The organism is Treponema vincentii (assembly GCF_018336815.1).
Lineage (GTDB): Bacteria > Spirochaetota > Spirochaetia > Treponematales > Treponemataceae > Treponema.
The window spans coordinates 1499176-2421921 of record NZ_CP050497.1 but is presented as its reverse complement, the minus strand read 5'-3'; the positions used below and the strand labels follow the sequence as shown (position 1 = coordinate 2421921).

Here is a 922746-nt window from a genome sequence, read left to right as displayed (position 1 = left end):
GTGGGGCAGCAGGGATGGATGAATATTGAGCGCGTGTTTGGGAAAGAGCGCCAGCGCCTTGGGGCCGAAAATCTTTCCATAGGCAAAACATACCATTATATCGGGTCTGAGCGCTGCTACGGCTTCGCGGAAGTCCGCATTTAGTTTTTCGGGCGTCAGTACCGGTACCTCCTGAGCGATAACGCCGTGTTCTTTTAGTTCGGCAACCGCCTGCGCTATGGCAGACTCAGCATACTTTTTACCGCGTCCGATACGGGCGGGCGGAGCGGTCAGCACACCGGCAAGAGGATATGCCTTTGCGATTGCCTGCAATGCAGGAATTGCACAATCGGGAGTCCCTGCGAAAAAAACATTCATTATGCACGCGCCCGCTTTTTTGCTTCGCGCTGTTTTTTGCGCTCTTGCTGTTGAGTGAACTTTGCAACGAGGCTATCCCGTTCTTTTTCGGATAACCGATCGATGAAAAGGACGCCTTCAAGGTGATCATACTCATGTTGGATAACCCGCGCGAGTAAACCGGTTGCTTCTATCGTCCTACGCCGTCCATTCATATCCTGATATTGCACGGTTACGGCTTCGGGGCGGATAACATCCGCATACATTTTAGGGATGCTTAAACAGCCTTCTTCGTAGCTGCATTGCTTTTCCGAAGTACCGACAATGAGCGGATTGATAAACACCCGTTCAACGCCGTCATCGATTTTTACGATAAAAAGTCTTATGTTTTTTCCTATCTGAGGCGCCGCCAAACCGATACCCTTATCAGTATCCATCGTTATAAACATTTCCCGTATCAATTCATGCAAGGCTTCATCGATATGTTCTACCGGCTTTGAGGGCTGCCGGAGCGTTTCTTCACCTAAATACAGTACCTTCATTGCGCATCATAGTACAAAATTTATGCGGTGCGGTCAATGTGTTTGCAAGGCACACGCATCTATCAACGGCTACTTGACTTTTTTGGGCTTATCTGGCATCATCCTTGGCATTCACGGTGGGTGTAGTTCAGTGGTAGAGCGCCAGATTGTGGATCTGGTTGTCGTGGGTTCGAACCCCATCACCCACCCTTTTACGTTTGTGCTCAATGGGCAGATGTTTATACATTAGTCTGTTTTGGGCATAACGGAAAATGCGCCTGTAGCTCAGCTGGATAGAGCAACGGACTTCGAATCCGTAGGTCGCACGTTCGAGCCGTGTCGGGCGCATTTTTTTACCTATTCACTTTTTTTAAACAATTCCTGTTACTCTTCAATAGACAAATCTTTTACATACAACAGTCCCATCCGCTTAAATCCGTTCCGTTCAAGTTCCGTAATAAAATGGGACGGCGTGCAAAAGTCGGCAAATAACAGCGTAGCAGCTAAGGGTGCGCTGTAGACGCAGGCACGCTGTAAAAGCGCCTTGCCGAGTCCAAGCCCCCGATACTCAGGCAATACCCGTAAGAACGGAATACAAAAACTTTCATTAAATGGAAATGCAACGATGGAGCACACCCCACACAGTCCATTCTCGTTCGACGCAGTGATATATGCGGCATTATGCTGAGTTGTGCCGTGCTTTTGTTCAGCGGCGGCGCATACATTTGCGTCAAAAAATGATGTGTACCCGAGCATCCTAGCCGCCTCAAAGGCCGCCCTTTCATCGAAATCATCAAAGGATAGTATCTTATCGCCGTCGTCGGAAGTTTCTTCCGTTTTACGGATAAAATTTTGCAAAAGTTCGCGATTCAATGCATCGTGTTTTTCAATTTGAAATATAAAATCTTCCTGTAAAAGTTGAGGGTCTGTTTCATCTTCAAAACCGATTTTTTCCAACCCCCAGATCATCCTGAGTTCATTGTACCATTCGTAAACGGCAGCTTTCATTTGCTGATCCTTGAAGCGGTACCATTCGCGCTCGACGGTAGGTGCGGTTTTTAGCACTTCTTTATACCGGCGGAACACTCCTTTCCGCTGACCGAGGGCATTCAGCAGCGCTTCTCTCAGCAGAGGGTTGTGTACCCGCGTCGTAAACTGTTCCATTACACGGAAGCCTTGGGCAGAAGTCCATTCAGGGAGATCATAATAACGTTGATCATCGATAGTCGTCTCATAATCATCGTCAATCTCATCCATGTCGACACAGATACCTTCAAGCGCATCGAATAAAAGAATTTCCGTTTGATTTTCCATCGCAAATATAATGTCATCGATTATTTCAGGTGATAAAATAAATGTCATACCATTTGATTATATCATAAAATAAGTGTAATATGTAATGAATTATCTCTAGGGCATCTCTAAAAACTCGGTTAGCTTTTTAGAAGTTCCCTCTGAAAGATGGGAGGTCGTATATGAGCGATATTGTGTATATTGAAGGACGTGAGATTCTCGATTCCCGCGGAAATCCTACCGTTGAAGTTGATGTTGCGTTGAGCGACGGCAGTTTCGGCCGCGCCTGTGTTCCGTCGGGAGCATCTACCGGAGAGTTTGAAGCGCTTGAGATGCGCGACGGTGATGCGAAACGCTACGGCGGCAAGGGTGTGTTAAAGGCTGTCGATAATGTGAATACCGTTATTGCAGAAGAGCTTGAAGGAATGGATGCCTTGGAGCAGGCTGAAATCGATCAGACTATGCTCAATCTGGATGGCACACCGAACAAATCGAAACTCGGCGCTAATGCGATGCTCGGTGTTTCTATGGCGGTTGCACGCGCTGCCGCCGACTATGTCGGTTTACCGCTGTACCGCTACTTGGGCGGCGCACATACGCTGCAAATGCCGGTACCGATGGCAAACATTATCAACGGCGGCAAGCATTCCGACAACAAAATCGACTTTCAGGAATACATGGTGATGCCGATCGGCGCCGAGTCTATACACGAAGCTGTGCGCATGACTGCGGAAGTGTTCCATGCGTTAAAGAGCCTTTTAAAGGCGGACGGCAAGGCAACCTCCGTCGGCGATGAAGGAGGTTTTGCTCCGGATATCGATAACGAAGCAGCGTTGGAATATATTATGAAGGCAATCAATAAGGCAGGTTACAAGCCGCGCACCGATATTGCCATCGCGCTTGACTGCGCTTCTTCCGAATTGTTCGATGAAGGCGGACGCAAGGGCTATAAATTCTGGAAGTCCAATCCCGACAAGCTGTTCACTGCGGATGAGATGATCGAAATCTACAAAAAGTGGATTAACACCTATCCGATTGTTTCTATCGAAGACCCGCTCGATCAAAATGATTGGGAAGGCTATGCCCGCCTGACCAAAGAACTCGGCAGCAAAATTCAGATTGTCGGCGACGACTTCTTTGTTACCAACACCGAACGGCTGCAGCGCGGTATTAAAGAAAAGGCCTGTAACTCCATTCTGATTAAGCTCAATCAGATCGGTACGGTTACCGAAACCATCGATGCGGTACGCATGGCGCAGAATGCGGGGTACACTGCCGTTATCTCCCACCGCTCAGGTGAAACCGAGGATGCGTTTATCGCCGACCTCGCCGTTGCCGTAGAAGCGGGACAAATCAAAACCGGTTCGATGAGCCGCAGCGACCGTATTGCAAAGTACAATCAGCTGATTCGCATCGAAGAAGAACTCGGCTGCCAAGCCCGCTATGCAGGCGCCGCAACCTTCGCACGCTACGGGTTTTAAGCAGTTATAGGCGGATATTTCTAAGCAGTTCCAAGCGGATATTCGGAAGTTCTTTTTCTAAATGAAAAACGAGTCCGATGTCCGCATGCTGATTTAATATTTTTAATTATATATTCATAATTAAAAATGATAGTAATTACCCATTACAAATTACCAATTACTAATTGATTTATAGGAGGATTTATTTATGAAACAGATTATTGCAACAGATAAGGCGCCGGCCGCAATCGGACCGTACTCACAGGGAACAGCCGCAAACGGCTTGATTTTCACCTCCGGTCAGCTGCCGATTGATCCCGCTACGGGCGCTTTTGTTCCGGGCGGTATTGCCGAACAAACCCGTCAATCGCTGATGAACCTGAAAGCGGTGCTCGAAGCCGGCGGCAGCAGTTTGGATAAGGTGCTTAAAACAACCGTGTTTTTAAGCGATATGAACAATTTTGCGGAAATGAACAAAGTGTACAGCGAGGTATTCGGTACCGGAAACTATCCGGGGCGCTCCGCTGTAGAAGTTGCCCGCCTGCCGAAAGACGGACTGGTCGAAATTGAGGCAATCGCTCTTGCGTAAGTCGATGTTGGCGCTGCCGCTTGCAGCAGCGCTTGTTTTTTCCGCTTGTACAAAACAAAAGACGGAAACCGAAGTCCCCCCAGCGCAAGAAAGCGCATCGGCGGTGCCGGTTGAAGAGCCGTCTGTCAATCATTGGAAATATTTTTCCGTTGACGGCAACGGTTCTGTGCAATTAAAAAATGCCGATGCTGTTTCCGAAATACCTGCTGCGGCGTTTAAACCGTGGACGGAGGCGGTTCGCGTTGCCGATTTCGGTTTAAATCAGGGGGATACCGTCTTTTTAATCAATAAGTGCGGGCTGTATCCGATTCACTCCTTACAAGCAGGCGCATCGCTTTCTCTTGGGCATGAGCTTTTTTCACACGCCACCGCGGGGGATCTGTATACAGTGGACGGACAGTATTTTATCCGTATCTATCAAAATTCGATCTTTTCATCGCGCGGCACATCAGAAAATACGCACTTCTTGTTACGTACTGACCCTGAATGCAAAGTCTATACGCCCGTAGCCGATGTAACAAATCTGCATTTACCTAAGGAAGCGCAGTGTAAATCGCTTGAGCAGGTAGGCGGGCAATGGTATGCAAGTTTTAAGGCTGATAGCGGAGCGGATATTTCCTTCTCGTATGTAAAATGCAGCAATTTTGCCGTCTTTATGCAGAATGATGCCTATAACCATATCAAACAACTATCTGCAGAAGAATTTAGAGCAGCCTGCGAACCGCCGCTTTACAACCGGATGCCTGATATGCTCAAAGAATTGGCGGACATAATCGAAAGTGATAGGGATTTGTACTTGAAAGTATTCACCGAAGGTGCGTCGGATAGTACGATTTTCTTTAAACCTGCACGGGATCAAACAAACGATACTATGGAAGAGCGGGTACCGGTAACCGTTTATGCAGTTCAGTATCCCCAAAGAGACGGTAAGCAGAATGCCGCAATCCTATTACCTAATGGGACGTTGCTGCTTAATACCGGCGATAACAGCATACAGAAACTGCATTTACCGTCTTTGCCGGAAAACTTTATCTATACCGCGTTTTCTATCTCGGCTACGGAGATTACCGTCGCTTGGGAAGAATCGGTATTCTACGAAGTCGGACGCACAGGCATCTTTACCGCCGAGCTGGGTGAATTAGGCTTATAACCAAAAAATATGCGGAGACATCCTCTGGGCGCGCCGGATTAAATGCGTTCATCGCTTTAATCAGCGTTTCCAGAGATGTGTTCCGAGGTATCATCCTTTCGGCTGTCTGATTTGTGTAAGGCTTTAATCCCTCTATGTTTTGCCTCGGGGTTGTTGATAATAAAGGGAAGGCTGAGCAGCAGCTCGTCGATGCTTGTGATAAGATGGCGGGGGCGTATCCTGTCTTTAAACTCAAGCAACTGTTTAAATATGTAAAGGGATTCGTCAAGTACGACGCCAAGCGTCCCCGGAAATCGGATACGCACCTGCAGTGTCCATCGTGAAAGAAAGATCATCGCTTGCAGAATAACGGCTTTTTCCGAACCGTTCAGCAATGCTCCGCTTGTAAGAGAGAACCTTCCAATCGAGAAAAGCTCTCTCCCCACCGGAATAAAAAGATGGCAGATGATAATACCCACCGTTGAAATACAGAGCGGTATCCAATATATTTTTTGTTTTTCCGCAAGGCAAAGTAAAAAGCCGGCGAAAAAAATGACTGCCTTTGCCGGTAAGCCCGGTATAAATAAGAGTGCAATTAGCAAGGTAAAGCCGGTTATCAGCCGGATCCACGGATAAGCGGCAGGGTTCGTATTGTCAGGCAACTGCACGTATAGCGGAGAATCGGCGTCCCGTACATGAGCATACCATTCGGATTCCGCTTCAAAGGTTTCGCAAAAAATACCGAGGATCAAGGACGTTACCGCACCGATAAAGAGAAACGGCGGTATCATATAGAGAATCCCTTCTCCGAAGATACAGAAACGACCGATAAAAAGTTGTATGCAGTTCGATACAAAAGCCCCTGCCATACTGATTCCGGCGAGCGATAGCACCTTACGTGGAATCTTATGTAAGGCGTACATCACAAGTGCGGAACCGATTGTTCCTGCTGCCGAAAACAGGATAAGATAAGAAAAGAGCGTTCCGCTGATAAAAGCTTGTCCGAGAATTTTTATTGCCGTCAGCAATAAAAACGCCGGAAACGACAGTACATCAAGCGCCAGCATCAGCGGAACATTTGCAAGTCCTATCCGCAAAAACGGCAGCGGCTTGGGAATAACAAACTCAATAGCCGAAAGGAAAAAGCACAAGGCGCCGAAAACCGGTACCAACGCATCCTGTTTTTTATTCATAGTACAACCGGCTTAATGGCAGCCTGAACACCCGCCGCAGCCGCCTTCACCTGTACCGCAGCTGCTTCCGCATCCGCCTGCGAAGGATTGTTGAACTTCTTCAAGCTCTTCGGGGGTAGCATCTCGTACACCGGCAACCTTTATATCAAAGTGTAAGGTCTTTCCGGCAAGCGGATGGTTGGCATCCAGCGTGATAATATCGCCGTCAATACCGGTTATTACCACATGGTGACCGCTTGTTTCAAACTCCATGCCGACTTCCAGCTGTGTGTCGGGCGGAAACTGTGCACGGCTTACCTCAAAGACGGCGCGCGGATCGATTTCGCCGTAAGCTTGCTGAGGCGCTACCGTAAGCGAAAAGCTTTCTCCGGCTTCTCGCCCTTCAAGCGCTTTTTCCAAGCCGGGAATAAGCTGCCGATAACCGTGAACATAGTCTAGCGGTCCCATCTGTTCCGATGAATCTAAAACCTTTTGATCATCATCCTTTAAGGTATACTCAAGTGTAACCAAACAATCATCTGCAATTTTCATGCTGACTATGATACCGATTTTCCTACTTTCGGGCAAGGCAAAAGTTCAAATGCGGGGGGCTTCTTTTTGTGCGAAATTTTGTACTTCTTTTCGCACCCTTGACCTCTGTAGACCGTTTATGCTATATTTCGAAATCAACCGTTTAGTTTTGATGATATGCACCCGTTCATATATCATCATACAAAAATATTGGGAATCTTTAAAAACTTCAGTTTTTAAAGATTTTCCTTAAATCCTTTTGCGATGTTTTTAGATAAGTCATATCAATAAATAAAAAGACTTATCTAAAAACTCGTCGGGCAGCTCTAAAAAATCTAACCAAGTTTTTAGAGCTGCCCATATAAAATAAGCGGAACTATTTATCCTTTTAATGATAGATGCTTCCGTGGAAATGTAAACAGAGGTTTTTATGTACGCACTTTTTGAATATAAAGGCAAACAGTATAAGGCTGAACAAGGTTCCAAGATTCTGGTAGATAAGATCAATGAACCAAAGGGAACGGCTATCGATATCGATACCGTTTTGCTGGTTAACAATGACGGTAAAGTGTCTGTTGGAGCTCCCTACGTTGCGGGCGCGAAAATTTCGGCAACGGTTGAAGAGAGTATGCGTGATAAGAAAGTGATTGTATACAAGTACAAGAGCAAGAAAGACTATCACCGCACAATCGGGCATCGCCAGCACTACACCTATTTAACGGTTAATTCGATTACCGGGGTGTAAGCGCGGAATGATACAAGTCCTTTTGGAGCTTGATGAAAAGGGACATCTCCTTTCCGTTGAAGCTTCCGGCCATGCGAATAGCGGCATTAAAGGACATGATATTGTGTGTGCAGCCGTAACGATCCTTTTAAGGACGACTGTACAAGCGCTCGGTTCCGTGCAAGCTGATGTCAGTGCGGAACAGCGCGGTTCGCTTTCCTTTCGGGTACTCAGCTATGACGAAACGCAAAGCGAAAAATTACGGTATGCAGCGGAATTTTTATGGCTTGGGATAACTTCTTTACAGGAAGAATATCCGCAAGCGGTTCAATGCAAAAAGATACAGCGGGGATGGCGAAAAGGTAACTGACTTTTAAGTCATACCCTAATATGAGGAGGCTACTATGGCACGGAAACGAGGCGGAAGCGGTGCAAAAAACGGACGAGATTCAAACCCGAAATATTTGGGCGTTAAGGTATACGGCGGGCAGACGGTAAAAGCCGGTTCTATTTTAGTACGTCAGCGCGGAACTCCTATCCATCCGGGCGATAATGTCGGCCGCGGCAAGGATGATACCTTATTTGCAACTGTAGACGGTACGGTTGTGTATCATCACCGCAATGGCAGACATTTAGCATCTGTAACGCAAGCGTAGGGATGGACGAGCGGTTAATTCCGCAATGATATTGGCAACTCTAAAAATCTAACCGAGTTTTTAGAGCTGCTCTGTTGTAAGCCGGCTCTCATGCCGGCTTTTTTTTCGAGAAGGAAACAAGGCGATGATTCAATTTGCGGATGAAGCTTTAATCGAAGTTTCATCGGGAAAGGGCGGAAACGGCTGTATTGCGTTCCGGCGGGAAAAATACGTACCTAAAGGCGGCCCGGCAGGCGGCGACGGCGGGCGCGGCGGCGATGTGCTGTTTGAGATTAAGCGGAATATGCGCACGCTTGTGCATTTACGCCATAAGCGTGTATTCCGGGCAAAAAACGGCTTGGATGGGCAAGGTTCAAAACGATTCGGTGCAAAGGGCGCCGACTGTATTATTCCGCTCCCGCCGGGCTGTATTATTAAAGATGCCGATACCGATGAGCTTGTCTACGATTTCGGCGACCGGACTGAGGGGCTTATCCCTTTCTTGACCGGCGGTAACGGCGGCTGGGGGAATTGTCATTTTAAAACCTCCACCAATCAAGCGCCGCGCACCGCTTTGCCGGGGCAGGAGGGCAAGACCCGACGGCTTAAAATTGAGTTGAATATCATCGCCGATATCGGACTTGTCGGCTTTCCTAATGCCGGTAAGTCCTCTCTGTTGGATTACTTTACCAATGCCCGCCCTAAGATTGCGCCCTATCCGTTTACTACCAAAATACCGAACCTCGGCGTACTCCGTATCGATGAGGAACAAGATATTATCATCGCGGATATACCGGGGATATTGGAGGGCGCTTCGGAGGGGATCGGACTCGGTATTCGCTTTTTAAAGCATATTTCGCGGACGGCGGGGTTGGCCTTTTTGATCGACCTTTCCGATGAAAACTACTTAACCGCGTATGATACCCTCTGCGGAGAGCTTGCAGCCTATTCGGAAGAATTGGCTGCAAAAAAACGGATTGTTATCGCAACCAAGCTCGACCTTGAGGGAACAAAAGAACGGCTCAAAACCCTGCGGGAAAAACTTTCCGATGTGCCCGTACTCGGTATTTCGGTGTTTAACCGCTGGGGATTGGACGAAGTCCGCGATGCGTTTGCGGCGCTGGTAGAAGAGCTTGCCGTTGCAGATGCAGGCAAGAGTTCCGAAGCAGCGGCGGAGAGAATATCCGGTACTGTTCCATCCGGCGGAGCTGTATACGGCGGCGCATTCGGCAACACTCCAGTCGGCACGGCATCCGGTGTCGATTTAGGCGATGATGTTACCGCCCAAGGTTTATGGGCAGGTACGGCTGCGGCGGACAACAACTTTATGTATGCGGAGCTGGAAGCGCCCGTTTACGTGCAGCAAGAAGGTTTCGGCGCAACGGTGAGTTTAAGCCGCAAGCGGAAGGGTAAAAAATGAGGCTCGCCGTATTGGGCGGATCTTACAATCCTATTCATATCGGCCATTTAATGCTTGCCGATGCGGTTGCCCTCCGTTACGGGTACGACACCGTAGCCTTTGTCCCCGCCTTCTTATCTCCCTTTAAAGACGGGCATTCCGGCTGTACCGCCGAAGACAGACTCGCGATGGTCAAACTCGCAATCGCCGATAATCCTGCCTTTTACTGCGAACCCTGCGAGATTGAGCGGCAAGGTGTTTCGTATACCATCGATACGTTGAAGTTTCTAAAGAAAAAATTTCCGCAGTGCAAAGGAAAAATCGGGTTGATTATCGGTGATGATTTACTGGAAGGCTTTAGCGGCTGGCATGAAGCGGAGCGCATACCCGATTATGCCAATATAATGGTAGGAAACCGCATTATAGACCGGTATTCTACGGAACAAGCCGACACCGCGGGTACGGTTCCTCATTTAAGGGTAGATAATGCCCTGCTGCCGGTGTCTTCAAGCGGAATACGGGCGGCCATACAAGAAAAAAAGAGCTGGCGCTATCTTGTACCTTCAGCCGTATACTCGTATATTAAAGAACATAAACTCTATGAATGATATCCGTATTGAAAAATTCATCACAGCGCTGGATAGATATGCACGAGCCAATCTTTCCGATTACCGCTATGAACATTCATGCAGGGTTGCCTCTTATGCGGAAGAACTTGCCCGCCGGTACGGGTACGGACACAGGTTGCAGCGGCTCTGCTATCTTGCCGGTATTTCCCACGATATGTGCAAAGAAAAACCTATCGGTTTTTTACTCCGCACGGTACGGACGGACGGGCAACCGGTTACCCCTGACGAAACGGCAAATTCCGAGTTATTGCATGGGCGGGCAGCGGCGGTTTTATTGCAGGAGCATTACGGTATTCATAAAAAATCGCTTTTAAATGCGGTACGCTATCACACCTCCGCTTCTACAAAGTTTGATGTGCTGGGGCGGATTATCTATATTGCGGATAAAATTGAACCCGGCCGGAAAAATTGCGATTACTTACGGGAAAAGGTTGCACGGCTGACCCTTGATGAGCTTTTTCTTGAAGTGCTGAAAGAGGTTATCGGTTTTGTGGAGTCAAAAGGACAAACAGTGCAGGCGTGTACCTATAAAACATATCGGTTTTTAAAAGAAAGAGAGACGAAAATACCCCATCGGGAGGAAGGAAATTGAAAGAGGGAAAAAACATCATCTTTTTATTGCTCATCTTAGCGATGCTCATTCCTTCGGGGGTGATTGTGGCACGGAATCTCAATGTCGACCCTATCAGCACGTCCCTTTCCGAGGATAATGTGCTCAAGGTGCTGTTTGTCATTGAAAATGATAATGTCCCTATTTCTACGAATGTTATCGCTCACTATTCGCAAACGCGGCGCGCAGCAATGTTCGATATTCCTGCGAATATCGGGTTGATTTTACCTCAGCTTGGACGTACCGGCGGCATCGGCTCGCTTTATACGGAAAAAGGCGCTGCTGTTTATAAAGACGAAATTGAAAAACTGACCGGTGTTGAAATCCCGTTCTATATCGTATGTTCGCTGACCGACTTTATGCATTTAACCGACTTGCTCGGCGGCATTTCGGTTTTTATCCCTTCTTCGGTAGATATCGATTCAGAGCAATACGGAAAGATTTTGCTCCCCTCCGGTTCGGTGCTGTTGGACGGCGATAAGGTTCGCGACTATCTATTGTATGAAGATGAGGCGGATGCCGAGGACGAAGCGGTAACCCGTAAGCAAAAAGCGGTATTGGCCTTTCTCCGCAGTTTATATGAACATCCCGAAATGCTCGAAAAAGAACAGTTTAAAGTGTTCAGCCCGTTGCTGCACGGCAATGTTACCGGCGGAAATTTAAAGCAACTTTTGGAATATCTCTGCAAAATCGATTCGGAGCGATTGGTTCCTCAGCGTTTAACCGGCGCCGTGCGTATCGTCGATTCAAAAGAATTGCTCTTTCCGTTCCGTGACGGTCAGCAGATAAAGGAAATTATCGGACAGACGCTTGCGGCACTTGCTTCAAAAGAGGGTACCACGTTAGAGCGGGTTTATGCGCTGGAAGTTTTAAACGGAACCGATGTAAACGGGCTTGCGCGGACTGCCTCCGAGCTGTATCAGAGTTTTGGGTATGATGTTATCCGTGTCGGGAATGCGGCGCAAACGGGAGTTGAGCATACTGTTCTAATCGATAGAATCGGGAACGAGGCGGTGGCAAAGATTGTCGGGCAGGTTGTCCGTTGCGAAAATATCGAATCCGCCCAAATCGGCGACGATCATTCCGGCAGCGAAACGAATGTCGACTTTACGTTGATACTCGGTAAAGATTTTAACGGCTATTCGGTACGGCAAAAAAAATAGAGAAGAGGATAAGAAAATATTATGGAAGTTAATTTTGAACAGGCTGCATTAACATTCGGAACGATTTTGCGCGATCTTAAAGCGGAATCGGTGGTAGTGCTCGATTTACGGTCGGCTCATATTTGGACGGACTTTTTTGTGATCGCGACTATAGCGAGCGGTAAACAAGCCGGCGGCCTTGAAGGCAAAATTATGGAAGCGGCAAAAGAGATGCAGATTGAGGAATACCGGACTATCAGAAAAAGTCCCGACGGCGACGAATGGAAGCTGCTCGATTTCGGCTCCATCGTTGTGCATTTAATGAGCCCCACCGCCCGAAAATTCTACGACCTTGAACGTTTGTGGTATGACAGCCCCAATCTATTAGCGTAAGGGGTAATGTAAAATAAGGGCAATTTGTAATGATAGAGAAACACTGATTAAATGCGCTCCTTGCTTTAATCAGCACTTCCAAAGTATCGATGATTCTTAAAAGTAAAATCTTGGAATTCCGATAATGATTGCAGGAGTATTGTGATGAAAAGACTCATTTTTACGATATCGGTTGCGCTGTCGGTACTCATAGCGCCGATATATGCAGCTGCGGATACAGCTCCATCAAAGACAACGGAAGATAAAAAACAAGAGCTTGATGAGATTGAAAAAGCCCAACAAGCATTGCAGTACGGGTTGGAATCGGAAATACTTGAAGTAGTCAATAAGGTAGATAAGCGGGATTTTGAAACGCTGCAAAGCGATTTTAACCGCCTTTTTACGGAGACAAAGAGTCCTGCCGTGCGTGAAGGCCTTTTCGGTCTGTACCAAAAATATGAAGATCCTCAATTGACGGAAGCTGCGGTTGCAGTATTGGAAGATTATGAAGCCCAGCAGCGGACACTGGTAAAGGCGGTGCTGTCTTACCTTGCAGCGGTAAAGCCGGAACTTACCCCCGCCTTAAACGAAGCGCTGCAAAAAATGCTGACTCAAGATACGGCGGAGTATGGCGCGGAAACGGTTTCCGTATTAGGCGAAATCGGCGGCGATGAAGATGCCGCTTTTTTAGCAGACTATTTTGATAGCTTGACAATCGATGATGCAAAGCAGGAGCTTATTTTAAAACAGACGATTATGGCTGCGCTCGAAAAGCTGCATAGCGAAGATACCCGTGCGTTTTTACTTGAGCGGGCGCAGGATGAAAACGAGAATATTTACGTCCGCTCCAGCGCTGTTGCCGGTCTTGCCCAAATGGGGAACCCCGATATTGTGCCTCTGCTGGCAGAATTTTTCGAACAGCCGGAACCGCAGCTGCGGGAAGCTGCAATACGGGGCGCTGCTTCTTTTGATACGGACGAAACACGAAAGCTCATCTTACAGGGATTTAAAGACAGCTATTATAAGGTTCGGCTCGAAGCTTTAAAAACCGTACAAAAGACAAAGATGCAGGAAGCAGCGCCGTATGTGTTATACCGCGCAAAGTATGACCCGACGGATGCGGTTCGGTTTGCAGCGGTAGAAACGCTGGCTGTGCTGAATACGGCAGAAGGTAATGCATGGCTTGCCGAAACATTCCGCGATGCTAAAAAGAGCGAAAAATTACGGATTACAATCCTCAGCGCGGCGTTAAAGCACAATTCTACGGCGCTTGCCGCTGATTTGGATACGGTGGTGCTGGGAACCGTAACGGACAACAAGCAAAAGAAACTGCGGTATGAATTCGGTAAGGAAATTGCAAAAATCGAAAATACTGCAACGACGGAAATTTGCAAAGCTTTTTTACAGAGCGATGATGTGTTAACCAAAAGCATCGGGCTTGATATGTTTAAGACAAATGCTTCCGCGGACGCCCGCGCCTTAGTAGAAGCTATCGCACAAGACGAAAAACAGGGTGCACTACAGCGCCGCGCCCGGCGATTGCTGGAATAACGGGCTTGGCGTTATGCTTGCTGCCTTGGCGTAGGGTATGTCTTGGCAGCGTTGGTTTTAGCCGATTGACTGGCTACCGGCATCGATACAGGCGGAAACCTATGGCTTGCATAAACTTTTTCTTTATGGTACTATCCATAAAGAACTTTATTATCCTTATAAGTCTAGGCAGGAGTCGTTCAAACGGCTCTTTTTTTGTTTACGGGAGTTGATGCAATGGAATATGTGCAAAAAGAAACCGTTCCGTATTTTACCGATTATGAACAACTGGTTACCGGTCTCGGATATAAATTGGTTGATTTGCAGATTGTTCATCAAAAAACAATGTGGCTGGTAAAGGCCGTTATCTACAGTAAAAATGGAGTTGGAATTGACGATTGCTCAAAGGTACATCGAGCGTTATTATCGCGTGCAGAGGTTTTGCTCAATTCTCAGGATATTCAAATGGAAGTAAGCTCTCCGGGGCTTAACAGAGTAATAAAAAATGCAGCGGAATTTCAAGCCTTTATTGGAGAAAATATAAAGGTATTGGAAGTTTCCTGTCCCGATTGGCTTGAGGGAGAATTGCTGGCTGCGGATTCGACGGGTCTCTGTTTAAATAGTTCCGGCGGGCAAAGAAATATCCGGTATGCGGATATAAAAAAAGCGAAATTGAATAAGATCTAAGGAGTCGTGATGGCTGGGGTAAAAATTGAAGACGTCCGTAAATTCGCGTTAGAAAAAGAACTGGATGAAGATCTTGCATTTAAAATTGTTGAACAAACATTAAAAGCTGCATACAAAACAGCCTTTTAAAACCGATGCGAATGCAGTTGTTATTATCGGTGATGATGCAGTAAATATCTATGCACGTAAAAAAGATCGTTGATGATGTTGTGAACCCCGTGCTTGAGGTAGACATAGAAGAGGCAACAAAACTTGCTCCTGACTGCGAACTCGGTGATGAACTCCTTTTTGAGCTGGATCCTAAGGATTTTAAGCGCGGTTCGATTCAAGCGGGTGTACAGCGCGTGCATCAATCCACGAGAGAAATCCAAAAGGACAGCATTTATTCCGAGTATAAGGCGAAAGAGGGCGAGATTATCATCGGCTATTATCAACGGAAGAAAAACGATAATATTTATGTCGATCTCGGAAAAGTCGAAGGTCTTTTGCCGCGGAAATTTCAGCTGCCTCAGGAAATATATCATCCGAACGATAGAATAAAAGCGCTTATAAAGGAAGTAAAAAAACACCGGCAATCGAATGTCGTACAGCTTATCCTGTCTCGTACCGACCCCGATTTTGTGCGCCGTTTAATGGAGCTTGAGGTTCCTGAAATTTACGATAATATTGTTGAATTGTACAAAATTGTCCGTGAACCCGGTTACCGGACAAAGGTCGCTGTTATCTCTCATAGGGAGGATGTAGATCCCGTCGGCGCCTGTGTCGGTCCAAAAGGCGCTCGTATTCAGACGATTATTACCGAGTTGGAGGGAGAAAAAATCGATGTGCTTGAGTATTCAAGCGATCCGGCAGTATTTATTGCCAATGCTCTCTCTCCCGCCGAGGTATTAGATGTTGTTATTCTTGATACGGAAAAGCGTACGGCGCTTGCCGTTGTTGCGGAGAGTCAGCTTTCAATTGCCATTGGAAAGCAAGGCTTGAATGTCCGGTTGGCAAACCGGCTGGCGGATTGGAGTATCGACGTCAAAACAGAAAAACAGTTCCAAGAGATGGATATTCACGCCGAGACTCGTAAGGCGGCAGAAGAGCTGTTCAATGATGAGGCTATTTTGCTGACGGAAGTTGAGGGGATTGACCCCGATGTTTTGGCGCTCTTGCATGAGAATCATATTGAAACAGTTGAGCAGTTCTTGGATGCTCCGCATCAAGAACTTTGTGCGCTTCCCGGTATGTCGGAAGAAAAAGTTAATACTCTTGAGGCGTTAATCAACGAAGCATTTGAGATTGTTGATGAAAATCAAGCGCCGGAGCAGGAAACACAGCCTGAAAATCAAACAATGTCTGCGCCTATTGAAGATGCGGAAGAAGAAGTATACGAATGTCCCGAATGTGGGGCGCCGATTACGATCGATATGACAGTCTGTCCTAGCTGTGGTGTCGGTTTAAGTTTTGAATATGAGGACGAAGAATAGGAGTTGTATGGCAGAAGGTATCGAAAATACTCAGGAACAAAAAGTTATTCTCAAAAAGGCAAGGCCTGAACCGGCTTCGACGCCGGTAGCTCAGCCTCAGGTACAGCAAACTGCAGAGCAGAGACCGGTACGAACCATAAAGCGTAAGCTCAAGCCGGTGGCGCATCCCGCGTCGAATTCCGCCCCATCAAACACTGCAGGGAATCGACCTGCCGGTGAGCAGAAGCGGCGCCCTGTTGTATCTTCGACTCCTACGGATCATTCCGCTCAGCTGAAAAAACGGCGGAGCATCCTGCGCAGGCTTCGGAACGAAAAAAATTCAGGGTATGCACAGAATGAAGAAAACCGACGTGTACAAAAGCACAGCGGCGAACGCACAGAGCGCTATGATAAGAACCGGCATGAAAACCGATACGGAGAGAGAGTGCCGAAACCCAATCTCAGACTCAACAGACGCAATCGGATAATAAAAATCAAATCCGTTCGCTGGATTTAAGCAGCAAACGCCCTGATAGGCGCGCGGGGAATCTCGCGGGCGGCTCAAAACCGGTTAGCCGTTTCGGTAACCAAGGGAATCGGCATAAGTCCGGTTTTGCAGGCGGACAGGGGCGAACGCAGCAAGATGGACGCGGTGAGAACAATCGCGGAGGCCGCATGGGCGGCTATTCGTCAGATAGACCGCGTACAGGCGGTTTCAATAAGCCCGGTTTCCAAGGCGGACAGAATAGAGGCGGCGGCGGTCGGCCGATGTCAAGCCCGATGCCGCTTGAAACCAACAAACAGAATACTAAAAAAGCGTTTAAGGGCAAAAAGACTTATTCACGCAAGGATCAGGAGAGCGAATTCTTTGAAGAGAAGCTACTGCAGCAAAAGAAGAAGGCTAAAGAAAAGGTAAGCGCCGTTCCTAAGAGCATCGAGATGATGGAATCCATTTCCGTTGCGGAGTTAGCTCGGAAGATGAACCTTAAAGCCTCTGAACTTATCGGCAAACTAATGGAAATGGGCATGATGGTAACGATGAATCAGTCCATTGATGCGGACACTGCAACCATCCTTGCTTCGGAATACGAATGCGATGTTAAAATCGTCAGCCTCTATGATGAAACCATTATCGAGACTGTGAGTGATGAAGATGCCGAGCTGCTGACGCGGCCGCCGGTTGTTACTATTATGGGACATGTAGACCACGGTAAGACCAAAACACTCGACGCTATCCGCAGTACCAATGTTACTGCACAGGAGTTCGGCGGCATTACTCAGCATATCGGCGCTTATATGGTGTCTACCCCCAAGGGAAATATCACCTTCCTCGATACGCCCGGCCATGAGGCATTTACGATGATGCGCGCGCGTGGCGCTGAGGTTACCGATATCGTCGTGTTGGTAGTCGCAGCCGATGACGGCGTTATGCCTCAGACGATTGAAGCGCTGAACCACGCAAAGGATGCAAAGGTTCCGATTATCGTTGCAATCAATAAGGTCGATAAACCGGAAGCGAACCCCGATAAGATAAAGACCCGCCTTGGTGAACTCGGCCTTGTTGCCGAAGAATGGGGTGGAGACACGATATACGTTCCTATTTCAGCCTTGCAGAAAAAAGGTATCGACGACCTGCTCGATGCAATTCTGTTGCAGGCGGAAGTGCTGGAGTTAAAGGCAAATTACGATTGCCGCGCGGAAGGAAAGGTTATTGAATCAAAGATCGATCACGGGCGCGGTGTTGTCGCAACGATTATCGTACAACGTGGAACGCTCCATACCGGCGATCCCTATGTGGCAGGTGTGTATTCGGGGCGTGTCCGCGCTATCTTTAACGACAAAGGCGAAAAGATTGACGAAGCGACACCGAGTATGCCGGTAGAGATTTTAGGACTTGAAGGAATGCCCAATGCAGGGGATCCTTTCCAAGTAACCGAATCTGAGCGTATGGCTCGTCAGATTTCGTTAAAACGGCAGGAGCTCAAGCGGTTTGAAGACTCTCGCAATGTGAAGAAGGTAACGCTCGATAATCTGTATGAAACGATTACCGACGGCGAAGTCCTTGAACTCAAAGTAATTATCAAAGGTGATGTGCAGGGTTCGGTAGAGGCCTTAAAGCAGTCGCTTGAAAAGCTGTCTACCAAAGAAATACGCTTGAATGTTATCCATGCTTCTGCCGGCGCTATCAATGACTCCGATGTTATGCTTGCCGCAGCGGATTCCAATGCGATTATTATCGGCTTCAATGTCCGCCCCACATCACAGGCAAAGGCGCTTGCAGAGCAGGAAAAAGTCGATATCCGCAAGTATAACGTTATCTATAAAGCCGTTGAAGAAATTCAACAGGCTATGGAAGGAATGCTCAGTCCCGATATTAAAGAAAACGTTATCGGTATGGCTGAAATCCGCAGCGTCATTAAGGTACCTAAGGTCGGTAATATCGCCGGTTCTTACGTGCTTGAAGGTACGGTAAAACGGAGCAGTACGGTTCATCTTATCAGGGACGGTATTGTGGTGTTCTCAGGTAAGCTTGCGTCCTTGCGCCGGTTTAAGGATGACGTCAAAGAAGTGGCTGCAGGTTACGAATGCGGTATTGCGCTTGAGAACTTCAACGATATAAAGGTCGGCGACCAGCTTGAGATTATCGAAACCGTTGAGGTGGCACGCAAGTTGGCGGATACGCAGCATTATGAAGCGCCCGAAGCCCATACCGGCGATCACGGAGAAGCAGCCGAATGAGTGAGTTCCGTTTGGATAAACTCGCAGAGCAAATCCGCGAGGAAATTTCTCAGCTGATTTTTTCGGGAAAGATAAAAGACCCGCGCGTTTCCAACTTTCTTTCGATAAACAGGGTGGAAGTGTCCGGCGATCTTGCGTATGCAAAGGTGTACGTTTCCAGCTTTATGGATGCGCACAAGACAAAGCAGGGTGTCAGGGGATTGGAAAACGCGGCGGGATTTATCCGCACGAACTTGGCAAAAAAACTGCATATCCATCAGTGTCCTCAGTTTACTTTTATCTATGACGAAAGCATCGAAGAAGGCTTTAATATGGTAAAAAAGCTTGAAGCCTTAGAAGCCGCGTCGGATTCCGGGAACAATGCCCAAGAGTGAACCTCAATTTATTATCCCCTTTGCAAAACCGTCCGGTATAACCAGTTTTACCTCCCTCTGGCAGGTAAAGCATGCGCTCGGCACTAAGAAAGTAGGGCACACCGGCACGCTCGACAGCTTTGCCGACGGTTTACTCGTATTGCTTTCGGGGAGATTAACCAAACTGGTGCCGTATATCACGGATTTCGATAAAACCTACCGCGTGCTGTTCTATTTTGGAAAAGAAACCGATACGCTTGACCCCGAAGGCACCGTCATCGCCGAAAAGCCGCTTCCGGTGTATGCCGACTTTATTGCGGCAATCAAGCAGCTGACCGGAACCATCGAGCAAGTGCCGCCTGTTTATTCGGCGGTAAAGCAGGCGGGGGAGCGACTTTCCGATAGAATACGGCGCGGAGAAGCGGTAACCGTTCCGCCTCGAACCGTTACCGTCTATAGCATCGATATTGAAGAAGTTTTTATGCCCCGGACACTGATACGAGGGCTGAAAATTTCGGTGCGGATACAGGCGCCGACCATTCCGGCGATAATGTAGCCGCATTGAGTACGGTTCAAAAAGGATTAGGCGCCGAAAAATCCGAAGCGGTCGCAGTTCAAAAAGTCCTTGGCGCCGTGCTGTGCGTGCGCTGTTCCAAGGGGACGTATATCCGCTCATTGGTGCGGGATATTGCCCATCGATGCGGTTCTGCCGCGTATGTCTATGCGCTTCGAAGAACGGCAGTCGGGCCGTTTACCCTTGAACAGGCGGCAGGCTTTTCGGCGCTGCAGCCGTTCGGGAGCGCTGCGGTGAATGCGGCAGATGCGGATTCAACCCGCGCAGCGCCGAAATCCGTCTATGATAGAAGGGTAGGGCAGTGTGGAGCGTACGTGCCGGATTCGCCGCCTGCATCGTATTCGGTTACCGAAGAAGAGGTAAGGCAAGCTGCGCTACCTTTAAGCGAAGCGATTAGCCGTGCTATACATTTTCAGACGGCGGAACTTCAAGCAAAATATTATCCTGCATTTATGAACGGGAAGCCCATCAGTAGGCACTGGTTTACCGGTGCGCAGCCGCTTGCGGACGGCGGAACTATCGCAGTGTTTTACGAAGGACGTTGCGCAGGTTTGATCACAAAAAACGGCAACCGGTTTCATTATCAAATAGTATTTAACAGGGGCAGGGTAAACGCATCAGATGCGTAAATTGATTCGTGCGGTGTATATCACAAAGAATCTGATACGTTTACCCTGATAGGCTGGAGTGATGAAGATTATCTATTGGGATGATTTAATAAAAGAAGAAAACATATATCCGCAAGGTTCCGCTATTTCGATAGGCGGGTTTGACGGGCCGCACCGCGGGCACGAGCGTATCTTATCGGCGGTGTTGAAGGCTGCGCAGCGTAAGGGTATCCCCGCAGGAATCATCACTTTTTTCCGCTCTCCTCGGTCGGTTAAGGCAGGCAACATGTATACAGGCGATGTTTCTACACTGGAAATGAGGCTGCAAAAATTTGCCGAGCAAGGATTTAGCTTTACGGTGCTGATTGACTTTTCCGCTGATTTTGCTAGAATGAAAGGCGCTGTTTTTTTTGACATACTAATAAAAACTATCTGCATAAAATATCTTGCCGTTGGCAGTGATTTTACCTGCGGGTATCGCCACGATACGGGAGTAGGGGACTTACAGCGCCTTGCTCGTGAAAGGGGCTTTTGTTTTGATTCCATTGAACAGCTTTATTCGGCACGGCAGGTGCGTATCAGCTCAAGCGCGATACGGCAGGCCGTTGAACAAGCTGATTTTACCCTTGCAAAAGACCTTCTCGGGTATCCTTTTTTTTCTTAGATGTCGAAAAAATAGTCCAGCGGAGAGAGAACACTGTATGGTCTATCGAAAAGTCGGCGGTAACACAGATTCTCCCACAGAGCGGACAGTATTCAGCCTGCGCATATTTACGGTCGGGGTGATTATTCCCGTACAGGTGAAAGTGACGGATACTTTGCTTTGAAGTTTCCGAAGAGACCCCAGCGCCGGTTCCGTCCGCTGCAGCAGGAACATTGATACATAAATTGGAATTTATACGGAAGGAGTAAGAAATGGCACTTACAAAAGAAAACACTGCATCGATTGTTATGAAATTCGGTGCAAACGAAAAAGATACGGGCAATACCAGAGTTCAGATTGCCTTGCTGACCGATAGGATCCGCCAGCTCACCGAGCACTGCAAAATCAATAAAAAGGATAAGAGCAGTCAGCGGGGACTTTTGGTATTGGTAGGACAGCGTCGGCGCTTGCTGAAATACTACAAGCGTACCAACCTCGAAGGCTACCGTGCCCTCATTAAGGAATTAGGCTTACGTAAGTAAGATCAGGCTGCTTAACGCATATACGGGCTTTTTAAAATTTCACTTGAATTTTAGAGGCGCTTGCTATTGATTTAAGCAGCATAAGACGGTTACCTATCGGAAACGGGTAGGTAGCCGTTTTTTATAAGTAATTTGAGGAATTGTAATTATATAGAAGGAAAGATTATGAGACAGAGAGTAACGTATAAGATCGGAAATGAAGAGTTAATTTTAGAGACAGGCCATCTGGCAAAACAGGCAAACGGCGCTATTTATGCGCAATTCGGCGGAACCGCAGTGTTGGCAACGGTGTGTGCGTCATCTACGGCAGTTGAGGGACTCGATTATGTACCGGTAACCGTCGATTATAATGAAAAATACTATGCAGCGGGGAAGATACCGGGCGGTTTTATCAAGCGTGAAGGCCGTCCTAAGGATAAAGAGATTTTAGTTTCACGGCTCATCGATCGTCCGATGCGGCCGTTGTTTGAAAAAGCATTCGGACGGGAAATTCAGATTGTACCGACCTGTATTTCCTCGGATATGATCAATCCGCCGGATATTTTAGCGGTTATTGCAAGTTCGGCTGCGGTTGTTATTTCTGACATTCCCTTTAACGGGCCGGTTGCGGGCGCTCGCGTGGCATACCTCGACGGTGAGTTTATAATAAATCCGACGTTCAGCCAGATTGAAAAGGCTGATATGGAAATCGTTGTCGCGGGTACTGCCGAAGGCATTACGATGGTAGAAGGCGGCGCTCACGAGGTGTCGGAAGAGATTATGCTCAAGGCCTTGGAAAAAGCGCATGAATTTATCAAAGCGATCTGTGCGCTGCAAAATGAGCTTCGCGCGGCGTGCGGCAAGGAAAAACTACCGCTTGCACCGGTGAATGCAACGCTTGCAAATAAAGATGCTATTTACGCAAAGGCCTACCCCGAACTTTCCAAAGCCTTATATACAAAGGGCAAGGTAGAGCGCCGCGAAGCCTGCGATGTTATCAGAAAGGCGCTCGCCGAAGAATATGTGGAGCAGCTCGCCGATGAAACACAGGCGAAGCTCTTTGCCGCTTTATTCGACGACATGGAATACCATATTTTGCGCGAAAACATACTGGAAAAAGGTTTGCGGGTTGACGGGCGCGGCTTGGAAGATATCCGCCCTATTACCTGCGAGATCGGAGTGTTGCCGCGGCCGCACGGTTCTGCGGTGTTTACCCGCGGGGAAACACAGTCGCTTGCCGTTGTTACGCTCGGTACCGTGTTTGACGAACAAGTGTATGACGATATCGAAGGCGACCGGCGGGAGAATTTTATCCTGCATTATAACTTCCCGCCCTATTCGGTCGGTGAAGTGGGACGGCTTGGAACCGGACGCCGTGAAATCGGGCACGGGCACCTTGCGCACCGCTCCTTGATGCCGATGATTCCGTCCAGAGAAGCGTTCCCGTATACCATCCGAGTGGTTTCCGAAATTCTGGAATCTAACGGTTCTTCGTCAATGGCAACCGTGTGCGGCGGTACGCTTTCGCTGCTGCACGCCGGCGTTCCGATGAAAAAACCGGTAGCGGGTATTGCAATGGGGCTTATCACCGATGGAAGCCGCTTTGCGGTACTCTCCGATATTCTGGGCGAAGAAGATCACCTCGGCGATATGGACTTTAAAGTTGCCGGTACCGCAGAAGGCATCACCGGCTTCCAGATGGATATTAAAATCGCCGGCGTTTCCGCTGAGATTATGCAAAAAGCGCTTGAGCAGGCAAAAAAAGGCCGGCTCCATATTCTCGGCATTATGAATCAGACTATTTCCAAACCCTCCGAGCAAGTGTCCAAGTATGCGCCGCGGATTGAAACACTCAAGATTCCGGTTGATAAGATCGGAGCGCTCATTGGGCCGGGCGGAAAGATTATCAAGGCGCTGTCCGAACAATACCATGTAACAATCAATACCGAGAACGACGGTACGGTTACCATCTACGGGCGGGATTCTTCGTCTGCGCTCGGTGCCAAGGCTGCGGTTACCGGCATTGTGGAAGATCCTGAGGTCGGCAGAATTTATGAAGGTACCGTTAAGTGCATCAAGGATTTCGGCGCCTTTATCGAAATTCTGCCCGGTAAAGAAGGACTCTGTCATATTTCCAAGCTGTCGCGCAGCCGCATTGAAAAAGTTACCGATGTGCTGCAGGAAGGACAAAAAGTACCCGTCAAACTATTGGAAATCGATAAGCTCGGCCGCTTAAATCTTTCGTATATCGATGCCTGTGAAGAGCAGGAAAAAACCGGCAGCCATTAAGCCGTTCACTGAGGAAAAACGGTGAGTATTGCTGATGGGGCGGTAAGGGTTTTTTCCGTACTCAAGGAAGGAGCCTTGCTGCCTGAATATCAAACACCCGGTTCTGCAGGCGCGGATTTACATGCGTATCTTGCAGAGCCGGTAACGCTGAACCCGATGGAGCGTAAACTCATCCCGACGGGACTGTTTGTTGAATTACCTGTGGGGTACGAACTGCAAGTGCGTCCGCGGTCGGGGCTTGCGCTCAAGTACGGTATTACGGTGCTCAATACTCCCGGTACGGTTGATTCCGATTACCGCGGAGAGCTGTGCGTGCTGTTGGTAAACCTCGGCAGCGAACCTTTTACCGTACAAAACGGCGACAGGATTGCACAAGCCGTAGTTGCGCAGGCGGTTCAGGTGAGTTTTGTACAAACCGATGAGCTTTCAAAAACCGGACGGGGCTGCAACGGATATGGCTCTACCGGCATTGCGTAAATTGATATAAGGGTGATTAGGGCATGAGGATGTTGAAAAAGTAACCAACTTTTTTGAGACATCCCTGTTCCTATAACAGTGATTAACGGTATAAAAGATGATAGGCATAAGACAAAAAAGCAGCTTTTTTATATATTGTCAAAGAGATGCTGCTGTACTTTTTTGTCTGCTTTTTGTTTTTATTCTTTATATTTTTTGTTAATAATATTCTGTTGCTGGCGGAAGATGTCCTTTCAAAACAAGCTCCTTTTAAAGATGTCGCATTGCTGATGCTCTATTCGCTTCCTGCTGTTATCGCGAATGCCGCTCCCTTTGCCGCCTTGATCGGTACGCTCATGGGGATCGGTCGCTTTGTCAGTGATTTGGAATTTCTTTCCATGAACGCACTGGGTATTCTGCCTCGCTTTTAATGTTACCGGTGTTATTGGTCGGTTTAGCGGTTTCAATTGTTTCCTTTTTACCAACGATGTATTGCTGCCTGCCAGCGCCGTTAATTTTAGGCGCGTCTATTGGGATATTGCAACCTCAACCCCTGCGCTGGAGCTTTCTTCTTATTCCGTAAAACGCAATCGTAATGCGGTTGTTGTAACGGGATTAATACAGGATGGAAAAATTCATAATCTTTTGATTGTTGATAAGAATGCGGATAAAGCATTCCGTATACTTGGCACACAGACTGCCGAGATTGAAAAGTCCGATGATCCGTCAATCGTGATGATGTCACAAAAATGGCGCTGCCGCACCTTCTTATCTTAGATCCTTCTGATAAAAAAAAAATATGATGCGGTAAATGGCGAAGCGGTAACCTACAACATATACTTGCAAAAGAGTATTAAGTCCTCTTATTTTAATACGATTGACCTTCTGAAATGTCCTCTGTTGATCTCTATAAAGATATAAAGGAAAAACAAACGCAAAACGAAGATAATCGGACACTCAATCTGTATTGGATGGAATTGCATAAGAAGTTTTCTATTCCTTTCGGCGCCTTCTTTTTTGTATTGCTTGCCTTTGCCATCAGCAGTGCCGGTAAGGTACATAATCAAGGTGTTGGTTTTGTATTAGGTCTTTTAATAGCCGTTGCATATTGGGCGCTGTTTATGGGCGGGCAAACGCTCTGTTTACGGCTTGATTGGAACGGTACTTCCGCCATGTGGGTACCCAATATTATGGTCTTTACCGCATCCATTGTGTTGCTGGGGAAAAAATTATTCAGATGAAAATTCTTCAACGATACTTGCTGCAGCTCTTTTTCCCTGTCTTTGTGATAACGATTTTATTTTTTATTTTGCTCCTGCAGCTTGGTGATCTTTTTCTCAATCTACCGCAGTATTTGCAAAATCAAGCACGCTTTGTTACACTGCTTCGGGTGATGTATTTGTATTTGCCCAAGTGTATATCGTTTGCAATGCCTCTTTCTGTTTTGTTTGCAAGTTCGTATACAATGGGAAATATGTACGCAAAAAAATGAACTTACTTCGATCTTTGCTTCCGGTATGCCGCTTGCCGTGTTGGTGGCTCCGCTTGTACTGTGCGGATTTTTGTTATCGATAGGGATGTTTTATTTTGAGGATCGTATCTTAATTCACTTTCAACGGCAGAAAATTGCACTGGTAAATTCTATCTTGGAACCTCAACAGAATTTGAATAGCAATGATTTGGTTGTTTTATCCGATTCGGGGAAGGTTGTGTATTTTGCCGATTATTACGATGATAATCAAAAGGAATTGAACAATGTGCTGATTGTGATACGTACCGAATCGGGTGATATTTCTACCATTATAAAAGGTAATTCGGCACAGTGGCAAACCGATCATTGGGAGGTAACGGATAAATCAATCTACACCTTTACCGCCGATAATGAGGTCCTCTACCAAGATTCAATCGATGCGAAACTTTTTTTCGAACCTCCCGAAACCTTTCAACGGAATATTACATCTATTGATGAGATGACTATTGCACAGGCAAAACTCTTTATCAATAATTTAAAAAAAATGGGGTTACCCTACCATGAATACCTTTCACAATATTACCGCCGTTTTTCATTCCCGTTTACAACGTTCATTGTTTTGTTTTTTTCTGTTTCCATCGGCGGCCGCTTTAAAAAAAATATCCTGCTGATGAGTTTGCTCTTTAGTTTAGCCCTTGCAGTTCTCTATTATGTTACCGAGATGATGACCATGCTTTTTGCAAAATGGGAGTATATTTCCCCGCTTGCAGGCGCGTTTCTCCCTCTTTTAATTTTTACGTTCTTGAGCATTGCTATGCTGAGAATAGCGCGCACGTAAAAATCATACCTGCTAAACTTCCGTTCCGGAACTAAACCCTAGAATCACGGCGGGTTCTTAGGGTAGAACCCTAAGCGGCTATTTTGAAAATAGGATGGGTTCTAGGGAAGGGAAGAAATCTTTTATCCGAAAAAAGTGTCTTCCCTTCCCTAATTGATTTTGAATTTAGCAACTTCTGCGACTAAACTCTCGATACTCCGCTTATTCTGCTGCGTAATACCGTTAACCTCCTGTACCGCATTGTTGATTTGTACGGCGCCGGAAGCCATTTCGTTCATACTGTCGGTAATAACGCGGGTAAGGTTATCCAATTTTCGCATTTCTTCCGCGACTCCTTCACTGCCTTTCAGCATTTCAGCGGAACCTGCTTGAACCTCCAACGTTACCATATTGATATTTTTGATAGCGGTAAGCACTTCTCTGCTGCCGTGTTCTTGTTCGCGCATTGCCTCAGTAAGGCGGTTACTCATCTCTTTAACCTGTTCGGCAAGGGTAAAGATTGTATTGAATTTTCCTTCGACGATTTTGGAAGAATCGGAAAGCGTTTCAATTTCACCTGATAGCGTTTTAAGTGTTGTTGTTATCGTTTTCCCTTGAGCAGCCGAATCTTCGGCAAGTTTGCGGATTTCATCTGCGACAACGGCGAAGCCTTTTCCTGCTTCCCCTGCGTGTGCGGCTTCTATTGCAGCATTCATTGCCAGCAGGTTTGTTTGCGATGCAATATGTTGAATAACACTTGATGCTTCTATCAGAGAGCCCGATTCTTCGGCAATCTTTTTGGTAACTGCATTGGATGTTATCAATGTGTGTTTTCCGTCTCCCGTAGCACCGGTAAGGCTTTTGATAGCTTCGTCGGTTTTACCGAGCGTCTGCCCGATGGATGTAATGTTGGCAACCATTTGTTCTATTGATGCAGAAGATTGCGCAACACTCGCGGCTTGCGTTTCGATACTGCCGTTAAGCTGTCGAATAGTGCGTACTATCTCTTCGATAGTAGTTGCTGTTTCGGTAACGCTTGCAGCCTGTGTAAGGGCTTGCTGTTTAACGCTTTCGATATTTGCATTTATTTGATGTACGGCGCTTGCCGTTTCGGTCATGTTGCTTGCAAGCTCTTCACCGACAGCCTGCATAACCTCTGAGCTATCTTCGACCGTTTTAACTGATGTACCGATCTTCTCTATTGTCTGATTAAAGTAATTGGAAAGATCGGTTATCTCATCATACCCTACGACCGGTAAGCGTACCGTTAAATCACCCTCTCCTTGTGCTATATCTTTTAATGCTTCCACTGCTGCCTTTATCGGCTTTACTATTTTATATGCAGTGATATACACGATGATAATTGCGAGTATTAAGATTATAGTTGTAATGCTATACAATACTTTTTGCATAACCGTTATACTGCCTAAAAATTCATGTATGGGAGCGGAAAGAATAACCCGCCATCCGGTACTTGCAATTACGCCGAAAGCAGCTATTTGTTCTTCGCCTTTCCACTGAAAGTATCCTGCATCCGATTCTGTAGATTGCAACGCTTTTTTTTCGAATGCGGCTATTTCGACAAAGGAAGGATCGCTTTTCGCTTTTTCTATGCTGTTTTCTTGGGATTTTACCGCTTCAATGTCAGGGTCTCCGATGGTATTGCCGGAAAGGCCGATAACATAGCAGTCACCTGTTTCTCCAATTACAATATCGGATATCATTTTGGAAAGACCTGATGCATCTACCCGTGCATATAAAACACCGATAATGTTCTTTTCGTCATCATAAATCGGAACGGAGAAAAATGTGAAAAGCTCATTGGTTACCCGCGAAAGCATCGGTTCCGTTACAAATGTTTTTCCGTTGAGTGCAGATTGATAATATTCCCGATCGGCAACATTCAATTGTCTCCCATCGGTAAGCCATGCATTTCCCATCCTGTTGCAAAGTCCGAATGCATTTATTTCAGAATTGTTGAATGCGAGTTCATTTGCAAGGATAGAAATTTTTTGTTCATACGGGATATCTTTTCTCAGGGCCTCTTGCCGTGCGATAGCGGAGAGGGTGGCAACAAAAGTATTAATGCGTTCATCTATCAGAGCAGCTGTGTCTTTCGCCTCTTCGATAAGTTGGATGTGGACTTTTTCCAACAGCGCTTTTTTTGAAATCGTTGTTGCGGTAATTCCTAAAACAGAAATCGCAAGCAGCATTAACAAGCCGAATACACAGATAAGTTTACGTCGAATTGAAAAATATTTTCGGGGGTATTATACTTTTTTCATTCATTTTGTCAAGCCTCTCTCAAATAAAATATTTCCTAAATATCGATTTTCTCGGCTATATATAATCCGTATCGATACTTAATAGGGCTTGATTATATTCATAAAGATATTCTTTTGCAAGAGAGCGGCTATTTTCTATATTTAACCGTAAATATTGTAGGATGCTATAAAGAGAGGCTGTTCGTAAAGGATGGGGGCGTTTATGCTTCTTTTTTCTTTATCGCGACCTGATCGATTCGCTGTCCATGCATACTGAGTACCGTACAGATAGAGGAGCCGATATCAATACTATCACCCGGATGAGGAATGGCACCGAATCGTGCAAGCAAATAACCGGCAAGGGTGTAGTATTCTTCCGTAGGGGAGCGTTCGATATCTTCTAAAAGATGTAGAACCTGCACTTCGTCAAGGCTCATCTGTGCGCTTATAACAATGCTGCCGTCGGCTTGCGTAAGCTGTTGCCGTTTGGTATGCTCGGATGTCCGAACGGTTTCATTAAATACGCTGTTTAATAAGCCGTTCTTTGTTATAAAACCTTCAATGCCGCCGTATTCATCGATAACACAGGCTGCATTTGCTTTATGCTCGTTCAGTAATTCAAGCGTATGTTTAATGGTTTGCGATTCGGGAATAAACAGCGGTTTGGTTAAAATCTTTTGTAAATTCGGCGGCGGTGTTTCCAGTCTGCTTTGCAGGTAGTCTCGGACACTCAGGATTCCGATAACCGCATCAATTTTACCTGCACATACCGGAAAATAGCTTAACTCCTTTTGAGTTTTTATCAACATAAGGATATCTTGGCTCTTATCGACAATATCGATCCACACAATGTCGGAACGGTACGTCATACAGCTGCCGATTTTCCGCATATATACGGATAGCCTTTTCTCTTTTGCCGGATGCTGTGCCGGTAACGGAAGATTCATACGGTATGTGCAGCGTAAAAAATACAGAGCATAAGGTTCGAATATTATCTATAAACTGAGATCGACGAGCGCTGCTGTACGTGCTGTGCCGGCATAGATACTCTCTTTATGCGCATAAGGCCGTTTCAGCGATGCAATTTGCTGCCGTAAGCCGGCAATATGCGTTTGCAGCAGTTCGCGGTTTTTTTTATTCTGAGCCAAAACTCTTTTTTGTAAGTCATCCAAATCCGTTTTAAGATGAGGAATATCCGAATGTTGTGTATTCTTGCAGATATTGGTATACATATATTCCAGCGGATCGATTACTTTTTGAATAGTAAATATTTCGGCAATAATTGATTCTTCAAGCTCCGTGTGCTGTAAGACAGCATCGGCGTTTTCGTCGGAAATGCTTTTTTCTTGTTTTTCCAATACCATCAGGTATTCGCGGAATTTAAGCCGCTGCTGCTCTAACAGCAACCTGAATCGTTTGAGGACTGCAACCCGTTCGGCAATTTCGGAATCGTTAAGCGTGGCTGTATGCATGGTCTTACCCTGCTATATTGACGCCGGAAACAACCGGTTTCATTTCTGTTGCAGCGGCGGCAGTTGAATTGACAACATGATGCCATGCTTCGCGCAGTTCTTCCATCATGCTACGTACTGTGATAAGCGGTTGCGGATCCTTTTGCATATTGGCTTGAAAAAGCTGTTGGTTAAAGAAAGAGTAAAGCGATAAGAGATTTTCAGCAATTTCTCCTCCTTCATCCATATTTAAGGATGCCATTAGCTCGGTAATAACATCCTGCGCTTTTAAGATGTACTGATGAATGCGTTCGATATTTTCCGCTTCGATTTTTCCGTCAGGCATGCCTTCAATGGCAAGGGTAATATTTTTAATACCCTCATCATACAGCATAATGATCAGAGAACCCGGACTTGCTGTCTTTACACGTGTCTCTTTATATGCCGTTAAGGCTTGACTGTTATAACTCATTTTAATCCCCCATGCGATCGCGTGTTCCTTCTATCTTATCGGCAAAAGAACCGGTCTGTTGAGCTTCTGAATGAAGAATTTTCCGCTTTTTCTGCTGACTATGATGTACGGTAAGTACATTAGTTAAACATAAAACAAAAATTAATGGGTTATTCGGTTAAAAAGGGTAAGTATGCGGTTATAAGCGGATGAAGGGAGTCGAACCCTCGTCTCCAGCTTGGAAGGCTGGGGTAATAGCCGTTATACGACATCCGCAAAAATATGAAGCTACTATACCGAAAAACACCTGATATGTCAATCGGAATCTGAATTTTTTTATACGGCAGGCTCCGGCTTTCGCCGAAACCTGCCGTATACGAGGCATCTTGAAAAAGTTTTTTCAAGATGCCTGCATACTCATTTTTTACTCATAGCTGATTTCCATAAGATTTTCGTTGCCAAATTCTTTCGCACGCTCTTTGGTAAACGGGAATTCCAGAACCGGCATTGCTCCGAAACCGATATACTCATCGTTTATCTTCCATTTTACTGCAGAACCGTCTGTTGTTTTAAAGGTGAGAAAATCTCCTTCATCCCGCATGCCGGGATTAATAAGTGTAGTATCAAGCGGTTTCGTACATCGTATTTTTGAAGTATCGAACCGCAGCTCTAACTTTTCTGCAGTCTTTTCCGTGTACTCGAAGCGAAGGCTGGAAGCCTCCGCACCAACCCTATACCAGCACAAATTTCCCTCCCTGGTTTTTACAGGAGCGCCATTTACCGTCCATGAATCGGCCATCTTTCCGGCAGAAGGTTGAGCGATAAATATGAGCTCTTCATTTTTTCGTAAACGGTAGCGCCGTCAGTTACCGGTGTGCCGGTGTTGGTATACAAAACAATGTTTTTCCAGCATTTCATTTTGCGAGAATCAAAGTGTATGACCGCTTGTGCCGCTGTTCTGGGCGTGTAGTCAATGTTTATAACGCCGCCTTGCACGTCTTCAGCCTTTACGGTGTAAGTAAACCATGGCTGTGTTGCATAGTCTTTTTCCACGCCGTTGACCGTCCACTTGTTCACCGTCTGTCCGGCAGGCGGCGTCGCAGCAAAGTCCAGCACATCATTTTCATACACCGTGTCGCCTGTGTTAACAAAAGTATAGGTTCTCTGATTCCGGCATTTCATTTTGGAGGGATCAAACTGTATGGTTCCATGCGCCGCTGTTCTGGGCGTGTAGTCAATGTTTATAGCGCCGCCTTGTACATCATCAGCCCGTACGGTGTAAGAAAACTCTGGTTGTGTCGCATAGTCTTTTTCCACATTGTTGACCGACCACTTACCAACCGTCTGTCCGGAAGGCGGCGTCGCAGTAAAGTTCAGCACATCATTTTCGTACACTGTGGTACCTGTAGTAATATCGTCTCCGCCATCTTTCGAGCAGGTCATTTTGGAGGGAGCAAACTGTATGGTTCCATGCGCCACGGTTTTTATCGCACAGTCAACCTTTATAGAGCCGCTCGGCGCATCCGCAGTTTTCACCTTGTAATGAAAAGAGGGGCTTGATTGTCCACCCTGGTCCACGTCGTTGACCGTCCACTTGTCAACCGTCTGTCCCGTAGACAGCGTCGCAGTAAAGAAAAGCTCATCATTTTCATGCACTGTGTCGCCTGGGTTAATATCACCTCCACCGTTTTTCCGACAGGTCATTTTGGAGGGAGCAAACTGAATAGTAATTTTCCATTGTGCGTAGAGCGTAATCTCCGCAGTAACGGTATCGGTTGCAAAGTTCCATGGTGTGGTACAAGTGTTTTCTTTATACCAACCGCCGAAGGTAAAAGAAGCCTTTACCGGATCAGCCGGTTTTTGAACTGTTTTACCGTGTTCTACCTCAAGCGGCGTTACCGCTGTGCCGCCTTGTGTGTCAAAGTTTACCGTGTATTTTTTTAAGGTAAACGTTACCGTTACCGTGCTGTCTTGTGTTACGGTGAGGGTTGCGGTTTTATTATCTGATGCAGCCGTTGCACCCGTCCAGCCGGAAATATCATAGCCGGTATTCGGTACGGCAGTAAATTCCAGGACGGTTCCTTTTTCTATCTTTTTTTCTGAGCTAACGGGCGTGCCGTTTGTGTCTTTTGCGCTTATCAAACCGCCTGCAGCCGGGCTGGCGTTATAATGAACGGTGCACAATTCCGTTGCCGGAGCGCTTTGTGCCTTAAATTTGACCGTTGCCGTTATATCTTTATCCGCCTTTACCGTAATCTCCGGCTCGGTCTTTTTTTCTTCATTAATCAATATATAATCAATTTCGTAGCCGGGATCCGCGGCGGCTGTAAAGGTAACATCCGTACCTTTTTTTACCGATGCTCCCGAGGTCAGGTTCGTATCGCCTGCTTTTGCCGTAAGCGTACCGTGCCCGCCTTTTACCGCAAATGTTACGGTAACGGTTGCAGGGGCAACAGCCGTCCATTTTGCATACAATGTAATATCCGCGGTAACGGTATCGGTTGCAAAGTTCCACGGCGTTGTACAAGCGCTTTCTTTATACCAGCCGCCGAAGGTAAACCCATCTTTTGCCGGATCAGCCGGTTGTGCAATCGTTTTACCCTGTCCTGCCTGAATCGGTGCTACCGCAGAGCCTCCCTGTGCGTCAAAGGTTACCGTATAAGTAACCGTATCCGCCGCCTTAAACTTCACGGTTACCGTTAAGTCTTTATCCGCCTTTACCGTAATACTCGTATCGGATTTTGTTTCTCCGTTAACACTCAAAGATTCAACGGCGTAGCCGGGATCCGCGGCGGCTGTAAAGGTAACATCCGTACCTTTTTTTACCTGTGCGCCCGACTTTAATTCCTTACCGTCTGCTTTTGCCGTAAGCGTACCGCCGGTTCCATCGCTTACCGTGAACATTACGGTAACGACAGGCGTCCATTTTGCATACAATGTAATATCCGCGGTAACGGTATCGGTTGCAAAGTTCCACGGCGTTGTACAAGCGCTTTCTTTATACCAGCCGCCGAAGGTAAAAGAAGCTCTTACCGGATCAGCCGGTTTTGCAATTGTTTTACCCTGTGCTGCATTAATCGGCGCTACCGTAGAGCCCCCTTGCGCGTCGAAGGTTACCGTATAGGGCGTTGGGGTGGGATTGAGGCCTTTACAGCTAAGAAAAACGCTTAATCCCGATGCCATAAGAAGCAGGAGGAGAATGCCTCGTAACATGTTTCTCATCTTCATAATGATACTCCTTTATTATTTGGGCATCTGCAAAAATTTGAGAGGGATTTTTTAGATGCCGTTTTCGTTTCTTTGTGAGTTTGTGCAGCCTTTCGATTGTTCACCACGGATGATTGGATCACTTACACATGGCTCTCAAAAAGAATCAACTTATCTTCCATTATCCCCCCTTAAAGTCAAGTGTATGATTCACTTTTACCGCTCGATTTTGTATACTTATGATTATGATTAAGGCATGTATTTTTTGATTTGGATGGAACATTGACCGATACCGTTCGGACACTCGCTTATTTTGTTAACGCCGAAACTGCAAAGCACGGATTACCCCTGCGCCGGTGGAAAATTTTAAACAGTTTGCGGGAAACGGGGCTCGGACGCTTATTCACAGGGTATTGGCATATCACGGCGTTACGGATGCGGCGTTGGAAGATACGATTTTACAGGATTACAATGCGGCCTATGATGCCGATTTTTTATACTTGTGTACCTTATATGACGGCGTTGCCGATATGATTACAGCGTTGCGTAATCAAGGTGTCCAGCTGGCGGTTCTTTCAAATAAGCCGCAGCCGACTACGCAAAAAATCATCAAAGCTTTTTTTTTTGATGCGGGAACTTTTCCGCCGTTTTCGGTCAACGGGAAGGCGTTCCGCTCAAACCGGATCCTGCCGGCGTGTTTGAGATTTTAGAGCTTTTACATCGCCAAAAACAGGAATGCCTCTACATCGGAGACACCTCCGTGGATATAAACACCGGAAAAAGCGCGGGGTTGACTACCGTCGGCGTGCTGTGGGGTTTTCGAGACCGTGCCGAATTGGCAGGTGCCGGAGCAACGCATATTATCGCAAACCCGCAGGAGCTGCTGCCGCTTGTAACGGCATAACCGACTTTATTCGTGCGTGTGGTTTAATACCCTGGCGTTTCTCTAACCGCCGCGGATGTATAGTTTTGACGAACGCGCTGCGCCGTGATTGTTGATTCACCATAATCGAGCCTCGTTGGAAACAGGACGGCGTTATGAAAAAAAGTATGCCTAATCTTTCTTTAAAAATAACAGCAGTGCAATCGTGCAGATAATGATATATCCGGCAATGCTGTAGCGGTCGGGTATTTCGTGGAACAATAAAAAGCCGAATGCTGCGGCAAAGAGAATTTGCGTATAGTCGAAAACCGCGATATTTTTGCCGGTGCATAAGAATACGCCGCGGTAACGGTAAATTGCCCTCCTGCCCCCGCAGCTCCGGCGGCAAGCAGCCAGAAAAACTGCTGCAAGCTCATCGGTTCAAAGCCGTAGACGAAAAAAGGCAGCAGTATCAGCATGGAGGCTGCCGAAAAGAAAAATACTACAAATGAGCCTGATTCTTTATGTGTTAACAGATAGCGTATGCAGGTGTACGCGCCGCCTGCACAGAGACCGCCGAAGCAGGCAATAGAAGCTGCAAAGGTATGACCTGCCCCTGCAAAAGCCGGTTTGATAATTAAAAGGCTTGCGGCAAATGCACAGACGGCTGCAAGAATTCGGGTAAAACGGATTCGCTCCTTTAAAAACAGAAATGAGAAGAAAATGGTAAAAAACGGTGCGAGCTTTGCCAAAATAGAAGCGTCGGCAAGCGCTAAGTGACTGACCGCATAAAAATTGGAAACCAATCCGGCAGTGCCCAGTACTGCCCGTAATATAAAGAAGGGAATATTCTTTTTTTGCGGTAGCGCAAATTGACGGGTCTTTATCAAAAAAAAGAGCGACGCACAACAGGCAATGCTATTCCTAAAAAATGCTTTTTGGATAGACGGTAAATCGCCGGATAGCTTTGCGCATAAATTCATCACAGTAAAAAAGAAAGCCGAACAAATGATGCACAAGATCCCTTTTTGTGCGGATGTCAATCGAATACTCATAATACCGTCAAAGTATAGCAGAAAGAAAGGTAATTGAAAATTGATTCGTGTAGGCATCTGCATTGTCAGCTGTTTCTAGGTTAAATAACTTTAATGCTTTTTTCTTTTTGTATAAAAATACTGTTTTTAACGCTTTTTATTGCATATTTATACATAAAATACTTGACATTTTTTGCCGAAGAACTTACTATCAACGAAAGTTATATTTTACAGAATCTTTAAAACCGATGCGGGATTTTAAGGACTTCCAACCGTATGGCCTATTGTTCCTGATACTCATACGGACGGGTATCGTTAGAAACTCGATGAGCGTTTTAAAGGTTTCTGGTATCAAAAGGAGTTGAATATGAAAAAATGTATGCCGCATTTGTTTTGTTGACTGCGCTCTTGAGTATATCCGTCTTAGGGTGCAGCAAAAAGCAGAAACAAAGCCGGAAAAAGTCGAGTCGGGGGATAACGGAAAAAATGCCTCGTATCATATCGGTATCGTAACGGGAACGGTCTCTCAATCCGAAGATGATCTCCGCGGTGCTGAAAAACTGATCGAGATGTACGGTTCCGCGAAAACCGGCGGTATGATTCAGCATATCACCTATCCTGATGACTTTATGTCGCAGCAGGAAACGACTATTACGCAGATTGCCGCTCTCGCAGACGATCCGATGATGAAGGCTATTATTGTCAATCAAGGAATTCCCGGAACTGCAGAGGCGTTTAAGCGCGTTCGGGAAAAACGTCCCGACATATTGCTGTTTGCAGGTGAACCGCACGAAGACCCGCTGGTTATTCAAGCTGCGGCTGATATGGCGATAAACAATGATTTCGTGTCACGCGGATATACGATTATTTGGGCGGCGAAAGAGCTTGGTGCAAAGACGTTTGTGCATATTTCCTTTCCGCGGCACATGTCGTATGAAACGCTCGGACTCCGCCGCCAAATTATGGAAGCGGCATGTAACGATACCGGGGTGAAATTTGTGTTTGAAACCGCTCCCCGACCCGACCAGTGATGTCGGAGTTGCGGGCGCTCAGCAGTTCATCCTTGAAAAGGTTCCGCAGTGGATTGAAAAATACGGCAAAAAAACCGCGTTCTTTTGTACGAACGATGCGCATACGGAGCCGCTCTTAAAGCAGCTTTTTACAGTACGGCGGTATCTTTGTTGAAGCAGACCTTCCGTCCCCGTTAATGGGCTATCCGGGAGCGCGCTCGGTATCGATCTTACCGAACAAGCCGGAGACTTCGGATCCATTTTGACGAAGGTTGAACAGTCCGTTATCGACAAGGGCGGAGCAGGCCGGTTCGGTACATGGGCATACTCTTACGGCTTTACGGTCAGTGCCGGTTTGGGTGAATATGCCCGCCGCATTATCGATGGCGAAGCGGAGAAAGGCAGCCTTACTGATCTATCGAAAGCGCTGGGGTCTTTACTCCCAATGCACGGTGGAAGAGTGCGTACTACACGGATGCCAACACCGGTGTGCGTGCGAAAAATCAGGCGTTGGTATTTATGGATACCTATATTCTCGGAAAAGGCTTTTTGTCGACAACCGAGCAAGAGGTACCGCAGAAATACTTAAATATGAAATTTAATAAATAGTAGAGAATAGAAACTATTTAAAAAAAGCCTCCTCAGCAGAACGGGTACATGGAAAATTTTGAAGTAAACCTGTTCCGAAATGAAAGTTGCGGAACAGGTTGCCTTGAATACGTGTACCCGTTTTTTTTATCGATAGTAAAGAGGAAACATTGAGATCGGGTATCTCTATTGTTTATAAGGATGATAGAAATTTATGAATAATGATGAAGTTATCTTATCCATCGATCATATTACGAAGGAATTTTCAGGGACGCCCGTTTTGCAGGGTGTGAGTTTTGATGTCCATGCGGGAGAAGTGATCGGGCTGGTAGGAGAAAACGGAGCCGGAAAGACAACGCTGATGAGCATCCTGTTCGGTATGCCGGTGATCACCGAAACGGGCGGATACGGCGGGACGATTAGGATGCAGGGTAAAGAGGTCGTGTTCAAAACGCCGTTCGACGCTCTCGGTGCGGGCGTCGGAATGGTGCATCAGGAATTTTCGCTGATTCCGGGTTTTTCTTCCGGTGAAAATATCATGCTGAACCGCGAGCTCGAACAGGAAAGCATTATCTCCGACCTCTTTGGGCCGCGGCTTACGACGTTAAACCGCAAAGCGATGCGCGAGCGGGCGCAGCAGCGGCTTAACCAACTCGGGGTTTCGATTAGTGCAAAGACGCTCATTTCCGAGATGCCGGTCGGACATAAGCAGTTCACCGAAATTGCCCGCGAAATAGACCGCGATAATGTACGGCTCTTGGTGTTGATGAACCGACTGCCGTCCTCACCGAATCGGAGGCGGATGTGCTGCTTAAATCCATCAAAGCATTAGCGGAGAAGGGCATCGCAATCATCTTTATTTCCCATCGCTTGCACGAAGTTATGGAAATTTGCGATCGGGTTGTCGTGCTGCGCGACGGCGTTTCAATTCAAGACACGGAAACTGCAAAAACGGATATGCAGGCGATTGCGGCCGCGATGGTGGGAAGAAAGGTTGAAGGTCAAGTTGCCGAAAGGACGGCGCGGCAGTTTGACGAAACCATCCTCGAGGTAAAACACCTGTGGGTGGATATGCCGGGAGAGCTGGTTGATGATGCAAGTTTCTCCGTTAAAAGGGGCGAGATATTCGGCATCGGCGGTTTGGCGGGGCAGGGAAAAATCGGTATTCCCAACGGTATTATGGGGCTGTTCCGTGCGGGCGGTGAGGTTATCTTTAAAGGCAAGCCGCTTGACATCAGCAAAACTTCAAAAGTGCTTTCGGAAGGGATTGCCTTTGTTTCCGAAGATCGGCGCGGCGTCGGTCTTTTACTGGATGAAAGTCTTGACTGGAATATCGCCTTTACCGCTATGCAGGCCAAGCATAAATACTTAAAAAAATATCTGGGCGGGTTAATCACCGTCCGCGACGAAAAAGCGATGAAGGCGCTTGCCGACGAGTATATCAAGATGCTGCAAATTAAATGCACCGGTTCCCAGCAAAAGGCGCGGGAGCTTTCCGGCGGTAATCAGCAAAAGTTGTGTTTGGCAAAAGCATTTTGTCTGGAGCCCGATTTGCTCTTTGTTGCGGAGCCGACGCGGGGTATCGATGTCGGTGCTAAAGCGCTGGTGTTGGAAGCAATCCGCACGTTAAATAAAGAAAAAGGCGTTACCGTTGTGATGATTTCCAGTGAACTTGAAGAGCTGCGGTCTGCGTGCGACCGTATCGCTGTCGTATTCCAAGGCAAGGTTGCTCATGTGCTGCAGCCGTCCGAAGATCCGGCTGAGTTTGCGCTTTATATGGCAGGAGTAAAATAGATGGAACAGTTAAAAAAACAACTTGCGGCATTCGGATGGCCGCGCATTATCATTTTCTTGTTTTTTATTGTCGCTGTTTATTGCGGCTCCTTTTGTCAATGTCAGCATCGGTGCTTCCCTGTCGGATACGATAAACCGCTTCGGGATGAATGCCCTCTTGGTGCTTGCGATGGTGCCGATGGTACAAACCGGCTGCGGTCTTAACTTCGGGTTATCGCTCGGCGTTATCGGCGGGCTGCTCGGTGCAACGCTCGCAATGGAACTGAACCTAACCGGATGGGCAGGCTTTTTCAGCCGTGGCTTTTACGATATTGATCTGTGCGGTTATCGGCTATGCTTACGGTAAACTTTTGAATCTGATTAAAGGCGAAGAGATGACGATCGCTTTGTATGTCGGCTTTGCTGCGGTTATGTTCATGTCGATTTTGTGGCTGCTGTTGCCGTACACCAATCCGACAATGGTGTGGGGCTATGCGGGAAAAGGTTTACGTACAACCATCACGCTCGAAGGATACTGGCTGAAAATACTGAACAATTTATGGGCGTTTAAAATCGGCGCTTTCGTGTTTCCGACCGGGCTTATTCTCTTTGTCTTTATCTGCTTTTTTATTATGAAGGTATTTATGAAGACACGGACGGGAACGGCACTGACTGCGGTCGGTTCAAATCCCGAATTTGCGCGGGCAAGCGGTGTAAATATCGACCGCGCGCGAATTATCAGTACGGTGCTGTCTACCGTTATCGGCGGCGTCGGGATTTTGCTGTATCAGCAAAGTTTCGGCTTTATTCAGTTGTACCAAGCGCCGCTCTTTATGGCGTTTCCGGCGGTAGCGGCTATTCTGATCGGCGGCGCCTCGGTCAATAAGGCGTCGATTTTAAATGTGATGCTGGGAACATTTCTGTTTCAAGGTATTTTAACAATGACTCCCTCCGTTATTAACAGTGTGTTGCAAACCGATATGTCGGAGGTTATCCGTATTGTCCTGTCAAACGGTATGATCTTATATGCACTGACGCGGAAAACGCAGGCGGCGAGGTAGATTATGGTATCGTCTAATATGCTTAAAAAAAAGTGGGAACATTTTTCCGCGGTTGATTTTATTCTGGATAATTTGGTATCCATCATATTTTTGGTTATTTCGTTCCTTGCCATTCCCGTGTCGGGGTTATCGGCGCACCATATTATCGCCGAAATTTTAACGCGGATCGGCAGAAACTCCTTTTGGTGTTCGCGCTCATCCTGCCGATTATGGCCGGAATGGGTATTAACTTCGGGATGGTGCTCGGTGCAATGGCCGGGCAGATCGGCCTTATTTTTGCAAATGGACTGGAGCATCGGCGGTATCTACGGATTGGTGTTCGCAGCCTGTATCGGAATGCCGCTTTCCATCCTGCTTGGGATTGTTGCCGGATCGGTACTGAACCGCGCCCGCGGGCGGGAAATGGTTACCAGCTACATCCTCGGTTTTTCTTTAACGGGATTTATCAGTTTTTGTGCTGTACATCCTCGGGTCGGTTATTCCGATGCACAATAAGGCGATTATGCTTTCCCGCGGCTACGGAGTGCGCAATACGCTTGAGTTGGCGCCCGTCCGGCAGACGCTCGATACGGCAATTCCGCTTATGATTGCAGGGTTTAAAATTCCGATTCTTTCGTATCTGATTATCATTGCGCTGTGTTTTTATCGTGTGGTTTAGAAAGACAAAACTCGGACAGGATATGCGGGCAATCGGTCAAAATCAAGCGGTTTCGCTCGCCTCCGGTATTGCGGTTGAGCGGACACGGATTATTTCGATTGTTATTTCGACAGTGCTTGCCTGTATCGGACAGATTATCTTCTTGCAGAATATGGGAAAACATGAGCACCTATAACGCGCATGATCAAACCGGTTTCTTTGCCGCCGCGGCAATCCTTGTCGGAGGCGCTTCGGTAAATAAGGCAAGCATTAGAAACGTCTTTATCGGTATTATCTTGCTGCACTTTTTGTACATTGTTACGCCGATGGCAGGACAGCACCTCTTTGATTCTGCGATGATCGGCGAATACTTTAGACAGTTTTCCGGCTATGCGGCGATTGCGTTATCGCTTGTTATGCACGCGGCGCGTAATCAAAAGAATGCGGAAAAACAGCGGGCTGCGCTGCGGGCCGAAAGCGGGAGGGCATAATGATTCGAGTACGTTCAAAAAAAGGTCAGCGGCTGGTTAAAATAGGCTTGGTTGTTTTTTATTTCCTCATTATGGCGCTTATGTTTTTATTCGGCCGCTCTCATACCGTGCTGATAGACAACAACAACGATCCGAACGGTGCATATAAAGCGATTGACGGCTGTACTATTTCATTTAATGGAGAAAAACCGATCGAGATGTTTAAGGGCGACCGCGATAAAATTATGCTGCGGGGTCAGACTCATCATGTAAAGGTTAGCTTTTTTAACGGGCAAGAAGATGTTACCGGTACTATCACCATTCCGTTGTTTGAAGATGCGGTGATGGTGTCTATTCCGGCTTTTACGAGAGGCGAGAATGCCGTCAGTCACTTTGAGCTGTATAAAACCGGCGGAGGAGTAGAATCTTGGTTCTTTTAAAATTCTTGACTGGATAAGTAATAAATTATAGTATGGTGCGAATTATTCTTTATATAGACGAGAGGAGATTTGCCGATGACTACTGTAGTATCAAAACCGCCGAAAACTATTTTTGTCTTGAATTTTTTAATATACACCGGTGTTTTTATTTTTATTTTTTTATATGCATGGTATGTAAGAATACTTCCGCAAGATGCGCTCTTTAAAATTTTAATAGCGCCATCTACCTTATTGACCGCCTGTGCTACGATTGTTTTCCCAATTGTTCTTTATAAAAAGACTATGGCTATTGTCCTCAACTGGCAGACGGAAGAAGACGGTGTAAATAAGGCGAATAAAGCGTTGGGTTTATATTCAAAACTCAGTATCGGTGTCCCGATTGTATTAGCGACTGTAACTCCGGTTGTATCGCTGTTATGGATAGGCGTGAATTCGACAATACTGTTTATTGCGGCAATTTTTACATCGACAGGGTGCTTGTTTTTTGTAGCGCTCTTTTTTTATGTGATCTGGATTCAGAAGCTTGAACAATATGTAAATTTTTTACCGCTTGAGAGAAAGCATATTTCTATGTCGTACACGACGCGCGGTATGCTTGTCGGTTTTTTCCTTTTTGCAGGTATCATTTTCCTTTGCATATCTCCATTTTTAGCGAGTCTTTATAATGGGATGACTATTATAGAGACCGTAACACATTCGATTATTCCGATATCTATCGTGGTATTGCTGGGAGCTCTTTTTGTCAACTATACACTTTACAAGGGCATTAATACGGAATCGAACTTATCGTTTCTTTTACCGATAAATTGGCGCTTGGAGATTTTACTCCGAATTATTTGGAATTGCGACGGCGTGATATTTTTTCGGACTTTTAGGAACGAGATTAAATCTGTTCCATAAAAATACGGTCTCTTTACTTACCGGTGTAAAAGATAAAAGACAGCTATTATAAGGTTCGGCTCGAAGCTTTAAAACCGTACAAAAGACAAAGATGCAGGAAGCAGCGCCGTAGCGTGTTATACCGCGCAAAGTATGACCCGACGGATGCGGTTCGGTTTGCAGCGGTAGAAACGCTGGCTGTGCTGAATACGGCAGAAGGTAATGCATGGCTTGCCGAAACATTCCGCGATGCTAAAAAGAGCGAAAAATTACGGATTACAATCTCAGCGCGGCGTTAAAGCACAATTCTACGGCGCTTGCCGCTGATTTGGATACGGTGGTGCTGGGAACCGTAACGGACAACAAGCAAAAAGAAACTGCGGTATGAATTCGGTAAAGAAATTGCAAAAAAAATCGAAAATACTGCAACGACGGAAATTTGCAAAGCTTTTTTACAGAGCGATGATGTGTTAACCAAAAGCATCGGGCTTGATATGTTTAAGACAAATGCTTCCGCGGACGCCCGCGCCTTAGTAGAAGCTATCGCACAAGACGAAAAACAGGGTGCACTACAGCGCCGCGCCCGGCGATTGCTGGAATAACGGGCTTGGCGTTATGCTTGCTGCCTTGGCGTAGGGTATGTCTTGGCAGCGTTGGTTTTAGCCGATTGACTGGCTACCGGCATCGATACAGGCGGAAACCTATGGCTTGCATAAACTTTTTCTTTATGGTACTATCCATAAAGAACTTTATTATCCTTATAAGTCTAGGCAGGAGTCGTTCAAACGGCTCTTTTTTTGTTTACGGGAGTTGATGCAATGGAATATGTGCAAAAAGAAACCGTTCCGTATTTTACCGATTATGAACAACTGGTTACCGGTCTCGGATATAAATTGGTTGATTTGCAGATTGTTCATCAAAAACAATGTGGCTGGTAAAGGCCGTTATCTACAGTAAAAATGGAGTTGGAATTGACGATTGCTCAAAGGTACATCGAGCGTTATTATCGCGTGCAGAGGTTTTGCTCAATTCTCAGGATATTCAAATGGAAGTAAGCTCTCCGGGGCTTAACAGAGTAATAAAAAATGCAGCGGAATTTCAAGCCTTTATTGGAGAAAATATAAAGGTATTGGAAGTTTCCTGTCCCGATTGGCTTGAGGGAGAATTGCTGGCTGCGGATTCGACGGGTCTCTGTTTAAATAGTTCCGGCGGGCAAAGAAATATCCGGTATGCGGATATAAAAAAAGCGAAATTGAATAAGATCTAAGGAGTCGTGATGGCTGGGGTAAAAATTGAAGACGTCCGTAAATTCGCGTTAGAAAAAGAACTGGATGAAGATCTTGCATTTAAAATTGTTGAACAAACATTAAAAGCTGCATACAAAACAGCCTTTAAAACCGATGCGAATGCAGTTGTTATTATCGGTGATGATGCAGTAAATATCTATGCACGTAAAAAGATCGTTGATGATGTTGTGAACCCCGTGCTTGAGGTAGACATAGAAGAGGCAACAAAACTTGCTCCTGACTGCGAACTCGGTGATGAACTCCTTTTTGAGCTGGATCCTAAGGATTTTAAGCGCGGTTCGATTCAAGCGGGTGTACAGCGCGTGCATCAATCCACGAGAGAAATCCAAAAGGACAGCATTTATTCCGAGTATAAGGCGAAAGAGGGCGAGATTATCATCGGCTATTATCAACGGAAGAAAAACGATAATATTTATGTCGATCTCGGAAAAGTCGAAGGTCTTTTGCCGCGGAAATTTCAGCTGCCTCAGGAAATATATCATCCGAACGATAGAATAAAAGCGCTTATAAAGGAAGTAAAAAAACACCGGCAATCGAATGTCGTACAGCTTATCCTGTCTCGTACCGACCCCGATTTTGTGCGCCGTTTAATGGAGCTTGAGGTTCCTGAAATTTACGATAATATTGTTGAATTGTACAAAATTGTCCGTGAACCCGGTTACCGGACAAAGGTCGCTGTTATCTCTCATAGGGAGGATGTAGATCCCGTCGGCGCCTGTGTCGGTCCAAAAGGCGCTCGTATTCAGACGATTATTACCGAGTTGGAGGGAGAAAAAATCGATGTGCTTGAGTATTCAAGCGATCCGGCAGTATTTATTGCCAATGCTCTCTCTCCCGCCGAGGTATTAGATGTTGTTATTCTTGATACGGAAAAGCGTACGGCGCTTGCCGTTGTTGCGGAGAGTCAGCTTTCAATTGCCATTGGAAAGCAAGGCTTGAATGTCCGGTTGGCAAACCGGCTGGCGGATTGGAGTATCGACGTCAAAACAGAAAAACAGTTCCAAGAGATGGATATTCACGCCGAGACTCGTAAGGCGGCAGAAGAGCTGTTCAATGATGAGGCTATTTTGCTGACGGAAGTTGAGGGGATTGACCCCGATGTTTTGGCGCTCTTGCATGAGAATCATATTGAAACAGTTGAGCAGTTCTTGGATGCTCCGCATCAAGAACTTTGTGCGCTTCCCGGTATGTCGGAAGAAAAAGTTAATACTCTTGAGGCGTTAATCAACGAAGCATTTGAGATTGTTGATGAAAATCAAGCGCCGGAGCAGGAAACACAGCCTGAAAATCAAACAATGTCTGCGCCTATTGAAGATGCGGAAGAAGAAGTATACGAATGTCCCGAATGTGGGGCGCCGATTACGATCGATATGACAGTCTGTCCTAGCTGTGGTGTCGGTTTAAGTTTTGAATATGAGGACGAAGAATAGGAGTTGTATGGCAGAAGGTATCGAAAATACTCAGGAACAAAAAGTTATTCTCAAAAAGGCAAGGCCTGAACCGGCTTCGACGCCGGTAGCTCAGCCTCAGGTACAGCAAACTGCAGAGCAGAGACCGGTACGAACCATAAAGCGTAAGCTCAAGCCGGTGGCGCATCCCGCGTCGAATTCCGCCCCATCAAACACTGCAGGGAATCGACCTGCCGGTGAGCAGAAGCGGCGCCCTGTTGTATCTTCGACTCCTACGGATCATTCCGCTCAGCTGAAAAAAACGGCGGAGCATCCTGCGCAGGCTTCGGAACGAAAAAATTCAGGGTATGCACAGAATGAAGAAAACCGACGTGTACAAAAGCACAGCGGCGAACGCACAGAGCGCTATGATAAGAACCGGCATGAAAAACCGATACGGAGAGAGAGTGCCGAAACCCAATCTCAGACTCAACAGACGCAATCGGATAATAAAAATCAAATCCGTTCGCTGGATTTAAGCAGCAAACGCCCTGATAGGCGCGCGGGGAATCTCGCGGGCGGCTCAAAACCGGTTAGCCGTTTCGGTAACCAAGGGAATCGGCATAAGTCCGGTTTTGCAGGCGGACAGGGGCGAACGCAGCAAGATGGACGCGGTGAGAACAATCGCGGAGGCCGCATGGGCGGCTATTCGTCAGATAGACCGCGTACAGGCGGTTTCAATAAGCCCGGTTTCCAAGGCGGACAGAATAGAGGCGGCGGCGGTCGGCCGATGTCAAGCCCGATGCCGCTTGAAACCAACAAACAGAATACTAAAAAAGCGTTTAAGGGCAAAAAGACTTATTCACGCAAGGATCAGGAGAGCGAATTCTTTGAAGAGAAGCTACTGCAGCAAAGAAGAAGGCTAAAGAAAAGGTAAGCGCCGTTCCTAAGAGCATCGAGATGATGGAATCCATTTCCGTTGCGGAGTTAGCTCGGAAGATGAACCTTAAAGCCTCTGAACTTATCGGCAAACTAATGGAAATGGGCATGATGGTAACGATGAATCAGTCCATTGATGCGGACACTGCAACCATCCTTGCTTCGGAATACGAATGCGATGTTAAAATCGTCAGCCTCTATGATGAAACCATTATCGAGACTGTGAGTGATGAAGATGCCGAGCTGCTGACGCGGCCGCCGGTTGTTACTATTATGGGACATGTAGACCACGGTAAGACCAAAACACTCGACGCTATCCGCAGTACCAATTACTACTGCACAGGAGTTCGGCGGCATTACTCAGCATATCGGCGCTTATATGGTGTCTACCCCCAAGGGAAATATCACCTTCCTCGATACGCCCGGCCATGAGGCATTTACGATGATGCGCGCGCGTGGCGCTGAGGTTACCGATATCGTCGTGTTGGTAGTCGCAGCCGATGACGGCGTTATGCCTCAGACGATTGAAGCGCTGAACCACGCAAAGGATGCAAAGGTTCCGATTATCGTTGCAATCAATAAGGTCGATAAACCGGAAGCGAACCCCGATAAGATAAAGACCCGCCTTGGTGAACTCGGCCTTGTTGCCGAAGAATGGGGTGGAGACACGATATACGTTCCTATTTCAGCCTTGCAGAAAAAAGGTATCGACGACCTGCTCGATGCAATTCTGTTGCAGGCGGAAGTGCTGGAGTTAAAGGCAAATTACGATTGCCGCGCGGAAGGAAAGGTTATTGAATCAAAGATCGATCACGGGCGCGGTGTTGTCGCAACGATTATCGTACAACGTGGAACGCTCCATACCGGCGATCCCTATGTGGCAGGTGTGTATTCGGGGCGTGTCCGCGCTATCTTTAACGACAAAGGCGAAAAGATTGACGAAGCGACACCGAGTATGCCGGTAGAGATTTTAGGACTTGAAGGAATGCCCAATGCAGGGGATCCTTTCCAAGTAACCGAATCTGAGCGTATGGCTCGTCAGATTTCGTTAAAACGGCAGGAGCTCAAGCGGTTTGAAGACTCTCGCAATGTGAAGAAGGTAACGCTCGATAATCTGTATGAAACGATTACCGACGGCGAAGTCCTTGAACTCAAAGTAATTATCAAAGGTGATGTGCAGGGTTCGGTAGAGGCCTTAAAGCAGTCGCTTGAAAAGCTGTCTACCAAAAAATAATACGCTTGAATGTTATCCATGCTTCTGCCGGCGCTATCAATGACTCCGATGTTATGCTTGCCGCAGCGGATTCCAATGCGATTATTATCGGCTTCAATGTCCGCCCCACATCACAGGCAAAGGCGCTTGCAGAGCAGGAAAAAGTCGATATCCGCAAGTATAACGTTATCTATAAAGCCGTTGAAGAAATTCAACAGGCTATGGAAGGAATGCTCAGTCCCGATATTAAAGAAAACGTTATCGGTATGGCTGAAATCCGCAGCGTCATTAAGGTACCTAAGGTCGGTAATATCGCCGGTTCTTACGTGCTTGAAGGTACGGTAAAACGGAGCAGTACGGTTCATCTTATCAGGGACGGTATTGTGGTGTTCTCAGGTAAGCTTGCGTCCTTGCGCCGGTTTAAGGATGACGTCAAAGAAGTGGCTGCAGGTTACGAATGCGGTATTGCGCTTGAGAACTTCAACGATATAAAGGTCGGCGACCAGCTTGAGATTATCGAAACCGTTGAGGTGGCACGCAAGTTGGCGGATACGCAGCATTATGAAGCGCCCGAAGCCCATACCGGCGATCACGGAGAAGCAGCCGAATGAGTGAGTTCCGTTTGGATAAACTCGCAGAGCAAATCCGCGAGGAAATTTCTCAGCTGATTTTTTCGGGAAAGATAAAAGACCCGCGCGTTTCCAACTTTCTTTCGATAAACAGGGTGGAAGTGTCCGGCGATCTTGCGTATGCAAAGGTGTACGTTTCCAGCTTTATGGATGCGCACAAGACAAAGCAGGGTGTCAGGGGATTGGAAAACGCGGCGGGATTTATCCGCACGAACTTGGCAAAAAAACTGCATATCCATCAGTGTCCTCAGTTTACTTTTATCTATGACGAAAGCATCGAAGAAGGCTTTAATATGGTAAAAAAAGCTTGAAGCCTTAAAAGCCGCGTCGGATTCGGGAACAATGCCCAAGAGTGAACCTCAATTTATTATCCCCTTTGCAAAACCGTCCGGTATAACCAGTTTTACCTCCCTCTGGCAGGTAAAAGCATGCGCTCGGCACTAAGAAAGTAGGGCACACCGGCACGCTCGACAGCTTTGCCGACGGTTTACTCGTATTGCTTTCGGGGAGATTAACCAAACTGGTGCCGTATATCACGGATTTCGATAAAACCTACCGCGTGCTGTTCTATTTTGGAAAAGAAACCGATACGCTTGACCCCGAAGGCACCGTCATCGCCGAAAAGCCGCTTCCGGTGTATGCCGACTTTATTGCGGCAATCAAGCAGCTGACCGGAACCATCGAGCAAGTGCCGCCTGTTTATTCGGCGGTAAAGCAGGCGGGGGAGCGACTTTCCGATAGAATACGGCGCGGAGAAGCGGTAACCGTTCCGCCTCGAACCGTTACCGTCTATAGCATCGATATTGAAGAAGTTTTTTATGCCCCGGACACTGATACGAGGGCTGAAAATTTCGGTGCGGATACAGGCGCCGACCATTCCGGCGATAATGTAGCCGCATTGAGTACGGTTCAAAAAGGATTAGGCGCCGAAAAATCCGAAGCGGTCGCAGTTCAAAAAGTCCTTGGCGCCGTGCTGTGCGTGCGCTGTTCCAAGGGGACGTATATCCGCTCATTGGTGCGGGATATTGCCCATCGATGCGGTTCTGCCGCGTATGTCTATGCGCTTCGAAGAACGGCAGTCGGGCCGTTTACCCTTGAACAGGCGGCAGGCTTTTCGGCGCTGCAGCCGTTCGGGAGCGCTGCGGTGAATGCGGCAGATGCGGATTCAACCCGCGCAGCGCCGAAATCCGTCTATGATAGAAGGGTAGGGCAGTGTGGAGCGTACGTGCCGGATTCGCCGCCTGCATCGTATTCGGTTACCGAAGAAGAGGTAAGGCAAGCTGCGCTACCTTTAAGCGAAGCGATTAGCCGTGCTATACATTTTCAGACGGCGGAACTTCAAGCAAAATATTATCCTGCATTTATGAACGGGAAGCCCATCAGTAGGCACTGGTTTACCGGTGCGCAGCCGCTTGCGGACGGCGGAACTATCGCAGTGTTTTACGAAGGACGTTGCGCAGGTTTGATCACAAAAACGGCAACCGGTTTCATTATCAAATAGTATTTAACAGGGGCAGGGTAAACGCATCAGATGCGTAAATTGATTCGTGCGGTGTATATCACAAAGAATCTGATACGTTTACCCTGATAGGCTGGAGTGATGAAGATTATCTATTGGGATGATTTAATAAAAGAAGAAAACATATATCCGCAAGGTTCCGCTATTTCGATAGGCGGGTTTGACGGAGCCGCACCGCGGGCACGAGCGTATCTTATCGGCGGTGTTGAAGGCTGCGCAGCGTAAGGGTATCCCCGCAGGAATCATCACTTTTTTCCGCTCTCCTCGGTCGGTTAAGGCAGGCAACATGTATACAGGCGATGTTTCTACACTGGAAATGAGGCTGCAAAAATTTGCCGAGCAAGGATTTAGCTTTACGGTGCTGATTGACTTTTCCGCTGATTTTGCTAGAATGAAAGGCGCTGTTTTTTTTGACATACTAATAAAAACTATCTGCATAAAATATCTTGCCGTTGGCAGTGATTTTACCTGCGGGTATCGCCACGATACGGGAGTAGGGGACTTACAGCGCCTTGCTCGTGAAAGGGGCTTTTGTTTTGATTCCATTGAACAGCTTTATTCGGCACGGCAGGTGCGTATCAGCTCAAGCGCGATACGGCAGGCCGTTGAACAAGCTGATTTTACCCTTGCAAAAGACCTTCTCGGGTATCCTTTTTTCTTAGATGTCGAAAAAATAGTCCAGCGGAGAGAGAACACTGTATGGTCTATCGAAAAGTCGGCGGTAACACAGATTCTCCCACAGAGCGGACAGTATTCAGCCTGCGCATATTTACGGTCGGGGGTGATTATTCCCGTACAGGTGAAAGTGACGGATACTTTGCTTGAAGTTTCCGAAGAGACCCCAGCGCCGGTTCCGTCCGCTGCAGCAGGAACATTGATACATAAATTGGAATTTATACGGAAGGAGTAAGAAATGGCACTTACAAAAGAAAACACTGCATCGATTGTTATGAAATTCGGTGCAAACGAAAAAGATACGGGCAATACCAGAGTTCAGATTGCCTTGCTGACCGATAGGATCCGCCAGCTCACCGAGCACTGCAAAATCAATAAAAAGGATAAGAGCAGTCAGCGGGGACTTTTGGTATTGGTAGGACAGCGTCGGCGCTTGCTGAAATACTACAAGCGTACCAACCTCGAAGGCTACCGTGCCCTCATTAAGGAATTAGGCTTACGTAAGTAAGATCAGGCTGCTTAACGCATATACGGGCTTTTTAAAATTTCACTTGAATTTTAGAGGCGCTTGCTATTGATTTAAGCAGCATAAGACGGTTACCTATCGGAAACGGGTAGGTAGCCGTTTTTATAAAGTAATTTGAGGAATTGTAATTATATAGAAGGAAAGATTATGAGACAGAGAGTAACGTATAAGATCGGAAATGAAGAGTTAATTTTAGAGACAGGCCATCTGGCAAAACAGGCAAACGGCGCTATTTATGCGCAATTCAGCGGAACCGCAGTGTTGGCAACGGTGTGTGCGTCATCTACGGCAGTTGAGGGACTCGATTATGTACCGGTAACCGTCGATTATAATGAAAAATACTATGCAGCGGGGAAGATACCGGGCGGTTTTATCAAGCGTGAAGGCCGTCCTAAGGATAAAGAGATTTTAGTTTCACGGCTCATCGATCGTCCGATGCGGCCGTTGTTTGAAAAAGCATTCGGACGGGAAATTCAGATTGTACCGACCTGTATTTCCTCGGATATGATCAATCCGCCGGATATTTTAGCGGTTATTGCAAGTTCGGCTGCGGTTGTTATTTCTGACATTCCCTTTAACGGGCCGGTTGCGGGCGCTCGCGTGGCATACCTCGACGGTGAGTTTATAATAAATCCGACGTTCAGCCAGATTGAAAAGGCTGATATGGAAATCGTTGTCGCGGGTACTGCCGAAGGCATTACGATGGTAGAAGGCGGCGCTCACGAGGTGTCGGAAGAGATTATGCTCAAGGCCTTGGAAAAAAAGCGCATGAATTTATCAAAGCGATCTGTGCGCTGCAAAATGAGCTTCGCGCGGCGTGCGGCAAGGAAAAACTACCGCTTGCACCGGTGAATGCAACGCTTGCAAATAAAAGATGCTATTTACGCAAAGGCCTACCCCGAACTTTCCAAAGCCTTATATACAAAGGGCAAGGTAGAGCGCCGCGAAGCCTGCGATGTTATCAGAAAGGCGCTCGCCGAAGAATATGTGGAGCAGCTCGCCGATGAAACACAGGCGAAGCTCTTTGCCGCTTTATTCGACGACATGGAATACCATATTTTTGCGCGAAAACATACTGGAAAAAGGTTTGCGGGTTGACGGGCGCGGCTTGGAAGATATCCGCCCTATTACCTGCGAGATCGGAGTTTGCCGCGGCCGCACGGTTCTGCGGTGTTTTACCCGCGGGGAAACACAGTCGCTTGCCGTTGTTACGCTCGGTACCGTGTTTGACGAACAAGTGTATGACGATATCGAAGGCGACCGGCGGGAGAATTTTATCCTGCATTATAACTTCCCGCCCTATTCGGTCGGTGAAGTGGGACGGCTTGGAACCGGACGCCGTGAAATCGGGCACGGGCACCTTGCGCACCGCTCCTTGATGCCGATGATTCCGTCCAGAGAAGCGTTCCCGTATACCATCCGAGTGGTTTCCGAAATTCTGGAATCTAACGGTTCTTCGTCAATGGCAACCGTGTGCGGCGGTACGCTTTCGCTGCTGCACGCCGGCGTTCCGATGAAAAACCGGTAGCGGGTATTGCAATGGGGCTTATCACCGATGGAAGCCGCTTTGCGGTACTCTCCGATATTCTGGGCGAAGAAGATCACCTCGGCGATATGGACTTTAAAGTTGCCGGTACCGCAGAAGGCATCACCGGCTTCCAGATGGATATTAAAATCGCCGGCGTTTCCGCTGAGATTATGCAAAAGCGCTTGAGCAGGCAAAAAAGGCCGGCTCCATATTCTCGGCATTATGAATCAGACTATTTCCAAACCCTCCGAGCAAGTGTCCAAGTATGCGCCGCGGATTGAAACACTCAAGATTCCGGTTGATAAGATCAGGCGCTCATTGGGCCGGGCGGAAAGATTATCAAGGCGCTGTCCGAACAATACCATGTAACAATCAATACCGAGAACGACGGTACGGTTACCATCTACGGGCGGGATTCTTCGTCTGCGCTCGGTGCCAAGGCTGCGGTTACCGGCATTGTGGAAGATCCTGAGGTCGGCAGAATTTATGAAGGTACCGTTAAGTGCATCAAGGATTTCGGCGCCTTTATCGAAATTCTGCCCGGTAAAGAAGGACTCTGTCATATTTCCAAGCTGTCGCGCAGCCGCATTGAAAAAGTTACCGATGTGCTGCAGGAAGGACAAAAAGTACCCGTCAAACTATTGGAAATCGATAAGCTCGGCCGCTTAAATCTTTCGTATATCGATGCCTGTGAAGAGCAGGAAAAACCGGCAGCCATTAAGCCGTTCACTGAGGAAAAACGGTGAGTATTGCTGATGGGGCGGTAAGGGTTTTTTCCGTACTCAAGGAAGGAGCCTTGCTGCCTGAATATCAAACACCCGGTTCTGCAGGCGCGGATTTACATGCGTATCTTGCAGAGCCGGTAACGCTGAACCCGATGGAGCGTAAACTCATCCCGACGGGACTGTTTGTTGAATTACCTGTGGGGTACGAACTGCAAGTGCGTCCGCGGTCGGGGCTTGCGCTCAAGTACGGTATTACGGTGCTCAATACTCCCGGTACGGTTGATTCCGATTACCGCGGAGAGCTGTGCGTGCTGTTGGTAAACCTCGGCAGCGAACCTTTTACCGTACAAAACGGCGACAGGATTGCACAAGCCGTAGTTGCGCAGGCGGTTCAGGTGAGTTTTGTACAAACCGATGAGCTTTCAAAAACCGGACGGGGCTGCAACGGATATGGCTCTACCGGCATTGCGTAAATTGATATAAGGGTGATTAGGGCATGAGGATGTTGAAAAAGTAACCAACTTTTGAGACATCCCTGTTCCTATAACAGTGATTAACGGTATAAAAGATGATAGGCATAAGACAAAAGCAGCTTTTTTTATATATTGTCAAAGAGATGCTGCTGTACTTTTTTGTCTGCTTTTTGTTTTTATTCTTTATATTTTTTGTTAATAATATTCTGTTGCTGGCGGAAGATGTCCTTTCAAAACAAGCTCCTTTTAAAGATGTCGCATTGCTGATGCTCTATTCGCTTCCTGCTGTTATCGCGAATGCCGCTCCCTTTGCCGCCTTGATCGGTACGCTCATGGGGATCGGTCGCTTTGTCAGTGATTTGGAATTTCTTTCCATGAACGCACTGGGTATTTCGCCTCGCTTTTTAATGTTACCGGTGTTATTGGTCGGTTTAGCGGTTTCAATTGTTTCCTTTTTTACCAACGATGTATTGCTGCCTGCCAGCGCCGTTAATTTTAGGCGCGTCTATTGGGATATTGCAACCTCAACCCCTGCGCTGGAGCTTTCTTCTTATTCCGTAAAACGCAATCGTAATGCGGTTGTTGTAACGGGATTAATACAGGATGGAAAAATTCATAATCTTTTGATTGTTGATAAGAATGCGGATAAAGCATTCCGTATACTTGGCACACAGACTGCCGAGATTGAAAAGTCCGATGATCCGTCAATCGTGATGTCACTCAAAATGGCGCTGCCGCACCTTCTTATCTTAGATCCTTCTGATAAAAAAAAAATATGATGCGGTAAATGGCGAAGCGGTAACCTACAACATACTTGCAAAGAGTATTAAGTCCTCTTATTTTAATACGATTGGACCTTCTGAAATGTCCTCTGTTGATCTCTATAAAGATATAAAGGAAAAACAAACGCAAAACGAAGATAATCGGACACTCAATCTGTATTGGATGGAATTGCATAAGAAGTTTTCTATTCCTTTCGGCGCCTTCTTTTTTGTATTGCTTGCCTTTGCCATCAGCAGTGCCGGTAAGGTACATAATCAAGGTGTTGGTTTTGTATTAGGTCTTTTAATAGCCGTTGCATATTGGGCGCTGTTTATGGGCGGGCAAACGCTCTGTTTACGGCTTGATTGGAACGGTACTTCCGCCATGTGGGTACCCAATATTATGGTCTTTACCGCATCCATTGTGTTGCTGGGGAAAAAATTATTCAGATGAAAATTCTTCAACGATACTTGCTGCAGCTCTTTTTCCCTGTCTTTGTGATAACGATTTTATTTTTTATTTTGCTCCTGCAGCTTGGTGATCTTTTTCTCAATCTACCGCAGTATTTGCAAAATCAAGCACGCTTTGTTACACTGCTTCGGGTGATGTATTTGTATTTGCCCAAGTGTATATCGTTTGCAATGCCTCTTTTTCTGTTTTTTGTTTGCAAGTTCGTATACAATGGGAAATATGTACGCAAAAATGAACTTACTTCGATCTTTTGCTTCCGGTATGCCGCTTGCCGTGTTGGTGGCTCCGCTTGTACTGTGCGGATTTTTTGTTATCGATAGGGATGTTTTATTTTGAGGATCGTATCTTAATTCACTTTCAACGGCAGAAAATTGCACTGGTAAATTCTATCTTGGAACCTCAACAGAATTTGAATAGCAATGATTTGGTTGTTTTATCCGATTCGGGGAAGGTTGTGTATTTTGCCGATTATTACGATGATAATCAAAAGGAATTGAACAATGTGCTGATTGTGATACGTACCGAATCGGGTGATATTTCTACCATTATAAAAGGTAATTCGGCACAGTGGCAAACCGATCATTGGGAGGTAACGGATAAATCAATCTACACCTTTACCGCCGATAATGAGGTCCTCTCTACCAAGATTCAATCGATGCGAAACTTTTTTCGAACCTCCCGAAACCTTTCAACGGAATATTACATCTATTGATGAGATGACTATTGCACAGGCAAAACTCTTTATCAATAATTTAAAAAAATGGGGTTACCCTACCATGAATACCTTTCACAATATTACCGCCGTTTTTCATTCCGTTTACAACGTTCATTGTTTTGTTTTTTTTTTGTTTCCATCGGCGGCCGCTTTAAAAAAATATCCTGCTGATGAGTTTGCTCTTTAGTTTAGCCCTTGCAGTTCTCTATTATGTTACCGAGATGATGACCATGCTTTTTGCAAAATGGGAGTATATTTCCCCGCTTGCAGGCGCGTTTCTCCCTCTTTTAATTTTTACGTTCTTGAGCATTGCTATGCTGAGAATAGCGCGCACGTAAAAATCATACCTGCTAAACTTCCGTTCCGGAACTAAACCCTAGAATCACGGCGGGTTCTTAGGGTAGAACCCTAAGCGGCTATTTTGAAAATAGGATGGGTTCTAGGGAAGGGAAGAAATCTTTTATCCGAAAAAAGTGTCTTCCCTTCCCTAATTGATTTTGAATTTAGCAACTTCTGCGACTAAACTCTCGATACTCCGCTTATTCTGCTGCGTAATACCGTTAACCTCCTGTACCGCATTGTTGATTTGTACGGCGCCGGAAGCCATTTCGTTCATACTGTCGGTAATAACGCGGGTAAGGTTATCAATTTTCGCATTTCTTCCGCGACTCCTTCACTGCCTTTCAGCATTTCAGCGGAACCTGCTTGAACCTCAACGTTACCATATTGATATTTTTTTTGATAGCGGTAAGCACTTCTCTGCTGCCGTGTTCTTGTTCGCGCATTGCCTCAGTAAGGCGGTTACTCATCTCTTTAACCTGTTCGGCAAGGGTAAAGATTGTATTGAATTTTCCTTCGACGATTTTGGAAGAATCGGAAAGCGTTTCAATTTCACCTGATAGCGTTTTAAAGTGTTGTTGTTATCGTTTTCCCTTGAGCAGCCAGAATCTTCGGCAAGTTTGCGGATTTCATCTGCGACAACGGCGAAACCTTTTCCTGCTTCCCCTGCGTGTGCGGCTTCTATTGCAGCATTCATTTGCCAGCAGGTTTGTTTTTGCGATGCAATATGTTGAATAACGCTTGATGCTTCTATCAGAGAGCCCGATTCTTCGGCAATCTTTTTGGTAACTGCATTGGATGTTATCAATGTGTGTTTTCCGTCTCCCGTAGCACCGGTAAGGCTTTTGATAGCTTCGTCGGTTTTACCGAGCGTCTGCCCGATGGATGTAATGTTGGCAACCATTTGTTCTATTGATGCAGAAGATTGCGCAACACTCGCGGCTTGCGTTTCGATACTGCCGTTAAGCTGTCGAATAGTGCGTACTATCTCTTCGATAGTAGTTGCTGTTTCGGTAACGCTTGCAGCCTGTGTAAGGGCTTGCTGTTTAACGCTTTCGATATTTGCATTTATTTGATGTACGGCGCTTGCCGTTTCGGTCATGTTGCTTGCAAGCTCTTCACCGACAGCCTGCATAACCTCTGAGGCTATCTTCGACCGTTTTAACTGATGTACCGATCTTCTCTATTGTCTGATTAAAGTAATTGGAAAAGATCGGTTATCTCATCATACCCTACGACCGGTAAGCGTACCGTTAAATCACCCTCTCCTTGTGCTATATCTTTTAATGCTTCCACTGCTGCCTTTATCGGCTTTACTATTTTATATGCAGTGATATACACGATGATAATTGCGAGTATTAAGATTATAGTTGTAATGCTATACAATACTTTTTGCATAACCGTTATACTGCCTAAAAATTCATGTATGGGAGCGGAAAGAATAACCCGCCATCCGGTACTTGCAATTACGCCGAAAGCAGCTATTTGTTCTTCGCCTTTCCACTGAAAGTATCCTGCATCCGATTCTGTAGATTGCAACGCTTTTTTTTCGAATGCGGCTATTTCGACAAAGGAAGGATCGCTTTTCGCTTTTTCTATGCTGTTTTCTTGGGATTTTACCGCTTCAATGTCAGGGTCTCCGATGGTATTGCGGAAAGGCCGATAACATAGCAGTCACCTGTTTCTCCAATTACAATATCGGATATCATTTTTTGAAAGACCTGATGCATCTACCCGTGCATATAAAACACCGATAATGTTCTTTTCGTCATCATAAATCGGAACGGAGAAAAATGTGAAAAGCTCATTGGTTACCCGCGAAAGCATCGGTTCCGTTACAAATGTTTTTCCGTTGAGTGCAGATTGATAATATTCCCGATCGGCAACATTCAATTGTCTCCCATCGGTAAGCCATGCATTTCCCATCCTGTTGCAAAGTCCGAATGCATTTATTTCAGAATTGTTGAATGCGAGTTCATTTTGCAAGGATAGAAATTTTTGTTCATACGGGATATCTTTTCTCAGGGCCTCTTGCCGTGCGATAGCGGAGAGGGTGGCAACAAAAGTATTAATGCGTTCATCTATCAGAGCAGCTGTGTCTTTCGCCTCTTCGATAAGTTGGATGTGGACTTTTTCCAACAGCGCTTTTTTTTTTTTTTCGTTGTTGCGGTAATTCCTAAAACAGAAATCGCAAGCAGCATTAACAAGCCGAATACACAGATAAGTTTACGTCGAATTGAAAAATATTTTCGGGGGTTATACTTTTTCATTCATTTTGTCAAGCCTCTCTCAAATAAAATATTTCCTAAATATCGATTTTCTCGGCTATATATAATCCGTATCGATACTTAATAGGGCTTGATTATATTCATAAAGATATTCTTTTGCAAGAGAGCGGCTATTTTCTATATTTAACCGTAAATATTGTAGGATGCTATAAAGAGAGGCTGTTCGTAAAGGATGGGGGCGTTTATGCTTCTTTTTTTTTTTTATCGCGACCTGATCGATTCGCTGTCCATGCATACTGAGTACCGTACAGATAGAGGAGCCGATATCAATACTATCACCCGGATGAGGAATGGCACCGAATCGTGCAAACAAATAACCGGCAAAGGTGTAGTATTCTTCCGTAGGGGGGGCGTTCGATATCTTCTAAAAGATGTAGAACCTGCACTTCGTCAAGGCTCATCTGTGCGCTTATAACAATGCTGCCGTCGGCTTGCGTAAGCTGTTGCCGTTTGGTATGCTCGGATGTCCGAACGGTTTCATTAAATACGCTGTTTAATAAGCCGTTCTTTGTTATAAAACCTTCAATGCCGCCGTATTCATCGATAACACAGGCTGCATTTGCTTTATGCTCGTTCAGTAATTCAAGCGTATGTTTAATGGTTTGCGATTCGGGAATAAACAGCGGTTTGGTTAAAATCTTTTGTAAATTCGGCGGCGGTGTTTCCAGTCTGCTTTGCAGGTAGTCTCGGACACTCAGGATTCCGATAACCGCATCAATTTTACCTGCACATACCGGAAAATAGCTTAACTCCTTTTGAGTTTTTATCAACATAAGGATATCTTGGCTCTTATCGACAATATCGATCCACACAATGTCGGAACGGTACGTCATACAGCTGCCGATTTTCCGCATATATACGGATAGCCTTTTCTCTTTGCCGGATGCTGTGCCGGTAACGGAAGATTCATACGGTATGTGCAGCGTAAAAAATACAGAGCATAAGGTTCGAATATTATCTATAAACTGAGATCGACGAGCGCTGCTGTACGTGCTGTGCCGGCATAGATACTCTCTTTATGCGCATAAGGCCGTTTCAGCGATGCAATTTGCTGCCGTAAGCCGGCAATATGCGTTTGCAGCAGTTCGCGGTTTTTTTTATTCTGAGCCAAAACTCTTTTTTGTAAGTCATCCAAATCCGTTTTAAGATGAGGAATATCCGAATGTTGTGTATTCTTGCAGATATTGGTATACATATATTCCAGCGGATCGATTACTTTTTGAATAGTAAATATTTCGGCAATAATTGATTCTTCAAGCTCCGTGTGCTGTAAGACAGCATCGGCGTTTTCGTCGGAAATGCTTTTTTCTTGTTTTTCCAATACCATCAGGTATTCGCGGAATTTAAGCCGCTGCTGCTCTAACAGCAACCTGAATCGTTTGAGGACTGCAACCCGTTCGGCAATTTCGGAATCGTTAAGCGTGGCTGTATGCATGGTCTTACCCTGCTATATTGACGCCGGAAACAACCGGTTTCATTTCTGTTGCAGCGGCGGCAGTTGAATTGACAACATGATGCCATGCTTCGCGCAGTTCTTCCATCATGCTACGTACTGTGATAAGCGGTTGCGGATCCTTTTGCATATTGGCTTGAAAAAGCTGTTGGTTAAAGAAAGAGTAAAGCGATAAGAGATTTTCAGCAATTTCTCCTCCTTCATCCATATTTAAGGATGCCATTAGCTCGGTAATAACATCCTGCGCTTTTAAGATGTACTGATGAATGCGTTCGATATTTTCCGCTTCGATTTTTCCGTCAGGCATGCCTTCAATGGCAAGGGTAATATTTTTAATACCCTCATCATACAGCATAATGATCAGAGAACCCGGACTTGCTGTCTTTACACGTGTCTCTTTATATGCCGTTAAGGCTTGACTGTTATAACTCATTTTAATCCCCCATGCGATCGCGTGTTCCTTCTATCTTATCGGCAAAAGAACCGGTCTGTTGAGCTTCTGAATGAAGAATTTTCCGCTTTTTCTGCTGACTATGATGTACGGTAAGTACATTAGTTAAACATAAAACAAAAATTAATGGGTTATTCGGTTAAAAAGGGTAAGTATGCGGTTATAAGCGGATGAAGGGAGTCGAACCCTCGTCTCCAGCTTGGAAGGCTGGGGTAATAGCCGTTATACGACATCCGCAAAAATATGAAGCTACTATACCGAAAAACACCTGATATGTCAATCGGAATCTGAATTTTTTTATACGGCAGGCTCCGGCTTTCGCCGAAACCTGCCGTATACGAGGCATCTTGAAAAAGTTTTTTCAAGATGCCTGCATACTCATTTTTTACTCATAGCTGATTTCCATAAGATTTTCGTTGCCAAATTCTTTCGCACGCTCTTTGGTAAACGGGAATTCCAGAACCGGCATTGCTCCGAAACCGATATACTCATCGTTTATCTTCCATTTTACTGCAGAACCGTCTGTTGTTTTAAAGGTGAGAAAATCTCCTTCATCCCGCATGCCGGGATTAATAAGTGTAGTATCAAGCGGTTTCGTACATCGTATTTTTGAAGTATCGAACCGCAGCTCTAACTTTTCTGCAGTCTTTTCCGTGTACTCGAAGCGAAGGCTGGAAGCCTCCGCACCAACCCTATACCAGCACAAATTTCCCTCCCTGGTTTTTACAGGAGCGCCATTTACCGTCCATGAATCGGCCATCTTTCCGGCAGAAGGTTGAGCGATAAATATGAGCTCTTCATTTTCGTAAACGGTAGCGCCGTCAGTTACCGGTGTGCCGGTGTTGGTATACAAAACAATGTTTTTCCAGCATTTCATTTTGCGAGAATCAAAGTGTATGACCGCTTGTGCCGCTGTTCTGGGCGTGTAGTCAATGTTTATAACGCCGCCTTGCACGTCTTCAGCCTTTACGGTGTAAGTAAACCATGGCTGTGTTGCATAGTCTTTTTCCACGCCGTTGACCGTCCACTTGTTCACCGTCTGTCCGGCAGGCGGCGTCGCAGCAAAGTCCAGCACATCATTTTCATACACCGTGTCGCCTGTGTTAACAAAAGTATAGGTTCTCTGATTCCGGCATTTCATTTTGGAGGGATCAAACTGTATGGTTCCATGCGCCGCTGTTCTGGGCGTGTAGTCAATGTTTATAGCGCCGCCTTGTACATCATCAGCCCGTACGGTGTAAGAAAAAAACTGGTTGTGTCGCATAGTCTTTTTCCACATTGTTGACCGACCACTTACCAACCGTCTGTCCGGAAGGCGGCGTCGCAGTAAAGTTCAGCACATCATTTTCGTACACTGTGGTACCTGTAGTAATATCGTCTCCGCCATCTTTCGAGCAGGTCATTTTGGAGGGAGCAAACTGTATGGTTCCATGCGCCACGGTTTTTATCGCACAGTCAACCTTTATAGAGCCGCTCGGCGCATCCGCAGTTTTCACCTTGTAATGAAAAAGGGGCTTGATTGTCCACCCTGGTCCACGTCGTTGACCGTCCACTTGTCAACCGTCTGTCCCGTAGACAGCGTCGCAGTAAAGAAAAGCTCATCATTTTCATGCACTGTGTCGCCTGGGTTAATATCACCTCCACCGTTTTTCCGACAGGTCATTTTGGAGGGAGCAAACTGAATAGTAATTTTCCATTGTGCGTAGAGCGTAATCTCCGCAGTAACGGTATCGGTTGCAAAGTTCCATGGTGTGGTACAAGTGTTTTCTTTATACCAACCGCCGAAGGTAAAAGAAGCCTTTACCGGATCAGCCGGTTTTTGAACTGTTTTACCGTGTTCTACCTCAAGCGGCGTTACCGCTGTGCCGCCTTGTGTGTCAAAGTTTACCGTGTATTTTTTTAAGGTAAACGTTACCGTTACCGTGCTGTCTTGTGTTACGGTGAGGGTTGCGGTTTTATTATCTGATGCAGCCGTTGCACCCGTCCAGCCGGAAATATCATAGCCGGTATTCGGTACGGCAGTAAATTCAGGACGGTTCCTTTTTCTATCTTTTTTCTGGGCTAACGGGCGTGCCGTTTGTGTCTTTTGCGCTTATCAAACCGCCTGCAGCCGGGCTGGCGTTATAATGAACGGTGCACAATTCCGTTGCCGGAGCGCTTTGTGCCTTAAATTTGACCGTTGCCGTTATATCTTTATCCGCCTTTACCGTAATCTCCGGCTCGGTCTTTTTTTCTTCATTAATCAATATATAATCAATTTCGTAGCCGGGATCCGCGGCGGCTGTAAAGGTAACATCCGTACCTTTTTTTTTACCGATGCTCCCGAGGTCAGGTTCGTATCGCCTGCTTTTGCCGTAAGCGTACCGTGCCCGCCTTTTACCGCAAATGTTACGGTAACGGTTGCAGGGGCAACAGCCGTCCATTTTGCATACAATGTAATATCCGCGGTAACGGTATCGGTTGCAAAGTTCCACGGCGTTGTACAAGCGCTTTCTTTATACCAGCCGCCGAAGGTAAACCCATCTTTTGCCGGATCAGCCGGTTGTGCAATCGTTTTACCCTGTCCTGCCTGAATCGGTGCTACCGCAGAGCCTCCCTGTGCGTCAAAGGTTACCGTATAAGTAACCGTATCCGCCGCCTTAAACTTCACGGTTACCGTTAAGTCTTTATCCGCCTTTACCGTAATACTCGTATCGGATTTTGTTTCTCCGTTAACACTCAAAGATTCAACGGCGTAGCCAGGATCCGCGGCGGCTGTAAAGGTAACATCCGTACCTTTTTTTTACCTGTGCGCCCGACTTTAATTCCTTACCGTCTGCTTTTGCCGTAAGCGTACCGCCGGTTCCATCGCTTACCGTGAACATTACGGTAACGACAGGCGTCCATTTTGCATACAATGTAATATCCGCGGTAACGGTATCGGTTGCAAAGTTCCACGGCGTTGTACAAGCGCTTTCTTTATACCAGCCGCCGAAGGTAAAAGAAGCTCTTACCGGATCAGCCGGTTTTGCAATTGTTTTACCCTGTGCTGCATTAATCGGCGCTACCGTAGAGCCCCCTTGCGCGTCGAAGGTTACCGTATAGGGCGTTGGGGTGGGATTGAGGCCTTTACAGCTAAGAAAAACGCTTAATCCCGATGCCATAAGAAGCAGGAGGAGAATGCCTCGTAACATGTTTCTCATCTTCATAATGATACTCCTTTATTATTTGGGCATCTGCAAAAAATTTGAGAGGGATTTTTTTAGATGCCGTTTTCGTTTCTTTGTGAGCTTGTGCAGCCTTTCGATTGTTCACCACGGATGATTGGATCACTTACACATGGCTCTCAAAAGAATCAACTTATCTTCCATTATCCCCCCCCCCCCCCTTAAAGTCAAGTGTATGATTCACTTTTACCGCTCGATTTTGTATACTTATGATTATGATTAAGGCATGTATTTTTGATTTGGATGGAACATTGACCGATACCGTTCGGACACTCGCTTATTTTGTTAACGCCGAAACTGCAAAGCACGGATTACCCCCTGCGCCGGTGGAAAATTTTAAACAGTTTGCGGGAAACGGGGCTCGGACGCTTATTCACAGGGTATTGGCATATCACGGCGTTACGGATGCGGCGTTGGAAGATACGATTTTACAGGATTACAATGCGGCCTATGATGCCGATTTTTTATACTTGTGTACCTTATATGACGGCGTTGCCGATATGATTACAGCGTTGCGTAATCAAGGTGTCCAGCTGGCGGTTCTTTCAAATAAGCCGCAGCCGACTACGCAAAAAATCATCAAAGCTTTTTTTGATGCGGGAACTTTTTCCGCCGTTTTCGGTCAACGGGAAGGCGTTCCGCTCAAGCCGGATCCTGCCGGCGTGTTTGAGATTTTAGAGCTTTTACATCGCCAAAAACAGGAATGCCTCTACATCGGAGACACCTCCGTGGATATAAACACCGGAAAAAGCGCGGGGTTGACTACCGTCGGCGTGCTGTGGGGTTTTCGAGACCGTGCCGAATTGGCAGGTGCCGGAGCAACGCATATTATCGCAAACCCGCAGGAGCTGCTGCCGCTTGTAACGGCATAACCGACTTTATTCGTGCGTGTGGTTTAATACCCTGGCGTTTCTCTAACCGCCGCGGATGTATAGTTTTGACGAACGCGCTGCGCCGTGATTGTTGATTCACCATAATCGAGCCTCGTTGGAAACAGGACGGCGTTATGAAAAAAAGTATGCCTAATCTTTCTTTAAAAATAACAGCAGTGCAATCGTGCAGATAATGATATATCCGGCAATGCTGTAGCGGTCGGGTATTTCGTGGAACAATAAAAAGCCGAATGCTGCGGCAAAGAGAATTTGCGTATAGTCGAAAACCGCGATATTTTTTGCCGGTGCATAAGAATACGCCGCGGTAACGGTAAATTGCCCTCCTGCCCCCGCAGCTCCGGCGGCAAGCAGCCAGAAAAACTGCTGCAAGCTCATCGGTTCAAAGCCGTAGACGAAAAAAGGCAGCAGTATCAGCATGGAGGCTGCCGAAAAGAAAAATACTACAAATGAGCCTGATTCTTTATGTGTTAACAGATAGCGTATGCAGGTGTACGCGCCGCCTGCACAGAGACCGCCGAAGCAGGCAATAGAAGCTGCAAAGGTATGACCTGCCCCTGCAAAAGCCGGTTTGATAATTAAAAGGCTTGCGGCAAATGCACAGACGGCTGCAAGAATTCGGGTAAAACGGATTCGCTCCTTTAAAAACAGAAATGAGAAGAAAATGGTAAAAAACGGTGCGAGCTTTGCCAAAATAGAAGCGTCGGCAAGCGCTAAGTGACTGACCGCATAAAAATTGGAAACCAATCCGGCAGTGCCCAGTACTGCCCGTAATATAAAAGAAGGGAATATTCTTTTTTTTTGCGGTAGCGCAAATTGACGGGTCTTTATCAAAAAAAAGAGCGACGCACAACAGGCAATGCTATTCCTAAAAAATGCTTTTTGGATAGACGGTAAATCGCCGGATAGCTTTGCGCATAAATTCATCACAGTAAAAAAGAAAGCCGAACAAATGATGCACAAGATCCCTTTTTGTGCGGATGTCAATCGAATACTCATAATACCGTCAAAGTATAGCAGAAAGAAAGGTAATTGAAAATTGATTCGTGTAGGCATCTGCATTGTCAGCTGTTTCTAGGTTAAATAACTTTAATGCTTTTTTCTTTTTGTATAAAAATACTGTTTTTAACGCTTTTTATTGCATATTTATACATAAAATACTTGACATTTTTTTGCCGAAGAACTTACTATCAACGAAAGTTATATTTTACAGAATCTTTAAAAACCGATGCGGGATTTTAAGGACTTCCAACCGTATGGCCTATTGTTCCTGATACTCATACGGACGGGTATCGTTAGAAACTCGATGAGCGTTTTAAAGGTTTCTGGTATCAAAAGGAGTTGAATATGAAAAAAAACATGTATGCCGCATTTGTTTTGTTGACTGCGCTCTTGAGTATATCCGTCTTAGGGTGCAGCAAAAAAGCAGAAACAAAGCCGGAAAAAGTCGAGTCGGGGGATAACGGAAAAAATGCCTCGTATCATATCGGTATCGTAACGGGAACGGTCTCTCAATCCGAAGATGATCTCCGCGGTGCTGAAAAACTGATCGAGATGTACGGTTCCGCGAAAACCGGCGGTATGATTCAGCATATCACCTATCCTGATGACTTTATGTCGCAGCAGGAAACGACTATTACGCAGATTGCCGCTCTCGCAGACGATCCGATGATGAAGGCTATTATTGTCAATCAAGGAATTCCCGGAACTGCAGAGGCGTTTAAGCGCGTTCGGGAAAAACGTCCCGACATATTGCTGTTTGCAGGTGAACCGCACGAAGACCCGCTGGTTATTCAAGCTGCGGCTGATATGGCGATAAACAATGATTTCGTGTCACGCGGATATACGATTATTTGGGCGGCGAAAGAGCTTGGTGCAAAGACGTTTGTGCATATTTCCTTTCCGCGGCACATGTCGTATGAAACGCTCGGACTCCGCCGCCAAATTATGGAAGCGGCATGTAACGATACCGGGGTGAAATTTGTGTTTGAAACCGCTCCCGACCCGACCAGTGATGTCGGAGTTGCGGGCGCTCAGCAGTTCATCCTTGAAAAGGTTCCGCAGTGGATTGAAAAATACGGCAAAGAAACCGCGTTCTTTTGTACGAACGATGCGCATACGGAGCCGCTCTTAAAGCAGCTTTTACAGTACGGCGGTATCTTTGTTGAAGCAGACCTTCCGTCCCCGTTAATGGGCTATCCGGGAGCGCTCGGTATCGATCTTACCGAACAAGCCGGAGACTTCGGATCCATTTTGACGAAGGTTGAACAGTCCGTTATCGACAAGGGCGGAGCAGGCCGGTTCGGTACATGGGCATACTCTTACGGCTTTACGGTCAGTGCCGGTTTGGGTGAATATGCCCGCCGCATTATCGATGGCGAAGCGGAGAAAGGCAGCCTTACTGATCTATCGAAAGCGCTGGGGGTCTTTACTCCCAATGCACGGTGGAAGAGTGCGTACTACACGGATGCCAACACCGGTGTGCGTGCGAAAAATCAGGCGTTGGTATTTATGGATACCTATATTCTCGGAAAAGGCTTTTTGTCGACAACCGAGCAAGAGGTACCGCAGAAATACTTAAATATGAAATTTAATAAATAGTAGAGAATAGAAACTATTTAAAAAAAGCCTCCTCAGCAGAACGGGTACATGGAAAATTTTGAAGTAAACCTGTTCCGAAATGAAAGTTGCGGAACAGGTTGCCTTGAATACGTGTACCCGTTTTTTTTATCGATAGTAAAGAGGAAACATTGAGATCGGGTATCTCTATTGTTTATAAGGATGATAGAAATTTATGAATAATGATGAAGTTATCTTATCCATCGATCATATTACGAAGGAATTTTCAGGGACGCCCGTTTTGCAGGGTGTGAGTTTTGATGTCCATGCGGGAGAAGTGATCGGGCTGGTAGGAGAAAACGGAGCCGGAAAGACAACGCTGATGAGCATCCTGTTCGGTATGCCGGTGATCACCGAAACGGGCGGATACGGCGGGACGATTAGGATGCAGGGTAAAGAGGTCGTGTTCAAAACGCCGTTCGACGCTCTCGGTGCGGGCGTCGGAATGGTGCATCAGGAATTTTCGCTGATTCCGGGTTTTTCTTCCGGTGAAAATATCATGCTGAACCGCGAGCTCGAACAGGAAAGCATTATCTCCGACCTCTTTGGGCCGCGGCTTACGACGTTAAACCGCAAAGCGATGCGCGAGCGGGCGCAGCAGCGGCTTAACCAACTCGGGGTTTCGATTAGTGCAAAGACGCTCATTTCCGAGATGCCGGTCGGACATAAGCAGTTCACCGAAATTGCCCGCGAAATAGACCGCGATAATGTACGGCTCTTGGTGTTGGATGAACCGACTGCCGTCCTCACCGAATCGGAGGCGGATGTGCTGCTTAAATCCATCAAAGCATTAGCGGAGAAGGGCATCGCAATCATCTTTATTTCCCATCGCTTGCACGAAGTTATGGAAATTTGCGATCGGGTTGTCGTGCTGCGCGACGGCGTTTCAATTCAAGACACGGAAACTGCAAAAACGGATATGCAGGCGATTGCGGCCGCGATGGTGGGAAGAAAGGTTGAAGGTCAAGTTGCCGAAAGGACGGCGCGGCAGTTTGACGAAACCATCCTCGAGGTAAAACACCTGTGGGTGGATATGCCGGGAGAGCTGGTTGATGATGCAAGTTTCTCCGTTAAAAGGGGCGAGATATTCGGCATCGGCGGTTTGGCGGGGCAGGGAAAAATCGGTATTCCCAACGGTATTATGGGGCTGTTCCGTGCGGGCGGTGAGGTTATCTTTAAAGGCAAGCCGCTTGACATCAGCAAAACTTCAAAAGTGCTTTCGGAAGGGATTGCCTTTGTTTCCGAAGATCGGCGCGGCGTCGGTCTTTTACTGGATGAAAGTCTTGACTGGAATATCGCCTTTACCGCTATGCAGGCCAAGCATAAATACTTAAAAAAATATCTGGGCGGGTTAATCACCGTCCGCGACGAAAAAGCGATGAAGGCGCTTGCCGACGAGTATATCAAGATGCTGCAAATTAAATGCACCGGTTCCCAGCAAAAGGCGCGGGAGCTTTCCGGCGGTAATCAGCAAAAGTTGTGTTTGGCAAAAGCATTTTGTCTGGAGCCCGATTTGCTCTTTGTTGCGGAGCCGACGCGGGGTATCGATGTCGGTGCTAAAGCGCTGGTGTTGGAAGCAATCCGCACGTTAAATAAAGAAAAAGGCGTTACCGTTGTGATGATTTCCAGTGAACTTGAAGAGCTGCGGTCTGCGTGCGACCGTATCGCTGTCGTATTCCAAGGCAAGGTTGCTCATGTGCTGCAGCCGTCCGAAGATCCGGCTGAGTTTGCGCTTTATATGGCAGGAGTAAAATAGATGGAACAGTTAAAAAAACAACTTGCGGCATTCGGATGGCCGCGCATTATCATTTTCTTGTTTTTATTGTCGCTGTTTATTGCGGCTCCTTTTGTCAATGTCAGCATCGGTGCTTCCCTGTCGGATACGATAAACCGCTTCGGGATGAATGCCCTCTTGGTGCTTGCGATGGTGCCGATGGTACAAGCCGGCTGCGGTCTTAACTTCGGGTTATCGCTCGGCGTTATCGGCGGGCTGCTCGGTGCAACGCTCGCAATGGAACTGAACCTAACCGGATGGGCAGGCTTTTTTTCAGCCGTGGCTTTTACGATATTGATCTGTGCGGTTATCGGCTATGCTTACGGTAAACTTTTGAATCTGATTAAAGGCGAAGAGATGACGATCGCTTTGTATGTCGGCTTTGCTGCGGTTATGTTCATGTCGATTTTGTGGCTGCTGTTGCCGTACACCAATCCGACAATGGTGTGGGGCTATGCGGGAAAAGGTTTACGTACAACCATCACGCTCGAAGGATACTGGCTGAAAATACTGAACAATTTATGGGCGTTTAAAATCGGCGCTTTCGTGTTTCCGACCGGGCTTATTCTCTTTGTCTTTATCTGCTTTTTTATTATGAAGGTATTTATGAAGACACGGACGGGAACGGCACTGACTGCGGTCGGTTCAAATCCCGAATTTGCGCGGGCAAGCGGTGTAAATATCGACCGCGCGCGAATTATCAGTACGGTGCTGTCTACCGTTATCGGCGGCGTCGGGATTTTGCTGTATCAGCAAAGTTTCGGCTTTATTCAGTTGTACCAAGCGCCGCTCTTTATGGCGTTTCCGGCGGTAGCGGCTATTCTGATCGGCGGCGCCTCGGTCAATAAGGCGTCGATTTTAAATGTGATGCTGGGAACATTTCTGTTTCAAGGTATTTTAACAATGACTCCCTCCGTTATTAACAGTGTGTTGCAAACCGATATGTCGGAGGTTATCCGTATTGTCCTGTCAAACGGTATGATCTTATATGCACTGACGCGGAAAACGCAGGCGGCGAGGTAGATTATGGTATCGTCTAATATGCTTAAAAAAAAGTGGGAACATTTTTCCGCGGTTGATTTTATTCTGGATAATTTGGTATCCATCATATTTTTGGTTATTTCGTTCCTTGCCATTCCCGTGTCGGGGTTATCGGCGCACCATATTATCGCCGAAATTTTAACGCGGATCGGCAGAAACTCCTTTTTGGTGTTCGCGCTCATCCTGCCGATTATGGCCGGAATGGGTATTAACTTCGGGATGGTGCTCGGTGCAATGGCCGGGCAGATCGGCCTTATTTTTGCAATGGACTGGAGCATCGGCGGTATCTACGGATTGGTGTTCGCAGCCTGTATCGGAATGCCGCTTTCCATCCTGCTTGGGATTGTTGCCGGATCGGTACTGAACCGCGCCCGCGGGCGGGAAATGGTTACCAGCTACATCCTCGGTTTTTTCTTTAACGGGATTTATCAGTTTTTTGTGCTGTACATCCTCGGGTCGGTTATTCCGATGCACAATAAGGCGATTATGCTTTCCCGCGGCTACGGAGTGCGCAATACGCTTGAGTTGGCGCCCGTCCGGCAGACGCTCGATACGGCAATTCCGCTTATGATTGCAGGGTTTAAAATTCCGATTCTTTCGTATCTGATTATCATTGCGCTGTGTTTTTTTATCGTGTGGTTTAGAAAGACAAAACTCGGACAGGATATGCGGGCAATCGGTCAAAATCAAGCGGTTTCGCTCGCCTCCGGTATTGCGGTTGAGCGGACACGGATTATTTCGATTGTTATTTCGACAGTGCTTGCCTGTATCGGACAGATTATCTTCTTGCAGAATATGGGAAACATGAGCACCTATAACGCGCATGATCAAACCGGTTTCTTTGCCGCCGCGGCAATCCTTGTCGGAGGCGCTTCGGTAAATAAGGCAAGCATTAGAAACGTCTTTATCGGTATTATCTTGCTGCACTTTTTGTACATTGTTACGCCGATGGCAGGACAGCACCTCTTTGATTCTGCGATGATCGGCGAATACTTTAGACAGTTTTCCGGCTATGCGGCGATTGCGTTATCGCTTGTTATGCACGCGGCGCGTAATCAAAAGAATGCGGAAAAACAGCGGGCTGCGCTGCGGGCCGAAAGCGGGAGGGCATAATGATTCGAGTACGTTCAAAAAAAGGTCAGCGGCTGGTTAAAATAGGCTTGGTTGTTTTTTATTTCCTCATTATGGCGCTTATGTTTTTATTCGGCCGCTCTCATACCGTGCTGATAGACAACAACAACGATCCGAACGGTGCATATAAAGCGATTGACGGCTGTACTATTTCATTTAATGGAGAAAAACCGATCGAGATGTTTAAGGGCGACCGCGATAAAATTATGCTGCGGGGTCAGACTCATCATGTAAAGGTTAGCTTTTTTAACGGGCAAGAAGATGTTACCGGTACTATCACCATTCCGTTGTTTGAAGATGCGGTGATGGTGTCTATTCCGGCTTTTACGAGAGGCGAGAATGCCGTCAGTCACTTTGAGCTGTATAAACCGGCGGAGGAGTAGAATCTTGGTTCTTTTAAAATTCTTGACTGGATAAGTAATAAATTATAGTATGGTGCGAATTATTCTTTATATAGACGAGAGGAGATTTGCCGATGACTACTGTAGTATCAAAACCGCCGAAAACTATTTTTGTCTTGAATTTTTTAATATACACCGGTGTTTTTATTTTTATTTTTTTATATGCATGGTATGTAAGAATACTTCCGCAAGATGCGCTCTTTAAAATTTTAATAGCGCCATCTACCTTATTGACCGCCTGTGCTACGATTGTTTTCCCAATTGTTCTTTATAAAAAGACTATGGCTATTGTCCTCAACTGGCAGACGGAAGAAGACGGTGTAAATAAGGCGAATAAAGCGTTGGGTTTATATTCAAAACTCAGTATCGGTGTCCCGATTGTATTAGCGACTGTAACTCCGGTTGTATCGCTGTTATGGATAGGCGTGAATTCGACAATACTGTTTATTGCGGCAATTTTTACATCGACAGGGTGCTTGTTTTTTGTAGCGCTCTTTTTTTATGTGATCTGGATTCAGAAGCTTGAACAATATGTAAATTTTTTACCGCTTGAGAGAAAGCATATTTCTATGTCGTACACGACGCGCGGTATGCTTGTCGGTTTTTTCCTTTTTGCAGGTATCATTTTCCTTTGCATATCTCCATTTTTAGCGAGTCTTTATAATGGGATGACTATTATAGAGACCGTAACACATTCGATTATTCCGATATCTATCGTGGTATTGCTGGGAGCTCTTTTTGTCAACTATACACTTTACAAGGGCATTAATACCGGAATCGAACTTATCGTTTCTTTTACCGATAAATTGGCGCTTGGAGATTTTACTCCGAATTATTTGGAATTGCGACGGCGTGATATTTTCGGACTTTTAGGAACGAGATTAAATCTGTTCCATAAAAATACGGTCTCTTTACTTACCGGTGTAAAAGATAATACGAGAGCGATGAAAGAGGCTATCGGGGTACTTTCGGTGAACACTGCACAAACAGCGGATTCGGCTCATCAAATACATAGCAACATCGAAGGCATAACGCAACAGGCTGTTACGCAGGCTACAAGTGTTACGGAAACATCCGCAGCTGTTGAAGAGATAATCAACACAATAACGCAACTGAATGCCAGTATTGAAATACAGGCGGAAAGTGTTGCTCAGTCTTCATCGTCGATAGAACAAATGACGGCGAATATCACGTCGATTACACAAACGCTGGAAAAAAACCGATGAGGCGATTAAACGGCTTGCTGCAGCGACGGCAGATGGAAAAACAACAATCGTAAATTCCAACGCCGTAACGGAAAAAATAGCTGAGGAATCGGGCGGATTGATGGAAGCGAGTAATGTTATTCAAAATATTGCAAGCCAAACTAATCTTCTTGCAATGAATGCGGCAATCGAAGCTGCCCATGCAGGAGAAGCCGGTAAAGGCTTTGCAGTGGTTGCCGACGAAATACGGAAGTTAGCGGAAGAATCTTCCGCACAAGGTAAAAATATTACAATGACATTGAAAATGCTTGGCTCTGAAATTGGCAGCTTATCTACAGCATCAAAAACCGTTGAAGAAAAATTTACCAGTATTTTTGAACTTTCAGAACACGTAAAAACTATGAGCGCTAATCTTATGCGAGCGATGGAGGAACAAGGAAACGGCAATCGTGAAGTCTTGAATGCCATCTCAAATATAAAAACAGTAACTTTAGATGTCAAAAACGGCTCGGAACAAATGCTCAGAGATGGAACACAAGTTGCCGGCGAAATGCAAAAGCTTGATAGTCTTACAAAAACCATTACCGACAATATAAACATAATGGCGCACGAGGTTGTTCAGATAAATAATGCCGTACAGGAAGTGAACTCTATTACGCAGCAAAATAAAGGAGCAATCGAAAGCCTGTCTGAGGAAGTCGGTAAGTTTAAGGTTTAGGGAACGGGTATGTTATATCTTTTTAAGCGTTGCGACTTCATCGGGTGTAAGCTCACGACAAGAACCGGCAGCTAATTGCCGGTCGAGCGTAACGCCGCCCATCGAAATCCGCTTGAGGTAGACTACTTCGTTTCCGAGCGCTTTTATCATTTTTTTTACTTGATGGTATTTTCCTTCGCAGATATGCATCAAAAAAGCCCATTCCGTTTTTATGTTGTGTGCTTCCGTGCGTTCAAAGGTTGCGGGAAGGCAGGTGAAGCTCTTTCCGAGTGCTAATCCTTGACTGCAAGCCGTTTGGGCGACGTTAAACTCGGCTTCGGTGAAAGGGGCTGCCGTTTCAAGATAATAGCTTTTGATGCAGGCGGATTTCGGAGCGGTAAGCCGATGAGTGAGTTCTCCGTCATCGGTAATGATGAGCAGTCCTTCGGTGTCAATGTCGAGTCGCCCGATGGGAAAAAGCTTCATTGCGGAAAAAGGAGACGGAAGCAGCTCCATAACGGTGCAGTGCAGCGGATCGGCGGTAGAAGTAACAACCCCTGCCGGTTTGTTGAGCATAAGGTAACAGCAGGTACGGAGATACAGTTTTTCCCCGTTCCGTAAAAGCATATCGTGTTCAGGGTCAAGCAGCGTCCCTGCATCAGTTACCCGTATGCCGTTGATTCGGAAATCTTCTTTGCGTAAAAGCCGCCGTATATCTTTCCGCGAGCCCAACCCGTTTGCTGCAAGTATTTTATCTATCCTAACAAGCATATTCTGCAAATATTATACCTGTTCGATGTTGTCGGACAGGGTTACTGTTTAATCCACAGTCAGGCGGCGGTACAGAGCTCGCACCCCTTCAGCGCCATTGCTCAATAATGCAGTGATGCAGGGACGCCCGATCATTACCTGTGCCGCACCGAGCCGTTTCGCAGCGGCGATATCCGCACGGCTCCGCAATCCACCATCTACCCATACCTCGCCTGCAAACTTATGGAGCGTACTGCCGTACTCGGCTAAAAAATCCGCCGTGCTGCCGCGCCTTGTTTCTATCCTGCCGCCGTGATTGGAAATAACCGCAACATCGGGACGCAGCTCTCGTACCAGCTCGACATTTTCGGGTGAAAAGATTCCTTTGATGGCAAATGGCTTTTGTGCATACCGCTGTATCTCTTTTAGGCTCTGAGCGTCTTTTTGCTCAAGGTGAACAAGATTGCGCATCGTTACAATGTTATAGGAATCAATATCGATCCCTATAATATCGGCAGAGCTGCGTACCCAATCTATCCGTTCAAAGATACGGGGATTAGGATACGGCTTAATGAACACTGCTCCGGTTTTTCCATACCGCTGTAGGGCTGCAAGACCGCCCTGTATCTTTGCATCGGGGTAACCGTCTCCGATACTGAGCAAAAAACCTGCTTCGGCACAGGCTTCAATTAAATCAAAATAAAATGCAGCTTCATCTTCGTAGCCGACGTTTTCGACTCCGCCGGTAATAGGCGCCAATCTAATGGGTGGTAGCTCATCATTATACGGTGTATCGGTGTAATACTTCTGCCATGCGGCGCAGTTGCTGATAAAATTGGCGCTCTCGAACACGCCGCCCATCCCGGGCAGTTCATCGATACAGCCGTGTCCGTCGCATTCGGCACAAAAATGACATTTATATCCGCTCATAATTTGTCTACAATAGGGGGAGTGTTTTATGCATTTATAAATTACGTTTTAGTGCAATCTTGGCTTCGAACATAGAAGTAGGAGTGGCGTAGAGGAGCGGATAAATCGAACAACGAAGGTCAAGATCGCAGGGGCCGATATTCCATGTATAGAACGGCGTCAGCGCTATCAGCATTGACTGTATGTTTACGGGGCGGGTTATCGGCATTGCAACAAAGCTGTGGAAACCTCCCTGCATTTTATCAAACTCAATATTTCCGAATCCGAAGAACATATTCAACCCGCCGTATAGCTCATTATGAATGATCGTAAAGGGCTTTATCAGTGGCGTAACAGGAAAAAGACTGCCGGATTGAGTGTCCCGAATCTTAGAAACAAAAAATGTAAAATCAAAATTGACATGTTCAAGCATAATACGCGGTTCAAAAAACGCATAGATATTTCCGATAACATCCTGTTTGAGTGTTGCGCTTCTAAAATTCGTTTTATGCAAACCAACTTGTGTAAAAATAGCGACATTGTTATGAGGAATGAAGAGTACGGAAAGGGATGCTGCGCCGGATATCTTTGCCGCATTATCGGTAATATGAAAGGAAAGGTACGTGTTGGTGATGGCCGCATTGGAGAAAACACCTCCCTGCGTATATATGCCGTATTCTTGCTCGGTTTTTTTTATCCGCCCGTTCCAGCCGAAAGATCCTCCAACATACCCTGTGTTCAAAATGAGTCCTGCAGCACTGATACCTACGCTTTCACGAGGACGTGGTGGGGTAAAAAGTGCAGCAATATCGTTTTCATACATTTTTACCGGACGCATACCGTGTTTAAGAAAATCAAAGCTATAGCGTTCGCCCGTAAGACTTTGATGCTCTCCGGTAAAAATTGATAAAATCAGCGGCTTGCCTCCGAGATTGGGAAAGTTCAGAGAAAAATCAATAAAAGTAAATTGTCCCGGTGTCCGTGACTGTTGCTCCGGATGGAAAAAACGCAGGACATCAGGAACATAGAGTGCAAGGTTTAGGTCGCTATAAAAACGTTCTCCGTGCAGCAAACGGAAGTTTATGGACGATTCTTGGACTATACTGAATTGCGACGAGCTTCCCGGCTGTTTGGCTCCCGATATCCCGAAGTTAAATTTAGGTACGTTAAACTCTACGGCTGCGGCAGTGTATATTATCGAAAAACACACAAAGATACGCATTATATTTTTTTTCATTTAAGACTCCCTATGGGCATTTCTAAAAGCTCGGTTAGCTTTTAGAAATGCCCGACGAGTTTAAAATTAAGTCTTATCCAATAATAACTTAATTTTAAACGTCGCAACTAAATTTAAGGAAAACCTCTAAAAACTGAAATTTTTAGAGATTCCTTATACAGTGTCGGTATTTTTTCAGTGCTGCTTGATTCCTTTCCGCAGGCGCAGAGAGAGCATCTCCAGCAAAATAACGGTACCGAAAATAGTGTATGTGATAGCGCCGACCTCTTGTATATCATAATAGAGATTGCCTGCCATGAATAGATAATACCCGATACCGCCTGATCCTGCGGCGGCGCCGATTGCGACGGCATTGATAAAATTGATTTCGAAGCGGAAAAATGTCCATGAAATAATGGACGTTGCAGCCACCGGAATAACCGCTTGCGTAATAATGCCGAAAAATCCCGCTCCGCACGCCCGCAAAGCATCGATCGTATCGCGGTTAATCTGTTCAAAGCTTTCGGAGAACACTTTTACCAAATAGGCAATGCTGTGAAAGCACATACCGATAACGGCGGCATCGGTGCCGATATTAACCGTAACCGAGAAAACCAACACCCAGATAATTGTGGGGATTGAGCGGATAACTGCGGTGATAATACGGATTATTTTTACAACGGCTGAAGGGGCAATATTTCGGGCAGCCCCGAGAGCCAAAAAAAACGCGATAGCAGCGCCGCCGATTGTAGTTAAAATCGACAGTGCAAAACTGATACCGAGTGAGTACGCGAGTTCGCCGAGCGGAAGATGATCCGAGCGCTTCGGCTGCAAAAAAAGGATGCGTCCGTAGTGGAGCAGATTATGCCATGAATCTTTCCAATCGATTGTTTCCTGCGCAAGCAAGAAGCATCCCCAGATACTAATGCCGAAAAGGACAGCAAATACGATAGAGAGCGTCCATTGTTTTTTTCTCGGTGATCGGCATCGGTCAATATGAGCATGGGGTTTCATAGTAATATCCTTCTCACCGTGTTGGAAATACTGTCGATGCAGAGTACGAGTATCATCAATACACAAATGATAAGCCCTGCCTCAGGATAGCGAAAGCTCTTAAAATATAGATTGAAGAGAAAGCCGATTCCCGTGCCTGTTAAAATTCCAATGAGTGCGGAGTCTCTGACATTTGTTTCTATCGCGTAGAGCAGCCATGAAATAAAGAGCGGGAGAACATTCGGTAATACGCCGTGGATGATAATCGGCATATACGGTACACCGGCTGCTTCCAACGCCGTATACGATTCTTCGGCATGAGAGTCGATAATTTCGGTAAATGCACGGGTTAAATGTCCTGCGGTTATAAAGAAAAGAGCTAAAAAGCCTGTTACGGCATTTTGCTTAAAGGACAACAGCAATAGAATAGACCATGCAGGAAGTGGGATGTTTCTAAAAAAAGATGCGGCTCCGGAACAGACAATACGCAGTATACGGAACCGTCCGGTTGTTTGAGAACCGGCAACTGCCGCTATGCAGGCAACGCAAAAAGCGATAGTTGATGCCGTTATTGCGGTAACGGCGGTGTACAGCGAAGTCTTAAAAATGAGCGGCAGCACTGAAAGCGATTGTGCTGATGGGAAGAAGTTCCTTATCAGCCAATACAGGCCGCGCGGGATGCCGGTTAACGCATTCCATACCGTCAACCCTGTCATAATTGCCGAAACAACATATAACACGGCAGCACTGAAAAAAACAGTCAACGTTCTTAATTTTTTTTTCTTGAAGAAAGATCCCGAAGAGGGCGCTTTCCAGCGTCGATGTGATTCAAATGCAGGGCTTTGTCTGTCTATTGGAATATCAAATTTCATGGCAGTCTTTCTTTTCGGGATGGGATCCGGAAGAAAAAATAGTATGCAGTGCTTTTTCCGAAAGTTCTTCCGGTTTTCCGTCAAAGACCACGTTTCCGTTGCGTAAACCGATAATTCTGTCGGAATATCGTTTTGCATATTCAACATTGTGCAGATTCATAATACACGTAAGATTCCGCGTTCTAACTATTTTTTCGATATAATCAAGGATATCTTGTGCACTTTGCGGATCGAGCGAAGATACCGGCTCATCGCATAAAAGTATTTGCGGATTTTGCATCAATGCCCGCGCAATGCCGGTACGCTGTTTTTGTCCGCCGCTTAAATCTGCACACCGCTGATAAAGGTAATCCGAAAGCCCGAGTTCTTCAAGTATTGCCAGCGCTTGAGTTCTCTCTTCCTGCGTATACAGTCCGCATAGACTGCGGTACAGCGGTAAAGCGCCGAGGCAGCCGTGGAGCGTATTCTCAAGAACAGTGAGCCGCTCTACCAGATTGTAGTTTTGAAAAATCATGCCGATTTTTCTACGGACTTGTTTTAATCGGCGGCTGTTCATTTTTTGGAGTATTTCATCGTCGATTTTAACCGTACCGGCAGTACAGTCGATGAGCCGATTGATACAACGGATAAAGGTTGTCTTACCTGCACCCGAAGGTCCGATAACGGAAACCATCGAACCCTGTTCAATCGTAAGATTGATAGAATCCAGTGCAAGTCTGTCCCCTGCATAGCGCTTTGAAACATTTTTAAAGGTGATCAACACTTCAAACCTTGTCAGGCGGCTGTAGAACAGCCGCTGTGTTTATTCTTTAATCAACATCAAGTAAGATACCGGATGATACTGCATTACTTGGTAGAATTTCTAAGTTCATCGTACCATGCATCATCGGTAGCAACCAACCGCGTCTTTTCGGAATACTTAGGATATATGCCCTTTTTACCGGAATCCTTTACGTTAAAAATTCCGGGATTATTTGCCGTTTTGTCCGAAGTCAGCGCTTCTCGTATCTTTTGTATATCCGCGGCTGAAACCGTGTTCGTATTGACGGTAATCGGCGCATTTAAGACGGGGATGGAGCGGATTACGGTCATTTCACTTCCTGCAAAGGATGTGAATGGTTCATCAGCTCCTTCGGTTACGCGATAAACTGCGCCTGTTCTATAATCTTCACCTTCAAGCAGTTCATACACGCCGATTGTTTGCGGGATAGCAAAAGCTGCGGCATCTGCATCGCCGCGGAAAAGGTTTACCTGCGAGCCTTGATGAGAACCGGCAAATAACACCTTGGAAAATACTTTGTCGCTCAATATAAGGTCGTCGGTATTATCAAGAGAAAAAGCAGCTGCTAAAACTTTTGCGGGAATAACAAAGCCCGAAGTAGAGCTTGCCGCCACAAACGACATTCTTTTTCCTTTTAATAGGCTTAAATCAAAACTACCATCCGCTTTTCTATAGGTACCGGCATCTTTCCGCTGCACGCCGATAAAGCTGTAATACTTTGCATCGTCAAGCGTCCCGCTGGAACCCGAATTAGTCGCAATAGGGATAACGGCGCTGTTCCGCTTGTGAGCGGTCAGGTATCCTTCGGCGCCGACATAAGCCATATCGGCCTTGCCGGAAACGAGCGCTTCCAATGCGATGTTATAATCGGTCGTGGTAAGAATTTCAACATCGCGACCGACGGCTTCTTTTAAAATTTCTTGGAATGCTGCGCGGGCATCTTTCATGGATTCGCTTGACTCATTTGGATAAAAAACCATTGTAAGCGGTTTTTGTTCAGCTTTGCTGCATGAACAAACAAGCACAACTGAAAGGCACATCATACAAAGAAACGGTTTAACATACCGCAGCGTCTTTTCTGCTGATGAAGTGGCTGCAGCACAAAATAAAGAGGATTTCATCACTTTCTCCACATTTTAGGAAATCGCTAAAAGCAGTCTTTAGCGTTTTTTTGATTATGGGCGCCAGTCTACTATAATTGAAGTCTTTATGCAACCGCCCGCCGATTCTGCTATGCCGCGGCACGGATAGTATTATTCCGCTTTTTGTGTTACTATCGCCGCATGATCGGATTTTTTCTCAAAAAAAATTTTTTTGACGGATGGGATAATTTTCTCCCGCTCGCTCTTTTCAATATTGCATGTATACTGATTGTTTTTTTATTCTTCGGCTTGTCCTACCTACTGTCATCAATGCCGACGCTGTCTTTATTGAGCTTGTTTGTTTGTCTCATATTGATGGGAGTGCTGCTTTTAGCCGTCTCTCATTTGATGTCCCGTATAGCCGATTATAAATCGTTTTCATTGAAAGAAATCGGCGGAGAAATCAAACGTACGTGGCGACACGGTGTTTTATTCTCATTAGTCGAAACTTTTTGTTGGGTTGTTGTCGGAGTCGCCGTTCCCTACTATTTTTCATTTCACAATTTTCTCGGTCTTTTTCTCGGTATCAGTGTCATCTGGATTTTTGCGGTTATACAGCTGTCACTTTTATGGTTCTTTCCGATACGGAGTCGGCTGGAATCGAATTTTCGCAAATGCCTTAAAAAGTGCTTTATTATTTTTTTTGATAATACCGGATTCACGCTCTTTATGCTGCTGTACAGCGTCGTCCTCGTTATATTGACCCCGTTCTTAGCTTTTTTGGTGCCGGGCTTTTCGGGACTCTTGCTTGCATGGAACAATGCTTTTAAACTGAGAATGTATAAGTATGATTGGATGGAGCAGCATCCTGAAATACCGATTCAGACCGTGAGGAAACAAATACCATGGGATGAATTGCTGGCGGAAGATCGGGAAACAGTCGGAACACGGACAATCCGCAATCTTATTTTTCCGTGGAAAGATTGATAAGCATAGCTGTCTCTGAAGACTCGATTGGTTTTTAGAGATCATTCATAATGATTTTGATACGTTTGACAAGGAGGATATGATGAGTGTTCATATTGGAGCAAAACAAGGCGAAATTGCAGAACGGATATTGTTACCGGGCGATCCGCTGCGGGCAAAGTTCGTTGCCGAAAATTTTTTGGAAAATGCGCACTGCTACAATGAAGTCCGCGGTATGTATGGGTTTACCGGCACGTATAAGGGTATAAAGGTTTCCGTGCAGGGAACCGGTATGGGGCAGCCTTCTATTTCCATTTATGTAAATGAGCTTTTCCGTGAATACGGCGTGCAGAAGGCTATCCGTATCGGTACTGCGGGAGCTTTGCAAAAAGATATTCCGCTGCGTTCATTGATTATCGGGATGAGCGCTGCGACTAACTCAGGGACAAATACGCTCCGTTTCCGCGGAACCCAGTTCGCGCCTACAGCGGACTGGAAGCTTTTAAAACATGCTTATGATGCGGCAGTTCGTCTCGGTTACAATCCGTTGGTTGGTCCCATTGCTTCCTCTGATGTCTTTTATGACGAACTTGAAACGTGGAAGCTCTGGTCGCGGTACGGTCTTTTGGCGATTGAGATGGAAGCTGCCGAGCTGTATACCCTTGCTGCACAGTATAAGCGGCAGGCGCTCGCACTGCTAACCATATCCGACAATATGGTTACGCATGAAGAAACCACTGCGGAAGAGCGGCAATTGTCTTTTACCGCGATGATGCAAACCGCACTTGAGGCAATTATCGCCGAATAAATATAAATTGAAAGAAAGCGGGGATGTCTCAAAAGTTGGTTTACTTTTTCGATAACCTGTTCCCACTTTTTTGTAAAATTTCAAGCCGTTTTGTTATTGGTGACGCATATATATGGTATGAATATCATCAATAACAAAACACTTGACGGCAACACAACGCCTGACGGCGAAATCCTGTACTCTTTTGAATCGGAGGCGCCGCTTCCCGATACGGAAAGCTGTCCCGTAATTTTTGAATCGGATAATCCCGAATACAGCTTGGAAAAAACAGCCGATGCTGTTTCGCTCTGTGCTCAGACCGTATTCGGGATTCCGGCACTGTATCCATGGCAGCGGCTCGTGATTGCCAACATCCTCGATGCCGTACACGCCGCGGAAGCGGTAGCAGCTGCCGACGCTGCTGCCGCACAGCTGTCCGGAAATGCTGCAATGCAGGGCGGAATTTCTACAGCGCCGTTCGGAACCGCGGTATCGCAAACGGAGCCGGATTTTCTGTCCGGCACAGGCGAGCCTTTAAGCGAGCTTTACGATGAAGACGGTGTGCTGCGGGGTAGGCAGATTGTTTTGTTGCCGACCGGCGCGGGGAAATCGCTGTGCTTTCAGGTACCGGCGCTGTTGCTGGATAAGCCGACGCTTATTATCTATCCGCTTTTAGCCTTGATGAGTGATCAGATGCGCCGGATGTGCGAAGGCAATCTTGAACCGGTGTTGTTCCGCGGCGGTCAAAGCGGACAGGAACGAGCCGCGCAGTATGCCCGCCTTGAAGGAACGGACGGGAAACCTCCTGCAAAGCTCATCATTGCCAATCCCGAAATTCTGATGCAGGAAGAAGTGTTAAACCGTATTGCAAAGCGCGGCATTGCCCACCTCGCTATAGATGAGGCTCACTGCGTCAGCGAATGGGGAGACAGCTTTCGGCCGGCCTACCAAACCTTAAAACAGGTTATCGAAACGCTGAAGCCGCCTGCCGTTACCGCTTTTACCGCAACGGCAGGCAACGAGGTGTTGAAGCGTATCGGTGAGGTGCTTTTTGACGGACGGGTTCATCTGGTACGTGGGGAATCGGATCGTACCAATATTGCCTATTATGTACGGCAATGCCGCGTAAAGGCGCCTGCCCTGTTGCAAGAGGTTATGCAGCGGCAGCGCCCGATGGTTATTTTCTGTGCGACGCGGAACGGCACGGAACAAACTGCCGCATTTTTACGCTATACGCTGCGGGATCGGGCGATTCGATTTTATCATGCAGGCTTACAGCGGGATGAAAAAGATGAGGTGGAGCAATGGTTCCATCAGCACGACAGTGCGATACTGGTAACCACCTGTGCGTGGGGGATGGGCGTCGATAAAAAGAATGTACGCACCGTGATCCACCTCAATGCGTCGCCCACTGCCGAAGCATACATACAAGAAGCGGGCAGGGGAGGGCGGGACGGTAATCCTGCACAGGCAGTCTTGCTGTGGAGTCCCGAGGACAAGGCACGGATCGCGCTATTGCCTGAAAAACAGCGGAAACGGGCGGAGATACTCGTTAATTTTGCTGAAAGCGGTCGCTGCCGGCGCGAGGTTCTGCTCGAAGCGCTCGGAGAAGTGCGGGCTGTTCCGCTTCGTGCAGGAGATGAAAGCATCGCCTGTTCCGGTTGCGATATCTGTAACGGAACTGCGCTTCTGTATCCGCAAGATGAGCGGGAATTGATTGCATTTATAGCGGTCAATAAGCGAAAGTTTACCGCCCCGCAGCTTATCCGCGTATTACACGAAAACCTTCCGCTCTGGCGCGCCGGCGATATTGGCAGCCTTGTTTCGCAGCTTATCCAAGAGCGGAAAATCCGCCCTGCCAATGCGTTTTTCTGGAAAGGAGCGCTTATATGTTAGGGTAAACGCAGCAGGTTCTTTTGAAAATATACGACGCATCTACTGCGTCGCACGCTGAAAATAAATGCTCAACGTATCAAAGATACGCCGCCGCTTTATTTTCAGCTAGCTCCTTGTATCTGCATCGTCTATTTTCAAAAGGCTACGGAGAGGCTGTTCAAATGGTCTCACAGCCTCAATAATTCTGCGCTGTTTATCTACTCGACCTAATGCGTTTACCCGTCTGCAATGTCCATTCTTGCATTTTTTCATATAACAGAGTATATTTTTATCGGATATAAAACTATTGGCAGGTGTATGAACTCTGCCATTCACATAACGGAGGAATACAATGGTTAAAACAGTAAGAGATGTAGATCTTCACGGCAAGCGTGTTATCATGCGGGTTGATTTTAATGTTCCGATGAAGGACGGGGTTGTGCAGGACGATACGCGAATCGTTGCAGCATTACCGACTATCAAATATATTTTAGAGCAAAAGCCGCGTTCGTTGGTGTTGATGAGCCACCTCGGCGATCCTGCCAAAGATTCAAAGAAAGCTGAGGAAAAAGCGGCTAAGGACGGCAAGCCGTTTGACAAAGAGGCCTACATCGCCGGTAAGCATAAGATGAAGCCGGTAGCGGCATATTTGGAAAAACTGTTAGGTATGCCCGTTCGGCTTGCCGATTCCTGCAAAGGACAAAAGGCGGTAGTCGATGCACTTCCCGAAGGCGGTATCTTGATGCTTGAGAATACGCGCTTCCATCCCGAAGAAACCTCGAAGGACACTGCAGAACAGGAAACACTTGCCAAAGAGCTTGCCTCCTACGGCGATGTATACGTCAACGACGCATTCGGAACTGCACACCGTGCTCATGCTTCTACGGCAACCATCGCGAAATTTATGAAGGTAAAAGTTGCCGGTTTTTTAATGGAGAAAGAAGTTAAATATATTGAACCGATGGTAAAAAATCCGCCCAAACCGATGGTCGCCATCATCGGCGGCGCAAAAGTTTCTTCAAAAATTGCCGTACTGGATAGTCTTTTGAAAAATGCCGCTGCGCTGATTATCGGCGGCGGTATGGCGTATACCTTCCTTAAAGCGCAAGGCCATTCAATCGGGAAATCCTTGGTGGAAGATGATTTTATCGACACGGCAAAGAAACTTTTAACCGATGCCGAGGCAAAGGGCGTTAAAATAATCCTGCCGGTAGACCATATTTGCGCCGCCTCTTTTGCCGCCGATGCAAAACCGGAAAGCGTGGACGGCTGCGACATCCCCGATTCGCTTATGGGAATGGATGTCGGGCATAAAACCATCGAATTGTACAAGGCAGAGATTTTGAACGCAAAGTCCATCGTATGGAACGGCCCGGTCGGCGTGTTTGAATTTGAAGCTTTCTCCCACGGAACGGAAGCGGTTGCCCGCCTTGTGGCCGAAGCAACCGGAAAAGGCGCAGTAACGGTAGTCGGCGGCGGCGACTCCGTTGCAGCCGTCAACAAGTTCCATCTTGCCGATAAAATGAGCCACGTATCTACCGGCGGCGGCGCCTCACTCGAATTCTTGGAAGGGAAAACATTGCCGGGCATCGCCTGCCTCGATGCATAAACGAAGGTATCATGAAAGAATTTACCTGTGTTTCCTGCCCTATGGGCTGTAGACTCCGAGCAATTGAAAAAGACGGCGCCTACACAATAGAAGGATATAGCTGTAAGCGAGGGCTTGAGTACGGCTTGCAGGAAATGAAAGATCCTCGAAGAAATATCAGCTCGACGGTGCGCATTGAAAACGGCTTTTTATCGGCGCTTCCCGTTAAAACCGCTGCGCCTATTCCGAAAGGCATGATTTTTCAGGTGATGGCGGAGATCAACAAAATCAGGGTAACGGCACCGGTAAAGACAGGAGCAGTCATTATTCCCGACGTGCTGCATACGGGCATCGACATTGTCGCAACCCGCGATATGCCGTGCCGCGCTGAGTAGTGTATGATGCAATGGCGCCGATTTTGACACGCCATACAATCACGAGCCTATAACAAAACGGCCGGTAATTCTTGCTGAACTACCGGTCGTTGCCGTTTACACATTGCATTTCAAGGTAACCTGTTCAGAAACGGAAGTTTCCGAACAGGTTTATTTTCGGTCGAACATCTCTAAAGTATCTGAAAAAACTCAGGTATAGCATTTAGAGATGCTTCATCACGATATCTTTCCGTTAAAATTCTGCGCTTGTTGCAACGGTGTCGGTCTTGAGTTTTAAGAAAGCGGTAAATTCATCGACGGACATCGTTTTTTGCGCTCCTTTCAAAAGCCGGACGGTAACACTGTTGTTCTGCTTTTCCTTTTCGCCGACAATAAGCTGATACGGAATTTTTTGTTCCTGATACTTCCGTATCTTCGCGTTCATACGGTCGGTATCAATATCAGCCTTTACGCGGAAGCCGGCTTTTGAAAGAGACGCTGCGATACCTTCGGCATATTCGTTAAATACGGGAGCGACGGGAATAACCATTGCCTGCACCGGAGAGAGCCACGGCGGCAGCGCACCGCCGAATTGTTCAATCAAAATACCGATAAACCGCTCCAGTGAACCGAGCGCCGCGCGGTGCAGCATGACGGGCTGATGCTTTTGGTTATCCTCTCCGATATACTCGGCATTCAATCGGTCTTTAGAAGGCAGTTGATAGTCCGCCTGTATGGTGCCGCATTGCCATTCACGTCCAAGCGCATCGACAAGCGTAAACTCCAGCTTCGGCCCGTAAAAAGCTCCTTCTCCGGGGGCGATCTCGTACTCAAGACCGGCGGCTTTACACGCTTCCGCAAGCGCATTCTCTGCCCTATCCCACGTTGCATCATCACCGACACGTTTTTCAGGCCGCGTAGAAAACTTGACGAGTATAGCTTTATCGTCAAAGCCGAAATCTCGATAGAGCGATTTAAGCAGGTTACAGAACTTGCACACTTCGGAGGAAATTTGTTCTTCCGTACAGAAAATATGCGCGTCATCCTGCACAAAGCCGCGCACCCGCATAATCCCATGCAGCGAACCGGACGGTTCATTCCGCGTACAGGAGCCGAACTCCGCAATACGCAGCGGCAAATCGCGGTAGCTCTTTATTCCCTGTTTAAAGATTTCAACGTGCCCGGGACAGTTCATCGGTTTAAGCGCAAACACCCGTTTCTCGCTTTCGGTGATAAACATATTTTCCTTGTATTTTTCCCAGTGCCCCGAACGAAGCCAGAGACTCTGCGGCATAACAAAGGGGGTATTTACCTCAACATAGCCGTCCTCTTTAATCTTTTGGCGTACATGCTGCTGTACGGTTAAATAGAGCGTCCAGCCGTTCGGGTGCCAGAATACTTCGCCGGGATTGTCTTCTTCGATATGGAATAAATCGAGTTCCCGTCCTATTTTGCGGTGATCGTTTTTCTCCGCTTCCGCCTGCATCGTCAGATAGGTTTTAAGGTCATTGGGCGTTTCCCATGCCGTACCATAGATACGGGTCAGCATCGGACGTTTTTCATCGCCACGCCAATAGGCTCCCGCAATTTTTTGCAGCTTAAAACTTTGAGCGTTAATTTCTTTTGAATTGGCAACATGCGGCCCTCTGCATAAATCGACAAAATTACCCGACCGGTAAATCGAGATTTCCGCATCTTGAGGTAAATCATTGATAAGTTCGCACTTATACGGTTGATCCTTAAAAAGCTCAAGCGCTTGTTGCCTACTGACGATTTCTTTTACAAAGTTCTGCGGAGTTGATAAAAGACGGCGCATTTCTTTTTCGATACGAGCAAGATCATCCTGCGTGATCGATGTCGGAAGGTCAAAATCATAATAAAATCCATGTTCAACGGCAGGCCCAATAGCGACCTTTGTGCCGGGGAATAAATTCATAACAGCTTCTGCCATTATGTGCGCAATACTGTGCCGTAGTAACGGTAATTTTTCCGATTTCGGTAATGAATAGTTCATACGACCTCCCTTTTATATCTTCCATTATATAAATATAAATAAAAGCATACCGCCGAATTTTTAGGCTGTCAAGATACCATAAAACTGTCTGCATAAATGCTAGTCAAAAAATCTTGCGCAAAAGTCTGTTATCCGATAATCTGACAGTATGGAAACTCAGTATAAACTTTCTTTCGCTTCGGATTATATGGAAGGAGCACACCCTGCGATTATTCAGCGCCTCGTACAGACAAATATGGAACAAACGGCAGGCTACGGAACCGATGAATACTGCGAACGGGCTCGCTCCCTTATCAAAAAAGCGTGCGAATGCCCTGAGGCCGCTGTGCATTTTCTTGTCGGCGGTACTCAGACAAATGCAACGGTTATCGATGCGCTCCTCAAGCGGTATGAAGGCGTAATCGCGGCACAGACAGGGCATGTTGCCGTACACGAAGCGGGCGCGATAGAGTTCGGCGGGCATAAGGTACTCCCCCTTGCCTGCGACAAAGGTAAAATCACCGCCGCTTCGGTTAAGCGGTATCTACAGGATTTTTATGCGGACGGAAACTACGAGCACATGGTGCATCCGGGAATGGTGTACATCTCGCAGCCGACGGAATACGGAACGCTCTACACCAAGCAGGAGATGAGCGCGATCAGTGCAGTGTGCCGCGAGTATCATATTCCGCTGTATGTTGACGGAGCGCGGCTTGCGTATGCGCTTGCTTGCAAAGAAAACGATGTAACGCTTGCCGACCTTGCAGCGCTCTGCGATGTCTTTTACATCGGCGGCACGAAATGCGGCACACTCTTCGGAGAAGCGGTTGTTATTCCCGATCCGAAACGTAGCCCGCATTTTTTTACCATTATGAAACAGCACGGTGCGTTACTCGCAAAAGGAAGACTGCTCGGCATTCAGTTTGAAACGCTTTTTACCGATGACCTGTATCTCCGTATCGGGGAAAATGCGATCCGTACCGCCGATGCCATTCGCACCTTTCTTGACTCTCACGGGTATGAACAATATTTTACGGCGCCGACAAATCAGATTTTTATCGTCCTTGAAAATACACGCTATGCAGAACTTTCAAAAAAAATCGCATTCGGGTTTTGGGAAAAGAAAGATGATTCGCACACCGTTGTCCGCATCGCAACCGACTGGGCAACCACACCTGAGAACGTAGAAAAGCTCTTACAAGCACTTGCATAAACGACAGGACGTTCAAAGGAAAATACTATGGGAAAGGCCATTGCATATAGTTTTGACTGCAAGTTGTGGCTCTGCCACAACATTGCTACTGCGTGGAACAACCGCCATCCATGGCGGTTGAGGAACAGCGGGTATTAAACCCGCCGCACGAATAAAAGGCGGAGTACAGGCCTTTGCCGCGGTCTGTATCGCACTGTTGTACGGCTGGGTATTTATCGCCTTGGGAATAGCCGCAATTATCATCATACTGCGGCGTCGGAAGGCAGGGTAAACGCATCAGGCCGTCTTTTTAACAACCCCGCGGAAAAATTGATACTATTCGACCAGAGTTGAACCTCTTCGCGGTTCAAATGGTCTCACAGTCTCAATTTTTCCGCGATTTTTATCTACTTTACCTGATACGTTTACCCATTTACTGGGAAAATGTGCGAAATTTTATTTCCTTAAAATGCAACAGTTGAACAAAATATGAATTTTGGAAACTGTTGCATTCGTGCGCGAAAAGCGCACACATCAATACGCAAGTTTTCGAAAGAAAACTTGACGGTTAAGGTGAGCGGCGTCATTGTAGACGCTCACCTTATACCTATGAAATTTCGCACAGAAGGAAGGCAACCGCTGAAAATATTTTTAATGCGGTTGCCCTGCATCGGAAGGATAAGGCTGAGAAAGCACAATAGAAAATTTTATGTGAATAGGTATAATGACAGACAAAGAGATACTGAAAGAATTACGAACAATAACAAAAAATAAAGCAAATTGGGTGACAGCGATTGATGATGTCGCAGCAAAACTCGGCGAACAGTATTCAGCGGATGTACAAGCAAAAGCGTTGTGGCTTCTCGGTGAAATGGGAAAGCGGCTGCCGCATTCTGTAGAACCGTACTTGGAAAAACTGGCATGGTTTGCACAACATGATCCGCATCCTGTTGTTCGTATTCACAGCAGCGGCGCAATTCGCATAACGAAAAAAGTATTGGAGGAAAGTAAACATGCCGCAGATAAGTAAAGGCGGAAAATATATATTCGGTTGGTCTGAGATACGGGAAGATGGAGCACTCATCTTTCCGCTACCGGCAGTGGAAGAATATAAATTACACCAAGAGCAATATATTTACATCGTTTCCGGCAGTAAGCAGACGGGCGGATTTTGTGTGATGAGCGAGCCCCTACTTTCCCGCTCAACACTCAATCACATCTTAAAAGAAAACCCTCGTTTGGCGGATAGGACACTCAAAGAGGGTGAGTTGATTTCATATAAGGGAAGAAAATACGGCTGGCTTACCTTGAAAGATAACGGAGTTCGTCTTTCAGAATCTTTAATGCAGATGTTGGATATAAAGACGGGAGATAAACTGTTGGCAATTCGAAGCAGTGATATTGCTTTTACTATGGGTGCAAAAGGTTCCTTAATACAAAAAGCAAATGAATATACCGGAGAAATAGAAGTCTTCTGATCTCTGTATATGGTGACAAAATAGAAAACTTACACAGGTAAAAAGTACAAATCAGACTTATAAAAATGAACTGAGAACCATGTAATGACAATATATTGATATTGCACGAAAAATAGATATAATATACTTCAAACGGAGATTGATAGTATGGCAACAACAAATTTAAATATCAGAACCGATAAAGAAATGAAGGAGCAAGCAGAAGCTATTTTTTTTGAATTGGGGCTTACGATGACAACTGCTATCAATATGTTTTTAAGAACAACCATTAGAGAAAATGGAATCCCGTTTGCTTTAAAATTAGATATTCCCAATGCAACTACAGTGTCAGCAATAGAAGAAGGTAGAAAAATTGCTTATGATGATAGTGTAAAAGGATATTCGAATATAGACGATTTAAGAAAAGCATTGGAAATATGAAATACGAAGTAAAATTTACAACTCAATTTAAAAAAGACCTTAAACTTGCAAAAAAACAGAACAAAAACTTAGATAAGCTGTTAGAAGTTATTAATTTACTTTCAAATGGCGAAAAACTTGAAGCTAAGTATAGAGATCACGATTTATCAGGCAGCTATAAAGGAACCAGAGAGTGTCACATAGAACCGGATTGGCTGTTGGTGTATGAAATTAGAAATGATGTACTCGTACTTATGCTTTATAGACTTGGCTCACATTCAGAGCTTTTTAAGAAATAGGGAAAATTTCCCATCATACGAATAAAAGAGAAGAAAGCTTTGCATACCGAAAAAAAATGATATCAGGAGTAAAAACTATGACGGTAAAAAAGATAGCGATTATCAGTCTTTCGCGGGGCTTGCTCGGTGAGTCGTTTATTAAACACGAGGAAGAATTGGGCTTTAAGCGTTTACGTGCGTATGGGATAGAAGTTGTTACTACTGCGAATGCCTGTAAAGGAATTGATTTTCTTCAAAGTCATCCCGAAGCCCGTGCGCAGGATTTATTGGATGCTTTCTCCGATCCGTCTATCGATATGATTCTGTGTGCAATCGGCGGGGACGACACATACAAGCTGCTGCCGTATTTATTTGAACATGATGAATTACGGAAGGCGGTACAGCATAGCAAAAAGATTTTTCTCGGATTCTCCGATACAACTATGAATCATTTTATGCTGCATAATGTAGGCGTAAACACTTTTTACGGTCAGTCGTTTGTGGCGGATATCTGTGAACTTGAAGATGAAATGCTGCCGTATTCAAAAAAATATTTTGAAGAATTGATTACAACCGGCACAATAAAAGAAATCCGCCCGAGCGATATGTGGTATAGTGAGCGTACGGCATTTGATGAATCACAGATCGGTGTAAAAAGAGTGCGGCACCGGAACAATGGATTTGAATTGTTGCAAGGGAATTCCGTATTCTCCGGCGCTATTCTCGGAGGCTGCATTGAAACGATGTATGATATGTTTGACAACACCCGCCATAAGGATAGCCCTGCTTTGTGCCGCCGCTATAATCTTTTTCCGAGCATTGATGATTGGCATGGTAAAATACTGCTTTTGGAATCGAGCGAAGAACATACAAAACCGGAGCTCTATCAAAAGATGCTGCAAGCCTTAAACACTACCGGCATTTTTGAAGTTATAAACGGTATCCTTGTCGGCAAGCCTATGGACGAAGTATATTACGAAGACTACAAACGTCTTTTAATCAGCGAAATCAATAAACCGGATTTGCCGATTGTGTACAACGTTAATATCGGACACGCAACACCGCGGTGTATTATTCCGCTCGGCATTGAGGCGACAGTTGATGCGGATAAACAGGTTATACGGTTTGCATGAAAGTCCTAAGATAAACATTTTACAAAAGGCAATGCTTCAAATGTGTGATTTTCCAGCATACTGATTAAACGGCAAGCCGTACCGGTTGGACGATTTGTTCCTTTTTCCCATGCTTCTACTGTCTTAAGTGAAACACCCATGTAATTTGCAAACAAAACCTGCGTCATCCCAACGGAATTTCTTATGTGTTTTATTTCAATGTTATTATATTTTTTTATAGGTTGAATTTCATACACGGTTTTACGGCCTTTTAATTCACCTCGTTCAATAGCAACCGCTTCATTTAAGCCGGTCATTAGACTATCAAAAAAATCACTCATGTTCTTTCCTCCAATTCCTTGCAGTTCCAATCATCACATCGCCTGCCTCCGGATTTTTGATAAAGAATTGTTGCAATTCAGCCAAATCATCATCATTAAATCCAAGTGCAAACCACCTTTTTGTGAACGATGGCGTTTCTATAAATTCTCTTCTCATCTTATCTTTTACACGATACCCTATAAAATAGGGTCTTGTCAACGGTATGCCCTGAATACTTCCCAATCTATCTATCGATATGATATTATTCCGCTCGGCGTTGAGGCGACAGTTGATGCGGATGAACAGGTTATACGGTTTGCGTAAAAGAGGAGCTAAAAAATGACATGTATTCATTTTGTAAGGCATTGTCAATCGGATCATACGAAAAGCGGCGATGAGCGGCTTCGGCCTTTGACGAAAGAAGGTCTTGAGGACTCCCACGCAGTGTTGCATTATCTTAAAGATAAAAAAATTGATGTGTTTATCTCAAGTCCATATAAACGAAGCTATGACACGATCGCAAAAGCTGCCGAATATTATCATCTACAAATAAAAACCGATGAAAGATTGAGGGAACGAAAATCAGGCAAAAACGGGAATACTTTTGAACTGTTCAAAAAGCGATGGGCGGATAAAAATTACGCGGAAGAGGATGGGGAATCGCTTTATTCCGTGCAAAAAAGAAATATCGAAGCGCTTAAGGAAATAATGGAAATCTATCGGGATAAAAATATCGTAATAGGAACCCACGGTACCGCTTTAAGTACCATTCTCAATTATTATAATCCGGCATTTTGCTGCGATAGTTTTATGAGAATAATTGACTATATGCCGTATATTGTAAAACTTGGGTTTGACGGAGCGCAGTACGCCGGAATGACTGAGGAACTTATTATCAAAAAAGAATAAACCTGTTCGGAAACGGAAGTTCCCGAACAGGTTTAATACAACTGACCGCAGCGTAGGAACTATTGATTACGCAGTCCGCCGCCGTTTTGCGTTTATTACATTAAAATCCAAGAAGTCAGCTATTGAAAAATTTTGTGATAATCGGCATATTGGTACAGATATAGTATTAAAAAATAAAGCAGAATTGGAACAAAAGGTTACCTATGAGGTGTTACCGCTTCTTTACGAATATCATAAAGGAGAACTGCTTAAAACTTTATCGTATCCGCGGCGTAAATTTGTCCGACGCGGCTTTCTCCTTTAAAATAAACTGGAGCTTACCGGTAATGTTCGACATAACGAAACAATTGTCCTATGCGGATCTCTCCACGGCACTTGACTCGGGTTCCGACCTTAGCAGTATGAATTTTGCCGGTCTTACGCTTACCGGCATTAATTTTTCAGGGAAAAGATTTACCGGTTGCTCGTTTGCGCATAGCTGTTTTACGGACTGTTCCTTTACGGGTATACGGATACGGCTCTCTTTTTTTGACTTTGCCTGTTTTGTACATTGCACTTTTGATAAAGCTGATATTCAGTTTTCATGCTTTGCGGGAAGCACTTTTGAAAATACCGTTTTTACCGATTCGGAATTACTCATCAATAATTTTACTGGGGTTACGACACGTGAATGTAGCTTTAAGGATTCGGATTTATACGGTTCCCGTTTTATTCACTGCTCGCTGCATAAGACACCGTTCGAAAATTGCAATATAAAAAAAGTGTCTTTTCTAAAAAACACCTATGCCGATGTATCATTTAAATACTCCAATACACGTGTCGCTCATTTTGATACTGAGGAATTTATAAAATGAAAATATATCCTCACTATTCGAATGAAGGTTTTGTCAATAGCTACCTTGTCGGCAATGAGATACGCAAAGAAGCGCTGATTATCGATCCGGGAAAGATAACCGGAGAAGTAATCGGTCATATTGAAAAGAACGGTTATAGGCTTAGCGCTGTCTGTATTACACATAATCACATCCGTCACTATGGGTACGGGCTTCCGACGTTGTTAAAAATTTATAATCCACGCATATATGCAGCGGATCAAGTGCTCGTCGGTAAACATGGAAAGATGCTGCGGGGTGATTGCGCGCTTTCAATTGCCGGTTTTTCCGTCGAATGTTTTTCGGTGCCCGGACATTCACCCGATTCCTATCTATTTAAAATAAATAACTGTATTTTTACCGGCGACAGTCTTACCGCAGGGATCGTCGGCAGTACGCTGCATAGTTTTGCCGCAAAAACGCTTGCTGAGCAGCTTGAGAAAAAACTGTTTATTTATGATGATGCGCTCATCCTTTTGCCCGGGCATGGTCCGCCGACTACGATCGGAGTGGAACGTGACTTTACGCATGCAAATCTAAGGGGAAAACCGGTGAGTTCACCTCACCCCTAGAGCTGAGGTTTCTATTTGTTTCCGTGATAAGCGATGAAAAGCGATGAAAGAAGGTTGACAGAGTGAGGTGATATGTAGTAATATTGCCGACGCTGCATCTTATCACTGCCGAGTAGCTGAAAATAGTGCAGCAGAATGAAAAAAAAGCTGTTAAGCTTATCAATTTCTTCTATAAAATATAATGTGTTTATATTATGCCGCGGTGCGAAGGTGGTAAGTATTGCTGATGTCTTTTGTTTTTTTTCTGTGTGTTTTTGATAATGAAAGAAAATTAAAAAAAACAAAAGAAAAAAGCAAAATGCGCTTGACAAAATGAATGGTTTTATGATACATTCTTTTTCGCTTGCGATGCACTGGAGCAGTGCGCCGTAGCAACTGGTCTTTGAAATAAAAGGGAAGGGAAAGAAGAAAAAGCCAAAGAGCAAAATCTTTGGTAAGGAAAAATAAGCGTAGAACAAAGAATAGGGAGAAAAGAAGGAACATAAAACAGCGTAATAGTTGTTTTATGGTGTTATTTTTTTTCTCTCGAAGGTCAACGTTCCTAAAAATAAGAAACGGGACCGGCTTAAAATTATTGAGATCAGACGCCCTTCGGGGTGTTTGAAATAAAATAATGGAGAGTTTGATCCTGGCTCAGAACGAACGCTGGCGGCGCGTCTTAAGCATGCAAGTCGAACGGCAAGAGAGAAGCTTGCTTCTCTCCTAGAGTGGCGGACTGGTGAGGAACACGTGGGTAATCTACCCTTAAGATGGGGATAGCTGTTAGAAATAGCAGGTAATACCGAATATACTTAGTGCTTCATAAGAGGTATTGAGGAAAGGAAGCTACGGCTTCGCTTGAGGATGAGCTTGCGTCCCATTAGCTAGTTGGTGAGGTAACGGCCCACCAAGGCGACGATGGGTATCCGGCCTGAGAGGGTGAACGGACACATTGGGACTGAGATACGGCCCAAACTCCTACGGGAGGCAGCAGCTAAGAATATTCCGCAATGGACGGAAGTCTGACGGAGCGACGCCGCGTGGATGAAGAAGGCTGAAAAGTTGTAAAATCCTTTTGTTGATGAAGAATAAGGGGAAGAGGGAATGCTTCTCTGATGACGGTAGTCGGCGAATAAGCCCCGGCTAATTACGTGCCAGCAGCCGCGGTAACACGTAAGGGGCGAGCGTTGTTCGGAATTATTGGGCGTAAAGGGCATGTAGGCGGTTATGTAAGCCTGATGTGAAATCCTGGGGCTTAACCCCAGAATAGCATTGGGTACTGTGTAACTTGAATTACGGAAGGGAAACTGGAATTCCAAGTGTAGGGGTGGAATCTGTAGATATTTGGAAGAACACCGGTGGCGAAGGCGGGTTTCTGGCCGATAATTGACGCTGAGATGCGAAAGTGTGGGGATCGAACAGGATTAGATACCCTGGTAGTCCACACCGTAAACGATGTACACTAGGTGTTGGGGCAAGAGCTTCAGTGCCAAAGCAAACGCGATAAGTGTACCGCCTGGGGAGTATGCCCGCAAGGGTGAAACTCAAAGGAATTGACGGGGGCCCGCACAAGCGGTGGAGCATGTGGTTTAATTCGATGGTACGCGAGGAACCTTACCTGGGTTTGACATCTAGTAGAAGGTCTTAGAGATAAGGCCGGGTAGCAATACCCTGCTAGACAGGTGCTGCATGGCTGTCGTCAGCTCGTGCCGTGAGGTGTTGGGTTAAGTCCCGCAACGAGCGCAACCCCTACTGCCAGTTACTAACAGGTAAAGCTTGAGGACTCTGGCGGAACTGCCGATGACAAATCGGAGGAAGGTGGGGATGACGTCAAGTCATCATGGCCCTTATGTCCAGGGCTACACACGTGCTACAATGGTTGCTACAAAGCGACGCGAGACCGTAAGGTGGAGCAAACCGCAAAAAAGCAATCGTAGTTCGGATTGAAGTCTGAAACTCGACTTCATGAAGTTGGAATCGCTAGTAATCGCGCATCAGCACGGCGCGGTGAATACGTTCCCGGGCCTTGTACACACCGCCCGTCACACCATCCGAGTTGGGGGTACCCGAAGTCGCTTGTCTAACCTGCAAAGGGGGACGGTGCCGAAGGTACGCTTGGTAAGGAGGGTGAAGTCGTAACAAGGTAGCCGTACCGGAAGGTGCGGCTGGATCACCTCCTTTCTTAGAGAAAGGTAAATACTAAATGCTTTGTAGTTGTACACAAGGCGTACGCTTATCTCCTCTTCTTTCCCTCTCTTTTTTTATACGGGCCTGTAGCTCAGTTGGTTAGAGCACTTCTCTGATAAGGAAGGGGTCATTAGTTCAACTCTAATCAGGCCCATTAACAGCTGAGTGAATAGCTGAAATCTTTATTTTGATTGAATAATCGGAATAAAGAAATTGTTCTTTGAAAGATGAGGGAAGGGAAAGAAAGAATGCTTGAAGGCGAGTTTTTTTTGTTGAAAAGGAATGAGCCGGAGAGTAGAGAAATAAGGTAAAAAGAAATGTTCTTGGCGATTGCTTGAATAAGCAAACGTTTTAAGAAGGGAACATAATATGGTCAAGCGAAGAATAGGTTTATGGTGGATGTCTTGGAGCCAACCGGCGAAGAAGGCCGTGATAAGCTGCGAAAAGCTTCGGGGAGGAGCACATATCCTGTGATCCGGAGATTGCCGAATGGGGTAACCCGATAGGAGAGATCCTATCATTACGCTCTTGAATAAAATAGAGAGGTAAAGCGATACTGAGTGAACTGAACCATCTAAGTAACTCAAGGAAAAGACATCAAAAGAGATTCCGAAAGTAGTGGCGAGCGAAATTGGAAGAGCCCAAACCCGTTAAACGGGGGTTGTAGGGCTGCACGGGCTTACGTACAGCAAGTGATAAAATGAATGTATAGTAGAAAGGTTTTGGGAAAGCCTGACAGAGAGGGTGAAATCCCCGTATACGAAATACAGTCATCTTGCCGGTGCAGTACCTGAGTACGGCGGGACACGAGAAATCCTGTCGGAATCCGGGTCGACCACGATCCAAGGCTAAATACGAGTTGGCTACCGATAGCGGACAAGTACCGTGAGGGAAAGATGAAAAGAACCCCGGTGAGGGGAGTGAAATAGAACCTGAAACCATAAACCGACAAGATGTTACAGCCCCTTGTGGGTAGTAGCGTGCCTTTTGTAGAATGAGCCTGCGAGTTACGGTATGCAGCGAGGTTAAGGAATAGGAGTTCCGGAGCCGGAGGGAAACCGAGTCTGAAATGGGCGAAGGTGAAGTTGCATGTCGTAGACCCGAAGCCAGAGTGATCTAGTCATGAGCAGGTTGAAGCAGCGGTAAAACGCTGTGGAGGACCGAACTATAATCTGTTAAAAAAGGTTTGGATGACTTGTGACTAGGAGTGAAAGGCTAAACAAACCTGGAAATAGCTGGTTCTCCCCGAAATGCCTTTAGGGACAGCCTTATACAAAATTACCGGAGGTAAAGCACTGGATGGACTAGGGGGCTTCACCGCCTACCAAACCCAATCAAACTCTGAATGCCGGTAATCAACGTATAGGAGTGAGACTGCGTGCGACAAGGTTCGTAGTCAAAAGGGAAACAGCCCAGACCGTCAGCTAAGGTCCCGAAATACTGCTTGAGTGTGAAATGAAGTGTGGATACCTAGACAGCCAGGAGGTTGGCTTAGAAGCAGCCATTCCTTAAAAGAGTGCGTAATAGCTCACTGGTCGAGTATACATGCGCAGATAATGTAACGGGGCTAAGTAGTATACCGAAGCTACGGGTCTTACACGATTTAAGTGTAAGGCGGTAGGGGAGCATTCCATGGACTGATGAAGGTGTACCTGACAGGGGCACTGGAGGGGATGGAAGAGAGAATGCAGGTATAAGTACACGAAAAGAAAGGTGAGATTCCTTTCCGCCGAAAACCTCAGGTTTCCTGGGTAAAGGTCATCTGCCCAGGGTTAGTCGGCCCCTAAGGCGAGGGCGAAAGCCGTAGTCGATGGGAAATCGGTTCATATTCCGATACCTTTTATAATTTCGATGGCAGGACGCATGAGGCGAACCCCGGCCGGAGAACGGTTGTTCCGGTCGAAGTTTTCAAGCCGTTATGAAGGATAGTAGGCAAATCCGCTATCCAAGGTGAGAAGCAACAGCGAGTGGATCGATGAGAGAAGCGAAGCGGGAGTAGTCATGGTGCCGGGAAATACTGTCTAAGGTTAAGGTTATAAAAGACCGTACCGTAAACCGACACAGGTAGGTAGGATGAGAAATCTAAGGCGCTCGAGAGAACTCGCGTTAAGGAACTCGGCAAAAAGCACACGTAACTTAGGGAGAAGTGTGACCTCTGTTTAGTAATGAGTGGAGGTAGCATAAAGCAGGCCCAGGCGACTGTTTATCAAAAACACAGCCATCTGCGAACCAGTAATGGGACGTATAGGTGGTGACACCTGCCCGGTGCCGGAAGGTTAAGAGGAGCGGTGAGCAGTAATGCAAAGCTGTCAATTGAAGCCCCGGTAAACGGCGGCCGTAACTATAACGGTCCTAAGGTAGCGAAATTCCTTGTCGGGTAAGTTCCGACCCGCACGAATGGTGTAACGTATCTGGGCACTGTCTCAACGCGAGGCTCGGTGAAATTTATATACCGGTAAAGAAGCCGGTTACCCATAGTTAGACGGAAAGACCCCGTGAACCTTCACCGTAACTTACTATTGGGACTTGGTTTATCATGTGTAGAATAGGTGGGAAACAGTGAAACTTGCTCGTTAGGGTGAGTGGAGTTGCCAAGTGAAATACCACCCTTGATGAATTAGGTTTCTAACCCGTTCCGTGAAGCCGGAATGGGAACAGTGGTAGGCAGGCGGTTTGACTGGGGCGGTCGCCTCCTAAAATGTAACGGAGGTGCGCGAAGGTCTCCTCACGTCGGTTGGAAATCGACGCAGTGAGTGTAAAGGCACAAGGAGGCTTAACTGCAAGAGTGACAGCTCAAGCAGATACGAAAGTAGGTCTTAGTGATCTGGCGGTCGCGAGTGGAAGCGCCGTCACTTAACGGATAAAAGGTACTCCGGGGATAACAGGCTGATTTTCCCCAAGAGTTCACATCGACGGGAAAGTTTGGCACCTCGATGTCGGCTCATCGCATCCTGGGGCTGAAGTAGGTCCCAAGGGTTTGGCTGTTCGCCAATTAAAGCGGTACGTGAGCTGGGTTCAGAACGTCGCGAGACAGTTCGGTCCCTATCTGCTATGGGCGTTGGATATGTGAGAGGAGCTGCTTTTAGTACGAGAGGACCGAAGTGGACGAACCTCTGGTGTACCAGTTATCCTGCCAAGGGTAAGTGCTGGGTAGCTATCGTTCGGAAGGGATAACCGCTGAAGGCATCTAAGCGGGAAGCCCGCCTCAAGATTACATATCCCTCGGGGTTTAACCCCGCTAAAGACTCCTTGCACACTACAAGGTTGATAGGTTGCAGGTCTAAGCATAGTAATGTGTTATAGCCGAGCAATACTAATAAGTCGTGAGGCTTGACCATATTATCTTCTCTTCTTTATTCTCTTTTATTTACTTTCTTTCCTGTCGCTTACATTAACGAAGCGCTTCCCTTTATTTAATAAATTTCGTTTCTTTTTTGTTTCGTCTTTTATTGCCCGGTTGCCATAGTGGAGAGGTCATACCCGTTCCCATCCCGAACACGGAAGTCAAGCTCTCATTACGCCGATGATACTGCTCATTCGAGTGGGAAAGTAGGTAGCTGCCGGGCTTTTTTTATATAACCGGCATCTCCGATTATATAAAAAACCGTCCAAAGGTTCCTTAAAATGCAGCATCTGAACAAAGTGTCAACTTTGGAAGGTGGTGCATTCGTGCGCGGAACGCGCACATGTCAATCTCGACGTTTGCCGTAGGGCAAACTCGCGGTTAACGAGGCAGCCTTATTTGGTTGCCGAAGTTATACCTTCGTATCAGTTTGCCGAATGCTTATTTCAAAGCTAGTGCTATTGTTAGGGCAAACTACCGTGTGAAACGCTTTATGCGTTTCACACGGTAGTTTGTCGAGTTCTTTGTCTAGCCACAAAAAATTTTAGAACTAGCCTATAGTTTTTTTTATCTGTTTTGTATATAATTTTCCTTATGAATCCTCAAGTTTCTACATTTGATAAATTGGTTGAGTCTCTTTCCACAGAAGAAGCGCAGATAATGCTCGCACATATTGCTGAGAGTATGAAGATGTCTGAAGATATACAGACGGATTCTAAAAAAGAGCCGTTGCTGAGCGATACTGAACTAAAAAAAAGCATTCAAATAAATGATGAACCTTTTTTTATTCGTTTATGGTTGCGCCTTAAGTCTTTTTTTAAGTCATCATCTATTGAGACAGTGTATGAAGAGGAATTGATTCGACGTCTTGGAAAGGACTTGCAGCATGAGTATAAGCAATACATCAATATAAAAGGAAATCTCTTTACAAAGGATTTTTATGAATTGTTGAGAGAATTACGAAAAACGCAACTATTTTTTACGTCTCTTTTATCCGCTTATGATACTGACAAAGGAAATTTTTACTTATTGGTAAGTTCTTTTGTCGCACCGGATGTGTATTTAAAATTAATGTATAATACTGATCCTTTTAGCTGTGTTCCCAGTTCTCAGGCAAACGCCAATCTCCGGTCTGAACTATTAAAAAAAATTGATGAATCATTTTCTCTGATGACGACGGATAATAAGGCTGGAATGTATCAAGCAGCTAATGCAATTGAATGGATGCGATATTTTTGTGAATTGCCGATTGATAAAGCTGTTTTACGCTTTACCGTAAATCCGGCAGTTGACCCTTCCTGTTCCGTTTATTTGCTTTCCGCAGAGATTAGTATGCTTGCATCGGTACTCAGTACAACAAAACCAATTCCTGATGTTGTACTTCAAGCTTTATTTTTGTTATCAAAGCAAGATAAGTTAAACGATAAAACGGTTAATATGGATGAAGAATCGGTTGAGTTTATCGCACAGGCTTCTCATGCGTTGGAAGCAATTAAGGAATTTTCCGTGAAAATTCCAATTTTGGACTTAGCCCGTTATACATTAAAATCGATACATTGGGAACCGCAACGTCTTGAAGGAGGGGAAGATTGGTTTCAACTCTTTAAAGTAGCATGGAAAAAACGATTTAGTGAACGGTGGCAACTATGGGCATCAGAGCAAAGACGCGCTCAATTAAGCCGTCAGATGCTGGATTTGTTGAAAACTGATCGGCTTGAACCTTTGATGTACCGTCCATGGGAGGATTCATGGCTTGTGCTTCGGTTTAAGCGTGAATTCTCATTTAGCTTTCTTGCTGCTTTTTTTTCAAGATTATATCCCTCTTTTGTGCAACCGGTATTAAAAACTTTATTAATGGAAGGAAATTTTTATCGTCGTGAGAATCTTGCGGAATATACGAATGCCTTTACAGCATTGGAAAAACAGCAAAGCTGTATTAGTACTTTTGAAACACGGTTATCTCCTGAGGGTGAAATTGGAGCGGCCTTTATCCAATTAAAGGAAAAAACTGTAGCAAGTTTGAAGAGTAAGAATAGTCTTGAAGCATTAATGAAAAATATTGAAACCGAAGCGAAGCAAATTATTAGTTCTTCTCAGAGTGCATTTAAAATATTGATTGCTTTGCTCAACGGCTTTATTGAGGGTAATAAAAACAGTGTATATGCACCGCTTTTAAATTGGATGATTATCCAAGGAAATGATAATGCAGATTTTAGAAAGCGAGTAGAGGGTGTAAAAAAATTGTTGCAGGAAGTAACAAGTATTCTGTCGGAAGCGGATAAGATTGAAACAGATTGATAATATGGAATAGAAAACAATAAACCTGTTCGGAAACTTCCGTTTCTGAACAGGTTACCTTGAAATGCGATGTTCTAATTTGCTTGACAAAAAAACAGAGCGACTTATACTCTATAAGGAGGAAAATATATGGCAGAATTTCTAAGTGACCGCAACTTTGAACTCTTTAAAGATTTAATATACAACGAAAGCGGTATCACTTTTTCTGTAACAAACCGATCCATTTTGGAAAGCCGTTTGAAAGATCGTTTACGCGAGAACAAAATGGACGATCTTGATGCGTACTATAAAATTTTGACTTCAAATAAAGAAGAACTGAAAATTATGTTAGATTCGGTTACCACCAATCTGACCCGTTTTTTTCAGAAATCAACCTCATTTCGATGCTTTAGTTCATTATGTTATTCCTGAAATTGTCAAGATAAAACAAGCCGCAGGGCAAAACCAAATTCATATTTGGAGTGCGGGGTGTTCTACGGGTGAAGAGCCGTATACGATTGCTATGGTTATGAAGCGGCATTTACCGCAGGGATTTACAGCTGATATTCTTGCTTCCGATCTGTCGTTCAAGTCGTTGGTTGTTGGAAAACAAGGCTTTTATCCGGAAGGCCGTGTGGTTGGAATTCCTGATGATTATCTTGCACAGTACTTAACTAAACAAGGAACTGGCTATCAAATAAATCCTGAGATTATGAAAATGGTTAAGTTTGATTATCATAATTTAAAACATGATGCCAATAGAAATAACATCGATATTCTTTTTTGTCGTAATGTAATTATCTATTTTGACGAACCTGCACAACAGGCGGTTATTAATCGTTTCTGGGATGCGATGGCTCCTCACTCATTTCTTTTTATTGGACATTCGGAATCTTTGTTCGGTATGGATACGAAGTTTGAGTTTCTTAAAACCGAATGGGCATGTTTGTATCAAAAAAATGTTAAGTAGCGTTTTTATAGTTATGTACAAAAAAGGATATATGAATTTTTAATATATTTGCAAAAAATATAGGAGGTCGTTTTAGTATGGAAGATATAAAAGTTTTAATAGTTGATGACTCGGCTTTGATGCGGAGCTTGATTGGAAAAATAGTGGATGGGACACCCGGATTGACTGTCGCTGATAAAGCAATGAACGGACGGTTTGCCTTACAAAAGTTAGAGCGAGTTCAGCCTGATATTATTGTGCTTGATCTCGAAATGCCGGAAATGAATGGAATAGAATTTTTGCGTGAACGAAAAAGGCTTAATATTGATATTCCGGTAATCATTCTGTCCAGTATTGCAAAAGAGGGCGCTCGTATCACAATGGATTGTCTGGAACTTGGCGCTAGTGATTTTGTTACTAAGCCTTCCGGCTCGGAATCGGCAAACTTAGCTACAGTCGCCAGTCAGCTTGTGGAATTTTTACAAGCGTATGGTAGACAGTATCAACTGAAGAAACAAGCTACTAGCGGTATTAAAACATCTCCAGCTACTCTTGCACCGCATTATATTCATACGCCCCATCTGCAGACAGCACCACAAACGCATACAGCTGTAAGCGGTACTTCTGTCTTTGCGGTATCTCCAGAAGAAGCTGAAAAACCGATGCAAGTTCGTCAGCCGGGAAAACTTGAAATTATTGCAATTGGGATTTCAACCGGAGGACCGAATGCCTTGCGCGAAGTGTTTGCGGAATTAGATCCGAATCTTCCGCAGCCGATTGTCGTTGTACAACATATGCCTCCGGGATTTACTTATGAATTTGCGAATAGCCTAAATAAGATATGCCCATTGGAAGTAAAAGAAGCTCAAGAAGGAGATCTTGTAAAACCGGGGCGTATTCTTATTGCACAGGGTGGTAAACACCTTATGGTTGAAAAGAAGCCTCTTGGCGTTATTGCGCATATTTCCGATGCTCCTCCTCAGAGCGGGCATCGTCCGAGTGCGGATGTGTTGTTTGCTTCTGTAGCGGAGCAATTCCAAAATCGTGCACTTGGAATTATCATGACGGGTATGGGCAAAGACGGAGCTGCAAGCCTCACACGGTTGTATCAAGAAGGTTCCCGCACTATCGGACAAGATGAAGCTTCTGCTATTGTATACGGTATGCCCCGTGTTGCTTACGAAATGGGCGGCGTAATGGAACAAGTTTCGTTAAGCAATATGGCCTCCGTTATAAATCGCTATGGAAGAGAATTTGCCTAAATATTAGGAAAGATTTTGACGGATGATGTGTGTGCATCAGTTCGGGGAGTATTTTCGGCCTAAATGGAAAGTGCTATTGCTGTGCTTCTGCTTTCAGGTGTTCGAGGCTTTCCGGACTGAGCATATCCCCTGCACTAATGCCTGCCCGCTCAAAGTAGCCTTGTGCTACTTCAAGGGCGTAGCGCACCGAATACGTGCTGGCAGTAATATCTAAGCTGAACGGCTGCATATCATAGATTTCTCGAACACAGCCCGTAGAATCAATAAAGGCAATGGAAAGCGGGTGGGGAGTATCTTTCATCCAAAAGCGTAATTTTTGATCTCGTTTAAAGACAAAGATCATACCGGTACCGCCCGGTATCTCTTTCCGGTGCATAAAACCACGCTGCTGCTCTTGGGCGGTTACCGCAAGTTCCACATCAATGGAAATACCGGTTCCTGTTTTTTTCGATTCGATGGTGATGGTAATAGGAGACGCTTTCGGTCTTTCCGTACCCGTACAAGATACGGTAGCCGCTGCAAAGATAAGAATGTATACAGCCGCAGACAAGTGTCTAAAATCCTTCTTGATGGAATATAAATACATGATAACTTTTCCTATGAAAGACCTTCTCAAAAATTCAGTTCCAGAGGATTCTCTTAAATTCTAAAATCCGTCGATAAAGTTTTGGCGGTTCGTTTCGGCAGCGGCTTTCTCGGTAGTGCTTTGAGAAAGCAATTCATTGAATACCGTCAAATCGATATATTTTACGATAAGCGGCCGCTCGATAACAACACGGGTGTGTTCGTCTTCCCACACAGCACGCTGCGGGTTGATAGAGGTCGGTTCACCGTATTTTTCACAAAACTTGGAATAAACCGAATAGTAATCGATTGTATCGGTGTTTAGCTTAAAGATCATCGTATAAAGGTTATCCTGATAAAACTGGAACCATGACCTGCTGATAAAGTAAGAGCCTGCCGATTCGATAAGACTTCTGTTTTCCGTCGGCAGCAATGAAACATCCCGTTCGCCGCGGTACCCGAATACAGGATCCTGTTTGAGCGTCTCTTTTACTGCATCGATGTTCATGGCAAGCCGGATGCTGCGGTATTCGGTCGGTAATGCGATTTTTTCTTGTTTTTCGCTTTTTCCCGTAGGCTGCTTTAGTTCATTTCCAGTGGGTGCTTGAGCTGTGTGTACGGATTGTGCAGCTGTCGATGGTGCAGAAGATTCTCCTGCTGCTAAAGGTACTACAGTAACCGTAAAAAACAGAAAAGCCGTATATAAAAGATATTTCATCTTATACCCTCGGTGTCCTTGCATATCACCGGACCGGTTTTCCGCGATAGGTCGGTTCGTTTGCACGGGATTGCTTGCGGGCTTGTTCAATTTCCTGCATCTTTTTAAAGTATGCAGTCTGTTTTGACAGCTCAAGTGTATCGGTGATGATGATGCTGTCATCGGTACTGCGTACAATCGGGGTCATTAGAAACTCTGCAATCGCTTGCGAGACTTGTTCTTTGGGAATACTACACATCTTGGCAAGCTCCGCAGGGCCGAATAAGAAGGTATGCTGCTTGCCTGCACCGGGCTGTATCCGTAGCTTTTCAAGTTGAATACTCAGCATATCGTACATCTTTTCAAGCGGAACAGGGATAAGCGTGTTTGCGAGCTGCTTGTACATCGCCCAAATGCGGTCGGCGAGGGTTGTAGTCAAGCGAGCAATCAGTTGGGGCTGAGTTGTAACCATTTGGTTGAAGTTTTGCCGGTTTACTGCTAAAAGCTGACACTCTTCCGCTGCGGTAATAGCTGTGGCCGAACGCGGCTTATTCTCAAGCAGCGCCATTTCTCCGAACATGTCTCCTTCTCTAAGAACGGCAAGTAATACTTCGCTATTGTCCACAATTTTAGAAATTTTTACTCGACCTTTTTGAATGATATATAGTTCCGTCCCTGATTGGCATTCGCAGAAAATCATTGATTCACGGTTATACACCCGAACCATTTGTTTGGTATCCGGTTCGAGCATCTCAATCGGCGCTTTTACACCGGTTGATTTTATTGCCATAAAGCGTTTCCGCGCCGTTTCGGCATATTGTCCGTCCGGTTTTTCTTTTAGGTAGTGATAATACGCATACAATGCAAGCTCAAACTTTGACATTCTCAGGTAATATTCGCCGATAGTAAAAAGATGGGAAATATCGGTCTCGATATTACGCTTCAGGGTAATTCGGGTAAGGGCTTCGTCCAAATACCGCATCTTTTTACTAAAAGAGTAGATAATCTTCATTGCAATAGGAGTGTTTTTTTCTATTAATTCCGGAAACTGTGTATAGTGTACGGCAATCAGCACTACATCGGAAACTGCAACAGCCGTTTCAATTTGACTATGGTGAGCCATACAGGCAATAACGCCTAAAAAGTCGCCCGGCCCGAGGAGATTTCCTTCTTCTTCCGCTACGACCTCGTTTTGCTTTGCAATTTGTACTTGCCCGCTTTGGATAATATAAAAACGATCGGTATCGGATTTCCCTTCAATGAGGATATAAGACCCACGTTTAAAATTTACAAAAGATAATTGAAGCACTTTATTACCCTCTTATTTTTTTGCTTGTCATCATAATACCAGTCTGTCGCAATGTGCGTAAGCCCCTCTATCCGGCAAAAATAACTTCCGGTTCAAGTTCAAACCCTGTTTTATCCTTCACCCGCTCTTGAATTGTCTCAATTAGTTCCACAATCTCCTGTGCAGTTGCAGAACCGGCATTCACGATAAAATTTCCATGCCACGGTGCCACTTGAGCGTCTCCTATTCGCAGACCACGTAAGCCGGCTTCATCTATCAGCTGACCGGATGGTTTTCCGAATGCATGATTATTTTTAAAGACGCTGCCCGCCGAAGGGAGTTTAAAATGCCCCTTCGCTGTCCTATCCGCAATGCGGCTCTCCATTATTTTACGGATGCGCATTATATCTCCTTGCTCAACTCGGAACGTTGCGGAAAGTATCACCGTCCGGCTTTCATTCAGTTCTGCATACCGTTTATTTTGAGGCTGAAACGGTGAGCGTTTATAACCCCAGTCTTCTTGGCGGTATTTGAACTCTTTTATTGTGCAGCCTTTTTCAGAAAAACACAACACTGATACGGAAACCAATACGTCGGAAATCGATTTTTCGTAACAGCGGGCATTCATAAAGACAGCTCCTCCCACTGTTCCGGGAAGCCCTGCAAAATCTTCCAAGCCTGTAAGACCGTGATCTGCGCAGAATTCCGTTAGATCCTGCATCAGCGCTCCGGCTTCCGCTTGAACAAACCGTTTTCCCGCAGATTCCACCGGCATGATTTTATTTAATCTGCGGGTATGGATAACAGCTCCCCGTATTCCTTCATCCGGAATCAGTAGGTTTGTTCCTCCGCCAAGCAGTATCGCCGGTATCTGCTCTTCTTTAATAAATGCAAGCGCTGTCTCCAACTCCTCCGGCGATGAAGGCGTAATATATATATCGGCATTTCCACCGATTTTGAAACTCGTAAATGGACTTAATTTGACATTTTTTTGTATTATATCACGGATTTTAACCGGGAAGCTGGTTTTTTTCTCTTTTTCTTCTAGATTAAACATACTAAAACACTATATACTATCAGCGGCATTTATAAAAGCGGCAATCGTTTATTATAGGGAGATTTTTATGAGTTTACGCATATATAATACATTAGGACATAGGATGGAAGAGTTTGTACCCGTCGATCCGAAAAAAGTAGGTTTTTACGGCTGCGGGCCGACCGTATATAACTATGCGCATATCGGTAACTTACGAGCATATATATTTCAAGATACGCTGTCTCGCCTGCTGCGGTTTTTAGGCTATGCGGTAACCCATGTGATGAACATAACCGATATTGGACACCTTTCGGGCGACGCCGATGACGGCGAAGATAAGATGGTTAAAACGGCAAAGGAACGCGGACAGAGCGTGTTGGAGATTGCCGATTTCTATACTCAAGCGTTCTTTAAGGATACCGAGCGGCTTAACATCCGCCGCCCCGATGTTGTGTGCAAGGCTACCGACCACGTATCCGATATGATAGAGCTGATCAAACGGATTGAAGCAAACGGGCATACGTATTCGGCAGGCGGAAACCTCTACTATGATATTATGACCTTTCCTAAATACGGGGAACTCGCCTCGATTAATCTCGAAGATCTCAAAGCCGGTGCACGTATCGAAGTTGATGAAAATAAGCGGAATCCTCATGATTTTGTGCTCTGGTTTACCAAGAGTAAGTTCGAAAATCAGGCCTTAGTGTGGGATTCTCCGTGGGGCAGGGGATACCCCGGGTGGCATATTGAGTGTTCCGCTATGAGTATGAAGTATTTAGGCGAGCAGTTCGATATTCATACGGGTGGCATCGATCACATCCGTATACACCATACGAACGAGATAGCTCAGTCGGAGGGAGCAACCGGCAAAAAATGGGTAAAATATTGGCTCCATAACGAGTTTTTGGTGATGAACAAAGGGAAGATGTCCAAGTCTACCGGCGATTTTATCACGTTAGATAAGGTTATTGATGCAGGCTATGCGCCGCTCGATTACCGGTTCCTGCTGTTGGGAGGACATTATCGCAGCCAGCTTACCTTCTCGTGGGAAGCGATGGATACTGCAAAAAATGCACGCAAAAACCTTGAACAGCGGATTGCCAATCTGCTTGCCGAAGCCAAACCGCTTCCCGATTTTCCCTCCGACAATCTGACAGCCGAACAGTCGGTTTCGCTGCTCCGTACTGAAAAAGCACGCTGCTATCTGGCGGACTTTATACAGGCGCTTGAAGAAGATATTTCAACGCCGCGCGCCCTTTCCGTACTGCAACAGGTAGTGAAAGATAAGGGGCTTGAAGCAAGCGAAGCTATCACGTTAATTCGCATTTTCGATACGGTTCTTGCATTACATTTAATAGAAGAAGCAGCGGCGCTTCATACCGGTATGGAATCGGTCGATAATGCAGAAGAAATCGAACGCTTGGTCGCTGAACGGACGGAAGCGAAAAAGAATAAGGACTTTAAACGGGCGGATGAAATCCGTAACGTGCTGAAAGACCGCGGAATTGCTTTGGAAGATACGGCAAACGGAACGCTGTGGCGCAAGATGTAACTTTTGGGGAGACTAAGTTGTTTGATGAATTAGCGCCGTTAGATGCGCTTTCCGATAAGGATTTTAAAACCATTTATGATGCGGCAGTTCCTGCACTGTACAAGGTTGCTTATAATATTGTACGAGAAGAGGATGCTGCCGAGGATCTGTGCCATGATGCATTGATTAAGATGACGGAAAAAGAAATGAAGTTTCCGTCATTAAACGATGCAAAGTATTGGCTCATTAGAGTGGTAAAAAATGCAGCGCTTAACTATGCAAAGCGGAGAGTGTTGGAGCGGAAAGTATATACGCGTGCCTTTAAAGAAGATCAGCGCAAAATGGACTCCGGTGAAACTGCGCTCTTGAAAGATGAAACAATTCAAGATGTACAGCATGCATTGGAGCAGTTGCCTGAAAAGCTGCGGATTGTATTACAGCTTCGCGAATATACCGAGTTGAATTATAAGGAGATTGGACGTATCCTTGGTATTAGCGAAGGAAATGTGAAAGTCCGTATTTTCCGTGCACGGGAATATTTAGCAAAAGTTATAGGAGAAGATAATGTCTACATGCCCTAATAAAGATCTTTTGTCTGCTTATATCGACGGTGAAATTCCTTTTCCTTGGAAGGGAACAATAGAACAGCATTTACAGCAATGCGTTGCTTGTAAAAAGATATACGGTCAATATGAGCTGATACACCATTATATGCAAAAACCTACGACCGGAGCGGAGTTTGATGCGGGTGCTTCTTTTGCTAAATTGCTTGAAAAGCGAAATGCCGTATTACAGAATAAACTGCAAGCCCAAGAGCGACGATGGGGATTAAACTCAGGTGAGCGTTGGTTTTCTTCTTCTATTCGTATTCCTGTTCCTGCAGCAGCTGCGGCTGTTCTGATTTTTGTCTTGCTGCCGCTCGTATTGTTCTTCAGAGTAGAATATACCGTTAATTCGGTTACTGCTGCGCAATCTTCTTTCACGCCGATTATTCCCGTTTCGCTTGAAAAACAAAAAGCCTATTACCGAAATAGATTACGGTATTACGCAAACAAACGGCACTCAAAATTATGCCGTATCGACCAAATCGGTGAATACCAATGCTAAGTTCTTTACGGTCGGTGAATTTACTCGCTTATATTCAAAAGATGAAAATTTATTTCAGCCGGTTGAATCTACAGTCGATCTTAAAATTTCTTCTTCGTCGTTTCCGCTTTCATTGGAGCATCAACCGCTCTATATCATTGCCGATCCCAATATAAGAATCAGCAATCGATGAAACTTTTTTATCTCATAAGAAAGTATCCCTTTTTTCGCTTTCTTGTTTTTTCATTTGTTATCGGTGGTATAATAGCCGGTATTATTTTCCTTTCTCGATCTACCATTCGTTCCAATGTTATTATCGCTGTGTCTCCTCAAGTTACCGTACCGGGTGAACGAGTCACCGTAGCTGGTAAGAATTTTGGACAGCCTTCAATCCATTCGTGGCTGATGATCGGCAATAACAAAATTAAATCCGACCGGTGTATTGAATGGACGGATACGAAGATCGTTTTTGAAGCGCCCGATACGCTTTATGAAGATATGCTGTACGTGGTGACTAAGAATAAGCAAGGAAATGCTGTTATGCTGGTAAATCAGACAGTTTTTCCGGTTAGCTCAAAACGTACCGCAGACGAAAATCTTCCGTTTATCGATTCTTTGGAAGCCGATTCCGGCAATGTGGGAGATCTGATTTCCATTCACGGTAAAAACTTTGGTCACGCGCGGAATGATTCGGTTGTCCTATTTACAGGAACGCAGAATGCCGTTTATGCGCAAAATACTGCAAAAGAAGCGGTGTTGACTGGCGCTGAATGCAGCGAATCGGACTTCGATTACGAATTTTGGAGCGATCGTGAATTGCGGATACGGGTACCTGATGCCGCAGATACGGGAAATGTCGTGATTATTACCGAAGCGGGAATAAGTAATCCTGTGCCGTTCCGGTTAAAAAACAAATACGGTACTAAAACCTATACGGATACAAGGACATATCGTCTTGTTTCCGAAGTTGAAATTTCCGATTTTCTTGCTGAGATACCGAATACGTTCTTTTTGCAGATACCGTTGCCGCAAAAAACGGAAACACAGCGCACCGTTACCATTAATTCCGTTCAACCGGAGCCGTTTGTACCGTCATATCAGGGTGCGAGTATTTACCGTTTTCATAATGTTGAATCCGGCAGTAAAATACAGATCCGGCAAGAATACAGCGTATCCCGCAGTAGAGTTGAAACGAATGTCAACGTCGCTTCTCTCAGGAAAACGGGACAAAATAATCCGCTTTTATATGCCGCATATACCGAAGCTGATGAATTTCTCCCTGCCGATCATGCCGTCATTAAAAAGATGTGTCGGCAGATTGTTGGGGCTGAAACGAATCCATATAATAAAGCGCGGCGTATCTACACCTTTTTAACCTCAGAGCTAAAAGCGCGGGGAAGCAGTGCGGCAGATGCAGGTCGGTCTATTCTCACTGCTTTGGAAGAAAAGAACGGCAGCTCGTATGACCTTGCGCTGCTGTTTTGTACGCTTTCCCGCGCAGCCGGTGTACCGGCTGTTCCTGCCGCCGGACTATTGGTTGACGCGGAACAAAAAGCGGTATTGCATTGGTGGGCAGAGTTCTATATAAACGGTTTCGGCTGGGTTCCCGTTGATCCGGCGCTTGCGTCCGGTATTCCCTTTGATACCGGCGTTGCCGATAAGGGGCGATGGTATTTCGGCAATTTGGATGCCTATCATATTGCGTTTTCACGCGGGTATCAAACTCAAGCGCCTATGTTACCGAACGGTAAAACGACGGAAAAAGTGCGAAGCTATGCCTTTCGGTCTATTTGGGAAGAAGCCACGCCGAATATCAGCGGCTACAGTGCACTCTGGCGTATTCCAAAGATCACGGGAGTGTATTAAAAGAATTGCATTTTTTTAAATTAATTATTACATTATAAAGTGTAAAACAGCCTGTAAATGGACGGTAACCGGCATCGTTTTTAATTGTTTCGCTATCTAAAGGGGAAACTATCAATACGGATGAAGAGGAGCTTTATGGTACGTGTTTTATCGGTGGGCGGCTCAATCGTAGTGCCTCAACAGCCCAATGAAGTTTTTTTACGGGATTTTTCCTCCCATATACGCAGATGGCTCAGCGTATCGGCTGATAGAAAGCTGATTTTAGTTGTCGGCGGCGGCGGCCCAGCTCGAATGTATCAACAAGCATATAAAAATATTACCGATAACACGCCCTCAAATGATGAAGCCGATTGGATTGGGATTATGGCGACGCGGCTTAATGCGCAGCTTTTAAAAGCAATTTTTTCGGATATGTGCCCTAATCCTGTTGTGTATGACCCTACGGCAGTGGAGCTTTTTTCAGGACAGGTATTGATAGCCGCCGGTTGGAAGCCGGGTTTTTCCACCGATAACGATGCGGTTTTGCTGGCAGAGCGCTTTTCGGCAAAGCAGGTGATCAACCTGTCAAATATTGAAAAAGTATATACCGACGATCCTAAGAAAAATCCCGATGCAAAACCGATTGATACGATTTCATGGGAGCAATTTATTCGGTTGGTCGGTACGGAATGGATACCCGGAAAAAATGTTCCTTTTGATCCGGTTGCAAGCCTGCGCGCGCAGAAAGCGGGGATACAGGTCATCTGTGCCGGAGGTACCGATTTGGATAATCTCGATAACATCTTAAACGATTGCCCCTTTAAAGGCACGACGATAGGCTAGGCGTATGGATTATTATGAGGTTCTGGGAGTTTCTAAAACTGCTTCCGATGAAGAGATAAAAAAAGCATACCGTGCAAAGGCGCTGCAATATCATCCCGATAAAAATCAGGGAAATGCGTCCGCCGAAGAAATGTTCAAAAAGATAAACGAAGCGTATTCCGTATTGTCGGATTCCAAGAAACGCGCCGATTATGACCTCGGCGGCACCGCATCGCAGCAATATGGAGCCTACACACAACAGTATGCACGGCAGAATCCCTTTACCTATAACCCGTTTGCAGAAGAAGATGATGATACGATGTTCGGCACATCGTATCACTGGACGTTCTACCATTCGCCGGAGCAGGAAAACGAGCCTGTTTCGCATCGCAGAGGATTGGGAGCTTTACTCGCCGGTATCTTATATCTGTGGCTCGGATTGCTCAGTTTCCGTGTTATATATGCTTTTGGTTTTTTAAGTCTTTTTATCGGTGTGCCGTTGCTTGTGAAAGGCATTAAAAACCTGAAAATAGCGTTTGTATCGTTTTTTAAAAGCAGTCGTTAGCGTTCGCGGAAAATAATTCTCCCTCTGTTTAGGTCGTAGGGAGAGAGCGCAACTTTTACGCTGTCGCCGGGAACAATACGAATAAAATGTTTGCGCATCTTTCCCGATAAATGCGCCAAAATGACATGACCGTTTTTTAATTCAACACGAAACATCGTGTTGGGAAGGGATTCTTTGACAATCCCTTCAACTTCAATTGCTTCTTCTTTAGCCACAATTCCTCCAAAATAAAACATCGCAAAAGAATCTAATAGAAATCTCTAAAAACTTCAGTTTTTAGAAGTTTTCAGTTGCTTTTTTACTGAAATAACGCTTATAATTGTAAAATCTATTCATTAGTTTGTCAACTAATGGCAAAAGGTACAAAAAAGGAGTTTCAAAAATAGATGGAGAAACAGTTTTATCAAGAGATGAAGCAATCTCTGCATGAGCGCCGCGCCGAAATTATCAAAACATTTGTAGCAAACCATGAAAGTTTTAAGCAGATTATTGAATCGGTTGATCCTAAGGATTTCGGCGATATTGCTTCGGAAGATACCGACCGGAAGATGCTGGAGAGTATGAATGAAAAAGACGCCAAACGGATGCAGCTCATTGAATCCGCTCTTGCGCGTATCGAGCAGGGAAAGTATGGTAAGTGCATCAAGTGTGCAAAAAAAATACCGGAAGACCGGCTTCGGGCTATTCCTTATGCATTGATGTGCATCGAATGTCAATCCGAAACCGAACGAAAAAAACGTTAGTCTGAGGGGAGAAACAGCAGAGAACCGCACTGGAAATATTTTAAGCGGTTCTTTTCTTTTTGCACGAAATTTCGGAGGTATAAATGGAGAAAATATTTTTATTCATCGCAGACGGATTTGAAGAAGTTGAAGCGATTACGCCGCTTGATTATTTACGTCGCTGCGGAGCCGATTTGACATTAGTCGGAGTCGGTGCAAAAGTTATTCGCTCATCTCGCGGACTTGCTGTTACCTGTGACATTACCTTATCCGAGCTAATCGGCGAGGGGGCAAATGCGAAAAAAAATGTCGAGCAGTTGGCGGCAGGTACTGCACTGGCAATCCTGCCGGGAGGGCTCCCGAACAGCCGTACACTCAGTAAAAATGCCGAACTTCGCTCTTTTATAACCGAGACGGCAAAACACGGCGGATTAGTTGCGGCAATTTGCGCAGCTCCGGCGCTCGCTCTCGGCGGATGGGGCTTACTTGAGAGGAAGCGATTCACCTGTTATCCGGGTATGGGAGAAGATTTACCGACGCAGCCCATAAAAGGAGCGCGTGTCATCCGTGACGGTCAATTTATTACTGCCTGCGGAGCCGGAGCCGCTGAAGAATTCGCTTTTGCCTTGGTGGATGCCTTGTATGGCGAAAGAAAACTCATCGAGCTGAAAAGCTCAATCGTCGCCCGATAATGCGGTATGTATTGTTAGTATAATGAAGATAAACGGCTATCAAGATTGGAAGGAGGCGATGCTGCAGCTTCCTGAACGGACGTTTTTTCTCTTAATGCGTCTGTATCTGGGGGAAATTAAAACGCCTTTTAATAAGCAACGTCTCGTAGAGAGCCTCGGTGGATTTTTGTCGAAGCCCGAAACACAGCGGACGATGATAGAAAGCCTTGATCGCCTCGACCTGCTGATTTTAACAGCCGTTCATACACTGCCGGTGACCAACCGCGGTTCATTATTGATATTTTTATCTTCTGAAACCGCGTTACAGACTCGGCTGACCAATCTGGAAGAGCGGCTTGTTCTCTATCGGGACTGTTATACCGATGATTACGATAGACTAATCAACAACTACCGCATTAATCCGTTTTTGTATAAATCCGTCGAACCTTTATTGGATGCACACTCGCTTTTTTTACCGCAGCGAGAACAGGAACTTCAGAGTGAGGCAACGCTTTGCGATGATATCGTATTGGCCGGACTCTATACCTTCTTCCTCAAAGAAACCGATGTGCTGAAGATGAACGGCGCTTTTAAAGTAAAAGCCGAAAAGCAGCTTAAAGCGGTTTTTCAGGATGCAGCAACTGATATCGGCTGTTTTAAAACGCTCTGTACCGGCTTACAAAATCTCGGTTTGCTGATAGTGGAGTCCGCAAGCCTTACTCCCCAGCAAGGGCGATGGGAGGAGTTTTTTAAGCAAAAGCCGTTTGACCGAAAGATGTATACTATCGCCGCAGTGTACGGCCATGCACGTCGTGAGAGTATGCAAAAACGGGCGCAATTCTTTTCGGATTTTTTAACCTCGCTTGATCCTCGTGGGCTGTATGATGATATCGCATTGAAGCGCTTTTTTGATTTTTTATTCCTGCGTTTACATGCCGAAACAAACGGAGATGTCTCGATTTTCCCTGATATGATGATAGAGGATGAACTGCGTATGATCGATACGCTCAAAGCGCTTAAGTTTTTGCTGCCGGTCGGGGAATATTGGCAGTTGAATACGGCCTCCTTTAATCAAGAATCGGTAGAGCAGCCGTTGATTGCCGCTCCTTCATTTGAAATAACTATGTTACCCTTTACCGCTCTTGGGCGGATATTTCCGGTGCTCAGTTGCATGGAACCGGTATCTATTTTGACAACCGGCAGGTTTACCATCACACGTGCCGCTTGTTTGCGCTGTTTTGAGCGGTGCTGTACCGATAAAGCTTTGATCGCCTTACTTGAGGAAGCTTCCGGCGGGATAGTCCCTCAAAATATAAAGGTGAGCATTTCCGAATGGTACTTACAGTGTACCGCCGTCGGTCTGTACTACGGGTTTGTTATAACCGTTGCAGAGGAAAAACGGAAGCTTTTTAAACAAAATGCAGGGCTTCAGGATATCATCTATAAGGAATTAGCCGACGGTGTGTATCTGATAAAGCAGATGGATTTGGATTCGGTTCGTATGATGATCAAGTCCGCCGGTCTGGATGTAACTTTTTATACTACGGGCGGTACGGGACAATATACTGCTGCCGGATTTGCCTCTATTGAATACCGACATTCCGCGCTTGACCGCTTTGATAAAAAAGCGAAAAAACGGCGCACAATTCAATGCAAACAGAAAAACGACTATTCCGAACATATTCGGGAACTGCAAGCTGTTGTAGATACGATGCCGATCGATCAGTATAATAAGCAAGGCTTGAAGGAAAAAATTGCAAAAAAGCTTATCATCACTAAAGAACAGCTGAATGGAGCGCCGACAGATAACGGTGTTCGAGAAGTGTCGGGGCTTGATTTTTTAGGGAAAATTCACCTTGCGGAAACTGCAATTGCCGACAACAGCCGTTTGGAAGTGTCGATTGATGGGGTTTCCGGCCGTCGGATAATTGTGGGTGTTCCTATTGCAATTGAAAAAACGGAACATGATGCACTCTTGGTGATTCAAGAAGATAACACGCAATGCAAAGAAAAAATTTCGATTGCCGGTATCATAAAGATGCGATCATTCCGTAGTTCATTTTTTTCTTAATGCTGATGGCCGGTTCAAACTTTTGAAAAAAATTCCGATATTGTAATCGGTATCTTGTATATTATATGTATGTTTGCACTTTGTTGCGAACGTGCGTAAAAAGTCAATTGAAAGTTGGTACTTTCTTCTTGACTTTTATGGGAGGGTTTAAAGACGATGGGGGCATCGTTTATATTAGCGCCGTCTTTATTGAGTGCAGACTTTTCACGGCTTGCTGAAGAACTACACTTTATTGAAGCAAACGGGGGACAATGGGTTCATCTTGATGTGATGGACGGAGCTTTTGTACCGAATTTAACGTTCGGCGCTCCCGTTGTACGCAGCTTGCGAAGTAAAAGCACCCTTCCTTTTGACGTGCATTTAATGGTTGCTCGTCCTCAAGATTTTGTGAAAGATTTTGCGGCGGCGGGCGTCGATTATTTTACGTTTCATATTGAAGCGGCAATACATGCCCATCGGCTTATTACGGAAATCCGTGCCGCAGGTATGAAACCCGGTATCAGCATCGTACCGTCAACCCCTGTACATCTTTTAGATGAGGTGTTACCCTTCGTCGATCTTGTGTTGGTAATGACGGTTAATCCGGGCTTTGGCGGACAAACGATGATTCCCCAATGTCTCGGCAAGGTTGAGAAACTGTGTGAATACCGTGAAAAATACGGTTATCGCTATTTGATTTCGGTTGACGGCGGCGTTAATGCGGAAACACTTCCGGTTGTATGCAATGCCGGCGCCGATGTTGTTGTTTCGGGGTCATCTTTTTTTTCCGGAGAGATAAAGAAATGAAAAAAAAATTAGTATTTGCTTATCTTGTGTGCTTTGGTATCTGCAGTATTTTTGCCGAAAGCGCCGATTTACTGAGCGGTTTGGATGCATACAGCCGCGGCGATTGGACTGTTGCGGAGGGATCATTTGAGCGGGTACTTATTACAGCAGAACCGAATGATCGTACAGAGGCGCTCTACTGGCTGGTAATGTCCGAAGCTTCTGCACAAAATTATGAACGTGCATTGAAGTATGCCGATGCGTTTTTGGAAGCAGCCCCTGAAGATGAACGCGCCGCCGAAGTGAGTTATCAAAAGGGGCGGCTTTTACATTTATCAGGTGAGTATGAAGCATCGTCGGATATCCTCTATCGGTTTATTGAAAAGTATCCCGATCATCCAAAGATTCCATCAGCTTATTATTGGATAGGTGAAAATCTTTACGCAACGGGGAATCACACCGAAGCCCGTCAAATTTTTAGCAAAGTTGTCGTGAATTATCCTCAGTCGGGAAAGGTGAACGAGGCTCGATATAAAATCGTGCTTATCGATCAACAATCGGTCCGGGAGGAACTCTTGCAGATGGCGAATGAAACACAACCTGCATCGGCACAGACTGAAAAAGCATTCGAATCCGCCGAACCGAAATCCGATGACACAGATGCTCCAATTGCGTCAGATAGCACGGGCAGCAGTACCGAAGCTGCACCGGTTGGGGAGACAGCTCCGTTAGCGGACGAAAAACAGACCGAATACTTTGCCGACCGTTTAAGAGCGTTGGAGAAAAAAAATCAATGAAATTTCTGCAACGCTGTCTCTGATAAGCGAAGAACAGGAAAATCTGCGTATACGGGAACAGCAGCAACAAAAAGAACAAGAAGAAGCCGAGCGGCAAAAACTTGAAAGGCGCCGTCTGGAACTGGCGGAATTGAAAGCTCGTACCCAAACCTTGGAAAAACTCTATGAACAGCATATCAAAGGAGTAAAATAATGTGGCTACCCAATAAAAAGATGATTCTATTATGCCTCTCGGCATGGGTGCTGAGCGGATTATTTGCAGCGGAAAATACAGTCGAAATGATCAGTGATCCGTTAAAGTTGGTTATTTATCCTAATACGGGTAATTTTTGTTTATATCACTCAAAGGTCGAAGATGCCCGTGTGTATGAGCCGCTGTATGATGATCGCTCTCAATCTTCCGTGAATATTTATTCGGTGCTCTTTAATGGTAAGATATTCCATCTTAATAATAAAAGCGGAAAGAAAATTATCATTAGCCAGTCAAAAAACGAGATAACGGTTATGTTCCAGATCAGCATGGATTTTCTGGCGACTCAGACATTTTCATTTGTACCTTCAAAACAGCGCTCAACGGGAAAGATCTTAAAAGTTGTAACTGAAATTCAAAATATTTCGGGGGATATTGCCGATATCGGTTTAAAGGCTCTATTTGACACTTCGTTAGGTGAAAAAAAATCTTGTTCCGCTGTATACGGACTTGCGCAGTGAAATCGGAGCGGAACTGATGCTGCAGCCGGTGTTGGAAAAAGATTCCGTTATCTTTTCTGCAGATAGAGGATATGCTTGCCTCTTCTTCTTACGAAATGAATATGTAACGGTACCGACATCTGTGTATATTGCAAATTGGGAGCGGCTGGTAACAAAGAAGTGGCTACCTTCTTACGTAAGCGGCAGATCATTCCGTAAGTATGCATTTTCCGATCCGGGGCTTTTATACGTGTGGTCTGAGAAGAAGGTACTCTATAAAGAAACGTTCAGTGTTACAAACTGTATCGGCTTTTACGATTACCGAAATGCAGCTGATACGGTAACAGCATATTCAGCATATACTCAACAGACTCAAGCAGCGCCGGAGAAAACCAGCCGATCTGCTACCGGTCCGGTGGGAAACTTGACTGTTACGACGATCTATCGTCCTGTTTCGGCAAATCAACCCGCTGCCACCACTAAAACACAGCCTGACGATAATACTCCCGCATCGGCAGTATCTGCAGAGCAATCCTCGGTCGCTCAATCTGCTCAACAGGATGCCTTGGGAAAACCGGAAGAACCGAAAAAAGATTACCGGTATGTACAGGAGCTGTTGGATAAAATTGCGGTGCTTGAAAAGTCTCCCGACGAATTATCTATGGAAGAGATTGCGAAATTACGCACGGAAGTAGATAATGCTATAGAGGCCATGCAGGAAGAATAATGCCGTCATCGATTCTTGAACAAGCAAAAAAACAATTTGCAAAGGGGAATTATCAACAGGTCATCAATTTATTGGAACCCCATGTTACGCAATACGTTGTGTCGGGTGATGCGAAAGATGTCGTGTATAATGCTTCGTTTAACAAATCGTTTCCTTTTTATCTATATTTAGGACTTGCTTGTTTGCATGCCGGGGATATCGGCGGAGCCGTTGATTATTTGACCTGCGCACGGCGTATTAAAATGACCGATCCCGATTTACTGTGTGCGCAGGCTGTGTTGTTTTTACGGCGTGGTGATACCGCACGTGCGATCGACTATTATCTGGAAGCAATTGAGTATAATCCTAATCATGTATTGGCACGTAGCGGATTGGATTTTATCCGGACACATAATACACCGGAAGCAATAGGGGACGCCGTTCAATCGGGCGAAATAAAAAAGTTTTACCCCCGTCCCGGAGTGCAGTCCTATATTAAAAAAAGAATAGCTTTGTTTAGCTGTCTTGTAGGCGCCGTGTGTGTCGTGGTAATTACACTAACGGTATTGGTGAAAAAAACCTCTGCCGACATGGACGCGGAATAATAATAGGGCAGATCTTTCGGCATTCACATTGCTGTCGGACGAAAAAGCGCGCCCGATTGATACGAGCGGAACGTATCGATATACACTTTCGGAAAAAGAGGTACTTGCGGCATATCGGAATGCGCAGAAATATTTTCAGGATTCGAGGGATAATCTTGCGCAGATTGAAGTTAATCGTATTTTATCGTCGAACGCTGCTCATTCGATTAAACAAAAAGCGCGATTGTTGATGGATTATTTTGCAACGCCGGGATTCGATACCGTTCGGGATATTCCCGCCTATAGCGATGTGCGCGCCGATATTCCGCTCTATCTTGATTGCTGGACCATTTGGTCGGGGCGTGCAACAAATGTACAATCCGATGGGGACAATACGAGCTTCGATCTTTTGGTGGGGTATAGTGAGCGTATTCAGCTGGAAGGTGTTGTTCCTATCTTTTGTAATTTTTCGGTCAGAATAGATGCTGAGCGTCCGATAGAAGTATTGGGAAAAATTCAGCAACGGGGCGGCATCCTCTTTTTAAAAGCTGCCGGTATTCATCAAAGTCAAGTGCCGGAAAATAAACGCTGATTGGAGAAGATATGTATACGGCGGAAAAACTACGGATAGGAGGCAAGGGCAGCGTTCGGAGCATTGAACTCGGCGGCGATGCCCCCATCGCTATCCAGACTATGTGGAAGCAGCCGTTGCGTGAGGATACATTACAGGAGACGGTACGACAGATAGCCGCACTGGAGCAGCTCGGTTGCGACATTCTCCGGTTTGCCGTACCGGATGTCGGAAGCGCTGAAGCGTTTGTGAAGCTTACCGGAATGACGCCGATGCCGCTTGTTGCCGATATTCACTTTGACTATCGGCTTGCGTTGCGCTGTATGGATGGTTGCGCCGCAAAGATACGTATCAATCCGGGGAATATCGGAACGGAAGAGCGGGTGAGCGCGGTTATTAAAAAAGCACAGGATACCGGAACGGCGCTCCGCATCGGGGTTAACAGCGGCTCTCTCCCCGTCGATATACGAAACCGTATGGAGCAGGAAATTCGCGAAGGACGCAATGCGGAGGATGCGAGGGCAGCCGCGTTGGTAGCGGGGGCGCAGCGAGAAGCGGCGCTTTTCGATAAACACGGCTTTACGCAGTATCTTGTGTCGATGAAAGCATCGTCGGTGAAAGAGACTATCATTGCCAATGAGCTGTTTGCCGCCCGGTCCACTGCGCCGCTTCATTTAGGTGTTACGGAAGCGGGTCCTTTGGTTTCGGGGATTGTCAAAAGCGCCCTCGCATTTTCAAAACTGCTTGAACGGAATATCGGCGCTACCGTGCGGGTGAGCCTTTCCGATACTATGGAAAATGAGGTTATTGCAGCGCGGGAAATTTTGACTGAATGCGGTAAACGGAAAGGCGGTATCAGACTTGTGTCGTGCCCCCGCTGCGGTCGCAATGGGTTTGATGTTCACGGTTTTGTTGCACGATGGCAGCATCGGCTGTTTGCCGAAAAGAAAGATTTGACGGTTGCAGTGATGGGATGTGTTGTCAACGGGCCAGGCGAGGGAAAATTTGCCGACATCGGGATTACCGGCGCGGAAAGCGTTATCCTATTGTTTAAGAGGGGCGTTATCGTTCGGCGTATCGATATACAAGGCTTGACGGAAACGGAAAAAAATACGGTTATCGATGCGGTCTTTGAGGAGGAGCTGAGGAGTTTATGAAAAAGTTTGTAATAGTATGTTTTACAATCCTTATCAGTGTGTTTCTGTATGCACAAAAAGTATCGACCGACTCGCTTGAATACCCTTGGCATCTGCTTGAGCAAGGAAAGGTTGCGTATGAAGCACGTGAATTCGGTAAAGCGCTCCTTTTGTTCAGGCAAGCGCGTGAAATGCATAAAACGCAGGTAACCGCTCAGTATGACTATCTTTTTGCCGCGCTTAAACCGCATCAGGTAAGGGCTGCCGGTGATCTTATTTCGGACGTATACCGCGTGTTGGAAAAGCGGCAGGATTATGAAGCGTGTGCAATCCTCGATAGGATTTTTCTTATTCATCCTCCTGCTTATTTTGATAAGTCGATTTCTGCAGTACTTGCGTGGTTAAAGAAGAGCGATGTTTATCCCGAATGCGATTATCTAATCGGAAAGGTCTATGAGCTGGAAGGAGAACTGACACAGTCGCGCCGGTTTTATCAGGCAGCATGGGAAGCGAGAGACTTCTTATACATCCCCGATATGCGGTTTGAAATTATTTATTCGCTTGCTCAAATTTCCGGCTTATTAAAGCAGTATGACGATCAAGAAAAATATCTTCTTCTCATTTTAACGGAAGATCCTGTGTATGGAACTACCAATGTTGAAAGTGCAACCTTGAGGGCGATGATCCATACGATTAAAAATGAACAGACGGTTGAAAAGTTTTTTTCATTATACCGGCATCATAATGATATAGCGCTTCGTGCTTATATTGAACTGACCGATATTTATCTCCGTGTCGAAGAATACGACCGCGCATTCAGGACTGCGCTGCTCGGAGCCGATATCGCAGTTACCTATTTGAGCGATACGTTGAAAAAGACGGATTTTATGTATAGGTACAGCGACTTTTCCGATCTATTGCTGAGAATCGGTGCAAATAATGAAATCCTGCACTGGACGGAAACCAAGCAAATTTGGAATGTCTTTTTGCAGTTTGCCGATTTGTTGTACCGACAGGGATTTGTCGTACAAGCAAATGATCTCTATTACAAATTGGCTAAAAGTTGTCCTTCTTTTACGTACGCAAAGGAAGCAACATACAGGCTTTCGCAAACTTTTTAAACGAAAAGAACTGCCGCATCTGAAGCGACAAAAACGGGGAGGTGAAAAATGAATATACACGACTACGGATTTTATCGGGTTGCTGCGGTAGTTTCTCCCTGTGCGGTTGGAGATTGTGCCGGTAATGCCGAGCGAATTATCAGTGCATTGCGAAAAAGCGCCGAAATGGGCGCCGATATTGCCGTATTCCCTGCATTGGCGCTCACGACCTCCAGCTGCGGTACTCTTTTTGGGCAGCGGTCATTATTGAATGCTGCAGAAGATCGACTTGAGTATATCGTCCGGCAAACTTCCATGGAGCCTATTATCGGTGTGCTCGGTTTCCCATTCTTTTTTTCAGGGAACATCTACAGTGCTGTTGCCGTCTTCAGTAGGGGGACTATCTACGGTATTGTACCGCTTGATGGAACCGTACATTCCCGCGTTTTTTCCATATATGACGGAAGAGAACCCTCGGTAATTCTTACCGGCTTGCAAAATACCGCTGTTCCGTTCGGTTCGGATTTGCTGTTTGAAGTGGAAAAAAGCCGGTTTTCGTTTGTAATCGGCAGCGAAAAAAATGCACGGAATCAAAGTCAAGCCGAAAACAAAAACACTTCTCCGGCGGCGGACAATACTCTCACGGTAACAGGATCGGCGCTCTACATTGAGCCGCTCGCACAGGCGTCGTTTGCAGGTTCTTTTACGGAACTCTGCCGCAGCGCTGCTGCTCGGTCAAAGCAGGAAAGAAATACGGTTTTGTTTGTCAACGCCGGTTGGGGGGAATCTACAACCGATACTGCCTGTGCGGGCGAGCGGGGTATTTATGAAAACGGCGAGTTGTTGGCGGCAGCAAACGGCTTTGAGCTATCCACCTTTAATAAAACATCAGGTGATTTCAATTTTTCCGGCTATGAAGATGAAGCTGCTATTACCCTTGCAGATATGGATTGCGAGGCTCCCTCCGGTCTCGGCCGTAGTCCGTCGGCTTGCCGCCGTATTGTTATCCCGACCATTCCTTCCCGAGGGGTACTGCTTGTCCGTCCGCGCAACCCCAATCCGTTCATCCCTCTTGCGGTACAAAATAACGAGCAAGCATGGGAGAGCTTTTTCTCGCAGGTAATAGAACTTCAGGGACGCGGGCTTGCTAAGCGTATGTACCATACGGGGTGTACAAAAACCGTGCTCGGAATTTCGGGCGGCTTGGATTCCACATTGGCGCTTTTTATTTCAGTCCTTGCTTCTCGAATGCTCCGCCAGAAACCCGATTCGGTTACGGCAATTACTATGCCCGGATTCGGAACAACGGATAGAACCAAGTCCAATGCGCTCAAGCTTGCCGAGTTGCTTGGATGTACCGCCCTGACTATTCCCATAGAAAAAGCGATGATGCAGCATTTTGCGGATATCGGACATCCCACAGATCTCTGCAATACCGTTTATGAAAACGCGCAAGCTCGTGAGCGTACCCAAATTCTGATGGATAAAGCAAATCAGCTCGGTGCACTGCTTGTCGGCACGGGGGATCTTTCCGAATCGGCGCTCGGTTGGGAAACGTATAACGGTGATCACATGTCGATGTATAACGTTAATGCCGGTATCCCCAAAACACTGTTGCGCCATTGTATTCGCTATGTTGCAGCCTATCCAACCGCCTTTTTGCCGGATGCCGATAAGCATACCGAATTCTACGCCGTTGTACAGGATATTCTCGATACGCCGATTAGTCCCGAACTGCTGCCTGCACAAAAACAGATCATTACGCAAAAAACCGAGGACATACTCGGTCCCTATGAGCTGCATGATTTCTTTTTATATTATATTCTCCATACGGATTTCAGTCCTGCAAAAATTCTTCTGCTTGCCGAACATTGTTTTTCTACGGAACAACGGTATAATCGTCAACAGATACTCGGCTGTATGCGTATCTTCTACCGGCGGCTTTTTTCTCAGCAGTTTAAACGTTCCTGTGCTCCCGACGGTGTGCAGGTAGGTTTCGGTAGTTTTTCTCCGCGAGGGATATGGCAAATGCCGAGCGATATGAACGCTGCCGTCTGGATCGCCGAACTTGAAAAGTTGTCGGAGGTATGATAGATTGTTTCAATGTTTCATACAATTGCCGCGTGGATAGGGCAGTATATTTCTTATTTTCCGTTGGTTATTTTTATCAGCTTGCTTCTCGGAGGATTTAACCTTCCGATTTCGGAAGATATCATTGTTATTACTGCAGCCTTGCTCTGTAAACAAGAGAAAGCATCTATTCCTGCCTTCTATGCTGCTCTTTATTTTGGAGCAGTGATCAGTGATTGCCTTGTGTACTTTTGGGGATGGCTTTTAGGGAGGGGCAGGATTTCCAGCAGATTCTTTTCAAAATTGATAAGCGAAAATAGTGTCATTCGTATTTCCCGTGCCCTTAACCGGCACGGTTTTTTTACCTTTTTGTGTGGACGTTTTATTCCTTTCGGTGTACGTAATATTATTTCAATGACATCCGGCTTTGTCAATTTTCCGTTTTATAAGTTTGCTTGTTTTGACGCTATTGCAGCGGTCTGCAATATTTCGGCTTTATTCTGGCTGGTCTACTTTCTCGGGCAAAGGGGCAGTCATTTTATGAAGATTATCGGAATTGTGCTTTTACTGCTTTTTATCGGCTTCAGTATTTATGTTATGCGATCGGAAAAAATCTTTAAATCTTCACAAAAGGGGCATAGCGCCGAATGATGCATAATATGTATCGGTAAAGAGGAGACAGTATGAATAGATTCGTAATTATCGGTTTAGGCGCGTTCGGTGTCCGTATGTTGGAAGAACTGCTCCGTTTTACCGATGAAGTTATCATTATTGATAAGGATCCTAATCTTATTAAAAAGTATGAAGGCAAGGCTGTTAAAGGCTCTGTCGTAAATATCACCGATGAAGAGAGTCTCCGTAGAAATATTCCTCAAAGAATCGGTACTGCGATTGTTGATCTGGGCGGTAGAATTGAGCTTTCGCTGATGGTAACCAAATATTTAAAGCAGCTTGGCATTAAAGAGATTGTCTTAAAGGCCGAAACCGACCAACATGAGAATTTGCTGTCCATGGTCGGGGCAACCAAGGTGATTTTTCCCGACCGTGAAGCGGCAAAGCGGGTTATGCCGATGTTGGCATCAACTTTGTTGTTGAATTTTCTGCCGATTTCAGCGGATCTTGCACTGGCGGAAGTAAACATTAATGAAAAATATATCGGCATGACGCTCCTTGAAGCAAATTTACGGAAAGAACTCGGTCTCAATATTGTGGCAGTACGCAAGCAAGATTCTGAAACTTTTGAGTTTATTGAACCTGACTATCGGTTTGCCGCAGATGATATTCTCCTTTTAGCAGGTTCGGAAGAGCATATCTTTGCTTTCTCTCATCATAAAGAAGATTTACATAAAAAAGAGCATATAAGTCTTTTCCGTATGCTCTTTCCGCGTTTTCAGCTTTAGATTTTTCGTAATCTAAATTTCAATCTCATTCATTTTCCGCTCTGCGTAGGGCCAAAAGAAATGTGCCATAATGCCGCTTGCGAGCAGCGGAATACCGCTAAAACACAGCAAATAGCAGTGCTGCGGCATAGACGTCAGCGTTGCTGCCGTTACGGTGATGCTTAAAAGCAACAGGTCGGAACATAGCATGATGATAGTGTTCAGATTATGCTTAACTGCCGCTGCGGGTGTGTCCCAGTGGAGCTTTGGACGCGCGGTATCCAGCATCAGCGCAAGTAGGTTGCAGAACAGGGCGAGCGAGAGTGCAATTATAAATGCAGTGATGGTTGTCAGCGGCGTTAGCGAAAAAAGAAGCGCAATGCCGCCTACACCTATTATAGAACCGATACCTGCAAAGAGCATTGCATGTGCAAGCTTCGCCTGCATATACCGCTTTATTGAAAGGGGGAGACTTTTTATTAATCCAAGGTTTTTTGCATCACGGGAAACGGATGTTGCCGCGATGCCGGGTGCCGAGCCGAGAAAAGCGCCGCATACCCCTGCAATCATAAGCCCCGTACTGCCCTGCATAAGGACTTCCGTTTCCGGCGGTAGGTTGAGCGAGCCGGTAAGGTACATAATGCCGTAGATGAGCGGCAGCAGTATCATCGTGAACGGCCCGTTTAAAAGATACGCCGGCTCGCGGTTCAGTATATGGATTTCCCGTAACAGTAATGCAGTAAAGGCTGAGCGTCGTGTGAATCTGCGGCGGATAAATTTCGCCGTTTCGGAAGCGGCGAGCCGTTTTACAGCCTGTTCATCAAACCCGTCCAGCGTTTTTTCATACACTCCCGAAAGCAAAGCGATAAGCGCTGCCGGAATTGCAATACAACTCGCGATAAACGGTAGAAACGAACCGATCGATGCAGAAAAAGAGTTCGCTGAGAGAGCTGCTGCAAAAAAACGTACGGGTAGCAGACAGCGTGTAACGGCAGCAATACCCTGCCGGGTGTGTGTAAGAACTTCTACTAAGTTAGGACGCTCGTGCAGCATATTGACCGATTGTACAAAATAATTGATTCCAAGCGCCATCACGATACCGAGTAGACCGGTAATCAGCATTACGAATCGGCGCTGTTTAAAAATCTTCGTCATCCTCATAACGATGATGTTGATAAGGTAACACAGTCCGATAACCGGCAGCGGAAAAAAAACGGCGCCGGTTAATGCCGTTATATAGAATGCAGCCGGTGAGCGCTCATAGTATCCGTATACTGATGCGGTAACTCCGAAAAAAACTTATCGAAATAATCAGAGCCGGTAAACAATGGGCAAGGAATTTTGCACCGAAAAAAAATACGGGATGGAATAGGCATCGCCCGCAACGTTTGTTCGATGCTTCCGATATAATATGTGGAAAGCGTCAGCAGAAAATTGGAAATAAAGAGAAAGGCAAACAACGCTGTGATTTCAATTTCAAACAAGAGACGCTGCATCCCTAACGGCTGTAAACTCTTGTAGAGATTTATTGTGAGCATTCTGAACAACATAATAAAGCAGCCGCCTATGTATATTAAAAATAGGATGAAAATCCCCGTTTTAACGATAGAGGTAGTTTCTCCCGTATTTTCAGCAGCGCTGCCGAAAGTTTCTTTCCTTGAGTTATTTCCTGCGGCTCTTTCTTTAATGGTTATTACCGTTTGCCCTTGCGTGTGTAGGTTGCCGCGGTGAGTACGGCTGCTGCTTTTCCGGATAAAATCTTGCCATCGGCTGATTCCGAATACCGTCATCGCATAGATGCGGAATAGGAACTTAAAAACGGCAGCATACTGTATGCCGGTCTTGTTTTTTTGATGCATATACATGTCCTTTTGCAATACGGGATGTCTCAAAGGTTGGTTACTTTTTCGCTATCCCGTATATTTTCAAAAGGATGTTATTTTGTAACTTTGGTGATCTTCACTGTCCATTCGCCGCCGTATTCGATTTTATGTACTGCTGCGAAATTATCCATGTTTAATGCCATCGATAAGCAATCGAGGCTATTGTAATACAGCAGCGGCTTTCCGTCGGGAACATCACCGAAACTGTTCACATACGGCATAGAACCGGTATACACTTGCTTTCCGTTATTGAATACCGTTACCTGCACGACATCATTGACGGCTAATTTTAATGCATCAGCGGTTTCACGGCTGATATTTGTCCACACATTTCCATACTGCACATCGAGGGCGGGGATAGTGCCTAACAGTGAGCCGTTATCAAAACGAGGTTTCTCGTAAGGAAGTCGGACAATTTCTTTTTTTGCCGGTCCCACTTGCTCAAAGCTGATAATCCCCCCTGCGAGCCGTGCACCGGTAAAGGCGTATACATCACGTCCGTGGAAGGTATAACTCTTTTCGGAATTTTTCCGGCGGTTCACCGCTTCATCGATTAAACGGACTTCCGCAATTCCTAACCGGTCTGCAACAAGCGTAAGTGTTCCATTGTCAGGGGTAACAATATAGTGACCTGTCTTAGTCTTTAAGACAACCGAATCGCGGTCGGTACCGACACCGGGATCAACTACCGATACAAAAACGGTACCTGCCGGCCAGTATTCTACTGTCTGAAAAAAGTCGATACGCTGCATCCCAGATACTGTAAGCCGGTATTTCGTGGGTAAGATCGTAGAGCGGAATCGCAGCCGATTGAGTAAAAGCAACCCCCTTCATTGCCGAGACAGCTCCGTCCTTTAATCCGAAGTCCGTTTGAAATACCAACGGTCGAGAATTTCGGGGCGTTCCCGCACAGCCGGAAATACCGATTGCAATTATCAGCATACCCGCTGCAGCCAAACCGAATAACCTTTTACTGCACATAATTCCTCCTATAAAACCAACTTTACTTTTACAAAGTTGATCTCATCAGCTGGTGGACAAGGATGTCCATCAGCTGATGAGAGTTTTTAAAACTCATCAAAAGAAACGTCGTCCTGCTTTACAGGGGTATCGCTTCCTTCGGGGACATTTTCTATGTTTTTAACGGCCGATGTATTTGAATCGAATTCATCGTATTTGTCATAGTCGGCTTTTAATTCTTCTACAAGTTGTAAAAGTGCTTTTTCGTCTAATGCTTTTAAAACATCTTGACATTGTGCGGGTGAAATTGCAATCCGTATTGCAGGGCAGTTAGCGCCGTCGCTCGCTTGCGTTGTCGCATTGGCAAGAATGAAATACGGTCGCTGCGGAGTAATAAACTGATAATCGAACCGCAACGTTGGGAGCGCTTCATGTGCTCCACCGAATAATCCCCACGTCATTACGACATTGGTTTTTCCAAATGCTCCTTTTTTCTTTGCACCTTCAAGAGTCAGTGTTTTATCTGCGAAGGCTGCGAGGTATTGTTCAATAGCATCCCGTAGAAGTACACGCTCTTTCTTTTTTAAGGAAATCCAAATATTATCTCCCATCATTTTATGATGGAATTTAACAGTGTTGGTTGACGGCTCAAAAACAAAGCTGATGTCGCGTGGCAGTAAATCGTTGGAATAACGTTTTACTATATTGAGATGCAGTACACCTAACGACTGAACCGGATAATTGCCGAGGAAGTCGGGATCATGCTTTTTTGACGTAGAGGCACAGGCACCGCTCAAAAGGACAATACCGAGCGTTGCAAGCAATAAACACAGGGGGGTAATACGTTTCATAATAACTCCTATAAAAACTTGAGCTAAAAAGCTATGCAAGGATTAGTTAGACGGCACTTTTTAGCATATCTTTTTATCCCGCATTGTACGGAAAACATTCTCTTAATGCAAGGTCTTTGCATCGATGTCTTTGCATCGATGTCACAGGGTAAACGCATCAGGTGAGTAGGTAAAAACCAGTGAATATCATTATGTGCTGCAAGCTCGGAGTTTTTCCATAAAGCGTTTTTTATTGACAATTGCCCGTACATGGGTGCCGCTGCCGATAATTCCTCTATCGTTTGATACTTCCGCTTTAAAAGTCAAGAATTTTCCATTCTCACTGATGTCTATCAGTTCGGTATGGACATACACTTTCATCCCTTCAAGGGTTGCTGCAGTATGTTGAATGTCAACTTTTACCCCGACCATCGTATATCCTTCTTCCAAGAATGGAAGTACGCTGAGTGCTGCAGTCCGCTCAATTTTTAAAACCATGTTCGGCGTCGAAAACACCTCAAGCGTATCGTCACCGTCTTGACTGGCCAACATTTCTTTTGTAACGGTAAAGCAAGTATCTCCTTTAATTCCGACTTTCATATCAACCTCCTACACCTACTACTTTATTGCACCGGCGGTCATTCCCTTAATAAAATACTTACTCATAAATAAATAGAGAATCATCATCGGTAAGATGGCTACAGTTAATCCGGTAAAGAGGAGCGTCCAGTTGGTACTGTGCTGACCGAAAAAGGTACTGAGGCCGACCGGTAGGGTTTTCAAACTTCTATTATGTAAAAAGACGAGCGGGAAAAAGAAGTCGTTCCAAATAGGAACCGCATTGTAGATGGTTACCAACGCAATCCCGGGTGCGATGACCGGCATCATAATTTTGCTGTAAATTGCAAAGTCGTTACATCCGTCGATTCGCGCAGCATATTCAAGGTCTGCCGGAATAGCCTTAAAGAAACCGGAAAGGATAAATATCGTCGAGGGAATACCCATTGCAGTAAAAATGAAGATAACCGACAAAAAGTTATCCATAAGCCCAAGTTTTCTGATAATCATAAAAAGCGGGATAATAGCGGCTTTGAGCGGCAGCATAATACCGCTTAAAAAGATCATATACAGCAGGGTATTCCCTTTGAACACGTAGCGGCTGATAGCATAAGATGCCATTGAACCGAACAGCAGCACTAATACCATAGAGGATACCGTTACGATGATGCTGTTGAGAAAAAAGGTGCAAAACCCCATATCAATCCAAACCCGTTTGTACGAAGAAAAATCGGGATTTGCCGGTAAGGCGAACGGGTGTTGGAGAATCTCCCGTGTGGGTTTTAGCGAGGATATGACCATATTAAAAAGCGGATACGCAATCAAAATAACATAGACAATCATCAGTATTAAAATACCGCCGATTACAAGGCTCTTTATCGGAGAGGCAGTTTTAATGCGCCAATTCATGTTCATACCTGTGTCTCCTTTGCTTTTCCGATTGCGACGGATACGAGCGAAATACAAAAGGTCATAATGTAGATTATAACAGCGATGGTACTGCCGATACCGATTTCGGGGTTACCCGTATCGACCGAACCGAAGGCTGTGCGGTAAAAAAGCGTACCGATGGTGTCGGTGCTGTAGTTCGGTCCGCCGCCGAGGTCGGTCATGGTGTATATCTGTTCAAAAACATTTAAGCTGCCGATGACGGTTAGTACCGTGATAACCGTTATGGATGGAATGATGAGTGGAAATATGATTTTCCAAAATAAGCCTACTTCGCTTACGCCGTCTATGTATGCGGCTTCGATACAGCTTTGATCGATTGAGTCGATGGCTGCAAGGAATACGAGTGAAGGAAAGCCTACCCAGCGCCAAATGTTGGTTGCGATAATGGCAAAGGTTGCCGTGCTTTCATCGCCGAGCCATGCCCGCCGGAGAGAGGAGAGGTCGATGAGGTTCAAAAAGCTGTTGACAAGTCCGTCGCTCTTTAAATACATACCCCACAAAAAACCGACCGCTACAATGGAAAAAAGTACCGGTATAAAAAACACGCGCTTAAAAAAGCCATGCCCTGCAATCTTTCTACTTAATGCATACCCGAACAGCAATCCGAGGCTGTTTTGAATGAGCATCGTACAACAGAACCAGATGCCGTTGTGCTTTAACGCATTCCAAAAGCGTTCATTATACGGAAAGGTAAAAAACAACTTTTTAAAATTACCCAATCCGGTGAACGAGCCGCGGAGTAGCTGATTCCAGTCAAAGAAACTGTTGAACAGGCTCATCAAAAGCGGCAGTAAAATAAAAACGCTGACAATGAGCAGCGCAGGCGTTACGAAAAACGCAATCCATAAAAATTTACTTGTTTTTGATGTTATCATACTTTCATATTATCCATGGCGCCTGCCTTCCTTTTGTGCGAAATTTTAAGGAAATAAAATTTCGCACATTTTTCCAGCAGACGGGTGAACACATCAGGCAAATAGATCAAATTCCGCAAAATAATTGGGGCTGTGAGACCATTTGAACCGCTAAGCGGTTCAACTCTGGTTGAATAGCCCCAATTATTTTGCGGGAGTAAAAAGATAATCTGATGTGTTCACCCGGAAGCCCCTATTTTTGAAAAGGTTTATAGTAGGTAGCGATACCGGTTTGTACGTTCTTACAGGCTTGTTCTGCAGTTAACGTACCTGCCAAATACCCCTGTCCTGCGGCCTGCCACAGTGCCGAACCGGTCGGCTGCTCATAGCGGAACGGAACGAGGAAGATATAGCTGGTGCTGTTTTTCATCATCGTGATGACTTTTCCGACAAACGGATCCAACGAGGTATCAACACCAGGGGTTGAGCTGATCATTTTAAGATCGGAGATCAACATATTGCCTACCTCGGTAGATCCGAGAAATTGCAGGAAGGTGAGCGCCGCTTCTTTATGCTTGGTTCCGGCATTGACTGCCCAGTTCATATCGGCATAGAAGGTAACATACTGTTTTCCTGCCGTTGTACCCGGTACGGGGAACGCATCGAAATCAAGGGAAGGATTGTTCGCCTTAAAGGTACCGGCTTCATACGAACCGCCGATCATGTGTGCGGCCATTTCGTTCATAAAAGCGCCTTGAATGTCGGTATAGCCGACACCGGTGAACAGTTCCGGCATATAGGGGCGTAAGGCGCCGATTCTTTTAACCGCATCGACAAAGCGGGGATCTTCGAAGGTGGTTTTACCGGCAACGACTGCATTGAAAAAGTCGTTAGCGCCGTAGAAATTGGGGCCGACGCCTCCTAACAGCGTTTCTACCGTCCATCCGTCTTTTGAACCGTTTGCAAGCGGGGTAATTCCGTTCTTCTTGCATACTTCAAGATTGGAAATAAATTCATTCCATGTTGTCGGAACTTTTAATCCGAGTTTTTTATAGATGGCTTTGTTGTAATAGCAGAAGATCGCTTGGCTTAACGCAGGTAGACCGTATATTTTTCCGTCTTTAACGCTCCGTGCTCCCTGCTTTGCCGGTTCGGAATAGTCTTTTAAATTGGGGATAAGGTTGTCGAGCGCAAGGAGATATCCGCTGTCCGCAAGGGTCTGTAAACCGCCGTAGGCTCTGCCCATAAAGACATCCGGTCCGCCGCCGCCTTGCAGCGATGCGCTTACAATCGTGTTGTACTCGGTGTTTTTGATGGCGGTTTGTTTTACGGTGATGTTCGGGTGCTTTTTTTCAAAGGCTTTAATCACCTTTTCATAGAATTCGACATCCTCGGTACGCCATGTCCAAAATTCCAGCGTAACTTTCTCGCCGGAACCGGTGCCTTTTTCATTTGAACCCATGGCTGTTAATGCCAACGGTGTCAAGAGAAAAAACGCTGCCAAAGCTGCAATGATTTTATTTTTCATCATTTGCCTCCTTTTTTTAGGTATCTCTAAAAATTCGGTTGGATTTTTAGAGGTTTTCCTATTTTAACCGATTTTAAAAAAACGGTTAATAACCTTTTTAATTCCGCTGTCCCACAGCGCCCATTCGTGCCCACCTGCGCTTTCTTCATAATAATGCGCGATGCCGTTTTCCAGTAAAAAACGGTGGAAGTCGCGGTTGACACCGATTAAACTGTCCGATGTGCCGCATTCAAGGGAGAGCCGTGGGTATACTTTTCTTTGCATAGATTTTTTCATTTTGAGTACCGCATTTTTATACTCGCTTTCCATATTCTCTATGCTGCCGAATATGCCCTCCGCCCATTCGGGGGTAAAGACGGGATGTTCGGGTGAAAGCTGCTCCCGCGTCAAGAAAGCGGAGGAAATGCCCGCGGCGGCTCCGAAGTTTTGCGGATACAAACACGCTGCTCGTATCGCTCCGGCTCCTCCCATCGAAAGTCCCGCGATAACGGTATCGTCCCGCTCCGCTGAAAGATGAAACAGTCTCCGTGTCAGTCGTATCAGCTCGTCCCCGGCAAAGGCGCCATATTGCTGCCCGGGAAGTTTACCGTCGATATAAAACGCATTTTCCGCCGTCGGCATGATGACGGCAATATGCTTTTCCGTTGCGTAGCGCCGTATGTTTGTGAGCGTGAGCCAGTCCGTATGGCAGCCGTATAACCCATGCAGCAGATAGAGCGTTTTGAGCGGACGGTTTTCCTGCGCCTGCGGCTTGTTACCGGAGGCATCGGGTGCGCTGTCCTCCGCCGGAATAATTGCGCACAGTGAAACCGGACGCATAAATGATTGTGCAAAAACTTCGGTATAAACAAGTGCCATGGTACTTTTCTTATCGCATCTAAAGCTTAAGGAAACTGTCTAAAAACTTCAGTTTTTGGACAGCCCCATTTTCCTATCATTTTCAAATTTTTTTTACAGCGCAGCCTTATAAATTGCAAGAACATCAGCTGCCGTTAAGGTTTGGAAACCGCGGATTTTTCCGCTGCGGCTCCGGTGCATCACAGCAGCTTCGGCCATCTCTTTAAGATGTTCTTCACCGATCCCCACTTCGTGCAGCGTCATCGGAATGCCGAGCGATGCAAAAAATTCCGACGTCTTATCGATAGCGGCGTTTGCTGTTTTGTATACGTCCGCATCTGCGGGCAATCCCCACACATTGATGCCGTATTCGGCAAGCTTATGTACGGTATTGTCGTTCAATACGTGCCGCATCCAGTGGGGGGTCAGGATTGCAAGTCCTACTCCGTGTGTAATGTCGTAAAAGGCGCTCAGTTCATGCTCCATCGGGTGAGCCGACCACATCGTCATCTTTCCGCAACCTAACAAACCGTTGATTGCCCATGTTCCTGCCCACATCAGATTGGCGCGGGCGTCATAATTATCGGGGTCATTCAGCGCAATGGGTCCGTAATGGATACAAGTCTTGAGTACCGCTTCGGCGAACCGGTCTTGTAAGTAAGCCCCATCGTCCAACGAAAAATAACTTTCAAAGGTATGGCTCATAATATCCGCAGTACCGGCAGCCGTATGCGCTTTGGGTACCGAAAAGGTGTAGCACGGATCCATCACGGAGAACTTAGGCATTACAAGCGGAACTTCAAAGCCGAGCTTTTCCTTGGTTTTAAAGTTAGTAATAACGGCTCCGCAATTCATTTCGGAACCCGTCGCTGCAAGGGTTAAGACAGTACCGAGCGGGAGGACGTTCTCCGCTGATGCCTTCCGGGTAACAATGTCCCACGGGTCGCCGTTATAGTGCGCACCGGCAGCGATTGCCTTAGCACAATCGATGGAACTTCCGCCGCCGACAGGAAGGATAAAATCAAGCTTATGTTCCCGTACCAGCGCGATTCCTTTTTCAACTTCTTCTATCCGCGGGTTGGGAGAAATGCCGGATAGTTCCGCATAAAAAATACCTTTTGATTTTAACTGTGCGGTTATCGTATCGTAAAGGCCGATTTTCTTGATACTCCCGCCGCCGTAACAGAGTAACACCCTATTGCCGTATTTTACTATCTCATCGGCAAGCCCTTCGACACTGCCTTTCCCGAACAGTATCTTTACCGGTACATCAAAAACAAAATTAAACATTATAGCCTCCCTCTGGCAATCTTTTAGTTAGTATAGTGAGATAAAGTTTATCATAGATTAGATGATTATGCTATCCTGCGGTATTTTCCGTGGTTTTCTGCTGTTTTTAAAAGTTAATGCTGTTCTAGCAACTCCGTTATCACCTCACCGATATCTCCGTTGATGCAAATTGAACGCTGCTCGATTTCTTGCGGTGAAAACGCCTCTCCGTAATTGATGCACACGTAGACCGACTGCGGATTATGTGCCGCCATGTGTTGGAACGGATATTTGATAATCCCGGGTGTGTTTGCTCCAACGCCGAGTTCTAAAAAGAGGATGCGGCTGTTTTTGTATGCCGTAAGAAAATCGGCATGGCGTTTGGCGGCAATTTGCCAACCGGCATCTTCGACAAACGTATCATCCGCTCGCAGATTCATATTCATCGGCTTGCCGCATACCGGGCAGTACGGAATCAATTCTTTAGGAATCTTCATATTGTGCTGCTGCTTATACATTGCCCGCACCAAATAATTGGAATCAATCGCCTCTGCAATTTATTTTTCAAGCACCTCGGTTTTCCAATCCTTAATCGTCCTCGTTTCTTCACTGAAGCTCGTCCCAATCAGCACAATCTTTTTTCCCTCTGTCTTATACTTTGCGATGTAGTTTTGCTTTTGTATTTGCGCGATTGCATCTTCCGCACTGCCATTTCCGGAGAGTTTAAACTCGAAGATATACACAGCATCCACTGTTTGTACAATACAATCAGTCCGTCCTGTCGAACACTGCACTTCCGTCTGCACAAACTGCCCCATCAGTGCAAAGATAAGGTACACCGCAGTCTGATAGTTTTGCTCCCGCAGCTTGCTCAAAGATGTACATCCGTGTACATCTTTGAGCTGCAAGTTTGCATGGCAAACTTGTTTCTGCATGGAACCATCGCCATCCATGGCGATTCTGATTGTGAGGTTTCCTTCGCTAATATCATACGGTATGCTTGAGATAATCGCTTGCATCCGTTCCATAAAAGAGTCAACTTTCCCCTCACGGATGTCTTGTACAAACTGCCATACCGACTTGCCTGTATCACCGAGCGGTAAACCTGAATACGCTGGTAAAAGATTATGCAAAAAACCGTACCGTACCTCATTATTCGGAAAGCCCAGCCGATACAGCCGTACATCTTTTATATATTCTTTGATAGTCAGGTATCCCGCTTGAAACAGAATAGGAAGCGTATCCTGTGCTACCGCCCGATAGGTTTGCAAGCCTTCTTCATCAAGTTCAATATTTCCATCCAAGTCAGGAATAAAGTAGTGTGTTTCTTTGAGGTAATTGACCAAAAACGTCGGCGTTCCCGTTTCAAACCAGTAGCTTCCGAATCGCTCCTTTGCAAACGCATTTAATAAGCTAAACGGATTATACATGCCTTCCCCTGCAGGTGAAAAACAGTATCCGTCATACCATTGCTGCAAGGCGGTCAATGTTTCCTGATAGGTTAAGCTTTGCTCATCGGCAAGCACTTGTATTTCAGGTTGAAAATTTGCTTCCAATTCTTTTTGGGTGATTCCGCAAATGCCTGCATAGTGTTTTTCCAGTGATATATCCCGGAGATTATTCAAATCGCTAAAAATACTGATTTTGCTGAATTTGGTAACGCCGGTGAGAAAGGCAAAGCGGATATATTCATCGCAGGTTTTAATGACGGAGTAAAATGCTTTGAGTTCGTTTCGGTATTGCTCATTCAATGCTTCATTTACACCCATCGTTTGCAAAAGCGGTTTGTCGTATTCGTCTACCAGAATAACTACTTGCTTGCCGGTCTGCTGATATGCACGTTGTATAATCCCAGCAAAACGGAGCGCAAAGTTTTGTTCAGATGGTTTAGAACCATAAAGCTCTTCCCATTTGCATAGATGATTATTGAGATTGATACTCAAATCATCAGTGGCAGCATAGTTACCGGTATTAAAGTCCAGATACAATACCGGATATTCCTGCCATGCACTTCGGTTTTCTTGAGCAGCCTGTTCTTCCTCAGCTTTTTCGAGGTACAGTCCTTTGAATAGCTCTTTTTGCCCGAGAAAGTACGCAGATAATGTAGAGAGAAAGAGGCTTTTCCCAAACCGCCGCGGACGGCTAAGAAAATAAACACGACTGCTTGTTACTAATTGAGTGATATACTCCGTCTTATCTACATAGAGATACCGGTCATTCCGTAACACCTTAAAACTCTGTACGCCGATCGGCAATTTTCGTGGAAAGCTCATACAGTAACTATAGCAGGATTTGTCTTCTCTGACAATTTCGATGTTTCTCCCAGCTCTTTCTAAAAGTCAAATGGCATAAAAATCGGTACGCGGTCGGAAAGAACAGGCATTAGTATATGATAATCTAGAACTTTCCGCATGAATAGCGGTTCCAAACAAGTATCAACTTATGTACCTACTAACGCAGAACACGTTTCATAGCGTTTTTTCAGATCAAAAGGATGGGGCGGGCAATTCATGGGGATGTCCCAAAAGTTGGTTACTTTCGGGATATCCCCGTCGAGTTTAAAATTAAGTCTTTATACAGTAATGACTTAATTTTAAACGTCGCATCTAAATCTAAGGAAACTGTCCAAAAACTGAAGTTTTTGGACAGCCCCATGAATTGCTTATGCGGCAGGTCGATTATGTAATCGAAGCGTCGTAGATACTCTTAATCGCAGCAGCGAGCGTTTTGTCGAATTCTTCTTGCGACTGTTGTGCGCGGAGATCTTCAGCAAGGGCACGGGAGAAGCTTGCAATCATGCCGTGGTTCTTTGCCAGCAGGGCATTGGCTTCTTCTCTGCTGTAGCCGCCCGAAAGCGCAACGACACGCACAACCTGCGGATGGTCGATAAACTCTTTATACAGGTCTGCCTGCGTCGGGATACTCAGTTTGAGCATAATCAATACATCCTTCGGCAATTTTGCAATGTGGTCGTGAATTTCTTGTTTTAGAATATCTTCGCACTTTGCTTTATCGGGGCTGTGAATGTCTACTTCCGGCTCGATAATCGGTACTAATCCATGCTTTGCAATCTGTAGCCCGATTTCGAACTGCTGGTCGATAACTTTTTTGATACCGGCCGGATTTGCTTCCTTTATCACAGAGCGCATTTTTGTACCGAAGATATGCTTCTGTACAGCGCGCTGCAGCAATGCTTCCAAATCGGGCATCGGCTTCATCATCTGAACACCTTCAGCTAAGTCTGCAAGTCCCTTATCGACCTTTAGGAACGGAAGAACGCCGCGTTTATCCCACAGGTAATCTGCCGTAGGAATGCCTTCGATATCGCGATCCATCGTTTGTTCAAAAAGAATAGCGCCGAGAATGTGTTTTTTATCGAATTCTTTGCTGGTGATAATCCGCGTGCGCATGGCATGCACCATATCAAACATCTCTTTTTCATTGGAGTAGGCATCTTTCCCGACACCGTAGGCAGCTAAGGCCTTAGGTGTGCTACCGCCGCTCTGATCAAGGGCTGCGATAAATCCTTTACCGGTGTGCATCCGTTCTATTTTTTGCTTGTCCATCATAAAACCTCCTGCAAAATAGCATTCTTTAAAATTGAGCATAATTTAGCATTTAAAACTAAACTCTATCTATTAGTATATCTTATGAATGTGAAAAACGCTAGCCTAGCTTCACATATTCGGATTTTCGGCATATAATTAGCACATACGAGGATAATATATGCAAAAAGTTTATGTGGATAGTTTTTTTCAAACTATGGAATTTCATATCCATCGTGATATACGTGAAAAATGCCGTTTTTCAAAAACGCTCTTTTCATCGACGGGGAATGTAATTATACGGAATATCAACGATGTTTATGCCTTTACTTTTCAGTATAACGAGGTTGTCGAGTCGGGCGCATTCGGGATGCCGGTGCATCCAGAACAGTATTTAAAAGCAGGACAACTGAATGCGATGGGGCTCATCGACGAAATATTCCATTATATGTGCCGCCTCTACCGGCGGGATGTACGCGCCGATTTTTTTAGTAGCGGGTATGACTTTGTGCAAGCGGAACTTGCAAAGGAACAGTTGCCCGATCTCGACGATTTATTACTCGAATTTTGTATCGAATTTCCTCCTGCTGAGGTTTACGGCGGGACGATGACGGTTGAAGATTGGTTCTGTAATACCGATCCGGTATCGGGTATCGAAAATAAATACCGTGCGTTTGAAGAACTCATTTTGTGTAAACTGGCAAATGAAAATCCCGCATTTCAGCCCTTTTACCCTCTTTTTACCGATGAACAGCTTGCAGCGAATCCTTCGTATAATTGTTTTTGGGACAGCCTTTGTGAATGGGCGTCTCAAAACGAAGTATTCGGTCCTGAAAAAATCGATCTGATTTCGTTGCTTAAAGCCCCCGTTTCTTATGCACCGTTTAGCTTGAAGGGGCAGCTTGAATATATCAAAATGCACTGGCTTGATTTGCTCGGCGAATTTATCGGTAGGCTCTTAACAAGTCAGGATATCCTTTCAGAAGAGGAGAAAGCTGCTTGGCAGGGCGGTGGCGGCGCTGGCGGACACGATGCTTATCATTTTGAAGATCTGACGCAGGAATATGAACGGTTCAGCGCTGACCGGGAATGGATGCCGAATGTTGTGATGATTGCCAAAAGTACACTGGTATGGTTGGATCAACTCAGCAAAAAGTATCAGCGCTCTATCACTCGCCTCGATCAAATTCCCGATGAGGAGCTTGTATTCCTTGCAGAAGCAGGCTTTAATGCGCTGTGGCTTATCGGAGTGTGGGAACGTTCCCCTGCAAGTGCGCGGATTAAACAGATATGCGGAAATTTGGAAGCGGCAGCGAGTGCGTACAGTTTGACGGATTATGAGATAGCCGGAGATATCGGCGGATGGGAAGCGCTTGAAAATCTGCGCAGACGTGCGGGTGCGTGCGGTATTCGGCTTGCCGCGGATATGGTGCCGAATCATACCGGCATAGATTCAAAATGGGTCATTGAGCGGCCTGATCTTTTTATACAAACCCGCGAAAGTCCTTTCCCGGGCTATAATTTTGACGGAGAAAATCTTTCTCACGATTCCCGTGTCGGGATTTACCTCGAGAACCATTACTATTCAAAAACGGATTGTGCGGTGGTGTTTAAACGGGTCGATCACTATACCGGCGATACACGGTATATTTATCACGGGAACGACGGAACGGGTCTGCCGTGGAACGATACCGCTCAAATTGACTTTCTCAATCCTGAAGCCCGTGAAGAAGTTATCAGGAAGATTTTGCACGTTGCGCGGAATTTTCCGATTATCCGCTTCGATGCGGCAATGGTGCTGGCAAAAAAGCATATCCGGCGGCTGTGGTATCCTGAGCCGGGTCGGGGAGGAGATATCGCAAGCCGTTCTCGCTTTGCGCTTTCCACAGAGGAGTTCCAAAAGCGGCTGCCCGAAGAGTTTTGGCGTGAGGTAGTAGACCGCTGTGCAGTTGAAGCTCCCGATACCTTGCTGTTAGCCGAAGCCTTTTGGATGATGGAGGGGTATTTTGTTCGCACGCTTGGAATGCACCGTGTGTATAATTCCGCATTTATGAATATGCTGAAGAAAGAAGATAACGCAAAATACCGGATGACTATCAAGAATACCCTCGAGTTCGATCCGCAAATATTGAAGCGCTATGTCAATTTTATGAACAATCCCGATGAAGAGACCGCTGTCGCACAGTTTGGGCGGGATGATAAATATTTCGGCGTTTGTACTATGCTGGTTGCGATGCCGGGGTTGCCGATGTTCGGGCACGGACAAATTGAAGGCTTTGAAGAAAAATACGGTATGGAATACCGCCGCGCTTATTACGATGAGCAGGTGAACATCGGTCTTGTGGAGCGGCACCGTCGGGAAATTTTCCCGCTGATGCGGCAGCGCCGTTTGTTCTCCGGTGTAGAGAATTTCCTGCTCTATGATTTTTGGACGGACGGGCAGGTAAACGAAAATGTCTTTGCGTGGTCGAACGTGTACGGCGATTCCCGTTCTCTCATCCTCTATAACAACAAATATGAACGGGCTGCAGGCTGGATCAATATGTCCGCCGCTTATGCCGTTAAAGGCTCCGGTGATGAAAAACAGCTGGTGCAACGGACGCTTGCGCAGGGGTTACAGCTGACGGTTACCTCGAATCGGTTTGTGATTTTTCAGGAGCAGCATTCAAAATTGTGGTTTATCAGAAAAAGCATTGAAATTGCGGAGCGCGGTTTGTTTGTCGCCTTAAACGGTTTTGAAACGCAAGTGTTTTTGAATATTCATGAGGTAACCGACACTCCGGATGAACTATATCGGAAACTGTACGAAAAGCTCAAAGGCAGCGGGGTTGCGGATGTCGCAATGGGTATCAACGAGATCAAATTTAAAAAGCTCTACGATTCGCTTGCTGCATGTGTTTCTGAGGAGATATTGGAGAATTGTATTCAACTGGTAAAGGATTGTAAGCATACCGAAAACCGACACGCGACGGAAGCTCATATCCAATCGTTTATCAACAAGCTTGAACCGTTAGCCGCTGCTTTCCTGACCGCTTTAGATGAAACATATCGTAGTAATCAGGCCGAGCAATTTCTCGCGGCAGGGATTCCGGCAGCTAAAACATCCGTCAAGCGGTTGTTGACGCTGTTCCGTGCACGTATGTACCGGTTGCTCCTCTGCGCCTCAGGTTTACTGATACAAGAAATGCCGTTGACTGCGGCAACCTCTGCCGTAACCGTATTTATTCATAAAATGTGCGGAACGGCCTCTCAGCTTTTCGTATCGTTCGGTTCGGTATTTTTGATGGCTGTTGAAGATATTGCCGTTTATTACAAGATGGAGGAAAATATCGGAAGGCTTTTTGCCTTTTTGCACCTCGAAGAAAAACTTACGACGCTGATTCGTTCGACCGGTTTTGATATCGATCCTATTGAAAATAAAGCCGATACGGTAAAGTACCTCTATTATGTGCACAATGCCCGCGGAAAAAAATCTATCCGGCGAACCGGTATTGTCCATCGGATGGCGCAGGATCCCAATGTTATTATCCGTCTCCATATTCACGAATGGGACGGCATTAAGTGGTTTAACCGTGAAGCGGCGGAATTGATTGCCGACGATATGGCAGCGATGCTCTTTCTTTCTGCCGCACGGCCGGTTACACAGGCAGAGTGCATTCAGAAAACAGCCGCTTCAGTAGAAAAATACTGCCGCTTTGATGCGGAATTTTCTGAGGCAATCCACAAGTCGGGATACCAAGTAGATCGGTACCTCAAGCTCTTTGCCGGTACGCTAAAGTAGTGCGGTTGATTCGTGCAAGGTATGTGAAATCAAAATGAAAAAGTATTGTTTTTTTCTCTTATTGGTGCTGACGCTTGCTTCCTGTGAGCCTGCCGTCAGAAAAGAAAGTCGCACCGTGTTTGCGCTTGGTACGGTGTGCAGTATCCAACTATTTACGGAAAAACCGCAGGCGGAAGCCGACGCCGTATTACAGACCTGTACACACCGGCTTGAAGAGCTGGAACGGCATTTAAGCGCAAATGCCGAAATCTCCACGCTTATCGATATCAATAAGGCGTCCGGCGTCTCTGCGGTTAATGTACCGGCGGATATCTATCCGCTGTTTGAACGGGCTGTTTTTTTTGCCGAAAAAAACGGATGGTGCCTTTAATCCCGTGATCGGCGGGGTTGTGAAGCTCTGGAACATCGGCTTTGAGAATGCACGGAAGCCCGAAGATCGGGATATTCAGGCGGCGCTTTCTCGTACCGACTATAGGGATATACAGCTGACAGGCTCAGCGGTTTTTCTTAAAAAGGCAGGGATGAAGCTTGACCTCGGGGCGATTGCGAAAGGGTTTGCCGCCGACGAGCTTACCCGTATTGTACGGCAGGCTGGGATTTTACACGCCGTAATCGATATCGGCGGTACTATTTCCGTTGTGGGAAAGCGGCCGGACGGCAAGCGCTGGAATATCGGTATCCGCGATCCGCGTGTTCAGCAGGGGCAACCGATCATTTCCGCCCCGATTGAAAGTCGCAGTATTTCCACGTCCGGCAGCTACGAGCGGTATTTTGAGCAGGACGGCGTCCGCTATCATCATATTATCGACCCTGCAACCGGATATCCGGTACGGAATAATGTGATAGCGGTATCAGTTTTTTCCGATTCGGCAACCGACGCGGACGCTTTGTCGACGGCATGCTTTGTGCTCGGCTATGAGAAGGCGGTAAAGCTGCTTGCGGAAATCCCCTGTGCGGAAGCGCTCTTTATCTTTGGCGATAACAGCATCCGTACAACCGGCAGCCTTGAAAAAAATATTATGATTTTAAATTCCGCTTTCCGCTTTGTGGACAGGGAGTCGTCTCTATGAAAATTATAAAAAAAAGTACCCGCGTGCAAGATATTTTACAGGTGGTAATCCTTTTCGGTTTTGCGCTGTATTGTACCGGTGTCGTTGTTTCCGGCTCGGCATACCGCTATGTGCATGAGCGGCACGTCCCCATGCTGTTGTTTTCCGCAGCGGTGTTTTTTATTATCGGTGTGCTCAAACTTAAAAGCGTTATGCAGGGGTTGCAACCGCATACCTCATTTTTTAATAGCGGATATGCTGCTGTTTTTGACCGGTTTGAGGGAGGAAGCCGTAGCGGGTACGCAGGTGTTTTCGGTCTTGCTGTTTTCGCCGTTGCCTTGGCCGGTATGGTTTCCGCTGCAAAAACCGGTATTGCATTTTCTCAGTTTTCGTATGCGGATTCTTTGGGCACTCAATATACTGCAGCGCCTCCGGCTCAGACAGCTCTAAGTCGAATTGCCCCGCCGCAACTGCCGCTGCAAGACGGACGCATCATTATGGATGACGACACGTTTTCTCTGTGGCTTACCGAACTCTATACCAAACTTGATAAATGGGTAGGTACGGAAATTACGGCAGTCGGCTCTGTTTGGAAAGACAGCGAATTATTTGAGCAGCATGATTTTGCCTTAGCCCGTATGATGATGACGTGTTGCGCTGCCGATATGCAGCCCGTCGGGTTACTTGCGCAGTGGAGCGGCGCTCAGGAACTAACCGACGGCGAATGGGTGGAAATTACCGGAACGCTTTCAAAAAAACCGTATAAAGCCGGATTTGACCCGTACATTATCGTAGCGTCCGTAAAGAAAGTTGATCCGCCGGGGCGGGAATACATTTATCCGTAATCGGTATTTTTTAAAGCTGTACGCGGGCAAGCCCTTCCGCAGCCTCTTTATAATCCTTCCGTATATTGAGCGCCCGTTGAAAGGCCTCCCGTGCGCTTCGTTTATCCCCTGCTTGTTCCCGGGCAAGACCGAGCCGGTACCACCACAGCGAATTGGATGGTTCCAAATGTACCGCCGCAGAGTAAGCGATGTCGGCTTTTTGGTAGCGCTTTGTTAAGCGGTAAATGTCGCCGGTATAAAAATAGGCAACGCTTGCCCGCTCTCCGGTAGGCGCCATGTCGATATAGCGTTCCATTTGACGGAGCGATTCTTTATAATCATTGAGATAAAAGTGAGCTTCGCCTAATGTTTCGATTATGCGTACATCTGATGCAATTTTGAGCGCTTCGTTGCAGGCAGCTACCGTTTCGCGGTATCTATGAAGGCGGAACAGCGACCACGTATAGACGGTGTAGGAGTCCATATTGCGCGGGTTTTGGCGGAGTTCGGCAAGACAGACACTGACTGCCGCTGTGTATGATGCTTTTGCTTCCTCCGCTCGTCCTGCGCTGTCCAAGCTGCGGCCGGTACGGTATAATTTCAGCGCATCCGCCTTTTCTTGTGCATAGATTACTCCCGATACACACGCTAATACCGTAAGGATTACCAAAGCGCGTTTTATAAAACTATACATTTTCTGTTGTATGTTCATTTTATCAACCTCTCTTTCGTAGGGATTGAAAAGCCTCTAAAAATCAATATTTTTAGAGGCTTGTAATTACATTCCTAGAATGCCGGAACAACCTCACCGTTAGGATATTTTTCCATAATATACTTACGTACTTTATCGCTTTGCAGCGCTTTTATCAATGCTTTGATGCGCGGGTCGTTCTCGTTTCCCTGTTTAACCGAAATGACGTTTGCATAGGGAGAATCTTTTCCTTCAACAAGCAAGCCGTCCTTTGCGGCGGAAAGCCCCGCAGGAATAGCATAGTTTCCGTTGATGACGGCGCCTTCAACATCTGCAAGCACGCGTGGAAGTGTGGCCGCTTCAATTTCCTTAAACTGTAAGCTGTAGGGATTTTTGGTAATATCTTGCGGAGTAGCCGCTAAGCCTGCATCCCCGCGCAAGGTGATAATATGAGCGGATTCAAGCAATAGAAGCGCACGGGCTTCGTTTGTCGGATCATTCGGGATGGCAATGGTATCGCCGCTTTTAAATTCTGAGAGGTTTCCGTATTTTTTTGAATACAGCGCAAGCGGCTCAATATGAACGGTTCCTACACTAACCAGATGGTAGCCGTGTTCTTTGTTGAAGCTGTCCATATAGGGAACATGCTGGAAAAAGTTTGCGAATTGTTCGCCCGTTTCAACCGCATCGTTGGGGGTTACATAGTCGGTAAACTCGGTAACCTTGAGCGTAATATTTTCCTTTGCAAGGTCCTCCGTTACAAGCTCTAAGAGCGCTTTATGAGGTTCCGGACTTGCAGCGACAGTCAAAATATTTTGGCTGTTTTCTTTTTTTTGCACAGGAAATCGATAAACTTGCGCAAAAAACTGCACCAAACAGGAATGTAAGTAGTTTTTTCATGGGCAAATCTCCTTTCAATTGGAATGACCGGTAGATTACTATATATCTTTAAGCTCTGTCTAGGGCGATAGAAAGTTAAGCAGTAAAAACTGCTGTTGTTAAAAAGAGCTGTGCAAAGAGAGAAAAATGTTGCAGAAACCCGATATTTCGATTATCATCTATAATATAAATATAAACTCAATTATAACCGAATGTGTTAAGTATTGGAGGAAAACGATGACAATAGATACGCTCAAGCATGTAAAAGCACGTCAATGGGTTGATGAGGTGGCGGCGTTGTGTACGCCGGATAGCGTCTATGTGTGTGACGGTTCGGCAGCCGAGTACGACCGGTTGATGAAAAAATTGGTTGATGTAAAACTGGCAACGCCCGTAAAAAAACGAAAGAACAGTTTTTTATTCCGCTCGGATCCTTCCGATGTTGCGCGTGTGGAAAGCAGAACATTTATCGCTTCAAAAAAAGAAGAGGATGCCGGCCCCACAAATCACTGGACTGACCCCGTTGAACTCAAAAAAACGATGAGCGCTCTGTATAAAGGGTGCATGAAAGGGCGAACCCTCTATGTTATCCCCTTTTCGATGGGACCCGTCGGCTCCGATATTGCAAAAATCGGTATCGAAATTACCGACTCCGAATACGTTGTCTGCAATATGTATATTATGACACGGGTCGGCACAAAGGTACTCGATGCGCTTGGTTCCGACGGCGCATTTGTTCCCTGCCTGCACTCGGTCGGAAAGCCGCTTGAAGCGGGCAAAACCGATAACGGCGTATGGCCCTGCGCTCCGCTGGAACACAAATATATTTCTCACTTTCCGGAAGAGCGGCTGGTCTGGTCGTATGGCTCCGGTTACGGCGGGAATGCCTTGTTGGGTAAAAAATGCTTTGCACTGCGTATCGCTTCCGTGCTGGCGCGGGATGAAGGCTGGCTTGCCGAGCACATGCTCATCTTAAAAATAACCAATCCCGAAGGAAAATCAAAGTATATTACCGGAGCCTTCCCCTCCGCATGCGGTAAAACGAACCTCGCAATGCTTATTCCCACCATCCCCGGATGGAAGGTTGAAACCGTTGGAGACGACATTGCATGGATGAAGTTCGGCAAGGACGGTCGCCTGTATGCCATTAACCCCGAAGCGGGCTTTTTCGGCGTAGCGCCGGGCACTTCCGACCAATCCAACAAGAACGCAATGGAATCGATAAAAGAAAATACCATCTTTACCAACTGCGCCTTGACGGAAGACGGCGATATATGGTGGGAGCAGATCGGATACCCTGCGAAGGGCAAGCTCGTGGACTGGAAGGGTAACACCCGCGATGCGCTCCCGACGGATAAAAGCCCGAAAGGCGAAGAATTTGCGCATCCGAATGCCCGTTTTACCGCGCCTGCCAAGCAATGTCCGGCGATTGCAAACGAATGGGAAGACCCCAAAGGAGTGCCGATTTCCGCATTCTTGTTCGGCGGCCGTCGCCCCAGCACCATTCCGCTGGTACATCAATCCCGCGATTGGAACCACGGCGTATTCCTCGGATCCATTGTCGGTTCCGAAATTACCGCCGCAGCGCTCGATTTAAAAGTCGGCAGTATCCGCCGCGATCCGTTCGCCATGCTCCCCTTCTGCGGGTACAACATGGGCGACTACTTCCAACACTGGATCAACATCGGTAAAAAATCGACGGCGGACAAATTGCCCAAGATTTTCTACGTCAACTGGTTCCGCAAAGATTCTGACGGCAACTTTATCTGGCCCGGCTACGGAGAAAACAGCCGCGTGCTCGCATGGATATTCGACCGCTGCGACGGCAAAGACAATGCCGTAGAAACCGCTATCGGTTGGATGCCTAAAGACGGTGCGATCAATACCGAAGGACTGAACGTGTCGAAGGAACAGATGAAGGAAATCCTTTCGGTAGATGCTGAAGGCTGGAAGAAAGAAATTGCGGATATCCGCGAAAATCACTATCCTAAATTCGGCAATAAACTGCCCAAAGAGCTTACCGAAGCACTGAATACGCTGGAAAAACGGCTCGGCTAATCGTACCTATTTTGTAAAACTGCCGCACAAAGGAGGAACCGCGATGCAAATTTTTGATACTCATGCTCATATCGGATTGCTGTATGACGATCCTCTTGCGCAGTTACGCGCTATTCAAGAAGCAAAACGGGCTTCCGTTGTCAGGATTCTCAGTATTTGCAATAGCCTGCATGATTTCTATTCGGTATATGAAACGCTCAAAACCGATCAGTCGGTGTACCATGCCATCGGCGTGTCTCCGTCGGAGGTAACGGCTCCGGGTAAAGATTGGGCTGTTCAAGTTGAAAAAGGCCTTCAATTGCCCGGCGTTATTGCCGTCGGGGAAACCGGACTCGATTACTACAAAAAGTACGGGGATCAGCGCTCGCAGATTGAGCTGTTTATTACGCAGTTGGAGATAGCGGCAAAAGCGAAAAAGCCGGTCGTTATCCATAACCGGAATGCGGGAAAGGATGTGTTGAATATCCTGTCCGATCGGATACCCGAAGCAGGCGGTATTTTGCATTGCTATTCCGAAGATGCCGAATTTGCGCAGCTCGCGCTTAAACTACCGCTCTATTTCTCGTTTGCGGGTAATCTGACATATCGGAATGCCCGTAACTTGCACGAAACGGTACGTGTGCTGCCGCTTGACCGCATATTGGTTGAGTCCGAAAGTCCGTTTATACCGCCTGCGCCGTACCGGAAGGAGCGTAATATGCCGGCAAATACCGTTGCTACGGTTGAGTTTATGGCGAGGCTTTTAAAGATGGACATGGAAACTTTAGCGGCTCAACTGTGGAAGAACAGCTGTAAAGCATTCAACTTGCCGGAATGAACGAATTGAGTGCAATAGAAACCTGCGGAACCGAAAGCGGGCTGTATCGGCCGGTATCGATAGGGAGTGTAACACTTCCCGGAAATATTTTTTTAGCGCCGGTTGCGGGGTATTCCGACAGGAGTTTTCGGTCTATTTGTGTTGATTGGGGCGCGGATTTTACCTATACTGAAATGGTCTCGTCGGAGGCATACGTCCGCAATTCGGTAAAAACGGAAAAGCTTATCGCCCGTACGCATAACGAGCGGCGGTATGCGGTACAGATATTCGGCGCCAATCCCGACTTCATGGCGGAAACGGCGGTGCGCATCATTGAACGGTATCACCCCGAGTGTATCGATATTAACGCCGGCTGCCCTATGCCGAAAATCACTAAAACGGGGGCCGGCTCTGCATTGATGCGGAAGCCGGAAAAGCTCTACGCGGTGGTTAAAGCGGTTACGGAGGCAGTCGGCAAAACGGAAGCGGTGAAGCGTACCGCCGTCCCCGTAACGGTAAAGATACGCTCCGGATGGTCGCAAGCCGAGCTTACTTGGAAGGAAGCCGCCGCGGCAGCCGTTGATGCAGGCGCCGTTGCGTTGACCATTCATCCCCGTACCTGTGCGCAGTGCTACAGCGGAACAGCAGATTGGGATATTTTGGCGCAGCTGGTTCAGATGATGCGGGGTCGTATTCCCGTATTCGGTTCAGGCGATTTGTTCAGTCCGCAGGCTGCGTACGATATGCTTTCTTCGACTAAATGTGCAGGCGTCATGTTTGCGCGCGGAGCTATGGGCAATCCTTTCATCTTTCGGCAAACACGAGAATTGTTACAAACCGGTACCTATTCCAAAATAACGCCCGCGGATAAAATCGGGACGGCAAAAAAAAAGAACTCATGCTGCTGTGCGAAGAAGTAGGGGAGCATGTAGCCTGCCGCGAGATGCGTAAGCGGTTTGCCGCTTATACCAAGGGAATTGCAGGAGGCGCAAAACTCCGTGAGCAGCTGGTGCAGGCAAGTTCCATACAAGACTATGAAAGGATTTTAGAGAACTACTTTGTAAGCGGTGCAGCCGCAGACCGATAAATAAGGTAAGGACTGGTATGTTTGATTTTATCAATGCAATCATTACGGCAATCAAAGATTTTTTTGAAGGACTCTTTTTTTCCTCATCGCCGGAGTATCAAAAAAAACGGCAGCTTAAAGGCTATGCAGCAGAACTCAAAAAACTCAATCCGCCGTTATACCATAGCGGTAAAATACTGCTTCCGGCGTTCGGTTCGCTGTTGTATCAGCTGTACCATTTTTTGCAGCCGGTTAAAGCTATTCTGGACAAGACGGTTAATTCCCCTGATATACGTGCGGCCGAAAAATATCAAGCGCTTTTTTTTGAAGCGATCCTGTCGGAAGAGCAGGTAAAACAGCATCGAAGTTTTACCTTTCAAGCGCGGAGCCTCATTTTATCAAAGTGTAAAAACTATCAGGAAACGGAACACACATTGCAAGAACAAATACACAGTTTTAAAAACTTTGTCCGCCTTTTTCATACACCTGCGTTTAAAACACGCGAACAAGAATTGATCAAACTCTTTTTTCTTTCTGATCTGTGCGATTTTGACTACGCATCTTTCCTCAGTCAATTTAACAATAACTTGCAGCTCAATGCAGCAGCACCGTCATCGATTTCTCAGGATAATTTTGAAGAAGTATTTGCCGGTGATGTAATAAAGAATTTGCTGGATTTCCAATTTATCGTACGGCATGTTGCTATTACACAGACGACGATCAACGACGTTATTTTTCTGGCGCGGAGTTTGGGAAATTTTACCGATGAAACAGGCGCAAAACTGGAAAAAACGCTGAATACGGTCGAAAATCTTCTTGCAAATCAGCTGAAGAGAACAACAATACCGATAATGTTGAAATTGATTAAGGAAGATCCCAATTTTAAAGAAAAAATAACCGTTTCCGAATCAAAACCTCTGCAGGAATATATTGATCGGAGCAGCGAAAAGTTTCAAGCGGATTCAAAACGCCTTTTAAAAATCTCCAAAGAAAACAATATTACCGGATTAATAGAAAAATGTTTTGGTAGCGCTCAGTTGAAACCGTTGGATGGATATAATGATGTAGTCAATGATGCGATTCAAAATCTTTCCCCTATTTCTTTTGATTGGGTGAGACCGATGCAATTGTTAAAAGCGTTTACTGAAATGTATTTTGAAACGCACTACAAAACTTTTTTAAAATCGCTGCTGATTGAAGGTTTTTTTGTGAACAAACAGATTGAAGGACAATATGCGGCAATTTATCGTTCCTGCGAAATGCTGTTAGGTAAAATAAATAATTTTGAACAGCTTTTTAAACCGAAAGGTCAATGCAATCTCCTTGAGATTCAAGGCTATATTGCAGAGATTGAAAAAGGTAAAGATATGAAAAAACAGCTGCAGAAAATCGTTGATATTGCAAATATGCAGGCAAAGGCTATCGTTCAAACCGGAAGCAAAGCATATTCCGATCTGTATATTTTTACCGAGCACCTACTGGAGGATATAAAAGCTCCCACTTCCGAACTGATTACAAACATAAAAGCGCTTGCCGTTAGCTCTAAAAATAAAGAATCCTTCACCCGGTTGGAACAGGATCGACACATCTTTGCCATGTTCCTCGAAATAATGAAAAACTATGCAGTATTCGGTTCCATCGAAAAAGGAAAACCCACTGCGCCTATTCCTGCTGCCGTACCGAGCACGGAGCCTACGGTAAAACCTGCGCAGAAGTAGTGTTGCGCCGATAAAAATGAGGAAATTATCAAGCTTGTTATGATATTCAAAACCGCGATATTCCATAAGATATCTTTTTTTTCCTTTTTGCTCTGCGCCGCTTCTTTCTTATATGCTGACAGCTATTCCGGTTCGGGAACAAGCGACGCTCTTATTATCCGTGCACCGGTATGGGTTTTCCTTGAATCTCAGCCGGGCGTCATGGATAACGACACACAGGGCACGCGGCTGCCTCCTCGGCAAGCGCTTATCGAATTATCAAAAACGGTAATGGAAGGGATGACTTACGGCTGGCGGTTTTCTTATACGCCGTTCGATAAACGGAGACGTGTTGCGGAAGAGTTTGAATTAACGTCGCTCCAGACCATCCCTTCGAATGACACCCGCTTATCCGTTACGGAGCTTCGCCCGCAATACCCATATCTATACTGTTGGGCGGAATACCGCGTTACCGATGCAATCGCTTTACACAGAACGGAGTGGATACGCATCAATTATGTTACTGCTAAAGGTTCCGGCAAGGCAGCTCGCAAGATGGAAATAGACGGAGTGCGGCAGGCTTATCGGGACGCGGCGCTTGCCGCCGTTCGGGGGTATCTAAGAAAAAATATTAAAAACAAGCCCAAGTCCGTCAGCGGAGAAATGCTGATAAAAGATAACCCGCGGCTTTATGTTTCGGGCGGAAAGTTCACGGCTGAACTGACCGTCTATTTGTATGTTAAGGAAGTTATTCCCTACGAAGTCTTCTGAAACGCAATTATTATTACTGCTTGACCTTTCATTATTTTACTTATATCATAAAAAAATACGTTAGAGGGTTAGAAGCTTAATAATCCTTGAGTTTTGATAAGTAAGGTGATTCGAATGAAAAAGTTAAAGATACCTGCAGTGCCGTCAATCAGAAGATTGCCGTCCTATTTACATATAGTAAAACAAGCTCAAGCGGATGGATTTCCGTATATTTCCGGTACCGTTATTGCTGAAGAGTTGCACCTTGAGCCCATTCAAGTGCGTAAGGATTTGGCTATTACCGGTATTATCGGTAAGCCGAAAAAGGGCTATCCGGTTGATGAACTCATTGCCGCTATCGAACATTTTCTCCGTTGGGATACGTTGCAAAGGGCCATTCTTATCGGAGCGGGGAACCTTGGAACCGCGCTTACCGGATATCAGGGATTTAGAGACCACGGATTAGAAATTTGCGCGGCTTTCGATAGTGACAAAAAAAAGATCGGCAAAAAAATTCATGGTATTCCGATTTTCGCAATGAATGAATTGGCGGAACAGATTAACGCTTTGCATCCTGCGTTGGCAATTTTGACAGCGCCGTCGCCCAGTGCACAAGATATTGCCGACCAACTGGTAGCAGCGGGAATTGATGCAATCTGGAATTTTACAAATGTAAAAATTAAAGTGCCTGATCACGTGCTCGTTCAGCGGGAAGATCTTACCTCAGGCTATGCGCTTTTAGGCGTTATGATGAATACCCGTATTCAGCAGGCGAGCGAATAACAATCGCCTTATTCTAAATACGGGGCTTTAAGAAATACAAGTGTTAAATCCTCGTAGTAAAACCGCTATGAATCCTTCCGAATATTCTCGACAGGCGGCGCTTTTTTATAACCGCCTTGTAAAACGATATAAACATTTAAAAAAATATGCACGGCGATTGGGCATCTTTGCCTATCGGCTGTATGATAAAGACATCCCCGAAATTCCCGTTGCCGTCGATCTCTATATTGAAGATACAACCGGAGCGTTGTTCGCTGTGCTTACCGAATATGAACGGTCTCCGTATAATAATGATAGCAATAAAGAAGGGAAAACGACCGCTTCTCTTTCGGAGTTGACGGAAGCGGTATGCGATGCTTTGCAAATTCCTGCAGCGCAAGTATACGAAAAATGCCGGAAGCGGCAGCGAGGTGAAGCTCAATATGAAAAGATTGCCGACAGCGGCAAGCGGATCATTATGCGGGAAGGTAAGTGCCGGTTCTTGGTCAATCTATCCGATTACCTCGATACCGGTTTGTTCCTTGATCATCGACCGGCTCGGCTTGCAATTGCCGAAAGCGCCGCCGGTAAGTCGGTGCTGAATCTCTTCTGCTATACTGCTTCTTTTTCCGTTCATGCGCTGGTAAACGGAGCGCGGCGGGTTTGTTCGGTTGACTTGTCGAAAAACTATTTGCAATGGGCGGCAGAAAATGCTCAGCTGAACGGCGTCGCTGATTCTGAGCGCTGTCGGTTTGTGCAAAGCGATGTCCGCCTCTTTCTGGAGCAGTCCGCAAAACGGAAAGAGCGCTGGGATATTATCATCTGCGACCCGCCGACATTTTCCAATTCAAAGCGGGCGCCTCAATTCTTCGATGTGAACCGGCATTGGCAGGATTTAATCCGCAGCTGCTGTAAGGTATTGTCGGCGGACGGCGTTTTATACTTTTCGACCAATTCACGAACACTGCGTTTTAACACAGCGGCGCTTTCGGATAATCAACTCGGCAGTACGGGAGAGAATAAGTTTGTTTATCATAATACGCTCTTTACCGTGCGGGACATCAGCGCACAGTCGATACCGGAAGATTTTCGCAATAAAAGGATTCATCGCCTTTGGAAGATAAACCGTAGTACAACCTTTTGAAAATATCCATACCGTCTACGGCGCATCGTCAAAACTATACATCCGTGTATAGTTTTGACTGCGAGGGGATGTCGAAAAAGTAACCAACTTTTGAGACATCCCCATCGCGTCTCTGACAGGATGTCAGTGGTTCTATATAGTATCGAGTTTTTTTGGACAGCCTTGCGCGGTATTAAAATTTCTCCCATAAGAATGGGATAGGCTTTCCGGAAGACTTCTCAGAAACGGTAAGTTTATCTCTTTCAATGCGATACTGATATGTATGCGCTTCTTTGGCTCTTTTAAGGCAAGCATCTACATCCTTTTTTATGGATGATTTTAGTTCTGCTATAAATTCTGTAAGCGGAGTGTTTTCGGGTAACCCCAGCTCTTTGTATATGCTATTTTGCCCTAATTTTAATGCTTTCTTAATCAATTCACTCTGTTCTTTCGGAGCTTTTTTCAAAAACTCTTCATAAGACATATCTTTATAAGACATATCTGAAGAAAGCGGAAGTTTAACAAAGACCTCAAATATATCTTTATTTGTAATGGACCCTGGGACAAATTGCCGGTGGATAGCTTGGATATCTTTCAACGTAACTAAATCTTTTTGCTGTAATTCAAGGATGGGCAGCCACATATTAGGCATTGTCTCTTTTTCTGTGAAAACAAGTTTCGCAACTTCTTCAGGTGTTATAAGGTTATTATTTTGATAACTCAGACGTTCAAGTGTTGCCGTTATAGTTTTGGCATTGCCATCAATGTTCACGTGGTATACGGCAGCAGGTTCACCGTTACTATGACGCAATGTCAGCTTATCGCCTTCAAATTCATAAGTTCCGCCGTCATTACCTATTGTAAATCTCTTCCGAGCATTTATTGTAACCGTCTTCTTTTGCTCTGCCGTTTTACTGCCACCGTTTTTTTTCAGTGTTGCAGTTAATTCTAGCGTCCGGTAAACCAAATCCCATGTCTCAATATGTCCGCTATTTTCGGAAATCTTTAGTATGCTGTCGTTAGGAGATACCCATGTAAGTTTATACCCGGCAGGAGACTGAGGCAGCGAAATATCGGTATCTATTGCAGTCGGTAGCGTGTTGACAATGTCGTTTAAAACATCCTGAATATTTGGCTCGTTGTTTTTAGGATAGACGGTTACCGTAACGGTTTTTGTGGCTTGGACTCTTCCTTTTTTTGCGGTTGCAGTCAATGTTACTGTCTTTGTTTCCGTTTCATGCGGTTTAACCGTACCAGCCGGAACTGCGATAATGTCTGTCGGTTCTGCTTTCCATTCGATATCAACCTCAACTTCAATAAAAGAATTGGCGCTCTTCTCAATAGAAACCGTTTCTTTAATGGGTAGCGTAATAGAGGACATATCTTTCGTCACCACTGGAGAAATCTGTTTTATCACTCGTTCTGCGGCACGGCTTACCGCTTCTTGATTTGTTCCGCGCACGGTGACGGGGAAAGACTTTGGTGCGCAAACGGCGCCGCTTGTAATGGTTGCCGTCAATGTTACCGGAGTGTCCTCTTCGGGGCGGGTAATGGAACCTTCCTGTACTTTGATTATGGCTTCATTGCTTGACTCCCAGCTGATCTGAGTGCGGTGCAGTCCATGCAGCGGAAGATTTAGCTGATTAGAAGTTATGCTATCTGCAGTATCGCCATTTGGAAAATAGAGTTTTAAACTCTCTGCTGCTTTCTCAACCTTTTCTTGATCCGTTATGGTAGGTTTAAACTTCACTTTTACCGTTATGTCAGCGGTAATTTTTACTCTTGCTGTTCGGCTTCCTGCAGCGCCGGTACCTTTTTCAAAGACGTCGCCGTCGATGCTCCACCTATCAACGGTATAGTCGAAAAAAGGCGATGCGGTAAATTCAACGGTTTTCCCTTGTTCCACTTTGTTGCCGGTAAAGGCTGCCCCGTCAAGCGTTGCGCTCAGCCTGCCGTTCCCGCCGTCTACGTCAAACGTTACGGTGTGCTTGGGCGGCAGTGTTTCTGAATGTTTGAAGGTTACTTTCACCGTTGTATCTGTGGTAATTGTTACTGTTGCGCTTAAACTTCCTGCAGTACCGCCTGTTTTTAGCGCAGTGTTTGGAGAAACTGTCCATGTTTCTACCTCATAGCCGGAGGCTGTCGTTGCGGTAAAGGTAAGCTCAGTGTTCTTATCTACCATGCCGCTGTCAGGCATGGCAGGTGTTACCGTTACATTACCCCCGGCGGTCTTTTCGAGTGTTACTTTGTACTGCACAACCGGCGTTTTGCTTTCGTTGCCGACATTCTGATTACAACCGAAAATCATTACCGCTGCAATGAGCGCAATACAGATAGAGAACATCCTCATAAAAGGACGTACACATTTCTTTGCATCATCATGATTCATAGGATTTTCCTTATTTTGATAATTTTATATACGGACGATGGGGATGCCTCAAAAAGCGGTTAGTTTTTGGACAGCCCCATACTTCATTATGAGGTACTCTTGAAAATCTGCCGACCAAGCTCTTGCTATGAGCAAATAGGGATAGTGCGGAAAAATGACGGCATTGCAGCCGGTCGCCGCTTGAAAAAACGGTAAACGAGCGCTGGTATATGGAATTGTTTTTTGCAGAAGTATGTTTTTTGAGCGCACAGGGAAGCGGCGTAGAATACAGCGGAAGGTCTATCCGCTTTTGAGTGAGAAAGTTATCGGATGCTACATTATGCTGAGTGCTGAGTGCTGAGTGCTGAGTGCTGAGTGCTGAGTGCTGAGTGCTGAGTGCTGAGTGCTGAATTGTGCCGGAAATTTTGCACGTGTCAAGTGCTTTGCGGCTTTTCCGAGAAAAGTGATAACGAGATAATCCTACAATTCGGCTTTGCATGGTGCTATTATAGACGCAAAGAGGAGAGAATACAAGGACACTCTTGCGATTTACCGGAGAAACTAATTTTTGTCTAAATCAATGAAGTTACAATGATAGCGGGTAGTATTAACCGTAAAGTTTCGCTATACTGAAAAAATGAGTGAATTGATACAACCGAAAGTTCTTAAAGGATTTAGAGATTTTTTACCGCGCGACGAAATACAGCGCTCTCTTTTAATTGAAACCGTTACCAATGTATTTAGAAATGCGGGGTTTGTGCCCATCGACACCCCTGCTTTGGAATATTCGGAAGTGCTGTTGCGCAAAAGCAACGGAGAAACCGAAAAGCAAGTATTCCGTTTTAACGATAACGGCGGACGAGACATTGCGCTCCGTTTTGACTTGACCGTTCCCTTTGCCCGCTTTATTGCGGAGCACTATAACGAATTATATTTTCCATTTAAACGATATCATATTGCAAAAGTCTGGCGCGGCGAAAAACCGCAGGCGGGGCGTTACCGCGAGTTTATCCAATGTGATTTTGACAGTGTCGGGTCGGACTGTGCCTATACCGATTTTGAAATTTTGAAAGTCATGTATAACGCCCTTAGAGCGCTCGGCGTAACAAACTTCCGTATTCATATTTCGCACCGCGGCATCTTCAACCGGTTTTTGGACAGACTGGAGTTAAAGGATAAAAGCGAAGACATTCTCCGCATTGTCGACAAGCTAGCAAAAATCGGCAAAGAAGCAGTGATCGAACAACTCGCGGAAATTGCCGGAGCGGAAAAGGCTGAAAAGATCGTACAATACAGCAGCGGCTGTCCGGCAAGCGCCGATTTTGAAACAATCCTTGCGCACATAGAAGCGCTTGCAGGAGGCGCCGCCACCGATACCGTCCGGCTGCGGGACGTATATCAGCTCCTCTGCGATGCGGGCATTGCGGAAAGCTTTGTGCTTGACCCCTCCATTACACGCGGTCTTGATTATTACACCGGCATTGTGTACGAAACCTTTTTAACCGACCTTCCGCAGCTCGGCTCTGTTTGCTCCGGCGGCCGCTACGACAATCTAACGGGGCTTTATATGAAGGATACGGTGAGCGGGGTCGGCGCTTCGATCGGGCTCGACCGTCTCCTCGCAGGATTGGAGCAGCTCGGCATCGGCTCCAAAGCAGCCGGTTTTATCGATGCAATCGTGTTTTACGAGAAAGGCAACTCCATCCGCCGGAATAGCGCCGCGGCGAGGTATCTGGAACAATACGGATGCCGCGTAGAAGTGTTCCCCGAACCTAAGAAAATACAGCAGCAATACGGCTATGCAGAAAAGAAAGGCATCGAATGGGGGCTTTTTATTGAATCTACTTCCGAAAGCACCGGCGAGGTCAAGTTGCCTGACAGCGCCTGTGAGAATTGCCTGTCAAGCGGAGCCACTGTTTCTCCGGTATCGCAGAACTGTGCCGAAATGCCGGTGCGTCTGAAACACCTGCCGAGCAGAACGGAAACCAAGCTATTATTGAAAGATGTTTCGGCATCTTTGAAAGGCGGTAAAAAATGATTATTGCGATAGACGGTCCTGCAGGCTCGGGAAAAAGCACCGTTGCAAAGATGCTTGCAGCTGATTTCGGCTTTACCTTTATGAACACCGGCAGCTTTTACCGTGCGCTCACCCTCGCAGTGCTTCGTTCATTAGGTGGGGATGAAAGCGGCACCGGCGCGGAAAAACCGGATTTGGGAAATGAAACAAAGTGGACGGACTTTGCAAAAACCGTATCACTTGAATATAAGCGGGACGGAATGTATTTAGACGGTCGCTGCGTGGAAGCATATCTCCGCAGCGATGCTGTGGAATCAGTTGTCGCAGCTCTCTCTGCGATTGTTCCCATTCGGCATCTCATCAACGAAAAGATTCGAGCCGCTGCAGCAAAATTGAACATCGTCTGCGAAGGCAGGGATATGACCACCGTGGTATTCCCCGATGCCGAATGCAAGGTGTACCTCGACGCTTCCGCAGAGGCACGCGCACGGCGCCGCTTTGGGCAAGGCACCAGCAATCTCTCGGAAGCCGAAATACGGAAAAGCATTGAAGAGCGGGATGCTATCGACCGGAATAAAAAAGAGGGCAGTTTAAAAATTGCGCAAGATGCTTTCTATTTGGATACATCGGACTTGACGATAATGCAGGTTTGTGAGAAAATAAAAGACAAAATACACGATAAAGGGTTATTTATGGAACAAAAGGAAGTGGCAATGGATGCGGTTATAAATTCCGATCAGAGCATCCAAACACAATTACCAGAGGAGTATTTAAATTTTGAATCTCCTGAAGTCGGAACATTAAAAGAAGGCCGTATTATTGCGATAACCGATGATTCGGTTTTTATTGACGTTGGCGGTAAATCGGAAGGGCGTGTTGCACGCGAAGAATTTACCGAAGAGCCTCAGATCGGTGATACCGTACAGGTATATATCGAAAAAACCGAAGCAACGGACGGTAAGCTGATTATTTCCAAGCAGAAAGCAGACCGAACCGTTTTACGCAAGAAACTACAAAATGCGTACCGGGATAAAACTCCGGTAACGGGCGTCATCAAGAAGCTTGTGAACAAAAGCGGATACGATGTTGAGCTTGGCGCAAATATGATTGCATTCCTGCCGATCAGTCAGGCTGCCGCGCAGAAAGTGGATAAACCTGAATCCCTGTTAGGCGAAAAGGGAACTTTCTATATTGAAAAGATGGTCTTTGACCGCAAGGGAAACAGAGACAATATTGTAGTTAATAGAAGAAAATATCTTGAAGATACGCTGGAAAAAAACCGTGAAGCGTTTTTTGAAAATACCAACATCGGTGACGTTGTAAAAGGAACGGTAAAAAGTTTTACCAGCTTCGGCGCTTTTATCGATCTCGGCGGCTTCGACGGCTTGCTCCATATCAATGATATGAGCTGGGGACATGTTACCCGACCGAAAGATTTTGTGAAAAAAGGTCAAGAAATCGATTTGAAAGTTATCAGACTTGATCCGGCCGAAAAGCGCATCAATCTTTCATTAAAGCATTTTACTCCCGATCCGTGGCTTGAATTTGAAGATAAATTCCAAGTGAACGATATCGTAAAGGGTCATGTTACAAAGATTACCGACTTCGGCGCCTTTGTAGAATTATCCGAAGGTATCGAAGGTCTTGTACACATCAGCGAATTCAGCTGGGTGAAAAAGGTGAGCAAACCGAGCGATATGGTTAAAATCGGCGATGAAGTCGAATGTATGATCCTCGGCTATGATATTCAGGCAGGGCGTGTTTCGCTCGGCTTAAAACAGGTAACGGCAAATCCGTGGGATAATATCGACGAACGCTATCCCGTCGGCACCCGCTTAACCCGTAAAGTAGTTAAACTGACCAATGCCGGTGCATTTATCGAGCTTGAAGAAGGAATCGACGGCTTCTTGCATGTTGACGATCTTTCGTGGACAAAACGGGTACGCCATCCGAACAGCGAACTTGAAGCAGGTCAAACACTTGAAGTCATCGTTATCGAATGCAATCCGGCAGAGCACCGAGTCCGCCTCGGCGTAAAGCAATTAAGCGATGATCCGTGGAAGACCTTCGCGGAAGCATATAAGCCCGGCTCACTCGTTGAAGGTGAAGTTACTTCGGTAACCGACTTTGGAATATTCGTAAAAGTTCCCGGCGGCATCGAAGGTCTTATCCACAAGCAAAACCTCGTAGAAAACCGCGAAGATAATCCCGACGAAGTATTAAAGAAATATGCTGTCGGCGATAAGGTAAAGGCGGCTGTTCTTGATGTCAACGTTAAGGATAAGAAAACGGCTTTTTCAATACGCGACTATAAGAAACGTCTCCAACAGGAAGAGCTTTCCCGCTATATGTCTACAAAACAGGAAGACGGCGAGGGTGCCTTTACGTTGGGTGATCTCATGAAGAATAAAGCATCGGAATAGTTTTGCTGTGAGAGCAGCGTATGTATATTTTAGGTCATATTTTACCCGAAAAAATAGCTGCTCTCATCAATACTCCCTTGTTCACCGATGGCGCTTCGGCTTCGGGGGATGTATTGCTCGAAATTATTCTCCGTTCGAGTATGCAAGCAGTGGGCAGTACCGCTGCTTCTCTTTTTTTAACGGACGAAACGTTACAAAAAGCTCAAACGGTTGCGTATATATGTGATGATACTTTTTATTGCTTTGACGCAAAAAAAGAATTACCGGCAGCAGCGGCATGGGTGTTACGACAAAACGAACCGTTAAGAATGAATACCCCCGATGCAGAAAGTCGCTTTACATCCAACGGTATGGATGGAACTCCCTATGCGGCGTCGGGATTTATCGCAGTACCGCTGTGTATAGAGGATACTCGTATCGGTGTTCTTGAAGCAGTGAATAAAAGAGACGGAGGAAATTTTTTAGAATCCGACCTTTCGTTATTGAGCCTTGTAGCGGGATATGCCGCACCGGTTTACCGTACTTCGTGTGCATACCGTTTCTATGCGGATGCTGTAAAACACAGGGAGCAAATAACAGAATACGCAACGGAAAAAAAGCCTTTTATAGCGTCCAGTCCGGTAATGCGAGAGAAATTTGAGCTCTGTAAGCAGCTTGCATCGTCCGATATACCGATACTTATTATAGGTGAAAATGGAGTAGGAAAAGCGTCAGTTGCAAAGCAGCTGCATATTCACAGCTGCCGTGCAGATCATCCCTTTATTCGTGTGAATTGTACTGAGCCGTCAGACCAGTTGCTTGCCCACCGCTTATTCGGCGCTGCTGCGGATGATACGGCCGTTATCGATGGCTCAGATGAAAGCTGTTTTAAACAAGCCGAAGGCGGTACCTTGTTCCTTGATGAGGCGGCGGTCATTCCGCTTTCACTGCAAAAGAGGCTTTTGGACAAGATTTTACAGCTTGAGCAAAGCGGCGGAAACATACGGTTAATAGCCTCAACATCCCGCGACATCGAACGCTTAACCCGCGAAGGAGACTTCCTATCGGAGCTGTACGGCAAATTAAATGTACTGCCGCTGTATATACCGCCGTTACGGCAGCGCAAAGAAGACATTGAAGCGCTTGCGCAGTTTTTTTTGCGTCAGGCAGCACAGGAAATGCGGAAACCGTTTACCGGTTTTTCGGCAGATGCTCACGAGGCATTGCAGCAAGCGGAATGGAAGGAGAATATACGGGAACTAAAAAACAGCGTCGAATACGGATGCTTAAACGGATATCCGCCGCTCGTTACCGCTGAATATTTATTTCCCCGCTCTGCTACAGCGGTGTTGACCGGAGAAATTGACGGTCTTAAAACCGCAACGGACGTATTTAAACGGACATATATCCGAACAGTACTGGAGAAAACCGGCGGAAATCAAACCGCGGCGGCTTCGATACTGAAAATTCAAAGGACATATCTTTCACGGTTGATGAAAGAACTAAACATAAAAAATTAACGGGAGACATATATGGCAGAACAAAATGATCAAACGCTTTCTTTTTCAGAACGCTGTGGGCAATTTTTAACTCGGCATCGGAAACCGATCGTCATTATACTGGGAGCAATTTGTGCTGTTGTCGCAATCGCTTTGATTGCATCATCGCTCACTGCACGCGCAGCAAAAAAAGCATCTATAGAAACGGAGACAATAATCTCCGAATGGATGGATTTACGAAATAAAAACGCCGAAGATATGACAGCTAAGGAAGATGCGCTTGCCGAAAAACTTGAAAAGCAAGCTGCAGCAAACGGTCGTAGCTATGCTGCATTTAGAGCCTATACAACGCTCGGCGAAATCTATGTACTCCGCAAGGATTGGGAAAAAGCGCTCACCTTTTACCAAAAGGCAGGAGAGGCGCAGCAAAAATCTTATACTGCCGGTATCGCTTATTTTAATGCGGCAGCCTGTGCCGACGAATTACAGCAACACGATAAAGCGTTGGAACTGTATACCTTGTCAGGCTCTTATGACGACTTTCCGCTTAAACCGCGGGCATTGTTTAACATTGGGCGACTTGAAGAAAGCCTCGCTCATTCGGATAAAGCAATTGAAGCATATACAAAACTTACGGAGTTGTATCCCGATAACGATTGGGCATTGCTTGCAAAATCGCGGATTATTGCTCTTTCCATTCAATAGAGGAAAATACTGTTGGGGGTGATGCGGCTGTTGCAACTTTTATACCAGCGATATACTTTTCTTTTTTGTTGTCTCTGCAGCCTGTTTATGACAACCTGCGGTATTCCGAATTTAATCTATCTTGAAAAACCGCAGCGTTCAGAGCATGATCCCAGTAATCTTGAAGATTTAAGTCAGCGGTATTGTGAATTCAATACCGCTGATACTGCAAATGCAACGGGAGCAGCAGGATATATTAAGGGAACCGAAATTTACTATCGTATTTATGAACGGAAGAATGACTGCGAAAATGATAGAAGCCAAATCGACCGGTATAATAGTGACAACCCGTTTACAGCAGTAGAGTATTTGGAAAATACAAAAAAATACTATCGCTTAATGACAAATCAAATCTCTACCCGCCCGTTAATTACAACATATCCTTCCGATGCTTCTGTCCGCTTCCGTTTACAAGACTACGGTACACCTGTTACCGATCCGGCTCAGCTTATCGTAAACTCAGTTTCAAAGGGAATTCCACAGAGGGATGACAGAATATCTCCTACTAAACGTACCTTTAAGAAAGACAATATCGCTGTAGGCGATAACGATGTACAACCGGCGTCCGTATCGGGCGGAACAGAAGAATACTGGTGTGTGAACTTTTATGCCGCCAGCTATGGATATACAACAACGTTTAGTACACTTCACAGTGAATTGGGATATCTAGGATATATTCTCATAAAGAAAACCTAATAACACTTGCAGAAAACCAAGCGATGATATTTGAGCAGACATATATTGAAAAGTTCGGAACACAAATGGAGACATTGTCGCGGGGGGGCTGTCGTTTCAAACCCTGTTACTCTTCTATCTGCAAAAATAGAATTTTTGAAAAATGAAGCGGAAATTCTTTCGGCTATTCTTTTTTCTGTAATAATGAACCCAAATGTCGATGACTGGTTTGTACCACTTCCAATATAGTGCTCGTTTCTTTTAAGAACTCATTGATCGCTTTCAGCGAGTTAAAACCTTCGTGGATACTGGTATCTTGTTCTTTAATCGAAGAAGATATTTCCGCCAACGAACAGCCTGCCGCATCTAAGGTTTCCGAATTTTTATCATAATTGGCAAGAATACCGGTAAAAGATTTTTGAAACTTTGAAAACAGCGAAATAAAAAGCGACATATTATTATTGATATCGTTTACCGATGACTGCAATTCAGCCATTTTTGTCTCAATCATTTTCGCAAAGGTGCCGGTTTGGGTTGAAAGATTTCGTACCTCATTGGCGATAATTCTAAAACCGTCGCCAGCCTTACCTGCATGAGCGGCTTCAATTGAAGCATTAATAGCCAGAATACCGGTTTTTATCGAAATATCTTGAATATCGGAAACCATCGCTTTAACTTCGCCGGTATGTTCTTTGAGCGTTTCGAATGAGGCTGCTGTTGTTTGTGCCGTGGTTGCCGCTTCATCAATTTCATCAAGTCGATTATGAATTTCTTTTTGCAGCACTTTTCTTCCGCCGAGCGCCGCATCCAACAAATCGTCGACACGAATTGCATTCGTAGCAGAAGAGCTACTCTCTTTTTGAATTTCTTCAAATATTGAAATAATAGTTTCAAATCGTTCTTCCAGCTGTTCCATTGAACTTTTGATAATTTGAAACGAATGCTGCGTTACATAGTCTAATACGACGCCTTTATTGTATTTAACAACAATTTTATCTACTAAATCGGAGAAATTTTCAATGGCTGCCTGTTCATCTACCATAGAACTGTTCCTTAAAATAATCGATCAAGATAATCAATACCGCATTGCAGATTCGAAAGCCAATTTAAGAAAAGCTCTACCTTATCATCAGTATAAACGGCTCCGTGTTGCGGCGCAATAATAGAAGGGTTCAATAGCCGTACTACTTCAACCCAGCGCTTAACAACCTTATTAGCAGCCATATACCTGACATGAAAGCCTTCAATCAACGGGATATGCTTTTGAAAGTCATCGATAAAAAGTGTTTCATCTTCCTCTTTTTCAAATACGGCAGCGCCGATATCACCGCTGAACAAAATACGAGAACATTCGTCAAAAAGTGAAAAGTGCCCCGGCGAATGCATAAAGTGGGAAGGCACACATCGTAGCTTATTGCCGGAAGTCAAGGAAATGCTCATACCCTTATCGGGGATACCGGTCATACGCGAAACATCCACAATACCGAAATGAGGCATAAAACGGAGCCAAAGGGACGAAATATAAATCTGTGCCTGCGTAATACCCAGCCACAGGGCGATACCCGAAGAAACGTCAGGGTCTTGATGAGAAAAAAAGATAATGTCGATTTTATCTACCGATATAAATCTACTGACAGCAGTTACTACCTGAGAAAAAAGATGTACCCCGCCCGGATCCAGTAAAATCCCACGGCCGTTATCGATGATTAGATACTGCATGGTCTGTACGGCCCCTTTCCGGTATTTTGTTTCACCGCCCAGCCAGATAAACTTATGATTTTCATCCTCGTAAAGAATCTTGCCTTGCACACGTGCATTTGTATCAGATATCATTATTTTTCTACTACCTCGCATTTAAAGACTGCATTTAACATACACGGGTAGTATATCCATAAATTCGATAATAGACAAGCCGCGGATGATTCCTAATTTCAAAAAGAAAAGGCTGAACAGCCTCTATTATTCTGTGGGGGTATAAAAACGTCTGATGCATTTCCTTCCTTCTGCGTGAAATTTTATCCAAAATTTCACGCACTTTATTCTAAAAGAGGCAAACGCATCAGATGAATAGAAGCAATATCGCAGAATACAAAGGCTGTGAGACCATTTGAATCGCAGAGCGATTCAACTCTGGTTGAACAGCCTCTGTATTCTGCGGGCAATGCACCAAGAAATCTAATGCGTTTGCTCTGTGTCCTTTTAAAAGATGCTGACAAATAGCGAGAATCTTAGTCCCCGTAAGACGATACTATTTCAATCTCTCCGTACTTTTTAAAACCGGAAGCCTGCCGGCTTGTTTAGCTGTTTACCGGCGCCAAAAGGCGGGTACGCACAAGATAACGATGGTATAAAGCTCCAAGCGGCCTGCCAACATAGAAAAAGAAAACAGAACCTTTGCCCAATGCGGAAAGAATGAAAAATCTCCACCGCTGCCGATTCTTCCGAATGCAGCGCCGATATTGCCGACCAACGTAAGCGCAGCTGCTATGCCGGTAAGGATGTCTGCGCCGGTCAAGGCTGCCGCTAAAAATGTTACCAACAGACACACAAAATAGACAAATATAAAACCTGCAACGCTGTATACCACGTCTTTCCGTCCCGGACGGCGATTCAGTTGGATGCTAAACACGCCGTGCGGATGCAAAAGTCGCTGCATTTCGTTCAAGGCCTGCTTACGTAAAATAACCCAGCGAATAACTTTGATACCGCCTGCCGTTGAACCGGAACACCCGCCGACAAACATCAGTAAAAAGAGGAGCGCTTGGGCAAACGCAGGCCATGCGCAGTAATTCACCGTAGAAAATCCGGTGGTTGTCATAATCGACGCAACATGAAAAAAGCTGTGACGAAAAGCGGCTGCTATGCCGTAAATCGGCACAAGCACTAACGCCACACCGACTCCTGCACAAAAAGCGATACGGATATACGCCCGCAATTCGGAATTTCTAAAAAATTCTTCGGGTTTTCCGGTAAAAAGGTGAAAGTAGAGGCTGAAATTCACGCCCGCCAAAAAACATGAACACTGTACAGATAATTTCAATAGCTGCCGAGTTATAATACCCGATACTGGTATTTTGCGTTGAAAACCCGCCGGTTCCAAGCGTAGAAAAACTGTGGCACATTGCTTCTAAAAACGGCATTCCTGCAATACACAAGAGGATAATTTGCAAGACCGTCATCCCCAAGTAAATAAACCAGAGCGCTTTTGCCGTATGCGTAATCTTTGCCGTTACTTTTCCCTTGTCCGGGCCGCTTGTCTCACTTTTTATCAGCTGAAAACCGCCGACGCCGAGCAACGGGAACAACGCCACGGTTAACGCAACAATTCCCATACCTCCAAGCCAGTGCATTTGCGTACGCCATACCCGCAGCGCCATCGGATAGCTTTCGATATTCTGTAAGGCGCTTGCGCCGGTGGTCGTAAATCCGGAAACCGATTCAAAAAACGCATCGCTAAAGTGCGGCACAAATCCCGACAGCATGAACGGAACCGCACCCAATAAGCCCGCGCCGAGCCATGCGGCGCTTACCAAAAGGATTCCTTCGCGTACGGTAAGCTGAATCGGCTGTCGTTTGGTTCTCATAAATAAGAGGAGTGTTATTGCCCACAAAATTGCCATCGGTATGAAAAATGCCGACAGCATATTCCATTCATGCAGGTAGACAGCGACTGCGACCGGAATCAAAAAACTCCCGGCAACAATCGAAAGAATCATAAAGATAATAGTTAAACATTGGAGAAATTTCATTTTTTACCGGCAAAATACTTAATAACTTCGTCGCTTTGTGCAACTTGTACGATAATGGCGAGTTTATCATCCGCTTCAAGGACGGTATTACCATCGGGGATACGGCAGCCTGTTTCGTTCGTAATGAGCAGTATAAGGAACACGCCGGGCATTGCAATATCTTTCAGGCTTTTCTCTACCGCTTCCGACTGATCGGAAATAATGACTTCGACTATCTCGAGCTCGCCCGCGCCCATCGTATGGATACGGGTAAGGTGTTTACCGCCCAGATGGCTCATAATAACGTCAACCGTAACGTCCTTTAACGGAATTGCAACATCCACACCGATTTTATATGCCACGTTTGACATCACGGAGCTTTGCACAAGCGCAATGGTTTTGGGGATGCCGAGTGTTTTAAGATACGCGGAAGTAATCATGTTCAATTCATAATTTTGCGTTGCATTGATAACGAGATCGAAGGAATTAAGCGCAATCTCTTCTATAAATGCCTCATCGGTAACATCTCCGCTGTAGATGCGCGCTTCGGGATACTCCGCCGCGGCTTGTTTTGCAAGGGCGCTGTCTTTATCGATAATGGCAACTTCCCAGCGAGGCTTTGAACGGAGTCCGAACAGACGTTTGAACATACCAAACGAATGCTTTTCGATAAGGCTCGCTGCAACCCGCTTGCCAACCTTCCCGATACCGACCAGTGCAATCTTTTTGATAGGTTTTACCGTGAATCCCGCAAGCGCATAAAACCGCTCGATATAATTCGGCAGCGTTAGAATTGAGATTCTCATGCCGGCATGAAGCACTGTCCCGCCTGAAGGAATAACGGTCTTATTCTCATCCTCTACGGCAACGACGACGAAAGGACTATCGATAGCAACAGTGCGAATATTTTGCAGTGTAACTCCGTCAAGCTTGCTTCCTGCACCGATGGTAAAACAGGTGAGCTGATACGGAGAATTTTCAAAGGCGATAATATCACTGACAGCGCCATGCTCAACCGCATTGATGATGGCAAGCGCCGCTTCTTGGTCGGGATGCACCAAAAAATCGATACCCAATGTACGGTCTTTTCCGGTATTCAGCGACGCGACATAGTTTTCGTTTCTTACGCGGGCAATTTTCAGCACCTTGGGGGCAAGAGATTCTGCAACACCGCAGATAATCATATTCAGTTCGTCACTGTCCGTAAGGGTAACCAGCGCATCTGCCCGTTGGATTGCCGCTTCAGTCAAAACTTTCGGATCGTTACCGCTCGCTTCCGTTACGATACAGTCCAAACGGTTGGCGGCATGGCGGGCGGTTTCTTGATTTTGTTCGATAAGAACTACATTGTGTTTTTTTGCGATTAATCTTCGGGCAAGCTCAACCCCGGTTACGCCTGCGCCAATAATAATGACAGTCATTGCCAGCCATACTAACACAAAAGCATCGGGATGGACAGGGGCACATTGATGGGGAATGCTCCCATTCATAATTCATAATTATAAATGGGTTTTCCTATTCCCTGTGATTTACTCCCTTTTCAACTTTCCCTGCTCGTCTCCTTCCCTCTAGTGCATAGGTATGGTTAGGGGGACGGCTGAGTTGTCGTCAGTTCGCCGTCGGAGTCGATGTACCAATTTTTAACAGGTGAGCCCCCCGGCGTTACCGTGAACTTTTTATAGTTTTCAGGGGTACCGCCTGTTATATTACCCTTCAATACAGGGTGGTTCGGATTCGTATAAGACAGATAGTTAGCATCTTCCATTGAGATACGTGCAAGAGGAGTCGGAGCGTCTAAGATGCCATCAATATAAATATATGAATAAGGCGTTAAAAAGACATCGTTTTTTCCTTTTTCATCCTCATCCATACCGCTCGAAGGGGTGATTTTGGTACTTCCCTTTAATGTAATGGCTCTATTAGTAGAAATACATACGCCACCACCGCTGCTTGTCGCTTCGCATCCGGTAATTTCAGTATTATCTAATATGCAAGTGCTAGCTTTATCGTTGATATAGATACCGCCGCCTTGCCCATTGTTCGGCGCCTTGTTATTTTCAAGTTTTGCATATTCCAATGTAACTTTCCCTTTACTGTAGATACCGCCGCATGGACCGTAATTACCATTGACTGTGTTGTCACTAATAACAACGGGCTTATCAATGGTTCCTATTACAGTCAGTCTTCCCATGTTAGCCTCAACCTCAGAATCCGGATCGCCGACATATATTCCTCCTCCTCCTGTCAGAAGATAGCCACCGGCATCGGCCGTATTATGCCGGATAGTAACTCCTGCTTTAATCGTACACTCAGCCTTTTTACCCACGTAGATACCGCCGCCCTTTCCACCGGTTATCGTTTTGTTGCCTTTTGCTTTACTGGGATCCGTTCCGTTATAGTCCTGTTCGCCGCCAATCGTACAGTCCGGCTCTATCATAAGCTTTGCACCTTTTACTGCTACACCGCCACCGTTTTTGGCTGTATTTCCCGAAATACTTGTCTCAGTTATAACAGCTTCCGTGTTGACACTGCCCGATGCAGCTACACATATTCCACCGCCTTCTATATCTGCCTCGCAGTCCATAATAACGCAGCCCTTTATCGTTAGCTCTTTAATACTCTTACAGTAGATACCGCCGCCCATACCATTGTCGCCTGTACCCGCAGTCTTGCCGTTTTGAAGAGTGATATTTTCGAGCGTAAGCTTTGTATCGGAACCCATTACATTAAAGATACGGTGTGCATTTGAACCGAGTTCTTCCTTATTTGCGTCGAGAATATCGTATGTACGACCTTTATTACCGCGTATGGTGATGCTCTCGGTTACAGAAATCTGGCCATAGTTACCGGAAAGAGTACTAGCTGTAATTTCACCATCTACAACAATCGTATCACCTGCCTCCGCCTCAGTTATTGCCTTTTTGAGACTCTCCCAATCATAGGCGCCGCCGCCGCTTATCGCCGTTCCTTTTTTCAATACAAGCTCTTTATCATCGTCGTTCGAAATTAATACCCAGCCCTCCGCCAGTGAACCCGCCTCTGTTAAATGGAAACAATAGTTATATAGAGCAGCATACCCATTAGGTAGCTTTACCAAGGTTGTATTCTTTTGAGCATCATAGTCCTGCGGCTCAATATTGATATAGAAACCTGTCAAAAAGTTTTTTGCCGTTACAAAAGCACCTTGCGACGTCTGGGCTCCAAGACATAGGGTGTTTGTATCCGTTCTACTTCCGATCTGCGTTGTGCCTGTTATAGTAAGTGCAGCACCATTAGGCTGATGCAGATATATGCCCGAACCTTTTCCGCTGCTTCCTATAGTGTTTTCTTGTATTTTGGTACCGTTAAGCGTACAAGCTCCTTCATATAAGAAGATACCGCCGCCGTTGTTTGTTGCCGTATTCGCAGAAATGCTGCCGGTATGTATTGTCAGCGTTCCCGTGTTGTAAATACCACCGCCTGCATTTGCTTCATTAGATTCAATGCGGCCGTGATTCATTGTGAGTATACCTTTATTCAATATGCCACCGCCGTTGGCTGCTGCTGTACATTCCTGTACGACACAGCCGGTCATTGTTAAGGTTCCGCCGCTTTCTATCAGCATTGCGCCGCCGTTTCCGGCTTCTCCTCCCCCCGCGGCTTTCCCGTTTTTAAGGGTAAGATTTTCCAGTGTAAGCGTGCCGGAGTTTACCTTAAATATGCGGTGAACGCTTGCACCGAGCCCGCTCTTATTTGCATCGAGCATATCGATATTCGCATTACCGCTCTTGCCTTTTATCGTAATGCTTTTAGTAACTTCTATTGCGCCGCTGTTACCGTCAGCATTGGTTGCTTGTATACTGCCGTCGACCCAAAAAATGTCTCCATCTTCGGCCGCTGCAACGGCAGCTTTTAGCTGTCCCCAAGCATTCGGTCCCGCGCTTATTTCCAGTCCGTTACTGCGTTTTGTTTTATAGCATACCACTTCTTCCGGACTATTCTCAAAACCCTCTTTTTCCGCCCATACCGTAAGCTTATATACGGCATCGGGAACGGCAGGTAATTCTATCGTTTGAGGTGTTTGTCCGGAGCTTTTGCTTACAATCGAACTGTTGCGTTCCAATTTATAATATACCGTAGCTCCGGTTGTAGCCGTTGACACTCGCAGTAATACCTTTCCCGTACCGGGTTGATATACTATTTCATGCGGATCGGCTTCACTTCCGCTCTTCATTGTTGTTATCCAATTGCCGGTCTGAACATCTATATGTACCGGACTGACTTTATTGATACTGGTCGAAACACGTAATTCATCTTCGGAAAACAGCCCAGCCTCATCTTGCAGTCGAAACCGGTACTGCTTTACCGCGCCGCGAACTTCGACATCCGTTTTTACGCAAAGAATCCATTTTTCAGTTGAAGCCGGTAATATATCGGGCGTTACTCCTGATTCAACATCTACAAGCTCTAAAGCTGCTGCATTACTGTATTCCAACAACCGCCCGCATGCGCCGTTGATATCGAATCCGCTTTTGTCTGCCTTTACCGTTAACGGTATCGACAGCGATAGAAAGCTGTGTAATATCTTTATGCAGAAGGTCCGATCCGTTTATCTCCGTATCCATACCCGACACTTCAAGGAACAACACATAGTAATGCTTGCCGTTTACATCGGCTGTAGCGGTTTTACCGATTGCTCGATAGATAAGATTGGGCGGAGGGGTATTTGCTTTTACATTGAGCTTAAATGTTTCTGGAAATTTTCTCCCGTCTTTAGCATACAGCGTAATCGTCGATCCGATATTCTTTTTGCCGTATTCATGTTTTTGTAAAAATTCCTTTTTATATGTGAGCGTTAATTGACTGTATGAATCCTGTGTCAGTTCATAATCATCGGGTTGTTTTGGGCTGCTTGTCGTTGTGCCTGCAACGTCTGTGGGAAAAACGACAATATCGGCGGGAGAAGTAGGCTGTCCCGGCAATTTAAAACTAATTTTTTTAGGATTACGAACGGTAAATATTACCGTTACATTACTTGATGAAGGAATACTCTGTATTGTGTCTTTATCGGTTCGTACCGTGATTGCAGGATCAAAGCCAGACTGGACAATTGCAGCCTGTGTTGACCAATAACTTAAATAGGTGTCAATATCGGCCTGATAATTTTCACATCCGGCACATAAAACGATGGCTGCCAAAAAAATAAGAAGTTTACGCATAGGAGAAACCTCCTTCTTTTCATATTAAGCTCAGTAGAGTAGGTACTGTATCCACAGTTCCTGTTTTACAGGTCGCGATGAGATTTACTAACGCGACACTTACACTGCTCCATCCATCTTAGCCGAATACTATCATAATACCGATTAAAGGTAAATTACACAAATCTCGCTGCTGTATAGCATCACCGCCATCCGTGGCGGATATGAAAAACAACCTGATACGTTTACCCTGTCAATTATTTTTTCTTGACCATTTGCGATTCCGTTAGTATTTTCTATCTGTCAAATAAAGAATAAAACGGCAATTCGGCCGACAGGCAGATAAAGTGCCGGATAATTTGAGGAAAGGAATGACAAAAAAACACGGAAAAAGGCATGAGCCGGAGTGCGAAGCTCAGCCGACAGAGCAGAACGGTATGAACACGGACGCCGAAGCCGGTAAAAAAGCTGCAGATGCAAACCCGCACGGCAACAGCACGAAAAATGCCGAACAGCATGCGGGGCCAGAGCAGCAAACCGGCAATCAAGAGCATGGAAACACGGCGGCCGGACAAACTGCTCCGAATACGGAAGCATCGAAAGAGGCAAAGCCGGAGCCGTCTGCTGCCGAAAAGCTCGCATCTTTGGAAGCAAAGTGCAAGGAATTGCAGGATCAATATCTGCGCAAGGCTGCGGATTTCGATAACTACCGTAAGCGCATGATAAGGGAAAAGCAGGAGGCAATCGATTACGCAAACACGAATTTGATTTCCGACCTCTTGCTAATATTGGATGACTTTGATCGCGCAATCGAAGCGGGTAAAAAGGCCGGAGAAGAGAGCGCTGCTGCCTTTATGCAGGGTGTTGTAATGATCCGGAACGGCTTATCTTCGCTACTTGAGTCGAAGTACGGGCTGCAGTATTACGAAGTGCAGGGAAAAGCGTATCCCTATCCTACGGCGTTTTCGATAATACGGATGAGTAAATCGATCCCCTTATAGATGGAGCTTACGGGGATGCACTCAAAACGGCCGTGGAAGTTAAAACCGCCTGCAAAGATGTTAGGGCAGGGGAGTCCCATAAACGAGAGCCGTGCGCCGTCCGTCCCGCCGCGAATGGGGTGGATAATCGGCGTGATGCCGATCTCTTCCATAGACTTCTTTGCAAGGTCGATAATTTCGATATGCGGTTCAATTTGTCCGCGCATATTATAGTAGCTGTCTGTAATGGAAAGCGTGATGATGGCGCCGTATTTTGTGTTCAAAAAAGCAACGGCATTCCGCAGCAGCGTTTTCTTTTGCTCAAATTTGTCGGTAGAATGGTCGCGGATGATGTACGACATAGTAGTGTGATCCACTGCGCCGTTGAGGTGAGTAAGCAGAAAGAAACCTTCATACCCTTCCGTATATTCGGGCTTTTGTTCCACCGGCAGCATAGCGTCCAGCTCGCCGGCAACCCGCAGCGAATTGATCATGATATTCTTTGCCGTACCCGGATGGACGTTTTTCCCCTGAATTTCGATTTTAGCGCTTGCGGCGTTAAAGTTTTCGTACTCCAGCTCGCCGATTTCTCCGCCGTCGATGGTATACGCAAAATCCGCTCCGAATTTTTTTACATCGAAGAGGTCTGCACCTCTGCCTATTTCCTCATCGGGGGTAAAGCCGATTTTAATCGTACCGTGATGCACCTGCGGGTTGTCGCGGAGGTATTCAATCATCCCCATGATGATGGTGATGCCCGATTTATCATCCGCGCCCAAAAGCGTGGTGCCGTCAGTGGTGATAATGTCTTCGCCGATAAGTTTGTTGAGGAACGGAAATTCCTTTACCGTCAGCGAATAGGTTTCGTTCAGTTTAATATCGCCGCCTTTATAGTGCACAATCTGCGGGTTGACACATTTTCCGTCCAAGTCGGGCGCGGTATCCATGTGTGCAATAAATCCGATAACCGGCGCTTTTTTATCGGTGTTGGCAGGGATTGTTCCGTAGACATATCCGTGCGCATCCTGTTCGGCATCGGCTACGCCCAGCTCGTGCAATTCCTGCACCAACATCTTTCCAAGCTCAAGCTGTCCCTTGGTGCTGGGACATTCGGGATTATCTTCATTCGATTTGGTATCGACTGCAATGTATTTAAAAAAGCGTTTTACTGCATCCATAACGTATTCCTCCTTATTCGTGCGGAGGGTTTAATACCCCGACGCTTGCGTCGTAACGAAGGGTATTAAAGCCGACTGCAACCACCTTATAGAACATACAATGCGAAACATTGATCATTGTACCCCGACGCTCGCGTCGGGGTTGTTGATTCCTTGCCGCTTACTTTCCGGTAAACAGTTTTTTCAGCATACCGAATATGCCCGTTTTTTGTTTTACCGGCTGAGTTTGTGCCGAAGACTGTACCGGCGCCTTTCCGGTTCGGCTCCGCGGTTCCGGCATTCGGTCTTGGTTAGGCCGTCTCTTTTGCTTTGCTCCTTGCCGTGTATCGCCTGTTTGAGACGGAACGTATTTATCACCCTTGCGCCGCTTTTTCTCAGGCTGCCCCTGCCGATTTTTAGCGCGGTTTGCGGTTGCTCCCGCCTTTCCTTTCTTGTCGGCAGAAGGCTGAGCATTGCGGCTTTCTTTGGCGTTTCCCGTACCCTCGTTGGTATCCGCAAGGGTGGCGCTATCCTGTGAGGCAAGTTTTTTTCCGTACTGTTTTTTGTAGTATGCCATCCGCTCTTCAAAGCTCAAGCCGCCGAGTGAGTCGGCAGATTTTCTATCGGTTTTGTCTTCTCCCTGCGCGCCTTTCTTTTTACGCTTTGAATCGGCAAGCCGGGATGCAGGTTTTGCTGTTTTAGCGCTGCGTCGGGAGTCTTTCTCATCCCGCCTCGATTTTTCACCGGGGCGCGGCTTGCGTCCGAACCGTCCGCCGGATCGTTCTTCGTCAAAGGAGTCGCGGTCAAGCCGTATATACTGATCGGCGCTGCGGTCTTTTTCAAAATCCTCTTCGCCGGGGATAACAACCGGTATCTTTGCTTCTATATACTTTTCGATATCGGGAAGGTTGTACACATCCTGTTCCGAGCAGAGGCTGTACGCAGCGCCGGTCTTTCCCGCCCGCGCCGTTCTGCCGATTCGGTGTACGTAGTTCTCTGCCTCATTTGGAAGGTCGTAGTTGATAACCATTGCGAGGTCATTGATATCGATTCCCCGCGCCGCGACATCGGTTGCAACCAAACAGCTGAGTTTACCCGCCTTAAACGAATCGATAATATGCAGCCGCTTCGGTTGGGGCAAATCGCCGATGAGGAATTCCGTCGCATAGCCGTTAATGCGCAGCCGCTTTGCAACAATCTCCGTTGTCTTTTTGGTGTTGCAGAAGATGATGGCATTCTCCGGTTTTTCGTTACGCAAGATACCGAGCAGCAGGGACATTTTTTGCTCCGCAGCCACGTGGAACAGCTTCTGATTGATTTCATCAACCGTCACATTATCCGCATCGATGGTGATTTCTTTTGCATCGATGGTGTATTCCCACGCGAGGTTTTTTACCCACGTATTTAAGGTCGCGCTGAACAGCATCGTTTGCCGCTCTTCCGCTTTAGACAATACCGAAAGGAGGCTGCGCAAATCGGGATAAAAGCCCATATCGAACATACGGTCTGCTTCATCAACGACTAAAAAGCCGACGTTTTTCAGCTTCATGGTTTTTGATTTTTCAAGATCGATAACGCGGCCGGGGGTACCGATGATAAGGTCTACTCCGTTTTTAAGCGCTTCTTCCTGCTGTTGATATCCGACGCCGCCGTAAAAACTCGCGGCACGGATCCCCGTATGTTTACCTAATTTAAGCGCTTCTTCTTCAACTTGAACGGCAAGTTCCCGCGTGGGAACAAGAATCAAAGCGGGGCGGCGGTCTTCGGTTCCTGCAGCAAGCATCCGTTGCATCAGTGTTACCAGATACGCAGCTGTTTTTCCCGTACCTGTTTGAGATTGTACATAAAGATCGGAACCGTCCATTCCTGCGGAAAACACCTGCTCTTGAACCGGAGTGCATTCAATATAACCGGCTTCTTCAAGCCCCTGTAAAAGATGAGAATCTAGATTACAATTAGAAAAATTCATTTGTCGATGAGTATAGCACACAGGGGCAATCATGAATAGCGGATTAAAAGATTTTTACCTCGATAAAGCTCCGTTTAAAATGCACTTAAACGGCAAAAAGAAACTATTGTCCAACTCTTGCACTTTTTGCATTAAAAGACTATGCTGTATGCAAATCGGATATATTATATTGAATAATATAGTATACGCACCCATTCACACCATACTTTAGAAGGACGATACTATGCCTGAAAAAAACCTCGTAATGATTGACGGTAATACTGCCGCCGGTCATGTCGCGCATGCACTCAGCGAAGTTATCGCAATTTATCCTATCACGCCGTCAAGCCCGATGGGGGAAGTTGCCGATGAGTATTCCGCCCACGGAAAAACCAATATCTGGGGAACCGTGCCGCAAGTCGTCGAACTGCAATCCGAAGGAGGAGCCTCCGGAGCCGTTCACGGTGCATTAACCACGGGAGCGCTCTCTTCAACCTTTACCGCATCACAGGGTCTCTTACTGATGATCCCCAATATGTACAAAATTGCCGGTGAGCTTACCAGCACGGTATTCCACGTTGCAGCCCGTGCTCTGGCAACCAGCGCACTCTCCATCTTCGGCGACCATCAGGACGTTATGGCATGCCGCCAAACCGGTTGGGCAATGCTGGCTTCCAACTCCGTACAGGAAGTTATGGATCTCGCGATTATCGCTCATACTGCGACGCTTGAAGCGCGCGTTCCGTTCCTCCACTTCTTCGACGGTTTTAGAACCTCTCACGAAATTCAGAAGATTGAAGAAGTTTCGCAGGATGTGATGCGCCAGATGGTCAATGACGATCTGGTACGCGCACACCGTCTCCGCGGCTTAACGCCGGAAAAACCGATGATTCGCGGAACCGCTCAGAACCCCGACGTATACTTCCAAGCGCGCGAAGCGGTTAATAAATACTATCTGGCAACCCCCGAAATCGTTCAGCGGGTTATGGATAAATACGCGACCTTAACCGGACGCGCTTATCACTTGTTCGACTATTATGGCGATCCCAATGCGGAATCGGTCATCATTCTGATGGGTTCAGGTGCTGACACGGTAGAAGAGACCGTAGACTATCTGAATAGCCAAGGTAAAAAGTACGGCTTACTGAAAGTACGCTTATACCGCCCCTTCAGCGCGGAAGCCTTTGTAAAAGCATTGCCCGCTTCCGTACAGAATATCACCGTACTCGACCGCTCGAAAGAACCCGGCTCGCTCGGCGAAGCCCTCTACGAAGATGTGCGCACTGCAATCGGTGAAATGCAGGCTGCAAAGAAATGCCCCTTTACTCACTATCCCGTTATCCTCGGCGGTCGCTACGGTATGGGTTCAAAAGAATTCACTCCGGCAATGGTTAAAGCCGTATTTGATAATATGGAAGGAGAAAGGAAGAGCAACTTTGCCGTTGGTATCGAAGACGACGTAACGCATGTAAGCCTTGCCTACGATCATCACTTCCATGTTGACGATTCCGGTATGCATCAGGCGATGTTCTACGGGCTCGGCTCGGACGGTACGGTCGGCGCTAACAAGAACTCCATCAAAATTATCGGTGAAGCGACCGACAACAACGCGCAAGCCTATTTTGTGTACGACTCCAAGAAGTCCGGATCAATTACCACATCGCACCTGCGCTTCGGCAAGAAAAAGATCCGCAAGCCCTACCTCGTCGGACAAGCAGACTTTATTGCGTGTCATAAATTCACCTTCCTCGAAACCTACGATATGCTCAAGAGCCTTAAAAAAGGCGGTACTTTCCTTTTAAACAGCCACTGGAATAAGGATGAAGTATGGGAGCATCTGCCGATAGAAGTGCAGAAAGACCTTATCGCGAAAGAAGCGAAGTTCTACGTTATCGACGGTGTCAAGATTGCGGAAAAAGCGGGTATGGGCAACCGTATCAACGTCGTTATGCAGACCGCATTCTTTAAAATTTTCGGTATTTTGCCCGAGGACGAAGCGGTAGCGCTGATTAAGAAATTTATCGAAAAATCCTACGGCAAGAAAGGACCGGAAATCGTTCAGAAGAACATCAAGACCATCGATATGGCGCTTGAAGGGGTTGAACAGGTTACCTATCCCAAAGAGGCGACGAGTAAACTTTCTCGCCATGCCGCAATGAGCGCCGATGCGCCGGAGTTTGTCCGCAAAATATTAGGTAAAATCGCTATCAATGAAGGTGATGCGGTAAAGGTAAGTGAAATTCCGGCAGACGGTACCTTCCCGACTGCAACGACTCAGTATGAAAAACGTGCAATTGCAGAGCATATCCCGATTTGGAAGAGCGAACTCTGTATTCAGTGCGGTCAGTGTACCATTGTGTGTCCTCATGCTGCTATCAGAATGAAGGTCTACGATAAATCCAATATCGGCCATGCGCCTTCCGCATTCCGCTCTATACCGTATAAGGGCAAGGAATTCGATAATTCCCTCTTTACCATTCAGGTTTCTCCCGAAGATTGTACGGGATGTGGTATCTGCGTGGAGCAGTGTCCTGCAAAGTCTAAGGAAAATCCGGCGATTAGAGCGATTAATATGGAAGGCTTTGTCGAGCACCGTGCTGTTGAATCGGAAAATTGGAAGTTCTTTATGAGCCTTCCCGACCCCGATACGCGCAAGGTCAACTTGAGCCAGCCGAAAGGTATCGGTATGCGCCGCCCACTCTTCGAGTTCTCCGGCGCTTGCGCAGGTTGCGGTGAAACTCCCTATATCGGTGTTCTGTCGCGACTCTTCGGCGATCGTGCCGTTATTGCAAACGCAACCGGTTGTTCTTCCATTTACGGCGGTAACCTCCCCACGACTCCGTATGCAAAACGCGCGGACGGACGAGGGCCGGTATGGTCGAACTCCCTCTTTGAAGATGCTGCCGAATTCGGTTACGGTATGCGCTTAACCAGCGATAAGCTTGCGGAATACGCGCGCGAAGTTGCCGGAAAGCTCAAAGAGAAAGGTATCGCTGCGGCCACTATCGATAAGGTGTTGAGCAATACGCAGGCCGATGATGCGGCAATCGATGAGCAGCGCGGCTTTGTTGCCGATCTGAAAAAGGAATTGGAAAAATCTTCCGACCCGCTTGCAAAAGAGCTGCTGTCCTTGACCGATCACTTTGTTAAGCGTTCCGTATGGATACTCGGCGGTGACGGCTGGGCATACGATATCGGCTACGGCGGCTTGGATCACGTGCTTGCTTCCGGTAGAAACATCAACGTACTGGTACTCGATACGGAGGTGTATTCCAACACCGGCGGTCAGATGTCAAAGGCAACGCAGATCGGCGCTATCGCAAAATTCGCCGCATCCGGTAAGGAGACCAGCAAAAAAGACCTCGGTATGATGGCGATGAGCTACGGCTATGTGTATGTTGCACAGGTTTCCATGGGTGCAAATATGTCGCAGGTTATCAAAGCATTCCGTGAAGCGGAAAGCTATGACGGGCCTTCGATCATCATCGCATACAGCCATTGTATCAACCACGGTATCAACATGACGAAGGGTATGTCGAACCAGAAAGAGGCTGTTACCTGCGGTCTGTGGCCGTTGTACCGCTACGACCCGCGCTTAACGGATCAAGGCAAGAACCCCTTCCAGCTTGACAGCAAAGAGCCGGACTTTAACCTTGCAGACTTTATGTACAAAGAAGTACGCTTCAAGTCGTTAAAGAATGCAAACCCCGAACGCGCTCAAATGCTGCTTGATAAAGCGGTTGCGAAGGCGAAGCGGCGCTGGCAGGAGTATAAATACCTTGCCGACCGCCCGTTCTAAGCGGATACAGAATAGAGAAAACCTCTAACGATCAAACGAGATTGTTAGAGGTATTCAGTGATGTAACGATAAAAACAAGCCGCTTGCTTCCTGTTGGAGGCAAGCGGCTTTGGTATGAAAGGCGCTGTAAAAGTTTTGCGGCGCCTTTTTTTATTCGTGAAGAAGCATCTCCGATGTGTCGCGCCGTAAAACACGAGGCTTTCTACCAGCCTCCCGAAGCCCCGCCGCAAATAGTTTAAGGCAGCAAGATAAGCCGCAAGAGTATTGAAAAACCATCTCCTTTCATATCCCACATATTTTTATATTTTTCGTTGACAAGTTTTTGAAAGCTGCGGTGTAATTAACCCCATCCGGGCTCTTGAAAAACCGTTTTGAGGCTCTTAGGATGCTATAGTGTTTTTCAAAAATTTATAGGAGCTAAAAAAAAGTCTTCTAACATGAAAAAATTTGGAATTGTAGCGGTTTGTTTGTTGTTAATCGGGCTTATTGCCGGATGCGGGCAGCAAAAGAAAGCGGACGATGTGCTGAGTGTTATCAATAATGCGAAAGACACAAGCATTGAACAGTTAATCGAGCGTGCAAAGGCGGAAACCGGTGATTTTACCGTGTACTCCACATCCTCGAAAACCGATAAAACGGTCAAGGCGTTCTTTGCTAAATACGGACTGCAAGGAACCGGTTCCGGCGTAAAGCAGAATGAAAAAGATTTCTATTCTGCTATTGAAAAGCTGATTGACGGCGGTTCGGCAGAAATTGATGCAGTCGTTACCCAGAACGGAGCTTCTTTAAGTGTTGAATTAGGCGCTGGAAATCTTATCAATTATAATCCCGTTGTACCCGGCGCAGCGAAGAGCGATATGTACGCGTTTATGTACTATTTTAAAGAATTTGCAATGGATAAAAAATTCGATGAACAGATCACCAATGTGTGGGATTTAATCGATACCTCATCCGCAGTCTATTACCGGAAAGCGGGAGAACCGATTAATCAGCTGTTTATGGCAGCGTTGACAACCGATGCATGGGCGCAAAAATTATCTGCTGCCTATGACGAAAAATACGGCGCAGGAACATGTGATTCCGCTGTTGCTGCCGGAAACTTTAAGAATGCAGGCTATCTATTTATAGACGGTTTTTTGAAAAAAGCAACCGATTACGAAAGTGAAGGAAAGATAGCCTCCAAGATTGTTGTCGATGCGGAAAAGCCCGTTATCGGATTTTCTCCGGTAACAAAGTATTCAACCGGTGCAGAGGGAACGTACAACAAAGTAAAATTTTTCAATAAAATGAAAGGCTTTAACGGTTATGCGTATAAATTTTATACACAGATTGCAAAAACAACCAACCGTCCATATACGGCGATGCTTTTTATTAACTATCTGTCAACGGCAGAAGGCATTGCAACCTATCAGGAAGGGAATGGAGTGTATTCTACAAATAGCATGGTACAACAGGACATAGATTCGTTACTCGACGGATTTGTACTGGAAAATTATACCGATGTAAAATCAGATTGGGCATCGATTGTCAAACTTCTTGAAGGGTATAATTGATCCGGTTTGTATCTTGTATATATATGAAACCTATGACACTTACCGTGAAGAGGGCCGGCAACAAGTTAAAAGCGTTTTTCTCTCAGCCCTCAAATATCATTCTTACCGTTGCGCTCATTTTACTCGGTGCAACGACTATCTTCCCGCTCATTTCGATGATTATCGAAAGTTTTACCGTACATTTACGGGAGGCTTTGTTTCATGGAGAGCCGGCGGGAAGCATATCGCTCAGCGGATGGAAATCGCTTTTACTCACGTCGGAGTATAACTACAGTAAAAATTACTTTTACGTTCCGCTGTTTAACTCAATCTCCATGGCGTTGATTGCTTCCGCAGTTGCGATTGTTATCGGCGGAGTATTTGCATGGTTTATCAACCGGACGAACATCCCGCTGAAAAAACCGATATCGGCGCTGCTTTTATTTCCGTACATTATGCCGTCGTGGACGATTGCGCTTTTTTGGCACAATATGTTTGCTAACGTAACGGTGCACGGATGCAGTGCAAACGGGATTATCGCTTCGTTGTTCCATGTCTATGCGCCGGAGTGGTTTGTTTACGGACGGTTCCCTATCGGGATGACGCTCGGTATTCACTATGCGCCGTTTGCCTATATTCTGATCGGCGGTATTCTGAAAAACATGGATGCCAATCTTGAAGAAGCGGCAACCATTCTAAAAACGCCTCGTTGGAGAATCCTTACAAAGATTACCTTGCCGATTGTAGCTCCCGCGATGATGAATACGTTTTTGCTGGTGTTCGCCAGTTCCGTAAGTGCGTATGCCGTACCCGTTTTTCTCGGTACTCCTATCGGCTTTATGACGTTAACCACCTCGATGACCTACTTTAATCAGGCATATCCGGCGCAAGGCTATGCAGTCGGTATCGTGCTGGTAGTATTAGGGCTATTCGTACTGGGCATCAACAACCTGTTTACCGGAAAACGGAAGTCATACACAACGGTAACCGGTAAGAGTTCGCAAGTATCATTCATCAATCTAAAAGCAGCGCGGCGTCCGCTTGCAGCAGCAGGTCTTCTTATCGTCTTCGCTATCTCCATTCTGCCGATGATCACCTTTGCACTGGAATCGGTACTGAAAAGCGCCGGTAATTATACACTCGGCAATATGTCGTTTAATTTCTGGATCGGTGATCCCAATTCTCAAGCTCTGCAAGCGCAATACTATAACTGGGAAGGCGGTATTTTGGTCAATGCGCATGTATGGAGTGCGCTGTGGCATAGCTTACTACTCTCACTTGCCTGCGCACTGATTGCCGGTACGTGCGGATTGTTGGTCGGCTACGCGGTTGTAAACAAACGGCATTCCGAGCTATCAAAAATCGTGAGCACACTTGCGTTTATTCCATATCTTATTCCTTCGATGGCGTTCGGTATGGCGTACCTTGCGCTATCGGTTAACTGGTCGTTTTTATACGGATCGTTTTTTCTGCTCGTGTTGGTCGGTGCGATTAAATATATGCCTTTTGCAACGAAGTCCGCTACAGGCGCGATGCTGCAACTGTCAGGTGAAATAGAAGAAGCTGCAATTTTAACCAATACGCCGTGGTGGAAACGGATGCTGAAAATTATCTTTCCGATTCAAAAGCCGAGTTTCTTGTCGGGATATCTTTTGCCGTTTATCTCGTGTATGCGCGAACTGTCGTTGTTCGTGCTTTTGATTGTGGATAGTAATTTCATTACAACAACCCTACTGATGTATTACAACGAAAAAGGATATTCTCAGTACGGCAATGCGTTAAACTTATTGATTGTCATTATCGTGCTGCTTATCAACTGGGTGGTGAATAAATTGACAGGCGCAAGCGTTACGAAAGGCGTAGGAGGAAAATAAGATGTCTGAGGTTATATTGGAACAGGTGACAAAGCAATGGGGCACTTGCAGTTTTATGGATAGCAGCATGACGTCAGAAACATTACATCACCTCTACGATTATTTGGTGCCGCTGGTAACGGGAGCCTATCGGGAAGCATCACAGTATAGTGTTCAAGGAATTGAAAAAAAAGAATTGAACGATATTGCCACGTTTACCGACCGGTTTATGGAACAAGCAATTGTAGAAGGCATCCGGCAGCGCTTTCCCGATCATACGTTTATCGGCGAAGAATACGGCGAAAACCGTGGGGAAAGCCCCTACGAATGGCTTATCGATCCGATTGACGGTACGGTGAATTTTGCTGCCGGTATTCCAATGTTCGGCACAACGCTCGCCTTACGGAAAAATAAAGAAACGATTTTCGGCATCATATTCGATTGGCCGAATAACGCTATTTACTACGCAATCAAAGGAGAGGGAGCGTACTGCGGCACTATGAAACTGCGGGTGTCGCAGCGTTCGCGCCTTGACGAATCGATTGTCAGTATTTGTTTAACATCGAGTTATAATACCGAATACAGCGAAAAAGTCCTCGACCTTATACAAAAATTGCAGCCGCATGTACGCGGCATACGGATAATTGTTTGTACGGTCTATGAGCTTATCTGGCTTGCAACCGGCAAAAGCGAAGCGATGATCAACGTCAAACCCTCGATGGGCTTAAGTTCCTGCGCCGGTAAGTTGATTGTCAGCGAAGCGGGCGGTAAGGTAACCAATCTATCGAATAAGCCGCGACAAGAAATCGATGATTTATTAATCACCAACTCGGTTATCCATGATGCAGTGTATAACATTATCGCGCGGGCATCCAAATAATACTATCCCGTGATATGACATACTCACATCACGGTTATTCCCGATCTACTATGAATTATAAACACAACGGAAGTACTCTACGCCGACGCTATTGATTTTTTATAAAATCTATATACGAACAAGCTTACTGTTGCACTGAAAACTTTATCTATCAAATTTGTAACGGTGCCGCCGAAGTATGCCGCAAATGTTAAGCTCTGTGTTACAACATAGATTCCTTGAACGGCGTTGTCTACTTGAGGAATGGAGGTATTTGCTGAGTAAAAAAAGATAGGAAATGGTGTCGCCCAGAATTGAATTGGTAATGGCTGAGATAAAACCTATCCACATAAAATTTTCGGTTGTGTAAGAAACATCCGTATAAGAGGTATTCGGGTTTGAAGGTGTCTTGGCTTTTTTCCGTTCGGAATAAAATACCAGATGTGCAACTACTGCGGTAGAAATATGACAGAGTATAAAAAGAATCCCTGTATTTGCGAAAATGCACAAAAGAGCGTTACTTGCGATTGCACATACAATCCCCGGAATAAGTCCGCACAAGGCTGTTACGGCAATAGTAAGCAGAGAATCCAAATACAAAGGAAAAGCAACAAGCCCTGCAAGATATGAACACATACAATTAATCACAATGCTTGCAATGGTGAACATGATTGTAAACATCCTTCGGTTGATTCGGTTCATTACATTTTTTCCCATTAAAATAGCAGCCCTAAAAGTTTTGCTTTTTCAATCAAATCATGCCGATCGCGAATAAACATTTTTCCGTAAACGGCAGTCCGCTGATTTAAGATTGTTTTTTCCGATTTTCCGAGCAGTTTTGCAATTTCAACTACATCAAGACCCTCAGCAAGATGAATGAAAACCTCTTTCTCTTTTTTTGAAAGACTTTTGTAATTATCAAAAAGATAACTTTTTTCGTTATGAACGCTGTGCCTGCCTTTGTTCTGCGGTAAAAGAGTGTGCAAAACTTTGCTTGCAACGCTATTGTAATACGTGTTCCCTGAACCTACCGCAAGGATTGCTTTTTCAACTTCATCAATCGAAGCTTCTTTTGTAATAAATCCTTGAACGCCAATCAAAAGGGCATGTTCTACGTGAATATCATCATTGTACATAGTGTAAATCAGAATGAAAATATCAGGCTTTACCCTTCTCATTTTTGAAACCGATTCAAGCGAGTTTTCACCGTCGAGGTTTAAATCGAGAACCACAATTTTGATATCTTTATCTTCATTAAGCTTTTTTAGTGCTTCCGGGATTGTCCCCACGCCTGTTATAGAAAGCGACGGATTTTTGTTTTGCAGCATAAAAATCATTCCGTCCCGTAAACCCGTGTGATCATCAATGAACAGAATCTTTAACGGTGATTGCAATGGTAAAACCTCCTTCATTTATAAAATCCGCACTGCCGTCTATCAGTTGGGCACGCTTTTTGATATTGGTAAGTCCGTAATGCTTTACGGCAGCTTTTAGCTTCCTGTTTTCAACCTCGGTTTCTTCAAAACCTTTTCCGTTATCGCAGATGATAAAACGGAAATCATCAATCCCGTCCACAATTTTTATTTCAACTTGTGTCGCATCGGAATGCCGTGAAACATTGCTCAACGCCTCCTGCAAAATTCTGATAAGGTGTGTCTTTTGCGTATTTTTGAGTGCACCTATTTTCTGACTTGCAACATATAGATTTGTTTTTATTCCGAAATTCACTTCAAATGCAGTGCAAATCTCGCGTATAATTTTTTCAAAATCTTCCGTAAACTCAATACTTCCGGAACCTATCATATAACGGATTTCGTTTAGGGCTTGTTTTGCGTAAAATTTCGATTTTGAAAAATCTTCTTTTTCAAGATAGATATTGAGCGCGGCAAGATTCTGCGCAACTCCGTCGTGAAGGTCGCGGCTGAAATTACTCTGTTCGGTCTGCATTGTTTTAAGTTGTTCGAGCTGCATTGAATTTTTAAAGAATTTTTCAAGGATTATAAAAGCTGCAATCGCAATCAGAAAAAGGGCGCTATATAAAAGAGAGTCGTAACCGAGGTTCAGCCTTGTCTGTATCTCATGAATGTGATTTTGAAAACTGATAATAGCATCCGTGTTACGATTACCGCTTTGAATGTTTTGAATGATTGCTTCAAGTTCTTTTTTTAGAGGCATATCAAAATAAGTGAAAGCTTGGTAGTCTGATCTCAGTTTAAGGGCAATTGCTTCAAAATCTACAGGATTTCCTGAAAAAATGTCAGCACTATCACTGCCGGCAACTATGCTTTTCGGATCCATTTGAAGCAATAACATTTCCGTGTCGAGTTTTTGAATAAGATTGTTGCTTGCCCGCTTAAAAAAAATTGTGCAAAAAAAGATTGCAAGTGCGGTGTAGATAAATATCGACTCGATTTTAAAAATTTTCTTAATAAGACTTAGCAGCATGATTTTCCAGTAAAATTGTTCGGTAATGAAACTATCGACCATATCTAGTATAACACGAACCGATATCCATGTCTTGGGAAAAATTCCCAAACTTTTTAGGAAAAATGACCAAAAGAATATACGGGCGGTGAGGTATAATAGAAGCGAAAAGTCGGTTTGTGGTGCCGATTGAAGGAAAATAGGAACGTTAAAAAACGACTAAAATCCTTGGAGAGAAAAATATGGAATTATTAGAAAAACTTAAAAAAAATTATGATAAATATTCGGATAATATTATCCAAAAATGCAATGCGACAAAAACTATAGTTTCCGGCATGAATAGTGATCGTAATCTTGTATATGACCCGATTGTTATCAAGTCAGAATATCTCGTTTCTGCATCTTTAAAAAATGATTTTATAGAGCGAATTAAGAACTTCTCAGGTGAAAAAAATTGTATTTACATCTTTGAAATCTGCGACTGTGAACGCCTTGAAGATATAAAAAAGATATTTGACGAAAAGAAAAAAGAGAAAAAAGAAAATAGATTTCCGTTTAATCTTCCCCTGAGTAACAATGCAAATAAATCAAAAGTTCTTTACGTTGGAAGCAAAAAAGGGAATTTGCATGAAAGATTGTTTTTGCATTTAGGTTTAAACCGTACGAATCGTTCTGGAAGTTTTAAAAAAAAGAGTGGAAGTACCTATGCCCTATATCTATCTTCTTGGTGGAAGAACGAATTCCCGAATATAAAAATCACCGTGTTCCGGTTTTCTGAGGACATTTTACCAATTCAGCTTCAATTCATTGAAGATACATTTTCAGAAATGCTGTGTCCTCTATTCGGGAAAAAAGGTTCAAACTCAAAGTAATAAAACATTTGTCGGTGGCAGATTATAAAATAAATCCGTAAAAATAAGATAAAATAAAAAATGGATATTTACAATGAAAACAGTAAGAATAACAAAAAGGCTCGCGCCTTTATATGAAACTGTGGTTTAAAAGCAAACGAAAATAGATGGTGCTGCGAAATAATTTTTTAGAGGAGTGTTTTATGAAAAGGTATTTTACTGTCGTAAGTATGGTGTGTTTGTTTGCATTAGTGAGCATTGCCGGAACAACGGCGCAGGAAGCGCAAAAAGTAAACCCTCCAACTGACTTTAAGTACGATTTAAACGAAACCTGTGACGGTGTTATCATTCAAAGATACAAAGGCACAGAGATGGAGGTGGTAATCCCCGCAGTTATTGAAGATTTTCCGGTAGTTGAGATCGGTTATGAGGCATTTTCAGAAACAAACATAGTTTCTATTGTTTTTCCGGATTCCGTTACGACTATCCATGGATGCTGCCAATACTGCGGATTTTTAACAAAAGTTGTATTGCCGAAAAACTTAACATATATACCCTCCCGTATGTTTGAGGGCTGTACTGCATTGAAAGAATTTACCCTGCCGGAGGAAATAAGCACAATCGGTCCAGGCGCTTTTGCTAGTTCCGGATTGGAAGCTATCGAAATACCCGACAGTGTAAAGAAAATAGGCGACAAGGGTGAATATGAAGTCTTTGCCGGTTGTCAAAATTTGAAAACCGTTACCATCGGAAATGGGATAAAAGTTATAGGCAGTAGAACATTTTCCGGCTGTACAAACCTCATGACCGTTATGATCGGGAATGGAACAGAAAACATAGGGTATCACGCATTTTCCGACTGTACGAACCTCACAACTGTTACGATCGGCAGAGGAATACGGGCTATCGGCGACTTTGCATTCAAGAATTGCAGCAGTTTAACGACCGTAAACATTGGAGTAGAAAAACTTGAAAAGGGTTCTTATGTTGGAGCTTACGAAACAGGCTATGGCGAAAAAGTCTTTTCCGGTTGTTCTGCTTTAAGCTTAAAAGAAAAGCAAAAGCTACGGAAAACCGGATACACCGATGAGTTTTAGCAGGTAATGCTTTTGCACCAGGGGGGCGTACGGAGAAAGTGGCCGGTGGAATGATAAACCGGTATGCCTGTATTGCATTCTGTAATCAATAACCGTTGAACCCATTAGAAATAAAGAATTTAACAAAGAAGATGTAGCCTATTATCTTGATTCGATCCTTTTTGAATACGGAAAAAAAATGAAAAAAGATATCGAAATAAGTAAACACAATGAAAAATGACGACCTGTTTACAATCGAATACTGAGTGCGAAAAACTGCAGCAAAGAAGCGACGGGTAAAATTGTCATACCTTCTCTCATGCGGAATGGAATGCCGTAGAACTGGCGGACAAGTGGATCGATGAAACACCGAAAGTAACAAAAATTCTCTGTACAGATGGAGATGGAGAAGTTTTTCATCAACTTTCTGCCAAAACCGAAAAGCCGGCCGAAAGAGTACAAAAGCGACGGAAAATAACAAGGGCAGAGCGGCAGATGGCGGAATAAGGGGATGGCACAATACATTACCCCCTGAAGAAGCTGCAGAATTTTGGAAAAATCTTTAAAATATGGATCAAGAAGATGATTTGCGTGATGAAAAAATCTATCACCACTTGGCTGCTATGGAAAGGCATGATGATTTTATAAAAGAAAAATTAATGACAAAAGACGACACTGTTTTTTTATGGCGCAACCTCGTACGTTACAAACAGGCAAAGGAACGCGGTCATAAATCAGCGGACTATTTTCTTGATGAAACGTATGAGAATTTCGGTTTTTTCGGAACGCTCTTGCACAAAACGCAGAATCCCTCATGCCTATATCTACACTGCAGACGGTTCTCTCGCTTCGCGTTTCCGTATTGACTCTCAGGATATCCCCGAAAAACTTTCAACACTGTATAAAACCGATATGCCGCTCGGAAAATACGAAGCTCAAATTATTGCATGGGCAAAAAAATCACCGGCACGGATGATTGAAGAAAACTGCCATACAAATTGGGATTCAATGCGAGCGGCGTGGCAGAATTCTTTTGAAGAAATTTATTCATAAAAAGGAAATTTAATTATGTCAGAACACAGTAAGGAAAGAAAAATGCAGGAAAAACTCTAAAAAGAAAACAACCAAATAATGATTCGTGCGGAGGGACAATACCCATCGTTCCTCGGCGTTTGTTCTTCAATCAGTTCTAAGCCGTTTAAATATGCAAACTTAATTAATGTTAGACTTATTGGGTTATGATAATACGGTATCAAAATTAAAAGATATTATCAAAGACAATGACCTTAACATTATTGTCACTCATTACAAATTATCAAATAAGCTACAACTTCTGCTTAACGATAATTTGCTCATCGCGTATACCGCTGCCGCAATCTCTTAGCAAGTTTTTTACCGATTCACTTGAAACAATAAAATGTGCATCAAGATTAATATCAGTAAATGCATCCTCACTAATGGCAGTAACGCTATTCGGTATCACAACGCTTGTTAAAGAGGTACAGCCGTAAAATGCCGCCCAGCAAATCTCTCTAACACTGTCAGGTATAGTAATCTTTGTTAAAGAAGCACAGCAGGAAAAAGCCTCTTCGCCAATTTCGGTAATACTGCGAGGTAGTACAATACTTGTGAGCGAACTACAATTATGAAAAATCTCCTCTCGTATTTTTGTCACGCTATCCGGTATCACAATGCCGGTTAAGCCGGTACAGCCCGAAAACGCTCGATTGCCGATTTCAGTAACACTAACCGGTATTGCAACACTTGTTACAAAACTACAGTCGGTAAATGCATCACTATTAATCTCAGCCACACTATCAGGGATGATAATACCGCCTTGTAAACCTGCAGCAGCAGCGATCAGTGTTGTCTTGTCCTTTGTATACAGGATATTATTTTCACTGCAATACACCGTATTTGCATTATCAACGGTAATATCTATTAAACCGGTGCAGCTCCCAAAAGCTCGCCCTCCAATCTCCGTAACACGCGCTGGAATAACAACATGTGTTAAAGCAGTACATAAGATAAACGCCTCCCAGCCAATTTCAATAACAGAGTCAGGTATTACAATGTTTGTGAGGGAAGTGCAGCAGCTAAATGCCGACCAGTCAATCTTAGTAACACTGTCAGGAAGCTCAATACGTGTTAAAGAACTACAGCAGAAAAACATCTTCCAACTAATTTCAGTAATACTGTCGGGTATTGTTACGCTTATTAAAGAACTGCACTCATTAAAAGCTCCACCGCCGATTTTCGTAACGCTGTTCGGTATCACAACATGTGTTAAACCGGTACAGCCGGAAAATACTTCTTCGCCGATTTCAGTAACACTATCGGGAAGAACCAGACTGACTACTAACTTTTTTTTATCAACTACGGAGATTAGTGTCCCATCTCTTATGTTCAGCAGTTTGAGATTTGCTTTTTCTTCTGCCGTCAATAGCAATTCATCTACGCTTGCAATATCGTCTTTATTGATAGTCAGCATATCACACTCCATCGCAAATAAGCTTAAGGGTTTCCTATCGTCAGTATAGAACATTTTTATCTTTGATGGTATGCTCATAGACAGTAACGCGGGCTATAGCGAAGCTGCACGGAAAGAGGTAGAGCAGAGCGCAAGGGACTATTTAGCTTGGTTGGATGCACTGCAACAAGCGTAAAGCGTTTCTTAATATCAATTACATTAGGAGGGATATGATGGCAATTCCAACGTATGAAGAGTGCATGCTACCGCTTATGAAAATTGCAGAAGATGGTAAAGAGCATTTATTTAGAGAAGCTACTGACGCATTGATAAATCAATTTAAGTTAACTGAGAAAGAAAAACAAGAATTGCTCCCAAGCGGCTCAGCATTTGTTGTTAATAATAGAATTGGATGGGCAAGAACATATTTAACAAAAGCCGGTTTATTATTAACCACTAAAAGAGGTTATTTTCGCATATCGGAAGAAGGAAAGAAACTCTTGCAAAAGGAGCCTGCATTTATCAATACTAAAATGCTCAAAGAATATGATGCTTTTAATGAATTCCAGACGACAAAAGAGCCTGATAATTCTGAAAATAATAAAATTGAACATAATATTGAACAAAGCATTACTCCACATGAATTGCTTGAAAGCGGTTATCTCAGTATAAAAAACGAATTAGCAGATGAGTTATTGTCTACAATTAAAAATATCAGCCCTTCAAAATTTGAAAAATTAGTGATTGATTTATTGGTTAAGATGGGATACGGCGGTTCAATCAAAGAAGCTGCCACGGTAGTTGGAAAGTCCGGCGATGAAGGAATTGATGGCATCATTAAAGAAGATAAGTTAGGCCTTGATGTTATTTACATTCAAGCAAAAAAATGGGATAGCGGTACTATCGGACGCCCCGAAATACAAAAGTTTGCAGGGGCATTGTTAGGAAAAAAAGCAAAAAAGGGAATATTTATTACTACTTCAACATTTACAAACGAAGCAAAAAAATATGTTACCGATATTGATGCAAAAATAATACTACTTGATGGAAAGCAATTAACTGAATTAATGATAGAAAATAATCTTGGGGTAAGCACACAAGATGTTTACACAATAAAACGAATCGATTCGGATTATTTTGAAGAAGATTAAAATCAAGGGAACTGTCAAAAACTTGCGCAGTTAGTGTTAGCGGATTGCTTAAAATAATCCCCTCAATTCTTTTCTTATTCATAATGTCTGTTGCCCTCAGCATAGGCACCGGTGTCTATATCAAGGACTTCGCGCACAGGCTTGATAAGCGATTCTTCGTAGCGGCATATCCATCGTTCAGGCTGTGCTGAACCATCCGGTATGCCGTCGATGGTGTCGCCGGTTTCTATGGGCTCAGCATTTATTAAAAGATAGAACGCGGTGTTATACACATAATTTACCATCAGGTTCGGATCAATCGTGTGGCGGCAAACTGTGCTACAGCGGTGTCCGAATCGTACGAAAAACATTCGGCATTTTCCAAGCGCTTTTGTATCACTGCTTCCATCTGCTCTCGAGCCGGCATTGTTACCGGCGCTTTAAACAAGAGCTTTACAATCAACACCCCCGACGCAAGCGTCGAGGTTGTTGTTCTCATAAGGTGGTTGCAGTCGGCTTTAATACCCTTTGTTACGACGCAGAGCGTCGGGGTATTAAATCCTCCGCACGAATAAAAATGCCGCCGACTTTTTCTTCTTTGATTAAATCCTGTTGAAAAATCTTATCCATATTTTGCCTACCCTTCTCTTCTATTTTTGAAAGCATGAAAAAAATGTTACGCGTTTATAATATTTTTCTCAAAAAAATCGATTGCATTTTTAAAATCGTTTTCATTCGGTCGACCTTTGTTTAAACCGCCGATGAGTTTTAAGGGGCCGAAGGTATCGAAACCTTTACAGCCGAATATCCCCATGCAGATTTTTCCGTTTTGTTCGGTTCTTTTACGCAGCGTTTTTTCAAACCCTGCATTCACAGCTCCAGCGGTGTAAATAAAAAACAGCTTTTGTACGCCGCTCGTAAGCGCTTGGTCAAATAGTGAATCAATCGGTTTTGCAAATTTAAAGTAAAAAATTCCGGAGGCAAAACCGATCGTATCATATCGCTTAAAATCATCGGAATTAAAATCGACAGCTTTGATCAGAACCGTTTCGGGGTACTTCTCTTTTATTTTATACAGCACTTTTTCAGTGTTCCCGTGGTGTGTTGAACTGTATACAATGCATACATTACTCATAGCATAATTCTCCTTCATTATTTATGTAGCCGTATCGTTTAGGGTATACGGCCGAGAGATCTTTTTCCAAAATAATATTTCCATCATTTAATCTTTTTTGCGCAACCGTTCGATATGCAAAATCGATTGCGTTGCTTTTACAATGATAAAAACACTCTCCGCATAAGATACAATTTTTTTGATCTTTTATCGATACCTTATCATCTTCAAAAATAAAATTATTAACAGGACACACTGAAATACATTTTTTACATGCATGGCAGTTTTCTCGTATAATCGATACGGTTTTAAACTTTGCATGTATTTTTTCTTGCGAAAGTATGTTCAGCATAAGACGCATAGGGACTTTGGTATACGCAAAAGAACTGCTATTGTCTTGTATATGTTCCGTATGCAAACATAAATCCAGAATAGTACTTATGGCCTTCTCTATTAAACATTCTTCCGCGTCGCCGGGCTTGTGCTCCAGTATTTTGGTACGAAAAAATCTGCTCAGTGTATGAAAGGAGGCAAGTTTTATTCCCAAAACCGGCACATATTTTTTCTTTTTTAATGCGCGCCCCATCTCTTCCAATGCAATAAATGAATGAGCACCTCCGTACGTGATAAACGGAACGGCAATTTTTGAACGCTTTTGATCCGATTCAGGCAGCGCTTCAAGGATGCGCAATACATGAGTTTCCGCATGTCCTGCATATACCGGAGCGCCCGCAAAAAGCACGTCGAATTCTTTTAGGCGATTTTCCAATATATTTTGCCGTTCCGATTTTGAGGCAGCCAATAGACTGTCGTCTTTTGTGACATTTACGATATCGGTTATGCCGCCTTTCTCTTCGATACTCCTCTGAATCATGCGTGCAGCAGCTAATGTGTGTCCCGAAGGACTAAATACAATGATAGCAGCTTTCATAGTAAATCCTCCTTAAAATAAACCTTCCTTAAAATGCAACAGTCGAACAAAATATCAATTTTGGAGACTGTTGCATTCGTGCGCGGAACGCGCACATATAATCCGCGAGTTTGCGCTTACGCAAACTCGCAGCGTTTTTAGACAATGCCAACTGCATTGTCTAAAATAAGCCGTCCTATAAATTCGACAACCGCAGCCTTTATCAAAAAGCGAGGATTGGCGAATTGCCGCACTTTTGCAACGAAATGAAAAAGTGCAATCAATAGGCGATGTTTTCGCTTGCGCAAACTCGCAGCGTTTTTAGATAATGCCAACTGCATTGTCTAAAATAAGCCTTCATTTGAGCTTAAATCGGGAATATTGTTATCTACCAATTCCGCTAAACGAGCAATTGCGCCAAATTCTTTTTTTGAAAGTGAATTTAAATACGCTGCAAGTTTCTCGTTAAAACCAGCGTGAAATTTTTCGTGATTGTTATACGCAATGATTCCTTCTTTCGTCAGCTTAAAATAAACGGTTTTTTTGTTATCCGCTTTTTTATATTTTTCTATCAATTTTTTCTTGATCAGCTTATCGGCGACTTGCGTTACAGCACCATTTGTAATCCCGAGTTTTTCCGAAAGCTCGGAAGCGCTGTGTCCGCCATCCAAACCTATCGCTTCTATAAAATGAATTTCACTTTGGTACAAAGTATGCTGTGTACCGAAAGTCCTCGGTCTTTTATCATTAGCGTTTATTTTATACTGAATTTTTACCGTCCGTTTTATGAGATTTTCTACATCATTCATTGCATTGTCCTTTTTATTTTAGCCACTAAAATAAAAATATATTAAAATGCAGTCGATGTCAATATGTTTTAGCAACTAAATATTTTAATACACTATGGGATATTGCTGAAAACGAGTAAAAAGTTTTTATAGCGATTTCTTCTTAAACTCCGCCCGATCCATTACATATTTCTAAAAGATGTTTTTTTATCAAAGCCATGATTAACAATCTTTTCAGAATCCGTTAAATTCTTGGATTCGCAATTTTGATCATTTTTAAGTGAAAACAATACCATTGACATTTTTGATTGTTTGCGCCACTATCCCTACCCTTGTATTTTATGGAGGTTTTATGACATCTAAAAAGTGTTTACAGGCAGCTATAGGGGCTGCTCTGTTGTCGGTGTGCCTGCTTGCAGGTTGTGCCAGTGTTCCTGCTACCGCAGTATCGGATACTGCAGCAGCTTCAGAACTTGCTGTTATGAAAGGTTCATGGCAGCCCCTCAGCCGTTTTGAAGATGATGCTGTTTTGCAGGATGTATACGCTAAAAATGCTGCTGCAATGCCGTACTATAGTGAAGGCGGATTAAAAGCAGCAGTACATTATGCGGTGGCGGCGCCCGTGATAAAAGCTGTTTTTGACGGTTCAAATACGGTAGCGTTTACTGTACGTACTGCCGACGGTTCTGAGAAAGAGGTTTTGTGTGAATATACCTTTAAAGGTACACGCCCTATGGTTGAAGATTCGACTCGCAATTGGCTCACATTTGAAGCGGTAAAACCAATTCAAGAATTAAAGAATTTGCGCTATTTTGTTGTTACGGCTCCTCAAGTTGATAAAAAAACCGGAATAAAATCATTTGATGCCCGCTTCGGTAAATGGGGAATTCGATCGCTGGTACATGGGGATCCTTTGAAGCGAGCGCCTTTTGTAGAAGCAAATCTTTCAAAAGAAGAGGTACTTAAACAGTTTACGGCTGTTATCAATACAGTGGCAGCAGAAAAATTACCCAAAGAACCGCTTGCGTTGTATAATGGCAAATGGGTAAATTCAGTTACCGTTTGCGAAGATCCGCGCCCTGCTATTCAAAATGTTTACACGCAATTGATTAAAGAATTTGCCGGACAAAATCCGAAGGGCGGTGATTATACAAAAGAAGATATTATGGCACTGGTGTACAAGGCATTCGGTACCGCCAATGATTTTACTCATATTGAATTTGTTGCAGGAAATGGTAAAAATGAGATTATCGTATGGAAAGGTGATAAAGAAGTCAGCCGCAGTTCATATATACAAGATAGTGCACATGCCGCACATCCGGCATATCGTGCATTTTCCGCTACTGATCCTGCATTTAAAGGTAAGTTGGCTCATTTCGCAATTACCATTCCCCACGCTGTCCCGCCTCACATGCATTTCTGGTACGGGACTTCCGTCGAAGAAGCCGCAAAAATGAAGAACGCACCTACCTGTATACGTGCTGATGTATCTGAAGAAGAGATGGTGCAGCATGTCCTTGATAGCTGCCGGAGCTTTTTAAAAGGGTCTATACATTAATTAGTTAAAACGGAGTTGTCTTACCGATGGCAAAAACAATTAGTTTTTACCATCGGCAGGAGCAGGAGTATTAAAAACGCTCTGCACGAATAAACGACAAAATACCGCCACATAAGGATTCTATACTTTAAACTGATTATCCCAATCATCAGAATTATAAATCTTATCTAAGTGATACTGATTATCTGTCAACTACACCCTATCGGGTATAGATACTTATTTTAAAAACGATTATACACCCGATAGGGTATATTTCAGCGCTCTTCTTTTGACAGTATACCCTAAAGGGTGTATATTACATATGCAACAACTTCACGGGAGACTATGTTTATATATTTAAAGTCCCTTTAAGTAACAATTGAAATAATCTTTTTCTCTATAGATTTTTGCACCCGAAAAATTTTTTAATCCGGTCTTTCGGTAATTTTGTATTTTGCCGCTACTATCTATGTAGCTGTGATTTATCACTTCGGTAATATCTGAAAAATTATAATTTTCGGGAAGATCAAAAAAGGAGAATGAAAAGGCAGTACCGAAATTAAAATAATTCCGAATAAATACTTGATATTCGACTTCTTTATTCATACTGTCTGTTACCCGCAGCATAGGCGCCGGTATCTATATCGAGAACTTCGCGCACCGGCTGGATAAGCGATTCTTCGTAGCGGCATATCCATCGTTCAGGCGGTGCAGAACCGTCCGGTATGCCGCCAATGGTGTCGCCGGTTTCTATGGGGTTATCATTTATTAAAAGATACAACGCGGTGTTGTATGCATGATTTACCATCAGGTTCGGATCAAGTCCATGAAAATGATATTGTATGTCGGGCAAGAACAACAAGCTCATGCCGAGCGTATCGACAAGCATATCTTCGCCGCCTTGAATAGTAAAAAAGCGGACGTTCACGGCAAATTGAATAAAACGGTTTTCACGGGGAAGCGTATGGTTGCGGATAGTTTCTGCAGTAAAAAGTTTTCCCGAATTTTCAAAATAAACGGCAGTGCAGTCAGGAAAAAGCTCGACCAGCGCCTCTGTAAAATCCATATCGAGTGCTGCACGCTCCGATGCGGGAAGTGCCGCCGCCAACATATCGGTACCGATGAGTGCATATCGGCATTCGGACAAAATGGCATCTTTATCGTCTCCGCAGTCCCACATCTGGCTTTTGGTAAAATCGTCAATGGTATTTCCGTCAAAGGCGGCGGGAGCAATCATCAGCATAGGCGGATACGTCCCATCCTTAAATTCAGCCCGATATCGTGTGGCGGCAAACTGCGCTACGGCAGTATCAGAATCGTACGAAAAACATTCGGCATCTCCCAAGCGCTTTTGCATCACCGCTTCCATCTGCTCTCGAGCCGGCATTGTTACCGGCGCTTTAAACAAGAGCTTTACAATAAAAATGCCGCCGACTTTTTCTTCTTTGGTTAAATCCTGTTGAAAAATTTTATCCATATTTTATTTTACCTTATCGTAAACCGACCCGCTATGACCGATGACCAGACAAGCATAACGAGTTTATTGTACTGTATCGCACATATCCTCTATAAGAGTTTCTTACATTGAATAATGTATACGTTAAAACTGTGCAGCCCATTCGGCAAGGGAAGCCTTGTTCAGCCGTCCGTTCAATAGTTTGCCTTCCACGATTTTTGCATTCGGTGCACTCGGCTGCAAGTTGGTGACCGCCTTCCCAAAACTACTCCCGCCCGATGTCGCAAACAGCACGATTTTTTTACCGCTAAAATCATATCGTTCAAGAAAGGTATTGATAATCGTCGGCGCAATATACCACCAAATCGGAAAGCCGACAAAAATCACATCATAGTCAGCGATATGTGCATCATCATCCACAATCGCAGGGCGGGAAGATTTATCAGCCATCTCTACACTACTGCGTGATTTTTTATCCATCCAATCCAAATCCGCCTTTGTATACGGAATAGCCGGTTTTATCTCGTGCACATCCGCACCCGCAGCCTCTGCCAATATCCGCGCAGCTTGAGCCGTTACTCCCGAAGCGCTAAAAAATGCCACTAATTTCTTTGCCATCATACCCTCCTCGTAAAGATTAAAAGTATCCTCAAAAGTTGAACAAATTTTCAAAGATACCGTCCTCTGAATATATAAGGCAAACTGCCGTTTAAGTCAAGAAAAAATATTTTACACTATTGGGGATCTCTAAAAATCAGTTATATTTTTAATTTCGTAAAAAAACAAATTATGGCAGCCGGTTATAAGATAGAGGGCAACGAGAAACAGACCGAGTATCACATAATTCCATATATGCTGCACAGTACGGTAATAATATATCGGTGCAGTGCCGATCTCCGGCAGTGTGATAGGATCGACTGGGAGCTGATAATAGCGGGCAATGCTTTTTATATTGAGTAGATAAAATACCGGTGTACCGCTCTGCAAAAATTTTCCTACTAAGCCTGTTTTTATTGGGGTTGAAGCCGACAGCCGTACTGTTTCCGTTGTGATGCTGTCGTTATATTCGCCTACTGAAAGCAGATTTCCGCCGATATTGATGAAGGCTTTTATAGGAGTGTATGCAGTTGCCGTATAAAATGCGTAACGGTTTTCAATATTTTTTTCTAAATCCGTCCCATACAAGAACTGTAAGCCGTAACTGTTCAATCGTTTTTGTATGCGCCCGATAATCTCCGGTTCAAATTCCTGTCCCACATCTTTTACACCGCCGAGCGAATAGGCGATTGTTTTATGCGCTATAATCTTTTGCTCATAGAGGTACTGCTCCATATCAAGGTAGGTAAAATCTTCTCTATTGCCGCCGTACATTGATGAACCTATCGACGTTACCATAACGGGTTGTAATCCCATAGCATCTGTCGCTACAATAAAGGCGAGGTTAAGCGCCGGAAAAGAGCTGGAGCAATTAGCGGCAATAGTGTCACCCTTCTGCAAGCCGGCCTCTTGAAAGAGCTTTACGAGCAGCGCTGCAAAATCGGGATTAACAGTTGTCCGTTTGCTTTCCACATTACCGAGCGTTGTCGTAATACCGCTCCACTCCAAACCGATAAGCCCGCTATCCAGTCTATCAACCGTTGTATCTATTTCGATACCTCTTCGGCTCATCTCCTGCCGAACAGCTTGTTGCGCCTGCTTCATCTTTTTTGCTGCGGCTGTCATTTCAGAATATGCCGGATGCTTAACAGTGAGGCTGTGCGGTTTTACGTAATAGTAGAGCACTAAAAAAAGTGCTGCCAGAAGCACCAGTGCGCAATTTTTCGCAGTATAGGTCAAATGTAATTTCATAAGCCGATACCTACCGCAGCTACCAGCTCATACAATGCTTTTATCACAATAGCGACAATGATAAGCGCTGCAAGCGTGCGCACCGCACCGTTCCGATCTACTTCCTGCGCTAAAATACCGGGGATAATAGTTCCGATGCTGTGTACATTCAAAAAGTAAAGTTCATGGACATGGAGTAGATGGACATTGCCATACTGCAAAATCATTTTTATTAAAAAGCTCAGCATAATACAAACAGCAAATCGTCGTCGACCGTACAGAATAGTAGAGCGGGAAAGTATTTTTAAAACCGCAACGGTGAGCAAACTGATAAAGACCGTTATGATCAGTTTAAGAGGGGCATCCAAATACAGCGCAAAGTATGCCGGAACGATAAGTCCGCCGGGTGAAATTTCGGTGAGTTCGTAAAAAGCAATGCTGACAATAACCCCGAGTGTCAGTATCTCATGTATCATGGATGACCGTTCCTTTGCTTTCAAAATAGTCCACGAGCCGCTTTCCCGATTTGCAAATATTTCCTGCCGCAAATATCACGGCGTTGCAGTCTAGCGTATCAAAATAGGCTTCGTCTGTCAGCATAATTATTTTTGCACGGTCTACATGCTGCCGTATCAAATGTTTGTAAAACAATTCCTTATTTTCTCCGGAAATAAGAATGATGTCAAAGCGTTGTTGATGCGTTACCGTAAAATGTACGTATTGCTCCAGACGAGTTAGCCGGTCTGCTCTATTATTAATGAGTAAATACTTTTTATGCTGCCAATAGGATTGCGCCATACAATTATCCAATATGATGTTAGTTGAAACCGGGTCATTAGCCGCTAAGGTATTGATAAAAAAAAGCGTGTGGTCTTTTGCGTTGCAATACGATAGCACTTTTAAGCTACCCGGGTCCTTGTAATATGTTTTCATTGCAGTAAATGCTTTTGCGGTATCAACATGAAGGAATCGGCATATTGCAAGCGCCAAGGCAACGTTCTCAGGAAAATCGACTTCGCGGTAGTGCTCCAGCGGGGCATCACTCAAAACAGCCTGCGTATGCCGTGCCGCACACACCTTCTGAAAAAAAGGAAAGTAGGCAGCATCCGCAGTAAAGAATGCCGCCTCCGTAGGAATTGTGTTGGATAGTGCGTGTGCAATACTGTCGAGACTTTTCCCCATTTCATCCAAATGATCTTCCCGAACATTGGTGATAGCGGTAATGTCGGCAGTAAGGATGCGCTGTTCGCAGATACGTTGCAGCTCCGGTTTTACCGCCATACATTCTACGATTAGGATATCCGCTTTTTGCCGGGCAGCCCAGTGGACGGCTTTTATCTGTTCGCGGATATTGGCTTTCCCTTGCCGGTTAATTTCCTTCTCAATGCGATTCACATCGATAACCCGCGGCGATGTACCGGTCGTTTTTGTAAATACCCTATACCCTCCGGATCGCAAACCAGCATCAAGCAAACGGCAAACAGTTGACTTCCCGCGAGTACCGTTTATATGAATAACATATTGTATTTTTTTTCTATGATATTTGAGATACCGGTATTCAACGCAAAGATAGAGAATATAGAGTAATGATAATATGATGATAATCAAAAGCTATACCTCTATCCTTGCATAAAACAGCCGGTTATTCTTTTACTTCTTTTAAGTAAGCTCCTACGCCATTTTGCATGATATCTGCATACGAGGGAAGCCCTCCCAGAATGATCTCTTTTTCCGGCTCATTTTCTCCCATAACCTCAATGTGCTGAACGACACCGGTTAAGTGCCGCCCGACACGTTCCTCTATAGGGTGTCCGTTTTCATCATACGGAACAAACAGCCGACCGATTTTTTGTGCTTTTACATACATCGGGTCTTTGCCGGTAAGTACGAGATTTTCATCAGTTTTGCCCCGGAGCCGTCCCTGTGAAGCATTCGCTGTTTCCATGAGCGCCGCATACGTGTTGGTATAATCCCCCAACTCTCTATGCGTAAGCCCGTGCAGGGTTGCAGGGGAAGGTTCAAGCCCGATTTGAATATCTTCAAACTCCATATTCATAACAACCTGCGAAGAGATAGCCATTGCCCGCTCATGCGCAACAATTGCGTTAATAACCGGATATTCAGGCGATGCCTCGTGCAAGTCAATCGTCATATTGATGTCGTTTTTCTTTATCATTTCAGTGATGGCGAATGCGACTTTTTCCGTAAAGGTTCCGTCGGGTCTCCCCGGATATGCCCGGTTTAAATTGCGTGTTTCGTTCCCTGAAAGCTTTTGCCCTGATGCTGCATGGATATACACATCCGGATCCGGCCATTGATCCAGCGGGTTTGTCGCACGGGAACCAAACCGGAACCAGCGTTCACCGTAGGGGGTCTTAATGGTATACCGCTGCGGAGAGCCTTCCTGCGGGTCGTTATGAGAAAGCGCACTTGCGTTTGCCCGCGGGAGTATATACACGGTACCCTTATCTACTTTTAAGTTTTCGATAAGCAGTACGGTTGTTAAAAAACTGGATGGTTCGTTCGGGTGCGTATTCCCCAAAACCAGTACGCTGCCTCCGGGTTCCGCGCCCTGCAGCACATAGACATCGCTATCGCCTCGTGTTCCCTTTAACGCCGGAAGATAGTCGCTCAAGCGTTGCATGGAGGTAACGCCTTCACCTTTTACAATCGGTTCCAATTCCCGTGTTTTCAGAAATTCGCGCCCTGCAAAAAAAGCAATAACCAGCGCGAGGACGATCATAATAATACCGGTGGTTTTAGTTCCTTTCATCGTTTCCCCTCATTATTTTATAAATAAAATTCTCAGAATTAACGGAATAATGACAAGTGCAGCATTTAACTGCTTTGTTATACTTTTTTCCGTCAATATATTGGCAACCACCATTATCAAAACATATAACAGCAGAGCTAAATAGATATACATCATCATAGTTTTTTCCTTTAATAAATTAGTGCGCCCAATTCTTTTGAGAAGATAATCATCACAATAGAATAAATGATAATGACTAACGCAGGAATAAGCGACTTCTTTAACACCGGCGTGTAGTTCTTCATGCCGACAATTTGCGCGGCAAAAATACCGGCAAGCGCTGTCGGCGGCATTAAATCACCCAATGCTGCGATAAACGATATTGCAGATCCGGTAATGATTTGATTTTTTGCCAAGAATACCATGAGGAACGGAACACCCAACACAGAGGAGGCGCCAAATGAAGAAACGGCGCCGAACAAAGGTATCGTGATTGCCATTGCAATGTAGACCAGCGACGGTGGCAGACTGAGACTGTTTACTACAATGAAGCCTCGCACGCCGGTGAGGGTGATAGTTTGGATAAACATACCGACGCCCATCAATATGCCCATAACGGGTAAACTTTCGCTGATTGCATTTTTTGACACCGTAAAGAAATTGATTTTCTTACCGCAAAAGGCGCCGACAACTGCGCTGATCATAAAGATGAGCGGCATTCCCAGTCCAAAGACATTCGGTAGTACCTTATCCATAGTCATCAGGAACAATGCAAGAAGAATCGGAAGATACAATCTAAAGCCGTACTCGTTAATAGCAGAAAAATCTATCTTGTTTTTTATACCATCGTAGTCGATTTTTTTTACATGTTTTAAACCTAAGAACAAAACGGAAAAAATTGCAACCGGCACGGTTAAAAGCAGAAGGGGAATGGTAAAGCCGACATAAGGCATATCAATACCGCCGCCGATGATCATTGCAGGGATATTAATCGGAGGAGCAATCATACCGCATAAGCCGCCCAGTGCAATGATTGTAGCGGTTTCAACCATGGGAATGCCGATGTACATCAGGATCGGAGCCACAATACTTCCTGCGGTCAGTACCGAGGCGGTGGAAGAACCGGTTATCATACCGGGGAACATCGAAATAAACATAAGCAGGATTAAAAGTAGCCATGGTGTTTTATGAAAGCGTTTAATAATGGTAGCGCTGAGTGCATTTAGTGTACCGATTTCCTGAATAACCTTCATAAAGATCATAGCGGTTGCAATAACCAAAATCGTATCCAAGTAGCCGAACATTCCTTCAACCAAATGCCGGATTGGGATACCTTTACCGGCAATTAATGTACCCGTTATCGATGCGAGTACCATCGCTAAGCTTACCGGTAGTTTGAATGTGAAGCAGGAGATTGCAAAAACTGCAATCATTGCTAAAAATAATATCAATTCAATTGACATAGTATACCTCTATAGATCAATCGCATCAGAGTGTTTTTTTAATACCCCGCAGAATAAGGAAACTGTCCACCCAGAGTTTCGCTGCTGCGCAGCTCAAATGGGTGTCCAATCTCCTTATTCTGCGATTTTTATCTATTCGTCTGAAGCGATTGATCTCCTTCGAAACTAAGATGTGCGGAAATTTTGAAAAGAATTCCGTACAAAAAAGGCAACCGTTTGAACAATTTCTGATACGGTTGCCCTTTAGATATTACTGAAACAGCTTTTTTAAAGGTTCAACGGTATTCGTAATTTTAGGAACAGTCTCCAGCGAAATCTTTTTTTCGGCGGCTGTTTTAGTAAAAAGTCCGTCTTTATTTCCATCATTTACAACGATTAAATAATCGCAATAGGGAGCCGCTACTTTTACAAACTTGTCGGAAAGTTCTCCTCTCCGCGCTTCTCCGCCGATGTGTAGCCCAATAATTTTAATGCTTTTTGCTTTTGCTGCTTTAATCAGCTTTTCTGCACGGGCAAGCTCATCTTCCGCCTTTATTCCGGCTGCTCCCAATCCCTTAGAGCTGCCGCCGATTGCAAGGATCAGTGTTTTTTCGTCCTTTAAGCCGACATCGGTGATCAATGCATCAAACTTTGCTTCAATCCCTGCCTTTTTTAACAAGGCTTTTACCATCTGTACATCGGCGCTTTGTCCAATCGATGTCAGCGTTGCCGGTTTTTCAAATTGAGCCGCAAAAAGTGCTAATGCCGACAATAAAAATACTATCGTAATAACTAACTTCTTCATCTGTTTTATCTCCTCAGAATTGACCGATTATAAACCTAACGCTTTGCCGTCTCTTCTGGGATCGGCGCCGCCTTCAAGCGTTCCATTCGATTTATACAGTACGCCCTGCACAGAACCCATACCTCTATCCCATTCGGAAGTCTTGTTTACTTTGTGTCCCATTGCTTCAAGTTGCTTGATCGTTTCGTCGGAAATACGGGTTTCTACATTGATCTTGTTGGATGTATTGTCCCATAAGCGCGGGGTGTCGATTGCTTCCTGCATACCCATCTTGTGGTCGATTACTCTACTGATAACCTGCGATACCGTGCTGATAATTTTTGTCGCTCCCGGTGAACCCAATACCATAAAGGGCTTGCCGTCTTTTAACACGATAGTCGGAGACATGGAGCTCAGCGGTGTTTTGTTGGGCGCTACCGAATTGGGATGTCCTGCACCGAGTACAAAGTCATCCATTTCGTTATTCATCACAAAGCCATAGCCGTCTACTACCACACTGTTTCCGAACAGACCGTTGACGGTTTTGGTGATTGCAACCATGTTGCCCTCTTTATCAGCGATGGAATAGTGAGTAGTATCTTCGGATTCATAGAGCCACGGGTCATGGGCTTTGCTTTCGTGCGATACTTTGAGGTCTATATCCTTTGCAATTTCTTTTGCATATTTTTTAGATACAAAGCCCTTCATCGGAACCGGCGTATAGTCGCTGTCGCCCATGTACTTCGCTCTATCCGCATACGCAAGTTTATATGCTTCGGAGAATAAGTGCAGATATTCGGGTGAGTTCACTTTTAACGAGCCGACATCGAAGTTTTCCAAAATATTGAGAATTTCGATAACGATGGCGCCGCCTGAGCTGGGAGACGGTGAAGAAATAATTTCATAACCGCGGTAGGTTCCCTTTACCGGCTGTCGTATCAAGGGTTTGTAATTCGCCAAATCTTCCATTGTATACAGCCCGTCATACTTATTGAGCGTCTTTACAATAGCCTCAGCAACTTCGCCTTTGTAGAATCCGTCTTTTCCGTTCTTGATGATAATATCCAAGGTTTTTGCCATATCGGGGTTAGTAAAAAGATCGTCTACTTCGTAGGGCAGTCCTTCTTTGTTCAAAAAGACCTTTGCCGATTCAGGATATTTTTCCAATTTATCAAACTGAGACTTCATATCGTTTGATAAAGTTGGGGTTACATAGAATCCGTTTTTTGCAAGATTAGCAGCAGGACGAATAACCTGTTCCCGCGACATAGTTCCGTAGTTTTCCAGTGCATACAAAAGACCGGCAACTTCGCCCGGAACCGCAGCGGCTTTTCCGCCTTCCAATTTCTGATTACCTACAACCTTTCCGTCTTTACCCACCTTCCACATCTCGGGTGACGACTTTTGCGGAGCACGCTCTCTAAAGTCGATAAAAACAGTTTCTCCGGTTTTTGCGATTCTGATTAACATGAATCCGCCGCCGCCTAAACCTGAAGAGTTCGGTTCAACAACTCCCAGTGCAAAACCTGCTGCAACAGCAGCATCGATCGCGTTGCCGCCTTTTCTTAAAATTTCCGCCCCTATCCTGCTTGCTTCAACTTTACTGGTAGACACAACACCGATTTTACCGGTCGCATTTCTATCGGTTCTAATCATCTCACCGTTTTTATCATACGGCTTCCAATTCTCTGCAGACTGAGCAGATTCTCCTTGCGGCGTACTGGTACATGACACCAGCATCATCGCAGCCAAAGTCGATGCGCATGTGAATAATCGTAAAAATTTCAGTTGTTTCATTGCGGATCCTCCTAAAACGTTATTTTTCGGCAAAAGCCAATTTACATTATGATAAAGACTCTTATTTTGTCAAGGTAAAGTATAAATTGTATACGGAAATGTAAATTGCAAGAGGTATTGCCCAAAAAGGATTTTTATATAACATTGCAGGAAATAATGGATACACTAGATAGCTACGATGAACAGAGCATCCCCACTGAAAAAAGCGGCTTCACCGTGATTCTCGATAACAGCAATACGGGGCAAGCACAGTACCAAGATGCACCGCTTTTTGCCGGTCAAACGCTTGCAATAAGAACACCGAATGATGATACAACGGTACGGCAAAACATAACGACGGAGAATAGCGCTGTCTCTCGGCAAAAAAACAGCACCGGATAAAATTTCAAAAAGAGCAGCGTCAAGGTCGAAAAAGTATGTTCCGGAGCAAATTCGTAGAATGAAGAATCTCTATCAATATGGGGACGGTTCTTTTAGACAGCAGTGCAAAAACTTCTATGTGCAAGGAAAATTCATGGAGAACTATGAAGATAATGCTCCTTGGACTGGAGAAATATACGAGTATTGGCCATCCTACCATAATTTATCATTAGCTCAGCTACGCGGGTATTTTACATGGCGAACTGAATTGCGGAAGGGAAACTATCAGAAAAATTGCGACGCCTTTGTTTTGATGTACCTATCTGAGCTGTTTAATGGAATAGGAGCGGTATCCGCGGAAGAAAGCTTCCACAAAATACAAGAGTTTAAAGAAAGCTATATCGATTCAGGATTAAGCACCGGATATATACGGTATAATATTCAGCAGTGGATGTTTGACTTTGCTGTGGTAAACGGACTGGATACTGAAATAGCATACCGATATGCTGCCCGTCAAATGTTGGAACGAGATTCCAATATTGAAATTCTACGTAATCCGGAAAAATACAGCGATAAGGAGATATTTAACGCACTCTGCCTGTTCAGCGGGAGAACCCCCGATTCATCGATTGTAATACAAAAGGATAAAGAAACAGGAATCTACCTTTTTGCAGCAGTGTGGAGGCTCGCATCGGCACAATATCGTCAGGGTGAAAAGGATCTTTTTGAACTCTGCTTTGGGATACAGTATTCACGGTACTGGAATCCGCTCAACAATACGCTCTATTACAGAAGAGGAAAACGGGAGACTGTAATTTATGAATTGAACTCATGCCGGAAGTACAGCTTTCAAAACAATATATGGCATGAATATGGCTATCACAAATGGTATGACGGACAACAGCACATAACGGAACTTTTACATGAAGCTGATCGGCGCTTCCGTTTGTATTTAAAAACAGGACGCCCGCTTAAAGAGAGGAAAGAGGAAGCGTGGGCGATACCTTATATAGAGGCGGTTATCGCAGCGGATGCACAGGCAAAACTCGAGGCGGCGCGTCCTAAGATCTCGATTGACTTTTCAGGCCTGGATAAAATCAGAAAGGATGCGCTTGAAACTCAAGACAGCCTGTTAACCGAGGAAGAGACGATGGGCTCGCCGGAGGCTGCGTCCAAACAGACGGAAAACTCAAAGCACACCGGTACTCCCGAATATGACGGAGATGCTATACCGGACGCTGCATCTATACCGATTCCCGCGGCCGTTCCATCGACCGCATCTATGCCGTCCGCAGCAGTGCCGTCGGATTCAGCATTCGTACAATCCGTTCCGTCCGGAGTGTCCGTTCCGTTAGATGGTTTGTTAGACGGTATGCAGATACAGCTGTTGCAGATGCTGCTCCGCGGGGAGCCGGTACAGGAATTGATTACCGCACAGCATGGAATGCCGAGCGTTATCGCCGATGCTATCAACGAGGCCTTGTTTGATCTTATCGGCGATACGGTCGTGGAATGCGACGGAGAAACGATTACCCTTGTGGAAGATTATCGGGGAGATGTAGCTAGTGCGATAGGGGAGGACTACCCTAATTACTGTATTGACAATAGTCTCTATAAAGTGTAGCCTTTGATAAGGTTTTATAATGTTTTGAGAGGTGAGACCATGTCTGATAATGATAATGTGAAGTATTCGGAATTCTTAACAACAAAAGAAGCTGCAAAATATTTAAATATGTCTCCCACAACATTAAGAAATTGGGACAAAACAGGAAAATTAAAAGCTGTCAGAAATCCATATAATAATTATCGCCGGTACAAGGTCGAAGATCTTAATAATGTTCTTTTGGAATTAAATGAACCAAGAGCAGAATATAAAACGAGAAATCTTTTTACAAGGGACATATCTGAATTAAAAGACAAAGTATTACAAGGTGACTGTCTTGACTTAATGCGATATATTCCGGATAAATCAATTGACATGATATTATGTGATTTACCGTATGGAACAACACAAAATAAATGGGACTCTGTTATTGATTTAAAAAAATTGTGGGCTGAATATACGCGCATTATAAAAGACAATGGGGCTATAGTATTAACAGCACAAGGATTGTTCACCGCAAAATTAATTTTAAGTAATGAGAGTTGGTTCAAATATACTATTGTTTGGATTAAATCAAAATCAACAAACTTTTTAAATGCAAAAAAACAACCGCTTAGAAAACATGAAGATATTTGTGTGTTTTATAAAAAACAACCGACATATAATCCTCAAATGATAAAAGGTGAAAGTTACGATAAAGGTATTCGTAAAAACCAATGTACAGGTAGTTACGGTGATTTTAAACCGAGACATGTTCAAAGTAACGGTATGCGCTATCCGAACGATGTTGTCTTTTATGATGATACATCAGACCGTGAAGATTTTGTTTACTTTAAAACAGCTGAAGCCGAAGGTGCTGTATATCATCCGACTCAAAAACCCATTTCTTTAGGCCGTTATTTAATTCGTACCTACAGTAATCCCGGCGATATTATTTTAGATAATGCATGCGGTAGCGGCAGCTTCCTTGTTGCTGCAGCAATGGAAAATCGGCATTTTATAGGAATTGAGAAAAACGAAAATGCCCTTTTGCACAAAGTACAAGCTATTGATTACATAGAAGTATGCAATAAAAGATTAGCAAAAGTTTTCAAAAATAAAGATTTCGATGAAGAATCCAATTTAATGGTAGCATTACAATAAAATGGCCGGTACATCAGTAAAAAGAAATGAACGAGACTGGGCAGGACAATTAATTAGTTGGTTAAAATCTGCAATAGAAAAGAAAGTTACTATCTTCCAAGATGCAACCAATGATACCGGCATTAAAATGGAATCAGGAAAGACCAAATTTCCGGATATATTGCTATTTACCGACAAAATTTCCGGTGTCATTTTTAATGGGTGGGAGTTAAAATTTCCTGACACTCCTGTTGATGATTATGAAATGCTTAATAATGCATTAGAAAAAGCAAAAAAAATAAGAGCAGAATCTTTTGTTACATGGAATGGAATGCAAGCTGTAATATGGGGAATAAATACAGCTGAATACACAATTGATACTCTTGTAAGAATAAAAGAATATCCCAAGGAAGCAACGATTTCAAGTCGCGAAGATTTATCAGACCCTATTAATTTTGTTAAAAATGAGCCGTTATTGAAACAACGAGCTTATAATATTTTGCATGATTTAGAACATCTTTATACAGAAGGAAAATTAAAACCGGCAATAAACATCACAAGAAATATCGTTAAAGCAATCCAGGATACGGCTAGCATCATAATTCCGCAATTTCAGTCGAGTATTGAAAATGAAAAAAATATAAATACCTTATTTCGATCAAATTTTAATAAATGGAAAATATATGAAAGTTCTACATTAAAAATACTATCATCTTCATCAAAAAGGGCTGAACATATTGTTCCTGAACAAGTACTCGCAAAGTTTACTTTTTATAACTTGGTAGGAAAAATTCTATTTTATCTTACATTATGTGAAAATTTAAGCGGAGAGCTTCAAAGGGTAAAAATTGAAAAAACACATAATTTAAAATTAATCCTTAATAGTTATTTTGAAAGAGCACAAAAAATAGATTACCAAGCAATATTTCAACCTTATTTTACTGATTTTATAGAATATTCTGATATAACTGAAAAAGCCTTATTTGGCTTAATTTCGGTATTAACAGAATTTGATTTTAAAATCTTACCGACAGAAGTAATTGGAAATATCCTTGAAAACTTAGTGCCTAAAAATGAAAAACAAAAGTTTGGACAATATTTTACACCGGAAATTTTAGCACATTTAGTTTCGTTCCCTACTGTAAAAACAAATTCAGCTTTTTTGTTTGATCCTACTTGTGGGACAGGCAGTCTTTTAAATTCTTTTTATAAAATTTTAAATTTTTACGGCATTGATAATCATTCGATTTTATTAAGTCATATTTGGGGGAATGATATATCTCATTTTCCGGCGATTCTATCAGTTATAAATCTATATAAACAAGATGTAACAAAAACTGATAATTTCCCAAGAATAATAAGAAATGATTATTTTAATTTAGAAGTCGGAAAAGAAATTATTTTTCCTGATTCACAGAATTATATCGAACATATTTCCGTTAAAATACCTCTCTTTGATGGAATAGCAAGCAATTTTCCCTTTATTCAACAAGAAGACATCCCTAATGAAATTTTAACGAAGCACTTTAGAAAACTTTTTCAAGAAAAGCAACAAGCTTTCTTTAAAAATGGAGCATTTAAAATAAATGAGCGATCAGACTATTTTACTTATTGTATATATAATTCGATCACTTTCTTAAAAGATGGCGGTATCCTTTCGGCAATTACCTCAAACGCATGGCTAGGAAAAGAATATGGATTTCAATTTAAAAAGTTTTTATTAGATAATTTTCATATAAAATATATTATACAGAGTAAAGCTGAACATTGGTTTACTGATTCACAGGTAGCCACAATATATTTTGTTTTGGAAAAAGTTGTAAATGATGAGTCTACAAAATTTGTAACAATAAACTTTAAACTCTCTGAATTCTTTAATAAAAAAAGTACACAAGAGCAAATTCAAAAAATTGAAGATTTCTATGCAGATATTGATACTTGTAATGACAGTAAAAATATCAAGTGGAAACAAAACGAATTCTTTTCAGATTTATATGTTAACAAAACTGATAATTTTTCTGTCAGTATTATTTCAAAAAAGACTCTTGTCGATTCTATTGACAAACAAACAAACTGGTCCGAATTTTTTATTTCATCCAATCTTTTCCATCCCTTTGATAAATATTTGGTTAAATACTTTCCAAGTATCTTTGAAGTTATTAGAGGAGAACGAACCGGTTGGAATAAAATGTTTATAATAGAAGAAAAAAAGAAAATAGAAATAAAAATTGAATCCCGATTTTTAATCCCAATGATAAAGTCTCCGACAGAATTGTCTTCTATGCTTTTCCAAAATATTTTTTCGAATTATCTCTTTGTCTGCAATGAAGATTATAAGAATTTAAAAGAAGGCACAAAAAAATGGATTGATAAATTTAAAGATAGGCCTAACAAAAATGAAAGCAAAACTATTTCTGAAGCAAATGCAGGTCATAAGCCTTATTGGTATTCCTTACAGCCAAAAACTGCTAATGTTATAACAGCTATTAATCCGTATCAACGATTTTTCTTCACCTATTCTAAAGTACCGTTTGTTATCGACCAACGATTGATAGCAATGAGAACGAATGATATATTTGCTACCGAATTAATTACAGCTTTACTGAATTCTGCAATAACTTATTTAACTCTAGAAATGAGAGGAACCTCCCGTAATTTAGGTGCTTTGGATTTAAATGCAACATATCTAAAAAATCTTCGTGCATTAAATCCTGAATTATTAGATGAAAAACAAAAAACAGAAATTATAAATGCTTTTAAAGCTATAGAAAAAAGAGAGGTTGGAACAATCTTTGAAGAAATAAAAAAAGAAGATAGGATTCATTTTGATAAAATTATATTACAATCCTTTGGAATTAATACAAATATACTTGAAATGGTTTATTCATTGTTAATAGAATCTGTTCGCAATAGAATCAATATGAAAGATAGATAAAAGATACTTGAAAAAGGAAACAACATGAACGAAGCAGAAAGAAAAGTTCCTAAGCGGATTGCGCAGACAGTATTACATTCTTTAAAAGGCGGTGTTGTGCCCCGTATCGGGCTGCCCTATATTACCGTCGGAAGGAAAAATGAAATTCAAGCCTTGCTGCATGATGTTGATATTATCTCCGAAGGCGGCGCTTCGTTCCGGTTTATTGTCGGACGGTATGGAGCGGGAAAGAGTTTTTTACTGCAAGCTATCCGAAATTATGTGATGGATCGCGGGTTCATTGTTGCGGATGCAGACCTGTCCCCGGAGCGGAGACTGCAAGGAACGCGGGGGCAGGGGCTGGCAACTTATCGCGAGCTGATCGGGAATCTTTCCACAAAGACAAAACCGGAGGGCGGTGCACTCACGCTGATATTGGAGCGGTGGATCAGCACCGTGCAAAATGAAGCTTTGCAAGAAAGCGGGCTGCAACCCGGAGACCCGGCGCTGACTGCGCGTGTCGATCAAAAGATTTATGCCGTAACCGCTTCGGTGAGCGAGCTGGTACACGGTTTTGAGTTTGCGCAATTACTTTCAGCCTATTATCATGCCTACCTCAAGAGCGATGATGAAACGAAAGCAAAAGTAGTGCGGTGGTTCCGGGGTGAATATGCCCTCAAGCGCGAAGCAAAGGAAGAACTCGGTGTCAATATCATTATCACAGATGATGACTGGTACGAGTATCTCAAGCTCTTTGCAACATTTTTTCGGCTGGCGGGCTACTCCGGCATGATGATTATGATCGACGAACTCGTCAATATTTATAAAGTTCCCAACTCAATCACGCGCCAGTACAATTACGAAAAACTCCTCACCATGTACAACGACACCTTACAAGGAAAGGCAAAATACCTCGGTATTATCATGGGGGCAACACCGCAGGCAATAGAGGATAAGCGGCGCGGTGTGTACAGCTACGAGGCACTCCGCTCCCGGCTTGCAGAGGGGAAGTTTTCCAAGCCCGGTGCACGGGACTTACTTGCGCCGGTAATCAGACTTGACCCGATTACTGCGGAAGAAATGCTGATCCTCTGTGAAAAACTCGCCGCGATGCACGCCGGACTCTATGGCTATGAACAGAAAATCACCACGAACGATTTGGCTGGGTTTATCAAAATTGAATATGAGCGGATCGGTGCCGATGTACATATCACCCCGCGCGAAGTAATCCGGGATTTTATCGAGCTGCTGGATATTTTGTACCAAAATCCGGGAATGAGCATTATCGAGTTACTAAACTCCGATACATTTTCGTATGCAAAGTCTGATGCGGTATCGGACACCACCGATGAAAACTATGCCGAGTTTACGATTTAAGGTGAACTACATAATTCCTTTTTCATGTATACTCTTGCTTGACAACCGGTCTATACATTGTATACACTGACTATGCGGAGGTACTGGTATGCAGGCTGTAGTTCAGAAATGGGGTAATAGTTTAGGTTTGAGAATCCCTTCGTTTTGGGCAAAAGATAATGATATAAAAAACGGCAGTACCGTTGAAGTGATTATGGAAAAGGAAAAGATCATTATTCTTCCTCAAAAAAAATCTCTTGATGCTATGCTTGCGCTAGTAAATGAAGAGAATATACATTCGGAAATTTCTACAGGATATGCAGCTGGAAAAGAAGCATGGTAAATTCAAATTATGTCCCTGAAAAAGGCGATCTAGTCTGGCTCGATTTTGATCCGCAGATAGGGCATGAGCAAAAAGGCCGACGCCCTGCAATTTGTATTTCTCATAAACAATATAATCAAAAAATCGGACTTGCTTTGATCTGTCCGATTACAAGCCATATAAAAGGGTACCCTTTTGAAATTGTGCTGAATGGGCATTCAATCAGCGGATGTATATTGAGTGATCAAATAAAAAGTCTTGACTGGAAACAACGAAACTGTCATTTCATAGAAAAAGCAGCCGCTGAAGAAATTGATTCTGTCGTTCAAAACATACAGTTGATGATCGAATAAAATAATGCTCGTATGTTCTTTTAGTGAGTAAAAGAATAGTGCCTGCTCTTTTTGCACACGGCACTCATATCAATTTTGGGCATCAAACTTTTAAGTTTTACAGATACAATTCAATTAAGTTGATAATCGTCTTTTTAGCTTCATCCTTCGACAGAATAGCGTTCTGTGGAAATAAAATAGACGGATCGATTTTCATTGCGGTACATAATTTTAGCAGTGTATTTAAAGTCGGAGTCCGTTTTCCCGTTTCGATGTAGGTAATCATATTCTGCGAGACTCCCGATTCATACGCAAGCGTCATCTGCGAATAGCCGAGACGCTCTCGTTCCTGTCTGAGGCGCCGACAGACATATAATTCCAATTCTTGTACATCCATTATTTAATTCTTTATGAAATATTGTATGCAGTCAAATAAATCAAGTATTGACAATACCTAATATAGTATGTAAAATTATTACAACATATACTTAATGAAAAGGAGTTTTTATGAAAAATTTATTGCGTATTCGTATTGCGTCAAGCATTACTATGCTGTGCTGTATTTTAGCTTTTACAGCGTGTTACCAACCTGTAAAGCAAAATAGCCCGCAAAGTACTCAACAGCAAAACGGCGGTAACAACGGTGGACAGCAAAACGGCGGCGGCAACGGCGGTAACAACGGTGGACAGCAAAACGGTGGTGAAGATAGTAGTTCTCCTACATATACGGTTTACTTAAGAAATGCCAGTACTAATTCTGCTATAACTTTTTGGTATGTAAAAGAGATTGATAATGAGGATGTTACATCATATTATTCTTATGTACGTATCAATCCAGGAGAAAGAGGATATATAGCAAATATACCAGGTAATAAGAAATACAAGGTTAATTCAAAAGTTGAGAGCTTGTCTGATCCATCTGAATGGACAGCTAAAGCGTTTGATGAATTGTATTTAGATGAAGATAAATACCTTGTAGTATATTAATACATGCCCATGGATAAGTTGATCGAAAATCAATTGATAGGAGATTTTAAATGAGAAGAAAAATCTTAGTTATAATGTTAGTATGTATGGCATTGTTAGTTGGATTTGCAAGTTGCGGAGTAAGAGAAGTAACTTGTACGCAATGTCAGGGAACCGGAAAATGTAACTTCTATCCGGCACTACGCATTCTATGATCTTGGCATAACAGATTCCATTGTACTTCTTATGGCAAAAGAATGCGATCTCCTTATTTCCGGGGACAGTAAACTTTGCGATTATGCTCGCTCCTTAGAACTACCCCTTATAGATTTTAAAGGAATGGTCAATGATCTTAGTTATAGATAGTATATGAAAGTCCCCGAATAGAGATATACCTATTCCTTCAGCTTTTCAATCTCTTCAAAAAGTTTATACACATTACAAAATGACGCGAAGGAATCTTCATCCTGCTTATTTCTTTCTTCCAATTTCAAAACCGTTGTATTACTTTGTCCATGCCGCTTTAGTTCCGGCGCAATACAAATCGGACCCATCGTCATAATCGGAAGATCGCGTCCGTCATCAGTTTTAATCAACAACCCCGACGCGAGCATCGGGGTATTAAACCCTCGCACGAATAACCGGTAGTACAAACTCAACAAAACTTCCGGTATGATATCTCTAAATTTAAAAAATATTGACATCATCAATAAATATACCTACAATAAATATAAAGGGAGTTATTATTATGGCACAGACAAACATAAATATCCGTATAGACGAGGACTTAAAAAAGCAGTTTGAAGCTTTCTGTTCCGAGATTGGAATGACTATGACAGCAGCATTTTGTGTATTTGCAAAAACGGCGGTCAGGAAACAAAAAATACCGTTTGAAATAGCAACGGATCCGTTCTACAGTGAAAGCAACATGGCTCATTTACGCCGCGGCATTGAGGCTCTGAATGCCGGGAAAGGCGTAGAGCATGAGCTTATCGAGGCATATGAATGAAAAAAATATGGTTTGATGAAGCTTGGGAAGATTATGAATATTGGCAACTACAAGATAAAAAAACAATAAAGCGTATCAATATGCTGCTTAAAGATATTGAACGAGGAAGCTTTGACGGTATAGGTAAACCGGAGCCTCTAAAGGGCGAATTGAGCGGGTTTTGGAGCCGCCGTATTGATGACGTGAACAGGCTTGTGTACCGAGTGAGTAAAAATACTTTAGAAATCCTTTCCTGTCGCGGACATTACGAAGATTAATTGAAATACAGGTCTCTCACACTCAGGCAGTAGACGCTCCGGTACTAAGGATTTTGCGATGGACATTTTTAATCAATACGCCCCTTTTATACAGGATTATATTTACCGCTCCGGTTGGCAGGCGCTTCGTGCGGTGCAGAATGCGGCGGGCGATGCTCTTTTCAATACCGATAAGAATGTGCTTTTAACGGCATCCACCGCTTCCGGCAAAACCGAAGCGGCGTTCTTTCCTATCTTGAGTCTCTTGTACGAAGAGCCGTCCGCCTCGGTGGGGGTGTTGTATATCGCTCCGCTCAAGGCGCTCATCAACGATCAGTTTGGACGGCTGAATGAGCTCTGCGAAGAAGCGGGAATCGCCGTAACGCGGTGGCATGGTGATGCGCCGCAGAGCCAAAAGCGGAAGCTGCTCCGTAAACCGGCGGGGATTTTGCAGATCACCCCGGAATCCCTTGAAGCGCTGATGATCACCAAGCAGAGCGAAATACCCTCTTTGTTCCACGACCTACGCTTTATCGTCATTGATGAAGTCCACTCCCTGCTGCGTGCCGACCGCGGCGGGCAAACCTTTTGCCTGATCGAACGGCTCTGCCGGACTGCGGGCTGTAATCCCCGACGGGTCGGTCTTTCCGCCACACTCGGTAACCCTAAAGAGGCGGGCGCCTTTCTTGCTGCAGGCAGCGGGAGAGAAACGGTTATCCCCAAATGCGACGGCGGCAAAGAAGTGTGGCGGCTTTCGATGGAACACTTCTTCAACACGGGACCTCAAGCTGACGAAGGCAAGCCCATCACAGTAGAGGCGCTTACCGTAGAAGCCGCGACGGATACTGCCCCCAAGGCCGCAGACCCGGGGATGGGCTATATCTTTGAGCATACCCGCGGCAGAAAATGTCTCGTGTTTACCAATTCCCGCGAGGAGTGCGAATCCGTATGCCAGCACCTCCGGCAATACTGTGAAGTTAACCACGAACCCGACCGCTTTTTAATTCACCACGGCAACCTTTCCGCTTCGTACCGCGAAAGTGCGGAAGAAGAAATGAAGGATGACGACTCGCTTATCAGTGTGTGTGCTACGGCTACACTGGAGCTGGGGATTGATATCGGGAGGCTGGAGCGGGCATTCCAGATTGATGCACCGTTTACCGTTTCCGGTTTTTTACAGCGTATGGGGCGTACCGGACGGCGCGGCACTCCTTCGGAAATGTGGTTTGTTATGCGGGAAGATCATCCCGAAGCGCGGGCAATGCTTCCGGAGATGATTCCGTGGTATCTTATTCAAGGGATTGCGCTCGTCCAGCTTTACATCGAAGAGCGCTTTGTAGAACCGCCGCGCACGGAAAAGCTGCCGTTTTCCCTGCTCTATCACCAGACCATGAGCACGCTTGCATCCTCAGGTGAGATGACACCGGCGGAGCTTGCATCCAAAGTACTGACCCTTTCGGTATTCCGCCGCATCAGTCAGGAGGACTTCCGTACCTTGCTCCGGCACCTTATCACTATTGATCATATCAACCGCACGGAAAACGGCGGGCTGATTGTCGGGATTACAGGAGAGCGGGTTGTCAACAATTATAAGTTTTACGCAGTGTTCCAAGAAAATATCGAGTACACGGTGCGTTCCGGTTCCGAAGAGCTGGGAACAATCGTCAAACCGCCGCCTGCGGGCGAGAAGATAGCCATTGCAGGCAGAGTGTGGGCAGTGGACGAGGTGGATCACCAGCGCCGCGAGGTATACTGTACGCTGGTAAAAGGGAATATCCCTGCGTATTTCGGTGATGTGGCAGGCGATATACACACCCGTATCTTGGAACGGGTGCATACTGTCCTTGCCGAACGGAAAAGCTATCCGTACCTGATGCGCCATGCCGTGTGCCGGTTGCAGGAAGCGCGGAATACATTTCACAAGGCAGGGATGGACAGTCACCCGCTCATTTCCCTCGGCGGCTCTATGTGGGCGCTCTTTCCTCAGCTGGGCAGCTATGCCTTTCTTGCGTTGGAACGTTTTCTCAAGCTCCGCTGCGGTGCACGGCTTGGACTCAAAGGCTTGAGTCCGTCCCGACCGTACTACCTACAGTTCACCATGCAGGTAAGCGCACAAGAATTCTATCGCATTATTGCCGAAGAAGCCGCACAAAACTTTGATCCGCTGGAGCTTGTGTACGAAAGGGAAGTTCCCATCTTTGACAAATACGACGAATATGTCCCGGCTGAGCTGGTGCGCAAAGGATTTGCCTTAGGGGTACTGGATATCACCGGAATGAAGCAGCGGGTGCTGGGATGGAAGGAGAATGCGGGAGAGCTGTAATGTCAGTGTCTACGAAAGTTTATACACTGCATATTGATTGAGCGATACACCTTCTTGTGCTGCCTGTAATGCCAGTTTTTTATGTAAAGACTTTGGAATACGAAGTACAAACTTACCGCTATAATTCATTTCATCAACCGGTTTTGGAACTTCAAAGCCGTTTTCGAGTTTCGTTTCAATCCATCCTTCCATCGCTTCGTAAATATTTCGATACGCCTCTTCAAAAGAATCGCCGGTACTCCGACAACCGTCCAGTTCCTGAACGGAAGCATAATAATATTCGCCGCTTTCGTCGGATAGCTTTTTTATAACAATCGAATACGGTAAATTTAAGTAGTCTTTTATATCCATTTTATGCCTCTTGTACACGCTTTAAAATATCTTTTATATAGCACGCTTTCAATACATTATCAGCTTTTATTGTAATCACATTTCCAACAGTATTGATATATTGCCGGTGAGAAACTTTTTGTCTGTCAAGTCGATAGCCTATAGCCATAAGCACCTTATCAGCTTCTTGCAGACGTATGCCGTTTGGTTGGTTTTTTATCATAGCCATATCCCGTACAAAAAACAAGTTATATTTTACTTTAACGGCTTAAAGTAAAATATAAGATTTTATAATTTTCTTTCAGGGCTGTTTGCGGTTTATTCGGTTTGGTGAAAAAAGAAGGTTGAGTTGACTCTTTTATAATTCGATTACCCGTGTTATAATTTACCAAGGAGGGTATTACCATGCGGATATTAATGATAACCAGTGAAGCGGTTCCTTTTGCAAAAACAGGCGGCTTAGCCGATGTCGTATCTGCCTTATCCTACGCATTAAAAAAACTTGGGCATGATGTTAGAATTGTTATGCCGCGTTATTATAGAATTGATAAAAAAACTTTAACGCCTATTCCCGGCGCAATGGGAGTGTCTATCGGCAATAGAGAATATTGGACGGAAGTATTTGAATCGACACTCCCCAATTCCGATATACCGATATATTTTATTGATCATGAAGAAAGTTTCGGCCGCGACGGGTTGTACGGTTCTCTTTTTGAACCTGACTTTAATGATAACCCCAAGCGGTTTTCGATATTGAGCCATGCAGCCTTTCAACTTTGCAGAAAGCAGCATTGGATTCCCGATCTGATGCACGCGCACGATTGGCAGACAGCGCTGGTGCCCGTGCTGTTAAAATTTAACACGCAGTATCTCGATTTTCAAGGGACTGCAAGTGTTTTTACCGTGCATAATATCGGCTATCAGGGAATTTACAATAAAGCGAGTTATGTGGATACGGGACTCGATTGGGGATATTTTTATTCTGCCGGTTTTGAGGACTGGGATAGAATGAATTTCTTAAAAGCCGGCTTGTTATCTGCCGACCGGCTGACAACCGTTTCTCCGACTTACGCACAGGAAATACAAAGCGCTGAATACGGTTTCCGAATGGACGGTATTCTTCGTTTCCGCAAGGATGCTTTAACCGGTATCTTAAACGGCGTTGACACTTCTGTATGGAATCCTAAAACGGATAAACAGATCCCCTTCAATTATACTGCCCGTTCTCTTGCGAAAAAAGCGAAGAATAAAGAAGCCTTGCAAAAATATATGGGACTCCCACAGGATGAAAAAGTTCCGGTGTTCGGTATGATAACACGGTTGACCGATCAAAAAGGAATTGCGGAATTATTCGGACCATCGTACGGTGCGGCATTCAAAATATGTACCGATATCAATTTACAACTGATTGTGCTGGGCGCCGGTGATCGATGGTGCGAAGATGAATTATTGGCGCTTTCAAAACGGCTGCCGAATTTGCGGGTTTATATCGGCTATGATGACAAATTGAGCCATTTAATAGAAGCGGGCAGCGATTTCTTTTTGATGCCGTCGCGATATGAACCGTGCGGGCTTAATCAGATGTATTCGCTGCTATACGGAACATTACCGGTTGTACGCAATACCGGCGGACTTGCCGATACGGTAGAAAACTATGATGAGCAAACAGGAGACGGCACCGGTTTTGTGCTGAATCTACTTACGCCCGAAAGTATTTATAATACCGTTAATTGGGCGGTAAATGCGTGGTTTAAAAACCCCGAGCACATCGTTAAAATGCGAAAGCGCGGTATGGCGAAAGATTTTACGTGGGATACCTCTGCAAAGCAGTATCTCGCGGTATATCAAGAAGCTGTCGGAAATAAGGTTTTCAATAAGCATTAAGCTTGGGTAACCGCACCGGATACTTTATTGAATATCCCCGCAAAATAAAGGGGCTGTTCAACCGGAGTTGCCAATGTGATTGCCTTGAATATTAATACGGACAGGCTTTAAGTAATGAAAAAGACGAATGCAATGCGCCTTTTGGAGGCGGCAGGTGTTTCTTATAGCAGCGTCGAATATGCGTGGGATGAGGAACATTTGGATGCGGTGTCTGCTGCACAGAAGTTACACATCGAACCCGATATGCTCTTTAAAACGATTGTGATGATAAGCGAAGACAATGATATTTTTGTTTTTTGCGTACCGGCGCCTTCGGAAGTCAGTTTGAAAAAGGTACGGAATATAACCGGTAAAAAGATAACACCGCTTAAACTCGAGGCGCTGCAAAAAACAACGGGCTACATCCGCGGCGGCTGTTCCCCGCTCGGCATGAAAAAGCATTTTCCTACATTTATCGATGAAACCGCACAGCTGTATGACCGTATCTATGTGAGTGCCGGGGAACGGGGGCACATGCTCTGTATTGCCCCTGCAGATTTGCAAGAAATCTGCGCCGCCGCTTTTTGCGATATCGCCGAAGGATAGGACATCCTATTGCGTTATAAAACAGGTAATGCTATAGTAGTGAAATACTAAGGAACTCCTTAGATTAGACATTCAGGCTGCTATAGAGAGCTTTTAAAGAATATATGGAGGTTACCCTGATGGAAAAAATAGTAAAATTATTGCACCGCAAAAGCTGTGTAGTACTTACGGCGCTGTGCGTGCTGACCTTTAGTGCTTGCCGTTGGCCATATACGGTAAAAAATGCCCGTTTTAAAAACGAGTTTTCATGGGTGTATGCTGAAAAAGATTTTAACTTTAAAAACGCCGACAAGGTGCAAGGAACTTTTACATTGCCTAAAAATATTAAACATAAGGGATTGTGTTTTGTTGCAATGTTTCCGGCAACTTTCCGTAATAATAAATGGAGTGCTGTTATAAAAATGCCTTACAAGCTTACTCTTACATGGGACGGCGGCAGCTTAAAAAGAGAAGAGGCAGAAGCAAAAAGTGATTGGTTCGGACTTAATGTGTATTTCCCCGAGGAGGAGATAAGAAAACTGCCGGTACAACAAGCAATTACCTATACATTGGAATATGAAGCCGGTGTATATACTAAACTACAGGATACAGCTGAGCTTGATAAGCTCGCCGATCTGCAGGATCATCCTGAAAGCTATCAAGGCTTTTATGATGCAGTATTTGTCGTAGCCGAGCGCTCAACAAAAAAAGATGCCGTAAGCTTAAAGTTAAAAATTATTGCAGGTTAGCTTGACGGTTTCAGCATGATCGGTGCCGTGTATGTGCTGATAATCGGTTGTATCGGTGGCGCCGTTCGCATATCCGGTATCGGTTTCAATGTCTTATAATGTATACGGACGTACATTTACTGGAAAAGTATCTGCACCGCCTATTTGCAATGCGATCTGCATTTTCACGCTTTCCACCCTATAATTGTAGATATGCCGAGCTGTAGAATTGCACTTCCGCAGTACCAACCGCCTCACCCCAAAGCACAGTCTCCTGCAAAGAAAAACCTGCGCAAAAGGCTTGATATACCTGCATTTGACGGCATAATTTCACAGCTCACAGCTCGAATACTCTTTAGATAGTTTTTTATCTACTTTTTACACACAGCATTATCTTTTCTCATTATGTCCTGTCCTCTACCGTAATGCGCAGCAGGCAGCGGCGCTGCCTCAACAGCAACCTTTACCGGAGACACGGGCAACAGCGATAACTGGGAGTATATTAAAAAACAAGATCCTAAAGGAACTGCGGATGCAGCAACGAATTATCCGGCGTTCCACTGGGTAAATACCTATAACAAAACGTATGCTGAGTGGCTTGGCAGAAAGACTTTTAACTGGTACATGCCGAGCATCGCCGAGCTATGCGAGGCGTGCAAGAACAAAGGTGCAATCAATGAAAGCTTTACAAAGATACGCAGTCTTAACGTTTCCTATGCCGGTTTGGAACTCGGTCTTGTAGACTATTGGTCGTCGTCGCAGAGTTCCGGCAGCAATGTTGACGTATGGAGAATGAATTTCCCGAATGACCACGTGGGAGGCAGTGCCAAGTTTAACAGTGGTCGGGTTTGTTGTCTGGCAAGCTTTTAATAAAAACGGTACATCCGTGTACCGTTTTTATCTTCGAGTTTAAGCGCTTCAGCAACAGCAGTGCAGAAGATGCCCTCAACCAGATAAAAGAGAAAAACTACGCCGCGAAGTACAAGACTGACGAGAAGAAAATTGTGCTGATTGGAAGTTCGTTTGATGAAAAGACGAGAACATCGCATTTCAAGGTAACCTGTTCAGAAACGGAAGTTTCCGAACAGGTTTAATAAACCGCAGCGGGTAACCGTAGGCGCCGTAACAGAGGTAACGAGCGGTAGCCCTGCGGCGGTGAAAATACACGACAACGTTCAAAGGAGAAGTAGTATGTCGAATAAAGAGCAAAGGAAATTTTTTGAAAGTAGGTTTTTTAGCGCATCTTGGGGCGCTGCTGCCGGACACAATAGCGTTTGGCGTGATGAGTACAAAGAAGAAACAATAATTAAGATAGTAGCCAAAGTAATCGCATCAGAGGAGTAAATCAATTCCGTAGAAGAAAAAACTCTGATGCGATTACCTTCATCCTTAGTCGGTTACGTATTGCTTATAGTCTCCGTAGCCGGCGGCATCCATTTCTTCGTAGGGAATAAACCGCAGCGAAGCCCCATTGATGCAATAGCGCAAGCCTGTTTTATCCTGCGGACCGTCGTCAAAGACATGGCCTAAATGCGCGCCGCCGGTTTTTGAGGTAACTTCAACTCTATTCATACCGTGGCTGCCATCGGGCGTAAAATCGACTGCCTGCGAGGTAATCGGCTTGGTAAAGCTCGGCCATCCGCAGCCTGCATCATATTTATCGCTCGAAGAAAAAAGCGGTTTTCCCGTAACAACATCAACGTAAATACCCTTTCCTTCAAACTTGTCATATTCACTGGTAAAGGGACGTTCGGTTGCTTTTTCCTGTGTTACACTGTATTGCAGCGGAGTCAGCCGTTCCTTAATCTGCTTTGCATCCGGTATTTTGAACTGTGCTTCATCATGCAGGGGGACGGATGCAAGGTTTAAATTGATATGGCAGTATCCGTTCGGATTTTTTTCAAGGTAGTCTTGATGATAGTCTTCCGCCAATACAAAGTTCCGCAGCGGTTCCGTTTCTACCGCAATCGGGCGGGAATACTTTGCCTGCATCCGCTTTAAAAAAGCCTGAATAACCGGCAGGTCTTTCTTATCTGTGTAGTAGATGCCGGTGCGGTATTGCCTGCCGACGTCATTCCCCTGCTTATTTACGGAAAGCGGGTCGATAATGCGGAAATAGTGTTCCAATAGTTCTTCGAGCGCGATAACACCGGTATTGTAGGTTATTTTGACAGTTTCAGCATGATCGGTGCCGTGTATGTGCTGATAATCGGTTGTATCGGTGGCGCCGTTCGCATATCCCGTATCGGTCTCAACAACGCCTGCAATCCGGCGGAAGTATCCTTCCACACCCCAAAAGCAGCCCCCTGCCAAATAAATCTCTTTTACATTTCCTGCCGTTACCATAGCTGCTTCTCCGTTCTTGTTTCCGTTCTGCGGTTTATGTCTTTCTCCTGCCTGCACTTTTACACAGCTGGAGAGAGCCAAGGCAATGCAGAGCGGCGCCGCTAAATGAATATGTTTATGAATGATCATCGTGCTTTTCAGCTCCTTGTTAATCCCAAGCGGAAGTATCCGCCCAGAAGATTGATATGACGTGCCGAATGGCAGTCTGATAGTAAACAAGGAGCTATAATGCGGAGTTACAAATTAGTAATCATTCCTGTTTCTTTTCCAATGATTTTAAAACGTTGAGCGCCGCTTTGGAATCCTGCTGGGCAACGGCAATCAATTCGATGATGTGCGGGTATTTTGCTAAAAAGTCTCCCCACTTTGTCAGCCGGTCTATCTGGAATTGCTCCGAAGCTGCGTATTGCGCTTCTTTTGCTGCGGTTTCCGCTAACAGCATTTCGCGCTGTTGTTCATACGTGTTATATGCCTGTTCCGCAATCTTATAGGTGTGGATGTCGGGGATAGCGAGTTTTGTTAACGTAACGGCTTCTACGGAGAAGTCTTGCCCGGTTGCCTTAGTAAGTTCATCTTTGAGCTTTTCCGAAAGCGCATGATAATCGGTTTTTACTTGCTGATATTCATAAGGATTATCAATCAATTCCGAAACATACCGGTACATAATTGTCTGCAACGCCGCGCGTATATGCGAGTCGATATACGATTCAAGCGCTTCTTGCGTTTGAATCGTATTTTTTTCTACAATTGGTACCAGCTTTTCAGGCTTCAGTGTAACGAGGGCATCCATGCCGAAGCCCCAAGAAAAATCATCTTTTGTATTCAATACTTTGGCGTATCGGTCTGCCGACGGGAGCGAACCGTCTGCGGTATAATTGACATGCCGCGGCGTAAGGTCGAATACCAGTATCTGTGCATTTGTGGGAACAATCCGCTCCCATCGCCATGTAAAGTTTCCGGGCATAATCGCTTGAGGATAGTATCCGCCGGACTTTGACAGCATAACGCCGTATTTTCCTGCCGGAACGGAGAATTGCGTCCATCCGAAAAAGAACACCGCTGCCGCACACGCAAGTAGAATCAGTGTAACGATAATCAATTTACGAAATGCTTTCATAATTTTATCCTCTACAGTCGGCTAGACTTTAAACTTGCCGACTTCATCCGTTAAATTTTCGATGCTTCGCTTATTTTGCTGCGTTATGTTATTGACTTCTTGAACGGCGTTATTGATCTGCGCCGCCCCTATCGCCATTTCATTCATGCCATCGGTAATGATGCGGGTAAGCTCATCCAGCTTTTGCATCTCTTCTCCAACGCTTTCCCCGCCTTTCAGCATCTCTTCGGAGCCTGCCTGTACTTCTATCGTTACCGTATTGATGTTCTTAATAGCCGTTAATACTTCCTTACTGCCGTTTTCTTGTTCGCGCATTGCATGGGTTAGGCTATTGCTCATATCTTTCACTTGTTCCGCTAAGTTAAATATCGTATTGAATTTTTCTTCTACGGTTTGGGAAGATGTGGAAAGCGTTTCGATTTCTCCGCTGAGTGTTTTAAGCGTTGTCGTTATGGCCTTTCCTTGCATGGCGGAATCTTCCGCTAACTTACGGATTTCGTCTGCGACAACAGCGAACCCTTTTCCTGCCTCGCCTGCATGAGCCGCTTCGATGGCAGCGTTCATTGCAAGCAAGTTTGTTTGGGATGCAATATGCTGAATAACACTCGAGGCTTCCATCAGAGAGCCGGATTCTTCAGCTATTTTTTGCGTTACGGTATTTGAGGTTACGAGCGTTGCCTTACCGTCATCTGTTGCGGTTGCAAGGCTTTTTACCGCTCCGTTTGTTTTTTCGAGTATACCGGTAATAGAGGCTATATTCGCGACCATTTGTTCAATCGACGATGAGGACTGTGCGACACTTGCCGCTTGTGTTTGGATACTGGTGTTAAGCTGCTTAATAGTGCGGACAATTTCTTCGACGGTTGCTGCCGTTTCGGTAACACTTGCGGCTTGGCTTAATGCCTGCCGTTTTACGCCTTCGATATTGGCGCTGATTTTATTCACTGCGTCGGCTGTTTGTACCATATCATTTGCAAGTTTATTACCGATGGCTTCCATTTCGGCGCTGCTTGTTCCGATGGATTTTATCGTATGTCCGATCTTCTCAATGGTTTGGTTAAAATACTCGGACAAATCGGTTACTTCATCGTTTCCCGTAACCGGTAATCTGACCGCTAAATTGCCTTCACCCTGCGAAATATCTTTTAATGCGTATACCGTTGCCTGAATAGGTTTTACCAGTTTAAGGGCGATAAAATAAACGATGAGAAGAGCCGAGATAAATATACAAATGCCGATAATCATCATTGTGATACTCATCGAATTGACCGTTCCCATAAATTCATGATAGGGAGCATTAATAACAATCGTCCAACCTGATAGGTTGCTTTTTGCATACGAGGCTATCTTTGAAATGCCTTTATATTCATAATGTCCGATAGCAGGTGTTTGCGCTTTTAACGCAATCTGCTCGAATGCTCCGAGGCTTGTCAAAGTCGAATCGGTTGCTCCTGACTCGGAAGCATTAAAAAGCTTTTCAACCAGAGATTCATCCCTATCTGCAATAGTAGTTCCCGTTAAACCGATAATGTAACAGAAGCCGCTTTTACCGACGGCAATATCTTCGATATTTTTTGAAAGCAGTAATCCGCTGACATCGGCTGAAAGGACACTGTGCACATGATGGTTTTCGTCGAAGATTGGAACTGCAAGTGTGATGACAAGCGTTCCTCTCGCCCGCTCTCTATACGGTTCCGAAATAAAGGGAGTTCCCGACAGGGCTGTTTGAAACCAGACTCTGTCGCTTACCTGAACGGTATTGCCGACATAATAGAATGTACCGTCGGGATCGGTTACATCCAGTTCAATGATTTTACTGTTTGCTTCAGCTTCTTTTTGTAAAAGCGCTACTCGTTCCTGATACGAATATGCAGGATCGGTTAAAAAAGGCATACGCGCAATGCCGCTCAGGAATTGATAGAGCGCCTTAATTCTTCCATCGATGATATTCGCAACATCGACGGCTTTGTCCGTTAAATGCCTTTCGACCTTTTCCGTTACGGCTTTGCGCGCAATGTGAATGGCAAGCGTTGCTTCAGTAATGCCGGCGACTACTACCAAAAGACCGAAAATAAGAATGAGTTTATAGCGGATTGGAAACCGTTTCGGAACTTTTTTCATAAAGGTAATGCTCCTTTTCAAACATGGGTGTAATTTAGCTTCTATGTAATTCAACCGCAATAAGTGCATTTTAGTCTTTTCGCTTATTACTGTCTATGCTTCCCTGCTACGGCGATAATCATGATAAGCGCTAAAAATATGCGTGATGCGGTTCTCCGTAAAAAAATAAAAAAATAATTTTTTTCTTGACAATGCACTAGAGGCGTTGTAAGATTAAACGGTATAAGGAGGCACTGTAACATGAAAATTATTTTTTACGGAGTGCGTGATGTCGAAATCCCTATCTTTAAAGCGGTAAATAAGAAATTCGGGTACGAAATGACCTTAATTCCCGAATATCTCACCGATGAGGCAACCGCAAGAAAAGCAGCGGGACATGACGTTGTCGTATTGCGCGGAAACTGCTTTGCAACGAAAGAGCGGCTGGATATTTATAAAGAACTCGGCGTTAAATATGTACTGACCCGAACGGTAGGCGTTAATCATATCGATATACCGTATGCAAAAGAATTAGGTTTTAAAATGGCTTATGTGCCGTTCTATTCTCCGAATGCGATTGCCGAGTTGGCATTGACGTTAGCGATGACGCTGTTGCGCAACGTTACCTATACCGGAAATAAAACAAAAGATAAGAACTTTATCGTCGATAAGCAGATGTTCTCGCGCGAAGTGCGGAATTGTACGGTCGGTGTGCTCGGATTGGGACGAATCGGTATGACGGCTGCCAGACTGTTTAAGGGTTTAGGCGCAAAAGTTATCGGATTTGATATTTTCCCGAAGACCGGTGTGGAAGACATCGTAACGCAAATGTCGATGGATGAGGTACTGGCAAAATCCGATATTGTCACGCTTCATGCACCGTATATCAAAGAAAACGGTAAGATTATCACCAAAGAATCAATTGCAAAGATGAAGGATAATGCCATCCTCATCAATACGGGACGCGGAGAGCTTGTCGATACCGATGCGTTGGTTGAAGCATTGGAAAGCGGAAAACTTTACGGTGCGGGTATCGATACCTTGGAAAACGAGGTTGAAATTTTCTTTAAGGATTTTAAGGGTAAGACCTTGCCCGTTCCTGCGTTTGAAAAGCTGGTCAATATGTATCCGAAAGTCATTATTACCCCGCACGTCGGTTCCTATACCGATGAGGCTGCATTGAATATGATTGAAACAACCTTCGATAATATAAAGGAATATATTGAAACCGGAGATTGTAAGAATAAAATCCAATAATAATTTAAATAGTGTGCAACAGTAAATGCATCTTGTATGAGGAGGTAATAAAAGATGGCTACATTTACGTTTGATATGTATCTAACGTTGGGACTGGCGATTGTACTGTACTTATTGGGAAGCGGTATCAAAGCTAAAGTCGGGGTTTTGCAGAAGTACTACATTCCTGCGCCGGTTATCGGAGGAACACTGTTTTCAATTGTAATGTTGATAGGTCATAATATGGGACTGTTCTCATTTACATTTGACGGGAACTTAAAGAATTTCTTCATGGTTGTGTTCTTTACTACAATCGGATTCTTAGCAAGTGTTTCAGCATTGAAAAAGGGCGGTATCGGCGTTATCCTGTTTTTAATTGCTGCGGTTATTCTTGTTATTATTCAAGACGGTGTCGGTGTTGCTTTGGCAAAGGTATTCGGACTTAATCCCGGTATCGGTTTGGCGGCAGGTTCCATCCCGCTGACCGGCGGACACGGAACTTCCGGCGCTTTTGGCCCCTATCTGGAAGAGCGTGGGGTTTCGGGCGCTACGGTTGTTGCAATTGCTTCGGCAACGTACGGTTTGGTTGCAGGGTGTGTTATCGGCGGCCCGATTGCGAAGCGCTTAAAGGATAAACATAACTTAGTGTGTAAAGAAGGCGATGCTCAGAAAGCTACTCAAGAACAGGCTGAAAAAGATGAAACACTTGCTCAGAAAGGTACTATGTCTGAAAAAAGCTTTTTTAAAGCAGCTGCGATGATCGGTATTGCGATGGGTGTCGGCGGTCTTATCACGCCGCTTATTAAAAAAGCGGGATTATCTTTGCCGGCATACCTTATTCCGATGCTTATTGCCGCAATTATGCGTAATGTTGTCGATAAGACTGAAAGCAAGACGCCTATCGATGAAATCGGTATTATCGGAAGTGTATGTCTTTCTTTCTTCTTGGCTATTGCATTGATGTCGATGAAGTTGTGGGAATTGGCGGATTTGGCAATTCCGCTTGTTGTAATTCTTCTGGTGCAGACGGTTGTTATGGGCTTGTTTGCGTACTTTGTTACCTTCAACATCATGGGGCGGGATTACGATGCGGCAGTTATCGCAACCGGTCACTGCGGTTTCGGTATGGGCGCTACCCCGAACGCTATCGCTAACATGGAAGCTTTTACCTCGGTAAACGGTTTCTCCACAAAGGCATTCTTAGCGGTTCCGCTCGTCGGTTCGCTGTTTATCGACTTTATCAATGCGATTGTTATTCAGACATTTACCAGTATTTTTGTCGGATAATTTTGAATCAAACGCATTTCGGGCATCTCTAAAAGTCTAACCGAGTTTTTAGAGATGTTCACTATCTAAAAACGGCTAAAAAGTGCTTTGCTGTCTCGACAGTAAAGCACTTTTCGTATTATGATAGAGCTATTATTCAGGATGCTTTTTCAAGCTATTTATTCCTTATAGGAGGTATGAATGATTACAACAGAGTACATAAGCTTTGTTACAAGCTTGTTGTCATCTTTGCTTGGGCTTGGCATTGTGTTTTTATCTCTGATATTCTTGGCGATTTATGTTACAATCGTTTCGAAGATTATATCAGGCTTAGAGAAAAACTTACCGGCCAAAGCTCAAGCTGCCCCTGCACCGGCGGCTGCATCTGCTGCCGTAAATGCAAAACCTGCAGCGGGTGCCGAAGCGGTAAAAGTTGCCGTTATTGCGGCCGCTATCAGCGAAGAAAGGCACGAGCCTTTAAATTCATTCGTAATTACGAATATTAAGAAATTATAGATCATAGAAAAGGAGTGTGTAGTATGAACTATGTAGTTACCGTAAATGGTGAAAAATATGAAGTTGAAGTGGAAAGAGTAGGCGGAGGAACTTCCTCATTGTCAAGAAGACCGCCGGAACGGGTATCGCGCCCTGTTCAAGCTGCTCCTGCTGCACAGCCTGTTGCAGCTCCCCAGCCCGCGGCTCCGGCGCCTGCCGCTCCCGCTGCTTCGGGTGGAGCAGGAACCATAGTTAGCCCGATGCCCGGTACCGTTCTTGATGTAAAGGTTAAGGAAGGCGATGCTGTTTCCGTCGGTCAGGTTGTCATTATTTTGGAAGCTATGAAGATGGAAACCGAAATCGTGTCCGAAGTTGCCGGTTCCGTAGCTGCCGTCCGGGTAAAGAAAGGAGATGCCGTGGATACGGATACCGTACTGGTAGAGGTTAAATAAGGGGCATCGCATGGAATTTATTAAGGTCGTAGAGACGATGATGCAACAATCGGGCTTTGCCGCGTTGACATGGCAGCAGCTCGTGATGTTTGTCATCTCGTTCGTTTTAATTTATTTAGCCATCGTCAAACAGTTCGAACCGTTGCTGCTGTTGCCGATTGCTTTCGGTATGTTTTTGACGAATTTACCGTTAGCGGATTTGATGAAGGAAGCGGATCCTTGGTATACATCCGGTGTACTGCGGATTATCTATAGCGGTATCAAAAGCAATCTCTTCCCGTGCTTAATCTTCATGGGAATAGGCGCAATGACCGATTTCGGGCCGCTTATTGCAAACCCGATTAGTTTATTGCTCGGAGCGGCGGCGCAGTTCGGTATCTATATCACCTTTATGACTGCCAGCGCTTTACCGATTTTTACGGCGAAGCAGGCTGCTGCAATTGCCATCATCGGCGGAGCCGACGGGCCTACTTCTATTTATATCGCGAATAACTTGGCTCCTGAACTGTTGGCGCCGATTGCCGTTGCAGCGTATTCGTATATGGCGCTGATTCCGATGATTCAGCCGCCGATTATGAAGCTGTTAACCACTAAAAAAGAACGGGCGGTTAAGATGAAGCAGCTCCGGAAAGTGAGCAAGACCGAAAAAATCGTATTCCCCATCGGAACGGTTCTGTTTACTGCGCTGTTGCTGCCGTCGGTTGCACCGTTGCTTGGTATGCTGATGTTAGGCAATATCTTTAGAGAATCCGGCGTTGTGCAGCGCTTATCCGATACGGCGCAAAACGCTTTGATCAACATCGTTACGATTATGCTCGGTGTTACGGTCGGCGCTACTGCCAACGGAGAACTGTTCCTGCGAGTGCAAACCATCTCCATTATCTTTATGGGATTGTTTGCGTTCTGTATGTCTACCGTCGGCGGTATTTTGCTCGGAAAGCTCTTGTATGTTATTACCGGCGGTAAAATCAACCCGTTAATCGGTTCCGCCGGCGTTTCGGCAGTACCGATGGCTGCGCGTGTTTCGCAAACGGTCGGTGCGTCCGAAAATCCGACGAACTTTCTGTTAATGCACGCAATGGGACCGAATGTGGCCGGTGTTATCGGCTCAGCGGTTGCAGCCGGTTATTTTATGCTGATTTTCGGCAAGTAATATGCAGAGGGAATACCGATGTTATCGGCGTTCCCTCTTTCTACAATAATTATAGTTGGAAGGAGATGTATTATGAGTAAGGTTATGTCATTGCATGATGCAATCAAAACGTACGTAAAATCGGGCGATGTGCTTTGTTTCGGCGGTTTTACGACAAACCGCAAGCCTTATGCAGCGGTGAACGAGATTTTGCGTCAAGGTTTGGGTGATTTTATCGGGTATTCCGGTCCTGCAGGCGGCGACTGGGATATGCTGATCGGTGAAGGAAGGGTAAAGGCCTTTATTAACTGCTATATTGCAAACTCCGGCTATACGAATGTAGCGCGCCGCTTCCGCAACGAAATCGAAAAAAACAAGAAAATGCTGTTGGAAGACTATTCGCAGGATGTGCTGATGCTGATGCTCCATGCCTCTTCTCTCGGCCTTCCGTATCTTCCGGTACGGCTGATGCAGGGTACCGACTTGGTAAACAAATGGGGTATCAGTAAAGAAGAGCGTGCAAAAGACCCGCGTCTCCCCAATGATAAGTTGGTAGAGGTAGAGAACCCCTTCAATCCCGGTGAGAAAGTTGTCGCCGTACCGGTGCCGCGCTTGGATACCGCAATCATCCACGTGCAGAAGGCTTCTGTTAATGGGACCTGTTCAATAGAAGGTGACGAATTCCACGATGTCGATATTGCAATCGCTGCAAAGAAATGTATCGTAACCTGCGAGGAGCTCGTAACCGAAGAAGAAATGAGAATAGAGCCAAGCAAGAACTCAATTCCCGAATTCTGTGTCGATGCCGTTGTTCATACTCCCTACGGCGCTCATCCTGCTCAGTGCTATAACTATTATGATTACGATGCAAACTTCTTTAAAATGTACGACAGCATTACCAAAACCGAGGAAGATTTTAAGGCTTTCTTACAGGAATGGGTATACGGCGTAAAAGATCACGACGAGTATATCGATAAATTGGGTGCAAGCAGATTGGCAAAACTGAAAGTTGTACCGGGCTTCGGCTATGCGGCAAAGCTGGTAAAGGAGGATAAGTAAGATGGCAAATTATAAAAATTATACCAATAAAGAAATGCAGGCGATTACAATCGCGAAGACCATTAAAGACGGTCAAATCGTTATTGTAGGTACCGGTCTTCCTTTAATCGGGGCGTCGTTGGCAAAGCGGATCTTTGCTCCGAATTGCAAGCTGATTGTGGAAAGCGGTTTGATGGACTGCGCGCCGATTGAAGTACCGCGCAGCGTCGGTGATAACCGGCTGATGGCTCACTGCGGCGTGCAATGGCCGAACGTCCGCTTTATCGGGTTTGAAGCAAACGAGTGGCTCAACGATAACGACCGCATGATTGCCTTTATCGGCGGCGCTCAGATTGACCCTTTCGGGAACGTAAACTCAACCTGTATCGGCGACTACCATAACCCCAAAACCCGTTTTACCGGATCCGGCGGGGCAAACGGTATTGCAACCTATTCAAACACCGTCATTATGATGCAGCATGAAAAACGCCGCTTTATCGACAAAATCGACTACATCACCAGCGCCGGATGGGGAGATGGCGCAGGTGGCCGTGAAAAGCTCGGTCTTCCGGGAAACAGAGGCCCGATTGCCGTTGTTACCGACCGCGGTATCCTCAAGTTTGACGACAAGACCAAGCGGATGTACCTTGCCGGATATTACCCGACTTCTTCCCCCGAAGACGTACTGGAAAATACCGGTTTTGACCTCGATGTTTCCAAGGCTGTTCTGCTGGAAGCGCCGAGCGAAGACGTCATTAAGATGATCCGTGAGGAAATCGATCCCGGACAGGCATTTATCAAAGTTCCCGTAGAGGAGTAAGTAGCAGGGTAGAGTAAACGCATCAGGCTATTTTTTAGCAGCCCCGCAGAATATAAGGAGGCCGTTCAACCTTTCCTTTTGAAAATATGCATACCGTTTACGGCGTTGCTGCACAAAAATAAATGCTCAACGTACAATAAGTACGTCTCCGCTTTATTTTTGTTCGCGCCTTGTAGCCGGTACCGTTATTTTCAAAAGGCTGACGGAAAGGATTGTTTTAGACGGCACCGCCACAAGTATTCTGCGGTTTTAATCTACTCTGCCTGATGCGTTTACCCATCTGCTAGAAGAGATATGCGAAATTTTTGATAAAATTTCGCATAGAAAAGAGTTTTTCCCGTGAGTTTTGTGCTTGCGGGAGGAGCCGTAACCGGAGGAATAAATATGGGTGATTATTCGATGCCATGCTATTTCCAAAATATGGAACAAGTTGGAAAAGAGTTGGCACATATTGATGAAGAAAATGAGAAGCTGATTAAAGACGTTGAAGAGGAAATCGGTAAGCTGATAGATGAAATCCACGAAGCGGGAACGCCGACGGAGGCTATCAACGAAAAAGGTCAGATGACCGCGCTGCAGCGGGTTGCCGATCTGATTGACGAAGGTACGTGGTGCCCTTTAAACAGCCTCTATAATCCGCAGGACTTTGAAACCGCGACCGGTATTGTCAAAGGCTTGGGGCGAATTAACGGAAAATGGGCAGTCATCGTTGCGTCCGATAACAAGAAGATTGTCGGTGCGTGGGTTCCCGGGCAAGCGGAAAACTTACTGCGGGCTTCCGACACGGCGAAGTGTCTGCGCATTCCGTTGGTCTATGTATTAAACTGTAGCGGTGTTAAGCTTGACGAGCAGGAAAAAGTCTATGCCAACCGGCGCGGTGGAGGTACTCCGTTCTATCGGAACGTAGAGCTGCAGCAGCTCGGTGTTCCCGTCATCGTCGGTATCTATGGAACGAATCCGGCGGGCGGCGGCTACCACAGTATCAGCCCGACCATCCTGATTGCGCATGAAAAAGCGAATATGGCAGTGGGCGGCGCCGGTATCGTCGGCGGTATGAACCCGAAAGGCTATATCGACGAAGAGGGCGCCGAGCAGATTATCGAAGCAAGCAAAAAATCCAAGGGCGTCGATGTACCGGGAACGGTTTCCATTCACTATAACGAAACAGGCTTTTTCCGCGAGGTGTACAGCGACGAAATCGGCGTATTGGACGGTATCAGAAAGTACATGGACTACCTGCCCGCATATAACTTGGAGTTTTTCCGCGTAGACGAACCGCGGGAACCGGCGCTCGACCCGAACGATCTGTATTCTATTTTGCCGATGAACCAGAAAAAGATATACAATATCTACGATATTATCGGCCGGTTGGTAGATAACAGCGAATTTAGCGAGTATAAAAAAGGCTACGGTCCCGAAATGGTAACCGGACTTGCGAAGGTGGACGGACTGTTAGTCGGTGTTGTGGCGAACTTCCAAGGATTGCTGCTGAAATATCCCGAATACAAGCAAGGCGCGGTCGGTATCGGCGGTAAGCTCTACCGGCAGGGACTTATGAAGATGAATGAGTTCGTAACGCTCTGCGCACGCGATAAAATCCCGATTATCTGGCTGCAGGATACTACCGGTATCGATGTCGGCAACGATGCGGAACGTGCGGAACTGTTGGGCTTAGGTCAGTCGCTTATCTACTCCATCCAGAATTCCAATATTCCGCAGATGGAAGTTACGTTGCGCAAGGGTACCGCTGCGGCTCACTATGTATTGGGCGGGCCTCAGGGTAACGATACCAATGCGTTCTCGCTGGGGACTGCGGCAACCGAAATCAACGTAATGAACGGAGAAACCGCTGCAACTGCGATGTATTGCCGTCGTTTGGTAAAAGATAAAGATGCAGGAAAGGATTTAACGCCTACCATTGAAAAGATGAATAAACTGATCAATGAGTATAAGGAAAAGTCCGTTCCGCAGTATTGCGCCAAAACCGGTATGGTTGACGAAATCGTGAGCTTGTATGATATACGGGCGTATATGATCGCCTTTGTGAACTCGGTATATCAGAACCCGAAAGCGATATGCGCATTCCATCAAATGCTGTTACCGCGGGCAATTAGAGAATACAATACCTTTGTAAAGAAATAAGGGAAAACGGGGATGACGAAAAAGCAATAGGCTTTTGCGACATCCCCAAAATGTATTATTCGGAGTTATCAGTTTATGGAAAGAATTGTTCTAAAGTTAGGTATGTTTGAAACGCTTATGGTTGCAGTTATTGCAATCTATGTGGGAGAGTTTTTGCGCAATAAAATTCCGGTTCTCAAAAAATATTGTTTACCCGCTTCTGTTGTGGGCGGTACCTTATTTGCGCTCCTTTCGTTATTGCTCTATTCGGTCAATGTTTTTGAATTGAATTTTGATTATAAAACGGTCAATCAGCTGTTCTATTGTTTATTCTTTGCCGCAAGCGGCGCCGCGGCGAGTTTGGCGCTGCTGAAAAAAGGCGGTAAACTCGTAATTATCTTTACCGTATTGGCAGCCTTGCTTGCAACTTTGCAAAATGCTGCTGCTATTTCGGTGGGAAGCCTCTTTCATATCAGTCCGCTCATTTCGATGATGACGGGTAGTATCCCGATGACCGGCGGACACGGAAATGCCGCTTCGTTTGCGCCGATTGCCGTAGAAGCAGGTGCAACTGCGGCTATGGAAGTTGCAATTGCCGCAGCTACGTTCGGCTTGATTTCAGGCTGTATTATTGGCGGGCCGTTCGGTAACTTTATGGTTAAACGCTTCCATCTTGAAAATCCCGAGTTGGATGGAAAAATGGAAGCTGCAGAATTGCAGGCTGAAAACTCAGGCGGTACTGCGGGCGCTTTGGTAGATAAATCCAATGTGCTGCAGGCAGTGTTTATGCTCTGTATTGCGTGCGGTATCGGACAAGTTTTATTCTTAATCTTGAAGTATTTTAAGATCAACTTCCCCATTCACGTATGCTGTATGTTCGGCGGCATTGCCATGCGTCTTTTGTTGGATTTAACTTCAAAAAGCAATCCTTCAAAGCACAACGTATTGTATGATGCATTCGATATCGTCGGTGAATTCTCGTTAGCCTTGTTTGTTTCGATGTCCATTATTTCTATGAAACTTTGGCAGCTTGCCGGCTTAGGCACCGCACTGGTGGTATTGCTGCTCGTACAAGTTGTGCTGATTGTACTTTTCTGCTATTTCCTGACATTCAATTTATTAGGCAGAAACTACGATGCAGCGGTGATGGCGGTTGGTCATATCGGATTCGGTTTAGGCGCTGTGCCCGTTTCGATGACGACGATGCAGACAGTATGCCGCAAGTACCGCTATTCCAAGTTAGCATTCTTTGTCGTGCCGGTTATCGGCGGCTTTATCAGCAATATTACCAATGCCATTATTATCACAAAGTTCTTGGATTTGGCAAAGCACATGCTTGGACTTTGAGAAGCAAGCAGTTTTTGCTGCATATAACGGTAACTGCTGACTGAAAAGCGGTTACCTGAAAATTTTATCGGCAAGGGAGCAGTACATCGTTATGAGTATATTTACTATGGGCGTAGACGTCGGTTCTACAGCTTCCAAGTGTGTTATTATCAAGGACGGAAAGGAAATCGTCGCAACGGCTGTTGTTCCGGTGGGAACGGGAACCAGCGGACCGGCACGGGTGATGAAGCAGACGCTGGATCAACTCGGGTTTACCTCGATGGAGCAGCTTGACGGAGCTATTGCAACCGGCTATGGACGTAATTCGTTAAAGGAAGTACCGGCGCAGATGTCGGAGCTGTCCTGCCATGCCAAAGGCGCCTATTTCTTGTTCCCGCATGTACGCACTATTATCGATATCGGCGGGCAGGATTCTAAGGCCTTAAAACTTAGCGATAACGGTATGCTCGAAAACTTTGTTATGAACGATAAGTGCGCTGCCGGTACGGGACGCTTCCTCGATGTTATCGCGAAGGTTCTGGAAATCAACTTGGAAGACCTCGAGAAACTTGACGAGCAGTCCACCAAAGAGTTGACAATCAGCTCAACCTGTACCGTGTTTGCCGAATCGGAGGTTATCTCTCAATTGGCGAGCGGTGCGAAAATTCCCGATATCGTAAAAGGAATCCACACGGCAATAGCGAGCCGCGTCGGCAGTTTGGCTAAGCGTGTCGGTATTCAAGATGATGTTGTAATGACCGGAGGAGTTGCCCTGAATAAAGGAATGGTTCGGGCAATGGAAAAAAATATAGGGTTTAAAATTCACACGAGTGAATATTGCCAGTTAAATGGCGCAATTGGAGCCGCTCTGTTTGCATATCAAAAGTGTCAACAAGCGGGAAATAAGTAAGGTTCTACGCCGGTAAATGCAAGGCCGGTGCAGACCTGAATGGCATCTTTTAAAGAACAAGCCTGTTTTTTAAAGATGACCTTGAGGACATAGGAGGAAACAAATGGCCCAAAAGATGGAAAAGTTACCCAACAAAACGCCGCGGCCGATTGAAGGGCATAAGCCTGCTGCCGCTCTTTTACGCGATGTCGTAGATAAGGTCTATGCAAATGCATGGGAGGCAAAACGGCGCGGTGAATTAGTCGGATGGAGTTCTTCTAAATTTCCAATTGAATTAGCGAAAGCTTTTGATCTTAATGTTGTGTATCCCGAAAACCATGCGGCGTCGACAGCTGCAAAGAAAGACGGATTGCGCCTCTGCCAAGCTGCGGAGGATATGGGATACGATAACGATATCTGCGGTTATGCACGCATCAGTCTTGCCTATGCCGCAGGAGAGCCGACCGATTCGCGCAGAATGCCGCAGCCCGATTTTTTGCTGTGCTGCAATAATATCTGCAATATGATGACAAAATGGTACGAGAATATTGCGCGTATGCATAATATCCCGCTCATCATGGTAGACATTCCGTTCTCCAATACGGTGGATGTACCCGAAGAAAAAGTGGATTATCTACTTGGCCAGTTTGACTATGCCATCAAGCAGCTGGAACAATTGACCGGAAAGAAATTCGACGAAAAGAAATTCGAGGATGCTTGTGCGCGTGCAAATAGAACCGCAGCGGCATGGCTGAAATCCTGTTCATTTATGTCATACAAGCCGTCTCCGTTAAGCGGGTTTGACCTGTTTAACCACATGGCAGACATTGTTGCCGCCCGCTGCGAAGAAGACGCTGCTGTCGGATTTGAACTGCTGGCACAGGAATTTGAACAATCCGTAAAAGAAAACACCTCTACGTGGGAATATCCCGAAGAGCACCGTATCTTGTTTGAAGGTATTCCGTGCTGGCCGGCGCTCCGCCCCTTGTTTGACCCCTTAAAGGACAGCGGTGTCAACGTAACCGCTGTCGTATACGCTCCGGCATTCGGCTTCCGTTATGAGAATATCCGTGAAATGGCCGCTGCGTACTGCAAGGCGCCGTGCTCCGTCTGTATCGAAACCGGTGTTGAATGGCGCGAGACCATGGCAAAAGAAAACGGTATCAGCGGCGCCTTGGTCAACTACAACCGCAGCTGCAAGCCGTGGAGCGGTGCGATGCCCGAAATTGAGCGGCGTTGGAAGGAAGACCTCGGTATCCCTGTTGTTCACTTTGACGGTGATCAGGCTGACGAGCGAAACTTCTCTACGGAACAGTATAAAACACGTGTACAGGGCTTGGTAGAAATTATGGACGAGCGCAAGCAGGAAAAGAAAGCAAAGGGCGAGGACGTCTATACCAACTTTAAGAACACCAAAGAGACCGACTGGTCGAAGCCGACGCTGGAGTAGGGGAGGACAGTATGGAAACAATCAAAGATTTATTGGAACAATTTAAATATTTGGCGAACAATCCGCGGAAGCAGCTGGATAAATACCTTGCGGCAGGGAAAAAAGCCGTCGGTATTTTCCCGTACTATGCACCCGAAGAGATTGTCTATGCGGCAGGTATTGCGCCGTTCGGTGTATGGGGCGGTCAAGGTCCCATCGAGCGGGCAAAGGAATACTTCCCGACATTCTATTACTCGTTGGCATTGCGCTGTTTGGAAATGGCCTTGGACGGTACTCTCGACGGACTTTCCGCCTCAATGCTGACAACGCTGGATGATACCCTTCGTCCGCTTTCTCAGAACTACAAGGTGAGCGCCGGACGGAAAATCCCGATGATCTTCCTCAATCATGGTCAGCATCGCAAAGAGGACTTCGGCAAGAAGTACAATGCGCGTATCTTTACCAAGGCGAAGGAAGAGCTGGAAAAAATCTGCGGTGTTAAAGTAACCGATGAGAACTTAAAGAAAGCGTTCAAAGTGTATAACGAAAACAGGGCTGAAAAGCGCCGGTTTATCAAGCTCGCCGCGGCTCATCCGCAGAGTATAAAGGCTTCCGACCGCTGTTATGTGCTGAAAAGCTCATACTTTATGCTGAAAGATGAACATACCGAGCTGCTCAAAAAGCTGAACTCTTTACTCGAAGCCTTGCCGGAAGAAAAATGGGACGGCGTTCGGGTGGTTACCAGCGGTGTTATTACCGATAACCCCGGCTTGCTGCAAGTCTTTGACGACTACAAAGTCTGTATTGTCGCCGATGACGTTGCGCATGAATCCCGCGCGTTGAAGGTTGATATCGATCTCTCCATCGACGATCCGATGATGGCGCTTGCCGATCAATTTGCCCGCATGGATGAAGACCCGCTCCTCTACGACCCCGACCTTACGAAGCGTCCTGCCTACGTTGTAAAACTGGCAAAGGATAACAAGGCGGACGGATGCTTGCTCTTTATGATGAACTTCGACGACACGGAAGAGATGGAATATCCTTCGCTAAAACAGGCGTTCAGCGCGGCAAAGATTCCATTGGTAAAAGTCGGATATGATCAGCAGATGTCGGACTTTGGGCAGGTAAAAACGCAGCTCGAAACATTCAACGAGATTGTACAGCTTAATCGGATGTAAGGGGGTAGCAGTATGAGTGAAAACGTATGGGAAAATGATGATTTTATTTTTAAAGGCGCAGAATTAAAGGGCATGACGCAGAAGGGAAAAGATAAGGTAAAGACGCAAGGACTTACCGATATGATTATTCCCGCAACAGCGCCCGACGGAACTCCTATTACGCGGATTGGAGACAATGCGTTTTACCGCAGGGGTTTAACCTCCGTTGTTATTCCCGACACGGTAGAGAGCATCGGCTATGATGCATTCGGCGTGTGCAAATTAACTTCGGTTAAACTGCCGAGCGCGTTGAAGGACATCGAGGGCTTTGCGTTTTACCGGAATGGGCTTAAAGAAGTTACCTTCGGCGGTAAGGAAACAAAGATTGAGCCGAGCGCCTTTGCATTAAATGCATTGACGGAACTCCATTTGCCTGAAACACTGGAGCTGATTGATACTTCATCCTTCTACAAGAATGAGCTGACGGCGGTAAAAATTCCTGCATCGGTGAAGAAAATCAATATGTATGCTTTTTTTGAAGAACAACATCAAAGAAGTAGAAATCCCTAAATCGGTAGAATTTTTGCATGCACATGCATTTGAACCGAACACGGAAGTAAAAAAATAAAACCATCTGTGTTTTCAATAAACCTGTAATGTCTTTTTCCCGATATGCATCCGTGTATGTCGGGAATGAGCGCTGTAAGCATATCATGGGAATCGCTAAAAACCTTACATAGCGCCTTCTTTTCTAACAGACGGCTTAATATTGACAGCGTTGCTTTTAAAATTGTAGTATTCATTATGAATTTAGATATTGTGCTTTGATACGAGGAGGTATATATGAAAAAAGCTGTGTCATACAAGCATTCAAAACAGCGGGAGGCACTGTTCAATCTTTTATGTTCTACTCGCACGCATCCTACGGCAGCATGGCTGTATGAACAGCTTCGGAAGGATTTTCCGCATCTGAGTCAGGGAACTGTTTATCGCAATTTAAATATTCTTGCCGAGCAAAAACGAATCAAGGTTATCAATGTTGACGGTACCTTTGCTCATTTTGATGCGGATATGAGCGCTCACAATCACGTCATCTGTACCCGATGCGGCAAGGTAGAAGATGCTTTTATGCCGTCCGATGAACATTGCAATCAAAAGGCTGCGGAACTCAGCGGCTACCGCATTGATTCACATCGGTTTGATTTTTTTGGAATTTGCCCTGATTGTCAGCGTCTTGAACATGATTAAGTTCTATAGTAACCTATTTAATATGCGGAAAACTTTCGCACGAGACAAACTTCTTTAAGAACTCTATGAGTTTTTGGGATGTCTGAATATCCGTTTAGAAATGGAGGTCATAATGAATAAAACACTGAAAACATTGTTTTATATTCTCTGTGTTTCTGTTCTGTTGTTCGGTTTTGGAGCCTGTAAATCCCAGCCCGAACCAAAACCGGAGCCGAAGCCTGAGCCGGTAAAACCTGTTGAGCCGGAGAAAAATGAAGAACAGGAGAAAATTGCTCGTTTACTGAATGAGATGGCAAAGGTTCGTGCCGAAGCGGTTAAGGCAAAAGCGGATACGGCTTATCCTGCGCAATTTAAATCGGCCGACGATACGGCTGCCGAAGCGAGAAGCGGCTATGAAGCAAATAATTTTGCAGCAGCGCAGGAAAAGGCTCAAAGGGCTATTACGCAATATCGAACGCTGATCAATCAAATGAAGATTGCCGAGTTAAAGGCGAAGATCGACAAAAATGATTTGTCGTCCTATGATGCGGAAAGCTATAAAAAAGCCGAAGACCTGTCCGCACAGATATCCGGATTATATGAATCGGATCCTGCAAAAGCCTTTGAACTCTCCGAGCAGGCGCTGAATTACTATGAAACGGTAAAAGAGGCAGGGTTTGCTTCGATGATGAACGATGCAAAAAAGAAAGCTGATGAAGCGCGTGAACGTGCCGATTCTGTGAAAGCTGCTGCAGCTATGAAAGACGCCTATGAAAAGACAGTAAACCGTTACCGCCATGCAGGTATTGCAGCAGGCAATAAGAAGTACGAACAAGCATATATGGGGTATATGACTGCTGCCGATGAGTTTGACGATATATACGAAAAGGTAAAAGTTAAACGGGCACAGGCAAGTGATGCAATGGAACGGGCAAAAGCTCGTCAGGAAGCCAGCAGCAAGCTTGCAAAAGAAGCTGACCGCGAAGCGCCGTTGCCGGAAAATGCGGAAGGTTTTTCCGAAGAGCCGGTTAACCTTGACGAATTACAGCGTTCTACAAATACCGGCAATGCAACGCCATCCGGTAACGGGAGGTAACCCATGAAAAAAACAGCTATTCTCTGTACCGTATTCTTTTTAGTAGGGACGGTCTTTTTGTTTGCCGTATCGTACGATAATAACGAATATCAGCGAAAAAGCCGCGCTTATTCCGAATTGGCACAGCGGGCATATAGCGAAGGCGATTATGACGCTTCTATAGAGTATTCACGGCTTGCCGAAGAGAACGCTCAAAAATCGGCCGATTATATTCAATATATGCTTGCCCGCGTTGAAGCTGAACAAGCAATGAATAGAGCACGTACTCGCTATACATGGGCAAAAAACAACAAGGCCGAAGAGAAATACCCCGAGGCATTTAAGACGGCAACCGAAGCGCTGCAGGCAGGAAATACCGCATTTGAAAATAAAGACTTTGACGTCGCGGTTGTCTGTGCGAAAAAAGTTTTAGATGCGCTTGCCGTTGTTACCGGCGATGAATCTTCATTTGCAACCCTGCCGGCTCAATACCGTATCCGCACATGGCGCGGCGAACGGGATTGCCTGTGGAATATCGCAAAGGATAAGGCGATTTATGATAATCCGTATCTGTGGCGGAAGCTGTATGAAGCGAATAAAGAGAAATTGCCCGATCCCAATAATCCCGACTGGGTTGAACCCGGAATTATTTTAACAATTCCGAGTCTCCGCGGCGAAAAACGCAGCGGTATGTACGATCCTGCGGTAACCTACGAAAAATTACCACCGGCAAAAAGTAAAAAATAATCTGATGAAAACCTCTAAAAACCACCGTTTTTAGAGGTTTTTTTATATCCCTGCTCATCATCGGCAAGGATGCATTCGTAAATAAAAAAAGAGCGCGGTACACATAAGCGCATGGTCGTAAGGGGCCGTTCCCATCTTATTCAATACCTCATCGACAGGAACCGCCTCGGCTTCTAAAAACTCATCTTCATCAAGATGCTGCGCCTGCGTATTCGATTCACAATCTGCAAAATAGATATGGCTTTTATTTCCCATAATCGCAGGGTTGGGGTATACCTCGCCGAGCAATGTTAAGTTGTGTTCCGTTTTTCCCGTTTCTTCAAGCAGCTCTCGCCGCGCCGCTTGTTCCGGCGTTTCTCCTTCGTCGACCACGCCGCCGGGAAATTCGATCGATAGCTGTGCCGAACCGTGCCGCCACTGCTCTACCATTAAAAAATAATGCCGACCGTTCGCATCGGTAATGCGAGGAATAACGATAACCCATTCCGGCGCGGACAATGTAGAAAACGTCTTTGTTTCGTTGTCGGGCGAAATACTGGTAATTTCGTTGACGGAAAATACCCGTGTGGTACATATTTCTTTTGTAGAAACGGGTTTCCATGAAAGACGAGGATTTTTTTGCATAAAAGTACAACCTTCCTTTGACATAATGAGTATTTAGCCTTATTCTATAGAAGAGGAGGCTTTATGGCAATTATCACAATTTCACGGCAAATAGCTTCTTACGGCGATGAAACGGCGTTAGAACTGGCGAAATCGCTCGGCTACGAGTTTATCGATAAAAAAGACCTCGAGAAAGATCTGATTGGCAAGGGAATTTCTAAAGAGAGCCTTGCGCATTATGACGAGCGAAAACCAGGGTTTTGGGCATCGCTTTCTCGCAACCGCGACTCCTATTTTGATTATTTACGGGAGATCGTGTACGGATATGCACTGAAAGGAAATAGCATTTTTATCGGGCGCGGCGGCTTTGCGCTATTGCGCGGCATCCCCGGCTGTTATGCGGTACGGCTGGTCGCTTCCGATGATATCCGAATTGCGCGGTTGATGAAAGAGTTCGATTGGTCGGAAAAAAGAGCGCGCGCTTTGATGGCGGAAAGCGATGCCAATCGCGAAGGCTTTCACAAATGCTTTTTTGATATGAAACCGGAGGATCCTACTCACTATCGACTCGTTATTAATACCGATTTCGCTACGGCGCCGCTTGCCGCAAGTATTATTACGCACGCATGTAAGGAAGCTATTTCACCGGCGGAAGAACAGGAAGGGCTCAAACGTATTTCGGAACTGTTATTAGGGCAGCGGATTGTTAATGTGATTGCGTTTAAAGAAGAGCTTCCGATTTATTTTTTGGATGCGGAAGTTTCCGATACGCAGATTGTGCTGCACGGAGTTGCGGATTCCGTTGCATGTATCGACAGAGCGCTTAAAATAGCCGAAAATTTGGCGCAGGGGCGTTCGGTGTCTACACAGATCAGCATAGTTAACGAATATAAGCCCTATCCGTAACCGAATGCGGTTGTATAGGATATCAGGGCAACCGTATCGGAAATATTTTAAGCAGTTGCCTTCCTCTGAAACTTCTTGACTATCCCCTATCTTCATTGTAGACTTATTTTGTTCTATTTTGGTTATCGCTAAAGGAGTGTTTTTGGATACCTCATATACAATCGTATTGGAAGATCAAACGGTGCTGTCTTCTTTATGCGGCGCAAATGATGAGAATTTACAGGTTTTTGAAACCTATTTGGGCGTTCCCGTTATCTGCCGGGGAAACGAGGTAACGGTTGTAACGTCCGATCAAGCGGTTTGCAATAGGTTCCAAAAACTCATCGACACTCTTTTGAAAAGTCCCGAAATTACGTCGGAAGGTTCTGCCGATTTTATTGCTTCCTGTGTTGCCAATAGCGTGCCGCAAGGAGGGGCCTTCTGCCCGCAGTGTATTCATATTCCGCGCGGCATAAAATCAGTCTATCCCAAGAATAGAAAGCAGGCCTCGCTGATAGACTCCATCTATGCAAACGATATAACGTTCGGACTCGGTCCTGCCGGTACGGGGAAAACCTATATTGCGGTGGCGCTTGCGTTAAAAATGTTGCTGTCCCATAAGGTACGTAAGCTGATTTTAACCCGCCCGGTGGTGGAAGCGGGTGAAAGCCTCGGATTTTTGCCCGGTGATCTTGTCCAGAAAATTAATCCCTATCTGCGTCCGCTGTTCGATATTATGGAAACGCTGCTGCCTGCCGATGTGCTGCGCAGTATGGAAGAGTCTAATACCATCGAAGTAGCGCCGCTTGCCTATATGCGCGGGCGGACACTGCACAATGCCGTTGTGATTTTGGATGAAGCGCAGAATACGACAAAAGAACAGATGAAGATGTTTTTAACGCGGATGGGCGAAGGTTCAAAGCTAATTATTACCGGAGACCCGTCCCAGTCGGATATCCGCGGAAGATCCGAATCGGGGCTTGTCCATGCCGTCTCTTTAATCCGTACCATCGATGGAATTGGAATCGTTGAATTTTCTGCAGATGAAGTAGTCCGTCATTCGTTGGTACAAAAGATTATTAATGCGTATGAAAAACAATAACACCGTAAATGTAAAAGATAACTCAACTCTTGCAGATTATAGCGGAGTCACCGAATGAGAGACGAAAACAATTCCGGATATATGAAAGCTGTAGTATTGCCGTCCGTAGCGGGCTTTTTCCGCAAGATTATAGACGGTTTTCGAACTGAAAAAGTTTTTTCCATCCTCTTTATTGTAAGTTTTTTTGTTGTTATCGCAGCGATGCTGTTTACCACGCTTGACCGCGGAGGGCTTGCCTACTTAAATCTTGACGAATTTGCCGTAGGAAGAGTTGCCGAGCGCGATGTCGTTGCAGGCAGGAACATTTCCTATACGGATCAGTCTGCGACGGAGATCAGAAAAGCTGCCCGATTGCAGACGATTACACCTATTTTTAGGCAGGACGCGGAACTGGTATCTGAAACACTCAAAAAATACGATGAGTTTGTTTCGTTTATGCTTGCGTTGCATAATGATGCGGAAGCAATTTTTGACGCACGTGTGCAGGAACAATATCCGGGGCTATTTGATGCCCAAGTTTTGAAAAAATTGCAAAAGTCAGGACAATTTGACACTATTTTAGCCGCCGCTCAAGCAATCGTCAAACAAATTATGGCGGTCGGTATTGCAGAATTTCCCGAGAAAGGACTCGAAGGGTTTAATCAAACGGAGATGACGCTATTAGTGCAACGCGGAAATAACCGTGAGTACATCAATATTCAGACGAGTGCGGTTATTAAAAAAGGCAATCTCGATACATATATCAAAAATGCAATACGCTCGCTGAATGCAAGTCTTGACTCCGCCATAACGGCAGCCCTCATTCGGCCGTTTTTGCAGCCGACCATTATTTACGATGAAAAAGAAACGGAAATGCGGGCGCAGGAAGCGCTTAAACAGGTTCAGCCGGTAATCGTTACCATTCAAAAAAATCAAAAGATTATTAAACGCGGCTTTATTATTACCGCAGAAAACTACCGGCAGCTGCAAGCCTATTCCGATGCGGGAAATTATCTTGACATCAGTAAATTTTTGGGGCTTTCCGCTTTTATTCTCTGCCTCTATATAATCGGCGTCTTTATGTGTTCGGCGCAGACAGTAGGGGAGCGATTAAAAGAAAGCCGAAAAGTCTTTTTATTGCTGATTTCGCTTGCCGTGTATCTTATCGTTCTATTTACGGCAAAAGCGCTATCCCTTGTGCAGGCGCTCGATATTATCCCGTTCATCCCGGCGGCGCTGACGGCTATGCTGGTAGTGACGCTTATTTCCACACGGATTGCGATACGGATGGTATTCCTTATTATGCTGATTGTACTGACGGCAACCGGTTTTAAACTTGAACCGGCGCTTTTTGCGCTGTTCTCCGGCTTGTTGTCCGTATCGCTGATGAATTTGACTGGGCGGCGAATGGATTTAATTAAGACTGCCTGTCAGCTTGCGCTCATCCATCCGATTATTACCTTTGTGCTTTGTTCAGTGTTTCCCGATTCATACAGCGACTTCGTTTTTGTGCTGCTCGGCTCGGTGATAAACGGCTTTATCAGCGGTATCTTTGTGCTCGGCTTTTTACCCATTTTGGAAGACCGGATGAATACGCCGACCTGCTTCCGCCTGATGGAGCTTTCCGACCTTAACTCCCCGACGATGAAGCAGATGCTGTTGGCGGCATCCGGCACCTATAACCACACGATGATGGTTGCGACATTGGCGGAAGCAGCCTGCCGCGAAATCGGGGCAGACGCGCTGTTGGCGCGGGTCGGCGCGTATTATCACGACATCGGTAAAATGGCGAACCCTGAGTATTTTGTCGAAAATCAAACTTCGTATAATAAGCACTTGGATTTAAACCCGCGGCTTTCGGCGGCTATCATCCGTAGTCATGTAAAAATCGGGGTGGAGAAGGCGGAAAGTATGCGGCTGCCCCGCGAAGTTATCGATATTATCGGGCAGCATCACGGTAATTCACTGGTGCAATACTTTTATGCAAAGGCGAAAGAACTCGATCCCAATGTTAGCCCCAAGGACTTTTCGTATCCAGGGCAGCCGCCGCGCACCAAAGAGGCCGCCGTGGTCATGCTTGCCGACGTGAGCGAAGCCGCCTGCCGGACGTTAGATCATCCGTCGGTTCCGCGGCTGGAAAAATTTATTGCAAAGCTCGTTAAGGCGAAAATGGAATCGGGACAGCTTGATAACTGCGACTTAACGCTGCGGGAATTGCGCATTATCCAAGAATCATTTGTAACGACGCTTGCAGGGTATTATCATTCCCGTATCAAGTATCCGAATCAAAAAGACCCCGACGAAAAAGAAGGCGCAGACAGCAAAACTGCCGACGAAAAAGCCGCACCGCAGGATACCTCGCCGGAAAAAACAGCCGACAAGACTGCCGACGAAAAATCGGTACAGCAGGGAACTCCAGCGCAGGGGGAAATGCCGCTTGAGAAAAGCATTTCTCCCGATGTAAAAAATTACCTACAAATAGACCTCGGATTAGCGGCGCCGGAGCAAACCGCGGCAGGAATGCAGGGACAGTCGGACGGGAAGGGCAACAAGGAAGAATAGCATGAATACTATTGCAATTACATGGCAGGACATCCCCGAACCGAAGTGGGGTATGCAGGTTCTGCCTTTTTTAGATGCGGTACTTACACAGCTTGAACACACGAATTGGGATTTATCCGTTGTATTTTGCCGCGATGCGTTTATTCACGAGCTGAATAAAACCTACCGGCAGATCGACTCGCCGACCGATGTGCTGTCTTTTGAGCAGGGCGATGAATACGATGATGAAGACGAAAACGTGCGTTTTAATGCGGGAGATATTGTAATTAGCCTCGATAGTTTGCGCTCAAATGCCGAAACTTTTAATGTAACGATGAATGAAGAATTAAAACGGCTGCTGATACACGGGATTTTGCATCTGAGCGGGATGGATCACAGCGACAACGACCCTCAGCAAGAGATGCTGCAATTACAGGAAAAAATACTCAAGCAATATAATAATACGGTTATCTATCAGGAATAAGTATGGGGATATTTGATAAACTGAAAAAAAAGCGGGCAGTTTCCGAGATTCTACAGGAAGCGCTCAATGAAGAAAAAGAAGATATGATACGCGGGGTGGTAGACCTTTCCGACACCGCAGTAAAAGAAGTGATGATTCCGCGGATTGACGTCGATTTTATTCCGCTGGATATGGAAACGGAAGAGTTGCTGACGCGGGTGGCGGAAAGCGGTCATTCGCGATTTCCGGTTTATGACGAATCGATCGATAATGTAGTAGGAATTCTGTATGTGAAGGATTTAATCAATTCATTCGCAAAAAAAGAACCGATTGATTTGGAAAAGATTATCAGAAAACCGTTTTTTGTACCCGAATCCAAGCGTATCGACGGTCTATTGCGGGAATTTAAACGCCGTCATGTGCATATTGCCATTGCGGTCGACGAGTACGGCGGTATTTCGGGGATTGTTTGCATGGAAGATATTATCGAAGAGATTGTCGGCGACATTCAGGATGAATTCGATAATGAAGGGGAAGATATCGCTTCCATCGGCGATGGTCTCTGGCTCTGCGATGCCCGTGTCGATATGGATGATCTGGCGGAATGTTTGCATACGGAGCTGCCCTCCGATGAGTTTGAAACGCTCGGCGGGTTTGTATTTGATTTATTCGGAAAAATCCCCGTGCGTTACGAAAAAGTGCGATGGAAGAACTTTGATTTTATCGTTCAGGATATGGACGGGCATAAAATAAACACGGTAAAAATCGCAGCGGTTAAGGATGATGATCACTAAGCCGTTCCGGTCGCTGCGGATGTCGGTATACAATTAAGGATAACAATTATGCGTAAAAATAGTCTGTTTAGTGTGTTTCTGCTCTGCGTCGCGCTGCCTCTTTTGGCTTCTCCCATTCAGCTTTTTGAGAAAGGGAAGGAGCTGCAATACCATGAAAACTGGTACGGCGCTATAGAGCTTTATCAACAAGCCTTAAAAGAAAATCCCGCCTATAATGCTGTGTATCGGGGGTTAGCCGAATGTTTTTACGCACTGGGCGAATATGATCAGGCTATTGTCTACGCGGAAAAGGCGCGCCGTTACTCTCCGCAGGATGTCGATATCGAAAACCTCTATGCGTTTATTTTGATCGGTATCGGGCGTATCGAAGACGCGCAAAAGATTTTTTCCGGCATTCTGAACCGTTACCCGAACAACCTTGACGCCCGCTTCGGAATGGCGGAAATCGAGGTAACGGGCGGCCGCTTAACCAGCGCTTCGGAACTGTACACCGCCGCGCTCCGCCGCCAGAGCGAGAACCGCAAAGCGCTTTTGTCGCTTGCCCTGCTCAGCCACGAAACGGGTAATCTTAAAGCGGCGCAGAGTTACATCAGCCGCGCTCTGCAATACCACGGGGATAACGCGCAGGTGCATTACTTTGCCGGTTACCTTTCGGCCCTTGCAGGAAACCTAAAGGAAGCGGAAGGCCGCATCCGTGCAGCGCTTACCATCGACGAAAACTACGACAAGGCACGGGCGCTCTTATGTTCGCTTTTATACAGCTCCGGCCGGTACCGCGAGGCGATGTCCGTAGCCGATTTGCGCATTGCGGGCGACCGTAAGCGTGCCGATGCGTGGTATGTAAAAGCGCTCTGTTTAATGAAGCTTTCGCAAAAAAAACAAGCGTTTGAAGCCGCGCAAATCGGACTTTCCGTCGATACCGAAAACGAACTGATGCGCACCCTGCTTGAGGATATTGCTGTTCAGACCTTTGAGTTTGAAGATACGCAGCGAAAAGAACTCGCCGGTGCGCATCGCATAAAAGGTGATGCTTTTTTAAACCGCAACATGACCGACCAAGCCTTATATGAATACCGGCGCGCCCTCAAAGTGTATCCGTATGACACGGAAAGCCGGCAAGCATACTCCAATATCCTGATGCGGCAGGGCTTTTACGAGCGCGCCGTGCAGCAGCTTGAATTTATTCAGTCCATCGAAAAAAAGCACCGCCCGAATCAACGACACGGTAGAGGCCTACAGTAAGATGCTTGACCACTCGGTGCGGAACCGATGGAAGATCGATCCGCTGTATTTAAATAAGGCACACCTTTCCGTCGGGCTTTTTTATCAGGTAAATGCAGCCAATGTGTTTCATCCCGAAGCGGAAAAACTCACCGCTGCATTGATAAACGATATTCTTTCTTATAACCGCCGTTTTGCGGTTTCCGCTCATCTGGATGGTCCCAGTTCGTATATGGAAGCGTTCAGACAGGCGCGCACTGCCGGAAATGATTATTTCGGTATCGTCAATTTGCAAGAAAACGAGCGGGATATACAGATTACACTTGACCTCTATGTCGGACGTACCGGTTCAAAAGCGGAAACCTTAACGGTGTACCGGTCGGGTAATGACCGGTTCGGCAATGCTGTACGACGCATCATCGGTTTGTTTAATCAGGCAATGCCGGTTATCGGCAGCATCGTCGGGCGTTCCCAAGCGGAAGCGGTTATCGATATCGGTTCGGGCGACTGCGACTTTACCGATTATACTATCGAAATCGTCAAAAAGGGAACGCTCACCATTGCGAATGAAGGCATCGGGCTTTTGTACAACGAAAAAGACGTACTCGGGACGTTCACAATAGGGCGTGTTTCGGAAGACCTTACCGAAGGAACGCTTACGCGCAAGGGGTACTACGATAGGATGACGAAGGGCGATATGGCGGTGCTCATTTACACCGATCCGGCAAAGACCGGCAACAAGGCTGAAAAAACCGTCGACGGTACCGACCCGCGCGGGCAGCAGATGTCTCAGTTACTGTCCTTGTTGCGAAGTATCCGATAGCACCTGTCCTTTTGAAAATATACGTCGCATCTGCGTTGTCGCTTAACAAAAAACACCCGCAGGCATGTTGAAAAGTGTACTTCCGTGTACGTTTTTTAACGACAAGTTTTTCTAGCGAAAAACTTGCAGCTATTTGGAACCACGGACATCCTGTCCGGAAGTGTACATCCGTGTACACTTCCGGACGCGAGTTTTTGCGCCGCAAAAACATCGCTGCTGATTAGAACCACCGCCGTCCGTGGCGGTTCTGAAACTACAAGGCGCGAGCACAAATTAACCGCAGGCGTATCTTTGATACGTTGAGGATTTTCAGTAGCGGCATATCGTAAAACATACTTTCCGTAAGCCTTTTGAAATAGCCTGTTAAAAAACGTACATCCGTGTACGTTTTTTAACGACAAGTTTTTCTTAGCGAAAAACTTGCTACTGCTTGCAACCACCACCATCCGTGGCGCTGTTGGCAAGTGTACATCCGTGTACGCTTGCCAACGATAAGTTTTTCTAACGAAAAACTTACTACTGCGTGGAACCACCGCCATCCGTGGCGGTTCTGAAATACCATTTGCTGTTAGCCTTTGAAAATAGCGGTACTGGATACAAGGCGCGAACAAAAATAAAGCGGAGGCGTACTTGTTGTACGTCGAGCATTTACTTTTGTGCAGCAACGCCGTAGACGGTGTCGCTATTTTCAAAGGTGCGGGAAAATTCGCAGCCACAGTAGTCTTGTCTATACAACCCCAATTCCTTGCTGAGCCTAATGGACTCCAGATACCCGTCTTTTTTCTTAAAGTCGCTCGGCAGCCATCGGCACTTGTCCGTGGCAAGCTCCATGCCGATTTCGTTGATTTTTGCTGCGCTTTTAAGCGGACTGAGCGAAAGTGTCGTGCAGAAAAAATCAAACCCTTGAGCTGTTGCCTCGCGTACCGTTGCTGCAAGCCGAAGCCGATAGCAGCGGAAGCACCGTTCGCCACCTTCCGGGCAATCCGTATAGCCCTCCGCTATTTCGAGGAATTGTTCATGGCTATAGTCCCGTATCATATAATCGATTCGGTACGGAAATTCTTTTGACGTATTATACTGTTCGATTAAACGGATTTGTTCATCCGCCCGGGTACGGTATTCGAGCTGGGTATCAATGTTGGGATTATAATAGAAGACAGTTAGCTTAAAATATCCGGCAAGCCGTTTTATTACCGAAGAACTGCACGGCGCACAGCACGAATGGAGCAGCAGCCGCGGTGGAGCTTCGGTAGTAAAGGAATCGCCAAGCTCCGCAATGGTTTGTTCCATTAATAATTGAAAATTTTGCTTCATACCAAGATGTTTTGTTTAATAAAAGATTGGATGTCTTCAAGCAGCGTATAAAGCGAGCTTCCGGATTCTCGGGGCAGCCGAAAAGCAATGGCGCCGGGATGGCCGCCTCCGTCCGTAATCTTAAAATGAGTAAGCACCGGGTGTAAATTAATGCCTCGTGCCGTTTCGCTTGCACGGATACGGCACTGTATTTTATTGGACTTGCCGGGAGAATCATAGTAGGCGGAAATCCCTACTCCTTCGACTTTCTCTGCAATGGCATTGGTTGCTTCCTTAATCATACCGGTAAATTGTGCATATTCGATGCTTTCAAAGAAAGCGTTCGACTCATCTTCCGACAAGATAATCGTTCCAATGTGTCCGGTATATTTAGCGCGGTCAATAATGGTATGGTAGATTTTCTCGGTTTCGGCATCGGTCGTCTCCATCACATCAAGCAGCCGTTCCATCGATTCGATTTTTTTCGTTCGCCCCGATGAATGGGTGCTGATCCGCAACATTAAATTGAGATGTTTGGAAAAATAGTCAAAAACTTCTTTATCGTGCGGGTTGGAAATATAATTTCCCATTTTTGCATCCCCAAGCATACCGGTTAGGAGCGTCAGCACCAGATTCCGCGAATAGAGCTCTTCGATGCTGTAGCGCTGTCGTATTTCGGGATGATTGGCCAATTTATAGCATATTCTGCATAAAATCTCGCAAGTGCTTGACGCATGAAGAACGAGAGAATAGGCGGGATCTCCGATATATGCTGCATCGGAATCAAAGTGATGGTCTATTTCAAGTTTTGGAATAGATGAGGTATTCAGGAAATCATAGATACAGCCGTTTGCGGCTATCATATCCGGCTTTGGTGTATCTAAAATACAGAGCACTTCGACGGAACGGATCGCCGACATTGTTCCATAGTACACATTAATCTTATTATATTTGCAGATGGAATTGAGAAATTTAAGGTTTTCAGGCGGCACGGATTCTAAAAAAATGCTGACATGTTTATTAAATTTGCGCAGCAACAACGCTCCCGCAACTGTCGAGGCATAGCAATCTTCATCAGGGCTTTCGTGACCGAGAATCAAGAATGAACGGTGCGCTTTCATGAGATGATAAATATTTTTTATTACCCGATTTCGTGCTCCGATAGTCATATTCTGTCGTTTAAAGCGTAAACCGGGTGTAAATTTGCTCCCTTGAGAATCCATATTAAATCATTATAACATACTTTCTAATAAAGTGTTATCCCAAAATACATTTTTTTAGGAAAATGTCTGATGCGGTCAGTACGGAAGTTGCAGCCACTTGATGCAGTCGCCCGAGCTCTAGGCTTTTTAACATTTTTTTGATAAAATCGATCAAATCACGGAGAAAGTCATGGAAAATGCACTTTGTTTTCATAACGCGACAGTAGTAACCGGTTACTCATTAATGGAAAACGGATGTGTCTATGTTAAAGACGGCAAGATTGAAGATGTCTTTAGCGAGCGCCGCTTTTTAAAAAAACGTTTTTCTCCGGAAGTACGTATCATCGATGTCGATAAAGCGTATATTGCTCCGGGGTTAATCGATACCCACATTCACGGCTTTGCGGGCTTTGGAACGGAGGATAGTTCTGCGGATTCCATCCTCGAAATGTCAAAGGCACTTGCCGAATATGGCGTAACAGCCTTTAATCCTACGCTGTATCCGACAGAGCCGGAGAATATGACCGAATGTATCCGCGCTATTGTCGATGCAATGGGGCATGAAGAAGGTGCGACCATCATGGGGCTGCACCTTGAGGGTCCGTTCATTTCGCCGGAAAAACCCGGAGCGTTAAGCCCTTCCGCAATCAGCCCCGTCAATTTGGATTTGATGGATAAGTTTTGGGCTGCCTCAAACGGAAATATCGTCAATATGACGGTTGCGCCCGAGCTTAAAAATATGCGCGAGTTAGCGCTTTACTGCATTAAGAAAAATATTGTGTTGCAGGCGGGGCATACGAATGCGCTCTACGAGAATATGCTTGAAGGAATGCAGGCGGGGATTTTACATTCAACACATCTTTTTAATGCGATGAGCCAAATGCACCACCGTAACCCGGGAGCTGTCGGCGCGATTTTAATCCATCCTGAAATGTCCTGCGAGATTATTGCAGACGGTATCCATGTTCATCCCGACTTAATCCGACTTTTGGCGCGGGATAAGCCGATCGACAAGATTGTTTTAATAACCGATAGTCTCAAGCCGACGGAGCAGCATAAGGGTACGCTGGTTGCGAATGGAGAAGAAGTTGTACTCCAAGACGGATGTTTTCACCGTAAAAGGGATGGAGTTATTGCCGGTTCAAGCCTTTCGATGATTCGCGGGGTTAAAAATCTTGTGTCTTTCGGCTTTCCGGTAGAGACCGCCGTCCGATTCGGCTCTGCAAATCCGGCGGAAATTATGCGGTATTCCAAACGCGGTTCCATTATGCCGGGATACAAAGGTGATCTTATCGTATTCGATAAGCAGTTCAATGTGCTTGCAACCGTCATAAAAGGAAATTTGAAAAAGAATTTATTTTAAAAGAACTAAAAAGGTTACAGGAGAAGCTATGCGGTTAATTATAAAACCCGATTATGATGCCTGTTCCGTATGGGCGGCAGATTATATTTGTAAAAAAATTACGGACTTTGCTCCGGCGGCGTCAAAGCCGTTCGTTCTCGGCCTGCCGACCGGTTCTACTCCGCTCGGTGTCTACAAAGAATTGATTAAACGGCATCGGGAAGGGAGCATTTCGTTTCAGAATGTCGTTACTTTTAATATGGATGAATATGTCGGTTTATCCCCCGACCATCCGCAAAGCTATCACTACTTTATGCATGAAAATTTTTTTAAGCATATCGACATTTCCCCTGTAAACATTCACATTTTAGACGGTATGGCAAAAGATCCTAAAGCGGAATGCAAACAATACGAAGCGGCGATTGCACAATACGGAAAAATTCATCTCTTTATGGGCGGGGTCGGAGCAGACGGGCATATTGCCTTTAATGAACCAGGGTCTTCCCTTTCGTCCCGTACACGGCAGAAAACACTGACTCAGGATACGATTGCGATGAATGCCCGTTTTTTTAACGGTGATACGGCGGCTGTCCCCAAGACAGCGCTGACCGTCGGAATCGGCACCATTACCGCTGCGGAAGAAGTGATGATCCTTGCAACCGGTTATAACAAAGCGCGGGCGGTGCGGCATGCGGTGGAAGGCAGCGTTAATCATATTTGGACGATTTCCGCACTGCAACTGCATCCGCACGCAATCATCGTGTGCGACGAACCGGCAACCGATGAACTCCGCGTTGGAACCGTCCGGTATTTTAAAGATATCGAATCTTCAATTTCAGCAGGTGGAACAAAATAAGCATGCAAAAATCGCTTAAGTTTCAAACCGTTTCTTTTTTTATCATTCTGGCGATTACCGTTGTGCTGGTAGCGCGGGTTTTCCTGCCTTATGCGAGTGTACTGTTATGGTCGGCAATCCTCTATATTATGTTTGGACCGCTGTATCATAAATTGCTGAAAAAGCTGAACGCGGAGTCCCGATGGTTTAAAATGCAGCAGAGAATTATCGCCGCTTCATTTTCGGTTGGTATTATCATAGTGGTTGCCGGAGCTCTCTTCTTTTTCGCCATAAAGTTGATTGGACAGGGGCAGATGTTCGTAAAGAAAATGATGAACTTTTTTGTTACACATCCGCAGTTATTGAGAATGGAAAAAGACGCACCGCTGAACGAATTGGTTATGCAGATTTCGATGGGAACAATCGACCTTTCGGTATTCGATGTAAAAAAAGAGCTGATGAATTTTTTTATTCAATATGCAAATACGATTGTCCGCTATGCGACGAGTATTGCAAAAAATATCGGTAATTTTGTGCTTTCGCTCTTGTTTATGTGCTTTGCGCTCTATTTTCTGTTTATTGACGGGCAATACCTCGCTTCGGTTTTTGTAACGGCTATTCCGATTCAGGTGTCGGAAGGTCAAAAACTAGCGGCAAAGATAAAAGACACTATCACCAATCTTTTTATGGGATACTTTCTCGTTTCGATATGCCAATTTGCAGCAGCGTTTATCGTGTACACAATTTTTCAGGTGGAAGGTGCGTTGCTTTTATCCTTTTTAACCTTTTTCAGCTCATTTTTGCCCTTTTTCGGCTGCGCGTTGGTATGGGTACCGCTTGGGATAGAAATAGTGCTAACGGTCGGTGTACTCAAAGGGATTCTCTTTCTCTGTATCGCAGGTTTTTTTATCAGTTCAGTCGATAACTTTTTACGGCCGATGTTTTTAAAAGACCGCATCCAGATACACCCGCTGCTGATTTTCTTTTCGATACTTGGCGGTATCCGTTTTTTTAAACTGAATGGAATTGTGCTCGGTCCGCTTTTCGTCATTCTCTTGTTTACGCTGATCGACATTGCACGAACTTCGGACAGTACGGATGACACTATGGATATTGAAGAGTAACTTCGAGCTATGAACAATCATCCGCTTTTGAATAATCGGCGTATTGAGCGAGTGCATCCGTTGCTTTCGCCGCAGCAGATGCTTGAAAAAATTCCGGTATCGAATGCCTCATGCCGGACGGTATTAACCGGAAGAAAAGAGGTGGAGGCGATTTTGTCCGGCGCCGATAAGCGGTTTTTATTGATTGCCGGTCCGTGTTCCATCCACGACCCTGTTTCTGCGCTCGATTATGCGAATCGGTTAATGCGTCTACGGATAAAATACCGTGATACCTTTTGCATTATTATGCGGGTGTATTTTGAAAAGCCGCGTACCGGTTTAGGCTGGCGCGGCTTAATTGTAGAACCCGCGCTTGATGGAGTGATTAATATTACCGGCGGGTTGGAAACAGCGCGCAAAACGCTGAGCGCTATTACAGAACTGGGACTGCCGGCCGCTTCGGAGCTGCTCGATCCTATTGTGCCGCAATACACTGCGGATTTTATCAGTTGGGCGTCTATCGGTGCGCGCTCCGCCGAAAGCCAGATACATCGGGAACTTGCTTCGGGGCTGTCGATGCCGGTCGGTTTTAAAAACCCTACCGACGGCGATATCGGTACGGCGATAAACGCGATTGTTTCTGCGCGGGAACCGCATGCCTTTCTCGGTCTCATGCAAAACGGCAGCCCCGCCGTAATGCATACAAGCGGCAACGAATATGCGCACCTCGTATTGAGGGGCAGCGTGCATGGGGCAAACTGCGATAGACGTTCAATAGGAGAAAGCTGCCGTCTGTTGGCAGAACAGGGTATACGGCCGGCGATTTTGATTGACTGTTCGCATGGTAACTCGCAGCGGCAGCCCGAAAAGCAGCGGGACATCCTGCTCGAAAGTCTCCGGCTGAGGCTGGAGGCTCCGCAGATTGAGGCAATCCGCGGCTGTATGCTCGAAAGCTTTATTCAGGCAGGTAGTGTCTCGCCGGAGCAGTGCTCCGAAAAGAGCCAATACGGTAAATCCATTACCGACCCCTGCATGAGCTGGGAAATGACCGAATCGCTTCTCACCGAAGCCGCGGATATATGGACAGGGCAACTGCATTAGAAATATTCCAAGCAGTTGCCTTCCTCTTGTATGAAATTTTGTTAAAAATTTCATACATTTTTTTAAGGAAGGACAAGCGCATCAGACAGATAGATAAAAATCGCAGAAGAATTGAGATCAGACAACCATTTGAGACGCAAAGCGGCGAAACTCTGGTTGGATGGTCTCCATTCTTCTGCGGGGTAGTTAGAAAACGGTCTGATGCGCTTGTCCTGTACTCGGAGATAGTTTTATGAAAAAAATTAAATTGTACACCGACGGAGCATGCTCTCAAAATCCCGGTCCGGGCGGATGGGCATTCGTGATGATTCTCAAAGATACGCAAGGAGAGCAGCCTGAGCAGGAATTGCTGCGGGGTTCAGGCGGAGAAAAAAATTGACTACGAATAACAGGATGGAATTATCCGCCGTTATTCAAGCGCTTACCACCTATCAGGAAAAGATACAGCCCCGCTATGCAGATTGTCAGGTAACCCTGCATACGGATTCTCAATATGTACAGCAGGGGATTTCGTCTTGGATAAAAAAGTGGAAGCTGAACGGATGGAGAACGGCCGACAGAGGAGCGGTGAAGAATCAAGATTTGTGGCAGCAGCTCGATGCGCTTGCTTCTCAACTCAGCATTGAGTGGATGTGGGTAAAGGGGCATGCCGGTAACCGCTACAATGAACTGTGCGACACCCTCGCCGTAGAAGCAGCAAAAAAAGCGAAGTAACCTATCGGGACTTCTAAAAACTGAGACGTTTAGAAAAGCTCTATCATACTTCGCTCATTTTCCGTATCGATTACACAAAAGGGAGGCTTGTATGAAAAACGAAACAACATATCAAGAATTAGCGGATCGTATTGCGGCGGCGAAGCACTGCGTTGCGTTTACAGGCGCCGGAGTCAGCACCTTGTCCGGCATTCGGGATTTTAGGGGGAAGAACGGACTCTATACGCTGCCTGAAACCGATAAGATGTTCGATATAGAAGTATTTAGGGAAACGCCGTCCGTGTACTATCGGCTTGCGAAGGAATTTATCTACGGATTGCCGGAAAAAGAACCGTCAATTGTGCATCAGGTGCTTGCAGGGTTGGAGGCTCGCGGCATATTAAAGGCGCTTATTACGCAAAATATCGACTTATTACATCAGAAAGCCGGAAGCAAGCACGTTATCGAGGTACACGGTTCTCCTTCCCGGCATAGCTGCACGCATTGCTCCTATAGTACAACCTTTGAAGATGTCATCGAGGTTGCCCGCACAGGAGAGGTTCCGCTTTGCCCAAAATGCGGTCATGCATTAAAGCCGGATATTACGTTTTTCGGCGAAGCGCTCCCGTTTGACGCGATAACGGAGGCTCAACAGGAATGCGGCAGGGCGGATCTGTTGCTGGTATTGGGCAGCAGCCTTACCGTCTATCCTGCCGCAGCATTGCCGCAACTGACCCTGCGAGCGGGCGGTGCGGTGGCTATCGTTAACGAACAGCCGACCTATTTTGACGATTACGCAGTTCTCCGCTGCACTGATTTACAGGAATGCTTTGAATATCTTGAACATGCACTGCTTGAATAGTGTGCAGCTTCAATAGGGCTTCTTCTAAAAATCTCAGCATACTTTGGGGTGGATTTTAGTAAACCTGTTCGGAAACTTCCGTTTCTGAACAGGTTACCTTGAAGTGCGATGTTCTAAATCGTAAGTCAATTTATACCACGGATGATGTAAATTGACGATGTCGCTTATTAACGTATGCGCGTTCCGCGCATCAATGCAGCAGTTTCCAAAGTTCACACTTTGTTCAACTGTTGCATTTTAAGGTGCTATTTGTGCGATGCGAGAACTCGTCGACCTATTCGAAAACGAAAGCTTCAGAATAGGTCTAGTATATTGAAAATTTTTTGCTGGTAAAAAACACAAATCGGTGTTATACTATTTTTAAGCTATTATATTTAAAGCTGACAGTGACGAATTTATTGCTGTTAGCTAAGGAGGATGAGATGAAAAAGAGCATTGCGTTATTGCTCGTGTGTCTATGCAGCGTTGCATTTGTTTTTGCAATGGGACAAGGTGACAATTCAAAAGCCGATCCGAATGCGCCGGTAACCCTTTCGGTGTATATGCAGATGGATTTGGCAAACCCCCAATCGGCCTATTGGCCCGAAACCGTCGCTGCATTTGAAAAAAAGTATCCGAATATTAAACTTGAATTCGAGTATGTAAGCGGCGAAGCCTTCCATGATAAGTTCCAGATCATGGCTGCGTCAGGGGATATTCCCGATGTATTCACCACGTACGCGGGTGCCCGCTCAGGCTATGTGCTTGATCGCGGTATGGTAAAAGACCTACGCCCCTATCTGACGGACGATTTAAAGAAACAATACAATTCCACCGTTTGGGCGCCCCAGGGACCGAATGGAGAAATCTACATTATTTCGCAAAATCTTGCGGTATGTACGGTTGTCTATATTAATCCGAAGCTGCAGAAAAAGCTCGGTTTGACCACTCCGAAAACCCTCGACGAAATGATCGCTCAAGTTCCTACTATCAGAGCTGCCGGTTTAACCCCGCTTGCCTTTGCCAATAAAGGTCAGTGGCAGGCTCAGTCGCTCTTGTTATCCATGTTGACAGACCGTATGGCTGGTACCGCATGGTTTGATAAGGCAATGGTTGGAAAGGCAAAATTCTCCGACAAACAGTTTGTCGATGCAATCAACGTGATTAAAACAATGACCGATTCAAAGCTGTTCCCTCCCGGGGTAAACCAGATGGAAGGTACCGCTTCTTGGGGTGAATTTATTGCTGATAAGGCTGTGTATCTTTTGGATGCAGGCTGGCGTATTTCTGCATTAAAGAATGCTGCAAAACCCGAAGACTATGCGCAATATCAGCTGATGGCGTTCCCCGCCATTGCCGGTGAGGTTACACACGGTTCAAGCGCTGCGACAATCGGTGAAGCGTTCGGTATGAATGCAAAATTGACCGGTGCAAAAGCCGATGCTGCATGGAAGTTTATTTCCTTTATGTCCGGTAAAGAAGCGTGCGAAATTTTGACAAAGTACGGTACGACCACTACCTATAAACTTGATCTTTCAAAATTCGATATCGACCAGCTTACAAAGCAATACATCGACCTGATTAATAACCAAAGTATGGGCTATGTTATCGATGCGAAGATGGACAGCGAAGGTGTAAATAGCTTGCTTAACCCCGGTATTCAGGCTGTTATGATCGGGCAAAAGACTCCTGCTCAGCTTGCAAACGAATACGAAGCATGGGTTGCTGCTAACGATTCTCACCGCAAGAAGTAAAATCAAAACCGGAACCCACTGAAATCGTAGGGAATAATGGGTAATTGGTAATGTTTAATGTACAATTAGGCTTACTACCAATTACCCGTTACTATAATTACACATTATCTATTGAAAACATCGCCGCAGCGACCGGTCTCAGCAAGGCAGAGGTAGAAGCGCTTAACTAATGTATAATTAAATTATCAATTACCAATTAAGAATTCATAATTAAGAATTAAGAATTAAATACTAAGGCGGTTTACGGTATATGACCTATTTGCGGCAAAAGCGGACAAGTTATATTTCTTTTATTTTGCCTGCTTTTATTATTTACATCGGTATCATTATCTTTCCCGTGCTGTTCAGCTTTTATTTAAGTTTGACAAAGTGGAAAGGCTACGGAAAAATGGAATTTATCGGGCTTGGGAACTATATCAGAATGTTTACCGATCCCGTGTTCTACATCGGGTTGCGGAATAATATCCTTATTGTATTGATTTCGGTATTGGGACAGATTCCGCTCGGCCTGTTGCTTGCGTATATGCTGTACCGGAAAATGGTAAAACATGCAAACTTTTTTGAAGTGCTGATTTTCTTACCGATAACGATTTCGTCCGTTATCGTTGCGCAGCTGTGGAACCGAATATTTTCTCCTGTTGGCGTCGTTCCTGCAATTATACGCGACCTCACCGGTAATCCCGACTACATTATGACAATATTTGAAGATAAGTATCTTGCGATTGTGCCGATCCTCTTTGTACTGTTGTGGCAGCATACCAGTCTGTATATGGTTATCTTTTTAGCCAACTTGCAGCGGATACCGTACAGCGTTATAGAGGCTGCCCAGCTGGAAGGTGCGCGGGAAGGAACGATTTTTACCCGCCTTATTGCTCCGATGCTCGCAAATGTTATCTTTATCAATACGATCCTTGCAGTTTCGGGCAGTTTTAAGAGTTTTGACCTGATTTATTCGATGACCGGCGGAGGGCCTGCGCACTTTACGGAAGTTATTGCCGTTTATATGTACAATACAACCTTTGTGTTCCAGAATTACGGATACGGCAGTGCGCTAGCCGTTATCATTATTATTTTTACCGTTATAGCCCTGATGATAAGCCGCGCTGTAACAAAACGTTTTGATTACTAGGAGGCTGATATGACGACAAAACAAAATATGCTGCAACAAGCCTCTCATGGGTGGCGAACAAGCGCTTATATTTTGATGCTGACCTTTGCGGTGCTCACACTCTTTCCGCTCATTTGGCTTTTTTATTCATCCTTTAAGCTGAACGCAGAAATTATGGTTCACCCGTTGGCGCTGCCGAAAGCTCCTACCTTTTTTAACTATACCGAATCGTGGGCAAAGGGCGGGTTGGGTATCGCGCTTGTCAACAGTTTTATCTATACCATTACGGCGACCGTTTCGACTATGCTGCTCGCAATGGCAGCCGCTTTCGGATTGACGAAATTCCCTTTTAAATCGGCAAAGATATTTACCTCGATTTTTGCTTTTGGTTTGATGATCAGCGTCCATGCGGTTATTATTCCGCTATTCCAACTGGAAGCAAAACTCGGTATGGTGAATACTCGCTTGGGCGTCATCATTCCATACGTTGCTTTCAACTTGCCGATTTCCATTATGATTGCGATGTCGTATGTGCGGGGTATACCCAATGCGCTCATTGAATCGGCGGAAATAGACGGCGCAAAGTATCGCTACATATTCTGGACGATGATTATGCCGCTCTCCGTTCCCGTCATTGCGACGATGGTTATTCTATCCTTCTTACAGCATTGGAATGAGTTTTTATTCGTGTTCGTCTTTACCACGAAGGCAGCGCTGAAGAGTTTGCCGGTTGCGATTACACAGTTTGCGGGGCGGCTCAACATCGACTATGGTTTACAATATGCATCCCTTATTATCGGTGTGCTTCCGATGATTGTATTTTATATTGTATTCCACGCACAGTTGATTAAAGGCTTTGGGGAAGGGGCGTTAAAGGAATAGCGGCGTTTGTTCTTATTTTTTTTCTTACTTATTGAAGGAGTTTTTAAATGAATAGAAAAAAGCGGGTACTCGTGGGCGGAATGCACCATGAGTCCGATACCTTTAACCCGATTACCACCGGACCCGATGATATTTGGGTCTTACGGGGAAAAGATCTTTTAGAGGGAAAGGGACAAAGTTCCGTGTTCGGTTCGATTGCTACGCTAAAAGAAGCGGGATACGAGGTTATTCCGACGCTTATTGCACGGGCGGTTCCGAACGGTGAATGGGACAAAGATTACTACCTTTCGTTAAAAAAGGAATTCTTGCAGGCGATTAAAGATGCGTTGCCGCTGGATGCGCTGTGTCTTTCCCTGCACGGCTCGATGCGGGTGCGCGAAATCGGAGAGGCGGAAGGCGATTTACTGGAAGATATCCGTAAAATCTGCCCCGACATTCCTATTTTGTCATCGCTTGATATGCACGCAACGATTTCGCAGCGGATGCTCGACTATGTAGACGGCTATGTCGGTTACAAATGCGCCCCGCACACGGACACGTATGAAATCGGCATTCATGCAGCGCGTATGACCATCGACACGTTGGAAAAAGGCATCAGACCGGTTATGTCGGCGGTTAAGATTCCGTTCCTTATCGCAGGCGAGCAGTCGGAAACCAGCGTTGAACCGATGAAAAAGCTGACGACAACATTACGCGAATACGAGAAACAGCCGCACATTATGGCTGCCTCCTACCTACTCGGCTTTCCGTGGGCTGATACCGCCGACAACGGTGTTACGGCGATGGTGGTAACCGACGGAGATAAACAGCTCGCAACAGAAAAGGCACGGGAGCTTGCGCAGTTGTTCTGGGATACCCGAAAAGAATTCTGCTTTTACAACGAAACCCGCGAACCTGCCGACGCTCTTGTCCATGCACGTTCCAGTGTTGAAGCAGGCGTTTATCCGGTAGTGCTTTCCGACTCGGGTGACAACCCGACCGCCGGTTCTTCGCAGGACGTAACTAACTTTTTAAAGGCGATCCTTGCCGATTCCTTCTTAACCTCGTTAAACCCGCCGCTGTGCTATCAGGCTTTTTACGACCCTGCCTTAGTTGCAGCCGCCTTTAAAGCCGGAGAAGGAAACGTTGTAGCGGGGACGCTCGGCGCCGCCTTCGACAAGGAAAAAAGCTCCCCCATTCAGGTAAAAGCGACGGTAAAAAAACTGTGCAAGGCATGGGCTGAGGCACAGAACAGCGATATGGCGCTCTTGGATGTCTGCGGCGTGGATGTGGTCGTAACGTCAAAGCATGTCGGCTGCTATGACCCCGAAATGATGCGGGCGCTCGGCGTCGAACCTACGGAGCGTAAGGTTATCGTTGTCAAGCTCGGCTACCTTGAACCGGAGATCCGCGCCATTGCAAAACGCTCGATGCTCGTGCTCACCGACGGCAGTACCAACGAAGTGTTCTCTCGGCTGCACTACAAATATTTACCGAGTCCGATGTATCCGATGGATAAGGATATGGATTGGCATCCCTTTTGAAATATACGACGCATCTACTGCGTCATACGGTAAAAAAGTGTCCTCAACGTATCAAAGATACGCCTCCGGGTGTTTTTTGTAGTTTCAGAACGGACAGGGATGTCCGTGGTTTCACGCAACAGCGATGTTTTTGCGTGAGTAAAAACTCGCCGTCAGCAAATGTACACGGATATACACTTCTGGACAGTCTATTTTAAAAGGCTTACGGAAAGGCGTATCAGTACCGCCACGGACGGCGGGGGTTCTACGCAAAAGCGATGTTTTTGCGCAGCAAAAACATCGCCGCCAGCGAATGTACACGGCGGTACATTTACCGGCAAGATTTACCTTCTTTCCCGTGCGAAGTGGATGCCGGAAACATCAAGCTGCGGCACTCCTTCCGGTAAGGAGATATCCGTTGCATTCATAGAATCGGCGATTGCTTGAGCCATAGAATCAAGCTCATAGCCCTTATCGGGACTCATCGTTGAAGCAATGGTGATACGTTCGTTGATAATTTCCATATCATCCATGTTCTTTTCGATAAATTCCTGAATAAGGTCACCCGACCGTACTGCCCATGAGCCATTTTCCACAATAGCGATTTTTCTATTCTGTAAGTTCAAAAGCCTCATGTGATCCAAGAACTCATGGATCGGCGGGAAAATGTTCAAGTTATATGTCGGAGAACAAATAACGATATGGCTGAACTTGAATGCTTCGGAAATAAGATACGACACATGGGTGCTCGACGCATCGTATACCGACACATTCGTAATGCCTTTTTCAACAATCTTTGAAGCAAGCGCAAAGGCCGCGGATTCCGTATTTCCGTAAATGGAACCGTACACCAGCAACACGCCTTTTTCTTCCGGCGTGTAGGTTGCCCAGTGCAGGTATTTGTCGAGGATGTAGGGAAAGTTGTCCGCCTCCCATACCAAACCGTGCAGAGAACAGATGTATTTAATCTTAGGTAATAGGTCGAGCTTGAGCACCTTTCCAACAAGGTGCATAACCTCAGGGCCATACTTACCGACGATGTTTGTCAGATAGCGGCGTGCTTCATCCATCCAGTCGCGCGGGTAGTTTACTTCTTTTGCAAAAAGCTTACCGTCAAGTGCGATAAACGAGCCGAACGCATCCGCAGAAAAGAGCACTCCGTTGGTTACATCAAGGGTAACCATAACTTCCGGCCAGTGCACCATCGGCGCTTCAACAAAGGCAATGGTGTGGTCTTCAAAGGTGCGGGTGTCTCCTTCTTTAACGGTATCGGTTTTGTAGTTGTCGGGATCATAGGCGAACTGACGCATCAGCATAAAGCCTTTTTCCGTGGAGATAATTGTCGGCGCCCATTTGTCCAACACGGTGGTTACGGAGGAGGAGTGGTCGCATTCCATGTGGTTTACAACAAGATAGTCAACCTTATCGCGTCCATATTTTTCCAGCAAATAGGCAATATTTTCCATCAGCTGCGGGCAGGATGTCCATTCCGCCGTATCAAATAGGATGGTGCTCTTTTTGTCAAAAAGAAGATATGCGTTGTAGCTCACTCCGAGGGGTATCGGGTGCATATTTTCGAATAATGTTAAGCGGTGATCGTGTCCGCCGACCCACCATACATCTTTTGTAACTTCACGTACATTGTACATAGTAAACTCCTATAAAAACTTTTGTAGGATGTTTGAACATCCGAAAAAGTTTTTAGCCGTGCGCGTTACGCGCACTCGTAAATAATCAAGTTTGCAACGTAAACTTGAGATAAAAAGCGGCGGCGACATTTTAGACGGCGCTTTTTATCAAACTCCTATAAAAACTTTTGTAGGATGTTTGAACATCCGAAAAAGTTTTTAGCCGTGCGCGTTACGCGCACACGTAAATAATCAAGTTTGCAACGCAAACTTGAGATAAAAAGCGGCGGCGACATTTCAGACGGCGCTTTTTATCAAACTCCTTTTTTAGTTGTTGCGGAACGTCAACTTGATAAAGCGGTCTTTCGCTTCGCCGCAGTCGGGACAAGTGAATTCGGGATCCAGATGCTCGAACAAGGTTTCAGGCGGAATATCCGCGTCCTTATTCCCTTCTTCCGGTACATACTTATAGCCGCAGCCCAAACAAACATACTGCGGTCCAATTCGAGACGGACGCGGCACTGGCGCTTTCTTAATCTTCGGATAGGGGAAGGTCAGCTCTTCTTTTGAAAGCGCATTGAGTTCTTCAATTAAGATCGGAATAACTTCTTCCAAATCGCCGACAATACCGTAATCGCAGTGTGAGAAAATCGGCGCTTTCTTACTTTTGTTGATGGCGATAATACGGGAGGCATCTTTAATACCTTTCAAGTGCTGAATAGCGCCGGAAATACCGATCGCAAAATAGAGGTTCCCCTTAAACTTTTGTCCGGACATACCGACATACCGCTGCACCGGAACATACTTTAAGGTTTCCGCTGCGGGGCGGGAAGAACCGATGGAAGCGCCTGCTGCTTTTGCCAAGTCTTCTATTAAGTGCCACGTCTCTTTGTCTTTTACACCGCGACCGCCTGAAACACCAATCGGCGCCATCGCCATCAGTGAATTGATATCCACATCTTTGTAGAACTTAAAACGTTCAACTTCAACCAACTGCTGAACCAGTTTGTGAACCTTCTCTTTCATCGTATCGCCGTCGGGGAAGATACGTTTGCGCATGCCGGTAATACCGATTTTCGGATCACCTTTTAGTCGAGCTACTGCCATTTCATACTCCTATAAAAACTTTATCATTTCGTGCGCGGAACGCGCACATATATCATCTGCAAGTTTACATGAGCAAACTTGACGTGTTTTTCAGCGGTGCAAACGGCGCCGCTGAAAATAAACCTTCTTTAAAAATGTGTGTTGTTGATTTACCGGTTTGCCTTACCGAGTTTTCCCAATATCTTCGATGCAATAACGAGCCGTTGGATTTCGTTGGTGCCTTCGTAGATGGTGGTAATCTTGGCATCGCGATACATCTTTTCTACCGGAATGCCTTTGATAAAGCCTGAGCCGCCATGGATTTGGAGCGCTGCATTCACCACTTCAAGCGCGATATCCGATGCATACATTTTTGCCATCGCGGAATCAAGGCCGTAATCCTCGTGGTTTTCTTTCTTTTCCGCAGCTTTGTAGATCAGAAGGCGGGCTGCTTCGATTTTTGTCAGCATATCAGCAAGCTTAAATGCGAGGTTCTGCTGAGCGCCGATCGGTTTACCGAACTGTTCGCGGGTGCGTGCATATTTTACCGCTTCTTCATACGCGCCTTGTGCAATACCGAGCGCTTGCGCTGCGATACCGATACGGCCGCCGTCGAGGGTTTTCATAGCGATTTTGAAGCCTTCACCCTCTTTACCGAGCAAGCGGTCATGAGGAATCGTTACTTCATTGAAGATCAGCTCTGCAGTTGCGGAAGTACGGATACCGAGTTTGTCATAGTGTTCACCGAATTCAAAACCCTCATCGCCTTTTTCCACGATGAATGCACTGATCCCCCTTGTTCCGGGAACATCGGGATTTGCAGCAAATACAACATAGGTGTCAGCCTTGGGCGCATTGGTAATGAAAATCTTTGAACCGTTCAGAATGTAATTGCTGCCGTCATCGATATACTCGGTTTCGGTACCGCCGGCATCGCTGCCCGCATTGGGTTCCGTTAGGCCGAATGCACCGATTTTCTCGCCCTTTGCAAGCGGTATTAAATATTTCTGCTTTTGAGCTTCCGTTCCGAATTCTGCAATCGGATATGCGCCTAAAGACGTATGTGCTGAGCAGATAACACCGATACCGCCGTCCACGCGGGAAAGCTCTTCAACAACGATTGCGTAGCTGATAACATCAAGCCCCGCTCCGCCGTAATCCTTGGAATAGGGAATGCCGAGCCACCCGTGAGCGGCCATCTGCTTTACCTGATCTTCCATCCACGCATCTTCAACAGGGCCGCGATCTTTTTCGAGTACGATCGGTTTTACTTCTTTTTCAGCCCATTCGCGAACCTGCTTGCGCAACGCTTCGTGTGCTTCTGTCGTTTTGAATAACATGATTTACCTCCTGTCAAGTATTCACTTTTTGCTATTCGGAGAGTCCCTAAAAACCGGTAATGATTTTAGAGAGTTTCTTCATTGTGTATATGCCGCTTCATTTCATGTAAATAATAAAGCTGCACTTCATTCCTAATTTCTATTTTAAAGCAGGTATAAAAGATTTGTCAATGAGAAAATTAAGAATTGTTCTTATTTTTTAAAGCTGAGAGATTAGAGCATCTGCAAAAAACTCAAGTTTTTTAGAGATCTCTATAAAATCTTTCCCATTTTGTTTCTTTTCTTTCTCAATAAGGCAAAAAAAACGCCGAAAATCATAAAGACGAGAGTTTATCTATTATTTATCTATATAGAGGCAAATTGGAGGTTCAATATATGCAAACACTTGATGTCCAGAACGATATGCAGCCGGTCAATTACACGGATGCGGTACAGTCAAGTAATCAGGATAAAAAAAATGCAAAAGAACCTGATGTGAAGGGCTCATCCTTTATCGATATAATACAAAAACTGATGGCGGAGGAGACTGACAGCCGTACTGCGGGAGACGAAAAAATATCCGGCAATGCAGCGTCGGCTCAAGAAGCGTCGGAACAGACCGAGCGTAAAAAAAATGCTGCGGCACAAACCGAATTATCCCGGTTAAAGAACAAAGCCGGAAAGCAAAGTGATCCGCGTGCACAACACCTTGCCGAAGCAGATGCACGGGAAGGGGAGGCCGCCGAAGCGCTTGCAGACGCGGACGTTTTGCGTGCCTTTGAAGACGGATTCGATGTAAAGAATGCGCTTGAAAACGGCGCGGATAAGCAGCTTCAAACTTCGATGTTTGCTCAAGCGGAGCCGGATGCCGTGCCTGAGGGAGCCGCTTTACTCTCTGCCGAAGAAGCTCAGCAGTTGAAAAAACAGAAAAACGGCAAAGCGGAATCCGGCTTGGCTGTAGGTATATCGGCTTCCGGCACGGCAGAGCTGTCCGGAAAGCAGAAGAAAAATGCTGATGAGCCCGCCGCGGATAGCGCTCTCGAAAAAAGCACAAAGGCGCAGCAGGTAAAACAGCACAAACCGGTGTTTACTATTATAGATGAGCGCACGGTGAATGCCGCTCCGGTTACTGCGGACGGTTCCGTACACGAAGCGGGCGCCGCCGTGCGGGTTACCAATGCGCCGTCGGTTGATATGGCGGCAGACTTTCGCAGTATGACGGCTGGTTTGGGCACCGCTGCAAACGGTACACAGACAGCGCAGGAGAGCGGCGCACCGAGTTTTGCCTCGTTGGTTGCGCAGCAGGTGCAGGATATGGCGCCCGACTTTGTGCAGGCAGGGCGGATTGTATTGCAGGATAACAACGCAGGTGTCATCCGCTTGCAAATGCAACCCGCGCATCTCGGTAATGTCAGGATCAATTTGGAATTGGCTGGCGGTAAAAAAATCGTTGGGAAGATTATCACGGGATCAAAAGAAGCGTACGAAGCGTTTAAAGAAAGCATCGAACAGCTTGCAAAAGCCTTTGAACAGGGCGGATTCGCGAGTGCGCAATTCGATGTCAGCTGGTCGGGCGAAGGCGGCGGCCGGCAATTCGATGGCAAGAACGGTCAATTTAATGAATTATTTGCACAAAATGACCGGCTTGAGGTAATGCAGGGCAATCGTTATGCCGATACTGAAACTGTCTACGCATTCGGGCAAGATCAAGCAGTGAATGTATTTGCGTAAAATGGGAGATAAAGAGATATGAACATCAGTACGGTAGCGCAAGGAAACGGAGTTCCGATGCCTTCTTTTGAAATGAGTCCGGAAGAAAAAGCCCTGCTCAACATGGAAGTTGACACAATCAATAAACAGAATTTTCCGGAAGGGCGAAAGCCGAAGCAGGAGCTGGGAAAAGACGATTTTCTGCAACTACTCGTAGCGCAGCTGACTCATCAGGATCCCACCAGCCCGCTGGAAGACACTCAGTTTGTCGCTCAGATGGCGCAGTTCACGTCGCTTGAGCAGTTGACAAACATGAACCAGAGCTTCGGAACTTTGAATAGACTGATCGGAGATTCTTCGGCGGTCAATGTGGTCGGCAAACAAGTTGATATCGAACAGAGCAGCGGTACCGTTTCGGGAACTATTACGGCTGCAACCCGCGGCGAGAATCCGCAGGTACAGGTTAACGGCAAATGGTATGCATGGTCGGACGTACAAACCGTCTATGCAAATAACTAAACTATATAATAGAAGAGAGGAGATACAGATATGATGCGGTCATTATTTTCCGGCGTTTCCGGAATGCAGAATCACCAAACAAGAATGGATGTTATCGGTAACAATATTGCAAACGTAAACACGACCGGTTTTAAGCGCGGACGGGTTAATTTTCAGGATTTGATTTCTCAGCAGTTGAGCGGCGCTTCCCGTCCGAACGAAGAAGTCGGCGGTGTGAACCCGAAAGAAGTCGGCCTCGGTGTTATGGTTGCGAGTATCGACACCGTGCATACGCAGGGCGCTTTGCAGTCAACCGGTATCAATACCGATATCGCGGTGCAGGGAAACGGTTTCTTCGTACTCAAGTCGGGTGAAAAGAGCTTTTATACCCGCGCCGGAGCCTTCGGTGTCGATAAAGACGGTACGATGGTGAACCCCGCAAACGGTATGCGTGTTCAGGGCTGGATGGCGCAGGAAGTAGACGGTACCCGCCTTATCAACACCTCCGCACAGACGGAAGACCTCATTATCCCAATCGGGCAGAAGATCGACGCCCGTGCGACTACCTCGGTGAACTACGCCTGTAATCTCGACAAGCGGCTTCCGGAATTACCCGAAAACGCGAACCGCGCACAAGTGTTGGAATCGACATGGACAACCGAGTTCAAAGTATACGACACTTTCGGCGAAACCCACGAACTGAATTTAAGTTTTTCGCGCGTTCCGGGCACTCAAAACCAGTGGCTCGCGACGGTCAATGTTGACCCTGAAAATGCGGAAGCAACGGCAACGCGCACGGGTGTCGGCACCACCGAAGGAACCGGCAACACGTTTACCGTTACCTTCGACAACTACGGACACCTTGCTTCGGTTACCGATACGGCAGGAAATGCCTCCGCTGAAGCAGGGCAAGTACTCGTGCAGGTTTCCTATAACGTTCCCGGTGCAACAGCCGGTGAAGACGGCGCTCCTGTCCGCCATACCTTCGATATTAACCTAGGAGAGATCGGTACTTCACGCAATACAATTACCCAATTCGCAGAACGCAGCACCACTAAAGCTTACGAACAGGACGGATACGCGATGGGCTATCTTGAAAACTTCAAGATTGATCAGAGCGGTATTATCACCGGTGTGTACTCCAACGGAGTAAGCAATGAGATCGGTCAGCTTGCAATGGCGGGCTTTGCAAACCAAGGCGGTTTGGAAAAGGCCGGTGAAAATACCTATATTCAGTCGAATAACTCCGGTATTGCGAACATTACCACTTCGGGCGTTATGGGAAAGGGCAAGCTGATTGCCGGTACCCTCGAAATGAGTAATGTCGATTTAACCGATCAGTTTACCGATATGATTATTACGCAGCGCGGGTTCCAAGCAGGGGCAAAAACTATTCAAACTTCGGATACAATGCTTGAAACCGTATTGAATTTGAAGCGGTAATAAGGTAATATGAAGGATACATTATGGTAAAGGTTACGCGGCTTAACGGTACACAGTATTGGATAAATCCTCATCAGATTGAAACGATAGACTGTAATCCCGATGTAACGTTGCACATGCTATCGGGCAAAAGTTTTGTGATAAAAGAAACGCCCGACGCGCTGATCGACGCTATTGTCGCGTACCGCAGATGTATCGGTATCTTTAAAAACGAAATGTAAGGGAGCTGTCTTAAGTTATGGATATAGCATCATTTATAGGTATATTCGGCGGTATCGCTGTCGTTATGTTCGGCGCTTTTATGGGAAGCTCGCTCGGCGGACTTATCGACGTTCCTTCGATGTTCATCACGATCGGCGGTTCGTATATGTGTTTGTTCTTAACCTATCCGCTTTCTTACGTTATCGGTATTTTCAAGGTTATGGGCAGGGTGTTCAAAGTTGCCGACTATAAAGAGAAAGAAATGGTACAAAAACTCGTCGCCTTGTCCGAAAAAAGCCGCCGTACCGGTCTTTTGGCTCTGGAAGAAGAAATTCAGGATTTTGAAGATGATTTTCTTCGCACCGGACTGCGCAATGTTATCGACGGTATCGACGGAGCTGCCATTCGTGTGTCGATGGAAAATGAATTGACACAGATGGAAGAGCGGCACAATAAATGGATTTCATTAGTAAACGCATGGGCGACACTGGCGCCCGGCTTCGGAATGTTGGGAACGGTTATCGGTCTTATCGGTATGTTGTTGAACATCGAAGATAAGAGTTCGTTAGGTCCGAACATGGCAGTTGCGTTGGTTACGACGTTTTACGGTTCTATGATGGCAAACTGGCTGCTCATTCCTATCGCTTCCAAACTTTCATACCAGAATAATCTGGAAGTACGCTCAAAGGAAATGATTATCGAAGGAATCCTTGGTATTCAATCGGGCGATCACCCGCGTATCCTTGCACAGCGATTGCTGACGTATCTTGATCCTAAAGACCGAAAGGTTTTGGAAGCTGAACTGATAAGGGATTAGTTCATGGCACGGAAAAAGAAAGGCGCAAATGCGCCCGGTAGCGGATGGCTGACAACGTATGGCGATATGGTTACGCTGATGCTCTGTTTCTTCGTTATGTTGTACGAGCCGAGCGAAGTAGATATAACCCGCTTACAGGCGTTATCGGCATCTATCAGCGGCGATCCTACCGGCGGTTCCATCTCGTTGTCGGCTGGTAAACTTGCCGACCTCGGCAATACTATCAGTTCAATGCCGTCTATGGAAAAAAGGAAAATTGCTCGGAACCGCCTTAAAAAAAGGCTGTGTCGATTTTTGCACCTGAAATAAAGACCACTAAGCTTGCTGTTACCAGCGATGAACGCGGTGTTGTTATTTCGCTTGCAGCTGATGCCTTTTTTGCACGAAACAGTGCGGAATTGAATATCGAAGAAAGCCGCGAAACATTATTGAAAATTGCGCAGTTTTTATCCGATAAAGAATTAGCGGCTCGACGTTTCCGTATCGAAGGACATACGGATTCAAGCGATGCGCTTGCGGGAAAGTGGACAAGCAACTGGGAACTGTCAGCTGCCCGCGCAATCAACGTATTGCATAATTTGACTGACTTCGGTGTACAGGAAGATAAGTTTTCCATTGCCGGCTATGCAGATACTCGTCCTGTCTATTCCAACGAGACTGCAGAAGGGCGCGCATATAATAGACGGGTTGATATTATCATTTTGGATGATGCACATTTTTAGTGCTTCCCTAAAGATTTACTTGAAGAGAGAGGAGTAACCACAATGGCTGACGAGCATACAAATTTGACTGATGAACACGGAATGGATGAAAACATCGGTGTCGATAATCCGGTAAAAGCTAAAAAAGCGGGGCTTATTCCGACGCTTCTGAAATACATTGCCATCGTACTCGCTGCTTTGATTTTTATCGTGACGGTTGTCGTTATTACGGTTAATCTGATGTCAAAGCGGGGACAGTCCCAGTCCGAATATCCTATTGCGGAGGAATACCGCGACTCGCGTGAAATGCTGCAATATTATTCTGCGATCGGTGCGGTAAAGACATTTACTAAAGATGTTACGCCGGGTACCGTTGTGGTTAACGTCGAGCTTGGATACCCGCAGAACGATAAGACAACTTCGCAGGAACTGACAGCACGGTTGGTTGAGTTGAAGGATTTTCTTCGCGGTTATTTCCAAAGTAAGACGATTGCGGAACTGAAACAGGAAGAGAAGATTAAAATCGAAATCCGTAATCAAATCAATGACAATATACTATCAAAGTCGAAGATAAAAGCGGTTGCTTTTACTCAATATGATATTATAGAACAATAGGGATTGTATGACTGAAGTATTATCGCAGGACGAAATAGACCAGCTTCTCACTGCAATCAGCTCGGGGGATACCGAAGCGGAAGAGTTTAGACCGGTTAATGATACGCGTAAAATCAAAATTTACGATTTTAAACGGCCGGATAAATTCTCTAAGGAGCAGATGCGTACCGTTTCAATTATGCACGAAACCTTTGCGCGTTTGACTACCACCGCTCTTTCTGCTCAGCTGCGGAGTATGGCGCACGTACACGTTGCCTCTGTCGATCAGCTGACGTATGAAGAGTTTATCCGTTCAATCCCTACGCCGACCACGCTGGCCGTAATTAACATGGATCCGCTGAAAGGGAATGCCGTTTTGGAAATAGACCCTTCCGTTACCTTCTCTATCATCGACCGTCTTTTCGGCGGTACGGGACAAGGTACGATGGTGCAGCGGGAATTAACCGACATCGAAGCCTCCGTTATGGAAGGGGTTATCGTTCGTATCTTGGCGAATATGCGCGAGGCATGGACGCAGGTTATCGATTTACGTCCCCGCTTGGGACAGATTGAAACAAACCCGCAGTTTGCGCAGATTGTACCTCCTTCCGAAATGGTTGTTTTGGTTACGCTTGAAACAAAAGTCGGCGAAGAAGAAGGAATGATGAACTTCTGTATTCCCTATATCACGATAGAACCGATTATTTCAAAACTTTCCAGCCAGTTCTGGTTCTCGTCGGTGCGCAGAAGTTCAACAACTCAGTACATGGGCGTACTGAAAGAAAAGCTGTCTACGGTAGATATGGATGTCGTCGCCGAAGTAGGTTCGCTAAAACTGCCGGTACGGGATGTACTCAATCTTCGTGCGGGTGATGTGGTACGGCTTACCGATACAAGGGTAGGGCATCCGTTTACGCTGAGCGTCGGCAGCAGAAAGAAATTCTGGTGTCAGCCCGGCGTTGTGGGAAATAAAGTTGCCGTACAGATATTGGAAAAGATTGAGGATATCAATCAGGATGAATTTGAAGAGCTAAGTGCTGATCAGGAGGAATTATATGAGTGATGGGTCCATTTCTCAGAATGAAATAGATGCGTTGTTGTCGGGTATGGGCGGTTCTACCGGCGCGCCTACAGACGGAGCGCTTACACCGGCACGTCAAGAAGCATTACAGAAGTTTTTTGACGGGAATGTTCCCGCACTCTCCGCAAATCTGGATTCGATGACAGGTAAAACCGTATCGATATCTAATCCTGTTGTCGAGCTGAGTAACCGTGAAGCCTTTTTGCAGAAAGTGCCGGATATGGCAGTTGCCGTTACCATTGATTTTGACGGTGCGCTGACGGGTGATCACTTGTTTGTGTTGGCTCCCGAATTTGCGGAAAAGCTGGTAAGCCTCGTAAATAATGAAGAAAGTGTTACGATTGACGACATGGCTCTTTCCGTTATCAGTGAGACTATTGCACAATATGTTGGAAAGGAAATCAGTGCATTTGACGGTGAAGATATTAAAGGCGTTACCAATATGCCGGCCGAAGCTCATCATGTGCCTAAGGCAATGGTACGGCTTTCGCAGGACTTTGCACTTTTAACATATTCGGTTACAATTGACGATACAGCCTTCAATTTATGGGAGATTATCGCAAAAAAGACGGCAGAGCAAATTGCCGATAAATTGAATAAAACGGAGAGCGCTTCGCAGGTAACACCTGTGCAGCCTATTTCGCCGCAACCTGCTCCTGAGCAAGGAAGTACAATGGGGGCAATGAATATGCCGATGAACGGAATGAATGGAATGCCGCAGATGGGGCAGCAACCGATGGGTATGGGAATGCAAATGCAGGGTGGAGCGCCGGTTCAAGGCGGAATGGTGATGCCCGGCATGAACCCGAATGTGCAGTCCGTACAATTTTCTCCCCTGTTAAACGGAGTAACCGAATCGGAACAGGGAAATATCGGACTGATTATGGACGTGTTCATGGAAATGACCGTCGAACTCGGCCGTACCCGCAAAATGATTAAAGAAATTTTGAGCATGGGTGAAGGGCATATTATCGAATTGGATAAGCTTGCCGGTGAACCGGTGGATATATTAGTTAATCATAAACCGATTGCAAAAGGAGAAGTTGTCGTTATCGATGAAAATTTCGGTGTTCGCGTTACCGAAATTTTGTCGCCGGCTGAACGCATTAGCGACACATAGCCGATTTGCAAATAGCCGATTCTTTTAGAGGTGTCCTTTTGCGGTACGGAGAGTGTAACCGGCTGCTTCTAAGAGACGGCTTGACTGGGTATTGGGTGGGGAATATGTCTAAAGACACATATAGAATAATACTGGTCTCTTTTTTTTTGATATGCAGCGCTCTGTGTGCGTTTGCGGATAACGGAACAGCAGAAACCGGTAATTCCGCGTCTTCTGAGTCAGCTCCGGCAGAAACAGGGATCGTTTTACAAGCGGATGAATCGGCTTTTCCGGTGCAAGATGTACCTGCGCCGCGGGCTTCAAGAAGTTCAACTGTTTCAATGTTGCTTCAGCTGATTATATCGCTGGCGGTCGTATGTGCGCTTATTTACGGGGTGCTGTATTTTATCCGACGTTCAAAGCAATTTACCGCCGCTGATGATCCTTTCTTAAAAAATGTTGCAAGTTTACCGCTTGCTCCTAATAAAACCCTCTACATTGTAACTCTTATTGATAAAGCCTATTTGATCGGTGCATCGGATGCGTCGCTGTCGCTGATCGCGGAAATCACCGATAAAGAACTCATCGATGCGATGAACCTGCACGCGGCGCGGACGGCCGGTCCCAAGCAGAGTTTCAGCTCATTACTGCACACCTTTTTCCCTGCGGCAAAACCCAAAGAAGCGGATGCGAATCCCTTCGATTCATTTTTAGCCAGGCAGCGGGGGCGTTTGCAAAACTCAGGCGCAGCGCAGGCAAACGGAACTCCGCAAGAGACGGAAACCGGCGGCGCGGGGAGGGACGGGCAATGAAAAAGCTCGTGCTGTGTATTTCATGCATTTGCCTGTTTTGTATTCCGGTAACACTGTCCGCGCAGAGTAATACCGGTACATCGCAGACCGGACGTACCGAAATAGGCGCCACTCGTCAGGCGGGGACTATCCCCTTTGTTAACCTGAATATCCGCGAACCTCAAAATAATCGGGAAGTAGCCTTTTCCATTCAGCTGCTCCTGTTAATAACGCTGATCACCCTTGCGCCGAGTATTCTCCTTTTAATGACCTCGTTCTTGCGGCTCAGTATTGCACTCGACTTTATTAAGCGCGCGCTGTCGCTGCAGCAGGTGCCGCCGACGCAGGTGCTCAACGGTATTGCGCTTTTTCTGACAATTTTTATCATGTGGCCGACCTTTACGGACATATACAATAAGTCCTTTAAACCGATGGCGGACGGGCAAATCAATATCGAAACCGCCTATACCGAAGCGGAAAAACCGTTGCGTCTTTTTATGTATAAGCAGATGGCGCATGATCCCTCTCATATCAGACTCTGTATGTCGCTTGCCCGTATGGATAAGCCTAATACGCTCGCCGATGTTCCTACGCATGTGTTAATCCCTGCATTTATCCTGCACGAGCTGACTGTCGCTTTCCAGATCGGTATCTTCCTCTATCTGCCGTTTATCATTATCGACATGGTTGTCGCGAGTATCCTGATGTCGATGGGTATGATTATGTTGCCGCCGGTACAGATTTCCATGCCGTTTAAGCTGATCTTATTCGTACTGGTGGACGGTTGGAATTTATTGGTTGGTCAGCTCTTTCAGTCGTTCTTGTAGAAGTAAAAAGGAGGAAAAACGATGAGTATCGGGATGATTGTCAATCTCTTGCGTGAGGGCATTTTTCAGGTATTTATATTAGCTGCTCCTATTCTGCTGGCTGCATTAGTTGTCGGTTTAATCGTAGCGATTTTTCAGGCGACTACCTCCATTCAGGAACAGACGCTCACCTTTGTGCCGAAAATTTTGACGATTTTGGGTATGCTTGCGCTTTTAGGCGGCTGGATGTTCAGCGTATTGCGGGATTATACCGTCCGCCTTTTTGACATTATTCCTCAGCTGGTGCAAGGGTAGGGAACCTTTAGGCGACGTTGAATAATGGATCCTAACCCTTTCTCTTTTTTACTTGTAAAAGCTCCTCTCTTTTTTTTAGTATGCGTGCGGATATTTGCGATGATTTCTACGACGCCGCTTTTTTCGACGAGGGCGGTGCCGCGTATTGCAAAAATTTCGCTGGCGGGGTTAATCGGCTTTTTGGTGATGCCGGTTGCCTACGGTTCCCCGCTGGATGTGCAGGGATTTAATCTTGACTATGCGCTGCTGGTTGTCGGCGAAGCGCTGCTCGGGGTGCTGACCGGTTTTTTTATCAGCATTATCTTTGCGTCATTCAGTACGGCAGGACAGTTCTTTTCGTATCAGATGGGATTCGGCGTATCGGAAGTGTATGATGCGCTTGCTCAAATTGAAAACCCGCTGATGGGACAGTTCTTAAACTTTATCGCCGTGTTGATCTTTTTACAGATTAAGGGGTTTCAGACGCTGTTTTTAGGCGGCGTGCTCCGCAGTTTTCAGTCGATCAACTGTTTTATGTTTTTGGAAAAACGGGAGTTGCTTGCCTCATTCCTTATGACAAACCTTAGCAGTCTTTTCTTAAATGCAATGATGATTGCGATGCCGGTTATGGGAACCCTCTTTTTAGTGCATGTTTCGATGGGGTTGCTGTCAAAGGCCGCGCCGCAGATGAACCTTTTATCGGAAGGTTTCCCGATAACTATTTTGCTGACCTTCTTCCTTTTGACCGTATTGTTGCCGTTTATGGCGAATTTCTTTGTGCGGATTATGGAAAGCGGATTTGCTGCTTTTGAGTCGCTTTTGATTCGTGTCGGCGAAGGTATTTAGTATGCGGAAACTCGTGATGGAAACTGCAAACGAATATAATAAGCGGAATTTTTTCATCGATTTGCAGTGGTTTGCCGCAGAGGATGAAGGACGTACCGAAGACCCAACCGACTATAAGATACGTAAAGCTCGCGAAGAAGGGCGTGTTGCAAAAAGTCAGGATATCAACGCTGCATTGGTACTGCTGTTTCCAGCCGGAGCGCTGATCTTTCTTTCATCCTTCTTTTTGGAAGAGTGTATGGAAATTCTGCGGTTCTTTTTTTTACGGAGCACGCAAGCTGATATCCGGAGTGGTCTTTGGTTCGGAATCTTTGTGCAATATTTTTTAAAGCTTGCGCTCCCTCTTGCGCTTATTGCAATGCTTGCAGGCGTTATCGCCAATGTCATTCAAAATAACGGATTTTTATTTTCTACTAAGCCTATTCAGCCTCAATTCAATAAGATTGTTCCTGACTTTATACGTTTTTTTAAGCGGGCGCTTTTTTCTACGGAAGGTTTATTCAATTTTGCAAAGTCGTTGACAAAGGTTGTTGTGCTGGTATTTGTTGCCTTTTTGGTGATACGGGCAAATCTTCCTCATTTTATTGAGCTGCTGACGGTGAGTTTTCCGCAGGCGATTTTTTTTATTGCAGGACTTGCGGCAAAATTACTTGCAACCGCTGCTTTGCTGCTTTTGATTCTAGCAATTCCCGATTACTTTTTTCAACGTAAGCAATTTATCGATTCGCTGAAGATGACAAAGCAGGAAATAAAAGAGGAATACAAGGAATTGGAAGGAGATCCGCAGGTTAAGGGGCGAATCAGACAGCAAATGCAGGCGATTCTTTCTCAAAATGCCATCCGCAATGTGCCTAAGGCCGATGTGGTTATTACGAACCCGACGCACTTTGCTATTGCAATGCAGTGGGATTCAAAAACGATGGCAGCGCCGATGGTACTGGCAAAGGGTGCCGATGCAATGGCGCAGCGGATAAAGGCGATCGCTCGTGAGCATAATATTCCATTAATAGAAAACAAACCGCTTGCTCGTGCACTCTATGCGAAAGTTCAAATCGGTGATATAATTCCTGAGGAATATTATCGGGCGCTTTCGTTAGTATTTGCAGAAGTATATACCCTCAACAACAAAAAACAGGAATTTTATAGAAGATAATTATGGCCGCAAAAAAATACAATATCGATATCGCAGTTGCATTTACCGTCATTCTCATGGTGCTGATGTTTATCATCCCGCTCCCCACTGTGCTCCTTGATTTTTTTATGGCGCTGAACCTCACCTTCAGTCTTGTCGTATTGTTGATTGTCCTGTTTACTGCACGTGCTACCGATTTTTCGGTCTTTCCTTCATTGCTGTTGCTCAGTACCATCTTCGGATTGGTATTGAACGTGTCGTCTACTCGTCTTATCCTTTCCAAAGGGGAAGCATTTGACGGTGCGATGATACGGGCGTTCAGCTCGTTTGTTATCGGCGCATCGGGTAGTCAAGGTCTCGTTATAGGGTTTGTCATCTTTATCATCCTTATTGCGGTGCAGGCCTTTGTTATTACGAAAGGCGCCAAGCGGGTCGCCGAGGTTTCAGCCCGTTTTAAACTCGACTCTCATCCGACAAAGAGTATGTCCATCGATGCCGAATACAATGCCGGTATTATTACCGATGAAGAAGCCCGGCAGAAAAAAGAACAGCTGCAACGGGAAGATGACTTTTACGGCGCGATGGACGGCGCAAACCAGTTTGTGTCCGGTAACGTAAAAGTCGGTATTTTTATTACGGTTATCAATATTATTGCCGGTTTGATTATCGGGATGGTGTTCCGAACCGAATCTTTCTCTAATGCGCTGCGCACCTACACGACGTTGAGTATTGGGGACGGGTTGCTTGCGCAGCTGCCTTCGCTCTTTTTGTCGGTAGCGACCGGTTTACTGGTTACCCGTATGATCGACGAAGGCTCATTCGGGCAGGATATTAAAAAGCAGTTTTCCCAAATCGGGTGGATTTACTTTGTTGCTGCCGGTACGCTTGCTATTATGGGAGTGCTTCCCGGCTTTCCCCATGTTGTGTTATTTATTATCGCGTTTGTGTTGGCCTTTGTCGGGTGGAGAATCATCAAGGAAGAACAGACATTTAAGGCCGGTAAAGAAAAGCAGGCTGCACAAAAACAGGCTGGGCAGCAACAGCGCGCTGGAAGCGGAGGAGAGCCTGGGGCACCGGGAGAAATTGCTCCCATTGTGCCGCTTGATCCTTTGTCGCTGGAGCTCGGCTACGCGCTGATTCCGCTTGTCGATAAGGACAAGGGTGCGGAACTGCTTGAGCGTATTACACGCATTCGGCGGGAAGCTGCGCTCGACCTCGGTTTGGTTGCCCCGCGTATCCGTATTATCGACAATATGCGGCTTGAACCGAGCGAATATTGTTTTAAGATTAGGGGCGTAGAAGTGGCGCGGGGAAAAATCCGTATGGGTTGGTACCTCGGTATAAATCCCGGCGGCGTTTCCGAAGAAATTCCCGGCGAGCGCACTGTCGATCCTACCTTTGGCTTACCTGCCGTATGGATATCCGAAGAGAATCGCGATCGTGCCGAGCGCGCCGGTTATACCGTGGTAGATCCTCCTGCGATTATCGCGACGCACCTCACTGAGGTGATTAAAAAGCATGCCGCCGAAATTCTCGGACGGCAGGAAGTGCAGGGGATTATGGATGCGCTGCGCAAGGATTATCCGGCGGTTATCGACGAAGCGGCAAAGGTATGCAGCCTCGGTGAGGTACAGAAAGTGCTGCAAGGGCTTTTGCGGGAACAGGTATCCATCCGCAATACAATCGTTATTTTGGAAACGCTTGCGGATTTCCGTCCGATTACCTCCGATGTTTCTCTACTTGTAGAAAAGGTTCGGCAGGCGCTCGGACGGCAGATATGTTTACAATATGCCGATGAAAATAAAACACTCCATGTGCTGACGGTCGAACCTGCACTTGCTCAAAAAAAATTGTTGAAAGCAGAATAGATACGGTAAACGGACCGATGGCGGCGCTGGAACCGTCCGAGCAGCGGATGTGGATACGATCGCTTATCCAAGCGGTTACAACGATGCAGAAAAACGGCTTCCTTCCTATTGTACTGGCGCCCGAAGCTTCCGCCCGTATTTTGATTAAAAATTCAACCGATAGGGAGATTCCTGATCTTGTGGTACTCTCCATCCCCGAAATTGCGAAGGACATACAGGTTGAAGTGATCGGTGAGATTAAGTTGGAACAGGATAAAAACTAATGGAACTTTTTGTTGAGCAAGATTCGACGTATGAAAAATGTCTGAGAAAAATTACAAAAAAGCATGGCGATGCCGTTACCATCTGGAGAAGAAAAGACGCGAAGATCAGTCGGCTGTTTGGGCTTTTGGAAAAAGATGTGGTGGAGATAACATTTACGATAAACGATACCTTACCTCAAAGACCGTCCTTACTTTCCGAACAGCAGACCCCGGTAAAACCGGCGCCCAGAGTTGCTCATATAAATAATCTCAACGATGAAGAAGAGCGGCGGAAAATTGTAACGCGATATGCAAATAAGAATCCTGCGGCGGCGGATGAACTGCGCCAATATGTTGATATGACTTCGAAAAAGAGTCCTGAAAAAAAGCCTGTGCCTACACCGGTGCAAGCACAATCTTTGGATAAACTGGCGGAAACGGTTGAACGACTTGTGACGGAAATGAAAAAACAGAACGCACCGCGGGTAGATGCCGAACATGAGCATATTGTTAAAATTCAAAAAATACTCGAAGAAAATGATTTTTCTCCTTCATATATCAAAAAGCTTTCTGCCCGTTTGAAGGATGAGCTAAGCTATACCGAAATTGAAAATTTTTTGACGGTGCAGAAAAAACTGTTTGAATTGCTTGCCGAATCGATCAAAATTAAACCTGCTGAGAGTCAACCTAAAACTCGAGTTGTGTTATTGGTTGGTCCTACAGGAGTTGGGAAAACAACAACGCTTGCGAAAATTGCCGTGCAGTATATCCGTAAAAATTCCGAACATCCCTTGCGCGTTAAAGTGATTACAATTGATAACTGGCGTATCGGGGCAGCGTATCAGATGAAGCGCTATTGTGAATTGATGGGAATTCCGTTGATGGTTGCGTCAAGTCCCGCAGAAGTACGCAAATATATGGCATTGTATCGCGAAGAAGCCGATGTTATTTGTATCGATACTATCGGTCGGAGTCCGAAAGACCGCGAAAAGATTTCGACCATGCAAAATTATTTTACCGAATTGGGGGATGATGCCGAAGTATATTTGACAGTATGCGCCGGAACGCGGATAAACGATATTCGCGAGATTATGAAAGAGTATGCGGTTTTTAAATACAAATCGCTAATCATCACAAAGTTTGATGAAACCTCATATATCGGTAATTTATTGAGTGTTATTTCGGAAACGAATATACCGATAACGTATATAACGGCGGGGCAGGAAGTTCCACAGGATTTTATGCTTGCCGATGTCGAAGTCTTTTTAAGGAAACTAAAAGGATTTTCAATCGATGACGAATATATCAATCAACTATGCAATAAAGATAGAGAGCAACTGCTTAAAGTTTCTGCTTTAAAGAAGCCCGAAACGCAATCAATTTGATAAAAGTTTAAAGTGTGGAGAAACGAATGGGTGATCAAGCTGACGGATTACGTCTTTTAATGAAAGAAATACATAAAACGGCTGACGCTATCGGCAGTAGTCAGGATACGGCGCAAAAGACTCGCATTATTGCCGTTACCAGCGGTAAGGGGGGCGTAGGCAAAACCAACGTCGCCACCAATATGGGAATTGCGTATGCTCAGATGGGAAAGAAAGTTATTGTGCTTGATGCCGATCTCGGACTCGCCAATGTCAACGTTATTATGAATGTTATTCCGCAGTACAATTTGTATCATGTTATTAAAAAGCAGAAGAAATTGTCGGAAATTATTATTGACACCGAATACGGTATTAAGCTGATTGTGGGCGCTTCCGGTTTTGCAAAGATTGCGAATATGGCGGAAGCGGAGCGCAATGAATTTATTAACGAAATGTATACGCTTTCCGATGTCGATATTATTATCATCGATACGAGCGCAGGGGTGTCTAAGAACGTACTGAGCTTTGTCGCTGCTGCCGATGAGGTAGTTATTATCACAACCTCCGAGCCGACTGCGATTACCGATGCCTACGGTATCATAAAGGTGATTGCAACGGAAGTCGATAACATGAACCTCAATCTTAAAATGATTATCAATAGGGTTGATTCGGCGGCAGAAGGCAAGCGAATTGCAGATCGGATGATCAACATTGCCGCACAGTTTTTAAATCTTAAAATTGAATATCTGGGCTTCATCTATAATGATCCTTTGGTAACAAAAGCTGTCCTCAAACAAAAACCTTTTATTATTGCAGAGCCCAACGGCAAAGCGGCAAGCTGTCTAAAGCACATTGTATCACGTATGGAAAAAACCGAAATTCCCGAAACCGGCGGCTTTGCAGGCTTTGTAAAAAAATTATTCGGACGCCGCTGGGAAACGGAATAGAAAAACCTCTAAAACATCAAGTCTATTGGTTTATTCGTGCGGAGGGTTTAATACCCCGACGCTTGCGTCGTAACAAAGGGTATTAAAGCCGACTGCAACCACCTTATAGAACACACAGTGCGAAACGTTGAGCAGTGTGCCCCGACGCTTGCGTCGGGGTTGTTGATTGATGGAGAGAATGCGTATATGACGATGACAGCGCGATTCAGGGCGGTATTTTTTGATAAAAATTTTCTAAGAACATTATTCACAATCGCTCTCCCGATTATGCTACAGAATTTTCTGAGCGCCTTTGTCAATATCCTCGATACGGTGATGATCGGTAAGCTCGGTACTATCGAGCTTGCGGCTGTCGGCTTGGGGAACCAACTCTTTTTTTTGCTCAACCTGATTCTATACGGTATCGGTTCCGGTAGCATGGTATTTACGGCACAGTTCTGGGGAAAAAAAGATTTTAAGGGCTTACAGAAAACGCTCGGTATTTCTATGCTGGTGTCCGTATTCTTCGCTGTTTTCTTTACGGTTTGCTGTGTGAGTATGCCGAAAGAAATACTATCGCTGTATACAAAGGATAGCGCCGTTATTGAAACCGGTGTGCAATATCTGAGGCTATCGGCATTGTGCTTTATTCCTTTTGCGATAAATTTTATGCTGATGATTACGCTGCGTTCCATCGAAAAGGTGAAAATTGCAGTCGGTGCGACACTGGTGTCTTTGGTTGTCAATACGACGCTGAACGCTGTTTTAATTTTCGGGTTATTCGGAGCTCCTGCACTAGGGGTTCGCGGGGCGGCTATCGCAACTGTTATTGCCCGCTTTGTTGAACTCTTTATTACTTTTACCGTAACAAAGTATCGGAAATATCCCGTTTTAGGAACGTTTAAAAGCCACTTTACTTTTGATGCTAAATTCTTAAAAGTGTACCTTGTAATCGTACTACCGGTATTGCTAAACGAAACCTTGTGGTCTTTCGGGATTACATTCCATCATAAAATTTTTGCAAGTATCAATACGTTTTCGTATGCCGCCTTTAATATTACCAATACTATTTCGCAGTTGACATGGGTTATCTTTATCGGCTTCGGTAATGGAGTGAGTGTTTTAATCGGAAAGAAAATAGGCGAAAAGCATGACAGTGATGCACGGCAATATGCTGCTAAAGTGCTGCTATTTATTCCGATTGTTGCGATATTTATCGGCGCGGCGCTTATCCCCATTTCGTATCTTGTTCCGTTTATCTTTAATGTGGAACCGATTGTATTGTCAACGGTTAAAAAGCTCTTTATCGTATTGGCCTGCTGTTATCCCCTCAAAGCCTGCAACATGTGTATTCTGATAGGGCTGGTGCGTGCGGGCGGCGATACCCGTTTCGGCATGATTTGCGATACCTTCATTATGTGGCTGATTGCAATTCCGCTTGCCTATTCCGTATCGATTCATACCGCGCTTCCGCCGTGGGTCGTCTATATGTGCCTCTTTAGTGAGGAGCCGCTCAAACTGCTGTTAGGGCTGTGGCGGATTAGATCCGGTAAATGGCTTCACTCTGTGACCGACTAACCATTCCTTTTGAAAATAACAAGGCATCTACTGCGTCGTACGGCAAAAAAGTGTCCTCAACGTATCAAAGATACGCCTGCGGTACTTTTTTGCCTATCTCCTTGTATCTACCTCGTTATTTTCAAAAGGCTTACGGAAGGGCAAACGCATCAGACGAGTAAATATAGATCGCAAAATCAGGAGATTGTTAAAAATATACTTTCCGTTAGCCTTTTGAAATAGCCTGTTAAAAAACGTACATCCGTGTACGTTTTTTAACGACAAGTTTTTCTTAGCGAAAAACTTGCTACTGCTTGCAACCACCGCCGTCCGTGGCGGTACTGATACGTTGAGGATATTCAGAAGCGGCACGGATGCCGCTGGTTCCATCAGAAGCGATGTTTCAGCGATGCTGAAACTCGCTGCCAAAAGTGTACAAGGATGTACACTTTTGGCAAGGTAACGCAGTAGATGTGCCGTATATTTCAAAAGGAGTCTGATGCGTTTACCGTGGATTGCTATATTTGCGTCGCTATGATATGCTTTAGCGTATGAAAGATATGCGCCGAACGGTTCTTGTTTTACTTTCCTTTTTTTTTATTGCAATTTCCGGTTTTACGGATCCGTTGACGGAGGGAATGTATACCCGTGAGCGGCTGATGCAGGTGTATCGCGACGAAATAGCGGAGGCTTCTTCACATGAAATAGCGGCGAACGAAGTTGGCGAATGGTATAACATTATCGAAACATCTCTTTTTATGCTGATACGCAGAACCGAACTCTTTCGCGGCACGATGCGCTTAATTATAACTGACCGGAAAAATGCCCGTTGTATGATGTATCCCGACGGGACATTTCTTGTAAGTACCGGTCTTTTGGATTATATCGATTCCGTTCTTTTCATGGATACCGCCGGTTCTGCGCGTAGGATACGGAATTTGAATAACGAGCGAGAGAATTTTTTTGCCCCTATCGCTGCAGTGTGTACGGCGCAGTTTGCGCTCAACTATTACAGTACCGCTAAGATCATCTCGCTTTCTCCTGAAAAATTATATACCGCCGACATCATGGCAAGCGTATTACTTAATGTTGCCGGTTATCCTCAGGGGTTATTGGAAGCATGGCTTAATCGGTTGGCTTCACTTTACGCTGATACGGAAACGGCAAAAGTCTTCGCATCATTTGCAACCGGCTCCATAAAACCTGCTGTACGGTTTGAGCAGTTAAACAGTAACGGAGATGATATTACGCATCTGTACGAAGAAATTTCAGGGGTACTATTTGCACTTCAGAATCGCAGAGGAACCGCCGATGCGCGTACTGTGTTGGGTAATTTACTGCAACTCTTTCCGCAGAGCCTTTATATCAATCGTCTGAATGCTCTCGTTTCTCATCAAGCATGGCTAAGCAGTCTTGATAAGCGGGATACGGAGATGGCTACTATTCTTCCTGCTGCAGTGTATGATAATGCATCGGTGTTTGCGTTTTTTCAGTCGGCGGATTTCATGTTTGAAAATGATGACGATGAACAGTCCGATTACGTTTCAAAGACAATGCCGACACGGAGTAACAGCGCTGTATACGAGCAGGCAAAAAAAGCATATAGCGATTATCTTACTATGATATACGAGGCGGGAATCGCATCGGGGTATGCGTATCTACTCGCTTCGTCTCCGCTGACTCATGAACGGAATGCAGTACTCAGCATTGCAGAACAGGCTGATCTCTTTCATACGAGTGCTGATGATAAAACAGCGCGGGCAAACTATGCTGCGCTGTTGTCTCTACTAAGAAAAGACTATACAAAGGCGCAACAGCTGCTGGCTGATTGTCTCTCTTCATCTGTTCGAAAAACAACCGGTAAAGTGTTGTTTGTAACGACGGGATTTCCTGCCGATGAACGGCTAATCCGCTGCAATTATTTCCGTATCCTAAAAAAATTAAACAATAAAACAGGCGCTGCAAAAGAAAGGCAATGGCTTGCCGATATCTTAAAAGAACCTGAAGCGGTTACTCCGATTGTGCTCCGCAATGTGTCTGTCGGCGATACGGTTGATAAACTGTTGAGTGCGTGGAATAGACCGTCTGCAATTATCTACAATTATTACAACGAACGCTGGCTGTATCGACTGCTTAATACCGAAGTTATCATACGCTCTAAAGACGGGGACGGAGCGGTACTGCAGATGAGTGTCGGTTTTCCGTCATCGTTAACGCTCTTTAATGATATACGCACCGGCGACTCTCGTGATGGTTTTGAAAAAGTGTGCGGAAAAGCGGTGTACCGCAGCTGCGATGCACTGATGTATCACCGGCAAGGAAATCTTCTACAGGTGGTATACGGTAATAACAAAATACGGAACATCACTATTCGGAATATAAATGAAAAAAGGTAATCTCGTTCTCTATAAAAATCAGCCTGCGCTCATTACCGATGTACAGGCTGATAAATTTGAAATTGCGTTGGAATCCGGTTCAAAGAAAGTACGCGAAAAAGACATTGTGCTGCTCCATAGCGGAGAATGCCGGAGCATTAAGGCGGCGCTTGATGCCGAAGTTCCCGCTGCGGATTTTGGCGAAGCTGCGGATTTCTTTGAAGGAGAAACGCCGTCTTTCACCGAGCTTGCGGAGCTGCTATGGGGAACGTACACGGCGGAGCAAAGCTGGCAGTTGTGGCAAGCTCTGTGTCGTTCGCCCTATTTTATTTGTACTTCGCCTACGGATCCGATCGGTATTCGCACGCAAGCGGAAATAGAGCGGCTTAATCAAAAGCAGACGGAGAAAGCGCAGGCCGAAAAACTGCGGCAGGATTTTATCGCAGCCCTTCGCGCCTGTATGCAGGGAAAGCCGTTTACAGAAAGTAAAGAATTATATACGCCGTTTTTTCAAGAGCTTGAGGCGCTCGCCTTGGGGAGTTCTTCCGCTTCCAAAATATTAAAAGATGCAAAGATGGAGCAAACTCCCGAACAGGCGCACGAGATTCTGTTAAAAACGGGTTTTTGGCCTATCGAAAAAAATCCCTATCCTGCACGCTTCGGCCATTCGCTTCATTCATCTAAGGCGGATATCACCGCGCCTGTGTTTCCGTCCGATCCGTTCGATTTAACGGCAATCCCTGCGTATGCAATCGATAATCCCGGCAGTACCGATCCCGACGATGCGGTTTCTTTTGACGGAACATACTTGTGGATTCACATTGCAAACCCTGCCGACACCATTCAGGCGGATACGCAAAGCGATGCCGATGCCTGTGCTCGCGGCGCAACACTATATACACCTGAGGGGGCAGCTCGAATGCTCGGCGAAAAAGCGGTTGACTATTTTGCCCTCGGGCTAAAACCCGTATCTTATGCGCTTTCTTTTAAGCTGCTCCTCGGTAGTGACGGTGCAATCGAAGAGGTTTCAATCCACCGTACCAAACTTTCGGTTATTAGGATGACGTACGAAGAAGCTGATGCGCAAAAGGATTCACCCGCGTTAGCTCCGTTTTTTGCCATTGCAGAGAAAAACCGCATCAGACGGGAAAATGCAGGCGCCGTATCCATCGATTTTCCCGAAGTGTCTATTACGCTGGCGGAGCAGGACGGCATAAAACGGGTGCGGGTGCAGCCCATTGGTCAGACTGAAGCGTCTGCAATGATTAAAGAGATGATGCTGCTTGCAGGGGAAGCTGCCGCCCGTTTTGCCTTTCAGCACAGCATTCCGTTTCAGTACATCAGTCAGGAGGCGCCCGAACTGCCGAATAAGCTGCCGTCCGGCCTTGCAGGGGAATACCGGAAGCGGCGCGCCATGCGCCCGCGCAGCGTGGGTACCATTCCTTCGATGCACGCTGCGCTCGGGCTTGCTATGTACGGACAGGTAACAAGCCCGCTCCGCCGCTACGGGGACTTGGTCAGTCATCGCCAGCTGTTAAACTATATTGACGGTAAACCGCTGACGCCTGCGGCAGAGTTCATCCTTAAAATAGCGGCGGGGGACGTCGCAGGGCGCGCCTGTGTTTCTGCGGAACGGGCATCCCGTCAGCATTGGACGCTCGTGTATCTGCTGCAAAATCCGGATTGGCGGGGGACGGCGGTTGTGCTTGAGGCAATGGGCAAAAAGGCTCATATCTTTATTCCGTCGCTTGGATATGAAGGCGACATAACGCTTGATGCCGAACCGGAACTCAATCAGGAACTGACCGTAAAGGTGCGCCGCATCCGTCTTGCCTATCTGCAAGCCTCGTTTGAACAGGTGTAAGCTTTATTACACGTTCAACAATACTTTCTCAGGTTTCTCTGAAACTGCTCCTTGAGGATACCCGATAATTCCATCCCGCAACCTTCCCAAAATTATAAAAGGCAGGTATACTAAAGAAGATAATCAGGGTAACCCCCTAAGGAGTATAGGTATGGCGATGCAAAAACAGTATGCCCGTGAACTGATGCGGTTTATCGATCAAAGCCCGTCGGTGTATCATGTGATTGAAAATGCCGGTAAAAAGCTCGAAGCGGTCGGCTTTACCCGTCTTGACCTTTCGGATGCTTTCGATTTAAAGCCCGCAGGAAAATACTTTGTAACCGCAAATGGCAGCGCTCTTATCGCATGGCAGATGAGCCGCGGGAAGAAAGCGCGCGGATTTAAGCTTGTCGGCAGCCATAGCGACTCCCCCTGTTTGCGGATAAAGCCGCATCCCGAAGTAACGGTGCAAGATCATTACCTCAAGCTGAATACCGAAGTATACGGCGGGGCAATTCTTTCAACATGGTTTGATCGCCCGCTTTCCGCAGCGGGACGTGTAGTTGTGCGGACGGATGATCCGCTTGCGCCTCAAGAGATGCTGTTCTCGTTTAAAGGTTCGCCGCTTATCATACCGAACCTCGCTATCCACATGAATCGCGAAGTAAACGACGGGTATAAAATTGAACGTCAAAAAGATGTGCTGCCCTTGCTCGGTATCATCAATAAAAAGTTTGAAAAGGACGGATATCTTATTTCACTGATATCTAAACAGCTGCATGTTCCGGTGAGCACAATCCTCGACTTTGACCTCTATTTGTATGATACGCAGCCCGGAAGTTTTTGCGGTCTTTCCGATGAATTTTTTTCGACGGGAAAAATCGACAACCTCGGTATGGCCTATGCATCCCTCGATGCGCTGATTGCGCAAGATGCTCCGTTAGACTATGTAAAAGCCGCCTGTATCTTTGATAACGAAGAAGTCGGCTCGGAAACGATGCAGGGCGCCGGTAGCCCGTTCTTTGCGGATACGCTCAAGCGAATTACGATTGCCCAGTGTGAAGCAGGTGAGCAGTGGTTTGAACTGTTCCAGCAGCAGTTGAGCAGGTCTTTCCTTATTTCCGCCGATCAGGCGCACGCTTTCCATCCCAATTATCCCGAAAAAAACGATATTACCAACTTCCCGCTTGTAAACGGCGGACCGGTGGTAAAACTTGCCGCTTCGATGAGCTATGCGAGCGACGGTATTTCGGCGGGGATATTTAAAGATCTCTGTGCAAGGGCCGGCGTTCCATGCCAAAACTTTGTCAACCGTTCCGATATAAAAGGCGGTTCAACCATTGGACCGATTACGACGACAAACTTGCGGATTAAGACGGTCGATATCGGGAACCCCATCTTGTCGATGCATTCCATTCGCGAGCTGGGCGGCGTTGCGGATCAAGCGTATATCACGCAGGTGTTTAATCAGTATTATAAAGAGTAATAAGGCATCTCTAAAACTCGGTTGGATTTGCTTCGCATCCTTCGGGAACGTCTAAGGGGATGTTCGAAAAAGTAACGGCTTTTGAAGCACCCCTTATACGGTGCTCCTTAAGATATATGCTAAAAATGCCGAAATTACAAGAGAAAGGGGCTTTTGTGCGCGTTTATGCCGAATTTAAATGAAATTACTAAGTTTAGAGAAGATCTGAAAAAGATTGCTCATGAAGATGGAGTAACTGCTCGGTGGGGCGAGCGAGTCTATGATGAACTCCCTCTGCCGAATCAGGAAGAGGTTCCCGATATTGATCTCGATGCCTTACTGCCTGCAACGGAGCCGGAGCAAACCGCTGCTGCTGATGATGCCGTTGACAAATCTTCCGAGTCTATGCCCGCATCGCAACAGGCTGCCGAATCGGTTCCCGATATGTTCGATACGGTGCCGGTTACGGATGCTCCCGACATATCGATGGATACCCCTTTTCCCACCGATTTCGGCGATAATGGCATCGACGATACAGGCTCTCTTGCGCCTTCCGGTGCAGATGATTCGGTCGATACCGAATCTCCTCAAGCCGAGGAACCGAGCGCCAAGCCCGACGAACCCGAAGTGGTAACCGGAGATGCGTATCCCGTTGACGAAGAAGGAATGCCGGATACCTCAGACATGGATACGTTCCTTTCTTCATTTGATTTTGACAATCTTTCCGGAGATGATTCAGATGCTTCCGATATCGCCGAATCTACGGCTACCGATGAACCATCAACGGAGCGTGATGATCCGTTTAATTTTGACGATATGCTTTCTTCCTTTGATTTTGCGCCCGAACCGATAAAAGCAAATGAATCTACGCCGGCTGATGATACGATTGATGATGATACGATTCCGGAAGATGTGGAAACGTTAGATGAAAGTGATGAAGTTCCGGCTGATGAAGATATGCTTCAAGAAGAGCGTACCATCCCTGATATTACTATTCCCGACATTGATTTATCGGCTTTTGATTCCTCTTCTGATGATGCTTCAAGCAATCCTGATGTTTCCGGCGATTTGGATGAAGTGGATGATCATTCTCATTTTGATGTTCCTGATATGGATGATGATGAAGAAACCGCTCAATTTCCGGTATCCGATGAAACCACCCAGTCCAATACCTCAGCAGCTTCCACTGTCAATGAGGATGAAAGCGGCAGTACTACGGAAGAATCCGATAGTTTGGACAATATGGATGAACTTTCACTCTTTTCCGAAAATAGGGATGATCCTCCAGCCGAATCGGCGGATGACGGAGCGGATGCGTCGTCATTTGAGTTTAGCATGGATACTCCGAGTACCGAACCTATCAGTATTCCGCCGATTGCCATTCCACCGATTGCCGGTACTGATGTCGGTTTTGACGGAATCGGTATGCCGGAGCACATAACCGATACCTTTTTTAACCAGCCGGAGGGCGATAGCGGGGATCAAAGCGGTTTTTCTTTGGAAGAAAATCCGCTTGACAGCGATATAACGGAAGTAGCTGACGATCAATTCAATCTTCCTGATAACTTTAAAGATTTTTCGGCTGATGCTCACTCGCAGATGTTCGATTCCGTTATTGCCAAGAGTACCGGTTCTTCGGATGGCGGCGAAGCGTTAACAATATCGGATGATGATTATTTTAATTTTTTAAACAAGCTTGAAACCTTCCCGTTTAATGTGCAGCTTGCTATTCAGGACTATATCGCCAATGGCGACGACCGACCTGAAAATAAGATGAATTTTATCCGCTTTGTACTGGAAAAAGATTCTCTTAAAAAAGTTGTCAATAAGCTCGAAAAGATAATCAATAGATCGATTCCTATTCCACGCGGATTTCAACGGAAGACGGTTGAAGAGTATGAACGGGAAAAACAGACCTTTAAATATTGGTTTATGCATCGGTTCTTGCCTGTTGCCGTTATGTCTGCCATTGCGCTTATTCTGGTATTTTGTATTTCAGTCTTATCATGGCAGTTTATTTATAAACCGATACGCTCGGAAGCCTTTTATAAGACCGGCTATTCCTATCTGGAAAACGGGCAGTATGAAACTGCAATAGAAAAATTTAATCGGGCAGGTGATTATAAGCGAAAGAAAAAATGGTATTTTTCGTATGCTCGTGCGTTTAGAGCGAAAAAACAATTTACCGCTGCGGAAAAAATGTATCTCCGCCTCATTTACGACTTTGCGAACGATAAGCAGGGCGGCTTGGAATACGCCGATATGTTGAGTACCGATCTGCGTAATTACGAAAAAGCTGAAGCGGTTTTGCGTCGTCGCGTACTCGATCATTATGTCAATGATAAGGATGGAATGCTCGCTCTCGGCGATGTGTTTATGAATTGGGCCGATGAAGATCCTGAAAAGTACGACGAGGCGGTAAAGGTTTACAGCCGACTAATCGAGCTATACGGTGAAAGCGATACCTTCCTTGTACGGATGATGCGCTATTTTATCCGCACGGATAATCTGGCGGAAGTGCTGAATCTCAAAGATCATTTCTCTTCCCGCATAACGAAAATCGGCGCGGAAAATCTCACTGAATTGAGCGGTTACTTGCTCGAAAAACGGTATAATCCTAAACCGCTCGATTCGGAAAAACTCCGCTCAAAAATCGACGATGTGCGTATGCTGTTGGAAAAAGCCGTGCAGACAGATAAAACGATGCCGGAAGCGTATTATAATTTAGGCCGCTTTTTTATCTACAATAATAAGCAGGACGGTGCAATAGAAAATTTGACCGAATCGATTAAGCTGTTTAAAACCGCCGCCCCGATGACCGCACGGCGTACCGGTAATTATGTCGATGCAATGCGCCTATTGGGAGAGCAGTTGGTAGATCAGAAAAAATACCTTGAAGCCCAAACCCTTTATGCTGACGCGCTAAATATATACCGCGAATATACAGCCTTTAAACCGCTGCCGCCGAACAAAGCTATCGGAAAGCTCTATGCGGATTACGGCGACATCGACTACTTTATCTCATATAATTTTGATTCGGCGCTTGACAGCTATCAAAATGCGGTAAAAGAACTGTATAACACGCCATCGGTGAATTACCGAATCGGCTATATACACTATCAACAGGAAAATTACCGGCAGGCAATAGAAGCAATGAGTCATGCGTATGCAGAAAAAGCACACGATAAGAATTTGCTGTACGGATTTGGAAATGCGTTCTTTAAGCGTGGCGATTATTTTGCTGCTTTGGCTGCGTATGAAGAGCTTTTAGGCTTGCTGAATGCACAGCGTGCGCGGAAAGAACAAGCATTGTCCAATACTCGCCCTGACGATGTTGCGTTTATTGAGCGTTATATGCATACGGCTAATAATTTGGGCGCAACGCTGAGCAGATTGTCCGAGCGAACGGGCGACTCTCAGAAGAACGGACGTGCGCTTGCACTGTATGCGGAATCTACCCGTGCGTGGGATGCTTTAACCAGAAATCCTCAGACGATGATCCGTGCAAAATCGGTCGGCTTGGCCTATTTGAATACCCAAAATATGCTGAATACAAAGAGTTCGTATCAATCAGAGATTTATACCGATATACCGATGATACTCGAAAACGAGAGAGCGCTGGAACAAAAAGAGGATAAATAGTCTATGGATACCGAGATTTTAAAGTATGTTACAGCCGATACGGCAAACGGTATTACGGGCGTATTATGCACAATTATCGAAGCGCATGGATCTTCTCCGCGAGAAGCCGGAACGTCGATGTGGGTAACTGCGGAAGCTGTCCGCGGCACGGTAGGCGGTGGTATTTCCGAACATGAAGTGATCAAAAAAGCACGTGAAATGCTGAAAACAGGCGATGCTACCTGTATCATAAAGAAAAATCTTACAGCAGAGGAAGGGCTTGCCTGCGGAGGTTCAATCCAAGTGTATCTTGAAAAGATAGGGAATGACCCTGAACTATTTATCTTCGGCGGCGGACACGTCGGCCGCGCGCTTGCAAAAGTTGCTGCCTTTATCGGATTTCGCGTTACCGTCTGGGATGACCGTGCCGATTGTATTACGGAAGATTTGTTTCCGACGGCGCGGCGGCTTTGTTGTCCCTTGGAGCAGCTGTTTTCCAAAGAAGACGTATTGCCATCTCACACCGTTCTACAGTTTCACGAGAACGTATATTGCGTTGCGGTAACTCGCGGGCACCGCTGCGATGCGGATGTACTGCGGTACCTGTATGGTAAAAAACTTGCCTATATCGGTATGATCGGCTCATTTGAAAAAAATGCTGCGGTGGTAAAGCTGCTTGCCGATGAAGGCATCAGCAAAGAGTACCTCGATTCCATCTATAAACCGATCGGGCTGCCCATCAGGGCAGAAACCCCTGAAGAAATTGCGGTTTCCATCGCCGCCGAGCTTATTGCTGTGGAGCACCACGGAAATCCTGCACTACTCCGCAGCGGCTACGCCGATTCCCGCCACGGATAAGCTTTTGGGAGGATATTTTGCCGGATACAACCGTATCGCAAGCATTATGAATACATGTGATATGCGTAGATAAAAGGATTCAGTTATCCCCTCACTATTTCCCATGACCAATTAATTACTTATCCGCTTACACGCGCACCCTTGAACGATAACCGAAAAATAACTAAAATATTTACTTATTGCAGAAAAGCGAAGCAGGAGATTGGCGTCATGGAAGACATATTGCACACGATTGAATTGGAAAAAGCATATAATCCTAAAGATTTTGAAGATAGAATCTATGCGGATTGGGAAAAGCAGGGCTGTTTTAAGCCGGTTAAAAAGACTGACAGTACCGATAGATATGTCGTAGCCATTCCTCCGCCCAATGTAACCGGTGTGCTTCACATGGGACACGGTTTAAACAACGTGTTGCAGGATGTCGTTGTCCGCTACCACCGCATGAAGGGTGATGAAACGCTTTGGATACCCGGTACCGACCATGCCGGTATCGCAACGCAAAATGTGGTTGAACGTCAGCTAAAGGCGGAAGGCAAAACACGGCATGACCTCGGGCGGGAAGCTTTCCTCAAACGCACATGGGAAGTAAAAGAAAAGCACCACTCGATTATCACCAATCAGCTGCGTAAAATCGGCGCTTCTGTCGATTGGTCCCGGGAACGGTTTACGATGGACGAAGGGCTTTCCCATGCCGTCCGCACCGTATTTGTTACCCTCTATGAACGCGGGCTTATCTACCGCGGCAACTATCTGGTTAACTGGTGTCCTTCCTGCGGCACTGCGCTTGCAGACGATGAGGTTGACCATGAGGAGACCAAAGGGGGAATGTACCATATTTTATACCCCCTCGCCGATGAAAACGGTGCCCCTTCCGCGTCGGAATATATCGAAATAGCGACAACCCGTCCCGAAACGCTTTTGGGCGATACCGCGGTTGCCGTACATCCTGACGATCCCCGCTATACTCATTTGGTAGGGAAGAAACTCGTGCTGCCGCTGACGGGCAGCTGTATCCCGATTGTTGCAGACAGCTATGTCGATAAGGAATTCGGGACGGGCGCTGTAAAAATAACCCCCGCTCACGACCCTAACGACTGGGAAGTCGGCAAGCGGCACAATCTCGAAGTTATCAATATATTAAACCCTGACGGTACGCTGAATGCGGCGGTACCCGAAAAATACCGCGGCATGACGGTGAAAGCCGCCCGTGAAGCGGTTATTGCCGATTTGGAGGCGATGGGCTTATTTAAAGAGAAAGAAAACATTAAACATGCCGTAGGACACTGCTACCGCTGTCACAGCGTCGTAGAGCCGTATCTTTCGGAGCAATGGTTTGTCAAAATGAAGCCGCTTGCAGACAAGGCGCTTGCCGCGTGGAAAAAAGGCGAACTCGTGTTCTATCCGCAAAAATGGGAAAATACCTACAGCCATTGGATGGAAAATATCCGCGATTGGTGTATTTCGCGGCAGCTGTGGTGGGGGCACCGAATTCCGGTGTGGTATTGTAAAGACTGCGGTAAGATGACCGTTTCGGTAGAAGATGTAACCGAATGTCCCCACTGTAAGAGTGCCGCCCTCAAGCAGGATAGCGATGTGCTCGACACGTGGTTTTCAAGCTGGCTGTGGCCGTTCTCGACGCTCGGCTGGCCTGAAAAAACCGAAGATTTACAGCGCTATTACCCGACCTCCGCCGTCATCACCGCTCATGATATTATCTTTTTCTGGGTTGCCCGTATGATTATGGCGGCGCTTGAGTTTACCGGTACCGTTCCATTCCGAGATGTTTATCTGCATGACTTAGTGCGCGATAAACAAGGACGCAAGATGTCCAAATCGCTTGGTAACGGTATCGATCCGTTGAATATTATCGATGAGTACGGCGCCGATGCCCTTAAATTTACGCTCACCTTTATGTGTACGCAGGGGCAGGATATTCTTATCGATAACGAATCCTTTAAACTCGGCTCCCGCTTTGCCAATAAAATCTGGAATGCTTCACGCTATATTTTAGGAAACCTCGAAGGGCGGCGCATTGTTCCCGTTCCCGCCTCTGAATTAACCGAGCTTGACCGATGGATTTACCATACCCTCAACGAAACGGTCAAAAATGTGCGGGCAGCCTTTGAAGGGTACCGCTATAACGAGGTAGGGCACGGCATTTATGAGTTCTTCTGGAATAACTTTTGCGACTGGTATGTCGAGGGGACAAAACTTTCTTATAAGAGCGGAGATGATGCGGAAAAAGACCGGATAACCTCGGTTCTGCTTGCCGTTTTGGAAGAATCGCTCCGGCTGCTGCATCCTGTGCTTCCCTTCGTTACTGAAGAAATTTACCGCAAACTTCCCGAACACTGCGCTGCCGGAGCTTCACACCGTGCAAAGGCACTGATAACCGCTGATTATCCCGTCTATTGTGAAGAGCGTATCGATACGGCAGCAGCCGCGCGTTTTTCAGCGCTGCAAAATATCGTGCGGCTTATCCGTGCGCTCAGAGCAGAATGCGGTATCGATCCTCAGCTTAAACTGCATATTGCGCTCTATATAGAAGCAGGCTCTCCCGCAGCGGCGGCGTTTGAGAATATCGATTTAATTAAGTTATTGGCGGGACTCGCGGATATTGCCTTTATCGAAACGCCTGCTGATAAACCTGCAAATTCTATCGGGACGGTAGGAGCCGGTTTTGAAGCCTTTATCATTACCGGAACCGAGGTAGATCGCAGTCAATTGGCTGCACGCTTTACAAAAGAACTCGAAAAAGAAAAACAGGCGCGGTCCCGTTTAACGGCAAAACTTTCTAATGCAAATTTTACAGATCATGCTCCGGCTGAGGTTGTCGAAGGGGAAAGAGAAAAACTGCGCCAAACGGAACGGCTGATTGAGAAGTTCACGCTGTATTTGCACGACCTTGTATAGAGTAGGGGAAAAAGGAGAAGAAGATGGAACAACATGAAGTAGCATTGTTAAAAGGAATGTATCTTGCCCCTTATATTCATTTGGCAACCAGCCTTCGCGGAAAAGCTCGGCATGCAGGCGGCAATATGTTCCGGCATCAGCTTGATACTATGGCAACGCTCATTGACTACGGCTATATCGATAGTATTTTGCTTAAAGCCTCAATCGTCCATGATGTATTGGAAGACGTGCCTGATTTTAATGTGAATGAACTGCTCTCTATTGACTCGGAATCTCCTGCTGTCTATGAATTGGTTATGGAAGTTACCCGTCGGCCGGGGCAGACAAAGCCCGAATATCTACAGCATATTATTAGGCATGGTTCACAGCGTGCAAAGGTATTAAAGTGCGCCGACCGAATCAGCAATATGATCAGTTTAGGGTTTGTCAACGACCCAGAGTTTATTAAACGGTATTGTAATGAAACGGAGATATATGTCTTTCCGATTGCATTGGAAGTAAATTTTGATATGTATAATGAATTGCTGTATCTGGTACAGTCCCGTTTACAATATCTTGCAGATTTTGAGTTTCTGCATCAACATCGCAAAGATACTGCTTCTGTTTAACAGGCACCTCTAAAACTTGAGTTTTTGCAGCTGCCCAATAGGATAACGTTTACTCGTGTGTGTGGAGCTGCCGTTTTTCAGCAGCTCCTTTTTTCATTTCCGTAATTTATTCGTCGAAGTCGTCGTCAAAACTGTCGTCATCGTCATAGGTATCATCAAAATCGCCGTCGTCAAAATCATCATCGAAGTCATCGTCAAAATCATCGTCGAAATCATCATCAAAGTCGTCGTCGCTAAAATCATCGTCAAAATCATCATTGCCGAAATCATCATCATCATCGAAAGGCGCGGTCGATAAGAAATGATTTCCGAAAAAGAAAGAAACTTTGTTACTCATAGTGAACCATCCATTGTGTTTTGGAATATCTTATAAAAACGCTTTACAGGTAAAACGCCGCCGTTCGGTAAACAGCAACTGCATAATAATAAGAGAATACTACTCTGTCAACCGGCTTTCGGCATGATTTGTGTTAGGGAAACACTGATTAAATGCGCTCCTCGCTTTAATCAGCACTCCCTTAGTTTAACCGTGCGAGACAGCGCCGGTATTTATCCGGGTTAACTCGAAAGGCGACAATGGGATCGCCACCTTCTTCGGTTGCCTTGCCGATTGCCGCCGAGGCTTCTTCGATCATGCGGGGAGCAGGAATAAGCCGTCCTGCTCTTGTAGTAAGGCCGATACCGAGTGATTTTTTAGCGGAAGCATCTAAAAGCGCATGGATTTCATCATAGAGACTGCTCGCAATTTGCATCGCCTGATCTAAGGGGGCATAAAAAATGATGATACCGAGGGTATCTTTATTAAAAATAAATATCTTATGAATACGATCGAGTGTTGAACGCAGTAAATGGATAATTTGCTGATTATGTGGAAGATCGGGTGCATGGATCAGCATGAGCGTTAAATCTTCTTCGGCAACGGCGGTTTCCGTGATAGCGGTGGTCAATTCTTCGATGAGCGTTGCCTGTTCAAGTGAACGGCTATCGCTGTGCGCTGTATCCGAAAGCGGGGTGTTTTCAAACGTCGTAATCGGCGGTTGTTTGGCTGCTTCTTGGCTTTCATCCACCGCTTTTAGGGGGTGGGTATGATTTTCAAAGAAGCCGTAGTTTTCTGCGCCGAAGCTCTGGTTGACATCCGATTTCGAGGTATCTGCTGTTTTCTGAATATTCGGTTCAGTGTTTGAGGAGACCGGCTGCTCTGTATCGGCGCCGTCCAGTTCCTCTATCGTACTGTGGTCAAGCTGTATATGTTCTGCGTGTTCCTGAGACTCGGGCGTGGTTTGTTGGGGCTGTTCATCATCGTAAATATGAAGACGGTTTAATGATTCCAGTTGTTCATCTAATGGCAACGAAGGTTCAAATTCATGCGTCTTTACTGTTTGTTCTCCCGTCGTCGGCTCTTCATTAAAGGGAGCATGGTTTTTATAGGTACTCGTATCCTCCTGCTGCAGGGTAGCCGGATTGTCCGTTTCGGTAAAATTTTTCGCTGAAGATGCGGTTTCTTCTTTATCGCAAGCAGCTGTAGCGAGGGGAAGATCGGGTTGAACGGCATCAAAAGCGGTTATATCCGCTTCCGGAGCACGAATTGTATCTTTTAATGCTGATTTTTTTTCTACAGATTTTGGGTTAATGTACGAAAAGATCAGAACTATAACGGTCATCAGCACAATCAGCAGTAATAAAAAGAATACTATTTGACCGCGGTTAAAAACCGTTTCAAGCGGAAGCATTTGGAGCGCTGCATGGACGGTAACGGTAGTACCCATTTCTTTAACCGGAATATGTGTTTGGGCAGCAGTAAAAAAGAGCGGTAGGTTTTTTACTTCGACTATATACTGTTCATTATATGAAAAAATATCGGTGTTTTTCGGCCAGATAAATACGATACCGGCATTATCTCTAATTAAAACTGCTTGAACATATTTGCTGTAGTTACGGCATAGTTGCTCAAGTTGTACTTGCAGCCGGGCAGAATCAGCCTCGTGAATGGATTCCGACAAAATTCCGCCGGTATGCTGAGCAAATATCTTAAAGTTCTTCAACGCTTCCGTTTTTCCCACAGCGGAATCGCTGTAAAGGGTGAAAACAAACCATAGCAAACTTCCAATAATAACAAGCAATGCACATGCGGCATAGACCGACATCAATATTTTTTTCATCATAAATCAGTATACTCCGAAATGAGTTCCGATACAAGTTCCATATCGGTCAAATTTCCTTTTCTATGGGCTTTACACCATGCAAGTGCGGGAAGAAGCGGCATAACGGTATTCAGACTGTTTTGTTTTAAGTTTTCGGTAAAGGATGCAAGGAATGCCGTATACGGGAATTGCTGAAAGTCTGCCCGTTGCCAGCGGATGATACTGTGTTTTTCCGCTTCAAAAGCCGCCCTGTAAGAATCCAAGAGCGGCGTTCGATAGGTGATGCCTTTTGATGTCCGTTCGCTGTAGGTTTCGGTACGGAACATAAGGCGGACAAACGAGTGCTCTTGCGAGATGACGCGCATCGCAGCGTCGGCATATTGGGCTGAAAGATAGGTGCCTCGGCTATACGCCGTGCCGCCGGTATAGGCAAAGTCCATTCCGATGCATTCGATATGCCGGTAACCGAGCGCTTGTGCCGCATGGTAGGCAGCGACGGCAACGGTGCCGGATCCCGTGGTAAGCGGCGGAATGGGAGAAAAAAGTGCGGCTGTTTGGACGAGCGGGTGCCCGCCTGCCGTAAAGAACAGGGCATTGCCGTTTTCGTAAAATCGGCGCGCTCCGGCTGTGTTAGCTGAAAGGTCGAAAATGCCGATCGTCTCTTTGGGGATAACGCCGATGGTATGCTGATATGAGATATGCTGCGGGTCAATCGCGATGAAGAATTCCGGTGTAATACCGTTTGCGCATACGGCGGGAAAGGCTGTATCGGTACAAAAAACCGTGTACCGCTTCCGATGCTGCTTAAGCAGAACCAATCCTTCTTCCAAGCTTGGGCCTGCCCCCAATATGAGCGCTGTTCGCTTGGTATCCGTGTACGGGTATGCAGGTTTGACGAAACCTGCAAGGCGCAAATTTAAAAAAATATTGCGCAGCCAGATTTTCCCGAAATGAACTTGAACTGAAAAATCCGCTTTGATTTTTTCGAGTGCGTGCTCGATCTTCTCCGGTAAACCTTTTGTTTGCGCTGTATACTGTTCACTCCATGTCCTTAGGATGTGATAGCTGAAGGTGCCGTGAAGAGCCGGTAAATAAGCCGCTACGAGTGCGGTTTCAAAAGCGGCATCGGTACAGGGCGGCAAAAGGAATACCCTGCTGTCGGCTAATAGCTCCGTATAGTCGATGAGCGAAAGCAGCTGTTTGAAGGATTCGTAATCGGATTCCGTAATTGCACAAAATGATTGGGAGGATTTATCTAAAAAAAGTTTGATATGGATGCCGTTCCCCAGTCCGCAAAAAAGCATAAAGCCGACGGAGAACGCGGCAGCGGTGCGTTCTGCTTCCCGTACGGGATTATAGAGGGACTGCAACGCTTGTCCCGATGCAAAGAGCGGCACCGGTTCCCCTGTCTTTGCGGGTGCAGTACCCTTATAAGCAGCCCCTATTTGAGCACGCCGGAGATGTTCTGCGAGTTCCGGCTGTTTGATGTTTATCGCAGCAAGGTTCTTCTCTAGGATCGTCATGCTTTTATCCTTTTAATGAGCGAGCCGAGTACACGGCTGACCTGTTCCGCTAAGTTTGTTTGCGCTTTTGTATCCGTAGGATTTTTTATCACATTACAATAAGCGGTATAGCTGCATAAGACGCATATCTGTTTTTCAAGTGCCGCAGCATCGGTCGCGAGCCGCGCCGGTTCCGTTGCGATTAGTGCAGGGATTTCGGTATTCAGTGTCTTTAACAGGGAGCGGGCAATCCGTGTGCGCTCATTGCGGGAAGGCGCAGGGTGGGGGGCTGCCGAAAGCCGTGTTGCTGTTTGTGCGTTATTGGAACTGCGGGCTGTTAGGTCTATCGGTTTGATATTTGGCAGCGGGGCTCCTCCCGTACCGGCGCGGGCAAGTCTCCGTGCGGATTCCGGCGGCAGCTGCAAAAACCATTGCCGGTAGGTTTCAAGGGATTGCGCGGCAAAGTTTTGGACAGCAAGCGAATCTGCAAGCGGATGGAGTCTATTCGCCGCAGCAAATAAGCGTACGATACTTGCATGGGGGCGTGCATGGGTAAAACCTTTTGCAGCTGCCAAATCGACGCCGGCGAGTATGATGTTTCGGTCTGTATGCCGTAACAGCAGTTCGCAGGCCGTTCCCGTTACCGTGCCGTTTTCTCGGGCTGCAAGCGGTTGCAGGTTTGCCGCCGTAAAGAGCATTGTTTCCAGCGGAGAATTGTAGGAAAGCGGCACGCATGGATGAGTCTCTAATATCGATGCGGGAACGGCCGCTTCGAGTGGAAAGGCGACAGGGACTATTGCAGGCAGCCTATCAAAATGAGGCAATGCCCAGTAGCCGGCGTCGGTACCGATGCAGAGGTCTATCGAGATATCCCGCGCCGTAAGGGCTGTGCACGCTGATGATACTGCAAGGATAGAGTAGGGCGCTACCTGAGCTGCGGTAAGCTGTTCTAAGCTCGGGCCTGCTCCGGCTAAGATAAAATCCCGTTCGCCGAAATGCAGCGTCGCAGGGTGTTCAAGGCCGATAAAATTATTGATGGTGTTTTTAAGCCACTTATTTCCGAAGAAAGATCGGGTGTGCATGATACTAGTAAGTATATCGATTGCATACCGGATGTTTTTCCAAACCGTATCTGCCTCATTTGGAAAAGCTTTATCGGCAGCCCTCCAGCTTAAAAAACGGGTTCCTGCCAATTGTTCATCGGGTATGTGAGACAGCAGAAAAAAAGGCAAACTACCGTTTCCCGGCCGCCAGACAGCATCCCAAAGATAATCGGAATCCGAAAAAAGTGTTTCGCTGTAGCGCACCGCAATACGCTTTGTACAAGGAAATTGTGCTTTCAGTACGGGCGCGAGGTAGGATTCTCCCGGCTCCGTTATGATAATAATGGTAGGATTGCCTTCAATGGCAGCGGCAAACTGTTCCGCTTCTTTATTTGGGTTGTATTTTGAATGGAGACGAAAAGGAAGCATGAGGAAGGCAGTTGGCCGCTATGCGGAATTGCATAGCGGCGAAGTGAAATATACGGATTAGGAAATGCCTAATTCTTCAAAGAGGTGCTTGTAGGTTTCAAAATATTCGGACTTAGCAAACTCTTCAATCTTCTTTTCGGGCAATGCCTCTAACAGTTGATCCATATAGGAAAGAACCGATTTAATCTCATTTTTCAGTTCCAATGGAATAGAAATGGTTTCCTGCTTTTTACTCGCAGCTTGTAACAATGTTTCCTGCTTCGGTTCTTCGGGAACTTTTTCGCTTTCTTTTTCCGCCTCAAGATCGGAACTTGTATCTTCAGCGATTGCGTCCAATTCTTCAATTGTATCTTCCGTATCTTCAGATTTGGCTTCTTCGATTTCTTCCGACTCACTTGCAGGAACTTCGGCTATAAAAGGTTCTTCAATAATTTCTTCTTTTATTTCCGCTTCGGCGGTAGTTGAACCGTCTGCAAACGGGTTTCGGAAATCTTCGTCATTTTGAAGTTCGTGGATCGTACGGTCATCTGTTATTTCTCCAGCAGCCATTTTGGTGTCAACCGGTTTCATGTCTTCAGCGGGAACTTCAATCTCTTGCTCCGAGGGAATATCGAAGGATTCTATATTTATATCTTCAAAGTCGGTTTCGTCATCCACAGGCTCAGCTTCTTCGATATCCTCAAGCTCGGCGGCTTCTTGCTGATCTGCCGTATCTCCATCAATAAGCCCCATATCTTCATCCGTAACTTCCGATTGATCATCAAGGTAACTGAGATCTTCCGGCAACGATGTAATGGGGGAAGGCTCTACATTAAAGACCGGATCGGATGCAAGGAGTTTTTCCCCTTCCGTCTCCGGTTCATGATCGCTATTTCTCTCTTCTGAAGAAAGCTCCGCTATACTCTCCTCAAAGGAGTGGTCGGCAGGGGGCTTTTCTTGCATTTCGGGATCAATATCTTTCGTAAGTACAGGCGGTACTTCATAGGTTTCGGTTGTTTCCGCGGAAGATTCCTCATCGGTCGACGCCCGCTCCTCATCTTCACTGTTCCGCTCTTCAGTGAAATCCGCCGTAATAAGGATATTATTTAACTCATCACCGGTGAGTGCAATCGTTTCGTCCGTATCATCATCGCTGAAAAAGCCCGAACTTTCCGCATCGGCGGCTTTGTCTTCTTGGTGGTCACCGGAATCTTTTACCGCTGTTTCGGAAATTGCTTTTGAGTGAGCCGCCATACCCACTTTTAAGCTATTCAGCTCTGCTTTCAGATCGCTGATTTCATGAGCAATTTGCATCAGCAATTCGGTTGCTTTATCTTGTTCAGCGGCAGTGCGTTGAGTAGTTACGACTGTTGTGTCCATAGTTTCTTTTGAATCCTTTTCCGGATTGAGTTTTGCTGTCGCATTTTCCTGTTCGGCGACATGTTGTGTTGAAAGTAAATCTTGTTTAACAGCTTCAATATCATCAAAGAAAGCAGGTTTTTCAGCATCGGGTGATTGTTTGTCGTCTGCACCGAAAATCGGAATATCGACGTTATCTTCTACAACCTGTGAGGACAGCTCCGCAAGCGGCTGCTCTTTAGTCGCTTCATCATCGGCTGTAACGTCAATGTCGAAAACGGCATCTTCTTTTTGCTTGCTGTGTTCGGCTTCTTGTCTTTCGGATGTATCGTCTTTGAGAATATCGTCAAAATCATCGACCACCTCAAAGTCGTCGTCCGATTCGGAGCTTTCAGACGGAGCTGCATCTTCAAAATCTTCAAGAGAAATTTCACTGAAGTTTTCGAGACCTGCCGGCGGTTCATTGTCGCCCGAATGTTTTTCGGTATCATCCGTGATTTCGGTAAAGTCAAGATCTATCGGCTCTTCTTCAACAAAAGTATCAGCTGTTTCTTTAGGCGCTGCTTCGGTAGGGCTGTCATCCGACAAAAAGTCATCCAAATCCAATGACTCAAAACTGTTTTCGTCAAGTGCAATATCGGAAGTATCACTGTCGGTATATGAAGGATCAGGCGTTTCCAGCGGTATTTCGGTTGAAGTATTTGTATCGTTCAACTCCTCAAGTTCGGGCATTTCAGTATCTGCAGCCATATCCGAAAATGAGAAATCATCATCAAAATTTATAGTATCTTGGTCGTTTTCCATGCCGGAAGCGCTCGCCGATTGAAAATCGTCCGAATCGAGCGGTTCGATAGTATCTTTCTTTTTTTTAAGCCATACACCATACATGTCTAATTTTTCAGTGCTCTTACTGTCTATAGAAAAATTGGGATCATATAAATCGTCGGTTTTGTTAAAATTATCCATAAATATTTCTCCACGAAAGCGGTGTTATTATAACATGTATCGGCATTCCCTGTATATAACATGAGCGGAACTCTTATAGGGCGCCTCGAAAAGCCGTGCACATTTTTAGAAAATGTCGACCATCGGTTGGAAAACATATCATCACTTTTCTATTATAGCGTATTTTAAATAAAATTCAAGAAAATATTTATTTTGCCGTTATTAGAAGCGATTATGAAATTTTATTTGAAAGTTATTACGCCGATCTTCGTATTTGCGTTTGTTTATAGTTTTTTGAGTATGTGCTTTGGGGCACGAGGTTTTTTTGCATGCCGTCAGTTAAGACGGCAGCGTGAAGCTCTCGTACAACATGTGCAGCTTTTGTCCGATATTGGGGAAGATCTGAATATCCGTATCGCGAATTTATCCTCAGATCCTCAGACCATTGCTGTGTATGCGCATGAATTAGGCTATGTCCAAAAAAACGAACGGCTTATCAAACTGATGAATTTTTCCGGCGCTGCGGAGCGTACCGAGGATGCCGGTGTCGTATACTTGATTGAAGCTCCCCGCTATTTGCCGGATGCAGTTTGTAAAACGATTGCCGTTTCCATGAGTATTATCGTTATTATGTGCGAGATGATTGTGAGCAAAAAAAATGCGTATTCAAAAAAAAGCTCCTAATTCGGCCGCTGCCGTTGCTGTAGAACTCAAGCGCGGAAATATCGTCATTATTCCAACGGATACGATTTACGGATTTTCCGGTTTGATTGGAAAGACTGCCGAAGCAATTGCCCGCATTAAGGGGAGAGAAGAAAACAAACCGTTTATCGCTCTCATCGCCGAACCGGCGGATATTTACCGCTATACCGATATAAAAATTCCCGAACATATTTTGAACTTGTGGCCTGCGCCGCTCACGCTTATCGTACCGTTAAAAGGGCAGGGGACTCAAGCCTTTCGCTGTCCCGCAGATGAGTGGCTGCGTAGTGTTGTCGCTGCAGCAGGGGATGCAGTGTATTCGACGAGCGTTAACCGTTCGGGAACCCCGCCCCTTACCGATATAGAAGCTATTTGCCGCGAATTTGAGGATTCCGTTTCGTTAATTGTCGATGACGGTAATCTTGAGGGGCTTCCTTCTACTCTTGTGGATTTAAGTTCCGGCACTCCCCGCGTACTCCGCCAAGGCGCTGTTGTGATTGATTAATAAGGATAATCGCATCAAACTGTTTTGCTGTATTTCCCGCAGAATAATGAGGCCGTTCGACCAGAGTTTCACCGCTTTGCGGTTCAAATGGTTTCACAGCCTCATTATTCTGCGATTCTTATGTATAAGTGTCTGATGCGATTACCCTGCTGCAGGGAAAGAAACGTGAAATTTTGGGAAAAATTTTACGCAAAAGGAAGGGAATCGCATCAGATTTTTAATCACCCCGCAAAATAAATAGGCTATACCTACCCGTGCGGGTGGGCTTTGTGATACAGGTCTTGGAGCTGGGCTGCCGTGATATGCGTGTACCGTTGGGTGGTTGTGATATTGCTGTGCCCCAACAGTTCCTGCACTACCCGGATGTCCGCTCCCCGCGTGATGAACATGGAGGCAAAGCTGTGCCGGAAGGCGTGCGGCGTCAGTTTTTTATAGTTTGGGAGAAGCGCGGTGTACCGGTTGATGATATACCGGATGCCCTGCGTCGTAAGCGCGCCGCCGCGGCAGTTTAAAAAAAGCGCATCTTCCGCAATGGAAGTTTTTAAACCGTCTTGTTCTTTTAAATAGGCAATCAATTCCGCCCGTTCCGTTAAATACCGCTGCACCGCTTCTTGAGCGAAATCCGCAAAAAACACCTTGCGCTCTTTGCTGCCCTTTCCCCGCACGATTGCCCAACTGCAATCTCCCTTTAAATCCGTTATTTTGAGTCCTTGCAGCTCTGCCGCACGACATCCGGTTGAATAGAGCGACGAAAAGATCGCCGCATCGCGGGCGTACCATAAAATGCCCGCTTCTTTGGGAAATTCGCAAAAGCGCTCCGCTTCGTCGGGAAAGAGGAATCGGGGCAGCTTGTCCGGCTGTTTGAGGTTGCGGATAAGCGCGGCGGGGTTTGTTGTGCAGAGTCCTTTCTGCAGGGCATAGCGGTACAGTCCCCGTATGCAGGAGAGGGTACGGTTGACGCTTGCTGGAGCAAAATGCCGGTTGCCGAGGTCTGCAACAAAGATGCGTACTTGTGTTTTGGTAACCTCGGTAAAGGGAATTTCATTTTCCGCAAGCCAATCGGAAAAAAGCTTGAGATCGTTCCGGTACGCTTCAATTGTTTTTTCGGAAAAATGCCGCACGCCCGCGCTATAGGCGAGGTAGTCTTCAAAGACCTGATCCATCGGCTATTCGATATCCCTGTCTTCCACACCTTCGACAACGCTGTGCAGGTAATCGCAGTCGGGATTGACGCAAGCCTTATAGCTGCCGTTCTTTTTGTCGTATTTTTCTACCATGAACCAGCCGCATTTGGGGCACGCCGAGTTGATAGGCTTAAAATGAGAGATAAAATTGCATTTCGGAAAGTTTGTGCAGCCGAAGAACTCTTTGCCCCGTCCTTTTGCCCGTCGGGATACGATGTCCCCGCCGCAGCCGGGACGCGGACACTTTGCCAACGGAATGGATTTGGTATTGCGGCATTCGGGGAAGCCCTCGCACGCCAAGAAAAAACCGAAGCGGCCGAGTTTTTTCATCATCCTTTTGCCGCATTTTTCGCAGGTAAAGTTTGTCGGCTCATCGAGGCTCCCTTTCAAACTGCCTAAATGCGCCGTCACCGAATCCACCTGCGTGATGAACGGGGTATAAAATGAGCCGATAATCTTTGACCAGTCGGCATTGTGTTCTTCTATTTCGTCCAGTTTTTGTTCCATACCGGCGGTAAAGTTGACGTCGATAACATCGTTGAAGTTTTCCACCAAAAGATCATTGATTATTCTACCGAGCTGGGTGGGAACAAGCTGCTTATTGGAGCGGTTGACGTAGTAGCGGTCGAGCAGTACCGAAATAATCGGTGCATAAGTCGACGGGCGCCCGATGCCTTTTTGTTCCAGCATTTTAACGATACTTGCATCGGTATAACGGGCTGGCCCCTGCGTAAAGTGCTGTTCGGGCGTAAGGCTGTCCACCGTCAGGGTGTCGCCGGTTTTTAACGCCGGCAATGCCTTGCCTTTTTCTTCTTTTGAAAGGAGAAGATTGAGCACGGCGTAGAAGCCTTTGTCCGTTACCTTGGTAGAAACCGTTCTAAAGACCGCATCTCCGGCGGAAATTTCATAGCTGAGCGTTTCCGTCTTTGCGCCGGTCATCTGGCTTGCGGTAAAGCGTTCCCAGATAAGGGTATAGAGGCGCAGCTGGTCGCGGTTGAGGTAGTCTTTCAGATAGTCGGGCGTATAACTACAGTATGTGGGGCGGATACCTTCGTGGGCATCCTGCGCTTTTGCGCCGACGCTGTAAAAATTGGTTTTTTCCGGTAGATAGGCGGGATACTGCTCGCCGATCCACTTGCGGACTTCCGCAAGGGCAACGTCGGAGATACGCACAGAGTCGGTACGCATATAGGTGATTAACCCGACGCGGCTTGAACCGACGGCAATACCTTCGTACAGCTGCTGCGCAATCTGCATTGTTTTACGGGAGGTAAAGCCGAGCCGATTCGCTGCCGTTTGCTGCATCGTAGAGGTTGTGAATGGAGGTTTAGGATGGATGGTCTTTTGGGTGCTTTTGACATCGGTAACCGTTGCTTCTTTTCCATTCAATACATCAATGATAGCCTGTACTTCACGCTCATTTTTTAACGCAGGTTTTTCTCCTTTATATAACGCGAGCTGGGCATCAAAGGTGGTTTTTCCTTTTTTTAAAGGCGCCTTCCAGCGTCCAAAATTCTTCGGGGATAAAATTTTCCACCTCCGCTTCCCGTTCACAGATGAGGCGCAGCGCAACCGACTGTACCCGCCCTGCGGAAAGTCCGTTCTTTACTTTTTGCCAGAGCAGGGGCGAAAGGTTATAGCCGACAAGCCGGTCGAGTACGCGGCGGGCTTTTTGCGCGTTGACCTTTGCCTCGTCGATATCCATAGGATTTTGCACGGCGGTTTTAATTGCCTGCGGGGTGATCTCGTTAAAGACGATACGGTTTATCGGCACATTTTCGCATTTTTCCCGTATCGCATGGCAGAGGTGATAGGCGATAGCTTCCCCTTCGCGGTCATTATCACTGGCGAGAAAGACGTGTTTGGCGTTCTTTGCATCTTGCTGCAGTTCTTTGAGTAACTTGGCTCTACCTCGTACGGTGATATATTCGGGCTGGAAGCCGTGCTCGATATCGATTGCGATACGAGACTTCGGTAAATCGATCAAGTGCCCCATCGAAGCCTTAACCGTATAGCCGTTGCCCAAATATTTTTCGATTGTTTTTGCTTTTGCCGGCGATTCTACGATAATCAAGTTTGTTTTTTTCGTTTTTGCCGCGGTTTTTTTCGCCATTTATCGTGCTCCTTTCTTAAAACAAAGGTAGTTGTGTCTGTTGCTCTCTCTGCAAATATTGCAAAGTTGGGTTTGCCCATTCGCGTAAAAGGTCGCCGGCATGTTCAACCGGAATTGCCCCGTCCTCAGCAAGTTTTTTACAGCCGGTATTCTGCACGGAATCCTGCAGTCCGCCGTATATGCACACGTCGCGTCCTTGCTCAAGGGCAAAGTCAGCCGTAATGAGCGCTCCCGATTTTGTCGGCGCTTCGACGACAACGGTTGCGCGGGCTAACCCCGAAATGATTCGGTTACGCTGCGGAAAGCGATAGGCAAGCGGCAGTTCCCCGGGCGCATATTCGCTGAGGATGCATCCGCCCGTTTCGAGTATCCGGCCTGCGAGCCGTGCATTGCTCTGCGGATAGAGCCGGTCAAGCCCGCAGGCGAGTACAGCTGTCGTTAGGCCGCCACCTTCCAAGGCTCCCCGATGAGCAAAAGTGTCGATGCCGCGTGCCAGCCCCGAAATAACGGGAATACCGGCGTGCCCGCATTCGGTGCCTAGCTGCAGTGCCGCTTTAATGCCGTTCCCTGTCGGGCGGCGCGTACCGACAATTGCTACTGCGGGCGTATCGGCTTGCGGTAAGACGCCGCGGTAGTATAGCAAGAAAGGCGCATCGGGGATTTCCCGCAGCAGGGGAGGGAAGTCGGGATCATCGTAAAACGTCATGTTGATTCGGCAATACTTCATCAGCGACTCGGCTCTTTCCACTGCCTGCGGCAGCTGTTCGGGTTTATAACTGCGCGTGCGGAGTGGTCGCTGTATCATCCGGCTGAGCGTATCTATTGAACTTACTGTAAGTGCTTGCGAAGTGTCAAGCGTGCGGGCAAGTAAAAGCCTCTCGCTGCCTTTGAGAAAAGAGCAATAAGAGAGGGCTATGTAGAGTTTCCGCTTTTCGGAATCGGTTGTTGTGTTCATCAAAGTATGTGAGAATCCTGTTGTTTACTGCTTATTACCGCATAGCCGACCGTCAAAGCCTTAGCGCCGCGCATTTTCTACAAAAGCTTTATTCCGTTCGGCGTCGGCGCGCTGTTCGGCGCTCCCGCTCGTTTTGATAATGCGGTCGTAGGCGGCAATCGCTTTTTCATATTGACCGGTCATGTAATAAGCGCGCCCGAGGATGAACAGGGAGTCCAGCGGCTTTTTTTCGCGGGCGGCAACCGGTTCCATAATTGTGATGGCATCTTCCGGCCGGTTCAATTCAAAGACATAGAGAACGGACAGCGCGTACACCGCCCGCGTATAGGTGGGGTCAAGCTCCACCGCGCGCTTATAGGCGGAAACCGACAGGTCAAAATATGAGCGCCGCTCGTCGAGGCTCATATTCGGGTAATCGAGGGTGCTTTTTGCGATAATAGCGGCACATACGCCGATTTGATAAAATACATGTTGATTTTCCGGGAAGTATTCCAATGCGCTGCGGAAGGCTTCAATCGCTTTTTTGTACATCTTTTTATCCATGTATCGGCGGCCGAGAATTTTGTACCAAATGCCGACTCGCTGCTCCATAGTCAGTATCTCATTGACCTTTCCCTGATATTTTTTTATGGCCGATTCCAATTCTTCTATAGAAGAGGGGTTTTTGACACCCATTTCCATATCCTGCATCCGCCGTATAAAGGCATTATCCTTACAGGCAACGCAGAGGAAAAGAATGGAACACAGTAGACCAATATACGGAATTTTTTTTGATTTCATATATATCTTCATATTGACATATTTATATATCTTTGTCCGATTGTCAATATTACGGCGGCGGCAAAGGGCATCAGACAGTTTTGGAAATCTTGCGGTTCCTTTGCTTTTTAACTATAATATGCCCTCAGAATCGGGAAACGCCGGTTAATTCGAGGAGTGTAAATAAAAGCCGTACAGATAGCACGACTTTTATTTACACAAGTTTGCTCAAACGCAAACTTGTATATCATCTGCACGTTCTCGCTTCGTTGCGAACGTGCGTAAAAAGTCAATCGAAAGTTGATACTTTCTTCTTGACTTTTTATGGGAGTTGTTTATGTCTGCTAAGGAAATACCGATTGAAGAAATCGCGCTGCAAATTGTTCTTTCCATTGGAATTATCGTTATCGCTGCAAAGTATCTGGGACTTCTTGCTAAAAAAATCAATATTCCGCAGGTTGCAGGGGAAATTGTTGCAGGACTTTTCTTACGCTATCTACCTTTTTTCCGTAACTTCGGCGGGGTCGAACCGAATATTATCTACGCTGAAACCAACCAGTTTATCGAATATATGTCCGAAATCGGCGTTATCCTGATTATGTTCTCCGCCGGCTTGGGAACTAATTTAAAATCGCTTGTTAAATCCGGTGTAAAATCCACCGTGATTGCTGCATGCGGTGTTATCGTACCATTGGTTTTAGGTACGGTTATGGCGTTAGGTTTTTGGGGGTTTGACGGCTTCGGGACACCGGTATTTTATCAGGCGCTGTTCATCGGTACTATTTTAACGGCAACTTCGGTCAGTATTACCGTCGTTGCATTGAAAGAGTTAGGGAAAATAAATTCGGAAGTCGGTCAAACAATTATCAGCGCTGCAATCATCGATGATGTATTCGGTATCATTGTATTAACGGTTGTCCTCGGTGCAAGTTCCGGTAAGGGCGACTACCTCGGGCTTATGATAAAAACGGCAGCATTCTTTGCCGCTTCGTTGGTTGTGGGATATCTGATTTACCGAATTTTTAAATGGTATGATGGCCGGCACCCGCATTCCCAGCGTATTCCGATTTACGGGTTGGGAGTCGCGTTGATTTTTGCCTACTGTACCGAACGTTTCTTCGGTATCGCCGATATTACCGGGGCTTATGTTGCAGGGGTTGTATTTTGCAATTTGCATGATGCCTCCTATATGGAGAGAAAAATAGACATCAATTCGTATATGTTTTTTAGCCCACTCTTTTTTACTGCTATAGGACTTAAAACGGACTTAAGCGGACTGAATATGAGCTTGATATGGTTTTCGATCGCCTTTGTGCTTGTCGGTTGTATCACCAAAATAATCGGCTGCGGCGGTTCGGCACTGGCTTTGGGCTTTAAGCGGCAGGAATCGCTCCAGATAGGGCTGGGAATGATGGTGCGCGGTGAGGTGGCTCTCATCGTAGCTCAAAAGGGACTCGCTGTCGGTATGGTTCAGGCTGAATATTTTGCACCGGTTATTTTGCTGATTATTGTTTCTTCTATGATTGTGCCTATTTTGCTGGGAAAAGCTTTTTCGGAAAAGAACCTGCCTCCGGCTGGGACAACCGCCGTATAGAAAGAATTATCGATGGCACCGTAAAAACATATCCTATTTTTTTTAATTATCGGGAAGCGGAAAGCTAACCGCAATATGGTATACTAAGGAAGTGCTGATTAAAGCGAGGAGGTATATATGAATATTTCACCGGAACTTTTAAAAAAGTTTGAGCGCGACTATCGCGCAGAGCCGTCGAATACGGTTATTGCAGGGGCTGTCGCTAAGAGCGGCATCGAGGATGCATCGTTTAACTATGATGTCCGCCGCCGCCACAATTTTTGTTTTTCGCACGAAACGGAGCGTGGAGAAATTACCAATCAAAAGAAGAGCGGCCGCTGCTGGATGTTTGCTTCGTTGAATGCAGCCCGTGTAGAAATAATGAAAAAGCTCAACTTGGAAACCTTCGAGCTTTCCCAGAACTACACGCTATTTTGGGATAAACTCGAAAAATCCAATTACTTTTTTGAAAGCATTTTGGAGACCCTTGACGAACCGCTCGAAGGACGGCTGCTCGCGCATTTGCTGGCCAATCCTATTCAGGACGGCGGACAGTGGGATATGTTCTCCGGTATTCTGCAAAAATACGGCGCCGTGCCTAAGGATGTGATGCCCGAAACCTTCCATTCTTCCGACACGCGCTTCTTTGTTGCCGAATTAACCCATCGTCTCCGTAAATACGCACAGCTGCTGCGGGATGGGCACAAGGCGGGAAAGTCCGTCAAAGAGCTCCGCGCAGACAAGGAAACCTATCTTTCACATGTATACAGCTTTTTGGTTAAGGCGCTCGGCGAGCCTCCCCGCGTATTCGACTTTGAATGCCGCGATAAGGATAAGAAGTTTCATAAAGCGGAGCAGATTACCCCGCAGCAGTTCTTTAAAGAGTATGTCGGTTGGGATTTAAACAATAAAATCAGCTTAATCAATGCGCCCACGGCGGATAAGCCTTACGGCAGAGCCTACACGGTAAAATTCCTCGGCACCGTAAAAGAAGCGGAGCCGATTCACTACATCAACGTGCCGATTGACGTGCTTAAAACGGCAGCTATCGAATCGATTAAAGCCGGTAAGCCGGTCTGGTTCGGTTGCGATATGGGTCCGTATATCTGCCGCCCCGAAGGTATTATGGACACGGAAGTATACCTCTACGCTAAAACGCTCGGCGAATTACCTGAATTCACCAAAGCGGAACGGCTCGATTACGGCGACAGCCTTCTTACCCACGCAATGGTATTGACCGGCGTTGATCTGGATAAATTAGGAAAGCCGATTAAATGGCAGGTAGAAAATTCGTGGGGCGACGAATCAGGCAAAAAGGGAATGTTCTCGATGTCCGATGCATGGTTCGATGAGTATACCTATCAGATTATGGTAGAAAAGACCTTTGTCGATCAAAAATGGCTCGACGCCTTAAAACAGCCGCTTGTTCAGCTTGAACCATGGGATCCGATGGGAGCGCTGGCGCGGGGGTAGGAAAACGGGTTATCACTCGGATTTTTATTCGTGTGGAGAGTTTAATACCCCGATGCTTGCGCCGGGGCTGTTGATTACAGGGCATCTCTAAAAAGCTAAACCGAGTCTTTAGAGATGCTATGGGCTTTAAACAGTTATCGATTTTTAAAAAGTTTTCCGTCCCTGCATAAGGTTAAAAAGCGCTTCAAACATCTCTTTTACCGTGCTGCCGTACCGTGTGTCAAGCTGCTCCAGTACGGAATCGATCTTTTTCTTTCCCTGCATTTCCGCATCGGCAATCGAACCGCTTGAACTCAACAACGCAATCGCTTTTTCTACCGCAGGGGAATCAATACCTTCTCGCCGCGCCTGCTCAAAATAAGCGGTAAGAGCTGCCGCATCTTCGGGATGTTTTTCGATATGCAGTATTGCGGGCATACTCTTTTTTCCTTCTACAATATCGTCGCCGCGTTTTTTTCCGGCATTTCCCGTGCTGATATTTTTTACATCGTCGAGTATCTGAAAGCCGACTCCAACCCTTGTAAAAAGCGCTGCAAAAGATTGGCTTTCTTCATCTTCTTTTCCGGCAGCGCGCATACCGGTATAGGCGGCAAGTGCGGCAAGCGCCCCTGTCTTTAAACTGATCATTCGTTCATAATCCTGCCGCGAAGGAAAAAAACCGGCAGTCCGATGCCAGTGGATATCGAGCGCCTGTCCTTCATGCAGGGCTCGGATATGCGTAAGCGCTGCGCCATATAAATCGAGCTTTATGCTTGCAGGAGCCTGATAGCTTTCAAGCGATTGCAATGCTCGAAAGTAAAGCCAGCTGCCCGAATTAAGTGCCGAATCGAGTCCGTAGGCTACGTAAGCGGCAGGCTTTCCCCGGCGCAGTTCTGAATTGTCTTCTATATCATCATGAATAAGACTTGCCGTATGGATTCCTTCGACCAGCGGCGTAAGTGTGTAGATATCCTCGTTTTTGCCCTCTGCAAGCTGATAGGCAAGAACAGTGAGCAGCGGTCTCCAGCGTTTTCCGCCGCCGGATACCAACGAGGCGCATGGAGCGGATAGAAGTGCAATAGGATTTTGTTCCGTAGCGGACTCCGGTACATCGGGCAAAAATGCAGTGCGCAGGGCGCCTTCAATTTTTTCAAGCCGTTGCTTAAATTCATCATTCATACTACTATTATACTTCATATTTTATTGATAGAGAACTACTCTAGCAAAGTGCAAAGGCATCGAATAGTTTCTAAATATAGCCCGCAGAATAAATAGGGGTTGTTCAACCAAAATTTCGCCGCTTTGCGGCTCAAATGGTCGCCCAACCTCTATTATTCTGCGATATTGATTCACTCTTTCGATACCTTTGCACTTTTTTGAGTAAACAAAAAGGAACACATGGGAAATCAGTATCGGGAACCGGACTATTGGTCGCGTAAGGCTTTTGCGGAAGGCTATCCTGCGCGGTCGGTTTATAAATTGGAAGAAATGCAAAAAAAGTTTAATCTATTTGGAAAAAACGACAGCGTGCTTGACCTCGGCGCCGCGCCGGGAAGCTGGACAACGTTTTTGCTTAGGTTTCTTTCTCCGGAAGGGCGCGTGTGCGCAGTTGATTTACAGCCGCTTTCGGAGTCGATACAGGATATGCGGCTTTCGTTTTTCCAAGGGGATCTGACAGCGGCGGCCATGGCTGCTGCGGTAAAAAGCTGCGGCCCCTACCGTTCCGTTATCTGCGATGCGGCGCCCGCAACCACCGGCAATAAAACCGTCGACACTGCCCGCTCTGCCGCCCTTGTCGATATGGCGCTTTACTATGCCGAAACACAACTTGAAGCTCACGGCAGCTTTGTCGTTAAAATATTTCAAGGCGGCAGCGAGCAGCAATACCTACAGCAGATGCGGAAGTTGTTTAAAACCGCCCGCGCCTTTAAACCGGAAGCATGCCGCCGCAGCAGCTTCGAAACCTACCTACTCGGCTTGGATTTTAAAGGGTAAACGCATCAAATCATTTTGACTATAGTGCAACATAATTTTATAGGTAATACTTGACTATATAGAAAAATATGTATTATTATATATTTAGGAGATGCTGAAATGTTAGTGGAAACTGCTCAAATTATGCCGATAACCTTGTTGCAGAAAACTCTTACGCAGACTGTCAGAAAGATTTCTGAAGACAAACAGCCGATTTTTATTATGAAAAACAATGTTATGGAAGCTGTTATGATTCCATTCGACCGTTACGAAAAACTTTCAGAATTAGAAGAACTTGCAGAACATAAAGAAATTTTTTCGATGGTTCAAGACAGACTGAAGCATTATGATTCTTCAAAGACAGTCAGCTTGTCATCGTTGAGAAATAAATAATGACAAAAAAATGGGAAGAAAAACGAGAGCAATTCGAAAAAATCCAATTAATTCCGGAAGCTGCTGAAGAATATAATAATTTGGATGGCAGTATCAAAATTGAGGTTGATAAAAAATTCGTAAAACTTGATAAAAATCCTTTTCTTGGTTTTCCATTAGGCAATAAAGCTGATATGGATTTAACAGGTTTTTATAAACTTTATGCCTGTGGAAAAAGTGTTCGTATTGTTTATCGACTTCTGACTCCGGAAAAAGTAGAAATCATAGAAATTTGGGGAATCGGAAAACGTGAGAATATGAAAGTTTATAAAGATGTAGATCACAGAAAAAACGAATGACAGTTCTCTATTATTTCCTTGACAACTCCTATCACTAGCCCTTACAATATATATAAATATTTTTAACATCATAAGAGGAGCTTCGTGATGGGAATTGGAACAGAAAATATAAGAACAATTGCGATTGCAGGGCATGGACAGTCCGGCAAAACAACGCTTATTGAAAATCTTGCGGCAGTAACGGGTACAATTGCACGGGCGGAAACGGTTGCAGGCGGTAAAACGCTCAGCGACTACACGCCCGAAGAAATAGAGCGAAAAATTTCGATATATTCGGCGCTGGTGTCGATGAACTGGAACGATATGGTGATCAATTTTTGGGATACACCCGGTTCTTCTGACTTTATGGGTGAAGTTATTGCAGCTTTCCGCTCGGCGGAAACGGGATTGATGGTACTCGATGCAAAATCGGGAGTACAGATTGAAACCATTAAATACTGGCGCGACCTTGACCGCCGGAATAAACCCCGTTTGGTGTTTGTCAATAAGATGGATGAAGACCGCGCCGATTTCGATCATGCAATGCAGGATGTCAAAACTCAGTTTAAGGCTGATGTATTTGCGGTTACCTTTCCTATCGGCAAAGGCGCCGATCTTACAGGGATCGTCGATGTCCTGCACGGTGTTGCTTATCAAACAGATTCAAACGGTAAAGAAAAGGAAATACCTATTCCCGATTCGGCAAAAAAACAATATGAAGAAATGCGCGAGGTACTCGCAGGGGCAGCCGCGGAAGGCGATGAAGATTTATTAGTAAAGTTCATCGACGAAGGAGAACTCAGCAGCGATGAAATTGCGAAAGGACTCACACTTGCGATGAAAAACAATAGAATCGTGCCGATCTTTGCCGGAGCCGCGCAAATGGGACTCGGTTTAACGGCGATTTTACGTTTTATCACAGAGATTTTACCCTCTCCGGCCGGTTGTTTGGAACGCGCAGTAAAGGGTGAAGAAGAGTGTACCATCAAAATCGATCCGGAACCTGCATTCTCCGGCTTTATCGTTAAAACCGCAAACGACCAGTTTTCGGGGAGGCTTTCATACATCAAAGTTATTACCGGTACGCTCGTATCGGACGCGGAAGTATATAACATCAATGAACAAAAGAAAGAACGCGTCGGTAAGTTATACCGTGCTGCGGGAAAGAAACTGACCGAAGTAAAGGAACTTGTAGCCGGAGATGTCGGCGTTGCGGTTAAACTCGCGGCAGCAAAAACCAACGATACCCTTGCCGCCTCTCAAGATTGCCCGCCGTTTGTGAAACTGCGTAATCCCGATCCTATCTATTCGCTTGCGGTAGCCGCCGTCGATAAGAAAAACGACGACAAGCTCGGGGAACAGCTGCTTCGCGCCTGCGAAGAAGACATGACGCTTTCTTTTGTCTACAACCCCGAAACAAAGCAGAATGTATTCTCCGGCATGGGAGACTTGCATACCTCTATCGTGCTTGACCGCATTAAAAAGCAGACAAAGATTGAAGTACAAACTTCTATTCCCCGCATCGCCTACCGCGAAACTATCCGCCAAAAAGCGCAGGCAGAATATACGCATAAGAAACAGTCGGGTGGACACGGTCAGTTCGGGCGGGTCGTACTGGCGATTGAACCGCTGGAGCGTGGTGCAAAATACAGCTTTACCAACGCGGTATTCGGCGGGGCGATTTCCAAGGGTTACATTCCCGGTGTCGAAAAGGGTGTAAAAGAAGCGATGGAAAACGGCGTTATGGCGGGTTATCCCGTTGTCGATGTCGGTACGACGGTATTGGACGGTAAAGAGCATCCGGTAGACTCTTCGGAAATGGCCTTTAAGATCGCCGCCCGAAACGCATTTAAAAATGCAATGCGCAATGCGGGGCCGATTCTGTTGGAACCGATTATGAATTTAACGGTCTACGTGGAAACTGCCTACCTCGGCGATATTATGAGTGATCTTTCTTCACGCCGCGGACGCATTCTCGGTCAATCCCAGCTTGCAAATGGTATTGAAGAAATTCGCGCACAAGTACCGCACAAAGAACTGCTCCGCTACGCTATCGATTTACGGTCGATGACCAGCGGCACCGGCTCATTCGAGATGTCGTTTGATCACTACGATCCGATATCCGGTAAAATTGCCGACGAGGTAGTTGCCGCGGCCAAGGCATTTATCGAAGAACAAGAGGAGTAATATCTTTAGCTGCAATACTTAAAATTAAATCATTGATATATAAAAATTTAATTTTGAATTTGTTGAGGATGTCCCGAAAGACAGAAACTTTTGGGACATTCCCGTTTCACCATATAAAAAAGTTGGCACATATACACAGAGAGGAGAGTATTATGGCAGAAACAACAGCAATGCAGGAATATCAAAATCCCCCTAAACAAATTCTTATTTTTGATTTATGTACCAACCTCGGATGGATAGCAGCTAATTTTGTTACATCACCCTTTGTCGGAAGTACCGGTAGTTTAAGCGAAGTTGTCAGAACAAAAGCCTTTATTATCGGCATCCTGTTGGCAGCGATCAATCCTATCATACGTTACAAAATTATGATTCCTGCAATCATAGACTGGAAACGGAATCCGGACAAAGCAAAAAAGTATATCGTACTATATGAAAGACTTGTTATGATTATCCCGCTTGTAATAGCCTTTACCATTCCTTTTTTTATTTCTATAGAAATGGGGTTAATAGGAAATGTCGGCATCTTCTTATCCGCAGTCTTTAGTACGATTGGAAATATCTTTTTAATCGGAAGTTTGTTTGCTTCAAGTGCGATTAGAAGTTTTGAAAAATGGGCATCATTCGTTCCGATCGAAGAAGGTACGCTCTCTCTTTCTATGTTAAAGCGCGTAGCGTTTATGTCCGTTACCTGTATTTTCGCAGTGGTTCTTTTAGTGCTTGCACCGATTGTACGGTACCAGCAACATGATACCCACACCAAGCTTATTACAGCAGTTTTACCGCTTTTTATATATGGTTTAATTTTTTCAGTATTTAATTTATTGGCCATCATACGTTCATTTGAAAGAAGAATAGTGTTGATACAGCAAATTGTCAGGAGATTAGCAAACGGAGATTATCGGCAAGAAATTCTTAGTGCATGGACACGGGATGATATAGCTCTGTTATTATTAGACTTTAATAAATTGCTTACATTTAATAAAAACTTCTTAACAGAACTGAATGAAAGTGTTACCGTTTCAACTCATACGGCAGAGGCGTTGTCTTCCAATATGAAGATAACTTCTACGGCTGCCGAGAAGATTGGCGAGAGTGTATCTTTTGTGCGAGACCATATTCAAGAGCAGTTGAGCGGTGTTTTAGAAATGCAGGAAAACATCCATCAAGCTATAGAGAATATCGAAGACCTTGATAATAGTATTGAAACACAATCGACTTCTATCGGCCAAGCTGTTTTCGTTATTGAACGGATGGTTTCCGATATTCAATCGGTTACCCATACGATAGAAAATACCGTTGATTCGATTAAGCATCTAAATAGTGCTGCCGATGCCGGTAATACCGCAGTATCGAATGCTCATGCAATTGTAAAAAACATCAGTGAACAATCTGAGGGCTTGCTGGAAGCAAGTAATGTCATTCAACATATTGCAAGTCAAACCAACTTGCTTGCAATGAATGCCGCAATCGAGGCAGCTCATGCAGGGGATATCGGCAAGGGGTTCGCGGTTGTCGCTGATGAAATTAGGAAACTTGCAGAAGAATCAAGCACGCAAGGTAAGACCATTACGACAGTGTTGAAAACACTGAAAGAAAAGATTGAAGCATTGAATTCGGTTGCGGAAGAAACTGCTATTCAGTTTGCAGAAATTATGCAGCAGCTCTCGACGGTTAATAGCGGCAGTAATACTATTATGGACTCGGTGACGAAACAAAATGACGGTAATGCACAAGTGCTCGAAGCTGTCAAAGAAATCAATGTCATAACGGCAAAGGTTAAGCAAAGTTCTTTACAAATACGCTCAGGTAATACGGAAGTGGGTAAAGAAATGACAAGGCTTGTTGAAATTTCTCAAAATATCGACAGTACGATAAGCAGTGTAAGCGGCGACACGGAACAGATTAGAAAAGTTATCGATGAGGTAAGCGACAGCAGCGCACGGAATCGAAAAGCTGCACAGAGCGTCATGAAGTATCTAAACCAGCTTTCGCTGTAATGAAGACGATACACAGGGAGCTTCTGTTATACGGATAATGGAAAATATGCTTGAGAAGTTCCCTGCTTCATTAGTATAAAAGCAATCAAATTAACGGAAGAAACCGTTTGCCGATACATTTATCGCAAAAAGACAAACAATACGGTTACGAAAATACCGAAATAGTGTGCGTCCGGCGCATACAGCTAATCCCAATCTCTGACGGCGCCTACAATGAGGCAAACGCCGAAAACAAAAACCACAACCGCTATTATTTTCAAAAAATAGTAGGATTATTTTTTATCCATTGCTCAATACGCTCGTCCATAGTTTACCTCCTCCTGTCCCATTTTTCTAAAGATTATTGAATAATTTCTAAACCATGTAAATACGCAAATTTGATTAAACTTGCACCGTAAAAGTCCTCAAAATGTAAATCGATATTTTCTTTTGGAATTTCTTTTAATGAGCTATAAAACGAAATATATTTTTTCTTTAACTTATCTTCTTTGATGACTTTATTAAAATATCTTTCAGCCGGCTCTTTGCCGCCAAAATAGTAGATATAGTAGGGCAAAGCATACCCTTTTAATGAGCCGTTTAAAATTCTTTCGATATTTTTATTTGTATCTTCAAAGTCTGCAAATAAAGGCATAATGTGTTTATGTAATAATCCCGTAATTTGCGTTACGGTATCTCTATAGCTTGCTCCGGCCAACTGCCACCAAGCGCCCGCTTCTCGTCCGGCTAAAGAACTAAGTTCTCCGCCGTAAATAATTCCTTCACTGGTTATGCCTGCTTTTTTCATAGCCTTTGAATAAATGTTGATATGCGGGATAAACTCAACATTAGATTCACAGTTGTATCTATTGGCTTGAAAATATATTTCAAAAATAATGTCTTTGTTATTTGCAATTTTTCGTAAAGTCTTTCCTTTACCTAACACTTTAAAGTCGGGGAAATTGCGTGCTATTTCTTGCCATGCTTTTTCGCAAAGTTCTCTTGGTTTTATAACTTCCTCCTAAAAACTCATTTCAAAAAATTCTAATATTTCAAAATCTTCACAGTCAAATGCGGTAATTTTATCCCAATCTCTTTTTAAGATAGGCCGTTAACAGTTTTTGAAATTTAAACATTTCATTATGGGTAATAATGGCGCCTTCTTTCCATTCGGTATGATCTTCATTCCATGTACGGATATCGTATACCGGTTAAGGCCGTTTATTCGTGCGGAGGGTTTAATACCCCGACACGAGCGTCGTAATAAAGGGTATTAAAGCCGACTGCAACCACCTTATAGAACATACAGTGCGAAACATTGAGCACTGTACCCCGATGCTCTGCGTCGGGATATGTTGATTGGAATAATCACCAAACGCTTGTAAAATCTGAAAATTGAGATACATTTTCAAGAAACATATCCTCATAGTGAACTTTCGTATTTTTGATGCGTATAAATCCAAAACCTGTATCATCATGAGGATAAGCAATAAGTCCTAATTCATCAAAAACAAAAAAACAATGTCCGTCAATTCCTTCATTCATCATCATTAACAAAGAGAACATAGCTATAACATCATAATCCGTAGTGAGAAATTTTTTGAATCCCAAAGATAAACAATTATCATTATCGTAAATAGAAGCGCTAATTGTTTCTATATATCCAAAATCAATCAGATACTTTTCTATGTATTTTATGTAATTGTTTATGTTGCTCTTATTTAGATTATATTCTTTTACTTTGAAAATATTAGAAACTATAATTATATTATTTGTATGTTTTCTAAAAAAATGCATAAAATAACCGACTATTTTATTTGCGCGAAAAATAGTGAAAGGTTTATTTCTTCTGCAATATCCTTTCCAACCTTTACTGTCGGTATAAGAATTTAAATTTACCCATTCTTGAATATTAAAATTTGAGTTATCCATTCTCGTGTCCATCTATCTATTTTTATACCATCAGTTTTTCATAATACTTTTCCAATTGTTTTATATTCCGTGCTCTTTTTAAAGAATCGGCATCATTTTTATCCGTATAGGTCAGCCATTTATTATATAAGTCATATAAAATTTTCTGTCCGGTTTCGGTTAAATCGAGATTCGTATATAAAAGTTTTACAATTCTGCCTTCTCTGTCTACAGGATTTTCCTTTATCAGCTTCTTTTCATAGGCAAAATTAAGGAATGTAATATTTTCTTCATATAGAGTATAAATAGTTTCGGGATAACCTCTATAACTTTGAAATAAAAATCCTATATCAAGGACAACTTCTTTTAGAAAATATAATTCATGATAGACATAATGTATGATTTTTTCAAGATTCTCCTTATCTTCAAGATTTGTAACTTCAATCAATTGATAATACTTCCAATTAAATAAATTTACCGGTTTAAAACAAGGCACTATATTTTCCGTTTTTTCAAAAGTTGGTGCATAAAGGACATAAAACTTTTCCTGATACAGTACTCCGATTCGTTTCCCTGACACAAGTACAATATAATCTTCAAAAATGGCTTCCAGTGAAAAATTATTTATTCCTTTGCATTGTTTTTCCATATACTGAGCAAATTTTTTAGTGGTCATTTATTTTCTCTCTCCTAATCCGAACATAATTCATATCCGTTTTTATCTTTCAAATTATACATGATTTTACGGTGTTTTTCCATCCATCAAAGAGTCTTTGCGTTCTTAGCATCTTTGCGGTTAAAAAAAATACTCCCTTACAAAATTGAGGTAATTGTGGTATAATACAATCAATGAGGGGATGGCTATGAGTACGGCAAATAGAAAATATAAAGACTCGGTTTTTGTAGATCTTTTCAGTGAAGATGAAAAGGCAAAAGAGAATTTTTTATCGCTCTATAATGCCTTGCATGGAACGAATTTGCAAATGTCTTGTCCTGTAGAAAACATAAGGCTCGATAATGTTATGTATATGAACATAATCAACGATGTTTCCTGCCTTGTAGACAATAAGATTATCGTCCTTGCAGAGCACCAATCAACCATAAACGAAAATATGCCCAGTCAAGGAATGTACTTCCGTGTACATTCCTTGACTTCGAGTTTTGAGCTATGCTCAAAACATCGTAAAGCTAAAACCACCGCCATCCGTGGCGGTACTGAAATGACTTTTGCAAATAGACGAAGTAGATACAAGGCACAAACAAAAAACACCCGCAGGCGTGCTTTTTGCACGTCGAGGACTGTTTTTTGTGAAGTAACGCAGTAGATACTCGTATATTTGTAAAAGAGCCTGAAACTACAGTTTTAAAACTTTCCGATGCCTTTATTACAAAACCTGAACAAGTGCCGCTGGAGTTAACGGTACGGGTTCTCAATATCAACACGAACAAAGCAAATAAAGTTTTAACAGCCTGCAAACCACTTGAAGAATACAGCCTCTTTGTAGAAGAGGTAAGAAAGCAAACCCAACTCGACAGCGAAAACGGTTTTACCAATGCGGTAAAGATATGCATAGAAAAAGGAATATTAAAAGAATACTTACAGAGAAAATCACGGGAGGTAATAAACATGTTAGTAGCAGAATACGACTACGATACTGATATTGCGGTACAGCGTGCCGAAGAACGGGAAATCGCCTTTGCTGAAGGCATCGCAGATGGCTCATACCAAACAAAGCTTGAAACGGCAAAGCTGATGAGATATGAAAATCTTGGCATTGACTTAATTTCAAAGGTTACAGGGCTTTCCGTTGAAGAAATAAAAGCTCTATAAAAATCAGCCTTTTTAAAAATAGGCGGTGCAGATGTAAAATGAAACCGCAAGGAACGCCAAGGGTAAATAAAAGAATATGTCATCAAAACATCATTAAAAATTCCTTTGCGCTCTTTGTATCTTTGCGGTTAAATTAAAAAAAATCCTCAAAAGATTGAAATATCTAAAAAACCGTGCTATACTGTACACTAATGACAGAAAAACACACTGATAGCAGCAGCTACAACCATTCTCACCAAAAAAATGCGAAAAGAGAAGTAAAGTACTTGACACGCAGCAGTGTGCCTGACACAATTTTTAGCAACAAGCAACAAGCAACAAGCAACAAGCAACAAGCAACAAGCAACAAGCAACAAGCGGACAAAGCGGTATAAGCGCGTAATCTGCACAATGCACCCAGAACACACACAAATTTCCTCAACTAATAACACGCACAGGACAGGAGCACTGTCTTTGTGCGTTTTTTACATTACACCGTTTAAGGAAACCGCAACGCCCGCAGAGAACGCAAAGGATTATAAAAGAATGTCTTACAAAGCCTCTCTTAAAACACCTTGCGTCCTTGGCGTGCTTAGCGGTTAAATTAAAAATATAAGGAGGGTTATTCTATGAAACACAAGAAAAGAGGGGCGGCGCTCATCACAGCCGCAGTTTTAGCGCTCATTGCGCTCTTTGGAATGACCGCCTGCCCGAATGCAGCGGGCGGAGGCGGAAATGGTGGAGGAGGCGGAACGCCTACGCCAAAGCCTAAGCACGCCATAACATTCAGCGTGGACGGCGGAAACGGCACGCTCAAAGCGACAGTTGGCGGCACCGAAATCAATTCGGGTGCTGAGGTGGAACAGGGTAAAACGATTGTCTTTACGGCAACAGCTAACTCAGGCTACCGGGTAAAGGGCTGGACGCTTGACGGCAAGGCCGTAAACGGCACCAACAATTCCTATTCATTTCCTGTTACCAAGGCGGTAACCGTGAAGGTGAACTTTGAAAGCGGCGGAACTCCGCCCACACCGCCCGTGCCCGTATCGTGCAGCATAACATTCAGCGTGGACAGCACTACGCCAAACGGTACGATCAAAGCGACAGTCGGGGGCACCGAAATCAATTCGGGTGGTGCAGTCGAAAAGGGCAAAACCGTAACCTTTACGGCAAATCCCAACCCCGGTTACAAAGTAAAGGAGTGGCAGATAATCGGCACGGGAATGGTGTTTGAAGCGGGTACGGGAACTGCGGGAAACAACACGGCGCAGGTAAATCTTCAAGCCGATCTTACCGTAAAGGTGAGCTTTGAAGCGCTTCCGCCCGGCGAAGCTTCGTATACGGTAAAGCACTATCAGGAAGGAACGGACGGCACCTATCCTGCAGAGCCGACGGAAAGCGAAAATAAAAGCGGCACATCGGGAGACCCCGTCGTATACACGCCGAAAACCGGCGGAGTCTACGAGGGCTTTACCTACAATTCCGCTCTTACCAAAGTAAACGGAACCGTACAGACAGCCGGCACGATAGCCGCCGACGGCAGTACCGTTGTAGAACTCTATTACGAGCGCAATACTGTGAACGTAACCTTTAAACTTGCAGGCGGTAACATTGCAGGCAATGCGACCGATGTCGTAAAATCCGGCAAATACGGCACAGCTTTGGAAGTTCCCGCCGATCCCGTAAAAGCGGATTCCGTTTTTAAAGGATGGAATCCCGCACTGCCTTCAACTCCGGTCTTCCCCGCTGCAAATGCGGAATATACCGCAAACTGGGCGCTGCTTTATACTATCAATTTCGGCGTGGACGGCGGACACGGCACGCTCACTGCAAAAGTTGACGGTGCCGAAATCAGTTCGGGCAATAAAGTGGAACAGGGCAAAACCGTCGTCTTTACCGCGACGCCCGCCGATACCAATTTTGCCGTAGACAAGTGGACAAACGGCGGCAGCGACATACCCGAAGCGGGAGCGAACGAAACGTACAACCACACGGTAACGGCGAATGCGAACATCAAAGTAAAGTTCAAATATGCGGGAGCAGACCTCACGCTGGACAAGCGGGACGTTACCAAAAATAAGGGGGAAACTTTTCTTTACAGACTGGTAACGGCAGGATCGGGCAGTTACACGGCTGTTCCCGAACCGGCGGGCATCATCACGCTCGATACGTCGAATTTGAACGGCCACGGCAACATCAAGATAACTTTCAGCAAAGCCGGCGCAACGCGCATAAAGGTAACCGACACGCTAAGCGGACAGACCGACTTTTCGGGTACCATTACCGTAAAGCCTTCCGCCTTTATCCCCGACTACTTTGCAGAAGCCGGCGTGCGCTACCACGTAACGGATAAAACCGCTCTAAAGGTGAGCGTAACCGCCAATACTGATTCAGGGAATTACACGGCCTACACGGGAACAACGCTTGCCATACCCAAAGAAGTTATCCACGACGGCGAAACCTACACGGTAACGGATATAGAAGCTCCCTTCAGATGGGGAGATACGCTGCAAAGCGTAACGGTCGCAGCCGATAACACCTACCTTTCTTCAGTAGACGGCGTTATCTTTAACGGCGATAAAAGCATACTGCGCTGGTATCCGAAGGGTAAACCGGGCACTGATTACGAGGTTCCTTTAAGCGTAAAGACATTGGCAAAAGATTCTTTTGGAGGTGTTTCCGCACTGCAAACCATAAGGCTGCCTGACGGCTTAAAGCGTATTGAACAAGAAGCGATTTCCTACTGCACAAACGTGCAAAATCTTACGCTGCCTGATTCGCTTGAATATCTGGGATTTCGTGCACTGGAAGGTATAGCAATCACTTCACTTACCGTACCGCAAAGGATAACGGAGATTTCAGGGATTAAGGACTGTTCTCAGCTGCAGACGGTAGATTTGCCGTCACAGCTTACTAAGTTGGGCTGGGCATGTTTTTACAACTGTGGTGCCCTGACAACGGTAACGTGCAGAGCGACAACCCCGCCGGCTATTACGGCAAGCGGCCACGTGTTTGAAGATACGCCCATCAGTTCCGCAACGCTTAAAGTGCCCGCCGGCTCCAAAGCTCTCTACCAAGCCGCAGAAGGCTGGAAAGACTTCGGCACGATTGTGGGGTTTTAGAAATTGGTAATGGATAATTTAATTACAAATTACACATTACAAATTAACAATTAAATCGACCGCTCTCAAGTTGGAGAAAACTTCGGCTTCGGGGGCGGTTTTTTTGTGTGCGGGAGTTTCTTACAAACTTTTGTTACAGCCGGCTCGTAAAAATAACCGCCTCTATACGGATAGAAAATTCCGATTAAAAATGATATAATATAAACAATATTTAATTGGTGAAGGGCTTTTTACATGGCAAAAGAAATAAATACTTTAAAAGAAGACATAAAATGGCACGATACGAACTTGGCGCAATTTACGAAATAGATGCAGGCGAAAAATCCTATTATGCCCGCCTTTTAAATTGTGATTTATACGGAGTATTCGAACCTGTTTCCGGTGAAATATCAGAAGAAGCATTTGAGGATACACCGTACCGCCTGTATATTTCTATCGGCAGCTATGCAGTAAAACGAGGATTTTGGAAAAAAGCTTTTTCCTTCGCCCGATAAAACGGATATTGAGCGCTGGAGCCGACCTCTGCATTTAGTTGTATTTACACCTTGGGACATTGAAGGTGCCCTCAACCGCCGAACTTCATTTGACAAATACGGCCATACTGAAATACTTGATGAAAAAACTTATATTCAATGCCTTAAACAGGGCTTTATTTCAATCATTCAACCTATGTACGAAAAAGTCCCGCAGTTCCTCAATAATTATTACGATGATTGGCCCGCAAGTGAAATTTACAGCGACGTTCTAACCGGAGCCGGCACGGCAGAACATCAACAAAAACAAATGAACAATTTAAAGAGACTGGGATTTGATGTTTCGAAGTAGCAAAACATGAGAAATAAAATGCTTACATTGAAAGAATTAATTAAAAATCAAAAAAATTTTAATGAAAGTTTCTTTGCGGAAGTGTCGGATAAACTATGGGAAATCGGAGAAATAGAAGAAATTAAAAATCAAACCGATGAAGACTTATTTCTTTTTCATATTGCCGTTAACATCATAGGAAATTGGAAGGGTGACGGTTGGTGGGAATTTATCTGTAACTACCCGCAGCTTATCCGTTATGTTCCCGACACATTGGCAGCATTAAAATTATCCGATATGAAAACAGCCTTTGAAAACGTGATAAAATGTTTCCCTGAAAATACGGTTTTTGAAGATTCGAGCACCTATGTAGATACGGTCAATTTTCTTCAAAATGTCAGATTCAAAATCAACACCCCCGACGCAAGCGTCGGGGTATGTTGTTCTCATAAGGTGGTTGCAGTCGGCTTTAATACCCTTTGTTACGACGCAGAGCGTCGGGGTATTAAATCCTCCGCACGAATAAGCGATACATATTTAAATTCGATTCCTGCAGATAAAAGAAAAGAAATGTCTGAGGCTTTACATAAAAGCATTGATGCTCTTGAAGCCTTGACGGATAAACGCTGGGCTTATGATGCAAAAGATGAAGGTTGGTCAGATGTAATTGATTTTATCGGAGAAAAGAAATAACGGAGAAAATGATAATGCACTATATCGGAGAATTAACAACATAAATAATAATTTGATAAAATGTGATAATGAAGACGATATTTATAAATTTAATGTACATTCAAATGTTTAATATAATTTAAAATTAAGGTGTTAAACGCGTTTGTATTTTATAAATATTACTGATATGCTATAATTACCATATCAGAAGGATAACAAAAATGAATAAATACATTGAATCGGAAAAAATAGAGTTAAAAGAAAAATATAGGGAGACGATTGTAAAAGAAATAGTATCTTTTCTTAATGGAGACGGCGGGACAATTTTTTTGTTGGAGTGAAAGATAATGGTATTGTAGTTGGTGTAAATAAAAGTGATGAAGTGCTTAGGAAAATATCCGATATTATTACATCACAAATAGAGCCGAATCCGCAAGACGAAATAAAATCAGAGATAAAATTTGATGATGAAAAACCAATCATTGTAATTCACATTAATAAAGGCAAAAACCATATTTATTGCCAAAAGAAGTATGGGTTTTCTTCTACCGGATGTTCGATAAGGATAGGAACAACTTGCAAAGAAATGACTCCGGAACAGATAAAAATAAGATATGAACAGAAATTTATTGATAGAGAATACATGATTAAGAAAAAATCAAATTCAAAAGAATTATCTTTTAGGGAGCTCAAAATATACTATTCTGAGAAAGGTTATCATCTGGAAGATAAGACCTTTGAAAGTAATTTGAACTTACGGAATGAAATCGGAGAATACAATTTATTAGCTGAACTATTATCGGATAAAAATAATATCCCTTTTATATTTGTAAAATTTCAAGGGAAAAACAAAGCTTCAATTTCTGAAAGAAGCGACTATGGCTATGGCTGCCTTTTAACAACTTATAGCAAAATAAAAAATAGATTACAAGCTGAAAATATCTGTATTTCAAATACAACAGTTAGACCTAGAAAAGATACCTATTTATTTGATTATGACTGTGTAAATGAGGCCATATTAAATGCTCTAGTTCATAATGATTGGCTGGTTACCGAACCGCAAATATCTATGTATAACGACAGACTTGAAATATTGTCACACGGAGGTCTTCCAAACGGCTTAACTAAGAAACAATTTTTCGAGGGTATCAGTAAACCGAGAAATGCAACATTGATGAGAATTTTTCTAACTATGGGTCTGACAGAACATACGGGGCATGGAATCCCGACAATTGTCGAGAAGTATGGAAAAAAAGTTTTTGAAATTGAAAGTAACTATATCCGCTGCATAATTCCATTTGAAAAAGAAGTTACGGCTGTGTTGACAAATAAAAATGTCGGTTTGAATGTCGGTTTGAATGTCGGTTTGAATAAAACAGAGAAAAGAGTAATTGAACTGTTAAGAGAAAAACCAAGCTATACTTCCGCTGATCTTGCAGAAAAAAATAGAAGTTTCCAAAAGAACAATTGAAAGGACTTTTAAAACTTTACAAGAAAAAAACATAATAGAAAGGATTGGTTCAAAACGTGACGGAAAATGGATTGTAATAAAATAAAACAACCGAATCACTCAAATTACTTAAAACAACCACCTCCGTTACTTGAATGGAATGTAAAATAACTGCCAAAACGCCGAAAGATTTTCAACCAAAACGACGAAAGAAATATTGCCAAAACGCCGAAAAAAACGACATAATATATGCAGAGGTAAAGTTTAATGAAAGAATATAGAGCCCGCATAGTAGACGATATGTTAAAAGACAAACTTGAGTCAAAAGGAGCTGTTGTTATTGAAGGCCCTAAATGGTGCGGAAAAACGACAACGGCAATGCAAGTTGCAGGCAGTATATTGAGAATGGATGAGCCAAGCAAAAGAGAAACAAATATCCAAATGTCTGAAATAGATCCCGGAAGATTGCTAAAAGGTAATGCCCCAAGGCTTATTGACGAATGGCAGATAGCACCAAAGCTATGGGATGCAGCAAGATATGAGGTTGATACAAGAGGTGAAGAAGGTCAATTTATACTTACAGGTTCGGCAGTACCGATAGAATCAAAAGAAATAACTCATTCGGGAACAGGACGTTTTACATGGTTAATGATGAGGCCAATGTCTTTATTTGAATCAGGAGATTCAACAGGAGAAGTAAGTTTAAATCAGCTTTTTGAAAATCCTAGTGTGATAGACGGTATGAATAATTTAAGCATAGAAAAATTGGCTTTTTTAATTTGCAGAGGCGGGTGGCCGCATGCCGTTGGAATGAAGGAAAAACCGGCATTACTCCAAGCTGAAGATTACTATGAAGCAGTCATAAAATCCGATATTAATAGAGCTGATGGTGTGAGTAAAAATCCGGAAAGAGTAAAAAGATTGATGAGGTCTTTTGCAAGAAATCAAGGAACGCAAATTTCCAACACTATGCTGAGGGATGATATAATTTCAAATGATACGGAGTCTTTGAATGAAGATACCATCGCATCCTATATTAATGCACTAAAAAATATTTTTGTGGTCGAAGATATGCCTGCGTGGAATCCTAATTTAAGATCAAAAACATCAATCAGAACTTCCGATACAAGATACTATGTAGATCCTTCAATAGCAGTAGCCGCTCTTGGAATTGGACCGAAAGATTTGATTAATGATTTAAACACAATGGGGCTGCTATTTGAAACACTATGTGTCAGAGATCTTCGAGTATATGCAGAAAGTATTGGAGGTAATGTTTTACATTATAGGGATAAATCAGGTTTGGAATGTGATACGGTAATTCATCTGAAAAATGGCAGATATGGTTTAGTAGAAATTAAACTGGGAGGACAAACATTTATTGAAGATGCAGCAGAAAACTTAAAATCGCTGTCGAATAAAATTGATACATCAAAAATGCCTGCTCCTTCTTTTTTGCTGATAGTTATTGGAATAGGTGAGTTTGCATATAAACGAGAGGATGGTATTTTTATAGTGCCTATAGGATGTTTGAAAAATTAATTTTTAACACACGATGCCAATACTGTATATGAGAGAGAAATATATGAATTATTTAAAGATTAAAAGAGAGGTGCTTAACACTTCGAGAAATAGGTAAACAAGGATTTAAGTATGATAACAATCGGAAACATCGGAAAATTTGAATCTATACCGCAAATTTTAAATGATGTACTAAATGAAAATATTTCTACATTGGAAGAACATCTATTAAAGGGATGGAAGCTTAATAAAGAAATCAGAGTAGGCAAATACACCGCTCTCTCACCTTTGGATTTTGCATTGATAATGGAAAAATTTCAATCTATAAAATGGCTGACGGAAAAAGGAGCAAACCTTAATGCAAAGGAGCATCCAAGTTTTCTTCTCGCAGTGAGATATTGTAATGAAGAGGTAATAAGGTATCTTGTTTCCCATGGAGCAAAGATAGATGTAACGAACAACGTAGGTTCGGAAGCTTTTTTAGAAGCGTACTATGGTAAACGCTTTGATAATTTTTCGATTATACAAGAACTTGGGCATAGCGCAGCTCAATACGGCGGACAGCTCTTACGCCACGCGGTTTCTGACCGTAATTATAAAACTCTGGAATTTCTAATTGAACATGGAGCAGATATTAATTACAATAAGTCCGACATGGTATATTCCGATCAATCGACTCCGTTGTGTGTAGCTGCAAGATATGTTGATTTGGAAATGTGTACATTTTTAGTAAAGCATGGAGCGGATGTTACGATTGCCGAAAAAAGACGGAATGCGTCCATATAGCATAGCTTTGGAAAAAGGCGATGAGGAAATGGCAAAATATTTTAAATCATTAGAGCCTCCCGAGTTTCATCAAACGCAAAATAAATTGGATGAATTAAAACTGTATAAATTGCCAAAGAAAATAATTGAATTTTTAACCGGTGAAAACCTACACTTTGATTTAGAGGATTCCGACTTTGGATATCTTGAGTTCTTCAAACTGATTGATACTATTCCGTTTAAATTCGGCAGACAAAAATTATTAAGACTTTCCCGCTCTCTCGGAGATTACAGTCATATTTATATTGTATGGAACCCGAAAACAAAAAAGATTGCAAGCTATGATATGGAACATGAAGAGCTCATCGATTTGGCAGTCTTTGATGATTTTATAGAGGATATGAAAAAATATATGAACCTGATTTTGGAATAATGACCGATAATGAGAAAAAAGCTTAATGAATATAAAACGCATAGACAGATATTTCTATAATATAGATGAGGAGACGATAGATTGGGAAGATTAATTTTTATTTTACTGCTTTCCGTTTCAGGACTTATTTTTTTAGCGGTTATCTTCGGAATGTATATTTATATGAAACGAACTGTTTCCGGTGGAAAATCATTGATGGAAGAAGCAGTAAATGAACAGACAGATACTACAAAAATGGCGCTCAGTGAGTTTTTAGTATATGCATCTTCGATACTTGGGGCGGTATTATTTGCCTTACAGGTGATAAAAAAGGGAGGCTCAGGATTTTCTAATTTGGCAACATATATTATTTTGCCTCCGGTTATGGCTCTCTTTAATGCACGAAAGCGTACCGGAAGAAGTATTTTTGTGTTTGTGGCTGTCGCAATATTTTCACTTTATATGTTTTTGGTATATATCATAATCAGCGTTCCGGTGAGGGCTCCGGTTTTTACGATTAACAACACAAAGATTAAGATTGCTCATACAACTGTTGCCGATATAGCCGCAGACGGATTCGATATTTATGTAAAACAGGCTAATCCTTCCGGCAGAGATTATAAAAAACTGCTTTCTTGTGGTGCTTTTAAAAAATATCCCGTTGATCGGAGTATTCTCGTTGAAAAAGGATTCCGAAGAAATAATACTGCTATACCTTATGCTCATTATCTTCTTGTAAAAGATGGCCTTGTGATCGGGAGCATCGGTCTTTACGGTCATAAAAAGAAGGATACGGTATTAGAGGATTGTAAAATCATTCATTTAAAAATTGACGAATACTGCATTTCCGATGCAAGAGAAAATTCAATTCGTTATTGTCTTGATGATGTTGAGCTGCTCGTTCCATTGCAACAAGAAACATTGCAAAAAACATTCGATAAAAAACTATGGTTAGTACCGCCGAAAAATACGAAAGACATAACCCAGCTGCACTACGGCATTAAATGGTCAACCGGAAGCGATCATCTTTTTTGGAATGAATACTTTGCTTATATTCATTTTAATGAAAGCAATGACATGACCGGTTTTGAGATTTCAACCGAAATAGCACGTGATTGGAATGAATGAGAGAGCTCAGTCGTTATAATCCCCCCTACACAAAGCCGCGCCGTATTTTTTTTCTTGCGGTATGATAAGCGATTCGAAAGATGCAAAAATTACAACCTGCATGCCAAGCGTAATCCGAGACTACCTGCATGAAAATCGGGAGTATAAAAGAGCCTGATCGGCAGCGCTGCGTTATATATATCGATATCTATACCGCCGCCCCGAAAGACACGGCAGGAATCGTGGATATCGTCAATGTCAACGATATCTGCTTCTACAAGCGAGTCGGGCAAAAAATCTTTAAAGCGGTTCCAACACCATTCCCACACGTTGCCGCTCATATCGTAGAGCCCGTATCCGTTCGGTTTCAGTTTTTTTACTTCATGGGTTCGGTTTTCACTATTCCCATCATGCCACATATATCGATCGACTTCTTCTTCATTATCCGTGCCCGCCCATCGGCTTTCTGCACCGCCTTTTGCTGCCCATTCCCATTCGGCCTCCGACGGCAACCGGAATCCATTTTTGCTTATATCTACGGTTACGGCATCCCATGCCTTTACTGCCGTCTCCTTTTCGGACATATATTCATCCTCAGAAGGAATTTTATCGAATGGAAGTGAGGCAAAGTCTATCGGTTTTCCTTTCACTGTTACCGTATAACAGGGTTCAAGGCCGAGCTTCAAACTGAGCTTGTTGCAAAAGGCAATAGCCTGATACCAGTTTATCATTTCTACCGGCCGCCTTTTTTGCTCTTCGTCGCCGACAGGTTTCGTTTCTTCGTCATTACCGTTAAAACCACTCGGGTTATTGCCCATCACCGCCTGCCACAACTCCTGCGTTACCTCCGTTTCGCCGATCCGGTAGGACGGCAAGCTGACCGTATGTGCAGGGTTTACGTCGTATTCTCCGTATCCGAGGGTACCGTCCGTTACGGCAGGAATGGTGATCATCGTAAACGATACGCCTCTTACCGTATACGTCTTACCGGCAAGCGGTATGTCTGCTTTTTCGGCATTTACACCGGTACTGCCGACCGTCATTGCAATAAGCACCGCTCCTAAAAATAATGTTTTATTCAATTTTCTTTCCTCCAAATATATTTATATTTCGGTTTTATAATACTGCTTTACCACAGTCTCCTTTCCCAAAATTACCTTCAACATTTTGTAGAATATTCTACATTTTTATTGTATCACTCCAAACTTCATAGAGCAATTAAAATAGAGTGATTAAAATAGAGCAATTTTGATAACGCACATTGTCTTAAGATGATAACATGTTAAGATAATGTGCGTTTTTATATCCGTTAGAGCAGTTAGCAAGGGCGTTTTTACCAAAGATACATGGTCTTTTTTATTTTTCATGAAAAGTAACTTTATGCAAGGAAGGGAATCTGTTTGTAAAATTGAAAACTGATGGCATAGTTGAATCGCTTCAATCTCTACAAGGGTTGTTTTTGATGATTTGATGATTCTCTGTTGTTAGACTGTTATAGAGTCGGTTTGGAACTTTTTAAGTTTCTGAAATGCTCTATTTTTTTGAACAAAATATTGAGTTTCAGCATTACAAATTAAAAATAGGATACATCATATCATCCTACTAAGTTATCTATCATTGTAGTTACAACAATGATAGATAACATCTATGAGCCAAGTATGATGCAAGAGACTGTGAGAGAATAATTTATAAAAGCTCTTGACAAAATAACAGATAAAAGATATTATAAAAAACCGAACGGTCGGAATTTAATAAGAAGGTGTATCAGCTATGGCGAAAGAATATAATGCAAAGGCTACCATTGAGGCTATTTTATCCGTATCAGCGAAGCTGTTTTTACAAAAGGGATTCGATAAGACCAGCATGATGGATATTGCAACAGCTGCCGGAATATCCAAGGGGGCTATTTATCATCATTTTAAATCGAAGGATGAAATTATCAAATCTGTTATGGAGAAGCAGGAGCAAAGTGTAAAGGGTACAATAGAAAACTTTATGGAAGAGACCCGGTTTTTGAGTGGAAAAGAACAGTTGCAACTTATTTTGGAGAAAAATATCGAGAATCAGGAAGCACATTATTTAGATGATGCAATGAGTGTACGCATGAAAAGTGCAGAGTTTGTCCTATCCTACATGCAATCTTGTGTCAATAAGGATTCTAACTTTGTTTCAAAAATTATTAAGAAAGGAATACAAGATGGCTCTATCGTTACAGATTTTCCGGATGAATGTGCGGAAGTTTTTATGCTATTGCTCAATGTGTGGTGTGATCCGGCTGTTTTTGATTGTGATGGTGAGAAGTTATCCTCGAGACTCGGATTTTTACAATATATGATGAAGTCGATAGGCATCGATGTATTCAGTGATGAACTTATTGAAAAATCGTTGGAGCTATTGCAAAAATTATATCCAAAGGAGGATAAGACCGATGAATCATCATTTCATTATAGAAACAAATAACCTTACAAAAACTTTTGGCGGTAAGGAAGTAATTAAAGGTTGTAATATGCATGTAGAAAAAGGTACGATTTATGGTTTTTTAGGTGCGAACGGAGCGGGGAAAACAACGGTATTCAAACTTCTCTCAGGACTTCTTACACCGACTATGGGAAAATTACAAATGTTTGGAATAGATAATCTTTCAACACCGAGTGATATGTTATCACAGATTGGTACTTTGATAGAAACTCCCATTTTTTATGAACATTTGTCGGCAGCAGAAAATTTGCGTATGCATCTTGCCTACATGGGCAAGGAAGGTGGGAATGTAGAGGATGTCTTGTCAAAAGTCGGATTAAAGGATATTGGTGTTCAGCCGGTATCTACTTTTTCCTTGGGAATGCGTCAGCGTTTAGCGATTGCAAGAGCAATTATCCATAAACCACAACTATTGATTCTGGATGAGCCGATTAACGGACTGGATCCTATGGGAATTAAGGAAATGAGGGACTTATTTTTGTACCTTGCAAAAACAGAGGGTATGACATTACTGATTTCCAGTCATATTTTGACAGAAATAGAGCATATTGCGGATACAATAGGGGTCATTGTCAACGGAACGATAGTGAGAGAGGTCTCGATGGATAAGGTGAAGGTAGAGTATCCATCAGGTCTGGAAGAGTATTTTATGGATATTATGATAGGGAGAAAAGAAAATGAAAACGCTGATTAGATTGGAATTAAAAAAGAATAACATCAACACTTATATCTTAGCGGATATTATCATAGCGATTACGATGATTGGTTTCCTTTTTCTTTTTGCATATGCCCCTTTGATAGAGCCGAATGATAAAGACATGGCAATTTTTGCAGGATATGATAATCTTATTTCTCTATTTTGTGTTTTTAACATGGCAGTATTTTGTGTGATGTCTGCAGTGATGTATTGCAGGTTTGTTATTGAAGATTATTCGGGTAAGCGACCTATTTTACTTTTTTCCTATCCGGTCAGTCGAAAAAAGGTTGTGTTATCCAAACTTTTGATTGTGTGTGGATTTACGATTATATCAATGGTTATCTGTAACTTTATTGTTTTTTTGATATTCGGTATCACTGAAAATTTCATTCATCTTGTAGGAAACAACTTTACAGTTTCTATTATCTTGAACATTGTTGAAAATACCATATTGATGTCAGCGATAGCTGCAACTATCGGAGTGATAGCAGTAGGAATCGGATTTATCAAAAAATCAGTGCCGACAACTATTATTTCTGCAGTTCTCCTTGCTTCGTTAATGTGTAATATTGTGGTAAATGCAAACCCTAATCGAGCAGCGATGTATGTGTTAGCAGCGGCAATGGTAATGATTGGTATCTTGTGTTCGATATTTTTGATGAAAAAAATAAATAAGATGGAGATTTTATAATGGAACAAAAAATAGAAGGAACAGTGGACAATTTTCTTGATAGAATGGCATCAGAATTATATTTGGGAAGTGTATGGTTTGGATTGTTGCTAATCCTTGTTGGAGCAGTGTTGTTATTCAAAAAAAGAAATTCAAACAATAACAAATTTGTTTGTTATGCTTGTATGGTAATAGGATTTCTCGCTATTGTAAGTGGACTGATGCAGATGTAATCCACTGAAAAAGGGGTTCTTGAATGCGTATCGGCTCTACATGAGACCAGACTATTTACGCTACAAGACAGGATAAAAGTATGTATATCAAAAATCGAAATTCCTATGCTTACAGTACGAGAAAATACTGAGAGAAGACGAATAGGGTAGTATAAGATGTTGAGAATACGAACAACAGGTTCTTCCAAAATCAACCATGCGGTTTATAATCTATCTTCTATTTTATATTATAGCTTTAACACTGCGATAAGTTCTTCCCCATCCGTATCTCCTGTTTCAACAAAACCGAATGAGCTATATAGTTTACGCGCAACTTGATTTTCAGGTTCATAAGACAACCAACAACATTCAGCTTTTCCGCAAGGAAAAGTCTTAACAAAATCTAGAGCCAATTTAACTACTTCTTTTCCAAATCCATTGTTTTGATACGCTTTATCAATCATCAGCCGCCAAAGATTATAATTCCCTTTTGCTATTTTAGGTGCATCAATCCAATAGTCATGAACATCAAAACCGATCATCAAAAATCCGACCGGTGTTTCATTGTCATATATCCCGAATGGAAATGCATAACCATTTGCGGTGATTGTAATATAGGCTTCAATGATACTTATATCGTTGGCAGCAACAAAGCTTTTCTGTGTTTCCGATACCTGCAGTTTCAGAATATCCCAAATGTTTTTCCCGTTTACTTTTTCAAAATGAAGCATGCTATATCCTTTATGACTTAAATTTATTCTGCAATATTAATTCCTTTCTTGATAAGTTTTTTCTTTGCTTTTTCGGAAATATAAATAACGGTTCCGTCAATAAGTTTTAAGTTTGGAAACTGTGCCAACTCCTCATCAGAAATAGACTTAATATCAAATAAGTTATCCTCGCCATCCCATTGCGGAATAAGCTGCATATTAATTTCATTTCCGCCATCAAGAAACAGCTGTGTTACCTTTGGGGCCAATTCAGCAGGAATCTCCAATTGCTGAAACCAGCTTTTTACTTCAGGTATCATTTTATCGTAGTAATCATCGGGATCTATTTCTTTTTTTGCATAATCATTGCAAAAATCATATACATCAAATTTCGGTTTAAGCAGTTCTTGTTTGTACATCAGCTCTTGGATAACAGCAAGTTTAAAATTGAAGTTTGTAAATGTTAACACTTCACCTTCCGCCTTTGGCAGCGCCCATTTACCGCTTGACACCCTCGGCGGTTTATACCAAAAACTTATATCCCGTATAGGTTCAGGTTCGGCACATACCAAATCGGCTATCTCATCGGTTTTTGATTTTCTTAAACGCTCCTGAAAAGATATTGCGCCCAGAACCGAGTTTAATTTGCTCGACAATGAGCAATTTATTTTCCAATTTTCCACTTTCATTTCTAAAAATATATAAGCATCTCTCAATGTTTTTTGAGGTATAGCTTCCAAAATAGTTTTACCGTTTATCGTAAAAATGCCGGGAAACACCTGCTTGGGATTTACATCGAAAAACGAAAATTTTACTTTTTTCTCCCATTCCTTATCTTCACATATTCTTATGTCTAGTTCGCTGATACATCCTTTGGAAACAAAACTCTTTATTCCTATATTATCCCAGATATATATTTCCTCTAAATCATCTTTACTTACTGTTCCATCAGGAGTCTTATGCAATACTTTTCTATATTCACCGAATTTCTCCGCAAGAGTATCCATTGACAGGTTTTCAATAAACTCATCATTAATATACAAACCGTTTTTAGTTAAATTGATATGAAGCTTCTGTTGCGGCATAGCCGACTGTTTATCTTGTTTGTTCGATTCCCAATTTTTTATAATACTCATTTTATAACTCCTTACCATATAATATTTCTTTAATAGCTCTTATGTCAATTTTATACCATATTTTATTGACATGCATAAGCGCATCCCATAATTGGATTTTTACTTCACTGTCATCACTATATCGTATTTCTATTCTTAAATGCGGTGCAGTCATTTTAAACATCCTTCCATCATTACGCTCATCATCATATTTTGCAGTATTTAAAATATCCGTTATTGCTTGTATATCATCATGCTTAATTGTTCGTAAGGCTGTATCCGTATTATCGGAAAACTGCATTGATACAATTTCATCAAGGCTTATAATACATTGTTTTGAAATAGTCATAAAGCCATCCTTTCCATCAGTGGATAGTGCAAAAGTAATGAATATAAATATACAAAATGCAATTACTTGTTTCATTTTTTCCCTTTATTACAGCATGTTCACAATTTCAATCGTATTCTCAGATTGAAGCAGGCTGAACAGTCGTTTATAAGCACTTATGATTTTTTCTCTATTTTCTTTATCTGACAAACCTAAAATATAGCAATCGCTATTTGTGTCGATAAGATATAATACCTTGTCACTCATCGAAGCAAGTCTACGGAAAACTTCCGGCGGTTCAAATTCCGTATCTTTATCCAAGTGAAGCATATTCGCTTTTATCTTTTTTACTAATAGATTGTAACCGTATACAATATCTCCCACATTCGCCTTCCAATCGAACATTGCCAAATAGTTCAAATCTATAAAATCGTTTATCAAAGAGACACAAATATCTTCTTGCTCCAATGCTGTATGGTATATTTTCTTGGCTTTTTGCGGAGATATGCCGAGTAATTTGCAAAGCGATAAAAAAGTTTGTTCCGTATCGGCAGGTAAGCTTTTGTTCCGGCAAGCAAGTTTTTCTTTTTCCTCAAAAATACGTCTGTCTTCTTCTTCAAGTATTTTTATTTGCAGTTGTCCGTATTGTGTTAAAGCTGTTTTTATATTCTCAATGATTTTTTTATCAAAAACAGGGTTATTCTTTCCTATAAAATTGAACCACTCTTGTCCCTTCTTGCCTGTGATGTCATAATCATAAGAAACAATTTCACAACGCTCTCCGATTCTCACAACGGCAAAGATTTCATCTTTACAATAATCAACCATACAGATACTTTCGGGTATAAATGCCCTATGGCCGCCATTTTCGTAAAAGCGATTGGTGTATTTTGAGCTTTTAAGTGAAATACAATCAAAAATATTTTGTTCTTTAATTTGTGTCTCCATCATTTCTTGAGCCTGACTCGAAAACTTTGCGTTGTTTTCCAATATCTGCCGAAAGAGTTGTATATCAAATGCCGACCCGCCTATGAGTTTTTCGTCTTTGTAGTACACCCACGATACAGTTCGACCGATATTTTTTCCATTCATATTCCATTCCTTTTTTTATTCGTGCGGAGGGTTTAATACCCCGACGCTTGCGTCGTAACAAAGGGTATTAAAGCCGACTGCAACCACCTTATAGAACACACAGTGCGAAACGTTGAGCACTGTGCCCCGACGCTTGCGTCGGGGTATGTTGATTTATGAATTCACATTGCATAATGCTATTTCTTTTAGTCCTCTATCGTAAAACGAGGTAAGGCATATTTCGCCTGAGATGTTTTCGAGTTTGTGTTTTGACATTCCTCTTGGAAAGGTAATATCGGAATATTCACGTGTGCTGAGTGAAAAAACTTTTTGCTTGCCTTTCCAATCATCGGTTTTAAAAAGAGGAGTCATTATCACATATTGAGAATCAGTAAAGCATCCGTTGATGCCGCCTTTTTTACCGTCTTTTTTTAAGTCATCTGATTCGATAAGTTTTTCGATTACTTTCCCATCTTCGGAAATACTTGCAAGGGAATAATAATTCATTCCCCACTTATTAACCGATGTTTGGCTGTCGCCCGGAGTAAAGGCATAGATTTCTTTATCCGATATTTTAATGCTGTCTATTTTAGGTGCCTCGCCGAATCTGTCTTCTTGATGTGTAAATACCTTTTTATCTATTGTAGAAAAACATTTCCATTCGGCAGATTTTGCAGCAGCATCAAATTCCAAAAGAGCAAAATATCTTGCATCCCCGCAATAAAATTCATTTTCAAAGCAAACGGGAATTGTCTTGCTGTCGGATATATTTTGAAAATACCTCTGTTGAGCTTTTTCCGGCACAATGCTTCTTCTTAGCTGTGAATTATTTTTTATCGGAATTATTTCCGGAGAAGAATGAATGCCGGAGTAATACCGCACTTCTTTTGCCGAAATGATGAGTCCGAAACTTGTACCATATCGAAAAAGCACAGGATAATCTCTGCCTAATGTTTTCTCATATTCAATCGGAATCTTTTTTATACCATCGACAGAAAGCACAAGGAGGTAAAATTTATCCCAATCGCTCTTCACGCCTGTAGTCAGAATTATAGCAGTTCCATCCGGCAACAAAACAGAGCTATGCACAAACGAAAGCTCACTATCCAATTCCCATTTTTTCAATAAACTTAATTTTAGGTTATTCATATTTTATCTTCCTTATTTGTTTCAATATACTTAATCCTTTCAACCGAGCTTCTTCATCAACTAATCCTCTTCCTTTCATATTCTATTGTATCATTTTTCCTTATCGTTTTTAAGAGGGACGATGAAAATCTGACAGTAGAAAAAACACCTTAAAAAGGGTAGAATAGTGTCAAATATGTAATGAAATGAGAATTGTGCGTGGAATGTAGTTATAGAAATGTTGATTATCGATATTTAAAGAATGGCTTATCAATCGATAAGCCGGAACGTTCTGCCAGTGCATTATTTTCACAAAAGAGATACGACAAAGAAATACGGAAGAGAAACGATATGAAGTATATGGATTGGGATAATATGCATACAAGATTGGAGGCGCTATATATTTTGGATAATGCTTTGACTGACCCGTCGGAAGATGACTTGCGATTGGTAAGAAAGAAGAAACTCGACTCGAATCTCAAATATGTTATTGATAACGGAGCAGGAGATTCGTTATCTGTAATCTTTACGGAAACAGTGGTGTTGGTAAAAGGCTTTGCGCATGAAAACAGTCTGAACCAATTTGCTGCCGACGAATGGAATCAAAGTATTATAGACAAGATGTACGAAGGGCTTGACGAGAAATTGATGAATCTTTTTTCAGTAGACGAAAGGGCGGAAACGACATTTTTCATTTGGTATGATGGGGAAGTTCACCAAAATCAGACGGATGAACATGATAGAGGTTATTGGCTATTGGGATATGCTTTCGATTCGTATGAAAGATTTCGAGAATTTGTTACAGAATATTACTCTATGAAATTCGATGATAATTTGTTGAGAAAACTATATACGGATTCCGTTTTATCAGATTTTGAATTATCGGAATTGATTGCAGGATGAATAGATGTATTTTACAAATCGTTCAGAGAAATGAGAGGAGGAGCTGAAAATGTCTGTAATCAATTGGTATTATCGTGTGATAAAACGACGGATGATATTGTGAAATGGTTACAAGGAATTTTCAAATAAATCAGCATTGAATGACATATACTATCAGTGAAAGGGAGATAACAAATGCTAAAGATCGGAGAAAATCATACGTTTGAAGATGACTGGAACGGAAGACAGAGCTGTCTGATGTATTTAAAAGAAGATGGATCTGCATCATGGTCAGTGGATGTCGGATTTGCTAAAGGTAATTTTAGGGGCGAAACAATAGCACCTTCTATTTGCATAAATTGGATAGGTACAAACAAAAACTCAGCAGCAGAATTAATTGGAGAATTCTTTTCTGTAATGACAATAGAAGAAAGCAATGACAGAGAAGATTCATTTTACATTTATGAACACGAACCGATGGTTTCATACAAATTAAAAATTCTTGAAATAAGGAATAGCAAGGCTCATATCCAATGCAGCGGAATATTAATAGTGGATGGATATACTGAACCCTATGAACAGGAAAAATTTGAAATCGATAGTTGGATACCTGTTATTCGTGCGGAGGGTTTAATACCCCGACGCTCTGCGTCGTAACAAAGGGTATTAAAGCCGACTGCAACCACCTTATGAGAACAACATACCCCGACATTTGTGTCGGGGTATGTTGATTGAATCGGTTAAGGACTGGGAAAAATTCGGATTATAGAAAAAGTTAGGCGAGCGGAGGAACTATGAACGAGATTGAGAAATATAGAATATTGAGTGCAGGAAAAGCATTTGGTCACCGTGCCCAAATTGCTTTGTTGTTGCTTGATAGCAGCACAGCCTATGAAGAACTTAAAGAGGAAGCGGCACAAACTTCAGTTGCCGGAAGTTATGGTTGTGCCGGAGGTTTTCCATCCGAAATACTTGAAAGAATAATAACAGAATTGATATGCCGCGACACCCGTAATAGTTGGTATCTGCCTGACAATGTAAAATTTTGGGACAGGCGTTTCGGCAGTCTGTTTGAGACCAAGTTTTTTTGCTATGATGATGATGTAGAAACATGGAGTAAGATACTTTACAAATTCTTTGTAAAACTCAAGTGGATGCCGAAAAGAGAAGATTATACTTCAACAAAAAGCTATAATAATGTTTGGGGATATTTTGCAGAACTTTTAGCAGTTGTAAAACAAAATAATCATCCCGAATTTGATAAGTATTATGAAATTGCAATCAAAAACGGAATGAATGCAGTGATTTTGGAAAGAAAGTTAAAAGAGCTGTCTGAAATAAAACAGTCCTTTGTCGGAGTTTAAATCAAGTGGTGAACTGACTGTTATGTGAATATGGGAGAATAATTATGAATTACTATAATTGGAATGCAAAATGGGCAGGAAACTCTATTACAGAGTTAAAAGATTATACAGGAGAAGAAATTTTAAAGTTATATTGCTACGGATTATCTGAAGAAAAATATCCTTTAAAAAAAGATAGAGATAACATTTTAAAAAGCTGGATAGATTATTTTAACAATACAAAAACAAACATTAAAAAGCTTTTAGTAACAGGTATTGTAAATCAGAAGTTATTGGAATCGATATGTAATCAAACATCACTTGAAGAACTCGTTATATTTCAGGGCAATTTCTCGGACATACAGTGTATTGCAAAATTAAAAAATTTAAAGGCACTTTCAGTATATGCTTCATCAAGAGTAAAAAGTTTGCAGCCCATAGGCGAAATAAAAAATTTAGAAGTACTTATATTATCTAACTTTACCGGCGTAACGGATTATTCTCCGTTGGGAAAATTAAAAAATCTTAAACAACTGGGAATTCATAGTTCTATGGAAAATATAATTAAAGTAGATTCTTTTGATTTTTTAAAAAGTTTGAAGAATATTAAAAATCTTCATACAACGGGATTTAGGCTATTGAATGGAGATTATTCGCCTGTTTTAGAACTTGAAAAATTAGAATTCCTATCTGTTAATATGCCTGCTTATGACTACAAAATATGGAATGATAGATTTGCAGAAAAGTTTAAAGATATTCCACAAAATGACCATGTTCGTTAGTTTGTATTTATATAATTTTAAAACCGAGATGATGATGATTACTGAATGGATAGAAAGAATAAAGCGAAAACACAATTGTAAAGCACATTTTGGAAATGATAGTTTTCAAATGAAAGACTGTATCGTAGCTCCAGTCCACCTGATCCCGGAGGAGATTTATGATAATCAAGAGTTTGATTTCTATGTTAAAACAAAATATGATGTTTACCTGCTCCGTATTATAAATAATGAATCTAACTGCGGTATTATTTATCCGGCAAAACTGAGTGGTATTATATATATCGTAAGCAATTTACCTATTAGCAAAAAGAATATAACCGAATCTATTCAAAAAACATTAAATCGATTAGAGGAATATGGCTTTCCAAATTTAAAGAACTCAAAATGCAAAATCGCATTTCAAATGGAGTAATAAATTGAGCACTTACACAATGAAAGAAAAAACTTTGGTTACTCTTAAAGATGAAATATCTTTTGAATATCCGTTTTCTGATGATATGCCTATGATTTACTTAGGCGAAATAGCTAATATGCTGGAACATGGAATTTTTATAGGTCAATCCGGAAAATGTTATTTTGGGTATCATATTTCAAATTTTAGAGAATTAAGCGAAGATGAGATATAAAATATTAAGACAGAAAATATTTGGAGAAGTTTACAATGAATAATCAGATGGATTTTGTACTGCCTACTTTATATGATAAATTTTTATTAGAAATAGGAGAGGATGGAGAATTTACAATAGAGGATACCGGTATCATTTTATATTCAAAGGCGGATTTGGTAGAAAGAAATACTACTTATCAGATAGAAGAATGGGAGCCGGATTTTTTTATGATTGGACAGGACGGTGACTTGGCTTTCTTTATAAAAAAAGATTCTGATGATACTATTTATATGAATGACTTGGGAGCTTTTGGTTCGATTGAAATGAAACGTGTAGCCTCAGATGTATATGAGTTTGTCAAACATTCAGGTGAGGGGATTGATTGGAGGACTTAATGGAATTAATTGAATACATGCGGCTAAGAAATAAAATGACACAAAAAGAATGGGAAGACTCTTTTGAGAAAAAGAAACGAGAGATTATTGTTCTAAGGCACGAAGGCGGCGGCGGAAGTTTGAGAAACGGTTTTTGGGACTGGGCTGCTTATTTCTTAGCTTATGTGGACTGTGAAACAGGTGAACTGCATAAAGAAGAAGGGCGTATAGTATATCCTGTCACAGACAAAGAAAATTTACCATATCAATTTGAAGACGAAACCATTTACAAATTAAAGGTGCGTGCAAAGCTTCCTGAGGAAGTTCCAAACGGTGTACTACCGACAAAAAAACATTTTTTAGTTGTGGAAGTTCTTGAAAAAAATGCGGCTTGTAAGGAATTGGAAGAAATACTTGCAGAGTATAGAAAACCTATAATTTTACAAGATGATATATTAGGTGAACTGATTTATGATAAACAAATTAAGAGTTTTAAGGGAAATATTCTTTGGCAGGATGGAAAAAATAAATATTATATTAGATGTAGATAAGGATAATAAGGGTGAAATAACAAAGGCGAAAAAAGCCTTGAAAACAATGCTTTCAGAGCAGGAAAAATGGGATGCAGACCTGCGTAGTTTTGCTGCAAAAAAGCTTACTAAACTCGCCTGCGAATGGGCAGAATCTGATGATGAAACTTCTGAAATTACAGAAAAAAGTTTTGCAAAAAGGATTAGCCTCAGTTCAATTTGTATGACATCAGGCGGTTCATTTTCTGCCTATTTTGATGATGACGACCTTTTCTTCGGGCATTGTATAACAGTATGCGGAAGCTTAAAGAAGGGAATTGTGTCAGCCGATATGGAAGGGTAAGAAAATATCAGGAGAAGTGATGGAATTTATCATAGCTGAGGAGGGTGTTCCTCAAAGCATCGATTGTGAGGGGGCGGTGGTTGCATATTATGGGAGTGAGATAGAATTTCATTACGAAACAGTGCCGCCGCATGGAGATGATATTTTTTCTGTAAAATTGCCGCTGTTAGATATTAAACTTCCATTTTGGATATATGGGAGAAATCTTATATTTTTAGATGCGTATTATTTACTGGCGGAAACGGTAAAAAAAGGCACTTGGGATCCCATAACAAGCATGCTTATCAATATCCATACAGGAAAGTATGCAAGCTTGGAACACTGGTACAACAACATATCGGTTAAGGAAAAAGAAGTTGAATTAAAAAATGATTATGATGGAAAATCTATGGTTTTAAAAGATGTTAATGGGCTTAAGTGGGTTTAGAAATATAAAATATACAAGTGTCAAATACTTTTGATACCCACATAGTATAATGGAAACTTAATAATTTGGAATTATAACTAAGGAGAAGAATAATGGCAAAGAAAAGAATTACCTTACCACAAAATTTTGATGAACTGATTACAGCAGGAGATGTTGAAGCTCTTAAAGCCGTCTATGATAAATGTGAGCTTACTGCTCATAACGGTAGATACAGCTTAAATACGGCACTTCATTATGGCGGTGTTCCTGATGAACTTGTTATCTGGCTGGTAGAACAGGGCTTAGATGTAAATACACTCGATTATTATGGGCGTACGCCATTATATAAACATGCCACACTGGGAAGAGATACTGTAAAACTGCTGTATGAATTAGGCGGAGATATACAAAAACCTGATACATATGGAAGTACACCTCTGCATACGGCAGCAGGATTTTTCCGACCTAAGATAGTAAGTTTTTTGATTGAAAAAGGTGCAGATGTTAATGCAAAAAATGATATGGGGCGAACTCCGTTAGTCGAAGCCCTTGCTACTTGCAGAAATATTAATATTGTACAGGCGGCAGAAATTGCAGAAATGCTGATAAAGGCGGGTGCTGAGGTAGTGCCTGAAATGGCTGAAAGAGTCGAAATAATCGGTAAGGATTTTGAATTTCACAGAGAAAACTTTAATAAAGATTACTTGGCTGAAACAGAAGCGGGACTTGAGAAACTCTATACACTGTTTGATGTAAAGCCTGCTCCAAAACGTAAGATACATGACGGCGTTTCTCCTATTATTGTAAAGACAGGTTCTTGGAGAGAACAATACGATGAACTTTGGGAGATGCTGATTCCTTCAAGCGGAGCTGCAAAAACAGTACAAGGCGAAGTTATCCGTATAACAGGCAGGGTGCAGGATGAGCTATATAGAAACGGCGGAGTAAACTGGGATAAAGATTATAGAAATATGCTTAATTCTCTGCCAAATCATTTTGCTTCAGGTACGCCGCTTTCTGAGGAAGAACTGAAAGAGACCAAAGAGCTTATTTCCAGCATACGTGCAAACGGTAGTGATGAAGATGCTATAACAGAGCGTTTGCGTGAACTTTCGGTTCTCTGGGTATTGTTAAATCCTACTCCTATTCCTTTAGGAAAAACAAATTATAACAGATGATTGAGAATATAAACTTATAAAAATAGTTCTTTGAGGCGGCAAAAATAATGAAGCACAGTGCGAGATTATTTATCCGGCAAAAATGAATGGTATTATATCCGTTTTCTGATGACATGCCTATGATTTACTTGGGCGAGATAGCTAATATGCCGGAACATGGAATTTTTATAGGCAAATCGGGGAAATGCTATTTTGGATATCATATTTCAAATTTTAGAGAATTAAGCGAAGATGAGATATAAATAAGTAATGACGACATATTGACGTTGCACAAAATAATGAACATACTATTTAAGAATAGAGGGATATTCCCAATATAATCACAGCATCAGCAATAGAAGAAGGTAAGAAAATGGTTTGTGATGATACCGCAAAAGGATATTTGGCTATAGACGATTTGCTGAAAGCATTGGAGAAATAAAATGGATATGAATCAATACTTGCAAGAGACTACAATGCTGGATTTTTCAAATCCGAGCATTCAAAAATTAATAGAAGAAAAACATTGGAAAGAACAAAATAAATTTGACAGCCTTAAAGCTATTTATAACTTTGTAAGAGATGATATCGCATTCGGGTATAATACAGATGATGATATCAGCGCATCTAAAGTTCTTAAGGACGGATACGGTCAATGCAATACAAAAGGAACACTCTTCATGGCTTTGTTACGTGCCTGCGAAATTCCTTGTCGAGTTCATGGTTTTACCATAGACAAACAATTACAGAAAGGAGTAATGAGCGGATTTGTTTATAAAAATGCACCGCAGAATATATTTCACAGTTGGGTTGAAGTGTATTTTGAAGATAAGTGGTATGAACTTGAAGCCTTTATACTGGATCAAAAGTATTTATCAAAACTGCAAAAACAATTTGCAAACTGCACCGGTTTTTTCTGCGGTTATGGTGTTGCGGTAAAAGATTTTCGGCATCCAATAATTGATTTTGACAGGAACAACACGTACATACAAAGCGAAGGAATTACTCAAGATTTTGGAGTATGGAATTCTCCTGATGAATTATTGAAACATCATCATCAGGAAGTGTCAGGAATAAAAGCCTTTGCTTACAAACATTTAGGAAGGCATTTGATGAATTGCAAGGTAAAGAAAATAAGGAATACCTGAATTACGGGTTATTAAAGATGGGAAAGAAACCTATGACAGATAACTATATTACATTCAGACTCTATGTGCCGCTCGGTATAATGACTCTCTTAATCGTTATGTTGTTTTTTCACAGACATCATACACTTAGATACTTATACATCATCAACTTCTTCTGCTTACTTGCGGCTGTATTCGTCTATTTTATTTTCAGAAAAAAATCCTGTAGGATATGAGTATCCTAATTTATACAGGGAATTTTATCACTCAAAAGCGGATAATGTATAATTAAAGGAGATTATGTGAAATGGCAATAGACGGTGTAAAAATTATAGACAGTGACGATGGGTATGATATTTACAATTCTATAGTAGAACGATATAAAGACGGTGAAAATATCGACGCAATAATTGAAGATATTTTAAATGACGAGAATAATTTTTGTATAGATTCATTTTACACAGAGATTTACTGGACTGCATTCGCTTATTCTTTGTGGAAGGTCGGACATTTGCCTGAGAAGATAAAGAATAAGGCATTAACAATAATTTCAAAAGGCGCTGATGATTTCTGGCTTGAAATTGACAGCAAAGCTTTAACGCAAAGGCAGAAGGCACTGGATAAACTGGCAGTACAGCTGCAAAGTGAAAATCAAAAACCGATTAAGATACCGAAGGCAAAAATTAAACGAAATCCGTATTTTAACGTGGGAGAAGTAATTGCCGTTAAATTTGAGAATGAGTATGGCGTCCTTTTTGTTTCAGATGTTGATCAGACTCCAGGAAAGATAGAATATCATTTAGCCTGCACGCGTTTGTTACAAAAAGATAAGCCGACTATGGATGATTTTTTGAACAGCGAAATTGCCTGTAAGAAACAAAATACGAAATATGCTCTGGATACGGATTGCTGGTTTAATCACAAAGATTTAGGACTTCTATTAGATAAACTTGAAAAGATAGGTGAAGTCGTTTTTGAAGATTATTCTTTAGGACTATTAGCGCCTGCGCATACATTGGAGAATATATACGAAGAAATTACCGCCGACAAGAAGATTTGGCAACTTCGCTTTATAGAAACCTATCATTTGATAAAAGAAATTAACATAATATAGTAGATACATACATGATGAAAAAATTTGAATTTGTGGCAGGAACACCAAAAAGCGACATGATTATGGGACTATGCTTTCCGATAGGCTTTATGTTTCCTATATTACTAACATACCTGCTGTTATTTTATTCTGGAATGATTACTTACAAAGTTCATCCGCTATTTAAATTTTTAGTGTTTTTACCTGCATTTGTTATATCATATCTTATTATAAAAAAAATTCGTAAAAGTGTAGCAAAAAAATTTATTGTTTATATCGATAAGCTTAATATAAGAATTTTAGAAAATGAAAAAGAAATTATAGCCGGTAAAATCTTATTTTGTAAAATAAAATCGAATCATGACAAATTGGTAAAGGTTGATATAGGAATTGATAATCGAAAAATATCATTTATATCAAGACCGAAAGAATACAAAACAATTACAGGCGCTACATCCTTTAATCATTTCGGGATAAGCGATATATCAGACATGGCTCAATTATTGACTTTGGAAAAGGTGGTACAAGATCTTATTGAAAAACAAGAGGAAAATTAGATTGACTGACAGAAATGAATAGCGCATGTTTACATCTCCCTAATTCATCCATTTTTTCATTATTTCAGTAAAATCGGAAATCATTAAATTGAAATCATAATTCGGTATTTTCTTTTTTTGTCTTTCTGCAATGGTTTTAAGTGCAATTAAAAAATACTCTGCCAGTTTTTCTTTTTGCTGACGATGTGTTAATAGGCTGAATTCTTTTTCAAAATGTATGACGGCTTCTATCTTGCCCGTATCTGCTTTAAATGACCCGTATTGAAATCGGGGGCGCAAGTAATATCCGTTTTCGGAAATTTCTTCTTTTGTGTATAATTTCTGTAATTCTTTTGCAGCTTCTTGACTTGATAATTTGCGTCCCGATTCATCGATGACATAGTTTGTTTTACAATGATTATTATCATAATAGCTGAAAGCACATTTCAATAAAATACAATTTATGGCTTTGCCGTATTTTTCGGGACGCATCTTTTTATTTAATTCGTCCTGAAGTTTTTCTTTAATGCTTTCTATAACCGGTTTTGAATTTTCATAACAGTTTGATATTGTATGCACAATCCAAACAGGATTTTTAGGAATCCAATTACGTTGACTTTCAATTTTTATGTCTTCTATATTTTCAGTTACGGGGTAATCCCAACACATCGGTTGTTTTTTGTCTTTGCAGTCGGGAGCGGGGTAATAGGAAGTTCTACCCTGTTCCATGGTAAATCCTGTTTTTCTTTTTGACCATATTGCCTCGACAAACCGGAGCTCTCCGAATCTGTTACAAAAAAAGGTACGGGGATTACCGTTAAAAAACACACCTCTTGACGCTTCCAAAGGTTCATAATTTCCCCAGCCGATTACAGCAAGACATTCACAAAGCCGTACTGCCTTGTTCCACTCCGAGACGCTTTTATAATCCGCATATTTTAAAAACTCTACAAAAACTTTTTCACGTATGTTTTCAATGGAGTTTTGAGAATGTAAAAAATCTTCCAGTTCCGATAAATCGTTAATTGCATAAATTTCGTTCATATTTTCCATCCTTGTCTTTCGGATAGTCCGTACCGACAGGCAAATAGGGGGTTCCCAAAAACTTGGAGCTTTTTATATCCGTTGTTTCACCGTCGTTTAGGGCTGTCGCAAGAATTTCGACAGAACGCTGCCTGTATTTTTGTAAAGCGGTTTCGTATTCTTTCAGAAAATCGGGAATTTGTTTCATGATTATACTCCTTATATTTAATCCTTACTTAAAAATCTGACAGCCGATTTGCGAGCCTTTTCTATTTTTACAACATCTGCATTTTCAACAGCGATAGACGATATCCATTTTTTACCGAATAAACTCTGTGCCGACTCTATTATTACGCCGCATGCAAAAAGGTCTTTTTCCACAGCGATTGCCTGTCTCAAAACATCTTTTACTTCCGGGAGTATTGTTTGACTATGCAGTCTGTTACATGATAATTGCCATAGCCCCGAAGCTGACCATGCACGGCAAAGACTATCCTCGTCGTGAAGCATTCTGTCATTAAAAATACCAATCTCTTGCGCTGTCCCAACCCACCCGATAGCTATCAACGCTTTCCGCCTCAGAACACAGTCCTTCGTATTTGTAAGCGAAACAAGTATCGGCACAAGACGATTGCATGCAGCCGTATGAAAATCGCGATGTTTCGACCTCACAAGAATTTCGGCAATGAGATAGGCGGTGAACACCCGTATTTTTTCGGTTGCTGTTTTGTTTATAGTCGCAAAAAGAAAATTAATTCCTGCTAAATCGTGTTTGTCGAAACTGTTACTCAAATGCAACGGATCATCTCGCCCCCAGTCTTCGCAAATCAATTCGTAATGATAAGCGAGCTGATTACTGCCGCCTAAATCGGCTATAAAACCGATACATTCGCTAAGAGGAAAATCGGCTCTTTGTAATTCGCCATACTTTTTTTGCAAATCTTCTTTTGTAAGATTTTGACGGCGTAACCGCTCCGCTTCAAGTTCTTGCAAAACTTTTTCCTTCCTTTAACATATCTTCAAAAAGAGGGAGAGGCTCTGCATGCTCCATTTTTAAATTATGAATATAAGAATTGTTTTGCATACAATATCACTCCTTGCATATTTTTAGCAAATTGTGTTTTACAGCTTATATCTTTCCATCATATCAATCAGTACCGAGGCTGTATCAATTTCTTGTGAAAGTAAATCGTCAAACTCTTCTTCAAGCTCATCTTGTCTGTCACAAATCCATGATAAAAATTCTTTTGATTTTTCATAGTTTTGATGAATAAAATAATATTCACCTAAAATACATTTTGCAGATGTAACACTGGCAAGATCATCATCGAGTTTGATTACTTTATTCAAAGTTTCCAAGGCTTCATCATACAATTTTTTATTTAGTTGAAGCATACCCTTTTTTAGATATAATTCTCCGTTCATATTTTTACCCCTATAAAAACTTTTTACAAGGATTATTAAATCCTGAAAAAAGTTTTTTCAAATGTGTGCCGGAAAGCACACATATATAATAATACGATGTTTGCCTGAAAGGCAAACTCGAAGATAAACAGTGAGGCTGAATTTCTGCCGAACTGTTTATCGTGCCTCCATATATTTATTCTATCATCTTTCAACCGTTTTTGTAAGTGTACTATTCTTTTATATTGTTCCATTCCTTGCAAGATTATCAAAAACACTGTCAAAAAAATAAAGAGAAAAAATAACAATAATGGGAATGATGATAAGTTCAATGTAGTATAGTTTAGCCGAAATTGTATTTTGTTGAAAAATTTTTATTTTTCTTGTAAGCTGACTAATAGCTAAAAATAAATTCGTTATTATAAACGATACTAAAAATCTATAGCTCTCGATAACAATATCAAAAGAAAAGATAAGAGTTCCGGTAAAAACCCCTGTCTTTGGGAGATAGTACCCGATGATATACACCGCAATATTTAGCATGATGTAGTTCAAAAAAAGTTTTAAGATATTTATTTTCAATTTTCGGAAATAAATCGGGAAGTCCGCCCCAAAGAGGAGCCGAATCATTATATCTTCTTTGCTTTATCAGTATGAAAAATCTTGTGATTAACACTATATCGGCTGTAAAAAATAAAAGAGTAAAAATTACTATTACTGTTGTAGTTACAATTTTATTCATATTAATTTCTAAAGATATGCGGAAAATTTACTGTGAACACTTCCTGTTCTTTTGGAGAAAGATTCTCGAAGTCTTTATTCGTGCGGAGAGTTTAATACCCCGATACTTGCGTCGTAATAAAGGGTATTAAAGCCGACTGCAACCACCTTATAGAACACACAGTGCGAAACGTTGAGCACTGTGCCCCGACGCAAGCGTCGGGGTTGTTGATTTATCATTGCGAATATCTTTTTTACAAATTCATTTTCAGAATCATCGGCTAAGTGAGCAATCGTTAAAATAGTTGCGCCGTCAAAATAATTCGGAAACATCTTTTAATCCTAAAAATCCCGTGTCAGGTCAAAAATTTCCAAGAGTTTTTCTTTATTGATAGATAGAGAAGGCGGTATTAAATCTAAAAGTTCTGTAAGAGCACAATAGATATCCTCTCTTTCTACTGTTTCAATAAAATATTTGCGTTTGTCCATCTTATTAAAGGCTTCAGTGTATGCCCTCACCAAAGCTTCGGCTGACTGTGCGGCTTCGCTTGGGGACATTTGTTCCAATTTGAGGATTTCGGCTCTTGTTTTTTTATATAAATCGGCCGCTTTCTTGGCATTCGCTGCAGAAATATTTTCCTGTCCGTCCCATGAGCGGAACGGATTGTCAAGGTTCTGCGCCAGCCATTCGGGTTTTCTCGGCTTTTGTATCCAGAGGTTAAGACCTCGTTCTGTTTTCTTTTTATACAGTTGTTTTGCTTTTTTTGCCGCATCCTCTGGCAAGCTGCTCATCCAAAACCAATGTAAGTTAGGTAAACGATCCGGCTCCGGAATGTCTTCGGCAGAAAAACCGAATAAATCAACCGTAGTAAAGCCCTCCAGTTTTGTAAACCGGGATAGCATAGAAAGGTTAGAAAGAATACCGGGTTTACCCCATAGCCGCAATTCCTTCAGCATCGGATATGCTTTTAAAATATCGGCTACATCAAGTTCTGTAATCTCTGAGCAATGCAGTTTGCCCAAGTCTTTTAGCCCCTGTATTTTAGGCACTATTTCAGTTGCTGTTAAAAGTAATAAAGCTCCGTTTTCAACAGCATGTATTTTACAGTTATTTGTTACTTCACCTAACAGAATAAGTTCTTCCAATTCGTTATTCAGATAAAGGTCTTCCACGCCGTTCATATCAATAGAAAGTTTGTGCAAATGCGCATTGGAAAAATCCAATCTTTTTTGCTGATGATTTTCAAGTACCAGCTCATCTAAAAACGGACATGATTGTAAATAGTCATATAAACCGATATGCCATTTTTTACATGCCAAATAGGATAAGCATGGAAAGGCTTTTAATTCCAGCACATTTTCAAAAGGAACATCATCATGTATGCGATGTCTGGAAACCGATATTTCTTTTCCGGCAAATATAATTTTTTCCTTACTGCTCTCCGCTTTTTTAAACGCATCTCTTTGCTCTTTAGGAATCTCCTGCCATTTAAGTTGACGATATACTTCATATCCGTTTCCCCAAAACATTGCATAGGTATTTGTGCTTTCATCGGTTAATGGCTGCATGTTACCGATTAACATATGGTTCGCAGGCACCATGATATCAACATTACAAAGATGCAGACCACGTTTCCAGTACATAAAGTCCTGATAAAGCGGCTTTAGTAAAGGTAATTCTTCCTCTTTGAGAGGCTGTTCACCCGACCAATCTAACCAGAGCAGCACTGCTTTCGGTTTTTTCTCACCTTCCTCTATCTTGGTTATTTGGCACGCAGTATATTTTTTTAAATGTGAATTATACACACAGTACACATCGCCGGTTTTAGCTTTCATAATTTATCCTTTTTTTTAATTATATTACAGTTTCCGTTCTTTGATAAGTTTATCAAAATATAATTTATCTACGCTTATCCATTCAATGCTTTCTTTCCCATTTTTATAATTGCGATATTGGAATATCATCTCATCCCTTGTTTGAAATAATGCATTCACAGTCCAATTTTTTTCTAAATCATCTATTTTACAATCAATAATAAGCTCATCAATTAATTCAAGTGCGGATAAGCCAAATACATAGCATTTCCCCTCAGTGGTACAAAATATTCCGAAACTATCATTGATTTTCTGTACATTGGATAATGAATCTTCTTTAAACAAAGAATATGTATTTTCAGCAATCGGCGTAAAATCCGAGGAAGAAATTTTAAAAAAAGCCGAACTGTAAAAATCAGCAAGAAAAGCATATTTATCGAAGCTAAACATATAAGATAAATTTTTAGGAAACTTATATATTATTTTCAGCTCATTATTGTTTAATTCTATGCAATAATCTTGGGATCCGTCCTGTCCTGCTGTAAAAGATACTACTATGCGATTATCTTCACTTAAACTTGTAAAAGCTATATCTGAATCGCTCAATTCATCTTCCAATTTTATAGAAGCAATTTTTTTTGCAGTTTCATCAAATGCGATTATGCTTACGCAATTTTCGTCCAGCCGTTTTGATGCCCAAATAATCTTATTTGTATGAGGAGATTGATAGATAATGTCAGCTTCGCAGCTTATTATTTTTTTAATCTCGGCACTTGGTTTCCTGTTGATGCCCTCTAAAAAACAATCTTTAGTTTTGCTATAGAATTTAACATAAATCATAGTTTGTTGCTTTCTCTCTAATCCTCATCTGTTTTGTAAGTGCCGATGAAGACAAATTTCTCGGGATTATTCTTAATGTAATCTATCAGTTTATCGTCAATGTCCTCGTTTTCATAGAAGAATTGTAACATTTCTAACCGCTAACTTTCCCAATCAATGGCTATGATCTTTGCATCTTCACCGAATTTTACGCAGAGTATTTCATCGCTTTCATCAGGCGCAATCGTAAAATCCATTGTGATATGCGGCCCTTCACTTTCAATCCATAAGCCGATATTGGTTATCTTCATTTTCGTTACAAACTCGGTAATATCAGTCGGTAAATCTTCCAGTCCGCATTCTTCAATATGAAAGTCGATATAGTAACTGTCATCTTTTAAATATGTTATCAGTGCTTTTCTTGCTTCTTTTATTTTATCGTCTATGTTCTCAAGAAACTGTGCATAAAGGTCGAGTATGCCGGTAGACAGTTCTACATTTTTGTCGAGCCAAAGCCATGTGTCTATCCCCTGAATCTCTTTTTCCCAAATTACTTCTACATCATCTGTTGTCGCAAGATTCAACTGACCGAAATATCGATGTTCCATTTTTTTCATAGTTTCACCTCCAATAAAAACTTTTTGTAGGTATATCAAAAAATGAAGCTTTTGTCTGTGGACACATGTACTGATAAATACTATATTATTTAATCTTTATGTGGAGGTTTATATGATGCCGACAAAAGAATGGATTGAAAAATATGAAAAAGTGAAGGAACTGCTTGTCATCGAATATATTTTCGTCGGATAAAAATAGCGATGTATTGGAAAGTTTTAGTGTAACAAAGATATTTTTATGGAGAATATGTGATGATTTATGCACTCAAAAACAAAGAAATGCCATGGACATCTTATGGGGAGGTGCTGTGGCAAGGAATTTATTATTTTGATAAGAAGAAAAAAGAACATTGTTTGTTGAGGACTGCGCCTTTTTGTCCCGAAATATACTTTTTAAATGAGATTTATTTAGAGCCGGCAATATTGGGAGAACCTGAAAATCCGGAAGAAGTGAGAGAAAAAATTTTATGGAGAGAGATATTAAAAGAAAAATCGGAGAGAATGTCTATTAAAGACTGGCAGAAATGGCACGGATTAAAGAATAAGGCACAAAAACTGATTGAAGGAATGGAAGATTTAAAGAGTGAAAATGCAAAAATGAGACGGAAAGAAAAAATATTGCTCTTGCTAAACCAAGCGAATGAAATTTATCCTTTGAATACAGAGAAATGGATGTATGGATTTTGGGGAGAAATATAAGGATTCCAATAATATCAGTAAGACGATTGATAAAAAAGGAAGATATAAATTACCTCATGGCAATAGATATGGAAAGGAAAAACTAAAGGACGAGCGGTACCCGCCTACGTATCCATCGAAATATCGAACCAATCGCTTTCTTCGGAAATAAGCCACTCAAGTCCGCGCCGCCGTTCCATTAAAACATCGGGATTTAAGTCTTTGATTTCCGTTTCCGGGCGGAGCCGCTTTTCCTCCGTTGCCCAATGGTAACGATAGTGAAGATCGAGCATATCCAGTATTTCTTCTATTCCGCGTAACTTACATTGTGCTTTAAACGCAGCTTTCCCATCGCTATCGCCAACCAGTTTTATCGCTCGTTCCACATCACAGATGTCATTCGGATAGGAAATATCTTCGACCAAGCCCAACGCCCACACAAGCGACCAATACGCTTCATAAGTCCAGCAGACATCGATGACATCCTGTTCGCTGTATGTTCCGTCAAAAAGTCGTTTTTCCTTTTCCAAAAGGCAGTCCGATACTTCGTAGTTTTTAAGCAAACGTAAAAACAGTTCCTTCGATTCTTCATATCCTTGCTCATTATGAATGTCTTCGGCCAATTGAATTGACAAAAGACATGCGATGGCTCTGTCGCATATTTCTTCAAGGCTTTTAAGCTTCGCCTCTTTTGATGATTCCACCAAGGGCAGCGCTTCCATACAGGCAATGCCCATTCCCTTTATTTTTGCATTCGATTTTTCACGCCGATCTTCAGGTCTTATGTACATAATAACGCTCCCATTTAACACACTATTATATCAAGAAATATGATTATTTACATCCGATAGAACAAGCACCTTAAAAACAGTATAATTGCGCAGATTGATGGAAGATATAAATAGAAATGTATGAGGATGGCGATGGATTTAATACATGATAGAGAAAGTAATATCCTTTTCAGCTTACATGATAGTAGGATAGAGAGTATCAAATTCAAAAACAAAATTTTAACATTAAAGCTTAATAAATTATTTCAATATACTGAAGGTGAAGAAAAAATATATTCCGGATCTGTTCTATTTTATGACTGCGATTTAGATGAATGTAATATTCTGATATTTGATAAGACAGTTTATGAAGGTGATTTTTCCGGAAAAGCCATTGGATTGAAAAAATATATTGAAGAATTTTCCAATGTAGAGTTTGAAATTTTGACAGAAGGCTACTATGGATTTAACACAACATATACGGGGTTGATTTGGGCAGATGGAAAAGAACCTGTATCCGCAATTATGTATATTTGGAATTCCGGAGATATGGTTTACCGGATTGAAAAATAATAAACATTTTATTAGTCGGGGAATGTGTTATACCTGGCATGGATAATGAGTCTAAAATTTATAATAGCTAGTGTTCCATAATATTATTTATTGCAATCGCCGTAGCGGTTTTTAAGATATTCTTATCTATGCTAAGTTCTTGTTCAGAATACTTTTGCCGCTTTTATTCTGCTTGCATACAAAATTAGAAATTTCTTTCATCAATATAACTTTTGTATATTATGGAACCCTAGACATGCTGTTTATTTGATATTCGGTTTAATTCCTATTGCTATGTCGCTGCCGGCATGGATTGCTGCAAAATGTTGGAGCCGCAAGGAGAAAGAAGCACAGCTTGAACTATATGCAGATCATGCCGTTTTGTATTGGAAAAATATAGAACATATAGTGCGAAACATTGAGCAATACTCACAAGCCGCATCGAGGTTGTTGATTATGGAAGGGCAGGGGAGGCAAGACCTTCAAAGTGTCCGCACGGCAGTGCCGGTGTTGTTTGAGATATTTGCTGCCTTGCTTTTTACTACATGGAAGGAATGCCGAGCCTGCTTATTCTCCCTTTCAGTGCATAAAAAACGGTAAGAAAGAACTCCATTCGCGGAGGCGGATCGCTTCTTCGATGTGAGCCGCGGCGATTACATCTTCCTGCGCAAGATCGGCAATGGTACGCGCAATCTTCAAAATTGCGTGACTCCCTCTTCCCGAAAGCTCTTTTTTTTCGGCATTATGGGTAAAAATACGCTCCGCCTCGCCGGTAAGCGGGCACAATGCCGATAGGGCTGACGGAGTCAAGTGTACGTTTTTGTAAGACAGCTGCGCTGCCGATTGCGCAGTACCGGCGAGGTTGAAGTCTACCGTCTTGTTGTGTACAGGTGTTTCCGCCGCTCCGCCGTTTAATCCTTTACGCAGATATGCGGCATACCGTTCTCTTTGTATGTTATCCGAAGCCGCGATTTTTTTACGCATATCGGCGGTATTGTAACACGGCTTTTCCGGCAGCCCGTATGCTTGAGGCGGAAACACCGGAATCCGCAAGTCGATGCGGTCAATCAGCGGAGCCGTCAGTTTTTTCCAGTATTGTTCAACCACGGCGGGCATACACGTGCATACCTTACCGTCTGCGCCGAGATTTCCGCATGGGCATGAGTTAAGCGCCATAAGCAGCTGGAAGCGGGCAGGGAAGGTAGATGTCCTTCCTGCACGGCTCAAAGTGACGGTACCCGTCTCCAGCGGCGCACGGAGCGTTTGCAGCACGGTTTGTTTAAACTGCACGGCTTCATCCAAAAAAAGCGTTCCGCCATGCGCAAGGGAAATTTCGCCGGGCATACACTTTCCCGCGCCGCCGATCATTCCTTCAAGGCTGGCATTCGGATGCGGCATTCTAAACGGCGGGCGTTTAATCCGCACATCATGACCGCGCATACTCGGTAAAAGACCTGCGATGCTATAGATATGGGTAACTTCTTCCGCCGTTTTCGGGTCTAGGTCGGGAAGGAGACTGGCAAACCGCTGCATCGAAAGCGTTTTACCGCAGCCCGGCGGTCCGTAGGCAAGCACGCTGTGTCCGCCTGCTGCCGCAATGTGCAAAGCTCGCACCAGTTCGCCTTGCCCGTACACCTCCTCAAAAAAGCCGCCCGTACCCGTATTTGCGGCGGCATCCGCTTGACTCGGTTCCGACCATGAAGCGGCTGTGGAAATCGAGTTGCCTGTGTGTCCGATAGCTTCCCGTGCCGGTGCGCCGCTGTTTTTGTCGCCGCCGTTTGATTCGCTATTGTTTTCCACACGCAGTTCCGCTTCAATCGCATAGAGGCATTCCAAAGCTTCCCGCAGCGTTTCAACACCGTATATGCGCACCCCCTGCTGGATACGGGCTTCCGCTTCATTTTCTTTTGGTACGATAAAGAACTCGATCCCAGCGGCAGATCCCGAAATCAAAGCTCCCAAGACACCCCGAACCGGACGCACCCGCCCTGATAGTTCCAGTTCTCCGATTACCATCACCGGTGTATCGAGCGCACAGTCTGCCTGTAATACCGCGAGTGCAATCGGCAGGTCAAACCCGCTGCCTTCTTTTTTCTGGTCGGCAGGGCTTAAATTGATCAGTATCCGTTCTTGCGGAAAAGGCAACTCGGAATTACTAATGGCAGCGCGCATCCGTTCCCGTGCCTCCTTCACCGCCGAACCCGGTAGCCCGACAATATCGACAATCGGTAGCCCGCGCCGCAAATCCGCTTCAACCTTGATAATCTCTCCCTCATAGCCGAAGGATGCAAAACTCATAATAGTCATGCTCAGCTCCTCATCCTGCGACCGTCTCATAAAAAACAAAACACGATGGTTGCAGTTTCTTAAAGGATATAGAGCACGAGCGGCAATTCGGCTAAAGATTTGAGGAAAAACTACCGTTTTTATGAAAATTTTTTGAGAAAATTTGCCGTTTCAGTATTGAGGGGGATTAAAAACGATGGGCTCCCATCTTCAAGACAGAATAATTCGTGTCAATCGGATACCTGTGTATGTTCTTTTTCTTTTATCAAGATAGTTCCGGTTGTGCCTTCGTTAAAGGCAAATGCTTTTGCGGCGGTATTTGCAGCAAAGCTTTTGCCTTCGATGGTAATTTCATCTTTTTGAGTAATCGTTACCGTTTCATTGGCAGGCGCCGATAAGAAGTTTTCTTTTTTTTTCCATATAAGGGCGGGGCTTCGGATCGAAAAATCATCTTTAATCAGTTGAAAGGATACCGTGCCGCCAAGCGAGTATTCTTCTGATTTCTCATCAATGTACAAGATACCCGTTTCGCCCTTCATAGACTCTTTTTGCGTTTTGTTATCGTACTGTACAAAGTTGATATGCTTGCCTGCCCAAATTTTTTCTTCATCATACATTTCGAGTTCTTGTGCATACACACTTAAATCGACGAGTGTATTTTCATATCGCTTTAACGTGACGTTTGTAAATATCATATCAGGTTGAGGCACCGTTTGCTCCGGCAGTTCCTGATAATTAAACGAGCACGCCGTGTAGATAAAGACAATAAGGACAGGCCACAGCTTCATTTATTCCGCATCGCTTCCGGTTGTTTCGATGACGGTTTCAGTCACGAGATCTTCTGCTTCCGGTTTACGGGAATAGCTGACGGAAAGATTCCTGCCGCGATATGGAAAATCATTGAGCTTTTCGATTATCTTATCCGCGTCTTCGTTCATGACTTGCACGAACGAGTAGTTGTCGAGGATACGGATATCGCCGATTCGCTCGCGGCTTATGTCTGCATTTTGGATAAGCAGGGTGATAATATCACGGGGAAAGACACGGCGGCTTCTACCGATGCTCATAAAAATACTGACCGATTCGGACGGATCAAGCATCGGGCGTTCTACCGGCGGACGGTCGGAAACATATCCTCGTGAACGATCTCCGAAGCGAGGGTTCGGACGTCGGCTATACGGTTTTGAGCGGGGAAAGGATGAGCCTTCATACTCTTTGATTAGATATGCAGCGATATAAGAACGCAGCGTAAATGGTACGTTCTTTCTAAAAATCTTACGATAAGCGTTAAGGACGTCAGGATCTTCTTCCGTCTTAACGGTTTCTACTACTTCTTTAAGAAATGCGGTGATTTGTTCTTCATTTAATGCGGGTGTATGTTTTACCACAATATTCTCCTCTTCAACTCAGCTCCGCCTCATCGGAGCATACATGTACTAAAAATAATTGATTATGACCGGATTGTCCGGCTCTATGGTGCGACAATACTGCCATAGATAGATAATTTACTCAAGGGTAGGTTTAATAAAATTAACCAAAATGTATATGTCCCTCTACCAATGAAATCGGTAGTTTCAAAGCTCCTTATCGGATATTGATATAAAAGCCGGTGATATATCGTATCCGCGCATCAGCCTCCGCCCAATACTTACTCTGAGGAAAGCTGTCTGTGAGCGTTTTATATGCGGCGAGAGCCAGTCTGATATTGCGTACGGAACTATTTAGTTCATACGCGCGCCCTTTTAAAAATAAACCTTCATCCAGTTTCTCTTCCGCGGTACCAAAGAAATTGTTCAGATATGCTAAGGCCGTGCCTGCGTCCGCAGCGGCGATTGCCGTGCGTGCCTTTTCGAGCAATTGGTCGGAGCTGAGTATTTCTTCATTTGCTGCTGTGGAGGCTTGTCCGGTTGAATCGCCGGTATTCTCCGCAGCTGCGGTTTCCACCATTTCGGCGGTCATAGCCTGCTCCGAAATTTTGCTTTGCGAATCGGCGCCCGCTGTTTGCGGTACTTCGGAGGCTGCTTGTGCCGTGTGTGGTGTCGTACCGCTTCCGGTGTTTGAGGTCGAATTGCTTGCCGACTGGGAAGCGGCTGATTGCGTATTCTTTTTAGCTTGTGCTTCTGCCGCATCCGAATCCGCTTCGGTTTGATAGTCAGGCGCTTTTACCATTGCTTTTGCCGCGGGTGAGCGGGCAGCGCTCACCGATACGGCTACCGCGTCGGTGATAAACTCATTGGTAAATACGTCAAAATAGGAGAAATGGAGTACATAATCGCCTTTTTTCTCCGCGGTAAACATAAAAATTGAATTTTCGTCCTGTAGTTTCCGCTGTTCATACTTTAACCCCGGTTGGGAGGTTTGCTCGCCGACATAGACCCAGCCATGTCCCGGATAGGTGAGTTCCAGCCGCTGCTTTTCTTCGACTGCAACCATGCGCGAAACCTTGGGCTTTTGTTCGGTTTCCGGTTCTTTTGAAAGCGCAACGGTGAATATTTGCGGAGAAAAAAAAAGGTCGAGCATCTCTTCGTGGAAGGTCGGCGGCGGTTCGTAACCGTGGCTGCCGCCCTGTTTTTCAAAATCGCTGATAAGATCCGCAAGCGTTGTTTCATACGCCGGTACATTCTGCTTTGCAGAAGTAGCCGACGTGTCTGCGGCCGCAGGCGGTACCGGTACGTTCTGCTCTGCAGAAGGGACGGGCGTGTCTGCGGCTACAAGCGGTACCGGTTCGCCGGAGGACGGAGTTGTCGGAATCTGCTCGGCGGCTGTATCTGCCGCTGCGGGCGGTGTTGTGTTCTCGGCTGCTGCAGTAGGCTCTGCCTCACCGGCGGTTTTTGTAGGGACAGACGTATCGGCGGCAGCAAGGGCAGGGGAGGCGGCCGCAGTCGAATCCTGCACGGTTGTCTTGCCACTATTTTCTTCGTTCTGTACAACTGCCTCGCTGCTGTTCTGTTTGGAATGCTGTGCAGCTGCTGTTACCGTTGGTTCGCTCTGTGCTTTCGCGGCGGTTTTATCTGCGGCAGTGTTCTTTTGACCGGCCGTTTTACCTGCGGTAGCTGCCGGAGTATGTTGCTTTTGAGATACGGCTGCGCCGCTGGTTGCCATATCTTTGTCGGCTCCTACTGCTTCCGATGCAGGCGTTCTTTTCTGCCGCTGGGATATGGTTGCGCCGGATACGGTATCGATTGTCGCACCCGATACCGCATCGGGCTGCATTGCCGGTTTTGACGGCTGTGTTTCTGCAGGTGCCGGCTGCGGAGACATTGTATTGCCGGTGTGAGAAGCCGATTCTGTAGCGGGTTGTTCTTGCCGAGAAGGAGTATCCTGCGGCTTTTCCGCAGCGGTCTTTGTCGTACAGGCAGTAACCGGTACGATGAGTAATATAAGAAGGATAAGGCAGGGCGGATAGATCGATTTTTTCACGGAACACTCTCCCATAATTTGTTCATTTGCCGCTCATTTATATCGTGCAGTTTTTGCATCTGCTCTGCATCAGGAATCGTATACCAATACTGCAAATCCGAATCAGTCCAGATTTTCTTTTGTTTGCGCGAATATTGTACCGGCGGAAGTTCAAGCGGCTCGTCGGGAAGCATAAAAATCACCGGATCGATTGAAATCATTACCTCATCGGGATCGACACTCGGCTTTTTTGTTCCGCTTAGTAAAATAATCACGGAAATAATCAACATGATAATCAGCAAACCGAGCGCAGAAGCTAGAACAATGAGCTTATGCGTCCGAATCGTTTCTATGATGTTCATCCGGCTGTTCCTCCTGAGTTGTATGTCGTCGTTTCGGCGGCCGCGACGGAATATAGATACCTTCTTCCGGCTCTACATCCTCTTCTATAAAAGTATCGGCATCTTCTTCCGCTTTCTCCTGCTTTAATAACTCAATATCATTATCCAATTTGATTGCAATGAGTTTGGAGACGCCTGATTCCTCCATTGTAACACCGAGCATGGTGTTTGCGCCGAGTACCGTTTTTTTGTTATGGGTGATGACGATATATTGGCTGACATTCGCAAAGCCGGACAGGGCGGTAACGAAGCGGCTGACGTTCTGCTCGTCAAGCGCAGCGTCTATCTCGTCCAAGAGACAGAACGGGGATGGTTTAACCATGTATGTTGCAAAAAGGAGCGCCACCGCCGTCATGGATTTTTCTCCGCCCGATAATAGACCGATATTCTCCAGCTTTTTCCCCGGAGGCTGCGCGAAAATCTCGATGCCCGATTCCAATACCTGCTTGGGATCGGTCAGCTTAATTTCCGCCCTGCCGCCGCCGAAGAGCCGCCTAAACATATTGTGAAAGTTCTTTTTGATCTTATTATAGGTTACAAGAAACAGCTCCGTAGACTCCGCCTTTATTTCATCCGTAATCCGCTGTAAATCAGAGCGGGCTTTATCAAGGTCGTTGATCTGTCCGGTTAAAAAATCGAATCGGGTCTTTACTTCTTGGAATTCTTCCGGAGCCATCAGGTTGACGCTGCCGAGGTCTTTCAGCTGTTTGCGCAACTCGGCAAGTTCCGTCCGTAAATCCATCGGGGAAGCGGTGATTTTATACATCCGCTCTTCAAATTCCATCAATTCACGCGAATGGGTTTCTCTAAAATTGTCTTTGACGTTTTTGATTTCGATTTCAAGAGTTGCCGTATCGACATAATATTTTTCGATAAGCGAATTATGCTTGGCAAGTTCCGCATTGAGCGTTTTCAGCGTCCCTTCATTGCTCGAAAGTTCGTTATTGCGGGACGCGATTTCTTTTTCCAACTGCTCGAGCGCTTCGGTCAACTGCCGCCCCTTGCGGTCAATCGATGCGATTTCTCCTTCGATTTCGAGGAGCTGTTCTTTTACCTCGTCAAAGCGTTTTTGCTCCGTGTACAGCTCGTTTTCAAGTTCGCGGAGCGCGTTTTGCTGTACCGTCAATTCTTTCCGCAAAAACGCCGCTTGCTGCTCGGCTGCGTCGGATTCCGCCTTCATCTTTGTTTTATGGATACGGAGGTCTTCCAGCGTTTTCCGGTACTCGTTTATTTTTACCGCAAGCTGCTCGTTTTCGGTATGCAGATTCGCGATTTTGTTCCGCTTTTCTTCTATTGTATTTCGATTAGCTTCTATTGCCGCATCGATACTGCGCTTTTGAGTGATAATACCTTCCGGCGCTAAAAAATCGTCGATAAAGCTTGCGGAAGATTTTTTGTATTCCTGCAAATACGTTTCCAGCGATTCCGTTAAACCGAGCAGCTCCGTGAACGATTGTACGGCATTTTGCGCAAACTGCGCAGTCTCTTTTTCAGTATGATCGCTTAACGCGGCAAAGTCCGAAAAGATATTCTTGCGGCCGTTTAACAGCACCTTGATTTGGCTGATGCAGTCAAAAACCTGTTGTTCCAGTTTGCCGCGTCCCTGCGCCGAATAACCTGCTGCGGAAAGGTTCTTATCCAGTTCCGTAACGATGTCTTCGGTGATGGCGCGGAGTTCGGTTTCCATACCGGCGCGTTTTTTATCGAGTTCTTCAATCTGCTCCTGCAGCGTCATACGGGTAGTGTCGTTATCGGTAATTTTTTGCGACGCAAGCCGGAGACTTTCTTCAAAGTCGTCGATGTTTTTTTGAATATCCTGCACCTTCTTTTTAAAGTCGTGCACCTTCGCATCCTGCTCTCCGGCGTCCTCTTCAAGGTTTTCGATACGCTCTTCGAGCCCCGTCTTGCGCAGCTCCAGCTGACCGAGTTTGGTTTTCAGCTCGGTTTGCCGCTCCGCCTGTAAACGCGCCTGATTTTCCTTTCCGCGCTTTTCGATGGCAAGTCCGTAAATCTCTTTTTGATGTTCGTCGAGCTTTTTTTCCAAGCTGTTGACTTCGTCCATGTTCTCGGAAAGCATCGTATGGATGGAATCGATTTTGGTCTGTACATCATCGCGCTTAGCTTTGGCTTCTTTTATGCTTTCCTCGCGCTGTGCGTAGTCATCGGTGAATTTTTTAAGGCGCAACAGTTGGATATCGAGGTCGTGTTCAAAGATGGCATCCCGCAGCGACCGGTGCTTGACGGTTTTTTCCGCCTGTACTTTCAGAACATCGTAGGAGCGGCGTACCTCTCCCAATACGCCTTCCACTTGACGCATATTTTCTTCGGTCTTTTGCAGTTTTCGCTCCGCTTCGGCGCGGCGTACTTTAAACCGTGTAATACCGGCGGCCTCTTCAAACAAATAGCGGCGGTCTTCCGGCTTGCTGGAAAGAATTTGGTCGATCTTTCCCTGCTCCATGACTGAATACGCCGCCTTTCCGACACCCGTATCCCAAAAAAGCTCCCGCAGCTCTTTGAGCCGCACCGGCGTATTATTGATAAAATATTCGCTTTCTCCCGACCGGTAGAGCCTGCGCTTTATGGCAATTTCACTTACTTCAAGATTTAACAATCCGTTTTCGTTGCTGATAGTCAGCGTAACTTCCGCCACATTGAGCGCCTTCCGCGACTCGGTGCCGTTAAAGATAACGTCTTCCATCTTCTCCGCACGGAGCGTTTTTGACGCCTGCTCACCCAGTACCCACTTCATCGCATCGACGACATTGCTTTTACCGCAGCCGTTCGGGCCGAGCAAGGCGGTAATACCTTCCGCAAACTCTATCCGCGTCCTATCCGCAAACGATTTAAATCCGAATATTTCAAGACTTTTAAGAAACACCCTGTCTATTAACTCCTCAAGAACGTGCCGTTTCCCATTAAACCTGCTCGGAAACTTCCGTTTCTGAACAGGTTACCTTGAAATGCGATGTTCTAAATCGTGCTATTTGTGCGATTTAGAACTCGTCGACCTGTTCGACAACGAAGTTATTGAACAGGCTTATTCATTCAAGGTAATCGACAACCTTTTGCATTTTATACTTTTTTAGGGAGATTGTGAACATCCGTTCGAAGGAAATTTTAGGCGCTAAGGATGGTTTTATCTTATGATGCTCTGCGGCGAGGTATATTGATTGCGGAAGCCCTCATAATATGTTATAGTGGCGCTCATGATGAAAGCTCGTTTTATTTTTATTACCGGCGGAGTTGTTTCTTCCCTTGGAAAAGGCATTACCGCCGCATCTATCGGACTTTTGCTGAAAAGCAGAGGTTTTTCGGTTATCAATCAAAAGTTTGACCCTTATCTGAATATCGATCCGGGAACGATGAATCCCTATCAGCATGGAGAAGTTTTTGTAACGGAGGACGGCGGAGAAACCGACCTCGATCTCGGTCATTACGAACGGTTCACCGATGTTGCTTTACATAAATTCAACAGTCATACTGCCGGAAAAGTGTATCTTTCCATATTAGATCATGAACGGGCTGGAGACTATTGCGGAGCGACCGTACAGGTTATCCCGCATGTTACCGACGAAATTAAACACCGCATTATGCAAACGGCGGAGCAAACCGGCAGCGATATCGTTATTACGGAAATAGGCGGTACTGTCGGCGACATCGAATCGCTCCCTTTTATAGAAGCAATTCGGCAAATCCGGAACACGGTCGGCAGGGAACATTGCCTTTTTATCCACCTCGGCCTTTTACCGTACCTAAAAGAATGCGGCGAGCTTAAAACCAAGCCCATGCAGCATAGCGTTAAAGAGCTGCTCGGCTTCGGGATTCAGCCCGATATCATTATGTGCCGCAGCGAAAAACGGCTCAGCAAATCCATTCGTGAAAAGCTCAGCCTTTTTTGCAATGTCAGTCAAGACGCCATTATCGAAAATCTTACTGCAAAGTCTATCTACGAAGTTCCGCTGATGCTGGAAGAAGGGAACCTCGGTAAAAAAAAATCTGCGAGCTTTTCAATATTCCCAATCGAGAGCCCGATTTGCAGTCATGGAAGGAAATGGTTGAATCCTACTATCATCCCGAAAGAGAAGTAACGGTTGCGCTTGTCGGTAAATACACCGAGCTGCCCGATGCGTATTTAAGCGTAAGCGAAGCGCTGACCGCTGCCGGGGTCTATCACCGCGCACGTGTAAAGCAGCTGTGGATTGACGCAGCGAAGATTACGGATGCTGCAAAGGCTGAAGAGCTGTTAAAGGATGCGCAGGCGATTATCGTCCCGGGCGGTTTCGGTGAACGCGGTATTGAAGGGATGGTACTCACTGCGGAATATGCGCGTACCAAGGGCGTTCCCTATTTCGGTATTTGCCTTGGAATGCAGATTGCCGTTATCGAATTTGCCCGCCATGTACTCGGGTTGGAACGCGCACATTCCTCCGAGTTTATCAAGAATTGTGAACCCGTCATCGACTTGATGCCCGACCAAAAAGATGTACAGCTTGGCGGTACGCTCAGGCTCGGTTCTTTCCGCTGTATGGTTGCGGAGAACAGCAAGGCGGAGCAGGCTTATAAAATGCACGAAATTCGCGAGCGCCATCGGCACCGCTATGAATTTAACAATTTGTACCGCAGCCGGTTTGAAAACACCGACATGCTGCTTTCGGGAATCAACCCCGAGCGTAATTTGGTGGAAATCGTCGAGCTGAAAAATCATCCGTGGTTTTTAGCGGTGCAGTTTCATCCCGAATTTGCCTCCCGTCCGAATAAGCCGCATCCGCTATTCCGTGACTTTATCGGAGCGGCGCTGGCGCGAATGTAAGGCAATTGCCGTATGCTCTTCCAACTGTCGATGTTTTTAGCGTTTTATACGCCGTGGTTTTGGTTCGGTATCGCCGTTATTTGTGCAGTTATCGAGGGGATGACGCTCGGTTTAACGACCGTGTGGTTTGCGCTCAGCGCCGTGCTGATGATTTTCATTTCTATGTTGCATCCGCCGTTTTATGTGCAGTGCGTTCTGTTTGCGCTCGTTGCATTGCTGCTGCTCTTTTTTACCCGCCCCATTGCGCTGAAATTTTTGCATACCAAACGGGAAAAAACCAATGCGGACAGCCTTATCGGTAAAAAAGCCGTCGTGCTACAAACCATTACCGAATGGGAAAAGGGGCAAGTTAAAATCAACGGCGTTGTGTGGACGGCTGCTTCGGTTAACGGCACGGCGCTACCTGTCGGAGAGGAGTGTATCATCGAAAGGATAGAGGGTGTTACCCTGATTGTAAAAGAAACGGATGCCTCTGAAAATCGAAACGTTTAGAGACGCCTAACGAGAGCCTAAATATAATAGAGAGGTTTTACTATGTGGATTGCTTTTGCATTAATCGTATTCGTACTCATTCTGCTTATTTTGAATATCAGAATTGTACCGCAGTCTCAGTCGTTTATTATCGAACGGCTTGGCGGCTATTTCCAGTCATGGGAGGTCGGTCTGCACGTTAAGATGCCGTTTGTCGATCGAATCGCCAATAAGGTGTCGCTTAAGGAACGGGTGCTCGATTTTAAGCCGCAGCCGGTTATTACGAAAGACAACGTTACCATGATGATTGACACGGTTATTTATTTTCAGATTACCGACCCGAAACTCTATACCTACGGCGTTGAAAACCCGATGAATGCGATTGAAAATCTGTCGGCGACCACGCTGCGGAATATTATCGGTGAATTGGAACTTGACGGTACGCTGACAAGCCGCGATGTTATCAATACTCGTATGCGCAGCATTTTGGACGAGGCAACCGATCCCTGGGGGATTAAGGTAAACCGCGTAGAAGTAAAGAATATCATTCCCCCTGAATCCATTCAGGAAGCGATGGAAAAACAGATGCGTGCAGAACGTGAACGGCGCGAGGCCATCCTCATCGCAGAAGGACAAAAGCAGTCCTCCATTCTGGTGGCGGAAGGAAAAAAGGCGTCGATGATTTTACAGGCAGAAGCGGAAAAAGAATCCGCTATATGCAGAGCGCAGGGTGAGGCTGAGGCGATTTTAGCTATCCAAAAAAGCAACTGCCGAAGGTTTGAATCTTATTAAGAATGTCGGCGCCGACCCTGCACTGATTAAACTGCGCAGCTTGGAAGCCTTTGAAAAAGTAGCCGACGGAAAATCGACGAAAATTATTATTCCTGCTGATATTCAGAATATGGCAGGGCTTGTGTCAAGTATTGCGGAAGTTATCAAATAAGAATCGAAAGAAGCCGAATTATTGTAATGTGTTACCGCAGTCATTTTGTTAAAGGGCTTTGTATTTTCTTGTGTGCCGTTGTTTCTCTTTGTGCCGTTTCGTGTGGGAAAGAAAAAACGGGGAACTTGGAGCGCAAACAACTTTTTTCAATTAAATACGGAAATTTTGAAGATCAGCTCGATTTATTTCAGCTGGCAAGTCCGTATGTCCGTCCCGACAGTCAGTTGGTCATGGATGATGGTATTTTTTACTTAAGCAATTCAGGCGCGGGAAAAATTATGAAATTGACGTCTTTCGGTGATTTGCTTGCGCTGTATTATAATCCCGAAAAGAATCCCCGCCCGACATTTATCGACGCCGATCAAGCGGATAAAATTATGACTCGCCGTGCCGTGCCGTATCCGCTGAATCATCCGACCTATCTTGCCGTAACGCCGAACAAGCACTTGTTTGCCGTCGATACGGTCAACGAAGAACGTATTGAATACGATCAAACGGAGAATCTTGCGTTACGCGATACGGTCATTCATTTTAATGAGACCGGTGAATTTGTTGATACCGTCGGACAAGAAGGAGTCGGCGGTACGCCGTTTCCACCTATCGAAGGACTGTATGCGGATTCAAACAATGGTCTTATTGTAGTATGTCGAACGGAAACCGGTATCAGGGTGTACTGGTATGACAATACGGGCGGTTTGCTGTACAAAATTCCTATTGCATTTAGCGGATTGCCGTCGCCTTACACCAACGATGTAAAACTATTTTCGAGCCTTGATAAGGCTGTTCCCGATTTTACGGCAAAGAAGCTGCATATTAAAGTCGATTATTACCGTGAAGATATCGATACGGATATCAATGTGAGCGCCGGAATCAGTTATGATAAAAGCTGCCTTTATACGTTCAATATTGAAGAGAGGCAGTACGAGCGGACGGTGGATATTGCGCCGTATGAGGATACGGAAGACACGAATACCGGTACCCGGCACATTAAAAAAGTGTATGGGTTGCTCGGTGTAACCGCAAATAATTGGTGCTTGTTGACGACACCGCGTTCCGACGGATATATCCTCGAACTAATCAATTTACATTCAAATAAAATACATACGCGAACATTGGCCGTCTCCCCGGATGAATTAGTGTATAACGCTTTCCATCTTTCTTCCGATGGTATCTTATCGGCGCTCCTTGCAGGGGACAAGCAGGCGAACATCGTTTGGTGGAAGACAACCGAAATTACCGGAGCGTCAAAAAATGAATAACCAACCGGATTCACGGGATGAGGGAAGTTCGTATCTCCGCTATGACCGAAGTGAGCGTTTAAAGCGTGCGCCGGAAGCGGTGCAGCAAATGTACGAGCCCGACTACATCAAAAAAATGAGTCTTCTTAAAAGCCTTACCGCAACTCGTTCAACCCGATCTATGCTGTTTGCTATTGTTGCCGTTTTTGCCCTCACCTTTGCATCATTTTTATTTAAAACCGATCGGCAGTCAGGAAAAATTGAGGGAGTTCCGGTTAAATTGGAATATTTAACGCAGCAGGAACATCTCTATGTGAATATTTCGTTCGCAGCCACGGAACAAAGCGATGACTATGCGCTGCCGCTTACCGTCCGTATCACTGCGGCGAACCGCGATACGGAACAGAAGGAAACAAAAGCCGTCGAAGTGATTTACATCGGCAGTACTTTAAGCGTACCGATTCAGTTTCCTGCCCATACGTATAAACAATTGGAAGCGGTTGTGCTCGCAGACGGTAAAGCGCTGTCATTGCGGAGTGCAATAAAAAAATGAAGATTGCAGTAGGTTTAAGCGGAGGGGTAGATTCTAGCGTTGCCGCAAAGCTTCTGATAGAAGAGGGACATGACGTGTGTGGTGTTACGCTCCGCTTGCTGGATGAACAGACTTCCATCGCGAAGGAACAATCCGAGCGGATTATCGAAGAAGCGGCGCAGGCAGCGCGGCTTCTCGGTATTCCGCACCGTGTCTACGACTTCCGTACCGAATTTCAAAAGCAGATTATCGATTATTTTATAAAAAGCTACCGCAGCGGAGAAACGCCGAATCCCTGTTACATTTGCAATAAGCAAATTAAATTCGGGTTACTGATGGAGCAGGCATTACGAGAAGGGTTCGATGCGGTTGCAACCGGTCATTATGCCAAAGTATTTCAGAAGCCGTCCGGCCGGTATGCGTTGGAGCAGGGTGCCGATGCGCAGAAAGATCAAAGCTATTTTTTGGCCTTGTTGAGTCAAGAGCAGTTAAGCAGGACGTTTTTCCCGCTTGCGGAATTGACGAAGCCGGAGGTTCGCCTTATTGCGGAAAGGGGCGGATTGGTCAATGCACATAAGAGCGATAGCCAAGATATTTGCTTTGTGCCGGACGGTGACTACACGGCAGTAATCGAAGCATTGGCGCCCGATGCTTTTCCCGAAGGAGATTTTATCGACATCGATGGCGCCAAGGTCGGCACGCACCGCGGCTTGCACCGTTATACCATCGGGCAGCGGCGGGGGCTTGCTTTGCCGTTCGGCTATCCGATTTACGTGGTTGAAAAATCGGCAGAGCATAATACGGTTACCGTCGGTGCGGGGGATGCCCTTCTTGCCGCCGCCTGTTCGGTGCGGGAAGTAAACTGGATTGCCGAAATGCCGCAGGAGCCTTTTTACGCAGAGGTTAAAACACGATACCGGCAGCAGCTGAAAAAAGCCTGTATTGAACCGATCGGCACAAGCCGAGGCCGCATCGTTTTTACCGAACCCGAACGGGCGGTTGCGCGCGGGCAAGCCGCTGTATTTTATTGCGGGAGTAGGGTAGTCGGCGGCGGTATTATCGACGGCGTGGAAGCCTGCGACTGATAGTTACTCCCGAAGAATCAAAGGATAAACGAGTGGAAACCTCTAAAAACTGCGCCGATAGGCTTGATATTTTTAGAGGTTCCCTAAGTTTTTTTAATCTTATAATGTTAAGAATGCTCCCGGGCCGAGCGGTAAGCCGGTTACATACCAGATAATCATCAAGCCGAGCCATGAAAGCAGGAACGCGATTGAATACGGCAACATTATCGATATCAATGTTCCAAGACCGGAATCCTCATCATATTTTTTCATAAAGACGACGATCATCGCAAAGTAGCTCATCAGCGGAGTGATGATATTGGTGCTGGAATCTCCGATACGATATGCAACCTGCGTTAAAGCCGGTGAAAGGCCGAGGTTTACCATCATCGGTACGAAGATCGGCGCCATAATTCCCCATTTTGCAGAGGCGGAACCGATAAAGAGGTTCAAGAACGCGGAAATAATTACGAATGCGATGATAAGCGGTAAGCCGGTAAACCCGATGCTCTTTAAAAAGTTAGCGCCGTTTACGGAAAGAATGGTTCCAAGGTTTGTTTTACCGAAGTAGCTGACGAACTGCGCTGCAAAGAATGCCAGTACAAGGTAGCCGGCCATTGAGCTCATACCGTGTGTCATCCCTTTTACGAGGTCTCCGGAGTTTTTAATTTTTCCCAAGGTTTTACCGTATACTAAGCCGGGTACCAAGAAAAGAATTAAAATAACGGGGAGCAAGCCGCCGTGCATAAAGTTGCTGAGAGAACTAACGCCTGTTTTGGGATTCACTTCGCTTAAGATAGCGAGGGACGGAAGACCGGGTAAGCCGAACATCCCGATAACGAGTATGACCACCATAATCAGAATGGCAATACCGGCACGCTTTAATCCCTTGGTTTCTTCTGCGGAAACGGGCATATTATCCGGCTGATAGGTGCCGTGGTATTCGCCTAAGTTCTTTTCTACGATCTTTTCGGTTACCAAGGTTCCGATAATTGTCAACAAGAATGTCGATACGATCATAAAATACCAGTTACAGGTAGGATCAAGCGGGATGTCCATACCGGCATTATGGAGCGCTTCGATCGTGATACCGGTTAAAAGCGGGTCGGTAGTTCCCAGCAAGAGGTTTGCAGAGAAACCGCCTGAAACACCGGCAAAGGCTGCGGCAAGACCTGCGAGCGGGTGCCGTCCTGCATTTGCAAATACGATAGCGCCAAGCGGAATAACTACAACGTAACCGGCATCGGACGCAATGTTACTCATAATACCGGCAAAAACGACAACAGCAGTTAACAGCCGGGGATTAATATTGGTAAGGAGCTTTTTCAGTGAGGTGTTGATAAGCCCTGTCCACTCGGCAACGCCGATACCGAGCATTGCGACCAATACCGTACCGAGCGGCGCAAAACCGGTAAAGTTTTTTGTTGCGCTGTTTAAAATATAGCGAAATCCGTCGACATTCAAAAGCGAAAGAGCCTTTATCGTTACTTCCTGCCCTTTTTTTGCGTCAAAGTAAGTAACCGGCGCACCGACAGCCGCTACAATAGCGGAAATAAAGACAACGATAATGCTGAGGATAAAGAATAACATCGCCGGATGGGGCAGCTTATTTCCAATCCTTTCAACGCCTTTGAGAAATCCTGAGACTTCCTTGTTCTTTTTTGTACTCATAAGAACTCCTAGAAAATGGTTTTCGCATACTAGAATGCGATAATACCTTCAATTATATATGATGATTTCCATATTGGCAAATATAAATTTTAAAAATATCAATATCTTTTTATCATATATTTCGGCACAACCTACGAAGTGTGTTTGATGCACTTGCGTTAAGAGCGCTGCTGACAATACTGTTATGCGAGGTTGACAATCCGTTTCTATTCGTATATATTTCCGTTATAAATAACTGACGTTATCGTCGGTTTCTAGGAGTTCTTATGACGGATAAACGAGAAGAGCTTGTATCGGGAAATATATTCAAGCTCATGCTAAAATTAGGTGTGCCGGGCATTATCGGTATGCTGGTAATCAGTTTATACAGTTTTGTCGACGCAATGTTTGTCGGGCGGTATGTGGGTGAAAAAGCGCTCGGAGCAATCAGCGTCGCCTATGCTTTTACGTTGGTAAATAATGGTATTGCGGTATTGGTCGGGATTGGTTCCGCATCGATTTTATCGCGGGCAGTCGGCAGAAAAGACCAAAAGACCGTCGATGCGGTGATGGGAAACGTATTGGTGTTGTCGGTACTGATGTCCTCAGTAGTGATGATAGTCGGATACATTTTTGCGCCGCAGCTTCTCACCCTTATCGGGGCGGAAGGAGAAATGCACGCAATGGGGGTGCAATATTTACGGATTGTGTACCTTGGCTCCATATTTGTAAACTTCGGACAGGCTTCAAATATGGTACTGCGCGGAGAAGGAAGAATTGCGCTTGCGATGATTATCATGGGATCCGGCGCCGTGCTGAATATTGTGCTTGACGCACTGTTTATTATTGTATTCAACCAAGGAATCGCCGGCGCTGCCGTTGCCACGGTTATTTCGCAGGCGGTTTTCGCATTGGTCAGCTTTTTTTACTTTTTATGTTTCAGCAAAAATGTTCGCTTTAAAACCATTAAACCGGATAGATCGATTGTCGGAGAAACAATTGCAATCGGTATGTCTGCGATGATTATGCAGGTACTTTCGTTGGTGCAGCAAACGGTAATGTATTCGACATTGAAAAAATACGGCGGAGAAGATCAGGTTGTTCTAATGGGCGCATTCTTCCGCTATTTGATGTTGAGCTTTATTCCGCTGTGGGGATTAAGCCAAGGATACCAGCCCTTTGTCGGTACGAATTTCGGTGCAGGACTTTTTGATCGGGTAAAAAAAGGCACCGGCTTGTTCTATGGCTTCGGCCTTTTGCTTGCAATAACGGCATGGGCTATATTTTTACTCAGTCCTGAAAAGGTATTGGGCTTGTTCATTGATAACCCTGTACTCGTTGCGCAGGGAAAAACCAATGCCGTTATTGCCATGATAATCTTCCCTGCGCTTGCGATTATGATATTGAATATGACGCTCTTTCAGGCTATCGGCAAGCCGAAACCCGCCGGTATTTTAGCGATTTCTCGCCAGCTCGTGCTTTTTGTACCCGCAGTACTGATACTGCCCCATTTTTTCGGAGCACGGGGCGTATGGCTCGCAATGCCGCTCGTTGACGGAATCGTCGTAGTGCTTTCCGTTATTATTATGATAAAGATATTCGCAACCGACTTGGTAAAAAAATAACACTTACAGTCAGGCAACCGCTTAAAGTATTTTCGATGCGGTTGCCGTGTACGAAACGGTGTTCAGGAGTTGGGCGACGATATTGTGGAAGGGAAAAAAAGTATGCCCGCAATATTGCATATCGAAGAACATCCCGAAGATGCTGCGGCTCTTGCCGCTTATTCGTGCTGAGGGTTTAATACCTGCCATTTTTCGGCAACGCTCTGCGTCAGGGGTGTTGATTTTGAACAGGCGCAGCGGGAAGGCATTGATTCCTCTGCAATAGAAAAAGCGGTTGCATTGCTCAACTCAAAAGACTCGCTTTTTCCGCAGCGTTTACATACTCCTCGCCCCAGTAATCGCAGAGGATTGTGTAAGCGTCACCGCGAAGGGAGGGAATAACACGCTTTAAGTGGCGGAGGTTTTGCAGTAAGGCTATTTTACAGCGGTTTTGCAGGGCTGCGGTCAGCTTTTCGGCATTGGGGGCGCTCAAGGGGTGTTCTTCAAGATACGAAAAGATTACGGCAAAGACCGAGGCTGCCGTGCAAGCCCTTTCCCAGCGGGCGAGGTCTTTTATTTCTCGGTTGGAGCTTATGCCCGTGCCTATATGATAGTTATACACGATGTCTTCTATTCCGAAATAGGAGCGGGCATGGAGCAGGATAAAAAAGTAAATAAGAAAGTCTTCGCCCATCGTGCAAAATGTGTGAGGAATATCTGCAAAAGCAGCCTTAACCGCCTCGGTACGGAAGAGCTTTGCCCATAAAAAACTTGATAGCTCTCCTTTTAGTAAAAAAGAATTTAGAAGTTCATCTCCTTCCAAAAGACCTATATGAACCTTTTTTATATTTTCTTCCATTTCGGCAAGGGAGGCTTCTTTGTAAAGCGGAGCTTCCTCATCGGAAAAGTCGGTCTTATACTCCGCCGTACCGTGGATGATATCGGCGGCATCCGCAAGGGAACCGGTACCTGAAGCAAGCAGTCCATTGTACAAATGCAAAAGAGCATCCGGCGGAAGGGTATCGTCGGAATCCGCAAAGCAGAGGTAGGTTCCGGAGGCGGCTTGTACGGCAGTGCGGCGGGCTTCAACCAGTCCAAGATTTTTAGAGTGTTCCAAAAGAATAAGAGGAATACCGGCGGCTTTGAATTTCTTCTTATAAGGTTTAAGGATTGTAGGCAAGGAGCCGCCGGCGGGGCTGCCGTCGTTTACGATGATAACTTCAACCGGCAAGCCCCCCGCCTTTGTATCCGCCGGCAAGGACTCCTGCGCTAACACGCTATCCAGCAGCGCAGGAAGAGATCTTTCCGTTCCGTAGACCGGAACGGAAAGACTGATAAGAGCCGTCATTATTTCCACTCATAACCGCAACCGGAAGGTCTCGCAAGTGTTTTTGAAAACTCAATAGCGGAATCGGTTTTTGTCGATTGAGGCGTGCCTTCAAGTGAACCGTCATCCTTTATACCAAAATCCCATATAAAATGGAATTGTTCAACATCATCAGTATTTGGAGCACTTAGACTGGTAATGTACCCCCAAAAACCGTCAGAGGCAATGATGAGTTTTTTCGGCATGACGGCAATAAACCGGTAAGGTGCAAATTTGCCGCCTTCTTTTCTTTTCTCATCGGCCTCAGGGGTAAGAATGTGAATTTTATCCCTCGGCAATTCCGTAGTGTGAAGAACCTCTGCATTTCCGGAAAAATCGGCTGTAGAACTGCCTATTTTCATGAGTTTCCCTGAAATAGAGTCTTTTTTGTAATATGTATTAGATGGATCAGTCTCGTCATATTCATAGCGGTACTGTACTGCCGTTAGACCGTATAAAATACCTTCTTGTATATGCAGAGCGGTTAAATCTCCCGGTCTTGACCAAGTTGAAGCGTTGGTTACCTCACCGAGAACATTAATTGCACCACCGACTGCGCTGCCGTCGACATGCGTATATTTTTGCACTCTAACAGTATACCCCGAATACCCGGTCTCTTTTTTTAGAGCAACAAAGAAGCCGTTTTTATCTGCTGCAAGCGCGGTAAAGCGTGTTTTGTTATTGCCAACATCTTGAGGCCCTCCAAAAGTGCCGCTGCCGGCGAAACTATTATCCTCCGCAGCGGAAGAAAATGGATCGTTCTTCGCCCATGTAAGCCGTTTGATGTATGATTTATCACTGCCATTATAGCTGTAATACAAGGCGTTTACCGATTGACCATCCTTTTTTACACTGCCCGATATGTCAATGGCAATGGCGGTCGGTTGATCGGATAATGATGATGTACTTACAGTTACGCTGCTATCATAGCTGCCGTCATCTTTCAGCTCAAAGCGGCATATACGGTAGCCTCCGGTTTTATATCGTACTATGTAGAAGTTTCCGGCTTCGTCAAAGCAAAACACATCGGTAAAACGACTGCTGGATGATGTTGAATTAGCAAGTTCAGTTTCTGCCGTGAGTGCATCAGCGGCTGAATTGAGCTGATAATAGTCGAAACCGGCAGCATTCTTTTTCCAGACGATGGTCTTTGTACTTACACCTGTCCATACAGGATTTTCGCCCAGCCAAGTAATCCCGCTTGGGGCATCATTAAAGGTAAGCGCATTGCTTCCTTTATTAAGCGTTGCAATACGGTTTTTGTTTGCGATAATACGGGGCTTTCCTTTTTGATACTCGAACGTTACGCCGTCATCGGCTATGTAGAGGTTTTCTTCATCAAAACCGACTACCTTTACGGGGCCGTAGAAGTTGCTTTCTTCGGTAGGGTAAATATCGTTTCCGTCAGAAGTATGGTCATTTGCAATACCGATGCGGACAGGATTGCTTATCGAAGCGGTTGTGCCGTCAGCCGAATATGAGTATTTGACAATACCTCCTAAGGAAAAGGAGTCCGGAATGGTTTGACATTTAGAAAAAAGAACATAGAGGGTATCGGCAGTCATGTAAAGGCCGTTTATCGTCCCATGTAACCACCCCGCCGACACCTCTAATGTAATCTTTGTATCTTCGCGTAAATCGGGCTGAGCGGAAAGCGTAATTTCGGAAACGGTATCTTCGGTTATGCGGTACATTTTTAATTCCGGACCTACCATTCCATATCCTGAGGCGATGAGTACATTATTATATACGGCATAGCCGGTTAGATACCCGAGAGACGCTCCCATCAATTCTATAGGCGAGCCGCCGGCTTCGTTTATTCTATACAGCTTCATATTCAAGCCGTCTTTTGCAACAAGGTAGACTGCACCTGTTGCATGATCGCTTGCAAGCGCCGGTCTATGACAGTTTTCCGGCAGGGTAAAGGTTTTAGTTTCTTTATCACTCTCGCTCGTGTAACGTTCTAGTATACTATTGCTGCTTTCTTGATATGCAAGATAGGTTCTACCTTTATTGTCGCGGCAAAGGTTATGATATTTAATGTGCTCTTTCTTTACTTCCTTTGAACCTATTTTCAACGTGAATGTGTAATCATTTACACCGCCTGAATGGGATCCATGGGGCTTATTAGTACCGAACAGGAGTCTGTTTAAAGCAGCGGCAGCTTTTTTAAGCTTAACGCTGACGGTATTGGTGCCGGAAGTAACCTCGTGCTGTTTTTCGCCCGACCATCGAGCCGAAACGTTTTCAACACTAATCTTTACGACGATTTTTTCGCCGACCGGCAACGTTAAGGACATGGTTTTAGGAGCACTTTCGGCAAAGTGTTTTTCCGTAATAGACGTTCCATCATCCTTCGTAACCTTTATGGTCATTTGGGAATTATTGAGAAGCGGTAAGCCGTTTGAGCCAACCGCACGGCTTACGCCATTCCCGGCAATTCCGATAATCACCGTCCCGTAGCCCTGCGGAGCCTCCGGTTTACCAAAGGCTGCCTGCCCACAGGAAATAAACAAGAAACTTACTGCGATAAAAAATATTGTAATCTTTTTCATTTTCTTCCTCCGTTTCTAAAATAAAGGCAGTATTACCTACATAATGCGGTGTTATTTCGCATACTCTAAAATCACTATAAGTATAATCCAAAGGGGAAAAAGTCAATGCAAGTGATTGACATATAAACAATTACCGTCCTTATCCTTGCCGGAGGACGAGGTATAAAAACTGTCGGGCTGACTTTTTATCAATACGGTGTACGATAACGATATAGAAAAAACAAGTGTAGAAAAAGCTGTAACGATTTTTTAATCAATGATGCTTTCTTGTGTGCTATTAACTACTGTTTAAGGGGTAAATCTTCCCAAAAAACTTCTCTTTTTAGTATCAAGTTTCGCGCTCACTCGAAGCTCGCTGTTAAAAGTGTACACGGATGTACACTTTTAACGATGCAGACGCTAGTAACGTACAAAAAACACCCGCAGGCACATTACTGACTAGAACCACCACCATCCGTGGTGGAGATGATACGTTGAGGATATTCAGAAGCGGCAAGGATGTCGCTGGTTTAAACAGAAGCGATGTTTTAGCGTCAGCTGAAACTCGCTGCCAAAAGTGTACAAGGATGTACACTTTTGGCAAGACAACGCAGATGTGCCGTATATTTTCAAAAGTATTATTGGCCTTGATATTCTTCGATAGTATCACTCAAATGCTCAAGGGTAACGCCCGCCTGTTTGAACATCTCGATTGAGTCGGCGCTGTCGTGATATCGTTTTTCAGCAATAACTCGTTTGATACCGCAGTTGATAATGAGCATTGCGCATGTCCGGCACGGGGTCATTTTGCAGTAGAGTGTTGCACCGTCGATGCTGATTCCCCGTTTTGCTGCTTGGCAAATTGCATTCTGCTCCGCATGGACGGTGCGGACGCAGTGTTGGCTTATGGTGCCGTCTTCGTGCTGCACTTTTTTAAATTGATGTCCGACATCATCGCAATGGGGTAATCCGCGGGGTGCGCCCACATAGCCGGTAACTAAGAGTTGGTTATCTCGAGCAATAACGCATCCCGATCTGCCTCTATCGCAGGTTGCACGTTTTGCAATTGCGCGGCAGACTTCCATAAAATATTCATCCCATGTCGGGCGGACGTACGGCTGTTCACTCATGTTTTATCCTTTTAGAAAATTCCCTTATAGCCACGGGTTAATACCTTCCTCCTGTATCGCTCCGTTGTTTTGTTCCTGTGTTTCGGAGCCGGTCGGGTTGGATTCTGCAGGCGGGAAAGACGGTAGCGGAGTTCCCTCGTCGATAGTTTCCAAATGAGTTTGAGGAATCGGCGGCTGCAACGTATTGCCCACTCCTGATGTTCCCGAAGTCTGCCCCTGTTGAGTTGCTGCATTTTGTTCTTGTTGCGGAGTGAGCGTCGGCGTCTGATCTATGGATGACTCATCTTCACCTGAGCGTAAGTATGGATTAGATTCAAAAGTGTTGTCTGTGCCGGAGGGCGTTATAAGCTCATCGGTTATAAACGAATCTGTCGTATAGGAAGTATTTCCTCTCCGTCTTTGTTTACTCGGTTCAGGATCTTCAAAAATACGCGGGTCAATGAGTACATCCGTTTTAATAATGTCAACCGGCGTTTGTCCGGTACTGTAATTACTTTTGCGTAGGCGGTCTTTGGCAATTTCCAGCAGTACATTGTTTGCTTCATGATAGGTACACGCCTCCGTCGGTTCCGTACCCGATAAAAAGTAGAGCGATACCGTGCCTTCGTTGCAGTAGGGCGTTTGCAGCATTCCGGATTTTGAACAAACCGATACGGCGGTTAATCCTGTTTCGGGTCGAATAAAATCCCGATACGGCATATCTTCATGGATTGCCTTCATAAAGTTTGCCCACGGAGGGCCTGCGAGCGTCGCCCCCGTGTTATCAAGACCGAGCGACTGTCCACCCTTATCATAGCCGAACCAAACCGCGGCGGTATAATACGGAGAAAAGCCGATTGTCCATGCGTCAGACCAGTTCTGGGTTGTGCCGGTTTTACCCGCAACAGGCATAGAAAAGTATTTTCCCGTTGTTTTATCTTTATACCGGAACTTTGAACCGCTGCTTGAAGCATACGCGAGCGTCCCTTCGGTAACCGTTCTCTTCAGTACCGAAGTCATAAGATAGGCATTTTGGGGGCTGATAACTTGCATCGCATTTCCTCGCCGCCGCTGTTCTAACCGTAAATCCCGTTCGGGATCCATCACAATTGTACCATTGCGGTTTTCGACGGTGCGGATGGCAATGGGGTCAACCCGCCGCCCCTGATTTGCAAAAACGGCAAACGCCTTTGCCATCTGAACGGGCGCAACGCTGATAACGCCGAGTGCAAGCGGGTATAGCCGCGGGAACGTGCGGTCTATTTCATCTTGATCGGTGATGCCGAGCAGTGCGGCGGAGCGGGTAATTGCTGCGTCGAAGCCGATAGTATCAAGCACCTTAATCGCGGGGATATTCAGCGACTTTGCAAGCGCTCTCCATGCCAGAACGGTACCCTGCCAATGCCCTGCATAGTTATTGGGGATATATGGAACGCCGCTCTGGTTTTGAAATACCTGCGGTGTATCTTCCAGCACGGTTGCCGGTGTAATCAATTTGGTGTCGAAAGCTGCGGAATACAGAAGCGGCTTAAATGAACTACCCGGCTGGACGCGCCCCTGTGTCGCCCGAATCATCTGATTCGATTCGTCGAATTTACTTCCACCGACGAGTGCCGTAATGTATCCGGTATTATTTTCCAAACAGATGAGCGTTCCCTCAACCGTCTTTCTTGCAAGCTCGTCTTGTACTTTTGCCGTACTTTTTGCGCCGGTGATTTTGAGGTTGTTTAAACCGAAGAGCATCGCTGCCATATCGACAATAGGATTTAAATCACTGCGGTAGTAGGAAAGGGTTTTTGTCTGCACCCGTTCGGAATCGATATGGAGCGCCGGAATATTAAAGGCGAGCGAAACGAGCGCAGTGATGTTGCTGTACAGTTCGCTCTGCGCAAAGCGGTGCGACCGCGTATTTTTTACACGTGTATTCGCGATGCGGATATAATCGCTCATCTCTTTTTCGGCAGCGGCCTGATGGCGCAGGTCGCAGGTGGTATGCACGATATAGCCGTCGGAATAAAAATCCATCGTGCCGTACATCATCGTTTCAAGCTGGCGGCGTACATATTCCGAAAACCAACGGGCTTTATCTTCGCGGTTAAACCATGCGGACGAAGCGGTACGGGTATAATCAAAGTGCGCCCAATACTCATCGTAGGATTCGTCGCGTTCTTCTTTGGTGAGATAGCCGAGGCGCACCATCTCATCGAGGATGTAGCCCTGCCGTTCCTGTACGCGGTTCGGGTATTCAAAAGGATTGTAATAGGCGGGATTCGATAGTTGAATAACCAGTACGGCCGCTTCTGCAGGGGTAATTTCCGCTACGGGATGTCCGAAGTAAAAACGGCAGGCAGCGCTGACGCCGTAGGTACCTCCGCCGAAATAGACTTTGTTCAAATAGAGTTCAAGGATTTCATCTTTTGAGTACCGGCGTTCCATCTGGACTGCCCACCACAGTTCTTTTATCTTCCGCGAAATGCTCATATCGGTACGGTCGCAATATAAAAGTCCCGCGATTTGCTGCGTAATGGTACTTCCGCCGCCGAGTGTTCTGTGGGTAAGTTTTCCGATAATGGCACGGAAAATCGCCTTCATGGTAAAACCGCGATGCCGATAAAAACTACGGTCTTCACGAACGAGGAGCGCATTGATCAAGGCGGGCGGTATTTGCTCAAACTTGATAATTTCCCGCTTTTCGTTGGAAGAAAATTCGGTAATCAAGTCTCCGCGTATATCTAGTATCCGTGTCGGTAAGTCGGGATTAAAAGCGGTAAATTGTTCGCTTTGCTTTACGGCAGCCGTTTCGGCCAGTAAGTAGCCCAGCATCGCCGAGCCTGCAGCAAGCACGGTAAAAACAATAATAAGGTAAATATATAAAAAGACAGTACGTCCGCGCATGCGCCTATAAAAGCACAAAAGCGCTTTTTTTTCAAGCATTATGCTCTAACACCCCTAAGATTTTCCCTTGCGTAATCTATAAAAAAAGGTTACACTGAATCAGTAGCGGTATCCGCAATCAATTCAAGTTTTTAAAGATGCCTTAGAGATATTCTGATATTGATTATTGAGAGGAGACTCGATTTATGGATAGTAACACCATTCTGACCTATGCAAAGCAGTATATGGCGGAAGAAACCGATCCGGCATTCGTAAAAGAAGTGGAAGAACTTATTGCAAAAAACGATGAGAAAGAGCTGTTTGACCGTTTTTACCGTCAATTGGAATTCGGTACCGGCGGTTTGCGTGGAATTATCGGCGGCGGAACAAACCGGATGAATCCTACGGTGATTAAAAAGGCAACACAGGGACTTGCTGACTATATCATAGAAACATTCCCGGAAAAAGCAAAAAGCGGAAAATTAAAGGCCGTCATTGCGTATGATTCGCGCCGCTATTCCGATGTATTTGCAGAGTCAACCGCCCTCATCTTTGCGGCGAACGGTTTTACCGTGTACCTGTTTTCGGCATTGCGCCCGACACCGGAGCTTTCCTATGCAATCCGGCAGCTCGGCTGCGACACCGGCGTTGTTGTTACCGCTTCTCACAATCCGCCGCAGTATAACGGATACAAAGCCTATTGGAACGATGGTGCACAGGTCATTCCGCCCCACGATAAAGGGATTATCGACAAAGTAAACGCGGTTAAAAAAATTAACATGATGAACCGCGACGAAGCGATTAAAAGCGGTAAGCTCATCATTATCGATAAAGAGATAGACGAAAAATATTGGGCAAGCGTTAAAGCCAAGCTGCACCGCGGCGATTTAATCAAAGAGATGTCTAAGTCCGTAAAGATTGTCTACACCCCGCTACATGGCACCGGTGCGATGCATGTTGAAAAAGTGCTCGGCGATATGGGCTTTAACATTATCACCGTGCCGGAACAGCGTGAACCGGACGGAAATTTCCCGACAGTGAGCTATCCTAACCCCGAGGATCCTGCAGCATTAAAAATGGCGATTGAATTGGCGGAAAAAGAAGGAGCTGACATTCTGATGGCTACCGACCCCGATGCAGACCGTTTCGCTTCGGCGGTAAAAGACGAAAACGGAAAAATGCGCCTTATTACCGGTAACCAGATGGGAGCGCTCTTTACTGACTATCTTTGTCTTACTGCAAAAAGAGTTTGGTGTAATGCCTGAAAAGCCTGCTATTGTGCGTTCTATTGTAACATCAAGCCTCTGTGACCGCATTGCAGAAAAATATGGGGTTGAAACCTTTGAATGCTTGACGGGATTTAAATGGATTTGCAATAAGGCTGACGAGATTTCCAAAAAAGGCTACCACTATATTTTCGGTTTTGAGGAAAGCTACGGCTATAATTTCGGGATGGAAATCCGCGATAAAGACGGTATTGCGGCATCCGCCATCTGTGCCGAAATGGCGCTTTACTGGCGTAAACAAGGAAAGAGTTTGTTAGATCGTTTAGACGAACTTTTTAAACAGTACGGCTTCTACTGCGAAAAGACCATCAATAAGGTATTCCCGGGTGCGGAAGGCGTTGAAATTATGAATAAGATGATGGCAAAACTCCGCAAGTCTCCGTTAAGAGAGATTGGCGGTGTAGAAGTATGGACTATTTGGGATGTAAAGAACTCAGTTCACTACAATCCTCGTACTCCCGAAAAGACAACGCATATATATATCCCTGTAAGTGATGTACTGCGGCATTTTATGGAAGACGGAACAATCGTCAGTATTCGTCCAAGCGGTACCGAACCCAAGATCAAAATTTATATTATTCATCCTGAGTTTATGAGGGAGAACAACAACGATCTCGAAGCTGCGCGGAAGCAGGCAGAGAAAAAAGTTGAAATATTTGAACGAAGTCTGGACTACGATCTTAGATGACAAGTTATGATTGGCTGGCTGCCGTATACGACACGGCAGCCTTTATCGCTTTTGATACCGAAACAACCGGACTTGATCCCTCATCAGGGAGAATCGTCGAAATCGGCGCGGTAAAGTTTGACCGGCGCGGTATCATCGCCCGATACAATGTGCTGATCAATCCCGAAATACCGATGCCGGAAGAAGCGGGCAAGGTAAACGGAATCACCGATGCGATGCTGAAGGATAAACCGCTCATTGCTGCCGTTTTTCCCGACTTTTCCGATTTTATCGGTACCGGTGTTCTAGTTGCGCACAATGCTCCGTTTGACATAAACTATGTTAATGCGGAGTTAAAGCGCGCCGGAAAACCGCCTTTGACCAATAAAGCCGTCGATACGCGGATATTTGCAAAGGAAGTATTTCCCGGACTTTCCAGCTATGCATTGCAGGATCTTGCCGTGCAGTTCGGCATTACGGCGCTGGAAGCTCACCGTGCCGAAGACGACGCCCGCGTATGTATGGAGCTTTTTGAAAAAATTTTAAGCAGATTTTTAAAAAACAATCCCGAACTGGTAGAAAAAATCCGTGCGGAAACGGATGCTGCCAGCCTATTAGCCCCTGAAACGGAGCAAATAGAGAAAGATTATTCACGGAGTTTATTTTGATACCTCAACAAAAGCGAGAAACGACCTCGATTCCAAACCCTTTTAAGGCGCCTGTGTATTATTACGCACGCACCGATTCTACCTTACAAGCCGCCCGCGAGTGCCTTGCAGACGGTTGTCCTGACGGCACATTCATCTACGCCGGCTACCAAACGGAGGGGCGCGGCCGCATGGCCGATCGGCAGTGGCTTTCTCCTGCAGGGGAAAACCTACTCGGCACCCTTATTTTAAGGCAGCCTGCATCCACCGATTTTACGCTGCGGATAGGGCTGGCAGCCAGTTTAACGATCGATTCGTTTTTGCCGTCATCTGTACGGACTGCTGTTAAATGGCCGAATGATATCTTTATCAACGGTAAAAAAGCTGCCGGTATCCTATGCGAAAGCGCGGGCGGCTGTGTGCTTGCCGGTATCGGCATCAACCTGCTTCAAACGGCCTTTTTGCGGAGTATTGAACACACGGCAACTTCGCTCGCGATGATTATCGGAGCCGATAGGTGCCCTACGTTTGAAGTGTTTATCCCTGCACTACTTACTCAAATACAGGAATGCCTCAACCGCAACGATTGGAATGAAGAAATCAGCCGTCGGCTGTGGAAGCGAGGCTCTGTAGTGCGTTTTATGCGCGGGCAACAGGAGAGCGACATCGTCGAAGGTATACTAACCGGTATCGCTCCGGACGGGGCGCTGTGCATTACGGAAGAGGATAAAGAGCGCCGATATTATTCAGGCGAGCTGATCTATTAATCAGTTTGCAGAAACCGTTAAAAATAAAACCTGTTCGGAAACTTCCGTTTCTGAACAGGTTACCTTGAAATGCGATGTTCTCGCATCATGCTATTTGTGCGATGCGCGAACTCGTCGACCTATTCGAAAACGAAAGTTTCAGAATAGGTCGAGCATTTATATCTTGCATCTTTTTTTTAATTGCGTTATAGTCTCCATTACAGTGTAATATTACGTTGTAATATTATTTGTGAGGAGGATGATTTTATAGCAAGGAATTTTCAGCAAACGCACGAAAACCTTTTGCAATGTGCAAAAGCGCAGTTTTTAGCATTCGGCTTTGAACGGGCAAGCATCAGGGATATTTGCAAGGAAGCGCATGTAACCAACGGCGCATTTTATAATCACTTTAAGGATAAAGAAGCGCTCTTCGGCGCCGTGGTAGAACCGGTGTTTCAAACTATTTCACAGATGTATCACGATGCCGCAGCTGAGCAGTTTGCCTTGGTAAAAACCGACGATCTTTTACAGCTGTGGAAGCATGAAGAAGAAACGCTGTGCAGTATGATCGAGTATATCTACGCACATTTTGAAATATTTCAGCTTTTGCTGATGTGCTCTGCCGGTACAAAATACGCAGATTTTCAGGATATGGTGGTGCGTGCCGAAATGCGGGAAACCAAAAAGTTCCTTGCCGAACTAAAGCGGCGGGGTGTTCCCGTTCGGGATTTAGAAGATGATGAATGGCATATCCTTGTGCATGCGCATTATGCTTCCCTTGCCGAACTGGTGCTGCACAATTATCCAAAAGAGACCGCATTAAAATATGCCCATACGCTGGGGACTTTTTTCGGTGCAGGCTGGAAAGCCGTGTTGGGGATTCCGTAATGGGGAGCAAGCAAACTACGGCAGCAATCTTGATCTATCAGGAGATAGTAGGCATCTTTTAAAAACTCGGTTAGATTTTTTATGGAGAGGAGTATCTATGGATATTATAAAAAAACATATAGGACAGATTATCTTTCCGGTGTTTGTTGCAATTCTCGGTGTTGCGTGCGGCATTGTTCCATACTTTGCAGTCGCTTCTATTGTTACGCAGCTGATAAACGGTGTAACCGATTACCGCGTTTTCTTACCGTACGCAGGGCTTATCCTTGCAGGATTCGCTGGCTCGATTATCGGGCATTCGATATCAACCATCGGTTCGCATAATTTAGCATTCAGTATTATTGAAGATACACGGAAGCGGGTGATAGAAAAGCTTAGCCGCCTTTCGATGGGGACGATAGAAGAAAAAAGCAGCGGCAAGTGGTCTCAGTTTGTGGTAGAAACAGTGGATAAAATGGAACAACCGATTGCGCACGTCATTCCCGAAGTACTTGCCAACGTCATCATTCCGATTGTGATTGTCGTGATTGTTTTTATACTGAACTGGAAGATCGCTCTTGCAAACCTCGTAACCTTGCCGCTTGGTATGCTCTTTTCGATGCTGATGATGAAAGACTATGAAGCAAAATCAAAACGCTACATCGAAGCCTCAAAAAAAATGAATGCCGCCGCTGTCGAATATATTCAAGGGATAAAAGTGATCAAGGCGTTTAACAAGTCGGCATCATCCTATGATAAATTCCAAAAAGCGGTGGAGGATAACCGGGACTCTATGCTCGACTGGTATTTGAGCGTGTGCTTTGCAATGGTTGCCGCGATGGAAGTGCTGCCGTCTACTCTCCTTGTCGTACTGCCGGTGGGCTTGTACCTCTTTATGACCGGCGGCATTGCGATTCCTACGTTGATTATGTGCATACTGCTTTCGTATGCTTCATATAAGCCGCTTCTCAAAGCGATGGCGTATACGGATGCGATGGCGAATGTGCGGGTCGTGTTCGGCGAAATACAATCAGTACTCGATTTACCGGAGCTGGTACGGCAAGACACCGCCCCCGCCCCGCACGGCTATGATGTGCGCTTTGAAAATGTGGTATTCGGCTACGGCGGCGTACTGAGCGAAACAACCGGCACTGCTGATAAAAACGGCGCCGCTGCCAAGGACAGCGCAAAGGTGTTCGACGGATTGAACTTTACCGCAAAGGAAGGAGAGCTGACTGCGATTGTGGGTTCTTCCGGCAGCGGCAAGTCTACCATCGCAAAACTGCTGGCAGGCTTTTGGAATATCGAAAGCGGACACATCACCATCGGCGGCGCTGACATCGGCAGCATGAGTTTGGAGCGGAATATGCAGCTGGTTACCTACGTTTCGCAGGAAAACTTTTTGTTCAACAAGACCATTCGCGAAAACCTCAAAATGGCAAAAGAAGATGCAACCGATGCAGAAATCGAAGCCGCCTGTACAAAGGCGAGCATCCATGACTTTATCAAAAGCCTGCCTGCAGGGTATGACACCAATGCGGGAAACGCAGGCAGTAAGTTTTCAGGCGGCGAGCGGCAGCGGCTCACCATTGCCCGTGCACTGCTGAAAGACAGCCCCATTGTCGTACTTGACGAAGCGACCGCCTACTCAGACCCGGAAAACGAAGCCATTATCCAAAAGTCCATCGACAATCTTGTAAAGAACAAAACCGTTATTATGATTGCACACCGCCTTTCCACGATTGTCAATGCCGATAAAATCATCGTGCTGGAAAAAGGAAAAATTGCCGCCGAGGGAACCCATCAGGAGCTTTTGCAAACTTCACCACTCTATCAAAAAATGTGGCAGTCCCATATCCGCAGCAGGGATGATTAGGAATTGATAATTGATAATGGGTAATTATAGGAGACTGAACTTTGATGATACGGAATATACGGCTTGAGGACGCAAAAGCTATCCGGGATATTAGCGAAGTTTCGCTTGGGTATAAAACAACGGAAGCGGTAACCGAACGGCAAATTGCAAAACTCATCTCCGATAACCGGCATTTTATCAGGGTGTACGAAGATGATGAAACGCACACTGTGGCTGGCTTTATTCATGCCGAATCCTATGAGCTTTTGTACAAAGAACCCGGTTTTAACATTTTGGGATTGGCTCTTTTATCTGAATATCAGCATAAAGGCATCGGCAAACAATTAGTGCACGCCGTAGAAGCAGAAGCCGCTGCACGGAATTACCGTTTTATCCGACTTAACTCCGGCGAGCACCGCACGGAAGCCCATGCATTTTACGAACACTGCGGATACTCATGTACAAAACTACAAAAGCGATTCATAAAGGAATGGTAAAACGATGTTTGATTTATTGAAGAAGATTTACGCGATTGCGGGGAAGCAATCAAAGCGTATAACAACGATGTTTATTTGCGATATGCTCAAAAGCATATTCGAAGGCTTTACCCTCGGCGGGCTTGGGTATTTTTTGCTAACACTGAGCCGTGCGGTGTTTCAATCACAGCCGGTTACACAGCGCAATATTATCACGGTGTTCTGCATTATGCTTGTCAGCCTTACGGGAAAAATTGTTTTCGGCTATATTTCCGACCGCAATAAAAATATCGCCTCGTATACGATGGGGGCGGAGAACCGGCTCGTTATTGGGGATAGGCTGAAAAACGTACACATGGGGTATTTTTCCGAAAGCAGGCTCGGCGATATTTCGGGAGCGTTGACAACGGTGATTACCGATGTTGAAACAATCGATATGATGATTCTCGAAATGATGTTTGCAGGCAGCATCCAAACGGTTATCATGGCTCTGTTTGTTTTCCCGTATGATATGACAACCGGCTGTATCATCTTTATCACGCTGGTTATTGCAACGCTATTCAATAATGTATTCCAGAAAAAGACTGATGCGGTAACGACAAAACTGACGGAGCTGAAACTGCAACTGCGCACCGATATTTTGGAGTATGTACAAGGGATCGGTGTAGTAAAGGCATTCGGCAGAACAAGCGAAGCGGTAAAAAATGTAACGGAAAGTATTAAAAAAAGCAAAACCGGATTCTTTGCCGTAGAGAAGACGCTTACGCCTTCATTACTGGTTTTTTCGCTGTTGCTTAAACTGGGAACAACTGCCATTATCGTGAGCGCCTTATACCGCTATTCCATAGGTGCAATCGATGTTGAAAAAACACTGATGCTAACCGTAGCAAGTTTTGTAGTCTTCGGCGGTTTTGAAATAGCAGGGACCATGCAGCGGATGCGCGGTGTTGCGGTACAGAATTTGGATACGCTCTTTAAGGTTAAAAATATTCAAGCATTGCCGGAAGGTGCGCTCCTTCCGCAGGGGCATGACGATATTACCGTCAAAAATATTACCTTCGGCTACGGCGGCAAAGAGCACGCTGAAGAAAAGCTCTTCCACAATGTGGATATGTCTATTCCCAAAAACAGCGTAACCGCCTTGGTCGGTTATTCCGGTTCGGGGAAGACAAGCCTGTGCCAGCTGATTGCCCGCTTCTGGGATGTCGATTCAGGTGAAATCACACTTGGCAATACGAATATTAAAGACTTTGCGTACGATGCATTTTTATCAAACTTTACGTTTGTGTTTCAGGATGTGTATTTGTTTGAAGACACCATAAAGAACAACATCAAATTCGGAAAACCGGATGCAACGGATGCGGAAGTGATTGCAGCGGCAAAAGCTGCTCAGTGTCATGACTTTATTATGGAGCTGCCGAACGGTTACGATACCGTACTGCAGGAAGGCGGCAGCAATCTTTCAGGCGGGGAGCGCCAGCGTATTTCCATTGCACGAGCAATGCTCAAGCCCAGTTCCATTGTCATTCTCGACGAAGCGACTTCCAGTGTTGATCCTGAAAACGAAGAAAAGCTGATGAGCGCCCTCGACGAACTGTTGAAAAATAAAACCGCAATCATCATCGCGCATCGGCTTTCAACTATCAAAAATGCCGATCAGATATTCGTCATGGACAAGGGGCGTATCGTCCAGCACGGCACCCATGCCGAGCTGATGCAGCAAGACGGCATCTATGCACACTTTGTCGGTATGCGGGAAACCGCGGCTTCGTGGAGGGTGTAAAATAATTGATAATGTTCTAATGTATAATTGGTAATTAGTGCAATCCTTAAGTATACAACATTACCAATTATACATTGACTGAATTATCCGGCTGCACGAAATTTTAGCGGAAGTGTGAGGTATGTATTGACAAGTGTTACAGTTAAAGAATTGTTGAATAGCGACAAACCCGAAGAGCTATTGGAAGCGGCGTATCCGTTCGCGCATCTGATGATGCAGTATCGTTGCGCATTGCGGGAAGTTCAAACAAAACTGGAAGTTCTTAATACTGAGCTATCGATGGATCAAGACCGTAATCCGTTTGAATCAATCACCTGTAGAATCAAAAAACCGATCAGTATTCTCGGCAAATTAAAAAAGATGGGACTTGATATATCGCTTGAAAATATCGAACACCATTTACACGATGTCGCTGGTATCCGTGTCATTTGTACGTTTCAAAAAGATATTTATGTTCTTGCCGATAAACTATGTGCACAAGATGATATAAAAATTCTCGCCCGAAAAGATTATATTAAAAATCCCAAGCCGAACGGTTACCGCAGTCTGCATCTGATTGTCGAAATTCCTGTTTTCTTTGCCGAAGGGAAAAAATATATGCAGGTGGAAGTACAATTCCGTACTATTGCTATGGATTTTTGGGCAAGCGTCGAGCATAAGATATATTATAAAAAAGAGATTGATCACAACACCGCTCAAATTACGGAAAAATTACGGCTCTGTGCGGAAAATATCAATATGATTGCAACGGAATTGGAAAATATCAGCAGAGAAATAGAAATACAAGAAGAACAGCATTGTCCGCTAGCCTAACAGCTTTACTTTTCTACGCATAATTCTTTCGTATCTTTCTATTGGGCAATTCCTTTTGCAATAAACATTTCTTGCCAAAATGCATTTTCTGCGGTTATGGTTATGGTGCCATTGAGTGTATTGGTTCCTTTTTTTATATACACATCGATTCTGTTTGCTTCAAATTTATCATAGTTGTTAATATCTTTCGGCATTCCGACAATCACGGTCGGATCTACAATAGTACCTCCTCACGATGCTCCCATCGCTACACAATACACAGCCGTCGCTTTTTGCTTACTCAGCGCTGCCAGTGCTTTATCGTCAATCACTACACAGGCAACCGGCTTTTCAGCCCCCGCAGCGGTTTTCGCCTGTTCGTTCGTCGCACAGGTCTGAGCGGCATTTTGCCGTGCTTCACCTTTACAAGCAATAGAACCTAGTATCAGCAAACCCAAACATACATACAAGAATCTTTTTTTATATGTTATCATCATTACTCCTCTCGTCAAATATAATAATGATTCTCAATATGTAGTGTCAAGTCTGAAAGAGAGATACCGTGGGGATGTCTCAAAAGGTGGGTACTTTTTCGGCATTCCCGTTTTCTTTATACCTCAACCTTTCGTTTTAAGAGCCATGCCGAAGTAAAAAAGCATGCAATACCGACTCCAAGGGAAATAAGCGTCGAAACAATAGGAATATTTACAACCATACTTGGGTATGACGCAATCTGCGCTGAATACTCTATACCATATACGGTAACGGGACAATAGACGCTAAACGCCCTTCCGGCCATTGCCTCAATTCTTCCGGTAAAAAAGACCGCACCGGTAAAGATAAGGATAAAGCCTGCGATCCACAGCCCTCGCATCCGTTTAATATTAAAGGAACGCATTATTGTTTGAACGGCAAGCGCAACGTTTCCGACAAATATGAATGACACTAAAGAGCCGAACAGCTTTGCCGCCCGCGAGAAAGTGATCGTTAAATTCATCTTTTCGATCATTCCTTTGGACATCGTTTTAATCGTCTGTTTTTGTTCAAGCTCTATTGCCAAAGAAATACCATTTAAGACGGATTTTGTAAAATTGTAAACTTCCTTCTCACTTGCCGACACAAAAGCCTGAAAATATTTTATCCAGAATATCGTCGGAGCGCACTTCACCGGTAACGCTTCCGAGCGCATGTACCGCTTCTTCCACATCCTGAATGACAGCATCAAGCGGGTACCCGCTGCGTCCTGCTTCAAGCGCGTACTCTACGGCTTCAAGCGCGGCGGTTACCGCTTCCTTTTGCCGCTCCGTCCCGAGCGAAACACCCGCGTCCTGCATCGGCAGTGCGGTATCCGCCGTAACCAGAGCGACAACCGTATCAATCAGTATATCGAGACCGGCGCCCGTTTTTGAGCTCAAGCTCACGGCGGGATACCGCTGCAAAACCGCCGGTAGAGCTTCCGTTCGCCCCTTATCCGCCTTGGTTTGCACGATAATCAGCGGTACGGTACTCCGTTCAATAAACGCACTATCCTCTTCTACCGGCGGCTTTGTCCCATCAATCAAATACAGCACAATGTCGGCTGCCGATGCCAGTTCAACGCTGCGCTGCACCCCTATCGCTTCGATTGTGTCTTCCGTAGCGCGGAGACCGGCAGTATCGAAAATATGTGCGGGAATACCTTTAAAATCGAGTTCCGCTTCAAGCCAATCCCGCGTTGTGCCGTGAATATCAGACACAATCGCGCGGTCTTCTTTTAACAGCGCATTAAAAAGTGAAGACTTGCCTGCATTTGTTTTGCCTGCAAGCACGAGGCGCACCCCTGCCTGATATATTTTTTTCCGTCTGCCACGAAGCGGCGAGCTGCTGCAATGCCGAAAGCGGCTTTTTCAGAAGCGCTTCGTCAAAACTATCCGCAATGGTTTCCTCATCTTCGGGATATTCGATACCCACTTCAAGCGCGGCAAGCGCCGTCATTAAATCCGTTGTGATTGTTTCTATTTCTCGAAATACGCTACCGGAAAGCCGTCCGGCAGCCTTTTGCTGCGCCGTACTTGTTTTTGAATCGATAATTTCCCGCACCGCTTCCGCGCGGGTTAAATCCGTTTTGCCGTGTATAAACGAGCGAAAAGTAAACTCCCCGCGCTCCGCAGGACGAAATCCGTTTTTGATACAAAGCCGATAAATTGCTTTTACGATACCCGGCCCGCCGTGGCAGAGAATTTCAACGGCATTTTCACCGGTATTGCTTTTCGGAGCACGGTACACACAGAGAACAACCTCATCGACTTTTATACCTGCATCGTGTATCCAGCCGTACACAAGCGTATGCCCCTGCGCCTGCAGCAAGGCATGAGGACGGGAAAAAAAACGGGAGATAAGCTCAAGACTTCGTGCCCCCGAAGTCCGCACAATACCGAGCGCTGCAGGAGCCAATGCCGTTGCAATAGCGGCAATTTCATCATCGAGTGTGTAATTCAAGCAGTCGTATCCTTATGGGCAGGGTAACAGTCTTTAGTGTTTGCCGGAAAAGAGATTAATAAAGTTCTCCAAAATAACCGCCGGAGCAGGCTGCGCATCCAAGGTTATGAGCAGTTTTTTATTTTGATAAAACTCTATTAAAGGAAAGGTTTGCTCACGGTAAGTTTCAAGTCGCTTGACAATTGCCTCTATTTTATCATCCTCGCGGATAACCAATACACCACGGCAGTTATCGCAAATTCCTTCAACCTGCGGTTTCATAAACTCAATGTGGAAATTCTTACCGCACGAGGGACACAAGCGCCTGCCCGACAGCCGCTTTATCACTGCTTTATCTGAAATATCAAAATTGATAACGGCATCAAGGCTGCAAAAAACTTCCAATATTTCCGCTTGTGCGATTGTCCGCGGAAATCCGTCTAAGATAAAACCGTTTTGCGCATCAGGTTGAGCCAATCGCTCTTTTACCAGAGCAGCAGTTGTTTCATCATCAACAAGCGAACCGGAATCGATAATCTTTTGAATTTTTTGTCCGAGTGAAGTATGTTCTTTTATGGCAGTACGAAACATCGAACCCGTCGAAATATGAGGTATTCCGTAATATTTTGCAGCCTCCGACGCCAACGTACCCTTTCCCGCTCCCGGAGGGCCTAAAAACACCAATTTCATATATAACCTCTAGCTGAAGTTTTTATCCCCTACTGAAAAGATATAAGTCGGGTAAATTATGGCAGCTTTCCGCATCAAGTTCCCGTTTTACACTTAAATCGCTCACCAAACCGAGTTTAAAATGGTAGTGAATAGGGTCGTATCCTTCCCTATCAGCGTGAATATAGAAATTAAAAATCCGTTTTTCGCCTAACGACGATGCAAGTACGGGAAACGGCCAAAACGTATAGGTGCCGGGCGTTTTATGAGAAATGGTATATGGATTATCCCAGAGATGATTCATCTGAGCGACCAAGGAGTCTTCCAAATATAAAGCAACGGGTAGATCGGAAACGGGAGAAAAGGTTTGACCGTCCAAAACACGCCCCGTGATGGTAGGGAAATTAAATACATAACCGGAAGGTAATACTTGTTCAGAAGACGTATGGGAACGTTTTGTGCTAAGAACGGTTTTCATACCTTTAAACGCCAATGTTGAAATATCGGCAAGAAGCTGATCTTTTTCCGACTGATCAATTTGCAAAAAATGAGCCATACCTCTACCGGAAGCCGTATACCGCGGTTTAATTCGGTTTAAAACAAAACAAACCGTATCCAAACGGCACTGCATACAATTACACGTGAACCATGGTTCATTCTTATCTTTTGCAGCATCAAAAACTTTATTCACTTCGTTGTATACGAAATCTTCCATAAGGTTATGTATTGTCATTACAAAAACTCCTACCGGACCAGTATAACGCATCGGCTCGGATTTTGCAATATCACGCCGCCCCCTTTATCAATTATATAAATTGCAAGAGGTTTTGCTCTTGTTATCATATTGCATTCAACGATAAAAAATTCTATAATCAATTTTATTATGTCCGAGAGTGTTGACTGGGAAGATAAAAAATATCAAGAGGTTTTCGATGATGAGACCCGTCTTCTTGTCAGGCGGAGAGCTGCCGATGCAAGTTGCACCGTCGATGATATACAAGGTATCCTCGATTCGCTCTATGTTTTGGATGGGAACAACGCCGAAGGGCGGAGTTCCGTGCAGCAAATCGTACTGTCCGCAACAATCGCCGCTTATGAAGCCTTTATTCATCAATGGCAAAAAGAATTCACCGTTTAGTACCAATAACAAAGAGGACTCCATTTATGACTGTAACTCTAAAAAAAATATATATTTATGTAGCGGCAATGTTTCTGCTCGTGAGTGGTTGCTCCATTAAACATATAGCATTTAATGGCATCGCGAATACGCTCGCCCCTTTCCCCGCACCGAAAACTGAGGCTTCGGGCGGGATTGATGCGGCCGCCGCGCTTACCGGCGAAGATGATATAAAGTTGGTCTCAGAAGTGTTTCCGACGGTATTAAAAACGTATGAAATATTGCACCTCAGCAATCCTAAACACCGCGGCTTGGCTATTATGTCCGGTTCCCTCTATGTTATGTATGCGAACGCTTTCGTCCAAACGCCTGCCGATTACATCCCCGAGACGCAGTTTCAAAAGAAAAATCTTGAATATTTACGAGCAAAAAAATTTTATCTCCGTGGGGCTGATTACGTGATGCAATCGCTCGACAGCGCTTATAAAGGCTTTGCCGAAGCAATGGCTCATTATACGGAAGATACAGGCGCCGCTTTTCTTGCTCGCTGTAGAGTCGCTGATGCTGAATCGCTTTATTGGGCAGGTTGTGGTATCCTCGGAGCATTTTCGCTTGATCCGATGGATACTGATGTACTTGCTGCCGTTCCGGGAGCCGTAGCAATGCTTGAGCGGGCGGCAGACCTGTATTCTGCATTTAACGACGGCGCTGTTTGGGAAGCGCTTGCAGCCTTCTATGCTGCGGCTCCGGAGTCTTTGGGTGGCGGTGCGGATAGGGCGGAAGACGCATATCGAAAAGTGTTGGAGTTGAGCGGCGGGCAGCGACCGTCGGTGTATGTTCTCTATGCGCAGTCTTTTTGTATTCCGGCACAAGACAGTGTCGGCTTCGACGAAGCCTTACGCAAAGCATTGGAAATTGATCCGGCAACCCAGCCGAATAATAAACTCACCATTGCCATCAGCCAAGAAAAAGCTCGATGGCTGCAAAAGATAAAAGGTGATTATTTCCTAGGCGATTAATTTACCTGTGTATCAGTTATTGTGTATCAGTTATATTAAGGAGAAGATACTGTGAGAAAATTTTTGACACTATGTGCTGCCCTATTTATTGCTTCAACGGCTCTTGCTGGCGCTGAATCAATCGTGTTAAAGATAGCAACCGTTGCTCCGTCGCGTTCTCCGTGGGACATTGAGCTTAAAAAAAGTTGCAGAGGAATGGAATCGTATTACCGACGGGCAGGTAACGGTAAAAATCTATAATATGACAACCCTCGGTGGGGAAAAAGCGGGTATTCAAAAACTCAAAGCTGCGCGTCCGGGACAGCAAGCTCCGCTCGATGGGGCAATATTTACGATGATCGGTTTACATGAATTGGTACCCGACGCTTATATCTATACGCTTGCATTGCCTTTTTTGCTTCAAAATCAGCAAGAACTCGACAAAGCGCTCAGCGTATATGGCAATAAAATCGAATCAAAAATTAATGCGGCCGGTTATGAGTTGATTGCATGGTCGAATGTCGGGTGGCTCTCTTTTTATACGAAGGAACCCTATAAAACGCTCGGAGAATTAAAGAAAATAAAATTAGCAGTTGCCGGTTTGGATAGCCCTATTTTGAGTGACAGTTTTAAACTGAGCGGTTTTAATGTAACTGATGTTCCTGCTCAAAAATTCTCTCAAATGCTAAAAAGTAAAAATGGCATCAGCGGCTTTTTTGCCGTACATCTTTTGACGTATGCAACAGGGTATTACAAGGATATCAGCTATGCGCTTGATACAAAACTGTGCCCCATTATGGCCGGTTTCGTTATTTCAAAAGCTTCATGGGAAAAAATTCCTAAAAAGTATCATGCCGCTATGAAGGAAGCAATGGATAAAGCCCGTAAGCGACTCAATGAGGCACTTGATGATTCGGATGCCGATTGCGTACGTAAAATGGAAACTGCTGGTGTTACGATGATTCGCCTTTCTAAAGAAGAGCTTAAAAAATGGGAAGAAGAATTTGGTATGAATATTAATGATATTCATCGGGCTTTTCCGAATGCTTTTGATATGGATATGTATCAAAATATTCAAAAACTCGTTGCTCCGATGCGTAAATAACCGTACGATAACGATATGAGAAAGCTTGTCAACGTATTTGTACTTTTTTTGATCGGTATATTAGTTATACTGCCGATGGTGTTTTTTTTCATCAGCGACATCGGCGGTGTTCCGATATTGGACGGGGAACGGCTGATCATTCATGCTGTTTTTATTTTTGCGTGTTTTGCAGGAATGATTACCAGCGCAGATCACAAACAGTTGAATATCGAGGTTTTTAACCTTAAATTATCCGATCGGCTGAAAACCGTCGTCAGTCAAGTCAATAACGGTATAACGACAGCTGTCCTTACAGCAATTTTTTTTGCCTGTTTCCCGAATATCTTAGTCGTAATAGACCCTTCCGATCTTTTATGGGGAGTGCCGGTACGGTTTATCTTTGGCGCACTGCCGTTGATGTTTTTTGCCCAGCTCTTTTTATGTTTTAAAAAGCGTGATTCACTTGTATCCTCTTTGGTAGGACTTTTCGGCGGTTTGTTTATCAGCTGCGGTTCGATTGCCGTTATTCTTTATACGTTCTTAGGGAAGGATATTCCCTTTTTTACAGCGTGCGCCTCATTTTGGCAGTCTTTGAGCGCTCCGTTGATGTTGCCGCTCATCTTGATACTGATTGCCGCAGCTCTTTTCGGATTACCGCTTTTTATCGTATTGCTTGGAATTACGCATACGGCATTCAGCCAAGGCGGCGGATATGTCGATGTGATTCCGCTGGAAATGTATCACATTTTAACGGATACGAGCATTGCGGCAATTCCGCTTTTTACCATTGCAGGCTGTTTGCTTGCGGAAGGAAGCGCCGGTAAGCGGTTAATGGAACTTGTCCGCAGCAGTGTCGGTTGGATTAGAGGCGGAGTAGTTATTGCCTCCGTACTCGTGCTTACCTTTTTTACAACCTTTACCGGCGCCTCGGGTGTAACCATTTTAGCGCTCGGACCGCTTATCAGTGTTATTTTAACGGGAAGCAGCTATTCGAAAGATGATTCCGAATCGCTGATTACCGCATCCGGCTCGCTTGGTATCCTTTTCCCGCCCAGTATGGCGATCATTATCTTCGGCGTAACCAATATTATGACCATTGATATCTTTGACGTATTTAAAGGGGCGATCTTTCCGGGGTTCTTGCTTACGCTGTCGATGATTGTTATCGGCGTAATACGGGATCGTTCAAAAACTCGTGTGCCGTTTTCTTGGGCTATACTGAAAACGGCATTCTTCGGCAGTTTTTTTGAGCTGTTACTGCCGATTTTTATTATTGTCCTCTATTTTTCGGGGCTTTTCTCACTCCTTCAAACTGCCGCTTTTACCGTGCTTTATACCTGCGTATTGGAAGTTGTTATCCGCCGTGATTTTTCATGGAAAACGGCTGCTGCGTTTATATTGAAGAGTATTCCGGTTGCAGGCGGAGTTCTTATTATCATCGGTGCGGCAAAGGGATTGGCTTATTATTTAATTGATGCGAATGTACCGGCAATTCTCACGGACATCGTGCAAACGTATATACAGTCAAAATATGTATTTTTGCTGCTGTTGAATGTACTGCTCATTTTTGTCGGCTGTATTATGGATCTCTACTCCGCAATTTTGGTAGTATCGCCGCTTATTATGCCAATTGCCGAATCATTCGGTATTCATCCCATACATACCAGCGTTATTTTCCTTATGAATCTGGCGCTTGGCTTTCTAACGCCGCCGATTGGGATGGATTTGTTTATTGCGAGTTATACATTCAATAAACCGGTTATCAAGATAGTAAAGAATATTCTCCCCTTTCTCGGCATTCAAAGTATTATTTTGTTGCTGGTTACCTATATCCCGTGGCTGACTACCGCTTTGCTTCAATAAACCTGTTCGGAAACTTCTGTTTCTGAACAGATACCTTGAAATGCGATGTTCTAAATCGTGCTATTTGTGCGATTTAGAACTCGTCGACCTATTCGAAAACGCAGTTATCGATAGGTCTAGTAGGAGAAGATATGGGGTTGGAACTATGCTGAGGATGACGAAAAAGTAACCGACTTTTGAGGTATGACCTTTTGCTTTGCGGCGGTATTTTGCCGTGCAGCTCCGCGCGGGCGGCGTTTTGAGGCTTCTTTTGCTTTTGTTGTACCGGTAAGCCGTATGTCCAAGCCCCCTTTTCTGAGGCAGTATTTTACTGCATATTCAAGCTCTGTCCGTTGCGGGTTCATCGGTAGTACAAAATGGCGGCATTCGGCATATACCGTCTTATAAACTGCTCGCGGTTCTTCTTTCCAATCGGTAATCAGCTGTAAAAAATCACGGATGAGGTATACCAATGCCTGTCCTTGCCGCTGAATCTTATGTTCTGCAATTAATCCGTCAAGCTCTTTCATGCTCGCGAAATAGTGCTCGGAAAAATGAGGCGAATCCTCGATAAACGAAAACGCTGAAGGCTGTAAATAGAGAAAAAGTTGGTAATGCAGCAGCAGCTTAAAAATTTCCGCCGCATGACCACTCATCAGGATTTTGCATATCTCCTCGGTTAAACGGGATGGTGACGTATATTCAATGAGCGGTGCATCGCGATGAATGCGGTAGCGGAGCAGCAGCGGGATTTCAGCGCCGGTGATGGTCGCGTATTTGACGGCGCGGATCATTCGCACCGGATCTTCTGCAAAAATGCGCGAAAGATTGATAATCGGACGCAATCGCTTTTTGCGGATATCCTCTACGCCGCCGACATAATCGACAATAATGTTTTTTATCGGATCATAGTAGAGCGCATTTAAAGTGAAGTCGCGGCGCCGTACATCTTCGTCGATAGTACCGAAAGTGTTGCCGACGGAACCTTCCTCCAACGAACGAAAGGTAGAGACCTCATATATTTTAGAACCGTAAAAAACATGCACCAATCGGAATCGTTTTCCGATGAGCCGAGAATTTTTAAAAATCTTACGGATACGGGCAGGTTTTGCCGATGTCGCAATATCGAAGTCTTTCGGTATTTTTCCGATCAGCAAATCCCTGACAGCGCCGCCTACAATGTAAGCCTCATAGCCTGCATTGTGCAACCCGTTGATGATGCGGATTGCCTCGCCGTCCACCTTACGGGGATCGATAGAGTGTTCCGTTGCCGTATATATAAGCGCTTTTGATAGCTTTTTATCCGTACTATTTCGAGTATACCTTACTAACATTACGAACAAATATTTTGCCGTGAATTTTCAATTCTGTCAATCTGACACATTGCACTGATTATTCCGCATTCGAATTAATCAGTGTTTCCCTAGCCAAAAGATATTTTTTGTGGTAAATTACAAAAATTATGGGGGAACCAATGAGCGAAACTTATGATTTGATAATTGTCGGCGGCGGTCCTGCGGGGATGGCTGCCGGAATTTATGCTGCGCGTTCAAAATTAAAAACTGTTATTCTGGAACAAAAACGGAATACGGGTGGGCAGTGCTATATTACCGAAGAAATTGAAAACTATCCCGGCTTTCCGGAGGCAACAGGGCCGTCTCTTAGCGAGGCTTTCCATAAGCATGCCGAAAAGTTCGGTGCCGTGTTTGTGAATACGGGGGCTGAAAAGCTTGAAAAAAGCAGCGATGGCTTTCATTATATCGTGCATGGAACCAACGGTACCGATTATGAAGGTCTCGCTGTTTTAATTGCAACCGGCGCCGGCGCTCGTACCCTTGGGTGTAAAGGCGAAAAAGAATTCAGCGGAAAAGGCGTTTCATACTGTGCTACTTGCGACGGAGCTTTCTTTGAAGAATGCGAAATTGCCGTTGTCGGCGGCGGTGATTCAGCCGTTGAGGAAGCCATGTATTTGACAAAGTTTGCCGATAAAGTAACCATTATTCACCGCCGTGATGAGCTGCGGGCTGCGAAGTCTATTCAGGAAAAAGCCTTTGCCAATCCTAAAATGGCCTTTAAATGGAATGCCGTTGTAGATGAAGTATGCGGCGACGGTCTTGTGTCTCACTTGAAACTTCGGGATACGAAAACCGGAGAAATTTCCGATTTTACAACCGAGGGGCTCTTCATATTTATAGGGCATGACCCCGAGACGGAACTGGTAAAAGATCTGGTAAAACTTAACGAGGCGGGGTATATTATTACAAACGGTCGAATGGAAACCAATGTACCGGGGATTTATGCTGCCGGCGATGTTATCCGAAAAGAGTCCCGTCAAGTTGTTACTGCAGCGGCTGACGGCGCGTTGGCAGGCATTTGGGCAGGTAACTACATCGACGATATAAAAGCGCGTCAGAAGCTTTCAAAGTAGTATAAGGAACCCCCGCTTGTTGCCATGGAGCTTGAGCGGCGGCGTATAGGAGGACTAAAATGGTTGAATTAACAAAAGATTCATTTGAACAAGAAGTACACGGATCGAAAGGTGTTACGTTGGTTGATTTCTGGTCTCAATCTTGTGTACCGTGCAAACAGCTGATGCCTGACGTTCACGCAATGGCAGAGCGCTATACGGGAAAGGTAAAGTTCTGCTCATTCGATATCGGTCTCGGACGCAGAGTTGCAATGAAAGAACAGGTGCTCGGTCTGCCCTCAATTCTTATCTATGTTGACGGCGAAAAAAAGGAGCATCTGACCGGTGAAGGTCTTAACGCCAAACAGATTGAAGATACGCTTCAAAAGTATCTGTAAGGGGTTTAGACCGATTAAATAGTGAAATATCGGGGAGAATATCTCCCTTGATAGAGGGATGTCTCTAAAGATCCGATGCGGTTTTTAGAGATTTCTATAATTTCCTTGGAGGGTATGCTATGGAATTAAAAGGCAAAAAGGTCATCATTATCGGTGATCGCGACGGCATTCCCGGGGAAGCCATAAAGCTTTGTGCTGAGTCGGCGGGCGCTGAAGTTGTTTATGCGGCAACCGAATGCTTCGTCTGAACAAGCGCAGGCGCAATGGACTTGGAAAACCAAAAGCGGGTTAAAGATTTAGCTGAAAAGTACGGCTGCGAGAACACAGTAGTGCTTCTCGGCGGTGCCGAAGCTGAATCGTCAGGTCTTGCCTGTGAAACCGTTACAAACGGTGATCCTACTTTTGCAGGTCCGTTGGCAGGAGTCTCGTTGGGACTTTTGTGTTATCATGTGGTTGAACCGGAAATCAAAAATCAAATAGATCCTAAGATCTATGAAGAACAAATCAGTATGATGGAGATGGTTCTTGATGTTCCTGCAATTATTGCAGAAGTCAAAGAATATCGTGAGAAATACTGTAAGTTTTTAAAGTAAAAAATAACATGATAAAAGCGTATCGGTTGCGATCCGGTAATCGGTACGCTTTTGCAAACTTTCCTCAATCTTAAATTGAACAAAATTCGTGGGAGACCTTGACTAATCTTGAAAAGCAATTAGAATTATTGATATGAGTGATTATCTGGATATCAATAATGAAGAGTTATTGAAAGACTTTTTTAGTGAAGCAGAGCAGCAAGTAGAGCAGTTGGAGAGTAATATCCTTGTTATCGAACAGGATCCTACCAATAAAGAAGCTATTGATGAAATTTTCCGCGCGGCTCATACTTTGAAAGGTGGTTCTGCGACCGTTGAAATGAGTGAATTATCCGGTTTCACTCATGCCGTAGAAGATTTGCTTGATGCTATCCGGTCGAATCAAGTTACAGTTACAGAAGAAACCATTGATCTATTGTTGCATTCTTTGGATATAATCAAGGATATGCTTGCGGCAAGATCTAATGGTGAGGTATATAGCCAAGATGTGTCTGAAACGGTAACGAAGTTGCGGTCGTATATCCCTAATAAGAAAGATACTAAAAAAGCTGCTGCAAAAGCTTCGCCGTCAAAGCCTGCCGCCTCTAAACCGGCAGCACAGCCGCAAGCAAAAACTGTAGCTTCCGGCGACGAAAATGCCGTCGATCCGGCGTCTTTACTTTCCGAATATGAAATCCTTGAATTACGTGAAGCGGTGCCCGCTGATAGTAAAGTGTACGCTATCCGTGTTCAATTTGATGAAGCAAGTTTAATGAACACCGTCGGCGGTATTCAAGTGTTCGCAGCCTTAAAACAATCTGCGATGGTGCTTAAAACCATCCCCGATTTTGATGCGCTCTATGAAGATGAATTCCATCCTGAAGTTCTATACTATGTCGCATCGACGGCAAGTGAAAGCAGTTTGTTATCGATCGCAAATATTCCCGATGTAACGCTTAATGCAGCAATCGATGAGCTCACCTTCAGTGCCGAAGGGAGCGCCTCGAAAACAAAAGCGGCAAAACCGGAAGAACCTGCTCCGGTTGCAGAAGCACAGCCCGCTGCTGATACAGGAGCGAAAGCTGAAACATCTCAGCCGGAAGCATCCGCTCCCGCCACGCAAGGAGATGCAGGACATCCGAAAAAAGCTCCTGCTGCAGCCGCAAATGCCGCTCACTCATCGGGATCGGTACTGCGTGTTGATGCAAAACGTATTGACTACTTGCTGAACTTAGTCAGCGAGACGGTTATTACCAAAGCCTCGCTTAACCAAAGTGCGATGGAATTTAATGAGCTTTATGCGCTTTTCCAAAATGCGAACAGTGAATATAAAGACCGGATTCGTAAACTTTTGGATAAATTTCCGTCTTATCTTGAGAAACTTCAGCAAGGGGCAGATTTAAATACGATTAAGAAAGAACTTGCGGCGGATTATGCCGGAATGTTTGAGCTTTTTAGCCAGTTCGAAACATCCATGAAATATTCGGTGACCAAGTTCCGTTCTTCCGCACAAAACTTGGGACGTATTTCAGGTGAGTTGCAGGAAGGGGTTATGAAAATCCGTATGGTTCCCATCAGTCAGATTTTCAGCCGTTTCCCCCGCGTTGTTCGTGATCTTTCCAAAACGTTAAATAAGAATATCCAGCTTGTAATCGAAGGTGAAGATACCGAATTGGATAAATCGGTAGTCGAAGATCTTCTTGACCCCATTATGCACTGTGTGCGTAATTCGATGGATCATGGGATTGAAACCCCTGAAGAGCGGAAAGCACTCGGAAAATCCGAACAAGGGACACTTTTACTTAAAGCGAGCAATGAAGGTAACATGATCGTTATTGAAGTTGTCGATGACGGTAAGGGTATTGATGTTGACGCTGTCAAGGCAAAGGCTGTAGAACGGGGGCTTTTGCATCCGGGTAAAAATCTCACCGATGTTGAAGCGTATCAGCTGATCTTTGCACCGGGCTTTTCAACTTCAAAAACGATTTCCAGTGTATCGGGGCGAGGCGTTGGTTTGGATGTCGTTAAGACACATATTGAAAAACTCAACGGAACCGTTACGGTTGTTTCGGAGAAAAACAGGGGGACCCGTTTTACCATCAAATTGCCGTTGACGCTTGCAATTATCCAAGGGTTGCTGATACGTGTCGGGGAAGAAGTGTACTCTATTCCGATTACTTCCGTTATCGAAAGTCATCGTGTGCGCAGTGAAGAGATTAACCGTATTGACAGCTATGAAGTGTTTAATGTGCGTAATGAAGTTATCAGTTTGCTGCGCCTGAATAGGCTGTTCGGTGTTCCTTCAGCGGAAAAAGGCGATGATGGTCATCATTATATCGTTATTGTCGGAACAGCTGAAAAGAAAGTCGGATTGATGGTCGATAGCCTTATCGGTGAAGAAGACGTCGTTATTAAGCCTTTGAAAGATCAGTTTACCAATTCTCCGGGAATTGCCGGCGCTTCAATTTTAGGAGACGGTTCCGTTTCATTGATTATCGATGTTGGGCAATTACTTGATTTGGGCTTAAAACAGGAAATGCATGCCCGTGAACGGCGTGAGGCTTCCATCTGGTAAAAGGGGACTGAATAACTATGGAAAAAACCGAGTTGAATACAGTAGTGAATGAAGAACTGCAAGAAGATTATGCCGGTGAGCACGTTTCTGTTATCGATTTTAAGATGATAACCTTTTCTCTTGCAGAGAAAGATTATGCAATCGATATTATGAAAGTAAAAGAGATCGCAAAAGCGAATAATTTTACTTATGTACCGAATACGGCGCCTTTTGTACTTGGAGTATATAACCTGCGCGGTGATATTATTCCGATTATTGACTTACGCATTTTTTTCAATATTCCGATTAAACAGCGCGCAAAAGATACCATTGAAAGTATGGTTATCATTAATGTAGATGATCAGATTTTCGGTATTGTCGTTGACCGAATCGATAAAGTAGTCGGCGTTTCAAAAAATACTATTCAACCGCCGCATCCTATTTTTGGCGATATCAATATTAAATATATTTACGGTGTTGTAGAGAATTCCGGACAGCTCTACATTTTATTGGATGTCGATCGTATTTTTGCTTCCCGTACCATAACGGAAACAAAAGCGACAGTTGTTGAAGGTGAAGCGCTGACGGTTGACAATTCTGCAAAGACCGGTGTAGCTGATGTTACGCAGTCAAATGATGCGCTTGATATCCGTTTTATCGGTGATACACTTGCTGCTCTCGGTCAGTTCTATCCTTCCGCTGTCAATGCTGCATGGCTGGAAAAGCGATACTATGAATGGCGGGATATGCGCGTCGCTTCGAGCATTCAAATACAATCCGAAGATCAAGCGCGGGAGTTTTTGAGCAATTTCCTTTCACCCGATACGCACCGGTTTTGGTCCGACTCATATATGAATACGGTGTTGGCTGCCTTGCCCGATAATGATGCGAGAATTATTACCGTTTGGAATGTCGGCTGCGATGCGGGATATGAAACATACAGTCTCGCAGTGCTGTTGAAGCAAAAATATCCTCGTGCCGCAATTAGGATTTACGCCAATGATGCCGATTTATTAGCTATTTCCAATGCACCGATGCTGACCGTTCCTGAAGATCAGGTGATCAATAGATTTAAACCGTATTTGGTCAAAGGAGTGAATGATTCATATAGCTTCAATCAAGAAATAAAAGATATGATTTTGTTTGAATACCATGATTGTGTGCATCAAAATACGGTTCCGGATGTTGATATTATCATTGCTCGTGATGTATTATCATTTATGAAAGCAGAAAAGCAAAGTATCTTATTGGAAGAATTTAGGGATAAACTAAAAACAACCGGTATCGTTATCTTAGGTGCGAATGAAATGATGCCTAAACAGAGCGGATGGATGCGGCAAGTAATGGGGGATATAACTACTTTCTCACGAGAGTAGCTTGTAGCGGATAACTGAAAATCGACAAAGGTTTTTAGTTATTGATAAACAGAGGGCTGGCAGCCGTTTTATAACGGCTGTCATGCACAGTTTGTATAAAACTGAAAACGGACCTCGTACCGTAACGGATGTTATTGTTCGTTTAATTTTTTTCGGAAGGAGATTTTGATGCGTGTAGAGTATATCAATCCGTTTAGCGAAGCTGCCTATAATATCTTAGTGCAAGTGCTCGGCGGTGAAGTTAAACGCGGTGACTTGTATTTGAAATCTACTTGTATGCCTGTAATGGGTGTTGCGGCAATTGTAGGTTTGGCCGGTGATGTTGAAGGTCGTGTTATTTTTGATATGACGCCGGAAACAGCATTAAAGATTGCATCGACGATGAATCAGGAAGAGTTCACCGAATTTGATGAATTGGGGCGTGCAACGATTACGGAACTTGCAAACCTCATTACCGCACAGGCAGTAACGAAGCTGCATGATCTTGGGTTTAAATTCGATTTAACCCCGCCAGCTCTTTTCACCGGCGATAATATGTCAATATCCAGCAGTGATATTGAAGCATTGATCGTACCGATGGAAACGGCGCAGGGTAAAGTTGAAATAAACGTTGCTATTCGCGACAGAGCATAAGAGGAGTAGGCTATGATTTCTAAACAAGATTTTCCGTCTATTAACGAACGTGCCCCGGGCGGTGTAAGAGCTGATGGTTCGGCTTATAAAGTTCTGGTGGTGGATGATTCTATTTTCGTTTCTAAACAAATCGGTCAGATTTTAACTAGCGAAGGCTATGAGGTTGTTGCAACTGCTGTTGACGGATTTGAAGGAGTCGAAAAATACAAAGAGTTGTGTCCGAATGTCGACCTTGTTACAATGGATATCACGATGCCCAAAATGGACGGTATTACGGCTCTTGAGCAGATAATGGCGTTTGATAAAAATGCAAAAGTCGTTATGATTAGCGCTCTTGGAAAAGAAGAGTTGGTAAAGAAATCCCTACTGCTTGGAGCAAAGAACTATATCGTAAAACCGCTCGATCGCAAAAAGGTTCTTGAGCGTATTGCTGCTGTTTTAGCAAAATAATAGAAGACATGTACCTTACCACAGAAGATATGTTTTCTGTGGTAAGATATTGTTTTTATAGCTGCTTACGATAGCGGATCGAAAATTACATCGAAGGTAAGCCTCTAAAACTTCAGTTTTTAGAGGTTCTCAACTGTTGTTATTTATGAATGCGGAGCAGTTGATATGTGTGATCTTTGTATGAGATGATATATTCATCTCCGAGTAAGCGGTTTAATTTATTTCTAAGCCGATAAATATGTGCCTGCGCATAGTTGTGGGTATTTTTAGCTGTTTGTGCGTTTAATACTTGAATAATTTCTTCTACACTCATTCCATCTTTCTTTTCTAATAGTCTTGTAATCAGTTGTTTTTGTTTTCCCGAGAAATGTTCCATGATTCGATTGACACTACTTGCATTGGCAGAATAGGCATTGATGGCTTGAGGTTCTGTCTGCGATACAAATTTTTCTTTTTGTTTTTTATACTTGCGAAGTTTCTTTTTAACTTTTTTAATCAATTCTTTATCTTTTTCGGTTGTAAATGGAAAGTAGTAATATTCCGATAGGTAATGAACGGTAAAATCAAAGGTTGTTTCCGTTTCAGTATAGTCAATAACGGTAAAAGTTAAGCCGAGTCGGTCGAGCAATTCTTCAATGTCGATATTGTAGTGCTGTATTCTGCTATGTTCGATGAGCAAAACTTTGAGTGACGGACTTTTGAACTTGGAAAGCAAATCCTTTAAGCAATAAGCAGCCGTAACTTGTATGTTGGCATCTTCGAGATACCGGTGGAGACTTTTATTTCTTTGCAGGTTTTGATCATATAAAAGCACTCTCATATTTTTATTTTCGGTTGAATACCCGTTATGCTCAATCGTTTATCGGAAAATTGTCAAAACTTTATCTCTTGCTTTTACCTTGCTTTTACCTACTTGCATACGGTCTATAAAGTATCGTATGATATACCGTATGGCAAAACGTAAAAAAAGAAAAATATCGTTCGGCTGTCTTTTTTGGATTGTATTTATTTTATTGATTGCCGTGCTTTTTTTCTTGAATAAAGACACGATTTCTTTTGTTTTAGAGAAAACGAATGCAAAGAGTATATTCTTAAAAGACAAAACTGAACAACTGCAAGAAGCTCCACAGGCACTGCCCGAAATTCAATCTAAAGAAGATAGTGTGGATGGCGTGTCGGTAACGGGTGACGGCAGTAAAGAGCCTGAGCCGAATGTAAAGACCGAACCGGCTAAACCGCAGCAAAGTGCCGAGCAGCAATCTGTTGATAAGCGGCCTGCTGTACCGGCAAAGTCCGCAGCTTCCAATACGCGCACTAATGAGCAAATAAAGAAACCTCAGTCTGAAAATAATAGCAGGGTTAATCCGCAACAAAGAGACGGGCAAACAGCTGCACCGAGTCCGACAACGTCAAAACCGGCTGATGAACGGACTTCGCAGCGCAATACTGCTGCAACTGCGCAACAGCCGCAACCCGCTCCTTCATCAGCACAGAAACCTCAGGCAGCTACGTCGGCAAAACCGGATACCGCTAAAAGTCAACCGGCAGCGGTACGAAAAGCGGTTATCTATTGGGTACGGGTAGATGCGGACGGGAAACTCATTCCCAAAAGTGCGACCCGTTTACTGCCTAAATCAGATGCACCGATGAGTGATGCGCTCGAAGCTCTTTTTGCCGCTCCTACCGTGGCTGAGTTAAAACAAGGAGTACGGACGCTTATTCCGCCCGACACCAAGCTCCGTTCCGCATGGGTAAAGGACGGTGTCGCCTTTATCAATGTGAGCGAGGAATTTCAGTTTAACCAATATGGTATTGATGGCGCCTTAGCGCAGCTTTTGCAGGTAGTATTCACGGCAACGGAGTTTTCGACTGTGAAATCGGTGCAGTTCCTTATCGAAGGGCAAAAAAAGGAATATCTTGGCGCAGAGGGCGTGTGGATCGGCTCGCCGCTTTCGCGTGCTTCTTTCTAACTTGAATCCCGTGCATCTTTTAAAAACCGGAGCTTTGAGGATGCCCTGCGGTTTACCGAAGATGCTTTTATGCCGATATTGGAGAGTATGAAATCTTTTGTTGTGCTGGCTGCAAACGGTATTTCCGATTATGCTTTGCGGCCGCTTACCCAAGGCGGAGGTGCCGCCCTTGCTTCCGCACTGGAGCGTACAAGCCGTTTCCCCGATTACGCGGGTACTATTATAACCGCAGCAGCAGCGCAATGCGCTGCAATTCAAAAATACTGCGATGATGTTCAGCCTTCCGCCCTACCGCCGGTGCAGGTTGTTCCGGTTGCAGAGAATACCGCTGCCGCCTTTTTTAAGGCGCTTACGCCTTTTGCAGCGGAAGCAGATCATATCTTTATTGCGTGGGCGGACGCTCCGTTTTTAGACAATGCGGGGGCGGCACAGCTTTATGGTCAGCATTGTACCTATAAGGCGGAATACAGCTTTGCCGATGGGTATCCTGAGGGGCTGCTTCCGCAAATCGTTGCAGCGGGGCTTGTCCCCATATTAGCGGCGCTTCCTTTTGCAGCGGAGGTACCGCTCAGCCGTTCTTTTCTGTTTGATACTATTAAAAAAGACATAAACTCTTACGACTTGGAAACGATGATTGCGCCTGATGATGTGCGGTACCTCAGGCTCGCTTTTTATACCGATACCAAGGCTTCATGGCTCTTGTGTCGGCAGTTTATCGGCATCACAGCGGAAAATTATGCCGCATATATCGCCGAGCGGCAAGAGTTCCTGCGGCCGCTGCCTGCCTATTACGGTATGGAGATAGTCGCTTATCATCCTTTACATTCTATTTATCGTCCGAATCTGTTCCCTAAAAACTTTGATGATTCTTGCTATATGGATTTTGAAGCCGCCGCTCAGCTCATCGATGCGGTTGCCTCATTTTCCGAAAGCGCAGTAATTTCGCTGTCGCTCTACGGGGAGCCGCTCCTGTATCCTCGTTTTGCAACACTTGTAGCGCTGATACTGAATCATCAAAACCTTTCGATATTGATAGAAACGAGCGGCATTGCGGACAAAACGGCATATAATTTTGAATATTTTGAGCAACTCGCTCAACTTTGCAGGGATGTGCCGCCGAGGGATGGCGGGCGCTTGCCGATTTACTGGATTATCGATATCGATGCGGCGGGGTCAAAAACATACGGTGCAGTTCATCAGCTTTCCGATGAGGATGCCGAACGTTATTTGAAGCAGGCCGTAACTTTTGCGGATCAATTAGCAAAAGTTTTTCCCAAAGCGGTGTGGGTGCAGATGACGCGTATGAATGAAAATGAAGCGGAATTGGAGTCCTTTTACCGGTTATGGGAAAAACGGGAAGCAAAGCCGCTTATCCAAAAATACGATCACCTCTGCGGGACTCTTCCCGACCGCCGCCCTGCCGACATTTCTCCGTTAAAGCGGCATCCCTGTTGGCACCTCAAGCGGGATATGTCTATTTGCACGGATGGAACCGTTCCGCTCTGTAAAGAAGATGTCAATCGGTCGGTTGTCCTCGGCAATGCCTTTACGATGCCGCTCGAAACGATTTGGGAAAACGGACAGGTGTTTTACCGTGAGCAGATACAATCCTGCTATAAGGGGGTGTGTGAACATTGTGACGAATATTATACCTACAACTTTTAACGAGCGGAAAGTTTCACATACTATTATCGGCGGTATACAGTATCGGGGGCAGAACAAGTCGGAAGATTTCTGCGTTATTGTCTTGAACCGGGGTAGAAAGTATTATCGTCCTTTCTTTTTTGAACAGCTGTTAGCGGAAGGATTTACATCCGTTATTTCGATAGAGTCAAGCCCCGATGCCGGCGATATGGAAACCTTAACCGCGAAATTTCCGCACGTACGATTTTTATTCCCGCAAGAAAAGCTCACCGTCGGGGAGATGATCAATATCGGTTTTGCAGAAACAGTTGCCCCGTATATTATGGTGATATGGAATGATACGCACATTCCGCCGGGGAGTTTTACCGAACGGGTACTTGAAAAGATTAAACAAGAACATTTGTTTTGCGCGGCGCCCGTGCTGGCGAATGTGCGGGGAGAAGCGGTTCCCAATCAGATGGTTCCCAGTCTGAGCGGGAACCGATTTTCGACCGAACAATTCCCCTGCATCAAAAATAAGACAGCCACTATCTATCCCTATGATTTTATGGGAATTTATAGTAGAAATAAGTGTATGCAGCTCGGCGGTTTTGATTATACCATTCAGAATCCTTATTGGCAAAATCTTGATCTCGGCTTTCGCGCTCACCTCTGGGGGGAGTCGATCCGGATATTTACTTCGTTCAGGATTCACTATGAAGGAGAACCGGCGCCTGAAAATATTTCTACCGATGCCTCGTACCGGCAGTTTTATCTCAAGAATCTTGCGCCGGAGCTGACGGGCGGCACGGCGGCTATTCCTTTTAAGTTATTCTGGAGCTATCTGCATAACTCCGGTTTAAACCCGCTGCATGCATGGCAGCATTTTTCTGCCGTACGGCGGTGGACTGAACTGAATAAAAACCGGTTTACAACCACCGCCCGTGCATTAATAGAGCATTGGGAGCCTTTTATATGAGCGTTTATTCAGGCGTTGCCGTTGTCGTACAAGCACGCCTTAATTCTTCACGGCTGCCGCGCAAGGCGCTTTTGAATCTTTGCGGTAAGCCGCTGCTTGGCTATACGCTTGCAGCAATGCGGGAGATTCCTGCGGAGCGGTACATCCTTGCCTGCGATCACGCTTCGGCTGCCGAGTTTACCTCGCTTGCAGAGCAATTTCATTATACCCTCATCAGCGGTTCGGAATCCGATGTACTCGGCCGTTTTTGTTCGGTCGTAAAGCAGTTTGAAACTTCGCTTCGTCCCATTACGACGGTTATCCGTGCAACGGGTGATAATCCTTTTTTATTTACCGAAGCCGCCGAAGCCTCCGTTAAGCGTTTTGTGGAACTGGGAGAGCCTGATTACTTTACCTATACCGGTCTTCCGCACGGCAGCGGTGTCGAAATTTTAAAGGCAAAGAGCTTGCTTACTGCAGAGCGGCTCACCGATGATGCGTATGATCATGAACACGTCGGTCCCGCCCTCTATCGGCATACCGATACTTTTATCTGTGTAAAGGAAACCGCCCCGCTGCAATGGTATGCACCGCATCTGCGGACAACGGTAGATACGCAAGAGGATTTTGACCGCGCGGAATTGATGATGCAGTATCTGCAGCGAGAAAAGACCGCAATGCCTCCGTCTTCTTCCGCAGTGATGAAGGCGTGCCGTTACGCCGGCCGAATTGCCGTTTTCGTTCCGTCGGTACGGGAAGGGCAGGGGACGGGGCATCTCCGCCGTGCCTGCACGTTGATGCAAGAACTCTCCCCTCAGCTGCGCTCCGTGTTGTATCTCAGCGATTCATTTCAGCCTCCGTTTGTGCAGGATATCATTAAGAAGGCGGGGTGTATTGAAACCGTCAATGAAATTCCCGAACAAGCGTGTGTGTTTATCCTCGATAATTTTAGAACGCAGGCGGAAGAAGTGCGCCAGCTTAAAAAAATTGCGCCGGTCGTTGCCTTGGATGAAGGCGGGGAGGGGAGAGCATATGCCGACTATCTGATCGATATTCTTCCTACATTGCCGTATTCCATTGACTTGACTGACGTATCGGCGCCGAAGTCTTCGCCGGATGCGCCGAAGACTTCAAATTCCTCGCATACTGTATCGAACCGTACTGTCGATCGCTCCGAACATACGATAGATCATGCTGCACGTGCTCCTGATCACTCCGCAGCGGGCGAAGCGCTTCGCTCAAATATTACCGAAGTGAGCTTTATTGCACTGCCGCAAAAGCGGAAGCGGGACGGCGCTTTAAAAAAATACGAAAAGAACGGGAAATATTTTTTCCCCATTGAAAATGCAAAGCTCTTGATTGTCTGCGGCGGAGAAGATGCTGCTCACATGGGGCTTCCGCTTGCTTATATGTTCGCCGAACTCGGCGCTGAAGTTTCCGTCGTTGAGCCTAATGAAAAAAAATATTCCCAGAAGAAGGTGAATCTCTATGTGTATCCCTATTTGGAAAACTTGAGGAACAGGCTCTGCGAATGGGACATCATTGTAACGCACTACGGCTTTACCGCCTTTGAAGCGCTCGCTGCAGGCTGTGCCGTTATCCTCGTTTCTCCGACTGACTATCATTATCGACTGGGACTCAATGCGGGATTCTCAACGATGCCCGTCGGCATACCGGTCGTTCAGGATATTAAAGCATTGTTCAAGGCAGGTATCGGTATTCCATCGATTGTTACACCTCAGTCAAAAGAAAAAAGCCTTGCCGATTTTATCTTGAAGCTTTCTATGGCAACCGCGCACCGCTGCCCGCTCTGCGACGAGCAGTCTCCGCTCCCACCCGAAGGTCGGGCGGAGAATAAAACCGTTTCGCGCTGTCCCGTTTGCGGGATGTACTATCCGTCGTTTATCGCCGCAGAAAAAAAAGAGTACGGCGAACAATATTTTTTTGAAGAATATCAAGCTCAGTACGGTAAGACCTATCTGGAAGACTTTGAATCGATTAAACGGCAGGGCTTACGGCGGATGTCGATCATTAATGCAATCTATGCGAAGGTCTTTAATGGCGGCAAGGAAGAATCGCTTTTTGAAGGCCTACATCACGGGACGAAACGGATTCTCGATGTGGGCTGCGCTTATGGCCCCTTCCTTGCGGCTGCAAAGGAGTCCGGTTGGAATCCCGTCGGTACCGATATTTCGGCGGAGGCTGTGCACTATGTTTGTAAGATGCTCCAGCTTCCTGCTTGTCAGGCGCCTTTTCCGGTACTTCCGGCACGGTTTCCTTTTACGGTTGAAAAAACATTTACCGAACAGCATAACCAGTCGCTCAGTATTCCGCTTGAATCAGGCGGTTTTTCTGCCGTTACAATGTGGTTTGTTATTGAGCATTTTCAAGATTTGAATTCGGTGCTACAAAAGGTTTTCGATCTTTTGATTGGAGGTGGCATTTTTGCTTTTTCCACGCCTGCGCTGTCGGGCGTTACCGGTCGGTGGAATCGCCGTCTCTTTTTTGCACAAAGTCCGACCGACCACTATACCATCTGGGATAGAAGGCAGGCAAAAAAACAGCTGGAGCGATACGGTTTCACTGTAAAGAAGATTGTGTCCATCGGGCATCATCCGGAGCGGTTCCCCCATGCAGCCAAGATAAAAAAAGGCGGCTTCCGCTGGAATATATTGATGTTGGTGAGTAAGCTCTTTAAGTTGGGCGACAGCATGGAGATTTATGCGGTAAAGCAGGGAGCGATAGATGACTAAGAAACGGGTGTTTATGCTCGGTGCGGGCTTTATGCAGGGCGTTGCGATACGCGCTGCCCGTGCGCTCGGCTGCACCGTCGTTGCAGCCGATGGAAATCCGTCCGCGGTGTGCGCAACGGAAGCTGACGAGTTCGTATGTATCGACTTAAAAGATACCGCGCGCCTTATCGACTATGCGCGGTATTTGCAGCAGAACGGCGGACTTGATGCGGTGTTTACCGCCGCGACGGATTTCTCAGCCGCAGTTGCCGCTATCGCGGCTGCCTGCGGCTTGTGCGGGCACACGCTCGAAGCAGCGCTCAATGCGACGGACAAGGTACGAATGCGCGAATGCTTCCGTAAAGCCGGCGTACTGTCTCCCGCTTTTATTGAGCTGACCGCCGCCGATCTCGCGGCTGGGAAAACTGCTTCAAGTGTTGCAGCTCCGGCTGCCGCAGCGGAAAACTCCCGATACAGTGTTGCGGGTTCAGCTCCGGCAAATACGCTTGAGCAGCGGCTCGGCGAACTTGCCGGACGTTTCCCGCTGGTGGTAAAGCCCGTCGATAATATGGGCGCCCGCGGATGCTCGCTCGTCAAAGATATGTCCGGCTTACAGAAAGCTGCGGAGACTGCATTGCGGTATTCACGGAGCGGGCGCGTCATCGTTGAAGAATACATAGAGGGAAGCGAATTTTCGATTGAAGGGCTGGTCTTCGACGGGCGGCTGTACGTAACGGCGCTTGCCGACCGGCATATCTTTTTTTCTCCGTATTTTATCGAAATGGGGCATACGATTCCGTCGGATTGCCCGCAAGACATTGCCGATGAGGTTATGGCGGTGTTTGAACGCGGCGTTCACGCGCTCGGCTTAACCGACGGAGCAGTGAAGGGCGACATTCTGGTGCGTGGCGGTAAGGCCTTTGTCGGAGAGATCGCCGCCCGCCTTTCCGGCGGTTACATGTCCGGCTGGACGGTTCCTTACAGCTGCGGTTTGGATATTACGGCGGCAGCGTTGACCCTTGCGCTCGGCGGCTCGCCTCGGCTGCACACCTGCGGGAAGGATTCTTTCATTATCCCGCTCAAGCAAAACTGTCCGTTTGTGTCTGCGGAGCGAGCATGGATTTCCATTCCCGGGCAGGTTGCAGCCGTCGGCGGCTTGGAAGCCGCACGCGCAGCGCCCTTCATCAAAGATGTATTTCCCCGTGTTGGAGTAGGCGATACGGTGGTGTTCCCGCAGAACAATGTGGAAAAATGCGGCAATGTACTGAGCGCTGCGCCGAGCCGTCGCGAAGCAGTGCTGGCAAGCGAGACAGCCTGCCGTAAAATCGTACTGCGGCTTAAACCCCATGTTGCGGAAACCGATGCTTTTTTGGCGGAGCTGCACTTCCCGGCGGAACAGCAGACCTTTCCGCCGAATTTTTTGCAATTTACGGAGCCGCTTGCTAGTGCCGCGGCAGAGGTAGCTGCGGATACGCTTACTGCGGCTTCTGCTGTGGCAAGAATAAGCGTAGATGTGCTTACCGCGGATCCCGCTGCGGATAGAAAACTTCAACGTGTCGCAGATTGTTCTGTAGATTCGAGTGTTTTTTTCGACCGGTTACTCGCGGATTCCGTTTACCAAGAAAAAAGAAGGCTTTGTACTGCCGGACTTTTTAGTTGCAGCGTTAGGTACTGCTCGCGATCTGCAAGGCAGGTCGCTCCGTGAACTGCTGTGTCAAGCGCTTGCGGAAGAGCCGGGGCTTGCTTCAATATTGTGCGCTTCCGAATCGGCGGAAAATTCTGCGGTGAGTGTTGTGTCTCCGGCGGAAGCCGATGGCTCCGCTCCGGCGTCTGGTTGTATTTCGATTTCATCGGCTATGCAGCGGAAGAACGGATATTGGAAAGCGCTTATCCGTGGCGGACTACAAGGATTACTCTATTGGTATGACTGCGAAAAGGCATAACAGCGCACTTTTTATTGCCGGTGTTTTCCTCTTATTGAGTATTGCTCCTGCTTTCGCTGCGGAGAAAACCGTATCGGCGCTTGATGTGGCAAAAACGCTCGGCGCCGACCTCACATGGGATCCGCTTTCGCAGGAAATCACGTTTACGGTCGGTGATCATACGGCGCAGTGCCGGATCGGTACGCCGCTGATGTTTTTAGATTACCGTGAAACGGTAATCGTTCAAGCTCCTCAAATGGAATCAAATGCTCAACCGCAGCTCCCCGCAGCGCTCTTTACGCAGTTGGAGACTTTTTTTAAGCAGTTTGATACCGGCTCGTTTTTCCGTGTCGGCGCAATCCTCATCGATCCCGGTCACGGCGGAAAAGATCCCGGTACGACCGGTTCTTATGTCGAAAACGGTAAAACTATCCCCGTCTACGAGAAGAAGATCGCGTTAACGGTTTCGCTTTCGTTATATGAAATGCTGCGTAAAACCTATCCCGATAAAAAAATCCTTCTTACCCGTTCGGGCGATACCTATCCTACATTGCCGGAGCGGATTGAGATGGCCAATAATGTTCCACTGAAAAAAAATGAAGCTATCCTATATATTTCAATTCATGCAAATGCGTCTCCGTTTAATAATAAACCGTACGGTTTTGAGGTTTGGTATCTGCCTCCCGACTATCGGCGTGATTTAATCGATAAAAATACTACGTCAAAAGAAATCGCCCATATTTTAAACTCTATGCTTGAAGAAGAATTTTCTACGGAAAGTATTTTAATTGCAAAGAATATTTCGGACGGACTGGAAGCTCAGATCGGGAAGGAGAGCAAAAACCGCGGTTTAAAAGAAAAGGAATGGTTTGTCGTGCGGAATGCGAAGATGCCGAGCGTACTCATCGAGCTGGGCTTTGTAACAAACCCCGAAGAAGCGAAACGGTTGAATACTCCTTCCTACTTGCAAAAATGCGCACAGGGAATATATAATGGCCTCACTGCATTTATCTCTCGATTTGAGAGACAATAGGTAAAACTAGGCAAACGCATTCAAATATTTGGAGCGGTTGCCTTCCTTTTGCACGAAATTTTTTCGAAAATTTCGTGCGGGTTATTGCTAAAAGCAGGGTAATCGCATCAGACAAATAGATAAGAATCGCAGAAAAATGAGGTTGGGCAACCATTTGAACCGCGAAGAGGTTCAACTCTGGTTGAACGGCCTCATTTTTCTGCGGGGATTCTCAAAAAATATCTGATGCGATTACCCTGATAGGTAAGGTTGAGATGAATTTTTTTACAAAGCCGAGGCTGATATGCCGGCTGCTGCTTAGCGTAATTGCCGGAATGTTGTTTTTATCGTATATGACGAGTTCTAAACAGGAGCGTACGCTTTTGTATTTTCAACAAAGTGATGGCGGCATCGGTATTGAAGAACGATATTTGCCGCCGTTGTCTGAGTCTGAGTTTGCCGTATCGTTAGTGAATGAATTGCTGCTCGGTCCTGCCGATCACCGTTTTTTACGTTTTGCCGATCCCGAATTACGCCTTCGCAGTTGTTTTGTGCGTGATAATGCATTATATATCGATTTTCCTGCACAGGTTTTAACGCCGGATATTAAGGCTCCGGACTTTCATACCGTCTATACATTGCTGCGGAAGAATATTGCGGTAAACTGTAAAAATATCGGCGCCGTTTATTTTTATATTGACGGTGTGTCGGCCTATGTAAAAAATTATCATAGTTCAACCGATAATAAAAAGAGTTGACAAGAATAAGTATCTTTCGTATACTTATCAACAACAGGGCATTCTTAACAGGAAAAGGAGCTTTTGAATGAAAAGAACAAGCATACTTGTAGCGATTGCACTTCTCTTTATCGGTGCATTTGCGGTTGCTGAAGAAGCAATTTTGGTTGACTTTGCGTTATTGAACGCAGATATCCTTGCGGATAAGAACGGTGCTATGACTCAGAACCGCAGAACGGTTATGGATTATGCGACCGTCGCAGGTTCTACCTACACCGATGAGCAGAAGGCTCTGATGAGAACATCTCTGGCTATCGGTCAGTGGGAAGTCGTTTTGAACTCATCTTCTCGCAATCCGACTGCTGTTGCGGTTTCTCATGCTACTGAAGCAAAGGTAAGCGATGAAGCGAAGAACTTTGCCGGTCAAACCATGATGGGTGTCCGCATTGAGTTCCCTCTGTGGGCGCATAACGCGAGCGCAACAATCGAGCCTACTTTCAATATTCCCAGCTATGAACCACTTGCGCAGGTTGATGATCAGGGAAATATTCAGGAAGCAACCGATGAGGAAAAAGCTTCCGGAAAAGGCCGCTTTGAAGACGGATACGGTGTTGTACGCAATACCGGTGTTATCAAGTCTATTGCGGTTAATACTTACGGTATGAATTTCCCCCATGGTCTTTACGTACTTATTCGCAACGAAAAGAATGAAGTAAAGCGCTATTTCATGGGTTATCTGCTGTTTGACGGATGGAAAGAGCTTGTATGGAATAACCCTGCATATTTAACGGACGTGCGTGCCCGCGAGACTCGGCTCTATCCGGTATATCCGAAGTCGCTTCCTTTCAGCGCTTTTGAAGGGTTCTTGGTTACTCGTGATGCAGCGCATGACGGTGGTCCTTTTGTCGGTTACTTCAAAGACGTTAAGCTTATCTATGATAAAGCTGTGTTGAACACCGTCCGCGATTTTGCTGATGAAGATATCTGGGGTATCCAGACAAAGATGAACAACGAGCGTATGCAACTTGAAATGTCTCGCTTTGGTCAAACACAAGTTCTCCGCTTCTTAGAGCAGGAGAAGATGGCGACCGAAGCAGGTTTTACTCCTTCTGAAGGTTCTGCAGCAGCAGGAAATTCAACAGAGGCTGCAAACTAATAATGCATTAGTTGCTTAATACAAATAGGCGGTATTGAATACCGCCTATTTTTTTGCTCTGAGTTTGATTATGTCATTTAATACTGTGTGGATACCTGATAAAAATCAATTAAAAAAGCAATATAACGATTATCATGCACATTTTGTTGTTCTGTTAAAACGTCTTGAAGATTATCTACGTTCAATCGTTAAGGTGTCTGCACTGCCTGCGTATAAAACGCGGGTAAAAAGTTTTGACAGCTATTATGAAAAGTTATTAAAATTTCCGCCTGCCGATCCGTCAATTAAATTTCCTGTTGTAACCGATTTGATTGGAATTCGGATTGTATGTCCCTTTTTGCAGAATCTCGGGGAAGTAGAAAATATCTTAGTAAAAAATTTTACCGTTAAAGAAGTTGAGCGAAAAGGTGCCGACCGTACTTTTCGGGAATTCGGTTATGAGTCTACTCATGTTTTAGCTGATATTCCTGAAAGTTTTACGGTAGGATTACTATTGCCTGAGAATCTGATCTTTGAAGTCCAAATTAGAACGATTTTACAGGATGCGTGGGCGGAAGTTGAACATGAGCTGATTTATAAATTTGAATTTTCTCCCTTTGATTTTCCGCTTAAACGAAAGTTTGCTTCAATTAACGCGAGCCTCAGCCTCGCGGATATACTCTTCCAAGAAATTAGAGATGCTCAAAATAGTTTGAATACGGAACTTGATAAGCGGCGTGAACAGTTTTATTCGCGTGCCGACGAATTCACAAAGGATCTACTCGGTGATTCTTCAGAGATTGAGGAAAAATCCAATGAGGGAGTGATGAATATTTCCGCTTTAGAAACAATCGATAGTATGATTTTCCATGCTATTAGAGCGCATAATCGTGGAGATTTTCCAACAGCGGAAACGTTGTACACTAAGATATTAAATCAAAAACCGAATGCATTGGTTGCATCCATTGTCTATAAACATCGCGGTATGGCTTTTTTTGCTCAAGGTGCATATAAAAATGCATATAAGGATTTTTCTGCCAGTCTTGACGAAAACCCTAAGAATTTCCGCTCGTATTATTATGCAGGTATCGTATTGATGATGATGGATAAAAATTTAGAGGCAATTACGATGTTTACAAAGTCGCTTGAAATAAACGGATATCAAGCTCACGTATATTTTAGGCGCGCACTAGCTTATTTTCAAGAGAATCAACTTATTCCAGCTTTGCATGATCTTGATAATGCTTCCGCACTCGGACTCCCGTCAGAAGAAGAAAAGAAATTAAGGGAAGCTATTGCAAAAAAGATCGATATGGTTTAATATCACTAGTCTGTATTATATGCTAGCAATTTTATTGGAGGTTTTTAAATGGCTAATAATGCATCTGCTATAAAACGACATAAACAGAGTGAAGTACGTCGTATCCATAATAAATCAGTGAAGTCGGCAGCACGGACATGTGCTAAAAAGTATACGCTGGCTGTTGTTGAAAAAAATGCAGAATCTGCTATGACGTTATTAAAAGAACTTGCGCATCAGCTCGATAGTGCTGCTCGGAAGGGAATTATTACAAAAAATGCCGCTGCACGAAAAAAGTCCCGTATGCAAAAGTTGTATAATGTAACTTTTGCACAAAAATAGCGTATTTATCTTTTTACATTTTCATTATCCCTTATCCTTTTTTGACTTTATCAATAGAAGTACGGAAGATGTTATTGTTTGTGTTTCTATTTGCCGGTGTAGGCGATGGTAATTAGGATAATGGGAATATGATATATAAATGACATCTCCTTACGCTTCTGCCTTTTTAAAACAACAACCGGTTTGGCTGTTTGCACTGTTATTTGAAAGGTTGCTTTTAAGAGAAAATTTTGTATTCCATCTGGAAGGTTAAAGATGAGTAAACATAAACAAGTAAGTAAACAAACAAAGACAAGCATTGTTGATGCAATTTATAAAAAAACAGATCACATGTTGAAGGATATTCATTCGATAAGCGATTCGTTCTTTTCAGAAATGTTTGAAGCTTTGCAACGAGGTGAAACAATAGAAATTCGCGGTTTTGGTACGTTTTCAGTACAATTCCGTAAGGGGCGAAAGGGAATGCGAAATCCCAAAACGGGTGAATTAGTGAATACTACGGATCATTCGGTGGTCGTATTTCGGCCGGGAAAGATATTGAGCGCTGCTGTTCATCCGATTGTAGGGGAGAAAGTACCGAATGCAAAGAAGTAGAAAACTTGCCTATTGGGGTGTTAATGTCGCTCTACTTGTAAGTTCTTCTGCTCTTTTTGCTTTTTCGCAGCCCGGTTTTTTAGTTTCGACAGGGTTGCCATTCCTTGCCTATATTATTTTTATCCCACTTCTCATTTTAGTCCGTAGAATTTCGCTCCCTTCTTCTTTTTTGTGGGGCGGAGTTTACGGCGTACTTAATTATTGTATATTCAGTTATTGGTTATGGGGCTTTCATCCGCTTGCAATGTATATTGTTGCGCTGGAATATTTTTTTTATTACATGCTCACGATTCCACTGCTTAAATTGGCTGATATCTATTTTCCCCGATACGGTTTTATCGTACAATGGCTCATTTGGATTGGATATGAGTACATTAAAACACTTGGGTTCCTTGGCTTTTCTTACGGCTTGGTCGGTTATTCACAGTGGCAGTTTATACCCCTCATTCAGATTGCATCGATTTTCGGGGTATGGGGTGTCTCTGCGTTAGTCTGCTTTCCATCTGCCTGGATAGCTGCCGGAATAAAACCGCATTGCAAGGAGCCGGTGCAAAACTGGTTCCGTGAGTTTCGTACATTTGCATATCGGGAGCGTGCCTCTGCGTTGATTTGGTGTCTCTGTGTCATTGTAGCATTGATTTACGGCGTGTCCGTCCAGCGGGATTACAAAGATGCCCCGACGGCAAGTATCGCACTTATTCAGCCGAACTCCGATCCATGGGTAGGAGGAATTGAGGCGTATAAAAGAGATTTTAAAACGCTGAAAACACTGTCGGATCAGGCCATCGCCGATAATCCGAAACTTGCACTTGTCGTATGGCCGGAAACCGCTTTTATCCCCCGTATCGATTGGCATTATCGGTATCGTGAAGATCGAAATACCTTTGAGCTTGTACATGAGCTTTTAACCTATCTTGATACGAAGCCGGTACCGTTTTTAATCGGAAATGACGATGCCGTAAAAGCGCCAACCGGTGCGAGTATAGAAGATCGGCTCGATTATAATGCTGCTTTACTATTCCGCCCTAAGGAGAACGTATTTCCACCGCAGCCCGAGCAATACAGAAAGATGCATTTGGTACCCTTTACGGAGCATTTTCCGTACAAAAAAACATTTCCTGCTATTTATGACGCATTGCTTGCGAATGATACTCATTTTTGGGAAAAAGGAACCGAGCCAACAGTTTTTTCGGTGAACGGATTGAACTTTTCCGTTCCAATTTGCTTTGAAGATACGTTCGGTTATATTACGAGACGTTTTGCGCGTCATGGAGCAAGGTTATTTGTCAATATGTCAAATGATGCATGGGCGAAAAGCGTTGCCTGTCAATATCAGCATTTAAGTATGAGTGTATTTCGAGCTGTAGAAACCCGCTTACCGATGGTGAGGGCAACTGCATCGGGTCAAACCGCGGCAATTAGTCCGCATGGGCATATTACTGCGATGCTTTCGCCGTTTATCGAAGGATATATATGCGTTGATATTCCTGTGTTTACAACAAACTCGAATACATGGTATGTGCTTTGGGGCGACGTTTTAGGGTTTATAGCAGCAATAGCGGCTGTCTGCCTCTTGATTATCGGCTCGGTACGGGCTATACTCAATCATAGGAAAGCTGCATGAAAAAAATCGATAAAGAAAAAAAACTAACCGTTTTAGGGAAAGAGACGGTATTTGACGGTTTTTTGAAATTTACTGAAGACCTGCATATCCAAGGTACTTTTTCGGGTGCTATAGATGCGCAAGGCTTTTTATTAATAGAAAAAGGTGCAGTTTGTAAAACTCAGTATATTAGAGCCGCTTCGATCGTTATTGAAGGTACTGTTTACGGTTCTTTAACTGCTGCCGATAAGATAGAGATGAAAGCCGGCAGCATTGTGCATGGGGATGTCCATGCAGCCCGTATTAAGATTGCAGACAATGTATCATTTGAAGGTGCCGTACAGATGATACGAGACAATGCCGGAATTGATGCGAATCTCTTTTCCATGTCTCCCGAACAACTCAAGCAAAAGCTGCGTAGCTAATGTTTCCACAAATTCATTATATATTTGACGAGCTAAAACGTAAGAATCTTTTTCTTGTAACGGCTGAATCGTTAACAGGCGGCTTAATTGCAAAATACATTACGGATGTGCCCGGCGCTTCCGAAGTTTTTTGGGGCGGATGGGTAACCTATTCGGAGCAGGCAAAGCATCATCTGTTAAATGTTCCTGCCAAAATTTTGGAAGACTTTGGCGTGGTAAGTATTGAAACCGCAGTTGCAATGGCAAAAGGAGCCTTAGCCATTGCTTCGGATTCTTCGGGCAAGAAGGGTTATGCTCTTGCAGTAACCGGACTTGCGGGACCTGACGGGGGAACTCCAAAACTGCCGGTGGGGACGGTGTGTATTGCCTGTGCGAGTAATGAAAATGCTGCTTTTGTATATTCTGAAAAGTATCTGTTTAGCGGTGTGCGCGATGCGATTCGTGAACAGACCTATACTGCTGCAATGCAAATGCTATTGCAGCAATTAAAAAGAGGTTGCCAAAACCGATAAGGTTATAGCATCCCCTTGACAAGAGAAAAAATAACAAGATAAAATAAAGGAGTTGCCGACTAACTCTGATATGAGGATAATCGGCGGTAACTTTGGCATTTCTTATTTCGTAATAGCTGATAGTATTTAAAAAAGTTTATTGCGGAATAGACGGAAACACTCATGCTTTCTAATAAAGGCTTTTTTACTTGAAACAGTGTTTTCTAAACCAACTTATCAAAGCTAATCTTTCTTAAAGAATACTCCGTATCTTCTTGATATTTTTTAATTAAAATTTACTATGGAGAAATTTTATGACAATCTTAAAAGTACGCCGTTCGCCTTTTACTGCTGACGGAGCCGCTCCGGATTTTTCAGAACAGCCTGAGTTGAATCTTGAGCAACAAGAGGCCGCGGGTACCGTGTCCTCTGAAACCGAAAGGTTTATACATGAAACAGACAATGGTGTAGAACATCCTGCTGCACCCGATGAATCGTCTGAAAAAAAATTAGTAGTACGATCTCGTATGCGTAGAAAATCAACCGGTGAGGGAAGTGTTCCTGAGGGAGAGAAAAGACCGCGCCGCCAATCTTCTATGCGGAGAACCTACAACCGAACGCCGGATTCCGCCGCTATAGATGGAAATAACGGTTCCGAAGACAATGAAAACAAACTGAAACTGGTTATCAATGACTTAACACGTATGGGTATGCATGCCTTGCGTGATTTGGCGGCACAGTACGGTATACCGCATGAAGATATGGTTGCGATGAAGAAGCAGGAAATTATCTTTTTTATCCTGAAACATCATACCGAAAACGGCGGCATTATTTTTGCCTCAGGCGCTTTGGAAATTCTACCCGATGGTTACGGCTTTTTGCGTTCGCCGCAGAATAGCTATTTATCAGGTTCCGACGATATTTATATTTCGCCGAGCCAGATTCGCTTGTTCAACCTTAAAACGGGCGATACCGTATACGGGCAAATCCGCTCACCTAAAGAAGGAGAACGCTTTTTTGCCCTGCTACGGGTTGAGTCGGTAAACTTTGAAGATGTATCCATTGCTCAAAGCCGCATTCCTTTCGATAACCTTACCCCGCTGTATCCCCGCCAAAAACTCAATCTGGAAACAACAAGTGAACTTTACTCAACCCGCATTATGGATTTGTTTTGTCCGATCGGAAAAGGGCAGCGTTCTTTGATTGTCGCTCCTCCTCGCACCGGTAAGACAATTCTAATGCAGCAAATCGCGAATGCCATAACGCAAAATCATCCTGAAGTATATCTCATCGTTTTGCTGATTGATGAGCGTCCGGAAGAAGTTACCGATATGGAGCGGACAGTCCACGGTGAAGTTATCTCGTCAACCTTTGATGAGCAGGCGACAAGGCACGTTCAGGTTGCAGAAATGGTACTGGAAAAGGCGAAGCGGCTGGTTGAGCATAAAAAGGATGTGGTTATTTTGCTCGATTCCATCACACGCCTTGCCCGTGCGTATAACCAAACGGTGCCGACTTCCGGTAAGGTGCTGTCCGGCGGTGTCGATTCAAATGCACTGCATAAACCCAAGCGCTTTTTCGGGGCTGCCCGTAATATCGAAGAAGGCGGCAGTTTGACTATTATTGCTACCGCTCTGATAGAAACCGGCAGCCGTATGGATGAGGTTATCTTTGAGGAATTCAAAGGAACGGGTAATATGGAAATCAACTTGGATCGCCGGTTATCCGATCGCCGTATATTCCCAGCAATCAATATTAAGAAGTCAGGCACCCGTAAAGAAGAGCTTTTGATTAACGAGGCTGATTTGCAGCGAATTTGGTTGTTACGAAAGGTCATTAACCCGATGGATGATATCGAAATTATGGACTTACTTCTTGACAAAATGAAGAAAAGTAAGAATAATGAGGTGTTCTTGAAATTGATGAATTCCGGAACCATGCAATAATACGGCTCTGGCTGATTGATGCTGAAATGGTAAGTAGTGCTCCTTTTGGAGGAGTGTGTAAGAGGTGTTATAATGAAAAAAGATATTCATCCCAATTATGTAGAAACAACGATTACGTGTGCATGTGGAAATGTTATTCAGACCCGTTCTACAGAGAAAGATATTAAAGTTGAAATTTGTTCTGCTTGTCATCCTTTCTTTACGGGTAAACAGAAGTTGGTAGATACCGCCGGACGTATTGATCGCTTTAAGAAACGCTACAATATTAAAGACTAAAAATCCGTTATTCCATAGAATTAAAACACTAAAACGGATAGGTTTTAGTGTTTTGTTTTTTATAGGGGCGATGATGGCGTATATGATTACAAAACGATATACAACCGGTGAAGAAATTGTCAATGCAATAACACATGGCATTGGAACCTTGCTTTCGATTGCCGGTTTGGTGCTCCTTATTATCCGTGCCGTTCATTATGCGCCTGAGGAATATAGAGCGCGGTGCATTGTCGGGTTTACAATATTCGGATCTTCGTTAATTATTCTCTATTTGTTTTCTACACTCTATCATGCTTTACCGCTCGGTACAAAAAAGATATTCGGCATATTCGATCACTGTTCAATTTATATCCTTATCGCCGGTACTTACACAGCTTACTGTCTTACTGCGCTGCGGGGAGCGGTCGGATGGTCTATCTTTGGCGTTATTTGGGGATTAGCCGTAGTCGGTATTGTGCTCTATGCGATATTCGGGAGCAGAGTGCGCGTGTTATCGGTTGTTACCTATATTCCGATGGGGTGGCTTATTATATTTGCTGCAAAGCCGCTTAAAGAACAGCTCCCTCTATTAAGCTTCCGTTTTTTGATTTTAGGCGGTGTACTCTATACCGTCGGCTGCATTTTTTATGCAATGAAAAAAATAAAATGGATGCATGGTGTGTGGCATCTCTTTGTACTCGCCGGAAGCATCATGCACTTTTTTTCTATTTATTACAGCATATAGTGTCTGGTGTGGTGCAAGAGTAACCGCACCAGATATTTCAAGCGGCTGCTTTCCTTTTGCGCAAAATTTTGGATAAAATTTTGCGCAGTTTATTTTTAGAAGAAAGGCAATTGCATCAGACAAATAGATAAAATCGCGGAATAAATAGGTTAGGCAACCATTTGAGCTGCATAGCAGCGAAACTCTGGTTGAACAGCCTATTTATTCCGTGGAATATTCAAGATAGTGTCTGATGCAATTGCCTTGTATGCGTTTAATTCTTTGTTCCATTTAAAAGATTTTCGATAAACTCCGTCGGGCATAATTCTTTGTTCAAAATTTTGTAGAGTCCGGTGCAGAGCGGCAGCTTTAAATCGTATCTTACGGCGATCTGACTAAGGTATGCGCATGCGACGATGCCTTCCGGTAAATAGCCGATAGTTCCGATTCGTGCAATAAGGTCATCGATGCCATTAAACGTGTCTAAGGCAGCTGCGTTGATGATTCCTCGACCGAATTTGCGGTTTCTGCCGTATTTACTTCGGCAGGTAACATCAAGGTCCCCGATCCCCGAAATCGATGTGAATGTTTCCGGATGTGTTGCGCCCATTGCTCTCCCGATAATCTGAATTTCATTTAAGCCGGCTGCCAATAAAAGAGATTCTGTATTGTCCCCGAAAAAGTCGGAGTGTTCGGTTAGTGCATCAAGCATACCGAATGCAATGGCAATTACATTCTTTGTCGCTGCGCATACCTGTACGCCTACGATATCAAGACTGGAATATACCAGAAGGCTGCGCGATTTAAGGATTTCGCGGCACCGGATGGAGCTTAAGGGATTCTTTGAAGCGGCAATGAGGCCGGTGAGTTTTCCTGCAGCGACCTCTTCTCCGTGGCTCGGACCCGCGACATAGACGAGGTGATCCCGATAAAAATCGGGCAGTTTGTTTTCAAGGGATTCGATGATTAAGTGTGGCTCTCCGTGTTCATCAGGAATAAATCCTTTGGTAAGCACTGCGATGAGCGGATATGACTGTGTACCGGTATCGATATTGAAAGGAGAAATCGTTAAGAGCTGATTTACGGCATCCATTAAATAGAGGGAAGGACTTGCTAAAAAAAGTACCGCTGCATCTTTGCATACTTCCTGCATATCGGTATCGGCAGAGATTGTTGGCGGTAAGACGTAATTCGGTAAATGCTTTTTATTAATATGCTCGGTATTGATGCTTGAGCATACATCCTCACTCCGATTCCAGAGCATAACGCGATGTCCGTTTCGACCGAGTGCGCAGGCTATTGCCGTTCCCCATGACCCCGCACCGAGAATAGCGATTTTTTCATTCATAATACATTTTCCTGTCGAGAACTCTAAAAAATTGGACAAGGTTTTAGCAGCTCGTTGTGGGAACTCCTAAAACCTCAGTTTTTAGAGTTGATCTATTGTATAAACTCTACCGGTTCCGTTCGTTCTTTCGGCGCCGGTTTTTCTGCAGGATATCCCAACGCAACAAAGCCGCATATTACATGATTTCGCGGGATATGGAAGGAATCGAGTATCTTTCTGATTCCCGGTTCATTGCATTTATCGCGTAATTGATTTATCCAGACCGCACCTAATCCAAGAGATTCCGCTGCTAAATACGTATTTTCGATTGCGCAAGACGAATCGCATTGGCCGTATATATCATCCTCAGTAAAGCTGATCAAGAGAATGGCATCGCAGTCGTATATATGGTAATCGCTGCGGTTATGCACTTTTGCGATCGCCTGTGCAAGTTGTTGAATTTTTTCCCGATTATGTACAACCGTAAATTTTCGCGCTTGTCTGTTTTTTCCCGTTGGAGCCGCTTTTGCACAGTCGGCAATAAGTTTTAGTTTTTCATCTTCAATTCTTTGATCGGTAAATGTGCGTATGCTTACTCGCGTTAAAATTGCATTGATCACTTCATTCATACGAGCTACCTCCGTATTCTCTCTATTTTACACCGTTTATAAGATAATGGCAAACCTTAAAATTGAACCGACCTCATTATTCAATAACAATACCGATGTTACTTGCAGTACGGATATGGATATTCAAGTTACGAGTGGGAGATACAATGCGCTGTTCTCCGTTTTCCTGTAGAATCAACGAACTTGAACTGCCGCCGTCAAGTTGAAGCGCATCGTCGGATCCTAATTCCCGCATCAGGTTTGCAGTTTCTTCAAAAGAAAGCCCCTTGCTTTTCCGTTTGTTTTCCCCTTCTACCGCTACGACGAAGAGTGTTTTCCCGTTATCGGCAAGGCCGACGGCAGTTCGTGAATCGCGGCGGTGAAGTTTTTGAGGTAATACGCTGCCGTTCCGAAGGATTGTCCAAAATCCCCCCACTGCATGGCGGACACTTGCCGATAGGACATCTTCCGTTTGAGAATCGATAATACGGGCAGTTTTATCCGCATAAAAAAGCAGTGCGCCGTAGCGTTCGTTTGGCATACTCATCCGCCGGAAATCCGTAACATGAATGCCGACGATAGTGCGGTATAGGCTGAAAAGCAGCGATCGCGTTTTGAATGGAGCGGCATTAAAAGCAACGATTGTATTGTGCCTTGATGCAAAATCCCGGGTCGTTTCTCCGCGGATACGCCCTCGGTTGTTTGTAAAGAGAGCCGGTTCCGAAGTTATAACGGAGATGGACGGATTGAGTAAATCTATTTTTACAATATGGACTATGAGCGGGAGCTGAGAATCATGTATATCGGCTGCTTCAATACCCGGTGATAGAGGATGCCAGCGTATTTCTTCCCGAGTGATAGGCTGATACGGCGTATCCGTGTAGGTGGTAGGAACAGTTGTGCATCCTGAAAAACACCAAAGACAGCACGCCAATATCAGCAGCGGGAATACCGGAAGTGTGCCTTCGGAAAGTTTTTGCTTATAGTGCACTCGTGCCTGTACAGATTGGAGAAACGCCGGATAGTTTTGTAACATAAAGCGAGTATATCATAAAAGAGAATAGATTACAAAACCTGAGTTTTCAGGGACTGTTTTTCAGGGACTTGACAGCCCGTCATAAATTTTCTATATTAGGGGACGAAATTTTTCATGAGGAGGCTTGAGGTATGGCTGGTGCAAGTAAAAACTCCCGTACTGCTGTCGCTACGCAGAAGTTTAGCTGTCCGTGCGGCGGTGAAGTTGTGTTAAAAACAATGGTTGAAAACGGAAAAATAAAAAATATCGCTGAATGTGCAAAATGTCATCGTATTGAACGTCGACCTAAAGATTTTAAATAGTCTTGCAAATACACTGAGATTTAGAAAGCTGCTACCGAATATAACGGAGGCAGCTTTTTTTATGTGCTTTACCATGCAATAATTCGGTGGATGATTTATCATACGTATTTAAATCTGATAGTTGAAACGTCTCTTGAATAAGCAGTTTGAAATCGTTATACTAAGAAAATGAGAGCTTTATTTCCTATCACTATTAATTTTCCTCAAAATTGAACAACCATGTTGACATGGCTGCGATTGATGTATTCGGATTTGGAATAAAGTCTACATTGTAAAGCAAGGAAGAGATTATGAGCAAAGAATTTTTACCCTATGATACGGTTCGTAATAACGGGTTCCGTTTGGCACGCCAAATTTGGGAGGATGGTTTTATTCCTGATGTGATATATGTTTCACTACGAGGCGGTTCATCTTTGGGGAATGCCATTCATGAATGGTTTAAGTTAGTGAATAAAGATGTGAAGCCTATTTTGTATGCCGCTGTCGTTGCTCATTCTTATTCCGATGCCAATCAACAGTCAAAGATGATGATTGACGGATGGACATATTCACCGGAACATTTGCGGAGCGGTGATAAGATATTGTTGGTCGATGATATTTTTGATAGCGGTGCTACAATCAATTATCTTGTGTCGGCTTTTTTGGAAAAAGGTATTCCACGGCGTGATATAAAGATAGCCGTACATGATTATAAGGTTTTCCATAATAGGAAGAGCAGCGAACCTATTCAGCCGGATTATTGGTGCAGAAAACATGATATCCATTCCGATAAAGACAGCCGGTGGATTCACTATATGAGCCATGAACTGACCGGTTTAACTCCAGAGGAACTTGAAAAGCACTACTATGCGCAATATCCCGAATTGCGTGAAATTTTTAAGGGTGTTTTATAAAAAAACAATGCATAGGAATAGTAAGCCGCTATTTTGCTTTTTTATTTATTTTCTCTGTTCTCTTTCCCTTTTTGCTGCGAAAAATGGTTTAGCCATTTATGTAGATGCTACCGCCAAAACAACTGCTGAAAGAGGTACGTCTGATAGTCCGTTCGGCTCTCTTGAACAAGCAGTTGCAGCAGCCTATGACCGGATAAATCGGCAAGAAGCTCCTGTAAAAAACGGTAAACCTGCACCGGTTTCTGTTTTTCTTCGTTCCAATGTGTATGTTGAAGAAGCTCTATTTCTTACCGTTCCGATTAAGATAATCAGCGAGAATGCTCCTGTAATTACGTTTGGAGAAAATGCCGGTTTTGTTGTTGAACATACTTCGTTGGAGATACAAGGGTGTTCGATAAAGCGGTCGGAACGGTTTACCGAACCTCGTACTGTTCCTGTTTTATACGGTTCAAACGCTTCCGTTACGCTGAATAAGGTTGCAATTGATGTACGAGAGGGTGGCGATGCAGTGATTCTGCGGGATAGTCGTATGTCCTGTACCGACACGTCTTTTACTTCCGAACAAAGTGCGCAGGCTGTATTGGTGCGTGCTAAAAAAAGTACCGTGTCCGCGCTGCGTAGTACTTTTTCGGCATCGGGATTAATGGTGTTATGTTTTGATTTTGTAAAAACACAGTGTACGCTGACTGATACAGTTTGTAGTCTTGCTGCGCATTATACCGGAAGACTGGCTGAGCTTACCGGTTCAACCGTAAAAGTGCGAAAATTGCAATGCTCGTATACCTCGCCTTTATTTGAAATGATGGATGCGGCCGTCATTGCCGATAATGCTTCTAAAGTCGAATTGCCGGAATCTGTTGAATTAACCGGATTTGAGGAAGCACTTGTTCGTAGATAACGCATCATAGAGATAAATGCGCATCGTGGCGGGGACGGTTAAAATAAACAGAACAGGAAAAATACGTGATGTTGTTTTGCGGTATTGATGAAGCGGGGAGGGGAGCGTTGGCAGGTCCTGTATACGCTGCCGCTGTTATTTTGCCCGCTTCCTTTGATGTTTCTATATTGGATGATTCAAAAAAGCTATCCCCGAAGCGACGGGAAATCGCGCGGACAGCTATTCTTGATGGTGCATTGTATTGGCAGATTGCATCGGTTCCTTCAGAACAAATAGATAAAATCAATATTTTACAAGCAACGCTTGCTGCAATGAAGGAAGCGTTTGAGGCTCTATTTGCACAGTATGGGCGAAAGACTTCAAATGCGCTTGCCGATAACGAAAAGGATTTAACGGTTATTGTTGACGGTAATCAACTGCCTGATATTGGCGGTAATTTCAAACTTATTGCGGAGCCTAAGGCTGACGGGCGGTATCCGTGTGTGATGGCTGCTTCTATTCTGGCTAAAACCGAGCGGGATCATCGTATGATGGAATATCATAAACAATATCCGCTCTATCGCTACGATCTGCATAAAGGCTATGGGACAAAACTGCACCGATCTCTTATCGGGTTATACGGCGCTTCACCTATCCAGCGGCAGAGTTTTAAGTTCAAAAATGTTCCGTCTAATCTTACAGCTGATCATATATAAGGTGATAGCTTTGCATTTTAAAAAAAACCTCGTATGTTAAGGTATTTCTAAACTTTCCGATTCTTATTTTGTTTTCTCGGTTGTTGTCGTATCCTTTTTAGCTTCTGTCGGCGACTTCTGTAAATTTTTCTGGAGTCTGCTTTGTAGTGAGGGAAGTCTCGGTTTTTGATACTGCACAATATAGAATACAAGATTTAAGTATAATATAAGTAGTACAGTAATGATAATCACTTCGGGAGAAATAACCACATTCTTTATCAAGGTAAAAAGTTGTGAGAAGCTCATATTAAAGGCATCGGCAAAAGTACGGATAACTTAAGATATTGATACTTGTGCAGAGAGTTTAATGCCCTGATGTGCTGCGCTGGGGTATTGATTTCTATATATAACGGATCGTAATGAGTTGGTAGATAGGTAGCGGATATGTGTGTTTACGGTTATAATATGTAACAGAGAGGTTTGTTTATGAGAAGAGCTGACAGAGAAGTAACAGATTATCAACAAATAAAGTCGATTATTGAACAGGCAAAGGTGGTGCATATCGGAATGATCGATAATGACCGTCCGTATGTAGTACCGATGCAGTATGGTTTTGTATTTGCCGACGGTACGTTGACTCTCTATGTGCACTGCGCAAAAGAAGGTCGGAAACTCGATATTCTCAAAAAAGAATCCGTGTGTTTTTATTGAACTTGAAACGAATGTTGCAATTGTTTCAGGCGGCGGTATTCCGTGTAAATACGGTTCTGAGTATGCAAGCGTTATGGGAGACGGAACAGCGGTCATTGTTGAAGATGTTGCGGAAAAGATTGTGGGATTGCAGCTTATGATGAAAACTCAAAGCGGCAGAGACTTTGAAATAACCGAACAGATGGCAGCATCGGTTACGGTGCTGCGTATCGATGTTCCGTGTGTGACGGCAAAGAGCAGGGCTAAAGCTTAAAAGGAGAATCTCTATGTGTGAAGAGTGTTATGTAAACGAAAATAGAATTACCCCATTGCTTAATCCTGTAGACTGTTTGGAACATCATACACAATATATTTGCGGGACATGCGGACGGTGTATTTGTATTGATCGTGATCCAAAACGTGGATTACAAAGATGGAATTTCCCGTTCAAGTCATTGGAAATTGCAAAGCTCTATTTACGGACAGCGGATTATACGAAAAAACAATCCTGCGGTATTTACGAAATAGAAAACAGTAATGGGAAAAAATCCTATAAAATTTTTCCTTCATATAATGATGTGTTGTTATTTTTAAAGAAACACAAAGACAAGCAATGCAAGCACACTGTACCTCTTTTTACCATCGGAGAATATAAAGAGTATCCGCATACACAGGTACGCAAGTTAACTGCTGCAGAAGTACGGCAATACATGAGTGAGCGTGAACACTCAGAAAATTGGAATGTAGAAGCATAAAATGTGGAGAAAATAAGAGATGACGAAAATCAATAAATCCTTGTTTGCCGTACTCGTGATTTATATATTGTGCTTTATATTCCGATTTATAGAGTATTTTATTATTCGTACGGATCAAACATTTTGGGGAGAGGCATTTTTACACAAACTTTTAGGGATAGTTGTTTTATTCATAGCAGCTAAATTATATAACTTTAAAGCGCAAGATATCGGATTTAATAAAAATAGAGCTGTAAAATATACATTGATGGGATTGCTGTTTGGAATTTGTATATATGTATTAGCTTATAGTATAGAGATTGTTATAGCTGTTTCAAATAAAAATTTTCAGTCATTACAATTATATGTCAGTTCTTATTCTGTAGATAAAAATATAGGAAATCAAACTTCACTACTCTTTTTTGTAATTTGTATTATCGGGAATATCATTAATGTGATTATGGAAGAAGGGATATTCAGAGGCCTGTTTACAAAAATGCTTGAGAAAAATCATACATTTTTTGTATCTGTGCTTATTACTTCTGTTTTGTTTGGGTTATGGCATTTTATCGGACCTGTAAGAAACTATTTTGACGGCAGCAGCAGTATTGAAGGTATGTATGTAAATATTATTCTGTTGGTTACTGCTTCCGGATTTATCGGATTTAAATTTGCTTTATTAACAAAATTGACCGGCTCTATTTATATGGCAATGGGTGATCACTTTGTAAATAATACAATCATCAATATTTTTCATATTGTTTCTTCTACAGGATGTGATGAATTGATGTTTTTAAGAATTGCAATTGCCCAATCCGTGTCATTTATAATTGTTCTATTTGTCTATCTGCATAAAAAAAGATTGTAGTTAAGAACTGTGTATCCCATCATTCATTGTACAACATTGGCGGTACAGTAGCGATTCTGTTGATTAAGCAGTTGCTATTTTTTACAAAAGGCAGTGTTTCAAATGTTTGATTTTTCAGCATATTGATTAAACAACATGCCGTATCAGTTGGACGACCTGTTCCTTTTCCTCATATAAAATACTGCAAATCATTTTTTAGATATGTCCTGTTATCTATCATTGACTTTTTACACTCTTTTTCATACCATTATTATCTCGTTCTAATAGATTCTAACAGAGCTTATTCTGTTACACTGACTATCTCCGGTAGTGCTGCACAAAGATTAATCCTCAACACACACAAAGCACACTGTAGCGGGAACATATGAGGTTATGCGCCATAATGCTTATTTTGATACGACATGCACACGTGCTTTTTAATTGGGAAAAGAAATATACGGCTGAGGGCTTTGCTAAGGCGCAGGCTGAGTATGATAAAGCACCAATAGAACAGATACGAGATTCTCAGCTTCGGTCTATCAGAGATGGATTACCGGAGCATTTTGAACTTTATACGAGTACGTTAAAAAGAAGCATTGACACGGCGGCACAGCTCTTTCCTGATAAAACACCGATACAATTGCCGGAGCTTTCGGAAATACCGATTTATTCGTATCGAGATTCTGATAAGCCGCTTTCTCTATGGCGATGGCTATTCTGGGGACGAGTGCAGTGGTTTTGTAACAATCCGCGGCAGGAAAGAACAAAGCAGAAAGTCGAGCATGAAATCGAAGCATTGATGTCTATATTTATAGAAAATAAAAATATGGTGATTGTAGGACACGGATTTCAGATGCGGACAATGTTGAGCATACTTGCACGACGCTATCCCGTTCAAAAACCGATGCATATAAAAAATTTGGATAGAGTGAAATGTTTTGTTTATGAGAAAGATCAACAGTATTTGAGTTTTCTGAGAACAAGTGGTATCTAGCGAAAAACTTGCGACTGTTTAATACCACCGCTGTACTTGGCAAGTTCAAAAATTGACCTCCTTGTCAATTTTTGAACGCGAATTTTGGCAAAGCCAAAATATCGCTATTGCTGGGAACCACCGCCGTCCGTGGCGCTGTTGACCAGTGTACGTCCGTGTACACTGGTCAACGATAAGTTTTTCTAACGAAAAACTTACTACTGAGTAGAACCACTGCCCTCCTTGGCAGTTTTGATACGTTGAGGATTAATTTGTGCGCAGTAACGAAGTAGATGTACCTCTCCAGCGCTTTTGCAAATAGCCTGTTGAGAATCGTACATCCTTGTACGCTTCTCAACGACGAGATTTGTGCATAACACAAATCTCGCTACTGTTTATAACCACGGACATCCTTGTCCGTTCTGAAATTGCTAGGAGCCTAGCCGAAATAAAGCGGAGGCACGCCACAGAATGTACGTCCTGTACATTCTGTGGCTACGAGTTTAGCCTTACGTCTAAACTCGTTACTGATTTACTCCCCCGCCATCCGTGGCGGTTCTGCCCCTCCAGCGCGTTTGGAAATAGTGGTACCGGATACAAGGCGCGAGCAAAAATAAAGCGGAGACGTACTTGCTGTACGTTGAGCATTTATTTTTGCGCAGCAACGCAGTAGATGCGTCGTATATTTGCAAAAGTTAATTGATCTTTTCAAGATAGGCCTTCGTAAACACCACATCCGGAATTGCAGAGGTGTCAAAATCGGAGAGTATCTGCGTGGTTTTTTCGCCCTTGTTGATTTCGTTAATATAGATGGATTGAGCAGCCCAGTTATAATTACCGATTTTGACATATTTCGGGATCAGCGTCGTGCGCATGAGGCGTCCGCTTGAGCCGTAGCTTTCGATTTTTAAGATAAGAGGATCGGTTTTGCGCACGTAGTATTTTTCTTGTGCATACCGCGCATCGGAGAGCAACGCTTTCAGCATTACTGTATAGACCTCAAATTTACCGAGCTTCGCTTCTCCTATATCCATAATTTCATACGTCCGTCTAAACTCCGACCGCTTCTTTACATCAGAAACGCTTGCGTCGGAATCTCCAATTGCACGCTTAAGCGACGAGTGTGTAAATTGATGTGAGGTAGGATCATACACCCAGAGATTATTCTTTTCCTGCATGTAGCCTGTTCCCTTATCCGCTTCAGGCGCAAGCTGTACAAGCGTCGTTTGATCTTTTGTATCGCGCCGGAACAGTTTAAACTGATGAGCGGATTTTGGCTCATTCGGTTTTTCGATAATGAGCGAAAGCGTACAGGTTATGTCTTTATCAAAGTTACCCGCTGAGTACTGCTTTTCCAAAATACCGTACATCTCTTCCGTGCTTGGTATTTGCGCTGAAAGCGAGAGCGGCAGTACACATAAGACCGCAGCAAAAAACACTGCGGCATGTTTTTTTATCATCATTTTGTAGTTCATCATATTCTCCTCTTAATAAATTCGAGATGCGTTTTTCTGTTTAAATCATAGGGAACCTTCATTATATCCTGATTACTTGCTCGACCGCAGCGCTTCCGCAGGGATCATGTTGGCTGCACGGATTGCAGGGCCAAGTGCTGCAAGAATTGCCAGACACGCGGTCAGTAAGAATTTCAGACAGATAACAGTCGGCGACAATATCCACAAGAAATGCCCGTTTGTGGTGAGCATACTGAATACTGAGTCAATCGATATGGGGATAAAGCTGATAATCTGCATAACGAGCAGTGCAAGCACAAAGCCCGCTGCGGCGCCGATAACCGAAAGAAAGCCTGCCTCCGCAAGAAATAAAAGGCTCACCTTCCCTCTGCTGACACCGCAAGAACGCATGGTGCCGATTTCCCCCTTCCGCTCATGTACCACCATCCTGAACGTATTGGAAATACCGATCATCGTAACGAGCAGCAATACCAACAGCACACCGAGACTGACCCACTGTATCGTCTGTGAAAGCGTTACCATCTGCGGCGCAAAATCGTAGAAGGTCATAACGGCGTATTTTGTTCCGTCCCACTTTCCTTCATTCAACTGCCGCAGCAGTTCCTGCCCGGGAGAGGTTGGGTTAAACTGCGCCGCCAGTTCACGGCTGGTAATGGGACCGTATTCGGCAAGGCGCTTTTCAAAAATGGACGCAACAGCATCTTGCTGGTTTTCATCTTTCAAGAAAATACCGAACAGAGCAACACACCCTTCGGGAATTTCGGCAATTTTATTGAGATAATCGAAGTTCGCATAAAACTGTATTTGATCAAACTGACTTTGATCTTGATAAATGCCCGCTATTTGAAATTCCGCAACCGTTGCCTGCCCGCTCAATGTTGTCGTTTCGTAGAGGATCACATCATTCAAAGCGACATTCAGCGCTTCGGCGGTTTTTTGAGGGATAAAAAGAGCGTTTTCTATGGTTACATTCTCCCATCCACCTTCTTTAAACGCAAAACTGTTGCGTAAGGCTTCTTCCTCATCGAATTTGCAGCCTGCAATTTTAGCCGTCAACTGATTTCCGGCAAAAATCAGCGTGCCGTAACGCTGTGCACGCACGGTTGTATACAATGCATCAATTTTTTCTTCTTTGATGATTCTATGCACAAGCTCAACGCTTTCGGGAGGAAGGTATTCATTCGCCTTATCATCTTCTGTCTTATCCGCTGCCTTCTCTGCCCCGGTTACATAGACATGCCCGCCGATGATCTTTGCAATCTGATATTCCAAGCTTTTACGGGCGCCTGCCGACAGTCCGTCGATCAGTGTTACAATCAAAAACGCAAATACAATTGCGATTACTAGCAGCGCACTGCGCCGTTTTTGTCTATTTAAATTCCGAAATGCAATCTTTAATATATTCATAATCTTTCCTTAACAATGCTTTACTTGTTGAGAGCTTCCAACGGGCTGATCTTGAGTGCCATACGCACCGGATACCAGTTTGCGATAAGACCGGCTGCAAGCATTGCGTTGAGCGTGCTCACTATTGCAGTAAAGGATACGGCTGTTTGCAGCTTATAGCCGCCGAACAGCGTTGCAACGGTATCATTTGAAAAACGGATTCCTAAGGCGTTAAAGATAAGACCGGCGATAACCGCCAAGACAATACCGCAGGCTGCCCCGATAAACGACAGCAAAAACGATTCCGTATAAAAAAAGTCGCCTGACAAATGACTTCTTTGCACCGATTGCCCGCATCATACCGATTTCTGCTGTTCGCTCCATAATGGAAACAACGAGTGTATTCATAATGACGACAAGTACGACAACCGCCAATAATACCAACACCACTATCATTAATACTTGGGTTATCTTAATCGCGGCCGCAAATTGCGACATCGCTTTATCCCACGGGAGTGCCTGCGCTAAAAGTCCCTCTTCTTCAAACCATTTATTCAAATCCGCAATCGTCTGCGCTGTTTTGCGGGAATCCTTCAGCTTTACCGCCGTAAAGTGCCACGCATCGGTATCCGCCATATTGAGCTGATTGCGCAGCTCGGTACTGCCTAAAATACCTTCCACGTCGGCAGCGGTTTGTCTTTTTTCGGTAACCCGTTCCGCCTGTTCGGTGATTCCAACGGTATCCTCCGAAAACAGTTCGTCTTCCGATTTTTCCGACAAACTTAAATCGATATTTTTCGGAATTTCCGTAACGGTACGCGCACCCATCGTTACGCCGGCAAGCATACGTGCACTGTTGATGTCCGCATAGAGGATGGACTGTACCGCAGTGTCAGGATGCGCGAACGTAAAAAAGCCACTTACCCGTACTTTTCGCAGCTTTGCTTTTTCACCGAAGCTCATCACCACCACTTCGTCGCCGACATGTAGTTCCCGTTCATAGTATTTTTCGTACTTTTCTTTTATTTTCTCAGGCAGCATAATAAACTCCGCGCTGTCCGAATCGGGAAATGCGCCTTCATACACCTTAATCGTCTCAAATGTTTTTTTATACGAAGAAGGTTCGATACCGAGCGTAACCGCATACGGCATATACGAAAAGTTCTCACCCTTAGGTTCCCACGTGTCGGAAAGATCGGCAGGTTTAAGCATACCGTAACCGGTAACAATCCCCCGCGTATACACAGCTGTTTCCGGCATATCATGTAATTTTGCCTCTATTTTTTCGAGCTTCGATAAATACGGCATCGTCGGCAGCTTTCCCGTATTCACCTTCTTAAAGGCTCCGGCAAGTGTAACGTACACGTCTTTATCCGTCGGCTTACCGGTGATAAAAATATCTCCGCAGAAATCGCTTTCGCATACGTTCTTTGTCTGCTGCTCCGCGAAGTTCAGTACACCGAGTCCCAGCACCACCAAAAAGCTGCCGAGTCCGATCAAAATCATAATAATCAGCGTCTTTGTCTTATGCGAAAAAAGATTTTTTAACGCCAACTTAAAAATCGTTTTATTCATTGCATCCTCTTCAATTTAATTCATAATTAAAAATTCGTAATTATGCATTAACCTTCGTGTCCTCGACAACGTTTCCGTCTAAGATTTTGATACGGTGGTCGGTCATATTGACGATTTTTGCATCATGGGTGGAGAAGATAAAGGTCGTGTTAAATTCACGGCTCATGTCTTTCATCAGACTGAGGATTTGATCGCCGGTTTTTGAATCGAGGTTTGCAGTGGGTTCGTCCGCAAGCACCAATGCAGGTTTTGTAACCAAGGCACGGGCAATAGCAACACGCTGCCGCTGACCACCTGAAAGTTCGTTCGATTTATGGTGCGTCCATTCGCTTAATCCGACTTTTTCGATGAGGTGTTCAATCCATTCCTTGCTCTTTTCTTTGCTTTCCTTGGCCTTACCGAACAAGAGCGGAAACTCGATGTTTTCGTATACGTCCAAAACAGGAATCAAGTTAAAGGACTGAAAGATAAATCCCAGATATTCATGGCGCAGCTGAGTGATCCGCTTATCGAGCTTCGGTGGAATTTTTAATCCCTTGTTTTTCCGTTTGGAAAGAGATGCAAAGTCTTTTTCTTCATAAATTGTTTCTCCGTTTATAATAAGCTCACCGGAGGTCGGGGTGTCGATCAGTCCAATCATATTTAGCGTAGTGGATTTCCCCGAGCCTGATGGTCCCGAAATGGAAACAAACTCTCCGCTGTCGATAGAAAAGTTAATTCCTTTTACCGCTTCTACCAAAACCTTCCCTAAGGGATAGGTTTTGCGCAAATTCTTAACTTGTACAATGGTCATATATAATCTCCTAAATAAATAGACAATGTTGTGAGTGATATTATGATGAGCTATTTACTATTGTTTTCCGTTTCAATAGGTATCGGTTTGAGTAATTCAGATACTTCTGCCCGGTATTTTTGCACGAGTTTCAAGTCGTCCGGATGTATGTTAAAAGGAATATCAGAATCTCCGTATTCGATGCTTAATGCGGTATATACAATTACCATAATTTGCAATAGTCCTGTTTTTCCATCAAGGCCGTACTTCCGAAAAAGCGCTTGCAATTTTTTCGGTGCCGGATTCTTTTTAAGAAAAGCTGCCGCTTGATGAGTATCTTCTTCAAGCGCATCCCTGAAGGCTTCGAACCATTGAGCCTCCGTAGAATTCTCATCATATTGAAAGGTATTGAGCTCTTCAAGCAGCTTATTATGATTTTTGATAAATCCTTTCACAGCTTTTTCAGTTAAAATCGGTTTTACCTGAGGCGTTTGCGCCTGTGCGTACAATCCGGTCATCGTGAAAATAACGAGCAGTAGTCCTGCTGCGATACTGTTTTTTGTCATATTATCTCCTCCGTGGTTAACTATTGTAGGGAACCTCTAAAAACTGCAAGCCTATCGGCTTGTTCTGTAAGGAAATTCATTAACTTGTCCGCCTTGCGGACTGCGAATCAGTTTTTAGAGGTTTTCCTTAGACTTAATTTGCGATGTTTCAGTTTAAATCATTACAATATAAAGACTTAAACTGAAACTCGTCGGGCATCTCTAAAAAGCTAACCGAGTTTTTAGAGATGCCCAGTAAACATAAGAAGGTTGAATACCGTTACGAAAAATATGGTGTATTCCGTTTTTTTATGTGCGGCATCTTATAGAATCACTGTCTTACGGTTGCCATATTTTTCGAGGTATTTAGGATAATAAGTTCGTAATATGAGGTCAAGTATAACGTCAGCAAAATGCAGTGTGTTGATACTCGGCTGTTTTTCCATTATATTGGGAGACAGTATGAGTGATCTGGAAAGTGAGATACAGCGGCGCGGATTAATAAAGGTATCGCGTGAGGGTGATCAAAAAGAGAGTCCATACCGCCGCGTTGCAAAGTTTTTATATTTAATCGGAGAGGCGCAGGCGGCAAAGGTACTGCAAAAGCTCACCCGCGAGCAAATCGAAAAAGTAGTAGCGGAAATGTTGACCATCCGCTATGTCGATAAGGACGAAGCCGCCTATATTTTAAGCGAATTTACGGCGCTTTATAACGAAGCGAAGAATTCCGTCGGCGGCGTGGAAACCGCTCAAGGGATTCTGACGGCGGCTTTCGGCGGGGAAAAAAGCGCGGGAGATTATCGAGCGGGCAATACCGCCTGCTGCCGAACGGCCGTTCGATTTTTTGGATGGTATCGACGGAGAAAAGCTCAAGCGGCTCTTAGCAGACGAAATGCCTGCAACACAGGCGCTCGTGCTTTCTCAGCTGGAACCGAAAATAGCGGCCGCCTATATTACCGGCTTAAACGATGCGGAAAAGAAAGACATCGTGCTCCGTCTCGCGCGGCTTAAAACCATCAGTCCTGAAATTTTGCAGACGGTAAGCACTTCGATGCGCGAAAAGTTTACCCGCATACGGGCAGGCTCGGCTACCGAAGCAATCGACGGACGCGCGGTACTTGCCGCGATTTTACGGCGCAGCGATTCCGAAACGGAACAGTTTATTTTACAGAACATCGCAGAAGCCAATCCCGAACTTGAACAAAATATCCGCGAACGGCTTTTTACTTTTGAAGATGTGCTCATTGCGGACGACCGCTTTTTACAGAAAAAATTATCCGGTATGGAAAGCTCAGTAATTGCCGCATTGATTTCTTATAAACCGGAAGTCTTTGTCAAAAAAATCCTCGATAACATTTCTAAAAACAGACAGCAGTTCATCCTTGACGATCAGGCGTCGAACCCCGTTTCCGTGCGGGAATGCCGCGAAGTTACTAATCGTTTTTTACAGGAATTGCGGAAAAGCTGGGAAGACGGCGAGCTACTCTTATTCGGAAAGGACGGAGATGACGTATGGATAACCTAATCCACGGGTTTAACATTATTTCAAAAACAGCGCTTGACGAAATGCAGGCGGAGGGTATTCTTGCGCAGCATTGCGAAACCGGACTTGAAGTGTATCACATTCATAACGATGACAGCGAAAATTTATTTGCGTTTGCGTTTATGACCCCGCCTGAAAACAGTTCGGGCGTTGCGCATATTCTGGAACATTCGGTACTCTGCGGTTCTAAAAATTATCCGCTGAAAGATCCTTTTTTAATCCTTTCAAAGCAGAGTGTTAAAACGTTTTTGAATGCGATGACATTCCCCGATAAGACTGTGTACCCTGCGTCGAGCATCCTCGAAAAAGATTATTTTAATTTGATGTCGGTGTACGGCGATGCGGTGTTTTTTCCGCTGCTCAAACGGGAAACCTTTGAACAAGAAGGTCATCGGCTCGAACGAGATGAAAAAGGAAACCCGTATTTTTCCGGCGTGGTGTTAAATGAGATGCGCGGCGCATATGCGGATTTCGATTCCGGTGTAGACCGTGAATTGCGGCATTCTCTCTTGCAGGGGACGGTGTATGCGCACGATTCAGGCGGCTTTCCGCCCGATATCGTCAAGCTCAGCTATGAGGACTTTTGCGCCTTCCATAAAAAATACTATCATCCGGTAAACTGCAAGGTCTTTTTATACGGTAACATCGAAACCGAAAAACAGCTTGCCTTTTTACAGGAACGCTTCTTACGGTTTTTTGAACCGGCGGAAAAGCCGCCGCTTATTCCGGCTATTACGCCCTATCCAACGCCCCGCGTGTTTTCGGCAACGGCGCCCGCAGGAGAAGGAAAAAATCCCGACAAGCTCACGGTAACGATGAATTGGCTGCTGCCCGAAAGCGCCGACATCGACCGGTTGATGGACTGTATGTTTTTGGAGGAGTTGTTGCTGGGACACGACGGAGCGCCCTTACAAAAAAAACTGCTCGACTGCCCCTTTGCCGAGGATGTGTATCCGTACAACGGCGGACAGGCAGATCTGAAAAACATCTGCTTTACGCTCGGCCTTGCAGACATCGATAAAAGCGCGGAGGGACGGTTTGAAGCCTTTATCCTTTCCGGCCTTGAAGACATTGTTCGGAACGGTTTTGAACCTCAGCTGATTGAAACCGCGCTCAATTCCCTCGATTTTTATAACAGAGAAATTACCCGTTCCGGCGGCCCTTTTTCGCTGGTTTTGATGCGGCGGGCGCTCCGCGGCTGGATACACGGCTTTGCGCCGGAGGCTTCGCTCCGTTCCATACCTGCTTTTCAGCGGCTGAAACAACGGCTTTCCCAAAACCCGCATTACGCTCAAGACCTCATCCGTACGCTGCTGCTTGATAATCCCCATCGGACAACCGTTTCCGTACGGCCGGACATTCACTTTTGCGAGAACATCGATGCGAGACTTGCTCAAGAAGCGCACCAAGCGGCGCAAAGCCTCGGCAGCGTAGAACACCATTCGGGTTCCGCCGAACAGACGGCCGTACCCCTTAGCGGACAGGAAACGGCTGCAGGCATTAATCCTGAGGCGGATGCTCAAGCGCAAAATCTTATTCCGCATATTTCAAAAGAGGAGCTGCCACCGGTTGAACCGCCGATACCCGAATGCCTCGAATATTTCGGCAAGGTTCCCGTTATCATCCATGAACAGCCGACAAACGGTATCACCTATATGGACATCGCCGTTCCCGTCGATTCGCTTTCGGCGGAGGACTATACATACCTGACGCTTTATACGTCCGCGCTTTCCTCGATGGGAACAAAAACGCAGAGCTGGGATGCCGTTGCGGCGGAATTCGCTTACCTGACGGGAGGCTTTTCTGCGGTTACCTTTTCCGCAGGCAGGCACCGGACGTCCGAAGCCGCGGTATTTTTCGATAATGCGCTCCGCACGGAAGATGTGGCGGATCGGGACTGGATTTTTATCCGCTCCAAAATGCTGCCCGAATATATCGAACCCGCGGTAAATCGAATTTTTTCGTATCTTAGCGATATTTCTTTTGCCGACGAAAAGCGGTTGAAGGATGTTTTTATTCAGCTGAAAAACGATCTTGATCCGCTGCCGTCGTATTCGGGGCATACGTTGACCGCGCTGTACGCGGCATCCGCATATTCCGGTTCAAAACGGGCGGAAAATCTCTGGATGGGGATTCCTCAGTTGCGTTTTCTGCGCGGGCAGTATGCAGCGCTGGAGCAAAAACCGGCAGCAATCGGTGAACTTGCCCGTAAACTTGAAGAAATACACCGGAAGCTGATGCGCTCCGGCCTTATCGTGAAGGTGTGCGGAACGAGCGCCGATGTGGGCGCTATCAAAAAAGCGCTCACTTCCCATTTACCGCAGTTTGATTTTCCGCACCGCAGTACCGGCGGCTTTAGAACCGAAGCATTTGAAAAACCGGCGGCGCTTTCGGCCTTTCCCAGCGCCGTGCAGGTAGGCTTTGCGGCGCAGCTTCTGCCGGTTACGTTCGATGAAACGGAATACGGCGCTGCTATCGTCTATGCCCAGTGGCTTGAGACGGGGGCATTGTGGGAGGCAATCCGCGTGAAAGGTGGCGCGTACGGCGTTTCGGCATATCCCGATTCCGCAACGGCGTTGTTTACGATGACGACCTACCGCGATCCTACGCCGCTCAAATCCTTGCGCAGTATACGGGATTGTATCGAAAAGAGCATCGCGGCTCCGCTTACCGACTCCGAACTGGAGGCCTTGATTACCGGCACGTACAGCACAGCGCTCCAGCCGAGAACTCCGGCGCAGAGAAGCGCAGCGGCGTTCTCGCGCCTCTTAAACGGGATAACCCATCAGGCGCGGATGCAAACAATCGAAGGTATTATCTCTTGTACACGGGAACGCATGAACCGGCTTGCCGAGCAGCTCGCCGCAGGCGTATCGGGCAATAATGCCGTGCTTTCGGCAAATACAGCAGACGGCATATCAGGAAACATCACATTTCCGGCAACGACGGCGGGAGCTATATCCGGCGGTACCGCTGCGGTAATCTGCTCCGACGCTGCGCTCCGGCAAACGGCAGACAGCGCAGGGCTTCCGCCGCTCAGCATTATGCCCTCAATTTAAGGATAAAATGTATATGTGCGCAGCATGCGCACGGCTAAAAACTTTTTCGGATTTTCACCATCTTATCCTACAAAAATTTTATGGGAGGAAAATTTAAAACAACATGGCTGCAAAGAATACGTATGATGAATCGAAAATAAAGACGCTGAGCTCATTGGAGCATATCAGGCTCCGCACCGGTATGTATATCGGCCGGCTCGGAAACGGCTCGAACCCCGATGACGGTATTTACATCCTGTTAAAAGAAGTGCTCGATAACTCCATCGATGAGTTCATCATGGGAAACGGCGACCGCATCGACGCACTTTTAAAGGACAACAAAGTTACCGTGAGGGATTACGGGCGCGGCATTCCGCTTGGGAAGGTCGTGGAATGCGTGTCGGTCATCAACACCGGTGCAAAGTACAATGATGAAGTTTTTCAGTTTTCGGTGGGCTTGAACGGTGTCGGTACCAAGGCGGTGAACGCACTCTCCGAATATTTCCGAGTGGTTTCCGTCCGCGACGGGAAATACGCCGAAGCGGTGTTTGAGCGGGGGGTGTTAAAGCACGAAAAACAAGGAGATGCCAAAAAAGGCATTAAAAACGGTACGCTCGTGGAGTTTATTCCCGACAGGGAAATATTCGGCGACTATACATTCAACCTCGACTTTATCGAAAAGCGGATGTGGAACTACGCCTATCTGAACGCCGGTCTTACGCTCACCTTTAACGGCGCTTCATACGTATCGGAAAACGGCTTACTCGATCTGCTCAATGCGGAAATCGGCGAAGAAACGCTCTACACGATTGCTCATTTTAAGGAAGCAAAGCTCGAATTTGCCTTTACCCACACCAACAACTACGGCGAGACCTATTTTTCGTTTGTCAACGGACAGTATACCTCGGACGGGGGTACGCATCTTTCCGCTTTTAAAGAAGGCTTGCTGAAAGGCATTAACGAATACTACCGAAAAAACTACAAGAGCGAGGATGTCCGCGAAGGCACCTGCGCGGCGGTGGCGGTCAAGGTGCAAGCGCCCGTGTTCGAAAGTCAAACGAAAAATAAGCTCGGCAATACCGAGGTGCGGCCGTGGATTGTCAACGGTACCAAGGCCGCCGTGGTGGAATGGCTGCAAAAAAATGCCGAAGCCGCGCGGAAGCTGGAAGAAAAAATCCTCGCAAACGAGCGGCTGCGGACAGAGCTGAACAGTGTTAAAAAAGAAGCGAAAGCTGCCGCAAAAAAAATTACAATGAAAATCCCGAAACTGAAAGACTGCAAGTTTCACCTTGGGGATAAGCAGTACGGCAATGAGTCGATGATTTTTATCACTGAGGGAGACTCGGCTTCGGGTTCAATGGTTTCGAGCCGCGACGTTCTTACGCAAGCGCTTTTTTCGCTGCGCGGTAAGCCCGAAAATATGCACGGTAAAAAACGCGCGGCCATCTACAAAAATGCGGAGCTTTATAACATGATGATGGCACTCGGTATCGAAAACAGTCTTGAAAGTCTCCGCTATAATAAGATCATCATCGCAACCGATGCCGATAACGACGGCTTTCATATCAGAAATCTTTTGCTCACCTTTTTTCTCACCTACTTTGAAGAGCTGGTGCTGAGCGGGCGGATTTTTATTTTGGAAACGCCGCTTTTCCGGGTGCGCACCAAAAAAGAGACCTGCTATTGTTATTCGGAAAAAGAGCGGGATGTCGAAATGAAGCGGCTCGGTGCAGCGGCGGAGGTTACCCGTTTTAAGGGATTGGGAGAAATAAGCCCGAGCGAATTCGGTCAATTTATCGGAAAGGATATCCGCCTGTTGCCGGTCAGCATTCAGACCGTGAAAAAGATCCCGGGCGTTCTTGAGTTTTATATGGGAAAAAACACCCCCGAACGCAAAGCCTTTATTATGAAAAATCTTCTTGCGGAAGTCGACGCGTAGAACGATCGTTCCTTTTATTTGCAGAATCGCCGCCAATATGGTATAGTAGAAGTCTCTTTTGAGAGTGCTTTGCTCTTTTGAAAAGAGTTTAATTTCATTACGTATGTGGAGGTTGTATGTCAAATTTTTTAACCGTAAAAGATTTTATTGCTCAACAAAAAGATAAGATGATTGAGCTTGAACGGCTTTTGTGCTCCATTCCTGCTATGGCTCCGGAGTCGGATGGCGACGGGGAGTTGAAAAAATGCGAAGCGCTGGAAGCGTATTTAAAAAAGCTCGGCTTTACTCAATTTGAACGGTTCGATGCACCCGATACGCGGGTATCCTCCGGTATCAGACCGAACCTTGTCGTTACTATTCCGGGTAAAGACGATTCAAAACGGGTTTGGATTATGGCGCATACCGATGTGGTGCCGCCCGGAGAACTCGCAAAATGGGAAAGCGATCCGTGGGTATTGAAGCAGGACGGTGATAAAATTATCGGGCGCGGTGTAGAGGATAACCAGCAAGGACTGACCGGAGCGGTATTCGCCGCTTACGCATTTCTTGCATTAAAGATTCAGCCTGCTCACACCGTAAAATTGTTGTTTGTTGCCGATGAAGAAGTGGGTTCGAGATACGGCGTTATTTATCTTTTAAATAATCATCAGCTGTTTAAGCCGCAGGATATTATCGTTGTCCCTGACGGGGGAGATCCTTCGGGCGAGACGATTGAGGTTGCGGAAAAGAACCTGTTGTGGTTAAAGGTTGTGGTGCATGGAGTGCAAACGCACGCCTCACGTCCTGATTTAGGAAAGAATGCGCACATTGCAGCGGCGGATTTAGCGCTCCGGTTGAATGCTTTGGAAAAGGTATTTTCAAAGCAAGACAATTTGTTCGAGCCGCCGTATTCGACCTTGCAGCCGACAAAAAAAGAAGCGAATATTCCGAACATCAACACCATTCCGGGCGATGATGTGTTTTATATGGATTGCCGTGTACTTCCCTGTTACACTGTTGCGGAAGTGATGGAGAAGATAAAAGTCGAGGCGAGTGCGATAGAAGCAAAATACGGCGTACAGGTTGAGCTTATTATTGATGATTCGGCGGAATCGCCTGCAACGCCTGTCGATGCCGAGGTCGTTACGATGCTGTCAAAGGCTATCGAAAAAGTACACGGCAAAAAAACGCAAACCATCGGTATCGGCGGCGGAACCGTTGCCGCTCCGCTCCGTCAGGCAGGCTTTAACGCTGTCGTATGGAGTACGCTCGACGATATGGCGCATCAGCCGAATGAATACTGTATTATGAAGAACTTAATCGACGATGCACAGGTACTGGCAGCATTGATGTACGGAGTTGATGCGCTGTAAATGTGTGACGGAGGTATGAACGCCGCACCGGATGATGATAGCCGGGGTGATAATCGTTGGAATGATGATTGGCGAAATGAGCGTGCTTGGGATAAGGTTATCCGCTTGCCGGAACATGTTTCGCCGGCGTTTAAAGCCTTGATTACCTCCGCAGAACCTGCCGCCGCTGCTGCGCTGCGCCGGCAGGTTCTTTTCTCCGACGACGAACAGGTCGTGTCGGAGGAAGAGCGGGGCGACCCGCTCGGCGAGGCGCGCTATTGCGTTACCCCGTATCTGGTACACCAATATCCGAACCGCGTGCTGCTATTGAGTACCGGCCGCTGCATCTCGTATTGCCGGTACTGTTTCCGGCGGGAATTTACCGCCCGCTCAAGCGGTTTTATTTCCGATGAGCAAATCGGAGCGGTAACATCATACCTTAAAACACATCTCGAAGTACAAGAAATTCTGGTTTCGGGCGGTGACCCGATGAGCGGCAGTTTTGAGCAGATAAAACATCTGTTGGAAAGTCTCCGTTCCGTCCGTCCCGATTTGCTGATCCGCCTTTGCACCCGTGCGCCGGTTTTTGCACCGGAGCTTTTTACCGAAGATTTTATGACACTTCTCCGTTCCGTCCGTCCGCTTTGGGTGATTGCACATATAAACCATCCGGCGGAACTCGGTACGGCGCAGCGGCAAGCTTTAACCCGCTGTATCGATTCGGGGATTCCGGTGCAAACCCAGACCGTATTGCTGCGCGGCGTTAATGATGAGCCCGCCGTTCTTGCGGAGCTTTTCCACGCGCTGGTATGTATGGGGATAAAACCCGGGTATCTGTTTCAAACGGATTTGGCGCGGGGGACGGCGCATTTTCGCGTACCGCTCGAAAAAGCCGCGCTTATATGGAAAACATTACGTAAACGCCTTTCCGGCTTATCATTACCGCAATTTGCAGTCGATTTACCGAACGGCGGAGGAAAATTCCCGCTTTCCGCCCTGCTGCTCTATGAGGATATTGTCTCCTCGTTAAAAGACGGCCGCTTTTCGGCGCGCGGTATAGACGGAAAGACCTATACCTATCCGAGGTAGATGTATTGCCTAATGACGAGGGAGAAGCGTCATTGCCTTTTATCATCCCCGTAGCCGCTGCACTTTCAATTAATTCACAATTATGAATTAATGAAGCGACCTCTTTCTTTATCGTTCTAATTGTATGAACTGCTATAGCTGAAAAGCAAAGAACAGCGACAATATGACAACCTTTTAAAAATTAGCGAGAAAATAAATGCCGAGAAAGATAGCCAGCCGAGCTTTCTCTGCCGAAAGCTTAGGCTGTGCCGTGAGGCATTCAAGATAATACCAAAAAAGTCCGAAATCGGGATCGATACGGATGGCGTATTCTAAAAAACCTTCGCCGTCGATTTGTCGACCGAAAAGCAATAATACTACATCATGCAAGACGCCGAGACATTCGGGTAATAATTCCTCATAATCGACCGGCTTTTCTGCCTGCTGCATAGATTCACAAAAACTGCGGAGCCGATAGAGGACATCCTCTTTTACATCTTCATCTGCTTTTTCAACCCACATCTTATCGACAAGCAGGCGTACGTTTTTTTCAAAGCTGCGGATGAGGTTGATTTGATAGTGCTGCGTAATCGGCTCGGTACCGGTAAATACCTGTTCAAATGTCCCCCCCGTATGAAAAGCTCTTGCAATAAGTAGAGCCTGTACGGCAAATACTTCAGCATCCTCCGCAGAGAGAAACGCCGGAAGATATTCAACTGCGGCCTTATGTATTTGTTCCGGTAGTTGTATATCGACATCGTTAAAAATAGATTGGAGCATGCCTAAAAATGGTCTTTAATTTATTTTTTGTCAAGTAGTTAGTGATTTATGTCATGCTCTAATGACATTAAGATACTGCTTGCACTTTTTTTGCGAATATACTAGGATACGCATACTTGGGGTGCCGGAACAGTGGATTGGAGCCTTTAAGAACCTCATCGGCTTTTTAGAGACAACTAAATCTATTCGTTCCGTGCTGAGAGCATACCCGAAAAGGCGTCTGTACGGATGCCTTACACCTGATCCGGATAATGCCGGCGGAGGGAATAATGAAGTTACGTCTTTATTTTTTTTTGTTTATCGTATGTTCAATCATACTGCCTTCAACCGCTTTTGCAGGCGGAAAACAAGATACTGCGGAAAAAATCGTTGTTGTCTATACCTATGACTCTTTTGCTTCTGAATGGGGGCCGGGCGCCGAAATAGCCAAACGCTTCAAAGAGCAAACGGGCTACACCGTCAATTATGTGATCTGCGAGGATTCAGGTTCCGTCCTATCGAAAGCGATGGCCGAAAAAAAGAATCCGCGTGCCGATGTGCTGCTCGGTATCAATGCGTTTCTTGTCGATAAGACGCGCAGTGCAGGCGTTCTGGAACCGTATACCTCTCCGAATTTGGATAAAGTTGTTCCGCAAGATGTTATAATGACTGATGATCAACTACTCACCCCGTATGATTGGGGCTATTTTGCGATTATGTATGACACTCAGTCAAAGGTGCCTGCTCCTCAGTCGCTGGAAGATTTAACAAAACCAGAATATGCAAAATCCTTGGTTATCATGGATCCCCGCACGAGCGCTCCCGGCTTAGGTTTTGCCGCATGGACAAAGGCTGTTTACGGGAACGATTATCTTTCGTACTGGAAAAGACTGATGCCTTCTATCCTGACGATGAGCCATTCGTGGAGCGCGGGATACGGGCTGTTTACGGCAGGGGAGGCTCCGCTTGCGGTCAGCTATACCACCAGTATGGCCTATCACATCCGGTATGATAAAACCGATCGGTATCAGGCATTGACGTTTGCCGAGGGGAATATGATCGCACTTGAGGGAATGGGCGTCGTTAAAAATGCCCCGCATAGAGCAGCGGCTCACGCTTTTATCGATTTTATGCTGACCGAAAAAGCACAGGAAGTGTTGCCCGAAACGCAGTGGATGTATCCGGCAAATACCGCGGTGCAGCTTCCCGAATCATTTAAAACAATCCCGATGCCGAAAAAATCGCTGACGATTTCCGGTACCGAGGCGGAAACGGCGGTAGACGCTATTATTTCAGTATTGGAAAAATAACCGTATTTTTGCATTTTTATCGCAGAATTGTATGGATTCAGTGAATTGGAACGCTGCGAAGCGGACACTACTGCAAAACGCTTTTGTAGTAGGCGGCGGGTTGTTATTCTGTGCGGTGCTGATTGCTTTTTTCGTACCGCTCGGAGCTGCCGTTTTTCCGGCCTTTGGCGGAGGCGCTTCTGCAGTGTCGTTCCGGCCTTTATGGAAAGCTGCCCGTTTTACCGTGATGCAAGCATTTCTCTCTGCGGCAGGGGCAAGCGGTATCGGCCTCTGTGCGGCGTTTTTTTGCGCCCGCCGGAGGTTCTTCGGACGAAAGTTGTTGCTCTCTCTTTCGGCGATACCCTTGAGCGTGCCGCCGGTGGTTATCGCGCTTGCGTTTATCCTCTTTTTTCGGAAAAAACGGTTTACTGAATAAACTGCTTGCGGCGCTTTCGGCAGGGCAGCTTTCAATCGGCACCTTCCTTTATTCGACGGGCGGCATTGTGCTTGTACACACCTTTTATAATTTTCCCATCACGATGCGTACCGTATCCGCCGCATGGGAACAACTCCCTGAGGAAACCGAACAAGCCGCTCTTTTGCTCGGAGCCTCACCGCTGCGCATTTTTAGTACGGTGATCTTTCCGGCATTGAAGGCGCCGCTGTGTGCTTCGTTCGTCATTATCTTTTTATATTGTTTTTTCAGCTTTGTGATTATTCTGTTGCTGGGCGGTCTCGGCGTAACAACGCTGGAGGTTGAGTTGTATCAAACCATCCGCAGAGATATACACGCGAGTACCGCGGCGTATATTGCGCTGGTGGAAACCGGTATCGCAGCGGCTGCGGTAGGGCTGTACGCTTATTTAAGGAATAGAACACCCGATCATGCTGAAAACACCCAATACGCCCGCATTCGGTTGAACATCGGCGGCGCAGCAGAATATGTCTTTTTTGCCGCGCTTATCTGTGTTATCTGTTTTTGTTTGCTGTTTCCGCTCGCTTCTCTGGTGTGGTACTCTCTGTCGAGTCCTAAGGCGCCGCTCACGATAACCGCTGATGCGTGGCGACAGCTTTTACAGCGGCCTCACTTTTGGGGCGCGGTGCGGCAGACCATACAGACAGGGATCGGCACCGCTGTGCTTTCCGTAACGGCTGCGCTTTTTTTTGCGTATGCAGCGTTTCAATCAAATCGGAAGTGGTATAAAAGCCTGCCGCTCATTCCTTTTGCAGTTTCTTCTATTGTACTGGGATCGGGGTGGTTGAAGCTTGATACTGTGCCGTCGCTGCTGTTGCTGGTTATTGTGCAAAGTTCGCTTGCGTGGCCCTTTGCGTGGATGCAAATAGAGACCTGCCTCGCAAAAATTCCCCGTTCGGTACTCGACGCCGCCCATCTTTTGTCCTCTACCCGCACGGATGCATTTTTTCGGGTATTTCTACCGTTATGCAAAACCGGTATTATATCTGCGCTGTGCTGCGTGTTTGCAATCAGCGCGGGGGACGCATCGCTGCCGCTTCTGCTCCACATTCCGAACTTTGAAAATCTCGCGCTGATGCTGTTCCGCTTTGCCGGTTCGTATCGGTTCACCGAAAGCGCCGGTATCGCGGTGATTCTTGCTGTGCTGACTGGCTCGCTCTTTTATATTCAAGACACGGCGAGGGAGCGCGGACAAACGCATTAGACGTTTTGTCATGTCCGCCACGGATGGCGGTGATACTAATCAGCAGCAAGTTTTTCGTTAGAAAAACTTGTTATGAACACTGTACAAGGAAGTACAGTGTTCATATTGTCCCGCAAAATAAAGAGGCCGTTCAACCAGAACTGCCATGGATGGCAGTAGTTCCATACAGTAGCGATGTTTTGTGTGCACACAAAACTCGCCTTCAACTGCTGTACACGGATGTACAGCAGTTGAAGATGGTTCAAATGGTCTCACGGCCTCTTTATTTTGCGATTTATATCAACCTGTCTGATGCGTTTGTCCTTCTGTGGAAAAAAGCGTTCAAAATTTTATTTAAAATTTTGAACGTAAGGAAGACAACCGCTTGGAAAGATTAAAGTGCGGTTGCCCTGTGTATCAAAAGTGCGTATGGTAGGGAACGTATATGAAAGGTGATTCGATGGTTTTTCCGATAAATAGAGAGAATGGAGGAAGTGAGGCATTTCTCCGGCTTGTTTGTTTGACGAAGCGGTTGCCGTCAAAGACTATCAGTCTTTCCTGTTCGGTGGAAAAGGCTGGGACGCTTGCGCTGCTCGGTTCGTCGGGCTGCGGTAAGTCAACCGTGCTTAAAATGATCGCAGGTTTATTGCCCGCCGATTCGGGAAACGTCTTTTTTGAACGGACGTGATATTACCGATGAGCCTGTCAAAAACCGCAGCGTCGGTATGGTCTTTCAGGACTATGCGCTATTCCCTCATTTAAGTGTCGAAGACAATATCGGGTACGGCCTCGTTTCGCAAGGGATATCAAAAAGGGAAAGCAGGCGGGCTGCTGCGGAATGGCTCGAACGTTTCGGTTTGACCGGTATGGAAAAAAGACGGATTGAAGGACTCTCCGGCGGGGAGCGGCAGCGTGTCGCCCTTGCGCGGGCGCTTGCGGTAAACCCGCTCGTGGTCTTGTTCGACGAACCGCTTTCCGCTCTCGATGCTCCGTTACGGCTTAAACTCCGCGAAGAGCTCAAAAAACATCAAGCTGAAATGCGGTACACGGCAATATACGTTACCCATGACCGCGACGAAGCCGAGTACCTCGCCGACAACATCATCGAGATGCCTTCCTCCTGATCGAAATTTTAGGTATCATTTCTTTAAGCTCAGGGCAAACGCATCAGACCGATAGATGCCATTTCACAAGATAACGGATACTACTGCCTAGAACCAGTGCTTTTGAAAATAGATGGTGTAGCTACAAGGAGTTAGCTGAAAATAAAGCGCAGGCGTATCTATGATACGTTGAGCATTTATTTTCAGCGTGCGACGCAGTAGATGCGCCGTATATTTTCAAAAGTATCTGATGCGTTTGCCCTGTGACTGGAGGTATGGATGTCGCTTAATTGCGCTGAAATTGATAAAATTCTGGAAGAGCTCGATTTGGAAGGCTCATACATACAAAAGGTGGTACAGTCATCCTATTCCGTGATGGTGCTGCACCTCTATAAGACCCGCCCGATGAGTTTGGTCATCTGTCTTGAACCGGGGGCGTGCCGCCTGCATGAAACTACGCGGAAGATTCCTAAGTTCGACAAGCCGCTCCGTTTTATGGAGCTGCTCCGTTCCCGTCTCCGCGGCGCCAAGATTACCGAGGCCGTTCAGCTGAACAACGACCGCATTGTCAGGCTTTCGTTGGAGACCGCTTCAGGTATGCTCTACCTCTATATCCGGCTGTGGAGCGGGGCGGCGAATATGCTGCTTGTCGATAACGGCATTATCGTCGATGCCTTTTACCGCCGACCTTCCCGCCATGAAGTGAGCGGAGAGCCATGGCAGCCCCTGCCGCGGGAACATCAGACTGCCGGTAGGTTAGAAATCGAAGCGGCTGCGATGCAGACTTTTGGAAACAAGCCAAGTGTTGCGACGGACGTTGAAGCAAAGACCACAGAAAGCGCATCCGCTGCTGTATCTTCCGCATCGAATGCAAAAAACACGTCTGCTGTCGTATCTTCTCCTGCCGCTGACAAACCGGTAAAAACCTACACCATCCGCAGCTATGATGCGTCCAAGACCTTTAACGAAGCGATTGATGAATGGTATGTGCGGCAGGCGCCTGTGCTTTCGCTCGAAGCGCTGCGTGCGGAAGCGGAGCGTTTTTACGGTCTTAAAATAGAGAAGATTTCCCGTGCGCTGGAAAAGCTCGAAGCAAAAAAGCATTCGTTTTTGCAGGCGGATACGCTGAAACATCAAGGTGATTTACTCTTGGCAAATCTCTACCGGATTCCACAGGGTACCTCTTCCGTAAAACTGGAAGATTATGCGGCGGACAACCGGATTATCCGCATTGCCCTCGACCCGAGAAAAACCGCGCAGGAAAATGCCGCCGGATACTATGAGCGGTATAAAAAAGCTGTTTCGGGGCTTGAGGCGCTCACCGATGACATCGAAGCCTCTAAGCGGACGCTCGCCGCGCTTAACGAAGAGCTTGCAAAGCTGCGGGTTGAAGAAAATCCTTACCTTATCGAAAAGGTGCTGCATAAAAGAAAGATACCCGTGCAGCGGAAACAGGCGGCTCAAGAAAAAGAGCGGCCGGGACTTACGTTCTACCATGACGGATGGATTCTGTATGTCGGTAGGACAGCCGCCGAAAACGATGAGCTGCTACGGCACCACGTGCGGGGCAAGGATATGTGGCTTCATGTGCGGGACTATTCCGGCGGCTATGTCTTTATCAAAAACAAAAACGGAAAGACCGTTCCACTGCCGGTGCTGATTGCAGCGGGGAACCTCGCCGTGTTTTATTCAAAGGCGCGCCGGAACGGACAAGCCGATCTCTACTACACCGCCGTGAAGGATTTGCGGAGGGCGAAGAACGCGCCGAAAGGAACCGTACTCCCGTCAAACGAAAAAAATCTTTCCATTAAACTTGATCCGGCGGTTCTGAAACAGCTTGAACAGTCGCGGGAGGAAGTGCTTAGCTGATGGGTACGTTGTAATATTTAATGGGTAACTATATTTTGGGCGTTTCGGCCGGTCAAACATCGACATAGATGTTTGACCGACCGTCGGGCTTTGCGGGGTTCCGCTAGCGCTTCATTCCTGCGGAACAGCTGCGCTGCCCCTCCAATCCCTAACGCTTATTATCTATGCCTCTTACCAATTAAGTTGTTTGCAGCAATGCCGTATGTATCCCGTAATTCCAGCACTTTTGAAAATAGTGATACCGGATACAAGGCGCGTGTAAAAAACAACCGGAGACGTGCTTTTTGCACGTTGAGGATTGTTTTTTACTAAGCAACGCCGTAGACGGTATGCATATTTTCAAAAGACCTTGCATTTCTCAATATTTGCCCCTATACTTATGATTATGCTGAATAAGTGTATACTATTACCGCAGTATCGATTATCTCCCCCAAAAGCGCAAACCCTGTGCAATGTACTTGACATACCTGTAGCCGTCTGGAACACTTACTCAGCAACTCAGCAACTCAGCAACTCAGCAACTCAGCAACTCAGCAACTCAGCAACTCAGCAACTCAGCAACTCAGCAACTCAGGCGTAGAGTCTGTCTGCGCTCTGAAAAACGGGCAGCTTTTACATTCAGACAACAACATCATTATTTCTCATCAATTTTTGCAGACGGCAAACGTACTGTTAATCTTTTCCCTATTAAACCGCAAAGAGTACCACGTATGCGGAGTCAGATAGAGGAGAACATTCCTTTCAAAACTTTAGCGTACTCTGCGTCTCTGCGGTTAATTAAAATAAAACCACTCAGCATACAAAAATCACAAAAGAATCACCGGTAAATACCAAACCATATTCCAACCCCTTAGCGTCTTCTGCGTACTTTGCGGTTAAAAAATTTAAGGAATAAACCGTTTAGCGGTTGAAAATATATAAGTGCTAGGAGGAACAAGTATGAATAAAAATAGAAGAATAAATCGGCTGTTGAGCCGGTTAGCAGTAGGATTGATGCTTGCTGCAATGGCCTTGTTTACCGGTTGTCCGAATAAGATAACGGTTAAACCGGAAACATTTGCAGTAACGTTTAGTGCCGGGGAACACGGTACGCTTAAAGCAAAGGCGGACGGCGTAACGGAAACGAATAAAAGCCCGATAAGCGTCGAAAAAGACAAAACAGTTGTGTTTACTGCGGTGCCTGAAAAGGGTTATGAAGTAGAAAAGTGGACGGTCAACGGTACTGCTGTGGCAAATAATGTAAGTACAACGTATAGCCATAAAGTAACGGCTGCCGTAACGGTAAAGGTAAGCTTTAAGGCTTTGCCGCCTTCTGCCGTCGCTGTAACGGGTGTAACGTTGGATAAGCCTACGGTAAGTCTTGTAGCAGGAACTAGTACAACACTGACCGCAACGGTTGCTCCTACAAATGCTACGAACAAAACAGTAACGTGGAGTTCTAACAATCCTGATGTTGCAGCGGTAGACAAAGACGGCAAAGTAACAGCGAAAAAAACCGGAGAGGCAACGATTACCGTAACAACTACAGACGGCGGTAAAACAGCGAGCTGTACGGTAAAGGTGCTCACCCGATATACCATTACGTATCACCTAAACGATGGAACGAATGATAGCGGTAATCCTGCAAACTACACGGTAGAAACGGAAACGATTGACTTAAAGGATGCAGAAAGAACAGGCTATACCTTTATGGGTTGGTATGAGAAAGCGGACTTCAGCGGTGGAATAGTAACGGAGATTACAAAGGGAAGCACGGGCAATAAAACGCTTTGGGCCAAGTTTCTTGAAAACTACGCCATCACCTACAACCTCAACGGGGGAAGTAACCATGCCGACAACCCTGCAAAGTATACGATAGAAACAGAAACAATCACGTTAAAACCTGCGGAGAAAGCAGATCATATCTTTTTCGGCTGGTATGCCAGTGCAGACTTCAGCGGTGAAAAAGTAACGGAGATTACAAAGGGAAGCACGGGCAATAAAACGCTTTGGGCCAAGTTTCTTGAAAACTACGCCATCACCTACAACCTCAACGGGGGAAGTAACCATGCCGACAACCCTGCAAAGTATACGATAGAAACAGAAACAATCACGTTAAAACCTGCGGAGAAAGCAGATCATATCTTTTTCGGCTGGTATGCCAGTGCAGACTTCAGCGGTGAAAAAGTAACGGAGATTAGAAAGGGAAGCAGCGGAAACAAAGAGCTGTATGCAAAGTTTATCGAAATGAAAATGATCGATATTGCTGCGGTAACAAACGGAAGCGTAGGAGATAACTCTCAAAGCGATAACAACGTGCACACGGTAAGCCTTACTGCCTACCGGATAGGGGAGACGGAAGTAACGCAGGAGTTGTGGACTGCGGTGATGGGGGAGAATCCGAGTAGGTTTAAAGGAACAGGAAATCCGCCTGACGGCAGTGAAGTGCAGGAAAAACGGCCGGTGGAGAGCGTGAACTGGTATCATGCAATCGCATTTTGCAATAAGCTGAGTAAGGCGTGCGGGCTTGAGCCCTGTTATACAGTTCAAGGCGTAGACTTCGATGCACTGACCTTTAGTGCCATACCAACATCTAATAACAATGATTGGAATAATGCCGTATGCGACTGGAGTAAAAACGGGTTCCGGTTACCGACGGAGGCAGAATGGGAATGGGCAGCTATGGGCGGAACTGAGCATAAATGGGCAGGAACGAATGTGAAAGGGCAACTGATAAACTATGCGTGGTATAGCGATAGTGATGGGGGAAATGCAAATAATAAGACGCATGAAGTGAAAAAGAAGCAGGCGAATGGGTACGGGCTATACGACATGAGCGGTAACGTATGGGAGTGGTGCTGGGATCGGTATAGCGTCTTACCCAATCCGATGCCACCGGATTATGCAGGCCCAGCTGATTCCGGTTCTCGCCGCGTCAGACGCGGCGGCTGCTGGAGCAGCTATGCAGGCGGCGCCGCTCGTGCGTTTCGGGGCAGCAACTTCTATCCCGTCAACCGCTACTACGATCTGGGTTTGCGTGTGGTCTCGCGTCCCTGATGAAAAATGTACATCCTTGTACATTTTTCATCGACGAGTTTGAGGCGAAGCCTCAAACGTCGCTGTTGCGTGGAACCAGCGGCATCCATGCCGCTTTTGCCTGTGAGGTTGAGCGGCAACGGGCTGTTGAGCAGTGTACGTCCGTGTACACTGCTCAACGATAAGTTTTTCTATCGAAAAACTTACTACTGTTTGGAACCACCACCGTCCGTGGCGGTATGCGGCGAAACCGAACCGGCAAAATGTGTAGAGGTGGTGCAGTATAGTTTTGAAAAAAAGATGAAACTGCACCGATTAGCCGCTTTAGCGGCTCGAAAAATTTTTATGGGAATTTTCTATGTTTTAGGAAGCGCTCCATTGTACATTGTATTTGTTTAAGCGGTGCAATCTTTGCATGGATTTTGATTGCTGTAGTGGTACCCTGCCGTACAAAAGGAAACAAAAAAGAAAAACAACAGGTAAACAAATGGCGAAATGTATAATTAGGTCATTGATAGTGTAATGTATTAAACGGTAGGGACAAAAAAAGGTGCTGATTCCGGTTCTAACCGCGTCAAACGCGGTGGCAGCTGGAAGAATGATGCGAATAACGCCGCTCGTGCCTATCGGGACAACAACAACCCGGACAACAGCAACGACAATCTTGGCTTTCGTGTGGCTTGTCGCCCCTAGAGCTCACACAAATAGTGTGAACCGTCCCTGATGAAAAATGTACATCCGTGTACATTTTTCATCGACGAGTTTGAGGCTTCGCCTCAAACATCGCTACTGCATGGAACCAGCGGCATCCGTGCCGCTACTGAAAAACCAATTTTGCCGTGCACAAAATCAAACAGGTCAATATTACTTATTCAGAACGCCCATGGATGGGCGTAGTTTTAAGCAGAAACGAGTTTGTGAAAACAAACTCGCAGTTAACAAATGTACACGGAGGTACATTTGTTAACGATACCGATATCCAATTGCGAACAAGCGGTCGCGGAAATGTTGATTTAACCGAAGCTGCTAATATAGCGCAGCTCCGGTTAAATGCCGAGTTTGCCGTGCGGCAAACATCGCCTGTTTAAAAACGCTTTCGTTAAGCAATGCTTTACGAAAGCGTAACAATTCGGCAGCCTCGAAATTTGAAAATTTCTACGTTGCCGAATTTATAAGAATGCGTTTTTACGCGGGCATAAAATTATCGCCGTTACCAAAGAATTTGTCGCAACGGGAGAAAATAGTTTTTATTCAGAACTATGCTTTGTAACCAAGGCGGGTTCTTAGGGCAGAGCCCTAAGTCGCTCACTAAGGGGAGTACTTCCATGTACTCCCCTTAGTACGAGATTTGCGTCAAACGCAAATCTCGTTTCTGCATAAAATCACCGCCATCCGTGGCGGTTCTGAAACAGCTTGAACAGTCGCGGGGGGGAAGTGGTTAGCTGATGGGTAATGTGTAATTCAACAGGTGTTCATCTTAATTACACATTATTTTCCCCTGATAAAATAAGCATTTAATAAAAACTTGTAATTTTTTCTTCATTTCTTTAGCCATTTTACTCCGAAAGTCGCATAAGGACTGTAGGAGATGCGAATGACGAGAAAACCTTTTGAAGACCTAACTATCTCCGATGATTTTATGTTCTGTAAAGTGATGGAGTCCGAACCGATCTGTAAAGAATTTCTCGAAATGCTCTTTGCTACTAAGATCGATAAAATTACCTACCTGTCAACCCAAGATAGCGTTACCACTAAATCGAGTGCAAAAACCGTCCGGCTGGATGTACTGGTAAAAGACGGTGTCGGTACATCCTACGATGTTGAAATGTGTTTTCCGATAGACGTCCGTGTCTATCGGAAAACACGAGTTTTGCCATTCGGCAAAACATCGCTGCTGCTTGAAACCAGCGGCATCCCTGCCGCTGCTGAAACAGACTTTTCTAAAAAAGCCTTCCGTTAGCCTTTTGTAAATAGGCGGAGTAGATGCTAGGAGCGTACAAAAAACACCCGCAGGCGTACTTGCTGTACGTCGAGGACTGTTTTTTGTTAAGCGACAACGCAGATACCCGTATATTTTCAAAAGATACAAAAAAGATTATATTGAGAACGCCAAGGCGTTTAAAGAGACAGACAATCAAGAGTTACGAGGCTTTTTGCAGTATGTAATAACAGGCAAGGCAACTACGGCATACACAGGGAGGATAGAGCAGATGATACAGACGGTAAAACAGAACGAATTAGCGCGGAGAGAATACCACATATTACCGGCAGCTCTCATGGATGCGATGGATGAAGGCGAGGCACGAGGTCTTGCCAAAGGTTCCCGTCAAAAAGCGCTTGAAACCGCAAAGACAATGCTAACTATGGGGTATCCACTCAATGATATTTGTAAAATTTCGGGTCTCTCTCAAGCAGAAGTAGAAGCTCTATAAGAATCAAGCTCTGGAACCAAGGCGGATTCTTAGGGCAGAACCCTGAAACCTTAATGGAAATCTCCCCAGCAGCTGCCTGCTTCGATGCTGACACGGAGCGGGACGGCGAGTTCGACGACGTGTTCCATCTCTTGTTTTAACAGCGCTTTAACGGAATCGACTTCCGCATCGGGGGATTCGAGGATTAGCTCATCGTGTACCTGTAACAGGAGGCGCGCCTTTAACTGCTGCTGCTTCAATGCGCGATCTACACGCAGCATTGCCGTTTTGACGATATCGGCGGCGGAGCCTTGAATGGGCGTGTTGATGGCGATCCGTTCCGCTGCGGCGCGCTGCGTTTGGTTTCGGCTGTTGATAGCGCGGATGTACCGCCGTCTGCCCATCAGCGTTTCCACAAAGCCCTTTTCTGCGGCCGACTCTTTGAGCGTTTCCATAAAGGCGGATACTCCCGAATAGGTGGTAAAATAGCGGGTAATAAACTCCGCCGCCTCGGTGCGGGAGATGCGCAGTTGATTGGCGAGCCTAAATGCGCTCATACCGTACATCACCCCGAAGTTAATCACCTTTGCAATGCGGCGCATATCGGGGACAACGTTTTCAACCGGTACATTAAAGATGAGCGCCGCCGTTGCCGCGTGGACATCGGTTCCGTGCCGGAATGCCTTTACTAAATTTTCATCCTGCGAAAAATGAGCGAGGATAACCAGCTCGATCTGTGCATAGTCGGCGGAAATCAGTTTACAGCCGTCCGCTGCGTAGAACGCCTTGCGGATTTTGCGACCTTCTTCTCCTCTGATCGGAATATTCTGCAAGTTCGGATCGCGGCTCGAAAGTCTCCCCGTCGCAGTCCCCGTCTGAATAAAACTGGTGTGTATCCGCCCGTGTGTATCGGCAAGCAGGGGTAGCGCATCGGCATAACCTGATTTCAGTTTTGCGGAGGCGCGGTAATCGAGAATTTTTGCCGGAAGTTCATCGATGGCGGCAAGCTCCTCAAGCACGGAAATATCCGTAGAGTAGCCGGTCTTTGTTTTTTTACCGGTCGGCAGCTTCCGTTCGGTGAACAACACTTCCTGCAGCTGCTTAGGGGAGGCGATATTAAAGGGATGGCCGACCAGCTTGTAAATTTCCGCTTCGTCCCGTGCAAGCGTATCCGCCAATTCTTCCGAAAACGCAGCTAGCTCTTCTTTTTTAAGGAAAATCCCCTGTGCTTCCATATCCGCAAGGAGCGGCATCAGCGGCATTTCAAGCGTTTCAAAAAGTGTGGTCAAGTTTGCCTGCTCCAAGGCGGGCTTATATATGTGATATAATTGCAGGGTGAAGTCGGCATCCTCCGCTGCATATTCGGTCGCTTGCGGAAGGGGCACCGCCGCAAAGGTACAGCCCTTGGGGACGACGTCTTTATAGTTAATGCCCTGCAAGCCGAGCTGCGCTTCGGCAAGGTTCTCCAGGCCGAAGCTGAGGGTATCCGGTTCGAGCAGCCATGCCGCTATCATCGTATCGAAGAGACGGCAGCCGGCGCGGGTAAATATCTTTGCCGTCCGCAGCACCTGATAGTCGAATTTGCCGTTGTGCAACACAAGGGTGAGCGCTTCATTGCTCCAGAGCCGCGCGAGCAGTTTCTGTGCGGCGGCAAGGGGCATCACGGTGAAGGGCTGTTCACCCAGTTCGGGCGCCGGCGCTTTGAGCGGTACGTAGATACCGGTTCCGGCTTTTAAGCTGAGCGAAAATCCGACAAGGGCGTCGTATAGCGGGTTGAGACCGGTGGTTTCGCAGTCAAAGGCGGCAAAGCCCTGCGCTTCGGCTGCTGCGATAACGGCTTCGAGTTCTTCCGCGTCCGTCACAGTGCGGTACTCGCCGGTATTTTTACGGAGTTCCGCCGGTGCTGCACCGGTACCGGCTTCCGGTATGCCGTCAGCGCCGCCTATCGGTTTTGCACCCGCATTGCCTGTACCGGAACCGTTCTTTGCCGAACCGTTATCCGCTGAACTGCCGGTTGCTGCGATATTCGGCGCGGCAGCTGCATCGGCTGTGCCTGCTTCTTCGGCGGCCTTTGTGTACAGTTCCCCGAGGCGCGGCAGCTCATATTCTTTCAGCAGCGCGGCCGCCTCCGGATAGTGCAGCGCATCGCAGCGGTAATCCTCAATCGAGCCTTCGATGGGAATATCGGCGGCAAGCGTTATCAGTTTTTTTTGAAAAATAGGCGCTCTCCTTTCCGGCAGCCAATTTCTTTTGTACGGCTCCCGCAATGGAATCGATATGTTCATACACAGCGTCGAGCGTACCGTAATCCTGCAAAAGCTTTACAGCCGTTTTGGGGCCGATGCCCTTTACGCCGGGGATATTATCCGAAGTATCGCCGATGAGCGAAAGATAGTCGAGCATCTGTGCAGGCGCAACCCCCCAATGCTCCTTAACTTCTTCGATACCCCATTGTGCCAAGGCTTCACTCTTATCGGGTTTAAGCACCGAAACAAAATCTCCTACCAGCTGCGCCAAGTCTTTATCTCCGGAGATAATGACACAGCGGCGGCCTTCTTGTGCAGCGCGGCACGCAAGGGTTGCGATAATATCATCAGCCTCAAAACCGTCTTTGCGGAGGCAGGTGATACCGAGTGTTGTCAGTATTTTTTCGATATGCGGAATCTGCGCGTGCAAATCTTCCGGCGTCTTGTCGCGGGTTGCTTTGTATTCGGGGTACCATTCGTGCCGAAAGGTCGGCGTGCGGGAATCGAAGGCTGCAAGAAAATACTGCGGCCGATATGTTTTTAAAATCATCGCAAGACTTCTAAAAAAGCCGTAAAGCGCGGAAACATTTTCACCCGCCTTATTGGTCAACGGATGGCTGACAAAAGCGAAGTAAGAGCGGTAAATTAAGCCGTAGGAATCAAGCAGGTAGAGCGTGTCGTGTGTGTGCTGTGTCATGGGAATGAGTGTATCATAAAACGTCCCGCAGTCATAGCGGAGAGTATATATACAATTCAAGTGTTTCTTGAGAATCTTTTCCAAGCTTATATTGGCTTTAATGGCTTTTAAGGAACCTCTAAAAAACTAACCAATTCTTTAGAGATGTTCTATAGAAACTATAATACGCTATAGCCCCCCGAGGAAGATACCGGCAATCACTAAAATCAGGCATACGGGTACAAAGACATACTGCATATAGGGGGCGTACCAATTACCGACCTTATGCTTGGCATGAAGGTTGATATCCTCAAGTGTCCGCTGTGCTCCATATACCCAAAAGATGACAAAGGCCGCTGTAACTGCTGCGAGCGGAAAAATGATGATGGCGACAGTGTCGGTGAAGGTGCCGAATACCCTCATGTCAAAGTTGAGCGGTACGGCGATACATGCTGCTAACACGGTGATAATAATCGCCGCTTTTTTTCTGCCGATTCTGAATTTGGACATCAGCGACTCAACCGGTACTTCCAACATAACAATTGAAGAGGTGAGGGCCGCGAACATTGCGCAGAGAAAAAAGAGGATGCCGAAGATATAGCCCGCCGGCATGTGTGCGATAATTTTAGGCACGGCAATAAAGAGGAGCGCCGCGCCCGCTTGCGGATTGATTCCGAGCGAATATGCGACCGGAACAGTGAACAGAGCACACATGATCGAAGCAAGAAAGTCCAAACCTGCCGTTTGGCGGGCGGTACGGGGAACATCGGATCCCTCCGGCATATAGCTTCCGTATACAAGCATTGCAGCTCCGCCGAGACTGAGGGTAAAGAATGCCATACCCAGCGCATATATCCAGATTCTGAAATGACCGAATACTTCCCATTTAGGCCTCAGCATTATGGCAACTCCGCGTAACGCGCCCGGCAGGGTGAGTGCACGAATAACCATCACGGTAACGACGATGTAAAAAGTTGCCATCATCACGGTGGTAAAGCGTTCAATGCCTTTTTGGATGCCAAGACTGACGATCAGTGCCGTTGCAACAAGGGCGGCGAGTGTCCACGGAATATTGGCGGGAGTACCTGCAAAGGATTCGAAAAAAGCGGGAGGCATCGCTGGAAATGTATTGGTAATCGCCAGTACAAGGTAGCGCAGTATCCATCCGATGATAACGGTGTAAAATGATAAAATTCCGATAAGGGCTATGACCGGAAACCAACCGACGGCACGGAGTAGGGGATTCGTTGTTTTTTGCGCGAGAATCGATTCAAAGGCAAGTACCGGTCCTTTGCGCATCTTTCGTCCGAATGCATATTCTCCCATCAATCCGAATGCGGAAAAGCCGAATAAAAAAATGAGGTACGGAATAAGAAACGTGATGCCGCCGAACTCCGCTAAGCGGGCGGGAAACATCCAAATATTCGCCAATCCCATTGCCGAGCCTACGCAGGCAAGGAGCATACCGATGTTTGTTTTAAAAAGTTCTCGTTTTTGTTTCATTTTTTACCTCAATAATTTTGCGGCTGTTTACCTTACCTCTTTAAAAGCGGCGCCTGCTGCATTCATATCCTCGATAAACCGAGGGTAGGATATTTTTACACAATCAAAATCTTCTATACAAGAGATTTCGGAAAATTTTTCGGTATTTTCCCTCGTTGTATCCGATTGTTGCCCAGTATGATAACGTGCGGCAATTCCGCATGCTGCGACGGCGAGCATCATCGCGATGCGGTGGTCGTCGCGGCTTCGTACCCGTGCGGGATGGAGTTTCTGTCCGCCGCTGCCGTTTGCAGCGCTGCTGTTCCCGCCGCTGCCACCGATGCGGAGAAAATCGTTGCCTTGGGTGATATCCGCTCCGAATTTTGCGAGTTCTTCCGCCGAGGCAGCAAGCCGGTCGCATTCTTTAAAACGGCACACACCGGCGTTGAGCAGTAGTGTTTCTCCCGTACAAAACACGGCGGCACAGGCGAGGATGGGAACCGCATCGGGGATATCCGCACAGTCGAAGCGTCCGCCTTTTAATTCGCCGGATATGGGAAATACCGAAACTGTGCGGCGCTCCGTGTCGCAGCGGATGTCCGCTCCCATCGCTTTAAGGATCGAAAGCGCCTGCGAATCTCCCTGCGTGTCTGCGGGGTCGAGGTTAGTCAGCGTAAGCGCCGCATTGCAGATGACGGCTGCGGTCAGGGGAAAGAGGGCGGACGACCAATCGCCCGGTATCGTTTGCGTAAAGGCACGATAGCGCTGTCCGCCTTTGATTTCAAAATGGTAGTCGTCACAGTTCACTACCTCGATACCGGCAATGCGGAGCCAAGCGCAGGTCATCCTTAGATACGGACGTTCCCCGGCATTGTTAAAGGTAATGCGGCTCATCCCGTTTAAAAGCGGCGCTGCAAGGAGGAGTCCCGTTACGGGCTGGGAAAAGGGACCGTCGAGTTGATATGATCCGGCTGGCAGCGGGCCGCAAAAACGGAGCGGCGGGACTTCCATGCTGCCTGTACCGTTCTTAATACTTGCCGTCGAGTACGGGATGCCTGCTTGCCGGTATACTGAAAGGAGCGGTTCCACGGGGCGGCTCCTAAGGGATTCATCTCCGGTGAGACACACCGGTGCATCGGCTGCGGCAAGGATCATACCTAAAAAGTAGAGGAGAGAACCCGAGTTGCCGAGGTCGAGAATGCGTTCCGCGGCACCGCGCTCTGCGGAGGCGAGGAGACCGCCGACTGGCGGCGTAACTTTGAGCACGAGCGGATTATTCGATACTTCCGTAATGGTAACGCCGAGCTGCCGCAGTACCTGTACGGCGCTTTCCATGTCTCCGCTGATAAGGGGCGCGGTAATAAACGAAGTACCGTTCGCTAAAGAAGCGCAGATGAGGGCGCGGAGCGTATGGCTTTTGGAAGAAGGCGCCGTCATCGTTCCGCAAAAAGACGGCGTACTTACTTTGAGATTCATTATGATACAGTTCGTTCCGTTATCCAGTTGTTTTTTTTGTTCGAGGCTTTTTTATCGCCGCTTTTTCGGTTTTTGTATCGGCCTTTTCTTCTGCGGTAGACTCAGTCGCTGCCGTTCTTTTTTTGCTTACAGCGGACTTGGTTCTTGCAGGAGCCTTTGTGTCCGCAGCAGACTTAGCAGATGCAGCTTTTTTTGCCTTGGTACCGGTAGCGGGTTCTGTTGCGTCCGCTCCTTCTTTGCCTGCAGCAGACTTGGCGCTTGCCCCTTTTTTTGTCTTGGCGCTGATAACGGGTTCCTCTACATCCGCCGCAGATTTGGAAGCTCTGCTTGTTTTTTTTGCCAAAGCTGTCTTCTTGGGCTTTTGTTCGGCTTTTGGCTCTGCGGTAGGCTGAGCGGTTGTACCGGTATCCTGCAAGAGGGCTTGTTCAAGCGCATCGACACGTTCCGACGTTTCGTACCGTTTAAGCTGTACAATCTGCGCTTGCGCCTGCTCGAACCGTTTTGTGTTGCGGTACACACAGGCAAGATCATAGTGTAGGTCGGGACTTTCAGCAAAGGATTCAAGCCCTGCCCGTAACGTTACCTCCGCACGGGCATAGTCGCCTTTTTGAACGGATATGGATGCAATCAGTTGATATATCCGGACGGACGGCTGGATATCGAGCGCCTTAACCAAACCGTCATCGGCCTCGTTGAGGAGGAAGAGCGCATAGTCGTTTTCGGCCTTATCGGTGAGAAGCTCAGGATTTTTCGGATCGAGTTTTAATGCCTTATAATACCACTGCTGCGCTTCTTCGCGAGCATCGTCGTCGGCAAATGCATTCGCTAAGGCGTGGAACGCAGCTGCCCGATTCCGTTCTACCGCGAGGTCGGCGGTTCCGTTTTCAATATCGAAGAGGGGGAGGCACTTTGCAAGCTGCCCCTTCCTGCGTTGTACTTCGAGGTAATTTACCAATAGGGATACTTCATCGGGCAGCAGCCTGCGCGCTTCCGCGACTGCCGCTTCCGCTTGTTCAATATCGTTTTCGCTCAATGCTGCTAATGCGCGTAAATTATGCACCCAACCGTTTTGCGGATCGGCGGCAAGCGCTTGTTCCAATACCGGTTGATATTTTCCGTTACTTAAAAAAAGCGCTTCCGCTAACCGGAACTGATATAATCCGTATTCGGGTTCAAGGTCACACGCTTTTTTAAATGCTTTGACCGCCTCTTTCGGTTCATCTGTTTTGAGCAGCAGTCCGTACAGGTACCAGTCGGCAGAATCTTTTGAACCTTTTTTGCACGCCGTTTTGAATTTGAGCAAGGCATCATCGTATCTGCCCACTGCGTAAGCATATTTTCCGGCAATCGAAAGCGTTCGGGGATCATTCGGCGCTATACGTTCCAATATCGTAATAACTTCCGCAAGGTCATCGTAGGCCTCCTGCTGTAAAAACGCGCGCGCAGCCTGCATATATGCATCTACCGCTTCCGGCTTTTTCCCGCAATCGTAGAGTTCATTCGCCTGATGGAAGGCAAAAAGCCCCTGATCGGGACTGATTGTGAAAGCTCGCCGGTATGCTTCGGCCGCTTCTTGGTGCTTTCCCAGCGCATGGTATAAATGTCCTTCAAGGTTTGAGAGGAATGAGGATTGCGCCATCATCGGCTTTGGAACTTTTTGCAGTAAACGCTGTAAATCTTCATACCGTTCAGCCCGATAGTAAATGCCGCCGAGCTCCGCAAAAGCTTCCTCGTTGGAGGGATTCGCTTCCAAGACCGATTGAAATTCCCGCTCGGCTTCGTCAAGCATCCGCTGCGCAAAATAAATGCGGCCTGCCAGTATCCGATCCGCTTCTTCCGGCTCCTTTAACCGCGCTGCAGCCCGGAGCTGGAGCAGGGCAGGGACATACCGCCCCATCGCATAGAGCGTTTTTGCAAGGCTGATGCGGGCATCCGGCGGCACAGCAGAAAATTCGTTTGCGTCCGTGTATGCCGTTTCTACCGTCATCGGGATGGAGTTTAATGAAAAGCGGGAAAGCTGCGCGGTAACCTGCGGGTAAGTTTCCCAGTTTTGAATTGCAAAGGCAATTTTTCCCGCTGCCTGAATGGTATCATCCTCACAGCAGGCAACCCAATGGCCGTTTATCAAAATGGTGATGGTCGTATTATTCGCGATCAGTTTGATTGAGTACGCACGTTTTGTATCCGCTTCTCCTTTATGATTTGAATAGTCTGAATCAGGGTGATCTGAACTATGATGATCTGAATCATGATGATCGATATCGGAATGAGCGGAACCGGGGATTTTTACCCAGCCTAGGAGGGGCATCGGGGTGCTGTTGACGACCGCATCGAGCCGTACCCATCCCGCATCGGAGATCATCAGTGCGTAAAAGGTACTTTGGCTGATATAACGGAACAGGATTCCGGCAGCGAATCCTCCCGCCTTATCGGTTGGTGTGTCCTGTCCGTCCGGCTTTTTTGCAGGTTCCGGCAAACGGATATCCGCTTCGATAATCACATCCTTATAGCGGAAGACCGGATTCACCGTCCACGCATAGAGATGCTTTCGCTGCGCTTCAAGCCTCAGTCCTCCCGTATTGTTTCCGTCAGGCTCAGGTGGCGTAAAGGTAGCCGTATATCCGTCACCCGTTTCCGCAGCAAACCGGCAGTTTTCAGGCTTGGAAAAATCGGCCTGCCATTGTTCTTCGACAATCTCTTCATAATCAATCGGAATTTCTTCTTTAGGCTTCCGCAGATTTTTGAGTTTACTTTTAAAATAATCGATGTAAAGTTTGAACATCCCCATACATTAAAAATAGCGAAAAAGAGAAAAAAAGTCTATCGAGCGGAGGAACGGGGTAAACGCATCAGACATTTGGTGCATGTCCCGCAGAATAAATAGGCTGTTCAACCAGAGTTGAACCTCTTCGCGGTTCAAATGGTCTCACAGCCTGTTTATTCTGCAATATATGTTTACCTGTCGGATGCATTTATCTATCACCTGAAAAAAACTGCACAAAATTTTTGACAAAATTTTGCGCGGAAGAAAAGCAATCGCTTTAAATATTTCCAGTGCGATTGCTTTTAAAACATACGGTATATGATTGAAATCACGGTATATCTATGCTATAAAGAAATATGCAACCGTCCATATCTTTTTATAATGTGAGAGAGCCTTCCATATATCTTCCTTTAGAAACGGTACTTAAGATAAACAGTGCGGAAGGGGGAAATTATATTCCTCGTCAGATACCGATTTTACCCGATTCGCTGATATATAAAAATCCTCCGCCGTCTTTTCGTGATGTTGCATTTGAAGTGTTTCGAGCATTTTTTCGGGATGTTATTCCCGAATCCGATTTATACACCCTTATTGCACGCGCGTTTCCTTTCAGGGTTCCGGTGTTTCCGATCGATCCCCGTACTTATATCATTGAACTTACCCATGGAGATGGCGGGTCTTATACCGATTTCGGCGCTCGGTTTACTGCGCAGCTGGTTGATTATTTCTATCAGTGCAGCGGGCAGCCGGTGCATATTCTTTTTGCGGGAACAGAGCTTGAAACGCTTTCGCTTGCAAAAGCATTTTCCGAGTTTGAAGATATTCATGCAACTTTTTTATATCCTCAAGATTCGAAAGATACTTTTCAGACTATGACAAAACAGCAAATTCTGTTGCTTCCCAAAAATATTCACACCTTTTGCGTCAACGGCTCTCTGGCAGACTGTAAAACGATGGTTCAAGAAACGGCAGTAGATGCTGATATTATCGGTTCGATGGAGTTGTTTATTCCTCATGCAGCACATATCGGCTATCTATTATCGCAGGTGTGTTGCTGTATGTATGCTGCATTGGCGGTACTTTCACGAACCGGTTATGATAACAGTATTGAGCAACCTCAGCTGATTATCGGTACTTCGTTAAACCAGCCGAACACCCTCAATGCTGCCGTACTTGCAAAAAAAATGGGAGCGCCTATAAACGGTTTTATTACAACAGTCAATGCTTCTTGCCGTATTCCTGAAAGAGACTATGAAGGAGAATGTCGACGCTTTAGGATGCTTTATACGCAGAGTTCTCCTGAAAGACGTACCCCGGAAGTCGCCTTATTTCGATTTGATCAGGATTCTGTGTTAGAGGCAATGCGCGACTGTAAAGATCGGACAGGGTATATTATCAGTTCCGACGTCGCAGAAGTATGGCAGGCGTGGGGTTCGATAAAAAACGGTCAAGCGATAGCGGATGGGCATAATCCTGTCGAAAACTTTTGTATGAATACCGGTTCGCTGCCCCGTTGGGTATCCGATGAACACACTGCGCATTCATGCATCACGATTATCCCGGAAATAACGCATCCTGCATTTCATTCTGAAGCGGTGAGAACGGCAACGGGAATATACCCATCGGTACCCACTCGCTTGGAATATAATCCGCAAATAACAGATGTGCCGGTACTTGAATGTTCATCCGCAAAAAATTTAAAAGATTGGCTTTTGTCTCTTGTCTAAGGAAACGCTGATTAATTCGAATGCAAAATAATCAGCATTTCCCTAATAGCCACTTAACTTTTCTCTTGCGTTTTCGGATTTTGGACTCTATAATAATACATATGTTGAGTCGCAGAATTGGATTATCACAGTATAAAAATCTTATTTCCAAAGCGGACACCATATCGGAGCAAAATCGGTATACAGGGCTTGACACGCTCATAGTCGGTAATACAATTCTCACAGCTCACAGCTCACAGCTCACAGCTCACAGCTCACAGCTCACAGCGAATCTTATTTAGATAGTTTTTTATCTTCTCCTTACAAACAGCATCATCACCTTTCCGCAGTTTTAAGTCTATCGGATACGAATCAAGATACGCATATTCCTTTTTCTCATGGTGTACATAAACAGCTTTTTTGCGTCCCGGAAAATGCCATGCGTTGCTGCGAAAGGCTGTAGAGTAGGATATTACAAACACTTGTGCAATACCGCTTTATATCGCTGGGGTCGGCAGTCGGTCATATCAGGGTAAGAGAATTATGAAAACCGTTTTTTGCGGTTGCAGCATACTAATTAAGGGAGATTTTATGATGAAAATGAATCTAAATAAAACGAATATACTTAGAGGATGGGCAACAATGACAGTACTGGCTATTGCCTCGTTGTTCATGTTTACGGCATGCCCGCGTTCGACAGACAGTGTGGTGCCCAATGAAGTGCCGACCGTGGATAAATTTACGGTAAATTTTAGTGTAGACGGCGAACACGGTACGCTTACTGCAAAGGTAAACGATGTAGCGATCGGAACCGGTACGAAGGTGGAGAAAGATAAAAAAGTAAGCTTTACGGCAACGCCTGATAAAAACTATAAAGTAAAGGAATGGAGGGTAGGTGGCTCTGCTGTTACAGGTAATACGTCAAGTTCTTATACGCACACCGTCACAAAGGCTGTAGAGGTCAAAGTCTCTTTTGAATCGCTTCCGGTAGGTCAAGCTTCTTATATAGTACAACACTATAAAGAAAAATCGGAAGGAGGCTATTCTGTAGTGCCATCGGATACTGAAAGTTTACACGACACTGCAGGAGCAACTGCTGTATACACTCCTAAAACTTTCGAAGGTTTTAACTACAATTCGTCGCTTACGAAAATAAACGATTCCGTACAGACAAGCGGGACAATAAACGCTGATGGCAGTACTGTTGTAAAACTCTATTACGAGCGCAAAACGGTAAACGTAACCTTTAAGCTTAACGGCGGAAACGTAAGCGGTAATACAGCCGATATACCCCTAACAGGTAAATTCGGAACAGCATTTACTGCTCCGGAACCCGTCAAGGCGGATGCCGAGCTTAAAGGATGGAATCCCGCGTTGCCTTCACCTACAACATTTTCTGCGGCCGATACGACATATACGGCACAATGGCAGATTACGTCAGGCGGAGGTGGAAAAATCTTCATCAAGTATAATGTTGAGAACCTCACTGTCAGATACGAAAAAAACGATCGGTATGAATTATTGCCACCGAATTCCGAAGTCTCTGAAGGTACGTTGTTACGCTTTCGAGATAAGAATATCCCTGCGGGACAGCAAGTTGATAAGTGGAAGGTAAACACAAAAGAACTCGACTACGATGACTACACGGTTAACGTTGCCGATGCAGTTAGCGACGGTTCGAATAAAGTTATTACGGTAACGTATACCACTAAGCCCGCTGCCGCGGTTGTTGTAAAGTTTGACGAGAGCAAGGTCGAAGTGTATAAAAACGGCAGCGGTACACTCAATAACGGGGCTACTGTTTACGAGGGCGTCTCACTTTGGTTCGGGGTTAAAAGTCTTCCTACCGGTCAGGTTTTCGACAAGTGGCTTATCAACGGTACTAAAGAGGTCAAAGAACATTATCTCTATACGGTAAACATCGCCGATGCGGTTCCCGACGGTTTGGATAAGGTTATTACGGTAACCTATACAACCAAACTGTCAGCCGGTTCTGTTGTTATTAAATTCGATCCTACGCTTGTGAAGGTAGTGGCTCCTCTTTCCGGTATGCATGGCATAACGACCGGACAAACGATCGATGCAGGTACCCAATTGCGTGTTTATCCGCAGGTACCGGGCGGCATAGACATAGATAAGATATTTTTTAACACAAAAGAGTATACGTATAAACCCGATAACAGCTATTCGCTTGATATAAACGATGCAGTCCAAGAGGGCGGCAACAAGGTTGTCCGCATCGGTTTTACCGTTAAACATCCGCAAGTACTGACTGCGCAATTTACCCCTGCTGCATCAATCGAGTGTAGAACCGTTACCGGTGCACCAATCACTTCGGGCTATGAAGGCCCTGCCTATCTGTATGCAATACTGAAGGCAAAATTATTACCCGGGCAACAGGTAAAGCATTGGGAAGTCAACGGTACAAAAATTCCCGGCTCAGAAGGACAGACAATACTTGAAGGGCAGGCAAACCCCGATTTTGCTGTGGAAGAAGGCGGTAAAAAAGTCGTTAAAGTCAATCTTGTTTTGGAATAGCACTGTTTGAACAGACGATCTAATCCCCCGATGCGCTGTGTCGGGGGATGTTAATTGAATGATATTCATGAACCTCAAAAAACCTTGAGTTTTTTAAGATGCCCGAAAGGCACCCGCTTAAAACTTAAAACGATCTTCCGCCGCCGCCGTGAGAGCGTCCGCTTGACGACGTATGTGTGGAGCTTCCGGAGCTGCCGCTTGAATTGTTTTTAGGCCGTACCGTGCTTATCGTATTGGTACTGATGAGCGGATCGTTTACGGAATCAAAATGTACTTTTGTTTGCTCCGTCCGATTGTAGTACGGTTTTGCGCCGGCGATTTTATAGCGTTTTAATAAAACCAAGAAACTGATTAAAAACACGAAAACACCGGTTCCGAGGGCAAATAAGAGACTGCTTTTCAGTTTTGCAGCAGCTGCTTGTTCCGGTGATTGGATTATGGTGTTCAGCTTATCGATATATGCATTGATACCGGCGGCATAATTTCCATCCGCCGCTCCTCCGTCGATGAGCGCATCGAGCAGATCATCAATACGGGAATCGGTAACGGTATTGATAGTACGCTTACCTGAGGTTGAAATATGCGCTTTTCTTCCGCTGCCGTCGCCGTATCCTGTTACGATTAAAAGCAAGATTCCATCGCGGTCTTCTCCGTAGCCGTAGCCGCCGTAATCAAAGAAATCATCTGCATAAGCTTCCGCCGTCAAATCACCGGTGTCGGGAACCAGTACCACTGACGCATCCGTTTTTTCGTTTTCGGAAAATTCCGTAAAGCGTGCCGCTATTTCCTGTTGTTCGCTGAGCGTCAGGATGCCTGCCATATCGACGACTGCTTTTCCGCTATATTGTTGAATCGCGGCGAAAAGTTCGTCTGCATTCCAGTCAGTTGCTTTCTCATCCCATTCGTCTGCATCACTCGGGTCTGCACAGAGCATAAAGGGGAGCAAGCAGCAGAACAAAATCGTCATAAACCGTTTTTTATAGGTATGTTTTTTTGAACATACCGGTGTCATCATCGTTACCATATAAACATCCCTCCCAAGAACATGAGCACGCCGAATACGACGCCGAGAAGCCCCGATGTCAGCGCTACCTTTGCCTTATCCAGCGGCAGCTCCCCGCAGGTTTTACCGGTTTGACCGTTTACGGCAAATACATACGGCTTACCGTGATAGATGTAGGTAAGAATCCACGAGGGGAGTAACACATACCGTTGATCGCGGACGGAATACGCGGTTGAATCTTTTTCCGATTCAAAATGAGTACAAGTCGTTGACTCTTTGATAAGTGCCGCTGCGGTTTGTTTTGCTTGTGTCATTAATGCAGGTTTTATTGCTTCTTTATCTTCGGTGTATTGTTCGGCAAAAAAGCCCGCTAAATACCCTGCGGAAAAAGGCTTCATCTCCGCTTCATCATAGGGAGTAATGGTATTGAGTAACGATTCGTCGATTTTTGAAAACGCAAGCTTTTGCAGGTTGTTTACGGCGATATCACCGGTGCGGTCGATTTTGTATTTATCGGTTTTTACATAGTCACGGTCTCCGCTTGACCAGCGGGTAACGTTCACACCGACCGCATGGTAGTCCACCTTTGCATCGATATCCGCCTGCCAGTAGGGGAGGTAGACGCCGGTAATTTTTTCCTGCTGCATTTCACTCGTAAAGCCTTTCGGGGTAAATTTCTTTTTGCCCGCCCATTGCAAGAATTTCTGTATGGCGATCTTTTTATCGACCTTAAACGGGATAATGCGGTCGGGTTTAAAATCGCCCTTGAGCCGGTCGGTTATAACCACCGGGCTGTGGCAGTAGTAGCAAAACACGGCCGTCGAGGTATCTCCCGCAACAACTTCTGCGCCGCAGTTGGCGCATTGGTATGCCTTAACGGTCTGTCCGCCTTTTTCAGTGATGCCGGTTCCGAAAGCTGCAACCCTATCAGCATTTCCGCTGTTTATCGTGCCGGATTCTGCTGCATTGCTGTCCGCTCCGGCGGTTTTAGCTTGCAGTTTTTCGAGATAGGCAGTCAGTTCTTCTTCCGTATGCTCGGTAAAACAGTATCCGCATTTAAATTTGCCCAATCGCGGGTTAAACTCAATCGGCGCCCCGCACGCAGGGCATTTGTAGTTTATTATACTCATCTCATTCCTCTTACAAGGTAACCACATCAGACTTTTGAAAATATGCACACCGTCTACAGCGTTACTGCACAAAAATAACTGCTCGACGTACAACAAGTACGCCTCCGCTTTATTTTTGCTCGTGCCTTGTATCCGGTGCCACTATTTTCAAAAGTATTGGTTATACACAGTCGTCTCTTATTCTGCGGAATTTGATTTATCCATCTAATGTGTTTACCCTTCTTCTGAAACATAAAGCGAAATTTTTTCAAAATTTCGCGGAACAAAGAAGCCAACTGCTTGGAATATTTTCACTGCAGTTGCCTTAAATCCGCTTAATTCTAAGATTTGCGGTCGTGCTACAGTTTAGCGCCGCACTCGGAGCAGAATTTTGTGCCCGGTTTGACTTCTGCGCCGCATGAGGGGCAATTATTTCCTGCCGGTTTCGGCGTGCCGCATTCCGCGCAGAACTTACCGGTATTCTTATGTCCGCATTCGGTGCAGAACCATTCGCCTGCCGCTTTTCCTTGAGCGGCTTGTCCCGCCGCGGCGGTTTGCTGTGCAGTATGTTGAGTTGCTTGCTGCATTTGCATCTGCTGCATATTGGTTTGGCTTGCCTGTCCCATAAAGTTTCCGCCTGCGTTCATGCCCATTCCCATGCCCATGAATGCCATACCGGCGCCTGCCTGATTGGAACCTGCTGCTTCCATACCCCGCGCAATAGCCCCCTGCACATACCCTTCACGGATAGAAGGATCGCCGAGCATTGCGCCTTTGTTTCTCATATTGATGAGTTCTTTGGAGCTGTCGTCATACGTGATGCTTGCGATACCGACCGCCAGTACCTCCATACCGCGCAGGTCTTTCCACGAATCATCGAGAATTTGCGACATGTGCTTACTGAGGATCGTTCCCTTTGACGGAATAAACGAAATCCGCTCACCTTCCATCGACATCTGGCTGATTGCTGCCTGCAATGCCTCTAAAAATTCGGTTAAATACTGCTCGTTGATTTCATCGATATGTACGTGCGTTGCATTTCGGGGGCAGGCTTCTTTAAAGAATTTGATAGGATCGGTTATTTTGATAGAGTAGTTTCCGAATGCCCGCAAAAAAAGCTCCGCATTATAAAAATTATCAAAATACTGGAGCGGATTAGGCGTACCAAACTTAATGCCTTTGATTTCCTGTAAATTGATATAGAATACTTCCTGCTTCATCGGTGTTGTTCCGCCGAATTTAAAGCGGCCGAATGTTTCTTTTAAGGCATCGCCAAAACTACCGCTGAAAAGGGAGGGCGCGGAACTGTTATCAACCTTAAAATATCCCGGCTCCGCCGTGTAGTCGATAATTTTTCCGCCGTCTACCAGCATCATAAACTGATTTTGATTAACGTGAATAATCGACCCGTTGGAAATGACATCGCTTGAGCCTTTGGTATTCCTGTTGCGCTTATCCGTGCGTACCGGTACACCCTTTGCGAGTACAATGCCCTCACCCATATCATCCGCTTCGACAACTTCAAGCCACTGATCCGCTAAACCGCCGCCTACTGCGCTGACTGCCGCTGTTATCAATCCCATCGTATTTCTCCTCTTTTGTTTGTATGATCTCTATTTTATAAGCTCTATATTAGTATAGAAATGAATAATCGGTAAAGGGGGGGCTGGGCATCTTCTAAAAAATATATCGAATTAAACTAATACTCCCGATGCGGAGCATAGAGGCAAAACATCATGCATTAAATCTTTTACACGAATAAATAAAAATTTATTGTTGCATTATAGATTATTCCATTGTACAATAATCATCATAACGAATACCCCCGCAGCGATTTTAGGATAACTATGGGGCAAAAGATAGACTGCGTATAACGATGTAAGGAGTGTTATGGTGGAGATACGAGATATTTTACAACGCGCGTATGAATATGGGGTGCAGTATGTTGATAATGGGGTGGTTGCGGACTATATCCCCGAACTCGCGAAAGAAGATAAAACTAAGGTCGGCGCTGCGCTCATTGACACGGATGGCTCCTTATATGAGACGGGTTCTTCGCGACACAAGTTCAGTATTCAAAGTATTGTTAAAATTATCATTTATCTCTGCGTGCTTGAACACTATGACTTTGATTATATTCAAAAGTTTATCGGCGTAAAACCCTCCGCCAAACCGTTTAACAGTATCATTGCGCTGGAGCTGAGTAATAAGAATATTCCGGTTAATCCGTTTATCAATGCCGGCGCTATTGTCGCAACGTCGCTGTTATATGAAAAATACGGCAATAATACATTCGAGATGATTCTTAACCGGACACGCGAAATTGTCGGAAATGATAAAATCGATTATAGCAGGAGCATTTTCAATTCGGAAAGCTCTTCCGCTTTTGCAAATAGGGCGCTGACCTACATGCTGTTGAATGGCAAAATCATCCCTGCAGACGTTAATGTAGAAGACTTGTTAAACGTGTATTTTAAAAGCTGTTCGATTTTAGTCGATGTGCGGGATTTGGCGCAATTGGGATTTGTGCTGTCGAGGGATGGTAAAGACGGAGAAAATAAGCAGCATTTGAGCGAGGCTCATGCGCGGATATTACGAACGATTATGGCGACCTGCGGCACCTACGATTATTCCGGAGAATTTGCAATCAGAATAGGTTTACCGGCAAAAAAGCGGGGTAGGCGGGGGTATTGTTACCGCATCACGGGCGGGCTATGGCATTGGTGTCTATTGTCCCGGGTTGGATTCACACGGGAATTCTTATGTAGGGACGCGGATTCTTGAATTTATTGCGCGGGAATTAAACTTAAATATTTATTAAAGGCATACCGATAAAACATACGATAAATCGTTATTAGGAGGAAAAAAGTATGTTGGAAATGTTAGGCGCCATTATTGCGCCAATTAACAGTTTACTCTATTACCCCATCTTGATCATTTTGCTGCTGGGGGTAGGGATTTATTTTACCGTCCGTTCGGGATTCTTGCAGGTGCGGTTACTCGGTGAGGCGTTTAGGGTTACCGCCGAAAAACCGATGAGGGAAGGTGATGTATCGTCGTTCCAGACATTGATGGTAACAACCGCATCAAGAGTCGGTACCGGCAATATCGTCGGTGTTGCAAGCGCTATTTGCTTAGGCGGTTACGGCGCGGTTTTTTGGATGTGGATTGTTGCGATTATCGGCGGTTCTTCTGCCTTTATCGAATCGACACTAGCACAAATTTACAAGCGCCGTGATGAAAACGGCGGCTGCTACGGAGGCCCTGCGTATTATATCGAAACGGCCTTAAAGAGCAGAGCGCTCGGTATCATTTTTGCCGTCAGTCTTATTCTTACGTATGCAATCGGCTTTAATATGCTTGCGGCGTTCAATTTACAAACCAGCTTTACCGTCTATAGTTTTTATGACCCGAAAGTAACGCCGTGGATTATCGGCGCCGTATTGGCAGTTATGACCGGCTATTGCTTACTTGGCGGCGGAAAGCGTATCTTGAAAGTAACTTCTGTCTTAGTACCGATTATGGGTGCAATTTACGTTGTTGTTTCTCTCGTGATGGTTATTATGCATATTTCAGCAATGCCCGCGATTTTCTCGCGAATCTTTGCCGATGCATTTGATTTTAAAGCGATCTTCGGCGGTGTTGCCGGTTCTTGTATGATGTACGGTATTAAGCGTGGACTTTATTCCAACGAAGCCGGTATCGGTTCGGCGCCGAATGCTGCAGCGACGGCGCTTGTCAGCCATCCTGTTAAACAGGGACTGGTACAGATGCTTTCGGTATTCCTCGACACACTTATTATCTGTAGCGCAACCGCCTTTATGTGTTTTAGCGCCGGTATCGAGCCGTCGGAGTCCTTAAGCGGTGCGCCGTATGTGCAGGCCGCCCTGTCCTCGCTGATGGGGAATTTCGGAAACCACTTTATCACGTTCTCTTTGATATTGTTTGCTTTTACAACCCTGCTCGGAAACTTATACTATGTTGATGATAACCTTTCCTATATTTACGGCAAGGTTCCCAGCAAAACCTTTATGCTGGTGTATAGAATTTTTGCGTCCCTTGTCGTGCTTTTCGGTGCAGCTCATAAACAAGCCTTGGCATGGGATATCGGCGATTTGTTGATGGGTATTATGGCCTTGATTAACTTACCGGCAATCTTCCTTTTAGGTAAGACCGCAATGAAGGCTTTGAAAGATTACGAAAAGCAACGGAAGGAAGGAAAAGACCCTGTATTCCATGCAGCCGACATCGGTATGCAGGAAAAACTGGATTTCTGGAATTAACGTTTTTAATTTAAAAAACGGATACGGACGCCTAAAGATAAGAAATTTTTAGGCGCCCGTTATATAAAAACCGTATCCCCTGATGTTCTGCCTCGGGGGATGTTGATCAGAAAAACATGCCGCACCTTTCAACAATACGCTCGTAAAAGATGTGGCGGGAAAATTATGCATCGCAAAAACAGCTTCTATCAAGGTGTGGAAGAATGTATAATCACGTCGTAGTCAATAGAAATATGAGCGTTCACTTCTTTGATAGACTTTATAGCATCTTTTAATGTTTGATTCTTAGTCCTATTCATAATCTCGTCAAAAAATACCTTATATGCACTATAAAAAGAAGCTATACCTTGAGCGGATTGATCTTCCCATAGAAATCTGTTGCTAGCATAAGGATTATTTGGGTATCCCTGTGTGACAGAACGTAGCGGGCGTAGATTATACCGGTCATGATGCTGTCGCATTTTCTGAATTAAGTCCGCTTCCAAAATATTTTGACCGGTAGGATCTTTGATGTATTCTTTGCATATAAAAATATCTTTTTGCGAATCTTCTTTGCAAAAAAATACTTCTCCATGTATGGCTGTATCATCTTTCCATATTGCAATAATCCCTAATACATCGCCGATAGGATAGGCTTCACTCTTTAAAAAAATTTTTATGGAATCATTCATTTTTTGTCTCCTGTTTTAGTTGTGGTTCAATTCTCATTGTTGTATTCCTTTTGAAATGCCGCACCTTTCAACAATACGCTCGTAAAAGGTGCGGCGGGAAAACTCTTGTCTAACAGGCAATTACCGTAAGCTATCTACAATAGCTGCCCCTTATGTATTATTGTTTCTGCCAAGTGTATTCCCAGTAAGTATCTCTCAAATACGTTGCAGCTTTTGAAGTATCTTCCAAGTCAGCTTGGTTGATGTTCTCGGTAGTGTTGCCATCTTTACTCAGAACTTTCCATCCTGATGGAGCCTTAAAAACCGCTCTGGTAAGTGTTTCGCAACCTATGAATGCCGCGAGTTCGATTTCAGTAACGCTATCGGGTATGGTAATACCGGTAAGGTTTGTGCAACGAGCGAATGCCTCGCCTCCGATTTTAGTAACACCAGCACCGATAGTAACAGCACTCAGCGCAGAGCAGTTCGAGAAGGCACCGTCACCGATTTCAGTAACGCTATCGGGTATGGTAATACCGGTAAGGTTTGTGCAATGAGCGAATGCCCCGTCTCCGATTTTAGTAACGTTATTACCAATAGTAACAGCACTCAGCGCAGAGCAGTCCAAGAAAGCAATGTTACCGATTTCAGTAACGCTATTCGGTATGGTAATACCGGTAAGGTTTGTGCAATGATCGAATGCCGCGTGTCCGATTTTAGTAACGTTATTACCGATAGTAACAGTACTCAGCGCAGAGCAGTCCGAGAAGGCACTGTTACCGATTTCAGTAACGCTATCGGGTATGGTAATACCGGTAAGGTTTGTGCAATGAGCGAATGCCAATTGTCCGATTTTAGTAACGCCTGTACCGATAGTAACAGCACTTAGCGCAGAGCAGTTCGAGAAGGCAAGGTTACCGATTTCAGTAACGCTATTCGGTATGGTAATACCGGTAAGGTTTGTGCAATGAATGAATACCAATTGTCCGATTTTAGTAACACCAGTACCGATGGTAACAGCACTCAGCGCAGAGCAGTCCGAGAAGGCACTGTCACCGATTTCAGTAACGCTATCCGGTATGGCGATACCGGTAAGGTTTGTGCAATACTTGAATGCCCATCGTCCGATTTTAGTAACGCCTGTACCGATGGTAACAGCACTCAGCGCAGAGCAGTCCGAGAAGGCACTGTTACCGATTTCAGTAACGCTATCGGGTATGGTAATACCGGTAAGGTTTGTGCAATGCTCGAATGCCGCGTGTCCGATTTTAGTAACGTTATTACCGATAGTAACAGCACTTAGCGCAGAGCAGTTCGAGAAGGCATTGTTACCGATTTCAGTAACGCTATCGGGTATGGTAATACCGGTAAGGTTTGTGCAATGAGCGAATGCCGCGACTCCGATTTTAGTAACAGTATTCGGTATTGCAAGGCTTCCGACCAGTGCATTTCTATCCGTTACACCAGTGAGCCTACCGGTTGAATCGATTTGCAGTAGCGAAACATCTGCGGTCTTTTCTTTAAACGTAACGCTGACGGTGGTATGTGCAGTTACCGTCAATCTTGCCTTATTTTTATCAGCGCTGTCTTGTGTCGCACCCGTCCATGCAGCTACTTCGTATCCGGTATCCGGTATTGCGGTAAAGGTAAGTACGGTGTCCTTTGCAATGATGCCGTCGGCAGGCAGCGGAGGATCAACGTTTACCGTACCGTGTTCACCTTGATTAAGCGTTATCTTATACTTTTTTATCTCCGGTTTCTTTTTAAACGTAGCGGTTATGGTTGCATCTGCCGCTACGGTCAGCGTTGCCTTATGTATATCAGCGTTGTCAGGTGTTGCCCCAGTCCAGCCGGCCAGTTCATATCCTTTATCCGGTGTTGCAGTGAAAGTAAGTTTTGCGTATTGCGCAACCATACCGTCTTTGGGCAGCACAGGATCAACGGTCACCGTACCGTGTTCACCTTGATTAAGCGTTATCTTATACTTTTTTATCTCCGGTTTCTTTTTAAACGTAGCGGTTATGGTTGCATCTGCCGCTACGGTCAGCGTTGCCTTATGTATATCAGCGTTGTCAGGTGTTGCCCCAGTCCAGCCGGCCAGTTCATATCCTTTATCCGGTGTTGCAGTGAAAGTAAGTTTTGCGTATTGCGCAACCATACCGTCTTTGGGCAGCACAGGATCAACGGTCACCGTACCGTGTTCACCTTGATTAAGCGTTATCTTATACTTTTTTATCTCCGGTTTCTTTTTAAACGTAGCGGTTATGGTTGCATCTGCCGCTACGGTCAGCGTTGCCTTATGTATATCAGCGTTGTCAGGTGTTGCCCCAGTCCAGCCGGCCAGTTCATATCCTTCATCCGGTGTTGCAGTAAACGTAAGTTTTGCGTATTGCGCAACCATACCGTCTTTCGGCAGCACAGGATCAACGGTCACCGTACCGTGTTCACCTTGATTAAGCGTTATCTTGTACTTTCGTATATCAGGTTTGGCGCTCTGCGGACAACCTGCCATCATTACTGCACTTGTCAATAATACAAGCGCACCCAGTAGTGAAGCGACTCTTCGTTTCATAATAAAACTCCTTTATAATAATGTGGAATTGGTAATTGATAATGGCTACGTACGAGATGTATTGTGAAAGCTTGGCAATAGAAAACGCATATTGAAATTGGCAAAAATATAACCGCCAAGCACGCAAAGAACGCAAAGGTTCTGAACAGAAAGAACTTATCAGATACTCCTGCTCCACTCCTCTGCGTCCTTAGCGGCCTCTGCGGTTTATTTTTTAATGCAACCGCGAATCTCACAAAGAGCGCAAAGGTTCTGAACAGAAAGAACTTATCAGATAGCTCCCTTACCTTTCTTTGCGTCCTTTGAGGCCTCTGCGGTTTATTTTTTAATGCAACCGCGAAGCACGCAGAGAACGCAGAGGGTTTTATATCTACGTTTTGTTTTTGTGTGTAAACTGAGAAAAAATGATGATGTTTATAGGGAAAAGATAAAAGATTATCTAAATAGAATTCACGCTGTGAGCTGTGAGCTGTGAGCTGTGAGCTGTGAGCTGTGAGCTGTGAGCTGTGAGCTGTGAGCTGTGAGCTGTGAGCTGTGAGCTGTGAAATTATGCCGCTGGTTATGCGCGTGTCAAGCCCCTTTTGCAAATATGCAGCATATCTGCGTTGTCGCATCGCCAAAACTATACATCCTTGTATAGTTTTGACTGTGAGTTTCGCATACAGACGAAACTCACTACTGGTTAATACAAGCGGCATCCATGCCGCTACTGCAAACAGTCCTCGACGTATCAGAACCGCCACGGACGGCGGTGGTTCTATGCAGTAGCACGTTTGCATTGCAAACGTGTAGGTAAACAATAACTCTGTATCAGGAAAAAAACGCTAAAAGATAGGGTGAAACGCTCGTTTTGAGGCGTTTTTAGTACATATTTTTAATTAGTTATCTTACACTTTATCTGTCAAAAAAACTGTGTAGCTCTAACTATTTTTATATTAAGCTATGAACGCATTCTTGTCAAGCATATTTTTATTATTTTGTTTGTTTTTGTTGATTTTCCAGACTTTTTAGCGTGTTTTTGCAAGTTATTTGTATACAGCTTTCCTGTCAGGCGTATAAAGTGCCATTCAAAAAGCGTGAAAAAAAATGTCTTTAAGATAGCTATTTCGTACCAGCTTTACTCTATAATTTTATCGAGTGCGCCGACTGCCTTGTATTTGAGTTGTTCCATTTCAGGCGTATAGTGATCGGCATAGTGCCGCACCTCTGCTATGCAGTCGTGCCGAGTTAAAAACTTAAGCTCTTCTTCTGAAAAGCCGGCCATGCGTAAAAAGGTAGCAAACGTATGCCTATAGCTGTGGAGCGTCAAATTCGTGCGCTTCATTCCTAATCGTCTCATTGTTCTATTAAAATCATCGTTAAAACTTTCATAGCAGAACGGTTTATGCGCATCTCGAGGGGAGCTAAATATGAACGCCTCCGGATCATCTTGATATGGGTTGCTTTCAAGGTGTGCGAGCAATTTTTCTGCAAGGTCGGCGGAAAGAGGAACGATGTCGCTGCGTTCTGTTTTCGTACATTTAAGCCGCTTGCCGGTTCTGCAATAGTTCTTGTCAACCTTGAGCGCATATCCGTCTGAATTTTTGATAAAATCTTGCATCTGAAGGGCTTGTATTTCTCCAATGCGGCAACCGGTTTTAAACAGTACTTCATTGATAAGCCAATTTATTTGAGAGCCGAACGGATTATGCTCGCTATTGAAAAGTTGCCGGATTTCCTCTTTTGTAAAAGTAGCTTTTTCCGCCTCTTTCTTCGCTTTTTTTCGCGTAGCTTTTGATTCTCTCGTTATCTGCTGTGAAATATCCCGCGCAATGAGGTTATTACGATACGCAAAACGAAGGGCTTGAATACAGATGGAGTAGTATTTGTGCATGGTATTTTCTTTCAGCTTACCTGCTCCTTTGATTGCGCCGAGCATTGTATCAATTTTCGTACCGGTTATTTCGGTAAGCAAGCAAGAAGGAAAATACTGCTCATATTTTTTGATGCAGGTTGTATGATGGTAAAACCGCTCAGGATTTGGCGGAGTTGCGCCGGTCCGTATCTTGCCCTTAATGAAAGGACTTTCCTTATAATTCCAGTAAAGAAGAATGTAGTCATAAAAGGTGAGCGTTGATAGCTGGTCTAAAATCGGCTTAATCTCTTCCGGAGCATCTTCGTATTCTGCGGCTGATACAGAGTACGGCTGTACGGAGTTGTTATGACAAACAGCACCCTGTACGCCTTGCACAATCGTATCAATGGCAGTTTGAGTATACGCCTTTATGTCCGCGTCGATAACATGAGCTCCTTCATCCGTTGCTGTAATGTTATTGCCGACATTATACCGTACTGTACCGGTACGGTCATATTCTGCCCAGCACCGACTGGCAAAACGTGTCGCTTCATTTCTATCCCTCGTGCCGGTACTTTTTGCACTCATATATTTACCGGTTTCTTTATCTTTTAATTGGTAATAGAGAATCCCATTGGCTTTATTTCGCGGAAAGATACACCACGGCTGTCCTATGCTTTTCATAAAAAGATACCTCCTCAACTGATAAGATTTCTGCTTATGGCCATTTTCGGCGACAAGGTGGAGATTCTTTAAATACTCTTTTGCGTTACGCTCTTTCTATGTGATATTATTTTTGCGTGAACTTGCAAACCCACCCGCTTTCGCTTATACTTTTGGTGAGGAGTAAATAATGTATCAGGACTTAAAAACGATAAAAATCCTGTCATCGACATTGACACAATTATCAGGGGTTACTCGCGATCTAATAAATTACGGAAATTATAACTTATATGCGATAGAGTGCTCTGATACCCCTTCTGCAAAATATATCTTATCGAACGGACAAAATTTATTACTTTCTGAAAGCGGAGCTGTTATTAGTGTTTGTCCAGATTGTGCAAACATTACATATAAATATATTATAAAATTTTCTGATATTCCGATATACAAAGATAGCGATAGTGAAATGTTTAAAATGGAATTAACGCAAATGGTTGAAAATGTATTACAGAATTGATAAGACAAATACACAATGGATTTTTATGCTTACAAGCGAAACGGAACCTGACGATAAGCATTTACATGATATAAATTTTGGTGTAAACATACTCCTATTAAAGAATGTTCCTTTTGAAAATATTACGCTTATCATTGACGGCGACCATTCTAATATAGAGAAAATAATTAAACCATCTAACAAAAAAAAGATTAAAATCTTTAATCCTGAAGATTTTAAGACTATTTTATCTTGTATAAAAAAGGATTTCATAGTTTTAAATGTATTTGGACATGGAAATATTGATGGTCTTGCCGCAAAAGTCCCTATAAAACCTCACATATTCATAAACACGATAAAATCTGTTTGTTCTGCAAAAGAAGTTTTTATCTTGTTAGGGTCGTGTTATGCCGGTATCTTTAATTATCCGAATACAAAACTAAAGGGGCGTTTTTTTACACCCAATATAGTTATTATGGGGGGTACAAACCTGACAAAAAGCATAAGTATTCCTATCGGTAGTTATGGTAATAGTTGGGAAGCGAATATAATGCTTTTTGCTTTCTTTGTTGCAATTAAAATGGCAATTGATATTGACGGCGATGGACATTTTTCTTTTATGGACGCATTCAAATATATGACCTATGTTGTTAACGAATGTTGTTTGGAAATAGAAAAGATACAACGACTAACAGTAGTAAACACAATACGTGAATATGAACTTTTTATTGGAACATTAAAAGGTAAGCTCGATACGGATATGACACAGGAAGAAAAACAAAAAAAAGAAGAGATGGAAAAAAACATTACAAATGGATTATATTCATCAAGAGCCGTGGATATTAAACGCAGAATCGGCTATCTACACTGATATTTGTCTATAATTCCCAAACTCTTCGCCCGCAGGGATTGCCCTCTTCTACCTTTCAACGAAAACCGCTGCTCATCCCGCCTTGCATTTTTCACGCCGCTTATAGTATACTAATTGCACTGAAAGGAGTTTACTATGAAAAAGATTGCTGTTTTGTTATTGCTGGTGTTGGCGACGCTGTTTACCGCGTGTAACACGCCAAATAATAATATGCAACAAAATCTCTCACAAGATACAAAGACAGAACAATATAATGTCAATTTTTCTGTTTCTGGAGATGGCGGAAGTATTACTGCAAAAATAAATGGAATGGATAAGATTTATACAACATCGCCGATCACCGTTGAAAATGGTAAAACTGTTGTATTTACCGCAGTCCCTAATGAAAATTATGAAGTAGATTCTTGGTCAATCCCAATTTCGGATACTACTAAGCGCACAGTTTCTATTACGGTAACGAAAGACATCAATATTTATGTAAGTTTTAAGAAACAAGACCCTTTTGCGAATGAAAATAAAAGTATGGTTTCTGAAAAAAAACACATAGAAAAGGATGCATGGGTTTTGCTTATGTCCGGCAGTAAAGATAATTTTACTTCTAAAATTTCAAACAATATTGCTTTTCTATCATTAAAAGTAGAAAATAACATGTTTCCCATGTTTATAATACTAAAAAACATAGAACAATCAGGTGAAATTAACTTTTTTATATCTGCGGCTATAACAAGCAATGAGTATAAGACCCCAAGCCTAGGAAAGGATATACAAATAAAACTAGCAGATAGTTCGATTATGGGTTTTGATTGTTTGCCGAATTTTGAGATAACAAACAAAGGATTACATAGGACAACTCTGACTGCTAAAATACCACTGAAAGAAGTAAATAGGCTTCGTAAACAAAACGCAGATACCACAGTACGGATAAATTTTGATGGAGGTACGCTTGATTTTACATTGCCTCCATTATTTTTTGAATATTTACGGGAACTATAAATAGTTATTTTTTTTAATCACATAAGAGCAGCCCCCCCCTTTTTTTTGTTCGGAGGGCGGGGCCGCCTAAAACCACCGCCCTATCCGCAGCTTGTCGTTATCCGCCCCATTAAACGTATACGCCCTTCCGACAAACGGCTTCGGGCAGTCGCTGCCGGAATAGGCTACCATCTGCAACCTGTTGCCGAATCAGGTAAACAAAAATGTTTAATTATTTAGCTTTTGTTTGTTTTAGCCGATTTAAAAAGAAAGGGATATGTATGTCTGTTTTTGATTTATTTAAGCGAAAGAAAGCTAATAGTAATTTAGTTCCCCAAGAAAATGTATCTCAAAAGCAACACGAAAATGTTTTTGATGAAATAAAACAAAGGGAAATACCATCGGCAGAGATCAGTCAAGAAGTTATTAAAAGAATCCATCCTGATTTAGAAGGTCTTATCTGGATAGGAGACGGTAAATATAAAAATTATACGCAAAAACCTAAAAAGGTGTATGAATATAATGTTGGCTGTATTACTTTTGTTTATGAATATAACGAAACAATAGAACCTAGTGTTATTTTTACAAAACTTCCCATAAACAAACCAAAAAATGCGGAAAGTGTTGAAAAATTGCATTATTTCCCCTGTTACGGTTCAAGAGATACAATTATGCCTCATTCAGAATTAACCCCTGAACAAAGATGGAAGTATTTAAATTTCTTAACTAATCCATATATAGCTGATATAGATATAGGCTATGTTTTTCTCTTGTACTATGGTCTTGAGCGTCATTTGTTAGATGGTGATTTTGACAGAGCAATGACTGTTGTTTTAAAATTAAGAAAAGTACACAAACAAAAGTCTTTTCAAACGTATACCGGCAATGCAATAATTCTTGCCAGCATATTAAAAGGAAAAGGTGAGTATGCGAGGGATTTTTTCTATTCATTAAATCAGGAAAATGAATATGAATATATCTTTTCACATAATTTATATTTACTTGGGGCTTATAGTTTTGATATTCCGCTGACAGCAAAAGATATAGTGCGAATGGCACAAACTTTTGAATTTTCTAATAGAAATTATATAACAAAATACTACGATATATTTTTAAAAAATCTTGATACTCTTTTAACACAGAAAACAGGAAAAAATACTGTGAATCTGAAAGACTATATTACACCTCAAGAGATAAAAAAACTGCCTGTAATTGATGAGTCAATATTTGTAAACTATTCACTTGATGTAAAAGTACCGGTTACTCGTGTTCAAGACTGTTTTAAATTAAAACGTGATATGAATGTTTTTTTAGAAGCTGCTCACGAACTGACAAAATTAGAACTTGCTGAATTGCGTAAACGCGGAGATATAAAACCCGAACCTAAAAAAACTAAGAAAAATGTATATTTTCAAGAAAATCATATAACTGCGGCTTTTATGGAATATAAGATAAATGTTGAAAATATAAATGAAACAGAAGGAATGATTGATTTTGATAAAAATTTTCGAAAATATGTATCGACGTATGAGAAAGCTAGAAACATTGAAAAAGACGATATTACAAAAGCTATTATATTTTACTTAAAAATTTTAGGAAAAACTACACCAACAGGATCGTCTTATTGGGAGCGCCCTCTTATTTTGCTGGAAAGAATAAAAATGTATAATGAGGCTTATTTTATCTGCCAAAGAGCTGCAAAAGTTTCAAGAATGCCTCATGTCAGAATGGGAGATTTTGACCTAAGATTAGCAAGACTTGCAAAAAAAGCAGGAGTGCAGTAAGATGCTTCAAGCATAATCGCAGCATTTGAGTTGTTTCTTTTATTTGCTTATATTTTTTGTAAGGAGTTCCCTATGAAAAAATCTGTCTATCTTTTATTTGCGTTATTTATGCTGTCTATGGTATCCTGCAATTATGCAACGAATGCGAAAGGAAATACTATGACAGAAGATCCGATGGCAAAAGAAAATAAATCATTAGTTCAAGAAAAGGAATATACGTCAAAAGATGCGCATTGGACGGTAAAACTTACCGGTGAATTAAAAGATACCAGAACGGACGAAGAACTATTAGCTGATGTTCCTCGAAAAGAAGATATCGTTAATACGGTTACGTTTGATGGACGTCCTGCTACGAAGGGCACAAAAAGTTCTAAAGGTATGTATTTTAAAGTATACCTTGAATTGCAAAAAACGGTTAAATATGACACAAAAAAAATAACGTTTGTTTTAAAGTCTAAACTTATGACACCTATTGTTATAAAAGCATCAGAAACACAGCCTATTCAAATAAAATTTTCTAATAATGATGTAGTAGACATTCATAACGTTGATATAACATATCAAAAAAATAACGATCCTGAGTTTGAATATTTAGATGTAAAAGATACGATAATGAAAGCAGAATTATCTCTTGATATCATCAATCGATTGCGGACTGCCCAATCTAATATAACGATAGTATTTAATGCAAGTGATGACAGTTTTACATTGCCATTACCGCCGATATTTATTGAATATCTAAAAGAGTTTTAACTTATCTTTACAAATCCGTTCTCATCTCTGTATAAGATATTAGGGGTTGACGCTTTCCCGAAAGAGATATTAGGGATCATTACGGTCTGTGAAGGATTATAGGTATAAAAAGCGAAATCATATTGCGATGCTCTGTAAGCAGCCCATCCTTTAGATTCGTCATTTTCTGTAAAACTTGAATATATATATCCATTATCATGTCGTGAAACACTTATAATTCCTATTAATGAACCATTATTATTTAGTAATTCTAATTTTATACAAACAAAACCGGTGGTCAATGTAAGCGCGCGCCAACGTTTATAAATTATACTTCGTATTGTATTGCCTCCATAGATACCGTCTCCATAATGTTTTGTTATCAAAGGATTGTTATAATAGTAGCCGCCTAAGGAGTCATAACTCCCAACAGCGCTAATCTTGCTTGCGCAAGTAAACGCATCATTCCCCTTACTCCACGAGAATTGAAGCGTTGGGGTAGTATTACCGGTATTGATTACCTTAAATCCCTGACAGTCGATTTCCCCTTCAAATTTTGCATTCTTCATAAAGGCGAAACCGCTCGGATTAACACTAAAGACTACCTGACCATTGTTTTGAATCTTCAATCCGTTATCTTTGTCAAACCATGCTTCAAAATCTTGATTTGAATTTTTATCACTGTCAATGCGTAGCTTTTGTACGATAAGTTCTTTTAAGAATGCTTGGTCGGCGGCAAGTTTTTTTATAAACGCTTCTTGCGCGATGATTTGTTTCGCAAACAACGCTCCGAAGTGTCCGGTTTCCTTCATCAGCTCATCGATTTCGCAGATGTGAAGTAAGCAGGCGTGATACTGCTCTGCATAGTCTTTTTCCGGCTCTAAGTTTATCCACAGTGTACCCGTCCAGCGGTAACACACCCCGCACTTCCATCCGCCTATCGTTTTAGCCATCAATACCCAGTCGCCTGCGTTTGCATCCTGCGCGCCGAGTCTCTCTCCCTTCGTGATTACCGCCGTTCGGGTTGCCGGTACCGTTTCGGTAACGCCTAAGTATTTTGGGGTAGCCGATTGTACAATTTTTTCAAGCTGTTTTACCTGCGTACCCTTACTGACTAAATAAAAGAGCCCGTTTATCTCCCCTTGTGTAAGTACGGTTTTATATACCCGCACCTCATCGAATGTCGCATGTGTGCGCCCCCCGCCGATGCTAAAACCGTCAGCCATATCTACCGGCTTGTCTCCTGCCGGTAGGCTATACACCTCTTTCGCATCCTTGTAGATGATAAACCGATCATTCTTTACAAAAGTAAAACACCAATGCACCTGTTCTTGCTTGTCCTTAATATCCGTAATTGCCTTAAAACCGTTTATGACGACGGTTAAAAAGTCGGTTACATTATCAAAAAAGATGCGTATATTCTTAAAGCGAAAAACCCCGCGCGGAGCATCGGATTCTACAACGCCGTCCCATTGCCGCCAAAGGGAAACCGATAGCTCGTTTCTGTCGCCTGCAAGGGCGATTGTGCCGGTTCCCGCCGGTAAATAACATGCATTGCCTGAAACCCCCGGCACTATTTGCGCATCTTCGGTGAGTATCATATTTTGCCCGCTGGGGGCGTAGTTGATTGCTTCCATAAGATTAAAGTCCCTTTTCAATTAAAGCAAAATTGGAATATTCGCAGCGAACCCCGTTTGTTTTTCCGTTTTCTCCCGAATAGCACAAAAACCGTGTATCATGTCCAACGGTATAAGTAAAGACAAATTCAAACTTTATCCGGCACTGACCGTTAATAACAGGAGTTTGACTTTCTACTAGTATTTTTTTTGTTGTAAAATCATAAAAAAGCACTGTAACAGCGGCAGGATTCCCCGATAACACTTTAAAATCCGCCTCAAAAATATACCTTTTTTCTTCGGCAAGAAAAGGCTTTATAGGGATAATCTTATAACATGAACTATCATCCGCTCCGGCATCTAAAGCAATCTGCATCGTTTTAAAAGAAGGCGGCAAAAGCGTATCCAAATTATCAACCGGCACCTGTTCATCGTCAACAAAGAGCGCTTGTATAGGGTAATTGCTGTAACTGTAATCATAAGATTTCCAAAGGACTAAACGTACCACTTTAATAGAACCGATAAGTTCGGTATTTGCGATAACCTCTTGTGCAGGTATTTTAAAAAACTTAAAACTAAAATCTTTTAATAAAGGTTCTAACGGTTTAAAAAGCTTAAAAGAATTACATACGGGTTTTTCAACTTCGCTATACGTTATATTCGTAGCATACCCGCGAATATGTAAAACTCTCAAACAGTTTTTATCAGCACGACTAAAGAGCAACCCTATAATGATATTTTTTTGCACCTCACGGTATGGTAAACCTATCTCTGTTTCATACTTGCTATTATTATTTAAGAAATAATGTTGACTATAATAATATAAATTACTTTTGTAATATCCTTCGCTCATGCTGTGTAAATCTGCTAGCATAAAGTTTGTATTTACTTCTGCCGTGCAGTATCCATAGATAGCAATCCCGTAGTTAGCAGGGTACATTCCTTCAAATGCAATATATGAAAATCCATCCTCATCAGGCATAAGGTCTTTTGCATAAAAATTAAATACAAGCGGCTTTATTTTTTCTACATTAAAGCAATCATATCGCGGTAATGCTTGATTATAGAAAATAAGCGCGGCGTTTTCAACGTCGAAGAATTTACTATAGCCTAATACGGTTACCGGTTTTTTATTCGTATTGCAAATGCTCGCACGTAAGACATATTGATCACCATAATAATAACCACTATAACAAAGTAACATAAGGATACCGTCTTTTTTCGGTAATTTTATTTTTTCTATTCCTTGCAATGGTTTTGATGGAAGAATGGAAGAACTATTTGGTTTATTCATAAAAAAGAGAACATTATTATATAAATCTTTATACCCGTAAGCGAATTCTTGCAGCTGCGATTGTGTTATGTTTCGTAAACGCGCCGCTTCTTGTTTTGCCGCGGCCTTAAAGCTGTGCACCTCCGCCTCGAGTTTTTTTTCAAATGTTTTTTCTGCCTCTTCTATTTGTAAGCCTGTTTTTTCCGATAACGTGTTTAATATTTCAATGACGTCTTCCTTTGCTTGTAAGGCAACGTTCTTTAATTTCCCATTCTCTTCGTCGGCTAATGCTTTGTACGCTGCTTCCGCTCTTTCTTTCGCCGCGTTTAGCTTCTCCAAGTTTTCCGCGGTTAGCTGTGTCAACGCATTTTCTGCCGATACAATTAAGGCATTAAGCTCATTCTTTTTCTCGGACGCCTGTTGCTCTAATTTATTCCCCGCGTCAACTACGCTGTTTTTCAACGCAATCTTAGCCTCTTCAATTGCTTGCTCTAACGCCGCTTTCTGCGCAGCAAGCTCGGAGGCTATATACTCTTTTGCATCCTGCTTAATCTGCGCAATGACCGTATCTCCCATCGCCGCAATAGCGGCATCTTTTGCCTTTTCGATAAAGTTGTTATACGCAATCGTTAAATCTTCCAACGCTTTGCCTAATTGCTCATTCGTGTACGCCATACTATACTCCTTGTACTGCCTTAATAAATATTTTTGTTCCCTGCACAGTCCCTTCAAGCTTTGGACGTAAAGGCCATCCGGTAATAGGTTCCGTGCCGGTATGAAAAACACGTTTTACATACGCGGTTAATTCAGGGAAGACATCGGGACTAAAGGGGAGACCGTTTGCTTCTAAAAAACCGTGCTTGTAATCATTTTCAAAGAAGGTTTTAATTTCTCCGATAGGGCTATCATATCGTTGTATTGCGGTTAGTGCATCTGTTTTTATTATTTTCTGTACCGTCCGTTCTTTTTCAATAAGGAAAAAATCTTCATCGTCAATATATGCTACTCTATCATTTACGGATAATACGCCGCCCGCTCCCGCTTCTCCCTTAAAGTGCCAAACATTTCCTTTAAAATCGACGAGTGCATAACAACCTGCGCCGTATGTTTCCGGTTTAATATACTGCGTAATAATACGGGTATATGCTACATCAGTTTTAATCATCACGGTATAATTGCCCGTTAATTTATAGACAATCTGATACTGCTTTGCGCCGTTGCCGTTTAAAGAATCAAAAAAAAGGTGTAAAACAAAATCGTTCTGTAATTCACCGGATAAAATAATGACATTATACATCGCTTCGGCAAATGTCATTTTAATTGCTTGTTTGCCGGTGCAATCGTATTCGACAATTTTATTTTGCCATGCCGTATAGGAAGGATTAACTTGCGGCAGCACTTGGGGTGTTTCATCGAAGCAGGTATGTACTAATGCGTTTTCGTCTGATGGGAAGCCCATATCAGTAGAAAGCGGACGGCATACAATCTCCGCCGTATAATCCGATAAAAGACCTTCGGCAACGGAAGCCACACTAAAAACATAATCGATATCAGATTTCAGCCGTTCAATAACTTCTTGTTTTTGCTTAGTATGCCGGTAGTTATAAAAATCCTGCGTCTTTTCCTTCCATCGTATTACAAAATCATCCCCGTCAGCATCCCACGTTATGCTAATCGCATTTTGTTTTCCTGTTGCTTGGACTCCCACAGGGGGCTTTACTATTTTACGCTCCGTATCGCTCTCTTTTTGCGGGATAAGGGCTGAAAGAGGGTTAAAAAGAAATCCGCCGATACCGAATTTTTGCGTGAGTTTATTTTCTTTGTATGAAATACGCTCTTCTTGTACAGTAACTTCATACACTGCGTTACTTTTAGGATGGACTAGCGAGACTTCATCAAACAGGCGGATGGGTAAAAGCGTTTCGACTTCAAAAACCGGATTTTCTTCTTTCCGTTTTTCTTTGAGCTTTTTTAAACCGATTTTTTTCAGTTCTTCCCTGCTTTTTATTTTATTGTCAGTAAAGGTATCTTCTACCGTCGCTTGATTATCATACGTTCCTATTTCAGGGATGCGCACATAGAGGCGTTGCTGCTTTTCCCCCTCTCCATAGCAATGAAGCACGTTTGCCTTTTGAACGGTCTGTTTTAATTCTTTAATAACGGTATTATTTAACTGCTGGGCAACAGTATCGCTTGCGCGTAAAAGATACGTTGCTTGAGCCTTTTTATTTTTTACTAAACTGCGTTCAAAGGTGAAAAAAAGACGCCCCTTTTCAAAGGTACAAGCGGTATCAAAGGGGTATTTTTCCCGTATCTTTTGAATTGCATCCCATAACGTGATATTTGAAAGCTCTATCCCGTCTACTAATTCATTCATATCAGTAGGGATGGATTTAATTGCAAATTCAGTCTTTTTTCTAGTAATAATCTCAAAAGCGCGGATGACCGGTGTAAAGCCGCGTACGGTTCTATCGACTAATATGTTATGCTGATTATATACTTTATGTGTTGCAAAATCCTGTATCCAGTCGGCATTGTGATAGGTCAGAACAAAACGCACTGCAACATATCGCTTATCGCTTGCAATTTTTACTCCCGATAAACTGCTATCGTGTTCTTTATCGCGGCGGGGAGAAAGTACCGGAGAATGGGAGAAATCAACATCGGTTATAGTAGTGATAGGGGTATCGGAGGATGCTGATTGTACGCTGACGGAGACTTTTTCACCGGTTGTTGCAACCCACCTGATATATCGCTGACCAACGGCATCTCCACAATCAAAAGCGAATGTAATGGATCCTTGCTCATAATAGTGGATACTGTCTCCAACTTCCCTGTAATCAAGGTGAATATCGCCGTCTTTTATTTTATTTAATCCGATGTTGACTTTTTCGATATAATCGGTGAAATCCTCTAGGGTTGATTTTTGAATATAATCGAATCCGTATATTGCATCGGCTAACACAAAGCTCAAAGGCTTATTATCCCATCCGTGCCAGTTTTCAGGGATGCGGTAATTTTTAAAAAGACTTTCAAGCGTTTTTACGCTCGTGCTTGTTTTACTTTCACTACTCGAATGCTCGGTAAGGACAACGGTTTGTATTTTTTCCGTCCCCTTGTAAAGCTCCGCATATTTTGCGTTTTGAGGATAATCGATAAGGTCGAGTTTACCGGTTCCTTCCTTGTTCTTTTTCTGTGAAAAGCTCCAGCCGCATTCATACGTTTTTCCAAGCCGCGCGCCGTCTTTATCGTAAAAGATAATCATAGATATCTCCCATTGAAGGCAATGGTAACGGTTCCCGCCGGAACATAGATTGAAACAGTGTTATGGCCGGATATAAAGTACAAGGGGTGAATAACGCTTGAAAGCGTTAAAAGGCGTGTGTAGTCTTCTCCGTCTAAAAAGAGGTTTCCGTCTTTATAAAGGAGCGTTTTGCCGTGCGGTATCGCTATTTCGCGGGAAATGGCAAGCTCCGTTCCATTACAGCGCACTAAAAGACCTGAAACCTTTTCGATACCGCTTATCGCAATCTCCGGTATGGTGGATATATTCCCTTCAGTTACAATAGATATGTCTTGTCTTCTCCCTGCAATCGTTTCTATTTTACGTTGTCCATAGCCGAACGGATCAAAGGCTTTAAGGGTAAAGCTCATCGTAAAGACTTTATGAAGATTTTCTCCATTATAGTATGTTACCTGTATCTGCCCCGTTAAACGGCAGCGGTAAAAAAATGGTATCATCGTCATCGCGGTAAACGATTAAATCTTTAGCACTTAATAAAGAGAGTAACCTGCTGCGCTCTTTTTCTACTGCGCAAGCAGAATCAGTTGAAATAGTTCCCGAACATTGAAATGTCTTACTGCCGTACTGTTCTTTTCCGGTTAGGTATTCCCCATGCAAGTCGTTGAGCTTCACCGCTTGCAGCTGGATTGTTGAAGCGCTGCTTGAGGCTGTTATCCATTTGGGAATGTCTAACTCTTTTTTCTCGTCAAATATTCTCATAGCTTTTCTACCCTGCCAATGCCTCTCGTACAATTTCCGTTAAGACTGCTTTTAAGTCGGTTTGTTCGGTTGCTGTTATGTTAATGGTACTATTGTAGGAATTATATGTAACTGAATTGATAATAATTTGAGTAGCGGTAAGATGCTGAATAGTCGTTTCTTTTAGATCGATAACCTGATTGATTTTTGTAAAGCCTTCGCGGATCGCTTCAAGCAATACGTCCCTGTCCGCCCCTGAAAGTTGTTGAATAATAGTACCGGCAGCCCGTGCTTTTACCTCTACCCCGCCTTCTAATGACCTCGTAATTTTTGAAAGTTCGGCCATATTCCCTTCTAAATTATCATAGAGATTTTTTAGTTTATCAATCGTACCGGTTACTTCGTCTCCGGTAATTTTGCCGTCTTTCATAATATCTTGAATAATCTCATCAACTTTCTTTTTTATACCGGCGTTTTCAACAGCGGCTTGAATAATGGCTTTTTTCATTTCAGAAGCAAAAGATTTCTTAAAACTTCCCCAGTCTGCGTTATAAGCTGCCTCTCCTAACGCAGAAGAAATCGCACTGGACATACTATCCGTAAGCGCTTTTTGAAAACCTTCCCCGACATCGATACCGAGCATTTTAAAAATTTCTTTAATGGGCTTACCGTATTCTTCTGCAAGGCGTTTTAATTCATCCTTGTCCATTTTTTTTATTTGCGTTAAATCAGCTTTCTCATTCGGATTGATCGCTTTTATTTGCTTATTCAATTCAGCTAATTTCTGTTGCGCTGCCTCATACCGTTTTGCACTTCCTTCAAGTTTCGCAATTTCACCATTTAGTTTTGTAACCTCTTTTTTGACATCGCCTTCCCACATACCGGCATAAAAGCCTGTTCTTTGATGATGCCATAACGATTGTTGCCGTATCCCTTCATCACGAAGGCGTACTAATTTTTGATACGCATCGTATTCTTTTCTTGTCGCCTCCATTTCTTGTTTTAACGGTTCTTGCTCTTGTTTTAGTGCGTTTATCTGATGCGCACCTGATCCTTTAAACCCGCTAAATATATTATTCACTAACTTTTCAATAGCGCCCTGCAATCCTGAAAACAAAACCATTTTATCAACGACCAATTTTTTAATTATGTCGTCAATAGATTTTGAAAAATTGGTAAAATCCCCACTTTGAAACCCGTTTGTGATTGCTTGCAACAGTGAAGTTGCCGCTTCTTTCATTGGCGCTTGGCTTTGATCGACAATGCTTTTATGAATATTCTCTACTATTTTTTGTGCCGCTTCATTGGCGGTTTCTTTAGCGCTATCAACAATTGTCTGTACTTCTTGTTCAAATGCTTTCACACTTGCGGCGCTAACGGCTTTTAATATCATCCCTATTATTTCGATTGCCGCCGTTACGGATTTTATAACGGCTTGAGTTATAGGGTCTCCTACCATATCGCCTATTTTGTTAAGTATGTCGGCGCTCGCTTGCATTGCAGCAAAACCGTCAATACCGCCTTGCTCGATAGAGTCTGCTATTACTTTGGTAAGAGATTTAGCAATGCCTATGCTGCCTTGTAAGTATGCGTTAGCGGCAGCCGCTTTTGCGTCTTGTTGTTGCTTATTAGCGTCTTTATTCACGGCATCTTGTTGTTTTTTTGCATCCGCTTCTATTCTTGCTATTTCTTCGGCATTATCTTTTGCCGCTGCTATTTTTGCCCGACTATTTTCTTCAATAATTTTTAAAAGCCGTTTTCTTTCTTCTTCTATGTTGATAAGCTGTATTTGAAGTTTTGATTTGCCGATTTTTTCAATATCGATCAGCCCGCTTTTTATATTTGAAAATGATAGTTCCGCTTCGTTTATGTCTACCCGTATGTTTTGTGCCTTTTCTTCCAACTGCCGAGAATAGGCTTGCATTGCCTGTAAATCTTGATTGAGAGCTTCAATTTCTCTTCCGTTTTTGCCGTTTTTTTCTGCCGCTTCAAGCAGCGCTTTTGTCTTTGCAATTTTATCGTGCGTAGCGATTATTTCTTCTTGCGTTTTTTTGAGCTCTGCTTGTAATTCCTTTTGCTGTACTTGATACCGCCCGAACGCATCGCTCATCAGCTTTGTTTTGGTAAGCTCATCGCCGAGCGTTACGCCGGAGCTTTTCTCATCGTTTGCCGCGCTTTTTGTTTCAACAGTTATTCCTTTTCCAGCGCCTTTTTTCTTATCTTCTTCTTTAATAAATTGTTCGATAAGTGCAAGCCGTTTTTCCTGATATTCTTTTTCAACGGTAATGCTGGATTGCCCGTATTCTTTTGCTTTTGCGAGTTTTTCTTGATAGAACTTATCGAGTTCTGCTATTTGCGCTTGGTAAGAAGTATCTTTGTCTTTAGCACCGGTGTTTTTATGCCCCTTGCCTTTTTCCAGCTTCGCTTGTTCTTGGGCTATCGCATCAAAATATTGTTGTAAGCCTTTGGAGTCGAGGGTGAAAATCCTATCAATATCTTCCGGTTCTATGGCAATGAGTTCTTTTAATTTTGCTTGTAAAAATTTTATCCGCTCTTGAGGAACGCTAAAACTTTCTCCCATTTTCTCCGCATAGCGTTTTTTCTCATCGATGATCTTCTTTTCCGCTTCCCATTCTTTCGCAAGACGAGCCAGCTCTTCATCATGCTTCTTTTTTTTGCGGAGCGCTGTTAATGTTATTTTCTGCTGTTTCTAATGCCTGCTGTTTTTCAATCGCTGCATTAAGCTCTCTTTGGGCTTGTTCATTCTCTTGAATAGCCGCAGCTGTTTTTTCAAACGCAGCGCGAGCAGACTCTGCGGTATTTTCTGCCTTTGTTTTAACCGTTTCAAATGCTTTAACAATACTGGTAGTGTCCCATCGTGTTAATGAGATTTCACTGGCAAGCCGCGCCTTATCGGCATAGTTTTTTAATGTAGTATAAATACGCGCCGCTTCTTCTTTCCGATTTTCTAACAAGGCAAGATCATATTCCGATTTAAGATATTGCGCTTTTGAATAACTATTTGCTGCCTGCTCCATTTTGGCAATTGTTTTTTCTAATGCCGCTTGTTGGCTTGGAAGTCTCGCGCCTTCCGATGTAAGAACCGACTGCGCATGAGCTACGTTGCTTTTTGCCTTAATAAGAGCCAAATTATTAAGGATTTTTTCACTTTCAATGCGCTTCCGTATCGCTTCGGTAATTGCCTGTTCATTCTGTATAACCTTCTGCCCTTGCGCATCTAACGCCTCAGTTGCGCCGGGGACGATTGTCTGTAGTTCCTTTAAAAGATTGTTATACCGCTCCTGTTCGTCCGCCGTTCTTTGCGTTTTGTTTTTTAAGGTGTTATATTCGTCAAAAAGAGACTGTATCTTACGTCCTTCATTTCCTTGCTTTAAGGCATCCTCTTTCAGCTTTTTAACTTCTTCTACGCTTCGCTTTGCGCCGTGGATATAATCTTCATGCGCTTTTTTCACCTGCGCAATAATGCCGAGGGCAATAGCACCAGCGGCGGCAACGGCGGCTCCCCATGCTAAAACAGGATTTGCCGACATGACAAGATTGAGCTGCACCATTTCAGCCTGTATCTTTTTAATGCCGACTGCAACAAGGAGTAAGGGACCGGCAGCGGCGGCTAATCCGGCAAGAGCAGTTCCTGCCGTTTGAACTCCTACCGGCAATTCATTAACAAACTGTAAAACACGGGTAATGCCTTTTGCAAACGTATCAACCGCAGGGATGATATTTGAGGTGAGGGTAATTTGAACGGCTTCAAAAGCGCTTGAAAGCTCTGCCTTCGTATTGGCAAAAGAAGCGTTTTGAATATCCTGCATCTTTTTTGCCGCCCCGTCGGATGCTTGCAGTAAGCCGTCCATCGTGCGGATGGCATCCCCGCCGCCTTCGATCAGCGCTTGCATACCGGCAGCGGCTGCCTCCCCGAATAACTCACTTGACTTTGCAACATCGATATTTGCATTTTTCAGCCGCTCGATTATGTCGGCAAGGTTATTGGTTTTCGGATTTACCTCATCATAGCTTACCCCTAATTCTTGGAGTTTCTTTTTGACATCATCCGTACCGCTTGCGAGCTTTTGTAAACCCGACCGTAAAATAGTGCCCGCCTGCTCACCGCCGAAACCGGTATTATAAAGCCGCATTAACGCAGCGGTTGAGGTTTCAAGACTTACCCCTAAACCGGCAGCGACGGGTCCGACATACTTCATTGAATACGAGAGCTTTGTCATATTCGCTTGGCTTTTACTGATAGCCAATGAAAACACGTCGGCAATGTGCCCTGACTTTTCTGCTTGTAGATTAAACTGCGAAAGGGTAGAAGCGATCGTGCTTGAGGTAAAGGCTAAATCGCTTCCGGTAGCCCCTGCGAGCTGTAACACACCGTCGAGGCTGTTCATTGCTTGCGCAGCTGTTTGTCCTGCGGAACCTAAGCTATAGAGGGCATCGGCGGCTTGACTTGCGCTAAAGCGGGTACTCGCTCCCATGTCTTCCGCTTTCTTTCGCAAGGCTTCCATTTCGGATGCGCTTGCTCCCATAACAGAAAAAGTATTCTGCATGGACTGTTCAAAATTCGTAAAGGTATCAATCGCGGCTTTTCCGAGTAATGTTAAAGGGAGTGTTACGCTTGCAGAAAGAGCGGTACCGATAGCAGCGAGCTTCGCATTGATGCTATCAACTGCGTTATCAATATCCTGCTCAAGTTTTGCAAGAGAGCGATTGGATTCTCTAATCCCTTTTTGAAGTTTGTCTGTTTTTAATGCTAATTCCGCATATATCTCGCCTAAACTCTGTCCCATCTACCTAACCCGTTTTATGTATCATCCTCTGCAAAGGTCTCTGCCATATCTTTTTGAAATTGTTTCTCTCTTTTTTCTTTTGCTTTCTGTGCTTTCTCTTTTTCTTCCCGCTGCTGATTTTCTCCTTCAACAGCAACGAGACACGCCTCATCGAACAAAAAGGCTTCAAAATCGTTTAAGCCTCTGATGTAGCTACTGGGCTTGCATCTGTAGTATTTTGCGAGCCTGCCGAAGCGGGCAAATTGAACGCGCCCAAATTTTTTTTTACATCTTGCTCCCAATCGGTAAGGTAGAAAAGAAAAAGATCGTTTAAGAAATCTTTAGGAATAACATCATTGAGGCTGCTTTCATTGATGCCGCGAATGTTCAAAATAGCGTCGTAACATTCCTGATACGTCGGAGTTACCATACTTTTTTTTGCAAGTTCAACGAGGAATTCATCTTCTTCCTCTTTCATCTTTTTAAGGTCAATTTCTGATACTTTTAAATCTTTTGCGCCGATGGATTCGCTTACGCCGTTGACAAATTTATACAAGATATTCGGAAAATTCCCGCAGGTTAAAAGCTCTTGAAAATTCGTTTTGTGAATAAAAAACTTTTGCTTACTTCCGTTCCATAAAAGCTCTACCCATTCGCAGGTTGCAAGGGCAAGACGCTGGGCTTCACTTTCCGGCACTTTTGTTGCTTCTTCAACGGCTGTTTTGATTGCGCTGTTTCTCCTTGTCTTAGTGAAAAATGATTGTATTCTTTCAAACATAGCGATTGCTTAAAACTCCTTTCCTCTTGAAGGTGGATTGAAGCCCGCCTAAACAATAGACGGGCTGATGATTTGTTTTACCCTTGTACGTACTGCGTGTAGTCGGCAAGTGAAATTTCTTTGATAAACTTTAACGGTAAATTGCTGCGCTTATTTTCCCCGCCGGTGCCTTGCAGTTCGACAGCTCCAAAAGCATCTTCACTTGCTTCGCTTCCTGTTGGCGTTGTTTGACACGAAGGGAAAATAACCGCTTTGACGCGGGCATAACTACCTTTTGTGTTTTGCCCCTTTTCGTACTGCTCTACGAAGTAACGGAAGGTGACAAGCGGCGGGCTTCCAGCATTGTCGATATACAGCTCTCCCGTTTCCTCGTTGTACGTGTTGCCGGTAACAAGGGAAAAGAACTTATTCGGCAGGCTTGCAAAAGAAGCGGTAATATTGACACCCTTTATTTTATCCGCTTCTTTTACCGTACAGCGAATCCCGTGTCCACTCGTCGCATCAACCGTTTTACCGCTTTCCTTGTCAAAATCATCTTTGAAGCTCTTTGCTTCTTTGGTCGAAACATAGCCGACAATACCGAGTAATTCGGCGAGTTTCCCTTGAAACCCAATCGGGGCAAAAAAGGGTAAATCCCCTGCTGCCTTTGTGGTGATTTTAAGGTACTCCGCATCGTAATCTGATCCGATGTCCGTTTTAGCCGCTTTGAGCTTTATCCCTTTTGATTCAAGGGCGCTAAAGGCGGTATTGAAGTCTTTTACCATATCAGCGACACTCACCGCTTTTTTATTCGCAGCGGTCGAGGCAAAGGTAAAGGTTTCTCTTTTGGTGCCGTACAGAACCGTCAGCTTTAAATCGTCCCCCGTCCAGCCGTCAATGTTGAACGGACCTATTTTACCGATGAGTCCTCCCCTGTGCTTTCTCACTTCACCGGTTTGAGGATTGGTATCTTCCCAATCGTTAGGAGACGGCCAGCTTTTGTCAGCATTCAGACGCGCTGCCTGCATCTGTCCGATTGAATACCCGTATTCGTTTTTCTTTTCCATAAATCTTTTAACCTCCATTTATAGGACCGGCACAAAAGCTTATGATGCTTTTTCTTCCGGTTCCCTTTACATAAAACCTCCGCCGAAAGAGGGGATTTTAAAATTAAGCTGCTTTGAAATTGCTCCAAGAGAATCCTCTACGAGGTCTCCCGAACAATCGACGTATTGCACTAAAAAGACGCTCTCATCGTTTATCCGTTTAAGATGCTTCCCGTCCAATGCGGAAATAACTTTTTCACATACCGCATCAAGAAGCGCAAAGTCTCCCGCCGCAACGTAAGCCGTAACGGTAACCATATTCCAGCGGCCGAAAGTTGTTTTAATGCCGTGTTCAAACTGCATAATCAAAAACGGCTTTTTTACCGTTTTTCCAACGTTGCCGATGTAATATACCGGATAAAGTTTTACCAGTTCCGCATACAAGGCGCTTCGCATCGTTTCCTTTCCTTATTGTCGTTTGAGCGCTTGTCCGCACGCTTTTTCGATACCGTCGAAAAACATACCGGCATGGGCGTTCCGAGTTGGACGTAATATGCCGTACTTTTGCCCAAATAATTGCCCATCCGCTAATTTCCGCTCTCCGTTTTCAAGCCAATAGCCATATTCTTTTCCGGTGTTGCCGTATAAATCCTGATAAATCCCTGCCGATATTGCCTGTGACGAACGAGAAGCAACACCGCGTAATCCCTTGCGGGCATCTCCTGTTCGATCAGTCCATACGCGGTTTTCTTTCGCATACCGCTCCATACTGGCGGCCGTTTCGCAGGCAACCATCTCGCAAGCGTCGAGCATTTCCTTTTTTACCGCCTCTAAGTTTGCAAAGACCGCTTCCATCCCTCTCATTCGGCTGCCTCCCGTATTTCTTTTGCCCTGCCTGACATCTTGTAGGCATTCTCCGGCGCATACCCGCCGATAGTGATCTTTCGGATAAAAACGACTTCATACCGGTTGCCTTGAAAATCGAATAAGTCGCCTGCTTGAATATCCGCATCGTGGAATGCGGTGATATTGACGATATGCGTCTTTAACAATCCTTCTTGCAAAAGCCGGTCGGTTTCGCTGTGTGAGATTTCTGCAATCCGCACCCGCTGTATTTCCGTTCGCTTTTCTACTTCCCTTACATTGCCGTATTCATTTTTCTCTCTTTCACGGCGGATAAATGCAAGAAGAGACGGGTTCACATCGATAATACTTTCCGTGTCTTTCCGTAATTGTTTGACAGTATTTACCATAGCGCCGCCTCATCATCATCTTTTTTACAGCAGATTAAAAACGAAGCACCAGCATTTTTCCGCTCCGCCTCCCATGCCTCTTTATACCCTTGCGCAGTTTTAAGGCAGAGATTCACATAATCGGCGACGGTGTATTTTTCAACACTTTCTCCGCCTGCACTAATGCTTTTTATATCGCCTCCATCTTTTTGAATAATGCCCGCTTTTTGCGTCCATAAAAGGTAGAGCGCATGATTTTCACTTTCCGATATCTGCAATGTGATAGTTAAATCAAGCGTAGAAAAATGCGTATTTTCTTCGCTGCCCCCGTCCGGTATTGCTTCGTTAAGCAGAGTGCGGATTCTTTGTATCAGCTCTTCGGTGATGATCATGCGCTGCTATCCCCCTTCTATGTTTGCGGATTTGTTTGCGCTTGCGCTTTCTTTGCGCTTTCAATCGCCTGCAAAATATCAATATCACCTGCCGCTTCTTTCAAGTCGTGTAACTCTTTTTCCGCCGCTTCAAGTGTTTTGATCTTTGCTTTTAATTCGCTTATCTTCGGCTTTTCAACGCTGTTTTCGTTTTCTTCCGACGCTTTAAACGGCGTTTCAAAAGTTCCCGCAAGCGCAGGATTGAGCGCTTCCCACGCATCTCCTTCAACGGTATAACTGTTCGTTGCATCACTTGCCTCATGCTCAACATACCAGCCGTTAGCGGTTTTCATTATACGTAAGGTAATATTTTCACTTCCCATATCATCTCCTCGATCTGTCATTAAAGAGAGAGACGAAATACGCATCTCTCTCTTTAAAACCTTATGCGAGCTTTACCTTATGCACGGCATCTGCAACCCCGGCAACCGCGCAACGGGTAAAGGTTTCGACAACATCCAATTCAGAAAGGGTGAGAATGTTACCCCGCTGTTCAAGGTGCGTTAAATCTTCTTTTACAAGCGCCTTAAACGAACGCTTCGGAACGATTAAATACACTTCGTTATCAGCCGGAGCTTTAAACTCGTATTTAATTCCGCCGACTTCACCCGTCCAGCCGTCATAACTTAAAACACTCTGAATCTGTGCGAGCTGCCCCAGCTGTGTACCTTTTTGCAATAAACCTTTGATTGCCGCCTCTACATCCATCGCCGTTGCAGAGTTACAAAGGGCTATAGTCGGACGAATCCGGTAGCCGCCTGCATTGGTACGCTTGAGGGCATCTTTAAGCCCTTGCCGCAGTGTAAGCCACACATTCTCAAGGTCGGTACTACCGGTTGTTACCTTATTGGTAACAGCCTCTCCGGTATACGAATGCGTAATAATCGGCGACAGGTGCAGATGGTCAAGAATGGCATTATGCGCAATACCGAGCGCTTTTGACGCTTGCGGTAATTTCCAAAATTCATTGAAGTTTACCCAGCCGCGTGAAATGGAATAACCGGCAGCGAACGTCTTAAAATCAACCGTATCGAGCTTACCGAATTTAAAATCCGCCATCGGCACACTTTCCCCATCGTTGGTAACACCGAATGCAGCGCGCATTCCGATAAGCTCCATCACTTTGATTGTGCGGGGAAAATCGGCATTTTTAATCTCTTCGTAAATGAAGGAATAAAGGGCAGGATGCTCCGCCATACCGAGCGATACGTCAAGAACAGCTTGCTTTGCAAACTTATGCAAATCCTCTGCGCTCATCATTTCCCCTGACGGTAAGCCGACCGCCCGCGCAAGCATTTCCCGCGTAAAGATTTCAGTGCGCGTACCGGAGCCGGTATCCTTTATTGCCATCTCACCGGCAGGCACCTTCGGCGCACGGTATTGCAACGACATCTGTTTTTTCTCCGTAGCATTTTTCATACGGATTGTTTCATGTGATACAAATTCCATTATTTCTTTCTCCTCATCGTTATGTACGGTCTGCTTTTATGCGTGAAGCGAAAAAAGCACCGCACCCCCAATCGTCCCCCAGTAGTAGCCGACGAGCTTATTTCCGCTTGCGGTTTTCGTGAGCTTGCCATCCGAAGCACCGAGATACACCTTTTCGCCGATTTTCGGCAAATTGGCGCTATCATAGCTCTCCGTTGTCCATTCCCTCTGCGTGTCAAAAGACACCGTTACTTGATTGCCCGCTTCTTTTTGCAGCACAACCCCCGCGCGGTCGCCGACAAAGACAATGCCGTGATTATCGAGCGTCTGCGCTCCTCCCGCAGGAATTGTTACATCTGCGATTGCAACCGTTTTATTAACTGATAAAAGTCTGTGCTCTCCAGTCATATCACACCCCCTCGTTTAGATTTCGTATACTTCCGGCTCACTTTTTGCAACCGCACCGGTCATCTGACCAACCGGAGCGGTTGCGGTTTTCCCTTGCACGAGCTTTTGAATGTCCGCGTCATTCATCACGCGATCCATTTCCCCTGCAACCTGCTCTTTACTCATACCGGTTTCAAAATGACAGAATTTATCCACCAACACTGCCATTTCACCGAAGGGCTTACCGTCTTTGATTAAGCCTTTTTCTGCCTTCACCGCCTCGACCATTTCGCCAAATGCCTTTTTTGCCGCCGCTTCCTGTTCCGCTTCTTTCGCTTTTTTCGCAAAAGCAATCGCATCGGCAACCGCCATTTCTCCGGCAGCTTTTTTCAGTTCAGCAAGTTCACTTGAAGCCGTCTCTAAGTCTTTCATCTTTTGAGCATCTTCCAGTTTTACCCCCATTTCCCCTGCAACAGCTTGAGCAGACAAAAGCCCCGTTTTTGTTCTCCGTGCGATTTCTGCCGTAAGCTCATCATTTGCTATACTTGTCAGTTCCATTTCTACCTCCTCGTGTTTATATTCAACAACGCGACGCACCTTTTGAGCCGCCCCGAATATAACCGTATCGTTTTGTATGCTATACGGAATTTTATACAACCGATTTTTATATTCACCGATGACATAATCATCATAAAAATCTTCCGTAAAAACATAGTCTTTGTACCGCTCTCGCAAGGCATCACGGATTTTTCTTTCCTGCTCATTAAAGCTCATACCCGCCATCTGCCCGATTGCGCTTTCATTATGCTGCCCTTCAGACAAGGGCGGCACAAAGTCTACCGAGCGGAGCGCATAATCAATAACCGTCTTTTTCCTTTCATCCGCATACGTCGGAATGCCCCAAATAGACACCGCATTGATTTGTTTGTTCTTGAGCCACCTGCGAATTTTTTCGGCGTGCTCCCCCTTGTCGGGAATAATGCGGTAATAGACTTTCCCCGCCTCTTTATCGAGTAATGCGCCGATAACCGTTCCGTATATCTCACGTCCTTCATAAAAGAATGCTTCTTGCGATTGATGCCCATAGCCGGAAGGAATAAAAACCGTACTGGTCAAAATCGTTTCGACAATATGTTCATACGCCGCATCAAGATATTCAACGCCGCTTTTGCTTTTTCGATATTCAACGGCAAAAATACAATCGAGCGGATCGGTATCCCCTTTGAGCGCTGCAATCATTTCAGGTGTCGCAAGCGGATTAAGAGGAATGCGGCTTATCATTGTCTTTGCTTCCACTTCGGAAAGCATTTCACCCACAGCCTCAATCGATACAAACGGAGTTTGCGCAGGATCGGTAAAAAGTGGTTTTTGCGTATATGTGTTTTTTCCAGACTTCCCCATGTCATCACCTCTTTTTGTGGTACGGTGAGTATTGTAAATAATTGGGGGTGCGTAACACAAATTTTGAACGTAAAAAAAAGAAAATATTTAAAAAAATTATTTTTATCCCTGCCGATTTGCGTTACGCACTGCTTTTCTTCTATGCTGATGTTACAAAATTATTCAACAAGGCAGCGTTTTATGGCTATAGAGAAATTACCGCCTATCGGATGGATTGGTTTAGGCGTGATAGTAGCGCTTGCATTCATCCTGTTATTACGAAGGGGCGGCAAACTTTCGCTTTTCGGACAAACAATTGAAGTAGCAGAAGGCGGAAAGGTACAAAAGATAGATACAATCGGTTTAATGTATCTGATGAAGGACGCTTGCGAGCGAATAGAACTTCTCCGTAAGGAGCGGGCAGAGGATATTTTGCCCGACATATCTTACCTTTTAACCGGCATTAGTAGTCTTTCTTGCTGTATGTATCGAGCGGAAGCAATCTTGAATAAGCGGTTGTATAAAAATGGGTTTGAGGATTTGACCGTGCGAACGGTTGACAGCTATATAGATCAGCTTAATACGGAATTATACAGCCACTTAAAGCGAGAAATAATCCGTGCGGAAAAGTGTGCAGTTCAACCGCCGGAACCTATCGATGCAAATAAAATATATGTCGTTGCAAAAGAGTTTACCCGACGCGCAGCAGCTATTTATTTACGTGAAGTAAAAAGTAAAGCTGATATGTATGAATCATATTTACCGCTTTTTTGAAAAAATAGGCGATAAACTCCGCGCTGATTTCTGTAAAGAAAAAAAAGAAAAGAAACTCAGGCAGGCGGAACAATTACGGGAAGTATTACAGAAACTGAATGCATAGGAGATAACAAAACATGACATTAGACGAATTTGTAAACATCTACAACGGTAAAAAGATTTTAGGAGGTTTTAAAGATGGGAACGATAAAAGACATTGATCGGTTGCAGCCGGAACTTGCGAAGCGGACACGCGCTTTTTTAGCAGAACTGAAAAAGCGCGGCATAGAGGTAATCGTCCTTGAAACAGATCGTACGGTTGATACGCAGACGGCCTATTACGCGCAAGGGCGCAAGCCGCTTGAGGATGTGAATGCACTCCGCAAAAAAGCAGGGTTGTACCTTTTAACGGAAGCGGAAAATAAGCGTATTGTAACAAAGACGACAAACTCTCGGCATTTTGGCGGAAACGCTGTTGATATTGCGCCGGTAAAAGACGGCCGCGTCTGGTGGAGTGCGCCGGAGCAGGTCTGGCAAGAAATCGGCGCTATCGGTGAAGACTACGGGCTTGACTGGTGCGCAGGCGGATACGGGCAGGTCTGGGGTAAGGGATGGGACAATCCGCATTTTGAACTTATGAAGGAATAGGATGTGATAAATGAACACAGAAAAAACATACTTTTCAAACTGCTTTATAGAAGCGATAAAGGCAAAAATAAAATACGGGCGGAAAGTAACAATTAAATGTGTATCGGCTTTTGAAAATCATAAAAATTATAAAGTATTTTGTCCGCATTTCTATTGGATAGATAACCAGACACACAAACGGTATTCGTTCCATACTGACGCCGTCTTGTATTTTCCTCAATGGCTCTTTTTTAAGGGATATATCAAACAATCAGAGAAAAAAGCGAGACAGTGAATGTATGAAAAGAATGTTTTTATTGTTTGCCTTATCTGTCTTGTGTTCTTTATGCTTTCAGGTTGCTGCACAGGAGCGGCTATATACGGTAACGGAGACGGAGCTTACGAGGTTAGAGAGCATATCGGAGAACTTGAAGATAAGCAGACAGAATCTGCTATTACAGGCGAGCAACTTAACGGAACGCTTGAGGGCGCAAGAGAGCAAAGCGAAGAGCTTAACCGAGAAATTGCAGAAAGCCGAAAGCGCAGCGAACATCTTACGCAGTCAATTACAGACGGAGCGAGCGAGCTTGAAAGCCTTGCGGCAATCTTACAACGCATACGAGAGAGAGGCTGCCGAAACAATAGCGGAACAGCAGGCAATAATCAATAAACAAAAGGACAAGCTGCACCGCCGGATGATTGCCGTTATAATACTTTCGGCAATACTAACAATAATACTTTTTACAATAGGCATGAAATACTTTCTAAAATTTAAATTCAGTCTTTTTCGTCCTCCCTAGAGGCTGATAGAAAAATAGCAGTTACCGAGTAATCCTCGACAACTGCTATACAATTTTATGTTGCAATAAGGACTTTGAACTACAACGTACAAACGATACGCCCTTACCCTTAAAAATCAAAGTTCCTTATTTTGGATGTAAGGGCATACTTTTTTCAATACCATAGGGGATAATGCGAATGAGTTTTGACAAGCGCATCATCGGCGCATTACGGGAATGCAAAAGCACAGAACAAATAGCCGTTGTGTTTGTTCACTTCGGCATTACTGATATACAAGAAAAGCAGCGGTACTTGACCTATGCGATGTATGCGCCGTCTTATTTTTTTAGCCCCTCAACGCCTCCGACAGATGAGCAGTTGTATGAATTTACGCTCTGCCATTTTATCAATGGCTATTGGCGGCTCACTCCCTTCTATGAAAAGTTAGGATTGGTAAAAAGGCCGTTAAGCCAAGCCGATAACCGGATTCTTGAAAAGCTCAATACCTGCACGTCCCAGCAAGACATCGATGCAGTTTTTGACGAGGAAGGAATACACGGATACCGTGAACGCTGTAACGCACTCCGGCGTTGTATGCGCGTACAAGAAATACTCGGAGATATCGGCATTTCCTCTGAAAAAAGATGATTACGAATTTGACTGTGCCGTCTTTTTGGAAGGCTCTTTGCGGGATGGGTAAGCGTTATTTACCTGAAGCTGATTCAGTTGTTGCGGATTTTACAACAAGTGGAAATAGTGTGTGAACTGTTGCAGAATATGCAACGGTTCATATTTTTTCGTATTTTCATTTTTGTTTTTCCAGTTCGATTTTGTATAACTTGAGTATATCTGCCATTTTAAAACCGAATATGCGAGATTGTATTCTTAGTTCATTTGCACTCATATAATGTATACCATCTATAACTATTACATTAAATACAGCTATTCCATTCGATTGTGCAGAATAATATGAAATAGAATAAAATGTACTCCTATTATCTTTTATAGAACCGCAGGCAATTTCTGAACTGATAATATTTTTGCTTTGCAATATCTTTATAATAGGTTTAAACAGCAACAATCCCTCCATTTATGCCGCCTGATAGTAATACCCAGATGCTGTATATGAACCGGTTGTTTCGTTTTGATGCGAAAAGGCAAGCATTTTTTGCACTGCTTTACTATGCCGCATTGAAAGACGTGCATATTCTGCAAAAAAATCTGCCATATATTTTGCCCTTGAAATTGTTTCAAGCGGCGCGTTTGCCTGTATAAATGATACGCCATAAGTAAAAATGCTTAGGCTTACATTTCTAATCGCATCATCTTCGGTAAGACCAAGTGCAACCGTACCGAAATTAAGCGCTACCGCTTCATACATGCCGTTTTTTGTTTTAGATACCAAAAAAGGCTGTAATGCCAGCTCCGCACCGCTGCCGACCATCGTAACATTTAATACGCCAAAACCGATAAAATTGAAATTCTTTGTTAAGAGTTTATCTGACATCCTACACCTCCCTCTTATCCTTCTACAACCTCGATACTCTCTATTTCGTCTAATATTCAAGCCAGAGGTTATAACAAACCGATTCAACAGTTCCGGTTGTCAAAACATCATAGCTGATCATGCCCTTTTTATATCGCTGTATTCCATCTTCGTATTTTTCCTTTATTTCTTGTTGAACTTCATTTGACTGCAAATATACGTCCCGTTCTTTTTCTGTTAAATTATATTGTGAGAAAAAGTCTTTTACTAATTCAAAATATTCGTCAAATATTATTATCTTCCGTTCCATAAAAAATTATTCATACATCATATATAGGCAATAGGCGACAGAGTCTATACTCCCAGTTCCACGCACACCTTCATCTGTACTACTTAAACATTCGTATCGAGATTGAATAACTTTTTCACCCTCGCGTTTGAAGTAGCTTTCAACTTCTTGCTCTGTAAGATTATTCCAGAGTTTCAAAAACTGGTTTTTCACTGCATCTCGATATTCTTTGTACGTCATTTCCTATTTCCCTTTTAACAAATCATCTCTATAATTCGTTGCTGCATCATAATTATCAAAAAGTTTAATATCGTTTTTTATTTTCTCCCAATCTGTTTCTTTTCTCTTTCCTGTATATTTATAAAATACAATATCTTCTTTCTCGTAACCTGTTACATTTTTCTTCCAATCCGGTGGGGCATACTCTTCATTGAATGTAACATACGCAACAGGTTCAAATCCGTTCTTTGTATAAAAGCCGTGATTACCTGCGTAGCTATCTAGCTTTACCCCGCCGTTATCGACGGCATACCGAATTAAATCGGAGCCTTTTGTACCTTTATCGTTTGAGTTCTTGCATACACTGATAATATCTCCATCAGGTTTTATTGCAACGCAAGAGCCGCCTTTTGAGGCGAACAGCTTGATGTTATTATACTCTTCTTTTGTGTGAGCATCAACGCGCCAAGCCATAGTTTCAGGCAAACTAGCCTTAGAAGTTTTGATAATTTCTGCAAATTCTTCTGGAGTTTTCGTTTCAATCTTGCTTACAACTTTTTTATATCGTTTTTCTTCTGCCCGTCTCTGGTATGCCGCGTGCCGCTGCGCTTTCAGTTTCTTTTTCTGTGCTTCGGTTAATTCTTCCAGATTAGTAAATGCGGAGGTGTTCTCCAGCCGCGTTTTGATTGCTTCCCAATTTTCAGGCAGCTTATTGGCAACGTCTCCGCGCTCTATGTCTTTTGCAATAACCGGCGCTAAAGAGCAAAGACAGCAGATATGCGGCTTTTCGGGGGCGGCATCGACGGGATAAATCCCCGCTCCCAGTCCGTAATCATCGGCATACGCCATCATATCGCAAATATCGTGATAGCCGGGCAGCCGGTTGTTCGATAAAAGCCACTTTACCGCTGTTACAGCAGGGTTTTCTTTAAATCCTTCTATCGTTGCCTGCCAATACACCTCGGATAATTCATTGCGGGCAAGCCGTAAGGCTTCATAGTTTAAGTTTTTCGGAACCCGTCCACCCATACGTTCGTACATATTCGGGTAGTCTTTTACGAACGTTTCTGCTCCTTCTTTGACATACTGCTGTAATGCCTTTGCAACTTTGACACAATCGGTATTGATGCCGCTTGAAATGATTTCTTGTATCTTGTCATAGTTATTATCAGATATATCCCATATCCGGTCGGAAAGGATGAACTCTTTATTCTTGAATATCCGCTGTTTGCGCATAGTGCTTTCTGCGATGACCTCCGCTTCACGGAGTGCGTCTTTTTCAATCAGACGGAATTTGAGCAAGCCTTTTGCTTTGTAGTACTGTTTTGTCTGCTCACCGATAAAAAGCCCCGCATACGCTGCGCGGGTTAATCCTTCCTGCGTAATACGCTCAAGCTCGGAAGCAAAAAAGACTTTTTCCTCTGCTATGCGCTCTGCCAGTTCTTGAGTAATGCCGGTAAAAACGCCCCTCTTACCGATCCGCTCCCGTATGCGATTGATACTTTCTTGCAACGCCGCTTTTATCTCCGCTTCGGCGGTCAGTAATGCCTTACGCCGCCCCTGCAATGCTGTGCGGATAAAGCCTTGCAGCTCTTCCGGCAAGCCCGATAAATCAAAGTCCATTTACGCACTCTTAAAGAGGTCTTCAATCGCAGCTTCGGCTTCTATATCTCCGCTGCGGATTCTGTCCTGCAAGGCTTCAAGCCGGATTTTGAGCTTGAGCCATTCTGTAGCGGCATCCTTTTCCGTTTCATAGTCTGCGGGGATTGCCATAAAGGTTTTAAGAGTATTAAAGGCGCTTTTGGGAGAGACTAAGCCCATTGTCATGGCTTTATCCATTGCGCCGACAAAGGTGCTAAGGGCGTTCATCATTGCAACATCATCTTTTGCCGTCAGCTCCTGCCAGCGAACGATCGGATTATCGGCTCCTCCATCCCCTGCAAATTCATCCCGCCCTGCAAGCGCAATGCGGGCTGCTTTGAACACATCGATAAGCCAATAGTAAAACTCGTTATATTCACCTTGCCGTCCTTCTACTTTCTTAGCCCATACAGGAGACTGCTCGGCAACGCTCGCATTGGTTGACTGCATCGCCGTTCCATACAGGTATTCAGGCATCGTAAGCTCAACGATAATCCAGTGTAAGAGTTTAAGAAGCGAAACAGCGCTTTCTACATTATTGGCTTGCCCGACATACCGAACCTCGCTTGCCGCATCTTCGCCGTCCAAAATGGCAGCCTTAAATTGCGTCATATCAATCGCTTCTTTTCCTTCCGCCAGTCTGTCAACTCTCTCATCCGTAAGCCCAAATGAGTATTTGAGGAATTGTGCAACGTTTTTCACCTTGACCAATAAGCGCGGCTCAAGAATATTGTCGATATGCCGTCCGAGTTTTCGCAAGGTGGCATCATACCGGCGGATAAATGGAACCGCCGGAGCAATTTCGGGGATTCCGTCTTTTAAGAATGTTTGCTTGTTGTTATAAAGGCAAAATACCGGCACAAACGGGAAGGCAGTACGGTTGACCGTTTGCTTCTGCCGATACCCCGCAGGAAGATCGCCGTCAATGTCGATTGTTTCCTTGCCCGCCTCAAGGGTGATGCGGATTGTCGCTTTGCGGTCTACGCCTCTCTCTTTCCATTTCTCAACCGTTTCGGTTACGAAGCGCGTATAGCCGCCTGTAAGGTCTTTGATACAATCATCTTCAATAACAAGCTCAAGGGGGATTTGCTTTATGCGGATTTCACTTTTTCCCGTTGCAGTCTGCTCTAATCTTATCCAGACATAATGCTTACCGTCTACCATCGTCTGCTTGTAAATGTTGAAAAGAAGCGTCTTATTTCTCGTTAAAAACGCTTGTATCGCTTTTGAAAACGTATCGCTTTCCGCTTGAATATCAGGTAAGCCGATAAACCAGCAGAAGGTGTCGATATAGAGCTTGGTACAGTAGTTCCCCAGCGCATAGTCAAGATAGCCGCTCTGATGCGACGGCGCTGACGAATACAGGGAGCGGGATAGTACATAGTCCGTTTTTACGCTGCTAAATGCTTCAGCGGCATCCCGTTTTGTAATGCCGCTATCTAAGAATAAACCGGAGATGCTCCGGTTCCGCATAAAAAAGTCTGCAAGTTTCATTTATCTTCCGCCTTATCTTTGTGCATCTGTTGTTGCTTAAATGCATATAGTTGCATCAATTCTTCAAACTGTTTATATAGTTTTTTCATACCCTTTACTATTATGTAATCCAGCACAACTAACACAATCCACAATATTACCAAAATCAATTTAAGTAGCGCATTCCCGCTCATTTCTATATACCTCCCAGAACATTAAACAATGCTCTTTTTGCCGCATCTTCGTGCGCTAAGTCTTTTAAATCGGGTTTTAGATAATTGATTGCGTGAACGAATGCGTCCATGCGGTCGGGGCTATCGTCTCCCGGCTGCCAGTTACATAATTCATCCTCAAGCATATCCAGTGGATCGGTTCCGTGTTCCGCGTTATAGGAGAGCGGGTTCCGGTAGAAGTGAATGCGTCCCTGCTCGCAAAGGGTAGATGAGTTAAGCGCCCGCGCCAGTTTTGAATGCACTGCCCGCACACGGTGAATGCGCTGCGTTACTCCCGCATTGATGAGCGTGCTTTCTACCATGTCGCCGCCTTGATTGTCTTCGATAACAACCGTATCGGCTTTCTGTGTTTCTGCCATAGCTTTTACCGTTAAGCCCCATTGATTAGGAGTTCCGATAAGAGACGCATCAGCTAACACGTAGTAGTGGCTTTCATTTTTGTGCTGAATAGCAGCGGCGCTGATAAGCCGTTCAGGAGCGGCTCCCTCTAATACCGTGATAATGCCGGTATGGTTTGAATCCGCCGTATGGCTTGCCGCAGGATCGACGCTCACGATAATGCGGTATCGGTTTGCAACAAGCGGTAAAGCGTCAACCTTGTTATTTTCTATCCAGTCTTTTTTAAAGAGGGCATTGGGGTTATCGTCAAGAATTTGCGCGTAGAGTTCCTGCTGTCCTAAACGGGTACCTTCATACTTTGAAACAATCGTGCTGATAAATGCCGGAGAAAGGTTTGACTTATTCTCGTAGGTGCTGCCAACGGTTACATGTACGCAGGGTTTCCCGTCGCTGTTTGTCAGTCCTTCCAGCCGCTTGGTAAATGCTGTCGGTTTCGGGGTACTCGTTACCACACATAAGGGATTGCTCCCTAAGCGCAAGCCAAGAAGAAGGTTATCAAAGGTTTCTTCCGGATATTGCCATTTATGTATTTCATCGCACCAGAGCCAATCAGACTGCGCACCTCTGGATTTCTCCGGCTCTGAACCGTAGAAAATACTGATCACTGCACCGTTACTGAAAAAGACTTTTTTTATCGACGGCTTATATACCATACCCAGAGACGGAGGGCAATAGCGGGCAAGCCCCGACTCTCCGTTGATCATAATATCGCGCACCTCTTCGGCTGTCGCTCCGCATAACGAAAGATGTTTGTACTTGCCCGTTCTCACCGCTTCGATGATCGCTTGCCCTGCTGTCCGTGTCTTACCCCAGCCGCGCCCGCAGCGTAAACACCAGATGTATTTTTCTCCCGTGATCCAGTCTCTGGGCGGAAGCTGATCATCCCTCGCCCAAAAGCCCCAATCGAACGGCAGCGCGTCAAGCTCTGCGGGTGTAAGCGCATTGATAAACGCTTCTTGCGCTTCCTTATCGCGCCTGAGCATATCAGCAGTCAGCGTCCTATCATCAATACACTTCCAGCCGGTTTGGACCGGCGTCGGTGTGGTTATCGGTTCGGCTCTCATGCGTTATCCTTTTGTGGGTTATTCTTATCTTCAATCGGCATGAGTTTTTCACGTAATGCCGCTTTTTTAAGCGATATACTCACTTCAATATCATCAATGCCGGAATTGTCCCCTATAGATATTTTTAAGATTTCCTCGTTCATACCATACGCCTTGCGCTCAATCTCAACCGCCATATTCGCAAGCTGCGGTAAGACATTCCACGATATTTCGTTTATCACTTCGTTTAAACTTTCCGTATTCTCTCCGGCAGCTTTTATCTTGTCGATGAGTAACTTTGCCTTTTTCCCCACAACAAACTTTATCGCTTGCGCAAGCTGTATGTTTTCTTTGTTAGTTTTCTTAATCGCTTCGATATTTTCCTTACGGGTAATTTCGTCAATATAGCGGTCGTAAGCGTCGGCACGAGCTATCCAGTTGTTACGAGAGGATAAAGTGTTCAAATATGTTAGGCTTTTGTTAGTCTTTTCTTGTACTTTTGGGATTGTCCGCAAGGCGCCAAGGTCAAGAAACATTTTAAAGTATGCGTATTGTTTCGCGCTTTCCCCTTCTTGCCGCTCCCATTTTTCGGCCATTACGGTTGCCCTCTCATGTTGATTTTACCATCCGCCACGTCATAAAGGATTGAAGATTTTACAAATTTTTCTTTTGCTTCGATGTGTGCCCTCTTGCAAAAATCCTGCTTTGCGGCATTGTTTTCAAATACAAGGGTAAGCGTGTAGTCATCGTACTTTGCTTGATAGTCGTTATCGCTTCGGTTATCGGCTTTGCGCATATCCCGTTCCGCCTGCCGCGCAGCTTTCAGGCGGTCGGCTTTTTTCGCCTCTTCTACCATATCAACTATATCTTCCTGCTCGGGCTTGGTGTCAAAAAGGGAGTCGTTTTCATCATCAAAGAGGCTTGAACCGGCAAAAATATACTGCATATCCAACATGTCAAAGGCTAAATCTTTCTGAAAATCAATATCGGGATAGGACAATTTTATTTCTTGTAATAACTCGTTGTCCCATTCGCCTTGAGCGGCGGGATTATTCAAGAAGATGTTGATTTTTACTTCCGTTTCCTCGTCCACCTGTATCATCGATACTTGCAACGAATAGTCATTTGTCGGGTATTTATATTCCTCATCCATTATCGATAGTTTTTGATGCCCGCCGACAACATTCATTGTCTTGCGGTTGACGACTATCGGCTGAACCAGTCCATACGTTTTTAAGCCCTTTTTGAGTTTTTTACGGGCTTCATTCGATATTTTTCTCGGATTATATGGAGCTTCGTGGATGCTGCTGCGCTGTACCGTTTGTATTTGATAGACTTCAAACTTATTATTTTCCATATTCCTGCCACCTTATAAAATCAGCCTGCGCCATCGGGTATTTTATTACCCATTTTTGATAATCATCGGGAAAATTGTTTTTAAGCCATTCGAGGGATTCTCCCTTATAGATGTCAATATTGCGAAAACCGGAATAGACCTCCGGCGCAAGGATGAGGCGGTTTTGTTTTATGTAGTTGTCTATATCTTTTTTCGCCCAGATGTGGAGGGGGGTAAGCTTTTTGTACTTCCAATCAATACCGTTATCAAAGGTTTTAAGCATACAGGCTCTTGCTAAGCTTTCGCAAGCCTCCCAGCCTAACGCTATGTATTCAATGTTATATTTTGCTCGCAATGCGGCGAAGGTATCAGCCATTGTTAGCCGCTTTATATTTTTACCCTCTCGTGAAATCAGGTACGTTGTTTCGTAGTGTGGATACTGCTCAATTTTAATGTTGTACCGCTTTTCGTAGTAGCGAATGACTTTATTTTTGCTTTCAAGGTTTTCACAGTAATATAAAAAAACGGGCGTATACCGCCCCTTCATGAACTTGTTGAATAAGTCCAGCATTACCGTTGAGTCTTTTCCAAGTGAATAAAGCACAATGGCGGAGCTGATATTCTCCGCCATGTACTGTATTGACGCATACAGGTTTTTCATAGGTTAGCGGTAACGAACACGCCCCCTATCGTCTTTTGTTTTGAGGATAAAACTATTTTTAGTTCCTACGCCTATTCTTCGCGCAAAACTACCGCCGCCTCCGCCGGAAGCGTCAAAACACATAACCGGTCTACCGCAATATGACAACATAAAAGCACCTCCTAAAAAAATGAGTATGTGCTTTTACTGTACACTAAAGGTAGTGCGTAACACAAATAAAATGAGATAAGGATATGCTTTTAAGGAAAGATTGTTGCTAAGGCAGATTGTAATTCCATAATCCTAATCTACCTTTGACTTGCCGGATAGGATTTTCAAGAAGTGTAGGATTTTTTAATATCCAGTGATACTGTCCGTCTATAGACCACGGACTGGAACTGTTTTGTATAATATCAACTAAATCAACATAACCGATTATTGATTGACTTTTTAAAAGCCATAGTTCAGCGCGTTCCTTAATTCTTTCACACCATTCTTCTTCACTTTTTGTACCAGTAGGAACGCCAACTTCAACATACCGATCGTTTAAATTATCAATATAATCATCGAGAGTATTCACATAATCAGCATATAAACGAAATATATCATCTTCATTACATTCTAAGATTTTTGGAGGTGCGCTATCGCTATCAGGATATGGTAACGTATCGCCGCTTACATGAATATAAAGTCTGCCGCGGTAATCGGTAGTCCATGTTCTATTTTCTACATCTTTACCGCCTTGCAGAATTAAATAGGCAAAAGGATTTTTCACACTTAATACTTTTACTTGCATTTTTATTGTCCTTAAATGAAATATATCATATCTTTAGTGAAAACACAATTATATTTTCAGTTGTAGATAATCGATATTCATTGCTTCGGCAATTTTTTGCAATGTTGCCTTGCGGTTCTTTTTCGCAGTTTCCATTTGACTATAGGCGGCTTGGCTTATGCCCATTTTCTGCGCAATATCCGCCTGTGTAAGATTGAGGTATTCACGCCACGCCTGTATAGTTGTTTTTTTTTCCATAATCAATTTTTCCACAACTTCATCGGGAAAATAGACATCTTTATCTTTGCTAGCTATTTCATTCTTCTTACATAAAGATTGAAAAACCTCAAACGGAATAACTGCAAAAGTAGGATTGCCGTTCTTATCATTTAAAATTTGTGCGTTAGTAAGTGCGTTCATCTCTTTTTTTCACCTCTTCGATGGATATTATTTTAACACCATCATCAAAATTAAATAAAATTCTATAATTGCCAATTCTAAGACGATATTCATATTTGTGATTTTTTAAATGCTTAATATTTCCAATGTTAGGAAAGTTCCGCAACTCTTTTGCTTTTACATATATTGTTTGTCTATCAGATTCGGCTATTTTTTGCATTTGTTTAACAGCCTTTCTGCTCCATTGGACACGTACCATACACTTGTATAATATGCTTATAGAATAAGTTTGTCAATCATTTTTATAAGTTTTTATACCTTATTCTCAAAAAAGCAAATATCAGGATATTTGTAGAATAGCAGTTTTTTCTTGAGTTTGTATACTTCAGTCTTTACGCCTTTTACATCTTCGTATACGGTTTTGCCGTCTTTGGTATATTTGAAGTCGGCGATGTAGTAAACCGCTCTGCCGCCTTTTTCTGTTTTCGGAATAAGTAAGAATTTCGGCTGTAATTCGAGCCCTGCTATTACACCGGATTTTTCAAGTAGCTTCAGCTCAAGATATCGCCTCATCTCCGCCATACTGTCAAACGTAATGCCGTCGGCTGTTCGGCGTTCTTTGCTTACAACATTGTATTTGTGCGGTTTACGAAACATTTTTATCTTCCAACCCAGCATTATTGGTCTTACGTAATTTTTCCCGCTTGTGCGCTCTCCATAGCCAACAGCTATAAAATAGTTGCATAATGGGACAGAAAAGTAGAGCCACAATCGCAAACAAACAAATGAAACCATAATATACAACATTACCAGCGCATTCCCATAACTGCGAAAAACTGTATCGGTACATGTAGCACACCCTCTTAATATACGGGCTGCATATCACCTTTGTTAAAAAGCAAGATAGAGTATTTCGTATTCTTTCAATAAGTTTCATTCTTTTTTCTCCCTTTTAATCGCTTCGATAAGCTGCTGCTTTTCTATCGAGCTATTACCAATCAATACCGCTGCGTTGCAACGCAATGAACACGTTGCCCGTACATTAAACGGGTGGTCAACAACGGATAAGCCGTATTGTTTGATATTGCCCTTTGTCTTTGGTATTCGATGCGCAAGCTGTCCCGTACTCCAGTCTATTTTTTTGCCGCATACGGCACATCGCCATCCCGCCCGATTAAACACATAGAGGCGAGTTTCTTTTATTGTCATTATTGTTTATCCATGATTTATTAAATATGTTACATGACCTTTTAAAAGCGGTCTATCTGAACGTTCAGCACGGATAAGACCTGTCTTTTTTACCACCGATTTTGTTTGTTTCCCTATGCCTTTTTTCTTTTTGCTTTCTGTTGTTTTATTCATCTTTTATGCTGCCTTTTTGTACTTTCCAATAAAATATTGTTTGCCAGTCACGGTGATCAGCGTTTGTATACCGCTCTTTTGCCCGTGCTGCCATTCTTTCATTTCAAAATAACCTTTCTGTACATATTCAGCATAAGGACATAATTGATTGTGCTTATCACGATATAAAAACCGGTCCAGTTGCAGCTGTTCAATAAACTGTTTTTCAGGTATTCCTAATTCTTTTGCCGTATTGCGCAAGTTTGTGGAGTTTCCCCGTTCAATGAGTGTGTCGTAATACTCAGCTTTTGGTTTTGCTTCGGCATTCTCAATTTTCAGCTGTCCGTTTTCCGCTTCCAGTTCCGCAATCATTTCATTCTGTAATTGCATTGCTTGACGAATTAAAAGCTGTTTTTCAAGGTTTGTTTTTGGTAATGTTGACGGTACGATTATATCACTACGCCCGCTTGTTTCGATTTTTTTCTTAATCAATGTTACTTCCGCTTCGGTAATGAAAGTCTGTACTCCGTTTTTCACCTCGACAACGTTGTCGAGGCTCTCTCGAATAGCTTTTAAATGCCGCTGTACAGTACGTTCCGTTACCCCTAAAATACAAGCAACTTCTTTTACCGTCATCGTCTTTTCTGCTGTCGAATCATTCTCAAAAAGGGATACTGTATTCATCCGTTTACTCTCCACTTAAAAAACGCCCCGCCGGAAAAGGAGACGAAACCCGACGGGGCAGCAAATTATGTTAGTGTTTTTCAGTCTGGCTCTTTCGGCGGTTTAAAATAACTGTTAGGTAAATATATAAACCCAATGCAATAAAACCGAATACGGCTACTAAAACTGAACCTTCAAACGGTATAAATCCCGTTATGATGAACGTTATGATACTTATTGCCAAAGGTATTAATGCTGCTTTGTTCCTGCGTTTTATGCAGTCATAAACTGCAACACCCCCTCCGGCTAATATAGCCGCCGCCCCTATACAGTCAATAGAAGGAACGTGTCCATACTGCATAAACAGTACACCAAATAGAATAAGTCCTAAAATGATTATAAAAATAAGTTTAGTTTTCATATCTAAACCTCCTCATATTTCTATTGTTACTGTTATGGGTGCGTAACGCAAATCATGCTAGCATAATCCCGTTTTCAGCAGCGATTAAATACGCCGCTTCTATCAATAGGCTTTCTTCAACCGTTGTGCAATCTGCCTCACTTTGAGGGAACGGTTCATTCAATAATGCGTTCCATACCGGCTCCCCATCGTCTCCGCGCATTGTAGGATAGCCGAGTTCGTTCATTGCTTTCTGCTTTATTACATACTTTACCATCTCAAAATCATTACCCGTATCGTTGGCAATGCTGCGGATCATACCGTGCAGCTTCGTATTTTGTGAATTTTTTCCCGTGGTGCGTTTTTTGTATTTGTCGGATAATAGCAGTTCAATGAGCGGATAATGAAAGGGACGTTTGTTTTCTTTCATGTTTCGCCTATACAGCTCACGCCGATGCCGGATGTAAAAATCCATCTGTTTTTTATCAATCTCGCCGGGTAGCCGTACCGTCAATTCGTTCCCCTGCCATCGGACAATCTCTACACTTGCGTCTGTTTTCATGTAATTGCCTCATCCAGTTGATCATTTTGTATTTTCAAGAAACGATATAGTGTTGTTCTATCAACATGTAATTCTTTTGCGATACTTGCTCTTGTACATCCGGCAGATAATTTGATGCGTATATAGTTCTCTTTTCCTGACAATTTTGTATAAGAATTATGCGAACCTTTTATCCGCCCAATCTGCTTACCCTCAGCTTTAACGCGCGCAAGCGCTTCCTTCGTCCTCTGACTAATTAAATTACGCTCTATTTCGGCGCTTAATCCAAAAGCAAAGGCTAAGACTTTGCTTTGTATGTCATCCCCAAGACGATAATTGTCTTTAATCGTCCATACTTTGCACTCTTTATTCATGCAGATATTTAAGATTTCCATAATCATAAACAAATTACGTCCAAGACGTGAAAGTTCTGCACAAATGATTAAATCGTCTTTTTTGATTACTTTTAAAAGTTCTCCTAGTTTACGCTTATTGTAGTTTTTGCTGCCGCTGATGGTTTCTTCAATCCATCCATCTATTTGCAGTTTCTCACGCTTACAAAAATTAGTAATTTCAAATTTTTGATTTTTCAATGTTTGCTTATCGGTGCTTACTCGAATATATCCGTATGTCATAGCATTATCCGTGATTGATTAAATGCGTAACATACCCACGCCCCAAAAGCGGCCGGTCGGAATGTTTGCACGTTACCGAACCTGTTTGTTTTTGAGGTGATTGTGCTTCTTTTTGCTTCTTTTCTGCTTCTTCACAGGAAAGCCGATATATTTCATTCCTATCTAGTCCATACAGTTCACAGAGTTTAGATAAACTAGAGCTTTTTAATGGTAACATCTTGCCTGTTTCTATTTGAGAGAGATACAATGCAGAACACCCTATTTTACAAGCGACATCATGTAAGATTAAACGACGTTTATGCCGTTCAAGATAAAACATATCTCCGATATTCATTTATTTGCCATCCTTTTTCCTAAGTTATATTCTTACTATCGGTCTAAACTCAATACTATGCGCTATTACTGTAGCCTTGCTATCTGTTGCATTTTGTTTCAACCGTCCGATAATTTTAACAGAGTCTCCTTTCATGCAATATTTATCGCATATTTCTGCGACTCGCGCCCATGCCTCAACCGTCATCTCTATCGTATCTTCTTGTGGAGTATCCATCTCTTGAAAAGTACATTTTGAAATTAGCGTGAAAATACAAATCGGTGTACCTTTTTTAGAAGTGGTGATAACAGGATTACTTCCAACTATTCCTTCAATAAGCAATAAATTTAAGTTATTCATATTGTTTTCCTTTGTATTTTTCAAACCAGAAAATAACATCATTTCCAGTCTCTTTTACCAGCCCAAAATCGGCGGCAAGTTTATAGTTATAATCCCTCTCCTTTAGAATTTCGACTTGGTGTTTAATTGCTTCCCTAAACTTATCAAGAGTTAATGTATGCTTATGCAAATTGCACCGTTGACAGGATGGGAAAAGATTGTCCTTTACATCTTCTCCAGCTATCGCAGGTTTTTCATCTAAACCTCTAAAAATCGGTTTTATGTGGTCTACACAAAATCTATCAGCTAACAACTTTCCACAATAGGCACACCGGCCGTCGAACATCGCGCGAACTTCTTCCCGCTCTTTTTTGGTAAGTTTCAATTTGAAAGCCTCCTCTTTATTTTAATAACCGTGTAAGGTTTTTCTTTTGCACGACAGTTGTGAATTTTTCAAGTTCCGCAATAAGCTCTAAGATTTTTTCTTTCGGCGGCTCCGGCAGTTTGTTACGCTTCGGACTTGAGTCCGCTCCGATGTTGACTTGTACAGGATTACACCGCCAAATTAACTGTATAAACTCCGGTAAGTCAAAATCCATAATAGGCTCGATTGTGATATGCCTATTAAGACTAAAGAACCGCGACAAGCAGTGAGCCCTGACATTTGGCGGTGGGGTGTCTCCCATTATATTTTCATAGTATCGATTTGTTTCCAGTGTCGTACAGATAGAAAAATTCATTCTTAACCTTAACTCATTCGAAAAAAACAGTAATTTACCGGGATTTTTTGTTTGAAGAAAATACTTGTTTTTAGGAAATTCTAGGCAACGATTAAGAGTGTCTATTTTCCATTCATACGGAATATGTTTTGCAAACATATCACAAGAAGAACCTACAAAGATAAAATTGCCTTTTCCTAAGTCGGTTTTTAATTCTTTTTCGTCAAAATGAAGCGGCGGCTGTTTACCCCAGCGTTTCATATAACAGTAGCTGCATCCGTGCAGACATTCACCCTTAATTGTGTTCCAAGTGTGAGTTATAAAGTTATACATATTTCCGGTCGATTTATTTAACGGCATTATTTATCCTCCTCTTTTGTCTTATTTGAATAGCGGCTATCAATTTTCATTTTCCCTGTGTCAAACAAATACATTATGAATATCGCCATAGGGGAAAGTAATAACGACGCTGCAATCAAAAAAGCCTACATTTTTTTATCTCTTTTTGCCTCTCTAAAAAGCACAGGAATGTCCTTAAGCTGCTCTATGTAATATTTCGTAAATGTCATTTTATTCCTGCTTTGTTGTAAAAATAGTTTTCAAGTTCTTTTTCAAGATAATTAGTCTTGATTTCCCTCTTCAATAAGCGTAAAGCAATCAAAGAAAAACAACTCAGTAATAACCCGCTTATATTTATTGGAAAGGTGTTAATTATTATTCCTACAAAAACTGCATAAATGATAATTATAAAAATAATTGTTTTTTTCATTTTATTTCTCCTTGTACCTTTTTAATCCTTTCCCCGATCCAACGCATGACAGGGACTGCCATACTGTTGCCGATTGCCTTATATCGCAAACTATCCGGACATTGTTCAGCAGATTTTCCGCGCCATTCAATCTGTGTATAATCGTCTGGGAAGCCTTGTAACCGTTCGCACTCAAGCGGGGTAAGACGACGGATGTATTTTTTTTCTCTTGCTAAAACCAAATCGAAACAATCGGATGCTGCACTATTCCTCAATGTTGAGGCTTTCTTATCTTTGTGATATTTGTAGTTTCCTCCGCGACGGAAGTAGCTAACGCCTTTTCCAAAAGTAATGGCAGCTTCCTTTTGTGTTTCGCTGCCCGCCGCAATATCCCCGCACAGGCTTTCCGGCTCAAATAATACTTTTGCGGCACGGTCTGTTCCGTTATCACTATGTCCGATAACAAAGACTCTACGGCGTCGTTGGGGTACTCCGAAATACTGAGCGTCAAGCACCCTGTACGCCCACCCATACCCGCATTCTTCCAACCCTGCAAGGAACGATGCAAAATCATATCCGCTGTTCGAGGATAGAACGCCGGGGACGTTTTCCCATATAACCCAGCGGGGGCGATATGTTTCCACAATTCCCAAATAGGCATACATGAGAGCGCCTCGCTCGTCAGCACTTCCGCCTCGCTTTCCGGCAATACTGAAAGACTGGCAAGGTGTGCCTCCGACCAGAATGTCAAATTCCCCTGCGTTCCATTTTTCATATTGCGTAATATCTCCATAATTTTTTACGGCAGGGTATTTTTGCTTCAACAATTCGCAAGGGAAAGGTTCTATTTCTGCAAAACCTATAGGCTTAAAACCTAACGGCTCCCATGCAACGCTTGCCGCTTCAATACCGGAGCAGACAGATAGGTAGGTCATTCTTGAGGCAATGTCCCCTCATTCACCAGCAATACACGCGGTTTAAATCCCTGTTTGATTGCCGTTAAAACTTGTTTCGGGATAAAGCTTTCCGGTATTTCTGCTTCATACGTTAAATGATCAGCTTCAACGCCAAATGCAGCCGGTCCCGGATCACACTCTTGCCAGTTAAAAACCAACTTCATTTTGTTTCCTCCTCCACCAATTCCCCACAGGGTGTGTCGTCATCGGCAAAGACATAGTTTTTTAAAAGCTCATCTGCCGAAAACCAATCATCATCTATCTTTATTTCATACCCATCTTCTTCTCCTATATCTATGGCTGTTATAAAAGAATATTGTTCATTTTTATGTTTTACCCACCCACAATGTTTCATAATTGCTTCCATCGCTTTTTTATTGCTTGCGAAAGGCAGGTGCTTGGGTTCGGCGGGCGGTTCGATGAGATAGGCAAGGGCAAAAAGGGTGTCTCCCATACAGTCAGCTTTTGCCTGTTCAAAGCGATATTTATAAGATTCTCCTCTGATTGCGATTAAAACCTGCGAGGTATCCTCTATGCTCACTAAACGTCTTAACTCTCTTAAATCATCCGCAAAAATGCACTTACTCCCAATCTTCAATTCATCCGCATTAAGCGCGGTGTATACTCTCGATTTGTCAAATTCCATTACTTTTTCTCCTTGTGTAATTTCCCCAGCCTGATACCGGTTATCTCATAAAACACATCCGCGTCAAAATGCGGCATCTTTTTAATAGTCAACTTTTGCTCCGGCGTAAGACTTTGCCAAAACATGCGCCAACTTGCTTTGTAGGATAAATGGGCAATGTGTTTCTGTCCGTTTTTTTCGGTGCGAGTTTTGAATGAGTACAATTTAAAACGTTGCACAATCGAAAAGCCATCACTACTTATGAGCTTTTGATATTCTTCTTTGGTAAGCTGTTTATTAAAGGCTTCATACATGATTTTCTTTGTCATAAAAATACTGGAAGAATTATTACAAGTACAAAAACATCCGCTGTTACAGTTTCCGCTGTTATGGTATCCGCTGTTATGGTATCCGCTGTTCCAGTCTCCGCTGTTATGGTCTCCGCTGTTACAGTTTCCGCTGTTACGGTCTCCGCTGTTCCAGTTTCCGCTGTTACGGTTTCCGCTGTTATGGTCTCCGCTGTTATGGTCTCCGCTGTTCCAGTCTCCGCTGTTATGGTCTCCGCTGTTACAGTTTCCGCTGTTACAGTTTCCGCTGTTACGGTATCCGCTGTTATGGTCTCCGCTGTTAAATAACCCTGTATTATCTTTACCTATGTTTACTGCTGCACCAATCTCTTCACGTGATAGCTCTCGTATAATACGTATCCGTGCGCATACAGATTTTATGCCATCATTATCAATTTCCCCATTTGCTTCAATTTCACAGATACGAGATGTTTTTAAGTCATAAAACTGATGCACATCTTGTAATTTTCTACAAAAATGAAAGCCACTACTACACAGTTCAATTTCACCGTTGTATTCATACGTCTTGCCAATTTCATACTGAAATCCTCTACAGGTCAAATCTTGATTAAACCCTTTGAATCCTTTTACCATTGTTTATTCCTCCGTTATGTTTATGTTTGTGTAATTACTTATTACACTGTATCAATTTGCTTTTGCTTCCGCCTCCCGCAGCTTCGGCCGGTAACTTTCCCAGTCGAAATTGAACGACTTGCCCTTTTCTTTCAGTCGATCGATAACAGAACTGTCAAGCATTGTTTTTACCCACTCGTAATTACAATTACCCGCAAGCCACAGCGGGCGATTGCGTTCGTGCCGTTCACGACAAATAAGCGATAAGCAGTTGCTTTTTGAATCTTCGTTCTTTCCTTTCTCGATTTCGTCGATAACAAGAAACGGAATAGTGCAATAATGCATTACCATCTGGTATTCCGTTTTTTTGGCTGCGTAGCTGTTATACGTCGATCGAATTCTCAAATCTAAAAATTGCCATGTTGTATATTCCGCGTTGTTAAGTACAACCGCCGCGCTTGCAAGGTGGCTTTTGCCCGTGCCGCTATTACCGTACATCAGCACGAACGTATCGCGCGGATTTTTGGCAAGCTCATAAAGATCGTGAAGATATTTCGCTGCTTTTTCATTTTGCGGCTTGTAAGTGATAAAGCTTTCATTGAAATATTTGTCGCGGATGCCCATTGCTATGAGCTTTTTTATTCGCTGCTCTTCAAGCTTTTCTCGCCTTTTTTGTTCTTCACGCTCCTGTACACACAAAGGGCATTTAGGCGGCTTGGTCGATCCTTCTAGGTGCATTACCTGTACATCTCCATGTTTTTCGCAGTGAAAGGTTTCCTCTCTGCCGCGAAAAAGCGGGATATATTTTTTCACTTGCTTTATTTCACACGTGTGCATAATTCCTCCTTGAGCTTAAAACGGCATCTCTTCTTGAGTGCCGGTTACATTGCAATCGAATCGCTTGTTTTTTCCTTCCGGCGGGGAGCGTGCGTATTGCTGTTGCATTTGCAAAAAATACTTGCGGGTATTTTTCCCGTAATTTTGAACCGGATATAATATTTGGACACCAGAAGTTCCCCGCCGTTTTTATCCAGCGGATTGCTTTTTCAATGTCTTCATAGCTGCGTTTATCAATGCGGCTAAGCTTTTCTATGTCTTTCGCCCATTGCTCGATATGCTTTTGACTGGTAGTGAAATGAGGGTCTGACTGCCGGTGGAGGTCATAGAGTAGATGAGCTAAACGCTCCGCTTGTTCGGGAATTATTTGTGTTTTTTTAATAGGTGCAGGCTTTACATCCCCGTCCGGTTCTTCCGGCGGGGATACTATTTCATTACCATCACCATCACCATTATCATTAACATCTACATCTACATCTACATCTACATCTACATCAAGGTTTTTAGTATTCGCAGGTGGTTTTTGGTATTTGGTACTAAAAACCCCGTTTTTAGTATTTGGTAAAATTTCTTGATATTCAGCACTAAAAACATTGTTTTTAATATTTGATACTGTTTGTTGTGATACATTGTATTTCTCGGCTATTTCTTTTTGAGTGAGTCCGTTTTTTAAGTCCTCGCAAATACCATCCTGTACTTCTTCAGGTATTTCCGGTCGGCCGCCTCTTTTCCCGTCTTCGGTATTTTTTACGCGGCGGGCTTTGGCATTGTCTATCGCTTCTTGTATCGGAAGCCACGCACACGCTTCAAGTCCTGTAAAATCAGGCTCTGTACCATAAAGCCCATATTCAATAATCGCTTCATAAAACTGATAGCGCAATTCTTTGTCTAACAGTTTTAATTGTTTTGCAAAGGTTTCATAAAAGATAAAACTCATCGCCATCTTTAAGCTCCCTTAAATTTTATTGTTTACGCATTGATTAACGCTGCTGCGCGGCGCGCTTGCTTTTCTTTTTCTTGCCGTTCTAATTCTGCTTGAATAAATAAATCTCCTTGCGCAAGCGGCAAGAACTTTTCATAAAAGCCTTTGACATACTCTCTTTTTATTTCAAAGCCGTATCCTTTCCGTCCGAGGTTTTTACAGGCGAGTAATGTTGTGCCGCTTCCGGCGCACGGATCGATTACGACATCGTTTATGTCGGTAAAGGTGCGGATTAAATGTTCCAGTAATTTAAGCGGTTTTTGCGTCGGGTGGATTTTTGGCGTTGCTGTATCTCGTTCAAAGTCCATGCAGTTAAAAATCATCTTGCCGTTATTGTTGAATTTAGGTAGTTTATCACGATAAAAAATAAGCCCGTATTCGCAATTGCCGACAATACGCATATTTGCCTTTAATACTTGCGCGGAAAAATTCTTCCGAAATACCAGATTGATATAATTGTTAAACCCGTACTGCTTTGCAGTTTCAATCAATTTAAATTGCTGCTCAAACGCGCAAAACAACATCATACACGGGGCTTTTCCTTTTGCTTTCGGCTCTTTGATTAAAAGGTTGTTGCAAAAGTGGAAAAATTCAGCAATTCTAAAACCCGCCTTGCTATCGGTGTCGAAAAATGAAGATCGCGCGTTTTTGCTTTCCCCGTTTTTATTATCCCCGCCGATGTACCAACTCGGATTAGAACCGTATGCGGCAGCTCCGAGCTGGTACGGTAAATCGGATAGTACGAGCTGTGCTTTTTCTATGTAGTGCGCTTTCCAATTTTGAAATGAATCATGATAGAGTTGTATCCGTTCCATTTGTTTGTATTCTTTTTATATACGGGTATTTGTATTTTTTTATTTACGCAAAAAGGGCTAATCGTTCTTTGTAAAGATTTTGATAGGAAGAATTTAATTCGATACCGAGCCAGTTCCGATTTAAGAGCGTTACCGCTTCTGCTACGGTTCCGCTACCGAAAAATGGATCGAGTATAGTGACCCCTTCATGGCTTCCTGCTAAAATACAAGGAATAACAAGCCCCAGCCCGAAACTTGCAAAAACAGCACGGCAGCCTCCGGCAATTGCCCACTTTACCGTATCTTTTTGATGCGGCTTTAAAATAGAATGTATGTCATCATCTGTTACAGAAAAACCGCTTGATGATGCGATGGCTATTTTCTCTTTCAAAAAATTCTTCGTACGTCATATTATATTTCCTTCATTAAAAATCAGTCGGAAAGGGGCTGTCAATTTCCATCCCGCACCGCGGACAATATTTTATATCGTAGTCAAAGCGCAATTCAGAATTGAATACATAGCCACAGCCATAACATTTGCCAAAGGGGTTTTCATCAGGTCTTTCAACAAAATACGCAAAAGCATACGTTACTTCATCGCCAAAGCCTACGCAAAATCGATATTCTTCATCATCAGGGAAAATTTCTCGTAATACTTCGTATGCGTTGTAGCTTACACCAAAATGTTCAACACGTGTTTTTAATAAGGCTAGCGTATCGGCACAAATAACTTTACTGCCGATTTTTAATTCATCCGCATTAACTGCGGTGTATACTCTCGATTTGTCAAATTTCATTGTTTTCTCCTTATGCCCCAACCCAATACAGGTTATTGTCTATCGTTTCATCTTCCGCGATGGGAAGCGAAGTGTTTTTATTTAAAAGATTTTCAAGCTGCTTTTTATCAATCTTTAGTGCTGTTTGTAGAATGAGTTTGTCAACGCCGTTATTACCCGCTTTTTGTAAGACTGCGCAGAGTTTTTTAATAAGCATTTTTTCACGCTGTACATCTTTTTTACTTATCGTATTTTGCTTTTGTATAACGGTTTTGTTATCATCATAAAATGAAAAATGCAGTTGCTTTTTATTCTCTTTTCTCTGTTTACGGATATTCTTATAAAGAAGAAAAAGCCGATACTCTTTTTTGTCAAAAATAAAGAGCTGTTTATTTTCAATCGTGATTTTCGGTATGTTATACTTCCGCGCAAAATACCGCACTTCCGCGGGATTGATATGCGCTTTTTCTGCAACCGCACTTGCTGTATACACTTTCCCTCCCATAGTGTAAAATAGCGTTTGACAATACTTCCCGCTGTTTCAAGCGCGAATAAAACGGCGGGAAGTTATTTTTTTTCTTTCCTTACCAATTAAAACGGTATATTGTCAAAATTTTCAGGGTCGGTAGTAGAAGGTTGTGTAGTTTGAGGTACCGTTCCTTGATATGCCGACGGTCTTTGCTGATAACCGTTTTGCGGGGATGTTTGATTATAGCTTTGATGTCCATTAGTCGCTGCCGCTCTTTGTCCTTGCGGATGTGGGCGCGACTGTCCTTGTTGAGGGTACGTAGGGTGATTAGGCGTTGTATTTCTTTGCTGCGGATAAGCTCCGTTATTATTGTTTTGCTGCATTTGTTGCGGTACGATTAAGGCTTTTACCTCAAAACCCTTTTGCTCGCCATTCTCATTCGGAGCGCGCTTGTCGATTTTGATAACGCCTCTTTTTCCAATCCATGAGTTATAATTAAAGTTTCCACGCGGAATTGAAAAACAATCGAAAAAGCGAGTCAAGTTTTGATTACGTCGTCTCCATGCGTCTTCGGAGCTTACATCATCGACAATGTAGTAATACAGCGTCCCTTGCTCATCAATCGTAAACGAAAGAGCGAGCATCGGATTATTCTTCTTTGATATTTTTTCTTCTACTTTGGTGATGGTGCATTCCCATTCACCTGCTTTGAAATTGTTGTTAAAATAATTCTCATCTATCTGATAATCATTAAACATATTCTTATCCTCCTATTGAAATGTATAGCGCAGCTGTGCAGTTTTCATATACGCTTCAAGGTCAACCAACTGTTCTGCCGTTCCGATTACCGTAAAAGAAACTTGCAATTTTTCTTCTCTTTTTTGCGGCGTTTCTGTCTGTTCCGGAGAAAGATAATCCTGCAAAGGGGGACAATAAGCATCGTATATTAAGGGGATTTCTTCTCCGGCAGCTTCCATATCGAGTCGCTCTTTTTCGGATAATTCTTGCGCTCTATTTTGTTCTACCCTCGCTTTTTCAAGTGCTGCAAGTCGTTCGCGATTTGCTTTGATTTCATCCGCTTTTGCAAGAGCCGCATCGAGGTTCAGCGTTGATAAATAATAGTGCTTCGCTTCCGCTTCTCCGATACGCTCAAGAACGCCTAAATCAGCTTGTATTTTTTCAATCCGCTCCTGTATTTCGTCTTGAATGTCTTTGAGCTTTGTTGTTTTATTAAGCCACTTCGGATTAAACAGCCTATCAAAATCAACAAGTGAAAAATGAAGCGATTCAAAATATTCGATAATGATCGCTTTTTTATTGTCCTTTTCTTTTTGTTCAACTTCTTTCACAATTCCGTCGATTTTTGCAGAACATTCATTTATGAGATTAACTGTTTCTGAAACGGTTGTTTTGAATGTTTCGATCGGCTTCATAAATTCTTTTTCAATACGGATACGCTCTGCATTGAGCAGCTTCGCAGCATTATTTAATTCCGCCTTGTCCTTTTTTGCAGCAGCGATGTTATCTACGCTGTACCGGTCTATCGAATAGTATGCAAGTCGTTTCTTTACCAGTTCTAACAGCTGTTCGGCATTGGTGTTGAGCGTGCCGATATTCTGTTCAACGACCTTAAGCGTCAGCTCAAGCGGCGGCACTTCAACAAGTTCTTTTTTGCCTTCCTTTGAGTTCATAAAATCCTCCCGTAATTGAGCGTCTTGTAAATAGGTGCTAATGACTTCTTGTATCTGCTCTATTGATAAAAACGGAATATCGACAACAGAAAAATTGCCGGTATTCGGTGTATGCAAAACCTTTAAACACTTCTTTTTGAAAAAGAGATTGTACAGGTTAAGCTGGAGCGCCCAGCTCAAGACGTCCGCTTCTTTCTGTGTTTTAATATCAAAAAGCGTATCGCTTGCAACAATATCAGCAGTTCCGGCATACGTAAAATCATCAATAGTATGATAAAACTGCTGCTCAAATTTGCAGGATGCACGGACGATATTTTGTTCAATCCATTTTGCTTCAACGGATTGAATAACACCTGTTTCAATTTCTTTATGAATTGCCGTACCGCGCTCCGCTGCCTTCTTTAAAATTTCAGGGGGAATGTGTGATAAATCTTTCCCTGCAACAGTACAGATAATTTTTGTAACGGATGGAATGATTTCGCCGTTTAGCCGGTATACATGGAAGCGCTCATCGAAAGTAAAAACATCTTTTTTCTTCATTCGCTTACATCTCCTTATACGATTTTGCAAAACTTAAAATAGACGACTGCTGTTTCCTGTTTTGCGGTGGTACTTGCTGTATACCGGTCTGTTGCCGATTGCCTTGGGGGCTCTCTTGCGGCGCTTCATTATGTGAATGCTGTATAAAAACATTTTCCGGCATTCCGTAATATTCACGGATAACCGTATCAACCACTTTTAAATCATTCGGAATAAGTGGCTCTGCGAACATTCCCATCGGCGTTTTGACCGTATCGCTACCGTTATTGACGGTAGCAAAACAGAATTGCCGCTGATTATTTCCATCCAATAGCACAACTGTTTTTAAAACGATGGTAAAAAGCCCTTCAAGCGTTATTTTCTCATCAAGCAGCTGGCCGATGGTTTTACATTTTTCATTCCCGTCTTTTGTCCGTTCAATATGAAAAAGAAAATAAATAATCTTATCATCAGGGAGTGCTATTGCTGTTCGTGTAAGGTTGAAAAAATTCGCGCCGATGTCGGTAAATTTTTCAAACCCCTTTTCTTTTGCGCGGTGCATATACTCAAAAGCCATCAGATATTGCGCATCATCTATAACAACACTTTTTGCCTGTGCTCGTTTAATCATCGCCTGAACTTCTTGATAGTTATCCGTTTTAAAAACCGATAACGTATTACGGAAAGGAAGCGGCTTTTTTGATACGTTGATTACCGATGCTTCTCCTTTTTGAAAATTGCGTAAACTGGTTGATTTTCCCGTTCCGCTTTCTCCCATTACTGCTACAATAACTGCCATGTTAATTCCTCCTTAAAGTGCATTATGCTTATAGCTATTATTTTGTTGTTTCCATCTGTTCAATAATTTTAGCAAGCACGGCATCTATTTTTTTTATTGATTGTTCGATTTGCGGCTCTTGATTTTTGATATAGGCAAGAGCGATTTCTTGTTTGTTATCCTGAACATGAACATCATTAAAAACGGTTTTTACAAACGCATGAGCGCGACCGAGTAGATATCCACTGCCAAGACAGAGAAAACCGACAAAAAGTATTTCGTTATTGCTCATCCTCTCATCTCCCGTCGGCGACATAAACCGCGTTTTTGCTTTTGCCGTTCGGCGTATTCGATCCATTCGTCAACCGTTTTAACCTGCATTGAAAGGACACTTGCTACATCAAGTTCTAAGCAACATCGCGCCGATTGATATGGCGTTACGAGCACCGCAACAGCGCTACACGTTGAAAGCACTTGTAAACATTTTCGCGTTCTGCTGTCAAAATTCATACTTTCATCACAAAAAATTGTAGGAGAGACGACCGCGAACCCTGCATCATTGAGCCGTTTACGGGCGTTTTCAAAATCATTTTTGTAATTCGGATTGGCGCTTATTGCGCCGGATAGATAGACTTTCATGTTTAATCTCCTCAAGGGCACCACCGGCACCTGTCCCAATTAACCAGATATTCATCTGTTATCTGAATACTATTGAACTGCACAAAATCAGCGAATGTCTTACAACCGAACGTTGAAAACCACCGACGGTTTTCCATCGCCCATTTAATTTCTCCAATCAGTAACTGATTATTGATAATTGTTTCTGATAAGACGCTGTACAGCGCAGCAGCCTTACCCCGTGTCAGGTATACCGCACGATGCTTACCCATCATCCCCCTCCCATTCGTTTTTTTTAGACTTGACCGAAAAAGTCTTTTTCACTTACACCGTAATAGGCGTGTGGATTGAGACTTGCTTTAAATTCTGTTGCCGCTTCGCGATAATATGTACTGCTTGAAATTTCTGTTTTTAAATCTGTTATATTCCATTCACATTCGGCTAACGCCGCGCGTTCTTCCGCGCTGTACTCTTCCACTTGCTCCGAGCCGATGACTTCCATTGCATCCGGATCGTATTCTACTTGCACACCGTCATAATCGATAAACCAATTAAAGCGCTGTTTGACTATCCAGCCGTTGGAAAGGACTGTTTCTATCAATCCTGTTTCATAGTCGATTTCAAGGTGCTCACGTTGAATACTAACCATCTGTCATTCCTCCGCCGGTTCGCTGTAGTAGACCATACAGGAATACTTTAGCATCGAATAACATACGGTACTGGGGTTATCATTTATTGCAATTTGATATTGAACGCTCATAATAGAAAACCCGCATTCTACTTCTTTTGAAAGAAAAATATTAACTATCTTTTCTAAAACGCCCTCATTGATTGAAGAAAAAATCTTCACCTTTTTGACGTATGCCATATTTTTATCCTCCAATCGCGAGCGGCGCTATTTTTTCGATATCGTGTTTTTCCAAAGGTTTGAAAAAGATATCCATTTGCAACTCCGCTTCTGACAAAAAATGCCAATCGATTACATCATCTGTAATTTCTCCGCCAAGGCGAAAAAATTCATCCTTCTTGCCGTTTCTTATAAGACCGGCTTTATACCATTTGTCTGGTTTGCTTTTTAATAAAACCCATACAATACCTTCTTTTCTCATACTTCATACTCCTTAATTATGTTTTCGCCGGAGTATATCCGGCAGTTAGATTATTGTTATGCGGTAAGCCGTTTAACGCTCTTTGTCTTTTTTGTAGAACTGATACGCGCGGTGCGTTCTACAAACTGCGCAGGTTTTCCATCTTTGCCAATCTGTAAAGAGTCGTAAAAATTAACATTGAAATAGTCAGTCATTGAATCGCTGTCATCGTAGTTGTATGAGTTCATAAAATCTTGAACGTCTTGCAAAACTGCGAAAACAACCGGATTAAGCCACGTATCAGATTTAAAAAAGTTCTTTTTGCATCCGGCTGTTTCTATCTGGTGGTTAATCCATTCTTCTCGATCCGCTTCATTTGTGTCATTAGCATTGATATATCCTTTTGATGGAATATATACCGGTCCTGAATAAACAGAGGTATAATAATAGTTAAGTAACAACTCGCGGTTTGTCAGCTCTACAGGATGCTCTATTAAAGATACGGTAATATGGCGAATATTTGAGGTGATCGAAAAACGGTATGTCGGATACGCATTTTTGACGTATTCACGGATTAGCTTTGCAATGTCTTTTGTTGAAAGATTGCGATTATAGCGCTCACCTTGCCAGCCGTTCAACGTGTAAAACTGCCGCCGGTAGCTGCCTGCACTTTCCGCTGTTTTAGGCTGCCGCTTGGTATACGTTGGATCCGCTTTCTCGAATTTTTGCGCTATCGCAAAAGCGATTTCAAATTCCTTGTTCAATTCCTGTATTGCCGCGGTGCTGCCGACTCTGTCAGGATGAAGTCGCATCGCTGCTGCTCTGTATGCTGCTTTTACTTCGTCTAAGGTCATTTTTTTTGTAAAGTATTTCATGGTTAGTGCTCCTTTGCGTTTTAGGTTCGTTATAGCTTTTTATTAGCTACCGATATTATTATAATAGCTGTATAATAGCTTTCTGTCAAGTGTTTTTATGATAATCTAGCGATTTTTTAGCTTTTTTTTGTTTTTCTAATGACGTTTTTAGCTTCTTATGGTATATTCATAGTATGAGTAACAATATTGCTACATCGTTCAATTTACCTTTAGATTTTAAAGAGTATTTAGACAAACAGGCTAAAAGCTCAAATAAAACGCGGACACAATATGTCATTGATGCGGTAACCGCTTATGCAAGTGAAGGAAAAACTATCACTCAAGAGCAATCACAACAGATTGAACAGCTACAAGTCTTGACCGCCTCTCTAGCGAAAGAGCTGCAAGAAATTAAAACGCTTGTTTTTCAAATCCTCAAAAATCAGCAAGGTTAATCAACCTCCTATCCTTGAACTGCACGTTACTTCCGCCGGAGATTTTCCGGCGGTGTTGTTGCTGTTTACTTGCCTATGCCTTGCTGCACTACAATTGTGCTCATCCAAGTAGTGCAAAAGCTCGACGCGCCTTTTTGCAGGTTGCTAATCATCTTCGGCTTGCCGTTCTCGAATATCACCAGCTCTACATCTGAAGCGAAGCCGCTCATTCTTTCGTAGATAGGATAGTATTCAACACCGTATGAATATTCCTTTTTCAAAAAGACGATTTCAGGATCGGCCATTAAATCGCCGTTCTGCTCGTAGTAGTGAGCGATTGATATTTGATTTGCTCCAACCTGCTCAACGACAACCGGCATAAAAACGCCGTTCGTATTATCAATTTTTGCATAGCCGTCGATCATCATCGCTTCTAGCTGCTGAATAACTTTTTTTGCGCTTGCTGAAACCGGCTTAACGAAGGCAAAACCTGCGGCAAGCTGTTCACGCTTTTCATTCTCTTTTTTTTGCTTTTTTTCTTGTTGTCTGGCAATCTTAAGCGCCATCTTTTCTACTGCTGTCATAGTCTCTTTACGCTCCTTATGATTGAAAAGGTTCAATATTCAAAATGTCTTTTCTAACACTTTGTATGCTTATTATAGGTCTTTTATGACATCTTGTCAATAGTTTTATGTCTAAAAAAACATAAAAAATGCTATTTTCTACTTGTTTTTAATCTAAAAATGTCTATAATGATTTTTATGAATATTGATTTTCTTGTTTTTTTTGAAACGGTCAAAGAATTAGCTAAAAAAAAGAATATGACTATCGACATGATGATACAATCTATAGAAGGATTATCTTTTAATAGCCTTAATACTTATAATTCTATGCGGAAAGCGGGTAACCTTCCACGCGCCGATGATGTATTACGCATTGCTAAATTTTTTAATGTGTCTATGGAATATCTCGTAACCGGCTGTCAATCCGATAATAAAGAAAAGATTGACAAAATAGTAGAAAATTTGATGATCTCTATTGAAGATATTAAAAATCTAAAGCAAGGAAGCTAACAGAATAGAATATATCAATATTTTCTTTTAGTCTCCGATACTTTAAGCAAATATCAACAAGGAGCACCCTATTATGACAGATCAAGAGCTGAAACAAAAAGGTATTGATATAGCTTTAAAACTTTTAGAGTTAAATCAAATTCACTTAAAAAAACTTGAAGAAAAAATTACACCCGAACAATCAATCGCCCGATTTCTTGCGCTTTCCGATTTAATTGCTGCAAACATCAAAGAAGACGCAAAAAGTGAAGAAGTTGCTATGAAAGCGGCTATAGAAATTTTCAAGAATTGCTAACCCATTCAAATTGCGTTTTATCTATGATAAAGAGCAATTTCTTTTTAACACGATTTCCAAATCCAAGCAGTACAAACACTTTTCATTTTTAGGACGATAAGCGTATTCGCTAATTACTGCCCCGTGTTTTTCAACAACGGCTTTTATATCAGCCAATAGTTGAATGTTGTCAACTTCTTTTTTGTTTTCCATAATCATAACCTCCTTATGGTCTTTAAGAAGCAATATTGATAACTAACAGTGTAAATTTTACACTGCCCGTAGCTCAACGACATACGATATAAGCCTTTCTCACTTTTATACAAATATACCGTCATATCAACCTCGTGTTTTCCCCTTCCCTGTAGTACCATTCCTTTTGTACATCCTCGCCGAAACAGAGTAATGCCGGTTTTCGGTACGCTGTAAAAAGATGGGCGGTTTCTAAAACCCCTCAACCGCCCTAAGTCGGGACACTCCGCAAGCCTATTTTGGTTGCCTTTTTACGGCGACACGGAAGCCGTGATTTTTGCTCACCTGCTCCGAAGAGTAGGCGGCTTGCGCTCTGCCTTACTCTGAACTTGCATCAAACGCGGAGGCTCAATCCTCTGCAAGGCATAAAAAAAGCGCATAAGGCTATTTCGAGGTTGCCCTATGCGCTTTCCGCCGTAAAACAGCGAAGTAAGCAACCTCGATAACTTACCTCGCCGCCGAATTACCGATCTATACCGGTAATTCGGATATAGCAAGCAAGCTGCCTACAATCCTGCCGTAACAAGGTCTTGCTGCGCTTGCTCGTTTTTCTTACAGTTTTTCTTACAATTAGAGGTTTGTTTTAATGATGAGACGTGTTGATAAGTTGTTAAAGTATGTACTGGTAGCTATCTAGCGTATTTTTTGAAATTTTGGTGCAGAGCTAAACAATGTACAAGGATGTACATTGTTTAGCGATGCCATCCTTGGCAGTTCTGGTCGAATAGTTTCAATTTTTCTGCGGGGTTGTTAAAAAAAACGTCCTGATGCGTTTACCCTAGTCTATTATAAGTTTATCCTGTTAATCTGCTCCAGTCAAGGAAAAGAATTATGCGATACCTCTTGCAATTTATACGCGATGCCTACACTGAGAATCGCGAGGCTTGCTGTTAATAGAGAGTTACAGGGAAACGGAATAGGAAAATGGCTCCTTTCACAAGTTTTTATAAAGACTGTTCAAATAGCAGATATAACAGGGCTCTATTTGATAATAAAGGAAGATAATTCTTAAAAAGAACGAAATTATATATTGATAATATTTAATTGAAATTGTTGACAAAATCAAAATAAATGGTATATTTAAATCGTGAAGTTTACGGTGGAAAAACTGCCTGTTGTTGAATCTGAAATATCATCTCTGAAACAATCGCAAAAAGATTTACTAAAAATAGAATATGAAAAGATTGAACAACGGGGAATTGAGTTTGTAAAAGTAAAGCGTCTTCAGAAAAAGATTTTTGAAATAAAATCAAATGAACTTAGGTCTTTATTTAAATATAAAGAAGGGAAAATTATTGTAATAGGAGTCGTTTTTGTAAAGAAGACACAGAAAACTCAAAAAGAAACTATAAAACTTGCTGAGAAACGTTTGAAGGAGATCTGATTATGGGATATGTATATGTAAAAGATTCGGAAGGTTATGTTTTTAAGAAATTGGAATCAGAACTTTCTCCCGATGAAAAAATTATTTCTGAAAAGGAATATTTAAAGAAATCCGGTCTTGCAAATTATGCAAAAGAGTTTGGACATGGCGGAGCAAGGGAAAATGCCGGTCGAAAACAAAAATTCGGATCGCCTTTAAAATTTCAAATTCGGGTAACACAGGAAGAAAAAGAGTTTATTTCTTTTGCAAGAGAAAATCATTTGAATTATTCAGCTTTAATGCAGAAGTAATATCACATAACACCGTTTTCAAAGCCGACAAGCTGCGTTGCGGTTTAAAACTATGATAAGTTTAACCTGTTAATCTGGTCAAGTCAAGGAAAAGAATTATGCGATACCCCTTGCAATTTATACGCGATGCCTTTTGCAAATAGGCTGTCCGGAAGTGTGCTTAGGATATACGCTGATGGCTGCTCAATCGATTAAGCTGAAACGGTCGGCAATGGTGCCTCGCCATTCTGCGCGTTGATTTTTATCTTCCCACTCGATGATTCTTACAATCGTGAACTCTTTCATCGTTACCATTGAAGCATATTTGATAACGGCAAATCTTCCTTGTCCGATATAAGAAATCGCTTCATTTTCCTGTAAGGTTTCATTTTGCCTTAAAAAATTCAATACACAATCGAAATGCACAGGCTTGCCGTCTGTTTTATCCGCTAATGCAGCGCTTAAATCTTTGATGGGTTTCCCGCATCGTGCACAGATAAAAAGTTCTGTAGGTTCATTATGATTTGAGCCGGTATACGGTTTATTGTCTGTTGCGGCAGTTTCGGTATAATGATTATCTCTTCTGTGTCCCCGCCTATTACTCATTATTCATCATCCTTCATGTACATCATCTGTTCGGTCAATATCGATGCTAATCGATATATTGCAGCTTGAATATACGCCTCATCCTTGAGTTTTGTTTCCATTTCGCGAAAGTCGGATTCGGTAAAGTATTTGCGGGGGGTATACCGCTCTTTTTTTGGAAACACGCCAACATTCATACATAATCCTCAAAAGCATTCTCTAAATGCAAAGGCTCGAGTCCTTCCGTTGTTCGCGGGTCAAACGGCAACACAAGAACATCAAAACGTATATGCATCTTGTTATATTTTCGATGAGTTAAGAGAAAATATTTAGCGGTTTTACAAATCCTTTCCTGTTTTCTATTTCCGACAATAATATCCAAGTCTGCAAGCGATGTGTGAGGCAATGTCTTCACTTCAAAGAAAACAAGTCTTTCACCTTTTTCCGCTATGATGTCAATTTCGCCGGTTCTTGTACGCCAGTTTCGGGCAATGATGGAATATCCTTGCTGTTCAAGCCATTTTGCTGCATAAGATTCTCCTGCCGGGCCAAGCCGTTCTTCCATCACTTTTTTTGCTGATACTGTAGCGGGTCAATAGCCTTGACAATAAAAGTATTTTTGTATTCCTTCAGATCAATAAGTTTACCCTTATTATTGGGATAAAGATGTCCGGTTTCATCAATGATTACTCTAATCGACGGACGCAACGGCGCTTCGGGAGCTGTACCCACAACACGGGCGATGGATGTGTCGTTCATCAACACTATTGAACCGATGGGATATACACCGATACTTTGAATCATAGCTTTGATAACTTCGTAATCAAAACGGCGTCCCTTATCCGCAAGTAAGGTTTTCATCGCATCATAACCGAGCAGTGCACTACGATACGCCTTTTGTGCGGTCATCGCCACAAAGGCATCTACAACAGCGATGATACGGGCGCCTATTTCGATGGATTCTTTATCAAGTCCGTTCGGATATCCTTTGCCGTCCCATCGTTCGTGGTGCTGCAAAACAAGCATCGCGACCCGTTCGGTATACATAAATTCCGATAATACGGCTTTATATCCATAGACGGTATGAGCCGCAACGGTCTGCATTTCAGTATCTGAAAGCGCAGTCTTCTTGTTTAAAATGGCATCGGGAATTCTTAGCATCCCACAATCGTGTAGTAGGGAAGCGAGCACTATGTCATCAATATAATCTTCCGGAAGATTCATGAATTTTGCGATGGTTTCAGCTAAAATAGCGGTATCCACGAGGGCTTTTGCCATCTCTCGTTCAGGAATTTGGGCTGATAAGATGAATGAAATAGCGAGCGGTCTATTGGCGGCGAGCAAATTACGGAGTCTCAGGGCAATTCCATCTATGGGGCGGGGTGATATTGGTTTTCTTTTTTTTACCTCGGTTAAAAAGATATCCAGTGTTAGGATAATCGCCAAATATTCGGTATACAGTTCGCTGTGCGTTAAAATATCCGGAAGCTGTAAAATAGTATTTTCTTCCGCTGTTTTCTTTTGAGTGTTTTTGTTAGCTGTTTTAGCGGTAGGAGCTTCCCCTTTGTCGGGTAGTGCATCTAATTTTTCATCTAATTCCGCTCTTTTTTTTATGCTTTTACCGGCTGTCATAACAAAAGGTACTTTCCATTGCTTTAATACCGATAGTTCACGTTCAGAAACCGGATACCCTTTGCCCAGAACTCTATTTTTACCGTCGTCAAAGAACAGCGGTTCTGAAAACAGCATACCTTCTTTTAAATCTTCTACCTTAATTCGCCTAAGCACCGATTATCCCATCCTTTTTTTGAAGAAATGCAAAAAGAGCGGCAACCGCTTGATACGTTTCTTCGGGAATGCAAGAGCCTATTTCGGCTTCAACCAACACTTCCGCTAACAGAGGGTTATTGATGAGGGGAATATGACATTTATCGGCAATTTCCCGTATCTTTTGCGCAACTGTACCGCGTCCTGAGGCGGTAATCAGCGGAACACTCTCCCCAAATGTATATGACAATGCCACCGAACAGTCCCGTGCTCTGCTCATATTATCGTTTTTTATCTTCACGGTAATATAAAAAAGTCATACCTCACTCCACGTCTATACTACACGGATATATCAATTGATGCAAGGGTATGATTCTCTTCTCTATTATTATCGGCATAATGTACGGTATATGACGTAACTCCTGCGGATTCCAGACAAGTTTGTAGCAATGCCGTGAGTTTTTCCTGTTTTTGTAGTGAAAGTTCGTCTTGCCCTCGATAGGAAAAAAGACATTGGTGATCCTTGAGCGTAAACGTCCAAGATTCCTGCTTTTTTTCACTTCGCACCCGCAGACAGCATTCACGGCACACCGTATCCTGCAGGTCAAGCAAAAATGCTGCCGAACCTTTCCAGAGTGTGTTGAGCTGTTTTTCAAACGGGAATACTACCCAGTGGTTTTTGCCTGTTTTTACATGATTGAGGAAACGAAAGAGGTCTTGGTCGTCCCATTCTTCGACAGCGGTTCTTCCCTGCTTATCGGAAAGGCCGAAAAGCGCTGTGAGGCATTGTGCAATCAGCTGTGGCGAAGGTTCAATGCCGCGGGAGTAGAGGAGCGCTGCGGCAAAAGCAGCTTTTTTCTCGTGCGGGGCAAACGCAGAGAGCGAAGAAAGGATTTTTAAAAGTGGGCGGGATTGAAGCGGCTGTTCGGCTTGACGGAAAAAGGCGATCAATGCCGCCGTAAGGTCGGACTGCGGTATGGCGAGCTGGGTAAATACATCGCCATGCGGCAGCGGTTGCGGTACATATTTTGGGTACGGTGTTAGTACCACCGTGTTCTCGGCAATATGAACACGCATCAATAAAAAAGCTCCTTCTCGAATATCCTGAGAAAGAGCTTTTGTCTGTGCTTGCAATACGATCCCCTTGACGGCAATCCGTATCGTATTGTTTTTAAGGATTGACAGCACCCGAACCGTTACCGGTTCATTCTCGGAAAAACCGGCAGCAGTATTCCCGTGTAAAAGAACGGTCTTATTAAGCGCAGTGTTCCAGCTTAACGGAATAATAAGCGCCGACCGTTCCGCTACGGTTTGCATATCCGCTAGTTCTTTTTCTGCAGCAGTGTCTTAATCTTTGCTGCCTTACCGATCTTCTCGCGGATGTAGTACAGCTTGGCACGGCGTACCTTACCGGCATGCACAACTTCCACCTTTGCAATACGCGGTGAGTGAAGCGGGAATACGCGCTCGACACCAACGCCGTAAGAGTTCTTTCTTACGGTGAATGTCCGACCGATACCGGCATTTTTAAAGCACAGCACCAAGCCTTCATATATCTGAATACGTTCGGTTTTTCCTTCAATAATCTTGAAGTGTACCTTTACGGTATCGCCTACTTTAAAAGAAGGTTTTTCGACAATCTTTTGTTTTTCTTCAATCTTACGAATTAAATTCTCTGCCATTTGTTATCTCCTGTAAAATAAGTTCCGCTTCTTTTGTCCATTCAGGCAAACTACGGATTGCTGTCAGCAAGTCGGGACGCATGGCAAGCGTCTTTCTAATCCGCTGTTCAAGCCGCCATTTACGAATGTGCTCGTGGTGGCCGGACAGAAGCACTTCAGGAACAGCCCTGTCCCTGAATATCTGCGGCCGTGTGTACTGGGGGTATTCCAACAAACCGTCGGAAAAGCTCTCCTCTTCAAGGGATTCGCGGGAAATAACGCCGTCGATCAAGCGGTACACCGCGTCTATTATTACGAGTGCAGCAAGTTCACCTGAGGACATAACGTAGTCGCCGAGCGAAATTTCATCGTCAACGTATTCGTCGATGATTCGCTGATCAATTCCTTCGTAGCGGCCGCAGATAAACACGAGCTCTTGTTCTCGCGCAAGCTCCGCTGCACGTGATTGCGTCAAGGGTTTACCGGAAGGGGTTACATAGATAACCCGTTTTTCGGCAGCCTGTACGGAATCGAGCGCGAGCGAAAGCGGCTGCGGCAATAGGAGCATTCCAGCTCCGCCGCCGTAGGTTAGATCATCACAGGTTCGATGCTTGTCGTAAGCAAAGTCGCGGATATTCACCAGATTGTAGGTAATAAGCCCCCGCTCAACCGCCTTCGCCATGATCGACGATTCGAAAAAGGCGGCGGGTATTTCGGGAAACAAGGTCAGCACATTGAATCTCATTCGAGAATCCAGCGGTGCATAAGCTCAACCTGCTTTGCCGCTATGTTTATCTTCCCAATAAATTGAGAGCGAAACGGAACATACACGGTTCTGCCTGTTGCAGCCTCGGAGACTTCCAATAACAATCCGCCTCCGCCTTCCACTACATCTGCAATTGTACCCACAGAATTTCCTTTGTACACAAGGTCAGAATTACAAAGATCATTGATATAAAACTCGCCGCGTTCAAGCGGGCAAGCCATATCCCGAGGAACCAATATATCCGCGCCGTGCAGCTTCTTTGCCGCCTCAGGCGAATCGATACCTCGTAGTTTTAATAATGCATCCGCATTACGGATAACACACTCTTCAACCTGATAGAAGATTTCGGGATGCTGTGTTTCCGTCCCTTTGGATGGAAGTTGCAGCTTTATCTCTTTTAAGTTTAGAAAATGTTCATACTCGCCCGAACAGCTTTCAATTTTAATGAAGCCTTCGAGACCGAATGTACCCCGAACTCTACCGGTTATGAGCCAGTCCATTAATCAAGAATTTCCAGTAAATAACGGGTTCCGCTCCGACCGGCTGATGCCATAAGCAACGTCCGAATTGCCTGTGCAACCCTTCCGAATTTTCCGATTACCTTTCCTACATCACCGCTTGCAACACGCAATTCCAGCACAATACCGCGGTCGGTCTCTTTTTCCGATACGGAAACGGCGCTGGGATCATCGACAAGCGACTTTGCAATGTACTCGACTAAATCACGTTCCATGCTCGATAGCCGACCTATAATGTGAATTGTTTTTTGTTGAGTAAGTGACGAACCGTATCGGTCGGCTGAGCGCCTTTATTAAGCCAACCGCGTACCTTATCGGCATCAAAAGCAATCTGCTGATCTTCGGCTTCAATAGGATGGTAGATGCCTACCTCGTCGATGGTTTTACCGTCACGGGGTTCACGAACATCCTGTACTACGATACGGTAATACGGACGCTTTTTACTCCCGAACTTCTTGAGTCTGATTTTTACGCTCACGTTAATCCTCCCGGAAATTAATCAATATAGTAGGAACTACTAAAAGAGCAGCTTTTAGGAATGTTCCTGCAAGAATAAAATACAGGCTATAATACATAAAAACCGATACTTGGTCAACCATAGGACATCGAGTTTTACGGCAAAGAGGGAGTTTGTTTGACTACTTGACATACACTATATATGGGGGTATTGTAATAAACATAAGCGTAATTAACACTATATAGATAAACTTATATAGTGTGATGTTAAACATAACTCTATAAAAAGGCGGGTAAAGCACCATGAGAACAAGAGAAGCAATCGATGCTGATATTGCAGCTGCACAGTCCGAACTGCAAAACGTACACGGTTCCACAACGGAAGTATATGCACGCATAGTCGGTTATTACCGTTCCGTCCGTAACTGGAATAAGGGCAAGCGTGAAGAGTTTTCAGAACGGAAAATGTTTGAACACGAAAATCCCAAAACGCCCCTCTATGCAGGGCAAAGTACCGTAGTGGATACGGGAACGACATCAATTCAATATCCTGCCTTTTTTGAGGTATATACGCGAAAGACATGTCCTAATTGCCCCCCTGTTAAAGATTACTGCAATAATCTCGGTATTGACATCCATTATATCGATGCCGACACCGAAGAGGGTATTAAAGCTGCTGCCAAGCACGGCGTTCGTTCCTGTCCTACCGTTATCATGTATAATGAATCGGAAAAAGAGCTTTCTCGTGCATATTCGGTTGCCGATCTTAAAGCGTATCACTTAACTCCATATACGGCTGAAGCGGTTATCGCGTAAGCTATGAATGTCGGTCTGCAGAAAACCACACTTGTCAACTATCCGCGCAAGGTTGCTGCTGCGGTTTTTCTGCCCGGCTGTAACTTGCGCTGCCCGTATTGCTATAACGGTGAGTTGGTATGTGCATCCGTTTTGGAAGGGCCTGCCGGTAAGTCATTGCAGGGCGGTACGAATGACTACGTACCGATCGAAGCGGTCTATGAGCATATCGAAAAGCGGAAGTCGGTATTGCGCGGACTCGTTATTTCAGGTGGAGAAGCGCTGTTGTCTCCGATTTTACCGGAGCTTATTCTACGGGCACGAAAAGCCGGTCTTGCCGTTAAACTTGATACAAACGGTCTATTGCCGGATAGGATGTATTCGCTATTGCACGACGAAGCGCTCTGTCCGGATATGATAGCCGTCGATATAAAGACCGCTCCCTCCCGTTATCATGAACTTAAATTTTGTTGTCCGGCAGGGACTGAGCCTGCGGCTGAACAGCCTGAAGCTGCGCTTAAACGGACGCTGATGATTTTGCAGGAAAAGCAAAGATTTTGCCGATCGGTAGAAATCGAGTACAGAACAGTTCTTGTACCGCCGCTTGTAGCCGCCGAGGAGATACGCGCTATTTCAGCATTACTCCCTTCCGATGCCGCATGGTTTTTTGCTCCTTTTTTACCGGGTAACTGTCTTAATCCCGCATGGAATACAATCCGTCCATATACACAGGCTGAAATGGAGAATCTCATCCGTCTTGCCGGAACAAAGATTCCCAATAGCCAATTACGATAATTGATTTGTCATTCATAAAAATGGATAGAAAATAGTGAGGTCTCTACAGCGCAACGCTGTAGGTTCCGGTGTTTCTTGCAGAAATTGTTATGAGGGAAAAAATGGGCCCAGCTGGACTTGAACCGGCGACCCGCGGATTATGAGTCCGCTGCTCTAACCAACTGAGCTATAGGCCCAAGAAAGCACCATAATAATTTATTTTGCGGCTTTAGTCAAGCAATCGAAAAACGAATATCGAAAAAATTGAATGCCAAAAATCTAAAGTGATAATATTATTTTTTTCTCATAATATCTATTTTCCGGATACTAAAATACCAATCCGGTAACAAATGGTACCGAGTTCTTGCTTTCGTTATGATATAGTCCGCATAGTTCTAAAAATTGGACTTTTAGAGCCGGCTACATGCGGAATTAATGACCTATTCGATAACTGCGTTTTCGAATAGGTCGACGAGTTCTAAATCGCACAAATAGCACCCTAAAATGCAACAGTTGAACAAAGTGTGAACTTTGGAAACTGCTGCATTGATGTGCGGAACGCGCATACGTTAATACGCGATGTTTGCGAAGCAAACTCGATGTGTTTTTCAGCCGCGCTATTTCAGCGACTGAAAATAAACATACGATTTAGAACATCGCATTTCAAGGTAACCTGTTCAGAAACGGAAGTTTCCGAACAGGTTTAATTTATGCAAGATCTTCGAGCCTATCGATATTAATGGTTATGGTATCATTGGAGATAGTGAGCAGTTTATCTTTTTGCATATTCATCAATTCACGGGATAAGGAAGGGCGGGGAACGGCAAGATATTCGGCCATAGCTTCTCGGTTCAGTGTAAGCGTTATTTTAGGCTGACCATGCGCTTGCTGTAACAGATACACGGCTATTTTTTTGCGCAGTGTAAATGATGAAAATATCAGCAGCTTCTGGTTTAAAAAATAAGCTTTATGCGCGAGAATAGACAAAAGATTCTGTACAATTTTTGTTTGTACGGCAGGCAGTGTTGCGGAGGTTGAAAATATATTTGCCGGAATACTGAGAATTTCCGCATCGGCGATTATCCTGCATGAATAATCATACGGGATGGATTGCAAGAAAGCATAGACTTCACCGAAGACTGTTTCCGGTGTTTCAAAGCGGTTCATAATGATTCGTTTACCGTCGATATCATTTTTTTCGATTTGGACAACTCCCGATTTAAGAACGAACAATGCCTTGGGGAGGTCGCCTTCAAAGAAAATGAAACTGTCTTTTTTGATAAACGGCGGTCTTTGCCTTGACGGCGGTCAGATAGGTTTCCAGTTCCTTTGCGGAAATATCTTTGAATAACGGATTCACAGCATCCTTCCTTTGCATAGTATGCGGGTCTTTTTAAGTATCGGTTGTAAATAGTCTACTATATATCTGTTATTGGAGGAAGATTATGAATAATTATTTTATGATGAACGAAACGGTCTTTGACGTTACGGACCGGTACCCCGAAACAATTCGCTATTTGGCAGGGAAGGGATTTACGCCGCTCACCAATCCGGTCATGCGCAAATTGATGGGAAAGAAAATCACACTTGAAAAAGCTTTTTTTTCTAAGAAATTGGATATCGATTTATGCGAGCGGGAACTCGTTGAAATTATCGAACAAGCAGCCTCATCCGGTTTTGCACATATTGATCTGAGTTTAAAGACAAAGAATAATAACCGTGTTGAACCGGATGATGGTAAACAAACGATCAGGATTGAAGGTGTTTTGCCTTGCCCGATACGGATTCCTCTTCTGGAAAGCTTTGAAGCATTTTATTCCGATTATGTCGAAACGCATAAGGAAGAATTGGAAAAGAAAAACTATAAAATCAGATATGATCTAAGATCGGCTAATCTCGGTATTGATTGGATAATCGATCTGGCAAAAACCGGTAAAAAAGAAAACCTGCCGGATGTGCTCCTGTCAGCCGGTTTTGAACTGTTCTTTGACAAAAAGCTGATGGGTTCTTTTATTGAAAACAAGGAATTTCACTGTGCACTTGATACGGTCAATAAAGATTTTTGCAATGACTATATCGATTTGCGGGATGAGAAAAAAAATTACGCCATTATCGGCGTCGTTCCTGCAATTATGATTGTAAATACTGCTTTATTAAACGGCAGAAAGGTACCGGAAACATGGGAGGATATTTTATCTCCCGAATTTGAACATTCCGTCGCTATTCCATTCGGTGATTTGGATTTATTTAATTCGGTTATTCTCAATATCTACGCGCGTTTTGGTGATGAAGGAATTAAGAAATTAGGCAAAGCATGCAGTGCTTATATGCATCCTGCTCAAATGGTCAAAGGCGGTAAAGCCGCGGCTGTGCAGCCTGTGGTCAGCATCAGTCCTTATTTTTTCTCTAAGATGATAGATGAGCGGACTCCTCTTAAAACGGTTTGGCCGGAGGACGGTGCGATTGTCGCTCCTATTTTTATGCTGGTAAAAAAAGATACTGAGGAGTTCACAAAAGATTTTGTATCGTTTTTTCTTTCGGAAAAGACCGGTATAGTTTTTGCGCAAAGCGGTTTCTTCCCATCTACCAATCCGTCCGTCGACAATCGGTTATCAGCCGATAAAAAATTCTCGTGGGTAGGCTGGGATTTTATCTATCAAAATGATATCGGTGTAGTATTGGAAAAAATTAAAGCTGATTTTGAAACCGCTGCCGGCAGCAGCTCCGAAAGCCGCCGATAAAAAAAACGGTGTTGTAGAACTGCCGGTTTTACAACACCGCTTACGAGATATACGTTATTTAACCTTTTACTCTTTAGCCTTTTACCGAGCCGATTGTCAGCCCTTTCACAAAGTATTTTTGCAGGAAGGGGTACAGCAGGATAATCGGCAGCGTCGAAACGATAATGACGGCGGCTTTAATCGAAATACCGATAACCGACATATCTGCGCTGCCGGCTCCATCTCCCATTGTTGCCGTACCGTTGACGATATTGCGCAGAAACAACATAACAGGGAACTGTGAAGACTTTAAGTAGATCAATCCGTTAAACCAATCATTCCAAAAGAATACTGCCGTATATAGACCGATTGCCGCTAAAGCAGGAGTTGAAAGAGGAATGACAATCTGCGTAAAAATCCTGAAGTAGCCGAGTCCGTCTATCAAGGCAGCTTCTTCCAACTCATGCGGAAAGGCTTTAAAAAAGTTGATTAAGATAATCAGGTGGAACTGATTGATGGCAAAGGGAAGCAATATCGCGAATACCGTACCCGTTAAATGCAATGAAGAAATAAGCAGATAGGTGGGGATTAAACCTCCCGAAAAAAACATCGAAAAGACTATTAACTTCATGATGATACCGGTTCCACGTAAAAACTTTTTTGAAAGCGGATATGCAAAGGTCGAGGTAAAACAAAGCGCAATAAGGGTGCCGAAAAAGGTATAGAAAATAGTATTACCGTACGCTTTAAAGAAATTCGGATATGTGAATATTTGCTTATATGCCGCGGTTGTAAACCCCACCGGTAGAAACGATACTTTGTTCTGCATAATAGCGGCAGGGTCGGAGAAAGACAGGGCGATCATATATATAAACGGTACAATGCAGATGAGTACGACAAATGCCATCACAATAAAGAGGATAAGATTAAAAATGCTGAACGAGTTTTGCCTTGATTGCATAGATCACTCCGTGTTAATGGGTACTTTTTAATAGATACTTTCGTCGGTGAGACGTTTGCTTGCAGCGTTTGCAGAGGCGACAAGAACAATGCCGATAACGCCGGTAAATAATCCGATTGCCGTTGCGTACGAATAGTTTTGATTTGCTAAGCCGGTGCGGTATACAAGTGTTGCGATAATATCGCTGACATCCGCATTGTTCGGGGTATACATAAGCAGGATTTTTTTCAAAGCCAAGCGTCAGTAATCTGCCTATTTCCAGAATAAGCATCACCATAATAGTCGGCAAGATAGACGGTATGGTGATATACAGTATTTGCTGTAATTTTCCCGCACCATCGATTTTTGCCGCCTCGTATAATTCTTCGTTAATTCCCGTAATTGCCGCAAGATAGATAATGGCAGTCCAACCCATATACTGCCATGTGTCGGTGAAAATATATAGTACTCTAAAATAAGACGGTTCATTCATAAAATAGATCGGCTGCATATCGAAAGTATTTTTTAACAGAAGATTTAAAATACCGGTACTCGGCGAAAGAATTTCCGCAGCCATTGCAATAACGACAACGGTTGAAATAAAGCGCGGCATATATGAAACCGTTTGTACAAATTTCTTTAAAAAAACGGAACGTATTTCGTTTAAAAGGAGCGCAAAGATAATCGGTATCGGGAAGTTTATGAGTAAATTCATCAGCGATAAAGTCAGCGTATTTCTAAATGCACGCCAAAAGGCAGGGTCTTTAAAGAACATCGTAAAATAGCGCAGCCCAACCCATTCGGTGCCGAATGCGCCGAGCCCCGGACGATATCGCCTGAATGCAAGTACATTACCGAAAATCGGAACATATTTAAATATGATAAAATAAAGTAAGGGCAGCAGAAGCATCGCATAAAGCTGCCAATATTGATGAAAATAGCGTTTTGTTCTTTGATTCATAGTGTTAAAAATAATAAGGCATCTCTAAAAGCTATACCTAAGTTTTCAGAGATGCCCAATACGCCCGCAAAGCGATGCTTATGCAGGCGCAGTAAGAGGTTATTTCCTTACATGCTCGTTATAGAGTGTAAGGTACTTTTCAATGCCGACATTATTCATTTCGGTAACATAGGCATTCCAATCCTTATCAAGATCTTTTTTCCCGGTGATAAAATCGTTGTTCCATTTTTCAAATGTATCTAAGAGCGGAGTACGCAGGATACCTGCTTCTTCGGCGACAGCATCATCAAACAGCGGAGTAGGGGGAATGGGTTGGATCGCCATATCCATTTTTTCTACTTCTGCATTGATGCGGGCATAATTGTCGTCATACTTGGTCATTTCTCTGCTGTTAATCCATACCAGCTGCGTCGTATCGGCGCCGCATCCGTATTTTAACTGCATCGTCTTGTAAACACCTTCAGGAGCTTCGGTAATTTCTTTTGCATACTTGATTTTACCGTTTTCAACCGTATAGGTTACGCCTTCTACGCCGAGACACCAGAGTTTTGCACCTTCATCGCTGAAGAAAATATCGTCAATTGCACGGACAATTTGTTCAAAGTCAGCGCGCTTTGCGGTCTTTGACGGGAACATGATGCCCCATTGTGTTCTGCTCTTGGGCTGATGGTGAGCGCCTGCAGGACCGGCGAGCGGCGGATACATTTGCAGTTTAAAGCCTTCGATAGCCGATTTTCCGGTAACGCCGCCGATTTGGTCATAGTACGCATACGTGGCAACTGCTTTGCCGGTAGCGAGCTTTTGCGCCCATTTATCGCCGTCGATGGGATCTGCCATTTCAGGATCTAACAAACCCTCTTTGTAGAGCTTTGCAAGGAAGCGTGCATAGGACTTATACATTTCCGTTACGGCGCCTGCAAAATAATTACCCTGCGCATAGTCCCAGCTTAAAACACCGGTACCGGTTGAAGAATTTTTGCTGAGGCTGATTCCGAATGACGGCATTGTCATTCTATATAAAACCCGCGGGCCGGCCAAAATGGTCAGGGGATATGAGTCGGGATTATCTTGTTTGTATTTCTTTAAATAGACATAGAGGTCGTCGAATGTTTTCGGCTGAGATAAGCCATATTTATTCAGTATGTCTTCGCGCAAAATCAATCCGCCATCGTAAAAAGGAACGTCGAATAAAGAAGGAAGATAATAATATTTTCCGTCTTTCAGGCGAACTGCGTCGATGTCTTTTTCCAATCCGAATTTTTTTACCTGTGCATTAAAGTTCGGAGTCCATTCGGCATAGTCGCTGATCGGAATAAGCGCGCCGTTTAATGCCAAGGAACCGTTTTCTCCGTTGGTGTTTTGGTAAAGGATTACATCGGGACCATTGCCGGTATTTAATGCTAACGATACCTTGGTGCTGTAATCGGCAATCGGTATCGGCTCAAAGTGCAATTTTGTGTTTGAGCGCTTTTCCGATTCCTGCACGGTCAGCCAATCGGCTTTGAAGGGAAGCGTCGCATTGTCTGAATAATACAATGAGATTTCAATCGGCTTTTCCGAATTGGTTTGGGATGCGGATGCGTCCGTTTTTTTCGTATCGCACCCGCTCAGCAAGGTAGCGGCAATCAACAGTGCGGCACAGAGCTTAAACATACGTTTCATGATTTCCTCCGAATTGATGAGCATCTTTAAAATTATTTGAGTTTACATCAAACTGCTCTTTAAAAAGGGTAACCTGCTATTACCCATTTGTCAAGTTCTACTATGTTTTTTGTTTTTTCGTGGTAAGTCGTAAAATAAAATTTCCCATAGAATTAAGAGACTGTCCAAACGGTATTGCACAGAAAAACAGACAGGCTTTCTGTTTTTGGACAGCCCCAGTGTTTCCTTAGACCTCTGCCTGATTTGACGTTTGGTATTTTTCTTCCTGCCGTGACACGATGAGTGTACCTACGACATCGCCTGTTACATTGATACAAGTTCTTCCCATATCAAGCAGTGCATCAATTCCGAGAATCATTGCATAAGCAGCCGCTACAGCCGACCCTTCAGTGAGTTTTAAGCCGCAGGAATCAAGCACCATCAGCAGCATAATGGCTCCCGACCCCGGAACACCCGCAGTGCCGACCGCTGCCAACGTTGCCGTAAGTACAACAGTAATCTGCTGGGCAATACTCAGCGGGGAACCGATTGCGTAACCGATAAACATTGCGCAAACACCAAGGTAGATGGCGGTTCCGTTCATATTGATTGTTGCGCCGAGCGGCAGTGTAAACGAAGAAATACTGCGCGGAATCCCCAAATTTTCTTCTGCCACGCGCATGGTAACCGGCAACGTTCCCGATGACGAACGGGTTACAAAAGCGGTAATCATAATTTCGTGAATCTTTTTGAAAAAGGTTATCGGCGAAACTTTCGACGCGGCAAGAATAGCGCCGTACACCGCAATCGTCTGTACGACAAAGCCGAGATAGGCACAGAGTGTTACCATTAAAAGCGGCCCTATCGCCTGCGGTCCTTGTTGGGCAAATACGATCGAAATTAAAACAAATACACCGATCGGTGCGTATTGCATAATTCCGCCGACGATTTTATACATTGCCTCTGCCGCCCCGTTACAACCGTAAAATACCGTATCACCGCTTTTACGGAGCAATTCGTCTTTTGAACCGCGGACAAAAGAAACGGCAAAACCGAACAGCATTGCAAATAATATGATGGGCAGCATATCCCCTTGAGCCAAAGCCTCCATCGGGTTAGTAGGAATCATTTTTAAGAGAATTTGATTCATTGCAGGCGCTTCGCTGATCTTTGCCTTTGCAGCTGCCGAACCGATAACCGAAAAACCGAAGCCGGGACGCAGCAGATTAGCAAACACAAGTCCGACAAATACGGCAAGAGCACTGGTCAGCAAATAATAGATAATGATTTTAACACCGATCCGCCCCAATTTTGCCGGTTCAATACTGGCTGAACCGCAAATAATTGAAAAGAATACGACAGGTACAACTATCATTTTCAGTAATCGAATAAATACATCGCCGAAAAACTTCGTATAGGTAACGTATGGCTGCACCGCATTGGGGAAGAAACCGAGTACAATACCGGTAATTGCGCCGAGTATCAGCGCTCCAAGGATTCGCCTTAACAAGTTGGAATCCAGATACCGTTTTAGTACATTTTTTTTCATCATGAGCCTCCTTTAATTACAACGGGATAGCTCTAAAGATGGAAGCTTCGAGAGCCTCCCGATAGTACGATTCTATTATACCCCCTGTCAGAGCTAAATGCAAATAAATTATTGGTGTCAATAATAGTCGGAACCTCTAAAAACTCGGTTAAATTTGCTTCGCATCCTTCGGAATAGAGCTGTTCAATAACAAACCTGTTCGGAAACTTCCGTTTCTGAACAGGTTACCTTGAAATGCGGTGCGTGAACTCGTAGACCTATTCGAAAACGAAAGTTTCAGAATAGGTCTATAGATCGTATTTTAAGAGGCGTCCTAAAGTTTTTCCTTTGAGATGATAACGAGATTCCGTTCCGCGTCATAAAAGGGTGTTTGTACCGGTATCACCTGATAGTCCGGTTTATGATCTCCCAAGGCTTGCATCTCTTCTTCAATTGCGGCTGCTTTTCCTTTATAGGCGGCTAAGATACCGGTACTGCGGATTCGTTTTTGCAGCGTAGCCAACATGGTTCGGTCAAGTGGGCGAAATGCACGGAACACGGCAATATCGAAATAATCGGCAGGAGCTTTTTCCGCCTCGGATTCCAGCACGGCGGTATTGGTCAGCCCCAGCATGGCTTGTATGTTTTCCAAAACAGCGCATCGTTTGTGCATCCGCTCTATCAGTGTAAATTTAATGCTCGGCGTTTTAAGTAAAAACAGACATGCAAGCGGAATACCCGGCAGCCCTGCTCCTGATCCGATATCCGCAATAGTACAGGTATCTTTGGTTTGATGTGAACCGATCCGCTGCGCCAACACTTCCCATGGCGCAAGGCTGTCGAGGATATGTTTGATAATCAGCTCTTGAGTATTTTGCACCTTTATCAGATTGAATGCGGCATTAAACGTTTCAAGTTCGCGAATGTATCGCGTCAACATATCTTGCAGCTGTCCTTGATTATCTTCAATATGTAATGCAGCTAATCCCGCTTGTAAAAGTTCCGTGTTTTGTGTATCCATTGTAAAGTATGCTCCCGATGCCGATCGAAATAATGCCGATGCGTTATATGCTTAATTTTGTTATTATACTATACTGAAACCTCGAATATTCGCAAGCGCGGAAGGACATAATAAGGACATAATATGGAAGAAATGATAAGGAGCGTGTGCTATGCGGGCGGTAATACAGCGGGTACGGTCGGGAAGTGTGGCTATTGAAGGCTTTGAAACGCAGACCATCGGCAAGGGCTTTGTTATTTTGCTCGGTATCTGTCCTGAAGATACTGAGGACGATATAGATTGGTTGGTTAAGAAAATCGTACAGATGCGGATTTTCGAAGACGATGAGGGGAAGATGAACCGTGCCCTTGCGGATGTGCAGGGAGACATTTTGCTGGTCAGTCAGTTCACCCTGTTTGCCAGTACCAAGAAAGGAAACCGCCCGTCCTTCAATGCAGCGGCGGATCCTTCGATTGCAATCCCGCTCTATGAATGCTGTATCCGCAAACTGAGCGAAGCGCTCGGTAAGCCGATAAAAACCGGACAATTCGGAGCGGATATGCAGGTGGAAATTCACAACGACGGACCGGTTACGATCATAATCGACACGAAGGTAAAAGAATAATTTCAGGTTAAAAAAGATGATTTCGTTAATAGCATTTTTTGGGAAATGTCGGGCGGGAGTATGAACGCACCCGGCATAACGCAGCGTGGATTGCTGCGGATCGTTTATCTATTTGCGGGGGAATTTCGTGGCAGCATAAGTTCCGCGGACTGTACGGGCGTTTTCCGGCAGCAGTGAGCGGGGGGCAGGCTGTCCATGCTTTAAAGCCGGAAACATATATGAATCTATCGGGCGAATCAGTAGGGGAGGCTGCCCAGTTTTTCAAAATTCCTCCGGCAGAAATACTTGTTGTACACGATGAGCTTGAACTGCCGCCTGCCGCCTTGAGCCTCAAGTGGTCGGGAGGACTTGGCGGGCACAACGGGCTTCGCTCAATAAAGGCAGCGCTGGGAACGCCGGACTTTTGGCGGCTCAGGATCGGTATCGGGCGTCCGGGCGGAAAAAAAAGCAGCAGCGCCGAGCATCCCGATATTGCAGGTTATGTGCTCTCTCCCTTTTCTCAAGAAGAATTTACCCTGCTGGATGCAGCGCTGCCTCAGCTGGAACCGCTTTTTACGGCGCTCATCACCGAGCGGCAGGATCCGCAAAAGCTGCTTCCCGCATGGACGAAGGTACTGCCCTCAGGAGGGTAATCGCATCAGACTGTTTTGCTATATTTCCCGCAAAATAAATAGGCTATTCAACCAGAATTTCGCCGCTTTGCGGCTCAAATGGTCTCATAGCCTATTTATTTTGCGATTTTTATTTATCTGTCTGATGCGATTACCCTGTGATATCGGGCAGGTTAAAAGAGTTCGTTGTCGCCGTCAAAAGCGCTGCCCGGCTTTGATTTATGCGCAGCGGATACTGCCGCAGAACTGGCATTCAAGCTTTCAGTTTTGCCGCTCGCGAGAGCGGCCTTTTCGAGCATGGATTTTTTCCCTGCCGGAGCGGTCTGAGCATCGGCTTCTTTATCAGCCTTTGTATCTCCCGGTTTTACGGAAGCGGCCGCTTTTGATGCCCCTGTCTTTGCCGCAGCCGCTTCGCCTGAACCGGACGGTGTTTTGCCTGCAGAGCCGGAATCGGCGGCTTGATCGGTTTTTACAAAACTCGAAACATATTTTTGGTTGGGGAACAGCTGCGCGCGCAAGGTCTTTTCAAGATCGATTGCGATATCGGGGTTATCCTCCAAGAATTTGACGGCATTGTCATGCCCTTGCCCAATCTTATCCTCTTTATATGAATACCATGCGCCTTTTTTATCTATCAATTCGTATTTTACTGCGCAATCCAGCAAGCTGCCGTAGGGAGAAATCCCCTTTCCGAATAGGATTTCCAATTCGACTTTTCGAAACGGCGGCGCGACCTTGTTCTTTACCACTTTGATGCGCACCTTGTTCCCCCATGCCTCATCTTCATCCTTGCCGAGCACTTCGCCCTTGCGGACTTCGATACGTACCGAGGAATAGAATTTGAGCGCATTACCGCCGGTGGTGGTTTCAGGATTTCCGTATGCAATGCCGATTTTCATGCGGATTTGGTTGATAAAGATGAGAATACATTTTGACCGCGAGATAATGGCCGTCAATTTTCGCAGCGCTTGGCTCATCAAACGCGCCTGTAAGCCCATGTGCGAATCGCCCATTTCGCCATCGATTTCCGCTTGCGGCGTAAGGGCGGCTACCGAGTCTACGACGATAACGTCTACTGCGCCCGATCTAACGAGGTTTTCGGTGATTTCTAAGGCCTGCTCCCCCGCATCGGGCTGGGCAACCCATAGCTCATCGATATTAACACCGAGTTTTTGTGCATACTGGGGGTCAAGGGCATGTTCGGCATCCACAAACGCCGCAATGCCGCCCCGTTTTTGCGCTTCGGCAACAACATGGAGCGCAAGCGTGGTTTTTCCCGATGACTCCGGCCCGAATATTTCGATAATTCTGCCGCGCGGATAACCGCCGATACCGAGCGCCTCATCAAGCAAGATACTACCCGACGGGATTACTTCGATGCCGCTTGTCTCGGTCTTTGCCCCGAGCTTCATGATCGAGCCTTGCCCGAATTGTTTTTCAATTTGCAGGCGCGCAGCCTCCAACGCTTTGAGTTTTTCATCGGCATCGGTAATATTGGTTACCTGATTTATTTCCGATTTTGTTTTTGCCATTTATGGCCTCCATAGTTATAGTGCGCCCGGCCGGTGCCGTCAGAACATTACTAATGACGTTCTGCAAAAGTCTCTTTACTTCCGAACTTCCGACACGTTTTGCCCCGCTGCAGTGCTTCTTATCTTTGTTATATATCGTCATTGCGATTTTGGCTTAAAAAAATTGCTGAAAATCACTTTTTTTAGAAATTTTTACAAAGAATCGAGTTTTTTCCTGACCGATATGTTTTTAATCGGAAGGACATCTGACAATACTGCTGTAATCATTTATAAAAACACTTATTATCAGCTTTGCTGATAAGGCGTCTATGTATACAGACTATCATTTAGTCTTAATTTATAGCATAAGACACATAAGAAAGCAATATTATGGAAAATCTATGCTTCTGAAAGGGTACCGGCGTCCATCCGGTAAGTTGTACAATTCGGATCCAAGATATTGGAATCATGCGTTACGATAAGAACGGCAGTTCCGAGCTTGTTTACATCTTTTACCGCCTGCATGACACCGGCAGCCGTTTCCGCATCGAGGTTTGCCGTCGGTTCGTCAGCGATGAGCAGCTTGGGAGCATTCATCAAGGCGCGCGCGATAAGCATCCGCTTTGATTCTCCGCCTGAAAGATTTTTCGGCATTTCATCTTTGAGGTGCGCTATCCCCATCACTTCCAATAAGCTCAGCGCCCGCCCTTCGGTATCGCCGTCCCGTTCAAATAAAAAAAACGGTACGCGCACATTATCCAGCACCGAAAGATTCGGCAAAGCGCCGAGAGATTGGGGAACAAACCCTATCGACTCATTACGGTAATAGCTTTTTTCGGTATCGCTCATCATCGTAATGTCTTTATCTTCAAATAAAATCGTACCGGAAGTCGGCTCTAAAATGCCCGAAATGAGGTTCAATAACGTCGTTTTTCCCGAACCGGAGCGGCCGACAATAAAGACAAAATCGGAAGAATCGATAGTGAAATCGGTCTCCTTAACGGCAAAAAAATCGGAACCGCTTCTGGTAAACGTTCTGGAAAGTTGTTTTGTTTGCAATAACATACCGTAATAATCCAATGGCAAAATTTATCGTTTTCTGTTAACGAACAGATATCCGACATTAATGGCTATCAGCACGATTGCCAACAGTAAAATGACGGGTTTGGTATAAACGTTACAAGGCATGGCTACATTCTTGCAGGTACCGATAACAACCGTTTGCAATAATATCAGACAAACACCGAGCCCGATATTGGAAAATGCGATACCGATGCGGGAACTCTTGAACAGTAAGAACACAACGCCCAATGCGGCAATTAAACCGCCGAGCATTCGGACAGCTTCTCCCATCCAATGGCACTTCATAAAACCGCCGTCAGCTTTAGGGAAACAGACATGAGCAAATCCGAAGGGAGCAAACAAGACGAGTAACCCGATAATAATGATTAACATTCCTACAACATGTTTTTTCATAATATAACCTCACAGACATATTAGTAAACCTGTTCGACAACGAAGTTATCGAATGTGTCTAGTATATACGGAATACGGTAAAAGTCAATCGATGGTTACATACCAACACGGCACAAGACATATTGACATAATGAAACTTTATCGATAATATCTGTCTTTGTTATTGAAACAAAACGGGCAATAGCGCAGTTGGTTAGCGTACAAGTCTGGGGGACTTGGGGTCGCCGGTTCAAATCCGGCTTGCCCGATTATTTTTTATTTCATTTCTGTCCATCTCATACCTTTCCATAATAAAAGGGAGCGATACGTTTCTCTGCACAAATACCGCTTGACATTAACCCCCGCTGTTTTTATGCTTTCGCCTATGCCCGAGAAAGAGGATAAAGGAAAAACAAGCAAAAAAACATCGCCGAAAAAAACCGCGGCGAAGGGGCAGTCAAAAACCAAGAGCCGCAGCAGTACAACAGCAAAGAAAAAATCACGTAGTTCTACTGCCCGAAAAAAGCGTTCGATAGGAAATATTATTGCCGCGTTGGTGATATTGTGCGTTCTGCTTTTGGGTTTTAATCTTGTTTTAGTGTTAAAATTAGTGCCTAATCTTAAAAATTCATTAAAACAGGATACCGGCACGGCGCAAACTCAAGTACAACAGGATACACCCTCAACCGAACAAAAACGGAATGAATCGCTTACGGCAGCACAAGAACCTTCACCGCCGGTTACCGTGCCGCAGGTTGCCGCACAAACACAGCCGCATACCGATTCCGCGGTGCAGCAAAAACGGCAAAACACACCGGCAGCGCAGCAAAAAACGGCGTCATCACAGGAGAAAGCGCCGGCTGCCAAAAAAACAACACCGGCTGCACAACCGGCACCGCATTCGCCTGCTGCTGCATCTGCGCCAGCATCCCATACCTCTTCTGCCGCACAGAAAGATACTGCGAAGAAAGAAAAACCGGCAGTCCATGCGGCTCCGCAAAAGAATACCGTACCGGAGAAATCCGTTGCACCTGATAAAAAAAATACTGCATCGAAAAAAAACAGCGTACCGGAAAAACCTGCCGTACCCGATAAGAAAAAAACCGTGCAAACAATGCAACCGGTGCAGCCTGCTGCAAAACCGGAAAAGCCGCGCAAGCGTGCTCCTTATGCAGGGAACCTCACCTTTGTATTTGACGATGCGGGGCACAATCTCGACCAGCTTGAATACTTTTTGCGGCTGCCATTCCCCTGTACTATTGCAGTTTTACCCGGATTGCGGTACTCTAGCGAGTCGGCGCGGCGGATACGCAAAGCCGGCAAACAGGTTATTCTGCACCAGCCGATGCAATCGGTCGATCTGCATATTAATCCGGGACCGGGCGCCGTTACGCCGGGACTTTCTGCGGAGCAAATCAAAAACATCGTCAGAAAAAATCTCGAAGAGATTTGGCCGGTAGCCGGGATGAATAATCACGAAGGCTCGCTGATGACGGCGGATGAGGCAGCGATGAGCGCGGTCTTGGATGTCGTAGCGGAAAAGCATATATTCTTTTTGGATTCGCGGACAACCGCTCGGTCAGTCGTTGCGAAGGTTGCAAAGGAGAAAAACATGGCTGTCTGGGAACGGGCAATTTTTATTGATAACGATAAAAGCCGAGCTGCAATGGAAACGCAAATTAAAAAAGGGTTGAGCATTGCGAGACAGAAAGGTTCTGCCATCATGATCGGCCATGTCTTTACGGTTGAGCTTGCAGAGCTTTTAACCGAAATGTATCCTGCACTTATCGAAGACGGATTTTCACTAGGAATAATAGAATGAAGATACTTGGAATAGAAAGCTCCTGCGATGAAACGGCAGCCGCCGTCGTGGAGGACGGACATAAAATCATCAGCTCTGTGGTGGCGACTCAAATACCATTTCACGAAGCGTATAAGGGTGTGGTGCCTGAGATTGCGAGCAGGAAGCACACCGAATGGATATTACCGGTTGTTAAAACCGCTTTGCAGGAAGCGGGTGAAACTTTGCAATCGATAGACGGTATCGCCGTAACCAATAGGCCGGGGCTGATGGGGTCGCTGTTGGTAGGGCTTACCTTTGCGAAAACCCTCGCATGGGCATGTAATAAACCTTTTATTGCTGTAAACCACATGCTCGGGCATCTGTACGCAGCGCATCTTGAGCAGGACATTCCCTATCCCTACCTTGGTCTTTTAGTGTCGGGCGGACATTCGCTTATCTGTAAAGTATACGATTTTGATTCAATCGAAGTGCTTGGTAGTACGATCGACGATGCACCGGGCGAAGCATTCGATAAGGTTGCAAAGTTCTACGATTTCGGTTATCCGGGCGGCGTAATTATCGACCGGCTGGCAAAAAACGGCGACCCAAGGGCTGCGAACTTCCCGATGCCGGTACTGCACGAATCCGGCCGCCGGTATGACGTGTCCTATTCGGGCTTAAAAACCGCGGTCATCAATCAAATCGATCAATTCTGGAATCCCGGATATGAAAAAACGCCCGAAAATATCGCGGCGGCCTTTCAAGCGAGGGCCGTCAAGATATTACTGCGCTCCCTGCTGCGTGCGGTTGAAGACACGGGACTGCATACGATTGTCGCAGGCGGCGGAGTCGCTGCGAATTCGCTGCTCCGCGAAAAACTCGCCGAACAAAAAGGCCTGACGTGTATTTTCCCACCGCTCAAGCTCTGTACGGATAACGCCGCGATGATTGCCGGCGTAGGCTACCGTTATCTGCAACGCGGAGACAGAAGCGCTCTCGATTGTCCTGCAAGCGCACGGGTCGAAGGTTTTAAGCGCCGGAAAATATAATCAGCGCATTTCCGCACGTTCATTGCATCCGTCGCACCATAGCCTGTATTTCCGCTTCCCAGTCTTGCACAAACTCCTCCGGTTCAAGCGGCTGTGCGTTTGAGCCGTGAGATAAGACCCATTTCAATATCCGGTAGCCTTGCGCCGCGGAAAAGACTATTTCGGTTTTCCCTTCTTCATCATATTCGGTAATTTTTTGGTCGTCCGCCCATACGGAATCTTTTATTGCGAGACGCGATTCACCGTAGAATGCAATACGGTAGGTAACGGTTTCCGGTTCCATAAATGAGCCGAATCTTCCGCCGCCGCAGTGGGAGATAAAGTCGTAATTTTCGGGCAGTGTAAAAAGCTCATCGGTAATGCAAAGGTTTTCAATACGCGGAATATAAAAAAGCCGTTCCGCTTGGCGTTCCTCTGCATAGCCGAATAGAAAATATCGTCCGTCATCAAAAAGGAGCTGATACGGACGGATACGCCGGTGTACCTTCCCGCTATCCAACACGCCGCGGTAATCAAATTCGATCGTGCGGTTTTGAATCATCGCTTGGTAGAGTGCAGTAAATACCGCTTCATCGATAATGGCATAGGGCATCGGCGGAACGGCGATACGGTCAATAAACGCTCCCGTTCCTTGCCTTTGCGGAAACGTAATAACATCAATTGCGGCAACGAGTTCTTTGTAGATCGGCGTTCCCTGATATTGCTGCAGCAGCGTTTTTGCAGCAACGAGCGCCGTTACATCTTTTTGCGAAATATTTTGGATCGGCATTTCATATTTTTCGCTGTAATAAAATCCTTTCTTTTGCGCATTATATTCGATGGGTGCATTAAACCGATCCCGCAAAAACGTTATATCGCGGCTTATTGTCGGAACACTGCACTCCAGTTCTTTTGCAAGTTCGGATGTCTTAGGGAAACATCCTACTTTTATCCGGTTATGAATATACGTGAGACGTTCCAACATTTGATGGGTAATTGCACGGTTTCGATCCTGTTTCATAGTGGTATTATAGTAGGAAAGGGGAGATTTTGGAATCTGCAAAAAACGTAAAATGTTTTTGCAGATTCCGGTGTCTTATGGTTATTTTTATAACTTCAATTCACTCAAATATCGGGAGACATCAAAATATTTTTTTAAGAATTTATGCCATTCGAGAGGATAGTAACCGCCCATCGTTCCGCTGGTATGACGGAGGAAAATGATGTCGATAGGATGCCCGTCAAGCTCTATACGGCAATAGCGAGGATAGGCATTGTTGATTTTATCATCTCCCCATTTTTCTTTTTTAATAGTAAGCCCCTCGTATTCCAAATTGGTTAATACATCAAAGGCTTTTACACCCAATGAAACAACCGTATTCGGTTTGAGTATTTTTATCGTTTCTAAAATGATATGCCATCCGGCTTCAAAATCGGAATCGTCGGGGCGTTCTTTGCTTGCGGTGAGGAGCCGCTGAATAATGACTTGGTAGACAAAACTGTCAGAAATTGCCGTCATTTCTTCTTTGCTCAGCTCTTCATCATAATCTCTATTCAATACTGTTTTTTCAAAATTGCGGATAACGTTTGTTCCTTCCTCGCCGTTTTGATGCATACCGATAAAGCTGCGGGTAAAATCGATGCCGTACTCATCAGGACTGTCGCCTGCGCAAAGGTAATGGCTTTCTCCCAATACCATCAGCTTTGTCTGACTTGCGGAATAGTTCTTTCCTATCCACGGTAACCAATGAAGATTGTTAATCCGTAAAAGTTGTTCATCGATCTTTTTTGCCATTTTGTTCATTTTCTCCCTCCTCCCGCCTTTTGCGGATTGATATATGATAATAAAAGGCTGTAACCACCTTGCTGCTGCTTCCGATAGGGAATCCCTTAAAAAGGAAGCGGCGGGCGTTTTAGTTTCTAGTCCAGCGATAATTAACATACATGGATTTTAAATACTTCGCAGCTGTTGAATGATTTTGCAGATTCGTTGGTTCTATGTTCATTTGAAAGCTACCATCCCTCACTTTCCAACCCATCGTATTCTCGAACTTCGCGCTTGTTAGGCTGGAACAGAGTACAAAAGCATACTTACTAATTTCGGTAATATTGTCACCGATGGTCAGACTTGTTAAGCTCGTACAGTTCTCAAAAGAACTGTTGCCAATAGAGACAACGCTATTGCCTATAGTAACATTTGCTAAACTGTCACAGCCGGAAAACGCCCAGTCATCAATTTTGGTAACATTGTCACCGATAATAACATCTTTAAGACTTGTACGGAGAAAACCAAGAGCTGGGATAGGATTGCAATTGATGCTTAGTTTCTCAATCTTGTTACAGCCGTCAAAAGGAGCTTTTTTATAGGGATAATCATCTTCTAATAGAATAGTGGTAAGCCCTTTGCCGATAGTCAGACTGGTAATACTTGAACAATTCTTAAAAGCGGATTTGCCGATTTCCGTAACACTATCAGGTATGATAACATCCGTTAAGCTGGTGCAGCCCGAAAATGCGTTATCGCTGATTGTAGTAATGTTATTGCCAATAGTAACGTTTGTTAAATCGGTACAGTTGGAAAAAGCATCTTTACTTATTGTATTGACATTATCACCGATAATAACCTCTTTAAGACTTTTGATGTTAAGACGCGGGAGAATCTTACAGTTGATATTCAGGTGTTCAATCTTATTACAACCGTCAAAAGGAGTGTGATAGAGATAATAATTAGTAGTAAGCCCTTTGCCGATAGTCAAACTGGTAATATTTGAACAGTTTTTAAAAGCACTATCTCCTAGATCGGTAACACTATCAGGTATGATAACATCCGTTAAGCCGGTGCAGCCTTGAAACGCTCTACTTCCTATTTCTGTAACGCTATCCGGTATAGTAATACTTGTTAAGCCGGTACAGTTTGAAAAAGTATTATCATTGATTTTTGTAACACCGGAGCCGATCGTAATACCGATTAAGCCGGTGCAGCCTTTAAACGCCTCGCTTCCTATTTTTGTAACAGTATCCGGTATACTAATACTTGTTAAGCCGGTACAGCTAGCAAAAGTCGCATATCCTATTTCAGTTACATTGTCCGGTATGGTAATGGTCGCTAATCCGGTGCAGCCGGAAAAAGTTCTTTGTCCGATTTCCGTAACGCTATCTGGTATGGTAACACTTGTTAAGCCGGTACAGCCGGAAAATGCATTATTACTGATTGTCGTAACGTTATTTCCGATGTTAACAGTTGCTAATTTAGTACAGCTGGCAAAAGCACTCGCGCCGATTTCCGTAACGCTATCGGGAATGATAACATCCGTTAAGCCGGTACAGCCGGAAAATGCATTATCACTGATCGTTGTAACATTATTTCCGATAGTGATGTTTGTTAAGCTGGTATAATTGGAAAAAGAATATCCATTTATTATAGCAGCATTATCACCGATAATAACCTCTTTAAGACTTTTGATGTTAAGACGTGGGACAGTCTTACAGTTGATATTCAGTTTCTCAATCTTATTACAGCCGTCAAAAGGAAATTCATTAGAATAATAATCTTCATCGTGAATAGTAGTAAGCCCTTTGCCGATAGTCAGACCGGTAATATTTGAGCAATCTTTAAAAGCAGCCTTACCAATTTCCGTAACGCTATCAGGAATGATAACATCCGTTAAGCCGGTACAGCCTTGAAACGCCTTGTTTCCTATTTTTGTAACACTGTTCGGTATGGTAACGTTTGTTAAATCGGTACAACTGTAAAATGCTTGCTCTCCGATTTCGTTCACATTATCGTCGAGCGTAAGCTCTTTAAGAGATGTCATACCGAGATACGGTACCGTTTTACAATTAATGTTGAGTGTCTCAATCTTATTGCAACGGGAAAAAGCGGACATGTCTATTTTGGTAACGCCTTTTCCGATCGTAACACTTGTTAAGCTTTTACAGCCAGAAAAAGCGAAGTTTCCTATTTTAGTAACGCTATCCGGTACCGTAATACTCGTTAAATTATGACAGCCGGAAAAAGCGCTTTCATCAATTTCAGTAACATTATTTCCGATTGTAACGCCTGTTAAGCCGGTGCACAGATAAAAAGCATTGTAACCGATTGAGGTAACGCTATCAGGTATAATCACGCTTGTTAAATCGGTACAGTCGGCAAACGCTTCACTGCCGATTGCGGTAACCGTATTCGGAAGCGCTAGACTTCCCTTTAGTCTGTATTTGTTGGTTACACCGGTCAGTCTGCCGGTTGAATCGATTTTCAAAAGCGATGCATCGGCTTTCCCTTCTTCTATCATCGTAACGCTTACGATTACATCTTCGGTTACGGAAAGATGTACCTCATTGTTCTCAACATCGTATCCTATCTTATCTTGCCATATACCCGCCCCCGTCCATTTGTTCACCTTCCAACCGGGTTCCGGTGTTACAGTAAAAGTAAGACGAGTATGCTGTGGAATCATTCCGTCTTCAGATAAGGCAGGTTTCACCGTTACCGTACCGTGTTCGGGTTGAACAAGCGTAACCTTGTACTTCTGCTTTTCCGAACTGTAGCCTATCCTTTTAAATGTGACGGATACGGTCGTGTCTGCCATTACCGTAAGCGTCGCTGTCGTATTATCGGGATAGTTACGGTTTGCTCCCGTCCATGTATCAACTTCATACCCCTCGTCAGGTTGCGCGGTAAAAGAAAGCCACGTATGCGCTTCAACCATGCCGTCCTCAGGGAGTGCGGGATTTACTGTTACCGAACCGTGCTTGCCGGAGTTGAGCGTTACCTTGTACTTTTGGGTTTGCGGTTGTACGTGGGCAGGACAGCCGATCATTATTACGGCGCCGGTAAATAATACAAGCGCACTAAGAAGTAAAATATATCTGTGTTTCATAATACAACTCCTTTTATACATAGTATGAGGTCAGCCTGTTTTGATGTCGTCGAAAACAGGCTGACCTCATGTCAATCATAGAGCTTCAATTCACTTAAATAGTGGGAGACAGCATCACACTATTTTTTTAGATGACTTATCTTATATCTTAAAGCACTCAATTTCTCTCTATAACGCGGGATGGTGTTTCTTATACGGGCTCTTGCTACAGTTACCACTTGTCAAACTTGATAATGAAGAATATTTCGCTCCACAAAACTTACAGGTATACTGACTTTTTTCAGCCCCTTCATACAGCTCGTGGTATTTTCCTTCCGGATTACGAGAACAATGACCGGAAGTTAAACTTGAAACGCTTGAATAGTTTGTACCACACCATTTGCAATAAAATTTCTGTGCCATAATAATCTCCTTTTGGCATTTATTTTTCGAATTGAATACGTGTAACCTATTTGTTGTTCCTGTACAAACAGCATTTGCTGAATTTACATGAGCCGTCATTTTGTTAACATCGTTTCAATTCAATCAAATTTCTTCCATAATACCCCCCCCCCCCCCCCCTCAAAAGTCAAGCATGAAAATATTTTTTTTAAACTTTCTTTAAAATGCAACAGTCGAACAAAATATCAATTTTGGAGACTATTGCATTCGTACGCGATAACGTACATACAATTTACGATGTTTGCGCAAAGCAAACTCGCCGTGTTTTTAAGCGGTACCATTTGTACCGCTTAAAATAAACTTTTTTCATAAGATCAATGAAATAGTATCTATTGCTCTCAATCTGCGCTTTCCCTTCAATGATTGTCTCAACTGACTATACTAATAGTATAGTTAGTCTATCAGGCGATGATAGAGGTAAAAAAAATCTTTTTAACAACTGATATTGTTCGAATAGTGTTCGTCTTCTTCATAAACGATATGATTGACTGGAAGCTCAAATTTTTTCTCAATAATTTTTGCATGTTTTATTAAGAACCAATTGCCATGATATACATAATATTTACCAAGTAATATATTATATGAGACTCTGCCTCTTGGTAATTTCCAATACTCATCTCTGTACCTTTTCGGTAAATAGTGCAAATAACCATTTTGTTTTAATTTCTCCCATACATTACTATGGTCTTCTTGAGATAGTAGCCAATCACCATATTTTTGTGCAAATGTAATGTCTGTTTTATCGACATAAAATAAATCGGATAAATCGGGAAGGAGCCAAAATATACCAAGGTATAACTTCGGCAACCAAATAGGGTTGCCTCGTTAACCGTCGAGTTTGCTCAAGCGCAAACTCGCTTATTAAAATGTGCGCATTCTGCGCACCAATTCAGAAGCCTCTAAAATTGATATTTTATTCGGCTAGTGAATTTTAAGGAACCATACTTAATACCAATAATAGGGCATCTTAGTTGCCTGCTGATTCTCTCCTCTGTTCTAAATTATTTTTTTTCGATAGCGTCTTTCAAGAAGTCGCTGAATGTTTTTTTATCATTTTGTTTTTGAAACCAATTTGTATTCTTTTTCGCTTTTTCGAACCGTTTGACGCCAAAAACAGGTGCTGTATAATGACGTCCGCAATTATTAATCCCATATTTGCCGCACCAAATAACTATTTCCATCGGAGATTCTCCTTAAAAATTAAAATTGAACATACGCTACATTTTCAGTGATTGTCCCAATTAACTATACTAATAGCATAGTCAGTCTATCAGGAAGTGATAGAGGTAGAAAATTTACAACTGACAATGTTCGATATTACTGTGTGTTACGATAATGTGTTCATCTTGTATAGAACTGTCAGAATGCTTTAGTAGTTTTTTTACCGCCTTGCTTGCTACGATAAACTGTGCGTTGCTTTGAATATTACAAAAGGCATTATTTCCGATTTCGGTAACGCTATCGGGAATTCTAATAGCTGCTAAGCGGCTGCATGCACCAAAAGCTTCCTCACCGATTTGAGTAACGCTGTCCGGTATGGTAATGCTTGTTAAACCGGTGCAGCAAACAAAGCTTCTGTATTCAATTGAGGTAACGCCTTTTTCGATATTCAATTCCGTTAAACCACTACAACAGACAAATGCCCACTCGCCGATCTTACGAACGCTGCTCGGAATATTGATAGTTTTTAAACTGCTGCAGCTCTTAAACGCGAGATTTCCTATTTCGATAATGCCCTGCGGTATGGTGATAGTGCTTAAATGAGTGCAATCAAAGAAAGCTCCAATACCGATTTTTGAAATACCGCTTCCAATAATAACCTCTTTTAAATCGGTACAATCGCGGAAAAGCCAGTCACCGATTTTAGTAACACTATCAGGTATAACAATACGTGTGAGACCGCTGCAGCCTTCAAAGGCGTGATGAGCAATTTCCGTAATTGTATCCGGTAATATAAGACTTCCAGTAAAGTAGGCGCTATTTGTTACGCCGATAACTATCCCGTCTGTTATTTCCAGCAACTGTACATTTGATTCTTCTTCAGCGGTAAGTTTTAATGCAGATATCTGTTCCATATTTTCTCTATCCTATAAATTCGAATTAACGGTAATTTGTCCGTTCTGTAGATCGCTGCCGCAAGTTTGTAACAGCGCTTTTATCGATTCGTTTTTTACGGTAAACCGTGCATCGTGTTTAATATGCGAAAAAGCATCGTATCCGATTTCCGTTAAACGCTCGGATTTTATGATTATATTGTCTAATCTTTCACAACTGTCAAATGCACCTTCTCCAATTTCGATAACCCCATCCGGTATGATAACAGTGGTTACATCAGTACAACCGGCAAGACAATAACCGCCTATTGCGGTAACGTGCTCCGGTATTATGAAAGTCTTTACGGGAGTTGCTTGTATAAGGGTCTTCATGTTTTTTGTATAGAGCATATTATCTTTGCTACAATAGACTGGATTTGCTTTATCGACGGGAATATCCGTTAACTTTGTGCAATAACCAAAAGGTCCCATACCGATATCAGTAACACTGCTTGGTATAATAATATGTGTTATACTGCTGCAATAGCAAAAAGCTCCCATAGCGATTTTAATAACGCTATCCGGTATGGAAATACTCGTTACACCTCTACACCGGGAAAAAGCCCCATAGCTGATTTCAATTACACCATAAGGTATGACCACACATCCTGTTGCAACAGCCCGTAAAAGTGTTTTCATATCTTTTGTATAAAGTATATTTTCTTGAGTGCAATAGGCTGGATTATCGGAATGAACGGTAATACTTGTGAGGCTCATGCAGCGGAAAAAAGCGCCGTACCCGATTTGAGTAACGCTGTCCGGTATGGTAATGCTTGTTAAACCCGTACAGCCGCTTAATGCTTTTCTCCCGATTTCGGTAATAGTGTCCGGTAATATAAGACTTCCGGTGAGGTCGTCTCTATTTGTTACTCCGATGAGTATCCCATCTGTTATTCTCAACAGCTGCAAATTGGCTTCTTCTTCAGCGGTAAGCCGTAATGCAGATATGTGTTCCATACTTTTCCTCCGTTTATATTTCATAAATTATCTATCAGTTATGCATTGATACTAAATCCGATCATTTTTTGTACGCCGTTTTTTTCTTGCTGCATCTGTGCTAATTCAGTAATAATATATTCGGAAGTTATTTTTTCTTGCGGCATAAACCGTGCTTTTCCATAGAGCGCGTTAAAATCCCCCGGAGTAACGGATTGCCATTGGTTGAGCTTTTCTATTTGATCAGCATTAAATGACACATTATGAAAATATTTCATCAACAAAGTTTTTATTCCATTTGCAGAGAGGGCTTGAAACTCAACCATAATATGAAAGCGGCGTTGCAATGCAGGATCCATGATGCTGCGCATATTGGTAGTGCAAATCAATAAACCGTTAAAGGCTTCTATCTGCATTAAAAATTCATTGACCATTGTCCGCTCCCAAGTATTTTCTGCATTGAAACGGTTGGTAAAAAATGAATCAGCCTCATCAAATAGCAGTATCGCATCTTGTCTTTCCGCTTCTTCAAAAGCCTCTTTAATATTCTGTTCACTTTCGCCGACATATTTTCCTAATATATCGGAAGCTTTTTTTAGAATAAGCTCTTTAGCCAAAGAGTTTGCAATATATCGTGCAAATTCCGTTTTTCCGGTACCGCTTAATCCATAAAAAAGCATACGGATTCCGGCGGGAACATCTGTTTGTACAGACTCAGAATACGCTTCTGCATTTTTTATCATCGTGATAATATCATCCGGTTCGATAGAGGTGTTGAGCGCCCCAATATCGTATGTCTTTTGTATTTTTCTGCCGGCATGGGAACTACCGTATATAAGTCCGGAATTTGCTTCAAGCGTATTTTTTACATCAATAACGATTTGCTCTTCAGTTTGACTGCTGCAATGAACACTATTCACCGCTTTAATCATATTATCGATTGAGGCACCTGTTATACGGTAATTGTCGCAGAGATCGACAAGTGTATGTAAGATTTTGCCGCTTATGTTGCTGTTTTGTAATTTTGACTGTGCGATTTTTTTCAAAAGTGATTTCGGCATTTCGTTAAACTTAATTGAATACGTAAAACGCCGCAACGTAGATATGTCAAGAAGATCAGTATAATTAACAATCCACACAACTTTATTGACATTATTATCAAGCATCTTATTTACAATCCCTTTTTCAGTAGTGCTCATAAACATCCTAAAATGCGGCTCAATTGTTTTTAAGATATTTTCAGCTTCGTCAATAACAAACAGTGTATCCTTTTTAGGAATAGAAAGAATACAATGTAAGCGCTGCAATGCTCTATCGGTATCCAGCTCATTTTTAAACATAAACAGTCGCAGTCCGCTTTCTTTTGCAAGTGTTTTTGCAAATTCCGTTTTACCGGCTCCGGGACTTCCATAGAGTAAAATATTTGACGGAAAGTTACTTTTTAGAAATTGCAATGCCAAGCTTGAATGCTCTTTTTTTATAGCGTAGCTATTGAGATTAAAGGCAGCGTTTGCTTTTTCTTCTTTTAATGTGCCGGAAAAAAACGCATCAAAATTTTTATTGTAAATACAATAAATACTTTCGTTTTCAATACAACCGTAATCGTACTTATTCATTAACCCGAATGAAATAAGCTTTTTATCATTCTCAAATAAGATTCTTATTGCTTGTAAAGACGTATTAATACATTTTGCATATATCGTCATTTTATTTTCTGTGTTTTGATATAACACATCATCATAAAAATTATAGAGTTCATAGATTGTCTGTGTTCTATATACTGCCGTAAGCAATACCGCTTCTTGGTGTGAAAGATGTAAGGTATCAAATAGAAATTCAACAGGAGTTATATCATTAAGTATCTTGGTTATCCGTGCTGAAACATTTATTCTCTGAGGAATGATATATGTATCATTGTTATTTATCTTGGCGGAAAAGAAAATAAGTGCGATAATTTTAGCAAGGTTTTCTCTCTGCATAAAAACACAACGGCAAAGATTTATCGTAAAAATGGAATCGGTCGTAAAATTGTCAACAGCTGCAGCGATTTTCGTATCTTCTTTAAAATTTACATCCAATTTACTCCCGTATTCAAACGGATGATTGTAATTTTTTCCCGGCGTAAATACCGTTAGCTGTTTTTCCTTTATCCCTTTTTGAATAAATGCTTGCACAATTGTTTCAGCTTGTGTTTCTTTTTTTAGACGCACAATGAGTGCCTGTAATAATATCAGTAATGATTTATACTTATCCAGATGTTTACTATTCGAACATAGATTATAAAGATACCCGGCTACAGCCATACATTCCTGCTTACTTTCATCATCGATAAATCTTATTATATCCGTCTGCATAGTTCCCCTCGCTTCCCCTTCAGTGATTCGTGCGGATGGTTAATGCTCACATGCCGCGCCGGGGTTGTTAATTGTCCCAACGACTATACTAATAGCATAATCAGTCTATCAGGTGGTGATAGAACGGACGTATTTTTAGAATATCAAAAGAAGAAAATCGCAGAAACTCTCTATCTTTGCTATATTGGTTACATGGATGTTACACGGAACTTGCCGATAGGCATACAAAGCTTTGAAGATTTACGGGAAAAAAATTTTCTTTATATTGATAAAACTGATTGTATATTTCGGCTTGCCCATACCAGTAAGGTATATTTTTTAAGCCGTCCGCGCCGGTTTGGGAAAAGCCTTTTGCTCTCCACATTAAAAGCGTACTTTCTCGGTCAAAAAGAGCTGTTTAGCGGTCTTGCAATAGAAAAACTTGAAAATGCCGAAGCGGGGCAGCGGGAACTGTGTCAGAAGTATCCGGTGCTGTATTTGGATTTTAATGCGAAAGCGTATACCGATGAACAGGCATTGCTGGATATTTTGAACGCACACCTCCGCGATTGGGAGAAAACTTTTACGGTTGAGCGGAGAGAGGATGCCCCTGACAGTCGGTTAAAAGACCTGATTCAGCGTATCTACGAGAAAACCGGTAAACAGGTCGTCGTATTAGTTGATGAGTATGACAAGCCGCTTTTGGAAACAATGAATACCGATGAAGCATTAAACGAAACATATCGCCGCATTCTGAAAGGTTTTTACGGTGTGTTTAAATCCTGCGATCAATATCTCCGTTTTGTATTCCTAACCGGTGTAACAAAGTTTAGCAAGGTCAGTATCTTTAGCGACTTGAATAATCTCCGCGATATTTCGCTTGATCGTGACTATGCTGCGTTGTGCGGAATTACGCAGCAAGAGCTGGAAGCAAATTTTCAGCCTGAAATACAAATACTCACAGAACCGCCATGGATGGCGGTGGTTCCAAACAGCAGCAAGTTTCGGTCGTACCGAAACTTGCTATCAAGGAATGTACAGGGAGGTACATTCCTTGATGCAGGCGCGGTATTCGGAGATGGAATAGATGAGGACACACCTAACACATGGGTAGCAGAGACTTTGGTGGTTTAACTTGACAGTCTGTTTTTTATTTACTACCATAATTTAGTATTATGCAGTCGGATGCTTTCAGATTTCAGGCACAAGAAGATTTTTCCAAAGCGCGCAATAAGGCATGGATCAATGAGATGCAGAATGTCATGCATCCCGATAAAAAACGGCTTCTTTCGTTGAACGACGTAAAAAAGATTTTAAAACCTAAGAATGAGGTGTATGTCGGGCTTAAAACAGTTCCGATCAAAAAGATTGTCGGCAGTGAGGGGCGCTATAACGATTTTGACAATCATTTTCTCCCCCGTTCAAATGAATTGAAACAACGGTGGGTTAATGTCGATCAAGCTCATTTGTCCGATATCGTGTTGCCGCCCATTCAACTGTATGAGCTCGGCGGATTGTATTTTGTCCGGGACGGGAATCATCGTGTGTCGGTGGCAAAGATGCAGGGCGTTGCGTTTATCGATGCTGAAGTGATCTCGCTGCAAAGCGAGATGCAGCTGCCGCCTGATGTTAGGCTGGACACGCTGCTTGCGGCGGTTATCAGTTACGAAAAACGGGTGTTTTACAACGAAACGAGTTTCGGCGATCTGACCGATTACTGGGATTTGGACTTTACCGCAACCGGTCGCTACGATGTCATCTATAATCATATTCTTGTCCATAAGTATTATATGAACGAGCAGCAGCATACCGAAATCGATTTTAATGATGCGCTGATTTCATGGTTTAAAACGGTGTATCTTCCGGTTATCGCCGTGATAGATAAATATAAGCTGCTTTCCGATTTTAAAAATCGGACGAAGAGTGATATCTATGTTTGGATTGTCAAGCATTGGGATAGGCTCAAACAAAAGAACGGCAACGATTTCAGTCTTGATGATGCCGCACGGGATTTCCTTGCATTAGAGAAAACGGCAAAGGATCAAACGCCATCGGTGCTTGCAAAGCTTAAAGCAACGTTTTCGAAGCTTTTAAAAAAATAGGCATGGGGATGTCTCAAAAGTTGGTTATTTTCGGAACAGCCCCGTTTGCCGGTAACAGCTTTTCTTTAATCAGCACTTCCTTAGATTTTTCCGACTAAGTCAATTGAAGGATACAGGGTATTTTCGCCGGGGTGCCATTTTGCAGGACATACCTGATCGCCGTGCGCTGCAGTAAACTGGGCGGCTTGAACCTTACGCAGCAATTCGGAGGCATCGCGTCCGATGCTGTTATCGTGCACTTCGTATGCTTTGATGATACCGTCAGGGTCAACAACAAAGGAACCGCGGAGAGCAACCCATGTTTCAGGTACAAGGATACCCAAGGAAGCAGCAAAAACACCCGCTTTATCGGCAATCATTTCATACGGCAGAGTACTGATTGTCGCACTTGCATCTGCCCATGCCTTATGCACAAACTCGCTATCGGTAGAAACGGAAAATACCTTGCATCCGATTTCCTGAAATTCCGGATACAGCTTACCCAAATCGGCCAATTCGGTCGGACACACAAACGTAAAATCTGCGGGATAAAACATAAACACGGACCAATTACCTAATAATGACTCAGTCGATACCGTAGTAAACTTTCCCTTGCAGTAGGCAGGCAAAGTAAAATCGATAATCTTTGTTCCGATTAAATTTTCCATAAGATACTCCTATAACTTAAATTGATAATCGTTACGATAATAATGAAACACCCTCTAAATGTCTAGTGCGGGCTAACCGCACTGATAATATTTCAATCGATTACCTCCTTGTTACACGAAATTTTTCTAAAATTTCGTGTAGTTTTTTAGAGAACGGGCAACCGCACCAGACAAATGGATAAAAATCGCAGAATAATGGAGGTTGGACAACCATTTGAACCGCGAAGTGGTTCAACTCTGGTTGAACGGCCTTCATTATTCTGCGGGGTTATTTTAAAACAGTCTGATGCGGTTGCCCTCAACTGCGATATTATGTTTTTTGCATAATGAGCCGATACTTATAGACGAATATGTCTAAGCATCGTTATTCCGTCTGTATTTTTATTTTTTCTCTTGCCGTTTATTCAGTCTCCGGAGCTGATACCCTGCATATATTGGAAAAAGGCGAAACGCTCTATGCGTTAAGCCGCAAATATTCGGTGCCGGTTGCTATTCTCTTGGAACGGAATAACATCAGTGATGCAGGTAAAATTACGGTTGGGCAGAAAATTTACATCCCCGAAACATACACGATACAAAAGGGCGACACCCTTTACAGCATTGCAAAAAAATTCTCCGTTACCGTTGACGCGCTACGGAAGGCGAACAGTCTTTCCGATTCTGCCGTCTTAAAAGTCGGAAAAATATTGATTGTACCGGAACGAGAAAAAACTGCCGTTGCTGCAGCTCCTAAGAATACAGGGGCAGCGCAGCAAAATCCTCAAGCTTCATGGGAAGATCCGCGTTCATATACAAAAAAAGCAATCGACAAAAAGCTTCTGTGGCCTGTTCCCATCTCCGATATTTCGTACCTTTCGGGAAAGCTCTATGGTGTCGCTATCGATTCGACGGCAAACGCTTCCGTACAAGCTATCGCTTCGGGACGCGTTATTTCGATGGGACCGCACCGAGGGTACGGGCAGGTTATCTTTATTCAGTCAAAAACAAAGTATGTCTATGTATACGGGGGGCTGGCGCAGATACTTCCGCAAGCAGGTGCGCATATTACCGTCGGTCAAAAACTTGGTACCCTTGCCTCAGATTCGCTTACCGGTACCCCGCGGCTTTATTTTATGGTATACAAGAACAATAAACCGCTCGATCCCGCAAAGGCGCCGAGAGGTCAGTAATTGCAACGTTCTTAAAATGCCCGAAATATGAGCGGATCCCTTTTTACGATTTTCCTACTACCGTTTTGAGGACTAACTATGGAATTTAAACATCTTGAGGTATTTGTAAAGCTTGTAGAAAATTTGAGTTTTTCTGCGGCGGCCGAAGAATTGAATATTTCCCAGCCGACGGTAAGTCTCCACATCAAACAGCTTGAAGAAGAACTTGACAGCCCGCTCTTTATCCGCTCGACACGGGAGCTGAAAATTACAGAAGAAGGAACGCTGCTCTATCGCGAAGCCAAGGATTTATTGCAGCAGCGTTCATCGCTTATTGATCGGTTTATCAATCCCAATCGAAAAATTCTACGGCTCGGTGCGTCTACCATTCCTACGGGATATATCCTTCCCTTTGTGTTAAGCCGCTTCAAAAACAACCATCCCAATACGCTCATTCAAGTTGAAGAGCAAAACAGTTATGAGACTATCAAACGGATTTCCGCACGAAAGGTAGATGCCGGTATTGTCGGTATGAAAACTGATGATGAAAACTGCGAGTTCTATCCGATTTATCAAGATGAGTTTGTCTTTATTACGCCCAATATCCCCTATTATCGGGCTCTGCAGCAGATACGGCCGGATATAAAGCGGCTTGCGCAAGAACCGCTCATCGTACGGGAAACCGGTTCCGCCGTAAAACAGAATATGGATTTGATACTCACCGCCGCGCATATTTCTATCGAATCGCTCCATATTATTACTACAATTAATAACATCGAAGTGATTAAGCGGCTTGTTATGCAAGGGGTTGGAACCTCGTTTATTTCAAAAATCGCAGTTGATGATATGATAAGCCGCGGCGAGCTGCTTTCTTTTTCACTTGAAAATATCCCGCATCGATACCGCGACCTGTATCTTGTATGGAATAAAAAGATTATGCTCCCAACATATTTACAGGAATTTTTAGATTGCGCACGCCTTTACAAAAAAATCCGTAAAGAATAACGCAATCTAAAAAGCCGGTTTCCGGTGGCTTTCCTATATTCCTACACTCCTTGGAATTGTAGCCATCGGGCAAGAGCGCCTGCAATAGAACTGAACGGGGGAGTTCCCGTCTGCGCGTAGTCTTCCAATGCATAGCCTATCTTGGTAAAGAAGGCGGTAATGCTGGCCAAACCGGCGGTTACCATCAGAATTCCGAAAAAGATAATGAGGATGCCTGCCGTTATCTTTACGCCGCGTGCATGTTGTTTAAACCAACGCAGTAACGGTTCCGTTTTATCAAAAAACAGCCCGACCAACAAAAACGGAATGCCAAGGCCGAGCGAATATACGCCAAGCAGAAAGGCTGCTTTTACGGCATTCCCCGACTGAGCGGCAAACAGAAGGATGGACGATAAAATCGGCCCGATACAGGGACTCCATCCGGCGGCAAACAACATCCCGAATACAAACGCCTTTGAAAAACTCGCAGCAGTGTTTGGCGCTTGTGCTTTTATCTCCCCGCGTAAAAACGGAATAAAATCGAAAAGCATGTTAAGGCCGAGAATTATGACAATGGCTCCAGCAATCCGCATAATGACGCGGGGGGCGGAACTGCCGATAAAACGAGCGCCTGTCCCGAAGAGAATAGCGAGCAGCACAAATACCACCGTAAACCCAAGTACAAAGCTGACACTGCGCAGGAAAAGGCGCATACGACCGCTGCCGCCTTCTCGAATTTCCGTCAATGACTCACCTGAAATAAACGAGAGATACACAGGAATGAGCGGCAGGACGCAGGGGCTCAAAAACGAAAGCAGTCCTGCAAAAAACGCCCCGAATAAACCGGGAAGAGACGCACTACCCATCGGCTAATTCCTTGAGCAGTTTTATCAATTCCGCTTGGTCATATTCCATCGCACCGATACGCGCGGCAATAACTTTTCCCTCTTTATTAACGAGGTAGGTAGAAGGGAGCCCGCGTGCCGCAAAGATGGACGATACCGCATTTGATTCATCCAAATAGATGGGAAATGTATACTTATTTTTTTCGATAAAGGACGAAACTTGTGTGCGATGCTCACCGGCATTGACGGCAACAATCCGGAAGTTTGTGCCGCTCATCTTTTTGTATAGGCGCTCGATGGAAGGCATTTCCGCACGGCAGGGCGGGCACCATGTCGCCCAAAAATTGAGGAGCGTGATGTTACCGGTAAAATCACTCACTTTGACAGGATCACCCGTAAGCGCAGGTATCGGCGCGGTTATAGGCAGATCGATCGGCTGGTCATACACATAAAACCCGAGCGAACTGAGCGCTGCAACAGGATCGGTAGAGGTCTGTTGATTTGCAGAACTCTGCGCTGCCGCAGAAGCAGTTTTCCGCGCCTCAGAATCCGACATCGTTGCCGAAGCAGCGGATTGTGTTTGCTTAGCGGAACAGCCAAGCGCAAGGAAACCAAAAGCAATGCATAAATATAATGTTTTCATTTTCATGCACACAAAATAGTATATTTACGGCAAGAAGTCAAATATTCGGAATGATTTTTAATTAAATAATTTTGAAAGATTCTCTAAAATATTTCTTGAGCTGCCGATGCAGCAGATTGGGCAGGGTAACTTCATCAGAAATATGTAAGCACTTAGATCTTTTTTGTGCAAAATTTTGAAGAAAATTTTGCACAGTTTTTTCAGTAGCAGGGCAAATGCATCAGGTAGAGTAGAGCAAAAGCGCAAAATAATTGGGACTGTGAGACCATTTGAACCGCAGTCAGAACTGTCAAGGATGGCAGAGGTGATAAACAGAAATAGGTTTTTGAAAAAACCGGCAGCCAAGGAATTGACACGGATGGCAATTCCTTGGCGTTACTCTGGTTGAACAGCCCCAATTATTTTGCGGGGCTACTAGAAACAGTCTGATGCGTTTGCACGATAGGTTGACTTTTTTTCGTTCCTATTGTATATATATAACATATTCGCAGTGAAAACTGCGCGTCCAAGAGATCGTAGCTCATTTGGATAGAGCAACTGCCTTCTAAGCAGTAGGTGGCGGGTTCGAATCCCGCCGGTCTCATCTTAATATACCACCCGTCGATTTTCGATAGCAAAGATACTTCATAGTTATACTTTTTTCCCTTTCATCGCACAAATCATCTGCCCGAATTTTTTCAATTTTTTTTTTACTGATTAGCTTGAAATATCATGTTGTATATTCAACGTCGCTCTTGTATACTATTAGAAGCATCTATAACCCGTAAGTTTTTAGATGCGCCAGCTGTTATTAGTTGATGGAGCGTGATGATGAAAAAATCCGGTATTATTGTAACGATCATATCCCTGACAGTCCTGATAGTAGGCTGCGGCAAAGGTTCACGTTCGGGCGATGCGAAGCAAAGAGCGTATATCGCAAAGCTGCAGGAGCAGACGCAGCGCAAGTACGATGATCCGAATATTTCGGACTTTGAAAAGCAATTTTTACCGCAGTATGCGATAGAAACGCCCGAACCCGAACAGGAGTCAAAGATACCGGCGTTTAAAGCGCCTGCACCGCAATCATCCGCACAAGATGTCTCCGTTATTCCCGGGGTACGGGCGCTTACGGCATACAAAACCGCCTATACACCGCAATTAACGGCAGAGGCTGGCAGTCAAGTGGATGCTAGCGGCGGAAGAGAAACCGCACAGCAAACCGGCACCATCGACATCCCGCAAAGCGGAGCGCTTACGGTTGCCGATTGGGGACCGAAGGGCAAGATACCCGCTGCGGTAACGTCCCCATCTTTTTATGTTGTGTTCTCGTTGCCGGTTAAGGCAATCGGCGCCCTCGGCAAACCGGAAAAAGAATCCTCTTACCTCTCAATCAGTCCTGCCGTAAAAGGCATATTCCGCTGGTACGGCTCGCGGTACCTTGCCTTTGAACCTGAAGACAGCCTAAAGCCAGGACAGAAATACACGATAACAGTTAAAGACGGGGTACGGGCGCTCAACGGAAAACAAATAGAAGGAAAAAGACAGTTCACCGTTACCAGTGAAGTGCTCCGTATCACGTATTCCCAGCCGGGCTATACATTGCGCAAAAACTCAGACCGGTGGATACCGATCGACACCGACAACCTGATTCCTGAAGCGGCAAACGATGTGCAGCTCAGCTTCAATTATCCGGTACAGCCTGCCGAACTGCAATCGCTTCTTTCCGTATCGGTACAGGAAGCCGGAAAACAAGCCGTCCCCTATCGTTATGCCATCTCCCGCATTAAAGAAGAAAACGACTTCAACGTATTGGTTACGATTGACGGTAAAATCCCCTTCAATGCAACGGTTACCATTGCAGCAAAGCGTCCGGACGGCTCCCTCACCACAGCGCAATACCATACGCTCAAGCCGTTTACCTGCAAAGGCGCAACTGTTTATCATAGCGACTACGGCTATACAAACCCGATAGAGCTCCGGTTCTCCCATCCGGTGGACAAAAAGACCCTACTCAACAATATTTCTATAAAACCGGCGCTTGCATTCGGTGAAAAAAATATCGAAGTGCACAATGCAACATCATACTATTCAACCGTGCTCATTCACGGCTTGCCGGTGGCTCCTCAAGAAACGTACGCCGTTACTGTTCAAAACGGTATAAAGGATACCTACGGCAGAGCGATTGCCTCCGCCGCATCCTATACGGTTACCGTTCCCGACGCACCAAGCTTTGTGCAGTTTACCGATACGGGACATCTGATGCTGGAAGCGGCGTATCCGCATAAATACCTGTTTGAATATCAAAATATCCTTTCCCAATCAGACTATGCAATCGCAAAAACCGGCGATCCGCTGAATCTTTCGAGCTGGGGAGATGCATACAACAGTTCAAAGGCAAAGCCATTAAATGTCTCCGTGCGGAATAAACGGCAGTTTGAACTTGCCGACCTTGACCCCTACCTTGAAAACGGCAAGGGGTTTGTCCGCATCGATTCTGAAATAACGCTGCCGCCTTATTCACAGCGGGATACAAAGCCGCGTGTCAGCCGCCGAACCTCGACCGTGCAAGTAACAGACCTCGGCATCACCGTCCGCTCCGCACTCAATAAAACCGTTGTACTGGTTTCTAAACTGTCGACGGGAGAACCGGTGGAAGGCGCTTCGGTGTACCTGTACGATGCGAAAACCGATAAGAATGAAACGGTAAGTCCCGAAGAAGGTGCGCAAGAGCCATTTGCCTCCGGCACCACCGATAAAGAAGGGCTTGCCGTCCTTCCTTATGGAAACAAAAGTATCCGTTTTTTCCGTAACGCGAAACATTATGCAGCCGTGTTCGTAGAAAAAGACGGGGATAAAGCTGTTTTCTATCCGCGCACCCACAGCCCGTGGCGCTTCGATGTTCCTGCAGCGTACTATCCGCCGGAAGTTGCTGAAACACATCAGCGGACGTTCCTCTTCTCGGACAGAGGGCTGTATAAACCCGGAGAAACGGTTTCGTTCAGAGGAATTGACCGCACGCAAACGTTCAGTACCTTTGCGCCGTACGAGGGGCAGTACAGTATTACGCTGTCCGGCTATTCATCGGAAGGAGATGAGGTCGACGTTGCAGAACAAGAAGGTACCTGTACCGATTCGGGCAGCTTTTGGGGATTATTCGACTTACCGGAAGATTTGCCCCCCGGCTCCTACAGCCTGACCTACCGGCGGACTGACGGCGATGAAAACAACCGAGTACAAGAATGCCCGATCACTGTCGCATATTTTGAAAAGCTGAAATTTCAAGCGGAAGTCAGTATGCCGCAGCAGCCGATTATTATGGGAGATACCATCAAAGCGGCGGTATCAGCCTCGTACCTTTCAGGCGGGGGGCTTGGCAAAGCTGCGTACAGCGGAAACTGGATGCGGCAGGGAGCCTCTTTTAACCCTCGACATCCGGCATTAAAGCCCTATCAGTTTGGAGCAGAAGGCTACGGTATCGATCAGATTGCATCGTTTTCCGGAAAACTTTCGAATACGGGGACGGCGGAACTTTCATGTCAAGCCGCAGCTTCGGAAGGCATTATCGGGCTTCCTTATCGGTACAGCGCAGAAGTTTCGATAACCGACATCAGCAATCAGCAAATTTCCGCACGGAATACCGTTATGGTGCATCCGGCAGCGCTCTACATCGGGCTTGCACGGCCTGAAAACCTTACCGGCTTTGCGCAAAAAGGGCAAAAGCTCACCTTTCCGTTCATCCTCGCCTCCCCCGACGGCAATCCGCTTGGCGACACCAAACCGGCCGCGGAGGATTTTACCGTTGAGCTGATCAGGGAAAACTGGAAGCTCGTGCAGGAACGCGGCTCGGGCGGCAGTGTTTACTCAAACTACGAAAAAGAAAACATCACCGAGCATACGGCAACCGTGAAACCCGCTGCAAAGGGAACGGTGCAGGTAACGCCGAAAAATGCCGGTTCATATATTCTGAGCATGAGCGGAACCGATACCGCAGGGCGCACGTTCAAAACCGATTACCGCTTCTATGTTACCGGATCGGGCGCGAGCTTTTGGGATCGCGATTATGAAGACGCCCTGCGCCTTACACCCGACCAATCGCTGTACAACCCCGGCGACACCGCCCGCATTTTGATGCAAAGCCCGCTCCCTGCGGGAAGATACCTTATCACGGTAGAGCGCGAAGGTATCTTTACGGAAGAAATCCGCGAATTCGACGGGAATACGCAGGTTTTGGAAATCCCCATTGCGGGCAACTATGTACCCGTGGTGTATGTTGCGGTGTCGTCGTATTCGGTACGGACAAAGGAGCCTGAGCACAAGCTTGGCGAACTTGATCTTGATAAGCCGAAAGGTATGTTCGGTATGACGCCGGTCTTTGTAAATGCCCGCGTCAAAGCGTTCTCCGTCGAACTCGCCGCAGATAAGTCCATATACAAACCCGGAGAGGAAGCAACCGTTACACTGACGGCGACAAGAGGCGGTAAGCCTTTGGTCAATGCGGAACTCACCCTGCTTGCCGTAGACCGCGGAGTCCTCGATTTAATAGACTATCACGTGCCCAATCCGCTCGACTTCTTCTATAATCCCGGCAATTTCCAGCTCGGTGTCATTGGCGGAGATTCCCGCGCGTGGCTGATGGATCCCGTTATGGAGGAAGCGAAAACCCTTGCAGGCGGCGATTCGGACGGCGGCAAAGGGGATGATGAAGCGGAACGCAGCAACTTTAACCCGACCGCGGTATTTATTCCTATCTTAAAGACGGATTCAAACGGTAAGGTAACGGCAACCTTTAAGCTACCGGATACGCTGACCAGCTACCGGCTTACCGCCGTCGGAGCACATACCGACCTTTTTGCCCTGCACGAAGAAGAGATTACCGTGCAGAACACCGTCAACATCCTGCCGGTTATGCCTCGCCGCCTCCGCGAACGGGATACGGCAGAATGCGGCGTCCTCATTTCCAATGTGGACACCCGCGCTCACAGCATTACGATACGCGCCTCAGTCCGCGAACCCGGCTCGCAAGATGATTCCGCTGCCGATGCACAGGGCGGTAAGCAAGGAAGCGCGGGAAATGCCGCCGGTCAAAAAAATGGACAGGGGCAGGATACCTCTGCGGTCGGCATACCGCACCGCGGAGCCGCCTTTATCGACGGGGAGACAACGCATACGGTTACCGTTGCAGGCGGGCAGCAGGCGGCGGTCTACTTTGACATTGCAGCGGTAAAGGCGGGCACGGTGGAGGCGGTGTTTACCGTTTCTTCCGATGCGCTCAAAGAAAAACTGATACAGCCGCTCGTTATCGAACGGCCATTTGTCTTTGAAACCGTAACTTCAACCGGCGCTATCGCAAAAGATGAAAACGAAGCAGCCGAGGGGCTGATCATTCCGTCTATGGCAGATGAAAACACCGGATCGCTCAGTCTGACGCTGGATTCAAGCGGACTCGGCGCACTGTCGTCGGCTATTGATTACGTATTCGACTATCCGTTCCTCTGCATGGAACAGCAGTCTGCCCGTATTCTACCGCTCGTCCTGTTTGAAAACTACATCGACGTATTCTCGCTTAAAAGCAAGGTACCGAATGTCCGGCACACGGTCAAAAAAACGATGGCGGCATGGGCGCGGGAACAAACGTACGAAGGCGGCTTCCCCTACTGGCCGGGCGGCTGGGACACAGACTTTTATGTCAGTTTACGGATTGCGCATATCTGCGCCGCCGCACAGCAGCGCGGATACAGCCAAGATGATATTGCCGTCAATACAAAAAAACTGACCGACTATATTCGCTCACAGCTGCTTGCGAAGAGGAAAGCACTCTCGCCGTACATACAGGCCTACGCCTGCTTTGTACTGGCAATGAACAACGCCGGTTTTGATGAGAGCATTTTGACGGCTGTTCAGGCACGGGTAATTCCTCAGCTGGAAGACTACACTGCGCAGCCGAATGATCTTGCCGCCCTTGCATTGCTGAGCTTAACGTACACGCAGCGGAACCGCGCCGGAGATGCGGCAAAGGCGGCGAAGTGCATGGAACGGATTATAAACTCCTGCCGCTTTACCACCCGCAGCGTATCGCTCGCGGTGCCGCCGCCGCAGGGTTACCGCTTCTGGTACGATAACGACCTTTCGCTCGACTTGGCGCTTATCCTGCAGAGCTTGGTAAAAGCGGCGTCCGACCATAGCCGTGAGGATGCGGTGCGGGCAGTGCTGTATACCCTGCTCCAGCGTCAAAAGGGCGGTTATTGGCAAAATACGGCAACCACGGCTCACGTCCTCGAGGCGGTGTACGAATATATTCAGTATGCGCAGCTTGATGCTACCGACTTTACCACGGCGGCATCGCTCGCCGGTAAGGAGCTGCTCACCGCGGCGTTTAAAGGAGCGGCAGCAAAACCTGCGTTTCAGCTGTTCTCATTTAAGGAACAGCCGGTGTCAGAGGCAAAACGGGATACCCTGCTGCCGCTCCGCTTTACCAAAACCGGTACGGGACAGCTCTACTATACCGCCTCGCTTGCGTATGCACTGCCGCAGGAACGCCAGCAGCCGCGCGACGAAGGGCTTGGAGTTTCCTGTACTATTCGCGACATTGCCGCAGATACAATCGTAACGCCGGATTCGGAGAACAGCTCGGTTATCACCCTCGAAAGCGGCAAAACCTACGAAATGGCAATCCGCCTCTCGTCGGGAAAGGACTATACGTTTGTCGCGCTGCGGGCGCCCATCCCCTCAGGCGCGGAAATTTCAGACGCAGCCTTCGTTACCACCGCATCGGACAACTACAGGGAAGAGGAAGCAGATACGGAGAAACCGTGGACTGATTGGCGGGATCCCGGTAATCAGCAGATATACGACAACGAAGTACAGTATTTCTGGAACACTTGGGATAAAGGCGGTACCACGGTACGCTTTAAATTCCGTGCAGCCCGCCGCGGTGTATTCCCCTGCCCACCCGCAACCGCCGAGTGTATGTACGAAAACGAAATCTTTGGACGAAGCGGCGGAATACTGTATGTGATTAAGTGATGGATAATAAGTAATGGATACTATGAAAGAAAAAACACTTATCGGAACAAAACGGTTTTGGTTTTTAATGTGGGGCTTAGGTCTTGCGGGGCAGTTATGCTGGAATATCGAAAATCAATGGTTTAATACCTTTGTGTATGCAAAGATCGCTAAAGATTCCTCTATCGTAACGCTCATGGTTATTACCAGCGCTTTGGTCACAACATTCTCAACCTTCATATTCGGGACACTGTCGGATAGAATAGGTTCGAGAAGAAGATTTATCTCTATAGGCTACATCGTATGGGGATTGACGACGATTCTGTTCGGTCTTACCGAATTTGTGGGACACGGACAGGTCGGGACCGGAGCAAAGGCTTCAATCTGGGCAGCAGTCCTTGTTATTTTAGCCGATGATGTTATGAGCTTTTTCGGCTCTATGGGAAACGATTCGGGATACAACGCATGGAGCAACGACATGACTACCGATAAAAACCGTGGTCAAGTCGGAGCCGTGCTCGCAATTCAACCGATAATCGGCACCATCGTCGGCACCGTATTGGGCGGTTTGCTCATCGGCAGCGAAAATAACTATCAGCGGTTGTTTTGGTCTATGGGTATCTTTGTCATCCTTGCAGGACTTCTCTCGCTTCTTCTATTAAAAGATTCTCCCGACTTAAAACCTTGCAAAACCGGTTCATTTTGGGAGCAATTGAGCTCAATCTTTAAAGCGGAAGGATTTTTTTCTCAAAAAGAATTGATGCTTGCGTGTATTACAACGGCACTTTTTTTTGTTTCGTTCAATGTTTATTTTGTCCACATGGGAAACTGGATGATTTACCGTATGGGCTTTAACGCTGGGAGCATGGGCATTATTCAAGGATTATGTTTAGTCGCCGCGTCCCTGCCGGTGATTCCTGCAATCGGGATTATCAATAAGAGGCATACTCCGCAGCTTGCCTGTTTTGCAATTATTCTGAATATCGTCGGCTTATGCATTTTATCGCTCTTTGCAAAGCCCGCAGCTTTTAACACGGAAACGGTATTCTGCATGCAAAACATTCCGCTGTTCCTTTCCGTTTTCCTTGCAGGTGCAGGACAAATTCTCGTTACGCAATCGATGACCATCTGGGTTAAAGAACTCTATCCCGAAACCGCACGCGGTCAGTTTGAAGGTATCCGTATTCTCTTTTTTGTCCTCACCCCGATGATTATCGGAACCGTGATAGGCAACATCATTGTTAAAAACGGAGCAGGCTCCATCGCGAATGAATTCGGAATCATCGAAAATATTCCCGCAGAATCCATCTATCTGTGGGGAGCGATTCTAGCGGTAACGGCGCTCTTCCCGCTCTTTTTCGCATCGAAAATGTATAACCGGCGCAGAAACGACCTCCTTACCATCGAGACAATAACATGAGAAAAAACAAACCGATAAAACCTTTACTCACACCGTGGGGTGAAGCGCTCGACAAGCGAAAGCCCTTAAACGATTACCCACGCCCTCAGTTGGCGCGGAAAGAATGGCAATGCTTAAACGGAGCATGGGACTACGCGATAACCGCCGATAAACAGATGCCTAAAATATGGGACGGAGAAATAATCGTACCGTTCTCTCCGGAAACAATCCTGTCAAATGTACAGCGGCAGTTGCTTCCGGGGGAGACGCTATGGTACTGCAGAACATTCAATTTTGAACAATGCAAACCGAGTGAGCGACTTCTTTTACATTTCGGAGCGGTAGATCAACACTGTACCGTCTATGTCAACGGTAAAGAAGCAGGTTCCCATTCGGGGGGATACTGGCCGTTCTCTTTTGATATCAGCGATTTTTTAAACGGTGATACAACGGAAATCGTCATTGCAGTTACCGACGATACCGATACCGGTGATGAGGCCTACGGTAAGCAAACCTTAAACCGAGGAGAGATTTGGTACACGGGGCAGAGCGGTATTTGGCAAACCGTATGGTGCGAAAAAGTTCCCGACACTCATATCGAAAAGATCAATATAGCTCCTCATTATCAAACCGGTGAAGTTGAAATTTCAGTTTTTATTACCGGAGCCGATACCGGCGGAAACAATGTAAACTCTTCGCATCGACTTGATGATATATATGTTAAACTTGATGATGATATACGCATTAAAATCTTTGACTCCGGTTCTGTAATTGTGGAAGACACGCTCACAACCAATCCGCTGCGGATAAAAATGCCTGCCGATTTTAAGAGTTGGAGTCCCGAACATCCTTTCCTCTATGATGTGGAAATCCGTGCAGGAGAGGATACGGTAACTTCATACTTCGGTATGCGGGAATTCGGAATCATCAACGGCAAACACGGTCCCGTTCTCAGTCTAAACGGAACGCCGATCTTTCATCACGGGCTCTTGGATCAGGGTTATTGGAGCGACGGAATGTATACGCCGCCTTCCGACGAGGCGATGATTTGGGAAATTAAAAAGCTGAAAGATATGGGTTTTAATATGCTGAGGAAGCACATTAAAATAGAACCCCTCCGCTGGTACTACCATTGCGATAGACTCGGAATGCTTGTCTGGCAGGATTTTGTCAGCGGCGGCGGCCCGTATAAACCGTTTGTCGTTCAATATGCACCGTGGCTCGGCTTCAATTTTAACGATACGAAAAACCGCTATGCCCTCCACGGACGCAAAAGCGAAAAGGGGCGAACCATATTTTTACGCGATGCCGAACGTACCATCGATTTACTGTATAATACGGTAAGCCTTTCGGTATGGGTTCCTTTTAATGAAGGATGGGGACAATTCGAAGCAGCCTCAATGGCGGAATACGTCCATAAAAAAGATCCTACGAGGCTCATCGATCATGCAAGCGGCTATTTTGATCAAGGGGCAGGAGATTTCCACAGCTATCACATTTATTTTAAGTCCTTCCGCCCGAAACCCGATCCGTTGAATCGGATTTTAGCCTTAACCGAATTCGGAGGGTTCAGCTTAGCCGTGGACGGTCATACCTCCTCCGATATTTTATACGGTTATAAAATCTTCAAAGATAGACAATCTTTAAACGACGGTATCCGGAACCTCTATGAAACCGATGTATATCCGGCGATGGAAAAGGGATTGAGTGCTTCAATTTATACTCAAGTGAGCGATGTTGAAGATGAGGTGAACGGTATTTTTACTTATGACAGGAAAGAAACAAAATTGGATATGGACTTGAGCTTACAGATTGTCGAAACGTTACATGGACTTTTCAAAAAACACTGCTCCGATAAGTAAATGATGAGCAAGACCTTCGGCGAATATAGCAGTATGGGTATGACATCAATATCGTTCATACAACCGATTGTGCCGATTATAAATGATTATGAAAATACGGCAGAGTAATACGCGCAGATTATCTAAAAAACGGCTGCTGTACGGCACGGCAGCGTTGCTGAGTGCACTCTGTATCGGCAGTTGGCTTTCGCTCTTTTTCCCGTTCCCGGAACTGGACGCTTTTATGAAGCGGGATTGGAGTACCCGCGTCTATGATCGGGGCGGCAACCTTATTCAAATCCTCGCACTGGAGGACGGCATACGGCGTGAATTTACGGCGTATGAATCGATGCCGCCCGATGCCGTCCGCATCTTTCTCGCTGCGGAGGACAAGGATTTTTTCTCCCACCGCGGCATCGATGTTGCCGCTATTGCACGAGCAGCTTATCAAAATATCAGCAGCGGAAAGCGGGTCAGCGGCGCGTCTACCGTTACGATGCAGCTTGCCCGCCTCGTCGTTCCGGCAAAAAGGCGCACGTTTTTTGCAAAGCTCCGTGAAGCTCGAAACGCGCTCCGGATTGAGCGGTGCCTTTCAAAACAGGGTATTCTTGAACTCTATCTTAACAGCCTTCCGTTCGGCTTCCAAACCGAAGGCCTTACCTCGGCAGCAAGGAATTTTTTTGCCCTGCCGCTTTCGGAACTGACTGCGGAACAGCTCTGCTGCCTCGCAGTCATCCCCCGCCGTCCCGCCGGTTACAACCCGCTTGAGCATCCCGAAGCCTGTGCCGAAAAAGCAGCCGCGCTCTACCGCTCCGTCTTTATGCAAGAAAGCGAAGCACAGGACGGACAACAAGACACCCCGCTTACAAACCGGCTGTTGCAGGCGGCCCGTACCGCACGCCGCTTTGAATACCCCTTTGGGATGCCTCATTACATCGAATACCTTGTACGGCGGTATAAAGCAGGCGATTTTCACCGACAACCGGAAGTTCCGCAAGGCGGTACTCAACCGCAACCGACAGACAGTTCGGAAATTGCGCAGGATAGCAGTCTCACACAGAAAAACAGTCAGCTACAGACAGCGCACCGGTCCGTATCGGCATTCCCCAAAGCAGCACCTCAAGCATTGCCGCCCGACTGGTATTTAACCGCAGACAGCGCCTTGTCCGCTCAGGCTGAACTGCTCCTCTGCGCTCAGTTGAAAAACAATCCTCAAGCACGCGTACACAACGGCGCCATTCTCGTTATCGAAAACGCAACCGGAAATATCCTTGCGTGGGTAGGCTCAAACTCATATTTTGACGATGAAAGCAACGGAAAAATCGACGGCGTTACCGCGTTAAATCAGAGCGGGAGCAGTTCAAAACCGTTTTTATATGCGCTCGCATTGGAACAAGGATGGAAGCCGTCGGATATACTGCCGGATATCCCGATACGGTTCGGAAAGGAAGAGGCGTATATCCCGCGCAACTTTAATAACCGGTTTAACGGTCCCGTCCGTTTACGGGTTGCGCTTGCCTCCAGCCTTAACATCCCCGCCGTCTATCTCCTCAACGAACTCGGTATCGAAACCTATCTGCGCACGTTAGAGGAACTCGGCTTTCAGTCTATCGGAGCAGACGGCGTAGAGGCAAAACTGTCGCTTGCACTCGGCAGCGTACCGGTTCCCCTCTACGAACTGGTACGCGCGTTCAGCGTTTTTCCCCGCGACGGAGTACTCCTTCCGCTGCGCTCATTTACGGACGGGAGCACTGCCGACGGCTTTTCCGTACCCAAACAGGTTTTCAGCGCAGACACCGCGCGGCTCATCTGCTCAATCCTTTCAGATTCCGCAGCGAGGGCAAAGGGGTTCGGCTTTTCTTCACCGCTGAATACCCCATTTCCTTCCATATTCAAAACAGGTACGGCAAATCAATTCCAAAGCCTTGTCGCCCTCGCCTCATCATCGGCCTTTACCGTCGGCGTATGGATGGGAAATTTTGCAGGCAATACCGTCATCGGGAAAACAGGAAGCTCCGCCCCCGCTTCGATTGCACGGAACGTACTCGTCCGGCTGCACAGCCTGTCATTAGCGGACGGCACCGTCGTACCGGCAAAAAACTTTGCAGAACCGGAGCATTGGCGCCGTGAACCCGTTTGCGCCCTTTCGGGGATGCCCGCCGGTCCGTCATGCCACAACACAGTGCAGGAATATTTGCCGTCCGCATTCGCCGCTTTCAACGAGCACAACAGGCACAATGAACAGAGTGGATTCAACAGCTTCGGCACATCCAACCGGCTCAACGCAACCAACCGGCACGGCACATATAAACGGGAAACCGGCGAATATGACCAAGCGGGCGGTGAATGCAGCTGGCATCAAATACAAAACGGACGCTCAGTTACCGTATACCCCGAAGAATACCGGCGCTGGTTTGCGAACATCACACGGCACGGTACAATCGGACAGCCGAGCAATGCGTTAACGGTCATCCGGCCGGCAGACGGCAGCCGTTTTGTCAGCAATGCTCGTTACCAAGGCATCGGTGTTCCAATCGAAATTACCGGCGGTACGGAAGATACCGTACACATTAGCTACGACGGCCGCGCTCCGCTTACCCTAAACCGCCCGTTTTCAGGCAGCCTTCCGTTGGAAAAAGGAGAACACCGGCTTATCGTCCGCTGCGGCGATGATGAGGTGTCTGTTGCATTCACCGTTGAATGAAAGGAAACATCTAACAATCAAACCGAGTTTTAAAAGATACTTTTTGAGTATTCGCTGCACGGACAGGATATCTGCAACAGAGAGCGCAACAGTAATAACGATGCCGATCAGAAATTGGGTTCTTGCAGTCAATCAATTTGCAATATTGTTAACGTTGTAAGAAGTTTTGTGTAAATGGGTATTATACAATAATCAAAGATTGCTTTGATAAAGAAAAAAAGTTACAATATGGTAATTATCAGGGTAAGGTTATCGCTGTGTACTGTACCAACAAGACCGCGAATCAATTTTTTAGAGGTGTGCAATAGTGTAAGGGGGCGGTGAGCTATGAAAGACGGATTGATACGATATGTGCAGTTGTTCACGGCTTTTTTTAAGATAGGACTTTTTACCTTTGGCGGCGGTATGAGTATGCTGCCGATGCTGCAACGGGAATTGGTAGAATCGAAGCAGTGGCTGACTGAAGAAGAAATTCTGAATTACTTTGCGATAGGGCAGTGTACGCCGGGAATTATTGCGGTCAATGTCGCGACGTTCTGCGGGTATAAGCGCGCCGGCCTTTTGGGAGCGATTGTGAGCACAATAGGGATTGTGTGCCCTTCGTGGATTGTCATTACGTTGATAGCCGGTTCCGTCTCCCGCTTTTCCGATATTGAATGGATACAGCGTGCGATGAAAGGCGTCTATGTCGCTGTTGCCGCCCTGCTTGCCCGTGCGGTTTTTACTTTCGGCAAAAAGATTATTACCGACTTCGTTACCGCGGGGATTGCTGTCGGCGCCTTTCTCGCAATGTCCGTGTGGAATATTTCCGGTATCTTGATTGTGCTTGCTGCCGGTATCATCGGGTTTTGTGCGCAGATTATCCGAAACGGCAAAAGAGCTTCCGGCCGCCGTAAGGAGGATAACGAATGAGTTTGTTCGGTTTATTTTTCCTTTTTATGTATATCGGCCTTTCTACCATCGGCGGCGGACTGGTTGCCGTCAGCTTGATGCAGCAGGAGTTGGTAGCCCGCTCGATTATCAGTTCTGAACAGTTTATTGCAATGATAGCCGTTTCGGAATCGACACCGGGGCCGATCGGTATCAACATGGCGACCTATATCGGGTACGAGTTGTACGGTATTTGGGGCAGCCTTGTGTTGACGACAGGGATTGTGCTGCCGTCGCTGATTGTGATTGTATTGATAGCCCGCTTTACCCAATCGTTTCAAAATGCGGCGCCGGTTAAGAATACCATGTACGGACTGCGGGCGGGAGCCGCGGGGATGATTGCCGCTGCTGCATGGAACGTACTTGCCGTTGCGGTATTTACATTGCCTGCCTTTTACGCTTCGCGGCAGTGGACGGAATTGGTTGACTGGAAAGCTGCAGCCGTCTTTTGTCTTTTCTTGCTTGTGCAAATACTGTTTAAGCGGCTGCATCCCATCTTTTTAATTCTTGCCGGAGCTGTTGTCGGTCTTGTGTTGTTTTAAAAGCCGTACAAATAGTACGGCTTTTATCTGCCAAGTTTGCCTTTTGCAAACGTGCATAAAAAGTCAATCGAAAGTCGATACTTTCTTTTTGACTTTTATGGGAAGAAACTATGAAAACAAAACTATGGTCTATCGGATTGGTATTACTGATATGCGGTCTTTCATCATGCTATCCGCCTTTTAGTACGCCGGTTGATGTTGAATATGCCGATATTATTATTGAGCTGGATACGAAAGAGAAAGGCCTTGTAGTATTTGCCGACACGGTAAACGGTCGTCCTGCGCGTCTTATTGGAGCGAGGACGCATACCGCCGATAAAACGGAGCAGCTGCCGCCTTTTTCTGCAAGAGATAAAGGCTCCTCAATCATACCGCTCAATCAGAAGCGTATCGGTATTGTCGGAGATATAACGCAAATAGAAATAAGGGGGCTTTCTCTTTTTACCGGTCCACCTACAAAAATAACCGGTATGGTATTCAAAAACGGGAAACATATCAAAACATTGATATGTGATCCGCATGAATTTACTGCAATGCCTCATTTTTCTGCACTGACTGAATTGGAGTATCTTGAACTTTCGGGACAGGTATACACCCTTTCCCCTCAAAAGCAAACGCTTGATCTATCGAATAATAAAAAACTTAAAGTATTGTCGGCTAACGCCGTCTTCGAAAGCATAGTCTTACCTAATTCACCGTATTTGCAAAAATTGGACATAAGCGTTAGGAAAAACGAAAGTTTTAATCTTTCCCGATATCCTAACTTAGAAGAATTGAGCCTGCGTTGTAAAACCTCTGTTGATCTTTCCGGTAATCCTAAGCTAAGAATAGTGCAGCTCAGCGGCGCTACGAATGACACGCTCAATTTGCTGCAAAATCCGCATTTAGAACAGCTCAGTATATACGGTGAACAACTTCATTCACTCATACTGCCGCAGCTGTCTCATTTAAAATATTTAGATACCTCAGGGTGCACTCTTTTAACCGCACTGGATACTTCGGCTATGCCGAAACTGGAGAAACTTGATTGCAGCCGGAACAGTTTAACTTCGTTGGATGTTTCAAATAACCTTTTTTTACACAACTTATATTGTGCCTCCAATGCAAATGAGGACGGTGAGGGCGGTATTAAAACGCTCATCTTAGGCAATTTGCCTGAATTAAAAATACTTAATTGCAGACGGAACAATTTGAACGTACTGGATATAGAAGGCTGTCCGCATTTGGAAATCTTGAACTGCAGCTATAATAACCTGCAAACGCTTGATGTTTCAAAACAGCGGGAATTAGAGAGATTGTTTTGCGCTTGGAATCGCCTGAAAATCCTTGATGTACGAACATGTCAAATACTCAATGATATGACGTGTTCGTACAATGCTTTAACTGATATAAAAATAGACCCGCACAATTTATCAAAAGCGCCTTTCGGTATTATTACGCTGGACATTAAAAAAAACAGATTGAATCGCGCAACGCTCGATGCACTGTTATACAGCCTTCCTAAAAAAAATGCCGCTTCGTATTGTGAAGTGATTTATCAGGCAGATAAAAATAAACCCGATGCGTATCCCTATGAAAATGAAGAGCCGAGTATCGAAGCCCGTATCACTGCAACGGAAAATAATTGGACAATTATAAAGCGGTAGCAATCCCCGATTTTGCTTGCACGGAAATCAATTTTTATGTCTGACTATTAACGAAGCGGCGTTGATAGTCATTACAACATAAAGACTTAAATTGAAACTCGGTATCAGCTATGCTGATGAGGTATCTTCTATTCCGAAGGATGCGAAGCAAAGCTAACCGAGTTTTTTCAGATGCCCTGTAGTATAAGAATGAGGAGGAATATAGAAATGCTTAATCAAATGGATGGAAAAACCATTGCCGTTATCGGAAACGGTATTATAGGTCACGGTATTGCGGAATTATTTGCAAAAGCCGGTTATACGGTTGTCTTGATCGGAAGAAATGAAGCAAGCCTTAATCGGGCGCTCGAACGGATAAAGACAAGTTTAGGAGAATTTGCGGAAGAGGGACTTGCTGCTGAATCTGATGTAAGTGTTATTCTAAGCCGCATTTCACTGACTATTAGATGTAATTTGCGATGTTTTAATTTAAGTCATTACAATATAAAGACTTAAATTAAAACTCGTCGGGCATCTCTAAAAATCTAACCGAGTTTTTAGAGATGCCCAAGAATTCTTCCTTGTCCGTTTGGATATTCAGGTATATACTTAGTAATGGGAGTTTTGCAGAGGGCTGGAGTTCCCTTACATTAGACATGTTGGAAAACCAGTGTCGCAAGTTATAAATGCCGTAGATCAGCGTAATACGGAGAGCGAATTTTCTTCGTTTGTTTCGGTATCTGGAACCAAGTATCCTGAATCTCTTCAAATAACGGCTGGTATGCTCGATGGCAATTCTTTGCCGTGAAATCTCCCCGTTGAACTCGATTTAATCCTTTGTCCGTTCCTTCCCCTTCTGTTCCTTTATTCGTGAGGAGAGTTTAATACTCCAAGCGCTTATTTTACGGTGCCGATAATTTCGGACATTGCGCCGAGGTCGGCGGTTTCAAACCGGTCTTCGGGCGGGTAGAGGGCACCGCCGTAGTAGATGGCGGGGTTCTTTGCCGTCGAAGGTTCGGCTACGGCTTTTAACGCTGCAAAGTGAATCTGATTGACACCGGTGCCTTTTACGAGCTTCGCCGCATTTTTCTTTGTAATGCCGCCGCCGGGCAGAATTTCTATGCGGCCTTTTGCGTGCTTAACCATCGCGGAGATCAGCTCCATGCCTTCGTAGGCGGTCGGTTCCTGTCCGCTGGTAAGTACACGGGTAAAGCCGAGATCAATCAGAATGTCAAGCGTTTTCAGGGGATCGGGCACGACATCGATTGCGCGGTGGAATACCTTTTCTTTATCGCCTGCAATTTTGATGAGCGCTTCGCACCGCTTTTCGTCAATCGTTCCATTCTTTTTTAAAAAACCGAATACGATACCGTCAGCTCCGTTGTCGATAAACAGTTTTGCATCTTCTTTCATCGTCTTAAATTCGGATGCGGTGTACAAAAATCCTGCGGCGCGGGGGCGAACCATCGTCATCACTTTTAGGTTCGTCTCTTTTTTAACAAGGAGGAGGGAGCCGAGCGAAGGAGTCAGGCCTCCCAAAAACAAGGAAGAATTTAATTCAATTCTTGCGGCGCCGACTTTTTCGGCTGCAATCGCATCATCGAGCGAACCTGCGCAAATTTCAATCGTAATAGTGCTTTTCATACCATAATTATAGAATACCCCTTATCAAAGGTCAACGATACGCGATGTGTTTCTTAGGTCTTTCTTAAAAAATAGGTTTTTCGTTTCTTCGTTGTAAAAATATCGGATATCGGCTATGATTGGTGCAGTCATTATTCATCAAAAAGGGAAACCGGTATGAAAGAATTCATCAATCTTATTCGATCGATCGTATCCGATATGAAGCTTTTGGGAAAACCGTTTATTAACTATACGCTTGCCTATATAGGTTTATCGGTCGTTTCAAATATCATGTCCATGTTTACCGGTTCAAACGAGGCGATAAACTCTTTTATCACGCTTTTAATTGTTGCCGTAGCAGTTTTGCAAACAGCCGTTATTGTCTATTTTCAGCGGGCATATATAAAGCAACAGATAGGGAATGTCGTTTTCAATTCTATTTTTGCCGTAATTCTACACCTCTATGTTATTTATTTTATTCAGTTGATTGTTATCACGATACCGGTTGCTGTGGTTATGCTTACTTTTCATTCGGCACATTCGGAAGCATCTGCTCTCTCTTCCGTTATGGATTGGATAGAAACCGGTTTGATATTTATTCTGCTTTTATACTGGTTCAGCCGCTTGGTGTTTGTACCCACTATTTTGGTTTATAAAAAAGAAAGTATGAAGATGAAGCATATTATCGCTGAAAGTAAAGCTATCTTTCGGAAGAATTTTTTCGTTGTTCTGCCGTTTTTCTTTATACTGTATGCAACGGCCTTTTATACCGGTTTTGCTATTATTGATAATCCCCAGTATACGCCGTCATTAGCACGTGTTATCTTTTTAACCTGTAATGCGTATATTTCTTCGATTTTGTATTGTAAACTGGTTATTAGCTATCAGCTGCAAATGGCAAGTAGGTATTTGCCTTATCAAACCTCTACCCTAATAAAAAATCAATAATATTTTTATGGGTGATGCCATCCCTGCTGAAATCAAAACGATCCAACGACAACACATATTTGGGAAAATTATCTTCAATCGATTTATATGCACCGAATTCCCGCTCGCGTGTTTGTTCATCGCTTAACATATAGGCGATTTGATAATAAGAGAGCTGATTATTTTTTTGTGCGATAAAATCGATTTCTCTCTCTTTCAGTTTTCCGATTTTTACTTCATATCCTCTTGAGACAAGTTCGATAAACACAATGTTTTCCAATGTTCTTTCAATATCTTTTGTATTGGGAAATCCCTGCGCTTGCCGGAATCCGTGATCGGTTGCATAATATTTTTCGTCTACTTTCAGTATCTTTTTACCTGCCATATCATAGCGGGGGACTTTTTTTATGATAAATGCATTCTGGCAATATTCCAAATAATTTAAAATGGTATCGAGCGAAACAGTCCTTTTCTCATTTTTAAAATAATTTTTAATACTGTTTGCCGAAAAAGTATGACCGATATTTTCGAGCACATACGATAAGATACGGTTAAAAATATCGACATCCCGAATGTTATTGTACTGCAATACATCTTTGACCAATACGGTGTTATACACATCGCTTAAATATTTAAAACAGGGAGTTTCCTCAAAATTAAAATAGTGCAAAAAAGGCATTCCGCCAATCCGTATATATGTATCGAAGAGCGCTTCATTTGAAAGCTGTTTATCTTTACATATTTGAGTAAACTCGTCGAAGGTAAACGGATAAATTTCAAACGTCGTATATCGCCCCGAAAGTAGAGTTGCAAGGTCTCCCGAAATAAGCGTCGAATTTGAGCCGGTTATATAAATATCGCAGTCCGTATCCACGCTGAGGCTGTTGATAACCTTTTCCCATTCTGCCACCATTTGTATTTCGTCAAAGAAAAAATAGCATTTCGTTTTTATGTGTTGTATGCGCGGTTGTAAATAGGCATGTAAAGCGTCGGCTGTTGTTACATCAAAAAACTCCGCCGACTCAAAATTAAGATAGAGCTTGTTTTCAACGGGTATGTTTTTGAGAATTTCGTCCTTTATCATCATTAAAAGCGTTGATTTTCCGACTCTTCTCATACCGGTTAATACTTTAATAACCGGCTTGTCTACAAATTGCGCAATCTGTTGTAGGTATTTCGGTCTGATAATCTGACTCATAAAGCCCCCTCCTATTATTTCGATTATAATCGAAATACTTAATAGAATCAATATGAATTTCGATTATAGTCGATAAAATATGTTGATAGCTGTTATTTTTCGATTATAGTCGATTCTATAAACTGAGGATACGGCATGAGGCAAGAAGTTTAAAAAGAGTCCTTGACAATATAATGTTCTATTTTTTTTGCACTTGATTTATGTATATGAATAATGTATATTAAACATATGGGGCGGAATAAGGATTTTGTCTATCTTAATGCTTTTGTGTGGGATACGGCAAAGAATGAAGCAAATATAAGAACCCATAGCGGGCTTAGTTTTGAACTTGCAAGCCGTATATTCAATGATCCGTTACTTTACCAAGATTATGATTATAAACATTCAGACGATGAGGATCGGGAAAAATATATAGGCAAGATAGATGGACACTATATCGTAACCGTGATAGCAACTGACAGGGATGGACTTACAAGGCTTATTTCTGCACGAAAAGCAGTGAAAACGGAGGTAAAGCTTTATGAAGAAAACGCAAAGAGAATACAAGGTTATTGATTTTCCGCCGCTGACCGCAGAGGAAAGGGCAACGCTTGAACGGCTAGATAAAATGCCTGACAGTGAGATAAACTTCTCCGATATTCCACCGAGTATGCCTGACAACAACGGCGGCTTTTATTACATACAAGCGTTAAAAGTTCCCAAAACAGCAATTCATACAAAGATTGATAATGATAATCTTGAATGGTTACGGAAAGATGGAAAAGGGTACCAAGCACGGTTAAATAATGTCATACGTTGGGCAAGAATGAATAATTGCCCGATTTCAACACTATAATAGACCTATTCTGAAACTTTCGTTTTCGAATAGGTCGACGAGTTCTAAATCGTACAAATAGCACGATTTAGAACATCGCATTTCAAGGTAACCTGTTCAGAAAGGCGAGTTTCCGGACAGGTTTATTATTCATTCTTACCTATTGCAAAACAGTATCGGATTTTATAGCAGCCATTTATTCACTGCGTCCATCAGAAAATCATTTACTTATCGCCGTAATGAGAACCGCATTGAGCAATTTTATGCACTATCACACCTCGATAAGTTCATGTTCGGAAATATTCTTTCCTATTCGTATATCTGCGATTCTCTTATCAAGAATTGCGCTGTTTTCAGGAGAATAAAACGGATCCGCTTTCACTTCAAAAGGTATACGTCTTTCTCTTCCAAGTTTTTTCAGATAAATATTGATTGCCGTAGATAGAGACATACCAATATCTGCACATACTTGCTCTGCACTCCTTTTTACATCATCATCAATTCTCAAACTAATTTGTGCCATAACTACATACTCCTCCTTTTTAGTGTATTGTATAGCAATAGAGCTTATTTGTAAAGATTTTGCATTACATGTGCTTTCTATCTTTCAGCAAAAATTGCAAGTCTTTCCCTCATTCCCCTTCTATAACTTCGCCCCCGCTTTCCAATAACTCATTCTGAACAGCCCGCACTGCTCAAAGCCGAGCTTTTCGTATACGCGGAGGGCGGCTGTGTTGGCGGTTTTTACGAAGAGTGCGAAGCCGTGCGCTTTTGCGCTGTGGGTATTGATGAGATGCGCAACGGCTGCTGCGGCTAATCCCTTGTTCCGGTATGAGGGCAGGGTGTAGACGCCGCCGATTTGGAACCAGTGAAAGCCTTGTGCGTTGGTTCCGGCCTTTGCGACAATGTGCCCGTCTGCCGACACCTTGTAGATGTATTCGGTTGCAAGGCGAGTATGCAGCGACAGTTTACAGACGGCGGGGTTTATCGGGCGGCCTTCGTAGGCAACTTCGGTATTTTCATAATCAAGCTGGAGCGGGAAGAGTTCTGTAAGATCATTCTCCGTTGCGCGTTCAATCGACAGCGCGGCATTCAGCGTGGCCTGTGCTGTTTGAAAGAATGTATCCGTACAAGGTTTGGCGCACCGCATCAGGTAATAATCTACGGCGGCGTCAAGCCGAACTGGTGTATGTTGCGCAGATACGGTTGCTGCAATAATCCGCTCAAAGAGAATTGTATGTTCGCGGATGCCGGCAACGGCATGGAGTTCCCACTGGTGTTCGCTATAGAACACGTTCTCGTCTAAAAAGAACCGACCGAAAGCTAAGACCGTTTCTTCCGGAATGTCCGTATCGATACAGTGGAACAGAAGCCCATACGTGCTGAACAGTAAGACCCCGCAGCAGATTTTTTGCGGTTGCGGACAAGTTTGCCGTTGCGGGCAGGCATAGACAGCCGCCGCCTTTTTATACCGCGGAGCATAGTCGGGGTACAAGCAAAGCCGCAGCTGCTCTGCAAGATCGATGCAGCGGTATTCGTGCTGCCGCACGAATGCAGCCGCGTCATAGATAGTCTCCGGGGTCAGCAGTTCAAAACAGTAGTGCATACCGGTTAAATGCCGCGGCTGCTGCGGCTTTGTCCTGCCTGCCGATGCTGCGGCCGCTGCCTAAGAGTTCCGCTGCGAGGGCATCCTCTGCGCGCAGTTGTCCGAATCCTGCCAGTTCGGAGTAGGGGCGGATGTAACAATAGAACGGCAGCGGCAGCTCCGGCTGTGTGGGGGCGGTAAGAGGCTGCGATGCCGCTTCGGTCGAAGTCGGTTGGTCAGCAGTGCCGGATACATTGTCCTCAGGCAGCAGTTCCGGATTGTGTTCCCGCATGGTTTGTATCCATCCGTCGGGGGCGGGCGGCAGGGGCTCTTCTTCGGAAAGGTTGAAAAACACACCGGTAAACACTCCCGGATTTTCCGTACAAAAGTGCGCGGCTAAATCGGTATAAATGCTCTCCGCATATAAAAATATCCGCTTATTGCGTCCGTAGCGGGCAACCGTTTGTTTGAGAAAGTCGGCAAAGAATGCTGCCGTCTGCGGGTCATCTTCTTTTGTCAAATACCGGTGTTCTTTTTTCCCGGCGAGCTGCAGCAGCTTGCGGTACAGTTCGATGCGTGGAATAATGCCGCGCGGTTTAAGTCTCGTGATTTCCGCAACGGTATAGCCTTGATCCGCCAAAAGAGAGGCAAGCGTTTCCGGCCGTTCGGTGTAGGGGAAGGCTTCGGCAATAATCACCAGCGCTCTTTTATCGGCGCCGCCCTGCCGCTCAATCAATAATCCCTCGATAGGATTCCGCGAAGCGGATAGATTACTCGGAGAGGAAGAATCAGGTGAAGCTGAATCGGCGGTTTGCTCGGCAGTATCTTTATCGGTACCGGCGTTTGTTTTATCGGTTAATTCGATCGAACGGACGGTCAGCGGATACTCGGTTCTGATACTTGCTTCCGGCGCATATCTGAATGCGCAATACGCTACTCCGCAAAAAAGGCACAATAACACGATGCGCAGCATTATCGATGCGATGCTGTAAAAATCGTTCAGCATCCCTTGAAAAAACGCAATCAGCCGTATTATTTCCGAAAGGCAGACAATCAGTACAAAGAGGACTAAAATAAAAAGATAGAGGACAATTCCCTGTCCGATGATAATACAGATACAGACAAAGAGGCTTAGAAAAGGTAGAATAGGAATCGCACGGCCTTTTTTTAAGCTTTTTGAAAACGGGCGCAGCACTACCGGCAGTAAAAGGAGTAGAACTACAAGCTCGCTTAGTAACAGATCGGTCATATTTTTTCCTTTTGAAATATCGAGAATCTCTAACAGCGTAATCGGTTTTTAGAGGTTCTTTAATATCTAGTAGTAATTATTGAGGAGATTGAAGCTATTGAATACATCATCAACGTCAAACATCTCGCAGCAGGCTTCGGCACGGGAGCTTCCGCTTTCGGAAATTCAATTCAGTATACCGGAATCGAAAATCGCCGCATTAAAAACGAAGGCGCCGCATAAGCCGATCGTCGGGCAGCTCCGCGCGGTGTCCGCATTAGAACTCGGTTTAAGTATTCGGGACGACGGCTACAACATTTTTATTATGGGGGCGCCGGGAACAGGCCGCCGGACGGTTCTCACTTCGCTGCTCAAGGACTATAAACCAAATACCGCCGCCTTGCAAGATATTGCGTATGCGTATAACTATCGTCATCCGTCGGAGCCTGTCGCGCTGTTTTTTCCGGCGGGGGAGGGCAAGAAGTTTCAGCACAGCCTCAAAAATGCGATTGAAGCGCTCTATAAACGGGCGCTGCAGATTGAAAAATCGGAGAACTTTTTGTCTGCTCAAAAGAAGATTATGTCGGCGGTGGACAGCGGCGAAAATTCCCTGCTTGCAAATTTTGAAGTGACGATGCTATCGCGGGGATTTAAACTCTTGCAGCTGAAAGACGATTCCAATCAATCCGTCGATTTGATTCCGCTCATCAAAGGAAAGGAGATTTCGTTTAGCGAGTTGCAGCTGCAGGTTGCGCGGAAAAAAGTTTTCCGAACAAGCGCTCAACGATTTGCGTGAAACCTATTACCGCTCGCTCGATGAGCTGGCCGATCTTTTTGCCCTGTTGCGGAAAAACCGAACGGAGGCGGAAGAAAAACTCAAGCAGCTCTACATCGATTTACTCAAACCGATTATCGCGGAGGAACTTGAAAAGCCTCGTGCGCTGTTGAACGGCTATCCTGCCGAAACCGATACGCAGAAAAAACACAATGAAAAGATTGCGTCTTTTTTAAAAAAGACCGAGGCGGATTTGATTGCCCGTGCCGTGATGTATGCAGCGCCGTTTAAGTCTCCACGGCGCAAGAAGTCTTTTTTCGGGCGGTATGCAATCAATTTGATTTGCGAAAATACGGAGGATAAATCCTACGTTATCGACGAAAACCAGCCGAATTTTTCCAATCTTTTCGGGACGATCGAAGGACACGGTGATGAAGAAGACGGGCTGCTGAACGGTCATTTACGGTTGCGCGGCGGAGCGGTACACCGTGCCTTAGGCGGTTTTTTGGTGCTGCGGCTGAAAGATCTTTTGGAAGAAGAGGATTCGTGGGTGTATTTAAAGCGGGTGCTGCAGTCGGGACGTATTGCCGTGCAAGCGCCGCCCGCCGGTACGCATACGCCTTCTCTTTTAAAGCCCGAACCGGTTCCTGCACAGCTGAAGGTTATCATCATCGGCGGCGAATATTCCTATGAGATTCTCTATCAAGAGGATCCCGACTTTTATAAGCTGTTCAAGGTGTGCGCAGAATTCGATTCGGTGATGCCGCTGACGGATGAAAACTTGGCCGCCGTCTTGGCGCTCATCGAAACCTTTGTAAAAGACCGCCATTCGCTGCCGTTCAGCGATTCGGGGTATGCGAAGTTGCTTGCCTATGCGGTTGAACTTTCGGAGAGCCGGCATTTGATTTCCGCTCAGTTTACGAAGATTGCGGATTTTGTTGCGGAGGCGAATTATACGGCGAAGCAGCAATCGTGCGAGCTTATCACCGATGAGATCATTACCAAAACAATCGAGCGGCGGCATTACCTTGCGGCCTTACCCGAAGAAAAATTCGCCGAGATGGTGCAGCTCAAAGAAATTTTAATCGATACCTCCGGCGCCGCAGTGGGAAAAATCAACGGGCTTGCCGTAGAGGAGCGCGGCTTCCATACCTTCGGCATACCGGTCAGCGTTACCGCACAAGCCTCGCCGGGTACTGCCGGTATTATCAACATCGAGCGGGAGGCAGGGCTTTCCGGCGAAATTTACGATAAGGCGCACCTCATCATCAGCTCGATTCTCCGACAAAAATACGCGCCGGATTTTCCGCTGTCGATTTCCGCTGCAATCTGCTTTGAACAATCCTACGGTATGATCGATGGGGACTCCGCTTCCTGCGCCGAGCTTTTCACGCTGCTTTCCGCAATCGGGGGCATCCCGCTCAGGCAGGATATCGCGGTAACCGGCAGTTTGAATCAACTCGGTATGGTGCAGCCGGTAGGCGGTATTTCGGAAAAGATAACCGGCTTTTTTGACACCTGCGCGATTCTCAGGTCTACCGGCACGCAAGGGGTGATGATTCCTCAGGGCAATAAAAACAATCTCTTTTTGCCGGAGCGCGTCATCAACGCTATCGCCGAAAAGCGGTTTAGGATATGGGCGGTAAGCAATATCGATGAAGGTATCGAGCTCTTGAGCGGTTGTGACACGGCAGCTGTTACCGTGCGCGTCTCTGCCGCGCTGCGGGACTTCGCGGAAAAAGTGAAAGCGTTTAGGAAGTAAGCGGGATGTCGGGCAACTCGAAAAATCTAACCGAGTTTTTAGAGATGCCCTATAGAATGCCGACAGTACTAACCAACAGCAGCGGTTCGCACTTATGCGAAACTGGTCATTAAAAGTATACCTTCATGTACACTTTTAATGACGCAGTGCAGAGATGTACTGTATATTTTCAAAAACTGATACGTCTGCCTTGCCATTATCTTATCGGCAAAAACGATATTTATCAATCCACCAACCTGTTCGGCATCACAGTTATCGGAGCAGGTCTAATACCTGATCTTATACGAAAGCTGCGGCGCTATGTCCCCCGACGAAGTATAGGCAATATTAAACTTGACGCCGGTGTCGTTAGCAGCAAGCGCATTCGCACGGGCACGTTTAAGATGCACAGCCGGCGCTACAAAACCGTAAATAAAGGAACCAACTTCTACGATGACACCTACCGACAAAAGTATTACACCTGTCGAAATTTGACGATTTATAGAGGCTTGTCTGGTAGCTTCGTCGTTTTTTCGCCTATCTCTCGCTTCTTGCCACTGCTCTTGCTTATTTTTATAATCCTCGTAACTAGTTCCATCCAAATAAGACCAACCAGAAGGAGGGCGGTTTCGATCAGCCTGCTGGTCAGCCTGCTCGCTCTCTCTGCGCAAGCTTGCCATTGCTGAATCTCCGGCGGTCCATAGACCAATACCCGCAAAGAGACATCCCCAGCCGACAATGTGTCCGACAGTCAATGCCGCGCCGTCGCCGGGATGGCCGGTTCTATATGAACCGAGCCCGAATAAAAGGTTTTGAAACCCGACACTTCCTACGCTGTATGGCGCGTTTGTTTTGTTTACTGCTTTTACTCCCAGCATCGATGCTTCAATCTCATTCAATTCTACGGCTGCGCGGTACATATCGGTAACGGCGGCTGTCGTAACATCTAATGCGCGGATGGTCAACGTATACCGAGCGCTTTTACCCAGTTGTTTTAGCGTACCTTGTATAACCGTTTCCGCACCGATCTTGGCGCCTAACTGCTGAATGGATTCGTCGCCGACTTCTCCCGAAAGCTGAAAACTCATCTCTTTCTTTATCGCTTCCAAGTTTGCACGGTCGGCAATGGTGAGCTTTTTAAGCTGCACTAACCGCAGTGTCAGTTCATCAAGCATAAAGTCGCTTAATACCGGGCTTTCTGAATGGATACCGATAATCGCAACAACGCTTTTCGGTTTAAGCGAAGCGGAAAACTGTTCCGCTGTTTCTTTTAATGCAGTCTGCACATCTGCGGCAAAGGCAAAACCGGCACACAAAAGCAGACTGATAAAAATAATTAATTTTTTCATAGTATACTTCCCGTTTCCTTTTTTATTGTTCGCCGAAATCGATATGCTGAACTTTATCAACAGAGTTTTGTATTGCAGCTTTAATATCGGTTAACATCGCCTTCTCTTTTTCGGTTTTTGCGGCGACCTTACCCAGTGCGCGGTCTATTTGCAGTTGTAAATCTTCTTTATTGATAACATACACGGCAACATATTCATAGCTTTCCTTCCCAGTCCCTTTGTCGCGCCGTCCAACCCAAAATTCGCGGCTTTTTTTCCAGCCCGTTTAAAGTAACGGACGAAAAAACACCCATCACATCCTGCAGTAATTTTTGCGCGTCTTTATCGCTGTCCTTATTTCCGCTCATTCCTTGGCCGGATTTAACTGTAATTGTTTGCGCAATTTCACGGGTAACCGCTGCGGCAATGTCGTTTTGGACCCACCGTTTTAACAGGTCAATATCCCTACCCTGCGCCGAAGCCGTCCGTACCGCTAAATCTTTATACGTGGGCGCTGCTGCGATGCGGTCAAGCTGTTCCTTATCCGTTAGAACAATTTGCGCCCATTCGGGGATTTCCGCTCCGAAAGAAGCGCCTTGCCAATCGATAATCTCAAATTTGAGATTGCGGGCATTACCGGAAGCCTGAGGCAGCACATTTTGTGTCGTTGCCGCACCTGTAGAAGCACATCCTGCTATCAGCATTAAACCTGCCGATAACACCAAAACCGTTTTGATAAAATTTTTACTCATTTTTTCCTCCATATAATAAGTAAATTAAATATAAAAAAACTGCGGATGCCTCTTTGAAAATTCTTACCCTTCATTGCAATTACAATTACCGAAAAATTTCCATAAAGTGTGCACGCAGATCTTTTTCAACTTCAACAAAGGCTTTTTTCTTCGCGCCTTCCACATTGATGTGCCCCCATCTTTTATATGCTTTTGCATAAGACGCGAGCGATTTTCCGCCGTTTTTTGTATCGATAATTTTAAGCGACAAACGGGGCGTTACAAAAACACCGGCATCGTTCTCGGTTATAGCGGTTTTAATACTTCCGCTCAGGCACAATGCGCCGTCAGGGTCGTAGATAAAACCTTCGTTTTCAAGGATTTCCTGCAAAGCGATTGTAACGGCATCATCACAATCATTTTCAATCCGAATGGAAAATTTCATCCGTTCCTTTAACGCTTGTCTTTGTGTTATACAGTCATTTTTCAGCGTAATAATTGAAGAGTGCAGTCTTTCACCGTTTGCAAAATCCAAAACGGTTAATTTTTCCGCCGTCTTTTGCAACGCATTCAGCTCTTTGAGCGTTTTTGAAAGATCGACAAATTTCGTAAAGGAAGATGATGTTTGGAGATTTTTGAGCGTAAGTTGAACATTTTTAATGCCGGTTTGCAGTTCCGCCGCATACATTTTTGCAGCTTCTTTTTTATTGATAGAAGCGCACGTATACCATTTCCCGTTCTTTGCATGGAAGAACGATTCCGTGAATGAAAGCGGCGGCAATTCAGCTTCCGAAAAAACGGAAATTTCGGATGAAAGCCTCCGCGTTTTGTCTACGGAATCGCGTGTTTCTTTTATGGAAGCGTTTGTTGTGTTGTTTACGGTTATTGTTGAATCAAAATAGAGAGTGAGTTGTGAGATTGCATCTTCGCGCGATGCTTGATTGGTATCTCCTACGCCGAGCGCGCTAAGATAGGTGTCAGATGGAAAGTATACGTCTTTGCTTAAAACCCAGAGCGGTACTTCTTGCGCATAAAGAGGGGCACATAAAACGAGGCAGAGCAGTGCGTAAGTGCGTAAGTGCGTAAGTGCGTAAGTGCGTAAGTGCGTAAGTGCGTAAGTGCGTAAGTGCGTAAGTGCGTAAGTGCGTAAGTGCGTAAGTGCGTAAGTGCGTAAGTGCGTAAATTATTGAAGCATTATTATTTTTGTCAAGTACCCGAGACCTAATTGCATTTACTTTGTACCGCATATCTATTTACTATAAGGTTTTTGCAGAGAATGTCAAGCCTAAACGATGTTGTACCAGGGATTCAGCATGAAAGAAAAATAAAAGAAAAACATCGTTTTATGTGACAGCACGTGTGAAAAAAGGGGGCGTTCAGGCACTTTCGCTTCGCTCAAAGGCCATTCACAACCCTCTTTTTTCACGCTTTTCTGATATATTCCGGTCTTTCGTTGTTTTTTTCACAGCTGAATCCCTGTCCTTATTAAAAAAGTGCGGATTTTTGAATTTCTTTGTCCTAAAAACATTCAAAAATCCGCACCTGCTCTATTAGAAAACCTCCTGTTTCACTGTTATCTCTCAAGAATTTTTTTCATGCTGAATCCCTGTCCCGAATATACGCACACGTTGACGTTATATGGATTGGGAGATAAAATAACGGAATAGCTGCTAAATATTAAAAGCGTTGAGCTATCGATACTCAAGATATGAAAATAGGAAAAAGGATTGGATTGACATGAATACTATTGGAATAAAGCTCCGCGCTAATCTTTCGGGCGTTGCCTTTATACTCAGTTTAGCAGTGCTGTTTTTACAGCAGTTCTATGCTTCTCTTGCCGCTACTATCGTTATTCACACAGTTGATGCCGTCATTTTACTTCTTATTATTGCAGAAACGTTTTTGCCGATGAGGCAGGAAAAATACTTTCAGCAGTATTTTCAAAAACATGCAATACTGTGTTTGACAACACTTCTTTTTTGCGCGGTTTTTATTTTCTTTAAAATAAAGATCGGTTTTATTTCTACGTCGCCGGAACTGATTTTGATATTTGCACTCGTAAAAAATATTTTCTTGTTCGGTAAAATCATCAAAAATACGGCGGACAGTGCGGGTGGAACAGAACGGGTGATGCTGAACCCTGCCGGAACGTTGCTTATTTCGTTTTTCATGGTTATCATCACCGGCGCCTTTTTACTGATGCTGCCCGCCGCAACCCCCGGCGCCAACCATCTTGATTTTTTGTCCGCCTTATTTACTGCAACTTCTGCAGTGTGCGTTACCGGTTTGAGCGTTATCAATATTGCAACGGAATTAACAACGGTCGGCAAGATTATCCTTATGGCGCTTATTCAGATTGGCGGACTCGGTATTATGGTGTTTTCGTTTTTCGGGATGCTTGCGTTTAGACGTAAATTATCCATTGCTGAAAAGCTGACCGTTTCGTATATGGTCAGCGAAGATGATATGTCGGGATTGTTTAAAGCGCTTCGCGTCATTGTGGGTTCTACATTTTTGGTTGAAGCAGTTAGCGCCGGTTTTTTATTTCTCGGATTTTCTCGTACCATGGGGGTGTCTGTCGAAACGCTCGGTTTTGCAGCGTTCCATGCGGTATCGGCATTTTGTAATGCCGGTTTTGCGCTCTTTTCGAACAATCTTGAATCTTTTACCGGCGATCCTATTATCAGCTTAACGATCAGCTTTACGATTATCCTCGGCGGTATCGGTTTTGCAGTCATGTACGATACGGTACGTAAAATAAGAACCGAAGCGCACAATGCGATCAGAAAGAAAAAAATCCAGTTCTTTCTTCCGCTCAATACGCAGATCGTGCTTGCAATGACGGCAGGGGCGCTGTTTATCTCTTTTGCAGCGTTTTATCTGTTGGAGTATACCCATGCCATGAAGGATTTTTCACTTGGCGAACAATATCTCGGCGCTTTCTTTCAGGCGGTTACATTGCGGACTGCGGGCTTTTCAACGGTGTCCTTTGCTTCGCTGACCAATGCAACACTACTGATGATGATCTTCGTGATGTTTGTCGGCGGCGCTTCGGGCAGCACGGCAGGCGGTATTAAGTTGAACACCGTTGCGGTGGTCTTTGCTTTTTTTCGCTCATTCCTGAAAAACGATAAGACGGTGGTTATTAAAAAAATGTCGATACCCGATGAACAGGTAAAAAAAGCTTTTCTTATTCTCGGTTTCGGTTTGACGATTGTGTCCGCTGCCATATTCGTATTGACGGTAACCGAATCGCTGCCGTTTTTACCGATGGCGTTTGAAACGGTTTCCGCCTTTGCAACAGTTGGGCTTTCTACCGGTCTAACGGCGCAGTTCAGTGTTGCCGGTAAAATGATACTGATCTTTCTTATGTTCATCGGCAGGGTAGGGCCGCTTACCATTCTCACCGCTGCCGGAAAAAAAGAACACAGCGACACCGTAGAATATCCGTACGGCGCTATTTCGATTGGCTAGGGGAGCGCATTTAAAACATTTCCATAAGTGAGGGTAATACGAAAGAAAAGAAACAGCGGAAACGTAAATATTTATATTTACTCAAAAAAGGACACAAGGGGCTTGTACGCGCGTTGTTTAGCCGTTTAGGAGTGTTCCTTGTCTTATTGGGCTTACAGGCATATATTTTATTCAGCATTCCGTATCGGTTTAAAGAAATATTTCCTTACTATTCTTTCGTGCAGTCTTTATTCATCGTTTCGATGGTGTTGTATTTACTCAATTCGGATATCGACCCTACCGCAAAGATTACATGGCTGGTTATCATTATGCTGCTTCCGGCATTCGGAGCTTTATTGTTTTGGTATACCCAAAGTGATCTTGGAAATCGTCTTGCACGGAAGCGTCTGAATAATCTTCTTGCGCTGACTCACGATAGTATTCCGCAAGATCCGCAGGTTGTAGAGGCGCTGTCGGTACAAGATAAGGGCGTGGCAGCGCTCGCTCATTATATGCGTCATACAGGGTGTCATCCGGTTTTTAATCAAACTGAAGTAACGTATTTTCCTTCAGGAAAAGCTAAATGGAAAGAACTGCTTATTCAACTGAAACAGGCAAAGCATTTTATTTTTTTGGAATATTTTATTATAGAAGAAGGTGTGATGTGGGGAAGCGTTTTGGAAATATTAGCAGAAAAGGCAAAAGAGGGTGTAGATGTTCGAATTATGTACGATGGAACCTGCGAATTTTCTACATTGACGCATGACTATCCTGAGCGCCTGAAAAAGTTGGGTATTAAATGTAAGATATTCGGGCGGCTTACCCCTTTTCTTTCAACGCGCTATAATTATCGAGATCACCGTAAAATTCTGGTTATTGACGGTCAGGTTGCGTTTAACGGCGGCGTTAATTTAGCGGATGAGTATATCAACGTTGTTAATAAATACGGATATTGGAAGGATGCTGCCGTCATGCTGCAGGGCGCCGCAGTTAAGAGTTTTACATTGATGTTTTTGCAGCTGTGGAGCCTGCACGAAAAAGAATGGAATTTTAATGAGTATTTGGAAGTTCCTGTCAAAGCCTTGCCGGTTTCCGCAGCCGGTTTTGTTATTCCTTTCGGAGATGGTCCCACCGATGAAAACAAAGTCGGCGAATGCGTGTATATGGATATCCTCAACAGAGCGCACCGATATGTGCATATTATGTCGCCCTATCTTATCTTAGACGGAGAAATGGAAACGATGTTGAAGTTTGCTGCGGAGCGCGGTGTGGATGTTACGCTGATTCTACCGGGCATACCCGATAAAAAAGCTCCATATTCATTGGCAAAAACGCATTACGCTTCATTGTTGGCTTCTTCGGGAGTGAAGATTTACGAATATACGCCGGGCTTTGTTCATGCGAAAGTTTTTGTATGTGATGATCGAGAAGCCGTTGTCGGTACCATCAATTTGGATTACCGAAGTTTATATCATCATTTTGAATGCGCTACGTATTTATACGGTGTCGACTGTATTGAAGATATTGAAACGGATTATCAATCCGTATTAAAACAGTGCCGTGCAGTAACGGCTGAAACAGTCCGGAATGAAAAATGGACGGTTAAAGCTTCCGGCATTGTTCTTAAAGCTATTGCGCCATTGATGTAGAGGGAATCTCTAAAAGGAGAATACGATGGATGTACAACAAAATTTTGCTGTTATCGGATTAGGTGAATTCGGTATTCGAATTTGTGAAATGCTTGCTGAGGGAGGCGGTTCGGTTGTTGCATTTGATCATGATGCGCAGGCTGTCGATCGGGTAAAAAAAATTGTTCCGGCGGCAATGGTGATCGACACTACCGACGAAAACGCACTCAGAAAGGCTCCGCTCGACGATATCGATGTTGCCATTGTTGCAATCGGTGATAATAAGGAAGCAAGCATCTTAACCACAACGTTACTGAAAGAGCGGGAAATTCCCTATATTGTAGCGCGGGCGGTTTCTCCGTTACATGCGATTGTGTTGAAGCGGGTTGGAGCTAGTAGAGTATTAAAGATTGAAGAAGAATCTGCCTCCCGTATCGCGAATGAATTGATTAACCCCGAAGCGCTTAATTCGCTTTCGGTTATCGAAGGATATGGAATCTGTGAAGTAAAAGTACCGAAGTTTTTTATTGGGAAAACACTGTCGCAGGTTGCGATCAAAGAAAAATTCAATCTAACCTTAATTATGGTTGTCCGCCTTGAACTCGATATCGATACGGTTGGCAATCCTTTGAACCGCGAAGCGATGTATGAACCGGATGATAATCTTGAATTACAAACAGGCGATAAACTCTTTGTGTTTGGCAGTCTTGAAAAGATTGCGGAATTTAGAAATATCTAAAATATCCTATAGGTAGGAATGTCTCTATGATTATTATCGGAAAAAAGAAATTGATCGGTGCGGTGCTTTTTTCGTTTGCACTTATTTTAGCAACTGCAATTTGGGGATATAAAGTCGGAATGCAGAGTTCGCTTAAAAGTGATTCGGAACTCGTGCTGTTTTTTGGATTTATCGGAGCAGGGATAGAACTTTGTTTATTAATTGCAATGTTTGTCTATGCAAAGAGAAAAGAAAACGACTTTTTAATGGTTGCAAAGGCTATTCAGCTGAACGGCGTATTGTCGGATTCTCGTGCAAAAAAATTGGGCAACTTAGGCATTACGCTGCAGGAAGCGCTTAGCGATGCGTATCAAATTACCGCACAAAAAAGTTTAAAGATTGCGGGATTAAACGGTCTTGTTGATGAACTCTTGCTGATAATCGATCGTCCGCTTCTGGTTGTAAGTCTGACCGGAAGTATCCTTAATTTTTCTGCTAAAGCACATGAGAAAACGGGATGTAAACAAGGCGATGCGCTTTCCGACATTGCGCCTGCCATTAGTATTAAAGAAGCAATTCAGAATGCTTCACATACGCATACTGCCGTACAGCAAGATACACATATCGTGTGTATGCCGGTGTTCTCTGCTACCGGTACTTTGTCATTCTTTTTGGTTGATTTATCCGATCAGCCGATCGTGAGCAAGGTAATGGAAAACGTCAAGCATTTAATACAAAAAACGGATACCGAAAAAAAACAGAAAAAGCCGTTTTTTAAATTTTTCCAAAAAGACCGCGAGTAACTTAGACAAAGTGTGCGAAATTTTATTTCCTTAAAATGCAACAGTTGAACAAAATATGAATTTTGGAAACTGTTGCATTCGTGCGCGAAAAACGCACACATCAATACGCAAGTTTTCGAAAGAAAACTTGACGGTTAAGGTGAGCGGCGTCATTGTAGACGCTCACCTTATACCTATGAAATTTTGCACAAAAGGAATACAACCGCTTAAAATATTTACAAGCGGTTGCCTTCGGGAACAATATATGAAACAGTTGGATTTTATAAGCGGGAAAAAAGAAAAAACGGCGATTGGGCTTATGAGCGGAACGTCCGTTGACGGTATTGATGCGGCGCTGCTGACCATTACCGGCTGTGGTATCGGTACGCGCATTGCGGAGCGGGCATTTCTAACCGTGCCTTATCCGCAAGAAGTACGGCAGCGGCTATTGGCGCTTGCTTCCGGTTCTTTTGGCGGCAGCGAAGAATTAAGCGCAATGAATGTTTATCTTGGGGAACTGTTTGCGGAAGCCTGCTTTGCCGTATGTAAAAAGGCAAAGGTCGATATAAGCATGGTTGATTTTATCGGTTCGCACGGACATACGGTTTTTCATGCCCCAAATGAACGGTTATATTTCGGCAAGAATATTAAAAGTACGCTGCAAATCGGTGAAGCAGCCGTTATCGCGGAAAGAACCGGATGTGTTACCGTTGCCGATTTCCGCGTCAGGGACGTCGCGGCGGGTGGTGCAGGGGCGCCGCTCGTTCCGTTTACCGAGTATCTATTATATCGGGAACCCGGTACGGTAATCGGCTTGCAGAATATCGGCGGTATCGGCAATATCACGCTTTTGCCTGCCGATGCCGATATGGACGGCATCATCGCTTTTGATACCGGTCCGGGTAATATGCTGATAGACGGCTTGATGCGGCTTATGAGCGGCGGTACACAAAATTATGACGAAGACGGCAAATGTGCCGCCGCCGGTGCCGTTGATTCAACCTTGCTCGACTTTCTTAAAACGGATCCTTATTTGCAATTAAAACCGCCAAAGACCACCGGCAGAGAACATTATTCCGAAGTGTTTATACAAGAGTTGTATGATAAAGGTACATCATTGCAGCTGCCGCCGGAAACAATTGTAAGGACGGCAACCTATTATACTGCATATTCAATCGCGTATTCGCTTAATACATTCGGATTGCCGATACCGCAAAAGCTGATAGTCGGTGGAGGCGGCAGCAGAAATCCCATTATTTTAGCGCATCTACGGCGGCTGTTGCCTCAATGTTCCGTGCTGACCAACGAGGATATCGGTAAAAACAGCGATTCAAAAGAAGCATCTGCCTTTGCCGTACTTGCAAACGAAGCGCTCTGCGGTAATCCGAATAACGTCCCGTCTGCGACGGGAGCAAAGAAGTTTGTCGTGATGGGAAAGATCAGTATGTAATAAACCTATTCTGAAACTTTCGTTTTCGAATAGGTCTACGAGTTCACGCACCGCACAAATAGTACGATGCGAGAACATTGCATTTCAAGGTAACCTGTTCAGAAACGGAAGTTTCCGAACAGGTTTGTTATAAAAATTTTTTTTAAAGTGCCGATAATGGTGATATGGAATCTACGAAAAATTTTTCTGAAGTGTTAGAACATCACATAGCTATACAACGGGAAGAGTTTAACAAACATTTACTTCCTCAGTTGCAGCAAAATTATGCAGCGCTCGGCAGTGTGGTAAAAATTCTCCGCAGCAATTTATTGAAAAAGGGCTTGGTCTATGACGATCCGTATAAATACGACAGCCGTATGACTGAAATAAAAGTTCCCAGCAATGAAGCTTTTGCAGACGGTGAGCGAGCTGCTATCGTCGGTTCCAGATTGGCACAGTATCAAACGATGCTCGATTTTTTAACGAACTCCTATCAATTTAACTGTTCATTCCTGACGCCGCAGCGTATTGCATCCATGCTCGCATTGAATAAAACTTTCCAGTGGTCAGCGCTCAACGAAAATTCAACGCTTGCGAATACTCGTGCACTTGCCGAGATTTGTAAATCGCTCCACTCCGTCTCCGATACGCTGACCGGCGGACTTTTACGCGATTCACTTGGACACCTTGCAAAGCTCGACACGGAGATCAATAAAACACTCCGTCAACTTGCCCGTTTACACCGTGAAGAATATAAGCTAACAATCAGAAAAAACTTACCACCCGATTTAACGGTTACGCAAGCGGATATCGTAAGCCCGATTAAATTATTAAAAACTCTAAAAAAGACTATTGCCGCAAATGATGAAAAACTTCCCTTCTATCATGAGCTTGTGATGGAAGTCATTAAAGAAGATTACGGTTCCGATTCGGCACATCTGCAACAAGAAGTATTGCGCCATTTGAATGTAACGCAAAAAGAAAATGTAAAAACCAATAAACAAGAAAATATGCGGCCGGTGCTTATAACGGGACTGCGCATCCTCGGCACCACCGGTAATCATTTCGACACTTGTCTCACCAAACTTATGGCTAATCAAGAAGTAGTATATAAATCGCGTACGACGATTTTTACCAAGTTTTTAGAAGCTTTGAGACGTGCATTCAATATGGAAGAAAGAAAACATGAAATTACCATATTGATTAAAGACCCTATCAGCAATTTGCAAAAAAAAGAAATAATCGTACTGGAAGATTTTACTGATAATTTAGCAAAAACAATTCGTATTTTTAGAGTTCTTGCATCGGGTACCTCCGACTTACAGCAGCGTTTAACCGGCATGAACAATGAACAATTACTTGAACTCTTAAACAAATACATCGTTATATGCAATGGATATTTAAAAACCCTCGGCGGATTGGATGATTATTATAAATCCACTGACGTTATACTACGCTCAAAAATGAAAGGGATAAAAATAGAATTGACCACAATTCGAAACGCAGTTATAAAAGCAAATCAATGCAGAGCGGAATACAATGCGAGCGTTGAAGAATATTTAAATATGAAAGAACTTGGATTGATTCATGAATAAAAAAAATCTGGTATTGTTTTTTGTTTTGTGTATATTTCCATTTGTTGCATGCGCAGAAAGTGAAACGTATCCTCAAAACGAATTTATTGTTTCGGTTACCACCGGTATTCCGAATTTGCATCCTCATGCTGCATATAATGCAAATGAGGCTCAAATCTTGACCGGTTTGTATGAGGGACTATGCACTTACGATCCTTATACGTTACAGCCGGTCGCCGGGTTAGCAAAGGATTGGAAGATCAGTGCAGACGGTTTAACGTGGACGTTTACTCTGCGGGATAAACTCACATTTGAAAACGGCGATCCTATCACCGCTCAAGTAGTATGCGATTCATTTATCAATTTGTTAAACCCTAAGCTTGATTTACCTTATGCCTCACTTTTAGATTGCGTTAAAGGAGTAAAAGAATATCGTACCGGAAAAAGTTCCGATATGTCGGCTATCGGCTTATGTGCGGAATCCGATACTTCATTAAAAATCTCGCTTATATATCCGGCAGAGCAATTAGCCAATATACTCTGTCATCATGCATTTTCGGCAGTACATCCTTCACAGCTCAAAGAGATAACCCGTTATGCGGGAAAGAGTTCATTTGTGAAGCCTTCCGAAGCTTTTAAACCGATCGCGAGCGGTCCTTTTAAAATAGAAAGTTTTACCGCCGAAAAAATCCGTCTCATAAAAAATCCCACTTATTGGGATTCCGAATCGGTACGACTCCCTGCAATCAGCATACTCTTAGATGAAGATGCCGATAAAATGACGGAAGCATTTAATCAAGGAACTGTTCACTGGCTTTGCGGGTCAGTCAATTTAAATAAAGTAGCGGCGGCATATACCATCCACATTACGCCGATGTTTGCAACCGAATTCTTCTATTTTAAAACAAATACAGCGCCATGCAATAATCAAACGCTCAGAGAAGCGCTACTTGCTGCACTCCCTTATACCGAATTGCGCAAGGATTATTTAATTCCTGCTAAGACGCTGGTATTTCCTCTCACGGGATACCCGACAGTACCGGGTATTGATAAACAGGATACGGCAAAAGCGGAAAAGCTTTTAAAAAATCTGCTGCAATCAGAGACGACAAAACCGGTAAAAATTCTTCTGCCGGAAACAGCATTCTACACCGAACAGGCGGCATTGTTGAAAACCGCATGGGAAAAAATAGGAATTGTAACGGAAATCACAACCGTTCCTTTTGAAGAATACTATGACCGGTTAAAAACGGACGATTATCATTTAGCCGTTATTTCGTGGATTGGCGACTTTGCAGATCCGCTCGCTTTTCTGGAATTATTCAGGTCTGATTCAACTTTAAATGATTCAGGTTGGCATAATACCGATTACGAAAATTTTATCAAGAAAGCATCGGCGGAGCAAAATCGTAAAACAAGATTTGAATATCTTGCAAAAGCGGAGCAGTTGCTGTTAGATTCGTCGGTTATTATCCCGCTTTCTCACGTCCCTGCAATCAATGTTATCGATTTAAGCGACATTAAAGGCTGGTATGTAAACGCGGTTAATATCCATCCGTTTAAATGTATTCGTTTTGCACAGCCCGATCCCTTGCCCGGAGTTGCGTTATATTCTAAGTAAAATTGCTCAATGGGAATATGCAGCGGTTCACATCAGTAACGAGCCGGTAAAACAGATTACTCCGGCAAGCAGTGCATACGTAATAAAATATTTAAACACCGCCGCGAGAATTTTGCTGTCGGAACCGGTAATACCGATAGCTCCTGCGCCGATTGCAATATTCTGCGGGCATACCATCTTGCCGATACCGGCTCCCATTACATTTGCTGCAGTAATCCAATACGGATCCAGATTAAGCGAAAGGGCGGTTTCCAGCTGCAAATTCCCGAAGAGGACGTTAGTAGAGGTGCCCGATCCTGTTACAAACGCGCCCAATACACCGATAAGCGGTGCGACAAAGGGGTACACGGGGCCGGTTGCGACAACAGCAGAGTGTGCAATATCGGAGATCATTCCGCTATATATCATCACCTTGGCAGTTGCCAAAACACTGCAGATCGTTACAAAGGTTCTCCAATATTTCTTTAGGGTAAAGCCTAACACACAGGCCATTTCGGATAACGAAGCCTTTTGAATAAGCCCACCGCAGATAGCCGCAATGAATATCATCACTCCCGGAGTATTTATCCAGCTGAACGTGAGCGGCTTGCCACCTTCTCCCTTATAAATCATGAACGAATGTTTGAAATTCTTGATGGCGTTATGCACGGGAGGACAGAGCTTTGAGGTAAGAATTAACAATATAAAGATAAGCATAAAGGGCGCCCATGCTCTCATGCCTTCGGCAAAGCCGATATGAGCCGCCGGTGTTGTTGTAGCCGACGCAGCAGTTTGTACCGAATATTCCGATTCGATTTTTGCGGCGTCACAATCTCCATTACCGTTTTTTTTGCCGAATTTTGCTGAAAGGATTACGCAGAGCATCGAACAGATTGAACCGACAATAGTCGGAAGTTCGGGACCTAACAACTGTGCAAAAAGAAGATAGGGAACAACAAACGACACCGACGCTACCAACGTAACATGCCATACACCTTTTAATGCCTTTATTCCTCCGCCGCAGATTACCACTATAAGAAATGGTGAAAGAAAGGCGTGAACAACCTGTATAAGCGCGGCATTTGCAGCAAGCTGCTGCAAGTCCAACCCCGTGATGGAGGCAAGCGTCGCTGTCGGCACTCCTGCCGAGCCGAACGCAGTCGGTGTCGTATTTGCAACAAGACAAGCCGTTACCGCATTGATGGGATTAAGCCCTATTCCGGCAAGAATCGATGCGGGAATAGCAACCGCAGTACCGAACCCTGCCATACCTTCCATAAAATTACCGAACCCCCAGCCGATAATCAGCATCAGTATTCTTTTATCATCGGAAATACCGATCAGCATTCCTTTGATCTTTTCCATAGCGCCGGTATGTATCGTTAAATTGTATGTAAAAAGAGCGGCAACAATAATCAAACAGATAGGCCAGAGAGCATACGTCGCGCCTTCGAGCATAGAGGACGAGATATGCAGGGGAGGTAGTTTCCAATACAGCGCCGCCAAAATCGCCGTTATCAGCAAGGCAATACCGCAAGCCTTACAACTGCTCATCTTGAGCTTGCTTAAAGAAATAATAAGCCAGAAAATCGGCAGCATTGCAAGTATAAAATTAATCAGTATCATATATTATTTCATCCTTCAAGGTAAACGCATCATCGGTTAATATGGTTGAACAAATCTTGATGCCGATCAAAAAAGTTCTGCATTGCGATAAGAATCATTGTACGGATTTTTTCTTTATTTTGATTAAATACGTCCTTATCGCTGAATAATTCATGCATTACCAGCATACCGTGAAAAATTTTAAGCAGAAAATATTCTTGCTGCCGGATGATATTCATAATTTCTAATTCTTGTTGGGGCGGGTAGTGTAACGTTTTTATAAATAGTTCAAAAGCTTGTTTTTCCAATTGAAAATACAGCATTTCATAATCGCGGTCATAAGGAATTTCCGCTAAAAACATCAAGTAGAGTTTTTTTTCGGGTACTTCATCAAAGAGCTTCGCCATACAAGCATCTGTCATAACCTCGGCAAGCGATTCGGTTCCTGCCGATTCCCGCACAATCTTTTCGGTTCGTTCATACCGGAAATAGTTTCCGTTTTGCATAATATCAAAAAGGATTGCCTTTGTCGTTTTATAATATTGGTATACGCCCCCCTTGGAAAGCGTCGTGTGTTTAACCACATCTTCCATTGTCGTATAGCGGAAGCCTTTCTCTAAAAATACTTTTTTTGCAGCTTCTTGTATCTCCGCTTTGCGGACAGATTTCGATTGCCGTTTAAACTTAGCCATAGAATATATACATCAGATAGACTTACTGTCTGTAGGATTGAAAAGCTTCAACAAAAGCGAGCAGCGCATACCTATGTTAAAGTCCGAGCTTATCGGCGATCCCGCACATTGCGGCAAGCGATAGTTCTGCAAATTCCTGAAACGGTATCCCGATATTTTCTATTGACATCATTGCGCCTCTGTCGGCGCCGGCTGCAAATCCGGTTGCTTTCATTTTCTTGACGATGGATTTAACCTTAACGCTCGTAATTTTTTTATCGGGATAAACAAGTGCAACGGCAGTAATAAATCCGGTAATAGGGTCGGCTGCAAAGAGCGCTTTTTCGAAAAGCGTTTGCGGTACGGCGCCCGTATCGGGATTATGAGCGATAATAGCGCTGTACATTTCCTCGCAGCCGAAATTCTGTTTTTTTAATAGTTCAACTGTTACGGGACCGTGCCGTTCAGGGTGTTCCTGCCAGTTGGAAACGTCCATATCCAAGTCATGGAGCAACCCTGTAATACCCCACAGTTCTTCATCCGCCGGCGAAAGCCGTTTTGCGAGCGCTCGCATAACAGCTTCAACAGCGAACGAATGCGCGATGATATGCTCAGTGGTAACATATTGGTTGAGTAATGCTTCTGCTGTATCTCTATCAATGTTCATAGATGTCTCCTAGGAACCTCTAAAAACTGAAAATTTTTATCGGTTTTTTCTGTAGGGAAATGATTTATCATATCACTTCTTAAACAATCTTTTTATTCGTGCGGAGAGGTTAATACCCGCCGTCCTCGGCAACGCTCTGTGTCGTTGAATTTTAATGTGCAACTAAATCCGCGTATTCCGAATGTTTATTGAACCAATCGGCTGCATACGAGCATTGAGGCCGTATCTTCTTCCCGTTCTTTTGAGCATAGTCTACGACTTCTTTAACGAGTTTACCGGCAACGCCTTGCCCTCGTAAAGAGTTATCGACAAAGGTATGGTCGAGGCAAACCGTCGAGTTGTTCTCCTGCGGGAATGTAACCTCGGCAATAACTTTTCCGGCATCATTTTCCGCATAAATTCTATTTTCTTGGCGTATAAATTCCATCGTATCCTCCTTGTGGAACGTAGTATGCCATAGAATAGAAAGAAATTTCAATATGTACCCGGCATTGTCATCATCATAGCAACAGCAATTAGACTGGGTTGACAAAGTGAATGGCTCAATTATAATAGTGCCTTCGATTCCGAAAGTTTTATAGGAGGAAAAAATGAGCAATGTCTATAAGACACGCCCGCACAGAGTACTGGTGAATCTTGTTTTTGGTGCGGGAGCCGCTCTCTTTGTGACTTTTATTGCATCAATTTGGCTTAAAAGTTTCGTATTGTTGCTATTGATAGCTTTAGCGGTTTTCGCCGGCTATATTTGGCTGGTAATTATCGGTAATATGATTGTTATAGAAACCGACGGCGATACATTGACAATAAAAAAAGGTAATAAAATCGATACCTATTCGATTTCTGCTACAGCGATACGGGCAAGAACCGTTAGTTCGGGCGGGGATACGGAATGTTCGCTCTATCTTACCCGGCAGGGAGAAAATGAAGAACTGATTGACTGCGAATTAATCGGTATTACGCAGTTTATGAAGTTATTGGATGATTTGGGAATCAATAGAGATTCCGTAACCAAACTCAGCACGGACAATACTGACAACCGGCTAAATTGACAACCGTAAAGGAGAAAACACATGGACACCATCATGAGTAATACAAGTTTTTCACATATCTATTATTTTATCCTTATCCCGATAGGGCTGCTTGCGTATTTTGCATTTGCAATCTTTAAAACAAAGAAGGATAAAAAGCGCGTTACAAATTGGCTGAATGAACATCCCGATGCGGTAAAAGTGTATATCGGTAAAACAAGTTCGGTAACCGGTATGTTGGCGAGCGCAGCTCAGCAGATAACCGTCAGCAGTGTCGACGGGGAGCGTCCGCTATTTTTTACTGAAAAACTTTCAACCGGATTCTATGTTACTCCCGGAACGCATATCGTCGAATCGTCTTTTTCAAAAACTCGTCCGGGGGTTCTGTCTCGCTCCGTTACAACAACCTACGGTGCAAGTAAACAGGAAATTACGGTTGAGGCTTCCAAATCCTATAACTATTTCTTTAACACGAAAGAAGAAGCCTACGGGTTTGAAGAATTGCATTAAAAACGAAAGCCGATTAGACTGTACGGTTTAATCGGCTTTTTTGGAAAATGCTTGTTTTTAAACAGTTCTTTTAATACGCAGGATTATCCCATGTTCTGCTGCAGAACTTCGGCTTGCGCTTTTGCTCTTCGGTCATGTCGATGCCGAGGGTGCCGCCCGGGTTCATAATGTTGTCGGGGTCAAAATGCTTTTTTAACGCGCGGAAAATATTCAGCCTATCCGTGCCGATCGATTGTTCCACCCACGCCGCAGTCATCTTGCCGACACCGTGGTGGTGGCTCATCGCAGCTCCCTGTTCCATGATATTATCAAAGATACCGAACTGATATTCTGCATATTCTTCTTTATCGCGGAATTTCCCGATGAAGATAAAATAGAGGTTGGCTCCCTGCTCATACGCATGGGAAAGGTGGGTCATACAGACCGTGTTCGGGCGGGATTTTGCAAAAGCGCGTACCTTTTCATGCACCCTGCCCATCATCTCCCATGTAACGGAGCATTCCATCGTGTCGATGATAATGCCGTAGTCCTGCAGCGATTCCCGTAAATAGGGGTCGGTAAAGCGGCCTTCTTCCCATTTGTGCGCGGGATAGCCGGTGAGGTACAGTCCGCCATACGCTTTGCTGATTTTTTTTACGATGCGGAAGAGGTTTGAAGAAAAGCCTCGTTCACCTTCAGTCCAGCCCAAGAACATACAGCGGTCATGCGCTTTATATCCGCGGAGGTTCATCAAACTTTCGAGCGGGGTGCCTTCCACGCCGTAGAGCTTCATCATCGCATCGGTTTCTTCCGGGTCGGATAGGCGGAATACGGAAGGATAGCCTGCTTCGGCTTGCATAATTTCCCGCGCGGCGTCGCGTCCGCTTTGCCAGTCCTTAAACATAAAGCTGAAATACCGGCGGTTCTCCGCAGTTAAGCGGGAAATTTTCAGCGTTACATGCGTCAGTACGCCGAACGCTCCTTCCGACCCCATCATCAGCTCATCGATATCCGGGCCGACGGCGTGGGCGGGTAGTCCGTAGCTTTTTATCACGCCGGCGGGGGTAACATAAGTCTGCCCCATCACGATATTGTGAATATTGCCGTAATAGGTTGAGTTCTGACCGGCGCCCCGCGTTACCGTCCAGCCGCCGACGGAAGAGTATTCGAACGACTGAGGAAAGTGTCCGCAGGTGTATGCGTGCCGTGCGCCGAAACGGGTTTTCGCTTCGCTCAAGATTTTTTCGAGTTGAGGTCCGGACATTCCCGCCTCAACCGTGATGGTTTGATCGGTTTCGTTAAAGTTAATCACCTTGTTAAAGTTTCGCCGCATATCAAGGCTAATGCCGCCCTTAAACGCTTCCACGCCGCGGGTAACGGAAGAGCCGCCGCCGTATACATAGAGGGGGATGTGCTGCTTTTGGCAGTATTCGACAATCTGCACGATTTCTTCATGACTTGAAGGATAGAGCACTGCCCGCGGAGCATTTTCGGTGATGTTTTCCCGCAGCCGGTAGAGGTCGTACATGGTTTTGCCGTAAGCTACGGAAAGCCGGTTGTATCCCTTGGTACTTACATTGTCCTTACCGCACACGGATTCAAAGAACGCGACATGCTCCGGTTCAAGCGGCGGTGTCGCTAATGTGTCGGGTACCGCTTCATGTCCGTCGGCGCCCTTCCGCTGAAAATCGGCATCGGTTAAGCCGAGCTCACCTTTCATAAAGGTAAAGAGCCTTTCATTCGGTTCCTTAAATTCATTTGGGTCTCCCCATTTTAAAATCGAACGGAATGAAGCCGGTGGCGGGGGAACTTGCTCCCACTCCGGTTTAAAATTCTTGTATACCTTACGTTCTGCCATATTTATCTCCTATTACGAGTCTGTCCAAAAACTTCAGTTTTTGGACAGTTTCCTTAGATTTAACTGCGATGTTTTGAGATAAGTCATTACAAAACAAAGACTTATCTCAAAACTCGTCGGGCATCTCTAAAAATCTAACCATGTTTTTAGAGATGCCCTCATGACGGATAACCGGTTACTTCCCGTATCCGTTTATATACGTGCTTGAGGATAGGATATATCTGCGTGTATATTTTATAGAGTTCATCATATAATTCGCGGTTATCCGGTGAGGGGATGAATTCCTGCGTGATATGAACCATATTTTTGGCGCTTTCTTCGATACTGGAATAACACCCCGTTCCGTACGCCGTTAAGATCGCGGCGCCCAGTGCGGAAGTTTCCGTTGTCGCACCGCGGACAAGCGGTTTGTTTAAAATATCCGCCGTGATGCCGCAGATACGGTCGCTCTGCGAGGCGCCGCCCGAAACGGCAACCCTTTGTACGGGAACCCCGCTTTGCCGTTGCAGTTGCTCCAACCCTTCCCGCAGTGAGTAGGCGAGCCCCTCGACGATTGCGCGGTATATTGCGTGCCGTCCGTGTACGTCGCCGAACCCGATCATCGAGCCTTTTGCGTAATGGTCTTTAAGGCTTGCTCCCCAATACGGTTGCAGCATCAGTCCGTAGCAGCCGGGTGGTGAGGAGTCGAGGAGGCGATCCATAATTTGCTCCGGAATAATACCGGTTGCCGTCGCCTTTGCTCGTTCTTCATAGCCGAGCTCGTCCTTAAACCAGCTGATCATCCAGTAGCCGCGGAATATTTCGATTTCCGGTACCCAACGCCCTGGATAGGCGGCGCTGTATGCAGGTAGAAAGCGAATAGGTTCCGTGTAGCGGTCGGTGCATATTTCTACCGTCGCCGTTGTGCCGAAACTGAGAGAGGCCGTTTTCGCATCGAGGCATCCCATACCGAGCGTTTCACATGCCTTATCACTGCCGCAGGCGATAACCGGTATACCGGCGGGTAGCCCCGTTTCCAGCGCTCCTTGTGCCGAAACTCGTCCGATCTCTTTCCCGCTTTGCACAACGCTGCATTTTTTATCATCGTCTATCGGAAATATCTTTGCCGTGATGTGTCCGGGGGATGCCCACTTTTGTTTTTTATGATCAAAGGGAATGTGTCCGACCAGCGAAGAAGGCGAATCGGCAGCAATTCCCGTAAGCCGGTATTGCAGATAGCCCGATACCATCAGTACCCGCCATGTCTTCTTCCAAATTTCGGGTTCATTCTCCTGTATCCAGTTGCACTGACCGTCGCTTTGGGAATGCATGATTTTTTCGTAGTAATCGACTGCTTTTAACGCAGCCTTCATAATGAAATTCGGATGATACCGGCCGCGTGCCTTTCGGGTATCGAGCCATGTGATTGCAGGGCGCAATACGTTTCCGCCTTTCCCGATGAGGATAACCGTGTCCCTCTGGGCGGTTATCCCGATGCCTTTTGCGCGGGCGAGTAAATCCGGATGGCCGGTTTTAAGCGCAGTTACCCCCGTGCAGAGTGCGCCCCACCACACTTCAGGGTCTTGTTCCGCCCATCCCGGCCGCGGACTGACGCACGGTTTATACATAATCTGTTTCTTTGCGAGCACCGAACCATCCTCTCCAAAGATGATAACACGCAAGCTCTGGGTCCCGCAGTCAATTGAGATAATCGTCGATTGGTTGGTCATAATCATTCAGCCTCCGTACTTGCACAGGCGAGTATCGGTATTTTCGTCCCGTTTTCAGCGGTAAGCTGCGCAAGACAGTCGCCGTACCGCACCGGCGCGGAGGCGGTAATACTGCGGATTTTTTCTATCATAGATTTCATCTCCTCAAGCGGAATTTCGCATCCGGTTTTTACCGGCAGGCGAATAAACTCAGGCGCACCGAATCCTGTCGTTTCTCCATTATGCCGAGCCGACTGACAGGCAACGGTAGTAGTGAGCGTTCTCATAGGACACAGCGCTTCCTGTTTGCCGTAGACAACTCCTTTAGGACAGCTGTTTCCGCTTACTTCCATTGTATCCGGTGTATCGCCAGTTGTCACGGTTAAATGACAGCCGCGCGGACACGCAATACAAATCAGCTTTTTGGTCATTCCGCCTCCTTTGCCCGATAAGCCGGCTCTGCGTTCGTCAGCGAAACGGACAGGCGCTGCGTATATGCCGGTATCGATGCAGTCTCCATTATAATTCGCTCCATCTCCGGCGGTTTTAACGACCGGTATGTTTTTTTTGAAGAGAATTGTTGAGTCTGTTTTTGTTTCCGCAGTAATAGTTAATACGGCGTGCTCCCGCTGTGCTGCAGAGCGGAAGTACAACACCGCCGGTTTTCCATCCGGTGCGATGCGGGCGGGGGTTTGATACAAGAGCGTTTTATCTGCGCTGATCGGAATTTCAGCAGAGTTTTTGCGTAGCGCAGCCGGTTGCATTTCCGTAGCGAAGGGTTCAATCCTTGCAAGCTCCGGCGAGCAGTATTCAGTTGCCGGATTTCTGCCCTCGGCGGCATTTCCTTCAAACGGCGTTCCGCTGCAGAGTAAAGCTGCCCGTTCTCCCGCAATGCTGCCCGACTCCGAAACATAGTCCACGAGGTCGTTTACGTGTAGGGCGTTTCCGCAGGAGAAAAGCCCCGGTACGGTTGTTTCCATATACTGATTAACCTGCGGTCCCTTTGTCCGTGCATCCATGTTCGGTGCAAGGCTGTCGAGGATATCGTTTTCGGGGATGAGCCCGACGCTTAAAATGAGCGTGTCGCAGGGAATGTACCGATCCGTACCGGCGAGCGGCTGCATCTGCTTATCGACCTGCGTAACGGTTACGCCCTCCAAGCGTCCTGCCCCGTGCAAGGCGCTCACCGTCGTAGAAAGGTGGAGCGGAATACCGTAGTCTTCGAGGCATTGCACGATATTGCGGGTCAGCCCCGACGGTTCGCTTTTTACTTCGTAGACGCCCTCTACACTGCCGCCGATGCGTGCGGTTTCGAGGGTGAGCCGCCGCGCCATAATGAGTCCGATGTCGCCGCTGCCCAAAATGACAAACCGCTTGCCGGGAAGGTATCCCTTTAGGTTGATAAAGGCTTGCGCCTGCCCCGCGGTGAATACCCCCGAAGGCCGGTCGCCGTGGATAAATACCTGCCGGTCGGTGCGTTCTCTGCAGCCCGTTGCGGAAATGAGCGCCGTGCAGGAAAGGTTAAAAATACCGTTCTGCGGATTGGTAAAAGTCAAATCAAAGCCGCCGCCGATTTTCCGTTCGATACGGATAACAAAGGTGGATACATATATGTCGATGTTGGATTTTTGAGCGAGCATATCGCGGTACCGCCACGCATATTCGGGACCGGTTAACCGCTCCTTAAACCGGATGAGTCCGAAGCCGTCGTGAATGCACTGCTTTAAAATGCCCCCGATATGCTCTTCCCGCTCGATGAGCGCGATGCTGCATTCGGGAGATTTTTCGGCGGCGGCAAGGGCGGCAGCCATACCGGCAGGCCCTGCTCCAATCACGATAATATCGTAAAAACGTTTCATAATGCCGCCTTTCCTTCGCCTGCCGACAGCGGGCTGTTCAGTATATACGACGAGCCGCCTTTTTTGGTAATGCGCTCAAGCGGAATTCCGGCTTCCCTATTGATAATTTCCATTACCCGCGGCGTACAAAAACCGCCGTGGCAGCGCCCCATTCCGGCTCGGCATCGGCGTTTTACCGCATCAAGGCTGATATTCTGCATGCCGAGCGCACGGCAGCTCCGTACCGCATCCCGTATCTCCCCCTCGGAGATTTGCTCGCAGCGGCAGATAATTTTCCCGTAGAGCGGATCCCGTTTGATAAGGGTATGCCGCTCGGCATCGTGCATAGAGGCAGTTTCGCAGGGGGCAGCGCGGCGCGGTATAAACTCCGGTTTTTCTTTGAGAACGGCAGGAAAGCGCCGGAGTGCAAGAGCTGCAATATCTTCTGCGATTGCCGGAGCGGAAGCAAACCCCGGCGATTGAATGCCCGCCGCATGAATCAAGTTGGGTACCTTTTCGGATGCTTCAACAATAAAGTCTTCCTCCCATGTCGCGGCACGGATACCGCTGTAATACGTGATGACATCACCCCGCGAAAGCGTTTTATTCATAGCCATTTGCTCAAGCAAGGCGTGTTCGTCCTCCGAATCGGTACCGTAGTCTTCGCGGTCATATACTTCATGCGCAGTCGGCCCGACGAGGATATTTCCTTCTATACAAGGGATAATTCCGCCGCCTTTTGAATGCTGTTTTGAAGAGTTAAAGAGATTGGGTTTTCCGATAATGGTATGCTGCATTCCCTTTTTCTTTTTATCGAGGATGATATCCATACCCTTTCGCGGATGAATGGAAAAGAAACGGTCTCCGGCAAACTCCGCAATTTTATCCGACCATACGCCCGCTGCATTGATGACGAGGCGGGTGTTCAGCGTACCGCGGTTTGTGCGCACTGCCGAAATCAATTCGTTTGTTTTGTCAAAGCCGATTATGGCGGTTTCAAAGAAAAATGATACCCCGTTTGCCGCTGCATTTTCCGCAAAGGCGATTGTTACCTTAAAAGGCGAGGCAATGCCGGAATAGGGCATCCAAAAACCGCCGTAGTATTCCGTACTCAGGTTCGGTTCCATGTTTTGTATCGTTTTTTTATTCATATAACCGATCCGTCCGTCAACACCGTTTTTTGCTGCCCGTCGGTGCATAAAAGGCACAAGAGGTTTCAGAAACGGAGTGTTAAACAGCATAAAACTGCCCGGCCAGTCGGTTTGAAAGCCGAGTTCTTTGTCGAGCTTGCGGTACAGACGGTTGCCGCGCGTGTTCAGTTTGCCTTTTATCTTTGAAGGACTGTCTGCAAAGCCGGGATGGATCATACCGTCGTTGCGGGAGGATGCCTGCATTGCGCAATCGCACTCTTTTTCGAGAACAGCGATTGTTAAATCATAGCGGGACAGCTCCCGTGCGATTGCGCATCCGACAACACCGGCGCCGATAATCACGATATCGAATGTCTTGCCCGCTAAAAGATTGTCCCGCACTTCCGGTATCCGCATCGGCGGCTCAGCCTTTCCTGCGACGGTTATATCGTTGACCAAGCCCTTGTATCCGCGCTGATGTTTGCATCTTTTTGCAAAAAAAGCGCCGACGGCGTACCGTTCTTCAACAGTAGGAGCGTCTCCGGTCAGTATCACCGAGCGACCGTCCCATTCCGCCGAAAGCTTCAGCTGCGGATACCGTGCCTTTATCTTCCGCTCAAGCTTTTGAAGATACTGCTTCATAATGATGCTCCTCCATAATCGGCGGATTTTTCTGTCCGTCAGTTTTCGCGTGAATAGGTCTAATGTATGCATTCGTCGAAATCATTTCTTCCAATAAAGTGAGCGCTTCATTCCGCTCATTGTTCGAGATATAAGTAATCAACCGAGATTTTAAGGCTGCGGCTGTCCGGATGCTCCCGATATTTTCAGTAAAAAACAGCTCCAGTTTTTGATGATAGATTTCCCGTGCCGAGTTAAAAAGCAGGAGAAAAACGATATTACCGCCTGCCTCAATAATTGCGCGATAAAAAAGAAAATCCAATTCGGTCAACCGCCGTATTTCGGCAGGCTTTAAGGCAGCGCCGAGCTTTTTTTGCTCTTCTCCGTGTATCTTATGTAATTTCTCAATGAGCAGCGAATCCGCTTGCTGCTGCGCCGTATCGGAATCAAAATACTGCTGCAACGATTTTTTCAAAATCATCCTGCGGACTTCTTCCAAATCGGCATCGATACGCGAGGCAGACTGAGGCGCAGAAAAACGATAGAGACTTGAAAGCAGCGGCAGTGCGCCTTCTTCCGTAAAGTTATTGACAATCCAGCCATGCCGCGGGCGAATGGAAATAAGTCCTCGCGCCCCCAGTTCCAAAAGGCCTTCGTGAATCACCGGCCGAGAGACGCCCATCTGCTGTGCCAATTCCCGTTCGGGCGGTAGCTGCTCTCCCGGAAGGATAAGGTGCATCAACAGCAGCGTTTCCATCTGTTCAATAAAGCGTTCTTTATTACTTTTGGCAGTTGCTTTTTTTTTCTTTTTCATGTAATCTCATATATATAACATCAGTGTGTGGTAATACCACCGATTCTTTATCTACTATAACATGGAAAAAAACGATTTGTCAAATATTTGTTAAAATTTTTTATAACTATTTTAAAAGCCGGCTGTTTAGTATGGTGCGTTAAATAAAACTATTTCGCACCACCTGCCATGTTTTTCCGTACTTCTCTTGCTTTTCATTATGGAGTTTTTTATCGGAAGGAGAGCTTATGAGCATGAAATTACGCTGTAAAGGGAAGCAAAAAGAAGCTGATAAGATTGCAGCTTTTTTGATGAATGTATCGGAGCGTTTGCTTTTTCATATTCCTCTTTATGAAATCGGTAAAGCCTTTGGTATATCGCGTGAAGATATATTGGATATTTTTATTCAAGGCGTTTACGACGGATTTTTTATATTAGACTGGATTTATCATTGCCCCACATGCGGAAATGTCGCGTATGAGGCGCCGTCTCTTCATCGTGCTTCGTCTCAAAATTTTTGTACGGTTTGCAATAAAGCCTTTGATAATATGCTCGACACCAATGTCGAAGCATGCTTTTCAATTCATCCGCGTTGTAAGATGATTGATCCCCTGTTTAGATTGAATTATATCGCTGAAATCGGTAAAAATATCCGGAACGGGCAGTATCGGACATGGGATACACCCGATGCAGTACGGGGTGTTGAGATCATTCAAAATAATTTATATCGTAAATTGATGAGTTCCGAAGTGCTTATCGGTGATCAATCGCTTCCATTGAAAAATATAACGATTCTCTTTGCGGAGATTACGAACTCGACGAAACTTTATGCTTCATTAGGCAATAAAAAAGCATTTTCATTGATAAAAGAGTATGTGAAGATTCTTTTTGGTACGATTGAAAAGTGCTGCGGCGTACCGGTTATGAAAAGCGATGATGTTGTTGTGGCGTCTTTTATCGACTCCGGTAAGGCTTTCCAAGCTGCGGTGAAAGCGCTGCGTCAGTTGATGAAGCATTCTCAAAATAAGTCGATAAACGAACAACTGGAAATGAAAATGGGCTTGCACAGTGGTTCCGCGCTGGTGGCAACGTTGAATAACCGGCTTAATTATGTCGGTTTGACTGTCAATACTGCCGCTGATATAAAAAATACTGCGCTTCCGAATGAGATTGTTATTTCAGAAGCTCTTTTTAAGAGTCCTGCTGTTAAACATTCCATTCTTTCCTTTACTAATACCGTACAAAAACAGCAGATACGATTTAAGGGAAATCCGGAAAATCATACGCTCTATCATATAAAAATATCAAATCAAAAGGGTACTCCTAAAAACTGAAGTTTTTTGAATATTTAGACCGTAAACGCCGGTAATTTCTAGCCATTTTGTACACCGTGGCGTATAAGGAATCGTAAGAGGTTTGTATGGATAGTAGACATATTGTCCCGCCTGTTACGGTTCTTGCTGCGGCATCGACAGCTGTTTTTTATACGCTTTATGCGTTTGCGTACATCGGCGGTCTCATTACATCGTTTATCTTTTTGACGGCGGTTTTATTATTCTGCGTGCTATCGGTGTTTTTAATAGCGGTATCCGTAGCGGGTAAGCTGTTGCATCGAAACTTAAAATACCGAGAGCGGCACGACCGGAATCACCGAACTGCGATTCCTATGCATTGCGTACGATTTGCAGTTCGGTTTGCGCTTTGTGCGGCTGCCGGAATTGCAATCGGCTCATATTCGGCGCTGGCTCTGCAAAGAGAACAGCGCCCACCTCAAACACTTGCAGCATTGTATATGGTACGGACGGTTATTGCGGAATTAACCGCAGAGCCTGTGCCGACGGGTGCCGATTATTATCGCATACCGGTTAAACTGATTGCATGCAGCACCGGCCGCAATGAACAATTTTCCGCATCAGGTGTCATACAGCTCTTTGTTCCGGCAGCGCTTGTCCGCGGAACATATTCAGGAGACATTACCCGCATCGGCGAAGCGGAGCAATCCGAAAAGACGATTCCGTTGCTGCGCGGTACGGCGGCTTTTGCTGACTATTTGCAAAAGCCGCAAGAATGCCGGTTTTATGTCCGCGGAATGCGGCTTGCAGTTCAAGGAAAGTTCGGTAAAACGGGAACAGTGTTTTATGCGCAGCCGGTGCAGCCGATGTTTCTCGGATGGAATTCTCCGCTTAGCCGCCTCCGCGCGTTTTTCCGCTTTGCTTTTATGCGGATGCTATACGGTTGGGGCGATGCGGGCGGACTTTTGCTTGCGCTGCTTGCTGCCGATAAAGCGTTCTTACCGGCAGGATGCATCGCGGCTTTCCGCAACGCCGGTCTTGCCCATATCCTTGCGCTGTCGGGGATGCATCTTTCATTAATCGGGATGGCGGCGCTGCAAGGGGGTAGGGTATTCGGGCATAAAAGCAGGGCAGTATGGTTTTCGCTTGCGGCGGTTTTCCTATTTGTATGGTTTGCCGGCTCCGCGCCTTCGTTGAACCGTGCATTGGGAATGGTATGTATCGCCGCTGCAGGAAAAGCACTCGGTTTAAAGCCGCCGCCTTTGTCGGTACTATGCGCCATGCTAACCGTGCATATCGCAATCGCCGGCGCTGAAGCAATAATGCTTGGGTTTATGCTTTCGTATGGGGCATGCGCCGGCATCATCATCTTCGGCGATGCGTGCGCCCGTCTTTTGGCAGGAAAAATACCTCCGGCTTTTGCAGGCAGTATTTCCGCATCCGTCGGCGCACAGCTTTTTACCGCCCCGATTGTTATTTCTGCAATCGGGAATATCGCAGCGGCGGGGGTAATTGCTTCATGTGTGGTGAGTCCGCTTGTTTCGGTTTTCCTCATAGCGGGGCTTATCTGCATTCCGCTTGCGCTTATCTTCCCGTTCACGAGTCCGCTGCTTGGATACGGATTGGACGCTGCATATCGGATAATCTTTGCGTCTGCGGATTTTTTTGCACGACTACCGGTTATTGCGCCGGAAACCGGAGTAGGGCGCTTGGCCTTTTCGACAGCGACGTTTGCAGTTGGCGTATGCTGTGCGGCTCTGGCATATATTCAGCGCAAGCGGACAGCAGCCTCTTTGCCTCGATTGACATGAGTATGGTGAGTACCTGAGGTTTATTTGTACGGAGAGTTTAATACCTGCCGTTTCTCTACCGTCGCGGACGGCGGTTCTGAAACGAGTTAGGGTGAAAACCATTACTTTTTAGCTTTTATTTTAGAATAAGCTTTGGAAGAAAGGCGGGTTCTTAGGGTAGAACCCTAAGTCGTCATTTTTCTTTACATGGGGTCGTAGGGGAAGACTTTTCTTTTTATCGAAAAAAAAGAAAAGTCTTCCCCTAACTTCATTATTTATTTAATACGCTGCTTGCATCCTATTGTGTAACGGAAGGACGGGGTTTACCGATCGGTAATTTAACGAGCCAATACTTTGCAAACTTTTATCTTGGCGCTTTTGATCACTATGCAAAAGAGGAGATAAAGGTAAAAGGCTATGTCCGCTATATGGATGACGTGCTGCTGTTTGCCGATACCATGCAGGAAATAAACGCTATGCTGCACGCAGCATAGCGTTTTTTGGAAGATGAATTGCTTTTAACCTTAAAGGAAGAATATGTCTGTCTTTGCGCACGTCGCAATCAGTCGGTGTAGAAAGTATTGTAATAGGATTTTACAGGGGCGATAGGCAGTTTCCGATGATAGCTACTGCCTGTGTAAGTATACATTATTGATATCCGTTACCCGAGAATCTTTAACAGATATCGCAGCTCGATACCTGCCCGTTTTAAAAAACCGAGGTCAAGTGAATAGCCACGTGCAGCATCGGGAAAGTGGCTGTACAGATAGTCACGCTCTGCGAAGAGTTGTTCCATCATATGTTCCGATATCGAGCGTTTACCCTGTAAGTGATCATTCAGTACTGTCAGGGCTTCTGCTTCACCGGCAAGATAGCCGCAGAGCGCTTCATATCGTTCGTTTGCAGTGTCTGATTCACAAACGGAATCAAAAAAACTATCGGCTGCATTTGTCTGCGAGCAACCGGTTCCGATAGCTGTACTGTCCGCATTTATATTTGATTTACCGGCATCGGTAAGTATCCGCTCCGCTTCGGTCATATCAGCTTGTCGGCCGTTCAAAAAGCAGCCCTCCGTCCCGATGTCGATCACTCGCTCATTTCCGGCGAAAGTATGGCGGTACAGTTCTGCGTAGCCGGAAAGCACCGGCGTTGTCCAATAGGAAAGTCCTCGCTTTCCGTAAATACACTGCATACCGGTAGAAACACTGAGCTTATACGGCGATTCGGTGCGGGTTATTTCCGCAAAGAGTTTTTTTATGGGGCTGCTTCCGGCGGCATGGGTAAGACCGTTTTGCCATGCAAAATCCAAACCGGTATGCAGTATGGGTAGGTGAGGGGCAGTCAGCGCTAAAGCAAGCTGTATTGCCGTCAATCCTACCGATCCCATCGGCGGAAGAGTAAGCGGATGCAGCGTCTGATAGAGACGTTCCAAATACTTTAATCGAGCATACTCGGTGCAAAAAAAGTATACATTTCCGCCGCATGCTTGCAGCGCACGGGGAGAAGCTGTCAGATCGGCAAAGATCGGTATGCCGTATTTGTGCAAGCCGATGAACGCTGAATCAATCCAATACTGAGATTCCACCAGTACTATTGCATCAGGTTGAATATCGGGTAAAAGCGCTGCAGCCGCGGCATCCACTGCAAGTAAAAAAAAGGAGTTTCTATTCTTGATGATAAAATCCCGTACAGTATCCAGCGATGGTCCGGCGCCTGCAATCAAAAGAGGCTTGCGGATACGCTCATCGCCGGTGAGCAACCGGAAATTACTCTTAGTCGACGGTAGACCCCATGCAGGAGAGCCTGCCAGCGAGTTCTCCGGCGATCTTGTGAGCGATTCTCTCATCGGCCTCGCCGACGATTTTGCAAGCGATCTCGCCAGCGAGAGGAGATTGCGGAATGTATTATGTGCGTAATTCCTGCCGAGGTGCATCAGCGTTATCCTGTTTTTCCAGAACCGAGAAATTACCTCATCTGCATATAAGCGCACCTCATCATAAAAGGTTTGATTCAACTGTACCCCTCCTGAAAAGGAAAGGGCAATACACTTTTTAAAGGGAAACAGCGGTAAGGCTTCTATCTTTTTTAGCACCTCTGCAACCGAATCCGTTCGGATATAAGAAAACCGTTGCTGTGCAAATGGGGAGAAATCGTAATGATCAAGCGAGAACCGCATCAATACTTGATCGCATTCCAACGCAAGGATATAAGAAGAGGGCGGCAGCTTTTCCGCCAATTCTTTCAGTCCGTATCCGAGTACCGGCGAAAGGCAGAGTATCAATGTAGAATCGGGTATCTGCAACGATGCAATCTGTGTTGTAATGGCTGCTTGAGGATTGTATTTTGAATAGAGATATTTATTTCGGTATAAAACGGAAAAGCCCCTGTCTGTTTGTATCAGCAGAGGCTTTTCATCTTTGTTGTTAATCAATCTTTTAGTTGAATACCGTGTTAAAATTGTCGGTAAAATTTTTGCTGTTCAACACAAAATCGATAAAAGTCTGCTGCCCCCATGAAAGCTGCTGATAGGCAAGCATGGCAAGCGGGTATTCGTAATACCAAACCGATGCAAACTGCCGGTATGAGGTTGCGATGTTATTTTGCGTTTCTTCCGAACCGGCTTTCTCTTCATCAAGCTGCAATACCAGCACATTTGCGCCCAGCAAAATCGGCTCGGAAATTTCCCCTTGTTTAAGTGCGAATGCTTTTTTAAAGAACGTTTCGTTCCGCACTCCCGATGCAAAGAAGGAGTCAGCCTGAGATGAAATCTGAGGTAGGATATCGGCATTACCGTAATTTAACGTCATCGGATTGCTCGTCTGTACAACCAAATCGTTTACGGAAGCTTCATGCGCAAACCCGCCGATTTTTGCCGCTTCGATAAAGGTTTTTGCCTTTTGTTCAAGGTAATCTTCGATAATACCGCGTTCATTCGATTTCATATACGAGAATACACGTTCTCGTGTTTCGTCTAATGAAAAATCGGCAGGCGTAACCGGAGCGGTGCATTTTACAATTGCATATCCTGAAGAAGTTTTAACAACGGAACTCACCTCATCGACACCGAGCTTGAGTACGGTATCAAGATCCTGTGATTCGGGGAATGTCCGGTTTATCGTTGTTCGGTACGGAGATAACAGCTTTCCATTAGAATCGGTACCCAGCTTGGTAGAATTTGTTATAACGGCGTCTTCAAACGTGATTTCTCCTTTTTGGAGCGCTTGAGCGGTTTTATTCGCATCCTCCTGCGAGTTAAATGTCAACATCAGTAAGCTATGCTCTGCAAACAGATCCGCGTGTTCTTCTCCATACGCACGGATTTTATCCTGCGGGAATTGGCTTTCCTCAAATACGACATACTTAAAGATACGCTCTTTTTCCGCCATTTTCTGCACAAAAGCGGTTTCTGCCGAGCTGGTTTTTAGGCCGAATATATTATTATAGGTACCGAAGTTGTCTTCAATATATCGCTGTGCGGTAAGATAATCGATTACTTCCCGCCGATAGGCAAGCCGCTGCTGTTCCGATGTCTGAGCGTATAGTTTTTCCGAATAAGCGCCCGTCGAATCGGTATAATATGAAATGAGCGCCTTGTTGATATTCTTATTGGGCAGATAGAAACCGGCGTTCAGGGCTTCTTCCTGTGCCGCGAGTTGAATCATTGACGCGTTAAACGCCGTACGCATAATCTGCCGTTCTATAAATTCCTGCTGGATTTTATTATCGCTTCTCAGGTATCCGCGCAGTTCGGCAGAGCGATGAAGCTGCCGGTATTCCCGTAAAAAAAGCCCGTCAGCCGTGTAGTCAAGCCGCTTGTTCTTCCATTTACCAAGCGTTGTTTTTGTATTACTGCCCCATTGTCCGCCTGCTGCCGGAACAAAGACAAATGCAATTACCGAGAACACCAGAATAATAATACTTCCGATTGCCAACGTATTCTTTTTAAAGCCCGCCATAGTTTTGTTTCCTTAATGTATCCGGATTTTAGTTTTCTTCATTTTGAAATAGACAGTTAGTAACTGTACCAGCTTGACTGTGAAATGTCAATCACCGATTCCTTAACATCACAGATTTCTTAGCGTGTCAGGAGAAATGAGTAAATTTTGAAATCGCTTTGCTAAAATAGCCTTCGTACTATCTCTGCAACTTGCTGTCCGCTTTTCGGGTCGGTCATGTCGATGCGGTGAACATTCGGGAAAGATTGGAAAAAGGTTTGCTGCCGTTTGGCGTAGCGTTTGCTGTTGCGCTTAATGAGGTCTTTCACCGCATCGAGCGGGGCGGCCGCCGGCGCATCGGGGGACAGCTCAAAAAACTCCCGATACCCGATAGCCTTCATCGCAGGATATTCGGCAGTACAGCCCTGCGAAACGAGCTGCGCAATTTCCTGTTGCAACCCTTGCGCAAACATCTCATCGACACGGGCTTCGATGCGCCGGTACAGTTCATCGCGAGGGCGGTCTAAACATATCGGGCAAAAGCGGAAACCCTCGCGATAACGGTACGACAGCTCGAATGAGCTGAGCGGCCGCCCCGAGGCGCAATACACCTCGTGCGCGCGGAGGATACGGTATTCGTCATGGATGTGGATTTTTGCTGCCGATGCGGGGTCAAAAGACGCAAGTTCCTCGTGCATTGCCGCGGCGCCGACACGCTGCATCCGTTCTTGCAACTGTGCACGTAAAACCGGATTCGCCTGCGGGGTAACCGGCATACCGTACATAAAATGCTTAATGTAAAAAGCCGTCCCGCCAAGTACAACCGGCAGGTTGCCGCGGCTTGCAATGTCCTGGCAGAGTGCATCCGCGCTGCGTACAAAGTCCGCTACGGAAAATTCTTCGGAAGGGTCGCATATACTGATAAGGTGATGGGGGAGCGTATCGAGAAGCGCTTGCGGAGGCTGAGCCGAACCGATCGGCATACCGCGATATACTTGCACCGAATCCGCAGATATAATCTCTGCTTTAATGGGATTAACAGGAGAAGCAAAAAGATGAGCGGCAAGCGCGGTTTTTCCGCAGGCGGTAGCTCCGAAAATAACCGCAACAGGAATTGTATGTGTCGATATCAAGAATTAGGAATGATCGGGGCGGTATTCTATTTTATAGTCGATAGCGCCGGTAAACACTTGCGAAGCTGCAGTGCATACAACCTTATCGTTATTCTCTTCAAGTATCGGATCTTGAATAGTTACCAGCTGAAAAGCGCGCCGTGTTGCAGCGCAGGTAATTTCGTAAATATTGCCTTTGAATTCAATCAATTCTTTTAACGGAAAAATCATAGCGCATATTATAGCGAGTTTTAGTATTTACTGCAACCGATTAGTTTGTCAATTATGTGAAAGTTAGCATATTGCCCCATCATGATATATCATCATAATGTGTCCACATCCTGATAATTTTCACAGTTCCATCATATTCGCTATCGTCTACCGTAATCTTGCCGGGAAAGACTTGATACACAAATCTATGTTTAATAGTAATTCTCCGTGAATACAGTCCCGTAAGATTCCCGATAAGCGCTTCATAAGGTGGAGGATTTGCAAACGGATTGCTTCTGACAATTTCTATCAGTCTTTTTGCTTTTGTATCCAGCCGAGCCGATTTTAAATTTTTTATGTCTTTAATGGCTTGCTTATCGTACACTATATGATACATCGGCAATTACCACAAAACATCTTTTTCTGCAATACATTCTTCCAGCGGAGTTTCCATTCCTTTTTGCAACGAAGCAGCCATTCCGGGAATGGAATTTAAATAGATGGTTTCTTGTAGTGCATTCCAATCATCTTCACTAATCAAAACAGCATTTTTGCCTTTCGTATTTGTCAAAATCACCGGCTCGGAGTGCGCATTTACTTCTGCTATAATTTTGAATAGATTTGCCCGTGCCTTTGTTATATTGATTGCATCCATACAGAACCTCCGTTGATAAACTATAAGGAACCTCTAAGAACTAACCCTAGTATAGTGTACATATTTCCGTACGTCAATTATGTGAAAGATGAGCAATCGTTGAATATGTTTCCGCTACGAGCTGCAGCTTTCGCATTCTTCCACTTCGAGGGAGCGGCTGCGAACATAGTAGACGGATTTTACGCCGTTTTTCCATGCTTCAACATACAAGTTGAGCACCTGCCGGAAGCTGTACTCGTTGGTAATATAGAAGTTCATGGATTGCCCCTGATCGATATGACGCTGGCGGAGACCGCAGGCGCGGATGCTCCAGAGCTGATCAATGGTGTGGGCGTTTTTATACAGCCAATAGGTTTCGAGCGAGAGGGCAGGGGCAACACGGGGTACCAACGAGCCTTTCTTTTCTTCCAAAAAGTAGCGCTTCATAATGGGATCGATGCCGGCGGTGGTGCCTGCGACAATCGAGGTTGAACTGGTCGGAGCGACCGCTAACAGATAGCCGTTCCGCATACCGTGTCGGGCAACTGCATTTCGCAGCGTGTTCCATTGTTCGGAATGATAGCCGCGTTTTTCAAAATACGTGCCGGTTTGCCAATCGCTGCCTTCAAAGAGGCTGTACGAACCTTTCTCTTCAGCAATCCGCATACTCGCCTGCACTGCGTAGTAATTGATTTTTTCAAACAGCCCATCGGCAAGGCGGAGGTGCGCCTCGCTTTCCCACGCAATGTATTTTTTTGCCAGTAAATGATGATAGCCCGAAACGCCTAAGCCGATAGCGCGGTACTGCTCGTTGGTGATCTTTGCATACGGTACGGGATAAAAATTGAGGTCGATTACATTATCCAAGGCGCGTACCGCCGCTTCTATGGCACCTTCCAGCTCGGCTTCGTTATCGGTGTCGATATTACCGAGGACAAGCGATGCGAGATTACAGACGACGAAATTGCCGGGCTTTGTAACGGTTACAACCACAGTCTCTCCGTCCTGTGTTTGGATTTCGGTATTCACCGTCTCGATCGGGCTCATATTCTGTGCAATTTCGGTACAGAGGTTGGAGCTGTAGATCATGCCCTTATGCCCGTTGGGGTTAGCGCGGTTCGCATGGTCGCGGTTAAAGATGAACGGCGTGCCGGTTTCTACCGCAGATTTTAGGATGAGGCGCACCAGCTCTTTTATCGGGATTTCCCGTTTTGAAATCCGGTTATCATTGATACAATCCTTGTAGCGTTTTTCCCATTCTTCACCGTAAAAGTCTTCCAGCGCGTAGCCTTTTACCGTGAGAACCTCGTGCGGGCACATCAGGTACCACGGAGCGTTGATGTCCTCATCGACAGTGCGCCAGAAAAGGTCGGGGCAGCACACTGCAGGGAACACATCGTGCGCCTTCATCCGGTCGTCGCCGTTATTGGTGCGGAGCTGCAAAAACTCCGGGATATCCTTGTGCCATACGTCCAAGTACACGGCTACCGAACCCTGCCGCACTCCCAGCTGATCGACGGCAACCGCGGTATCGTTTGCAAGTTTTATCCAGCGGATGACCCCGCCTGCCGCCCCTTGAAACCCGCGGATGGGTGCGCCGACTGCCCGCACCTTGCCGAAGTACAGCCCCATACCGCCGCCGAATTTGGAAATCTTTGCAAAGTTATCGATGCTGCGGTAAATCCCGTCGAGTGAGTCGGGAACGGTGTCGATAAAGCAGGATGAAAGCTGATGATAGGGCTTACGGGCATTGGAAAGGGTCGGCGTTGCCATGGTAACCTGCAAGCTGCTCAGCATCAGGTAAAAGCGGCGCACCCATTCCATCCGGTCATTTTTTTCATGCAAGGCGAGGTGTAAGGCGATTCCTAAAAACATCTCCTGCGGTGTTTCAAGCGGAATATGCCCCCGTGTGGAAATAACATACCGGCGCAAGAGTAAATCCAAACCGCTGTAGGTAAAAAGGTCGTTTTTATCGTTATCGATATACGAATAGGCTGTTTCCAGCTCTTCTTTTGAATAACCTGCACGGATATAAGCGCCGTAGAGACCCTTTTCTTCCAGATAGGTGAGCTTTTCGTAGAATGATCGGATGTTCCGCTTGGCAAGTTCGGCTTTCAGTTTTTCGGAAAAGTCGAGCATTAAAAAGCGGGCGGCAATAAACTCCCAGCGGGGAGCTTCCTGCGCAGTAAGCTCAACAGCAGCCTTTATCAGGATTGCCAGCAGTTCCGCTTCTGTCATATCCTGCTTACGGAAGGATTCAAACTTATGAAAGAGCAGCGTTAAACCGTACTGTTCTTCGGGAAAATCCTGCTGGATACGGGTTAGTACCGGTTGAATTTCAATGGAAGAAAAATGAGCGGCAATAGCACGCCGTGCATCCCGTTTTTTTGTCTGTTCAACACGGTAAAGGATAAAGCTCTTCACCGCTGCGTAATAATTATGTTCGATGAGCGTTTTTTCAACTAAATCTTGAATAGTTTCTACCTGTACCGCATTCCCGTTTTTGCTCAGTTCATATATATCGGCTTCGATTTCCGCCGTCAGCTGCTGCAGTACCTGCGCAAGATTGCTAACCGTTGACGTTTCCACACTATTTTGTACAACCGTATCGTTTTGAGCAGCCGCATTTGCATCATGCTGCGCCGCCGCATTCGTTACACTGTTAAACGCCGCCTGCATCGCCAATGTAATCTTTTCGGCATTGTAGGGCTCCCGTTCTCCGTTCCGCTTAATAATATCCATTCCTAATTTCCTTATTCTGCGGATTTTAATAGGAAAAATGAAGGGCGTCAAGGATCGCAAACTCGTAAAAAATAGTGGTGCCGGATAGAGCATTTTCAGAAGAGCAGGGAATGCCGCCGGTTTAAAAAGAAGCAAAATAGACGGTAATGCATATTTTTACATCGATTGAGGTTTTTTATAAAATAGTATATATTTTAAATATGCAAGAGACAGCTGATTTTTTTAATGACAGTGCAGTAATGCTTGCTGCCGAGGGATGCCATAGCGAAGCGATTGCATGCCTTCGCCGTGGCTTACAGCTTGAACCGTTCAGCAGTTTGATGTGGTTTAACCTCGGACTCAGTTACTATGCGCTTGATGATAAAGATAACTCCCGCTATGCGCTCTACGAGGCAGCGCGCTGTAATCCCTTTGATGCAGATATTTGGGATACGTTGGGAGTAGTTCTCCATGAAACCGGCGAGATGGAGGCTTCACGGCTTGCATATACGAAAGCGCTTGAGCTGGAAACCGAAAACGGCCGCATTTGGAATAACTACGGTACACTCCTTTTTAATGAAGAAAAATATGAACAAGCCCGCCGCGCCTTTGAATCGGCTCTGACACTTGCTCCCGATTCTGAGGATACGCTCTTTAATTTACGCGATACCTATACGATGCTGGGGAACAAAAAGCTTGCAAAAAAATGTACTAAAATAATCGATAGGCTGGCATTAAAAAATCCGAACACACTGGTACAAAAGCGGAATGAGCCGTGAGAATTTTTTATATCGCCGAAATTACCGGTAAAGCAGGCGTGTGGGCGGTTAAAAAAAATATCGCGGAGATTAAGCGCCGCTATCAACCCGACTTTATTATCGCAAATGCCGGTATGGCGACAGGTGCGGGCGGGCTCGGCAAACAACATGCCGGTTATTTGAGAAAGATGGGCATCGATTGTATCACCGGCGGAGATTGTATCTTTCAAAAAAAAAGATTTAGTTGAAAATCTCCCACAGATGCCTTTTGTGCTGCGCCCTTTCAATCTGCCTGAGCACAGTTCGGGAGCCGGTTACCGCTATTTTACAGCCCGAAGCGGGGAAAAACTTGCGGTTATTTCGATTTTGGGACGGGTAGGACACCATCGGCTTTTAGCGGATAATCCGTTTACGTTGATGCAGACGCTGCTTCCGAAAATAGAAAGAGAAACGCCGTTTATCATGGCTGATTTTTCTTCAACCGCAACCGCCGAAAAACAAACTATGGCGTTCTTTCTTGCGGGGAGACTCTCTGTGTTGGTCGGGTCGGGCACCGGCGCCGCCACAGCCGATGAACGGCTGATGTCCGCCGAATGCGGTGTGTCTGCTGTTGAGTCAGCCGCTCATACCGATATGCAACAGACAGCATCAGAGGCGCTGCCTAATGCGCGGATGGAAGCTGCGGAAGCATGCTATGGGCAGCAGCGCGGCGGGCGGCAAAACCGAAAAACTGCCTATATCACTGATGCGGGACGAACCGGCAGTTTTGACTCCGTCGGCGGACATGCCCCGTCCGGCAAGATACGGGAATACCGCACCGGCCTTTTTGAGTACCCGCAGGAGACATGGCAGCGGGTCTGTGTACAAGGGTTGGATATTGAGCTGGACGGGGCGGGCGGCGCCTTGTCGATAGAACGAATTCGTATCGAAATGCCTGTCGCTGCGGCTCCGTGTTGATAGAACGAATCCCTATCGAAATACTTTGCCCGCTCTGTGGATATGTTACATAGGGATTCTACTGGTTTTATGCTTAACCGGTTAGTAAGTACATACTTTCTTCAATTAAGTTGAAAAAACACGCCTTTTGAAACTCGGAGATTTCTGCGGCTGTAAAGGTATCGCTGAAAATTTCTTCGGTTTCTTTCATCAATGCACCGACGCTGCGCCGGTCGATGGGGAGTCCCTTTCCGGTGAGCAGGTTTTCAAACTCTTTACTTTTTATCAGCTGAGTGCTGCCGAACAGCAGTTTAACATCGGAAAGCAGGTTTTTCTGTGTGCGGGCGAGGAATACAAAAGAGGCGGTATCGGCAGTAATATGACCGATCGGCCCAAGCCGCTTGTAATATGAAATAGTCCATTCTTCAAACGGGACGCGCACACGAAGGATGATATGCGGGGTATGACGCAGCACATTACTGCTTTCGTCGCAATACTGAATCAGCGGCATCCAAAACGTTTCTTTCCGTGTCCGTATTTCGATCTTTGTATCGAGCGCGATTAGCGGGATAAGGCAAGAGTTTTGCATGGGCGCTTGTGCGATGTTTCCGCCGATAGTTGCAAGCGAACGAACCCCGGGGTTTGCCGCAAGGAAAATCGCCTGATAGAGAATCTGCGGCACATTCTTTTCTCCCAGCTCTAAAATGGTATTGAGGGTTGCGGTAGCGCCGAAGTCTATGAAGCGCTCCCGTTTTGCGATGGTTTCAAGTTCGGGAAGATTCTTTAAGAACAAAATCGATTCCGGCAAGGGGAAACGGTCGGTATGGCAATCTTTGAGCAATCCGGTGGTGCCGGCAAGCGGAGTAATGTCGGTATTGTTCTGCATCAATGTATACAGCTCTGCCATACTTTTTGCGGTATTGATGATATAATTATTTTTCATGCCGCTTGCCTCTCCTTGATCTGCATACCTGCTTTAACGCCGCGGTGAGCGAAACGATATCGGTACATCGGCACACGGTTCCGATATAAGCATCTCGTATCTGTTCGTCGGTAGGATTCCAATGCTTTTGCACAATACTATGCGCGGTTAAAAGGGTACCAGCGGAACAAAAACCGCACAGTGTAATGCCTTCTTTTTCAAACGCAGTGGTAATGTCTTTATATTCCTGCGTAGCGCTAAAGGCTTCAAGCGTGATAATGTTTTGCCCCGCTGCGGCAAAGACGGGGAGCATACAGGACGGCACCGGATGATCGTTTAATAATACCGTGCAGGAACCATACATCTCCTGTATACCGCTTTTCCGTACGCTGAGGATGCCGAAATCCCGTCTTAGTACGTCTGACAACCGCTCGTCGGCATCGGCTTCAATCTCTACCGCCTCGTTATTGAGGTGAAATCGTATCTTCATATTATTTTTTCCCCGTCAAAGCATTAAAGAGGTGTTCTCTCCGGATCGGTAACGCATCTATCCGTGCAGGAACACGCAGCAGTATTTGGTTCAACGCTGCAAGGTATGCAGCAGGCAGTATATTCAGCGCAGATGAATCGAAAGCGCTCATCGAATTTCCCCGTTCGGGAATATCCACGGACAGGGGAGGTATCTCATTCGGCAGCATCATCCGGTATTCCGAATAGGGGAGTGGAGTATCATCGGTTTCTACTAAAGGAAGCGCTTCCTTAGCAGTACGCGATAATGCTGTTGCAATATTCTTATGCAGATAGTTGAGGATTTGCTTTTTTTCGTAGATTTTTCCGGGACGGCATGCGAACCACACCTTCCGAATTTGTATTTCATAGCAAACGGTGTCCAGTTCGAGTTCGATAATACAGACAGCAGGTGTTTGGGAAATAAACGAAATGCTGCTTTTTCCGGTTTTATTTTCTGTAGCAGGATCATTCTGTTGTGGAGTATCGGGGGGCGGAGTATTGGACTGCGAAACATCCTGTTGCGGAGCATCGGGCTGTAAAATATTGGGGTGCGGAGCTGCAGACTGTGAGGCATCCGATTGCGCGGGGCTGGTGCTCCTCGAAATACTGATCGGCAGCGGATTGCGGAAGCGCTGCTCCTGTAAATCACTCAGGCATTGCTCAACAAGGGGGAGAACGATACCGGCTGTGTTGCCGGCAGTCGCAGGCCCTGACTCATTCATATCGGCGGTTGTAAGACCGGCAAAGGTAATATCGGATTCGGCAATGTCCAGCTTTTTCACAGCCAGCTTCTTGATAACTTTCTTTAAATCAGACCCAGCCGGTTCCGCCTTAATGGAAAGCTTGTTGTGAACATCCAGTGTCAGCTCTGCCGTATAGGTGAAGTCTGCAGCGCATCCGCTGTATTGAAAGCCCGCTGCCAAGCCGATACCGCGCCAGCGTCCGTCCCGTTTATCCGTTTTACCTCGGTTAAAAACATTATATGCGGCATATTTACAGGTAAAATCGCTTTTGCCGGTTAAGAGTTCGAAGAGGCTTGAAAAAATGGCGCTGTAATCGTCCGGCATATTTTTTGCACGCCATTCCGCCGGAGAGAGATTGTAATCCTGAATAATCTTGTTGATGTGGTTTTCCAGTGCGTTTGACACATAGTAGTCGCCCCATCCCTCAAGGATATCGATAAGGCCGTCCGCCGTTTTTGATGCCCGCACTTCTATCCGGTAGTTCGGTATTATGTACGGCCCTAATGCTGCTGCGGTCATTTGCTTGAGTATGGTGCCGATGAGCGGGCAGCAGGCGCCGGCGTTGACAATAATCGAAATCTGCATTGCGGCAATCGAATGAGTGTCGGACAGCGCCGATTTATGCTCGATAATCATCTCCGGCGTTTTAGGCGCCGCCGCTCTGCTCTCTTCCGCCGATAAATTGAGCGAAACGGTGTTCCGCTGTAGAACCGCCGCAACGGCGCACTGGCAGGCGAGGATGGACGGATACCATAAAAGCTCATTGAATGTTTCGCCGGTTTGGGTTGGGTGTACAATGACGGCTTCTTCCGCAAGTCCGGTTACTTTTGCTACCGCGGCACGGACATGAAACGGCCATTGGGTGGGTACATAGACGTCAAGGCCGTCCTCGCGGAACACCGTAACGGCGGAAAACGGTTCCGAACGGGCAGCATATTGCGAAGCGATTTTAAGCGATGAGAATACGGTTGAGGTGGCTGTTTCAAAGATTGCATCGATATTTCCGGCAGTGCACGCCTCCCGTGCAACGATAGGATAGTCAAACAGCGTATGTGTCCGCCCCGCTTCAAAACTGTCTTCGGGTATCGGCTCCAGTTCTATTGTGATGTCTTTCCGCAGCGCTTCAAGCGTTGCCTGATTATCGCCGGTAAGGATTCCGACGGCTTGCTCCTTATATTCTATCTCGTCCACTGCAAAAAGAGGAAGCGAGTGCTCGAATACTTCGATCGTTTTTTTGCGCAGGCAGCTGTGCCGCTCCGTAAAAGGCATACCCTTCCGGTAAGGGGGGCAGATGCACGGCGGAAATGATCCCTGATGATACGGGAGCGCGGACAATCACCGCATAGCGCTGCCCCTCAAAGGTAAGATCGGACACAAATTGTTCTATCATATCAAACTTCCTGTCAAATCCCTGTTTTCCTTCCCTATCGGCGGAACTTCTTAGCGGTGTCGATGACCGTATCGATAACGTACTGTACATCCTCATCGCTCATATCCGGCCAGAACGGAAGGCTGATGCTCTGTGCATAGTGCGCTGCCGCATTGGGGAAGTCCTGCGCGCGCAGTCCGTACCGCTCTTTTAGGAAGGTCAGTTCAAAGTGGGGGATAAAGTGGACTGAAATGCCAAGTCCCCGTTCCTGCAGTGCGCGGGCAAAGTCATCCCTGCCGACGGAAAGCGTTTCCGGTACGATGCGGAGGATGTAGAGATGCCACGCATTGCCTGCTCCGTCCGGCGGAACTTGAAAAAAGTCGAACGGTTCAAAGGCGCGGGTAAAGCGTTCGGCGATAAGCGTCCGTTTTCGGTAAAACTCTTCCGCCTTTTGCAGCTGAACCCTGCCGATTGCCGATAAAATATCCGGCAGGTTGCATTTGTAGCCTTCCGCGACGACATCGTATTGCCAGCTGGCGTGTTTGTCGGTGTAGCGATCCCATATTGTGCGGTTGATACCGTGGGAGCGCATCAGCTTAATGCGTTCCGCCGCTTCGGGATTACGGACGCAGATCATACCGCCTTCTCCGGTTGTGATGGTTTTGGTAGCATAAAAAGAGAACACGCCCGCGTCGCCGAAAGTGCCGCCGTAGCCGTCTGCCGTTTTTGCAGGAAAGGCATGGGCTGCGTCTTCAATAACCGCGACGTTGTATTTCTTTGCAAGGCTGTTAATCGCTTTCATATTGCAGAGATTTCCTGCGATATGGATAGGCACAATCGCTTTAATGCTCTTATCCTGTTTGAGTTTATCTTCGATTTTTTCAGGATCGATACTGTAGGAGTCCGCTTCGATATCCGCATAGACCGCTTCTCCGCCGAGGTGCAAGGCGCTGGTCGCAGTCGAGACAAAGGTGTACGGGCTGGTGAGTATTTTGGTACCCTTGCCGATTCCGAAGGCTTCCATCGCGAGCATCAATCCGTTTGATGCGGAATTAACTGCCAGTGCGTACGGGCTGTGTACCATATCGGCAAACTCTTTTTCAAAGGCGAGCGTTTCCTTGCCGGTCGTCAGCCATCCCGAGTGCAGCACGCGGATTGCCGCTTCTTCTTCTCTGCGGTCGAACGACGGTCTAAAAAAGGGTACCTCCCTTGCGGGATTTTGTTCGGTTGTATTCATGATTATATCTCCCATAAAAACTTTCGTATCCGGTATCACAATTTTTGAAAATACAGACTCTTACCGATCGTGATCAGTTTATCAGTTTTTGCCGTTTTTCGATAGGGGCTTTCTGTATATCGAATCTTTGTTCAATGAGATTAATGGCGATGTATTTAAACTTGGATAATGTTTTTTAATTATTCCTTATCCCAGTCTACTTCCGGCAGTTCGTTCACAATGTCTACGGTCTGAACCGATACGTTGATGACACTCAGGAGCAAGTCCAAAATATAGCAGGGTTTGTTATGTTCACGGGACCAATCATTCGGATCATTCTTTATTCCGGATTTTTTATCCGTCGTTACCGCGTAGCGCTCCATAATCCACTCAATTGCAGGCTTTCCGTTTACGACATACTCGTACGCTTTTTCCGGAATATTTTTTATGGTATGCCAGTGATTGTATACAATCGTGCCTTTCTCGCCTTTTTTCGGGAACTTCATCTGCTCCACTGCATAATACTTGTAGTCGGTTTCATTCTCCGGTATAACCTGTGGATTTGGCTCTGCTGCCATAAGCTCATCGTTGTATACATTCTGCATTTCGGTATTGTACTGAACATATTTAAGCGAGCTTACCTGTATGTCCGGATAGGGTTCAACTTCTTCATAATTCAAATGCAAGTCGGCAAGCTTACGGCCTGACTCACTAAATGCCCGGAACTTTTGCCGGTCGCTTACGAGCGGAATACGGGGAAGCATTTTTTTGAGGTCGGCGCTGAATGTTTCTCGGTAGGATTTTGAATGCAGGATGCCGTAAACATAATAGAAAATATCTTCACGCTGAACATTGTTTCCATATTTTTGTTGAGCACGGTTTAATATGAAGTCGCTAATTGCTTCATGTCTTACGATTTTTGCGCCGTCATCAAAGAGCGAATGCTGCTTCGTCTCAATCGTTTCGTACCAATAGAGAGGGAAGCATTGAGAGCCGGCTTCTTGAGAGTTGAGGTCAACTATACAATCTGAAATAAGTACGGATGGTTCTTTGTTACCGCCGAGACCGTTCACACAAATGACAAGGTTTTTATGATTTGGTGTGGGGAAGAGCTTTTTGCTTAAACCGGGCATTTCAATAACACTGTTAGAAAAATAGAAATTCTGTTCTATAAATGGTCTATAGATACCTGTTATAAGGTCGCTGTCTTTCAATTCAATTTTGACGTTGAGCTCTAAAAGTTTTTTTATCCCGCGCGTCCAGTTAATTTTTGAGGCATCGTTTTCCACAATATCGTCAACTTTTAAGTCTTTATTCAACTTTGTTTTTTCTGCAAAAATATTTCGTTGCTCATTATAATAGGCAATCATTTGCTGCATATTTTCTTTTAAAGCAGCTCTTGAATAATTGTAAACCCAACTATCACGGTTAGTCGCAACACCGATAGCATAAGTCGTAAAGAAAGACTGTGAGGTAGAATCAAATTTTTTATCCGCTTCTATTGGAATCCATGTTGCGAATGTATTGTTTCTCTGATTTATCCAATCACCATGTTCATTTGGAGTAAGTTGTGTGAATGGTAGATTCTCCATGCTCTTGAATTTTGTGATTATATCCAGTTTCTGTTCACGACTCAAATAGTCGCCTATGTCGTAGTAATAAATTTCCGCTCTATGGTTATTCATCTGATTTCTCACTTTTTTTTACAAGTATCGTCACTGCGATTGGTGTACGGCTGCCAAGTCCGAACACATTTCCCGCTTCCTTTTTGCGGAGTTCTCCGCTTGTTCTACAGTTGCCTCGGAGATTGAATACATAGACCTTGCTGAATTCTTTTTCGATTGTTTTTCTGAATCCGTCTTGTGCGTTACCGTCCAGCCAACTCCCATTTGAAACAAAAGCCACTATGCCGTCTCCTTTTTGACCAAGACTGTAATCGCTATCGGAGTTCGGCTTCCGCTGCCGAAAATCTTCCCTCCTTCCCTTCTGGAGAGTTCTCCGCTCGTTCTCTGATTGCCCCTCAAATTGAATACATAAACCCTTTCGAACTCCTTTTCCAGCGTTTTTCTGAACCCATCCTGCGCATTGTTGTCCAGAAAGCTCCCGTTTGAGACGAAGGCTATTACCCCGAGGGCGGGCATTGATGCGGTGATCCTATCGCTTGCCCACCGGAATGCTTTAATATAAGAGTCATAAGCTGACTTATTTAATCCTGCTTCAGATTCTTTTACATACGTGGTTGCGATACGCTCTTCAAGTTTTGGATATCTTTGGTTTTGTGCATTGTCATTAGCCGACTTCTGCCCGATTGAATACGGAGGATTTCCCATAACGACGGTAATCGGCTGTTTTTTTTGTTCATTCACACGGTCGCTGTTTTCTCTGAATATCCTGTCATCTAAAGTCGGCTCTCCGGTTTCGTAAAGCTGGAATGTGTCTGTCAAACAGATACCGCCGAACGGCTCGTAGGTATCCTTGCCGCTTAAATCGTGGTAGGCATTTTCTATGTTCACGCTTGCGATGTAGTAGGCTAAAAGGACTATTTCGTTCGCAAAAATCTCGTGCCTGTATTTCCGCTCCAAGTCCTCCGGCTTGATAATCCCCAACTGTAAAAGGCGCGTGATGAATGTACCGGTGCCGGTAAACGGATCAATTACATTAACCCTTTCGTCGCTGATTGAACGGCCGAATTCTTTATTCAACACCCACTCGACACTCCTTATGATAAAATCAACGACCGGAACCGGCGTATACACAATGCCGAGTTTTTCTACCGTCAGTGGAAAGGCGTTCTTAAAGAAAGAGTCGTACAGCTCCACGACGATTTTTTGTTTTCCTTCCGCGTTGTCGATTCCTTCGACTCTCTGCTGAACCGATTTGTAGAATCGCTCGAGTTTTTCCAAATCTTCCGGGGCTGATTTTTCATCGAGTAAAGCAACGATGTCTTCCAGTGATTTTGAAACGGGATTTTCTTTTGTGAAGCGATCATTTCCGAATAGAGCTTCAAACACGGGTTTTGTAATGATATGTTGGGCGAGCATTTCAACTGCTTCCGATTGGCTTACGCTTGGATTGAGATTCTTTTTGAGACCTTCCCAGTAAGAGGTAAATTTTTCCTTGTGCGTACCTTCGATTGAAATAAGCTTATGTATGCGCTCGATGTTTCGCTTGGCAATTTCGCTTACGTCTTTACCCCAGTCAGCCCAATAACGTCTGCTTCCGCATTTGTTTACAATCTTTGCAAAAACCTGTTCGGTAAGACTCTTGAATTTCTCGTAAAGCTCTTGCTGCAGTTCATCAAAGTCTAAAACTCCCTGTACCGCTTCCGCTCCGCCGTCGTCCTCATTTTCGCCTACCGGTTTTCCACCGAAATTTCCTCCGCCGGATACATTGATAATTTTAGGTTTCTTTTTATTCAGTTCAATTTTATTGATCGTTGCATTAAAACGGTCGTCGTGCGCCCGCAGCGCATTCAAGACGCTCCATACGATTTTAAAGTCATCGCTTGTGTCCAGAACTTCATTGGCATTTTTATTCGCCGGTACAATCACAGGAATGATGATGTAGCCGAATTTTTTACCTTCGGCTTTCCGCATAACGCGGCCGACCGACTGAACGACGTCGACTTGGCTGTTACGGCTGGAAAGGAACATAATAGCGTCAAGGCTCGGGACATCGACACCTTCGGAAAGACATCGCACATTATTTAAAATTCGGCACTCGTTTTTGTTCGGATCAGCGTGCTTGAGCCAGTCAAGTTTTTCTTCCCGGACGGTGCTTCCCATAGTGCCGTCAATATGGGAAGCGTCCACTAAAACGAGTTGCTCTCGTTCCGTTTCAGAAAGCTTTCCATAATATGCTTTTCGACATACATTAAAGCTATCTTTTAAATACTTTGAATTTTTGATACTCGAACAGAACGCAACAGCGCTCTTCATCGGTTCAGGATCGACATCGCTGAATAGCTCCTTGTCGGTAAGATAGCTTGTGCGTTTTGAAAGTACATTGATACAGCCGATGAGTTTTATCGCATCGGTCATTTTGATTTCGGAGTGTCCGTCTATAATGCTTTTTTGAACTTCCGGCGACACTGAATGTTCATCGAGTGTCAGTACGATTACCTTGTAATCGGAAAGTAGCTGCTTTTCAACTGCCGCACCGAAGCCGATACGGTAGATTTCTTCACCGAACCATTCAGGGGCATCCATAGACCAAACGAGAGCTTCATTTTCTTTTGCCTTTGCTTGCGCTTCGCTTGAATATAGCCGGGGAGTGGCAGTCATATACAGACGCTTTTTTGCGTTGATATTATCGTTGGAATGTACCTTCGTGAATGCAGACTGAGATTTATCCTTTTGTGTTATACCGGTAGTTCTGTGTGCTTCATCGCAAATAATCAAGTCAAAGAGAAATGAATCTTTTTCACGTCTGTTTATGTCTTTTTGGACGGTACCGATTACGTCGATTGACTGGTAGGTGCTGAATACGACTATCATTCCACCTTCAGTTTTCAGACGGTTTCTATAGTCAACAAATTGCCTATGAACTTTTGCAGAATCCGTCGTTGCAGGAAGAACGAGGTCTGAAATTGAATCCTCCGCTTTGTCGCTTGCATGGGCATCCGAACAGATACAGATAGGATAGAGGTTTTCTTTGCTTTGTGCCGACCATTCCTTTAAGGTTTGGCTCAAAAGTGCGATTGACGGAACAAGGAACAGCACCAGTCGGCTTTCGGTCGCCAAGACCTCCGCAATTCTGAGCGATGTAAACGTTTTACCGGTGCCACACGCCATGATGAGTTTTCCACGGTCGTAGGTTTTATAATATTGTGTTGCAGCGTTGTACGCTTCTTTTTGGTGGGAAAGTAGCTCGTATTTTTTGACACGTGCTTCATTTCCTTTTTTGCCGGCATCCAATTCTTCCCAGTTTACGTCATCGTTTTTGAGATCAATTAAGCCGATTCGCCCGATACCGAGCTTCTCGATTACATTCTGTGCCTCTGCATTAAAACCGCCATACGTGGTGTCAATCCAAATCCTAAAGCTGAAGTTTTTTTCGCCGTCTTGTGTTTGAAATTTAAATGAAGATGTGGAAACAAAGGAGTCTACCATTGCCTTATCGATTTTCTTATCTGCTTGATAGCATTTGCACTGAACTGCCCAATAATCGCCATCGTGAGCACGGCATACAATATCAATGCCCGTGTCCTTTCCACCGGTTCCGAATTGGGCTTTATAAGGAAAATCTGCCCAAAGCCATACGTTTGATAAAAGGTTTTTATATGTTGGTTTGGTTAAAAGGTAGGCTTGCATAAGCCGTTCAAACTTGTCTCCCATGTTACGTTCGGAAGTTGAGTTTTCGCGGTATTTGTCTATAATATGCTCAAATGGTAAAGCCATGCAGTTACTCCCGGAATTCTTTAATAAACTTCCGCTGCTTCCTAAACCACGGCTTTTTCCAGAGCTGTTTCCGTTGCCGCTTTTTTCGTTCGGCAGGGGAGAGCCATTCGAGCGGATGTTCCATATACACCACCGCTTTTTTACAAAACACGGGGTTGAACCGGTATGCGGTAGCAGTGATAAGCGCAATCGCTAAAAAAAGCGCGGGCAGCCAGTCTTTCCATTGTGCATAAAAAGTTGGTTGGTACGGATAGATCGGGACGGAAACGCTTAATGCATCGGTAGTAAAGAGCGGAAGGCTTGCGGTAACAGTCCCGACGGGATCGACAACGCAGGTATAGCCGCCGTTGGTAGAGCGGACAAGCGGCGTCCGTAGTTCTATTGCACGGAAATAGGCGACGGCAAAATGCTGGTATTCCGCACTCGCCGTTTTAGACCACGAATCATTGGTCAGGTTAATCAAGATATTGCTTTTTTGATTATGCAAATCGGCGCAGAGTGTCGGAAAGGCATCTTCAAAACAGATGGGCGCGGCGAAGCGGACATCGTTTCCATTTTGTGCGGTGAACGTCATCGCTTTATATTCCGTTCCCGGCGCCCATCCCGACGAAAAACCGACCAGCGAGTCGAAAAAGCGCTGCACAAACGGATGGTCGATAAAGGGAATATATTCCGCAAAGCAGATCAGCTGTATCTTTGAATAGGTGTCGAGTACCGTTCCGTCCGGTGCGATAAGATAGACGGAATTTGCGTATTTTTCGCGTTCGGCATCCTGTAAAAGCGGGGAGCCTGTTAAAATGGGAATATCCATCCGCTGCAAAAAATCGGTAAAGGATTCTTGAAATGGACGCTGCCGGTAATAATCTTGAAATTGATCATACCCGTATGCAAGGCTGCTTTCGTTCCATACGATGAGGTCAGGCCGCACCGGCGATTCGGTAATTGCCTTTTCGGTAAGCTTTTGGGTGTTATACAAATTATCAAAAAATAAATCGAGGCCGTAGACCCACGGATCGGTGTTTTGCTGTACTAACACAAGGGTGAGGTTCTGTTGCGGCGTTCTTTTTTGATACATGCGGAAAAGTCCGTATCCGTTGACCAGCAGCAATAGACCGGCGGTAAAGATCAGTGGGCGGAGTAACGGTCTGCCGTGCAGCTTGGAAAAACCGGTGGTTACATCTTCTGCTGCACGGATTATTTCTGCAAGGAGCGCGGAAATCAATGCAACAAGAAAGGTTATTCCCCATACGCCGGTAATATCTGCTATTTGAATGAGCGGCCGCAGCGATAATGTTGTCATCGAAAGGCTGCCCCACGGATAGGCGACAAAACCGCTTCCCTTAAACCATTCCCAGAGTGTCCACAAGCCCGCAAAGGCAAACGGACGCAGAGCCGGCGGCAGCTTCATTGCATAATAAAACCAGTGTCCGAAAAGAAAGCCGAGGAAGAAATAAGCGACGGTGGAAGCGCCGAGCGTAAAAATTGCAAAGTTTTCAAAATACGCCAGCCAAAAACTGGAGAACAGATGGACAAGGGCTATCATTGCGCCGAACATCCATGCCGTGCGCCGTCGGCTCGGGATGATGCAAAATGCGGTATATAACGGTATCAGTGCAATAATGCCGAAGAAAGCCGACCCGAAATACAGGTATTCATTCGGTATCCCTAGTGAAAGCAGCACCGCAGAGCATAAAACCGCTAGAAAAGATGAAATAACCGACATAATTTTGAGGTAATTTAATCATTTTTCTTGAATTGTTTCAATATAAGGGATATTATAGAAAGCATGCAGAAGATTCTACCGTTTCATGTAGACGAATATGGAGATGAGCCGGAAGTAACCGTTGCGGTTCCCGGGCGCTTTCACCTTTTAGGTGAGCATACATGGTTTGCACAGGGCAATACGCTTTCGATGGCAATCGATCATTATCTGTATCTTTGTGTTTCAAAACGAAAAGATTCTAATTATCGGTTCCTTTCTCTGTCGCTCAAAGAGCGGAAAAAAGTTGCAGCTGCCAACCTTCGGTATCGTAAAGAAGATCGTTGGGCAAATTCGATAAAGGCTGTTATTCTTTCTTTTATGGATCAAGGGATTGAGATGACAGGACTCAATTTTACCATCCTTTCCGAAATACCGGCGGATGCGGGGCTCGGTACGCCGAATGCGCTCAAGGTTGCAACGGCGATGGCGTTACGGAAGGTATTTGCGCCGCGGCTTACGAAAGCTGATCTTGTCGATATTTTGGAGAATGCAAACGTGCAGCATCTTAATACCTATCCTCACCGTGCGGATATTTTGTGCGCATTATATGCAAAGGCGGGACACTGCATACGGACAAATCATCGGCGGAAGACGGCTGATATTTATCCTTTCCCCATCAGTAACTACCGGATCATTTTGACGGATTCGCGGGTTCCCCGTTTGTTGGCGCGCGAGGAGCTGAACCATAGAATTCAGGAATGTATGGAAGCCTACGAGCGGGTAAAAAAGATGCCGGATATTCCTCAGGATTTCAGTAAGCTTGCCGAAAGTGATCTTGAAGAGCTTGCCATTCCCGAATCGGTACGGCGGCGGGTACTATATATTATCCGCGAATCCATCAGTGTCGATGACGCTATCGCCGCCTTAAAGAAAAACGATTGGGTGGTGTTTTCGCGCATTGTAACACGCTCTCAAGAAAACTTGCGCGACCGCTTTGAAATTTCCTGTCCCGAATTGGATTGGCTGGTAAAACGGGCTATGGAATTTGTAACGCCCGATATGAACGATATTGTGTGCTCTCGCTTGACGGGAAGGGGATTCGGCGGATGCACCTACAGCATTCTAAGAGCGAACGATATCCAAATCTATATTGAAAAACTGGGCGACTATGAACGTATTTTCGGATTTAAGCCTTTGTACTATAAAGTTAAGCCTTCCGGCGGAGTACGCATACTATGAGGGAGAAACTAAATGGATACGATTCTTAAAGAAGGGGTACAGCTGTATCGGGAGAATCGATATGAGGATGCGCTCGCCGCATTTTTAAAGATATCTTCTAAAGATACTGAACTCAATTTTGACTTGGCGTATTATATCGGTCTCTGTTATGCGAGCCTTTTACAATATGATAATGCGCTTGTCTACTTGGAGCAGATTATCACTGCGGGAACCGATATTGCCCGTGTATATCAATGCCGGCTTATTTTAGCCTTTATTTATACAAAAACAGGCCGTGTCCGTTTGGCGGAATTTGAGCTTTCAAAACTTTTGGATGCAGGATATGATTCTCCGCAGGTACATACCTCGATGGCGTATTTGGCGTATGAGCAAGAGAAGGTCGATAAGGCGCTTGAGCTTTATGAAAAAGCGCTGGAGCTTGATCCCGATAATTCCACTGCGCTTAATGGACTCGGCTATATTCTTGCCGATACCGAAAAAGATTTAACTCGGGCTTTAATCTTGTGCAAAAAGGCGCTCGACGCGCAGCCTGATAATCCCGCCTATTTGGATTCGCTGGCGTGGACATATTACAAGATGGGCTTTGATACTGAAGCTCGCACATATATTCAGCGAGCGGATGCACAGCTTCCCGATAATGAAATAATTAAGCGCCATTTGCAGCGTATTATGAGCAGCTAAGAGGAATATTGCGAGTCTGCTCCTAACTTTTATGTTTTTAGAAAATTGTCAAAAGGATAAGTATCATGCGTATAAAGAGACTATTGCAAACAGCCGGTTTAATGCTGCTTTTATTGTGCAGCGGTATAGCGCTGACTGCGCAAACAAACAGTCTGCAGCCTCGTTTAAGTTCCGCCGACAAAGACCACGGATTTGAAGAATTCCGCCGCGGCGTGCAGGCGTATTATCGCGGAACCTTTAACGAAGCGATTCTGCTGTTTGAAAAAGCCCTCACACATATTCCCGGCGACCCGCTTATTTTGGATTGGCTCGGACAAGCCTATTACCGATCCGGCATAGAGGGCGCCGCGCTGGAACAATGGTCGGCGGCTTCCGCTTCGGGATACGGCGGGCAGCTGTTAAAAAATAAAATAGAAGTTGTTAAGGAACGGCGCAGTTCTCAGCCCGATTTTGCAGAATCGGTGCGCTATGTAGAAACCGCCGTATTCGAGTCAAAACACGGAAAAGAAGTCTTTTTTAGGCAGCCGCTTTCGGTTGCGGCAATGGGCGACGGCAGTTTCTGGGTAGTCGCCTACGGCTCCAACGAATTGGTTCACTTCGATATTAACGGCATCGTACTTGACCGGACGAGCGGTCCCTTGCAGGGCTTTGACCGCCCGTTCGATATTTTACCGCTTAAAAACGGGAATTTGCTCATCTCGGAATTTGCCGCCGATCGGCTTTCGTTGCTTACCAAAGACGGTAAATTCATTAAGTCATTCGGCACGAGAGGAAGAGGAGACGGGCAGTGCATCGGGCCTCAGTTTTTGGCGTATGATTCTTACGGAAATATCTTTGTAACGGACTTCGGCAACGCCCGCGTCGTGGTGTTTTCTCCGGACGGGGAAGGCCTTTTTACATTCGGGCAGCGTAGCGGTATATTCCCGGGCTTTACCGCTCCGGCAGGTATCGCAATCTTGGATGATTTGGTTTACGTTGCGGATTCGGTAAAAGGCTCTATCTATGTGTTTGATACGGCAGGAAACTATATCAGAACGCTGCTGCCGGATAAGAGTGTCGTACAGGCGGAATCGATGCGGGTATGGAAAAACAATCTTTTGGTGTCCTGCGCCAATAAGGTGTATTTGGTCGATATCGGCTTGGCGAGTTTGTATACTGTTGCGAGTTTAGGTAATGCGCCTGCCCGTGTAACCGCGGCAATTCCCGATGCTAACGGCAGTCTTTTGTTGGCCGATTATAAAAACGGAAATATTCAGGTTTTTTCTCATATCAACGAACTGGCGGGCGGTTTGTTTGTCCGCTTCGACCGCGTCTATGCCGATAAGTTCCCGACGGTTACCGTCGATGTCCGCGTAGAAAACCGGATGGGGCAGCCGCTGGTCGGCTTAACGGCGAATAATTTTTTCCTCACCGAATCGAATCGGCAAGTCAATGATTTTACTTTAAAGGGCGCCGCCTACCTCAATACCGGCTGCGATATTGCCGTTGTAATCGAGCGCTCGCCTCAATCGGAAAAAGAATTGGAGCTGGTTAAGACGGTAGTTAAAGAGCTTGCCGAGGCAATGCAAGGGAAAGGAAAAATTTCTCTTGTGTCGGCTTCTCAACTGCCGGTGCTGGAGGGTAAGTTTTCTCCCGAAGCGCTTTTATCGCAGCCGCTGAAATTAAAGGCGGCGTGGTCGCCGATATGGAATTGTGATCTTGCATTGCGGCTCGCAAGTGGGGAGCTGATTAACGCGGCTCCCAAGCGGGCTATCGTGTTCTTGTCGTTTGAAGATATCGGTTCCGACAGCTTTAAACAGTACAGCTTAAACGATCTTGCTGCATATATGACCAACAACGGTATCCGTTTTTATACGGTTAATCTAAAGCCACGCACATTGCCTCCTGAGCTTTCGTATCTTTGCACAAAAACGGGTGGGATGAGTACGTATATCTATGCCGAACAGGGGCTTTCTCCGATTATTGAAGATTTAATTGCCAAACCTATAGGCTCGTATCAGCTAAGTTATACCTCTACATTGCCAACCGACTTCGGCCGTGCCTATTTACCGGTAGAGCTTGAGGTACGGCTTCTAACCCGTTCGGGCAGGGATGAAACCGGCTATTTTGCCCCGCTGGAATAGAACCGGATTACCAAGGAGCTGTTATGCAGGAAATCATCGATTTATTGGAAAACGATGCGCGGCTGAGTCCGCAGGATATTGCCGCAATGACGGGTAAGTCCGAGGAAGAGGTTCGCGCTGCCATTAAAAAATTAGAGGATGAGGGCATCATCTTAAAATATGCTGCGGTTATCAACCGTGAACGGCTTGCAAGCAGCGATACGGTATCTGCGATGATAGAAATTCAGGTTGCACCGGCGAGGGAACACGGATTTGACCGCATTGCGGAGCGGATATATCGGTACCCGCAGGTAAAGACGGTACAGCTGATGTCCGGCGGATACGATTTGCATGTGCTGGTTGAAGGAAAAGACTTAAAAGAGGTTGCCTTTTTCGTGTCGGAAAAGCTCGCGTCGCTGGAAGGAGTGATCAGCACACGTACGCATTTTGTGCTCAAGACCTACAAGGAAAACGGAACGTATTATATCGACCCCAAAAAAGATCCCCGCGAAGAGATTACCGCATAATGGATAGACCCGATAAATTTTCCAACCGAATTGTGAGCGTCGCTCCTTCCGGTATCCGCCGTTTTTTTGAGCTTGCTGCAGGAAAAGATGATATTATCTCGTTGGGGGTAGGGGAGCCTGATTTCGCAACGCCGTGGGTTATGCGCGAGGAAGCGTGGTATCATCTCGAATGCGGGCATACATCCTATACTTCAAACTGGGGGCTTGAACCGCTCCGCAAGGCGATTGCAAACTATTTAACCCGCTACGGTATGTCGTATTCTCCTAAAAATGAGGTGCTGATTACCTTTGGCGTTTCGGAAGCAATCGATATTGTGTTCCGTTCCATCCTGAATCCGGGGGACGAGGTGATTGTTGCGGAACCGTGCTATGTTTCGTATCAGCCCTTGGTAGCGCTCTGCGGGGCGAAACCGGTCGGGCTGGATACCTCGGCGGATAACTTTATCCCGACGGCGGCAGCCATCGAAGCGCTTATTACGCCGAAGACCAAGGCGCTGATTATCTGCAGCCCGAACAATCCCACCGGTACGATGATTCCTGCTGATGAGATGGAAAAGATCGCCGCCGTCGTTAAAGAGCATAAGATTTGGGCGCTGTCCGACGAGGTGTATTGCGAACTTCGGTACGAAGCGCCGCATACATCTATCGGTTCTTTCCCCGGAATGAAGGATTACTGTATTATCCTCAACGGGTTTTCAAAGTCCTTTGCGATGACCGGCTGGCGTATCGGGTTTATCGCCTGCCCGCAGGAGCTGATGGCTCAAATTCATAAAATTCATCAGTATGCGGCAATCTGCGCTCCGATTATGAGCCAATATGCGGCGCTGGAAGGATTGGAACGCGGCTGGGACGAGGTTGAGCGGATGCGGGTTTCCTACCGGCAGCGGCGTAACTTGATGATGAAGAGTTTTGATTCGATGAATCTTCCTTATATAACGCCCGACGGTGCATTTTACCTCTTTGTCGATATCCGTAGTACCGGTTTAAGTTCGGAAGATTTTGCGGTTAAGCTGATTACCGACTACAAAGTTGCTGTTGTGCCCGGGCACGTGTTCGGAAGCGGCGGCGAAGGCTTTGTCCGCTGCTGCTACGCTACCGACATCAGTAAAATACGGGTTGCGCTTGAGCGTATCGGTAAATTGCTGAAAGGCGAGCCGCTGTAATGGAAAAGTTAAAAAACATAGAAATTATCGCAATGGATTTGGACGATACCCTTTTGCGGGATGATCTGACCATCTCCGATTATACGGTATCGGTTTTACAGGCCTTGATGAAAAAGGGTGTACTGACATTGCTCGCTTCGGGGAGAAGTCCTCGTTCGGTACATTCGTATGCGCAGCGGATCGGTTCGGATAAAACGGAAAGCTATATCCTGTGCAACAACGGGACGCAGATATTGACCTCCGATATGAAGCTGGAAATCATCAGCCGCCGTCTCGGCGCCGATCTTGCGATTGAGATTTACGATTATATAGAGTCGCAAAATCTTTCCTGCCATCTCTACTTTGACGATACCATTTACATCGCTAAACGGACTGTTTTTTCGGATCGGGATGCGCATCTGACAAAAATGAAGGTTGTCATACCGGATGATTATCGGGAAATTTTGCGCACCAAGCCGGTGTATAAATTGCTCATTCCTGCGGAGCCTGATATTATCGCTGCCGTCGAACCGGAGTTTAGAAAGCGGTTCGGTACGCGGGCTGTCCTGTTTACCAGTAAGCCGTATTTTTTGGAAATCATTCCATTGGATACCGGTAAGGGGGAGTTCCTGCAAGAGCTGGCATGGCTACTCGGTATCAAAAATGAGGCAGTGATGGCATTCGGCGACAGCATGAACGACGAAACGATGATCCGCCTTGCGGGATACGGCATCGCCATGAAAAACGGCCACGACGCTATCAAAGATATTGCGTACGCAGTAACGGACTACACCAATAACGAGGACGGTATCGCCCGCTTTTTAGAAAAATATGTGCTGTAGAGTGTAAGAGTGTAAGAATGCGGTTGCAAAATTTGCGTATCCGTGATACCGTGTTATAGAGTTATTAAAAAAAGGTTATAAATACAGTGAACTACCATGGAACAAAACAATTTATTGACCGTTAAAAATTTGCACACGGCTTTCCGTATCGACGGCAGCTACTATGATGCTGTTGATGGCGTGTCGTTTGACGTTCATCCCAATGAGATGCTTGCTATTGTAGGGGAATCCGGCTGCGGTAAAAGTACCGTTGCGATGTCCGTTATGGGACTGCACGATATGCGCTTTACCCGCGTTTCGGGTGAAATTTTACTGAACGGCAGGGACTTGCTGACGCTTTCAGAAAATGAGATGAACAAAATCCGCGGAAAAGATATCGGATTTATCTTTCAGGATCCGCTTGCTTCGCTTAATCCGCTGCAGCGGGTAGGGAAGCAGATTGAAGAAGCTCTGTTGTACCACACCAGTCTCAACGAAAAAGAGCGGCAAGAGCGGGTTTTACAGCTTTTAAACGATGTCGGTATCCAGAACCCCAAGCGTACGGCGCAGCGGTTTCCGCATGAGCTTTCCGGCGGAATGCGGCAGCGGGTACTTATCGCAACGGCGCTGTCCTGTAATCCGTCGCTTATCATTGCCGATGAGCCGACAACAGCGCTCGACGTAACCATCCAAGCGCAGATTCTTGATCTTATTAAAGACCTGCAGGAAGAGCACAAGGCGGGTATCATCCTTATCACTCATGACCTCGGCGTTGTCGCGCAGGTTGCCGACCGTGTTGCGGTTATGTATGCGGGGCAGATTGTCGAACTTGCTACCGTGCAGGAACTGTTTACTCATCCCTTGCATCCTTATACGCGTTCTTTGCTTAAATCGATTCCGCAGGCGGATAAAGACGATGATATGCTGCACGTTATTAAAGGTATGGTGCCGTCGCTTAAAAAACTCAAGCATACGGGCTGCCGTTTTGCCGACCGTATACCGTGGATTCCGGCCGAAGAACACGAAGAGTCTCCGGTCTTGCACGAAGTAAGTCCCGGACATTTTGTCCGCTGCTCCTGCTGGAAAAATTTCCGGTTCGAGGGTGAGGTTTAGAGGAGGCGGATATGGCATTATTGGAAGTAAAAGATTTAAAAGTGCATTTTCCTATCCGCGGCGGCTTTTTTAACACAATTCAAGATCACGTGCGGGCGGTGGACGGCGTTTCTTTTCAAATTGAAGAAGGAAAAACCTACGGTCTGATCGGGGAGTCCGGTTCCGGAAAAACGACCATCGGCAAAGCGATTGTCGGATTGGAACAGCCTACCGGCGGCGAAATCCGCTACGAAGGAAACCTCGTAAATACGAAGGCTCAGCGGAGAAAGATTAAATACAACGAAAACGTTCAGATGGTATTTCAGGACGTTATGTCGAGCCTCGACCCCAAAAAGCGCATCCGAGACATCATTGCGGAACCCATCAGAAACTTTGAGCGGCTTTCCAAACATGAAGAATTAAAGAAGGTTCTGTCGCTGTTGCAGATTGTCGGAATACCGCCCGACGGCTTATATAAATACCCGTATGAATTTTCCGGTGGGCAGCGGCAGCGTATCGGTGTTGCGCGTTCAATAGCGGTTAATCCGCGGCTCATTGTGGCGGACGAACCGGTTTCCGCGCTTGACCTTTCGGTACAGGCGCAAATTCTCAACTTCCTTAAAGAGATTCAGCGTGAATTTATGCTGAGCTATCTATTTATTTCGCACGACCTCGGCGTTGTCAAACACATGTGCGATTACATCTATATTATGTACCGCGGTCGATTCGTAGAGGCGGGAACACGGGATGATATTTATCGCAATCCGATGCATATCTACACCAAGAGGCTTATTGCGGCAATCCCTGAAATGAATGTCGAAATACGTGACGAATATAAAAAGCGCCGTGCCGAGATTGATGAAATATATGAGCGTGAATCGGAACGTTACTTTAGTCCCGAAGGGCGAGTGTACGATTTAAAGAAAATAAGCGACACCCATTACGCTGCGCTGAAGGATTAGGGGGAGAGTATGTGGAAAACAATAGTACGCCGTATCCTTATTATGATACCGCAGCTGTTTATATTGAGTATTTTGGTTTTTTTAATTGGAAAAATGATGCCCGGCGATCCCTTTACCGGACTGGTCGGCAATCCTAACATTAAGGCAAGCCGTATCGAAGAGCTGCGGGAAAAAGCCGGTTTAAATGATCCGTGGCCGGTACAGTATAAGAACTGGATGGGACGCATTCTGCTGCACGGCGATTTTGGCGTGTCCTATACCTATAAAATCCCGGTAACGGATAAAATCAAATTACCTGCGCAAAATACCTTGTGGCTTTCGCTTTTAACCGTTGTGTTAACGTATGCCATTGCCGTTCCGCTCGGTATACGTGCCGGCCGCTATAATGGGTCTAAATTCGATAAGGCGGTGCTGGTCTATAACTTTATCACGTATGCAATCCCGACGTTTATTCTTGCGCTGTTGAGCCTATTGCTCTTCGGTTACCGGCTCAGGATTTTCCCAACGTCGGGGTTTGTCGGGCTGGATGCGATGGGACATAGCGGTCGTTATATTGTAAGCAGAATATATCACATGCTGTTGCCTGCAATTACGGCGGCGGTATTGCGTACAACCGGCATCGTACAGTACCTGCGCAACGAAGTTATCGATGCAAAAAGCCAAGATTACGTTAAAACGGCGCGGAGTAAAGGCGTGCCCATCGACAAGGTGTATACGCACCATATTTTCCGCAATTCCCTTTTGCCGATAGCGGCTTTTTTCGGCTTTACGGTAACGGGTCTGCTTGCGGGTTCGATATTTATCGAAACGATTTTTATGTATCAGGGAATGGGCTTGCTGTTCATCGAATCTATTATGTCGCGTGATTATTCTATTATCAATGCGTTGACCTTATTGTACGGCACGCTCGCCCTGTTCGGCAGCTTGATTTCCGACATTATTATGATAATTGTCGATCCCCGTATCAGAATTGACTAAGGAGTAAATATGGAAAAAACGGCATTTGATATTGATACCATAGATGAGGCGACATTAAAAGAGATGTCTTCCGTGCCGTCGTTTTGGAAGATTGTAAAGACGGAATTTAAACATGATAAGGCGGCAATTGTTGCGCTCGGTATATTGGTTATTATCTTTACCGTTATCATCATCGGCGGCTTTGTACTGGATACGGAAGCGGTTATGAAGGTAAGTTTACGGGATAAATTTTCGGTGCCCGGTAAAAAATTCCTGCTCGGTGCAGACCTCGGCGGACGTCCGATTCTGCCGCAGCTGATTATCGGTGCGCGTAATTCCATTTTAATTGCTTTCAGCGTAACCATTCTTACCGAAATCGTCGGGATGCTTTTCGGTTTAATCACTGGCTTTTACGGCGGAAGGGTTGATAACATCATCATGCGTATCTGCGACTTTATTATGATTTTGCCGGTCGTTATGCTGATTATCGTCTTTGTAACCATTGTGCCGACCTATAATATTTGGACGTTTATTTTTATTATGTCCGCTTTTTATTGGACGGGAGTTACTCGGCTTGTGCGCAGTAAAGCGTTATCGGAAAACCGCCGCGATTATGTAAACGCATCGCGCATTATGGGTACCGGTGATTTTAAAATTATGTACGGCGGTATTTTACCGAATATCGCTTCTATCATTATTGTCGATTTTACGCTCGGTATGGCGGGGAATATCGGTATCGAAACGGGGATGAGCTTCTTAGGCTTCGGGCTTCCGCCGACGTCGCCGTCGCTCGGTACGCTGATCGGCTATGCGCGTGATCCGGGAACCATTTCCGGTAAGCTGTGGGTATGGCTGCCTGCGTCGATTTTAATTATGGTGTTAATGCTGTGTATTAACTATGTCGGACAAACGATCAAACGCGCATCCGATGCAAAACAGCGTTATAAATAAATCAGGAGAAGTGTAAAATAAAAACCGTACAAATGGCACGGCTTTTATTTACCCAAGTTTGCCTTGCAAACTTGTATATCATCTGCACGTTCTCACTTTGTTGCGAACGTGCGTAAAAAGTCAATCGAAAGTTGATACTTTCTTCTTGACTTTTTATGGGAGGAGTACAATGTCAAAGAGGTTAAAAATTGCTGCGTTTTTATGCGCGGTAATGGTGGCTCTTGCAAGCTGCGGCGGTAAGACTGAGCAAAAACAGACTGCACAGAGCGGCGGGGACGATGCAGGAGATAAAACATTAAAACTGATGTTTCCGCAAATGATCGAGCGGGAAGGGGAGGCTATCCCCGGCGGTACATTCGTATACGGCTATGTGTACGATACGCCATGGCAGGGGGTGTTTAATACCTTCCTCTATCAGGATAATCCTACGTATGAAGCGATGCGTCCGCGGATCGGTAAGTTTATGACCGATGGCCCGAACCATGAAATTAAAGACAGCTACTGTGCTATGACATTCGACCGCGAGGCAAAAACCGCTACCTATCACATAAACGAGAAGCTTACGTGGTCTGATGGGGTACCCGTGACTGCTGAGGATATTATCTTTGTCTATGAATGTGTCGGACATCCCGACTATACGGGTGTCCGCTATGACAGTGATTACGAAAACGTTGTCGGTATGGTTGAATACCATGAAGGGAAGGCAAAAACTATTTCCGGCATCAAAAAGATAGATGACAAAACGGTAGAAGTTACCTTTAAAAACTTTTTTCCCGGTATCTTATGGGGCGCGGGAATTACGTATGATGCGGAACCTGCTCATTACCTCAAAGATATTCCGCTGACGGAAATGGCCTCCCACGACCGTGTACGGAAAACGCCGCTCTCCTGCGGTCCATTTGTGATTAATTCTATGGTTGAAGGGGATATCCTCGAATATGTGCCTAATCCCTATTGGTTCGGTAAAAAACCGGCTATCGATAAGCTTATCGTAAAGCGGATTGCGCCGACTTCAGCTGTTGCCGCAATAAAGGCAGGCGAGGTTGACGCCGTTCAGTTTAAAGCCGATTTATATGATCAATTTGTCGAGCTTGACGACGAAGGGAAGACGCTTTTTGACGAAAACGGAAAACCGAAAATGAAAATCGATAATATCGATATTGTCGGTAACATCGAAAATACTTATACATACGTCGCATTTAAATTCGGGGTGTGGAATAAAGAAAAAGAAATGTGCGAAATGTTTCCCGACGGTGGTAAGTTTAAAGATAAGGCATTGCGTCAAGCGATCGGGTATGCGATGGATAACGACGGTATTAATGCCATCTACTACCACGGGCTCCGTGTTACGGCAAATTCCTTTATCACGCCGTATCATCCCGGTTTTTACGATGCCTCACGGAAGGGCTATTCGTATGATCCTGAAAAAGCAAAAAAGTTACTCGACGAAGCAGGTTATAAGGATGTAGATGGGGACGGCTACCGCGAAACGCCGGACGGAAAACCGTTTAAGATCAATTTTATGTTTATGAGCGGCAGCGATGTGGCGGCTCCGATTGCTAATTACTATATCCAAAACTGGAAAGATGTCGGTTTAAATGTCGCGTTAAACGACGGTCGTTTAATCGAGTTCAATGCGTTCTATGATAAGTTGCAGGATGATGACCCGACAGTAGAGATGTATTCCGCTGCATGGGGTGTCGGTTCAAATCCCGAACCGTCAGGATTGTATGGAAAGGTTGCGCAGTTCAATCTTCCCCGCTGGGTAAACGATAAAAACGAAGCGCTGCTTTCTCAGATAAGTTCCGAAGATTCTTTTGACGAAGCGTTCCGCGCTCAAGCTTATAAGGAATGGGACGAGAATATCCTTGAAGAAGCTCCGGCGATTCCGACTGCTTACCGCATGAAATTGTACGCGGTAAACAAGCGGACAAAGAGCTGGGATCAACAGTTCGTTACCGACTGGGACTGGTGCGATCTTGCGCTGATCAGCGAGAAGCCTGCCGTCAATATGATGAAATAACGGGAACAGGGTAAAAATAATAGTATGGACTAACGGAGTAACACTGGCCGGTCGGGTAAAGACAGGTCGGTGTTATTCGTTTAAAAATGAAAAGTGAATTAAAATGGTTATGAGGTTGTAGTGCATGATACGAAAACAACAGGAATTTTGGGGAAAATTAGTTATTTTTACCGGCATTAGTTTGGTTTTTTCAGCTTTTATGCTCGCGTTGAGTCCTCGTTTTTCGTTTTTAGGGCGGCTGATTTCGGCAAGAGACCTTACATTGATGGTAACACAATACCGGATGCTTCCTAATTTCAGTTTTGTTACCCGTTTCGGTTTTGCTTTTGCAATCTTTGCTATTGCTTCCATTATGGTCTCGCTTGGGACAGCTTTTTTATCTCGCAAGGTACGGGAAAGGGTGTATCAAGAAACCGAGACTGCTCTTTTTGACACCTTTATCAACAGATTGCGCTTTTGCTATACTCGTGAAAACCTTATTGAAGCTATTCAACAGGAACTTGAATACAAGGCTGATTGCTCTGTCTTGCTTATCAATACCGACACCGATTTGGTTATATATAGCAGCACTTCTGCTTATGTCTCGGATCCTGATGTATATGCAAAGCTGGCGCATCGGTTTTCAGTCGAATGGATGGATCACTGGGGAGAAAATATTTATTTATTGGATTCGGATATGCAGATGATCACTGATAGAAAAAAAGCGCGGGGTTTGGTCATTGCATATAGTTCTGCACGGTTTTTTATTATCTGCCGCTATATCCGTGCGGTTGAACCCGAAGTTTTCCATCAGTTTTTTACGGAGTTTAAAAACTATTTCGGACGCGAAAAAACACTTTCGCAGCTCCTCTATTATTCGGAACTTGCGCAAGAATGGCAGATGGTTGCCAATACTCAGCGGGCATTCCTGCCGCAAAAGATACCGGCGCTTGACAAGCTGGAAATAGGCGTTTATTTCCGGCCATTGGTAAACGTATCGGGAGACTATTATGACATTATCCCTATTGACGAAGATAAAACCCTTGTTATTACGGGGGACGTTTCCGGCAAAGGACTCGCTGCAGCGCTTGTCATGGGTGTCGTTGTAAACACGATAAGGATTATGGAAAATAAAGAAGACCTTGCCGGTTTGATTTTTGCAATAGACAGCGCTATTAAGCGTATGAATCTGCTGGATAAATATACTGTTGTATTTTTAGGACTCATTGATACTAAGGCTATGAAGATACGTTATGTAAATGCTTCAATGGAAGCGCCGATGATCTTTACGAGGGCGGCGGAAGGATATAAAGTAAAGATGCTTGATTCAAATTGTTCCGTTATCGGAATTATTGATATCGATTCGGTGACGGTTTCCGAAAAGCCTTTATACCGTAATGATTTGCTTGTTATTACGACGGACGGAATTCCCGAAATTACCAATGAAGAAGGGGTGGAACTCGGCAGTAATGAGCTTTACATTGACTCGATTAAATCTTTTGCTTCGTCGGACGCATCGTCAATTACCTCAAAAGTAGCGGAATTGGGGCTTAACTATAGTGCTGCAAAAGCCTTCCGCGATGATACTACTATTTTAGCAGTAAAATTAAAGGGATAATGTATGGGGTTAATTTTCTTTACATATTTTGGCGCTGTTTTACTCCTTGTAAACTCATTGTATCTTTCGTTTCATCAATCGAATCGTATTAATGTTCTGTTAAATAAGATTACGGTTCCTGCTACGCTTGTTGCACTTTGTATCGCAGTTTCCATTCATTTGGTGTTTTACGGACAGGCCGCTATACAGCGTATCGTATCCGTCGGTGCCTTTTTCTTTATGGTGCTTGCATCATATCATATCATCAATATGGCATTTATCATTTCGGAACTAAAAGCGTATAAGGTGCTTCAAAAGATTAACGTAGTATTTCATCTCGCCGGTATCGGGCTTATCGTGTTCTATGTGGGCAGGTTCCAATGGAATCCGCTGAGAGGCTTCTATTTTTTACAGCGTGATGTACTTCCGGGTATGAGCGGCGTTAGACTTTTTCAATATGTGTATGTATTTCTTACCGCTGTTATTTCAATTGCAATAGTCTTTGTAAAAATGATTTTCGTTAAAAGCAATATTCACCGTCAGCAGCTGTTTTTGCACGGACTTGCCGTCGGAGTCGGCCTCGTTATATGGATTGCGGAAAGCCATTATTTTCTGATATTTTCTTGGGCTTTTTCGTTTATACCGTTCGGGTATGTTGCTATGTTGGCGTTGGACAATGCCATATTTTCGCTGACGCGTGTTTTTGATATTAAGCAAATTCTCTTCGGTCTTATCCGGTTTATCTTTTTTACTGTTTTATTTGCCGGAGCTGCTGGTTTTGCAACAGCGCTTATTATGCAGTTTATCCCTTCGGTTGGCGGTTGGATGGCTTTAATTACGGTTTCGTGTATTATTCTTTTCTTTAGCCGAAGTTTTGTTGCCGGTAAGCTTGAATATGTCTTTGGTAAAACAGCAGACTACGAAGTAAAGTTAGATGCAGAGCTGCAAAAACTCGATTTTGGTAAAGGTCACGATACGGTGTTGGAGACTTTTCCGAGAATTATGAAACAGTATATCACCTGTAAAGGCCTCGATATTCTTGTCAGCGATGAAAATATGAATTTGCAGACGGTGTATTCGGACTTTGACCATCATAATACGATGAGCGCCAATCTCCCTTGTTTTGAATATCTGCTTAATCAAAATAATGTCGTTATCACTAAAACGGAGCTTATTGCTAATTATCTCTATGAGTCTATCAGAGGTGAGCTGCTCAATATCTTTGAAACAACACAAACCGAAATCCTTATCACTATGAGAGAGGGGCAAAAACTTATCGGCTGTATCCTTTTGGCGCCAAAAACGCATAGTGCGGAGTATACCCCGTATGACATACGTGTATTGTCCAATATGTATTCATATTTCTTTTTGGTAATTTATTACCTGAGAAATATTTCCAAGCAGGATATTACCGTTACGATCGACCGCGAGGTTGAAATGTCCGATCAAATTATCGGATCCATTCAGAACTATAAGAATACGCTTGAATCGCATGGATTTTCAATGGATTCTATTGCATATTCCGCGCACCAGCTCGGCGGTGATTTTATCGACTATATTACGCTGAACGAAAAACGGGCAATGTTCCTTATTGGGGATGTTTCAGGTAAGGGTTTAAGCGCCAGTATGTCGATGGTCATTTTAAAGTCGATTATTCATACCTATTTGCAGACAATCTCAGATTTTAAGGAATTAATAACAAAGGTAAACCGATTTATAAAGGACAATCTGCCGCGCGGAACTTTCTTTGCGGGACTTTTTGGTATTATCGACTTTCCGACTAATACGATTTATTATTTGAACTGCGGTATTCCGCTGATGTCAATGTATATCAGTTCATATAAGAACGCAATCGAAATTCAGGGGGAAGGCAGAGTTCTCGGCTTTGTAAAGAATATTGCGCCTTTCTTAAAAGTACGGAAAATCACCATGCACAAAGGAGATACGATTGTTTTTACGACTGACGGTTTGCTTGAGGCAACGAACCTAAAAGGAGACCGATTTGGCAGCGATCGTGTTGGCCGAATCCTGCAGGAAAATAACAGCGCTAACCCCTCTCAGATTGCTCGTACTATTTATAATAGCCTTCTGGATTTTATTTTACGTAAAATTGATGATGATGTTACTATATTGGTATTGAAATATAATCAATAAGATAGGAGTATAATGATGGATAACTTAACGATTACGGAAAAAACAAACGATGCGTTTGTATTGCTGACGGTAGCCGGTTCAATAAATTCATACACGTATCATGAATTTGAAACAAAAGTTTACAACCTTATTAAGGAGCGCTCAATTGTACTTGATGTATCCCGCGTTACCAATTTATCCTCATCAGGATTGGGAATCCTTATGGCTGCTTCCGAAGACGGGGAGGAGGTCGGTCATAAAATTTATATTCTGAATCCTTCAGAGGTTGTAAAGCTTGCGATTGCCTCCACCGGTTTTTCGGAAGTGTTTCCTATTATCCGCTCGCTCGACGAAGTAAAATAGGCTGATACGGTATAAGGACGTGAACCATTTACAGGTAGAAGCTGATTTAAAAAATATCGGCTTTATTGAAGAGTTTATTTCTACCTCTAAAAATATTCCCGAGAGTAAACGAGCAACAGCGCTTATTATCTCAACGGAAGTGTTTGACAATATTGCCGAACATGCCGTCTTTGCTGAAAATAAAAATATTCTATTAAGTGTATCAAATATTTTCTTTCCGCGTCTTTGTTTCTCCTACCACAGCACGAATTTTGATAATTTATTACATGCGCTCAAGAGAACAAAACCTCACTTTGATCCTGATGCAAAACGGTATCGGGGATTCGGTTTATTGATGACAAAAAACCTTGCCCGTAAAGTATGTTATCGGCAAGAGCAATCCCGCTCCTGTATTATCGTATACCTATAAACACGTCGCTTAAAAAGTCGGTATTATGAAGAAAATACTTTCTATAATGATATGTCTGTTATCGTTCTTTTGTGTAACGGCTGCTGATGCAAATATGGAAATGCAGCTTCGCAGTTTCGTATATCCTTCTGCTATTCCGGCAGAGATACGGCGCCATATCGGCAATGACGCAGGCGCCTTTTTGGCCGAGTTAAAACAGGTTTTAGCGGCGGAAAAGGAAAACCTTTTGGTGCTGGTTGATAAGCGGCATTTGTTGCCGGACGGATATACGCCGCAAAATCTTGTAACACTGACTGCCGGTCGCGCCTATATGATTAACCGAAAAGATTTATCCTTGACAAAAACGGCGGAACAAGCCTTGCAAGAGATGGCGCGTGTCGCAAAGAATGACGGCGTTACGCTGGTTGTCAGCTCCTCGTACCGTTCATACACATATCAGAAAAATTTATTTGACCGCTATGTACGGGAATCCGGCGAAAAAGAAGCTGAACGGTTTTCCGCCCGTGCGGGAACAAGCCAGCACCAGCTTGGTACGGTTGTAGACTTCGGTTCCATCTCCGATGAATTTGCACAAACACGCGCCGGTAAGTGGGTACTGCAGAACGCTTCAAAATACGGCTGGTCGCTTTCTTTTCCCAAAGGATACGAAGCGGTAACCGGCTATGTGTGGGAATCGTGGCATTACCGATATATCGGTGCGGAAGCCTGTGCTTTTCAGCAAAAATGGTTCGGCGGTATTCAGCAGTATATGCTTGAATTTATCGATGCGTGGAAAAAAACAACCGAAATGAAATAAGACGATGCCTCTAAAACTGATTGTATGTTGGGTCATCATGGAATAAACTTATGGAGGAAAAATGAAGAAATATCTTATAGTAGGCGGCGTTGCCGGAGGGGCAGGCGTTGCAGCTCGGTTACGCAGATTGGATGAAACAGCGGAGATTACCGTCTTTGAGCGGGGACAGCATATCAGCTTTGCGAACTGCGGGCTTCCCTATTATGCCGGCGGCGTTATCGAAAACCGGGATGCGCTTTTTGTGATGACGCCCGAAAAGTTTAAGGCATCGCTGAACGTTACCGCAAAGATACGGCACGAGGTAACGGCGATTAATCCTTCTTCCAAAACGGTAACGGTTAAAAATTTGGATACCGGGGCGGAAAGTACCGAAAGCTATGATACGCTGATTTTAAGCCCGGGCGCATCCCCCATTAAGCCGCCGATTCCGGGAATCAATGATGACGCCATTTACACACTGCGATCGGTCAGCGATATCGAAGCAATTAAGCAAAGAATTGATAACCCTGCGACAAAACGGATTGCCGTAATCGGCGGAGGTTTTATCGGTTTGGAAATGGCTGAAAACCTGCATCGCCGCGGCATGGAAGTTTCCATTATCGAAGCGGTCGATCAGGTGATGAATGTCATCGATTACGATATGGCGGCAATCGTGCAGGCGAACATCCGCAGCAAGGGGGTCGGTTTATACCTGAAAGATGGAGTAAAAGCCTTTGAACGGCGCAGCGCCGGTTTAGCGGTATGTTTGCAGTCGGGCAAAGAGGTGGTATGCGATGCCGTCATCCTTTCGATCGGCGTGCATCCCGATACCGCATTGGCAAAGGCTTGCAATATCGAGCTTGCGCCGAACGGGGCGATAAAGGTCAACGACTATTTTGAAACCTCTCAAAAGGATATTTACGCTATCGGCGATGCGATTTCGTTTAAGAGTCCGCTGCTCGGTACCGATGTGACGGTTCCCCTTGCAGGGCCTGCAAATAAACAGGCACGCATCTGTGCGGATAATATCGTGTACGGCAATAAAAAACCGTACTGCGGGACAATCGGTACCAGCATCGCGCGGATATTCGATTATACTGCCGCTGCAACGGGATTGGGAGAGAAAGCGTTGGATAGGGCAGGGCTTCCCTATAAGCAGGCGGTAACCCATGCCGCTCATCATGCAGGGTATTATCCCAACGCATCCATGTTATCGATTAAAATTCTGTATAATCCTGAAAACGGTCGGCTCTGGGGTGCACAGGCAGTCGGTGCGGAAGGCGCGGATAAGAGAATCGATGTTCTAGCCGCCTATATCAAAAAGAACGGCACGATTTCCGACTTGGCAGAATTTGAGCACGCGTATGCGCCGCCGTTTAACTCCGCAAAGGATCCCATAAATATGCTCGGATTTATTGCGGAAAATGACCGTGATGGTTTAACAACGATTATTTCATGGCGGGATGTCTCTAAATATGCGGAACAGGGGTCATTCTTCCTTGATGCACGGACTCCGGAGGAATTTAGCTGCGGCGCCATTCCGGGAGCGGTCAATATACCGCATACTGCATTGCGTGGTAGATTAAACGAAGTACCGAAAGACCGGCCGATTGTTATTAACTGCGGGTCGGGTTTGCGGGGATATATAGCTGAGCGGATTTTGCGGCAGAACGGATATACAAGTACGGTGAACCTTTCGGGCGGTTTTATGACATATAGCGCAGTCCATAACGAGCTGTCCCGTTTGCCGTGAAATTTGATATTTAGTGATTTGATGATTTGACGAAATCGGTTTTTACCTATAGAATAGAGATATGAAAATACTCCATCGATATTTATTTTTAGCTTTTATAATAGGTGTATCGGTCGGCTGTTCTGCCGCACCGCCTTCCGTTAAAGAGGAACCTGCTCAATCCGAGGCAGTTACGGCTCCGGCACCTGAACCGGTCAAAGAACCGGAAGTACCGATAAAGCAGGAAACCGTTAAACCTACGGTTTCGGTTAAGCCGAAGCCGCCGGTTAAAACAAAGACACCGCCCGTGAAGGTAGAAGAATCTCCTGCAAAGGTTGAGGAACCGCCAGCAAAGCCGGAACCGGTTGTTGCAAAAAAAGAACCTGCCGCCAAAGTTAAGCCCGAGTCTGTCGAAGAAAAAAATACTGTCATCGCTGAGTTTGAAGGAGTTACGATTACAAAAGAAACGTACGATCAAACAAAAACGGAGATGGAAAAGATCGTCGAGAAGCTTAACCGGATTACTGCTTCAAAGGATTATAGTCAATGGCTTACATTCTTATCGGAAGACTATAAGCGACAGTATTCTCAGGCTTTGACGCTTCAAAAAGTTTCCGAAGCGCTGCCGGTTAAGGGGATAAAACTTAAATCTTTGAAGGATTACTTTACCTACGTCTTCGTTCCTTCGCGTCAGAATGTACGGGTAGACGATATAAAGTTTGTTTCACCGACACGGGTCAATGTTATTATGAAGCAGGCGAATGTTTCTTTGCTCGTCTACGGCTTGGAAAATATTGACGGTACTTGGAAGCTGATTCCGTCGAAACTATAGTGCATCTCTAAAAAATTCATCAAATTTTTAGAGGTTTTCAAAGGGTATATACGAAAATGCGTAAAAGTATTATTTCTGCGGTTTTTGCCGCGTTGATTTGTGCGGGATGGATGATGGCTATTCCCGTTGGACCTATCCCGATTGTACTGCAAAACGCGCTTGCAGTGCTTGCCGGATTACTGTTGGGACCGCTGTTTGGTGGTCTTTCGGTGCTGCTCTTTCTGGTTGCCGGAGCTGTCGGTTTGCCTGTCTTTTCGGGTGGAAACGGAGGTTTTGCCGTATTTGCAGGACCAACCGGCGGATTTTTAGTCGGGTATCTTGCCGCAGCGGTTGTCGGCGGTTTTATTATGAAACTTTACAGAGAGGAACAGCGGTGGACGCTCGCCTGCGGCATCATTGCGCTTGCAGGGCTTTTAAGCTTTCTTTCAATCTATGTATTCGGTCTTTTGTGGTTTAAGCACGTACTGAGTCTTAGCTGGCAGCATACTTTTATGAAAGGGTTTGTGCCGTTTATCCTACCCGATCTGATTAAGCTGGTTGTTGTTGTTCCCATTACGCTCAAATTGCAGCCGATTATACGGCGCTATACGGAATAACGCTTGCTTCTATCAATGCGCCGAGTGCTATACCAATGTCATCTGCCTCAGACCGATATGAATTGCTCAAACTCACCGATGTAACCAAATCTTTTGCCGGATGTGAACAGCCGGTACTGAACGGTATATCTTTCTCGGTGTATGACGGCGACTGTATTGTCGTATCCGGACCTAATGGATCGGGTAAAACCGTGTTGATGACGCTTATCGCTGGGCTGGAAATGACGTCTGCCGGTTCGATAGTCCGTAGTGGGAAAGACGGCTGTGAGCTGCGTATCGGGCTGGTGTTTCAGGAAGCCGACGCTCAAATCCTCGGCGATACCGTCGAGGAGGATGCGCTTTTCGGTATGCGGGACAGCAAGCTGTCGAAAGAAGTTATTGCGCAGCGGTTGGAAGCGGTACTGAGGCAATTGGGCTTGTACGAAAAGCGCCGTTCGCCCGCCCGCAGTTTGTCAGGGGGCGAAAAGCGGCGGCTTGCAGTTGCCGGTATCCTGATGATGGAAGCCGATGTCATCATCTTTGACGAACCTTTTGCCAACCTCGATTATACAGGGGTGGTGCAGGTAACGGCAATGATAGAGCAGCTGCAGCGTGACGGAAAAACGATTATGGTACTTACCCACGAGCTGGAAAAAGTGTTGGCGCTTGCGAACCGGCTCATCATTTTGCACAAGGGAAATCTTGTTTATAATGCGGAACCCGAACCTGCACTCCATAGCGGTATCCTTGAACAATACGGCATACGGAATCCGCTCTGCTCATACCGTGTATTTGCCGACCTTGTATGGAAAATTGGTGAGCGAAGCTCACCGGTGCTCATATAGATGACCGATGACCGTCGATAAAAACAGTTTTTTATTTCAATATACGGCTCGAAATACGGTGATTCACCGTCTCCCGGCAGGGGTAAAGTTTTGCTTATTATGTCTCTCTTCCTTTGCCCTGTACGGCGCTCCCCAAGCGGCGCTTGCCGTATATGCGGTATGTCTTGTTTTTATCGCTCTCTGTGCAAAAATATCACTGGTGGCGATAAAGAGAAATTGCCGGTTCTTGTGTATATACGCAGTGTGTATCTTCCTTATCAAAATAATCGGGATGCCGCTGACGGCAGATATGTTTAAAGCTACGGCAACGGAAACGCTGTTTTTTATGCAAAAACTTGCGCTTATCTTATTTACCGCCTCGATATTTTACGAAACTACCTCAAAGCTGGAAATTTTTATGCTTTGTGAAAAAATCGAACGATTCTTTTGCGGAAAGAAATACACCGGCGCTTTTTCGACACTCTTTACCATCACATTGATGTGCGTTCCCCGTGTATTCGAAGTATGGGCGCAGTTAAACTATGCCTATGATGCGCGTACTCACCGGCGGCGTGATTTCATAAGCGCCTGCCGTCGTTTTGCTTCTCTATTGCCGGCACTTATCGAAAACCTCTTACGCTTTGCCGTTACCGTCGAAAAAGCCCTCAAAAACCGCCGGGTATGAAGTTTCTCCTGCAGCCCTTTGACAATAGAGCCTTGTTTGTTATATTCTATACCTTAATATGTTTGTATCGGTAATGATAGATCCGGGCGGAGAGGAATCCGCCGCCCATCTTTCTGAATTATTGACTTTTTACGGATTTGAACGGGTGCAGCGGGCGTGTTGGGAATCAACTACGCTTAGTGAGAAACAGTTGGTCGCTCTTAAACGTGAAATTGATCGGGTAACCGATTATTATGATGTTATCCGCATGTATCAGTATCCCGTCGAGGGCGTATTAGCGATTTCCACGCTTGCTAAAAAGAAGTGGCGGAAAATCTTAATCCGTCCACCTAAGAAAGTCTAAGCTTCTTATGGAATATATGGGAGATACGCTAAAAAGTGCCGTCTAAAATTATGTCGCCTCATCAACCGATGTACTTCCGTGTACATCGGTTGATGGCGAATTTTGGCAACGCCAAAATATCGCTTCTGTTATAACCACCGCCCTCCGTGGCGGTAAAGTTTGCGGGGCAAACTTGTTGATTTACGTGTGTGCGTAGCGCACACGGCTAAAAACTTTTTTCGGATGTTGATTCGCAGTCCGCTTAAGCGGACAAGTTAATGAATTTCTTTGTAGAACAGAGCCGAAGGCTCTGAAACATCCTGCAAAAGTTTTTATAGGAGATGATGATGTTATTGGAAGAATATAAACCGCAGATTGCAGCGCTTAAAGCCGATGTCGACGAAATTTGGAGGCGTCTTTGACTCCGAAGCGGTAAAAAAAACGGATTGCAGAAAAAGAAGCCGTTGCGGGAGCTGAAGGCTTTTGGAACGATCCTAAAAGTGCCGAAAAACTCTTGTCGGAAATTAAAAAACTGAAAAGCCGTATCGAGCCGTGGGAAACGCTCATCGCCGATATAGAAGATTTGCAGACGCTCTATGAGCTCACCCAAGAGGCAGGGGAGGATGATAACACAGATTCCATTCAAGAAATCGATACATCGCTTACAAACCTCAAAGATCGATTCGAGAAACTCAATACGCTAGCGCTCCTTTCCGACGAGGTTGACGGGAGCGATGCCTTTTTGACCGTTCATGCAGGAGCCGGCGGTACCGAAGCCTGCGATTGGGCGCGGATGCTGACCCGTATGTATCTCCGCTGGGCGGAGCGTCGCGGTTTTTCCGTTGAAACGCTCGACGAACTGGAAGCCGATGAGGGGTTAAAATCCATTACCCTACAGATACGCGGCGACTATGTTTACGGCCTTTTAAAGGCTGAAACCGGTGTGCACCGGCTTATCCGAATTAGCCCGTTTGATGCGAATGCCCGCAGGCATACCTCTTTTTCTTCCGTCTATGTGTTTCCCGTGTTGGACGATACCATCGAGGTAAATATCAGACCGGAAGACTTACGGGTAGATACCTACCGCGCAGGCGGGGCGGGCGGTCAGCATATCAATAAAACAGATTCGGCAGTACGGCTGACACACCTGCCTACCGGTATTGTCGTTGCGTGCCAAAACGAACGCAGCCAAATTTCCAATCGGGCAACGGCGATGAGTATGCTCAAAGCGCGGCTTTACGAATACTACCGCAACGAAAAAGAAAAAGAGAACGCGAAATTCGCCGCCGAGAAAAAAGGCATTTCGTGGGGAAATCAGATCAGATCATATATCTTTCAGCCCTATACAATGGTAAAGGATCATCGTACAAAACATGAAACAGGCAATATCCAAGCTGTTATGGACGGCGATATAGACGGCTTTATCGAAGACTTTTTGAAAAAACAATGGGCGAATCAGCTGATGTATGAGGACAGTCCGGAATGAAAATAAAACGGCTGTGCGTCGCTCTGATTGTGATGGTAACTGCACTATACGGTATTGCGCAAACAAAAGATGAACTTCCCACATGGTCGATTACGGCATCAAAATTTACGCTTACCGATGTACCTGAATTGTATGCATCGTACTCGACCGCATTACCCGCAATGCTCAACCTTTTTTGTGCAGTACCCGCAAGCAGGCTCGTAACACCCGAAGAAAAAAGAGCGCGGCAGCTTGTCGATTATGCGGCAAAAAAACTTGCGCTTATCAAGGAACGGTCATCATTAATTGCAGAACGGGATTCGCTGTACCTTGCGGTAATGTCCGAAAAGGAGAAGCAGAAACAGACAGCCGCGTTCAGTAAAAAAATAACCGCGAAGGAAACCGATATTCAAAAAGCTCAAGTGAAAATCGACGAATTACTGAACGATACCTCCTTTACCGCTGAAACGCTCCCCGTTATGATATGGAAGGACGGCCAACAGGTGTTTGAGCTCCCCGAATATGCAAATGTTCCGCAAGTATTGAAGACTGAAAATATCTCCGCGGTTATTGATGGCTCGATACAGGATTTGGCAGGCTATATGTATGTGTCCGTTGTATTGACGACCGGTTTGCCGGGTATGCCCGACTACCGGTTCAGCGAAGCGGGGCCGTATCAGTCAATCGAAACAATTGCCCGTTCGTTAGCGGCGCAAATTATGACGGCGGTAAAAAATACCCAACCTGCACAGGTTTTGCTTACTGTCGAACCGGAAGATGCGGAAGTGTATTTGGACAGCGAAGCACTGGAAACGGGAAAAAAGTCTATTTATATGTATGCAGGAAGTCATCGACTTGAAGCGCTTGCTGCCGGTTACGATTCAGCCGGTAAGACTATCGAGGCTCAAGCAGGGCAAAATTATTTGCTGAATATAAAATTAAAAAAAGAACAAACGATTTCCGTCGGATTTCAGTTTATAAAACCTGATGCGGATGTGTTTTTACATACACAGTATTTTGCCGGGACGCCGTTTGAAGCTGATATTCCGGAAGGTAAAAATACTGCTATCAGTTTTTCGTATAAAGATGTAAAAACCTATATTGTACTTCGACCTAATAATTTTATGCAGCAAGGGCAGACGACCTATCAACTGCAAGCTACGCTCAATAAAGAAAAGACCAAGACATTGATTGATAGGCGGAGAAATGTCCTGTACTGGTCGCTCGGAGCCTTTTATGTGTCGCTTCCTATTTTTATGATTTTGCAGGGGCTTACTGCAGATATGGCTTCTGCCGCTGCGGATTCCCGTTTGAGGGTTAATGCAGCGGTACAGAATAAATATCGTGCGTTGTTTATAAGCACTGCAGTTATGCAGGGAATAACAATCGGTTTAGGTATTAACTATGTGATACAGCTTGGACTGTATCTGTACGCCGCTGATCAGAGTATTCCAAAAGAGGCGCGTAAGTTATAACGGGATAAGTGGGATTATTGGAGAAAAATATGGCTAAAAGAAGTTTTTCCGAAGGCTTAAAGAAGCTGTTCGGCATTCATTCCCAATTGGATGATTCTTTTTTTGAAAGCGTCACCGATACATTGGTGGAAGGCGATATCGGCGCTCAATTTGCATTTGAAATTGAAGACCGGCTCCGCGCGGAATGCAAAAAACGGAAGGTCGAGCAGCAGGAGCAGGTATTACAGGTTTTATATGATATTTTACGTCCTTTTTTGCCGGTTGCTTCTTTTATGCCGGAGAAAGATAAGACCTCGGTGTATTTACTGCTGGGGGTAAATGGAGTGGGAAAGACGACGACGGCTGCAAAGCTCGCTCAGTATTATAAGTCCCGCTTTGAAGCGCCGATTATCCTTGCCGCTGCGGATACCTTTAGGGCAGCCGCAATAGAGCAGCTTGAATATCACGGAAAACAGCTTGATGTTCGGGTTATTGCGCATCAGTACGGCGGGGATCCGGGGGCGGTTATCTTTGATGCGGCTCAGGCAGCGCGGGCGCAAGGAGGCGGGCTTGTTATCGCCGATACCGCCGGACGTCTCCACAATAAGGAAAACCTTGTACGGGAATTGCAAAAGATCAATAGAATTGCAGAATCAAAAACCGATGAGGGATGTTATAAAAAAATACTCGTACTCGATGTAACGGCAGGGCAAAGCGGCTTTAGGCAAGCTGAGGTTTTTCACGAGGCAGTCGGTGTCGATGCGGTCATTCTGACAAAATACGATTCGACGGCAAAGGGCGGTATCGCGCTCAGTGTAGGACGGCAGTTGAATCTACCGGTTATTTTTACCGGTACCGGCGAAAAATACGGAGACTTTGCCCCATTCAATGCCGACACCTATCTGCGGGAATTTATCGGTATGTCGGTATGAAACGTTTCGTTTTCTGCCTTTTCATTTTAGCGGTTGCGTTTTGTCAATCGCCGCTCGGTATTGCCGATGGGTTCGAATCAACGGAGATCGGGGCAATACCGGAGATTCCGGCAGACATCACTCCGGATGATGTTCAGACAGATACAGTCCCGACAGATACAGCGCCGACAGATACAGTCCCGACAGATACAGTCCCGACAGATACAGCGCCGGCAGATACAGCGTCGGCAGATACTACCCAAACAGAGAAGGCTTCTACTGAGACTGCAAAGGATAGCGAAACCGCTGCGTCAGCGGTAGAAGCCGGAAAAGAGGACGGAAGCGGCGAATATGCCGATGTAACTTTTGCCTCAATCCATAGCAAGGGATTAGCCGTTGCGGATGGAAACAAATGGTACTATGAAACTTTTGACCGGCAGGGACGGTCTGCTTTTGGGGTACTCTACGAAGACGGCGCTGCGATTGAAAAAAACGGTGTGGACATATCATGGCGCTGCCCGTTATCCCGAGCAGAAAAAAATACTTCGCAAGGATGCCTCGGAAGTTATTCGCTATAACGAGAAAGGAAAAGAGTTGACTATCGAGCGGTACGAAGGGAAAAACTTGATATCCAAGACGGAAAATACCTATAACGATTCCGATAAACTGATTGAACAGACAATTACCGCGGGAAAAAATAGCGACAGGTCGGTTTGGGAATTTGCCGGAGATAAGGCTGTTACTCAAACCAAATACCGTGACGGGAAGAAAACCGCCTTTATCGAGCTTGGCAGTACGCCGCATATTGTGCACCTCTATGTCGATGATAAAGAAGTGTATGTAGGAGAGGAGCAATGAAGCGTACCGACCTTGCATGGATTTTTTTTGTATTACGGCGGTTTAATGCCGCAGATACCAAGGGGCGTTCGGCAATTACCGGAATCCTTTCCGTACTTGGTATCGCCTTCGGGGTTACGGTGCTTATCGTAATACTTGCCGTGATGAACGGTTTTCAGCGCAGCTTTATCGATACCATTTTGCAGGTAAGTTCGGCGCACGTGCAGCTGTACGGATCCGGAGCGGCGCTTGAGAAGGCGCGTGCTGCGGGCGGGTTCCAGTCTTTTTATATGTTTTCGGAAACACAAACGATAATGCAGGGAAACTACGGCAGGCAGCAACCCGCTATACTGCGTGCCGTGCCTGAGACAATCTTAAGCGATGACCGCGGCTTTGCCGGTGCCATAACGATGATGGAAGGCTCTTTTGACCTCAGCGCGCCGCATTCCGTTGTGCTCGGATATGAACTTGCCCGTATGCTTTCTGTTTCTGCAGGGGATAGTATTTCACTCCTCGCGCTTTCGGGCACTGCGGATACCGATATCTTTCCTGAGGATGCGGAGTGTAGAATCGCCGGTTTAATGAAGACCGGCTATTATGAAATCGACGCTAGTTTTGCCTTTATGTCGATGGAGACCGGCGAGATGCTCTGCGGTAAACAACAGGAGCTATCCGCCGCAGTAAAGCTTCAAAACTCGGAGACCGACGGGGTATATATAGCCCGCATTTCCGCCGTCATACCCGAACTGAGAGCCGAATCATGGCGCACCTATAATCAGGCATTTTTCGGAGCCTTGCGTATCGAAAAAAATACGATGTTTATGCTCGTATTTTTAATCTTTGTGGTGGTTACGGTGAATATTTACAACGGAATGCGGCGTTCTATCTATGAGCGGCGGGAGGAAATTTCGGTGCTTGCCTCGTTGGGGGCTAAAAAAGAGCATATCCAAGCGCTCTTCATCGCAAACGGTTTTACAATCGGGCTTTTGGGCGCTTTCATTGGTTTGCTGTTGGGTTTGCTGCTTTCCGCAGACATCAATCGGGTGTTTTTACTGGCTGAATATCTGGTAAATGCCGTCATTGAAGCGGCAAATATTTTGCTGGAGCACACATTTTTTACCGGCTTTAGTATTTTCAGTCCTAAATATTTTTACATCGATTCGGTGCCTGTGCGTATTTTCTTCGACGAAGTCTTTTTAGTGTTCTTATTCGGTGTCTTTTCCGCGAGTTTTGCCGCTTCAATTGCAGCCCGAAAAATTCTTACCCTTAAACCTGCGGAGGTACTGCGCTATGAATAAACCGATTTTGGCGCTGACAAATGTTTCAAAAACCTTTCAGTCGGAGGCGGATTCAATCCGTATTTTACATAACTTAGATCTGATAATCGAGCAACCGGCAAAAATTGCCGTAGTAGGGGAGTCCGGCTGCGGGAAAAGCACTTTTTTGAATATTGTCGGCGGCTTGGAACAGGCTGATTCGGGGGAGATTATTGCAGGCGGATACGAACTGCACCGGCTCAATGAAAGCGGATTGACGGACTATCGCCGCTTTTACCTCGGCTTTATCTTTCAGTTTCACTATTTGTTGAAAGACTTTACGGCTATCGAAAATGTGATGCTTCCTGCGCTCATCGCAGGTATGCCAAAAAAAAAGGTAAAAGAGAAAGCTGCTGCACTTTTACAGGATGTCAAGTTGGAGACACGGCTTAATCATTTTCCCGCACAGCTATCCGGCGGAGAGCGGCAGCGGGCGGCGGTTGCCCGTGCACTTATCAACGATCCGTCACTTATTTTGGCTGATGAGCCGACCGGCAACCTCGACCCCGCAAATGCGCACGGGGTGCAGGAGCTGCTTTTTTCGATAGCTGATAAACATCATAAAACACTTATCATCGTGACGCATGATCAGGGAATTGCCGCCGATACCGATCTATGCTACCGGCTTGAGCAAGGGAAGTTGCAGCTTTTATGAATTTTTTATTGGCATGGAAGCTTGCGCTGCGGTATCTGGGACTGAATGCGGGAAAGACAGTTTCAAACGCACGGAAAAGTTTAATCGGCGCTGTCTGGGGCATCGGTATCAGCATCATTCCGTTGGTTATTGTGCTCGTTGTGTCTGACGGAATGATCAAGGGGATTACCTCCCGTATGATTGAACTGGGGAGCGGACACATACAGGTGCTCGACCTGCGCCCGACGCCGCGGAATGCACAGACAGCCGATGAGCGGAAGCAAAGCATCCAAGAAGTTTTTAATTCAATCCGCATGACTGCACAGTCGGCGCTCACCGGTTCTCGGCGGCAACAGGAAGGTACGGGGTTACTCATCGGCAAGACCGGCCGCAGCGGAGGCACAATACGGGCAATAGAGACGGGCTATTTTACCGAAAATCCGGCGGCACGGAACCTGTTAACGGTGGTAGACGGCAGTCTTGAATTTGACGGCGCCCGCTCCATCCTGCTCGGCAAAAAGATTGCGGAGAAAACCGGTCTTAAAGTCGGAGACAGCTGCTCGCTGCTTACGCTGCTGCCGCAGTATTCAGGCAATCAGACAAAGCCGAAACTTACTCGTTTTAAGGTTGTCGGCATTCTTTCCTCCGGTTATCAGGAATTGGATGCACTGTGGATCTTTATCCCGTTGGAGTCTGCCGATGCAGTATTGTCGCCGCAATCTTCGCTGAGCGCTCTTGTTGTCAGTATTGCAGATCCTTTTAACGACGTCTTGCTTGCGGAAGCAAAAGACGCCATTCGGCAACTGTTACCGGCGGGATTTTCGGTGTATACGTGGCAGGATTTAAACCGTTCTCAATTTTATTCATTTCAGACTTCAAAGAATCTTTTGATGTTCATTATGTTTTTGATTCTTCTTGCTGCCTCGGTCAATGTTTCGTCGGCAATGGTAATGCTCATCATGGAGCGGCGGAAGGAAATTGCAATTCTTAAAGCGACCGGAGCGCATCCGTTTTTTATCACCCTGTCGTTTTTACTCGCAGGTCTCTTTACGGGAGCAGCAGGACTCTGTATCGGCTTAACCGGTGGGATACTGGCGGCTTTACACATCAACGAGCTGTTTGTCGCTTTTGAGCACGCAATCAATATAGGGCAGACCGCGTTCTATTATATGCTGGGAAAAACGGGCAGCCCCGAAACCATCCGCCTCTTAGCGCCCGAATACTATTTGGAGTATATCCCCATATCCCTCAATGCTACCGAGCTTTATATAATCGCCGCCGGAACGCTTATTCTGTCGGTAATTGTCTGCTTGCTGCCTGCCGTGTATGCAGGTAAAGAAAAGCCCTTGGACAGTATGCGGAAGGTATAGGCGAACGGAGCTGTCAATCAACTGTACGAAATTTTAGATAAAATTTCGTACAAAAGGAAAGCAATCGCTTAAAATATTTGTGATGCGATTGCCGTGTTAATATCTCAGCTATTCCCCTGCGGCTGTCGCTTCTGCAAAAGGCGCAGGACTGTCAGGAATTTTCGGGGCGGCGGGGCGGTAAACACGGCTTTTTCACGTGCTGAAGGGAGCGTAATACGGAGCCGATACGCATGGAGCATCAACCCGTATTGTTTCCACTCCGCCTCTTTTTTTCCATACAGCGGATCCCCGACAATCGGACAGCCGATAAACCGCGCGTGGAGCCGAATCTGGTGAGTTCTACCGGTATCGATTTTAAAGAGCGCCAGCGCATATTTCCCATATACCCGCAATACCTTATAGCGGGAACGCGCATATTTTCCCTTAGACAAATCGCCTGAGGCGGCAAACCGAATGCGGCTATGTCCGTCACGGAATACCGAAGTTTCGATAATACCGGTCTGCTTTTCCGGTATGCCGTTCAAGATTGCAAGATAATATTTTTCCGTACGCCGCAGCTTAAACTCGTTTTTTAGAAAGGCTTCCGCCTCGGCGCTACGGGCGGTGATAAGGATGCCGGAGGTATCCTTATCAAGTCGGTGAACGATACCCATACGCGATAGCTCGGTAAAATTTTCTTTTCCCTGCTCCGCTTCGAGCAAGCGAGCGAATGCGTCATGGATAGGAGAAGTGTGCAAACGATAATAGGCAAGCGCCTGTACCAGCGTCCCCGTCCAGTTGCCTGCCGCAGGGTGCGTTACCATACCAGCCTGCTTATTTACCACAATGACATCGTTATCTTCATACAGGATACGGAGCGGAATGTGTTCAGGGATAAGAACATCGGGGAGCGGATTTTCCCATATCAGTGTGATACGGTCGCCCGCTTGCACAGTGCTTGAAAGTTTTGCCTGCCGCCCATTGAGCTGCACGGATTGCATCCCCATTTTCAGCTGCGAACGGGTCATGCCGGTAAGAATGCTGCTGCAAAACGCATCAAGCCTCAGCTTAGCGGTACCTTCCGGAACCTCAAGCTCAAATACTTTAGTCATAATGCTGCGCTGCCGTATCGGTCTTGCCGCCCTGAGCGGAAGGATCTGCAGCGACGTTCTTCTCTCATAGCCTTGCAATTCCGCCGATAGAACCCGCAGATAATGCGGCATCGGTCATGTGCTGCAAAGTCTGAGGTTCTACTTCAGTTGATGGTTTTATCGGAATAAACTGAATGGGATCTTCAGTAAAGGCATTTTCCCGTTCCAAACGTTTTTTTACTGCGGAACGTTTAATAGCGCGGTACGTTATATCGATTAACGCGATTGTCATTGATATACCGGCGGCGGTAAGGAACACGCCGAGCTGTTCTTTTTCAGTCAGCGCGACCGCTTTATCAGCCTGTTTGAGCGGCCACGGATAATAGGCGGGGTCTTTGGGGTGTTTTGCAGCTCGAATCATATCGTAGCCCCAAAAAGAGAGCAACGTAACAAAGGGAAGCGCCCCGAAGGACAATATTTCAAACCGTCGAAGCTCCCGCTGCCAAAGAGGGAATTCCTCTTTGGTATAGGGAACCGGCGTATAATCTTCTTTTTTTTCTTCCGCAATCAGCGGCATCTGCGCAGCGGTCATCATGCACAGAACCAAAAACGCAGTACAACGCAATCGTTTATTCATCACAGCCCGCCAGTGTATCCGATAATCGGATAAAATCATAGACCGTAAGAGATTCCGCACGGGCGGCGGGATCGATTTCGGCTGCTTTCAGCAAGGATTCCGCAGACAGCGTCTTTTTTCCCCGTGCAGCAAGGATCGTACTTAAATTATTCTTTACCGTTTTACGCCGCGCACTGAACAAACCGCGGACAAGACTTAAAAAAAAACGCGCATCGCGTACCGGCTGCGGGGACTGCTTTTTGGTAAAGCGGAGCGCCCGTGATTCGACATTCGGTTTAGGCCAAAAAGCGGCGGGAGCAATATCGCGGATCGGTTCCACATCATAAGCCCACTGGCACAGCACCGAAAACGATGAATAATCAGCGCTTCCCTGAGCCGCGGTCATCCGGAGTCCAACCTCTTTTTGCACGGTTATCACCATACGGTCAAAAAAACACTCGGCTTCGATTGTCGCCGCGATGAGCTTTGCCGCAATATTGTACGGCAGATTCCCGAAAAAAGGCTTCCGGTGCATGCCGTTGATACTCCGCTTTCCATGTTTTAAGCACATCGCCTTCTATTAAATGAAACGAATGATAGGAGCCGAAGTATGACGTTAAAAGCTGTACGAAGCCGCGGTCTATTTCGAATACGGTTAGATCGGCACCGGCTTCTAACAACAGCGACGTCATCGAGCCAAGCCCAGGGCCGACTTCCCATACAGTATCTCCGGCGGAAAGACCGAGTGCGGAAACGAGCTCCTGCCGTATATGTGCGTTAATCAAAAAGTTTTGTCCGAATTTTTTCTGCATCCCGAACCCGTGTTCATCAAGCACGGTGGCGAGTGCGGACGGCGCGTTATAGTCGGGATGTTTCATGTTCAACCTGAAGCGGCCGTGCCATCTTCCGTTCGTCAGCCCATTCACTACGGGCGCGGAATACCTCGCTGCCGTCGGCAGTTCTCACAATAGAATGCACACACACATTGTCTTCAATATGAGAGCAGCGACAACAGAGTTGTTCTCCATATTGAGCGGAAATCAAAAAATTGGTATCAAGTACGCGGAGCAATTTGCCGCGGCAAAAGTCCGCATCCATAAACGACAATGCCCAGCGGATATAATTCAGATTATTGACGTGTCCATTCATATCGATATCCAAAAGCGACGGATGGAACAACTCCTCGCGATCCCAGTGTGTCGGCAAGGGAATTTTTGCAAAAACCCGCCCTTCTAAATGCTCAGTACAAAACGTCAACGAACCGAACACCGTATCGTCAAGAACGGCAGGCTGATTGGTTTGCATATTCAGCACAACCCAGCACGTACTGCCGCGCACACACAGAGCTCCATATCGGCGCAACGAGTCTGCCGTCCATTCGGTACCCTTCCGTTCCGCTGCATCAAAATCTTTAAAGGCCGCAGACAACGAAGCTTTCTTTCCGCCCTCGGCGTAGTAATAAGCAAAATCCCGAAAACAAAAAAGTCCCTTCGGCGGCTGCGCCCATGTTTGTAACGTCAGGCAATCGAGCCAGAGCGGATATTCATGTATTTCAAAATGTTGCTTGGAGATAATCCACATCAAACCTCGTTCTTGCAGCTGCGGCATAAATATACCGGTAGAGCTATAGTGATTAGCCGCCAAATCCTGCGAAAGCGCAGCAAGAGTTATCGGCGTACAACGGTACTGCCCGTCAATGGCTGTGGTCGGTACCGTATACGGCATCATATATTTATTGTCGAGTATCATGGGCATCAGTGTAACTGCTTTTAAACTGTTGTTCAATGCGTTTCAAATACATCAGGGCAACCGCATGAAAAATATTTTTAGTGGTTGCCTTCCTTCTGTGCGAAATTTCATAGGTATAAGGTGAGCGTCTACAATGACGCCGCTCACCTTAACCGCCAAGTTTTCTTTCGAAAACTTGCGTATTGATGCGTGCGCTTGACGCGCACCAATGCAACAGTTTCAAAAATTCATATTTTGTTCAACTGTTGCATTTTAAGGAAATAAAATTTCGCACATTTTTCCAGCAGACAGGTAAACGCATCAGATAGAGTAGATAAAAACCGCGGAAAAATTGAGACTGTGAGACCATTTGAACCATCTTCAACTGTTGTACATCCATGTACATCAGTTGAAGGCGAGTTTTGTGCACGCACAAAACATCGCTGTACTGACAGGAAGTCAGTGGTTCAAAACAGTATCGAGTTTTTCATCAGGAAAACTCGAAGCTAAAAAATGTACAAGGAAGTACATTTTTTAGCGATGGCATCCGTGGCAGTTCTGGTCGAATAGTCTTAATTTTTCCACGGGGGTGTTTAAAAACGGTCTGATGCGTTTACCTGAATGCATAGTCGCAGTGCAGGCGGTCAATGAATTGCTTCATTAAATACTCGCCGCCCTCGATTGTGTAGTGGATACCGTCGCTTTGCATGAGGGATATCCATGCGCTGCCTTCAGGCTTAATTGCGCCGAGGTATCCCGTTCCGTATCGCTCGACGAGGCTTTTGAGCGAAATTCTGACCAGCTTTTTAGAATCGTATTCTTCCGCGATGGAATCGTGCACTGCATTTAGGTATTGCATCTTTTCGTTATATGCAGCGCTCCGAACGACCGGTAAGCCGAGCCAGTACAGCCGCGGAACGGAAGCGAGCGCAGTGTCGAGGTGTACTTTTACCATTTTACGGTACACCTCTTCCCATTCAGGGGTACCCGCCGTAAGCATGATGCCGCCGGTTGTCCACATATCCTGATAGTCATTCATCCCTAAAAAAATGACGGCTGCATCAAAACGTTCCCCGTCTTTTTGACCGGCAAACACGGCTTCAAGTTTTTGCGGCCAGTTATAGTAATCGGAACGGAGAAAACCGGAAGAAGGAACGCTTAATTCCCGCACGGCAATAGAGGTATCGGAACCGAGCGCGCGGGTCATACCGGCAGCGATACTGCGCATTTGGGAATCCCCGAAAAAAAATATCCGCAGAGGCGTCCGTGCAGAATGAATAACCGGCAGTGCGACATTGCGGAGCGTTTCTTTAGAAACCTGTCTGCTCAACTCGGCAGGTATACCTTCCCGTTCATTCAGCGTATCCGAAAAGCCGGGTATTGTTTCGGTGTACCCCTGTTCACCGGTTATTGCATAAAAGGCTGCAACCTCGCTGTCGTACACCCCTTGTCGGTAAAAAAACGTATCCCATTCGCCGCGCTCCGCTAATCCCGCCCCCCGTATAAACGCATTCCTGAGTACGGGAATAACGGCTGCTACCGGAATTGCTTCGGTAACGGAAACAATCGGAGCGGTGAGCGCGCTGTAAATGTTTTTTAGAGAGGCTCTTTTGATGTTTTGCACCGGATGCGCAAGCCGCTGCCCTAAAAACGGAATAAGAATAAGCAGCGCTAGCACCGCAAAGAAAAAACACTGGTTGGGAGAGTATCGGCCGTTCCACTCTTGCTGAGCAGATTCGCCGTGTTGACTGGGTTCATTCATACTTTGCACATCCTCCTTAAAAGCCGAAGTAGATAAACGGTGCGATACCGGAGGTCGACACAATGTTGAGAGCGACAAAAAACAGCACAACGGCAGCGGTCTTTACTGCAAGCGGCAGCCGCACATACCGTGTAAACCATACGCGGCGCGTCTCTTCTTTCGGGATTTGCAGTAGGAAGGCGGCGGCAAGCGGTACCAGCACAAACCAATGCACCGTGCGAATCGGCTGTGTGATATTCTTGAGCGAAGAAAGATACAACGCAATTTCCCGCACGGTACTCGACCGGAAAATCAACCAGCTGATATTGATAAACACAAACATACCGCCGAGCCGAAGCAGCTGTTTTATATCAATATCCCGGCCGGCAAACCGCACCATGCCGCGGCGCGGTTTATCGGATACAGCCGTTGCAGCAATGAGAGATCCTTGGTTGCCCGCAGCAGTGTTTATAGCGGCGGCGCGGCGCTCTTTGCCGAGTACGGCGACAACCCGCTCTGCGGCGCAGGCAATACCCTGAAGCAGCCCCCACAGTATAAAAGGAAGAGAGCCGCCGTGCCACACCCCTGCGATGAGCATTGTCCCGACCAGCGCAAACACTGTGCGGACTAACCCGTAGCGTGAGCCGCCGAAGGAAAAATACACATAATCGCGCAGCCACGACGAAAAGCTGATATGCCAGCGCCGCCAAAACTCGCTCACCGATTGGGAAAGATACGGCCGGTTAAAGTTCTGCGGCGCTTCAAAGCCGAGTAAAAGCCCGATGCCGATCGCCATATCGCTGTAACCGGAAAAGTCGCAGTAAATGACAAATGTGTACGACACCAAAGCGACAAGCAGTTCGAGGGTATTGCACTGTGCAGGATTCGCAAATACGGGATCGACGGCAAGCACGGAAAGAAAGGTGGCCAGTACCATCTTTTTATACAGCCCCGACAAGATCAACAGTACGCTGCGGTCAAAGGCGATCGGACGTTCTGCCGTTGCGTCTTGTGTAAGATTGTCTGGCAAGGCGGTAAAAAAAGCTTCCGCCTGCACGATGGGACCCGACGCCAGCTGCGGAAAAAACGAGATATAGAGCATCACTTCGATAAACGATTTAACCGGCCTCATTTTGCAAAGGTAAATATCAAAGATATAACTCATCGAACGGAACGTATAGTACGAAATGCCGACCGGTAATAAGAGTGAGTAACTTTGCAGTTGCAACAATAACGGCGTTTGGAGCTGCCCGTTAAAAAATGTGTAGTTGAAAAAGGAAACAATATTATAAAAATATTTAAAAAAACCGAGGAAGAGAATGTGCAGTACGGTACCGATTATCATCGTAACAGTACGGGGAATATAGTTTTTTTGAATTCCGAGCAGATAACCGATAAGGCCGGACAGCGCCGACACTCCAAACAGCAAGAGGCAAAAACGCCAATCCCAGCAGGCATAAAAAAAATAGCTTGCGCAGGTAAGCAGCACAATCCGTTGTTCTCTCCGCCTGAATACATACCAGTACAGAAAAAAGACAACGGAAAAAAAGAGCGCAAACTGAAGTGTCGGAAATAACATCTCTCAAGAGATTAAGGAAGCGCTGCCGGTTTGTTTGCCATCTTGCGCTGAATATCGGCGGCGCGATTCGCCGGCATCAACGAGAACCAGTATGCAACGGAAGATGTTTTGTTCGCTTTTTTTGCTATTGCCTCTACCGCCCGCAGTACATCGATAATATCTTGATCGTCCATTTGCAGTAAGTTTGCAACCGCCTTTTCAGGCTGCATACCATTGATATATCGCGCAATCTGGTCGATATTTGCTTCCCGCATATCTCGTTCCGTCATCATCTGTTTAAAAGACTTTTCTTTTTCTTCTATAATAGAGAGCCGATCATCCAGTTCCTGCGATACCTGCGCCGCTTCTTTTTCGCGGGCGGTAACATCAGCTTCTTTTTTATCAAGCTCCTGCGAACGGACATCCAAGGCAATCAACCGCTTTGCATACCGGTCGGCATCCAAATCCGCATCCGCATCAGCCGGAGAAGCGACACCGGCAGGTGTCTTTAATCCGAACAACGAGTATACCGGCGAAAAGATTCCTCGCGCATTGATTAAGCCGAGATAGCTGAACCAAAAAAGTCCGCCGAAAACCAATATAATAATCAATAAAAGTAATACTATTACTCGTCCAAAAGAACCTCTACGTCTCACCGGAGTCCTCCCTGCATATTTCAGTATCGGTAAAAATTCCAACAAATATTAGGGCATTAGGGCGTTGCCCTCATTTCCCTTATCCGTACTCGAAAGCGTTACTTTCTGATACGCATCTTTCTTATCATTCGGATGCGGTTCAAGTCCGATTATCGTAATATCAGATTTATTCGGACCATACACCCAAAAAATTCTACCGGCTGCAGGTTTGCTGTTTTCCAAATATGACTGCCAAACTTTCTTTCCATATCGTTTTGTCAGTGCCTCAATATCATGTGTACACAGTCCCGGATATTTCGGGTCAGACGACAGCTTCTTAAAACAGTTCACTAATTTTTTGAATAACATAACTTCATGTTTGTTAGCGACATGAGCTTTAATGTTCTTTTCCAAACCGTTCCAATATTCTCTCATTTCAGGAATACCCATTCTTATGTTGAACATTACTTAATATCCGCATAGGCAGAAAAATCAATGGGTTCGGAAACAAGTCCTTTATTGAAATTTTCCATGCTTGCATCCATCATTTTGAGAGTATTCACTGAAACTTGAAGTGGTTTTGTAAGTTCACGAGGTTCAAGTAATATTCTGCCATCATCATATTCTTCGACATGGAAGTATTCGTAGAACGCATTTCGCAATGTTATCCTTTTTTTTGAGTCGATTTTTGCATCATAGGATTTTAAAACTGTTGTCGGCATAATCTATTTCCTCACGGTGGGAATCCCCACTTTTAAAGTATAAGCTTAAAGATAGAAAAAATCAACAACCCTGACGCAAGCGTCGGGGTATTAAACCTTCCGCACGAATCAAGTCTCCCGTACTTGATTTTATCTACCCATCACACGCTGTTAATGTTTATAGAGATATTGAAAGTATTCCATATCGGTTGATAATATCTTTTCGGTATCGGGAAGCGCGTTTTGATATACCTCAAGGCTCTTCCAAAAGCTATAAAACTCAGGAGACTTGCCGTACGATGCAGCATAGATTGCGGTAGCCTGCGCATCTGCCGTTCCCTTTATCTTCTCCGACTCGGAATACGCCTTTGACAGGATGCTCTTTTTCTCGTTTTCCAACTTACCGAGCCACTCCGCCTTTTTTCCCTCACCGGTAGAACGGAAGGTCTGGGCAATTTGATTCCGTTCCTTAATCATTCTATTATAGACCGAAACCTGCAATTCGTCGGAATATTTTATCTCTTTAAAGATGACATCGATAACCTCAATGCCGAAATCTTTCAACTGCATATTTGCCTTCTTTAAAATTTCGGCGGCCAGCACATCGCGCCCTTTTTCGATAGCGGCATATACCACCTTTTCCGAACCGGTTACCTCCTCCAGCTTCACTTCGTCCGTATTCAATCCGAATTGCTCTTGATGGACTGTTTCGTTAATGTTGTTGGTACTGCGGACAACATCATCCAAACTGTTGACGGTGATGATATCCCGTACCGACGAATCGATAATATCGGAGAGGCGTGAATATGCGCCTTCGTAGGTTACGAGTGACTGATAAAACTTACGGATATCAGAAATACGCCAACGGCTGGTCGTATTCACCTCGATAAACTGCTTTTCTTTGGTGAGGATTTTTTGAGGGTCGCCGTCGATGCGTAACAGTTTTGCCGTATATCGATGCACCTGATGCAAAAGCGGCATTTTAAAATGAAGCCCGGCGTCCGTTTCGGTTTTGACAATCTCACCGAACTGAGTGATAATGACCGTCTGCCCCTCATTTAAAACATAAAACGGCTTTACCGACAACACAATAATAAGAATAAACACCACCACTGCGCCAAACCGCACGGTCTTTTTAGCCTTTACCGGATCTATTTTACTCGCTCTCACTGCTCCCCTCCCGAAAGATTTTTTAACGGTAAGAAATTTTTGACGTTTTTATCGATGAAGATTACCTTGTCGGTATTTGAAAATATCTTATCGAGTGTTTCAAGATAGAGCCGCCGCTTGGTAATATCGGGCGCCTTGCTGTACTCGACATACACGGCATTAAATCGGGCAACATCTCCTTCCGCCTTGTTGACCCGTTCCGCCGCATAGCCGCGCGCTTCCTGAATCATCCGGTCGGCATCTCCTTTCGCTTTGGGAATTTCCTTGTTATAGGCTTCTTTACCTTCGTTAATCATCCTGTTCATATCCTGAATGGCGATGTTGACATCCTCAAAGGCTTGCTGCACATCTTCCGGCGGAACGACATTTTGCAGCTGCACCGACGAAACCGCAATGCCGAGCCCCAGCTGCTTATACTTTTCGTTCATAATCTCCTTTGCGGAAAATTGGATGGAGTCGCGTTCCGACCCCATAATATCCAAAATGGCACGGTCGCCGATTAAGCTGTTGATTGCCGCAGTAGACACATCCCGGACAGTGTTAATCCGCTCGCCTTCTTCAACATTGAAGAGCCACGCCTTAGGATCGATAATGCGGTACTGCACCGTCCACTCAACATTGATAATGTTCAAATCACCGGTTAGCATGGAAGATTCGCTTACGATATTATTTCGGTACTGACTCCGGTCGGAGGCCATCGTGGTACGGAACCCGAACTCTTCTTTTTGAACGGTCGTAACCGGTATATGATACACCCGTTCGACGATCGGGATAATAAACTGCAACCCGGGCTGCAGCGTCCGGTTGTACTTACCGAGCCGCGTTACCACACCGTTATCCGTTGTCGAAACAACGGTAAAACTGAAAAATGCCAAGATAACGAGTACAACCGCTGCGCCTATTGCAACAAGCTGTCCGTTTTTTAATTGCTTCATCGAGACTCCTTTCGGGCAAGCGTATCAGACATTTTGTAGTACACCCCCGCAGAATATATAAGCAGTCCGACCAGAGTTTCGCCGCGATGCGGCTCAAATGGTCGTCCAGCTTATATATTCTGCGGTATTTGACTGGCTTATCTGATGTGTTTGCCCCTGTATATTTTTTAGTGATGCCAGCGATGGCAGAATTCAGAATTCATAATTATGAATTATTCTACACTACATTCTGCGGTTTACCGGAAAGAAAGCTTTTTAAATTATCCGCGGCGATATTCAGCAGGCGTGTCCGCGCTTCGCGGGTTTGCCATGCGATATGCGGCGTTATGAAGCAGTTGGGACAGCCGAACAGCGGATGGTTTGCAGGCGGCGGTTCGGTGCTCAGTACATCGGCCGCATACCCGCCGATGGCGCCTTTTTTTAATGCTGCGGCAACCGCCTCATCATCGATAAGCTGCCCCCGTCCGGTGTTGATAATAACCACATCCGGCTTTACTTTCGTAAGCGCGGCTGCATCGATCATTTTTTCACTTGCACTATTAAGCGGCGCATTCAAGCTGATAAAGTCGGCTTCGGCAAGGAGAGTGTCAAGCTCCACCTGTTTCGCCGCAGCGAGCCGCGGTACCGTTTTGGGCGAGCGGTTGACATAGAGTACCCGCATCCCCATCACAAGTGCAATTTCCGCAACCCTTTGCCCGATGTGCCCAAACCCGATAATACCGAGCGTTTTCCCCGTCAGTTCAAATGTCGGAAATGAGGTATAGCAGAAATGCTCACTGCGGCTCCATGTACCGCCGTGAACCTCATCGCTGTGCTCCTTTACGTGCCAATAAAACTGTAAGATGAATGCAAATACCAACTGCGCAACGCTGTCGGTGCTGTAGCTGGGAATATTCGTTACGGTGATACCTGCCGCATGAGCCGCCTCTACATCGATAACGTTATAACCGGTTGCCAGCACGCCGATGTACCGCAACTTAGGTAAACGCGCAATCAATTCCTTTGAAAACACAATTTTATTCGATAAGACAGCCTCACAGTTTTTTACCCGTTCATATACTTCATCGGGTGCGGTTTTGTCATATATCGTAATATCTGCAATATCCTGTAAAATACGCCACGACAGATCCCCCGGATTAAGCGTGAAGCCATCCAATACGACTGCTTTCATAATTTACCCTCCCCAAAAAGTTCTTTTTCATTATAGAAGAAAACAGCATTTTTTTCTATATGGGGATATTCAGTCCGAATGATACGAGGCAAATCTCATTGAGTTTTCAGAGATTGCTCCTGTAAAAATAAAAAAGGCACATCGGATGATCATTTACGACACCCAATGCGCCTTGTAAATTAAAACCTGTTATCTACCCATATAGAAACGGGGATGTCTCAAAAGTTGGTTACTTTTTCGACATCCCCGCGAGTTTAAAATTAAGTCTTTATACAGTAATGACTGTCAGACCCGCCACGGATGGCGGTGGTTCCCGGCAGCAGCGACGTTTTTGCACAGCAAAAACTCGCCGATGAAAAATGTACAAGGACGTACATTTTGCATCACAACATCGAATCTAAATCTAAGGAAACTGTCCAAAAACTGTTACGCAATCCGCTTTAGCGGATATGATAATTCATTTCCTTACAGAAAAAGCCGATAGGCTTTCAGATTTTGGACAGCCCCGTTCTCATATATTTTCAGGCAAATATGAAGTTCGGGATTAATACCAGCCTCTTACCTTCATCGCTTCATCAATTCTCTTGATAGATTTCATGTAAGTTGCTTGGCGGAAAGAAACGTTCTTTTCTTGCTTCAATGCCCAAATTGGGTTGAACGCATCGATCATCGCACGCTCTTCTTTCTCTTCAACTTCTTTTTCAGTCCAATAGTAGCCGTAGAGGTTCTGTACCCATTCAAAGTAAGAAACGGTAACGCCACCGGCATTGGTCAGAATATCGGGAGTAACGAGGATACCTTTCTTGTAAAGGATTTCGTCAGCTTCCAACGTGATGGGGCCGTTTGCGCCTTCGCAAATTAATTTCGCTTTAATCAGATTAGCTTCGTGCTCTTTAATCGCGTTTTCCATTGCACAGGGGCTGATAACATCGACGTTCAATGCCCAGAAGTCATCGAGAGAAATTCTCTTTGCACCGGGAACATGGAGTAAGCTGCCGTCTTTTGTTTTTGCATCGTTCAATTCTTCAAAGGTAAAGCCGCTTTCTTTGTAGGTTGCGTATGTACCTTCTTTCTTATCGAATTCTGCAACTGCAACGACTTTTCCGCCCAGCTTGATGATATTTTTAACGGTGAACCGTCCGACGTTTCCGAAACCTTGAACGGCAACGGTCGCTTTCTTTAAATCCATACCGATTGCTTTGCATGCTTCACGCATAACAACTGCAACACCGAAACCGGTTGCTTCGTTTCTTCCCTTGGAACCGCCGTAGGTGAGCGGCTTACCGGTAAATACACCGATTGTCTGCTCGCCGGTAAGCTTATTGTACTCGTCCTGCATCCATGCCATAATCTGGCCGTTGGTATTAACGTCCGGAGCAGGTACGTCTACTTTTTCACCCAAGTACTTATACAAACCGCGTACCCAGCCGCGCGAAAGTTGCTCAAGCTCACGCTGAGACAGTTCTGAAGGATCGACCGTGATACCACCCTTTCCACCGCCATAGGGAATACCGGTTACTTGGCATTTAATACTCATCCAAATAGAAAGAGCTTTTACTTCGTCGGCATTGACATTCTGATGGAAGCGAATACCGCCCTTGTAAGGACCGACCGCATCATTATGTGCAGCTCTATATCCTTTAAATACCTTGATAGAACCGTTATCCATCTTTACCGGAATGGAAATTTCAATCATCCGCTGCGGTTCTTTCAATAATTCATAGACCGCGGGGTCTGCACCTAAAGCATCACACGCTTTTTTTACCTGTGCCTGTGCATTTGCTAACGGATTTAAGGTTTCTTTGCTCATAAAACTCCTCCTCAATAAGTTTCAGCAAACAATCATATTATGGTAAAATGGAACTAAAAACTTTAGCCGTACTCATTTTACCCCACTTATATTAGATCTATTCGATAACTGCGTTTTCGAATAGGTCGACGAGTTCACGCATCGCACAAATAGCACGATGCAAGAACATCGCATTTCAAGGTACCCTGTTCAGAAACGGAAGTTTCCGAACAGGTTTGTTATCTATAAGTATAGAGCCGAAATTGCTAACAGTCAAGCAAAATTATCATATCTTTGAGAGATCGATATGCCACTGATGTTTTTTGTTTGGAATAAGTATTTTTCGCTTAAAGGAAGAAGAAAAGTGCTGCAAGAACTACACAGAGCAAAATAACTACCCCATATATCCATAAAGGTAAAGGGTCGGCATCAGTGCGAATATCGTTTTTAGGTTTGATATACCGCAGAATATGAAATTTCTTTTTTTTTATTTTTTTTGTATTATTCTTTTTATCCTCTTGTACATCAGGAGTGAATGCATAGCCGCATGAAGGACATCCATCTTTAAACTCTTTATGTGTTCCGGTAAATCCACACGAAGGACACCGCACGGAGGCAAAAAAACGACCGCAATACGGACAGATCACCGCATCACGACGAACTTCTGCATTACAATTTTCACAAAAAAACTTAGGTTGTTTATTCATATATTTAGCTTGAACACGAACAGGCGCCCGAACAGCTACAGCCGCACGACTTGGCCGGTTTATCCTTTTTTTGCAAAGTTCCTTCTTGTCCATCAACTTTCTTCGCATTTGCAGACGCAGCTGTTTTTTGTGTATCGGTTTGATAAAACCCTTTACCGGTAAAATTTAATCCAAATCCTGCGGAGAATACTTGATGAGCGGATGCTCCACATTGAGGGCAAACTATAACGGGAGTATCAGCTATTTTATGCTGCACCTCAAAAGCCGTTCCGCAAGAATCGCACATATAGTCATACGTAGGCATACGCACCCCATAACTACGAAAAATATTTAAAGAGATTTTCGTCAACGCTATAAGCTTTTAAAAAACATAGATTCCAGCATTTTAATGAACTCTGTTTCTGTAATATCGGCATTTTCTACAAAAACAGAAGAGCCTTGAACGGAAAAATCTCCATTCATGCCATGGCTCAGAAGCAACCGGACTACAAGCGCTGTACGAACATCAGTCGTTTCAAATACGGCGGAGCAGCGATAGATCGAATCCGCGTTTTTTTTTCAGATAGAGTTCTATCGACCGTATCGGTAATTCGATATCTTCTAAATCCAGCAAAGCGGCTGCGATGAGGTTGCCTGATCGAGCATATAAACCGATTTCACCTACTCCGCCCGTTTCGCTCAGAGCTTGGAACCGAGGCGGGAATATCGGCAAGTGCGGCTCGGCTATCCGCTGCAAAAACGCCGCCGAATTCCGTTGATTATCACCTAAGCACATAAAAGCTGTTTTTTCCTGCACCACTATATCCGCAACCTCGGAAGAATAATAAGTATGATTGTTCAGCGCTACCGCGCGGCGTTTTTCCCAACCGTCTTTTTTAGGAAACAGCAAATCTCCTAAACTAACAGGATAAGAACCGCTCGAAACAACGGTTGCCGACGGCGACGCCCCGTAGTCTGCTCCGATATACAGTACCGATGTCCGGTTTAAATACTGCAGAGCGGTTTTCTCCGACACAAAGGCAGTAAACAGCGCCTTTAAAAGCGGTTCGTTCCCTGCAACGGGAGCAACTATATACACATCGGCATCCGTTCCAACGGCACCGAAAGCTTGCATATCATACTCAGGCGGACGCGATACACAACCGCTGATAAAAATAACCACAGCGATAAGGCAGCTGTGTCCGACTATTTTAAAAAAACAAGACTTCTGCACGTAATTCCCTTTATTTTTATGCTTCAAATATGAAAATGGCTTAAAAGATAGTTCTTTTTTCATCATCCTTTGCCTACTATAATACGTATGAGGACACACTGTCAATTTGAAATACCCGTACGTTAGTTTCAGCCTTTACTTTTTCGATTGATTATAGTACAATAGCCCGATTTTCATAAAGAACGGGAGCTTCTACCGTTAAAATCATTTTTATAGGATAACCAATAATTCACAGGATACCGCTAAAAATCATTCTTTTATCGGTTCCCTTCATTTTTATTCTCTAAGGATAGTGCATGACAACGCCTTCATATTCAGCAGAAAATATTACGGTTTTAAAGGGGCTGGACGCCGTCCGCAAGCGCCCCGGAATGTATATCGGCTCTACCGGACCCGACGGGCTGCATCATCTGGTATACGAAGTCGTCGACAACTGTATCGACGAAGCGATGGCGGGCTATTGCGATACCATTTTGGTCGTATTGGAAAAAAACGATACCGTCAGGGTAGAAGATAACGGACGCGGTATTCCCGTCGATATTCACCCCGAAGAGGGCGTGAGCGCGCTGGAGTTGGTTTTGACGCGGCTCCATGCAGGCGGTAAATTCGACAAGGGTTCGTACAAGGTTTCCGGCGGTTTGCACGGTGTCGGTGTTTCTGTTGTAAACGCACTTTCTACCGGTATGGAAGCGATTGTATACAGGGACGGCTTTGAATATGTGCAGAAATTTGCGCTCGGTGAGCCGCTCGGTCCTGTTACCAAACGCGGAGAGACGCAAAAGCGCGGCACTACTATCCGCTGGACTGCCGATCCGACTATTTTTACCGAAACAACAACCTATAATTTTGACGTACTGGCAGTCCGGTTGCGAGAACTCGCCTTTTTGAACAACACTATCAGCATTACGCTGCGCGACGAGCGGCTTTCGACTCCAAAAGAGGTAACCTTTGCCTTTGACGGCGGTATTTCTCACTTTGTACGCTACCTGAACGAAAGCAAACAGGTACTGCCTAAGGAACCGATCTATTTTGACGGTGAAAAAAACGATGTCATTGTTGAACTTGCAATGCAGTACAACGACGGCTATAAAGAAAACATCCTTTCTTTTGTCAACGATATTAACACGCGCGAGGGCGGCACCCACCTCGAAGGTTTTAAAACGGCGCTCACCCGCGTGATGAACGAATTCTTGAAAAAGAACGCCAAGCTTTCCAAAAAGATGGAAAAAGAAGAAAAGCTGATGGGAGAAGACGTGCGTGCCGGTTTAACGGCGGTACTGTCGGTCAAAGTTCCCGAGCCTCAGTTTGAAGGACAGACGAAAACCAAGCTCGGCAACAGCGACGTACGCAGCATTGTTGACACCTTTATCAACGAAAAACTCACCCTCTTTTTTGAGCAAAATCCGACCGAAATCGATAAAATCCTCGAAAAAGCAGTCGGTGAAGCAACCGCCCGTATCGCAGCGCGCAAGGCAAAGGAAGCGACCCGCCGAAAAAGCGGCCTTGACAGCTTCGGACTGCCGGGGAAACTTGCCGACTGTTCTTCCAAAGACCCGGAAAAATGTGAGGTCTACATTGTAGAAGGTGATTCTGCAGGCGGTTCCGCAAAGAAGGGGCGCGACAGTAAGACGCAGGCGATTTTGCCGCTCTGGGGAAAGATGCTGAACGTCGAAAAAACCCGGCTCGACAAGGTGATGAGCAATGAGAAACTCCAGCCGATTATTGCAACGCTCGGTACCGGCATCGGTGAAGACTTTAACCTTGATAAAATCCGCTACCACAAGATTATCATTATGGCGGATGCCGACGTGGACGGTTCCCATATCCGCACGCTCTTACTCACCTTCTTTTTCCGCTATATGCCGGAACTGATTGAGCACGGCTATGTGTATCTCGCGATGCCGCCGCTCTATAAAATTTCCTACAATAAAAAGGAATGGTACGTGTATGACGACAGTGAGCGGGACAGCATTTTGAATGAAATCGGACGCAACGTCAGCCCCGCGGTGCAGCGATACAAGGGTTTGGGTGAGATGGACGGCACGCAGCTCTGGGAGACCACGATGGATCCCGCCCGCCGTAAGATGATGCGGGTAACCCTGCCCGATGCAGTAGAAGCTGACCGGATTTTCAGCACGCTGATGGGCGAAGAAGTAGAGCCGCGCCGCAAGTTTATCGAAGAAAATGCGGTCTATGCAAATCTCGATGTGTAATGGAGCATAAAACGTGGAAGAGATAAAAACGCCGGAAGGCGGGGTGTTAATCCCCATTCCGATTGAAACTGAAGTAAAACGTGCATATATAGATTATTCGATGTCGGTTATTGTGAGCCGCGCCCTGCCCGATGTGCGGGATGGCTTGAAGCCGGTACACCGCAGAATCCTCTACTCGATGGAAGAGAAGAGTTTGCGCTATTCGGGGCCGACGCGCAAATGCGCTAAGATTGTCGGTGATGTGCTGGGAAGCTACCACCCGCACGGCGATGCCTCCGTCTATGATGCGCTTGTCCGTTTGGGGCAGGATTTTTCACTCCGATATCCGGTAATCCATCCGCAAGGAAACTTCGGTACCATCGGCGGCGACCCGCCTGCGGCCTACCGTTATACGGAAGCAAAGATGGCGCGGCTTGCCGAGTCGATGGTAGAAGACATCAAAAAAGATACCGTTGATTTTATCCCGAACTTTGACGATTCTACGCAGGAGCCGACCGTTCTGCCGGGCAAATTTCCGTTCCTATTGGCGAATGGTTCAAGCGGTATTGCCGTCGGTATGGCAACCAATATGCCGCCGCACAACCTACGCGAAATTGCTCAAGCGGTGTCCGCTTATATCGACAATCCCGACATTACCATTGATGAGCTTGCCAAGTACATCAAAGGGCCGGACTTTCCGACCGGCGGCATTATCTTCGGCAAAAAAGGCATCCGGCAGGCGTTTAAAACCGGACGCGGGAAGATTTTAGTCCGCGGCAGGTTCAATATTGAAGTTGATAAAAAAGGCAAGGAAACGATTATCTTTACCGAAGTGCCCTATCAGGTAAACACCACGGCGCTCGTTGCGAAGATCGGCGAACTTGCCCGTGAAAAAGTGATAGAAGGGATTGCGGCAGTCAACGATGAAACCTCAGACCGCGCCGGCTTACGGCTGGTTATCGAGCTGAAGCGGGGAGCAATCGCAAAGGTGGTGCTGAACCAGCTCTTTTCCAAGACAGCCCTGCAGTCCTCCTTCGGCGTTATTAACCTTGCGTTGGTGGATGGGCGGCCGCAAACGCTGACGCTCAAACAGCTGGTCGGCTACTTTGTTGCGCACCGGCAGGAGGTTGTTACCCGCCGCGTCCGCTTCGACCTGAAAAAAGCTGAAGAGCGCGCCCATATTTTACGCGCTCTTATCGTCGCCATCGACAACATCGATGAGGTAATTAAGATTATCCGCGGCTCCCGCGATACGGCAAGCGCCAAGAATGCGCTGATGGAGCGGTTTTCGTTTGACGACATACAGGCGCAGGCCATCGTTGATATGCAGCTCAAACGCCTCACCAGCCTCGAAATTGAAGACCTCCGCAAGGAATTGCAGGAGCTTGAACTGCTGATTGAACATTTGAAAGACCTCTTGGCGCATCCTGAAAAGATTCTTGCGCTCATTAAGCAGGAAACCGATGAGCTTGCAGAAAAATTCGGCGACGACCGCCGTACCGATATTGTCAGCGACGAGGTAGAAGAGATTAACATCGAAGACCTCATCAAAAAAGAACAGATGGTAGTGCTGGTTTCCAATCTCGGCTACATCAAGCGGGTACCGATTACCGCCTACAAGCGGCAGAACCGCGGCGGCAAGGGCTCCAATTCGGCAGCTTTGGTTGAAGATGACTTTATCGACCAGATTTTCACTGCTTCGACGCATGACTACATTATGTTTATCACCAATGAGGGGAAGGCATACTGGGTTAAGGTACACGAAATCCCCGAAGCAAGCCGTACAAGCCGCGGTTCTCATATCAAGTCGCTGCTCGCCGTATCTTCCGACGAGGAAATTACCACGATTGTGTCCTTAAAAGAGTTTAGTAGCGACACATACCTGCTGATGGCGACGGCGGGCGGCATCGTGAAGAAGGTACAGACCGACAGCTTCCGGAATGCCAAAACGCGCGGCATTATCGCCATTAAGCTGGATGAAGGGGACAAGCTGGTAAGCGCAATCCTTACCACCGGTAAAGATGAGCTAATGCTGGTAACCCGGCACGGCCAGGCGCTCCGCGTTTCCGAAACCGAAATACGCGACCAAGGACGCGCTTCACACGGGGTAATCGGTATTCGGCTGTCCGGCGGGGATGAGCTGACCGGCGCGCTTCGGATTAACGGCGGCAAGCTCCTCGTGATGAGCGAGAACGGCTACGGCAAGCGGGTTGACTTTTCAGAGTTTTCTCCGCATGGGCGCGGTACCGGCGGACAAAAGGTGTACACCATTACCGAAAAGACCGGCGAGGTGGTCGGATTGCTTGCCGTCGCTGACGATGACGAAATTGTCTGCATCACCGGACAGGGAAAAACCATCCGCGTGCAGGTTTCCTCTATTAATGTGATGGGACGCGCCGCGCAGGGTGTTAAAATCCTCGATATCGAAAGCCCCGACCAGCTCATCGGGTTGGATGTGGTTGCACGCGAGGATGAAGAAGACATCGCGCCGCCCGCTTCGGAAACAACCTTCAACGGAGAGCTTGACCTCGACGGAGGGGATGCGGAGTAGACAGAGCTTAGACGTAGTACAAACCACCCGTAAAACAGGTGATTTGTACTGAGTCTATAAAAACAGGGACTTAAGCCAAGACTTAAGTTCTACGCTTCCACTAACGTTCAAGCCTGTTGCAGTTTGGACACGCCGCTCCCCTTTGAAGGAGCTTTTGTATTACGTGCGCCTTGATAATAGCCCTTGACCTAACGTAATCTAGCGCATACACTCTATTAGATGAACAAGAAAACGGTTGCTGCCTATTGTGCCGCTTTTGTGTACGAAATAATAAAAGTTTTTTATATCGCTGTCTTTTCTGTCGGCTATCCCCAAGGGATGACTTTCTTTAAGTATAGCGCACTTGCGGCGCTCTGTATGCCGGTACTTTTGTGGCTGATGCTCGCGTTAAACGAAAAAGACTTTCACTGGGCGCTTTATGCGGTTGCATTGTTCAAATTAACCGCTGTTTGCGCGGAATTCCTCTATATTTTTCAACAGGGATTTGCTATAATAGGGATTGTCTTTAACTCGGCACAAAACAGCATTAGGATCGATTTTTCAAAGGAAGTTCTGTTTTTCCTCGCAGCTGATACGGTGCTGTTGTTTTATTCATTTATAAAGGGGAGTGTGTATTATGCAAATAATACCGATTGCTAGCGGAAAGGGCGGGGTCGGAAAAAGTCTTCTTTCCGCGAATCTTGCAATTGCACTCGGACAAGCAGGAAAAAACGTTCTGGTTGCCGATCTGGATTTAGGCGCATCGAATCTTCACTTAGTCCTTGGACAGCAATCGAATGCGCACGGAATCGGTACTTTTCTGTCGGGAAATTCGTCATTTGAAAATATTATTGTAAATACGGGGTATCCGAATGTTCGTTTTGTTCCGGGCGACTCCGAAATTCCCGGCTTCGCAGCCTTAAAAGCCTCCGATAAAAACAGCTTAATCAAAAATATGCTTAAAATGGATGCAGACTACCTAATTCTTGATCTCGGTGCAGGAACGCACCTCGGTATTCTGGATTTCTTTTTACTCTCCCCTCAGGGCATTGTCGTTACTGCGCCGTCGGTTACCGCAATACTGAACGCATATCTTTTCCTAAAAAATGTCGTATTCCGTATGCTCTATGGAGCCTTTAAGCGAAACAGCCCCGGTTTTAAATACCTTGAGAAGCTCAAGTCGGATTCCGCATCTATGCAGCGAATGTATATTCCCCGCATCATCACCGAGCTGGAAAAAGTCGATCCTAAAAACACCGAACTTTTTTTATCCAATCTGCGGAAATTTAAGCCCCGGCTTATTATGAATATGCTTGACGACCCGAAAGATGCCGATAAAGCCTTAAAGATCCGCCGTTCATGTCAGGAATACCTCAATATCAACCTTGAACACCTCGGCGTTATTTACCGAGATACAATACAGGATACGGCGCTTGCATCGCGTTTACCCGTCATCTTATACAAACCACATGCGATGATTTCTCAGGCAATCTATCGCATCGCCGACAAAATTCTGCAGTCCGAAACCGAAACCTTTCAAAATGCGGCAGACTACGCCGAATATACCGACGAAACGTTTCAGTCTGCCGAATTGGAGGCTGAAACCGACTTCCGCTCAAAAATGGGCTATATCGAAGACCTCATCGGCAGCGAGGCGCTGTCGATGAGTGATATTGCCGAAATGCTCAAGAGTCAACAATATGAGATTTCCGTCTTAAAGAAAGAAAATGCTTTGTTAAAGCGGAAAATAAAAACAGCCCTTGAACAAGGGTATCGTATATAAGCGGTATGATATGAAGTGGACGATAAAACAAAACGAAAGAAATAAAAAGTGGTATTTTTCCGTCAGCGACGTAGACAATAAAGAGGATTGTGTATTCCCCAGCTATGCAGAAATAGTAGAACAGGCTAAAAAAGAGGGAGTATCTACCGAAAACCTCATCAACGCACAGCAGTTTGAACGTTACTTCGATAAAATATTGTATGGAATAACCTTGCCGCTTCCCCTCGAAATCGAACTTGATCCATCCTTTGATACACGGCTTATTATCGATCCGAATAAAACCAAGGCGACGCTCTATATACGGAAAGCAAAAAACGAACCGCACAGTATCGATAAAAAACTGATTACGACAATGCTGAATAACAGCCAAATTGCAAACATCGATTTTAAAGCGCTGGACGAAAAAATAACTGCTTTTGTCGAAGCATCTGACCGTGAAATTGAACTTGTCATCGCAGAAGGCACACTCCCCGGCCGAGGAAAAGATCGATCTCTTATTTCGCATATTACAAAGTTGGACGAGGCAGAAGATATCCTGTTCCGTAAAAAACTGCTCCATGCGGTAGGAACAGCCCGTGAGCAACCGCAGATGATATACGACAAAGACTTTCCGCTATCCGAAGCGCAAGCTCTTTCCATCGTCGCAAAACACGATCTGCTGTACGAATTTTCAAAATCGGAACTCGGAACAAGCGGAGCGGATATTTATGGAAATACTATTCCGGGCTTACCGGGCAATGACCCCTTTGTACTTGATTTACGAAATATCACGCAAACCAACGACGAACTAAAAGCCGGTTGTAACGGTATTCTTTTATCGGCGGAAAGTCCCGACGGACTCAAGCTACGTATTATCCCGTATAAAGATGCCACGGTCAAAGCTGTTATCAGTGCCGACAACATGGAAGCATCGCTCATCCTCGAATCGGGAAGAGGAGCCGGTGCACGCCTTTCACTTTCCCGCTTAAAAAAAGCCTTGGACGAGGTAAACCTACCGCCTGATCGATATACCGACAAAATACTGAGGGAGGCTATTTACGAAGCACGGCTTTCCTCTGCGCCGGTTGAATTTACCGTCAGCAGAGGCATACAGCCGGTCGCCCCGCATTCGTACCAATTTGACTGGAAGGTACATTTCGGGCATTCCAACAGTGTTTCGGTAAAACGAGGAGAAACCCTGTTGGAAACATTCTTTCAGGAAACCGGCGAGAAAGGATCCGACGTATTCGGTACTACTATAGAAATCGATAAGGCCGTACCATTAAATCTGCCTCAAACCGATAACACGATCCGTGTCATTAAACAAGGAAGAAAAATTTCTTTCGTAGCAGCTGTACACGGAGAATTGATACGCACCGGTGAAAGGCTCAAGATACTGAATTCAAAAATTATCGACACCGATGTGAATAAAGAAACCGGCGACATTATCTTTGCGGGTGATGTGATTATCAATGGGGACATAGATGCAGACCGCAGCGTAAAGGCAGGCGGCAGCTTAACCGTCAACGGAGATGCAGGTGTATCGCTGGTGTATACCAAAGAATCGCTTTTAATGAACGGCGGCATACGCGGAGAAAGCCGCGGTACGGTGTGGGCAAAGAACACGATGGCACTCCATTTTGCCGAAACCGCACGGTTGTTCGCAGGCGGTAATATCTATATCAATGAATACAGTTTCCGCTGCGTTGTTAAAACAAACGGTCAACTCATTATGAACGGAGAACCGGGTAGTTTTATCGGGGGAAACGCCCATGCTGCCCACGGTATCAATGTGCGCAATTTAGGTGATTACAAAACCGTCCGCACGATTATTTCTTTCGGGCAAGACTACCTCATAAAAGATAAAATCGAGGTATACGAAAAACAGACGCAGGAAAACCTGCTGGAGCTTGCTCGCATAGAAGCGGAGTTAAGCGATACGGAAACCCCTGCTGACCGTATCCAAGAACTGCGGGAACAAAAAGTCATCTTGCTTAAATCAAATACGTCTCTGGGTATAAAGATTTTTAAGTTGAAAGAGAATTTTGAATCGCATATTCCCTCGGAGGTGAAGGTAACCGGCACCGTGTACCCCGGCGTTATTTTAGAAAGCCATGGCAGATATTACGAAGTACGCGAACCGGCTTCTCATGTCATATTCACCTTCGATTCAAAACAGGGCAGAATAGTCTGTAATCAAATTGAAGATAAAATCGAGTTTACGGCGGAATAAGAGGTGTTTTTATGATTTGTGCTATTCAATATCCGTCGTGGATAAAACCGGAGATTATTCCGGGCTTCCCCTTTTTACGATGGTACGGACTTATGTACCTCGTTGCCTTTGCGATAGCTTTCGCGCTGTTTAAGGTACAGGTTAAAAAAGGTGAGTTACAACGATATGCAAAAAGCGAAAAGCCTATCACGAACGAAGATATCATCGACTTTTTTACATGGTCTCTATTCGGGCTGATGCTCGGCGCCCGCATTTTCGCAACGCTAGTATATGAACCGACATGGCTTTATTGGCAAAAACCGTGGTTGATCTTTTGGCCGTTCTCAGAAGCGCGGCAATGGACGGGCTTACAGGGAATGTCGTATCACGGGGGGTTTATCGGATGCTTCTTAGGCGCCTTTCTGTGGACAAAACGGCATAAACAGGACTTTTTCGCTTGGGCGGATACCGCAGCAGCAGGCATACCGCTCGGCTACACTTTCGGACGGCTCGGAAACTTTTTCAATGGAGAACTCTATGGGCGCATCACAACAAGTCCCATCGGTATGATTTTTCCGTCAGTGCCGCTGCACGATTGCTTTCCGGTCAAAGAAGCATGGGTACAAGAGTTTGCAGCAAAAGCAGGAATCGCTATACAGGAAGGAGCACAGTATGTCAACCTGCCCCGCCATCCGAGCCAGCTGTACGAAGCGCTGTTTGAAGGAGTGCTCCTCTGGATTGCGGTATGGCTGGTGCGCAATAAAAAAACCGTTTAACGGCTTTTTATTGTGCTTCTATACAATCGGCTATGGCGTTGTCCGATTTTTTATCGAATACTTCCGTCAACCCGATTATGAATTGGGATTCCGGATTGCAGCGGACGAGGCAAATATCTATCTTTTTAGCTCGTTCAAAAATATTTCTACCGGACAAATCTTTTGCTTTATGATGATTGCAGGCGGTCTTATCGGTATCGGTCTTTTAGCTCGATATAATCGGAAGCGTAACCATGGATAAACCGTTGTTACCTGAAAAAAAACGAAGCAATATTTTCACCTTTTCGCTCCTTTCTCCCGGAACACGGGTAGGATATGCGGTGATGCTGCTGTGTATCAGTGCAGCCTCTGTTCTTATGTATAATGAACGGCATCAGCTACCGATTTTGGGAATTATATTGGGATGTTTTTCGCTGTTTGTGCTGTGCTATATAAATCGGTGGAGCTTTAACTGTACGGAACAGACGGTAGAGTATCGAGTCGGCCTTGTGTTTTTTGCTTTGCGTACGCAACATCTTTTTTCCGATATAGAAAAAGCCGAAACGGAGCGCTTTACCAAAGGGATTTTTAAAACACCGTTCATAAAGTGCGTGCTGTGTTTACGAACCGGAGAAAAGAAAACAGTCGCCATTTTTCCGGCACGCAACACAGCGCTCGAACGGCAGTGGGAAACACTCACAGCCTTTTTTGCCGGTTAAAAAAGGGAGAGAATATGCGCTGTCCGTATTGCGGAAGTGTTGACGACAAAGTGGTAGAGTCCCGAACGCTCGGGCAAGGCGATTGCATCAGGCGGCGACGAGAATGCCTCAGCTGCGGGTACCGCTTTACCAGCTATGAACGGATAGAAGAAAAACCGCTGATGGTGGTTAAACGAAACGGCCGGAGAGAGCCATTCGATCGCTCAAAATTGGAACGCGGCATCGAACGCTCACTGGAAAAGCGCCCCGTTTCGATGAACGAAATTGAAAACATCGTCAGCGATATTGAAGATGCAGCGGTTATGAATAGTAAGAGCGCTAAAGAAATCAAGAGTACCGAGCTGGGTGAAATGGTACTTGCCCGTTTATACACTGTAGATAAAGTAGCGTATATCCGGTTTGCATCGGTATATAAGAAATTCAATAACCTTGATGAGTTTATCAACGAAGTACAAAAAATACATGGGCATCTCTAAAAACTCAAGTTTTTAGAGGTTCCGATATGTCAAATATGGGGAGGAAGCAGATGGATCAAGCAGTATTTCCTGAATGGACAGCCTTTTTGGGCGATACAACAATAGAAACAAAACCGATATTACGCTCGGTGGTAAAGCGGTCAGGCGATATTGAAGTTTTTAATCGAAATAAAATAAAGATAGCAATTCAAAAAGCGATTGAAGCGGTTACCGGTTCCGTAGATGAAGAAAAAGCTGATTTATTGACGGTTGCAGTAGAAGAAAAGTTGACGGAGTTGATGGCTTCGCGCCATGCACATTCGATTCCGGCAATCGAAGAAATTCAGGATATTATTGAAAATGTTTTGATCGAACGCAATGAAGCACGCATCGCAAAGGCATTTATCCTCTACCGTGCAAAACGGGAAGCTGTCCGCGATGCGGAACGGCTGATGATCGATATCGACAAAACGATGAACGGTTACTTGAGCAAAAGCGATTGGCGGGTCAACGAGAATGCCAATGTCAATTTTTCGCTCGGCGGACTCATCCTGCATAACTCCGGCACGATAACGGCGAATTACTGGCTTAAAAATATCTACACGCCGGCAATCGCCGAAGCGCATCAGACAGCCGCCTTCCACATCCATGACCTTTCGATGTTTTCGGGCTATTGTGCGGGATGGTCGCTCCGGCAGCTCATTCAAGAGGGCTTGGGCGGCGTTCCCGACAAGATTACGTCGAAGCCTGCGCGCCACCTTTCTACCCTTATTCAGCAAATTGTGAACTTTCTCGGCATTATGCAAAATGAATGGGCGGGGGCGCAAGCATTCAGCTCTTTCGACACCTATCTCGCACCCTTTGTAAAAGCCGACAAGATGGACGAAAAGAGTGTAAAACAGTGCCTGCAAAGCTTTATCTACGGGGTTAACACGCCGAGCCGGTGGGGAAGCCAAGCGCCGTTTACCAATATCACACTCGACTGGACATGCCCCAAAGACCTTGCCGATAAAAAGGCGGTGGTCGGCGGAAAGGAAACCGATTTTACCTACGGTGATTGCCAAGCGGAAATGGATATGATCAATAAGCTCTTTATCGAGCTGATGCTGGAAGGCGATGCGGCAGGTCGCGGCTTTCAGTATCCCATTCCGACCTACAATATTACCGAGGATTTTAAGTGGGATAGCCCGAACGCCGCTCTCCTTTTCGAGATGACGGCAAAGTACGGGACGCCGTATTTTCAGAATTTTATCAATTCTGATCTTAACCCGAGCGATGTCCGCTCTATGTGTTGCCGTTTGCAGCTGGATAAACGCGAACTGAGGAAGCGGGGCGGCGGTCTTTTCGGCTCCGACGAATTTACCGGATCCATCGGCGTTGTTACCATCAATATGCCGCAAATCGGCTACCTTGCGCGCACGGAAAAAAGAATACTTTGACCGCCTCGACTATCTGATGGAGCTTGCTAAAACCAGCTTGCAGATTAAGCGCAAGGTGATTCAGCGGCTGCTGGAGGGAGGACTTTTCCCGTATACGCGCCGGTATCTCCAGCACTTAAACAATCACTTTTCTACCATCGGAATTTGCGGCATGAACGAATCCTGCCTTAACTTCCTCGGAGAAACTATCGTGAGCGAAACCGGTAAAGCTTTTGCCGAAAAAGTGCTGACTCATATCCGTAAGCGGCTCGCGGATTTTCAGGAGCAGACGGGCGACCTCTTTAACCTTGAAGCAACCCCCGCCGAAAGCACCTCGTACCGGCTTGCACGGCACGACAAACAGCAGTTCCCCGACATTATCACCTCAGGTGAGCGCGATCCCTACTATACCAATTCAAGCCAGCTGCCGGTTTCGTACACCGCCGATGTGTTTGAAGCGCTCGATCATCAGGAAGCGTTGCAGCGTAAATATACCGGCGGTACGGTATTCCATATCTTTTTAGGAGAATCGATTAAAGATTGGCAGGCGTGCCGCGATTTGGTTAAAGCGGTTGCATCCCACTACCGTATCCCGTATTTTTCCATATCACCGACTTTCTCCATTTGCCCCAAGCACGGATATATCGACGGGGAGCATTTTGAATGTCCCTTGTGTAAGCGCGAAAAAGAAGCTGAATTGGAAGCCCGCTTGCGTGAACTGGAAGCGGAAAAGGAAGCGCTGGGGTAGTCCTTTTGAAGATATACACGCCGTCTGCTTTTTTGCTTGTTCAGCGAAGTACGTCCATGTACTTCGCTGAACACAAGGGGATGTCTCAAAAGTTGGTTACTTTTTCGCCATCCCTCATCAGCATAGCTGATAACGAGTTTAAAATTAAGTCAACGTCAAGAAATTGATCTCCATGTCAATTTCTTGACTGCAAGTTTTCTTGCGAAAACTTGTTTCTGCCTAGTTCCACTGCCATCCGTGGCAGCTTTGCAAAACGGACATGGATGGCAGTGGTTTTAGTAGTAACATCGCATCTAAATCTAAGGAAACTGTCCAAAAACTTGAAGTTTTTAGCGGTTCCCTCTTACACTTCTACCTTCTTTTTTATTTAAAGCCAGACCGAAAGAAAAAAGCATCCGATACCGAAAGCGATAGAAAGCAGAATGGATACTACCGGTACATGTACCGTAGTAGTAGGATAGGTAAGCGTTCCGGCATAATGGTGTATTCCGTAAATGTTAATAGTAAATATTTCGCCCAACATTGCGGCTGCTCCTGTTTCAATCGTTCCAATAAATGAAAGCATACCCATAAATAACAAGATACCTCCTACTGTCCAGAGGGCACGCATACGTCTAATGTTAAAAGACCGCACAATAGTTTGAACAGCAAGGGTTATATTTCCGATCAAAATAAATCCTGCAATAAACAGAAACAGCAGCACAATATATCCCGGAATATTTTTGACTAGTATCGTGTTTAAAAGCTCGATATTAAGCTGGAATAAATCCCGGAAGTGGAATCCCATATAATGGATAATCCAAAACAGCATCACTATCACAAAAAGGATCAGTGCGGCAATCGCGTATATACAAAATTCTACAAGTCCGCATAGCATTCTGCCAAGCACTATCCATTCAGTACGTACCGGCAGCGTGAGCATAAGATAACTTTCATCGGTGAATAGCAATGAGCGCCCATAGCCGCTGCTGCACCGGATAAAGGATGAAAGCGGAATAACCGCTAACGCTAACATGGTTAGCACAAACCAGAAATGATAAAAACCGTTTGTTACATCGTTTGTCATGGTAAGGAACAAGAGTTCAACCCCACTCATACATGCCATAAGGGCACAGTGAAGGAGAATACTTTGTTTCCGCTGTAAAAAGATGTATTTAAAAATCTGCTTCATATAAACCTCCGTAAACTCAAGAGCCGTCTTAACCGAAAATTTCGAGATAGAGCTGATAAATTGATTTTTGGTGCGATTCCCGCAGCTGCTCTGCATCACCGGATAGGGCGATCGTTCCTTCCCGTAAAAATGCAACATCGGTAAAGACGTGTTCAACATCGGTTACCAGATGCGTACTGATAATAATGGCGCTATTTTCCGTCCATGTTTTAATAATTGTCTTAATAATTTTTTCACGGGCGACTGGATCGGTTCCGCCGAGCGGTTCATCAAGAACAAAGAGTTTTGCTGCACGGGAAAAAGTAAGCGTCAGATTCATTTTTTCGATCATGCCCTTTGACATTGTTTTAATACTTTGGTTTGGATCAAGCTGCATAAAACTAAGCAGTTCCAAAGCCTTATTCCGATCAAAGTCCTCAAAAAAATCTCGATAAAATTGAATGGCATCCAACGCAGTCATTTTAGGATAGAGGCAATTCCTGTCGGGTAAAAAAGAGACCATAGCTTTTGTTGCAAGACCGACAGTTTCACCGCATATCCTGATCTCCCCTGAGCTTGCGTGCAGGAGCCCTGCAATAATTTTTAAAAAGGTCGTTTTGCCCGAACCATTGGGACCAAGTAAGCCGAGTATCGAACCATCCTGTATTTCTAACGAAATATCTTTTAGTACCGGTTTAGTAAAATAAGATTTCTTCAGTGAATCCGCTTGTAAAATAATACTCATGGGGTAACCTCCTGTGCAGCCTGCGTTGTAGCTGAATTTTTTATCAGTTCAATAATTTCAGCCCGTGAATAGCCGAGGCTTTCCAAGTCATGGATAAATGCCTTGGTGATACACGTAACTTTTTCAGTACGCAGCCGGCTGATCAAGTCTTGATTATCAATGACAAATGAGCCGATGCCTCGTTTTGTTTCGATAATGCCGAGCGATTCACAGTCCTTATATGCCCGTGAAACGGTGTTTTGATTCACTTCCATCATCACCGCCATTTCTTGAATGGAAGGAAGTTTTTCACTCGGTACCAATGTACCGTTCAATATATCGTTTTTTATTTTTTCGATAATTTGAACATAAATCGGTATATCGGTATCATATTTCATGCTCTCCTCCTTTAGTATACTATGTAACTAGTATACTAGTTTATTAAGTAATAAATGTCAAGAGAGGGGGATGTTAAGGGAAAGAATAACACATGAACCGATAAAAATTGTCTATGTAAGAACGGTAAAAGAGGTTGTAGAATCAGAAGAGAAGCACATTGCAACGTAAACAACATCCTATGCATAAAAGAAAGCCCTGCTACCGATGAGGGCAGCAAGGGCGTTTTATCTTATGAAATGGTTATATTGTTAAAAATCAATATCTTTGCCGTAATAGGCTGCAAGGTAAATCTTCTTAATATCAACAGGAGAGGTTTTGCGCGGATTGGTCAGCGTACAGGCATCGTTAAAGGCTCTTTCGCTCATCAAATCCAATACCTTGAGGAACTTATCTTCTGGAATAACGGTATTCTTGCCTTCCTGTATGGTGCGGGTAATACCAACTTTCCGGTTCAAGGCAGAGACTGCATTTGCGATATTATCAATACCTAAAGCCCCTTCCAGCTTGCTGTACCGGTCGGTTTCTTTTCTATTATAGTTGATAATATACGGAAGCATAATTGCGTTCGCCTCACCATGCGTCAGATGGAACTCACCGCCAATCTTATGCGCCATCGAGTGAACGATACCAAGCGAGCAATTGCTGAATGCAATACCGGCAACCGTTGATGCCGTGTGCATTTTTCCGCGTGCTTCCATATCGTTTCCGTTTGCGACGGCCCGCTCAAGATAGTCGAACACCAGCCGGATCGCCTCAAGTGCATAAGGATCGGTGTAATCGTCGTGAGCGGTAGACACGAAGGCTTCGATAGCATGGGTCATAACGTCCATACCGGTTTGAGCCGTTACCAGCGGCGGCATTTTTGCGGGGATTCTATCATCGACAATCGCAATATCGGGGATAATATCAGGGCTTACGAGCGGATACTTGATATTTTTTTTCGTGTCGGTAATAACGGAGAATGCGGTAATTTCGGAAGCAGTTCCGGATGTTGACGGGATACCAACCAGCTTTGCTTTTGTACGCAGCTTGGGGAATTTGAAGGCGGCTAAATCGTCAAAGTTATAGCCGGGGTATTCGTAGTACACCCACATGATTTTTGCAGCATCCATTGCAGAACCGCCGCCTAATGCGATAATCCAATCGGGATTAAAGGCTGCCATCTTTGCGCCGCCTTCTTTACAGGTCTTAACGGAAGGATCAGGCTCTACGCCGTCGATAACCGCTACTTCCATACCGGCTTTTTCCAGATAGCCCTTCGCTTCATCGATAAAGCCGAATTTTTTCATCGAGCTTCCACCGGTAACGATAGCCGCTTTTTTCCCTTCCAATGTGGAAAGAAATTCCAAGGCACCCACTCCGTGTACAATCTTAGGCGGGATACTGAATGTTGCGTACTTCATAATTTATACTCCTATTCATTAAAAGAGGCGTTATGTTGTACCGTTTTGTAACTGTATCTTAAACGGATAGTCTAATCCTCTTTTATTTTATAGATAGTATTATAACGATATTTTATTATTTAGTAAATAGGAAAACGATAAAAAAACACCGATCAGCCAAAAAAAATAGACTAACCGGTGTTCTTATTATTTATAGTAAGATAGAATTATAGTTCGATAGAAGGATTTGATTGCGTTAAAATTTCGGTTGTAACAGCTGCACCGAGGTACTTTTGAGCATACTCTCCGATAAGCGCCAATGCAGCTTTTAAGTCTTCCAAACGGGCAGGATCAAGGTTTTCCATGATGATAAACGCATTTTTTGTGTTTTCGGTAATCATTGTGCGCTGCCCGTCGCGCCAATTAAAACAGCGGCATATTGCGCCCTTGTTATCACGATAGCACAACTCACCTTCCAGTGTTTGGCTATGCTCTTCATCGCCGAGCGCAAAAAAATCGTCGCCGCCCTTTGTAACACCGAGGATTAAATCACCGTCAAAGGTATCGCTGTCTTCCGCTCCGCACGGCAAGCCGAATTGCAATGACGCTGCATTGTAAATATCTACCAGCGGATTAATATACGAAACGGGATTCTGTTTTTCTACCCGCTTCAGCAGCGCTTCGATACTGCATCGAACACCTTTCTTTGTTTTAAACTTGCGGTATGCATCACGCCAGATGGCGATAACGGGGTTTTCGCTGAATACGTTTTTTATCAAAAATTTTTCCGCATCGGCATTGCTTCGTGAAAGTAACACTTTTATATCGCGGACACTTTCGCCGCTATTATCTATACCCTTTAACAGCACCACACCGAGCTGCGCTTGAGGAAAAAGCTCCCAAAAAGAGGCATCCGCCAAAAATTTACTCATAGTATCTCCTATACAAAATGCTATCGATACTATAAAAATATACAAGTCTTTTGTAAAGAGGCCGAAAATTTTAGATATGGAAACAATCATATTGGGACTTGGGTCCAACCGCGGAGATTCAAAAACAATCCTTGCAGAAGCAATTAAACGGTTCGCGTCATTTTTAAATGATATCCGTACCTCATCCGTCTATATCACAAAGCCGCAGGATTATCTCGATCAGGATGATTTTTACAACATGGTTGTATCGGGACACTATGCAGGGAGTCCCGCCTCGTTGCTTAAAACTCTGCAACGGATCGAAGCGGACTACGGCAGAAACCGTGAAATTGAGATTCCAAAAGGCCCTCGTACACTCGACATCGATATTCTCTTTTTTGGGAGCCAAATCGTTAAGCTCGATAATCCTCCGCTTATCATCCCGCACCCTGCCGTACACCGGCGAGCCTTTGCACTCATCCCATTATTGGAACTGTATCCTGACTACCATGATCCCGTTACACGACAGCCGCTCGCCGCCGCACTCGCAGCTCTCCCCGATCAAGGCGTGCGGAAAAGTGTCTGATGCGTAGCTGAGGTTCAGCATCGCAAATTACATCTAAGAAAAACCTCTAAAAACCGTAAGTTTTTTAGAGATGTCCTGTATTGCATTGGAAGGGCTTATGGGATACACTTGGATATATGAAATACATTGATTTACGCAGCGATACCGTTACGTGGCCAACCGAAGCAATGCGGGAAGCTATGGCAAAGGCTCCGGTCGGCGATGATGTGTACGAAGATGATCCTACCGTTAAGGAACTGGAACAATATGCGGCAAGTATTACGGCAAAAGAGGCAGCGCTCTTCGTACCGTCCGGCGTATTCGGAAACCAGTTGGCGCTTTTCACGCATTGTCCCCGCGGCAGTGAGGTCATTTTAGACGATCAATGTCATATCGTACAGCACGAAAGCGGAGCCGCGAGTATTATTGCAGGCGTACAGCTGCGGACGATCGATGCTCACGGTTCTATTCTTTCACCGGAAGCAATTGAACCGCGTGTACGCATCGGGGATGATATTCATGAACCTAAAACAAGTCTTATCTGTTTGGAAAATGCGCACTCAAACGGAAAAGTGTTTTCGGTAGAGCAGATGGAGCAGGTGAGGAGATGCGCAAACCGCTATCATATTCCCGTTCACCTTGACGGCGCGCGTCTGTTCAATGCAGCCGTTTCTTTAGGTGTTGAAGCGAAGGAACTGACGCAGCATGTCGATTCTGTTATGTTCTGCCTTTCCAAAGGCTTATGCGCACCGGTCGGCTCTATTTTAGCGGGAAGCCGCAAATTTATCGACCAAGCCCGCCGGAACCGCAAAATTATGGGCGGCGGTTTGCGTCAGGTGGGTATCCTTGCCGCTGCGGGCTTAATCGCCTTAAAAGAGATGCGGTACCGCCTTGATACCGACCATCAGAATGCGGGAATGTTGGAAAAGCTCTTAAACGATATCGATAAAATAGAGATTGCGCATGACCGCAGGGACATTAACTTTTTGTTTTTCAAAAATAGCGCAGATGCACAATTGGATACGGAAGCCTTTGTCGAATATATGCATGGAAAAAATATTTTGATCAATCCTTGCGACCGCAACGGGTATTTCCGATTGGCAACACACTATTGGATAACAAAAGAACATATCCAATATATTGCGGACACAATTAAAGAGTTTTACGCCTAAATGCAATCGACCGATCAAAATACGCTTACACAGGATACACGCACCAAGATTGTACGCACAGCTTCTTTTATTGCACTCGGGGGTAATCTGTTTCTCTGCATAATGAAGCTCGCCGTAGGCCTTATAACCGGCAGTCTTGCAGTGTTGGGAGACGGCATCGATACGGCAACCGATGTCGGTATTGCCGTGATGGCAGTGCTCGTCAGCTTTATCATCAATAAGCCGTCGGACTCCCGCTATCCGTGGGGACGGCAGCGTGCCGAAACCATTGCCTCTATGGTATTGGCGTTTATCATTATGTTCGCCGGCATCCAGCTCTTTATCGCCTCAATCAATAAACTGATACAGGTATATAAAGGCGAGCTGCTTCCGATGCCGCAGCGCATTGCGATAATCGTAACGACGGTGTCTATTGCCGGTAAGCTTCTCCTCGCGCTTAATCAATATCTCCTCGGTAAAAAAGCCCAAAGCTTGATGATACTCGCCAATGCACGCAATATGGTAAATGATATTGTTATATCATCATCGGTACTTTTCGGCTTTGTTATTTCTCTGTTATTCCATGCACCGTATTTTGACCCGCTTGTTGCATTGCTCGTTTCATGCCTGATTATCAAATCGGCCATTACGCTCTTTATTGAACTCAATGTTGAATTGATGGATGGCAATACCAATAAGCAGCTTTACGAACAGCTTTTTAGCGCCGTAGCAACCATCCCGGAGGTTAAAAACCCGCATCGGGCGCGGATACGCAAAATGGCGAATTTGTGGGATATCGATTTGGATATCGAGGTTGACGGCTCCATGCCGGTAAGTGAAGCGCACAGTATTGCCGAAAAAACTTCGCTCGCTATTAGAAATGCACTTGGGAATGTGTATGATATTGTGATCCATATTGAACCGTATAATTCCGATAGGGACGGGGAGTGCTACGGATTATCGTTGGAAGATATGGATGGTATGGGAGGAGATATAAAATAGTGCGAAAAAAATGGTTCGGGGCATTTTTTTTATTGATACTACTGCCGCTCTGTTCGGAATCTCTACGGGATCAAAATAAGGCATATTTTGACTCTATTCAATGGGAAGCATTGGGAGATGATTTGGTTATTCCGCCCCTTCCCGAACCGTATACTATTGAAGGCGACCGGCCTGTTCCGTATGCGGATACTATCGATGACGGCGATATTCTTCCTTCATTGCCGCAGCTTGGGATACTGGATTATCAAAATATTCCCGAAGATGTCCTCGCCTTTTGTGATAAAATCACAGCAGCAATTGTTTCAAAATCGATTGATGATGCCTTTTTTAGTACACAAAAAGCATTTTTATCTCATCTCGGTCGTTTTATGATAGAACATTTTCCTGATTTTTCTTATGCGTTTTACGGACGCCCATCATTCAAACAGGATGGCAGTGCAATAATACTGATGCGGCTGACTGTAAAACCGGCAGCAGCGGAAGTGAGTGATGAAGTTAGCAATGAAAGCAAAGAGACCGCTGTACCGCATGATACGGCGATAAGCCAAGGTTCATCTTTACAGCAGGATGCGATTACACAACAAGATGCAGCTGTACAACAGAATGCAATTGTACAGACTGGAGAGCCGGAACCGGACGCTCTTCCTATCGAAAATACCAAAAGTATGGAAAATACCGCAGGTACTAAAGCTATCGAGGAAGGTATCGAAGAACAGCCGGAGAATATCGCTGAGGTTCCAGACTTTTTTTCCGATGACGAACAGCCGCTGTTTATTATGCTGGAATTCGGCGCAGTAAAAGAAGATACCGCATGGAAAATTTCTTATATCGATTTTAAGGGGGCAGAATATGCAGATTCCGCTCTCACGAATTGAATATGACTATATCATTGAATCATTCTTACAGGAGTTCCCGCCGCTTCTTCTACAATCGGGAGCGCTCTTTTATATGTTGCCGTCCGGCTCCTATACGATAAAAAACAGTAAGCTCTATTTTCAACCACTGCCTGAATTCATCGGGAAAAAAACATCCGTTTTTTTTGATCATAAAAAACGAAGCATTGTCTTTCATACAACTGTTTATGCACATAACGGCAGCTGCTCTATAGCGTTACCCGATATTGCATATAAATACGACCCCGATGGACAGCAAAAAAACAATGTTTTTGCAGAAATTCATATACCGGATAACTCTCCGATTACCGCGCATGAACACGAACATTTTCCCCTCGATTCGATTATCCATACTGATCTGTATTTGCCTGCCTTCACCGATTTTTTACCATCGGCTTATCAAACGGCCGCACAATATACGGCAGAAAAAACAATAACGCGGAATATGTTCCCGCTTTTTTTATACCGCCTGCACGAGTTTGAACGGCAAACGTTTATGATGTTTAACCCATATTCATCAAGCGGGCTGTATGTATTGTTTATAGACAGTAAGATACTCATCTGCGGATGCAAAGACCGCTATGCAGTTTCAATCGGGAAACGGCAATCGCTTCAGTTTGTGCTGCATTTTCCTCACCGTACCATTCATAGCAAAGGGCGAAGTCTATTTTCCCATTTTCTTCCAAAAAGCAACTGTGCTGTACTCGGCTTTGTGTTCGAAGATCTTTTCGAAGAGGATAAACGGTTTTTGTATGAGCGGGTGTATCATGAAAAGTACAACCCCTCTGACTTTTGAAAATATACGACACATCTACTTCGTTGCCTTGGAGCTGTCTTGAAAGTAACTAACTTTTGGAACATCCCCATGCTCCTTCTTTATAGTTTTTAAGCGTATCTCCCTTATTAGCTTTCATCCGGAATTAAGCTATAAAGTAAAAAGGCTACCCAAAACTAAAATTTTCGGGCAGCCTTTGGGTACAGTTATATAAACTATAACGATTATTTATTTCTTCTTTGTTGTGGTTTTAGCGGATTTTGCCGTTTTGGTCGTTTTTTTAGCTCCGCCCTTTTTCGCTTCTATTGCAGCCTGTGCAGCAGCAAGGCGGGCAATCGGAACACGGAATGGGGATGCCGAAACATAAGACATGCCGACACGGCAGCAGAACTTAACGGATTCCAAATCTCCGCCGTGTTCACCGCAGATACCGACCTTTAATTCGGGGCGAGTTGAACGGCCTTTTGCAATACCGTCTTTTACGAGCAACCCGACGCCGACTTGATCCAACGACTGGAAGGGATCGGCGGGGAATACTCCCGCTTTTTGCTCATCCACATACGCAGGCAAGAACTTCGCAGCATCATCGCGGCTTATACCAAGCGTCATCTGCGTTAAGTCGTTAGTTCCGAACGAGAAGAACTCTGCCCGTTCTGCGATTTTATCGGCTAATAAAGCAGCGCGCGGAGTTTCGATCATCGTACCGACCAAGTATTTAATCTTAGCCTCATGCTTTTTTAGAATTGCGTCTGCAACGCTGCGAATTCTTTGCTCAAGAATCGCAAATTCTTTAGGATCGATAGTAAGCGGAATCATAATTTCGGGCAGTACCGTAATACCTTTTTTGTGCACATTGCATGCTGCAGTAATAATAGCGGTTACTTGCATTTCGAGAATTTCGGGATAAGTAATTGCCAAACGGCAGCCGCGATGACCGAGCATCGGGTTTGCTTCATGGAGCTGTTCTACCCGTTCCTTTACACTTGCAAAACTGATATTGAGCGCTTCGGCCAACTTCTGCTGACCTTCCTTATCGTGTGGTACAAATTCATGCAGCGGAGGATCGATTAAGCGGATGGTAACGCCTTTTCCATCCATTGCTTTAAAGATGCCTTCAAAGTCCTTTGTTTGAATCGGAAGCAGCTTAGCCAAAGCCTTTTTGCGTCCCTCGGTAGTGTTTGCAACAATCATCTCACGGATCGCGAGAATACGCTTTTCATCATTAAAGAACATGTGCTCGGTGCGGCACAAACCGATACCTTCGGCTCCGTGTTCGATTGCAACTTTCGCATCTTCGGGGCGGTCAGCATTGGTGCGTACTCTAATGGTACGAATCTCGTCAACCCACTTCATCAAGGTCTTATATGATTCAGGCTGTTTTGCTTGTACCAATTTCAGCTCGCCGACATACACATCACCTTTGGTTCCGTCAAGGGTGATAAAATCGCCTTCTTTCAGGACTTTACCGTCATAGCTGCATTCGCCTTTTTCGTAATCGATAACGAGTTTTTCGCATCCGACGATACAGCATTTTCCCCAACCGCGCGCAACAACCGCTGCGTGGCTGGTCTTTCCACCGGTTGCAGTCAAAATACCCTGTGCAGCGTGCATACCGCCGACATCTTCGGGGCTGGTTTCCTTACGCACGAGAATTGCTTTTTCTTTCTTTGCAGCAAGCTCTTCTGCCTTAGCGGCGGAAAAACAGATTTTTCCGGTGGCAGCGCCCGGGACTGCGGCAATTCCGCTTACAAGCAATGCGGATTTCAAATTTGCCTGCTTGTAGTCAATAGCCGGATAGAAGATACCTTCGATATCGCTTGCTTTAATACGCATGATCGCTTCTTCTTTTGTGATAAGCCCTTCATTCACCATATCGACAGCCATTCTGAACGCGGCAGCAGGAGAGCGTTTACCGGTACGGCACTGAAGCATATAGAGTTTACCCTCTTCTACGGTAAACTCCATATCCTGCATGTCCTTGTAGTGGTCTTCCAAAAGAGCGCGGACTTTGCAGAGCTGGTCATAAGCTTTTTTATCTTCTTTTTCAAATTCGGAAAGTTTAATCGGTGTACGGATACCCGCAACAACGTCTTCACCCTGTGCATTAAAGAGGTAGTCTCCGTAGAATATATTTTCACCGCTGTTGGGATCGCGCGTAAAGCAAACGCCGGTACCGGAGGTATTCCCCTTGTTACCGAATACCATCTGCATAACGTTTACTGCAGTGCCTTTAATTCCGACGAGGTTTTCTACGCGGCGGTAAGTAACGGCTTTTTCGGCCATCCATGAATTGAATACCGCTCCGATAGCGCCCCAAAGCTGCTCGATCGGATCCTGTGGGAAGTCTTTCTTAATCTCTTTTTTATACAGCGCCTTAAATTTTGTAATAACTTCTGCAAGCTCGTCTTCATTTACATCGGTATCGCCGACTTTTTTACTTGCTGCAATGTTCAAGCGTCCGCGGGTATGTTTTTCTTTTACTTCATCAAAAAGGGCGTCGAATTTACTGCGGTCAATACCCATTGCCGTTGAACCGTACATCATAATGAAACGGCGGTACGCATCCAAAGCGAAACGGCGGTTCGATGTCTTTTTTGCCAAGCCTTCAACCGATTTATCGGTTAAACCGAGGTTCAAAATCGTTTCCATCATACCGGGCATCGAGACGGGAGCACCTGAACGGACGGAAACCAAAAGCGGATCGTTGGGATCACCGAGTTTCTTACCGGCGCTTTTTTCCAGCTTCTGCAAATTCTCTTTTACAGATTTTTCCAAACCGGTAGGGTATTTCTTATTATTTGAATAATACAATTGACAAACTTCAGTGGTAATTGTAAAACCAGCGGGAACGGGCAACTTTGCACGGGTCATTTCGGCTAAGCCGGCGCCTTTACCGCCCAGTAACTGCTTCATCTCGCCGTTACCTTCAGCCTTGCCGTTTCCGAAGAAATAGACATATTTTTCTTCTGCCATGATTTCCTTCCTTAATAAATAGATAAAAATAGATTAGATACATGGGCATCTCTAAAAACTCGGTTAGCTTTTAGAAATGTCCTAACATATAAATAATGCCGTTATTTTATAGTGTACGATAGTTTATGTCAACGGCTCAATCAGGGCTTAATCCGGGCTTTGTCGTTTACAGGCAAGAAAGCCAATCTTTCTGAGCTTGCGCCAATCCTGTCCATACAAAACCTCGGAATCCGAGCTTTTGCGCTGCAGCGATATTCCGTTCAATGTCATCGAAAAAAACAACTTCATCTGCGCGGATACCCAAACCTTTAAGACACTTGCGATAAATTTCCGGTTCGGGTTTTATCAGATGCAACCGGCATGAAAAGCATGCATAATCGGCGGCTACAAAGGGAGGAATTTCTTTTTCATATCGATCTAAAAATTGATATGGCATATTGGAAAGGATGCCCAATTTAAATCCTTGCTTTTGAATGTTCAATGCCCAATCGCATACCGCATTATTTAAAGTTCGCCAAGCGGCTAAATCGATATCCACCATTTTTTTTAGTAGCTCGGCATCTTTAGCGGCTTCTTCATAGCCGTTATTTTGCAGTAAGCGGCTGTACATTTCCTCACCGCTGATGATGCCGCGATCAAAATCGCTGCGGTGTGTGCTGTAAAGATTTCCAAATGCTTTCAGCGGAATGCCGGTTTCGGCAGCCAGTGTCGCATCGATAGCTTCCGTATCGGTTAAAGAAATAACATTGCCGTAATCCAAAATCAGTGCTTTAATCATGAAAGACTCCTTGGGCATCTTTTAAAAACTGATTCGTAGGTCGGCAACGCGGACACCTGAATGAGCATTTTCTTACAGAATAAGCTGATAAGCTCGCAGTTTTTTAGAGATGTCCTTATTGTCATAGCATGAATTGAATATAAAACTCAAGAAGTTCACGGTAAACGCTATGGATTCCGCATTATAAATAGAGTCAAAAAAAATAGTGATATAACCGATATAACCGATATATAACCGATGCGTGGGCTGGTAAATTTGTTCTTTTCGATGTATACTGATGTATATGGAATTTGAAAAGATTATTCCCGCCTCCGGTCTTGCGGCGGTACAGGGCGGAAACGGCTTACTAGTTGACGGCAGCGTATTTGCCGTCTTTGCAGAGCAAGCATTTAAACGCTTATCCTTTACCTTTCCTCAAGAACATTTGGAAAGTTTGCTGAAAGTTGCCTGCGATCCGGCATCTTCGGAAAACGACCGGCTTGTCGCAGTTAAACTGTTGGAAAATGCAGTGATTGCGGCAAAAGGTACGCTGCCGCTCTGTCAGGACACGGGCGTTGCGCAAGTCTTTGCATGGAAGGATTCGTCCGTGTATTCGGTCTTAAACGCTGTGGAGGGAACAACGCCTTTCGGTTCCGATACGGAAGCGTTGACTGCGGGTATCGGGAAGGCGTATAAAGAGAATAATCTGCGGTTTTCCATCAATATTCCTTCTTCTCTCTTCGATGAAAAAAACTCGGCTACCAATTTACCGGCGCAAATTGATATATTCAGCACAAACGGAAGCGCCGAGCCTTCGTACCGTTTCCTGTTCTGCGCGAAGGGCGGCGGTTCTTCCAATAAAACGGATTTTACCTGCGCGACAAAGGCGTTGCTGAATCCCCAATCCTTTGAGCGTTTTTTTTGCAGACGAAAATCGCCGCCCTTGGAACCGCCGCTTGCCCGCCGTACACGATTGCCGTTGTTATCGGTGGGTTGAGTCCTGAACAGAACTTACAGACGCTTAAGCTGGCAACGACCGGCTACTGGGATGCGGTAGCGGCGTTAAACGAAGCCGGTGGCGCTGTCCGCTGGACGGATACGGTTGGCGGCGTATGTCCGTTGCGGTGTAAGGACTGGGAAGAGCGGGCATTGCGCATTGCTGCGGAAACGGGTTTAGGTGCCCAGTTCGGCGGTTCCCATCTTGCGGCGCACGCCCGTGTGTTCCGATTGCCGCGGCACGGGGCAAGCTGCTTTGCCTCTATCGGCGTGTCGTGCAATGCGCACCGGAACCTTGTCGGTTATATCAGCCGCGAAGGCGCCTTTTTGCAAAAAAACGTTTCCGATCCTCAGCCATACTTGGAAAAAGCGGCGGCGTATACAGCTGGCGCCGGTACACACCATGGGGAGCCTGTTAAGGTTGACCTCAGCTCCATAGACGCCGCCCGCGCCGTGTTATCGAAGTATCAGGTAGGGCAGGCGTTCCTTTTTTCGGGCGAGATTTTAGTTGCACGCGATGCGGCTCATGCCCGCTGGAAGGCGCTGCTGGAAAGCGGTAAACCGCTGCCCGATTACACGCTGCACTATCCGATTCTCTATGCCGGACCGGCGGAAACACCGAAGGGTGCTGTTATCGGCAGCTTCGGACCGACGACGGCGAACCGTATGGATCCTTATGCCGACGATTTGATGAGCAGGGGCGCTGCACTGATCACCATTGCGAAGGGGAACCGGTCTGAACTGTGGCGTACCGCGTGTAAAAAATACGGCGCCTTTTATCTCGGCGCCATCGGCGGCGCGGCGGCGCTGATTGCGGAAAAGCATATTACCGCGCGTAAAGTCCTCGACTATCCCGATTTAGGGATGGAAGCCGTACAGCTGATTTCGGTGAAGGATTTGCCGGTATTCTTGATTACGGATGATAAAGGAAATGATTTTTACGTCTCCCTATAAAGAAGCTTTCTATTGGTATTGGCACGACTCAAGACTTTAAACGTATTCTTGTCATTTCTACAAAAATAGTACATATTCTGAAGCTCAATTCAGTACAGGTCTCGAATGCGGTCTCGCCGAAGGCGCAGTGCGCGGTTCCCATCAAAAAGCGCTTGAAACGGCAAAGATACTAAAACAACTCGGTGATTCCGTAAAAAAGATAATACAAGCGACAGGCCTCAGCAAGCTGGAAGTGGAAGCATTATAGGCTTCTTATCGCGGCAAACATCACATGCCGGAAGATAAAACAGGGAGTGTCGATGAAAAAAAGTTTTGTTGATACGATAAAAAAAAGTTTTGACGAACTTACGATAGCCGCTGATTATATGTTCTACTTCGGAATAGGTTACCTTAAAACGCGATATTCACGCGTCGTGCTATTTGTCTGATGCGTGAACTCAACGACCTGTTCGACAACGCAGTTATCGAACAGGTCTAATGTACTTCGGCTCCTTGGGGATAGAGATACCCGAGTGTTTTTATTTTTTAGCTTGTATCTTATCTTTTTCTTTTCGTACTTTCTGATCCAAAATATCCATCAATTTATTGACTCCTGCGTTAAAGTCATAATCCTCGGTGGAGACGTGTGCCGTTCCGCCTTTAAAATTGACGGTACATTCGTAGGTGAATTTTTTGTCGAATTTTATTGTGCAGAGAACGTCAACAATTAACTCTTCCGCATACTTAATCCGTTCAAATTTCTTGTGTACGAAGGCTTTTTGATCTTCGTCCAGCGTAAATTTTACCGCCTGTAAATTGATGTTCATAGTAGACCTCCTATACGGTATCAGGTGAGTGAAGGCGCCGCAAAAGCAGCTGTCTTGTGCAGTGCACTTTCTTGCAGGCATTCTAAAAAGATTGAACACATTTTTAGACCCCTTCTTTATTAAGTATACGTAATAAAATGCAAAAAGTCGAGGAGAATCCGCATGTATTCCTCTTTTCCTTTTGCACGAAATTTTACCTAAAATTTCATGCATTTTTTTTCGGAAGAAGGGTAATCGTACCAGACAGATAAATCAAAATCGCAGAATCACAGAGGTTATGAGACCATTTGAACCATCTTCAACTGTTGTACATCCATGTACATCAGTTGAAGGCGAGTTTTGTGTACGCACAAAACATCGCTACTATATGGAACCACTGCCATCCTTGGCAGTTCTGGTCGAATAGCTTCTCTTTTTCTGCGGGGATATGAAAAGCAGTTAATGTGGTTACCCTACAAGACAATTCTATCATTCTCCTGACGCCTTACCTTACCGTTTTTTTCCAGAACATTGAGCAGCGGGATGACATATTTGCGCGAAAGATTGGTCGCGGTACGGGCGTCTGCAATGGTGATGATGTCGCCTGCTTTTTTCCCTTTTAAGATAGCGGCAACCGCTTTGTCGTATACCTCACGGTGGAAGTGCAAAAAATTTTCCAATACGACGAGTTTGCCGAGCTTTACCAAATCGCGGGCGTCTTTCCGTACTTGCGGCAGCTGGATTTTATCTATTTCGATACCGTCGAACCCTGCTTTAAGCGCCAACTGTAACAGCTGCTGTGCCGTTTTCGACAAGGTATCTCCGCTGCCTGCCAGCTTGTACACACTGCCTGCATTGACAAGTTTGTTTTCCGCGCACAGTTTTTTCAAGATTTCTTGCCGCACCTTTACCGGCACAGCCGTATCGATTTCCTCAAGCGTAAAACCTGCCTGACTTTTCTTTGCGGTCTCTAAAATCTTTGCTTCCCATTCGGCAAGCTTCTTGGTAAAGATGAGCTGTTTGCCGCAAGCCGTAACGTCTTTTGCATCAGCCGAAAGCTCTTTCGGTTCCGCGCGGTCTTTCTCTATAAAGCCGTCGATAAAAAAGCCGCAGCTTTTCCATGACGGTAATTCCCGTCCGGCATACACCGAAAAAAACTGTTTAAAGACGGCCGCGCGGTAGGAGTCAAAGGCCGCAAGTATTCTGCATGAGGCGAGAATGGAACTTCCCCCATGCCTGATAAGGACGGCCGGTTGGTTCCAGCGTCCGGCAATCGGTTCCTGCAAGGACACCCGCGCCAGCGTGGGATCGGTTTTGTTAAAGTGAATCGCGCCGATGGCATTGGTACTGCCGGTTGCGAGTTCCAGTTCGATATGGTTTTTAATACCGGCGCCGTTTTCCTGTTTGTTAAAATATTCATCGACGCGGACAAGCAGTTCGGAGCCTTGCAGTACGGGACTTTCGCCCATGCCTGCAAGCAGCATACCGCGCTCTACCTTTTCTTTTTCGGATATTTTCAGGTTGAGCGCCGTCCTCATCCCCGATTCGGAAGAAGATACGTCGGCGTGGTGATTTTGAATGTTTTTAATCTTGCACTCGGTTCCGCCGGGATAGAGTGCAAGCTGATCGCCGACGGCAACGCTTTTACCGCGGAGCGTACCGGTTACCGTGATGCCGATTCCTTTCAGCGTAAAGGCGCGGTCGATATACAGGAACGGCTTATCCAACGGAGCGGTGCGGACGGCGCTCAATAATTCCGTAATTTTTTTCTTGAGTTCGTCGATACCGGCGCCGGTATGTGCGGAAACAGCCGTCGAAGGTAATTCCCGTCCGAGGATTTCGCGGCAATGACGATTTGCATCTTCCCGTATCAGCTCGATCATATCGTGATCGGCCAAGTCTGATTTGGTTATGACCAGCAGGATGGAGCTGATATGCATCGCTTTAAGTACCCGCAGGTGATCCGACGACATCTGCATCCATCCGTCGTCTGCTGCGACAATCAGCATTGCCGCGTCAAGTCCCCACGTGCCTGCTACCATGTTACGGATAAACCGTTCGTGTCCGGGAACATCGACGATACCGACCGTTCCGTGTACGGGATCTTCCAAGGCGGCAAAACCCAGCTCAATGGTCATACCCCGCTTCTTTTCTTCGGGGATGTGGCTGGTTTCAACTCCGGTTAAGCATTTTACCAATGCGGTTTTACCGTGATCGACGTGTCCGGCGGTTCCTAAAATATATGCCATAGTCAACGCACCTCTATAATTTTTTAACGAACCTCTAAAAGCCGGGCGAGTTTTTAGAGATGTTCTTTAATTCTTGAGCGATATAGGTATCATCGGCAGGATTTACGGCGGCAAGGTGTAACAGCAGCCTATCCTCCGAAATAATAGCGATAATCGGAATGCTGCAAAACCGCAGCGCCGTCTTTACCGCTTCCGGTTTATGCGTGTGCAGCATAATTGCCCATGACGGGAAAGCTTCGTCGGGGGTGCTACCGCCGCCGAGCGAGAAAGGGTAGGGGACAACACATGCGGTTCCGGACGGCAGTTTTCTCACAATCTTTTCGCTCCGTTTTTTTATCACGGCAGGGTCAAGCAGCAACGCTTCGGCGGCGGCGCTCTTTCCGTTATTCAGGTAATGCACGAGGGTTTCTTCCATTAAAGCGGCAACGGCACGGCCTACCCGATAGGTGCGCATCAGCGGATGGCGGGCGATGAGGGCGATTAAATCTTTTTTGCCGGTAATCCATCCGCACTGCGGGCCGCCGAACACCTTATCCCCCGAAAAACACACGAGGTCGGCGCCTTCTTTTAATAAGGCCGGTACGGTCGGCTCATCTTGTACGGCAAGTGAAATAGTGCCTGACCCTTGATCCACCGCGAGGATTACCTCAGGCGGTAAGGCCTGGCGGATGGCGGTAAGGGAGGGCTGCTCCGTAAAGCCGCGGATTTTATAGTTTGAGGTATGCACCCATAGCACCATTGCCGTCTGTTCGGTAACGGCGGCGGTAATGTCTTCAAGGGTGGTGATGTTGGTAGTGCCGACTTCTACGAGCGTACAGCCTGCTTCCCGTAGAATGTCGGGAATGCGGAAGCCGCCGCCTATTTGCACCTGCTGGCCGCGCGCAACGATAACCTCTTTTCCGCTTGCAAGCGCTTTAAGTAACAGAAACACGGCGGCGGCGTTGTTGTTCAGCATCAGCGCCGCTTCCGCACGGACAAGCGTACTCATCGCTTCGACGGCAAAGGGGAACCGCTGTCCCCGTTTGCCGTCCTCCAAATCCATCTCGATAGCCGAGTATGATTGGGCTGCTTCCTTTGCCGCATCCCAAATACCGTGCGGAAGCGGGCTTCGTCCGAGGTTTGTGTGCAGGATAATGCCCGTTGTGTTGATAATCTTCGAAATCCGCTTCCGTATATGCTTTGTACATCGCTGTCGGATGTCCGCTATACACGCATCAAAAGACGGAACGGCGGCTCCTTTTAAAGCCTCAGCCCGTATCTCTTTGATATACTCCGATACGATGGAAGATACAATCGGTCTACCGAGCTTTTCGATGCAGCCGGAAAGGTCATGATGTGAAAGCAGTTTTTCGACTTGCGGTATCTGTGCCAGTGAACCGTGCATGGCGGTTACTCCTTTTTTTCAGTGGTGATGGTGAGCGCCGACACCCATTTTGTCCGCAAAATGAGGACGGTTGCGATGAGCGCAGTTGTCATATTCGAAAAGAGATTTCCCCAAAAAATAGCGTAGTAGTGCAGGACATGTTCCGTTGCCAGCACAAAGATATAGCGCAGCAGCCATATACGGAGAACCCCGAGCAAAAGCGGCATCTTCGTTTTACCGAGTCCGATAAACGCGCCTTGGATGGTCATACAAATACCGAAGCCGACAATCGAATAAGTGTAGATGTTGAGCGCATTGTTTGCAATACCGATAATTTCCGGCTCTCGCCTGAATAAGACGGTTAGATAAGGCGAAAGCGGAATCATAATCGAAATCATTATAACGGCGATAATGATGCTGGTAATACAGCCGAGTAGGCAATCCCGTTTCGCTTTTTCAGGGCAACCGGCGCCGATGTGCATACTGACCATCGTAGTAATTGCCGCGCTAAAAGCCGCAGGTAGATTGAAGCACAGGGCATTGATATTGCTCGCGATTCCCTGCGCCGCAACAACGATGGCTCCGTATTTTTCAATCTCTTTATTGATAAGAAAAAAGCCGAGGTATAAAAAAGAATAGTTGAACATTGCCGGAAAACCGACTTTCAGAACCTCTCTGATGATCTTTGAATCGAACTTGAAGTTTTTGACATCGAGCTTGTCCGGACTTTTGTGGATGAACAATTCGTATACCATCCAGATTGTGATCGTTGTATTTGCCAAAAGCGAGGCGAGTACGCACCCGAGAATTTCGAGCCGCAATACATAAAGAAAGAGAAAATTCCCGACAACCTTCATAACAAAGAGGATGGTCATTCGGGTAAAAGCCGCTTCGGGTTTTCCATTCGCGTTTTTGATACCGTTGTATACGGACTCCAAAAAGCTGAACGGTAAGACGATGCTGTACCACGCGATGTACTGACGGACATACGGCGCTATATCGCTCTGCAAGCTCCGTGAAACCGCCACACTGATGATAAGGAGCAGTGGCGCGCTAATGATACCGAGCATAACCGCGAATAAGAATATCTGTGCTGCGACCCGTTTCCCTTCTTCGATTGCGCCTCTGCCGTTCAGCTGCCCGATAATTGCCATCGCAGCAACGCTTAATCCTTGCGATAAACCCAATACCATCGAAATAATCGGCTGCGAAAAAGTTACCGCCCCTGTTACTGCATAACCGGTGAGGTTATTGATAAAAAGCCCATCGGTGAATGGCATCATCGCTTGCACGGTATTCATCAGAAGCGAGGGAAGAGAGAGAATAAGCAATGTTTTAATAGGGTTGGCGGTCAGGATGAGTTCGCGTCGCGCTTCCGTCGATTGCTTCAGGAATGTCTTCATACGGCAAGAAGCCTATATGCCGCTATTCCACGGAAATAACGGAAGCGGTTCTGCCGTCGGCCATGTAGACGTGTTCGCGGTTTGTCGTATCGGGAATTTGCTTTCCGTCTTTAAAATATGCGTAATACCAAACGCCATTCGGCAGCGGAAGGTATAATTCGTATCTGCCTGGCATCACTTCTTCCAAGGTATACATAAAGGGATCCCAGTTATTGAATGTGCCTGCAAGGTATATCCGTTTGCCCGATTCTCCTTGATAGACAAAACGAGTTCTGCCGTTATTTTCAACAGCGGTTCTATATTCTTTTTGATACGGAATCTTTAAAACCGAAAGAGACATTCCGGCGGAGTAGTCGAAGATTTCATCGGGATTGAGCGGATCGGTAGACCAGAGACCGTTGATAACCAGCCGATAGCGCAGCTCTCTCATTTCTTCAGGTATTTGCATGATGTAGAAGAGAATTGATTTTTTGGTTTCGGTGCTATCATCGCTTCGATACAAGCGCTGGAAAGAATGAATTGATTGAAAGTTTTCATGTTCAAAGGCGATACCGACATGGCGTGCGGATCCGGCTGCCGTAAAAATGATATATTTTCCGGTGATAAGCGGCGCATCCGTCCGTGCAATTGTTTCAACAAGTTCGCCGTAGGTGTATGTGTCGATGGTAGTTTGCTCCGCCGCTTGCACCGCGATCAGTATACACAAGAAAAAAAAGACCGCCACGGCTTTTTGCCGTATTGCATTGCGCATGATGTCCTCCCTGAATATTTTAAACATCGTAACTAAATCTCAGGAAACACCGATTGTAATCACTGGTAGTTAATCGGCTGTTATCTTTGGGCATCTCTAAAAACTCGGTTAGATTTTAGAGATGCCCGACGAGTTTTGTTTAAGTCTTTATTTCATAATGACTTAAACAAAACATCGCAAATAAGCTTAAGGAAAACCTCTCAAAACTGAAGTTTTTAGAGGTTCCCTTTTCTAATAATAACATACTTCTATTTAATAAGCATCGGAAAATAATCCGAAAACTTTATATTTCAATCAGTTTGTCGTCCGGCGACTGCTCAAAGTAGGTGTGCAGTACGCGCTCCATTTCTTCCCTGCTTCGAGCCCGCAGCACCTGTGTTCTGCAATAGTGTGCAAACGAGAAGTTATCGCAATAAAACTGAAAGAACCGCTGCGCCCGCGTAAGAAAGAATTCCGGCGGCTGTTCGGCTTCGAGGTAGTGCAAAAACGATAACGCCGTTTGTTCAAGGTCGATACGGTACGGTGCGGAAGTCGAATCGCCGACACGTTTGCGGCGTATTGCTTCAAAAATCCACGGCATTTGTACCGCTGCGCGTCCGATCATCCACCCCGCGCAAGGATAGTGCTGCGCGGCGGTTTGCAGTTTCTCTGCCGAATTGATGTCTCCGTTGCCGTATACCGGAATAGGCAAATCCTTCGCGAGCGTTGCCGTGTATTCGTGGAGAGCCGGCCGCGCATAGCTTTGCCGCTGCAGGCGTGGGTGGATCGTGATAAGTTGCACGCCTTCATCAATCAACATCGTACAAAAGCGTAAAAGATACGCATAATTGATAGTAGCGCCGAGTCTCAGCTTTACGCTCAGTCTAAACGACTTGCCTTGTTCCGTAGAATATGCCTCAAGCGCTTGTTTAACCGAGCGCACCGCTTCGGCTGTCGTGTTAAGCGGCTTCAGCATCCATGCAACGCCCGCCCCCGTTCGTACAATCGGCGGCGCGGAACAGCCCATGTTTAAGTCAACCCCGCTGCCGCCGTGCTGCAGTACGATAGGTATCACCTGTGCGAATGCCTCCGCCTTAGGCGAAGTGAGTTGCCACACCAGCTTTTCCGGCACGGGGTTTGCCCGCAGATACCACTGTTCAAACCGCCCGCCCGCAAGCAGCGACGGCGCATGAATCATCTCGGTAAAGTATTCGTCGGGATCGCCGAAGGTATGGATAAGCATCCTCAATCCCGAATGGCTGATATTTGCAAGCGGCGCCAGTATGAGCTTCATCGCGGATAACTTTAGCAAAAACTCCGTGATTTTGCAATGCGTGGAATTCCGCACATTTTTTTCTAGCAACAGGGCAAATATATCAGAAGAATAGATCAAATACCGCAGAATAAAGAGGCTGTGAGACCATTTGAACCGCGGAGTGGTTCAACTCTGGTTGAATAGCCTCTTTATTCTGCGGGGATATTACATAACTCTGATGTGTTTGCCCTGATTGAGGCCTTGACTTTATTTGTAATCTTAGATATAGTACAGCACTGTTACAAATGCGGCGGTGGTGGAATTGGTAGACACGTCAGCTTGAGGTGCTGATGCCGCGAGGTGTGCTGGTTCAAGTCCAGTTCGCCGCATGAAGGCTTCTTTTGAAACTCAAAAGAAGCCTTTTTTTATGCACGAGGAATATCAGTTTCCGGTATTTTGCGTTGAAGCTGCCGTTTTTGTGTCTTTTTTTGTAAAGCTGATTGAAGTTTTTGCTGCGCTTCCCGAAAAGATGATGCGGTGTTTTGCTTTCGCGTTGCCGTATTCTCCCGGGCTTTTGGTAAGTTCATTACCGGCAATGGTGAGCGTCCCTCCGTTTTGGACGTAATCGATATGATATTCGGTCTCTTCCGAAGGGAAGACTATGGCAGCGGTTGCATCGGTTACGGTGAATGCACAGGATTTTACAATTTGTGTTTTATCAAAGGACAGCGCACCTCGCACAATATTGATTACGGCATTTTTAAAGACACATTCGGTAGTTGTTACCGATCCCATATTCAACATCGCAAGGATATGTACTGCCTGTACTCCTTCGAGGCGGATATCCGCACGGCTTACCCGTATGCTGCAATTTTCCAGCAACATCGTTTTCGGTATAAAGACATACAGTGTGCCCTGAGAAGGAGTCATCTGGCGTATCCGCAGGGTTTTTTGTGTCTCTATGCAGGACAGTTTTTTGCCTTCCGCAAGTTCAAACCGATAGGCGATGCGCTCTTCATCGAACGTTTCTGCAATCAAATGTACCTGAGAAAGCTCAATATCAAGACCGTTGGTCTTCGACCGTGCGTAGGTAAGCTCTTCGCCGAAAGCGGTTAAGGCAGATAGTAAGAATATAATTACAAGCAAAATCTTTTTTTTCATCATCTCTTTAGCATTATTATGAAGGGTTTTGTTCATTCCAGTAGTAAGTATCGGGATAATGACGTTCGCCGAATACCGCCGTACCGATACGCAACATGGTCGAACCTTCTTCAATGGCAATTTCGAGGTCGCCCGACATCCCCATCGAAAGAATATCCGTAGAAACATTCGGCAGCGCCAGTGCCGCAACGCGCTTTTGTACCTGTTTAAGGCAGCGGAAGCATGCCCGAACCTTGTCTTCTTCCCCGGAGAATAATCCGATAGTCATAAACCCGCGGATAGTGACATGGGGTAGGGCAGCGATGGCTTTTACCAGATATTCCGCTTCTTCCGGCGCACAGCCGAATTTACTTTCTTCCGCTGAGGTGTTTACCTGCACTAAGATGTCGAGCTTACGGTCTTCCTGCGCAAGCCGCTGTTCCAGTTTTTGCGCCGTATCAATATTATCGATTGATTGGATACATTGAGCATATTGAATAACCTCTTTAATCTTATTCGATTGCAGATGCCCGATAAAATGCGTCGTATGCGGCACTACGGAAAGTGCTTCATATTTATCGCGCAACTCTTGTACCTTGTTTTCGCCGATTAAAGTACAGCCGTAAGAAAAAGCCTGTAGAATCCGCTCCGGCTCGACGGTTTTAGTTGCAAGCAGCAGCTGAACTTCTTTTGGATCGCGCCCTGCCTTTTTGCACGCCACTTTAATCCTTTCCATAATATGCAGGATGTTTTCTTGAATAAGTTCCATAAAAATGTACCGTATGCTCCTGATACCCTAAAGTAAACCTGTTCGGAAACTTCCGTTTCGGAACAGGTCTAGTATATAATCCCTTTGGTATTTATGCAATGGAAAAACGGACGATGTAACACAGCATCAGGTATGCAGGAAAGGGTAATTCTCAATTCTTAATCAATAATTCCCCACCATTCATCCAGCAGAGCCCGTGCTTCTGCCTGTAATGAGGGAACCACGCAGGCTTCCAGCTGTTTGAGGTTATCGGCACGGTATATGCGCCCTAATGCCTGTACCGCTTCGCGTATACGGCTGTCCGGAATAGGGTGTTCATCTAGATAAGAAAGGATAATAGTAAACACCGAGGAGGTGGAACACACTTTTTGCCATTCGGCAAGATCGGTGATTTCTTTGCGGGACGTTATACCGGTGTTGATGCGGTAGTTATACACGGTATCGGGGCTGCCGTCGTTTACAACAATCGTTTCAAAAAGCGGCGCATCCTTTTGCGCCAAAACACTGTCTAAAAACCGCTCCACCAGCCCCTCCGTCCCATATACCGGCACGCAGAGGCTGACAAGCGGCTTGTGCTGCGCCGCACGCTCGAAGCGAGCAGCGCAGCATTGAAGAAAACTCATGTTACGGGCTTATTCCCAGCTAAAGCCGGAACCGCGCTGCAATTCTTTGGTGAATTTTCCGGCGGCATCCTTTTCTTCCGGTGTGTTCAAGTTTCCGTCTAAGTCGTATGTCAATACTTTGTTGTCATTATGCACCGGCTTACTGGACGAACCGGAAAGGTGTCCGTTTACATCATAAGCGCCGTCCGAAGCAATCACAAGCTTTTTCGGCTTAACGGCAATAAAGCGGTAAAATCCATAACCGACTCCCGAATTTGAACTCTGCGGAGGTACGGCACTCTTTTCAGCGAGCTTTTCTGCATTCTCGGAGAAGCCCTCCGCCGTCTTACCGACTTTATACAGTGCGCTGCTCATCTTAAATTCATCAATGGTGCAGGCACCTGCACCATTATGCCATTTCTTGGTCTCTTCTGCCTTTGACGTAATGGCATACAGCGTACCCTCAACCACCTGTAAGTCGTTAATTGCTTCTTCGTACTCGATATACGGAGACTGCGAGCTGCTAGTCGGCTGCGGATTTGGTATCGGAGTATCAGGATTGACGGGATCCACATACGACGAAGCATTTTCTACAACAGTAACCGATCCATCGGCATGCTTTCCTTTCAGGAATTTTTTTACCTTTAACCGGTATTTAGGAATCTGATTACCTCCTACAGTCTCTTCATATATCTGCTTTACACCGACGAATACCCCGTCCATATTTGCGGCAAGTGCGGTAAGTTGTTCGTTTTCGGCGGATATAAATGCCTGCGGCTCTTTTTCTCCTACAAAATGATCTGACCATTCTATCTTCTGTACACTCAACCTCAGGTTACCTACGACTGGCACAACATTAATGCCGTAATACAAGACATTGGTGCCGCCGGAAACATCCACTGCAATAGATACGGGCTGTACTGATTCATCCTTGATTTTCATATCTCCCGTGCTATTAAAGCCGGTATCCGTAGGCGTAAAGCGTTTAACCTTATAGTCCGAGCTTTCACGCGTCACGACATAGAGATTACCGTTTTGGTCATAGCAGAACACATCGGTAAGCTGTTGGGATGGCATGGTACTAAGTGCAGAGGATGGAGAATAGGTTTCCGTTCCGTTGTCACCTACCCAATATTGGCTGCTGCCTTTCTCCCACAGCAGCATCTTCGTTTCGGGATATGTGTACTTATCATAGCTTTTAAACCATGTTGCGCCGTCTAAATCCAAGGAAGAAGCGCTCAAGGTGTTATTTTTACGATCAAAGGCCATAATGCGGTCTTGATTGCCGTTGACATGGAGATTTTCGTTCACCTCCTCGATATTTACACCGTTATCCGCAATGTACAGAGTATCCCCGTCATACCCGATAAAGCCCACAGGATTGGAAAAATACTGCGCATCATATCCGATAGAACCGGGGTTTGCAGCAGCCGGATTAAGGCCGCTGTTATTGCCCGACAGTACGACCGGCGTTAATTGTGTAGAACCGTCGTACGTGTATCGCACTATTTTACCCAGCGCATAGAAGGCTGCTCCCCCAGTGACATTTTTTTGAGCGAGCAAGCCGTAGACGCCCTTTCGGTCGGCAAATAAGCCGGTGCATACCATTGGGCTTTTGGTGGGATGCTGCCAAAGTTCATCAAGTGCCGTTTCGGCTTTATCCGTAGTAAATGCAAAACTTCCTGCCGTCTGCACCTTATATGCGTACAGTTTTTTAACATCGTCCGAGCCAACCTTCACATCCATTGCAAAAAAGAGCGTACCGTCAAACGCGGCAACGGCATCGATAGTTACCGCCCCCCGAACATCGGGCATAGTAACTGTCGCGGGGCCGCTGAAAGAAGCATAGCCGGTATCAGCCTTTGCCATATATGCGGTAATCATAGTATCCGTGGAACTTACCCTCGTGCGTTTGAGCAAAAAGACATCCGCCGTTTTAAAATCTACGGCAAGATCGGTTATACCGGTATCGGGCAAAGTAAATCCCGTCTTTGCAGTTCCGAAGTTATTATCTTTTGTACCGTCCGCGCTAAAGCGTTCAAGATGAAGCTGTGCAGTCGGCGTACTGTCGCAATACAACACATAAACATTCCCCGCGCTGTCCCGCGCGGTCATCAGCTTGTCCTGCTGCCTTGTGTTGATATCCTGAACAAGCTCTTTTACGCTGCCGTCCAAAGTTTTCAGCTTGAGGGTAACATGGCCGTCCTCATCGCGGCTCCACAATAAATGCGGTATCTTCGTTGGAGGATATTCACGGTATTCCGCAAACCATGTTACGTCGGAGGCGGAATCTTCAAAGGTCAAGACCTTGGTATCACGATTGACCTTTGCAATACGGTTTTTGTTGCCGGCAATACAAAAGTCTATATAGGGATTTTCGCTTATTTCAGCACCGTCATCCGCAATGTAGAGGTAATCCTCATCATAACCGATAAAGCCTACGGGATTAACAAAAGCATTCTCCTCAAAGGTAAGGGACGGATCGTTTTCTCCTGCTTTGGAATGGAGCCCTTTCACGGTTTTATTTGCAAGCCCCCCTTCACTATATGTATAATGAACAAGCGCTCCTACCATATACCACTGAGGACTTCTCAATGAACTTCCATACAGCAGACAGTAGACGCCGCTTTTATCGGCAAAAAGACCGGTACATGCAGTCCACCCGCCTAGAGAACTGGGGCGGAGATTTTCCAACGTTTCTATGGCTCTTTCAACCAGTGTCAAGGATGTACCGGATAACGCTACATCGCAGGCAATCAGTTTATTTGCACTCGTTGCTAAGAACAGCACGCCGTTATATGCAGCTGCTGCGCTAACAGGGAGAGCAGTAGCTGCCACGGGCAACGTACTAATGTCAAACGGACCTGAACAGGTAAAGACATTGGGGCTGCTTTCTGTTAGCGCGTATACATTAGGAGAAGAAGTATCAAATACAAAAATGGTATTGGTTTTAGCATCAACCGTCATAGTGCGGATGCGGACAGAGGATGGCAGTGCACTCGTAATAGCGGTCTCAAAGGCGTGTTCTATAGAGCCTTCGGCGTTAAAGCGTGCAAAGAATCTTGAAGTACCCTTGTCATAGAGCACATATATCCTGCCTTTACCGTCACGTGCTATGACCGGATAACCCTGATGATTGCCGCGGATTTTAACATCATCAATAAGCTCTTTCCCGTTTGCCAGCTTGAGCGTAATTTCAACATCTTGAGGCTTGTTCAGTTTAACCTTGGAAAGAACATTCCCTACACTCTTCGGTGTTTTAGACAGCGTTACGGTAACGGGATTGTTCCCTGCCGTAACGGTGTGTTCTTTTGAACCGCGCCACTCACCTGCCGCCGTTGTAACCTTCACTTCTACGGTAATTTTTGTACCGACAGGCAGTTGGAGTGTTACCTCTGTCTTTTGTTCTCCATCTACCACCTTAGTCCCATCTGCTTTGGTAACGGTAATTTTTGTATTATCTTTGTGAAAAACCGGCAGTCCACTGGCGGGATCAACGGCACGGGCTGCCCCCCCCCCCCAATAACAACTCGTACGGTACCGGTTCCTTTTCCGGCGGTCATACCGTTACATGCCGTAAACATAAGGCATAGCGCTGCAAAAAAAATGCTTACATATACAAAAACGCGCTTTTTCATATCCTTCCTCCTCACATAAAAAATAGCCGATTCTCATTTTTTATTATATAGAACAAAACTTCCAGCTTATCCGTTATCTTTTTCGGTAACCATACTTTACCGTTTTTTTATAATGTAGTATATCCCATCCCGTAGAAAAAACATAGATCTGCGAGAATTATTTGCAAGGCTTCCTGATGCATCAAAGTCTGTTTGCAAAAGCCGGATGGGGTTTCCAAAGGGTGCTCTCTTTGGTCGTCATTTTTCTTTAGATGGGGTTACAGAGTAACCGCATTAAAAATATTTTGAGCGGTTGCCTACCTTCTGTGCGAAATTTCATAGGTATAAGGTGAGCGTCTACAATGACGCCGCTCACCTTAACCGTCAAGTTTTCTTTCGAAAACTTGCGTATTGATGTGTGTGCTTTTCGCGCACGAATACAACAGTTTTCAAAATTTATATTTTGTTCAACTGTTGTATTTTAAGGAAATAAAATTTCGCACATTTTTTCCAAAAAAACGGGCAAACGCATCAGACAGATAAATTAAATTCAGTAAAATAAGAGAGGCTATGAGACCATTTGAACCATCTTCAACTGTTGTACATCCGTGTACAACAGTTGAAGGCGAGTTTTGTGCGTACACAAAACATCGCTGCTGTATGGAACTACTGCCATCCTTGGCAGTTCTGGTCGAATAGACTCTCTTATTTTGCGGGGAACATTCATAAAACGTCTGATGCGTTTGCCCCTGATTGTTCACGATGTATTGACTATTTTCAGGTTCACGTATAATATGGAATATCTTTTTGTGATTTAATTATGAATAGGGAGGTTACCTTATGGCAGTGCCAAGAGCTAAAACGTCAAAAGCACGCACACGCCGCCGTCGAGGAATCAATATGCGGTTAAACGCGCCTCATCTTGTGGAGTGTGCAAATTGCGGCAATTTAATTTTATCTCATCATGTATGTTCAAAATGCGGGTTTTACCGCGGACATCAGGTCGTTGATCCGGATACATTAAATTAAGAGAGGATTTTCTTTATGGACGAATTATTTGTTCAAATTCAAAAGCTGATTGCAGACAAATTGGAAATTGATGCGGATAAAATTACGCTCGATTCTTCATTCCGCCAAGATCTCGGCGCTGATAGCCTTGATACGTATGAACTGGTGTATGCAATCGAAGAAGAGATGGGGATAAAAATTCCCGATGGAAAAGTAAGTGAATTCGAAACTGTTAGAGATGCTTACGATTTCATTAAATCTCAGTCAAAGTAATATTGCAAAAGATGTCGTTCTTGTTTCCTTTTACGCATGTTTTAGAAAAACACCGGAAGCAAGAACTGCTTACTTTTCAAAAAAAAGCAGGATGTAAATTTAAAAATATTAGCTTATTGGATATAGCCTTTCGTCATCGTTCGTTTTCTAATGAACACAGCGATTCTCCGATCAATAATGAGCGGCTTGAATTTTTGGGCGACTCGGTACTTGGTATGATTGTTGCGGCGGAGCTGTATCTTGCTCATCCCGATAAACCTGAAGGTGATCTTGCAAAAATTAAAGCGGCTGTCGTTTCCGAAGACTCTCTTTTTCCCATTGCACTGAATCTCAATATTGATAAATATTTGATGCTGGGACATGGTGAAGAAGTGTCGGGAGGGAGAAAGAAAAAGGCTCTGCTTGCCGATGCGGTGGAAGCATTGATCGGCGCCTTCTATTTAGATTCAGGGTTTAAGGCCGCTCAACAGTTCGTATTAAAAATTATTGAACCGCAGATGCAGTTGGTCGAACAAAATAAACATCGATATCGAGATTATAAATCCTTGCTGCAAGAATATGTGCAAAAAAAATACCGTATTATTCCGAAATATGTGCTGGTAGAGACATCGGGGCCGGATCATGACAGAGTTTTTCAAGTAAAAGTTGTCATCAAAGAGAAGGAATATGAACCTGCTCTAGGAAAAAGCAAAAAAGAAGCGGAACAGGCAGCTGCAGAGGCCGCATTGAAAGCATTATCACCGCAGATTTGCTGATTTTATAGTTCGGCAAGCGGAATATGGTATACGCTGGAGCAATTCCTACAGACAATCTCAAGCGGATCGTCTGCCGTTTCTTTTAAGTTTTTCAGTTCGGTTTGCGGTAATTTCCTCAATGCTTCCAGATAATACTCCTTTGAGCATGGGCAATCAAAAGTGATGTCCCGTGTTGCAACCGCTTGAGGGTTAAACTCTCGTAACAGACCGAAGATAATGTCTTCGCAGTTGCCGCCTTCACCGAACCAATCGCCGAGCGGAGGACAGGCGGTAAATGCCCGTTCCATACTGGTAATGGCATCTTCAATTTCTTCTTCCGTCTTTAATTGTCTGCCACGGCGTGTTCCTCCCTCTGTCGGCATCCGTTGAATAAAAAAACCGCCGGCTCCGACTACTCTGCCGATGCTGTCAAATCGGATACTTGTATTAAAAGCGGTGTAGAGCTGTTCCGATTGCTGAAAATACCATGTAAGGTCTTTCGCGATATTCCGGTATTTAATTTCGACAATACCGCGCTGCGGATCCCGCCCCTCCGTTTGATATGCTTCGGGGAACCGTGTAACGCTGAGAGTACCGTTTCCGAAGAAGGGGGCAAGATCCCAGCTTTCAAGTGGAGCAGTAATCGGAATGGGATTTTGCAAAAGGTAGCCGCGTACAGAGCCCCGCGAATCTGCTTCTACGGAAAAACCGGTTGCAGGGCCATCCGTTTCGTAGCGCAGCTGGAGTGTTTCGCGCCCTTTCATTGTTTGAATCATCAATGCGGCACAGAGGCCTGCCTGACCGAGGACAAGGGTTTCCAGAATACCCAGCCGGTGCTGTGCGCGTATTTGGTTTACGAACCGCGTGCCATGGAAAAGCCCTCCACGGAACAGTCCGTCGTCGGCAGTAAAAATATGGAGTTCATCTTTTTCAAGTTTATCAAGGTGCTGTTGCAGCGCCGTATCTTCAATAGGTGCGTATATCATACCTGTATGTTAATAAAATGAACTATTAAAAACAAGGGACTCTGCATTATGCCCCCTTCTGCTTCATCTGATCGGGATGTTCGCCGTATGGTGCATTTGCCAATAAGAGCTTGAGCCGATTGAGCTGATTGACCTCGCTTGCTCCCGGGTCAAAGTCGATGGCGGATATCTGCGCATCGGGGTACCGGCGGCGCAGTTCCTTAATCATCCCCTTGCCGGTAACGTGATTGGGAAGGCACGCAAACGGCTGTAAACAAGCGATGCTGACAACTCCCGATTTAATAAGTTCAACCATTTCGGCGGTAAGGAACCAACCCTCGCCGGCAACGTTACCTAAGTCCAAAACCCCGTGAACGCCTTTTGCAAGATTGTAAATCGATTCGGGCGCGGTAAAGCGGCGACTTTTATTCAGAGCTTTTTTCATTCCGCTGCGGTACCGCTCGATATACCAGATCATTGCGTGGTACTTAAACCGGTTAAAGGCGTTCGATTCCAGTGATGTTTCATAGTAGAGGCCGTCGAACAAGGAATAGAAAAAGAAGTCCATCAAGTCGGGCATGACGCATTCAGCGCCTTCCCGCTCAATGGTGCCGACAATATCGTTGTTGGCTGTCGGATGAAATTTTACCAAAATTTCACCGACTACGCCGATACGGGGTTTTTCCCCTTGAATGAGCGGAAGCGTATCAAAGTCATGGACAATATCGCGTACAATCCTGCGATAATCCCGTCCTGTCATATGTTTCAATTCATTCTTTATTCTCTCCGCGTAGTGCCGATGGAGCGCATTTGCGGCGCCTTTTTCCTGCTCGTATGGGCGGGTACGGTACAGTACACGCATCAGTAAGTCGCCGAGGCAGAGCGCCTTTAGCGCGCGGTCTGCTAAACCGAACGTCGGCTTAAAGCCGGAATTCTTTTCAATTTGCTGCGCACTTAACCCGATTACGGGGATATAGCCCAAGCCGGCATCCTCTAACGCCCGCCTGATAAACCCGATATAGTTTGTCGCACGGCACCCGCCGCCCGTCTGCGTGATGATGAGCGCCGTCGCATTGAGATCGTATTTACCCGACTGCAGCGCCGAAATCATCTGCCCTGCAACGATAATCGCCGGATAGCAGGCATCGTTGTTCACATACCGTAATCCGCAGTCGATTGCCTGAGGGTCGGTATCGGGCAATATGACGAGATTAAAGCCGGAGTGCCGGAAGGCTGCTTCCAATAAGTCAAAATGGATGGGAGCCATCTGCGGCGCGAGAACGGTATACCGCTTACTCATCTCTTCGGTAAATTCAACTCGTTTAAAGCCGCGATATCTCTGCGCCTTGACGGGTGCTCCCTTGCTGCGCTCGCGGATAGCGGCGAGTAAGCTGCGGATACGGATACGCACGGCGCCGAGGTTGGAACCTTCGTCGATTTTGAGTAGGGTATACATTTTCCCCCGCGCTTCGATAATTTCCTGCACTTGATCGGCGGTAACCGCATCCAAACCGCAGCCGAAGCTGGTGAGCTGAATGAGCGCGAGGTTATCCTGCCGTGCGGCAAATTCGGCGGCGCGGTACAGCCGGTTGTGATACACCCACTGGTCTACAACCCGAAGCGGGTGGGGTAGTTTGCCTAAATGAGCAACGGAATCCTCGGTTAATACGGCGAGTCCCAAGCCCGTCAGCAATTCGGGGATTCCGTGATTGATTTCGGGATCAAGATGATACGGTCGCCCTGCAAGCACAACACCGATAAGCCCCTGTTCTTTTATTTTCCGAAGCGCCGCTTCTCCTTGGAACTGGGTCTCCTTTTTTACCGCTTCCGCCTCTTCTTTCGCTTTTCGTACAGCGGTGCGGATTTCGGCAAGCGGAATATCCCAGTATTTATTGAGCTCTTCGTGGAGCCGCTCGCCGAGCCGCTTTTCGTTATAGAGCGGCAAAAAGGGGTTAAGGAACCGGATATGTTCGTCCTGCCGCAGCGCATCGATGTTGTTTTTGAGCACTTCTGGATAACTCGTTACGACGGGGCAATTGAAATGGTTGTTTGCCTTGGGGTCCTCTTTCAATTCGTAAGGAATACAAGGATAGAAAATCGTCGTAACGCCCGCTCTCAAAAGCGCTTCGATGTGCCCGTGAGAAATTTTGCCGGGATAACATACCGATTCCGAGGGGATGGATTCCAAGCCCAGCTCATAGAGTTTACGAGAGGAACGCGGCGATAATTTTACCGAAAATTTCAGCTCGGTTAAAAGCGTGAACCAGAACGGATAGTTTTCGTAGAGGTTGAGCACACGCGGAATGCCGATAACGCCTCGTGCGGCTTCCGCTTCCGGCAGCGGCTTATACGAGAACATACGTTTATACTTCCAATCGAAGATGTTCGGTAGCTTACTGTCCTGTTTTTTTGTATCTGCCTGTTTCTTTTTATCGGTTTGTTCAGGGCTACCGGCCTCTACCGGCGAGTCTTTTTGCTGTGCATTCGCCGTTTCCGCTATTTCGGCGCCGCGCTCACAGCGGTTCCCCGTAATGAAGATGCGGGTACCTGCTGCGGGCGTATTAAACCGGTTGACGGTTAAAAGGCAGTTGTTTGCGCATTTACCGCAGCGGGAAAGTTCCAGTTTGACGGTGAGCGCATCAAGTCCTTCCGCCGGCAAGATATTTGACCGGACGTGTGCATCTGCTCCTTGTTCTTTCCATTGGTCGTGGGCGAGGAGTGCGGCGCCGAAGGCTCCCATCAAGCCGCTGATATCGGGGCGTACCGCTTCTCTGCCGGTAATCAGCTCAAAGGCGCGCAACACCGCATCGTTGTGAAACGTACCGCCCTGCACAATCACCTTTTCGCCGATAGCGGCGGTATTTCTCAGTTTGATAACCTTAAAGAGGGCATTTTTAATCACCGAATAGGAAAGCCCCGCAGAAATATCGCCGACGGACGCGCCTTCCTTTTGCGCCTGCTTAACACGGCTGTTCATAAAGACCGTACAGCGGCTTCCGAGATCGATAGGTTTCGGTGCAAGGAGCGCTTGAGCGGAAAAGTCCGTAACCGGCATACCGAGCGAGCGGGCAAAGTTATCCAAAAAGCTGCCGCAGCCCGAAGAACATGCCTCGTTCAGTTGAATGGAGCTGATACAGTTATTCTTCATGCGGATGCACTTCATATCCTGTCCGCCGATGTCGAGCAAAAACTCAACACCGGGAAGAAAGAAATCGGCTGCGCGGTGGTGTGCGATGGTTTCAACTTCTCCCGCATCGACGCCGAAGGCCGCTTGGAAAAGCCCTTCGCCGTAGCCGGTAGATAAAGAGCGGGCGATATGCGCTCCGCTCGGAATTTGCTCATAGAGGGATTTCAGCATGGTTACTGCAAGATTGACAGGGTTCCCTGCATTCGATTCGTAGAACTGCCAGAGGATTCTCCCTTCTTGGTCGATAAGCACGGCCTTTGTTGTGGTGGAACCGGCGTCCATACCGAGGAACACCGGGCCGGAAGCGGTTTCAAGCGGGGCGGTTTCCGCCCGTTCTCGCCCGTGTCGTTCGCGGAACTCTGCAAGCGCCGCATCATTTTCAAAGAGGGGCGTAAGCCGCTGGACTTCCTGCATTTCTGCATCGGCGAGGGAGCCGAGCTTATTCCGCAGTATTTCCACGGTCAAGGCGGCGGGGGCGATAAATACTGTTGTGTTTGTTATTTCCGGCGGTGCACTCGGATGAGCACGGAAGCCCGTGCGTAAGAGCTGTGTTTTCGTTGGCGCCGTGCAGGCAATATCCGCTGTTTCCGCGCCGTTGTTGACAGTCCGGTGGGGTGATGCTCTCAGCGATTGATTGGAACCGGCGCTGAGCGCTGCGCCGAGTGCGACAAAGAGTTCCGATTTTTCCGGCACGATGATTTCATCGTCCGTCAGGTGCAGGGTTTCGATAAATCGCTGCCTCAGCTGATCAAGGAAGTGTAGGGGGCCGCCTAAAAAGGCGCAGCGGCCGCGGATTGGTTTCCCGCATGCAAGACCGGATATTGTCTGGCTGACAACCGCCTGAAAGATACTCGCGGCAATATCTTCCCGCCGCGCTCCTTCGTTGATCAGCGGCTGTACGTCGGTTTTTGCAAAGACCCCGCAGCGAGCGGCGATGGGGTAAATCGTTGTTGCGTTTTTTGCAAGCTCATTTAAGCCTGTCGCATCGGTTTCGAGGAGCGCCGCCATTTGGTCGATAAAGGCGCCCGTACCGCCTGCGCAGGTGCCGTTCATACGCTGCTCAACCGAACGGCCGAAGTACGTTATCTTGGCATCTTCGCCGCCCAACTCGATAGCAACATCGGTTTGCGGAATCTTTGCCTGCACGGCGACAGCTGCGGCGACAACCTCCTGCACAAAAGGCACGGAGAGCCACTTTGAAACAGCCAAGCCGCCGGATCCGGTTACCTGTACTTGTAATTGAGCGCGGCTGCCGTAAACCTTTGCCACCTCATCCAAGGCTTCCGTTACCACCAAAATAATTGTCTTGCGGATATCTGCGCGGTGCCGCTCGTATCTGCTATATATTATGGAATTATCAGCAGCAAGAATCACCGTTTTTACGGTTGTCGAGCCGACATCAATTCCCATGTGAAGTTTATCATTGAAAACCATGCGTATCATACTGCCACATTGCATAAAAAATGGCAAGTTCGGCAAAACTCATATTTATTGAGAAAATACCGATACTGAAAAAGTAGAAAGGGAGGCGTTCTATGCTTAAAAATACCGCATTCCATGATAATCTCTATCAGCTTGCAAAAATAATCAATATTACCACCGAAGGACTTTCGCTTGAACTGTCGGAAAATATGTTTTTAGAAAAGACCATTGCTGATATATCTTTTATATCCGATACATTGCAGTCGCTATTTACCGAAGTGCAGAATCTTTCACATTTGCCTGAATATCTTCCGATTATGCAGAGTCTCTATTCCTGCGAAACTGATTATTTATTGCTCTTAAAAGCATTTGCCGCTAAAACGATTGAAAAACAGATTACTTTGTCTGTTTCGGGTACCGATCTGGGGGCTTATTATAAATTACATACTGATATAAAAGATCGAATAGAAAAGCGGATTCAAGAAAGCGATAAGAATCTTGATGCGTATCAGATTGTTTCGCAAAACGAACTCAGTCAACTTCTTTGTATTTAAGTAAATCGATATGCGTATAACAGGCGGGACGCTAAAAAACCGGAAAGTTCAATGTCCTAAAGGTATTATCCGACCGGCAATGGATAGAATGAGGGAATCTCTTTTTGCGATTTTAGGTGATTTGGAAGGAAAATCTTTTTTAGATTTGTTTACCGGATCGGGTATGTGCGGACTGGAAGCCTATTCACGGGGAGCATATCCGGTCGTATTGGTGGAAAAAGACAAGGATAAATTTCCTATTTTGTTAAAAAATGCCGCGCTTGCAGACAAAAAACTTGACTGTAAATGTATGCCGGTGGAGCTTTATCTCCAGCGTTCAAAACATATCTTTGATATTATCTATCTTGATCCCCCGTTTCCCTATCAGTTCCATTATGATCTATTACATACAATTGCCGAAAAACCGATTCTTGCTGCCGGAGGGCTTACGCTGATACATCGCCCCAAAGAGAAAGAGCTTCCGGAACAAATCCTGTCATTAACCCGCATCGACCAACGCGCTTATGGGCGGTCGATAGTGGATTTTTATCGAAAAGCAAGCTCCTTTTGAAATATACGGCGCATCTGCGCCAAAACTATACATCTGTGTATAGTTTTGGCTGCGAGTTTTGCGTGAACGAAAAACATCGCTTCTCTGACAGGATGTCAGTGGTTCCATACAGTATCGCGGGGATGTATCAAAAGTTGGTTGCTTTTTCGCCATCCCTCATCAGCATAGCTGATAACGAGTTTAAAATTAAGTCTTTATACAGTAATAACTTTTAAATCTGCCATGGATGGTAGTGGTTTTAACAGTAACAAGTTTTCGATGAGAAAACTTGAAGATAACAACGGTACAAGGACGTACCGTTGTTATCGTAACATCGCATCTAAATCTAAGGAAACTGTCAAAAAGCTGTTACGCAATCCGCTTTAGCGGATATGATAAATCATTTCCTTACAGAAAAAGCCGATAGGCTTCCAGTTTTTGGACAGCCCCCTATGCTATCATATGCTTGGGGCAGGAAAAATGACATTATAAGAACCTTTGAAAAGTATAAATCGGATATTAAAAAAGTAAAGAAGATGCCGCTTTCTCAGAAGCAACGTCTATGCCTACTCATGATTAAAAAGCATATCACTGAAGTTATCCGCAAGTGTTTTTAGCTCTCTTACTAAATCTATGTTATTTTTAATCAGCACTGAAAGACCGGTTGCGCTGATAGTAGCATATAAGCATTGCTTATCATCTACAATCGGCGCCGAAACCGCATAGACGCCCAACTCAAGCTCCTCATCTTCTATAGAATACCGATTTCTGCGGATTAATTCGATGTTTTCCCGTAATGCTTTCTTTGTTGTAATGCTGTGCGATGTTGTGCTTAGAAGGGGATGCCGTCTTAAATATCTATCGAGCTGTTCTTCATCAAAAGTTGCAAGAAGCAGTTTACCCGATGCGGACGTGTGCAGCGGATTAATAATTGTTTCCATCGCAGCAATAGAATAGATTGAAGAGTTAGGCTGTATGCGCTCAAGGAGTATTAATTCTCCCGATTCCAACGTAAATATTGCAGTACTGCAGTTATATCGGTTAGAAAGCTCCTGCATTGCTTTCTTTGCTTTTTCTTTGAGAATGCGTTGTTTGGAATCATTCATCACGATAATCTTGTCGCGGAAAAAATGCCCAAGTTTATACTTTCCCGATATATCCTGTTCAACGTATTCATTTTGACGCAGCGTGTTAAGAAGTCCGTGCACAGTGCTTTTGTTAAGATGGAGAAGACTGCTGATTTCTGCAAGACTCATTTCAGTACTGCCGTTCTTAAAGCAGGCGATGATATCAATAGCACGCTGAACGGATTGAATATTTTTCGGAGATTTCGGATTCATACATTTTCCTTTTGATTCGTGCGGAGGGTTTAATACCCCGACGCTTGCGTCGTAACAAAGGGTATTAAAGCCGACTGCAACCACCTTATGAGAACAACATACCCCGACGCAAGCGTCGGGGTTGTTGATTCGTGGTGCTGAAACAAAAATTAGTATAGCCATACAATTTGAAATGGTCAAATATCTTTAGTAAAAATCAAAATCAACGAACAGCTATTTGATAATGTAGTAAAATATGAAAATATCAAAATATTATATTGACAAAAGATAATACACTCCTTAGAATATTATATAGACAAATTGCATTTGCTATTGTCAAAAATAAAAAGGGGGTGACAAAATGCAAGGACAAAAGAAAAGGTACGGTTTTAAGGATAAACTGATTGCTATGGGCCCCGGCTTTCTCATTGTAGGTTCTTTTATCGGGCCGGGAACGGTAACAAGTTCTACTCGGGCAGGAGCAGCCCACGGTTTCGCACTGTTTTGGTGCATTATCTTTTCCGTCATTGCCGTAGTTGTGGTGCAAGGAATGGCGGCTCGGCTTGGTATTGTAACTCAAAAAGATTTGGCACAGAATCTTACAGATGACTTTGCGGAACGTCCGGTGCTTAAATACATTCTTTGCGGTTTGGTAGCTGTTGCTATCGCTGTGGGCGGTTTTGCTTATATGGGCGGAGATTTAACGGGAACGGCTCTTGGTATTAGCGCTTTGACAGGTATTTCTACAAAAATTATTGCTCCGATTTGGGGTTTGGGAATCCTGCTGCTTCTCTTTTTTGCCAATGATGCTGTAAAATACTTGGAAAAGCTTTTAGGTGTGTGTGTGATTATTATGGCCGCTGTATTTTTAATCACTATGATTATTGTAAAGCCGAACATAGTTGAATTGCTTCGCGGCTGTATTCCAATAGTTCCGCAAGGAAATATTATGACTTGTTTGGCTCTTATCGGTACCACAGTAGTCCCTTACAATATGTTTTTACATGCTGCCAGTGCAAAACGGACATGGAAAACGGCGGATGAGCTTCCGCTTTGTTCTTTCGGCACCACTGTGCCTATGCTTGTCGGCGGTGTCGTAACCGGTGCTATTATGGTTACGTCTGCTACTGTAATGCGCGGTATGGCCGTCAACAATGCTATGGATATGGCTGTTCAGTTAAAACCGCTGCTCGGCGATGCTGCTCTGCCGTTTATGGCAATCGGTTTGATAGCTGCCGGTGTTTCATCTGCAGTCTGTACACCTATCGGCGTTTCCTATGTGCTGGCAGGTCTTCTTGGTTGGGAAACTTCGCGCTCCGACAAACGATATACCATTACCAACGCCGCCGTTTTGATTGTCGGCATTATCATTGCCGCTACCGGCAGCAACCCTCTTGCGTTGATTATGACAGCACAGGCTGTTAATGGAATTGTGTTGCCGGTTGTTGTGGGTATTACCGTTTATCTTACCGGACGTAAAAAGATCATGGGGCAGTACACTAATACTATTATACAAAACATTCTCGGAATAGCCATCTTTATTGTTTCTCTGATACTCGGTATCAGCAGTTTTATCGGTGTATTCTAATACAAGAGTATTTAATACGATTTTATACAAGGAGGACGTAAAATTATGCGCTACAGCAAACCTACAATTTATGACCCTAACTTTCTGCCAAATACTATTTACAGCGGAGTTCCTTCGTGGCTCAATCTTCCGGTGCTGGAATGCCGGTCGGATCTTAAAGGACTGGATGCCGCAGTCATTGGTATTCCATGGGAGGGCGGCTGTACTATAGGCGGATACTCTTCCTGTACTGAGGGGCCAAAATCCATCCGTTCCGTTTCAATCCGTTATACCGGTTTTTTGCCGGATTTTGGTATTGACTGTACAGATTACCTGAAAATCGGCGATTATGGCGATGTTGCCTGCCGTAACGGCGACTACGGTTTTACCTTTGAAAAAGTGCGGGAGCGGATTGGGGAAATTATTGATGAAGGGCTATTTCCTATTACATTCGGCGGAGATCACGGCATAGCATATCCTATTATCAGTGAAATTGCAAAACGGCATCCCCACAAGATCGGTGTTCTGCACTTTGATGCGCATTTGGACAACTATGCACGTTTCGGGGACGATGAATTATCCCGCTGTTCTCCGTTTTACCGTATGTACAATGACCCAAACATTGATCCTGAGAAAATCGTCCATATAGGAATTCGCGGCCCGCGGAATCATCGCGATGAATTTAACAATGCAAAAAAATTCGGCGCACACATTATTCTTGCTCGTGAGATCAAGGAAAACGGGTGGAAGGCTTCTATCGATGAGGCTATTGCGGTGGCATTTAAAGATACGGAGCAAGTCTATATAACTATCTGTGCAGACGCACTGGATGCATCTTGTATGCCTCAAGGCCCGCAGGATATGTGCGGGCTTAGCTCCTATGAGTTGTGCATGATGGTTCATGAAGCCGGGCTTTACGGAGCAAAAGGGTTTGATTTTGTAGAAATCTATCCGGATGTTCTAAGTTATCAGACTGCGTCCCACGATGCCTGTTGGGCTGCGCTCTACTATTTGAATGGTCTCGCAGAATACAAAAAGAATCAGGCGTAAATAGATTCTCCGACACCGGTTTTTCGAAACAGGGCGGTAAAAGATCGCTTTCTTCTAAAATCAACAACCCCGATACTTGCGTCGGGGTTGTTGATTTTTTGAGTAGCCTTTTTAAAAACTTCAGTTCCGTGGAAAGGCGGAGCCTTAGGATTAATTGCTCCGTCAGCTTGTTGAAAAAGTAAGCAACTTTTGAGATATCCCCATTGCTACAAACGGCGGGATGGAAAAGGCGTATTAGCACCGTGTTATTTTATTCTATTGCAATACCGTGGCGTTTTTTGGGGTATTGTTTCAGCATCGCGATCGAATTACGCTTATCGCCGAATACAAAACCGCCGTTCCAGTACTCAAGAGCGGCAAATAATGCATTCCCGCCGTCATTTTCATCACTCTGCGCTGTCCTAAAGGAAACATAGTCGCCGAGGTTTGTAAAATCCTGCTTATGCAGACATTCAAGCCGTTTCCGGTTAAACTCGTTCCATTTTTCTATGTCTTTAAAGCCGGAACCTTCGTCTTCTACGATGAGGTGTGCGTGTTCGGGGCTAAACTCGTACCACACCTTCACTTTCTTTTTAGGGTCGCATTTATTTCCATGCTTTACGGCATTTTTGATAATTTCACTGATTTGCTGTTCAAGCAGGTTAATTCCTTTAATTTCCAACGGAGCGGATTGAACAATTAAAAGGGTAAAATAGCGAATCTGCCGAAAATCCGAAGGGAATTCCTTATAGAGCATACCGGTCTTATCAAACAACGGATCATTTCCATCAACACGTAACTCTTTAATCATATTGTAACTTTCTCCTATTTTTATTGACTATCGGCTAATTTTTGCAGTGCTTCTTCCAAAGTATTAGTGATGGGAAAGAAACCCATCAACTTTGTTAATTCGATAACTTTTTTTACCGAACCGTGAATATTAGTAATATATAATTTTAAGTTTTTCTTTTTTAAGGTTGAACAAATATAAATCAACGCGCCGATACCGGAAGAATCGATATATTCAACTTCTTCAAGATTGAGTACGATACATTGAATCTGACGTTCAAGCATCTTGGTAATCAACTCCTTTAGTTTATACGAATTGTATAAATCCATTTCTCCGCTTATATCGACAATGTATATATCCTTGTTTTTTCGGATTTTCAGTTCCATATTCCGTTCTCCTTCACGCTATTTTACCTTAATAATCATCACCGTCTGATCATCATGCGGTGATGTCTTTCCCATAAACATCTTTATTTGCTTATTGATTTTATCGGTAATGGCTTTCGCCGACAATGTAGCGTTTGCAGCCAAAAGCTCCGCAAGAGCTTTTAATCCAAACGGTTCGCCCCGATCATTCAGTGTTTCGATAATACCGTCGGTAAACAAAACAGCGATATCTCCTTTTTCAACAGGAATCCTTTTGCAGATATAAACCGATTTACTATCTACACCGATAGGATCCGATTTTTGTTCAAGCCGCACTAATTTCTTTGTCGAAGCTTTCCACAAGAGGAGAGACTGCGTTCCGGCATTTACATATTCAATGCTTTTCTCTACAGGAATATACGTCAATAACGATATGCTTGCATAGTGGTCAATCGATATTTTTCCGGTAATACCCTTATTTAAAATATCGAGGATACTCTGAGTGTTCTGCGCCGTATTGGTGATAAGATAGAGCAACGAGCGAATCATCACCATAACGATACAGGCGTGAATACTTTTTCCGGCAACGTCTGCGGTAATACAGAAAAGCCTATCTTTCTGATTCTGAATAATATCATAGTAATCACTGCAAACGCCTCGCGCCTGATTAAAAAGCACTGAAAAATTCAAGTCCGCTGTGTCGACAATCTTCTTAGGAAGCAAGATTCTTTGAATACGGCTCGCAATATCGGTTTCGTTTTCGATGGTGTTTAATTCCGTTTCATCCTGCAAATCATATATCAGTCTCAGAGCAGCCGTTGCATAGCTGGTCAATATTTCGCCGATTTGTACATCGGATTCGGTAAACGGTGCATGCTCGGTACTGCGTGATAAAGAAATCAGCCCCGCTACCGTACCGTGATAAATCATTGGTAGCGTTAATAACGAACCCGGCAAGAGGAACGGCTCTTCTCCGTTGATAACAATTCTACTATCGTCCTGTGCATGCGGAATTAAAATCGATTGTGCCGAACGCGCGGCCTCACCGAAAAATGAATTATTGAGTGGAAATTCCGCATATCTAAAATTAGTGGCAACCTGCTCTTGCTGGTGCGGCACATCATCGGGCAGCTTATACGGCGGCGGATAATTTCCACTATACGCCTTAACGCTGAGCACGTCTTCAAATTCACCGATGGTAAGGATAACACCTCCGTCTGCAAAGAGCTGTTCTATCATGATTTTATTGATAAAACCGAGAATACCGGACGTATCGGTTCGTTGTCGTATCGCTTCGGCGGCTTTTATCAGGAACGTATTGCCGACCGGTAACAATTCTTTTGCCCTCATTGCAGTTTCATCAGGCCGTTGCGCCTTAACCAGTTCTTCTTGTATTAGCTCCGTCTGCGTTTTGAGCGTTGTATATTCCCGCCGGTAGACCGCATCGTTTGATGCAATAATCACTAATAGTATAAAACAAAGAGCGCCGAGTGCTGTCGACGCAAGAGGAAAAGATGTATGCCTGAAAAACAAAGCTGCCGCTATCGACAAGAGCATAATCACAACCAATACAATGTTATATAACCGAACTGATTGTGCACTTTTTCTATTTCTTATAGCTCGTATTATGAAAAACAAGCAACATATTACACTTACCGCAAGAAACACCGTTGCGGCGGAAACTATTTTCATAAATGCAATTCTATCATCTATTTCCGGTATCGTCAATTATAAAACTTTTCCTTGTTTTCCATTATTCTGCAGGCGCGTATTGCGGAGAACTTGATGCATTTGCCCTGACTTTTTGAATATCCTGCTTGTCTATATTGTCTTTTTTGAGTATGTTATGCCTTATAAGATAGGGAATCTCCACTACCTTCACCGAAGTTTTGAGCGGAATCCTAAAATAAAAAGATGAGGCAACGGCAATTATGAATCAAAATGATGATAAGAATAAAAAGGATCCGAACGAACGAGATCCCTTTAATTTTTTTAAGTTGAGTCCGGAACCGTCCAATAACAATAATAACAACAAGGATCAAAAGAAACCGAAACTTCCTTTTATCGCTATTATTGTCGGCGTGTTTATCGCGCTGCTTATTGCAAACCAGTTTTTGATGAAGCAAGATGCGAATGTTATTCCCTTTTCGGAGTTTAAAGATCGCGTTGCATCGGGTGAAATCGTCAAAGTCATTATGGGACCGACGTATTTTATCGGGCAAACAAAGACGCAGGCGAGCAGTGAGCAAACCCGCAGCAGATTGCCGTTTTTGTCGGCAGATACGGGAGACGCCTATCAAACGGTCGGGATCTATTCGGAATCTTTTTTACAGCTGCTGGATGAGCACAATGTCATTTATTTAGTACGCCCTAAAGAAAATAACTTTCTTGTCGACTTTTTGGTACAATGGATACTTCCGTTCGGTTTTATCTTCCTTCTCTGGCATTTTGTGATGAAGCGTTTCACCTCGAATCTCGGCGGACTCGGCGGCAGTATCTTTTCCGGAGGGCAAGCGCGATCCGCAGCTGTCGAGGAAGGAAAAGTTACCACCCGCTTTAGCGATGTCGCAGGTGTCGATGAGGCAAAAGAAGAACTGGTTGAAGTTGTAGACTTTTTAAAATACCCTCAAAAATATACCGAAATAGGCGGTAAAATACCTCGGGGTGTCTTATTGGTTGGCCCGCCCGGTACCGGAAAGACCTTACTGGCTCGCGCCGTTGCAGGGGAATCCGGTGTTCCTTTCTTTAGAATCAGCGGTTCGGACTTTGTAGAGATGTTCGTCGGTGTCGGAGCCTCTCGCGTACGCGACCTTTTTAAACAAGCACGGGAAAAAGCTCCCTGTATCATATTTATCGACGAGCTGGATGCCATCGGTAAGTCTCGTCTGAATTCCATTCATTCAAACGACGAGCGGGAGCAGACGCTCAATCAGCTGCTCGTAGAAATGGATGGATTCGATAACAGCACGGGACTCATTTTGCTTGCGGCAACCAACCGGCCTGATGTTCTAGATCCCGCGCTGCTTCGTCCCGGACGGTTTGACCGGCAGGTAGCGGTTGATCGCCCCGATATGAAAGGGCGGGAGCAAATTCTCAAGATACATGCCAAGAATGTGAAGCTTTCCAGCGGAATTGATCTCAGCGATACGGCGCGGATTACGAGCGGTTTTTCGGGCGCGGATCTTGCAAACGTGATTAACGAGGCTGCGTTGCTTGCGGTGCGCGGCGGTCGTAAAGAAGTTATTGCGGAAGACCTCAACGAAGCGGTGGAAAAGGCCATCGCCGGTTTGCAGAAGAAGAGTAGGGTAATCAAGGAAAAAGAACGCCAGATTGTTGCCTACCATGAAACAGGCCACGCTATAACGGCCGCCTTTACCGAAGGGGCGGATAAGGTACATAAGGTTTCCATTATACCGCGCGGTATTGCAGCGCTTGGCTATACCCTAAACATCCCCGAAGAAGACCGCTTCCTGCGCACTGAAAAGGAATTGCTTGCAGAGGTTGACTGTCTGCTTGGCGGGCGGGCTGCCGAATTTGTGCAGTTCGGCGTTGTTTCCACCGGCGCTGCAAATGATCTTTCACGCGCTACCGATATTATCCGCGGTATGATAACCGACTATGGTATGAGCGACCGCTTTAAAAACGTTGCGCTTTCAAAGCGGGGCAGTGGATACGGAGCGGGGGATCCTCAGCTGGTACGCGAATACTCTGAAACAACGCAGCAGTATATCGATGAAGAGATTGCCCGCATCATGGAAGAGCAATACGCCATCGTTGTAAACCGGTTACAAGCAAAAAAGTCCCTGTTGGACTATATTGCAAAGCGCCTGCTTGAGAAAGAAACGATTGATAAACAAGAATTTGAGGATATTATCAAGGCGGAATCTCAGTTACCGCACCAACCTGTCCTCGCAGCGCCGGAAACTACACTGTCTGATTCATCCGATGCAGTCGCCGAAACGGACAAGCCCGCTGCCGATGACTCGGATTCATCCACTTCTCATCAATAATCAACATAAAAAATACTCATCGGGTATCTCTAACAACTAGCTGAAGTTTTTAGAGCTACCCAAGGAGGCTTTCACTTAAAATTTTCTGATACAGTTGCTATGAATACGAAAATTTATGCTTCCATATTTACTAAAAATAGTATACAATAAGCATTGTTTTAGTAAGGATGATCCTGTGAATACCTCGAAGAAAAATGTACATTTATGCTTTTGCGTACAGCTTTCCATCTCCTATTTGCAGCAGATTGATAAAAATGACATTGCATCGCTGTATAAATCTTTTTTTTCCGGTATTCAAGCGGAAGAAAAACTGCCTCTGACTATTTTTGCAACAGGCAGCTTTTTAGAGTGGCAGAAAGGGAAGCGTCAAGCATATACGATGTTGCTTAACAATATGCTTTCCCGTAAGCAAATTGAGCTTCTGGGCGGAGGATATTACCAGCCCTATCTCTCGCTCTTGTCGGCTCCCGATGTTATCGGTCAAATTGAGATGATGACTTCTGCTATCCGTACCCATTTCGGAAAGCGGCCACGCGGTCTTTTTTTAACTGCTTCTGCATGGACACCGTCATTGATTACACCGTTTACTCGGTGCGGTATGGAATATTGTCTCCTCGATTATCGCCTATTTCCTCAATATAGAGAACAAAATAATCAAAATGCTGATTTTTCTCCTGCAATTGTTGAAGATAAAGGAAAAACGATAACCGTATTTCCGTATATTCCCGATGATCTTGATTTTCTAAACCGTACACCGCAAGAATTTTATGATAAATTAGCAAATGCAGCCTCATCTACCGGAGAATCGATGTATCTTCTTTTCTTACCGGTTAAAACTTATATAAAATGCCTCGAAAAGAATAAAGATGGGCAGAACTGGTTTTCTTCTTTTATTGATATATGTAATCAACCGGATTCGGTCATACGGCTTACCCATACGGCTGAATTGATGAAGCGGCGGCGCCCGCATCTGCCGGTATACGTCGATTCAAATACCATTCTTTGCGATACTCCGACAGGACATGCGGTAAAACATACCATTACGCTGCAGCGTGATGCCTTTAAAATTTATTCAAAAATGATGTATGTGAATATGTTAGCAAACGGTATGAAAGGCGATAAAGCGCGTAAAAAATATGCCTTGCAAGAGCTATGGAAAGCGCAAAACGCAGAGCTTTTCGCGCTGGAACCTTGTATCCCCGAATACCATAACGAATTACGCTGTATTGCCTATCGAAAACTGCTTGTTGCCGAAAAACAAACGCGGCTTCCGGGTATATTTACCGAAGGCCTTACCCGATATGATATCGATATGGACGGTTTTAAAGAAGTCTTATCGCAACGTTCATCATTAAATATGTATGTGCATCATCACGGCGGGAAGATTTTTGAATGTGATGTATTCTCTGCTTATAAAAATTATTCCGATATGCCGCTCGAGCATTCGGGGATGTTTATCGACTATCTCTTATCGGAAGCAGCCTTGCAGCGCCTCCAAGATGGGCTGCCGGAAGCGCTTACAACCGTATTTTCCGATAATACCTATCAAGAAACCGAAATTAATACAATCCGCTCTGAGCTGAAACTGTCAACTTCCGGTTTATTTGATTCCGGTATCAAGCAGCCGGTTTCTCTGCGTAAACAATACACCTTTTTTCCCGAAGGAACACAGGTTCAGTACATCTTAAAAAACGATAGTCCTTTTAATCTTTCCGCTTATTTTGTTGCTGAAATTGATATTGCCTTGGAGGAAACCGATTCTATTGTGCCTTCTTTATCGTTGTATGACTGTGATGATAATCAAAAGAAAGAACGCTGTATTACGACGGAGGCATTCAATAAAGTGTCATGGATACAGCTTGAAGACCCCGAAGGAAAGATCCAGTTTACAATGGAAGCAAATGAAGTACCCGGTCTTATCGTTATTCCTGTTTACGGTATCTGCAAAAGAGCAGCTAAGCCGGTTAGACAGCTGATACGCGGTGTGCGAATGTTTTTTTATTGGCGGACGGACTTAAATCCTAATTATGAAACGGAAAAACTGCTCTGGTTAAAAATAAAAAATAGAAAAACATCGCGAACGGCGGCTCCGGCAGCCTCACACACCGACTAACGTTTAAAACTTTAGCAAAAAACCGATGAAACAATTACCACAATCGTTTTCGTTTTCTACGCCGCACGGAACTACGCAGGTTTGGTGGCACTCGGATACCATCCGGCTCCCTGAACTTTCGGAAGAGAAGGGGAGAGTAGACGCATTGTACGTATGCGACGAGCATACGCTCCCTCTTTTACGGCAAGCTGAAAATTTTTCCGCTCAAGTGCCGCTGGTAGTGCTGTCGGCAGGAGATGCTGCAAAAAACTTAAAAAATCTTGCGCTTATTGCCGAGAAAGCTGCCGAATATGAACTTGACCGGCACGCTTGTTTTATTGCGTTCGGCGGCGGCGCAGTGTGCGACATAACCGCCCTTGCCGCTTCACTCTATATGCGCGGTGTCCGATGTATTCTGGTGCCGACAACCGTGCTCGCAATGGCTGACGCAAGCATCGGCGGCAAAACGGCAATTAACCTTTCCGGTTATAAAAACCTTATCGGTACGTTTTACGCCGCCTCATCGATTATCCTCTGTTTTCCGGTACTCCGTTCCTTACCGGAAGCCGAATATCGCTCCGGCCTTGCAGAAATACTGAAAACGGGAGTCCTCTACGATACCGAACTGTATCAAATGTTCGTAACCCAGCATGATGAGATTGTCCGCAGAGATAGCGCCTGCATTTCGAAGCTAATTCGCCGCGCAGCGGAGGCAAAAGCTCGGGTTGTCGAGCGGGATTTTACCGAACAAGGAGAACGCGCTTTCTTAAATTTCGGACATACCTTTGGTCACGCACTCGAAAGTTTAGCCCATTTTTCCATACCGCACGGAGACGCCGTCGCATGGGGTATATCCCGCGCCTTAGCCGTAGGTCTCCGTTTGCAACTCACCGATAAAGACTATGCTGATGACTTTACAACAATTCTTAACCGTTACGACTGGTGCACAGATTCTGTCTACTTTAGTAGACGGTTTAAGGATGGTTCTTTTGCTGATGCGATTATCGCACGCATGAAAAAAGATAAAAAGAACCGCGGAGGGGTGATCCGGCTTGTTCTTCAGGAGAATATCCTTAAAACACAGGTACGCGAAGTTGATACTTCTATAATACGGGAGGTACTGATATGATTTATCTGGATTGGGCAGCATCGGCAATGCCGTACACCGACGAGATCGAAGCCGCTTACCGTGAAGCAACGGCTGTGTTCGCAAATCCTTCGGCTCAACACCGTTTCGGAAAAGAGGCACGGGATATGCTGGAAAAAGCTCGCAGCCGCTGCGCCGCAGTGCTCGGAGTCCCTGCCGAAACGCTCTATTTCACCTCCGGCGCATCCGAATCAAACAGCCTCGTACTCCTTTCATTATTAACCCGTCCGGCAACCGGTAGTCTTGTTATCAGCACTATCGAGCACCCGTCGGTGCGGGAACAAGCCGCTGTCTTGGAGCACTGCGGCTGGACAGTTTTAACCGCACCTTCCGATAAGAGCGGCTGCGTTACCCCCGATGCAGTGCTCCATACGCTGCGGGAAGATACCATGCTGGTTGCAATTATGGGCGTTAACAACGAGATTGGTTCTGTGCAGCCGGTTCGCGACATTGCACAGGCTCTCAAAGCACATACAGCCGGAAAAAGACCCGTTCATTTCCATGTTGACATGGTGCAATCGATCGGGAAATTGCCCGTAGCGGAGCTTGGTCTTGCCGATGTGCATTCCGCTTCGATGAGCGCCCATAAGATCGGCGGTCCGCGCGGTATCGGACTATTATACTTAAAACAGCCCTTAAATTCCGGAATCCGCGGCGGCTCACAGGAGCGCAATATTCGGCCAGGAACGGAAAATCTTGCCGGAGCCTGTGCGCTTGCCCGCTGTCTTGAAACAACATATACGGATTTTCAGCAAAAATTTGAGCGGGCAGGGGAGTTGTCGCAATTTCTCATCGAAGCATTGTGCCGAATCCCCGAATGTTCGATTATCCCTGCTGCAAGAGCGTCGGTCGAAATATCGAATGACACAGTACCGAATAGTACTAAATGCGCCCCTACATTTTCACCGTGGATCATACAAGTAAGTTTTAAAAATATTCCGGCAGAGATTATGATGCGATGTCTCTCCGATCGCGGAATCTTCATATCGGCCGGCTCAGCGTGTTCCTCAAAGAAAAAAAGTTCGACCGATACTGGCTGCTCTTTCCGTTAGTCCCGAAATTGCGCAAAATGCCGTACGGATTTCCATCGGACATAACACGGAAAGAGGCGAGCTGGAACAGTTTGTTGCTGCTGTGAAAGAAATCGTCAAAGATTTTAATTAAGACTCAAAGGGAAAAAAGTATAAAATGATGCAATCCGATAGACCGTATCCGCAAGAACAGCATCGGCAGGTGAAGCGGGCAAAAGTGCTCGGCTACTGTATGGGAGTGCGAAGGGCGGTAGAGGCGGTATATCGCGCCCTTGCCAAGTATCCTGACAAAACCGTTTATACTTATGGTCCGCTTATCCACAATCCGGTAACGATGCGCCTTTTAGAAGCAAAGGGTGTGTGTATTGTAAACCCCGACGAGGAGCTTAAATCGCAGATTATACCCGACTCGCCAATTATTATCAGAGCACACGGCATTGCCCCGCAGAAACGACAAGAACTAATAGACTGCGGGGCAATTATTATCGATGCAACCTGCCCCCGCGTTATCGCAAGTCAACTGAGGGCTGCGCAGTATTCCCAAAAAGGGTATACGGTTATCCTTGCCGGAGATAAAAATCACGGAGAATTGATCGGGATTAAAGGATACGCCTTGTCAGTGCCGGATGGTAAGTGTATTACCGTGCAGACGGCGGCGGAAGCGGAAAAACTACCGTATGACGGAGCGCCTACCGTTCTTATTGCCCAAACTACCATTAAGCGGAAAGAATACCGTGCAATCGCCGAAATCCTCAATAGCACAATTTCTAACCTTACTGTTTTGGAAACTATCTGTCCGGCAACTGACGAGCGGCAGGAGGCGCTCCTAGAGCTCATTAAAGAGGTTGATGCAATCCTCGTTATCGGCGGCGGTAATTCCGCCAATACGCGCCGTCTGTTGCAAACCGCCCTCGACAGCGGTAAGCCGGCTTGGCTTGCCGAATCCGCCGATGATATTCCGCAGGAAGTTTACCGATATAGTACAATAGGCCTCGCTGCCGGCGCTTCAACCCCCGACAGCAGTATTAACGCAATCGAAGAACGACTACTAGACAAACCACTATGAAGTATGGTATAATATTTAATTAAATCTATCAATAATGAGCGTTCTGTCTACTAGTGATTGCTATTATAAATAATAAATTAAATCTAAGAGAAACCTGTGAGCAAAGCTTACTTACTAAAAGCCGCAAACCTATCCTATTCATCAGCTTATTCTGGCGGGATTGGGCAATGCTGGAATCGAACCAGCGACCCCAAGCGTGTCATGCTTGTACTCTAACCAACTGAGCTAATTGCCCGCATTCGATAAATAACAAAAAAGAGTTTATCTTATTTTACTATTTACGTCAAGCCCCAAAAAAGGTATACTGTTTTCCAGCTATGAATCTTGAAGCGTTTATCTTGGGTTGCGGAGGCATGATGCCTTTACCGTACCGCCATCTTACTTCGGTGCTGCTTCGCCGTGAGGGCGATTTATTCCTTTTTGATGCAGGTGAAGGTACGCAAGTTTCCCTACGCCGCCTAAATCTCCGATGGAAAAAAATCAATGCCATCTTTATCAGTCATACCCATGCGGATCATGTAACGGGATTACCAGGAATTCTGATGCTATCGGCGCAGGTTGACCGCGATGAGCCGCTCTACATTATCGGTCCGCCGAAAATTAAAGAATATGTTGAAACAAGCCGACAAGTGCTCGATATGTATATCAATTACGAAATTATCATTCAAGAAGTTACCGAACCCGGCATTGTGTATAAAACCGATGAATTTCAAGTGCGGGCGTTTTGGCTCGAGCATACCAAGCCATGTCTCGGCTACGTATTTGAGGAATTTCCCCGTCCGGGAGCCTTCGACCCCGAATCGGCACGTAGGCTTAATGTTCCGTGCGGCCCACTCTGGTCAAAGCTGCAGGCAGGATTAGCAGTAGAAGCGGCAAACGGTACTGTCGTAGAAAGCAGCCAAGTGCTCGGCCCGCCTCGAAGCGGCAGAAAATTCAGCTTTGTAACCGATACAAAATATCTACCGACTATTGCACCGGAGGTTGCAGGATCCGACTTCTTAGTCTGCGAATCCATGTTTGCAAAAGGTATGGAACAAGATGCTGCCGAAAAAAAACACATGACTTGTACGCAGGCTGCCCGCATCGCACGAGATGCTGCAGTAAAAAAAATGGCGCTTATTCACTACAGCCCACGTTATACGGATTATGACTTAAAACAGCTTTTAAAAGATGCACAAGAAATATTCCCCAATACGGTCTTATCAAAAGATCGGATGGTAGAAACGATTGAATATCAAGATTAAGCACCGGGCGTCTCTAAATGCTCATTGAGTTCTTAGAGATACCTGAGCTTTTAGAATTCCCATCCGATACCTAACTGAGGTTGGATAATATATGCTGGGAAGCCTTTTCCTTGTTTAATTTTTCCTATATTGATTGGAATTGGAATAACATGATCGATATTGAATTCAACATATAGTTTTTTGTATACGTACACATATAAAGCCGTACCGGCGTTGAACGTCAATTCCGCAGACCATCCCTTTGGGCTTGTCAGTTTTTCCGTTGTATTAGCAGTATTATAGGTAAACTGCGTATTTACGAGAAACATCGTACCAAATCCGGCATGTGCATCGAACACCAATCGATGTTTAATAATCGGTACAAAATATGCGGCGTTTAAACTTGCAAATAGCAATCCCCCACTCAACGTATACCCGTCGGTCTTATTTCTTAAATAGGCTCCGGAACCGGTAAAATTAAAACCGAAATTCCCGTAAAACCGCTTTATCGGAGCAACAGTTAGCCGTATACCACCCGCCAAAGGTGCAATATTCGTATTGAAATAGTCTTTTTTTGATAATACTTGATTTCCGATAAAGCCATTAAAAACATAGTTGCCGGAAATAAATATATCAATTGGTTTTTGAAATCGAAATATGATATCATCTTTTTCCGCTAAAAGATCGCTCGGATCGACTGCTGCAAAGGTATAGGTACCCGGATTGGTCTTCATAAAATCAAAGGCGACAACTGCATGGGTACCGTTGTCTTTTATCTCAACAATAGTTCCGTGTAAAACCGATCCGCTAAAATTATTTGTAAGAATAAAGTCCGTTTCTTCATGGAAATTTTTACCGGTTATGGTGAGTGTTTGTTCTTCCAGCTCATCGAAGTTGATAACTTGCGGAGAAACCGAAGTAACTTCCGGCTGATAAGCGATTCGAATAGCAAAATTACGGTATTCACTCGCCTCTTCTTTTTGCCCTAAAAGATTGATAACCCGCACGCGAAAACGATAATCCCCCGGAGGCAAAGAAACGTCCGCATAATTCGTTTTTACGGTACGTTTATCTATTGCACGCCAGACCTTTGTTTTTTTATCCCGCTGTTCCAGCTCAAATTCAAAACCGAAAATATCATCCAACGCTTCCCAAGAAAGCCGCTGCACAAGCTCGACACCTTTATCGGTTTCTTTAAGAAAATAATTTTTCTTTTCATTCTCTCCTTTTTTTGATTCCTCTACAGGGGAAGAAAGCTCTTGCGCCGATAATGAGATAAAACAAAAAAAGAAAATACCGGCGAGTAGCAAACCGTACTTATTTTCCATACAAAACTCCCGTCTCGTCCGTCGATACCGCTCTTGCCTTAGGTATATCTATTTGGAAACGTACACGTGAAACAGTCCCGTCTTGGAATACTTTTCCATTACTTAACCGCCGCTGAGCTCTTACTTCTGCAGAAAAAGTACCACGGGATAAACGCGCAATGTCTTTAAAGTTGACTGCCGGATCTTTTGCCTCATCTGCACGGATATCGGCCGTAAATATTGAGCGTCCTGAAGAATCCAAAAGTTTAAAACGATAATGGGTGGCATCATCCACTGAACGCCATCTAAACTCGATAGTTCGGTTTGACTTAAAGAAAGCAGCATCCAATACGGTATCTGCTTTTGGGAAACTGAATGCAGCAGGCGGAAGCGGCGGTATCGGTAGAACGGTAAACGCGAATCGCTTACGCGATGAAATGTCAAAACCTTCCGGTACAACAGCTTTTATTTCCCATGTATATTTTCCCGACTCAAGCGGAGGTGCTTGCACCTTTAATGCAGGGTTGGATGCTTCAAACACCGGTTTTGCGACACCGGATTTTCTTAATATAAGCGTTGATGAAGAGGGCGGAATAACTGATTCCCATTCAAAGCTGAAAGGATTCAAGGCCGCTTCAAGTCCGCCGATTTTTGCGCCGTTGGCAGGATAGACAAGTTCAACGGGTCTTAAATGCTTAAGAACAAAATCATGGTCAACTGCAAGCCCGTACCGTCGCGTAGAAGTTACGGATGCAGCGGCAAACCCCTGAATACTAATACGATAATTTCCATCTTTAACATTCTGTAAAGCTATTTCAACTTTCGTACCCGTAATAAATAAATTCTCGTATACCGGCGAATCTTCATTACCGATTTTTATAATACGTACTTGATAATAATCAGCCTCCTTAACAGACGACCACTCGAATTTTGTTTTACCTTCGGGGAATACAACGAGCATATTGCCGACATCGAACAAGGTCGGCTTTGCCAATGGAGAAGCAACGGTAAAATGCTTTGTTTCAGCTTTTAAAAAGCCGGCCTCACTATCGGCGACAACTCGCCAATACCACTGACCTTGCGGTAAAGAGATACCTTCAATGCCGTTACCGGATGTTTTAACGTCGGCAACAAGCTTCGAGAAATCTTTTGAGGCAGAAACTTGAAAATGCTTTTCAGTTTCGACATTTGTTTTCCACGTAAAACGGGTATCGGGACACAAGGTATCCGCAAGCACATATCCATTCGGCGGGAAAATACCGCGCAATGAATAATCGGTATTAACGGTTTGAAATTTAACGGGCGCTGAGGCAGCCATCTCGGCTCCCTTTGAATCGATCCCTGATACCGTCCAATAATAATCACCGTTCGGCAGAAGCGCTGCAGCATCGTCAAGTTTAAAAGAGTTTGATTCAACCACCCTATCGACAACAATAGTCTTCATTTCAGCGTCTTTTGCAACTTTAAGCCGATAAGATTTCGTTTCGGAGATATTTTTCCATGCAAAAGACATCTCTTTTCCGCGCGAGGTCTCTGCTGTTGCTTGAGGGAAAAGCACCTGCGGGATTTCAGCTATAGCGGCTTGTTTTTCTATATGAAAGAACGCTGTTTTCGATGGCTCAGGTGCATTTTCGACACCGATAAGATATCGAGGGGTAACACGCCAGTACCATGTACCTTCAGCAAAGTCAGACAATGTAAGTGACTGCGTATTGACAAACCGACTTAATTGGGGATTTTTCAGGTCAGGATTGTCGGCAACTTCCAATAGATAAGAAGCGACAAGAGAATTGCCCTCCCATAAGAAACGGATAGCAGGGGGCGCCGCAGTATAGCTATACTCTGCTTCGAGAGCGGGTTCCAATAATACCGGAGCAGGGGCAGCGATGATATTCACCTTACCGGATTGCACATTCGCATCAGACGATCCGGTTGTAGCAGAATAGAGCCGCCAATAGAAAGATATACTCTGTTGCGTAAGCGTATATTCCGTCAGACCGGTAACCGTATATTTTTGAACTTCATCGGAAAAATTACTGAGTGGAGAAGTTTCAAGTATTAATTCTTCACCGGCAGGCAAAGAGCTTTGCCATTGGAAGGGTACATCAACGCCGTTTCCGCTTTGATTGAGTAATCTTACATTTTTACCGGGACTGACTACTACCAGAGGCGCTTGTATTCCCGTCTGTATAACCGAACCTTGTGTCAGCAGCTCCGATTGTGCTCCTTCCTCCTGTCCGGTAACGGCGGCTTCACCTTTTTCTACAACGAGCTGCAGATTTCCCTCGCCGCTTTTATCCGCACGGAACGAAGAACCTTTTGAAATCTTTGCAGTCGTGTTTTCAGAACTAACCAACATGTTAGAAGAATCCGAAGTTTCAACCGATACGAGCCCATTCGTCAGATCAATACGGGATTCTTCGTTGTTGACAAATACCTGAATCATCGTACTCGAACCGAGCTCGACAACGTTACGATCAACAAAATACAAGGTTGCTTCCGCTTCAGGGGACGTACGTATGGTATCACCGTTATATACGGGAGAATTCTGCTGCGGGCGATCCCAAACGGCGCGGTCAAGGAACTTGCGCTGAACCGACTTATATTTAAACGTAACCGTTGCAACCGGTGTCTTATCGTTACGTGAAAACGTTCTATTTAAATTCCTCACAAATAAAAATGAGCAAATAAAAATTATCAATAGACAAAGGGCTACAACGGAAATATCCGCACCCGTATTTTTAAAATTAGGATTGGATTTTGTATTTTTTCTCGTCTTCATTAAGATTTACCTTTGCAAAATCGGGAATAGGAATTCCCAATACGTTTCTAATCTGATTAAGACTCGTCGGGCCTTTTTCACCTGCACCCGGGATACCTTTTTCGTTGGGCATATTGATGACCGCAAACATACGGAGCGGCTTCTCTTTTCCTTTTACGGTAACCGACGGCATCTCTTCTACCAGAACCTGATCATGTACCAGCTTGTAAGTGTATTCAGTGATAAGAATATCGGTTCCCATCGGCTTATTCAAAGCTTCCGTTCGTGATGCAAGGTTTACCGCATCACCGATAACCGTATATTCCATACGCTTCTGAGAACCGATTTGTCCTGCAACAACGGGTCCTGAATTAATACCGCATCCGATGCGGATAATCGGTTTTTTATCCCCTCCCCGTCCGCGGTTAAACTGCATAAGCGCCGCTCGCATACGGAGCGCCGCACGGATACAGTTCAACGCATCTTCACGTGGAGAGCCGGAACTTGTCGGCGCACCCCAAACAGCCATAATCGCATCGCCGATAAACTTATCAACGACGCCGTGAGTATTGGTGACACATTCAACCATCTGCGTCATATATTCATTTAAGAAACCGACAACCTCAAACGGTTCGAGTTTTTCGGAAATCGCAGTAAACGAACGAATATCGGAAAAGAAAATCGTCGTCTCTTTCGTTTCGCCACCGAGCGCTAACCGCCCCTGCGCTGCAAGCTCTGCGATCTCTTTATTGATAAATCTACCAAACGAATCCTTTAAGCGCTCCCGTTCTGCAAGCCCCTTCCCCATCTGCACAAAACTTGAAGTTAAAAGCCCAATTTCGTCTTGTGTCTTCGGTTTTAAATCGAGCTCATATTCACCCGCTTCAATCTGATGAGCGGCAGCGGTTAAAAGTTTAATCGGTGTGCTAATGGATTTTGATAGGAACCACACGAACATTGCCGAAAGCGCGAGTACGGCGATGCTTAAATAGAGGTTTCGTTTCGCCGTATCATTGACAGGCTCAAGCACTTGGGCAGCTTCTGCAGTGGTAAGAACCGCCGCATCTCCAAGCGAAAGCCGTGTATATGAACCGAAGTATTTTTTGCCGGTATCATCCCGAAACAGCATCTGCCGGTTGGTATCGCCGTTTTCGCGCATCTGAGTAAAAAGCGGAAAAGAGGCTACATTTGCACCGCGGCGGATAAGATCAAAATCGGGATGAATAAGCACATCGCCCGTATCGTTTACGAGGTACGTTGTTTGCAACGTTCCCTGCCCAAACCCATCGGAAAGTTTTTCCACAGAAAAGAATACCGCAAGTCCCTGTGCAAGGCCTTTTTCTCTATAGGGATAAAATAAGACCAACATCGGCTGATTAAAAAGCGGAGCAGCGTTGAGAATTTTCATAATCCCCTGCTCTACTTGAGCAGCAGCTTCTCGTTCCTGCTTTAAAAACGTTTCTACGAGTGAAGGCTCCAGCTCATGGGATAAAAAAAACATCGTATTCAGCAGCGTACGGTCGATACCGTCGGGACGTCGTGAATCGGTAACCAGAACAGCCGCAACCGAAGGGTTGCGTTCAAAATAAAACGCGGCAGCTTGCTTTGCAAAACTGCTCGAGCTTTCGGCCGTATTGATTAAATCTAAAAGCAAAAAAGCATTTGCTCTAATAGACGCAAGTTCGTTTTCGACGGAACTTGCCGCCTGCGCATTGACCGTCCGATTGTTTTCTTCGGCAGTGATTTGGACATCTTCGCTCCCGAACCATGTTACCAATAGGGTAATCGTTCCAAGTGCAATAATAAGTAAAATGGAAATCATCATAACCAATTTTACCGCTATCGGAAATTTTACTTTTTCCTTTCCAACAGTATGCGTGTTTTTTTGTTCTGACATTTATTTCTCCGCATTCGGAAATGACCACCGTTTTCCTAAAGAAAGCTCCATCATCCGAATTTTTACATTAGTACACAATATTCCTTATTATTCTATTATAACTTCCTATTTATCGCAAGGTAAATAGGAAAAGAAATATGAAACTTAAAAAAAAGAACCATGGTTATTGTCCTTTAATATATGTAACGCCGCCGGTATGGTACTATACGCCTTCTAAAAATACACTTCTTAGAGAGCTTTTTTGCTTCTTTTTGTAATGCAGTTATAGTGCTGCCAGTTTTTTCCGTACCAGTTCCGTCGTCTGGTTGGGATTTGCTTTGCCTTGCGACTTTTTCATCACCTGCCCCATCAGCCAGCCGGCGACATTGGTTTTGCCCTTTTTCCAGTCGGCGATAGCTTGTGGATTTGCTGCAAAGACTTCATCCACCAGTTTCTCGATAACACCGGTATCGCTTACTTGTGTCAATCCCCTATTTTTGATGATTTGTTGCGGATGTTCGCCACTTTCCAGCATCTCAACAAACACATCCTTTGCCTGCTTGCTGGTAATAGTCTGTGCATCAAGCTCATTTACCAGTTCGGCAATATGGCCGGGGCCGAAGGGCAGCTGCTCAAGTCCGATATGCTTTTCATTTAATACCGCAAGAACTTCCGCAAGTACCCAGTTAGCAACTTTTTTGGGATCTTTTGTTTGAGCGGCGGCAGCTTCAAACCACTCTGCCAAACTCCGCTCGGTTGTCAGCGTTTCCACATCGAATTGAGAAAGGCCGTACTCTTTTTTAAACCGTTCCCGTTTTGCAGCCGGAAGCTCTCCAACGGTTTTACATACCGAATCGATGTATTCACGGCTCAGCATCAGCGAAGGAATATCGGGTTCGCGCATAAAACGGTAGTCAAGCGCAGAATTTTTTGTGCGCTGGATAACGGTCTTTCCGCTCGGTTCATCCCAACCCATCGTACGTTTAAAATCGGCTGAATACTCTTGTCGGTCGGTTTTAAACTCTTCGAGCTGCCGCTGCACTTCATACGCACAGGCATCGCGTACCGTTCTAAATGAGTTCATGTTTTTAATTTCGGAAATCGGTGTGCGGTACTCTTTGCCGTTTTCAAATACCTTCAGGTTGATATTCGCATCGCAGCGCATCGCGCCTTCTTCCAAATTACCGTCGGTAACGCCGATAAATTTTAAAATTTCCCGAATTGTCTGCATATACTGCGCTGCTTCTTCGGGGCTTTTCATATCCGGCTTGGATACGATTTCGATAAGCGGAACCCCGCAGCGGTTATAGTCTACATAGCTATGCGCTCCTTCGATGTGAAGGCTTTTACCGGCATCTTCTTCAAGGTGAATGCGTTCAATTCTGATTGTCCTCATCTGCGGCGGTTCATTGGGAGCTGCCATATTGATTTCAACCTGACCGTTTTCGCAAATCGGTTTATCGAATTGGGTAATTTGATAGCCTTTAACCAAGTCGGGATAAAAATAATGTTTGCGGTCAAACTTACTGAATTCGTTAACGGTACAGCCGAGCGCAAACCCTGCTTTAATACCGAGTTTCACATATTCATCGCCGATAACGGGCAAGGCGCCGGGAAGTCCCAAACAAGCCGGACAAACACGGGTATTCGGCATTCCGCCGTAACGGTTTTCGCAAGAGCAAAAGGCCTTTGTCTTTGTTAACAGTTGGCAGTGAATTTCACAGCCGATAATTACTTCGTAGGATAATTCCGAACTCATACCCGTGCCGCCTCCAACGTTTTTGCCAATCGTAAGATTTTTTCTTCAGAAAGCTTCGCGCCCGCAATTTGCATACCGATCGGGCGGCCGTCTTGTGCTTTGCCCGCAGGTATCGACAGCGCCGGAATATGGGATAAATTAACAAATGTTGTAAATAAATCCGAAAGGTACATCGCAAGCGGATCGTTTACACGCTCCCCGAGCTTAAATGCCGGTGTCGGCGCAGTCGGACAGAAAATAAAGTCGTACTGCTGTAAGACCGCCCCGACCTCTTTTTTCCATACGGGCGCGGACACGGAGCGCACTTTCATAGCAATCTCCCGACAGATGATGCGATAATACATAGTTTCCGGTGATAATGCGCCGTTTTACCTCGCGGCCGAAACCGGCAGAACGGGTTGCACAGTATAATTCGTCGTATCCCTTTCCCGGATCCTCGCGTAAGCCGTAGCGGATTCCGTCAAAGCGGGCAAGATTGCTTGATGCCTCGGAAAGGGCTATTACGTAATACGTTGCGATTGCAGATTCAAGAACTGGTACGGAAACGGAGTCAACTTGAATACCTTTTGACGCAAACCAACTGCGGCATTTTTCAAATATTGCCGCAACATCCGCATCCAAACCTTTCGCTTGCGTAAATTCAACCGGTAATGCAATGCGGAGTTTTTTTAACTCGCTGTCGGTGTAGGGCTGCAAGTGTGCGCAGGAAGAAAAATCATATTGAATACTCGTTTCATCATGCGGGTCGGCGCCTGCTGCAACGGAAAGCCCCAAACCGACATCATCCACACAGCGGGCAAAAAGCCCTACTTGGTCGAGTGAAGAACCGAATGCAACCACACCATAGCGGCTGATAGCGCCGTAGGTCGGTTTTAATCCATAGAGGCCGCAATACGAAGCGGGAAGCCGCACGGAACCGCCCGTTTCCGTACCAAGCGCAAACGGAACTTGAAAGCCTGCAACTACCGCTGCGGAACCGCCCGAACTGCCGCCGGGCGTCAGCGCGCGATCTACAGGATTATGAGACGGCCCGTATACCGAATATTCGGTGGAAGAGCCCATCGCAAACTCATCCATGTTTGTTCTGCCAATCGGTATTGCGCCAGCCTCCGTTAAACGGGTAATAACCGTTGCACTATACGGGGCTCTGTAGCCGTCCAATATTTTACTGCAGCAGGTACAGAGCTTTCCGCGTATTGAAATATTATCTTTTACTGCAAAGGGCAAGCCTAATAGCGGCTTATCAGTCCCCTTGCCTTCTTTCCGCAATGCATCGGCTTTTTCCGCTAGAGCTTCCGCATCGTCAAAAAACTCAATAAATCCATGCAACGGCGTCGTTTGCTTTTCATCCGCCTGATATGCTGCCTTTAATGCACGAACGATGTCAACGGAAGAGACCGCCCCTTCTTCCAAGTACGTTTTTAATTCGGCTAAACTTGCCGTACAAAGATCTTTCATGATCACACTCCACTCCCGAGAACTTTAGGCACACGGAAATAGCCGTCCATATATTCACTCGACATCTTCTTCAAATCCGACTGTGTTATGCCTGCTACAATAGTATCGCGGCGGAGTAACCCTTCCGAAATCATTGCAGTGTCGTCTGCCTCGGTAGGCACGTCATACTTTTTGAGAATATCGAAATATTCAACAATTTGACCAACCTGTCCGGCAATAGACTCCATGTCGCTGTCGTTAGAAGAAAGGCGCGAAAGATAGAGTAAATTGTCAAATACTTCAGGAGTAATTTTACTGTTTTGAGCCATCGTTTTTCCTTAATCCATAAATATTTAAACCGAAAATACGATTAGATTTCCGGGACTTCATTTTCATCCGGACATGTTTCCCGATTTTGAGAGGATACCCGATTTAAACGGCTGATAATTTCACGTGTTTGTTCTTGCGATTCTGCCGTTTTTGAAAAAATGCGTATTAGGCTGGTGATATTATCAACCATTGCATCAATTTCAGCATTAACCTTTTCGGTAGCTTGCGTTAAACGGTCAAAACTGGTAACCGTATTTTCCCGTGTTTCGATAATTTTGCTGTTTTCATTCTTCAGCGCCGTCATTTCTTCCAACACTTCTTTCAACGTTTGTTCCATTCTGGTCGTATGAGCATCCGTATGCCCGATAAAGGTTGCAATTTCTGCAAGCATATGCTCGAAATCGGTTACTTTATTGCTGATATCGGCAAAACTCTGAGCTAAAATATCCGCAGCAGAAGCAGTTTCGTCGATAGAAGTGGTGATTTGTTTAATAATCTTTCCGGTTGAATCCGATTCGGCAGACGCCCTCTCAGCCAAATTTCGAATTTCTTCAGCAACAACGGCAAACCCTTTTCCGGCATCACCTGCATGGGCAGCTTCGATAGCGGCATTCATTGCAAGCATATCAGTCTGCTCCGCGACCTGTGTTATCAACTGGTTGGTTTCAAGCAAAACTGCAGAGCGGGCGGTAATGTCGGATATCGTCTTAGTCATCTTTGAAAAGTTCGTTTTTCCGACTTCATTTGCTTGGAAGATATTTATGAAGTTATCTTGAATAACCTTGAATTTTTCCGTTAACAGTTTTGTGTTTTGGATTAAGTCCGTAAGCTTATCCATCGCATCCTTCGATTTTTCACTTTGATGCGTAATCTTCGTATCTAAACCTTCAAGGAACGTATTTAAATAGTTAGTATTGGTTTCCGTATCAATCAAACTTGTTTTCTGTGAGGATACCTCTTCGAGTACTAACTTAATATAGCTTGAAATTTTATCAACATAAGACTGAGCGTTGTGCATATTCGAAGTCAACACGCTATCTTCGTTTGCCAAATCTTCGATAACCTTTTTAATTTCGGTGATAAATGTACCCAATTGATCGGAAGAAGCAATGACTTTATCACGCATCAACTCACTCTCTCGCTTTTCAAAATAAAATATTCTGGCAAACGACACTGCCTGAATCAGTAGGAAAAAGAGGAGCCCGAAGGGGAGCGTTGCCGATATCTGAATAATATCCATCCCTTCAAGGATATCGATCACAGAGGTAATTATCAACGCGGCAAATCCAATTGCAATAAACGATGCCTCTTGTTCTTTTTTATAAATAAGCCGCACGATAAGATACAGAATATAAAAAACTTCAAACAGGCAAATAATTTGGTGTACAAAAAGGAAGGATGTAAAAAAAGAACCTTTTGTAACAAGCGTTAGAATTCCATATAGAAGACCTTCGGAAACCCAGACAATGACAATCGCCTTATGAATATATTTCTTATATAGTTCATAAAAGTATAAGATGACGGGAACTGAAACAGTTGCAAAAGTAAAGTAATCCATACGGAGTGTTGTCATCCAAGACAAGCCGAATAAATCGCATCCAATCATCGTCCCTGTCGAGAGTATTCGTATCATAACGATAAATACGAGCATGGTAAAATACAAAATACTGATTTCTTTTGATCTGAAAATAAACAATATCAAATGGTAAAGACCGAGCGCTAACGCAAAGCTGAAAATCATTGCTTCGATAAGCTTACGTTGATATATGGACGATTCGAGGACGGATGTTTTATTAAGGATAACAGGATTGTATATACCCTGTTTTTTGTGATCAATACTCTTTATTTGAATCAAAAGGTCGATCTGCGTTTCGCCCGAGGGTAATACAAAACAAGAAGATTGCGCATCTGTAAGTTTTCTTCCGGAAGGATTATATGCATCAAGTTTTACGCCGTTTGCAAAAACTGTCAGCGAAGGGAATCGGTTTTTCAGATACACCGAAAGAGAAGGTGCTCCTTTGGGCAACAGTAGTCTTATGGTATATGTCGCATATCCGTTTGAAGGATAGGCCTTACCTTGTCCCGCTTTTTCAGCTGCCCAAGAAGACGGCACCGACATATAGACAGAGGGTTCTTTCCAATCTTCCAGAAATTCGTTCCAGAAAAAGCCATAAGTACCGTTAAGCATCACTTTACCCTGAGTGTCAAAGTTCCAGTTACGTAAATCGATAACACCACGTTGTACCGTAGGGACACTTTCTGCATAGACAGCGGTGCCCAAGCCCAAAAAAATAAAGGTCGTCAATACGACCGACAAAAAATACTTTTTATTATAGAAAGCTTTTTTAAACAGTGAACCGAGGCGGTATACCATAGCAGAAGCGGGACAAATCACTTCGGTATATTTTGCACCGGGACGAGAAATTAATTCTTTCATGCTGTAACTCTCCATAGGTATGCCGTTATCACAAAAGGACGATACTCCCCCCATGATATGGACCGGCTATTTTGAATGCGCTTAGTATAGACCAAAAATATGAATTATGCTAGCGCCTTTCTTTTTTTATCGATGGGGTAAAAATGAATGAGTATAAAGCCTAATAGACACACGGCAGCGGCGATCGGCCCTGCAATAAGTCTGATAGCAAATATCGTATCGGAGGACTGGAGTATATCGGCGCGATATCCCGCAGCGCTGAGGATTAAACCTGAAACACCGGTCGAAACAGCCTGCCCGAGCTTACTGGCAAATGTCCACACTCCGTAATAACAGCCCTCGTTGTGTACCGTATCAGATTGCCACACAATCGCATCAGGCAACATTGCCCAAGGCGTCGCAAAAGCAAAACCCACCCCAACTCCTGCACATACGAACAACAAAGCAAGACCGATTAATCCGATACGGTGTCCTATAAAAAAGATTACCATCGTAGAAATACACAATACGGCAAGCCCTATGCGGTAGGAAACATTTTTCCCCAGCACATTTGAGCATTTTGCCGCAACAGGAATCGAAATAATAGCGGTTATCAGCAATAGCCCCATAATCGTACTTGAAAATGATTCCGCTTGGTAAATGTATTTTAGGTAATACACAACCATTCCCTGCAAAAAATTGAGCGCAGTAATATGCAGCACAAAAACTGCCAGCAACACTGTGTACGCGGAATTTTTAAATACCGAGCGGTAGGCGGAAAAGAACGCTCCTGTTTTTTTCTTACCGTTTTTAGGCGGTGCAGCAGACTCTCGCACTGAAAAAAAGGTGATAAGCGTTGCTATTATGATAATACCGCCGATAGCTGCCCCTGCAACCGAGAAGCCTGAGGCTTTAGACGGAAACATATTGACAATCGGCACCACAATAACAGCACCCATTATCGTACCGATTCCGGCGCACAAAAAACGGTAGGCATTTAACGAGGTTTGTTCGTTATAATCCGAGGTTAATTCGGGGGTTAAAGCAGAATACGGAATATTCACGAGGGTCATCGTCGTATTTACCAAACAAAGCATCAACAATGCCCACCAAAACAGCGCCGTTTGACCGGTAAACGAAGGCTTGGTAAAAAACAGCCAAAGCGAAAGACCGAACGGAAGCGCTCCGAACAAGAGATACGGACGGCGCCTACCGAATCGGGAACGAGTGTTATCGGAAAGAAAGCCGACAATAGGGTCGGTAACCGCATCCCATATTTTCGCCACCATAATGGCGATGCCGGCAAGAGCGGGCGCCAGATACACCGTATCGGTAAGATAGGTCAGCGTCCAAAATCCCATCGCCGTAAAAAACAGATTTCCACCGATGTCGGCAATGCCAAAACCGATTTTTTTTCGTACCGGCAACCGTACATCGGCTAAGCATACTTCGGTTATCGGGACTTCTGCACTATCGGCAATGTTTTTTTTATTCATAGTTTTCTTACTCATAAACGATAACAATCTGCGGAAGCGCCCGCTCTTTTAAGATACGGCTTATGCCAAAAGCGATAGCTGCCCCTACGGCAAGACCGGCAGCGATACCGGCTAAAGCCAGCGATTCGTTATGCGTTTGCAAAAAGATTACCGTAAAGAAAAGCATCGAAAGCACGAGCGGAATACCGACTGCGCACAGCCCCTGAAAGCGGGCGGCCTTCTCGGAAATAAAGACACCGACCTTGTTTCCAATCCATAAATCTTTTCCCGAAACGTTCAGCGCATCGACGATGTTGCCCTGTACAACCAGCAAACCGTCTTTACTGCCTCCGCCACAGGCATGACACCCGCCGCCGCATGACGCGCATCCGCTGCGACTATCGGTAGATTTAATGGAACAAAGATCTGCTTCGGGCGTATCGTATTCAATAGTCGCAATCTGCATGCCGTTCCGTTTCGTTATCGGCATACGTATCACTCTTCCTATTCTTTCCATTAAAAGACCCTCCAAAATCAGTCGAATCGGCAATATGTGGGTTCATCTAAGCCACTTAAAGGTTATAGATTGTCTCCTGTATCACTTTTTGATAATACAGCGCTAACGGATCATCGGGAAATAGTTCCAATGATTTTGCAATATATGTTTGGGCGTTGGCATAGTTTTTTTCTTTGATTCTTTTTAACGCTTTTTCAATATATGAGGCGGTCTTTTGTTTTTTACTCTGAATATCAGGCGTATCACAATCATATACTTCATAAATAACAGTTTGTTCCGTTTCACCAATAACCGGCGAGTTTTGAATACAGCGTATGTGAAAATCTTCAGGATGCTGAAGTGATTTAAAAATCGATTCGGAAATAATAATGGTGTTGGAATAAACTTTTGTTGCAGCCTGTAATTCTTCTGCCGTATAGCAGGTATTCGAAATAACAACGCTGTCTAACCGGCTGTCACTTCCGATAATGCCTAAAAGGATATTTCCGGTATCAATTCCTATTCCTGCCCTAATTGCAGGAAGATTTCCCAATCGTATATTTTCTTCTTGTAACTTTTTCTGAATTTCAACACCGCATGATACTGCCGCATCAGGCTTCTCGGAAAATAATGCGGTAAAACCGTCACCGAGAAATTTCATAATCACACCGCCGTATTTTCGAATAATAGGAGCAACTAACGCAAAATATTTATTAAGCAATATAAATACTTCATCAGGTTCAAGCTGTTCAGATATGCCGGTAAAAGACCGAATATCAATTGAAAGTACAGTCATGGACAATTCAGAGGAATCACCGGTATTTATTTCAGTAATACTGTTTTTTTGAAGAAACATCAGTAATTGATTGGGGAAAAATCGGCGCAACGCAGTTTGAATTTTTTTCAGTTCCTCTATCAGCTGTTCAATTTGATGTATTGCATTCGCATATCCGTCAATACTCATAATAACGGTGATAATAATTGCAACCATTGCACCTTCTTGTAAGCGTAATTTACCCGAGACCACCCATAAGCTAACCAGTGTATCATATAATGCAAAACCGGCAAGAATACCTAATACCACAGCAATCCATATAGCAGATTTTTTTCTTTTAACTAATGCACGGATAACAATCACCGCATCATAAATGATAGCAATGAATATAAGCGCTTGTTGTATATATAAATACTGGGATACAAGAAGTGTCGGTGCAATAACAATAAAAGCAATTGATAATAGGCAAAGTGCGATAATCCCCCGATAAACAAATTTATACTGAATATTAAAAATCTTATTAATAAATATCGTAAAAAATAATGCTGCTAATGGCATGGAAGAATAGCGTACAATAAAATACAACTTCCATGGAATTGCAGGCCAAATATAAGCGAGAATATGCGGATAAAATACGCTAACTCGGATACTAATCGTTATAGCAGTAAATGCAAACCATAGTATATAAGGCATTTTTTTATAATTTAAATGCAGCATGATAAAGAACATACTGAACAATAGCAGTACCGTTGATGCAATATTATAAGATAAAAGATTGAATACAAAAGAGTCGTTTACAATATCCGCAGAACCGAGGATAATCGATTTGTCTGTTCCTCCATACCGGTTATGAAAATTGGATATATTCACAATAATATCAGCCGTACCGTTTTTTGACGGCTTAAAAGTTGCAATACTGATTGTTTTTCCGGGTATTTCCGTTTTTGTCGAAATGCCGGGTTGTCCCTGCCCTGCCCTATCAGCACCGTTAATAACAATAGTACAACTTGAAAGAATATGATTTACTTGGAGAGCATATACTTTATTAGGATTGAGCCCTACCACACGCAGCCCGTATGAGGCATATCCAAAGTCGCTTTTCAGTGCAGTTTCACTGAGTTTACCCGGTAACGGTGCATATAACGGTCGTGTGTTATCCCTAAAATAATAGAACTGATGAGGGGTAAAATGCCATTGACCTTTAATGTTGAATATATCCCGATCGTTATGCGCCGGCAGTGTTAATAACCCATACTGAGCCGTTACCGTATGTTCCCTAAGGTTCTGTATCGGCTTTTCTCTAGTAATAAACGTTAGTATGAGGAACATAAAAAGAAAGGGAGACGCGCCGAGAAGTATCTTTTTCATAGTAGATTAACCTCATAAACATTTATTAAATTTCTCTTACCATGGAACTTTATTTTTCCGTAATAAAAGCATGTATGGGTGCGCCAATAACTTTCGAGAAGCTGCTCCCTAACAGTTTCACTAATAATGATATTAACTTTTTGTTCAGTTGCATAGTTGTACATTCGAGAAGAAATATTTACCACATCGGAAATAACCGTTGTGTCCATTCGCTCCGGCTCACCGATAGTACCCATCATTAATTTTCCATAATGAATCCCTGATGATATCTGAAGCAGCGATAAGGATTGTTTCTGCCTATGCATATTAATTTTTCTAATAAGCTGTGTAATCTCAATAATACAATCTACTGTTTCTTCTGCAGTGCCATAAAAAAGAACCATTAATCCATCTGTTAAATACTTATCAATAAATCCGTTATATTTTTTAATAATAGGATTAGCAGCCTGAATGATGGTGTTATATAAAATTAACAGTTCTTCACGTGCTCTGCTTGATGAAAGTTTGGATTTAATACCGAGATGGATAAAAGCGATAAACATATTTTTATCAATATTATCACCAAGTGAAACATCCGTAACGTTTTTCTTATTTAAAAATTGCAAGAACTCATCCGGAAAGAATCGTTGAAAAGATATATTTGTCTTTTGGATTGATTCGATCATCTGTTCCTGTGTTTTAAAAGCTGCGGAAAAATGCTTGATAACAATAAACGCCATCGGAATCATCAACAGTAATACTCCAAAATGAGAAATAAAGGGAGCATTAATAATACCGTTTGAAATTAAACCATCAAATATTGCCGCACTGATAAACAATAAAAATGAAATTAAAAATGTCAGTGCGAACGGTTTTCGTTTAATTAACGCATGAGCAACCACTGTACATACGATTGATGAAAGGAATAAAATATAGATCTGTACAATCAGTAATGCTCCGACGAATACCGGTATTGGCGTAATGAGAGTCATTAAACCGTACAGGAGCAACGGAATAGTCAAAAAATAAAAAATTTTTGACGGTTTTTTGATAAACAGATTAAGAATAAAAAGGAATGTAAAGACAGCACACAGGGGAAACGTCAAATACCCTACCCTGTACATAATATCCGTCGATACATTCGGAAAAAAATCTCTTAATAAAAAATCATTGTAACAAAGTGTTCTAACAGCAAAGCTATAACACAGAAATCCGAAGATACCGGCAGTGGTTTCTTTCCGATAAAAGAGAAATAGAGAAACAAAGAAAGTAGCCATACTAAATAGGATAGAAAATATACCGGAGGAAACAAGCTTATCCGATACTGTTTTTGTTTGTAATGTTGAATAAAGACCGAAAAGGAAGGGCGTTTCTAAACCCGGATTTCTATCATGAAAATTCGACAAATGAATAACAATAGTCGCTTCAGTTTCATTATTGAGCGGCAATATAACCGTTTCCGAATGCCAATCAAATATTTCTTCTTTAAAACTCTTCCCGGGAACTCCCGATGTATAGAATAAGCTGCTGTTTAGATATACGGTAAAAGCCGATGAGGTACGTGTAAAATGAATCGCATATACTTTCTCGGACTCAAATCCGCGGATTCTAATTGCATACGAAGCATAGCCTTGTACCGGCTGGGGATGCGTATACGTTGTCCACCCAAATTCAATCGGCTGAAAATCCGTATACATCTCAAGAGGCATAACCGCAGAAACAAACTCTTTTTCCGCATAAGCCCATGAACCTTTTAGCGAATAGACCGTACCTTTATCGATATCTGATATATCATAAACTCCATTTGAGGCATAGAGTCTATCTTCCTTTGTACAAGAAATCGTATAAAGAGTCACGGTAAACAGCATAAGAATGAATACTCTGTTTTTAATTTTCACAATTAATCCTTGACTGTTGTATTACGGTACAGCTACTTTGCTAAATTTTCTTAATTTACTATATAAATGAGGTTGTGTCTAGGATGATTTCAAAAATGCATGGCAAACGCATCAGCCTGTTTTTTTAATTCATAATTAAGAATACCGGCAGGCTAAACACACTGAGAGTTATATGATATACTGTTTCTGCTGTGAAACGTATTAAGATTAATCATTTTTATATTATTTTATCTTTATGCTTTATTTTGTCGCGCCCCTGCCCTGCTCAGCCGCTTGCCGGTATTTGGGAAAACTCCGAACGTTTTATTGAATATACCGATAAAACAGACGAAACCGTAGAAGATACGCTGCGAATAGTCTTAAAGACCTATTACCGCTTTGTGTATGAGGATATGGGTACTTACCCTGCCAAGGTAAACCAAGAAGGCACGGGAAATATTTATTCGCTGCGTATTCGGTATCCCGGATATAAAGCTCCGGTACCTGCCGATGTATGGGTACATGGCAACGGATTATTTTCATCATTTTATAAAAAAGTTCCGTATAATCTTGTTACCGGTACACAGCAAAACGCTGCTCAATCGGAAACTGAGGAGACACCTGTAAATCCGCAATCGTCGGCTTCAGCCGCAACCGTTTTGGACGGTTTTTGGGTTGAACGAGGCTTTCGAGACGGCATCTTGATATATCAGCAGGAAGCTCCGGCATTTTTTGATGCTTTTTTCTTTAATGGAACACAGTATATCAAATTCCGCTATTGGACGGGCGATTTTGAATACAAAAAAAAATATGCAGGATTTGCATTCGATGACGGATTACAAGTAACCGTACCTAAGTTTATCCGACAATATGATACCATATACAGCTGCATAACCGATAATGGTTCAAAACTCAAAAACTATGAGAAAGGGGGTGTATCAATCACTGATAGCAGTAATGGTATACGACAGCTGACACTTACCCCTCAAGGAGGCGGGCCGGGAACTCATGCGGTAGGCGATGTGTATCCGAATCAGAAATACCTGAAGGTACAAGGGCTTCCTTTATATTATGATGAATCGGATGGCGCTTTTGCATTGGGCGAGCCTTTTTTAACCCGATCATCAATTTCAGACCTGCAAGAAGAGATAACACGGCATAACAGCCTTAAACGGCCGCCGCCCGAACCGCTCCTTAAAGCAGACGAGCTCGATTTTTATTGGGAGCGGATTAAACAAATACGCAAGCAAGACTGAACTTCAACGGCATTGACTAAGTAAAACTTTTTATAGTATGCTTAATCTCTGTTTATAGTCTTTTATATATAAAAGGCTATAAATGCTATTTCGGGATAAAACCCGATAAATACTCCATCCCGCAGCAAATGCGGGGCTAATGGCCATCAGGAGGGCACATGAGAAAGTATGAATTGATGACTGTCTTTCCCATTGAGGAAGCACAGTTCAAGCCAGGCATTGAAGATGTTCGATCCGTTCTGGGGGACTTCAGTGTTCAAATTGATTCCGAAGATTCGTTCGGGGACCGCGAATTAACGTATGAAATCAAAAAAAGAACAAAAGGTCGCTATGTATTGTTCAATATCCATGCCGAACCGGATAAGATTATCGAAATAGACCGCAAGTTTAAGCTCAATCAAAACCTTTTGACTTTTTTATTTATCAAAATTGATGAATAATTCAGGAGGGCATTGATGGCAGATATAAACCACGTCGTACTTGTCGGTAGGCTTACCCGTGATGCAGAATTAAAATACACCCAAGGAGGGGCTGCCGTATGCAGGTTTTCGGTTGCAATTAACCGACGCCGGAAAAACGGTGAAGAATGGGTTGAAGAAGCAAACTACTTCGACATCGTGCTTTGGGGCAGACAGGGCGAAGCGCTTAATCAATACCTTGTAAAAGGAAAGCAGGTCGCTGTTGAAGGCGAACTTCGTCAAAACCGATGGGAACAGGACGGGCAGTCCCGCAGTAAAGTAGAAGTTATCGCGAATAATCTCCAGCTTTTAGGGGGCGGTTCCGGAAGCGGCCAGCAGGTGAATACCGGCAATCGGGAGACATATCAGCGATCAAATGCACCTTCGGCATATCAGGCTCGGCAAAATACACCGCCGTCTAATGACGGTTATGAAGCCGATTTTGATAACGCCAATTATGACAATATTCCATTCTAAGGAGAATCAAACATGGCAGATGAAACACTGAATACCACTGAAGTAGATACAAATACACAGGAAAATCCCCGCGAAGGCGGAGGAGAAGAACGGCAGAGTAATAAAAAAGGAAAGATGTTTTTCCGTAAAAAGGTTTGCCGCTTCTGCGCTCAGAAAGCAAAAATCGATTATAAAGACCCCGATTCTTTACGGCGCTTTATTACCGAACGCGGAAAGATTTTGCCGCGCCGCATTACCGGCACCTGTGCAAAGCATCAGCGTAAGCTCGCGCTCGAAATTAAGCGTGCACGTGCGCTTGCGTTGCTTCCTTACGTTGTAGACTAAGGTCCTACACGGGGCTGTCCAAAAACTAACCGACTTTTGAGACATCCCCAAGTAATTAAATTATCCGTCGCCGGATTCCAACTCCTGGGATGCAGGGCGGTTGTCGTTTTTATTATTATGTACCATTATAACGGTACGCTTAAGGAGCTTGAAATGAAAGTAATTTTAAATGAGGATGTCAAATACCTCGGAGAAGAGGGCGATATTAAGGACGTTGCCAAGGGCTATGCCCGTAACTATCTATTTCCGCGGAATTTAGCGGTTCCCTGCAACTCTTTCACCCTTGCCCATTTTGAAAGCCGCAAGGAAGAAATAGAGCAGCGGAAGGCTGTTAAACGGCAAAATGCAGCAGGTCTAAAAGAGCAGCTTGAAGCATTAACGCTCACCATTGTAATGCCTGCAGGTCCCAACGGGAAGTTGTACGGTGCCGTTACCAACCAAACGATTTCCGACGAGTTGCAAAAACTCGGATTCGAAATCGAACGCAAGCGTATTGAGCTGCCCGGTCTTACCTTCAAAAGTGTTGGGCATTATAATGCGACCCTTAAACTATATGAAGCGGCCGTTGCGGTACTCCCCGTTGTGGTAGAAGCTCAACCTGAGGCTGAAAAAACGGTCGAAGCAAAACCTGAGAAGCGTTCGCACCGCCGTAAGGAAGAAGCTGAAGCAGAGCCGGAAGCATCGGCAGAGGCTCAAGCCGAAGTCGGCCAAGAAGAAGTAAAAGCAGAAGAACCTGCCGAAACGCAAGAATAACCTACTTCTCTTGTATTTATTATTAGAGAGAAAACGGTGTAGCATCCCAATCACAAAAGAGAAGTTCTATTCAAGGACTTCTCTTTTATTTTTTTTAGAGCATATAAATACAATTAATATAAAAACGATCGAGGAAAACAAAATGTCGGATATGATAAAGCAGCTTTCTTCTTCATTAAAAGATAAAATACCGCCGAATAATACTGAGGCGGAAATAGCCGTACTCGGAGCTATTTTACTTGACTCGGATGCTATCGGAACGGTTTTACAGTATATCCGCGCCGAAAGTTTTTATACGATTGCTCACCAAAAAATCTTTCAGGCTGCTGTCGATCTTTATAATAAAGGGCAGAATGTCGATATCCTTGTGATTAGTGAGCATCTGAGACAGGAGGGTCTTCTTGATTCCGTAGGCGGCACCGCTTATATTGCTTCGCTTACAGATGCTGTTCCCAGTACCGCGAATGTTACCTATTATGCAAAAATTGTCCTCGATGCAGCGATTCGTAGATCACTTCTAAGAGTTTCGCATCAGATTTATGCCGATGTCTTTGATCAAACCGTTGCCTACTCTTCCGTACTGGAACAGGCACAGAAAAATATCTTCGATTTAACCGATGCGGGGCAATCGGCGACCTTCCATACTCCGAAAGATCTTATCCTTGAAGCTATTGAGATCATCGAAGCGCGTGCGAAACACCGCGATGAGTTTTCCGGTATCCCTTCCGGTTTTGAATTTTTAGATAGCCTTACCAGCGGCTTCCAAAACTCGGAGCTTATTATCATCGGGGCGCGCCCCTCAATCGGAAAAACAGCGTTGGCGCTTACCATTGCCGATTATATTTCGGTAACAAAAAAAAATACCTTCGGCTTTCTTTTCGCTTGAAATGTCCAATATGCAGCTGATACACCGTTTATTCTCTCTGGAATCACGGGTATCGTCTTCCAAAATCCGTTCCGGCAATTTGCAGAGCGCTGATTTTGCAAAACTACAAGATGCAGCGGGTAGGCTCTACGATGCCCCGCTCTATATCGTCGATATGCCCAATATGAAGCTGCTTGATTTACGGGCGATGGCGCGGCAGCTCTGCTTGCAGGAAGGGGTAAAAATTATCTTTATCGACTATCTCGGCTTAATTTCTTCGGAAAATAATGCGATTCCACGTCATGAGCGTTTTGCAGAGATTTCTCAATCACTGAAAAGCCTTGCCCGTGAGCTCAACATTCCCGTCATAGCGCTGTCACAGGTAGGCCGCGATGCCGAAGGAACTGCGCCGACGCTTGCAAACTTACGGGAGTCCGGCGCGATTGAACAAGATGCCGATGTCGTTATGTTTTTACACCGAGAAAAACGGGAAAGTCCCGACACCGAACTGATTGTTGCAAAACAGCGTAACGGTCCTGTTGCGACCATCAACCTTGAGTTCATCAGTGAATGTACCCGTTTTGTTTCTAAGGCGCGGAACGGATAGCGCTGCTGGAGATAGCTAATCTACAGCAAACCTCTTCCCCAAAAAAGCCTTATTCGGCTGGCGAATTTATCGGGAGATATTCCTTCATAAGCTCAAACCGCTTTGTAAAATATTTTTTGTCTTTTTCGTTAAGCGTATCAATCCACTCTTGCGTAAAACGCTTGACAACCGGATATTCCGGTTCATTGTATTGGGTTATCAGCAGAGGAGTAACCGAAAAATCCGCCCTACCTGCTTCGTTCCGTGTACACATTAATTGCAGCATCACGGCATCGCCGGTATATTCCCGATAAAACTCAGGATCATCATACCGAGTGTGCCAACGCTGCCCTGAAATAAAATTCCCCATAGAATACATACAAAAGACCTTACACTGCTCCGAAATAGTAACGGCAGTATCGTTAACAGTAGTATTCGGTAAAAGTAAAGACCGTTCGACAGTGATTATCTCCCATGTCTGCATAACATGCGGATGATGTGCCCAAATAATGTCGACGCCCGCTTCTCCGAGCTGTTTAAACCACTTTTTTTTTTCGACTCGGAAACAGTTCGCCCATATTCTGGTTCATTGAGATGAAGACCCAATACAAATAAATCGCAAGGATATCGGTTGCGAGCCTCTTTAATGAGCGAAAGGAGCGCTGCCCTGCCCTGCTTTGTAGGTGCACTGTAATAAAGCCGATCCTTTGATGCATCATAAGAATTTAAAATCTCGGTAACGGAGCAAAAAAGGATATTCCACCCTTTATAGACAAAAGGGGTTGCTTGTATGTGGTCGTTTACAGAGTCTTTTAAGCCGGAAAAAGCGAGAAATGGAGGAAGTGAAGCTTCGGCAGCGAGCCGTTCTTTTTGTACTGTCCGTACCGCAGCAAGCGTTCCGTCAATACCGGTTGTACCGTGATCGTTCGTATGGTTATTTGCAAAGCTCAACACATCAAAACCTGCTTGAACGGCAGCGCGTAAATACGGCGTGTGTACATTAAAGCTAGGATAGGTCGAAAGCGGCAACGCATCGCATACCGGTGTTTCGATATTTACAAAACTTAAATCATCATTATGTAATATTTTTTCAACATCTTTGTATATTAAATCATACTCATTCATATTGAAATTCACTGTATGAGCCATCAGATCGCCTGCAAAGGTGAGTGCAAGCGGCAACGTATGGGAAGCGGAAGCGCTTTTGCTCGAAGATCGGTTATCATTCGTCGAAGGAACGCCATCATCTTGACTGGCTGGGCTATCACCGGTTTGCAGAGAAGCGGCGCTCACACAACATGAAAAAAGGATCGGTAACATAAACAAAAATACGGCTTGTCGGCGCATATACATATGCAAATCACTCCTAACCCCGTTAGTATGTGAGGAATATTAAAAATATTCAAGTTATTTTTATCCTTGCCTTTTTAGATAAAATATGATAAATTGTAGGCAAATGGATACAGTATCGCTTAATAACCTGGTATTTTCTAATACTGAAAACGGATCCGTTGAGCTGGATGCTACAACTCTTGCCGGATTAAAAAAGATGCCGGTCGATATATTCGATAACGTATATGTCGGTGATGTAAAGCCTCATGCACTTATCCTTTGTGTCGATGTACGTGGGTTCAGTAGTTTTCTCTGTTCACATGATGAAAAAGCCGTGTTTTCGCTTATTACCTCATTTACCTCAAACTTTTTATCCTGTGTAAACCAATTCGGATACGGATGTTCCTACTATAAGCTTCTAGGAGACGGCGCTTTAGTTATCTGGGATGAAACGACTCCGACGACGTTAGGTGAAGCCATTATGGTATTTCAAACCTATACCGAGTTTCTCGGCGAAGAACTGTTTAGGCCGTATCCAGAATTAGGGCTGGGCGGCGCCTTAGTAATGGAGCAGGTATATAAGTATGAAATTTCTGCAGAAGCATCCGCTTTAAAATACCGTGACTATGTCGGTTACGGTATAAATCTTGCCTGTCGGTTGCAAGGGCTTGCGCAAAAAAATCGGAGTTAATTATCAATAAAAAACTTGCAGACCTTAATGCCTTAACAACGGTAACTAAAGATGCTCCGGCACTGCTGGAGGAGGCCAAACGGTTGAAAGGTGTTTTTGCTGAAGATAAGTATCCGTTATATTTTTATGCAGGCGTAAATCCGGCAAATACATTTGGGTTATAATTCCTATTAAGGCAACCGCACGCTGGAAATATTGTAAGAGGGGTTCCCCCTTTGTGCGAAATTTCAGTTAAAATTTCGCACCGTTTGCTGACAATTTTCTATGTAAAAGCGATTTGTTCACTCAGTGTTTCCAGCGCTGCTTGAGGGGTGCCGTTAAAAATATCTACCGATTGCATGGCTTTGTGAATAAACTGAGAAACAGCAACAGAGCTTTCCAATTCGTGCGGTGTGCATACGCCGGTGTGAATACTTTCCTGTAAAAAAGCAATAACCGCTTCTAAAAACAGCGCATATATCCGGCGCGGTTTGCAATTATTCAACAGTTTCAGTACAGCCGTAATCGATGGTTCATGACTTGACGGATGTTCTGCTCGATAAGCCGTAAGCTTTTGAATAAGCACTGTAAATCGGCTTTTTTGCTGCTCTCCCCTATGTAAGCAATATTCCCAAAAGAGCGCAGCAGCTTCCCGAATATATTCGGGGGAAACAGGCAAAAAACTCTGCAAGTACGAAACAATGCGGATCGGCTGCGATGGAGATACGGCCGTACAAAAATGGTGATCGCGGAATACCCGCTCGATGACTGCCTGTTGATGTTCAGTATCCCGTTCGATGAACAGATAAGTCCGCACACGGGACAAAATAGTCGGGATAACGGCAGCGCGGCGCGCCGTAGTTAAAATAAAAACGGTATATTCGGGAGGCTCTTCCAATATTTTTAAAAATGCGTTTCGGGCAGACTCTTGCATTTTATCGGCATTTTCGATAATCAATACCTTTTTTTTACCGACAGGCATTAATCTCACCCATGCGGAGGCTTTCCGTACTTGATTAACAGGGAGCGTATCATACATACAATCTTCTTGCAATTTTTGGCAGAGATCGGTGATTTTTTCAGTCAGCTTTTCCAGTTTTTTTGCTTCTTCTTCCGATATGGTGGTTTCTATTGTACCATATCGGTCGATAAGATCGGTCAACGACTCTTCTATGTCAGCGAGAATCGGCGCCGCTTTAACAAAACGGGATTCATCCGTATCCCACAATCGGGAATCAAATCGGGAAGTAAGCTTGCGTACGGCTCGGACAAAAAGGTAGCGCGCTGCCGTAGTCTTTGCCGTACAGAGCGCATGGGCGGCAGCTTTTGTTTCAAGCACGGTATCTCGCGTTCCGAGGATTAAAAGATCGCTTGACGATAAGTCTTTATGCCGTTTGCAAGATTCACAGGTACATGTCCAGCTACCCGATTCGGTACACGAAAGAATCCGCGCCGTTTCCAATGCAGCAGTGAGTTTACCGCTTGATTCCGGCCCTGCAAAGAGTAATGCCGGAGGAACTTTCCCCTGCTCCAGCTCATCACTGACTAACTGAATAACCGGTTGTCCGAGTACATTTTCAAACATATATGCCTCTCACCTTAGATGCCGTTTTGGATTATCTGTAAGACATTACCGCTGTCTATCGGAAGAGGAATCAGTATCCGTACAATCATGCTGCGGGCGATAAGGGCATCGATATTAAAAAACGGCTGCAGCTGTAGAAGCGCTACGAGAATAATAAGGACAATATACGCTTCAAATAAACCCAAAAAGAACCCAAGCGCATGATCAAGGCTGTTTAAAATTTCATTATCGAAAACTGCGGATATCAGCATTTGAAGCAGTTTAACGGCGATAAAAACGACGATAAAAATCATAAAAAAAGCGATAAGCTTCATTGCTGTCGGAGAAAGTCCGCTCACCTTTGTGTGCAAAGAAAGCGGGCGATAAAACCAAAAGGCTACCGCAATTGCAAGCAAAAAAGCCGCCATTGAAAAAAACTCATCGACAAAACCCCGAACGGTAACCTTAATGATGACAATAATGCTGATAATCAATAACACCATATCAAGTATATTTATGCTCATTTTTCCGTTATCCATTGTTGTAAAAGATGTGCAATTTTGACTGCGGGTTTTTCATCGGCAAGAGCCGCCGATGCTTGAGCCATCGCTTGTAACTCTTGAGGGTTTTCTAAGAGCCGCGTTAGAATACTGCAAAGCGCGGCAGGCGTTGTATCTTTACCGGAAAGGGTGATTGCCGCCCCTTGTTCGGTAAAGAAATCCGCATTTTCAATTTGATCGCCGCGGCTGCTGCCTTTTTCAAGCGGTAATAACAACATCGGTTTCCCTGCCGCCGCAGCTTCCCAGATGGTGTTAGCGCCTGCGCGCGACATCACAAGATCGGAGGCAGCGAGGACATCCGGCATTTGCTCAACGATAAAAGGGAACGGTTTATACCGGTCGCTCAAATCAGGGCGTTCTTCCTTTAACCGTTTTTTAATCCGGTCTCCTTGGGCACGGTGCTGAGCGCCGGTTTGGTGCACAACAAAAAAAGACTCTGCTAAAAAAAGAATCGTTTGTTCTACCAATACGTTGATCTGGAGTGCGCCGAGGCTCCCCCCCTGTATAAACAGAATCGGCTTATCTCCGGTATATTGAATAAATGCTTTTCCTGCATCCGCATTGGCCTCATAAAAACGCATTCTTACGGGATTTCCCGTAACGGTAATTTTACGCTGCACTGCATTTGGAAAAAAACTTGCCGTTTTTGTGTATGAAACAAAAATTTGAGCGGCAAATCGGGTATTTATTTTTGTGGCAAGTCCGGGAGAAAAATCACATTCATGCGTAATAACCGGAATCTTGAGGCACCGCGCGGCAGCACACGGCGGCACCGACACAAAGCCCCCCTTAGAAAACACGAAGCTAGGCTTCAGTCTTAAAAGTATAATCAATGAGGCGAAAAATCCTCCGATAATTTTAAACACATCGATGAGGTTTTCAAGGCTGAAATATCGTCGGAGCTTTCCTGCCGGTATTCCGTAAAACGGGATATCCGCACTACACACATACGATCGATCGGTGCCGTTATTGGAACCTATCCAGATAATCGGTATCCCTGTTTCTTTTTTAAACACTTCTGCAACGGCAATACCGGGGAATATATGCCCTCCGGTACCTCCGCCGGTAAATATAACACAGCTCATAACTCGGCAAGTATACCAGAAAAAAGGCCGTCATACAATGCGCCGGATATTCCCAAAGCGATTTTAATATACTACAATAGAGAACTTGATTATGGCACAGATTATAGACGGCAAAAAATTAGCCGAAGCATTGACCGAAGCGGTAACACAAGAAAACGCCGTATATTGCAAAGAGCATCCGCAGCCCTGCCTCGCGATTGTATCATCGGGAAGCGATCCTGCCTCACAGGTGTATATTAAAACGAAGGTACGGGCGCTGGAAAAAGCGGGTATGCAGAGCAGGATTATTCCATATTCCCAAACAATAAGCGAGCAGGAACTAACAGCGTGCGTACAAACGTTGAATGCCGACGATACGGTTGACGGCATTTTGATTCAACTCCCACTTCCCTACCCGCTGGACAGTAGACGGATACTGGCGCCGCTCGATCCGGCTAAAGACGTCGACGGATTTACACCGGAAAACTTGGGTCGCTTACTTATCGGCAGTCAGGGCTTTATCCCCTGTACACCGCAGGGAATTATGTATGCGCTGCAGCAATACGGCATACCGCTAAGCGGCGCTCATGCGGTTATTGTCGGGCGCTCTGCGATTGTCGGGAAGCCCCTCGCAGCCCTGCTCACTGCGGCGGATGCAACCGTTACACTCTGCCACAGTAAAACGAAAGAGCTTGCCGCACTGACACGGCAGGCTGATATTTTGATTGCGGCTGCGGGACATCCGGCGCTCATTACCGGCAGCATGATAAAAAAAGGCGCCGCAGTTATCGACGTGGGAATTAACCGCGTCCCCGATCCTACTGCACCCAAAGGCAGCAGGCTGACCGGCGATATTGACTTTGAAAGCGCCGCTGAACAAGCCGGCTGGATTACCCCGGTTCCCGGCGGCGTCGGTCCTTTAACCGTAGCAATGGTACTGCGGAACACCCTGCGTGCTGCGCAGCTCCGGCACGGATGCTTGCCGGAAATGGAAACCGGAGCAGGGCTTAACACAGGCCTCGCCTGATGCTAGTTCTCAGCCGCAGCCGGGAGCAAACCGCTCGGCACAAACCCACTGCAGCGCCGGATGCGGAAGTAACGGATAGCGCGGCAGTATTGCCCGACATATTGGTATCTATCCCCGAAGCTGCTGCGCCCACACCCGCCGCCGCAGCAGAAATAACCGTAAAAAAATCGGTGTTCCGCGCCGAGGTGTTTTATATGGACAACGCGCAGGGAGCAAAGGAGACCGTAAAGCGGCAAAAAGAGCAATACCGCGATGCTCGGCATGTAGTACACGCCTTTGTTATCGGTGAAACCGGCTCGATACTCGGCTGCAGCGATGACGGAGAGCCGGCAGGCACAGCGGGACAGCCGGTTCTTGCCGTCTTAAAAGGAAGCGGAATTACCAATATCCTTGTAACCGTTACCCGCTGGTTCGGCGGTACCCTATTGGGAACCGGCGGCTTGGTAAAAGCGTATTCTACTGCGGCAAAAGAGGCACTCGCTAAAGTACACACAGAGCCGCTTATTCAAAAAGCGGAGTTTACTTGTGAATGCAGCTATGAGGATCACAATCCGCTGCTCCGTGCCGCCGCACAGCTGCCGATCAGCTTTGCACAAACGGAATTTGCACAAACCGTTCGGCTGAGCGGCTCAATTCCGCTTGAATATTGTACCGAGTTTGCTCAGCTCGTTACGGAAATCACCAAGGGCGCTTCCACGGTGCAATTTTCAGAATAGAAAACCTCTAAGAACGGAAGGTCATCTCTAAGAACGGATATATTTCAAAAGGAGAAAATCATGTTTAACAGCATCAGCGGGACGTTGACCGGTAAAACGGCAGAATCCATCTACATAGAAACACACGGCATTGAATGGGAAGTTTTTGTATCCGCCCTGAGTGCAGACCGATTCGGAGCTGCAGGGAACACGGTACGGGTCTATACATGGCTCTATCATCGGGAAGATCAGATGAGGCTTTTCGGCTTTTTAACACCGGCTGAGCGGAGCCTTTTTTTGGATTTAACAAAGGTTGACGGAATTGGCCCGAAACAAGCGCTGAAAATTCTTTCCGGTCTGGACGGCGCAGCGCTGGAAGCGGCTCTTGAGGCAGGAGACGTCGCGCGGCTGCAAAGTATCCCCGGTATCGGAAAGAAAACAGCGCAAAAGATGGTGCTTGCTCTAAAAGGTCAGCTTACCGGATTGCACGATACGGGGCGGGCGGAAACGGCAAAAAAATCGGAATTTGAAGATATTATCACAGCTCTTATCAATATGGGATATGATCGGAAGCGTACCGCGGAAACGGTAGAGTCGGTTGCGCAATCCATGCGCGCAAAAGGTGCCGATCCTGCTGCAAAAGAAGAGGAACTGTTCCGTACTGCAATTGTCAATTTGAGTTCAACATAGATAGTGCAGATACAATTAAAAAGAACGATCCCGATAAAGCAAAACGAATGATATAAAAGTATTTCCACTTGAAAGACAGACGCCGAACCATATATTATAAGAAATCTCTAAAAAATCGGATTGAATAATGATGGAAGAAAAAACGGAAGCATCGGCGGCGTTTTCGCGGACGCGAGCGGATCACGCAATAGAAATACTGGAAGATTATACGGAAGCTATCGCCAAAATCAGTAACGAAAACGGGAAATGCCGCGTTATGGATCTTGCACGATATTTCGGCGTAAGCCATGTGTCGGTCATTCAGGTGCTGCAACGGTTAAAAGCTAATCATTTGATTGAAAGCGGTACCCATAAACCGATATGTCTTACCGAAGAAGGCCGCGCATTGGCACGCGAATGTGCGGCTCGGTACGATGTTGTGCTTCAATTTTTGTTAAAACTCGGCGTAAGCGAAAAAAATGCCCTCCTCGATTCCGAAGGATTGGAGCACCATATCAGTTCCGAAACTTTGGAATGTATGAAGAGATTTATAGGAAACCTCTAAAATAGAGGCCTTATCAAAATCAGTCAAATGGTTGTTGATAAATTCTTGTGAGAGTCTTGACAAAATATCGTAGTATGTACTACATTTATGGTGAAAAATAAGTAGGTAATACTACATAAAAACAGACATTTAATGTAGTATTGACTACTAAAAAATAAAATTTTGTTTTGGAATAATTTTTCCAAAGGGAGCTTGTATGAAAAATCATACACAATGGGCAACAATTATGTTCATAGCGCTAACGTTTATTATCGGTGCAACCGGTATGATGGGATGTTCAAAAAAGAATAATGCGGTTGCAGATAAAGCGAATACAGAACGCCCCAAACGGGTGGTAACGACATTCACTATTTTGCAGGATATGTCGCAGAATATTGCGGGCGATAAGCTTTTGGTAGAATCGATTACCAAGCCGGGGGCGGAAATTCACGAATATGAGCCAACCCCACTCGATATTGTTAAGGCTCAGTCTGCTGATTTGGTTCTGCGCAATGGTTTGGGGCTTGAACGCTGGTTTGAAAAATTCATGGGCAATGTAAAAGATGTACCGAGCGTTACGCTTAGCGATGGGATTGAGCCGATGGGTATTGGGGAAGGACCGTACAACGGGATGCCGAACCCGCATTCGTGGATGTCGCCGAAAAATGCACTCATCTATGTGGAAAATATCCGGAAAGCCTTTGTGAGTTTAGACCCTGCAAATGCGGAGACCTATAATGCCAATGCAGCTGCGTACAGCGAAAGCATCAAAAAGATCGATACGTTCTTGACTGAAAAGCTTTCCGAAATTCCCGAATCGCAGCGATGGCTGGTAACCTGTGAGGGGGCTTTTTCTTATCTGATCCGCGACTGTAATATGAAAGAATTATACCTGTGGCCGGTCAACGCCGACGAGGAAGGCAGCCCGCAGCAAATTCAAAAGGTGGTCGACACGATCCGACTGCATCACATTCCGGTTGCCTTTTCCGAAAGTACCATCAGCAATAAGCCACAGTTACAAGTCTGTAAGGAAACCGGAGCCTATTATGGCGGTGTTCTGTATGTCGACTCTTTAACGTATGAAGACGGCGATGCCCCGACTTACTTAAAAATGCTTGAATACAATGCGAATGCAATTGTGAAGGGATTTGAGGATAGCCGCCGTTGAACATGTACATCCATGTACATGTTCAACGATGAGTTTTTGCAAAGCAAAAACTCACTCCTGTATGGAACCACCGCCATCCATGGCGGTACTGAATGCGCGTTCCGTGCACGAATTGAATAACTGAGCCGAGAAGGAGAGACGTATGGTGATACATTCGCTGCGGCATGCGGCTTATAGTAATAATGGAAGTAACAATATAAATGACAAAGGGGATTCCGTTGAACTGGCAGTAAAGGATGTCAGTGTAGCGTACAATAACGGACATGTTGCCCTCTACGATGCGTCGTTCACCTTGCAAAAAGGAACAATTACCGCATTGGTCGGTGTAAACGGCAGCGGTAAATCAACCCTTTTTAAGACAATCATGGGCTTTATTAAACCGATGAGCGGCTCCGTAACCATTTGCGGAAAATCGATCCGTTCGGCGCAGAAGCAGCATCTGCTTGCGTATGTGCCGCAGTCGGAAGACGTGGACTGGTCGTTTCCGGTGAGTGTGTGGGATGTGGTGATGATGGGACGGTATGGCTACATGAATTTTCTCCGCATTCCAAGCAAGCAAGATAAGGAAAGAGCTGAGCGTAGTTTGGAACGCGTGCAGATGCTCGATTTTAAGGATAGGCAGATCGGCGAACTTTCCGGCGGACAAAAAAAGCGGGTGTTCCTTGCACGGGCGCTTGCGCAGCAGGGAAAAATCATCTTGCTCGATGAGCCGTTTACCGGAGTCGATGTTAAAACGGAAACAGCGATTATCGAGCTGCTGCGTGAGCTGAAAAACGAAGGGCATCTGATCTTTGTTTCCACACACGATTTAGGTTCCATCCCTGAGTTTTGCGATCATGTTGTAATCATCAATCGGACAGTGATTGCCTCCGGTGCGACGGAAACAACCTTTACCGCTGAAAATTTGATTAAAGCATTCGGCGGGGCACTGCGGACTATTAAGATTGATCATACCGATAATCCGGAAGATACTGCTCATGAAATAAGAGTATTTACCGATGACGAGGGGGCTTTGATTACCAAGCAGGAGGGTAGACCGTATCTCAAGGGCATAAGAAATGTTGTTGAGTAGTGGCGGTTTTGAAGAGAAAGGCAGCCCCATTATTCTGCGGGGTGTTAAAAAAAATAGTCTGATGCGTTTGCCTTGATGGAGTGATATGTTATTGATTCCTTTTCAGTATGAGTACATGGTGAAAGCGATTTTGGTGAGCGGAGGTGTCGGCGGGGTGTGTGCCTTGCTGTCGTGTTTTGTTGTGCTGAAAGGCTGGTCGCTTTTGGGAGATGCGCTGTCCCATGCGGTGGTGCCGGGAGTTGCGGTTGCTTATATTATCGGTATTCCGTTTTCTGTCGGTGCCTTTATCAGCGGGATGCTCGCTGCGCTCATTATGGGCTTTGTTAAAAAGAACACACGGATACGCGAGGATGCGGTCATAGGCATTGTCTATACCACGTTTTTTGCGCTCGGTGTGCTGCTGATCTCGCTGTATCCAAGCAATATCAGCCTGACGACCATCATTATGGGAAATATCCTCGGTATTGCCGACCGGGACATTGTGCAAACGCTCATTATTGCGGGTGTGAGCCTTATCATCATTTTGCTGAAATGGAAGGATTTGCGGCTTTTTTCGTTTGATCCGTCGCACGCCCGCTCGATAGGGCTGAATACCAATACGCTTTACCTGTTGCTGCTCACCCTGCTTGCCGTTACGGCGATTGCGGCGCTGCAAACGGTGGGCAGTGTGCTGGTTGTAGCAATGCTGGTAACACCGGGAGCTGCCGCATATCTGCTCACAGATAGATTTCCGATAATGATGGGGCTTGCAGCAGTAATCGGGACACTCACCGCTTCTGCAGGAGCCTATATCAGCTATTATCTAAACGGCTCGGCAGGCGGGTGTATTGTTGCGCTGCAATTCTTTTTATTTTTGACCATTTTGTTCTTTGCGCCGCATCACGGCATCATCTCCGCGCGGCGGACGGCAGCACGTTCGATGAAAGCCTTTTTTGCACAAAAGAATGAGGTTTATACCACAGGGCATTTCTAAAAACTCGGTTAGATTTGCTTCGCGTCCTTCGGAATAGAGATTGGAGCCGAGAGGCGGAACCCCGAAAAGCCTGATTTTTGCGAAGCAAAAAGCCGCTCAAAAGAATATAAAAAACAAAACTGAGGAGAGGTCTATGTGGTTAATGTCGGTTCTAGAGCCGTTTACGTATGGATTTATGATAAAGGCGCTCGTAATAGCGGCGTTGGTTGGGGGTGTTTGCGCCCTTATTTCGTGTTATCTGATCTTAAAGGGCTGGTCGCTGATGGGGGATGCGATTTCTCATGCGGTACTGCCGGGGATTGTAGGGGCGTATCTTTTGCATATTCCGCTTGGGGTTGGGGCGTTTGCGGCGGGGCTATTGAATGCGGCTGCGACGGGGTGGATAAAAGACCGGAGCCGTATCCATGAAGATTCGGTGATGGGGGTGGTTTTTACGGGGCTGATGGCAGTCGGGCTGATTTTGGTTACAAAGGTGAGTTCGAATATTCACTTTATGCATATTTTGTTCGGGAGTCTTTTGGGAATCGAACAAGGCGATATGATACAGGCGATTGTGTGTTCGGTGGTGACGCTGGTTGTGGCGCTTATGAAACGGAAGGATATTCTGCTGTACTTGTTTGATAAAAACCATGCGCAGGCGGTGGGCTTGAATGTGCAGGCTATTCATTACCTGTTCCTTTCGCTGACGGCGCTGACCATTGTTGCATCGCTGCAGGCGGCGGGGATTTTGCTGACGGTTGCGATGCTGATTATTCCCGGCTGTATCGCCTACCTTTTGACGGACAGACTGAACCGGATGCTTCTTATTTCCGCCTGCTCCGCGGTGATGAGTTCCTTAATTGGTACTTATGTGAGTTATTACCTGAACGGAGCAACCGGCGCCTGTATCATTTTAACGGAGTCGTTCTTTTTTGCCTGCGCGATGGTGTTTGCGCCTAAATACGGTATGCTGGCGCACCGCCGGGCAACGCGGAAAGCCCGTTTAGGACTCGCTTAGTGCTTCAAAAAGCGCAAAGGAAAATCGATATCACTCCATTCTTCTTCGGTCATTACGGTTATCCCATTCCTCATGAGCAAATCTGCCGTTTTCCCGTTTCCTGCAGTGAGTATTCCGGAAAAAGTCCCATCATACACCAAACCTTTTCCGCATGAAGGGGAACGGGCTTTAAGCAGTGCATCTTTACAACCATACTGCTGTGCTATTTCTAAAACTACAGCAGCACCTTTTTCAAATGCTTCGGTTACGTCATCGCCGTCAGTGTTGATGACTTTTCCTGCTTTCATTTCTGCTGCCGAACGCGGTGTCGGTAAGCCTCCAAGCTGCTCCGGACAGACAGGTATTGCTTTTCCTTCTTTTACAAGCTGCTGCACGGCAGGAGTTATTGCTTTCTTTCCGTCATACCTACAGGGGAATCCTGCAAGACAGGCGCTTACAATGATCATACGCGGAATACTCCTCTTCGCGGGTGTATCATAATTCCGGCATTTTCAGCGCTTCCGATAATGCCGGAAGCGCTGTTTGAACTACCCTTCCTGCGGTTCCGTGGAGACGGCAGGAAGTAAGGTGATGGTTGTTGCCGGAATCGCCGGTCTGTCGGTTTGAATGCTTATCGTAAGTGCGTTTCCGTCAGTATCGACGACCGCGATAGTGCCGGGGGTAAAGTCCCCTGTGATGATTTTGACGGCGAGGACATCTTCTATTTCGGTTTGCAACAGCCTGCGCATCGGACGGGCGCCGAGCAAGGGATCATAGCCGTGCTTTATACAATAGGCGCGGGCATTATCAGTGATTCTAAGCTGTAACTGTTTTGCAGCGAGGCGGCCGGTCAATTTAGAAAGCTCTAACTCGAAAATAGCTTCTATTTCTTTTTCCGAAAGCGGAGTAAAGACAATCAGCGAATCGAGCCGGTTTAAAAACTCCGGACTGAAGATTTTTTTTGCCTCCAGTTCGGCGGACTTCTTCATACTTTGATAGTCGATGGTGCGGTTTTCTACCCGTGCAAAGCCGAGCGGCTCGTCCATCAAATTTCGCGTGCCGACATTGCCGGTAAGGATGATCACCGTATTCCGAAAGCTCACCGTATGGCCGAGGCTGTCCCGCAGTTCACCTTCTTCCAGCACCTGCAGCAACAGGTTAAAGACATCGGGGTGCGCTTTTTCAATTTCATCAAACAGGATAACGGAATACGGATTCCGTCTGATTTTTTCCGTCAGCATTCCGCCGTTTTCAAAACCGATATAGCCCGGAGGCGCTCCGACCAAGCGTGCAACGGCATGTTTTTCCATATAGTCGCTCATATCGACCCTAATAAGGGATTCCGCAGAGCCGAAGAGGAATTCGGCAAGCGCTTTTGCCAGCAGCGTCTTCCCTACCCCCGTCGGTCCTAAAAAGAGGAACGAGCCGATAGGGCGGTCAGCCGAGGCAATTCCTGCGCGGGAACGGCGCAGCGCATTTGCGATAATACCGATTGCCTCATCCTGTCCGATAATAGTTTTATGCAGCTCTTTTTCGGTTTCGGCAAGGCGCTTTGCCTCGTCGGAGCCGACACTCTTGAGCGGAATATCCGTCATCAAAGAGACGGTTTCGGCAATGTCGGCAGGGTCTACTTCAAGCATTGTTTCGTTTTCTTGGTTCAACCACCGCATTTTGATTTTTTCCAGCTGAACTTTTAAGAGCTTTACTTCGTCGCGCACGACAGCTGCCCGTTCATAATCCTGTACTGCAACCAAGTCCTTCTTTTCGCCGGCAAGCTCCGCAATCCGCTGTTCGATGGTCGTGATATTTTGCGGCAGCTCGGTAGTATCCATTTTCTTCAAAGCGCCGGCCTCATCCATCACATCAATCGCCTTATCGGGGAAAAAACGGTCGGGGATGTAGCGGGAAGAAAGCTCTACAATCTTTTTAATCGTTTCGTCGGAATAATGAACATGATGATGCTGCTCGTATTTTGATTTAAGCCCCCCAAGAATCGCGCAGGTTTCTTCTTTGGTCGGCTCCTTAATCAGCACGGACTGAAAGCGCCGCTCAAGAGCGGAATCTTTTTCAAAATACTTGCGGTATTCGTCAAGCGTCGTTGCACCGATGCACTGTATTTCCCCGCGGGCAAGCGCCGGCTTTAAGATATTGGCCGCATCGAGCGCTCCCTGAGAGCCGCCGGTACCGATGAGGGTATGCAGCTCGTCGATAAACAGAATGATATTTTTAGCCTCGCTGACTTCTTTGATGATGCGCTTGATGCGTTCCTCAAACTGTCCGCGGTACTTGGTGCCGGCAATGACGGAGGCAAGGTCGAGCGATATAACCCGTTTCCCGAACAGCGACCGAGGCACCTGTTCATTCACAATAGCCGCCGCGAGTCCTTCGACAATCGAAGTCTTTCCGACACCGGGTTCTCCTATTAAAACGGGATTATTCTTGCTGCGGCGGGATAAAATCTGCATCACGCGGCGCATCTCCCGCTCCCTGCCGATAACGGGATCAAGAAGCCCTTGGCGAGTTATCTGTGTAAGATCCCTACTGAATTCGGATAATGCGCTATGTTTCTTTTTTTCCTGCTGCTGTTTATCGCGCCGCGTATCCGTACCGTTCAACTTTTTCATGGTTTGCTGTACGTCATCCAGAAAAATTCCCTGCTGTAAAAAGAAATGCGCAAGGATACTCTCCTGTATCTGAGCAAAGGCCAGAATAAGGTGCTCCGTCCCTGCTGCTTCCTGCTGCATAATCCGGGCTTGAGCGGCGGCGGTATCGACAAGCTGTTTTACCCTATTTGACGAAGGAATTTCTCCCCTCACCGGCTCGCCTTCCCGTATCGGGGTACTTTGCTCCAATCGCAGTTGCAGCGTCAAAAAATTGACATGGAGATTCTCCAATAAGCGATATCCGCGCCCCAGCTTTTTTGTGATGAGCGCAAGCAGTATATGTTCCGGTTCTACCGTGTCGGCATTGACCCGCCGAGCTTCTTGCTGGCTAAAAACCGTCAATAATTCATAAAGATTCTGTGAAAGAGTATGCATAGTTGTCTCCCGTTTCTACAGTCTGCTTTTTGCGGAGTTTTGTATCCGCAGTTCAGCCCGTTTTAAGATCTCCTGTACTAAAATTGCGCGGATACGCTCAATACGGAGTTCATCCAGCTGAAAGGGTTCTTCAAGATGAAACGTACCGTTCAGCATCAAAAAGGCAATATGGGCGGTCTGAGTTTGATACAGAAGCGCAAGACAGGCTTCCTGACTTAAACCTTCGATAAAGCCGAGATTGATACCGAGTTTTATCTTGAACACAATATCTATCGTATCTTTTACATCGAGTAAATAGGCATTTTTCGCAATACTGAACGCCTTAATGACCTCATCTTGGATACGCCATAATTGCGTTTTTACCAACGAATCCCGCAACTCCCGCTCTTCATTGATAAGTTCCCGAATCGCAGACGTTATCATACTGATTTGTGCCTCATCGGTATAGCCTGCAGCGCTTTTCGTAGAAATGAGGTACAGATATCCCAGTAGTCGTTTGGTATTCTGCGCATAATAAGCGTGTACTTCAAAATTTTGCTTGGTCAGCGCCTCTATCCTTTCCTGTATCTTATTATTCAGTGAGTGTCCGGGGAGCGAACACAGTACCGAGCATTTAATCCCGCTGCCGATATTCATCACATCGGAAGATAAATATCCGAAATCCTGCACTGCACTGAATTCCAGCGTTTCAGCCAATGTATCGATGATATTCTTTCCCAGCGTAAAGCATTTTTGAAGTTCAAAACCCGCATAAAAGGCAGAAAGTCTGATATGGTCTTTGACATTCACCGTTGCCGAAAGGATACCGTCGTCACGAACAATGACGCCCGTACCGAACTTCTGCTCCAAATTGGCAGGAATGATATTCCGCTCTTCAAAAATCTTTTTTGCTATTGCGTCCAAGGTATCAAGCCTAATGGGATGAAAGCCGTCGGAAGGCGGCAGGTCGTAGAATGCGGATACTACAGTCCGGTATACCGTTTCCGCATCTTCTTTTCCGAGTGTCGGAGGAAAGCGGTAGTTCTTTAAATTCCGTACAATACGTACCCGCGAAGAAAGAACCGTATCGCTGTCGTTTCCGGAATAGGTATACCATGCATTCGAAGAGGCAACCATACTAGGACGATACCTCCTGCTCTCTTATCTTATCGCGGAGATAGGCCGCCAGTTCATATTCTTCGTTTTCTACCGCCTTTTGCAGTTCCTCTTCAAGATGCTGTAATGAAGCCGCCGAATCCGAAAACGTTTCCGTTTTTAAAGGCAGGTTCCCTGCGTAAAAGACCTCTCCGGACGTTTCTTGCATAAGTTCTAATACGGTATCACGGAAATAAAAAAAACAGCGGGGACAGCCGAGTATCTTCTTTTCTTTGACACGACTCAGCGGCATTCCACAATCGGGACACGCCAGAGGATGAACACTGTCACTTGCTCCTTCCGAAGCATCCAATGCGGATACAAGCCCGTCAAAAATAGCTTTAAGTGAAAGATGCATTTCCTTGTTATCAGAGTAAAGATGATGCTTTTTAGCACAAGTTCTGCAAATATACAGTTCTTTTGCCTTTCCGTCTATAATTTGCCGCACGAGCATAGCGGCGCTATGCTTTCCACATATCTGACATATCATGCTGCACTCCTCAAGGTTAGACCTATTCGATAACTGCGTTTTCGAATAGGTCGACGAGTTCTAAATCGCACAAATAGCACGATTTAGAACATCGCATTTCAAGGTAACCTGTTCAGAAACGGAAGTTTCCGAACAGGTTTGTTATATTATTTCCTTGCATATATTGATAGAAGCATACAGGCAATGATTGATAAAATCAAGGAGTCGGCAGTATTAAGGTTTTAATTTGGCACTATGCTGAGGGCTTTTCGTTTATTTCGCGGGAGGCGGTATGCCGTTGGCGCTTGCGGACAAAGGTTGCGTGAGACATCCCAAGACTTTCCGCCGCAAGCCGCACATTGCCGTAGGTTTTATAGGCAAAGTCGATGTATTCCGCTTCTATATCCGCGAGTGCGGCCTTGAGGTCGTGAACGCTTTCAGGCTGTTTTACCGGTATGTACAAGGGCTCCGCCTGCTGTTTACAGGGAGTAATAAACGTATTCATTGCCGTAATTTCGTCGCTATCGGTAACGATAACCGCCCGTTCTACAATATTCCGCAGCTCGCGGATATTTCCGGGCCACTCGTAGCCAACCATCAGCCGGAGCGCCGCATCTGAAAAGTATTTACGGAACGCATATTTCCGGTTGAGCTGTTCAAGGAAAAGCTCCGCTAGCGGGATAATGTCGTTGCGGCGTTCACGAAGCGGCGGAATATGCAGCGGGAATACCATCATCCGGTAATACAGGTCTTTTCGGAATTTCTTTTTCTTAACCATTTCTTCCAAATTACGGTTTGTCGCCGCAATGACACGTATGTCTACCGGAATCGGTTTTGTGCCGCCGATACGTTTTACCTCATGCTCCTGTAAAACCCTCAACAGCTTTACCTGCATATTCAGCGGCAGCTCGCCGATTTCATCGAGGAAGATTGTCCCTTGGTCGGCAACCTCGAAAAGCCCCGCTTTGCCGTTCTTATCAGCGCCGGTAAAAGCTCCCCGCTCATAACCGAACAGCTCACTTTCTATCAAATTTGCCGGAATAGCGCCGCAGTTTACGCTGATAAACGATTTTTTATTGCGGCGGCTTTGGCTGTGGACATATTGGGCAAACACCTCTTTACCGACGCCTGTTTCGCCGCTAATCATCACCGTTGTATCAAGCGGGGCAACCTTATCCGCCATACGGATAATCGAAAGCGTTACCTTATCGGCGGCAATAAAATCGGTTTTATCGAGAAATTGAGTTCTGATATGCTCCAATTCTTTATGCAGGCGTAACCGTTCCTCATTTCGGGATTCGATTTCTTCCCTCAGATGATGAATTTCGGTCATATCCCGAACGTTAGTAATGACCATTTCGATTTTATTGTCGAGACCGAATACAGGCGTACTGGTGATCAATGCTTGACGTCCCGTGCTAAACTTTTGCCGGAGCGTTACCGGCTTGCCTGTTCTGATAGCAATTAAAGACCCCGACTGAGAGATAGTCCCGCCCTCTTCAAGCTCTTTCATATTACAGCCGATTACATCGGCACGAGAAATACCGGTAATTACTTCATAAGCTTTATTTGCCCGCAATGTATTAGCTTCACCATCAGTGATATAAATACCGTCAAACATATCTTCAATGATGGAATCAAGCTGTTTTTCCGCATCCAAACGAACGGGGCAAGAATCTTTTCGCGAACATTTATACTCAGACATTATGCAGCTCTCCCTATAACTATTTTTATGATTTTAACGGAGTTATTTTAATATGCCGGATGAGTTCCCCTTCCATGTCATATACTTGGAACATATATTCACCGATTTGAGCTTCGCATCCGACCGTCGGCTTTTTTCCAATCGCCTGTAAATAATTGAACAGATACCCTGCAACGGTGTGCCCATAGGATTCGTCAAAATCGGCATCAAGCCGTTTATTAACCTCTTTCATACTGATACCGCCGTTTACAATATAGTCGCCGCCGGTTTCATGATTGTGTACTTCAGGATCGTTGAAATATTTACGGACGGCAAAAAGAATTGCGATAGCGATAACACCGAGCAAAGAACTCTGCATACTGCTGTGATCCATAATGAGTGCGCGAGCAATCGTATATAAAAGCACCTCGATAGCGCTTCCCGGCGTATGCTTTGTAAGCATCTTTACAAACTCGATACCGATAACCAGCTCAAATACCGTCGAAAGGAATTCCGCAAATGACGGAACATCCGTACCGGCAAACGTACTGATGATAAAGCCTTTCAGCTGTACAAGAACCCGAATACAGAGGAGCAAAATCCCAACAATAACTACCAGTGCAAGCAAAATTTCCGTGTAGCTTGCCATAAGTCCCAAATACCGTCTGAGATTTTGTTTGTTTAATGCCGCTTTTAACTTATTCATTATCGAATATTATACACTGAAATCCTCAAAAGAAAAGCGTTAATTTTAAAAAAACACCGAATGATACGAGGGTTTAATACCCCGATGCTTGCGTCGGGGTTGTTGATTTCGATAGGAAAGCGCTAAAATTTGCGCTTTTTATCATTTTACGCTATACTTGCCGTATGAGAGAGTTTATAAGCCGCGCACTGCAGAAACTACCGCGCATGAACGATTCGCAACTCCGCTCTTTTATCCAATTAATCGTCGATGACTACGCACTCTTTGACGCGATGATGGATTCGCTCACAAACGGCGTCATCATTTTGGATTCCGACCATACGATCATAAAGACCAACCGTGCAGCTTCACGTATCCTCGGTATTCCGCTTTCGGAAAGTCCCGACCGGCCGCTGTGGACGTCTATTTCCGATACCAAGCTGGCGGATTTTATCTGTATGGTAATACAAAACGAAGAAGCTAGAAGCGCTGAAGAATTCGTTATCGCTGCCGACGAAGGAAATCAGTATATTGAGCTTTCGGTGCTGCCGCTCGTAAAAGAAAAACGGGTGCGCGGTACGATTATTACCGTTGAGGACATTACGCAGCGAAAGCGCGAGGAAATCAATAATCGGCGGCTTGAAAACCTTGCGAGCCTTACCAACCTTGCGGCAGCGGTTGCGCACGAAATAAAAAATCCGCTTGCGGCAATCAGTATCCACGTCCAACTGCTGCGGAAAAACTTTAAAGCATGCAATCTGGAGATTAATACCAAAGCGCAAAAACACCTCGATGTGGTAGAAGAAGAAATCGAGCGGCTAAATAAGATTGTGGTGGATTTTCTGTTTGCCGTCCGTCCGCTCGAATGCGAATTTGCACCGGTCAACATCAATGAACTTATCAAAAATCTTTTTGCAACGTTTCAGGATGAGTTTTCCGCAGCAGGCATTGTATTCGTTTCCCAACTCGATAGCGACTTGCCGGTTATTCAAGCGGACGAACGTTTTTTACGCCAAGCGCTGATGAATATCCTGACGAATGCAAAAGCCGCGATGATGCCCGCAGGCGGAGAACTTGGCATCACCACACGGTATGACGAAGAAAACGTATATATCGCCATTACCGATACGGGAAAAGGCATTCCGCCCGACATACTGCATAAAATTTTTGAGCCGTATTTTACGACAAAACCGGACGGCAGCGGGCTTGGGCTTACGATGACGTATAAGGTGATTAAAGAGCACGGCGGGGATATTCAGGTACATTCGGATATCGGCAAAGGCACCCGCTTCACATTTATTTTACCCATTACCCGCAGCGAAAAACCGCTTTTGCTTGAGGCACACACCGTACAAAGCACCGACAGTACACGCAGCACAGGAGTATAAGGCATGAAGTTTAAAATTTTAGTTATCGATGACGAAAAAAATATCCGCGAAGGACTCCAGATGGCGCTTGAGGACGAAGGGTACGAGGTACTGACTGCGGAAGACGGAACTGACGGCCTGCAAAAAGCGCTTTCTGAGGTGGTAGACCTCGTTATCACCGACTTGCGGATGCCGGGCGTCGGCGGACAGGAAATTCTCCGCAGGGTAACTTCGGAAACGCCGGGCGTGCCGGTTATTGTGCTGACAGGGCACGGCACCGTCGAAACCGCCGTCGAAGCGATGCGTATGGGGGCGTATGACTTTTTAACCAAGCCGCTCGACCTTGACCGACTTTCCCTGCTGGTAAAACGCGCTCTCCAGAACCGCGAACTGGTATTGCAGCACCGTGAACTTGTCGAACAGGTGCAGTCGAATAAAACATTCGAGCATATCATCGGTAAAAGCGCTGCGATGGAGCACGTGTTTGAGATGATTAGGAAGGTAGCGCCCTCCCGCGCATCCGTGCTTATCACCGGCGAAAGCGGTGTGGGGAAAGAGCTTATTGCAAGCGCAATCCACAACCTTTCCCCGCGAAAAAACAACAGCTATATCAAGGTGCACTGCGCCGCGCTTGCGGAAAGCTTACTGGAAAGCGAACTGTTCGGGCACGAAAAGGGTGCATATACCGGCGCGGTCAGCCAAAAGCGGGGACGCTTTGAGCTCGCTGACGGCGGCACGATCTTTTTGGATGAAATCGGAGAAATCAATCAGAGTTTGCAGATAAAAATACTGCGCGTATTGCAGGAAAAACAGTTCGAGCGGGTGGGCGGCGAAAAGTCAATCACGGTAGATACTCGTCTTATTACGGCAACCAACCGCGATCTTGAAAAGGAAGTCGCCGCCGGTACATTCCGCAGCGATCTATATTACCGCCTGAATGTCGTCCACATCCACGTGCCGCCGCTTCGGGAACGGAAAGAGGATATTCCGCTGTTGATTGCCGCTTTTATCAAGGAATTTACGGAAGAAAACGCAAAACAGATTACCGCCATTGAGCCGAAAGCCCGCGCGGCGCTCTACGCCTACGACTGGCCCGGTAATATTCGGCAGCTGCGGAATTGTCTGGAAAGCGCCGTCGTGATGAGTTCTGACAATACCATTCGCCTATCCGATTTACCCGAACCGGTACGCGAAGCGGAGCAAACGTCTTCCATCCGCATCCAAATCGGCACTCCCCTCGCCGAAGCGGAACGGCACATCATCATGGAAACCCTCGCAGCTTATAACGGGAATAAATCGAAAACCGCCGATATACTCGGCATCGGGCGCAAAACCTTGCATAGAAAACTCGATGAATTTGCGGCACATGCTACTGATGCCACCGATTCTAGTGCGGAGTAAAACGGGTCGCACGGGGGTAAACCAACAGGCAGTATTAAAAAAAAGCTTTGTTACAGGTTTACGCCGACGACAAATCGGAAAACTCCCGGCCGTAAAAACGTTCGAACCGGATGCATATACTCTCCACCAATCTCCACCGATCTGTTTAATGCCACAAGGCAGTTTACATAGAGGGTATCCAAATAGAGAAAGCCACCGGTATGCGCTTTTGTAGCAAAATTCCCTGTCAGTATCCATGCATAGCCGGTATGAAAGGATATACGGTTTATAAACAGCGGTAAGAAAGAGATGCCGTTTTGCACGTCATAGCTGAAAAATGTAAGATCGCAGACGCCTGATATTCCTCCCGACACTTTACCGGTTCCAAGCGAAGCAAGTTTCTGCCGCATTGCATTGGTATTATATGCCGCAAAAGAGGGAAAATAATTGGTTTCCGTAACAGGGTAATGAGCAGCGATATGCGAATATGTTCCGTTTAAAGGATTAAACCGTGCATTGAATCCAAGATAACCGCTTAAAGTAAAGCGAAGCGGTACTACAGGGATATAGCCGTCAAACGATGCCTGAAAAACGGCAGCATTGGCTTTTTGTTCAACGCAGTATGCATGAGCAAGAGAGCTTGATATGGTGACGCCCTGTAAATCCTTTGCAAAAAAAGGAGAGCGTATTATGCGGGAACTGCGGACATTTCGGTAATAAAGCTGCCCTTCATGTGCAAGTACCGTATACTTGTATGGAAGCGGATAGTAGGTTTTACCGATATCGGATAGAGGCGCTATCCATGCTGCTGTTGCCATATAAGAGAGTTTAAACATTTCCCATGAATAGGAAAGCGGAATAACGCTGCTTGCACCGACGCCAAATCCGGTTTTACGGTAGGTAAACGTCTTTGTATCAAGTTGATCAAAGACATTCATATTTAACGAAATAGGCTTAAAGTGATAGGCTGCATCGGCTTTTATTTGTGTAAAAAAGGGCTTTAGCAGAAATAGCAATGAAGAATTAACTTCGATTGTCTCCGTAGGATCAAGCATAGCCAGTTTTATCCCGATACCGTATCCTCCGTAACGCCGTATATCGGCAGGAATATTGGCTGTCGGCCGTACCTTTGCCCGCCACAGCCATGTGAGCGGCTGATACCTGCTCGGATTGAGAAGCTCAAGATGAGGAAGCTTGGTCGATGCCGGTATATCCGGCTGAACAGTCATAGCGGTCGGCTGGATAGTTTTTACCGTAAGCTCCGCTTCCTTGATAGTATATAAACGGTGATAGGTACCGTGCTGCCCTACGTAAATGATGGAATGATTGCCGACCTCATTCGAGGGCTGCTGTTTTTCCGGCAGTAGAATAGGAAAGAACACACCGCCGGAAATATCGGTTTGCTGTGTTTTTACGGTGCCGCTTTTAGGGTAATAAAGGCCGAGCCGATAGAGCATATTCATCTCAGCCCAAGAGAAAGCAAGGACATACTCATTACCGCTTTTTACCGATTGTAAGTAGCGGATTGCATACGGGATGTCTTGTTCGGACAATGATGATAGCATGCCTGTTTCGGTATCGATACGTAAAATAGTACGTTTTACCCCATTTGCTGCAATAAGGGCAACCTGCCCTTCTCCGATATAACAGGGGCTATATAATGAGGCAAAGGATTGGCCGGGACCGGCCGTATATAAAACTTTTTTAACTTCCTGTGTAGTGCGGTCAATCAACACTGCAGAAAACGATTGATTTTTTAACATTATTGAACAGAGTGTCTGATTGTCAACAAAACACGCCGCCATACTTGATAGTATCGGTTTACCGATAAACCGACGTTTTTTCATATCAAAAATACGTGAGCGTTTTTGCCATGTCTTACTACTTGTTTCAACAGAATCCGAGACAGCAAGAAGGGAGCCGTCCTCCGAAAAAGACAGTTGATTTAACGAAAAATCCGCCGTAAAAAGCTTAATAGGGGCGGAGACTTCAATGGTATTATCTGCATTATCGATGTTTACGTGCGTAAAATATACTGCTTGATTGTCAAAATCATAATAGGCAAAACCGTCATGGGAAGCTGCAAGAGCGCTATATCCCGATTTTTTTGTCTGAGGGGCAAAGGGAACCGGTTCATTCAGTTTTTCCGGCATCGGAATAGTATTGATAAATTGATTCCATGCGGCGCTTACTTCTTTATCATAAATAGACTTAAATTTTCCCGGTATAAAAAGTCTCCATCCCAGTTTCCACAGTTTTGAATATGTCTCCATGCCATACAGTTTTTGCAAATAGTCGGCAAAATAACCGCCATAGATATACGGCCATAATCCGGTTGGATACATATCCCGTGCACTTGCAGCTTCCGTCCACGTTGGAGTTGTACCATCGATTTTATTCTGAATTAAATACTGCCGAATCAACGGATCATTCAAACGACCTTGTCCATGCAAACTTTCAAATGAAACAGCCGCTCCTTCTACAAAAGACATCGGTAAAATATTTAAAAGAGAAAAAGGAACGTCAAGCGTAAGGGCGTGAGTAAGTTCATGGTAAAAAACTTGCAAGAGTGTGTCGGGCAAATTACCGAGTGTTCCATCCGTACTACCGGCATCATAGATAACAATACGGCGATGCGGTCTTCGTGTAAAATATCCGTTGAGTTCTTCCGTATCGGATACAAGATACACCGGTATGCGCCCTTTGATTTTTTGCTGTAGAGCAGCACATATCTCATCGGCATAACCATCGGCATATTCTGTCAGCAGCGCTGCAGAAGGAGCCGATACTTCCTTATAGATAATTTCAAAATACTTGGTTTTGACAGACTGAAGCTGTTCTGTAAACGCCGGAGCTGTTACAGAAATGAAAAAACAGAATATTACTAATAATTTCGATATATTTTTTCTATACTGATTCACGGTTAATCCTCAAAAGTTAATCTTCAAGTTCAGAATAAAATCGATCAATGAGCTGTTGTTCACAGTCGGCATATTGTTCATTGATAAAGAGGTGCAAGTAGGTGTTTTTTAACTGAAGCCAACTCTCTGCTTCTTTTTCAGGAATAATCGGATAAAAGAACACGATATTACTTTGCGCTGCCTGTAAATCTCCGGGAGCATCACCGATTTTTAATATACATCCGTCTTTATATCCGCCGGTCTGTTTCAATGAGGCAAGCACTTGCTTTTTACTGCCGTTTTCTTGCGTAAAAATACCGTTCACAAATTTTGTTAAACCGGCTTGCTCCCATTCGGCAGTAACCGCCGCATTATTGGCAGAACTGACAACAGCTATATCGGCAACGGCATAAATGGTTTCGATACTTTCGTAAACATAGGGGAATGGAATTCGATCTTCCAGCGGTATTGAAGCAATAGTCTTATTTACATTAATCGACCATTGTTCTGCGAGTGCAAAAATAGGATGACCGATAGTTTGATATGCCTGCCTGATGCCTTCGTTTGACAACTGTCCGCCCGAATTGAGAAAGTGTTCATAGGCTTCCAATCCGTCAACGGGAACAAAATGCTTATCGATATACCGACATACCTCAAAAAAGCCCTTGAAGCGATTTATTGCCCGCTTTTTGCTGAACAGGTTTACCTTATTCCAATAGTGCAGAATCGGTTCCGCATGATCCTGCAAATTAAATATTTTTACCAGCTCCGGCCCGAAAGCACGGTAGTGCTTGAGGTTCATTGTATCCATAGCACAGCCGTCGCTGTCGATACAGACTAAAAAGTCTTTTTTCCGTTGAAAATCCATTCCCACCCCTTTTATGTTAGGACGCCGCTCATCCATCACCTTGTTATCTTTAGCAACGCAGCGCCCTGTTGTATATCTTATGGCGCCTTTTTTAAGAAAGCATCTTTAAAGCCTAATTTTTGAAAGGTTTCCAAGGCTGCGCCTCGTTCATCTTTTTTCAGCGGTCCGATATAGACCTTGTAAAAGACATCTTTCGCTGTAGAAGATTTTTCTATAGCAACGGGATACCGTTTACCGTACATTTGTACAAAGCTTTCCACATTCAGAATATCCTTAAACCGTCCGACTTGTACATAAAATGATCCCTTTGTCAAAACATTCGCAGTATAGAGTTCTTCTGCAGGCTGCGTAACAACCGGTTCAACAGGTACTGCCGGTTTTTCAGGTTCTTTCGGAACAGGGATGTATTCTCTCACCGGTTCGCGCGGCTCCGATGGCACCAGCATAACATGATTTTCTGTCATCAACTCATTTTCAGTAGTGTTATTTTCCAACTCTTTCTCTACCGCAGTTTCTTGAGCGACAACAACCTCCGGTTCGTCTTGCAATTCCTCCGTTTCTTCTGCCTGTTCTTCAGTCGGCTCAACAGCAAGAAGCTCCGGTTCAGCTACCGGCTCTTCCTCGTCTTTTTCAGGTTTCGCTTCATCGACAATTACCGGTTCCGGTTCAATTGGCGTTGACACTTCCGGTACCGGTGACAGAAACTCATTTAACTCCGACGCAGTTTCCGGAGCAGCTATTTCTGCAACTTGTAGTACCGGTTTTGTATATTCTCCGGAAGATTCGCTTCCCTCTTGCATCGGCGGTTCTTGCATGGGAGGGGCATCCGGCACCGGTTTTTCAGCCTCTGCAGAATATTCGGATGATGCAGAAAACACTGCAGGTTCGGGTACCTCGGAAACGGCAGCAGGAGCCGGTACAATTTCCGGTTCCGGTAAAACGGGTTCCGATACTTCGGCTATCGGAGCCACCGGTTCCTCCGGTACGGGTTCAGGCTGTACAGGTTCTTCAACTTCGGCTATCGGAGACATCGGTTCTTCCGGAATTGGTTCAGGTTGAGCAGGTTCTTCAACTTCAGCTATCGGTGATATCGGTTCTTCCGTTTCGGTTTGCACCGGTTCCTCTGCTGGGATAGATTGAGAATTCTCTTTTGCCGGTTTTGCAGGGGTCGCCGTTGGAACAGGTTGTTTTTCTTCAACTTTACCTAACAGTACCGGATCGGCGCCTTCCTCGGCTACAAGCGGCGGTACTGATACTCGCACACGCGCGATGCTTCCCTCTTTGATTGATAAAGCTTTTGCCACATCGGGTGACACTTTTACCAGTAATCCGTCAGATCCCATATCGCCAATAACCACGGCGCGTGATGTGGTATTTTGTTCCAAATTGGTAATTTCGATAAGCGTATACTTAGGGAATAAATCGCTGGAGGCAAAGAGCCCTGAAGGAAAATCTTCCTGTGATCCCACAGCCGCATTACCTTCCCATATTGCCCACATCAGTGCAGCGCTTAGTATCAACATACTCAGGACAGTTATTGTTTTTTTGATCATCTGTATCCCCTTTTTACCCTATAAAGTTTCCAACATACTTGTACCGATAGCTTGACCGGCGCTTTTTATTTTCCGCCTTAATTCAATTTCCGGTATTGTTTTCGGGTCGATCTTCTCTTCAAAAATGATATTTTGAGAGGAAAAAATCGATGAACTTCCATTCGAGGTTCTTCCATTCAATGACCGGTCTTTGTCTATTTACAGTATCGCCAAAAGCTTGCTGATATTCGCAATACAGCGCAACTAAATAGTCAATCGATGAATCGAAGCGTTTGAGCAGAGAAGCATTATCCTTGTACCGTTCATAGTTTTCTACTATATATTCGCTACTGGTTGCTATCATCCCTTGATCAAAACAGAAGTCAAAAAGCTCGGTTTCAAGCGCTGCCGTAAGCTCGTCTGCTCCGGTCGGTGCATCGGAATTATAGATACAAGCAAAACCGATTGTTTTCGCATATACCGCACCATACAGCATAGTGCAGCATAAAAGCACTATCGGTATCCGCTTTTTCATAGTATATTCTCCGTAATCAATATCGGCAAAATAAAAAAAGGATAAAGGATAAACGAGACAGGGTAAACGCATCAGGCCGCTTTTTTAATATCCCCGCGAAAAAATTGAGACTATTCGACCAGAACTGCCAAGGATGGCATCGCTAAAAAATGTACATCCTTGTACATTTTTTAGCTTCGAGTTTTTCTGATGAAAAACTCGATACTGTTTGGAACCACTGACTTCCTATCAGTGCAGCGATGTTTTGGTGTACGCACCAAAACTCGCCTTCAACTGTTGTACACGGATGTACAACAGTTGAAGATGGTTCAAATGGTCTCACAGTCTCAATTTTTTCGCGATTTATATCTAGGGCACCTCTAAAAACTCGGTTAGATTTGCTTCGCATCCTTCGGAATAGAGGTGCCCGTCGAGTTTTTAATAAGTCTATAAATATAAATGACTTATTAAAAACGTCTCAAATTAAAATCAAGGAAAACCTCTAAAAACTGAAGTTTTTAGAGGTTCCCTCTACTCTGTCTGATGCGTTTACCCTTTCGCACAGAAGGAAGGCACCCGTTGAAGATATTTTTAATGCAGTTGCCATGGTGTCTTGCCGTTCTTTGTATACGGATTATAGAACCTTTCATTTACATTACAAACCATAGCTTTCTCCATGTCATAATTCCATCACAACCTTTCCCCTACCCGTGCAAAAAGCTCAGCATAGTGCTGCGCATCCTGCTTGGACTGCTGCACAAAGGCGTTGTCTTCAACATAGCCGAGTACAGCATCCCGCTCCGCGCGATTCCGGTAGGTAATATCGCGGAAGTGATTGGTGTAGTCTTTTTTCTTGGTGATAAGAACCTGTGCTTCAATGTAGCGGTTCAAGCGGAGCGCTTCGTCAAGGTAGGTTCGCCAGTGTGATTCGGTAAGGGCGGAAACTCCGGCGAGCCGACAGAGTACGCTATAGGCATGTTCTGCGCGGTCAAAGGGATACCGTTCCCAGAGCCGGTCGTATTCGGCGTGGATTGCATGCCACGAAGTAAGCTCCCCTGCCCCAATTCTACTGCGAAGCCGGTCATATTCGTCCTCGCGTATCAGCTGCCCGCCTGCATTGACCCACGGGATTGTTCCGTTTTGAAGCTTGAACCGGCAGTATTCACCACTGCGGCTAAACACCTCACCGTCGGCGCCGGTTTCATCGATGTATTTTGCTAAAACGGTTACCCCGTACCATACGAGCATATCGCGGTACGCATACCATGCATCTACGCCGTGCAGAATCTTCACCGGGCGGGCGGAATGCTCGATGTTTTCGGCAGTAAGGGGCAGTTTTTTCAGCTCATCCTGTTTATGTGCTAAAAGATAGTGAGCACTTTCGGGTTGATTTCCTGCCGCCGTCCATGCAATTTCAAATATGTGTTCCAGCAGCATCATCGCGTGCATAATCTCCCCGGCGGTATCGCAGGCAAGCACCTCGGTTTCAATCTTTTGCGTCTTTGTTTTCCGTTTATCCCGTTTCTTGAATTTATCGTTATTACGGGCAAGCGCATACATATTATACATCCAAAAATAGGCAGGCATAATATCGAGGCAATTTTCCCGCAAATTATCGCTGACCAAGCTAAACGGGAAAGGAATATCCAGTTCGGCGGGATAATTGCCTTTATTCAACAGCACAAAGGACGCAAACCGGCAGTTATGCTTGAGCGTCGCGGAAAGCCCCGGCCAAAATCCACGACCGGCGATAATCTCTCCGTCATTGCCGCGGGTATTGTGGTTTGACCCTACCGTAGCGGCGGCCGCCATATTGGACTGCCCCTGAATCATCGCAGCGATGAGGAATGAGTTGTTATGATGCTGCTCATGGTAGGGAAAGATCAGGGCATTTAATACTTCGCAGCAGGAGATGGTTGAATTATCTCCCATCACGGAGTGAATGAGGCGGGCGCCGTATTTGAGCGTACAGTTATTTCCGAGCACAAAGCGCACTGCCTTAACGCCGTAGAACACGCGGCAGCCGTATCCGATAATCCCGTTGACCAGTTCAACCCCTTCCCCGATCTGCGTTGCTTCTTCTGCGGAAGACCGGATAGTCAGATTTTTTAACTTATTGGCGCCCTTAATATAAACCGCCTCGCCGAACCGGACATCCTTGATAATCTTACAGCTTTTAATGACTGCGTTGTCACCGACGGTGCCGTAATACCCGCGGGCGGAGTCGCAAGAAGCCTGCGTCAGCTTTTTCAGCTGCGCCATCAGCTTTGCATCATCGCGGTACCGCGCCCACATAAACGCATCGGCGCAAATCATATCCGCAAAGGGGAGAATTTCCCGTCCGCCCGCTTCGTTCATCACATCGATTGTAACGCGGACTGCTTCATCTTCCCCGTCTTTAACGATACCCTCACCGAATTTAGCATGATCGGTTGCCGCCATCTCATCTATTCTGCTTAAAATGACGGTATTTCCCACGATATAGTGCGCAAGATAAGCGCAATCATGCACGGCGCAATTCGCTCCGATATCGCAGGAGATAATTTTGCTGTTGGTAATCCCCGCGGGAACAATAAAATCATGGTAACGCAGATAGCATTCGGTTAAAGAGGAAATCCGCACCAATCCGGCAAAAAGCGAGTTTTTAATGAGCGACGGTGTAAAAGGGTCTTCCACCAAAAAGGTATTCCAGTTAGTGCAGGTATTTCCGTTCTTGATGAGCGTTTCCACCTCGTTAAAAGTGAGCGGTCGCCATCGGTGTTTCTCGGCAGGATTCTGCATAAAGCGAACGGTATATTCATCCCGTCCGGCAGACAGGAAGGCTTTATTTACAAAGTTTATTCCGAAATTATCGGCACTTATCACATGTACCGGCACAGATTCCTCCAAGCACTACGATTTTCGGCTGTGAACGCGAATCTTCTTTTTGAGGGTTTTAAACCAAAATGAGCGCAACCGCTCCGCATAGGAGTAGAGGCGATAGCGGAAGCCCCGTACCGGAATATCAAGAGTTCCCACCCGATGGATAATCGTTCCGCCGAATCCTGTTTTAAATCGATACAGTCCATACATGGGGTGTTTGGGATCATCGGTGGGGGGTATCCCGTAAAAATCATAGGAGAGACAACCGTACTTTTGAGCATCCTGAATTGCCTGCCATTGCAGCAGGTATGCAGGCATAAGATTGCGGTGTTCATTTGAAGAAGCGCCGTACAGATAGACTGCTCCGCTCGGAGAAAAAAAGCGTGATAATCGCGGCGAGCGGTTTTTCTTCAAAGTAAGCGATATAAACTGAAATAAGTATACGTTCGGTGTCGAATGCAGGATCGCGAGCAAGTCGGCAAAGTGAGCGGTAATAGTTTTCGCTATGAATGGCGATACCGTCCCTTGCAGCAGTTTCACGATAGAGTTCATAAAAGACCGGTACTACATTTTCGGCTTGACTTCCGGAAAAACAGCGAACCTGCACGCCTTTTTTTTCAGCAAGCCGGATATTATAGCGCCATTTAGGTTTACAATCGGCGAGCAAGGCATCGAGCGGCTGCCCTAAATCGAGCTGCACCGTATCGGGGGGCTGAATATCGGAAACCGCCTTAATGAGGCGGCATGGTGTTTTTCCGCCGGTACAGGGAATAAGCGGGAAGTCTTGGGAAGAGAATGCCTGTGCTTTTCCGTTTTTAATCGAACATTCCCACGGCGGATCAAAGCGAATCAAAAAAACGTAAGAAGGCAGCAAAGGAACAAGCTTTTCTGCAAGGTTCGCAAGAAAAATACCCCGCTGTTGCGCCGTTTCAGGAAGATGTGAATCGTTCGTAATGAGGATCGACGGCCCCATCGGAATATAGGCAAGAAAGCCGAAGGGACTCAATTGCCGCAATAAAACCGTGAGTAAAAAAGAACGAGTACCTGCACTACGTACCTCATATTGCCGATATGTCCAGCCTTGCTCCTTTTTAAATTCCGCCCAAAAGCGGCTCTGCAAAAAATGCTGCGCAGGAGTTTTCATCGTCATATTGGTACATTCTTTTATCGTCAATGTATTCATAGCTGGCAGGAACGATAGCGGAAAAAGGAGCTTTTGTCAAAGGATTGAGGTGGTTTTAGCCATCGGGGTAGTTCAACCTGTAGAAAAACTATCTGCTTACACTCCCCCGCCCCATCCGCGCCATTTTTCTGCAAACGGGGTTTGTGTTTCCGATTCGGCAGTCTTTAATTCCTGTAAAAAAGCGGCCAATTCCTCCGGGGACATTGTCTCTCTTAATTTATTGATTGTACGGATTAAATCTTGTTGGGCACCGCTCGCGGTTTCTTTTGTCAGTTGAGCATTGTTTTTTTCCACCTTTTCGCGGAGACGTTTTGCATATTCTCTGCCGTCGATGGATTGCGCAACGGGGATGCCTGCCGTCACACCGATAACTGCAAGCACTAATTTAAGTCCGACAAGTCCGCCTGCACTGCTCGCATATTCAAAAAGAAGCACCGGTAAGATAAGCGGTTTTAAACGCCTCATAGTAGAAAATAGTAAGCGCACTATATGCGATAAGGAGTATAAACGCTGCAGCAAGCCGTCTTTTGGTATACCATCCCATCGGCTGAATAAACAAATAGATGATCGCTGCAATCAAAACCAATGCAAAAAAAAGTTCGGCACTCCAAGGCAGCATAAGAAAAGAAAAAGACTCTGTATGAATTACATTGCGTAACAGATAGAACTGGCCAATAAGAATGACAAGAAAACAGATAACCGTCACCCCGCCCCGCGCACGGGTATTTGTTTTATTTTGTTTCATTTTATATATATCCCCTCGTGAATTGCCATCTCTGTGCGAAGTTTTATTGATTTAAAACTTCCCACATTTTTTTCTAGCAGACGGCAAACACATCAGGCAGATTAGATGAAAAGCGCAGAATAAAGAGGTTATGAGACCATTTGAACCGCGCAGAGGTTCAACTCTGGTCGAATAACATCTCTTATTCTGCGGGGGTATTCAAAAAAGTACCTGATGCGTTTACACCGTCAGCCTAGCAGGTTTCTATTGACGAGTCAACGGAACTGCGGTACAAAAGATATGGAGGAGTTATGCTGCAATTCAATCCGGTACATCTCGCTTTTGCCGTTATGATAATCGGTGTTATTTTTACCTTTGTATTATCAAAAAAAGAAATCAAACAACTTCGGACGTTTGCCGATGCCTTTGCTATTCCGTTCGTTAAACTTTCAAACTATATTGCGCCACAAAAACCCGCAAGCTCATTGCTGACGGAAAAGACGGAATCCGGCGGAATCAAACCGCTCCAACCCGAAGAACAAACGAAAGAAATGCGCGACATCATTAAACGAGCAGGAAATACTAAAGCAGTAAAACTCTTCCGTGAAATGGTGGAAGCCGAAGATGCACTGAAAAAGGCCGCGGGGAAAAACCGTCGCAAATGCTATCAATTTGCCGAACCCGTTGCCCGTATCCTGTATATGACACATACCTTTCTTACCGGCTGCGAAAATCTTGCCACCATTGATACGGAAAGCAAGCTGGAGGAATTTAACAGCTTTTTGAATGAGCAAGTATCACATCGTATGACTTTATTGCGGTTGATCAGCGGTTCTCTTGCCGATGAATACCGCGAACTGAATAGCGTATATGCGGCGGAGATGGAGCAAATCGAGCGGGAACAGATGATGCTTATGAAGCAGAATGTTCAATAATACAATCAACACCCCGACGCAAAGTATCGTGACGGGGTATTAAACTCTCCGCTAACAATCGATTTTAAAGACGCCCAAATCGGTTTCTCTGAGTCACCGATTATTTCCACAAAAATTCAGGATAATAGTTTTCTTTAATTTTTTGCGCTATTTCTTTTTTTACAATTTCGCGGTCTTCGGGATAGGTCATACCGAACCAGCGTTCATCGGTGGTATAACATTTGATTGTGCCGAGCCCTTTGGTAACCAGCATACTGGCGCCTTCCGGTAGCAAACATTCGGCTTTTTCGCTTGCGATGTTCTTTTTAATAAACTCTTCAAAGAATACGTGAAAACCTTCAAACGCTTTAAGGCTAAAGCCGAAGAGATTCATAGACACGGTTTCTTTACCGGTTAAGTGGGTTACTCCGTTTTCAAGCTGAGAGAGAATTACCCGTTTACCGTTCTCTTCACCGTAAGAAATCTTGGTATGCTCTTTCATAGAAACGAGCATTCCATTTTCAACGTTGCATACTCCCCGTGAGACGGAACCGGATTCGCTCATCGTATTTTCCAAAATATAGCCGACCATCGCATGATTCGGAGAATAATTGTCTAAAGTTGACAGGTGCCCTGCCATCGTTTTATAGGCTTTGCGTCCATAATAGTCGTCTGCATTGATAATGGCAAAGGGTGTTTTAACGGAATTCTCCGCGCAAAGGACGGCGTGAATAGTACCCCACGGTTTTTTACGGTTCACCGTTTGCGGAATTTCTTTGGGGTCAAGCAGTGAATCAATAGATTGAAACAGATATTCGGCATCGCAATTGCGGGCAACTCTATCAAATAAACGCTCGCGGAAATCGGCTTCAATATCTTTTCGAATAACGAATACTACTTTTCCGAAACCGTTATGAACCGCATCGTAGATTGCATAATCCAGCAATGTTTCATTATGCATCCCCACCGCATCTATTTGCTTAACGCCGCCGTAACGGCTTCCCATTCCTCCTGCTAAGACCAACAATGTAGGTTTCATTCTATTTTACCTCCATAAATACTCACTTCTATACATTCAACGCTTCAAAGAAAACGCCGATTAACCCGTTTGAGGATCAATCAGCGTTTTAAAAGTTCATTAATCACACTATAAAAGCACTTTAAATGCACATAAAATTAACAGTAACCCCTAAAAACTCAAGTTTTTAGAGGTTTTCGTATCTTTACCGTTTGTTTACATGACGGAAAATAACACGTTTTTCCATCGTTGTCATTGTCTTACCGGTGGTAGCGCCTTTCAAATCCTCAACTTCGACGGAAGAAAAACCTTTATCTCGTTTGTAATTTGAAAAGAATTCATACATAACCTTTTCAGCTTCATCTTCGTTAAACGTGTTCTTATCTTCTTCGTATACGCAATAGTATTCCGCCCAGTTATCGGTTTTATAAATTTCAGTTAGATAAAGAGAGGCATTGGCACGCCCTTCAACCTTAATTTTTTGCTTTTTAGGCTGTACAGTCTGTGCAGACAGGACAACAGCAAGCAGCATAAATGCGCACAGCGCAAGTATTTTCTTGTTCATTATAGATCCTCCTATAAAGTAATAATCGAATTCAGTATATACGGAAAAACCGTTCTTGGCAATATCGAGTGTTCAGGGCAACCGCATCAGGCATTTTTTTAACAATCCCGCAGAATAAATGAGGCATTTCAACCGGAACTGCCAAGGATAGCATCGCTAAAAAATGTACATCCTTGTACATTTTTTAGCTTCGAGTTTTCCTAATGAAAAACTCGATACTGTTTGGAACCACTGACTTCCTGTCAGTACAGCGATGTTTTGTGCACGCACAAAACTCGCCTTCAACTGCTGTACACGGATGTACGGCAGTTGAAGATGGTTCAAATGGTCTCATAGTCTCAATTTTTCCGCGATTTTTATCTATCCTACCTGATGCGGTTGCCCCCTTCTAAAAAAACATTCGAAATTTTTAACAAAATTTCGAATGAAAAAGAAAGCAACCGTTTGAAAATAGTAGCGGTACGGTTGCCTTGTTCCGCGTTATTCACATAGGGCAATCGGGGCGAAAGTTTCGGCTTTAAGTGCAGCGCCGCCGATTAAGCCGCCGTCGATATTCTCTTTAGCAAGTAAGGCCTTTGCATTTTCAGCCTTCATTGAACCTCCGTACTGAATTACCATTGCATCGGCAGCGGCTTTTCCATAGAGCTTCGCAATGACAGATCTGATATGTGCATGAATTGCATCGGCATCCTCCGGTGTTGCCGTCTTACCGGTGCCGATTGCCCAGACCGGCTCATACGCAATGGTAACCCGTGCCAGTTCTTGTGCGGTTACGCCTTCCAAGCCTTTTTCGGTTTGCGATGCACAAACAGCTTCTGCATGCCCCGCTTCGCGTTCTTCCAGCAATTCGCCGACGCAAAGGATCGCTTCAAGCCCGTGTTGCAATGCAAGCCGTACCTTTTTGTTGATCATCGTATCGGTTTCCCCGTAAATATGGCGCCGTTCCGAATGGCCGAGAATAACAACCTGTACACCGATATCCTTGAGCTGCAATACTGACACTTCTCCGGTATGAGCGCCTTGCTCATCGGTACTCATATTCTGCGCACCAAGCAAAACATTAGTTCCCTTTACTACCTGAGAAACAGCATCAAGGGCGGTAAAGGAAGGAGCAATCATGTATTTGTGCTTTCCGCCTTTGACAGCCTCCACCACACCTTTTGCCAAATCTACGGCTTCTCCCTTTGTTTTGTGCATTTTCCAGTTACCTGCAATAAAATATCTACGCATACCTTCTCCTATAAAAACTTTTGTAGGATGTTTCAGAGCCTTCGGCTCTGTTCTGTAAAGAAATTCATTAACTTGTCCGCTTAAGCGGACTGCGAATCAACATCCGAAAAAGTTTTTAGCTGTGCGCGAATGCGCGCACATATAAATAATCAAGTTTGCACCGCAAACTTGCGATAAAAAGCATCGACGCAATTTTAGACGATGCTTTTTATCTCATCTCCTATAAAAACTTTTAGTTATTCCATTATACCGTACCTTTATCGATTTTTAAAGGGTACCGTTTTGCCTGTTCCGCCGTTCTATCATATGCAACGCAAACGCAAACGGAATCAGGACTTTTTTTATTATATATTCTCGGTTATAATAAACCTGTCCCGAAACGGAAGTTTCCGAACAGGTTTAATAAACAAAAGAAGGATGATGCGATGAATGTATTTGATATAATTGGTCCCATCATGATTGGTCCATCCAGTTCCCATACAGCAGGGGCGGTACGAATCGGTTTAATGAGTAGACTACTGCTGGGCGCCCCTGCTGTAAAGGCATATATCAGACTGCACGGTTCCTTTGCACAAACATACAAGGGACACGGAACCGACCGTGCACTTGCAGCCGGGATTATGGGTATGCAAACCGATGATGAACGCATCAGAAGAAGCTTGCAAATTGCCAAAGAAACAGGGCTTGCCATTACCTTTGAGCCGACGGTAATTCCCGATGCTCATCCGAATACGGCTGAAATTACGTTAACCGATGCAGCTGGAAAAACGGTGTGCGTACAGGGAGCATCCGTCGGCGGCGGAAACATTATCATCACCAAAATAGACGGTAGAGAGGTGAAAATCACCGGTCAATCCCCGACGATTATCGTCGTGCACAATGACATACCGGGAATGATCGCCGCCGTAACCGCATTGATGGCTCAATATAAACTCAATGTCTACAAATTCAACCTTGCACGGGATAAAAAAGGCGGAACCGCAATCATGACTTTACAGATTGACGGGCGCTCCCTTGGAGAAAACTTGCAGGCTGCTATCGAGAAAATACCCGGCGTTATTAAAGTGATTTTTGTCAGACCGTTCTAAAAAACGGCAACCGATAAAGGAATTCATGGCAACCGCGCTAATACTATCTGACGCGGTTGCTTTCCTTTTGCGAGAAATTTCGAAAAAATTTCTCGCAGTTTATTTTAAAAGGAGGGTAAACACATCAGACGTGTAGACAAAATGGCGCAGAATCAGTGAGGCAGGGCAACCATTTGAGACGCGAAGCGGCGAAATTCTGGTTGAACAGCCTCACTGATTCTGCAGGGGACGTCAAAAATAGTCTGATGCGTTTACCCGGAGCAGGGAGACAACGATGCTTAGTTATGAATCAATCAGCGAATTATATAAAACAGCAGAAGCACAGCATAAACCTATCAGGGAGATTGTATTAGAAGATCAAGCAGCACAGCTTGAACAGCCGGAAGCAGCACTAATCAAGCGGATGGAAGAAAACTTGACTGTTATGCTGGAAGCAATTGAAAACGGCAGTAAACAGGGAGTTAAATCTACGAGCGGCTTGACCGGCGGGGACGCCTACCGGCTAAAACAAACAATCGACGCAGGTAAACACCTTTGCGGAGATCTTATGTCAAATGCTATTCAGATGGCAATGGCAGTATCCGAAATAAACGCCGCGATGGGGAAAATTGTTGCAACTCCTACAGCCGGTTCTTGTGGAATCTTACCCGGGGCATTAGGCGCCTTGTTAAAAGTACGCAGTATCCCGCGGAAAGAAGTAGTACTGTCGCTGTTTACCGCCGGAGCTATCGGCATGGTGGTTGCAAATAAGGCATCGATTGCGGGGGCTTCAGGCGGCTGCCAAGCTGAGTGCGGCACCGCTTCCGCAATGGCGGCTGCTTGTATTGTGGAACTCTTAGGCGGTACACCGGAGATGGCAGCGCATGCCGTGGCAATAGCGCTCAAGTGTATCTTAGGATTGGTATGCGATCCCGTCGCCGGTTTGGTGGAAATTCCCTGCATTAAACGGAATGCCTCCGGTGTTACACTTGCTTTTACCGCTGCGGAACTGGCACTTGCAGGGATTAAAAGCGCAATTCCCGTTGACGAAACCGTAGAAGCCCTTAAACGGGTCGGAGACGGACTCCCCGCAGCGCTCCGCGAAACCGCTCAAGGAGGTTTAGCAATGACACCGACAGGACAAGCCTTTGAACGGCAGGTCTTCGGTACGCGCTCACCACTCACCGGCAGTCCGTGCAGTACCTGTGGTTCATGCGGTAACTGATGAGGATAGTCTTATATTATTTTAAAAAAACTCAGTACAAAAACAATACCGAAAATGGTTATACACGACATTACCGTTGAAAAAATAACGACTTGAGCGGCAAGTTCATAATCGCAGCCAAGCTGTTCAGCCATAACTGCTGAAATGACGGCTGTAGGAGAACCGTACAGAGCAATGAGCGCCACAATTTCATTGGCGCGAAATCCAAGATAAATAGCCAACGGAATAAAGATTAACGGCATACCGATGAGCTTGCCGACAACGGTAATCAATAGATTTCTAAAATTTGCCGAAACTTTTGAAAAATCGAGCATCGCACCCAGTACGATAATGGGAAACACACTGCCTACTTTGCTTATATCCGTCAGCGACTTATCTAAAAAATGCGGAATAGGAGGGTGCAGCAAGGACATCATAATGCCTAAAACTGAGGCAATTATCATGTGGTTTTTCAATACATCTATTATCAACTTCTTTTTGTTGACAGCGCATCCGCCGTAAATTGAGAGCAGGACAACGGCTGCAGCATTAAAAATGGGGATAATAATCATAATAAGCATCGATGCCAGTACCGCGCTGTTTTCTCCTGCTATATAGGAAGAAAGCGGAATCCCAAGCATCACAAAATTGCTCCTAAATGTCCCCTGTATCATGACGCCTTGCTTTTTTTTATCTTTTTCAAAAAGAGGTACAATGACAACAAGCAAAAAGATAGCAACTAAAATACTTCCGGCAGCATACAGGACAAAGCGTAAATCGAAAACTTCATTTAAATTTGTCTTTCTGATATTATTAAACGTTACGAGCGGCAAAAAGTAAGTCAAAGCATAACTTATTTAATTGAGCTATCGTTGTCTTGCTGAAATACCCCTGTTGTTTGAGAAAATAGCCGAAAACAACTAAGAGAACGACCGGCATAACTGCATTAAATGCTACAAAGAAACTTCCCATGTACGCTCCTTACTCTACCGGTTCAAAATTGTCCAAGCGCCCGTTTTAGGTAAACGGGCACTTGGATACGTTATCTCGTTATCAGAGATGCCCTATACCTTAAACTTTTCGATTTCTCCGGTAACGTTTGCTGCGTTTTTCTGATTATTCATCGCGATAGTATTTACTTCTTGCATTGCATTGTTGATTTCCGCTATTCCGGTCGCCATTTCAGTCATGCTTTGCGTAATAATTTCCGACAGGTTGGCAAGTTTTTTGATACCGGAAGAAATATCGGCAGCTCCGGTTAGAATCTCATCCGAATCCGCTTTGACCTTTGCCGTTATTGCATTCATTCCATTAATCACATTCAAAACTTCTTCACCACCCTGCATTTGCTCCTTCATAGTACGGATCATGCCGTCTTCCTGCCGATAGATAAAGTCCATCATAGCGCTGATTTTTTCAAACTGCTCCGCTACCAACGGTCCTGCACCGTTAAGGCTTTCGATTTTATGTTTGAGTTCTTCCAAGACCTTTGTAATACTTGTTCCTTGAGCTCCCGATTCCTCTGCCAATTTCCGTATTTCATCGGCGACAACTGCAAACCCTTTTCCAGCTTCTCCGGCATGAGCTGCCTCAATTGCCGCATTCATCGCGAGAAGGTTTGTTTGACTTGCCGTATTCTGAATAACCGTAATAGCATCGAGAAGCCCCTCGGATTGCTCCGTTACTACTTTTGTAACCTCAACAACCATAGCAACGGTCTCTTTACCGGTGTGCGTTGTTTTTTCAAGGGTTTTAATCGATTGAAGATTCTTTTCAGCCCGTTCCTGTAAAGTCTGAATGTTTTTTATGATCTCTTCGATTGAAAGGGATGAACCGGAAATACTTTCAGCTTGACTGTCGATACGAGAATCAAGATTTGAAATGGTTTCAGTAATAGCATCTATCTTTGCAGCAGTTTCATTAACCTCCGTATGCTGTACCATTACTCTATCTTTCACGTTTTCAATATTTCCTGTTATCTGATTAAGCGCTGCAGCAGAATCCAGCATCCGCGTAGACAATGTCTGGCTGACCGACTGCATGTTTTTTGCCGTATCGGTTATGACCGAAAAAGAAGCGCGGATTTTTTCTATTGCATTATTCATCGATAATGCGATAGAACCGAGTTCGTCGGAATGCACTGCAGCTTGAACGGTAAAATCACCTTCCGCAACTTTATCAAAAATAGTATGGAGCTTAATAAACCGTCCGAATAAATAGCTGAGCATAAACTGATTAATTATGATCATAAGTATCAATAGAACAGCTGTCCATAAAAGAGAATATCCTAAAATCGAAAGAATAGGCGGTATAAAATCTTTTACAGGAACTGCCATGATAGTATAATACGGCAAATTTGCAAGCTGTTTTTTAACAACCACAACTCTACCGAGCAAATCGTCATCATAGTATTGAAGATTGCTATAGCCCGTTAAGTCTGAAAGAGTACCTGTTACCGTATTGATTTTTTTATTTGTAAAGTCAACATTTGAACAAAGCGATATTGTATCGGTATTATCGATAACGCCGATCCAAGATTGCGGACTCGGCAGCGATTTATTTATTTTAGCAACGGCTTTTTGCAAATCAACCGCCATACCGGCGAATCCGATTGCTTCTCCTGCCGAATTAAATATTTTTATATCAAACCAAAAATTTATTTCATTGAGTGTTCTATTGTAATCGACACTACAAAATAACGTTTGCGGATTTTTCAGCATGGTAAAAAACCATGAATCATCGGCTTCGGTAAGCACATCTTTTTTTATCTGTTTATTATTATCAACAACATAGTAACCACCCGTTAATTTCGAGGCAGCAAAGCAGGTAGAAAATTGCTCGTCTTTACTGAGTTTCAGCATTTTTTCGATAACATGAGCACCGGTTTTTTCATCTTTTTCATACGCTTCAAACCAATCTATCAAATAAGGCTCTTCCGCTAAATCTTGTGAAAGCGCTAAGCCAACCGCAAGATTTGTCTGTAGCTCGGAAGACGAAGCATCCAACATAAACGGTACGTTTTTGTAAAAATTACCTTCGATATATGCCCTTGCTTGCATAACGCTAAAAGCGAGTGCTCCGCAGACAGCAATAATAAGCGTCGTTACCAAAAACAAATTAACTGATGTCCGTATTTTCATATACTCTCCCGCATAGCTAGAAAAAAATGAGTGTGCGGTAAGTATACCGTATTTTCTTTTTTATAGCTATAGAGCGCACCTCATACAATCTGATGTGTTTACCTTGAGCCAGCCGGTGGCGTTTTTTTTCTTTTTATGTTACATTAAAAGCTCTATGGATTATTACGCAGTGCAGGTAAAAACGGGCAAGGAACCGGAGCTGTTAAAGAAAATACGGAAACTAAATGAAGAAAACCATGAAATAGAAGCCTATTTTCCGCGCCGCGTACTGTATATTAAAAAGAAAGGTATACGGCATAAAGTTGATGCACCGGTATTTCCCGGCTATATCTTTTTAGAAATCGATGACTTATCGCTTCCGCTTTGCTGGCGGCTCCGTAAGACGCCGAATTTTTATCATTTTTTACCGAATAATCAAAATCCGCTGCCGCTTGCCGATAACGACCTCTCGCTTTTGCGTCATTTTCTTTCGTTCGGAGAAATCACCGCTCCATCTAAAGTGTACTTCGACGCGAATGCACGGATATGTGTTGTAGAAGGGGCGCTGAAAGGGCTTGAAGGAAAAATTATCAAAGTTGATAGAAGAAAGCAACGGGCTAAGGTACTGCTCGACATGTACACCGACAGTTTTCCCATTGATTTAGCTTTTGATGTGATAGAGCCGGCGGCGGCCGGTTCAAATGGAGGGGAGAGATGACTGCTCCAAACAATAAAGTACAGCCGACCGTGTATATTATCGGGGCGGGGCTGGCGGGCACCATGATTGCCCATGAGATAAAACGAAAGGGCGTATTCGGCCGCGTCGCAGCGTTCCTTGATGATGATCCGCAGAAAATCGGCAGTAAGATTGAAGGGATACCGGTACTTGGGCCGATTCAAGATGTTGCCCGCCTTATCAGAGTGGAGGCGCGCGATGAACTGCTGATTGCCATTCCAAGCATAAAGGCAGAGCGGCTGCGTGAAATTTATGCGATTGTAAAAGAGGCAGGATTTACCACCATCAAATTACTGCCTGGCATTTCGCAGATTGTGGACGGCAATGCGCACCTTGTACAAGCACGGGAGATAAACCCGCAAGACCTGCTTGGACGCACACCGATAAAAATCAGCCTAAAGAACAGCCTCGCCTATCTGCGCGGAAAGCGGGTATTGATAACCGGTGCAGGCGGCTCTATCGGCAGCGAGCTTGCACGGCAGCTCCTTTCAGGCGGAGCCGAGCGGCTCTACCTATTCGGGCATGGGGAAAACTCAATCTACCAAATCGATAAGGAGCTGCGCCTCTTACAGGAAGAAGGGGTCGGCGACAAGGCGACGATCGTGCCCATCGTAGGCGAGCTGAAAGACCGTGATTATATGCAGTATATCATTGAGAAGCTCCGCTGCGATGCGGTTTTCCATACGGCGGCTTACAAGCATGTACCGCTGATGGAAGCGAACCCCGTCGCCGTCATCGAAAACAACGTGTTCGGTACCAAGAACCTGCTCGACGCCTGTATCGAAAACGGTGTTAAACGCTTTGTGCTTATCTCGACGGATAAGGCGGTTAATCCCGTATCGATTTACGGGGTTTCGAAGATGCTCAACGAGAAGATGGTACTTGATGCCGCCGCGCGCGTCAAAGAAAAATACGGCAGTCCGGATTATGCCTATATGTTTGTCCGGTTCGGAAACGTACTCGGTTCGCGCGGCTCGATTTTTCCGCTCTTTGTCGAACAGGTAAAAAAAGGAGGCCCCGTAACGGTAACCTCCCCCGATATGATGCGCTTTTTTATGACCATACCCGAAGCCTGCTCGCTGGTACTACAGACGGGCGGAGTGGGCATCAACGGGCAGTCATACTTACTGGATATGGGCGAACCGGTGAATATTCTGGAAACCGCCCGTCAACTGATACGGTACATGGGCTACGAGCCTGAGAAGGACATACCGATAGAAATTATCGGGGTACGTCCGGGAGAACGGCTGGAAGAGCCGCTCACTTCCGAAACGGAGTACACCGAGCCGACCGATTACCCGAAAATTCTCCGCCTCCAAAACCATGAAGAATACGGCCGCGATACCCTTAGCAAACTGCTTGCCGCACTACAACCCGTATGTTGTCCTTCGGGAGAGACGGAGCTTTATCGGAATAAAGAATACCTGACGCGTATACTCTGCGATGCATGTCAGTCGCTTAGGGATGCGCAGTAAAAGCACTTCCCGCACATTAAATCTAAAAGGTTTTATAGGAGATTCGATTATATGAAAAACACACATCATCAATCTTGCACCACCGTGTTGGTCGGTAAAAATGCCACAGTTGACGGTTCGATAATGATTGCCCGTAACGAGGACTTCCACGAAGCGATTTCAGTTAAGCTTTTTACCGTGATGCCTGCAAGCGAGATCAAAAACCGTACCTATACGTCGAAAAACACCGGTGTTACCGTTGCGCTGCCGGAGAAGGCGCTCCGCTGCACTTCTACGCCTCAGGCATTTCAGCTGCTAAAGGGCGATGAAGGCGAATACGGTGAAGCAGGCATCAACGAAAAGAATATTGCCGTCAGCTCCACCGAAAGCGTATACGGCAATCCGCGCGTGCTTGCGTTCGATCCGCTCGTGCCGGATGGCATCGGAGAAGATGCTATCCACAACATCGTAGCGCCGTTTATCAATTCCGCGCGGGAAGGGGTCGCCTTTTTAGGAAAATTGATTGCGCAGTACGGTTCGGCGGAAGGCAATGGAATCCTTTTTGCCGATGCGGATGAAGCATGGTATATGGAAATCCCGTGCGGACATTACTGGGTCGCGCAGCGTATCCCCGATGACTGCTATGCGGTTGCGCCCAATCAGGTCTGTATCGAAACCATCGATTTTTCAAACGAGCGTGATTTTATGTGGGCGGACGGCATTCAGGCATTTGTCGAAGCGCATAATCTCAATCCCGACCGCGAAGGTTTTAACTTCCGGCATATTTTCGGTACCTCAACCGAGAAAGACCGTGTGTACAACACGCCGCGCGCATGGTTTGCACAAAAATACTTGAACCCCGAAATAGAGCAAAGCCCCGTATCCAACGATATCCCCTTTATCAGAAAGGCGAGCAGGCTGATTTCGGTAGAGGATGTTCAGTATATCTTAAGTTCGCATTACAACGAAACCGTCTACGATCCGCTCGGCAAAGCGGGAACCGACTACGAAAAAACACGATTCAGAGGCATCTCCCTTTCCCGCACGGCGGAATCCCATATCCTCCAGCTGCGTCCCGGCGTACCGGAAGGCATAGCCGCTATTCAGTGGCTCGCGTTCGGCACCACCGCCTTTACCCCCTATGTGCCGTTTTTTACCAACATCAACGACACGCCGAAAATCTACAAAAAAAAGACGGCGACCGTTTCGCTCGATAATGCGTATTGGCTGTTTAAAATCCTCGGGTTCCTCACCGAAAACCGCTATCCGGCATTCCGCGACGCAAATACCACCTATCTGAACGAGATGCAAACCTACGGGTTTAAACGAATCTATGAGGTTACCGAAGCAGGCAAAGCCCTGACCGGAGAAAAACTGACCGAATTCCTCACCGCGGAAAACGAAAAGACCGCCGCTTATGTCATCAAAAAGACCAAAGACCTGATCGCGCAGCTGATGCTGGAATCGTTCAACTACTCAAAGCTCAGCTTCAAAATGGATAAAAACCTGTAAAAACTCAGGGCAAACGCATCAGACTGTTTTTTTAACAGCCCTGCAGAATAAACAGGCTATTCGACCAGAGTTTCGCCGTTCCACGGCTCAAATGGTCTCACAGCCTATTTATTCTGCAGTTTTGTCTATTTCTCTGATGCGTTTGCCCTTTTTCTGAAAAAAATTGTGCAAAATTTTAGATAAAATTTTGCACAAATGGAAGGTAAAAATATGCTTACGATACGGAATGTTTCAAAAACGTATGGACGGTCGGCGGGAAAAGCGGTTGATAACCTCTCTTTTGAGGCGAAAAGCGGGGAGATTTTCGGCTTTTTGGGGCCGAACGGGGTGGGAAAAACGACGACCATCAAAATGATCACCGGTGTCATTGCGCCCGATTCGATTACCTATTACACATTAAACAGTACCAATTAAAAATTGATTCCCTATTATTTTTAGCTTTATACCGCAGTACACTGCAGGCCATCCGGTTCGATTCCGGTGCAGCCGCAGCAGTCTGTGTCCGCCCTTACGATCTTTTACTGTAACCATGGTTCTTTTTAAGCAACCAGAGTTCTTTTTTCATTAAAATTGCTTTATTAAGAAGATTTTTTCTATCATACATACTATCATACATAATGGATAATTGTTAATTGATAATGCGTAATGGGTAATTTGTAATTACACATCACCAATTACCCATTAAAAAGACAGGAGGTTTATATGACAAAATTGAGAACCGGCACAAAGGCGCACACCTTGAGAGGAGCCGCGGCGCTCATCATAGCTGCACTTTTTACGCTTGCAGCGATGGCTTTTACCGCTTGTAAACAGCCGACGGTGCAAACGGCAACGTCCAAGTACAAGGTAACCTTTAACGTAGACGGGGGGCACCCTTACGGCAAAGATAGGTGAAACGGAAATAAAGAGCGGTAACGAAGTAGAAGCGAATAAAACCGTAACCTTTACCGCAACGCCTAACAAGGACTTCAAAGTAAAGGGCTGGACGCTCGATGGAAAAGCCGTAGAGAGCAATACCTCCGACTCCTATCCGCTTAAGATCGAGAAAGCGGTAACCGTAAAGGTGAGCTTTGAAAAACTCCCTCCCGGCAAAGCCTCGTATACAGTAAAACACTATCAGGAAAAAATAGAAGGCGGCTATCCTGCAGAACCGGCAGAAAGCGAAAATCAAAACGGCACGGTAGGAGCCAACGCCGCATACACGGCAAAAAACTACACAGGCTTTACCTACAAGTCTGCGCTTACTAAAGTAAACAACACCGTACAGACAGAAGGTACGATAAATGCTGACAGCAGCACCGTCGTAGAACTCTATTACGAGCGCAATACGGTGAACGTAACCTTTAAACTTGCAGGCGGCAATGTCAGCGGCAATACGGCCGATATCATAAAAACAGGCAAATACGGAACAGCCTTGACCGCACCCGCTCCCGAACGAGAGGGTTACGCTTTTAAAGGATGGTCTCCCGCTCCGCCTTCCCCTTTAGCATTCCCCGCCATAAATACGGAATACACGGCACAGTGGAAGATAAACAAATACCCCGTAACCTTCAGCGTGGACGGCACCGGCGGCACGCTCAAAGCAACGGCGGACGGCGTAGCGGAAACGGAAACGAGTCCCATAACCGTCGAGCACGGCAAAACCGTAGCCTTTACGGCGGCGCCGGCCGCTGGTTACCGTGTAAAGGGTTGGACGCTTGACGGAACAGCCATCGCCGAAGCAGGCACAAACACGGAATACACGCTTACTGTAACAAAGCCTGCCGCCGTCACCGTAAGCTTTGAGCCAAAAAAAGCCCTACTCACCCTTGAGGCAGGCAAAAACACCGTCAAAGTGAAAGCAAAGACGGCTGACGGCAAGCCCATAACTGTGGAAGGCTGCAACGAGACCGAACTTGCAAACGAGGCGGAAACCACACTGACCGCAAAAGTGGCGGGAACACAAATTGCCCTCATAGGAGAGCTCATCGAGCTTAACTGTAGCGGTGATGAAAATGTAGGCGGTAATAGACCGCTCATCGCCCTTGACGTCTCAGGCTTAACCGCCTTGCAAAAGCTTAACTGCCAGTACAATTATATTACCGCCCTTGACGTGCAAGGTTTAAAGGATTTGCAAGAGCTTAACTGTCGGCACAATAAGATTGCCGAGCTTGACGTGCAAGGCTTAACTGCATTGCAAGAGCTTTACTGCAACAGCAATCAGCTTACCGCCCTTAACGTGCAAGGCTTAAAGGATTTGCAAGAGCTTGACTGCAATGACAACAATCAGCTCGCAACCCTCAACGTACAAGGCTGTATCGCCTTGCAAAAGCTTAACTGCCAGTACAATAAGATTACCGAGCTTGACGTGCAAGGCTTAACCGCTTTGCAAGAGCTTTACTGTCGAAGCAATAAGATACTTGAGCTTAACGTGCAGGGCTGCACTGCTTTGCAAGAGCTTAAGTGCGGAGGTAATCAGCTTACCGCCCTCGACGTGCAGGGCTTAACCGCTTTGCAAGAGCTTAACTGTGCAAGCAATCAGCTTCCTGCCCTTGACGTGCAAGGTTGCACCGCTTTGAAAAAAGCTGGAATGCTTCAGAAATAAGCTTAATGCCGATGCGTTCATAAAGCTCTTTAACGATTTACCGAAATGGGAAGAAAGCGACGGGGCATATGCTATACTTTATCTTAAGGATGCAGGCGTTGACGAAGGCAACTGCAAAAACTTCAGCACTCCCGAAAGCCTTAAAAAAGCCTTTGACAATGCGAAAGACGCAAAGCACTGGAAGATGCAAAAAACGAATCGCTACGGAATCCCGAAAGACATTTAAGAGAATGGGGAATTGATTTAATGGGTAATGGGTAATGGATAATGGGTAATTATGAATTACACATTATCCATTACACATTACAAATTACAAATTACAAATTGATTACACATTAGAAATTAGACATTAAAAAAACAGACTGACCGTCTTCAAACCGGAAAATCTTGGCTTGGGGGCGGTTTTTTTGTATTTACTCTCCCCTTAAAACACAGCGGTAACTGTGGTATAATAAAGGACGAGGAGGTTTGCTATGCCTACAATGACTATGACACATAAAGCGTACCGGGAATTGGAACAGGCGGCGCAAATGAGCGGAGCAACTAAAGACGCAGTTTTGGAAAATGCCCTGAGCTGCTACCTTGCTGAATTGCAGGAAGACGCCGAAGACGCGGCACGTGCCGAAAAAGCGTGGACCAACTTTGAAAAAAGCGAGGAAAAGACATATACCATTGCCGAAGTGCGGCGCGAGCTGGGATTATGAAAGTCATTTTGACGGACACATTCAAAAAGCAATTAAAAAAGCTGGATGCTGCAATCTCAAAGCGTGTTTTGGACTACCTTGAACAAGTCGAGCTTCTCGATAATCCGCGTTCCCGCGGAAAAGCGCTTACTTCAAACCTTGCCGGCCTATGGCGCTACCGTGTGAGCGATTACCGCATTTTGTGCCGTATCCGTGATGACGAGCTGATTATCACCGTCATCGAAATCGCTCACCGCTCAACAGTGTACCGATAAAGAGAAAACAAAAAGTAAAAGGGGGGGGGGCTATGGCAAAACACAACCGCATATACAAAGACTCGGTGTTCGTCGACCGTCAACGACTGTACATCCGTGTACAGTCGTTGACTTCGAGTTTTGAGCAAAGCTCAAAACATCGTAATGCTGGAACCCCCGCCATCCGTGGCGGTTATATAGTATGAGCACTTTTGCAAATAGGCGGAGCAGATGCAAGGAGTTAGGCAAAAAAGTACCGCAGGCGTATCGGGTATACGTCGAGGACACTTTTTTGCCGTGCGACGCAGCAGATGCCCGCATATTTGCAAAAGAGAATTTTTTATCACTCTATAATGCTTTGCATGGAACAAAACTTACGGCTGTAGGAAAGTTAAAAAATATCAGGCTTGAGCAAGTTCTTTATATGGCATTCTATAATGACGTATCCTATCTTGTAGATAATAGAATAATAGTCCTTGCAGAACACCAGTCTAATCAATCGGTGATAGGTAAACAATGGATAATGGATAATTCCTTTAATTGGTAATGGGTAATTGACATCAGAACTACTGTGAAATACAGAGGTCCCAAATCAGAACCGCCAAGGATGGCGGTGGTATTAAACAGAAGTGATGTTTTGACGTAAGGCAAAACTCGCAGTCAAAAATGTACAAGGATGTACATTTTTGACGTTTCCTCCTCCCGTGCTGTAGGCTTTGAAAAGAGCTTTAAGTTCTATTTTATCCACCGTTGCGCTGACTACTCTTACCAGATGATTCTCTGGCACCAATTCTTCTAAGCTCGGGGGCAATAGCCACTGTTCACTTTGATCATATATCTTAAACGTTATTTTACTACTGATGCCTCTACTCATGCTCTGATTCTACCATACTTGCATACTTTTTGGACAGCCCCATTAATCGTTATCCATAATAAACAAGGAATTAGTCAGGGATTCCGCATTATAACTACCTAAAAATGTTGTACACAGCACCATCCTCTTCATAATTATACTTCATTATACTTTGCCCTCAGTCTTGCATTTCCTCCTGCATTCCACACATTGCATTTTATATCCAGATACCCTATACTTTCTACAGGTATGGAAGACGAACTACAGATAACCCTCACAAACGATTATGCGTTTCTTTCCATCGTACATCCGTGTACGATGGAAAGAGCGAGTTTCAGCACAGCTGAAACATCGTTTCTGCTGTAACCAGCGGCATCCGTGCCGCTACTGAAACTCAGTTGCGCAAAAAAGCTTAATTGCTCAGCTTTTTTAGAACCACACGTGGGAACCAAGGCGGGTTCTTAGGGCAGAGCCCTAAGTCGCCGTTTTTCTTTTGGGGGTTATAGGGGGACTTTTCTTTTTATCGAAAAAAAAGAAAAGCCTCCCTAATATGTTCTACTGGGCAAAAATGTACACGGCGGATTTTAAAGCCGGAGAATCGTATGATAAACTGCATAGATGTATCGCAATCAATATTATTGCAGACGGTTTCAGGCTCAATGACGCTATTCATTCAGAGTACCTGTTACAAGAAAAGACAGCACATAGCATACTGACGGATGTGCTTGAGGTACATTTCTTGGACTTACAAGCAGCAAAAAGGGCGAAAGCAGAAGGGAAAACGGAAGGTAAACGAGGTCAGCTTATTAACTGGCTGCGTTTTATAGGAGCAACTAATAGAAAGGAGCGAGCGATGATAGCAACAATGTCACCGGTATTACAAATGCTGAATGAAAAAATAGACGTATTAACTTTATCGCCGACAGAACGAAAGCTGTATGAGTCAAGAATGAAGCTGAAAAGCGATATAGCGACCATTTCAGAAACTCAATTCAGTGCGGGGGTTGAACGCGGTCTTGCTGAAGGTAAATCGCTTGGTCTTGCTGAAGGTAAATCGCTTGGTCTTGCTGAAGGTAAATCGATCGGTCTTGCTGAAGGCGAAGCAAGAGGTTCTCGACAAAAAGCTCTTGAAACAGCACGCAATTTACTTGTGATAGGTTTATCTATTGAAAATATCGCAAAAGTAACCGGATTAACCGTACAGGAAGTAGAAACACTTAATTCATAATTCTTAATTTAATTACCCATTACCAATTATTAAAAGAGGGGGTAGCGGAGGATACTTGCCGCCGCTTGTACCAAAAAGAAGCAAGATTTGAGGGGAACCGAAAATCCTTGCTCCGATACGACAGAGAAGGCGGCAAGAGCCGGAGCTCAGGGGGAGACTTCCCCCACCTTATAGATAGCACAGTATACAGTAATTACACATTACCCATTACAAATTATCAATTAACTAAGGTGGCAAGATGCTTACGATACAAAATGTTTCAAAAACGTATGGACGGTCGGCGGGAAAGGCGGTTGATAACCTCTCTTTCGAGGCGAAAACCGGAGAGATTTTCGGCTTTTTGGGGCCGAACGGAGCGGGAAAAACGACGACTATCAAAATGATCACCGGTGTCATTGCGCCCGATTCGGGGGATATTCTCATCGGAGGTACCGATATACTGAAGTATCCGCTGGAAGCAAAGCGGAAAATCGGCTATGTAACGGACAATCCCGAAGTATTTGTGCAGTTTAAGGCGCTTGAATACCTCAACTTTGTCGCAGACGTGTACGGTGTTTCAACCGAAGAGCGGCAAGAGCGGATTGCGGAATATACTGCGCTTTTTGAAATCGATACGGTACTGAATACGCGCATCGCGAGTTTTTCACACGGTATGAAGCAAAAGCTGCTCATTGCGGCAAGCCTTATCCATCAGCCGGAACTGTGGATTTTGGATGAACCCATCGTCGGGCTTGACCCTCAATCCGCGTTCCGCCTGAAAACCCTGATGCGGAGCTACGCCGATTCGGGAAAGACGGTGTTTTTTTCCACGCATATCATGGAAATTGCCGAAAAGGTATGCGATAAACTCGCGATTATCAACAAGGGACAGATGCTGTTTTGCGGATCACTGCCTGAACTGCAAGCACAGCGCGGCACAAACGATTCGCTTGAGCGACTGTTCCTTATGATGACGGAAAAAGAAAAAGGTACCGCAACCGTTACTCCTTTGTAAATGAAAAAGCAAAAAGCGCTCAACCTTATTGTATTTCGCCGCGCTCGACGGAGAATTTTCCTTCTTTCTTTTTTGCTTCAACTTTTATATCCCCGATGGGATTCCATGCTACAGCAAAGGTTATTGTCGGACTAAATTCATAATATTTACGAGGGCCATTATTTTTTAACTGAGGTTTGATTTCACAGTTGAGTTTTAATGTCCAATCCTTGAGGTAGTGGGTAAAGCCTATATCCAGCGATTGCAGTTTAAACCCCGACGCTTCGCGTTTTGCTCTATCCCAAAAATAAAATGATTGAGCCAAATCGGTAAGTATATTGGTATTCCCGGGAATAACAACCGGCAAATTGAGTGCTTTTTGAAAATACCGCGCAATAACATTATTTCTACTTGATGAGCCGAAAGAAAGATCCCAAAATTCATGAATATTAAAAATAATCTTAGGTGCAAACGTAAAATAGCTGTCGGTAATACGGACTAAATTAAACTGTAAGGTTGACGACAATCCAAGTTGTATTTTGATACGGTTTTTCCATGCGTAGATAGTAAAGGGATTGGAAGCATTGGAAAATGAAAATCCAAAGGCAAAGGGAATAAACCGTTTTTCCGTACCGTCCAATACCCATCCGCTTCCCGGTAAAAGTTTTTGCGGTACTTCCGTGCTTTGGGTATAAAAGGCGGAAATATATTTCCATCCAAAGGTGATATGCAGCCGTTCATTCTTTTTATCTTCAATATTATAAATATATGTCTGTGCTGTTTTTATATTATAAGGCAATGTCCAATTCAGTTCCATTTTAAACGGCTCCCAGAACCATTTTTTTTTCGTTTTTTCTTTCTCAAACAATTTTGTCGAAGCAGCTAAGGTTCCATAAGGAAATGACACATTGAGCGAAGTGCTATAGGCTTGCAAAAGAGGCGGCAGGTTTATAGAAAAAGTAATTTTTTGCGTATACTTTTCCGCAAGCATAACACCGAATACCGCCGATCCCGTATGGGCAGTGATAAAATCTTTATTCCACTTTATCTTCTGTGTCTCCCATTGAGGATTACTATAAGTACCGGTAAATGTATTTTTTGCTAAAATTTCCGTGATACTCCAACTAAACGATATGGGTTTAAATAAATCGGTATACACAAAAGGATTGACGGTTACTGAGTTTTCATTCTTCAACGTGTATACATTCGCTTTAAAGTTATTGAGTTCTAAAATAGGCTGTTTACTCACATCCCGTGTCCAAGGATGCCGCTGATAATTTCCCGAAACAATAAGGTTACTCGAGAGCGAAATAAGATTTTGAGAATAGGATAGCGTCCCCCTTAAACCGGCGCTCCCCTTCAATTGATAATATCGCGATTCATAGTCCTTCCATTTTATGTCTTCGGGATTCTTCCATTGAGAAGAAGCAAAGGTTGTTTCCTGTAATGCAGAAAAATCGCCTGAATAACTGAGTGAATATTCAATACTATGATCGAATTCCTTACCGTATACCGGCTTAAATACCGGAATAAAAGTATCAAGAAATTCCATTTTGTCTTTTTTTTGATTTTCTGCCTGTGTCGAATCGGTATTTTCATTTTTCGACGTATCCGATGATGTTTTATCCTGTGTTATAAACGGATGAGCAATACCTTCCACATCAGGAATTTTTTTTGCCGGCGCTCTATTAAACATAGTATTGGATAACAGTGTTCCTGAAATTGAAATTTTTCCTTCCGGCTTAAAAAGCGACGGATAAAAGAAAAACCGCTGTGGCGCATACGCTTCTTCACCGACAGCTCTCGGGTTTGTTTCTTTTGAAGAAAAGTTAACGGTCAGTGATGCGGTATCCAGATTAAATGAAGAAATCCATGGGCTGATTTTCTTAAATGACGGACGGATAGAACCGTTAAGCTTCCATGAATAAGAACTTTCCGATCCTATATCGGTTCCTTTTGCTAATTTTTCTTTGTTCAAAAGATAATTAAACCAATTCATATCCTCCGATCGGTCAAAAAAATCTTTCTTAAAATAAGGGTCGGAAATAAAGGGCATATTTATCGAAAGTTGAAACGGCGCCTGAGAAATTCCAAAATTGATATGCGCTCTGTACCGAAACGGTAACTGTCTTCCCAGAAAAAAAGCTTTTATTGTAGTGCCTTTTCCCATGTGTATCATAAGTAGTATGTGAAATACCGTCACTGCCGATTTTCTTCAGAGGAAAGAGTGTCCGAGACATTCCCAAAAAAAGTGAAAAATCAAGTTCTCTAATCGGTGTGTTTTTAGGAATTGTCTTTCCGTCTATGCCGATTAAACCGCCGAGCTGTGAATAGGTATCTGCAATCAGTTTAATATATGCAGGGCTGATATCGGGTGCATCTTCTTCCAGATTCTTAAAAAACAAACCAATCCGTTCTTGTTTTTTCAGTCGATCGCTTTTCATAAAATTGGAGAATGAACCTGATTTCTTTGAATCGGTATCGAACGGTTTCCGTCCAAGTAAATACGTTGTCGTTTGTACAAAGTACCCTTCCCTATTGCGAAAACCGAACACGGGATGAAAAAGCATTTCATCGGCAGGATGATAAAAAAACGGCAGATACAATATCGGTACAATGCCAATAGAAAAATAACCGTTAGCAAAAGCCAGTTCATTACCCGGCAGCATCCAAATTCGGCTTGCACGGATAGACCACAGCGGTTCTTCGTCCGGATCGGGATTTGTACTTAGTACGGCATCTTTAAATCCTGTTGCACCGCTCGAATCGCGTCCGACTGTTGTCGATTGAATAGTAAAAGGGTTTTGACCTTGTTTCCGAGGTGCCTGTTTAATCGTACCGTCGAGGAATATACCTTCCATCTCGTCGATATTGAATAGCAGCAATTCGCCGATAAATTCTTCTGCGCCATCGGAACCACCGGTCTTTCTGCTATACCGGACATTCCCTTCCGCCTCAATCGTATTTTCAGAGCGGTTATACACCAACTTATCCGCCTCAATCGTAGAAACGGAGGAGCCTTCTTTTACCGAAAGCGAAACGCCGCCGGTAAACACAATAATATTATCTTTTTTTTCTTCAACAGCCTTTTGAGCCTCTTCGGTTGTTACCTGAGTTTGAGTACCGGATGGATTTTCCGTGTCATTGGTTTGTTCTGCCGAAGACTCCGTGTTTTCCGCAGCGGGAAGTTCACCGCTGTTTCCCTGCTGCACGTTATTCTGTGAATCATCCTTGTTTTGTTGAACAGCGTCTGTCGCCGGATCAGTACCTATTGCAGCAGCATCAGTCTTTATTGCAACAGAAGTCTTCTCCGCCGTTTCATTTTTTTTCTCTTGTTCCGTTTTATCTTCGCTGCTATTTATATCCGCTTCCTCATCGTTTTTATCCGGTTCGGTGCGATACTGCGCCTTATTCTCTTTTTTGAATATCTCCATTACACGCACGGAATTGATGGTAATAACCTTCGGCTCTTTCGCGATCTGCGCGTAGGGAGAAGAGAGAATGAATAACAAAAGACAAAAAACGGAAGCAAGCGACTTTTTCATTATACGGATGTCTATAAAAACCTATGAGCTTTTTTGCCGATACCGGTCAAGCATCTCTTTGATGTAAAAGCCCGTATACGAATTTTTCACTTCGGCAACTTCTTCCGGCGTACCTTCCGCAATAACGGTGCCGCCGCGGGAACCTCCTTCGGGACCGAGGTCGATAATATGATCTGCTTGCAGGATGACGTCAAGGTTATGCTCGATCATAAGGGCGGTGTTTCCTTGCTCGACCAGCCGCTGGATAACCTCCATTAACTGTTTGACATCCGCAAAATGCAGTCCCGTCGTCGGCTCGTCCAAAATATAGAGCGTTTTCCCTGTCGAGCGCTTGGAAAGCTCATGCGCCAGTTTAACCCGCTGCGCTTCGCCGCCTGATAAGGTAAGCGCCGACTGTCCTAACTTGATATAGCCGAGCCCTACTGAAAGAAGGGTCTGCATTTTGCGGGCGATCTGCGGCACGGGAGCAAAGAACTCGGCGGCTTCTTCGATGGTCATATCAAGTACATCCGCAATATTCTTTCCCTTGTACCGAACATCGAGCGTTTCTTTGTTAAACCGCTTCCCACGGCACACGTCGCAGGTGATATACACATCGGGTAAAAAGTTCATTTCGATTGCGATTGCGCCGTCGCCCTGACAGTGCTCGCAGCGACCGCCCCGCACATTAAACGAAAACCGCCCCGGCTTATAGCCCCGCGCCTTCGATTCCGGCAAGTTTGCAAACAGGTCGCGAATCGCGGTGAACACCTCTACATAGGTCGCAGGGTTTGAGCGGGGCGTCCTGCCGATCGGGCTTTGGTCGATATTGATAACCTTATCGATATGTTCAAGCCCTTTTATCTTTTTGTATGCGCCCTCCGGTAAGCCGCTGCGCATCAGCGCGTTGGACACGGCGGGGTACAGCACATCCGAAAGGAGTGTGGACTTTCCCGAACCGGAAACGCCGGTAATGCAGGTAAAGGCTCCGAGCGGGATGGAAACCGAAACATTCTTTAAATTATGCTCGGTTACCCCCTGCAGGGTTAAAAAGGAGCCGTTCCCCTTCCGCCGTTCTGCGGGGAGTTCCATGCAGAGGGTTCCTGCAAGGTACTGACCGGTAAGGCTTTCCTTTACCTGCATCACCTCGTCGGGCGTCCCCGCCGCTACGACAGCGCCGCCGTGCACCCCTGCGCCCGGGCCTAGGTCTACGATGTAGTCGGCGACGCGGAGAGTTTGCTCGTCGTGTTCTACTACGATGAGCGTATTGCCGAGGTTGCGCAGGTACAGCAGCGTATCGATCAGCCGCTGATTATCCCGCTGGTGCAGCCCGATGGACGGTTCGTCGAGGATGTACAGCACCCCGATTAAGCTGGAGCCGATTTGGGTTGCAAGCCGTATCCGCTGCGATTCCCCACCGGACAGCGTCGCCGCCTTCCGTTCAAGGGTAATATAGTCGAGCCCCACATTTTTCATAAACCGGAGACGGGAGGTTATCTCTTTTAAAATCTGATGGGCGATGGTCTTTTCCGTGGCGGTCAGTTTGAGCTTTTCAAAAAACGTAATTGAATCGCCGACGGAAAGGCTGCTTAACTCGTAAATATTTTTACCGCCGACGGTAACGGCCAAGGCTTCGGGCTTTAACCGCCTGCCGCCGCAGTATTCGCACGTTGTTACCGCCATGTATTTTTCATAAGACTCCCGCTGCGCTGCCGAATACGCTTCGTTATACCGGCGCTGCATATCAGCATAGATGCCGAGCCACGGACGGCGGTACTTAGACTTCCCCGATCCGTCCTGCCGTTCGTATACAAATTCAATCGGCTCAAGACCGGAACCGTCCATAATAACCTTTAAATCTTTTTTTGATAAATCTTTTACCGGTGTGTCGAGTGAAAAACCGAAGCGGCGGGCAAGCGACTCAAAGCGGGCGCGGTTCCACGCAGAATCGGGATTGTAGGGCAAGAATGCCCCTTCGTTAAAGGACAGCGAGGTATCGGGAACCATCAGCTTAAAGTCGAAACGCTGCTTATGCCCCAGCCCGGTACATTCGGGGCAGGCGCCGTAGGGGTTGTTAAACGAAAAAAGGCGCGGCTGTAGTTCCGGCATCGAAATACCGCAATCGGGGCAGGCATTCTTTTGCGAAAAGAATACTTCGGTTATCGGGTCGTCCGCAGTCTTTTGCCGCAATGCGATCAGCGTCCCGCCGGAGCTTTCCAATGCAGTTTCCACCGACTCCGAAAGCCGCTTGCGGACATCGGCGGACAGCTGAATACGGTCGACGATTATCTCTATGGTGTGTTTTTTCTGTTTGTCGAGCTTAACGCCGTCTTCCAGATTAACCGTCAGTCCGTCGATGCGCGCCCGGAGAAAGCCTGCCTTTTTGGCGTCTTCGATAATTTTTTGGTGTTCACCCTTCTTGCCCTTGATAATCGGCGCGAGGATTTGAACGCGGGTACGCTCTTCCCAGCTCATAATCGCATCGATAATTTGATCGACCGTTTGCTCCTGAATCTCCTTTCCGCACTGCGGACAATGCGGGTGCCCCGTTCGGGCATACAGGAGACGGTAGTAGTCGTAAATTTCGGTTACCGTGCCGACCGTCGAACGCGGATTGCGGTGCGTAGTCTTTTGTTCTATGGAAATAGCCGGAGACAAACCTTCGATATAATCGACATCGGGCTTATCCATACGGTCTAAGAACTGCCGCGCATACGCCGAAAGGGATTCCACATACCGCCGCTGCCCCTCGGCAAAGATGGTATCAAAGGCAAGGGAACTTTTTCCGGAACCGGAAAGCCCCGACACTACAATGAGCTTGTCGCGGGGCAGCTCCACATCGATATTTTTGAGATTGTGCTCGCGCGCACCTTTAACAATCAGTTTATTGGCGTGCGCACGGTTCTGTACTTCATTTTCTTGCATACTAGAGGGAACCTCTAAAAACCTCAGTTTTTTGAGGTTTTCCTTAGATTTAATCTGCGACTAACGGTATCCTGCATTTACTTTGCTTTGCCTTGATTCGCTACCGCGTTTATCTTGGCATTAATTTTTTCTTGATCGCCCAAATAGGCCTTGCTCATCACATTAAAATTAACATCAAATTCATAAACAAGCGGGATACCGGTAGGCAGATTTACCTGCACAATCTCTTCGTCGCTGAGGTGCTCGAAGTATTTAATGAGTGCACGGAGCGAATTTCCGTGTGCGGCAATCAATACACGCTTACCGGCCAGCATATCCCTTTTAATTACCGATTCAAAATACGGAACAGCCCGTGCAATGGTATCTTTCAAGCTTTCGGTACGGGGCAGTTCCGCCTTGTCGATACCGCGGTATGCCGTTTGAAGATACGGGCAGCGTGCATCGTCTTCCGAAAGGACGGGCGGCGCAATATTGAAAGAGCGACGCCAAATCTTTACCTGCGCTTCTCCGTATTTTTCAGCTGTTTCCGCCTTGTTCAATCCTTGCAGATCGCCGTAATGCCGTTCGTTCAGCTTCCATGTTTTAACGACAGGAAGCCAGTTACGGTCAAGTTCATCCAACACGAATTGCAGCGTATGGATTGCCCGTTTTAAGTATGAGGTGTAACAGACATCGAAGTCAAAACCGGCTGCGGCAAGCGCCTTTCCACCTTCCTTTGCTTCCTCTACGCCCTTGTCCGACAATTCCACATCAGTCCAACCGGTAAACAGGTTCAACTTGTTCCACTCGCTTTCACCATGCCGTATAAGCACTAATTTCATTCCTTACCCCCCTTGGCAATTCCGATTATCTGCAAACAGGCTTTATCGGGATTTCCTTATAAAAAAACGGTAATTCATATCCGAAAATATCGGATATTCCTTTTCTCTTTTAATTAACCGATCAGTACCGATCGAGCCGGAACCGAGCGAATCATACACATCGGTAAAAGTAGCAAGATGCTCTTCGCACTGTGCAGCAGCGTATTCGGCAGAAGTTTGAGCATCCGCCATCAGCGGCCAATCAGTCGACTGCGCAAGCAGCAGCTCCTTCGCAGCCAAATTCAGCATCCGCTCTTTAAGACCTTGATCATCAGGGAAACGCCCTGCAAGGTCGATCATCCGTTCGCTAGCCTTTTGAATACGGGGAAACATCCAATCGTTTGAGCTATTTATCAGTTCATCCGCATATCCGCTCGGCAGGTTGGAAGCATAAAAAGGATTAATGCTCTGTATCCGCCGCACCTTTTTCAGGTATTCGGTAGGTAAGGCGCACTGCATATCGTGCCGCTGTGCAAGTTTGCGGAAGACCGATTCCAACCAGAGTATTCCTTCCTTCCACGTTTTTCCGAGAAAACGAAGCGGAAGCACGGAAACGGAGCAGAGCGGGTCGGGAGCAATATCAAGCAGTTTTGCGACCTCCGTTAATACCGCATCACGGTTTGCAAGAAACCGTTCGGCGTCTTGTTCCGCCTGTAGAGCACCGGCTGTTGCATCATAGTCGCCGCCGCCTCGCCGGTGATAACAAAAGCCTGTTGTACGTCGGCCTTCCTTTACATCGAACAAAGGGGAAAGCGCTTTTCCATCAAGTTCAAACCCTGCATCTTTATCGGTATCGAGGTAATCGGGGTGCAGATAAAAACCGGTTTCGGGATGCGCAATATCGGCGCATGCGGCGCTGTCTTTTCCCAAAAACGAAAGCCCGCTTTCTCCCATTGCTGCGGAAAAGACGCCGTTTACCGGCGGTCGGTCGGCAAATAAGAAACTCTGGCTTTCCAATACGGTATAATCGAGGCCATACGATTTGATAATGCTGTCTAACCCCGTGTCATACCCCATTGACGGAAACCAAAATCCTGCAGGCACCGTTGCAAAATGCTCCCGAAAACTACTGAGACCTTGTTCAATCTGCATGGTAAGCGCTTCCGGCATATCCTGATAAAACGGGAAAAAGCACGGCGTTGCCGATGTTGCAAGCAGCTCAATATATCCCTTGTCTGCAAAAAAATTTATTCCGCTTAAAATATCTTTTTTATAACGAACATGAAAATCTTCCCGATTCAGCGTTAAAAACTCAAGGTACTGTCGCACAAGAGCTTCCCGAGGTAATCCTGCCGCCCGTTTCAATTCCTGTTGAGCAAATGCGATATGCCGATCCAAATATGCACCGTATCGTTCTTGACATAAAGGGGACTTCAGCATTTCGCACAAAAGCGGAGAAATTACCAACGCACACTTAAACGGAACAGCATCAGCATCCAAACAGCTGCACATCCGTAAAAACGGTAAAAAACCGTATGACATCATTTCGTATAACGGCGCCGCTTCAAGCAACTCGTTCTCATCATCATGGCGGATATACGGTACGTGAGCATGAAAAATAAAAAGTAACGTTTTTTTAATCATCGGGTACCTCGAATATAGATTCGTCGAACACGGGGAGACCTCTAAAAACCGAAGCTCTTTGAGGCTCATTTTTCTACCTAAATGCCTGCCGGTAATGCTGAAAGTGGGACTTCTTTAAAGCAGCCAATCCCGATAAACCGATTATCTTATCCACCGCATTTTGTGAAATACAAAGCCGTTGCGGAATATTCTTCCGCTGCATACCGACGATATTCGATTGCGCTAATATCTGCTCACGGCCATTCGTAAAATGAGCCATTAAATCGATACGATGCAGGTATTCGTCAAAAGAGACATGCACATAATGCCTGCGGTCTTCCTTGAGCACCTGTATATCAAAAAAATCCAACGATTTTGAAGTGTTCTCAGGATCGAGGGAATGCACTCGCAGTGAAAAAAAAGAAAAATCTTTTTCCTCCGTTAATTCGGTAAAAAGGCGTTTATGGAAATCCCAAAAGACAAAAAACCACAGCGGATTTTTTAAGAGAACCCGTATTTCGGTCAGGTTATAACTGTATGCCGCCTCATGAGGTTTTATAGCCGCCGCAATGGAATCACCACTGTATTCATCATTCGCAAACCCATCATCAAGATCGAGCAATTCACCGATCAAAAGATGCCGCGTCAAATCCGACGACAAAAAAAGCCCGTATTGGTCTGCCAATGTAAAGAGCGCATCCGTTGACAGTGTTTGCAAATAAGATCTGGTAAATTTCACCGCACTCCCACTCTCCATTGCGGCATCATCTAAAATATTCATATTTATGTCAAGACTCAAGTCTTTTGAAAATATACGGCGCAGAGCATTGGAGTACAAGTGCTCAATATTTTGCTCAGCAGCATTAAATGACGAGATGTGCCCTATATATTTTCTTTGATTTTTATAATTGTAGACGTTATATAATCCTGCGGGGTGCATTTTTTTTCGGCCATTAAATACGAGAACAATTTTGAAACAGCCATATATCCTTGCTGTTCAGGTTCCTGGCAAATGGTAAAATCAATAAATCCGTCTTTCACCAAACGCTTTGTTGCCGGAATATCGTCAAATGATAAAATAGAGGGCTTTTTTCTGTTTTCCGAATCTTTATGCCATCGATCGACTGCCTTACAGACCCCTTCAACCCCAGCGGCGGCAATAAATATGCAGTTTGTTTCCGGATATTTTTCCAATGCGCTCATTGTCGTTTCGTATGCATACGTATCGTCATCAAGTGATTCAAAGGTACTTAAAACCGTATAAGAAGATTTTCTTTCAATTAAACCTTGGATAAAGCCTTGAATGCGTTCATTATGGCCGCGAATATGAAAAGAGCCGGTAACTATTAAAATGTTCAATTCGCTCTTTGTTAACAACGACAATAAACCGGCGGCGGTGTTTCCTCCGTTCGTATAATCAGGGCCCACATAGCATAGACGATCGGTATCAGGAATATCGGTATTGACACTGATAACCGGTGTTCCTTTTTCGATAAGAGTTTGTACGGTATATTGAACTTCGGGTATATCCATAGTGGCAATACATAAACCTGAAAGGTTCATGGAAGCTAATTTTTCAATCGTATGAATATGCGTAGCAATATCAAATCCTTTTATATGTTCTATGTGAAGGGACACTCCGAAATCGCTTAATTCTTTTTCTGCGCGGTGAAAACCGGCAATAATACCGTCAAAAAAAGGATTTCCCACATCGGGAAGTAAACAGCCGAATTTTATCGGCTGTTTACGGGCGGCAAGAATTTTTCCTGCCATATTCGGTGCAAATCCCATTTCATCGGCAATGAGGCGGACTCTTTGCGCGACTTCGGGATTTACTCCCATACGTTTATGCAGTACACGGTCTACCGTCCCCCGTGAAACGCCCGCCGCCGCCGCGATATCTTTTATGGTAACCGACACCGTTTATCCGTTAAAAATAACTTCGTTGAGAATGTTTTCGTATAATTCCTGTTTACCCGAGGCAGGATGCACCGTATCATAGGATTCGGCAAGGGCAGCAAGACTTTCCATGGTCATTTTGCCCGCCGCAAATTCGGCGCCCTTTCCCTCTGCAAAAGATACATAGCGTTCTTTAACCAATGCATCGATTCGCCCGTCTTCAATAAGGGCGGCAGCTTTTTCCAAGCCCAGTGCAAACATATCCATACCGCCGATATGTGCGATAAATAAGTCTTCCGGTGCGGTCGAGTTTCTTCTGCGCTTTGCATCAAAGTTTAAGCCGCCCGTTTTAAAGCCGCCCATACGCAGCACCGCCCGCATAGCTAACGTCGTTTCATATATGCTTGAAGGGAATTGGTCGGTATCCCAGCCGTTTCGGCTATCACCGCGATTTGCATCGATGGAACCGAGCATCCCCGCATCAACACATACCGATAATTCGTGGTAAAAGTCGTGTCCTGCAAGCTCTGCGTGATTTGCTTCAATATTCAGTTTAAAATCCTTTTCCAAACCATAGGTACGCAAAAAGCCTATCACTGTTTCCGCATCGAAGTCATATTGATGTTTTGTCGGCTCCATCGGTTTCGGCTCGATATAAAAACAGCCGGTAAAGCCCTGCTTACGCGCATAATCGCGTGCCATCGTTAAAAAACGGGCGAGGTGTTCTTTTTCAGCCTGCATGTCGGTATTCAACAGCGACATATAGCCTTCACGTCCGCCCCAAAAGGTGTAGCCTTGTCCACCGAGCTTTATCGTTGCGTCTATTGCGCATTTCACCTGAGCTGCAGCGTGGGCTACAATGCCGAACTGCGGGTTTGTCGCAGCTCCGTTCATATAGCGCGGATTACTGAATACATTGGCCGTCCCCCACAAGAGTTTGACGCCGGTTGCTTTTTGCCGCTCATATAGACCGTCGGTAATTTTTATAAGATTTTTTTCACTTTCAGCCGGACTTTTCCCTTCGGGGCTTATATCCCGGTCATGCCAGCAATAATAGGGCGCTCCGATTTTAGTAATAAACTCAAAGGCCGCATCCGCTTTGTTTTCGGCGTTTGTCATCGCATCGGTGCTGCTATTCCATGGAAACTTCATTGTTCCCGCCCCAAAGGGATCTTCTCCTGCAGCGCAAAAAGAATGCCAGTAGGCTATTGCAAAACGCAAATGCTCTTTCATCGGCTTACCTAAAACGATTTTATTTTCATCGTAGTATTTAAATGCAAGCGGGTTTTTCGATTGTTTCCCCTCAAACCTTATTTTACCGATACCGGGAAAGTATTCGGTACTTCCTTTAAAATATGACATATAACCTCCAAATAAAATTTTTGCAAAAAAAATGCCGGCCTTCAAAAAAATTTAGCCGTATACATAAAGGGGCGTCAGCTGCCCCAAAATCTCATTATAATCGCGGTACGCCTGTTCATATTCGCAAACTGCGCTACCCGGTTCCGCCGATTTTTCTTTGCTCAACTGAATGTGTTCAGCGCAAAGGCTCTTTATCCGCTCAGGTGTACCACCTTCAAGACACCACAGCGCTTGTACGGCTGCGCCCATTGCGGCAGCTTCTTCCGATACGGGAACGCTGACCGGCACATTCATAATATCAGCGGCGATTTGCCTCCATAAGGGACTTTTTGCGCCGCCTCCTATAAGCCGTATTTCTTTCGGTTCAAAACCCAATTTTTTAAAGACGTCCAAGCCTCCTTTCAGGGCGAAGACAGCGCTTTCCATTGCGGCGCGGCAGATGTTTTCCTTATTCGAATTTGTCATCGTAAGACCGGTGATGCTTGCCCTTCCTTTCGGTAAATTCGGTGTACGCTCTCCGTTAAAAAAAGGAAGAACCCGTACTCCTTGAGCGCCCGGCTCAGCTGCTGCGGCAAGACGGTTGAACTCGGTTACCGGTAAGCCGAAGAGAGAACGGATTTGTTCGGTTGCAACCGTGCAGTTCATCGTACACAAAAGCGGAAGCCATCCGCCCGTTGAGGAACAAAAGCCTGATAAACCGTGTTCGGGGTCGGCGATGGGCTTGTCCGAATAACCGTAGAGCGTTCCCGACGTCCCCATACTCATCGTTAAAAAGCCGTCGCTGACCGTCCCCGTCCCGATTGCCCCCATCATATTATCCCCGCCGCCGGAAGAAACCGGAATACCTTCAGGAATCCCTAAAAGACCGGCGGCTTTCTGCGATACCGTTCCGGCTTTTGTATCCGAAGCGATAAGAGGCGCAAGTAAATCGTATAAGCCTTCATCGATAAGAGAACAGAGCGTGCGCGACCATCTGCGTTTTGCAGGATTAAACAGCGCTGTCCCCGAGGCGTCTCCGGCTTCCATAACATAGCTTCCGGTTAGTACGTAATTGATGTAATCATGCGGAAGCAAAATAGAGCGCACGTTTTTCCATGCGTTGGGAAAATGTTTTTTTAACCACAATATCTTGGGAGCAGTGAAGCCGGGTAACATGAGGTTGCCGACTTCTTTTATAACTTCGGCATTCCCCCCTGCTTTATCGGTTAAGATGCGGCATTCTTCAGCGGTTGACGTATCGTTCCACAGTTTTACGTTATAAAGAGCTAATCCGTCTTTATCAAGAGGGACAAAGCCATGCTGCTGACCGGAGACGCCGACGGCCTGTATCTGCGAACGCAATTCACACGGAAGTTTTTCAAAGACGCTTTTTAATGCCGCATCGTACCATTCGGTTTTTTGTTCGCGGGTTCCGTCCTCTTTGGAAATCAAGTCCAAAGGACAGGATGCTTGTGCGACAATACGTTTTTGTTCGTAATCGTATAAAACCGCTTTTAAACTTTGCGTTCCTAAATCAATACCGGCAACTATGTTCATATTTCCCCTGTCCTCTTTGGTACTCATTTACAATCTGTTTTTACGGATTAGACTGAACTTTTTTCACGGCGTTTTGAAAGGACATCAAAAGCAACCGCCGCTAAAAGTACAAGTCCCTTTACCGCCTTCTGCCAGTTCGAGTCTATACCTAAAATGGACATTCCGTTGTTCAAAACACCCATAAAAATAGCTCCGACAACCGCTCCTCCGACCGTTCCCGTTCCGCCGTATGCCGATGCTCCTCCGATAAAACATGAACCGATCGCATCGAGTTCATAATTCATACCGGCCGTAGGCGCTGCCGAATTAAAACGGCCGACACAAACCAGAGCGGCAAGGGCTGAAAGAAATCCCATATTTACATATACAAAAAACAACGCTTTATTTGTATCAATACCCGACAGCTTAGCGGCTCGCTCGTTACCGCCCATCGCATATAAATACCTGCCCGGTACCGTATTTTGAGTAATGTAGGTATAGACAAGAACAACAACGGTTAAAAGAATTAAAATCACCGGTATTCCTTTATGGCGACCGAGCAGTGTTGCTAAAAACAATACAATTGCAGGAATCAGAATAATGCGTATAAGAAATATTCCGAAGCTTTCAGTTGAATATGCTTTTTGTTTTTTTTGTATACGTTGCACAATTTCCTTTACAATGAAAATGAGACAGCATAAAATTGCCGTTCCGACTGTTACGGAAAATATCAATCCTTTATCCTTTGTTATCGGAATAAAGCCGGTAAAATAACGTAAATAATTTTCCGGAAACGGCGACAAAGTTAAACCGTTAAGAATAATTAAGGCAACGCCTCTCCATAAAAGCATACCTGCCAATGTTACAATAAATGCCGGGATGCGTATGTATGCAATCCAAAAGCCGTGCCATGCCCCGATTGCCGTACCGGCCAATAAACATAAAATCATCACGACATATATATTCCAATGTAAAAGAATAATTAAATGGGCAGCTAATGCCCCGATAAGTGCGACAATTGAACCGATCGATAAATCGATATTGCCGCCGCTGAGAATACAGAGCAGCATTCCGGTTGCTAAAATAACAACATAAGAGTTTTGACTTATAATATTTGAAATATTTGTCGGGGCAAATAAGGAACCGCTGTCTGCAAAACTGATCAGGGCATGAAATAAAATCATCAATGCAATGAGCGCTATAAACATTGTGTTTTTTTTCAATATATTCTTAATCGAAAGAGTATTAAGCATGATTTGTGTTCTCCTTTTTCGTTTGGACGATACAAGCCATTATTGCTTCTTGTGAAGCTTCTTCCCGCGGAATTTCTCCCACAATTTTACCCTCATTCATAACATAAATCCTGTCGCACATACCTAAAATTTCCGGCAATTCCGAAGAAATCATCAATACGGATTTTCCTTCTGCAGCCAAGCGGTTTATTATGCAGTAAATTTCATATTTTGCGCCCACATCTATACCGCGCGTTGGTTCATCGAGGATCAGCACTTCGGGTTCGGCAAAAATCCATTTGCCGAGTAACACTTTTTGCTGATTCCCTCCCGATAAATTTACTACGGATTGTTCTATTCCCGTACATTTTGTTTTGAGTTGTTCAACACATTCCCGTGCAGCCTCATGTTCTTTATCGATTTGGATAACATTGCGGCGGCTTACTTTCCGTATATTTGCTAAAGTCGTATTTTTGCAAATGCTTGTATGTAAAATTAAGCCGTTGCCCTTTCTGTCTTCCGTTACGTATGCCACTCCGTGTTTTATTGCATCTTTTACGGTTTTAAGCCGGACTTCCTTCCCGTTTATAAAAATCCGTCCGCGGATATTCGCGCCGTAGGAATGTCCGAATACACTCATTGCAAATTCCGTTCGCCCCGCTCCCATAAGACCGCTTATACCGACAACTTCACCTTTGCGTAAATTAATATTGATATTTTTACATACTTCCCGTTCCGCATACAGAGGATGTTCAACCGTCCAGTCTTTTACTTCAAACCGAATATCCCCTATACAAGGTGTGCGCGGCGGAAAACGTTCCGACAGATTTCTACCGACCATTGCGTTGATTATTAGATCTTCGCTGCAATCATCCGTTTTTTTATCAAAAGTTTTTTATTACAGAGCCGTCTCTGATAACAGTTATTTTGTCCGCAACAAAGGATACCTCATTCAATTTATGTGAGATAATAATTGATGTTATATTTTTCTTTTTAAATTCAAGTAATAAATGTAATAATTTTTGTGAATCCGTTTCGTTTAACGAAGCTGTCGGCTCGTCAAGAATGAGAAACGTAATATTTTTTGCCAAAGCTTTTGCAATTTCAACTAATTGCTGTTTGCCTATTCCGATATCTTTAATCAGCGTCCGTGACGATTCATGCAGCCCTACCGTCCGAAGCAGCGCATCGGCTTTTGCAAAGGTTTTTTCCCAATCAATTTTAAATGATTTTCCTTGCTCGTTTCCCAAAAAAATATTTTCAGCAATACTGAGGTGGGGAACAAGAGCCAATTCCTGATGAATAATGGCGATACCTTTACGTTCACTGTCTTTTACCGAATGAAACGTACACCGTTCGGACTCATATAGTATATCACCGGTATAGGTACCGTAGGGGTAAATGCCGCTTAAAATATTCATCAGTGTTGATTTGCCGGCACCGTTTTCACCTACGAGGGCATGGATTTCACCCCGCGTAATTTTCAGACTGACGTCATTTAGAGCTTTTATACCTGCAAATGTTTTTGTAACATTTTTTATTTCCAACAGCGTTTCCGTCAAAACAGTCTCCATTTTGTTTCCGTATTTAATCGCAATCCAAAAGCAGTGCCGACAGTTAATCGGCACTGTTTAAGTCCTCAGCACAAATCGGTTTTAGTTCTTCAACTGCGCTTCGGTATAATAGCCGCTTTCAACCAATAACTTTTTATAGTTATCGATTGTTGCAAAAACAGGTTCGCACAAAAATGAAGGAATAACTCCGGTACCGTTGTTATATGTTTTTGTGTCGTTAATCGGAGGTTTTGTTCCTTTTACGAGAGCGTCAATCATCTCCGATACTTTACCTGCCAGTGTTCTGGTATCTTTAAATACCGACATACTCTGACGGCCTTTCAACATATTTTTTACCGAAGTAATATCACAGTCCTGTCCCGTAAGCAGCGGGAAGTTTTCCTTCGTGTATCCGGCCGCAACAAGTGCATTGGTAATACCCTGCGCAACGGAATCGTTTGATGATAATACCGCGTGCAGTTTTGTGCCTGTCGGACCGTAACCGTAGGCACTGATCAAATTCTCCATTCTTTTTTGAGCTTCTTCAGTTGACCAGTTGGGTGTTGCAACCTGAGCTTTTTCGGTTTGTCCTGAACGGACGACCAAGACGCCTTTTTTGATGTAAGGATTTAGAATATCCATTGCACCCGGGAAAAAGAAGTTCACATTGTTATCGTCTGTGGGGCCGGTAAATAATTCGATGTATACAGGTTCTTTTGCCGTGTCCAATTTAAGCGTGTCGCGCAGGTAAGCTCCCTGAAATTGACCGACCTTGTAGTTGTCGAATGTTGCATAATAGCGTACCGCATCGCTGTTCATAATAAGTCTGTCATAAGCAATAACGGGAACGCCGTTTTCTTTGGCGGTTTTAAGAACTTCCGTGAGCGATGAACCGTCGATTGCTGCTATAACTATTACTTTGCAGTTTTTAGTCAGCATATTTTCAATTTGAGATGCCTGTACGGCTATATCGTTGTTTGCATATTGCAAATCGACTTTGTAGCCCGATTTTTCCAACAACATTTTAATATTGTCGCCGTCCTGAGTCCATCTCTGCAGATCCTTTGTAGGCATGGAAACGCCTATTCTGGGTGCTTCTGACGTTTCTGTTGTGCCCCCCGCAAATAAGGCTCCTATTCCAGTCATAAAGACCATAAGAGCTATACCGATTTTCCGTTTCATACATTCCTCCTAATAAAACATCTAATCGAAAATATCAAACCGTGCTCGAGCACGGTTTTAATTATTCTACAATGCTTTCGACATATTGTCAAGGAAATGTATTGATAATTTATACATTTTGTCCCGAATTACCCTATCGTTTTCCATTCTGATCGTACCGTTTCATTGTCCTTCCTCCTCTCTTTTTCGGCAATTTTAGTACTGCACTTTTATTGTATCACTCCACTTCATGCGTCATCGCAAAAGAATGGAGTAATTTTATAAGCTCATTGTGAGAAAGGGGGCCTAAATATGATATAACAGCGGAGGATATCTCGAGCATTATGGATATAAATTATGTATCGGTTTTATGGGGAAAAAAGATAAAGAGAATAGTGAAATCAGCAGTATAAGAGAAACGCAGTAGATGCGTCGTCTATTTCAAAAGGAGGTTGCGTCTTTTAGGTATATCCTATAGTATGGAACACCGCTAAATTCACAATCGCCCTTTCGGCGACGCACCTATGCGTATCAAAGATGAGCAAAAAAGATGGATATAATCGATTTTATTTACAACATTGTTAAAGACCTCAATTTACCTACCACAATCCTGATATCCTTTGCGCTGATATTGATAAGCGGATTTTTGGTCACTCGATTCACAAAAAAGCTCCAACTGCCGAAGGTAAGCGGCTATATTCTTGCCGGAATATTGATTGGCCCAAGCGGATTGCATTTAATTCACCGGCATTTTATCGTCAACTTGGACGTTATTTCGATTATCGCACTCAGTTTTATCGCTTTTGATATGGGGCGCTACTTTAAACGGAGCGACGGCAGAAAGGAATTCCGGAATGTCGTATTTATCACGCTCTGCGAATCTCTGTTAGCGGGATGCTTGGTTACCGTCGTTATGATCTTTGTCTTTAAAATGAAGCTTTCATTCTCACTCTTACTCGGTGCGATTGCAACCGCGACCGCTCCCGCCAGCACTATTATGACGATAAAGGAATACAATGGAAAAGGCCCGTTTGTCGATCTGCTGTTGCATATCACTGCTTTTGACGATGTTGTTTGTCTTTTTGTGTTCAGTATCATGGTTGCCGTCGTCAATGCACAGGACAGTGCTGTGTTTAATATTATGAGCATTGTGAAGCCGATTGCTCTTAATGCCGCAATGCTGATGTTGGGATTCATGACCGCTCTGTGTATGGAGTTTCTCATTACGGAAAAACGGAGCTTTGACAATCGCCTGATTTTAGCTGTCGCGTTCCTTTTTTTAATTTCCGGCATCTGCTCATACTTCGAGGTAAGCCCGCTGCTTGCCTGTATGGTGTGCGGCGCAGTGTATTACAACCGGACAAATGATAAAACCCTGTTCGACCAAATGAATAATTTTTCTCCTCCGGTGATGAGCAGCTTTTTTATCATCTCCGGTATGAATATGGATCTCACCATTATTGTAACGGCGGGGATTATCGGAGTTGCGTATTTTTGTATCAGGATAATCGGAAAGTACATCGGTGCATACACATCGTGTAAAATGCTGTCACTCGATAAGAAGATAACGGACAATATGGGGTTTGCGCTGATGCCGCAAGCAGGTGTTGCCATCGGGCTTGCATTTATGGGAAAAGCAATGTTGCCGGAAAAAGACGGTCTCATCCTGTTTAACATCATTTTAGCATCTTCGGTGTTATATGAATTAATGGGGCCGGTAACGGCGAAGATAGCGCTGATACGCTCAGGCTCAATTGAACCTCAGACTTTCAAAAATCATTGAAATGATTTACGTTTTACATTATACTGCCTGACAATTACTATGAAAGTCGTTATTCTGTATGAAAAAACGGGAAAAAAAATATCCGAAACCGCCGCTCATATCATTGAATCGCATGAATGTGATGTTGTATATCGCCAAGTCGATACAATTTGGGATAATGGCAGCTATTCTCCCACCGTATTGCTGCATGATGCTTCACATATTTTATTTATTTTTGGTAAGCATACGTCCACGCTCAATCCTGCATTTATTTTCTTTTTAGGTCTTGGTATCGGAAAAAAATTTACCTATCTTAACACTTGGACAAGAAAATGCCGTATCCTTGCCGGAAAGCTGCAAACAATTTATCATTCCTCTGGCGCTTGATCTATTTGAAGATTATTTTATTAAAGAACAACATAATTTCCTACTAGTAGAACGCAAGCGAATTGCCCGCGAACAGTTACTGGATAACGGCTTTCCCTGTTGTGAGTCGAATTTTACAGAAACAGTAGAAGAAGGCAAATACGAAATTGTCCGGCTCTTTTTAGAGGCAGGCTATAATGCTTCGCAGCGAGACACGCGCGGCACCCCGGTACTTTCACTCGCAATTAGAGACTCACATTATGAAATTGCCTCATTACTGCTTGAATATGGAGCAGAGATCAATCTCTGTTCCGAAGACCGTTCCTATTCGGCATTGATGGAAGCTGCTCAAATCGGTGATTTAAAAACCGCAAAATTGCTTCTCTCGAAAAATGCGGATACAAATATTCAGAGCAAGGACGGTCAGACAGCATTAATCTTTGCTGTCGGTAGAAAGGATATCCCTATGGTAAAGCTGCTCATAGAACATCATGCCGATTGGAATATCGCCGACCGGCTGGGCATGTCCGCACTCGGTTATGCAAAACTATTCAATAATAAAGAAATTTTAGAAGCCATGCAGCAGCCTTAGCTGCGTTCCGACACTATCATTATCAATAAACCTGTTTGGAAACTTCCGTTTCTGAACAGGTCTAATGTCCCTCAAGATTATCAGCCGTTCTATTCGGCTAAAAGTGCATTATAAGGTGAATGATTATGAAAGAAAAACTTGAAAGTTTATCGGTTCGTTGGAAAGAATTGGAACAAGAAATACAAGACCCTGCGTTGATTAAAAATCAAAACCGCTATAAGGAAGCGATGCGGGAACACGCCTATCTTTCAAAGCTGATGGAAGAATATACGCAGTATCTCCGGTTGGAGAACGACATCGGGCAAACCCGCGCAATGATGCAGGAAGAAACCGACCATGAGCTGAAAGAGATGGCGCGGGAAGAGCTGCATAACTTAGAAGCTCAGCTGGAGCAAAGCGAGAACAACCTGAAAGTGTTGCTCATTCCACCCGACCCGCTGGAAGAAAAAAACATCATTATGGAAATACGCGGCGGTACCGGCGGAGAAGAGGCGGCGCTCTTTGCAGCGGATCTGTTAAAAATGTACACGCACTATGCGGAACTGAAAAACTGGAAATACGAAATTCTTTCTTCCAACGAAACTGAACTAGGCGGATTTAAAGAAGTAACGCTGTCCATTTCGGGCAAGTATGTGTACGGAAGTCTCCGCTATGAATCGGGTGTGCACCGTGTACAGCGCGTACCGGAAACGGAAGGTTCGGGGCGTATCCACACAAGTGCGGTAACCGTTGCGGTTTTACCCGAAGCGGAGGAAACGGAAATCGTTATCAAGCAGGAAGACTTGCGCATCGATGTTATGCGCGCAGGAGGCCCCGGCGGTCAGTGCGTCAACACCACCGACTCCGCCGTGCGTATTACCCATATTCCGACCGGTCTTGTCGTTATCTGTCAGGATGAAAAGAGCCAGATTAAAAACAAGGCGAAGGCAATGCGCGTATTGCGGAGCCGCCTCTACGATATGGAAGAGGCGAAGAAGCAGTCCGAGCGGGCGGAAGACCGGAAAAATCAAGTCGGTTCGGGAGACCGTTCAGAACGCATCCGCACCTACAACTATCCGCAAAACCGCGTAACAGACCACCGGATTAACCTAACCCTCTACAAGCTCGATGCGATTATGCAAGGGGACCTCAACGAAATTGTCGAAGCACTCTGCATCGCCGCCCGCGAGCAAATGATGAAAGCTCAAGCATAACCGGATGTTTACCGTCGCCGATGCCCGCCGCTACGCTGTCGATTTGTTTATGCAGTCGGCAATACTGAAAACGCAGCCCCGCTCGTCTTTAACGCTCGATGCGGACGTCCTGCTGCAGCACTTCCTCAATAAGCCGCGGGCATGGCTTTTTGCCCATGATGACACCGATATTTCCCCGATACGGGAAGCCTTTTGCATAGCAGCGAAGCGGCGCTGTACCGGTTTACCCATTGCCTATATCACCAGCGAAAAAGACTTTTGGGGGCTTCCCTTTCACGTAAGTCCCGATGTGCTGATCCCCAAGCCCGACACCGAACTGCTGGTAGAGCGGAGCCTCGCTGTCATAAGAGAAAAAACGGCGGCTCTCCGGCAGAATCAAACCTTGTTCATACTCGACCCCTGCACCGGATCGGGCTGCGTGGCAATTTCCATCTTACATACGCTTGAGGAAGAAGGCATTCGGAATATCTGCTGCATTGCTGCCGATATTTCCCCCGCAGCCCTCGCCATAGCCCGCCTCAATGCACAGCGGCTCCTTCCAGCGGAAACTCAAAGGCGGCTTTACATCTTCGAAGGAGATATGCGCGCATTGCCGGAAACCATCATCCGCTTTCAGAAGCTACTGCGATTGGGAGCAAACCGCTGTTCCGAAACCGCCGGAGAAATCTTCTCCCCGCCCCTGCTCCCCAATATTCTCCGCTTCGACCTCATTGCTGCCAATCCGCCGTATGTCCCCTCCGCACTGACGCAAGAACTGCTCAAAGACGGCCGGAATGAACCGGCATTAGCCCTCAACGGCGGCTCCGACGGTCTTGATTTTATACGGATTTTGACAAATAATACCCGTACTGTCCTAAACCGCAACGGCGTCCTGTTAAGCGAGGTAGGAGAATACCATGCCCAAGCCGCCCGTCGGCTCTTTGAAACCGCAGGCTTTTCGGACATCCGTATCCATCAGGATTTAGCAGGCCAAGACAGACTAATCGAAGGCGTATCGGAGCAACCGGGGGTGTCTCAAAAGCCGGTTACTTTTTCGCTATCCCTGACGGGACATTCGGAACGAAGCTGCCGGAAACCGGATGCTCTGAATTAGTTTTTTCGCAGCAACGAAGGAGATACCCGCATATTTGCAAAAGGGGCTTGACATGATAGCAAGTGACGTCATAATCAACTCAGCAACTCAGCAACTCAGCAACTCAGCAACTCAGCAACTCAGCAACTCAGCAACTCAGCAACTCAGCAACTCAGCAACTCAGCAACTCAGCAACTCAGCAACTCAGCACTAGATAGTTTTTCATCATTTTTTCAACGTAAAACTCATCATCTTTTTTTATCAACAAAAACGAAACGGCATCATCTTATCTGCTTTTTTCAGTTGATACACATCATTAACAGTACGTATTACCGCAAAAGCGGAGCAGCGATTTGGTTCGATTCCGGGTAATTTATTCAATTTGTAATGAGTAATGGATAATTGGTAATTGGTAATTGGTAATTGAATTACAAATTACACATTACCAATTACAAATTGATTACGCATTACAAATTACAAATATTGACTATTCAACAATGATAATTTTGGAGGAATATTGCAGATGAAAAATATAAAATTAATGAACGGAAAGCTTTTAAGCGGAATAGCAGCGGTACTGATGCTTGCGGCGTTAGTAGTTGGCTGTAAGCAAACTGTAGATACGCCGGTAGCGGTAACAGGGGTAACGCTGAATAAAACTGCGCTGACGCTTGAGGAAGGAACAACCGAGAAACTGACTGCAAAGGTGAACCCTGAAAACGCAGCGAACAAAAAACTAACGTGGAGTTCCGACAATAAGGAAGTTGCGGAAGTAAATCAAGACGGTACGGTAAGGGCAAAAAAAGTTGGAATAGCTAAAATTACCGTAACAACCGAAGACGGCGGTAAAACAGCTGACTGTACTGTAACGGTAACACCGCCAAAATATCAGATCACTTTTAGTGTGGAAGGCGGGCACGGCACGCTTACAGCAAAGGTGGGCGAGGGAGCAGGCGCAGTCGAGCTCAAGACGGGGGCTCAAGTAGAACAGGGTAAGACCGTAACCTTTACGGCAGTGCCCGAGGCGAACTACACGGTGGAAAAGTGGACGCTTGACGGTGTGCACGCTCCCGAAGCGGGAATCGGCACAACCTACACACTCACCGTAACAAAGCCCGCCATAGTCAAAGTGAGCTTTAAGCACATCAGCCACGAAGTCACTTTTGGCGTAGAGAACACGGAGGCGGGAGTTCAGGGCGGAACGCTCAAGGCAAAGGTCGAAGGCACGGAAGCCGACATAACGGTAAGCCCTGCAAGCGTTGAGCTGCATAAAACCCTCACCTTTACGGCAAAGCCCGACGCTCAGTTTGCCGTAGATGCGTGGCAGGTTTTGCCTGAAACTGCATTGCAATCAGGCGGCACTGCCGGAAGCCCGACGGCAACGGTGGAAGTGAGCGCTGCGGTAACGGTCAAAGTAAAGTTCAAATATGTGGGCAATACGCTCGAGCTTGAAAGCCAAGCCTTTACCAAAGGAAAGACGGAAAGTTTTACCTATAAGCTCGTCAAGGCGGGTTCGGGCAACTACACGGCAGAGCCGGAAGACCCTGCCGTCATAAGCGTGGCTCTTAACGACGCTACGGGCGAGGCGGCGGTGCAGTGCGTGGGCGTAGGAAGCACGCGCATAAAAGTGAAAGACAACTTGAGCGGAAAAGAAGCAGCTTCGGGCATCATCACCGTGCCGGAAGGGGCATTTCTTACCCTCAGCCCCGACAAAAAAGACATCAAAGTTAAGGCAAAAACTAAAGACGGGAATCCTATAAAAGTGACAGGCTGCACCGTAACAACGCTTGCAAACGACAGTGAAACCACACTGAATGCAACGGACACCGCCGTCATACTCGAAGGAAACATCATCGAGCTTGAGCTCTATGAAAATAAACTTACCGCCCTTAACGTGCAAGGGTGTGCCGCATTGCAAAGGCTAATCTGCGGCGACAATCAGCTTGTTTCTCTTAACCTGCAGGGCTTAACCGCTTTGCAAAGATTGGAATGCTACAGCAATAATCTCACAGAGTTTAACGTGCAAGGGTTAACCGCATTGCAAAGGCTGCTCTGCTTCGACAATCAACTTTCTTTACTTAACGTGCAAGACTTAAACGCTTTGCAAAAGTTGGAATGCAACAAGAATAAACTTACCGAGCTTAACGTGCAAGGGTTAACCGCATTGCAAGAGCTGAACTGTGAGAACAATGAGCTTACGTCCCTTAATGTAGAAGGATGTACCGCTTTGAAAGATTTGTACTGCGGCAGCAATCAGCTTACTGACATTGACGTACAAGGCTTGACTGCTTTGGAATTACTGAAGTGTGGCAACAATCGGCTTAGTGCCCTTGATGTACAAGGCTTGACCGCATTGCAATGGCTGAACTGCGAGAACAATGAGCTTACGTCCCTTAACGTGCAAGGCTTAACCGCTTTGATACGTCTGGAGTGCCATCGTAATCAGTTTACCGTCCTTAATGTGCAAGGATTAAGGGATTTGGAATGGCTGCGTTGCTACGGCAACAAGCTGAATGCCAAAGTGATGACAAAACTGTTGAACGATTTACCGGAGCTCCAATCGCTGCACAATCCTTCACTGTGTTTTCTTTACACCGAACAAACGGGCGTAACCGAGGGTAATCACAAGGACTTTACCGCTCCGCCTGAATTGAAAGCCGCTTTTGACAACGCAAAAGACAATAAACACTGGAATATGTATAAAATAAATGAGCATGGGCATGAGGACGAGCTTGAGTAAGGCACCGCCCCAGCAAGAGCTGGGGGCATAAGGGGAATTTGGGGAGGCTTCCCCAAGCCCCGCTTTTAGGGGCGGGAGGAAACTTTTTCGGATAAAAGTTTTTTTAGGGAACCTCTAAAAACCTCAGTTTTTTAGAGGTCTTCCTTAGATTTATTTTGCGAAACTTTGTTGGTAGTACCTCCCCCCTATGTCCCCCTTACAACACAGGAAGGATTGCGCACATTAGGGTAGAAGACAGCGCTCCATCCCCTGCACAACTGGATATCAGCGTTTTTTGTACGGACGGCATAGTCAGTGACTATTCCATTCTTCCATAGACGAGTTGCGGTACAAAACAATCGGCATGGTCAACAAAGTGCTGACGGTTATCTATACCGAACGCAAAACCGTGTAACCGACCACCGGATTAACCTAACCCTCTACAAGCTCGATGCGATTATGCAAGGAGACCTCAACGAAATCGTCGAAGCGCTCTGCATCGCCGCCCGCGAGCAAATGATGAAAGCCCAAGCATAACCGGATGTTTACCGTCGCCGATGCCCGCCGCTACGCCGTCGATTTGTTTATGCAGTCGGCAATACTGAAAACGCAGCCCTCGCCATAGCCCGCCTCAATGCACAGCGGCTCCTGTCGGCTGAAACACAAACCCGGTTGCACATCACCAAAGGAGATATGCACACATTGCCGGAAACCATCGCCCGTGTTAGTGAATCACGCTCTCCATCTTCCCTGCTCCCCAATAATCTCCGTTTCGACCTCATCGCTGCCAATCCGCCGTATGTACCCTCCGCACTGACGCAGGAACTACTCAAAGACGGGCGGAATGAACCGGCATTAGCCCTCGACGGCGGCTCCGACGGTCTTGATTTTATACGGATTTTGACAAATAATACCCGTACTGTCCTAAACCGCAACGGCGTCCTGTTAAGCGAGGTAGGAGAATACCATGCCCAAGCCGCCCGTCGGCTCTTTGAAACCGCAGGCTTTTCGGACATCCGTATCCATCAGGACTTAGCAGGCCAAGACAGACTAATCGAGGGCGTATCGGAGCAACCGAATCAGACAATATAATTCTCATAGCGCACAGTGTAAGAGATCTACTCATTCATGTTATTTCAGAATAAAACAGCTTGTCCCCATCTCTTTTTATGCTATAATAACAAAAGAAAGGCAGGAGAAATATACTGTGGAAAAAGAATTTGACGAACTAACCATAGCCGACGATTATATGTTCTATCGTGTAATGGAAGATCCTGAAATTTGCAAAACGCTTTTAAATCGTGTTTTACAGGGAAAAGTAGAAACCATAACCGAAATAGAATTACAAAAGACAATAGATGACGCAGGACGAGCTAAGGGGGTTCGGTTTGACGTATGGGCAAAAGATTGCAAGGGGCGCATTTACGACATAGAAATGTCGTTTTCCGATAGACATCCGTGTCTATCGGAAAACACGAGTTTTGCCGTTCGGCAAAACGTCGCTACTGCATGGAATCACCGCCATCCTTGGCGGTACTGTGATACATTTTCAGTAGCGGCACGGATGCCGCGCGTATTAAGCAGAAGCGATGTTTCGATTTATCGAAACTCGCCGTCAAAAGTGTACAAGGATGTACACTTTTGACGAAAGCAGCCATTGATGTTAGCATATTGGGGAAGAGCAAACCATACGAAAGTCTGCCCGATACGTTTATACTCTTTTTCTGCACGTTTGACTATCTTGAAAAAAACACTGCCAGTTTATACCTTTAAGACGATATGCAGTGAAGATAATCGGATAGAACTGGGCGATGGGATAACAAAGATCATTATAAACAGTAAAGCGGCGGAGCACGAAAAGAATGAAAAGCTGAAAATATTTTTAGAGTACATGAACGGAAAAGTCAGCGATGACGAATTTATCCAAAGACTGGAGCGTCGAATCAAGGAAGTAAAGGCAAGTGAAGAATTGAGGAGGGAGTATATGTTAGTGAATACTATCGAGCGTGATGCGAGAAATGATGGATGGAAAGCAGGTATTGTGCAAGGTCTTGCCGAAGGTGAAGCACGTGGTTCCTATCAAAAAGCCCTCGAAACGGCACGGAACTTACACGCTATGGGCTTATCAAGTGAAAAAATCGCACAGGCGACCGGTTTAACCATACAGGAAGTGGAAGCACTATAAGAATGCTTTAGAACCAAGGCGGGTTTTTAGGGTAGAAGCCTAAGTCGCTCAGTAAGGGGAGTACTTCCCTGTACCCCCTTAGTACGAGATTTACGTTTGACGCAAATCTCGTTTCTGCATAAAACCACCGCCATCCGTAGCGGGTCTGAATAGATGGGGGCGTAGCCGGAATGAACCGGCATTAGCCCTCGACGGCGGCTCCGACGGTCTTGATTTTATACGGATTTTGACAAATAATACCCGTACTGTCCTAAACCGCAACGGAGTCCTTTCAAGCGAGGTAGGAGAATACCATGCCCAAGCCGCAAGCAAGCTCTTTGAAACCGCAGGCTTTTCAGATATCCGTATCCATCAGGATTTAGCAGGCCAAGACAGACTAATCGAAGGCGTACACGATGATACAAAAAGTTGAAAACCTAAGCAGTCTTGAACATTTTTTTGCGCAGTATCCCTGTTATGCGGAAGAGGAAAGTCCTGAAGACGCCGCACGGATTACCGCTGCGTGGAATCTTTTGCTTACAAACCGTATATCCGATACGGCAGCTGACGCCCCCATTCCGCACGACGCCGCCCATTCGCTGCGTATGGCGCACAGCCTTGCCGCGCTTGAAATGGATTCCGAAAGCATCATCTGCGCGCTGCTGTACAGCGAAGACGGCAGCTTTACGTTACCGGATGATCAACTGCGTGCTCAATTCGGAAATACGGCGGCGGATATTTTGAATGCGGCGGCAAAGTTCTCCGATGTGAAGTTGTATAATAAAAGCAAAGAACATACCGATACCGTGTGCAAAATGTTCTTCTCCCTCGTAAGCGACTTACGGGTTATGATTGTCCAACTCGCCGATCGACTCAATAAGATTCGGTATATTTCCGAATACCCTACGGAATGGCAGCGCAGTATCGCCCGAGAAATCAGTGAAATCTGGGCGCCGCTTGCCCAGCGGATGGGTATTTCCACCGTTCAAAATGAGCTTGAAGATTTAAGCCTCAAATATATCAACCGCGAAGCCTTCGATCAGATAAAAACCGTTGTCGCAGCAAAGAAAAAAGAACGGGAAGCCTTTTTGCAGAGCGCCGAAAAAACCATCTATCAAACGATGGAGAAAGCGGGAATCAAGGTTAAGGTGCAAAGCCGCGCCAAACATTTTTGGTCTATCTATCAAAAAATGAAAAAGCGGAACAAGGCGGCGGATGAATTGTACGACCTCCTCGCCGTGCGGATTTTATGCACCACAGTGAACGAGTGCTATACCATCCTCGGTCTGATGCATACGGTATGGAAGCCGCTTGAAGGCCGCTTCAAGGATTACATCGCGATGCCGAAAGCGAACGGCTATCAAAGTCTCCACACCACCGTTATCTGCAAGGGCGGGCAAACCTTAGAAATCCAAATCCGTACGCACGAAATGCACGAAATAGCGGAGCGTGGGGTTGCAAGCCACTGGGTGTATAAAAAACACAGCAAGAACAAAACAGCGAACGAGCAGGAATTATCTTTTGTGCAGCAGGTCAAGTCGCTCGCACAACAGCGCTTTAATAATGAAGAATTTCTCGCGGAACTCAAAAGCGATTTATTAAGCGATTCGATTTTTGTCTTTACTCCTAAGGGTGATATTATCGAGTTGCCCGCCGGTGCAACCGCCGTCGATTTTGCATACCGTATCCATTCGTCGATAGGGGAAAAACTCGTATCCGCGAAAGCAGACGGCGCCATCATCCCGCTTTCTCGCCCGCTTAAAAACACGCAGGTGGTGGAGGTTATCACGCACCCGAACGCGCACCCCACGCACAACCAGTACGAAAACGCCCATACGACGCGGGCTCGCCAAAAAATCCGCGCATGGCTCCAACTGCACGAAAACCTCCTCCACACTGAAAAAGAAGAAAAAGGACAGCGAACGGATATTGCCGAAGATGCTGCAAAAGAAGCGCCGCGGCCGCCCAAAGAAACACCGGAAGAAGCTGAAACGGCAAAACGGGAACTCGAAGCAGCGCAAAAGGATCCCAAGAAGAATCCAGCATTGCGGATACGCATCGGCGGCTCTACCAACTTTCCCGTACGTTTTGCAGGGTGCTGCAAGCCGACCTCCGATTCCGTCATCTGCGGCTATGTCGCCAACGGCAGAGGAGTTATCATCCATCGGAAAAACTGTACCAACCTCAAAAGAATCCCCGATTTGGAAGCCCGCCTCATCGATGTTGAGTGGGATATAAAAGAAAGCAAACAGAAAAATCCTGAAAAAGCGCAGAAAAAGATTAAGCCGCATAAGTAATCCGTTCGATATTAAAGATATGAAAAAGAACGGTATTGTTACGGTTATTGTGCTTATCGGATTCCTGTTTCCAGTGTTCGGGGCGGATTTAGAGCTTGACCAAAGCGATCTTGCAGTTATTCAAGACCCTAAGGGAGCCGGATATCACTTTTATATTCGAAAAAAAGCCCGACATCGCTTCCATCCTGATGACGGAGACCACAAAGGATCCTCAAAACAGGCTCGATAACTTTGCATACCGTGATTTTCAATACAACAGCATTAATGGTGATGAAAAACGTATCCTGAACGGAAAAGAGCTGGATACCCGCGGAAAGCGGCTCTACAGCTTGATAGACTCCAGCCCGGAAAAAGACACGCCGCTCGGCAAGGCGTTTCACATCTGGGTACCGTACATTATCTGTTACGGCTATGAATGGGACAGACACGGCGAAGTGCAGGTATTGGACGGCACGTTTTTTAATATCCGCGCATTTGAAAAACCGTATGCTGATTATACCGGCTCTTTTAGCGATAATCCGTTTGTATTACGTGTAACGCAAAAATCGATTAAGGAAGTGCATGATCCGGCTTTTAGCGAACCGGCCGCCGCTTCTTTTTTTCGGAACTCGCCCGCTTGAGCGGCAATAAACTGATCTATTCGGAGAACGTTGACGGTATTATGCCATCAATTGAAGTAATCCTGACGCCGAAGAAACACAAGAAACTCGATGTAGTATTTGTTATCGACGCAACCGAAAGTATGAAGGATGATATAAAAAAAGTCAGAGAGCTGCTTGCGGCTTCGTTGAAAAAGGTACTTCCCAAGTATGATTCCTACCGGATAGGACTTGTCCTTTATAAAGACTACTATGATGATTTTTTGACTAAAACCGCAACCGATTTTACCTCGGATATCGATCGTTTTTCCGCTGCTCTTAGAAGTTTTAGCGTATTCGGCGGACGCGACATCCCCGAAGCGGTGTACGAAGGCATCGACGCGGGACTCGACCTTGAATGGCGTACTGATGCGGATACCGACCGCAAACTGATCCTCATCGGCGATGCGCCTCCCCATCCCCGCCCTCAAGGTTCAATTACCAAGGATGGAGTTATCGAAGCGGCAAAGGCAAAAGACGTAAAACTGTTTCCGATTATATTGCCGCATAATAAAACCTACTAGACCTTTTGAAATATACGGCATATCTGCGTTGTCGCATCGTCAAAACTATACATCCGTGTATAGTTTTGACTGTGAGTTTCGGCAAGAGCCGAAACATCGCTACTGATATAAACCAGCGGCATCCGTGCCGCTACTGAAAATCCTCAACGTATCAAACGGACACGGATGTCCGTGGTTCCACGCAGCAGCGATGTTTTTGTGGAACAAAAACTCGCCATCAATGCGTCCATGGAGGGACGGGGTACTAATCAGCAGTGAGTTTTGTGCACGCACAAAACTCGTCTTTTCCCGACATACACGGATGTATGTCGGGAAAAAGTGTACACGGAGGTACACTTCCGGACAGGCTATTTTCAAAAGGCTTACGGAAAGGCTGTTTTACTATGTTGCTACTCTGTTAAAAACGCCGCTTCGTATTCGCCGTTAGTAATAGTGCTGATAGGTAAACTCTCATAGCGGATATCGTATACGTCATTCATATCTGTAGAATAAGTAACATGATCATATTTTTCATATAAGAAACCGATCCGGTGATCCTGCTGCATCACCATTGTCGAATACCCGCTCTCTCCGGTAAATACTTGATATTTTTCCCACTTGGTACTGTCTGCCAATGCCGAAAGACTGATATTCTCTTCTATTACGCGCCAATAGATACCTACATTCATACGGATGTTCGGTTCGTCGCTCTTAGGGTGCGGTTTTGAGGATAAGGGAATAGACTGTAATGCAAGATATACCGGCGCTTTCGTATCGGCTTTACGGGCTTGTATAATACATATTTCACCATTCGTACCGCGTTCCGTTCCGAGCTGTGCTTTTTGTCCGCTTTCCCAACGTCCGCTTGCTGTTTCTTCATTTGTATAAGTGAAGATATTAAAAAGACGTCCGTTTTTTGTGCGACTTGAAAGCAATACTCTACCGTCGGGAAGCTCTTCAACCTTGGCTTCATCACCGTTCGGTATCGGCGACACTGTTGCATCACCGAGAACCTGCCATGTTTCGCCGAAATCGTCAGAGTACAATACGGCATTTCCGAAGAGAGCTTTTGATGTCTTTTTAACTAACAGTGCTGTATAAATACGATAATAACTACCCTTTTTTATCTTGCGAGACTGCATAATCTTCCCCGAACCGAAAAAAAGTGTTCCCCAATTGTCGTTTAAACCGTAAATAGAAGTTGTAATTTCCTCAGGCGATGTAAATGTTTTACCTCCGTCTAAGGAACGGAGCTTAACAACTTTAAGCCGTGTATTTGCATTTCCTGCCTTATAATGTCCGTAGCGGGTATCCCCGTGAGCGCAAATAATCAGTACATTATCCGACTCTCTATCCGCCACGATAGCGGCATCTCCATAACCGTATTGCACGGGATTATCCGGTGCATTTGTAATTTTTGTACTGCTGCTATCCCATGTCAAGCCGTTATCGGTAGAGCGTTTAATTATTACATCCACGCGATGGATATGGGAGGCTTGACCCCATTCCCCATTAGGCCCGAACTTACCGATATCGGCAGTATGATTGTATCGTAAATCCGTAACGGCAATCAGCGTCCCATCTTTTGTCTGTGCCAATGCCGGAATTCGAAAATAGTTTGTCGATCCTTCAGTGTTCTTACTTTCCCATAAATCCTGTTTTGAAAGAGTTTTAGGAGTCCATTTTGCATAAAGCGTTATATCTGCCGTAACGGTATCGGAGGCCGTATTCCATTGAGCATTGCAATTTTTATCTTTATACCAGCCGGAAAAATTCCATGTCCGGTGCGTAGGATTCGGTATATCAGTTGCAGGGATAGTATGATTTTTAATAACAGTTATCGGAGTGAGGGGTGATGTAAGATTGCGCGTATTAAACGTTACCGTATACAACGGTTCAATTGGAGTAAGCGGCGAAGCATTACGCCATTTTGCGTAGAGCGTAATATCTTTGGTAACCGTATCGGTGGCATGGTTCCACGGCTGTGTACCGGCAGCATCTTTAAACCAGCCGCCAAAGCTTTTATTTAAAGGGATGGCCGTAGGTGCCGGTGTCTGCGCTGCGGTCAGTTTACTTCCTTCCGCAACCGTAAGCGCTGTCGGCGCCATACCAATACCCTGCGTGTTAAAGGTTACCGTGTATAGCGGCGTCGAAGGTTCAATCGGTGTAAGCGGCAAAGCATTACGCCACTTTGCATAGAGCGTAATATCTTTGGTAACCGTATCGGTGGCATGGTTCCACGGCTGCGTACAAGAAGTGTCTTTAAACCAGCCGCCAAAGCTTTTATTTGAAGGGATGGCCGTAGGTGCCGGTGTCTGCGTTGCGGTCAGTTTACTTCCTTCCGCAACCGTAAGCATCGCCGGAGCAGTACCGATACCCTGCGTATTAAACGTTACCGTATACGTCCTCAGAGAAGGATTGCGACAGCCGGCAATTATAAACACACCGGCAAGAATCAAAACAAGGGGAAAAACTCTTTTCACACGCGGCTCCTTTAAAATCGCTTTTTCTAACACTATCAATATGATTAAAAGTAAAATGCAGCCTACATACAAGGAATAAGATTATAAGAAGTTACAGAATTACATTATCTTGCATAGAATGAAAAATATGCGTACACTCCCTTAATATGGAGAGCTTACAAACCGAAGCGTTGCAGCGGGTTGCTGCGTTTAAAAAACAAATGGCCGTATCCGTGATCGGGCAGGAACGGCTGATCGACGATATTCTTGTTGCCTATATTGCAGGCGGACATGTGTTGCTGGAGGGTGCCCCCGGCCTTGCCAAAACCTTAACGGTACGGACTTTCGCGGAGCTTTCTCAATTAAGTTTTAAACGCATCCAGTTCACACCCGACTTGCTGCCTGCCGATCTCACCGGAACGCTCATCTTTGATTCTACCGCACATCGCTTTGCGGTACGAAAGGGGCCGCTTTTTGCGCACGTAGTGCTGGCTGATGAAATAAACCGTGCTCCTGCAAAGGTTCAATCCGCATTGCTCGAAGCGATGGCGGAAGGTCAGGTTACCATCGGCGAAACGAGCTATCCCCTCCCCGAACCGTTCTTTGTGCTTGCAACCCAGAATCCTATTGAACAGGAAGGCACCTACCCCCTTCCCGAAGCGGAGCTCGACCGCTTCCTGTTTAAACTTTTTGTCCCCTACCCTAAACCGGCGGATGAACTCGTCATCATGCTGAAAAGCGAGAACATCACCGCTTCGGTAAAAAAAATGCAAGCGCCCGAAACCGAATCGATTCTTTCCGTCGATATGCTCCATACCATCCGTAGAGGCGCCGAAGCAGTCCGCTGCACCGAAGGTTTACAGGAATACATTATCGCGTTGGTTACGGCAACCCGTCCCATTATCGAAAAACGGGAAGAGCTGCCCCGCGGCAGTTATCTTAGCTATATCACCGTCGGAGCCTCTCCCCGTGCGAGCATCGCCCTTTATCGGTGCTCAAAGATACGGGCATTTTTAAACGGACGCGACTACGTTCTTCCCGAAGACGTAAAGGCTCTCGCCTACCCTATTCTGCGCCACCGCTTAAAACTTTCGTACGAGGCAAGCGCGGAAAATATCAGTGCAGATGAAATTATCGCCGAGCTGCTCGAGCTTATTCCGCAGCCGTAACATATTTGGAGGAACTATGAATAAAGAACTTGACGCCGTAGCGCTTTCAATACGGAGCCTTTCAATCGATGCAATCGAAAAAGCCAATTCCGGCCATCCCGGGCTTCCGCTCGGAGCCGCCGAACTCGCAGCGATGCTGTACGCAAAAATTTTACGGCATAATCCGAAAAATCCCCAATGGGTAGACCGCGACCGGTTCATCTTGTCGGCGGGGCACGGGTCTATGCTCCTGTATGCCGCGCTGCATCTTGCCGGTTACGATCTTTCGCTTGACGACATCCGCTCTTTCAGACAAGTCGGTTCCCGCTGCGCAGGGCATCCCGAATACGGGCTCACCCCCGGCGTCGAAGCCACCACCGGGCCGCTCGGTCAGGGCATTTCTACCGCAGTCGGGATGGCGATTGCCGAAGCGATGCTGGCAGCGCGGTTTAACACCGAAGAGTACCGCATTGTCGATCACTACACCTACGCGCTGGTGGGAGAAGGCTGTTTAATGGAAGGCGTTTCTTCGGAAGCATCGAGCCTTGCCGGTACGTTGAAACTCGGTAAGCTCATTGTATACTATGATAAAAACAATATTACGATAGACGGCTCCACCGATATCGCCTTTACCGAAGATGTTACAAAGCGGTACGAGGCTTACGGTTGGCAGGTGCTGCACGGTTCGATGTATTCTTACAGCGATATAGAAAAGCTCACTGCGGAGGCAAAAAAAGATCCCCGCCCCTCGCTCATCATACTCGATTCGGTAATCGGAAAGGGAGCGCCCGCTGTTGAGGGAACCGCTGCCGCACACGGAGCGCCGCTCGGTCAAGAGAAGCTGGCACAGGCAAAGAAGACGTTGGGGCTTGATCCTGCAGAACAGTTCTTTGTCGCCCCCGAAGCCTACCGTTATTTTGAAGAGCGGCAAAAGGAATTCGCTCAAGCGGAAGCGGACTGGAATAGCCGCTTTGCCGCATGGAGCGCCGCCTATCCCGACCTGCGCAAAGAATGGGATCGAAGCTTTGTACAAGGCGGTATCGACCAAGCCGTACTGGACGGCGTTGCCGATCCGGTCTTTAAAAAAGATGAGATGATTGCGACGCGGGCAGCTTCCAAAACCGCACTGAACGCTTTTGCAAAGGCATTTCCAAATCTCGTCGGCGGTTCGGCGGACTTGCAGGGACCGAATGCAGTCGCCTTACAGGATGCCCAATCGTTTACCGCCGCAACACCGCAAGGACGGTACATCCACTTCGGTATCAGAGAATTCGCGATGGCAACGATTACCAACGGTATTCAGCTACACGGCGGCTTCCGCGCCTTCTGCGCAACCTTTGCCGTGTTCTCCGACTATCTGCGTCCGGCGCTCCGGCTTGCGGCGCTGATGCGCATCCCTTCTATTTTTGTATTAACCCACGATTCCATCTTTGTCGGCGAAGACGGCCCGACCCATCAGCCGGTGGAAACACTCGCAAGCCTCCGCGCCATTCCTAATCTACTGGTACTCCGCCCTGCCGATGCGGAAGAAACCGCCGTCGCATGGAGAATTGCGCTTGAGCAGAAAGATCGTCCAGTCTGTTTAATACTGAGCCGCCAGAATCTGCCCATACTGGAAAAAGCCGAACCTCAGTGGAAAGCTCTGATGAAAGCTGTCGGCAGCTATATCGTAAAAGGCACCGACGGCGATCCTGAGATAACCGTGCTTGCAACCGGTTCCGAGGTAAGCCTTGCCTGCGAAGCCGCTCAGCTTGCCGCCCCGAAAAAAGTACGAGTTATTTCCGTTCCGTCGAAAGAGCTGCTGGAAGCTCAAACATCTTCCTGTAAAGCACAGCTAGTCGGGAACAACGGCCGTGTAATGGTTGCGGAAGCCGGAGTTAAACAAGGCTGGGAAGGCTGGGTACAGTCGCCGGAGCAAGATATTTTCTCGATAGAACGTTTCGGCGAATCGGGACCCGCAAAAAAAAGTTGCGGAGCATCTCGGATTTACCGCCCAAGCGCTTGCCGCTCGTATCAAAGAATAGTGAAAATCAAGTAGGAGAAAATCTATGAAAACAATTTTGAAAACAGGTATTTTGCTTGCAGCAGCGGTAATAATTGCCGCTTGTACGACAGCGCCGGCTTCATCGCGAAAAACAGAAACCGTAACCATCACCGTTCCCGAAGGCTCAACACTATCGATTAGAATAAGAACACAAGACGGCTCGGCGGTAAGAGTACAGGGCGCCGATAAAACAGTGATTCCGGGAACGGATGAGGTTCGCGAACTCAACGAGGACAAACCGATGCAGCTACTGAAAGCTACGGGAACGACGGTCGTATTCACCGGAGACATCCGCGAACTGGATATTAAAGATAACGGCACTGTAGAAAACATCGATGTTTCCCGCTGTCCGAATATCGAAGTACTGTACTGTGCAGGCAATAAAATAGCACAGCTGCAATTATCCGCAAATAAAAACTTAAAACGACTGCAATGTTATAATAACCGTTTAAGCGGATTGGATGTTTCACAACAGACACAGCTCGAGCTTTTATGGTGCGGCATCAATCGGTTGTCGGCATTGGACGTATCAGGTTGTAAAAAACTCACACAGCTGCGGTGCTATATGAACGCAATCGAAACGGAAGCAATGGACGCTTTGCTGAAAAGCCTTCCCGCAGCAATCGGAAACAGCACCGTCGTTCGTGAAGCACGCATTTTAGCGGTGGGAGATAAAATCAAGAACGGCAAACCATCTGCCGCCGCATTACAGCAAGCGAAGTCAAATGGTTGGGTTATTCTCGATAGTGGAAATGCCCCGATAGAACCGTAAGCGCAAGAAAGACTCGGCTGGAATGGATAAGCCGCTCAATACCGCTATCCCATCTTGACGAGCGAACACATACCAAGGCTGCTCACCCTATGCAGTCTTGGTAAATTTAAAAGGAGAGAGAGAATGAAACATATAAAAAAATTTACAGCGCTTTTAGTCTTGAGTACATGCTTTGCCCCCGTTTTTTCCCAAACCATTCAAAACGGAATACTTGATCTCCGCAATAAAAACTTCAATGACACTCAAAGTATCGTGATAAGCGGAAAGATGGGATTCTATAATCGCCAGTTACTTTCTTCACCGGAAGATGTGCGTAACCCTACGGTATTTATCGAATGTCCTAAAGAATGGAGTTCAACCGTTTTATCCGACGGGACAAAGATGTCTGCGTTTGGATACGGTACTTATACTCTACAAATTTTATTACCGGAACGGCATCCTGAATTAGCAATACAGTTTTCTTCTCCGGTTTCCGCATGGAGTCTCTATGTAAATGAAGGATTGCAAGCCCATTCAGGAAAAGTAGGAGCTTCACAGGAAACGTCTGTCCGCGGCGAAGGAAACATTCTCTATTATATTCCGAAAGACATAACCGAAGTATGCCTTGCCATTCAAGTTTCAAACTTTTTCCATTCACGCGGAGGTATTTACCAAACCATTAAGTTTTCGACAAAGACAAAAGCCGACAGTGCCAATTTTGCATTCCTTTTTATTGAGATTTTTGTTTTTGGGTTTGGTGTCGCAATTATTCTGTATCACCTTGCGCTTTATCTATTTCAACCTGATAATAAAAGTATCCTATGGTTCGTGTTTTTCAGTATTCTCGTCGTTCTCCGCAACATGGTAAAGGGACCTGTCTTTAGAATCCTTTTTCCTTCTTTATCGTGGAACATCGATACTAAAATCGACTATCTTACCTTTGCATTACTCAGCTTTTCCGTAGTCGGTTATTTTGCCGCGCTCTATCCTAAAGACACCCATAAAATTATCAACCGTATTATTATGATTGAAGCATTGGCATACACAGCTTTTATTTGTGTAACGCCGTCTTATATCTACGGAAAGCTCATACAAGTTCATCAATTAGTGATTGTTATGATTATCGTTTATGTCATTTATTTGATCATCAAACTGCTCATACGTAAACGGGAAGGTGCAATATTTATTGTTATCGGTATTATCATTTTGACTATTTTTACATTAAACGATTTGTTTTACAGTATGATGCTTGTACCAACAGGGAATTTACTACCGTTCGGTTTTTCCGCATTTTTATTAGCGCAGGCATTCGGGTTTGCATGGAAAACACATATCTATAATCGTCAAAGCGAGGAGATAAAAATCCAACTGTCAGATTCCGACAAACAGAAAACGCTTTTATTTAATGAAATTCGACATACCAGCGACAAACTACAACAACAAGAAACGGTTCTGTCACAAAACATGGACGGAGCAGAACAGTCGATGCAGGCATTATCACTTCAAGTACAAACGTTAAAATCTGAAATGTCCGAACAAAGTAATCAGCTCCGCAGTACGCAAAATGCAACCGACAGCTTTAATGCTTTTTTGAATACTATGCGCCAAGGAATTGAACGGCAATCCGATGCGGCAGAAGAAACGGTAATGCAGATTAAACAGTTGAACGATGCTACTAACGGACTAACGGAAAAGTTCAACGAAATAAATCATAACTTTTCTTACATCCGTGAAGCAAGCGATGCCGGTAAACATCATTTAATAACGGTTACGGATATTATCAATGCAATTTATGAAAGCTCGGAAAGCCTGCTGGAAACAAACCAAATTATTACCGCTATCGCAGAGCAAACAAATTTATTGGCAATGAATGCGGCGATAGAATCTGCCCATGCCGGTGAAGCGGGAAAAGGATTTGCGGTCGTTGCCGATGAGATACGGAAACTTGCGGAAAACTCCGCGTATGAAGCCGATAATACCGGTAAGATTTTAAAGCACATCAATAAAAGCATTAAAGACTCTGCGGAAGCTTCGGAAGTATTGCGAAAAAGCTTTGACAATATCAATACGCAGGTCAATAACTTCCAGACGATACTAGGAGATATTTCATCCTTCTTAAAAGACGTCGATATACAGGCAGAAAAAATGAACAGCGCTATGCAATCGCTGGCTGATCAATCCGTTGATGTTCAAGAGGAACAAACCGAAGTTTCCGAACTCAGAAATAAAATCAATGAAAGCTTTACCAGCTTATTGCAAGCAACCGAAAAAGTACATACGGAAATCGAGGCTATGTTCACAAATATTAAAAGCTTAAATGATGCAGTTGAGACAACACGCGGAGTAGAAGCCGAAACGAGCGAATCGATCGGTACGCTCAATGCACTGATTACGCACACCGATCATCTGCAAAACATCCAAATGAATGAATAGCTGAAACGAATAAAGGCATCTCTTAAAACTATATCTGAGTTTCTAGAGATGCCCATGTTCTACCACGTAAACGTCCCTTAAAATTGAACAACTGAACAAAGTGTCAATTTTGGAAGTTGTTCAATTAGTGCGCGATAGCGCACATATAATCTACGATGTTTGCCGAATGGCAAACTCGCAGTGTTTTTCAGCCGCGCCATTTTAGCGGCTGAAAATAAACGTCCCTTTTACCCATATAGCGCTTATCTTGTGTAAGGCTGCAAAGTCTCCCTTACCGTCATAGCCTTTGGTGTACAGATCACCGCCGAGTGCAACATTGATATTATCGGTGAGGGCATAGCTAACCGAATAGGTGCTGGATGTACTGCCGTAGTTTATATCGATAACGCCGCTTGCCGAAAGTTTGAGCGTGTCGCGTAAGAATGTTTTACTCACACTGAGGCTGACAAAGCCCTTGTGCATCGGCCGCTCTATATCGTCTTTATGATTGAGGATGAGATCTTCAAAATACTGGGCGCTCAGCGTCCACGAACTCTTGATCCAGTCAATACCGGCAAGCATCAGCAGCTGGTGTTTTTTGACCGGAGCATTAAATTTAATTGGTACATCGACCTTTGAATCTGGATTAAGCAGTTCTACAATCGGCAAAGGTGATAGCATTTCTTTTGGTTCAAAGTATCGTCCGCCTACCCACGCGGTTTCTAGCCGGATTGTTACATCGCCTGCAGGAATCGCCGCATCGATACCAGCCATTCCGATACGATAATACTCCTCATTTAAATTGGTATAGAGCGCTTTCGGAACGTATGGATTCGAACTGGTATTATGTGGACTATCAGGATTACGAAGTTCTTTTTTAACATACCCGCTTTTTGCATAGCGCGGATTTTTATCCCAGCCGTAGAAACCGGAAACGGAAAAATCGATACCGGGTAAAAAGAAAGAAAAACGGGCGGCCGCTTCCGTGTCGGTAAACATCTTTGGTTTTGCACTTTGGGTTTTTGTATACCGAATTGGAACGGAACCGAACGGCGTCTTGTAACTATCCGGTGTGTCGATATAGTAGAGGCCGTTCTTTGCACCGTCTTCAAAGCCGAAGCGCGGCAGTTTATTCGGGGTAAAAAACGGTACGGCAACCGCTTCAAACGTAAACAGATCGTGAAAAAAACGCAGGCGAACACTATCAGACGGAAACCGCGCAGCATCGCCGCTAAAGGAGATAAACTCCGAGCTGTCCCGCGCACTTAACACATCGGTGAGTTTAAACCCATCCGCCTGTCCCCATGCAATAACCTGCCGTCCGACACTGATATCCCATATCTCACCCGAATAGCGGTAATACGCTTCGTTCAACCGGAAGCCGGTGCGTGCGGGGTTGCGGTAATTGTATTCAGCTGCGGCGGACATAACTGCATAAGAAGAACCGGCAGAGACCTCACCGTTTATCCGGGCAATCGAACGGGACGCTCCGTATTCGAGATTTTTTTTAACATCGTTCCAGCGAACTCCGTGCAGCGTTTCAATTTTGCCGCTTACCGTAAATACCGGTTTTGCACTGTCATCTTCCGAATCGATAGAAAATTCGTCATCTGTTAAATCGTCAACTATGTCATCGGCTGCTTGAGATTCAACCGCATTGCCGGATGAAACTTCCGCTGCGTGAGCTGTTCCTTCCATACCGTCTCTGCCCCGTATATCCGCTGCTTCCTGCGCAGTGCAAGGCAGCAATAGTACCACAAAAAACAGCGTACAAAACGCAATAACCGCTCCGTGTTTTTTTGGTATCGTTTTCATGTTGTCATACCTCTCCTTATCGACATTCTTCAACCTTATCGGCTACCGGTTTACCGTATTCCCGTTTCATAGCTGCTGCAGAAACAACCCACTGTTTACCGTATTTACAAGCATCGATTCCGTTAACAAGCTTACCGTAAGAAATCGCTTTTCTCAATGTACTTTCATGTAAGCCCCAGAGCTCAGTTGCATCGCTCAGCGCGATTAAACCGTCGAACGGAGTTGTTACCGTTTTTCCATTCTCATACAGTTCATCGCACGATAAATCAAGTTCATCATTCCAGACAATACCGTAGCCGCCCGTATCAACTTCCACCTCGGCAAAGAGAGCCGGTTCATTTTTGAGTACCTGAAATACCGTCCATTTATTAAAAAGCGGCTTCACGTCATATATCTTTGATATGCCTTCCGAAAATTGCACCTGTAAGCGATAATCCGACAGAGGATGCACCGCTTTTATTTTATGAAACATACAATTTACCCTCTTTATTCAAGTGGGGAAAGCGGCTTAAATTCCTGTGTTTCCCACATACGTAAAAGATCTTTTCGATGAATGCCGACCCATTCCCGTACCATCGATAATGCTTTCGGAGGTAAATGCCCTTCTAATATTTCTCCGTTTTGTATATCGATAGCAGCCATATCGTCCCCATATAATGCATGAATATGCGGCGGATTATGTTCTGATTGCTGAAAGTACATTCGGATAATAATTCCATAAAACCTTGATAATACAGGCATATCTAATACCTCCTACTTTTAGTATTTACACTATATTCACGGTATCGTGATATTGTCAATGGGTTTATCAATCCTATCAATTTACCGGTTGCCCGTATTCCCGCTTCTCAGTGTACTTTCATGTAAGCTTTAGAAAGAAAACAGAAATTGTATTAGCATTACAATGCCTGTTTGAACCAGAGAAAAAAGCGGCACTATTATAAACGGCCACAACAAAAAATGCTCCGGTATTCCTATAACCTTCATCCAATTTTTTGTTTGATATATTGGGTTATCTTCTGTTCCCGGAATGACAATCAGCTTAGTCCACTTTTGGAATAAAAGACAATCCAACAAGAAAAAATCGCCGAAATTCACAATAATCCAATGAATATATGCAGTCCAAAACAATGCCTTAAACGTATGAATTCCGACATGCAATGCGCTTATTACTCCATAAAGCCAGCATGCTCCCATTACTATCACCGTAAATATTTTATTTACCCGTTTTTCTTTCTTATTCATTGGCTCAGGAGCAGCTTTTTGAATCCCCTTAGGATATGAATCCATCAAATATCTCGGGTTTGCTATTACAAGAGCCGCCGCCGAACCGTTAAATATGGCAGCCATCGCTATGCCATCCAATACTGCCCTGATTATATCCATTGCCCTCCCCTTTTTGCTCCCTCTCCGTCAGCCTTTTGAAATAGCCTGTTGAAAAGTGTACTTCCGTGTACACTTTTTCCCGACATACTTCCGTGTATGTCGGGAAAAGACGAGTTTTATACAAAACTCGCTTCTGATTAATATCCCGCCCGTCCTTGGGCGTTCTGACGACGAGTTTGCACTGCAAACTCGCTACTGCCTCACACCACGGACATCCGTGTCCGTTCTGAAACTACAAGGCGCGAGCACAAATTAACCGCAGGCACGGTAAAAAATGTACATCCCTGTACATTTTTTACCTACGTGCTTGTAAGGCAAACACGCTACTGATTAGAAGCACCGCCATCCTCGCTCAAAAATGTACATCCTGTACATTTTTGAGCTGCAAGTTTGCGGAGCACACTTGTTACTGCATGGAACCATCGGCATCTATGCTGCTTCTGATACGTTGAGGATTTTCAGTAGCAACGTTTTGCTTTTGGCAAAACTTGCAAGTTTAAGCGGCAAGACCGCTTAAACGTTGGCACGGATGCCATTGTTCGGGAATGTACATCCTTATACATTCCCGAACGGCGAGTTTGCTTTTGCAAACATCGCTTTTGCATAGAACCACTGACATCCTGTCAGAGAAGCGATGTTTCGGCGATGCCGAAACTCGCTGCAAAAAGCGTACAAGAATGTACGCTTTTTGCAATGCGACAACGCAGATGTCCCGTATATTTCAAAAGAATCCTTTTTCGCCCTCTCTCCGCTAGCCTTTTGAAATAGACTGTTAAGCAGTTGTACATCCGTGTACAACTGCTTAACGACGAGATTTGTGCATAACACAAATCTCGCTCCTGTATAAAACCACTACCATCCTTGGCAGTTCTGAAGATGCTAGGAGCGTACAAAAAACACCCGCAGGCGTACTTTTTGTACGTCGAGGACTGTTTTTTGTTAAGCGACAACGCAGATGCCCCGCATATTTCAAAAGGATTACCTGATTTTGCCTTCTTCTAATGAATTCACTCTAAAATATGAATCGGGGATATTTTTGTTGAACTCGTGCTTGAGCGTCTCGATAACGGTTGTGTGTTTTTTTTGCAGGTTGTTCATTTCCATTTTGCCCGCAGTCCAAAAACCGTCTTTTTTCTCGATGCCGCTTACCGTAAGCACTTTCAACAGCGAACCTTGCTCATCGTAAAATTCCGCCTTTACCTGCACCAGCGATTCCTTATCAATCCACGAAACGTATTTTGAGTACATCGATTTTTTCACCGGAACCGATTCAACCTTCCAGCAGTTTTTCCCGTCTACGGTTTCTTCTGCAAGCAATGTGTACGTGTAGTCATCGATCTTGTGCCCGCTTATGTCATCATAGGTAAAATCGGTACCCATAAAATAGTCCTGACTTGAAGAACCGGAAATGCGCTTTGACTTTTTAAGCGCAGGCATATAGAGCCAGCGGTCATCGTTTTTCGAAGCATCATCATACGAGAAAGAAAGATAGCCGACGCCCTTTACATCGGCAGGCAGCATAAACACCATCACCGTTTTTTTCTCACTGCCGTAATCCTTTGAATATGCTATAACTTGGCGCACCCGCTTTTTACCGCTGGAATTGATCAGCGTCATCCGCATCGTAAATGAATCTGTTGTCGCCTTTTCGCGCTTATCAACCTTTTGCATAATCTCTTTACCCGTCAGCTGTTGTGCAAAAGCAAGACTCACCGCCACTGCTGCAAACATAGTCAGCGCGATTACGTGTTTTATAATTTTCATACATCCTCCTCTTTTAATTGGTAATTTGTAATGCGTAATTGGTAAGGTAATTACTGCTGCACGTAAATCGCTTTAATTACCAATTATCAATTACGCCACTACCCATTAGTTTCCTCTTTCCCAAACGGTTTGCTTATGTAAATCAGTACCGGCGTCATCAAATAGTCGGCGGCGAGCGCAGACAAAAGGCCCACAGCGGCTAATACGCCGAGACGTAAAATTGCAGCAATATTACACGTAAGATACACTAAAAATGTGGCAGACAAAATGATCGTGGTCATTGCAAGCGTTTTTCCGATGGAATAGAACGTCCCGAAAATAGCGCGATTATATGATTTTTCTTTTTCAAAAAGATACTTTGCGTGGTTGGTAAAGTGAATAGTGTCATCAACGGCAATACCGAGGATCATCGGCATAATCGCCATCGTCATAAGGTCGAGCGAAATACCGAGATAGCCCATAATCGCACCGATGACAAGAACGGGAAAGATATTCGGGATAAGCCCGATGAGTCCCATTTTCACACTGCCGAATACGAGCATCATCAAAATTGCAATCGCAACGAGCGAAGTTAAAAATGAGTACAGCTCGCCGAATACGATTTTATTGTTCAATTCCGCAAATTGCACGGCTCTGCCGATTAGATGACAGTCCGCCTGCGGAAATAGTTCCGCACATGTTTGCTCGATAGTTTTCAGATTTGCCGCAAGCTCGTTCGCATCATACGAGGCAACATCAATCGACATACGAAGCGTACGAAACTCTTCGTCAACCCAACGCGATGTTTGTCCGCCTGAAATTTCATACAAGAACAAGAGCTGCGCAAGCAAGTCTTCGTCATCGGGGATTGTGTAAAACGCAGGATCGTCGGAGTGCATCGTTTGATTCATCTCTTTGACAACATCCAAAATCGAGAATATCTTCGGCACACCGTTATTCATTTTTGTTAATCTGAACGTCCCGATGAGTGTGCTCAGCTTATCGAGTTTTTTAAGTACATCGGGATTCTTAACCGCATCATCTTCATCAAAGGTGAGCATAATATTGTAATTAAAATAAGAGCCGAGCTGCGACTGCGTAATTTCATAAAGACGCTTAATATACGGAATGCGCAAGCCCATAAATTTAAAGCTGTCCATATTGACATCTATTCTGAACAACGCCGGAATACACGCCGCAGTGATGAGCATAAATGCAGCGATGATTGCTTTGCGTCTTTTGATAACGGAATGTCCGAAGCGTTCAAACCATTTATCCAATTTTTGCGCGCGTGCAGCTCTTTTTGTATGAGCGAGTGCCGAATCTTTACCGGCTTCAATATCTTTACCGAAACTCATCAAAATCGGGATTAACACGCTTACATAGATATACACAGCGAATACCATCGCGGCGCTTGCGGCCCCCATCCAGCGCATGGGGCGAAGGTCAGTCGTTAAAAACGACAGCACCGAAACAACGGTAGTAACGACAGTAAAAAAGAGCGGCCAGCCGGTATTTTCAATTGAATCGATTACCGCTTCTTTGCGTTTACCAAGTTCATAGAAACTTGTTTTAAACGAATTGACTAAGTGAATTGAATAACCGACCGAAAGCGCCATCGCAAGCACAATCGGAACCGACATCATTTCCGACTTTCCCGAAATGTGTAAAAAGCCCATAATACCGAGCACCGTGGTAATGCCGAAGAAAGTCGCAAATAGCGGCACGATCGTTCCTCGGAGCGACCGAGTAAATACAATGAGCAGAATAATCATACAGAGAAAACTCAAGCCGACGCTTTTTGTGGTCTCCTGTCCCATCACAACTTTTTCTTCCGTTTCGGTATAGGGAAGCCCCGCAGGTTTTATAGTATAGGCGGCGCGTTGATATTTGGGATCGGTAACAATGTCGATTGCCGCTTCTCCGATAACGTACATCGGAGCCTTTGTCGAAGTTTTACTCCACACCTCTTCAGGTGGCGTCGCCTTGAGCGACAGTACCAACCACGTTTCCGTTGCATCCTGCGTTACGAGCTTATTAACAATCGACTTACGCGAAAGAATAAAATCCTTCGCTTTTTGTAGATCAGCAGGATCGGATGGAATACCGTCCCGAAACGGATTGGTGATTTCTATGCCTTCGTCCGTACCAACGGTAATATCCGTATCGGTAATCGAGGTAATGGAATCCGCATACGGTACTTTTTCCAAAAGATCGGCGCCGATATCTTTAATCGCTTGGAGCACCTCCGGCTTAAATACATCGTCTGATTCAAAAAGCAGCACGATCGAATCGTTACTGCCGAACAATTCCTTAAACCGCGCATCATTCTTTTTTGTGCTTTCTTTTACGGTTAAAAACTCGTCTTCATCAGCCGAGCCGACCTTAAAACTTTTTACGCCTATAAGCCCCGCAACCGTTACAGTCGCAAGCAGAACCAAACAGAGCCAGCGGTATTTTAATTGAAATTCCGCAATTTTTTTAAAAAAGAAATGTATCCCTTCAAGTTTCATCTAAGAAGCCTCTTATTGATAACTAAAATAGTAAACAATGTTTACTATTTTAGTATAGAATTCTTCTAAAAATTGTCAATAGGTTCGATTGTATTCCTCGCGTGAATGATGCAGTTGCATTCTTTCTATGTGAAATTTTACCTAAAATTTCACATAATTTATTTTAGCAGAAGAGCGATTGCGTCAGAAGTGTAAATCAAATATCGCAGAATCAAGAGGTTGTGAGCCCATTTTAACCGCGAAGAGGTTCAATTCTGGTTGAGCAACCTCTGATTCTGCTGGGGGGCTAAAAAGGCAGCTGGTGTGATTGTCCTGATTGTGTTTCCGGCTGCATAATTTTATTCCAGCAGAAATACATGACATCGGTTAATATATCGATAAATCCTTGAGCTTTTTCATAAGAATATTCATGGGTTATAATCTCAAAAAACGGCGTTAAGGCAGTGCTGTAAATCAAATGAAGCTGGTCGTCGCTTAAAGGACGGATATTGATTCCATGTTTTTTAAAATCGTCGATGAATTTTTTACATGCTGCAACATCCGCCATTACAAATTCATGGCGGATATTTTCATATTTTGTTCCTGTAGCACGATTAAACAACAGCTTAAATTCGTCAAAGCGGTTATAAACAAGATTATATAAATTCCATATCGATGTGCGTATAACCTCTTTTATTGCCGTGTTATTTTCTGCCTTGAATAGATCAATCACGATTTCGGAAAAATCGGTACCGATACTTAATGTTTGCGCAATAAGTGGCTGCACCAGTGCTTCAAAGATTGCAGCCTTTGACGGAAAGTGTTTATACAAAGCGCCGGCGGTTATTCCTGTCATTGCCGCAATTGAGCGCATCGACGCTTTTCCAAAGCCTTTTCGCAAAAATTCCATTTTTGCATTTTTGAGAATTTCAGTATAAGTATTGCGCTTTTTTCTCGATTCTTTCATCACTGATAGTATAGGTTAGTATTTGCAAATTGTTAAGAGGCAACTTCCACAACCTCAATTCTTAGTCGGCGGGATATGCTGCAACAACTGCATCGTCCGGCGGTTAAACCACGAAAGGGATCCGTCATAATTCACGCTGACAATGTATGTATCCGTCATCAACGCCTTGCGGGATAACGCATAGTCCCGCGGAAGCTGCCGAATCGATCTCCGCTTTTTATCGTAATAGCTCAGTTGATTTTTCCCGAGGTTGGTGAGCACGGCGTATCCATCATCGTAGAGCGAGGCTTGTAAGTTTTCATCACCGTACGAAAGCGCCGCGGTAAAAGCGCTGCGGGCGGGATGCGCCGTATCGATTTTCATCGTCATTAAATCGGTTTGCGCCGCTTTCTCCGTTTTTAACCGAAAGCATGAAAATGTATTGGGTACCTTGTTATTTGCCTGTGCGGAAAACGCAATGTCCCCGTCCATATTAAGCGGGATGGTTTCGCTCGTTCTGATGTCAATCAGCAGGAGCGGTTGACGGATAACACCGCCCGTACTTTTGGTAATAAGCACGAATGTGTCATCAACTTGTACTGCATCTTGCAATCCGGCTGCTTGATACGTAAATAACTGCTTTCCGCTTTTACCGTTCAATAGAACAAGACCGCTAAACGCCCGTACCGCAGCAATAGTATCTTTATAAACCGAAACCGAATTGAGCCGTTCCCGCGGACGGTAAAGAATAGTCGGTGTTTGTCCTTCCTCTGCATAATACAGCGGTGCATTTTTTTCCGCAGACCAAAATAAAAAGCCGTTCCCGTATACGGTACACCGTTCGCCTGAAACAGATTGGATAACGGGTTCCGGCTCATCCGTCGGAGAAGCGGCGGCATACAGCGTCGAACCGCTCAACATATAGATTTTAGAATCTTTCGTACATATATCACTAACTTGAATTGAAGTATCGATGTTCAACTCCGTTAGCGAAATTGTCGCATCACTATTTTGCTTTAAACGGTATAGTCTACCGTCATCGGTTCCAATTACAACCGTTGCATCGACATGCCTTGCTGCCGTGATAACTGCGGGATGCGGAAGAGTAAAAGCGGGGGATTTTTTATCGCCTTGACACAAATGCCATGTTCGCCGCGCGTCTCCTTTTTCAATCCATACCGGCAGGCTATCCGTAATCTTCCCTGCAAACAGCGCCGAACGAGCAGGATAATTTTCCAATACCTCACCAGAAGCAGCCTTTACCACCACAACATTCCCGTTTTTATACCCGATAATCTGAGTATAATTTTTAATTAGTTCAGGACTTTCCAACCGATCTTCTGTTTCGTACTGTGTCAGAATGGATTTTTTCGCAATATCGGCATACACAAGCCTGCCGGTTTCTCCGTATGTTACGATGCTTTTTTCGCTCGGGCCGGTCGCAGCAAGCAGCACAATTCCCGGCGGACGCGGATACACTTTTTTAATCTTTCCGCTTGCATCAAGGATAGTAATGCCTTCCGTCGATGCGGTTCCGATAAAGAGATATGTCCCCTGTGCCGACCACGATAGTGAAAGAACAGAGCTGGTAAAGCGTTTTGCGTACAGCTGTTTTTTTGTTTGCCAATCCCAGAGGGAAATAGTATGAATGCTGAAACCGTCCGTTTCATAGACGGCAATCACGTTTTTTTTAGGATGTGCAGCTATGCGCTTAATCGGCATAGTCGATACCTGCCACGTTTCGGGCTTCATCGTTCTATATGAAAAACGGGTAATAAAGCCGTCTTTTCCTGCAGCAAAAAAAGAATGCGTAATGGAAGAGTCGGCGATAGCGGTAACCCCGCCTTCAAATTGATGAGAAATACGTGCCCGTTCCAGACTGTTTTTTACAGAAGGGTCTTGTCCCCCTACACCATTTTTTTGCATCGCCGTATCGGCAAGATTTTCATCGAGCTCAGATTCTGTCGCAGATTCTGCATTGGCATCGGTATTCTCCGATACCCCCTTGCCATTCTGCTCTCCGGCAGCACTTTCTCCCGCTCCTTCCGGAACAGAATCTTCCGTGCGAGGTGATTCATCAGAAGCAGATACGGCACCGGTTGTGTCAGATTTCTCCGGCGTTTTTTTCGATGTATCCTGTGCAGCGGTGGATGATTGCTCTCCGGCATTGGTAGGATTATCTGATTGGGATTGGTGCTGTACACCCGAATCGTCATCGTTATCCAATGTATCCGTTTGCAATTGTTCATCAGCAGCGGTTTGTTCAATCACCGATGCTGCCGGTTTGGTTGACGCAGCTGTTGAGCCGGTGTGACCGGTGGTCTGTGCCTGTATACTTACACACACACATAAAAATAAAAACAAAAGCGGAATGCATCTAAACCACCGGCTCATGATCATCTCCTTCGGCATGAATATTCTTATAGGAAAGATAGGGACCAAGCCACAAAGCCTGAAACACTTCTTTTTGCTTTTTCGCTTTGCGATCTGCTTCAATCGAACGATAAAGAGTCAGCGGAATACGCATCACAGCAACTTCTTTTTCCCGTAATCCATGCACATGAAACTCAATCGTCTCATCCTCGAGTTTTTCAAATAGGATTTGAATTTGTTTACCCTTGATATTCTTTCCGTTATCCAGCAAAAAGAATTTTACCGCTTCCACAATTTCAGGGTCTAAGCCGGAATCAAGGACAGCAATCCGGTCGGCAAGTTCAGGATAACCGATAACGGGTGTTTGTCCTTTTTTCAGAAATTCAGTCTTTAACTTTTTATTATTTTCCGCATCGATTCGGACAGCGCCTGCGCAAAAAGCGAGGCATTCCATACGCTTCTTTTCGGGTACAAACAGCAATGTCGTCTTTTTTGATTTCCACACAAATTCTGTTTCAAGCTCGATATTGACTTTTGAATGGCAGGACGGACATATAAAAGACAAAAAGGAGCCTTTCTTTATATCTTCTTTGATTGCAGGGCGGGCATCAAGATCGATTGTTTTTTCATATTCCACGTCAAACGAACAGTCACATTTACAGGTAATTTTTTGCATAACTCCTCCTATAAAAAGTCAATAAAAAGTTTCAACTTTTTGTTGACTTTTTAAGCACATTCGCAATGAAATGAGAATGTGCAGTAGATATACAAGTTTGCAACGCAAACTTGAGTAGATAAAAGCTGACGGTATCTTCGGCAGCTTTTATCGTACGGCTCCTCACGAGATGTACAAGGAGCATCAAAAATAGATCCTTTCCACTCCCTGTTATTTCATAATATATAAGATATCCGCCCAAAGTGCAAAGAAAAAAAGCACGGCGATAAAGGCAACTCCTACAAACTGTAGGTAATATAACACACGAGGCGGAATTTGCCGACGGACGATGCATTCAATAAAGGCAGTAAAGATCAATCCGCCGTCAAGAATAGGAATGGGCAAGAGGTTCATTAAAAAAAGAGACACGCATATTACCGCAACAATTTCTGCGATATTCACAAAGCCCGCCCGTACATTCTCACTAAAGCCGTCTGCTGCAAGACCGCCGATCATCGAACTGATTCGTACCGGCCCTGCAACCGCTTCGGTCATACTCACGCCCTTAAACAAAAGACCGAGGCTTTTCAGCGTAACAACCGTCAGTTCTCCGGTTTGCACCAGCCCTTTGCGCAAACTGGCAATAAAACCGGTTCCTTCTTCATTTACAGTGATATATTCCCAATTCAAACCGAGATCGACGCTGCCGTTTTCCGTGCGGACAAGGTTTACCGGCAGCTCAATCCGCTCACCGGCACGGATAAGCTCAAAGAGTGCGGTCTTTTGCGTATAGTCGCGGAAAAAGTATATCAGCGCCATCTGGTTATCGAGCGTCGTGCCGTCAATACCGGTAATACGATCACCTATTTTTATTCCCGCTAAATCGGCAGCGGAATCTTTCCGCACGGATGCAACTTCGAGCGGCACATAACGGTAAATACCGACCTGCCCCGCACCGGTCTTTTTATTCAAATCAGGACGTATCGTTGTGCTGAGCTGCTCGCTGCCTCGTTCAATCAGCATTGTAAGCGATTCTTCCGGATGCAGTGCGATAATCTGCTGAATATCGGCGAAGTTCGCGGTCTTTTCATCATTAATTTTAAGAATACGATCGCCTATTTGTAAACCGGCTGTCCGCGCAGGCGATTGGTCGCTCGAATCGAGACAGTATACCGGCACGATGCGGTTATCAGTGGTATAGTATGTCCTGCCAATCCCGCTTATCATGGCAAGCGCAACGGCGGCAAGCAAGAGGTTGGCAAAGGGTCCCGCAAATGCTATCAGTATCCGCTTAAAGGGATGTGCGGCAAACAAGCTCCCCTCTTCCTTGGGGACAGTCGATAGTTTTTTTTCATAAGCCTCTCTAAATGCGTGTTCGCCTTTCATGCCGCAGTAGCCGCCGAGGGGAATCGCCGATAGCCGGTAGTCGGTTGTACCGAATTTTTTATGCAGCAGTACCGGTCCCCAGCCGATGGAAAAGCTTTCTACCGACACTCCGCAGAGCTTAGCAGCGATGAAGTGCCCCAGCTCATGGATAAATACAACAATACCGAGTACCGGCAATCCGATCAAAAATTTTATCATCTATATAGTCCTTCGCAGGGTAACCGCATCAGGTTATTTTTTTTACACCCCGCAGCATCACAGGGATTGTTCGACCAGAGTTTCGCCGCTTTGCGGCTCAAATGGTCGCCCAATCCCTGTGCTGCTGCGGTATTTGAACTGCACACCTGATGCGGTTATCCTTCTTTTCTAAAAATAAACTGCGTGAAATTTTAGATAAAATTTCACGCAAAAGATACGTCCATTACAGTCCTTTGCTTAGCGATATCATCGGTGATAGTCAACTCGTCAAATTCTTGTTCAATATATTTGCTCCCGTCTTTCCTTTATTATTATAGCAAAAAAAGAGATGGGGACAAGCTAGATATTCTTAACATACATCCTTAAAGCAATTTTTACCACCTCTATCATATACTGGTAAGTTTTGCGGAGCGAAACATTCTTTGAACCGCTGAAAATAGTAACTTATATAACCGCTGTCAGTGTGATACGGCTGTTATTATTTCTTTTATTTTCTGATAAGCATCTTCTTTATCTAAATGGGATAATCGATACCGTTTTTCTTTTTTTAAATATTCCATACTCAACCGCACGGCGAGCTCTTCAAATTCAGATTTCGTTTGATTTTGATTATTTCCATTGCGTAGGTTAATTTCATACAATTCTGTCTTCTCCAATAAACAATCGATAACGCAAGAATTATCTTCTTTTGAAAATACGCAGCAATTTCCATCATTATATTCAGCATAAAACCATATTTTCCAATGTATACTATTAATCGTAAATCGGTAATGTTTTTTACTTTTATCATCACTATATTTTGCCAGATTTTGCGTTAAAAATTGCGATTGTTCAGGTGGAATAAGTTCTAAATAAAAGATATATAGTTCCAAATCAATAAAGGTGGTAGCTCTTGTTTTCGGAACTAATATCCAGTTATCTTTTTTATCATCCCATTGTATATTCTTTTTCTTACAATAGGCTAAAATTTCAGGATATTTCAAGAATTTATCTAAATCATAATCTAATTTACGCTTTCCACCTTTTATATCATCGATACATTTGGTAATCATATCTTTTTCTGCATTCTGTATATTGGATTTATCTTTCAGTATATCAAGAAAAGATTGAAAACCTTTATTATTCTCATAAATCAGCGTTTTCCAATCCTTATACTCCCAACAAAAAGAATAATTTGTATTTCCTCTAAATATCTTAGGATAATTATCCGACGGTAGAATAGTCAGTAACGCTCTTCTGGTGATATCGAGCTTCCGATCCTTATGGCCATTATAAAATATCTGCCTAACGGTTTTATCGTATTCATCAAAACGTGCTACATCAAAGGTGCTGCTATCGAGTACCCCATCTCTACAGCTCCATTGCAATAGCGGCTTTATTTCACCCTTCCATAGATGATGATCTTCTGCTGCCCAAAATCGCTTTTCATAGTTTTGTCTTTCTTTTCCTCCGGTTTTATACAAAGCTAATTTAAATGCTTCTTCATCGGTTAATAAGGTTTTTGAAATTTTATCTTTAAATTCCAATAGAGATGTTATCTCAGCATTCGGCAACTTCTTTATAATGCTGAGAGCTTCAGGTAATTGTTCGGAAATAGCCTTGCTTACGTTCTCCACGCGCGAAAGATTAAAGAAAAACCGTATTACCCGTCTAATATTTTCTATATTCGATTGACCAAACCGAGAGATATATTCAATTACCGGTAAAATCTTAAATAATATAATCTGATCGTTTTGCTCCTGCGGCGCTAGGTATGAGTCAAATTTATCAATGAGTTCTTTATCGAAAAGAAACGTAATAATAGAAAAATACTTTTTCACCGTTTTAAGATCAAGCTTTCTCAGTTCGGTACTCGGCATAGAGTCGACCATATTTTGGAAAGCTGTTTTATTATCGTTTATTATATCAAATTGCAATAATACAACCCATCTAAAAAACTCCTTTAAGCCGATATCTGCAGTATCATTTTCATCTCGATTTTGCCAAAAAAAGTCTTCCCATTGTTCCCAGTCTTTGCTAGCAGATTTTTGTTTTTCGTCATCCGTAATCTTTGATAACATAAGGGGTTTTAGATTTTCAGTTTCGGTAAGCGGTTCACCGGTGGTATTAATAATCACGAAGGTTTCTTCGCCGTTTCTACGATTTTCCATATCATAATACAGAAAAAATATCTTATCTATTAGAAACTCTCCGAAAGCCTTATAGTTATCTTTTATAGTTTGAGACGTTAACCGTTTATCAATGATATCTAAGGCTTTCAGCATACTTTGTATACTAGGATCCACATCATAGTCTTTAAAATACCACGGCTGTTTTCGTATATCTTCAACATTCAGGGTTGTATTATCCCCGGCAAAAAAATTACCGGCAAGATCGAATAAAAAATAGAGCGTATTTTCCCGTATTGCATATTGTAAACGAGGCTCTTTGTTATCAGTAATATACTGCTCAAAAGAATTTTCCGTTCGCTTATTGAGCAGACCGAGTAATAAAAAAAGCGTTGTAAGACGCTGTTGTCCATCGCATAATTGCAGATAATGGGACGGCTCCTCGTATCCATATATGAGCCCCATAGTGATATGCTGATTTTTATCTTTTACAAAGAGTTCAATAAGGTTATCCGTAAAGTTTTCTACAAGACCGGCTTTGTCTCCCCAGCAATAATCACGTTGTAAATCGGGAATAATTATCTTATTCTCACCATTGAATATATCCCCTAAGCAATATTCTTTCCCTGTCTGAAAGGTTTTATTTTGTGTAACCATAATACTTTTTTATCTCCGCTATTATTTTCTCTTTATTCTGCTCTATTTCTTTATTTCCCCAACAGCTTCCTGCAAATACGGACATAGTATGCAGTAAATGACGGCTTTTAAAATTTTCAGAAAAATCAAAATACATTCGTTTTTTATCTTCAAAACTCTTGTTGCCGAATGCGGAATTCTCATTTTTGTAAAGCAGGACAAGATTTCCGATACAATGTTCATTTTTTCCGGATGCTTTTGATTGTGGTAAAATATGCTCTAATGATTTCTTTCCGTTATCCCAACAGGAAAAATCAAAAGCTCTGCCGAGTTTCGTATCTTCTTCAATATTTAATCTAAAAAGTTGCAAATACGCATATTGTTTATAATCATTATTATTGTATAAATCATTATCAGAAACTGCGTTAATTAAATCCTTTACATCATTCTCAATGATCGGTTCGTCATCTTCAGCATTTTTTTCAGCTGCTAATGCTTTTTTGATATCATTATAGGTAAGACTTAAAAATACATATTTATACCATTTTTCCAATTCATCTTGTGTAATATGATCGGAAAAATAATCGACAAGAAAGTTTATTCGATGCTTCTTGTTAAATATTTTTATTATTGCGCCGATTTTATTATGCAACTCCACCGTGTTGCCAGTGCTGTTATATACATCTTCGAATTTCTTTTGTAACCGGCGTAAATCATAAAAAAGATCATGCGCTTTTTGAGCTGAATTTTCTTTTAAAAAGAGACTTCTAAATTCTGCAAAAGAATAATCTGCATTTTTTTCTTTGTGTATTTCATAATATGTTGTTAATAAAAGACCGAGCGTGTTATTTGATTGCTCTTTCATGCCGTAAAACTCTTTTACGCTATTATTATTCCACCAATAGAGCCATCTATCCCACTCCCGTGCATATTTTCCGCGCAATAAGACTTGTTCCCATCGTTTTGCTGAATCTTCATCACTATTGCTATCTAACGATACTAAACGTAATAATTCGGCTTTTATGAGTTCCTCCGGTGTCATCACCGCTTTATTGCCGTTCATCATGGAGAAAACGGTTATCGCTTTATCGTCCGGTATAGATATGCATAAAAACTTTATGTTTTCATACAAAAATACTGCTAAATCGTGCAACTCATTAGGAGTTTTCTTTTTTAAAACTTCATGTATTATCCGTATTGTTTTCTTAAAATAATATATATCTTGATGTTTTTCGGTTTCATCTTTTTTTGCTTGTTTTACCAATTCTTCACGTGACTGTTGAGCAACTTCTGCAATATTTTGAAGAAATGAATCGGATTCTTTACGGATTTCATATTTTATTTTGAATATACGGTCTGAACCAAGATAGCGTAACAGGAGATAAAAAAAGGTTGTGCGCTGTTGTCCATCATCTATTAATATCACTTCATTATTTTTAGGTTTAGTAGTAATAATACCTTGCAAAAATAGCTCTCGCTTCTTTTCAAAAGCTGCTATAATACTGTCAATCATGTATGCTGCCGAATCTTTCTTAGAATCACGTTTTTTACCCCATATATATCCGCGTTGATAATAAGGAATAATGAAAGTAGAAGTTAGACTTAAATACTCGTTTAATGACTTTATTGAATTTTCCATATCCACACCTATCTTTATCCTACCACACTGCTATTCCATTTTCAACACACTACCGAAATTATCCTCGGTGTAACAAATAGAGACGATCTCACTGGAAATCTTATAATGCAAGCGAAGAACGCTCCGACAATTCTGATTTTGAAGCAGGCTGGAACATCATTTTAGAAACGATAAAAATACTCAAACCGAATACTGTTGTTTCATTGGGTGAAAGGCTTTTGATGTATTAAGGAATTTAGAACACGAGGGGATTACCGTTAAAAAAGAAAAATGGGGAAATGATAAAATCAACAATGCCTATCCTCGCTATTTCCGCATAGAGTTTGACGGGCACCCTATCGACACTATTTTTCTCCGGCATATGCAATGTAGGTAAACACTTGAATTATTTCCGTATGGTTGCCTTGTATTCTTACATTACATGCGTGATAATGGCGTCTGCGCGGCGGCGGGCGGATTCGTCAATGCGCATAACCTCCGTTATATCCTTCGGCGCGGCGCTCCAATCTTCCTGCATCACCTGTGCGGTAATCTCCGCTAAATGCACAAACCGGATTTGATTGCGCAAAAACGCCGCGACGGCCTGTTCATTGGCGGCGTTGAATGCGATCGGGTACCCGGCCTTTTTACGGGCGGCGGTAAACCCGAGCGATAGCATCGGAAAATCCTCCGTCCGCGGCGGCTCGAAGTGCAGGTCTAAAGGCTTGGTAAAATCGAGCGGCGCAAGATAGGGCGGCGGCTCTTCAGGATAGCTGAGCGCAGCAAAAATAGGGTTTCGCATATCGGGCGGAGAAAGCTGCGCATACACTTCGCCGCCGGTAAGCTGCACCAGCGAATGCACAATACTCGTCGGATGCACCGCAACGGTAATACGGTCGGCATCCATATCAAAAAGATGCACTGCTTCGATTACTTCCAAAGCCTTATTGGCAAGGGAGGCGGAATCGATGGTGATCTTAGCCCCCATCGCCCACGTCGGGTGTTTAAGCGCGTCCTGCAAGGTTGCTTCTTGAATACGCTTCCTCGTCCATGTTCTGAACGGGCCGCCAGAAGCGGTAATGATCAAGCGTTCAATAGCCTCCCGCCCGTGCGCTTGTATTAAGCGGTAAATGGCTGAATGCTCGGAATCTACCGGAATAATAAGGGAATGATACTTCTCGGCTTCTTTCTGCAAAAGGCGCCCCGCCATCACAATGCTTTCTTTATTCGCAAGCGCGAGTGTTCGATGAGTCCGAACCGCAATGAGGGATGCCGGTAATCCCGCCGCCCCCGCAATACCGTTCACGACAATATCGGCGGGCGTTTCAGTGAGAAACTGTTCAAGGCTCTGATGTTTTGTATCATAGTTTGCGGCTGCGGCAGAATCCGTTACCGCAAAATCCTGAAAATGAAATTCGGTACATAAGGCATCCAATACATCGGTCTTCGTGTGTACGGAAACGCCGACAAGTTCAAAACGATCCGGAAACTTGCGTATAATATCGATAGCATTTTGTCCGATTGTTCCGCTTGCCCCAAGCACAATTATCTTTTTCATTATTCCACCCTATATAATGAGACATCTAAAAACAGATGGTTGCTTTTTCGAGATGCCCGACGAGTATTCAACCTGTTCGGAAACTTCCGTTTCCGAACAGGATACCTTGAAATGAGATGTTCTTGCATCGTGCTATTCGTGCGATTTAGAACTCGTCGACCTATTCGAAGACGCAGTTATCGAATAGGTCTATTATATCCCAACGAAAAATCGATAGCAAAGGTAGAATATCGGAGCAGCAAGTAGAATAGAATCAATACTATCGAGAATACCACCGCGCCCGAGTATGAGCGCTCCTGAATCTTTTACCTCAGCGGAACGTTTAAAAATGGATTCGATAAGATCTCCGATGATGGCGGCTACTCCGGTACAAAAACCCGTTATTAAAGAGCCGCTCAAACTCTTTCCAAAGTCGGCAGGGAACAATTTAAAAGCAAGAAAGCCGACAGCAGTTGAGGCGATGAGTCCACCGATAAAGCCGACGATGCTTTTATTCGGACTCGCCGGTACAAAGCCGCGGTTTCCCTTCCCGAACAACACACCGAAAAGCCATGCAAGCGAATCACAAGAAAAAACCATCAATAAAAATACGGCGATAATATTCGAAGCTGATGTCCAGCGCGTCATAGCGGAAAGGAATACGATCAAAAATCCCGGGTAAAAAATCATAAATACGGCTGAACAAACCCGTTGGATACTTTTTTCAAACGGTTTTGAAAACGAATAAAAAGCTTCAACAAAGAAGATAAAATAGAGCGCACCGATGCCGATCAAGACCATCTCGACACGAGAAAAAAGTCCAAACATAAACAGATATACAGCCACTGGGATAATCATACCGGCTAATAAGACAATTGGTGTAGAATAGACGGCAATTTTTCGGGAAAACATGGTGCGAATTTCTATGATTGAAAGAGCGGTAACAGCAAATATTTCGAGATGTAATATCAAAAAATGTTGATACGGCAAAAAATATACCGAACTGATTACAAGAGGCAAGCCGACGACAAACATTATTATCCGTTCAATAATCTTTTTCATACGATCCTTCCGAAGCGTCGTGTGCGTTTACCGTAAGCGTCTAATGCTTCCTGCAGATGAGTGGGTGTAAAATCCGGCCACAAGACATCCGAACCGTAAAATTCGGCATACGCGGTTTGCCATAATAAGAAATTACTTAAACGCTTTTCCCCGCCGGTACGGATAACAAAATCAACAGGCGGAACTCCTGCCGTGTCGAGCAACTGTTCAAAGGTATCTTCCGTAAGCGCTTCAAGCTGTTCGCCGCTCAGCTTTTTTATTGCACGAATAATTTCATCCTTACCACCATAGTTAATGGCAAGTTGCATGGTTGTTCCCGTATAGTGTTCCGTTTTTTTCATTATATCGGCAATATCCGCTTGAATTGCACGCGGCAATGCTGTCGCATTGCCGATATGCCGTACCTTAATATTGTTCGCAGCATAAAAGGCGAGTTCCGCACGCAGATGTTGTTGAATAAGACCCATCAAAAAACCGACTTCTTCCTCCGTGCGTTTCCAGTTTTCCGTCGAAAACACATACAGAGTGATGTATGGTATATGTAAATCTGAGACAGCCTTGACAATTCGCTTTGCCGCTTCCAGTCCTTCTTGATGTCCTTTTGTACGAGCTAATCCCCGCTGCTCGGCCCATCGCCCGTTGCCGTCCATGATGACGGCAATATGCTGCACTATCATTAACCTTCCATAATCTCTTTTTCTTTTTCAGCAAGGAGCTTATTGATATCGCTGATATGAGCGTCCGTTGCTTTTTGGAACTTTTCTTCGGCTGCCTTTAACGCATCTTCACTTAAAAGTCCCTCTTTTTGCTGTTTTTTTGCATCATCAATTCCATCGCGCCGAATATTGCGGATTGCAACGCGGCACTGCTCTGCAAAGTTTTTCGCTTGTTTTGCGAGCTCCTTTCGGCGTTCTTCGGTAAGCGGCGGAATTGCGATACGGATAAGTTTACCGTCATTGGCAGGGTTTAACGAAAGCTCCGATTTAAGGATGGCTTTTTCGATTTCTCCCAATAACGATTTATCCCACGGCTGAATAACCACTAAGCGAGCTTCCGGAATAGAAATGGTCGCCACTTGATTGAGCGGCGTCGGCTGCCCATAGCTATCCACCCGTATTTTATCAAACAAAGAAGCGGAAGCACGGCCTGTCCTAAGCCCGTTAAATTCATCTTTCAACGCCGCAATCGACTTCTTCATTTTGTCTTCATAGACACTATGAATATCGCTCATATCCGCCCTCTATTGACCAAGCTGCCACAGCACAAGCTTTGAAAGACTGATATTCGCACCGAGCTGCTTTCCTACTTCTTTCATCTTTGCCGCTACGGATACCTTGTCATCCTTAACAAAGGCTTGCTCAAGGAAGCAGATTTCGGCTAAATGCTTATTGAGCTTTCCTTTTACGATGCCTTCTTTTACGTTATCGGGCTTCTGCAATTCGGCAACCTGTCCGCGGAATACTTCAAGCTGCTCGTCGATATAGGCAGCATCGACATCTTCTTTCTTTACATAGAGCGGGGTAAATGCTGCTGCGTGGAGACAGCAGTCATACGCAAAGTCCTTGAATGCTTTCTCGGCAAATACAGCGGGCTTATCGGATTTCAATACGACGATAACGCCGGTTTTTTTGTCGGAGTGGACGTAGTGTGCAATGTATTCGTCGCTGCCCGCTTGTACGGCAGTTAAGCGCCGCAGACCCATATTCTCGCGAACGCGGGTTGCAAGGTCGAGTACCATATCGCTCAATTCTTGTTGAACATCGGTATAGCCTTTTGCAAGAGCAGTCTCTGCAATTTTATCGCCCACTGCGATAAAATCGGCATTTTTTGCAACAAAGTCGGTCTCGCAGGTTAATTCCGCCATCACCGCTTTAGAATCGGCGGTTTTAACAACGATGATACCTTCGCTGGTCGCGCGGCTCGCACGCTTTTCAACAGCGGCAAGGCCTTTTTCTTTTAAGTATTTTTCCGCTTCTTTTGCGTCGCCGTTACATTCCTGCAAAGCTTTTTTACATTCCATCATACCGGCGCCGGTCTTTTCGCGCAGCGCCTTTACATCAGATGCTTTTATTTCCATAATTAATTTCTCCCTCAATCTTTGTGCATGGTAAGATACCGCTGAAAGCATACACACCGTTCAGCGGCAAGTTTTACAAGGTAACCTATTCAGAAACGGAAGTTTCCGAACAGGTTTATTCTTTAGCGGTCGCCGTACAGCGTGTCTTCGTCGATTAAAGAGCTGCTGCTGTCATCCGCTTCTTCTTCAGTTTCGTTCTTTTCCGAAGGGGTATAGTTGGAATAATCCGTAATTTCTTCATCTTCGCGATCTTGATACGGATCGATACCGGAATCGTTGAATCCCTCGTCTCCGTCCTGCAAGTTTTCGATAATCTTGAGACCGCTTTCGTTATCTGCTTCGATAACGGCATTCGCAATAATTTGAGTGAATAAAGAAATCGAGCGGATGGCGTCGTCGTTACCCGGAATCGGATAGTCAATCCCTTCGGGGTTACAGTTTGTGTCGACAACTGCAACAATGGGGATTCCCATGCGGCGCGCTTCGCTGATGGCAATAGTCTCTTTCCGCGTATCGATGATAAAGATGATGCCCGGCAAGTCTTTCATCTCTTTGATACCGCCAAGGTTCTTTTCGAGCTTTGCTTTTTCTTTCTGCAGCACTGCAACCTCTTTTTTGGTAAGGCTGTCAAAAGTGCCGTCGTTTTCCATTTTTTCGATTTTCTTGAGACGTGCAAGGCTTTTCTTAATGGTAGAAAAGTTTGTCAACATTCCGCCGAGCCAACGGTTATTAACATAGAACATTCCGCAGCGTTCAGCTTCTTTTGCAATGGTTTGCTGTACTTGTTTTTTAGTTCCGACAAATAAGACGGATTTTCCTGCTGCGGTTGTCTTACGCACCGCCTCGTATGCCTCGCGGATTGCAGTGATGGTTTTCTGCAAATCGATAATGTGGATACCGTTCCGTTCCGCAAAAATGTATTTCTTCATCCGCGGATCCCAGCGTTTTACCTGATGTCCGAAGTGAACACCGGATTCAAGCAGGTTTTTCATGGTTACTACTGCCATGGTTACTCCTTCACGAGCTTTTTTAAGCCCATCCTTCTCTATTTCTCTAAAAAATGCACTCCGAACGTTTCTAAAAATATGGTAAGATTTTAGAGGTTTCCCACTGCATTTTAGGATATTTACACAGCTGCTATTTTTTTAAGTAAAGCTATAGCCGT

At 45.0% G+C, this 922746-nt stretch carries 821 protein-coding genes, 10 tRNA genes, 3 rRNA genes and 57 pseudogenes (2 of these 891 cut by a window edge); 483 read left to right on the top strand and 408 right to left on the bottom strand.

Annotated elements, in window-relative coordinates; genetic code table 11:
- Positions 1–357: the 5' end (the start) of a methionyl-tRNA formyltransferase gene (gene fmt / locus GWP40_RS11045; RefSeq protein ID WP_212565355.1), read on the bottom strand. It extends 621 nt beyond the left edge of the window; 357 of the gene's 978 nt are visible here — the first part of the coding sequence; its start codon is at positions 355–357; its stop codon lies off the left edge, out of view.
- Positions 357–878 carry a peptide deformylase gene (def, locus tag GWP40_RS11040; protein ID WP_212565354.1) on the bottom strand — a complete coding sequence of 174 codons (522 nt, stop codon included), beginning with the start codon at positions 876–878 and terminating at the stop codon, positions 357–359. Before def ends, fmt begins: the two co-directional genes overlap by 1 nt.
- Before the next feature lie 116 nt (positions 879–994).
- Between def and GWP40_RS11035 the strand changes: the two genes are divergently transcribed.
- Both GWP40_RS11035 and GWP40_RS11030 read left to right on the top strand, forming a co-directional pair.
- Positions 995–1066, top strand: a tRNA-His gene (locus GWP40_RS11035).
- Positions 1067–1131: 65 nt separating this feature from the next.
- Positions 1132–1205: transfer RNA gene (locus GWP40_RS11030), tRNA-Arg, on the top strand.
- A gap of 36 nt (positions 1206–1241) precedes the next feature.
- Here GWP40_RS11030 and GWP40_RS11025 read toward each other — a convergent pair.
- Positions 1242–2219 (bottom strand): GNAT family N-acetyltransferase, encoded by a 978-nt coding sequence (locus GWP40_RS11025; RefSeq protein WP_212565353.1) that lies wholly within the window; start codon positions 2217–2219, stop codon positions 1242–1244.
- 113 nt (positions 2220–2332) lie between these two features.
- Between GWP40_RS11025 and eno the strand changes: the two genes are divergently transcribed.
- From eno to GWP40_RS11010, 3 genes are all read left to right on the top strand, one after another.
- Entirely contained in the window at positions 2333–3631 is a 1299-nt protein-coding gene (gene eno / locus GWP40_RS11020; RefSeq protein WP_212565352.1) for a phosphopyruvate hydratase, read from the top strand.
- A 187-nt stretch (positions 3632–3818) separates the two neighbouring features.
- A complete protein-coding gene (locus GWP40_RS11015) occupies positions 3819–4199 on the top strand; it encodes a RidA family protein (RefSeq protein WP_212565351.1) in 381 nt (126 codons plus the stop codon).
- Positions 4192–5349 carry a DUF8086 family protein gene (locus GWP40_RS11010; protein WP_230974436.1) on the top strand — a complete coding sequence of 386 codons (1158 nt, stop codon included), beginning with the start codon at positions 4192–4194 and terminating at the stop codon, positions 5347–5349. The genes GWP40_RS11015 and GWP40_RS11010 overlap by 8 nt, the downstream gene beginning before the upstream one ends.
- 56 nt (positions 5350–5405) lie before the next feature.
- Here GWP40_RS11010 and GWP40_RS11005 read toward each other — a convergent pair whose 3' ends face one another.
- Both GWP40_RS11005 and GWP40_RS11000 read right to left on the bottom strand, forming a co-directional pair.
- Entirely contained in the window at positions 5406–6521 is a 1116-nt protein-coding gene (locus tag GWP40_RS11005) for a Gx transporter family protein (RefSeq protein ID WP_212565350.1), read from the bottom strand.
- A 12-nt stretch (positions 6522–6533) separates the two neighbouring features.
- Positions 6534–7052 (bottom strand): FKBP-type peptidyl-prolyl cis-trans isomerase, encoded by a 519-nt coding sequence (locus GWP40_RS11000; protein ID WP_212565349.1) that lies wholly within the window; start codon positions 7050–7052, stop codon positions 6534–6536.
- A 409-nt stretch (positions 7053–7461) separates the two neighbouring features.
- Between GWP40_RS11000 and rplU the strand changes: the two genes are divergently transcribed.
- The 25 genes and pseudogenes from rplU to GWP40_RS10895 all read left to right on the top strand — a co-directional run bounded on the left by rplU (position 7462) and on the right by GWP40_RS10895 (position 26702).
- A complete protein-coding gene (gene rplU, locus GWP40_RS10995) occupies positions 7462–7776 on the top strand; it encodes a 50S ribosomal protein L21 (RefSeq protein ID WP_212565348.1) in 315 nt (104 codons plus the stop codon).
- Positions 7777–7783: 7 nt separating this feature from the next.
- The gene (locus tag GWP40_RS10990) at positions 7784–8125 is read left to right on the top strand and encodes a ribosomal-processing cysteine protease Prp (RefSeq protein WP_212565347.1); all 342 of its coding nucleotides are present in this window, start codon (positions 7784–7786) and stop codon (positions 8123–8125) included.
- A gap of 34 nt (positions 8126–8159) precedes the next feature.
- The gene (gene rpmA / locus GWP40_RS10985; protein ID WP_006187878.1) at positions 8160–8411 is read left to right on the top strand and encodes a 50S ribosomal protein L27; all 252 of its coding nucleotides are present in this window, start codon (positions 8160–8162) and stop codon (positions 8409–8411) included.
- Between the two features lie 124 nt (positions 8412–8535).
- Entirely contained in the window at positions 8536–9810 is a 1275-nt protein-coding gene (gene obgE, locus GWP40_RS10980) for a GTPase ObgE (RefSeq protein ID WP_212565346.1), read from the top strand.
- Positions 9807–10397: a nicotinate (nicotinamide) nucleotide adenylyltransferase gene (gene nadD, locus GWP40_RS10975; RefSeq protein WP_212565345.1), complete on the top strand. Its 591-nt coding sequence runs from the start codon at positions 9807–9809 to the stop codon at positions 10395–10397. Before obgE ends, nadD begins: the two co-directional genes overlap by 4 nt.
- On the top strand, positions 10390–11010 hold the full coding sequence (gene yqeK, locus GWP40_RS10970; protein ID WP_212565344.1) for a bis(5'-nucleosyl)-tetraphosphatase (symmetrical) YqeK: 621 nt from the start codon (positions 10390–10392) through the stop codon (positions 11008–11010). The genes nadD and yqeK overlap by 8 nt, the downstream gene beginning before the upstream one ends.
- The gene (locus GWP40_RS10965) at positions 11007–12191 is read left to right on the top strand and encodes an LCP family protein (protein WP_212565343.1); all 1185 of its coding nucleotides are present in this window, start codon (positions 11007–11009) and stop codon (positions 12189–12191) included. Before yqeK ends, GWP40_RS10965 begins: the two co-directional genes overlap by 4 nt.
- Positions 12192–12212: 21 nt before the next feature.
- The gene (gene rsfS / locus GWP40_RS10960; protein ID WP_212565342.1) at positions 12213–12563 is read left to right on the top strand and encodes a ribosome silencing factor; all 351 of its coding nucleotides are present in this window, start codon (positions 12213–12215) and stop codon (positions 12561–12563) included.
- A 144-nt stretch (positions 12564–12707) separates the two neighbouring features.
- Positions 12708–14093, top strand: a complete 1386-nt coding sequence (locus GWP40_RS10955; RefSeq protein WP_212565341.1) for a HEAT repeat domain-containing protein — start codon at positions 12708–12710, stop codon at positions 14091–14093.
- A 216-nt stretch (positions 14094–14309) separates the two neighbouring features.
- Complete coding sequence (gene rimP / locus GWP40_RS10950) at positions 14310–14759, top strand: ribosome maturation factor RimP (protein ID WP_212565340.1); 450 nt, start codon at positions 14310–14312, stop codon at positions 14757–14759.
- 9 nt (positions 14760–14768) lie between these two features.
- Positions 14769–16231: pseudogene (gene nusA / locus GWP40_RS10945) on the top strand (transcription termination factor NusA).
- Positions 16232–16238: 7 nt separating this feature from the next.
- Positions 16239–18949: pseudogene (infB, locus tag GWP40_RS10935) on the top strand (translation initiation factor IF-2).
- A complete protein-coding gene (rbfA, locus tag GWP40_RS10930) occupies positions 18946–19323 on the top strand; it encodes a 30S ribosome-binding factor RbfA (protein ID WP_212565338.1) in 378 nt (125 codons plus the stop codon). Before infB (GWP40_RS10935) ends, rbfA (GWP40_RS10930) begins: the two are co-directional and overlap by 4 nt.
- Positions 19310–19858: a tRNA pseudouridine(55) synthase TruB gene (gene truB / locus GWP40_RS13100; RefSeq protein ID WP_230974435.1), complete on the top strand. Its 549-nt coding sequence runs from the start codon at positions 19310–19312 to the stop codon at positions 19856–19858. The genes rbfA (GWP40_RS10930) and truB (GWP40_RS13100) overlap by 14 nt, the downstream gene beginning before the upstream one ends.
- A gap of 5 nt (positions 19859–19863) precedes the next feature.
- Entirely contained in the window at positions 19864–20505 is a 642-nt protein-coding gene (locus GWP40_RS13095) for a pseudouridine synthase family protein (RefSeq protein WP_230974434.1), read from the top strand.
- 61 nt (positions 20506–20566) lie between these two features.
- Positions 20567–21148 (top strand): FAD synthetase family protein, encoded by a 582-nt coding sequence (locus GWP40_RS10920; protein ID WP_230974433.1) that lies wholly within the window; start codon positions 20567–20569, stop codon positions 21146–21148.
- A 37-nt stretch (positions 21149–21185) separates the two neighbouring features.
- Complete coding sequence (locus GWP40_RS13305) at positions 21186–21311, top strand: hypothetical protein (RefSeq protein ID WP_269140246.1); 126 nt, start codon at positions 21186–21188, stop codon at positions 21309–21311.
- Positions 21312–21399: 88 nt separating this feature from the next.
- Positions 21400–21669 (top strand): 30S ribosomal protein S15, encoded by a 270-nt coding sequence (gene rpsO / locus GWP40_RS10915; protein ID WP_212565330.1) that lies wholly within the window; start codon positions 21400–21402, stop codon positions 21667–21669.
- A 165-nt stretch (positions 21670–21834) separates the two neighbouring features.
- Positions 21835–23937, top strand: coding sequence for a polyribonucleotide nucleotidyltransferase (gene pnp, locus GWP40_RS10910; protein ID WP_212565337.1), 2103 nt, complete (start codon positions 21835–21837; stop codon positions 23935–23937).
- 21 nt (positions 23938–23958) lie between these two features.
- Positions 23959–24414, top strand: coding sequence for a dUTP diphosphatase (gene dut, locus GWP40_RS10905; RefSeq protein ID WP_212565329.1), 456 nt, complete (start codon positions 23959–23961; stop codon positions 24412–24414).
- A gap of 146 nt (positions 24415–24560) precedes the next feature.
- Positions 24561–24824, top strand: a complete 264-nt coding sequence (locus tag GWP40_RS13090; RefSeq protein WP_230974432.1) for an LptF/LptG family permease — start codon at positions 24561–24563, stop codon at positions 24822–24824.
- Between the two features lie 61 nt (positions 24825–24885).
- The gene (locus GWP40_RS13085; protein ID WP_230974431.1) at positions 24886–25170 is read left to right on the top strand and encodes a hypothetical protein; all 285 of its coding nucleotides are present in this window, start codon (positions 24886–24888) and stop codon (positions 25168–25170) included.
- 113 nt (positions 25171–25283) lie between these two features.
- Positions 25284–25634 (top strand): LptF/LptG family permease, encoded by a 351-nt coding sequence (locus GWP40_RS13080; protein ID WP_230974430.1) that lies wholly within the window; start codon positions 25284–25286, stop codon positions 25632–25634.
- On the top strand, positions 25631–25885 hold the full coding sequence (locus GWP40_RS13075) for an LptF/LptG family permease (protein ID WP_230974429.1): 255 nt from the start codon (positions 25631–25633) through the stop codon (positions 25883–25885). Before GWP40_RS13080 ends, GWP40_RS13075 begins: the two co-directional genes overlap by 4 nt.
- Positions 25842–26702 carry an LptF/LptG family permease gene (locus GWP40_RS10895; protein WP_230974428.1) on the top strand — a complete coding sequence of 287 codons (861 nt, stop codon included), beginning with the start codon at positions 25842–25844 and terminating at the stop codon, positions 26700–26702. The genes GWP40_RS13075 and GWP40_RS10895 overlap by 44 nt, the downstream gene beginning before the upstream one ends.
- A 149-nt stretch (positions 26703–26851) precedes the next feature.
- On the opposite strand, the gene GWP40_RS10890 is transcribed toward GWP40_RS10895, so the two are convergent.
- The 7 genes from GWP40_RS10890 to GWP40_RS13070 all read right to left on the bottom strand — a co-directional run bounded on the left by GWP40_RS10890 (position 26852) and on the right by GWP40_RS13070 (position 34075).
- Complete coding sequence (locus GWP40_RS10890; RefSeq protein WP_212565336.1) at positions 26852–28894, bottom strand: methyl-accepting chemotaxis protein; 2043 nt, start codon at positions 28892–28894, stop codon at positions 26852–26854.
- 272 nt (positions 28895–29166) lie between these two features.
- Positions 29167–29892: a transporter associated domain-containing protein gene (locus GWP40_RS10885; RefSeq protein WP_212565335.1), complete on the bottom strand. Its 726-nt coding sequence runs from the start codon at positions 29890–29892 to the stop codon at positions 29167–29169.
- Positions 29893–29940: 48 nt separating this feature from the next.
- On the bottom strand, positions 29941–30417 hold the full coding sequence (locus GWP40_RS10880) for a flagellar biosynthesis protein FlgN (RefSeq protein WP_212565328.1): 477 nt from the start codon (positions 30415–30417) through the stop codon (positions 29941–29943).
- A gap of 4 nt (positions 30418–30421) precedes the next feature.
- Complete coding sequence (fliS, locus tag GWP40_RS10875) at positions 30422–30868, bottom strand: flagellar export chaperone FliS (protein ID WP_212565327.1); 447 nt, start codon at positions 30866–30868, stop codon at positions 30422–30424.
- 183 nt (positions 30869–31051) lie between these two features.
- A tRNA-Gly gene (locus GWP40_RS10870) sits at positions 31052–31123 on the bottom strand.
- Positions 31124–31271: 148 nt separating this feature from the next.
- Positions 31272–31592, bottom strand: coding sequence for a hypothetical protein (locus GWP40_RS10865; protein WP_212565334.1), 321 nt, complete (start codon positions 31590–31592; stop codon positions 31272–31274).
- A 32-nt stretch (positions 31593–31624) separates the two neighbouring features.
- Positions 31625–34075: an InlB B-repeat-containing protein gene (locus tag GWP40_RS13070; protein WP_230974427.1), complete on the bottom strand. Its 2451-nt coding sequence runs from the start codon at positions 34073–34075 to the stop codon at positions 31625–31627.
- 224 nt (positions 34076–34299) lie between these two features.
- Between GWP40_RS13070 and GWP40_RS10845 the strand changes: the two are divergent.
- A pseudogene (locus GWP40_RS10845) lies at positions 34300–34958 on the top strand (HAD family hydrolase).
- A 161-nt stretch (positions 34959–35119) separates the two neighbouring features.
- On the opposite strand, the gene GWP40_RS10840 reads toward GWP40_RS10845, so the two are convergent.
- On the bottom strand, positions 35120–35899 hold the full coding sequence (locus GWP40_RS10840; RefSeq protein WP_230974673.1) for a DMT family transporter: 780 nt from the start codon (positions 35897–35899) through the stop codon (positions 35120–35122).
- 479 nt (positions 35900–36378) lie between these two features.
- Here GWP40_RS10840 and GWP40_RS13470 point away from each other — a divergent pair, with 479 nt between their 5' ends.
- From GWP40_RS13470 to GWP40_RS13025, 27 genes and pseudogenes are all read left to right on the top strand, one after another.
- Entirely contained in the window at positions 36379–36981 is a 603-nt protein-coding gene (locus GWP40_RS13470; protein WP_330997229.1) for a DUF3798 domain-containing protein, read from the top strand.
- Positions 36947–37135 (top strand): DUF3798 domain-containing protein, encoded by a 189-nt coding sequence (locus GWP40_RS13465; RefSeq protein WP_414162745.1) that lies wholly within the window; start codon positions 36947–36949, stop codon positions 37133–37135. The genes GWP40_RS13470 and GWP40_RS13465 overlap by 35 nt, the downstream gene beginning before the upstream one ends.
- A gap of 22 nt (positions 37136–37157) precedes the next feature.
- Positions 37158–37216, top strand: a pseudogene (locus GWP40_RS13620) (hypothetical protein); the annotation flags it as partial.
- 6 nt (positions 37217–37222) lie between these two features.
- Positions 37223–37549 carry a hypothetical protein gene (locus GWP40_RS13460; protein ID WP_330997248.1) on the top strand — a complete coding sequence of 109 codons (327 nt, stop codon included), beginning with the start codon at positions 37223–37225 and terminating at the stop codon, positions 37547–37549.
- A 213-nt stretch (positions 37550–37762) separates the two neighbouring features.
- Positions 37763–39342 (top strand): annotated as a pseudogene (locus GWP40_RS10830) (sugar ABC transporter ATP-binding protein).
- Positions 39343–40382: pseudogene (locus GWP40_RS10825) on the top strand (ABC transporter permease subunit).
- A 3-nt stretch (positions 40383–40385) separates the two neighbouring features.
- Positions 40386–41510: pseudogene (locus GWP40_RS13455) on the top strand (ABC transporter permease subunit).
- Positions 41510–41929 carry a DUF6672 family protein gene (locus GWP40_RS10815; protein ID WP_212565333.1) on the top strand — a complete coding sequence of 140 codons (420 nt, stop codon included), beginning with the start codon at positions 41510–41512 and terminating at the stop codon, positions 41927–41929. Before GWP40_RS13455 ends, GWP40_RS10815 begins: the two are co-directional and overlap by 1 nt.
- A 75-nt stretch (positions 41930–42004) precedes the next feature.
- Positions 42005–42829, top strand: coding sequence for a hypothetical protein (locus GWP40_RS10810; protein WP_230974422.1), 825 nt, complete (start codon positions 42005–42007; stop codon positions 42827–42829).
- Positions 42830–42942: 113 nt separating this feature from the next.
- Entirely contained in the window at positions 42943–43107 is a 165-nt protein-coding gene (locus GWP40_RS13045) for a hypothetical protein (RefSeq protein ID WP_230974421.1), read from the top strand.
- Between the two features lie 168 nt (positions 43108–43275).
- On the top strand, positions 43276–43410 hold the full coding sequence (locus GWP40_RS13300) for a hypothetical protein (protein ID WP_269140245.1): 135 nt from the start codon (positions 43276–43278) through the stop codon (positions 43408–43410).
- 323 nt (positions 43411–43733) lie between these two features.
- Positions 43734–43817: pseudogene (locus GWP40_RS13040) on the top strand (ribosome maturation factor RimP); the annotation flags it as partial.
- A gap of 36 nt (positions 43818–43853) precedes the next feature.
- On the top strand, positions 43854–44075 hold the full coding sequence (locus GWP40_RS13035) for an LSm family protein (protein ID WP_230974682.1): 222 nt from the start codon (positions 43854–43856) through the stop codon (positions 44073–44075).
- A 9-nt stretch (positions 44076–44084) separates the two neighbouring features.
- Complete coding sequence (nusA, locus tag GWP40_RS10795) at positions 44085–45545, top strand: transcription termination factor NusA (RefSeq protein WP_212565332.1); 1461 nt, start codon at positions 44085–44087, stop codon at positions 45543–45545.
- A 7-nt stretch (positions 45546–45552) separates the two neighbouring features.
- A pseudogene (gene infB / locus GWP40_RS10790) lies at positions 45553–48266 on the top strand (translation initiation factor IF-2).
- Entirely contained in the window at positions 48263–48595 is a 333-nt protein-coding gene (gene rbfA / locus GWP40_RS10785) for a 30S ribosome-binding factor RbfA (protein WP_212565331.1), read from the top strand. Before infB (GWP40_RS10790) ends, rbfA (GWP40_RS10785) begins: the two are co-directional and overlap by 4 nt.
- A 173-nt stretch (positions 48596–48768) precedes the next feature.
- Positions 48769–49785 (top strand): annotated as a pseudogene (gene truB / locus GWP40_RS10780) (tRNA pseudouridine(55) synthase TruB); the annotation flags it as partial.
- A 99-nt stretch (positions 49786–49884) separates the two neighbouring features.
- A complete protein-coding gene (locus GWP40_RS13030; protein ID WP_230974420.1) occupies positions 49885–50028 on the top strand; it encodes a hypothetical protein in 144 nt (47 codons plus the stop codon).
- A complete protein-coding gene (locus GWP40_RS10775; RefSeq protein ID WP_230974419.1) occupies positions 49964–50713 on the top strand; it encodes an FAD synthetase family protein in 750 nt (249 codons plus the stop codon). Before GWP40_RS13030 ends, GWP40_RS10775 begins: the two co-directional genes overlap by 65 nt.
- Positions 50714–50716: 3 nt before the next feature.
- Positions 50717–50986, top strand: a complete 270-nt coding sequence (gene rpsO, locus GWP40_RS10770) for a 30S ribosomal protein S15 (RefSeq protein ID WP_212565330.1) — start codon at positions 50717–50719, stop codon at positions 50984–50986.
- A gap of 165 nt (positions 50987–51151) precedes the next feature.
- Positions 51152–53278 (top strand): annotated as a pseudogene (pnp, locus tag GWP40_RS10765) (polyribonucleotide nucleotidyltransferase).
- Positions 53275–53730, top strand: a complete 456-nt coding sequence (gene dut / locus GWP40_RS10760) for a dUTP diphosphatase (RefSeq protein WP_212565329.1) — start codon at positions 53275–53277, stop codon at positions 53728–53730. The pseudogene pnp (GWP40_RS10765) and the gene dut (GWP40_RS10760) overlap by 4 nt, the downstream one beginning before the upstream one ends.
- 95 nt (positions 53731–53825) lie before the next feature.
- The gene (locus tag GWP40_RS13295; protein WP_269140244.1) at positions 53826–54509 is read left to right on the top strand and encodes an LptF/LptG family permease; all 684 of its coding nucleotides are present in this window, start codon (positions 53826–53828) and stop codon (positions 54507–54509) included.
- A gap of 85 nt (positions 54510–54594) precedes the next feature.
- Positions 54595–54945, top strand: a complete 351-nt coding sequence (locus tag GWP40_RS13290; RefSeq protein WP_230974430.1) for an LptF/LptG family permease — start codon at positions 54595–54597, stop codon at positions 54943–54945.
- A pseudogene (locus tag GWP40_RS13615) lies at positions 54942–55154 on the top strand (LptF/LptG family permease); the annotation flags it as partial. The gene GWP40_RS13290 and the pseudogene GWP40_RS13615, both read left to right, overlap by 4 nt.
- Before the next feature lie 131 nt (positions 55155–55285).
- Complete coding sequence (locus GWP40_RS13280; protein WP_269140261.1) at positions 55286–55675, top strand: LptF/LptG family permease; 390 nt, start codon at positions 55286–55288, stop codon at positions 55673–55675.
- A gap of 179 nt (positions 55676–55854) precedes the next feature.
- On the top strand, positions 55855–56016 hold the full coding sequence (locus GWP40_RS13025) for an LptF/LptG family permease (RefSeq protein WP_230974418.1): 162 nt from the start codon (positions 55855–55857) through the stop codon (positions 56014–56016).
- Positions 56017–56165: 149 nt separating this feature from the next.
- Here the strand turns inward: GWP40_RS13025 and GWP40_RS10745 are convergent.
- The 12 genes and pseudogenes from GWP40_RS10745 to GWP40_RS10695 form a co-directional block, all read right to left on the bottom strand.
- A pseudogene (locus tag GWP40_RS10745) lies at positions 56166–58287 on the bottom strand (methyl-accepting chemotaxis protein).
- A gap of 55 nt (positions 58288–58342) precedes the next feature.
- A complete protein-coding gene (locus GWP40_RS13020) occupies positions 58343–58618 on the bottom strand; it encodes a transporter associated domain-containing protein (RefSeq protein WP_230974417.1) in 276 nt (91 codons plus the stop codon).
- Complete coding sequence (locus GWP40_RS10740) at positions 58581–59159, bottom strand: CBS domain-containing protein (RefSeq protein ID WP_230974416.1); 579 nt, start codon at positions 59157–59159, stop codon at positions 58581–58583. Before GWP40_RS10740 ends, GWP40_RS13020 begins: the two co-directional genes overlap by 38 nt.
- Before the next feature lie 104 nt (positions 59160–59263).
- Positions 59264–59740: a flagellar biosynthesis protein FlgN gene (locus GWP40_RS10735; RefSeq protein ID WP_212565328.1), complete on the bottom strand. Its 477-nt coding sequence runs from the start codon at positions 59738–59740 to the stop codon at positions 59264–59266.
- A gap of 4 nt (positions 59741–59744) precedes the next feature.
- Entirely contained in the window at positions 59745–60191 is a 447-nt protein-coding gene (gene fliS, locus GWP40_RS10730; protein WP_212565327.1) for a flagellar export chaperone FliS, read from the bottom strand.
- Positions 60192–60374: 183 nt separating this feature from the next.
- A tRNA-Gly gene (locus GWP40_RS10725) sits at positions 60375–60446 on the bottom strand.
- A 148-nt stretch (positions 60447–60594) separates the two neighbouring features.
- On the bottom strand, positions 60595–61473 hold the full coding sequence (locus tag GWP40_RS10720; protein WP_212565326.1) for a hypothetical protein: 879 nt from the start codon (positions 61471–61473) through the stop codon (positions 60595–60597).
- Positions 61433–61762, bottom strand: a complete 330-nt coding sequence (locus GWP40_RS10715; RefSeq protein WP_212565325.1) for a hypothetical protein — start codon at positions 61760–61762, stop codon at positions 61433–61435. Before GWP40_RS10715 ends, GWP40_RS10720 begins: the two co-directional genes overlap by 41 nt.
- Positions 61702–62223 (bottom strand): annotated as a pseudogene (locus GWP40_RS10710) (InlB B-repeat-containing protein); the annotation flags it as partial. The gene GWP40_RS10715 and the pseudogene GWP40_RS10710, both read right to left, overlap by 61 nt.
- A gap of 31 nt (positions 62224–62254) precedes the next feature.
- On the bottom strand, positions 62255–62455 hold the full coding sequence (locus GWP40_RS10705) for a hypothetical protein (protein ID WP_212565324.1): 201 nt from the start codon (positions 62453–62455) through the stop codon (positions 62255–62257).
- The gene (locus tag GWP40_RS10700; RefSeq protein WP_212565323.1) at positions 62452–62931 is read right to left on the bottom strand and encodes an InlB B-repeat-containing protein; all 480 of its coding nucleotides are present in this window, start codon (positions 62929–62931) and stop codon (positions 62452–62454) included. Before GWP40_RS10700 ends, GWP40_RS10705 begins: the two co-directional genes overlap by 4 nt.
- A gap of 4 nt (positions 62932–62935) precedes the next feature.
- Entirely contained in the window at positions 62936–63397 is a 462-nt protein-coding gene (locus GWP40_RS10695) for an InlB B-repeat-containing protein (RefSeq protein ID WP_212565322.1), read from the bottom strand.
- Between the two features lie 233 nt (positions 63398–63630).
- On the opposite strand from GWP40_RS10695, the gene GWP40_RS10690 reads away from it, so the two are divergent.
- Positions 63631–64287: an HAD family hydrolase gene (locus GWP40_RS10690; RefSeq protein WP_212565321.1), complete on the top strand. Its 657-nt coding sequence runs from the start codon at positions 63631–63633 to the stop codon at positions 64285–64287.
- 150 nt (positions 64288–64437) lie between these two features.
- On the opposite strand, the gene GWP40_RS10685 is transcribed toward GWP40_RS10690, so the two are convergent.
- Positions 64438–65232 carry a DMT family transporter gene (locus GWP40_RS10685; RefSeq protein ID WP_230974672.1) on the bottom strand — a complete coding sequence of 265 codons (795 nt, stop codon included), beginning with the start codon at positions 65230–65232 and terminating at the stop codon, positions 64438–64440.
- A gap of 420 nt (positions 65233–65652) precedes the next feature.
- Between GWP40_RS10685 and GWP40_RS10680 the strand changes: the two genes are divergently transcribed.
- From GWP40_RS10680 to GWP40_RS10655, 6 genes and pseudogenes are all read left to right on the top strand, one after another.
- A complete protein-coding gene (locus tag GWP40_RS10680; protein ID WP_212565320.1) occupies positions 65653–66906 on the top strand; it encodes a DUF3798 domain-containing protein in 1254 nt (417 codons plus the stop codon).
- A 193-nt stretch (positions 66907–67099) separates the two neighbouring features.
- On the top strand, positions 67100–68680 hold the full coding sequence (locus GWP40_RS10675) for a sugar ABC transporter ATP-binding protein (protein ID WP_212565319.1): 1581 nt from the start codon (positions 67100–67102) through the stop codon (positions 68678–68680).
- The gene (locus tag GWP40_RS10670) at positions 68681–69721 is read left to right on the top strand and encodes an ABC transporter permease subunit (protein ID WP_212565318.1); all 1041 of its coding nucleotides are present in this window, start codon (positions 68681–68683) and stop codon (positions 69719–69721) included.
- A 3-nt stretch (positions 69722–69724) separates the two neighbouring features.
- Positions 69725–70852 (top strand): ABC transporter permease subunit, encoded by a 1128-nt coding sequence (locus tag GWP40_RS10665; protein ID WP_212565317.1) that lies wholly within the window; start codon positions 69725–69727, stop codon positions 70850–70852.
- Entirely contained in the window at positions 70852–71253 is a 402-nt protein-coding gene (locus tag GWP40_RS10660; RefSeq protein ID WP_212565316.1) for a DUF6672 family protein, read from the top strand. Before GWP40_RS10665 ends, GWP40_RS10660 begins: the two co-directional genes overlap by 1 nt.
- A gap of 92 nt (positions 71254–71345) precedes the next feature.
- Positions 71346–73194: pseudogene (locus GWP40_RS10655) on the top strand (methyl-accepting chemotaxis protein).
- 12 nt (positions 73195–73206) lie between these two features.
- Here GWP40_RS10655 and GWP40_RS10650 read toward each other — a convergent pair.
- The 7 genes from GWP40_RS10650 to GWP40_RS10620 all read right to left on the bottom strand — a co-directional run bounded on the left by GWP40_RS10650 (position 73207) and on the right by GWP40_RS10620 (position 79815).
- Complete coding sequence (locus GWP40_RS10650) at positions 73207–73944, bottom strand: 16S rRNA pseudouridine(516) synthase (RefSeq protein ID WP_212565315.1); 738 nt, start codon at positions 73942–73944, stop codon at positions 73207–73209.
- Positions 73945–73992: 48 nt separating this feature from the next.
- On the bottom strand, positions 73993–74853 hold the full coding sequence (locus GWP40_RS10645; protein ID WP_212565314.1) for an alpha-hydroxy-acid oxidizing protein: 861 nt from the start codon (positions 74851–74853) through the stop codon (positions 73993–73995).
- Between the two features lie 34 nt (positions 74854–74887).
- Positions 74888–76069 carry a hypothetical protein gene (locus GWP40_RS10640; protein WP_212565313.1) on the bottom strand — a complete coding sequence of 394 codons (1182 nt, stop codon included), beginning with the start codon at positions 76067–76069 and terminating at the stop codon, positions 74888–74890.
- Between the two features lie 174 nt (positions 76070–76243).
- Complete coding sequence (locus GWP40_RS10635; RefSeq protein ID WP_212565312.1) at positions 76244–77062, bottom strand: PhnE/PtxC family ABC transporter permease; 819 nt, start codon at positions 77060–77062, stop codon at positions 76244–76246.
- Positions 77059–77913, bottom strand: a complete 855-nt coding sequence (locus tag GWP40_RS10630) for an ABC transporter permease subunit (RefSeq protein WP_212565311.1) — start codon at positions 77911–77913, stop codon at positions 77059–77061. Before GWP40_RS10630 ends, GWP40_RS10635 begins: the two co-directional genes overlap by 4 nt.
- A complete protein-coding gene (gene phnC, locus GWP40_RS10625) occupies positions 77903–78676 on the bottom strand; it encodes a phosphonate ABC transporter ATP-binding protein (protein WP_212565310.1) in 774 nt (257 codons plus the stop codon). Before phnC ends, GWP40_RS10630 begins: the two co-directional genes overlap by 11 nt.
- Positions 78677–78759: 83 nt before the next feature.
- Positions 78760–79815 carry a phosphate/phosphite/phosphonate ABC transporter substrate-binding protein gene (locus GWP40_RS10620; RefSeq protein ID WP_230974415.1) on the bottom strand — a complete coding sequence of 352 codons (1056 nt, stop codon included), beginning with the start codon at positions 79813–79815 and terminating at the stop codon, positions 78760–78762.
- A gap of 162 nt (positions 79816–79977) precedes the next feature.
- Here GWP40_RS10620 and GWP40_RS10615 point away from each other — a divergent pair, with 162 nt between their 5' ends.
- The 5 genes from GWP40_RS10615 to GWP40_RS10595 all read left to right on the top strand — a co-directional run bounded on the left by GWP40_RS10615 (position 79978) and on the right by GWP40_RS10595 (position 85387).
- On the top strand, positions 79978–80763 hold the full coding sequence (locus GWP40_RS10615; RefSeq protein WP_212565309.1) for a YesL family protein: 786 nt from the start codon (positions 79978–79980) through the stop codon (positions 80761–80763).
- An 82-nt stretch (positions 80764–80845) separates the two neighbouring features.
- Complete coding sequence (gene deoD / locus GWP40_RS10610; RefSeq protein WP_212565308.1) at positions 80846–81550, top strand: purine-nucleoside phosphorylase; 705 nt, start codon at positions 80846–80848, stop codon at positions 81548–81550.
- Between the two features lie 117 nt (positions 81551–81667).
- Positions 81668–83425: a RecQ family ATP-dependent DNA helicase gene (locus GWP40_RS10605; protein WP_212565307.1), complete on the top strand. Its 1758-nt coding sequence runs from the start codon at positions 81668–81670 to the stop codon at positions 83423–83425.
- 331 nt (positions 83426–83756) lie between these two features.
- Positions 83757–85013, top strand: coding sequence for a phosphoglycerate kinase (locus GWP40_RS10600; RefSeq protein ID WP_162663988.1), 1257 nt, complete (start codon positions 83757–83759; stop codon positions 85011–85013).
- Between the two features lie 11 nt (positions 85014–85024).
- Positions 85025–85387, top strand: a complete 363-nt coding sequence (locus GWP40_RS10595; protein ID WP_162663989.1) for a DUF1667 domain-containing protein — start codon at positions 85025–85027, stop codon at positions 85385–85387.
- Positions 85388–85619: 232 nt separating this feature from the next.
- On the opposite strand, the gene thrS is transcribed toward GWP40_RS10595, so the two are convergent.
- The gene (thrS, locus tag GWP40_RS10590) at positions 85620–87380 is read right to left on the bottom strand and encodes a threonine--tRNA ligase (protein ID WP_212565306.1); all 1761 of its coding nucleotides are present in this window, start codon (positions 87378–87380) and stop codon (positions 85620–85622) included.
- A gap of 148 nt (positions 87381–87528) precedes the next feature.
- Between thrS and GWP40_RS10585 the strand changes: the two genes are divergently transcribed.
- The 6 genes from GWP40_RS10585 to GWP40_RS10560 all read left to right on the top strand — a co-directional run bounded on the left by GWP40_RS10585 (position 87529) and on the right by GWP40_RS10560 (position 91839).
- Entirely contained in the window at positions 87529–88572 is a 1044-nt protein-coding gene (locus tag GWP40_RS10585) for a threonine aldolase family protein (protein WP_212565305.1), read from the top strand.
- 703 nt (positions 88573–89275) lie between these two features.
- The gene (locus GWP40_RS10580; protein ID WP_212565304.1) at positions 89276–89581 is read left to right on the top strand and encodes a hypothetical protein; all 306 of its coding nucleotides are present in this window, start codon (positions 89276–89278) and stop codon (positions 89579–89581) included.
- The gene (locus GWP40_RS10575) at positions 89565–90029 is read left to right on the top strand and encodes a hypothetical protein (RefSeq protein ID WP_212565303.1); all 465 of its coding nucleotides are present in this window, start codon (positions 89565–89567) and stop codon (positions 90027–90029) included. The genes GWP40_RS10580 and GWP40_RS10575 overlap by 17 nt, the downstream gene beginning before the upstream one ends.
- Positions 90030–90176: 147 nt before the next feature.
- A complete protein-coding gene (locus tag GWP40_RS10570; protein WP_006188742.1) occupies positions 90177–90449 on the top strand; it encodes a type II toxin-antitoxin system RelB/DinJ family antitoxin in 273 nt (90 codons plus the stop codon).
- Positions 90446–90727 carry a type II toxin-antitoxin system YafQ family toxin gene (locus tag GWP40_RS10565; protein WP_212565302.1) on the top strand — a complete coding sequence of 94 codons (282 nt, stop codon included), beginning with the start codon at positions 90446–90448 and terminating at the stop codon, positions 90725–90727. Before GWP40_RS10570 ends, GWP40_RS10565 begins: the two co-directional genes overlap by 4 nt.
- Positions 90728–90804: 77 nt before the next feature.
- Positions 90805–91839: a S66 family peptidase gene (locus GWP40_RS10560; RefSeq protein WP_212565301.1), complete on the top strand. Its 1035-nt coding sequence runs from the start codon at positions 90805–90807 to the stop codon at positions 91837–91839.
- 5 nt (positions 91840–91844) lie between these two features.
- Here GWP40_RS10560 and GWP40_RS10555 read toward each other — a convergent pair whose 3' ends face one another.
- Complete coding sequence (locus GWP40_RS10555) at positions 91845–92159, bottom strand: helix-turn-helix domain-containing protein (protein WP_016523404.1); 315 nt, start codon at positions 92157–92159, stop codon at positions 91845–91847.
- Entirely contained in the window at positions 92152–92493 is a 342-nt protein-coding gene (locus GWP40_RS13015; protein ID WP_230974414.1) for a hypothetical protein, read from the bottom strand. Before GWP40_RS13015 ends, GWP40_RS10555 begins: the two co-directional genes overlap by 8 nt.
- On the opposite strand from GWP40_RS13015, the gene GWP40_RS10545 reads away from it, so the two are divergent.
- From GWP40_RS10545 to GWP40_RS10500, 10 genes and pseudogenes are all read left to right on the top strand, one after another.
- Positions 92479–93048, top strand: a complete 570-nt coding sequence (locus GWP40_RS10545; protein WP_212565300.1) for a histidine phosphatase family protein — start codon at positions 92479–92481, stop codon at positions 93046–93048. The genes GWP40_RS13015 and GWP40_RS10545 overlap by 15 nt on opposite strands.
- A 326-nt stretch (positions 93049–93374) precedes the next feature.
- Positions 93375–93902: a pentapeptide repeat-containing protein gene (locus GWP40_RS10540; RefSeq protein ID WP_212565299.1), complete on the top strand. Its 528-nt coding sequence runs from the start codon at positions 93375–93377 to the stop codon at positions 93900–93902.
- Positions 93899–94492 (top strand): MBL fold metallo-hydrolase, encoded by a 594-nt coding sequence (locus GWP40_RS10535; RefSeq protein ID WP_212565298.1) that lies wholly within the window; start codon positions 93899–93901, stop codon positions 94490–94492. Before GWP40_RS10540 ends, GWP40_RS10535 begins: the two co-directional genes overlap by 4 nt.
- 610 nt (positions 94493–95102) lie before the next feature.
- A 16S ribosomal RNA gene (locus tag GWP40_RS10530) occupies positions 95103–96652 on the top strand.
- An 86-nt stretch (positions 96653–96738) separates the two neighbouring features.
- Positions 96739–96812, top strand: a tRNA-Ile gene (locus tag GWP40_RS10525).
- 217 nt (positions 96813–97029) lie between these two features.
- A 23S ribosomal RNA gene (locus GWP40_RS10520) occupies positions 97030–99996 on the top strand.
- A gap of 114 nt (positions 99997–100110) precedes the next feature.
- A 5S ribosomal RNA gene (gene rrf / locus GWP40_RS10515) occupies positions 100111–100224 on the top strand.
- The 16S, 23S and 5S rRNA genes sit together here with 1 tRNA gene alongside, the layout of an rRNA operon.
- A gap of 371 nt (positions 100225–100595) precedes the next feature.
- Positions 100596–102299 carry a DUF5312 domain-containing protein gene (locus tag GWP40_RS10510; RefSeq protein ID WP_212565297.1) on the top strand — a complete coding sequence of 568 codons (1704 nt, stop codon included), beginning with the start codon at positions 100596–100598 and terminating at the stop codon, positions 102297–102299.
- 129 nt (positions 102300–102428) lie between these two features.
- Positions 102429–103248 (top strand): annotated as a pseudogene (locus GWP40_RS10505) (CheR family methyltransferase).
- 77 nt (positions 103249–103325) lie between these two features.
- Positions 103326–104489, top strand: a complete 1164-nt coding sequence (locus tag GWP40_RS10500) for a protein-glutamate methylesterase/protein-glutamine glutaminase (RefSeq protein WP_212565296.1) — start codon at positions 103326–103328, stop codon at positions 104487–104489.
- Between the two features lie 73 nt (positions 104490–104562).
- Here GWP40_RS10500 and GWP40_RS10495 read toward each other — a convergent pair whose 3' ends face one another.
- The 4 genes from GWP40_RS10495 to murB all read right to left on the bottom strand — a co-directional run bounded on the left by GWP40_RS10495 (position 104563) and on the right by murB (position 108095).
- A complete protein-coding gene (locus tag GWP40_RS10495; protein WP_212565295.1) occupies positions 104563–105075 on the bottom strand; it encodes a DUF192 domain-containing protein in 513 nt (170 codons plus the stop codon).
- A gap of 60 nt (positions 105076–105135) precedes the next feature.
- Positions 105136–105771: a hypothetical protein gene (locus tag GWP40_RS10490; RefSeq protein WP_212565294.1), complete on the bottom strand. Its 636-nt coding sequence runs from the start codon at positions 105769–105771 to the stop codon at positions 105136–105138.
- Between the two features lie 25 nt (positions 105772–105796).
- Positions 105797–107059: a cyclic nucleotide-binding domain-containing protein gene (locus tag GWP40_RS10485; protein WP_212565293.1), complete on the bottom strand. Its 1263-nt coding sequence runs from the start codon at positions 107057–107059 to the stop codon at positions 105797–105799.
- Between the two features lie 67 nt (positions 107060–107126).
- Positions 107127–108095: a UDP-N-acetylmuramate dehydrogenase gene (gene murB / locus GWP40_RS10480; RefSeq protein WP_212565292.1), complete on the bottom strand. Its 969-nt coding sequence runs from the start codon at positions 108093–108095 to the stop codon at positions 107127–107129.
- Positions 108096–108162: 67 nt separating this feature from the next.
- Between murB and GWP40_RS10475 the strand changes: the two genes are divergently transcribed.
- The 7 genes from GWP40_RS10475 to GWP40_RS13450 all read left to right on the top strand — a co-directional run bounded on the left by GWP40_RS10475 (position 108163) and on the right by GWP40_RS13450 (position 113923).
- Positions 108163–109626 (top strand): cysteine--tRNA ligase, encoded by a 1464-nt coding sequence (locus GWP40_RS10475; protein WP_212565291.1) that lies wholly within the window; start codon positions 108163–108165, stop codon positions 109624–109626.
- A 17-nt stretch (positions 109627–109643) separates the two neighbouring features.
- Entirely contained in the window at positions 109644–110186 is a 543-nt protein-coding gene (locus tag GWP40_RS10470; protein ID WP_040859137.1) for an RNA polymerase sigma factor, read from the top strand.
- Complete coding sequence (locus GWP40_RS10465) at positions 110170–110712, top strand: anti-sigma factor family protein (RefSeq protein WP_230974412.1); 543 nt, start codon at positions 110170–110172, stop codon at positions 110710–110712. Before GWP40_RS10470 ends, GWP40_RS10465 begins: the two co-directional genes overlap by 17 nt.
- Positions 110696–110884 (top strand): hypothetical protein, encoded by a 189-nt coding sequence (locus GWP40_RS13010; protein WP_230974411.1) that lies wholly within the window; start codon positions 110696–110698, stop codon positions 110882–110884. The genes GWP40_RS10465 and GWP40_RS13010 overlap by 17 nt, the downstream gene beginning before the upstream one ends.
- On the top strand, positions 110881–112557 hold the full coding sequence (locus GWP40_RS10460; RefSeq protein WP_212565290.1) for a transglutaminase domain-containing protein: 1677 nt from the start codon (positions 110881–110883) through the stop codon (positions 112555–112557). The genes GWP40_RS13010 and GWP40_RS10460 overlap by 4 nt, the downstream gene beginning before the upstream one ends.
- Before the next feature lie 135 nt (positions 112558–112692).
- Positions 112693–113379: a UMP kinase gene (gene pyrH, locus GWP40_RS10455; protein ID WP_212565289.1), complete on the top strand. Its 687-nt coding sequence runs from the start codon at positions 112693–112695 to the stop codon at positions 113377–113379.
- 4 nt (positions 113380–113383) lie between these two features.
- Positions 113384–113923 carry a DnaJ domain-containing protein gene (locus tag GWP40_RS13450; protein WP_212565288.1) on the top strand — a complete coding sequence of 180 codons (540 nt, stop codon included), beginning with the start codon at positions 113384–113386 and terminating at the stop codon, positions 113921–113923.
- On the opposite strand, the gene infA is transcribed toward GWP40_RS13450, so the two are convergent.
- Positions 113920–114141, bottom strand: coding sequence for a translation initiation factor IF-1 (gene infA / locus GWP40_RS10445; protein ID WP_462218612.1), 222 nt, complete (start codon positions 114139–114141; stop codon positions 113920–113922). The genes GWP40_RS13450 and infA overlap by 4 nt on opposite strands.
- Before the next feature lie 168 nt (positions 114142–114309).
- On the opposite strand from infA, the gene GWP40_RS10440 reads away from it, so the two are divergent.
- The 14 genes from GWP40_RS10440 to GWP40_RS10385 all read left to right on the top strand — a co-directional run bounded on the left by GWP40_RS10440 (position 114310) and on the right by GWP40_RS10385 (position 127206).
- The gene (locus tag GWP40_RS10440; protein WP_212565287.1) at positions 114310–114666 is read left to right on the top strand and encodes a TraR/DksA family transcriptional regulator; all 357 of its coding nucleotides are present in this window, start codon (positions 114310–114312) and stop codon (positions 114664–114666) included.
- A gap of 83 nt (positions 114667–114749) precedes the next feature.
- On the top strand, positions 114750–115337 hold the full coding sequence (locus GWP40_RS10435) for a DJ-1/PfpI family protein (RefSeq protein ID WP_212565286.1): 588 nt from the start codon (positions 114750–114752) through the stop codon (positions 115335–115337).
- A gap of 22 nt (positions 115338–115359) precedes the next feature.
- Complete coding sequence (locus tag GWP40_RS10430) at positions 115360–117387, top strand: hypothetical protein (RefSeq protein WP_212565285.1); 2028 nt, start codon at positions 115360–115362, stop codon at positions 117385–117387.
- A 156-nt stretch (positions 117388–117543) separates the two neighbouring features.
- Positions 117544–118173 carry a ribulose-phosphate 3-epimerase gene (rpe, locus tag GWP40_RS10425; protein WP_212565284.1) on the top strand — a complete coding sequence of 210 codons (630 nt, stop codon included), beginning with the start codon at positions 117544–117546 and terminating at the stop codon, positions 118171–118173.
- Positions 118170–118949: a tetratricopeptide repeat protein gene (locus tag GWP40_RS10420; protein ID WP_230974410.1), complete on the top strand. Its 780-nt coding sequence runs from the start codon at positions 118170–118172 to the stop codon at positions 118947–118949. The genes rpe and GWP40_RS10420 overlap by 4 nt, the downstream gene beginning before the upstream one ends.
- Before the next feature lie 192 nt (positions 118950–119141).
- Positions 119142–119660, top strand: a complete 519-nt coding sequence (locus GWP40_RS13000) for a hypothetical protein (RefSeq protein ID WP_230974409.1) — start codon at positions 119142–119144, stop codon at positions 119658–119660.
- The gene (locus GWP40_RS12995) at positions 119617–120366 is read left to right on the top strand and encodes a hypothetical protein (RefSeq protein WP_230974408.1); all 750 of its coding nucleotides are present in this window, start codon (positions 119617–119619) and stop codon (positions 120364–120366) included. The genes GWP40_RS13000 and GWP40_RS12995 overlap by 44 nt, the downstream gene beginning before the upstream one ends.
- A complete protein-coding gene (locus GWP40_RS12990; protein WP_230974407.1) occupies positions 120366–120950 on the top strand; it encodes a tetratricopeptide repeat protein in 585 nt (194 codons plus the stop codon). The genes GWP40_RS12995 and GWP40_RS12990 overlap by 1 nt, the downstream gene beginning before the upstream one ends.
- A gap of 28 nt (positions 120951–120978) precedes the next feature.
- Positions 120979–121521 (top strand): hypothetical protein, encoded by a 543-nt coding sequence (locus GWP40_RS12985; RefSeq protein WP_230974406.1) that lies wholly within the window; start codon positions 120979–120981, stop codon positions 121519–121521.
- A gap of 11 nt (positions 121522–121532) precedes the next feature.
- Positions 121533–122657 (top strand): (E)-4-hydroxy-3-methylbut-2-enyl-diphosphate synthase, encoded by a 1125-nt coding sequence (gene ispG / locus GWP40_RS10405; protein ID WP_212565283.1) that lies wholly within the window; start codon positions 121533–121535, stop codon positions 122655–122657.
- Complete coding sequence (locus GWP40_RS10400; protein WP_212565282.1) at positions 122654–123757, top strand: hypothetical protein; 1104 nt, start codon at positions 122654–122656, stop codon at positions 123755–123757. The genes ispG and GWP40_RS10400 overlap by 4 nt, the downstream gene beginning before the upstream one ends.
- 48 nt (positions 123758–123805) lie before the next feature.
- On the top strand, positions 123806–125827 hold the full coding sequence (locus GWP40_RS10395; RefSeq protein ID WP_212565281.1) for an NAD(+) synthase: 2022 nt from the start codon (positions 123806–123808) through the stop codon (positions 125825–125827).
- 12 nt (positions 125828–125839) lie between these two features.
- Entirely contained in the window at positions 125840–126457 is a 618-nt protein-coding gene (locus tag GWP40_RS10390) for a DedA family protein (RefSeq protein ID WP_212565280.1), read from the top strand.
- 32 nt (positions 126458–126489) lie between these two features.
- The gene (locus tag GWP40_RS10385; protein ID WP_212565279.1) at positions 126490–127206 is read left to right on the top strand and encodes a potassium channel family protein; all 717 of its coding nucleotides are present in this window, start codon (positions 126490–126492) and stop codon (positions 127204–127206) included.
- A gap of 12 nt (positions 127207–127218) precedes the next feature.
- Here GWP40_RS10385 and GWP40_RS12980 read toward each other — a convergent pair whose 3' ends face one another.
- From GWP40_RS12980 to GWP40_RS10325, 14 genes are all read right to left on the bottom strand, one after another.
- Positions 127219–128340: a hypothetical protein gene (locus tag GWP40_RS12980; RefSeq protein WP_230974405.1), complete on the bottom strand. Its 1122-nt coding sequence runs from the start codon at positions 128338–128340 to the stop codon at positions 127219–127221.
- A 77-nt stretch (positions 128341–128417) separates the two neighbouring features.
- A complete protein-coding gene (locus GWP40_RS12975) occupies positions 128418–129044 on the bottom strand; it encodes a hypothetical protein (protein ID WP_230974404.1) in 627 nt (208 codons plus the stop codon).
- 77 nt (positions 129045–129121) lie between these two features.
- Positions 129122–129820 (bottom strand): SAM hydrolase/SAM-dependent halogenase family protein, encoded by a 699-nt coding sequence (locus tag GWP40_RS10375; protein WP_269140242.1) that lies wholly within the window; start codon positions 129818–129820, stop codon positions 129122–129124.
- Positions 129750–130049 carry an SAM-dependent chlorinase/fluorinase gene (locus GWP40_RS13270; protein WP_269140241.1) on the bottom strand — a complete coding sequence of 100 codons (300 nt, stop codon included), beginning with the start codon at positions 130047–130049 and terminating at the stop codon, positions 129750–129752. The genes GWP40_RS10375 and GWP40_RS13270 overlap by 71 nt, the downstream gene beginning before the upstream one ends.
- Before the next feature lie 86 nt (positions 130050–130135).
- Positions 130136–130879, bottom strand: coding sequence for a hypothetical protein (locus GWP40_RS10370; RefSeq protein WP_212565278.1), 744 nt, complete (start codon positions 130877–130879; stop codon positions 130136–130138).
- A 189-nt stretch (positions 130880–131068) separates the two neighbouring features.
- On the bottom strand, positions 131069–131458 hold the full coding sequence (locus tag GWP40_RS10365) for a thioesterase family protein (protein WP_212565277.1): 390 nt from the start codon (positions 131456–131458) through the stop codon (positions 131069–131071).
- Between the two features lie 18 nt (positions 131459–131476).
- Positions 131477–132331, bottom strand: coding sequence for a carbohydrate ABC transporter permease (locus tag GWP40_RS10360; protein ID WP_212565276.1), 855 nt, complete (start codon positions 132329–132331; stop codon positions 131477–131479).
- Entirely contained in the window at positions 132328–133242 is a 915-nt protein-coding gene (locus GWP40_RS10355) for a carbohydrate ABC transporter permease (protein ID WP_212565275.1), read from the bottom strand. The genes GWP40_RS10360 and GWP40_RS10355 overlap by 4 nt, the downstream gene beginning before the upstream one ends.
- A gap of 232 nt (positions 133243–133474) precedes the next feature.
- Positions 133475–134752, bottom strand: a complete 1278-nt coding sequence (locus GWP40_RS10350) for an ABC transporter substrate-binding protein (RefSeq protein ID WP_230974403.1) — start codon at positions 134750–134752, stop codon at positions 133475–133477.
- Between the two features lie 60 nt (positions 134753–134812).
- Positions 134813–135607, bottom strand: coding sequence for an alpha/beta hydrolase (locus GWP40_RS10345; RefSeq protein WP_212565274.1), 795 nt, complete (start codon positions 135605–135607; stop codon positions 134813–134815).
- A gap of 93 nt (positions 135608–135700) precedes the next feature.
- Positions 135701–136876 carry an iron-containing alcohol dehydrogenase gene (locus GWP40_RS10340; protein WP_212565273.1) on the bottom strand — a complete coding sequence of 392 codons (1176 nt, stop codon included), beginning with the start codon at positions 136874–136876 and terminating at the stop codon, positions 135701–135703.
- 113 nt (positions 136877–136989) lie between these two features.
- Positions 136990–137352, bottom strand: coding sequence for an SIR2 family NAD-dependent protein deacylase (locus GWP40_RS10335; protein ID WP_230974402.1), 363 nt, complete (start codon positions 137350–137352; stop codon positions 136990–136992).
- 60 nt (positions 137353–137412) lie between these two features.
- The gene (locus tag GWP40_RS10330; RefSeq protein ID WP_212565272.1) at positions 137413–139128 is read right to left on the bottom strand and encodes an ATP-binding protein; all 1716 of its coding nucleotides are present in this window, start codon (positions 139126–139128) and stop codon (positions 137413–137415) included.
- A gap of 405 nt (positions 139129–139533) precedes the next feature.
- Positions 139534–140421: a fructose bisphosphate aldolase gene (locus GWP40_RS10325; RefSeq protein WP_212566599.1), complete on the bottom strand. Its 888-nt coding sequence runs from the start codon at positions 140419–140421 to the stop codon at positions 139534–139536.
- Between the two features lie 160 nt (positions 140422–140581).
- Here GWP40_RS10325 and GWP40_RS10320 point away from each other — a divergent pair, with 160 nt between their 5' ends.
- Genes GWP40_RS10320 through GWP40_RS10310 form a run of 4 tightly spaced genes read left to right on the top strand, consistent with a single transcriptional unit; the run spans position 140582 to position 146075 of the window.
- Entirely contained in the window at positions 140582–144181 is a 3600-nt protein-coding gene (locus GWP40_RS10320) for an alpha-amylase family glycosyl hydrolase (RefSeq protein ID WP_212565271.1), read from the top strand.
- Positions 144182–144215: 34 nt separating this feature from the next.
- Positions 144216–144551, top strand: a complete 336-nt coding sequence (locus tag GWP40_RS12970; RefSeq protein ID WP_230974401.1) for an FAD:protein FMN transferase — start codon at positions 144216–144218, stop codon at positions 144549–144551.
- Positions 144523–145251: an FAD:protein FMN transferase gene (locus tag GWP40_RS10315; RefSeq protein WP_230974400.1), complete on the top strand. Its 729-nt coding sequence runs from the start codon at positions 144523–144525 to the stop codon at positions 145249–145251. Before GWP40_RS12970 ends, GWP40_RS10315 begins: the two co-directional genes overlap by 29 nt.
- A complete protein-coding gene (locus GWP40_RS10310) occupies positions 145248–146075 on the top strand; it encodes a TIGR03943 family putative permease subunit (protein WP_212565270.1) in 828 nt (275 codons plus the stop codon). Before GWP40_RS10315 ends, GWP40_RS10310 begins: the two co-directional genes overlap by 4 nt.
- Positions 146076–146085: 10 nt before the next feature.
- Here the strand turns inward: GWP40_RS10310 and GWP40_RS10305 are convergent, their stop codons facing one another.
- Together GWP40_RS10305 and GWP40_RS10300 are read right to left on the bottom strand one after the other, a co-directional pair.
- Positions 146086–146748: a tetratricopeptide repeat protein gene (locus GWP40_RS10305; protein ID WP_371922046.1), complete on the bottom strand. Its 663-nt coding sequence runs from the start codon at positions 146746–146748 to the stop codon at positions 146086–146088.
- Positions 146749–146840: 92 nt separating this feature from the next.
- The gene (locus GWP40_RS10300) at positions 146841–147584 is read right to left on the bottom strand and encodes a MetQ/NlpA family ABC transporter substrate-binding protein (protein WP_414162744.1); all 744 of its coding nucleotides are present in this window, start codon (positions 147582–147584) and stop codon (positions 146841–146843) included.
- Between the two features lie 277 nt (positions 147585–147861).
- Between GWP40_RS10300 and GWP40_RS10295 the strand changes: the two genes are divergently transcribed.
- From GWP40_RS10295 to GWP40_RS10265, 7 genes and pseudogenes are all read left to right on the top strand, one after another.
- Positions 147862–149682 (top strand): phosphoenolpyruvate carboxykinase (GTP), encoded by a 1821-nt coding sequence (locus GWP40_RS10295; protein ID WP_212566598.1) that lies wholly within the window; start codon positions 147862–147864, stop codon positions 149680–149682.
- A gap of 43 nt (positions 149683–149725) precedes the next feature.
- Positions 149726–150499: a TatD family hydrolase gene (locus GWP40_RS10290; RefSeq protein WP_212565268.1), complete on the top strand. Its 774-nt coding sequence runs from the start codon at positions 149726–149728 to the stop codon at positions 150497–150499.
- Positions 150496–151565 (top strand): annotated as a pseudogene (dusB, locus tag GWP40_RS10285) (tRNA dihydrouridine synthase DusB). Before GWP40_RS10290 ends, dusB begins: the two are co-directional and overlap by 4 nt.
- 17 nt (positions 151566–151582) lie before the next feature.
- The gene (locus GWP40_RS10280; RefSeq protein WP_212565267.1) at positions 151583–153262 is read left to right on the top strand and encodes a DUF5312 family protein; all 1680 of its coding nucleotides are present in this window, start codon (positions 151583–151585) and stop codon (positions 153260–153262) included.
- Positions 153263–153301: 39 nt separating this feature from the next.
- Positions 153302–154012 (top strand): hypothetical protein, encoded by a 711-nt coding sequence (locus tag GWP40_RS10275; protein ID WP_212565266.1) that lies wholly within the window; start codon positions 153302–153304, stop codon positions 154010–154012.
- A 114-nt stretch (positions 154013–154126) separates the two neighbouring features.
- The gene (locus GWP40_RS10270; protein WP_212565265.1) at positions 154127–154774 is read left to right on the top strand and encodes a redox-sensing transcriptional repressor Rex; all 648 of its coding nucleotides are present in this window, start codon (positions 154127–154129) and stop codon (positions 154772–154774) included.
- A gap of 67 nt (positions 154775–154841) precedes the next feature.
- On the top strand, positions 154842–155897 hold the full coding sequence (locus GWP40_RS10265; RefSeq protein ID WP_212565264.1) for a class I SAM-dependent methyltransferase: 1056 nt from the start codon (positions 154842–154844) through the stop codon (positions 155895–155897).
- Between the two features lie 172 nt (positions 155898–156069).
- Here the strand turns inward: GWP40_RS10265 and GWP40_RS10260 are convergent, their stop codons facing one another.
- A complete protein-coding gene (locus GWP40_RS10260; protein WP_212565263.1) occupies positions 156070–158265 on the bottom strand; it encodes an immunoglobulin-like domain-containing protein in 2196 nt (731 codons plus the stop codon).
- A gap of 616 nt (positions 158266–158881) precedes the next feature.
- Between GWP40_RS10260 and hisS the strand changes: the two genes are divergently transcribed.
- From hisS to GWP40_RS10235, 5 genes are all read left to right on the top strand, one after another.
- Positions 158882–160282, top strand: coding sequence for a histidine--tRNA ligase (gene hisS / locus GWP40_RS10255; protein WP_212565262.1), 1401 nt, complete (start codon positions 158882–158884; stop codon positions 160280–160282).
- Positions 160279–162684: a 30S ribosomal protein S1 gene (rpsA, locus tag GWP40_RS10250; RefSeq protein WP_212565261.1), complete on the top strand. Its 2406-nt coding sequence runs from the start codon at positions 160279–160281 to the stop codon at positions 162682–162684. Before hisS ends, rpsA begins: the two co-directional genes overlap by 4 nt.
- A gap of 20 nt (positions 162685–162704) precedes the next feature.
- The gene (locus GWP40_RS10245) at positions 162705–164183 is read left to right on the top strand and encodes a sigma 54-interacting transcriptional regulator (protein WP_212565260.1); all 1479 of its coding nucleotides are present in this window, start codon (positions 162705–162707) and stop codon (positions 164181–164183) included.
- Positions 164184–164195: 12 nt separating this feature from the next.
- Positions 164196–164867, top strand: a complete 672-nt coding sequence (locus GWP40_RS10240) for a tetratricopeptide repeat protein (protein ID WP_212565259.1) — start codon at positions 164196–164198, stop codon at positions 164865–164867.
- An 87-nt stretch (positions 164868–164954) separates the two neighbouring features.
- Positions 164955–165602: a hypothetical protein gene (locus GWP40_RS10235; protein WP_230974399.1), complete on the top strand. Its 648-nt coding sequence runs from the start codon at positions 164955–164957 to the stop codon at positions 165600–165602.
- 163 nt (positions 165603–165765) lie between these two features.
- Here GWP40_RS10235 and GWP40_RS10230 read toward each other — a convergent pair whose 3' ends face one another.
- The 7 genes from GWP40_RS10230 to GWP40_RS10205 all read right to left on the bottom strand — a co-directional run bounded on the left by GWP40_RS10230 (position 165766) and on the right by GWP40_RS10205 (position 174507).
- The gene (locus tag GWP40_RS10230; protein WP_212565258.1) at positions 165766–166623 is read right to left on the bottom strand and encodes a methyl-accepting chemotaxis protein; all 858 of its coding nucleotides are present in this window, start codon (positions 166621–166623) and stop codon (positions 165766–165768) included.
- Positions 166624–166634: 11 nt separating this feature from the next.
- Positions 166635–167414: an oxygen-binding di-iron domain-containing protein gene (locus tag GWP40_RS10225; RefSeq protein ID WP_212565257.1), complete on the bottom strand. Its 780-nt coding sequence runs from the start codon at positions 167412–167414 to the stop codon at positions 166635–166637.
- A gap of 472 nt (positions 167415–167886) precedes the next feature.
- Positions 167887–168474, bottom strand: a complete 588-nt coding sequence (locus tag GWP40_RS13445) for a potassium transporter TrkG (protein ID WP_330997228.1) — start codon at positions 168472–168474, stop codon at positions 167887–167889.
- A gap of 52 nt (positions 168475–168526) precedes the next feature.
- The gene (locus tag GWP40_RS13440; protein WP_330997227.1) at positions 168527–169330 is read right to left on the bottom strand and encodes a TrkH family potassium uptake protein; all 804 of its coding nucleotides are present in this window, start codon (positions 169328–169330) and stop codon (positions 168527–168529) included.
- Complete coding sequence (gene trkA, locus GWP40_RS10215; RefSeq protein ID WP_206182909.1) at positions 169327–170730, bottom strand: Trk system potassium transporter TrkA; 1404 nt, start codon at positions 170728–170730, stop codon at positions 169327–169329. The genes GWP40_RS13440 and trkA overlap by 4 nt, the downstream gene beginning before the upstream one ends.
- Positions 170731–170894: 164 nt before the next feature.
- Positions 170895–173783, bottom strand: a complete 2889-nt coding sequence (locus tag GWP40_RS10210) for a right-handed parallel beta-helix repeat-containing protein (RefSeq protein ID WP_212565256.1) — start codon at positions 173781–173783, stop codon at positions 170895–170897.
- A complete protein-coding gene (locus tag GWP40_RS10205; protein ID WP_212565255.1) occupies positions 173770–174507 on the bottom strand; it encodes a hypothetical protein in 738 nt (245 codons plus the stop codon). The genes GWP40_RS10210 and GWP40_RS10205 overlap by 14 nt, the downstream gene beginning before the upstream one ends.
- Before the next feature lie 350 nt (positions 174508–174857).
- Here GWP40_RS10205 and grpE point away from each other — a divergent pair, with 350 nt between their 5' ends.
- Complete coding sequence (gene grpE, locus GWP40_RS10200) at positions 174858–175487, top strand: nucleotide exchange factor GrpE (protein ID WP_330997226.1); 630 nt, start codon at positions 174858–174860, stop codon at positions 175485–175487.
- On the opposite strand, the gene pepT is transcribed toward grpE, so the two are convergent.
- The gene (gene pepT, locus GWP40_RS10195; RefSeq protein WP_212565254.1) at positions 175436–176644 is read right to left on the bottom strand and encodes a peptidase T; all 1209 of its coding nucleotides are present in this window, start codon (positions 176642–176644) and stop codon (positions 175436–175438) included. The genes grpE and pepT overlap by 52 nt on opposite strands.
- 160 nt (positions 176645–176804) lie before the next feature.
- Positions 176805–178592 carry a DEAD/DEAH box helicase gene (locus tag GWP40_RS10190; protein WP_212565253.1) on the bottom strand — a complete coding sequence of 596 codons (1788 nt, stop codon included), beginning with the start codon at positions 178590–178592 and terminating at the stop codon, positions 176805–176807.
- Positions 178593–178815: 223 nt separating this feature from the next.
- On the opposite strand from GWP40_RS10190, the gene nifJ reads away from it, so the two are divergent.
- The 4 genes from nifJ (at position 178816) to GWP40_RS10170 (ending at position 186635) form a co-directional block, all read left to right on the top strand.
- Complete coding sequence (nifJ, locus tag GWP40_RS10185; RefSeq protein WP_212565252.1) at positions 178816–182370, top strand: pyruvate:ferredoxin (flavodoxin) oxidoreductase; 3555 nt, start codon at positions 178816–178818, stop codon at positions 182368–182370.
- A gap of 437 nt (positions 182371–182807) precedes the next feature.
- Positions 182808–183923 carry a hypothetical protein gene (locus GWP40_RS10180; protein WP_212565251.1) on the top strand — a complete coding sequence of 372 codons (1116 nt, stop codon included), beginning with the start codon at positions 182808–182810 and terminating at the stop codon, positions 183921–183923.
- Between the two features lie 23 nt (positions 183924–183946).
- Positions 183947–185776, top strand: a complete 1830-nt coding sequence (locus tag GWP40_RS10175; RefSeq protein WP_212565250.1) for an ABC transporter permease — start codon at positions 183947–183949, stop codon at positions 185774–185776.
- Between the two features lies 1 nt (position 185777).
- Positions 185778–186635: an inositol monophosphatase family protein gene (locus GWP40_RS10170; protein ID WP_212565249.1), complete on the top strand. Its 858-nt coding sequence runs from the start codon at positions 185778–185780 to the stop codon at positions 186633–186635.
- A gap of 695 nt (positions 186636–187330) precedes the next feature.
- Here the strand turns inward: GWP40_RS10170 and GWP40_RS10165 are convergent.
- Complete coding sequence (locus GWP40_RS10165) at positions 187331–188008, bottom strand: response regulator transcription factor (protein ID WP_212565248.1); 678 nt, start codon at positions 188006–188008, stop codon at positions 187331–187333.
- On the bottom strand, positions 187977–189101 hold the full coding sequence (locus tag GWP40_RS10160) for a sensor histidine kinase (protein WP_212565247.1): 1125 nt from the start codon (positions 189099–189101) through the stop codon (positions 187977–187979). Before GWP40_RS10160 ends, GWP40_RS10165 begins: the two co-directional genes overlap by 32 nt.
- A 179-nt stretch (positions 189102–189280) precedes the next feature.
- On the opposite strand from GWP40_RS10160, the gene GWP40_RS10155 reads away from it, so the two are divergent.
- From GWP40_RS10155 to GWP40_RS10145, 3 genes are all read left to right on the top strand, one after another.
- Positions 189281–189910 (top strand): hypothetical protein, encoded by a 630-nt coding sequence (locus GWP40_RS10155; protein WP_212565246.1) that lies wholly within the window; start codon positions 189281–189283, stop codon positions 189908–189910.
- A 182-nt stretch (positions 189911–190092) separates the two neighbouring features.
- The gene (locus GWP40_RS10150; protein ID WP_212565245.1) at positions 190093–190986 is read left to right on the top strand and encodes a leucine-rich repeat domain-containing protein; all 894 of its coding nucleotides are present in this window, start codon (positions 190093–190095) and stop codon (positions 190984–190986) included.
- A gap of 732 nt (positions 190987–191718) precedes the next feature.
- Positions 191719–192018, top strand: coding sequence for a hypothetical protein (locus GWP40_RS10145; protein ID WP_212565244.1), 300 nt, complete (start codon positions 191719–191721; stop codon positions 192016–192018).
- 271 nt (positions 192019–192289) lie between these two features.
- Here the strand turns inward: GWP40_RS10145 and GWP40_RS10140 are convergent, their stop codons facing one another.
- Positions 192290–193456: a leucine-rich repeat domain-containing protein gene (locus tag GWP40_RS10140; protein ID WP_212565243.1), complete on the bottom strand. Its 1167-nt coding sequence runs from the start codon at positions 193454–193456 to the stop codon at positions 192290–192292.
- Between the two features lie 76 nt (positions 193457–193532).
- On the opposite strand from GWP40_RS10140, the pseudogene GWP40_RS13435 reads away from it, so the two are divergent.
- A pseudogene (locus GWP40_RS13435) lies at positions 193533–193631 on the top strand (NAD(P)H-dependent oxidoreductase); the annotation flags it as partial.
- 34 nt (positions 193632–193665) lie between these two features.
- A complete protein-coding gene (locus GWP40_RS10135) occupies positions 193666–194586 on the top strand; it encodes a restriction endonuclease (RefSeq protein ID WP_230974397.1) in 921 nt (306 codons plus the stop codon).
- Positions 194587–194660: 74 nt separating this feature from the next.
- Here the strand turns inward: GWP40_RS10135 and GWP40_RS12965 are convergent, their stop codons facing one another.
- From GWP40_RS12965 to GWP40_RS10110, 6 genes are all read right to left on the bottom strand, one after another.
- Positions 194661–194870 carry a DUF4261 domain-containing protein gene (locus GWP40_RS12965; protein WP_230974396.1) on the bottom strand — a complete coding sequence of 70 codons (210 nt, stop codon included), beginning with the start codon at positions 194868–194870 and terminating at the stop codon, positions 194661–194663.
- Positions 194870–195064 (bottom strand): hypothetical protein, encoded by a 195-nt coding sequence (locus GWP40_RS12960; protein WP_230974395.1) that lies wholly within the window; start codon positions 195062–195064, stop codon positions 194870–194872. The genes GWP40_RS12965 and GWP40_RS12960 overlap by 1 nt, the downstream gene beginning before the upstream one ends.
- 177 nt (positions 195065–195241) lie before the next feature.
- The gene (locus GWP40_RS10125) at positions 195242–195700 is read right to left on the bottom strand and encodes a flavodoxin family protein (RefSeq protein WP_212565242.1); all 459 of its coding nucleotides are present in this window, start codon (positions 195698–195700) and stop codon (positions 195242–195244) included.
- A complete protein-coding gene (locus GWP40_RS10120; RefSeq protein WP_212565241.1) occupies positions 195693–196610 on the bottom strand; it encodes a 4Fe-4S binding protein in 918 nt (305 codons plus the stop codon). Before GWP40_RS10120 ends, GWP40_RS10125 begins: the two co-directional genes overlap by 8 nt.
- Before the next feature lie 137 nt (positions 196611–196747).
- Positions 196748–196930, bottom strand: a complete 183-nt coding sequence (locus GWP40_RS10115) for a hypothetical protein (RefSeq protein WP_212565240.1) — start codon at positions 196928–196930, stop codon at positions 196748–196750.
- A 3-nt stretch (positions 196931–196933) separates the two neighbouring features.
- Positions 196934–197398 carry a MarR family transcriptional regulator gene (locus tag GWP40_RS10110; protein WP_212565239.1) on the bottom strand — a complete coding sequence of 155 codons (465 nt, stop codon included), beginning with the start codon at positions 197396–197398 and terminating at the stop codon, positions 196934–196936.
- 331 nt (positions 197399–197729) lie between these two features.
- On the opposite strand from GWP40_RS10110, the gene GWP40_RS10105 reads away from it, so the two are divergent.
- Complete coding sequence (locus GWP40_RS10105) at positions 197730–198935, top strand: hemin-binding protein B (protein WP_212565238.1); 1206 nt, start codon at positions 197730–197732, stop codon at positions 198933–198935.
- 577 nt (positions 198936–199512) lie between these two features.
- Here GWP40_RS10105 and GWP40_RS10100 read toward each other — a convergent pair.
- The 9 genes from GWP40_RS10100 to ggt form a co-directional block, all read right to left on the bottom strand.
- Positions 199513–200391 (bottom strand): DUF4261 domain-containing protein, encoded by an 879-nt coding sequence (locus tag GWP40_RS10100; RefSeq protein ID WP_212565237.1) that lies wholly within the window; start codon positions 200389–200391, stop codon positions 199513–199515.
- 123 nt (positions 200392–200514) lie between these two features.
- Positions 200515–200988, bottom strand: coding sequence for a flavodoxin (locus GWP40_RS10095; RefSeq protein ID WP_212565236.1), 474 nt, complete (start codon positions 200986–200988; stop codon positions 200515–200517).
- 129 nt (positions 200989–201117) lie between these two features.
- The gene (pgsW, locus tag GWP40_RS10090) at positions 201118–202218 is read right to left on the bottom strand and encodes a poly-gamma-glutamate system protein (protein WP_212565235.1); all 1101 of its coding nucleotides are present in this window, start codon (positions 202216–202218) and stop codon (positions 201118–201120) included.
- Positions 202215–202673, bottom strand: coding sequence for a poly-gamma-glutamate biosynthesis protein PgsC (gene pgsC, locus GWP40_RS10085; protein ID WP_212565234.1), 459 nt, complete (start codon positions 202671–202673; stop codon positions 202215–202217). The genes pgsW and pgsC overlap by 4 nt, the downstream gene beginning before the upstream one ends.
- The gene (gene pgsB, locus GWP40_RS10080; protein ID WP_212565233.1) at positions 202663–203805 is read right to left on the bottom strand and encodes a poly-gamma-glutamate synthase PgsB; all 1143 of its coding nucleotides are present in this window, start codon (positions 203803–203805) and stop codon (positions 202663–202665) included. Before pgsB ends, pgsC begins: the two co-directional genes overlap by 11 nt.
- 34 nt (positions 203806–203839) lie before the next feature.
- The gene (locus tag GWP40_RS10075) at positions 203840–204970 is read right to left on the bottom strand and encodes a M14 family metallopeptidase (protein ID WP_212565232.1); all 1131 of its coding nucleotides are present in this window, start codon (positions 204968–204970) and stop codon (positions 203840–203842) included.
- A 170-nt stretch (positions 204971–205140) separates the two neighbouring features.
- A complete protein-coding gene (locus tag GWP40_RS10070) occupies positions 205141–206412 on the bottom strand; it encodes a Na+/H+ antiporter NhaC family protein (protein ID WP_212565231.1) in 1272 nt (423 codons plus the stop codon).
- 250 nt (positions 206413–206662) lie between these two features.
- Complete coding sequence (locus GWP40_RS10065; protein ID WP_212565230.1) at positions 206663–207196, bottom strand: DUF6305 family protein; 534 nt, start codon at positions 207194–207196, stop codon at positions 206663–206665.
- A 27-nt stretch (positions 207197–207223) separates the two neighbouring features.
- A complete protein-coding gene (gene ggt, locus GWP40_RS10060) occupies positions 207224–208972 on the bottom strand; it encodes a gamma-glutamyltransferase (RefSeq protein ID WP_212565229.1) in 1749 nt (582 codons plus the stop codon).
- 156 nt (positions 208973–209128) lie between these two features.
- Between ggt and GWP40_RS10055 the strand changes: the two genes are divergently transcribed.
- From GWP40_RS10055 to mazF, 7 genes are all read left to right on the top strand, one after another.
- Positions 209129–209353, top strand: a complete 225-nt coding sequence (locus GWP40_RS10055; protein WP_212565228.1) for a hypothetical protein — start codon at positions 209129–209131, stop codon at positions 209351–209353.
- Positions 209354–209411: 58 nt separating this feature from the next.
- Positions 209412–210956 (top strand): TerB N-terminal domain-containing protein, encoded by a 1545-nt coding sequence (locus GWP40_RS10050; protein WP_212565227.1) that lies wholly within the window; start codon positions 209412–209414, stop codon positions 210954–210956.
- Positions 210957–210995: 39 nt separating this feature from the next.
- On the top strand, positions 210996–212078 hold the full coding sequence (locus GWP40_RS10045) for a DNA methyltransferase (protein WP_212565226.1): 1083 nt from the start codon (positions 210996–210998) through the stop codon (positions 212076–212078).
- Between the two features lies 1 nt (position 212079).
- Positions 212080–214992, top strand: a complete 2913-nt coding sequence (locus GWP40_RS10040; RefSeq protein WP_212565225.1) for an N-6 DNA methylase — start codon at positions 212080–212082, stop codon at positions 214990–214992.
- 24 nt (positions 214993–215016) lie between these two features.
- A complete protein-coding gene (locus GWP40_RS10035; RefSeq protein ID WP_212565224.1) occupies positions 215017–216348 on the top strand; it encodes an ATP-binding protein in 1332 nt (443 codons plus the stop codon).
- Positions 216349–216436: 88 nt separating this feature from the next.
- On the top strand, positions 216437–216670 hold the full coding sequence (locus GWP40_RS10030) for an AbrB/MazE/SpoVT family DNA-binding domain-containing protein (protein WP_212565223.1): 234 nt from the start codon (positions 216437–216439) through the stop codon (positions 216668–216670).
- Positions 216664–217002 (top strand): endoribonuclease MazF, encoded by a 339-nt coding sequence (mazF, locus tag GWP40_RS10025; protein WP_212565222.1) that lies wholly within the window; start codon positions 216664–216666, stop codon positions 217000–217002. The genes GWP40_RS10030 and mazF overlap by 7 nt, the downstream gene beginning before the upstream one ends.
- 97 nt (positions 217003–217099) lie before the next feature.
- Here the strand turns inward: mazF and GWP40_RS10020 are convergent, their stop codons facing one another.
- Positions 217100–217378: a helix-turn-helix domain-containing protein gene (locus GWP40_RS10020; RefSeq protein ID WP_212565221.1), complete on the bottom strand. Its 279-nt coding sequence runs from the start codon at positions 217376–217378 to the stop codon at positions 217100–217102.
- A 110-nt stretch (positions 217379–217488) separates the two neighbouring features.
- On the opposite strand from GWP40_RS10020, the gene GWP40_RS10015 reads away from it, so the two are divergent.
- Positions 217489–217968 carry a hypothetical protein gene (locus tag GWP40_RS10015; protein WP_212565220.1) on the top strand — a complete coding sequence of 160 codons (480 nt, stop codon included), beginning with the start codon at positions 217489–217491 and terminating at the stop codon, positions 217966–217968.
- Positions 217969–218342: 374 nt separating this feature from the next.
- Here GWP40_RS10015 and GWP40_RS10010 read toward each other — a convergent pair whose 3' ends face one another.
- A complete protein-coding gene (locus GWP40_RS10010; RefSeq protein ID WP_212565219.1) occupies positions 218343–218654 on the bottom strand; it encodes a hypothetical protein in 312 nt (103 codons plus the stop codon).
- Between the two features lie 41 nt (positions 218655–218695).
- Here GWP40_RS10010 and GWP40_RS10005 point away from each other — a divergent pair, with 41 nt between their 5' ends.
- The 3 genes from GWP40_RS10005 to GWP40_RS09995 are packed head-to-tail and all read left to right on the top strand — an operon-like array spanning position 218696 to position 221515.
- A complete protein-coding gene (locus GWP40_RS10005) occupies positions 218696–218956 on the top strand; it encodes a type II toxin-antitoxin system RelB/DinJ family antitoxin (protein WP_212565218.1) in 261 nt (86 codons plus the stop codon).
- Positions 218953–219213 carry a Txe/YoeB family addiction module toxin gene (locus tag GWP40_RS10000; protein ID WP_212565217.1) on the top strand — a complete coding sequence of 87 codons (261 nt, stop codon included), beginning with the start codon at positions 218953–218955 and terminating at the stop codon, positions 219211–219213. The genes GWP40_RS10005 and GWP40_RS10000 overlap by 4 nt, the downstream gene beginning before the upstream one ends.
- A 58-nt stretch (positions 219214–219271) precedes the next feature.
- A complete protein-coding gene (locus GWP40_RS09995) occupies positions 219272–221515 on the top strand; it encodes a DEAD/DEAH box helicase (protein ID WP_212565216.1) in 2244 nt (747 codons plus the stop codon).
- Between the two features lie 9 nt (positions 221516–221524).
- Here GWP40_RS09995 and GWP40_RS09990 read toward each other — a convergent pair whose 3' ends face one another.
- Both GWP40_RS09990 and GWP40_RS09985 read right to left on the bottom strand, forming a co-directional pair.
- Entirely contained in the window at positions 221525–221866 is a 342-nt protein-coding gene (locus tag GWP40_RS09990; RefSeq protein WP_212565215.1) for a type II toxin-antitoxin system HicB family antitoxin, read from the bottom strand.
- 1 nt (position 221867) lies between these two features.
- Positions 221868–222068 (bottom strand): type II toxin-antitoxin system HicA family toxin, encoded by a 201-nt coding sequence (locus tag GWP40_RS09985; protein WP_230974394.1) that lies wholly within the window; start codon positions 222066–222068, stop codon positions 221868–221870.
- 182 nt (positions 222069–222250) lie between these two features.
- Between GWP40_RS09985 and glgA the strand changes: the two genes are divergently transcribed.
- The 5 genes from glgA (at position 222251) to GWP40_RS09960 (ending at position 226365) form a co-directional block, all read left to right on the top strand.
- Positions 222251–223729 (top strand): glycogen synthase GlgA, encoded by a 1479-nt coding sequence (glgA, locus tag GWP40_RS09980; RefSeq protein ID WP_212565213.1) that lies wholly within the window; start codon positions 222251–222253, stop codon positions 223727–223729.
- A 114-nt stretch (positions 223730–223843) separates the two neighbouring features.
- Complete coding sequence (ybaK, locus tag GWP40_RS09975) at positions 223844–224314, top strand: Cys-tRNA(Pro) deacylase (RefSeq protein WP_212565212.1); 471 nt, start codon at positions 223844–223846, stop codon at positions 224312–224314.
- Positions 224315–224433: 119 nt separating this feature from the next.
- Positions 224434–225042, top strand: a complete 609-nt coding sequence (locus tag GWP40_RS09970) for a hypothetical protein (protein WP_212565211.1) — start codon at positions 224434–224436, stop codon at positions 225040–225042.
- 827 nt (positions 225043–225869) lie between these two features.
- Positions 225870–226115, top strand: a complete 246-nt coding sequence (locus GWP40_RS09965; protein WP_212565210.1) for a PD-(D/E)XK nuclease domain-containing protein — start codon at positions 225870–225872, stop codon at positions 226113–226115.
- A gap of 97 nt (positions 226116–226212) precedes the next feature.
- Positions 226213–226365: a hypothetical protein gene (locus GWP40_RS09960; RefSeq protein ID WP_212565209.1), complete on the top strand. Its 153-nt coding sequence runs from the start codon at positions 226213–226215 to the stop codon at positions 226363–226365.
- 45 nt (positions 226366–226410) lie between these two features.
- On the opposite strand, the gene msrB is transcribed toward GWP40_RS09960, so the two are convergent.
- The 3 genes from msrB to GWP40_RS09945 all read right to left on the bottom strand — a co-directional run bounded on the left by msrB (position 226411) and on the right by GWP40_RS09945 (position 230605).
- Positions 226411–227493 carry a peptide-methionine (R)-S-oxide reductase MsrB gene (gene msrB / locus GWP40_RS09955; RefSeq protein ID WP_414162772.1) on the bottom strand — a complete coding sequence of 361 codons (1083 nt, stop codon included), beginning with the start codon at positions 227491–227493 and terminating at the stop codon, positions 226411–226413.
- Positions 227494–227617: 124 nt separating this feature from the next.
- Entirely contained in the window at positions 227618–228484 is an 867-nt protein-coding gene (locus tag GWP40_RS09950) for an SPFH domain-containing protein (protein WP_212565207.1), read from the bottom strand.
- Positions 228485–228505: 21 nt separating this feature from the next.
- A complete protein-coding gene (locus GWP40_RS09945; protein WP_212565206.1) occupies positions 228506–230605 on the bottom strand; it encodes a methyl-accepting chemotaxis protein in 2100 nt (699 codons plus the stop codon).
- Between the two features lie 240 nt (positions 230606–230845).
- Between GWP40_RS09945 and GWP40_RS09940 the strand changes: the two genes are divergently transcribed.
- From GWP40_RS09940 to GWP40_RS09865, 16 genes are all read left to right on the top strand, one after another.
- A complete protein-coding gene (locus GWP40_RS09940) occupies positions 230846–231841 on the top strand; it encodes a 2-hydroxyacid dehydrogenase (RefSeq protein WP_212565205.1) in 996 nt (331 codons plus the stop codon).
- A gap of 54 nt (positions 231842–231895) precedes the next feature.
- Positions 231896–233107 (top strand): sodium/glutamate symporter, encoded by a 1212-nt coding sequence (gene gltS, locus GWP40_RS09935; protein ID WP_212565204.1) that lies wholly within the window; start codon positions 231896–231898, stop codon positions 233105–233107.
- A 180-nt stretch (positions 233108–233287) separates the two neighbouring features.
- Positions 233288–233602, top strand: coding sequence for an OadG family transporter subunit (locus GWP40_RS09930; protein WP_212565203.1), 315 nt, complete (start codon positions 233288–233290; stop codon positions 233600–233602).
- Positions 233603–233625: 23 nt separating this feature from the next.
- Positions 233626–234033, top strand: a complete 408-nt coding sequence (locus tag GWP40_RS09925) for a biotin/lipoyl-containing protein (RefSeq protein ID WP_212565202.1) — start codon at positions 233626–233628, stop codon at positions 234031–234033.
- A 10-nt stretch (positions 234034–234043) separates the two neighbouring features.
- Positions 234044–235186 carry a sodium ion-translocating decarboxylase subunit beta gene (locus GWP40_RS09920; RefSeq protein ID WP_212565201.1) on the top strand — a complete coding sequence of 381 codons (1143 nt, stop codon included), beginning with the start codon at positions 234044–234046 and terminating at the stop codon, positions 235184–235186.
- A 72-nt stretch (positions 235187–235258) separates the two neighbouring features.
- Positions 235259–236224, top strand: coding sequence for a glutaconate CoA-transferase subunit A (gene gctA, locus GWP40_RS09915; RefSeq protein ID WP_212565200.1), 966 nt, complete (start codon positions 235259–235261; stop codon positions 236222–236224).
- A gap of 1 nt (position 236225) precedes the next feature.
- Positions 236226–237023, top strand: coding sequence for a glutaconate CoA-transferase subunit B (gene gctB, locus GWP40_RS09910; protein ID WP_206181501.1), 798 nt, complete (start codon positions 236226–236228; stop codon positions 237021–237023).
- A gap of 384 nt (positions 237024–237407) precedes the next feature.
- Positions 237408–239165, top strand: coding sequence for an acyl-CoA carboxylase subunit beta (locus tag GWP40_RS09905; protein WP_212565199.1), 1758 nt, complete (start codon positions 237408–237410; stop codon positions 239163–239165).
- A 75-nt stretch (positions 239166–239240) separates the two neighbouring features.
- Positions 239241–240491: a sodium/glutamate symporter gene (locus tag GWP40_RS09900; protein WP_212565198.1), complete on the top strand. Its 1251-nt coding sequence runs from the start codon at positions 239241–239243 to the stop codon at positions 240489–240491.
- A 91-nt stretch (positions 240492–240582) separates the two neighbouring features.
- Positions 240583–241380 (top strand): acyl-CoA dehydratase activase, encoded by a 798-nt coding sequence (locus GWP40_RS09895; RefSeq protein WP_230974392.1) that lies wholly within the window; start codon positions 240583–240585, stop codon positions 241378–241380.
- Between the two features lie 103 nt (positions 241381–241483).
- Positions 241484–242809: a 2-hydroxyacyl-CoA dehydratase subunit D gene (locus GWP40_RS09890; RefSeq protein ID WP_212565197.1), complete on the top strand. Its 1326-nt coding sequence runs from the start codon at positions 241484–241486 to the stop codon at positions 242807–242809.
- A gap of 11 nt (positions 242810–242820) precedes the next feature.
- A complete protein-coding gene (locus GWP40_RS09885; RefSeq protein WP_212565196.1) occupies positions 242821–243969 on the top strand; it encodes a 2-hydroxyacyl-CoA dehydratase subunit D in 1149 nt (382 codons plus the stop codon).
- Positions 243970–243981: 12 nt separating this feature from the next.
- On the top strand, positions 243982–244518 hold the full coding sequence (locus tag GWP40_RS09880) for a leucine-rich repeat domain-containing protein (protein ID WP_230974391.1): 537 nt from the start codon (positions 243982–243984) through the stop codon (positions 244516–244518).
- A gap of 273 nt (positions 244519–244791) precedes the next feature.
- Positions 244792–245196, top strand: coding sequence for a Fur family transcriptional regulator (locus GWP40_RS09875; protein ID WP_212565195.1), 405 nt, complete (start codon positions 244792–244794; stop codon positions 245194–245196).
- Positions 245197–245308: 112 nt separating this feature from the next.
- Positions 245309–246271 carry a hypothetical protein gene (locus GWP40_RS09870; protein WP_212565194.1) on the top strand — a complete coding sequence of 321 codons (963 nt, stop codon included), beginning with the start codon at positions 245309–245311 and terminating at the stop codon, positions 246269–246271.
- A gap of 3 nt (positions 246272–246274) precedes the next feature.
- Positions 246275–246997: a DUF4398 domain-containing protein gene (locus GWP40_RS09865; protein WP_212565193.1), complete on the top strand. Its 723-nt coding sequence runs from the start codon at positions 246275–246277 to the stop codon at positions 246995–246997.
- Between the two features lie 57 nt (positions 246998–247054).
- On the opposite strand, the gene GWP40_RS09860 is transcribed toward GWP40_RS09865, so the two are convergent.
- Entirely contained in the window at positions 247055–247621 is a 567-nt protein-coding gene (locus tag GWP40_RS09860; protein ID WP_212565192.1) for an NUDIX hydrolase, read from the bottom strand.
- A 63-nt stretch (positions 247622–247684) separates the two neighbouring features.
- On the opposite strand from GWP40_RS09860, the gene GWP40_RS09855 reads away from it, so the two are divergent.
- From GWP40_RS09855 to GWP40_RS12950, 7 genes are all read left to right on the top strand, one after another.
- Positions 247685–248506, top strand: a complete 822-nt coding sequence (locus GWP40_RS09855) for a cytidylate kinase-like family protein (RefSeq protein WP_212565191.1) — start codon at positions 247685–247687, stop codon at positions 248504–248506.
- A gap of 142 nt (positions 248507–248648) precedes the next feature.
- Positions 248649–249587, top strand: coding sequence for a PhoH family protein (locus GWP40_RS09850; RefSeq protein ID WP_212565190.1), 939 nt, complete (start codon positions 248649–248651; stop codon positions 249585–249587).
- Between the two features lie 54 nt (positions 249588–249641).
- A complete protein-coding gene (locus GWP40_RS09845; protein WP_212565189.1) occupies positions 249642–252128 on the top strand; it encodes an HD family phosphohydrolase in 2487 nt (828 codons plus the stop codon).
- 1 nt (position 252129) lies between these two features.
- The gene (gene ybeY, locus GWP40_RS09840; RefSeq protein ID WP_212565188.1) at positions 252130–252591 is read left to right on the top strand and encodes an rRNA maturation RNase YbeY; all 462 of its coding nucleotides are present in this window, start codon (positions 252130–252132) and stop codon (positions 252589–252591) included.
- A 2-nt stretch (positions 252592–252593) separates the two neighbouring features.
- Positions 252594–253364, top strand: a complete 771-nt coding sequence (locus GWP40_RS09835) for a hemolysin family protein (protein WP_212565187.1) — start codon at positions 252594–252596, stop codon at positions 253362–253364.
- A 48-nt stretch (positions 253365–253412) separates the two neighbouring features.
- The gene (locus GWP40_RS12955) at positions 253413–254606 is read left to right on the top strand and encodes a tetratricopeptide repeat protein (RefSeq protein ID WP_230974390.1); all 1194 of its coding nucleotides are present in this window, start codon (positions 253413–253415) and stop codon (positions 254604–254606) included.
- Between the two features lies 1 nt (position 254607).
- Complete coding sequence (locus GWP40_RS12950) at positions 254608–255408, top strand: hypothetical protein (RefSeq protein WP_230974389.1); 801 nt, start codon at positions 254608–254610, stop codon at positions 255406–255408.
- A 648-nt stretch (positions 255409–256056) separates the two neighbouring features.
- Here GWP40_RS12950 and GWP40_RS09825 read toward each other — a convergent pair.
- Both GWP40_RS09825 and GWP40_RS09820 read right to left on the bottom strand, forming a co-directional pair.
- On the bottom strand, positions 256057–256722 hold the full coding sequence (locus GWP40_RS09825) for an epoxyqueuosine reductase QueH (protein WP_212565186.1): 666 nt from the start codon (positions 256720–256722) through the stop codon (positions 256057–256059).
- The gene (locus GWP40_RS09820) at positions 256719–257924 is read right to left on the bottom strand and encodes a DHH family phosphoesterase (RefSeq protein ID WP_212565185.1); all 1206 of its coding nucleotides are present in this window, start codon (positions 257922–257924) and stop codon (positions 256719–256721) included. Before GWP40_RS09820 ends, GWP40_RS09825 begins: the two co-directional genes overlap by 4 nt.
- 169 nt (positions 257925–258093) lie before the next feature.
- On the opposite strand from GWP40_RS09820, the gene nagA reads away from it, so the two are divergent.
- From nagA to GWP40_RS09770, 10 genes and pseudogenes are all read left to right on the top strand, one after another.
- The gene (nagA, locus tag GWP40_RS09815; RefSeq protein WP_212565184.1) at positions 258094–259266 is read left to right on the top strand and encodes an N-acetylglucosamine-6-phosphate deacetylase; all 1173 of its coding nucleotides are present in this window, start codon (positions 258094–258096) and stop codon (positions 259264–259266) included.
- Between the two features lie 28 nt (positions 259267–259294).
- Complete coding sequence (gene nagB, locus GWP40_RS09810; protein WP_212565183.1) at positions 259295–260101, top strand: glucosamine-6-phosphate deaminase; 807 nt, start codon at positions 259295–259297, stop codon at positions 260099–260101.
- Between the two features lie 2 nt (positions 260102–260103).
- Positions 260104–261204, top strand: coding sequence for an AI-2E family transporter (locus tag GWP40_RS09805; RefSeq protein ID WP_212565182.1), 1101 nt, complete (start codon positions 260104–260106; stop codon positions 261202–261204).
- Positions 261205–261213: 9 nt separating this feature from the next.
- Entirely contained in the window at positions 261214–262284 is a 1071-nt protein-coding gene (locus GWP40_RS09800) for a 3-deoxy-7-phosphoheptulonate synthase (protein WP_212565181.1), read from the top strand.
- 232 nt (positions 262285–262516) lie between these two features.
- Positions 262517–262998: pseudogene (gene rnhA, locus GWP40_RS09795) on the top strand (ribonuclease HI).
- Between the two features lie 91 nt (positions 262999–263089).
- Positions 263090–263839 carry a Sir2 family NAD-dependent protein deacetylase gene (locus tag GWP40_RS09790; protein ID WP_212565180.1) on the top strand — a complete coding sequence of 250 codons (750 nt, stop codon included), beginning with the start codon at positions 263090–263092 and terminating at the stop codon, positions 263837–263839.
- A 422-nt stretch (positions 263840–264261) separates the two neighbouring features.
- Positions 264262–265572 carry an ABC transporter substrate-binding protein gene (locus GWP40_RS09785; protein ID WP_212565179.1) on the top strand — a complete coding sequence of 437 codons (1311 nt, stop codon included), beginning with the start codon at positions 264262–264264 and terminating at the stop codon, positions 265570–265572.
- Between the two features lie 250 nt (positions 265573–265822).
- Positions 265823–266701 carry a carbohydrate ABC transporter permease gene (locus tag GWP40_RS09780; RefSeq protein ID WP_212565178.1) on the top strand — a complete coding sequence of 293 codons (879 nt, stop codon included), beginning with the start codon at positions 265823–265825 and terminating at the stop codon, positions 266699–266701.
- Between the two features lie 9 nt (positions 266702–266710).
- Positions 266711–267562: a carbohydrate ABC transporter permease gene (locus GWP40_RS09775; RefSeq protein ID WP_212565177.1), complete on the top strand. Its 852-nt coding sequence runs from the start codon at positions 266711–266713 to the stop codon at positions 267560–267562.
- A 47-nt stretch (positions 267563–267609) separates the two neighbouring features.
- Positions 267610–269085: a M81 family metallopeptidase gene (locus GWP40_RS09770; RefSeq protein ID WP_212565176.1), complete on the top strand. Its 1476-nt coding sequence runs from the start codon at positions 267610–267612 to the stop codon at positions 269083–269085.
- Positions 269086–269408: 323 nt separating this feature from the next.
- Here the strand turns inward: GWP40_RS09770 and GWP40_RS09765 are convergent, their stop codons facing one another.
- The 3 genes from GWP40_RS09765 to GWP40_RS09755 form a co-directional block, all read right to left on the bottom strand.
- Positions 269409–270713, bottom strand: a complete 1305-nt coding sequence (locus tag GWP40_RS09765; RefSeq protein WP_212565175.1) for an FprA family A-type flavoprotein — start codon at positions 270711–270713, stop codon at positions 269409–269411.
- A gap of 306 nt (positions 270714–271019) precedes the next feature.
- Positions 271020–271799, bottom strand: a complete 780-nt coding sequence (locus tag GWP40_RS09760) for an FAD-binding protein (protein WP_212565174.1) — start codon at positions 271797–271799, stop codon at positions 271020–271022.
- 149 nt (positions 271800–271948) lie between these two features.
- The gene (locus GWP40_RS09755) at positions 271949–273118 is read right to left on the bottom strand and encodes an acyl-CoA dehydrogenase family protein (RefSeq protein ID WP_212565173.1); all 1170 of its coding nucleotides are present in this window, start codon (positions 273116–273118) and stop codon (positions 271949–271951) included.
- Between the two features lie 375 nt (positions 273119–273493).
- Here GWP40_RS09755 and GWP40_RS09750 point away from each other — a divergent pair, with 375 nt between their 5' ends.
- The 25 genes and pseudogenes from GWP40_RS09750 to GWP40_RS09630 all read left to right on the top strand — a co-directional run bounded on the left by GWP40_RS09750 (position 273494) and on the right by GWP40_RS09630 (position 304750).
- Complete coding sequence (locus GWP40_RS09750) at positions 273494–274828, top strand: flagellar hook-length control protein FliK (RefSeq protein WP_212565172.1); 1335 nt, start codon at positions 273494–273496, stop codon at positions 274826–274828.
- 18 nt (positions 274829–274846) lie between these two features.
- Positions 274847–275326 (top strand): flagellar hook assembly protein FlgD, encoded by a 480-nt coding sequence (gene flgD / locus GWP40_RS09745; RefSeq protein ID WP_212565171.1) that lies wholly within the window; start codon positions 274847–274849, stop codon positions 275324–275326.
- Between the two features lie 30 nt (positions 275327–275356).
- On the top strand, positions 275357–276748 hold the full coding sequence (gene flgE / locus GWP40_RS09740; protein ID WP_016523500.1) for a flagellar hook protein FlgE: 1392 nt from the start codon (positions 275357–275359) through the stop codon (positions 276746–276748).
- Between the two features lie 23 nt (positions 276749–276771).
- Positions 276772–276969 carry a flagellar FlbD family protein gene (locus tag GWP40_RS09735; RefSeq protein ID WP_016523501.1) on the top strand — a complete coding sequence of 66 codons (198 nt, stop codon included), beginning with the start codon at positions 276772–276774 and terminating at the stop codon, positions 276967–276969.
- A 17-nt stretch (positions 276970–276986) separates the two neighbouring features.
- Positions 276987–277766 carry a motility protein A gene (locus GWP40_RS09730; RefSeq protein ID WP_212565170.1) on the top strand — a complete coding sequence of 260 codons (780 nt, stop codon included), beginning with the start codon at positions 276987–276989 and terminating at the stop codon, positions 277764–277766.
- Between the two features lie 3 nt (positions 277767–277769).
- Positions 277770–278488: pseudogene (motB, locus tag GWP40_RS09725) on the top strand (flagellar motor protein MotB).
- Between the two features lie 42 nt (positions 278489–278530).
- On the top strand, positions 278531–279082 hold the full coding sequence (locus GWP40_RS09720) for a flagellar basal body-associated FliL family protein (RefSeq protein WP_212565169.1): 552 nt from the start codon (positions 278531–278533) through the stop codon (positions 279080–279082).
- Between the two features lie 7 nt (positions 279083–279089).
- The gene (fliM, locus tag GWP40_RS09715) at positions 279090–280124 is read left to right on the top strand and encodes a flagellar motor switch protein FliM (RefSeq protein ID WP_016523505.1); all 1035 of its coding nucleotides are present in this window, start codon (positions 279090–279092) and stop codon (positions 280122–280124) included.
- On the top strand, positions 280117–281262 hold the full coding sequence (gene fliN / locus GWP40_RS09710; protein ID WP_212565168.1) for a flagellar motor switch protein FliN: 1146 nt from the start codon (positions 280117–280119) through the stop codon (positions 281260–281262). Before fliM ends, fliN begins: the two co-directional genes overlap by 8 nt.
- A gap of 104 nt (positions 281263–281366) precedes the next feature.
- Positions 281367–282053, top strand: a complete 687-nt coding sequence (locus GWP40_RS09705; RefSeq protein WP_212565167.1) for a FliO/MopB family protein — start codon at positions 281367–281369, stop codon at positions 282051–282053.
- A complete protein-coding gene (gene fliP / locus GWP40_RS09700; protein ID WP_212565166.1) occupies positions 282050–282859 on the top strand; it encodes a flagellar type III secretion system pore protein FliP in 810 nt (269 codons plus the stop codon). Before GWP40_RS09705 ends, fliP begins: the two co-directional genes overlap by 4 nt.
- 21 nt (positions 282860–282880) lie before the next feature.
- A complete protein-coding gene (gene fliQ / locus GWP40_RS09695; protein ID WP_206181584.1) occupies positions 282881–283153 on the top strand; it encodes a flagellar biosynthesis protein FliQ in 273 nt (90 codons plus the stop codon).
- 24 nt (positions 283154–283177) lie between these two features.
- Positions 283178–283978 (top strand): flagellar biosynthetic protein FliR, encoded by an 801-nt coding sequence (gene fliR / locus GWP40_RS09690; RefSeq protein WP_212565165.1) that lies wholly within the window; start codon positions 283178–283180, stop codon positions 283976–283978.
- Between the two features lies 1 nt (position 283979).
- The gene (gene flhB, locus GWP40_RS09685) at positions 283980–285131 is read left to right on the top strand and encodes a flagellar biosynthesis protein FlhB (protein ID WP_212565164.1); all 1152 of its coding nucleotides are present in this window, start codon (positions 283980–283982) and stop codon (positions 285129–285131) included.
- Between the two features lie 2 nt (positions 285132–285133).
- A pseudogene (gene flhA, locus GWP40_RS09680) lies at positions 285134–287241 on the top strand (flagellar biosynthesis protein FlhA).
- Positions 287241–288605: a flagellar biosynthesis GTPase FlhF gene (gene flhF / locus GWP40_RS09675; protein ID WP_212565163.1), complete on the top strand. Its 1365-nt coding sequence runs from the start codon at positions 287241–287243 to the stop codon at positions 288603–288605. The pseudogene flhA and the gene flhF overlap by 1 nt, the downstream one beginning before the upstream one ends.
- A 26-nt stretch (positions 288606–288631) precedes the next feature.
- The gene (locus tag GWP40_RS09670; RefSeq protein ID WP_212565162.1) at positions 288632–289531 is read left to right on the top strand and encodes a MinD/ParA family protein; all 900 of its coding nucleotides are present in this window, start codon (positions 288632–288634) and stop codon (positions 289529–289531) included.
- A gap of 186 nt (positions 289532–289717) precedes the next feature.
- Entirely contained in the window at positions 289718–291088 is a 1371-nt protein-coding gene (locus tag GWP40_RS09665) for an MATE family efflux transporter (protein ID WP_212565161.1), read from the top strand.
- A gap of 530 nt (positions 291089–291618) precedes the next feature.
- On the top strand, positions 291619–293463 hold the full coding sequence (locus GWP40_RS09660; RefSeq protein WP_212565160.1) for a hypothetical protein: 1845 nt from the start codon (positions 291619–291621) through the stop codon (positions 293461–293463).
- Entirely contained in the window at positions 293450–295306 is a 1857-nt protein-coding gene (locus GWP40_RS09655) for a ribonuclease catalytic domain-containing protein (protein ID WP_212565159.1), read from the top strand. Before GWP40_RS09660 ends, GWP40_RS09655 begins: the two co-directional genes overlap by 14 nt.
- Before the next feature lie 151 nt (positions 295307–295457).
- Positions 295458–296771 carry a M18 family aminopeptidase gene (locus GWP40_RS09650; RefSeq protein WP_230974388.1) on the top strand — a complete coding sequence of 438 codons (1314 nt, stop codon included), beginning with the start codon at positions 295458–295460 and terminating at the stop codon, positions 296769–296771.
- Positions 296772–296936: 165 nt separating this feature from the next.
- Positions 296937–300392: a periplasmic flagellar collar protein FlcA gene (gene flcA / locus GWP40_RS09645; RefSeq protein WP_212565158.1), complete on the top strand. Its 3456-nt coding sequence runs from the start codon at positions 296937–296939 to the stop codon at positions 300390–300392.
- A 3-nt stretch (positions 300393–300395) separates the two neighbouring features.
- The gene (locus GWP40_RS09640) at positions 300396–301229 is read left to right on the top strand and encodes an XdhC family protein (protein ID WP_212565157.1); all 834 of its coding nucleotides are present in this window, start codon (positions 300396–300398) and stop codon (positions 301227–301229) included.
- A 210-nt stretch (positions 301230–301439) separates the two neighbouring features.
- Positions 301440–304142, top strand: a complete 2703-nt coding sequence (locus GWP40_RS09635) for a valine--tRNA ligase (RefSeq protein WP_212565156.1) — start codon at positions 301440–301442, stop codon at positions 304140–304142.
- A gap of 23 nt (positions 304143–304165) precedes the next feature.
- Entirely contained in the window at positions 304166–304750 is a 585-nt protein-coding gene (locus tag GWP40_RS09630; protein ID WP_212565155.1) for a hypothetical protein, read from the top strand.
- Between the two features lie 106 nt (positions 304751–304856).
- Here the strand turns inward: GWP40_RS09630 and GWP40_RS09625 are convergent, their stop codons facing one another.
- The 5 genes from GWP40_RS09625 to GWP40_RS09605 form a co-directional block, all read right to left on the bottom strand.
- Complete coding sequence (locus GWP40_RS09625; RefSeq protein WP_212565154.1) at positions 304857–305087, bottom strand: hypothetical protein; 231 nt, start codon at positions 305085–305087, stop codon at positions 304857–304859.
- A 181-nt stretch (positions 305088–305268) separates the two neighbouring features.
- Entirely contained in the window at positions 305269–306912 is a 1644-nt protein-coding gene (locus GWP40_RS09620) for a diguanylate cyclase (RefSeq protein ID WP_212565153.1), read from the bottom strand.
- Complete coding sequence (locus tag GWP40_RS09615) at positions 306909–308414, bottom strand: motility associated factor glycosyltransferase family protein (protein ID WP_212565152.1); 1506 nt, start codon at positions 308412–308414, stop codon at positions 306909–306911. Before GWP40_RS09615 ends, GWP40_RS09620 begins: the two co-directional genes overlap by 4 nt.
- On the bottom strand, positions 308411–309865 hold the full coding sequence (locus GWP40_RS09610; RefSeq protein ID WP_212565151.1) for a 6-hydroxymethylpterin diphosphokinase MptE-like protein: 1455 nt from the start codon (positions 309863–309865) through the stop codon (positions 308411–308413). The genes GWP40_RS09615 and GWP40_RS09610 overlap by 4 nt, the downstream gene beginning before the upstream one ends.
- Positions 309866–309922: 57 nt before the next feature.
- On the bottom strand, positions 309923–312169 hold the full coding sequence (locus GWP40_RS09605) for a hypothetical protein (RefSeq protein ID WP_212565150.1): 2247 nt from the start codon (positions 312167–312169) through the stop codon (positions 309923–309925).
- A gap of 213 nt (positions 312170–312382) precedes the next feature.
- Between GWP40_RS09605 and GWP40_RS09600 the strand changes: the two genes are divergently transcribed.
- Positions 312383–312832, top strand: a complete 450-nt coding sequence (locus GWP40_RS09600; protein WP_212565149.1) for an FtsB family cell division protein — start codon at positions 312383–312385, stop codon at positions 312830–312832.
- Positions 312807–313355 (top strand): L-threonylcarbamoyladenylate synthase, encoded by a 549-nt coding sequence (locus tag GWP40_RS09595; protein ID WP_212565148.1) that lies wholly within the window; start codon positions 312807–312809, stop codon positions 313353–313355. Before GWP40_RS09600 ends, GWP40_RS09595 begins: the two co-directional genes overlap by 26 nt.
- 248 nt (positions 313356–313603) lie before the next feature.
- Here GWP40_RS09595 and GWP40_RS09590 read toward each other — a convergent pair whose 3' ends face one another.
- The 4 genes and pseudogenes from GWP40_RS09590 to GWP40_RS09575 form a co-directional block, all read right to left on the bottom strand.
- A complete protein-coding gene (locus GWP40_RS09590) occupies positions 313604–314518 on the bottom strand; it encodes a tyrosine-type recombinase/integrase (protein WP_212565147.1) in 915 nt (304 codons plus the stop codon).
- A 3-nt stretch (positions 314519–314521) separates the two neighbouring features.
- Positions 314522–316652, bottom strand: a pseudogene (gene topA, locus GWP40_RS09585) (type I DNA topoisomerase).
- Positions 316653–316668: 16 nt separating this feature from the next.
- Positions 316669–317607 (bottom strand): DNA-processing protein DprA, encoded by a 939-nt coding sequence (gene dprA / locus GWP40_RS09580; protein ID WP_212565146.1) that lies wholly within the window; start codon positions 317605–317607, stop codon positions 316669–316671.
- A 60-nt stretch (positions 317608–317667) separates the two neighbouring features.
- Entirely contained in the window at positions 317668–318387 is a 720-nt protein-coding gene (locus GWP40_RS09575; RefSeq protein ID WP_212565145.1) for a tetratricopeptide repeat protein, read from the bottom strand.
- Positions 318388–318703: 316 nt separating this feature from the next.
- On the opposite strand from GWP40_RS09575, the gene GWP40_RS09570 reads away from it, so the two are divergent.
- Both GWP40_RS09570 and GWP40_RS09565 read left to right on the top strand, forming a co-directional pair.
- On the top strand, positions 318704–319960 hold the full coding sequence (locus tag GWP40_RS09570; RefSeq protein ID WP_212565144.1) for a cation:proton antiporter: 1257 nt from the start codon (positions 318704–318706) through the stop codon (positions 319958–319960).
- A 117-nt stretch (positions 319961–320077) separates the two neighbouring features.
- Complete coding sequence (locus tag GWP40_RS09565; RefSeq protein WP_212565143.1) at positions 320078–321412, top strand: C1 family peptidase; 1335 nt, start codon at positions 320078–320080, stop codon at positions 321410–321412.
- A gap of 144 nt (positions 321413–321556) precedes the next feature.
- Here GWP40_RS09565 and GWP40_RS09560 read toward each other — a convergent pair whose 3' ends face one another.
- Positions 321557–322570 carry a polyprenyl synthetase family protein gene (locus GWP40_RS09560; RefSeq protein ID WP_212565142.1) on the bottom strand — a complete coding sequence of 338 codons (1014 nt, stop codon included), beginning with the start codon at positions 322568–322570 and terminating at the stop codon, positions 321557–321559.
- Positions 322571–322789: 219 nt separating this feature from the next.
- On the opposite strand from GWP40_RS09560, the gene GWP40_RS09555 reads away from it, so the two are divergent.
- The 5 genes from GWP40_RS09555 to GWP40_RS09535 all read left to right on the top strand — a co-directional run bounded on the left by GWP40_RS09555 (position 322790) and on the right by GWP40_RS09535 (position 328259).
- Positions 322790–323386 carry an SAM-dependent methyltransferase gene (locus GWP40_RS09555; protein ID WP_212565141.1) on the top strand — a complete coding sequence of 199 codons (597 nt, stop codon included), beginning with the start codon at positions 322790–322792 and terminating at the stop codon, positions 323384–323386.
- A gap of 99 nt (positions 323387–323485) precedes the next feature.
- Positions 323486–323758, top strand: a complete 273-nt coding sequence (locus tag GWP40_RS09550) for a hypothetical protein (protein ID WP_212565140.1) — start codon at positions 323486–323488, stop codon at positions 323756–323758.
- On the top strand, positions 323758–324096 hold the full coding sequence (locus GWP40_RS09545) for a type II toxin-antitoxin system RelE family toxin (RefSeq protein WP_212565139.1): 339 nt from the start codon (positions 323758–323760) through the stop codon (positions 324094–324096). The genes GWP40_RS09550 and GWP40_RS09545 overlap by 1 nt, the downstream gene beginning before the upstream one ends.
- Positions 324097–324183: 87 nt before the next feature.
- Positions 324184–326262, top strand: a complete 2079-nt coding sequence (gene fusA / locus GWP40_RS09540) for an elongation factor G (RefSeq protein ID WP_212565138.1) — start codon at positions 324184–324186, stop codon at positions 326260–326262.
- 152 nt (positions 326263–326414) lie between these two features.
- On the top strand, positions 326415–328259 hold the full coding sequence (locus GWP40_RS09535; RefSeq protein WP_212565137.1) for a methyl-accepting chemotaxis protein: 1845 nt from the start codon (positions 326415–326417) through the stop codon (positions 328257–328259).
- Positions 328260–328599: 340 nt separating this feature from the next.
- Here the strand turns inward: GWP40_RS09535 and GWP40_RS09530 are convergent, their stop codons facing one another.
- From GWP40_RS09530 to GWP40_RS09520, 3 genes are all read right to left on the bottom strand, one after another.
- Complete coding sequence (locus GWP40_RS09530; RefSeq protein WP_212566593.1) at positions 328600–329250, bottom strand: DUF4304 domain-containing protein; 651 nt, start codon at positions 329248–329250, stop codon at positions 328600–328602.
- Positions 329251–329606: 356 nt separating this feature from the next.
- Positions 329607–330182 carry a hypothetical protein gene (locus GWP40_RS09525; protein WP_212565136.1) on the bottom strand — a complete coding sequence of 192 codons (576 nt, stop codon included), beginning with the start codon at positions 330180–330182 and terminating at the stop codon, positions 329607–329609.
- A gap of 10 nt (positions 330183–330192) precedes the next feature.
- A complete protein-coding gene (locus tag GWP40_RS09520) occupies positions 330193–330825 on the bottom strand; it encodes a hypothetical protein (RefSeq protein ID WP_212565135.1) in 633 nt (210 codons plus the stop codon).
- A gap of 187 nt (positions 330826–331012) precedes the next feature.
- On the opposite strand from GWP40_RS09520, the pseudogene GWP40_RS09515 reads away from it, so the two are divergent.
- The 9 genes and pseudogenes from GWP40_RS09515 to GWP40_RS09475 all read left to right on the top strand — a co-directional run bounded on the left by GWP40_RS09515 (position 331013) and on the right by GWP40_RS09475 (position 341833).
- Positions 331013–331980, top strand: a pseudogene (locus tag GWP40_RS09515) (nuclease/transposase family protein).
- Positions 331981–332588: 608 nt separating this feature from the next.
- Positions 332589–335081 (top strand): leucine-rich repeat protein, encoded by a 2493-nt coding sequence (locus GWP40_RS12945; protein WP_230974386.1) that lies wholly within the window; start codon positions 332589–332591, stop codon positions 335079–335081.
- 272 nt (positions 335082–335353) lie between these two features.
- Positions 335354–335906 (top strand): annotated as a pseudogene (locus GWP40_RS13430) (hypothetical protein).
- Between the two features lie 18 nt (positions 335907–335924).
- Entirely contained in the window at positions 335925–336578 is a 654-nt protein-coding gene (locus GWP40_RS13425) for a hypothetical protein (RefSeq protein ID WP_330997225.1), read from the top strand.
- A gap of 200 nt (positions 336579–336778) precedes the next feature.
- Complete coding sequence (locus GWP40_RS12405; protein WP_215905860.1) at positions 336779–336898, top strand: RNA-binding domain-containing protein; 120 nt, start codon at positions 336779–336781, stop codon at positions 336896–336898.
- Positions 336895–338028: an ATP-binding protein gene (locus GWP40_RS09490; RefSeq protein ID WP_212565134.1), complete on the top strand. Its 1134-nt coding sequence runs from the start codon at positions 336895–336897 to the stop codon at positions 338026–338028. The genes GWP40_RS12405 and GWP40_RS09490 overlap by 4 nt, the downstream gene beginning before the upstream one ends.
- A gap of 279 nt (positions 338029–338307) precedes the next feature.
- Entirely contained in the window at positions 338308–339549 is a 1242-nt protein-coding gene (locus tag GWP40_RS09485; protein WP_230974384.1) for an ATP-binding protein, read from the top strand.
- A 111-nt stretch (positions 339550–339660) separates the two neighbouring features.
- Positions 339661–340726, top strand: a pseudogene (locus tag GWP40_RS13420) (ankyrin repeat domain-containing protein).
- 81 nt (positions 340727–340807) lie between these two features.
- Positions 340808–341833 carry a hypothetical protein gene (locus GWP40_RS09475; RefSeq protein ID WP_212565132.1) on the top strand — a complete coding sequence of 342 codons (1026 nt, stop codon included), beginning with the start codon at positions 340808–340810 and terminating at the stop codon, positions 341831–341833.
- A gap of 89 nt (positions 341834–341922) precedes the next feature.
- On the opposite strand, the gene GWP40_RS09470 is transcribed toward GWP40_RS09475, so the two are convergent.
- Complete coding sequence (locus tag GWP40_RS09470; RefSeq protein WP_212565131.1) at positions 341923–342894, bottom strand: formylglycine-generating enzyme family protein; 972 nt, start codon at positions 342892–342894, stop codon at positions 341923–341925.
- 688 nt (positions 342895–343582) lie between these two features.
- Between GWP40_RS09470 and GWP40_RS09465 the strand changes: the two genes are divergently transcribed.
- The 4 genes from GWP40_RS09465 to GWP40_RS09450 are packed head-to-tail and all read left to right on the top strand — an operon-like array spanning position 343583 to position 345890.
- Positions 343583–344272 (top strand): TetR/AcrR family transcriptional regulator, encoded by a 690-nt coding sequence (locus GWP40_RS09465; protein WP_014263033.1) that lies wholly within the window; start codon positions 343583–343585, stop codon positions 344270–344272.
- Positions 344241–344984 (top strand): ATP-binding cassette domain-containing protein, encoded by a 744-nt coding sequence (locus tag GWP40_RS09460; RefSeq protein WP_162663491.1) that lies wholly within the window; start codon positions 344241–344243, stop codon positions 344982–344984. The genes GWP40_RS09465 and GWP40_RS09460 overlap by 32 nt, the downstream gene beginning before the upstream one ends.
- A complete protein-coding gene (locus tag GWP40_RS09455; RefSeq protein ID WP_162663492.1) occupies positions 344968–345678 on the top strand; it encodes an ABC transporter permease in 711 nt (236 codons plus the stop codon). Before GWP40_RS09460 ends, GWP40_RS09455 begins: the two co-directional genes overlap by 17 nt.
- Positions 345678–345890, top strand: a complete 213-nt coding sequence (locus GWP40_RS09450) for an LPXTG cell wall anchor domain-containing protein (protein ID WP_162663493.1) — start codon at positions 345678–345680, stop codon at positions 345888–345890. The genes GWP40_RS09455 and GWP40_RS09450 overlap by 1 nt, the downstream gene beginning before the upstream one ends.
- A gap of 227 nt (positions 345891–346117) precedes the next feature.
- Here GWP40_RS09450 and GWP40_RS09445 read toward each other — a convergent pair whose 3' ends face one another.
- From GWP40_RS09445 to GWP40_RS09425, 5 genes are all read right to left on the bottom strand, one after another.
- Positions 346118–346600: a GNAT family N-acetyltransferase gene (locus GWP40_RS09445; RefSeq protein ID WP_212565130.1), complete on the bottom strand. Its 483-nt coding sequence runs from the start codon at positions 346598–346600 to the stop codon at positions 346118–346120.
- Between the two features lie 23 nt (positions 346601–346623).
- Positions 346624–347715, bottom strand: a complete 1092-nt coding sequence (locus GWP40_RS09440; protein WP_212565129.1) for a DUF6892 domain-containing protein — start codon at positions 347713–347715, stop codon at positions 346624–346626.
- A gap of 1 nt (position 347716) precedes the next feature.
- Entirely contained in the window at positions 347717–348043 is a 327-nt protein-coding gene (locus tag GWP40_RS09435) for a hypothetical protein (protein ID WP_230974381.1), read from the bottom strand.
- Positions 348044–348130: 87 nt separating this feature from the next.
- Complete coding sequence (locus GWP40_RS09430; RefSeq protein WP_212565127.1) at positions 348131–349114, bottom strand: DUF6630 family protein; 984 nt, start codon at positions 349112–349114, stop codon at positions 348131–348133.
- A 153-nt stretch (positions 349115–349267) separates the two neighbouring features.
- On the bottom strand, positions 349268–350242 hold the full coding sequence (locus GWP40_RS09425; RefSeq protein WP_212565126.1) for a hypothetical protein: 975 nt from the start codon (positions 350240–350242) through the stop codon (positions 349268–349270).
- Between the two features lie 198 nt (positions 350243–350440).
- Between GWP40_RS09425 and GWP40_RS09420 the strand changes: the two genes are divergently transcribed.
- The 13 genes and pseudogenes from GWP40_RS09420 (at position 350441) to GWP40_RS09355 (ending at position 359423) form a co-directional block, all read left to right on the top strand.
- On the top strand, positions 350441–351124 hold the full coding sequence (locus GWP40_RS09420; RefSeq protein WP_230974379.1) for a hypothetical protein: 684 nt from the start codon (positions 350441–350443) through the stop codon (positions 351122–351124).
- Positions 351125–351298: 174 nt separating this feature from the next.
- Positions 351299–351760: a hypothetical protein gene (locus GWP40_RS09415; RefSeq protein ID WP_212565125.1), complete on the top strand. Its 462-nt coding sequence runs from the start codon at positions 351299–351301 to the stop codon at positions 351758–351760.
- 137 nt (positions 351761–351897) lie between these two features.
- Positions 351898–352467: a hypothetical protein gene (locus GWP40_RS09410; RefSeq protein WP_212565124.1), complete on the top strand. Its 570-nt coding sequence runs from the start codon at positions 351898–351900 to the stop codon at positions 352465–352467.
- A gap of 44 nt (positions 352468–352511) precedes the next feature.
- The gene (locus GWP40_RS09405; protein ID WP_212565123.1) at positions 352512–353228 is read left to right on the top strand and encodes a leucine-rich repeat domain-containing protein; all 717 of its coding nucleotides are present in this window, start codon (positions 352512–352514) and stop codon (positions 353226–353228) included.
- Between the two features lie 28 nt (positions 353229–353256).
- Entirely contained in the window at positions 353257–353640 is a 384-nt protein-coding gene (locus tag GWP40_RS09400) for a hypothetical protein (protein ID WP_212565122.1), read from the top strand.
- 19 nt (positions 353641–353659) lie between these two features.
- Positions 353660–353854, top strand: a complete 195-nt coding sequence (locus GWP40_RS09395) for a hypothetical protein (protein ID WP_212565121.1) — start codon at positions 353660–353662, stop codon at positions 353852–353854.
- Positions 353855–353889: 35 nt separating this feature from the next.
- The gene (locus GWP40_RS09390) at positions 353890–354231 is read left to right on the top strand and encodes a hypothetical protein (protein WP_212565120.1); all 342 of its coding nucleotides are present in this window, start codon (positions 353890–353892) and stop codon (positions 354229–354231) included.
- A pseudogene (locus tag GWP40_RS13415) lies at positions 354231–355083 on the top strand (DUF2262 domain-containing protein). Before GWP40_RS09390 ends, GWP40_RS13415 begins: the two are co-directional and overlap by 1 nt.
- Positions 355084–355102: 19 nt before the next feature.
- Positions 355103–355510, top strand: coding sequence for a hypothetical protein (locus GWP40_RS09380; protein ID WP_212565119.1), 408 nt, complete (start codon positions 355103–355105; stop codon positions 355508–355510).
- 92 nt (positions 355511–355602) lie between these two features.
- Positions 355603–356667 carry an ankyrin repeat domain-containing protein gene (locus GWP40_RS09375; protein WP_212565118.1) on the top strand — a complete coding sequence of 355 codons (1065 nt, stop codon included), beginning with the start codon at positions 355603–355605 and terminating at the stop codon, positions 356665–356667.
- A 422-nt stretch (positions 356668–357089) separates the two neighbouring features.
- A complete protein-coding gene (locus tag GWP40_RS09370; RefSeq protein WP_200877757.1) occupies positions 357090–357794 on the top strand; it encodes a transglutaminase-like domain-containing protein in 705 nt (234 codons plus the stop codon).
- A gap of 286 nt (positions 357795–358080) precedes the next feature.
- Complete coding sequence (locus GWP40_RS09360; RefSeq protein WP_212565116.1) at positions 358081–358887, top strand: hypothetical protein; 807 nt, start codon at positions 358081–358083, stop codon at positions 358885–358887.
- An 11-nt stretch (positions 358888–358898) separates the two neighbouring features.
- Positions 358899–359423, top strand: a complete 525-nt coding sequence (locus GWP40_RS09355) for a hypothetical protein (RefSeq protein ID WP_212565115.1) — start codon at positions 358899–358901, stop codon at positions 359421–359423.
- A gap of 39 nt (positions 359424–359462) precedes the next feature.
- Here GWP40_RS09355 and GWP40_RS09350 read toward each other — a convergent pair whose 3' ends face one another.
- The 9 genes and pseudogenes from GWP40_RS09350 to GWP40_RS09315 form a co-directional block, all read right to left on the bottom strand.
- Entirely contained in the window at positions 359463–360446 is a 984-nt protein-coding gene (locus GWP40_RS09350; protein ID WP_212565114.1) for a hypothetical protein, read from the bottom strand.
- On the bottom strand, positions 360424–360633 hold the full coding sequence (locus GWP40_RS09345; protein WP_230974375.1) for a DUF1963 domain-containing protein: 210 nt from the start codon (positions 360631–360633) through the stop codon (positions 360424–360426). Before GWP40_RS09345 ends, GWP40_RS09350 begins: the two co-directional genes overlap by 23 nt.
- A gap of 17 nt (positions 360634–360650) precedes the next feature.
- A complete protein-coding gene (locus GWP40_RS09340) occupies positions 360651–361418 on the bottom strand; it encodes a HEAT repeat domain-containing protein (RefSeq protein WP_212565113.1) in 768 nt (255 codons plus the stop codon).
- A 129-nt stretch (positions 361419–361547) separates the two neighbouring features.
- Positions 361548–361850 carry a tetratricopeptide repeat protein gene (locus GWP40_RS09335; RefSeq protein ID WP_044016649.1) on the bottom strand — a complete coding sequence of 101 codons (303 nt, stop codon included), beginning with the start codon at positions 361848–361850 and terminating at the stop codon, positions 361548–361550.
- A 219-nt stretch (positions 361851–362069) separates the two neighbouring features.
- A pseudogene (locus GWP40_RS13410) lies at positions 362070–362571 on the bottom strand (hypothetical protein).
- Between the two features lie 74 nt (positions 362572–362645).
- Complete coding sequence (locus GWP40_RS09330; protein ID WP_016523694.1) at positions 362646–362882, bottom strand: hypothetical protein; 237 nt, start codon at positions 362880–362882, stop codon at positions 362646–362648.
- Positions 362883–362891: 9 nt separating this feature from the next.
- Positions 362892–364385 carry a gliding motility protein gene (locus GWP40_RS09325; protein ID WP_212565112.1) on the bottom strand — a complete coding sequence of 498 codons (1494 nt, stop codon included), beginning with the start codon at positions 364383–364385 and terminating at the stop codon, positions 362892–362894.
- 24 nt (positions 364386–364409) lie between these two features.
- Entirely contained in the window at positions 364410–365204 is a 795-nt protein-coding gene (locus tag GWP40_RS09320; RefSeq protein ID WP_212565111.1) for a hypothetical protein, read from the bottom strand.
- 140 nt (positions 365205–365344) lie between these two features.
- Positions 365345–365800: a DUF2004 domain-containing protein gene (locus GWP40_RS09315; RefSeq protein ID WP_212565110.1), complete on the bottom strand. Its 456-nt coding sequence runs from the start codon at positions 365798–365800 to the stop codon at positions 365345–365347.
- Positions 365801–366052: 252 nt separating this feature from the next.
- Here GWP40_RS09315 and GWP40_RS09310 point away from each other — a divergent pair, with 252 nt between their 5' ends.
- Positions 366053–366499, top strand: coding sequence for a hypothetical protein (locus GWP40_RS09310; RefSeq protein ID WP_212565109.1), 447 nt, complete (start codon positions 366053–366055; stop codon positions 366497–366499).
- A gap of 104 nt (positions 366500–366603) precedes the next feature.
- Here GWP40_RS09310 and GWP40_RS09305 read toward each other — a convergent pair whose 3' ends face one another.
- On the bottom strand, positions 366604–367269 hold the full coding sequence (locus GWP40_RS09305) for a DUF4272 domain-containing protein (protein WP_212565108.1): 666 nt from the start codon (positions 367267–367269) through the stop codon (positions 366604–366606).
- Positions 367270–367401: 132 nt separating this feature from the next.
- Between GWP40_RS09305 and GWP40_RS09300 the strand changes: the two genes are divergently transcribed.
- Both GWP40_RS09300 and GWP40_RS09295 read left to right on the top strand, forming a co-directional pair.
- Complete coding sequence (locus GWP40_RS09300; protein WP_212565107.1) at positions 367402–367821, top strand: hypothetical protein; 420 nt, start codon at positions 367402–367404, stop codon at positions 367819–367821.
- 246 nt (positions 367822–368067) lie between these two features.
- The gene (locus tag GWP40_RS09295) at positions 368068–368400 is read left to right on the top strand and encodes a hypothetical protein (RefSeq protein ID WP_212565106.1); all 333 of its coding nucleotides are present in this window, start codon (positions 368068–368070) and stop codon (positions 368398–368400) included.
- Here the strand turns inward: GWP40_RS09295 and GWP40_RS09290 are convergent.
- The 6 genes from GWP40_RS09290 to GWP40_RS09265 form a co-directional block, all read right to left on the bottom strand.
- Complete coding sequence (locus tag GWP40_RS09290) at positions 368380–370107, bottom strand: YifB family Mg chelatase-like AAA ATPase (protein WP_212565105.1); 1728 nt, start codon at positions 370105–370107, stop codon at positions 368380–368382. The two genes, GWP40_RS09295 and GWP40_RS09290, sit on opposite strands and share 21 nt — an antisense overlap.
- Positions 370108–370316: 209 nt before the next feature.
- A complete protein-coding gene (gene lptC / locus GWP40_RS09285) occupies positions 370317–370874 on the bottom strand; it encodes an LPS export ABC transporter periplasmic protein LptC (RefSeq protein ID WP_212565104.1) in 558 nt (185 codons plus the stop codon).
- Positions 370875–371474, bottom strand: coding sequence for a DbpA RNA binding domain-containing protein (locus GWP40_RS09280; RefSeq protein ID WP_212565103.1), 600 nt, complete (start codon positions 371472–371474; stop codon positions 370875–370877).
- Between the two features lie 196 nt (positions 371475–371670).
- Positions 371671–373506, bottom strand: a complete 1836-nt coding sequence (locus tag GWP40_RS09275) for an outer membrane protein assembly factor BamD (RefSeq protein ID WP_212565102.1) — start codon at positions 373504–373506, stop codon at positions 371671–371673.
- Positions 373503–373847: a hypothetical protein gene (locus tag GWP40_RS09270; protein WP_162663533.1), complete on the bottom strand. Its 345-nt coding sequence runs from the start codon at positions 373845–373847 to the stop codon at positions 373503–373505. The genes GWP40_RS09275 and GWP40_RS09270 overlap by 4 nt, the downstream gene beginning before the upstream one ends.
- Positions 373816–376764 (bottom strand): chromosome segregation SMC family protein, encoded by a 2949-nt coding sequence (locus GWP40_RS09265; RefSeq protein WP_212565101.1) that lies wholly within the window; start codon positions 376762–376764, stop codon positions 373816–373818. Before GWP40_RS09265 ends, GWP40_RS09270 begins: the two co-directional genes overlap by 32 nt.
- A gap of 331 nt (positions 376765–377095) precedes the next feature.
- Between GWP40_RS09265 and GWP40_RS09260 the strand changes: the two are divergent.
- The 6 genes and pseudogenes from GWP40_RS09260 (at position 377096) to mnmA (ending at position 382965) form a co-directional block, all read left to right on the top strand.
- Positions 377096–378696, top strand: a pseudogene (locus GWP40_RS09260) (CTP synthase).
- A gap of 12 nt (positions 378697–378708) precedes the next feature.
- Entirely contained in the window at positions 378709–379188 is a 480-nt protein-coding gene (locus tag GWP40_RS09255; protein WP_212565100.1) for an NfeD family protein, read from the top strand.
- Positions 379189–379230: 42 nt separating this feature from the next.
- Positions 379231–380110, top strand: a pseudogene (locus tag GWP40_RS09250) (SPFH domain-containing protein).
- A gap of 26 nt (positions 380111–380136) precedes the next feature.
- Entirely contained in the window at positions 380137–381369 is a 1233-nt protein-coding gene (locus GWP40_RS09245) for an LIC_12708 family protein (protein ID WP_212565099.1), read from the top strand.
- Positions 381362–381901 (top strand): hypothetical protein, encoded by a 540-nt coding sequence (locus GWP40_RS09240; RefSeq protein WP_212565098.1) that lies wholly within the window; start codon positions 381362–381364, stop codon positions 381899–381901. The genes GWP40_RS09245 and GWP40_RS09240 overlap by 8 nt, the downstream gene beginning before the upstream one ends.
- Positions 381898–382965: a tRNA 2-thiouridine(34) synthase MnmA gene (gene mnmA / locus GWP40_RS09235; protein WP_212565097.1), complete on the top strand. Its 1068-nt coding sequence runs from the start codon at positions 381898–381900 to the stop codon at positions 382963–382965. Before GWP40_RS09240 ends, mnmA begins: the two co-directional genes overlap by 4 nt.
- 99 nt (positions 382966–383064) lie before the next feature.
- On the opposite strand, the gene GWP40_RS09230 is transcribed toward mnmA, so the two are convergent.
- Positions 383065–384615 (bottom strand): AbgT family transporter, encoded by a 1551-nt coding sequence (locus tag GWP40_RS09230; protein ID WP_212565096.1) that lies wholly within the window; start codon positions 384613–384615, stop codon positions 383065–383067.
- 266 nt (positions 384616–384881) lie between these two features.
- Here GWP40_RS09230 and GWP40_RS09225 point away from each other — a divergent pair, with 266 nt between their 5' ends.
- Positions 384882–386219, top strand: a complete 1338-nt coding sequence (locus GWP40_RS09225) for an MATE family efflux transporter (protein ID WP_212565095.1) — start codon at positions 384882–384884, stop codon at positions 386217–386219.
- Positions 386220–386502: 283 nt separating this feature from the next.
- Here the strand turns inward: GWP40_RS09225 and GWP40_RS09220 are convergent, their stop codons facing one another.
- The 4 genes from GWP40_RS09220 to GWP40_RS09205 form a co-directional block, all read right to left on the bottom strand.
- Complete coding sequence (locus tag GWP40_RS09220) at positions 386503–387546, bottom strand: glycosyltransferase family 2 protein (protein ID WP_212565094.1); 1044 nt, start codon at positions 387544–387546, stop codon at positions 386503–386505.
- Positions 387546–390119 (bottom strand): hypothetical protein, encoded by a 2574-nt coding sequence (locus GWP40_RS09215; protein WP_212565093.1) that lies wholly within the window; start codon positions 390117–390119, stop codon positions 387546–387548. The genes GWP40_RS09220 and GWP40_RS09215 overlap by 1 nt, the downstream gene beginning before the upstream one ends.
- Positions 390120–390736: 617 nt before the next feature.
- Positions 390737–391228 (bottom strand): deoxycytidylate deaminase, encoded by a 492-nt coding sequence (locus GWP40_RS09210; protein ID WP_212565092.1) that lies wholly within the window; start codon positions 391226–391228, stop codon positions 390737–390739.
- 24 nt (positions 391229–391252) lie between these two features.
- Positions 391253–394102 carry a penicillin-binding protein 1A gene (locus GWP40_RS09205; protein WP_212566590.1) on the bottom strand — a complete coding sequence of 950 codons (2850 nt, stop codon included), beginning with the start codon at positions 394100–394102 and terminating at the stop codon, positions 391253–391255.
- Positions 394103–394287: 185 nt separating this feature from the next.
- On the opposite strand from GWP40_RS09205, the pseudogene GWP40_RS09200 reads away from it, so the two are divergent.
- The 8 genes and pseudogenes from GWP40_RS09200 (at position 394288) to GWP40_RS09165 (ending at position 403221) form a co-directional block, all read left to right on the top strand.
- Positions 394288–396055, top strand: a pseudogene (locus GWP40_RS09200) (phospho-sugar mutase).
- Positions 396052–396702, top strand: coding sequence for a 3'-5' exonuclease (locus GWP40_RS09195; RefSeq protein ID WP_212565091.1), 651 nt, complete (start codon positions 396052–396054; stop codon positions 396700–396702). Before GWP40_RS09200 ends, GWP40_RS09195 begins: the two are co-directional and overlap by 4 nt.
- Positions 396699–397448: a biotin--[acetyl-CoA-carboxylase] ligase gene (locus GWP40_RS09190; protein WP_212565090.1), complete on the top strand. Its 750-nt coding sequence runs from the start codon at positions 396699–396701 to the stop codon at positions 397446–397448. Before GWP40_RS09195 ends, GWP40_RS09190 begins: the two co-directional genes overlap by 4 nt.
- Positions 397449–397730: 282 nt before the next feature.
- Positions 397731–398315: a TetR/AcrR family transcriptional regulator gene (locus GWP40_RS09185; protein ID WP_230974374.1), complete on the top strand. Its 585-nt coding sequence runs from the start codon at positions 397731–397733 to the stop codon at positions 398313–398315.
- A 97-nt stretch (positions 398316–398412) separates the two neighbouring features.
- Entirely contained in the window at positions 398413–400170 is a 1758-nt protein-coding gene (locus GWP40_RS09180) for an ABC transporter ATP-binding protein (RefSeq protein WP_212565089.1), read from the top strand.
- Positions 400171–400214: 44 nt separating this feature from the next.
- The gene (locus tag GWP40_RS09175; RefSeq protein ID WP_212565088.1) at positions 400215–400646 is read left to right on the top strand and encodes a GNAT family N-acetyltransferase; all 432 of its coding nucleotides are present in this window, start codon (positions 400215–400217) and stop codon (positions 400644–400646) included.
- A gap of 4 nt (positions 400647–400650) precedes the next feature.
- The gene (locus GWP40_RS09170; protein ID WP_212565087.1) at positions 400651–402408 is read left to right on the top strand and encodes an ABC transporter ATP-binding protein; all 1758 of its coding nucleotides are present in this window, start codon (positions 400651–400653) and stop codon (positions 402406–402408) included.
- A gap of 126 nt (positions 402409–402534) precedes the next feature.
- Positions 402535–403221, top strand: a complete 687-nt coding sequence (locus GWP40_RS09165; protein ID WP_212565086.1) for a GTP pyrophosphokinase — start codon at positions 402535–402537, stop codon at positions 403219–403221.
- A gap of 38 nt (positions 403222–403259) precedes the next feature.
- Here the strand turns inward: GWP40_RS09165 and GWP40_RS13265 are convergent, their stop codons facing one another.
- The 5 genes and pseudogenes from GWP40_RS13265 to GWP40_RS09135 form a co-directional block, all read right to left on the bottom strand.
- A complete protein-coding gene (locus tag GWP40_RS13265) occupies positions 403260–403694 on the bottom strand; it encodes a CC/Se motif family (seleno)protein (protein WP_269140260.1) in 435 nt (144 codons plus the stop codon).
- Positions 403695–403810: 116 nt separating this feature from the next.
- A pseudogene (locus GWP40_RS12915) lies at positions 403811–404248 on the bottom strand (hypothetical protein); the annotation flags it as partial.
- 58 nt (positions 404249–404306) lie between these two features.
- Positions 404307–405678: pseudogene (gene mnmE / locus GWP40_RS09145) on the bottom strand (tRNA uridine-5-carboxymethylaminomethyl(34) synthesis GTPase MnmE).
- 33 nt (positions 405679–405711) lie between these two features.
- Positions 405712–406347, bottom strand: a complete 636-nt coding sequence (locus GWP40_RS09140; protein ID WP_212565084.1) for an adenylate kinase — start codon at positions 406345–406347, stop codon at positions 405712–405714.
- A 22-nt stretch (positions 406348–406369) separates the two neighbouring features.
- Positions 406370–407059 carry a late competence development ComFB family protein gene (locus GWP40_RS09135; protein WP_212565083.1) on the bottom strand — a complete coding sequence of 230 codons (690 nt, stop codon included), beginning with the start codon at positions 407057–407059 and terminating at the stop codon, positions 406370–406372.
- A gap of 150 nt (positions 407060–407209) precedes the next feature.
- Here GWP40_RS09135 and GWP40_RS09130 point away from each other — a divergent pair, with 150 nt between their 5' ends.
- The 4 genes from GWP40_RS09130 (at position 407210) to GWP40_RS09115 (ending at position 411388) form a co-directional block, all read left to right on the top strand.
- Complete coding sequence (locus tag GWP40_RS09130) at positions 407210–407464, top strand: hypothetical protein (protein WP_212565082.1); 255 nt, start codon at positions 407210–407212, stop codon at positions 407462–407464.
- A 26-nt stretch (positions 407465–407490) separates the two neighbouring features.
- On the top strand, positions 407491–408462 hold the full coding sequence (locus GWP40_RS09125; RefSeq protein ID WP_212565081.1) for a TRAP transporter TatT component family protein: 972 nt from the start codon (positions 407491–407493) through the stop codon (positions 408460–408462).
- 169 nt (positions 408463–408631) lie between these two features.
- Entirely contained in the window at positions 408632–409546 is a 915-nt protein-coding gene (dctP, locus tag GWP40_RS09120) for a TRAP transporter substrate-binding protein DctP (RefSeq protein WP_230974372.1), read from the top strand.
- Between the two features lie 15 nt (positions 409547–409561).
- A complete protein-coding gene (locus GWP40_RS09115; protein WP_212565080.1) occupies positions 409562–411388 on the top strand; it encodes a TRAP transporter large permease subunit in 1827 nt (608 codons plus the stop codon).
- A gap of 143 nt (positions 411389–411531) precedes the next feature.
- Here the strand turns inward: GWP40_RS09115 and pcnB are convergent, their stop codons facing one another.
- Positions 411532–412701, bottom strand: a complete 1170-nt coding sequence (gene pcnB, locus GWP40_RS09110) for a polynucleotide adenylyltransferase PcnB (RefSeq protein ID WP_212565079.1) — start codon at positions 412699–412701, stop codon at positions 411532–411534.
- Between the two features lie 140 nt (positions 412702–412841).
- Between pcnB and trxB the strand changes: the two genes are divergently transcribed.
- The 7 genes from trxB (at position 412842) to GWP40_RS09075 (ending at position 419757) form a co-directional block, all read left to right on the top strand.
- A complete protein-coding gene (trxB, locus tag GWP40_RS09105; protein WP_212565078.1) occupies positions 412842–413795 on the top strand; it encodes a thioredoxin-disulfide reductase in 954 nt (317 codons plus the stop codon).
- Between the two features lie 59 nt (positions 413796–413854).
- A complete protein-coding gene (gene trxA / locus GWP40_RS09100; protein ID WP_016524044.1) occupies positions 413855–414172 on the top strand; it encodes a thioredoxin TrxA in 318 nt (105 codons plus the stop codon).
- Positions 414173–414291: 119 nt separating this feature from the next.
- Positions 414292–414765: a glycine/sarcosine/betaine reductase complex selenoprotein A gene (gene grdA / locus GWP40_RS09095; RefSeq protein ID WP_162663353.1), complete on the top strand. Its 474-nt coding sequence runs from the start codon at positions 414292–414294 to the stop codon at positions 414763–414765.
- 133 nt (positions 414766–414898) lie between these two features.
- Positions 414899–417319: a chemotaxis protein CheW gene (locus GWP40_RS09090; protein ID WP_212565077.1), complete on the top strand. Its 2421-nt coding sequence runs from the start codon at positions 414899–414901 to the stop codon at positions 417317–417319.
- A gap of 17 nt (positions 417320–417336) precedes the next feature.
- The gene (locus tag GWP40_RS09085) at positions 417337–418674 is read left to right on the top strand and encodes a CheR family methyltransferase (RefSeq protein ID WP_212565076.1); all 1338 of its coding nucleotides are present in this window, start codon (positions 417337–417339) and stop codon (positions 418672–418674) included.
- Positions 418675–418842: 168 nt separating this feature from the next.
- Positions 418843–419307 carry a chemotaxis protein CheX gene (locus GWP40_RS09080; RefSeq protein ID WP_006188200.1) on the top strand — a complete coding sequence of 155 codons (465 nt, stop codon included), beginning with the start codon at positions 418843–418845 and terminating at the stop codon, positions 419305–419307.
- Between the two features lie 12 nt (positions 419308–419319).
- Positions 419320–419757, top strand: a complete 438-nt coding sequence (locus tag GWP40_RS09075; RefSeq protein WP_212565075.1) for a response regulator — start codon at positions 419320–419322, stop codon at positions 419755–419757.
- A 139-nt stretch (positions 419758–419896) separates the two neighbouring features.
- On the opposite strand, the gene GWP40_RS09070 is transcribed toward GWP40_RS09075, so the two are convergent.
- Positions 419897–420577, bottom strand: coding sequence for a helix-turn-helix domain-containing protein (locus tag GWP40_RS09070; RefSeq protein ID WP_212565074.1), 681 nt, complete (start codon positions 420575–420577; stop codon positions 419897–419899).
- Between the two features lie 130 nt (positions 420578–420707).
- On the opposite strand from GWP40_RS09070, the gene GWP40_RS09065 reads away from it, so the two are divergent.
- The 18 genes from GWP40_RS09065 to trhA all read left to right on the top strand — a co-directional run bounded on the left by GWP40_RS09065 (position 420708) and on the right by trhA (position 439547).
- Positions 420708–421727: a GerMN domain-containing protein gene (locus GWP40_RS09065; protein ID WP_212565073.1), complete on the top strand. Its 1020-nt coding sequence runs from the start codon at positions 420708–420710 to the stop codon at positions 421725–421727.
- Positions 421728–421814: 87 nt separating this feature from the next.
- Positions 421815–423392 (top strand): spiro-SPASM protein, encoded by a 1578-nt coding sequence (locus tag GWP40_RS09060; RefSeq protein WP_230974371.1) that lies wholly within the window; start codon positions 421815–421817, stop codon positions 423390–423392.
- Positions 423364–424329, top strand: a complete 966-nt coding sequence (locus GWP40_RS09055) for a glycosyltransferase family protein (protein ID WP_212565071.1) — start codon at positions 423364–423366, stop codon at positions 424327–424329. Before GWP40_RS09060 ends, GWP40_RS09055 begins: the two co-directional genes overlap by 29 nt.
- Positions 424326–427061 carry a cytidylyltransferase domain-containing protein gene (locus tag GWP40_RS09050; RefSeq protein WP_212565070.1) on the top strand — a complete coding sequence of 912 codons (2736 nt, stop codon included), beginning with the start codon at positions 424326–424328 and terminating at the stop codon, positions 427059–427061. The genes GWP40_RS09055 and GWP40_RS09050 overlap by 4 nt, the downstream gene beginning before the upstream one ends.
- Positions 427054–428745, top strand: a complete 1692-nt coding sequence (locus GWP40_RS09045; RefSeq protein WP_230974370.1) for an ATP-grasp domain-containing protein — start codon at positions 427054–427056, stop codon at positions 428743–428745. Before GWP40_RS09050 ends, GWP40_RS09045 begins: the two co-directional genes overlap by 8 nt.
- Positions 428746–428824: 79 nt before the next feature.
- Positions 428825–428983 (top strand): hypothetical protein, encoded by a 159-nt coding sequence (locus GWP40_RS12910; RefSeq protein ID WP_230974369.1) that lies wholly within the window; start codon positions 428825–428827, stop codon positions 428981–428983.
- Entirely contained in the window at positions 428964–429995 is a 1032-nt protein-coding gene (locus GWP40_RS09040) for an N-acetylmuramoyl-L-alanine amidase (RefSeq protein ID WP_212565069.1), read from the top strand. Before GWP40_RS12910 ends, GWP40_RS09040 begins: the two co-directional genes overlap by 20 nt.
- A 254-nt stretch (positions 429996–430249) precedes the next feature.
- Positions 430250–430732 (top strand): GerMN domain-containing protein, encoded by a 483-nt coding sequence (locus GWP40_RS09035; RefSeq protein WP_212565068.1) that lies wholly within the window; start codon positions 430250–430252, stop codon positions 430730–430732.
- A gap of 67 nt (positions 430733–430799) precedes the next feature.
- Entirely contained in the window at positions 430800–431867 is a 1068-nt protein-coding gene (locus tag GWP40_RS09030; RefSeq protein WP_212565067.1) for a flagellar filament outer layer protein FlaA, read from the top strand.
- 67 nt (positions 431868–431934) lie between these two features.
- Positions 431935–433167: a RelA/SpoT domain-containing protein gene (locus GWP40_RS09025; protein ID WP_212566587.1), complete on the top strand. Its 1233-nt coding sequence runs from the start codon at positions 431935–431937 to the stop codon at positions 433165–433167.
- Between the two features lie 48 nt (positions 433168–433215).
- The gene (gene rpsT / locus GWP40_RS09020) at positions 433216–433488 is read left to right on the top strand and encodes a 30S ribosomal protein S20 (protein WP_212565066.1); all 273 of its coding nucleotides are present in this window, start codon (positions 433216–433218) and stop codon (positions 433486–433488) included.
- A 255-nt stretch (positions 433489–433743) separates the two neighbouring features.
- Positions 433744–434082, top strand: a complete 339-nt coding sequence (locus GWP40_RS09015; protein WP_212565065.1) for an HU family DNA-binding protein — start codon at positions 433744–433746, stop codon at positions 434080–434082.
- Positions 434069–435706 (top strand): apolipoprotein N-acyltransferase, encoded by a 1638-nt coding sequence (lnt, locus tag GWP40_RS09010; protein ID WP_212565064.1) that lies wholly within the window; start codon positions 434069–434071, stop codon positions 435704–435706. Before GWP40_RS09015 ends, lnt (GWP40_RS09010) begins: the two co-directional genes overlap by 14 nt.
- The gene (locus tag GWP40_RS09005; RefSeq protein WP_212565063.1) at positions 435703–436110 is read left to right on the top strand and encodes a bactofilin family protein; all 408 of its coding nucleotides are present in this window, start codon (positions 435703–435705) and stop codon (positions 436108–436110) included. The genes lnt (GWP40_RS09010) and GWP40_RS09005 overlap by 4 nt, the downstream gene beginning before the upstream one ends.
- Positions 436110–436622: a CinA family protein gene (locus tag GWP40_RS09000; protein WP_212565062.1), complete on the top strand. Its 513-nt coding sequence runs from the start codon at positions 436110–436112 to the stop codon at positions 436620–436622. Before GWP40_RS09005 ends, GWP40_RS09000 begins: the two co-directional genes overlap by 1 nt.
- Positions 436623–436915: 293 nt before the next feature.
- On the top strand, positions 436916–438547 hold the full coding sequence (gene rho / locus GWP40_RS08995) for a transcription termination factor Rho (RefSeq protein ID WP_212565061.1): 1632 nt from the start codon (positions 436916–436918) through the stop codon (positions 438545–438547).
- Between the two features lie 72 nt (positions 438548–438619).
- Complete coding sequence (gene rpmE / locus GWP40_RS08990; RefSeq protein WP_016524023.1) at positions 438620–438823, top strand: 50S ribosomal protein L31; 204 nt, start codon at positions 438620–438622, stop codon at positions 438821–438823.
- A gap of 73 nt (positions 438824–438896) precedes the next feature.
- Positions 438897–439547 carry a PAQR family membrane homeostasis protein TrhA gene (gene trhA / locus GWP40_RS08985; RefSeq protein ID WP_212565060.1) on the top strand — a complete coding sequence of 217 codons (651 nt, stop codon included), beginning with the start codon at positions 438897–438899 and terminating at the stop codon, positions 439545–439547.
- A gap of 253 nt (positions 439548–439800) precedes the next feature.
- On the opposite strand, the gene GWP40_RS08980 is transcribed toward trhA, so the two are convergent.
- The 3 genes from GWP40_RS08980 to GWP40_RS08970 all read right to left on the bottom strand — a co-directional run bounded on the left by GWP40_RS08980 (position 439801) and on the right by GWP40_RS08970 (position 442497).
- Positions 439801–440874 (bottom strand): NAD(P)H-dependent glycerol-3-phosphate dehydrogenase, encoded by a 1074-nt coding sequence (locus GWP40_RS08980; protein ID WP_212565059.1) that lies wholly within the window; start codon positions 440872–440874, stop codon positions 439801–439803.
- A gap of 92 nt (positions 440875–440966) precedes the next feature.
- Complete coding sequence (locus tag GWP40_RS08975) at positions 440967–441482, bottom strand: nitroreductase family protein (protein WP_212565058.1); 516 nt, start codon at positions 441480–441482, stop codon at positions 440967–440969.
- A 76-nt stretch (positions 441483–441558) separates the two neighbouring features.
- Positions 441559–442497 carry a phosphodiester glycosidase family protein gene (locus GWP40_RS08970; RefSeq protein ID WP_212565057.1) on the bottom strand — a complete coding sequence of 313 codons (939 nt, stop codon included), beginning with the start codon at positions 442495–442497 and terminating at the stop codon, positions 441559–441561.
- Positions 442498–442628: 131 nt separating this feature from the next.
- Here GWP40_RS08970 and GWP40_RS08965 point away from each other — a divergent pair, with 131 nt between their 5' ends.
- The 8 genes and pseudogenes from GWP40_RS08965 (at position 442629) to GWP40_RS08930 (ending at position 448529) form a co-directional block, all read left to right on the top strand.
- Positions 442629–442799 carry a hypothetical protein gene (locus GWP40_RS08965; protein ID WP_006188141.1) on the top strand — a complete coding sequence of 57 codons (171 nt, stop codon included), beginning with the start codon at positions 442629–442631 and terminating at the stop codon, positions 442797–442799.
- A 290-nt stretch (positions 442800–443089) separates the two neighbouring features.
- Positions 443090–443692, top strand: coding sequence for a phosphoribosyltransferase (locus GWP40_RS08960; protein ID WP_212565056.1), 603 nt, complete (start codon positions 443090–443092; stop codon positions 443690–443692).
- 7 nt (positions 443693–443699) lie between these two features.
- Complete coding sequence (locus GWP40_RS08955; RefSeq protein WP_212565055.1) at positions 443700–444590, top strand: hypothetical protein; 891 nt, start codon at positions 443700–443702, stop codon at positions 444588–444590.
- Positions 444591–444658: 68 nt separating this feature from the next.
- Positions 444659–445285 (top strand): ribonuclease HII, encoded by a 627-nt coding sequence (locus GWP40_RS08950; protein ID WP_212566586.1) that lies wholly within the window; start codon positions 444659–444661, stop codon positions 445283–445285.
- Positions 445286–445750: 465 nt separating this feature from the next.
- A pseudogene (locus tag GWP40_RS13405) lies at positions 445751–446228 on the top strand (pyridoxamine 5'-phosphate oxidase family protein).
- 13 nt (positions 446229–446241) lie between these two features.
- Positions 446242–446709, top strand: a complete 468-nt coding sequence (locus GWP40_RS08940) for a hypothetical protein (RefSeq protein ID WP_016524013.1) — start codon at positions 446242–446244, stop codon at positions 446707–446709.
- A 19-nt stretch (positions 446710–446728) separates the two neighbouring features.
- The gene (locus GWP40_RS08935) at positions 446729–447556 is read left to right on the top strand and encodes a CPBP family intramembrane glutamic endopeptidase (protein WP_016524012.1); all 828 of its coding nucleotides are present in this window, start codon (positions 446729–446731) and stop codon (positions 447554–447556) included.
- A gap of 382 nt (positions 447557–447938) precedes the next feature.
- The gene (locus GWP40_RS08930; RefSeq protein ID WP_212565054.1) at positions 447939–448529 is read left to right on the top strand and encodes a histidine phosphatase family protein; all 591 of its coding nucleotides are present in this window, start codon (positions 447939–447941) and stop codon (positions 448527–448529) included.
- 674 nt (positions 448530–449203) lie between these two features.
- On the opposite strand, the gene GWP40_RS08925 is transcribed toward GWP40_RS08930, so the two are convergent.
- The 6 genes from GWP40_RS08925 to GWP40_RS08905 form a co-directional block, all read right to left on the bottom strand.
- A complete protein-coding gene (locus GWP40_RS08925) occupies positions 449204–449983 on the bottom strand; it encodes an outer membrane lipoprotein-sorting protein (protein ID WP_016524010.1) in 780 nt (259 codons plus the stop codon).
- A 72-nt stretch (positions 449984–450055) separates the two neighbouring features.
- A complete protein-coding gene (locus GWP40_RS08920; protein ID WP_212565053.1) occupies positions 450056–451390 on the bottom strand; it encodes an ABC transporter permease in 1335 nt (444 codons plus the stop codon).
- Positions 451391–451410: 20 nt separating this feature from the next.
- A complete protein-coding gene (locus tag GWP40_RS12895; RefSeq protein WP_230974364.1) occupies positions 451411–451665 on the bottom strand; it encodes an ABC transporter permease family protein in 255 nt (84 codons plus the stop codon).
- The gene (locus GWP40_RS08915; RefSeq protein ID WP_230974363.1) at positions 451601–452944 is read right to left on the bottom strand and encodes an FtsX-like permease family protein; all 1344 of its coding nucleotides are present in this window, start codon (positions 452942–452944) and stop codon (positions 451601–451603) included. Before GWP40_RS08915 ends, GWP40_RS12895 begins: the two co-directional genes overlap by 65 nt.
- A gap of 40 nt (positions 452945–452984) precedes the next feature.
- Complete coding sequence (locus tag GWP40_RS08910) at positions 452985–453737, bottom strand: ABC transporter ATP-binding protein (protein ID WP_016524007.1); 753 nt, start codon at positions 453735–453737, stop codon at positions 452985–452987.
- A gap of 50 nt (positions 453738–453787) precedes the next feature.
- Positions 453788–454282: a hypothetical protein gene (locus GWP40_RS08905; protein WP_212565052.1), complete on the bottom strand. Its 495-nt coding sequence runs from the start codon at positions 454280–454282 to the stop codon at positions 453788–453790.
- 441 nt (positions 454283–454723) lie between these two features.
- Between GWP40_RS08905 and GWP40_RS12890 the strand changes: the two genes are divergently transcribed.
- The 6 genes from GWP40_RS12890 (at position 454724) to GWP40_RS08880 (ending at position 463201) form a co-directional block, all read left to right on the top strand.
- Positions 454724–455272: a magnesium and cobalt transport protein CorA gene (locus GWP40_RS12890; protein ID WP_230974362.1), complete on the top strand. Its 549-nt coding sequence runs from the start codon at positions 454724–454726 to the stop codon at positions 455270–455272.
- Positions 455154–455786, top strand: coding sequence for a FliG C-terminal domain-containing protein (locus GWP40_RS12885; protein WP_230974361.1), 633 nt, complete (start codon positions 455154–455156; stop codon positions 455784–455786). The genes GWP40_RS12890 and GWP40_RS12885 overlap by 119 nt, the downstream gene beginning before the upstream one ends.
- On the top strand, positions 455774–458863 hold the full coding sequence (locus GWP40_RS08895; RefSeq protein WP_212565051.1) for an insulinase family protein: 3090 nt from the start codon (positions 455774–455776) through the stop codon (positions 458861–458863). The genes GWP40_RS12885 and GWP40_RS08895 overlap by 13 nt, the downstream gene beginning before the upstream one ends.
- A gap of 103 nt (positions 458864–458966) precedes the next feature.
- Positions 458967–460781: a DNA topoisomerase IV subunit B gene (locus GWP40_RS08890; RefSeq protein WP_212565050.1), complete on the top strand. Its 1815-nt coding sequence runs from the start codon at positions 458967–458969 to the stop codon at positions 460779–460781.
- A gap of 116 nt (positions 460782–460897) precedes the next feature.
- Positions 460898–462133: a M20 family metallo-hydrolase gene (locus tag GWP40_RS08885; protein WP_212565049.1), complete on the top strand. Its 1236-nt coding sequence runs from the start codon at positions 460898–460900 to the stop codon at positions 462131–462133.
- A gap of 15 nt (positions 462134–462148) precedes the next feature.
- Positions 462149–463201 carry a KamA family radical SAM protein gene (locus GWP40_RS08880; RefSeq protein WP_212565048.1) on the top strand — a complete coding sequence of 351 codons (1053 nt, stop codon included), beginning with the start codon at positions 462149–462151 and terminating at the stop codon, positions 463199–463201.
- Between the two features lie 174 nt (positions 463202–463375).
- Here the strand turns inward: GWP40_RS08880 and GWP40_RS08875 are convergent, their stop codons facing one another.
- Positions 463376–463960, bottom strand: coding sequence for a hypothetical protein (locus GWP40_RS08875; RefSeq protein ID WP_212565047.1), 585 nt, complete (start codon positions 463958–463960; stop codon positions 463376–463378).
- Positions 463961–464229: 269 nt separating this feature from the next.
- On the opposite strand from GWP40_RS08875, the gene GWP40_RS08870 reads away from it, so the two are divergent.
- The 10 genes and pseudogenes from GWP40_RS08870 to GWP40_RS13605 all read left to right on the top strand — a co-directional run bounded on the left by GWP40_RS08870 (position 464230) and on the right by GWP40_RS13605 (position 475305).
- Entirely contained in the window at positions 464230–465249 is a 1020-nt protein-coding gene (locus tag GWP40_RS08870) for a thiamine ABC transporter substrate-binding protein (RefSeq protein ID WP_212565046.1), read from the top strand.
- Between the two features lie 31 nt (positions 465250–465280).
- A complete protein-coding gene (locus tag GWP40_RS12880; protein WP_230974360.1) occupies positions 465281–465664 on the top strand; it encodes a hypothetical protein in 384 nt (127 codons plus the stop codon).
- A complete protein-coding gene (locus GWP40_RS08865; RefSeq protein ID WP_230974359.1) occupies positions 465621–466907 on the top strand; it encodes an ABC transporter permease in 1287 nt (428 codons plus the stop codon). Before GWP40_RS12880 ends, GWP40_RS08865 begins: the two co-directional genes overlap by 44 nt.
- A 439-nt stretch (positions 466908–467346) precedes the next feature.
- Positions 467347–468010: pseudogene (locus GWP40_RS08860) on the top strand (ABC transporter ATP-binding protein).
- A 258-nt stretch (positions 468011–468268) separates the two neighbouring features.
- Positions 468269–469858: an NFACT RNA binding domain-containing protein gene (locus tag GWP40_RS08855; RefSeq protein WP_212565045.1), complete on the top strand. Its 1590-nt coding sequence runs from the start codon at positions 468269–468271 to the stop codon at positions 469856–469858.
- A 939-nt stretch (positions 469859–470797) separates the two neighbouring features.
- The gene (locus GWP40_RS12875; protein WP_230974358.1) at positions 470798–472894 is read left to right on the top strand and encodes an SUMF1/EgtB/PvdO family nonheme iron enzyme; all 2097 of its coding nucleotides are present in this window, start codon (positions 470798–470800) and stop codon (positions 472892–472894) included.
- On the top strand, positions 472894–473058 hold the full coding sequence (locus tag GWP40_RS08835; protein WP_212565044.1) for a hypothetical protein: 165 nt from the start codon (positions 472894–472896) through the stop codon (positions 473056–473058). Before GWP40_RS12875 ends, GWP40_RS08835 begins: the two co-directional genes overlap by 1 nt.
- Before the next feature lie 370 nt (positions 473059–473428).
- A pseudogene (locus tag GWP40_RS13610) lies at positions 473429–473566 on the top strand (SUMF1/EgtB/PvdO family nonheme iron enzyme); the annotation flags it as partial.
- Positions 473567–473790: 224 nt separating this feature from the next.
- The gene (locus tag GWP40_RS08825) at positions 473791–473961 is read left to right on the top strand and encodes a hypothetical protein (RefSeq protein ID WP_212565043.1); all 171 of its coding nucleotides are present in this window, start codon (positions 473791–473793) and stop codon (positions 473959–473961) included.
- Positions 473962–474467: 506 nt separating this feature from the next.
- A pseudogene (locus GWP40_RS13605) lies at positions 474468–475305 on the top strand (nuclease/transposase family protein).
- Between the two features lie 50 nt (positions 475306–475355).
- Here GWP40_RS13605 and polA read toward each other — a convergent pair.
- The 4 genes and pseudogenes from polA to GWP40_RS08795 all read right to left on the bottom strand — a co-directional run bounded on the left by polA (position 475356) and on the right by GWP40_RS08795 (position 483946).
- Positions 475356–478227: pseudogene (gene polA / locus GWP40_RS08810) on the bottom strand (DNA polymerase I).
- Between the two features lie 168 nt (positions 478228–478395).
- Positions 478396–479709: a sodium-dependent transporter gene (locus GWP40_RS08805; protein WP_212565042.1), complete on the bottom strand. Its 1314-nt coding sequence runs from the start codon at positions 479707–479709 to the stop codon at positions 478396–478398.
- A gap of 27 nt (positions 479710–479736) precedes the next feature.
- Entirely contained in the window at positions 479737–481164 is a 1428-nt protein-coding gene (aroA, locus tag GWP40_RS08800; RefSeq protein WP_212565041.1) for a 3-phosphoshikimate 1-carboxyvinyltransferase, read from the bottom strand.
- A 19-nt stretch (positions 481165–481183) separates the two neighbouring features.
- Positions 481184–483946: a tetratricopeptide repeat protein gene (locus GWP40_RS08795; RefSeq protein ID WP_230974356.1), complete on the bottom strand. Its 2763-nt coding sequence runs from the start codon at positions 483944–483946 to the stop codon at positions 481184–481186.
- Between the two features lie 338 nt (positions 483947–484284).
- On the opposite strand from GWP40_RS08795, the gene GWP40_RS08790 reads away from it, so the two are divergent.
- Together GWP40_RS08790 and GWP40_RS08785 are read left to right on the top strand one after the other, a co-directional pair.
- Positions 484285–485655: a PALP domain-containing protein gene (locus tag GWP40_RS08790; protein WP_212565039.1), complete on the top strand. Its 1371-nt coding sequence runs from the start codon at positions 484285–484287 to the stop codon at positions 485653–485655.
- A 621-nt stretch (positions 485656–486276) separates the two neighbouring features.
- Positions 486277–488172 (top strand): InlB B-repeat-containing protein, encoded by a 1896-nt coding sequence (locus tag GWP40_RS08785; RefSeq protein WP_212565038.1) that lies wholly within the window; start codon positions 486277–486279, stop codon positions 488170–488172.
- A gap of 124 nt (positions 488173–488296) precedes the next feature.
- Here the strand turns inward: GWP40_RS08785 and GWP40_RS08780 are convergent, their stop codons facing one another.
- From GWP40_RS08780 to GWP40_RS08770, 3 genes are all read right to left on the bottom strand, one after another.
- Positions 488297–489196 carry a TPM domain-containing protein gene (locus tag GWP40_RS08780; protein ID WP_230974355.1) on the bottom strand — a complete coding sequence of 300 codons (900 nt, stop codon included), beginning with the start codon at positions 489194–489196 and terminating at the stop codon, positions 488297–488299.
- On the bottom strand, positions 489190–490305 hold the full coding sequence (locus GWP40_RS08775) for a TFIIB-type zinc ribbon-containing protein (RefSeq protein ID WP_212565037.1): 1116 nt from the start codon (positions 490303–490305) through the stop codon (positions 489190–489192). The genes GWP40_RS08780 and GWP40_RS08775 overlap by 7 nt, the downstream gene beginning before the upstream one ends.
- Before the next feature lie 338 nt (positions 490306–490643).
- Positions 490644–491867: an SPFH domain-containing protein gene (locus GWP40_RS08770; RefSeq protein WP_212565036.1), complete on the bottom strand. Its 1224-nt coding sequence runs from the start codon at positions 491865–491867 to the stop codon at positions 490644–490646.
- Positions 491868–492174: 307 nt separating this feature from the next.
- On the opposite strand from GWP40_RS08770, the pseudogene GWP40_RS08765 reads away from it, so the two are divergent.
- The 3 genes and pseudogenes from GWP40_RS08765 to GWP40_RS08760 all read left to right on the top strand — a co-directional run.
- Positions 492175–492894: pseudogene (locus GWP40_RS08765) on the top strand (glutaminase); the annotation flags it as partial.
- A gap of 79 nt (positions 492895–492973) precedes the next feature.
- Complete coding sequence (locus tag GWP40_RS12860) at positions 492974–493105, top strand: glutaminase (protein WP_330997245.1); 132 nt, start codon at positions 492974–492976, stop codon at positions 493103–493105.
- 49 nt (positions 493106–493154) lie between these two features.
- Entirely contained in the window at positions 493155–494567 is a 1413-nt protein-coding gene (locus GWP40_RS08760) for an alanine/glycine:cation symporter family protein (protein ID WP_212565035.1), read from the top strand.
- Positions 494568–494755: 188 nt separating this feature from the next.
- On the opposite strand, the gene GWP40_RS08755 is transcribed toward GWP40_RS08760, so the two are convergent.
- The 3 genes from GWP40_RS08755 to GWP40_RS08745 form a co-directional block, all read right to left on the bottom strand.
- Positions 494756–495238: a hypothetical protein gene (locus tag GWP40_RS08755; RefSeq protein ID WP_212565034.1), complete on the bottom strand. Its 483-nt coding sequence runs from the start codon at positions 495236–495238 to the stop codon at positions 494756–494758.
- A 157-nt stretch (positions 495239–495395) separates the two neighbouring features.
- On the bottom strand, positions 495396–497789 hold the full coding sequence (locus tag GWP40_RS08750) for a leucine-rich repeat protein (RefSeq protein WP_212565033.1): 2394 nt from the start codon (positions 497787–497789) through the stop codon (positions 495396–495398).
- 1117 nt (positions 497790–498906) lie between these two features.
- Positions 498907–500307: a tyrosine-type recombinase/integrase gene (locus GWP40_RS08745; protein ID WP_230974354.1), complete on the bottom strand. Its 1401-nt coding sequence runs from the start codon at positions 500305–500307 to the stop codon at positions 498907–498909.
- A gap of 169 nt (positions 500308–500476) precedes the next feature.
- Here GWP40_RS08745 and GWP40_RS08740 point away from each other — a divergent pair, with 169 nt between their 5' ends.
- From GWP40_RS08740 to GWP40_RS08720, 5 genes are all read left to right on the top strand, one after another.
- Positions 500477–500803, top strand: coding sequence for a hypothetical protein (locus GWP40_RS08740; protein ID WP_212565032.1), 327 nt, complete (start codon positions 500477–500479; stop codon positions 500801–500803).
- Positions 500804–500828: 25 nt separating this feature from the next.
- Complete coding sequence (locus GWP40_RS08735) at positions 500829–501653, top strand: hypothetical protein (protein WP_212565031.1); 825 nt, start codon at positions 500829–500831, stop codon at positions 501651–501653.
- Positions 501654–501788: 135 nt separating this feature from the next.
- On the top strand, positions 501789–502646 hold the full coding sequence (locus GWP40_RS08730) for an InlB B-repeat-containing protein (RefSeq protein ID WP_212565030.1): 858 nt from the start codon (positions 501789–501791) through the stop codon (positions 502644–502646).
- A 260-nt stretch (positions 502647–502906) separates the two neighbouring features.
- Positions 502907–504409 (top strand): TerB N-terminal domain-containing protein, encoded by a 1503-nt coding sequence (locus GWP40_RS08725; RefSeq protein WP_212565029.1) that lies wholly within the window; start codon positions 502907–502909, stop codon positions 504407–504409.
- A gap of 72 nt (positions 504410–504481) precedes the next feature.
- A complete protein-coding gene (locus tag GWP40_RS08720) occupies positions 504482–505162 on the top strand; it encodes a hypothetical protein (protein ID WP_212565028.1) in 681 nt (226 codons plus the stop codon).
- Here the strand turns inward: GWP40_RS08720 and GWP40_RS08715 are convergent.
- The 18 genes from GWP40_RS08715 to GWP40_RS08630 form a co-directional block, all read right to left on the bottom strand.
- Positions 505159–506778, bottom strand: coding sequence for a LamG domain-containing protein (locus tag GWP40_RS08715; RefSeq protein ID WP_212565027.1), 1620 nt, complete (start codon positions 506776–506778; stop codon positions 505159–505161). The two genes, GWP40_RS08720 and GWP40_RS08715, sit on opposite strands and share 4 nt — an antisense overlap.
- 4 nt (positions 506779–506782) lie before the next feature.
- Positions 506783–508705, bottom strand: a complete 1923-nt coding sequence (locus GWP40_RS08710; RefSeq protein WP_212565026.1) for an apolipoprotein A1/A4/E family protein — start codon at positions 508703–508705, stop codon at positions 506783–506785.
- Position 508706: 1 nt separating this feature from the next.
- A complete protein-coding gene (locus GWP40_RS08705) occupies positions 508707–511295 on the bottom strand; it encodes a fibronectin type III domain-containing protein (protein WP_212565025.1) in 2589 nt (862 codons plus the stop codon).
- On the bottom strand, positions 511292–511771 hold the full coding sequence (locus GWP40_RS08700; protein WP_212565024.1) for a hypothetical protein: 480 nt from the start codon (positions 511769–511771) through the stop codon (positions 511292–511294). Before GWP40_RS08700 ends, GWP40_RS08705 begins: the two co-directional genes overlap by 4 nt.
- On the bottom strand, positions 511713–512033 hold the full coding sequence (locus GWP40_RS08695) for a hypothetical protein (RefSeq protein ID WP_212565023.1): 321 nt from the start codon (positions 512031–512033) through the stop codon (positions 511713–511715). Before GWP40_RS08695 ends, GWP40_RS08700 begins: the two co-directional genes overlap by 59 nt.
- A gap of 7 nt (positions 512034–512040) precedes the next feature.
- Positions 512041–514593 (bottom strand): coiled-coil domain-containing protein, encoded by a 2553-nt coding sequence (locus tag GWP40_RS08690; protein ID WP_212565022.1) that lies wholly within the window; start codon positions 514591–514593, stop codon positions 512041–512043.
- Positions 514594–514672: 79 nt separating this feature from the next.
- Positions 514673–516820 (bottom strand): phage tail tape measure protein, encoded by a 2148-nt coding sequence (locus GWP40_RS08685; RefSeq protein ID WP_212565021.1) that lies wholly within the window; start codon positions 516818–516820, stop codon positions 514673–514675.
- Positions 516821–516834: 14 nt separating this feature from the next.
- Positions 516835–516978 carry a hypothetical protein gene (locus GWP40_RS08680; protein WP_212565020.1) on the bottom strand — a complete coding sequence of 48 codons (144 nt, stop codon included), beginning with the start codon at positions 516976–516978 and terminating at the stop codon, positions 516835–516837.
- Positions 516979–516995: 17 nt separating this feature from the next.
- Positions 516996–517577, bottom strand: coding sequence for a hypothetical protein (locus GWP40_RS08675; protein WP_212565019.1), 582 nt, complete (start codon positions 517575–517577; stop codon positions 516996–516998).
- A gap of 77 nt (positions 517578–517654) precedes the next feature.
- On the bottom strand, positions 517655–518623 hold the full coding sequence (locus GWP40_RS08670; protein WP_212565018.1) for a hypothetical protein: 969 nt from the start codon (positions 518621–518623) through the stop codon (positions 517655–517657).
- A gap of 66 nt (positions 518624–518689) precedes the next feature.
- Positions 518690–519058: a hypothetical protein gene (locus GWP40_RS08665; RefSeq protein WP_212565017.1), complete on the bottom strand. Its 369-nt coding sequence runs from the start codon at positions 519056–519058 to the stop codon at positions 518690–518692.
- Positions 519059–519070: 12 nt separating this feature from the next.
- The gene (locus GWP40_RS08660; protein WP_212565016.1) at positions 519071–519466 is read right to left on the bottom strand and encodes a hypothetical protein; all 396 of its coding nucleotides are present in this window, start codon (positions 519464–519466) and stop codon (positions 519071–519073) included.
- A complete protein-coding gene (locus tag GWP40_RS08655) occupies positions 519463–519855 on the bottom strand; it encodes a head-tail adaptor protein (RefSeq protein ID WP_212565015.1) in 393 nt (130 codons plus the stop codon). Before GWP40_RS08655 ends, GWP40_RS08660 begins: the two co-directional genes overlap by 4 nt.
- Positions 519849–520226: a hypothetical protein gene (locus GWP40_RS08650; protein ID WP_212565014.1), complete on the bottom strand. Its 378-nt coding sequence runs from the start codon at positions 520224–520226 to the stop codon at positions 519849–519851. The genes GWP40_RS08655 and GWP40_RS08650 overlap by 7 nt, the downstream gene beginning before the upstream one ends.
- Positions 520227–520243: 17 nt before the next feature.
- Positions 520244–520588, bottom strand: a complete 345-nt coding sequence (locus tag GWP40_RS08645; RefSeq protein ID WP_212565013.1) for a hypothetical protein — start codon at positions 520586–520588, stop codon at positions 520244–520246.
- Positions 520589–520649: 61 nt separating this feature from the next.
- Complete coding sequence (locus GWP40_RS08640; RefSeq protein ID WP_212565012.1) at positions 520650–521714, bottom strand: hypothetical protein; 1065 nt, start codon at positions 521712–521714, stop codon at positions 520650–520652.
- Between the two features lie 36 nt (positions 521715–521750).
- Positions 521751–522101, bottom strand: a complete 351-nt coding sequence (locus GWP40_RS08635; RefSeq protein ID WP_212565011.1) for a DUF2190 family protein — start codon at positions 522099–522101, stop codon at positions 521751–521753.
- A gap of 15 nt (positions 522102–522116) precedes the next feature.
- A complete protein-coding gene (locus GWP40_RS08630; RefSeq protein WP_212565010.1) occupies positions 522117–523481 on the bottom strand; it encodes a hypothetical protein in 1365 nt (454 codons plus the stop codon).
- 180 nt (positions 523482–523661) lie between these two features.
- On the opposite strand from GWP40_RS08630, the gene GWP40_RS08625 reads away from it, so the two are divergent.
- From GWP40_RS08625 to GWP40_RS08610, 4 genes are all read left to right on the top strand, one after another.
- Complete coding sequence (locus GWP40_RS08625; RefSeq protein ID WP_230974353.1) at positions 523662–524234, top strand: hypothetical protein; 573 nt, start codon at positions 523662–523664, stop codon at positions 524232–524234.
- 180 nt (positions 524235–524414) lie between these two features.
- Positions 524415–524864 carry a M15 family metallopeptidase gene (locus GWP40_RS08620; RefSeq protein WP_212565009.1) on the top strand — a complete coding sequence of 150 codons (450 nt, stop codon included), beginning with the start codon at positions 524415–524417 and terminating at the stop codon, positions 524862–524864.
- A 274-nt stretch (positions 524865–525138) separates the two neighbouring features.
- Entirely contained in the window at positions 525139–525513 is a 375-nt protein-coding gene (locus GWP40_RS08615) for a hypothetical protein (protein ID WP_212565008.1), read from the top strand.
- Positions 525514–525821: 308 nt separating this feature from the next.
- On the top strand, positions 525822–526271 hold the full coding sequence (locus GWP40_RS08610) for a hypothetical protein (protein WP_212565007.1): 450 nt from the start codon (positions 525822–525824) through the stop codon (positions 526269–526271).
- Positions 526272–526428: 157 nt separating this feature from the next.
- Here GWP40_RS08610 and GWP40_RS08605 read toward each other — a convergent pair whose 3' ends face one another.
- From GWP40_RS08605 to GWP40_RS08375, 47 genes are all read right to left on the bottom strand, one after another.
- Complete coding sequence (locus GWP40_RS08605; RefSeq protein WP_212565006.1) at positions 526429–526713, bottom strand: hypothetical protein; 285 nt, start codon at positions 526711–526713, stop codon at positions 526429–526431.
- Positions 526714–527130 (bottom strand): hypothetical protein, encoded by a 417-nt coding sequence (locus GWP40_RS08600; RefSeq protein ID WP_212565005.1) that lies wholly within the window; start codon positions 527128–527130, stop codon positions 526714–526716.
- A 49-nt stretch (positions 527131–527179) separates the two neighbouring features.
- On the bottom strand, positions 527180–527419 hold the full coding sequence (locus GWP40_RS08595) for a hypothetical protein (RefSeq protein ID WP_212565004.1): 240 nt from the start codon (positions 527417–527419) through the stop codon (positions 527180–527182).
- Positions 527420–527425: 6 nt separating this feature from the next.
- On the bottom strand, positions 527426–527638 hold the full coding sequence (locus GWP40_RS08590; protein ID WP_212565003.1) for a hypothetical protein: 213 nt from the start codon (positions 527636–527638) through the stop codon (positions 527426–527428).
- A gap of 3 nt (positions 527639–527641) precedes the next feature.
- Positions 527642–529240: a hypothetical protein gene (locus tag GWP40_RS08585; protein WP_212565002.1), complete on the bottom strand. Its 1599-nt coding sequence runs from the start codon at positions 529238–529240 to the stop codon at positions 527642–527644.
- Positions 529241–530752, bottom strand: coding sequence for a hypothetical protein (locus GWP40_RS08580; protein WP_212565001.1), 1512 nt, complete (start codon positions 530750–530752; stop codon positions 529241–529243).
- Positions 530749–530925 (bottom strand): hypothetical protein, encoded by a 177-nt coding sequence (locus GWP40_RS08575; RefSeq protein ID WP_212565000.1) that lies wholly within the window; start codon positions 530923–530925, stop codon positions 530749–530751. The genes GWP40_RS08580 and GWP40_RS08575 overlap by 4 nt, the downstream gene beginning before the upstream one ends.
- Before the next feature lie 2 nt (positions 530926–530927).
- Positions 530928–532427 carry a terminase large subunit domain-containing protein gene (locus tag GWP40_RS08570; protein ID WP_212564999.1) on the bottom strand — a complete coding sequence of 500 codons (1500 nt, stop codon included), beginning with the start codon at positions 532425–532427 and terminating at the stop codon, positions 530928–530930.
- On the bottom strand, positions 532424–533002 hold the full coding sequence (locus tag GWP40_RS08565; RefSeq protein ID WP_212564998.1) for a hypothetical protein: 579 nt from the start codon (positions 533000–533002) through the stop codon (positions 532424–532426). The genes GWP40_RS08570 and GWP40_RS08565 overlap by 4 nt, the downstream gene beginning before the upstream one ends.
- On the bottom strand, positions 533002–533763 hold the full coding sequence (locus GWP40_RS08560; RefSeq protein ID WP_212564997.1) for a ParB N-terminal domain-containing protein: 762 nt from the start codon (positions 533761–533763) through the stop codon (positions 533002–533004). Before GWP40_RS08560 ends, GWP40_RS08565 begins: the two co-directional genes overlap by 1 nt.
- Positions 533753–534403, bottom strand: coding sequence for a phosphoadenosine phosphosulfate reductase domain-containing protein (locus GWP40_RS08555; protein ID WP_212564996.1), 651 nt, complete (start codon positions 534401–534403; stop codon positions 533753–533755). Before GWP40_RS08555 ends, GWP40_RS08560 begins: the two co-directional genes overlap by 11 nt.
- A gap of 3 nt (positions 534404–534406) precedes the next feature.
- On the bottom strand, positions 534407–534553 hold the full coding sequence (locus tag GWP40_RS08550; protein ID WP_212564995.1) for a hypothetical protein: 147 nt from the start codon (positions 534551–534553) through the stop codon (positions 534407–534409).
- A 106-nt stretch (positions 534554–534659) separates the two neighbouring features.
- A complete protein-coding gene (locus GWP40_RS08545) occupies positions 534660–535178 on the bottom strand; it encodes an ASCH domain-containing protein (protein WP_212564994.1) in 519 nt (172 codons plus the stop codon).
- A 48-nt stretch (positions 535179–535226) separates the two neighbouring features.
- Entirely contained in the window at positions 535227–535577 is a 351-nt protein-coding gene (locus GWP40_RS08540) for a helix-turn-helix domain-containing protein (protein WP_212564993.1), read from the bottom strand.
- The gene (locus GWP40_RS08535) at positions 535561–535815 is read right to left on the bottom strand and encodes a type II toxin-antitoxin system RelE family toxin (protein ID WP_212564992.1); all 255 of its coding nucleotides are present in this window, start codon (positions 535813–535815) and stop codon (positions 535561–535563) included. The genes GWP40_RS08540 and GWP40_RS08535 overlap by 17 nt, the downstream gene beginning before the upstream one ends.
- A 53-nt stretch (positions 535816–535868) precedes the next feature.
- Entirely contained in the window at positions 535869–536213 is a 345-nt protein-coding gene (locus GWP40_RS08530) for a DUF1064 domain-containing protein (protein WP_212564991.1), read from the bottom strand.
- Positions 536214–536489: 276 nt separating this feature from the next.
- Entirely contained in the window at positions 536490–536765 is a 276-nt protein-coding gene (locus GWP40_RS08525; protein WP_212564990.1) for an HNH endonuclease, read from the bottom strand.
- 6 nt (positions 536766–536771) lie between these two features.
- Positions 536772–536918 (bottom strand): hypothetical protein, encoded by a 147-nt coding sequence (locus tag GWP40_RS08520; RefSeq protein ID WP_212564989.1) that lies wholly within the window; start codon positions 536916–536918, stop codon positions 536772–536774.
- Positions 536919–536921: 3 nt separating this feature from the next.
- The gene (locus GWP40_RS08515; protein ID WP_212564988.1) at positions 536922–537581 is read right to left on the bottom strand and encodes a phage antirepressor KilAC domain-containing protein; all 660 of its coding nucleotides are present in this window, start codon (positions 537579–537581) and stop codon (positions 536922–536924) included.
- 70 nt (positions 537582–537651) lie between these two features.
- Positions 537652–537981 (bottom strand): hypothetical protein, encoded by a 330-nt coding sequence (locus tag GWP40_RS08510; protein WP_212564987.1) that lies wholly within the window; start codon positions 537979–537981, stop codon positions 537652–537654.
- Between the two features lie 52 nt (positions 537982–538033).
- A complete protein-coding gene (locus tag GWP40_RS08505; protein WP_212564986.1) occupies positions 538034–538522 on the bottom strand; it encodes a hypothetical protein in 489 nt (162 codons plus the stop codon).
- Positions 538519–539136: a master DNA invertase Mpi family serine-type recombinase gene (locus tag GWP40_RS08500; RefSeq protein ID WP_212564985.1), complete on the bottom strand. Its 618-nt coding sequence runs from the start codon at positions 539134–539136 to the stop codon at positions 538519–538521. Before GWP40_RS08500 ends, GWP40_RS08505 begins: the two co-directional genes overlap by 4 nt.
- 4 nt (positions 539137–539140) lie before the next feature.
- Entirely contained in the window at positions 539141–539470 is a 330-nt protein-coding gene (locus GWP40_RS08495) for a helix-turn-helix domain-containing protein (RefSeq protein WP_212564984.1), read from the bottom strand.
- A gap of 24 nt (positions 539471–539494) precedes the next feature.
- Complete coding sequence (locus GWP40_RS08490) at positions 539495–539809, bottom strand: single-stranded DNA-binding protein (RefSeq protein ID WP_212564983.1); 315 nt, start codon at positions 539807–539809, stop codon at positions 539495–539497.
- On the bottom strand, positions 539802–540173 hold the full coding sequence (locus tag GWP40_RS08485; protein ID WP_212564982.1) for an HNH endonuclease: 372 nt from the start codon (positions 540171–540173) through the stop codon (positions 539802–539804). The genes GWP40_RS08490 and GWP40_RS08485 overlap by 8 nt, the downstream gene beginning before the upstream one ends.
- A gap of 16 nt (positions 540174–540189) precedes the next feature.
- Entirely contained in the window at positions 540190–540867 is a 678-nt protein-coding gene (locus GWP40_RS08480) for a hypothetical protein (protein WP_212564981.1), read from the bottom strand.
- 205 nt (positions 540868–541072) lie between these two features.
- On the bottom strand, positions 541073–541276 hold the full coding sequence (locus GWP40_RS08475) for a hypothetical protein (protein ID WP_212564980.1): 204 nt from the start codon (positions 541274–541276) through the stop codon (positions 541073–541075).
- Positions 541273–542190, bottom strand: a complete 918-nt coding sequence (locus tag GWP40_RS08470; RefSeq protein ID WP_212564979.1) for a DNA cytosine methyltransferase — start codon at positions 542188–542190, stop codon at positions 541273–541275. Before GWP40_RS08470 ends, GWP40_RS08475 begins: the two co-directional genes overlap by 4 nt.
- Positions 542187–542375, bottom strand: a complete 189-nt coding sequence (locus GWP40_RS08465) for a hypothetical protein (protein WP_212564978.1) — start codon at positions 542373–542375, stop codon at positions 542187–542189. The genes GWP40_RS08470 and GWP40_RS08465 overlap by 4 nt, the downstream gene beginning before the upstream one ends.
- The gene (locus GWP40_RS08460) at positions 542372–542857 is read right to left on the bottom strand and encodes a hypothetical protein (RefSeq protein WP_212564977.1); all 486 of its coding nucleotides are present in this window, start codon (positions 542855–542857) and stop codon (positions 542372–542374) included. The genes GWP40_RS08465 and GWP40_RS08460 overlap by 4 nt, the downstream gene beginning before the upstream one ends.
- Complete coding sequence (locus GWP40_RS08455) at positions 542857–543777, bottom strand: DUF7666 domain-containing protein (protein WP_212564976.1); 921 nt, start codon at positions 543775–543777, stop codon at positions 542857–542859. Before GWP40_RS08455 ends, GWP40_RS08460 begins: the two co-directional genes overlap by 1 nt.
- A 51-nt stretch (positions 543778–543828) precedes the next feature.
- Positions 543829–544593, bottom strand: a complete 765-nt coding sequence (locus tag GWP40_RS08450) for a P-loop NTPase family protein (RefSeq protein ID WP_212564975.1) — start codon at positions 544591–544593, stop codon at positions 543829–543831.
- The gene (locus GWP40_RS08445; protein WP_212564974.1) at positions 544580–545536 is read right to left on the bottom strand and encodes a DUF6291 domain-containing protein; all 957 of its coding nucleotides are present in this window, start codon (positions 545534–545536) and stop codon (positions 544580–544582) included. The genes GWP40_RS08450 and GWP40_RS08445 overlap by 14 nt, the downstream gene beginning before the upstream one ends.
- 26 nt (positions 545537–545562) lie before the next feature.
- Positions 545563–546390: a DNA-methyltransferase gene (locus tag GWP40_RS08440; protein ID WP_212564973.1), complete on the bottom strand. Its 828-nt coding sequence runs from the start codon at positions 546388–546390 to the stop codon at positions 545563–545565.
- Positions 546391–546433: 43 nt separating this feature from the next.
- A complete protein-coding gene (locus tag GWP40_RS08435) occupies positions 546434–546760 on the bottom strand; it encodes a DNA methyltransferase (RefSeq protein ID WP_212564972.1) in 327 nt (108 codons plus the stop codon).
- Positions 546761–546794: 34 nt separating this feature from the next.
- Positions 546795–547166, bottom strand: a complete 372-nt coding sequence (locus tag GWP40_RS08430; RefSeq protein WP_212566625.1) for a hypothetical protein — start codon at positions 547164–547166, stop codon at positions 546795–546797.
- A 10-nt stretch (positions 547167–547176) separates the two neighbouring features.
- Positions 547177–547638, bottom strand: coding sequence for a hypothetical protein (locus tag GWP40_RS08425; protein WP_212564971.1), 462 nt, complete (start codon positions 547636–547638; stop codon positions 547177–547179).
- Positions 547639–547736: 98 nt separating this feature from the next.
- On the bottom strand, positions 547737–548372 hold the full coding sequence (locus tag GWP40_RS08420) for a hypothetical protein (RefSeq protein ID WP_212564970.1): 636 nt from the start codon (positions 548370–548372) through the stop codon (positions 547737–547739).
- A 12-nt stretch (positions 548373–548384) separates the two neighbouring features.
- Positions 548385–549845: a DUF1351 domain-containing protein gene (locus GWP40_RS08415; protein WP_212564969.1), complete on the bottom strand. Its 1461-nt coding sequence runs from the start codon at positions 549843–549845 to the stop codon at positions 548385–548387.
- 4 nt (positions 549846–549849) lie between these two features.
- The gene (locus GWP40_RS08410) at positions 549850–550623 is read right to left on the bottom strand and encodes a DEAD/DEAH box helicase family protein (RefSeq protein ID WP_212564968.1); all 774 of its coding nucleotides are present in this window, start codon (positions 550621–550623) and stop codon (positions 549850–549852) included.
- A 37-nt stretch (positions 550624–550660) separates the two neighbouring features.
- Positions 550661–550894 carry a hypothetical protein gene (locus GWP40_RS08405; RefSeq protein WP_212564967.1) on the bottom strand — a complete coding sequence of 78 codons (234 nt, stop codon included), beginning with the start codon at positions 550892–550894 and terminating at the stop codon, positions 550661–550663.
- Complete coding sequence (locus GWP40_RS08400) at positions 550891–551241, bottom strand: DUF4406 domain-containing protein (RefSeq protein WP_212564966.1); 351 nt, start codon at positions 551239–551241, stop codon at positions 550891–550893. The genes GWP40_RS08405 and GWP40_RS08400 overlap by 4 nt, the downstream gene beginning before the upstream one ends.
- 11 nt (positions 551242–551252) lie before the next feature.
- Positions 551253–551495: a hypothetical protein gene (locus GWP40_RS08395; protein WP_212564965.1), complete on the bottom strand. Its 243-nt coding sequence runs from the start codon at positions 551493–551495 to the stop codon at positions 551253–551255.
- A gap of 20 nt (positions 551496–551515) precedes the next feature.
- Complete coding sequence (locus tag GWP40_RS08390; protein ID WP_212564964.1) at positions 551516–551869, bottom strand: hypothetical protein; 354 nt, start codon at positions 551867–551869, stop codon at positions 551516–551518.
- Positions 551870–551872: 3 nt separating this feature from the next.
- Positions 551873–552088, bottom strand: coding sequence for a hypothetical protein (locus GWP40_RS08385; protein ID WP_212564963.1), 216 nt, complete (start codon positions 552086–552088; stop codon positions 551873–551875).
- Between the two features lie 4 nt (positions 552089–552092).
- On the bottom strand, positions 552093–552329 hold the full coding sequence (locus GWP40_RS08380) for a hypothetical protein (protein ID WP_212564962.1): 237 nt from the start codon (positions 552327–552329) through the stop codon (positions 552093–552095).
- 56 nt (positions 552330–552385) lie between these two features.
- On the bottom strand, positions 552386–553183 hold the full coding sequence (locus GWP40_RS08375; protein WP_212564961.1) for an LPD29 domain-containing protein: 798 nt from the start codon (positions 553181–553183) through the stop codon (positions 552386–552388).
- 173 nt (positions 553184–553356) lie between these two features.
- On the opposite strand from GWP40_RS08375, the gene GWP40_RS08370 reads away from it, so the two are divergent.
- On the top strand, positions 553357–553617 hold the full coding sequence (locus GWP40_RS08370; RefSeq protein ID WP_212564960.1) for a hypothetical protein: 261 nt from the start codon (positions 553357–553359) through the stop codon (positions 553615–553617).
- Positions 553618–553682: 65 nt separating this feature from the next.
- On the opposite strand, the gene GWP40_RS08365 is transcribed toward GWP40_RS08370, so the two are convergent.
- Positions 553683–554180: a DUF6908 domain-containing protein gene (locus GWP40_RS08365; protein WP_212564959.1), complete on the bottom strand. Its 498-nt coding sequence runs from the start codon at positions 554178–554180 to the stop codon at positions 553683–553685.
- Positions 554181–554357: 177 nt separating this feature from the next.
- Between GWP40_RS08365 and GWP40_RS08360 the strand changes: the two genes are divergently transcribed.
- Together GWP40_RS08360 and GWP40_RS08355 are read left to right on the top strand one after the other, a co-directional pair.
- Positions 554358–554669: a helix-turn-helix domain-containing protein gene (locus GWP40_RS08360; protein ID WP_212564958.1), complete on the top strand. Its 312-nt coding sequence runs from the start codon at positions 554358–554360 to the stop codon at positions 554667–554669.
- A 73-nt stretch (positions 554670–554742) separates the two neighbouring features.
- Positions 554743–554964, top strand: a complete 222-nt coding sequence (locus tag GWP40_RS08355; RefSeq protein ID WP_212564957.1) for a hypothetical protein — start codon at positions 554743–554745, stop codon at positions 554962–554964.
- 21 nt (positions 554965–554985) lie between these two features.
- Here the strand turns inward: GWP40_RS08355 and GWP40_RS08350 are convergent, their stop codons facing one another.
- Positions 554986–555156 (bottom strand): hypothetical protein, encoded by a 171-nt coding sequence (locus GWP40_RS08350; RefSeq protein ID WP_212564956.1) that lies wholly within the window; start codon positions 555154–555156, stop codon positions 554986–554988.
- A gap of 1138 nt (positions 555157–556294) precedes the next feature.
- Between GWP40_RS08350 and GWP40_RS08345 the strand changes: the two genes are divergently transcribed.
- Both GWP40_RS08345 and GWP40_RS08340 read left to right on the top strand, forming a co-directional pair.
- Positions 556295–556579, top strand: coding sequence for a type II toxin-antitoxin system RelE/ParE family toxin (locus GWP40_RS08345; RefSeq protein WP_212564955.1), 285 nt, complete (start codon positions 556295–556297; stop codon positions 556577–556579).
- 2 nt (positions 556580–556581) lie between these two features.
- Entirely contained in the window at positions 556582–556869 is a 288-nt protein-coding gene (locus tag GWP40_RS08340) for a hypothetical protein (RefSeq protein WP_212564954.1), read from the top strand.
- 183 nt (positions 556870–557052) lie between these two features.
- Here GWP40_RS08340 and GWP40_RS08335 read toward each other — a convergent pair whose 3' ends face one another.
- From GWP40_RS08335 to rpsP, 11 genes are read right to left on the bottom strand one after another with little or no spacing between them, the layout of a single operon-like run.
- Complete coding sequence (locus tag GWP40_RS08335) at positions 557053–557454, bottom strand: hypothetical protein (RefSeq protein ID WP_212564953.1); 402 nt, start codon at positions 557452–557454, stop codon at positions 557053–557055.
- Positions 557454–557630 (bottom strand): hypothetical protein, encoded by a 177-nt coding sequence (locus GWP40_RS08330; RefSeq protein ID WP_212564952.1) that lies wholly within the window; start codon positions 557628–557630, stop codon positions 557454–557456. Before GWP40_RS08330 ends, GWP40_RS08335 begins: the two co-directional genes overlap by 1 nt.
- Positions 557627–557998, bottom strand: a complete 372-nt coding sequence (locus GWP40_RS08325) for a YraN family protein (RefSeq protein WP_212564951.1) — start codon at positions 557996–557998, stop codon at positions 557627–557629. The genes GWP40_RS08330 and GWP40_RS08325 overlap by 4 nt, the downstream gene beginning before the upstream one ends.
- Positions 557998–559221 carry an HD-GYP domain-containing protein gene (locus tag GWP40_RS08320; RefSeq protein ID WP_212564950.1) on the bottom strand — a complete coding sequence of 408 codons (1224 nt, stop codon included), beginning with the start codon at positions 559219–559221 and terminating at the stop codon, positions 557998–558000. Before GWP40_RS08320 ends, GWP40_RS08325 begins: the two co-directional genes overlap by 1 nt.
- Entirely contained in the window at positions 559214–559480 is a 267-nt protein-coding gene (locus GWP40_RS08315) for an EscU/YscU/HrcU family type III secretion system export apparatus switch protein (RefSeq protein WP_212564949.1), read from the bottom strand. Before GWP40_RS08315 ends, GWP40_RS08320 begins: the two co-directional genes overlap by 8 nt.
- Positions 559481–559539: 59 nt before the next feature.
- The gene (locus tag GWP40_RS08310) at positions 559540–560517 is read right to left on the bottom strand and encodes a hypothetical protein (RefSeq protein ID WP_212564948.1); all 978 of its coding nucleotides are present in this window, start codon (positions 560515–560517) and stop codon (positions 559540–559542) included.
- A 5-nt stretch (positions 560518–560522) separates the two neighbouring features.
- Positions 560523–560882 (bottom strand): 50S ribosomal protein L19, encoded by a 360-nt coding sequence (rplS, locus tag GWP40_RS08305; protein WP_016523574.1) that lies wholly within the window; start codon positions 560880–560882, stop codon positions 560523–560525.
- Positions 560860–561606, bottom strand: a complete 747-nt coding sequence (gene trmD / locus GWP40_RS08300) for a tRNA (guanosine(37)-N1)-methyltransferase TrmD (protein WP_212564947.1) — start codon at positions 561604–561606, stop codon at positions 560860–560862. Before trmD ends, rplS begins: the two co-directional genes overlap by 23 nt.
- Positions 561603–562127, bottom strand: coding sequence for a ribosome maturation factor RimM (gene rimM, locus GWP40_RS08295; RefSeq protein ID WP_016523576.1), 525 nt, complete (start codon positions 562125–562127; stop codon positions 561603–561605). Before rimM ends, trmD begins: the two co-directional genes overlap by 4 nt.
- Entirely contained in the window at positions 562127–562360 is a 234-nt protein-coding gene (locus GWP40_RS08290) for a KH domain-containing protein (protein ID WP_006188554.1), read from the bottom strand. The genes rimM and GWP40_RS08290 overlap by 1 nt, the downstream gene beginning before the upstream one ends.
- A gap of 14 nt (positions 562361–562374) precedes the next feature.
- Complete coding sequence (rpsP, locus tag GWP40_RS08285; protein ID WP_016523577.1) at positions 562375–562623, bottom strand: 30S ribosomal protein S16; 249 nt, start codon at positions 562621–562623, stop codon at positions 562375–562377.
- A gap of 281 nt (positions 562624–562904) precedes the next feature.
- Between rpsP and GWP40_RS08280 the strand changes: the two genes are divergently transcribed.
- Entirely contained in the window at positions 562905–563417 is a 513-nt protein-coding gene (locus GWP40_RS08280; protein ID WP_016523578.1) for a glutaredoxin family protein, read from the top strand.
- 3 nt (positions 563418–563420) lie between these two features.
- Entirely contained in the window at positions 563421–564191 is a 771-nt protein-coding gene (locus tag GWP40_RS08275) for a radical SAM protein (RefSeq protein WP_212564946.1), read from the top strand.
- Between the two features lie 102 nt (positions 564192–564293).
- Here the strand turns inward: GWP40_RS08275 and GWP40_RS08270 are convergent.
- Together GWP40_RS08270 and GWP40_RS08265 are read right to left on the bottom strand one after the other, a co-directional pair.
- A tRNA-Ile gene (locus GWP40_RS08270) sits at positions 564294–564367 on the bottom strand.
- Between the two features lie 511 nt (positions 564368–564878).
- Positions 564879–565403 carry a Crp/Fnr family transcriptional regulator gene (locus GWP40_RS08265; RefSeq protein ID WP_230974352.1) on the bottom strand — a complete coding sequence of 175 codons (525 nt, stop codon included), beginning with the start codon at positions 565401–565403 and terminating at the stop codon, positions 564879–564881.
- Positions 565404–565615: 212 nt separating this feature from the next.
- Here GWP40_RS08265 and GWP40_RS08260 point away from each other — a divergent pair, with 212 nt between their 5' ends.
- The gene (locus GWP40_RS08260) at positions 565616–566911 is read left to right on the top strand and encodes an ABC transporter substrate-binding protein (protein WP_212564945.1); all 1296 of its coding nucleotides are present in this window, start codon (positions 565616–565618) and stop codon (positions 566909–566911) included.
- A gap of 73 nt (positions 566912–566984) precedes the next feature.
- Here GWP40_RS08260 and GWP40_RS08255 read toward each other — a convergent pair whose 3' ends face one another.
- The 5 genes from GWP40_RS08255 to rsmG form a co-directional block, all read right to left on the bottom strand.
- Positions 566985–567851, bottom strand: coding sequence for a carbohydrate ABC transporter permease (locus GWP40_RS08255; protein ID WP_212564944.1), 867 nt, complete (start codon positions 567849–567851; stop codon positions 566985–566987).
- A gap of 13 nt (positions 567852–567864) precedes the next feature.
- On the bottom strand, positions 567865–568791 hold the full coding sequence (locus GWP40_RS08250; protein WP_230974351.1) for an ABC transporter permease: 927 nt from the start codon (positions 568789–568791) through the stop codon (positions 567865–567867).
- Positions 568792–568890: 99 nt separating this feature from the next.
- On the bottom strand, positions 568891–570453 hold the full coding sequence (locus GWP40_RS08245) for an extracellular solute-binding protein (protein ID WP_212564943.1): 1563 nt from the start codon (positions 570451–570453) through the stop codon (positions 568891–568893).
- A 226-nt stretch (positions 570454–570679) separates the two neighbouring features.
- Positions 570680–571984, bottom strand: coding sequence for a dicarboxylate/amino acid:cation symporter (locus GWP40_RS08240; protein ID WP_212564942.1), 1305 nt, complete (start codon positions 571982–571984; stop codon positions 570680–570682).
- Positions 571985–572294: 310 nt separating this feature from the next.
- Positions 572295–572981, bottom strand: coding sequence for a 16S rRNA (guanine(527)-N(7))-methyltransferase RsmG (gene rsmG / locus GWP40_RS08235; protein ID WP_212564941.1), 687 nt, complete (start codon positions 572979–572981; stop codon positions 572295–572297).
- 151 nt (positions 572982–573132) lie between these two features.
- On the opposite strand from rsmG, the gene dtd reads away from it, so the two are divergent.
- Positions 573133–573585 (top strand): D-aminoacyl-tRNA deacylase, encoded by a 453-nt coding sequence (gene dtd, locus GWP40_RS08230; RefSeq protein ID WP_212564940.1) that lies wholly within the window; start codon positions 573133–573135, stop codon positions 573583–573585.
- Positions 573586–573601: 16 nt separating this feature from the next.
- A pseudogene (gene pth / locus GWP40_RS08225) lies at positions 573602–574217 on the top strand (aminoacyl-tRNA hydrolase).
- A gap of 152 nt (positions 574218–574369) precedes the next feature.
- Here the strand turns inward: pth and recA are convergent.
- The 3 genes from recA to GWP40_RS08210 all read right to left on the bottom strand — a co-directional run bounded on the left by recA (position 574370) and on the right by GWP40_RS08210 (position 577183).
- Positions 574370–575728 (bottom strand): recombinase RecA, encoded by a 1359-nt coding sequence (gene recA, locus GWP40_RS08220; RefSeq protein WP_212564939.1) that lies wholly within the window; start codon positions 575726–575728, stop codon positions 574370–574372.
- A gap of 378 nt (positions 575729–576106) precedes the next feature.
- A complete protein-coding gene (locus GWP40_RS08215) occupies positions 576107–576772 on the bottom strand; it encodes an ABC transporter ATP-binding protein (protein WP_212564938.1) in 666 nt (221 codons plus the stop codon).
- A gap of 24 nt (positions 576773–576796) precedes the next feature.
- Positions 576797–577183, bottom strand: a complete 387-nt coding sequence (locus GWP40_RS08210) for a DUF4418 family protein (RefSeq protein WP_212564937.1) — start codon at positions 577181–577183, stop codon at positions 576797–576799.
- A 174-nt stretch (positions 577184–577357) separates the two neighbouring features.
- On the opposite strand from GWP40_RS08210, the gene GWP40_RS08205 reads away from it, so the two are divergent.
- From GWP40_RS08205 to tsaD, 3 genes are all read left to right on the top strand, one after another.
- Positions 577358–577431 (top strand) — tRNA-Pro (locus GWP40_RS08205).
- Positions 577432–577547: 116 nt separating this feature from the next.
- Positions 577548–578984, top strand: coding sequence for a divergent polysaccharide deacetylase family protein (locus GWP40_RS08200; protein ID WP_230974350.1), 1437 nt, complete (start codon positions 577548–577550; stop codon positions 578982–578984).
- On the top strand, positions 578981–579994 hold the full coding sequence (gene tsaD, locus GWP40_RS08195; RefSeq protein ID WP_212564935.1) for a tRNA (adenosine(37)-N6)-threonylcarbamoyltransferase complex transferase subunit TsaD: 1014 nt from the start codon (positions 578981–578983) through the stop codon (positions 579992–579994). Before GWP40_RS08200 ends, tsaD begins: the two co-directional genes overlap by 4 nt.
- A 19-nt stretch (positions 579995–580013) precedes the next feature.
- On the opposite strand, the gene GWP40_RS08190 is transcribed toward tsaD, so the two are convergent.
- The 8 genes from GWP40_RS08190 to GWP40_RS08155 form a co-directional block, all read right to left on the bottom strand.
- Complete coding sequence (locus GWP40_RS08190) at positions 580014–580994, bottom strand: helix-turn-helix transcriptional regulator (protein ID WP_212564934.1); 981 nt, start codon at positions 580992–580994, stop codon at positions 580014–580016.
- 87 nt (positions 580995–581081) lie between these two features.
- The gene (locus GWP40_RS08185) at positions 581082–581777 is read right to left on the bottom strand and encodes a uracil-DNA glycosylase family protein (RefSeq protein WP_230974349.1); all 696 of its coding nucleotides are present in this window, start codon (positions 581775–581777) and stop codon (positions 581082–581084) included.
- A gap of 109 nt (positions 581778–581886) precedes the next feature.
- The gene (locus tag GWP40_RS08180) at positions 581887–584853 is read right to left on the bottom strand and encodes a leucine-rich repeat protein (protein WP_212564933.1); all 2967 of its coding nucleotides are present in this window, start codon (positions 584851–584853) and stop codon (positions 581887–581889) included.
- Positions 584854–585726: 873 nt separating this feature from the next.
- Complete coding sequence (locus GWP40_RS08175; RefSeq protein ID WP_212564932.1) at positions 585727–586101, bottom strand: hypothetical protein; 375 nt, start codon at positions 586099–586101, stop codon at positions 585727–585729.
- Positions 586102–586295: 194 nt separating this feature from the next.
- Positions 586296–586475, bottom strand: coding sequence for a hypothetical protein (locus tag GWP40_RS08170; protein WP_212564931.1), 180 nt, complete (start codon positions 586473–586475; stop codon positions 586296–586298).
- A 114-nt stretch (positions 586476–586589) separates the two neighbouring features.
- Positions 586590–587369 carry a leucine-rich repeat domain-containing protein gene (locus GWP40_RS08165; protein WP_230974348.1) on the bottom strand — a complete coding sequence of 260 codons (780 nt, stop codon included), beginning with the start codon at positions 587367–587369 and terminating at the stop codon, positions 586590–586592.
- A 12-nt stretch (positions 587370–587381) separates the two neighbouring features.
- Positions 587382–588344: a leucine-rich repeat domain-containing protein gene (locus GWP40_RS08160; RefSeq protein ID WP_212564930.1), complete on the bottom strand. Its 963-nt coding sequence runs from the start codon at positions 588342–588344 to the stop codon at positions 587382–587384.
- 38 nt (positions 588345–588382) lie between these two features.
- On the bottom strand, positions 588383–590626 hold the full coding sequence (locus GWP40_RS08155; protein ID WP_230974347.1) for an AAA family ATPase: 2244 nt from the start codon (positions 590624–590626) through the stop codon (positions 588383–588385).
- A 243-nt stretch (positions 590627–590869) separates the two neighbouring features.
- Here GWP40_RS08155 and GWP40_RS08150 point away from each other — a divergent pair.
- Positions 590870–591622 (top strand): annotated as a pseudogene (locus GWP40_RS08150) (ATP-binding protein); the annotation flags it as partial.
- A 209-nt stretch (positions 591623–591831) separates the two neighbouring features.
- On the top strand, positions 591832–592758 hold the full coding sequence (locus GWP40_RS08145) for a transcriptional regulator (protein ID WP_212564928.1): 927 nt from the start codon (positions 591832–591834) through the stop codon (positions 592756–592758).
- An 80-nt stretch (positions 592759–592838) separates the two neighbouring features.
- Here GWP40_RS08145 and GWP40_RS08140 read toward each other — a convergent pair whose 3' ends face one another.
- Complete coding sequence (locus GWP40_RS08140) at positions 592839–593405, bottom strand: redoxin domain-containing protein (protein WP_212564927.1); 567 nt, start codon at positions 593403–593405, stop codon at positions 592839–592841.
- 350 nt (positions 593406–593755) lie between these two features.
- Between GWP40_RS08140 and GWP40_RS08135 the strand changes: the two genes are divergently transcribed.
- Both GWP40_RS08135 and GWP40_RS08130 read left to right on the top strand, forming a co-directional pair.
- On the top strand, positions 593756–594574 hold the full coding sequence (locus GWP40_RS08135) for a M23 family metallopeptidase (protein WP_212564926.1): 819 nt from the start codon (positions 593756–593758) through the stop codon (positions 594572–594574).
- A 78-nt stretch (positions 594575–594652) separates the two neighbouring features.
- Positions 594653–595558, top strand: a complete 906-nt coding sequence (locus tag GWP40_RS08130; RefSeq protein WP_212564925.1) for a selenium metabolism-associated LysR family transcriptional regulator — start codon at positions 594653–594655, stop codon at positions 595556–595558.
- Between the two features lie 41 nt (positions 595559–595599).
- On the opposite strand, the gene GWP40_RS08125 is transcribed toward GWP40_RS08130, so the two are convergent.
- Both GWP40_RS08125 and GWP40_RS08120 read right to left on the bottom strand, forming a co-directional pair.
- Positions 595600–596403 (bottom strand): cytochrome c biogenesis protein CcdA, encoded by an 804-nt coding sequence (locus GWP40_RS08125; RefSeq protein ID WP_212564924.1) that lies wholly within the window; start codon positions 596401–596403, stop codon positions 595600–595602.
- Positions 596396–597025, bottom strand: coding sequence for a TlpA family protein disulfide reductase (locus GWP40_RS08120; protein WP_230974346.1), 630 nt, complete (start codon positions 597023–597025; stop codon positions 596396–596398). Before GWP40_RS08120 ends, GWP40_RS08125 begins: the two co-directional genes overlap by 8 nt.
- A gap of 509 nt (positions 597026–597534) precedes the next feature.
- Here GWP40_RS08120 and GWP40_RS08115 point away from each other — a divergent pair.
- The 9 genes from GWP40_RS08115 to GWP40_RS08075 all read left to right on the top strand — a co-directional run bounded on the left by GWP40_RS08115 (position 597535) and on the right by GWP40_RS08075 (position 613563).
- A tRNA-Arg gene (locus GWP40_RS08115) sits at positions 597535–597608 on the top strand.
- 224 nt (positions 597609–597832) lie between these two features.
- Complete coding sequence (locus GWP40_RS08110; RefSeq protein ID WP_230974345.1) at positions 597833–604027, top strand: alpha-2-macroglobulin family protein; 6195 nt, start codon at positions 597833–597835, stop codon at positions 604025–604027.
- Between the two features lie 13 nt (positions 604028–604040).
- Complete coding sequence (locus GWP40_RS08105; RefSeq protein WP_212564922.1) at positions 604041–605426, top strand: MFS transporter; 1386 nt, start codon at positions 604041–604043, stop codon at positions 605424–605426.
- Entirely contained in the window at positions 605423–607267 is a 1845-nt protein-coding gene (locus GWP40_RS08100; protein ID WP_212564921.1) for a glycoside hydrolase family 2 protein, read from the top strand. The genes GWP40_RS08105 and GWP40_RS08100 overlap by 4 nt, the downstream gene beginning before the upstream one ends.
- Before the next feature lie 88 nt (positions 607268–607355).
- Positions 607356–609950, top strand: a complete 2595-nt coding sequence (locus GWP40_RS08095; protein WP_212564920.1) for a transglycosylase domain-containing protein — start codon at positions 607356–607358, stop codon at positions 609948–609950.
- A 327-nt stretch (positions 609951–610277) separates the two neighbouring features.
- The gene (locus GWP40_RS08090; RefSeq protein ID WP_212564919.1) at positions 610278–610862 is read left to right on the top strand and encodes a chromate transporter; all 585 of its coding nucleotides are present in this window, start codon (positions 610278–610280) and stop codon (positions 610860–610862) included.
- Positions 610859–611422, top strand: a complete 564-nt coding sequence (locus GWP40_RS08085) for a chromate transporter (RefSeq protein ID WP_212564918.1) — start codon at positions 610859–610861, stop codon at positions 611420–611422. Before GWP40_RS08090 ends, GWP40_RS08085 begins: the two co-directional genes overlap by 4 nt.
- Before the next feature lie 110 nt (positions 611423–611532).
- Complete coding sequence (locus GWP40_RS08080; RefSeq protein ID WP_212564917.1) at positions 611533–613068, top strand: leucine-rich repeat domain-containing protein; 1536 nt, start codon at positions 611533–611535, stop codon at positions 613066–613068.
- 207 nt (positions 613069–613275) lie between these two features.
- Positions 613276–613563 (top strand): 3-hydroxyacyl-CoA dehydrogenase NAD-binding domain-containing protein, encoded by a 288-nt coding sequence (locus GWP40_RS08075; RefSeq protein WP_212564916.1) that lies wholly within the window; start codon positions 613276–613278, stop codon positions 613561–613563.
- A gap of 381 nt (positions 613564–613944) precedes the next feature.
- Here the strand turns inward: GWP40_RS08075 and GWP40_RS08070 are convergent, their stop codons facing one another.
- Positions 613945–614691: a copper homeostasis protein CutC gene (locus GWP40_RS08070; protein WP_212564915.1), complete on the bottom strand. Its 747-nt coding sequence runs from the start codon at positions 614689–614691 to the stop codon at positions 613945–613947.
- Positions 614692–614847: 156 nt separating this feature from the next.
- On the opposite strand from GWP40_RS08070, the gene GWP40_RS08065 reads away from it, so the two are divergent.
- The gene (locus GWP40_RS08065; RefSeq protein WP_212564914.1) at positions 614848–615618 is read left to right on the top strand and encodes a hypothetical protein; all 771 of its coding nucleotides are present in this window, start codon (positions 614848–614850) and stop codon (positions 615616–615618) included.
- Here the strand turns inward: GWP40_RS08065 and GWP40_RS08060 are convergent.
- Entirely contained in the window at positions 615596–616795 is a 1200-nt protein-coding gene (locus GWP40_RS08060) for an ATP-binding protein (RefSeq protein ID WP_212564913.1), read from the bottom strand. The two genes, GWP40_RS08065 and GWP40_RS08060, sit on opposite strands and share 23 nt — an antisense overlap.
- A gap of 213 nt (positions 616796–617008) precedes the next feature.
- Here GWP40_RS08060 and GWP40_RS08055 point away from each other — a divergent pair, with 213 nt between their 5' ends.
- Together GWP40_RS08055 and GWP40_RS08050 are read left to right on the top strand one after the other, a co-directional pair.
- Positions 617009–617350 carry a BrnT family toxin gene (locus tag GWP40_RS08055; RefSeq protein WP_230974344.1) on the top strand — a complete coding sequence of 114 codons (342 nt, stop codon included), beginning with the start codon at positions 617009–617011 and terminating at the stop codon, positions 617348–617350.
- Positions 617316–617630, top strand: coding sequence for a BrnA antitoxin family protein (locus GWP40_RS08050; RefSeq protein WP_212564912.1), 315 nt, complete (start codon positions 617316–617318; stop codon positions 617628–617630). Before GWP40_RS08055 ends, GWP40_RS08050 begins: the two co-directional genes overlap by 35 nt.
- 250 nt (positions 617631–617880) lie before the next feature.
- Here GWP40_RS08050 and GWP40_RS08045 read toward each other — a convergent pair whose 3' ends face one another.
- The 3 genes from GWP40_RS08045 to GWP40_RS08035 form a co-directional block, all read right to left on the bottom strand.
- Positions 617881–618132: a type II toxin-antitoxin system RelB/DinJ family antitoxin gene (locus GWP40_RS08045; RefSeq protein WP_212564911.1), complete on the bottom strand. Its 252-nt coding sequence runs from the start codon at positions 618130–618132 to the stop codon at positions 617881–617883.
- A 120-nt stretch (positions 618133–618252) separates the two neighbouring features.
- On the bottom strand, positions 618253–619215 hold the full coding sequence (locus GWP40_RS08040; RefSeq protein ID WP_212564910.1) for a GNAT family N-acetyltransferase: 963 nt from the start codon (positions 619213–619215) through the stop codon (positions 618253–618255).
- Entirely contained in the window at positions 619199–620443 is a 1245-nt protein-coding gene (locus tag GWP40_RS08035) for a hypothetical protein (protein ID WP_212564909.1), read from the bottom strand. Before GWP40_RS08035 ends, GWP40_RS08040 begins: the two co-directional genes overlap by 17 nt.
- A gap of 97 nt (positions 620444–620540) precedes the next feature.
- On the opposite strand from GWP40_RS08035, the gene GWP40_RS12855 reads away from it, so the two are divergent.
- Both GWP40_RS12855 and GWP40_RS08030 read left to right on the top strand, forming a co-directional pair.
- Positions 620541–621218 (top strand): Lon-like protease helical domain-containing protein, encoded by a 678-nt coding sequence (locus GWP40_RS12855; RefSeq protein ID WP_230974343.1) that lies wholly within the window; start codon positions 620541–620543, stop codon positions 621216–621218.
- A complete protein-coding gene (locus GWP40_RS08030; protein ID WP_230974342.1) occupies positions 621172–622959 on the top strand; it encodes a Lon protease family protein in 1788 nt (595 codons plus the stop codon). Before GWP40_RS12855 ends, GWP40_RS08030 begins: the two co-directional genes overlap by 47 nt.
- 266 nt (positions 622960–623225) lie before the next feature.
- Here GWP40_RS08030 and GWP40_RS08025 read toward each other — a convergent pair whose 3' ends face one another.
- The 4 genes from GWP40_RS08025 to GWP40_RS08010 form a co-directional block, all read right to left on the bottom strand.
- Entirely contained in the window at positions 623226–624287 is a 1062-nt protein-coding gene (locus tag GWP40_RS08025) for a hypothetical protein (RefSeq protein WP_212564908.1), read from the bottom strand.
- A 22-nt stretch (positions 624288–624309) separates the two neighbouring features.
- Positions 624310–624471: a hypothetical protein gene (locus GWP40_RS08020; protein WP_212564907.1), complete on the bottom strand. Its 162-nt coding sequence runs from the start codon at positions 624469–624471 to the stop codon at positions 624310–624312.
- 10 nt (positions 624472–624481) lie between these two features.
- Positions 624482–625018: a hypothetical protein gene (locus tag GWP40_RS08015; protein WP_212564906.1), complete on the bottom strand. Its 537-nt coding sequence runs from the start codon at positions 625016–625018 to the stop codon at positions 624482–624484.
- An 85-nt stretch (positions 625019–625103) separates the two neighbouring features.
- Positions 625104–625778: a hypothetical protein gene (locus tag GWP40_RS08010; protein ID WP_212564905.1), complete on the bottom strand. Its 675-nt coding sequence runs from the start codon at positions 625776–625778 to the stop codon at positions 625104–625106.
- A gap of 956 nt (positions 625779–626734) precedes the next feature.
- Here GWP40_RS08010 and GWP40_RS08005 point away from each other — a divergent pair.
- From GWP40_RS08005 to GWP40_RS07975, 7 genes are all read left to right on the top strand, one after another.
- Complete coding sequence (locus tag GWP40_RS08005) at positions 626735–628471, top strand: TrkH family potassium uptake protein (RefSeq protein WP_212564904.1); 1737 nt, start codon at positions 626735–626737, stop codon at positions 628469–628471.
- A gap of 113 nt (positions 628472–628584) precedes the next feature.
- On the top strand, positions 628585–630099 hold the full coding sequence (gene cls / locus GWP40_RS08000; RefSeq protein ID WP_212564903.1) for a cardiolipin synthase: 1515 nt from the start codon (positions 628585–628587) through the stop codon (positions 630097–630099).
- 25 nt (positions 630100–630124) lie between these two features.
- Entirely contained in the window at positions 630125–630817 is a 693-nt protein-coding gene (locus GWP40_RS07995; RefSeq protein ID WP_016523934.1) for a potassium channel family protein, read from the top strand.
- 26 nt (positions 630818–630843) lie between these two features.
- A complete protein-coding gene (locus GWP40_RS07990) occupies positions 630844–631599 on the top strand; it encodes a hypothetical protein (protein WP_212564902.1) in 756 nt (251 codons plus the stop codon).
- A 244-nt stretch (positions 631600–631843) separates the two neighbouring features.
- Complete coding sequence (locus tag GWP40_RS07985) at positions 631844–633028, top strand: anhydro-N-acetylmuramic acid kinase (RefSeq protein ID WP_212564901.1); 1185 nt, start codon at positions 631844–631846, stop codon at positions 633026–633028.
- 164 nt (positions 633029–633192) lie between these two features.
- On the top strand, positions 633193–634602 hold the full coding sequence (locus GWP40_RS07980; RefSeq protein WP_212564900.1) for a TP0584 family protein: 1410 nt from the start codon (positions 633193–633195) through the stop codon (positions 634600–634602).
- Positions 634595–636202 (top strand): peptide ABC transporter substrate-binding protein, encoded by a 1608-nt coding sequence (locus tag GWP40_RS07975; protein WP_212564899.1) that lies wholly within the window; start codon positions 634595–634597, stop codon positions 636200–636202. The genes GWP40_RS07980 and GWP40_RS07975 overlap by 8 nt, the downstream gene beginning before the upstream one ends.
- A 27-nt stretch (positions 636203–636229) precedes the next feature.
- Here the strand turns inward: GWP40_RS07975 and GWP40_RS07970 are convergent, their stop codons facing one another.
- The 4 genes from GWP40_RS07970 to GWP40_RS07955 all read right to left on the bottom strand — a co-directional run bounded on the left by GWP40_RS07970 (position 636230) and on the right by GWP40_RS07955 (position 639602).
- Complete coding sequence (locus GWP40_RS07970) at positions 636230–637807, bottom strand: L-lactate permease (RefSeq protein WP_212564898.1); 1578 nt, start codon at positions 637805–637807, stop codon at positions 636230–636232.
- 29 nt (positions 637808–637836) lie between these two features.
- Complete coding sequence (locus GWP40_RS07965; protein ID WP_212564897.1) at positions 637837–638478, bottom strand: TetR/AcrR family transcriptional regulator; 642 nt, start codon at positions 638476–638478, stop codon at positions 637837–637839.
- A 76-nt stretch (positions 638479–638554) separates the two neighbouring features.
- Positions 638555–639124 carry an HD domain-containing protein gene (locus tag GWP40_RS07960; protein ID WP_212564896.1) on the bottom strand — a complete coding sequence of 190 codons (570 nt, stop codon included), beginning with the start codon at positions 639122–639124 and terminating at the stop codon, positions 638555–638557.
- A gap of 151 nt (positions 639125–639275) precedes the next feature.
- Positions 639276–639602, bottom strand: coding sequence for a GNAT family N-acetyltransferase (locus GWP40_RS07955; RefSeq protein WP_414162741.1), 327 nt, complete (start codon positions 639600–639602; stop codon positions 639276–639278).
- A 112-nt stretch (positions 639603–639714) separates the two neighbouring features.
- On the opposite strand from GWP40_RS07955, the gene GWP40_RS07950 reads away from it, so the two are divergent.
- Together GWP40_RS07950 and GWP40_RS07945 are read left to right on the top strand one after the other, a co-directional pair.
- A complete protein-coding gene (locus GWP40_RS07950; protein ID WP_212564894.1) occupies positions 639715–640173 on the top strand; it encodes a hypothetical protein in 459 nt (152 codons plus the stop codon).
- 21 nt (positions 640174–640194) lie between these two features.
- Complete coding sequence (locus GWP40_RS07945) at positions 640195–640662, top strand: hypothetical protein (protein ID WP_212564893.1); 468 nt, start codon at positions 640195–640197, stop codon at positions 640660–640662.
- A gap of 70 nt (positions 640663–640732) precedes the next feature.
- On the opposite strand, the gene GWP40_RS07940 is transcribed toward GWP40_RS07945, so the two are convergent.
- The 6 genes and pseudogenes from GWP40_RS07940 to GWP40_RS07915 all read right to left on the bottom strand — a co-directional run bounded on the left by GWP40_RS07940 (position 640733) and on the right by GWP40_RS07915 (position 648590).
- Complete coding sequence (locus tag GWP40_RS07940; protein WP_212564892.1) at positions 640733–642499, bottom strand: FAD-binding oxidoreductase; 1767 nt, start codon at positions 642497–642499, stop codon at positions 640733–640735.
- 158 nt (positions 642500–642657) lie between these two features.
- Positions 642658–644214: an FGGY-family carbohydrate kinase gene (locus tag GWP40_RS07935; RefSeq protein ID WP_212564891.1), complete on the bottom strand. Its 1557-nt coding sequence runs from the start codon at positions 644212–644214 to the stop codon at positions 642658–642660.
- Positions 644211–644504: pseudogene (locus tag GWP40_RS12850) on the bottom strand (DUF1667 domain-containing protein); the annotation flags it as partial. The gene GWP40_RS07935 and the pseudogene GWP40_RS12850, both read right to left, overlap by 4 nt.
- 110 nt (positions 644505–644614) lie before the next feature.
- A pseudogene (locus tag GWP40_RS07925) lies at positions 644615–646046 on the bottom strand (NAD(P)/FAD-dependent oxidoreductase).
- Positions 646043–647797, bottom strand: coding sequence for an NAD(P)/FAD-dependent oxidoreductase (locus GWP40_RS07920; RefSeq protein WP_212564889.1), 1755 nt, complete (start codon positions 647795–647797; stop codon positions 646043–646045). The pseudogene GWP40_RS07925 and the gene GWP40_RS07920 overlap by 4 nt, the downstream one beginning before the upstream one ends.
- On the bottom strand, positions 647772–648590 hold the full coding sequence (locus GWP40_RS07915; protein WP_212564888.1) for a FadR/GntR family transcriptional regulator: 819 nt from the start codon (positions 648588–648590) through the stop codon (positions 647772–647774). The genes GWP40_RS07920 and GWP40_RS07915 overlap by 26 nt, the downstream gene beginning before the upstream one ends.
- A gap of 227 nt (positions 648591–648817) precedes the next feature.
- On the opposite strand from GWP40_RS07915, the gene GWP40_RS07910 reads away from it, so the two are divergent.
- Together GWP40_RS07910 and GWP40_RS07905 are read left to right on the top strand one after the other, a co-directional pair.
- Complete coding sequence (locus GWP40_RS07910; RefSeq protein ID WP_212564887.1) at positions 648818–649903, top strand: adenylate/guanylate cyclase domain-containing protein; 1086 nt, start codon at positions 648818–648820, stop codon at positions 649901–649903.
- 86 nt (positions 649904–649989) lie between these two features.
- Positions 649990–651672, top strand: a complete 1683-nt coding sequence (locus tag GWP40_RS07905; protein WP_212564886.1) for a ComEC/Rec2 family competence protein — start codon at positions 649990–649992, stop codon at positions 651670–651672.
- A gap of 640 nt (positions 651673–652312) precedes the next feature.
- Here GWP40_RS07905 and GWP40_RS07900 read toward each other — a convergent pair.
- The 7 genes from GWP40_RS07900 to GWP40_RS07870 form a co-directional block, all read right to left on the bottom strand.
- On the bottom strand, positions 652313–654082 hold the full coding sequence (locus GWP40_RS07900; protein WP_230974341.1) for a 6-hydroxymethylpterin diphosphokinase MptE-like protein: 1770 nt from the start codon (positions 654080–654082) through the stop codon (positions 652313–652315).
- Between the two features lie 4 nt (positions 654083–654086).
- The gene (locus tag GWP40_RS07895; protein ID WP_212564885.1) at positions 654087–655607 is read right to left on the bottom strand and encodes a peptidyl-prolyl cis-trans isomerase; all 1521 of its coding nucleotides are present in this window, start codon (positions 655605–655607) and stop codon (positions 654087–654089) included.
- Between the two features lie 161 nt (positions 655608–655768).
- Positions 655769–656719: a tRNA (adenosine(37)-N6)-dimethylallyltransferase MiaA gene (miaA, locus tag GWP40_RS07890; protein ID WP_212564884.1), complete on the bottom strand. Its 951-nt coding sequence runs from the start codon at positions 656717–656719 to the stop codon at positions 655769–655771.
- 3 nt (positions 656720–656722) lie between these two features.
- A complete protein-coding gene (locus GWP40_RS07885; RefSeq protein WP_044012743.1) occupies positions 656723–656929 on the bottom strand; it encodes a DNA-directed RNA polymerase subunit omega in 207 nt (68 codons plus the stop codon).
- Positions 656930–657008: 79 nt separating this feature from the next.
- Positions 657009–657305, bottom strand: a complete 297-nt coding sequence (locus GWP40_RS07880; RefSeq protein WP_212564883.1) for a Txe/YoeB family addiction module toxin — start codon at positions 657303–657305, stop codon at positions 657009–657011.
- A 6-nt stretch (positions 657306–657311) separates the two neighbouring features.
- Complete coding sequence (locus GWP40_RS07875) at positions 657312–657563, bottom strand: type II toxin-antitoxin system Phd/YefM family antitoxin (protein WP_206181781.1); 252 nt, start codon at positions 657561–657563, stop codon at positions 657312–657314.
- A gap of 114 nt (positions 657564–657677) precedes the next feature.
- On the bottom strand, positions 657678–660284 hold the full coding sequence (locus GWP40_RS07870) for a ribonucleoside-diphosphate reductase subunit alpha (protein ID WP_212564882.1): 2607 nt from the start codon (positions 660282–660284) through the stop codon (positions 657678–657680).
- A gap of 200 nt (positions 660285–660484) precedes the next feature.
- Between GWP40_RS07870 and GWP40_RS07865 the strand changes: the two genes are divergently transcribed.
- The 3 genes from GWP40_RS07865 to GWP40_RS07860 are packed head-to-tail and all read left to right on the top strand — an operon-like array spanning position 660485 to position 661978.
- Positions 660485–661042 carry a tetratricopeptide repeat protein gene (locus tag GWP40_RS07865; protein WP_212564881.1) on the top strand — a complete coding sequence of 186 codons (558 nt, stop codon included), beginning with the start codon at positions 660485–660487 and terminating at the stop codon, positions 661040–661042.
- Positions 661039–661269 carry a YmdB family metallophosphoesterase gene (locus GWP40_RS12845; RefSeq protein WP_230974340.1) on the top strand — a complete coding sequence of 77 codons (231 nt, stop codon included), beginning with the start codon at positions 661039–661041 and terminating at the stop codon, positions 661267–661269. Before GWP40_RS07865 ends, GWP40_RS12845 begins: the two co-directional genes overlap by 4 nt.
- Before the next feature lie 13 nt (positions 661270–661282).
- Positions 661283–661978: a YmdB family metallophosphoesterase gene (locus GWP40_RS07860; RefSeq protein WP_230974339.1), complete on the top strand. Its 696-nt coding sequence runs from the start codon at positions 661283–661285 to the stop codon at positions 661976–661978.
- Positions 661979–662051: 73 nt separating this feature from the next.
- On the opposite strand, the gene GWP40_RS07855 is transcribed toward GWP40_RS07860, so the two are convergent.
- The 9 genes from GWP40_RS07855 to lnt (GWP40_RS07820) all read right to left on the bottom strand — a co-directional run bounded on the left by GWP40_RS07855 (position 662052) and on the right by lnt (GWP40_RS07820) (position 673839).
- Complete coding sequence (locus tag GWP40_RS07855; RefSeq protein WP_212564880.1) at positions 662052–662900, bottom strand: FAD binding domain-containing protein; 849 nt, start codon at positions 662898–662900, stop codon at positions 662052–662054.
- Positions 662890–663369 (bottom strand): (2Fe-2S)-binding protein, encoded by a 480-nt coding sequence (locus GWP40_RS07850; protein WP_212564879.1) that lies wholly within the window; start codon positions 663367–663369, stop codon positions 662890–662892. Before GWP40_RS07850 ends, GWP40_RS07855 begins: the two co-directional genes overlap by 11 nt.
- A 1-nt stretch (position 663370) precedes the next feature.
- Positions 663371–665323 carry a molybdopterin cofactor-binding domain-containing protein gene (locus GWP40_RS07845; RefSeq protein WP_230974338.1) on the bottom strand — a complete coding sequence of 651 codons (1953 nt, stop codon included), beginning with the start codon at positions 665321–665323 and terminating at the stop codon, positions 663371–663373.
- Positions 665304–665522, bottom strand: a complete 219-nt coding sequence (locus tag GWP40_RS12840) for a hypothetical protein (RefSeq protein ID WP_230974337.1) — start codon at positions 665520–665522, stop codon at positions 665304–665306. The genes GWP40_RS07845 and GWP40_RS12840 overlap by 20 nt, the downstream gene beginning before the upstream one ends.
- A 34-nt stretch (positions 665523–665556) precedes the next feature.
- Positions 665557–666738: a DegT/DnrJ/EryC1/StrS aminotransferase family protein gene (locus GWP40_RS07840; protein WP_212564878.1), complete on the bottom strand. Its 1182-nt coding sequence runs from the start codon at positions 666736–666738 to the stop codon at positions 665557–665559.
- A 179-nt stretch (positions 666739–666917) separates the two neighbouring features.
- The gene (locus GWP40_RS07835) at positions 666918–668402 is read right to left on the bottom strand and encodes a type ISP restriction/modification enzyme (protein ID WP_212564877.1); all 1485 of its coding nucleotides are present in this window, start codon (positions 668400–668402) and stop codon (positions 666918–666920) included.
- Entirely contained in the window at positions 668395–668622 is a 228-nt protein-coding gene (locus GWP40_RS07830; protein WP_212564876.1) for a hypothetical protein, read from the bottom strand. Before GWP40_RS07830 ends, GWP40_RS07835 begins: the two co-directional genes overlap by 8 nt.
- Complete coding sequence (locus tag GWP40_RS07825; protein ID WP_212564875.1) at positions 668622–672116, bottom strand: restriction endonuclease; 3495 nt, start codon at positions 672114–672116, stop codon at positions 668622–668624. Before GWP40_RS07825 ends, GWP40_RS07830 begins: the two co-directional genes overlap by 1 nt.
- A 4-nt stretch (positions 672117–672120) precedes the next feature.
- Entirely contained in the window at positions 672121–673839 is a 1719-nt protein-coding gene (gene lnt, locus GWP40_RS07820) for an apolipoprotein N-acyltransferase (protein ID WP_212564874.1), read from the bottom strand.
- Positions 673840–673902: 63 nt separating this feature from the next.
- Between lnt (GWP40_RS07820) and GWP40_RS07815 the strand changes: the two genes are divergently transcribed.
- The 30 genes and pseudogenes from GWP40_RS07815 (at position 673903) to GWP40_RS07675 (ending at position 704528) form a co-directional block, all read left to right on the top strand.
- The gene (locus tag GWP40_RS07815) at positions 673903–675057 is read left to right on the top strand and encodes a galactokinase (protein ID WP_212564873.1); all 1155 of its coding nucleotides are present in this window, start codon (positions 673903–673905) and stop codon (positions 675055–675057) included.
- 12 nt (positions 675058–675069) lie between these two features.
- Positions 675070–675738 (top strand): tetratricopeptide repeat protein, encoded by a 669-nt coding sequence (locus tag GWP40_RS07810; protein WP_212564872.1) that lies wholly within the window; start codon positions 675070–675072, stop codon positions 675736–675738.
- Positions 675739–675803: 65 nt separating this feature from the next.
- Positions 675804–677861 carry a hypothetical protein gene (locus GWP40_RS07805; RefSeq protein ID WP_212564871.1) on the top strand — a complete coding sequence of 686 codons (2058 nt, stop codon included), beginning with the start codon at positions 675804–675806 and terminating at the stop codon, positions 677859–677861.
- Between the two features lie 23 nt (positions 677862–677884).
- Entirely contained in the window at positions 677885–678367 is a 483-nt protein-coding gene (locus GWP40_RS07800) for an Lrp/AsnC family transcriptional regulator (protein ID WP_016523627.1), read from the top strand.
- Positions 678364–679530 carry an aminotransferase class I/II-fold pyridoxal phosphate-dependent enzyme gene (locus tag GWP40_RS07795; protein ID WP_212566577.1) on the top strand — a complete coding sequence of 389 codons (1167 nt, stop codon included), beginning with the start codon at positions 678364–678366 and terminating at the stop codon, positions 679528–679530. Before GWP40_RS07800 ends, GWP40_RS07795 begins: the two co-directional genes overlap by 4 nt.
- Positions 679530–680351, top strand: coding sequence for a Cof-type HAD-IIB family hydrolase (locus GWP40_RS07790; RefSeq protein ID WP_212564870.1), 822 nt, complete (start codon positions 679530–679532; stop codon positions 680349–680351). The genes GWP40_RS07795 and GWP40_RS07790 overlap by 1 nt, the downstream gene beginning before the upstream one ends.
- A gap of 96 nt (positions 680352–680447) precedes the next feature.
- A complete protein-coding gene (locus GWP40_RS07785) occupies positions 680448–681443 on the top strand; it encodes an ABC transporter ATP-binding protein (RefSeq protein ID WP_212564869.1) in 996 nt (331 codons plus the stop codon).
- Positions 681444–681454: 11 nt separating this feature from the next.
- Positions 681455–682384 (top strand): ATP-binding cassette domain-containing protein, encoded by a 930-nt coding sequence (locus GWP40_RS07780; protein WP_212564868.1) that lies wholly within the window; start codon positions 681455–681457, stop codon positions 682382–682384.
- A gap of 9 nt (positions 682385–682393) precedes the next feature.
- Positions 682394–683362, top strand: a complete 969-nt coding sequence (locus tag GWP40_RS07775) for an ABC transporter permease (RefSeq protein ID WP_212564867.1) — start codon at positions 682394–682396, stop codon at positions 683360–683362.
- A gap of 9 nt (positions 683363–683371) precedes the next feature.
- On the top strand, positions 683372–684292 hold the full coding sequence (locus GWP40_RS07770) for an ABC transporter permease (RefSeq protein WP_212564866.1): 921 nt from the start codon (positions 683372–683374) through the stop codon (positions 684290–684292).
- Positions 684293–684461: 169 nt separating this feature from the next.
- A complete protein-coding gene (locus GWP40_RS07765) occupies positions 684462–686315 on the top strand; it encodes an oligopeptide ABC transporter substrate-binding protein (RefSeq protein WP_212564865.1) in 1854 nt (617 codons plus the stop codon).
- Between the two features lie 124 nt (positions 686316–686439).
- Positions 686440–687912: a PP2C family protein-serine/threonine phosphatase gene (locus GWP40_RS07760; RefSeq protein WP_212564864.1), complete on the top strand. Its 1473-nt coding sequence runs from the start codon at positions 686440–686442 to the stop codon at positions 687910–687912.
- Between the two features lie 3 nt (positions 687913–687915).
- Positions 687916–690045, top strand: a complete 2130-nt coding sequence (locus GWP40_RS07755; protein WP_212564863.1) for a PP2C family protein-serine/threonine phosphatase — start codon at positions 687916–687918, stop codon at positions 690043–690045.
- 12 nt (positions 690046–690057) lie between these two features.
- Entirely contained in the window at positions 690058–690387 is a 330-nt protein-coding gene (locus GWP40_RS07750; protein ID WP_414162740.1) for an STAS domain-containing protein, read from the top strand.
- 19 nt (positions 690388–690406) lie between these two features.
- Complete coding sequence (locus tag GWP40_RS07745) at positions 690407–690796, top strand: hypothetical protein (protein ID WP_212564862.1); 390 nt, start codon at positions 690407–690409, stop codon at positions 690794–690796.
- Positions 690797–690821: 25 nt separating this feature from the next.
- Positions 690822–691592, top strand: coding sequence for a M15 family metallopeptidase (locus GWP40_RS07740; protein ID WP_212564861.1), 771 nt, complete (start codon positions 690822–690824; stop codon positions 691590–691592).
- A 61-nt stretch (positions 691593–691653) separates the two neighbouring features.
- Complete coding sequence (locus tag GWP40_RS07735; RefSeq protein ID WP_212564860.1) at positions 691654–693324, top strand: CoA-disulfide reductase; 1671 nt, start codon at positions 691654–691656, stop codon at positions 693322–693324.
- 61 nt (positions 693325–693385) lie between these two features.
- Positions 693386–694135 (top strand): hypothetical protein, encoded by a 750-nt coding sequence (locus GWP40_RS07730; protein WP_212564859.1) that lies wholly within the window; start codon positions 693386–693388, stop codon positions 694133–694135.
- A 56-nt stretch (positions 694136–694191) separates the two neighbouring features.
- Positions 694192–694731: a biotin transporter BioY gene (locus tag GWP40_RS07725; RefSeq protein WP_212564858.1), complete on the top strand. Its 540-nt coding sequence runs from the start codon at positions 694192–694194 to the stop codon at positions 694729–694731.
- Between the two features lie 35 nt (positions 694732–694766).
- Entirely contained in the window at positions 694767–695555 is a 789-nt protein-coding gene (locus GWP40_RS07720) for an ABC transporter ATP-binding protein (RefSeq protein ID WP_212564857.1), read from the top strand.
- Between the two features lie 7 nt (positions 695556–695562).
- The gene (locus GWP40_RS07715) at positions 695563–696219 is read left to right on the top strand and encodes an energy-coupling factor transporter transmembrane component T family protein (protein ID WP_212564856.1); all 657 of its coding nucleotides are present in this window, start codon (positions 695563–695565) and stop codon (positions 696217–696219) included.
- 58 nt (positions 696220–696277) lie between these two features.
- Entirely contained in the window at positions 696278–696562 is a 285-nt protein-coding gene (locus GWP40_RS07710; RefSeq protein ID WP_212564855.1) for a CRISPR-associated endonuclease Cas2, read from the top strand.
- Between the two features lie 326 nt (positions 696563–696888).
- Positions 696889–698027: pseudogene (gene prfB, locus GWP40_RS07705) on the top strand (peptide chain release factor 2).
- Positions 698024–699481 (top strand): PEGA domain-containing protein, encoded by a 1458-nt coding sequence (locus GWP40_RS07700; protein ID WP_212564854.1) that lies wholly within the window; start codon positions 698024–698026, stop codon positions 699479–699481. Before prfB ends, GWP40_RS07700 begins: the two are co-directional and overlap by 4 nt.
- 29 nt (positions 699482–699510) lie before the next feature.
- A complete protein-coding gene (gene ftsY / locus GWP40_RS07695; RefSeq protein WP_212564853.1) occupies positions 699511–700392 on the top strand; it encodes a signal recognition particle-docking protein FtsY in 882 nt (293 codons plus the stop codon).
- Positions 700389–700949, top strand: coding sequence for a hypothetical protein (locus GWP40_RS07690; protein WP_230974334.1), 561 nt, complete (start codon positions 700389–700391; stop codon positions 700947–700949). The genes ftsY and GWP40_RS07690 overlap by 4 nt, the downstream gene beginning before the upstream one ends.
- 16 nt (positions 700950–700965) lie before the next feature.
- Positions 700966–701229, top strand: coding sequence for a hypothetical protein (locus GWP40_RS12835; protein ID WP_230974333.1), 264 nt, complete (start codon positions 700966–700968; stop codon positions 701227–701229).
- Positions 701226–702506, top strand: coding sequence for an ABC transporter permease (locus GWP40_RS07685; protein WP_212564852.1), 1281 nt, complete (start codon positions 701226–701228; stop codon positions 702504–702506). The genes GWP40_RS12835 and GWP40_RS07685 overlap by 4 nt, the downstream gene beginning before the upstream one ends.
- Positions 702499–703179 carry an ABC transporter ATP-binding protein gene (locus GWP40_RS07680; RefSeq protein ID WP_212564851.1) on the top strand — a complete coding sequence of 227 codons (681 nt, stop codon included), beginning with the start codon at positions 702499–702501 and terminating at the stop codon, positions 703177–703179. Before GWP40_RS07685 ends, GWP40_RS07680 begins: the two co-directional genes overlap by 8 nt.
- A complete protein-coding gene (locus tag GWP40_RS07675; protein WP_212564850.1) occupies positions 703176–704528 on the top strand; it encodes an ABC transporter permease in 1353 nt (450 codons plus the stop codon). The genes GWP40_RS07680 and GWP40_RS07675 overlap by 4 nt, the downstream gene beginning before the upstream one ends.
- Before the next feature lie 104 nt (positions 704529–704632).
- On the opposite strand, the gene GWP40_RS07670 is transcribed toward GWP40_RS07675, so the two are convergent.
- The 16 genes and pseudogenes from GWP40_RS07670 to GWP40_RS07595 form a co-directional block, all read right to left on the bottom strand.
- Positions 704633–705619: an RluA family pseudouridine synthase gene (locus tag GWP40_RS07670; RefSeq protein WP_212566575.1), complete on the bottom strand. Its 987-nt coding sequence runs from the start codon at positions 705617–705619 to the stop codon at positions 704633–704635.
- A 64-nt stretch (positions 705620–705683) separates the two neighbouring features.
- Positions 705684–706193, bottom strand: coding sequence for a hypothetical protein (locus tag GWP40_RS07665; protein WP_330997244.1), 510 nt, complete (start codon positions 706191–706193; stop codon positions 705684–705686).
- Between the two features lie 34 nt (positions 706194–706227).
- Positions 706228–707092, bottom strand: a pseudogene (gene rsmA / locus GWP40_RS07660) (16S rRNA (adenine(1518)-N(6)/adenine(1519)-N(6))-dimethyltransferase RsmA).
- On the bottom strand, positions 707073–707963 hold the full coding sequence (locus tag GWP40_RS07655; RefSeq protein ID WP_212566574.1) for an acyl-[acyl-carrier-protein] thioesterase: 891 nt from the start codon (positions 707961–707963) through the stop codon (positions 707073–707075). Before GWP40_RS07655 ends, rsmA begins: the two are co-directional and overlap by 20 nt.
- A 592-nt stretch (positions 707964–708555) precedes the next feature.
- Complete coding sequence (locus tag GWP40_RS07650) at positions 708556–709704, bottom strand: SGNH/GDSL hydrolase family protein (RefSeq protein ID WP_212564849.1); 1149 nt, start codon at positions 709702–709704, stop codon at positions 708556–708558.
- Between the two features lie 16 nt (positions 709705–709720).
- Positions 709721–711262: an MBOAT family O-acyltransferase gene (locus tag GWP40_RS07645; protein ID WP_212564848.1), complete on the bottom strand. Its 1542-nt coding sequence runs from the start codon at positions 711260–711262 to the stop codon at positions 709721–709723.
- An 11-nt stretch (positions 711263–711273) separates the two neighbouring features.
- A complete protein-coding gene (locus tag GWP40_RS07640; RefSeq protein WP_212564847.1) occupies positions 711274–711897 on the bottom strand; it encodes a periplasmic-type flagellar collar protein FlbB in 624 nt (207 codons plus the stop codon).
- A 48-nt stretch (positions 711898–711945) separates the two neighbouring features.
- Positions 711946–712341 carry a hypothetical protein gene (locus GWP40_RS07635; RefSeq protein WP_212564846.1) on the bottom strand — a complete coding sequence of 132 codons (396 nt, stop codon included), beginning with the start codon at positions 712339–712341 and terminating at the stop codon, positions 711946–711948.
- Positions 712341–712598 carry a hypothetical protein gene (locus GWP40_RS07630; protein ID WP_212564845.1) on the bottom strand — a complete coding sequence of 86 codons (258 nt, stop codon included), beginning with the start codon at positions 712596–712598 and terminating at the stop codon, positions 712341–712343. Before GWP40_RS07630 ends, GWP40_RS07635 begins: the two co-directional genes overlap by 1 nt.
- A 150-nt stretch (positions 712599–712748) precedes the next feature.
- Positions 712749–713747 (bottom strand): protease modulator HflC, encoded by a 999-nt coding sequence (gene hflC, locus GWP40_RS07625; RefSeq protein ID WP_212564844.1) that lies wholly within the window; start codon positions 713745–713747, stop codon positions 712749–712751.
- Positions 713744–714682: an FtsH protease activity modulator HflK gene (gene hflK / locus GWP40_RS07620; RefSeq protein ID WP_212564843.1), complete on the bottom strand. Its 939-nt coding sequence runs from the start codon at positions 714680–714682 to the stop codon at positions 713744–713746. The genes hflC and hflK overlap by 4 nt, the downstream gene beginning before the upstream one ends.
- Positions 714683–714899: 217 nt before the next feature.
- Entirely contained in the window at positions 714900–715853 is a 954-nt protein-coding gene (locus tag GWP40_RS07615) for a D-2-hydroxyacid dehydrogenase (RefSeq protein WP_212564842.1), read from the bottom strand.
- 544 nt (positions 715854–716397) lie between these two features.
- Positions 716398–717663, bottom strand: a complete 1266-nt coding sequence (locus tag GWP40_RS07610; RefSeq protein WP_212564841.1) for a Glu/Leu/Phe/Val family dehydrogenase — start codon at positions 717661–717663, stop codon at positions 716398–716400.
- Between the two features lie 326 nt (positions 717664–717989).
- Positions 717990–718442 (bottom strand): double zinc ribbon domain-containing protein, encoded by a 453-nt coding sequence (locus GWP40_RS07605; RefSeq protein ID WP_230974330.1) that lies wholly within the window; start codon positions 718440–718442, stop codon positions 717990–717992.
- A complete protein-coding gene (locus GWP40_RS07600; RefSeq protein WP_212564840.1) occupies positions 718354–718653 on the bottom strand; it encodes an FmdB family zinc ribbon protein in 300 nt (99 codons plus the stop codon). Before GWP40_RS07600 ends, GWP40_RS07605 begins: the two co-directional genes overlap by 89 nt.
- 47 nt (positions 718654–718700) lie before the next feature.
- Positions 718701–719562, bottom strand: a pseudogene (locus tag GWP40_RS07595) (lipoprotein).
- A 296-nt stretch (positions 719563–719858) separates the two neighbouring features.
- Here GWP40_RS07595 and gyrB point away from each other — a divergent pair.
- The 9 genes and pseudogenes from gyrB (at position 719859) to GWP40_RS07550 (ending at position 732353) form a co-directional block, all read left to right on the top strand.
- Positions 719859–721775 carry a DNA topoisomerase (ATP-hydrolyzing) subunit B gene (gene gyrB / locus GWP40_RS07590; RefSeq protein WP_212564839.1) on the top strand — a complete coding sequence of 639 codons (1917 nt, stop codon included), beginning with the start codon at positions 719859–719861 and terminating at the stop codon, positions 721773–721775.
- 13 nt (positions 721776–721788) lie between these two features.
- Positions 721789–724305, top strand: coding sequence for a DNA topoisomerase (ATP-hydrolyzing) subunit A (gyrA, locus tag GWP40_RS07585; protein ID WP_212564838.1), 2517 nt, complete (start codon positions 721789–721791; stop codon positions 724303–724305).
- Positions 724306–724524: 219 nt separating this feature from the next.
- A complete protein-coding gene (locus tag GWP40_RS07580; protein ID WP_212564837.1) occupies positions 724525–724944 on the top strand; it encodes a hypothetical protein in 420 nt (139 codons plus the stop codon).
- Complete coding sequence (locus tag GWP40_RS07575) at positions 724922–726067, top strand: nucleotide-binding protein (protein WP_212564836.1); 1146 nt, start codon at positions 724922–724924, stop codon at positions 726065–726067. Before GWP40_RS07580 ends, GWP40_RS07575 begins: the two co-directional genes overlap by 23 nt.
- 10 nt (positions 726068–726077) lie before the next feature.
- Positions 726078–728279 carry a FapA family protein gene (locus GWP40_RS07570; protein WP_212564835.1) on the top strand — a complete coding sequence of 734 codons (2202 nt, stop codon included), beginning with the start codon at positions 726078–726080 and terminating at the stop codon, positions 728277–728279.
- An 11-nt stretch (positions 728280–728290) separates the two neighbouring features.
- Positions 728291–729275 (top strand): annotated as a pseudogene (lgt, locus tag GWP40_RS07565) (prolipoprotein diacylglyceryl transferase).
- The gene (locus GWP40_RS07560; RefSeq protein WP_212564834.1) at positions 729268–729732 is read left to right on the top strand and encodes a hypothetical protein; all 465 of its coding nucleotides are present in this window, start codon (positions 729268–729270) and stop codon (positions 729730–729732) included. Before lgt ends, GWP40_RS07560 begins: the two are co-directional and overlap by 8 nt.
- A 14-nt stretch (positions 729733–729746) precedes the next feature.
- Positions 729747–730208, top strand: coding sequence for a transcriptional regulator NrdR (gene nrdR, locus GWP40_RS07555; RefSeq protein ID WP_212564833.1), 462 nt, complete (start codon positions 729747–729749; stop codon positions 730206–730208).
- 50 nt (positions 730209–730258) lie between these two features.
- Positions 730259–732353 (top strand): annotated as a pseudogene (locus tag GWP40_RS07550) (ribonucleoside triphosphate reductase).
- Between the two features lie 367 nt (positions 732354–732720).
- Here the strand turns inward: GWP40_RS07550 and GWP40_RS07545 are convergent.
- The 5 genes from GWP40_RS07545 to GWP40_RS07525 all read right to left on the bottom strand — a co-directional run bounded on the left by GWP40_RS07545 (position 732721) and on the right by GWP40_RS07525 (position 736940).
- Entirely contained in the window at positions 732721–733524 is an 804-nt protein-coding gene (locus GWP40_RS07545; protein WP_212564832.1) for a hypothetical protein, read from the bottom strand.
- 28 nt (positions 733525–733552) lie between these two features.
- Entirely contained in the window at positions 733553–734248 is a 696-nt protein-coding gene (locus tag GWP40_RS07540) for an ABC transporter ATP-binding protein (RefSeq protein ID WP_212564831.1), read from the bottom strand.
- Positions 734245–734625: a GntR family transcriptional regulator gene (locus GWP40_RS07535; RefSeq protein WP_212564830.1), complete on the bottom strand. Its 381-nt coding sequence runs from the start codon at positions 734623–734625 to the stop codon at positions 734245–734247. Before GWP40_RS07535 ends, GWP40_RS07540 begins: the two co-directional genes overlap by 4 nt.
- A gap of 249 nt (positions 734626–734874) precedes the next feature.
- Entirely contained in the window at positions 734875–736029 is a 1155-nt protein-coding gene (locus tag GWP40_RS07530; RefSeq protein WP_212564829.1) for an iron-containing alcohol dehydrogenase, read from the bottom strand.
- Positions 736030–736235: 206 nt separating this feature from the next.
- Positions 736236–736940, bottom strand: a complete 705-nt coding sequence (locus tag GWP40_RS07525) for a B3/B4 domain-containing protein (protein WP_212564828.1) — start codon at positions 736938–736940, stop codon at positions 736236–736238.
- A gap of 76 nt (positions 736941–737016) precedes the next feature.
- Here GWP40_RS07525 and folK point away from each other — a divergent pair, with 76 nt between their 5' ends.
- From folK to GWP40_RS07500, 5 genes are all read left to right on the top strand, one after another.
- Positions 737017–737505 (top strand): 2-amino-4-hydroxy-6-hydroxymethyldihydropteridine diphosphokinase, encoded by a 489-nt coding sequence (gene folK / locus GWP40_RS07520; RefSeq protein WP_212564827.1) that lies wholly within the window; start codon positions 737017–737019, stop codon positions 737503–737505.
- 116 nt (positions 737506–737621) lie between these two features.
- Positions 737622–738656 carry a low-specificity L-threonine aldolase gene (gene ltaE, locus GWP40_RS07515; protein ID WP_212564826.1) on the top strand — a complete coding sequence of 345 codons (1035 nt, stop codon included), beginning with the start codon at positions 737622–737624 and terminating at the stop codon, positions 738654–738656.
- Entirely contained in the window at positions 738657–739637 is a 981-nt protein-coding gene (locus tag GWP40_RS07510) for a cation diffusion facilitator family transporter (protein WP_212564825.1), read from the top strand. It begins immediately after the preceding gene.
- Positions 739637–740512, top strand: a complete 876-nt coding sequence (locus GWP40_RS07505; protein ID WP_212564824.1) for a hypothetical protein — start codon at positions 739637–739639, stop codon at positions 740510–740512. The genes GWP40_RS07510 and GWP40_RS07505 overlap by 1 nt, the downstream gene beginning before the upstream one ends.
- The gene (locus GWP40_RS07500; RefSeq protein ID WP_212564823.1) at positions 740487–741326 is read left to right on the top strand and encodes a hypothetical protein; all 840 of its coding nucleotides are present in this window, start codon (positions 740487–740489) and stop codon (positions 741324–741326) included. Before GWP40_RS07505 ends, GWP40_RS07500 begins: the two co-directional genes overlap by 26 nt.
- 207 nt (positions 741327–741533) lie before the next feature.
- Here GWP40_RS07500 and ppdK read toward each other — a convergent pair whose 3' ends face one another.
- A complete protein-coding gene (gene ppdK, locus GWP40_RS07495; RefSeq protein WP_212564822.1) occupies positions 741534–744278 on the bottom strand; it encodes a pyruvate, phosphate dikinase in 2745 nt (914 codons plus the stop codon).
- A 166-nt stretch (positions 744279–744444) separates the two neighbouring features.
- Positions 744445–745056 (bottom strand): HAD family hydrolase, encoded by a 612-nt coding sequence (locus GWP40_RS07490; protein ID WP_212564821.1) that lies wholly within the window; start codon positions 745054–745056, stop codon positions 744445–744447.
- A gap of 283 nt (positions 745057–745339) precedes the next feature.
- Here GWP40_RS07490 and GWP40_RS12830 point away from each other — a divergent pair, with 283 nt between their 5' ends.
- Complete coding sequence (locus GWP40_RS12830; protein ID WP_269140239.1) at positions 745340–746032, top strand: fumarate hydratase; 693 nt, start codon at positions 745340–745342, stop codon at positions 746030–746032.
- On the top strand, positions 745957–746985 hold the full coding sequence (locus GWP40_RS12825) for a FumA C-terminus/TtdB family hydratase beta subunit (protein ID WP_269140238.1): 1029 nt from the start codon (positions 745957–745959) through the stop codon (positions 746983–746985). The genes GWP40_RS12830 and GWP40_RS12825 overlap by 76 nt, the downstream gene beginning before the upstream one ends.
- A gap of 518 nt (positions 746986–747503) precedes the next feature.
- Here the strand turns inward: GWP40_RS12825 and GWP40_RS07480 are convergent.
- From GWP40_RS07480 to GWP40_RS07455, 6 genes are all read right to left on the bottom strand, one after another.
- Positions 747504–747791 (bottom strand): HPF/RaiA family ribosome-associated protein, encoded by a 288-nt coding sequence (locus GWP40_RS07480; protein WP_212564820.1) that lies wholly within the window; start codon positions 747789–747791, stop codon positions 747504–747506.
- Positions 747792–748243: 452 nt separating this feature from the next.
- The gene (selB, locus tag GWP40_RS07475) at positions 748244–750019 is read right to left on the bottom strand and encodes a selenocysteine-specific translation elongation factor (protein ID WP_212564819.1); all 1776 of its coding nucleotides are present in this window, start codon (positions 750017–750019) and stop codon (positions 748244–748246) included.
- 34 nt (positions 750020–750053) lie between these two features.
- Entirely contained in the window at positions 750054–751403 is a 1350-nt protein-coding gene (selA, locus tag GWP40_RS07470; RefSeq protein ID WP_212564818.1) for an L-seryl-tRNA(Sec) selenium transferase, read from the bottom strand.
- 5 nt (positions 751404–751408) lie between these two features.
- Positions 751409–752785: an MATE family efflux transporter gene (locus tag GWP40_RS07465; RefSeq protein WP_212564817.1), complete on the bottom strand. Its 1377-nt coding sequence runs from the start codon at positions 752783–752785 to the stop codon at positions 751409–751411.
- A 22-nt stretch (positions 752786–752807) separates the two neighbouring features.
- Entirely contained in the window at positions 752808–753536 is a 729-nt protein-coding gene (locus GWP40_RS07460; protein WP_212564816.1) for a glycogen-binding domain-containing protein, read from the bottom strand.
- Positions 753537–753819: 283 nt separating this feature from the next.
- On the bottom strand, positions 753820–754809 hold the full coding sequence (locus GWP40_RS07455) for a tRNA dihydrouridine synthase (protein WP_212566572.1): 990 nt from the start codon (positions 754807–754809) through the stop codon (positions 753820–753822).
- A 268-nt stretch (positions 754810–755077) separates the two neighbouring features.
- On the opposite strand from GWP40_RS07455, the gene GWP40_RS07450 reads away from it, so the two are divergent.
- Positions 755078–755159, top strand: a tRNA-Leu gene (locus GWP40_RS07450).
- Between the two features lie 52 nt (positions 755160–755211).
- Here the strand turns inward: GWP40_RS07450 and GWP40_RS07445 are convergent.
- From GWP40_RS07445 to GWP40_RS07430, 5 genes and pseudogenes are all read right to left on the bottom strand, one after another.
- On the bottom strand, positions 755212–755934 hold the full coding sequence (locus tag GWP40_RS07445; protein ID WP_212564815.1) for a DUF4097 family beta strand repeat-containing protein: 723 nt from the start codon (positions 755932–755934) through the stop codon (positions 755212–755214).
- Between the two features lie 13 nt (positions 755935–755947).
- On the bottom strand, positions 755948–756679 hold the full coding sequence (locus tag GWP40_RS07440) for a YggS family pyridoxal phosphate-dependent enzyme (protein WP_212564814.1): 732 nt from the start codon (positions 756677–756679) through the stop codon (positions 755948–755950).
- 158 nt (positions 756680–756837) lie between these two features.
- A pseudogene (locus tag GWP40_RS13675) lies at positions 756838–757131 on the bottom strand (glycosyltransferase family 2 protein); the annotation flags it as partial.
- Between the two features lie 42 nt (positions 757132–757173).
- Positions 757174–757302 (bottom strand): annotated as a pseudogene (locus GWP40_RS13670) (glycosyltransferase family 2 protein); the annotation flags it as partial.
- A 9-nt stretch (positions 757303–757311) separates the two neighbouring features.
- The gene (locus GWP40_RS07430; RefSeq protein WP_230974328.1) at positions 757312–760701 is read right to left on the bottom strand and encodes a hypothetical protein; all 3390 of its coding nucleotides are present in this window, start codon (positions 760699–760701) and stop codon (positions 757312–757314) included.
- A gap of 1037 nt (positions 760702–761738) precedes the next feature.
- On the opposite strand from GWP40_RS07430, the gene rpmF reads away from it, so the two are divergent.
- The 3 genes from rpmF to rnc are packed head-to-tail and all read left to right on the top strand — an operon-like array spanning position 761739 to position 762934.
- The gene (gene rpmF, locus GWP40_RS07425; protein ID WP_016522149.1) at positions 761739–761927 is read left to right on the top strand and encodes a 50S ribosomal protein L32; all 189 of its coding nucleotides are present in this window, start codon (positions 761739–761741) and stop codon (positions 761925–761927) included.
- Positions 761928–761942: 15 nt separating this feature from the next.
- The gene (gene acpP / locus GWP40_RS07420) at positions 761943–762179 is read left to right on the top strand and encodes an acyl carrier protein (protein ID WP_016522148.1); all 237 of its coding nucleotides are present in this window, start codon (positions 761943–761945) and stop codon (positions 762177–762179) included.
- A 20-nt stretch (positions 762180–762199) separates the two neighbouring features.
- Positions 762200–762934 (top strand): ribonuclease III, encoded by a 735-nt coding sequence (rnc, locus tag GWP40_RS07415; protein ID WP_040858897.1) that lies wholly within the window; start codon positions 762200–762202, stop codon positions 762932–762934.
- Positions 762935–762936: 2 nt separating this feature from the next.
- On the opposite strand, the gene GWP40_RS07410 is transcribed toward rnc, so the two are convergent.
- Together GWP40_RS07410 and GWP40_RS07405 are read right to left on the bottom strand one after the other, a co-directional pair.
- Entirely contained in the window at positions 762937–763899 is a 963-nt protein-coding gene (locus GWP40_RS07410) for an Hsp33 family molecular chaperone HslO (RefSeq protein ID WP_212564812.1), read from the bottom strand.
- Between the two features lie 46 nt (positions 763900–763945).
- The gene (locus GWP40_RS07405; protein ID WP_414162770.1) at positions 763946–768499 is read right to left on the bottom strand and encodes a 2-hydroxyacyl-CoA dehydratase; all 4554 of its coding nucleotides are present in this window, start codon (positions 768497–768499) and stop codon (positions 763946–763948) included.
- Between the two features lie 101 nt (positions 768500–768600).
- On the opposite strand from GWP40_RS07405, the gene GWP40_RS07400 reads away from it, so the two are divergent.
- Positions 768601–769041 (top strand): hypothetical protein, encoded by a 441-nt coding sequence (locus GWP40_RS07400; protein ID WP_212564810.1) that lies wholly within the window; start codon positions 768601–768603, stop codon positions 769039–769041.
- Between the two features lie 10 nt (positions 769042–769051).
- Complete coding sequence (gene rsmD / locus GWP40_RS07395) at positions 769052–769591, top strand: 16S rRNA (guanine(966)-N(2))-methyltransferase RsmD (protein ID WP_212564809.1); 540 nt, start codon at positions 769052–769054, stop codon at positions 769589–769591.
- A 545-nt stretch (positions 769592–770136) separates the two neighbouring features.
- Here rsmD and GWP40_RS07390 read toward each other — a convergent pair.
- A complete protein-coding gene (locus GWP40_RS07390; RefSeq protein WP_212564808.1) occupies positions 770137–770910 on the bottom strand; it encodes an IclR family transcriptional regulator in 774 nt (257 codons plus the stop codon).
- A 340-nt stretch (positions 770911–771250) separates the two neighbouring features.
- On the opposite strand from GWP40_RS07390, the gene GWP40_RS07385 reads away from it, so the two are divergent.
- Positions 771251–772477 (top strand): Nramp family divalent metal transporter, encoded by a 1227-nt coding sequence (locus GWP40_RS07385; protein ID WP_212564807.1) that lies wholly within the window; start codon positions 771251–771253, stop codon positions 772475–772477.
- A 45-nt stretch (positions 772478–772522) separates the two neighbouring features.
- Positions 772523–773506, top strand: a complete 984-nt coding sequence (locus tag GWP40_RS07380; RefSeq protein ID WP_212564806.1) for an agmatinase family protein — start codon at positions 772523–772525, stop codon at positions 773504–773506.
- A gap of 250 nt (positions 773507–773756) precedes the next feature.
- Here the strand turns inward: GWP40_RS07380 and GWP40_RS07375 are convergent, their stop codons facing one another.
- The 3 genes from GWP40_RS07375 to GWP40_RS07365 are packed head-to-tail and all read right to left on the bottom strand — an operon-like array spanning position 773757 to position 776197.
- Complete coding sequence (locus tag GWP40_RS07375; RefSeq protein WP_212564805.1) at positions 773757–774296, bottom strand: ATP-binding protein; 540 nt, start codon at positions 774294–774296, stop codon at positions 773757–773759.
- 20 nt (positions 774297–774316) lie between these two features.
- Positions 774317–774661, bottom strand: a complete 345-nt coding sequence (locus GWP40_RS07370) for an anti-sigma factor antagonist (RefSeq protein ID WP_212564804.1) — start codon at positions 774659–774661, stop codon at positions 774317–774319.
- Between the two features lie 18 nt (positions 774662–774679).
- Positions 774680–776197 carry a PP2C family protein-serine/threonine phosphatase gene (locus tag GWP40_RS07365; protein WP_230974327.1) on the bottom strand — a complete coding sequence of 506 codons (1518 nt, stop codon included), beginning with the start codon at positions 776195–776197 and terminating at the stop codon, positions 774680–774682.
- A gap of 374 nt (positions 776198–776571) precedes the next feature.
- Between GWP40_RS07365 and ftsH the strand changes: the two genes are divergently transcribed.
- From ftsH to ispH, 5 genes are all read left to right on the top strand, one after another.
- Complete coding sequence (gene ftsH, locus GWP40_RS07360) at positions 776572–778650, top strand: ATP-dependent zinc metalloprotease FtsH (RefSeq protein ID WP_230974326.1); 2079 nt, start codon at positions 776572–776574, stop codon at positions 778648–778650.
- 175 nt (positions 778651–778825) lie between these two features.
- The gene (locus GWP40_RS07355; protein WP_212564802.1) at positions 778826–780763 is read left to right on the top strand and encodes an alpha-amylase/4-alpha-glucanotransferase domain-containing protein; all 1938 of its coding nucleotides are present in this window, start codon (positions 778826–778828) and stop codon (positions 780761–780763) included.
- Positions 780764–780788: 25 nt separating this feature from the next.
- The gene (locus GWP40_RS07350; protein ID WP_212564801.1) at positions 780789–781871 is read left to right on the top strand and encodes a 3-dehydroquinate synthase; all 1083 of its coding nucleotides are present in this window, start codon (positions 780789–780791) and stop codon (positions 781869–781871) included.
- Entirely contained in the window at positions 781868–782941 is a 1074-nt protein-coding gene (locus GWP40_RS07345; RefSeq protein ID WP_230974325.1) for a cysteine desulfurase family protein, read from the top strand. The genes GWP40_RS07350 and GWP40_RS07345 overlap by 4 nt, the downstream gene beginning before the upstream one ends.
- Positions 782942–783077: 136 nt before the next feature.
- Positions 783078–783986, top strand: coding sequence for a 4-hydroxy-3-methylbut-2-enyl diphosphate reductase (gene ispH / locus GWP40_RS07340; RefSeq protein WP_212564800.1), 909 nt, complete (start codon positions 783078–783080; stop codon positions 783984–783986).
- A gap of 161 nt (positions 783987–784147) precedes the next feature.
- Here ispH and GWP40_RS07335 read toward each other — a convergent pair.
- Positions 784148–784221: transfer RNA gene (locus tag GWP40_RS07335), tRNA-Val, on the bottom strand.
- A gap of 82 nt (positions 784222–784303) precedes the next feature.
- On the opposite strand from GWP40_RS07335, the gene GWP40_RS07330 reads away from it, so the two are divergent.
- Positions 784304–785230, top strand: a complete 927-nt coding sequence (locus GWP40_RS07330; RefSeq protein WP_212564799.1) for a ribonuclease Z — start codon at positions 784304–784306, stop codon at positions 785228–785230.
- A gap of 50 nt (positions 785231–785280) precedes the next feature.
- On the opposite strand, the gene GWP40_RS07325 is transcribed toward GWP40_RS07330, so the two are convergent.
- From GWP40_RS07325 to GWP40_RS07275, 11 genes and pseudogenes are all read right to left on the bottom strand, one after another.
- Entirely contained in the window at positions 785281–786537 is a 1257-nt protein-coding gene (locus tag GWP40_RS07325; RefSeq protein WP_212564798.1) for a fibronectin type III domain-containing protein, read from the bottom strand.
- Positions 786527–789298, bottom strand: a complete 2772-nt coding sequence (locus GWP40_RS07320; RefSeq protein WP_212564797.1) for a FecR domain-containing protein — start codon at positions 789296–789298, stop codon at positions 786527–786529. The genes GWP40_RS07325 and GWP40_RS07320 overlap by 11 nt, the downstream gene beginning before the upstream one ends.
- Positions 789264–791174, bottom strand: a complete 1911-nt coding sequence (locus tag GWP40_RS07315) for an adenylate/guanylate cyclase domain-containing protein (protein WP_212564796.1) — start codon at positions 791172–791174, stop codon at positions 789264–789266. Before GWP40_RS07315 ends, GWP40_RS07320 begins: the two co-directional genes overlap by 35 nt.
- A gap of 262 nt (positions 791175–791436) precedes the next feature.
- Positions 791437–792912 (bottom strand): Asp-tRNA(Asn)/Glu-tRNA(Gln) amidotransferase subunit GatB, encoded by a 1476-nt coding sequence (gatB, locus tag GWP40_RS07310; protein WP_212564795.1) that lies wholly within the window; start codon positions 792910–792912, stop codon positions 791437–791439.
- Positions 792909–794370 (bottom strand): annotated as a pseudogene (gene gatA / locus GWP40_RS07305) (Asp-tRNA(Asn)/Glu-tRNA(Gln) amidotransferase subunit GatA). The gene gatB and the pseudogene gatA overlap by 4 nt, the downstream one beginning before the upstream one ends.
- A gap of 2 nt (positions 794371–794372) precedes the next feature.
- Positions 794373–794678, bottom strand: coding sequence for an Asp-tRNA(Asn)/Glu-tRNA(Gln) amidotransferase subunit GatC (locus GWP40_RS07300; protein WP_212564794.1), 306 nt, complete (start codon positions 794676–794678; stop codon positions 794373–794375).
- A gap of 41 nt (positions 794679–794719) precedes the next feature.
- Positions 794720–797116 carry a methyl-accepting chemotaxis protein gene (locus tag GWP40_RS07295; protein ID WP_212564793.1) on the bottom strand — a complete coding sequence of 799 codons (2397 nt, stop codon included), beginning with the start codon at positions 797114–797116 and terminating at the stop codon, positions 794720–794722.
- A gap of 104 nt (positions 797117–797220) precedes the next feature.
- Complete coding sequence (locus tag GWP40_RS07290) at positions 797221–798591, bottom strand: MFS transporter (RefSeq protein WP_212564792.1); 1371 nt, start codon at positions 798589–798591, stop codon at positions 797221–797223.
- A 7-nt stretch (positions 798592–798598) separates the two neighbouring features.
- Entirely contained in the window at positions 798599–799060 is a 462-nt protein-coding gene (locus tag GWP40_RS07285) for a SoxR reducing system RseC family protein (RefSeq protein WP_230974324.1), read from the bottom strand.
- An 82-nt stretch (positions 799061–799142) separates the two neighbouring features.
- Entirely contained in the window at positions 799143–801209 is a 2067-nt protein-coding gene (locus GWP40_RS07280) for an adenylate/guanylate cyclase domain-containing protein (RefSeq protein WP_212564791.1), read from the bottom strand.
- Positions 801206–803086 carry an adenylate/guanylate cyclase domain-containing protein gene (locus tag GWP40_RS07275; RefSeq protein WP_212564790.1) on the bottom strand — a complete coding sequence of 627 codons (1881 nt, stop codon included), beginning with the start codon at positions 803084–803086 and terminating at the stop codon, positions 801206–801208. Before GWP40_RS07275 ends, GWP40_RS07280 begins: the two co-directional genes overlap by 4 nt.
- A gap of 191 nt (positions 803087–803277) precedes the next feature.
- On the opposite strand from GWP40_RS07275, the gene GWP40_RS07270 reads away from it, so the two are divergent.
- From GWP40_RS07270 to dnaB, 6 genes and pseudogenes are all read left to right on the top strand, one after another.
- Positions 803278–804321: a hypothetical protein gene (locus tag GWP40_RS07270; protein WP_212564789.1), complete on the top strand. Its 1044-nt coding sequence runs from the start codon at positions 803278–803280 to the stop codon at positions 804319–804321.
- A 158-nt stretch (positions 804322–804479) separates the two neighbouring features.
- Entirely contained in the window at positions 804480–804761 is a 282-nt protein-coding gene (gene rpsF, locus GWP40_RS07265) for a 30S ribosomal protein S6 (RefSeq protein WP_212564788.1), read from the top strand.
- A gap of 15 nt (positions 804762–804776) precedes the next feature.
- Positions 804777–805256 (top strand): single-stranded DNA-binding protein, encoded by a 480-nt coding sequence (gene ssb, locus GWP40_RS07260; protein WP_212564787.1) that lies wholly within the window; start codon positions 804777–804779, stop codon positions 805254–805256.
- Between the two features lie 12 nt (positions 805257–805268).
- Positions 805269–805580: a 30S ribosomal protein S18 gene (gene rpsR, locus GWP40_RS07255; protein ID WP_212564786.1), complete on the top strand. Its 312-nt coding sequence runs from the start codon at positions 805269–805271 to the stop codon at positions 805578–805580.
- Between the two features lie 153 nt (positions 805581–805733).
- Positions 805734–806333, top strand: a complete 600-nt coding sequence (gene rplI, locus GWP40_RS07250) for a 50S ribosomal protein L9 (RefSeq protein ID WP_212564785.1) — start codon at positions 805734–805736, stop codon at positions 806331–806333.
- 142 nt (positions 806334–806475) lie between these two features.
- Positions 806476–807805 (top strand): annotated as a pseudogene (gene dnaB, locus GWP40_RS07245) (replicative DNA helicase).
- 49 nt (positions 807806–807854) lie between these two features.
- Here dnaB and GWP40_RS13260 read toward each other — a convergent pair.
- Both GWP40_RS13260 and GWP40_RS13255 read right to left on the bottom strand, forming a co-directional pair.
- Entirely contained in the window at positions 807855–808364 is a 510-nt protein-coding gene (locus tag GWP40_RS13260; protein WP_330997243.1) for a CapA family protein, read from the bottom strand.
- Positions 808250–809104 carry a CapA family protein gene (locus tag GWP40_RS13255; protein ID WP_269140237.1) on the bottom strand — a complete coding sequence of 285 codons (855 nt, stop codon included), beginning with the start codon at positions 809102–809104 and terminating at the stop codon, positions 808250–808252. The genes GWP40_RS13260 and GWP40_RS13255 overlap by 115 nt, the downstream gene beginning before the upstream one ends.
- Before the next feature lie 136 nt (positions 809105–809240).
- On the opposite strand from GWP40_RS13255, the gene GWP40_RS07235 reads away from it, so the two are divergent.
- Positions 809241–809807 (top strand): hypothetical protein, encoded by a 567-nt coding sequence (locus tag GWP40_RS07235; RefSeq protein WP_230974323.1) that lies wholly within the window; start codon positions 809241–809243, stop codon positions 809805–809807.
- A 262-nt stretch (positions 809808–810069) separates the two neighbouring features.
- Here the strand turns inward: GWP40_RS07235 and GWP40_RS07230 are convergent, their stop codons facing one another.
- From GWP40_RS07230 to murG, 3 genes are read right to left on the bottom strand one after another with little or no spacing between them, the layout of a single operon-like run.
- Positions 810070–811371 carry a hypothetical protein gene (locus GWP40_RS07230; protein WP_212564784.1) on the bottom strand — a complete coding sequence of 434 codons (1302 nt, stop codon included), beginning with the start codon at positions 811369–811371 and terminating at the stop codon, positions 810070–810072.
- A 14-nt stretch (positions 811372–811385) separates the two neighbouring features.
- Entirely contained in the window at positions 811386–811874 is a 489-nt protein-coding gene (locus GWP40_RS07225) for a CvpA family protein (RefSeq protein WP_212564783.1), read from the bottom strand.
- Positions 811871–812995 (bottom strand): undecaprenyldiphospho-muramoylpentapeptide beta-N-acetylglucosaminyltransferase, encoded by a 1125-nt coding sequence (gene murG / locus GWP40_RS07220; protein ID WP_212564782.1) that lies wholly within the window; start codon positions 812993–812995, stop codon positions 811871–811873. The genes GWP40_RS07225 and murG overlap by 4 nt, the downstream gene beginning before the upstream one ends.
- A 91-nt stretch (positions 812996–813086) precedes the next feature.
- Here murG and GWP40_RS07215 point away from each other — a divergent pair, with 91 nt between their 5' ends.
- The 8 genes from GWP40_RS07215 (at position 813087) to GWP40_RS07180 (ending at position 820119) form a co-directional block, all read left to right on the top strand.
- Positions 813087–814001, top strand: coding sequence for a bifunctional 5,10-methylenetetrahydrofolate dehydrogenase/5,10-methenyltetrahydrofolate cyclohydrolase (locus tag GWP40_RS07215; protein ID WP_212564781.1), 915 nt, complete (start codon positions 813087–813089; stop codon positions 813999–814001).
- The gene (locus GWP40_RS07210; protein ID WP_212564780.1) at positions 814001–814717 is read left to right on the top strand and encodes an IMPACT family protein; all 717 of its coding nucleotides are present in this window, start codon (positions 814001–814003) and stop codon (positions 814715–814717) included. The genes GWP40_RS07215 and GWP40_RS07210 overlap by 1 nt, the downstream gene beginning before the upstream one ends.
- A gap of 60 nt (positions 814718–814777) precedes the next feature.
- A complete protein-coding gene (gene ruvA / locus GWP40_RS07205) occupies positions 814778–815386 on the top strand; it encodes a Holliday junction branch migration protein RuvA (RefSeq protein WP_212564779.1) in 609 nt (202 codons plus the stop codon).
- Positions 815387–815513: 127 nt separating this feature from the next.
- A complete protein-coding gene (locus tag GWP40_RS07200; protein ID WP_212564778.1) occupies positions 815514–815930 on the top strand; it encodes an iron dependent repressor, metal binding and dimerization domain protein in 417 nt (138 codons plus the stop codon).
- Positions 815931–816126: 196 nt separating this feature from the next.
- Positions 816127–817077 (top strand): metal ABC transporter substrate-binding protein, encoded by a 951-nt coding sequence (locus tag GWP40_RS07195; RefSeq protein WP_330997224.1) that lies wholly within the window; start codon positions 816127–816129, stop codon positions 817075–817077.
- A 142-nt stretch (positions 817078–817219) separates the two neighbouring features.
- The gene (locus GWP40_RS07190) at positions 817220–818149 is read left to right on the top strand and encodes a metal ABC transporter ATP-binding protein (RefSeq protein WP_212564777.1); all 930 of its coding nucleotides are present in this window, start codon (positions 817220–817222) and stop codon (positions 818147–818149) included.
- 85 nt (positions 818150–818234) lie between these two features.
- Complete coding sequence (locus GWP40_RS07185; protein ID WP_212564776.1) at positions 818235–819122, top strand: metal ABC transporter permease; 888 nt, start codon at positions 818235–818237, stop codon at positions 819120–819122.
- Positions 819123–819255: 133 nt separating this feature from the next.
- A complete protein-coding gene (locus GWP40_RS07180; RefSeq protein WP_212564775.1) occupies positions 819256–820119 on the top strand; it encodes a metal ABC transporter permease in 864 nt (287 codons plus the stop codon).
- Here GWP40_RS07180 and GWP40_RS07175 read toward each other — a convergent pair.
- The 6 genes from GWP40_RS07175 to GWP40_RS07150 form a co-directional block, all read right to left on the bottom strand.
- Positions 820116–820565: a 2-thiouracil desulfurase family protein gene (locus GWP40_RS07175; RefSeq protein ID WP_212564774.1), complete on the bottom strand. Its 450-nt coding sequence runs from the start codon at positions 820563–820565 to the stop codon at positions 820116–820118. The genes GWP40_RS07180 and GWP40_RS07175 overlap by 4 nt on opposite strands.
- An 81-nt stretch (positions 820566–820646) precedes the next feature.
- On the bottom strand, positions 820647–823136 hold the full coding sequence (locus GWP40_RS07170) for an ATP-dependent Clp protease ATP-binding subunit (RefSeq protein ID WP_212564773.1): 2490 nt from the start codon (positions 823134–823136) through the stop codon (positions 820647–820649).
- A gap of 15 nt (positions 823137–823151) precedes the next feature.
- Positions 823152–824252, bottom strand: a complete 1101-nt coding sequence (locus GWP40_RS07165) for an ATP--guanido phosphotransferase (RefSeq protein WP_212564772.1) — start codon at positions 824250–824252, stop codon at positions 823152–823154.
- A gap of 1 nt (position 824253) precedes the next feature.
- Entirely contained in the window at positions 824254–824760 is a 507-nt protein-coding gene (locus GWP40_RS07160) for a UvrB/UvrC motif-containing protein (protein ID WP_212564771.1), read from the bottom strand.
- A 232-nt stretch (positions 824761–824992) separates the two neighbouring features.
- Positions 824993–826444, bottom strand: coding sequence for a sigma-54 interaction domain-containing protein (locus GWP40_RS07155; protein WP_212564770.1), 1452 nt, complete (start codon positions 826442–826444; stop codon positions 824993–824995).
- 25 nt (positions 826445–826469) lie between these two features.
- Positions 826470–827129: a transporter associated domain-containing protein gene (locus GWP40_RS07150; RefSeq protein ID WP_212564769.1), complete on the bottom strand. Its 660-nt coding sequence runs from the start codon at positions 827127–827129 to the stop codon at positions 826470–826472.
- A 164-nt stretch (positions 827130–827293) separates the two neighbouring features.
- Between GWP40_RS07150 and GWP40_RS07145 the strand changes: the two genes are divergently transcribed.
- Positions 827294–828496, top strand: coding sequence for a two-component system sensor histidine kinase NtrB (locus GWP40_RS07145; RefSeq protein ID WP_230974322.1), 1203 nt, complete (start codon positions 827294–827296; stop codon positions 828494–828496).
- A gap of 3 nt (positions 828497–828499) precedes the next feature.
- On the top strand, positions 828500–829876 hold the full coding sequence (locus tag GWP40_RS07140; protein WP_212564768.1) for a sigma-54-dependent transcriptional regulator: 1377 nt from the start codon (positions 828500–828502) through the stop codon (positions 829874–829876).
- A gap of 50 nt (positions 829877–829926) precedes the next feature.
- On the opposite strand, the gene GWP40_RS07135 is transcribed toward GWP40_RS07140, so the two are convergent.
- The 9 genes from GWP40_RS07135 to GWP40_RS07100 all read right to left on the bottom strand — a co-directional run bounded on the left by GWP40_RS07135 (position 829927) and on the right by GWP40_RS07100 (position 840459).
- A complete protein-coding gene (locus GWP40_RS07135; RefSeq protein WP_212564767.1) occupies positions 829927–832776 on the bottom strand; it encodes a hypothetical protein in 2850 nt (949 codons plus the stop codon).
- Between the two features lie 16 nt (positions 832777–832792).
- Positions 832793–833623, bottom strand: coding sequence for an HAD family hydrolase (locus GWP40_RS07130; protein WP_016523891.1), 831 nt, complete (start codon positions 833621–833623; stop codon positions 832793–832795).
- A gap of 77 nt (positions 833624–833700) precedes the next feature.
- Complete coding sequence (locus GWP40_RS07125) at positions 833701–835176, bottom strand: SPOR domain-containing protein (protein ID WP_212564766.1); 1476 nt, start codon at positions 835174–835176, stop codon at positions 833701–833703.
- Between the two features lie 118 nt (positions 835177–835294).
- Positions 835295–835690 (bottom strand): hypothetical protein, encoded by a 396-nt coding sequence (locus GWP40_RS07120; RefSeq protein ID WP_230974321.1) that lies wholly within the window; start codon positions 835688–835690, stop codon positions 835295–835297.
- A gap of 669 nt (positions 835691–836359) precedes the next feature.
- Positions 836360–838546 carry a DUF4954 family protein gene (locus GWP40_RS07115; protein ID WP_212564765.1) on the bottom strand — a complete coding sequence of 729 codons (2187 nt, stop codon included), beginning with the start codon at positions 838544–838546 and terminating at the stop codon, positions 836360–836362.
- Between the two features lie 15 nt (positions 838547–838561).
- Complete coding sequence (locus GWP40_RS12820) at positions 838562–838849, bottom strand: peptidoglycan bridge formation glycyltransferase FemA/FemB family protein (RefSeq protein WP_230974320.1); 288 nt, start codon at positions 838847–838849, stop codon at positions 838562–838564.
- Positions 838850–838862: 13 nt separating this feature from the next.
- Positions 838863–839714: a lipid II:glycine glycyltransferase FemX gene (locus GWP40_RS07110; RefSeq protein WP_230974319.1), complete on the bottom strand. Its 852-nt coding sequence runs from the start codon at positions 839712–839714 to the stop codon at positions 838863–838865.
- A 96-nt stretch (positions 839715–839810) separates the two neighbouring features.
- Positions 839811–840179: a hypothetical protein gene (locus GWP40_RS07105; protein ID WP_212564764.1), complete on the bottom strand. Its 369-nt coding sequence runs from the start codon at positions 840177–840179 to the stop codon at positions 839811–839813.
- Entirely contained in the window at positions 840136–840459 is a 324-nt protein-coding gene (locus GWP40_RS07100) for a hypothetical protein (RefSeq protein ID WP_212564763.1), read from the bottom strand. The genes GWP40_RS07105 and GWP40_RS07100 overlap by 44 nt, the downstream gene beginning before the upstream one ends.
- Positions 840460–840749: 290 nt before the next feature.
- Between GWP40_RS07100 and GWP40_RS07095 the strand changes: the two genes are divergently transcribed.
- Positions 840750–841373 (top strand): hypothetical protein, encoded by a 624-nt coding sequence (locus GWP40_RS07095; protein WP_212564762.1) that lies wholly within the window; start codon positions 840750–840752, stop codon positions 841371–841373.
- A gap of 100 nt (positions 841374–841473) precedes the next feature.
- Here the strand turns inward: GWP40_RS07095 and GWP40_RS07090 are convergent, their stop codons facing one another.
- The 3 genes from GWP40_RS07090 to tpiA all read right to left on the bottom strand — a co-directional run bounded on the left by GWP40_RS07090 (position 841474) and on the right by tpiA (position 844165).
- The gene (locus GWP40_RS07090; RefSeq protein WP_212564761.1) at positions 841474–842391 is read right to left on the bottom strand and encodes a nucleotidyltransferase family protein; all 918 of its coding nucleotides are present in this window, start codon (positions 842389–842391) and stop codon (positions 841474–841476) included.
- 184 nt (positions 842392–842575) lie between these two features.
- A complete protein-coding gene (locus GWP40_RS07085) occupies positions 842576–842935 on the bottom strand; it encodes a hypothetical protein (protein ID WP_212564760.1) in 360 nt (119 codons plus the stop codon).
- Between the two features lie 480 nt (positions 842936–843415).
- Positions 843416–844165, bottom strand: a complete 750-nt coding sequence (gene tpiA / locus GWP40_RS07080; RefSeq protein WP_212564759.1) for a triose-phosphate isomerase — start codon at positions 844163–844165, stop codon at positions 843416–843418.
- Between the two features lie 425 nt (positions 844166–844590).
- Here tpiA and sdaAB point away from each other — a divergent pair, with 425 nt between their 5' ends.
- A complete protein-coding gene (sdaAB, locus tag GWP40_RS07075; protein ID WP_212564758.1) occupies positions 844591–845253 on the top strand; it encodes an L-serine ammonia-lyase, iron-sulfur-dependent subunit beta in 663 nt (220 codons plus the stop codon).
- Between the two features lie 274 nt (positions 845254–845527).
- Entirely contained in the window at positions 845528–846457 is a 930-nt protein-coding gene (gene sdaAA, locus GWP40_RS07070) for an L-serine ammonia-lyase, iron-sulfur-dependent, subunit alpha (protein WP_212564757.1), read from the top strand.
- An 11-nt stretch (positions 846458–846468) separates the two neighbouring features.
- On the opposite strand, the gene GWP40_RS07065 is transcribed toward sdaAA, so the two are convergent.
- Together GWP40_RS07065 and GWP40_RS07060 are read right to left on the bottom strand one after the other, a co-directional pair.
- Positions 846469–847281, bottom strand: coding sequence for an AEC family transporter (locus GWP40_RS07065; protein WP_230974318.1), 813 nt, complete (start codon positions 847279–847281; stop codon positions 846469–846471).
- Positions 847282–847500: 219 nt separating this feature from the next.
- A complete protein-coding gene (locus GWP40_RS07060) occupies positions 847501–849576 on the bottom strand; it encodes a methyl-accepting chemotaxis protein (protein ID WP_212564756.1) in 2076 nt (691 codons plus the stop codon).
- A 154-nt stretch (positions 849577–849730) separates the two neighbouring features.
- Between GWP40_RS07060 and loaP the strand changes: the two genes are divergently transcribed.
- The 12 genes and pseudogenes from loaP to GWP40_RS07005 all read left to right on the top strand — a co-directional run bounded on the left by loaP (position 849731) and on the right by GWP40_RS07005 (position 859853).
- The gene (loaP, locus tag GWP40_RS07055) at positions 849731–850273 is read left to right on the top strand and encodes an antiterminator LoaP (RefSeq protein WP_230974317.1); all 543 of its coding nucleotides are present in this window, start codon (positions 849731–849733) and stop codon (positions 850271–850273) included.
- Complete coding sequence (locus tag GWP40_RS07050; protein ID WP_212564754.1) at positions 850270–851766, top strand: polysaccharide biosynthesis protein; 1497 nt, start codon at positions 850270–850272, stop codon at positions 851764–851766. Before loaP ends, GWP40_RS07050 begins: the two co-directional genes overlap by 4 nt.
- A 51-nt stretch (positions 851767–851817) precedes the next feature.
- Positions 851818–853257: a C69 family dipeptidase gene (locus GWP40_RS07045; RefSeq protein ID WP_212564753.1), complete on the top strand. Its 1440-nt coding sequence runs from the start codon at positions 851818–851820 to the stop codon at positions 853255–853257.
- A 210-nt stretch (positions 853258–853467) separates the two neighbouring features.
- Positions 853468–853638: pseudogene (locus tag GWP40_RS07040) on the top strand (ATP-binding cassette domain-containing protein); the annotation flags it as partial.
- Between the two features lie 321 nt (positions 853639–853959).
- The gene (locus GWP40_RS07035; RefSeq protein ID WP_212564751.1) at positions 853960–854151 is read left to right on the top strand and encodes a hypothetical protein; all 192 of its coding nucleotides are present in this window, start codon (positions 853960–853962) and stop codon (positions 854149–854151) included.
- Positions 854144–854275, top strand: a pseudogene (locus GWP40_RS13600) (InlB B-repeat-containing protein); the annotation flags it as partial. The gene GWP40_RS07035 and the pseudogene GWP40_RS13600, both read left to right, overlap by 8 nt.
- A 45-nt stretch (positions 854276–854320) precedes the next feature.
- The gene (locus GWP40_RS07030) at positions 854321–855841 is read left to right on the top strand and encodes a leucine-rich repeat domain-containing protein (RefSeq protein ID WP_230974316.1); all 1521 of its coding nucleotides are present in this window, start codon (positions 854321–854323) and stop codon (positions 855839–855841) included.
- Between the two features lie 473 nt (positions 855842–856314).
- Positions 856315–856545: a hypothetical protein gene (locus GWP40_RS07025; RefSeq protein ID WP_212564750.1), complete on the top strand. Its 231-nt coding sequence runs from the start codon at positions 856315–856317 to the stop codon at positions 856543–856545.
- A complete protein-coding gene (locus GWP40_RS07020) occupies positions 856542–856799 on the top strand; it encodes a type II toxin-antitoxin system RelE family toxin (RefSeq protein WP_212564749.1) in 258 nt (85 codons plus the stop codon). Before GWP40_RS07025 ends, GWP40_RS07020 begins: the two co-directional genes overlap by 4 nt.
- 271 nt (positions 856800–857070) lie before the next feature.
- Positions 857071–857271 (top strand): annotated as a pseudogene (locus tag GWP40_RS07015) (hypothetical protein); the annotation flags it as partial.
- Positions 857272–858181: 910 nt separating this feature from the next.
- Positions 858182–858859 (top strand): Rpn family recombination-promoting nuclease/putative transposase, encoded by a 678-nt coding sequence (locus GWP40_RS07010; protein ID WP_212564748.1) that lies wholly within the window; start codon positions 858182–858184, stop codon positions 858857–858859.
- Positions 858860–859097: 238 nt separating this feature from the next.
- The gene (locus tag GWP40_RS07005; protein ID WP_212564747.1) at positions 859098–859853 is read left to right on the top strand and encodes an ABC transporter ATP-binding protein; all 756 of its coding nucleotides are present in this window, start codon (positions 859098–859100) and stop codon (positions 859851–859853) included.
- A gap of 25 nt (positions 859854–859878) precedes the next feature.
- On the opposite strand, the gene GWP40_RS12815 is transcribed toward GWP40_RS07005, so the two are convergent.
- The 12 genes and pseudogenes from GWP40_RS12815 to chvE form a co-directional block, all read right to left on the bottom strand.
- Complete coding sequence (locus GWP40_RS12815; RefSeq protein ID WP_230974314.1) at positions 859879–861831, bottom strand: hypothetical protein; 1953 nt, start codon at positions 861829–861831, stop codon at positions 859879–859881.
- Between the two features lie 28 nt (positions 861832–861859).
- Positions 861860–863377 (bottom strand): hypothetical protein, encoded by a 1518-nt coding sequence (locus GWP40_RS12810; protein WP_230974313.1) that lies wholly within the window; start codon positions 863375–863377, stop codon positions 861860–861862.
- A 21-nt stretch (positions 863378–863398) separates the two neighbouring features.
- Positions 863399–866281: an excinuclease ABC subunit UvrA gene (gene uvrA / locus GWP40_RS06995; protein ID WP_212564746.1), complete on the bottom strand. Its 2883-nt coding sequence runs from the start codon at positions 866279–866281 to the stop codon at positions 863399–863401.
- A 77-nt stretch (positions 866282–866358) separates the two neighbouring features.
- Entirely contained in the window at positions 866359–867102 is a 744-nt protein-coding gene (gpmA, locus tag GWP40_RS06990) for a 2,3-diphosphoglycerate-dependent phosphoglycerate mutase (RefSeq protein WP_212564745.1), read from the bottom strand.
- Positions 867103–867144: 42 nt separating this feature from the next.
- Entirely contained in the window at positions 867145–868725 is a 1581-nt protein-coding gene (locus GWP40_RS06985) for a 1,4-alpha-glucan branching protein domain-containing protein (protein WP_212564744.1), read from the bottom strand.
- A 73-nt stretch (positions 868726–868798) separates the two neighbouring features.
- Positions 868799–869443 carry a DUF4912 domain-containing protein gene (locus GWP40_RS06980; protein ID WP_230974312.1) on the bottom strand — a complete coding sequence of 215 codons (645 nt, stop codon included), beginning with the start codon at positions 869441–869443 and terminating at the stop codon, positions 868799–868801.
- Between the two features lie 143 nt (positions 869444–869586).
- Entirely contained in the window at positions 869587–870624 is a 1038-nt protein-coding gene (locus tag GWP40_RS06975) for a LacI family DNA-binding transcriptional regulator (protein WP_212564742.1), read from the bottom strand.
- Between the two features lie 3 nt (positions 870625–870627).
- Complete coding sequence (gene xylA / locus GWP40_RS06970) at positions 870628–871965, bottom strand: xylose isomerase (RefSeq protein WP_212564741.1); 1338 nt, start codon at positions 871963–871965, stop codon at positions 870628–870630.
- 51 nt (positions 871966–872016) lie between these two features.
- Positions 872017–873501, bottom strand: coding sequence for a xylulokinase (gene xylB, locus GWP40_RS06965; protein ID WP_212564740.1), 1485 nt, complete (start codon positions 873499–873501; stop codon positions 872017–872019).
- Between the two features lie 47 nt (positions 873502–873548).
- Positions 873549–874733, bottom strand: a complete 1185-nt coding sequence (gene mmsB, locus GWP40_RS06960) for a multiple monosaccharide ABC transporter permease (RefSeq protein ID WP_212564739.1) — start codon at positions 874731–874733, stop codon at positions 873549–873551.
- A pseudogene (gene mmsA, locus GWP40_RS13595) lies at positions 874726–876274 on the bottom strand (multiple monosaccharide ABC transporter ATP-binding protein). Before mmsA ends, mmsB begins: the two are co-directional and overlap by 8 nt.
- 93 nt (positions 876275–876367) lie before the next feature.
- A complete protein-coding gene (gene chvE / locus GWP40_RS06950) occupies positions 876368–877447 on the bottom strand; it encodes a multiple monosaccharide ABC transporter substrate-binding protein (protein ID WP_212564738.1) in 1080 nt (359 codons plus the stop codon).
- A gap of 529 nt (positions 877448–877976) precedes the next feature.
- On the opposite strand from chvE, the gene GWP40_RS06945 reads away from it, so the two are divergent.
- The 14 genes and pseudogenes from GWP40_RS06945 to GWP40_RS12790 all read left to right on the top strand — a co-directional run bounded on the left by GWP40_RS06945 (position 877977) and on the right by GWP40_RS12790 (position 890753).
- Entirely contained in the window at positions 877977–879209 is a 1233-nt protein-coding gene (locus tag GWP40_RS06945) for a cation:proton antiporter (protein WP_212564737.1), read from the top strand.
- 39 nt (positions 879210–879248) lie between these two features.
- Positions 879249–879575 carry a hypothetical protein gene (locus GWP40_RS12805; protein WP_230974311.1) on the top strand — a complete coding sequence of 109 codons (327 nt, stop codon included), beginning with the start codon at positions 879249–879251 and terminating at the stop codon, positions 879573–879575.
- Positions 879532–880146, top strand: a complete 615-nt coding sequence (locus GWP40_RS06940; RefSeq protein WP_230974310.1) for an ankyrin repeat domain-containing protein — start codon at positions 879532–879534, stop codon at positions 880144–880146. Before GWP40_RS12805 ends, GWP40_RS06940 begins: the two co-directional genes overlap by 44 nt.
- A 125-nt stretch (positions 880147–880271) precedes the next feature.
- Positions 880272–881339: a peptide chain release factor 1 gene (gene prfA / locus GWP40_RS06935; RefSeq protein WP_212564736.1), complete on the top strand. Its 1068-nt coding sequence runs from the start codon at positions 880272–880274 to the stop codon at positions 881337–881339.
- Positions 881340–881343: 4 nt separating this feature from the next.
- Entirely contained in the window at positions 881344–882432 is a 1089-nt protein-coding gene (prmC, locus tag GWP40_RS06930; protein ID WP_230974309.1) for a peptide chain release factor N(5)-glutamine methyltransferase, read from the top strand.
- 502 nt (positions 882433–882934) lie between these two features.
- Positions 882935–885151 (top strand): Ig-like domain-containing protein, encoded by a 2217-nt coding sequence (locus GWP40_RS06925; RefSeq protein WP_212564735.1) that lies wholly within the window; start codon positions 882935–882937, stop codon positions 885149–885151.
- Between the two features lie 381 nt (positions 885152–885532).
- A pseudogene (locus GWP40_RS06920) lies at positions 885533–885667 on the top strand (peptide chain release factor 1); the annotation flags it as partial.
- 156 nt (positions 885668–885823) lie between these two features.
- On the top strand, positions 885824–886222 hold the full coding sequence (locus GWP40_RS06915; RefSeq protein ID WP_230974308.1) for a class I SAM-dependent methyltransferase: 399 nt from the start codon (positions 885824–885826) through the stop codon (positions 886220–886222).
- A gap of 115 nt (positions 886223–886337) precedes the next feature.
- A complete protein-coding gene (locus tag GWP40_RS12800; protein WP_230974307.1) occupies positions 886338–886775 on the top strand; it encodes a hypothetical protein in 438 nt (145 codons plus the stop codon).
- A gap of 15 nt (positions 886776–886790) precedes the next feature.
- Positions 886791–887315, top strand: a complete 525-nt coding sequence (locus GWP40_RS06905; RefSeq protein ID WP_230974306.1) for an Rpn family recombination-promoting nuclease/putative transposase — start codon at positions 886791–886793, stop codon at positions 887313–887315.
- A gap of 226 nt (positions 887316–887541) precedes the next feature.
- Positions 887542–887727 (top strand): hypothetical protein, encoded by a 186-nt coding sequence (locus GWP40_RS06900; RefSeq protein WP_230974305.1) that lies wholly within the window; start codon positions 887542–887544, stop codon positions 887725–887727.
- Entirely contained in the window at positions 887711–889591 is a 1881-nt protein-coding gene (locus GWP40_RS06895; RefSeq protein WP_212564734.1) for a RelA/SpoT family protein, read from the top strand. Before GWP40_RS06900 ends, GWP40_RS06895 begins: the two co-directional genes overlap by 17 nt.
- Positions 889592–889686: 95 nt before the next feature.
- Entirely contained in the window at positions 889687–890211 is a 525-nt protein-coding gene (locus GWP40_RS12795; RefSeq protein WP_230974304.1) for a hypothetical protein, read from the top strand.
- The gene (locus GWP40_RS12790; RefSeq protein WP_230974303.1) at positions 890208–890753 is read left to right on the top strand and encodes a vWA domain-containing protein; all 546 of its coding nucleotides are present in this window, start codon (positions 890208–890210) and stop codon (positions 890751–890753) included. The genes GWP40_RS12795 and GWP40_RS12790 overlap by 4 nt, the downstream gene beginning before the upstream one ends.
- Before the next feature lie 389 nt (positions 890754–891142).
- Here GWP40_RS12790 and GWP40_RS06885 read toward each other — a convergent pair whose 3' ends face one another.
- Complete coding sequence (locus GWP40_RS06885; protein ID WP_230974302.1) at positions 891143–893215, bottom strand: InlB B-repeat-containing protein; 2073 nt, start codon at positions 893213–893215, stop codon at positions 891143–891145.
- A 146-nt stretch (positions 893216–893361) separates the two neighbouring features.
- Here GWP40_RS06885 and GWP40_RS06870 point away from each other — a divergent pair, with 146 nt between their 5' ends.
- The 4 genes and pseudogenes from GWP40_RS06870 to GWP40_RS06855 all read left to right on the top strand — a co-directional run bounded on the left by GWP40_RS06870 (position 893362) and on the right by GWP40_RS06855 (position 899570).
- Entirely contained in the window at positions 893362–894363 is a 1002-nt protein-coding gene (locus tag GWP40_RS06870; protein WP_212564733.1) for an AAA family ATPase, read from the top strand.
- Positions 894364–894379: 16 nt separating this feature from the next.
- A pseudogene (gene tkt / locus GWP40_RS06865) lies at positions 894380–896366 on the top strand (transketolase).
- 24 nt (positions 896367–896390) lie between these two features.
- Positions 896391–897158: a leucine-rich repeat domain-containing protein gene (locus tag GWP40_RS06860; protein ID WP_212564732.1), complete on the top strand. Its 768-nt coding sequence runs from the start codon at positions 896391–896393 to the stop codon at positions 897156–897158.
- Positions 897159–897281: 123 nt separating this feature from the next.
- Entirely contained in the window at positions 897282–899570 is a 2289-nt protein-coding gene (locus GWP40_RS06855) for a methyl-accepting chemotaxis protein (protein ID WP_212564731.1), read from the top strand.
- Positions 899571–899771: 201 nt separating this feature from the next.
- Here the strand turns inward: GWP40_RS06855 and GWP40_RS06850 are convergent, their stop codons facing one another.
- From GWP40_RS06850 to GWP40_RS06760, 19 genes are all read right to left on the bottom strand, one after another.
- Positions 899772–901364 (bottom strand): hypothetical protein, encoded by a 1593-nt coding sequence (locus GWP40_RS06850; protein ID WP_212564730.1) that lies wholly within the window; start codon positions 901362–901364, stop codon positions 899772–899774.
- A gap of 16 nt (positions 901365–901380) precedes the next feature.
- Positions 901381–901836, bottom strand: coding sequence for a DUF2442 domain-containing protein (locus GWP40_RS06845; RefSeq protein ID WP_212564729.1), 456 nt, complete (start codon positions 901834–901836; stop codon positions 901381–901383).
- Positions 901837–901850: 14 nt separating this feature from the next.
- Positions 901851–902105 (bottom strand): DUF4160 domain-containing protein, encoded by a 255-nt coding sequence (locus tag GWP40_RS06840; RefSeq protein ID WP_212564728.1) that lies wholly within the window; start codon positions 902103–902105, stop codon positions 901851–901853.
- Between the two features lie 129 nt (positions 902106–902234).
- Positions 902235–902750, bottom strand: a complete 516-nt coding sequence (locus GWP40_RS06835; RefSeq protein ID WP_212564727.1) for a hypothetical protein — start codon at positions 902748–902750, stop codon at positions 902235–902237.
- 978 nt (positions 902751–903728) lie between these two features.
- Complete coding sequence (locus GWP40_RS06830; RefSeq protein WP_212564726.1) at positions 903729–904514, bottom strand: outer membrane lipoprotein-sorting protein; 786 nt, start codon at positions 904512–904514, stop codon at positions 903729–903731.
- 98 nt (positions 904515–904612) lie between these two features.
- A complete protein-coding gene (locus GWP40_RS06825; protein WP_212564725.1) occupies positions 904613–907006 on the bottom strand; it encodes an efflux RND transporter permease subunit in 2394 nt (797 codons plus the stop codon).
- A gap of 286 nt (positions 907007–907292) precedes the next feature.
- Positions 907293–907955: a TetR/AcrR family transcriptional regulator gene (locus GWP40_RS06820; RefSeq protein ID WP_212564724.1), complete on the bottom strand. Its 663-nt coding sequence runs from the start codon at positions 907953–907955 to the stop codon at positions 907293–907295.
- A gap of 51 nt (positions 907956–908006) precedes the next feature.
- Positions 908007–910325 carry a WD40 repeat domain-containing protein gene (locus GWP40_RS06815; RefSeq protein ID WP_212564723.1) on the bottom strand — a complete coding sequence of 773 codons (2319 nt, stop codon included), beginning with the start codon at positions 910323–910325 and terminating at the stop codon, positions 908007–908009.
- Positions 910309–910980, bottom strand: coding sequence for a CpXC domain-containing protein (locus GWP40_RS06810; protein ID WP_212564722.1), 672 nt, complete (start codon positions 910978–910980; stop codon positions 910309–910311). Before GWP40_RS06810 ends, GWP40_RS06815 begins: the two co-directional genes overlap by 17 nt.
- Positions 910981–911190: 210 nt before the next feature.
- Entirely contained in the window at positions 911191–912543 is a 1353-nt protein-coding gene (rseP, locus tag GWP40_RS06805; protein WP_212564721.1) for an RIP metalloprotease RseP, read from the bottom strand.
- A 458-nt stretch (positions 912544–913001) separates the two neighbouring features.
- On the bottom strand, positions 913002–915308 hold the full coding sequence (locus GWP40_RS06800; protein ID WP_212564720.1) for a DUF262 domain-containing protein: 2307 nt from the start codon (positions 915306–915308) through the stop codon (positions 913002–913004).
- Positions 915292–916926: a DUF262 domain-containing protein gene (locus tag GWP40_RS06795; protein WP_212564719.1), complete on the bottom strand. Its 1635-nt coding sequence runs from the start codon at positions 916924–916926 to the stop codon at positions 915292–915294. Before GWP40_RS06795 ends, GWP40_RS06800 begins: the two co-directional genes overlap by 17 nt.
- Before the next feature lie 412 nt (positions 916927–917338).
- A complete protein-coding gene (gene dxr / locus GWP40_RS06790) occupies positions 917339–918463 on the bottom strand; it encodes a 1-deoxy-D-xylulose-5-phosphate reductoisomerase (protein ID WP_212564718.1) in 1125 nt (374 codons plus the stop codon).
- A 192-nt stretch (positions 918464–918655) separates the two neighbouring features.
- Positions 918656–919504, bottom strand: coding sequence for a phosphatidate cytidylyltransferase (locus tag GWP40_RS06785; RefSeq protein WP_212564717.1), 849 nt, complete (start codon positions 919502–919504; stop codon positions 918656–918658).
- Positions 919501–920181, bottom strand: coding sequence for a polyprenyl diphosphate synthase (uppS, locus tag GWP40_RS06780; RefSeq protein WP_212564716.1), 681 nt, complete (start codon positions 920179–920181; stop codon positions 919501–919503). The genes GWP40_RS06785 and uppS overlap by 4 nt, the downstream gene beginning before the upstream one ends.
- A complete protein-coding gene (frr, locus tag GWP40_RS06775; protein WP_212564715.1) occupies positions 920181–920735 on the bottom strand; it encodes a ribosome recycling factor in 555 nt (184 codons plus the stop codon). Before frr ends, uppS begins: the two co-directional genes overlap by 1 nt.
- Before the next feature lie 9 nt (positions 920736–920744).
- Complete coding sequence (gene tsf, locus GWP40_RS06770) at positions 920745–921581, bottom strand: translation elongation factor Ts (RefSeq protein ID WP_212564714.1); 837 nt, start codon at positions 921579–921581, stop codon at positions 920745–920747.
- 122 nt (positions 921582–921703) lie between these two features.
- Positions 921704–922588, bottom strand: a complete 885-nt coding sequence (rpsB, locus tag GWP40_RS06765; RefSeq protein ID WP_212564713.1) for a 30S ribosomal protein S2 — start codon at positions 922586–922588, stop codon at positions 921704–921706.
- Between the two features lie 138 nt (positions 922589–922726).
- Positions 922727–922746, bottom strand: the final stretch of a protein-coding gene (locus tag GWP40_RS06760) for a Maf family protein (RefSeq protein ID WP_212564712.1). It continues 565 nt past the right edge of the window; the window shows 20 of its 585 coding nt (coding positions 566–585); its start codon lies beyond the right edge, outside the window; its stop codon occupies positions 922727–922729.

Excerpts from the sequence above, each read along its gene's own strand:
- tsf (WP_212564714.1), bottom strand. The coding sequence starts at position 921,581 with ATGGAAATAAAAGCATCTGATGTAAAGGCGCTGCGCGAAAAGACCGGC.
- dprA (WP_212565146.1), bottom strand. The coding sequence starts at position 317,607 with ATGAACACAACAACCGATTCCGAAAAGCGGAAACTCTACATAGCCCTC.
- GWP40_RS06915 (WP_230974308.1), top strand. The coding sequence starts at position 885,824 with ATGCACACATTGCCGGAAACCATCGCCCGTGTTAGTGAATCACGCTCT.
- GWP40_RS13030 (WP_230974420.1), top strand. The coding sequence starts at position 49,885 with ATGAAGATTATCTATTGGGATGATTTAATAAAAGAAGAAAACATATAT.
- GWP40_RS08445 (WP_212564974.1), bottom strand. The coding sequence starts at position 545,536 with ATGGCGATGAGTTTTATCTTTTATGAAACCTTTGCAAAACAATTAAAA.
- GWP40_RS09375 (WP_212565118.1), top strand. The coding sequence starts at position 355,603 with ATGGCAAAGAAAAGAATTACCTTACCACAAAATTTTGATGAACTGATT.
- GWP40_RS10595 (WP_162663989.1), top strand. The coding sequence starts at position 85,025 with ATGAAAGAATTTACCTGTGTTTCCTGCCCTATGGGCTGTAGACTCCGA.
- GWP40_RS13070 (WP_230974427.1), bottom strand. The coding sequence starts at position 34,075 with ATGAAGATGAGAAACATGTTACGAGGCATTCTCCTCCTGCTTCTTATG.
- GWP40_RS09615 (WP_212565152.1), bottom strand. The coding sequence starts at position 308,414 with ATGACGATCCTAGAGAAGAACCTTGCTGCGATAAACATCAAACAGCCG.
- GWP40_RS09610 (WP_212565151.1), bottom strand. The coding sequence starts at position 309,865 with ATGCTTCCTTTTCGTCTCCATTCAAAATACAACCCAAATAAAGAAGCG.
- GWP40_RS07440 (WP_212564814.1), bottom strand. The coding sequence starts at position 756,679 with ATGGAACTTATTCAAGAAAACATCCTGCATATTATGGAAAGGATTAAA.
- GWP40_RS09755 (WP_212565173.1), bottom strand. The coding sequence starts at position 273,118 with ATGTTATTCAAAACGACAGAAGCACACGAAGCGTTGCGCAAGCAGGTT.
- GWP40_RS08070 (WP_212564915.1), bottom strand. The coding sequence starts at position 614,691 with ATGAAAAGCACTATTACGATTGAAATTTGCGCAGGTTCGCTCGATGAT.
- GWP40_RS10635 (WP_212565312.1), bottom strand. The coding sequence starts at position 77,062 with ATGAAACCCCATGCTCATATTGACCGATGCCGATCACCGAGAAAAAAA.
- GWP40_RS08545 (WP_212564994.1), bottom strand. The coding sequence starts at position 535,178 with ATGCAAGTAAAAGTATTAAGTGTGAAAAATCCTTTTGCCTATTTAATT.
- GWP40_RS07010 (WP_212564748.1), top strand. The coding sequence starts at position 858,182 with ATGTTCTACTGGGCAAAAATGTACACGGCGGATTTTAAAGCCGGAGAA.
- GWP40_RS08925 (WP_016524010.1), bottom strand. The coding sequence starts at position 449,983 with ATGAACTACAAAATGATGATAAAAAAACATGCCGCAGTGTTTTTTGCT.
- GWP40_RS07960 (WP_212564896.1), bottom strand. The coding sequence starts at position 639,124 with ATGAACATTGATAGAGATACAGCAGAAGCATTACTCAACCAATATGTT.
- GWP40_RS07870 (WP_212564882.1), bottom strand. The coding sequence starts at position 660,284 with ATGGATATTATTAAGCGGAACGGAGAACGGGAGCCCTACAATGCCGAA.
- GWP40_RS08640 (WP_212565012.1), bottom strand. The coding sequence starts at position 521,714 with ATGGAATTTGTATCACATGAAACAATCCGTATGAAAAATGCTACGGAG.
- flgE (WP_016523500.1), top strand. The coding sequence starts at position 275,357 with ATGATGCGGTCATTATTTTCCGGCGTTTCCGGAATGCAGAATCACCAA.
- GWP40_RS07715 (WP_212564856.1), top strand. The coding sequence starts at position 695,563 with ATGACCGTCGATAAAAACAGTTTTTTATTTCAATATACGGCTCGAAAT.
- GWP40_RS10055 (WP_212565228.1), top strand. The coding sequence starts at position 209,129 with ATGGATACACTAGATAGCTACGATGAACAGAGCATCCCCACTGAAAAA.
- GWP40_RS07400 (WP_212564810.1), top strand. The coding sequence starts at position 768,601 with ATGCTTAAAAATACCGCATTCCATGATAATCTCTATCAGCTTGCAAAA.
- GWP40_RS09545 (WP_212565139.1), top strand. The coding sequence starts at position 323,758 with ATGACAAAAAAATGGGAAGAAAAACGAGAGCAATTCGAAAAAATCCAA.
- GWP40_RS12950 (WP_230974389.1), top strand. The coding sequence starts at position 254,608 with ATGCTTGACCACTCGGTGCGGAACCGATGGAAGATCGATCCGCTGTAT.
- GWP40_RS10225 (WP_212565257.1), bottom strand. The coding sequence starts at position 167,414 with ATGATATCTGATACAAATGCACGTGTGCAAGGCAAGATTCTTTACGAG.
- GWP40_RS07540 (WP_212564831.1), bottom strand. The coding sequence starts at position 734,248 with ATGAGTATTATTTTACAAGCGGATTCACTGAAGAAATCTTATTTTACT.
- GWP40_RS10110 (WP_212565239.1), bottom strand. The coding sequence starts at position 197,398 with ATGAATGATGTAGAAAATCTCATAAAACGGACGGTAAAAATTCAGTAT.
- GWP40_RS09460 (WP_162663491.1), top strand. The coding sequence starts at position 344,241 with ATGAATCATCATTTCATTATAGAAACAAATAACCTTACAAAAACTTTT.
- GWP40_RS08535 (WP_212564992.1), bottom strand. The coding sequence starts at position 535,815 with ATGGTACGTGTCCAATGGAGCAGAAAGGCTGTTAAACAAATGCAAAAA.
- mmsB (WP_212564739.1), bottom strand. The coding sequence starts at position 874,733 with ATGCTTAATACTCTTTCGATTAAGAATATATTGAAAAAAAACACAATG.
- GWP40_RS09705 (WP_212565167.1), top strand. The coding sequence starts at position 281,367 with ATGTCTAAAGACACATATAGAATAATACTGGTCTCTTTTTTTTTGATA.
- GWP40_RS10150 (WP_212565245.1), top strand. The coding sequence starts at position 190,093 with ATGAAAAGGTATTTTACTGTCGTAAGTATGGTGTGTTTGTTTGCATTA.
- GWP40_RS12945 (WP_230974386.1), top strand. The coding sequence starts at position 332,589 with ATGAAACACAAGAAAAGAGGGGCGGCGCTCATCACAGCCGCAGTTTTA.
- GWP40_RS10955 (WP_212565341.1), top strand. The coding sequence starts at position 12,708 with ATGAAAAGACTCATTTTTACGATATCGGTTGCGCTGTCGGTACTCATA.
- GWP40_RS09650 (WP_230974388.1), top strand. The coding sequence starts at position 295,458 with ATGGCGATGCAAAAACAGTATGCCCGTGAACTGATGCGGTTTATCGAT.
- GWP40_RS10065 (WP_212565230.1), bottom strand. The coding sequence starts at position 207,196 with ATGAAGAAGTTAGTTATTACGATAGTATTTTTATTGTCGGCATTAGCA.
- GWP40_RS09220 (WP_212565094.1), bottom strand. The coding sequence starts at position 387,546 with ATGACGGCTCTTATCAGTCTTTCCGTTCCGGTCTACGGAACGGAAAGA.
- GWP40_RS07710 (WP_212564855.1), top strand. The coding sequence starts at position 696,278 with ATGTTTGTATCGGTAATGATAGATCCGGGCGGAGAGGAATCCGCCGCC.
- GWP40_RS10435 (WP_212565286.1), top strand. The coding sequence starts at position 114,750 with ATGGAGAAAATATTTTTATTCATCGCAGACGGATTTGAAGAAGTTGAA.
- GWP40_RS07145 (WP_230974322.1), top strand. The coding sequence starts at position 827,294 with ATGAGAGAGTTTATAAGCCGCGCACTGCAGAAACTACCGCGCATGAAC.
- hflK (WP_212564843.1), bottom strand. The coding sequence starts at position 714,682 with ATGAAGCAATTAAAAAACGGACAGCTTGTTGCAATAGGCGCAGCGGTT.
- GWP40_RS07780 (WP_212564868.1), top strand. The coding sequence starts at position 681,455 with ATGGCATTATTGGAAGTAAAAGATTTAAAAGTGCATTTTCCTATCCGC.
- GWP40_RS10580 (WP_212565304.1), top strand. The coding sequence starts at position 89,276 with ATGACAGACAAAGAGATACTGAAAGAATTACGAACAATAACAAAAAAT.
- dxr (WP_212564718.1), bottom strand. The coding sequence starts at position 918,463 with ATGAAAAAGATAATTGTGCTTGGGGCAAGCGGAACAATCGGACAAAAT.
- rpsO (WP_212565330.1), top strand. The coding sequence starts at position 50,717 with ATGGCACTTACAAAAGAAAACACTGCATCGATTGTTATGAAATTCGGT.
- trkA (WP_206182909.1), bottom strand. The coding sequence starts at position 170,730 with ATGACTGTCATTATTATTGGCGCAGGCGTAACCGGGGTTGAGCTTGCC.
- GWP40_RS08370 (WP_212564960.1), top strand. The coding sequence starts at position 553,357 with ATGAGTAACAATATTGCTACATCGTTCAATTTACCTTTAGATTTTAAA.
- GWP40_RS08700 (WP_212565024.1), bottom strand. The coding sequence starts at position 511,771 with ATGATACCATTTTTTTACCGCTGCCGTTTAACGGGGCAGATACAGGTA.
- GWP40_RS08080 (WP_212564917.1), top strand. The coding sequence starts at position 611,533 with ATGAAAACAAAACTATGGTCTATCGGATTGGTATTACTGATATGCGGT.
- GWP40_RS07480 (WP_212564820.1), bottom strand. The coding sequence starts at position 747,791 with ATGAACATCAATTTACAGGCGGTAAAATTTACGCTGGACGAAGATCAA.
- GWP40_RS13305 (WP_269140246.1), top strand. The coding sequence starts at position 21,186 with ATGGTCTATCGAAAAGTCGGCGGTAACACAGATTCTCCCACAGAGCGG.
- GWP40_RS07035 (WP_212564751.1), top strand. The coding sequence starts at position 853,960 with ATGACAAAATTGAGAACCGGCACAAAGGCGCACACCTTGAGAGGAGCC.
- GWP40_RS12965 (WP_230974396.1), bottom strand. The coding sequence starts at position 194,870 with ATGGTAAATTATGTGTATAACACCGCGTTCTATCTTTTAATAAATGCT.
- GWP40_RS08015 (WP_212564906.1), bottom strand. The coding sequence starts at position 625,018 with ATGAGTAAAAATTTTATCAAAACGGTTTTGGTGTTATCGGCAGGTTTA.
- GWP40_RS10740 (WP_230974416.1), bottom strand. The coding sequence starts at position 59,159 with ATGCGGAAAATCGGCAGCTGTATGACGTACCGTTCCGACATTGTGTGG.
- GWP40_RS10420 (WP_230974410.1), top strand. The coding sequence starts at position 118,170 with ATGAAAAAAAAATTAGTATTTGCTTATCTTGTGTGCTTTGGTATCTGC.
- GWP40_RS07510 (WP_212564825.1), top strand. The coding sequence starts at position 738,657 with ATGCAATCGACCGATCAAAATACGCTTACACAGGATACACGCACCAAG.
- GWP40_RS09210 (WP_212565092.1), bottom strand. The coding sequence starts at position 391,228 with ATGAGTGAACAGCCGTACGTCCGCCCGACATGGGATGAATATTTTATG.
- GWP40_RS10345 (WP_212565274.1), bottom strand. The coding sequence starts at position 135,607 with ATGGCACTTGTTTATACCGAAGTTTTTGCACAATCATTTATGCGTCCG.
- fliP (WP_212565166.1), top strand. The coding sequence starts at position 282,050 with ATGAAAAAGCTCGTGCTGTGTATTTCATGCATTTGCCTGTTTTGTATT.
- rsfS (WP_212565342.1), top strand. The coding sequence starts at position 12,213 with ATGGAAGTTAATTTTGAACAGGCTGCATTAACATTCGGAACGATTTTG.
- GWP40_RS07390 (WP_212564808.1), bottom strand. The coding sequence starts at position 770,910 with ATGAATCCGAAATCTCCGAAAAATATTCAATCCGTTCAGCGTGCTATT.
- gctA (WP_212565200.1), top strand. The coding sequence starts at position 235,259 with ATGAGTAAGGTTATGTCATTGCATGATGCAATCAAAACGTACGTAAAA.
- GWP40_RS08500 (WP_212564985.1), bottom strand. The coding sequence starts at position 539,136 with ATGACATACGGATATATTCGAGTAAGCACCGATAAGCAAACATTGAAA.
- GWP40_RS10400 (WP_212565282.1), top strand. The coding sequence starts at position 122,654 with ATGAAAAAGTTTGTAATAGTATGTTTTACAATCCTTATCAGTGTGTTT.
- uvrA (WP_212564746.1), bottom strand. The coding sequence starts at position 866,281 with ATGCAAGAAAATGAAGTACAGAACCGTGCGCACGCCAATAAACTGATT.
- GWP40_RS09450 (WP_162663493.1), top strand. The coding sequence starts at position 345,678 with ATGGAACAAAAAATAGAAGGAACAGTGGACAATTTTCTTGATAGAATG.
- grpE (WP_330997226.1), top strand. The coding sequence starts at position 174,858 with ATGACAAAAAAACACGGAAAAAGGCATGAGCCGGAGTGCGAAGCTCAG.
- GWP40_RS08465 (WP_212564978.1), bottom strand. The coding sequence starts at position 542,375 with ATGAAGTTGGTTTTTAACTGGCAAGAGTGTGATCCGGGACCGGCTGCA.
- GWP40_RS06825 (WP_212564725.1), bottom strand. The coding sequence starts at position 907,006 with ATGAAACTTGAAGGGATACATTTCTTTTTTAAAAAAATTGCGGAATTT.
- loaP (WP_230974317.1), top strand. The coding sequence starts at position 849,731 with ATGGATTATTACGCAGTGCAGGTAAAAACGGGCAAGGAACCGGAGCTG.
- GWP40_RS08365 (WP_212564959.1), bottom strand. The coding sequence starts at position 554,180 with ATGACAGCAGTAGAAAAGATGGCGCTTAAGATTGCCAGACAACAAGAA.
- fliN (WP_212565168.1), top strand. The coding sequence starts at position 280,117 with ATGAGTGATGGGTCCATTTCTCAGAATGAAATAGATGCGTTGTTGTCG.
- GWP40_RS09560 (WP_212565142.1), bottom strand. The coding sequence starts at position 322,570 with ATGAATGATGAATTTAAGCAACGGCTTGAAAAAATTGAAGGCGCCCTG.
- GWP40_RS10460 (WP_212565290.1), top strand. The coding sequence starts at position 110,881 with ATGAAACTTTTTTATCTCATAAGAAAGTATCCCTTTTTTCGCTTTCTT.
- GWP40_RS09400 (WP_212565122.1), top strand. The coding sequence starts at position 353,257 with ATGATGATGATTACTGAATGGATAGAAAGAATAAAGCGAAAACACAAT.
- GWP40_RS09960 (WP_212565209.1), top strand. The coding sequence starts at position 226,213 with ATGTCGAATAAAGAGCAAAGGAAATTTTTTGAAAGTAGGTTTTTTAGC.
- GWP40_RS08710 (WP_212565026.1), bottom strand. The coding sequence starts at position 508,705 with ATGGCGTACACGAATGAGCAATTAGGCAAAGCGTTGGAAGATTTAACG.
- rpmA (WP_006187878.1), top strand. The coding sequence starts at position 8,160 with ATGGCACGGAAACGAGGCGGAAGCGGTGCAAAAAACGGACGAGATTCA.
- sdaAB (WP_212564758.1), top strand. The coding sequence starts at position 844,591 with ATGAATGTATTTGATATAATTGGTCCCATCATGATTGGTCCATCCAGT.
- GWP40_RS09735 (WP_016523501.1), top strand. The coding sequence starts at position 276,772 with ATGGTAAAGGTTACGCGGCTTAACGGTACACAGTATTGGATAAATCCT.
- GWP40_RS07615 (WP_212564842.1), bottom strand. The coding sequence starts at position 715,853 with ATGAAAGCAGTCGTATTGGATGGCTTCACGCTTAATCCGGGGGATCTG.
- GWP40_RS09925 (WP_212565202.1), top strand. The coding sequence starts at position 233,626 with ATGAACTATGTAGTTACCGTAAATGGTGAAAAATATGAAGTTGAAGTG.
- GWP40_RS08260 (WP_212564945.1), top strand. The coding sequence starts at position 565,616 with ATGAATAATTATTTTATGATGAACGAAACGGTCTTTGACGTTACGGAC.
- GWP40_RS08140 (WP_212564927.1), bottom strand. The coding sequence starts at position 593,405 with ATGGAAAATTTAATCGGAACAAAGATTATCGATTTTACTTTGCCTGCC.
- GWP40_RS09825 (WP_212565186.1), bottom strand. The coding sequence starts at position 256,722 with ATGAAGCAAAATTTTCAATTATTAATGGAACAAACCATTGCGGAGCTT.
- GWP40_RS10465 (WP_230974412.1), top strand. The coding sequence starts at position 110,170 with ATGTCTACATGCCCTAATAAAGATCTTTTGTCTGCTTATATCGACGGT.
- gpmA (WP_212564745.1), bottom strand. The coding sequence starts at position 867,102 with ATGAAATTAGTGCTTATACGGCATGGTGAAAGCGAGTGGAACAAGTTG.
- GWP40_RS09015 (WP_212565065.1), top strand. The coding sequence starts at position 433,744 with ATGAGTAAACATAAACAAGTAAGTAAACAAACAAAGACAAGCATTGTT.
- GWP40_RS08635 (WP_212565011.1), bottom strand. The coding sequence starts at position 522,101 with ATGACTGGAGAGCACAGACTTTTATCAGTTAATAAAACGGTTGCAATC.
- GWP40_RS07670 (WP_212566575.1), bottom strand. The coding sequence starts at position 705,619 with ATGACTAAAGTATTTGAGCTTGAGGTTCCGGAAGGTACCGCTAAGCTG.
- GWP40_RS07895 (WP_212564885.1), bottom strand. The coding sequence starts at position 655,607 with ATGGCGGGCTTTAAAAAGAATACGTTGGCAATCGGAAGTATTATTATT.
- GWP40_RS06895 (WP_212564734.1), top strand. The coding sequence starts at position 887,711 with ATGATACAAAAAGTTGAAAACCTAAGCAGTCTTGAACATTTTTTTGCG.
- GWP40_RS09820 (WP_212565185.1), bottom strand. The coding sequence starts at position 257,924 with ATGGATTCTCAAGGGAGCAAATTTACACCCGGTTTACGCTTTAAACGA.
- GWP40_RS07045 (WP_212564753.1), top strand. The coding sequence starts at position 851,818 with ATGAAAAACACACATCATCAATCTTGCACCACCGTGTTGGTCGGTAAA.
- truB (WP_230974435.1), top strand. The coding sequence starts at position 19,310 with ATGCCCAAGAGTGAACCTCAATTTATTATCCCCTTTGCAAAACCGTCC.
- GWP40_RS09035 (WP_212565068.1), top strand. The coding sequence starts at position 430,250 with ATGAATTTTTTTACAAAGCCGAGGCTGATATGCCGGCTGCTGCTTAGC.
- GWP40_RS07810 (WP_212564872.1), top strand. The coding sequence starts at position 675,070 with ATGGATACGATTCTTAAAGAAGGGGTACAGCTGTATCGGGAGAATCGA.
- pepT (WP_212565254.1), bottom strand. The coding sequence starts at position 176,644 with ATGGATGCAGTAAAACGCTTTTTTAAATACATTGCAGTCGATACCAAA.
- GWP40_RS10050 (WP_212565227.1), top strand. The coding sequence starts at position 209,412 with ATGAAGAATCTCTATCAATATGGGGACGGTTCTTTTAGACAGCAGTGC.
- GWP40_RS09090 (WP_212565077.1), top strand. The coding sequence starts at position 414,899 with ATGAGTGATTATCTGGATATCAATAATGAAGAGTTATTGAAAGACTTT.
- ssb (WP_212564787.1), top strand. The coding sequence starts at position 804,777 with ATGGCAGATATAAACCACGTCGTACTTGTCGGTAGGCTTACCCGTGAT.
- GWP40_RS08125 (WP_212564924.1), bottom strand. The coding sequence starts at position 596,403 with ATGGGTAGTGCGTCTCTTCCCGGTTTATTCGGGGCGTTTTTTGCAGGA.
- GWP40_RS10575 (WP_212565303.1), top strand. The coding sequence starts at position 89,565 with ATGCCGCAGATAAGTAAAGGCGGAAAATATATATTCGGTTGGTCTGAG.
- GWP40_RS09175 (WP_212565088.1), top strand. The coding sequence starts at position 400,215 with ATGATACGGAATATACGGCTTGAGGACGCAAAAGCTATCCGGGATATT.
- GWP40_RS07165 (WP_212564772.1), bottom strand. The coding sequence starts at position 824,252 with ATGGTTGCCTCTTCGAATGCATGGTATACCTATTCCGGAAACGACAGC.
- gyrB (WP_212564839.1), top strand. The coding sequence starts at position 719,859 with ATGACAACGCCTTCATATTCAGCAGAAAATATTACGGTTTTAAAGGGG.
- rpsB (WP_212564713.1), bottom strand. The coding sequence starts at position 922,588 with ATGGCAGTAGTAACCATGAAAAACCTGCTTGAATCCGGTGTTCACTTC.
- GWP40_RS07575 (WP_212564836.1), top strand. The coding sequence starts at position 724,922 with ATGCAAATAATACCGATTGCTAGCGGAAAGGGCGGGGTCGGAAAAAGT.
- GWP40_RS10280 (WP_212565267.1), top strand. The coding sequence starts at position 151,583 with ATGTTTGATTTTATCAATGCAATCATTACGGCAATCAAAGATTTTTTT.
- GWP40_RS09045 (WP_230974370.1), top strand. The coding sequence starts at position 427,054 with ATGACTAAGAAACGGGTGTTTATGCTCGGTGCGGGCTTTATGCAGGGC.
- GWP40_RS08695 (WP_212565023.1), bottom strand. The coding sequence starts at position 512,033 with ATGAGAATATTTGACGAGAAAAAAGAGTTAGACATTCCCAAATGGATA.
- GWP40_RS12875 (WP_230974358.1), top strand. The coding sequence starts at position 470,798 with ATGAATAAAAATAGAAGAATAAATCGGCTGTTGAGCCGGTTAGCAGTA.
- GWP40_RS08310 (WP_212564948.1), bottom strand. The coding sequence starts at position 560,517 with ATGCAAACCGTAGCGGAACGGTCGGCGCTTATTATTCCGTTAAGCTGG.
- GWP40_RS07950 (WP_212564894.1), top strand. The coding sequence starts at position 639,715 with ATGAGCAATGTCTATAAGACACGCCCGCACAGAGTACTGGTGAATCTT.
- GWP40_RS07405 (WP_414162770.1), bottom strand. The coding sequence starts at position 768,499 with ATGGTTTTCAATGATAAACTTCACATGGGAATTGATGTCGGCTCGACA.
- GWP40_RS07685 (WP_212564852.1), top strand. The coding sequence starts at position 701,226 with ATGAAGCGTACCGACCTTGCATGGATTTTTTTTGTATTACGGCGGTTT.
- GWP40_RS06840 (WP_212564728.1), bottom strand. The coding sequence starts at position 902,105 with ATGCCTGTATTATCAAGGTTTTATGGAATTATTATCCGAATGTACTTT.
- GWP40_RS11000 (WP_212565349.1), bottom strand. The coding sequence starts at position 7,052 with ATGAAAATTGCAGATGATTGTTTGGTTACACTTGAGTATACCTTAAAG.
- GWP40_RS10650 (WP_212565315.1), bottom strand. The coding sequence starts at position 73,944 with ATGCTTGTTAGGATAGATAAAATACTTGCAGCAAACGGGTTGGGCTCG.
- GWP40_RS07675 (WP_212564850.1), top strand. The coding sequence starts at position 703,176 with ATGAATTTTTTATTGGCATGGAAGCTTGCGCTGCGGTATCTGGGACTG.
- GWP40_RS10685 (WP_230974672.1), bottom strand. The coding sequence starts at position 65,232 with ATGAATTTATGCGCAAAGCTATCCGGCGATTTACCGTCTATCCAAAAA.
- GWP40_RS12830 (WP_269140239.1), top strand. The coding sequence starts at position 745,340 with ATGGAATTTGAAAAGATTATTCCCGCCTCCGGTCTTGCGGCGGTACAG.
- GWP40_RS07210 (WP_212564780.1), top strand. The coding sequence starts at position 814,001 with ATGCTAGTTCTCAGCCGCAGCCGGGAGCAAACCGCTCGGCACAAACCC.
- GWP40_RS07700 (WP_212564854.1), top strand. The coding sequence starts at position 698,024 with ATGAAAATAAAACGGCTGTGCGTCGCTCTGATTGTGATGGTAACTGCA.
- GWP40_RS10070 (WP_212565231.1), bottom strand. The coding sequence starts at position 206,412 with ATGTCAATTGAATTGATATTATTTTTAGCAATGATTGCAGTTTTTGCA.
- ltaE (WP_212564826.1), top strand. The coding sequence starts at position 737,622 with ATGAAATACATTGATTTACGCAGCGATACCGTTACGTGGCCAACCGAA.
- GWP40_RS07875 (WP_206181781.1), bottom strand. The coding sequence starts at position 657,563 with ATGGATGCAATCAATATAACAAAGGCACGGGCAAATCTATTCAAAATT.
- xylA (WP_212564741.1), bottom strand. The coding sequence starts at position 871,965 with ATGTCATATTTTAAAGGAAGTACCGAATACTTTCCCGGTATCGGTAAA.
- GWP40_RS10840 (WP_230974673.1), bottom strand. The coding sequence starts at position 35,899 with ATGAATTTATGCGCAAAGCTATCCGGCGATTTACCGTCTATCCAAAAA.
- GWP40_RS07920 (WP_212564889.1), bottom strand. The coding sequence starts at position 647,797 with ATGAAGCAGTATCTTCAAAAGCTTGAGCGGAAGATAAAGGCACGGTAT.
- GWP40_RS07350 (WP_212564801.1), top strand. The coding sequence starts at position 780,789 with ATGAAACAATTACCACAATCGTTTTCGTTTTCTACGCCGCACGGAACT.
- GWP40_RS13000 (WP_230974409.1), top strand. The coding sequence starts at position 119,142 with ATGTGGCTACCCAATAAAAAGATGATTCTATTATGCCTCTCGGCATGG.
- GWP40_RS07530 (WP_212564829.1), bottom strand. The coding sequence starts at position 736,029 with ATGAAGTACGCAACATTCAGTATCCCGCCTAAGATTGTACACGGAGTG.
- GWP40_RS08595 (WP_212565004.1), bottom strand. The coding sequence starts at position 527,419 with ATGGAACGGAAGATAATAATATTTGACGAATATTTTGAATTAGTAAAA.
- GWP40_RS08250 (WP_230974351.1), bottom strand. The coding sequence starts at position 568,791 with ATGAATCAAAGAACAAAACGCTATTTTCATCAATATTGGCAGCTTTAT.
- GWP40_RS10375 (WP_269140242.1), bottom strand. The coding sequence starts at position 129,820 with ATGCAGCGTATCGACTTTTTTCAGACAGTAGAATACTGGCCGGCAGGT.
- GWP40_RS09665 (WP_212565161.1), top strand. The coding sequence starts at position 289,718 with ATGACGATGACAGCGCGATTCAGGGCGGTATTTTTTGATAAAAATTTT.
- GWP40_RS09005 (WP_212565063.1), top strand. The coding sequence starts at position 435,703 with ATGAAAAAAATCGATAAAGAAAAAAAACTAACCGTTTTAGGGAAAGAG.
- GWP40_RS10180 (WP_212565251.1), top strand. The coding sequence starts at position 182,808 with ATGAAAAAATTTGGAATTGTAGCGGTTTGTTTGTTGTTAATCGGGCTT.
- GWP40_RS07610 (WP_212564841.1), bottom strand. The coding sequence starts at position 717,663 with ATGAGCAAAGAAACCTTAAATCCGTTAGCAAATGCACAGGCACAGGTA.
- GWP40_RS07325 (WP_212564798.1), bottom strand. The coding sequence starts at position 786,537 with ATGGAAAATAAGTACGGTTTGCTACTCGCCGGTATTTTCTTTTTTTGT.
- GWP40_RS07525 (WP_212564828.1), bottom strand. The coding sequence starts at position 736,940 with ATGAGTAAATTTTTGGCGGATGCCTCTTTTTGGGAGCTTTTTCCTCAA.
- GWP40_RS07880 (WP_212564883.1), bottom strand. The coding sequence starts at position 657,305 with ATGTATCATATAGTGTACGATAAGCAAGCCATTAAAGACATAAAAAAT.
- GWP40_RS06815 (WP_212564723.1), bottom strand. The coding sequence starts at position 910,325 with ATGAGCCGGTGGTTTAGATGCATTCCGCTTTTGTTTTTATTTTTATGT.
- GWP40_RS09855 (WP_212565191.1), top strand. The coding sequence starts at position 247,685 with ATGGCAATTATCACAATTTCACGGCAAATAGCTTCTTACGGCGATGAA.
- GWP40_RS10350 (WP_230974403.1), bottom strand. The coding sequence starts at position 134,752 with ATGATGAAAAATAAAATCATTGCAGCTTTGGCAGCGTTTTTTCTCTTG.
- GWP40_RS07230 (WP_212564784.1), bottom strand. The coding sequence starts at position 811,371 with ATGTTTGAAAATGTACTCGGACAACCGGTTATTCAGTTAGTCAGTGAT.
- GWP40_RS08880 (WP_212565048.1), top strand. The coding sequence starts at position 462,149 with ATGAACGCCGCACCGGATGATGATAGCCGGGGTGATAATCGTTGGAAT.
- GWP40_RS08655 (WP_212565015.1), bottom strand. The coding sequence starts at position 519,855 with ATGGTAAATACTGTCAAACAATTACGGAAAGACACGGAAAGTATTATC.
- GWP40_RS10330 (WP_212565272.1), bottom strand. The coding sequence starts at position 139,128 with ATGAGCTTTCCACGAAAATTGCCGATCGGCGTACAGAGTTTTAAGGTG.
- GWP40_RS07005 (WP_212564747.1), top strand. The coding sequence starts at position 859,098 with ATGCTTACGATACAAAATGTTTCAAAAACGTATGGACGGTCGGCGGGA.
- GWP40_RS10500 (WP_212565296.1), top strand. The coding sequence starts at position 103,326 with ATGGAAGATATAAAAGTTTTAATAGTTGATGACTCGGCTTTGATGCGG.
- GWP40_RS08780 (WP_230974355.1), bottom strand. The coding sequence starts at position 489,196 with ATGGTAACGATGATGACACCGGTATGTTCAAAAAAACATACCTATAAA.
- fliS (WP_212565327.1), bottom strand. The coding sequence starts at position 30,868 with ATGAGTTATAACAGTCAAGCCTTAACGGCATATAAAGAGACACGTGTA.
- GWP40_RS10360 (WP_212565276.1), bottom strand. The coding sequence starts at position 132,331 with ATGAACATGAATTGGCGCATTAAAACTGCCTCTCCGATAAAGAGCCTT.
- GWP40_RS09410 (WP_212565124.1), top strand. The coding sequence starts at position 351,898 with ATGAACGAGATTGAGAAATATAGAATATTGAGTGCAGGAAAAGCATTT.
- GWP40_RS10430 (WP_212565285.1), top strand. The coding sequence starts at position 115,360 with ATGAAGATAAACGGCTATCAAGATTGGAAGGAGGCGATGCTGCAGCTT.
- GWP40_RS08380 (WP_212564962.1), bottom strand. The coding sequence starts at position 552,329 with ATGAGAAAAGAAGGTATTGTATGGGTTTTATTAAAAAGCAAACCAGAC.
- GWP40_RS08730 (WP_212565030.1), top strand. The coding sequence starts at position 501,789 with ATGAAAAAGATTGCTGTTTTGTTATTGCTGGTGTTGGCGACGCTGTTT.
- GWP40_RS08035 (WP_212564909.1), bottom strand. The coding sequence starts at position 620,443 with ATGACCGATCTGTTACTAAGCGAGCTTGTAGTTCTACTCCTTTTACTG.
- GWP40_RS10015 (WP_212565220.1), top strand. The coding sequence starts at position 217,489 with ATGAAAAATTTATTGCGTATTCGTATTGCGTCAAGCATTACTATGCTG.
- GWP40_RS09780 (WP_212565178.1), top strand. The coding sequence starts at position 265,823 with ATGACCTATTTGCGGCAAAAGCGGACAAGTTATATTTCTTTTATTTTG.
- GWP40_RS09205 (WP_212566590.1), bottom strand. The coding sequence starts at position 394,102 with ATGCGCGGACGTACTGTCTTTTTATATATTTACCTTATTATTGTTTTT.
- GWP40_RS07060 (WP_212564756.1), bottom strand. The coding sequence starts at position 849,576 with ATGAAAATACGGACATCAGTTAATTTGTTTTTGGTAACGACGCTTATT.
- GWP40_RS09255 (WP_212565100.1), top strand. The coding sequence starts at position 378,709 with ATGCTCTTCCAACTGTCGATGTTTTTAGCGTTTTATACGCCGTGGTTT.
- GWP40_RS08580 (WP_212565001.1), bottom strand. The coding sequence starts at position 530,752 with ATGAAACTTGCAGACTTTTTTATGCGGAACCGGAGCATCTCCGGTTTA.
- GWP40_RS08570 (WP_212564999.1), bottom strand. The coding sequence starts at position 532,427 with ATGAGAGCCGAACCGATAACCACACCGACGCCGGTCCAAACCGGCTGG.
- GWP40_RS08575 (WP_212565000.1), bottom strand. The coding sequence starts at position 530,925 with ATGAGCGGGAATGCGCTACTTAAATTGATTTTGGTAATATTGTGGATT.
- GWP40_RS09785 (WP_212565179.1), top strand. The coding sequence starts at position 264,262 with ATGAAAAAGAGCATTGCGTTATTGCTCGTGTGTCTATGCAGCGTTGCA.
- GWP40_RS08390 (WP_212564964.1), bottom strand. The coding sequence starts at position 551,869 with ATGGTTAGTATTCAACGTGAGCACCTTGAAATCGACTATGAAACAGGA.
- GWP40_RS09570 (WP_212565144.1), top strand. The coding sequence starts at position 318,704 with ATGTCTGCTAAGGAAATACCGATTGAAGAAATCGCGCTGCAAATTGTT.
- GWP40_RS09390 (WP_212565120.1), top strand. The coding sequence starts at position 353,890 with ATGAATAATCAGATGGATTTTGTACTGCCTACTTTATATGATAAATTT.
- GWP40_RS10275 (WP_212565266.1), top strand. The coding sequence starts at position 153,302 with ATGATATTCAAAACCGCGATATTCCATAAGATATCTTTTTTTTCCTTT.
- ybaK (WP_212565212.1), top strand. The coding sequence starts at position 223,844 with ATGAAAAAGACGAATGCAATGCGCCTTTTGGAGGCGGCAGGTGTTTCT.
- GWP40_RS10545 (WP_212565300.1), top strand. The coding sequence starts at position 92,479 with ATGACATGTATTCATTTTGTAAGGCATTGTCAATCGGATCATACGAAA.
- GWP40_RS10105 (WP_212565238.1), top strand. The coding sequence starts at position 197,730 with ATGACATCTAAAAAGTGTTTACAGGCAGCTATAGGGGCTGCTCTGTTG.
- GWP40_RS08515 (WP_212564988.1), bottom strand. The coding sequence starts at position 537,581 with ATGAATACAGTATCCCTTTTTGAGAATGATTCGACAGCAGAAAAGACG.
- GWP40_RS08795 (WP_230974356.1), bottom strand. The coding sequence starts at position 483,946 with ATGTTCAAACTTTACATCGATTATTTTAAAAGTAAACTCAAAAATCTG.
- GWP40_RS07130 (WP_016523891.1), bottom strand. The coding sequence starts at position 833,623 with ATGGATTTTCAACGGAAAAAAGACTTTTTAGTCTGTATCGACAGCGAC.
- GWP40_RS08785 (WP_212565038.1), top strand. The coding sequence starts at position 486,277 with ATGACAGTACTGGCTATTGCCTCGTTGTTCATGTTTACGGCATGCCCG.
- GWP40_RS09805 (WP_212565182.1), top strand. The coding sequence starts at position 260,104 with ATGCAAAAATCGCTTAAGTTTCAAACCGTTTCTTTTTTTATCATTCTG.
- GWP40_RS07785 (WP_212564869.1), top strand. The coding sequence starts at position 680,448 with ATGGAACAAAACAATTTATTGACCGTTAAAAATTTGCACACGGCTTTC.
- GWP40_RS07730 (WP_212564859.1), top strand. The coding sequence starts at position 693,386 with ATGAAAATACTCCATCGATATTTATTTTTAGCTTTTATAATAGGTGTA.
- GWP40_RS08960 (WP_212565056.1), top strand. The coding sequence starts at position 443,090 with ATGAGCAAAGAATTTTTACCCTATGATACGGTTCGTAATAACGGGTTC.
- GWP40_RS07330 (WP_212564799.1), top strand. The coding sequence starts at position 784,304 with ATGAATCTTGAAGCGTTTATCTTGGGTTGCGGAGGCATGATGCCTTTA.
- GWP40_RS07645 (WP_212564848.1), bottom strand. The coding sequence starts at position 711,262 with ATGTTATTTCCGACACTTCAGTTTGCGCTCTTTTTTTCCGTTGTCTTT.
- GWP40_RS09230 (WP_212565096.1), bottom strand. The coding sequence starts at position 384,615 with ATGAGTACAAAAAAGAACAAGGAAGTCTCAGGATTTCTCAAAGGCGTT.
- GWP40_RS10735 (WP_212565328.1), bottom strand. The coding sequence starts at position 59,740 with ATGCATACAGCCACGCTTAACGATTCCGAAATTGCCGAACGGGTTGCA.
- rho (WP_212565061.1), top strand. The coding sequence starts at position 436,916 with ATGACAATCTTAAAAGTACGCCGTTCGCCTTTTACTGCTGACGGAGCC.
- fliR (WP_212565165.1), top strand. The coding sequence starts at position 283,178 with ATGGATCCTAACCCTTTCTCTTTTTTACTTGTAAAAGCTCCTCTCTTT.
- GWP40_RS09315 (WP_212565110.1), bottom strand. The coding sequence starts at position 365,800 with ATGAAAAAAATGGAACATCGATATTTCGGTCAGTTGAATCTTGCGACA.
- GWP40_RS10570 (WP_006188742.1), top strand. The coding sequence starts at position 90,177 with ATGGCAACAACAAATTTAAATATCAGAACCGATAAAGAAATGAAGGAG.
- GWP40_RS08275 (WP_212564946.1), top strand. The coding sequence starts at position 563,421 with ATGAATGTCGGTCTGCAGAAAACCACACTTGTCAACTATCCGCGCAAG.
- ruvA (WP_212564779.1), top strand. The coding sequence starts at position 814,778 with ATGTTTAACAGCATCAGCGGGACGTTGACCGGTAAAACGGCAGAATCC.
- GWP40_RS07835 (WP_212564877.1), bottom strand. The coding sequence starts at position 668,402 with ATGAATAACCATAGAGCGGAAATTTATTACTACGACATAGGCGACTAT.
- GWP40_RS09075 (WP_212565075.1), top strand. The coding sequence starts at position 419,320 with ATGATTTCTAAACAAGATTTTCCGTCTATTAACGAACGTGCCCCGGGC.
- GWP40_RS10920 (WP_230974433.1), top strand. The coding sequence starts at position 20,567 with ATGAAGATTATCTATTGGGATGATTTAATAAAAGAAGAAAACATATAT.
- GWP40_RS13290 (WP_230974430.1), top strand. The coding sequence starts at position 54,595 with ATGTCCTCTGTTGATCTCTATAAAGATATAAAGGAAAAACAAACGCAA.
- GWP40_RS10030 (WP_212565223.1), top strand. The coding sequence starts at position 216,437 with ATGCAGGCTGTAGTTCAGAAATGGGGTAATAGTTTAGGTTTGAGAATC.
- tpiA (WP_212564759.1), bottom strand. The coding sequence starts at position 844,165 with ATGCGTAGATATTTTATTGCAGGTAACTGGAAAATGCACAAAACAAAG.
- GWP40_RS08980 (WP_212565059.1), bottom strand. The coding sequence starts at position 440,874 with ATGAATGAAAAAATCGCTATTCTCGGTGCGGGGTCATGGGGAACGGCA.
- GWP40_RS10540 (WP_212565299.1), top strand. The coding sequence starts at position 93,375 with ATGTTCGACATAACGAAACAATTGTCCTATGCGGATCTCTCCACGGCA.
- GWP40_RS10175 (WP_212565250.1), top strand. The coding sequence starts at position 183,947 with ATGAAACCTATGACACTTACCGTGAAGAGGGCCGGCAACAAGTTAAAA.
- GWP40_RS10115 (WP_212565240.1), bottom strand. The coding sequence starts at position 196,930 with ATGCAGTTGGCATTATCTAAAAACGCTGCGAGTTTGCGCAAGCGAAAA.
- GWP40_RS09060 (WP_230974371.1), top strand. The coding sequence starts at position 421,815 with ATGAAATCTTTTGTTGTGCTGGCTGCAAACGGTATTTCCGATTATGCT.
- glgA (WP_212565213.1), top strand. The coding sequence starts at position 222,251 with ATGCGGATATTAATGATAACCAGTGAAGCGGTTCCTTTTGCAAAAACA.
- GWP40_RS07445 (WP_212564815.1), bottom strand. The coding sequence starts at position 755,934 with ATGATGAAAAAAAAGATTTTGCTTGTAATTATATTCTTACTATCTGCC.
- GWP40_RS07090 (WP_212564761.1), bottom strand. The coding sequence starts at position 842,391 with ATGAAACCTACATTGTTGGTCTTAGCAGGAGGAATGGGAAGCCGTTAC.
- GWP40_RS07800 (WP_016523627.1), top strand. The coding sequence starts at position 677,885 with ATGCAGGAAATCATCGATTTATTGGAAAACGATGCGCGGCTGAGTCCG.
- GWP40_RS09245 (WP_212565099.1), top strand. The coding sequence starts at position 380,137 with ATGTGTTACCGCAGTCATTTTGTTAAAGGGCTTTGTATTTTCTTGTGT.
- GWP40_RS07170 (WP_212564773.1), bottom strand. The coding sequence starts at position 823,136 with ATGCATACTCTTTCACAGAATCTTTATGAATTATTGACGGTTTTTAGC.
- GWP40_RS09415 (WP_212565125.1), top strand. The coding sequence starts at position 351,299 with ATGCTAAAGATCGGAGAAAATCATACGTTTGAAGATGACTGGAACGGA.
- GWP40_RS06795 (WP_212564719.1), bottom strand. The coding sequence starts at position 916,926 with ATGGAAAATTCAATAAAGTCATTAAACGAGTATTTAAGTCTAACTTCT.
- GWP40_RS08970 (WP_212565057.1), bottom strand. The coding sequence starts at position 442,497 with ATGTTACAAAACTATCCGGCGTTTCTCCAATCTGTACAGGCACGAGTG.
- GWP40_RS06985 (WP_212564744.1), bottom strand. The coding sequence starts at position 868,725 with ATGATTAAAAAAACGTTACTTTTTATTTTTCATGCTCACGTACCGTAT.
- GWP40_RS08770 (WP_212565036.1), bottom strand. The coding sequence starts at position 491,867 with ATGGGATTGATAACAGCGGCAGTCAGCGCAGTAGGCGGCGGTTTAGCG.
- GWP40_RS08155 (WP_230974347.1), bottom strand. The coding sequence starts at position 590,626 with ATGGCTGTAGCCGGGTATCTTTATAATCTATGTTCGAATAGTAAACAT.
- GWP40_RS07345 (WP_230974325.1), top strand. The coding sequence starts at position 781,868 with ATGATTTATCTGGATTGGGCAGCATCGGCAATGCCGTACACCGACGAG.
- GWP40_RS09195 (WP_212565091.1), top strand. The coding sequence starts at position 396,052 with ATGACAAGTTATGATTGGCTGGCTGCCGTATACGACACGGCAGCCTTT.
- ppdK (WP_212564822.1), bottom strand. The coding sequence starts at position 744,278 with ATGGCAGAAGAAAAATATGTCTATTTCTTCGGAAACGGCAAGGCTGAA.
- GWP40_RS08180 (WP_212564933.1), bottom strand. The coding sequence starts at position 584,853 with ATGAAACACAGATATATTTTACTTCTTAGTGCGCTTGTATTATTTACC.
- GWP40_RS07500 (WP_212564823.1), top strand. The coding sequence starts at position 740,487 with ATGCAGATTCCGCTCTCACGAATTGAATATGACTATATCATTGAATCA.
- GWP40_RS08245 (WP_212564943.1), bottom strand. The coding sequence starts at position 570,453 with ATGAAACGTATGTTTAAGCTCTGTGCCGCACTGTTGATTGCCGCTACC.
- GWP40_RS10340 (WP_212565273.1), bottom strand. The coding sequence starts at position 136,876 with ATGTTTAATTTTGTTTTTGATGTACCGGTAAAGATACTGTTCGGGAAA.
- GWP40_RS08110 (WP_230974345.1), top strand. The coding sequence starts at position 597,833 with ATGATGAAAAAATCCGGTATTATTGTAACGATCATATCCCTGACAGTC.
- GWP40_RS08040 (WP_212564910.1), bottom strand. The coding sequence starts at position 619,215 with ATGCACTACTGTTTTGAACTGCTGACCCCGGAGACTATCTATGACGCG.
- GWP40_RS08430 (WP_212566625.1), bottom strand. The coding sequence starts at position 547,166 with ATGAAATTTGACAAATCGAGAGTATACACCGCAGTTAATGCGGATGAA.
- GWP40_RS10475 (WP_212565291.1), top strand. The coding sequence starts at position 108,163 with ATGAGTTTACGCATATATAATACATTAGGACATAGGATGGAAGAGTTT.
- GWP40_RS08885 (WP_212565049.1), top strand. The coding sequence starts at position 460,898 with ATGTCAAATTTTTTAACCGTAAAAGATTTTATTGCTCAACAAAAAGAT.
- GWP40_RS09625 (WP_212565154.1), bottom strand. The coding sequence starts at position 305,087 with ATGAGTAACAAAGTTTCTTTCTTTTTCGGAAATCATTTCTTATCGACC.
- GWP40_RS09945 (WP_212565206.1), bottom strand. The coding sequence starts at position 230,605 with ATGAAAAAAGTTCCGAAACGGTTTCCAATCCGCTATAAACTCATTCTT.
- GWP40_RS12805 (WP_230974311.1), top strand. The coding sequence starts at position 879,249 with ATGAAAGTCGTTATTCTGTATGAAAAAACGGGAAAAAAAATATCCGAA.
- GWP40_RS12840 (WP_230974337.1), bottom strand. The coding sequence starts at position 665,522 with ATGATAGAACAATTTGTGTCCGATCTTACCTTTGAGGGGCAGCGCTAT.
- GWP40_RS09350 (WP_212565114.1), bottom strand. The coding sequence starts at position 360,446 with ATGAACGAAATTTATGCAATTAACGATTTATCGGAACTGGAAGATTTT.
- folK (WP_212564827.1), top strand. The coding sequence starts at position 737,017 with ATGGAAACAATCATATTGGGACTTGGGTCCAACCGCGGAGATTCAAAA.
- GWP40_RS06945 (WP_212564737.1), top strand. The coding sequence starts at position 877,977 with ATGGATATAATCGATTTTATTTACAACATTGTTAAAGACCTCAATTTA.
- lptC (WP_212565104.1), bottom strand. The coding sequence starts at position 370,874 with ATGAAGCTGTGGCCTGTCCTTATTGTCTTTATCTACACGGCGTGCTCG.
- GWP40_RS07935 (WP_212564891.1), bottom strand. The coding sequence starts at position 644,214 with ATGATTATGACCAACCAATCGACGATTATCTCAATTGACTGCGGGACC.
- GWP40_RS08625 (WP_230974353.1), top strand. The coding sequence starts at position 523,662 with ATGGCTATAGAGAAATTACCGCCTATCGGATGGATTGGTTTAGGCGTG.
- GWP40_RS10120 (WP_212565241.1), bottom strand. The coding sequence starts at position 196,610 with ATGAAAGCTGCTATCATTGTATTTAGTCCTTCGGGACACACATTAGCT.
- uppS (WP_212564716.1), bottom strand. The coding sequence starts at position 920,181 with ATGATAGTGCAGCATATTGCCGTCATCATGGACGGCAACGGGCGATGG.
- GWP40_RS09180 (WP_212565089.1), top strand. The coding sequence starts at position 398,413 with ATGGATATTATAAAAAAACATATAGGACAGATTATCTTTCCGGTGTTT.
- ftsH (WP_230974326.1), top strand. The coding sequence starts at position 776,572 with ATGAATCAAAATGATGATAAGAATAAAAAGGATCCGAACGAACGAGAT.
- GWP40_RS08560 (WP_212564997.1), bottom strand. The coding sequence starts at position 533,763 with ATGGAAAATAATAAGTTTGAAGTCTATCAAATACAAACGGTACAGCGC.
- GWP40_RS07140 (WP_212564768.1), top strand. The coding sequence starts at position 828,500 with ATGAAGTTTAAAATTTTAGTTATCGATGACGAAAAAAATATCCGCGAA.
- GWP40_RS07965 (WP_212564897.1), bottom strand. The coding sequence starts at position 638,478 with ATGGCTAAGTTTAAACGGCAATCGAAATCTGTCCGCAAAGCGGAGATA.
- GWP40_RS07770 (WP_212564866.1), top strand. The coding sequence starts at position 683,372 with ATGGAAAAAACGGCATTTGATATTGATACCATAGATGAGGCGACATTA.
- rseP (WP_212564721.1), bottom strand. The coding sequence starts at position 912,543 with ATGATAAAATTTTTGATCGGATTGCCGGTACTCGGTATTGTTGTATTT.
- rpsT (WP_212565066.1), top strand. The coding sequence starts at position 433,216 with ATGGCTAATAATGCATCTGCTATAAAACGACATAAACAGAGTGAAGTA.
- GWP40_RS10675 (WP_212565319.1), top strand. The coding sequence starts at position 67,100 with ATGAATAATGATGAAGTTATCTTATCCATCGATCATATTACGAAGGAA.
- nifJ (WP_212565252.1), top strand. The coding sequence starts at position 178,816 with ATGCCTGAAAAAAACCTCGTAATGATTGACGGTAATACTGCCGCCGGT.
- deoD (WP_212565308.1), top strand. The coding sequence starts at position 80,846 with ATGAGTGTTCATATTGGAGCAAAACAAGGCGAAATTGCAGAACGGATA.
- GWP40_RS09595 (WP_212565148.1), top strand. The coding sequence starts at position 312,807 with ATGCGTATTCAAAAAAAAGCTCCTAATTCGGCCGCTGCCGTTGCTGTA.
- nadD (WP_212565345.1), top strand. The coding sequence starts at position 9,807 with ATGAGGCTCGCCGTATTGGGCGGATCTTACAATCCTATTCATATCGGC.
- GWP40_RS07980 (WP_212564900.1), top strand. The coding sequence starts at position 633,193 with ATGGAATCTACGAAAAATTTTTCTGAAGTGTTAGAACATCACATAGCT.
- GWP40_RS13075 (WP_230974429.1), top strand. The coding sequence starts at position 25,631 with ATGAAAATTCTTCAACGATACTTGCTGCAGCTCTTTTTCCCTGTCTTT.
- GWP40_RS10230 (WP_212565258.1), bottom strand. The coding sequence starts at position 166,623 with ATGGTAGATGAACAGGCAGCCATTGAAAATTTCTCCGATTTAGTAGAT.
- GWP40_RS12810 (WP_230974313.1), bottom strand. The coding sequence starts at position 863,377 with ATGAAAAAGTCGCTTGCTTCCGTTTTTTGTCTTTTGTTATTCATTCTC.
- GWP40_RS10020 (WP_212565221.1), bottom strand. The coding sequence starts at position 217,378 with ATGGATGTACAAGAATTGGAATTATATGTCTGTCGGCGCCTCAGACAG.
- GWP40_RS08405 (WP_212564967.1), bottom strand. The coding sequence starts at position 550,894 with ATGAGCAATAACGAAATACTTTTTGTCGGTTTTCTCTGTCTTGGCAGT.
- GWP40_RS07885 (WP_044012743.1), bottom strand. The coding sequence starts at position 656,929 with ATGATTTTTCCGTTAAAAGAATTGATTGAATTCAAAGGCAATATTTAC.
- GWP40_RS10270 (WP_212565265.1), top strand. The coding sequence starts at position 154,127 with ATGAAAAAGTTAAAGATACCTGCAGTGCCGTCAATCAGAAGATTGCCG.
- GWP40_RS09620 (WP_212565153.1), bottom strand. The coding sequence starts at position 306,912 with ATGATGAAAAAAATATTGATGTCGGTCTATGCCGCATGTGCATTGCTT.
- GWP40_RS07665 (WP_330997244.1), bottom strand. The coding sequence starts at position 706,193 with ATGATGACCGCTGCGCAGATGCCGCTGATTGCGGAAGAAAAAAAAGAA.
- GWP40_RS07385 (WP_212564807.1), top strand. The coding sequence starts at position 771,251 with ATGCAAGGACAAAAGAAAAGGTACGGTTTTAAGGATAAACTGATTGCT.
- GWP40_RS08870 (WP_212565046.1), top strand. The coding sequence starts at position 464,230 with ATGAAGTTACGTCTTTATTTTTTTTTGTTTATCGTATGTTCAATCATA.
- GWP40_RS10880 (WP_212565328.1), bottom strand. The coding sequence starts at position 30,417 with ATGCATACAGCCACGCTTAACGATTCCGAAATTGCCGAACGGGTTGCA.
- GWP40_RS13440 (WP_330997227.1), bottom strand. The coding sequence starts at position 169,330 with ATGAAATTTCTCCAATGTTTAACTATTATCTTTATGATTCTTTCGATT.
- GWP40_RS09455 (WP_162663492.1), top strand. The coding sequence starts at position 344,968 with ATGAAAACGCTGATTAGATTGGAATTAAAAAAGAATAACATCAACACT.
- GWP40_RS10535 (WP_212565298.1), top strand. The coding sequence starts at position 93,899 with ATGAAAATATATCCTCACTATTCGAATGAAGGTTTTGTCAATAGCTAC.
- GWP40_RS07175 (WP_212564774.1), bottom strand. The coding sequence starts at position 820,565 with ATGATCATTGTAAGCGCCTGTCTTGCAGGATTCCCCTGTAGGTATGAC.
- GWP40_RS07690 (WP_230974334.1), top strand. The coding sequence starts at position 700,389 with ATGAAACGTTTCGTTTTCTGCCTTTTCATTTTAGCGGTTGCGTTTTGT.
- GWP40_RS08025 (WP_212564908.1), bottom strand. The coding sequence starts at position 624,287 with ATGAAAAAATTAATTATTTTTATCAGTCTGCTTTTGTGTGCCGGTTTT.
- GWP40_RS08480 (WP_212564981.1), bottom strand. The coding sequence starts at position 540,867 with ATGCCGTTAAATAAATCGACCGGAAATATGTATAACTTTATAACTCAC.
- GWP40_RS08805 (WP_212565042.1), bottom strand. The coding sequence starts at position 479,709 with ATGAAACAAAAACGAGAACTTTTTAAAACAAACATCGGTATGCTCCTT.
- GWP40_RS09985 (WP_230974394.1), bottom strand. The coding sequence starts at position 222,068 with ATGATAAAAAACCAACCAAACGGCATACGTCTGCAAGAAGCTGATAAG.
- GWP40_RS08145 (WP_212564928.1), top strand. The coding sequence starts at position 591,832 with ATGCAGTCGGATGCTTTCAGATTTCAGGCACAAGAAGATTTTTCCAAA.
- GWP40_RS07605 (WP_230974330.1), bottom strand. The coding sequence starts at position 718,442 with ATGGACAAGAAGGAACTTTGCAAAAAAAGGATAAACCGGCCAAGTCGT.
- GWP40_RS06860 (WP_212564732.1), top strand. The coding sequence starts at position 896,391 with ATGAAAACAATTTTGAAAACAGGTATTTTGCTTGCAGCAGCGGTAATA.
- GWP40_RS10385 (WP_212565279.1), top strand. The coding sequence starts at position 126,490 with ATGAATAGATTCGTAATTATCGGTTTAGGCGCGTTCGGTGTCCGTATG.
- GWP40_RS08160 (WP_212564930.1), bottom strand. The coding sequence starts at position 588,344 with ATGGAACACATATCTGCATTACGGCTTACCGCTGAAGAAGAAGCCAAT.
- GWP40_RS08095 (WP_212564920.1), top strand. The coding sequence starts at position 607,356 with ATGAAAATACGGCAGAGTAATACGCGCAGATTATCTAAAAAACGGCTG.
- GWP40_RS08240 (WP_212564942.1), bottom strand. The coding sequence starts at position 571,984 with ATGATGAAAAAAAATGTACTAAAACGGTATCTGGATTCCAACTTGTTA.
- GWP40_RS08630 (WP_212565010.1), bottom strand. The coding sequence starts at position 523,481 with ATGGGGAAGTCTGGAAAAAACACATATACGCAAAAACCACTTTTTACC.
- GWP40_RS07860 (WP_230974339.1), top strand. The coding sequence starts at position 661,283 with ATGCCTTTTGTGCTGCGCCCTTTCAATCTGCCTGAGCACAGTTCGGGA.
- GWP40_RS10100 (WP_212565237.1), bottom strand. The coding sequence starts at position 200,391 with ATGGATAAAATTTTTCAACAGGATTTAACCAAAGAAGAAAAAGTCGGC.
- GWP40_RS09030 (WP_212565067.1), top strand. The coding sequence starts at position 430,800 with ATGAAAAGAACAAGCATACTTGTAGCGATTGCACTTCTCTTTATCGGT.
- GWP40_RS09225 (WP_212565095.1), top strand. The coding sequence starts at position 384,882 with ATGACGGATAAACGAGAAGAGCTTGTATCGGGAAATATATTCAAGCTC.
- GWP40_RS09305 (WP_212565108.1), bottom strand. The coding sequence starts at position 367,269 with ATGTACATAAGACCTGAAGATCGGCGTGAAAAATCGAATGCAAAAATA.
- GWP40_RS09635 (WP_212565156.1), top strand. The coding sequence starts at position 301,440 with ATGGAAGACATATTGCACACGATTGAATTGGAAAAAGCATATAATCCT.
- GWP40_RS07850 (WP_212564879.1), bottom strand. The coding sequence starts at position 663,369 with ATGAAGATACGATTTCACCTCAATAACGAGGCGGTAGAGATTGAAGCC.
- GWP40_RS07600 (WP_212564840.1), bottom strand. The coding sequence starts at position 718,653 with ATGCCTACGTATGACTATATGTGCGATTCTTGCGGAACGGCTTTTGAG.
- GWP40_RS10815 (WP_212565333.1), top strand. The coding sequence starts at position 41,510 with ATGATTCGAGTACGTTCAAAAAAAGGTCAGCGGCTGGTTAAAATAGGC.
- GWP40_RS08615 (WP_212565008.1), top strand. The coding sequence starts at position 525,139 with ATGTATGAAAAGAATGTTTTTATTGTTTGCCTTATCTGTCTTGTGTTC.
- GWP40_RS10555 (WP_016523404.1), bottom strand. The coding sequence starts at position 92,159 with ATGAGTGATTTTTTTGATAGTCTAATGACCGGCTTAAATGAAGCGGTT.
- GWP40_RS08410 (WP_212564968.1), bottom strand. The coding sequence starts at position 550,623 with ATGGCAGTTATTGTAGCAGTAATGGGAGAAAGCGGAACGGGAAAATCA.
- GWP40_RS09970 (WP_212565211.1), top strand. The coding sequence starts at position 224,434 with ATGGAAAAAATAGTAAAATTATTGCACCGCAAAAGCTGTGTAGTACTT.
- GWP40_RS10355 (WP_212565275.1), bottom strand. The coding sequence starts at position 133,242 with ATGATAACATCAAAAACAAGTAAATTTTTATGGATTGCGTTTTTCGTA.
- GWP40_RS07195 (WP_330997224.1), top strand. The coding sequence starts at position 816,127 with ATGAAAAATCATACACAATGGGCAACAATTATGTTCATAGCGCTAACG.
- GWP40_RS07155 (WP_212564770.1), bottom strand. The coding sequence starts at position 826,444 with ATGTCTGAGTATAAATGTTCGCGAAAAGATTCTTGCCCCGTTCGTTTG.
- GWP40_RS07225 (WP_212564783.1), bottom strand. The coding sequence starts at position 811,874 with ATGAGCATAAATATACTTGATATGGTGTTATTGATTATCAGCATTATT.
- GWP40_RS09080 (WP_006188200.1), top strand. The coding sequence starts at position 418,843 with ATGCGTGTAGAGTATATCAATCCGTTTAGCGAAGCTGCCTATAATATC.
- GWP40_RS09115 (WP_212565080.1), top strand. The coding sequence starts at position 409,562 with ATGAGAAAGCTTGTCAACGTATTTGTACTTTTTTTGATCGGTATATTA.
- GWP40_RS10140 (WP_212565243.1), bottom strand. The coding sequence starts at position 193,456 with ATGCTGACTATCAATAAAGACGATATTGCAAGCGTAGATGAATTGCTA.
- prfA (WP_212564736.1), top strand. The coding sequence starts at position 880,272 with ATGAAAGAAAAACTTGAAAGTTTATCGGTTCGTTGGAAAGAATTGGAA.
- GWP40_RS09995 (WP_212565216.1), top strand. The coding sequence starts at position 219,272 with ATGGACATTTTTAATCAATACGCCCCTTTTATACAGGATTATATTTAC.
- GWP40_RS07970 (WP_212564898.1), bottom strand. The coding sequence starts at position 637,807 with ATGATACTGATTAATTTTATACTTGCAATGCTGCCGATTTTCTGGCTT.
- GWP40_RS09640 (WP_212565157.1), top strand. The coding sequence starts at position 300,396 with ATGGATACCGAGATTTTAAAGTATGTTACAGCCGATACGGCAAACGGT.
- GWP40_RS10600 (WP_162663988.1), top strand. The coding sequence starts at position 83,757 with ATGGTTAAAACAGTAAGAGATGTAGATCTTCACGGCAAGCGTGTTATC.
- GWP40_RS07380 (WP_212564806.1), top strand. The coding sequence starts at position 772,523 with ATGCGCTACAGCAAACCTACAATTTATGACCCTAACTTTCTGCCAAAT.
- aroA (WP_212565041.1), bottom strand. The coding sequence starts at position 481,164 with ATGAATCTCAAAGTAAGTACGCCGTCTTTTTGCGGAACGATGACGGCG.
- GWP40_RS07370 (WP_212564804.1), bottom strand. The coding sequence starts at position 774,661 with ATGGAACTGAAAATCCGAAAAAACAAGGATATATACATTGTCGATATA.
- GWP40_RS09535 (WP_212565137.1), top strand. The coding sequence starts at position 326,415 with ATGGCAGAAACAACAGCAATGCAGGAATATCAAAATCCCCCTAAACAA.
- GWP40_RS12990 (WP_230974407.1), top strand. The coding sequence starts at position 120,366 with ATGCCGTCATCGATTCTTGAACAAGCAAAAAAACAATTTGCAAAGGGG.
- GWP40_RS07110 (WP_230974319.1), bottom strand. The coding sequence starts at position 839,714 with ATGAATACATTGACGATAAAAGAATGTACCAATATGACGATGAAAACT.
- GWP40_RS07185 (WP_212564776.1), top strand. The coding sequence starts at position 818,235 with ATGTTATTGATTCCTTTTCAGTATGAGTACATGGTGAAAGCGATTTTG.
- GWP40_RS09730 (WP_212565170.1), top strand. The coding sequence starts at position 276,987 with ATGGATATAGCATCATTTATAGGTATATTCGGCGGTATCGCTGTCGTT.
- GWP40_RS12975 (WP_230974404.1), bottom strand. The coding sequence starts at position 129,044 with ATGCATCAAAAAAACAAGACCGGCATACAGTATGCTGCCGTTTTTAAG.
- pyrH (WP_212565289.1), top strand. The coding sequence starts at position 112,693 with ATGGTACGTGTTTTATCGGTGGGCGGCTCAATCGTAGTGCCTCAACAG.
- rplS (WP_016523574.1), bottom strand. The coding sequence starts at position 560,882 with ATGGCAGAGAATTTAATTCGTAAGATTGAAGAAAAACAAAAGATTGTC.
- GWP40_RS07120 (WP_230974321.1), bottom strand. The coding sequence starts at position 835,690 with ATGAAAAAGCGGATACCGATAGTGCTTTTATGCTGCACTATGCTGTAT.
- GWP40_RS10585 (WP_212565305.1), top strand. The coding sequence starts at position 87,529 with ATGGAAACTCAGTATAAACTTTCTTTCGCTTCGGATTATATGGAAGGA.
- GWP40_RS06870 (WP_212564733.1), top strand. The coding sequence starts at position 893,362 with ATGGAGAGCTTACAAACCGAAGCGTTGCAGCGGGTTGCTGCGTTTAAA.
- GWP40_RS09790 (WP_212565180.1), top strand. The coding sequence starts at position 263,090 with ATGAAAAACGAAACAACATATCAAGAATTAGCGGATCGTATTGCGGCG.
- GWP40_RS08060 (WP_212564913.1), bottom strand. The coding sequence starts at position 616,795 with ATGAGTCAGATTATCAGACCGAAATACCTACAACAGATTGCGCAATTT.
- GWP40_RS09835 (WP_212565187.1), top strand. The coding sequence starts at position 252,594 with ATGGGGATATTTGATAAACTGAAAAAAAAGCGGGCAGTTTCCGAGATT.
- GWP40_RS07570 (WP_212564835.1), top strand. The coding sequence starts at position 726,078 with ATGAAGTGGACGATAAAACAAAACGAAAGAAATAAAAAGTGGTATTTT.
- GWP40_RS08005 (WP_212564904.1), top strand. The coding sequence starts at position 626,735 with ATGAATACTATTGGAATAAAGCTCCGCGCTAATCTTTCGGGCGTTGCC.
- GWP40_RS10145 (WP_212565244.1), top strand. The coding sequence starts at position 191,719 with ATGAAACGTATGAGAATTTCGGTTTTTTCGGAACGCTCTTGCACAAAA.
- GWP40_RS09070 (WP_212565074.1), bottom strand. The coding sequence starts at position 420,577 with ATGAGAGTGCTTTTATATGATCAAAACCTGCAAAGAAATAAAAGTCTC.
- GWP40_RS07085 (WP_212564760.1), bottom strand. The coding sequence starts at position 842,935 with ATGAACAAGAAAATACTTGCGCTGTGCGCATTTATGCTGCTTGCTGTT.
- GWP40_RS08935 (WP_016524012.1), top strand. The coding sequence starts at position 446,729 with ATGACGAAAATCAATAAATCCTTGTTTGCCGTACTCGTGATTTATATA.
- GWP40_RS10125 (WP_212565242.1), bottom strand. The coding sequence starts at position 195,700 with ATGAGTAATGTATGCATTGTATACAGTTCAACACACCACGGGAACACT.
- GWP40_RS08585 (WP_212565002.1), bottom strand. The coding sequence starts at position 529,240 with ATGGACTTTGATTTATCGGGCTTGCCGGAAGAGCTGCAAGGCTTTATC.
- yqeK (WP_212565344.1), top strand. The coding sequence starts at position 10,390 with ATGAATGATATCCGTATTGAAAAATTCATCACAGCGCTGGATAGATAT.
- GWP40_RS08375 (WP_212564961.1), bottom strand. The coding sequence starts at position 553,183 with ATGAAATACTTTACAAAAAAAATGACCTTAGACGAAGTAAAAGCAGCA.
- GWP40_RS07865 (WP_212564881.1), top strand. The coding sequence starts at position 660,485 with ATGCAAGAGACAGCTGATTTTTTTAATGACAGTGCAGTAATGCTTGCT.
- GWP40_RS10335 (WP_230974402.1), bottom strand. The coding sequence starts at position 137,352 with ATGAAGATTCCTAAAGAATTGATTCCGTACTGCCCGGTATGCGGCAAG.
- GWP40_RS08200 (WP_230974350.1), top strand. The coding sequence starts at position 577,548 with ATGCCCGAGAAAGAGGATAAAGGAAAAACAAGCAAAAAAACATCGCCG.
- GWP40_RS09130 (WP_212565082.1), top strand. The coding sequence starts at position 407,210 with ATGTCCGAGAGTGTTGACTGGGAAGATAAAAAATATCAAGAGGTTTTC.
- GWP40_RS08495 (WP_212564984.1), bottom strand. The coding sequence starts at position 539,470 with ATGAATATCGGAGATATGTTTTATCTTGAACGGCATAAACGTCGTTTA.
- GWP40_RS07905 (WP_212564886.1), top strand. The coding sequence starts at position 649,990 with ATGGATAGTAGACATATTGTCCCGCCTGTTACGGTTCTTGCTGCGGCA.
- GWP40_RS08760 (WP_212565035.1), top strand. The coding sequence starts at position 493,155 with ATGTTGGAAATGTTAGGCGCCATTATTGCGCCAATTAACAGTTTACTC.
- GWP40_RS07315 (WP_212564796.1), bottom strand. The coding sequence starts at position 791,174 with ATGTCAGAACAAAAAAACACGCATACTGTTGGAAAGGAAAAAGTAAAA.
- GWP40_RS12970 (WP_230974401.1), top strand. The coding sequence starts at position 144,216 with ATGAAAAAGTATTGTTTTTTTCTCTTATTGGTGCTGACGCTTGCTTCC.
- GWP40_RS09370 (WP_200877757.1), top strand. The coding sequence starts at position 357,090 with ATGGATATGAATCAATACTTGCAAGAGACTACAATGCTGGATTTTTCA.
- GWP40_RS13080 (WP_230974430.1), top strand. The coding sequence starts at position 25,284 with ATGTCCTCTGTTGATCTCTATAAAGATATAAAGGAAAAACAAACGCAA.
- GWP40_RS09870 (WP_212565194.1), top strand. The coding sequence starts at position 245,309 with ATGAATAAAACACTGAAAACATTGTTTTATATTCTCTGTGTTTCTGTT.
- GWP40_RS08075 (WP_212564916.1), top strand. The coding sequence starts at position 613,276 with ATGCTTAATCAAATGGATGGAAAAACCATTGCCGTTATCGGAAACGGT.
- obgE (WP_212565346.1), top strand. The coding sequence starts at position 8,536 with ATGATTCAATTTGCGGATGAAGCTTTAATCGAAGTTTCATCGGGAAAG.
- GWP40_RS07940 (WP_212564892.1), bottom strand. The coding sequence starts at position 642,499 with ATGGCAGAACGTAAGGTATACAAGAATTTTAAACCGGAGTGGGAGCAA.
- GWP40_RS10645 (WP_212565314.1), bottom strand. The coding sequence starts at position 74,853 with ATGAGCGGATATAAATGTCATTTTTGTGCCGAATGCGACGGACACGGC.
- GWP40_RS08540 (WP_212564993.1), bottom strand. The coding sequence starts at position 535,577 with ATGAACGCACTTACTAACGCACAAATTTTAAATGATAAGAACGGCAAT.
- hisS (WP_212565262.1), top strand. The coding sequence starts at position 158,882 with ATGAGTGAATTGATACAACCGAAAGTTCTTAAAGGATTTAGAGATTTT.
- GWP40_RS09270 (WP_162663533.1), bottom strand. The coding sequence starts at position 373,847 with ATGAACATCATAGAAACGATTCGGACGCATAAGCTCATTGTTCTAGCT.
- GWP40_RS09565 (WP_212565143.1), top strand. The coding sequence starts at position 320,078 with ATGAATATTTCACCGGAACTTTTAAAAAAGTTTGAGCGCGACTATCGC.
- rpe (WP_212565284.1), top strand. The coding sequence starts at position 117,544 with ATGGGGGCATCGTTTATATTAGCGCCGTCTTTATTGAGTGCAGACTTT.
- GWP40_RS10010 (WP_212565219.1), bottom strand. The coding sequence starts at position 218,654 with ATGATGTCAATATTTTTTAAATTTAGAGATATCATACCGGAAGTTTTG.
- trxB (WP_212565078.1), top strand. The coding sequence starts at position 412,842 with ATGAGCGAAACTTATGATTTGATAATTGTCGGCGGCGGTCCTGCGGGG.
- GWP40_RS13255 (WP_269140237.1), bottom strand. The coding sequence starts at position 809,104 with ATGTTACCGATCCTTTTTTCATGTTGTGTGAGCGCCGCTTCTCTGCAA.
- GWP40_RS07280 (WP_212564791.1), bottom strand. The coding sequence starts at position 801,209 with ATGAAAAAGATACTTCTCGGCGCGTCTCCCTTTCTTTTTATGTTCCTC.
- GWP40_RS08360 (WP_212564958.1), top strand. The coding sequence starts at position 554,358 with ATGAATATTGATTTTCTTGTTTTTTTTGAAACGGTCAAAGAATTAGCT.
- GWP40_RS10245 (WP_212565260.1), top strand. The coding sequence starts at position 162,705 with ATGTATATTTTAGGTCATATTTTACCCGAAAAAATAGCTGCTCTCATC.
- GWP40_RS09215 (WP_212565093.1), bottom strand. The coding sequence starts at position 390,119 with ATGAAAAAGATTACAATATTTTTTATCGCAGTAAGTTTCTTGTTTATT.
- GWP40_RS07995 (WP_016523934.1), top strand. The coding sequence starts at position 630,125 with ATGGATGTACAACAAAATTTTGCTGTTATCGGATTAGGTGAATTCGGT.
- GWP40_RS08085 (WP_212564918.1), top strand. The coding sequence starts at position 610,859 with ATGAGTTTGTTCGGTTTATTTTTCCTTTTTATGTATATCGGCCTTTCT.
- GWP40_RS08955 (WP_212565055.1), top strand. The coding sequence starts at position 443,700 with ATGCATAGGAATAGTAAGCCGCTATTTTGCTTTTTTATTTATTTTCTC.
- rpsO (WP_212565330.1), top strand. The coding sequence starts at position 21,400 with ATGGCACTTACAAAAGAAAACACTGCATCGATTGTTATGAAATTCGGT.
- GWP40_RS12980 (WP_230974405.1), bottom strand. The coding sequence starts at position 128,340 with ATGACGAAGATTTTTAAACAGCGCCGATTCGTAATGCTGATTACCGGT.
- ggt (WP_212565229.1), bottom strand. The coding sequence starts at position 208,972 with ATGAAACAACTGAAATTTTTACGATTATTCACATGCGCATCGACTTTG.
- GWP40_RS11015 (WP_212565351.1), top strand. The coding sequence starts at position 3,819 with ATGAAACAGATTATTGCAACAGATAAGGCGCCGGCCGCAATCGGACCG.
- rpmF (WP_016522149.1), top strand. The coding sequence starts at position 761,739 with ATGGCAGTGCCAAGAGCTAAAACGTCAAAAGCACGCACACGCCGCCGT.
- flhB (WP_212565164.1), top strand. The coding sequence starts at position 283,980 with ATGCGGAAACTCGTGATGGAAACTGCAAACGAATATAATAAGCGGAAT.
- GWP40_RS09430 (WP_212565127.1), bottom strand. The coding sequence starts at position 349,114 with ATGAATGGAAAAAATATCGGTCGAACTGTATCGTGGGTGTACTACAAA.
- pgsC (WP_212565234.1), bottom strand. The coding sequence starts at position 202,673 with ATGATACATGAGATACTGACACTCGGGGTTATTGTCAGCATTGCTTTT.
- GWP40_RS06850 (WP_212564730.1), bottom strand. The coding sequence starts at position 901,364 with ATGAAAACGATACCAAAAAAACACGGAGCGGTTATTGCGTTTTGTACG.
- GWP40_RS07975 (WP_212564899.1), top strand. The coding sequence starts at position 634,595 with ATGAATAAAAAAAATCTGGTATTGTTTTTTGTTTTGTGTATATTTCCA.
- GWP40_RS10640 (WP_212565313.1), bottom strand. The coding sequence starts at position 76,069 with ATGAAAAAAAATATAATGCGTATCTTTGTGTGTTTTTCGATAATATAC.
- GWP40_RS09065 (WP_212565073.1), top strand. The coding sequence starts at position 420,708 with ATGGCAAAACGTAAAAAAAGAAAAATATCGTTCGGCTGTCTTTTTTGG.
- GWP40_RS09845 (WP_212565189.1), top strand. The coding sequence starts at position 249,642 with ATGAGAGACGAAAACAATTCCGGATATATGAAAGCTGTAGTATTGCCG.
- GWP40_RS08910 (WP_016524007.1), bottom strand. The coding sequence starts at position 453,737 with ATGACCATTGTACAAGTTAAGAATTTGCGCAAAACCTATCCCTTAGGG.
- GWP40_RS08130 (WP_212564925.1), top strand. The coding sequence starts at position 594,653 with ATGGAATTTAAACATCTTGAGGTATTTGTAAAGCTTGTAGAAAATTTG.
- GWP40_RS07825 (WP_212564875.1), bottom strand. The coding sequence starts at position 672,116 with ATGGCTTTACCATTTGAGCATATTATAGACAAATACCGCGAAAACTCA.
- GWP40_RS09050 (WP_212565070.1), top strand. The coding sequence starts at position 424,326 with ATGAGCGTTTATTCAGGCGTTGCCGTTGTCGTACAAGCACGCCTTAAT.
- GWP40_RS08790 (WP_212565039.1), top strand. The coding sequence starts at position 484,285 with ATGCAACCGTCCATATCTTTTTATAATGTGAGAGAGCCTTCCATATAT.
- GWP40_RS10665 (WP_212565317.1), top strand. The coding sequence starts at position 69,725 with ATGGTATCGTCTAATATGCTTAAAAAAAAGTGGGAACATTTTTCCGCG.
- rsmD (WP_212564809.1), top strand. The coding sequence starts at position 769,052 with ATGCGTATAACAGGCGGGACGCTAAAAAACCGGAAAGTTCAATGTCCT.
- GWP40_RS08605 (WP_212565006.1), bottom strand. The coding sequence starts at position 526,713 with ATGGAGGGATTGTTGCTGTTTAAACCTATTATAAAGATATTGCAAAGC.
- gatB (WP_212564795.1), bottom strand. The coding sequence starts at position 792,912 with ATGAGTTCGGAATTATCCTACGAAGTAATTATCGGCTGTGAAATTCAC.
- GWP40_RS07840 (WP_212564878.1), bottom strand. The coding sequence starts at position 666,738 with ATGAATACAACCGAACAAAATCCCGCAAGGGAGGTACCCTTTTTTAGA.
- GWP40_RS09660 (WP_212565160.1), top strand. The coding sequence starts at position 291,619 with ATGAAAGATATGCGCCGAACGGTTCTTGTTTTACTTTCCTTTTTTTTT.
- GWP40_RS08740 (WP_212565032.1), top strand. The coding sequence starts at position 500,477 with ATGTATCAGGACTTAAAAACGATAAAAATCCTGTCATCGACATTGACA.
- GWP40_RS08525 (WP_212564990.1), bottom strand. The coding sequence starts at position 536,765 with ATGACAATAAAAGAAACTCGCCTCTATGTGTTTAATCGGGCGGGATGG.
- trxA (WP_016524044.1), top strand. The coding sequence starts at position 413,855 with ATGGTTGAATTAACAAAAGATTCATTTGAACAAGAAGTACACGGATCG.
- GWP40_RS09860 (WP_212565192.1), bottom strand. The coding sequence starts at position 247,621 with ATGCAAAAAAATCCTCGTCTTTCATGGAAACCCGTTTCTACAAAAGAA.
- GWP40_RS10720 (WP_212565326.1), bottom strand. The coding sequence starts at position 61,473 with ATGCGACACAACCAGTTTTTTTCTTACACCGTACGGGCTGATGATGTA.
- ftsY (WP_212564853.1), top strand. The coding sequence starts at position 699,511 with ATGGCTAAAAGAAGTTTTTCCGAAGGCTTAAAGAAGCTGTTCGGCATT.
- GWP40_RS09395 (WP_212565121.1), top strand. The coding sequence starts at position 353,660 with ATGAAAGAAAAAACTTTGGTTACTCTTAAAGATGAAATATCTTTTGAA.
- GWP40_RS10265 (WP_212565264.1), top strand. The coding sequence starts at position 154,842 with ATGAATCCTTCCGAATATTCTCGACAGGCGGCGCTTTTTTATAACCGC.
- GWP40_RS10565 (WP_212565302.1), top strand. The coding sequence starts at position 90,446 with ATGAAATACGAAGTAAAATTTACAACTCAATTTAAAAAAGACCTTAAA.
- GWP40_RS07805 (WP_212564871.1), top strand. The coding sequence starts at position 675,804 with ATGCGTATAAAGAGACTATTGCAAACAGCCGGTTTAATGCTGCTTTTA.
- GWP40_RS08670 (WP_212565018.1), bottom strand. The coding sequence starts at position 518,623 with ATGGAAAAGAAAAACGAATACGGGTATTCAATCGGACAGATGCAGGCA.
- GWP40_RS08930 (WP_212565054.1), top strand. The coding sequence starts at position 447,939 with ATGCTTATTTTGATACGACATGCACACGTGCTTTTTAATTGGGAAAAG.
- GWP40_RS07680 (WP_212564851.1), top strand. The coding sequence starts at position 702,499 with ATGAATAAACCGATTTTGGCGCTGACAAATGTTTCAAAAACCTTTCAG.
- GWP40_RS09800 (WP_212565181.1), top strand. The coding sequence starts at position 261,214 with ATGAACAATCATCCGCTTTTGAATAATCGGCGTATTGAGCGAGTGCAT.
- GWP40_RS09170 (WP_212565087.1), top strand. The coding sequence starts at position 400,651 with ATGTTTGATTTATTGAAGAAGATTTACGCGATTGCGGGGAAGCAATCA.
- rpsF (WP_212564788.1), top strand. The coding sequence starts at position 804,480 with ATGAGAAAGTATGAATTGATGACTGTCTTTCCCATTGAGGAAGCACAG.
- GWP40_RS07545 (WP_212564832.1), bottom strand. The coding sequence starts at position 733,524 with ATGAAGCAGATTTTTAAATACATCTTTTTACAGCGGAAACAAAGTATT.
- gltS (WP_212565204.1), top strand. The coding sequence starts at position 231,896 with ATGGCTACATTTACGTTTGATATGTATCTAACGTTGGGACTGGCGATT.
- fliQ (WP_206181584.1), top strand. The coding sequence starts at position 282,881 with ATGAGTATCGGGATGATTGTCAATCTCTTGCGTGAGGGCATTTTTCAG.
- GWP40_RS07095 (WP_212564762.1), top strand. The coding sequence starts at position 840,750 with ATGCTGCAATTCAATCCGGTACATCTCGCTTTTGCCGTTATGATAATC.
- GWP40_RS09325 (WP_212565112.1), bottom strand. The coding sequence starts at position 364,385 with ATGAAAGCTAAAACCGGCGATGTGTACTGTGTGTATAATTCACATTTA.
- rpmE (WP_016524023.1), top strand. The coding sequence starts at position 438,620 with ATGAAAAAAGATATTCATCCCAATTATGTAGAAACAACGATTACGTGT.
- GWP40_RS10075 (WP_212565232.1), bottom strand. The coding sequence starts at position 204,970 with ATGAAAGGAACTAAAACCACCGGTATTATTATGATCGTCCTCGCGCTG.
- GWP40_RS07025 (WP_212564750.1), top strand. The coding sequence starts at position 856,315 with ATGCCTACAATGACTATGACACATAAAGCGTACCGGGAATTGGAACAG.
- GWP40_RS08610 (WP_212565007.1), top strand. The coding sequence starts at position 525,822 with ATGAGTTTTGACAAGCGCATCATCGGCGCATTACGGGAATGCAAAAGC.
- GWP40_RS09440 (WP_212565129.1), bottom strand. The coding sequence starts at position 347,715 with ATGAGTATTATAAAAAATTGGGAATCGAACAAACAAGATAAACAGTCG.
- GWP40_RS10310 (WP_212565270.1), top strand. The coding sequence starts at position 145,248 with ATGAAAATTATAAAAAAAAGTACCCGCGTGCAAGATATTTTACAGGTG.
- GWP40_RS08440 (WP_212564973.1), bottom strand. The coding sequence starts at position 546,390 with ATGGAACGGATACAACTCTATCATGATTCATTTCAAAATTGGAAAGCG.
- GWP40_RS08065 (WP_212564914.1), top strand. The coding sequence starts at position 614,848 with ATGAAAGAATTCATCAATCTTATTCGATCGATCGTATCCGATATGAAG.
- pgsW (WP_212565235.1), bottom strand. The coding sequence starts at position 202,218 with ATGAAATTACATTTGACCTATACTGCGAAAAATTGCGCACTGGTGCTT.
- GWP40_RS08135 (WP_212564926.1), top strand. The coding sequence starts at position 593,756 with ATGTCTAAGCATCGTTATTCCGTCTGTATTTTTATTTTTTCTCTTGCC.
- def (WP_212565354.1), bottom strand. The coding sequence starts at position 878 with ATGAAGGTACTGTATTTAGGTGAAGAAACGCTCCGGCAGCCCTCAAAG.
- ybeY (WP_212565188.1), top strand. The coding sequence starts at position 252,130 with ATGAATACTATTGCAATTACATGGCAGGACATCCCCGAACCGAAGTGG.
- GWP40_RS09445 (WP_212565130.1), bottom strand. The coding sequence starts at position 346,600 with ATGCTTCATTTTGAAAAAGTAAACGGGAAAAACATTTGGGATATTCTG.
- rimM (WP_016523576.1), bottom strand. The coding sequence starts at position 562,127 with ATGGACTGGCTCATAACCGGTAGAGTTCGGGGTACATTCGGTCTCGAA.
- GWP40_RS08550 (WP_212564995.1), bottom strand. The coding sequence starts at position 534,553 with ATGTTGTCATATTGCGGTAGACCGGTTATGTGTTTTGACGCTTCCGGC.
- GWP40_RS10205 (WP_212565255.1), bottom strand. The coding sequence starts at position 174,507 with ATGCGTAAACTTCTTATTTTTTTGGCAGCCATCGTTTTATGTGCCGGA.
- lnt (WP_212565064.1), top strand. The coding sequence starts at position 434,069 with ATGCAAAGAAGTAGAAAACTTGCCTATTGGGGTGTTAATGTCGCTCTA.
- GWP40_RS11005 (WP_212565350.1), bottom strand. The coding sequence starts at position 6,521 with ATGAATAAAAAACAGGATGCGTTGGTACCGGTTTTCGGCGCCTTGTGC.
- rplU (WP_212565348.1), top strand. The coding sequence starts at position 7,462 with ATGTACGCACTTTTTGAATATAAAGGCAAACAGTATAAGGCTGAACAA.
- GWP40_RS10370 (WP_212565278.1), bottom strand. The coding sequence starts at position 130,879 with ATGAAACGTATTACCCCCCTGTGTTTATTGCTTGCAACGCTCGGTATT.
- rimP (WP_212565340.1), top strand. The coding sequence starts at position 14,310 with ATGGAATATGTGCAAAAAGAAACCGTTCCGTATTTTACCGATTATGAA.
- GWP40_RS08170 (WP_212564931.1), bottom strand. The coding sequence starts at position 586,475 with ATGGAAATAGTTATTTGGTGCGGCAAATATGGGATTAATAATTGCGGA.
- GWP40_RS07725 (WP_212564858.1), top strand. The coding sequence starts at position 694,192 with ATGCGTAAAAGTATTATTTCTGCGGTTTTTGCCGCGTTGATTTGTGCG.
- GWP40_RS07190 (WP_212564777.1), top strand. The coding sequence starts at position 817,220 with ATGGTGATACATTCGCTGCGGCATGCGGCTTATAGTAATAATGGAAGT.
- GWP40_RS13015 (WP_230974414.1), bottom strand. The coding sequence starts at position 92,493 with ATGAATACATGTCATTTTTTAGCTCCTCTTTTACGCAAACCGTATAAC.
- murB (WP_212565292.1), bottom strand. The coding sequence starts at position 108,095 with ATGTTTAATCTAGAAGAAAAAGAGAAAAAAACCAGCTTCCCGGTTAAA.
- GWP40_RS07125 (WP_212564766.1), bottom strand. The coding sequence starts at position 835,176 with ATGATCAAAAAAACAATAACTGTCCTGAGTATGTTGATACTAAGCGCT.
- GWP40_RS07735 (WP_212564860.1), top strand. The coding sequence starts at position 691,654 with ATGAAGAAATATCTTATAGTAGGCGGCGTTGCCGGAGGGGCAGGCGTT.
- GWP40_RS13035 (WP_230974682.1), top strand. The coding sequence starts at position 43,854 with ATGGAAGTAAGCTCTCCGGGGCTTAACAGAGTAATAAAAAATGCAGCG.
- nagB (WP_212565183.1), top strand. The coding sequence starts at position 259,295 with ATGCGGTTAATTATAAAACCCGATTATGATGCCTGTTCCGTATGGGCG.
- GWP40_RS08045 (WP_212564911.1), bottom strand. The coding sequence starts at position 618,132 with ATGGCACAAATTAGTTTGAGAATTGATGATGATGTAAAAAGGAGTGCA.
- rplI (WP_212564785.1), top strand. The coding sequence starts at position 805,734 with ATGAAAGTAATTTTAAATGAGGATGTCAAATACCTCGGAGAAGAGGGC.
- GWP40_RS09000 (WP_212565062.1), top strand. The coding sequence starts at position 436,110 with ATGTTTCCACAAATTCATTATATATTTGACGAGCTAAAACGTAAGAAT.
- GWP40_RS09890 (WP_212565197.1), top strand. The coding sequence starts at position 241,484 with ATGGCCCAAAAGATGGAAAAGTTACCCAACAAAACGCCGCGGCCGATT.
- mazF (WP_212565222.1), top strand. The coding sequence starts at position 216,664 with ATGGTAAATTCAAATTATGTCCCTGAAAAAGGCGATCTAGTCTGGCTC.
- nrdR (WP_212564833.1), top strand. The coding sequence starts at position 729,747 with ATGCGCTGTCCGTATTGCGGAAGTGTTGACGACAAAGTGGTAGAGTCC.
- flcA (WP_212565158.1), top strand. The coding sequence starts at position 296,937 with ATGCCGAATTTAAATGAAATTACTAAGTTTAGAGAAGATCTGAAAAAG.
- GWP40_RS10040 (WP_212565225.1), top strand. The coding sequence starts at position 212,080 with ATGGCCGGTACATCAGTAAAAAGAAATGAACGAGACTGGGCAGGACAA.
- GWP40_RS09875 (WP_212565195.1), top strand. The coding sequence starts at position 244,792 with ATGAAAAAAGCTGTGTCATACAAGCATTCAAAACAGCGGGAGGCACTG.
- GWP40_RS08875 (WP_212565047.1), bottom strand. The coding sequence starts at position 463,960 with ATGCTCCAATCTATTTTTAACGATGTCGATATACAACTACCGGAACAA.
- GWP40_RS09345 (WP_230974375.1), bottom strand. The coding sequence starts at position 360,633 with ATGAAACAAATTCCCGATTTTCTGAAAGAATACGAAACCGCTTTACAA.
- GWP40_RS07160 (WP_212564771.1), bottom strand. The coding sequence starts at position 824,760 with ATGATATGTCAGATATGTGGAAAGCATAGCGCCGCTATGCTCGTGCGG.
- GWP40_RS08890 (WP_212565050.1), top strand. The coding sequence starts at position 458,967 with ATGGCTGCAAAGAATACGTATGATGAATCGAAAATAAAGACGCTGAGC.
- GWP40_RS13270 (WP_269140241.1), bottom strand. The coding sequence starts at position 130,049 with ATGTGCAGTAAAAGGTTATTCGGTTTGGCTGCAGCGGGTATGCTGATA.
- GWP40_RS08835 (WP_212565044.1), top strand. The coding sequence starts at position 472,894 with ATGAAAAATGTACATCCTTGTACATTTTTCATCGACGAGTTTGAGGCG.
- GWP40_RS09750 (WP_212565172.1), top strand. The coding sequence starts at position 273,494 with ATGCAAACACTTGATGTCCAGAACGATATGCAGCCGGTCAATTACACG.
- GWP40_RS07990 (WP_212564902.1), top strand. The coding sequence starts at position 630,844 with ATGATTATTATCGGAAAAAAGAAATTGATCGGTGCGGTGCTTTTTTCG.
- GWP40_RS07460 (WP_212564816.1), bottom strand. The coding sequence starts at position 753,536 with ATGCGCAATGCAATACGGCAAAAAGCCGTGGCGGTCTTTTTTTTCTTG.
- GWP40_RS10000 (WP_212565217.1), top strand. The coding sequence starts at position 218,953 with ATGAAAAAAATATGGTTTGATGAAGCTTGGGAAGATTATGAATATTGG.
- GWP40_RS09485 (WP_230974384.1), top strand. The coding sequence starts at position 338,308 with ATGTTAAAAGACAAACTTGAGTCAAAAGGAGCTGTTGTTATTGAAGGC.
- gctB (WP_206181501.1), top strand. The coding sequence starts at position 236,226 with ATGGCAAATTATAAAAATTATACCAATAAAGAAATGCAGGCGATTACA.
- rsmG (WP_212564941.1), bottom strand. The coding sequence starts at position 572,981 with ATGGATACACAAAACACGGAACTTTTACAAGCGGGATTAGCTGCATTA.
- GWP40_RS09085 (WP_212565076.1), top strand. The coding sequence starts at position 417,337 with ATGGAAAAAACCGAGTTGAATACAGTAGTGAATGAAGAACTGCAAGAA.
- GWP40_RS09425 (WP_212565126.1), bottom strand. The coding sequence starts at position 350,242 with ATGAATAACCTAAAATTAAGTTTATTGAAAAAATGGGAATTGGATAGT.
- GWP40_RS08450 (WP_212564975.1), bottom strand. The coding sequence starts at position 544,593 with ATGCACACGTGTGAAATAAAGCAAGTGAAAAAATATATCCCGCTTTTT.
- GWP40_RS08050 (WP_212564912.1), top strand. The coding sequence starts at position 617,316 with ATGAAGAAAACGCAAAGAGAATACAAGGTTATTGATTTTCCGCCGCTG.
- GWP40_RS07285 (WP_230974324.1), bottom strand. The coding sequence starts at position 799,060 with ATGCCGATAACGAAACGGAACGGCATGCAGATTGCGACTATTGAATAC.
- GWP40_RS08660 (WP_212565016.1), bottom strand. The coding sequence starts at position 519,466 with ATGAGAGGGATGGAAGCGGTCTTTGCAAACTTAGAGGCGGTAAAAAAG.
- GWP40_RS10095 (WP_212565236.1), bottom strand. The coding sequence starts at position 200,988 with ATGGCAAAGAAATTAGTGGCATTTTTTAGCGCTTCGGGAGTAACGGCT.
- GWP40_RS07750 (WP_414162740.1), top strand. The coding sequence starts at position 690,058 with ATGATGGATAACTTAACGATTACGGAAAAAACAAACGATGCGTTTGTA.
- GWP40_RS07200 (WP_212564778.1), top strand. The coding sequence starts at position 815,514 with ATGATGGAAGAAAAAACGGAAGCATCGGCGGCGTTTTCGCGGACGCGA.
- GWP40_RS08905 (WP_212565052.1), bottom strand. The coding sequence starts at position 454,282 with ATGACAAAAAACAGTATCGCAGCAGGACTACTGCTCGTTATTTTCACG.
- GWP40_RS09920 (WP_212565201.1), top strand. The coding sequence starts at position 234,044 with ATGGAATTTATTAAGGTCGTAGAGACGATGATGCAACAATCGGGCTTT.
- ispG (WP_212565283.1), top strand. The coding sequence starts at position 121,533 with ATGTATACGGCGGAAAAACTACGGATAGGAGGCAAGGGCAGCGTTCGG.
- GWP40_RS07655 (WP_212566574.1), bottom strand. The coding sequence starts at position 707,963 with ATGATACTCGACAATAAATATATGATGCCGTATACGGTACCGACCACA.
- GWP40_RS08335 (WP_212564953.1), bottom strand. The coding sequence starts at position 557,454 with ATGAGTAATAGGCGGGGACACAGAAGAGATAATCATTATACCGAAACT.
- GWP40_RS09775 (WP_212565177.1), top strand. The coding sequence starts at position 266,711 with ATGACGACAAAACAAAATATGCTGCAACAAGCCTCTCATGGGTGGCGA.
- GWP40_RS09140 (WP_212565084.1), bottom strand. The coding sequence starts at position 406,347 with ATGAAATTGGTGTTTTTAGGCCCTCCGGGAGCGGGAAAGGGTACGTTG.
- GWP40_RS08555 (WP_212564996.1), bottom strand. The coding sequence starts at position 534,403 with ATGAAAAACCTGTATGCGTCAATACAGTACATGGCGGAGAATATCAGC.
- frr (WP_212564715.1), bottom strand. The coding sequence starts at position 920,735 with ATGAGCGATATTCATAGTGTCTATGAAGACAAAATGAAGAAGTCGATT.
- GWP40_RS07465 (WP_212564817.1), bottom strand. The coding sequence starts at position 752,785 with ATGAAGACATTCCTGAAGCAATCGACGGAAGCGCGACGCGAACTCATC.
- GWP40_RS10160 (WP_212565247.1), bottom strand. The coding sequence starts at position 189,101 with ATGGTCGATAGTTTCATTACCGAACAATTTTACTGGAAAATCATGCTG.
- GWP40_RS08725 (WP_212565029.1), top strand. The coding sequence starts at position 502,907 with ATGTCTGTTTTTGATTTATTTAAGCGAAAGAAAGCTAATAGTAATTTA.
- GWP40_RS07760 (WP_212564864.1), top strand. The coding sequence starts at position 686,440 with ATGATACGAAAACAACAGGAATTTTGGGGAAAATTAGTTATTTTTACC.
- GWP40_RS08090 (WP_212564919.1), top strand. The coding sequence starts at position 610,278 with ATGAAAGACGGATTGATACGATATGTGCAGTTGTTCACGGCTTTTTTT.
- GWP40_RS13090 (WP_230974432.1), top strand. The coding sequence starts at position 24,561 with ATGCTGCTGTACTTTTTTGTCTGCTTTTTGTTTTTATTCTTTATATTT.
- GWP40_RS09765 (WP_212565175.1), bottom strand. The coding sequence starts at position 270,713 with ATGTACAATGTACGTGAAGTTACAAAAGATGTATGGTGGGTCGGCGGA.
- GWP40_RS12880 (WP_230974360.1), top strand. The coding sequence starts at position 465,281 with ATGGATTCAGTGAATTGGAACGCTGCGAAGCGGACACTACTGCAAAAC.
- GWP40_RS10990 (WP_212565347.1), top strand. The coding sequence starts at position 7,784 with ATGATACAAGTCCTTTTGGAGCTTGATGAAAAGGGACATCTCCTTTCC.
- GWP40_RS09290 (WP_212565105.1), bottom strand. The coding sequence starts at position 370,107 with ATGACTATTATGAGTTTTGCATCCTTCGGCTATGAGGGAGAGATTATC.
- GWP40_RS06810 (WP_212564722.1), bottom strand. The coding sequence starts at position 910,980 with ATGCAAAAAATTACCTGTAAATGTGACTGTTCGTTTGACGTGGAATAT.
- GWP40_RS07580 (WP_212564837.1), top strand. The coding sequence starts at position 724,525 with ATGAACAAGAAAACGGTTGCTGCCTATTGTGCCGCTTTTGTGTACGAA.
- GWP40_RS07775 (WP_212564867.1), top strand. The coding sequence starts at position 682,394 with ATGTGGAAAACAATAGTACGCCGTATCCTTATTATGATACCGCAGCTG.
- GWP40_RS08105 (WP_212564922.1), top strand. The coding sequence starts at position 604,041 with ATGGATACTATGAAAGAAAAAACACTTATCGGAACAAAACGGTTTTGG.
- GWP40_RS08340 (WP_212564954.1), top strand. The coding sequence starts at position 556,582 with ATGGGATATGTATATGTAAAAGATTCGGAAGGTTATGTTTTTAAGAAA.
- GWP40_RS08475 (WP_212564980.1), bottom strand. The coding sequence starts at position 541,276 with ATGAAAAAAACAATTATTTTTATAATTATCATTTATGCAGTTTTTGTA.
- GWP40_RS09720 (WP_212565169.1), top strand. The coding sequence starts at position 278,531 with ATGGCTGACGAGCATACAAATTTGACTGATGAACACGGAATGGATGAA.
- GWP40_RS08950 (WP_212566586.1), top strand. The coding sequence starts at position 444,659 with ATGTTGTTTTGCGGTATTGATGAAGCGGGGAGGGGAGCGTTGGCAGGT.
- xylB (WP_212564740.1), bottom strand. The coding sequence starts at position 873,501 with ATGAACATAGTTGCCGGTATTGATTTAGGAACGCAAAGTTTAAAAGCG.
- GWP40_RS07215 (WP_212564781.1), top strand. The coding sequence starts at position 813,087 with ATGGCACAGATTATAGACGGCAAAAAATTAGCCGAAGCATTGACCGAA.
- recA (WP_212564939.1), bottom strand. The coding sequence starts at position 575,728 with ATGGCAAAAACAAAATCGGAAATAAATCAGGTAACCAATATTACCGAT.
- GWP40_RS08590 (WP_212565003.1), bottom strand. The coding sequence starts at position 527,638 with ATGACGTACAAAGAATATCGAGATGCAGTGAAAAACCAGTTTTTGAAA.
- GWP40_RS10395 (WP_212565281.1), top strand. The coding sequence starts at position 123,806 with ATGAATATACACGACTACGGATTTTATCGGGTTGCTGCGGTAGTTTCT.
- fliM (WP_016523505.1), top strand. The coding sequence starts at position 279,090 with ATGACTGAAGTATTATCGCAGGACGAAATAGACCAGCTTCTCACTGCA.
- murG (WP_212564782.1), bottom strand. The coding sequence starts at position 812,995 with ATGAGCTGTGTTATATTTACCGGCGGAGGTACCGGAGGGCATATATTC.
- GWP40_RS08490 (WP_212564983.1), bottom strand. The coding sequence starts at position 539,809 with ATGAATAACTTAAATTTATTGCTTATTGAAGGAATAGTTGGAAGTAAT.
- GWP40_RS09950 (WP_212565207.1), bottom strand. The coding sequence starts at position 228,484 with ATGAAAGCATTTCGTAAATTGATTATCGTTACACTGATTCTACTTGCG.
- GWP40_RS10810 (WP_230974422.1), top strand. The coding sequence starts at position 42,005 with ATGACTACTGTAGTATCAAAACCGCCGAAAACTATTTTTGTCTTGAAT.
- GWP40_RS08690 (WP_212565022.1), bottom strand. The coding sequence starts at position 514,593 with ATGGGAGAAAGTTTTAGCGTTCCTCAAGAGCGGATAAAATTTTTACAA.
- GWP40_RS08055 (WP_230974344.1), top strand. The coding sequence starts at position 617,009 with ATGTATATTAAACATATGGGGCGGAATAAGGATTTTGTCTATCTTAAT.
- GWP40_RS09940 (WP_212565205.1), top strand. The coding sequence starts at position 230,846 with ATGAAAATTATTTTTTACGGAGTGCGTGATGTCGAAATCCCTATCTTT.
- GWP40_RS13280 (WP_269140261.1), top strand. The coding sequence starts at position 55,286 with ATGTTTTATTTTGAGGATCGTATCTTAATTCACTTTCAACGGCAGAAA.
- GWP40_RS08350 (WP_212564956.1), bottom strand. The coding sequence starts at position 555,156 with ATGGAAAACAAAAAAGAAGTTGACAACATTCAACTATTGGCTGATATA.
- GWP40_RS10390 (WP_212565280.1), top strand. The coding sequence starts at position 125,840 with ATGTTTCATACAATTGCCGCGTGGATAGGGCAGTATATTTCTTATTTT.
- GWP40_RS10495 (WP_212565295.1), bottom strand. The coding sequence starts at position 105,075 with ATGTATTTATATTCCATCAAGAAGGATTTTAGACACTTGTCTGCGGCT.
- GWP40_RS13425 (WP_330997225.1), top strand. The coding sequence starts at position 335,925 with ATGCTTACATTGAAAGAATTAATTAAAAATCAAAAAAATTTTAATGAA.
- GWP40_RS12960 (WP_230974395.1), bottom strand. The coding sequence starts at position 195,064 with ATGAGAACAACAACCTCGACGCTTGCGTCGGGGGTGTTGATTGTAAAG.
- GWP40_RS09670 (WP_212565162.1), top strand. The coding sequence starts at position 288,632 with ATGGGTGATCAAGCTGACGGATTACGTCTTTTAATGAAAGAAATACAT.
- GWP40_RS07320 (WP_212564797.1), bottom strand. The coding sequence starts at position 789,298 with ATGAAGACGAGAAAAAATACAAAATCCAATCCTAATTTTAAAAATACG.
- GWP40_RS13295 (WP_269140244.1), top strand. The coding sequence starts at position 53,826 with ATGATAGGCATAAGACAAAAGCAGCTTTTTTTATATATTGTCAAAGAG.
- GWP40_RS09900 (WP_212565198.1), top strand. The coding sequence starts at position 239,241 with ATGGAAAGAATTGTTCTAAAGTTAGGTATGTTTGAAACGCTTATGGTT.
- selB (WP_212564819.1), bottom strand. The coding sequence starts at position 750,019 with ATGGCATATATTTTAGGAACCGCCGGACACGTCGATCACGGTAAAACC.
- GWP40_RS10190 (WP_212565253.1), bottom strand. The coding sequence starts at position 178,592 with ATGAATTTTTCTAATTGTAATCTAGATTCTCATCTTTTACAGGGGCTT.
- GWP40_RS08855 (WP_212565045.1), top strand. The coding sequence starts at position 468,269 with ATGTCGCTTAATTGCGCTGAAATTGATAAAATTCTGGAAGAGCTCGAT.
- pnp (WP_212565337.1), top strand. The coding sequence starts at position 21,835 with ATGAGACAGAGAGTAACGTATAAGATCGGAAATGAAGAGTTAATTTTA.
- GWP40_RS07020 (WP_212564749.1), top strand. The coding sequence starts at position 856,542 with ATGAAAGTCATTTTGACGGACACATTCAAAAAGCAATTAAAAAAGCTG.
- GWP40_RS09435 (WP_230974381.1), bottom strand. The coding sequence starts at position 348,043 with ATGACTATTTCAAAACAATGTATTATAAGCCTTGATGAAATTGTATCA.
- sdaAA (WP_212564757.1), top strand. The coding sequence starts at position 845,528 with ATGCTTAGTTATGAATCAATCAGCGAATTATATAAAACAGCAGAAGCA.
- GWP40_RS09865 (WP_212565193.1), top strand. The coding sequence starts at position 246,275 with ATGAAAAAAACAGCTATTCTCTGTACCGTATTCTTTTTAGTAGGGACG.
- GWP40_RS08455 (WP_212564976.1), bottom strand. The coding sequence starts at position 543,777 with ATGGTAAAAGGATTCAAAGGGTTTAATCAAGATTTGACCTGTAGAGGA.
- GWP40_RS09040 (WP_212565069.1), top strand. The coding sequence starts at position 428,964 with ATGACTGCGAAAAGGCATAACAGCGCACTTTTTATTGCCGGTGTTTTC.
- rbfA (WP_212565331.1), top strand. The coding sequence starts at position 48,263 with ATGAGTGAGTTCCGTTTGGATAAACTCGCAGAGCAAATCCGCGAGGAA.
- GWP40_RS10155 (WP_212565246.1), top strand. The coding sequence starts at position 189,281 with ATGGAATTATTAGAAAAACTTAAAAAAAATTATGATAAATATTCGGAT.
- GWP40_RS07855 (WP_212564880.1), bottom strand. The coding sequence starts at position 662,900 with ATGAAAAATAATTATATCATCAATACCGCAAAAAGTATGGCAGAGCTG.
- GWP40_RS10660 (WP_212565316.1), top strand. The coding sequence starts at position 70,852 with ATGATTCGAGTACGTTCAAAAAAAGGTCAGCGGCTGGTTAAAATAGGC.
- GWP40_RS09360 (WP_212565116.1), top strand. The coding sequence starts at position 358,081 with ATGGCAATAGACGGTGTAAAAATTATAGACAGTGACGATGGGTATGAT.
- GWP40_RS07910 (WP_212564887.1), top strand. The coding sequence starts at position 648,818 with ATGAGCATGAAATTACGCTGTAAAGGGAAGCAAAAAGAAGCTGATAAG.
- GWP40_RS10510 (WP_212565297.1), top strand. The coding sequence starts at position 100,596 with ATGAATCCTCAAGTTTCTACATTTGATAAATTGGTTGAGTCTCTTTCC.
- GWP40_RS08750 (WP_212565033.1), bottom strand. The coding sequence starts at position 497,789 with ATGAAACGAAGAGTCGCTTCACTACTGGGTGCGCTTGTATTATTGACA.
- GWP40_RS09905 (WP_212565199.1), top strand. The coding sequence starts at position 237,408 with ATGGGTGATTATTCGATGCCATGCTATTTCCAAAATATGGAACAAGTT.
- GWP40_RS08720 (WP_212565028.1), top strand. The coding sequence starts at position 504,482 with ATGAAAAAATCTGTCTATCTTTTATTTGCGTTATTTATGCTGTCTATG.
- GWP40_RS10135 (WP_230974397.1), top strand. The coding sequence starts at position 193,666 with ATGATGGCAATTCCAACGTATGAAGAGTGCATGCTACCGCTTATGAAA.
- GWP40_RS06830 (WP_212564726.1), bottom strand. The coding sequence starts at position 904,514 with ATGAAAATTATAAAACACGTAATCGCGCTGACTATGTTTGCAGCAGTG.
- GWP40_RS08940 (WP_016524013.1), top strand. The coding sequence starts at position 446,242 with ATGTGTGAAGAGTGTTATGTAAACGAAAATAGAATTACCCCATTGCTT.
- GWP40_RS10680 (WP_212565320.1), top strand. The coding sequence starts at position 65,653 with ATGAAAAAAAACATGTATGCCGCATTTGTTTTGTTGACTGCGCTCTTG.
- GWP40_RS09405 (WP_212565123.1), top strand. The coding sequence starts at position 352,512 with ATGAATTACTATAATTGGAATGCAAAATGGGCAGGAAACTCTATTACA.
- GWP40_RS10560 (WP_212565301.1), top strand. The coding sequence starts at position 90,805 with ATGACGGTAAAAAAGATAGCGATTATCAGTCTTTCGCGGGGCTTGCTC.
- tsaD (WP_212564935.1), top strand. The coding sequence starts at position 578,981 with ATGAAGATACTTGGAATAGAAAGCTCCTGCGATGAAACGGCAGCCGCC.
- GWP40_RS08190 (WP_212564934.1), bottom strand. The coding sequence starts at position 580,994 with ATGAAACAGGATCGAAACCGTGCAATTACCCATCAAATGTTGGAACGT.
- GWP40_RS09380 (WP_212565119.1), top strand. The coding sequence starts at position 355,103 with ATGGAATTTATCATAGCTGAGGAGGGTGTTCCTCAAAGCATCGATTGT.
- pcnB (WP_212565079.1), bottom strand. The coding sequence starts at position 412,701 with ATGTTAGTAAGGTATACTCGAAATAGTACGGATAAAAAGCTATCAAAA.
- mnmA (WP_212565097.1), top strand. The coding sequence starts at position 381,898 with ATGAAGATTGCAGTAGGTTTAAGCGGAGGGGTAGATTCTAGCGTTGCC.
- GWP40_RS10305 (WP_371922046.1), bottom strand. The coding sequence starts at position 146,748 with ATGTATAGTTTTATAAAACGCGCTTTGGTAATCCTTACGGTATTAGCG.
- GWP40_RS08290 (WP_006188554.1), bottom strand. The coding sequence starts at position 562,360 with ATGGAACGTGATTTAGTCGAGTACATTGCAAAGTCGCTTGTCGATGAT.
- GWP40_RS07985 (WP_212564901.1), top strand. The coding sequence starts at position 631,844 with ATGAAACAGTTGGATTTTATAAGCGGGAAAAAAGAAAAAACGGCGATT.
- GWP40_RS07945 (WP_212564893.1), top strand. The coding sequence starts at position 640,195 with ATGGACACCATCATGAGTAATACAAGTTTTTCACATATCTATTATTTT.
- GWP40_RS07150 (WP_212564769.1), bottom strand. The coding sequence starts at position 827,129 with ATGAATAAGTTAAAAGCGGCATTAAACAAACAAAATCTCAGACGGTAT.
- GWP40_RS10045 (WP_212565226.1), top strand. The coding sequence starts at position 210,996 with ATGTCTGATAATGATAATGTGAAGTATTCGGAATTCTTAACAACAAAA.
- GWP40_RS07815 (WP_212564873.1), top strand. The coding sequence starts at position 673,903 with ATGCAGAAGATTCTACCGTTTCATGTAGACGAATATGGAGATGAGCCG.
- GWP40_RS08715 (WP_212565027.1), bottom strand. The coding sequence starts at position 506,778 with ATGGAAGCAATCAACTACGCCCCCAGCGGGCAAAATATGATACTCACC.
- GWP40_RS08775 (WP_212565037.1), bottom strand. The coding sequence starts at position 490,305 with ATGAGTATAATAAACTACAAATGCCCTGCGTGCGGGGCGCCGATTGAG.
- lnt (WP_212564874.1), bottom strand. The coding sequence starts at position 673,839 with ATGTCGGTTATTTCATCTTTTCTAGCGGTTTTATGCTCTGCGGTGCTG.
- GWP40_RS13450 (WP_212565288.1), top strand. The coding sequence starts at position 113,384 with ATGGATTATTATGAGGTTCTGGGAGTTTCTAAAACTGCTTCCGATGAA.
- GWP40_RS08470 (WP_212564979.1), bottom strand. The coding sequence starts at position 542,190 with ATGACCTACCTATCTGTCTGCTCCGGTATTGAAGCGGCAAGCGTTGCA.
- GWP40_RS07455 (WP_212566572.1), bottom strand. The coding sequence starts at position 754,809 with ATGAAGCTCATACTGGCGCCGCTTGCAAATATCAGCCATTCGGGATTG.
- nusA (WP_212565332.1), top strand. The coding sequence starts at position 44,085 with ATGGCTGGGGTAAAAATTGAAGACGTCCGTAAATTCGCGTTAGAAAAA.
- GWP40_RS07755 (WP_212564863.1), top strand. The coding sequence starts at position 687,916 with ATGGGGTTAATTTTCTTTACATATTTTGGCGCTGTTTTACTCCTTGTA.
- GWP40_RS09550 (WP_212565140.1), top strand. The coding sequence starts at position 323,486 with ATGTTAGTGGAAACTGCTCAAATTATGCCGATAACCTTGTTGCAGAAA.
- GWP40_RS08385 (WP_212564963.1), bottom strand. The coding sequence starts at position 552,088 with ATGGCATACGTCAAAAAGGTGAAGATTTTTTCTTCAATCAATGAGGGC.
- GWP40_RS08685 (WP_212565021.1), bottom strand. The coding sequence starts at position 516,820 with ATGGGACAGAGTTTAGGCGAGATATATGCGGAATTAGCATTAAAAACA.
- GWP40_RS09760 (WP_212565174.1), bottom strand. The coding sequence starts at position 271,799 with ATGGCAGTAGCTCGACTAAAAGGTGATCCGAAAATCGGTATTACCGGC.
- GWP40_RS06855 (WP_212564731.1), top strand. The coding sequence starts at position 897,282 with ATGAAACATATAAAAAAATTTACAGCGCTTTTAGTCTTGAGTACATGC.
- GWP40_RS08510 (WP_212564987.1), bottom strand. The coding sequence starts at position 537,981 with ATGAAAACTAAACTTATTTTTATAATCATTTTAGGACTTATTCTATTT.
- GWP40_RS07630 (WP_212564845.1), bottom strand. The coding sequence starts at position 712,598 with ATGCCGACAACAGTTTTAAAATCCTATGATGCAAAAATCGACTCAAAA.
- GWP40_RS08315 (WP_212564949.1), bottom strand. The coding sequence starts at position 559,480 with ATGAGCAGAGCACGGGACTGTTCGGTGGCATTGTCATATACATTTGGG.
- GWP40_RS08965 (WP_006188141.1), top strand. The coding sequence starts at position 442,629 with ATGGCTGGTGCAAGTAAAAACTCCCGTACTGCTGTCGCTACGCAGAAG.
- GWP40_RS10890 (WP_212565336.1), bottom strand. The coding sequence starts at position 28,894 with ATGCTGCTTGCGATTTCTGTTTTAGGAATTACCGCAACAACGATTTCA.
- GWP40_RS07650 (WP_212564849.1), bottom strand. The coding sequence starts at position 709,704 with ATGAATGAACCCAGTCAACACGGCGAATCTGCTCAGCAAGAGTGGAAC.
- GWP40_RS07295 (WP_212564793.1), bottom strand. The coding sequence starts at position 797,116 with ATGAAAGAATTAATTTCTCGTCCCGGTGCAAAATATACCGAAGTGATT.
- GWP40_RS08565 (WP_212564998.1), bottom strand. The coding sequence starts at position 533,002 with ATGGCCGAAAAATGGGAGCGGCAAGAAGGGGAAAGCGCGAAACAATAC.
- GWP40_RS06835 (WP_212564727.1), bottom strand. The coding sequence starts at position 902,750 with ATGGATATAATCAGGGCAGTATTGGATGGCATAGCGATGGCTGCCATA.
- GWP40_RS08415 (WP_212564969.1), bottom strand. The coding sequence starts at position 549,845 with ATGAAGAAAAAAGATGTTTTTACTTTCGATGAGCGCTTCCATGTATAC.
- GWP40_RS12890 (WP_230974362.1), top strand. The coding sequence starts at position 454,724 with ATGAGTGATCTGGAAAGTGAGATACAGCGGCGCGGATTAATAAAGGTA.
- GWP40_RS08185 (WP_230974349.1), bottom strand. The coding sequence starts at position 581,777 with ATGAACAAAATGGCAAAAAAGATCGATGAACAACTTTTACGGATTAAC.
- GWP40_RS08530 (WP_212564991.1), bottom strand. The coding sequence starts at position 536,213 with ATGTTTCGTAAACCGCACAAATACAATGTTGTAAGCAAAGAACGCCGA.
- GWP40_RS08755 (WP_212565034.1), bottom strand. The coding sequence starts at position 495,238 with ATGAATGATTCCATAAAAATTTTTTTAAAGAGTGAAGCCTATCCTATC.
- ispH (WP_212564800.1), top strand. The coding sequence starts at position 783,078 with ATGATGCAATCCGATAGACCGTATCCGCAAGAACAGCATCGGCAGGTG.
- GWP40_RS08330 (WP_212564952.1), bottom strand. The coding sequence starts at position 557,630 with ATGAATGTTGGCGTGTTTCCAAAAAAAGAGCGGTATACCCCCCGCAAA.
- GWP40_RS08120 (WP_230974346.1), bottom strand. The coding sequence starts at position 597,025 with ATGAAAACATTATATTTATGCATTGCTTTTGGTTTCCTTGCGCTTGGC.
- GWP40_RS10170 (WP_212565249.1), top strand. The coding sequence starts at position 185,778 with ATGTCTGAGGTTATATTGGAACAGGTGACAAAGCAATGGGGCACTTGC.
- GWP40_RS07720 (WP_212564857.1), top strand. The coding sequence starts at position 694,767 with ATGTCATCTGCCTCAGACCGATATGAATTGCTCAAACTCACCGATGTA.
- GWP40_RS06800 (WP_212564720.1), bottom strand. The coding sequence starts at position 915,308 with ATGGTTACACAAAATAAAACCTTTCAGACAGGGAAAGAATATTGCTTA.
- GWP40_RS08650 (WP_212565014.1), bottom strand. The coding sequence starts at position 520,226 with ATGATCATCACCGAAGAGCTGATACAAAGAATCCGCACTCTGCTTAAC.
- GWP40_RS08165 (WP_230974348.1), bottom strand. The coding sequence starts at position 587,369 with ATGGAACAGATATCTGCATTAAAACTTACCGCTGAAGAAGAATCAAAT.
- GWP40_RS08280 (WP_016523578.1), top strand. The coding sequence starts at position 562,905 with ATGAGAACAAGAGAAGCAATCGATGCTGATATTGCAGCTGCACAGTCC.
- flhF (WP_212565163.1), top strand. The coding sequence starts at position 287,241 with ATGGAACTTTTTGTTGAGCAAGATTCGACGTATGAAAAATGTCTGAGA.
- GWP40_RS08895 (WP_212565051.1), top strand. The coding sequence starts at position 455,774 with ATGGATAACCTAATCCACGGGTTTAACATTATTTCAAAAACAGCGCTT.
- GWP40_RS10325 (WP_212566599.1), bottom strand. The coding sequence starts at position 140,421 with ATGGACAAGCAAAAAATAGAACGGATGCACACCGGTAAAGGATTTATC.
- GWP40_RS06925 (WP_212564735.1), top strand. The coding sequence starts at position 882,935 with ATGAAAAATATAAAATTAATGAACGGAAAGCTTTTAAGCGGAATAGCA.
- prmC (WP_230974309.1), top strand. The coding sequence starts at position 881,344 with ATGTTTACCGTCGCCGATGCCCGCCGCTACGCTGTCGATTTGTTTATG.
- GWP40_RS09575 (WP_212565145.1), bottom strand. The coding sequence starts at position 318,387 with ATGAAATCAAAAAAAATTCCGTATATTGGTCTACTGTGTTCCATTCTT.
- GWP40_RS08920 (WP_212565053.1), bottom strand. The coding sequence starts at position 451,390 with ATGAATATATTAAAGATTGCATTTCGGAATTTAAATAGACAAAAACGG.
- thrS (WP_212565306.1), bottom strand. The coding sequence starts at position 87,380 with ATGAACTATTCATTACCGAAATCGGAAAAATTACCGTTACTACGGCAC.
- GWP40_RS06845 (WP_212564729.1), bottom strand. The coding sequence starts at position 901,836 with ATGTTTCATAAAATAAAAGCGGTGCATCCTCTGTCGGATTATCGCTTA.
- GWP40_RS09335 (WP_044016649.1), bottom strand. The coding sequence starts at position 361,850 with ATGAACGGAGAATTATATCTAAAAAAGGGTATGCTTCAACTAAATAAA.
- GWP40_RS08745 (WP_230974354.1), bottom strand. The coding sequence starts at position 500,307 with ATGAAAAGCATAGGACAGCCGTGGTGTATCTTTCCGCGAAATAAAGCC.
- GWP40_RS09885 (WP_212565196.1), top strand. The coding sequence starts at position 242,821 with ATGGAAACAATCAAAGATTTATTGGAACAATTTAAATATTTGGCGAAC.
- GWP40_RS10690 (WP_212565321.1), top strand. The coding sequence starts at position 63,631 with ATGATTAAGGCATGTATTTTTGATTTGGATGGAACATTGACCGATACC.
- GWP40_RS08210 (WP_212564937.1), bottom strand. The coding sequence starts at position 577,183 with ATGAAAAAACATGTTGTAGGAATGTTAATCATTATTATCGGGTTACTC.
- GWP40_RS08665 (WP_212565017.1), bottom strand. The coding sequence starts at position 519,058 with ATGCGAAGCGCCTTGTATGCGGAACTGGTAAAACTTTATCCGGTATAT.
- GWP40_RS07560 (WP_212564834.1), top strand. The coding sequence starts at position 729,268 with ATGGATAAACCGTTGTTACCTGAAAAAAAACGAAGCAATATTTTCACC.
- GWP40_RS10365 (WP_212565277.1), bottom strand. The coding sequence starts at position 131,458 with ATGAAAGTCGGAATTAAAGGAGATACTTGCTTTACCGTTACAAAAGAA.
- GWP40_RS08460 (WP_212564977.1), bottom strand. The coding sequence starts at position 542,857 with ATGGAATTTGACAAATCGAGAGTATACACCGCGCTTAATGCGGATGAA.
- GWP40_RS09880 (WP_230974391.1), top strand. The coding sequence starts at position 243,982 with ATGAGTGAAAACGTATGGGAAAATGATGATTTTATTTTTAAAGGCGCA.
- GWP40_RS09990 (WP_212565215.1), bottom strand. The coding sequence starts at position 221,866 with ATGGATATAAAAGACTACTTAAATTTACCGTATTCGATTGTTATAAAA.
- GWP40_RS08255 (WP_212564944.1), bottom strand. The coding sequence starts at position 567,851 with ATGCAATCAAGGCAAAACTCGTTCAGCATTTTTAATCTTATCCTCTTT.
- trhA (WP_212565060.1), top strand. The coding sequence starts at position 438,897 with ATGGCGTATATGATTACAAAACGATATACAACCGGTGAAGAAATTGTC.
- GWP40_RS07410 (WP_212564812.1), bottom strand. The coding sequence starts at position 763,899 with ATGATATACGCACCTATTGAAGATACGGCGCTGCAACAGCACCTTGAT.
- GWP40_RS09355 (WP_212565115.1), top strand. The coding sequence starts at position 358,899 with ATGATGAAAAAATTTGAATTTGTGGCAGGAACACCAAAAAGCGACATG.
- GWP40_RS07535 (WP_212564830.1), bottom strand. The coding sequence starts at position 734,625 with ATGAAATATGATACCGATATACCGATTTATGTTCAAATTATCGAAAAA.
- GWP40_RS06785 (WP_212564717.1), bottom strand. The coding sequence starts at position 919,504 with ATGAAAAAGATTATTGAACGGATAATAATGTTTGTCGTCGGCTTGCCT.
- GWP40_RS09630 (WP_212565155.1), top strand. The coding sequence starts at position 304,166 with ATGGAACAACATGAAGTAGCATTGTTAAAAGGAATGTATCTTGCCCCT.
- GWP40_RS09135 (WP_212565083.1), bottom strand. The coding sequence starts at position 407,059 with ATGACAATACATAACCTTATGGAAGATTTCGTATACAACGAAGTGAAT.
- GWP40_RS08915 (WP_230974363.1), bottom strand. The coding sequence starts at position 452,944 with ATGAATAAAACGATTTTTAAGTTGGCGTTAAAAAATCTTTTTTCGCAT.
- GWP40_RS07375 (WP_212564805.1), bottom strand. The coding sequence starts at position 774,296 with ATGATTAAAGAGTTACGTGTTGATGGAAATGATCCGTTGTTTGATAAG.
- GWP40_RS09465 (WP_014263033.1), top strand. The coding sequence starts at position 343,583 with ATGGCGAAAGAATATAATGCAAAGGCTACCATTGAGGCTATTTTATCC.
- nagA (WP_212565184.1), top strand. The coding sequence starts at position 258,094 with ATGGAAAATGCACTTTGTTTTCATAACGCGACAGTAGTAACCGGTTAC.
- GWP40_RS08705 (WP_212565025.1), bottom strand. The coding sequence starts at position 511,295 with ATGATTATCTTTTACGATAAAGACGGCGCGCGGCTTGGAAAAACGTAT.
- GWP40_RS12955 (WP_230974390.1), top strand. The coding sequence starts at position 253,413 with ATGCGTAAAAATAGTCTGTTTAGTGTGTTTCTGCTCTGCGTCGCGCTG.
- GWP40_RS10440 (WP_212565287.1), top strand. The coding sequence starts at position 114,310 with ATGGAGAAACAGTTTTATCAAGAGATGAAGCAATCTCTGCATGAGCGC.
- GWP40_RS07290 (WP_212564792.1), bottom strand. The coding sequence starts at position 798,591 with ATGAATAAAAAAAACATTGCCGATAGTGCAGAAGTCCCGATAACCGAA.
- GWP40_RS09655 (WP_212565159.1), top strand. The coding sequence starts at position 293,450 with ATGAAAAAAGGTAATCTCGTTCTCTATAAAAATCAGCCTGCGCTCATT.
- rpsA (WP_212565261.1), top strand. The coding sequence starts at position 160,279 with ATGATTATTGCGATAGACGGTCCTGCAGGCTCGGGAAAAAGCACCGTT.
- GWP40_RS10605 (WP_212565307.1), top strand. The coding sequence starts at position 81,668 with ATGAATATCATCAATAACAAAACACTTGACGGCAACACAACGCCTGAC.
- GWP40_RS07790 (WP_212564870.1), top strand. The coding sequence starts at position 679,530 with ATGGAAAAGTTAAAAAACATAGAAATTATCGCAATGGATTTGGACGAT.
- GWP40_RS09240 (WP_212565098.1), top strand. The coding sequence starts at position 381,362 with ATGAATAACCAACCGGATTCACGGGATGAGGGAAGTTCGTATCTCCGC.
- GWP40_RS08645 (WP_212565013.1), bottom strand. The coding sequence starts at position 520,588 with ATGGGAAGTGAAAATATTACCTTACGTATAATGAAAACCGCTAACGGC.
- GWP40_RS09520 (WP_212565135.1), bottom strand. The coding sequence starts at position 330,825 with ATGACCACTAAAAAATTTGCTCAGTATATGGAAAAACAATGCAAAGGA.
- GWP40_RS09600 (WP_212565149.1), top strand. The coding sequence starts at position 312,383 with ATGAAATTTTATTTGAAAGTTATTACGCCGATCTTCGTATTTGCGTTT.
- GWP40_RS09590 (WP_212565147.1), bottom strand. The coding sequence starts at position 314,518 with ATGGATCAGGTCTTTGAAGACTACCTCGCCTATAGCGCGGGCGTGCGG.
- GWP40_RS09930 (WP_212565203.1), top strand. The coding sequence starts at position 233,288 with ATGATTACAACAGAGTACATAAGCTTTGTTACAAGCTTGTTGTCATCT.
- GWP40_RS06905 (WP_230974306.1), top strand. The coding sequence starts at position 886,791 with ATGTTAGCATATTGGGGAAGAGCAAACCATACGAAAGTCTGCCCGATA.
- GWP40_RS10490 (WP_212565294.1), bottom strand. The coding sequence starts at position 105,771 with ATGAAATATCTTTTATATACGGCTTTTCTGTTTTTTACGGTTACTGTA.
- fliS (WP_212565327.1), bottom strand. The coding sequence starts at position 60,191 with ATGAGTTATAACAGTCAAGCCTTAACGGCATATAAAGAGACACGTGTA.
- GWP40_RS07105 (WP_212564764.1), bottom strand. The coding sequence starts at position 840,179 with ATGAGGCGTTTAAAACCGCTTATCTTACCGGTGCTTCTTTTTGAATAT.
- GWP40_RS10695 (WP_212565322.1), bottom strand. The coding sequence starts at position 63,397 with ATGAAGATGAGAAACATGTTACGAGGCATTCTCCTCCTGCTTCTTATG.
- chvE (WP_212564738.1), bottom strand. The coding sequence starts at position 877,447 with ATGAAACGGAAAATCGGTATAGCTCTTATGGTCTTTATGACTGGAATA.
- rpsR (WP_212564786.1), top strand. The coding sequence starts at position 805,269 with ATGGCAGATGAAACACTGAATACCACTGAAGTAGATACAAATACACAG.
- GWP40_RS09895 (WP_230974392.1), top strand. The coding sequence starts at position 240,583 with ATGAGTATATTTACTATGGGCGTAGACGTCGGTTCTACAGCTTCCAAG.
- trmD (WP_212564947.1), bottom strand. The coding sequence starts at position 561,606 with ATGAGATTCAATGTGCTGACCTTGTTTCCCGAAATACCCGCCGCCTTT.
- GWP40_RS08215 (WP_212564938.1), bottom strand. The coding sequence starts at position 576,772 with ATGTTATTGCAAACAAAACAACTTTCCAGAACGTTTACCAGAAGCGGT.
- GWP40_RS12815 (WP_230974314.1), bottom strand. The coding sequence starts at position 861,831 with ATGAATTGGTTTAATTATCTTTTGAACAAAGAAAAATTAGCAAAAGGA.
- GWP40_RS07235 (WP_230974323.1), top strand. The coding sequence starts at position 809,241 with ATGGATACAGTATCGCTTAATAACCTGGTATTTTCTAATACTGAAAAC.
- GWP40_RS07740 (WP_212564861.1), top strand. The coding sequence starts at position 690,822 with ATGAAGAAAATACTTTCTATAATGATATGTCTGTTATCGTTCTTTTGT.
- eno (WP_212565352.1), top strand. The coding sequence starts at position 2,333 with ATGAGCGATATTGTGTATATTGAAGGACGTGAGATTCTCGATTCCCGC.
- GWP40_RS10295 (WP_212566598.1), top strand. The coding sequence starts at position 147,862 with ATGACAATAGATACGCTCAAGCATGTAAAAGCACGTCAATGGGTTGAT.
- GWP40_RS08355 (WP_212564957.1), top strand. The coding sequence starts at position 554,743 with ATGACAGATCAAGAGCTGAAACAAAAAGGTATTGATATAGCTTTAAAA.
- rbfA (WP_212565338.1), top strand. The coding sequence starts at position 18,946 with ATGAGTGAGTTCCGTTTGGATAAACTCGCAGAGCAAATCCGCGAGGAA.
- GWP40_RS07635 (WP_212564846.1), bottom strand. The coding sequence starts at position 712,341 with ATGTTCAACATAAGAATGGGTATTCCTGAAATGAGAGAATATTGGAAC.
- GWP40_RS10005 (WP_212565218.1), top strand. The coding sequence starts at position 218,696 with ATGGCACAGACAAACATAAATATCCGTATAGACGAGGACTTAAAAAAG.
- GWP40_RS07490 (WP_212564821.1), bottom strand. The coding sequence starts at position 745,056 with ATGATTAAAGCACTGATTTTGGATTACGGCAATGTTATTTCTTTAACC.
- GWP40_RS07915 (WP_212564888.1), bottom strand. The coding sequence starts at position 648,590 with ATGAAAAAGAAAAAAAAAGCAACTGCCAAAAGTAATAAAGAACGCTTT.
- GWP40_RS09300 (WP_212565107.1), top strand. The coding sequence starts at position 367,402 with ATGGATTTAATACATGATAGAGAAAGTAATATCCTTTTCAGCTTACAT.
- GWP40_RS12820 (WP_230974320.1), bottom strand. The coding sequence starts at position 838,849 with ATGCCTGCATACCTGCTGCAATGGCAGGCAATTCAGGATGCTCAAAAG.
- dtd (WP_212564940.1), top strand. The coding sequence starts at position 573,133 with ATGCGGGCGGTAATACAGCGGGTACGGTCGGGAAGTGTGGCTATTGAA.
- GWP40_RS07365 (WP_230974327.1), bottom strand. The coding sequence starts at position 776,197 with ATGCTCTTGTCGATAGCGGCAGCTTTGTTTTTCAGGCATACATCTTTT.
- GWP40_RS10670 (WP_212565318.1), top strand. The coding sequence starts at position 68,681 with ATGGAACAGTTAAAAAAACAACTTGCGGCATTCGGATGGCCGCGCATT.
- GWP40_RS08520 (WP_212564989.1), bottom strand. The coding sequence starts at position 536,918 with ATGAATAAAACAACAGAAAGCAAAAAGAAAAAAGGCATAGGGAAACAA.
- GWP40_RS07050 (WP_212564754.1), top strand. The coding sequence starts at position 850,270 with ATGACTGCTCCAAACAATAAAGTACAGCCGACCGTGTATATTATCGGG.
- selA (WP_212564818.1), bottom strand. The coding sequence starts at position 751,403 with ATGCACGGTTCACTGGCACAGATACCGCAAGTCGAAAAACTGCTTTCA.
- GWP40_RS08420 (WP_212564970.1), bottom strand. The coding sequence starts at position 548,372 with ATGTTTAATGATTATCAGATAGATGAGAATTATTTTAACAACAATTTC.
- GWP40_RS08100 (WP_212564921.1), top strand. The coding sequence starts at position 605,423 with ATGAGAAAAAACAAACCGATAAAACCTTTACTCACACCGTGGGGTGAA.
- GWP40_RS07765 (WP_212564865.1), top strand. The coding sequence starts at position 684,462 with ATGTCAAAGAGGTTAAAAATTGCTGCGTTTTTATGCGCGGTAATGGTG.
- GWP40_RS09555 (WP_212565141.1), top strand. The coding sequence starts at position 322,790 with ATGGGAAATCAGTATCGGGAACCGGACTATTGGTCGCGTAAGGCTTTT.
- GWP40_RS07300 (WP_212564794.1), bottom strand. The coding sequence starts at position 794,678 with ATGGCTCAAAACAGTAAAATTACTCCTGAAGTATTTGACAATTTACTC.
- GWP40_RS08400 (WP_212564966.1), bottom strand. The coding sequence starts at position 551,241 with ATGAAAGTCTATCTATCCGGCGCAATAAGCGCCAATCCGAATTACAAA.
- GWP40_RS08600 (WP_212565005.1), bottom strand. The coding sequence starts at position 527,130 with ATGTCAGATAAACTCTTAACAAAGAATTTCAATTTTATCGGTTTTGGC.
- GWP40_RS09525 (WP_212565136.1), bottom strand. The coding sequence starts at position 330,182 with ATGGACACGAGAATGGATAACTCAAATTTTAATATTCAAGAATGGGTA.
- GWP40_RS10615 (WP_212565309.1), top strand. The coding sequence starts at position 79,978 with ATGATCGGATTTTTTCTCAAAAAAAATTTTTTTGACGGATGGGATAAT.
- GWP40_RS10320 (WP_212565271.1), top strand. The coding sequence starts at position 140,582 with ATGCAAAAAGTTTATGTGGATAGTTTTTTTCAAACTATGGAATTTCAT.
- GWP40_RS08620 (WP_212565009.1), top strand. The coding sequence starts at position 524,415 with ATGGGAACGATAAAAGACATTGATCGGTTGCAGCCGGAACTTGCGAAG.
- GWP40_RS09310 (WP_212565109.1), top strand. The coding sequence starts at position 366,053 with ATGATTTATGCACTCAAAAACAAAGAAATGCCATGGACATCTTATGGG.
- GWP40_RS10630 (WP_212565311.1), bottom strand. The coding sequence starts at position 77,913 with ATGAAATTTGATATTCCAATAGACAGACAAAGCCCTGCATTTGAATCA.
- GWP40_RS08505 (WP_212564986.1), bottom strand. The coding sequence starts at position 538,522 with ATGAAAACAGACGCAAGTGTAGAGATTGTCCGATGGCAGGGGAACGAA.
- GWP40_RS10260 (WP_212565263.1), bottom strand. The coding sequence starts at position 158,265 with ATGAATCATGATGATGCAAAGAAATGTGTACGTCCTTTTATGAGGATG.
- GWP40_RS09770 (WP_212565176.1), top strand. The coding sequence starts at position 267,610 with ATGAATAGAAAAAAGCGGGTACTCGTGGGCGGAATGCACCATGAGTCC.
- GWP40_RS09605 (WP_212565150.1), bottom strand. The coding sequence starts at position 312,169 with ATGGATAATTTTAACAAAACCGACGATTTATATGATCCCAATTTTTCT.
- GWP40_RS09330 (WP_016523694.1), bottom strand. The coding sequence starts at position 362,882 with ATGTTTCCGAATTATTTTGACGGCGCAACTATTTTAACGATTGCTCAC.
- GWP40_RS10620 (WP_230974415.1), bottom strand. The coding sequence starts at position 79,815 with ATGAAATCCTCTTTATTTTGTGCTGCAGCCACTTCATCAGCAGAAAAG.
- GWP40_RS08975 (WP_212565058.1), bottom strand. The coding sequence starts at position 441,482 with ATGAATGAAGTGATCAATGCAATTTTAACGCGAGTAAGCATACGCACA.
- GWP40_RS09125 (WP_212565081.1), top strand. The coding sequence starts at position 407,491 with ATGACTGTAACTCTAAAAAAAATATATATTTATGTAGCGGCAATGTTT.
- GWP40_RS10035 (WP_212565224.1), top strand. The coding sequence starts at position 215,017 with ATGAACGAAGCAGAAAGAAAAGTTCCTAAGCGGATTGCGCAGACAGTA.
- fusA (WP_212565138.1), top strand. The coding sequence starts at position 324,184 with ATGGGAATTGGAACAGAAAATATAAGAACAATTGCGATTGCAGGGCAT.
- GWP40_RS10240 (WP_212565259.1), top strand. The coding sequence starts at position 164,196 with ATGGCAGAACAAAATGATCAAACGCTTTCTTTTTCAGAACGCTGTGGG.
- GWP40_RS08675 (WP_212565019.1), bottom strand. The coding sequence starts at position 517,577 with ATGTTTGAAAGAATACAATCATTTTTCACTAAGACAAGGAGAAACAGC.
- GWP40_RS11025 (WP_212565353.1), bottom strand. The coding sequence starts at position 2,219 with ATGACATTTATTTTATCACCTGAAATAATCGATGACATTATATTTGCG.
- GWP40_RS08395 (WP_212564965.1), bottom strand. The coding sequence starts at position 551,495 with ATGATGGGTAAGCATCGTGCGGTATACCTGACACGGGGTAAGGCTGCT.
- GWP40_RS07100 (WP_212564763.1), bottom strand. The coding sequence starts at position 840,459 with ATGAAACAAAATAAAACAAATACCCGTGCGCGGGGCGGGGTGACGGTT.
- GWP40_RS08325 (WP_212564951.1), bottom strand. The coding sequence starts at position 557,998 with ATGGAAGAACGGCTTGGCCCGGCAGGAGAATCTTATGCAGCAAAATGG.
- GWP40_RS09320 (WP_212565111.1), bottom strand. The coding sequence starts at position 365,204 with ATGATTTATGTTAAATTCTATAGCAAAACTAAAGATTGTTTTTTAGAG.
- GWP40_RS07180 (WP_212564775.1), top strand. The coding sequence starts at position 819,256 with ATGTGGTTAATGTCGGTTCTAGAGCCGTTTACGTATGGATTTATGATA.
- GWP40_RS12405 (WP_215905860.1), top strand. The coding sequence starts at position 336,779 with ATGAATAAATACATTGAATCGGAAAAAATAGAGTTAAAAGAAAAATAT.
- flgD (WP_212565171.1), top strand. The coding sequence starts at position 274,847 with ATGAACATCAGTACGGTAGCGCAAGGAAACGGAGTTCCGATGCCTTCT.
- GWP40_RS10235 (WP_230974399.1), top strand. The coding sequence starts at position 164,955 with ATGACAACCTGCGGTATTCCGAATTTAATCTATCTTGAAAAACCGCAG.
- acpP (WP_016522148.1), top strand. The coding sequence starts at position 761,943 with ATGGACGAATTATTTGTTCAAATTCAAAAGCTGATTGCAGACAAATTG.
- GWP40_RS12885 (WP_230974361.1), top strand. The coding sequence starts at position 455,154 with ATGCCTGCAACACAGGCGCTCGTGCTTTCTCAGCTGGAACCGAAAATA.
- GWP40_RS10885 (WP_212565335.1), bottom strand. The coding sequence starts at position 29,892 with ATGAATCTTCCGTTACCGGCACAGCATCCGGCAAAAGAGAAAAGGCTA.
- GWP40_RS10290 (WP_212565268.1), top strand. The coding sequence starts at position 149,726 with ATGCAAATTTTTGATACTCATGCTCATATCGGATTGCTGTATGACGAT.
- GWP40_RS08735 (WP_212565031.1), top strand. The coding sequence starts at position 500,829 with ATGCTTACAAGCGAAACGGAACCTGACGATAAGCATTTACATGATATA.